This window comes from Paraburkholderia sp. SUR17 (assembly GCF_029536165.1).
In the GTDB taxonomy this organism is placed as follows: Bacteria; Pseudomonadota; Gammaproteobacteria; order Burkholderiales; family Burkholderiaceae; genus Paraburkholderia; species Paraburkholderia kururiensis.
The window spans coordinates 56,555-970,868 of record NZ_CP120508.1 but is presented as its reverse complement, the minus strand read 5'-3'; the positions used below and the strand labels follow the sequence as shown (position 1 = coordinate 970,868).

Here is a 914,314-nt window from a genome sequence, read left to right as displayed (position 1 = left end):
GCTGGATCGCGTACGTGAGCGGCAGCCCGAGGATGAACGCCACCGCGCCCACCTTCACGATCAGCGAGACCAGCTTCGCGACGTTGGTCTCCTGCTCGTGCGTCATGTTGCGGTTGACGAACTCCTTGTGGATGTTGCGCGTGTAGAGGTTCGCCGCCGCAATCGACATGATCGCCGCCGGCACCAGTGCGCCGATGCCGATGGCCGCGAACGCGACGCCGACGAACCACGACGGGAAGAAGTGCAGGAACAGCGCCGGCACCGCGAAGTTCGGACCGAATGCCTTGAAGTACGGCGCGAATTCCGGCATGTCCTTCACGCCTGAGGCAAGCGCCATGTAGCCGAGCAGCGCGAGCAGACCCAGCACGAGCGAGTACGCGGGCAGCATCGCCATGTTGCGGCGAATGGTATTGCCCGACGACGACGAGAGGATCGCCGTCACCGAGTGCGGGTACAGGAACAACGCCAGCGCCGAGCCCACGGCGAGCGTGGCATAGGCGCTGAAGCCGTTCAGGCTCGCGGCATCCGGTGCCTTCAGCAGCAGCTTGGCCGGCGGCACGGCGCTGAAGATGTGGCCGAAGCCGCCCATCTGGGCCGGAATCACGATGATCGCAACGGCGATCGTGATGTAGATGAGCAGGTCCTTGACGATGGCGATCATCGCCGGCGCCCGCAGGCCCGACGTGTACGTGTATGCCGCGAGAATCGCGAACGCGATGATGAGCGGCAGGTCGCCGACAAAGCCCGTGGTGTCGAAGCCGAGCGCGCCGATCACCACTTCGATGCCGACGAGCTGCAGCGCGATATACGGCATGGTCGCCACGATGCCCGTCACGGCGACCGCCAACGCCAGCGAACGGCTGCCGTAACGCGCGTTGACGAAGTCCGCAGAGGTCACGTAGCCGTGGCGCTTCGCGATGCTCCAGAGCTTCGGAAATACCACGAACGCAAACGGGTAGATCAGGATGGTGTACGGCAACGCGAAGAAGCCCGTCGCGCCCGCGCCGAACACCAGCGCCGGCACGGCAACGAAGGTGTAGGCCGTATAAAGGTCGCCGCCCAGCAGGAACCAGGTCACGACGGTGCCGAAACGCCGGCCGCCCAGGCCCCACTCGTCGAGATGCGCGAGGTCGCCCTTGCGCCAGTGCGCCGCGACAAAGCCCAGGATGGTGACGCCGATGAAAAACAGAACGAAGACGAAAGTGGCAGTGAGGTTCATCGTGCGCCTCCCGCCGTGCCGCTACCCTTGCGCGCCTTGGTCTTGTGATAGACGAGCGCGGTAATCACAGCGCTGATCAGCACCCACAGCAGCTGATACCAGTAGAAGAACGGGAAATCCCACAGCGTGGGCTCGACCTTGTTGTACGAGGGGACCCAGATCATTGCGATCCAGGGAAGCACCAGCAACCAGAGCCACGCTTTGCGTGACTTGCTCGCGTCGGCGTCGTGTGCCATGACGTCTCCTTTTTCCTTTTATATTGAGTTGCCGCATCGCTTGGGGTGGGCAACCGTCCTGCAAGCGGATAGCCCGCGGGATACCCCGAAACCTGGACAGAGTATAGGAGCGCCGAACGGGCGGTCAAGCAGGGGCGACCCGGAGCGCCGCGCCGCGCGCGGCTTCCCGGGCGGGCGGCGGTAATTGAGGGCTTATCTTGCCGGGGACGGCGGCGGCCGGCCCGCGCGGGAGCCGATGAGGAGCCGATGAGGAGCCGATGAGGGGCCGATGAGGGGCCAACAAGGGGCCGATGAGCAGGCGGCGAGCAGGCGACGAACAGGTCGACGAGATCGGCCGCCAGCCCACGCGTCAAATGCTGAACGACGTGCCCGTTTGCCCCGTCGATTCGCGCAGGCCCTTTATCCACTTGCGCGCGGGCAGCCCGAGCTTCGCCTCGATCAGCTTCGCGCGCTGCTCCAGCTGCGCGTACGGCACTTCGAGCGCAGGGCCGGAGAACGCGAGCGCGATCCGGTTGCCTTCGTGCACTTCCGGCAACGCGACCACGCGGCCATCGAAAGCGGCCTTCAGATGCTTCATGTTGCGCACGAAGCTCGGATGGTCGCCGAACAGGTTGATGGTGACGACGCCCGCCTCTGTGAGGCACGCCCGCACCGCGCGGTAAAAGCCGACGCTGTCGAGCACCGGGCCACGCGCCGTGGCGTCGTAGACGTCAATCTGCATGGCGCCGATGGTGCCGTGGTTGGCGCGGTCGTTGACGAACTCCCACGCATCGCGCTCGTGCACGGTGAGGCGGGCGTCGTCGTGCGGCAGCGCGAACATGGTGCGGGCGGCCACCACCACGGCCGGATTCACTTCCACCGCCTCCACCTTCGCGGGACGCAGAAAGCGGTACGCGAACTTCGTCAGCGCCGCGGCGCCGAGCCCAAGCTGGACGATGCGCTTCGGCGTACCGAGGAACAGCAGCCACGCCATCATCTGCTCGGCATACTCCAGCTCGATGGCGTCCGGCTTGCTGAGCCGCATCGCGCCCTGCACCCATTCCGTGCCGAAGTGCAGGTAACGCACGCCGCCTTCTTCGGAAAACGTGACCGGCGCGAAGCGCGGCTTGCGCGGCGCCTCAATGAAATACGCGCTGTCTGCTGCGGTGTCGGCTGCGAGGGCGTGGCGCTGCATGCGCTTCGGGCGCGCCGTCTCGTGGCGCTTGCCGGCTTTCAGGCCCGGGGCCGCGATGGCGAGGCCGGCGCGGGTTTCGCGGCTGTCGCGAGTGGAACGGGAGGCGCGGGCCTCGGCGGAGGCGCGTTTGATGAGCGTGGTCATGAAGGAAGGCCGGGCTGAAGTGCCGAAATTTCAAAGGATCGAGAGGATAGCATCCGGCGGCCAGGCGCCCATTCTCAGGCCGCCGCGTCGGACGGTCCGCGTGCCCCGGCGCGCATGCCATCGCGGCACGGGTTCGGCTGCCGTCGCAGTGCGTCTGCGCCTGTGGCAAATCGAGCGCACCGTTGCGCCCACATCTGCCGATACGCCCGCTCCCTATTCGTAGCGAAGCGCGCGCCATCCATCAGCGGCGGCTGCGTCATGCGCGGCCGCAGGCTCGCACGTAACGCTGCAAGCCGACGCGCGTCGTGAGCCAGTTCAACGGCAAGCTGAACGGACTGTTCGTCGGTGGAAGCGGCGAGTTCGGCAAGCCCCGCGCAAGCTGGCTCAAGCCGCTCCGCCCCACCACCGAGCGGCCCCAACGCGTGACGACCGGTACGCCCATCCCCAGCGCATCGAGGCTCGTGGTGTGGCCGTTGTACGGAAACGTGTCGAGCGCTAGGTCGATTTCGCGATACGTCTCGAGATACTTGTTCTCGCGGACGGAAAGCAAAGAACGCGACGCGCCCGATATCGATGCAATGCGCCGCAAGCCGCGCCGCGAAGCACTCCCGCATCAGGCCCGGCGGCGCAATCAGAACCGGCCGCGCCTCGGGTACGGCGCGCATGACATGCGCCCACATCGCGAGCGAAGTGATGATCGAAATCGAACGCGGCAGCGGCAAGCGTCCCACGACAAGGCCAGATCGAAGTCGTATTCGCGGCCTCACTTCGGAGCACGGGCTGCCCGACGGCAACGAGCGGGCGCGCCCTGACGCCCTCGCCGCATCGGCCGGCCAGCCCAGCCGCTTACTTGCGCAACGCCGCGCGCGCTTTCAGCCCGGCCGGCGAAATTCGTTTTCCACCCAGCTCACCGCACTCGCCTTGCTCAGCTTGAAGTTCGGCGCCACCTGCACTTGAGCAAGCTGCTCGCCAAAGGCGTCCAGCGCGGTCAAGAGCGCGTACGGCTCGTCCTCGTCGGGAACGATATCCAGCGTGATCTCCAATTCGCCGTCGCCCGCTGCCGCCGCGACCGTCACGCTCTTATGCAACTGCGCGCGTAGTTGCTGCTCGTGCCGACGCAATACCTCCGAAGCAGTTTTCACCAGCGTATTGAACGCCGCGGTATCGAGCGGCTTCGGATCTTTCTTGTTGCGGCCCATGGTCCACGGGCCGACGAGCGCAGGCTCCTGCTCGCCGTCCTTGATCATCTCGACGGCCCAGCCATCGTCGTCCTCGTTCTTGATGACGCGCGCGGTCCAGCCGCCGTCGCGCCACAGACAGTCCTCGTGAACTGTTTCGGGCACGTCTGCGTCATGGCTTTCGGCTGCGGAATCGATGGCGCAGTCAGGTGATGGAAGAGACGTATTGGTCATTTCGGGCTCGCTGATTTCGTACGGCGCATTAGGCACAATGCATGCGATTCTACCTGCCAGGGCGCGCGGCAAACGCCGCGCTATGACGAACGGATAAGACACCGATGTTGCCGCGCCGCCGGATGACCCCTTGCCATACGATGCCCGCACACTGCTGAACGCAAGCAAGCAGCCGCATTACGCCGAAACCCATGTACGTAATGAATGCCGTTTTGCTCGAGACCTGCAATGACAGGCCCGTACCACCACAGGAATTCGACATGAATTGGCCGCGAAAAGCGAAATTCACCATTGCGGACAACACGCTTGGTTTTTGGTGACCGCTTTCCTAGCCTTTGCGCTATGGGGCGCAGACTCGATTTGGTACGGTCGGCCGGCGGCAACGCGTTGATACCGCGCAATACCGGCCCGATAAGCCTTATCGTGCATGGCTTGAATTGAGTAGCAATTGAGCCGTTCTCGTCCGCGTCGAAAATTCTGGTCCAATCAGAGAGAGGAGCGAGTCATGAACAAGACAACCAGCACACTGGTCGCAACCGGTATTGCGCTCATGTTGTCGGGTGGTGCTTATGCACAAGGCAACAACACGCTTGCGACCCCGACTACAAAGTCGCCGGCCGATGCAAAGAGCGGCTACGGCACGCCGGGTGACACCAGTTCGGACAGCGGTCGTGCGTCGCAGAACTCGAACCAGTCGAGTGCGACGAACACGGGTTCAGCGTTACCCTCGTTCGGTGTCAACAACACGCTGGCGACACCGACCACGAAATCACCCGCAGCCCACGATTAGCCACGGCGAATAGGCAAAAGCTTGCCGGTCGGGAATGCGCAAAAGCACGTCAGTGACTTAGGGACAAGCTCGAGAGGCCATGGGCGAAGACGCGGATGGCCGCCAGACACGCTATTCCCACGCGTTCCTGTTCGATCGAAAGATCAATGCCTGCACCCCTTGTACCGCGGGTGCAGGCATTCCCGCCCCATCAGCCCCGCGCTGCGCCTACTCCACCAACCACTTACGCAACGCCTCCCACGCCCTCAATTTCTGGGCATAGGGCACGGCCGCATAAGCCGGGCTGCTTGAAGGAAGCTTGACGAGATCGAGCGACGGGCGGCTCTCCGCCAGCGCCTGCATACCTATCTTTGCGGCAGTGCCGCCGTTGAATGCGACGGCGGCAAGATTCGGCAACCCTGCCACGAGCGCGGCAAGATCGTTCGTCGCATGATCGCGAATGTTGCTATCCAGACTGCCCTCCCGCCGCGCCTTCGCAATCACATCCCAAAGCCCGACGCGATGATCGAGCAGCGCTTGCAGCCGCTCGTCGTAATTCATGTGCGGCAACGCCTCGCCAATCACATCCCCCATCAAATGCCAAAACCGGTTCTGCTTGTGCGCGTAGTACTGCCCTTGCGCGAGCGACATCTCGCCAGGCAGGCTGCCGAGTATCAGCAGCCGCGTGTTGCTGTCCACGACCGGCGCAAAGCAGTGTTTGAGTGACATGGGATCGAGCGCTCAAGAACGGGGGCGCCGCTGCCGCAGCGACGATTCCATCGCGTCGCGAGACTCCAGTGCGCAAGGCTCATGGCTTGCATGCGGCACCAGCGACACAAACGGCACCGGCGGCACATCGGCCGCATGCAAGCCATGTGCTGTATGCGCCCGCGAAGCAACGTGATCGAGTGGACCGCGCCCGCGCGACGAATACACCCCGCGCGAGACAGCCGCCGTCATTGCATCGAGGTGCGCCCATAGCGCCGGCAGCATGCACTCGGTCACCATGAGCGGTGCGCCGTATCGCGTGAAAACCGAGCGCCGCGCGACCAGCGCGTGCGGCCGCAGCTCTTCGTCGCCCTGCGCCGCGGCCAGCCGATAGAGCGGATGCCGAGCGTTCACGCGGCGGCTCACGAGCGCCGATCGCGCCACGCTGCTGTCGCTGTAGAGCAGTTCGGCGAGCGGCCGCGTGCGCAGCCGCCGCATGGCCTGCCACACGCCAATGCTCGCGGCAAGCGGCGCGACGCTGTGCGCTGCGACGAACGGCACGCCATCGACAGCCAGCACGACCTCGCGCACCCACACGGGCGCACGCGGCGCGAGCCCAAGCGGAACATGCTCGTCGGACCACGGCAACGCCACGGCCTCGCGCGTCACGCGCACCGCCACCGTGCCGAGCGTGCGCAGATGTGCGGTGAGCGAACCACCGCGGGTGAGCCAGTCTTTCTGATGGGACGTGAAGCCGGGCATGGGCGCGACACGCCAGTGCGCGTCGGCAGCATCGAGACGAATAACCATGGCGGGCATTATAGGACGGGGCGCGGCACGGCCAGCGGCACGCCGCCCCGCTGCCCTGTTACCCCGTTTTACCCCCTTACCCCGCTCGCGCGATCAACAGCGCGTTCGTGCGCTTCACGAAAGCCGCCGGATCGTCGAGCGCGCCGCCCTCGGCCAGCAGCGCCTGATCGAAGAGCAGATGGCACCAGTCGTCGAAGTCCGCGCTGTCGGTGCGTAGTGCCTTCACGAGCGCATGCTCGGGGTTCACTTCGAGGATCGGATGGAACATGGGCGCCTGCTGGCCCGCTGCCTTCAGCATGCGCTGCAGGTAGCCACTCATCTCGCCCTCGTCGGCCACGAGGCACGAGGGCGAATCGGTCAGGCGGAACGTGAGGCGCACGTCTTTGGCCTTGTCCTTGAGCGCTTCCTTCATCTTCTCGACGAGCGGCTTGAGCTCGTCGGAGACCTTCTCCTGCTGCTTCTTTTCCTCATCGTCGAGCGCGCCCAGGTCGAGGTCACCGCGCGCCACGCTTTGCAGCGGCTTGCCGTCGAACTCGGTGAGGAACGAGAGCATCCATTCGTCCACGCGGTCGGTGAGCAGCAGCACTTCGATGCCCTTCTTGCGGAACACCTCGAGGTGCGGGCTGCTCTTCGCCGCCTGCCACGTGTCGGCCGTGACGTAGTAGATCTTCGTCTGCTCGGGCTTCATGCGGCCGACGTACTCGGCCAGCGACACGTTCTGCTCGGCTGAGTCGTTGTGCGTCGACGCAAAGCGCGCGAGCTTCGCGATGCGCTCGCGGTTGGCGAAGTCTTCGCCAATGCCTTCCTTGAGCACCTGGCCGAACTCGTTCCAGAAGGTGGCGTACTTCGCCTTGCCCTCATCGGTCTCGGCGTTGGCCAGTTCCTCAAGCATCGAGAGCGCGCGCTTGGTCACGCCCTCGCGAATCGCCTTCACGTCGCGGCTTTCCTGCAGGATTTCGCGCGACACGTTGAGCGGCAGATCGCTCGAATCCACCACGCCCTTCACGAAACGCAGATAGGCTGGCAGAAGCTGCTCGGCGTCGTCCATGATGAAAACGCGCTTCACGTAGAGCTTCAGGCCGCCGCGATGGTCGCGGTTCCAGAGATCAAACGGCGCATGCGCGGGCACGTAGAGCAGCTGCGTGTATTCGCTGCGGCCTTCCACGCGGTTGTGCGTCCACGTGAGCGGGTCCTGATGGTCGTGCGAAAGGTGCTGGTAGAACTGCGTGTACTGCTCGTCGGTGATTTCGCTTTTCGGACGGGTCCACAGCGCGCTCGCCTGGTTGACCGTGTCGTCTTCGTCCTTCGTGACCATCTCGCTCTTCTCGGCGTCCCATTCCTCCTTCTTCATGAGGATGGGCAGCGCCACGTGGTCCGAGTACTTCTGGATGATCGACTTGAGTTTGAAGGTGGAGAGCAGTTCGTCCTCGCCTTCGCGCAAATGCAGCGTGATGGTCGTGCCGCGCTGCTGGCGCTCGATGGTCTCCACCGCGAAGTCGCCCTCACCCGCGCTTTCCCAGCGCACGCCTTCGGCGGCCGGCAGGCCGGCGCGGCGCGTTTCCACCGTGATGCGGTCGGCCACGATAAAGCCCGAGTAGAAGCCCACGCCGAACTGGCCGATCAGCGCCGCGTCTTTCTGCTGGTCGCCCGAGAGCTTGCTGAAGAACTCCTTGGTGCCCGAGCGCGCGATGGTGCCGAGGTGCGAGATCGCCTCGTCGCGGCTCATGCCGATGCCGTTGTCGTCGATGGTGACGGTGCGCGCGGCCTTGTCGTACGAGACGCGGATGCGCAGGTTCGGGTCGTCTTCGTAGAGCGCGCTGTTGGCAAGGGCTTCGAAGCGCAGCTTGTCCGCCGCGTCCGAGGCGTTCGAGATCAGTTCGCGAAGAAAGATCTCCTTGTTGCTGTACAGCGAATGGATCATCAGTTGCAGAAGCTGCTTCACTTCTGCCTGAAAGCTCATGGTTTCTTGTGCCATGGTCGAATTTCCCTTCGGTTGCTGGTTTGGCCAGTGTCGTTGATCACGCGAGCGCCGAAATGGGGCCGGCGCCCGCTCTTTTCAAGAGGCCCGGCGCACCACGCTTTCCAGATAGCGATTGAGGAAGGCGGGCAGCGCCGGATCGCCGCAGTTGGCGACGTTGAAGCGCATCCAGGTGGAGGGCGACTGGTTCGGCGAGAACAGGCTGCCCGGCGTGAGCAGGAAGCCGGCCTCGTGCCCTGCCGCGGCTAGCGCGTCGGAATCCACGCCGGTGTCGGCCCACAGGAACATGCCCGCACCGGGCGCCGAGAAAAGCCGCAGCCCCGTCTTTTCCAGCATCCGCGCGGCCTTGTCGCGCACGCCGTCCAGCCGCGCGCGCAGGCGCTCCACGTGGCGCCGGTAGTGCCCTTCGGTCAGCACCTTGTACAACACGCGCTCGTTGAGTTCGGGCGTCGTCATGCCGACCAGCATCTTCTGGTCGGCCACGGCTCTCGTCACCGGCAGCGCGGCTGCAACGAATCCGACCCGCAGATTCGCCGCCAGCGTCTTCGAATAGCTGCCGAGGTAAATCACGCGCCGCAGCTGGTCGAGGCTCGCGAGCCGCGTGGCCGGATAACCGGGCGGGCACAGGTCGCCGTAGATGTCGTCTTCCACCACGATGAAGTCGTACGCTTCGGCGAGCCGCAGAATACGAAACGCCTGCGCCGCGGTGAGCGACGTGCCCGTGGGGTTCTGCAGCACCGAATTGACGACGAGCATGCGCGGCCGCCACGTCTGGACCAGCGTTTCGAGCGCGTCGAGGTCCGGCCCTTCGGGCGTGTACGGCATGCCGACCAGCCGCGCGCCCTGCGAGACGAAGCGGCCGAACATCTGGAACCACGCCGGGTCGCCCACCACGACTGTGTCGCCCGGCTGTACGTAGAGTCGCGCGAGCAGGTCGATGGCCTGGGTGATGCCGGAGACCAGCACGATCTGTTCCGGCGACGCGCCGATCTCCAGTTCCTCGAGCCGCGTCTGCAACTGCTGGCGCAGCGGCAGAAAGCCCTGCGGTGTGCCGAAGCCGAGCAGCTGGCCGCCGCTCTGGCGGCCCAGGGATCGCAGCGCGCCCGCAATCAGTTCGCCGTCCAGCCAGCGGTTGGGCAGGTAGCCGAGCCCCGGCCCTTTCTCCGGCCGCGTCGAGGTGTGCAGCATGTTACGCAGGAGCCACACCACATCGATGGTGCTCGGCGCCGGACCGGCGTCGGCAGCGTTCGCCGCGCCGCCCGCGGCCCGCCGCTCGCCCGTCACCGGCGCGATGAGCCGCTCACGCACGTAGAACCCCGAGCCGCGCCGCGAATCCAGATACCCCTGGGCGACGAGCCGCTCGTAGGCCTCCACCACGGTGAAGCGCGAGACGCCCTTGTCGAGCGCGAGCTTGCGGATGGACGGCATGCGCATGCCGGGCCGGAACACGCGTTCCTCGATGCGGCGGCGGCCCCACTGCACGAGCTGGTCGACGAGCGTGAGCGTGGCTGCGTCGTGGGGCGCGGGAATCTGGTCGAGCGGGACGGACATGGCGGCTCCAACTGTACCGAACATTACCCGGCCGATTGTACCGTTACTGTGCAGGTCGGAACCGTTACATTTGACCGGACACGCTGCTTACCCTGGCGTCCTTTTGCCCTCCGAACGCTCATGACCGCACCGAAGCTCAGTCTCGACCACCTCGTCATCACCGCCCGCACCCTCGAAGAGGGCGCCCGCTATGTCGCCGACACACTCGGCGTGGAACACGCCGGCGGCGGCGCGCATCCGCTGATGCGCACGCACAACCGGCTCGTCAACCTGTGGGGCGGCATGTACCTCGAAGTGATCGCGATCGACCCGAACGCGGCGGCCCCGGCAGCAGGCGCCCGGCCCCGGCTCTTCGCGCTCGACGACCCACTCACGCACGCGCGCCTCGAAAACGGTCCGTACCTCTCGCATTGGGTGGCGCGTGTCGAGCGGCCGCGCAACCTCGTCTTGTGGCAAGCGCAGTACCCGGAGCGCATTGCGTCCGTCGTGCCCATGACGCGCGGCGACTTCAGCTGGGCGCTCACGGTTCCCGCGGACGGCGCATTCCCCGCCTGGCACGGCGCGGGCGACGGCATCGTGCCGTCGCTGATCCAGTGGGACACACCGCGGCACCCCACGGCGGTGCTGCCCGAGACCGGCATTGCGCTGCGTTCGCTGAAGGGTTTTTGTCCGCAGTCGCAGCTCGCGACGCTGCGCGAGCAACTGGAATGGCTCGGTGCGGCGCATCTGATCGAGCTGAACGAGTGTGCCGAAGACGCGCTGCCCTCGCTCGCCGCCGAATTCGAAACGCGCGACGGTCTGCGCACGCTCGGTGGGCCGACGCGATGAACTCTCGCGACACGCTTTCCCACCCGAGCCCAGGCCAGGCCACGGCAAAAGCCACTCACGCACGCGAATCCCGCGGCATGCTGCTCGGGCTCGTGGGCGTCGTGATCTTCAGCCTCACGCTGCCGATGACGCACATCGTCGTCGAGCAGTTTCATCCGCTGCTCAACGGGCTGGGCCGCGCGCTCGTCGCCGCCGTGCCGGCCGGCGTGCTGCTCGCATGGCGGCGCGAGCGCCCGCCGACGTGGCAGCAGGTGAAAGGCCTCGCGCTCGTGGCGCTGGGCGTGATCGTCGCGTTCCCCGTGTTCTCGGCATGGGCGATGAAGACGGTGCCGGCCTCGCACGGCGCCGTGGTGGGCGGGCTCCAGCCGCTTTGCGTCGCGCTCTATGCCGCCTGGCTTTCGCACGAACGGCCGTCGAAAGCGTTCTGGGCCAGCGCGTTGGCGGGCAGCGCGATCGTCGTCGCCTTCGCGTTGCAGGCGGGCGGCGGACGGCCCGCCGCGGGCGATCTGCTGATGCTCGTGGCCGTGGGCATCGGCGCGCTCGGCTATGCCGAAGGCGCACGGCTCGCTCGGCAGATGGGCGGCTGGCAGGTGATCTGCTGGGCGCTCGTGCTCTGCACGCCCATCCTGATCGTGCCGGTGGGATGGCTTGCGTGGCAGCATCATCTCCAGCATCCCGAACCCGTCGCGCTGAAAACGTGGCTCGCGTTCGGCTACGTGACGCTGTTTTCGCAGTTCATCGGCTTCTTCGCCTGGTACGCCGGCCTCGCCATGGGCGGCACCGCGCGCGTCGGCCAGGTGCAACTGCTGCAGATTTTCTTCACGATGGCGTTTTCGGCGCTGTTCTTCGGCGAAGCCGTCGCGGCCTCGACCTGGCTCTACGCGGCCGCCGTGATCGTCACGGTGGTGCTCGGTCGCCGGGCTGCCGTGCATACGGCACTCAAGCCCGCCCGCGCCGCCTGAAGAACTCGCGTCATAATTGCAGTCTTGATCGCGGATCTGCGCCTGCCCATTCGTGCCCGCAGATCCACGCCACCCGATTCATACATCGCCAGTCACGCCCCACCGAACGAGGAGACATATGGACCATAGCGACCTTCGCGCCCCCACGTGGCAACTGTCCGAACGCGCCCGCAAGCTCACCAGCTCGGCGATTCGCGAAATCCTCAAGGTCACGGAGCGGCCCGAGGTCATCTCGTTCGCAGGCGGCCTGCCGTCGCCTGCCACGTTCCCGGTGGAAGAGATGCGCGAAGCCTCGGAGCGCATCCTGCGCGATGCGCCCGCCGCCGCGCTCCAGTACAGCGCCACCGAAGGCTACCTGCCGCTGCGCGAGTGGGTGGCCGCACGCTACTCGGTGGGCGGCGTGCAGATTCGCCCGACGCAGGTGCTCATTACGACGGGCTCGCAGCAGGCGCTCGATCTGCTCGGCAAAGTGCTGGTGTGTCCACAAAGCCCGGTGCTCGTGGAAACGCCCACCTACCTCGGCGCGCTCCAGTCGTTCTCGCTGTACGAGCCGCACTACGTCCAGGTGCCCACCGACGAGGCGGGTCTGATCCCCGCCGGCCTCACGCCGGAACTCACGGCCGGCGCGCGCCTGCTGTACGCGCAGCCGAACTTCCAGAATCCGACGGGCCGGCGCCTGCCGCTCGAACGCCGCCGCGCACTGGCCGAATTCGCCATGAACGCGCCCTTCCCCGTGGTGGAAGACGACCCCTACGGCGCACTCGACTACGCTGGCGAGCCGCTGCCCACGCTGCTTTCGATGGCGCCGGAACACATCGTGCATCTCGGTTCGTTCTCGAAGGTGCTCGCGCCGGGCCTGCGCGTGGGCTACATCGTCGCGCCCGAGGAATTGCACTTCAAGCTCGTGCAGGCCAAGCAGGCAACGGACCTGCACACGCCCAGCTTCACGCAGCGCATCGTGCACGAGGTCGTGAAGGACGGCTTCCTCGACCGTCACGTGCCCACCATTCGCGCGCTATATCGTGACCAGTGTGCCGCGATGCTGGCCTCGCTCGAACGCTACATGCCCGAGGGCGTGAGCTGGAACCGGCCGGAGGGCGGCATGTTCATCTGGGTGTCGCTGCCTGCGCACATCGACAGCATGAAGCTGCTCGAAGAGGCAGTGGCCAACAACGTGGCCTTCGTGCCGGGCGCGCCGTTCTATGCGGACCACCCCGAGCACAACAAGCTGCGCCTGTCGTTCGTCACCGTGCCGCCCGCGAAGATCGACGAAGGCGTGGCGAAGCTCGCGGCGCTCGTGCGTACGCACCTGTGAGGCTGCAAGCCTGTAAAGCGCTCACTGCCCGATATTTTTTTGACCGAACCGAACGAGGACTTCTCACCATGGCTCAATCCAACGTCTACGACCGTCTCAAGGAACTCGGCATCGAGTTGCCCGTGGCCGGCGCACCCGCTGCCGCCTACGTCATGAGCGCGCAGACCGGCAACACCGTCTATCTCTCCGGCCATATCGCCAAGAAAGACGGCAAGGTGTGGGCCGGCAAGCTCGGCGACACGCTCGCTACCGAAGAAGGCAAGGCTGCCGCGCGCGCCATCGCCATCGACCTCATCGCCACACTGCACGCGCACGTGGGTGACCTGAACCACGTCACGCGCATCGTGAAGGTGATGAGCCTCGTGAACTCCACGCTGACCTTCACGGAACAGCATCTCGTGACGAACGGCGCGTCTGAACTCTTCGTGGAAGTGTTCGGCGAGCGCGGCAAGCACGCGCGTTCGGCATTCGGCGTGGCGCAGATTCCGCTGGGCGCGTGCGTCGAGATCGAACTCGTGGCCGAAGTCGAGTAAGCCATGCCGGCGCAAACCGTGCGCTTCGCGCAGGTCGATGTCTTCACGGCGGTGCCGTTCAAGGGCAACCCGCTCGCCGTGGTGTTCGACGCCGACACGCTCACGACCGGCCAGATGCAGCAGATCGCGCGCTGGACCAATCTCTCCGAGACGGCGTTCCTGCTGGCACCTACGGACCCCGCCGCCGACTACCGCGTGCGCATCTTCACGCCGGGCGCCGAACTGCCGTTCGCAGGACATCCGACGCTCGGCAGCGCGCACGCCGTACGCGAGAGCGGCTACCAGCCGAAGCAGCCGGGCCGGCTCGTGCAGCAGTGCGCCGCGGGCCTGATCGAGCTGACGGCGCGCGGCGAGCGCGTCTGGGCCTTCGCGGCGCCGCCGGCGCGCGTCACGCCACTGCCGGCCGAGCGCTATGCGGAGCTGTCTGCTGCGCTCCGCATCGACGTAGCGCAGGCCGTCGAGACGACGGGTGAGCCGCCCTTCGCCGTGGACAACGGTGCGCCGTGGCTCGTCGTCCGGTTGCCGTCGCCCGAGGCTTGCCTTGCGGTGAACGCCGACCCTGCCGCGCTGGGGCCGGTCACGCGCGCGGCGGGCACGCACGGGGTCGCGCTCTACGCGCCTCATCCCGCGGGTGGCCCGGCTACGTTCGAGGTGCGCTGCCTGATGTCCGGCGGCGGTTTCGGCGTAGGCGAAGACCCGGTCACGGGCAGCGCGAATGCCGCCATCGCCCAGCTTCTGTCGCTGCGGCAGAAACAGCCGGGACGGTCCTATACCGCGCGTCAGGGCACCGCGCTTGGCCGCGACGGTCGGATCTACGTGGATTACGACCAGGCCGGCGCGCCGCAGGGTGGCGGCAAGACCTGGATTGGCGGCGAATCCTTCACGGTAATCGAAGGCACGTTCAGGCTGCCATGAATGTGCAGCGGCGTTCGTGCCGGGCTCGCAGCCGACACGAACGCCGTTGAACGCCCCTCGCCGCCCCGTCCCGAGGAGCGCGTCGCGACCTGACGTAACAAGCCCGCATACCCGCCTTGCCACGCTTTTCGAGGCACGCAATCCCGCCCTATCCACTATTCATATCCGCCAAAAGCCGCGGCATGACAAAACAATGCAAACTGGATAGGAACGGCACAAAACGATAAGGCAAAGAAAGAAAACATGGCGGGCACGGCACGCCGCGAGCGGTGGACGAAATCCTCGAAAAGCCGCGCGGTATCTGGGTTTGACCGCCTCCCGGGGAGCCCGGGCATGGCAACGTTTTCGCGTGCCATTTCGGGGGCGCGTATACCCGAAGCGGCGACGCTTCCTTATTCCATTGCCATTCAGTAATATCGGGCCGTATATGGCGCCTGGCTGGGGCGGGCGCCTTCTCGTTCACGTTCCCGTGCAGACTTTGCGTTCCAGTCCAGACCTTCATGCAGGGTTTGCACGTCACGGTTTGAGCACGGGGTTGTGCACTTCTCCTCGCTCCGTCCGGTACTTCTGATCACCATGCAGCCAACCAGTCAACACGCGCGGTCGACGTACACGGAGCCACTGGCCCGACATGCGGGGCGCCGGCCAGCACGATGAATCCTCTTCGGTTCCCCGCGACGCGCGACGCCCTGTCCTGGCGTGACCCGGCCTCCGCCTTGTCACGCCGGCGGGCGCTGCTTGTCATTCCCGCGCTTGGCGTCCTGATTCTCGTGTTGCTGTGGGCGGTGATCTTCGCGCGGCTCTCGGTGGAAAAAGACTCCGCGTATCGGGAGGCCATGGCGTCGGCGGCCATTCTGTCGTCGGCGCTCGAGCAACACACGGTGAAGGCGATTCACCAGGTCGACCAGATCACGCGTTTCGTCAAATTCGAGTTCGAGAAATCGCCGGACCGTTTCGATCTGTCCAGCACGGTGGAAAAAGGCGTGGTGCAGAGCGACACGCTGATCCAGGTTTCCCTGATCGACGAGCACGGCAAGCTCGTGGCCAATACCGCCGACCCGAACGCGAAGCACATCGACCTCTCCGACCGCGAACACTTCCGCGTGCACGAGCACGAGAACGACGACCAGCTCTTCATCAGCAAGCCGGTGCTGGGCCGCGTGTCGGGCCACTGGACCTTGCAGATGACGCGCCGGCTCAACCATACCGACGGCTCGTTCGCGGGCGTCGTGGTGGTGTCCGAAGACCCGAGCTACTTCACGAGCGACTTCTACAACAACGCCGCCATTGGCCGCGACGGCGTGATCGCGGTGATCTCGGACAACGGCACCGTGCTTGCGCGCCGCACCGGCAGCGCCGAGCGGGCGATGGGCGCCTTCACGGCAAGCGGCATCTATCCGACTTCGGAGCACGTCTCGGGCACCTACGTCGACCCGATCGATCACGTGACGCGCATCGTCTCGTACCGGCATATCGACGGCTATCCGCTCGGCGTGCTGGTGGGCCTTTCGCAGGCCGAGGAGTTCGCGGACTACAACCACACGCGCAACGTGTACCTGCTGATGGCGACGTTCATCTCGCTCGCCATGCTGTCGTTCTTCGCGGTGGCCACGGGTCTGATCGGCAAGCTGCTGGGGCGCGAGCGCGAGATGACGCATCTCGTCGAATACGACCTGCTCACGGGCCTGCGCAACCGCTACGCCACGCTGCAGAACCTGCGTCACGACGTGGCGCTGCCCGCGAACCTGGGGCACCTCGCGATCCTCTTCATCGACCTCGACGACTTCAAGGCGGTGAACGACACGCTTGGCCACAACGCGGGCGACATCGTGCTGCAGATGACGGCAACGCGCCTCGCCGTGGCCGTGGGCGACGCGGGCACGCTCTCGCGCATCGGCGGCGACGAGTTCGTGGTGGTGGTGAAAGGCGACAACGTCGAGAAGCGCGCCGTCGATCTGGCCGGCGCGATTGCCGGCGTGTTTTCGAAGCCCTTCGAGGTGCGCGGCAGTTCGTTCGTGCTGCACGCGAGCATCGGCATCGCGCTCTATTCGGTGGCGCACGAAAGCGAAATCGACCTGCTCAAGAAGGCGGACCTCGCCATGTACAGTGCGAAAGACGCCGGCAAGAACTGCTACCAGTTCTACTCGCCGCAGCTTTCGCATCGTGCGGATCACCTGATGAAGTGGGAGCAGCAGTTGCGCGTCGCGCTGGCCGAAGGGCAGCTCTTTCTTGCCTACCAGCCGAAGATCGATCTCGCGCAGCGCTGCATTACGGGCTTCGAGGCGCTCGTGCGCTGGAACCATCCACAGTACGGGCTGATCCCGGCCAACGAGTTCATTCCCGTTGCGGAATCCACGGGTCTCATCGTGCCGATCGGCGACTTCGTGATTCAGACCGCGTGCCGCCAGCTTGCCGAGTGGCAGCAGCAAGGGTACGAAACGCTCTCGCTCGCGGTGAACATCTCGGCCGTGCAGTTCTGGCGCGGCGACCTTTATGAAACGGTGTCGCAGGCCGTCGAAGAAACGGGCATTTCCGCACGGCGCCTCGAACTCGAAATTACCGAGACGGCGATGATGGAGTACCCCGAACTCGTGTCCGAAAAGATCTTCGCGTTGAAGCGCCTCGGCGTACGCATCGCGCTGGACGACTTCGGCACCGGCTACTCGTCGCTTTCGTACCTGAACCGTTTTTCGGTGGACACGTTGAAGGTGGACCGCACCTTCGTGCAGGCCATTCCGGGCGACCGCAGCGTCTGCGTGATGGTGAGCGCCATCGTGAATCTGGCCCGCTCGCTCGGCCTCACGGTCGTGGTGGAAGGCACGGAAACCGAGGAGCAGATTGCCTGGCTCGCGCAACTCGGCCAGATCGAAGCGCAAGGTTTCCTGTTCTCGAAACCCGTGCCCGCAGACGGCATTCCGGCGCTGCTGGAGCGCTTCGGCGTTTGCGGCACCGAACGGCATCCGATTGCGCACGAAGGTCACGTCGACGTGAGCGACGCGTCCAGCGCGGGCTGAGTGGGCTGAAGGGGCTGAGCGGCTGGGTATCGCCGCGCGGCGTTGCCGGTTTTTCGCCCGCTCGGCAACGCCACGTACACCGATAGCCGTCAATAACGACAACACACGCAGCCGATACCCTTTGACCTGCGCCGTCTGGCCTGACGGTGCAAGGCAGCAACAACCGTCCGGCCGAACGAGGGGCGCGCGCAACACCAGCGCGCCGCAGCCATGCCAACCACAAGCCAGACTGTCGACACTACCGTGAGCACGGGAGCCGCCGAGCATCGGCAGGAACCGCTTTGGGCGCTGTTTCGCGTGGTGTTCGTGCTTTCGGCAATGTCGTGGGGCGGGCTTGCGTTGATGGCCCAGCTCGAGCATCACTACGTGGAGCGCGAGGGCCGGCTTTCGCGCGTGGCGTTCTCGGACCTCATCGCGCTCGCGTGGATGGTGCCGGGCCCGGTGGGCTGCAACGTCGCCGTGCAGTTGGGCCACGCGTTGCGCGGCAGTGCAGGCGCCTGGGTCGCCGGCGTAGCCAGCGTGCTGCCCTTCTTCCTGTTGATGACGCTCTTCGCGACCTTCTACCAGACACCGGCGATGCAGGCGATCGTATCGCCCACGCTCATCAATCACTTCAGCGTGGTGCTGGCGTCACTGATTCTCGTGACCTGGTACAAGCAGACGCGCGCGCTGGTGCGCGGCCGGCTCGAATGGGCGGCAATGCTCGCGGCCACCGTGGCGCTCGCCTACGCCCACGCGGCGGCTGCCTACGTGGTGATTCTCTGTGTGTCTTTCGGCGCCGGCTGGCTGGCGAGTCCCGAACGCCAGTCGCGTTTGAAGTTCGCCGTGGCGCGCGGCGACTGGCAGTTGATTGCCGGACTCGCCGTGCTGATCATCGTGTTTGCCGTGCCGTTGCCGCATCGCTTCGAACTCGCGCTGCTGTGGCCGCGGCTCGCGGGCGCCGGCATGACGCTGTTCGGCGGCGGCTTTTCGGCGCTGCCCGTGTTGAAGACCTTGTTCGTCACGCCCGGCGTGGGCATCTCCGACAGTGACTTCACGCTCGCGTTCTCGCTCTCGCCGTTGTCGCCGGGACCGCTGCTCAATGTCGTGCCGTTCTTCGGCTACCTCGTGGATGGCTGGCCCGGCGCATTGATCGCCACACTCGCGCTCTTTGTGCCGTCGGGATGTCTTGTCGTGCTCGCACGGCGCCACCTGCTCCAGCTGAAGACCAACGCCCGCTTCGAGCACGGACTGCGCCTTCTGCGCGCCGCCACCACGGCATTTCTCGCTGTGGCCGTGCTGCGCATTGCCCGCCATGTGCCGATGCAGCCGGCCTACCTCGTCACCGCCGCGTTCTCATGCGTGTGTTTCGCGCGGCTCAAGCTGCCGGTCTATCTGGTGTACGGCACCGTTGCCGTGGCGTGCGGCTTGTGGCTCTTCTACGCGCACGTGCTGTGACGGCATGCGAGATGAGAAGAGGCGCATGAAGTGCGCCTCTGGGAAACGCCTTGCGGAAGGATTAGAAGCCTCGCCCCAGCACCGCCATCCCCACCGTCACCACGCCCAGCACGATGTTGATGATTACGAGCTGGCGCATGGTGGCCACGGCGCGCGCGCCGTCAGGCCACTTCTGCGCCTGCACGGCGCGTTGAATACGAGGGAATACGGCAAAACGGATGTGCCCGAAGATCAGCATCATCACGACGCCGATGCCGGCCATGGCATGCATGGGCCACGACGCCTGGCCGCCGCCGAACTTGACGAGCAGAAAGCCGCCGGTGCCGAGAATGACGAGCACCGAGCCCGCCACCCAGTTGAAGAAGCGCCCGAACACCGAAGCGACGAGCGGTAGACGCAGCTGCGGCGACAGGTCTTCGAGCGCGGGGCGCAGGCAGAAACTCGCGAATACCATACCGCCCACCCAGACGGCGACGGCCAGCAAATGCAAAAAGAGCGCGATGTCGATCGCCTTGCCCATATGTGTCTTCCTCTCGTGATATAGAACCGCCGCGCAGGCCAGCTTTCGACCATTCCCGCGCGGCGCAGTTCAGGGCATCGATGCAATCGAAGGCGCTGCACGGCGGCACTGCACCGCGCCGCGCAGAATGCATCGCTCAGTTTCCTGCGCCCGCGGGCAGCGCAGGCCGCAGGCCGCTCACCTTGAGCCGCGTCTCCGGCACGCGGCCCTTGCGTGCGCGCTTGCCGACGTGCGGGGCGAGCGCCGCGCCTGCCAGCGTCTCTTCGGCGACCTTGCCGCCACGGCCCGTGCCCATGAGCACGACGCCCGCCTTACCAATTGCGAGCGCCTGGGTCAGCCTCTCTTGCGGGTCGAGCGCCATCAGCGTCACGCCACGGCCGCCGCCCGAGAGCGTCTTCATCTCGTCGAGGCCAAACACCAGCAGCCGGCCGCCGCCCGAAAGACACGCCACCTGGGTCACGCCCGGGAACATCGGCATGGGCGCGAGCGGCATCGCGCCTTCGTCGATGGTCATGAACGACTTGCCCGCCTTCACACGGCTCACCATATCGCCCACCTTCGCGATGAAGCCGAAGCCGTTGCTCGACGCGAGCAGCAGCGCCTGGTCGGCGGGCGCCGCGAAGTAATGCATCAGATGCGAGCCCGATTCGAGTTCGATCAGCGACGTCACCGGCACGCCGTCGCCGCGGCCGCCCGGCAGCAGCGCCACGGCCACCGAGTAGACGCGCCCGTTGCTGCCCCACGCGATGAGCGTGTCCGGCGTGCGGCACTGGAACGCCGCGTAGAGGCCGTCGCCGGCCTTGAACGAGAAGCCGGCCGGATCGAGCCCGTGGCCCTTCAGCGCGCGCACCCAGCCGCGCTGCGACACCACCACCGTGACGGGCTCGTCCACCACGCGTGCTTCGAACGTGGCGCGCTTTTCCTGCTGGATCAGCGTGCGGCGCTCGTCACCGTATTGCTTCGCGTCGGCTTCGATTTCCTTCACGATGAGCCGCTTCATCGACGACTCGTTCGCGAGCAGCTCTTCGAGCTTCGCCTTCTCGTCGCGCAGTTCTTCGAGTTCTTTCTCGATCTTGATCTTTTCGAGCCGGGCCAACTGGCGCAGCCGGATTTCGAGAATGTCGTCGGCCTGGCGCTCGGAGAGGCCAAACGCGGACATCAGCGCGGCCTTCGGTTCGTCCGACTCGCGAATGATGCGGATCACCTCGTCGATGTTCAGGAAAACGATCATCCGCCCTTCGAGGATATGGATACGATCGTTCACCTTCGCGAGCCGATGCTGGCTGCGCCGCGTGACGGTGGCAAAGCGGAAGCCGACCCACTCCGCGAGGATTTCGCTGATGCCCTTCTGCCGCGGCCGGCCGTCCCCGCCGATCATCACGAGGTTCAGCGTGGCATTCGATTCGAGGCTCGTATGCGCGAGCAGCGAGTTCACGAATTCGGTCTGGTCGATGCGGCTCGACTTCGGCTCGAACACGAGCCGCACGGGCGCGTCTTTCCCCGACTCGTCGCGCACGGTGTCGAGCAAGGCGAGCATGGACTGCTTGACCTGCAACTGCTCGGGCGTGAGCGACTTCTTGCCGAGCTTGATCTTCGGATTGGTGAGCTCCTCGATTTCCTCAAGCACCTTCTGGCCCGAGGTGTTCGGCGGCAGTTCGGTAATGACGAGCTGCCACTGGCCGCGCGCCATGTCTTCGATCTTCCAGCGCGCGCGCACCTTGAGGCTGCCGCGGCCCGTTTCGTACGCGGCGGCAATCTCGGCCTCGCTCGAAATGATCTGGCCGCCGCCCGGGAAGTCGGGTCCGGGCACCTTCTCCATCAGTTCCGCGTGCGAGATCTTCGGATTGCGGATCATCGCCACGGCCGCCGCGGCGACTTCGCGCAGGTTGTGCGAAGGGATCTCGGTCGCAAGACCCACCGCGATGCCCGATGCGCCGTTCAGGAGCAGCATCGGCAGACGCGCGGGCAGCGTCTTCGGTTCCTGGAAGGAGCCGTCGTAGTTCGGCATGAAGTCGACGGTGCCCTGATCGATTTCGTCGAGCAGGAGCTTCGCAATGGGCGTGAGCCGCGCTTCGGTGTAGCGCATGGCCGCCGCACCGTCGCCGTCGCGCGAGCCGAAGTTGCCCTGGCCGTCGATGAGCGGATAGCGCATCGAGAAGTCCTGCGCGAGACGCACGAGCGCGTCGTAGGCGGACTGGTCGCCGTGCGGGTGGTACTTGCCGAGCACGTCGCCCACCACGCGCGCCGACTTCACGGGCTTGGCGTTGTCGCCCAGCCCCATCTCGTTCATCGCGAACAGGATGCGGCGCTGCACCGGCTTCTGGCCGTCGCAGACGTCGGGCAACGCGCGGCCCTTCACCACGCTCACGGCGTAGTCGAGATACGCGCGCTCCGCGTAGTGGCCGAGCGTCAGGAACTCGCCCGCGGGGGCGGCCGGCTCGGTGAAAAGATCGTCCTGTTGGTCCATTGAATCAATCCGTGTTCTGGTCCTGTCCTGCGTGGTGCGCGGGTCTCACACGTGCACGCGCGCCGCGCTCAGATGTCCGCTTCGACTTCGTTGCCCTTCTCTTCGAGCCAGCTGCGCCGCGCGGCCGCTTCGCCCTTGCCCATTAGCATGGTCATGCGCGCGACGGTGGAATCGAAGTCGAGGTCGCCGAGCGCCACGGGCGACAGGCGTCGCGTGTCCGGGTTCATCGTGGTGTCCCACAACTGCTCGGCGCTCATTTCGCCAAGGCCCTTGAAGCGGCTGATGGTCCATTGCGATTCGCGCACGCCGTCCTTGCGCAGCTTGTCGAGAATGGCGTCGAGTTCGCCTTCGTCGAGCGCGTAGAGCTTCTGCGCGGGCTTCTTGCCGCGTGCCGGCGCATCGACGCGAAAGAGCGGCGGGCGCGCCACGCACACGTGGCCGCGCTCGATCAGTTGCGGGAAATGCTTGAAGAACAACGTGAGCAGCAGCACCTGGATGTGCGCGCCGTCCACGTCGGCGTCCGAAAGAATGCAGATCTTGCCGTAGCGCAGGTTGGAGAGATCGACGGTGTCGTCGGGGCTGTGCGGATCCACGCCGATTGCCACCGAAATGTCGTGCACTTCGTTGTTCGCGAAAAGGCGGTCGCGCTCGGTCTCCCAGGTGTTGAGCACCTTGCCGCGCAGCGGCAGGATGGCCTGGTATTCCTTGTCGCGGCCCATCTTCGCGGAGCCGCCCGCCGAGTCGCCTTCCACGAGGAAAAGCTCGTTGCGCGAGATGTCGGTGGATTCGCAATCGGTGAGCTTGCCGGGCAGCACGGCCACGCCGGAACTCTTGCGCTTCTCGATCTTCTGACCCGCGCGCGTGCGCGCCTGGGCCTGCTTGATGACGAGGTCCGCAAGCTTCTTGCCGTGCTCGACGTGCTGGTTGAGCCACAGTTCGAGCGCGGGCCGCGTGAACGACCCGACGAGCTTGACCGCATCGCGGCTGTTCAGACGCTCCTTGATTTGCCCCTGGAACTGCGGATCGAGCACCTTGGCGGAGAGCACGAACGAGACGCGCGCGAACACGTCTTCGGCCAGCAGCTTCACGCCCTTGGGCTGCAGATTGTGCAGCTCGATGAAGCTCTTCACGGCCTGGAAGAGGCCTTCGCGCAGACCCGCTTCGTGCGTGCCGCCGGCGGGCGTTGGGATCAGGTTCACATACGACTCGCGCATGAGCGAACCTTCCTCGCTCCACGCGACGACCCAGGCGGCGCCCTCGCCTTCGGCGAAGGTGTCGTCGCTCGCGCGCGAGCCTTCGGCGTAGCGCTCGCCCTCGAAGAGCGGAATCACGAGGTCGCTGCCCGCGAGCCCTTCCAGCAGATAGCCGCGCAGGCCGTCTTCGTATTTCCAGTTGAGGCGCTCGCCGGTCTTCTCGTTGACGAGCACGACCTCGACGCCGGGCAGCAGCACCGCCTTCGAGCGCAACAGCCGCTGCAGTTCGCCCACCGGCAGGTTCGCCGAATCGAAGTACTTCGCGTCGGGCCAGACGGTGACGCGCGTGCCGCTCTTCTTGTCGTCGCGGGTAGCCCCACGCGTCTTCAGCGGCTTCACGACGTCGCCGTGGGCAAAGCCGATGTCGGCCACCTTGCCGTCGCGCCAGACGGTGACGTCGAGCTGCTTCGAAAGTGCGTTGGTGACCGACACGCCCACGCCGTGCAGGCCGCCGGAGAACGTGTATGCACCGCCCGCGGCCTTGTCGAACTTGCCGCCCGCGTGCAGCCGCGTGAAGACGATTTCGACGACGGGCACGCGTTCTTCGGGATGCAGGCCGAACGGGATGCCACGGCCGTCGTCGTCCACGGACACGGAGCCGTCCGCGTTCAGGGTGACGATGATCTGCTTGCCGAAGCCGCCGAGCGCTTCGTCGGACGCGTTGTCGATAACTTCCTGGATGATGTGCAGCGGATTCTCGGTGCGCGTGTACATGCCGGGCCGCTGCCGGACCGGTTCAAGGCCTTTGAGCACCTTGATCGACGCTTCGCTATAGGCCGCGCTTGACTTCTTCGTAGACATGGTGGATTTGGGTCCGTCCGTTCATCGTGGTTGTCCACATGTTCTGTGGACATCTGCGTGGACAAGGCGTTGAGTTTTCAAAATATCCGATACGAAACAACGGGCTGGATTGGGTTGCTCGCTACGCGGGCGGACCTGCGGCTTACCGCCTCATTCGGCTTGCCATGCCGCATGGCGTGCCTGCCAAGTCGTTCGCGACAGGTGCCGGACACGGCGCAGGCCCGCCGGCTGGCGGGTTCGCGGGGTATTTTACTGATTTCGCCCTGGGCGGCAATTTACAACGCGCTGCACGTGCGGCCTGCACGCGTCCGGCGCCCACCCGCTCCGCCCGCCCGCGCTCACTTGCGCTTGCTCTCCAGCGCTTCCCAGCGCTCGAGCGCAATCAGCAGTTCCTCTTCGATCGCCCCATAGCGTTCGGTAAGACGCGTGCCCTCGGCAGCGTCTTTCGCGAAGATCGAGCCGTCTTCGAGTTGAGCCGCAATGGTCTTCTGCTCGGCTTCCAGCGCCGCGATGCGCTCCGGCAGCGCATCGAGTTCGCGCTGCTCCTTGAACGACAGCTTGACGGCGCGCGGCGCACTGCGCGCGGCGGCACTCTCCTTGTTCTGCGCTTCCTTCGCGCTCTCGCGCGGCGCCTGGGCCTCGCGCAGCTGTTCGGCGCGATCGCGCTGGACCTGCCAGTCCGTAAAGCCGCCCACATACTCGCGCCAGCGGCCTTCGCCCTCCGCCGCGATCACGGAGGTCACCACGTTGTCCAGGAACGCGCGATCGTGGCTCACGAGCAGCACGGTGCCGTCGTAGTCGGTGAGCAGTTCTTCGAGCAGTTCGAGCGTGGGAATATCGAGGTCGTTGGTGGGTTCGTCGAGCACCAGCACGTTCGCAGGCCGCGCGAACAGGCGCGCGAGCAGCAGACGGTTGCGCTCGCCGCCGGAGAGCGACTTCACGGGCGAACGGGCGCGCTCCGGCGCGAACAGGAAGTCGCCGAGGTAGCTCATGACGTGCTTTCGCGCGCCATTGATCTCGACCCAGTCGCTGCCGGGGCTGATGGTGTCGGCGAGCGTCTTTTCCATGTCGAGCTGCGCGCGCATCTGGTCGAAATACGCGACCTGCAGATTGGTGCCGACGCGCACCTGGCCTTCGTCCGGCTCGATCTCCCCGAGAATCAGCTTGAGCAGCGTGGTCTTGCCCGCGCCGTTCGGGCCGACGAAGCCGATCTTGTCGCCGCGCATGACCGTGGCCGAGAAGCGGTCGACCACGGTGCGGCTGCCATAGCGCTTCGTCACGTCCGTCAGTTCCGCGACGATCTTGCCCGACTTCTCGCCCTGCGCGACATCGAGCTTCACGTTGCCCTGCACGTTGCGGCGTTCCTCGCGCTCGCGACGCATCTGCACGAGCCGCGCAATGCGGCCCACGCTGCGCGTGCGGCGCGCCTCCACGCCCTTGCGGATCCACACTTCTTCCTGGGCGAGCAGTTTGTCGAACTTCGCGTTTTCGATCCGCTCCACTTCGAGCTGCTGCGCCTTGCGCTCCTGATAAGCGGAGAAGTTGCCGGGATACGAGAGCAGCCGGCCACGGTCCAGCTCGACGATGCGCGTCGCCACACGGTCGAGGAACGCGCGGTCGTGGGTGATGAAGAAGAGGCTTGCGCGCTGGGAGAGCAATAGCTCTTCGAGCCAGCGGATACCGTCGAAGTCAAGGTGATTGGTCGGCTCGTCGAGCAGGAGGATGTCAGGCTGCACGACCAGCGCGCGCGCCAGCGCCACCCGCTTTTGCATGCCACCCGAGAGCGCGCCCACGCGCGCCTCGCCGTCAAGACCGATCTGCGCGAGCGTGGTGGACACGCGGGTGCGCCAGTTCCAGGCATCCGCGGCATCCACCGACGATTGCAACACGTTCATGCGCGCAAGCAGCGCGTCGTGCTCCGCGCCTTCGGGCGTCTCTGCAAGGCGGTGTGCAACCGTGTCGTACTCGTCCAGCAGTTGCTGCGCGTGGGCGAGGCCCGAAGCCACGGTGTCGAACACCGTGGCTTCGGCGTCGAACTCCGGCTCCTGGGGCACGTAGACCGTTGTGAGGTTCTGCTGGCGCGTGACGAGGCCGTCGTCGGGCTTCGTGAGGTCCGCAACGATCTTGAGGAGCGACGACTTGCCTGCGCCGTTGCGGCCGATCAGGCCGACGCGCTCGCCCGCCTCCAGCGAAAAGTCCGCGTGGTCGAGCAGCGCAACGTGGCCGAACGCGAGCTGCGCGCCGGTGATGGTGTAAAGCGACATGGAAGAGACCGAAAAAGCTGCGTTGGACCGGAATCGCTCATTGTACCGGGCGGCGCAGCCGCGACAGCCTGGCCGGATGGGCAGCGAACGCGGCGCTCGCGACCGCTACAACGTGAGAACCGGCCTGGGGGGCCGGCAGACGCCCGCGCGACGAATTCCGGTAAGATTGCGGCTCGCCGCCGCCCGGCGAGGCACAGAGCCGGTCGCGCCTCGCGGCAATCGCACTGAATGTGCATTGAATGGAACGAAGAGTACGCCGTGAGTGAAGTTGTCGAATACAAAAGCTGGGTCTGCCTGATTTGCGGCTGGATCTACAACGAAGAAGAAGGGCTGCCGGACGAAGGCATCCCGGCCGGCACCCGTTTCGCCGATATCCCCGACGACTGGCGCTGCCCGCTCTGCGATGTGGGCAAGGGCGACTTCGCGGTGGTGGAGTTCTGAAGTAGCTTGCTGAACTGTGTCGCGCGGTTGGTCTCACGCCTCGCGACGCAAAGCCATGACTTCATGATCTTGTCGCGACGACGATCAGCTCAGGCGCGTCGGCACTCAATGGCGCGCCCGACCAGTCGCCATACCACTGCGTCACGTTGAATCCGGCTTCGTCCAGCGTGGCCGCGAGTTCTTCCTTCGTGCGGAATCGCAGCTCGCTCGGGACGACAACCTCGTCTTCCATCAGCGCGAACCGGTAGTGCGTGTCGAAGCGCACACGCGGTCCAACTCCGTCGCTTCGCACTTCGATCAATCGCTGCCACACATCTGTCGGGCCGACAACCGGATGATCGACGGTTCGTCGCGATCGCTCCGGTGTCCATTGTTCCCACGGCTGTGCCTGCGGGTTGCGGCTCTCGAACGCGAGCCAGCCGCCCGGACACAGCGCGCGACGAATGGCAATAAGCGTGGCGCGCCAACTGGCGTCGTTCACGAAAACCTGAGCCACGTGCCCTGTCATGAGCGCAAGGCCGGCACCTGACGCCGTCGCCGCACTCGCGTCGCCCTCGATCCAGCGCACCTGCGCTCCGCCGGCCCGCTGCCGCGCGACTTCGAGCATGGCGTGGGCAGGATCGATGCCCGTCACGTCGTGGCCACGCCGTGCCAATTCACTGGCAAGCAGTCCGGTACCGCAGCCGATGTCGACGATCGGCGCCCGCGGCAACGTTGCCGCAAGGTCCAGATAAAACGCCGTGTCGGCGGCGAACGGATTCAGCGCGTCGTAAAGCGCGACGAGACGCGCATCGGTGTAGAGGGAAGTGGTCTCAGGCGTAGTCATGTGGTGGAAATCGTAGCGGCACACTGGCGTCTGCACCATCGTCCGAACAGCCATTCTCCGGCCCGGGCGGCTTTGTTATACTCTTGGCCCTGCGGCGCCCGGTCCCTCTCCCCGTAGTTCAATGGATAGAACAAGTGCCTCCTAAGCGCTAGATACAGGTTCGATTCCTGTCGGGGGGACCAGCAACACCACGCACGCCTTTCCCCGCAGCAACCGTCATCCCCGAATCCACTCCATTACGCTTCCATCGTCCACGCCACGTCGTGCCATCGGCGCGAGGTCTTCGACCCCAGCCTGGTGGGCGGATAGTGACCGTTCTGGAGTTCGGTGAGCGCTCGCTCGTCGATTGCAGGATCGCCGCAGCCGCGCTTGAGCTGAACGGCCTGCACCCGGCCGGCATCGTCCAGCAGCACCCGCGCCAGTACCCGCCACCGCAGGCTTTGCTCCGGATGAGTTTTCGCGAGTAGTTTGTCCAGCAGACTCATCGTTACGTCCTCCCCCACTGTTCCATTCTTCCATTCCAAAACGGCCCCATCGGGCGATGTGCGAACGGCAATTGTGAGCAGTTCGCGCCGAGGTGCCCACCAATGTCAAAACCACCGCCGCTGTTCGTGACAATCGTCGCCGCGGCGCGTCGGTGACGCCACCCTGCGCCAGGCTGATGCAGCGCACCGCTCCCTATCAAAACTGACAGGTAACGGGAGTCCCAAAACGTCATACATTAGGAACATAGCAAGCAGCGACGTCCCGAACGCCGACAGACACGCAACATCCATCACGGGGGACACACCATGGTCAGCCTTCTCGACCAGGAAATCGCACACATCCAACGTGTGATGCGAGCATCGCTGGCACTCGATGCCACCCGCGCGCTTCTGCCTCCCAGCTACTGGCGGCACCGCCTGCAGCGGCTGGTCGCTGGCAAGCGCATCACCCAACAGCAGTTTTCCGCGATCGACGGCCTGCTCGTCCAGCTCGACGCCTTCGACCACACCACGCCGCCCGCCCATGAAGTTCACGCCAAGGCCAGTTGAGTGAGGGTCGCCCTCTGGCCGATACGCCCGCCGCAAGATCACCGTGCGGCTGATACGCTCGTGTCGACGCCGGCGGGCGCTGTTGTACCGAAGGCGCCAAAGCGCCTGTGACGGTCGCCGTCCGGCTCCCGCGCCGCCGCCCTGCACCACCGCCCCGCACCGAAATACCGCAATATCGGGACACCCCGATCTCAAGTAACCGCCCAACGTGCCGTAAAACAGAGATGGCAGATCTCGAAAAATCGCAGATGGGCTCGTATATGGCGAGCCTGATAGACGAAGACATCGCCCATATCGAGCGGGCGATGCGGCTTTCGTTCGCCCCCGATTGCGACAGCAACGTGCTGCCCGCTGGGTACTGGCGCAGGCGCCTGCACCAGTTGCTGGACACCGTGCATCTCAACAAGGCGCAGTTGCGCGGCATCGACGCCCTGCTGCTGCAGCTCGACCGGCTCGAAGCCGAAGCTGCGCGCCGGCTGAAGGCCGCGCCGACGCGCGCCGAGACCATCGAGGAAACCTCGGCGGTCGTGCCGCTGCGCCGCCAGGGTCAATAACCCGGCGCTGGCGCGCCAATCCCGTGCCGGGCCCGAGGACTCCCCTCCATTTCCCGCGCAACATAGCAAAATTCCCTCGCTTGAGAACCAAAGCGCGACCGTGGGTCGTCTATCGGTCATAATGTCCGCCAAAATTCCCAGCGAGGACCTTCCGTGACCCCGGCTCCCCTGCCAGACCTGCTCAAGCAGGCACGCACCCGATTCACCCAGCGGCAGATCGCCGACCACGTCGGCAAGGACGTCAAGACCGTGCGTCGCTGGGAAAAAGGCGAAACGCCCTGCCCCGCGATGCTCGAAGCCGCCCTTCGCGAACTGATGCGCACGCCCGCGGCGAACCGCGCGTCCGAGGCGCCGCGCTTTCGCTTCGTCGACCTCTTCGCCGGCATCGGCGGCATCCGCATGGGCTTCGAGGCGCACGGCGGCCAGTGCGTGTTCACGAGCGAGTGGAACGAGTTCTCGAAGAAGACCTATATCGAGAACCACGGCGCCGACCATCGCTTCATCGGCGACATCGTCTCGTTTCCGGCCGCCGACGTGCCCGCCCACGACGTGCTGCTCGCCGGCTTCCCGTGCCAGCCGTTCTCGATTGCGGGCGTGAGCAAGAAGAACGCGCTCGGCCGCCCGCACGGCTTCGAGTGCACGACGCAAGGCACGCTCTTCTTCGACGTCGCGCGAATCATCGCGGCAAGGCGGCCCGCCGCGTTCCTGCTCGAGAACGTGAAGAACCTGCTCTCGCACGACCGCGGCCGTACCTTCGAGGTGATCCTGCAAACGCTGCGCGACGAGCTGGGCTACGAAGTCCACTATCGCGTTGTCGACGGCAGCCACTTTACGCCGCAACATCGCGAACGCATCATCCTCGTGGGCTTTCGCGAACCCACCGCGTTCTCGTGGGACGACCTGCGGCTGCCCGGCGACGGTCCGCGGCTCGGCGCCATCCTGCATCGCACGGACGGCAGCGAACCCCTGCTGCCCTGGGACGGCGACCGCTTCTTCGATCACACGGCCCGTTGCGTGCAGCCGCGTTACACGCTGACGCCGGGCCTCTGGACATACCTCCAGCAATACGCCGAAAAGCATCGCGCAGCGGGCAACGGCTTCGGTTTCGGCATGGCGACGGCCGACAGCGTCACGCGCACGCTGTCGGCGCGCTATCACAAGGACGGCTCCGAGATCCTCGTGCATCAGGGCAAGGCGCAGCGTCCGCGGCGCCTCACGCCGCGCGAGTGCGCGCGCCTGATGGGCTTTCCCGACACCTTCCGCATTCCCGTGAGCGACACCCAGGCCTATCGCCAGTTCGGCAACAGCGTCGTGATGCCTGTGATGCGCGAGGTGGCGCGCATCATGCTGCCGCATCTGGGTGTCGCCACCAGCCCGGTAGCCGTCAAACGCAAGTCCGCCCGCACCGCCGCGGCGCTCGCGGCCTGAGCGCCGCTCGCTGCCCGCCGCTTGCGCCCGCAGGCAGCAGAGGAGCCTCGCAACATGGTGGATGTCGTCGACGCCGCAACGCGCAGCCGGATGATGTCCGGCATTCGCGGACGCAACACGAAGCCGGAGATCCTGATTCGCCGGCTGCTGCATCGGCGCGGCTTTCGCTTCAGGCTCGACGTGCGCGAGCTGCCGGGCCGGCCAGACATCGTGCTGCCCCGCTATCGCGCGGCGATCTTCGTGCACGGCTGCTTCTGGCACGGCCACGACTGCCCGCTCTTCAAGTGGCCGCAGACGCGCCCCGAGTTCTGGCGCGAGAAGATCGCGCGCAACCGCGCCAACGACGCGAAGGCGCTCGCCGCGCTCGCGGCCCAGGGCTGGCGCATCGCCATCGTCTGGGAATGCGCGATTCGCGGCGCGGACCGTGACGTGGGCGCCCTCATCGAACAATTGGACACGTGGCTGCGCAGCGGCGCGTTCACCCTCTTCGAAGCACGGGGACCGCGTGCGGCACAGCCGTTGCAGGTGTCTCGCTGAGATTGTTCGCCGCGGCCCCGGCGGCACCTGGCCTCAACGTGCGCCGCGAACCGTGACGGGAACGATTCGTGCCCCCTGGCAGGCGGGCGCAATGCGATCCCGCAAGCCGCCAGCGAGGTAAACGAGGCGGTCACGCGCCGTGAAAGCGCCATCCGCGCCGCTGCGCTAAACTCGATCGATCCCGCCGGCCACCTGCATCCGTCGCCGCGATTGCAGCAACAAGGCAGCAAACCCATGCGGCGAACATCGCAGCAAAACTGGCAGCAAACAGCGGCGTGGAAATGCGAGTGAAAGCGCAAGCACCACGTGGCCTCCGGGTTCATCGCGCGCTGAACCGTTCTTGAGGAGACGTCCAATGGCTGATTTCCGGATCTGGTCCGACGATTTTCCGGCCAACGGCTTCATGCCGAAGGCGCAGGAACTGAACGAACCCGCGTTCGGCACCGCCGGCGAAAACATCTCGCCGGCGCTGCAATGGGACGCACCGCCCGGCGACGCGCAAAGTCTCGCCGTCACCGTCTACGATCCCGATGCGCCGACCGGCAGCGGCTTCTGGCACTGGGTCGTGGCCAACCTGCCGCCCGACGCGCGGGCGCTGCCGCGCAACGCGGGCAAAGCCGACGGCAGTCTGCTGCCGCACGGCGCGGTGCAGGTGCGCAACGACTACGGCACGGTGGGTTTCGGCGGCGCGGCGCCGCCACGCGGAGACAAGCCGCATCGCTACATCTTCCGTATTCACGCGCTCAAGGTGCCGCAGTTGCCCATTACCGCGGATACGACGAACGCTGTGGCGCGCTTCATGATTCACCTGAACGAAATCGACTCGACAACCTACACGGGACTCTACGAACTGAAGTAGCCCGCGACTGCGCTGCCGGCCCGCGAGATGGCGTGGCGGCACGCAGCCGCCGCGCCGCTTCGATACCATCGATGCGCACCTCATCCATTTCATCCGCACCCTCTTCCGAAACCCTTGGCGCGGCAGCCGCGCGCGAAGACACGCTCGCTCCATCCGGCGAAGCACATGCCGGCCGTGGCACCGACGCACAGCAACGTCCGCAGCAGGGCCGCGAGCCCGAGCCCGGACTGCCGCTGCCGCAGCGCTACGCGGCCATCGTCGTCGTGGCGCTCGGCATCACGCTCGCCGTACTCGACAGCGCGATCGCCAACGTGGCGCTGCCCACCATCGCGCGCAATCTGCACGCGAGTGCGGCATCGTCCATCTGGGTGGTCAACGCGTATCAGCTTGCCGTCACGATTTCGCTGCTGCCGCTCGCCTCGCTAGGCGACCGCATCGGCTACCGGCGCGTGTATCTCGCGGGGCTCGCGCTGTTTACGGTTGCGTCGCTGGGCTGCGCGGTGTCGGGCTCGCTGCCGGTGCTCGCCATGACGCGCGTGATCCAGGGGTTCGGCGCGGCCGGCATCATGAGCGTCAACACGGCGCTCGTGCGCATGATCTATCCGCCGAAGCTGCTCGGACGCGGCGTGTCGATCAACGCGATGGTGGTGGCCATTTCGTCGGCCGTGGGGCCAACCGTCGCGTCCGCGGTGCTCTCGGTGGCGCCATGGCCGTGGCTCTTCGCCATCAATGTGCCGATCGGTATTGCGGCCTTCGCGCTGGGCCTGCGCGCGCTGCCCGTCAACGTGAAACACCGCGCGCCCTACGACTACGTGAGCGCCGTGATGAACGCGGTCGTGTTCGGGCTCCTGATCTTCGCGGTGGACGGTCTGGGCCACGGAGAGTCGCGCGCGTGGGTGGCTGCCCAATTCGTCGTGGCCGCGGTGACCGGCTGGTTCTTCGTGCGCCGGCAACTGACACGCCCCGCGCCGCTTCTGCCCGTCGACCTGTTGCGCATTCCCGCGTTCGGGCTGTCGGTGGGCACGTCGGTCTGCTCGTTCTGTGCCCAGATGCTCGCCTTCGTTTCGCTGCCGTTCCTGATGCAGGAAACGTTCGGGCTCTCGCAAGTCGAGACCGGTTTTCTCATGACGCCGTGGCCGCTCGTGATCGTGGGCGCCGCGCCGCTCGCGGGCATTCTTTCGGACCGCTACCCGGCCGGCATCCTCGGCGGCATCGGGCTTGCCACGCTGACGGTGGGCCTGCTGCTGCTCGCCACACTCGGGGCCCATCCTTCAGCCGTCGACATCGCCTGGCGCATGGCACTCTGCGGCGCGGGCTTCGGCATGTTCCAGTCACCGAACAACCGGCAGATGCTCGCCTCGGCGCCGCGCGAACGCAGCGGCGGCGCGAGCGGCATGCTGGGCACCGCGCGGCTCACGGGGCAGACGCTCGGCGCCGCGCTGGTCGCGCTGATTTTCGGCGTGTCGCCGACCCATGGGCCCGTCATCGCGCTGTATCTCGCGGCGGGCTTTTCGGTGCTCGCCGCTATGGTGAGCCTGCTGCGCTTGCGGCAACCGGCGAACGGCGCGGGGGCATGACACGGTCGGGGGGGCGTCGCGGCGGCCGAGTTGTCGCGACGGCGCGCGACGGACTGGGTGAAAGGCAACACAACGATGAAAAGAGCCGGCACGGTGGAAGGCACCTGGCCTTTCATCGTGCCGGCTATTCGCTGGGCTTTGGGTAGCCCGTTGCTGGCCGTTACGTGGCTATAGAGCGCCTATCAAGCGCCTATCTATCAAGCGACCATCACGCGAGGCGTCAAGCCGCTTTGGCGTGAGCGAGCTTGATGGGCTGCTTGACTGCCTTCGCCGTCACCGACGCCGCCGTCGCCACGTTGCGCAGGTCCGCGAGGAAGGTATCGCGCCACACCGAGAGATTGTTCTCGCGCAGCGAAGTCATCATGTCGGCATGCCGCGCCTGACGCTCGGCAAGCGGCATCGAGAGCGCACGTTCCAGCGCCTCAGCCGTCTGCGAGAGATCGAACGGATTCACGACGAGCGCGCCCGGCATCTGCTCGGCCGCACCTGCGAACTGCGAAAGCACGAGCACGCCCGGGTCCGACGGGTCCTGCGACGCCACGTACTCCTTCGCGACGAGGTTCATGCCGTCGCGCAGCGGCGTCACGTAGCCGACCTGCGAGGTACGGAAGAGCGCCATCAGCAGGTTGCGTTCGTACTTGCGGTTGAGGTACTGGATCGGCGTCCAGTCGAGCTGCGCGAAACGTCCGTTGATACGCCCCGCCTCGCCCTCCAGGTTCTGGCGGATGCGCTGGTAGGTCTGCACGTCCGAGCGCGTAGGCGGCGCGATCTGGACGAGCGAAACGCGCCCATGCCAGCCCGGCGCGTTCTGCAGCAGCCGCTCGAAGGCCTGGAAGCGCTCCGCGAGACCCTTCGAGTAGTCGAGCCGGTCCACGCTCATGATCAGCTTGCGGCCGCGCAAGCCGTCGCGCAGGCTGCGCACCGCCTTGCGGTCGCTGTACTGCATGGCGGCCTTCGCAATCGCATCCGGATAGATGCCGATGGGGTAGGCGGCCACCTTCAGCAGACGGTCGTAGGCGTGCAGCATGCCGTCCTCGCTCGCGGAGCCGTGGTGCCCGCGCTCGATGAAGTCGATGAACGACTGGCGGTCCGCCTCGGTCTGGAAGCCGACCACGTCGTAGTCGCACATGAAGTGCACCAGTTCCTCGTGCGGCGGCACGGTGCGCAGCACCTCGGGCACGGGAAACGGAATATGCAGGAAAAAGCCGATGGGGTTGGTCACGCCCAGATTGCGCAAGCAGCGAGCGAACGGCAGCAGGTGATAGTCGTGCACCCAGATGATGTCGTCCGGGCGAATCATCGCGACGAGGCGTCGCGCAAGCGTTTCGTTGACGCGCAGATACCCCGCGTAGTCCTCGCGCTCGAAGTGCGAGAGATCGTTCCGGTAGTGGAACGTCGGCCACAGCGTGGTATTAGAAAAGCCGCGGTAATACTGGTCATAGTCGCGCCGCGTGAGTCCCACGGTCGCGTACGTGACGTTGCCCTGCTGCTCGATGACGGGCTCCGACGATTCGCCGACGATCTCGCCACTCCAGCCGAACCAGACGCCGCCTGTTTCCTTGAGCGCGTCCAGCACGCCGATAGCAAGACCGCCGGCGGAAGGTCGCCCCTCCTGAGTCGGCGCAACACGATTCGATACCACGATTAGTCTGCCCATGCAGCAGTACCTCCTTTCTCGTTGCATGCGGGATGCCCGCCGAACACACGCAATTCGCGTGCCGCCTTGCCCGAGAAAGAAAAATAAAACCCCAAGGCGCGGGCACGCCCAAGCGGATTCGTGCCGCGCCGCCGCGCAGGGTGACAATAATTTTCTACGGGTACGACTGAAACGCGAATACGGCTCAGGCGTCCTGCTCGGAGCCCAGATCCCGCTGGTAGTCGAGACCTTCGGGGCGTGCCCCGCCCTGGTTGTGCTCGCCGTCCGCAGGTACACCGGGCGCGGGGCGGTTTTGCGCCGCCGGGTCGCTCAGCTCCGGCGGCGGGCCGCCCAGTACACCTTGTTGTGCGCCGTCGCGCGCGTTGCGCTTGCCCGAATGGCGTGCGGAACGCCGCAATGCAGGGTGTCTCATGATTGAAGCCTCCAGATGGAAGCGGTCACCCAGGCGGGTGACATCCTTTCAGTCTAGGTGCGGCAAGCGAAATTGCCGGTAAAAAAGTTGGGCTGCTTTGTAACAAGTACATCAATTCGCATCCGACGGCCGATGGGGCCACACCAGCATTTACACAACGCGAAGTTCGGCGCCCCTATCGACTCCGCCGATTTTCGGCGCGGCGTGCGGCACCTCTCCCGGCTGGGCGGGCGGGTCGCCGATGGGCGGCGCCTCGGGTTCGTCGGGCTCGTGGGCGGGTTCAGGCGGCATGGGCGAGGGCTCGCCAGGCTCGGGCGGGTCTTCGGGCTGCGGGGTATGCGCACGCAGGGGCGTGGTGGCCAATGCGGGTCCTGGCCACCACGCCGGTTGCGGCATGCGAGGCAATGGAAGGTGACGCAGCATGTCGGGCTCCTTCGTCGTGTCCGTCGTCGGTGAACTGAACGATGCACGACGCGTGCCCCAGACGACGCGCGGCACGCTGCTCTTGCGAACGTGCCGCGCGCAACGCTCACACGTTGGCGCGCCCCACCGTCTGCGATTCGTCGCCTGCTTCGCCTTCTGCGGGCTTCGTGTCGTTGCCGTACTCAACGAGCCGGTTGTAAAGCGTCTTCAGGCTGATGCCGAGAATCTCCGCCGCGCGCGTCTTCACGCCGCCGCACTGCTCGAGCGTGGCAAGAATCAGTTGCCGGTCGGCTTCGGCGAGCGACGTGCCGAACGGAATCGTGATCGCGGTACCCGCCGAAGGCTTCGCAATGGAGATCTGCAACGGCACGACGGCGGTGGCGTCCGAATCCGCGCTCGACATGATGTGGGCGCGCTGCACGTAGTTCTTGAGTTCGCGCACGTTGCCGGGCCACGGGTACGAAAGCAGCATTTCCTTCACCGCGGGCGGAAAGTGCTTGCGCGTACCGTACCGCTCGTTGAGCTCGTCGAGAAACGCCTGGGCGAGCAGCTCGACGTCTTTGCCGCGCTCGCGCAGCGGCGGCAGGCTGATGGGAAACACGTTGAGCCGGTGATAAAGGTCGAGCCGCAGCTTGCCCTCCACGACGGCCTGCTCGGGGTCGCGGTTGGTGGCCGCGATCAGCCGCACGTCCGTCTCGATTTCCTTTGTCGTGCCCACGCGCATGAACATGCCCGTTTCGAGCACGCGCAAGAGCTTCACCTGAAGCTCCACGGGCATCTCGGTGATCTCGTCGAGAAACAGCGTGCCACCGTTGGCACGCTCGAAGTAGCCCTTGTGCTGGCGGTCCGCGCCCGTGAACGAGCCGCGCTCGTGGCCGAACATCTCGGACTCGATGAGGTTCGGCGAAATGGCGCCGCAATTCACGGCGAGAAACGCGTGCTTGCGACGCAGGCTCAACTGGTGCACGGTCTGCGCGGCCACTTCCTTGCCGGTGCCGGACTCGCCCACGAGCATCACCGACGCGGCGGTGGGCGCCACCCGGCTGATCTGGTCGTAGACCTCCTGCATGGCGGGCGAGCTGCCGAGCATCAGCCCGAAGCGGCCCATGCGGCGCAGTTCGCCGCGCAGCGTGCCGATTTCGGCCTTGAGGTCGCCGGGCCGCGGCAGGCGGCTCAGAATCGCCTTCACGCGCTGCATGTTGATGGGCTTGACCAGGTAGTCGGTCGCGCCCATTTTCAGCGCGCTCACGGCGGACTCCACCGTGGCATGGCCGGTGATGACGATGACCTCGACACCCGAGGTGGGATCGAGGTCTTCGAACAGATCGACGCCGCTGCCGTCGGGCAGCTTGAGGTCGGTGAACACCACGTCCGGGGTCTGGCGCACGAGCTGGATGCGGGCCTCGCGCAGGTCGCCGGCAAGCGCGGTCGTCAGACCGTCTTGCGCGATGATGGCGGCCAGCGCCTCGCGGGTATCGGAATCGTCGTCGACAATCAGTACGTGTGACATCGCTTCTCGTCAGTGTTGTGAACATGAGCGAACCGGGATGCGGCGGCAGCGCGGAAACCTGCCATCCGGACAGGCTCCGGATGCTTCCACGCCCAACTGAAGCGTTGCCGCCTTCGGCTCTTGAAACGCGCGGCAGCGGTGGCCGCGCGGCGGTTTCGGGACGTCGCGATTTGCGAAAATTCGCCCCGTTCGGCGCATCACTTCAGCAATGAATTCGCGAAAACGGCATGCACCACAGCATGCAGCGCCACGAACTTAAACATTGTAAGACGATATCGACGGGGCTGTAACAACCCCGCGTACCGAACGGCGCTGCGTTCTCGCGATGTTGTCGCAGCGCTCGCTCAGCCGCGCGGGAACGGCCATGCGTCCCTGCGCGCCGAGTGATCTTCGCCGTTTGCCATCGCGTGCTGCGCTGCCATCGAATGGGCCGGTGCCTGCTGGGTTGCATCCGTCGTATTGACGAGCGCGCCGCCCTCTTCCTCCCAGCGGCTCAGGTCGCGATTGAGCCACGCCTGCGAGGCGCGATGCTTCTGCGCCCACCGCCACGCCAGCACGCCGCCCACGGCAACCAGGGCGCCGAATATGCCGATTTTCTGTCGAGCCATGGGTCTGGTCATCTCCTGCTCCTTCGTGTGCGATATCGGATGAGCCCGCGTGCATGTAGCGTTGAGCCGGAAGCAACCGGCCTTGCCGACGCGCCCTCAACTCGCCACGAGCACGCCCAGCAAAAAGCCGGCGCCGGCGGCCATGGCCAGCGACTGCCACGGGTTGCCGCGCACATAGCGCTCGGTACGCACCGTGGCCGCCCGATACTGGCGCTGCGCCGCGGACTGCGTGGTGGCGAGCGTGTCCTGCAGCGACTCGACGTGCATGCGCAGACGTTCGCGCAGCGCCTCCACGCCTTCGCCCGTGAGCGACGCGGTGAGCCGCAGCATCTCTTCGGAGTCGGTCAGCAAAACGCGAAGGTCGTCGACGACCTTTTGCCTGCCCAGCGCGAGTTGCTCGGTGGTTGGGGACATCGGGGATGACATCGTGGCGGACATCGGACTCCTCCTTCGTTCGGTTTCAGTCGTTGTTTCAGTAGCAGCGTTGCAGCAGGACCTGCGCCTGCCACATGTGCCGGCGAACGTGTCCGGTACTTTTCTGTCGATCGTTTTGCGCGTGACGAGTTCCGCACGAGGGCACCCTCACCCCTGTGCGGCACGCCAAAACGGCAAACCTTGCCTGAGCGCAGAACGCCGCGCAGTCAATGTTGCCGCACCGCGCTGCAACGATTCGGCCTTTCGCGTTCGCGCGTCGCCTTTCGTTCGCGCCGCGGAGACGGTACGTTGCGGCGCGCGTCTGGCCAGTGGTTAAATGTTTACGAGATTCGCGCGGCAAGCCGCCCATGCCGAAGAGGCAAGGAACGATCCCGGCCCGCCGCCGCGCCCGCGAATGCCGCGCAGACGCCACGAAGAAACGACAGTGACGATGCGTCGCGGCAAGAACCCTTTTATGCGGAATACCTTCACCATGCCGTCAATCGAGCTGGAAACGCCCATCACCGACCGCGCAGCGGCCGGGTCGGCGAACCCGCGCGCCGCAGCGCTGCAGTCGTACGGCTTGCTGTACGGCTCGTCGCCGGCAATGCAGGAGTTGTACGAGCAGATCGAACGCGTGGCGAGCACCGATGCAACGGCGCTCATCATCGGCGAATCGGGCACGGGCAAGGAACTGATTGCGCGCACGATCCACGAGCAGAGCACGCGCAAGGACGCGCCCTTCATCGCCGTGAACTGCGGCGCGATTCCGGACGAGCTCATCGAGGCCGAACTGTTCGGCCACGAGAAGGGCAGCTTCACGGGTGCGATTCAGGGCCGCGTGGGCTACTTCGAACATGCGAACGGCGGCACGCTGTTTCTGGACGAGGTGACGGAAATGACGCCGGTGCGCCAGGTCAAGCTGCTGCGCGCGCTGGAAACCGGCACGTTCTATCGCGTGGGCAGCAGCGAGGCGAGTTACAGCGACGTGCGCGTGATCGCGGCCACCAACCGCGACCCCGTGACGGCGGTCAAAGAGAACGGCCTGCGCGAGGACCTGATGTACCGGCTCGCCGTGTTCCCGCTGCGTGCGCCGCCGCTGCGCGAACGCGACGGCGATCGCGAACTGCTCGCCCAGCACTTCCTCAACGAACTCAACGAGCGCGAAAACACGCAGAAGGTGTTCAGCAAGCGGGCGCTCGAGACGGTGCGCAGCTGGTCGTGGCCTGGCAACGTGCGAGAACTCAAGAACGCGGTGTATCGCGCATTCATCCTCGCCGAGAAGGTCGTGGAGATTCCGCACCCGCACCTCGTATCGCGGGTCAAGAAGCCCGTCACGCAGGGCGACGCGATGAGCGTGTGGATCGGCACGCCGCTCGCCGACGCGCAAAAGCAGATCATTCTCGGCACGCTCAAGTATTGCGGCGGCGACAAGCGCCGCGCGGCGCGCGCGCTCGGTGTCAGTCTGAAGACGCTCTACAACCGGCTCGGCGCGTACGGCAGCGAGGAACGCGAGGGCGAAGAAGAAGCGTAAAGGTGTTTAAAAGATGCGGGGCGGCTGCCCACCGCGCCGCACTTTTGTGAAACGCAGCGGTCCGCGGTCACACGCGCGTGTGCAATGCACGCCCTTTTGCAATTGCTTGCATTTTTTCTATGTCGCTCACACTTCGCGTATTGCACAATGCTGCACCGTGAGAAGTGCGCGGCATACCGGCTCATGCATTTGAGCCTGTAAAACAAGGCCCGCGCGCACGATACGGCCACGGGAAATGTTAAAAAGAAACCTTCCGATGCAGCGCATCACGCGCTGTCGCAACACACCGCACGCCCTGCGCCGCGCCCTGATGGCCGGCGCATTCTGCACCACACTCGGCACCGCGATGCTCAGCGGCTGCAGCTCGATGTATTCCGAAGGCGCCACAGCGGGCGCCGGTATCGCAGGTGCCGCGCTCGCCAGCAAGGTGACGCGCAACGCGGCCGTCGCGACGGGCATCGGCCTCGGCACCGTGGCAGCCGCGAAGGCAGGCGTCCAGTACTCCGAACGCATCGTCCATCGCGACACGCAGGACACCATTGCACGTGCAGCAGGCGGCCTCGACGTGGGCGCCGTCGCGCCGTGGTCGGCTACGCATTCGGTGCCCATCGAAGACGACGAGCGTGGCCGCGTCACCGTGAGTCGCACCATCAGCAGCGGCACGCTCGATTGCAAGGAGATCGTGTTCTCGGTCGATACGGCCGCGAAACAGAATGCGCCTTCGTCAAGCGCGTTCTACGTGGCCTCTATCTGCCGCGACGGCAACACGTGGAAGTGGGCCTCTGCCGAGCCCGCCACCGAACGCTGGGGCGCGCTGCAATGACGCGCGGCCTGCCCCGATGGCATCGTCAGGCACCTCCGGCCGGACACGAAGAAAGACGAAGCACGGCGCGCGCGATACGCCTCGCTCGCATCGCGGCCACAGCCGCGTTATGCGCAGGCGCGACGCTGGTCGTAAGCGGCTGCGGGTCGATTGGCGCCGCGAGCGGTGCGGCGGCGGGTGCCGCGTCGGGCCTCGTCACGGCCAACCCGGCAGTGGGTATCGGTGTGGGCATCGCCGTTCAGGCGGCCACCGACGAAGCCGTGAACCGCTACCTGCGCGAAATGCACGGCGACCAGCAGAACATGATTGCGTCGCTCGTGGGTTCGATGCCGGTCGGCAATGCGAAGCCATGGCGCGTGAAGCACACGCTGCCCATCGAGAATGGTCACGGCGAAGTACGCGTCACGCGGGCGTTCACGTCGGCGCTCGCCATCTGCAAGGAGTTCGTGTTCTCGGTGGTGGATGGCGACGACGCGAACGCGCCGACGCACTGGTTCACCGGCAGCGCGTGCTTGCAAGACAAGGGTTGGAAATGGGCGTCGGCAGAACCGGCTGTGGAGCGCTGGGGCGCGTTGCAATAACGCAACGTGCTTCGATGGGTCCGCGGTTCCGCTGATGGCGGCCGTGCCGCGAAGAAGCGGATAAAGCAAAAGGGCTGCACGTGTACGACGTGCAGCCCTTTTCTGGCGGGCGCCGGGCCGCACGAAGCTCGCGCGGTTTGCGGCCTCGACACGGGTTAGCGCACCGGTCGCGTCAGTCCCGCCTCAAGCCTCCACATCCTCCAGACTGAAGATTTCGGTCTGGTCGTTATACGAGAAGATCTCCGCATAACGGCTCCAGTCGATCACCGTATCGAGCGTCTCCTCCGCCGCCTGGTCCGACAGGAAGTCTTCCAGTTCCTGCTCGAAGCGCACGCGCGGCGCGCGGTGACCCGGCCGCTCGTTGAGCACCTTCCGGATCCGCGCGGCCAGCGGCACGTTGCGCAGCAGGTGCTCCGCGAACATCATCTTGCGCTCCTGCGTGCCGAACTCCGCGAACACCCGCCCCGGCGGCGTCAGGAACACGTCCCCCTCGCGCACGTCCGCAAACCCCAGGTGCTGCAGCATCTCCGCGATCGGAAACAGGTCGTCCACCTCCAGGTGCAGCGAGCGCGCAATCTCCGGCATGTCCGCCCGCCCGTGGTACGGCGGCATCGCCAGCGTCTCGATCAGCCCCGCCATCAGGTTCGTCGACACCTGCGGCAGCCAGCTGCCCAGCTCCAGCTCCTTCTTGCCCCAGCCGCCCGTCTGCCGCGCCGTCATCTTCGCGTAGATGTCGTCCACGAGGCGCCGGAACGCCGGGTCCAGCCGGTTGCGCGGATGTCTGAACGGCACCCTGATCTCCGCCAGCACCCGCCCCGGGTTCGACGACAGCACCAGGATCCGGTCGCACATGAACACCGCTTCCTCGATGTTGTGCGTCACGATCAGCACCGAGCGGATCGGCAGCCGCCCCTGCGTCCACAGGTCCAGCAGGTCCGTGCGCAGCGTCTCGGCCGTCAGCACGTCCAGCGCCGAGAACGGCTCGTCCATCAGCAGCAGCGTCGGGTCCACCACCAGCGCCCGCGCAAACCCCACCCGCTGCCGCATGCCCCCCGACAGCTCCCGCGGGTACGCGTTCTCGAACCCGTCCAGACCAATCAGGTCGATCGCCGCCAGCGCACGCTCCCGGCGCTCGCGCGCCGCCACCCCGCGTGCCTCCAGCCCCGCCTCCACGTTCTGCAGCACCGTCAGCCACGGAAACAGCGCAAACGTCTGGAACACCATCGCCACGCCCTCGGCCGGCCCCTTCAGCGGCCGCCCCAGGTACTCCACCTCCCCCGAGGTCGGCTCGATCAGCCCCGAGATGATGCGCAGCAGCGTCGACTTGCCTGAGCCCGAGCGGCCCAGCAGCCCCACGATCTCCCCCTCGCGCAGCGTCAGGTTCGCGTCGTCGAGCACCAGCAGCTCGCCCTGCGCCTTGTTGAAGCCACGGCTCACGTGCTTCACGTTCAGGATCTCGGCGCCCGGCACCGGCGCCACGTTCGCCGCAGCGGTCTGTCCGCCCGCGGCCGTTACAGTTTTCGGTTCCTGCATGATTCGCTCTCCGCTTCGCCCATTCAGTCGAGCCGCAGCCTCGACCCGGCGTACGCGTACAGCGGACGCCACAACAGCCGGTTGAACAGGGTGACGAACAGCGACATCACCGCCACCCCAAGGATGATCTTCGGGAAGTCCCCGTCGGCCGTGGTCTGCGCGATGTACGCCCCCAGCCCGTGCGCCACCAGCTTCGTGTCGCCCCACTGCACCGCCTCCGCGACGATGCTCGCGTTCCATGCCCCGCCCGAGGCCGTGATCGCCCCCGTGATGTAGTACGGCAGCACGCCCGGCAGCATCGCCTGGCGCCACCACTGCCAGCCGCGGATGCGGAAGTTCGTGGCCGCCTCGCGGTAGTCGTTCGGATACGCGCTCGCGCCCGCCACCACGTTGAACAGGATGTACCACTGCGTGCCCAGCACCACCAGCGGCGAGAGCCAGATGTCCGGGTTCAGGTGAAAGCGCACGATCGCCATCACGAACACCGGAAACAGCAGGTTGGCCGGAAACGCCGCGAGGAACTGCGCGAGCGGCTGGATCTTCTGGGCCAGCGCCGGGCGCAGCCCGATCAGCACCCCCAGCGGCACCCACACCAGCGACGACAGCGCGATCAGCACCACCACCCGCAGCAGCGTGATGAAGCCCAGCACGAACACGTGCAGCACCTCGTCCATGCCTACGCCCGTGTGCACGTACGCAATCACCCGGTACAGCACGTAGGCGGTGAGCAGCACCACGACGATGCCCCACACGATGTCGGCCGTGCGCGTGCCCAGCGTGCGCGTCACGCCGAACGGGCTGGGCCGCTCGAACGCGGGCAGCTTGAGCGGCACGCGCGCAAGGCGCGCCAGCAGCCAGCCGAACGGCACCAGCATGCGGTGGATGAGCCGAGTGCGCCGGATCAGGTCCAGCAGCCAGGAGCCGGGCGCCGTGCCCGAACTGGTGGTCTCCATGCGGAACTTGTCGGCCCAGGCCACCAGCGGGCGGAACAGCAACTGGTCGTAGGCGAGGATCACCACCGTCATGGCGAGGATCACCCAGCCCACCGCGTGCAGGTTCTTCTGCGCGATGGCCTGCGCCAGGTACGCGCCGATGCCCGGCAGCGTGATGGTGCTGTTGCCCACCGTGATGGCCTCGGAGGCCACCACGAAGAACCAGCCGCCCGACATCGACATCATCATGTTCCAGATCAGCCCCGGCATCGAGAACGGCACCTCGAGCTTCCAGAAGCGCTGCCAGGCGGTCAGGTGAAAGCCGCGCGAGACCTCGTCCAGGTCGCGCGGCACGGTGCGCAGCGACTGGTAGAAGCTGAAGGTCATGTTCCAGGCCTGGCTCGTGAAGATGGCGAAGATGGCCGCCAGCTCCGCACCCAGCACGCGCCCCGGAAAGAGCGCGAGGAAGAACGTCACGGTGAACGAGATGTAGCCCAGCACCGGCACCGACTGCAGGATGTCGAGCACCGGCACCAGCACCATGCCCGCGCGCCGGCTCTTGGCCGCCAGCGTGCCGTAGGTGAAGGTGAACGCCAGCGACGCCACCATCGCCGCGAGCATGCGCAGCGTGGTGCGCATGGCGTACTCGGGCAGCATCGACGGCTCCAGCACGATCGCCTGGGTCTGCAGCGTGGACATCGGCGCCAGCGTCTGGTGAAAACCGATCGCCGCCATCGCGATCAGGCACAGGATCAGCGGGAACGCCACAAAGTCCCAGCCGTTCGGCAGCAGCCGCCACGCCGACGCGTTCGCCGTGCGGTTCAGGTTGAAGCTGAAGTCCATCTCAGCGTGCCTCCACAGATGCACCACCGTGATGGTCGCCCACGGTCGCGCAATTCCACGGCTCGTTCATCGAGCGGGATGCTGCGACAGGAAGCGTCGGGAAGCGGTCGGGAAAACAGCAATGAGACATGGCAAAACGCATAGGCGCGTCATCCGTTGCAGTTCGAGAAACACGTCGTTCCGGCCGGCGTTGCACGCCCGCACGGCACGCGAGACGCATGCGTCCTTCGCAGCGATCGGCGGCTTGCGCCTTGCCGGCGAGGCCCCTCGCGCGAGCCAGACAGCGTCTGCGGGGCTGCACTTCGGCGGCAGTTCGGCGGCAGTTCTTTAGGACCGCATGACACTACTACAACCTGTGTGACAGGCACAACCTCAAGGCACAACCTTGCTCCCGGAACCAACCACACGCAGACTGCGGGCACATCGCATGGCCGCGACATCGCGCTCCGACGTGGTTCTCGACTGTCGCTCTCGACCGCCACGCGAAAGCAAATGGAAAGGGCGCTCGCCGAAACGGCGTGGCGTAGCGTGACGCGCGATCCGAACCGCGCTGAGGCGCCCCGCCCATCCCGTACGCCATCGCAGAGGTAAAATCGCCGAGCGGGCTGCGGGCCCCGCCGGGCGACGGAGACACCCACGCGAGCGCGGCCCGCCAACACGAACACTCCGGCGTCATCGCTTCCGGGGCCCGGCAGGCCGGCGCGCGGCGGACGATCTCCCCCAGCCGCCTTCATACGGATACCAGACAGATCGAAAGGCCGATGAACAGGACATCCTTGCGCCAGCTGGCCGCACCGCTTGGCCTCGTGCTCGCGGCGATCCTCTGCTGGTTCGCCGCCGGTGCGATCGCCGACCGCATGGTCCAGCAGGAGCTCGCGGCCGCACTGCGCGCGCAGCGGCAGGTGACCTCTTCGATCGTCGATAACATGGCCGAGGTCATTGCGAGCGACCTTGCGCTTTCGCGCGCCATTCCATCGACGATGGCCGAGCTCGACGCCGTGCAGGACGTGCTCACCGCGGTCCGGCAGTACACGCCGGACGACGGGAAGTCCGATGCCGGACGGCTGGCGCAGCTTGCGGGCGTGCCGGCGCTCGCAGCGATCAATCGCTTCCTTCACGACGCACAGGGTTTCTCCGGGCTCGACGCCATCTGGCTCATCAACGGCAACGGCTTGTGCGTGGCATCGAGCAATGCGACCGGCGCTCACCCGTATATCGGCAAGGACATGCGCACCCGTCCCTACTTCGTCAGCACGCGTCTTGGCGCCTTCACGGAAGGCTACGGCGTGGGACGCCAGAGCGGCGACCCCGGCATCTTCATCGCCGCGCCGGTCTACGACGAAGGCATGCTCGTCGGCGCGGTGGTCGCGCGCATGTCGCTCTCGCGGCTGCGGCACTGGGTAGCGCATCCCGGGTCGTTCGTGACGGATCAGAACGGCGTCATCATCATGGCCAACGACAACCGGCTCGAAGGTCACACGCTGCCAAATGCCGCGGCGCTCACGATGAACCCCGGCGAACGCGTCAACATGTATCTGCGCGACCGGTTCCCGCCGCTCGAAATCCGCTCGCTCAGTGCGGACATGCGCGAAGAGGAACCCTGGGTGCCGACCGCGGCCGCCGCGCAGTTGTTCGACATGCCGCGGCACCGCACACCGGCGCTCTACGAATCGCGCGGCGGACTCAACTCCGGTCTGTCCGCCCATCTCGTCGATCCCATCGCCACCTGGCCCGAGCTGCATCGCTCGCACGGGCGCGACCGGCTGCTGGTATTCCTCACGCTCGTGGGCACGGTGACGCTCACGTGGGTCATCACGGTGTCGTGGACGCGCGAGCTGCGACACCATCGCGCCACACGCGACCTCGCCGAGCAGTTGCAGGCGGCCAACGCGCTACTCGCGGCCGAGGCGCGGCACGACGCGTTGACGGGCGCGCTCTCGCGTCGCTACTTTCTCGATTTGCTGCGGCACGAGATCGACCGGGCCCGTGCGAGCGGCGCACCGCTTTGCATGGCCATCGCGGATCTCGACCACTTCAAGCAGATCAACGACTGCTACGGCCACGCAGCCGGCGACCACGCGCTCGAGCATTTCGTCGACACGTGCCGCGCCGAGCTGCGCGGCACGGATGCGGTGGGGCGCCTGGGCGGCGAGGAGTTCGGCATCGTCCTGCCCTCGACGCGGCTTGCCGAAGGCATCGAGGTCATGGAGCGGCTGCGCAAACGGTTCAAGGGATCTCAGCCTGCGAAGCTGCCCGAGGACGTCGAGCTCGCGGTAAGCATCGGCATTACGGAGTACGCGCCCGACGATCCGCCGGAGCGCCTCATCAGCCGCGCGGACATCGCGCTCTATGCCGCGAAGTCGGCCGGACGCGACCGGACCGAGGCACGCGCGCCCGACGACAGCTCGCCGTCTCCGCGCACGGCTGCCAACGCGTCGTGGCAAGCGTAGCGGGAGCGTGCGAGGCGGTGCACGTGCAGTTCAACGGCAATGAGCGGCAGCGCGGCCCGACGACTACATGACCGCCGCCCTCCCGCTGCGCCGCGCCGATACCCGGCTCGCCGCTTTTAGCGGTTATCATCGGTCAGACATGAGGACGCAGCGGAGGGCGCCGCGCCCTCGCGCGATTCTCGTTGATACGTTCTATCGGAGGTGTGCATGAAGGGGAATCTGGTCATCGTCTGCCGCGACCAGGATGCTCACGCGTTCGACCAGTTGATGGCCGAATACGGAGCGTTCCAGACGCGCCTGTCGTCGACAGCGTGGTATCTGAAGCTCGACGTGGCGCCCGAAGTGGTTCAGGAGGAAATTCTGGCGCGTCTCGGCAAGTACACGACGAACTACATCTTCGAAGCCGACACGGTCACCTACAACACCGTGGACAGCGACGCCGCCTCTGCGCTCGATTCGCTGTTCTCGGAGTAGTCGCGCCGCGCGCACCTTAGGTCTCTCACGCGGCGCCCACTTCAGGCGCCTGCATCGGACACCTTCCAATCCAACTCGTCCAACTCGCCGTACCACACAACCAGAGGATGCAAGCCGCGGCCCGCGGCCTCACCAGGCGCCCTGCTGCGCCTCCTCTTTTTTCTCGCCACGCGGCATGGCGTCCTGCGAAAACGTCATCAGTGCACGCAGGCCGCCGCCTTCGTGGTTGCCAATTTCCCACTCACCGCCAGCACGCCGCACCAGCCGCTCCACGATGGCGAGCCCCAACCCGCTATGCCCGTTGCCGCCGCGCGCGGGGTCGAGCCGCACGAACGGGCGGCTTGCGTTGATGAGATCTTGCGGAGCGATACCCTTGCCGCTGTCGCTGACCGAAAGCGTGTAGCCGCCGGCCGTGCGCGCCGTGGCGACCACGACGGGCGGTGCGCCGTAGGCATGCGCGTTGTCGAGCAGGTTCGACAGGATGCGCTCCAGCGTGGCCGCCGGAAGCTTGAAGCCGCCGCCTGCTTCCAGCCGCATTTCGATCGCGGCAGCGCCGGGGGCAACGGCGCGGTACGAGCGCACCATGCGCCGGCACTGCTCGTCCACTTCCACCGGTTCGCTGCGGTCCGCGCCGTCGTGCGCAAAAACGAGGAACTGGTCGACGATGTGCGCCATGGAATCGACGTCGCGCACCACGCCGTCGCGCATGCGGGCTTCCTCCATCATTTCGGCGCGCAACCGCAGCCGCGCAAGCGGCGTCTTCAGATCGTGCGCGACGCCGGCCAGCATGACGGCGCGGTCGTTGTCCGTGCGCGCCACCTCCTGGACCATCTGGTTGAAGCCGTGCGTGAGCTGACGCAACTCGCGCGGCCCCCGCTCCGGCACGGGCGGCACGGGCAGCCCGCGGCCGAAGCGCGACACCGCCTGCGCAAGCGAGCGCAACGGCTGCTGAAGCTGCCACGCTGCCACGAGCGCGGCGATCAGCGCGGCCGAGAAGATGATGATGAACCACGGCACCATCTTTTCGATGGGCCTCAGCAGGCGCAACGGCTGCACCGGCACCACGATCCAGCTGCGATCGGCCGGCGAGCGCACCCACAGCGTGGGCGGATGTCCCGGCGTACCGACGCGCACGTCGGTGCCGGGCGGCATGCGGTCGCGCACGTCTTCGAGGAAGCGGCGCAGCGACGGCGGGAGGTCATCGGGATTGATGGGGACGTCGCGGCTGGTGGGGTCGACGAGCCGCACGCGCGAAGGCAACGGCTGATCCGGCGAGCGCGCGACGTGCTGCCGCACCGCCTCGACGAGAAAGGTGGCCTCTTCGACGGCATAGCGCGTCTGCAACTGGTTGCGTTCGAGCCGCATGAGCGCAAACCAGGCCACGTGAGACAGCAGCAGCACCCCGATGAACAGCAGGGCCAGCCGCCCGAACAGTGAATCAACCGGTCGACGCATGAGCGTTTGGCTCTCCGTCCGGCACAAAGACATAGCCACGGCCGCGCACCGTCTGGATGAAACGCGGCGTGGAAGGATCCGTTTCGAGGATGCGGCGCAGGCGCCACACCTGCACGTCGATGCCGCGGTCGGTGCCGTCGTATTCGGGACCGTGCAGCAGTTCGAGCAGGCGCTCGCGCGTGAGCGTGCGCATGGGGTGATTGACGAAAATCTTCAGGAGCGCGAATTCACTGCCCGACAGCGTGAGGGGACGGCCCTCCTGATGCAGCGCGCGCGACTGGAAATCCAGCATGAAACGGCCGAACGAGAACGGCTCGCGCTGCTCGGGCGCGGCGGCCGACGGCAGCGTGCGCCGGCGACGCAGCACCGCCTGCACGCGCGCGAGCAGTTCGCGCGGATTGAACGGCTTGCCGAGGTAGTCGTCGGCGCCGAGTTCGAGACCGACGATGCGGTCCACGTCGTCGGCGCGCGCGGTCAGCATGATCACCGGGATGTCGTCGCCCGAGGCGCGCAGCTTGCGCAGCGCCGTGAGGCCGTCCACGCCGGGCATCATCAGGTCGAGCACGATGAGGTCGGGGCGTTCGCGTTCGAGCCGGCGCTCCAGCGAGCCGGCGTCGTGCAGCACCGACACTTCGATGCCCTGTTTGACCAGATAGTCGCGCAGCAGGTCGCGCAGTTCTACGTCGTCGTCGACGACAAGGATTTGAGTAGCCATGGCGGAAGTTTATCGTGCGGCCCGTTACGTTTGCCCCCCGACTTTCCCCAAAGGGTTACGGGGCGTTACTACGAAAGGCTGGCGTAATGTCGCGTAACGACTCCGAACGGGGCCGTAACACGACGCATCGTGCGCCTCTCTACGCTGTGCATCACCGGTTGCGGAAATGCGCGTCCATTATTGCGCACCCGCTCCGACCGACGATCACACAAGGAGCATCACGATGTACAAGAAGCCCTCTCGCATTCTCGCCGTTGCCGCCGCCGCGCTGACGCTTTCGCTCGGCGCCGCTTACGCCCAGATGCCGCCGCCCGGTGGTCCTGGCGGCCCCGGCGGTCCGGGCATGCACGAGCATTTCATGAAAGAGCTCACGCAGGTACACGACCGCCTCAAGCTGAATGCCGACCAGGAAAAGCAGTGGCAGGCCGCCCTCGACACGATGAAGCGCGACCACGAAGCCCAGCGCGCGATTCACGAGAAGATGCGCCAGCAGTTCGACGCCATGAAGCAGCAGCCCATTCTCGATCTGAACGCCCTGCATGCGGCGCGTCAGCAGGCCGAACAGCAGAACGTGCAACTGCGCGAGGAAACGGCGCAGGCCTGGCTTGCGTTCTACAACGGCTTGAACGACCAGCAGAAGACGACGGTGAGCACGGAGCTCAAGACGCGCTTCGAGCGAATGGAAGCGCACCGCGAGAAAATGCGTGACCGTTGGGAGCATCGCCACGGCCCGGCGAGCGCGCCGGCGCCGGTCCAGCAGTAACGCTGTCCCGCGGCCGGGCACGCAAGGCATGCCCGGCCGCTGACGGACACGGCATCCCGGTTTCGTGACGGGGGCCGCCTTTCCGTTCCTCTCCTTCCCAGCCGCTTCGGCGCTCCAACGGTTGCGCCGGCATCCATCGGCGCACGTCCCCGCCCCACCATCGCCCGCCCTCTTCCGGCCCCATGCCGCCGCACTGGCACGCCCATCCTGTTCAGGTAAAATACCGCGCTTTTCGGCCTGCGCCGGCCTCGCGTCGCCTCATGCAGGCGCCGGTGCAAGACGGACCGAGCCGGGAGACGCCAGTTTAGCGCCCGCTTCGACGCGCCGCGAAGCTGGGCACGAAGCCGGGCGCAAAACCGGGCGCGAGCCGCGCCACGAGGCAAGGCCGCGGCCCATGACCGGACCGCGCATGCCGGCCATCCAGCAGGGCAAAAAAGCGGTGTCGCCAATTTTTGGCCGCCTAGAATAGCGGCGGCCGGTCACGAGCCGGCCGGGAGGGTGTCGCACAGCCACAGCGACAACCGCTCAGTATCAGGAGAATCATGAAGAAGCTCGCAGTTTGCGTGGCGCTTGCTGTCATGGCCACGGGGGCCATGGCGAAGGAATGGAAAACCGTGCGCATCGGCGTCGATGCCAGCTACCCGCCGTTCGAATCGAAAGCGCCCAACGGCCAGATGGTCGGCTTCGAGGTCGATCTCACACGTGCACTGTGTGCGCGGATGAACGTGAAATGCGTCTGGGTGGAGCAGGACTTCGACGGGATGATCCCCGCCCTGAAAGCGAGGAAATTCGACGCAATCGTGTCGTCCTACACCGTTACCGGGCAGCGCCGCCAGCAGATCGCCTTCTCCGACAAGATGTACGATGCGCCCGCCAGGATGGTCGCCAAAGCCGGCTCGCCGCTTTTGCCTACGGCCGCATCGCTCAAGGGCAAGCGCGTGGGCGTCGAGCAAGGCTCGACTCAGGAGGCGTACGCCAAAGCCTGGTGGGAGCCGAAGGGCGTGACAGTCGTCACCTATCCGAATCAGGATCAGGTCTATGCGGACCTGCTCTCGGGACGGCTCGACGCGACGCTGCAGGACGAAGTGCAGGCCGACGCCGGCTTCCTCAAGACGCCGCGCGGCAAAGGCTTCGCCTTCGCCGGTCCCGAAGTGAAGGATCCGAAGACGATCGGCGAAGGTACGGCGATCGGTCTGCGTCCCGAAGATATCGAATTGAAGGCGATGCTCAACACGGCGCTGGCCGAAATCCATCAGGACGGCACGTTCCGCAAGCTCGCGAAGCAGTACTTCGACTTCGACATCTACCCGGGAATTCAGTAGCACCCGCGCCCGGGCGAGCACCGATGGTGTTTCGTGCGGGGGCGGTAATAAAGTCCACGACACCGTTTCGCCGGCAACGGCGGAGCACCCCTGGTTTCATTTGCACAGCGGCACGCGAAGTGCCGCGTCTTTCGCGGCGCGCCTGACGTGCCGTCAAGGACCTCGATATGCTCTTTCAAGGCTACGGCCCGCTGATCCTCGCCGGCACATGGCAGACCGTCAAGCTCGCAGTTCTTTCGCTGGCGCTTTCGTTTTTGCTTGGCCTCCTCGGCGCGGCAGCGAAGCTCTCCAAGAACCGGCTCTCGCACGGCGTGGGCACGCTCTACACCACCCTCATTCGCGGCGTGCCCGACCTCGTGCTGATGTTGCTGCTCTTCTATGGCATCCAGATCTGGCTCAATAACCTGACGGACATGCTCGGCTGGGACCAGATTGACATCGACCCCTTCGCGGCCGGTGTCATCGTGCTCGGCTTCATCTACGGTGCGTATTTCACCGAGACGTTCCGCGGCGCGTTCCTCGCCGTGCCGCGTGGCCAGCTGGAAGCCGGCCACGCCTATGGCATGACGGGCTGGCAGGTATTCCACCGCATCATGTTCCCGCAGATGATGCGCTTCGCGCTGCCCGGCATCGGCAACAACTGGCAGGTGCTGGTGAAATCGACGGCGCTCGTCTCGATCATCGGCCTCGCCGACGTCGTGAAGGCCTCGCAGGATGCCGGCAAGGGCACGCTGCGGTTCTTCTTCTTTACGCTGCTTGCAGGGGCAATCTACCTCGGCATCACGACGGTTTCGAACTTCGTGCTCATCTACCTCGAAAAGCGCTACTCGACCGGCGTGCGCAAAGCGGAACTCTAAGGCGAACCTATGCTCGAGCTGATCCAGCAATACTGGCGCAACTATCTCTACACCGACGGCTACCGCTTCACCGGCGTCGCGATCACGCTGTGGCTGCTCGTCGTTTCCATCGGACTCGGCTTCTGCCTTTCGGTGCCGCTCGCGGTGGCGCGTGTGTCGAAGAAGAAATGGCTCGCGGGCCTCGTGTGGCTCTACACCTACATCTTTCGCGGCACGCCCCTCTACGTGCAGTTGCTGCTCTGCTATACGGGCCTCTACAGTCTCGAGATCGTCCGCTCGCACGAGCTCACCAACGCGTTCTTCCGCGAGGGCATGAATTGCACGCTGCTCGCTTTCACGCTCAACACCTGCGCCTACACGACGGAAATCTTCGCCGGCGCCATCAAGGCCACGCCCTACGGCGAGATCGAGGCGGCCCGCGCCTACGGCATGTCCACCTTCACGCTGTACCGGCGCGTGATCCTGCCGTCGGCGCTGCGCCGCGCGTTGCCCTACTACAGCAACGAGGTGATCCTGATGCTGCACGCCACTACGGTGGCGTTCACGGCCACGGTGCCCGACATCCTCAAGATCGCGCGTGACGTCAATTCGGCGACCTATCAATCGTTCGGCGCGTTCGGCATTGCCGCGCTGCTCTACCTCACCATCTCTTTCACGCTCGTGTGGCTGTTCCGCCGCGCCGAGCACCGCTGGCTCGCTTACCTGCGACCGCAAGGCAAGTAATCAGACGCCCGCACAAGGACTTCGATGGATTCCCAGACGCACAAGCAGAAGCTCTTCGTCGATACGCTGCACAAACAGTACGGCGACAACGAAGTATTGAAAGGCGTGTCGCTCAAGGCGAACGCCGGCGACGTGATCAGCATCATCGGCTCGTCCGGTTCGGGCAAGAGCACGATGCTTCGCTGCATCAACTTTCTCGAACAGCCCAACGCGGGCCGCATCTTCGTGGACGGCGAAGAAGTGCGCACGCTACAGGACAACCGCTCCGGCGCGCTGCGCGTGTCGGACCAGAAGCAGCTGCAGCGCGTGCGCACCAAGCTTTCGATGGTGTTCCAGCACTTCAATCTGTGGGCGCACATGAACGTGCTCGAAAACATCGTGGAGGCGCCCGTGCACGTGCTGGGCGTGCCGCGCCGCGAGGCGGAGGAGCGCGCACGCACGTATCTGGAGAAGGTGGGCCTCGCGCCGCGCGTCGAGAAACAGTACCCGTCGCATCTGTCGGGCGGCCAGCAGCAGCGCGTCGCGATTGCGCGGGCACTCGCCATGCAGCCCGACGTCATGCTCTTCGACGAACCGACGTCGGCGCTCGACCCGGAGCTCGTTGGCGAAGTGCTGAAGGTGATGCAGACGCTCGCCGAAGAAGGCCGCACGATGATCGTCGTGACCCACGAAATGGCCTTCGCGCGCAACGTATCCAACCACGTGATGTTCCTGCACCAGGGTCGCGTGGAGGAGGAAGGCCACCCTACCGAGGTGTTCGGCAATACGAAGAGCGAGCGTCTCAAGCAGTTCCTGTCGGGCAGTCTCAAATAGCGGGCCGCGCGACGGTATGTCGCCGGTCTGAAGACCGTACGTCGTCCTTGTTGTCTTGATACGGGGAGGCGAATGTAGTCAATGTAGTTTTACAAGGCGCTTACGGCGCCTTTTCTTTTGCTCCGCGTCCCTTCCGCTCCCCGCGCAGGAAGACCCCAAAAGCCGCCGCAAACCCGCCAAAACCGGCCCAAACAGCCGTTCTTTCGCACTACTCCGGGAGTTTTCTGGCGTCAATACAGAGAATCCTGAACGCCCCCTGTCAAAAGCCGTGAGTCCTTTATCAGACAAGGCCTGGCGGAATTTTCACTGCTGTTGTCAGGCGTCCCGCAGCATCGATCTATTGCAATTTGACGACACCTGACCGAAGTCACGCGAATTTGTTCGCCCGGGCGAGTCTTTTTTGCTAAATTAGTAACCAAAGTAGCAAAACAAAGTTGATTAAAAGTAGTTTCACTTCAAAAACGGAGGAGACACCGGTCAACGCAGGATCGGCATGACGGGATAAGAGCCAGTTGTCTGGCCGCGTCATACCACAGCGATCCTCAGTGCACCGTCTCCCAATTCCGGTTCCTGTTCGCCGCGTGATGCGTGCGAACACCATTCGCAGTACTGGGTTGACTTCTTGACAGGGTATGGAGGAGAAGATGAAGAAAGCTTTGCTCGCAGCAGCTCTGATGTCGGCTGGCGTGGTTGCGCACGCACAGAGTAGCGTCACGCTGTATGGGCGCCTGGACGCAGGTCTCGAGTACATCAGTGGGCTGCCGAACAACAGCTACACCGGTTCGACCTCGCGCTGGCGCGCGGAGAGCGGTGACTGGGGCACGAGCCTGTGGGGCATGAAGGGCGTCGAAGACATCGGTGGCGGCAACAAGGTGCTGTTCCAGTTGGAAGGCAGCTTCAACACGATGAACGGCACGGGCCCTGGCGGCGGCGGCCTCTTCAATCGCTGGGCGACCGTCGGTATGTCGAACGACAACTACGGTACCCTGCTCTTGGGCCGCGAACTCTTCATCTCGAACGGCGTGTGGGACTTCGATCCGTTCGGTCAGTCGAACTGGTCGTCGGCGTCGCTGGTGCGTGGCCGCAACTGGCCGCAGTCGAGCAACAACATTTCGTACCAGTCGCCGAAGTTCTACGGCTTTGACGCGTACGGCCAGTACGCGCTGTCGAACGCGACGAACTGGAACGGTAACGGCACGACGTCGCAAGGCCGTGAAGGCGGTCTGCAACTGACCTACACGTCGTCGCTCTTCCAGGTTCGCGGCATCTACGACGAAATCCGCAACAACGCCAACGGCCTCTTCACCGACGCGTTCAACTTCTCGCGTGAATACACGGCTGCGGTCAACGTGTTCCTCGGTCCGTTCAAGATCCAGGGCGCGTACCAGGCGATCCGCACGTCGCATGACGCCACGCTGGCCGGCGCTGCGCCGACCTCGCTCGATCACGAATGGGGCGGTGTAACGTGGCAAGCCACGCCGGCTGCAGCCCTGATCGCGGCGGTCTATCACGTGAACGCGAACAAGGGTCAAGGCAACGCGACGATCTACACGATCGGCGGCTCGTACAACATCTCGAAGCGCACGCTGCTCGACATCCAGATCGCTACGGTGCGTAACAGCAAGACCGCGAACTTCGGTCTGGATGCCAACCCGGCAGGTGCGGGCGGTACGGTTTCCTCGACGACCTACAACGAGAACCCGCTGCCTGGCCACAGCCAGACGGGCGTGTACGCCGGCATCCAGCACTCGTTCTAATCGACGGGTGAGAACAGAACAGCTGTAGCAACACTTTCACGCTGCTGCGAGAGGCGCGTATCGGTGCGGTACCCGAAAGGGTGTCGCACCGTTTTTTATTTTGTGGGCCCGCTTTGTAATGACCTGTTGCGGGCGCCGTCTGGCCGGTGCGCGGCCCTTAAACCGCCGCTTCGTTCTCCTCGCCGGTGCGGATGCGGATCACGCGCTCCACTTCCGCCACGAAAATCTTGCCGTCGCCGATCTTGCCGGTGCGCGCCGCGCCGATGATCGCGTCGATCACCTGGTCGGTCTGCTCGTTCGCCACCACGACCTCGATCTTCACCTTCGGCAGGAAGTCCACCACGTATTCGGCGCCGCGGTACAGCTCCGTGTGCCCTTTCTGGCGACCGAAGCCTTTCACCTCGGTCACGGTCAGGCCCGTGAGCCCCACTTCGGCCAGCGCTTCGCGCACTTCATCGAGCTTGAACGGTTTAATGATGGCGGTGATGCGTTTCATGGCTTACCTCGTCTCGTATCAGTGTTCGAACGTTCGAAAAAAAAGAAAGGGTGCGTCGATTCTACGCCCCGTTCATTGCAGCGGTTCCGTGTAGCGCGACGTGATCGGATAGCGCCAGTCGCGGCCGAACGCCCGGTGCGTCACGCGAATGCCGATCGGCGCCTGGCGCCGCTTGTACTCGTTGATCTTGATGAGCCGCGTCACGCGCTGCACGTCTTCGGGCGCGTAGCCGGCCGCCACGATCTCGGCGAGCGACCGGTCCTCTTCCATGTACATGCGCATGATGGCGTCGAGCACGTCGTAGGGCGGCAGGCTGTCCTGGTCGGTCTGGTTCTCGCGTAGTTCCGCCGAGGGCGCGCGCGTCAGGATGCGCTCCGGGATGATGTTCTGCGTGGCAAATCCCGACGCGGCATTGCGGTAATGGCAAAGCCGATAAACCAGCGTCTTGGCGATGTCCTTGATCACGGCGAAGCCGCCCGCCATGTCGCCGTAGAGCGTGCAGTAGCCCACGGCCATCTCGCTCTTGTTGCCCGTGGTCAGCACGATGGAGCCGAACTTGTTGGAGAGCGCCATCAGCAGCGTGCCGCGAATGCGGGCCTGGATGTTCTCTTCCGTCGCGTCTTCGGGGCGGCCGGCGAATTCCGTTGAGAGCGCGCCGCGAAAGGCGTCGAACATGGGCGCAATCGCAATCTCGTCGTAGCGCACGCCGACGCGGCGGGCCATGTCGGCGGCGTCCGTGGTGGAGATGTCCGCGGTGTAGCGCGACGGCATCATCACGGCGCGCACGCGGTCCGCGCCCAGCGCGTCGCATGCCACCGCGAGCACGAGCGCCGAATCCACACCGCCCGACAAGCCGATGATCGCGCCCGGAAACCCGTTCTTGCCAATGTAGTCGCGCACGCCCATCACGAGCGCACCGTAGACCTTCGCTTCGAGCGACGTCTCGGGCGCGACGGCAGCCGGCAAGGGCCGCGGCGCGCCGCCTTCCGTTTCGATCTCGACGATGGCGTGCCCTTCCTGGAACTGCGGCATGCTCGCCACCACCTCGCCCTTCGCGTCGAGCACGAAGGACCCGCCGTCGAACACGAGTTCGTCCTGCCCGCCCACCATGTTCACGTAGACCATGGGCAAGCCGGTCTCGCGAATCCGCGCACGCAGAATGTCGACGCGCGTGGCCTCCTTGTTCAGGTGATACGGCGAGCCGTTAGGAATCAGCACGACCTGCGCGCCCGCGGCCTTCGCCATTTGCGCGGCCGAGGCGTGCCACGCGTCCTCGCAGATCACCACGCCGTACTTCACGCCGTCGAGTTCGAACACGAACGGCTTCGCACGAGACGCGAAGTAGCGCTTCTCGTCGAACACCTCGGTGTTCGGCAGGTCTTGCTTGAGGTAGGTGCCCACCACTTCGCCGTCCACGAGCAGCGATGCTGCGTTGAACGTATCGACAGGCGGAAGGCCGCGCTCGATCGGCGCGTTTGCATTACCATGGCCCTTCGCGCTGCCGACGCTATCGCGCCACGGATGCCCCACCACGACGTGCAGACCCTTGAAGGGCTTCAGCTCGCGGGCAAGCTGGGCGAGCGCGGCGGCGCTCGCTGCATAGAACGCGGGGCGCAGCAGCAGGTCTTCGGGCGGGTAGCCGGACAGGGCAAGCTCCGGGGCAACGACGAGCCGCGCACCATCCTCGTGCGCTGCGCGCGCGGCAGCAACGATCTTCGCGGTGTTGCCGGCGAAGTCGCCGACGGTGACATTGAGTTGGGCAAGAGCGATTCGGGTCTTCATGGCAGGGACAAGGGCAACGCAGTGAGAGCGCGCCGCCACGGTGGCTCGACGGGGACGCCCTGGACTTCACAGGCGCAACGGGTCGAACGGTGAAACGACGGTCAGAAAGATTGAATCAGGAACGCTTCGATTATCGCACGGGCATTCTGGACTCACCGCTCGAGGTGGGACGCGACGAATGGAACGCCCTCCTCGCCCGGCAGGCTCAGCCCACACCGTTCCTGCGTCACGAGTTTCTCGCGGCACTCCACGAGACGCACTGCGCAGTCGCGGACACCGGCTGGGCGCCGCGCTTCGTGACGCTCACCGACGCCAGCACGAACCGCCTCGCCGCTGCGGCGCCGGTCTATCTGAAGGGCCACTCGTACGGCGAGTACGTGTTCGACTGGGCCTGGGCCGACGCGTACAAGCGCAACGGACTTGAGTACTACCCGAAGCTGCTCTGCGCCGTTCCGTTCACGCCGGTCCAGGGCACGCGACTGCTGGCCACCGACGAATCCGCCCGCCGCCATCTCGCCGCCACGCTGGTGGCGTTTGCGGAACAGGCCGACGTGTCGTCGCTGCACGTGCTGTTTCCCACCGCAGACGAAGCACAGGCGCTCGCCGACGTCGGCACGATGCTGCGCAAGGGCGTGCAGTTCCACTGGATCAACGCCGGCTACCGCGACTTCGACGACTTCCTCTCCACGCTGGAACAGAAGAAACGCAAGAACATTCGCGCCGAGCGGCGCAAGGTGCACGAGGCCGGCGTCACGTTCCGCCGCGTGCGCGGCGAGGACGCGACAGACGCCGAATGGCGCTTCTTCAACCGCTGCTACCGGCAGACCTACCGCGAGCATTTCTCCACGCCGTATCTGAACCTCGACTTCTTCCGGCGCATCGGCGAAACGATGCCCGAGAACCTGCTGCTCGTGATCGCCGAACGCGAAGGCAAGCCCATCGCAAGTTCGCTCGTCGTCTACCAGCGCGGCGAAACGGACCAACGCGGCGCCGCAGGCCCGAGCGGCACGCTGTACGGACGCTACTGGGGCGCGCTCGAACACGTGCCATGCCTGCACTTCGAGACCGCGTACTACCAGCCGCTGGAGTTCTGCATCGAGGAAAAACTCGCCACCTTCGAAGGCGGCGCGCAAGGCGAGCACAAGATGGCGCGCGGCTTTCTGCCCACGGCCACGCATTCGGCGCACTGGCTCGCGCATCCCGCTTTCGCCGACGCCGTCGCGCGCTTTCTGTCGAGCGAGACCGAAACCATTCATGCCTACGTCGACGAACTGCGCGAGCACAATCCGTTCAGAAGCTGATGCGCCGCCCGTCGGTCGCCGCCCTCGCCCCTCTCTTATCGCCCTGCTCACACAACAACAAAAGTCAGCGCCCCATGCCGTGGTTCCTCTATCTGATCGAATGTGCCGACGGTAGCGTCTACACCGGCATCGCCACCGACGTCGCCGCCCGCTTCGACAAGCACGCAAGCGGCACGGGCGCGCGCTACACGCGCTCGCGCAAGCCGCTGCGCGTGCTGGCATCGTTCGAGGTGGCTGATCGGGCGGCCGCCTCGCGCGCCGAGTATTGGGTCAAGCAACTGCCGGCCCGCGAAAAGCGGGCGCTGGCGGCAGGCGCGCGTACGCTCGAATCGGTACTGCCTCAGGTATCGGTGGACGATGCGGCGCTCACGGAAGTCGCCGTAACCGGATCAGCGTCGCATGAGGCCATGGCCATGGAAGCCGCCGTGCCCGATGCTTCAGTGCCCGACTTTTCAGTACCCGACAACACCCCGCTGCGGTCGCGCGGCAAACGGCGCACCCAATAAAAAACCGCGCGGCCCTTGCGGGCTCGCGCGGTTCTTGCGGCTGGGTTTCCTCCAGCCGGTCCGGCAGCGCTTACGCTTACTTCTTGTAGTTCGCCACGCCGTCGTTAATTTCCTTGTGAGCGGCATCCACGCCGGCCCACCCTTCCACCTTCACCCACTTGCCCTTTTCAAGCGCCTTGTATTGCTCGAAGAAGTGCTTGATCTGGTCCTTCAGATATTGCGGCACGTCGTCCACGGACTTCATGTGCGCCGTCATCGGACAGATCTTGTCGTGCGGCACAGCGATCAGCTTGGCATCGACGCCCGACTCGTCGGTCATCTGCAGCATGCCGAGCGCGCGGGCGCGCACCACGGCGCCGGCCAGCAGCGGAAACGGCGTGATCACCAGCACGTCGACGGGGTCGCCGTCGCCGGAGAGCGTCTGCGGAATGAAGCCGTAGTTCGCCGGGTAACGCATGCCCGTGCCGATGAAGCGGTCGACGACGAGCAGGCCCAGTTCCTTGTCGGCCTCGTACTTCACCGGATCGCTTTGCGCCGGAATTTCGATGATCACATTGAAATCGTGCGGCAGATCCTTGCCGGGGGGGACGTTGTTGAAGCTCATGAGCGCTCTCTGGTGAGGATGAAATCCGGAACGCGGCGCGCGGCTCCTGCGCAGCACAAACGCCGCGCGAGAGCCGGACCGTCGGGGAATGCGCCATTATAGCCAATCGGACCGCGGCACCCGCCGCCGGCCGGGACGCCGCCCCCGAGGCGAAGCACGGCCTGTCTAGGGCGATAATGCAGCGACCGGCCGGGCCCACCGCACGTCGGGTTCTGCCGGCATCCAACCCGCACGATCCACCCGAGATCAACAACGCGAGGCGCACGATGATCGAAGCGAAGCACTTCATTGGCGGCGAATGGTGTCCGCCGTCGAACGGCGAGACCATCGCCGTACTCGACCCGTCCGATGGCAAGCCCTACTCGCGCATCGCGCGCGGCACCGCGGCCGACGTCGAACGCGCTGTACAGGCGGCCCAGACCGCGTTCGGCGGCGCCTGGGGCGCGGCGAGCGCCGCCGAACGCGGGCGCGTGCTGTACCGGCTTTCCATGCTCGTGGCCGCCTGCGGTGAAGAACTCGCGCAGATCGAGGCGCGCGACACCGGCAAGCCGCTGAAGCAAGCCCGCGCGGATGCCGCCGCGCTCGCGCGCTACTTCGAGTTCTACGCCGGCGCCGCCGACAAGCTCCACGGCGAGACGCTGCCTTACCAGGCCGGCTACACGGTGCTCACGGTGCGCGAGCCGCATGGCGTGACGGCCCACATCGTGCCCTGGAACTATCCGATGCAGATTTTCGGACGCAGCGTGGGCGCGGCGCTCGCGGCGGGCAACGCCTGCGTCGTGAAGCCGGCCGAAGACGCGTGCCTCTCCGTGCTGCGCGTCGCCGAACTCGCCGCCGAAGCCGGGCTGCCCGCGGGTGCGCTCAACGTCGTGACGGGCTACGGCCACGAGGCCGGGGCGGCGCTTGCGAGCCACGCGGGCATCCATCACATCTCGTTCACGGGCTCGCCGCAAACGGGCAAGCTGGTCGCCCAGATGGCCGCGGAAAACCACGTGCCGGTCACGCTGGAGCTGGGCGGCAAGTCGCCGCAGATCGTCTTCGCCGATGCCGACCTCGACGCCGCGCTGCCCGTGCTCGTTTCGGCCATCGTGCAGAACGCGGGGCAGACCTGCTCCGCGGGCAGCCGGGTGCTGATCGAACGCGCCGTGTACGAACCGCTTCTCGACCGCCTCGCCACTGCTTTCAACGCATTGCGCGTGGGACCGTGGCACGCCGATCTCGACTGCGGCCCGCTCATCAACGCGAAGCAGCAGCAGCGCGTGTGGGATTTCCTCTCCGACGCGCAGCACGACGGCATCGCGATGGCTGCCCACGGCGAGGTGGTGGCCGATGCGCCCGAAAGCGGCTTCTATCAGGCGCCGACGCTGCTGCGCGACGTGCCTGCGACGCATCGTCTCGCGCGCGAGGAAGTGTTCGGCCCCGTGCTGGCGGCGATGCCCTTCGAGAGCGAAGACGAAGCCGTAGCGCTTGCGAACGGCACGGCCTATGGACTCGTGGCCGCCATCTGGACCCGCGACGGCGCACGTCAGTTGCGCATGGCGCGGCGCGTGCGCTCGGGTCAGGTGTTCATCAACAACTACGGCGCGGGCGGCGGCGTCGAGTTGCCGTTCGGCGGCGTGGGCCATTCGGGGCACGGCCGCGAAAAGGGCTTCGAGGCGCTCTACGGCTTCACGGTGCTGAAAACCATCGCGATTCGGCACGGCTGAGCGGCCCGGCGAGCACGCGAAGGCATCGCACAGCAGCGCGAGCATCGAGGGCCACCCCGAGCCCTTTCGTGCAGACGACCATCCGGACCACCATGCAGACAACAAAAGGAGACGACATGCGACTCACAGGCAAGACGGCCATTGTCACCGGCGCGGGCTCGGGCTTTGGCGAAGGCATTGCGAAGACGTATGCGCGCGAGGGCGCCAACGTCGTGGTCAACGACCTGAACGGCGCCGCGGCCGAGCGGGTGGCGAGCGAGATCGCGCTTGCGGGCGGCAAGGCGATCGCCGTGACGGGCGACGTCACGCGGGAAGCCGACTGGCACGCGCTGCGCGAGGCCGCCCTGGAGGACTTCGGCAGCGTGCAGATCGTCGTCAACAACGCGGGCACCACGCACCGCAACAAGCCCGTGCTCGACGTGACCGAAGCCGAGTTCGACCGCGTCTACGCCGTCAACGTGAAGAGCCTCTTCTGGAGCGTGCAGGCGTTCGTGCCGTACTTCCGCTCGCAGGGCGGCGGCGTGTTCGTCAACATCGCGTCCACCGCCGGCGTGCGGCCGCGCCCGGGGCTCGTCTGGTACAACGGCAGCAAGGGCGCCATGATCGTCGCGAGCAAGTCGCTCGCCGTGGAGCTGGGCGGCGAGCGCATTCGCGTGAACTGCGTGAACCCCGTAATCGGCGACACGGGGCTCACCGCGCAATTCATGGGCGTGGAAGACACGCCCGAAAACCGCCAGCGCTTTCTCGCGGGCATTCCGCTCGGCCGCTTTTCCACGCCGCAGGACGTGGCCAACGCGTGCCTCTATCTGGCTTCGGACGAAGCCTCGTTCATCACCGGCGTGTGCCTCGAAGTGGACGGCGGGCGCTGCGTGTAGTGAAACCGCGCGTGAGGCCGCGCCCCGATAGCGCGGGCGAAATCACGCGCGTATAGTGCGCGCAGATCGCAGTCTTTCCACGCACTCAAAACATAAACGAGGAGACAAGATGGCCAGTCCTGCGAATCCCCTGCCTCATTCCGGCGCCGGCGCGCCGCCCTCCAGCTTCGAGGAGGCCACGTACCGGAAAGTCGCCTGGCGGCTCACGCCGCTCCTGATGCTCTGCTACGTGGTGGCGTATCTGGACCGCGTGAACGTCGGCTTCGCCAAGCTCCAGATGAGCACCGACCTGCATCTGTCCGACGCGGTCTACGGCTTCGGCGCCGGCATCTTCTTTCTCGGCTACTTCATCTTCGAGGTGCCGAGCAACGTGATCCTGCACCGCGTGGGCGCGCGGGTCTGGATCGCGCGGATCATGGTGACGTGGGGCATCATCTCGATGCTCACGATGTTCGTCACCACGCCGACGATGTTCTACGTGATGCGCTTTCTGCTCGGCCTCGCGGAAGCCGGCTTCTTCCCCGGCATCATTCTTTACCTCACCTACTGGTACCCGGCGCACCGGCGCGGCCGCATGACCACCTGGTTCATGACCGCCATCGCGCTCTCGGGCGTGATCGGCGGGCCGGTGTCGGGCTTCATCCTGAAGTCCTTCGACGGCATGAACGGCTGGCACGGCTGGCAGTGGCTGTTCCTGCTGGAAGGGCTGCCGTCCATCGTGGTGGGCGTGCTGGTGTTCCTCGTGCTGGACGATGGCATCAGCAAGGCGAAGTGGCTCACGGCCGAAGAGCGGCAACTGCTCGAAAGCCGCATCGCCCATGAAGACGCGGCCAAGGAAGACATGCCCATCGGCCGCGTGCTGGCGAGCCCTCGGGTGCTGCTCATGAGCCTCATCTATTTCTCGTTCGTGATGGGCCTCTACGGCGTGAGCTTCTGGCTGCCCACCATCATCAAGTCCACCGGCGTCACCGATCCCTTCGCGATCGGCCTGCTTTCCGCCGTGCCGTTCGCGGCTGCGGTCGTGGCAATGGTGCTGGTCGCACGCAGCGCGGACCATCGGCGCGAACGCCGCTGGCACGTGGCGCTGCCCGCGGCGGCGGGCGCCATCGGGCTCGTGTTTTCGGTGATCTGGGCGCACAGCACCGTGCTCGCCATGGCTTCGCTCACGCTGGCGACCATGGGCATTCTGACCACGCTGCCGCTCTTCTGGAGCCTGCCGACGGCGTTTCTGGCCGGCACGGGCGCCGCGGCCGGCATCGCGATGATCAACTCGATCGGCAACCTGGCGGGCTTTCTGAGCCCCTATGCCGTGGGCTGGCTCAAGCAGGCGACGGGCGCGAACGACTCCGGCATGTTCATGCTGGCCGCGTTCATGGTGCTGGGGGGATTGCTGGCGCTTTCCGTGCCGGCACGGCTCGTCAGCAAGTAAGGGAAGAGAAGCGATGTATCTCGTGCTCCGCGCGGCGTAGCAGCCGCACGGAGCCACGCGCAGGCGTCAAACCACGTTCATCGCCAGCGCGCTTTGCCGGTAGTGCTCGGCGGCCTTCTGCGTGTCGCCCAGTTGCTCGTGCAGACGCGCGAGCGCGCGGTGCGAGCGGATCTTCAGCGGTTCGTTGTCGGCCAGCTTGAGCGCGGCCTCGAGGAACGACTGCGCCTTGCCCCAAAGCTGCTGCTGCAAGCACAGCCGGCCCAGCGCGAACTGCAGGTCCGCGTCGTCGGGACGTTCCTTGCGCCAGGCCTCGGCCTTCTGGATGAGCGGCAGCGCGTCGTCGCCCGCCGTATCCGGATAGCGGCGTAACAGCCGCGCATCCCAATTCTGCGCGAGCGCCTCTTCGACGATGCGCCGTGCGTCCTGTTGCCGGTTCAGCGCGATCAGCAGTTCCGCGGCGAGGTCCGCGAGGCGCGGCGAATGGCGTTCCACGGGCGACAGCGACTGCCACAGTTCGAGCAGCGCGTCGGCGTTGTGCCGGCGCTCGCGCAGCAGGTTCTCCGCGGCGAGCTGGCGCAGGCGCACGGCCACGGCCGGGTGCAGCGCCTCGCGCTTTTCCAGCGTCTTCACGAGCTTGAGCACTTCGCCCCAGTTCTTGAGCTGCTGCTGCGCGCGCAGGGCGATTTGCTGGGCGTGGATGCGGCGGCCGCCCTGCGACTGCATCTCGGTGAGCGCGGCGAGCGCGCCGTCCGGGTCGCGGCCGTCGGCACGCATGTCGGCCGTCGCCATGAGGCGGGCGTCCTGCCAGTCCGCATGGTCGATCTGCGCGAGCCATTCGTCGCGGCGCGCGTACTCGTGCATGCGATGCGCGGCGTTGGCGGCGATCAGGCCGGCCGCGCCCTTGTTCGCCGTATCCGTGAGCGAGTCGCGCGCGGCCTTTTCGGCGCGCGTGAAGCGGCCCGCGTACAGGTTGCCGATCGCCTCACGCAGCGCCGCGGCCGCCTTCGCGGCGCGCGAGCGCGCACGGTACGCAGCCACGCGCTGCGGCATGTGCAGCACGCTGCGCACGAAGCGCAGCAGCGTGTAGATCAGGATGAAGAGCACCACCACGCCCACCACGAACAGGTTGAGCGAAACGTCCACGCGATAAGGCGGATAGACGAACAGCACTTGCCCCGTGTCGAAGCGGCCGACGATCGCGAGCACCACGGCGATCGCGAACAGCAGCGCGAGCCAGACGAGTCCACGGATCGCCATGATTACCCCCGGCTCCGGTATTGACGGACGGCCTGCAGGCTCGTGTTCAGGTTCGGCAACTCGACGGCGGGCGAGCCCGCGTCCACCTGTTTCACGAGATCACGCACGGTCTGGGTCTGTTTCGAGGCGTTGTCGAAGTAACGGGCGAGCGCGGCATCCGCGGCATGCAGGTCGGACTTCAGCGCGGCCTGGTTGCGCGAGAGCAGCGAGATGCGCGCCGAGAGCAGGCGCAGCTTCACGTTCTGGCGGACGAAATAGCCCTGGTCGGGCGCGACGAGCATGGCGTCGGCGTTATCGATGCGGCGCACCTGCACGAGGCTCGTCAGCTGATGGCCGATGCCGGTCGCGAACGACTGGAGCCACACCTTCCAGCGCGGCTCGCCGGTGGCGGCGGCCAGCTTCGCCGTATCGGCAGGCTTGGGCGCCTGCGGCTTCGCGTGCGCGACGGGCGCTTCGCCCGCGAGCGGCAGCGAATCCACGGCGTCGATGGCGTTGTCGAGCTTGATGCCGAGGCCAGTGAGATCGGTGGAAGGCGCGGCCTTCAGCTTGTCGATGTCCTGCGCAATGGCCTTGCGCACAGCCAGCGCCTGCGCACCATCGGAAGCGGCGAGCCGCTGGTCGGCGCTTTGCAGCGCGAAAAGCGCGAGCTGCGTGTTGCCCGTCAGTTGCAGCTGCTCGCTCGCGCTCGAGAGCATCTGGCCCACTTCGGCGAGCGTCCAGTCGTCGCGATTGCGCGCGAGGTCCGCGTACTGCTGCGCGAGCGCCTGCTGGGCGTTCTGCGCATCCGCGAGCTTGCCTTCGAGCTGGGCAACCTGCGAATCCATCTGATGCACCGTGGCGACGGCCTGATCCGTCTTCACGCGCAGTTCGGCCGTTTGTGCGTCGTTGGCCTGCTGGCGTTGCACGAGACGCTCGTCCATGCGCGCGACCTTGCGGTTGAGCGCAAAGCCGCCCACGCCCGCCGCACACGCGATCACGACGACGACGAACCACAGCAGCGGCCCGCTTGCGCCGCGCCGCGGCTTCTGGGCTTCATAGGGCGTGAACGGTGCGTTGACGGGCGGGGCGGAGGGCGAACCCGGCTGCACCGGTGCCGTTGCGCCTCGCTGGGACGAAGTGTTGTTCGAGTCGTTCGAATCAGTCATGCGTGAGTGAGCCGGGTTGGTCGTGACCGGTTTAACGTCGGGATGAACTGCAGGCTCCGCTGCAGGATGAGCCGCGGCAGGAACCGCTGCGCGCAGGGCGCGGACGATGCGCTCGTCGCCCGCGCCGGACACCGTAATGCTATCAAAACCCAATCCCCGCGCCGTCTCGGCGATGCGCGGGTGCGGCGTGACGAGCGGCGCGCGCCTGAGCGCGGCAAGCTCGCCTGCGGTGAGATGCTCGCGCGCGAGTTCGTCGAGATTGCGCACGCCTTCGGAACTGGTGACGAGCCACGCGTGCGGCTTGCCGGCGAGGAGCGCGTGCACGCGGTCCCACGCGGCGATGGACGGCTCGGGCACGATGCGCCGATAGGCCGCGACCGGCTGAACCTCGGCGCCTGCCTGGCGCAGCCGCTCCGCGAGCCACTCGCGGCCACCGTCGCCGCGCACGATCAGCACGCGTTTGCCTTCGAGCGCGCGCTCGCCCAAGGTCGTTTCGATCGCGGCGAAAAGCGCTTCGGAATCGAAGCGGGCCGCGTCGTCGTCGGACGAAGCTTGCGCCGGGCTGATCACGCGATAAGCGGGCGCCGCCACGCCGTGCCGGGCTAGCGCCGCCACGCTGCCCGGCCCCACCACGCCGATGGGCAGCGCATGCGGCCAGATCGCGCCGTAGCGGGCGAACGCGTGGTCGACGGCGTTGGGCGACACGAACACGACGAGCGCGTAGCGGTCGAGCGAGGCGAACGCTTCACGCAGCGGCGCTTCGTCTTCGGCCGGGCCGATTGCGATGAGCGGGAACTCGAGGGCGTCGATGCCTTCCTCGGCAAGCCGCACGAGGAGACTTGCCGACTGGCCCGCGGGCCGCGTGATGACCGCCGTGAAGCGCGCACCGTGCCGCGCGCCCGGGGTTCCTTCGGATGGTTCGCTGGTGGGTCCGGTCATGGGGTTTGTTGTTTGCGGCTTATTGGCGGCTTATGGGTGGGCGCCTCGTGGGTGCAGACGGGTCGCGGTCATGGCTCGGGCCGTCGCGGCGTTCAGGGCGTGCCGCCCGACTTACCGTCAGTAGCGCCACGGCTATCGCCGCGCTTGTCATCGGTGTCGGTGCTGCCTTCCGGCGCCGCCGCGCTTTCCAGCGCACGCACGATGTCGAGCGCGCCTTGTCCGATCAGCGCATCGGCCACTTCGCGGCCGAGTTCGAGGGCACGATCCACAGTCGCAGCGGAAGCCGACGCGCGCGCCTCGACCACGCGGGTCGCATCCGGCGTCGCCACCTTGCCGCGCAGATGCAGCGCGCCGTCGTGCCAGTACCCGTAGGCGGCCAGCGGCACCTGGCAGCTGCCGCCCAGTGCGCGCGACACCATGCGTTCCGCCTCCACGGCGAGCGCCGTATGCGTGTGATGCAGCGGCGCGAGCCAGGCCGCGAGTTCGGCGCGATCCGCGCGAATCTCGATGCCGAGCGCGCCCTGCCCCGCCGCAGGCAAGCTGTCTTCGGGATCGAGCCGCGCCCGGATACGGTCGGCCAGCCCCAGCCGCACGAGGCCGGCCGCAGCGAGAATGATCGCGGCGTAGTCGCCGCGGTCCAGCTTGGCAAGCCGCGTGTCGAGATTGCCGCGCAGCGGTTTCACCGTGAGATGCGGCCAGGCGGCGCGCAGCATCGATTCGCGCCGCAGGCTGGAGGTACCCACCACGCTGCCGGGGGGCAAATCGGCAAGCGATGCGTAGTCGTTCGAAACAAAGGCGTCGCGCGGGTCCTCGCGCTCCATGACGACGGGCAGCGCGAAGCCGGCCGGCAGTTCCATGGGCACGTCCTTGAGCGAGTGCACCGCGAGATCGGCGCGGCCGTCCGCGAGCGCATTTTCCAGCTCCTTCACGAACAGCCCCTTGCCGCCCACCTTCGAGAGCGTGCGGTCGAGTATCTGATCGCCGCGCGTGGTCATTCCGAGGATTCGGACGTCGCAAGATGGATATAATTTGTGCAGCGCACTGCGCACGTGTTCGGCCTGCCACATGGCAAGCCGGCTCTCCCGCGAAGCGATGACAAGCGTGCGGGGCGGTTGCACGGATAACGGCTCGGAGTTCATTGCAGGAGACATCGCAAGGCGGGGTGGCTTGGGAGATCGGATAACGGGCAATGTTAGCACGCGCCTTTGCGTACCTTTGCCGCCGCCTTGACCTTCCTTGCCGCCTGCGGCATACCTCCGCCGCACATCGCAGACCACCACGCACGACCGTTCGCGCAACGTGCCCAGGGCTCTGCGATGATGCGTCGCGGCGTGACGCGCGCGAAGCTCCCGCTGGCCGCTCCCGGTCTCCTCTCCCGCAGCGCAATGGCAGTCCGCCCGTAGTTCCCGTAGTTGGTCCTGAGTTGGTTGCGCAGTTTGTCCCGTAGTTGCCATGTCGTTGTCCTGTAGTTGGCAGTCTTTCATCAACAGACCCTGGCTTTCCCGAGGAAACCCATCGTGACGTCTTCCGGATCGGCGCGCGCCGCGCGCCGCAACACTGCATCGCTGAATGCTTCACCGAACACCGCCGCGGCCCCCGCGCCCAAAAAAGCCGTCCGCACGGCAAAGACGCCCCAGGCGGCCAAGCCGGGCAAGAAGGCCAAACCGGACGCCGCCACGCTCAACGACGTGACGAACGGCAAGGCCGGCGGCGAGGTGGTTCCAGCGAAGCGCAACGGCCGCACCCGCGAGGACAAGGACAAGCCGCTCTTCGAAGACATCCGCTTCCTGGGCCGTCTGCTCGGTGACGTGGTGCGGGAACAGGAAGGCGACGCGGTGTTCGAGGTGGTCGAGACGATCCGGCAGACGGCCGTGCGCTTTCGCCGCGAAGACGACAGCAGCGCCGCCCAGGCCCTGGAAAAGAAGCTGCGCGCGCTCTCGCCGGAACAGACCGTGAGCGTGGTGCGCGCCTTCAGCTACTTCTCGCACCTCGCGAACATCGCCGAAGACCGCCATCGCAACCGGCGCCACCGCATTCACGACCTGGCCGGCTCGGTGCCGCAGCCGGGCACGATGGCGCATTCGCTGGAGCGGCTCGTGGCCGCGGGCGCGGCGGCCACGCCGATGCTCCAGCAGTTCTTCAACGAGGCGCTCATCGTGCCCGTGCTCACCGCCCACCCCACCGAGGTGCAGCGCAAGAGCATTCTCGATGCGCAGCACGACATCGCCCGGCTGCTCGCCGAGCGCGACCAGCCGCTCACGCATCGCGAGTTCGCGCAGAACGAGGCGCTGCTGCGCGCGCGCGTGACCTCGCTGTGGCAGACGCGCATGCTGCGCGACGCGCGCCTGACCGTGGCCGACGAGATCGAAAACGCGCTCTCGTTCTACCACGCCACGTTCCTCGAAGAGATCCCGGCGCTGTATGCCGACATCGAACTGGCGCTCAAGGAGCACGGCCTGCCCGCGCGCCTGCCGCCGTTCTTCCAGATGGGCAGCTGGATCGGCGGCGACCGCGACGGCAATCCGAACGTCACCGCGCCCACGCTGGAGCACGCCATCGCGCGCCAGGCCGCGGTGATCTTCGAGCACTACCTGGAGCAGGTTCACAAGCTGGGCGCGGAGCTTTCCGTGTCCAATCTCCTCGCAGGTGCCAGCGACGATCTGAAGAAGCTCGCGGCCGCCTCGCCCGACCAGTCGCCGCATCGCGTGGACGAGCCGTATCGCCGCGCGCTCATCGGCATGTACACGCGGCTTGCCGCGAGCGCGCGCGTGCGCCTTGGCGAAGGCGTCGTGCATTTGCGCAGCGCGGGCCCCGGCGCGCCGCAGATTCGCGCCACGCCGTACGCGGACGCCTCCGAGTTCACGCGCGACCTGCACGTGCTGATGGACTCGCTCGCCGCGCACTACGGCGCCTCGCTCGCCACGCCGCGGCTCGCGCCGCTCGCGCGCGCCTCCGAGGTGTTCGGCTTTCACCTCGCGAGCATCGACCTGCGCCAGAGCTCGGACATCCACGAGGCCGTGGTCGCCGAGCTGCTCGCGCGCGCGGGCGTGGAAGCGGACTACGCGTCGCTTTCCGAAGACGACAAGCTGATCGTGCTGCTCGCCGAACTGGCCCAGGTGCGGCCGCTGCGCTCGCCCTATCTCGACTACTCGGAGCTGGCGAAGAGCGAACTCGGCGTGCTCGAAATGGCCCGCGTGACGCGCGAAAAGTTCGGCGCGCGCGCCGTGCGCAACTACATCATTTCGCACACGGAAACGGTGAGCGACCTGCTCGAGGTGATGCTGCTGCAAAAGGAAACAGGCTTGCTGCAAGGGCGCCTCGGCCACGTGAACGAGCCGGCGCGCGGCGGCGTGATGGTGATTCCGCTCTTCGAAACCATCGCCGACCTGCGCAACGCCCCGCACATCATGCGCGACCTGCTCGCGCTGCCCGGCATCGATTCGCTCATCGAGCACCAGGGCGGCGAGCAGGAAGTGATGCTCGGCTACTCGGACAGCAACAAGGACGGCGGCTTCCTCACCTCGAACTGGGAGCTTTACCGCGCCGAACTCGCGCTCGTCTCGCTCTTCAAGGAACGCGGCGTCAAGCTGCGGCTCTTCCACGGCCGCGGGGGCACTGTGGGACGCGGCGGCGGCCCGACCTACCAGGCCATCCTCTCGCAGCCGCCGGGCACGGTCGAAGGGCAGATCCGCCTCACCGAACAGGGCGAGGTGATTGCGAGCAAGTTCGGCAACCCCGACATCGGCCGACGCAATCTCGAAACGGTGGTCGCGGCCACGCTCGAAGCGTCGCTGCTGCCGCACGGCAATGCGCCCGCGCAACTGCCCGAGTTCGAAGCGGCCATGCAGCAGCTCTCGGACACGGCGATGGCCGCGTACCGCGCGCTCGTCTACGAAACGCCGGGCTTCACCGACTACTTCTTCTCGGCCACGCCGATCGCCGAAATCGCGGAACTGAACATCGGCAGCCGGCCCGCGTCGCGCAAGCTGCAAGATCCGAAGCACCGCAAGATCGAAGACCTGCGCGCCATTCCGTGGGGCTTCTCGTGGGGCCAGTGCCGGCTGCTGATTACGGGCTGGTACGGCTTCGGCGCCGCGGTGGGCACCTACCTCGACGAAGCGGGCAGCGACGCCGAGCGCGCCCGGCGCCTCGCGCTTCTCAAGAAGATGGGTCGCACGTGGCCGTTCTTTGCGAACCTGCTCTCGAACATGGACATGGTGCTCGCGAAGACCGACCTCGCCGTAGCGTCGCGCTACACGCAGCTCGTCGCCGACAAGAAGCTGCGCAAGCGCGTGTTCGACCGCATCGTGGCCGAATGGGAGCGCACCTCGCGCGTGCTCTCGGAGATCACGGGCCACGGCGAGCGGCTGGCGGACAACCCGCTGCTCGCGCGCTCCATCAAGAACCGCTTCCCTTACCTCGACCCGCTCAACCACCTGCAAGTGGAGCTGATCAAGCGGCACCGCGCCGGCGACACGAACGAGCGCGTGCGGCGCGGCATCCATCTCACCATCAACGGGATTGCGGCGGGGCTGCGTAATACGGGTTGAGTCGGCCCAAGGCAGGAAGAGCGCAGTCAGCGAAGCCCGGTGCGCAACGGTTTGCGCGCCGGGCTTTTTTTGCGCGCGGCCCGGACGACGGGCCCGCCTTCTCTTCGCCCTTACTGCCTACGCGCCTCGATCATCAGCGCATCGAGCTTGAACGAGCCGTCCTCCTGTACCTCGAAGTACTGCCGCACCTCGTCGGGCGCGCTAGCCCACAGCGAACGGATGGCGGCGGCGCGCACCTCGGGCGTGCGCATGCGCGCAATCCACGTCGCGAAGTCGATGGGAATGCGCCAGCGCTCGCGCACCTTCGCCTCGAAGCCCGCGTCGCGGAAAAACGCGAGCCATTCGTCGGCGCGGTAGTTGCGGATATGCGAGCCGTCGCGCAGCACTTCGGCGGCCTGGAAATGCGTGTCGAAGAGCGGATCGTCCACGCCCGCCACATCGATGAACAGCACGCGGCCGCCCGGCTTCAGCACGCGATGCACCTCGGCGAGCGCCTTTCGCACATCGCGCCAGTGGTGCGCACTCAACCGGCTGATGGCCCAGTCGAACGACGCGTCCGCAAACGGCAGGCTCTCCGCCGCGCCCTGCTGCACGCGAACGGTCGACAGGCCACGCTCTTTGGCCGCCGCCGCGACGGTGGCCAGCATGGGCGGCGCAATGTCGTAGGCCACCACTTCGCGCACGTGGGGCGCCACCGCGAAGCTCGCATGCCCCGCGCCGCACCCCATGTCCAGCACGGTGGCCCCGCCGCAGGTGGCCTTGAAGGTGGCGGCAAGCGTCTCGAGATCGGCGCCCGTCGCATGCACGTGGCTCGTGAGATAGGCGGCGGCGGTCGAGCCGAATGCATCGGCCACCTGGTCGTGATGCTTCATCGAATGCTCCTTCGCCCGGGTTGGCTCTCCCGGAGGGTTGGTGTGAGAACGGCTTTTTGTGGATGAACGCGCGCGGAGTGCACTCGGTGGCCGCCACACGCCTCATCTGCCGCTACAATAGGCGCCGGCTGGTACCAGTACAAGTTAAGCAGTTATTCTGGTATCTCCAGCACCTGTCATACGTTCGTTCACCGTTTCATGCACCCGCCCGCTGCCTGCGATGAGTTCCTCCCATTCGTCCTCCACGGCCAAAACGCTCGATCCCACGCCCGCGCGCGCGCTCGGCGAATTCATCCGCGCCCACCGCGAACGGCTCTCGCCGAATGCGGTGGGACTGCCGCCCGGTCCGCGCCGGCGCACGCCCGGGCTGCGTCGCGAGGAAGTGGCGCAGCTGTGCGGGGTGAGCCCCACCTGGTACACCTGGATCGAACAGGGCCGGCCGGTATCGGCCTCTGCGGACGCGCTCGCACGCATCGCCGTCGCGCTGCAACTCTCGCGCGCCGAGCGCGTCTATCTGTTCGAACTGGCCGCGCAGCGCGACCCCGCCGAGCCGGACCCGGCCGCGACGGACGCGCCCGCCGCGCTGCTCGAAACGGTGAAGCTCGTGGATTCGCCGGCCTATGTGCTGGACCGGCAATGGAATGCGCTGGCGTGGAACAGGCAGGCCTCAGACCTGTTCGTAGGCTGGCTCGACGAAGGCACGAGCAACGCTCACGACGCTCAAGCGCGCAACCTGCTGCGCTTCACGTTCACGGCGCCGCTCGCGCGCGAGTTGATCGTCGACTGGGAAACGCGCGCGCGGCGCCTCGTAGCGGAGTTTCGCGCCGATTCCATCCGCCACCTCAACGACGCGCCCACTCGCGCGCTGATCGACGCCCTCGCCGCGGCAAGCGACGACTTCGCGCGCTTCTGGGCGTCGCAGGATGTGGGCGAGCGCGAAGGCGGTCTGCGCGAATTCAACCATCCGCGCGCGGGGCGCCTCGCCTACGACCAGATCACCCTCAAGCCCGCCCAGCGCGAAGACCTGAAGCTCGTGGTGCTCGTGGCACGCGCCCCGCGTTGACGGTGGGCGCAACCGTGCGCGCGTAGCGGCCCGCCGCCGGCCGCTGCGTCGCGCGATGTTAAAATCTGCGACTTCCTCGCGCCGCAGTCCGCACCGCGCCACCGCGGCGAGCTTTTCCCTGTACGCGGCCTCGCACCGCACGTTCACTGCCAACATCATGACGTCCCAACTGCACAAAAAAGGCGAAGCCTGGTCGGCTCGCTTCTCGGAGCCGATGTCGGAGCTCGTCAAGCGCTACACGTCGTCGGTCTTCTTCGACAAGCGGCTGGCGCTCGTCGACATCGAAGGGTCGCTCGCGCATGCGTCGATGCTCGCCGCGCAAGGCATCATCGGCGCCGACGACCTCGCCGCCATCCAGCGCGGCATGGCGCAGATCAAGGGCGAAATCGAACGCGGCGAGTTCGAATGGCAGCTGGATCTCGAAGACGTGCACCTGAACATCGAGGCGCGCCTCACGGCGCTGATCGGCGACGCGGGCAAGCGGCTGCACACGGGCCGCTCGCGCAACGACCAGGTCGCAACCGACATCCGCCTGTGGCTGCGCGGCGAGATCGATCGCATCGGCGGGCTGCTCACCGATCTGCGCACCGCGCTCATCGACCTCGCGGAGCAGCACGCGGCCACCATCATGCCGGGCTTCACGCACCTGCAGGTGGCGCAGCCCGTCACGTTCGGCCACCACCTGCTCGCCTACGTCGAGATGTTTTCGCGCGACGCCGAGCGCATGCGCGACTGCCGCACGCGCGTGAACCGCCTGCCGCTGGGCGCGGCAGCGCTCGCGGGCACGAGCTATCCGATCGACCGTCACGCGGTAGCGAAGACGCTCGGCTTCGACGGTATCTGCGCGAACTCGCTGGATGCGGTCTCGGACCGTGACTTCGCCATCGAATTCACCGCCGCCGCCGCGCTCGTCATGACGCACGTCTCGCGCTTCTCGGAAGAACTCGTGCTGTGGATGAGCCCGCGCGTGGGCTTCATCGATCTGGCGGACCGCTTCTGCACGGGCTCGTCGATCATGCCGCAGAAAAAGAACCCGGACGTGCCCGAACTGGCGCGCGGCAAGACCGGCCGCGTGAACGGCCACCTGATGGCGCTGCTCACGCTCATGAAAGGCCAGCCGCTTGCCTACAACAAGGACAACCAGGAAGACAAGGAACCGCTCTTCGACACCGTGGACACGGTAGCCGACACGCTGCGCATCTTCTCGGAAATGGCCGCGGGCATTCGCGTGCGTCCGGAAGCGATGCGTGCCGCAGCCCTGCAAGGCTTTTCCACGGCGACCGATCTGGCGGACTACCTCGTCAAGCGCGGCCTGCCGTTCCGCGACGCGCACGAGGCCGTAGCGCACGCGGTGCGCATCTGCGTGGACCGCAACTGCGATCTGGCGGACCTGTCGCTCGACGACATGCGCCGCGAACTGCCGGCGGTCGCGCATCTGTTGGGCGAAGACGTGTTCGAAGTGTTGACGCTGGAAGGGTCGGTGGCGAGCCGCAATCATCCGGGCGGCACGGCGCCGGCGCAGGTGCTGGCGGCAGTGAAGGCCGCACGGGCCGCGCTTGGGAAGTGAGGTTGAGAAGACCCGTCAGGCGCCGCGCACGAAGCTGAACGAGCGGCGCTCAAGCTGAAACGCGCCAACGAAAAGGGCGAAGGACTGCGAACGCAGCACCTTCGCCCTTTTGACATGGACGGACGCATTGTGGGCGTCACGCCCCGCTACCCGAAATCAGTCGTTGCCCACCGTCTCCGACAAACGCTTGAGCGTAGCCACCCGCGCGCCGATGAGGTCGAGCCGGCTGCGTGCATTGACGAGGGGTGTCGTGGCGTCGCGATACGCAAGCCACGCGCGTTCGGCCCGCACGAGCACAGCACGCGAACGCGCCGGCATGCGCACGTAGAGCCGGCGATAGTAGCGGTTCAGATCGAACTCCGCGTGTTCGCACTGCGCGTCGCCGCCGCAGCCGGGTGAGCCGGGCGGCGTGTTGACCGAATCGGTTCTCGCAGTTTCCGCACGCAGCATCAATGCACGGTCGCGCACCGGCTGCAGTTCCATGTCGGCTTGCGAAAGCACGTAGGCCGTGCCGTGCGTCGTCGCGAACACCGCCTGCAACAGCGGCCTTTCCGCGTCGCGCCAGGCGCTCCAGCGCTTCTGGCTGTCCTCCCAGCCCTTGCGCCGCGCGTCCGGTCCTTTGGTCATCAGTTGCCGGTACGCGATGTCGGTCGCGCCCTTCCATGCGGCGCGAGCCGTATCCATGCACTGCACCTGCCCTGAGGTGGACGACATGTCGGCGCGCGCCGAACACGCGCGCATCGCGGCATCGATGGGGTCGGCCGCGGCGACTTCGGCATGGGCAGTGCCGGTCACAACGGCCAGCGGCAAGACCAGCGCCACGGCCAGTGCGGCCGAAAGCGCAACGGTTGCGACCGGCCTCGCGCGCCGGCGCGCGTCGCGGGCGAACCGCCGGGCCGCGTCGAACAGGCGGCCTGTCGTTGCACCGCCGATGTGTTTCCGCTCGCCCATCAGTCGCGCACGCAATCCACGAAGTACTCGATGCGGCCGTTGATCATCTCGCCGACCAACCCGTGAATGTCCGTATGGAAGCCCGGGAAGCGCTCGTTGAACTCGCGCGCAAAGCGCAGGTACTCGACGATCGTGCGATTGAAGCGCTCGCCCGGAATGAGCAGCGGAATGCCCGGCGGGTAAGGCGTGAGCAGCACGGTCGTGACGCGGCCTTCGAGCTGGTCGATGGGCACGCGGTCCACCTCGCGGTGCGCGAGCTTCGCGAACGCGTCCGAGGGCTTCATCGCGGGCTCCATGTTCGAGAGGTACATCTCCGTCGTGAGGCGGGCGATGTCGTTGGCGCGGTACACGCTGTGAATCTGCTCGCACAGGTCGCGCAGGCCGATGCGCTCATACGCGGGATGCTGCGCCACGAACTCGGGCAACACGCGCCACAGCGGCTGGTTGTTGTCGTAGTCGTCCTTGAACTGCTGGAGTTCGGTCACCATCGAGTTCCAGCGGCCCTTCGTGATGCCGATGGTGAACATGATGAAGAACGAGTAGAGCCCCGTCTTCTCGACGATGATGCCGTGCTCCGCCAGGTAGCGCGTGACGATGGCCGCGGGAATGCCGTTCTCGCCGAACTCGCCGTCCACGTCGAGCCCCGGCGTGATGATGGTCGCCTTGATGGGGTCGAGCATGTTGAAGCCTTCGGCCAGCGCGCCGAAGCCGTGCCAGCGGTCGTTCGGGCGCAGCATCCAGTCTTCGCGCGAGCCGATGCCTTCCTCGGCCAGTTCTTCTGGACCCCAGACCTTGAAGAACCAGTCGTCGCCGTACTCGGCGTCCACTTTGCGCATGGCGCGGCGGAAATCGAGCGCTTCGGCAATCGATTCCTCGACGAGCGCCGTACCGCCCGGCGGCTCCATCATCGCGGCGGCCACGTCGCACGACGCGATGATCGCGTACTGCGGGCTCGTGGACGTGTGCATCAGATACGCCTCGTTGAAACGATGGCGGTCGAACGTACTGTTCTCGGAGTCCTGCACGACGATCTGCGACGCCTGCGAGATGCCCGCGAGCAGCTTGTGCGTGGAGTGCGTGGCGAACACGAGCGCGCCCGTGCGCGGACGGCCCGCGCCGATGGCGTGCATGTCCTGGTAGAACGGGTGGAACTCGGCGTGCGGCAGCCAGGCTTCGTCGAAGTGCAGCGTGTCGAGCATGTCGCCGAGCAGGTCCTTGATCATCTCGACGTTGTAGATCACGCCGTCGTAGGTGCTCTGCGTGATGGTCAGGATGCGTGGCTTGAGGTTCGGATTCTTCGCGAGCGCCTCGCGCGCGAACGGGTTCGCCTCGATCTTGCGGCGGATGTTCTCCGGCTTGAACTCGTCGCGCGGAATCGGGCCGATGATGCCGAAGTTGTTGCGCGTGGGCGTGAGGAACACCGGAATCGAGCCCGTCATCATGATGGCGTGCAGGATCGACTTGTGGCAGTTGCGGTCCACCAGCACGATGTCGCCCGGTGCGACCGTGGCGTGCCAGACGATCTTGTTCGAGGTCGACGTGCCATTGGTCACAAAGAACAGGTGGTCGGCGCTGAAGATGCGCGCGGCGTTGCGTTCGGAGGCCGCAACAGGGCCGATGTGATCGAGCAGTTGGCCCAGTTCGTCCACGGCGTTGCAGACGTCGGCGCGCAGCATGTTCTCGCCGAAGAACTGGTGGAACATCTGGCCAAGCGGGCTCTTGAGAAACGCGACGCCGCCCGAGTGACCCGGGCAGTGCCACGAGTACGAGCCTTCGTCCGCGTACTTCACCAGTTCCTTGAAGAACGGCGGCGCGAGCGAATCGAGATAGACCTTCGCCTCGCGGATGATGTGGCGCGCGACGAACTCCGGCGTGTCCTCGAACATGTGGATGAAGCCGTGCAGCTCGCGCAGGATGTCGTTCGGCAGGTGCCGCGACGTGCGCGTCTCGCCATACAGGAAGATCGGGATGTCGGCGTTGCGGCGGCGCACTTCGGTCACGAACGCGCGCAGCTCGATGATGGCCGTGGCGAGTTCGGGCAGCTCGCCGTCCGGGCCCGTTTCGCCGAGCATCAGTTCGTCGTCGTCGATCGAGAGAATGAAGCACGACGCGCGGCTCGACTGCTGGGCGAACGAGGTGAGATCGCCGTAGCTCGTGAGTCCGAGCACCTCCACGCCTTCTTTCTCGATGGCTTCGGCGAGCGCCCGTATGCCGGAGCCCGAGATGTTCTCGGAGCGGAAATCTTCGTCGATGATGACGACAGGAAAACGAAACTTCATGGGGCGATTCTCCAAAAAGAACGACCGCTGCTCGTGCTGCGCAGCGGCCACCCGTCAAGCCGGTGAGTCAGCGCGCAACCGTTACGTCTTGGGCAACGTCACGCCGTGCTGGCCTTGATATTTGCCGCCGCGGTCCGCGTACGACACCTCGCAAACCTCGTCGCTTTCGAAAAAGAGCACCTGCGCGACGCCCTCGTTCGCGTAGATTTTGGCAGGCAAAGGTGTCGTATTCGAGAACTCGAGCGTGACGTAGCCTTCCCACTCCGGCTCGAACGGCGTCACGTTCACGATGATCCCGCAGCGCGCGTAAGTGGATTTGCCGAGGCACACGGTCAGCACGTTGCGCGGAATGCGGAAGTACTCCACGGTGCGGGCGAGCGCGAACGAATTGGGCGGAATGATGCAGACGTCGCCCTTGAAGTCGACGAACGACTTTTCGTCGAAATTCTTCGGGTCGACGATGGTCGAGTTGATGTTCGTGAAGATCTTGAATTCGTCCGCGCAGCGGATGTCGTAGCCGTAGCTCGACGTGCCGTAGCTCACGATCTTGCGGCCGTCCTGCGACGTGCGGACCTGGTCCGGCACGAACGGCTCGATCATCTTGTGCTGTTCGGCCATGCGCCGAATCCACTTGTCGGATTTGATGGTCATGTTGGGACGCTACGCCACTAATTAGGATGGAAGGCGGATCGGCATATGGCGGTGCGCACAGGCGCATCGCAGGCGCTGACAGATGCTGTGCCCCGTGCCGTTCAGTGCCCGCCGACGAAAGCCGCTTATTTTACGCGATATGGGTGACGCTGCCGGGAACGCCCGGATGCGTGGCCCTGCGCGGCGATCGCCGCGAAGCGCGGAGCCGCCGGCACAGGCAAACGGAAGGGGCGAACGGCACGCCACACGGAAACTGACGCGCTGCACCATACGCACCGTACGCACCGTATTGCGCGCCTTGCGGCGGCGTCATTGCTGGCGGATCACCCCGCAGGCGAGTGCCGGGCCGGCGCCATGCTGCGGAAACGCGTAGGGGTCGCCTGCGTCGCGATGGACGAGCACGGAGCGCTGCAACACGGAGCGGATGCCGTCGAGCGAAACGTCCGGCGCCACGATGAAACCGGTGGCCACGCCGTTGGCATCGGCGTGAATGTTGCCGAGGTCGCCTTCCACGCGCGCACCGCTTTTCAACCGCTCGGCGGCGGGCGCGAACACCGGACCGGCGCTCGATCCGTCGGCGGCATTGCAGTCGCCGCGCTCGTGCACCTGAAGCGCGTGGTCGCTGTTGGGCGGCAGACCGGCCAGGTTGTAGGTGACCTGGACGCCGTCCGAGTGTTCGAGGAATGTGACGGTACCGCGGACCTGGTTGGCCACGGTTGACAGCAGTTGCGCGTCGGCACGCTTTTCCTGTGGTCTCAGGAATACGCTGCAGCCCGCGAGAAGCAGGCTGCCCGCAGCCAGCACGATGAATGCGCGCACCGCCTGCCCGTCGAGTCGTTTCTTCATGCGATCCTCTTGTCGGCGCGACACCGCCCCTGCGGCGCCGGACCGGACCTGACGAAGCCCACATGATACCGCGACACCCACGCGGATTGACGCATCTGCAGGTGCGCACGCGTACACACCTGAACGCCGACGTGGGCGCCGTGCACCAGAAAATGCGCGACGCGAGCGCCCGCGTCGACCTCTGGATGCTCAGGTGTTCTGCACGACGATGTTCGGAAACTTCGACGTCATGTCGCGGGCGCGCTCCGCAATGTGGATGGCGACCTTGCGGGCAATCTCGCGATAGATGCCGGCAATGCGGCCCTGCGGATCGGCCGCCACGGTAGGGTGGCCCGAGTCGGCCTGCTCGCGGATCGAGATATCGAGCGGCAGGCTGCCGAGCACCTCGACGCCGTACTCCTTCGCCATCCGCTCGCCGCCGCCCGCGCCGAAGATGTGCTCTTCGTGGCCGCAGTTCGAGCAGATATGCGTGCTCATGTTCTCGACGATGCCGAGGATCGGAATGCCCACCTTCTCGAACATCTTGAGGCCCTTCTTCGCGTCGAGCAGCGCGATGTCCTGCGGCGTCGTCACGATCACCGCGCCCGTCACCGGAACGCGCTGCGCGAGCGTGAGCTGGATGTCGCCCGTACCCGGCGGCATGTCCACCACGAGATAGTCGAGATCGCGCCAGTTCGTCTGCCGCAGCAACTGTTCGAGCGCCGAGGTGGCCATCGGGCCGCGCCACACCATCGGGTTGTCCTGTTCGATCAGGAAGCCGATCGAATTGGCTTGCACGCCGTGGCCCGCGAGCGGGTTCATCGACTGCCCATCCGGCGACTCCGGACGACCTTCGATGCCAAGCATCGTGGGCAGCGAGGGGCCGTAGATGTCGGCATCGAGAATGCCCACCGAGGCGCCTTCCGCGGCCAGCGCAAGCGCAAGGTTCACGGCCGTCGTGCTCTTGCCGACGCCGCCCTTGCCCGAGGCAACGGCCACGATGTTCTTCACGTTGGGCAGCAGCTTGACGCCGCGCTGAACGGTATGCGTCTCGATTTGCTGCGACACCGCGACGCGCACCTCCGAGACGCCCGGCACCTGGGCCAGCGCGCCGGCGACCAGCGCGCGGATCGCTTCGTACTGGCTTCTTGCCGGATAGCCGAGCACCACGTCGAGCGCAACCGTTGCGCCCTCCACGGTCACATTCCTGAAACCCTTCGCTGCCGCAAACGGACGGCCCGTGTTGGGATCCGTGACGGCCGCGAGCGCGGCGTCGACCAAAGCCCGATCAATGCTCATCGATACTCCGTGGGGAACACTGGTGGCGCGGCCCGATCGAATCATCTGGCCGACAGCCGGAATTTGAAAAAGATTGTTAGACGGCATTGCGCGAATCGCACCCCGGAGGCACGCTTCGGCGGCTGCTAGCTCGAAGTCCGCATCGCGGCATGGCCCGAGGTCCTGAGTCTTCGCACCCAGGCCCTTCCGGCCCGGTGCACGCCTCTCGCCGTCATTGTAGTGGCTCGGGCGGCGTGCTGCCCCGAAGACCCTGCTACGCTGTCGGCGCTTGCCAGCAGGTTCGTCGTTGCTGAGATCTGTTTCATTCAAAGAAAGGACCCAGAAAATGAAGACAAAAATCATGACCCGGCTGTCGGTTTTCGCGATTGCTGGCGCGCTCGTCGCCGGCTGTGCGACCCAGCAAGGCACTAACACGGCTGTCGGCACGGGTGTGGGCGCCGGCGTGGGCGCCGGGCTCGGCGCGCTGATCGGCGGCGGCAAGGGTGCCGCCATCGGTGCGGGTGTGGGCGCGGTTGCGGGCGGTGTCACCGGCTACAACTGGCAAGCCATCCGCAACAAGCTCTCGGGCGCGACCAAGGGCACCGGCACCCAGATCACGGAACAGCCGGATGGCTCGCTCAAGCTCAACATCCCGAGCTCGGTCACGTTCGATACGAACAGCTACGCGATCAAGCCGTCGTTCGCGCCGGTGCTCGACCAGGTGGCGCAGACGCTGAACCAGAATCCGGAAGTGATCGCTCAGGTGGTGGGTCACACGGACAGCACTGGCCAGGCGGCATACAACCAGACGCTCTCGGTGAATCGCGCACAAAGCGTCGCGAACTACCTCGCGCAGCACGGCGTGGCAGGCCAGCGCCTGTCGGCAACCGGCATGGGCGCAAGCCAGCCGGTCGCGGACAACAACACGGAAGCAGGCCGTGCACAGAACCGTCGCGTGGAAATCTACCTGCGCGCGACGGCGCAGCACCAAGGCTAAACCTGGTCCAAAGCCAGAGTTGATCGCGGGATCCTCCGCCGGCCGCGCCGCGGTCGGCGAAGGCCGGCCCTGCTTTGCGCGGGTGCCCAACCTGGCCGCAACGGTCACCGTCAGGAAATCGCAAGGCGGTGGAGCGCATTGGGCGACGGATCAGTGCGTGCGAAGGCAACACACGTAACCCACGTAAGAGGAGCGTCAGCCACCCGGACAGCTAGCCGAAAAAAATTTTGGAACCCGGCGAACTCTCTGCAACGTTTGCTGTCTCTTTGTACGGTACGTGGCTGCGATGCTGCCGCGTCACCATTCTCCTCTTGTCGTTGTTGCTCCGGGGCCAGTGCCCCGGTTTTTTTTGCCCGCGATTTTTGCGCGCGCCCTTTGCGCCGCCGTGCTCGCGGCTGTCTTGCGGCCGTCTTGCGGGCCATTCGAACCCGCCGCGTCCCGCATGCCCTTCCCGCGCCTCGCGGAGCGCCTTTCGCCCTTCCAGGCCGGCACGCCGGGCGCTTGCGCCCTGCTAGAATCGAACCTTCGTCCCCTTCGCAACACCGGCAATACCGGAAATCCCCTATCCCTATGTCAGAACCCGTCACCGACCTCTCCGCAGCAGCCGGCGCGCCGTCGGGCCGCCGCCAGATCCTCGTCACGTCTGCCCTGCCCTATGCCAACGGGCAGATCCATATCGGCCATCTGGTCGAATATATCCAGACGGACATCTGGGTGCGCGCGCTGCGAATGCACGGGCACGAGGTCTACTACGTCGGGGCTGATGACACGCACGGCACGCCCGTCATGCTGCGCGCCGAGCAGGAAGGCTTGACGCCGAAAGCGCTGATCGACCGCGTCTGGCAAGAGCACAAGGCCGACATGGACGCATTCGGCATCTCGTTCGACAACTACTACACGACCGATTCGGAAGAGAACCGCGTGCTCTCCGAATCCGTGTATCTGTCGCTCAAAGATGCCGGGCTGATCGACGCGCGCGAGATCGAACAGGCGTACGACCCGGTCAAGAACATGTTCCTGCCGGACCGCTTCATCAAAGGCGAGTGCCCGAAGTGCGGCGCGAAGGACCAGTACGGCGACAGCTGCGAAGTCTGCGGCTCGACCTACCAGCCCACGGACCTCGTGAATCCGTACTCGGTGGTCTCTGGCGCCACGCCCGTGCGCAAGACCTCGACACACTACTTCTTCCGGCTGTCGGACCCGCGCTGTGAAAACTTCCTGCGCGGCTGGGTGGAAGGGCTCGCGCAGCCGGAAGCCACCAACAAGATGCGCGAATGGCTGGGCGCGCCGGGCGAAGCGAAGCTCGCCGACTGGGACATTTCCCGCGACGCACCCTATTTCGGCTTCGAGATTCCGGGCGCGCCCGGCAAGTACTTCTACGTCTGGCTCGACGCCCCCGTGGGCTACTACGCGAGCTTCAGCAATCTCGCGCAACGTCTCGGGCTCGACTTCGACGCGTGGGTGAAGGCCGGCTCCGCCGCCGAGCAGTACCACTTCATCGGCAAGGACATCCTGTACTTCCACACGCTGTTCTGGCCCGCCATGCTGGAATTCTCGGGCCACCGCACGCCCACCAACGTGTTCGCACACGGCTTTCTCACGGTGGACGGCGCGAAGATGTCGAAGTCGCGCGGCACGTTCATCACCGCGAAGAGCTACATCGACACGGGGTTGAATCCCGAATGGCTGCGCTACTACTACGCGGCCAAGCTCAACAGTACGATGGAAGACATCGACCTGAGCCTCGAAGACTTCCAGGCGCGCGTGAACAGCGATCTGGTGGGCAAGTACATCAACATCGCGAGCCGCGCGGCGGGCTTTCTGATCAAGCGCTTCGAGGGTCGCGTGCAGGACAGCGCCATGCAGCATCCGCTCCTCGGCACACTGCGCGCAGCCATCCCGCAGATCGCGGCGAACTACGAGGCACGCGAGTACAGCCGCGCGCTGCGCCACACGATGGAGCTTGCCGACGCGGTGAACGCCTACGTGGACGGCGCGAAACCCTGGGAGCAGGCCAAGGATCCCGCCAATGCGGTGGCGCTGCACGAGACCTGCAGCGTGAGCCTCGAGGCCTTCCGGCTGCTGTCGCTTACGCTCAAGCCGGTGCTGCCCGGTCTGGTTGCAGGAGTCGAGGCGTTCCTGTCGATCAAGCCGCTCACGTGGACCGATGCTGGCGTGCCGCTCTCCTCGCAGCAGCCGATCAACGCCTACAAGCACCTGATGACGCGCGTCGAGCCGAAGCAGATCGATGCGCTGCTCGCGGCGAACCGTTCCTCGCTTGCGCCGACCGAAGGTTCGGCCGCGAGCGCAAACACCGGCGCCGCGGCGAACGGCGGCAAGGCAGCCGCGTCGGCCGCCGTCAAGCCCGCGAAGGCCGGCAAGAGCGCGCAGGCAGACGAAACGCCCGAAGTCATCTCCATCGACGACTTCGCGAAGATCGATCTGCGCGTGGCGCTCATCGTCGATTGCCGCACGGTGGAAGGCTCGGACAAGCTGCTGCAACTCACGCTCGACGTGGGCGAAGACAAGCCGCGCAACGTGTTCTCCGGCATCCGCTCGGCCTACAAGCCCGAGGACCTGGTGGGCAAGCTCACGGTGATGGTGGCCAACCTCGCGCCGCGCAAGATGAAGTTCGGGCTCTCCGAAGGCATGGTGCTCGCCGCTTCCGCTGCGGACGAGAAAGCCGAACCGGGCCTCTACGTGCTCGAACCGCACAGCGGGGCGAAGCCGGGAATGCGGGTTCGCTAAACCCCGAACGCGGCGCTACCACCGGATCCGGTCGAAGCGCCGCGTATAGAACAGATCCACGCCCTTGAACGTGCCGCCATAGGCGGCCACCGACCAGTAGCGCGTCAGGTTCACGGTCGCCTTGATAGCGTTGGCGGCGGACTGCAAGCCCTGCTCGTAGCCCAGCACGAGCCACTCGCTGATCGCCTTCGAAACCAGCACCACCTGCGGGTCGGTCAGACCCACGTCGCTGCGTCCCACCGAGACTTCGTCGAGCCCCACCGTCTGCGCAATGCGCTTGCCGCCCGCGCTGCCCAGCAGCGCGAGCGCTGTGGTCATCGAGCTTTGCTGCCCGAGGTTGTTGCCCTGGTCCGTACCGTGGCCGAACAGCAGCCACGAGAGCTTTTCGTTGTCCGACACGTTCGGCTCGGAGACGAGCCTCACGTCGGGCGACTGCACCGTGCCCGTCACCTGCACGCCCGCTTCCACCTGCTGATTGCGCCGCATTGCGAGAATATTGATGCCCGGATTCGCCACCGGCCCATTGAACGTGAAGAACCCGTTTTCGATAGCGAGCTTGCGGCCGAACGCCGTATAGGTGGAGCCTTCGGTCACGCGGACGTTGCCCACCGCGCGCAGCGGCAGATTCGGCGCGCTCATCGCCGTGATGGTGCCGCGCAGACCCAGGTCCGCGCCCACGCCGCGGAAGCGGAAGTCGTTGCCCAGATCGATGTCGATGTTGGCGCGCGGCGCAAAGCGCCCCACCGGCTTGTTGCTGCCTGCCACCGGCGGCGGCTTGCCGCCGCGCGTGGTGCCGTCCGGCCGCACGATCACCACGTCGTCGCCCAGTTCCGGCGCCGACTGTTCGGGCATGTCGAAGAGCGCGTGATCCACGCGGAACTTGCCGTTGATCGCGAGGCCGCCGACGAGCCCGGCGTTCGCCACGCTCGCACTGCCGGAGAGCGACAGCCGCCGGTCCGGTGATGCAAAGAGTTCGAGCTTGTCGGCAACGATGCTCGCCGTGAGATCGGGCTCGTCGCTGTCCAGCCGCACGCGCCCCGTGGCCCGTAACGTACCGCTCGCGCCGTGGAACTCGACCTGCTGGAAATCGACCAGGTTTTCCGTGAGCGCAATGTGGATCACGCCGTCCTTCAACTGCACGCCCTGATCCACCATCGTGGCCGAGAGCCCGTCGCCCAGCAGCGAGCCCGAGACATTCGGTTTGCCGAGCGTGCCCGCAAGCACGAGCTTCAACGCGAGGTGCCCGTCGAGCAGGTAGCCGGGGCCGAACAGTCCGCCCGTGGTCTTGAGTTGCGGCACGTTCGCGTTGATGGCCCCGGTGAGCGGCGAGGCGTCGTCCGCGGTCAGGACCCCGTCGCGCATCGCGAGCGTCGTGGCGGCATTGGCGTCGATCACGCCAATGCGGCTTGCCTGCGCGTGCAGGGTGGTGTTCACGCGGTTGCCGTTGCTGAAGTCCGCGCGCGCCGCGATGTCGGTGATGCCGAGCGGCGCGAGCCCGCGCGACACTTCGAGCGTGATGTCGCCCGAGCGGCGCTTCACGGCGATGTGCCCGGTGGCGGTCTCGCCGAGTGCGAAGTCCCAGTCGCTGTCGAACACGAGATCGGTGCGCAGCGTGGGCGACGGCGCGCCCGTGATCTCGTGGCGCAATTCGAGCACGCGTGCAAGCGACACGCCCGTCAGCGTTCCCGCCGAGCGAATGCGGCCGTGATCGTAAGTGAACGACTTGAGATCGAGCGACGCGCCTTCCAGCGTGAGCCGCGTCGCGCCCAGCGTCACCTTGCCCGGCGCCACCGCCAGCGCAAGCGGCACGTCGAGACTCGCCTGCGGTGTGCCGCGATTCGCGAGCCGCGTGATAGTGCCGTCCCAATGCGTGCCGTCGCTCGCGTCGGTGAGACGGCCGTTGGCGGCGAGCGTCAGATCGACCGACTGGTCCTGGATCTTGCCCACCGCGGCGGCTTCCAGCGTGTGCTTCGCCCGCGTGCCGGAGAGGCGCGCGGTCAGCGTCGAGAGGTTCACGCCCGCGGTGGTGAGCTCGCGTGCGTCGGTCGTAAAGGCGAGTGTGCCGTTCGGGCCGTCGCGCATCTCGGCATGGCCCTGCGCGTGGCCAACGCGGTTCGAGCCCACCACGACGCCGTCGGCCTGGTAGTCGAGCGCGACATTGGGATGCGTGAACGTGCCCGTGACGTCGCCGTCGGCGGAGACGAAACCTGCAAGGCCGAAGCCGAGGCGCTCCAGTTGCGGCGCGTTGACCCTGAAACGCAGCCGGTCGCCGCGCGCACCGAAACTGCCTTGCAGATCGACGTCGTTGCCCGCCACCGAGAGGTTCACCTTGCTCGGCAGGATGCGCGAGCCGGCCAGTTGCACGGTGCCCGAGCCGGTCATCGGGAGGTTGTCGTAGACGCTCGGGCCCAGGCGGAACTCGGCGCGCGTCGTGAAGGTGGGCGCGAGCACGCCCGTGGCAGCGAGCGTGCCGTTCACGCGCGCCTCGATGCGACGTGTCGCGGCAGCCGGTTTGGCCGTTTTCCGGGCGACCGGCTTCACTGCACCCTTGCCCGCGCTGGCCGTCTGCTTCGCCGCGCCAGCCTTACTGGTTGCCGACTGGCTGGCCGCCACCGAAGCCGACGGCCCCTGCGAGGTCAGCGCGAGCGGGTCGAAATCCGTGAGCGTCGCTTTGAGGTTCCAGGTGGAACTGGCGTCGTGCTTGATCGCGCCGGACAGATCGACGCGGCCGCGGCCCGCGCTCACGCGCACGTCGTTGAAGCTGGTGCGCGCCGGGTCGAACGTCACCTTGCCCTGGGCGCGCAGCGCCGCCTTGGGGTCGGCGAGGTCGAGCGTGATGGTCTGGATGTCGTCGTTGAGACGAATGCCGATGGGGCCGGACAGGTTGGTGGGCCGCACGCTTGCTTCGAGTGCGTTCAGGTCCAGCCCGGCCACGCGCAGATCGAGCTGGCCGCGCTTGCCGGCGAGCGTACCGCCACCTGTCACCGTGGCGTTCTTCACGAGCCGCACGTTGAGATTCGAGACGCGCTGCGTCTTCGCGTCGAGCCAGACGTCCGCACGGGCGTCGATGAGCGGCAGCAGCTTCGCATCGAGCGCGCCCGGCTTGGCATTGGCGATAGAAACCGAACCGGTGACCGCGAAGGTCTGGGTTTTTGCGGCAGTGGCAGGCTTGGCGGCAGTCACGGCTTGGGCTGCGCTACCCGTCGATGCGCCATTCGACGCGGCACTCGATGCGGCACTCGCCCCGGCACTCGCACCAGCTACCAGCGAAGCGGTACGCGCGGACACCGCCGAAGCGCCGCTCGCCGCCGGCGCAAAAACACCGCTTGCACCAGCGCCCGATGCCCCGCCCGCAGGCATGCCGCCCTGCCCCCGCTCCGCGCCGGTCGCCGTCGCCGGCTGCAACTCGGCACGCACGGCGAGATCCGCGAATGGCGCCGAAGGCGAAAACGCCTGCGGATTCACGTGATCGAAGGCCACCGTTGCGCGCTTGAGCGGCACGTCGGCAAAGGGCGTCGCCTCCACGTGCGCGTGGCCGGTCAACTTGAGCCCGCTCGCATCCACTTCCGCCGCAAGCGCCTCCAGCGTGCCGGTCAGATGAGCGCGCACCTGCACGTCTTCGTCGTTGACCTTGCCCGAATAACCGGCGTCGCCCGCCAGCGCGAACGGCCGCACGCCGTCGAGCGTCGCATGCGCCGTGACCGCGCCATACGGCGTGTCGAGCCGCTCGACGGACGCCTCGTGATGCCGGCCGTCGCTGCGGCCATGAAAGACGAAGCGCGAGAAGGTGGTGGTCGAGGCGCCCTCGTGCAGCACGAGTTGATCCACCTGCACGTCGCGCAGGTCGAGTGCGAGCGGCAGTTGCAGGTCCTGCGGCAACGTCGTGGGCCCGGACGATGGCGACGGCACGAGCCGCGCCTCGATCGTGCCGACATGCAGGTAATCGACGGTGAAGCGCCACGGCTGCCGCGACAGCGCCCATTGGCCCGCGATGCGGTCGATCTTGATGTCCGTGCCGTCGCTGCCGCGCCACTCCACGCGGCGCAGCCGCACGCCGGTGGCCAATGCGCCGCCGTCCAGCTGACCGGTCAGCTTGCCGCCCAGCAGCTTCACCGCGGCCTGCCACGTCCAGGCGGTGCCCCGCTCGGTGGTGAGCGCGCCATACAGCAATCCCACGACGAGCACGGCCAGCACTACGGGCACGCCGATCAGCCACGCCAGCAGCTTGCCGGCGCGCGCAAGGCGGCCCGGGCGCGGCGGCTCGCCGTTGCCCCCGGAACCCGCGGATGCGGGGCCGTCGGGTTCAGGCGCGGGCGGCTGGGTGGAGGGGTCCGTGGTCATGCTCGCTGCGATGTCAAAGGTCAGTCAGCCAATTGCGGTGGATGGAAGGGCTCGAAATGCCGAGGTCGATTACGCTAAAGACACGCCAAAGGCTGCGGTAACAACATCAGAACGCGATGCCCAGCGTGAGATACGGCCGCACGCTGTGGTTGCGGGTGCCGTACGCCAGATCGACGTTCACCGGCCCCACCGGGCTGCGCCACCTGGCGCCTACGCCCACGCCCGGATAGAACGCTTTCTCGTGCCACGAGTCCGCGGCGGTACCGATGTCGAAGAACGCCGCGGCGCCCCAGTCGTGATTGAACCAGTGCTGGTACTCCGTGGACGCCGTCATCAGGTACTTGGTCGGCAGGATCGAGCCGTTCACATTGCGGCCGAGGCTTTGGTAGCTGTAGCCGCGCACCGAATTCGAGCCGCCCGCGCGAAACAGCAGCGAAGCCGGTATGCCCGCCGAACTGCCGCTCGTGAAGACGCCGCCCAGCTCCGCGCGAAACAGCACGAGGTCGTACTTGCCGATGGGCACGTACTGCTGGCCGCGCACGTAACCGCGAATGAACGACTGGTCCGTGAGCACGTGCTTCACGGCAAAGCCCGCCTCGGCGCGAATCAGGTTGCCCGAGCGCGGAAAGAGCGGGTCGTCGACATTGCGGCGCGTCCACGACCATGCCGGCACGAGCGCGCGGCTCGTGGTGGGCGCACCCGTGTTCTGCGTGAGCCGGTCCTGGTAGTAGAGAATCGAGTAGCCGTAGTCGATGCGCTGCGACGTGCGCGTGCGCTGCAAACCGGCACGCGCGCTGTAGATGTGCGTGTCCGACACGTCGGTGCTGGTGTAGGACGCCAGCGCGCTGTTGGTCCAGGCGCGCGGGCCCGGCGGCATGGCGAGCTCGATCTGGCCGTACTGCTGGATCTGATCGATGCGGCCGTCCACGGAAAACGGCCACGCGCGGCCGAACGTGTCGAGGTACGAGTAGGAGCCCTGCACGTGCGGCCCGGTATCCGTGGAGTAGCCGACGCTGCCGCGAAAGTTGTTGTACGGGTACTCGCTCACCTTCACGTGGATGGGCGTGTCGAGCGGCTTGCTGGTGTCGTCATCGACGTCGATGGCCACGCTCGCGTAGTACGGCGTGTTCTGCAACTGGCGCTGGAGTTCACGAATGCGCTGGGCGTCGTAAATGTCGCCCTGCGACACGGGGTTCACGTCGCGCACGATCTGCTCGGGATAGCGGCGCGTGCCCGACACGTCGAGCGGGCCCATCGTGAAGGTGGGCCCGCTCTCGAACGTGACCGAGAGTTTCGCGTCGTGCTTCTGCGGATTGATGCGCGCCTCGGACTGCGAGATCTTCGCGCCAAGATAGCGGCGCGCCTGCAACGCCTTGAGCGCGGCCTTCTTGGCGTCGTCCCAGCCCGACTGCGAGAACGCGTCGCCCTCGTGCAGCGAGAACGCGAAACGCGCGGTGTTCTCCTGAGCTGGGTCTTCGGTGAGGATAGGTCCCTTGAATGACAGCGAGACCGACGAGATCGTGGTCTGCTCGCCCGGATCGACGAACACCGTGACCCGCTTTCTGCCGCCAACCGTGCGCACGTCGGTGCGCACCACGGGCGAAAAGTAGCCGTCCGTCGCAACGAGGTCGCGCGCCTGCTGCGGCGTGGCGGTGACGAGAAAGTCGAACTGGTCGTCCGAGATGTCCTTGCGCGTGGCGAAGCGCACGATGTCGAGATGCGCTTCGAGCAGCTTGCGCACCGAACGCGGCGAGGCCTCCACATCGACGTCGTACACGCGCGAGGCCGCGTGCGCCGCGCCCCAGAAGAGGAACACACAACACGCCGCGACCCGCGCGGCCATGGCCCATGCCCTTCGCATGCGTGACGGTTCGATTGCACATCCCGCCAAACGGGACCTCCCTGCGGCTGTTGTTGAATTCGTTTCGGTTGAGGCACTGGCAGCGCTCGCCACACTCGCCGCGCTCGCGCCACGGGCACGCCGGGCACGAGTGCTGTATTTGACCACATCGCCGCACGCCTGTAGCCCGCATCGAGGCCCCTGCGCGTGCGCCTCGCGCCGCCCCACGCGGGCGATTGGACGCGCCTGCCCGCCGGTTGTTCCTCGGCCCGGCGCTTGCGGTAAAATTACGCGCCACACGAGAATCGACGGATAACCGGCGGCCGGCCACGCCGGAGCCGACCGGCCGCCGGTAGCCTTTTTGACGGACTTGACGGACGACGTGCCATGTATCAGTCGGATATCACCCAGTTCCTGAATCAGCTCAAGCAGCAAAAACCCAGCCTCGAAGAAGAGCAGCGCCGCGGCCGCGCGCTCTTGTGGGACAAGCAGCCCATCGACCTCGAAGAGCGCGCCGACCAGCAGGCCTCGCGCGTGAAGCAAACGCCGTACGTCTACTACCAGAACTTCTGATGTCGGCCGCGGACAGCGGCACGCCGGACGAAGGCACCGCGCTCGCCACACCCGCTACGGACTCCACGCCCGACACGGTCGACGGCGTGGCGTTCGCGCGTCTGTACGGCGAGCCGCTCTTCAAGGTGCCGCAGGATCTGTACATTCCGCCGGACGCGCTCGAAGTCTTTCTCGAAACCTTCGAAGGCCCGCTCGACCTGCTGCTGTACCTGATCCGCAAGCAGAACTTCAACGTGCTGGACATTCCGATGGCGGAAGTCACGGCACAGTACCTCGGTTACGTCGATCAGCTGCGCCACACCAATCTCGAGCTTGCCGCCGAGTATCTGCTGATGGCGGCCATGCTCATCGAGATCAAGTCGCGCATGCTGCTGCCGGTGAAGAAGGCCGACACGGGCGAGGAAGCCGAAGACCCGCGCGCCGAACTCGTGCGGCGTCTGCTCGAATACGAGCAGATGAAGCTCGCGGCGCAGCGGCTCGACCAGCTGCCGCAACTGGGCCGCGACTTCCTGCGCGCCGAGGTCTACATCGAGCAGAGCATCACGCCGCGCTTTCCGGACGTGAACAGCGACGACCTGCGCGCCGCGTGGGCCGACGTCATCAAGCGCGCGAAGCTCGTGCAGCACCACAAGATCACGCGCGAGGAACTCTCGGTACGCGAGCACATGAGCGTGATTCTGCGCAGACTGCAAAACGCGCGCTTCATGGAGTTCTCGGAACTCTTCGACGTGACGCGCGGCGTGCCGGTGGTGGTGGTGAACTTCATCGCGATGCTGGAGCTTTCGCGCGAGTCGCTGATCGAGATCACCCAGGCGGAGCCTTTCGCGCCCATCTACGTGCGGCTCGCGTATTTGCCGGCTTGACGCTCGCGCCGGGTGAGTTTCCGGGCGACTGAGGGAAGTTGCCCCGGCCTGATCTGCCCACGCCGCTACACCACCGTCGCACTGAACCGGGGCATGCCTCGAATCGGTGCGGCAGAGAGGCAAATCGACTACAATCCGGCGCTTCGGACACCGTCCCGCCGCCCCCCGCGCGCCGCACGGACCCGATACCGGCAGACACGGGGCCGCTAAGGGGCGCGCCCGTGGCAGCCACCGTTCCGACCCGCATCGCGCGAATCCATTCAGTCCGATCATGAAAGTCATCAGTTCAATCCAGGAATTGCGCGACCAGCTGCGCGGCCAGAACCGCACGGCTTTCGTGCCCACCATGGGCAACCTGCATGAAGGGCACCTCTCGCTCATGCGCCTCGCGCGCCAGCACGGCGATCCGGTGGTGGCCAGCATCTTCGTGAACCGTCTGCAGTTCGGCCCGAACGAGGACTTCGACAAGTACCCGCGCACGCTGCAAGACGACATCGAGAAGCTTCAGAAGGAAAACGTGTATGTGCTGTTCGCGCCCACGGAGCGCGACATGTACCCGCAGCCGCAGGAATACCGCGTGCGTCCGCCGCACGATCTCGGCGACATTCTGGAAGGCGAGTTCCGGCCCGGTTTCTTCGAGGGCGTCTGCACCGTGGTGATGAAGCTGATGTCGTGCGTGCAGCCGCGCGTGGCCGTGTTCGGCAAGAAGGACTATCAGCAGCTCATGATCGTGCGGGCCATGTGCCAGCAGTTCGCGCTGCCCATCGACATCGTCGCGGCAGAAACCGTGCGCGACGCCGACGGCCTCGCGCTCAGCTCGCGCAACCGTTATCTCACGCCTTCCGAGCGCGCCGAAGCGCCGCAGCTCGCGGCCACGCTCCAGCAGGTGCGCGAAGCTATTCAGGGCGGCCGGCGCGATTTCGCGCAGATCGAGCGCGAAGCGATGGCGCTGCTGGCAAGCCGCGGCTGGCAGCCCGACTACATCGCCGTGCGCAAGCGCGTGGACCTGTTGCCGCCGGGCGCTGCGGATACCGAAGCGCCGCTCGTCGTGCTCTCGGCGGCGAAACTCGGCGCCACGCGCCTCATCGACAACCTCGAAATCTGACGCGACAGCGCGCAGCCGGGAGACGAACATGCAACGCCACATGCTCAAATCGAAGATCCACCGCGCCGTGGTCACGCACTGCGAACTGCACTACGAGGGTTCGTGCGCGATCGACGAAAACCTGCTCGAAGCGGCGAACATCGTGGAAAACGAGCGCATCGACATCTGGAACATCAACAACGGCGAGCGCTTTTCAACCTACGCGATCAAGGGCGAGCGCGGCAGCGGCATGATTTCGCTGAACGGGTCGGCGGCGCGGCGCGCGCAGTTGGGCGACCTCGTCATCATCGCGGCGTTCGCGGCCGTGGACGAAGCCGAACTCAAGGCCGGCTGGAAGCCGAATCTCGTGTTCGTCGACGAGCACAACCGCATCAAGGGCAGCCGCGACCACGTGCCCACGCAGAGCTGGAGCTGAGTCGAATAACGGCCTCGCTTAATACCTTCAGTTAGCACCTTCAGTTAGCCCCTTCAATTAGCGGCCGGCGCCGGTCACCCATTCGAGAATCGGCTGCCACTGCTCCAGATCTTTCTCCACACGGCTTTTGGCGACATCCCACAGCGTGAGGCCGTGCGCCGCAAGCTGTACGTAGTTCTGCGTATCGCGCAGATAGCCGAGCACCGGCAGGTCGAGCCCTTCCACGAAACGGTGCAGCTGTTCCGCGGAGCGCGTGCGCGCATCCACGCGCATGCCCACCACGCCAACCTGGATCGAGCCCTTGCGGACGGCCTTTTCCTTCGCGAGCTTCTCGAGGAAGTCCTGGGTCGCGAGAATGTCGAAGAGCGACGGCTGCAGCGGCACGATGACCTTGTCAGCCAGATCCAGCGCCACGCCGAGACGGTTGCCGTGCAGCCCCGCCGGCGTATCCACGACTGCGCGCTCGAGCCCCTTCGGCGGCTTGGCCGGCGCGTCCAGATCGACATCCCAGCTTTCGATGGGCGGCAGCCCCGCTGGCCGCAGGTCGAGCCACGCGTGCGACGACTGCTGCCGGTCGAGGTCGGCGAGCGCCACCCACTCGCCCTGCGCCGCAAAATAGCCCGCCAGATTGGTGGACAGCGTGCTCTTGCCCACGCCGCCCTTGGGATTCGCCACCACAATCACCGTCATGAAAACTCCCGTCAAGAAGGCCGGCGTGCCGCCAGCCGGTTTGCCGTCGCCTGCGCCGGCACGCCGCTGCGTCGCGTGCTGCGTGGCCGCCGCCAGGACCGCGCGGCCGCACACGCCCTGCCTGCACCGGCCCGATTCTGCAGCGGATTGCCGTATAGCCGTCGATAATATCGGCAAAATCGGCCGCGCCGAAGCCCTGCGGCGATCATTCGGCCATCCGGCCATCCGCAACGAACACGGAGACAACACGATGAGTACGCTGCGCGCGAACATGACCCCCGATTTTCTGCGGGAACGACAGCGCGGCCGGCTGCCCGAACTGCTCGGCGTGCGCACCGTGACGGTGGAACAGGACCGGCTCGTTGCGGAACTCGACGTGCGCGGCGAGCTGCTCGCGCCCAACGGCTTTCTGCACGCCGCCACGGTGATCGGGCTGGCCGACACGGCCTGCGGCTACGCCTGCCTTGCGCATCTGCCGGAAGCGGCGCGCAACTTCACCACGGTCGAACTCAAGAGCAATTTCCTCGGCACCGCGACCGAAGGGACGATCCGCGCCGAAGCGACGGCGGCGCATCTGGGCCGCAGCACGCAGGTATGGGACGCGAAGGTGACGGGCGCGGACGGCCGGACCATCGCCCTCTTCCGGTGTACGCAGATGGTGCTGTACTAATGCCGCCGTGCGGCGCGCATCGAGCAACGCGCGTGGATGGGTGATCCAGGAACAGAAAGGCCGTGCTCCCTCCCGGGAGACACGGCCTTCGCGTTTTGCGTTTTGAGGCGGCGCGGCGGCGCCACTTCGGCGTATCGAAACCCTCAGGCTGCCTCAGGCAACCTCAGGCAGCGACGGGCCGCCCAGCCTTGGCCCGCGCGCTAGACACCGCCGCCAACCCGCCCCCCAGCAGCGACTGCACGACCAGGGTCACGGCCCAGAACGCCGGATATTCCCAGCCGCCGTGCGGCGACGCGAAGCCCCAACCGTTGTGCAGGTGCGCGGACATCGCGCCCAGCATGAAAGGCAGCAGCACGAGCGCGACCCAGCGCACCTGGAAGCCGGCGAGCAGCGCGATACCGCCCGCCAGTTCGATGAACGCCGTGACATAGCCGAGCCAGCCAGGCAGCCCCAGCGACACGAAGAACGCGGCCGTGCCGGGCAGCGTGAAGACGAAGATCTTTTGCAGCGAGTGAGCGAGATACAGAACGCCGAGCGCGAGGCGCAGGATCAGCGCGGCGGCGTCGGCAGTACGGGTCGAATTCATAGCGGTTCCTTTGAACGGGTGGACGCCAAAAGGCGGCGTCGATGCCCGCACTATATTCGAACCGTATGCGACAAAAAACCGCTGCCCCGGCGCAGATTGTTTCCCAGCAGGAACGAATCAGCGCCCACCAGCCGCCTGGCGGATGACCGCCATCAGCCGTTCGAGATCGAGATGGGCGGCCAACGTATCCGCCAGCCGGTCCAGCGAGGCCTCCCGCAGCGCGGCATAGTCCACCGTTTCGGCCGTCGCGAGTCCGGCCCAGGCCAGCAGCGCCTGGCAGGCGGCCGGCGTATCGAAGAGGCCGTGCACGTAGGTCGCGAAGATTTGTCCGTCGGCCGACAGCGCGCCGTCGGGACGTTGGCCGCCGTCCCCCGTGTCGAGCAGCAGCGCCGGCGTTCCGACCGCCGCGCCTTCGGTCACGCCCATGTGGATTTCGTAGCCCGCCACGGCCGGCGCGCCGGGCAGCGCGAGCGCGCCGCAGACGTTCGCGAGCGTCTTCTCGCGCGTAAGCGTGGTCGCGAAGTCGAGCCAGCCCAACCCTTCGTCCGCGCCCGGCACGCCTTCCACGCCGTGCGGGTCGGCAATCTCGCGACCCAGCATCTGCATGCCACCGCAAATGCCGATCACGCGTCCGCCATAGCGCAGATGCCGCCGCAGCGCCTCGTCCCAGCCTTGCTCACGCAGCCACGCAAGGTCGCTTCGCACGTTCTTCGAGCCCGGCAAAATCACGAGGTCGGCTGCCGGCAGCGGGCTGCCGGCGCGCACGTAGCTGAACTCGACCTGCGGATGCGCGCGCAGCGCGTCGAAGTCGGTGTGGTTGCTGATGTGCGGCAGCACCGGCACCACGACACGCAGCACGGCGCCGTCGCCCGTCTGCGCGCGACGATGCAGGTCGCGCGGCAGCATGTCTTCGGCGTCCAGCGTGAGCCCGTGCAGATACGGCAGCACGCCGAGCACGGGCTTGCCCGTCTGCGCCTCCAGCCAGTCGAGCCCGGGTTGCAGCAGGCTCACGTCGCCGCGAAAGCGGTTGATGACGAAGCCCTGCACGCGCTCGCGCTCGCTCTCCGACAAGCAGGCGAGCGTGCCGAGCAGATGCGCGAATACGCCGCCGCGATCGATGTCGGCCACGAGCACCACCGGGCAATCCACCGCTTCGGCGAACCCCATGTTGGCGATGTCGCCTTGCCGCAGATTGATCTCCGCCGGGCTGCCCGCGCCTTCCACGAAGATCGTGTCGTAGCGATCGCACAGCCGTGCATACGACGCGAGCACCGCCTCGCGCGCCACCGGCTTGTAGTCATGATAGGCGCGCGCATCGAGATTCATGCGCACACGGCCATGCACGATCACTTGCGCGCCGCAATCGCTCGTGGGTTTGAGGAGCACGGGGTTGAGGTCCGTGTGCGCGTCGATGCCCGCGGCCACCGCCTGCAGCGCCTGGGCGCGACCGATCTCGCCGCCATCCACGGTCACGGCACTGTTGAGCGCCATGTTCTGCGGCTTGAACGGTGCGACGCGTGCGCCCGCGTGGCGTGCGAGCCGGCACAGGGCGGCGACGAGCGTGCTCTTGCCGGCGTCGGACGTGGTGCCCTGGATCATCAGCGTGCCGCGCGGCACGCGCAGCCCTTGCGGCAGAGAAACGGTCATCGGCATGGAAGGAACGGGAAGCGGACGGATAAGGAAGCGGAAGCGATAGCGCATTCGGTGCGCAAGGCGCCGCGGCGCCGTGCATTATCCCATCGCCGCATGCGAATTCCGCAGCGCCGGCGTGCGCGGCACAGCCGGTACAATCACGCGATGATTTCGCGCGACCTTTCCTTCATCGTTGGCGGCGCGCGCTCGGGCAAGAGCGCGCACGCCGAGCGGCTTGCCGCGGCAAGCGGCCTCGCCGTCACCTACATCGCCACAGCGCAGATCGCCGACGACGAATTCGCCGCACGCGTCGAACATCATCGCGCGCGGCGGCCCGCGCAGTGGGCGGTGGTGGAAGCGCCGCTCGATCTTGCCGGCGCGCTCGCCGCCGCGGCGCAGCCCGAGCGCTGCGTGCTGATCGACTGCCTCACGCTCTGGCTGGCCAATCTGCTCTGCCCGCCCGATGGCTGCGCGCCGCGCGCCGACGCGCAAGCGCGCCTCGATGCGTTCGTCGCGACGTGCGGTGAGGCCGCAGGCAAAGTGATCGTGGTCAGCAACGAGATCGGGCTCGGCGTCGTGCCGCTCGGCGCGGTAACGCGCCACTATGTCGATGAGCTGGGCCGCCTCAACCAGCGCATTGCCGCACTCGCCACGCACGCCACCCTGATGGTGGCCGGCCTGCCGCTCGTTCTCAAAGGCGGGCAATGACGATGCTGCCCTTGCCCCTGCCGTTACCTCTCGCCGCCGCGCTTGCCGCGCTCGCCGTCGTGATCGACCGGCGGCTCGGCGAGCCGCGTCGCGCGCATCCCCTCGTCGCATTCGGCAAACTTGCCATGCGCATCGAAGCCCGCTTCAACACGGGTTGGCGCGGGCGGCTCGCCGGCATCCTCGCGTGGGCGCTGGCGGTCGTGCCGCCGGTGGCCATCGCAGCGTGGTTCACGACCGTGTTGCCGTGGCCGCTCGCCTGTGCGTTGCATGTGGCGCTGCTGTGGTTCTCGCTCGGCGCGCGCAGCCTGCGCGACCACATCGCGCCCATCGCGTCCGCCCTCGAACGACGCGATCTCGAAACAGCACGCGTGTACACCTCGCACGTCGTCTCGCGCGATCTCACGCAGGCCGACGAAGCGGCGGTCTCGCGCGCGGCGGTGGAATCGGCGCTCGAAAACGGCAACGACGCGATCATCGGCGCGCTGTTCTGGTTCGCGGTGGCGGGCGGCCCCGGCGCGCTCGCGTTCCGGCTGGCCAATACGCTCGACGCGATGTGGGGCTACCGCACACCGCGTTATCTGCGCTTCGGCTGGGCGGCGGCCCGCATCGACGACGTGTTGAACTGGATTCCCGCACGTCTCACCGCCGCGAGCTACGCGCTGCTCGGCGACACGCGCACGGCGATTCGCTGCTGGCGCGAGCAGGCACCGCGTTGGGACAGTCCGAACGCGGGCCCGGTGATGGCGGCGGGAGCAGGCAGCCTTAACGTCAGGCTGGGCGGCCCCGCCGTCTATCACGGCGTGATGGAGGAACGGCCCGCGCTCGGCGACGGAGAAACAGCGCGCGCCGCGCACGTGAGTGCAGCGTTGACGCTGGTTGAACGCACCACGCTGCTATGGCTCGCGGTGCTGATCGTGCTGGCTTTTCTGAGCGTGGGCACGCATGGCTGAGGCGCAGATGACAGACACCGCGGGCGCGCCGCGCATCGTCCACGGCGGCAATCTGCACGAGGCGGCGCGCCGCTACGGCGTACCGTACGACGCGTGGCTCGATCTCTCGACGGGCATCAATCCGCACGGCTATCCGGTGCCACCCGTTCCGGCCGACGCCTGGCGCCGCCTGCCCGACGAAGACGACCACGCCTTTGCCGCGTGCGCCGCGCGCTACTACGGCGCGCCCGACGCCGCCCACGTGCAGCCCACGGCCGGCAGCCAGGCCGCCATCCGCGCGCTGCCCGCGCTGTTGCCGCGCGCGAGCGTGGCGATCGCGACCCTCACCTACGGCGAGTACGCGCCCGCCTTCGCCGGCGCGGGCCACGAGGTGACCGCGCTCGACACAACGTGGAATACGCTGCCCGCGGGCATCCGGCACGTGATCGTCGCCAATCCGAACAATCCGACTGCCGCGCGCCTCGACGCAGCCGTGCTGCTTCACTGGCACGCGCAACTCGCCGCGCGGGGCGGCACGCTGATCGTCGACGAAGCGTTTGCCGATGCGTTTGGTGATTCCGTCGCCCACTCGTCTGCCGGCCAAGGTGCCGATGCTTGCGGCAATGCCTCCTGCGCCAACCGAAGCCGCACTTCGCTTGCCGGGCACGTCGCGCAGCGGGGGCTCGTCGTACTGCGCTCCCCGGGCAAGTTCTTCGGACTCGCGGGCGCACGCTGCGGCTTCGTGCTCGCGCAACCGGCGCTGTTGCGCGAGCTTGCGGCAAAGCTCGGCGCATGGACCGTGAGCGGCCCCGCGCGTCACGCCGTCATGCATGCATTCGCCGATACGGCCTGGCAGACGCGCATGCGTACCCAGCTCGCCGACGAAAGCGCGAAGCTTGCGGCCTTGCTGCACACCCACGGTTTCGCAGCGCGTGGCACGCCGCTCTTCGCCTGGGCCGCAGACCCACGCGCTGAAGCCCTGCACCACGCGCTCGCGCAACGCGGCATCTGGACGCGATTATTCAGGCATCCTGCGAGTCCGCACGACGTGCCGAGCATTCGCATCGGCCTGCCTGCCAATGCCGCCGAATGGCAACGCCTCGAACAACAATTCGCCGCGAGCGTCGAAGCGCTCGCCGTCAACCGATGAATTTTTTCCGCAGGCTTCACGCGGTCGCTCGCATGCGTTGCGCGGCCACCGCTTCCGTTTCCATCCGCGCCTTCGCGTCGCACAGAACAAGCTCGCGGCGAATGGCGGCAGGCTTGCTGCTGACCACCCTGGCGCTCGCCGCGGCCCAGACGGCGCAAGCGACCATCACCGTCACCGACGACACCGGCGCGCCCGTCACGCTCGACGCCCCCGCGCAACGCGTGGTGAGTCTCGCGCCGCACGTCACCGAGTTGATCTACGCAGCGGGCGGCGGTGCAAAGCTGGTGGGCGCGGTGTCGTACAGCGACTACCCGCCCGAGGCGAAGACCGTGCCGCGCGTGGGCGACAACAAGGCGCTCGACCTCGAACGCATCGCGGCATTGAAGCCCGATCTCATCGTGGTCTGGCGGCACGGCAACGCACAGCAGCAGATCGAACGACTGCGCGAACTGCATGTGCCGCTCTACTTCAACGCGCCGCATCACGTGGACGACGTGCCCGCCACGCTCGTGAAGCTGGGCACGCTGCTCGGCACGAGCGCAACGGCGCAGGCTGCTGCCGACGCGTACCGGCGGGAGATCGACGGCCTGCGCGCACGTTATGCCGCGAAGCCTGCCGTGAGCGTGTTCTATCAGGTCTGGGACCAGCCGCTGATGACCCTCAACGGTACCGACACGGTAAGCGACGTCATCGCGCTTTGCGGCGGACGCAACGTCTTCGCGAACCTCGCGCCCGTGGTGCCGACGGTCTCGACGGAAGCGGTGCTCGCGGCGAACCCGGAAACCATCGTCACGGCCGCGCCAGGCGCCACGACGCCGCAAGGCCGGCTTCCCGGACTCGACCGATGGCGCGCGTGGCCCACCCTCATGGCGGTGGCGCGCGACAACCTCTTTGCCATCGACGGCGATCTGATCGACCGGCCAGGGCCGCGTCTCGCGCAAGGCGCGGCCCTGCTTTGCGAAGACCTGGACCGGGCGCGATCGAGACGGCCCGGTGGCGGGAAGTGAACAGGAGAAGACGGGTGATTTGAGACGGGGCGTGGGCGCTCATGGCTCCACGCTTTCAGGCTTTCAAACGTTCCAGCTTCAAACATTCCACCGCACGAGCGCCCATGTCGAATCCCACGCGTCACGCCTGAGCCACACCACGGCCGGCAACGCGAGCGGCCATTTCATGCAGTGCGCGAACGGCAACCCGAGCACACGCGACGCAATCGCACGAATCACCCCCGCGTGCGTGACCGCCCACAGCGCCGTGCTTTGCGCCACCGGGCGCATGGCGTGCTCGCGAGTCGCCGCCACAGCGTCGACTCGCGCACCTGAATCGATCGACACATCGAGCCACGCATTCACCCTCGCGACGAACTGCGCCACGCTCTCGCCGCCATGCTTGCGCGCGTGCTCGAAATCAGCGGCCCAGGCGTCGAGTGCGGCGCGATCGATTGCGTCCCAGCGTTGCAGCTCCCATGTGCCGAAGTGCATTTCGGCGAGCCTCGCGTCCGTATGCAAATCGCAGCGCGCTTCAACTGCAAGCGCTTGCGCGACCCGCGCGCAACGCGACAGGGGACTCGTGAACAGCACGTGTGGCTGCGGCACATTCAACGCAGCGAGGCGCGACGCCAGCATGGCGGCGCTGGCTGCTGCGTCGGCGGCGAGCGGCACGTCGCTGTTGCCATAGCAAACGCCCGTCGCCACAGCGACGGCCGGATGACGGATCAGAACGAGATCCACGCGAGCGCCGCCAGGTAGAACGCTATCTCGAAAACCTGCTGCGCGAAGCCGAGACAGTCGCCGGTATAGCCACCGATGCGGCGCACGAAGTATCGCCCCAGCGCGTAACGCAGCACGACGAGCAGCGCGATCATCCCAACACCTTCGCGCCAGTCGGGCCAGACGAACCAGGCAAGCCACGGCAACGCAAACGCGCACGCACCGAACCACGCGATCACGCTCATGCGTTGCGCCACGGGCTTCGCCTTACCTTCGTCGCGTACGTAGTCGAGCGTCACGAGATAGCTCACGGCGCAGGCGCGGCTCACCGCGTGCGCCGCGATCATCAGTATCGCGAAACGCCCTGGGCTCAACGCTGCTGAAGTCATGGACGAAGCCGATGCCTCATGCGACGTGGTCAGCGTCACGAGCGTCTGCCACTTGAGCGCGAGCGCCACGAACAACGCGATGGCACCGAACGCGCCAATGCGCGAGTCGTGCATGATGCGCAGCACGTCCTCGCGACGGTACGCGCCGCCGAATGCGTCGCAACAGTCGGCGAGGCCGTCTTCGTGGAAGGCTCCGGTCACGGCGAGGGTGGCGGTCATCGAAAGCAGCACGGCCACGCCAGGCCCGAACACGCGCAACGCAGCCAGATAAACGAGTGCGCCAAGCGCGCCGACGCAAGCGCCCACGAGCGGAAAATAGCGCGCCGCAGCGGTGAGCCACTGCGGCTCGTAGCCCACCCAGCGCGGCACCGGCACACGCGTGAAGTAGCCGAGCGCCGTGAAGAAGTAGCGCAGTTCGGCAAGCGGATTCATCGGCTGGAGGCTCCGTTCATGCTCAGCTCGTGCTCAATTCGTGGTGTACGTCGATGCGGACTTCGATGCACGCACCCGATGCACGCCGCCCCAAGCCGCAAATGCCCGTTGCGCTTGCGGGCCTACGCATCGCGGTCCGACACGCCGGCCGATTCGAAGCTCGCCATCTCGTTGAGAAACGCGACGGCCGCGCGCAGCAGCGGCACCGCGAGCGCTGCGCCCGTGCCCTCGCCGAGCCGCATATCGAGCGCGAGTAACGGACGCGCACCGAAGTGGTCGAGCATGCGCCGGTGTCCGGCTTCGTTCGAAGCATGCGCGAACACGCAATACTCGCGCACGTCTGGCGCGATCGCGTCGGCCACGACGAGCGCCGCCGTCGCAATGAAGCCATCGACGAGAATCACCATGTGCGCTTCGGCCGCGGCGAGAAACGCGCCGGCCATCATCGCGATCTCGAAGCCGCCGAAGGTGGCCAGCACGTCGAGCGGGTCACCCGATACGGGGTGACGTTCGAGCGCCGCCGCCAGCACGTTGCGCTTCTTCGCGAGGCCGGCGTTGTCGAGGCCGGTGCCGCGGCCCACGCATTCGTCGATGGACACGCCGCACAGCCGGCTCATCAAGCACGCAGCCGACGACGTATTCGCAATGCCCATCTCACCGAAGCCGATCACGTTCGTGCCGAGCGCCGCGTGATGGCGCACGCGCGAGGCACCGGCGCGCATTGCTTCCAGCGCTTCGTCGCGCGTCATGGCGGGCTCGTGCGCGAAGTTGCGCGTGCCGCGCGCCACGGGAATATCGACGAGGTTCGGGCTCGTATCGAGCGGCGCTGCCACCCCGGCGTTGACGACCTCGAGCGCGAGATCGGCCACGCCGCTGAACGCGTTGACCGCCGCGCCGCCCGCGAGAAAATTGGCGACCATCTGCGCCGTAACGGCCTGTGGATAAGGGCTCACGCCTTCGTGCGCAATGCCGTGGTCGCCCGCGAAGATGATGAGCGCGGGCCGCGTGACCGAAGGCTGCGTGGTGCGCTGGATCATACCGATCTGGCGCGCCAGCGTTTCGAGGCGCCCGAGGCTGCCGGGCGGCTTGGTGCGGGTATCGATGAGATGCTGAAGCCGGTCGCGCAGCGACTGGTCAAGCGGCTCGACGAAGGGTAATCCGGTGGATGGCGAAGTCATGGTAGGTCAACAGAAATCGTGATGCGTCATTCGAAAAGAGCAAGTCGAGACGAACAGGATGAGCGAAATGAAGCCATGCCGATATGCGCAGGGCAATCGGGCGTGGCCCGTATTGGGCAACGAGGTGCTACACGAGGCATCAAATGAGGCGCCAAATGAGGTGCCAAGCGAGGCATCAAGCGAGATGCCAAGCGAGGCGCTAAACGCCAGCCCCGATCAGCGGGACACGTTCCCGGCCGGCAGCGCCGGAATCAATGCTTCGTGCGGGCCGTCGCGAATCAGCACGAGCGGGTAGCCGAACGCGTGGCTCGCCCGCTCCGGCGTCAGCACGTCGCGGGCCGGCCCCGCATGCCACGTGCCGTCGCCATTTAGCAGCAGCGCGTGGGTCGCGAAGCGGCGCGCCAGGTTCAGATCGTGGGACGAAAAGACGACCGTTCGCGCGGACTGCCGCGCCCACGCGAGGAGCGCATCGAGACAGCTGATCTGATGATGCAGGTCGAGATGCGAGAGCGGTTCGTCGAGCAGCAGCAGCGGCGCATCCTGGCACAGCGCGGCGGCAAGCGCCACGCGCTGGCGCTCGCCGCCCGAGAGCGAGAGCACGTCGCGCGCGGCGAAGTGGCCGAGGCCCAGCAGATCGAGCGCCGCATGCGCCGCGGCGCGGTCGGCCTCACGCTCCCAGCCCCATCCGGCCAGATGCGGATACCGGTTCAACAGCACGACGTCGAGCACGCTCGTGCTGAACGCGTCGTGAATGTCCTGCGGCATCAACGCGCGACGTTGCGCCAGTTGGGCGGGCTGCCAGTCCGCAAGGCGCACGCCGTCCAACGCGACGTGTCCCGCTGCCGGCTGCACGAGACCCGCGAGCGCCGAGATCAGTGTCGTCTTGCCCGCGCCGTTCGGCCCGGCAATGCACCAGATCTCGTGGGCAGCGAAAGTCTGCGTGAAGCCATCGAGTAGCGTGCGCGTTCCCGCGCGCAAGGTCAGATCGTGTGCGGTGAGTGCGAGGCCGGTGGACAAAGCGGCGTTCATCGGTGCCGCCTTTTCAACAGCATCCACAGAAATACCGGCACGCCGGCCAGCGCGGTCACCACGCCCACGGGCAACTGCGTCGGTGCCACGACGGTGCGCGCGGCGAGGTCGGCGGCCATCACGGCGACACCGCCCGCGAGCGCCGCCGCGGGCAGCAGCATGCGCTGGTCGTTGCCGAATGCGAGCCGCAGCACGTGCGGCACCACGAGGCCGACGAAGCCAATGGTGCCGCCCGTCGTCACCGCCGCGGCCGCCGCCAGCGACGCCGTGAGATACACACGCAAGCGCAGCGGCACGACGGGCACGCCCAGCGCCTGGGCGGCGGCGTCCCCGCGCAGCAGCACGTTGAGCTGCGGCGCAACGGGCACGACGACCACCAGCACGACAGCGAGCGCGATCAACGTGAACCACGGCATGCCGACGCCATTCAGCTCGCCGGTCAGCCAGAACAGCATGCCGCGCAGATGCGAGTCCGATGCCAGCGTGAGCAGCAGCGTGATGGCCGCGCCCCATCCCGCCGCGATCACGGCGCCCGTGAGCAGCAGCCGCGGCGAGGTGTCCTGCGGCTCGCCGCGCCAGAGTTCGCGACGCGCGAGGCCGAGCACGAGCAGGATCGACAGCAGCGCGCCCGCGAATGCGCTCGCATTGACCATCCACCACGCCGAACCCGCGAGCAGCGCGAGCAGCGCGAACACCGCCGCGCCACCGGAAACGCCGAGCACATACGGCTCCGCGAGCGGATTGCGCAACAGCACCTGGAGCAGCGCGCCCGCCATCGAAAGCAGCGCGCCGCACGCGAAGCCCGCCAGCGCGCGCGGCAGCCGCAGCGTGCGAACGATCTCCGTCGCGATGTCGGCGCCGTGCGAACGCGTGGGCAGCAACGCCGCCAACGCATCACGCACGGTGACGGGCACGCTGCCTATCAGCAGCGAGGCTGCGAACACCGCGACGGCGAGCGCTGCCAGCACGGCCCAGATCACGACCGCGCGTTTCGCCGTCATGCCGGGCGCGGCGGGCACGAAGAGACGGTTCATGGCCGCCCTTCACTGCTGCTGCCAACCCAGCGTGAGGTAGGCGCTGCGCCGCGGCGTGTTGTACGTGTAGGCGAGCTCATAGTCCTTGTCGAAGAGATTCTGGATCTGCGCGGCAACGTACCACGACCGGGTGATGTTATAGCGCGCCGAGAGGTTCACGATGCCATAGCCGCCGAGGTTCGAGCCGCTGTCGTTGCGCGCGCCGCTCACGAGCCATTCGCCGCCCACCCGCCAGCTGCCGATGCTGCGATTCGCCGTGAACGAGGCGAAACGGCGCGCACGCCGGTTGAGATCGGTGTCCTTGTCTTCGTCCACGGGATTTTGCAGCGTCAGCGCCGCGCGCACGTCGGTTTTGCCGACATGGCCGCTCCACGATGCCTCGAGCCCCTGCACTTTGGCGTGCCCCACGTTCTCGGCCATGTAGACGCCGGGCGTGACCTGCGCGGACTGGATCAGGTTCGAGTAGCGCGTCTGAAATGCAGTGAGCCGCATGAGGCCGAACGCGTCGGAGGCATATTGCAGCGCCGCTTCGACCGAATGGCTGCGTTCGGGCCGAATGGTCGGATTGCCGTAGTACGGGTAGTACAGGTCGTTGAACGTGGGCGCGCGAAACGCGTCGGACCAGCTCGCCGTGGCCTTCCAGTGCTCCGTGATGTCGAAGCCGTAACCGAGGTAGTAGCTGTTCGCGCCGCCGAAATCCGAGTACTGGTCGCGCCGCACGTTCGCCTGGAACTGGCTGCGTCCGAAGCGCCCCGTATAGCCCGCAAAGCCCGAATCGACGTGGCGGTTCGGCGCGCTGTACTGGTTCGAGTCAAGCGTCTGGTCCAGATGCTCGTAGCCCACCTGGATCTTCTGCTGCGGCGCGAGTATGAAGTCGTTCTGCCAGGTGTACTGCCGGTTGTCCGAGTTGAAATGGTCCGTATAGACGCCGTTGAGCGCGGTCTGGCTGCGGTCGTTGCCCGTTGCGGCAACGAGGTGCGTGGTCCACCAGTCCGTCACCTTGCCATTCGCGAATACCGAGGCCTGCTGCACCTTCGTGTAGAGGTTGTTGAGATCGGTCGGCACGCCGTATGCGTTGTCGTAGCTGCTGTTGCCGTTCGACTGGAAGAAGCGCACGCCGGCGTCCCAGCGCTCGTTGAATGTATGACGCAGCGACGCCGATACGCTTTCGTTCAGGTAACCGTTCGCGTTCGGATTCACGGCCGGCACGAGCGCCGGATTGATCGACGAAAAGCCGTCGTCCTTCGCGCGCGCGAGCGACACGCTGAAGGTCGTCTTGCCCTCGGCATCGAGCGCGCCTGAGACGCCCACCTGCTGGCGCTGCGTGTGATAGCTGCCGTATTCGGTCTCGAAGTTGAAGCGCGGCGGGTAGCTGCCGCCGTTCTTCGTGAAGATCTGCACGACGCCGCCTATCGCGCCGGAGCCGTAGAGCGCCGACACGTTGCCGTTCACCACTTCGACGTGATCGATCTGGTCGAGTGGAATCTGCGCGATCTGCGCGCTGCCGAGGCTCGTTGAGTCCACACGCACGCCGTCGATCAGCACGAGCGATTCGCTTGCATCCGCGCCGCGCATGAAGAGCGTCGCCGTGGAGCCGGGGCCGCCGTTGCGCACGATCTGCGCGCCAGGCGCGAACTGCAGCAGGCCCGGCAGGTCGCGTTGGGTGGTGTCGGCGATGTCCTGGGCGTCGAACAGCGTGCTCTGCGGGATCGCGTCGGCAAGGCGCTGCGGCGCGCGATCCGCGGTGACGACGACGGGAGCGAGGGTCCGGTCGCCGGCGGTGGGGATCTGCGCGGATTGTGTCTTTGTGGCCGCGCTTGCAGCGGCGGCTGGCGCGGCGCGTGGCGCGTCAGTGGTGCTGTCCGTGGACTGGGTGGCAGGGGTTGAGCCGATGTCCGAACTCGACTGCCCGGCCGAGGGCGCAGCGGACTGCGCAAAGGCGGCCAGCGGCAAGCCCGTCAGGGCGAGCAGCGTCGCGCGGGCGATAGGGGTAAGCATGGAGCGATTTTCCTGTGGTAGCGTGCCCGGCTTCGCTCCCCGCGAAGCCAACGCGTCATGAGGCACGCACACACGCCAGACAATCCACCAGGGCCGTAGCCGCTGCCGGCAATGCTGGCGAAGCGGCGCGCCTCGCCCTCTGGCCGGTATCCGGGCTGACGACGCATCGATTCGCCTTCCCACGCACGTGTGCGCAGTGGCTTGCAGGCGCGCCGCTCGACGGATGGAACCGTCGGCAGCGCACGTCGAATCGATAGGCACGCGGTGTCATGCGCGTGCGGTCGCTTACCGTTGCGGGGGCAGCACAGGTTGACGCGTCCGGGGACGGACTGCGCTCCCTGTTTCCCGTTTAACCACGCTTGCGTTGGGCGCAGGCGCGGGCACCAGAGTGCGGCAAGTGTAAGGAGACCCGCTCGCGAGCGTCAAGGAAGCCCTGGACGCGGCCGGGACATGGCGGCGAGACATCAAGAAACGCCCCGAAAACTGTCAAAGATGGTCAAGAACGTGGTAGCGGCAAGTGTCAAATCCGCAGCGGCCTGCCTCGTTTATAGGGGAGCACGAAAGAGCACAACAGCGGGCAGCCATGCACGAAAGTGCCTCGCGGCAAGGGCGCGCCCGCAATTGTCGTTCCGCGGACGCGCGTTGCAGGGGGCTTCGCAGCAGGAAGCCGGCTGTTACGTCTCGAAACGACACAGATGACAGAAGCGTCCGCATTCCGCGCTAAAATGCCCTCCTTTAGAGGACGCAGCACATGCTCAACGAACTCGAAACACTCTCCCAGAACATCGGGCGGCTGATAGAAATCAATCAGCAGCACCACGAGGCGCGTCACGCGCTCGAAGAGCAGGTCGCGCAATTGCACGCGCAACTGGATGGCTCGCGCGCCGAAATCGAACAGCTGCGCGAGGAACGCAACGCACTGCAGGCGGAACGCGACACGCTGTCGGCAAAGATCGACGACGCGCAGGTCCGGCTCAACGCCATCCTCGAAAAACTGCCGCGCGCCAAAGGCCAGGGCGAACCGGACAACCAGCTCGACCTGCTCGCTTCGTCGCAACAGGAAGAAGAGCGCGAAGAAGGACATGACGCGCACGGCGAAACGGCTTCGGGCACTCACGAAGCGCGCCACGGAGAAAACGCATGAGCACGAAACTGATCGAAGTCTCGATTCTCGGGCAGAACTACCGTCTCGCCTGCTCGCCCGAAACGGAGCCCGCGCTGATCGAAGCGGCGGCTCGCGTGGATGCGGAAATGTCGAAGGTGCGCGAACACAGCAACGTGCGCGGCACCGACCGCATCGCGGTCATGGCAGCACTTTCGCTCGCATCCGAACTGCTGCGCCTGCAGACGAGCGTACGGCACGGCGAGGCTTTCCCGGCCGAAGAAATCCGGCGTACAATGCGCCAGATGAACGAGCAGCTGGGTACTGTGATTCAGCAGTACGGCGTGCAGTAAAGATTGAACGGCGGGATTGAACACGGCGCGTTTAATCCATATATACTGCGCTCTTCAACAAACCGGCCGCGCAGCAGTGGCGCGAAAAAACGGTTTCAGCAGGAACGGTTTCAACAGGTTTAGTCAGCTTCCCTGCCTGGTTCGCCAAGGTCATATATTCCTTGAACCAATGCCATGTGCACGGTTGCGGAAATTTGTAGCACGGGCGTGCGCGTCACTCTGTCTGATGTACCCGAAGTGCTGCTAACTGCGACCAATTCTGAACCTCAGGTTCAGGATGCCGGCCTAGCGGCTAAGGCGGGGACCTATTCGAACGGCACCGGACGAGAGTCCGGTGCCGTTTTACTTTGCGGGCTGCTGTCTTGCCGTTCCTTTGCTGTGCAGCCGCCCTCCCCAACGCTCACTTTCGACGTTCACTTCGACTCATGCGCTACTGGCTGATGAAGTCCGAACCGGACGAAGCAAGCATCGACGACCTCGCCAAAGCACCCAGGCACACGCTGCCCTGGACCGGCGTTCGCAACTATCAGGCACGCAACTTCATGCGCGACACGATGCGCATCGGCGACGGCGTGCTGTTCTATCACTCGAGCTGCCCGGAGCCCGGCATCGCGGGGCTCGCCGAGGTGTCGTCCACGGCCTACCCGGACCCAACCCAGTTCGACGCGAAGAGCCCCTACTTCGACCCGAAGTCGAGCCAGGAAGAACCGCGCTGGCTGCTCGTCGACGTGGTGTTCAAGAAGAAGGTGCCGCTGATTCCCCTCGCCGCACTGCGCGAGCACCCAGAGCTTGCCGACATGCGCGTGCTCGCGAAAGGCAACCGGCTCTCCATCACGCCCGTCACCGAAGCCGAGTGGCGCTTCATCACGAAGCACCTCATATAACGCGAACCCGCGGGCCGTGCAGCGAAGCGTCGTGCCGCTCAGGTTCACGACTGTTCGCCGCAATCGTCGAGACGGGGAACCACGCGCACATGATGCAAGCCTAACGGCCACGCAAGCGCCATGCCACGCGTGGGGCGCGGCGGATGTGTATCTGCCGCCGACCTTGCCGCACCGTTGCGCGCTTGCGCCGCGCACGCATTCGAAGGTGCGAAGAACCCGTTCAGAAGGAGTCAAAAAATGACCAGAAAGACTGCGCTTGCCTTGGCGATCACACTCGCCACGGCCGCGCCGCTTGGCCTCTCGCTCGTCCCTTCGGCCGCCTGGGCGCAAAGCGACGCGCGTTATCAGCCTGCGGGCGTGCTCTCGCTTTCTGCGCAGGCGAGTGCCGAAGTACCGCAGGACGTCGTCGAAATCACGATGTTCTACGAGCAGGAAGCGAGCGACCCCGCCTCGCTCACGACCACGCTGAACCAGCACGCAGACCGCGCGCTTCAGCAGGCCAAGGGCACATCCGGCGTAACCGCGCGCTCGGGTCAGTTCTCGATCTATCCGTCCACGGACCGCGACGGCCACATCTCGGCCTGGCGCGGTCGCACGGAGATCGTGCTGGAGTCGCGTGACTTCGCGGCAGCCTCGCGTCTCGCCGGCCAACTCGCGTCCGGCATGCAGGTGGGCAACGTGCAGTTTTCGCTTTCGCCGGAAGCGCGCCGCGCCGCCGAACAGAAACTCTCGGGCGAAGCCATTGCGTCGTTCCGCGACCAGGCGTCGTCGGCCGCGCGCGCGTTCGGCTATGGCAGCTACTCGATTCGCGAGGTCAACGTCGGGTACGGTGGCATTCAGCCGCGGCCCGTCATGATGATGGCCGCACGCTCCATGGCAGCGGATGCGAAGGCCGCGCCGATGCCGCTCGAAGGCGGCACGTCCACTGTGACAGTCAATGTCTCGGGTTCAGTGCAGATGAAGTAACGTTGCGCCGTTCACCGCATCGACGTGACGGCGCGAAAGCCGGTGGGCCGAAGGGGCTGAACCTGAAGCCGCTTCGGCCCACCTGAATCCAACCCGGCTCAACTCGCCTCGGCCGGCCGCGCCGCTTCGCGGCCATGCCGGCGATAAGCCCACACCATCATCGCGCAGCCCACGAGAATCATGGGCAGCGAAAGCCATTGGCCCATCGAAAAGCCCAAGGCAAGCAGGCCAAGGAAGTCGTCAGGTTCGCGCGCGAACTCCACCGTGAAGCGCGCAAGGCCATAACCGATCAGGAACAGCGCCGACACGGCGCCGAGCGGTCGCGGCTTGCGCGAAAACAGGATGATCACGAAGAAGAGCGTGATGCCTTCGAGCGCAATCTCGTAGAGCTCCGACGGATGCCGCGGCAGCATGTGGTATTGCGCGAACACGTCGGCCAGGTGCCACTGGGCCGCCTGCTGCGGATGCGTGGCGAGCCACTGCGCGTCGTCGTTGGAAGCGCCCGGGAACATCATGGCCCACGGCGCGGACGGGTCCGTCACGCGGCCCCACAGCTCCCCGTTGATGAAGTTGCCAAGCCGGCCTGCCGCGAGCCCCGTGGGCACCATCGGCGCGATGAAGTCGGTCACCTGGAGCCAGTGGCGCTTGCGCTGCCACGCGAACAGCACCATGGCAAAGGTCACGCCGAGAAAACCGCCGTGAAACGACATGCCGCCTTCCCACACCTTGAAGATGTCGAGCGGATGCGCGAAGTACCAGCTCGCCTTATAGAACAGCACGTAGCCGAGGCGGCCGCCCAGGATCGTGCCGAGCACGCCGTAGAACAGCATGTCGTCGATGTCCTTCGCGGTCCAGCCTTGCGCCGCCACGTACGGCAGCCGCAGCCGCAGGCGGCCCACGACGATTGCCGCAATGAACGCGACGAGATACATGAGGCCATACCAGCGCACCGCCAGCGGGCCGAGGTGAATGGCTACAGGGTCGAAATTCGGGTGGATCAGCATCGTGGAGTCGGTTTCCCGCGATCGGTGTGAATGTCAGGTAAAGGGTAAAGGGCAACAGCAGACGAAAGCGTGGGCGGCAGCGTGCGGGTTCGACCCGCATCGCGCGACATTGTTCGCCGTCGCGCAACGCGCTTCGCTCAGCTCAGCGGCCCCGCCGTGGCCGCATGGGCGCGCACGATATCGATGAAGCCGGCCAGCACCGGGCTCACCTGCGCCGTGCGCCACACCAGCCCCGTTTCGATGGCCGGCACCGCCTCGCGCAAGGGCCGGTAGACCACGCCCGTGCGCCGCAGATTACGCAGCGATTGCGGCACCAGTGCGACGCCCATGCCGGCCGACACGAGGCTGACGATGGTCTGCATCTGAATGGCCTCCTGGCCGATGCGAGGCGTCAGACCGGCCGCGCCGTAGCAATCCATAATGATGTCATAAAAGCCTGGCGCCAAACGCCTTGGGAAGACCACGAGCGGCGCGTCGGCAAGATCCGCGAGGCTCACGGGCGTGTCGCACCAGTCGTCGGCAGCGGGACCGCCCGCGCGTACCGAAACCTCCGTTGGCATCGCGATCACGAGCGGCTCGCGCGCGATCGGCAGATACGAAAGCTGCGCGACATGGCGCGGCGGCAGCGGCGCGATCACGAGACCGGCGTCGATGCGTCCCGCTACCAGTTCCTCGACCTGCACGTCGCTCGTCGCCTCGGCGAGCTGCAGCCGCACGCGCGGATAGCGTGTGCCGAAGTCGCGCAGCAGAAGCGGCAGCAGCCCGTAGTCCGCGGTAGAAACGAACGCCAGCGAAAGCACCCCGGCCTCGCCGCGCGCAAGGCTCTGGGCAAGCGGCCGCAGACCGTCGGCGGCGGCGAGCAGCCGACGGACCTCAGGCAAAAGGTCCGCGCCCACCGGGGTGAGTTCCACGGTGCGGCGCGTGCGGGCAAAAAGCTCCACGCCAAGCGTCTCCTCCAGCGCGCGAATAGCCTGGGAAAGCGGCGGCTGCGTCATGGAAAGCCGCGCTGCGGCGCGGCCGAAGTGCTTTTCCTCGGCCACGGCCACGAAGTAGCGCAACTGACGAAGATCGGGTGTTGTCGAGAGCATCGATTGATATGTTTTGCGACCTAATATGCCATCAATAATATATTGGACATTCGATTCGCGAAACTGCATGCTTCTCGCCACATGCCGGTGACAGGGCGCCCAAGCCCGCCCGGCGTCGCATAACAGCATCCTACGGAGCTCCCCATGTCGTACAACCGCCGTTCGAAGAACATCACCCAGGGCGTCGCGCGCTCGCCGAACCGCTCGATGTACTACGCCATCGGCTACGAGAAGGCCGACTTCGACAAGCCGATGATCGGCATCGCCAACGGCCACTCCACCATCACGCCGTGCAACGCGGGTCTGCAAAAGCTCACCGACGCGGCCGTGGCCGCCGTGAAGGGCGCGGACGCCAATCCGCAGACCTTCGGCACGCCCACCATTTCGGACGGCATGTCGATGGGCACCGAAGGCATGAAGTACTCGCTCGTGTCACGCGAAGTGATCTCGGACTGCATCGAGACCTGCGTGCAGGGCCAGTGGATGGACGGCGTAGTCGTGATCGGCGGCTGCGACAAGAACATGCCGGGCGGCATGATGGCGCTCGCCCGCATGAACGTGCCGGGCATCTACGTGTACGGCGGCACGATTCGCCCCGGCCACTGGAAGGGCAAGGACCTGACCATCGTGTCGGCCTTCGAGGCCGTCGGCGAATTCACGGCGGGCCGCATGTCCGAAGAGGACTTCGAAGGCGTGGAGCGCAACGCATGCCCCACCACCGGCTCGTGCGGCGGCATGTACACGGCCAACACGATGAGTTCGTCGTTCGAAGCACTCGGCATGTCGCTGCTCTATTCGTCGACGATGGCGAACCCGGACCAGGAAAAGGTCGACTCCGCCGCCGAATCGGCGCGCGTGCTCGTTGAAGCCGTGAGGCGCGATCTGAAGCCGCGCGACATCATCACGAAGCAATCGATCGAAAACGCGGTCTCGGTGATCATGGCCACGGGCGGCTCGACCAACGCCGTGCTGCACTACCTCGCGATCTCGCATGCGGCCGAAGTGGAATGGACCATCGACGACTTCGAGCGCATCCGCCGCCGCGTGCCCGTGATCTGCGACCTGAAGCCGTCGGGCCAATACGTGGCCACCGACCTGCACCAGGCCGGCGGCATTCCGCAGGTCATGAAGATCCTGCTCGACGCGGGTCTCCTGCATGGCGACTGCATCACCATCACGGGCAAGACGCTCGCCGAAGAACTGAAGGACGTGCCCTCCGTGCCGCGCGCGGACCAGAAGGTGATCTACCCGATCGACAAGGCGCTCTACAAGGAAGGTCACCTCGCCATCCTGAAGGGCAACCTCGCGGAAGACGGCGCCGTGGCCAAGATCACGGGCCTGAAGAATCCGGTCATCACGGGCCCGGCACGCGTGTTCGACGACGAGCAAAGCGCGCTGCAGGCGATTCTCGACGACAAGATCAAGGCGGGCGACGTGGTCGTGCTGCGCTACCTCGGCCCGCAAGGCGGTCCGGGCATGCCCGAAATGCTCGCGCCGACCTCGGCCATCATCGGCAAGGGGCTGGGCGAATCCGTGGGTCTCATCACGGACGGCCGTTTCTCGGGCGGCACCTGGGGCATAGTGGTGGGTCACGTCGCGCCGGAAGCCTTCGTGGGCGGCACGATCGCGCTCGTCCAGGAAGGCGATTCGATCACCATCGACGCGCACCAGCTGCTGCTGCAACTGAACATCGACGACGCCGAACTGGCGCGCCGCCGCGCGGCCTGGACGCAGCCGGCGCCGCGCTATACGCGTGGCGTGCTCGCGAAGTACGCAGCGCTCGCGCGTCCGGCCAACAAGGGCGCGGTGACGGGCTAACGCAGGCCTGGCACCGGGGCCTCGCTCGCACAGCACCAGCGAGCGGCCCCGGAACGCCGGCCCGCCGCCACGACTGCGGCAGGCACAGCACAGGCAATACACGAAGGGGCGCCCGGGGAAACCGGGCGCCCCTTTGCTCTTATAATGCGACCACCACAGTCGGGCGATCGTCCCGGCGGAGACCATAATGAAACGAGAGTCGCATGCAGTAGCCGCACTGGCCGCTGCGCTGGCGGGCCTGTTCGTGGCGCCGGGCGCGGTGTTCGGGGAACAGGTCGCGTCGCAGGGTCTTGCACTTGCGCAGCAGCAGAACTGCACGAGTTGCCACGCCATGACGCGGCCTTTCATGGGGCCCGCGCTCCACGATATCGCCTTGAAATACGCGTCGCGCAGCGACGCGGCCACCTACCTCGCCCACAAGATCACCGACGGCAGCAGCGGCGTATGGGGCCGCGTGCCGATGCCGGCAAACACGCAGCTCACGCCGGACCAGGCCGTGACGCTCGCCAACTGGATCCTTTCCTTGAAGTAAGCGCGGGGTGCCCGTGAGCGGGCCCTGCAGCCGCTGAGTCAGCCGATGAGTCAGCCGATGAGTCAGCCGTTGAATCAGAGCTGCTGAGTCAAAGCCGCTGAGTCGGCCCATAAGCTGGCCGATCAATCCGCCTCAGTGCCGAACGGGCGGATCGGCTGGGGCCGGTTGCTGCGCGCGTTCCTCGCGCACCTCCTCCACCGCTTCTTTCACCCAGCCTGTGATCTCGGTTTCGAGCGCCAGCGCGACTTCACGCACCACCGTGCCCACGAGCCAGTTCGCGTGCTCCTGCATCGCCTCGCGGCAGCGCGCCTCGATGAGGCCGCGCCCCTCGCCGGTCAGATAGTCCATGCAGCGCCCCCGCAGCCGCTCGACCAGCGCATGTTCCGTGCTTTCGTCGGGCTGCGCGCTTGGGGGTCCGGCTACGGGTTCGTCTAACCGCTCACTCAGGACCGGAACGTCGCCGAGCGACGGTTCCATGAAGCGCGGCTCGACGGCGTCGTTGGGATGCGTGGTGAAGCCGCTCATCGCCGATGGCTCTAGCGGTTCGTCCACGACTGCGGCAGGTGTGAGCCCTTCGGGCCGGGGATGCGACGGCGGCGTGGCCCGTGCGTGGTCCGGCTTGCCCGGCACGACAACGTCGTCGAGCATCGGAATCGAAGTGTCGTCATGGTTGGACACGATCACCCTCCTTCGCTGTAGCTGGCGGCAAACAAAGCCGCGCACGATGCATGCCGGCGCGCAAAGCCCGGCATGCACGTGCCGCGCTCAGCCTTCCTGCCGATAGTTGTTCAGCGCATAGCCGCGATCGCGGTAGAAGCGATATCGCTCGCGCCCCGCGGTCAGATCCTCGGGCGCGTTGCCCACTACTTCGAGCAGCCGCTCGAAGCGTGCGAACTGCGGCGGCACGTCGGCCCCCAGGTTCACCAGCACCTGATGGTGCGGCGCGCCTTCCAGGTCCGAGGCGAGCACGACCGGCGTTTCGGCGGCCAGCGCGCTCTGCGCCATGCAATGCGGTACGAACTCGAGCGGCGCGAAGGTCCAGAGCTGCCCGTCGAGAGCACGCAGCCGCGTCGGGTCGGCCAGCACGACCGTCGAGTGGCCGGCCTGATACACCTTGCGCAGCAGCCGGCACGCATACAGCAGCGCATCGCCCACGTTCGTATGAAAGTCGATTCGCGTCATCGCATTCCTCGCTCGCACGCGGCGGCTGGGCGGCAGAGCGCGCCACACGCCGCGTGCAATACCACGCCGATCACTGCGCCGCGCGGTCGATCAGGAACTGCGTGAGCAGCGGCACGGGGCGACCCGTCGCGCCCTTGGCGGCGCCGCTCTTCCAGGCCACGCCGGCGATGTCGAGGTGCGCCCACGAGTACGCCTGCGTGAAGCGCGACAGGAAGCACGCCGCCGTCACGCTGCCCGCGGGACGGCCGCCGATGTTGGCGACGTCCGCGAAGTTCGACTTCAGCTGGTCCTGGTATTCGTCGTCGAGCGGCATGCGCCAGGCCGGATCGTCGGCTTCGCGCGACGCGTCGAGCAGTTCGCCCGCGAGCGCATCGTCCTTCGAGAAGAGGCCCGCGTTGTGATGGCCGAGCGCGATGATGCAGGCGCCCGTGAGCGTGGCGACGTCCACCACGGCGGCGGGCTTGAAGCGCTCCGCGTAGGTGAGCGCGTCGCACAGAATGAGACGGCCTTCGGCGTCGGTATTGAGCACTTCGATCGTCGTGCCCGACATGCTCGTCACGATATCGCCCGGCTTCGTCGCGTTGCCGGCAGGCATGTTCTCGCAGGTCGGAACGAGCGCGACCACGTTCAGCTTCAGGCCCATTTCGGCAACCGCGCGCATCGTGCCGAGCACCGAGCCCGCGCCGCACATGTCGTACTTCATCTCGTCCATGGCCTCGCCCGGCTTGAGCGAGATGCCGCCCGTGTCGAACGTGATGCCCTTGCCCACCAGCACCACCGGCGCCTCTTTCGCGCCCGCGCCCTGATACTGGAGCACGATGAACTGCGGCGGCTCGACCGAGCCTCGCGTAACCGAGAGGAACGAGCCCATCTTGAGGGCTTCGATCTGCTTCTGGCCGAGCACCTCGACCTTGAGCTTCCAGTCCTTCGCGAGCTTCTTCGCGACGTTGCCGAGATAGGTCGGCGTACAGACGTTGCCCGGCAGGTTGCCGAGGTCGCGCGTGAGGTCCATGCCGTTGGCGAGCGCAACGCCTTGCTTCGCAGCCACCTTCGCCGCTTTCTCGTCGGCGGCGTCCACCGAGAACACGATGCGCTTGAGTGCGCGCGGCGTCGTGTCCGGCTTGCTCTTCATCTGCGTGAAGCGGTACGTTTCGCTGCGCAGCGCGAGGAGCGCGGCACGCACGGCCCAGTCCGACGAACGCTCCTTGACGGGCAATTGCGGCAGCGTGAACGTGACCTGCACGATCTTCGTACCGAGGATGGCGCGCCACGCCGCCTTGACCGCTTCGCCGTAAGCCTTCTGCGTGAACGCATCCTGTTTGCCAAGGCCGACCAGCAACACGCGGGAGGCGCCGATGCCCTGCACTTCGTGCAGGAACAGCGTGCTGCCCGCCTTGCCTTCCATGTCGCCGGCCTTGACGATGCGCGTGATGAGCCCCTTGGTCGCTTCGTCGATGGCGAGCGCGGCGCCCGAAAGACTTTGCGACTCGAACACGCCGATCACGACGCAGTCCGATTTTCCGGTCAGGAACCCGCTCTGGGCCCCTTTGCTCCAATCACAGGCTTTTATGCTAAAGTCCATCGCGCTTGTCCTCGGATAAAATCTGGGCTTAGGATGAAAGCCGCAATTATCCGCTATTTTTCCCGCGGCGGCTGCCAAGGTCTAGCGCACGACGCGCGGCCTCGTGCCAGAACCTCCCGCTCTTCTCATCAAGAATGATCTTCGAACGCTCCCTCCAGCGCGAACTTGCGTACACGGCTGGCGCCGTGTTCATGGTGCTGCTCACGATCATGCTCACGACGATGATGATCCGCATCGTCGGCTTCGCGGCATCGGGCGAAATCGACCCGCGCGACGTGCTGGTGCTGATCGGGCTCACCGTGATCGGCTATCTCGCCGTCATGCTCGTCGTGACGCTGTTCGTGTCGATCCTGTTCGTGCTCACGCGCTGGTACAAAGACTCCGAGATGGTGGTGTGGCTCGCCTCGGGCGTGAGTCTCACGCGCCTCATCAAACCGGTGGGCACCTTCGCCACGCCCATCATCATCCTCATCGTGTTCTTCGCGTTCGTGGGCTGGCCCTGGTCGAACCAGCAGAGCAAGCTGATCCGCCAGCGCTTTCAGCAGCGCGACGAAGTTTCGCTGCTCGCGCCGGGCCAGTTCCGCGAATCGGCCACCACGCACCGCGTGTTCTTCATCGAGAAGATGACGCCGGACCAGAGCAAGGTGGAAAACGTGTTCGTGACGAGCACGGAGAACGGCAAGGTCAACGTGATCGTGTCGAAGTACGGCCACACGGAAACGCAGAAGAACGGCGACCGCTTCGTCGTGCTCGACAACGGCCGCCGCTACGACGGCGAACCGGGGCACCCGGACTTTCGCATCATGGAGTTCGAGCGCTACGGCGTGAAGATCCAGAGCCAGCCCGTGGTCTCGACGCCCACCACCACGGGTACCTCGACGCTCGATCTGCTGCGCAAGCCCACGCGCGACAACCTCGCGGAAATCGCGTGGCGCGCGGGCCTGCCGCTCATCGCCATCAACCTGATGCTGCTCGCCATTCCGCTCGCCTACCAGAATCCGCGCCGCGGCCGCACCATCAATCTCGTGATGGCCGTGCTCATTTACCTGACCTACTCGAATCTGCTCAACGTCGTGCAATCGTGGATCGAGCAGGGCAAGGTCTCGTTCGGCGTCGGCCTTGTCGCGCTGCACGTCGTGGTCGCCGCGCTCGTGGTGTTCATCTTCTGGCTGCGGGTGCGCAATCGCCCGTTGATCTCGCGTGCCATGTTCAGCCGCGCGAGCCGCGCGCAGGGAGCCTGATCCATGCGCATCTACGAGCGGTATTTCGCGCGCCAGGTCTACCTGACGTTTGTCTTCATCCTGTTCGCGTTTTCGGGTCTGTTCTTCTTTTTCGACCTCATCAACGAACTGAACTCGGTCGGACACGGCAACTACAAGTTCGGCTACGCGGTGCTGCGCGTTGCGCTGCAAACGCCGTCGCGCTTCTACGAGATCATTCCGGTGGCGGCGCTGATCAGCTCGATCTACGTGTTCGCGCAGATGGCCGCGAATTCGGAATACACGATCTTCCGCGTCTCGGGTCTCGCAACCGGTCAGGCGCTGCGCTCGCTGTTGAAGATCGGCATTCCGATCGTGCTCATCACGTATCTGATCGGCGAAGTGGTGGGCCCTTACACCGACCAACTGTCCGAACGCGTGCGGCTCGAAGCGCTGGGCTCCGCGGTGTCGACCAACTTCGAGTCGGGCGTGTGGGTCAAAGACACGCTTTCGGCGCGCGCCGACGGCGAGCAGGTCACGCGCTTCGTGAACGTGGGCGAACTCAAGCCCGACGCCACTATCAGCAACGTACGCATCTACGAATTCGACTCGAAGTTCCGGCTCTCGAACGTGCGGATCGCGAAGAGCGGCGTGTACCAGCCGCCCGGCCACTGGAAACTGACCGACGTGACCGACACGCAACTCGTGGACGTCGCGTCGCCCAGCGGCCAGAGCAAGGACGCGCTCAACCCGGTATATCGCGCGCAGCAGATCACGCTGCCCGAATACTCGCTGCGCTCGGAGCTCACGCCGCAGATTCTCTCGGTGCTGCTCGTCGCGCCAGACCGCATGTCGATGTTCAACCTGTTCCGCTACATCCAGCATCTGACCGAGAACCATCAGGACACGCAGCGCTACGAAATCGCGCTGTGGAAAAAGCTGCTCTACCCGTTCGCGGTATTCGTGATGCTGGTGCTTTCCATGCCGTTCGCGTATCTGCACACGCGCGCGGGCGTGGTGGGCATGAAGGTGTTCGGCGGCATCATGCTCGGCATGAGCTTCCAGCTCTTCAATACGCTGTTCTCGCACATCGGTACGCTGAACACGTGGCCCGCACCGATCACGGCCGCCACACCGGGGCTGATCTATCTCGCCCTCGGTCTGTTCGGGCTGAAGTGGGTGGATCGGCACTGACGTCGCATCGTCATCCCGCCGCCGCTGTACCGCGGCGGTACGACGAACGCCTTAGCTTTCCTCGGGAGTCCCTGCCATGAGCGCACACGGCATCGTTCTATTCGGCCACGGGGCACGCGATGCCCGCTGGGCCGAGCCGTTCGAGCGGCTCGCGGCGCGGCTCGCCGCTGCGCACAGCGCGGCGGGGCCGGTGAGTCTCGCGTTTCTGGAATTGATGTCGCCGGACCTGCCCGCCGCCGTGGCGGCACAGGTGGCCGCGGGATGCAGCGAAGTAACGGTCGTGCCGGTGTTTTTCGGCCAGGGCGGCCATGTGAGGCGGGATCTGCCTGCCATCATCGAGCAGTGCCGGGCGGCGCACCCGGGCGTGGTGATTCGCAGCGTGGGCGCGGTGGGTGAAGACGACGCCGTGCTGGACGCGATCGTGCGCTATTGCCTCGCGGTCACGAACGCGCCCACAGACGGCGCCGACTGAGCATCACGCCGCAAAGCGCATGCGGCCCTTGCTGCCGCCTTCGCTGCCGTCGTCGTCCCCTTCTTTTTCCACCGATGGCAACAACGCCGCACGCTCGGCGAACGCTTCGCCGATCATCAGCAGACTGGGTTGCAGCGGATCGAGCCATGCCTGCGCTTCGCCCGCGGCAAGCCGCTCGAGCGTGAGCGTGAGGGTGCGCTCGCGTGCCGTGCTGCACGCTTCCACGATGGCCACGGGCGTATCGGCTGCGCGGCCCGCATCGATCAGCTCACGCGCGATGTCCGGCCCGCTGTCGCGGCCCATATAGAAGACGAGCGAATCCGCGTTGACCTGCTCGCGGATCGCCTCCGTATCCGGCGCACGGCTGTGCGTGGCGAGCGCCACGCTGCGCGCCACGCCACGCAGCGTCAGCGGACGCCGCAACGCCGCCGCCGATGCCAGCGCCGCGGTAATGCCCGGCACGATCTCGTACTCGATGCCGGCCGCGTCCAGCGCGCGCATTTCCTCGTCGGCGCGGCCGAACAGCATGGGGTCGCCGCCCTTGAGACGCACCACCACGGCGTGCTCGCGTGCCGCGTCGACAATCTGCTTGTTGATGAAGTGCTGGGCCGTGGAGCGCTGGCCGCAGCGCTTGCCCACCGCGATCTTGTGCGCCTGCGGTGCGTAGTCGAGCATGGCCGGCTCGACGAGCGCGTCGTGCAGCACCACGTCCGCCGTGCCCAGAAGCCGCGCCCCGCGCACCGTAATGAGATCTGCCGCACCCGGCCCTGCACCAATCAAGTACACCTTACCCATGTTTTCCTTCAGCTCCGTCTGACCGTGTTCGGTGGCGCGCCGCGCGTCGTCCAGACCGCCGCGCGCCCCGTCATTTTCACTCAGGCAGAAAACGCACGGATCATGCCAGCGGCCACGGTGTGATGCGTCGCTTCGTCGATCAGCACAAATGCGCCCGTGCCCGGATGCGCGTCGTAGGTATCGCAGACGATCGGCTTTTGCAGCGTGAGCGCCACGCGGCCGATGTCGTTCATCGCGAGATCGGCGCGGTCGGTGGCGTGCGAGAGCGTATGCACGTCCAGCACCTGCTTCACGGCGCCGATGCGCGCGAACACGGTGCTCGTGGTCTGCTTGAGCAGGTACTTGCGCTGCGGCGAGAGCGGCTCTTCGTCGAACCAGCAGAGGTCCGCTTCGAGCTTCTTCGCCGGCGTGGGCGCATCGGTGCGCAGCACGAAGGTGTCGCCGCGCGAGACGTCCACGTCTTCGCCAAGCCGAATCGTGACGGTCTGGCCCGCGAACGCGCGCTCCACCGCCGCCGTGCCGCCAGGCACCGGCGCGATGATCTCGGCCACAGTGGCCTCGCGGCCGGCCGGCAGCACGACGATCGTATCGCCCACCTTCACCTCGCCGGCTTCCACGCGGCCCATGTAGCCACGGAAGTCGTCGGCGCTGCTGCCGTCCTGACGCGCCACCCACTGCACCGGGAAACGCAGGGCATCGCCCGTAGCCTGTTCCACCGGCAGCGCTTCCAGCACGTCGAGCAGCGGCTCGCCCGCGTACCACGGCATGCGTTCGCTCGCGGTTACGATGTTGTCGCCCTTGAGCGCCGAGACCGGCACGAAGCGCACGTCGACAAGACCCAGTTGGCGCGCGAGCGCCACGTAGGCGTCGCGGATTTCGTTGAAGCGCGCTTCGCTGAAGTCCACGAGGTCCATCTTGTTGATCGCGACGATCACGTGCTGCAGACCGAGCAGCTTCACGATGGCGCTGTGGCGCTTCGTTTGCGGCAGCAGTTGCGCGTCGCCGTTTTCGAACGTGACGCGCGTGGCGTCGATCAGGATGATGGCCGCGTGCGCCGTGGACGCACCCGTCACCATGTTGCGCGTGTACTGCTCGTGGCCCGGCGTGTCCGCGATGATGAACTTGCGCTTGGCGGTGGCGAAGTAGCGGTACGCGACGTCGATCGTGATGCCCTGCTCGCGCTCGGCTTCGAGGCCGTCGGTCAACAGCGAGAGGTCGATCTCGTCGCCCACAGTGCGCTTGTTCTTCGCGCGCGAAAGCGCGGAAAGCTGGTCCGACAGCACGGCCTTGCTGTCGTACAGCAGACGGCCGATCAGCGTGCTCTTGCCGTCGTCGACGCTGCCTGCCGTGATGAAACGCAGCACGCCGAGGTCTTCAGGCTGGTGAATTGCGGTGCTCATTGCTTCGTCCTCGTGTGCTTCAGAAATAACCTTGCTTCTTGCGCTGTTCCATCGCGGCTTCGGAGGTCTGGTCGTCCATCCGCGTCGCGCCCCGTTCGGTGATCTCGGTCACCGCCGTCTCGGCAATGATCTTCTCGACGTTGTCGGCATCGCTTTCCACGGGGCACGTGCAGCTGATGTCGCCCACGGTGCGAAAACGCACGAGCGCCGTCTCGCTCGTTTCGCCCTCGCGCATCGGCGTGAGCGGCGTGACAGGCACGAGCAGGCCGTTGCGGCGCACGATCTCGCGCTGGTGCGCGTAGTAGATGGACGGCAGTTCGAGCCCTTCGCGCGCGATGTATTGCCACACGTCGAGTTCGGTCCAGTTCGAGATGGGGAACACGCGCAGGTGTTCGCCGGCATGCAGGCGCGCGTTGTAGAGGCTCCACAGTTCCGGGCGCTGCGCCTTCGGGTCCCACTGGCCGAATTCGTCGCGAAACGAGAAGATGCGCTCCTTCGCGCGGGCCTTCTCTTCGTCGCGGCGCGCGCCGCCGATCATCGCCGTGAAGCCGTGCGCTTCAATGGTCTCGAGCAGCGTGACGGCCTGCGCCGCGTTGCGCGAATCCGTTTCGCGGCGCAGACGCACCGTGCCGCGGCGAATCGAATCTTCGACGTGGCCCACCACGAGTTGCGCGCCGATTTCCTTCGCGCGGCGGTCGCGGAAGTCGATCACTTCGTCGTAGTTGTGGCCCGTGTCGATGTGCACGAGCGGGAACGGCAGCGAGGTCTGGCGGTTCGCGCCGAGGCCGAACGCCTTCAACGCGAGGTGCAGCACCACGACCGAGTCCTTGCCGCCCGAGAACAGCAGCGCCGGCTTGCTGCACTCGGCAACCAGCTCGCGCAGGATGTGGATCGACTCGGCTTCGAGCCAGTCGAGATGGTCCATGCGGTTCGCCGTATTCGGAATCGGTGCGGCAACAGCGGAATCGAGCGTCGTGCTCATGTTCGGGTCCTTCGTTCGTTCGCGCCGCGGGCGGTTGGCCCGCAGCACAGGGTCTTCAATCTTTTCGTCGGTCCGGCTTCAGGCAGAAGCGTTCTCGCTCGCCGCCGCAATCGGAATGGTGATGTGCAGGCCGCATTCCTTCGTGTCGCGCGACTCCCACCACCAGCGTCCCGCGCGGCTGTCTTCGCCGGGGCGCACGGCGCGCGTGCACGGCTCGCAGCCGATGCTCGGATAGCCGCGTGCGTGCAGCGGGTTCACCGGCACGTCGAAGGCACGCAGATAAGCCCAGACGTCAGCTTCGGTCCAGTCCGCGAGCGGGTTGTACTTCGCAATATTACGCGCGCCGTCGTGCTCTTCCTCGTGCAGTTCCGCGCGCGTCACCGACTGTTCGCGGCGCTGGCCCGTCACCCAGGCGGAAACGTCCGCCAGCGCGCGGTTGAGCGGCTCCACCTTGCGAATCTCGCAGCAGCGCTTGCGCAGTTCCACGCTCTCGTAGAAGGCGTTGAGTCCGTGCGCGGCCGCGTATTCGTCGACGGCTGCCTGTTGCGGATGGAACTGCTCGATCTCGTAGCCGTAGCGCTCGCGCACGCGATCGATCATGCCCAGCGTTTCCGCATGCAGGCGCCCCGTGTTGAGCGAGAAGATGCCGATCGACACGCCGCGCGAGAGGATGGCGTGCGTGAGCAGCATGTCTTCGGCCGCGAGGCTGCTCGCGAACTTGACGCGCTCGTGGCGCGCGGCGATGGAATCGAGCAGCGCGTCGAGTCGCGCGATCTTCGCGGCCAGTTCGGGTGTCACGGCTTGCGGCGCGGCGCCAGCGGCGTTCGTGACATTAGTGGCGTTAGTTGTGGTGCTCATGCGCCCACCTTGGCCGCCACGGCCGCGGCACCGGCCTCGCGGCGACGGAATAGCGGCAGCGGGGTGTCGACCGCGGACTGGTACTGCACCGTGAACTCCTTGAACGCGTTCAGCGCGTCGTGGATGTCCTTGTCGGCGCGCACCGCGAACGAATCGAAGCCGCAGCGCGAGAGGTAGTTGAGCTGGTCGCGCAGCACGTCGCCGATGGCGCGCAGTTCGCCCTTGTAGCCGTAGCGCTCGCGCAGAAGCCGCGCGATCGAATAGCCGCGGCCGTCGCGAAACACCGGAAAGTCGATGCCAATGAGCGACACGTGTTCGAAGTCGCCGGCGATGTCTGCCGGTTCGCTATCGGGCGCGAGCCACACGCCGAGTTCGGCTGCGGGACGCGCGGCGCTCAGCGCGGCGCGCTCGTTCTTCCACAGCGCGAGCGGCACGAGCACCTTGCCGGCGGGCAGCGCGTCCACGGCGGGCAGCGAGCCGTCTTCGGCGGGGCGCACCACCGTCCAGTTGTCTTCGGCTACCGCGCGGTTTCTGATGATCCAGGCCATTTACTGTCTATCCTCGTTTCGGTGCTGCGCTTTACGCGTGGGCCGGCTGGCGCGACGCGTAGACGCGCTCCTTGAACGGCGCGATGCCGATGCGGTTGTAGGTGTCGATGAAGCGCTCGCCGTCGATGCGGTTGTCGACGAACGTATCGACGATGCTCGACACCACGTCCGGCATTTCGCCGGCCGAGAACGACGGGCCGATCACGCGGCCAAGGCGCGAGCCTTGCGCGCCCATGCCCTGTTCGCCGCCGAGCGACACCTGGTACCACTCGGCGCCGTCCTTGTCGACGCCCAGCACGCCGATGTTGCCGACGTGATGGTGGCCGCACGAATTCATGCACCCCGAGATGTTGAGCGACAGGTCGCCGAGGTCGTGCACGTAGTCGAGGTCGTCGAAGCGCTCCTGGATGGCCTGCGCGATCGGAATCGACTTCGCGTTCGCGAGCGAGCAGAAGTCGCCGCCCGGGCACGCGATGATGTCGGTCAGCAGACCGATGTTCGGCGTGGCGAAGCCCTGGTCTTTCGCGAGGGTCCACAGCTCGAACAGGTCGTGCTTCTTCACGTCCGCGAGAATCAGGTTCTGCTCGTGCGAGACGCGGACCTGGCCGAACGCGTAGCGGTCGGCCCAGTCGGCCACGGCTTCCATCTGCGTGTCCGTGGCGTCGCCCGGCGGCGTGCCGGTGCGCTTGAGCGACAGCGTGACAGCCGCGTAGCCCGGCACGCGGTGCGGGCGCACGTTGCGCTCCACCCAGCGCGCGAAGGCGCGATTTTCGAGCAGATGCTTTTCGTAGGACGCGTCCGTGTCCGCGAGCTTTTCGTAGGCGGGCGGCGCGAAATACTGCGCGACGCGCTCCACTTCTTCGCGCGTGAGCGTGGACGGGCCGTCCTTCAGGTGCTGCCACTCCTCTTCCACCTGCTGCGCGAACTTCGCGGGCGAGAGCGCCTTCACGAGAATCTTGATGCGCGCCTTGTACATGTTGTCGCGGCGGCCGTAGCGGTTGTAGACGCGCAACACGGCTTCGCAGTACGTGAGCAGATGCTGCCAGGGCAGGTCTTCCCTGATGATGGCGCCGACGATCGGCGTGCGGCCCAGACCGCCGCCCGCCAGAATGCTGGCCACCACTTCGCCCGCCTCGTTCTTCTTCAGATAGACGCCCAGGTCGTGGATCTGCACGGCGATGCGGTCTTCCTTCGAGCCGCACACGGCAATCTTGAACTTGCGCGGCAGCCAGGCAAATTCGGGGTGGAACGTGGACCACTGGCGCAGCACTTCGGCCCACGGACGCGGGTCGACGATCTCGTCGGGCGCCACGCCGGCGAACTGGTCGGCCGTGATGTTGCGGATGCAGTTGCCCGAGGTCTGGATGCCGTGCATCTGCACCGAGGCGAGCTTGGCGAGCAGGTCCGGCGTCTCTTCGAGCTTGATCCAGTTGTACTGGATGTTGGTGCGCGTCGAGAAGTGGCCGTAGCCGCGGTCGTGCTCGCGCGCGATGCGTGCCAGCATGCGCAGCTGGTCGCTGCGCAGGTTGCCGTAGGGAATGGCGATGCGGTGCATGTACGCGTGGCGCTGCATGTACAGGCCGTTCTGCAGCCGCAGCGGGCGGAACTCTTCTTCGCTCAATTCGCCCGACAGCCGGCGGCGAACCTGGTCGCGGTACTGCGCGACGCGCTCGTCGACGATGGTCTGGTCGTACTGATCGTATTGGTACATTCGGGGACCCCAGGGTTGCTCAGTTGCCTCAGTTGCACTCAACGCGACGTTCCGGTTACGCCGCGCCCGGATGATGGTGCCTGCCACCGCTGCGAGCCGGCCCACGGCGCCGGCTCATTTGCAAATGACAAAAACAGATATCCATATTGGAAAAGTTTGATAGATCGTAATAAACTGCCCTTAGATTCCAAACGACTTAAAAATTCTTTTGATATGCGGAGAGGTTATAAATGAACCTGCACCAGTTCCGCTTCGTCCGCGAGGCGGTCCGCCAGAACTTCAACCTCACCGAAGCCGCCAAGGCGCTGTATACAAGCCAGCCGGGCGTCTCGAAGGCGATCATCGAGCTGGAGGACGAGCTGGGCGTGGAAATCTTCACGCGCCACGGCAAGCGGGTGCGCTCCCTCACGGAGCCGGGCCGCATCATACTCGCCTCGGTCGAGCGGATCCTGCAGGAAGTGGAGACCCTGAAACGCGTCGGCAAGGACTACGCCGCCCAGGATCAGGGCAACCTGATCATCGCCGCCACCCACACCCAGGCGCGCTACTCGCTGCCGGCCGCTATCGCCGAGTTCAAGCGGCGCTTTCCGAAGGTCCACCTTTCAATTTTGCAAGGCAGCCCCACCCAGGTGGCCGAACTGGTACTGCGCGACCAGGCCGACCTCGCCATCGCGACGGAAGCCATCGCCGGCTACAAGGATCTGGTGTCGCTGCCATGCTTCCAGTGGCATCACGTAGCCGTCATGCCGCCCGACCACCCGCTGCTCGCCCGCAAGTCGCTTTCACTCGACGATCTGGCCCAATTTCCGCTCATCACCTACGACAATGCCTTCGCGGGCCGCTCGCGCATCGACCAGGCGTTCCAGCTGCGCGGGCTGTCGCCGGACATCGTGCTCGAAGCCATCGACGCCGACGTCATCAAGACCTACGTCGAACTGGGGCTCGGCGTGGGCATCATGGCCGACATCGCCTTCAACCCCGAGCGCGACCGCCAGTTGCGCGCCATGCCCGTGGGGCACCTGTTCGGCGGCAACGTAACGCGCGTGGCGCTCAAACAGGGCGCGTACCTGCGCAGCTACGTCTACACGCTCGTGGAACTGCTCTCGCCCAGCCTGAACCGCCGGCTCGTGGAGCAGGCGCTCAAGGGCGAGCACGAAACGTATGAACTATGAGCTTCCGGCTGCGCAGCGCGTTCCCGTAAACTCGCCCGGACATCGCAAGACAGATTCAACGACAACGCAAAAAAAAGCGGCGCCATCGCACTAAAAAGCCTGGACCCGCCGCATCGATAACTTCCAAAACCTGCCTGGAGATCTTCATGACGTCGTTCAAGCCCCTGCGCGCGCTGGCCCGTGCGGCCGCCGTTTCCTGTGTCGCGTCGTTCGCATTGGCCGCGCCGGCCGCACGCGCCGACATCAAGGTCGGCATCGACCTCTCGAGCACCGGCCCGGCCGCTGCCATCGGCATCACGAGCAAGAACGCCATGCTGATGTGGCCGAAGACCATCGCCGGCCAGAACGCGCAGTACATCGTGCTCGACGACGGCTCGGACCCCGGCGCGGCCGTGCGCAACATCCGCAAGCTCATCAACGAAGACCACGTCGACGTGATCGTGGGCCCCAACATCACGCCGGCCGCGCTTGCGGCGCTCGACCCCGTCGCCGAAAGCCAGACGCCGATGATCACGCTGATCGGCTCGGCCTCCGTCGTGGAGCCGCAGGAAGGCAAGCGCGTGTGGGCCTACAAGATGGCGCAGACCGACCGCGCCATGGCTGACGTGATGACGCGCTACATGGCCAACCACAACGTGAAGACGGTGGGCTTCATCGGCTTCGCGGACAGCTACGGCGACAGCTGGCTCAGCGAGTTCACGAAGTTCGCGGAGCTGCGCCACATCCAGGTGGTGGCAACGGAACGCTACAACCGCACGGACGCCAGCGTGACGGGCCAGGTGCTCAAGCTGATGGCGGCCAAGCCCGACGCCGTGCTGATCGCCGGCGCGGGTACGCCGACCGTGCTGCCGCAGCGCACGCTTGTCGAACGCGGCTTCAAGGGACCGATCTATCAGACGCACGGCATCGCCACGCCGGAGTTCATCAAGCTGGGCGGCAAGGACGTGGAAGGCACGCTGTTCCCCACACAGCCCGTGGTGGTGGCGCGCACGCTGCCTGCGGATCATCCGGCGAAGAAGGCGGCGCTTGCGTTCGTGAACGCCTACGAGGCGAAGTACGGCCCGGGCACCGTAACGCAGTTCGCGGGCGACGCGGCGGGCGTCTACCCGCGCCTCGAAGATGCCGTGGCGCGCGCACTGAAAACGGCCCAACCCGGCACCACCGAATTCCGCGTGGCGCTGCGCAACGAACTGGAGCACGCACACGAACTCGTGGTGCCCAACGGCGTGGTGAATACGAGCGCGAAGGACCACGTGGGGCTCGATCAGCGCGCAAGCGTGATGGGCATCGTCCGCGGCGGCAAGTTCGTGTACCTGAGCCAGTAAGCGCGGACCCTCGAAAGCATCCGCCGCCCGCCCGCTCAATTTTCAGGAGAGTCGATTCCTATGGCACGCACCACCCGCGCAGTCAACGCCGTCGAGCGTCTCAAGACGCGCAGCGGGAATCCGCAGTACGCCGCCGTGGGCATGCCGGGCGGGCTGTTCTATCTGGTGGATCGCACCGCGGGCGCCGGGCAGCCGCTCTGTGACCCGCTCGCGCTCGACGCCTTCGTGGCGTTCGTCGACGCCTACGGGCCGCAGCAAAAGGTCCGCAAGGCCAGCAAGCTGGACCTCGCGTTCGAAGAGCAGATCAGGAAGAGCCGGAAGTAGCCAGCTTCACCCACGCGCTATTCGCCGCGCTGCTGGCCAGCACGGCGTCGATGAAACGCAGTCCGGCCACGCCGTCCTCCACGGTGACGAGCAGCCGGCTTTCGGGCGGCACGGGGCGGCCTGCGTCGAGCGCCTCGATCTGCAGGGCCGTATCCAGATAGAGCTGCGCGAACGCTTCCAGATACCCCTCGGGATGCCCCGGCGGCACACGCGTGGCGTGCGCTGCGGCCGCACCGTGCACGCGGCCGCGCGTGAGGCGCTGCGCCTCGCCGTTGTGCGGCGTGAACCACAGTTCGTTCGGATGCTCCTGGTCGAACGCGAGGCTCGCCTTCGTGCCGTACACACGCAGCCGCAAGGCGTTTTCCGCGCCGCTTGCCACCTGACTCGCCCACAGCATGCCGCGCGCGCCGCTCGCATAACGCAGCATGGCCTGCACGTGATCGTCGATGCGGCGCCCCGGCACGAACGTATGCACCTCCGCCGAGACCGACTCCGGCGTCATCCCGCTCACGAACGCCGCAAGGTGGTACGCGTGTGTGCCGATGTCGCCGAGGCACCCCGCCGGCCCGGCGAGCGCCGGGTCGGTGCGCCACGCCGCCTGGCGATTCTCGCCACCCTGCTCGACGGGTTCCGCGAGCCAGTCCTGCGCATACTCGGTCTGCACGATGCGGATCTCGCCCAGTTCGCCCGCCTCCACCATGTGCCGCGCGTGCCGCACAAGCGGATAGCCCGAATACGTGTGCGTGAGCGCAAAGAGCCGTCCGGTGTCGCGCGCCAGTGTTGCAAGCGCCTCGCCCTCGGCGCGCGACACCGCGAGCGGCTTGTCGCAGACCACGTGAATGCCGGCTTCCAGAAACGCCGTGGCCACGGGCGCGTGCAGGTGGTTCGGCGTAACGATGGCGACGGCGTCGATGCCGTCTTCGCGCACGGCTTCCTGATGCGCCATCTCGCGCCAGTCGGTGTAGCAGCGCGCGAGTCCCACTTCGGCGGCGCTCGCCCGCGCACGCGCCGGGTCCGACGACAGCGCGCCCGCCACGAGATCGAAGCGGCCGTCGAGGCGCGCCGCGATACGGTGCACCGCGCCGATGAACGCGCCCTGCCCGCCGCCCACCATGCCGAGCCTGAGTTTTCGTGTCATCGCCTGGTTCCCTGTAAGTGATTGCGGCGCCGCGCCTGCCTGCTGCCTGCTGCCTGCTGCCTGCTGCCTGAGCGTGAGCGTGAGCCTGAGCCCGAGTCCGCCGAGCGTTCAAAGCACTCAGAGTCCGAGCACGTGCCGCAGGCGTGCGGCGTCCACGCCGCTGCCCGCGAAGTCGTCGAAGGCGTGTTCGGCCACGCGGATGATGTGCCGCCGGATGAACTCGGCGCCCTCGCGTGCGCCGTCCTGCGGGTGCTTGAGCGCGCATTCCCATTCGAGCACCGCCCAGCCCGCGTAGTCGTACTGCGCCATCTTCGAGAAGATCGCGCCGAAATCGATCTGGCCGTCGCCGAGCGAGCGAAAGCGCCCCGCGCGCTCCAGCCAGCCGCTGTAGCCGCCGTACACGCCCTGGCGCCCGGTTGGGCGAAACTCCGCGTCCTTCACGTGAAAGGCCTTGATGCGCTCGTGATAGAGGTCGATGAACGCGAGGTAGTCGAGCTGTTGCAGCAGGAAGTGGCTCGGGTCGTAGAGGATGTTCGCGCGCGCATGGCCGTCCACGGCGGCGAGAAAGCGCTCGAAGGTCACGCCGTCGTGCAGGTCCTCGCCCGGATGCAGTTCGTAGCAGACGTCCACGCCGGCCGCGTCGAACGCGTCCAGAATGGGGCGCCAGCGGCGTGCGAGTTCGTCGAAGGCTGCTTCCACGAGTCCCGCGGGGCGCTGCGGCCACGGGTACACGTAGGGCCACGCGAGCGCGCCCGAAAACGTGACGTGGGTGGCAAGACCCAGGCGCTGCGAGGCGCGCGCCGCGAGCTTGAGCTGGTCGATGGCCCACGCGGTGCGCGCCTCGCGATTGCCGCGCACTTCGGGCGCGGCGAAGCCGTCGAACAGCGCGTCGTAGGCAGGATGCACGGCCACGAGCTGGCCTTGCAGATGCGTCGTGAGTTCCGTGATGACCACGGCGGCATCGTCGGCCGTCTGCCGCAGTTCGTCGCAATAGGCATCGCTCGACGCCGCGCGCGCAAGGTCCACAAGCCGCGGATCGGCCGGCACCTGGATGCCCTTGAAGCCGAGCCCCGCGGCCCACGCGGCCAGATTCGCGAGACTGTCGAAGGGCGCCTCGTCGCCGGTGAACTGCGCGAGAAAGATCGCCGGACCCTTGATGGTTTTCATCGTGCGAACTCCTTGGTGCTCCGTCGTATTTCGCCTGTACGTCGCCTGTATGTCGGCTGTACGTCGGCTGTATATCGCCTGAAACGGGATAAAGACCAAAGCGCGGGCCGCGCGAACCGCTTCGCGCGGCGGCCCTGTGCCTCAGAACGGCGAGTCGGGGAAGTAAAAGTCGTGCGCGTTCTCCTTCGTGATGAGCACCGAAGGAATGATCGTGGTGGCTTGCAGCCGCTCGCCCTGCAGGCGTGCCTCGGCCGTGAGCTTGATCGCGTCGTAGATGAACTTGGGCGAATACGAGACGTCGGCCTTGATGAGCGGTGCGCCGTCCATCACGTTCTTCACCATGCCCTTCGATCCCGCGCCGCCGAACACGATCTTGACGTCGGTGCGCTTCGCCTGATCGATGGCCTTCAGCACGCCCACGGCCATGTCGTCGTCCGCGGCCCAGATGGCGTCGATGTGCTTGAAGCGCGTGAGGTAGTCCTGCGTCACCTTGAACGCGTCGTCGCGGTTCCAGTTCGCGTACTTCGCATCCAGGATGCGAATGCCCGGATAGTTCTTCAGCACCGACGTGAAGGCGGTCCAGCGTTCGTTGTCGAGCGTGGTGGGAATGCCGCGCAGCGCGACGATGTCGCCCTTGCCGTTAAGCGCCTTCGCCAGATACTCGGCGGGAATGCGGCCGAACGCGGTGTTGTCGCCGGCCACGTAGGCGTCTTGCGCGCTGGTGTCCGTGAGTCCGCGATCCACCACCGTGACGTAGACGCCCTTCTTCTTCACCTGAGCCACAGGCTGCGTGAGCGACGCCGACTCATACGGGAAGATCACGAGCGCGTTGATATGGTTGACCGTGACGAGATCCTGCAACTGATTGGCCTGCTCGGGCGCGTTGGCTGCCGTCTTCACGATGATCTTGAGATCGGGATGCGCCTTCTCGAGGTCCGCCTTTGCCTTGTTCGCCCACCACACGATGCCGCCGGTAAAGCCGTGGTCCGCTGTGGGAATGGCGACGCCCAGCGTCACCTTCTCGTCGGCGTGCGCGCTGCTCGTGCCCAGCGCCGCCGCCACCGTCACTGCCAGCACGCCGGCGGTGAGGCCTCGCATTGCTCGAATAACCTGCTTCATGGTCGTGTCTCCTGATTGTGCGGGCCTGCGTATGCCCGTTGTTGTCGATCGACTGTTGCCTGTGCTGCCTCCTGAATCAGACTGCCGAATCGTGCTGCTGAAGGTGCTGCTGAAGGTGCTGCTGAAGATGCTGCCGAATCGTGCTGCTGGAAGGTGCCCCTGAAGGTGCTACCGAATGAGTGCTGCCTGGGCACACACGTTCACCGCCGCCCGCGCTGCAGGAATGCAACGACGATGATCACCACGCCCTGCACCGCCGCGTTCAGATACACGCTGATGATGCTGGTGAGATTGAGAATGTTCGCGATCACCGAGAGCAGCACCGCGCCGATCACGGTGCCCAGCACGCGGCCTTCGCCGCCTTTGAGCGCGGTGCCGCCCACCACCACGGAGGCAATTGCTTCGAGTTCCCACAGCAGCCCCGTGGTGGGCGTGGCGGAGCCGAGGCGCGGCACGTAGAGCACCGTCGCCACGCCCACGCATACGCCGAGCAGCGCATACGTCACGATCTTCACGGTATCCACGCGAATGGCCGCATAGCGCGCCACCTGTTCGTTGGAGCCGATGGCCTGCACATGTCTGCCGAACGCGGTGCGGTTGAGAATCAACGCGCCGCCCGCGGCCATGGCGAGAAACACCCAGACCGGCACCGGCACGCCGAAGAGGCTTGCGTAATAGACGGGGCCGTACAGATCGGAGAGCGTGTTGTCGAGCGTGAGCGCACCGCCGTCCGCAAGCCACGTGAGCACCGCGCGAAAGATGCCGAGCGTGCCGAGCGTCACGATGAACGGTTCGATGCGCCCCTTCGTAATGAGCAGGCCGTGCGCGCAGCCGAACGCGGCGCCCAGCACGAGCGCGAGCACGATGCCCGCCAGCACGATGACGAGCGGCGGCAGCCCGTGCGCCACGGCACCCGCAGCGCCCGTGGCAAGCGCGTTCATTACCCAGATCATGACGCCCGCGATGAGCGCGGCCATCGACCCCACCGAAAGATCGATGCCGCCCGAGATGATCACGAACGTCATGCCCACCGCGATGATGCCGATGAACGACGTGCGCGTGAGCACGTTCATGAGGTTGTCGACGGTGGCGAAGTCGCGGTTGAGCAGCGTGCCGAGCACGCAGAGCGCGACGAGCCCCACGATGGGCCCAAGCCCCGTGGCCCGCCGCGCGAGCCGCCACGAAAGCCGCGCCCGGCGCGAATCCGGCGCTTCAGTGTGTACCGGTTGCATGGGCGATCAGCTCCTCTTCGGTCAGGTGTCCAATGCCGAGCGTGGCGACGAGCTGCCCCGCGCGCATCACGGCCACGCGATGGCAGAGCCCAATCAGCTCGATCAGTTCGGACGAGATCACGATCACGGCGCGGCCTTCGGCGGCGAGCCGGTGAATCAGGAAATAGATGTCGCGCTTTGCGCCCACGTCGACGCCGCGCGTGGGCTCGTCGAGCACGATTACGCGCGGGTCCGGTTGCAGGAACTTGGCAAGCGCGAGCTTCTGCTGATTACCGCCCGAGAGCATGCGGGCGCGGCTCGCCAGATCGCCGGTGCGGATGCCGAAATCGCGCACGGCCTTTTCGAGCGCATCGCGACCAGCCTTCAGGTCGAGCAGCGGATGCGCGTAGCGCTCCAGCGTCATCAGCGTGAGGTTGTCCTGCAGGTTCAGGTCCACGTGCAGACCCTTGCCCTTGCGGTCCTCGCTCAGGTACGTGAGGCCGTGGCGCATGGCGTCGCGCGGGTTCTTCAGCGTCACGCGCCGGCCCGCCATTTCGATCGTGCCGGCCGTGCGCGCCCGCAAACCGACGATCGCTTCGAAGGCCTCGGTGCGTCCTGCGCCCACCAGTCCCGCAAAGCCGAGCACTTCGCCTGCGCGCACTTCGAAGGCAAGCCCGCCCTGGGCGCCCACCCAGCCGGGCACGACGAGGCCTTCCACCTTCAGCGCCACGGGCGCGTTGTCGGCAACGGGCGCGCGCGCCGGGAACATGTCGGATACGTCGCGGCCCACCATGAGGTTCGCCATCTGTTGCCGCGATAGTTCAGCCGTGGCCGCGCGTGCGACGAAGCGGCCGTCGCGCATCACGGTGACGTCGTCGGTCACGCGCTGCACTTCGTCCAGCTTGTGCGAGATGTAGACGAGCGTGACGCCCTCCGCCTTGAGCTTCGCCATCAACGCGAAGAGGCGCTCGGTTTCGGCGGGCGTGAGCGTGGCCGTGGGCTCGTCCATGATGAGCAGGCGCGCCCGCCGCGACAGCGCCTTGGCAATTTCCACCAGCTGCTTTTCGGCGACGATCAGGTCGCGCACTTTCGTGTCGGGGTCGCGCTCGAGGCCCACCTGCGCGAGGTAGTGACGCGCCTCGGCGCGCATGGCTGCGTCGTCGAGCAGCCAGCCGCCCATGCCGCGCTGCCGCTTCTCGTGGCCCAGATACATGTTCTGCGCAATCGAGAGATGCTCGGCGAGATTGAACTCCTGATGGATCAAGACGATGCCCGCGGCTTCGGCGTCGCGCGAGCCGGCGAAGCGACACGGTGCGCCATCCACCTGGATGTCGCCCGAGGTCGCCGTCTCGTAGCCCGCGAGAATCTTCATGAGCGTCGACTTGCCCGCGCCGTTTTCGCCCAGCAGGCCGTGAATGCGCGCGGGCGCAAGCTCGAAGCTCACGCCGTGCAGCACACGCACAGGGCCGAAGTCTTTGCGGACATCGTCGAATCGCACTGCGACGCTCATGTCGTCGGGTCTCCGTCAGTCGCGGCTTCAGCCGCTCTCTGCCGCTTATGTGCCCCCAGGCACCTCTATGTGCCGCTACATCCCGCTACATCCCGCTACATCCCGCTACATTCCACTACATGCCGCTACGTGCCCTCAAGCGCTTTGCCGCACCACGAGCCGATGCGGCAGCAGCACGCCGGGCACGCTCGCCTGCGGCTCGGCAAGCCGTTTGAGCAGCAGCCGAGCCGCCGTTTCGCCCAGCTCACGCATAGGCTGCGCGATGGTGGTGAGCGGCGGGTCCACCTGCGCGGCCAGCGTGATGTCGTCGAAGCCGACCACGGCGATGTCGGCGGGCACGCGCCGGCCCACGCTGCGCAGTCCGTTGAGCACGCCGATGGCGAGCGTGTCCGAGACCGCGAAGATCGCCGTAGGCGGATCGTCCAGTTGCGCGAGCGCCGCGGCGGCGCGGGCGCCCGCTTCGTAATCGAGGCAGTTCAGGTTCACGCGCCAGGCGTCGCGCGGCGTGAGTCCGGCGTCGGCGAGCGCATCCAGATAGCCGCGCTCGCGCTGCTGCGCATACAGGTAGTGCTCGTCGGAATTGATGAGCGCGATCTTCGTGTGGCCGCGCGACAGCAGATGCCGCACGGCGTCGCCCGCGGCGCGGTAGTTGTCGATGCCGACGTAGGGCACGCCCACGCGGGCATCGAACTCGCAGCACGCCACCCAGGGCAGCGAGACCGATTCGTCCGCGAGCGCCTGCTGGACCGTGGCCGGATCGAGGCAGATGGCGCCGTCGGCGCGTCGGCGGCGCAACAGGTCGAAGTAGCTGCGCTCGCGGCCCGGGTCCGCGCCGGTGTCACACAGCAGCATGAAGTAGCCATGCTGACGCGCCACGCTGTCGATGCCCCGCACAATCTCCGCGTAAAACGGATTGCCGAAGTCGGGGACCATGGTGAGCAGCAGCCGGCTCTCGGCGGTTCGCAGATTGCGCGCGAGTTCGTTGACGCGATAGCCGCAGCTTTCCACCGCGGCCATCACGCGCTCGCGGGTGGCGGCCCGCACATTCGCGTGACCGTTGAGCACGCGCGAGACCGTGGCCACCGACACCCCTGCGCGCTCGGCCACCCCGGCAATCGAAAGCGCGGGCTCGGGCGTGCCTTTCGGTTCGTTCGGTTCAGTCGCGGCTGGGGCGGCGTCTGGTTGGAGTCGTCCTGACATGGGCAAGGGCGTGGCACGGGGGGCGACTGATGCTGCGTGAAAACGTCGCGGAAAATGTAATCGATTACATTTTTGGTCGCCCGTGCGCCCGAGCGCAAGCCCTTTCGCATAGGGACAAACACCGACCCACGGCGCCCGCTTCAGCCCGGGAAGAAAGCGCGGTTTGGTACAATCCCGCCGTTCCGCAAGTTTAAAAATGGGCCACGCGCGCGTGGTCCAACACTTTTTCCCTGGCTGTACCCGAACCTCATCGCCGAACCATCATGAACATCGAACAAGCGCGTTTCAACATGATCGAGCAGCAGATTCGCCCCTGGGATGTGCTGGACCAGGACGTGCTGAACCTGCTCTCCGTCGTCAAGCGTGAAAACTTCGTCCCCGCGGCTTACGTGAACATCGCCTTCGCGGATCTCGAAATTCCCCTGCCCGGCGGCGAGCACATGCTGGCCCCGCGCGTGGAAGCGCGCGTGCTGCAGGAACTGGCGGTGAAGAAGCACGAAAGCGTGCTGGAAATCGGCGCGGGCTCGGGCTACATGGCGGCGCTGCTCGCGCATCGCGCCCAGCACGTGCTGACGGTGGACATCAAGCCGGAACTGGCCGAACTCGCGCGTACGAACCTGGCCGCGAACGGTGTGCTGAACGCGGAAGTCGCCACAGGCGACGGCGCGCGCGGCTGGCCGGCAGCGGCGCCCTACGACGTGATCTGCGTGTCGGGCGGCCTGCCCGTGCTGCCGCAGGAAATGCTGGAGCAACTGAAGATCGGCGGCCGGCTCGCGGCATTCGTCGGCGTGGCGCCGGTGATGAAGGCACAGATCATCACACGCGTCGACGAGAAGCAGTACCGCATTGCCGACGTGTTCGAAACGTACATCGAGCCGCTGCACAACGCCGTCCAGCCGCCGCGATTCAAGTTCTGAGCCGGTTTGCCCACCTGCAAACCGACGACAACGGACTGCCGACAACGGACGACACGCCATCATGCAAAACCTGACCGCCCCCGCGCTCGCCGAATGGCTGGCCGACTCCGCCCGCCCCGCGCCCGTGCTGCTCGACGTGCGCGAGCCGTGGGAAATCCAGACGGCGCAGATCGCCGGCGCCGTGTCGATCCCGATGCGCGAGATTCCCGCGCGCAGCGAGGAACTGGACGACGAAGCGCAGATCGTCTGCGTGTGCCACCACGGCGCACGCAGCGCCCAGGTCGCGATGTTCCTCGAGTCGCGCGGCTTCACGAAAGTCTTCAACCTGCAAGGCGGCATCGACGCCTGGTCGCGCCAGGTGGACCCTTCGGTGCCCACTTACTGAGACTGGGCGCCCTTCAGGCACTGCTCTCTGCCGCCGCCCGCCACGGGCGGCGATAACCCTCTCCGCCTTCTTTCCTTCCTGCTTCGTTTTCCTGATGGACCCGGCCATCGTGCCGCAGGTCTCGCCGATCCACGCCCGCTTCACGATGCGCGACAGCGAGAACGTGGCAAGCACGCCGCGCTCATAGCCGCGCACGAATCCCTCGAACGCACGCGCGGTCTCTCGCGGTCATAGGCCCTCGCCCGAAGCGGGTGCACAACGGCGCAGCGTGCGTGCACTGCAAGCGCTTGCAGTGCACGCACGCTGCGCTTCGGCATTCCATCGTCGGGCACGCATAGCGCCCTTCGCGATCCGCTTCGACGCGCCGACCACCTCGCCTTCCCGCCCTTTCGCCACATCGCGCACCGCGACGATGCATCGCGCTCCTCGATGCCCGCGCATGCACCAGCATCGCTCGCCCGTGCGCTGCGCGCATTGCGATCCAACCGCGCCGCTACGTGCGTTCATGCGGATCTCGTGCTGACAGCACCGCGTTGGCATATGCCTTGCAGTAACCCCTCCCGCCAGACAAGCAGATAACGCAGATAACCAACGCGCGAAACCGCCGGCGCCGTCATGGCCTGCGTTTCGCCTCCGAGGGCCGACCTCCGAATTCACACCCATCCATTGGCAAGGGGAACCACATGAAGCGACGCAGTCTGTTGAAGCTGGGCACCATGTCGAGCGCACTCGCGCTGGCGGCACGCGTACCGTTCGCGAAGGCGGACACGGGCAGCGGCCCGATCAAGGTGGGCATTCTGCATTCGCTGTCCGGCACGATGGCGATCTCGGAGACCTCGCTCAAAGACACCGCGCTCATGACGATCGCCGAGATCAATGCGTCCGGCGGCGTGATGGGCCGCAAGCTCGAACCCGTCGTGGTGGACCCGGCATCGAACTGGCCGCTCTTCGCCGAAAAGGCCCGTCAACTGATCACGCAGGACAAGGTGGCCGTGGTGTTCGGCTGCTGGACTTCGGTGTCGCGCAAATCCGTGCTGCCCGTGTTCGAGGAACTCAACGGCCTGCTCTTCTACCCCGTGCAGTACGAGGGCGAAGAGATGTCGCGCAACGTGTTCTATACGGGCGCGGCGCCGAACCAGCAGGCCATCCCCGCCACCGAGTACCTGATGAGCGCCGAAGGCGGCGGCGCGAAGCGCTTCTTCCTGCTCGGCACCGACTACGTCTACCCGCGCACCACCAACAAGATCCTGCGCGCGTTCCTGCACTCGAAGGGCGTGCAGGACGCCGATATTCAGGAGGTCTACACGCCGTTCGGCCACAGCGACTATCAGACCATCGTCGCGAACATCAAGACCTTCGCGCAGGGCGGCAAGACCTGCGTGATCTCGACGGTGAACGGCGACTCGAACGTGCCGTTCTACAAGGAGCTCGGCAACCAGGGGCTGAAGGCGACGGACGTGCCCGTGGTCGCGTTCTCGGTGGGCGAAGAGGAACTGCGCGGCATCGACACCAAACCGCTCGTGGGCAACCTCGCGGCGTGGAACTACTTCATGTCGGTGAAGAACCCGGTCAACACGAAGTTCAAGGCGCAGTGGGCCGAGTGGGTGAAGTCGCAGAACCTGCCGGGCGGCACGAAGCGCGTGACAAACGACCCGATGGAAGCCACCTTCGTCGGCATCCACATGTGGAAGCAGGCCGTGGAGAAAGCGAAGAGCACCGACGTCGACAAGGTGCGCGTGGCGATGATCGGGCAGAAGTTCAACGCACCGTCTGGCTTCGTGCTGGAAATGGACGGCAACCACCATCTGCATAAGCCCGTGATGATCGGCGAGGTTCGTGCGGACGGCCAGTTCAACGTGGTCTGGAAAACGAAGACCGCGATTCGCGCGCAGCCGTGGAGCCCGTACATCGCCGGCAATCAGGGCAAGCCGGACGTGGTGAGCTCGATTCCCGAGTTCCTGCGCCGCCGGCGCGTGGCCTGACGCTGCAATGACAGCCATTGCAATCGCGATGCGCGCGGCGTCTTCGCTTGCGCAATACGTGGCGCGTGCGGCACATGTGGCACGTGTCGCACATGTCGCGCACGTGGGCCGCGCGGCGAACGTCGTGCGCGTGGCGCGCAAGGGCAGCGGCACGGCGCTCGCGCTGTGCCTGCTGTTCGCCGCGGCGTCGGCGCTCGTGCCCGTGCGCGCGTTTGCGCTGACGAACGAAGACGTCGCACCGCTTGCAGCCGACGACTTCGACGCGAAGTCCGCCGCCATCGACAAACTGATCGCGGCGCACGACGCGCCCTCGCTCGCGCTGCTCAAAGCGCTTGCCGAAGACAGCGTGCTCGCCACGGATTCAGGTGAGGTGCTGGTCCAGGAAGGCGACACGTTGCACGACGCGGTGACGGGCAAAGCCGTAGAAGCCAGCGACGCCCAGCCCATCACGCTGAACAACCTGCTGCGCTCGAAGGTGGCGGGCGCCGTATCGGGGCTGCAACTGGCCTCGCCCGACCTCGAAACGCGCCGCGCCGCGATTGCCGCGCTGTTGCAAAATCCCGACCCCGCGATGAAGCCGATGATCGACGCGGCCCGCGCGAAGGAAACCGACCCTGCGCTCAAGAAACGCCTCGATACGCTCTGGGCCATGACCGCCCTGCACGACAGCGACCCGGCGAAGCGCCTCGACGCCGTGCAGCTCGTCGCGGCACGGCACGACCTCGACATGTACGAACTGCTGCGCCCGCTCGTCGCGAAAAAGCCCGACGGCAGCTTCGTGGAAAGCGACGCGAAGGTGCGCGCCGCCGCGCAACAGGGCATCGATGCACTCGACGCCATCCAGCGCCGCAGCGAGATCGCGGGCACCGTGTTCGCGGGGCTTTCGCTCGGCAGCGTGCTGCTGCTCGCGGCGCTCGGCCTTGCGATCACGTACGGGCTGATCGGCGTCATCAACATGGCGCACGGCGAGTTTCTGATGATCGGCGCGTACACCACTTACGTCGTGCAGAGCTTCTTCCAGAACCACGCGGCCGCCGCGTTCGACTGGTATCCGCTTGCGGCCGTGCCGGCCGCGTTCGTCTCGGCCGCGGTGGTCGGGCTCGTGCTCGAGCGGCTCGTGCTGCGGCATCTGTACGGCCGTCCGCTGGAAACGCTGCTCACCACCTTCGGCGTCAGCCTGATCCTCATTCAGGCCACGCGCACGCTGTTCGGCGCGCAGAACGTGCAGGTCGCCAATCCTTCATGGATGAGCGGCGGCGTCACGGTCATGCAGAACCTGATCCTGCCTTACAACCGCCTCGCGATTCTCGCGTTCTCGCTGATCGTGGTGGCCATCGCCTGGGCCGTGCTCACGAAGACGCGGCTAGGGCTTTTCGTGCGCGCCGTGACGCAGAACCGCCGCATGGCAGCATGCGTCGGTGTGAAAACGGCGCGCGTGGATTCGTATGCGTTCGCGTTCGGCGCAGGCATTGCGGGACTGGGCGGCTGCGCGCTCTCGCAGATCGGCAACGTGGGGCCGGATCTCGGGCAAAGCTACATCATCGATTCGTTCATGGCCGTGGTGCTGGGCGGCGTGGGCCAGCTGGCGGGCACGGTGATCGGCGGCTTCGGGCTCGGCCTCGTGAGCAAAACGATCGAGCCGTTCTGGGGCGCGGTGCTCGCGAAGATCGCCGTACTCGTGCTGATCGTGCTCTTCATCCAGAAGCGTCCGCAGGGGCTCTTTGCCCTCAAGGGCCGCAGCGCGGAGGCGTGACATGACGCTCGCCTCTTCTTCGAATGCCGCTTCGGGGGCCACTTCGGGGGCCACTTCCGGCACCGCCGGCACCGGTCTCGCAACGGCCACGGCAGGCGCCCAGCGCGCCCTTCAGCAAGGTTTCGCGCTCGGTCTTCCGCCGCGGCCCGCGCTGCTCTCGCGCGGCGCGTGGCTTGCGCTCATCGCGCTGATTCTCGCCGTGGGTATCGGCGTGCCCGTGAGCGCGCTCGTCATTCCCGAAACGAGCGCGCTGCACCTCTCCGCCTACGCGATGACGCTCGTGGGCAAGTTGATGTGCTATGCCATCGCGGCGCTCGCGCTCGATCTGGTCTGGGGCTACTGCGGCATTCTGAGCCTCGGCCACGGGCTCTTCTTCGCGCTGGGCGGCTACGCCATCGGCATGTACCTGATGCGCGCCATCGGCCACGACGGCAAGTACGGCAGCGACCTGCCCGACTTCATGGTGTTTCTCGACTGGCACGCGCTGCCCTGGTACTGGCAGGGCACGCAGCATCTCGCGTATGCGCTGCTGCTCGTGGTGCTCGTGCCCGCCGTGGTGGCCTGGGTGTTCGGCTTCTTCACGTTCCGCTCGCGCGTGAAGGGCGTGTATCTCTCCATCATCACGCAGGCCATGACCTTCGCCGCGATGCTGCTCTTCTATCGCAACGAAACGGGCTTCGGCGGCAACAACGGCTTCACGGACTTCAAGCGCATCGCCGGTTTCCCGATCACGCATGCGGGCACGCGCACCGCGCTCTTCCTGATGACGTTCGCCGCGCTCGTGCTCGCGTTCATCGCGGCGCGCGCCATCGTCACCTCGAAGCTCGGGCGCGTGGTGACCGCCGTGCGCGACGGCGAAACGCGCCTCATGTTTCTCGGCTACAACCCGCTCGGCTACAAGCTCTTCGTGTGGACCTTCTCGGCCGTGCTGTGCGGCATTGCCGGCGCGCTTTACGTGCCGCAGGTGGGCATCATCAACCCGAGCGAGATGTCGCCGGGCAATTCCATCGAAATGGCGATCTGGGTCGCGGTGGGCGGACGCGGCACGCTGATCGGGCCGATCATCGGCGCCTTCGCCGTGAACGGCGCGAAGACCGTCTTCACGGCGTGGTTCGCGGAGTACTGGCTGTTCTTCCTCGGCGCGATCTTCGTGCTGGTGCCGCTCTTGCTGCCCAACGGCATCATGGGGCTCATCGACATGGCCGCACGGAGGGTGCGCAAATGAACGAGAACGCCATGACGCCCGACCTCACCCACCCGGACGAACACGACGTGCTCACGCTCTCGGGCGAGGCTGGCTTGGGCCACGCCGTCACGCCCGGCGAAATCGACGTCTCGCACGGCACCATTCTCTATCTCGAAGACGTGACGGTGAGCTTCGACGGCTTTCGCGCGCTCAACGCGCTCTCGCTTTCCATCGACGCGGGCGAGCTGCGCTGCGTGATTGGCCCGAACGGCGCGGGCAAGACCACGATGATGGACGTCATCACGGGCAAGACGCGCCCCGACGCGGGCAAGGTGTTCCTCGGCCAGACCATCGACCTCACGCGCCTGAACGAACCCGCCATCGCGCGTTCGGGCATCGGCCGCAAGTTCCAGAAGCCCACGGTGTTCGAGCAGCACCCCGTGTGGGAAAACCTCGAGCTCGCGATGAAGACGGACAAGCGCTGGTGGGCGTCGCTGCGCGCGCGGCTCGATCGCGCGGCGCAGGCGCGCATCGAAGAGACGCTCGAAGTGATCCGGCTCGAAAACGAGGCCATGCGGCTCGCGGGCGAGCTTTCGCACGGCCAGAAACAGCGGCTCGAAATCGGCATGCTGCTGATGCAACAGCCCGCGCTGCTGCTGCTCGACGAACCCGCGGCCGGCATGACCGACGACGAAACCATGGAACTCGCGGCGCTGCTGAACCGCCTGCGCGGCAGTTGCTCGATGATGGTGGTCGAGCACGACATGGAGTTCGTCGCCGCACTTGCCGGCGACAAAGGCCGTGTGACGGTGATGGCCGAAGGCCGCGTGCTCGCGCAGGGCACGCTCGATGAAGTGAAGCGCGACGAAACCGTGATCGAGTCGTACCTGGGGCGCTAGAGGCACCGACCTTCGCCGATCTCGTTCACCTCCACCCGCACGGTCCGCACAGAGACGATCAAGCCACCGTCAAGCAACCATCGAGTCACCATCGAGCCCATGCTGAAAGTCCAGACCCTCAACCAGTATTACGGCGGCAGCCACATCCTGCGCGACGTGAACCTCACCGTGCCTGAAGGCAAGCTCACGGTGCTGCTGGGCCGCAACGGCGTGGGCAAGACCACGCTGCTGCGCTGCCTGATGGGCGTGGTGCAGCCTCGCAGCGGCACCATCGAATGGCGCGAGCAAGCCATCACGAAGCTGCCGCCGCATGCGCGCGTGGCGCAGGGCATCGCCTACGTGCCACAAGGGCGCGACATCTTTCCACGGCTCACCGTCGAGGAAAATCTGCTGATCGGCGCGGCCAGCAAGAAGGCGCCGAAAAAGATTCCGGACAGCATCTACGAACTCTTTCCCGTGCTGAAGGACATGCGCGCGCGCCGCGGCGGCGACCTGTCGGGCGGCCAGCAGCAGCAACTCGCGATTGGCCGCGCGCTGATGAGCGAGCCGCAACTGCTGATTCTCGACGAGCCCACCGAGGGCATTCAGCCATCGATCATCCAGGACATCGGACGCACGCTGCGCCACCTCGTGGAAGAGATGCGCATGACGGTGCTGCTCGTCGAGCAGTACTACGACTTCGCGAAGGCCATTGCGGACCACTACTGGGTGATGAGCCGCGGCGAGATCGTGGCGGGCGGCGAAGGCGCGAACATGGATGCGGACGGGGTGCGGGCGATGATCGCGGTTTAGGCCTGCGGGCGGACTCCGAATCCAGTCTGAAGCCGGGTCTGGGTCTGGGTCTGGGTCTGGGTCCGCATCGCGCTTTGCCTGCGACGGACACGCGCCGATGCGAGCAAAGCCGGAGCGGCTGCGTGCTATGCTCGGCCACCGTTGCGCCAGCCGCGGCTCGCGGTGTCACGACGGGACGTGATCGGCCGCCGGCCACGAGCGGTGCATCGAACCGAACTGCGCATCGCAGCACATCGCATCCCGGCGCACAATCGGGCACGCAACCTACGCACCTCCACGCATCCAAGCATTCCACGCATGTCGCTTCACGAAGATCACATCGCGCTTGCGCAGCCATCCGCCGCGAGTCGCCGCGAATGGCAGGCGCGCCTCGAACTCGGCTTCGCGCGGCAGGGTGCGCGCACGGCGCTCACGCATCGGTTGCATGAAGGCCCGCTGCGCGTGCAGCGTCCGCTTTATCCCGAAGGTGATGCGATCTGCCACGCCGTGATCGTGCATCCGCCGGCGGGCATTGCGGGCGGCGACACGCTCGACATCGGCATCACGCTCGACGCCGGCACACACGCCGTGCTGACCACGCCGGGCGCGACCAAGTGGTACAAGTCGAACGGACGCCGCGCGCGCCAGCGCATCGCAATCGACGTGGGCGCGCATGCGAAGCTCGACTGGCTGCCGCAGAACAACCTTGTGTTCGACCACGCGCACGCGGAACTCGACTTCACGCTGACGCTCGCGAGCGGCGCCACCGCCATCGGCTGGGACGCCACGCAGTTGGGCCGCCAGGCTGCGGGCGAGCGCTGGTCGCAGGGCTCGTTGCAGGCCGTTTCGCGCATCGTGGCGCGCAGTGCCGCGGCAGCACCGTCCGCTCAACCGGCGCAAGACCCGCTTCTGTGGTTCGAGCGCGCCCGGCTCACTGCGGATGACGCGCTGCGCGATGCGCCGCAGGGCCTCGCCGGCTACCCGGCTTACGGAACGCTGTGGGCTGCGGGCCCCGCATGCGACGACGCGCTCGCGGAGTCGCTGACCGCCCGGCTTCCCTTCGACGACGCGTTGCGCGCCGGCGCATCGTGCATCTGTCCTGGCGTGCTGGTGGTGCGGGCGGTGGCGCGATCGATGGAAACGCTTCAGCACGCGCTGATCGACTGCTGGATGCAACTGCGGCCCGTCGTGCACGGCGTGGACGCCCGGCCGCTGCGGCTCTGGACGACGTAGCGTCCGTTCGGGCCGCGTTCGATAGCCGTGTTCGATGGCCGTGTTTTACGGTCGCGTTCACGGGCACACTCGTTGTCAGTACCAGTCGGCCGCACTCGACGTAGCACTCGACGTCGCACATAACGCCGCATTCCGCGCCGCACTCGCTGGCGCATGGGTTCGCCGTGCGGCCCGCGTTCATGGCACCGCCTACGCACCACGTTCGAACATCGCATCGCCCAACGCGCGCCATAGCGGTGCACAAAGCTGCGTATCGATCTGCGCAGGCACCGCCGCAACACGTTTGGCATATCCCTTGCTCTTGATCGTGCCTCGCCGCGCCCGCTGCCTGGGTGGTCCGCGCCATCGCATCACGTTCGCGTGCCTGTGCTGAACCGGTCGCCCACCACGGCACGCGGCGAAAAGAAACCACACGTTGCCCCGCTGGAGACCTCCCGCTCATGAATCACCTCGCTGCCCGTCTTGCCACCCGCTTCGCCACCCGCTTTGCCGCCGCGCTTTCCACCTCTCTTGCTACGTCTCTTTCCATCGCTCCTGCCACTCGTCACGCAGCCCGCGCGTTTCGTCCCGTGCGTCGCGCCGCGCTCGCCGCCGCGCTGGCCGCACCGCTCACCACGCTGATCGCGCTCGTGCCGCAAGCCGCTCACGCCGATGCGCTCGACAGCATCGCCAAGGCCGGCGTGCTGAAAGTCGCCGTGCCCGAGGACTACCCGCCGTTCGGCTCGGTCGGGCCCGACATGCAACCGCAGGGCTACGACATCGACACGGCCGCGCTGCTCGCCAAAGCCATGAACGTGAAGCTGCAACTCGTGCCCGTGAACAGCGCGAACCGCATTCCGTATCTGCAGACGGGCAAGGTGGATCTCGTCATCTCGTCGCTTGGCAAGACACCGGACCGCGAGAAGGTGATCGACTTTTCCGCGGCCTACGCGCCGTACTACCAGGGCGTGTTCGGCCCGGCCGACATCAAGGTGACGGGTCCCGCCGACCTCACCGGCAAGACCGTGGGCGCTACGCGCGGCGCGCTCGAAGAGATCGCCCTTTCGCAGATGGCGCCGAACGCCACCATCAAGCGCTTCGAGGACAACAACGCGACCATCGCCGCGTTCCTCTCGGGCCAGGTGCAACTGATCGCAGCGGGCAACATCGTGGCCGCGTCGATTCTCGCGAAGAACCCGCCGCGCCGCCCGGAGCCGAAGTTCGTCATCAAGAACTCGCCGTGCTTCGTGGGCCTCAACAAGAACGAGCCGCGTCTGCTCGCGAAGGTCAACGGCGCACTGCAACAGGCCAAGCAGGACGGCCAGTTGAACGCGATGTCGAAGAAGTGGTTCGGTGCGCCCCTGCCGACCGACCTCTGATGCCGCATGGGCCCGCGCGGGTTCGTCCCGGGTTCGTCCTGGGTTGGTCCCGCCTCCCCGCGTCGATATGTTCAGCGCCGCACCTGCGTGAGATACTGGCGCGGGCCGCCACGGGCGGCCCGTGAGCCCTTCGTAAGGCTCACCTCGCCGCGAAACCACCACACACAAGCCGATGAAGCTCACTCCCCGCGAAAAGGACAAACTGCTGATCTTCACCGCCGCGCTGCTCGCCGAGCGGCGCCGCGCGCGCGGATTGAAACTGAACTATCCCGAAGCGGTCGCGTTCATCAGCGCGGCGCTGATGGAAGCCGCGCGCGACGGCAAGACCGTGGCCGAAGTCATGCACTACGGCACCACGCTGCTCACGCGCGACGACGTGATGGAAGGGGTGCCCGAGATGATCCCCGACATCCAGGTGGAAGCCACGTTCCCCGACGGCACGAAGCTCGTCACCGTGCACCATCCCATCCCCTGACGTCTGCCGGGCGCAGGCTTTCCCGAATTCTCCTCTTGAGGCACGCACCATGATTCCCGGCGAACTCATTGTCGAAGACGGCCAGATCGAACTGAACGCGGGCCGCGAGACGGTCACCGTCACGGTTTCGAACACGGGCGACCGGCCCGTGCAGATCGGTTCGCACTACCACTTCTACGAAGTGAACGCGGCGCTTTCGTTCGATCGCGAAGCGGCGCGCGGATTTCGCCTCAACATCGCGGCGGGCACGGCCGTGCGCTTCGAGCCGGGCCAGGAGCGCACCGTCGAACTCGTCGCGCTGGCGGGCGATCGCACCGTTTACGGCTTCAACGGCAAGGTGATGGGACCGCTGTAAGCGCACAGGCGGCCTGCGCGGCATGCAGGCTTGATGGCCAGGCTTCACGGCCAGACTTCGCTGCAACCCCGCGCGCCCTCCGTATGCGTCGGCTTCATCACCCGCCACTTCATTGGCAACGTCATCCGGCATCACCGATTCTTGCGGACCCACCATGACACTACGCATTGACCGCCGCGCCTACGCGGAAATGTTCGGCCCCACCACGGGCGACCGCGTGAGGCTCGCCGACACCGACCTCCTCATCGAGATCGAGCGCGACTACACCGTCTACGGCGACGAGGTGAAGTTCGGCGGCGGCAAGGTGATTCGCGACGGCATGGGCCAGTCGCAGCGCGTCGCGGCCGACGTCGTGGACACCGTCGTCACGAACGCCGTGATTCTCGATCACTGGGGCATCGTGAAGGCCGACATCGGCATCAAGAACGGCCGCGTCTTCGCTATCGGCAAGGCAGGCAATCCGGACATCCAGCCCGGCGTGACCATTCCGATCGGCGCGGCGACGGAGGTGATTGCGGGCGAAGGCATGATCGTGACCGCGGGCGGCATCGACACGCACATCCACTTCATCAGCCCGCAGCAGATCGACGAGGCGCTCGCAAGCGGCGTGACGACGATGATCGGTGGCGGCACGGGCCCCGCCACGGGCACCAACGCGACCACCTGCACGCCCGGCCCCTGGCACATGGAGCGCATGCTGCAGGCCGCGGACGGCTGGCCCATCAACCTGGGCTTTCTCGGCAAGGGCAACGTGAGCCAGCCCGCGCCCGCGACGGAGCAGATCGCGGCGGGCGCCATCGGTCTCAAGCTGCACGAGGACTGGGGCTCCACGCCCGCGGCCATCGACAACTGCCTTTCCGTGGCCGACGACACCGATACCCAGGTCGCCATTCACACCGACACACTAAACGAAGCAGGCTTCGTGGAAGCCACCATCGCCGCGTTCAAGGGCCGCACGATCCACACGTATCACACCGAAGGCGCGGGCGGCGGCCACGCGCCCGACATCATCAAGGTGTGCGGCGAAGCGAACGTGCTGCCCTCGTCCACGAACCCGACGCGCCCCTACACCATCAACACGCTCGACGAACACCTCGACATGCTGATGGTGTGCCACCACCTGGACCCGTCGATTGCCGAAGACATCGCGTTCGCCGAATCGCGCATTCGCCGCGAGACCATCGCGGCCGAAGACATCCTGCACGACCTGGGCGCACTGTCCATGCTCTCGTCGGACTCGCAGGCGATGGGCCGCGTGGGCGAGGTCATCATCCGCACGTGGCAGACGGCGCACAAGATGAAGGCGCAGCGCGGCGCGCTGCCCGAAGACAGCGGCCGCAACGACAACTTCCGCGCGAAGCGCTATGTCGCGAAGTACACGATCAACCCGGCGCTCACGCACGGCATTGCGCACGAGGTGGGCTCCATCGAGCCCGGCAAGTGGGCCGACCTCGTGTTCTGGGAGCCCGCGTTCTTCGGCATCAAGCCGGCGCTGATCCTCAAGGGCGGCATGATCGCGGTCGCGCAGATGGGCGACCCGAACGCCTCGATTCCCACGCCGCAGCCGGTCCACTATCGGGAGATGTTCGCGACGCGCGGCGGTGCGCTCGCGCGCACGTCGCTCACGTTCGTCTCGCAGCTGGCGGCCGACGCAGGCATCGGCGAGCGCTACGGGCTGCACAAGCGCATCGTGCCCGTGAAGAACTGCCGCAACGTCACGAAGGCGCAGATGATCCACAACGCGTGGCAACCGTCGATCAGCGTGGACCCGGAAACCTACGAGGTGATTGCCGACGGCCAGTTGCTCACCTGCGAGCCCGCCAAAGTGCTGCCCATGGCGCAACGCTATTTCCTGTTCTGACATGCGCACCCTCGACAAACGCCTTGCCCCGCATCTGAAGCTCGCGCCCGTACTCGTCAAGCGCGCGCCCACGCTCACGCTGCCCTACGACGCGCGCTGCAAAAGCCGCCTCGCCGCAACGCTCGACAACGGCGAAGAGGTGGCGCTCGTGCTGCCGCGCGGCACGGTACTCGCCGACGGCGACGTGCTGGTGGCCGACGACGGCGCACTCGTGCGCATCGTGGCCGCCGCGGAAGCCGTGCTGCTCGTGCGCGCCGCGGACACGCTGACGCTCACGCGCGCCGCGTATCACCTCGGCAACCGGCATACGCCCGTAGAAGTGGGCGCGGATTATCTGAAGCTCGAAGCGGACCCTGTGCTCGAAGACATGCTGCGGCGCCTGGGCGCCGCCGTGGAGCGCGCCACGCTGCCGTTCCAGCCCGAAGCGGGCGCGTATGGCGGCGGCCATCGGCATGGGCACGATGCGTCGTTCGCCGAGGACTACGCGCTCGCACAGCAGGTGTTTGGCGAGCATCATGGGCATGAGCATTCGCATGGCCATGATGATGCGCACGCTCATGACCATGCGCACGGCTCTGGCCACGGTCACTCGCACGACCACTCGCACAGCCACGACCACGACTGCGGTCACGACCATAGTCATGCGCACAAGCATGGCCACGCGTGCGGTCACGATCACAGCCATGCACAGGGCCACAGTCACGGTCACGCCGACCACGACCACGCGGACTGCGGCGATGCATGCCACGACCCGCACCACCACCATGCGCATCGCTGAACTCACGGCTCTGCTGCATCTCGCGTCGCCGGCGTTGCCGATCGGCGCGTTCAGCTACTCGCAGGGACTCGAAGCGGCCATCGAAGCCGGGCTCGTCACGGACGGCGACAGCGCCGGTAACTGGATCGCCGCGGGCCTCGCGAACGTGCTGGCGCCTGGCGAACTGCCGTTCGTCGCGCATCAGATGCAGCGCTGGCGCGACCACGACGCCGCGGCGCTCGCCGATGCGAACAGCGAGTTCCTTGCGAGCCGCGAGTCCGCGGAACTGCGTCGCGAGACCGAGCAGATGGGCTGGTCGCTGCGGCAGCTGTGTGCGTCGCTCGAATGGGGCGATGCAAAACGACGTGCCACGCTCGCGGCACTCGCGCCCATCGCCCAGCCCACGGCGTTCGCGTTTGCGGCCGTGGCACACGAGGCATCCGCCAACGCCGCGCTCGCCGCCTACGCGTTCAGTTGGGTCGAGAACCAGGCCGCCGCGGCACTCAAGGCCGTGCCGCTCGGTCAACTCGCAGGGCAACGCATCATCGTCGCCCTGCGCGAACCGATCGAAGCCGCCGTCGCGCGAGCGCTCGCCACCGCCGCCGACGAAATCAACACCTTCGCGCCGCAACTCGGCGTGCTCTCGGCGCGACACGAATCGCAGTATTCGCGGCTGTTCCGCTCGTGAGCGTCCGCATCACAAGCCTGCGTTGCTATCTCGCTTCTCACGTCTGCTTCTCAAGTCCGCTTTTCACGCCAGACTCGCACTCACCACCATGAACGCACCTCACCACTCCTCACCGCACCCCGTGCAACCCGCATCGAGCGGCGCCGCACGCCGCACGAAGAAGCTGCCGCCGCTGCGCGTCGGCGTGGGCGGCCCGGTCGGCTCCGGCAAGACCACGCTGCTCGAAATGCTCTGCAAGGCGATGCGCGAACGCTACGACCTCGTCGCCATCACCAACGACATCTACACGAAGGAAGACCAGCGCCTGCTCACGGTGGCGGGCGCGTTGCCGGCCGAACGCATCATGGGCGTGGAAACGGGCGGCTGCCCGCATACGGCGATCCGCGAAGACGCGTCGATCAATCTGGAAGCCGTGGACCGCATGCTCGCGCGCTTTCCCGATGCCGACATCGTGTTCATCGAGTCTGGCGGCGACAACCTCGCGGCCACCTTCAGCCCCGAGCTGTCCGACCTCACGATCTACGTGATCGACGTGGCGGGCGGCGAAAAAATTCCGCGCAAGGGCGGCCCCGGCATCACGAAGTCGGACCTGCTCGTCATCAACAAGACCGACCTCGCGCCGCTGGTGGGCGCGAACCTCGACGTGATGGCGTCGGACGCGAAGAAGATGCGCGGCGAGCGGCCGTTCGTGATGTGCAACCTGAAAGCGCTGACGGGGCTCGACGAGGTGATCCGGTTCATCGAGAAGAAAGGGTTGCTGGTGGGGTGAGGGCGAAGCGCACGTGCGATAGCGGCTGCGGCACTCGCGCACGCGCCTGGGCAAACGCCTCACGGCATGGGGTGAGCAGTCTCTCCCGATACCTCCGGCAACAACGTCGTCAACACCTCGACCGTGCGCGCCGTCGCCCCGCGATGACGTGCCGCGAAGGCCGAGGCCGCAGCGCCCATCGCCGTGCGGCGCGGGCGGTCCTTGAACAGCTCGCGCAGCGCCCTCGCGAGGTCTTCCGGGTCCGCTACCTGCAATGCCGCGCCGGTCGCCACGGCATCGGCCGTGGCCTGCGAAAAGTTGAAGACGTGCGGGCCGATCAGCACCGGCACGCCGATCGCGCAAGCCTCGATCAGGTTCTGCCCGCCGAACGGCAACAAGCTCCCGCCGATGAACGCGATATCCGCCGCCGCGTAGTACGCGCCCATCTCGCCCATCGAATCGCCCAGCACGACGCTGACGTCCGCCGGTAACGGCGGCACGTCCGTGCTCGCCGCCGCGGCTGCCGCGGCCGGCGCCCAGGCCGAGCGGCGCACCGCACGCAGGCCCTTGCGCTCCACGAGCGCCGCGACCTCGTCGAAACGTTGCGGATGACGCGGCACGAGAATCAGCACGGCGTCGTCGATACCAAGTGCCGCGAGCGCCGCGAACGCCTGCAGCACGAGTTCTTCCTCGCCTTCGCGCGTACTCGCCGCCACCCACACCGGCCGCGGCCCGATCGCCTTGCGCCATGCGTGACCACGCGCCGCAAGCTCGGGCGGCGTCGCCATGTCGAACTTCAGATTGCCGAGCACGGCCATGTTGCGCGCGCCAAGCGAGGAGAGCCGCTCGGCATCCGACGGGCTTTGCGCGAGCACGCGCGAAAAACCGCCGAATACCTCGCGCGTGGCGCGGCCGAACTTCGCGGCGCGCCGGTACGAACGCTCCGACATCCGCGCATTCGTGAGCACGAGCGGCACGTCGGCGCGGCGGCATTCGTCGATCAGCGTAGGCCACACTTCGGTCTCCATGACGAGTCCGAGCGAAGGACGCCATGCGCGCAGAAAACGCCGCACCGCGTGCGGCATGTCGTAGGGCAGATAGCAGCGCAGCACGCGGCCGTCGAAGATGCGCTCGCCGGTGGCGCGGCCGCTCGGCGTCATGTGCGTGAGCAGAATGCGCGCGTCGGGGCGCGCATGCATGAGCGCTTCCACCAGTGGTTGCGCGGCGCGCGTCTCGCCCACGGAAACGGCATGCACCCAGATGAGCGGCGCGTCGTCCTCGGGCACGCGGCCCGCGCCGTAGCCGAAACGTTCGGCAATGTGTTCGCGGTAGCCGCGCTCGCGACGCGAGCGCACCAGCAGACGCAGCACCGCGATGGGCGCGATGAGCCACCAGGCCGCGCGATAGATGGCCCTCAGCACTGCGCCTCCGCGGGCATCGAGGCATGCATCGTGCGCCCGGCGAAGAAGACGGCTAGCACACGCACGCGCGTGCCGCTTGCGGTAAAGGCGCACACCGCGCTCGCCGCGCAGGCGGCGAGTGCGGCGCCGAAACGCCACCGACGCGGCTGCGCCAAAGAGGTCGCGCTCAAACCAGCGCCCTGCCCTTCAGGCGTTCGAGAATGCCAAGCGGCGCCCATTCCGGCTGCACCATCGCCTTCACGGGCAGGAAGAACGTCTGCTCGAGCATGAACTGGCCGGACATCACCGCGTGCGAGGCCTGGTCCGAGAAGCAGATCCACACGCAGCCCGGCGGGAACGGCATGGTCTCCTGCGGGCTTGTCTTCTGGTAGTCGAGGTCGGCCTTCATGCTGTCGTGCAGATTCAGCATCAGGTGGTCGTACTCGCTGCGCGGCGACTTCGTGATGTGCAGCAGGTTCAGGAGCCACGCCGAGCCCGGCCATTGCGGCCGGATCGTGGGCAAGAAGCGCTTCGCCATGTCTTCGAAGGGCTCGCCCACGCGCCACACGCGCGGCACGCCGTTCGGGTTCACGTTCGTGAAGACGCGCAGAATGCGCTCGCCGTAATTCGGCCGCGACGGGAACGCGTCCACGTGCAGGCGGCTGTCGTCCTTGCGCCATGAGGTCTGGCGCGTTTCCACCTGATGCAGGCGCAGGCTCGTAGGCGCCACGCGCAGCTTGCCGCCGTATTCGGGAAAGAGGCCGTCCACGAGCTTGCGCGCATTCGACTGATAGCGCGCCACGAGCGCGCGCACCGCCGACTGCGTGACCGTATCGCCCAGCACGCCGTGCAGCGCGCCGCCGTTCGGCTCGAGGCTGATGTTCTTGCGCTTGGGGTCGGCGATCGAGGGGTCGAGCAGCGCGCGCTCGCCGTTTTCGATGGCGAAACGCAGGTTCGGGAAGTACAGCACCTTGCCCTGCTCCACGCCTTCGAGCAGCGTTTCGCGCGGCACCGAAAGGTTCTGTCCGTTCCAGTCCGCGGACGCAACTTCGATAATCTGGGATTCGTTCATGGTTGCCCTTCAAAGCAAGGCGGCGACCGGCATTCGAGATGGCTCCGGGTAGCGCTGCCGTGGTGTGGCCGCACGTTGTTGCGTGCGGCGCAGTTACAGCAGTCCGAAACCGGCGAGCGCTGCCTTCACTTCCTGCAGCGTCGGCGGTCGCCCTGCCGTACCGAGATTCACGACATTGGGCGACCAGTAGCCGCCCGTGCGCCAGGCGGTCGCGAAATTGTACAACTCGACCGTTGGCCGCTTCAGCGCTGCGGCAATGTGCACGAGGCCGGTGTCCACGCCCACCGTCGCGGCGGCGCCGTCGATCAGGCCCACCACCGCGGGCAACGAAAGCTTCGGCGGCACGATGGCCGCGGCGCCGAACGTCTGCGCGAGCCGCTCGCTCGTGGCCCGCTCGGCCTCGCTGCCCCAGGGCAGCACGAGCGACGCGCCGCGGCGCACCAGCGCCTGGCCCAGCTCGATCCACGACGCCTCGGGCCATTGCTTGTCCTCACGCGAGGTCGCATGCACGAACACGACGTAAGGAACGGGAAGGTTCAGACCAAGCTGGGCGACGGCGAGCGCCGCGCGCCGCGTGTCGAGGCCGAAGTCGATCTCGTCGGTGGGCTCGGGCTTCGGATCGCCCAGCGCCGCGGCCACGAGCTGGCGTGTGCGCTCCACGACGTGCGTGCGCGCTTCGATGGGCACGCGCTGGTCGTAGAAGAAGCGCACCGGCCATTCGTAGCCCGCGCCGTCCGTGCGATTGCCGAGACCGACCAGCGGACCGCGCGCCCAGCTCGCCACCCAGGCCGTCTTGATGAGCCCCTGGCAGTCGATCACGAGGTCGTACTTTTCAGCGGCCAGCGCGCGGCGAAACGCGCCAATCTCGCGCCAGTTCGCCGCGGACAACAGACGCTTGCGCCAGCGGCGCAGCGAAAACGGAATCGCACGGCGCACGCCGCTCACGAGCTGAACGAGATCGACGAAGCTCTCTTCCACGAGCCAGTCGACCTGCGCACCGGGATGGCGACGCAGGATGTCGGTTACGGCCGGCATGTTGTGCACGACGTCGCCCAGCGACGACACGCGCACGATCAATATCTTTTGCGCACTCAAGGGGGTCCAGGGAATTGAAGGCGGCGCTCTTGCCGCCCATGCCAAACGGATAAGGTCCGCAATTTTATCGCGCCAGGGCGCCGGCGCCCCGGAATACCGCAAGAAGCGGCCTTGGCCGGGCGGCGCTTCTTCCGGTTTCTTCTGATCGAGGTCAACGGGAGGCAGCGTGCAAGCAATGGCAAGGAATGGCCAAAAGGCCGATGGCGGGTCTCTTCTCGCCATGGCTCATTGCAGGCACGGGGATGGGTTACAGCACGTCGCCGGGCTAGCACGACGTGAGCGTGTTTGCGTGGCTCAAGGTTCCGTTCGAGCCGAGAGGACATTTGCGAGCCGCGGACCTCTTCACGCCGCGCGGCTTTTAGCGGCGGCCTTAAAGATCAGTTCGGCGAACCGTTGCGCGCCCCGCCCACAACAGCGAGGCGCGCAAGGCTAAAGCGATAGATCGCGAGAGCGAAAGCGCGTCAGAACGGCAGCTTCGCGTCGGGCTTCTCGGCGAGAATCACGCGCCGGAAGTCGTCCTGAATGCGCGCGAGCGCCGCGTCGCTGTCGGCCTCGAAGCGCATCACCACCACGGGCGTGGTGTTCGACGAACGCGCCAGACCGAAGCCGTCGGGATACTCGACGCGCAGGCCGTCGATGGTGATCACGTCGTCGGCGCCCGTGAACTTCGCGTTCTTTTGCAGCTTCGCGATGAGTTCGAAGTTCTCGCCTTCTTCCAGCTTCAGTTGCAGTTCCGGCGTGGAGTGCGAGTTCGGCAGCGCGTTGAGCAGCGCGCTCGGGTCCGCCACGCGCGCCAGAATTTCGAGCAGACGCGCGCCCGTGTACAGGCCGTCGTCGAAGCCGTACCAGCGGTCCTTGAAGAACACGTGGCCGCTCATTTCGCCCGCGAGCGGTGCGCCCGTCTCGCGCAGCTTCGCCTTCACGAGCGAGTGGCCCGTCTTCCACATGAGCGGCTCGCCGCCCTTTGCGCGCACCCACTTCGCGAGATTGCGCGTGCACTTCACGTCGTAGATGATCTGCGCGCCCTTGTTGCGCGAGAGCACTTCTTCCGCGAACAGCATCAGCTGGCGGTCCGGATAGATGATCTGGCCATCTTTCGTGACCACGCCGAGACGGTCGCCGTCGCCGTCGAACGCGAAGCCGATCTCGGCGTCCGTTTCCTTCAGCGCGCGAATCACGTCTTGCAGGTTTTCGGGGTGTGCCGGGTCCGGATGGTGGTTCGGGAAGTTGCCGTCGATCTCGGTAAAGAGTTCGACCAGCTCGCAGCCCAGCGCCTTGAAGAGGCGCGGCGCAAGGCCGCCCGCCACGCCGTTGCCCGTATCCACCACGAGCTTCATGGGGCGCGCGAGCTTCACGTCGCTCACGATGCGATCGATGTAGGCGTCGGCGATGTCGTAGTCCGCATAGCTGCCGCTGCCGCTCTCGAAGCGGCCGTCCACGATGCGCCGGTAGAGCGCCTGGATCTGCTCGCCGTAGATGGCCGCGCCGCGCAGGACCATCTTGAAGCCGTTGTAGTCGGGCGGATTGTGGCTGCCCGTCACGACGATGCACGAGTCCACGCGCCGTTCGCCGCCCGCGAGCGCCAGCGGCACGCTCGCCGCGAAATAGCCCACGGGCGTGGGCACCATGCCCACGTTCACCACATCCACGCCCGCAGCGCGCAATCCGTCGGAAAGCGCAGCAATGAGTTCGGGACCGGACAGACGGCCGTCGCGCGCGACCACCACCGCATCGCCGCCCTGGGCGCGCACTTCGCTGCCGAAGGCGCGGCCGATGGAACGGGCCGCGTCGGCGTCGAGCGTCTTGCCGATTACGCCGCGAATGTCGTAAGCCTTGAAGATGGATTGGGAAATCATGAATGAGCTCTCTTGTGCGATGGAAAATCGGAACTGCGCGTGCAATGCACACGGCTTCAACCCTGCGTGAATCCCTTGGCCTTCCCGTTGCGCCCTGCCCGGAGGCGGATCAGTTCCAACTTATAATGGCGGCTTTTCGATAAGCCGGCTCATGGTTCCCGCCATTTTAAATGCTTAGACGCCTTTGTCCCATAAAGTTGCTGCACCGCACGACCGGCCGGTCCCACGGTCCGATGCGTGCCGCGCAGATCCAGCGGGCCGCCGGCGCCTTATGCATGAAGTCACGCGCATGAAGTCATGCTGAAGGTGAGAGGCTTCGCGAATCCCGACGTCGCGCGCGCATTCGCCAACATCGTCTGGCTCGGGCTTGAACGCGTCACGCAGATCGCCGTGGCGATCGTCATCAGCGGTGTGCTGGCCCGCTATTTCGGGCCCGACGTATTCGGCAAGTGGCAGTACGCCAACACGCTGCTGCTCGTGCTCGCGCCCCTTACCTGGGTGTGCGGCGCCGAAATTCTCGTGCCCACCATCGTGGCTCGCCCGCCCGCGCAACTCGGTACCGTTATTGGCAGCGCGTTCGCACTGCGTCTGTCTGTTTCCGCACTTGCGCTCGTGCTCACGTGGGCCGGCATCGCGGCCGGCGCGACAGACCCGCTCGTTGGCGCCATGCTCGCGGGCCTCGCCGTGACGATGCTGTTTCGCGAGCCGTTCATCGGCGTCATCAACGCGTGGCTGCAGAGCATGACGTTCAGCCGTCCGCAGCTTCTCGCGAGCATGGTGACGGCCATCGCGAAAGCCGCCCTCGTCTGGCTGCTGGTGCGCATGGCCGCCGAACCGTCGCGCTTCGGCTGGCTCTGGGCGCTCGAATCCGCTGCGATCGGCGCGGTGCTGCTCGTCTACTATCGCTACCGCCACGGCGGCCAGCTCGGCTGGCACCTCGATCGTGGGCTCTTTCGCCATTTCGCGACGGCGGGCACGGTGTTCTGGCTCGGCTTGATCTGCATGTATCTGTTCCTGAAGCTCGACCGGCTCATGCTGGAACGCGCCATTTCGTTCGCGGATCTGGGCCGTTACTCCGCCGCGCAGCAGTTGAACGAAAACTGGATCGCGCTCGCGCTGATGCTCGCGCAGACCATCGCGCCCGCGTTCGTCTATCGCGTGCAGGACGTCGGCCAGCTGCGCCGGAACATGTGGCGCCTGTTCGGCCTCACGGCCCTGCTGATGCTTTCTGGCGCGCTCGTGCTGGATCTGCTCGCGGGCTTCATCATCTCGCACGTGTTCGGGCCGGGCTATGAAGAGGCCACGTCGATCTTCCGCTGGGCCGTGTGGCTTTCGGTGCCGGCCGGCATCGAGGCCATCGGCAATCTCGTCGTGCTCAAGTACCAGGCGAAATTCGTGCTGCTCGCCAAGTGGCTCCTCGCGCTCGCCGTGGCGTTCGCCGTGAACCTCGCCGCCATCGCGCGGTTCGGTGCTTACGGCGCGCTGCTCGGGCTTGCCGCGGGCTATCTCGCGGCGGCTTCGGTCAACTTCTACTACCTTCGCTTCAGGCTGCGCCCATGACGAACGCACGCGCGAACTCCACCGTGCCGGGCGCGCTCGACGACGTCGCCGTGCTCATGCCCGCCTTCAACGGCCAGGCCGACGTGGAACGCACGCTCGCCTCCTTCGCCGAAGACTCGCTCATCCACGTGCTGATCGTGGACGACGGCAGCACGCCGCCCATCGTCGCGCCGCAACGGCCGAGCCTGAACGTGGAGATTCTGCGTATGCCGCAGAACGGCGGCATCGAGCGCGCGCTGAAGGCGGGCATCGACGCGCTCGCCGCGCGCGGCTTTCGCTACGCCGCCCGCATCGACGCGGGCGACCTCACGGTGCCGGGCCGGCTCGCGAAGCAACGCGCCTACATGGAAGCGCACGCCGGCGTCGCGGCGCTCGGCATGTGGGCTCAGGTGGTGACGCGCAACGGCGACCCGCTCTTCATGCTGAGTCCGCCTGCCGACCCGGCCGCGATTCGTCGCCTGCGCTTCGTGCGCTCGCCTTTCGTGCATCCGTCGATGATGCTGCGCATCGATGCGGTGCAGGCCGTGGGCAACTATCGCGCGGCCTATCGCGCGGCCGAAGACCTCGATCTGTTCCTGCGGCTCATGGACCGCTACGACTGCGCGAACCTGCCCGAACAGGGCCTCTTCTACGAGATCAACGAAGGCGGCATCAGCGCAACGAAACGGCGGCGGCAGATCGTCTCCACGCTCAAGCTGCAACTGCGCTACTTCAACGTCGCCAATCCGTACGACTGGCTTGGCCTCGCAAAGAACCTGTTGCACTTCGTTACACCGTACGGGCTGCTGCAACGGATGAAGCGTGTACTGTATGCTCCGCGCGCGGGCGGCTGAGCCGGCATGGCGCCTCGCCAGCCTTGGGGGCTTGCCGGCAATTCATTGGCGGTCCATTGGCGGTTCATTGGCGGCCCCTTTGCAGCCCATCTGCACCCCACGATTTTTTTCTGCTTTTTTTCCCGCGCATTTTGTGCGTTCTTTCGTGCATCAGTCCGTGGATTCACTTCTGCATGAAACCTGCTTCTGACTCTTCGACGGCAACGCATGCGTCCGGCAGCACGTCGGGCCGCCCAGCGGGCACCCACGAGCACGCAGCCGCGGCAAAGCTCCGTATCGCGCTCGTCTGCAACACGGCGTGGGCCATCTACACGTACCGGCAAGGGCTGATCCGCACGCTCGTGGCGGCCGGCGTCGAAGTCGTCGTGCTCGCGCCGCGCGACCGCACCTTCGAGCCGCTCGCCGCCATGGGCTGCCGCTGCATCGAGTTGCCGGTGGCCTCGAAGGGCACCAATCCGCTCCACGACCTGCGCACGCTCGCGGCGCTGTATCGCCATTACCGGACCATTCGGCCCAACGTCGTGTTCCATTACACGATCAAGCCAAATATCTATGGTTCAATCGCGGCGAAGCTGGCGGGCGTGCCGTCGGTGGCCGTCACGACGGGGCTTGGCTACGTCTTCATCCAGGAGAGCCGCGCCGCGCAGATTGCGCGCAGGCTCTACCGCTTCGCGTTCCGCTTTCCGCGCGAGGTGTGGTTCCTGAACCGCGACGACAAGGCCGCGTTCGTTGAACGCAACCTGCTCGTGCATCCCGAGCGCGCGCGGCTGTTGCACGGCGAAGGCGTGGACCTCGACCAGTTCGCGTTCACGCCGCTCGCCGCGCGCGACGACTTCGTGTTCGTGCTGATCGGGCGGCTGCTCTGGGACAAGGGCGTGGGCGAGTACGTGGAAGCCGCGCGGCAGTTGAAGGCGCGCTATCCGCATGCGCGCTTCCAGCTGCTAGGGCCGGCGGGCGTGGATAACCCCAGCGCCATCACGCACGACGAAGTGGCGGCGTGGCAGCGCGAAGGCGTGATCGAATACCTGGGCGAAGCGCACGACGTGCGCCCCTTCATCGCCGCCGCCGACTGCGTGGTGCTGCCTTCGTATCGCGAAGGCGTGCCGCGCACGCTGATGGAAGCGGGTGCGATGGGCAGGCCCATCGTGGCGACAGACGTGCCGGGCTGCCGTGAAGTGGTGGCCGAAGGCGTCAACGGATTCCTGTGCGAGGCGCGCAGCGCGGCGAGCCTCGCCACGCGGCTCGCGCAGATGATCGAACTCGACATCGACGCGCGCCGCGCGATGGGCGAACGCGGCCGGCAGAAAGTCGCGGCGGAATTCGACGAACGCGTGGTCGTCGAACGATACAAAGACCTGGTGCGTCAACTCACGGGCGTTTCACTCTAACTGGAGCTGAGCATGGCAACAACGAAGGCGAAGGGCACCATCCTCGTGACGGGCGGTGCGGGGTACATCGGTTCGCATACCTGTGTCGAACTGCTGCAAGGCGGCTACGACGTGGTCGTGGTGGACAACCTCGTGAACAGCAGCCGCGAGTCGCTCGCGCGCGTCGAGCAGATCACGGGCAAGGCCGTCGCGTTCTACGAAGCCGACGTGCGCGACGAAGCGGCATTGCAGCGCGTGTTCGACGCGCATCCCGTGACGGGCGCGATCCACTTCGCGGCGCTGAAGGCCGTGGGCGAATCGGTGGCCAAGCCCATCGAGTACTACCGCAACAACATCGACAGCCTGCTCGTGCTGCTCGACGTCATGCGCCAGCGCAACGTGAAGCAGTTCGTGTTCAGTTCGTCGGCCACGGTGTACGGTGTGCCGGAAAGCTCGCCTATCGACGAGTCGTTCCCGCTCTCGGCCACGAATCCCTACGGGCAGTCGAAGCTGATTGCGGAGCAGATTCTGCGCGACGTCGAAGTGTCGGACCCGTCGTGGCGCATCGCGACGCTGCGCTACTTCAATCCGGTGGGCGCGCATGAGAGCGGCTTGATCGGCGAAGACCCCGCGGGCATTCCGAACAACCTGATGCCTTACGTGGCGCAGGTCGCCGTGGGCAAGCTCGAACGGCTGCGCGTGTTCGGCAGCGACTACGACACGCCCGACGGCACCGGCGTGCGCGACTACATCCACGTGGTGGACCTCGCACGCGGCCACCTCGCGGCGCTCGATGCATTGACCACACGCGATGCGAGCTTCGTCGTGAATCTGGGCACGGGCCAGGGCTACAGCGTGCTGGACGTGGTGAAGGCGTTCGAGAAGGCGTCGGGCCGGCCAGTGCCCTATGAGATCGTGGCGCGCCGCCCCGGCGACGTGGCGCAGTGCTACGCGAATCCGGCCGCGGCCGAAAGGATCCTGGGCTGGAAGGCGCAGTTCGGCATCGAACGCATGTGCGCCGACCACTGGCGCTGGCAGGAACGCAATCCGCGCGGCTTTGCGGCCTGAATGCTGAACTGGGTGCCGAACTGAGCGGCAAACAGAGCAGCGAACCGAGCGCTGTTCAGGCTCAGGCCAGCACCTCGACCACGTGCCCCGGCCGCAGCCCGAGCTGCGCCGCGGCACTGCCGCGATTCACGGCAATTTCCACGAGCCCGATCGAGTTCACGTACCAGAAGGCCTGGCCTTCCGGCACATCGGAAAACACGCGGGCTCGCGTCACTTCCGTCTGCGCCACGCGCAGATGCGCATCGTCCGCAACGGCCGCGGCGCGCATGCCGGTCAACGCGTTGCCGTAGTGATCGACGTAAATGATCTCGGCCAGGTCGCCTGCATCGAGCTGAACCTGAAGTGCGCTGGTTTCTTCGAGCTTGTCCACAGGCGCCTCGCCGCTCGCGAGCCACGCGGCCACCGGCGCAAAGAGATCGCGTCCATGGAACGAGGCCGAGAGCGCAGCGGGACGCCACGCGATGCGAAAGGTCTTCGCATGTGAAGCACGCGCAGCGATAACGGAAAGCAGACCGTTGTCGGGACCGACGAACCATTGCGTCTTGCCGTCCACCTGCGTCATGACAGCGACCGGCTCCCGCGCGCTACCCACATCCGGGTCCACCACCGCGAGAAACACCGTTCCGTCCGGATACGCGCCGTGCAAAGCGGCCAGCAAATGCGCGGCGGCGCGTGCATCGTAGTCGGGCACGTTGTGCAGCGCATCCACGAGGTGCACGTCGCAGCCCGCATGGCTCATTAGCGCAGCCTTCATCTGGCCCACGTAGATGTCGTCGGCACCGAAGTCGGTGAAGAGCGCGATCATCATCGTTCAGACTCCTTGCTATTGGCCTTGCACGACACGGCCTTACACGACGCGTGTGGCGTGCGGTCACGCGCAAGCGCGCCAAAGCCCCAGCGCCTCACGGCTTCGCGGTCGAAAAGCGTTCCTGCCAGCGCATGGCGATCAGCTTCGGCAGCCGCGGCACGCACTGCGCCAGCAGGCGCAAGTGCATCCACGTCAAGAGCACGTTGTCGCGCAGATAGCTGAAGTGCGACACACCGCCCTCGCCCGGCTGGAAGTAGCGCACCGGCGACGCGATGCGCACCGGACGCACGCCCTCCCAGCACAGGCGCACCGCCACTTCGGGATCGAAGTCGAAGCGGCGCATCCAGCCGTGGCCGTGCATGATGGCGCGCAGCGGCGCGATGGGATACACGCGAAAGCCGTAGAGCGAATCGCCGATGCCCGCCCACAGCGTTTCCAGATTGGCACAGAGGTTCGAGAGGCGCCGCCAGTACACGCGCTCGCGCGGCGCGTCCGGGCCGAATTGCGGCAGACCGAGCACCATCGCGCCGGGGTCGGCCTGCGACGCGGCCATGAAGCTACGAATGAGATGCGCGGGATGCTGGCCGTCGGAGTCCATCGTGAGCACGTGCGTGAAGCCGTGGGCGGCGGCTTCGTCTAGCCCCGCGAGCACGGCGGCCCCCTTGCCGCGATTGACGGGCAGCACGATCACGCGCAGGCCCGGATCGCGCTCGGCCATGGCTTGAAGACGTGCGGTGCTGCCGTCGGTGCTGCCGTCCACCACGACCCACACCGGGTTCCAGTTCTCACGTGCGCTGCGCACGGTGTCGTCCACCCGCGTGCCCGGGTTGTAGCTTGGAATCAGAACGAGATGCGTGGACGATGCCTGAGTCGTGAACATGGAAAACAGCCCGCTGGGACCTGCAACGCCTCGCCGCTCAGCGCGTCCGGTTCGCCGCCACGTAGGCCGCGAGCGAGCCGATGGAGGCGAAGATCTTCTGATTGTCGGGATTGTCCGAGCGAAGCTCGAAGCCGTATTTCTTCGAGATCATCAGCGCGATTTCGAGAATGTCGATGGAGTCGAGCCCGAGCCCTTCGCCATAGAGCGGCGTGTCCGCCGTCACGCTGTCGGGCTGCACGTCTTCGAGATTCAGGTCGCGGATGATCTGCGCGGCCAGTTCTGCTTCGAGTGGGTTCATCGTCGTTGCCGGCGGACGTTCACGGCCGGAGGGCACAGCGCGACGGAGCGCCATACCCAGCGCCTGGGGCTTAAGCCCAGCGCTCCGGCGTGCGCTCCATCCCCCTGCCGGACCGGTCTGTTGGCCGCCTGATATGAGATTGTTAGCCCGGCGATTCTAGACGATCGGCTCGCGCGGCGTACAGAAGAAAGGGTTACAGACCGTACGGCGCCGCACCGCGGCAGGCAATGGAAAGGGGACGGAAAGGCGCCGCCTGAGCGGGCAAACCCACGGCCCGCGCGGGGTGGGCCGCCGGGGTGGACGCCAGGCTAGAATGGCGCGCGCCTCGGCGGCCCGGCAGGCCGCCCAACAATCGGTTACAAACGAGCCAGGAAGGCTGCAAACCGCTTGCAAACCGTTACGCCCGGCAGGGGGCCTTTCCGGCACCATATCGAGCCAGATGCGCGAGCCAGATTCGCGAGCCAACTACGCAAGCCAACTACGCAAGCCAGATCGGCCGGGTGCGCGGGATGCGCGAACTCCATGGCGAACCAGACACGCCGATAGAAACGACCTGACCGCGCACGGTCATTCATGTGACGAAACGAGACAGGAGCGCGCCGCCTCGCCCGCGCACGACGCCGGATATGCAGCACACCTTGACGAACCTTTCGCCGCTTGCGGGCCTTTCGGCCCTTCTCGCGTTCCAACGTTCGAGCGCGTATCACTCCACCGCGACGCGACGCCTTCGCGCGCGCTGTGCCGCCCCCAACGGAGACGGAACGTGAGCGCCCTCGTCCGTCTTGCTCGCGCCGGCAGCGGCGCCATCGTCGTCGCGGCGTTGATGGCCTGCCAGATCGGCACGCATTACGCGGCGGCCACGCCCGGCATGGGCGGCCTCGGGCTCGCACTCGTGCTCGCGCCCGTGCTGGCCGCCACGCTCGGCGCCGCGCTGCGTTCGCCGCGGCGCACCGTGTGGCTGGCGCTGTGGGCGGCCGTCTGCGCCACGCTCTGGGCCGCGCGCGAACCGCTCGCGCGCCACTTCGAATGGGGCGCCTGGCTCGAGCATGCGAGCTTCAATCTGGCGATGGCATTCATGTTCGGCCGCACGCTCGTTGAAACGCGCATACCGCTGTGCACGCAGTTCGCAACGATGATGCAAGGCCCGCTCTCGCCCGAGGTCGCGCGCTACACGCGCACCATCACCGCGGCGTGGACGCTCTTCTTCATCGCGATGGCGAGCGTGTCCACGTTGCTGTTCGCGACGGCGTCGCCGCTCACGTGGTCCACGTTCGCCAACTATCTGACGTTGCCGCTCGCCGGTGCGATGTTCGTCGTCGAATACGCGTGCCGGCGCATCGTGCTGCCGCACGAGCCGCAAGCGGGCCTGCTCGCGAGCCTGCGCGCGTATCGTGAGGCAAGCGATGCCAGAGCACACGCGATGCCGGAGCGCGCGCAATGAGTGCGGCGGGCGCGAGCAGGCGGTATCGGCACACGCCGTTGCAACCCGTGGCGTGGCGCCGCTCGCCGCCGGCGCTTTCGTAGCGGTCGTAATCGTTGTAGTCGTCGTATCGAGTCGCCACCCTTATCGAGCTTACCGAGCAGCCGCAGAGTCATGTCGAGCCTTCCTCTCGTGTCCCACACGTCGCCCGATCAGCCGATCGCGTGGCGCGACGGCGCGCCATGTTCCGTGCGCACGTTCCTCGCGGACGTGCAGCGGCTTGCCGCCGTGTTGCCCGCGGGCAGACACGTCTTCAACCAGTGCACCGACCGCTACCGCTTCGCCGTGGGTCTGTGCGCGGCGATGGTCGCGGGCAGGATCAGCGTGCTGCCGCCCTCGCATACGCCGGCCGCGGTGCGCGAGTTGCTCGCGTTCGCGCCGGACACCTTCTGCCTGCACGACAGCGACGACTGCGCCGTCGATCTGCCGCAGTTCCGCTTTCCCGAACCGCCTTCTTCGGACGACGCCACCGCCAACCCCACCTTCAGCGTGCCGCAGATCGACGCCTCGCAAACCGTCGCGTATCTGTTCACCTCGGGTTCCACAGGCACGCCGGTGCCGCACGGCAAACGCTGGGGCGCACTGGTCGCGTGCCTGCGCGCGTCGGCGGCGCGGCTGGGGCTGCTCGATGGTCCGCCCTGCACGCTCGTCGGCACCGTGCCGGCGCAGCATATGTACGGCTTCGAGACCACGGTGCTGCTCGCGCTCGTGAACGGCCTCGCCTTCAGCCACGCGCGGCCCTTCTATCCCGCCGATATCGCTCGCGAACTTGCCGCCGTGCCCGCGCCGCGCGTGCTTGTCACGTCGCCCGTGCATCTGCGTGCGCTCACGCTCGCGGGCCACACGCTGCCGCCCGTCGCGCTCGCGCTGTCGGCCACGGCGCCGCTTGCGCCCGAACTCGCGCGTGCGGCGCAAGCCGCGTTCGGCATGCCGCTCGTCGAGATCTACGGCAGCACGGAGACCGGCCAGATCGCCACACGGCGTACGGCGCACGAGGCCAGCTGGCACCTGCTGCCCGGCGTTCAACTGCGTGCGCGGGAAACAAACGCGGCGAACGAGGACGGCACGGTGTTCGAAGCGCACGGCGCGCACGTCGAACCACCGGTCGCGATGGGCGACGCGCTCGAACCGCTCGACGACACACGGTTCCTGCTGCACGGACGCAAGGCCGACCTCATCAACATCGCGGGCAAGCGAACCTCGCTCGCGTACCTGAATCATCAGCTCAACGCGATTGCCGGCGTGACCGACGGCGTGTTCGTCATGCCCGACGAAAGCCGCGCCACGCTCGCGCCGGCCGGCACGCCCCACGCTCTGAACCCGCATCTCGCCACGCGGCTCATGGCGTTCGTCGTGGCGCCGGGGCTCGCCGCGGCAGATTTGCAGCGCGCGCTGCGCGAACGTATCGACACCGCCTTCATGCCGCGCCCGCTCGTGTTCGTCGAAGCGCTGCCGCGCGATGCGAACGGCAAGCTGACGCAGGCGGTGTTGAAGGCGCTGCATGACGAGCACGCACGCGCGCTCGCCCGGATGAAGCAGGACGCGCGAGCACACGTCCAAACGCGGCCGGATCAGCAGACGAAGCACGAGCCGGCCGCCCCGCTCACCTTCACGATTCCCGCCGATCACCCCGCGTTCCCCGGCCACTTTCCGGGCCGGCCCATCGTGCCGGGCGTCGTGCTGCTCGAGCGCGCGCTCACGGCCATCGGCGCGGCGCTGAATCGTCCGCTCGATACCTACCGTCTGAGTTCGGCCAAATTCCCCAGTTCCGCGTCGCCCGACGAACCGCTCGACGTGCGTTACGACATCACGGCCAGCGGCGCGGTGCGCTTCACCGTGTCGGCGAGCGGCCGCGTGGTGGCAAGCGGCGCGCTGGCGGCTAGCGCACCTACGCCGCCGCTTCGCCAGGAGGGCTCATGAATCGCAGCGACTGGGCCCAACGCGAAGAACGCAGCAACCTCAAGCTGCTGCGCGCCATGACCTGGGTGTCGTTGAACCTGGGCCGGCGCGCAAGCCGCGCGCTGCTCGTGCCCATCACGGCGTATTTCCTCGCGTTCTCGGCCGACGTGCGCCACGCCTCGCGCGCCTATCTCGCGCGTGTGCTGGGCCGCCCGGCACGCTGGCGCGACGTGTGGCGGCACGTCTGGACCTTCGCTTCCACGGTCCACGACCGCATCTATCTGCTCAACGGCCGCTTCGATCTGTTCGACCTGCATTTGCATGACCAGACGCTCGTGGGCGCCGCGCTCGCCGAAGGCCGCGGCGCTTTCCTGATGGGCGCGCACCTGGGCAGCTTCGAGGTGTGCCGCACGATTGGCCGCTCGCGGCCCAGCCTGCGCGTCGCCATCACGATGTACGAGGAAAACGCGCGGCACATCAACGCGATTCTCGCCACCGTGAACCCTGCCGCGAAGCAGGACGTGATCCCGCTCGGGCAAATCGATTCGATGCTGAAGGTGCGCGAGTATCTCGACACGGGCAGCATGATCGGCATGCTCGCCGACCGCACGCTGCTGCGCGACGGCGGCGACGCCGTGCGGCAGTTCGACTTTCTCGGCGCGCCTGCCGCGTTCCCGCTCGGGCCATTGCGCATGGCCGCCATGCTGAGGCGCCCGGTCATCTTCATGACGGGCCTGTACCGCGGCGGCAACCGCTACGACATCCACTTCGACCTGCTCGCGGACTTCACGCACACGCCGCGCGGCGCGCGCGAGGCAGAGGTTCGGGCGGCGCTCGCGCGCTATGTCGAGCTGATCGAGCGCTACTGCCGCGCGGCGCCCTACAACTGGTTCAACTTCTTCGATTTCTGGCAGACGGGCGCGCAACGCCGACGCGAGACGCCGTGCGCGCATGGGCCGCTCGCGCGCCATCCGGATCTCGGCAACTCCATGAGGGACAGCTAAAGCATGATGGTTTTTCGTAACCGCTCTCGTGCCGCCGTGGTGCCCGCCCGGGCATGCCTCGCTCTCGTGAGCGCGGCCGTGATCGGGCTCTGCACGTGCATCGACGCGCAAGCGTTAGCGGCAAGTGCCGATGCGCCATCCGTCACCGCGCAGGCCGTTCCCCCTGCGAACGCCTCGATGCACACCGACGCACGAGCCACGTCGTCGGCCCCGTCCGCGTGGACGCTCGACCGCCTGATGGCCACGCTCGCGCAGAAGAAGTCGGGCCACGCCACCTTCACCGAAACCAAGTACCTCGCCATCGCGGACCAGCCGGTGGTCTCGTCGGGCGAACTCAGTTTCACCGCGCCCGACCACCTCGAAAAACGCACGCTGAGCCCGAAGCCCGAAGACCTCGTGGTGGACGGCGACAAGCTCACCGTCGCGCGCAACGACCATCGCTATACGCTCGCGCTCGCGCAATACCCGGAGCTGGCCGCGTTCATCGAAAGCATTCGCGCCACGCTGGCGGGCAACCGCTACGTGCTGGAGCAGGTCTACAAGGTGGCGGTCGCAGGCGAAGGCGACGGCTGGACGCTCACGCTCACGCCGCTCGACTCGCGCCTGCGCAAGAACGTGAGCGAGATCACGCTGCGCGGCACGCGCGACATGCTGCATAGCGTGGCGATCCAGCAGGCCGACGGCGACCGTTCGCTGATGCGGCTGCAAAACGCCGGAGCGCCCTGATGACTGCCGCCACATCGCACAAGGCAAGCAAGCCGCAACCGCTGCCGCCTGGCCCTGGCCTTGGCCGCGGCCGGCCGCCGCTCGCCGTGCTGCTGTGGCTGCTGTTTCTTCTCGCGTGCGGCGTCGCCATTGCCCGCGCCCAGTTCACCGCCGACCTTTCCGCGTTCCTGCCGCGCTCGCCCGACGCGCGGCAACAGGTGCTCGTCGAGCAGTTGCGCGAGGGGCTCGTGTCGCGGCTGATCCTCATCGGCATCGAAGGCGGCGACGCGGCCACGCGCGACGCGCTCTCGCGCCGCATGGCGGCGACGCTGCGCAGCGACCCGCAGTTCGCGGCCGTCAACAACGGCGAGCCCGTGAACGAGGCGAACGACCAGCGCTTCGTCTTCGAGCATCGCTACCTGCTGAGTCCAACGGTGACGCCCGAGCGCTTTTCGGCGGACGGCCTGCATCGCGCGCTCGGAGAAAGTCTCGATCTGCTCAGTTCGTCCGCGGGTTTGCTCACGAAGGCGCTGTTGCCGCGCGACCCGACCGGCGAAACCACGGCTTTCGCCGAGCGGCTCGAAAGCGGCCAGCAGCCTGCCGTGCAGGACGGCGTGTGGGCCTCGCGCGACGGCCAGCGCGCGCTGCTGCTCGTAGAAACGCGCGCCGCCGGCTCGGACACCGACGCCCAAGCACGCGCCATCGCCGCCGTCCAGCATGCGTTCGATGCGGCCACGCAGGGCAGTAAGGCCTCGCCCTGCCGCCTCGTGATGACCGGCACCGGCGTGTTTTCCGTCGAAACGCGCGACAACATCCGCCACGATGTCGAGCGGCTTTCGGTGCTGAGCCTCGTGCTGATCGCGGCGCTGCTGCTCGTGCTCTATCGTTCGCCGCTCACGCTCGCCCTTGGCCTGCTGCCCGTGCTGTGCGGCGTGGCGGCGGGCATCGCGGCGGTGAGCGTCGTGTTCCACACGGTGCACGGGCTCACGCTCGGCTTCGGCACGACGCTGATCGGCGAAGCCGTGGACTATTCGATCTATCTGTTCGTGCAGTCGTCGCGCGCGGGGCCGGATGCGGAACCCGGCCCGCGCGTGAGCCGTGAAGACGCCTTGCGCCAATGGACCGCGCGTTACTGGCCCGTGGTGCGGCTCGGCGTGCTGACCTCGGTGTGCGGGTTCGCGTCGATGCTGTTCTCGGGTTTTCCGGGGCTCGTGCAGCTGGGCCTCTATTCGATTGCGGGACTCGTCACGGCTGCGCTCGTCACGCGTTACGTGCTGCCGCATCTGCGCGGCCCGCATCACGCCATACGCGACGTGTCGCGTGTCGGCGCCGTGCTCGCGCGGCTCGCGCAAACGGCCTCGCGGCTGCGCTGGCTCGTGGCGGTGCTGATGGTGGCCGCCGTCGCGGTGCTGGTCACGCACCGCGGGCATCTCTGGAGCCACGAGCTGGCCGCGTTGAGCCCTGTGTCGCCGCAAAGCCAGGCGCTCGATGCGAGCCTGCGCGCCGACATGGGCGCGCCCGACGTCCGCTACCTCGTGGTGATCGCGGGCGCCAGCGAGGAAGCCGTGCTGGAAGGCGCGGAGAAGGTAGGCGCGCAATTGCAGCCGCTCGTAGCGGCAGGCGTGATTGCGGGCTACGAGAGCCCCGCGCGGTATCTGCCGAGCGCGGCCACGCAGCGCGCGCGTCTGGCGAGCCTGCCGGCCGCGGACGTACTCGCCGAGCGCATGCGCACGGCCGTTGAAGACCAGCCGGTGCACGTCAAGCCGCAGGTGTTCGCGCCGTTCATCGCCGACGTGCAGGCCGCACGCAACGGCGGCCTGCTCACCCGCGACGACTTGCGCGGCACGTCGATGGCGCTCGCCGTGGATGCGCTGCTGAGCCATCAAGGCAACGACGCCAACAAAGGCGGCAACGCCTGGCGCGCGATGCTCGCCCTGCGCGCGCCAGCGGCCCCAACCACGACCCAACCCGCAGGCGCCGCGCCGACCGCGCGTGCCGACGAACCGAGCCTCGATGCCGGCCGCGTCAGCGCGGCAGTTGCGCGCGCCAACGTGCCGGGCGCGTTGTTCGTGGACCTGAAGTCCGAGGCCGACCGCCTCTATGTGAACTACGTGGGTGAGGACCTGCGCCTCTCGCTCGCGGGCCTCGCCGCGATCGTGGTCCTGCTGCTCGTCGCGCTGCGTTCGCCACTGCGTGTGGTGCGCACGCTCGCGCCGCTCGCGGCCGCCGTGCTCGTGGTAAGCGCGGCGCTTGCGCTGGCGGGCGTGGCGCTCACTATCCTGCATCTGATCGGCATGCTGCTGATCGTCGCGGTGGGCTCCAACTACGCGCTGTTCTTCAACATGCCAGCGCGCAGCGCCGATGCAAGTGCCGCGCAAGACATGCGCATGGCGCCCATCACGCTCGTGTCGCTGCTCGTGGCGAATCTTTCGACGGTGGCCGGCTTCGGGCTGCTCGCCTTCGCCCATGTGCCGCTGCTGCAGGCATTCGGCCTCACGGTGGGGCCGGGCGCGGTGCTCGCGCTGGTGTTTTCGGCGATGCTCGCGCCGGCCGGCACGGCCCACGCCACCCACGCGGCCCACGTCGTTCATGCGGGAGAAGCGCGATGACGCTCAAGACCAACGTGCCGCCCGCCATGCCGGCAGCCTTGGCGGCGCACTCGCGACGCTGGCGGCCGTCGCCCTTCATTGCAGGCACGGCCGGGCTGCATGCCGTGGCGGCCACCGCCGTGGGTGCGGCGCCTGCCACGTGGCCGTGGGCACTCGGCAGCGTGATGGCGTCGCACCTTGCGCTGACCGCCGCGGGCCTGTGGCCGCGCAGCGCGCTACTCGGGCCGAACTGGAGGCGCCTGCCCGCCAGCGCCGGCAACAGCATCGCGCTCACCATCGACGACGGCCCGCACCCCGAGGTCACGCCGCGCGTGCTCGACGTGCTGGACCGCCACGGCGCCCGCGCCACGTTCTTCTGCATCGGCGACGAGGCGCGCCGCTACCCGAAGTGCGTGGAAGCGATCGTCGCGCGCGGCCACGCCGTGGAGAATCACAGCCAGCGGCATCTGCACCGCTTCTCGCTGCTGGGGCCGGCCGCGATGCGGCGCGAGATCGAGGCCGCTCAAACCACGCTCGCCGGCATCACCGGCACGTCGCCGCGCTTTTTCCGCGCGCCCGCGGGGCTGCGCAATCCGTTCCTCGAACCCGCGCTGTGCGCGCTGGGCCTTCACCTTGCAAGCTGGACGCGGCGCGGCTTCGACACCCGCACGAACGACGCCGCGCGTGTCGTGCACCGCTTGCTGAACGGCCTCGCGCCCGGCGACATCCTGCTCGTGCACGACGGCCACGCGGCGCGCGATGCGCACAACCGGCCGGTCGTGCTCGACGTGCTGCCGAAGGTGCTGGAGGCCGCGGCGGCAGCGCAGCTGCGCTGCATGACGTTGCGGGCGGCATGGGCTACCCAGACTACCCAGGCGGGGCGGCCATGAACAGCGCAACGTCGAGGCGCGCCATAGAGCCCCTTTGCTACCATTGTGCCGCCCGCGACCCGGCAAGCCCGCGGGCCCGCGCCTGCATCGCCTGCATGACACCCATGACCAGCAACGGAACCCCCGAGCCGTGACTCCTCTTCTCGTCTCGCACTTCACAGCCACCAGCTGCCTCGGCCGCGGACTCGACGCCCTCGGCGACGCCCTGCGTCAAGGGCGCGGCGGTCTCGTGCCGTGCCGCTTCGAACGGGCGACGCTCGACACCTGGGTGGGCGAGGTGGCAGGCGTCGATGCCGTGCCCGTGCGCGCGGACCTCGCCGACTTCGACTGCCGCAACAACCGGCTCGCGCAGATGGCCTTCACCGCGGACGGTTTCGACGCCGCCGTACGCGCAGCGGCCGCACGCTACGGCGCCGCGCGCATCGGCGTGTTCGTCGGCACCAGCACGGCCGGCATCCTGGAGACCGAACTGGCCTACCGGCAGCGCGATGGAGAGACGGGCGCCCTGCCCACGGGCTTTCGCTACGCGCAGACCCACAATCCGTGGTCCGCGGCGGCGTTCGTGCGCACGTATTTTGGGCTGCAAGGGCCGGCCACCACGATTTCGTCGGCGTGCTCGTCGGGCGCGAAGGTGTTCGGGTCGGCGCGCCGCATGATCGAGGCCGGGCTCATCGACGCCGCCGTGGTGGGCGGCGTGGATTCGCTGTGCCTCACCACGCTCTACGGCTTCAACTCGCTCGAACTGCTCTCGCGCGAACCGTGCAAACCGTTCGACGTGGCGCGCAGCGGCATTTCGATCGGCGAGGCCGGCGCGTTCGCGCTGATCGAGCGCGCGCCGCAGCAGGCCGCTGCACTCAACGACGACGCGATTCTGCTGCTCGGCATCGGCGAATCGAGCGACGCGCATCACATGTCGTCGCCGCATCCCGAAGGGCTCGGTGCGCGCATGGCCATCGAGGACGCCCTGCGTACGGCGGGCAAGGCCGGCATTGAGGCAGCCAGCGTGGACTACATCAACCTGCACGGCACCGCGACGCCGAGCAACGACGCCGCTGAAAGTCTCGCCGTGAATGCGATCTTCGACGGCACGCCGTGCAGCTCGACGAAGGGCGCAACGGGCCACACGCTGGGCGCGGCGGGCGCGCTCGAAGCGGTGATCGCCGCGTGGTCGCTGCGCGCGCAATGGCTGCCCGCAGGCGTCAACACGACCCGGCCCGACCCCGCGCTCTCGCCGGGCTATCTGCTGGAAGGCCGAGCGGCTTCGCTGCGCGCGGCGCTCAGCAACTCGTTCGGCTTCGGCGGCACGAACTGCAGTTTGCTGTTCGGCCACGCGGGCCGGCTGCGCGATGCGGGCCGGCTCGATAGCGGAGGGCAGCCATCATGAGCCGGCTCACCGCGTACATCGAAGGCATCGGGCTGCTTGGCCCGGCACTGGGCGGCTGGGCGCAGGCGCGCGAGGCGCTCGCGGGCCGCGTGGCCTACGCAAGCGAGCCGCGCGAACGCACCGTGCTGCCCGCGCCCGCCGCGCTGCCGCCCGCCGAGCGGCGGCGCACCGGCGCCGGCGTGAAGCTCGCGCTTGCCGTGGGTCTGGAGGCGGTGGCCGCGAGCGGGCGCGACGCGTCCACGCTCGCCACCGTGTTCGCGTCGTCGGGCGGGGACGGACAGAACTGCCACGCGATCTGCGAAACGCTGGCGGGCGACGACCGGCAACTCTCGCCCACGCGCTTTCACAACTCCGTGCACAACGCGCCGGCCGGCTACTGGAGCATCGCGACGCGCAGCATGGCGCCGTCGAACGTGCTGTGCGCCTACGACGGCAGCTTCTGCGCGGGCCTGCTCGAAAGCCTGACCCAGGCCGCGGTGGACGGCACGCCGAACCTGCTGATCGCCTTCGACACCGACTACCCGCTGCCCATGCGCGATGTGCGTCCCATACCGGACGCGTTCGGCGTAGCGCTCGTGTTCGCGGCCCAGCCGGGCGAGCGCACGCTCGCGCGCATCGAAGCCGAACTCACTGACGCCGCCGCCACCCCGCTTGCCGACGCCGCGCTCGAAGCGCTGCGCGCAAGCCATCCCGCCGCGCGCGCGTTGCCGCTTTGCGCGGCACTGGCCGCGGCCGAGAACGCGAGCGTCGTGCTTGACTACCTGCCTGGCCTCAATTGCCGGGTCGACATCACATGGCCGGATTCAACCGGCCAATTCCGCTCATGACGCTCAACGCTTCGCCTGCTCCGGCGCTCCCGCTCGTGTCCGAACCTTCGCGTACTGCGCCCTCGACGGCGGCAGCCGCAACGCTCACCGCGCCGCTCGCGAAGGACTGGATCGCGGCCCACATTCCCCATGCCGGCTCGATGTGCCTGCTGGACGCCGTGGCCGCCTGGGACGACGTCTCGATCCGCTGCACGGCAACGAGCCACCTCGATGCGCACAACCCGCTGCGCGCGGACGGACGGCTCGCGGCCATCTGCGGCGTCGAATACGCAGCCCAGGCCATGGCCGTTCACGGCGCGGCGCTCGCTTCGGCAGATCCGCACGCGAACCCGCCGCCGCGCGCCGGCTTTCTCGCGAGCCTGCGCGACCTCGAAGTCAACGTCGCGCGGCTCGATACGCTCGGCGGCCCGCTCGAGATCGAAGCCGAGCGCCTGGGCGGCGACAGCAACAACGTGCTCTACCGCTTCACGCTGCACTGCGGCGGCGAACTGCTGATGACCGGCCGCGCCGCCGTGGTACTCGACGCCGACGCGGGCGAACCCGCGCACCGGCCTTGAAGATTCGCCCCAATCACCTCAACCACTCCAACTCAACCGTCACGGGAGAACCCACGCCATGAAGAAAACGAAGCTCCTCGCCCTTACCGTTGCCCTTGCCGCTATCAGCCCGTTCGCTCACGCGGACCTCTCGGAAGACGCGCACGCGCTCAAGGAAGACGTGAAGACCGCCGGTAAGGACACCGGCCACGCCATCGCGCACGGCGCAAAGGAAGCGGGACACGACATCGCGAGCGGCGCGAAGGTGGTGGGCCACGGCGTGGCAAGCGGTGCGAAGGTTGTCGGTCACGGCGTGGCGAGCGGCGCCAAGGCCGTGGGCCACGGCATCGCCGATACGAGCCGCAAGGGGTATGAGGCCACCAAGCGCGCCGTGAAGGGCGACGACAAGCCGGCACAGTAAGTCGTTCGCGGCCGGGTTGGCAGCCGGGTTGGCAGCCCCCCTGGAAGCCTGGTTGCCTGGTTCGTGGTCTGGTTGCGGACCGGGTTGCCCATTCAGATGCCGACACGGTTGCCACCGCGGTCGGCAAACCAGCCCACGAGGTGAGCGTGATGGAGCCGGACGCTGCGCCGTCGAGCATGGCGCGCATGACCGGCAAGCGCGCCACGCATACGCTGCAGACGCTTATCGCCCACGCCCCCGCCGCGCCCCGCTACCTCGCACAAGCCATCACGCCGCCTTCGCCTGCACGTTGCCGGCCTTTTCCGCGAACTTCGTGAGCTTGAGGTCGGTAGCCTTTTCTTCTTCCAGCGTTTCCTGGAGCAGCTTCACAGCGTCGTTGAAGCCAAGCTGCTTGCCAAGCGCGCACAGCGTGCCGTAGGCCGCAATCTCGTAGTGCTCCACTTTCTGCGCGGCGCCCACGAGGCCCGCATCCAGCACCGGTCCCTTCTCGATTTCATCGATCAGTTCCTCGCCTTCTTCCACGAGCCCTTCCATCGCCACGCATTTGATGCGCTTGAGACGAATGTCGCACGACTCCACTACCTTGTCGATGCGCTCGATCTGCCCTTGCGTTTCTTCCAGATGGGTCTGAAACGCCTTCGAGAGTTCCTCGTTGCTCGCGGTCCGCGATAGCTTGCCGAGCGCGCGCGTGAGCTGTTTCTCCGCGCTGTAGATGTCGGAAAGCGAATGGACGAAAAGATCCTGAAGTGTCTTGCGGGTCATCTGTAGCTCCTGTGAGTGGATGGTCGATTTCAACTTCGACTGCACTTCGACTGCAACTTCGATTGCAACTTCGATCGCGACTTCGTTTGCGACGTGGACGGCGCGCGCAGGGCAGACGGACTGCACCTGCACACGCGTCCCCTGCCTGCGACGCTCCGCAACGGGTGTGCCACGCAGCGTGTCGAACGGTGTGCGGGCAAGGCGAGAGGTCGGCATGCCCGAGGCAGACCGCGCGGCATGACCGCGTTGTAACGCTTACCTGTGCCGAGACCCATGCCGTCGATGCAGCGCGCGACGCGCAGAGCCACACCCCTTGCTGCGAATGCGCCGCAACGGGCTCCTGAACGCACGGCGCGAGCACACCAGGCGAACCCGAAGCCGATCACGAGCAACCCGGAGCACCCCGAAGCATCCCGAAGCAACTCGCCCGCAACCCGCAGCAACCCACTGGCATGTCCGTTGCTGTGATGGCTACAGTCCGCACGATGTGGACACGGCAGGTGAAAACGACAGGCGGACGGCAACATGCCATCACCCTCACAACGAGACGCTGGGAACACACGTGCGCTGCGCAAACGTGCAGGCGCCGCCATCGAACGCGGCAACGGCGTGGCGAGAGACATGGCCGCCGTCGCGTCCAACCACGATGCACACGACCTGCAATACGTGAGCGACCGCTGCCCCGGCATCACGCGCAAGCGCATGGGCGAGCGCTTCGCGTACTTCGACGCCGCGGGCAGCCGCATCCGCGATGCAAGCCAGATCGCGCGCATCGACGCACTCGCCATTCCACCGGCCTACACCGACGTCTGGATCTGCGCCGACCCGCGCGGCTATCTGCAGGCCACGGGCCGCGACGCGCGCGGGCGCAAGCAATACCGCTATCACCCCGCCTGGCGCGAAGTGCGCGATGCCACGAAGTACGAGCGCATGGCCGCGTTCGGCGAGGCATTGCCGCGCGTGCGCCGTCGTGTGGCACGCGACCTGAGGCTGCGCGGCATGTCATGGGACAAGGTAGTGTCCACGGTCGTGCGGCTGCTCGACATCACGCTCGTGCGCGTGGGCAACCCCGAATACGCGAAGGAGAACCGCTCCTACGGCCTCACCACGCTGCGCAAGAAGCACGCGGCCGTCGCGGCGGGCAAGCTGCGTTTTCGCTTTCGCGGCAAGAGCGGCGTCGCACACGACGTCGAGGTGGACGACCCGCGTGTGGCAAGCGTCGTGCGCCGATGCCTCGGACTGCCGGGCCACGAGCTGTTCCAGTTCGTCGATGAAAACGGCACGCTGCGGCCCGTAAGTTCCACCGACATCAATACCTACCTGCGGGAGGCAAGCGGCGCCGATTTCACGGCCAAGGACTACCGCACCTGGGCCGGCAGCGTGCTCGCGCTCGGCGCGTTGCGTCGCATCGAGGCACAACTCGAGCGAGAGGCGGAAGACGTTACGCTGAAAAAGGTCGCGCCGAAAAGAGCCGCGAAAAATGCGGCAAACAGCAGGGCAAAAAGCACTGCGGAACATTCGGCACACAGCGGCAGCAGGCAGCGCAAAGGCGCCATGCACCGGCATCTCGTGCAGACCATCAAGGACGTCGCGCAGACGCTGCGCAACACGCCCGCCGTGTGCCGGCGCTGCTACATCCATCCGGCCGTGGTGGACGCCTTCGAGCAAGGCGAGCTTCATAGACTCGCCGCGGTTCGCACGCGGCGCGGCCTCAAGGCCGACGAGGCACTGTTCGCTCAATTGCTGCGGCGTCATGCCCGCGCGATGCGCGCGGCAGCGAGAGAAGCCACGCGCCCGACGGCGTGCAAGCGTACGCCGAGGTCGGGCGGTTCAGGGCGCAGCAGCAGCCCGGATGATGCTAGCCGGCCTGGCAATGCTGCCGGCTCGAATCGTTCAAGCCGGGCAGCCCGCGAACTCCACGCGTCCTGAACGATAACGACGCAAACGCTGCGCGCGTCCTTCTCCGCCCTCTCCGCCCTATCCGCCCTCTCGCGCCCGCTTGCCCGCTCGCGCCGTAGTGGTCATCGGAGCGATCACTGCGGCAAAACGAAACCGGAGAACGCTGAAACACGCGAAACGACGCCCCCTGCGAACGCGGTGCCGAAGCACCCGGCCAGGATCTCGCTCGCCTTGCTCACCGCCGTGCAGTAGCCAGATGCGCGTTGACCTTGATGGGTGGCACGTCGTCGTGATACGGCGGCTTCGGTTCGAAGCGCTCGATCACGCCGGGCCGGAAGATCAGGCAGTACGTGCTGCCGCCGTACTGGAAGTAGCCGATCTGTTCGCCCTTCTCCACATGCTGGCCCGGCAGCGCGACGATACGGCACGACGATACTTCGGCCATCCCCACGAACACGCACGCCACTTCGCCAATAGCTGGCTCGTCGCAGTCGATCACGATCACCGCGCGCGCCGCTACCGCCGTGGTGTAGCCCTGCGAATGGTTGAGTCCGCCCGGGTCCACGCCTTCGGCTTCCAGGTTCGAGTAGTAGGTGCCGTCCACGTTGTACGCGGCCACGATGCGCCCCGCCACCGGCGCGTGCCAGCGGTGATAGTTGAACGCACTGAGATAGCCCTGATACACCGCACCGCCCACGAACCGGTGCGCGAGATCTTGCTGGCTTTCCGTCAGAATTTCGCGCAGCGAATACGGTTGGTTCTTGAGCCAGAAGCAGTCGTGCAGTTGCACGTTTTCGCGCACGTCGAAGGGCGATGCCTCGCAGGCGCTCACGATGATCCGATGGTCGCCGTGTCCCGCCACGGGACGCACGCCCTCGCGAAACTCGCGCGTGAAGAACGCGTTCCACGAGGCAAAACCCCAATACGGACGCGCCGGGTCGCAGAGGAACTGGTCCATGCCGATCTTGCGCCGCGCCGCTTCGCAGAACCATCCGTGCGGCGCGTGCGTGTTCAGGTGCGCGCGCGAATGCGGGCCGCTCAGGAAACCGCACCAGTAGTCGAGCACGCGGCGCATCTGCTCGTTGAATGCGGGGTCGCGAAACACCGCGTAGCCCGAGGGCATGCACATCGGCCATTCGAGCACCGCGTTCAGGGGCGTGGCCACCGGCAGCGAGGGGTCGAACGGCGGCGCGTACGTCATGAGGAAATCGACGATGCTCGTGAGTTCCTCGATGGACGTATAGCCGAGTTCGTAGCCCGCCTCGCGCGCCTCGCCGATGGCGCGCGTGAGGTTCATGCGCAGCACGGCGTCGCCGGAGACGAGCTCCGAGAGGTCTTTCACCACGCTCGCGCGCGGCATGCCTTGCAGGCGACTCGCGCGCTGCTGTGCCTTCCTGGCAAGGTCCAGCCTGAACGCCTTCGCGGCGTCTTCGCTCGAAGGCAGCCAGCCGCCCAGGCGTCGGCGTGCCTTCACGGGCGGCTTTTTCTGCTCGCTCATGCGCTGTGCTCCGTGCGTTGAAACGTGCAGACGTCTCTCACGCGGACAGGTCGCCCTTGCCGGGCGGCTCGACGGCCTTCGGATCGTCGAGGTGTCCGCGTGCCGGCGCGTAGGGGCCTTTGCCGGGCTCGGGCTTCTGCGGAATCATGGTTTCGTCCATGTTGCCGTGGGGTTTCTCTTTCACCTGGCCGTCGCGGTGCACGGATACGTCGTCGCCTTCGCGGGGGGAACGGCGGGCCGGGTCAGCTTCGTCTGCGGGTGAGCGTGCTGTCATGGGCCTCGTCCCTCCTTCATGGATCGATCGGCGGATACATGAAGGGAAGCGACGCAAGCGGCGTGCCGCGTACGGGCACGCCACCCAACCCGGTGCCGAAGCGGGAAATTCTTCCGGCTCCTCGTGCCCGCACAGCGCCCTCGCCGCATGCGTTTTTTTCAGCAGTGCTCGTTCCTGCCATGAGTCACGGACGTTCGAATTCGTGCGCTGCGCCCAGAGCGCGTATGCGAGCCGCTGGCGCAGCGCACGAGAGCCGCCCGTGCGCTCGCTTCGTCCGGTCTCAGTGTGCGGTGATGAAGCCACGGCATGCCGTGCGATGGCAGATGGCGGACGGCAGACGACAAATGGCCCGGAGCCACGCAATCACACGAGCAACCCCGGGCCGGGTACCGCGGTGCAACGCGGTGCAAACGCCGCCTAGCGCTGGCCGTACACCGAAATCGTCACGCGCCGGTCCGCCTGCAGACAGGCAATCACGGCAGGCGACGCTCCAGGCGGGCAATGCGAGACCGGCTGCGACGAGCCGACGCCCTCCGCCCGAACGCGTTGCGCGTCGAGCCCGTGCGCCACGAAATAGCGCTTCACGGTTTCGGCTCTCGCCTGCGAGAGCGCACGATTGCGCTCCTCGGAACCGATGCGGTCGGTGTGACCCACCACGTCGATGTGCGTTACGCCGTCCTCGGCGTGGATCTTCGCCAGCGCCGCGTCCAGTTCGGCGCGCCCGCCCGGCAGCATCGAATCGAGACTCGACTTGCCGAACGGAAACAGCGCCTCGCCCTGGATCGTGAACTGATCGAGCGGTGCGGGCTTCGTTGCGTCGGCCGCGGGCGGGGTCGGCGCCGCCGCCTCGCGCACGAAGTCGGCGCACTGCGGGTCGCGCCAGTACGTGCCGCTCACGCGCATGTTCTTGTCGAATTGCACCTGGTACTGGCAGGACACCACCTGATCGCCGCGGCGAAAGTCGAACAGGTAGTTCCACACGTGGTTGCCCACGAACCACTCGTGAAACTGCGGCGGCCCGATCAGTTCGTAGAGCTGGTCCTTGTTGAGCCCCGTACTCACGTTGCGCAGGTTCGCCACGTTCACTAACGTGCCGCCCGCAGGCGACGCGGACGCGGCATCCGGAAACTGTGGCGGCGTGTGAGGCACCGCGCAGCCCTCTATGGCGACGGCGGCCGCAAGGCACACCGAAAGCAGCACAGCCTGTTGAGATTTCATGGTTCGCTTGTTGGTCCGCTTGTTGATCCGCTTGTTGATCCGCTTGTTGGTTCGTCTGTCATTCCGTTCCAGGTTTCGCATCGGCTCGCCTCCCCGCCTACCACTGGTAGCCCGCGCCCACTACGGCGCCATAGGTGCCGCGCGTATTGGTGGAGACGGCCGCCTTGTAGATCCAGTGGTTGTTCTCCGAGATGGTCGAGACGCCGAGCGCCTGGCCCGACTGGCCGCGGTACACGCTGCCCGCAATCGAGACCATGCTCTTGCCGGGGCCGGACGGCTGCGGCAGGCCCGCCACGGCCATCGCGGTCGCCGTGCCGCCGTCGGCGTCGCGGCGATACGAGTCGAGGCTGTTGCGCAGACCGGCCACCTGGCTGTCCGTGTAGCTGTTCGCCTGCGAGAGCGCGTTGCTCACGCTCGCGTTCAACTGGCCGACGTTCACGGCGTCCGTCGAGGCCGTGCCCGCGGCGACGTTGATGACCTGGCGCGTCGAGTTCGTCGAGCCGACGGCCACCACGTTCGAGCGGCCGCCGTCGTCGCTGCCCGCACCGATAGCCGCCGACCCGCTGCCCGACGACGTCGCGCCCGTGCCCACCACCGTCGAACCGTTGCCCGTGGCCTGCGACCCGTTGCCCACCGCCGTGCTGTTCGAGCCCGACGCCACCGCGCCGGAGCCGCCCGCGGACGAGTTCGAGCCCGTCGACGCAGGCCCCGTGGTGTTGCCGGTGCCCGGCGTGGACGTGTAGCTGCCGCCGCTGTTCGAGGTGCTCTGGTTGATGAGCGTCGTGAGTTGCGAGGCCACGGCATCGAGTTGCGAGACGTTGACGGCGTCGGTGCCCAGACGCCCAGGCGCCAGGCCTGTGATCTGCCGGTTGCCCACGTTGATTTCACCCGCCGACGACTGCGGGCTGCTCAAGCCATACGCCACGTAATTGCTGAGCGCGCCGACCGTGGTGAGCGAACCGGCGCCCAGCGCGATGCTGCTCGCCATGGTGGCGCTCGCGCCCGAACCGAACGCGATGGCGTCCACGGCGCTGCTGCGCGCACCCGAGCCGATCGCGATGCTGCCCACATTCGCCGCACTCGCATTGGCGCCCTGCGCGATGGACTGCGCGCCACCCGCGAGGCTGCCGCTGCCGAGCGCGATGGCATCGGCCTGCGCCGCGCTCGACGCCTGGCCAATCGCCACGCCGCCAGGCGCCGTGGCATCCACGATGGCGCCGTTGCCCATGCCCACGCCGTTGTCGCCGTTCACCACGGTGGTCGGGCCTACGGCGATGGATTCCGCGCCCACGGCGAGCGAGTCGGCTGCCGTCGAGTTCGCGTGGAAGTACATCTGCCCCGTCACGGCAAACGACGAGAGCGCGCCCGCGAGCTGGCGCACCGTGACGGCGTCCTGCGACTGCGTGCCGTCCGCGACGTTGGTGAGCTGGCGATACGTGTTCGTCGACGCATTGCCGAACGACACGGCGCCGAGCAGCGTGCGGTCCGAGGTGTTGTAGGGAATGGAATGCGTGCCGTTGGCAATGGAGCCGATGCCCGAGACCACCGCGCGATCCGATACGGAGCCCGAACCGATCGCCACGCCGTCGCCGATCGTGACGCTCGACTGCGTGCCGAGCGCGAGCGAGTTCGCGCCCTGCGCCGACGCCCCGTTGCCCGCGGCGAGGCTCGACGTGCCGGCCGAGACCGCGGCCGGGCCGATGGCGACGCTGTCGGTGCCGGTGGCCTGGCTGTCCGCGAGCGTCGAGGTCGCGTGGAAGTACTTGATGCCCGCGCCGTTGTTGATGTTGTCGATGGCGGTGGTGTTGGCCGTGACCTGCTGGTTCGTGGCGTAGAGCTGCGAGCCGTTCACGGCGTCTGTGCTGGTTTGACTCAACTGGCCGGCCGACACGTTCTGGATCTGCCGCGTGGAGCCTGCCGTGCCCACGCTCACCACGCCCGCGGGCGCACCGCCGGCGAACGAATAGCTCACGCCGCCGATGGTCGTGTTGGGCGTGGGCGTAGCCGCCGTGGTGGTGGAGCCCGCCCCCAGCGCCACGCTGTTCGCCACGCTGGCAATGGCGTTCGAGCCGACGGCCACGGCGTTGGCCGCTGTGGATTGCGTGTTGCCGCCCACGGCAATCGCATCTGTGCCCGTGGCGGAGGAATCGGCCAGCGTCGAATTGGCGTGGAAGTACTTGATGCCGCCGCCGTTGTTGATGTTGTCGATGGCGGTGGTGTTGGCCGTGACCTGCTGGTTTGTCGCGTAGAGCTGCGAGCCGTTCACGGCGTCTGTGCTGGACTGACTCAACTGGCCTGCGGCCACGTTCTGGATCTGCCGCTCGGCGCCCAGGGAACCCACGCTCACCACGCCCGCGGGCGATGCACCGGCGAACGTGTAGCTCACGCCGCCGATGGTCGCGCCCGAGGTAGGCGTGGCCGTAGTGGTGGAGGAACTGGCGCCCAGCGCGACGCTGTTGGCCACGCTCGTCGTGGCGCCCGAACCGAGCGCGAGTCCGCGCGTTGCAGCGGCCTGCACCACGGCTGTATCGCCCAATGCGACCGAACCGGCCGTGTTGGCCTGCGATGCGTTGCCGAGCGCGACCGAACCTTGCCCCGTCGCCACGTTGCTGTTGCCGAGCGCAATGGCGCCCTGGCCGTTGGCCGTGTTGTTCGCGCCCATCGCGATGGCGCCGTTGCCAATGGCCGAATTCGGATCGCCGATGGCGACCGCGCCGTTGCCGCTCGCCGTCTGCCCTTCGCCGAGTGCGACGGCGCCCGTGCCGCTCGTCACCTGCGAGCTGTGGCCGCCTGCAATCGCGCCGGTGCCGGCCGCCGCGGCTACCGTGTTGTTGGCGCCGAACGCGACCGTCATCGTGGCGAGCGCCTGGGAGCCGATGCCCATGGCCGTGGCGCCCGCCGCGGAAGCCACCGCGGTATAGCCCACGGCGGTGGCGTTGTTGGCGCTGGCCGTGGTGGAGCCGCCCAGCGCCGTGGCCTGCGTGGCGGTGGCGAGCGCGTTGATGCCGAGGCCCGTCGCGTTCAATGCCGTGGCATGCGAGCCTGCGCCCAGCGCCGTCGCCGACGTTGCCGTGGCGCTGGCGTTAAGACCGAGCGCCGAGGTGTTGTCCACCGTCGCATTGGCGCCCGCGCCCAGCGCGACGGCGGACGTGCCGGTCGCCTTGGCGAGATTGCCGAAGGCGCTGCTCGAGAGCCCGGACGTCACCGCGCCGACGCCCACGGCCACGGAACTGTCGCCGCTTGCCGTCGCGCCGTCGCCGTAGGCCTGCGCGGAAGCGCCGCCCGCAATCGTGTTGTGGCCCATCGAGATCGCGAAGTTGCCGGTGGCCTGCGTGCCGGAGCCGGGTACGCCTGCCGTACCGCCCACGCCAATGGCAATGGCCCCCGTGCCCGACGCGCCGCTGTTCACGCCGACCGCCACGCCCGACGCGCCGCTCACCATCGTGCCCGAACCTACGGCCACGCCGGCCGCGCCGGCTGCGGTCGTAATGGACTGGTTGCCGATGGCGACCGACGTGCCGCCGGCCGCGGTGGCTAACGGGCCGAGGGCCGCGGCGTGATCGCCCGACGCTGTTGCCCCGGCGCCGCCCGCAAAGGTTGAGCCGCCGGAAGCGACGGCCGCGCCGGCCGCGACTGCGCCCGCGCCGGAAGCGTTGGCGAACGAGCCTAGCGCAGCGCTGCTGGTATTCGACGCCTTGGCGCCGGGCCCCAGCGCCGCGGAGCTAACGCCCGTAGCGGAAGCGGACGTACCGTAAGCCGCGGAACCTTGAGCCGCCGCGTTGGACAGGTAGCCTACTGCGGTACTGTTCAGTCCGCCGGCAACACTGTTGCTGCCGATCGCCACGGCGCTGGCCTGCGACGAAACGGCGCTCAAACCTATCGCCACGGTCCCAGTAGAGCTTGCCGTGGAGTTGATGCCGACGGCCGTCGAATTGTTTCCGGATGCCGTCGCGCCAGGTCCCAGCGCGCTGCCCGAAATGCCGGTCGCCACTGCCAGATTGCCCAACGCCGTGGCGTTCTGCTGCGTGGCCGAAGACCCCACACCGATAGCGATGGCACTGGTGGACCCGCTCGCGGTGCCGCCGTCGAGCGCGAATTGCGCGTGCGCACTCTGCGCAGTGAGCCCGCTGCCCAGCAGCACCAATGCCGCGGCGGCAAACGGCGGCACGACTCGCCCGTGGTGACGCGCCGCGTCGGCGCTGCCGCTTGCGCTTTCGTTGCAGACATTCACGGCGCCGCCCGACTTGCCCTTGCCATGGGCCCGATCGAGTTCGGACGCGGCTACGAAGGCGCCGAGCGCCGCGTTCCACACAGTGCGGTAAGTTCGATTCATAGATTTTCTGCCTGTAAGCGGCGCGTTCCCTTCATGTTCCGTTCACACACGCATCACGCCGGGCTGAATGCGAGCGAGTTTCTCGCCGGCACAGATCGGCACCGGTCGGCACCGATCGGCACGAGCGGGCCAGCCGGAAAATGCGTATGTGCGATGAACGTCTGTCGAGCCGAATGAATAACTTTCTTTATCGATGAACGAGGTCTTGCTTCGAATAATTTCCAGCCAACCAATAACACCAGGCAGGGACGAACGGAATTACCGGCAATCAAATGAATTGCCGTTTGTTTAAGCACGCCTTGTTGAAATTGGATTGCCGGAATCAGGCAAGAACCCGGTGAAACATAGAGTAAGGGATAGGCCGACGGAAAAGAGAGCGGACAATGTTGAACAATTGTCACCAGAATGTGACGAAGTTGAACTAGCACGACCACAGGCGCTTCTGGCCGGCTTATTCCGGACATTGAGCAGACTTGCCAATGACGCATTTGGCATAGTTTTGCGCGACGGAATTAATGCCACCCGATTGCTTTTTCAGCAATTCGTTTGCCAACTAGAAATATAAATTTCGTTAAATGCTCGGCCGAATAGTTGTATCGCGACACGATCCCGCCCTGTCGCAAAGCTTCTTTAATCCACTCGGGATTCTTCAGGGAATATCGGCGCGGGCATTTGCCGCAGCGGACGGATGCCTTTTATTCAGGCAAGCCGGATTTTTTGGGCAGCACAAGCGTGAACACGGAGCCGTGCCTCACGTCGCTCTCGACGTGAATCTGCCCGCCCAACGTGTCGATGACGTGCTTGACGAAGGCGAGCCCGAGCCCGTGTCCAGGCGCGGGGTGATCGGAAGGAAGCCGGAAGAATTCCGTGAAGAGGTTCGGTATCTGGTCGGCGGGAATGCCTCGGCCGGTGTCCGCGATGGTCACGGCCCAGCGCCCTTCGCGCTCGCCGGCCGCCACCCTGACTGTCGCGCCCGGCGGGCCGAATTTGATGGCGTTGTCGATCAGGTTGGCGAACGCGCGGCGCAGCAGCGGCGCATCGGCCACTACCAGCATGCCGGGCTCGGCGGTGAGGCGCACGGCCGTGTGTTTCGCGCTCGCCTGAGGCCAGAGGTCGTCCACGGCGTCGCCCAGCAGCAAGGCCAGATCGACGGTGCTCGCCGCCGGCGGCCGGCCTTCGGCGCGGGCGAGAAAGAGGAACTGGTCGGCGAGCGTCAGCGCCGACTGCGCATAGTGCGCCACAAGCTCCATGAACCGCGCCTCGGGCAGATCGGCCGGCGCGCGGCGGCGGTGCTCGATCAACGCGAGCACCGCTGTCTGCGGCGAACGGATGTCGTGCGAGAGGAAGCGCAGGGCCGAATCGCGCTGGCGCTCGGCAGTGCGCATGGACGTGACGTCGGCCACGTGGAAGATCAGCGCCGCGTTGCTCGCGTGCGGCGCGGGCACGACGGCGCACTTGATGAGCAGCGACCGCCGTTTTCCGTCGACGATCTCCACGCTGTTCATCGGTGCGGGTGGGGCGTTCTGCGTTTTTGCGTCCGCTTTTGCGTTCGTTCTTGCGTCCGCTTTTGCCTGCCCTTCCCCCGCTACGCCCACGCTGCTGCTCTCGGCCAGCCGCCGCAGCGCCTCGCGGACGTACTCCACCGCGTGCTCGGACGCCGTCATGTCGCGCAGTACGTCGGTCGCCAGGCGGCCCGCGGGACGTGGCGGCGAATGGGCCAGATCGGCATCGGACGAGTACAGCCCCAGGGCCTTGCGATTCGCGAGCATGACCACACCCGAAGACGCCACCACCAGCGTGGCCTCGGGCAGGCTGTTCATCCACTCCGAGATGAAGCGCGCGGAGCGCCGTAGCCGCGCGATCACGGCGCTCATCGCGAGTACGCGCCGATGCAGCGGGTCGATTGCGCGCGTGCGGGTGATGGGCTCGCCAGGCAGGCCCGGCTCGGCCATCGCACTCGCAGCGGCCTCGCCCAGATAGCGCAACAACGCCTCCTGGCGGCGCCATGCGCTGGCCGGCCAGGCGACCAGACACGCGGTCACCGCTGCGCTGGGGAAAAAGAACACGTGCGTGGTCTTGAGCAGCACGAGCGATGCGAGACAGGCGGCAAGCGCGAGCGCTAACGCCGCGAGCAGACCGGCGCGCGGCCCCAGCGCGAACTGCGCGGCGCACAGCAACGGCAACACGCACAGACTGAAAAGGAGCTGGCCGGCCCAGGGCGCATCGCGCACGAGCGAGCCGCTCGCGAGCGCGTGCGTCGCCTCCGCGAGAAATTCGACGCCCGAGAGCGGACGCCGCGTGCGGCCCGGCGTGACGAGATGGGTATCGGCGGTACTCGTGGTGGGGCCGATGAGCACAACCGCGCCCTTCAGCACAGCAGGCGCAACGCGGCCAGCCAGCAGATCGACGAAGGAAAACGATGCGTAAGAAGGCTCCGGCCCGAGCGGAACGTAGCGACGGCAGGCGCCCGACCAGCGTTGCGCCTCGCGGCCCAGCCGCTTGCCGCATGGCGTGAGCGGCACGCCGCTCGCGCGCAGCAGCGACACGCTCATGTGCTCGTACACCTCAGGCGGCGCGCCCTCCTGCAGATAGAAGCTGCGGGCCACGCCGTCGGCGTCCGGCGCGGCGTTGGCTTGTGCGATGGCGAACGCCGCGCCGGCCATGGGCGCAGCGGGTTTGATCACGGGCCTGATGGCGGGCGTGGCGACAGGCGTTGCAACGGACGCGGCAGTGGACCCGCCGAACCCGGCCGCGTCGCTCCCGTCGGCAACCACCAGAGGCAACACCACGCGGCCATTGCGCGTCATGGCTTGCGCGAGCGGTTCGTCGCCGGACGGCTGGAGCCTGCCGCGATTCGGCATCGCCACGTCGAGTCCCACGGCGGCAACGCCCGCCGCCGTCAGACGGTCGATGAGCGCTGCGTAGTCCTTGCGTTTCACCGGCCATCCGCCTAACGCTTTCACGCTCGCGTCGTCGATGGCCGCAAGCACGATTCGGGTGGGCGACGGCTCCTGGAGCAGCGGTTGCGCGAAGTCGAAGAACAGCAGATCGGCGCGGCGCAATACGCCCGAGGCAGTCAACGTCAACGAGAGCAGCACGAGGAAGACGACGAGCGCCAGCCATTCGCGCGCCATGCCGGCCGGCAGGGGAGCGTCATCGGCGTACATCAGCGTGCGCTCTCGAAACGGTGGGCCGGCTGGCCGCTGCGCGGCGCGCCAGGCGCCGCGCCTTCACTTTCACTCATACGCGAATCCGGCAGGCACGAGCGGAGCCGGCGACACCGGCTGCGCAACCGGACGATGCGAGCCGGGCGCCGCGTGAATCCGGCCTGACGGCACCACGTCGAGACGATAGCCGTGCGTGTACACCGAACTCAGCCGCAGGCCATTCCCGGGTGCGAGCGCGAGCTTCTGCCGCACGCGGTAGATGTGCGTGTCCAACGTGCGCGAAGCGGGATCGAGTTCGCGCCCCCAGGTGCTGATGCTGACCACCTTGCGCGACAGCAGCTTGCCGAGGTTGTTAAAGAAGAGCGCCGTGAGGTCGAACTCCTTGGGCGTCAGCTCGATGCGCTCGCCGCGCAGCGAAACCGTGCGCTCGAGTGGATTGAGCGTGTAGTCGCCCGCGCAAACAAGGCCGCCGGGGTCGCTATCGTGCCTCGTGCGCCTGAGAAGCGCGTTCACGCGCGAGGCCAGCTCGGCCACGCGAAACGGCTTCACGAGATAGTCGTCGGCGCCGGCTTCCATGGCGAACACCACGTCGTCGTCGAGCACCTTGCTCGTCAGAAAGAGCACCGCGGGCGATGCGCCGAGCGTGCGGCGAATCCAGTAAAGCAGCTCGAAACCGCTCATTCTGGGCAGCAGCCAATCCAGAATCACGAGGTCGAAGGGCGCCGATCTCAGCAGGCGAACGGCTTCCTCGCCATCGCCCGCCTCGACGATCTCGTGCCCCAGAGGCGCCACCACCCGCGCTGCAGCCTTGGCATGCACGGGATCATCTTCGACTATCAACACACGCATAGACTGTCATCCGTTCGTCAGCACGGGGCGGCAAGGCCCAATACAACACAAGGAGGGACGCGGCACCTGCGGGGAAATCGCAGGCGCAGGAAGTCCCGTCCTCGCACGCGAGGAAGTTTCAAGGGCAGGAATCGGAACGTGCCGGCTGGAAGCGGATGGCCCAGCCGGCACGTGTTGCGCTCAGATGCCGCTTACGGCGGGCCTTTGCGACCTGGGCCTGGGTGCCCGGCGCAGTCTTGTCGCGCGGCGTCCACGCATTGAGCGCGTAAAACCGGCGATTGAAGTGCTCGTTTTACTTCTTTCGGGCCGCTTTGCCGGCCCCTTCCGCTCATGGCGCTCATGATTGCTGTGCCTCACCACGCTGATGTCGATTGCGCTATCGGTGCGTCCGCGCGGCAGAACCCTCGCCGCGGCAATCACCGGTTTCTCTTTTGGAAACTTCACGAGCACCACGCTTTGTCCAATGCGGCGATGTGCGTCGCTCAAGCTGTAACAGTTGGTAAGTCAAGTGCTCGGGCGAACTTTCGCATAAGGGAATTTATTTGTCCACACAAATCCCCAGAATAAGAAAGCGTATTGCTTATTTAACAATTAGGGCGGGGATTGCGGCCTGAGCGAAACAGGCAGCATTGGCCGGATGACAGGGAGATGACCGCGTGACGGGGGTTGCGAGGAAGGGTTCATCGCTTGGCAGCGGCGGGGCGGTGCGCCTCGCTATCGCGAGAGTCCGTTCAGCTATTGGAATTTCTTGACTGATTTTTCGGCACGATGAAGCCGCTCGTCACGCCAATTCGATGTATGAAACGGACTGGCTTCCACCGATATTTTTTTGCAACAGAATTACGGATTTCCGAAAACGCCAATTCGTCTGCTCCACCCGTATGGCGATTGAGGGACGCATCGAAAATCCAGTGCGCCGGACAACTGAAAAGCGTCGCGGCGATCTGCGCGCGTAGGGCATTCAAACATGTGCATTCAAACACGTGCATTCAAACGCTTGCCGCCGCAAAGAGGCGGCGGCTCACCCCTCGATCCGCCTTCGCAGATCCGCCGCAACGCGCTCCACCACCGGTCCCCACGCCCGATACGTCTGCTGCCGGTAAATCGTGACAGACGGATACCACGGGCTGTCGCTGCGCTCCAGCATCCAGACCCAATGCGGGCACACGTCCAGCAGCAGCCACGTAGGCGCACCGAGGGCGCCCGAGAGGTGCGCCACGGACGTGCAGACGGTAATGACGAGATCGAGGCTCGATATGAGCGCGGCCGTGTCGTCGAACGAGCGCAGGTCGGCGGTGTAGTCCGTCACGGGCAGGCCTTCGGCGGCCATCGTGGCCAGCTCGTCCCGGCCGTCCACCTGGAGACTCACGAATTCGACGCCCGACAGCCCCCGAAAGGCGTGCGCATAGTCGGCGGGCGGCACGGCGCGCAACGGATTGCGCTTGTGCCCGCGGCTGCCGCTCCACACGAGCCCCACCTTCAGGCCGCCGGTGCGCGCCAGCCGCTCACGCCAACCTGCAACGCCAGCCGCATCGGCTTGCAGATACGCACGCGGCGCGGGCAGATTGTCCAGCGTGATGCCGAGCACGAGCGGCGCGCTCGCGAGCGGCAGGTGCCGATCGAAATACGGAAGTTGCGGGGCGTCGTGCGGCACGATCTGCAAACCCAGGTGCGCGAGACTGCGCGACAGCAGCGGCAGAAGTTGTGCCACGCAGCAGTAGATGAGCGTGCCGCCCGCCGCGCGCACGCGTTCAGCAATGAGCGGCACGAAGCGCACGAACTGAAACACGTCGCCGAAACCCTGCTCGCCCCACACCAGCAGTGTCTTGCCCGCAAGGTCCTCGCCATTCCAGTGCTGTTCAGGCGGAAGCGGCTGCAGCGCCTGCATTTCGCTCGAACCTCGCCATCTCGCCTCGTGATTGATGAGACCGTTCTCGTAGTCGCCGCGCAGCAGTTGCAGCATGGCGATGGACCACTGGATCTTCGCGTCCGCCACGCCGATTTTCGCGAGATGGACGAGCGGCTCCAGCGCCGCGTCCCATTGCTGAAACTCCTTCAGCGCGTTGCTGTGCGCGAGCAGCGCGGGTGCATAGTCGGGCGCGAGCGTGCGGGCGCGTGCCGCCGCAATCGATGCTCGATGCGGCTCCCGCAGCGCGAGCCACGCGTTCGATGCGTTGGTCCAGGCACGGAAATCGGCGGCATCCACGCGAATCGCTTCGTTGCAGAATCTGAGCGCCACATCGTGTTCGCCGAGCGATTCATGAAGTGCGCCGATGTTGTTGAGCAGCGTCGGGTAGTCGGAGTCCAGCGCCTGCGCCCGCTGATAGGCCGCGAGCGCGGGCTGGAGCGCGTTGTTCATCTGATGCGAGAACCCTTGCTGGAACCAGGCCCGCGCGAGTTCCGGGCACGCGTCGCACCATCGCGCGGCAACCTGGGCAGCGAGACCGTATTGGCCCGTGGCGTGCAACAGCGCGACCCATTCGTCGAACGCTGCGGAGGCGTCCTCTGCCGTGCGATGTGCCGCGTCCTCATGCCGGGCCACGTGCCAAGCCTTATACCAGGCCTCATACGAGGCATGAGCCTGCTGCGAGTCGCCGCCCAGCCACGCGAGACGGGCCCGCTCCAGCAGCGTCGGCGCGAAGTCCGGCGCTTGCACATGCGCGCGTTCGACGAGCGGTGCGGCTTCGCCATGTCGACCGAGCAGGCGGAGCAGCCAGGCGCGTGCGGTAAGCGCGTGCGGATCGCCGGGCGCATTGGCCAGCCACGCGTCGATTTCGTAGGAGGCCTCGATCAATTCGCCCTGCTCAAGACGCTGCGCGATGCGGAAAAACGGAGTGTCGGGTACGGTCATGACCTGCGATGTCTGAAGCTTGAGGGGAGCACGCCCTAAAGCGGCTGAAACGGTTGCAGTAGTACGCGCGTCGCCGCATCAAGGCGAGAGCGGCTTCACGGAGACGACGTCGGCCTGCCTGCCGTCGTCCGCTTCGCGCAGCTCGATCTGCCAGCGGCCGCCGTCGAACGGGAACCGGGCGAGCGCGCTTTTCACGAGATATCCGAACGCCGGCGACGCATGCGCATCGCGGTCGCGGCGCGTGCCCGTCACCTTGTAGATTTCCTCGCCGGAACGCGCGTCGATGAAGCGCAGCGTCAGACGGTGCAGGTAGCGTCCAGCAAACGGCGAAGCTTCCCGGGGCGCGTCATTTGCGTCGCAGTTGTCGGCGTTGCCCGCGCACTCGGGCCCGCGCACCGCGATGCCCACCGGCCGCGTTTCATACGCCACGGAGATCAGGTAACGCGACCCTCGCGTTGCGTCGGCCGCGCCGCCCGTATCATTTGCATCATTTGCTTCGTTTGCTTCGTTCGCATCGCTGAAACCGTGCTGCGCGAGTGCGTCGCGCAACTGGCTTTCCCATGTCGATTGACCGACATCGGCTTGCTGCGCCGGCGTGCGCATGAACCGATAGCGCAGGTCGCCCTGCGGCGCCTCATGCATACCGGTGGCCTGCACTTCGGTTCGCACGCCCGCACATCCGGCAAGGCTCGCGGCCGCCAGCACGACGCAGGTGAGCAAGAAGGTCTTCATGGGCAATGGCATTCCACGTCCTGTTCGATGGGTATCGGCTAACCCGATCGGCTAACCCGCATGAGCATCCGGCTTTTCGCCGTGTGCGTGCTCGTTCCCGGCGTCGTCCGGCAGGACATCGTCGGCTTCTTCGAGAAAGAGCGGAAGCGAAATGGTAAACGCGGTGCCCTTGCCCGGCTCGCTTTGCACCGTGACATCGCCCCCGTGGCGCATCACCACGGTCTTTACGAACGCCATGCCGAGACCGGTGCCGTTCACCTCGGGCCGGTCATCGGCATGAAAGCGCCGGAAACGTTCGAACAGATACGCCTGCTCCGCAAGCGGAATGCCGTAACCCTGGTCGCGGATCGTGCAGACCACGCGACGGTCGGCACTCGTCGCCGGTTCGAGCGCCACGGTGCAGGTGATATGCGTGTTCCCGGGACTGTACTTCACCGCGTTGTTGAGGATATTCACGAGCGCGCGCGTGATGAGCGAACGGTCTGCGCAGACCCAGGCCTCGCCGTCGTCCTCGAATGCGTGGTCGATCTGGATGTGCTTCGCATGCGCCTGCGGCCACACTTCGTCGCTCGCATCGATCACGAGTTCGCCGAGGCTCGCGGCACGCAGGTCATAAGGTTGCGATTCGGCGCGCGCGAGCTGCACGAAGTCGTCGGCAAGTTCGAGCGCGCGGCGCGCGTAGCGCTCGATGCGCTGCATCAAGCCCTGCACGTGCGGCGACTCGTTGCGCGCGCGTTCGATCTCCACGAGCGCAAGAATGGATGCCTGCGGCGAGCGCATGTCGTGCGAGAGCAGACGCAAGGCGTCTTCGCGCTGACGTTCGGCCTCGTGCAGGGCCGTTACGTCGACGAGGCCCGCAATCCAGCCGGTCTGCTCACCTTCGGCGTTGGTGCACTTCGCGTAGCGCAGCAGGTGGTCGCGCTCTTCGCGGTCGCGCACCTCCACGCCCTCTTCCATCAGCGTCGCGTACTCGGCTCGCGTGGGGTCGAGCGGCGCAGGCCAATGGGCGCGCGCGAAGGTATCGGCTTCCGGGCTCGCGTCGATGGTCTTCACGAACGCGAGATCCGCCAGCGCGTCGCGCATGAGCCGGCCTTCCGGCGGCCCCTCGCCCAGCCGCGCGAAGTGCGCGCGCGCCGCCTGATTCGCGATCAGCACCGCGCCCAGGCGGTCGGCCACGAGGATCGGTTCAGGCACGCTGTCGAGGCTGTCCCACACGAAGCGCTTCATGTCCTGCACGCGCTGGGCCGCCTGCGCCATCAACGCCATGTACCGCTCCAGCACGTCGCCGCTGAACTCGCGCCGCCGCCGGGGCGCTTCAGGCAGCAGGTTCGGTTCGTCGGCAAGCTGCTGCAGTTCCTTGCGCAGGTACGCCATGGTCATTTCGAGACGCCGCCAGCTCCAGGCCGGATACAGCGAGACGAGCGCGAGGATGGCCGGCACGGGCGTCATCCAGCGATGCGCGCCGAAAAGCAACGCCCCGCCGAATACGAGCGCGCACACGGCGAGCACGGCCGTCAGGATCAGCGAACGTACGGGCGAAAACACGAGAAAGCCGGCCAGCAACAGCGCCAGCGGCACAAGCGAGGCCGCGATGGTGATGGGGCGCGACACGGGTTCTATCGCGTCGCCGCGCAGCAGCGTATCAAGCACGTTGGCGTGGATATAGGCGCCCGGCAGCGGACCCAGCGCGCCCGACAGCGGTATGGCAAAACGATCGTAGAGGCCCGACGCCGTGGCGCCCACGATCACGATGCGCCCGCGAAACCACTCGGGCGGCACGGTGCCCGCCAGCACCTGCGCGAACGACACCTTGCGGTAGTGCTGCGCGGCGCGGCTGAACGGCACGAGAAAGCGCGCTTCGCTGCCGGTGCCGCCCACGCGCGTGATGTCGGGCGCACGCTGCGCGGCCTCGCTGCCGTCGGCCAACGGCAGGCGCCCGCTGCGAATGGCGCGCCAGACCGGCACCATCAACTGCGGCCAGCGCGAATGCGCATCGCCTTCGAACAGCGCGACGCTGCGCACGATGCCGTCGCTGTCCACCTCGAGGTTGATATGCCCGAGCCCTGCGGCTGCGGCCGCCAGCGGGGCAACAGGACGCAGCGCCTCGCGCATGCCGGTTTCGTCGGCAGGCGAGAGCAGAACGGGAAGGAACGTGGGCGCTTCGGCGAAGGCGCGTGCAAGCGCCTGGTCGTCCGGCGAAGGCTCGGTGAACAGGACGTCGTAGATCACCGCGGCGGGATGCGCCTTCGCGAGTGTCTCGGCAAGACGTGTATGGACGCTGCGCGGCCACGGCCAGCGGCCGAGCTGCGCGATGCTCGCGTTGTCGATCTCGACCATCACGATGTCCGCCGACGGCGTTCGCGCGTTCAGCCGGAGATAGCTGTCGTAGACGACGTGATCGAGGCTCGCCGTGACGGGCAGCAGCGCCGCGAGGACAAGCACCGCCACGCCGAAAATGCCCGTGGCCAGCCACTCGAACAGGAAGCGGCGTCCGGCCGAGCGGCCGTATCGTGCGCGCAGGTCCAAGGTCGTGGGCATGGGTTCACCACAGAGGCGTGAAGGACTGCACGCCGCTCGTTACACACGACATGATCGGATGCCCTGTGCACCGGGCCCGAGGCGCAGGTGCTTCGGCTCGAAGGCCCCTCTGGATACGGGCGTGGCCCGATGTGCGGCTCAAGAGGACGTCCCAGCCCCGGCCCAATAAAAGACCTGATGCACGGCCCAATGCACGGCCCGATGCAGAGCCCAGAATCGCGGCCTCATTCTGCGGACTCGCTACGCTTGCCCGCTCCCCTATCCCAACCGCCATTCCCATGACACTCCACCACCGAATCGGTCTTCAATGCGGTCGAATGGCCTGCCCCGGCGAGGCCGGATACCGCGTGCACAGGAGGCGTGCGATCGGCACCGCCGTGCCATCCGACGTTACGCAAGCATACCGTACCCCAATATGCGCCGGTAACCGGGAGAGCGAGACGCTCTGCGACAGGCGCCAGGCGTCACGTCTGCATGAAGGTGGGGCGCTGAAGGGATAGCGCCGGGGACGGCTGGTTCATGGCGTTGGGGATCAGGAGCAAGCAGTGGCGGGCGGGCACCACGCCAACATCAGGGCAAGTCCGACGACGCCCCCAACGCCCGCGATGTGGCCAGCTTGCGCAGCCGTCGCGTGGCCTCGGCATGGCAATGCGCGGGAGCGCAGGCGAGCAAATGGTCGTTGAGGGCGAGAATGTGGCACAGCGCAACGCGACCGGCCTCCGCGAGCCGCCATTCGCGGCCTTCGCGCACGCACCGTGAACAAAGCATGAGCGCGGCTTCCGCGCTGCGAAACGCCTCCGTCTCCGGCAACTCACCCATGCCTTGCTGAAGGAACCAGGTGAGATAGAGCGTCTTGAAGAGGCGGTTCACCACCGGCGCTGTGGCGTGTCCGGCGATGACGGCAGCAAGCGCCGTATGGGATTCGAGCGAGAGCGCCCGCACAGTGGCTGCCGGCAGCGGCAGCAACATCTCCCGGGTAAGCCGAGGCGGGCTTCGCCGGACATCCTTGCGGCGCGATCGGGAAGAAGACGATGTTGCGTCCATAACCGGGCCATGGAGACGGGACGCGCATATTAGGCCAGGTCAAAACGCGCGGGGTAGCTATCCATTCGGAGAGGTTCGAAGTCGCGCCGGAGGGTCTTTAATTTTTGGGTGGGTCGGAGAGGGTTATTCGTTCTGGGCGAACCAGAATGAGCAATCACTTCCGCATACCGGTGGTTCGTATCTATCGCGTCATTACAGATATATTCGGTTTGCATCAAATATCCGCGATATTTGCCACCATGCATAACGCATTAAAAAAATGTTCGGCGAATCAATTTCAGTTCGCCGAACTCTATGACAACAGAATTTCAATGCCAGCAGTCGCATCACGCGTCACGAAATGAGCCACGGAACGGTTTTGCAATGGTAAATTAGCCCGTCGTAACAAAGTAGGCGGGTCTCGGGGAACAGGAAGCCATGCAGGAGACGATGCTTCGCCCCCGTTATGCCGACGCAAACAAACAATGGGGCCAGGAATACCCGCCTTCTAACCGCTCGCCTGTTCGCGCCGAAGGGATCGTTCATTCCGACGCCAGAGACAAGATTCATCGGTTCCCATGAACTTATCGAAACTATCGCAGTGGACGAACCGTGCATTCGCACCTGCATTGAACAACATGCAGTATGCGAAGCGCCGCATGCGTCCGCTTGCCGTTGTCGCGGTGATCGGCTTCCCGCTCTACTACTACGTCTGGCGCGATCTGTTCCCGCAGCCCTACGAGAACCTGTGGTTGCGTGTGGTCGGCTCAGTGCTTTTCGTGCCGATCATCTTCCACGACCGCTGGCCCGCGACCCTGCAAAAGTACCTGCCGTGGTACTGGTATGCGTCGGCCCTATACGCGCTGCCTTTCTTCTTCGGGTTCATGCTGCTGAAGAACGGCGGCACGGAAGTGTGGGTCGAAAGCGCACTGATTGCCGTCTTCGTCATGGTGCTGTTGCTGGACTGGCTGATGCTGGTCCTGCATTTCGTGGTCGGAATCAGTCTTGCCGTAGTCGCCTATTGCCTGACCACCCAGCCGGTGGAACTCGGGTATCTCGCGCATCTGGCCATCTTTTCTTTCGCCATCGGCATCGGTGCGCTGGCCAACTACGATCTGGAACGTGTGCGCATCGAGCAGGAGCGCGCCATGCTCGCGACCGCGAGCAGCGTCGCGCATGAACTGCGCACGCCACTCCTCGCCATTCGTGCCGGAGCAGCAGGCCTCACACGCTTCCTGCCCGCGCTGCTCGACAGTTACGCCATCGCGCAGCGTGGCCAGCTCCCCGTGCCGAAAATCCGCATCGCCCACCTTCTCTCGATGCAAGGCGTGCTGGCACGCGTGGAGCAGGAAGCCCTGCATTCGAACGGCATCATCGACATGCTGCTCGCCAACGCGCGATTTACCGGCGGCTATACGCAACCTTTCTCGCGCTGCTCGATAGAAGAGTGCGTACGCGTCGCGCTCGCGCGCTACCCGTTCCGTGACGACGAACAGCAACGCGTGCACTGCGATCTCACGGCGGGCTTCGAGTTCGAAGGCTCGGAAATGCTGATGGTCCACGTGCTCTTCAACCTGCTCAAGAACGCCTTCCGCCACATGAGCGGCGTAAGCCACGCCGACATCACCATTCGCCTGCTGCCCTCCAGCCGCGACAACCGGCTCATCTTCCGCGATACCGGGCGCGGCATCGACGCCGATGCATTGCCGCACGTGTTCACCCGCTTCTACACCTCGTCGGGAGCAGGCGAACAGGCTACGTCGCCGGACACCGCGCCAGCCGACGTTTCGCCCAGCACCGGCATCGGCCTCGCTTTCTGCCGGGATGTCATGCGCTCCTTCGGCGGGGCGATCGAATGCTCTTCCGTGAAGGGCCAGTACACCGAATTCGTGCTGATATTCCCGCTGCCATGACCGCCGATACGATCAAGCCATTCTTCTTCCCCACCACCGTGGGGTTCGTCGACGACAGCGCGGCGTTTCTCTCGAATCTCAGCCTTCAGCTCGGTTCGCAGCTCGCCTTCCGGCTGTTCAATTCGCCGGTTCAGGCGCTGCGATCGCTCAACGACAAGCCCAGCCCAAGCGAGGCAGGCGGGCGCTTCGTCGAACCGTTTTTTGAGCCCTACAGGGACAGAACCGACGAAGACGACACGCATCATGTCATCGCCATGAGCCTCGAAGCCATTCGACAGCAAGTGCATAACGGCCGACGGTTCGCCCGTACGTCCGTCGTCGTCGTGGACTACGACATGCCCGAGATGAACGGCCTCGAATTTTGCCGGCGCATCGCGAATCCGGCCGTCAGGAAAATCATTCTGACGGGCAAGGCTAACGAGCACCTTGCGGTGAAGAGCTTCAACGAAGGGTTGATCGACCGCTTCATCCGCAAGCAGGACAGCGAAGCCATTGCGACGCTGAACCAGGCGGTCGAGGACATGCAGAACGCGTACTTCGAAAAGGCATGCGGCACGGTGCTCGACACGCTGGCCGTCACGGAATACGCGTTTCTGAAAGACACGCTGTTCGCAGCGAAGGTGGATGAAATCTTCCACCGGCTGAACATCGTCGAGCACTACCTTTCCTATCAGCCCAACGGCCTGCTGATGCTCGACAGCGCAGGCGCGGCGTATCTGCTGATCGTGCATACCGACGAGACGCTGCGAGGCGTGCGCGAGATCGCCATCGAGCAGCAGGCGCCAGCGGATTTCATCGCGGAACTCGATGGCCGGCGGTCGCTTCCCTACTTCTGGGAAACGGAAGGCTACTATCCGGCGCGATGCAGCAACTGGCAGCGCTACATGCATCCGGCCTCGGCATTCGAGGGCGAGCGCTCCTACGTCTATGCGGTGGTGAAGCAGCCACCCGGCTTCAACCTCAGTTCGATCGTTCCGTACGACAACTACCTGGAATCGCTCGATGAGGAAATCCGGGCGGCATGGGGCTCGAGCCTCTAACTACCACGCCGCGCCACTTGCAGGGAAATACCCCGGCTCATGCCGCGACAGCCATTTCGGCGCGCTCATCGTGCTCGTCGTGCTCACCGCGCTGGCGACGTACCGCAAGCCCTGTGTCGCCGCGACGCCGCGTTGACGGCCACAGGTGCAGTTGCACCTGCTCGCGAATCGCTCCGCACACGCTCACGATCTTCTCGAGCTGCTCCTGAGTCAGCGTGGCGTTGACGGACAACCTCACCAGCGAGCGGTTTTTTGCCGTAGCGGGCGCGCAGAAGACCGACCCAAAAACGCCGTGCGCCTCCAGCGCGTCGCGCAATACCATCGTGCGCGGCTCCGGACCGGCTTCGAGCGCAATGATCTGGCTCTCGCTGCCGTTCAGGTTATAGCCGAGCGCAGTCAGCGCTTCGCGCAGATATCGGGCGTTCGACATGAGCTTCCTGCGTCGCCAGTCTTCGCGCGAGATCACGTCGAGTGTGGCCAGAAGCCCCCTGATTTCATGGGGCAGCAGCGTCGAGCTGAAAATCGCCGGATTCGACTCGCACTTGAAATACTCCTGAAACTCGCGCGAGCACGTGACGAAACCGGCCCGACCCGCAAACGCCTTGGCGAGGCTCGCCGTACGGAAGTGCACGCGATCGGTGAGCCCCAGCTCCACCACCATCCCGGCACCGCCCGGTCCATGCGTGCCGAGAGAATGCGACTCGTCCACGACGAGCACGCATCCATGGGCGGTGCAAATGTTGGCGATATCGCGCAACGGACTAACACTGCCGTTCGTGCTGTACACCGAGTCCACCACCACGATGCCCGGCCCGTAGCGCAGGATCTGCCGCTCCAGATGGCCCGCATCGTTATGCATGAAGCTGACGGGATTCGCTCCGGCACTGCGGATGCCTTCCCACAGCGACATGTGCGCCATCATGTCGGCATACACAGTCGTTTCCGGCGATGCAATGGATTGGAGCAATCCCGTATTGGCAGCGTAACCCGACTGGCAAAGCACCCCGGACTCCGCCCCCATGAACGCCGCAAGCCGGTTTTCGAACTCCAGCAGCGGAGACTCGCCGTGCACGAAAACCGCCGACATCAAGAGGCCGTTGCCCTCCTCCCGGATGCTTTCGTACATGGCCGAAAGAATCTCCGGATGTCGCGCAACAGAAAGATAGTCGTTACTCGAAAGATGCAGCGCGTCCGGGCCCGGCACCTTTCCGCGCATGATGTGTCCGCCCGCCCAGGTTTGCTGGACCCGTTCCCTGTAGTACCGTTCGACACGCGTGGCGACGAACGCCGGCAAGATCGCGCCGAAAGCCGGATGAAGCGCTCGCCGGGTGATCACGTTTTCCATTCTTGAGCTCCTTTATATGTTGGCCACGGCCCTCATACGGGCCGCGCATAACATAGTGAGCCTGCCGGAATGGCAAAAACGTTTTCCTGGCCATCTATAGAAACTTTTATTTGAGCGTACCGGCTATCAATACGCCGAGCCCTTTCAATTTATGCCAATTGAATTACCAAAATGCCAATTCCCATGCCAATCGCATTAAATGCAGCGGCGCGCGCGGCATTCGCGAAACAGTAATGTGCGAGTTTCGTCCGAAATAAAACAGCCGCAGCAATCCCGCATCAATCCGAAACCGTCGACGACACCGCCATCGCGAGTCCGCAGAACCAGTCTGTGCCGCCATCGTGCCGCTCGCGTCGCCAGCCGGTGGTGCGGTCGAGAATCGTGCTGCAGCCGGCATGAACGATGAGGCCAGGGTCGGTCGCGGTGCATTGAAGCGGTTCGACGGGTTCCACGGCCCTGCTCGCCGAAAGGCGCGTCGCGGACGCGGGCAGGGGCACGAACCCAGGCGCAGCGCGCGTAGTCGCACTCGCGGACTCCGTTTGAGGCACCGGCGGCATCTGAGGCACCTGAGCCGCCCTCAGGCTTTCCGCCTTGCGCTGCAGTTCCTCGATGCGCCCGTGGTACCAGGTGACGAGACAGTCGCGGTCCGTGCAGTTGTGCTCGCGCCAAAGCCACTTGCTGTCGCTGTCCGCGAGAAAGGCGCGGCGGTCCGCGGTGTGACGGCGTATCGCCCAATAGAGCTTGCCGAGTTCGTCGTCGAGTTGGGAGAGGTCGGCGTTGCTGCAGATCATGCGCTCGGTAACCGAGCGGCCCTTGCTGCAGTCGAAGCTTGTTGCGTGGGCGCTCACGTGGAACAGCAGCAGCGCGCCAAGGCAGGCATACCGGAAAATCTTCATCGCAAGTCGGAGGCGGTGCGGTTGACTTGCGATCAATGATCGGTTCAGCGGGCCGGGCGAGGCCCGCCGAACAGCGACAGTCTTTGCGAGGAGCTTACGAAGTGTTTCGAGTCCTTGTTTAGCGCCCTTGCCGCGCGGGCGCGCCGCTGAGCGATCAGCCGATCAACCGATCAGCCTTTCGGCGGCGGATCGCCCGCGAGGTCGATGGCACGGTCCGAGCCCACGGCCGTGCGCAGCTGGAACTTCTGGATCTTGCCGGTCGAGGTCTTCGGCAGCTCGCCAAAACGCACCACCTTCGGCAGCTTGTAGCCCGCGAGGAACAGACGGCAGTGCGCGATGATCTCCTCGACGGTCACGCTCGCTCCCTCCCTCAACTCGACGAAGGCGCACGGCACCTCGCCCCACTTCGGGTCGGGCATCGCGACCACGGCCGCCACGGCAACGGCGGGATGACGGTACAGCGCGTCTTCCACCTCGATGCTCGAAATGTTCTCGCCGCCCGAGATGATGATGTCCTTGCGCCGGTCTTTGATGCGCACGTAGCCGTCCGGCATCAGCACGCCGAGGTCGCCCGTGTGGAACCAGCCGCCACGGAAGGCTTCCTCGGTGGCCTGCTCGTTCTTGAGGTAGCCCTTCATGCAGATGTTGCCGCGGAACATGATCTCGCCAAGCGTTTCGCCGTCGGCGGGCACGGCTTCGAGCGTATCGGGATCGAGCACGGTCACGCCGGCCTGCAGGTGATAGCGCACCCCCTGGCGCGCGTTGAGGCGAGCGCGTTCGTCGTCGTCGAGCGCATCCCAGTGCGCCTGCTTCGCGCACACGGCGGCCGGGCCGTACACCTCGGTCAGGCCGTAGACGTGCGTGAGGTCGAAGCCGATTTCCTTCATCTTCGCGATCACGGCCGGCGCCGGCGCGGCTCCCGCCACCATGGCGTGCACTTTCTGCGTGATGCCCTCGCGCCATTCGGCCGGCGCATTCGCGATGGCGCTCTGCACGATGGGCGCGCCGCAGTAGTGCGTGATGCCCTCGCGGCGAATCAGGTCCAGCACGTAGCGTGCTTCGAAGCGCCGCAGACATACGTTGACGCCCGCACGCGCCGCCACGGTCCACGGGAAGCACCAGCCGTTGCAATGGAACATGGGCAGCGTCCAGAGGTAGACGCAGTGCTTGGGCAGATCCCATTCGAGGATGTTGGACAGCGCGTTCATGTACGCGCCGCGATGGTGGTACACCACGCCCTTCGGGTCGCCGGTGGTGCCCGACGTGTAGTTGAGCGCGATGGCCTCCCACTCGTCGGCGGGCGGCGTCCAGACGAAGTCGGGATCGCCCTGGGCGAGGAAGGCCTCGTAGTCCGTCGCGTTCGGGAACTTGCCGGGCTCGGCGGGCTGCACGTCGGCTACGCTCACGATGCGCACGTGCGGCAGTTCGAGCGCTACGCGATGCGCGAAGTCGCCGAATTCGGTATCGACGATCAGCACCTTTGCTTCGCCATGACGCAGCATGAACAGCATGGAGGCGATGTCGAGCCGCGTGTTCAGCGCATTGAGCACGGCGCCCGCCATCGGCACGCCGAAGTGCGCCTCCACCATCTCGGGAATATTCGGCAGGAGCACGGCAACCGTATCGCCGTGGCCCACGCCCACGCGGGCAAGCGCGCTGGCAAGGCGCCGCGTGCGCTCGTAGGTCTCGCGCCAGTTGCGGCGCGTCTCGCCGTAGACGATGGCCGGGCGGTCGCCGTAGACTTCGGCGGCGCGCGCAATGAAATCGATCGGCGTGAGCGAGACGTAATTGGCCTCGCGCCGGCCGAGTCCCTCCTCGAATATGTGCGTCATTGCAGCGTCTCCATGTGTCCTGGATGTCCGATATGTCATCAGGTTCCCGTCAGTTTCGGGCGTTATGGTTTCTTATCGCGGTAGAGGCTACCGCACCGCCCTTTTTGGAGTCTGTCATCGAAACGACAGATTCGCCCATCGGGCGCGACCCTTCCGGCCGCGCCCGCACAGATTGACGGACCGCCCCTCCATGAGTGCCGTTTTGAACCACCCGGATCATGATCTGCCGCAAGAACGGCTTTCGTCTGACCGTTCCGCCGCCATGCCCTGCAAGCCGGCGACGCCCGCCCCGGACGCCATGAAAGAGGCGTTGATTGCGCCCCCGCCCGATCCGGCCCCGGCTGAGCCGCTGACCGCATTGGAGCAGCGCGCGGCGCTCTTTGCGCGCAGTGCGTGGTTCCGGGCGCTCGCGCCGGAGCATCAGGCGCTGGTGGTGGAGACGGGCGAGGCGCGGTATCACGAGGCGGGCGAATGGGTCGCGCGCCGGCTCGAACCCTCGGCCTACTGGATCGGCGTGCACACGGGGCTCTTGAAGCTCGCCATCTGCAACCCGGACGGGCGCAGCTGCACGCTCTCGGGCGTGCCGTCGGGCGGCTGGTTCGGGGAGGGCAGCGTGATCAAGCAGGAGCTGCGCAAGTACGACGTGGTGACGATCCAGCGCTCGCTCGTGATGTTCGTGCCCTCAGCCACGTTTCACACGCTGCTCAATACGAGCCTGCCGTTCAACGGCTTCGTGATCCGGCAGTTGAACAATCGCATGGGCGAATTCATCGCGTCGATCCAGAACAGCCGGCTGCTCGACGTGGACGCGCGCGTGGCGCAGGCTCTCGCGCAGTTGTTCAATCCGGACCTCTATCCGGATACCGGTCCCACGCTCGCGATTTCACAGGAAGAGCTGGGGCTGCTCGTCGGCGTGTCGCGCCAGCGCATCAACCAGGCGCTGCAGACGCTCGAGCGCATCGGCGTCGTGCAGCTTGCCTATAACCAGATCACCGTGCTCGACCTCGCACAGCTGGCCGCTTTCGGGCGGGAGCAGATCTAGGCGGGTGATCCGCTGCGCAGCAGTTGCACGGGTTGCACACTGACGCCCAGTCCCAGTGCCGGAGAAGCCTAAGCGGCAGCAGCAGGCACGTGCGTGAGTTGTGCACGCTCGCTGCGTTCCGGCCGCACGGACGCAGCGGCACGAACCGGCCGTTCGCCCTCGGCAAGACGGAACACGGCCACCGCATCGCGCAGCACGTCGGCCTGCGATTCGAGCGACTTCGCGGCCGCCGCGGCTTCCTCCACGAGCGCCGCGTTGTGCTGCGTCACCTCGTCGATCTGCGCGATGGCCTTGTTGATCTGCTCGATGCCGTCGCTCTGCTCCAGCGCGGCCGCTTCGATCTCGCTCATGATGCTCGTCACGCGCGTGACGGATTCCATCGCGTCCTGCATGGTGCGGCGCGCGTCGCCCACGAGCGTCGCGCCCTGCTCCACCTTCGCCGTGGATTCGCCGATCAGTTCCTTGATCTCTTTGGCAGCCGTGCCCGAGCGCTGCGCGAGGCTGCGCACTTCGGCGGCGACAACCGCGAAGCCGCGGCCCTGCTCCCCCGCGCGAGCCGCTTCAACGGCCGCATTGAGCGCCAGGATGTTGGTCTGGAATGCGATGCCTTCGATCATGCCGATGATCTCGGCCATCTTGCGCGACGAGTCGGTGATGCCGTCCATCGTTTCGGTGACGCGCGTGACGACGTCGCCGCTGCGCACCACGGTATCGAGCGCGGTTTGCGCGAGGCGGCTCGCCTGGCGCGCGTTGTCGGTGTTCTGCTTTACCGTGGCGGACAGCTCTTCCATGCTCGCGGCCGTTTCCTGCAGCGCGGCGGCCTGTTGCTCGGTGCGCTGCGAGAGGTCCGCGTTGCCCGCTGAAATTTCGTTCGCGCCGTGCGTGATCGCGCTCGTGGTGCCGCGCACTTTCGAGACGGTGTCCACGAGTCCGTCGCGCATCTGCGCGAGCGCGGCCAGCAACTGCCCCATCTCGTTACGCGATTTCGAATGCACGCTCACGGTCAGGTCGCCGGCGGCGATGCTGCGGAAGTGGTCGATGGTGCGATTCACCGGCTTGATAACCGCCGACGAAAGACCGACACGCGCCATCAGCCCGATCGCGACACCCACGGCGCCGATCGCGCCGAACAAGAGCGTCAGCAGGTGAAAACGCGTGGCGGCAGCCTGCGCTTCGTGCTGACCCTTGTCGGCCTGCACGCGGTCGAGTGCGTCGATGGCTTTCGCGTAGGCCGCATAGTAGCCATCGGCTGTCTCGCCCTGGATCTTGCGGAAGGTCGTGAAGTCGTAATCGTTGAGCGCCTTGAATTCCGGCTCGATCGCATCGTTCACGAGCGCCGCGCGCGCCTTGGCCACGGTCTGCGCGAGACGCTGTTCCTCGTCGCTCGAAAACGGACCTGCAGCGTAGCGCTGGAACTCGCGCGTCGAGTCTTCGAGCACCTTGTGCGCAGCGGGCAACAGCGTGTCGGTCTGCTTGCCGACGCTAAAGAGCGTCTCGTAGCTGCCGAGCGCAAGACGCACGCGCAGCAGCTTCTCCGAACTCGTGCGCAGGCTCGACAGCGCAGCGGCGCTGCGTTGTGCATCTTCGATGCCGTTGTTCGCGAGCTTGAGTGCACCGAAGCCGACGCCGATCACGGTCAGCAGAAACGCGACAAAGACACCGATGACCAACGTCAGGCCACCGCGAATGGTGATGTTGTTCAGCATGAAGTCCCCCGGAGCATTGTTTCTTCCTGTGGGCGGTCTGCGGTTTCCGAAGGTACGCAAACCTTCCCGTCCGGGATAACGACGCGGCGAAAAGGGCCGCGCATAGGGACTATCCATGATGCGGTGAGGCCGCAGTGGCGCGCGACCTCACTATGTGGGATCAGCGAGTGTGGCGAGGGTGTTTTTGCGCGAGCCGTGTGGATCGCCGCGCGTGAGCTGTTCGAAAGAATGCAGCACGCGGCGCGCACTCAACGCGAACGTCCAGTAGCGCTCCTTCAACACGCCCACCACGAGATTGCGTGGCAGCACGATGGCGCCACGCCCCCACTTCGGCTGCCAGGTCCGTGCGATGCCCCGGCGCATGAAGAGCGTGAGCGTCGGCACACCGAGCGCCGAAGCGAGATGCCCGAGCCCCGAATCGTTGCCGATGAACCAGCCCGACTCGGCAATCCACGCGGCCACGTCGGCAAGACGCTCGAACGAGCGCAGACTGCGCGATGCCTCATGGTCGTGCTGCCATGCTTCGCGTTCGGCCGGCGCAACGAGAAAGGTGGGCTCGTAGCCGCGCTGCACGAGCTTTTTCGCGAGCGCCACGAACTTGCGCTGCGGCCAGATCTTCTCGATGTGACTGCCGGTGGGATGGATCGCCACACGCCGCTCGTTCACGCGAAATCGCACGTGATGAGGCACCGCGATGCCGTTTTCCCGCGTAATGCGCGCAAGGCCAAAACCGTCGCGCGCCACTGCGAGGAACATGTCGATCATGTGCCGGCGTGTGCGAAACGCCTCGAGACGTGCCAGCTCGCAATGCCGGCCGCCCGTGCTCACGAGCGATGCGCCGAACGGTGTCGCGTGCAGTTCGATCACGAGGTCGAATGCCTCGCGGCATGCGCTCTTGTGTCGTATCTCCACCTCGGGGAACCACTCGGCAAGATCGCTCACCACCCAGCTGAACACCACGGGCCGATGACCGTTGCGGACCAGGTTGTTGACCAGCACCATCGTCAACAGCGTGTCGCCGATGGCAGGCGACATCACGACGGCAACCGACGACGCGCGCGCAAGCGCCGCTTTCATGTGCCGACCTCCTGCCCTGCGCCCTCCGGCGCACCGCGGCGGTTCATAGCCACCGCGTGCGTGCGGAGCATGCAAAAAGCGGCGAAAAGACGCGCGACGGAAATGGACTCGCGCCACCACCGTTCCTTCAGTGCCGCCGTGGGCAGCCACCACGGCGGGTAGACGATCGCCCCGGGCGCGAAGCCTGGCCGCCAGCGGTGCGCGACACGCTTACGCCGGAACACGGAGAGCGTGGGCACGCCGAGCGACGACGCGAGATGCCCTACGCCCGAGTCGTTGCCGATGAACCAGCCGCACTCGTAGAGCCAGTCGGCAAGCGCCGTGGTGGTGTCGAACGAGCGCAAGGCCGGCATCAGCACGCCGGTCTGCGGCCAGCGCGCACGTTCGCGTTCGTGCATGACGAACACGGGCTCGAACCCCGCCCTTTCCAGGCGCCGTGCCAGTGCGATGAACCGCGCGGGTAGCCAGCGCTTGTCGGCGCTGCTCGCCTCCGGGTGAATCGCCACGCGCCTCGCATGGCGTCGAAACACGCGTCCGGGCGGCGCCTGCATGCCGTTGGTCGCAACGGCGCGCGGCAGCCCGAACGTCGCGGCGGCGAAGCCCGCAAAGCGTTTCGCCATGCAATCGTCGTTGTCCGCGTACTCGGCCTCATGCAGATGAATGAAACCCTTGTGCCAGGCGCCGGCATCGGCGAGCGGCCGGTCGCGATGCATCTGCACGACGACCTGAAACGGTGCGAGCGCCCGCACGGCTGCGCCCGGCGCGAGCGCGGGCGAAATGGGAAGACGGGGGAACCAGTGCGCCAGCGCGTGCGCATGATCGCCGTAGACCTGCACGCGCCAGCCGGCGCACGCGAGGTTGTGTGCGACTACGAGCAGGTTCAGCGTGTCGCCCAGTGCCGGCGACATCACGAATGCGGCGGCGGGCCGCACATGTGCGGGCGCGGGCACGGCAGCGCCGAAAGTACGGCAGGCAGGGAGCGAACTCTCCGGGCGAGCGGGTCCGGAAGTCATGGCATCGGTCCAGTCGAATTGCACTGGACCGGTATGCTGCCGAAGAACGTTAAATCATGGGTTACGCCGTCTTGCTGGAGATTTCCGTTCCCCACACGGGCGCAAGACGAGACGGCGGCAAGGGCGCCGCCCCGGCGTTATAACCACCCTGCCTTGCGAAACCGCAGCCACAACACGATGTCGATGGCCGCCATGACGGCGAGGCAGATGGGATAGCCGTACTTGTAGTGCAGCTCCGGAATGCTCTGGAAGTTCATGCCGTAGATGCCCGCGATCATCGTGGGCACGGCGAAGAGCGCGGCCACGGAACCGAGCCGCTTGGTCACCTCGTTCTCGGCAAGCGAGATCATGCCGAGGTTCACCTGGATCGCCGTGACAGTCATTTCACGGCGGCCGTCGATGGCGCGCACGATGCGTTCGAGGTGGTCGTACACATCGCGGAAATACGCCTGCATGCCGGTGCAAAGCTGCGGAATACGGCCACCCGTGAGCTTGCTCACGGCTTCGAGCAGCGGCGTGATGTGATGCTGAAGCACCACGAGCCGGCGCTTCATCGAGTAGAGGTCTTCGATGATGCCGCGCGAGGCCGACAGATCGTGACGTTCGAAGATGCGGTCTTCGATTTCCTCGAGCTGAAGGCCCATGGCTTCGAGTACCGGGAAATAGCCGTCAACGATATGGTCGATCAGCGCATACAGCACAAAGCCCGAACCAAGCTTGAGCAACTCGGGCTCACGCTCGCAGCGCTCGCGCACCGCCTGAAAACCGTGACGCGTGCGGCTGCGCACGGAAAGCACGTAGTTCGGACCCACGAATACATCGACTTCGCCAATCACGAGTTCGCCGTCATCGTCCATCTCCACGGTGTGCAAGACTGCGAACAATGACTCGCCGTACTCCTCGATCTTCGCCGACTGATGCTGGTGCCGCACGTCTTCCACCGCGAGGTCGTGCAGGTTGAACTCCTCCTTCATCTTGTCGAGTTCTTCGGGCTCGGCATCTTTGAGCGCCACCCAGACGAAACAGTCGGGCTTCTTGACGTACTCGCTGACGTCCTCGATATCGATCGTGCCGAGCCTTCGGCCCTCCTGATAGGCCACGCAATTGACGAGCATGCTGTTACCTTCCGAAAAACGTTCGTGCGCGCCGCGTCGCCGCGAACCGCGCGTCTTTACAGGGGCGGGAATAGCGCATGATACCGAGCCCGGCTGCGAGCGCCTCTGCGAGCACCTCCGAAAACGTTCGTTGTTCCGGGACGGGCGCGGCGGTCCGTCATTCCCTTTCAGGGCGCACAAGCAGGGTTTGTATAATTCCGTCTTTGCCCTCCCCGGTTGGCTTTCATGCTTAGTTTCGCGCTCGGCTTCATCGTCTCGTTTCTGATCACGCTGCTGATCGTGCGGTACGCGCATCTGCATGAGAAATTTTCCACCGACAGCGATCTGGCGGGCGTCCAGAAATTCCACGCGCGGCCCGTGCCGCGCATTGGCGGCACGGGAATCCTGATCGGGCTCGTAGCCTCCGCAGTGCAGTTGCACGTGAGCTATCCGGCCGTGTCCGGCGGGATTCTCGGGCTGATCGCCTGCGGGCTACCTGCCTTCGCATCGGGCCTCGTGGAGGATCTGACCAAACGCGTGTCGCCGTTCGCGAGGCTCGTCTGCACCATGGCTGCGGCGGCGCTCGCGTACTTCGCGCTTGGCATCGCGGTGACGCGCATCAGCGTGCCGCCGCTCGACTTCCTGCTCACCTACGCCGTGATTTCAGGCGCCGTGACGGTGCTCGCCGTGGCGGCGCTCGCGAATGCGATCAACATCATCGACGGCTTCAACGGACTCGCGTCCATGGTGGCGTTCATGATGTTCGCCTCGCTCGCGTATGTGGCGTTTCAGGTGCACGATCCGGTCGTGCTCTCCGCGTCGCTGATCATGATGGGCGCGGTAATGGGGTTCTTCATCTGGAACTTCCCGGCCGGGCTGATCTTTCTGGGCGACGGTGGCGCCTACTTCATCGGCTTCATGCTGGGCGAACTCGCGATCATGCTGGTGATGCGCAACCGCGATGTGTCGGCGTGGTATCCGGTGCTGCTCTTCATGTATCCAATCTTCGAGACGTGCTTCTCGATCTACCGGAAGAAGTTCATCCGCGGCATGTCGCCCGGAATTCCCGATGGCGTGCACCTGCACATGCTCGTGTACAAGCGGTTGATGCGCTGGGCCGTGGGTGCACGCACAGCGCGCGAGTTGACGCGGCGAAACTCGCTGACTTCACCCTATCTCTGGCTGCTCTGCCTGATCGCCGTGATTCCGGCCACGCTGTTCTGGCGGCACACCGTTCACCTGTTTGCGTTCGTGGTGGTGTTTGCGGTGACCTACGTGTGGCTTTATGTAAGTATCGTCAGGTTCAAGTCGCCGCGGTGGTTGGTCGTGAGGAAGGGGGAGTAGGGGGAACGGCGAGAATGGCGGGCGCACCATTCTTCCGCCGATCGTCAATCTTGCCGGGATGCGACACCGGGCACCGGGTCGCTCCGAACGTATGTTTCCGCCGACGGGACGGAGATGGGCGCGAGTTCACCCCGGCGTGCGCTTCAAGAAAGTCGATCGAGCAGAGATCATGGCGCACGAAGCAGCGTGCGTACAGGTGCCGATCCCATATTCTCGAACCAAAACTGGTGTTCGTTCACCAGATCGAAGACCAGCTCCAGCGTTTCGCGCGGTAAATCGGTCAGGTCAATATCGATCAGTAATTCAACAGACTCACCCGGTGCCACTACGCCGACATTTTTCCCGCGAAACTCTCGCACAACGTCACCGCGAGCCGTATATATTTTTGCTCCCATCTTGAGATCAGGATAGTCCCACTCAACGTCCCCCTTGTTGCACACAACGAAGGAACGCGTGATTCGCGAATCCCACTCGAAGCGTAATGGGTTAACAGGACTTATCCCAGCACTCAACGAAGCCACCTTGTCGGCATCATCAAGCGCGATCCGAGAGGCAGGAACACTACGATACAGCCAGTGAGGGAGTTTCTGGCCCTCTTCGCCTGTCTTACGCGCACGTACAAAAATATACTGCCCGAGGTCCTGGCTCCGACTGGCAAGCAGCCTGCTTAAATCGCTACCGTCGCTTTTGACTGTCTGGGTATACGGATGGACATCGGACGTGAAGATGTCCTCTACCTCAAACCCGACATAGCTGAGCAACCGTCGCAATTCTTCGCACGTGTACTCACGGTTATGGCGACCGTAAGGACCGTAACCGCTGTACGGGTCGTAGAGATTCGCTCCGTCGAGCAACCGCATAACGTTCTCGGCCCGAGCTACATTGGGAGTAGTTAGGACAAGATGTCCACCAGGCTTAATTAAATTCCTTATTCTTCTAAGGGCATGACAAGGATCATTCGTTAAGTGTTCCAATATCTCACAATAAAGCACGAGATCGAATGATTCATCGGGAAGCGGGTAGCGATCAGCTTCCGAATTAAAATGATGGTAGTTCAATACCATCGTCATTTCATGATTTCGAGAAAAATCCCGATAATTCACGTTCTGAGAATTTACTCCGCAAACCTGCTGCACACCGAAATAATTCGAATAAGTCCACTCGAATTCTGTAAACTGCCTGCCCAGCATGGTCATAAAATAGGGACTCGCCCCCAAACTCGAGTGCTTGTCGCTGTCGCCCATCAATATGACAAAACAAGCCTAGCGTATATAGAAAGCGCCTGAAGTCGCTCTTCAAATAACCCTGCAGTTCGGCTGCATTCCCATCAATACGCACCGTTGCCAGCCATTCAAAGAGCTCATGCTCAGACGTGCCGCTGGGTAATGACAAAGGGCGGGAATCAAGTAATTGCGTAACAGCTGGCGTCATCAAAACCACTCCGTCGAATGCTGGGATTTAATAACCACACACAAAGCCGGGGCGAAACAAATTACTAGATCTTACGCAAGCTTGCCCAGTCGCGCAACGATTGATGAAGAACCGCTTGCTCGAATTTCGTCTCGTCCCCTAAGTGTCTGCCGGCAACTAGGGACGACAATTAAACGCGCCGAATCCAGCGCTTCAAAGGAGCACGACGGCCTTCGGAGGGCACCGGTCAGCGACGGACCGTGCTCCGTTGCGGTAAAGAGACCGACCTATGGTCGCGGCAGACGCCCTTCGCGCGGCTAACGCAACCCTTGCACCTGTGCGACAGTCGTGACGCTTTCGAGCATCGGCATCGCCGTGGGCTGATATTCGTGCACCCAGCGCCGCAGGTCGCGACGAACTTCGTCGTCGGCGGGTACGCGATGCTGCATCAACCACGGCAGTAGTTCGTCGAGCAGATTGTCCGGCACCTCGCGCGCCTTCGCGATACGCAGCTTCGGATGCGGCGTGCGCGTAGTCGTTTCGTCGTCCGCGAGCAGTTCTTCGTAGAGCTTCTCGCCCGGCCGCAGCCCCGTGAACGCAATGCGGATCTGCTCTTCCGTGAACCCATACAGGCGGATCAGATCGCGGGCGAGATCGACGATCTTCACGGGCTCACCCATGTCGAGAATGAAAATCTCGCCACCCTGCCCCATGCTCGACGCCTGCAGCACGAGCTGCGAAGCTTCTGGAATCGTCATGAAGAAGCGCGTGATCTCAGGGTGAGTCACGGTCACGGGGCCGCCCTTTGCGATCTGCTGCTGAAACTTGGGGATCACGCTGCCCGCGCTGCCCAGCACGTTTCCGAAACGCACCGTCTCGAACTGGGTGCGCGAACTCATCTGCTGCAACGCCTGACACGCCATCTCGGCAAGCCGTTTGCTCGCACCCATCACGTTCGTCGGATTCACGGCCTTGTCGGTCGAGATCAACACGAAGTGCCTCACCTCATGACGGATTGCTGCGCGCGCCACGCGGTACGTGCCGAGGACATTGTTGCGCACGGCCTGCCACGCGTTGACTTCCTCCATCAGCGGCACGTGTTTGTATGCGGCCGCATGGAACACGATGTGGGGTGTGTAGCGCGCCATGACCTGGTCGAGCAGCAGCGAGTCTTTTGCATCGCCGATCACGGGCACGAGCGAAACCTCGGGGTACCTGTCGCGGAGCTCTTCGTTGAGCCGGTAAATGGCGAACTCGGAAATGTCGAAAGCAACGAGCTGCGCGGGGCCGAACCGCAGAATCTGCCTGCACAGCTCGGAACCGATCGATCCACCAGCGCCCGTCACCATCACGACGCGGTTTCGAAGAAGCGCTTGCACGTGCACGGTATCGATCATCACCGGATCGCGCCCCAGCAGATCCTCCAGGTCGATCTGCCGAACTCTCGATAGAAACGCCTGCCCTTGGGTGAGCGGCGTAAGCGCGGGCAAAACCATCGCCTTCACGCCGGCGCGAACGCACAGTGTCGCGATGCGCCGGTGCGCTTCAACCGACGCCGACGGCACCGCAATGATCACGTGTTCGACTTTCAGACCGGAACTGATTTTCTGCAGATCGCCGATAGGCCCCAGCACACGGTAGCCGTAGAGCTCACGCCCTTGTTTGACGGGGTCATCGTCCAGCAGGCCGACAAGGCGCCATTCGCCGGATCGTTTGAGTTCCCGCACGAGATTCGCGCCCGCTGTTCCCGCGCCGAGCACCAATACCGGTTTGCCCTGCCCGACGAGTCCGCCGTAGCGATAAAACTCCTTCGCAGCACGATATAACGCCCGTGATCCACCCATTGCCAGAAACAGCAGCATAGGCGACACGAGCAGCACCGAACGGGGCACGACAGGCTTCGGCTGCAACAGCGCAGAAGCAATCACGACAGCCAGTGCGCCAACGCATACGGCCTTGGCAATACGCACGAGATCGGGAAGGCTCGCGAACACCCACATGCCGCGGTAGAGCCCGTAGCCGCGAAACATGAGGCCATAGATGACGAGCACCCAAAACAGCGCGTGCAAGCCGCTGTTCCAGAACTCAGCCGGTACGGGGCCGTTGAAGCGAATGACATAGGCGAGCAGCCACGCCGCCGACACGGCGCACAGGTCAAACGCAAATGCGCTGAGCGAAAGCCATCGAGCCTTGAATCTTTTCATCTATGCAGAACCTCGCGTTCGCCCGGAGAGCGGCAAACGCCGCCAGCGTCGATCAACCCACGCGCCGGCCAGAACCAGCACGCCCGCCCACGCCGCAACGGCAAGCCATTGGAAAAGAGGAGCAAAGCCTCGGGAGAACAGAGCAATTATTATGCCGACACCCATGAACAAGTACCAGATCTTTGCGGTGGACGCGTGCCCGAACCCCGCCTGCACCATTCTTTGATAGTAGTGCTCGCGATGCGCTTGCCAGAATTTTTCTCCGCGGGCGATGCGTTTGAGCAATGTGACGGAAGCGTCGGCAATGAAGGGCGAAAACGCCATCGCGGGAAACCAGAGCGGCCAGACGCCGCCGCGCCAGCCAAGGTATCCCAACGCTCCAGCGAGAAAACCCAGCGGAATCGATCCGGCATCCCCCAGAAAAATTCGTGCCGGGTGGAAGTTGAACAAGAGGAAGCCCGCCGCCGCTCCAGCCACGAGAATGGACCCCATCGCCAGCTCGAGATCCGGATGCACGGCCGTCAATGCACCCACGGCATATCCACCGAAGCCGAATACGGCCATTCCACCGGCCAGGCCGTCCGCGCCGTCCATGAAGTTGTACAGGTTGACCAGCCAGACGAGCAGAAACGCGATAGCGGCCAACACCCACCAAGGCGCATCCGCAGGATAGGACGCTACCAGCGCGATAACGGCGGCGACATGGCCGCCAAAGCGCACTCGCGCCGGCAAGCCGCGGCGATCGTCGATTTGCGAAAGCGCTGCAAGAAGCGCAGCCAGCAGCGCCGGCAACCACAAGGTGGGCGCAAAGACAGCCATCGCGACGACCGAGACCGGTACGATGCCCCAACCGCCGATGCGTGGCGTCGGTTTCGTGTGCAACGAACGATCGTTTGGAATATCGGTCGCGAGTCGCCAGGCAAGACCGGTCTTGAGCAACGCCCACAGAATGGCCGCGCACAGCGCTAACGCAAGCAAAGCCCCAAAGAGCGCGCGTAGCACTGGAGGTGCGAAAAGAGAATCGATCTGCATGTAAGGTCAGCGCGTTGAATCGTACCAGGAAGCGGTCTCCAGCAGGCCTTGCTCGACCGTGTATGGCGCCGACCAGCCGAGCACTTCGCGAATATGTGCGCTATCCACGCGCAAGTCGCCCACGAGCCGGTCGATGGCAGCAGAGCGTCCGGTCAACCGGCCCGCAAGACGCAGAAGCGGCACGGGAACGGGGATCAGCCGGGTGGGTACGTGAAGTTGCCTCGCGAGCGCTTCTACGAGCTCGGCCACAGTCAGATCCTGACCGTCGGTGACATGGAACGTCTGCCCCGCGGCATCGGGCGCGACGATGCAATGAACAAGCGCGTCCGCCAGGTTGTCGACGAACACCATGCTGCGGCGCGCCGTGACGGCGCCCAAGGGCAACGGAACACCCTTCGCTATGGCGCGCATCAATTGAAGAAAGTTGGCTCGCACACCCGGGCCGTAGACCAGCGGCGGGCGCACGATCACGATCTCCATGCCCGATTGCGCGCCGAATTCAAGCAACGCCCGCTCCGCCTCGAGCTTCGAAATACCGTATGGGTCGGTCGGCATGGGCCGGTCCGTTTCGGTGACCGGATGGTCCTGGCTGCTTTCCGCTACGGCCTTGATGCTGCTCACGAAGACCAAACGGCGAACACCGGCACGACGCGCTGCCCGCGCGACGCGCAAGCTGCCGGTCACGTTGGTCGCCCGGTATGCCGCGAGCGGCTCGGACACTGCCTCTTTCATGACGTGCACACGCGCGGCGAGATGGACCACGACATCGCAATGCAGCGTCGACGGCCACGCATCTTCGATGCCGTCGAAATCGTCTGCGCCGAAGACCCACTCGCGAACGCCACTGTATGTGGACTGCGGGTGGCGCACGATGCCCGTCACGACGTCTCCTCGCTCCAGCAAGACACGGGACAGCGCTTTGCCGACGAAACCGTTCGCTCCGGTGATGGCGATGTGTTGGGTCATGAGCGCGTTCGAGACCGGCAAGTCAATAACCTATGCACTGCTGGCCACGCTGCCCTCCAGCGTGGCGACGAACAAAACAAGTCCTCGCAGCGAAGATCGAAAAGATGCGCCCTCTCCCTATGTGCCTGCCGGGGCACGAGCAGCGCCGTGCACTTCAATAGCGACCGTGGCAACGAATCCGGCATCAAGACTCCTTCAAAGCAGGGCGCTGGGCAGAAGCGCGACCAGCCGTATTGTAGACATGCCGCCATGAGACCAACACAGCGTGAGAGCGAACCTGTGCGCGAGAGTGTCTATGGATAAGGAGATAAGGACAAGGACGCCCGTTGCCCACGTGTTGCGACGTGGAGTGGCAAGAACCCGAGGAGTTGAGATCGGGTCGCGGTGCAACGGTCGGCACGCAAGTGCGCGCGTCAAGCCGCCCTATTGTTCGCGGAGACCCTCATGCTAAAATCGTAAGATTCGGTTAGATTTCGTCACATCTTTACCGTAATTCGATTCGCTGGCATCAGCGCAGCCAACAGAACGACCCAGGCTGCGACTTCGCGGCACATCGGGCAAATGCGGGCACTTGCCCCGAAACCGTCCTCCGGTTCACTCATTGCTCACCGAATTTTCGACTGCGTCCAGACAGGATTTCAATGAAAGCTGTAATTCTCGCAGGTGGACTTGGGACCCGAATTTCCGAAGACACCGTCAATCGCCCCAAGCCGATGATCGAGATTGGCGGCAAGCCGATCCTCTGGCACATCATGAAGATCTACTCGGCATATGGCGTCAATGACTTTGTCATCTGCTGCGGCTACAAGGGTTACGTAATCAAGGAATATTTCGCGAACTATTTCCTGCACACGTCCGACGTCACGTTCGACATGCGGACCAACGAAATGCAGGTTCATCAGCAATATGCCGAACCGTGGAAGGTGACGCTGGTGGATACGGGCGAATCCACCATGACGGGTGGGCGGCTGCGGCGCGTGAGAGACTTCGTGAAGGACGAAGAGGCCTTCTGCTTTACGTATGGCGACGGTCTCAGCAACATCAACATTTCTTCTCTCGTCGAGTACCACAGGGCACACGGCAATCAGGCAACGCTCACCGCGACCTACCCGCCGGGCCGATTCGGCGCGCTGCATATCGAAGATCGCAAGGTCAGCTCGTTCAAGGAGAAGCCGAAAGGCGACGGCGGCATGATCAACGGCGGGTTCTTCGTGCTTTCGCCGAAGGTTATCGATCTCATTCCTGACGACGAATGCGTGTGGGAACGCGAACCGCTCGAACAACTCGCCGCCCAGGGGCAACTCTCGGCGTATGAACACGAGGGCTTCTGGCAGCCTATGGACACGCTGCGCGACAAGACGCTTCTAGAAGAGCTCTGGCAATCCGGCAAGGCACCGTGGAAGGTTTGGTGATGAAGGACGCTTCGTTCTGGCTCGGCAAGAAGGTCTTCCTGACCGGCCATACGGGTTTCAAGGGTAGCTGGCTCACGCTCTGGCTGCGAGCCCTGGGAGCCGAGGTCACGGGCTACGCGCTCGCACCGGAAACCACGCCGAACCTCTACACGCTTGCGCAAGCCGGCGATGGCATCGAGTCGGTCATCGCCGATATCCGCGACCGCGAGCGATTGCTCAACGCAATCAGGGCCGCTCAGCCCGAAATCGTCATTCATATGGCGGCACAACCGCTCGTGCGCGAATCGTACGTCACGCCGGTGGAAACCTATGAAACGAATGTGCTCGGGACCGTCTATTTGCTCGACGCCATTCGACTCGTGCCGGGCGTGAAATCCGTCGTGATCGTCACCACGGACAAATGCTACGAAAACCGCGAGTGGGAATGGGGTTATCGCGAAAACGAGGCGATGGGCGGCTACGACCCGTACAGCAGCAGCAAGGGTTGCGCCGAACTGGTTACGGCCGCTTATCGAAACGCCTTCTTCAATCCGGCCGCCTATCAGCAGCATGGCGTCGCAGTGGCCAGCGCGCGAGCGGGCAATGTGATTGGCGGAGGCGACTGGGCGGCCGACCGGCTCATTCCGGACATCATGCGGGCAATCGCAAACGGGGAGACGGTCCATATCCGCAGCCCGCACGCCATTCGTCCGTGGCAACACGTGCTCGAACCGCTCAGCGGCTATCTCGTCCTCGCTGAAAAGCTCTACACGGAAGGTACGCGATACGCGGATGCCTGGAACTTCGGCCCGAACGACTCCGATGCGCAGCCTGTGCAAGCCATCGTGGAGCGGCTCACCTCCCAGTGGGGTGAAGGTGCCCGATGGAAACTGGACGACGGTAACCATCCGCACGAAGCCACCTACCTGAAGCTCGATTGTTCGAAAGCGCGCGCGCGTCTCGGATGGCGGGCGAGATGGAATCTCGATCACGCACTGGACAACATCGTCGCGTGGTACAAGGCTGCCGCTCGTCACGAAGACATGAAGGCCGTCACGCTCGCCCAAATCGACGAATACACTCATTCTTGAAGCTATCCCCCATGAACAAAGATCAGATCCGCGAACAGATCATCCAGCTCGTCAAGCAATACGGCGAGCTCGCCACCCAACCGCGCGCGTTCGAGCCGGGACAAACCGTCGTTCCGCCGTCCGGCAAGGTGATTGGCGCGAAAGAGATGGAACTGATGGTCGAAGCGTCGCTCGACGGGTGGCTGACCACGGGGCGCTTCAATGAGGAATTCGAAAAGAAGCTCGCAGCATTTCTCGGCGTCAAATATCTGATCACGGTGAACTCCGGTTCGTCGGCCAACCTGATCGCTTTCTCCACACTCACATCGCCCAAACTCGGCGATCGCGCCATCCGTCAAGGCGATGAAGTCATTGGCGTCGCGGCAGGCTTCCCCACTACCGTCAATCCGATTCTCCAGTTCGGGGCGGTGCCCGTTTTCGTGGACGTGGAACTGGGTACGTACAACATCGACGCAAGCAAGATCGAAGCGGCCATTTCGCCGAAAACGAAGGCGATCATGCTGGCGCACACGCTTGGCAATCCGTACAACCTGGAAATCATCACGGCGCTGTGCAAGAAGCACAACCTGTGGCTGATCGAAGACTGCTGCGATGCTCTCGGGGCTACTTACGACGGCAAGCTGGTCGGTACCTTCGGCGACATCGGTACGCTCAGCTTCTACCCCGCGCATCACATCACGATGGGCGAAGGCGGTGCGGTATTCACCAACAATCCCGATCTCAAGCTGATCGCCGAATCGTTCCGCGACTGGGGCCGTGACTGCTATTGCGCCCCCGGCAAGGACAACACCTGCGGCAAGCGCTTTTGCTGGAAGCTCGGCAACCTGCCCGAAGGTTACGATCACAAGTACACGTATTCGCACCTGGGCTACAACCTCAAGATCACCGACATGCAGGCGGCGTGTGCCCTTGCACAGATGGACCGGCTTGAAGGCTTCATTCAGGCCCGACGCGACAACTTCGCCTATCTTCACGACAAGCTGCAGAGCTGCAAGGAATTCCTGATCCTGCCGCACGCTACGCCCAACTCCGTGCCGTCGTGGTTTGGTTTCCCGATCACGCTGAAACCGGAAGCCGATTTCCGGCGTGTCGATCTGCTGTCCTATCTCGACCAGAACAAGATCGGAACACGTCTGCTGTTCGCGGGCAATCTCACGCGCCAGCCATACATGATCGGCCGCGAATACCGCGTGAGCGGCGAGCTGACGAACACGGATATCGTCATGAACCAGACGTTCTGGGTTGGCGTGTATCCGGGTCTTAGCCGTGAAATGCTCGACTTCATCGTGGAAAAGATCGAAACGTTCCTGGGCGTCAACTTCTAAAAGTCTCGAAACATGCGAAAGCCGCTGCCACAGGAAGATCTGGACTTCATCGTCGAGCGTACCGCCGACGTGTGGTCCGCATTCGACCGCGCGCGGCTTTTCATGACCGGTGCAACGGGCTTCATCGGGTCATGGTTGCTCGAGGTCATACAGCATGCGAACCGGCTAAGAGGCTGCGGCATCGAGGTTGTTGCGCTAAGCCGCGAGCCGGACCGGGCACGCGCGCAGGCGCCGCATCTTTTCGATGTCCCCGGCATGACGCTCATCGCGGGTGACGTCGTGAACTTTGAGGCCGACGTTGGCGCCATCGATCTGTGCATTCATGCCGCAACAGACGTCGCGGATACCACCAAGGCCGGCGACCGGTTGCGCGTGTTCGATACGGGCGTGATCGGCACACGGCGTGTGCTGGATCTTGCGCGGGCCAACGGTGCCTCCAGGTTTCTGTTGACGTCGAGCGGCGCCGTCTATGGCACACAGCCCGCCACGCTCGCTCGCACGCCAGAGACGTTTTCCGGCGCGCCTGATCCTCTCGACGTCAACACGGCATACGGTCAGAGCAAACGCGCCGCCGAATGGCTTGCGGCGGCGTACGGTCAACATGGCGACCTGCACGTTTCGATTGCCCGCATCTACGCGCTTTTGGGCCCCGCCATTCCGCTCGACGGTCCGTTCGCAGCCGGCAACTTCATTCGCGACGCATTGGCAGGACAGCAGATCGCCATCAATGGCGACGGACGACCGCTGCGCAGCTATCTGTACATGGCGGACGCCTGTGTCTGGCTATTGCGGATCCTGCAACACGGCGAACGGGGCGAAGCGTACAACGTAGGTTCCGAACACGAGATTTCGATTATCGAACTCGCACGCGCGGTCGAACGGCTGTGCGGTTCGCCACTCGCGGCGATGCCGCGGGCCCAGGCGAAGGACGGCCCACCGCCGCGATACATACCTGACACGACGAAGGCGCGCACCGCTCTCGGTGTCGACGAATTCACTTCCTTAGAATGCGCTCTGTCAAAGACGATCACCTGGAGCCGCGTGGCGGTCACAGCATGAGAAAGTTCGACGCGTCCCGAATCCGCAAGACGGTTCTTGATATGGCGTTTGCAGGTTCGACGGTTCATATCGGCTGCGCGTTTTCAATTGTGGAACTGCTTGCGGTGCTCTACCGCAATCATCTGCGCTTCGACGAGACTAATCCGCGGTCCGCAACGCGCGACTACATGGTGCTCAGCAAAGGCCACGGCGTCATGGCGCAATACGCCTGCCTCCACGAGATTGGCTGGTTGCCGGACGACGAGATCGCCCGTTATTTCGGCAACGGCACGCGGCTGAAAGGGCTCGCGGATGCGCACGTGCCCGGCGTGGAAGTCACCGCCGGCTCCCTTGGCCATGGCTTGTCTGTTGGCGTAGGGCTCGCGCTTGCCGCCAAACGGAATAACACTGACCAGATCTGCTATGCCCTGGTGGGCGACGGTGAGCTGAACGAGGGCACCATCTGGGAAGCCGCCCTGTTCGCTGCGCAGTTCAAGCTCGACAACCTCATTGTCATCGTCGACGCGAACGGTTTTCAGGCCATGGGAACGACTGACGAAGTCATGGGCCTCGGCGATATCGCTGCAAAATTTGCGGCCTTCGATTTCGACGCGGTCACGATAGACGGCCACGACGAGTCAGCAATCGACCGCGCATACAGCGATCTGAAGACCCGCAAGAACGGGCGGCCCAAAGCACTGATCGCGAAGACCGTGAAAGGGAAAGGCGTGTCGTTCATGGAGCACGACAACATCTGGCACTACACGCGACTCAACCCCAAGACGTATGAGGCGGCCGTTGCCGAACTTGGAGGCAAGGCATGAGAGACGCATTTTCGAACGCCCTTGTGGCTGCCGCGCAAAAAGACCCCAAGGTACTTCTGCTCACCGGTGACCATGGCTATGCGCTGTTCGATCCATTCCGGAAAGCCTGCCCGGATCAATATCTGAATTGCGGCATTGCCGAGCAGAACATGGTTGGCGTGGCAGCAGGGCTTGCGAAAGCGGGCTTCCGCCCGATCGTCTACGGCCTTGCCGCGTTCGTGCCCATTCGCGTGCTCGAACAGATCAAGATCGACGTGTGCTACGAGGATCTGCCCGTCACCTTCATCGGAGACGGCGCCGGCGTGGTTTACGCTCAACTGGGTACGAGCCACCAAAGTACGGAAGATATTGCTGCCCTGCGCGCCGTACCGCAGATTTCGATCTACTCGCCATGTGATCGCTTCGAGCTGACCGCTTGTGCGCAGCACATCCTTGAGAACTCACGACCCGCTTATCTCCGCATGGGCAAAGCCGATCTCGGCGATGTCCATCGCGCCCCCTTGACGGACTGGGCGAGCGGCGATTTGATCCCGGTGACAAATACCGGTGCGTCGTACCTCTTCGTCGGCACGGGGTCGGGCGTCAAGCTGGCTCAACAGGCCGCAGCCGCGATAGGAAATGCCGACTTGGTTTCCGTGCCATGCCTGAAGCCGTTCCCTGCCGCCTCCCTGCGCAAGCTGGCCGAGGGACGTGAGGCAATCGTCACGTTCGAAGAGCACTCCATCTACGGCGGCCTTGGCGGCGCAGTTGCGGAAACGCTCATGGGGCAGTACCTCGGAACGTTCGTTCGCGTCGGCATTCCGGATCAATTCAGCACGCTGTGCGGCAACTATCCTTTCCTGATGGAAAGCCATGGCCTCGCGCCCGAGGCGGTGGAAAAGCAGATCAGGCGCGCGCTCGATGCAAGCATCCAATACGAGCGGTAACGACATGGCAGACGGAACGCCCGCCGGCGCCAGCACAGCGTCAGACCGTGAGCCGGCCGTGAAGACCGTTTATCAGCTGATCCGCTTTCTCGTGGTAGGCGGTCTCAACACGGTTTTCGGCTATTCGCTCTTCGCCGTATTTACGTTTATAGGTCTGACGTACCCAGTGGCGATCGGGCTAGCAACCATTGGCGGCGTGCTGTTCAACTTCCAGAGCATAGGACGGCTCGTATTTGACGGCGCACCGCGGTCGCGTTTCTGGCGCTTCGTAGGTGTCTACTGTGTCATCTACCTCGTCAACCTGGGAGGCGTGCGCCTGCTTTTGAGTCTGGGTGCCAACGTTTACGTCGCCAATGCCATCACGCTGGTTCCCCTCAGCCTGCTAGCCTTTATTCTCAATCGCCGGTTCGTTTTCAATTTGCCATGAAGCACATCACGGTCGTCACTCCCTGTTTCAACGAAGAGGAAAACGTGGAGGCGGTGTATAGCGAAACGCGCCGCATCTTCTCGACCATCCCTGAAGTCACCTACGATCATCTCTTCATCGACAACGCATCTACCGACACGACGGTAAGCAAGTTGCGCAGCATCGCGGCGGCGGACCCGAACGTGAGCGTCATCGTGAATGCGCGAAATTTCGGGCATATCCGCTCGCCCATGTATGGCTTGCTGCAAGCGAAGGGCGACGCGGTCATCCTGCTGGTGGCCGATCTTCAGGACCCGCCGGAGTTGATGCGTGAGTTCGTCAAGAACTGGCTTGCCGGCGCACCGATCGTGATCGGCGTAAAGCCGGAGGCGAAAGAGTCGGCGCTGTTCTTTGCGCTGCGCCGCATGTACTACCGCCTCGTTACGCGTATCGCGAACGTGAAGCTTATCCAGAACTTCACCGGTTTCGGTCTGTACGATCGCAAGGTGATTGAGATCCTGCGCCAGATCGACGATCCCTATCCGTACTTCCGCGGCCTGGTCTGCGAGATCGGCTTTGATGTAATCCAGTTGCCTTACGTGCAACCCAGACGCAAGCGCGGCATTTCGAAGAACAACTTTTACACGCTGTACGATATTGCGATGCTCGGCATCACGTCGCATTCCAAGGTGCCGTTGCGCCTCGCGACCATTGCCGGATTCTTCCTCTCGGGCGTTAGCCTTTGCGTTTCGTTCATTTATCTGGTGCTCAAACTGCTGTACTGGAACAGCTTTTCAATGGGCAGCGCACCGATGCTCATCGGTTTGTTTTTCTTCTCGTCTGTTCAGCTGTTTTTTATCGGCTTGCTGGGCGAGTACGTTGGCGCGATTCTGACGTATGCGCAAAAGCGGCCGTTGGTGGTAGAGAGAGAGCGGATCAACTCCACCGCCGACTCCCCCGCGTCGCTCGCCAAGTAGCGCCGAAGTGGATCATCCAATACGTACAGCACTATAAGTAAGAGGCCAAATCTCGTGACAGACTTCGCCTTCGGGGAATCACCGAGCACGCGTTCACCAGCAAAGAGCAAAGCGGTGTCGTTGGGCGCACCATGTGCACTGGGCGCAGTCTCATTGCTGGTCGGCTGGATGCTCATGGGGGGACGCCATATTGATATCCGCGTTCCGCTGATCTACAACGGCGACGGGCTCCTGATGCTTCTCGTGATCAAGCGCCTTATGGAAAATCTCTGGGTCTTCCATAGCGGCGCGATGGGGGCACCATTTGGCTCTTATCTTTACGACTACCCCATCCCTGACTCGGGAAGCCTCGCCGCGCTCAAGGTGTTTGGTGTCCTGTCGGGAAGCGCAGCCACCGCGCTCAACATTTACTATCTCATCGGGTTTCCACTAAATGCGCTGAGCGCCTATTTTGTTGCGCGGCGGTTTCACCTGTCACGCGCACTCAGCTTTTCGGCCGGCTTCATATTTACTATGCTGCCGTTCCATTTTTTACGCCTGCCCCATCTGTTTTACACATGGTATTTCCCTGCGCCGTTATTTATCTGGTACGCCTATAAAATATACGTTGGGAATCTCTTCTCTTCCGACAAATCCCGCGGCCTGTCCGGACAAATTGGGCACGTAGCCACCCTGCTGGTCTTGTCGTGCTTCGGAGTCTACTACTCCTTTTTCGGTGTTCTCGCCTTTCTGGCTGCAACACTCTGCAAATATCTGCGCGTGCGGTCGATCATCTCCATATTTCCCGGCATATTGGCGGTCGCAATCGTAACAATCGGCATTGTAGCGAACGTTGCGCCGAATCTAGCCGATCGGGCCAGACATGAGATCAATACCGAGGTGGCCCAGAGGAATCCATCCGAAGCAGAACTATATGGATTGAAGATTACGCAGTTGCTGTTGCCGCGCGTTGGACATCGCATGGCGCCCCTTGCGGAATTGACCCAGAAATACACGACCACCTTCCCGCTCGTCAATGAAAATGAAACAGCCTCGCTTGGGGCGATTGGTAGCGTCGGCTTTCTGGCACTATTGCTCGCACTGATTGCGCCTGGGAAAGCGCAGCGACGTGACGAGCGGCTGTATTTTCTTGCCGCCATTACTTTCGTTCTTGTTCTGTTTTGCACAATTGGCGGCGGATCGGCGCTCTTCAGTATTTTAATTAGCCCAATGATTCGGGCATGGAACCGGGTAAGCGTATTCATTGCATTTACTTCAATCTGTGCGGCGATGCTTATCACTCAGCTAGGCATTGAACGATATGCGCCGCGTCTGCGCGCAACGTGGCCGGCCATTGGTGGTATTGGCGCAATTCTTTGCGCTATCGCCATCTGGGATCAAACAACGCCGCCTTGCCAGGCTTGCAATGACGCAACCCGGGCCGAATATCTGAACGATGCGAGATTTATCGGCGCAATAGAGACGGAGAGCCCCAAGGGTAGTGCGATCTATCAACTGCCTTATGTCCGGTTTCCGGAGGCCCTCTCCGTAGGCGGGGTGCAATCTTACGATCAGGCGCGCGGGTATCTGCATTCTGCATCGCTCGGGTGGAGCTACGGCGCCATGAAGGGACGCGCCGCTGACCTGTTCTTCCGCGCGCTCGCCGAGGCACCCCTCGAGCGTCAGATCGAGGTTGCGAGGCGGATCGGTTTTAGTGGAATCTATATAGACCGTCGAGGCTATGCAGACGGTGGTGCCGCAATCGAAGCCGAATTGACGCGCTTGCTCGGCGGACCGCCCGACCTGATCAGCGACAACAAACGGCAAGTCTTCTATAAACTGACGAGAAATGGAGTAACTGTGGCACCCGTGCCAGCAGGCCTCTCCGTGGACCAGATCATAACGCGGGCCGGGTTCGTAGCCAGGTGAGTACGTTTTGTCATTCCGGTGAGTCTCCGGGCCGTACAGGTTCATATCGCCATACCCGTCCTCGCGCTTGCGGAGCCGGATCTGTTATATCCTCCCTCCTTTCACGGCGGAGGGCAAAATGAAGCACCGGGTTTGGCTCGAGCTTTCCTTGCTCGAGCACTGGGGCCCCAAACCTCACGGCATACCACGAGTATCCCAGAACGTCTTTCGGCAAAGCTTGAAGAACGACGGCATCGGGTACTTCTTTTTCGACCGTCAGAAAAATACGTTTGTCGTCCCCAACCGCATCGAATACTTTCTCGCGCTCTCCGAGGGGAATGCCCCCTACGCCGACACGGCGCTCCCGGGCGGCGACAATCTTGCAGATAGACTCGTCGGCCAGGACAGAGTGTTGTTCTCCGAGGCAGGATGGGACCATGCCCATTATTTGGCGGCGGTCCGGGATCTTCGGGCACGCTTTCCAGATGCCGTTTTCGAGTATCTGCTCTGCGACCTGATACCGGTCAAGTTTCCGCACTTTTTCGAATCGCAATTCGCTGATCGCGCACGCAAGTTCATGCTCGCGTTGCCGTCATTCTGCGACCGATATGTATGCATCTCTAACAGCACAGCAAAAGACGTGAGAGCCATTCTCCGCCCGGAAGCGGACGCCCGTGTTTTCCGCCTCGGCTCGGACATCGTGGAGAATGGCAATGCCGTGGTGGGGGCCCCGCAGACAAGACCCTACGTCCTCTCGGTCGGCACAATCGAGATCCGCAAGAACCACCTTCTTCTATATTTTGTCTGGCGAAGACTTTCGGAACTATTGGGCGACCGCTGCCCCGATCTAATCCTGGTGGGTCGCCAAGGGTGGATCGCGGGCGACGTCTACACGCTCTTCCAGACGGACCCGATGGTTAAGCATCTGGTTCAAATTCGCCATGACGTGACCAATGAACAGCTTGCAGGGCTGATCCAGAACTGCCAATTCACAGTGTTTCCCTCTTTCTACGAGGGATGGGGTTTGCCAGCAAGCGAGAGCTTTTTCTATGGAAAGGTGTGCGTCACGTCGAACACCTCGAGTCTGCCGGAAATCAACCCCTTTCCGGAATTGATGTTCGATCCATACGATCACCAACAGGCCTTTGACGTGATCCGCTCACTGATCGCGAATCCGGCTCGCCTGAAGCAGTACGAGGAACAGATTCCAGCGAGGTTCGAGAAGCTGACCTGGGAAGAAAGCTTCGCCGAGCTCTACAAGATCGTCGAAGCCTGACAATCAAGACGCGTAAATCGTCGTCTGGTCTACGCGCGGCCCAGCACTTCCTCGTACAGCGACACGTACGCTTTCCCCAGCGCAGGTCCCGAAAACAGCCTCTCGTACCGCGCCCGGGCAGCCAGCCCCATACGCCGCGCCTGCCCTTCGTCCTCAAGCAGGATGTTTACCGCCTGCGCCAACTCCTGCGGCGCTTCTGGCCGAACGACGATTCCAGTCACCCCCTGTTCATTGACATAGGACGTGCCAGAACCGATTTCACAACAGACCATCGGCTTGCCGAACATGGAGGCTTCGACCAATACCATCCCGAACGCTTCCGAACGCAGTTGCGAAGGAAGCACCAGCCCCCGGCAGCCCTTCAGTAGCGCGATCTTCTCTTCGTCCGTCACCTGGCCTGCAAAGATGACATTCTTCGCACCTCTCCGCTCAGCCAGTTCTTTCAGCCTTTCCATTTCCGGGCCCGATCCCGCGATCACCAGATTGGCGGGAATGGACGAAGCTGCCTCTACGAGTACATGGAGTCCCTTGTAGTAACGCAACACGCCAAGGGACAGGAAATATGGCTTGGTCCCCAACGGCAATCGGGCAAGGAGGTCCGGCCCGCACCGCTTCGACAGTTCGCTGTCTGCGTAATCGCGGATGCCAAGGGGAATCACGCGCAGACGGTCGGGTCGTACCGCCTCGGTCAGTACGCGACTCGATTGCGCATACGCAGGCGAGGTCGCGACGACAGCAGACATCGAAGCCAGCATCCGGCGCATCAACGGACCATACACATAACCCAACATGCGCTGGCGAACGATGTCCGAGTGGTACGTCATCACCGCGGGTTTTCCGCTTGTGTCCAAGAGGCGCAAAACGTCGCCGAACGGCCACGGAAAGTGGAAATGCAGCACATCCGCCCAATGCGCCAGGCGACGGTACTCACGCAACGAATCGAAGCCTCCAAGGTCGCATGACGCCGGCGCGGCCCAGGACTTCGAGCGGACCACTTTCCCCTCCGGAAACGCTACCTCCTGCGGCTCCGGATGGGGCGATAGCGTGAAGATCTTCGGGTCCGCACCGCACTCGCGCGTGGCAAGGCTGATCTGCCTGATTGCTTCCTGCAAACCACCGGGCGGATCAGGGAAATAGGTGCGGTAGACATGGAGCACCTTCACGCCTTGAGTCCCTCGGCGAAAGAAGCAGCGGCGTGGCCGCCCGTCAGAGCAATCGCCACTTCAGAACGAATGGCCGACTTCATTGCGACGAAGGTCGGCCTTCACCATCATTTCGCACAGTTGCTCAAGCGTCGTCTGCGGCTTCCATCCGAGTTCACGCTCCGCCTTGGCGGGGTTCCCCACAAGCAATTCGACCTCTGCGGGACGGTAGAACTTCGGATTGATCCGCACGACCGTCTTGCCCGTGGCGGCATCCACTCCGGTCTCCTGTTCGCCCGCGCCTTGCCACACAATCCGGATATCGGCGGCCTTGAACGCCATCGTCACGAAGTCGCGCACGGTTTCCGTGCGGTTCGTCGCCAATACGTAGGTGTCCGGCTTATCCGCTTGCAGCATGCGCCACATGCCTTCCACGTACTCCTTCGCAAAACCCCAATCCCGCTTTGCGTCGAGATTGCCCAGCTCCAGGACGTCCAGCTTACCCAGTTTGATCTTGGCCACGGAGTCGGTAATCTTGCGCGTCACGAACTCGCGGCCACGCAGCGGAGATTCGTGATTGAACAGAATGCCGCTGCAGCCGAAGATTCCATACGACTCGCGATAGTTCACCGTGATCCAGTGTGCGTAGAGCTTCGCCACGCCGTACGGGCTGCGCGGATAGAACGGCGTTTCTTCGACTTGCGGAATGGCCTGGACCTTGCCGAACATTTCCGACGTGGATGCCTGGTAGAACCGGATCGCCGGGTTGACGATACGAATAGCCTCCAGCAGGTTCAACGGGCCGATACCCGTGATCTCCGCCGTCGTAACCGGCTGGTCGAACGACACCCCAACGAAGCTCTGGGCCGCGAGGTTGTAGACCTCAGTGGCGCCAGTCTGCTGCAAAAGGCGGATGCTCGTGGACAGGTCGGTCAGGTCGTACTCGACCAGATGCAGGTTCGGATGATTCTGGATGCCCAGTTCCTCGATGCGCCAGAAATTGACCGAACTCGTCCGGCGATACGTACCGTAGACCGTGTAACCTTTTTCCAGCAGAAGTTGCGCGAGATAGGCACCGTCCTGCCCGGAAATACCAGTGATGATTGCTTTCATAAGAAATACTCGAAGAAATTGACCTAGTTGTTCGATGTAGTTGCCAACGAGCCCGGCTATGCGGGCCGGTCCCGTCGGCGCGTGCGTATCACGGTTTATCGTCGTTTAGTACGTCAACACGGCACAGCAACTGATGAGTGCTCTGTTCCCACGTCAGCCACGGCATGTCCGAGGAATCCGGCACCTTGCCGTTACGATAAAGGTCGAGCCATCCGGAAAGAGCCTGGGCTAACGAAGCACCATCCGCTCCACTAAACCAGTACGCGTAACCGCCTGCTACTTCCCGAAATACCGGAATGTCGCGCGCGACGATCGGCAATTTGTGTTGGGCCGCTTCGATGAGCGGCAGGCCGAACCCTTCGTATTCGGAAGCCGCAATCAGCGCGCAACAGGTCTCGTACACGCGTTCGAGATACTCGTCGCTAATGCCTTCCAGCCAGAACAGCCGCTTGCCACGAAGCGGATGGTCACGCAGACGCTCAACCAGTTCCTCGACGTGCCACCCCGCCTTGCCAACAATCACGAGGTTGACCTCTTCGCCTTTCGACCAAAGAAGCTCGAAGGCATCGATTGCCTGAGCGTAGCTCTTCCGCGGCTCGACCGTGCCGACCATCAGAAAGCTCGGGCAAGCCTTGAGAGCATCGAGTACCTGCTTTGCCTCGTCAGGCATACCAACCGTCGGCTGGCTGTTGCCGATATCGGCGCCCAGATGGAAATGGGTAATATCCGGCACACGACCCAATCCCGCCCGCTTCTCGACGAACCAACGGCCCACATCGGCCGCGACGGCCTCGGAAATGCACACCAAGCTGTGCGCGTAGCTCGCAAGGCCGTCTATCCAGTGCGTAAAAGCCTGTGTCATCCCCGGCGTGTGCCACCGCGTGTTCATCAACGGAGTCAAGTCGTAGACAACGTAGTGAATCTGGACGCCCGCCTCGTACATGTGGCGAAGCGTCTCACTGAACGCCGGAAACAGATGCGCCGTAAGGTCCAGTCCAATAAATACATCGTCCTTGCCGAAAGTAATTGGCACATCCTGAATTCCTTCGGCCGGCCGGCCAAGGAACTGCGCGACGAAGGATCTGGCGTAGAGCAGCCCGTGACCGTCTTTTGTATAGACCGCCTCGACACGATAGCCCGCGGGCGGATGCTCGAGCAGTCGCAGAAGAATGCTTCGCACCACTCGCTGGATACCCGACTTTGCGTCTCTGGCGACCAGCTCCGAGATGTCGACCAGCAATTGCCGATCACCGCACACGCCGTTGATAACCTGCTTGTTCAACTCCAGACACTCCTTAAGCGAAATGCGATCACGGTTTGAAGCATCGAGATGCGCTTCTGCCGCCTGCCGCGTCATGTCAGCCATGACGCGTTCGTACGTGGTGGCGACATCTCCATCACCGATACGCGACATCGGCGCGCTTGCAGCTACAAACGCCTCTTCGAGCCTATCCAGCGCAAGGTGTGCGGAACGCTCCCACGAGAACTTCTTGACCTGTGTGGCGCAATGGCGTTTGAGTCTCTCAAGAAACTCTTCATCCGTCAGGCCTCTGAGCATCGCGCACGCGATGTCTGCAACGGAAAGAGGATCGAACAGCGCCTCTTCACATCCCACAACCTCCGGCAAACTTGTGGAGTTCGACGCCATAACGGGCGCACCACAGGCCATCGCTTCGAGAGCCGGCAGACCAAATCCTTCGTGCAACGAAGGAAACACGCAAAATCGGCACAGTCCATAAATGGCTGTGAGCTCGTCATCCGGCAGGTAGCCTGTCAGCACAAGCTGATTGGGCTCAAGCCCAAGGCTGGCTGCCTTCGCGTCGAGTGCTTCGCCCATTCCTGGGGGCACCTTGCTGCCTATAACGAGCTGCAGACCGTCCCGCACGCTGGAAGGCAGGCTCGCGAATGCTTCGATCAACCGATCGAAGTTTTTGCGCGGGTCGAATCCTCCCGGTACGTATAAAACGAACGGACCGCTTATGTTGTACTGGGCGAGCAACTGCTGGGCCGCGTCGGCGGGAAGTTGAACCGGCGCGAACTGCTCACCGATTGCCGCGGAAATATTGACAATCCGTTCGGCAGGAATCTGCAGCAGGTCGATGGCTTCCACGCGCGAATGTTCCGATATCGCGAGCAGACAGTCGGCCCTTTTAAGGAACTCTAACTTCCGTAGATAAAACGATCGATACCCGGGGTCCACCAGGTAAGCATCACTCATCGCATACGGGATGAGGTCATACAACGTGACGGCAGTAGGCAGTCGGCTCAAGCCAGAATTGATGGCCACAATCGATTCATCGCCCCAACCTTCGAACAGGCTCGATACGTAGACGACATCTGGCTTCAACGCTGCGAGAAACTCTTCGCGCACGAGTTCCGAGGCGCGGGCGCGCCAGCCGCTTCCGGGAATCGCTCCGGCCGTTTCGGGAAGACCGGAAAAAATCACGATCCTTTCCTGGCCCAACAACCCGGAGAATGCGGTTCGCAGCGGCCCGATGGTTTCCGGGAACTTGCCGTTGAGCACGATGTAGACCTCATGCCCGCGGCACTCAGCATCTGCCACCATCGCCAAAGCAAGCGACAGCGAATATCTTCCGATGCCTCTGAATCTGCTCTCGCTTTGAGCAGCTTGCAGATCGATCACGATACGCATGACGCTCCCGCATCGGAAATCGGGCCCTGGTCGACCCTGGGTTGGAATTGAACTTCGCCCACCGCTACGCCGAACGGCAAATCAGTCGTAGATGCGTGTTGCGGCCTGCTTACGACAAACGTCACCTCTGACGTCGAACTCCCTTTGACGGGCTCGATGACGAGACTCGCGGGACTCCAGTCTTCGCCCACCGGCGTATGCGCCAACATCGGCTTACCGTCGATGAGTACATCGACGGTTGTACCGCTTTGCACCGATCGCCAGACAAAGTCCAGTTGACCTGGCCGCGAACGGAAACTGGCACGGATCCCGGTCCAGGCGAAGCAACGGTAAGGATCCGCTTCTATGGGATAAAAGCCGCTGCTGCCCCGCAAGAGTCCATCGAGAAGTGCCATCTCCTCGAAGCCGGGAGCCGACGCCTCCATGAACTGCACGTCACGCAAAGCGACGGCACGTGGGCTCGACCGAGGCAGACCTGAAGTCTCCGTCAACTCGATGGTGACGTTCCTGAGGGCAGTGCCATCTTTGCGAGGAACAACGATGCGGAACGACGTCCAGTTTGCCGAGACGTCGACGTATCGATGCGCGAGTTCACCGTCGATCCGAATTTCAACGGTGCCTCCGGCCTCGGTCCGCCAGATCCCGCTCATTGCGCCTGGACGGCATTCGAAGCTGGCCTTCTCTTTTGTCCACGCGAAGTGGGAGTTTCCGTCGGTCTCGATGTCGAAAAAACCGCTCAACAGACTGTCCGTGTCCGGCAATCCAACGGGGTCGTCATAAAGCGACGCGAGGCGCTCGACCACACGTGCCCACGTGAAATTGGCGCTGGCGACGATCGTGGAAAGGAAACTACGCGGCGCATCCGCACAGCGCGCGATTGCGGCCGCTATGCCTGCGGTGTCGGCATGATCGACATAGGCTGCGCCTGCACCGAAATACTCTTTCGTACACCCTTCGGACGTCACGACCACCGGGGCTCCGCAAGCAAAGGCTTCCAGTGCGGCCAGGCCAGGCGTTTCGAGCACGCTGGGCAATGCAAACACCGAACACGCTGCGTACGCGGAGCGCAACAAGTCCGAATCGTGATTCAACGGCCCGATATAGCGGAGTTGATCGCCGCCTTCCTTGAAACAGGACTGCGCGTACTGCTGGTCGCGCACATGCCCTATCAGCACCAGTTGCAGATCAGGATGCGCCTTAAGCGCACGAGCCAGCTCAAGCTGATTCTTGCGCGGCTCGACATTCGCGACGTTCAAGACGAACTTGCCGGTAATGCCGAACTGCTCCCGGAAAAGCTGGCCATCCACCGGTTGCAGGAAATATTGGTCGATGCCGTTGTAGACAGTAAAAAACTTCTCGCGGGGAATATTGAACACCTTCGCGAGAAGATCGCATTCCGCGTTCGAATTGCAGACCACGCGGTCAGCCAGCACAAAAATGAGGCGAATTTCGTCGAAGGGGTACTTCGACTTCGACTCTTCCGTGATCCACAGATTTGGCGAAACCACCAGCGGCAACCCGATGCTCTTGACGAACGAACAGAAGTGCAGCGAGCCACTCATGCAGGAGAAGTAGTGAACCACTTCATGATCTTTGAAGCGCGGATTCCAAAGGTCGAGAAGACTAACCTGCACGCCACGTTCAACGAGGTGCTTGTGGTACTGCTGAAGCTGAATTTCGCCACCACCAGGCGTATGAAACGCCATAGGGTAGGTGTTGAACAATACTTTCATATGAACTCAGTTAATTTACCGGGCTCGCCTGATTTGTTGACGCGCTTCGTTCGACGTAACACCCGCAGGTCGACGTCAAGGACCGCAAACGATATTCTTCGCCGGCACGTCAGGCCGGGCACATACGCTATCCAGTCTGCGAGCAGATTCTCGGGACTTTTGCCTACTGCTGGTTCCAGACAGTCTGCATGAGCCAGTCACGCCCGGTGATTCCAGACGCTTCATCCGAAAGCAGGAAAGCCACGAGATTGGCCACCTCGGCAGGCGTGTTAAAGCGCTTGAGTTCGAGCGGTTCGCAGACTTCCGCGTAAAACTGTTCGGGGCTTACACCCTGCTCTACCGCCATCCGGGCCACGTCCTTGAACGACATCTCTGTGCCCACCCAGCCCGGACACACCGCGTTGACCGTAATGCCGTCGGCGCCAAGTTCTTTGGCCCAACACTTCGTCATCCCGATTACGCCGAACTTGGAGGCGCAATAGGCCGAGTAGCCGGCACGTCCCTCCTGCCCGAGTTGCGAGGCGATGTTCACAATCCGTCCCGGGCGGGAGAGGCGGCGGACCAACCCCTTGGTCAAGATGTAAGGGCCAACCAGATTGGTTCCCAAGACGTCGTCCAAAGGATCATCGCCAGAATCGAGAATGCCGAACGTCTTGCAGATGCCGGCATTGTTCACGACACCCCACAAGTCACCCTGCCAGCCGGCGGTAAACGAAGTCACTGCGCTGCGGTCCGCCAGATCGACGGCGTGTACACGGGCACCGGCATCCTTGACGAAACTCGCGCCGCGGAGAATGTCTGCGGAATGCGCCGAACTCACGAGTAAATCGAGATCGTAGCCCTTACCTGCCAAGGTTTCGGCAATGGAAAGTCCAATGCCGCGCCCGGCTCCCGTTACAAGGACGCGTCTGCGCATGCTTCGCCGCTCCAGAAAAGTTCATTGCCGCGCATTCTGCCGACGGCCGCCATGAGTTGTCTTGCGGAATCCGCCCACGACAACACTTCCATGTTGTCAGGGTAGACGCAGGTGCCGGCTTCGCGATCACGCAGCCATGTTGCGAGGAGTGCTCGCAAATCGCTCACGGAAGTGCCGGCGAAATAGGTCGCGGACGTCCCGCAGATTTCACGAAATACTGGAATGTCTCGCACGATCAGAGGCACCCGATAGTGGGCTGCCTCCACCAATGGCAGGCCGAAGCCTTCGGCAAGTGACAAGGCGAGCAAAGCCGATGACGATGCATAGACGCGCCGCAAGTATTCGTCGCTGATGCCGTCGAGCCAGAACAACTGTTTCCCGAGCTTCGGATGTGTCTTGATCCGCTCAATCAGTTCGTCGACCTTCCAGCCGGCACGGCCAACGAAGACAAGCTTGGTGTCGGAGCCTTGGGCCCACAGGCCCTCAATCGCGTCTAATGCGAGCGCGTGTCCTTTTCTCGGCTCCAACGTACCCACCATGAGGAAGGTCGTGGACGCTTTCAATTTCGCCAAGACGTCTTCGGCGTCAGGCGGCAATCCCATTGAAGGAATACTCTCCGAAATGTCCGAGCCGAGATGAAAATATTCGAGCTTCGGCAACTCGGCACGCTTCGGTTTATGGCGCGACAGCCATGTATTCAAGTCGTTGCGGACCGAGTCGGAGATACAGATGAGGCCATCGCCCTCCTCACTCACGCACTCGAACCAGTAGTTGAACAAGGCGAGGTAGTCGTTCCCCTCGAACCACGCATTCGTCCCGTAGAACCACTCCGGATACATCAACGGGATCAGGTCGTAGACAACAAAATAGATTCCCACACCATGTGAGCGAAACCGTACCAACTCCGAGCGCAACGCCGGGGTAATGTTGTAGGCAAGATCAACGCTCAAGAAGATGTCGCCCGCAGCCGGCTTGATGGAGATTTCGCCCGTGGTGACGAGTTCCTCCGCAAGCTGATGTTCGGCGAGAGACGTTGCGGTGACGAAGCGACCCGTCACGCCATCGCCGCGCACAGGCACAATTTTCCAGTCGGCAGGCGGCCGCTGCCTCAGTGCCTGCAATAACGCGCGCGTGACTCGTTGAATGCCGGTCCCCTTGTCGAACCCGGCAAGCTCAGTCACATCAAAAAATAAACGATGGCGCATGATGAATACGTTGTTCCCACTGTGTGCATATGCTGTTGCTCGCGGCGAACAACAGCATCAGTAGCCTGGTCCCCGGCTGCATCGCTCCCTGCATCGACGCTCAAGCTGAGAAAACCATCGACGCGGGACTTCCCGTTCAGCCAACGCGCAACGAGTCGCGCTGCCCCTGTTTTCTATTTCGCTCTATCGCCTCGAACACAACAGCCTGTTCGATGTAGTGACCGAAATTGCCGTTATTGGTCGGCGCCATCACACCGGCAGTGCGGACAAGACCCATGTACGCCTTGCCGCTCAGAAAGTGCTTGTCGTAGCGAATCTTTTCCCAAAGGTCCGACAGCGAGAATGCTTCCGGCACCGTCGTGGGGAGCCCAATGCGGCTGAATACGTCGTAGTGCATCTCGACCGTTTCTTCGTCGGACAAGCCCAGCAGCAACGCCACTTCGGCCGACACGCACATGCCGATCGAGATGGCTTCGCCGTGATACACCTCTCCCTCGGACAGATGCTCGACGGCGTGGCCAATGGCGTGGCCGTATTGCTTCAGCGTTTCGTCGTAGTCCGAATCGAGATCACCGCTCATGACTTCGAGCTTGAGTTCGATCGATTTCGTCACGACCTCGGCAAGGAAATCCGGGTCGACCAGGTGTTCGCTGTTCGAAGTGATGAACGACAGGAACTTCGTGTCCTGGCAAATCGCGTGTTTGATGGACTCCGCCAGGCCATCGCGAATCAGGCGCACGTCGAGGGTGCGCAGAACCAGCGGATCGACGACGATCTTCGAGGCCGGGTAGTAGCTTCCGATCAGGTTCTTCCCGTGATCGAAGTTGATCGCCTGTTTGAAGTCGATTGCCGCGTCGACCTGAGACAGCAAGCTCGTCGGGAAATGCACAAGTCCGATGCCGCGATACAAGGTGGAGGCAAGAAAACCTGCCAGATTGTTCACCACGCCGCCGCCGAGACTGAATATCACCGAGTGCTTGTCGAAGCCATAGTCCAACGCCTTTTCGACGAGTTGCGAATACACCTTGAAGCTCTTCGAGCTTTCACTCGCCGGAACGACCAGCGTGCGTACCGAACGACCGGAGCGCTCAATACCTTCGAGCACACGTCGCAGGTAGAGCTTTTCAACGTTCTTGTCCGTCACCAGCAAGTGCTTGGATTCCTTGCGGATATGGTCGAAGACACCCATCGCGTCGAGATGGCGCAGGGAATCTTTCCGGACGATCACCTCGCTTTCCAGCCGCTTGTCCGCATGGAAATTGAAGCTGCGTACTGTTTGTTCGCTCATAAGGTTCTGGCGCACGGCTGCCCGTGCTGCATGAATGTTGGTTCCGGGGCCCGCCCCACTCTTGCTCCAGTCAGGACCGCACGCCCAGTACACGAACCAGCGGTTCGAGGCATTGCGGCATCAGATACTGGTTGTGGACGTTGCGCTGCAGTTGCGGCGATACGGGCGTATTGAGCGCAGCTTGCACGCCCTTCTGGATGGACGCGGTAGAGACCGGATCGACCTGATGCACGAGCTCGGTGCCGAAATGCTCCTGCGTCCACGGCCCGGCCGACAGCACCATGGGCACACGAGCAAGCGCGGCTTCGAATGCGGAGAATCCCGCAGGCTCGAGCGACACTTCGATGAACACACGAGCCCCGCGCAGTGCGGAACGCAGAATCTCGGATTTCGGCGCCAGATAAGGCAGGAACTTGAAGTGCGACGGCGCAGCCTTCACGCAGGCTTCGTAATATTCACGGTCGCGGTAGTCGCCGACGAACACGAGCGGAATCTTCGAGTCGCGCAACGCGTGGATAGCCGCGAGCTGGTTCTTGCGCTCTTCGATAATGCCAACCGAGAGCATGTACTCGTCGACCTTGTACGTCTGCTTGAAGAGATCGCCGCTGATCAGTTCTTCGAAGCAGGAATCGGCGCCCCACCTGCAATATGCGACTTTCGACGCGTCGAGCGGCACGTGTGCGGCAACGTTCTCGAACTCGGACTTCGACTTGAATACGACGACGTCGGCCAGCCTGAAGAACTCGGCAACGGAATTCTTCTCTTGCTGGCTCGGCTCTTTCAGCCACCACAGACTCGGCATCAGGACCAGCTTCTTGCCTGCCGCCTTGACCTCGCGCACGAACTCCATGCCCGTCGGGACAACCGAGTAATGGAGCACCACGTCGTATTTGTTCAGCGGTTGTGCGGTCGGACCGTAGAGGTCCGCCCGGACGCCGAGCTGCCGAAGATTGGACAGCAGATCGACCAGCTCGAGCTCCCCACCGCCGCGATGCAGAAATGCCGCAGGGTAAGTCGTGATAAGTACGCGCGAATCGCTCATTCGATACTCCAGTTAATGTTCCGAGGCAAGCTGCTCTGGCTTCCTGCTTGCTGCTCCTCGCCACACACAATCCAGCATTTTAACGGTCCGGGCATCCCAGGTATTATCGCCGACGTACACGCGGGACTCCTGGGGTGTCAGCTTGCCGCGCGCCAGCTGGCGCTCGATGGCGGCCACGAACGCCTCGGGCGTTTCCCCCACTTCGAGCCCATCGAAGCGGTCTTTGGTGAAATCCAGAGGCGTCGACACCACCGGCAGACCGGCAGCCAGGTACTCGAAGAACTTCATCGGGAACATCGACCGCGTATAGCCGTTCAGCAGCGTCGGCAACAGTCCGACATCCATTCCGGCCAGATACGCGGGCAGTTGCTCATAAGCCCTGTAGCCCAGGAAATGCACGTTGGGCAGTTCCTTCAACTGCGACACCCAGGCGCTGCGCTGGCCTTCCCGCTCCTCACCGATAAAGATCCATTGCCAGTCCGGCCGCCTGCGCGCCGCCGCCGCGATCAAGGGAAAATCCACCTTGAAGTCCGACAACACGCCGTGATAGACCAGTCGCGGCCCGGGGATCGCAGCAAGATCATGCGGCAATGGTCCCCGGCGTTCGAGTGCGCGTCCGAAGTGCTGCGCATCGACGACGTTCGCGAAAAAGTGTGTGTTCGGATTGAACGGCAGGCATTGGTCGCGCAGTGCCGCGGCCGTTGTAAATACCGCTTCGCTCAATCCCAGTAGTTGCTGCTGCGCGCGATGGAACGCCTCGACGTCAACCCCTGGAATTGCCGCCAGATCGTCCACGCAATGATAGATCAGCGGTCCGTGCGGGAGGGTCTCGATCGCCTCCAGCATGAACGGATGATACGTCCACACCACCGTGTCCGAAAAACGGTGCCGGCGCGCAAATCGCGCCACGCTCCATCTGAGCAAAGCCTGATTGAAGCGGCTCACCACAGGCCAATGGTGCTTCGCGGGAAACATCAGAGGCGAGAGCACCCACACGTTGTGCTCGCGTTGCGGCGGCGCAATAAAGTTGGACCTCAGGCCGCTCCAGAGCCGGCGCCAGATGCGCGCCCAGTCTTTGCCGCTTGCAAGCTTCGGCGAGCGCAAACCGACACTCTCGACGTACAGCACCCTCCAGCCGCGACGCGCCAGGATGCGGGCGGTGTGTTGCTTGTTCGTCCAGTACGGCTCGTCCCAGTCGGCGGTGGAAAAGAGAACGCAATCACCGGCCGCCGACCCGAGGTGCTCAGACTCAGCCACCGAACACCTCAACCGGCTGCCCCAGCAGGCTCGCAACCATGCGTTCGGACGCATGGCCATCGCCGTACGGATTCGCCCGGTTGCGCAGCGCTTGCCGACGCTCCGGGTTGTCTAGCCAGGCCACCGCCGCGGCCTCGATGCCTTCGGGCGTTTGCCCGGCCAGTGTCGCAAATCCAGCATCCACGCCTTCGCGCCGCTCGGTGTGGCCGCGCATCACGACCACCGGCACGCCGAACGTTGGCGCCTCTTCCTGAATGCCGCCCGAGTCGCTGACCACGAGCGCGCTCCGGCTGATGAGGTAAAGGCTCGACGGATAGTCCACGGGCTCGATCAAAGCCAGATTGGGAATCGCGCCGAGCTCACGCATCACGGGTTCGCGCACGGCGGGATTCAGGTGAACCGGAAACACCCACTGATATTGCCGATACCGACCACACAGGTCGCGCAACACCTTGCAGATGCCCAGCAGCGTCTCGCCGAAGTTTTCACGCCGATGACAGGTCACCAGAATGTGGGACTGCTCCGCACCCTCCCACTTGGGCAACGCGAGACTCGCGGGCGCCTGCTCCCATGATTGCCGGGCCAGCATGATGGCATCCACCACGGTATTGCCGGTCACAACGATGCGCGCGTCGTCGATGCCTTCGTGCAGCAGGTTCTGGCGAGCGAGTTCCGTCGGCGCGAAATGGCGGGTAACGATGCGAGCGAGCAGGCTGCGGTTCGCCTCTTCCGGAAACGGATTCGCCAGATCGCGCGTGCGCAGTCCAGCTTCAACGTGGGCTACCGCAATACCGCGATGGAACGCAGCCAGTCCCGCACAGAAGGCCGTCGTCGTATCGCCCTGAACGACGACCCAGTCAGGGCGAACCCGCTCGAGTACCCCGTCCATCTCGGTCAGCAGCTTCGCCGACAGGATGTTCAACGACTGCCCCGGACTCATCGTGTCCACACTGATGTCCGGCACGATGCCGAAAAAGCCGAGTGCCTGCGCCAGCATTTCCTTGTGCTGACCGCTCGCGCACACGATGGTCTCTACCCTCGGGCGCAACGCCTCGATCACCGGCGCCAGCTTGATGACTTCCGGGCGCGTACCCAGTACGACCATCACTTTCATCGCAGCCGCCTCTCTGGATCAACCTCGAACGATTCACCACGGAACTCGACCGCGAAGCGCAACGCAGTGCCCGGCTCGCCGGGCAATTGCACACGGAACGTTCCGGCCTCTTCAATCACGCGCAGCGACGATTTGGCCAGCAGGAAATCCAGCGCCGTCTCTTCATTGAGGAAGACTGGTTTGCTCGCGCGGCCTGCGATGTACGCGATCAGCTTTTCGTGAGCGTCGATGCGCACGGGTTCGTTGGGCCAACCGTACTGGTAGCGCGCCGAGAACGGGTGGTCGAGGTAGCCGAAAAGCGTCTTCGTCTCGAACGCAAGATCGAATGCCTGCTTGAACACGGCCAGGGGGTCGCCCGAGGCCAGCATGCAATCGCCATGCAGCATCGTCTGCTGGCTGTGTCCAATGAAGCCCTCCGGCATGCCGGCAAGCGTGCCGCCTCGCGCCAGTAGGAATTCCGGATCGTTGCGGATGATTCCGCCCACACAGCCCGAGTAGCCACAGTCGGACAACGCTTCGAGCGCGTAAGGCGGGCTCTGGTGGAACGGCGACACGGCGTAGCGAACCGGCTTGCCGATCACGGACTGCAGCAGCCGCATCGATTCGCCGCCCTCTACACATGCAGCCTCGTAACTTCCCCCCCAGTTGGGCGCGTGCGTGGCCGTATGAGAAAGCAGCGCGGCGTCGCGGTCGGCAGCAAGCTCGCGAAGAATCGCGTGATGAGCCGTGTCCGCGAGATTCGACGTGTGAACCGCGAGCGAGAACGGGACACCCAGGCGTCGGTACGTCTGCCACAACGGACGCGCCGACTCGACATCCTCATCGCAGTCGAGGCGAGATGTGATCGCGGCATCGTAACCCCACGGAATCTCGCTCAGAACAGGCTGACAGTGAAGTTCGCCGGCGCGGTGCGCCGACAGGAAGTTCTCGATCAACCGCCACTCGAACGAGTCGCAAGGGCCAACGGGACGATTGAACCAGAGTACGCTGGCTGTGGCCTTGTCCCACAGACCTGCGTAGGAAAACTGTCGCTCGGCGCCCACGTGAACCGATGCCAGCCGGGCCTCTTCAGGGACGTCGATTGGCTGACGAACGCCCCAGATGGATCCATCCGCGCGAATCGCGCCGAAGCCCAGGTTGTTCCACTCGTCGGTAAAGTCGAAGCGTTCGAACGGACGCACCCATGCGCGACCGCCAAGGGTGGCCGACAGCGCCGTATATCGAACCGAAGCGTCGCTCTCGGCCGCTTCACGACTGGCTGCCGGCGCGCTGCGCGCGGCCGACGCAAGTGGCTCAGGCCATGCGCGCTCCTCACAACCAAGATAGTGCGCGAGCGCCGCGGGCAGCCGACCGAACACGACCAGTTTGGAGCCTGAAGAAGCGACCCACTCGACGAGGGCGGCGCCCCAGGCGTCCGGCACGTCGATGGCGACGATGACGGCAGGCGCACGCTCGCGCAGAGCCGCGTACGACAGCCAGTTTGCCTGCGCACTGCTGACCGAGCGGCGCAGCGCAGCCAGCACGAGTCGACCAGCCTCGGCCGACGGAGCCGGAAAGAGAACGCCGATCATGCCGTCACCACATGGCGGAATTTTGCGCGGCGCCCCACGCGCACAAGGTCGTCGTGGCCGACATAGGCGATGCTGAAAGCGTCTTGCCAGTAGCTGCGCAGCTTCGCGGTCGTGTCCTGCTCGTTGGCCCACGGCTCGAGCACGATGCGCAACGTCGGAGGTTGCGTGCGCAGATCGATCTGGAATTCCTGAATGCCGCCCACGCGATGGTCCAGCATGTCCTGGATATGGTGCGTCGCGTGCGCCACGCCATTGATCGGCACAACGTCGTGAATCCGCCCCACAACATCCGTCAGGAACAATCCGTCGGCGCGATCTTCGACGTGTGCGAGGTCGCCCGTCGCATAGCGGATCAGGGGCATCAGCCGGTTGCGAAAGCCGGTGAAAACGAGTTCGCTCGCGCCTCCGTCAGAAACCGTATCGACAGGACGGTTCTCGGGCCAGCCTTCGGATTCGAGAATCTGAAAACCGCCTTCATGGCCGTCGAGCTCGTACGCCATCACACCGAGTTCCGCGAGCCCGTAGCGATTGATCACGCGACACCGAAGCGCCCGTTCGATCACTTCGCGCGCGCTGTCCTCCAGCAATTCGCCACTCGACTCGAAGACTTCGAAAGCCTTTGCGCGGCCGTACTTGCGTTCGATATAGCACGCCAACGCATACATGGTCGACGGATGCCCGTGCGCAAGAAAGGGTTTGCGCCGCTTCAACGTGCGCCAGATTTCCTCCAGCCCCTCGTCATCGATGCGGTCGAAGAAAATGTTGCTGCGGTTCATCGCAAAGCATTTGAAGTCTTCGCGCGACGGCCACTCAGGAATCACCTGATCGGGAAAGCGGCACGCGAAATGGAGCTCGGACCGATAGCCGCGCTTGCCCGCGCGACGCCGTGCGTAAAACGTAACGGCCGAAGAATAATCGGCGGCTTCCTGGTCATAAAAGATGGTGCAGGACAACCCCGTCGAGCCGCCTGTCTTGCACGCGTGATGGCGGGTTTCCTCGAGCGGGCGCGAAAAGAGACGCGCACCCTGCTCGCGAATGACGTCCTTCGTCAAATACGGAAGATCTTCCAGATAACGTGGGTCTTGCCCTGCCTTTACGGGATCGAACTGCTTCTCGCGAAAGAGATCGCGGTAGTAAGGCACATGTTCGGCCGAGAATTGAAGGATCGCGGTCAGACGCTCAAGCGCTATGCGGCGCCGGGCTTCGAATGGAAGCCGGTAGTATTCGCGAAGCTCAGCCACCTTGGGCCGCACGCTACGCTTTTCCCGGCTCTCCGCAATCGGATAGGCAACGTACGCGCCCATCATGCCCTTCAGCAAGCGGAACGGCTGGTACAGAAAAAGCGACTCGCCGTAGCGAACAATCGGGTGATCAGCACGCATGTTGTACATGCCTCGTTGAGGCCCACGAAGAACCGTTGAAGTATTTCGGAACCGCCCGTTCCACCTGCCCGGACGCTCGTCCGCAGCGGTGCAAGCTCACGCGGTCTGGCGGGCGCCGCCCGAAGGCGTGGCTTCTGTCGCCGGGGCGACTGCCGGCACGACCGGCTCGTCCGACACCATCTTCCCGTGCTCCAGGCTGATCTTGCGGGTACAGACGCGCTCGATGAGCGAAGGATCGTGCGTGGCCACCACGACGATGGAAGCGTTCCCCACCAGCATTTCCAGGCGCTGCGCCGCCTTCACGCTGAAGTCGGCATCGCCGACGCTCAGCCACTCGTCCATGATGAGGATGTCGGCCTCGATGCTGGTCGAGATGGCGAACGCGAGCCGCAGCATCATGCCGCTCGAATACGTGCGCACCGGCAGATTCAGGTATTCGCCGAGTTCGCTGAATTCGGCGATTTCGTCGATCTTGCTTTTGATCCGCCCAGGCGGCAGACCGTCCAGGATACCGCGCAGATAGATGTTCTCGAAGCCGGTCGCGTCAGGGTCGAGGCCCATTGAGACATCCAGCAGCGAAGCGATCTTGCCGCGCGTGCTGAGCTTTCCGCGCACCGGCGCGTAGACACCGGAAAGCGCGCGCAGCAAGGTCGTCTTGCCCGAACCGTTGTGCCCGACAAGACCAATGCGCTCGCCGTCCGTGAAGCTGAACGTCAGATTGTCCAGCGCCCGCACGACCGCGTGGCGGCCCGCGTCCTGGCCGATCCGGCCGCCGGTCGTCAGGTTGAGCACGGCCTTCTTCAGCGAGCGATGGGAATTCTCGTAGATGGGAAATTCGACCGAAATTTCCTCGGCGACAATAAATGAACTCACGATGTCACAGCCAATAGGGAACGCGATCGCGGCACCGCCGCATCAGATATTGCGAAAAGGCGAACCCAACCACCAGCAAACCGATGCTCCAGGCCCACGACTCCCAATGAATCGGCCGGCCCGTAACGGGCGCACGCACGGTTTCGATCAGGTGATACAGCGGGTTGTATTCCGCAACCCACCCGCGATCTTTGAGAATTTCCGGCGACCACATGACCGGCGTGAAGAAGAACACGACCTGGATGAGGTTGGTCACGATAGGAGGAATATCGCGGAAGCGCGCACACAGCACGCCCAGCGAAACGCCAAGCCAGACGCCGTGCAGGAACAGCAAGCCAAGGCCGACGGGCAAAAGCAGAAACTCCCAGCTGGGCCAGCGCCCAAACGCGATCAGCAGCAGCACGACGACCGGGAAGCTGTGCAGCAGGATCACGAAATTGCGCCACGCGATCCGGCAAACATGGACGGTCAAGGGAATTCGTATCTGCTTGATGAGGTACGCCGACCCGATGAACGCGTTGCATCCTTCGTTCGCCACCGACGAGAGGTACTGCCACACCACCAGCCCGACTGCGAGGTAAGGCAGGTAGTTCTTGATCTCTTGATGCAAGAGCGTCGAGTACAGCGCACCCAGCACGACCACCATGATCGCCGTGCTGAGCGTGAACCAGAAAGGTCCGATCACCGACCGACGATAGCGCTGCCTGATGTCGTGCCAGCCGAGCGTGCCCCAGACACGCACCGACTTCATCCCCACGAGCAGGTCGTTATGCCCGTCGTGGTTGCCGAGATTCCTGCCAACTTGATCGTCCGCTGCAACATCCATATCAGGCACGTCCGTAAACATCCTCGAACCGGACGATGTCGTCTTCGCCCAGATACTCACCGCTTTGGACCTCGATCATCACAAGGCCGACGACCCCGGGGTTCTCGAGGCGATGCTTGTGCCCAGCCGGAATATAGGTCGACTCGTTGGTGCCGACAAAGAGTTCCTGGTCACCGTTCACGACCTTCGCCATGCCGCTCACGACAATCCAATGCTCGCTGCGATGATGGTGCATTTGCAGACTGAGGCTGGCACCCGGCTTGACCTCGATTCGCTTGATCTTGAAACGCGGGCCCTCTTCCAGGACCGTGTAGGTCCCCCAGGGCCGGTGCACCGTTCGGTGCAGCTTGTGGGCTTCGTGCCCACGCGCCTTCAGTTCGGAGTAGATGTACTTGACGTCCTGCGCGCGTTCCCGGTTCACGATCAGCAGCGCGTCAGGCGTATCGATGACGATGAGGTTTTCGACGCCCACCGCACCGATCACGCGGTCACGGCTCATCAGGTAGCAGTTGTCGACGTCGTGCAACAACGCCTCGCCTTCCACGCGGTTACCGTGCCCGTCCGGCTTGCAGAGTTCGCTCAGTGCCGCCCACGAGCCGATATCGCTCCAACCGATGCTGCAAGGCACGACAGCCGCCTGCTGGCACTTCTCCATCACGGCGTAGTCGATGGAGTTCTCCGGCACGGCGCCAAAGCTCTTCGGTTCGAGTTGAACCTGCGTCCAGCCCTTGCCTTCCGAGACACGCGAGTCGGCAAGACACTCGGATACGGCAGCGAGGATATCGGGGCAATGCAGTTGCATTTCCCGATGCATGGCCCGCGCAGTGAAGCAGAAGATGCCCGAGTTCCAGAGGAACTGTTGCGACGTCAAATACTCGCGGGCTTTTTCCAGCGACGGCTTCTCGATGAAGCGCAGTACGTCGTTGCCTTCCGCTTCGATATAGCCGTATCCCGTCTCGGGCGTTTCGGGACGGACACCAAAAGTTACAATTTTGCCGCTCTGGGCAAGCTCGACCGCTTTCTCCACGGCTGTCGCAAAAGCGGCCTGATCGGCGATGAGGTGATCTGCTGCGAGAACCAGCAGCGTCGCATCGGGACCGTGCACCTGCGACACGTGCTCCACCGCCGCAGCGATAGCGGCAGCGGTGTTGCGGCCGAACGGTTCACAGATGAACGACGTGGCGATACCGTCCTTGTTCACCTCGCGGAACTCGTCCTCGGCCTTGAAAAACAGGTCTCTGTTCGTGACTGTCAGGATTTGTTCAACGCCCGGCAGGGCTGCTGCGCGCAGGAAAGCCTTTTGCAGAAGGCTCTGGCCATCCGAAAGGCGGATGAAGGGCTTAGGATGCGACTCTCTGGAGACCGGCCAGAGACGGGAACCTGCACCGCCACACAGGATGATGGGTATCAAACTCACGAATTCCTCACTGCTTGCATTTCGTTCCAGGCTGGGGCGCGGCTTATTCGAATGGCATACGTCCGACGATTCGCCGACGTACCGATATCATCTGCCCCTGTGCGCGAACGCCGCGCGTTTGAAAGACAAACGCGCATTGTATCGCACGGCTAACCCTCTGAATATCGCGATTCTAGGGGCGAACCGGCCTGACAAAGTGCGCAAGAATGCTACCAATTGCAAGGAAAACACCGGCACGCGGAGTGCCGGTAGCGGCGAATCGCCTCAGACGGGAGGCGGCCGTTTCGTCAGGCGAGGTAGTCGGCAAAGACCAGTTCGAACGCTGTCTTCCAGTCGGGGCGGGACAGGCCGAAGGTGTGATCGAATCGCGTGCCGTCGAGCACGGAATAACGAGGACGGGGAGCGGGGGCAGCGAACTGCTCGGTGGTAATGGGTTCGATCGAACGGGTCCGCACGGCATCACCGCGAGCCGCCCGCATGGCATCGACGATGCGCTCGGCAAACGCGTGCCAGGTCGTTTCGCCGCTCGCCGTCAGGTGGTACATGCCGCCGGGGAAAGCACCGTCGCGTCGGCGCAACAGTGCCTCGCGAAGCGCGTGAGCCGTCAGGTCGGCAATGGTGCGCGCGGCGGTAGGCGTGCCACGCTGATCGGCAACCACGCGCAGCGCGTCGCGCTCCAGCGACGCGCCCGCAATCGTGCGCATGAAGTTACGGCCGCGCACGCCATAGACCCATGAGGTGCGGAACACCATCCAGTCACCGCCCACTTCGGCAATCGCCTGCTCCCCCGCAAGCTTGCTCCTGCCGTACGCACTCTGCGGAGAGGGAACGGCGTCTTCGACATAGGGCGCCGTCGCCGTACCGTCGAACACGTAGTCGGTCGAATAATGCAGTAGTACTGCCTGATGGCGTCGCGCTGCCTCAGCGAGTGCGCCGACAGCAGTACCGTTCACGGTCGTAGCCAGTCCCTCTTCCGTTTCCGCCCGATCGACCGCCGTATAAGCAGTCGCGTTGACGATCACGTCAGGGGACACCTGATCGACCGCACCGCTAATGGTCTCGGGGCGGCTCATATCCAGCCGCTCACGGTCGAATGCCACGACCTCGCCGAGCGGGAGCAAGGCACGTCGCAACTCCCAGCCCACCTGTCCATTCTTGCCGACGAGCAAGATCTTCATGCGTACACCTCCGCTTCAACGAGCCGCTTGCCTGCGGCGTCCTTCGCGGCCAGCAGCGGCTCGCCTTCGAGCGGCCACGCCACGCCTACGTCCGCATCGTTCCACAGCAGACACCGCTCATGCTCGGGGAACCAGTAGTCGGTCGTCTTGTACAGGAACTCCGCGGACTCGGACAGCACGACGAACCCATGCGCGAAGCCGCCCGGAATCCAGAGTTGCCGCTTGTTGTCGGCGCTCAGCCGAACGCCGGCCCACTTGCCGAAGTTCGGCGAGTTCTTGCGGATATCCACCGCAACGTCGAAGACTTCCCCCGCAATCACGCGCACGAGCTTGCCCTGCGGTCGCTCGACCTGGTAGTGCAGGCCGCGCAAAACGTTCTTCGCCGACCTCGAATGGTTGTCCTGCACGAAGCTGGTTTCTTCGCCCACGGCTTCGGCAAACTCCTGCGCATTGAAGCTTTCGAAGAAAAAGCCGCGCGCGTCCGCGAAGACCTTCGGTTCGATAATTTTCACCTCAGGCAGCGTGGTAGGCGTAACGGTTATTTTCATGCGATGGGTTCCGAAAGTAGCTTGAGCAGGTAGGCGCCGTAACCATTCTTCGCAAGCGGTGCAGCAAGGCGCTCCACTTGCGCGGCGTCGATCCAGCGGTTTCTGAAGGCGATCTCTTCGGGGCACGCCACCATCAAGCCCTGCCGTTTCTGGAGTGTGGCAATGAACGTGGCTGCTTCGATCAGCGAATCGTGTGTTCCCGTGTCGAGCCAGGCGTAACCGCGTCCCATGATTTCGACGTGCAGCCTGGCTGCTTCGAGGTATCGGGAGTTGACGTCGGTGATTTCAAGCTCGCCGCGCGCGGACGGTTTGATGTCCGCTGCGATATCGCACACGTCGTTGTCGTAGAAGTACAGCCCCGTGACCGCATAGTTGGAGCGCGGGCGCGAAGGTTTCTCTTCGATGGAGCACGCACGAAACTGATCGTCGAACTCCACGACGCCGTAGCGCTCCGGGTCGGTCACATGGTAGGCAAAGACCGTTGCACCCACGTCCCGCGTGTTCGCCGCGTCGAGTTGCCGCGCCAGATCGTGGCCGTAAAAAATGTTGTCGCCCAGAATCAACGCCGAGGGGTCGCCGCCCACGAAATCGCGTCCGATGATGAACGCCTGCGCGAGCCCATCGGGCGACGGCTGCACGGCATATTGAAGATTCATTCCCCACTGGCTGCCGTCGCCCAGCATCGACTGGAAGCGAGGCGTGTCCGCCGGCGTCGAGATGACCAGCACGTCGCGAATGCCGGCCAGCATGAGCGTGGAGAGCGGGTAGTAGACCATCGGCTTGTCGTACACCGGCAGCAACTGCTTCGACACCGCGTGCGTGATGGGGTAGAGCCGCGTGCCGGAACCGCCGGCCAGGATAATGCCCTTACGTGACATGACCGCCCCCTCAGCTTTGCGGCGCGTAGTGCTGTTCGATCCAGTGACGATAGCTGCCGCTCGTCACGCCCTGCACCCACGCGGCATGATCGAGGTACCACTGAACGGTCTTCCTCAATCCGGTCTCGAACGTTTCCGCCGGCCGCCAGCCGAGTTCCCGTTCGATCTTCGTGGCATCGATGGCGTAGCGCTGGTCATGGCCGGGTCGGTCCTTGACGAACTCGATCTGCGATTCGTATCGGGCGCCTTCGCCCGCCGGCCGCAACTCGTCGAGCAAACCGCAGATCGTGCGCACGACCTCGATGTTCTTCTTCTCGTTCCATCCGCCGATGTTGTACGTCTCGCCCGGCGTTCCCCGTGCAAGCACGGTACGGATGGCTGCGCAATGGTCGCCGACATAAAGCCAGTCGCGCACGTTGGAGCCGTCGCCATAAACCGGCAGGCGTTTGCCCGCCAGCGCGTTGATGATAGTGAGCGGAATGAGCTTTTCGGGAAACTGGTAAGGACCGTAGTTGTTGGAACAGTTGGTGGTGAGCGTCGGCAGGCCGTAGGTATGGTGGTAGGCCCGCACGAAATGGTCGGAGGCCGCCTTGCTCGCCGAGTACGGGCTATTGGGCGCGTATGCAGTGACTTCGCTGAACGCCGCATCGGCAGGAGCGAGGGAGCCGAATACTTCGTCCGTGGACACGTGCAGAAAACGGAACGAATCCCTTTCGCCGTCGCTGAGGGTGCCCCAGTAGGCACGTGCCGCTTCGAGCAGCGTGAACGTTCCCACCACGTTGGTCTGAACGAATTCGCCCGGGCCGTGAATGGAGCGGTCCACATGGCTTTCGGCAGCGAAGTGAACGACGGCGCGTGGCTTGTACGTCGAAAAGAGCGCATCCATTGCCGCACGGTCGCAGATGTCTTCGCGCACGAACACGTGCCGTTCATCCGACGACAGCGGCGCAAGCGTTTCGGCGTTGCCCGCGTAGGTCAGTTTGTCGACGTTCACGACCGGCTCGTTGCCATCGCGCAGCCAGTCGAGCACGAAATTGGCGCCAATGAAGCCCGCGCCGCCTGTCACCAGAATCATTCCATTTCCTCTGAATCGATACTGCCTCGCCTGTCCGACGGTACAGGGCGGCAGCGAAACCACGGTACTGCGCTGGAGAAGCTATTATGTCACGCTGCCGGCCCGCTCCAGCGCTCGCTCAGACTGCATTCTGCGTGCCTTTTCGGACCGTATTTGTGCGTTTCCGCTCAATTCCCCTGGCCAATGACTTCTCACCTCACCCCGCCGCCCAGCCCCATCGCCTTCGGTGATCTGCAAGGCTGCCGCAGCCAGTTCCGGCAATTGCTCGAGAAGGTTGCCCCTTCGCCCGACACGCCCCTCTGGTTCGCCGGCGACATCATCAACCGCGGCCGCGAATCGCTTGCCACGCTGCGTGACGTCATCGAACTGGGCGATCGCGCGACTACCGTGCTCGGCAATCACGATCTGCATCTGCTGTCGGTATCGGCGGGCATCCGCAACATCAAGAAGGGCGACACGATCGCTGAAATTCTCGCCGCGCCGGACGCGGCGGACCTGCTTCACTGGATACGCCATCGCCCCATCGCCCATTTCGAGAACGGCACGTTGCTCGTTCATGCGGGCGTGCTGCCGCAATGGGACGTCGCCCTGACACTGGAACTGGCCGACGACCTGCAGCGCGCGCTGCGCGCTCCAGACTGGAAGGAAACGCTCGCCGGCCTTTACGGCAACAAGCCGAGCCGGTGGTCGTCCGACCTGAAAGGGATAGACCGCCTGCGCATCACCTGCGCCGCGCTGACCCGTCTACGCTTTTGCACGGCGGACGGCGCGATGGATTTCACCTCGAGTGGTCCGCTCGATGCCGCGCCGCCCGGATGCCTGCCCTGGTTCGACGTTCCCGGCCGCAAGACGGCCAACACGACCGTCGTCTTCGGTCATTGGGCCGCCCTGGGCCTCACCATGCGGGACAATCTGATCGGCCTCGACACCGGGTGCGTCTGGGGCAACCAGTTGTCCGCGGTACGTCTCACGAACGAACCCGGCGCAAGGACGGTCGTGCAGGTGGAATGCTCGGGGTGCCGCGCCGAGTTCGAGTGACCGCGCGCCGGCCCCACTCCAGCCACCCCACCCTTACGCCGGGCCGACCATCCACTTGATCGTTTCGGCGAAGTCGATGGGCTTCACGTCGGGCACGAGGCTGCGCAACCGGGCCGCGGACCCGACGAGCACCTTCACCTCGTTCGCCCTCACGAACGCCGGATTGACGCGCACCTCGAGATCGTGACCCGAGGCTTCGCGCACCATGTCGATAACCTCGTGCAACGTACGCGCGTGTTCGCTACAGACGTTGACCGTCTGCCCGCACGCCGCCTCGGATTCGAGCAGCGCACGGTAAGTCGCGGCCACCACGCGCACATCGGAGAAGTCACGCGCCACGTCGAGATTGCCCAGTTCGATGAAGGGCTTGCGCTGCACGAAGTGCGAGACGATCTTCGGCACGAGGAAGCGGCTTTCCTGCCCGCGGCCCGTGTAGTTGAAGGGCCGGGTCATGACGATCGGCAACCGGTCGAACCACGTGCGCACGAGATGCTCCATCGCCAGCTTGCTTGCAGCGTAGTGGTTCACGGGCGCCGGCATCACGTTCTCATCGACCACGCCCGCCGCGTTTCCGTACACGTTCGCGCTGCTTGCCACCAGAATCTTTTGGGGCTGCACGCCCACGTCGACACAGGCCTGCAAGAGATTCAGCGTGCCCAGCACGTTGACGCGATACATGTCGAGCGCGTCGTCGTGTGCAACAAAGCTGATCGCCGCCAGATGCACGATGTGCGTGGGGCGCACTTCGCCGATCACGCGGCGGCACGCCTCCAGCGACGTGATGTCGAGCACATGCTCGTTCGCCTCGGCGGTATGCGTGTGGCCGACCGCGCCAACCACCTCATACCCGGCACGCTGCAACTCGTCGCGAACATACGCGCCGGTGAAGCCGCGAGCCCCGGTGATCAGTACGCGCCTGCCCGTTTGCTCAGAAGGAAAGCCCAATTTCTCTACTCCCAGATACCTGTTCATCAGTTGCAGCACGCGGCGCGATTGGCCCGCGCCGCCTCATCCCGCGGCCAGCGTATCGCTACCCGGCCCGCTCTCGTGCGCAGCCTGCCCGGAGTCGCGCGCCTCGGTCGCTTGCTCCCGCTCCGTCGCTCCCCTTGCCCCGCCCTGCAATGCCTCCAGCGCCCGCTTCACGGAAGCCTCGGCTTCCGCCGCAAGCGCACGCCGGTCCGCGCCCGGCGCGAGCGCCTCGCCGATATAGACGTGCGCCGTGAGCGGACCCGCGCGCAGCAATGCATCGAGCGACTGGCCAAGCGATACGTCGTCAATGTAAGCAGGCGCCACGGACTGCCGTCCGTTCGCCTCCTCATACATCAGACAGACGGGCTGCACCGGCCGTGACGCCGACACCGGCGCCTGGAACAGGTTCGAGTGAAACGGCAGCACGCCGCGGCCGTCCGACGTCGTGCCTTCGGGAAATACGCACATGCGCGCGCCGCTGTCGAGCCGCGACGCCAGCTCGTGCATGATGCGCTTCGCGTCGCTGCGCTTCTCGCGGTGGATGAACACCGTGTCGAGCTTGTGCGCGAGCCACCCCACCACCGGCCAGTTGCGGATCTCCGCCTTGGACACGAACGGCGTAGGCCGCCAGGCGTTGATCACGTAGATGTCGATCCACGACACGTGGTTGCTCACCACCAGCACGCCTTCGTCGAGCCGCGCGACGTCGTTGTGCACGACGAGCCGCACGCCGGCGAGGCGCAGCAGCTTGAGCGACCAGGCGCGCGTCAGCTGCGTGCGCGTTTCGGCCGAGGCGCGCGAAAAGCGTGTCGCGACGGTCCACATGCCGTGCAGGAGGTGAAGCACAATCCTGATCTTGCGAAACGCGATCTTCATGTTCAGTGCCGTCGAATCGATTCTGCTGGGTCAGCGTTGCTGCTCGAACGCCACGTGCCCCGAGACGATCGTCGCGCGCACGCGCGCCGGCAGCTCGTAGCCGAGGAACGGCGAGTTGTGTCCCTGGCTCTTGAGCGTGCGCGGGTCCACGCGCCAGTGCGTGTCGGGATCGAATACGCACACGTCGGCCACGTCGCCCACGGCGATACGTCCGGCCGGCAGTTTCAGCACGTCCGCGGCGCCAGCCGTGATGCGATCGAGCGCCTTCGCGAGCGGCACGCCGGCCTCGCTCGCCCACTTCACGGTGAGCGAGAGCAACAGTTCGAGGCCTGTCGAGCCGGGCGTGGCTTCGGCGAACGGCAGCAGCTTCTCGTCGTCGTCCACGGGCGTGTGGTCGGAACAGATCGCGTCGATGGTGCCGTCGATCAGCCCCGCGCGAATCGCGTCGCGATCGCGCTGCTGGCGCAGCGGCGGGTCGAGCCGGAATTGCGAATCGAAGTAGCCGATGTCCATGTCGATCAGATGCACGTGATTGATCGTGACGTCGCAGGTCACGGGCAACCCTTCGGCCTTGGCCGCGCGCATCAGGCTCACGCCCGCCGCCGACGAGATATGCGCCAGATGCACGCGCGCGCCCGTCACGCGCACGAGTTCGAAAATGGTGTGCAGCGCGATGGTCTCGGCGGACACCGGCACGCCCGAGAGACCGAGCCGCGACGCCACCGCGCCGCTGGCCGCCACGCCACCCTTCGCGAGATACGCGTCGAGCGGACGCAGCCACGCGGTGTAGCCGTACGTACTCGCGTACTGCAGCGCGCGCAACATGACCTGCGTATCGACGATAGGCTGGTCGGCCTGCGAGAACGCCACGCAGCCGGACTCGGTGAGTTCCACCATCTCGGTGATCACCTGCCCCTTGAGGCCCACCGTGAGCGCACCCAGCGGATACACGTGCGCCTGGTTGAGGTTGCGCGCGCGGAACTTGAGCATCTCCACGAGGCCCGGTTCGTCGAGCACCGGGTCGGTGTCGGGCGGACACACGAGGCTCGTCACGCCGCCTGCGAGCGCGGCGGCCATTTCCGATTCGAGCGTGGCCTTGTGCTCGTAGCCGGGCTCGCGCAGACGCGCCGAGAGATCGACGAGACCCGGGGCCACCACGAGGCCGCGTGCGTCGATGGTCTTCGCCGCGTGGAAGTCGGCGGGCGCGTTGCCGAGCGCGACGACCTTGCCCGCCGCGATGAATACGTCCTGCTGCTGTTCGGTGCCGGCTGCCGGATCGATGACCGTGCCGCCCTGAATATGAATCTTCATGCGCTGCCTTTGTTATGCGTGCCCTGGCTGTATCGTGGCGGTGTCGCCTCGAAATGCGTGTGTGGAATTCAGTCGTTGTTGCCCGCGACGATGCCCATCACCGCCATGCGCACGGCGATGCCGAACGTCACCTGGTTGAGGATCACCGACTGCGGGCCGTCGGCCACCTGCGAATCGATTTCCACGCCGCGGTTCATCGGGCCGGGGTGCATGACGATGGCGTCGGGCCGCGCCAGCGCAAGGCGCTCCGGCGTGAGGCCCCAGCTCTTGAAGTACTCCTGCGCGGAAGGCAGCAGCGCCCCGCTCATGCGCTCGTTCTGCAGCCGCAGCATGATGATGACGTCGACGTCCTTCAGCCCCTCGTCGAGGTTGTGGAACACGCGCACGCCCATCTGCTCCAGATTGCCCGGCAACAGCGTGCGCGGACCGATGGCGCGCACTTCCGGCACGCCGAGCGTGGTGAGCGCGTGGATGTCCGAGCGTGCCACGCGCGAGTGCAGGATGTCGCCCACGATCGCCACGCGCAGCTGCGTGAAGTCGCGCTTGTAGTGGCGAATCGTGTACATGTCGAGCAGGCCCTGAGTGGGGTGCGCGTGCCGGCCGTCGCCGGCGTTGATCACGTGCACGTGCGGCGCGCAGTGCTCGGCGATCAGGTACGGCGCACCGCTCGACGCGTGGCGCACCACGAACATGTCCGCGTGCATCGCGGAAAGGTTGTTGATGGTGTCGAGCAGCGACTCGCCCTTGCTCGTGGACGACGCGTTGATGTTGAGGTTGATGACGTCTGCCGAGAGACGCTTGGCCGCGATCTCGAACGTGGTGCGCGTGCGCGTGGAGTTCTCGAAGAACAGGTTGAACACGGACTTGCCGCGCAACAGCGGCACCTTCTTGACCTCGCGGTCGGTCACGCTCACGAACTGCGCGGCCGTGTCGAGAATGTGCGTGACAATGGCGCGCGGCAGCCCTTCGATGGTCAGCAGATGCTTGAGTTCGCCGTTCTTCGTGAGTTGCGGGTTGCCCTTCAGGAAGCCGTAGCGGAATCGGTCGCCGGCAGCGTCCGTGCCGCTGTGGTCCGCAGGATTTCCGGGTGCCGCGGTGGAGGTGTTCATGGATGATGTGCCTGATTCAAACGGGTATTTCGAGATGCCTGCCCGCGCGGCGCGCAAACGTACACGCTGGGCGGCGTCAGATCGCCCGGTTCATGATGTGCGTCACGCGGAGCATCATGAAGCGCGCGAACGCCGACGGCGGCATGCGCATGTTGCCTTCAAGCCTGCCGCGGTTCGGTGTGGAACGTGAAGCGGCCGTCGTCGCCATGTGCGAGCACGAGCGTGGCGTCGGCGGGCACGTCCACCACACCGCCCACGAAACGTGCGGCCACGGGCAGCTCGCGGCCACCGCGATCGGCCAGCACGGCGAGTTCGATGGCCGCAGGCCGGCCGTAGTCGTACAACTCATTGATGGCGGCGCGCACGGTGCGGCCGGTGTACAGCACGTCGTCGACGAGCACGATGCGGCGATCATCCACTTCGAACGGCAGCGACGTGGGGCTCGCCTGCGTGTGCAGTCCCTTCTTGGCGTAGTCGTCGCGATGCAGTGCCACGTTCACGACGCCCCATTCGGCCACGCCGAGGTCGCGCGCGAGGCGCTCGGCAAGCCACGCGCCGCCGCTGTAGATGCCGGCCAGCACGGCGCCGTCGGCACGGCCCAGTTGATCGCCATACGCGGCACGAATCTGTTCGAGGACGCTGCGGTAGAGCGCCTCGGCGTCAATGGAACTCATAGCGGATGATCGGAAAGTTCGTCCAGATACTGCTGGAGAATGATGGAGGCCGCTTCGGCATCGAGCTGCCCGGTGTCGCCGCCGCGCTCGCGAATCTGCGCTTCGGCGTCTACCGACGTATATCGCTCGTCCACCCACACGACAGGCAGATTGAAGCGTCCGTTGAGCTGATTGCCGAAGCGCTTCGCCTGCTGTGTCATGGCGTGCGGCGTGCCGTCCGGATGCGAGGGCAAACCAACCACGAGGACGTCCGGCTTCCACTCGGCGATCAGCTTGCCGATGGCCTCGAAGCGGTAATCGCGGTTGCGGTTGGGAACCACCGTGAGCGGCCTGGCACTGCGCGTAAGCGAGTTGCCGAGCGCGACGCCGATGCGCTTCTCGCCGTAGTCGAACGCCAGCAGCGTTGCCTCACGGCCGCTCGCCACGCTCATGCGTGACCCGCCTCGCCCGAAAGCATCGTCGAAGAAATGCCGAGCAGCGCGAGTGCTGCTTCGAAGCGCTCTTCGGCGGGCACATCGAAGACGATCTTCGGATCCGCCTCGACCGTGAGCCAGCCGTTCTTCGAGATTTCCTCTTCGAGCTGGCCGGCGCCCCAGCCTGCATGACCCAGCGTGAGCAGAAAACGCTCGGGACCTTTGCCGTTTGCGACCGCCTCGAGCACGTCTTTGGACGTGGTCATCTCCAGCCCGCCGCCCGGCACCAGCATGGTCGACGTGTAGCTCTTGCCCTCCAGCGGCTCGTGCAGCACGAAGCCACGCTCGGTCTGCACGGGGCCGCCGAAGTAGACGGGCACATGCAGCAGCGGCTCGATCTCGAGCTTGAGATCGATGCGCGAGAAGAGCGCTTGCAGGTCGATGTCGGTGGGACGATTGATGACGAGGCCGAGCGCACCGCGCTCGCTGTGATCGCAAAGGTAGACCACCGTTCCTGAAAACGTGGGATCGGCCATGTTGGGCATGGCAATCAGGAACTGGTTGGTCAGATTGATGCGATCGTTACTCTTGGACATGGTTCGAATTTTAGCAAAGACGATGCGGGATGGCGGCAGCCGGGCCGCAGTCTGCGGCCTTGCGCGGCCTCACGCGATGGCTGGGGCCGCGATACTTTCCGCTGCCTGCACGATCCTTTTCTACGGAATATCTAACGCTCACTGTATCACGCGCGTGTGCTTTCAATGTGCAAGGCGCAGCCCTTCGCGAGGCTTGTGCCGCGCAGGGCTGCAAAGGCCGTTTCAGCGTCTGCTTTCGCCGCGTGTGCCCGTCGCATGCGTGCTGGATGCTTGCCGCATGGCCGATGCGCGCATTCCATGCGTTCAGCCGCCGCCCTGCTCGATCGCACGGGCGAGAGCAGCGAGCGCACTGCTGCTGTCCGGCGGCGCGACGCCTGCAGCGGTCTTGAGCAGCATCGCACGCAAGGCTTCGCAGCCTTGTTCGAGGGCGCGGACGTCCGGCGCTTCGACCACCACATGCGAGCGCACCGCCGGCGTGGCCACGCCCGCATACGCCGTGCGCCGCCAGGCGAGACCTAGCGCATCGGCCATGAGCGCGACGTGACCGAGCCCGAGCGCACAGGCCGCCGCGCCGACGCGGTACGCCGCATCGCCCGCCTGGAGTGCCGCGCCGGGATCGGCCTTCTCCGGACGGCTTGCGGTGCGGGCGTACTCGTTGAGCGCCGTCATCGACGCATCGGCCGTCTGCAGAAAATCTTCATACGCCTGGCCACTGATGGTGAGCACCCCCAGTTCCCTGTTGTCGTCGCGCGGTGCCGCCACGCTACCCGCCTGCTGGGACGCCCCTTCTTCCCACAGCGCTTCGGACGCCTGGGTTGCCGCCACGTGCCAGTCCACCGTGAGGCCATAGTCGTGCAGCAGTTCGACGTGGTCGGCGTCCTCAGCTGCAGCGCCGAAGAGCGCGTAGTCGCGCCACAGCAGCGCGAGCGTGGACCTTACCAGCGAGCGCGGGGCAAGCTGCACGCCGCGCGCCTGGTCGGCCAGCGCAAGGTTGCAGCGCGCATAGAAACGTCGTGCGTCCGCTTCACCCGTCGCGTGGCGGCTCGCACGCAAGGCCCGCCCGCACGCCGAGGCGAGACGCCAGAAGTCGTAGGGATCGGGGCCGGCGAGTTCGGCGAGGCACGCGTCCATCTCGTTGAACGCCGCATCCGCCCACGCGGCCGCGGCACGGCTGCCCGCCGTCTGCGTCTTTAACGCGGGCAGCAGCGCAGCCTCGTAACGGGCCCGCATGTGGGCAATGCGTTGCGCCGGCTGCGGCCGCATCGTCGCGGGCGGCACGGGCCGGGCAACAAGCGCGTAGTCCTCGAACGAGATGGTGAAACCGGGCGTATGCGGCGCGAGCACCTGGCACATCGCATGCAGACGACCGTAGAGCGCCGGCGAACACGACAGTTCACGCAGGTTGTGCCGCGCGAGCGCCGCACGAAAATCACCGAGCGCAGCCGACGCGACGCGGTGCGCGCCGCCTTCGTCGAGATTCGCGGCATCAGAGTTCGCAGCCAGCGCCAGAGGCGAAACGAGCAGCAGCGTGTCGACGAAGCGGTGAGCCGACAGCCAGCCCGCTTCGCGCAAGGCATGCGCCGCGCGCAAGAGCGGCCCGGCGCAATCGCCTCCCGCCTCCAGGGCGCGCTGCGCGTCGGCAAGCGCCGTTTCAGCGGCACGCACCGCGCCACCGCGCGGATTGGGCAAGGCGTCGAAGGTGGCGGGAAGGGTCGGCTGGAAGGTCATGAGAGGGTGGCGGGAACGCGCGCGGATACGAATTCGTACGCAGTGCAGCGAAACGATGGCGTGCGCCTGCCTCTACACGCAAGCGCACGCAGACGCGCCCCTGCCCGTGGCCGGCACGTCGCAGATCGGGCATGCGTGGCCCGGTACGGATCGGCTCGCGCAGGTACGATGACGAACTCCCTTTGCGATGCGGCAAACGCGTTGCGTGCCGGTGCCCAGGCCCACGAGTCACGCCGACGGCGCGCGCGATATCGGGCCGCAGGCGTGGCCCGGATCAGATCTGAACCATCTCGAAGTCTTCCTTGCGCGCGCCGCACTCGGGACAGGTCCAATTGATCGGGACATCCTCCCAGCGCGTGCCCGGTGCAATACCTTCTTCTGGCAATCCGGCTTCTTCGTCGTAGATCCAGCCGCAGATCAGGCACATCCAGCTTCTATATTCCATTCTTATGCCGCGTCGAAAAGTCCAAAAATAACCGGAAAAACGGGAGCCATGATGGTACCTTTTTTCACCGTGCCGGGCGAGACCGGCGCGGTTGTCCGCAAGCGCGGGTGGCACCGATCATTCGTGCAACGAGGCAAAAACCCAGCCGCAATGCGGCCGCAGGACGCATAATTGAGCCATTCGCAAGCCCCGCCCGCATGGCGTGCGAACCTTGCGCCCTCCCAATCATTTCCCTCCTACGTTCATGTCCAGCGACACCCCTCCGATCGTCCTCACCTTCGGCCTTTCCGATCCCACTGGCGGCTCCGGCGTCCAGGCGGACCTGATGACACTCGCCAGCATGGGTTGCCACGGCGTCACGGTGTTGACCGGCTACACGGTGCGCGACTCGGCCAGTTGTGACGAGGTGACCGGGCTCGATCCGGACACGGTCGCAACCCAGGCGAGGATGCTGCTCGAAGACATGCCGATCGCCGCATTCAAGGTGGGCGCGGCGGCTCGTGCCGAAGTGGTGAGCGCGATCGCGGAAGTGGTTGCCGACTACGACGACGTTCCGCTCATCCTCGCGCCTGACTTCACGCTCGACGACGAACACGTGCTGGCCGCCGACGAACTGCGCGAGGCCATTGCCGACCTGCTTGCGCCGCAGACCACGCTGCTGATCGCGGACAGCGCCACGCTGCTCGCGCTCGCACAGCCGGACGGCGACGCAGAGGCACCGAGTCTCGACGCGGCGATCTCGCATCTGCTCTCGCAAGGCTGCGAGTACATTCTCTCGATGGAAACGGGCTCGCACCGGCTCGTCAATACGCTCTTCAGCGAAGACGGGCAGTTGCGCCAGGACACCTGGGACCGCGGTCCGCAGCGCATCATGGGGCTCACGGACACGTTGGGCGCGGCCGTCGCCGCGCTGCTTGCGAACGGCCAGGAACCGCCCGAAGCCGTGCGCGAGGCTCAGGAGTATCTCTATCAGAGCACGCGCAGTGCGTTCCGGCCGGGGATGGGTGCGTATCTGCCCGATCGCTTCTTCTGGGCGCGCAGCAACGACGACGAAGAAACGCCCAAGGCCGGCGACGCGGCCGGCTCGGGCTCGTCAGGCGAAGCCAGGCATCATCATTGAGAGCGGTTTTGCGGCGTTCGGAGCGGTTTTGAGCGAGTGCTGACTGACTGCTGCAGTCGCAGTCGGCGCTTTCGCGCCGCAGGAGAAAATCAGGCGTTGCACGCGGCCCGTTTTGCTTCGCGGCGACCCCGCACACCCTTACCCAGCCGAAGAACGATTGTGGCGACGGCGCCTTCGACACGGCACGCCGATGTGTCGATCACGAGTTCCGGCTCGACCGGCGGCTCGTAAGGCGACGACACCCCGGTGAACTGCTGGATCCGGCCCTCGCGCGCCTGAGCGTACATCCCCTTCGGGTCTCGTTCGGCGCAAAGCTGTGGCGGTGCGGAGATGAACGTTTCGATGAAACCGTCACCGACGATGGAGCGCGCCAGCGCGCGCTGCTGGGCGAATGGCGAAATCGTGGCCACGATCACGACGTAGCCTTCCCGCTGGAAGAGCTTCGCGAGATGCGCGATGCGGCGAATGTTTTCGATGCGATCGGCTTCCGAAAAGCCGAGGTCCGAGCAGATGCCTGCGCGCAGTGTATCGCCGTCGAGCACGATAGCCTTCGCGTTGAGGTTCTGCAGCGTCTCGAACAACGCCTGTGCAATCGTCGTCTTCCCGGCGCCTGGCAGACCTGTCATCCAGACGACCGGCCGGGGTGCGGCTGCTGTCAAGCCATCATCGTTCGTGTTCACGGCAGACCCTACGGTTGTATTACATCCGTACTTTAACGTTTGCGCAGACGTTTTCCGTCGCCGCTCCAAAAATATGACCATTACAGAATATTTCTCAAACGGATACGCTGGCAGGCGTCAGAAACGACGAAACCCGCCGAAGCGGGTTTCGTCTTGAGACCGCGGGGAGCCGAGGCTCCCCGGCACTTCCATGTAATGCGGGCTTGCGCCGTTATTACATGTCCATGCCCATGCCGCCCATGCCGCCGGGCATGCCGCCACCGGCCATCGGAGCGTCTTCCTTCGGCAGTTCGGCAACCGCTGCGTCCGTCGTCAGCAGGAGGCCGGCAACCGATGCGGCGTTCTGCAGCGCGGTGCGCGTCACCTTGGTCGGATCGACCACGCCGGCTTCAACCAGGTCGCCGTACTCGCCGGTCGCTGCGTTGTAGCCGTAGTTGCCCTGGCCTTGCGCCACGGCTGCCACCACCACGCTCGCTTCTTCGCCGCCGTTCGTGACGATCTGACGCAGCGGCTCTTCCATGGCGCGCAGCACGATCTTGATGCCCGCTTCCTGGTCGGGGTTCACACCCTTCAGGGCGGTGATCGCAGCACGTGCACGGATCAGCGCAACGCCGCCGCCGGGGACGATGCCTTCTTCAACGGCAGCGCGGGTTGCGTGCAGCGCGTCTTCCACACGTGCCTTCTTTTCCTTCATTTCGACTTCGGTCGCGGCACCCACCTTAATCACGGCCACGCCGCCAGCCAGCTTCGCGACGCGCTCTTGCAGCTTCTCGCGGTCGTAGTCCGAGGTGGCTTCCTCGATCTGCGTGCGGATCTGCTTGACGCGCGCTTCGATGTTGCGGGCTTCGCCAGCGCCGTCGATGATCGTCGTGTTTTCCTTGCCCACTTCGATGCGCTTTGCCTGACCCAGCTCGGCCAGCGTTGCCTTCTCGAGCGACAGACCCGTTTCTTCCGCGATCACCTGACCGCCGGTCAGGATCGCGATGTCTTCCAGCATCGCCTTGCGACGGTCGCCGAAGCCCGGAGCCTTGACAGCCACCGTCTTCAGGATGCCGCGGATGTTGTTGACCACGAGCGTTGCGAGCGCTTCGCCTTCGATGTCTTCAGCGATGATCAGCAGCGGACGGCCAGCCTTGGCAACCTGTTCCAGCACCGGCAGCAGGTCACGGATGTTCGAGACCTTCTTGTCGTGCAGCAGCACGAACGGGCTTTCCAGGACGGCGACCTGCTTGTCCGGGTTGTTGATGAAGTACGGCGACAGGTAGCCGCGGTCGAACTGCATACCTTCCACGACTTCCAGCTCGTCGGCGAGCGACTTGCCGTCTTCCACCGTGATCACGCCTTCCTTGCCGACCTTGTCCATGGCTTCCGCGATGCGGTCGCCGATCGACGTGTCGCTGTTAGCCGAGATCGCGCCGACCTGAGCGATTTCCTTGCTGGTCGTGCAGGGCTTGCTGATCTTGCGCAGCTCTTCGACAGCTGCCGCGACGGCCTTGTCGATGCCGCGCTTCAGGTCCATCGGGTTCATGCCCGATGCGACGTACTTCATGCCTTCGCGAACGATGGACTGAGCCAGCACGGTAGCGGTCGTCGTACCGTCACCTGCGTTGTCGCTGGTCTTGGAAGCCACTTCCTTGACCATCTGGGCGCCCATGTTCTGCAGCTTGTCCTTCAGCTCGATTTCCTTCGCGACCGACACACCGTCCTTGGTGACCGTCGGGCCGCCGAAGCTGCGCTCGAGCACCACGTTGCGGCCCTTCGGACCCAGCGTGACCTTCACTGCATTGGCGAGAATGTTCACGCCTTCGACCATCTTCGAACGGGCGGAATCGCCGAACACGACGTCTTTAGCTGCCATCTTGTAACTCCTTGAATCTCTTTGGTGAATATGGACCGTGCAGGCTTACTTGTTGACCACGGCCATGATGTCTTCTTCGCGCATCACGAGCAGTTCCTGGCCGTCCACCTTGACGGTCTGGCCAGCGTACTTGCCGAACAGGACGCGATCGCCGACCTTCACGTCGAGAGCGATCTGGGCGCCCTTGTCATCGCGCTTGCCCGGGCCGATCGCCAGAATCTCGCCTTGATCCGGCTTTTCAGCAGCTGCTTCGGGAATCACGATACCCGAGGCGGTCTTGGTTTCCTGATCCAGACGCTTGACGATCACGCGATCATGCAAAGGACGAAGGTTCATACAAACTCCTCTCTTCGAGACTTGAAGGACACTCAAGAAACCCGGCCTGGCAGAGCCAGGCCGGAGATGTTGTTAGCACTCTCGTGCGGTGAGTGCTAATTATATGGACGGGTGGTGACAAATTCAAGAACGGGGGACGGGTGTGGCGTCGAGATGCACTCAATTTGGAACTTCGTTCACTTAAGCTGGAACTGGTCATCGCCGCACGCCGTGCGCAGAACGTCGAATTTCCCATTTAAAACATACCCTTAAGTCGACTCGCGCGCGTCTCATGCGGCCGCCGTTTCAAGAAGATGCGCTTCGCTCTTCCAAAGCACTGAATCGATCTGCGCTGCGTGCAAGCTGGACACCCCCGGGAAATCCCCAATCTCTCCGCCAGAAAAATTCGGAAGTGTCCGGCGGCAGACCAAGACGTTCTAAAAATGACGTCCGGAAGGCTGGAAGCGGTCGCCAGCGGGCCCAATTCCAAATTCGATCGGCGCCCGTGACGACGCAGAAACGTCCGAGCGTCGCGCCGAGCGCGCCTCCTCACGCCGTCGTTGACGACAAGATCACGACGCGTTGCTCCCTGGAACCCTGTTCCCCACCATCGAGAGTAACGCGACCTTATTTAAGGATAATCACGGCTATCCGCCCGGCTTAGAGGGCCCGCGATTTCTCGCGCGACGCATGCATCATGCTTGGGCGGCCAGGAACTTACGACCTTGACTAACAGGGCGTTTACTTTCGAGAAATCGGTAGGTCGCCTGCGAGGTGGCTCATGCCTCTTGCGTGCCCTGCACGGCTGAAATGAGCGTCGCGTTCTGCCGCATCCACGGCGATCGTCGCGCTCTGTCGGCGAGCGCCAGCCGGCCATTTCCTGCCGCTCGTCAAGGCCCTTACGTGAACATTGAGCCGTCGGCTCCGCCCCCGTAATCGGCCGTCCGGCGGGGATAAAGGCCCCGCTTCGTCTTCCGACCAGTAGCCGGGATGCACGGCCCCTATTGAGCTAATGACCGGAGCAGTGTCAGTAGAACGCCGGGACAACCGCCTTTCTGGCAATAGACGTCAAACCTCGACGCAATGCCGGAGGAACGGGCGACCGGTTCGTCGAGAGCGGCGAAAGCGACGAGAAGGGTGTGCTGGGTCAGCGCATCCTGCGTCAGACGTTGCGCAAGCTCGTATCCATCCATGACCGGCATGTTGACATCCAGCACGGCGATCTCGGGCCTCCACGTCGCAGCCATCTGTAGCGCGGTTGCTCCATCAGCAGCGAAATGCGCGTACATATCCCGCCGTCGCGAGCGACGCCGCTGTCGCCTCGCCGCCCGCACGCTCATCGTCCACGACGAGAAGCCGGCGTTGGCGAGGCGCAGGATTGGCGGGCAATCTGCGCAGGCTCCATCGCGCAGAAGTCACGAACGTAGGCATATGCGGGAATCAGATATGGGCAAGCGTGTGTCCTGGAGCGACACAGCCGCGTCGTTCAGGAGAACGCATCAACCGTGACGCGCAATAGGCAGCAACGCGCGCGCCTATAGGGGGCGTCGAAGCCGATGACCGGGAGGAACACGTGACCACTGTCGTCTGCAACGAAGGAAACCCGACCCCGAGAAAGCGCTCCCCAAGCTGTTTACCCTCCCCTCACAAGGGCGAATTAGCCTGACCGGAGCCGGAGCACTGCGGGCATTGACCCTGGTCTTCACATCTGCCGCTGCATTATCACGGCACATCACGCAACGATAGCCGTTGCGTCAGCAGAACGTGAAACCAGCTTCACCATTGCATATGCCGCGGGATTGCCTTCGCTGCCCCTTGAGGGTGATGCTTCGGCGTAGGACGGAACGAGGAATTGCTCCAGCAAGATGCAAGGCGACCTGCGGGTGGAAGCGAGTTCAGATTTGACCGCGGTCGGTACCCGGCGGGCGCATCGGCGGTCGGTCAGTCCTTTTATGAGGGTTGAATCGCGATGGCGCCGAGGCAAGCGGGGAATGGCCGTACTGTAGTTCGCAACTGGCCTGACGTGGCCGGACCGTTCAGGCGGCGTCCCAGATCGGCCGGTCGGACGCGCGACCGTCAATCAACATTTCGGCGTAGACGAGGGACGCACGCCTTGCGTCGCCGGTATTCACGAAAGGACGCTTGCCGGGCACGCGGAACAGCCTGCTCCGGGCAATGGCCAGTCCGGAATCAGGTTCGCTGATACGGATCGACGCATCGAATCCTTCGTCGTAGTTGTGGCCAAATCCTGCCTGGGTCGCGCGGTGGGGATACACGAGCAGGGAAATATCGAGACCTCGATAATGGCGAATGGTGCTCATTAGATCACTCCTTTTTTGGCCGCATCACGCAGCCGGTTTTTGATCGTTGTGTGGGGCTGGCCGGGGTACGCCCGAAGCGCCCGACGAACCATATCAACGAGTCGAAATCGCCCATGCGGACATTCCCGCCGGGAAGGGTGCCACTCGGCTAGACAATGGTTCGGGTGGCTTTGCGCCGGAAGTGAACGTCACGCCTCCATCGGGGGGCGCTGCGCCGGCCAGCATTCGATGTGCCGTTGTTAGATCGCTCTATCCGAACCACCTGAAATCAAAAGCGCATTGCTGACCGTTTACGTTGTGTTCAGCACATCGTCGGGACGACGTCCGTTGCTCGTCCAATGAGGTCAATATCCGTCATCGGTTTCATCGCGCGGCAAGCAAGCCTGGTTGCCGTGAAGTTCTCATGGAGTCCGCCACATACAGTGGTGGAGAGGGGAGGTCGATGATCCTCATCGGGCCATCAGAAAGAAGATGGATGACAGCGTGGGCGAAGATCCGCTTTGCGGACTTCATGATTCACCATACGCGCACCGGTACCACGGGTCAATTCAATTCTGAAAACATCTGCACCGTCCTGCGCTCCCTGTTTCAGGGTATAGTGGGCTTTCCCCTGTGGAGTGACTGACATGTCGACACACCCGATTCTTCTCTACAAGGGGTACGAACTTCATCCTCTCGTATTCCCCCGCACGTTCAATCGTTTTGACGGACATTCCCGTTTCGCCGAAGGGTATGACATCGCAGTTCGGATATGTCGTCCGGCCGCGATCGCAGGTTCTGCGGCGAGCCGCGTTTTCCGGCTGGACCAGTCACAAGCATTCTCCGATTTTGGTGTGGCAAGGCGTGCCGCCCGGCAGCAGGGAAAGGACATCATCGACGGGAAGGTGAACGGAGCCTCGGTCGTCGACATGTGATGGCAGTGCCGGCGTGCGGAAGCCGGCGATGGGCTCTCCCTTGATCGCCTGTTTGACTGTCGTTTTCTTCATAAGAGGCGCCCCGTGTCGGAGAGCGTCGCTTCGCATCTTTCCCGTGGAGAGCGGTGGTCCGCACAGCGAAGCGGTGAACCGAGCGCATGGGCTCTACAGACCGGTATCGGCCTTGCAAATTGACCTCGATGTGATTCCGCATTACCTCGTGCTTCGTACGGGCTGCCAACCGTATGTGCTGAACGCTGAGCGCCGTGTTTTGCGCCGCGAAGCAAGCCGTCTCCTGCATGCGTTCGCAAGAACTCGCGGCGCCCTCACTTCGATTGCGAACGACGAATGGAACGACTTTTTCGGCTCGGAATCCATCTCGCCCGCCGAGCGGGCCGAAGTGCGAGCGTACGCACTTGTTTGTGGCGCCGAAAGCGAACACCAGCTCAGATTGCTGGCTGACCTCTGACCCCCAACGGAGCGCCTGATGTATCGGATGATCGCGTACCGTGGATTTGAGATTCATGTTGAACTGAGTCAGTCCTCAGTGGATCTTTACGACGTCACGTTTCAGATCAAGGGTGGAGAAAACCTTCGCGTCGTAGGTAGGAGCGGAGACAAGATTTCGCTACACAACGGCCCCTATACACGCCGCTGGGCGTATCTCATCGCTGAAGCCGCCGGGCGAGCTGCAATTGACGTGCTTCTTGGAGTGGCCATCGTGGACGGAGATCCCATTGACTGACGGGAGCGTGGGTGCCCACCGTTGCACGGAGATGTTGCCAATTGCAGCTTCGTCAGACGCCGAAATGACACGAGGCGGCCGCATTGCCCCATCTGCAACCCGGTGTGAACACCGTATGTTCGCATTCCTCAATGGCCGTTGAGTTTGTTAATGCCGGAGGTCCATCGAAGTGGAACTAAACGGCCAAAGCGGGTTGGCCCATTCCATTTGCACGAGCGTCGCACTGTAGGCGATCGTCATGCCCGGTGTCGGGCAACAGTCGGCCAGGAAGCGAGCGCAGCCCGGCCATTCCGGTGTGCGCTGTGCCCTCTGGGAGCGGCCAGTCAATCCGCTGATTTGAGCCGAATCTGGGTGGGCGCTGTGCAGTCCCTTTGTTCGATTCCATTGCCGCACGCCCGGAGTCACCATCGGGTTGTGCCAGGCCGCCCCCGCGGCCAGACGGGGCACTCTCAGGTGCCGGGCACAACTAGGTTGCATCGCTTCGTCCGCAGAGCAACCGCCGGGGTGAAACAGTTACAAGATAAGTATTGACGCTGATCCGTCCGGCGCGTACTCTGCCGTTCGAAGTTCAAGAAGTTCGATTGCTGTTCATCAATTGCTCGCTCCTCAGCGGTATTCGTTGTCCTCTCTCTCCTTGAAGCTTCACGCGCTCTTTATAGGGCAAATCTTCGTATTTTTCTTCAAGGATTCCTCATGGATACCGGTACCGTTAAGTGGTTCAACGACAGCAAAGGCTTTGGCTTCATCACCCCGGACAAAGGTGGCGACGACCTGTTCGCGCACTTCTCCGAAATCAGGGGCGACGGCTTCAAGACGCTGGCTGAAAATCAGAAGGTGAGCTTCGAAACGAAGCAAGGCCCGAAGGGGCTGCAAGCGGCTAACATCAAGCCGATGTAAAGTTGAAGGCCCGGCCTCCCGCGACGGATGCCGGGTTGCAGCAGCACCCTCGGAGCTTCATCGCCCTCAGTTGGCGCCATCGCTCCTGTCTGCCATCTGTCTATTGCACAGTTCGCCAGACGCCCTACGCCCCTCGTTGCACCGCAATCTTTCCTCAGGCTTCAAAGCCACTTTTCGTTTTTCGATTGCATCTGAATTCGGCTCGAATGGCTTCGAACCGGCGCACCCGTGCACTGTTCGCACGGTACGTGCGCACTCCAGTATTACTAGAACTAAAATGCAGAGAAAACAGATTCACCAATACAATGGTTATGCCGTTCAACCTTCGGCGCATCGTTTGCCTGACGGTAGCTTTTCATCCAACGTGCTGCTCGAGCGCATCGATAGTGCTCGGGCTGAAGGCCGCTACTGGTTTTATTCGCTCGATTACTTCAGGAGCGAAGAGCTGGCGTTGCGGCACTCAAATCACTGGGCACGCAACTGGGTCGACACGCGCGGTTAAAGTCGACGCCTCGGCCCGAAACATGCAATGCGCCTGAGGCGCCCGGGCGGGCGTAAGCATGAACGGAGAGAGGCATTTCGTTATCGTGGAGACGCGATACGCAACCGTCGGCTGTGGCTCTTACCTGTGCCGCGACGCTGTGCGCGAGCCATATCGCCGTTCATCAGGCGGCCAGATTTCAACCAGGGAACAAATTGACGACCGTAATTCTGAAACCCGACGAGCCCGTGGAAGTTGCATTACGCCGTTTCCGTCGTGCGATCGAGCGCACCGGCTTGATTCCGGAACTCCGCGCCCGGACAGCCTATGAAAAACCTACCGCAGAACGCAAACGCCAAAAGGCTGCTGCAGTGGCACGCCTGCGCAAGCAGATCAAACGGTCGTTGCCGCCGAAAAAGCAGTACTGACTGGCAACTGCCAGGCAGCCAGCCATGCTCTAGCGGACATCTGGTTTGCGGCCCGGTGTCTCGGCCAACCTTTGCATGGGGAACCGGTACAGACGGCCGGTTACGTTCGTACACCAGCCGCTTGATTTTCTGCGATTGGCAGACCGTTTTGGGTCGGACTTCCGTCCGCCGCTGATCGGCGCAGACTGATTCTCTTTCCGTCGAAAGGAGAATCGCCATGGAAGCCATTGGTGTGGGCAGCGCGCGGCGCGTGCCGTGGAACGAGGGAAGACTGACGGGCCAGAAGTCACCGCTTAAGCTCAGAGAGATCTGGGCGATTCGTATCCGCTTACAGCTCGCCGGAAAGACGCGAGACCTGGCATTATTCAATCTTGCGGTCGACAGCAAGCTACGAGGGTGCGATTTCACGCGGTTGCGAGTCTCGGACATATGCCTGGGCTCGCGCGTCGCAGCGCGGACGACAGTCCAGCGGCCGGTACAGTTCGAGATCACCGAGCAGACACGTACGAGCGTAGAGGCGTGGATGCGAGCCGCAGCGCTTTCGGGGGGCGACAATCTGTTTCCGGGTCGCATCCACGAATCGCCGCACCTGTCGACCCGACAATACGCTCGACTGGTCCATCGCTGGATACGAGCGATCGGACTGGATGTTGCAGCTTACGGAGCGCATACGATGCGCCGGACCAAGGCTTCGCTGATTTACCGTCGCACGAAAAATCTGAGGGCAGTGCAGTTACTGCTCGGACACACGAAGCTAGAGAGCACGGTTCGATACCTCGGAATTGAGGTCGATGATGCACTCGAGATGGTTGAGCAAACCGACGTGTGAGGGGCCCTAGGCCGGACGGCGTCGGGTCGCTGCCGGGCCATCAGGGGTCATTTGCCTTCGCTTTCGCGTGGGCATTCCAATGCGCGGGTGCCTCTGGCGGCAGACGTTCGCGAGCCAGGGCTAACATCGGTTAGTCATCGAAGTTGATTTCGTACGATAACCATCGGCTCGCGGTCGCGAGCGGCAAGTCCGTCGGACTACGATGCTAATCCGAAGCCACGGATCACCGGTGCCTGGTCTGACGCTCAATAAAAGGGGCGGCCTACTAGCAGGCCGGGTGGTACACTGATTGCGTCAGTTCCAGGCTTCTGTCATGTCCATCGTCCCTCGGAGTTTGCGTTCCACGGGGGCACTTGATTCCCGTCTACTGCTGGTCAGCTCTCTCCTCGTTCCAGAGGAAGCGATATTCCCTCTCCGGACGCCGATTCCGCTAGCTGCGTCGCTGCGATAGTCGCACCATCCCGAGCTCCGCGGCACGCTGTGCGCCACCATTTCATTTGCAGCAATCGCCCATTTCCCACACGCTGGGCGGTTCCCGGCTATTTCTCGTCAGGCTCACACTTTTGGACTTCATCATGAGCGAGTACGTCAGAACTTACAGAGGGTTGGAGATCTATCCCCTCGTCTATTCCCGCATTCCCCGGGGAGCCGTTGGCTCATTCGACTACGATGCCGGCTTTGACGCTGCCGTCAGGATATGCCGCCGAGGCACCGACGACACACTGACGGCCAGCCGCGTATTTCGGATTCCACATCGTGCGCCGTTTAGCGATGCGGGCGAGGCGCGAAGGGCATCCAACGGCTATGCGGAGCGCTTGATTGATGGACAGGTCGACGGGCAGTCCGTGCGCGATCTATGAGGGGGCCGCAAGACCGTGGAATCGAGAAGACGCGAATCCAGCAAGATAAGCCTGGCGTGGAGAACTATGCGGTCACCGCTTCGTTTCGTCGGACGATGGGTGGCATTATTCCGTCCTTGAAGGTGATTCGTCTTTCCGACAAGCGGGTGATCTATCCGTTTCGCGGTTGCCCAGACATGCCCCTATGCGAGGATCCGCAGAGCGCGAAGAACTTCGCCGAGGTCTACGGCTGGCAACTCGTCAACGGCGATATTGCGATTCCGGAGTAATCTGACGGCCCACCGTCGAGCGCCGCCGCGTACGCTTAATGGGCTGCATCGACATGCGGCCAAATGGGTGGCAAGGTTCATGGATTCGATACTGCTAACAGCTACCCGCGTGCATACGTTCTCGCAGGATGCGATGATGACGAGCGCGAGCGGCTTCTTTTTTGCCCGCGAGAAGCGGCTATTCTTCGTGACGAGCCGGCACGTCCTCATTGACGAGCCGAGCGCCCATTTCCCGGACCGCATCGAAATCGAACTGCACATCGATCCGGCGAACCTCGGTGCTTCCACCTGGTTTTCAGTACCGCTTTATGTCGACCAGCGAGCCGTCTGGCGACAAGGCTGCGATGCAGGTGGTGCGATTGATGTGGCTGCTGTGGAGCTGCAGAAATCGGCGTTGCCGGATACGATGACTTATCGGACCTTCACCCCTGCGCACCTGCCGGACCTGGACAAGGCCGTTGAGATTGGCAGCCCGCTTCTCGTGGTGGGGTATCCGCTTGGTTTTCATGATTCGCTTCACCATCTGCCGGTGGTCCGGCACGCTGTTGTGGCGTCTTCGTTCGGCTTGAGATTCCAGGGGAAAGGGCAATTTCTGACCGATGCGCGAACGCATCGAGGAACCAGCGGAGCCCCTGTTGTCATGGCAGACAGCGGACAGTTGAATATCCACGACGATGGACTGCACTGGACGCTGCTCGGCGTCCATTCGACTCGCTTCGATATCGGTGCGCGCGACGCTGAGCATGACGAGGCGCTTGGCCTGAACTGCGCGTGGTATGCAGACATACTGATGAAGCTCACTGAACGCTGACGGCCCACGGAGTGGCGAAACGCACCAGATTCCTCACTATCTTGTTCTTCGCGCCGGACACGAATCGTACGTTCTGGACAGGGAGCGCGCGTTGATTAGCCGCCAGGCGAGTCGCATGATGAACTGGTTCGCACGCGCGCACGGCAAGCCGATGTCGATCGACGACGCGCGTTGGGATAGCTTTTCCCGGGGGTATGGGTTCTCGTCCGACGAGCGGAAGTGTTTGTGCTCTTACTCACTGGTGAAAGGTTGCGAGACCGGGCATCAACTCGCATTGCTCGCCAACCTTTAGCGTTCTGACGCGATCAGGGGGATGAAGGCACGCGTTTATGCGCTGCGTATCGCGGAACCTCGGCCCTGCGCCCCGGCGAGAGCGGCTTAGACTGCGGCGTTCAACGACAGCAGATTGATCTGGAATGCGATCGAATAGCTCGCGGCTATGATGCCCGCAACATACGCAATCTTCGGTCCGCCCCTTCGGTCAGGCTCCTTGACCTGCCGAACCGTTCAATATACCGATGCCATACCAGGTGGTCGGTGCTTGAAGCGCCGGTGCACCCAGTAATACTGTTCGGGAAACTTAACGACCTGCTCCTCAAGAAACGCATTCATGCGGCGTGCGTCGACCACATCGCTCCCCGATGGGAAGTCCGCGAGCGGCTCGAAAATCGTCAACTTATACCCTTGATAGTTCGGGAGTACCTCGGTCACGAACGGAACAACCCGCGCGTGCCCCAGTCTCGCGAGACGCGAAATGGCTGTTAGCGTACAGGCGGGAACGCCGAAGAAAGGGACGAAAACAGAGTTGTCGACGCCCTGGTCCATGTCCGCCGCGAGCATGACGGGTTTGCCGGAACGCAACAATCCCACGATCTTTTTAGCGCTGGTCGCGCGTTCGATCATCTCTGCCCCGAATCGGCCGCGTTGGCGCTTGGCCAGCGCACATAGGGCCGCGCTTGACATACGTGTGTACAGCGAGGCAACCGGGAGGCGCGTCGAGTAGAGCATGCAACCAACCTCAATGCCTACGAAGTGAAACCCCATGAAGATGGTGGGCGGAGCGGCGTCGTCGTCGAGATCAATTTTGCTTTCGATCTGCACGATATCCCGGATCGACTGCGCGCTGCCAAACCACTGGATGCCTCGCTCGAGATAACTGCGAACAACGTGGCGGAAGTGACCTCTTGCGAGTTTCTGGTGTTCGCTGCTGGTCTTCTCGGGGAAGCAAAGACGCAAGTTCACCAGGACGATATGCTTGCGGCGGCTCGGAACCGCATACAGCGCAGTGCCGACAATCATCCCGAGCCTTGCGACGAATTTGTAAGGAAGGACGGAAAGCGTGCGCAGTAACGCCACGATAAGCACAAAACCGAGGCGGTTCAAAGATTGTCCCCTCTGGATGGTAAGGTTTGGAAAGCGCCGCCGAACGCCATGCAGGCGAACTTTCGGGTCGCCGCCGCGTCATGGAAATGTTTTCGCTCAAGATACTAACTACGGACTACATAGCCCAGGTTGCGATCATTGGACTACAGGGACGACTTGCGAGTTAGGCAGTGTAGCAGGCGGCTCAGATGCGACTCACTTCAACAATTCTGGTCGTGAATCGTCGACGCCAGCGACGACGACCCGGTTTCACAGCTCGAAGTAAGTTGCTGCTGGCAACGGTTGTGCGAACGGCACTTCCACGCCGAAAGGAGACCTCAATCGTGGCAGACAGTGAACGGCGGCAACGGGTCGTACCGGGCCTCTAGAGGCGCTAAACACCGGGCCATTTTCAGAGGCGCGGGTTGCCGCCGATGTTGCACGAGAACACGACTGGCGGCATAACTTCTCATCCTAACGCCAACATTCCCGGGCTAAAGTCGTCCTACATTAAATGTGCTCGCCTTGCCGTTCGCTACCTCGACGAACATCCCTTGCCATCGCCGAGTCCAATTTCGACCCCGTAAGTTGCCGCCCGGATCGACCGATCAACTAGCCGCCATACCGGCGCAACGCCGAACGCCACCCGACTGAAGTTCGCAAAATCAGTGTGTTCCTGGTGCTTCAGACATGTGAGATGGGATGGCCATCGCCGCACCCTGCCGACACACGCGCATTGACATTGGAACCGATCAGTCCATATAATGAATTCAACTTTCAAGCACCGCATCGTTTGCGAACCTGATCGATGGCAAATCCGGCTGGCGTGGGCCGCCCACGCGAATTCGAACTTGGCGATGCCGCGCGCGACGCGATGGACGTCTTCTGGGACCGCGGATATGAAGGCGCGTCCCTGCCCGACCTGATGGCCGGCACCGGCTTGTCGCGCGGCAGTCTCTACAAGGCATTCGGCGACAAGAAGGCGCTGCTGTTGGCGGCGCTCGACCTGTACATGGCCGACGGGCTCAAGGCGACCGCGGACCTCCTGTCGCAACCCGGACCCGTGAAGAATGCGATTCGCGACTCGCTGCTGCGCTATGCGCACCTGTCCGTCGGCGAGGCGGGCCGGCGGGGCTGCCTTGTGGTCGCGATGACCACCGAACTGGCCGCGCGCGACGCGGAGGTCGCGGAGCGTACGGGGCGCATGTTCCGGCGCCTGCAGCAGATCTATGCGGGCGCGATCGTCCGCGGCCAGGCGAGTGGCGAGATCGCCGAGCAGGACGAACAGGTGCTGGCGCGTTTGCTCGTCTGCCAGATCGAGGGCATGCGCGTACTGGGCAAAACCGGCGTGCCCGAGCGCGACATGCTCGCGCTGGTCGACCGCACGATGCGCCTCCTCGACTGAATTTTTTTTACTCAATTTGGAACCGATTGGTTCCGTATGGAGAGCCATCCATGTCACGAAATGATTCCGTCTCGCCCGACCCGCGTCGCTGGGGCATGTTTTCGGTCCTGCTCGTCGGCGCGTTCCTGCCGCCGCTGGACTTCTTCATCATCAATGTCGCGCTGCCGTCGATCCGCGCGGAGCTAGGCGCCTCGTCATCGGCCGAGCAACTGGTCATTTCGTCATATGCCGGCCTGTACGCGGTGACGCTGATCACCGGCGGGCGGTTGGGCGATCTGTTCGGCCGCGGCCGCATGTTCTTTCTCGGGTTGATCGGATTTGCGACGGCCTCGATGCTGTGCGGCCTCGCGAACTCGCCGTGGACGCTCATCGTCGGTCGCGCGTTGCAGGGCGTGACCGCCGCGATCATGGCGCCGCAGGCGCTCGCTTCGATCCAGGCGATCTTCCCGGAAGCGGAAAAGCCGCTCGCGCTCAGCTTGTATGGCGCGGTGTTCGGCCTCGCCGCCGTGGTCGGGCAGGCGCTGGGCGGGATCCTGATTTCGCTGAACCTGTTGAACCTGGGTTGGCGCACGATCTTCCTCGTCAACCTGCCGCTGGCGATTCTGGTCGTGCTGTTCGGCGTTCCGCTGTTGAAGGAAACGCGTGCGCAGCATGCGCGAAAGCTCGACCTCGGCGGCACCGCGCTGTCGATGCTGACGTTAGGCGCGCTGATTGTGCCGCTGATCGAGGGGCGCGAAGCAGGCTGGCCCGTATGGGCATGGGTGTCGCTGATCGCAGTCCCGGCCCTCGCCGGATTCTTCTGGCGCTACGAGCGCAGGCTGGGCAGCCGCGGCGGCGCACCGCTGCTTGATCCGGCCGCGCTGCGCGCGCCGGGGCTGGGACGGGCGTTGCTGATCGCGCTGCTGCTGTACGCGATCGGCGCGTTCTTCCTGCTGTTTTCGGTGTATCTGCAGAATGCATTGCACGTCGACGCGCTGAGCGCGGGTCTCGTGTTCTTGCCGTTCGGCGTGGGGTTCCTGCTCGGCCCGTTGTCTACCCCGTTCTGCGCACGTCTCATCGGCGCTTACGTCAATCCGTTCGGCATGGGGCTGGAGGTCGTCGGGCTCGTCGGCCTCGCGTGGTTGATCGATGCCACGCCGATCGGGATGCCGCTCGTGTCCGTGCCGCTCGCCGCCGCGCTGTTCGTCATCGGTTTCGGACAGGGGCTCGCGCTGCCCACGCTGATGCGCATGGTGACGGGGCGCGTCGCACCGGCGCTTTCCGGCATGATCGCCGGCATCGCCAGTTCGACGCTGCAGGTCAGCACCTCGCTCAGCGTCGCGATCATCGGCGGAATTTTCTATACGGTCCTCGGCACGCGCCAGGATCCGGCCGCCATTGCGCACGCGTTCATCGTCGCGCTGCTCTCGATTTCGTTGTTCCTCGTCGCCGGCGCCGCGCTGGGCATCTCGCTCGCCCGCGCGCCCGCCGCGCCGACCTCGGTGCGCACGGTCGCCCGGCCGGGCTTCAGCCCTGAACGAAATCGGCCCTAGCCGCCCATCTGTCGTTTTCTGACGTGCCTGGCACGCTCCACGGACATGCGGGCCCTTCCGGCAACGGCCGGCGAACGGGAGCCGATCAACCGCTTTGCGTTGGTCAGCAGACCTCACACTTCGAAACGCAATTGTCGCTTGTGGGTCGGCTACAGCCGACCGCGTCAGGCGGCAACCCGGCCAGAATCAGACGGTCGACTCCGTAAGCCGGAAGTATTGATCGGCTGATCCCAGCGCGACTATGAACGCAAACCGAGTCCGCCATCGCACACGATGGTTTGTCCCGTCATAAACGTGTCTGAAATTAGAAATGCGATGGCGCGGGCGATATCGTCGGGCTGACCAACGCGTCCCACGGGCGTTTTCGCGGCGTAATCGGCGAACACGGATGCCTTGTCCTGCGCCGGCAGGAAATCCCACCACGGCGTGTCGATTACGCCGGGCGATACCGCGTTGATCCGTAACGGCCTTAGCTCCGCCGCCAGGATAGGTACCATTGCCGCAATTGCCGCATTCGCAGCGCCAAGACCTGCGGTACCGGGCATGGCGGTGTGCGCCGTCACAGCAGAAATGAACGTAATGCTTCCGTTCTTCGTGATCGATGAGAGGGCCGCTTGCGCACACGCGAAATGAGGAAAGACCTTCTCATCGAATCCCATGCGCACATCGTGGAGACTCACCGAAGGAAACGCGCCGCCCCCTTTGCTGCTGCCAAGGGCGAGCACCAGATGGTCGATCGTCCCGATCTGCGAGAACGCTCTTGGGAGATCCACCGTATGGGAAGCATCGAACTCAACGGTGTTGACGATATCGTCGAGTGCGCCCTTTGCGTCGGCCAATCGGGCTTGATTTCGTCCCGCAATCGTAACCGCGTAGCCTTCGGACAAAAGACGCCTGGCCGTAGCCAGCCCGATACCGGAAGATCCGCCGACGATAAAAACATGTTGTGACATGATTGAACTCTCCGTTTTATAACGATGCCAGGTCGGGGAATCCGTGTGGACTGGCATCGAAGATCGACAATTGATCTCCGGCGCATGCTCTGCGCTTTTCCAACCGGCAAGCAGTTCTGGATTGATACCGGTATTGGCCACTACCACGATGACGATGAGCGACCGAGTCCATAGCACCGAAAGCCGCCGCGCCGAGCTAGGCGCATTTCTGCGTTCGAGACGCGAGAGCCTGAGCCCCGCCATGGTCGGCTTGCCGGATGGTTTTCGGCGCCGCACGCCGGGTTTGCGTCGCGAGGAAGTGGCGATGCTCGCAGACGTCGGCACCACGTGGTACACGTGGCTCGAACAAGGGCGTGACGTGCGTGCTTCGCAGGAAGTACTCGCGGCGATCGCAGATGCCTTGAGACTCGACGCCGTGGAGCGGCAGCATCTGTTCGTATTGAGCGATCGGCCGTCGCCCGAAGTCAGGTCTGTCTATCCGGAGAAGCTGGAGGAACCAGTGCAGCGGATGCTCGATAGCCTGACGGGACAGCCCGCGTATGTAACCGGGCGGCGTTGGGACATCCTCGGATGGAATCGGGCCGCTTCGCTGGTATTCGGAGACTACGCACAGATCGCGCCCGACGAACGCAATCTGATGTTCATGGTGTTTGCGAACGAGCGGCACCGCCGTCTGCTCGTTGACTGGGAGATATTGGCGCGGGCGTCCCTCGCGATGTTTCGTCTCGACAGTGCACGCTATGCCGGCGATCCCGATTTCGAGCGGCTGATTTCGACGCTACGCGAGCGTAGTGACGAATTCAATGCCTGGTGGCCCAGGCACGAGGTGCTCAATCCCTTGTCGAATATCAAGCGCATCAACCATCCGGAAAGAGGCTCGATGACTTTTGAGTACGTTAGTTTCGCGCTACTGGATGGCTCCGATCGGAAACTCACGGTCTACACGCCGCTCGGAGATTGTGAGGTTCTATATGTAAGCTCGACCATCTGATGGCCTGCGCGAGGCGCATGACGTAAGGTTCCAGCCAATTAGACCTGCTGGTCCGCCAGTTTTGGTGAATGACATCAGGAGCCCAATCGAACGCTCAGGGTCGGGTCACGTCGTCCCCCTCCTTCACCTTATCGCCGGAAAGCGGCCGGTGGATTTCGGCCTCCCCAAAACGGACTGTCGTTAGCGCGCGCTCCCGGCCCATAAGGGACGACTGCGTTCCAAGCGTCGAGGTCCGGTCATGAGCCGAAGGCGGCCCATACAATTCAAGGCCGAAGTGCCCGTAGGTGGCGCGTTCGTTCGGGCGACACCGTCAACATCGCGTCGATCAGGAACCGCGTTTCTACCGGGCCGAACTCACCGGTGTCCTTGACGAGACGGGATCTGCTGAACGCCCACAACAGAAGCACGCGTAACAACGAAGGCGTACGCGACAGAATCGCGACGATCCTGGGCTTCAGAGCATGACCGAGACTTCTGACAAGATCGAAACCCTCCGCCCATGCTTCGTCGAGTCGCCTCGCTTCCTTCCACGTCAGGTGGGACTCGCGTTTCCACATAAGCAACGCCGCGATAAACAACGGTACCGCCAGTGCGACATGACTGCGGAGGAAGCCATCCATGTCGCGCTCGTACTCGGCCGGCATCCCCGCGTGTCGGAACAGGGTCACCAGATCCGGCCTCGACAGAGTGGTGGTCATCCCCGGGCCGTCCACGCGAAAGCGCACCCGCTGCTCGACCAAAGCAGCCGTCATGTTCGGAAAGCCGAATGCGAAACGATCGGGGCCGATCACCGATCGATAGCGAGCGCATCCTTCGAATGTGTTGAACATCAGCAGAACGGTCTTCGCGCGGCATTGCGACAGCAGCGGCAACAGCGGTCCGACCTGGTGCTCGGGGACGGTCACGATCGCCAGATCGCATGGAATCAGTGGATCAAACTCCGGGACGACATGAACCGATGTGCGTTCGCCGGAAGTGGTGACAATAGCGCCGTCGCATTGCAGCGCGTTCAGCCGTGCGCCTCGCGCAACGACAGTGACGTCATGCCCGGCTCTGCTCAGGCAAAACGCAACGACACTGCCGATCCGGCCCGCGCCAATGAGGATAGTTTTCATGCGGCCAGTTTAGGGAGCTGTCCTGTTTCCGTATACGGAAATTGGCGGTAAGCTGGTGTCCAGTTATGGAAACTCTGTCATGGGACGACCTGCGCGTCCTTCTCGCCATCCACCGGGCAGGAAGCCTGTTAGCTGCCGGCAAAACGATCGGCCTGTCAACATCGACGATCGCGCGTCGTCTGGACGCGCTTGAAACAGCTACCGGCCGCCAACTGGTCCATCGCAGTCAGTCCGGCGCCGAGCTGAACGCCGAGGCGCTGCGACTCGTGCGATTGGCCGAAGGGCTCGAACATGGTCTCGATGCGTTGAGACGCGATCAGACGATGCTCGCCGGAACGCTTCGCGTGAGCGTGCCGGACGGCATGGCACCGGCACTGGCCCGCGCACTGCTCGCTTTCCGCCATCAACACCCCGGCGTCGACCTCGAATTAGTGGGCGAGAACCGGATGGCGGACGTGGCCGCGCGTGAGGCGGACATCGCGGTTCGTCTGGCCCGCTCAACGTCGAGCGTGCTCGTCGAGAAGCGACTCGGTACGTTGCGGTTCGGATTGTTCGGTTCCGCCGATTACGTCAGGCGTCATCTGCCGACCGGACGGCTGGACACGAACGACGCGTCGCTGCATTCCTTTATCGGACTCGACGTGCAATGGAGGGATCTGCCGCACGAACAGTGGCTTCGGGCGCTCGGCGCTGCCCGGTTCGTATTCCGCTCAAGCTCCATGGAAGCGATCGCCGAGGCAGCCCATCGGGGAGCCGGCTTCGCGGCTTTTGTCACGTCGGACCCGCGAACCGCAGGACTTGTCGCGGTGCAGACGACGATCGCAGCGCCTTCGCAACCTTGTTATCTCGTCTACCATCGGGATTTGCGCGCGCAACCGCACGTCCGCGCTGCGGTCGCATCGATCGCGTCTTACTTCACACAGTATGCGCAACCCTGAAGTCGCACGCCTTGCTCGCATAGCAAGGCGTGGCGGTCCTCCATAGGTATCGCGCCGCGCGACCAACAGGTTGCGATCTGAAAGCAAGCGTGTCGCCGACATTCGCTCGCCGACATCGACGCGCTTCTAGATGTACACGTCCGAGCGGTTCTGGTGGCGTCGCAGGCTGCTATCCCGCACTTCTGTCACGAGGTCCGAAAGTACCCCCCGCGGCTCGCCCTTCACAGCAGCACGGACAGTCGCCTGCGTGACGAGCCTGAACGTTGCGACAGACCCCGCAATGCCGAGCAGCATCGGGATCAGCATGTCGTGGCCGACCTGCGTGAACTCGACCATGAGCACCAGCGCGGTCATGGGCATCTGCATCGATGCAGCGAGGAACGCCGCTGCGCCCACAATCGCAAAGGCGCCGGCCGACGTCCCCGGCCACATCATGTTCCACGCGCCACCGAGCACGACGGCGAGCAGCGCGCCGTTCGTCAGGCCTGGCGTAAGCAGTCCACCTTCGGCGCCTGCGCGCAGGCTGCCCATCTCGATCGCGACCTTCAGCACGAGGAGGATCGCGGCCAGTCCGATACTGAGCGCGCTGTCGAACGAAAGCGTCGCGGCGCCTTTGCCGTTGCCGGCCAACTGCGGGAAACAGATGACGAGCGCACCGATCAACGCGAAATTGACGAGCGCAAAGAGCGGTAATCGCGCGTCCTTCGGTGCGCGGGCGCGGGCCTGTTCGGCGAGCCGGGTGAATCCCCACGCGGCAAAACCAAAGAGCGGACCGCAGATCGCCGACCATACGACAAGCGGCATAGTCAGCGCGAGCGGCCCGATCAGCGTGTACTGATGTTCGTTGCCGAGTCCGAGCCAGGCGGTGGCAGCCGCAATCGTCGAGGTCACGACAGCGGGCACCAGCGCCCTCCATTCGAACGTGCCCAGCAGTACTTCGAGCACGAACAGCGCGCCGCCCAGCGGCACGTTGTAAACCGCGGCAAGACCCGCACCCGCGCCGCAGGCAATCATGATGCGGGTCTCGCCGGCGCTCAGCCCCGCACGCCGCGCAAGCCAGTTGCCCCACACTGCGCCGATCTCGCGCGGCGCCACCTCGCGGCCCAGCGGTGAGCCGAGCGCCACGGTAACGATCTGCAGCAACGCATGAACAACGGTGCTCGCGCCCGGCATGCGCGGCCCGTCCGCCTTGACGGCCCGCTTGATGCTCACGAGCGGACGGCCGAAGCGGTAGAGCGCCCACCATCCGATTCCGGCAACGAGTCCACACGCCAGAAGCGCCACGAACCGCCGTCCGGGCGAAGCGGCAGTCACGCCGCTCAGAAAACTCTCATGGCCGACAAGGCGATCCAGGCTGTAGCCATACGCGAGGTGCTGGATAGCGTGGAGCAGCAGCGCCAGCAACATGCCGCCCAGGCCGGCGCCGACGCCCGTCAGCACGCTGACCGTTGCTAATGCCGCGAACGCCGGCAGGCGGCCGCGCCCGGCGCCCAGGCGGGCAATCAAGAAAGATTCGGAAGCCATGATGCGTCGCCAGACGAGGGAAAACCCGTATCTTAGTTGCGCAGCAACATGCGCTGTATGACTTATTTTTCCGAATTAATTCTCCCAGATCATGGTGGCCGACTTAGGTCGGCGCCGGCAGGAACGACCACCAGCAAACCTGATTGAGCGCCTGGATCGACACCGACGGGCTCAGTCCCGCATTCACGCTCGCAGTCCAGCCGTTTTGCGCACTCGTGGTATCCGAACAGCTGTTCACGTAATCGAGCGTGCCGGTGAAAAAAGCGCTGCGCGGCAGCGCGACTTCCGTGCTCTTCCAGGTTTGCAGCGCCTGGAGCAAGGAACTGTCGGTGGAAGGCAGGAAGACCTGTTCGAAAAAGACGCCGTCGACGAGCATAGGGAACGACACACCGCCGCTCGCCCCGCTGATCGCCGAGGTCGGCGCCGCGTTGAGCAGGATGGGCGCATTCGGGAACGCGTTGCGCAGCTGCGCAACGAGGTCGAGGCCACCTTGCTTGCACGTGCTGTCGCACGGCCCCTGCGCGGCGTTCGCCGCGTGGCCGACGATCTCGAAATTGTCCAGCATGAAGCCGTCGACACCCGTCGCGGCAAGCCGTGGCGCGACGTAGTTCACGATGAGGTTCTGGTAGTCCGCGTTGCCCACGTTCATCCAGTACTCGGAAAAACCGCTGTACCTGCCGAGCTGCGCTGCCTGGTTCGCGCTGCACGACACGAAACCCGCGGGCACGGTTTGCCAGTACGAGCGCCATGTCTCGCAGGCGCCCACATTCAGGTAGCTCAGCACCTTTGCGCCGTGCGATTTCAGCGTCGCGATCTGGTCGGCAGTGAAGTTGGGTGTCGTGCCGCTGGGATCGGCGTCGATCACGATCACGTTGAAGCTCGATGCAAGCCGCGCGAGGTCGACCTGCGATGCCTGCCCGTAGTAGACCTCCCAGACTGGCTTCGCCGGTAGATTGCGAGCCGCAGCAATCGAGACGTTTGTCGAGCCTGAAAGCGTGCTCGCCGTGCTGGTGCTGGCGGGGGCGCTCGTGGCCGACGTGCTGGTGCCTCCGCCACCACCACCACCTCCCCCGCCACAGGCGCCGGCAAACAGCGACAAGGCAAACGTGCAGTAGAGAGCGACGCGGCGGTTCAACAAGCGCAGGGATACTGACAAAGCGGACACTCCGGAAGAAAAGGCTGGCGCGGCGGCGAGCCGACCTCGGCCCGCAAACCAGAAGCAAACGGAACGCAAACGGGTTGCCGCAAGCGCCGCGCAAAACCTGTGTATTAACGACCTGTACCGTTCCTTCTTTAGCCGGCCGGGCCTCACTGCCCTGCCTTGAACGCGTACACGCGCCCATCGCCGGCCACATAAAGCCGTTGGTTCGCCGCCAGCATGGTAGCGAAGTGACGCACACCCGGCACGCGCTCCTGCGCACTGCCGCCCGTGAACACCGGCTCGCCATTGTCCGCACGAAAGCCGTGCACGCGCTCGTCGCCCTCGGCGCCGACGACCCAGACGATACGGTCCGCGTTGCCGTCGCTCGTGGTCGTGATCGGGCTGCCGGCGCCGTCCAGCGCCGCACACCAGGCTGTACCGATACCGCCGCGCGATGCCGAAGCAACTCGCAGCACCGTGAGCCCCGCGCCGGCTTCGCCCGAAGGACACGCCGAACCCGCTCCCTGAAACGCAATGAAGACACCATCGGCCGTGGCCCACGAAGCCGGCGCCGTGCGCATCGAACTGGACGACACGCGCGCTACGTCCAGCGCGCCGCCTATACCGCCCAGGTTCTCGCGATCGAGCAGATACGCCTTGCCGTCCTTGCCCAGCGCGACGATCAGCTTGCGTCCGTGCAAGTCGATCGGGACAGGGTTCACGCCGCTCAAGTCGAGATCCGCGTCGTCCAGTTGCTTCCAGTCTGCCGGAGCGAAGAAGTCGCGGGAATCGGCCGAATGGCGTAGGTCGGGCCTGAGGCGAATCACGGCTTCGCCGTCGCCCCACGTGCGCGTGCCTTCGGTGTTGCCCGTCGAGACGAACAGTTGGCCGTCCGCCGCCGCAATGCCGCCCGGCGCCCAGATGCCGCCTTTCGCCGCGCGCGTGGCCCACACGTTCGCTACGCCCGGATGGTCGAGCCGCACGCTCACCACCATGCCGCGATAGTCGCCGCAGTCGCCCCAGTTGCCGCCGTAAGGCACGAAGAGTTGTCCGTCCATCAACGCTAGCGCGCTGCGCTGGTTCTGCGTGCGCGAGGTGAAAGCCACGCCGCGCGTCTTGAGCGCCGCTTCCATGTCGAGCGGCCAGCCCTTTTGCACGGCGCCGTCGCGCAGCGAGAGTCCGAACACGAAATGACGCGGCTGCCCTTCGCGCAGCACCATCGCGTCGAGATAAAGCGTGCCGCGCGCCGCATCGATCACCGGCGTGCCCGTCACGCCGAGGGGATCGATATTGCCGCATGGCATCGCGCTGCGCGGCACCGCGGGACCGAGCGCCGTGCGCCAGACGGTGCGGCCCGTGGTGGCATCGAGCGCGTAGACCGCGTTCGTTTCGGTGGCGACGATCAGCAGCCCGTTCGACTGCGCTCCTGCGCCCGTGTCTGCCGAATGCCAGTAAAGCGGCTGCGCGTTGACCGCGCCTTCGATCTTGCCGTCGAAGCCGGTATCGCGTTGCAGATGCGCGGCGCGCTGCCAGGTGAGACCGGGCACCACGTACTGTCCGCTGCGGTCCGGCGTGCGGTGATGCATGGTGACGGAATCGGCACCTTCGCCATGCGAGTCGCCCGCTGCCGAGGCCGTGAGCGATGCGCACAGCAGTGCGGAAAAAAACGCCAAAAAAAACGCAATACGAATCGATGGAATGAGAGCCGCGCGCACGTGCACCTCCGTTCGTACCCGTCGGCAACGCGTCGGCGAATGGAACGTGCGGTACGCCGGGCGTCGCATCGTGAGCGTGGAAAGGCCCTCGTTCGAGGGCCTCGTAGGGGAGCGCTGATTCTACCGTCGATGCCGGGGCAGCGTGATGTCAGCTTCATGCAGAAGGACGGTCGCGACCGTTGCCGTGCGCGGCAACAACCGGCGCAGATGCATGCGATGGCGCCGCCTGAAGACGCATTCCGGAACGCACCTCCGGACGCACTTCAAGACGGCTCGCGGCCCGCCTTGCCGCTGCCCTGCCCGTCACCCTGTCGAGCGTTGCCCGTGGGCGCAGGATCGCCCGCCGGTTGTTCAGCGCCCAACGGCTTTTGCGCCGCTACGTCCGCCTGCGCCGCTTCTGCGTCGCGCGACTCGTGACCCGGCTGGCTCACCTCGGCGACTCCACCCTGCTTCGCCGGTTCGCCGCTCACCCACACCGTACGCTGCGGGTTCGCGATGCGGATGCCGCGCGCCCGGAACTCGTCCGCGATGCGCCGGTTGAACTCGCGCTGTACGCCCCAGCGCGCCTTGTCGGTACATTGCACCTGGCCCGCAAGCGTGACTGCCGCGCCGTCCACCGCGTCTACACCCCAGAACGCGAAGTCCGAGAGAATGCCCGCCTTGAACCTGTCGTCTTCGCGCAAGGCGGCGCCAATCTCAGTTAGCGCTTCGACGGCGCGGTCCACGTCTTCGCCGTAAGCGATGTTCACCTTCACCGCTGCGTTGCCGATGCCGCGATTCGTGTTGTTAATGGTCGTGACCGAACTGAACGGCACCGTGTGCAACGAGCCGTCGCCGGCGCGCAGCCGCACCGTGCGAATCGACAGATACTCCACCGTGCCCGATACGCCCGCGAGCGTCACCCAGTCGCCCACCTGCATGGCGTTCTCCATGAGCAGGAAGATGCCCGTGATGAAGTCCTGCACGAGCTTTTGCGAACCGAAGCCGAGCGCCACGCCGAAGATGCTCGCGCCCGCCAGCAGCGGCCCCGTGTTCACGCCGAGTTCCGAGAGGCCCGTCAGCACCACGACGAGCGCGATCACGATGAAAAGCAGCGTGCGCACCATCGGCACGAGCGTCCTCAAGCGCGCGGCACGCACGAAGTCGCCGCTCGTGGTCCAGTTGTCGAGTCGCCGTTCGATGGCGACGTTGATGGCCTCCCACGCAACCAGCGCGACGACCGCCGCAACGGCGATGGTCGCCAGCGCCGACGCGAGCCGGTGCCCCACGGTGCCGTTCGCGAACAGCATGCGCAGGTCCACGCCCCATACGAGCAACAGCAGGAACACGGTGACGATGGCTACGAACGCCGAGACGATGCCGCGCAACAGCGGGTAATAGCGATACGCGCGCTGCTGCACGAGCGACGAGGGCGCCCCTTCCTTCTGCTGGAACAGACGCGCGAGCGCGCCGTGCAACACGATGGACGCCACGCGTGCACCGATCAGGATGGCAACCGACATTCCGCCCGTATGAAGCAGCAGGCTGTAGCCGTCGCGCACGTCGAGCGCCCAGACGAACCACAGCGCCATCACGACGAACACCGCGATGCCGGCCCACGCATCGGCAAGCAGATTGCCCGCGATCGAAAGCGACTGGCGGTGAGCGCTGTGCTCGCGCAGCCAGGCGGCCACGGGCTTGCGGCTTTGCAGAATCATCACGGCGATCATGACGTGCGCGATGAGCGCGATCGCCTTCATCAACGCCGCGTGCGCGCCTTCGTTGAGCCCGAGCGCCGCGGCGGTCTCCGCTACGGCCGCGCCGGCGCCCGCAATCACGACGATGCGCACGATCCAGCGCTGCAGCCACACCGCCCAGTGGTCCGAGAAAAACAGCAGCCGCAGACCCGGCGCGTCCGGCTGCGCGAAGAATTCGCCGACGATTACGACCACACGGCAGATCACGTAGATATCGATGAGCGAGCCGATCACGCTGTCCGCGGGCGAACCGTCTGTGGTGAAGAGCGACATGGCGCCGCTCGCCACCGCGACGAACGCGACGAGCGGCAACGCCCGCAACAGCGCGCGTAGCGCAGCGCGCGGCAGATGCCGCAGCAGCGACCAGTGCTGCGCGGCGTGCAGCTTGCCGCGCGCTTCCTTGGCGGCGCCGGTCGTTGTGCGTGGCGTGGGCTCGACGGAGTCCGGGCGGCTCACGTCGCTCCTCGCGTCCTCCGCTTTACGTGCCGCAGCCGCCGCTGCGCGCTCGCGCTGCTCGGCCTGGTCCGCCTGATCGCGCCGGCGTGCGGCGACGGTGCGAATCACGTGCCGCAGTGCGCGGCGCGCGCCCCACTCGACGATAAACGCCGGCAACAAGGTGGCAAGCAGCGCGAGCGCCACGTCGCGCGCCGCGGCCTGCTTCGCGGGATTCGTCAGCGCGTCGGCCCACCATGCGCGCAACGACGACACATCGAGCAATGCCGCCACGGATCGCCGCAGCGCCGTCCCCACGTGCACCGCCCAGTGCGCCCCCTGCCGCGCAAGCTGCGCGGCGAGCCCATTCGACTGCAATGCCGCGGAGGCCACCGTGCCACTTGCCGCTGTCGCCGCGCTCGCGGCGGCGGGCGCGCTGGCGGGCGCGGCAAGCGCACCGGCTGCCGCGATGGCACGCAACGTGTTCTCGACCTGGGCGCGCCGTGCCGGGCTTTCGAGCACGTCGAGCGCGGCGCGTGCCTGGTCGGGCGTCAATCGCGGCGCACTGGCTGCGTCAGCCGACGCGGCACTGGCCGACGCAGCGCTCGCAGGCGCGGCGGCCGCACAGGCGTTGCGCGCCGTACCCGCGGCGAGGAACAGCGACACCAGCAACACGAACGGAACGAAAGCGACAGACGTAGACGATTTTTTTCGCATGAGTGACGTAACGGGCAGCCTCGATGAAAACAGTCAGGGGCGATCGCGGTAGCACGGCTCGTGCCTCGCGGCGGCAGCGACGGGCAATGCAAGGTGATGCGGGAAAAGCGCGTGGGCCGGGCCTTCGGATCGAAACCGGTATCGATAAGTCCGCGAGCGGGCCTCTCAGGTTCCCTCACGCGTCACCCTATGCCACTCAAGAGCGGCCGCGCCGGCACTATCCGTCGCCATTTTCAAACCCTCAGGCGGCCCTGCGCGGCTTGATGCAGGTCAACGCCGGCAAACAGACACGCCGCACAGTACAGCGTGAACCTCGAACGAAGCGCAACGTCGGCTGCTATCAGAGCGTGAGTCGCTTTCCCCGGCCGCCTTCCCTGACAGCGTGTTGTAAGCCGCATCGCGTCGGCGGGCCGCCATCCTCTGGCGCAGAATTTGCATTATCGGCAACACCCAAGGCGCCGGCAAAACGACCGGCGCAAAACAAGGAGGAGACAATGCGTGACGATGTCCGTCACGTCGCCGGCCCGTCGGCGACGCGCGAGTCCAGCTGGCTCGCCCCGGAAATCCAGAAGTCTCACGAACGTTCGGAAATGTACGGTCTCAGCGCCTCCACGCGCCCGGACTACGACGTGCTTCCGGCCTCCGAACTGCGCCTCAAGCTCGAGCAGAACCGCATTCTGTGCGCGCACGCCACGCCGGTCATGGAAACGCTGCACGAGCAGATCGTCAACACGCAAAGCATGATCGTGCTGACGGACTCCCAAGGCTTGATCCTGCATTCCGTCGGCGACGACGACTTCCTGCGCCGCGCCGAGAAAGTGGCGCTGCGTCCCGGCGCGAACTGGGCCGAAGACCGCCAGGGCACCAACGCGATCGGCACCGCCATCGCGGAACGCTCGCCCACGGTCGTGCACGGCGACCAGCACTATCTCGCGGCCAACCGCTTTCTCACATGTTCGAGCGTGCCCATCGTCGACCCTTACGGCGACCTGATCGGCGTGCTCGACGTGACGGGCGACCACCGCAGCTATCACCAGCACACCATGGCGCTCGCGCGGATGTCGGTGCAGATGATCGAGAACCATCTGTTCATGAACACCTTCCGCGAAACGCTGCAGATCGCGTTTCATGCGCGCCCCGAGTTTCTCGGCACGCTGATGGAGGGCATTGCCGCGTTCACTTCGGACGGCCGCTTTCTCGCCGCAAACCGCAGCGCGCAATTCCAGCTCGGGCTGCCGCTTTCGGCGCTGCGCGCGCACACGCTCTCATCGCTCTTTGGCGTGGGGAGCGCGCAGTTGCTCGAACGGCTGCGCGCGAGCCCTGGCCAGTACATTGCGCTGAATCTGCACACCGGCGCCACGGTCTGCGCGAAAGTGGACTTCCGCCGGCCGGCGCTGCCCGCCTCCACAGCGCGCGCCTTGCAGGCCGATGCGGCAGAGCACGACGGCACGGCACAACCGGCCCCCGCAACCGCAAACGCCGCAGCGGCGGGCACCGGCGCCGCGACCGCCCATGCCCGCTCCACCATGCTCTCGCGCCTCGCCTATCTCGACACCGGCGATCCACAGGTGTCGGCGGTCATCGGCAAGGTGCGCAAGGTGATCGGCAAAGACGTGCCGATTCTGATCAACGGCGAAACCGGCACCGGCAAGGAACTGCTCGCGCGCGCCATTCACAACGACTCGCCGCGTCACGCGGGGCCGTTCGTCGCGGTGAACTGCGCGTCGATTCCCGAAACGCTGATCGAATCGGAACTGTTCGGCTACGAAGAAGGCGCGTTCACCGGCGCGCGGCGCAAAGGCGCTGTCGGCAAGCTGTTGCAGGCTAACGGCGGCACGCTGTTTCTCGATGAAATCGGCGACATGCCGTATCCGCTCCAGGTGAGGCTGCTGCGCGTGCTCCAGGAGCGCCAGGTGAACCCGCTCGGCTCGGCGCGGTCGATTCCCGTGGACATCGTCGTGGTCTGCGCCACGCACCGCGACCTGCGCGAGATGATTGCGCAGAATCGCTTCCGCGAAGACCTCTACTACCGCCTGAACGGCCTCGTCGTGAAGCTGCCACCGCTGCGCGAGCGCACGGATCTCGAAGCCGTGGTGCTCAAGATGCTGCACCACGAGTCGCAACAGGCGGGGCGCGCGGCCACCGACGCCCCGCTCACCGTGGCCGACGAGGTCATGACGCTCTTCACGCAATGCACGTGGCCCGGCAACTTCCGCCAGCTCGCGAACCTGCTGCGCACGGCCGCCGCGATGGTGGACGAAGACGGCGAGATTCGCCGCGAGCATTTGCCCGACGATTTCTTCGACGACCTGCGCAACCCGCGCCCGTGCGTCGCATCATCCCAGGGACAACCCCAAGGCATCGCGCAGGTCATGCCGCTGCGCGGCGCGCGTCTGCAGGATGTGGAAGCGCAAGCGATCGCGGCAGCGGTCGCACAGCACGGCGGCAACGTGTCGGCGGCGGCGCGCGCGCTCGGCGTCTCGCGCAACACGATCTATCGCAAGCTGCCGTCGCTTTCGAACGAGGGCCAGGGTGAAGGCGCAGGCGAAGACGACAACGCCGTGAATTCATAACGCGTGTGGCGGCGCTCGCTTGTGTGCTGTTTCACCGTGCTGCTCTTCCGTGCTGTTCCGTTCTGGAACACCCGGTGTGGCACAACGGAACAGCACGCGCAGCGGACTGCGGCTCGATGACGAGCCGATAGCGTGCCCACGCCCCGCCTCGATGCGCTCCACTGCGAAGGCAACACGAAAGGCCAGACAAAAGCCCCGAGTTCAGTCCCAATTCAGCGAGATTCCCGCCCGCCTGCCCCGATGCCGCGTTCGATACGCGCATCGCGGCCCGCGTTCGCCGCTCGCTTTTGCAGCGGCAACGCGCACTCACCACCGGCATGGACCTTGCAATGAAAGCCCCGACCGCCAGCATTGCTGCGGTCTACATCCCATCCAACTCAAGGAGACAGCCATGCAATGGACCACCCCCGCCTATACCGACCTGCGTTTCGGCTTCGAAATCACGATGTACATCGCCAACCGCTAAACGGACCGCGACGCGCCGCGCGCATGCAGGCCGAAGGGCCATGCATGCGTTGACGGCGCCCGCCACGCAACATCATGAAGATCAGGATTCTGGGTTCGGGCGCGGGCGGCGGCCTGCCGCAGTGGAACTGTAACTGCGCCAATTGCACTCACGCCCGCAGCTATACCGGCGACATCCAGCCGCGCACGCAGTCTTCGATCGCCGTGAGCGGCAACGGTACGGACTGGGTTCTGATCAACGCCTCGCCCGACCTGCTCGCGCAGTTGCGCTCGCATCCCGAGTTGCAGCCTGCACGGTCGGTGCGAGACACCGGCATCGTGGCCGTGATGCTGATCGACGCACAGATCGATCACGTCACGGGCCTTCTGATGCTGCGCGAACGCACGACGCCGCTGCCGCTCTACGCGACGCCGCCCGTCTTCGACGACCTTTCCACAGGCCTGCCGCTCGTGCCGCTCCTCGCGCACTACTGCGGCGTGGACCGTCACGACATCGTGCTCGACGAACCGTTCGAGATTGCCCACGCGGGCGGGCTGCGCTTCACGGCCATCGCCGTGCAAAGCAAGGCGCCGCCCTACTCGCCGCGACGCGAGTCCGGCGTGCCCGGCGACAACATTGCACTCGTGATCGAGAACGTGGCCAGCGGCACGCGCGTGTTCTACGCACCGGGTCTTGCCGGTGCATCGCCGGCGGTGCTGGCCGCGATGAACTCGGCGCAGCTCGTACTCGTGGACGGCACGTTCTGGTCGCAGACCGAAATGATCGACCTGGGTCTCGCCGACAAGCTCGCCATCGACATGGGCCATCTCGCGCAGTGCGGCTACAAGGGCGAACCGGGCATGGTGCAACTGCTCGACGGACTGCCGCGAGCCACGCGCAAGGTGCTCATCCACATCAACAACACCAACCCCATACTCGACCCGCATTCGGCCGAGTACGCGGCGATCCGTGCGCGCGGCATCGAAGTGGCGCGCGACGGCATGCAATTCGAGGTTTGATCATGAACGCAGCCTTGCCCGCTTTTTCGCCAGCCTCCGCGTCGACGTCCACCGCCACGCCGCACGATGCGCCGTGGCCCGCAGAGGAATTCGAGGCGCAGTTGCGCGCGCTCGGTGCGCGCTATCACATCTACCACCCGTTCAACGTGAAGATGAACAGCGGCGGGTGCTCGCCCGAGCAGATCCGCGGCTGGGTGGCGAACCGCTTCTACTACCAGATCAACATTCCGCTCAAGGACGCAGCCATTCTCTCGAACTGTCCGGACCGCGAAACGCGCCGGCTCTGGATCGAGCGGCTGCACGACCACGACGGCTACGGCGAGCACGCAGGCGGCATCGAAGCGTGGGCGCGGCTGGGCGACGCCGTGGGCATCGATCGCAATGAGCTTTGGTCGCTCGAGCACGTGCTGCCCGGCGTGCGTTTCGCCGTGGACGCCTACGTGAATTTCGCGCGTCGCGCGCCCTGGCAGGAGGCCGTGTGCTCGTCGCTCACGGAAATGTTCGCGCCGCAGATTCACCGCGACCGGCTCGCGGGCTGGCCCACGCTTTACCCGTGGATCGAGCAGGACGGTCTGCAGTATTTCCGCAGCCGCATTCCGCTCGCGCAGCGCGACGTGCAACACGGGCTCGCCGTCACGCTCGCGTATTTCACGACGCCGAGGGCCCAGCAACGCGCCATGGAAATTCTCCAGTTCAAGCTCGACATTCTGTGGTCGATGCTCGATGCCATCGAAAAGGCGTACCCCGTATGAACACCGTCGATTCCGATCTCGGCGTGAACCCGCGGCCGTGTCTGCGCCGCATGTTCCGGCTGCAATGGGAGCCCGCGCAGGACGGCTACGTGCTGCTCTACCCCGAAGGCATGGTGAAGCTCAATCCGAGCGCCGGCGCCATTCTTGCGCGCTGCGACGGCACGCGCGAACTCGACGACATCATCGGCGAACTCGAAGAGCTCTTCAGTGCCTCCGACCTCGCGCCGGACGTGCATCGCTTCCTCTGGCACGCACGGCAACGCGGCTGGGTCGATTGAACGCATGAACGACGAGATGCAAGCCTCAGCACCAGCACATGTGACGTTCGATCACGCTCATGGCGGGGCGGCGCCCGCGCCGCGCGAAGCCGCTGCGCCGCCGCTCTGGCTGCTCGCCGAACTGACGTGGCGCTGTCCGCTGCATTGCGCGTTCTGCTACAACCCCGTGGACTTCGCGCGCCACGAGGCCGAACTCGACACGCAGACCTGGCGCAAGGTCATCCGCGAGGCACGCGCGCTGGGTGCCGCGCAGATCGGCTTCTCGGGCGGCGAGCCGCTGCTGCGCGACGACCTCGAAGAACTGGTGGGCTACGCGCGCGGACTCGGCTTCTACACGAACCTCATCACGTCGGGCATCGGCCTGACTGAAGCACGCATCGGCAAGCTCAAGGACGCGGGCCTCGATCACATCCAGCTCTCGTTTCAGGACTCCACGCGCGAACTCAACGACTTCCTCACCAGCACGCGCACGTTCGAACTCAAGCAGCGCGTGGCGCGGCTCATCAAGTCGCACGGCTACCCGATGGTGCTCAACTGCGTGCTGCATCGCTACAACCTGCCGCACGTGGCGCAGATCATCGAGATGGCGCTCGACATGGGCGCCGAGTATCTCGAACTCGCGAACACGCAGTACTACGGCTGGGCGCTCCTGAACCGCACGCAACTCATGCCCACCGCCGAACAGCTGCGCGAAGCGGAAGACGTGGTCAACGCTTACCGTGCGCGCGTGGGCGAGCGCTGCCGCATCCTGTTCGTGGTGCCCGACTACTTCGAGGTGCGCCCCAAGGCGTGCATGAACGGCTGGGGATCGGTGTTTCTCGCCGTATCGCCCGACGGCACGGCGCTGCCGTGTCACGCCGCGCGGTCGCTGCCAGGACTCACGTTTCCGAACGTGCGCGATACGTCGATCAAAGACATCTGGTACGAAAGCACCGGGTTCAACGCGTATCGCGGCGAGCACTGGATGAAGGCACCGTGCCGCGACTGCGACGAGCGCCACACGGATCACGGCGGTTGCCGCTGCCAGGCCTATCAGCTCGCAGGAGACGCCGCTGCCGCCGATCCGGTCTGCTCGAAGTCCGCGCATCACGGCGTGGTGGAGCAGGCGGTGAGGATCGCGCGGCAGCACGCGCAGGCGCATGACACGGCGGTGCAGCCGCTCGTGTTTCGCAGCCGCGAGAATTCATTTAAGGCGGGGTGAGGCCCCGAGTACGGTTCAGTTCTGGCCGGACCGAAGCACTCAACACAGGCCGATAGAAAAATGCCGCACGAAATGCCGTACGTTTTTGCCGGGGCAAACGTGCGGCATTTTCGTTGTCGCGCGTCTTGCGCAGGCAGCACGCAAAAAAATGCGACCGCGCGGCTTCCCCCCTAAACACACGGAGCTTGCCGCGCGGCCGCCAACGGACCTACCTTGCGGTTGGGCCGGAGACCCCTCTCTACTGCAATTGCGTTGATTACTGCGACGCCCCCACCGTGACGGCCGACCCCGCGTTGAGCGGCGTCGCCGACGCCTTCGCGGCGTCCGCAGTGAGCTTCGTCGCGCCGGCTGCGTAGCCGTTCGAGTTCAGCAGGTACGCCATGAGGTCCGCGTAGTCCTGGGGCTTCAGCTTGCCGGGGTTGTCGGCGGGCATGTTGGTGAACATGTAGGTGAACACGCCGCCAATGGTGAGATGCGAGCCCGACGCGGGCGCAAACGCGGGGCCCTTCAACGCAGGCGCGTTGAGGCCTTCGAGGTTCGCGCCGTGGCACTTCGCGCACGCCCCCGCATAAAGCTTCTTGCCGTGCGCGACCTGCGCGCTGACGAACGAAGGCGCACTGGCCGTGCTCGCATCCACCTTGATGAAACTGCCACCCTGCGCGGAAGACGACAATCCCGCAGACAGCAACGCGGCGCCGTAGGCGTTCGGCCCATGCGTCGGTGCCGGACCGTCGCGGTAGGCGAACGCATCGGCCTGCGTATGGGACGTGGCCAACTCGCCAACAGAGGTTGCCGCCACAGCCGTCTTCGGCAGCGCCCATTGCTGCGTCATGGCCGCAAGCCGCCCATCCGCGGACATCGCCGCCAGCGCCGCATCCACGCGCGGCTGCAACGCGGCGCTCTTCGCGCCGAACGCGAACACGAGATGCCAGTCCGCGTACGGCGACGACGTGCCCGCCACGGCGAGCCGCTGCTGCGGATGCGCAAGCCGATACGCCACGAGCGCCGGATACCAGACGATGGCGCGCCCGGCGTGACCCGCCACGACCGCATCGACGGTGGACTCCGAGGTGTTTTCGAGCACGAGCCGCGCGCCCTTCTGCTGGACCGCGATGAGTTGCCCCGGGCTCGCATAGGTGGCGGCAATCACGTTTGCGGTGTTCGCGGACGCAGCCGCGGCGTCGGTGGTCACGCTCACGTAGCCCGAGCGCAGATAGCCGCGCGAGAACTTGAGCTTGCTGTCGGAAGCGTCCGCCGCCGTGGAGCGCGGGAAGCCCGCAATCACGTCGCAGTGCCGCGCAAGCGCCGCGTTGAGTTCCTTGAGCGAGACGCCGTCGTCGTCGGTTGCGCCGAATGCGCCTTCGAGCACGGTGGCCTCGATGTGTGCGGCCTTGAAGGCTTCGCGTGCGACGGCGCGATCGAGCGGCGCCGAGGGGCTGCCGGGAAACGTGCAGACGCGCACGCCGGCGAAGGCATCGGCGGACGAAAGTGCGGTGCCTGCGAGCAGCGCACTCGTGAAAGCCAGCGAAGCCAGGCAATGAAGTCGGGTATTCATGAGAGTACTTTCCGGTAAGCACCGGCGCAGCCGCGCGCACGGCGGACCAAAGCCGCCGCGTCGCACTGCGCCGGGTTAGATCACGCGCCGCCGAGCGCGAAGACGTAGAGCGTGCCGCCGCGCGGTACCTTCTCCGCGGCCTTGGCCATCGGGCCGCCCCAGATCGGGTTGGCACCGCCGTAGCCCGCGAGCACCGCGACGTACTCCTTGCCGCCCGACTCGAACACCGCAGGCTGCGAGACGATGCCGCTCGCGAGTTTCGGGCTCTGCCACAGCACCTTGCCCGTGGCTTCGTCGAACGCGTAGAGGTGGCCGTCCAGCGCGCCGCTGAACGCGATGCCGCTCGCCGTCGTCGCCACGCCGCCGTTCCACGGCAGCTTGCTCCAGTGGCTCCACACCTTCTTGCCGGTGTTCACGTCGATGGCCTGCAACTCGCCGAAGCCCTTGCTGCCCGGCTCAGGCTTGATCTCGAAGCCTTCGCCGAGATACGGCAGCCCTTCCATGAAGTTCACCGACTTGCCCGAGAGCGTCATGCACGCATGCAGCGCGGGCACGATCGCGAGATGGCGCTCAGGGTCGTACGAGAGCGACCACCAGTTCTTGCCGCCCAGGAAGCTCGGACAGGTTTCGATCGTCGTGCCCACCTTCGGGTACTTCGACTGATCCTGCACGGGCGCGCCCTCCGGCGTGTAGCCCGTCACCGAGGTCGCCTTCACGAAGGCCTTCGCGTAGATCAGCTTGCCGGTGCCGCGGTCGATGGCATCGAAGTAGCCGTTGCGGTCCGCGTGGATGATCGCGTCGTAGTCCTTGCCCTCGTACTTGATCTTCGCGAGCACGGGCGTGTTCACGCCGTCGTAGTCCCACGTGTCGTGGCGCGTGTACTGGTAGTGCCACTTGAGGTCGCCGGTCTTCGGGTCGAGCGCGAGCAGCGAGTCGGAGTAGAGGTTGTCGCCGGGACGCAGATCCGCGAGCCACGGCCCCGGATTGCCCACGCCCCAGTAGAGCGTGCGCGAATCGGCGTCGTACGTGCCCGTGAGCCAGGCCGGCGCGCCGCCGTGTTCCTGCATGCCGTCGGGCCACGTGTTGCCGTTCTTCTCGCTCGCGCCGGGTATCGTGAAGCGCTTCCAGAGCACCTTGCCGTCGTCGGGGCTCAGCGCCGCGATGAAGCCGCGCGCGCCGTACTCGCCGCCTGCGCTGCCCACCACGAGCGCGCCGTCGATGGCGAGCGGCGCAAGCGAGAACGCGTAGCCGAGACCCGGCTCGAACATCGACTTCTTCCAGACGAGCGCGCCCGTCTGCGCATCCAGCGCCGCCACTTCGCCGCTCAGCATCGCGACGTAGACGTTCTTGCCGTAGAGCGCCACGCCGCGATTCACGACGTCGCAGCACGCCGTCTTGAACGACTCGGCGCCCAGCTTCGGCTCGTATTTCCAGAGCTGCTTGCCGGTAGTGGCGTCGAACGCGTAGACGTTGTCTTTCGGCGTGGTCACGAACAGATAGTTGCCGTTGACGATGGGCGTTGCTTCGAAGCCCTGTTGCAGTTCGGCGGGAAACTTGTAGGTCCACGCCTGCTTGAGCGTCTTCACGTTGGACGTGTCGATCTGCTTGAGCGGCGAATGCGCGTGACCGTTATAGGTGCGGTAGTAGGTGAGCCAACCGGGATCGTCTTGCGCCGACGCGAGGCGGTCGTAGGTCACGGCCGGATACTCGTCGGCATTCGCGGCCGTGGCGGCAATGGCGGCCAGGCCGAGACTCGCGGCCAGCGCGACGCCCAGGGCGAGCGCCGTGGGCCGCGTAGCCGTTGCTAAACGTGCTTTCATCCTTGTCTCCTGTCGATTTATCGAGGGCGATGCCCGGTTGCGGCGCCATCGTCCGGTGAGCGTCAATGGCAGCGCGCCGCTTTTTGCAAGTCGCATGCCATTGATCTGCCTCAAGCCTTCTTTAGCGATTTGCCTTGCGTGGCAGGGGATGAAGCGCGAAACGTTGGGCGATGCGGAACGCAGGTCGCGCGTTCGAGGTGTTGCAGTCTGGTACAGCCGCACGCCGCGTGTGTTGCCGGAGGGAACAGTCCCTTGAGTCGGGGGCGTTCCTAACGAACGGGATGAAGCGTTGGATCGCGTGCTCAATCGCGTGTTGAACGGCGCCTCGCGTTGCACGCGCCCCACGTGGCCCACGCAAACTCGCAATGGCATGGTTCTCGCTGAACGGGTGCCCAGCGCGAAGCGCACATCAGATCAACGCATCCGTGTTTTCCCGCGCTTCAGTGCGGATTCAGTGCGGAACCTGCCGGACGTGCAGGCACGGATGCCGTCCCATCCATGGAGGAGAGACATCATGAACCACGCGGAAATGCAGTTCCTGACCACCGAATACCCCTACAAGAAGCAGTACGGCAACTTCATCGGCGGCGAATGGGTGAAGCCCGTCGGCGGCGAGTATTTCGACAACGTCTCGCCCATCACCGGCGAGCCGTTCACCTCGATTCCGCGCTCGCGCGCCGAAGACGTCGAACTCGCGCTCGATGCCGCGCACCGCGCCAAGGACGCCTGGGGCAAAGCCTCGCCCGCCGAGCGCGCGAGCGTGCTCAACCGCATCGCCGACCGCATGGAAGCCAACCTGCAGCGCCTCGCCGTGGCCGAAACCATCGACAACGGCAAGCCCCTGCGCGAAACCCTGGCCGCCGACATCCCGCTCGCCATCGACCACTTCCGCTACTTCGCCGGCTGCATCCGCGCCCAGGAAGGCTCCGTGTGCGAGGTCGATCACGACACCGTCGCCTATCACTTCCACGAGCCCCTCGGCGTGGTCGGCCAGATCATTCCGTGGAACTTCCCGATCCTGATGGCCGCCTGGAAGATCGCCCCGGCGCTCGCCGCCGGCAACTGCATCGTGCTCAAGCCCGCCGAGCAGACGCCCGCTTCCATCCTGGTCCTCATGGAACTCATCCAGGACATCCTGCCCAAGGGCACGCTCAACGTCGTGAACGGCTTTGGCCTGGAAGCGGGCAAGCCGCTTGCCACCAGCAAGCGCATCGCGAAGGTCGCCTTCACGGGCGAGACCACCACGGGCCGCCTGATCATGCAGTACGCGAGCGAGAACATCATTCCGGTGACGCTCGAGCTGGGCGGCAAGAGCCCGAACATCTTCTTCGCCGACGTGATGGACCGCGACGACGGCTACTTCGACAAGGCACTGGAAGGCTTCGCGATGTTCGCGCTGAACCAGGGCGAGGTCTGCACGTGCCCGTCGCGCGTGCTGATCGACGAGAAGATCTACGACCGCTTCATGGAACGTGCGCTCAAGCGCGTGGCCGCCGTGCAGCAGGGCCACCCGCTGGACCCGAAGACGATGATCGGCGCGCAGGCCTCGCAGGAGCAGCTGGAAAAGATCCTCTCGTACATCGACCTGGGCCGTCAGGAAGGCGCGCAGTGCCTCACGGGCGGCGAGCGCAACGTGCTCGCGGGCGAACTCTCGAAGGGCTACTACGTGAAGCCCACGGTGTTCCGCGGCCACAACCGCATGCGCATCTTCCAGGAAGAGATCTTCGGGCCGGTGGTGTCCGTCACGACGTTCAAGACCGAGGAAGAAGCGCTGGAGATTGCCAACGACACGCTGTACGGCCTGGGCGCCGGCGTGTGGACGCGCGACGGCACGCGTGCGTACCGCTTCGGCCGCGCGATCCAGGCGGGCCGCGTGTGGACGAACTGCTACCACGCGTATCCGGCGCATGCGGCATTCGGCGGCTACAAGCAGTCGGGTATCGGCCGCGAGACGCACAAGATGATGCTCGACCACTACCAGCAGACCAAGAACCTGCTGGTGAGCTACAGCGAGCAGCCGCTGGGGTTCTTCTGATCGGTGGCTTGATGCGTTGGTGAAAGACGGGCGGCGGGCGGAAGAAACGCACGCCGCACGCCGCGGCTCCATACGTGCAGACGCAGCCCTTCAGCCGCCAAGATCGGGAATAGCCTTCACCACCATCTCGAACAGGTGGTCGAGGTCGCTCTCCGTCTTCATGCCTTCGAATGGGTCGCGATTGGCGCCGAACGCGGCGTCAACCTCGATCCAGTCTTCGCGGGTCAGGAAACGCAGCGCGGCCGGCAGGATCAGTTCTTCTTCGAGGCGGCGGTGTTCCGCGAAGAACCGCGCGTATTCGTAGACGCTGTCGCGCAGTGCCGCGAAGGCCGCCTCGTCCGCGAGTTCGTAGCGCGTGAACACGCGCTCCAGTTCGCGCACCTTCGCTTCGCCTTGCGCGTGCTGGTGCTCCAGTTCCTCGATGATCTCGTCGAGATCCGCCGTGCGCATGCGCAGCCGCGCGAACAGATAGCAGTCTTCCTTCGGGTGATGGATCTGCTCGGGATATTCGCGAATGTAGTAAAGCATCGCGCGGAACACGATGGCGTCGGGCGTTTGCGCGTGGGCATCGACAAGCTCGATGAAACGCTGCATGCCACCGACCACCACGGCGAGCTGCTGGTGTTCCCTGATGATGGCCTGCACGGCCGTATGCATGGCGGACGGCACCATGATGTTTCTCCTCGCGGCAATCGCGGCAATTCGTGGCAATTCGCGGACGACGGACGGCCCGCAGCAAACCGACTGACGTCCTTTAAAAAGTATCGTGCCGCCACGAAAGCCAGCCTTGACCGCAATCAATCCGCACACGGGGCGTTGCACGAGACACTTCCACGCACGCCGATGAGCCGCTCCGTGTCCCTGGCCTGGCGGCACGCCCGTCGTCGGCCAAGGGAAAACCCTATAATTTGCATTTTTCCGGCGGGCGATCGCCATCACGCGGTCTGCAGCGCGGGAGCCCCCGGCACACGGCGCCTCGCGAGTGAGCCGGCAAGCACGGCAAACGCCGGACCACACACGGCGGCGAAGTCCTCGCACAATCGGCATCGCCGGCACCCTCAATCACTATCGGGAACGCGCCTTTCACGGCGCGCACACGACATGAAGCGAATCGGAGCGTTTTTCGTTGCGAGCTGGCTGGCGGCAGCCACGCTCTATCTGGGCCGGCACTCGGTGCCCTTCATGGCACTAAGCGGCGTCATCGTGTTTGCCGGGCTCGATCTGCTGCGCCCTTGAGCGCAGCCGCTTGTCGACGATAGCGGCAGTCCATGCGCGGCGGGTCGCACTGACCCCGCACTGACTCGTTCGATGGCGCAATGGCGCATCGGGTGCTAGCCTGCCTCTGCCACTCCGGCAATCACCACCCCGCACAGGAGAAAGCCATGAAGAAATCGCGCGTGTTTCTCGGGTCGCTGATCGTCACCGGCATGCTGGCTGCGTCGGCCGTCAGCGCGCAACCGCCGCACGACGACCACGGAAGAGGCGATCACGGCAAAGGCGAGCAGGGTCACGGCCGGGGGCATGGCCCCGAGCGCATGCCGCCGGGCCACAGCCCCGAGGGTCCGGGCGCGTCCGCCTACGCGCCGGGCCACTGGCGCAAAGGCGATCGCCTGCCGCCCGAATACCGCGACCGCCAGTACGTCATCGACGACTGGCGCGCCTACCGTCTCGGGCCGCCGCCGCGCGGTTACACGTGGATCGGCGTGGGTGGCGATTACCTGCTGGTGCAGATCTCCTCCGGCATCGTGCTGCGCGTGGGGCCCTAGAGCGCAACGAATCAGGGCCGCGGGTCCCGAGCCCTGATTCGACACGCCCGACCAGTCGACATCCCCTTCTGTTCCCCCACTCCCGCTCACGTCGCCTGCGCGGCACGAGGCGGCCTCGCACGAAGGCGCCTCATCCCTTCCGCTTCGTACCCAACGTATCTGTCGCACGCCGACACGCTCGCGTACGCGACCGCGCCTTCCCGGCCGCCGTGCAGGCAACGCGCCCCTCCCCACCCGACAACGAGAACACCTCGCGCAAGCCGCGCGGATGTGAGCCGTGCATGAGGGGCAGGTAAGCGGGAGATGTCCGCCCCCACGGTCGGCCGCGTTACCAAGGGCGCTTGATCGTGGTCAAGAAACGGCAGGCGGGTGGATTACAGAATCGCTTACACGCTCCCTTCAACCTTCCGCAGGACACCCACCGTGAATGCCGCCACCTCCACCGACACGCCCTTCGCTCTGCCAACCCGCGTACTCATCGCCGTCGACGCGTCGGCCGCCTCCCAGCAGGCGCTTGCCTACGTGCAAAACCTGCTGCGGCCCGAGAACCAGGTCCGCCTCGTAAGCGTGGCGGAGAACCCGCGCACGCTCGTGCCGACCGGCGGATTCGTCGGCAGCACGCTCGACGTGGCACGCGCCGAGTTGCGGCGCGACGCGGCAGACGCGCTGAGCCACGCCAAAGCGCTGCTCGCGCCCAGCAACGCCGCGATCGAAACCGAGGTTATCGACCTCTCGCAGCACGGCGGCAGCGTGGTCGATGCGCTGATGGCCGAAGCGAACGCCTGGCAGGCGGATCTGCTCGTGGTGGGCGCGCGCCAGCATCACGGCGTGATGCGCTGGGTGGAGGGAACGGTGTCCGAGCCGCTTGCGCGACTCGCGCGGTGCCCGATTCTCGTCGTGCCGGAGCGCTTCGAAGTGAAGCCCGGCCAGGTGCCCACACGCCTCTTCTTTGCGCTCGATGCGAGCCACGTGGCATTGCAGGCGCTGCGTTACGGCATGCGCTTCACCACGCGCAACGCTCACGTGCATGCCGTGTACGTGGTGGACCGCGCGGTGCGCCTGAGCGACCTCGTGCCCATCGACATGCTCGAAAACGCGTTCATCGACGAAGGCAAGGCGGTGCTGGCCAATGCGGAGCCCATTCTCAGCAGCGCCACGTCGTCGGCCACCACGGCGCTTCTGAAGACCGAACTCGCCGGCGACGATGTCGCCCACGCCATCGTGCGCGCGGCCGACCACTGGCACGCGGAACTCGTGGTCATGGGCACTCACGGCCGGCGCGGCATGGCGCGCTGGGCGCTCGGCAGCGTGGCGCAGCGTGTGGCGCAGCTCACCAGCGTGCCGCTTCTGCTGGTTCACTCGCAGGAGGCGTGAGGGCTTTGCGGCGGCGTGCGAAGCGTGTCGAACATCGCCCGCATGGCGGCTCACGCAAACCGGCGCTAGAACCGCAGGCGCATCAACGCGCCCTCACCGGGCGCGTCGTCCACCTCGATCCTGCCGCCGTGCGCTTCCATGATCGTCGCCGCGATGGCGAGCCCAAGGCCCGCTCCGCCATTACGGCTGCGGTCGAGCCGATAGAAGCGATCAAAAATTCTCGCGCGCTGATCCGCGGGAATACCAGGCCCGTGGTCGCGCACCGAGCAACAGCGGCCCGGACCGCTCACCACCTCCACCGCCGTTCCTCTCGGCGTGTGCTCCAGCGCGTTCTCGATCACGTTGCGCAGCGCCCGGCCAATGGCTTCCGCGTGGCCGCGAACGGTGGCGCCGCCTGCATCGACAAAGGTGATGGAACGCCCGCGTGCCACAGCAAGCGGCAGCAGATCGGTGGAAACGTCGCGTGCCAGCGCGTTGAGATCGACGCGGTCGTCTGCGGCAATTTCTATCGTGCTCGCCTGCGCCATGTCCAGCATCTGGTCCACGAGCCGCTTCATGCGCTGGGCGTCCCGCGTGAGCTTCGTCTTCGTCTCTCCGTCCGGCAGATTGCCGATGCCGAGCATCAGGATGGCAAGCGGCGTGCGCAACTCGTGCGCCGCGTTACCCGCAAATTCCCGCAGCGTTTGCACTGACCGCTCAAGCCGGTCGAGCATGCGGTTCACCGATCCGACCAGCGCCTGCACCTCCCAGAGTGGCGTGGAAGCCTCGATGCGCGCGGCAATCTGCGCCGGATCGATGCGGTCCACGGCGGCAATGGTTTCGTCGAGCGGCTTGAGCGTGCTTCGCACCACGCTGAAGTTGAAGAGCAGCAGCAAGCCTGAGAGCAGTGCGAGCGGAAGTACGACATGGAAGCGAACCTCGTCGAAGATCACGGGAACGAAGGGCTTGAAGCCACGGCCGGCAATCGCCACGGTGATCCAGTAAGGACGGTCGGCCACGGACACGCGGCGTGTGCCCGTCAGCAGAAAGCGGTCGCCCCACGTCTCGCGCTGCGTCCGGATGACGAGAAACGACATGGGCGGCTCCTGGTCGATGCGCAGATCGCCGTCGTCGTGGCGGGCGATGATCGCGCCGCCCTTCTCGTGAATCACGAAGGCGCGGCGAGTATCGGGCGCGAGCGGCCGCGCGAGATCCTCGGATAGCGCGATGCCGGCACCCGCGCCGCCGGGGGCAATCTCCCGCGCAATGCGGGCCGCCTCGGCCGAGATGAGCAGCTGATCGAGTTCATTGGGGTTGCGCACGTACATCCACACGACGGCGAGCAGCTGGGCCAGCATGAAGGCGCAGCCCACCACGGCGAGCCGGACGGAGATGGTGAAGAAGAGCGTGCGGCGACGGCGCCGCGGCGCGCGCATGCCGCTCCCGTCAGCTATGGGGCTGCGGCTCATCGCTGTCCCCGTCCGAAGCTTGCGCGGCGGTCAACATGTAGCCGATGCCGTGCGCGGTATGCATCACCACCTGTGCGTCCGCGGCGGCGAGGCGGCGCCTCAGGCGCGACACCACCGCTTCGAGCGCGTTCGGCGTGACCTCGGCTTCGAGTGCATAGAGCGAATCTTCGAGCGCCCCTTTGGTCACTACATGCCCCACCCGCCGCATCAATCGTTCGAGCAGATCGAGTTCGCGCGGCGGCACCGGCACGACGCGGCCCGAGACGCGCACCTCCCGGCCCGCCGTATCGAGTTCGAGATTGGCCACGGCAAGCGTGGTGCCGAGGCACGAACCCGGCCGGCGCAGCAGCGCGCGGCACCGCGCCGCGAGTTCGCGCAACTCGAATGGCTTGACGAGATAGTCGTCGCCGCCCGAGTCGAGCCCGATCACGCGGTCGTCCAGACTGCTGCGGGCCGTGATGATGAGCACAGGAACGGTGTGGCCGCCGCGGCGCATGGCCTGCACGAACTCCACGCCGTTGCCGTCCGGCAGGCCGAGATCGAGCAGCACGAGGTCGTAGGTGTTCGACGCGAAGGCGCGCCTTGCGAGATCGAGCGTCGCGCACCCGTCCACCGCGAAGCCTTCCTTCGAAAGCCCATCGGCAATGAGCGAGGCAAGCCTGCCGTTATCTTCGACGAGCAGCAGCCGCATGATCCACATCCGTTCCCGAGGCGGGCCGTTTGCGCCCGGTCACCATGGCGAGCACAAGGTTTTCGCGATGCCGCCGGCTCTCCACCAGCGCCGCCATCACGTGCAGCGCCGCCATGGCGAGCACGGCATCGACGAGCAGCGCGTGCGTGGTCTGCAGCCATTGCTCGCCCCAGAACGCGTCGAGTCCCTGCATCCAGCCCGTGATGCAGACCGCGGCCAGCAGCGCCATCAGCGCGAGCATCATGAGACCGCCCGCCGGGTTGTGACCGACGTAGCGGCGATCACGCCCCGCCGCGGCTCCCGCGAGGTGTGCCAGCGCGGCGCGCGGGCTCGCCACGAAGTCGGCGAACCGCGCGTGCGCGCTGCCGACAAAGCCCCAGACCACGCGCACGAGGAGCGCGCCCGCCACCGCGTAGCCCACGTAACGGTGCGGCGCCTTGCCGGCTTCGAGCAACAGATAGTTCGCGAGCACGCCCGCTACAACCGTCCAGTGAAAAACGCGCACGACGGGGTCCCACACGCGGACGGAACGCGGCTTCGCGTGACGTACGGTAGCGGCGGGCGCGATCAGCGTTTCGCGAGGATGCGGGGGGAGCATGGCTAGTCCACGTTGCTTTGAACAACCGCGCCCGTCACCGGATTGAAGTAGACCTCGGCCTTGCGGCCGTCGCCGGTGCGCCCGTAGATCTCGTAACAACCGGAAGCGGTTTTCTTGAACACCTTGATGTCCTTGTAGCCCATCCGACTGATCTTCTTCTGCATGTCCGCTTCGCTCAGCCACTGCGATTCGGGCTGACGCGTACAGGTAGGACTGGCGACGGCGTGACCCGCGATAGCGCCCAGCACGGCGATAGCGGCGATGCGTCCAATGCGTTTGCAATTCATGTTGCGACTCCTCTTGCTTGAGATGACGAGCGCAAGACACGCTCATTGCCAAGGTTAGAGACGCCTTCTGACCGAGTCCTGACGGGCCTGCGTCAATGCTCGCCGTGCCGCGCAAACGGTTGTTCCAACGCGCGGCAGACGTCAGGACATTGTCAATGCCGCACGACAACATGGTCGCTGTCGCCACGGTCGGCGACGTCCCCGAAAAGGAATGCTGATCATGAAACTCTTCACGCAACTGGTTCCCGTGGCCGCGCTGGCGGCGCTTTCGTTCGCCGCAGCGCCCGCGCTCGCCGAGGGCCAGCTGAAAGACCAGACGAAGCAGAACCTCGAGGCCGCCATGCACGGCGAGGCCTACGCGCACCTGAAGTACCTCGCCTACGCCGAGCATGCCCGCAAGAGCGGCCACCCGGAACTCGCGAAGCTCTTCGACGAAAGCGCGAACGTAGAGGCCAACGAGCACTTCGCACGCGAAGCGGAAGCGCTGAACCTCGCGAAGTCCGACGAAGCCAATCTGGCCGACGGCATGGCCGGCGAGCACTACGAGAACACGAAGATGTACGTCAAATACGCGGAGCAGGCCGACGCGGCCGGCGACAAGAAGGTGGCGGCCATGTTCCGCCAGATTGCCGCCGACGAAGGCGATCACTACACCGCGTACAAGACGGCCGCCGAAAAGCTGCGGGCCGGCAGCAAGTAACGCGGGCACGTCACCCACGCACATCGCGGACGCACACGCCCGAGGCCGGGCATGCAGCCCGCGTGCGTTCGAACGCGGCATCGGCGGCGGCATCGCGTTGGCGTGCGCGAGGCGGCCACCGGGCCGCTTCGCCTGCTCCATTACCCGTTTTCCGCCAGCGCATGAAACAGTTCGTCTTCCTGAGCGCAATGCAGCCGCACGATGGCGTCGAGCGCGTAGAGAAGACGCTGGAATTCGCGCAGGCTCGCGGCGTCCGGCCCTTCGGGCGGCACGTGCGCCGTCATCTGTCTGAGCATGCGTGCAAGGCGAAAGATCTCGCGATGCGTGCCGCTCATCGCGGCCATGGGGTCGTCGCCACCCATGAGTTGCGCGAGGCCGGGATAAAGCTCGATGTCGTCGTGCTGCTCGTGCGGCACGAGCTGCTGCGCAAGCGATTCGTTCATGCGCGTGAGCGCACCGGCAACGGACTGCGGCGGCATGCGCGGCAGTTCGTCCGCGAGCGCTCTGATCTGCTCCATCACCGGTCCCAGTTCGGCATGGTCGGCTTTCAGGCGATCCGCGTCGTCGCGCGGGAGACTGCCCGGCGCGGTGCCGGGGCGTATGCGCAAGGCGCGCAGCGCATTGAGGATCACGGCGACGTCGATGACTTCCTGAAGCAGCGCGCCCGCCAGGGGCGGCAGGTAGCCGGCCGCGGCCACGGCCATCGCCGCGAACGAGAGCGTCATGCCTGCCACCACGCTTTCCATAGCGATACGCCGTGTGCGGCGTGCCACGCGCAATGCGTCGACGAGGCGGTCCAGCCGGTCCACCAGCAGCACGACGTCGGCCGCCTCGGACGACGCCGCCGCGCCGCGCGCGCCCATCGCCACGCCCACGTCGGCGGCAGCGAGCGCCGGGGCATCGTTCACGCCGTCGCCCACCATGACCACCGTGTCGTCGCGACGTGCAGCCTGAATGGCGGCGAGCTTGTCCGCGGGTGTCTGCTCGGGCATCACCTCGGTCACGCCCAGCATGGCGCCCACGGTTTCGGCCACGTCGCGCCGGTCGCCCGTCAGCATGACGAGCCGGCGAATACCTTCCTGCCGCAAGAGACGCAGCGCACGCGGCGTCTCCAGCCGGATCTGGTCGGCCAGTTGCACGGCGCCGATCATCACGCCGTCCACGGCCACGAATACGGCAGACGCGCCCTCATAGGCCACGCGCTGCAGGAACGCCGTACACCACGGCTGGGGCGCGGCGACCTCCGACACATGAGCGAACGACCCGATCGCCACCGCGCGGCCGTCCACCTCGCCCGTCACGCCGGCCCCTGCACGCTCCACCACGTGCGAGGGCACCGCGAGCGCGAGATGGCGCTCGCGCGCGGCCATCGTCACCGCCTCGGATATCACGTGCGCGGACGCCTGGCCGAGCGACGCCGCGAACCGCAGCACAGCGTCGGGCGCGGTGCCCGGCGCGCTTTCCACGGCCACGAGCCGCGCGTGCCCGCCGGTGAGCGTGCCCGTCTTGTCGAAGAAGAGCGCGCCTGCCTGCGCAAGCCGCTCCAGCGCGCCGCCGCCTTTCACGAGCACGCCGCGCTTCGCGCACCGCGACATGCCCGAGACGATGGCCACGGGCACCGCGAGAATCAGCGGGCACGGCGTGGCCACCACGAGCACCGCGAGCACGCGCGTGAGGTCGCCCACGGCGAGCCAGCTCGCGCCGGCAAAGAACAGCGCAGCGAGCATGAAGAGCACGGCGTAGCGGTCCGCGAGCCGTTCGGCGGGACTGCGCGCCTCGCGCGCGAACTGCACCATGCGCACGATGCCGGCGAACGTGCTGTCGCCCGCACTCGCGGCCGCCACCATCTCGAACGCCGGACCCACGTTCAACACGCCGCTTTGCACCGCTTCGCCCGGCCGGCGCGGCTGGATGGCGGCCTCGCCCGTGAGCGTGGATTCGTCGAGTTCCGCGGGGTCGGTGAGGCTGCCGTCCACCGGCACGAATTCGCCGGTGCGCACGAGCAGGCGGTCGCCGGCCTGCACGTCGTCCAGTTCCACGCGGCGCCACTCGCCCGCTTCGAACCGGTTGGCGTGGCGCGGCGCGTGCGCGAGCAGTGCCGTCATTTCGCGCTGGGCGCGTGCGTGGGCATAGTGTTCGAGTGCCCGGCCGCTTGCGAGCATCAAGGCGATCACGGCCGCGGTGAGCGATTCGCCCAGCGCGAGCGCAAAGCCGATGGCCACCAGCGCCAGCACGTCGACGCCGGCTTCGTGCCGGCGCAGCGCGCGCACGATGGACACCGCGAGCACGAGCAGCACCGGCACAGCCCCGAGCGTCCAGAGCGCATGCGCCACGGCGGTTCGTCCGAATGCCGCGAAGCCGAGGCCTGCCGTGAGACTCAGGGCCGAGGCGAGCAGCGGAACGAACGTGATCCACGGCATTCGATCGAGGAAAGACAGCCAGCGTGGCATGGCACAAGTATGGGAATGGGCAGCGACGGGATACGGGGTGCTGTTCACGAGTGTATGGAGCGGTATCGCGGGTCCGTTGACTCGCGTCAAACCTTGTCGGATGAAAGCGGTCGCGCCGCGTTCTTTGCCGGCTTGACGTGCGTCAACCGCAGCGGCATCCGCCGCCGCAGAATGGAATGCTGCAAACCGCTGCAAGCGTATCGGCCGGGAGGTCCATCGTGGCGACGCTGTCCACACTGTTCGTCGTGGTACTGCTCATCAACCTCATGCCGGCATTCGCGCCGCCCACCTGGATGGCGATGTCGTGGGTCGGCTTCAATGTGCCGGACGGCAGTCCGTTCGTGTTCGCCCTGGTCGCCGCGAGCGCCGCCACCATCGGCCGGTTGATTCTGGCCACGTTCGCACGCTCGCTCGTGCGCGGCAAACTGATGCGCGACGCCGACCGCGAGAACATCGACGTGGTCACCGCGTGGCTCGCCAAGCATCAGAAGACCACCGTGAGCGCGTTCTTCGTCTACGCGTTGAGCCCTTTTCCGTCGAACTATCTCTTCATTGCCTATGGGCTTTCGGGGTTGCCGCTGCGTTTTATCGGCGCGGCGTTCTTCGCGGGGCGCGTGGCGAGCTACGCGCTCTGGGCGCAGCTGGGCCGCCTTGCTTCCTCGTACATCGACCCCGAGGCGCAGCTGGAAGACGGCTACCTCAGCGGCTATTTCATCGTGACGCAACTCGCGCTGCTCGGGCTCATCTATACACTCACGAAACTCGACTGGAAAATGCTGGTCGAGCAGCGCAGGCTCGCGTGGCGGCGGCCGGCAAAACAACCCAAGGGTGTGAAAAGCAGTCGCCATGCGCAGCGTTGAAGGGCACACGGCCTTCGCTGTGTCCGCAGCCCTGTCGCCCCGCCTGAAGCCTTTCCTTTGACGAACGAAGCAACGACATGAAGACCGAAGAACTCTTTGACGACACCGAGAACAACGAACACACGCCTGCCGAACGCGCCGCCGCGGCGTCGCGCAGCACGTGGGTCAGCGTGGTGGTCAACCTCGCCTTGACCCTGGGCCAGGTGCTCGCCGGTCTGCTTTCGGGCTCGCAGGGTCTGGTGGCGGACGGCATTCATTCGCTATCCGATCTGATTGCCGACTTCGTGGTGCTCTTCGCGAGCCATCACAGCAAGAAGGGCGCGGACGAAGCGCATCCGTACGGCCACCAACGCTTCGAAACGGGCGCGTCGCTGGCGCTGGGCGCGCTGCTCGCCGCGGTGGGCGTGGGCATGCTGTGGTCGGCGGTGCACAAGCTCGAAGATCCTGCGTCCGTGCAGCGCGTGCATGTCATCGCGCTCTGGGTTGCCGGTGGCGCACTCGCGGCAAAGGAACTGCTGTTCCGCTACATGCTGGCCGTGGCCAAACGCGTGAAGTCGAGCATGCTGGTGGCCAACGCGTGGCACGCGCGCTCTGATGCGGCGTCGTCGCTGGTGGTGGGCGTGGGCATTATCGGCAACCTGGCGGGCTACCCGATACTCGACCCGATCGCGGCGCTCGTCGTGGGCCTGCTCGTGCTCAAGATGGGCTGGCAGTTCGGCTGGGAAGCACTTCACGATCTGATGGACCGTGCCGCCGACGACCACGAGGTGGACGCCATTCGCGAGACGCTCGTGAGTTCACCCGGCGTGATCGGCGTTCATGACCTGCGCACGCGCAAGATGGGCGACATGGTCGTGGTGGACGTCCACATCGAGGTGGCGGGCGCGATCTCCGTGGAAGCGGGGCACGACATTGCCGTGGAAGCGCGGCGCCGCGTGCTGTCGCGCCACCGCGTGCTCAACGTGATGACGCACGTCGATCCGCGCAGGGCGACGGCGCCTGATGCATCCGCCGTGGTGGCGGCGGAGCGGTGAAGCAGGTGTTGAAGCGCGTGTTGAAGCGGAAGCGTTGAAGCAGGGAAAGCGTTGAAGCGGGCGTCGTTGAAACAACCGTCGACGCCCGCGTGGCCCGGCCTGCGTGGCCCGGCCCGCGTGGCCCGGCCCGCGTGGCGCCGTCAGAACTGCTGATCGTAGGTCACGCGCACTTTCGTCGCGTCGATGCTGTCCTTGCGCTTGATCGACAGATCGATGCGATAGCGCCCTTGCCACGGCATGTCGAAGTAGTTGCCGTAGGTGACCGTGTCGTTGACCTTCAACGGCTGCAGCGCCTTGACCTGCACCTTGGGGCCAGACTTCGGACCTGGGCGCGTCACCTTCGCCGTCACCGCGGCATCGTCGATGCGCGCGCCACTGGCCTTGTCGTACAACGCGACCACGAGGTGATAGCTGCCCCGCGCCGGCGCCGAAACGGCCTCTGTCGGCGCGCTGGCGCTGCCTTCCACGGCCTGGGCGCGCTCGGCCGGCACGATGCCGAAGTGGATCGTCATACCGTTCTTCGTGACGCTGCGGTCCAACTGGGCCGCATGGGCGGAAACCGACGCGGCCATGAACAGTGCGACCGCGGGAATCATCAGGAATCGAAACTTTTGCATGGTGCCTCCATCGATGCGTCGCGACGCGAAGCCCCTTGCTTCGTAGCGACCTCGTCGCCCACAGCGGCACGCTGCAATGGCAGGTGCCGGCGCTGAGCGACGCACAGGTTCCATGCTGTCGCGGCAAGACGGCTGCGGGCTTGACACATGTCAACGGCGCTCGACAGCGGTCAGCGGCGTACCGAATCTCCGGAACGGGCGCGCGGCAACGACACCGTCACGCGCAACCCGCCCAGCGCCGCGGAGCGCCCCACCTCGACCTGCGCGCCGTGCACGGCGGCAACACGCCGCACGATAGACCAGCCGAGCCCGCTGCCGCTCGGCGCGGCGCCTTCTTCCTCCGAGAAGCCACCGCGAAAGAACCGCTCGCCCAGGCGCTCGAGTTGTTCGTCGGCAAGCCCCGGGCCGCTGTCTTCCACACCCAGCACCACGCGCTCGCCACGCCTGCGCACCCACACGGCAATGTGCGCAAGCGCGGGGCTGTAGCGCACCGCGTTGTCCACGAGATTACGAATCAGCGACGCGAGCAGCACCTCGTTGCCCTCGACGGCGCAGGCATCGCTCGCCTCCAGTTCGAGTTGCTGGCGCTTGCCGAGCGCCTGCGGCGCAATGTCGGCCACCACTTGCTGCGCGAGCGCGGGGAGCGCGACCTCGGCGGTATCCATCGGCGCGCCGGCTTCAAGGCGCGAGAGCAACAGCAATTGATCGACGAGGTGAGCCGCGCGGTCGCAGCCCTCCAGCAAGCGGCCCAGTGCATGCCGGCGCAACTCGAGGTTGGCTTCGGCCATCGCCACCTGGGCCTGCGCCTTGATCGCCGCGATGGGCGTGCGCAGTTCGTGCGCGGCGTCGGCGGTGAAGCGCCGCTCGGCGTCCAGCACGACGCGAATGCGATCGAAGAGGCGGTTCAGCGCATCGAGCAGCGGCACCATTTCGAGCGGCGCATGCTGCATGCGCACGGCGTCGAGCGCGCGCGGATCGCGCCGCGCGAGCGTGCTGCCCAACTCCCGCAGCGGCTTCGCGCCGCGCCGCACAGCCCACCACGTGGCGAGCAGCAGCACGGGCAACGCCAGCGCCATCGGCCAGAAGGCGCCGCGCATCACGGCCAGCAGAATCGCCCGGCGCGAATCCACCTGCTCGCCCACGTAGACCTCGACGTCGTGCTGCGCGCCGCGCGCGGCAAACACGCGCCAGGTCTTGCCGTCGATGCGCACGGTGGAAAAGCCCGCCGCATGCGAGCGGCCGGCGCTCATCATCGGCTCGGTGGGCGCGTTCGCGGAGCGCAGCCCGAGCCGCCCCTCGTGGAACACCTGGAACGCCACCTTGGGCGCATAGGGATGCAGCGTGGGCGCGTCCATGGCGTCTTCGTCGTCGTCCACGGCGCGGGTCTCCTGCATGACGAGCAACGCCGCGGCCTGGGCGAGATGGCTGTCGAGCAGTTCGTCGATCTCGTGCCGCGCATCGTGCCAGGTGAAGGCAGCGGCCACCAGCCACACGGCGAGCAGCACGCCGGCAACGAGCAGGAGCAGCTGGCCCTGGAGCGAGCGCGGCCGGGTCATGCCGGCCCCGCGGGTTCGCGCAGCAGCACGTAGCCCACGCCGCGCACGGTGCGGATCAGGTCGCTGCCCAGCTTGCTTCTCAAGCGATGCACGTGCACCTCCACGGCGTTGCTCTCCACTTCCTGGCCCCAGCTGTAGAGATGCTGCTCGATCTGCTCGCGCGAAAGCACGCGCCCCGCGTTGAGCATGAGCACGTGCAGCAGGTCGAACTCGCGGGTGGCGAGCGCCACCGGCACACCCGCGCGATACACCGTGCGCGAGGCGGGCTCCAGCACGATGTCCTGCGCTTCGAGCCGCTCGCCGGGCCGGCCGTGCGCGCGGCGCACGAGCGCATGCAGACGGGCCGCCAGTTCGTGCAGATCGACGGGCTTCACCACGTAGTCGTCCGCGCCGGCATTGAGTCCGCGGATGCGATCCGGCACGGCATCGCGCGCGGTCAGAACAAGAATTGGCAGCTCCACGCCCGCATCGCGCGCCACACGCAGCACTTCCAGGCCATCCATGCGCGGCAGGCCGAGGTCGAGCACCGCCGCCGCATACGGATGCGCGCGCAGCTCGCGCTGCGCCGCGTCGCCGTCGCGGACCCAGTCCACCTGGAAACCCTGCTGGCGCAAGCCGGCGCGAATGCCGTCGCCCAGCAGGGGATCGTCTTCTATCAGCAGGATTCGCACGTCCAACAGGGCCCTTTCGTGTTTCTCGTGTTTCTCGTGTTTCTCGTGTTTCTCGTGTTTCTCGTGAGTCGCGGGATGCTCACGAATCAATCGCTGTCGTGATCGCTATCGTTTCCCTGGCCCGACCGATGCGCGGCGCCCGCCGCAGGCGCCGTCAACGATGCGCCTGCCCGCGGCGCCGCCTGCCATTGCGAGCCCCACCACGCGAGCACGGCGACGATCAGGAGCGCAGCCACGCCCCATCGCGCGCTGCGAATGCCGTCGCGCACGCGCCCGGACTTGTATCCCGTCACCATCGAACGAACCAGGTTCTCGCGGTGCAAGACACTGCTCACGAGGACCGCCGCCACGTGAATGGCCACCAGCGCGAGCATCGCGTTGGCCGCGCCCTCGTGCAGTTCCGCGAAGGCTTCGCCGCCCACGTCGTTGTAGGCGGCCCAGCCCGTGGCGCCGATCGCGAGCGTCAGCAGCAGCATGACCACGATCGCGACAGCGCCCGCAGGGTTGTGCCCGACATGCGGCTCCGGGTGCCGCTTCACCAGACTCGCGAGATACCGCACCACCGCGCCCGGCGCCCGCACGAACGAGGCAAACCGCGCGTAGCGCGTGCCGGCGAGCCCCCAGATCAGCCGGAATGCGACGAGGCCCACCATCGTGTAGCCGAGCGTGACGTGCACGAGGCGCCACCGTTCGCTTTCCGCCGTGAGCCAGGCGAGCGCGAACGAGACCACCATCAGCCAGTGGAAGACGCGCACGGGCGCGTCCCAGACCAGAATGCGGACGGTGCCGGCAGGACGCCCGCTCGCAGAAGTGCCGTCGGCCGGCGACATGGACTCATTTTCCATACGGGATGCGGATGTATCGTTCATCGAAATTCCCCTGATCTGCACGCCGATGACACGCGGCGCAGTTGGACGGGCTCTTCACCGCGGCAAGCCGCCACACCGAGGGCGACACTTCGTCGTGCGCGGCGGCGAACCAGCGGCTGCGGGTGATGCGGTCCTCGGGCGGCGCCTTCGCCGCCGTGCCGCCCTGCGCGGCATGCGCCACGAGCCAGCCTTCGATCTGCTTGACGGAGGCCGCGTCGAGCGACGCATTGGTGCCGAAGTGATGCTCGAGGTTGCCGAGAATGTGCTGCCACGACTGCGCGGGCAGCATGCCGGGCGGATAGGCGATATGGCATGCCGCGCATTCCTGCTGGTACTTGGGCAGGGGCGCCACGGCGCTCGCGTAGGGTTCGTCGTCTGCGAAAGCAAAGCCGGCGAGCGCCGTCATGGCGACGGCGGCCAGCGCACGAGCGACGGCAGGACGCGCAGTACGCGCTGCAAGCGGGAATGGAAAATCCATGTGCCTGTCTCCTCGATTGGACCGGTATACGGTTGGCCGGCCGGTCAGGGTTTGATCGATATCAACCAGCTCAGCACATCGGCCTTTTCGGCGGCGGTGCATTCGCGGCCCACGACGTCGCCGCAATTCCGGCGAAACCACTTCTCGACTTTCGCGGTATCGGTGAAGCGCGCGGGATTGAAGGCCGGTGCCAGCGGCGCGATAGTCTTGCCGGTGGCCGCATGCTGGCCGTTGCCGGTGGGCATGGCGCCGTGGCAGCTGGCACAGGCCCATTCGTGCCCGTGCCGGCTCGTGAAGAACTGCTGGCCGCGCGCGGGCACCGGCGCCGTGCCGGCTTGCGCGGCGTAGCTACTGAGGATTTGTGCCGGGGTCTCGGCATGCGCCTGCGGGGCCAGTGTGGCGGCGGCGAGCGTGGCGATGGCGGTGATGGCCGCTATTGCCGTTGCGTTTGCGATGCCCGTGCGGACACGCAGCGCGTGCATCACGCGAGATGGGCGAGGACTTCCGGAGGTCGGCATCGTGGGTTCTCCCAGTGGATGCCTCCCATGTTCGGCAGGGTTCCTTACCGCTTTCTTAACGGTGGAGTGCGGTGGACTGCGGCCCTACGAGGCCGGGACCTTTCGCCGGATCGGAACGAACCCGACTTGCAGGCCGAAAAGCTTCGCAATGCTATTGAGCGATTCGACGGTCGGGTTGCCGGTGCCGCGCTCGATGTCCTGAATCACCCGACGGCTCACGCCCCGGTGCGCGGCGAATTCTTCCTGCGTGAGACCCGTCATCTCGCGCATCGTTTTCATGGTCTCGGCAATGCTCATATCGCCGCGCTCGATGCTTTCGTAGAACGCGCGACGCAGCGCGTTCTGCTCGTCACGGGTCGGCGGGTTACGGCGCGGCATGGGGAGACTCCGGCGGTTGAAGCGCTTTGAGTTGCCGGACCTGCGCGTCGATGGACGGCGTCAGGAATTCGACGATGTCGTGATCGACGCCGTGCTTTTCCATGATGCCGGCGAGGCGCTCGAGCTGCGCGCCGAATCGGCTCATTGCGCGGGCGAGTGCGCGGCGCTCATCGTCAGGTAGAGACAGCGCGGCAAGAACGTCGCCCCATTCCCCCAGTTCGACCTGGGTGTCCGGGTGATACCACCGCAGCGTGCGGGCCACGCCTTCGGGGTCCAGGTACATCGGTGCGAAGTCGAACAACGGCGTGAGCCTGACCGTACCGTCGACGAGTTGTACCGCCGTATTGCGTGCGTGATTGTCGGTGTTGCGCATGGCGAGATTCAGCACGTCGCGCTTGAGGAATTCGAGCGTCTCGGCCGCGGGATCGGTCACGACACGGCGAATGCCGGCGACAACCTCGAACAGACTCGGGCGCCGATCAAAGCCGGACAACCCCAGAATGGACGCGACGCTTTCCTGATGAAGACGCACGACGCTCCCGTTGCGGGCGATCCGGTCAAAGCGCGGAATCAGCAGCACGTCGCCATGCAGCGTCGGCAAATCCGCGTGCGTTCGAATACCGAGTGCGGCGGCCACCCGCATATACGCCGCCTCGTTGCGCAGGACCTTTTCGTCGGCGGCCGTCTTGCCACGCGGCAATTTCGCAATGAGGTGCTGCGTGGCATCGGCATCGGGCAGTACGGCATCGCCGTGCAGCAGACCCGCCCGGTCGCGCGTCAGCAGATATTTCGGCGCGGCGCCCTGCACACCCGTGGTGCCCGTGCCCAACATGCCGTGCAGGCGCATCCGTTCCGCGAATTCGGCGCTGCGGGCCATGACGTCGTCCATGGTGAGGCCCGGCAGGCCGCGCGAGGCCGGATGCCGCGCGACGTGCGTCTCGAAGTAGCGGACCGCCTCGGCAACCCGAATGCGGCCCACCGGATTGAACGCGCCCGTGCAGATGAGCGGGAAATCTGCGTCGGGGCCATCCGCGAGTTCCAGTTCGCCCAGCAGGAACCGACGACCGGCGCCCTGCGGGACCAGATCGTAGAGGAAGGCGGGCATGGTGCGGGCGGCGCGAATATCCATGTCCACCGGCTCGGCCAGAGACAACGAGGCATCCGTATGCTCGACGGCATACATGACCTGGTAATTCCATTGGCAAAGTCGGCCGTCGAGTTCGATCTGGGCGCAATCCACCCAGCGGTCGTCGAGGAATATCTGTAGGGTGCAATCCATCAAGCGGCTCCGTTGTGCTTCATAAATGTAGCACAACTGCTCCATCTACCCCCTATACGCCTCTTATGCGATGCTTTTCAGCGCACAACCGGTGCCCCCTACCCCTTCGTCGCCCCAAACGTGAGCCCCGCCACGAAGTGCTTCTGCATGGCGAAGAACATGGCGACCGAAGGCAGCGCCGCGAGCACCGAGCCCGCCGACACCAGGTTCCACGCCGTCGTCCATTGCCCCTTGAGCGCCGCAACGCCGACGGTGATGGGCGCTGCGTCGTCGCCCTGCGTGAGACAGAGCGCCCAGAAGTAGTCGTTCCAGACGAACGTGAAGACGAGGATGCCGAGCGCCGCGAGCGCCGGCCGGATCAACGGCAGCACGATGCGAAAGAACACCGTCCACTCGCCCGCGCCTTCGATGCGCGCCGCCTCGATCAGCTCGAACGGCAACTGCTTGATGAAGTTGCGCAGAAACAGCGTGCAGAAGCCCGTCTGAAACGCCGTGTGAAACAGGATCAAGCCCTGCACGGTGTTGAACACGCCCAGCGCGAGCGAAAGGTCGCGCACGGGAATCATCAGCACCTGGATCGGCACGAAGTTGCCAGCCACGAATGTCGCGAAGAGCGCCGTGTTGCCGCGAAAGCGATAGGTGGCGAGCGCAAAGCCTGCCATTGCCGCCAGTGCGATGGCGCCTACCGCCGCGGGCACGGTGATCAGCACGCTGTTCCAGAAGTAGTGAAGCATCGGCGAGGTGGTCAGCGCCTCGCGATAGTTGTCGAGCAGCGTGATGTGCTTCGGCCAGCCCCAGTAGTTGCCTTCGCTGAGTTCCTCGGAAGAACGCACGGAAGTGACGAGCACCGCGATCATCGGCAAGAGCCAGATGACGAGCGCAATGGGCAGCGTGAGCTTGTAGAGGCCGCGATTGACGGGCTTCCACTTTTCGACGGGCAGCGGATACATGGCGGCCTCCTTAGTGTTCCGCGCGCAGCATCCGGCGCAGATGCCACACGATGTAGACGAGCATGATCGCGAACAGCACGACGGCAATCGAGGCCGAGTAACCGAGGCGGTAGTACTTGATGGCCTGGTCGTACATGTAATACGCGAGCACGGTGGAGCTTTCGAACGGGCCGCCGCCCGTCATCACGGAAATCAGGTCGAAGCTGCGCAGCGCGCCGATCACCGTGACCACGATCGCCATGAACGTGGTGGGCCGCAGTTGCGGCAGCACGACGTGCCAGAGCATGGACCATCCGCGTGCGCCTTCCATACGCGCCGCTTCCAGTTGCTCCGCATTGAGCGACGTGAGCCCCGTGAGGTACAGGATCATGCAGTACGCCGTTTGCGGCCAGAGCGCGGCGAACACGATGCCGAAGGTGGCGTAGTGCGCGTCGCCGAGCACGGGCACGCCGTGGCCCAGCATCATGGCGAGCAGGCCGAAGGTGGGGTCGTAGAACCACGAGAACACGAGCCCCACCACCACGCCCGAGAGCACGAACGGCGCGAAGAACAGCGACTTCACGAAGCGGATGCCCGCCACGCGCTGGTTCAGATAGAGCGCCACTGCAAGGCCCGCCGGCGGCGCGAGCAGGAACAGCACGAGCCAGATCAGGTTGTTCTTGAGCGCCGTATAGAAGGTGGGCGCCTGAAACAGTTCGACGTAGTTCGCAAGGCCCACGAAGGTGCGCTCGCTCATGCCGTCCCAGTTGTAGAAACTGAGCGTCATGGTGGAAAGAATCGGCCAGATCACGTAGACGGCCACCATCGCGCAGGCCGGCGCGAGGAACAGAAACGCAGCGCGGCGCTGGCGGCGTGCGGTGGGCGAAGGCCGGCGCGACGGCTTGCCGCCCGTATTGCCGCCCGTATCGCCACGCGAGGCGGACGAAGGCGGCAGACCCGACGCGGGTCCGCCCGGCACGGGCTGGACGCTCTGACGTGTGATGGAATGCGACACGGCGATTCTCCTCGCGAGGCGGGTGGCTTCCGGTAAGAGGCTGCGTGGCCATCGCTACGTGGCCCAACCTGCGCGGCCCGACTCTACAAGCCGGACCGCCCTTCAACCACCCACACTCGCTTCGAGCTTACTTGTGATAAATCCGCTTGCGCGTGGCTTCGAGCTGCGCGAGCACAGCGTCGAGCTTCGTCGGATCCGCCACGAACTGCTGCATGCCCTTCATGCCTTCGTCGGCCATTTCCTTGGTCATGTCGCGGTCGTAGAACTGGGCGATGCCGCCGCGCGTGGTGGACAGAATCTGGAAGCCGATGCGCGAGATGGGATCTTCCGGCTCAGGCGACTTGCTGTTGGCCGAAAGCGAGCCGAGCCCCGCTGCGATCTTCGCGCCGATCTCCGGCGTTTCCACGAACTTGAGGAACGTGCGCGCGTCGGCCTTGTTCTTCGCCTTCGACGGAATGTGCAGCGACTCCACCGGGCCGTCCTCGGCGGTAGGCACGTTCGGGTCGATGATCGGGAAGCGGAAGAAGCTCATCTCCTCTTTCACGCTCGCGGGGAAGCCACCCGTGATGAACGTGCCCATCAGCATCATCGCGGCCTTGCCCTGGAACAGGAACGGCTGCGCCGAGTCCAGATCGTAGGAAAGCGAATTGTCGATGAAGTCGTGATCGTCGATCAGTTGCTTCCACGTGGTGTAGACCTTCTTCACGCGGGCGTCGGTGTAGGGCACTTCGCCTGCCATCAGCTTCTGGTGGAACGCATTGCCGTTCAGGCGCAGGTCGAGATAGTCGAACCAGCCCGCGAGCGTCCAGGCGTCGCGGCCCGCCACGGCAATTGGCGTGATGCCCGCGGCCTTCAGCTTGCGGCAAGCGTCGAGGAACTGGTCCCACGTTTTCGGCTCGGCGTCGATGCCGGCCTTCTTGAACAGGTCCTTGCGATAGAACATGCCCCACGCGTAGTACACCGTGGGCGCCGCGTACTGCTTGCCCGCATACGACGACGCCTCTTTGGTCGACGCATACATGTCGTTCCAGCCGTTTTTCGCCCAGTCGCCGGTGAGGTCTTCGAACAGGCCGCGCTTCGCGTAGTACGCCATGCGCTCGCCGTCGTGCCAGTTCACGATGTCGGGCGCGACGGTGGTGAGCCAGCCAGGCAGTTGCACCTTGTAGGCTTCCTCGTCGATGAACGACGCCTTCACGTCGATGTCGGGATGCGCCTTGTGAAAGTCGTCGAATACCGACTGCCACACCGCGCGCTGGCTTGCGCCCTTGAACGCGACGTTCACCGCGAGCGTGCCCGCGTGAGCCGAATTCGCGATCCACGATGCGGCCGTTGCCACCGCGAGTGTGGCGGCTGCGAGCCCGATGCGGAACCTGCGTGCCTTCACCGTCATGTCTGTCTCCTTGGTTTTTAGGTTGCCTGCGACTGGTACTGCGCGATTGGTTCGATTGTTTCGACCGGTGGCGAAAAGAGCGTGCTCAGGCCGGCGTGCGATAAGCCGCCACGCCTTGCGGTTCGACGTCACGCGAGCCGAGCACGAAGGCCGAGGCGTCCACGCCGTCGACGGTGTGCGTCGCTTCGCCGTAATTGAACACGTAGGTGAGCCCGCCGCGACGGCTCACGCGAACGCTCTCGCCAAGCGCGGTCACGTTGAGCCCGCTTTCGCCTGCGATCTGCGCGAAGACGTGCGCCGTGAGGGCATCGTCGAACAGGCTTGCGAGGTAGTTCACGCGGCCGCGGCGCACCCAGGCGGGATGGCCGTCGCCGAAGGTGGCCCGCACTTCGGCGCCGGACACGTAGCGTTCGGCGTCCGTGCCCGTATCGATCAGATCGCGCCAATGGCGGCCTACGCCCGCGAACGGCTTCGCGCCGGCTGCGGCATGGCTCGACACCACCGGCACGTCCACGTTCGGCCGCAGCGATTCCACGCGCCACACGCGCGCACCCAGCAAGTCGGCGAGCGCACCCGGCGGAAGGTTCGACGGAATCTGCAGATCGCGCGTCTTCGATCCCGTACGCGGCCCGAGCACCACCTGTGCGCCGGAGCGCGCGAGGCGATCGGCGAAGTCGTCGGGCACGACGGGCAGCGGCGGCACCACCACGAGCTTGTAGCCGTCGAGCGGCGCGTGAGCCGGCACGATATCGACGTCGAGCCCCAGCGAGCGCAGCGCCGAGTAGTACTCGAACGCGAAGCGCGGGTAGTGGAAGTCCGCGCCTTGCGGCTGGACCTCGAAGAGCCACTTCGCCTCGTAGTCGAACACGAGCGCGACGTCGGCCTGCACGTTGTGCGTGGCGTCGGCATGCTCGTCCAGCACACGGCGAATGTCGGCGGCCACCTGCGTGGCTTCGTTGCCGCCCAGGTCGAGACGGTTGTCGGGCGTATTGAGGCCCGCGTGCATCTGCTCCTGCGCGAACGGCGCCTGGCGCCAGCGGAAGTACGACACGCAGCCCGCCCCGTGCGCAAAGGCTTCCCAGCTCCAGAGGCGCACCATGCCCGGCAGCGGCGCGGGGTTCCACTGCGCCCAGTTCACGGGACCGGGCTGCTGCTCCATCACCCAGAACGGCAGCTTCGACATGCCGCGATACACGTCGTGATTGAACGACGCGAAATCGGGATGCCCCGTGCGCAACCAGCGCGCCTTCAGTTCCGGCGCGAACCACAGTTCTTCGAGCGCGCCGAGCGGGTAGCTGTCCCACGTCGCGACGTCGAGGTCCGCGGCCACCTTGTAGTGATCGAACTCCGTAAAAAGCTGCATGAAGTTGTGCGCAACGGGCCGCCCCGGCGAATGCGCACGGATGATCTCCACCTGCATGCGGTTGTAGCGCGCCACTTCGTCGGACGCGAAACGGCGATAGTCCAGCCGGTGCGACGGATGCGCTTCGGTGACCGTACCGATGGGCGCGTCGATCTCGTCGAAGCTGCGGTACTCCATGCTCCAGAACACGGTGCCCCAGGCGCGGTTCAATGCGTCGACGGTGCCGTAGCGCGCGCGCAGCCACTCGCGAAAACGCGCCACCGCAGCAGGCGAATAGCTGACCACGGTCTGGTGGCAACCAAACTCGTTGTCGGTTTGCCAGTACGCCACGGCGGGATGCTTGCCGTAGCGCTCGGCCACCGCCGTGCAGATGCGCTGCGACGCTTCGTAGTACGACGGCGACGAGAAATCGTAGTGACGACGCGAACCGAAGCCGCGCACGCGACCATCGGCGCCTACGGGCAGGATGTCGGGATGCCGGTCGATGAGCCACTTCGGCGGCGTTGCCGTGGGCGTGCACATCACGACCTGCAGACCCGCGTTGCCGAGCACGTCCACGGCGCGGTCGAGCCAGCCCCAGTCGTATTCGCCGGGGCTCGGCTCCATGCGGCTCCAGGCGAACTCGGCGATTCGCACCTGGCTGATGCCGAGCGCCTTCATGCGGCGGGCGTCGTCTTCCCACATCGATTCGGGCCAGTGTTCCGGGTAGTAGCAGACTCCAAGGCGCATTGCGTTTGTCTCCTGGGTGTTCTGTGTGCTGGTTGGCAGGTGTGTGCGTTGTGGGACGATCAGGGACGATCAGGGACCGTGAGGCGCGGCTAGGCCACGTGCTCGGCGGTCTGGAGCAGCGGCACGGCGCGGCCGTCTTCGGTGAACAGGTGGCAGGCGGCGGCACTGGCTCGGAACGTGACGCGATGACCGCGGTCGATCTGCGCGCCGCCCGGCACCTTGGCGATCAGCACGTCGCCGCCTGGCTGATCGAGGTGCACGTAGCTGTGCTCGCCCAGGCGCTCCACGAGCGCGACGCCGCGTGTGAGCGTGACGCCTTGCGCGTCGTGGCCGGCTTCATTGCCCGCAGCGGACTCGCCCAGCGCAAGTTCGAGATGCTCGGGACGCACGCCGAACGTGACCGGCTGGCCAGACTGCAAACCGCTGCCCTCCACGGCGACGCTCACGCGTTCGCCCGTCTGCGCGAGCGCGACGGTGACACCTTGCGGGCCGATGCCGGCGACAGTGCCCGGCAGAAAGTTCATGCGCGGCGAGCCGATGAAGCCCGCCACGAAGCGGCTGGCGGGACGGTGATACAGCTCGAGCGGCGCGCCGCTCTGCGCGATGCTGCCGTAGCGTTCGGCGTCGGCGCCCGCGTGCAGCAGCACGATGCGGTCGGCGAGCGTCATGGCTTCGATCTGATCGTGCGTCACGTACACCACGCTCGCCTTCGCGAACTGCCGATGCAGACGCGCGATCTCGATACGCGTCTGGCCGCGCAGCGTGGCATCGAGGTTGGAAAGCGGCTCGTCGAACAGGAACACGCCGGGCTCGCGCACGATCGCGCGACCAATGGCGACGCGCTGACGCTGGCCGCCCGAAAGTTCCCTCGGACGGCGTTGCAGCAAGGCGTCGAGCTGGAGAATGCGCGCGGCTTCGTTGACCTTGCGGGCAATCTCGTCTTTCGGCGTCTTCGCGATCTTGAGACCGAAGGCCATGTTCTCGAACACGGTCATGTGCGGAAAGAGCGCGTAGCTCTGGAACACCATGGCCACGCCGCGCTGGGCCGCGGGCACGTCGTTGACGACACGCCCGCCGATCCACACCTCGCCGTCCGTCGCGTCTTCCAGGCCCGCGATCACGCGCAGCAGCGTGGACTTGCCGCAGCCCGACGGCCCGAGGAACACGCAGAACTCGTTTTCGCCAATGTCCAGATCGACATCGCGAATGACGGGCGCCGCGCCGTCATAGGCCTTGCGCACGCCTCTCAACGAAATGCTCGCCATTGCATCGACTCCGTGATTTAATCGCTCGAAGTCGGAGATTAAGCGCTTAATCAACCGCCCGAAAAAAATTGACCGCGGGTGCGATCAATGGCCGGCTGTTGTCTCCGATATCGTTTTTGGGTGGAGCAATAGTGCCGTCCAAACCGCGATGACGCAAACATTGAACAGGCGTCCCAGATAATGGAAACCCCATGCCCACACTCAGCGAAGTCGCACGCCACGCAGGCGTGACGCCCGCCACTGTCTCCAACGTGCTGCGCAGCCGGGGCCGCGTGGGCGAAGAAACGCGCCGGCGCGTACTGGAAGCCGTGGAGGCGCTCGGCTACCGGCCGCACCTCGCTGCGCGCGCGCTGGCCGAGGGCCGCGCGCCCACCATCGCGCTGATGGTGTCGAGCATCGCGAACCCGTTCTATCCCGAGTTCGCGCTCGCCGTGGAGCGCGCGGCGCGTGCGAGCGGCCACTTCCTCATCATCTGCAACACCAACGAAGACCCGGTCGTGGGCCGCGCGTACCTGGAGCAGATCGCGGGCACGCTCTCCGAAGGCGTGCTCGTCACCAATGCGAACCTCGACTTCGCCGACCTGCGCCTGACCGAAGCGCGCGGCGCGCCCGTCGTGCTCTGCATGTGGGAGCGGCCGAACGAGCCGCCCGGGCTGCCCTGCGTGGCGGTGGACTTCCGCCTGGCCGGGCAACTGGCGGGCGCGCATCTGATCGAGCTGGGGCACCGGCGCATCGGCGTGATCGTGGGCAGCAAGGTCTCGGGCATTCATGCGGCGCGCTACGACGGCTTCGTGGATGCCGCGCGCGCCGCCGGCATCGAAGTACCCGCGGCGCACGTGCGCCAGGCCGCGGACACGGTCCACGGCGGCTATACGGCCACGCGCGATCTGCTCGAAGGCGACCCGTCCATCACGGCGATCTTCGCCACCAACGACCTGCCCGCGCTGGGCGCCATGCAAGCCGCGGCGGACCTCGGGCTCGAGGTGCCGCGCGACCTCTCGGTGGTGGGCATCACGGACATCCTGCCGGCGCGCGAATCGCGGCCCGCTTTGACGACCGTCGCGGTGCCCACGGTGGAAGCAGCGGAACTGGCGGTCACACTGCTGCGCGAGTTGATCGAAGGCGCGCCGCGCGAGGTGATAACGGGAACCGACCAGGCCGGCACCGACCAGCCCGCGCCGCGCATGTGTCTTGCCTCGGCGCCGAAGCTCGTCGTGCGGGCCTCCACGGCGCCGCCGCGCCTGGCGTCATTCATCGCGTAATTCGCCGTAACGCCCGCGCGCGACGGATTCCCGCCCGGCGCCCGTTCAAACAGAAACGGAACCCATCCGCTGTCTTGAACGGGAGAAACCTCTTATGAAGTTCCTTGACGCCCTTCGCGCGCTTTGCGCCACACGTTTTGCTGCACGTTTTGCCGCACGGTCCACCACGCGTTCCACTGCAAGTTTTCCTGCACGCGTTCCTGCACGCTCGGCAGGCCACGTCCGCCTCGCCGCCGCGGCCGCCGTCCTGCTGGTCGCCCCGGCCGCCTTCGCGCAGGCCGTCATCATCGCGCCGGTCGCGCCGCCGCCTCCGCGCGTGGAGGTCATGCCGGCGCCGCGGGTCGGCTACGTCTGGGACCAGGGCCGCTGGCGCTGGGCGCACGGCCAGTACGTCTGGGTGCCCGGTCACTGGCAGCCCGTGCGCGTGGGGTATCGGTGGGTGCCCGGCCACTGGGTGCGGCGCGGGCCGAACTGGCGCTGGGTGGAAGGACATTGGGCGCGTTGAAGTCTCTCGCCCTTCGACGGACGCAGTTATCCGCTCAAGCGAACCCGCCCAACGCGAACGGTGAAGCCATGAAGACACTTCTGATCCTGACGCTCGCCGCGGCCACGCTCGCCGGCTGTGTGGTCGTGCCGGCGCGGCCCGCGTATTACCGTCCCGCGGTCGTCGTATATTGACGACCGAACGGGGCATACGCCGCTGCCGAAGCAATGCAGGTCGAAACCGAAACGCCCGCACGTTCGCCGCTTGCGCCCCGCGCAGCGCAGACGCAAGCCATGCCGCGTGCCGGCACCGCCAACGGACCATCCGATCCGCAGGGAGCCACTCCAGGTGAAAACGATTCGTGCCCGCAGACACGCTTCGGCGACCTCACGGGCTCAACGCCGGACCGCACGGAACAACGCCCCTTGAGCGAAAAGCGACCGTCGAGCGAAGAGCGGCCCTTGAGCGCAACGGGCCGCTTCGATACGCGTGACCCTGAACGCGATCCCGACGCGGACCTCCTTGCGCGGGTCGGCCGGGAAGAGCCTGCGGCCGTGCGCGCCCTCGTGGCCCGCAAGCTGCCGCGGCTGCTTGCGCTCGCCACCCGCATGCTGGGCGACCGCACAGAAGCCGAGGACGTCGCGCAGGAAGCGTTCGTGCGCATCTGGAAGCAGGCGCCGCGCTGGCGCGAAGGCGAGGCGCGCTTCGACACGTGGCTGCACCGCGTCGCGATGAACCTCTGCTACGACCGGCTGCGCGGCCATCGCGAGGATCCCGTGGACGAGATACCGGACGAGCCCGACCCCGCTCCGCTGCCCGACGCGCGGCTCGAAGCGCGTGCGCGCGACGCGCGCGTGCAGGCCGCGCTGGCGGCGCTGCCGCCGCGCCAGCGCGAGGCGCTCGTGCTCAACTACTACCAGGAACTCTCGAACATCGAGGCAGCGGCCGTGATGGGCATTTCGGTCGATGCGCTGGAGAGCCTGCTGGCGCGCGCACGGCGCAACCTGCGCGCACAACTGGCCGGCAGCGGCCCCGAAACAACGTGAGGACATGCCATGACACCTGAGAGATTCCGGGCCATCGTCGAGGCATACGGCGCCGAGCCGCGCCGCTGGCCCGCCAGCGAACGCGCCGACGCGCAAGCCTGGGCCGACAGACACCGTGCCGAAGCGGATGCGCTGCTCGCGAAGCAGTCGAGCCTCGACACGTGGCTCGAAAGCCACCTCGTCGCGCCGCCGGACCACGCGCTTTACGAACGCTTGATCGCCTCCGCGCCTGCGGCTGCGGCTGCGGGCAATCGAAAACGCGGGCGGCCGCGCTTCTTCTGGCAGCGCTCGCCGCTCTGGTGGTCGGGCGCCGCGATTGCGGGCATGGGGCTCGCGGGCGGGCTGGCCGGCGCGTTCGCCGTGTCGTTCTTCCTCGTGACAGGCGAGCCCATGCACGAAGCGAGCGGGCCTTCCATGACGACGAGTTTCGGCGGATCGTCCGCGGACTGGAGCGGCGAATGAGCGAGCGGTCCTGGAAATTGGCGCTGGTGGGCTCGCTCGTGCTCAACGCGTTCCTGCTGGGCGCGATTGGCGGCGGCGCGATTCAATGGTTCAGCACGCGCGGCGAAACCCACGCGGCAGCACGCGTGCAACCGCCGACGGCGCTGCGCTTTGCCGCGAGCGAACTGTCGCCCGAGCGTCAGCAGCAGTTTCTCGATGCGTTGAAGCGTGCGCGGCGCGAAGGCCGCGACTTCGCACTCGAAGGCCGCGAAGCGCGGCATCAGGTACTGGAACTGCTCGCGGCACCGCAACTGGATCGGCCGGCACTCGACGCCGCCCTCGCCCGCACGCGCGCCGCGGACACTGCGCTGCGCACCCACATCGAGCAAGGCGTGGCCGACTTCGCCGCGACGCTCACGCCCGACGAGCGCGCGAAGTTCGCCGAAGGACTCAAGCGCCGTGGGCAATGGCGGCTACCGCTGCAGCAGCAGAAAAAGCTGCAGGAGAGTGAACAAGGCAGCGAACAAGGCAAGGCGCAGGAAGGGCAGGCGGCCAGCGAGTGAAGCGGCCCTTTCAGCCTTTGGGCCTCTTGCTTCTGACTACCGCTGCGTATTGGCCAGCCCCCAAGCCAGGGCAGGCGCGCTCGCGAGACTCAGCGCCCCTACTGACTCTGCCCCTGCGCCGCTTCGCCGCTTGTGCCTGAACTCGTGCCTGTGCCCGCGCCCGCTCCGGCGCCAGGCTCCGTCACATCGGGTGTAGGCGTCGGCGACGACGGCGGCTGCTCCGACGGCAACGCGCCCGGCGCTCGAATGATGGGCGGCACGCCGAACGGGAACGTCGGTGCGCCCGCACCCGACGCAGCCACGGCGCCGGAAGCCGCAACAGCCCCCGAAGCCGGCACACCCGAAACGGCCGAAGCCGCGGCCGATGTCGAAGCAGCGGATGCAGCCGAGGCAGCCGAAGCTGCCACCGCGCCAGAAGCCCCGGACGCTCCGGACACCTCCGACGCCGGCACCGCCCGTGGCGGCGTCCGCTTCACCGGCGCCACCACTTCCGTCTTCTTCGTCGACGGGAACAGATGCTCGATCCACGCACGCAGCTTCTCGCGGAATACGTCGAACCAGCCCGGCTGCACCTCGGTCGTGAACTTCGCACGCGTATCCACGATGCGGGTGGACAGCGCCCGCGAAAAGAAGTCGCCGACAATCGGCAACGCGCTGTGGGCGCCCTGCCCCCAGTAGTCGCTGCGCAGCGTCACGCGTCCGTCGTCGAAGCCTACCCACGCACCCGCCACCAGTTGCGGATGCATCAAGATGAACCAGCCGTCCGTGTTGCCCTGGGTGGTGCCGGTCTTGCCCGCCACGTCGGCGCGAATGCCGAAGCGCGTGCGAATCGCCGAGCCTGTGCCGCGGTTCACCACGTCGCGCATCACGTCGATGAGCGTCTTGTCCGCGGCCTCGGGCAGCGCCTGCTCCGGCGAGGCCGGCTCGAATTCGGCCAGCACGTTGCCGTCGTGATCTTCGATGCGCGTAACCATGCGCGGCTCGTGGTAGGCACCGTCGTCGGCGATGGTCGCGTAGGCCGACACCATCTCCTTGAGCGTGACCGGGCTCGTGCCGAGCGCGAGCGACGGCACCGTTTCGAGCCGGCTGTCGCGCACGCCCATGGCGCGTGCGAGACGCGCCACGCGCTCCGGTCCCACCGTCTGCATCAACTGCGCGGTGATGCGGTTGCGCGAGTACGCGATCGCGTCGCGCAGCGTCATGGGACGACCGGTTGGCGGCACGTCGTCGTCGGGACGCCAGACCTCGCCGCCTGCTAGCGGGATCTCGACGGGCTGGTCGATGAACGTATCGGTCGGCTTTGCGCCCTGCTCGAACGCGGCTCCGTAGACGAACGGCTTGAACGTGGAACCCGGCTGGCGGCGCGCCTGCTGCACGTGATCGAAGGGCTCGTCGGTAAAGTCGCGGCTGCCCACCCACGCCTTGATCTGGCCGTTGCGCGGGTCGATGGCGAGAAAGGCCGCTTCGATACGCGTCTTGTCCTTGCACAGACCGCGCATGAACGAGCGGTCCGCGGCGAGTTGCTTGAGCGCCGCTTCGTCGGACTGCCCGGCGTCGCGCGCGGCGCGATAGTCGGGGCTCTCGCGCATGAAGGCGCGGAACGGGTCGCTGCCGGCCGAGCAGCCGTCGCGTCCGCTCCATGCGCCGTTCGCGATGCCCTGCAACTGGTTGCCTTGCCGCGCGAGCGCCTGGGTCGCCATGGCCTGCAGGCGCGAATCGATCGTGGTGCGCACCACGAGGCCGTCCGAATAGACGTTGTAGTCGTTGCGGTCGGCCCACGCGATCAGCCACTTGCGCAACTGCTGCGCGAAATGCGGCGCGGGGCCGGGCGGCTCGGTCTGCCGCTCGAAGTCGACACGCAGCGGTTTGCGCTTCAGGCTCTGGAACGCGGCGGGACTCAGCTTGCCGTACTTCACCATCTGCGCGAGCACGGTGTTGCGCCGCTCCAGCGCGCGCTCGGGGTTGAGCACAGGGTTGTAGTAGCTGTTGCCCTTGAGCATGCCCGTGAGCGTGGCGGCGTCGAGCACGTCCAGTTCGCTCGCCGATTTGTTGAAGTAGGTGCGCGCGGCCATCTCCACGCCGTAGGCGTTGTAGAGGAACGGCACCGTGTTCAGATAGGTTTCGAGAATCTGGCTCTTGCTGTAGACCGCTTCAATCTTGAACGCGGTGATGGCTTCCTTGAGCTTGCGCGTGAGCGTGGGCGCGCGGCCGATCTGGTCGGGGTAGAGATTGCGCGCCAGTTGCTGCGTGATGGTGGAGCCCCCCTGGCGGTCGCCCGAAAACGTGTGCAGCGCCGCGGACGCCGTACGCCGCCAGTCGAGCCCGTGGTGCTCGTAGAAGCGATGGTCCTCGGTCGAAATGAGCGCATCCACCATGTGCGGCGAAATCTCCGCGAGCGGTACCCATTCGCGGTTCGAGGGCTTGAACTCGGCGAGCAGCTTGCCGTCGGCGGAAAGAATCTGCGCGGGCTGGTCCATGCGCGCCTTGCGGATGTCGCTGATGCTCGGCGTGAATGGAATCAGCACGAGCACGTAGAGCGCGAAGAGCGCGGGCACGGCGGCCACCGTGAGCGCGACACCGCGACGCGTGGGATGCCGCAGATGGAACCACGCGGCACCGGCCAGAAAGCGCATCGTGGCGAGTGCGCGGGCGGCCAGCGGCGCCGCAATGGACCTCGTCTTCGCCACGGCAGGCTTGGCGTGGGCCAACCAGCGAGCGCAGCGCTCGCGGACAAGGGAAACGAATCGGCGGTTCACGCGGGAAGGGGAGCGGCTGGAAAAGCGTGCATCGTACCAAAAGTGTCAAACGGGGCGGGGTGTGCGGCTGGACGTGCGGCTGGATGCGCGGCTGGAGCCGGTGGCGCGCGGCATGTTCGCGCCAGACCTCGCTCAGCCGTCTGTGGCGTCCTGCGGATAGCGCGGCAGGCCATCGGCCACCACGACCCACGGCAAGCTGTCCGACGTCCACGTGTGATGCATCGGCGGCACCCGCGCAGGCGCATCGAGGCTGCAGGTGGCGACGTCGATTTCATCGGGAAAGTCGCGGTGCTGGTAGGTGAGCGACGTGCCGCATTCGGGGCAGAAGGTGCGCAGCACCGGCTCGCTGGACGCATAGCGCTTCGGCTCGCCGCTCACGAAACGGAACGCCGTGCGCGGCACGCTGAACCAGGCGACGACGGGCGCCGCCGCCACGCGCCGGCAATCGGCGCAATGGCAGACAGTGGAATCGAAGGGCTCGCCGTGCACTTCGTAGCGGACCTGTCCGCAATGGCAACCGCCTCTGAGCAGCATGGTTCCTCCTGGCTTTCGCGTTGAAGAGCGCCCCGCGCCGTGTGGCTCAGCGCGCGTGCCTTGCATTATAGAAACGCTTGCTGGGGGCCGATTGGAGCCCATCGGGTGCGGTTAGGCCCGATTGGTGTGGTTAGGCCTGGTTGGCAGGCACGGGCGGCTGCGCCCGATCCGCTTTTTTTGGGCCGACCGCGCCGACGAGCGACGGATTCCCACCGCGAGCGCCGTTCAAGAGACATCGCAGTCATCGCACGAGGGACTCCGCATGGTCACGTCCTCTGCCTTCAATGCCGCAACGGCCACGAACGCCGCCGCCATCGCGCTCAACCGCTTCGGCCTGGGCGCGCGCCCGGGCGACGCGCCGCCGCGCGAGCCGAAGGCGTGGCTCGTCGAACAGCTGAGCGCTTATCAGCCGATGCCGGCCGCGTGGTCGGGGCTGCCGTCATCCGTGGCGCTCGCGACGGACTTCGCACAGCGGCGCGAGCAGGTGGCCGCAGCGCGCAAGGCCGCGGCTGTCGCCGGCGCATCGAGCTCGCGTGCCGGCGCTACGGCAATGCAACCTGCGGCGGGTCGAGCACAAAGCCTTGTTCGCAACGGAACCAACGCCACCGACGCAACGAACCCACCCGCCACCGCCCCGCTCGCCGACAGACAGCAAGCCGAAAAGGCCCTGCGCGCCGACGTGGTGAGCACTTACCGCGCCGCGGTCAACGCGCGCGTGACGAGCGCGCTCGTCACGCCCACGCCCTTCGTCGAACGGCTCGTGCACTTCTGGGCCAACCACTTCGCGGTGTCGACAGAAAAGCCCGCGGTCGCCGTGCTCGCCGGCGCTTTCGAGGCCGAAGCGATCCGCCCGCATGTGCTAGGCCGCTTCGAAGACATGCTGGTCGCCGTGGAGCGGCATCCCGCGATGCAGGTCTTTCTCGACCAGACGCGCTCGGTGGGCCCCGACAGCCTCGCCGCGCTGCGCGCCGACGCGCGCGACCCCACGCACAAGCGCGGCCTCAACGAGAACCTGGCGCGCGAGATCATGGAACTGCACACGCTCGGCGTGCGCAGCGGCTACACGCAGCAGGACGTGACCGAGTTCGCCCGCGCACTCACGGGCTGGAGCGTGGCGGGCGTACGCCAGAACCCGCGCATGGCGCCCGCCCAGCCGGGCACGTTCGTGTTTCGCACCGCGCTGCACGAGCCGGGCACGCGCACCGTGATGGGCCGCAGCTACGACGAATCCGGCGAACAGCAGGCGCTCGCGATCCTGCACGACCTCGCCGCATCGCCCGCCACCGCGCGGCACATCGCGGGAAAACTCGCGCGCCACTTCGTGGCCGACAACCCGCCGCCCGCCGTCGTCGATCGCCTCGCGAATGCGTTCACGCAAAGCGGCGGCGACTTGCCCACGGTCTACCGCGCGCTAATCGACTCGCCCGAGGCCTGGTCGCCCCATGCCGCGAAATTCAAGTCGCCGTGGGAGTGGACCGTGTCGGCCATGCGCGGTCTCGGCTGGCAAGACCTCGGCGCCTTCCAGGCCGCGCCGCTGCTCACGCAACTCGGCGAGCCTGTCTGGCGGCCCGGCTCGCCAGCGGGCTACGACGACATCGCGGCAAGCTGGGCCGCGCCCGACGCGCTCGTGCGCCGCGTCGAAGCCGCGCAACGGTTCGCGGCGCACGCGAGCCCCGACCTTGACCCGCGCACGCTCGGCCAGCAGCTTTTCGCGGGCACGTTGAGCGAACCCACGGCGCTCGCCGTCTCGCGTGCGGAAAGCACGTCCACGGCGATCGCGCTGCTGCTCGTCTCACCCGACTTCCAACGGAGATGACCGCCATGCTCACTCGCCGCCGCTTCATGCGCCTTGCCGCCGCGGGCGCGGGCGCGATCCTCGTCGCGCCGCGCATCGCGTTCGCGAGCGTGGAAACCGACCGCCGCTTCGTGTTCGTGATCCAGCGCGGGGCCGCCGACGGCCTGCACATCGTCGTGCCCTACGCCGACCCCGCGTATGCCGCGCTGCGCGGCGCGCTCGCCGTGGATGCGTCCACGGCCACGAAGCTCGACGGCACGTTCGCGCTGCATCCGTCGCTCGTGCAGACCGCGCAGATGTACGCCGCCAAAGAAGCGCTGTTCGTGCACGCCGTGGCCTCGCCCTATCGCGACCGCTCGCACTTCGACGGACAGAACGTGCTGGAAACGGGCGGCAGCACGCCGTACCAGGTGAAGGACGGCTGGCTCAACCGGCTCGTCGGCCTGCTGCCGCCTTCACAGGCGACCGGGCACGCGAGCGCGATTGCGTTTGCGCCCACCGTGCCCGCGGCGCTGCGCGGCAAGGCCGACGTGACGTCCTACGCGCCTTCGGCCTTGCCGCCCGCGCCGGACGATCTGCTCACGCGCGTCTCGCAGCTCTACGAGCGCGACGCGCAACTTCATCCGCTATGGCAGGAAGCCATGACCGCGCGCGGACTCGCGGGCGACGCGAGCGCCCGCCAGGACCCGGCGAGCCTCGGCAAGCTCGCAGCGAGTTTTCTGGGCCGCGACGACGGCCCGCGCATCGCGATGATCGAGACCGGCGGCTGGGACACGCACAGCGCGCAGAACCCGCGCCTCGCCAATCAGCTGAAGGCGCTCGACACGATGCTCGCCGCGCTGCGCGACGGGCTCGGTGCGCAGTGGGCGAAGACCACCGTGGTGGTGGCCACCGAGTTCGGCCGCACCGCCGCGACCAACGGCACGGCGGGCACGGACCACGGCACGGCGTCGGTGGCGATGCTGATCGGCGGCGCCGTGGCGGGCGGACGCGTGGTGGCCGACTGGCCCGGGCTGCGTCCGAACGATCTCTACGAAGCACGCGACCTTAAACCGACCGCGTCGCTCGATGCGCTGATTGCGGGCGCGGCGGCGGAGAGTCTGCGGCTCGATCCCGAGCGCACGGCGCGCACGTTGTTCGCGCAGAGCGGTGCGGGTTCGCTCGCGCAGCGGCCGATGACGGGGTTGATTCGCGCGTGATGCGTCTGCCGCGTTGCTTTGGCGTTGCTTTGGCGTTTTTTTGGCGGCTCATGCCGCGTCTGTGTCGCGCCTGTGCCGTGTCGGTAACTCGATTCACCACAACCTCAAACAAAGGGAGCTCATGATGAAAAGAACCTTCGGAACGTTCGGCCTTGGCGGTCTTCAGACGATGTCGGTCGCGTTAGCGTGCGCGGCGCTGCTTTCCGCATGCATCGTGGAACCGGCGCGACCACCGCGGCCCGAGCCGATGGTCGAAGTGGTGCCCGCTGCGCCGGGGCCGGCGTATCACTGGGTCAAAGGACACTACCGGTGGGAAGGCAACCACTGGCAGTGGGTGCCGGGGCATTGGGTGGGGGGGTATTGAGGGGAGCGAGCCGGCCGTGAATTACGGCTTGAACTCAAGCCGGGGGTCATAGCCTGGGCTTAAAGCCCGGCCTCGCAAGCTGGCTCGCGGCCCTGGCTCTCAGCGCGGATCACGGCCCCGTCAACACCAACCGATGCACCGCCTCCCCCGGCAAGAACGGCACTGCCTCACCCCGCACCCAAGCCTCATGCCCCGCCAGAAAGTACGGCGACAGCGGGTGCCCCGACTGCCCGCCCGGCATGTTGAAGATGCCGTCCTGCTCGCGTCCCGGCGAGACGATCATGCGCTCCGATGCCCCGAACGACGGCGCCTGCACGCGCGGCATGTTGATGTCGCCGGGCAGCGGATCGTGTGGCGCGCCAAGCGCGCCGCGCATCCCCGGCAGCCACGCGGGAACGAGCCGCGCAAACGGATGCTCGATGGACGCGCGATTGCGCTCGCCCCAGCGGGCGTGATCGACCGTCGTGCCTTTCGGCAGTTCGCCGATCGCATGGTCGATGCGATCGAGCACGAACGCGCGCCAGTTCGTCTCGCCGTCGGGCACCCAGGCGTGGTTCGCGGCGAGCGTCTCCATCACGGGCGCGTAGCGCGAACTCGCCATGCGGTAGCTCCATTGCGGCGCAGCGCCTGGCAGTCTGTCGGCGGGACTCGCGGCCAGACTCGCGGCCAGACTCGCATCGAGCTTGCCGAACCAGCCTTCGTACATCGAAAAGAAAAACCCGCGCACGAGCCGGTAGCCGACGGCGTCGGCATCGGCGCGGCCGTTCCACCGTTCGAGCTGGCGACGAAAAGCGGCGCGCTGCGGATGGTCCTTCAACGCATCGGCATCCAGTGCGTCGAGCGCCACGCGGCGCCAGCGTTCGATCCACCGTGCGCGGTCGTCGGTCTGGATGGCGAGCATGTCGCGCTCCGTGGCGTGCGGCAGCGCGAGCAGGTCGTCGCGAATCTGCGCGGCACGCGCGCCGGGGTCCGCGCCCGCGTCGCCAATGCGGCGCTGTTCGTCGAGCGGCAGCGCGCGATTGTTGGCTGTCCATAACCGCCCGAGCGGCGGATCGATGCGCGCGGGATACGCCTCGGGCGGCAGGTAGCCCTGCCAGCCTGTGTACGTGGACGACTTGAAGGGCAAGTCGCTTGCCTGCGCTGGCGAAGACGTCGCTTCATGCCGCGGCAGCGGTCCCGCAAGCGTCCAGCCGATGCTGCCGTGCGCATCCGCCACCATGATGTTCTGTGTGGGAATGCCGCTGGTTTGCGCGACGTGCAGCGCGTCGGCCACGTTCTGCGCGTCTTCGAGTGCTTGCAGGTGCAGGTTGACCGCTTCGCGGTCGTGCGCGACCCAGCGCAGCGCGTATGCGTGCGTGCCGACTACCCACTCTGGTCCCCAGCGCGTTTCGATAACCGGCAGATCGACGGGCGCGCCGCCCTTCACGTCGATACGTTCGTGGACCACCGTCGCGCGCGACCAGCCGCCGGGCACGCGGTAACGCAGCGGGTCGGCCGGATCGCGTTCGAGATCGATGAGGTCGATGAAACGTCCGTAGCTGTTCGTGAAGCCCCACGCGACGTGCCCGTTGCTGCCCGCAATCACGAGCGGCGCGCCCGGCAGGCTCACGCCGACGACGCGGTGCAGCGCGCCTTTGCTGCTCTTCGCGGCGTTGGCCTCCTCTGCAGCCGGCCATTGCAGCGCCACCCGGTACCAGATGTTCGGCAGCGAAAGGCCAAGGTGCATGTCGCTCGCGAGAATCGCGCCGCCGTGTGTGCTCGCCGCACTGTGTGCACCATCGACCACCCAGCCGTTGCTACCCACCGCGCCGCTTTCCGTCACGAGCGGATCGTCGAGCGAGGCCAACGCTCGCGCGTTGGAGGGCGAGATGGTCGTCGAGGTCTGCAGCGCCTGCGAGGCCTGCGAAGACTGCGAGGTCTGCGGTGCCTGCGAGGCCTGGGAGACTTTCGAAGTCTGCAATGCCTGCGAAGCCTTCGAGGTCTGCAACGCTTTCGCGGTCTGCGCAGACCGCAGCCCGTCCGGCCGCGTGGATGGCACAGCGGGCGCTGCGAGAGAATCCGCAGCCGGCGCCGACGCCGCATCGAAAGGCGCGTCCCACTGGCTCGCCTCGGGCAGCAGGAACGCGAACAGGTCGGGCGGCACGCGCTCGCGCAGCGCGGCGCGCGCGAGAATGCGGCGCGCCTCCTGCACCTGCAGATCGAGGTACATCGCGTAGACGACGAGCGCCGTGTCTTCGGGCCGCCACGCCGCGGGCCGCGTGCCGAGCAGCCAGTATTCGGGCGGCCGCGACGCCAGCGACGAGAGACCGTCGTTCACGCCCGCGGTGTAGCGGTCGATCAATTCGCGCTCGGAAGGCGGCGCCGCTTCCACCAGTCTGCGTGCATGCTCGCGAAACCGATGAAGCCGGTTGCGCCGATCGAGATCGAGCGCGGCGGGTCCCACGAGCGCACTCATTTCACCGGCCGCCACGCGACGCAGCAGATCCATCTGGAAGAAGCGATCCTGCGCTTGCACGAAGCCGGTCGCGTAAGCCACGTCGCCACGGTTACGGCCTGTGATGGTGGGCACGCCGAGTGCGTCACGCTCGATGGTGACGGGCGCGGCGAGCACTGCCGTGCGATTGGCCTGCCAGGCGCCGTCAAGCTGCGGCAAGCTCGCGCGCAGCACGAGCCAGCCCGCCACGGCGACGCTCGCTACGAGGGCGGCAATGAGCACGACTGCAGCCACGAGCGTCGTGCGCCAGCGCGACCGACGCCAACACCGCACCGGCGACGCATCGCGCCGCTGCGAGGACGTGTCGAGATCGGTCATCGGCGAGCGCGCAGTGAGCGCACCAAAGCAGCCGTCAAAGATCCGCGGGCGAAAGCGTGATGCGTGCGCCTGGCACCGTCGCACGGCTCTGCACGGCGCGCAGAATGCGCGGCCGGTTCAATTCGAAGGCGAGCTTGAGCTGGTGATCGCTTTCGTTGCGCGCGCCCAGTTGCCCGCAGACCGTCTCCACCGGCAGCGCGAACGCCTGGTAGCCCCAGCCGAAGCCGTAGGCGGAGAACCACACGGTGGCGTTGTCGGAGAGGATGGGCAACGTGACGTCGGTGCAGGAAGGCGTGTTCATAGCGTTGACCTGTTGTAGCGGGAACGGGTGGCGAAATGGCCGAAAGGTGGCACGGCGGGAAAGATCCCGCGCGCAGTCTCGCACAATGAGATGACAAAAGCAGACACGCGGCGGCGCGGCCTTGCGGCGACGCAGCGATTTCCGGTTCGCCCGGCAGGTTTTCGAATCTCTGCGCCGCGGACGGCATGGTCCAAAGTGGTTACCTGAAAATACCAAAAATCGGATATTCACCGAAGCCACTCCGGCGCCTAACCTTGGCTCTGTCGCGCTGCCGGCAGTCCACATCGAGGCTCGCCGTCAGGCCGAACCGCAGTCTCAAACCTCAACCCGATGCGCACCTCACGGAGAATCGTCATGCAAGCTCGTCTCGACTTCTACAAAGCCAGCCCCAACGCCGTCAAAGCCATGCTCGGACTCGAAGAGCGTATCGCGCGCTCGTCGCTGGAAAAGCCGCTGGCCGAACTCGTGCGCCTGCGCGCTTCGCAGATCAACGGCTGCGCCTTCTGCGTAGACATGCACACCACGGACGCGCGCAAAGGCGGCGAATCCGAACGCCGGCTCGCCACGGTGGTGGCGTGGCGCGAGACGCCGTTCTTCACCGAACGCGAACGCGCGGCGCTCGAATGGACCGAAGCGCTCACCCTCGTCTCGCACGACCGCGTGCCCGACGCGGTGTGGGAGGCCGTGAAGCCGCACTTCACGGAGGAAGAACTGACCGACCTCACCTTGCTCGTCACGGCCATCAACGGCTGGAACCGCTTCGCTATCGCGTTTCGCAAGATGCCCGAATGAGGCGGCGGGCCGAGCCGGGCCCGAATGCGCCGATAAGCGTCTGTCTATCCGGCGCGGCTGGCTGATTCGAGCCGGCTGCTTCGGGCTGACGGATTCAACGCCTGTTGATGCGGGCGCGAACCCGCTCAGATAAGAAGCGAAATGATCCCGCCGACGGTGACGGCCGCGGCCAGCCACCGGCCCGCGCTGTAGTAGCTGTCCTTCTGCTCGGATTGCTGCTCGGGGCTTTCGAGCCCCAGCGTGCCGTAGGTGAACGACTTGATCGGCGATGACGATTGGGCCGGCTTGCCCGTGGATGCATCGGTCGATGGATCGGTGGACGCATCGGTGGACTGGCTCGCCGGGAGGTCGTGGTTGGACGCCGCGCGGGTGGTCTGTGCGTCGCCGCTTTGCGGGTCCGCTGTGGCTTCGTTGCCGGCTCCGTTGCCCGCTGCATTGCCCGCTTCATTGCCTGCCTCGCCGCTTGCGTGTGGGCTGCCAACCTGTGCGTTCGCGTCTTGCGTACTGGCTGCCGGGGTCTCGCTGGCGAGGCGCCCGGACGCGCCGTACAACGGCGAATCGTCGGTGCGCCGCGCCGGTTCGCCCAGCCGCACTTTCACGCCGGTTTCGGAGGAAGCGGGCGCATCGGCACCGGATGCGCCCGTGTTCGCCGCGTTAGCCGAGCTGACACGCGCCGCCGCATCCGTCTGCTGTCCACCGCCCTGCTTCGCCGACGCCGCGCGATAGAACGCCGGATCGACGGCCTCGCCGCCCGAACCGGAAACCTGCATGACTGAGTCCTCCCATCGTCGTTGATGCGCTCTCCCGCAGAACGCCGCAGCGCGCCCGGCGCAGGCGCCATCACGAGCCGGGCAGTTGCTATATCGACCGCTCGCGCGCGGGCTTGACGGCCGGTAACGCGCGGAAAGAATCGGGAAAGGGACCGGAAAGAGACTGCCAACTGCGGCGCAACGGCGGTCGCCCCAACGCAGCGCGAGTCGCCGCGCAGAACCGCTACCACACGCGGCGCGTCAAGGCTCGAAGTCGAGCCCGCCAATCAGAATGTGCGGTTCGCCCTGGCTGCGCGACGAAAGATCGACCTCGCGCGCGGCTTCCCACGCATGCATCTTGCGCGGGATGGCATCCAGATAGCAGTCGAAGCGGGCTTCGCCGTCGGGCTCCATGAGACGCAGAATCTCGTCGCTGTCCCACGTCAGCGAAAGGTCGAGCGGATGCGCGTACACATGCCGATGCTCCCCCGGACGGCCCGTGAGCCGCACGCGCGTGGGGTGCCCGCGGCCCTCGCGAGGAATGACCTCGATCGTCACCGCGTCGCCCACAAGATGCCCCAGCCGTTCCACGATACGCGGGACAAAGGCCCGCTCGAACCGGTCCGCCGCTTCGTTGTCCATGCGTGAACTGCTCCGTCGAATGTCGCTGTCCTGATGTTGGAAATGCTTAATGGTGCCGCGTGGTGCGAGGATGGTGCCGGCAGCGGCGCCCCGCAAGCACGGTGCCCATGTCGCACGCAGGAAGAGAAGCGCAATGTACACCGCCATGTGCCGGCGCGGCGTCGGTATGTGCGAACAGCGCCGCGAGCATCGCGGCCGCTCCAACGCTCCAACGCTCCGCCGCTCCGGCACGAAGCCATGCAAGCCGATACGAAGCTGCCGCCCGCCAAACCACCCGCGACGCGAAAAAATCCCGCTGCAGTTGTCGATTCCGCGCCAGCCCGTTCGTCGTCGCTACGAGACGGCTGCAAGACGTGCAATACGTCCGATACGTCCTCTATGCCGCTCGCCCGCGCGAACATTCCCAAGGAGCCCACCATGTCCAGTTCTGCTGTGAATCCCATCCCGCCCGGCATGCACACCGTCACGCCGCACCTCATCTGCGAGGGCGCCGCCGAGGCCATCGAGTTCTACAAGAAGGCGTTCGGCGCCGTAGAGGCGTTCCGGCTCGACGGGCCGAACGGCAAGATCGCGCACGCGTGCATCCGCATCGGCGACTCGTCGGTCATGCTGGTGGATACGCAGCCCGGCTGCTCTGACAGCCCGGTTTCGCTCAAGGGGTCGCCCGTCACGATCCATCTGTACGTGGAAGACGCGGACGCCGTGATGGACCGCGCCGCCGCCGCGGGCGCGAAAGTGACCATGCCCGCGGCCGACATGTTCTGGGGCGACCGCTACGGCCGGCTCGAAGATCCGTTCGGACACCAATGGTCCGTTGCGACGCACAAGCGCGACCTCACGCCCGACCAGATCCGCGAAGGGATGATGAAAGCGTTCGGCTGAAGACAGCCGGTCAATCGACGCAAACGCATCGCCGCACGCGCGCCGGCCCCTGACCGGTAACCGACACCCGATACCCGGTACACGGCACCGCGCCGCGTGCTTCGCCCTCCAGCCACGCGCCTCGCGCGGCAAGGCGCCCTCGCGCCTGCCCGCAGGCCCTTCACGAAGAGAACCACCATGCAAAAGATCGCCCCGTTCCTGTGGTTCAACGGTCAGGCCGAAGAGGCCGCGAATCTCTACACCTCGATCTTCAGGAATTCGCGCATCACGGAAATACAGCGCTACGGCGAAGCGGGACCGGGCGAAACGGGATCGGTGATGTCCGTGTCGTTCGAACTGGAAGGTCAGGCGTTCATTGCGCTCAACGGCGGGCCGGCGTTCACGTTCTCGCCGGCCATCTCGTTCTTCGTGCACTGCGAGACGCAGGACGAAGTCGACGCGCTATGGACAAAGCTCGGCGAAGGCGGTGGAGAGCCGCGGCAGTGCGGCTGGATCAGCGACCGCTTCGGCGTGACGTGGCAGATCGTGCCCACCGTGCTCGGCAGAATGCTGCGCGACAAAGATGCCGGGAAGTCGAAGCGCGTCATGCAGGCGATGCTGAAGATGGTGAAGCTCGACATCGCCGCACTGGAAGCGGCGTACGAAGGGCGCTGAACGCCGCACGTTTCGCACGGCGCAGCGCCCGTTTCATCCGCTCCTCAGAAGCGACAGAAGCTCCAGAAGCTGCCTAAGGCTACCGCGCCGGCTGCCCTGCATACGAAGCCGGCTTCACGTCACACGTGGCGCTCGCGTGCGAACCGTCGGCAAAGTTGAACGTCATCGGGATGCGGCTGCCGGGCACAGGCGGCTTCACCGGCTGTACGAGCATCACGTGGTACCCCTTCGGCGCGAACACGAGTTCGCCGTGCGCGGGCACCTCGGCGGAGTCGATGGCCACCATCGTCGACGTGCTGCCGTTCGATTCCGTCCGGTGCAGCATCGCCATGCCGAACGCGGGCGTGGCCACGCCGGTCAGAGACGCGGCCGCGTCGCCGCTGTTCTTCAGCGTGAAGTAGCCCGACGACGGCACCGAGGCCGGCATCGCGCGAATCCAGCAGCCGCTCACCTCGACCTGCGAGGCGACCTGCCCCGCGGCCTGTGCGCCTGTGATTGCACCTGTCATTGCGACTGTCATCGCACCTGCCAGACAGCCTGCGAGCGCCACCTTGCGCGCGAACACCGCGCCGCTGCTCTTCCTCTTTGAAGCCTTCATACCTGCCCTCCTCGTTCACGATTGAAGTGATGGAACCCATGGAAAAACGCGTCAAAACGCGTAGCGCATGCCGGCGAAAACACTGCGTCCTTCGCCGGGATAAAAGATCGCGAGGCTCGATGCCGTGCGCGCGTCGGCCACCGTGCTGATGTCGCTCACGTAGCGCTTGTTCGTGAGGTTGCGTGCGTCGACGAACACGGACACGCCATTGCGAAAGTCGTAGCCCGCGTTGAGGCCCACGAGCGTGTAGCCCGGCACGCGCAGCGTGTTCGCGTCGTCGGCCCACGCGCCGGCGGGCACCCAGTCCACCGTGGCGGCCATGTGAAAACCATCGGGCCGTGCGTAGCCGAGCGATGCGCGCAGCACGTTCACGGGCACGCCCGCGATGCGGTTCGAGCCGTACTGCGGGTCGTTCCTGAAACGGAAGTCGCTGTAATTCCACAGTCCCGAGAGCGTGATGCGATCGCCCGCGCCGGACCGCACGATATCGCGCAGCAGATCCACGGACGCCGCCGCCTCCACGCCTTGCAGCACGGTGCGATTCGCGTTGAAGGTGGACGCGGGAATGTCGGGGTTCGTCGTGTACTGCAGCAGTTGATCGCGCACCATCGACCGATACGCCGTGAGGTCCCAGCTCACGCGTCCACTGCTGCCGCGCGTACCGATCTCGAGCGTCCACGCGTGCTGCGCCACGAGCGGCGTGAACTGCGTGGTGCGGCTGAACGTCTGCGTGAGATCGGTGAAGTCGGGCACGTCCTGGCTGCGCGTGATATCGACGAACGCCTGAATGTCGCGCCGCGGTTGCCAGAGCAGACCCAGCTTCGGATTCGCGCCGCTATAGCTCTGGCTCGCGGACTTGTAGGTGGGATCAGCCGCGAGCCCGCCGTGGTCGATGTACTGGCGCACATCGTGCAAGAACTTCACGCCCGTCATGAGCGCAAGCGTGGGCAGGAAGAACAGCCGGTTCTCGACGTAAGCCTCGTAGTTGTACGCGCGCTGCGTGGAATCGAGCGTCTGCGCGCCGCGATTGCCGTTCACGTTCACGTACTGCTTCGCCTGCGTGTTGCCGCCGAACACGCGCGCGCCCGCGATCACGTCGTCGCGCATGCCGGCCACCTCCAGCGTGGCCGTGTAGCGCGGCGCAAAGCCGTAGGTCCAGCCGTCCTGGTCGATCACCTGGAAGATGGGGTGATAGAGGCTCTTGTGGATGGCCCACGTGTCGAAGTCGAGCTGGCCCACATCGAGCTTCACCGTCGTGCGGTTCGCAATGCGTTCGGTGCGCGTGTTGCGCGCCTGGTCGCCGGAAATAGCGCTCGCGGCGGCCTTCGTGGGATTGTTCAATGCGTCCGTGAGCGAGAGCGTGCCGGGCAGCTTCTGGTCCACGACATAGGCGCCCAGATAGAAGCGCGTCTCCACGCGCGGGCTGAAGCGGTAGCCCACGTTCGCATTGAACTGCTCGTACTGCCCACGCTCGTGAGCGCGAAAACCATCGGCATGATTCACCGAAAACGTCGCGAGGAAATCGAGCGGCCCGATCACGCGCGAGAACTGGGCGCTCGTGCGCAGCGTGCCGTAGCTGCCGCCTTCGAGCCGCACGATGTTCGGCGCAAGCGCGGTGTAGGCCGTGGGCGTGAGAAAGTCGATGGCGCCGCCCAGCGTGGACGAGCCATACGCAAGCCCGTTGCCGCCCTTGTAGACCTCCACCGACTGCAGCGCGAGCGGATCGATCTGGTAGTAGTCGCCGCTGCCGTCCGCGAGATTGGTCGGTATGCCATCCTGAAGAATTTCGAGGCCGCGGGTGTGATACGAACGCGCGATGCCCGAGCCGCGAATGGAGAGCCTCAGCTCCTGCCCGTAGCGGTTCTGCACGAACACGCCGGGCACGTCTTTCAGCACGTCGCGCAGCGTGAAGGCGTAGGTGTTCGCGTACGTGCTGCTATCGACGAAGCCGACTGAGCCGGCCGTTTCGAAGAGCGTGCGGCGTTGCTCTTCGACGGTGGACGAAGTGAGCGATTTCGAGGCGCTGTCGCGCACGACGATAGCCGGCAAGACGTTTGTGGCAGGCGCGTCCGTCGTGGCGGTCGTAGCGGTGGTGGCGGCCAGAGGCTGCGCGGCTTGCGCGAAGGCGTGGCTCGCGAGCATGGCCGCAAGGCCCGGCAAGAGGCGCCGAGGTTGGAATGTGTAGCCCATGATGGTCTCTTTGTACGGTTGTTCCTGGGTTGCCAGTGCCTCAGTGCTCGTGCACGTGCGCAGCGGGTTCGGGCGCCGTCACGCGCACGAACGGCGCGGGGCTGCGCAGCGCATGCGGGTCCGCGCCTTCTGCAGGAATCTCGGTCCATGCGCGGTTGCCGCGCTCGCAGGTCTGCTCGACAGGGAAGAACAACGTGCGGCCCGGCGTGGCGGGCAGTTTCATGACGAGGCCGAAGCGGTCGTAGAAGGCATCGGGCAGCGGGCCGCCGCGCCACTCCACGGACTGCACCGTGCTCGTGATGGCCGCGCCGTTTTCGCCCACGAGCGGCGGATCGACGGGGCGCGTCGCGATGCGCACGGTCCAGCCCGGTTTCATCTGCGGCTTCACGGAGGTCACGCCCTCCGGAATCGTCACGCGGATGGCGACGGTGGCAGCGCCGTCGCAACCGTGCGGCACCTTGAACGAGGTTTCGAAGTACGAGCCGGCCACGCCTTCGTTGGGCGCGGTGGTGATGTGGGCAGCGGCGCGCCCGGCGACGGACGCGAGTGCGACGAGAAGGAAAACGGCGAGCGCGCGACGGCGCGGCACACGGCCGTTGAAAGCGATGAGCATGACGGTTGTCCTTGAAGAACGAAGTCGAATGACGTGGCCGGCGTTCGTCGCGGCGCGTTGCGCGTGAACGTGAGCGCAGGGAAGCGTCGAAGGACGAAGCAGGCCGCTGAATCGGGTTCGGCGTGTTCAGTGCCGTTCAGGCAACCGTCTGCGGGGGGCCGCGCGGCGTGGCAAGCGCGAAGCGCGGCAAGGGCAGCACGTGCCGCACGCGAAGTGCGAGGACGCGCTGCGAAGCGACGAGCGACACGACGGCGACAAAGACCGCGCCGCCGATGGGCGGCGAGTGCGCGAGCAGATTGCAGTAGCCGCACGCCTTCGCGTGATGATCGTCGTGAGAAGGCGAATGGGGGCCGAGAACGGAATCGCGTGCGGGCTCGTATAGAGGCGATGCGCGAGCCTCGAGCGGCAGCGCGGCGTTGTGCGCGGAGCACAGCGCCGCGCGAAGTTGCGCGCGTACGTCGGCTGGCGCCGACGCGGGCGCAACCGGCTGCGTCGGCAGCAGCTGCGTGACCACGGGCGCGACGATCGCCAGCCACATGGCGAGCAGCCCGACCCAGGCTGTGAGCCGGGCGCGATGCGCGCGCCGCCGGGCACGCGGCGGCTGATCGCAGCGGCCTGACGACTTGGTTCGCCTTGCACGCTGCTGCCACACGCGCAGCGTCGACGCGCGCGGCCACACAGGCGCCACCCAAGCCGCCGACATCGTGTCGAGCAAGCCGCGCAGGCTAGCCATTCCGGCAAGCCTGAGCGACCGCAAGCACACGCACGCGCATGGCGTTCATCGGCGTCACTTCGCCGTCACTTCACCGTGAACGTGTAGCGGCCCTGCGTGCGATGGCCGTCGGCCGCCAGAGCGATCCACGCCACGCTGTACTGACCCGGCGCGAGCTCACGCAGCGCGACGGTCATGCGCTTGTGGTTCGCCGCATCCACCGCCGATTTGGCGGCGGCCACGCTCTGGCCGTGCGCGTCGGTGACGTCGATGGAACTGAAGGCGGGTTCGAGCGCGTCGTCGAAGACGATCACGACTTCGTGAGGCGCCGCGACGGTGGCGCCGGCAGCCGGTGTCTGCTGCTTCGGATGTGCGTGCGCGTAGGCGAACTGGGCGAGGACGAGTGCGAAGGCGGCAACCAGGCCGCGGGCGAAGAAAGCGGTTTTCATGATGAACCTGAGGTCGAAACGATTGAACGGAAAGCGGAAAGCGAACCGATATCGCCGCGCGAGCCGCCAGGCGCGATGCCATCGCGCAGGCGAAGGCATCGCGTGGGCCTGCCGTGCCCGCACCGCATATCGGGTCGCGAGCCGCTGTGCCCGCACGAAGGCAGACCGACAGAAGCTCACGCGTCCCAGCGAGACAAGGCACCGGCGGCAAGCCGCACGAGGCAATATCGAACGAAAACGAAAGAATGCGAACGAAACCCGACGGCGAAAAACAAGCCGACGAATTCAGTCGATCACGAGAAGAGAGGAGGGGCGCGAGGCTGCGCGGCAGTGAGCGCGAACGCCCGGCGCAGACTTTCGAAGCGGGTGGCGACGCGGTGCGCGATGGCGCGCACGGTGAGCACGAACATGGCCTGCGCGGTGGGCAGGGCCGGCGTGTGAGCAAAGAAGCCGCAGTACCCGCATGCCTGCAGATGGGCGAAGAGGCCGTGCGAAGCGGAATGCGTGGACGAGTCGGGCAGCAGTGCCGCGCTCTCCGGCGTCGCCTGCGCCGAGCACAACGCGAGATCGAAGGCCCGTGTGTGCGCTTCGCTGCTGAACTCCATGCGGCCGGCCGCGGCCCGCATCTGCGAGATAGCAGGCGCGAGCGTCAGCATCAGGATTGCAAGCAATCCGAGCAGACAGCCGGTTTTCCGCTGGAGGCGATTGAGCATGCTGGCGAGAGAAGGCACACGGAGAAGCGATCCGCCGTGCGGCGAATCGATCAGCCGCGATTATGCCATCCGCCCGTCAGCGCTGCCCGCGCCTTCCTGGTTCGAGCCTTCCTGGTTCGAGCCTTTTCCGGCGCCCGCCTCCCGGCTCGGGTCGGTTGCGCTCAGGTCTTCACGAGCGGCGTGCGCACAGGCAACTCGCGAATACGAACGCCGGTGGCCGCCGCGAGCGCATTCGCCACCGCGGGCGCGACGGGCGGCACGCCGGGTTCGCCCACGCCCGTGGGCGCTTCCGCCGACGGCACGATATGCACCTCCACCACGGGCATTTCGTCGATGCGCAGCATTCGGTAGTTGTGGAAGTTCGACTGCTCGACCTCGCCGCCGTTGAGCGTGATCGCGCCGTAGAGCGTCATGGCGAGCCCGAAGCCGATGCCGCCTTCCATCTGCGCACGCACCACGTCTGGATTGATGGCGACGCCGCAGTCCACGGCGCACACCACGCGGTTCACCTTGAAGGTGCCGTCGGACTTCACCGTGACTTCGGCCACCTGCGCGACGTAGGTGTTGAACGCCTTTTGCAGTGCGATGCCGCGTCCGCGCCGCTCGCCCGCTGCTCCCGCCGCGAGCGGCTGGTCCCAGTTGGCCGCTTTCGCTACCGCGTCGAGCACGCCCCGCTCGCGCGGGCTTTCCGTCAGCAGCGCGCGGCGGAATTGATACGGGTCTTTCCCGGCCGCGTGCGCGGCTTCGTCGATCAGCGTCTCGGTTGCGAAAGCCGTGTGCGTGTGGCCCACGGAGCGGTACCACTGCACGGGCACCGTGACGTCCTCGGGAATGCGCTGCTCCACGCGCAGGTTCGGAATGGCATAGGGCAGATCCGCCGCGCCTTCGACGATCGTGCCGTCGATACCGTTCTGGATGAACGCCTCAAGCCCGGAGCCCTTCAGGAAAGACTGGCACACGATGCGGTGATGCCAGCCCGTCAGTTCGCCGCTGCGGCTCACGGCCGCGCGCAGACGATGCACGTTGAACGGGCGATAGCTGCCCGCGCGCATGTCGTCCTCGCGCATCCACACGAGCTTGATGGGCGCTTTCACGCCCTGCTGCTGCGCGGCCTTCACGATGGCCGCGGTTTCGCAGAGGTAGTCCGAGGTCGGGTTTGCGCGCCGACCGAAGCTGCCGCCCGCATAGACCTGGTTGATCACCACCTGCTCGGGCGCGAGGCCCAGCACGCGCGCCACGTTGATCTGGTCCATGGTCTGCCATTGCTCGCCGTTCCAGATCTCGCAGCGGTTCTTCGTGACGTGCATCGCGCAGTTCATCGGCTCCATCGACGCATGGGCCAGATACGGAAACACATAGTCGGCCTCGATGATCTTCGCGCCGCCCTCCGGCTGCAGTGCGCGGTCCACGTCGCCGCGTTTGGCCGCGACATCCGCGGGCTGGCCCGCGAGTTCGCGATAGTGCGCGAGCATCTGTTGCGTGCCCATCGTGAACGCGTGGCTCTCGTCCCACTCGACGCGCAGCGCGTCGCGGCCCTGACGCGCAATCCAGGTGTTCGCCGCGAGCACCGCCACGCCGGGCGCGCTGTGGCCCGTGCCCGGATACTGCACCACCGCCACCACGCCGCGAATGGCGCGCGCCTTGCTCGCATCCACGTGCTTCACCGTGGCGCCGAACTTCGGCGGACGCGCCACGCTCGCCACCAGCATGCCGGGCAGCTTCACGTCCTGGCTGAAGACGGCTGTGCCGTTCACCTTGGCCGGCGAGTCTTTGCGATGCACGCCGGTCTTGCCGATCAGCGTGAACTGCGACGGATCTTTGAGCGGCACGTCGGCGGGCGGCGTGAGCTTCGCCGCGGCGGCGGCCAGTTCACCGAAACCGGCGCTGCGGCCCGACGCGGCGTGCGAGACCACACCCTCGCGCACAGTGATGCTCGAAGCCGGCACGTTCCAGCGCTCGGCTGCGGCGCTCACGAGCATGGCGCGCGCCGTGGCGCCGGCCTTGCGCATCTGCTGCCACGACGCGGCCATTGCCGTGCTGCCGCCCGTGCCCTGGAACTTCATCTTGCCGAAGGCGAGGTTGCTGTAGCGCTCACGGTCCGCGGGCGCGGCCACCACCTTCACCTTGCTCCAGTCGGCATCGAGTTCTTCCGCGGCGAGCGTGGCAAGACCGGTGAAGGTGCCCTGCCCCATCTCGAGATGCTTCGAGACGACGCTCACCGTGCCGTCCGTATCGATGCGAATGAAGGCGTTGGGCACGAAGGCGGCGTGGCTGGCGGCTGCGTTGGCTGCCGCGTTGACTGCCGTTGCGGATGCGGCGGCTGCGGCCTTCGGCGTCGCGGCGCCTGCGGCAGTTGCGGCACCGGCGAGCGGCGCGAGACACACGCCCAGCGCAAGGCCGCCCGCCTGCTTCATGAAGCCGCGGCGGCTCACGTTGAACACGACGCCAGGCGCGGCATCGGCGGCGTCTACGGTTGCATGGGAAATGGTGGCAAGGCTCGCGTCGCGCGCGGCCAGATGCCGGGGGTTATCGCGTTTCATCGTCGTCGTCCCCTACGGATGGGCTGCTTCGTTCATTCGGGTGCTCGTTCAGCGGTTCGCTTCGCGGCGTATCGAGTTCGAGCACGAGGCTCGATCACGCGGTTCAGCCCAGCGTGCCCGCCGCCTCGTGGATCGCCGCGCGAATGCGCACGTAAGTCGCGCAGCGGCAGACGTTGCCGTTCATCGCGGCGTCAATGTCGGCGTCGGTCGGTCGCTTGTTCTGCGCAAGCAGCGCGCTCGCGCTCATGATCTGGCCGGACTGGCAGTAGCCGCACTGCACGACGTCGATCTTCTGCCAGGCCTCCTGAACGGCCTTGCCGGCCGGCGTGGCGCCAATGGCTTCGATGGTGGTGATGTGGCGGCCGTCGGCGGCGCTCACGGGCGTCACGCACGAGCGGATGGGCGCGCCGTCCAGATGCACCGTGCATGCGCCGCACAGCGCCATGCCGCAGCCGAATTTGGTGCCGGTGAGGCCGGCTTCGTCACGCAGATACCAGAGCAGCGGCATCGCGGGGTCGCCCTCGAAGGTGCGAGGTTGGTCGTTGACGATGAGATGGATCATGACGGCTCCTGTGGGTGGACCGTATGAGCAACGCATGCGGCGCGCTCGTTGTCTCGCGGATTGTGTCGCGGGTTATCTCGCGAGTTGTGTCGCGAGTTGTGTCGTTATGCGATGAAGCGCATCAGGATTGCGCATTTCGACGCGCATTGCCAGCGCGCAGCTTCGCATCCACAGGAACAGGCATGAAATACACAGAATCAGGCTAGGGCCGGTTCACATCGGGCACAGACTCTAGGGCGTGCTGCGCTGCGGCCGCCGCCACGTGGCCTGCCACAGCCCTTCGAGCGAATAGACGGCGAGTGCGAACCAGATCGCACCGTAGCCGATCAGTTGCACGCGGCCGAAGGGTTCGCCATACAGCAGCACGCCGAGCAGCAGTTGCAGCGTGGGCGTCACGTACTGGATGAGACCGAGCATTGAAAACGGAATGCGCCGCGCGCCCGCCGCGAAGAGCAGCAGCGGAATCGCCGTGATGGGACCGGCCGCCGCGAGCAGCAGTTGCACGCCGAACGGCGCGGCGGCGAAGCCGTTGGCGCCGCGCGAGGCAAGCCACAGCAGATACAGCAGCGCCACCGGAAAGAGCAGGATGGTCTCCAGCGTCAGGCCTTCCAGCGCGCCGAGCTTCGCCGTCTTGCGCAAGAGCCCATAGCCCGCGAACGTGAAACCGAGCGCGAGGCTGATCCACGGCGGATGCCCGTTCTGCCACGTGAGCCACACCACGCCCACGCCCGCGATCGCCACGGCGAGCCACTGCCCGCGACGCAGCCGCTCGCCGAGAAACACGAGGCCGAACAGCACGTTGATGAGCGGATTGATGAAGTAACCAAGGCTCGCGTCCACGATATGGTCGGCATTCACGGCCCAGATATAGATACCCCAGTTCGCCGAAAGCAGCACCGCACTCGCCGCGAAGCGCGCGACGAGCGGCCGGTCGCGCAGCACGGGCCCGAGCCAGCGCCACTGCTGCCGCACGGTGAGCACGGCCACGAGAAAGAGCAGCGACCACGCCATGCGGTGCGCGAGCATTTCGAGCGCGCCGATCTGATGCAGCGTCTTGAAGTAGACCGGAAAGAGGCCCCAGAGCGTGAAGGCGAGCAGTGCGTAGAGAATGCCGGGATTCATTGATTGTTATATGGGTGCGAGAGGCGGGAGCGGCAAAGACGGGCGCGGCGCGATACGGTGCCAGGCGCCTTTGGAGGCAGCTGCGCCCGTTTTTGCGACAATATCGGATTTTGCCGCCCGCACCGGCTGCTGTCCATGAAGGCCCGGGCAGCTCGTCCCCTCCGGGGGAAGCCTCGCGCAAGCCTCACAACCGGGAACGCCCAAGGAAGCCGCAAAGGTCCACCCAGCGATGTCATTACCTCATATCGACCTGCTCTACTCGCTCTCCGGCCTGTGCGTCGGCTTTCTCGTCGGCCTGACAGGCGTGGGCGGGGGGTCGCTGATGACGCCGATTCTCGTGCTGCTGTTCGGCATTCATCCGGCGGCGGCGGTGGGCACCGACCTGCTCTACGCATCGGCGACGAAAACGGCGGGCACGCTCGTGCACGGGCTCAAGGGATCGGTGGACTGGCTCGTGACGCTGCGGCTCGCCGCAGGCAGCGTGCCGGCGGCCACGATCACGCTGCTCCTGCTGCATCGCTACGGCATGGATACGCCGCACGGCAGCCAGCTGATCCAGATGGTGCTGGGCGCGGCGCTCCTCATCACGGCGACGGCGCTCGTGTTCCGCCCGCAGCTCGCCGCGTTCGCGGCACGGCATCGCAAGGAGCAGACGCAGGCGCGCACCATGACGCTCACCATCGTGACGGGCGCGGTGCTGGGGGCGCTGGTGACGCTCACGTCGGTAGGCGCGGGCGCGATCGGCGTGACGGTGCTGTTGCTGCTCTATCCCGCGCTGCCTGTTTCGCGCATCGTGGGGTCGGATATCGCGCACGCAGTGCCGCTCACGCTGCTTGCAGGCGCGGGGCACTGGCTGCTGGGGTCGGTGAACTGGTCGCTGCTGCTCTCGCTGCTGACGGGGTCGCTGCCGGGCATCGTGATTGGCAGCCTGCTCGCTTCGCGTGCGCCCGAAGCGCTGCTGCGCAATCTGCTCGCGGCCACGCTCACGCTGGTGGGCGTGCGGCTGGTGCTGGCCTGATCGTCAGCCTCGATTAGCCTCGGGTCAGCCCGAACGCCTGCCGTTTCGGCAAGGCGATCTCAACGTTCAGCTTTCGTCCGGCGAGCGCTCTGGCGCCCGCTGTTCAGCGGAAGAACCGGCAGTTCAGGTCGGTTTCGAACTGGCGCACCCACTGCCCGCCGGTGTCCATTCGATACGACTGCGCCCAGCCGCCGCGGCGCACGGTCACGAGCGACCCATGCGCGGCGTCGAACGGATCTTCGTCGCCCGTCACGTCGAAGTGCGCCGGCGCGAAGCCGTGCCGCGCGCACACCAGCTCGAAAGCGGCCCGGTCGCCGATGGGCAGGTCGGTGTAGGTCAGGTGTCTCATTTCGCTCACCTCGTGCTCGCCTCGCGTTCTCGTGTGCGCGCGGTCTACGCTCAGCATGGGCTGCTCGCCTGCCTGCATCGTTCCGGACGCGAACGCGCACCTGCACACGCTACACCCGCGACAGGGAAAGTTGTGTGTCAGCACGCACACTGAGCTTTTGGTGAACCGTGTTGCAGCCGCGTTGCCCCTCGAGTTGGATCTTCGCTGAATCTTCGCCAAGCCTTCGCTGAACCCTCGCCAAGCCCTCTCTAGCCCGGCGACGCGGGCGCTTCGCGCTATCCCTCCCCGCCTTACTGCGGCACGTTCACCACGCCGCCGTTCACGCTGATCGCGTTCGCGCCCGGGTCCGCCGCAATCGCCGGCAGATTGGCCGTGGTGAGCGCCGGCGCCTGGCCCGGCGTACCGCCGCGCGGCACCGTGCGCACCACCTGCGACGGCGGCAGCGGCGCGCCGCTCTTCAGATGGTTCCACATGAGATTCAGCGCCTGCAGGTTGTAGTAGTGCACGGGAATGAAGCGCGTATCGAAGCCCGCGATGGGCAGGAACGCGTCGAAGTGCTGGCCGTTCGTCACTTCGTAGAACGAGAGCTGGCTGCGTTTGCCTTCCGCGAAACTGTTCTGCGCGAGGTACGCGCGCGAGGCATGGTTCACGGGCACGAGCGCGTCGCTGCGTCCCTGCACGATGATGGCCGGCTTGCCGTGCAGGTCGCCGTTCACGCGGATCGCCGCCACGCTCGCGGCCATCGTCGCGTTGCCGTTGGTCCAGAGTTGCCGCAGACAAAGCGCGCCGGTATAGCTCGCGTCCGAGGTGGCGAGCCGGTGGTCCGCGGCGCCCGCACTGCCGTTGTTGTAGACGAGGTTGATGCCGTCTGTGGGCGGCACGCCGTTGCCGAGGCCGAACACGGTGGACATCGGCGAGACGGCCGGCGCCACGCCCGCCGCACCCGTCGAACTCGTGGCGCCGAAGCTGAAGGCGCAGAGGTTGTCGGTGACACTCGCGCGCTTGTACGCGTTCGCGTAGGTCACGGCCACCGCGGGCACCGCCTGCGAGTCCCACATGGGCGCCTGCAGGAAATCGGAGTCGCTCTCGTAGCCCGCTGCGTGCAGTTGCGCGAGTGCGCTCGCGGCCTGGCTTTGCAGATCGCCGCCGCTGATCACGCCGCCCGCCGCAAGCGATGCGCAGCGCGCCGAGCGGATCGACTGCGTGGTGGCAAGCGGCAAGCCGCTCAGATACGGCGCCGTGGCCAGCTGGCTCGCGGCCGCCGCGCACGGCTCGAGCAGGTTCGCGAGCGTCATGTAGTCGGCAAGCGGCTTGCCCGCCGCACTGATCGGCGCGCCGCCTTCCTGCACCTGCGTGCCCGCGTTCATGGCCACGTTGACCTGCGGTTCGCCCACCACGACCGCGGTAATCCAGCCCTGCGTGTCTTCTTCGGCGGCCTCGATCGACGCGCCCCCGCCATTGCTCACGGACGCCGCAATCGTCGTCACGCTGCCCGGCTGGTAGCGCACGCCGTGCTGCGAGCCGGCGACCACCGGCGCGAACTGCTGGTTGAGCGCCCAGTAGGCGAACTGCACGGCTTCGAGCGTGTCCTTGCCCCAGCTCTGTTCGGGGTTCTGCTGCGAATGCGCGTGCTTGAAGGCGTAGCGGTACGGGAACGTCTGGTTGAAGGTGGCGAGCGTCGCGGCCGGCACGTTCGCGGTGAAGAGGCTCAGCCGCCCCGCGGCGCTTGCGCTCGCCACGGTGCCGTCGATGAGCGTGACCGTATCGGTCGCGAGTTCATGGGCGCCGTTGCCCGTGCCCTTGTCGGTGTAGGCCACGGCACAGCCGCGCTTGAGTCCCCACTCGCCCGCCGCCGAGATCGCGCCATACACGCCGCGCGAGCCCGACGACGTGGCCGTCACGATGCACGGATGGTTGGCGTCGAAGCTCGCGGGCACCTGCACGAGAAGGCTCACGTTTTGCGTGCCGCTGCCGTCGTCGGCGTAGGCGAGGTATTCGGTGCCGGCGATCTTGCCTTCGCCGGGCGTGTCGTTGCCGTTCAGGTCGACGTTGGGCCCCCAGAAGCGTCCGTAGCCGCCGTTCGCCGACATATCGACGAGCGCCCGGTAGTTCGACCAGATCGCGAGGCGCCGCAACTCCGCGGCGGTGGGGCTCGACGGATTCGCGAACGCGGGCGCCGTAGACGAGCCGATGCCCGTCTTGCCGAGACCGGCGGTGAGCAGGTCGTCGGTGTTGCCGTCGTAGCTCGTGATGCGCACGCTGCCCGCCACGAAGGCGGGCAGCGCGTTGGTCTGCGGACCCGAGCCGCCGCTGCTCGTGCCGTGGCACGCCGCGAGCGCGGCGAGCATCCATGCAGCGTAGGTGAAACGCGGCGCAAAGGTCGGTCTGAACGGCAAGGTGCGTGTCATCGTCGTCTCCATGCTCGAAGGTTTGTTGTGTCTTCTATGCTCTTCTATCCGGAACGCCATGCCAGCAGGCCGACGCGGGAATGCAAGTTCTGCGCCTACGAGGAGCCGCGGTATTCATACGGCATGCGCCACGCGGCGCAGACGCGAGACCACGGGCGTGACCGTCGGACTCGCGCGCGAGCGCGGGCGCGCGGTCGTGCGTTGTGGGTGGCTTCGGTGTGCGTTTTACGCGCGTTCCTTGCGCGTTCGTCCCGATTCGTAGACGACGTTGTCTACGTCAGGCGACCGGGAACGCAAAGAAGTGCTGACGACGCCGGCAACGGCGTCTACGAGTATGGACACGGGCCTTGCGGCAGCCAAGGACATTGCGCGAAGAGCCGCACGGCGTACGGCGAAGCGCAAGAAAGAGGGAGCATCGCCGATTTGAAGCAATGCAGATCAATACCCGCCGAAACGCCGCCGGAACCGAAGTTCGGCGGCGCGAGAAACGTGGAACGTGGAACGTGGGACGTGTCGAGGCTGTGCGCGGGGACCGCGGCGTCTGTCCGGTCGCGGGTTACCTGGGCGCTCGTCGGTCAAGAGCCGGCAGCGCGGCCAACTGTTCACCAACGCACCTGTTCGCCCGACATCCCATCCTGCATCACTCCGAAGTCGTGCCCGACGTTACCCCGGCCGTTACCGCCGCCCCCGTGCCCGCGGTCGCCGCATCCCGACGCGGCCGCTGCACGACCCTCACCTTCCCGCTCGATCCGCCGCCGCAGAAGAACTGGCCCGCGCCGTCCGATTCGATGCCCGACAGGCTCACGCCCGCCGGCATCGCGATGCTTTCCAGCACCTCGCCCGTGGCCGGGTCGATGCGGCGCAGTTCGCTCTCTTCGCCTTCCCAGGTGCCGTGCCACAGTTCGGCATCCACCCACGTCACGCCCGTCACGAAACGGTCGGACTGGATCGTGCGCAGAATCGCGCCGGTCTGCGGATCGATCTGATGGATCTTGCGCTCCTGGTACTGCCCGACCCACAACGTGCCCTCGGCCCAGGCGAGCCCGGAGTCGCGTCCGCCGCCAGGCGCCGGAATGGTGGCCAGCACGCGGCCGCTCACGCGGTCCACCTTCTGGATGCGGTCGCCCGCAATCTGGAACAGATGCCGGCCGTCGAAGGCCGTGCCCGCGTGGGCTTTGACGTCGAACGTTTCGACGATCTCGCCGCTCGCGGGATCGAACGCGTTCAGCGATTCGCCCGCGCCGAACCAGACGCGCTGGCCGTCGTACGTGAGTCCGTGTATGCGTTCGATGCCCGGGAAAGGACCGTATTCGCGAAGAATGACCGCTGCCGTGGGTTTCATGAGGGTGTCTCCTCGGTTCGTTGACCGCCGCGTCGCTCAGGGACTGTCGTCGTTGCAGGCCGGTCAGGTGTGGATGGGTGAAGCCATCCTACTCACCGGGCAGCGGAGCGGGGAGTAACAAGACCGTCGTGAATCCGGGCATGGGCGGGGTCGTCCAGCGGCGCGCGCGGCCGTGGCCGAACCATTGCACCTTGCCGGCAGCCGCGAGCGTTTCCAGCGCGCGCTGCACCGTGCGCTGGCTCGCGCCCAGCGCCAACGCGAGGGCCGAACTCGACCACGCTTCGCCGTCGGCGAGGCAGGCGAGCACCGCCGCGTGCTGCTCGTCGAACGGCTGCGCGAGCACAACAGCTTCGCGCACGTCGCGCGGCACGAGGGCAAAACCGCGCGAGGTCGCCGTGATGTCGGCAAGCGCTCGCAGCGCGGCGCGAAGCCGTCCCATTTCCACGCGCAGCCGGGCGCGGTACGACTCGTCCGCGCGCTTCGCACGAAACGCGCGCGCGACGAGGGCGTCGCGCGGCACGTCGTCGGGCCACGCTTCGGCCAGCGCGCGGGCCAGCATGAAGAGCACCGGGCGCCTCGCGAGCGACACCACCGTATGCGGATCACGCACGGCGTGACGGCAGGCGTCGATCACGAGCGCATCCGACTTGAGCAGCGCCTCGACCTCGTCGGGCATCAAGAGCCGCTGCTCGCCGCGCACGACGAGGCGCGCAGCCGGCGTATCGAGCACCCGCGCGGCACACTCCACTTCGGCAACCAACGCCGGGATGCCGGCGTCGCGCGCCGCCTGCGTGGCGCGGGCAAGCGCCATGCGAGCGGCTTGCGTCTGAAGACGCCGCATCGCGAGCCCCGCCACGACGAGTTCGTGAGCCACCCTCGCGGCCGGGGGCAGCGACGGAATGCCGGCTGGGTCGGGTACGCAGAGCACGCGTTCGGCATCGTCGAGGCGGCCAGTCAGCAGCAGACGCCGCGCCTCCAGATAGCGGGCATGCGCGGCGTTCGCATAGTCGCCGTGCGCGTCGAGCGTCGCGCGTGCGGCGTCGAGCGGCTTCGCCGGCCAGCCGAGGTCGCGCGAAGCAAGCGCGATCTCGGCCTCGGCGACGATGCACCGCGCACGCGCCACGGCTTCGCGCGGCCCGAAGGCACGCGCGGCGCTGCGCACCAGCGCTCTCGCGCGCACGAGGTCGCCCAGTTGCGCCATCGCAATGCCGCGCAGTGCAAGCGCCGGGGCGTCGTTGCGCAGCGCGACGCAGTTGAGCGCGCGAAGCGGGTCGCCTGCCGCAAGCGCGTGCGCCGCGGCGGCGATTAGCGAATCCATTGGAATGCCGCCACGCTTGTCACTCCGTGGGTTTCAAGGACGAGGCGAATCTTGGGGAAAAGCCCGGGGCAATCTATCACGCGCGTTCATTCACGCGGCATGCCTGCGCGCATCACACATCACGCGTCAACGCACATGCACCGGTGGCAAGACAGGGAGTTGAAAAGCAGAACCGAAAGACAAAACCAAACCGGGGCGTGACGGCATGCATGCCGACACGCCCGGCGTGCCGGGCAGACGAAGCTGCACGGCACACGACCGACCCTCCAGCGACACGCAGAAGCTGCGCGCCGCCGTCCCGCTATCTGGCACGACAGCGGCGGAACGACCGGCCGGCCGAAACGAGGCTTACTGCTGAACCTTCGTCAGCTTGTTGGTGACCGAGGTCACGCCCGGCACCGACTTCGCGACTTCTTCGGCCTTCGCAATCTGGCTTTCGTCAGGCACCGAGCCCGTCAGCGTGATGGCACCGCCGCGCGAGCGCACCGTGATGTTCGACACGTCGACGCCCTGCGACTTCGAAAGCGCCTTGCGCACCGTATAGCCGAGCTTGCGGTCCGCCTTCTTCGTCGCCTTCTTGGCAGCCGGCGCCGACATGGACGCGTCACCGCCCGCAGCCGCCGCATCGCTCGACTGCGCGTACGCGCTGCACGCAATCGTCATGCACAGCGCAACGCCCAGCGACTTCAGCAAATTGACCGATTTCATGATTTCTCCTTTTTTCACCGCGGATAGGACCGCTTGTGCCCGTTGGCCGGTCTGGCAGCCGCGATGCGGCTACCGGCCGCGGGGCAGGCGGCTTCGTTACGACTTCCGGCGGCCGTGCGCCACGCGCGCGACGAGGCGGCGCAGCGGGCGACGGCCGGCTATGGCTTCGAACACGGTGTGCGAGAGACGGAAGGCAAAGGCTGCGGCAGCGTGAAGCTGTGCACCGCGAGCCTTGCCGTCACGGGGCTGCAGCGCGCCGGATCTTCGTGGCGTGGACCGGCTGCGCGAGTGGCGCCCTCTGGTTGTGACGGCGACCCACAATTTAGCCTGGACGCGCACGAAGCGCAAAGGATTTAGCGAAGCACCGCAAACGGTTGCGATGCCGCGTGGGAGCGGCATTCCGGGGAGCTTGCGGCGAACATCGGGCGAACTTCCGGCGAACTTCGGACCCTTGCCGGCGCGAGCCTCGCCACACTGCCGGAGCAGGCTCCTGGCCTGCCCCGCGCACTTTCACCTTTGGTAACACCTTTGAGGGCGCAAGCATCCGCCGCAAGCGACGCCGTGCCGCGAATCTCATGTACCATCGGCCCGGTATGTGGCCGCGGCATGGCGGATACAGCGCCTGTACGTCGTGCCGTCAATGCACGCCCGCCGTCCGGCCGGCGCGTTCTGCGTGGCGGCGCCGACGCCGCGAGGCAGAACGCGCCGGCAGCTCGATCCGGTGAAGTCCGCAAGCTCCGTTAAACGTCTGCTGTATCCCGCTCGTCCTACATGAAGTTACGCTCCGGCCGCAAACGTCCTCGCCTCGTCGCCCGCTTCGTTGCCATTTCATGGCGCGATCTGGCGGTGTCGTTCGGACCGATCCTGCTGGTGAGCGCGGCCGCCATCTGGATCGCCGTGCGGCTCATCCAGCCCGCCCCGCCCGACACCCTCACCATCAGCGCCGGCCCCGCGGGCAGTTCGTTCTGGACCGCGGCGCAGAAGTACAAGACGATCCTCACGCGCAACGGCATCAAGCTCAATGTGCTGGTCTCCGAAGGGTCCGCGGACAACCTCAAGCGCCTCACCGATCCCGCGAGCCACGTCGACGTCGCCTTCGTGCAGGACGGCATTGCGGGCAACGCCGGCAGCGCCAATGGTCCCGACGGTGCGAGCAGCGCCAGCAGTGCAAGCAGCGCCAGCAGTGCGAGTGACGTGAGCGGTGCAAGCGGAGCGAGCAGTACCAGCGGCACGAACGGCAACAGCGCCCTGGAAGGCCTCAACTCGCTCGGCAGCGTCGCCTACGTGCCGCTCGCCATCTTCTATCACGGGCCCACGGTCGCGCGGCTCTCGCAGTTCAAGGGTGAACGCATTGCGATTGGCGCCGAAGGCAGCGGCACGCGCCAGCTCGCGTTGGCGCTGCTGAAAGCAAACGGCATCGAACCCAACGGACCCACAAAGCTCCTGCCCCTCTCCGGTGAAGAGGCGGCGCAGGCGCTCGTGGCGGGCAAGATCGACGCCGCGTTCCTTGCCGGCGATTCCGCCCAGCCGCCCGTAATGGGCCGGCTTTACCGCACGCCCGGCGTGCAGTTCTTCGACTTCGCCCAGGCCGACGCCTACACGCGGCGCTTTCCGTATCTGACGCGTGTGGACATTCCCGCAGGCGCGTTCGACCTCGGCAAAAACCTGCCGGCGACCACCATCCATCTGCTCGCGCCTACGGTGGAGCTTGTCGCACGCGATTCGCTGCATCCCGCGCTCTCGGACCTGCTTATCGAGGCGGCGAAGGAAGTGCACGGCAAGGCGTCCATCATGCAGCGCGCGGGCGAGTTCCCCGCCCCGCGCGCGCAGGACTTCCCCGTCAGCGACGACGCCGCGCGCTACTACAAGTCGGGCAAGAGCTTCCTGTACCGCACGCTGCCGTTCTGGCTCGCGAGCCTCGCGGACCGGCTCATCGTGCTGCTGGTGCCGATCATCGTCGTGCTGATTCCGGGGCTGCGGCTCGTGCCGTCGCTCTATGCGTGGCGGGTGCGCTCGCGCATCTACCGGTGGTACGGCGCGCTCATCGCCATCGAGCGCGGCGCCCTGAACGAGAACTCCACGCACGAGCGCCGCAAGCTGCTCGACCGGCTCGACGCCATCGAGGAATCGGTCAACGCAATGAAGATGCCGCTCGCCTATGCGGACCAGTTCTATGTGTTGCGCGAACATATCGGCTTCGTGCGCTCGCGGCTCGCGCACGAGCGCGGCTTGGCGGCGAACGACGAAGCGGAAGAAGCAGGGGAAGCGGCGGAAGCGAACGAAGCGGCCACGTCGGCCAACGCCACCGACGCCGACACGACAGCACAACCAGCCGACACAGCAGAAGCAGACGACGCCAACGAACCGGATGAAAGCGACCGCGGCAGCAGCGACGCGCAGCGAGCCGGGGAACGCAACGGGCACAAGCACGCCGGCACATGAAGGCGCCGAGCAAGCCAGCGCATGAGCACCGCGAAGCCGCGAACCCCGCGCACGCACCGTGCACCTGCACAGACCTTTGCGTAACATCCAAACGATAATCGACGGGCAAGCGCCGAGCGGCGGCCGCATCGAATACGGAAAACCGGGAGAGACACAATGAACAACCAGGACATCAACATCAACGGCGTCGACGTGAGGCAGCCCTTATGGTTCTACGACTTCGTCTCGCCGTTCTCCTATCTCCTGCTCGAGCAGCACGACAAGTGGCCCGGTTTCGACTTCGTCCTCACGCCGGTTCTGCTTTCCGAGTTGTACCGTCACTGGAATCAGACCAGCGTCTACGAGATCCCGGCCAAGCGCATCTTCACCTACCGCCACGCGCTCTTTCGCGCGGAGCAGCTCGGCATTCCGTTTCGCATGCCGGCGGCGCACCCGTTCGATTCGATCAAGCCGATGTTGCTCGCCATCGCGGCGGGCGGCGACCTCGCCTGCGTGCGTGAGATCTTCCGCTTCATCTGGCGCGACGGACGCGACCCGTCGAGCGAGGAAGGCTTCGAGGCGCTCTGCGACCGCGTGGGCATTTCGCACGGCACGTCGCTGATCGAGCGCGAGGAAGTGCGCGCGCAACTGCGCCGCAATACGTCCGACGCGATCCAGATGGGCGTGTTCGGCGTGCCCACGTTCTGGCTCAACAAGCAGCTTTTCTGGGGCGAAGACGCGCTGCCCATGGTGCTCTACTGCGCCCGCACGCCGAACTGGCTCGATTCGGCCGAGGTCAAGCGCATCAGCAATCTGCCCTCGGGACTGCCGGAAGGCCGCATCCGCAAGTAGCGGGCAATCGCAACGGCGCGCGAGCGTGGCACGCCCATGAGCCGTGATGCCCGCCATACCGCGTCCGCTATGGCGGCCGTGCACGATGGGGCCTAAGGTTATGGACGTCGCGCCCGCCGCGCCCCGCCGGCGCCTCTTTGCCCGAACCGACATGGACCCGAACGCCGCTTCCCTCGATATCTGGCTCGTGCGCGTGCTGCGCACGCTGCTGGTCGAGCGCAGCGTCACACAGGCCGCGCTGCGGCTGAACCAGACGCAGCCCGCCATCAGCTCGGCGCTGCGCAAACTGCGCGAAATACTCGGCGACCCGATTCTGGTGCGCGGCAAGGCCGGCATGGTGCCCACCGAATACGGCGCCTCGCTGCTGCCGCACGCGCAGCGCGTGCTGCGCGACGTGGACTTCGTCGCCACGCCGCATGGCGACTTCGATCCGGCGCGCTCGCGTCGCGCGTTTCGTATCGCGGCCCCCGACTATCTCAACGACTTCTTCATGCCCACGGTGATCGCGCGCTTTCGCGACGCGGCGCCGTACGCGCGGCTCGAAATCCACTCGCTGAGCCCCACGCTCGACCACGAAGCCGCGCTCGATGCCGGCGAACTCGATCTCGTGATCGGCAACTGGCCGAAGCCCGACGCGCGCTTCGCACGCAGCGACCTGTTTCAGGACACGGTGGTGTGCATGATGCGCGCCGACCATCCGCTGGCCGGTGCGCCGCTGACGCGCGAGGCGTATCTGAACGCGGCCCATCTCGCGCCCACGCATTACACGGGCGCGAAGGCGAGCGTCATCGACGTGGGCCTCGCGAAGGCAGGCGCGGCACGCCGCGTGGTGGCGACTCTGCCCTACTTCGGGCTTGTGCCGCAGGCGCTTCTGCAGTCGGATCTGATTTTCACGACGACGCGTCGTTTCGCGCTGCACTACGCGAGCCTGCTGCCGCTCGCGGTGCTCGATGCGCCCATCGCGTTTGCGCGCATCAAGTGCTATCAGCTGTGGCACCCGCAGCCGGACCGGCCGAGCGATCTCGAATGGCTGCGCGCGCTGATGGCCGAAGTGTCGGACTCGCTTACTGCGCCGCGTAATATGCGGCAGGCAGTGCGGCGGCGGGCGTAGAGGCGGGTGTAAGGACGGGTTTAGCAGCGGCCTCGCAACGCACCTGCATGAGCTGGGCGCACACGGCTACCGCAATGGAAGCCGGCGCCTTGTCCACGATGCCCGGCACGCCGATGGGACAGACGATCTCCGCGAGCCGCGCGGGGTCCAGCCCGCGCGCGACGAGGCGCCGCTCGAACTTCACGCGCTTGGTCTTCGAACCGATCAGCCCGAACCACGCAACGTCGCGGCGTTTCATGATGCGTTCGGTCAGCGTGAAGTCGACCGCGTGGTTGTGCGTCATCACGATGAAGTACGCGCCCGCCGGCGCGCGATCGACGATGACCTCGGGCGTATCCGTGGCTTCCACCTGAACGTTGCCCGGCACCTCGTCGGGAAAGCACTCGTCGCGCTCGTCCACCCACTGCACGACGCACGGCAAGTGGCCGAGCAGCGTGACAAGCGCATGGCCCACGTGGCCCGCGCCGAACAGCACGATGTGCATGGGCGGCGTGGGCGAAGATGGGCTCGCTGCCACGCTCGGGCTCCCGGCATGCGGCGAAGGAAGATGACTCGGACTCATGGTGCTGTGCTCCCTCGTACTGCCTCGCGTTACACCGCTTCGTGCGGCGCGTCTGCGGTGCTTTCGCTTGCCGCGCTCGCCACGCTTGCCACTGCACCGCCGCGCACGGCCCGCACCGCCTTGAGAATTTCCTCTGCCGTGGCCGGCGCGTTGAGCGGCGGATTCGTCTTGTAGTCGTCCACGGCGGCCACCGCATCGCGAATCGCGAAGAACACCGAGAACGGCAGCAGCAGCGGCGGCTCGCCCACCGCCTTCGACCGATGGATGCTTTCTTCGGCGTTGCGGTTCTTGAAGAGCTGCACGCGGAAATCGGCGGGCATGTCGTTCACGGTGGGGATCTTGTAGGTGGACGGCGCGTGCGTCATGAGCTTGCCGTCGAGCTTCCACCAGAGTTCCTCGGTGGTGAGCCAGCCCATGCCTTGCACGAACGCGCCCTCCACCTGGCCGACGTCGATGGCGGGATTCAGCGACGCACCCACGTCGTGCAGCGCATCGGCGCGCAGCACGCGCATTTCGCCCGTGAGCGTGTCGATCACCACCTCGGAGACCGCGGCGCCATACGCGTAGTAGAAGAACGGCCGCCCCTGGAGCTTCGCCTGGTCCCAATGCAGTTTCGGCGTGGCGTAGAAGCCATCCGACCACAGCTGCACGCGCGCAAGGTACGCCTTCGCCACCACGTCGTCGAAGGGCAGCACGGACTCGCCCACCACGATGGTGTCGTTGGCGAAGCGCACGTCGGCGGCGCTCACGCTGCCCGCGCCGTAGCGCTCCGCGGCAAAGGCCGCGAGCCGCGCGCGCAACTGATGCGCGGCGTCCTGCGCGGCCTTGCCGTTCAGATCGGAACCGGTGGACGCCGCTGTCGCCGACGTGTTCGCCACCTTGCTGGTATCGGTCGCCGTCACGCGCACGCGCGCGAAGCTCACGCCGAGTTCGTGCGCCACCACCTGCGCGACCTTCGTGTTGAGCCCCTGGCCCATCTCGGTGCCGCCGTGATTCACGAGCACCGATCCATCCGTATAGATGTGGACGAGCGCGCCGGCCTGATTGAAATGCGTGACGTTGAACGCAATGCCGAACTTCACGGGCGTGAGCGCAATGCCTTTCTTCAGTACCGCGTTGCGCGCGTTGAACGCCCGCACGGCCTCGCGGCGCGCACGGTAGTCGCTCGACGCCGCGAGTTCGTCGATCAATTCGTGGATGACGTTGTCTTCGACGGTCTGGCCGTACGGCGTCACGTTGTTGTGCGTCTTGCCGTAGAGATTGCGGCGGCGCACGTCGAGCGGATCGAGGCCGAGATTGCGCGCCACGTCGTCGATGATGTATTCGATGGCGAACGCGCCCTGCGGTCCGCCGAAGCCGCGGAATGCCGTATTCGACTGCGTGTTGGTCTTGCCGCAGAAGCCCGCGATGGAGACGTCTGGCAGCCAGTACGCGTTGTCGAAGTGGCAGACGGCGCGCGTCATGACGGGACCGGAGAGGTCCGCCGAAAAGCCGCAGCGCGAGGTCATGTCCACGGCCACGCCTTCGATCAGGCCGTCGTCGCCATAGCCCGCTTCGTAGGTGTAGTGGAAGTCGTGGCGCTTGCCCGTGATCATCATGTCGTCGTCGCGGTCCGGGCGCAGCTTCACGGGGCACAGCAGCTTCCATGCGGCAAGCGCCGCGCAGCACGCGAACAGGCCCGACTGCGATTCCTTGCCGCCGAAGCCGCCGCCCATGCGCCGGCACTCCACGAGCACGTTGTGCGACGGCACGCCGAGCAGGTGCGCCACGAGGTGCTGCATTTCGCTCGGATGCTGCGTGGAGCACCACACGTGCATGCCGTCGTCGTCTTTCGGCACCGCGTAGGCGATCTGCCCTTCCAGATAGAACTGCTCCTGGCCGCCCAGCGTCATCTCGCCCGCCACGTGATGCGCGGCGCGCGCGATCTTCGCGCCCGAGTCGCCGCGCGCGAGCTTCATCGGCGGCACGACGTACTGCTGCGCCGCGCGCGCCTGCTGCGCGGTGAGCACGGCAGGCAGTTCCTCGTAAACGACTTCCGCGCGGCGCGCGGCAAGACGCGCGGCTTCGTGCGACGTGGCCACCACGATGAACATGGGCTGGCCCGCGTACTGCACGACGCCGTCGGCCAGCACCGGATCGTCGTGGACAATCGGGCCGCAGTCGTTCACGCCGGGGATGTCTTCGGCCGTGAACACGGCCACCACGCCGGGCGTCGCGCGCACCTTGTCGAGCGACATCGAAACGATCTTCGCGTGCGCCTTTTCCGAAAGCCCGAGCGCCGCGTGCAGCGTGCCGGCCACGAGCGGAATGTCGTCGGTGTAGGTGGCGCGGCCGCTCACGTGCAGATGCGCGGACTCGTGCGGATGCGAGACGTGGACCTGCGCGAATTCCGCGAGATCGGCGGGCTCCTTCAGGAACGGTTCGGCTTGCTGGTTCATTCGGTGAATCTCCGTATCCCGGGATAGCTGTCGGTTTGTTGGGTGCGGGTGGGGTTGGGCACGCGACGGGTTGAACGGTGGTTTTCCCACTACGCTTCAGGCCACCCCTTCGGCCGCGCCTTCCGCCACGACCGCGCGCACGTCCAGCGCGCACTTCGGCAGCGGATCGTGCGGCCGCGTTTCGAGCCAGAAGCGGTACAGCGTGTTCTTCGCGGCTTCGAGCCGGTAGTCGCTCGTCGCGCGCATGTCGGTGAGCGGCGCGTAGTCTTCGGCGAGCGCGAGCATCGCGGCCTGCGCGGTGGCTTCGTGCCACTGGGCATCCGCGAGCACCCCTTCCGCCCGCGCGGCGCGCTTCGGCGTAGCCGCCATGCCGCCGAACGCGACGCGCGGCTCGCGAATCGTGTCGCCGTCCGCGATGAAGGCGAACGCGGCGCACACCGCGGAGATGTCGGAGTCGAAGCGCTTCGAGAGCTTGTAGGTGCGAAACCGCAGATCGCGCCGCGCGCCCGTACGCGTGGGCACCTTGAGCGCGGCCACGAATTCGTGCGCGGCCATGTCCTTCTTTTGATACGCGAGGTACAGGTCTTCGAGCGGCAGCTCGCGCGTCACGCTGCCGCCGCGCAATACCACGCGCGCGCCGAGGGCGATGAGCCCCGGCATCGAATCGCCGATGGGCGAGCCGTTCGCCACGTTGCCGCCCAGCGTGCCCGCGTTGCGGATGGGCAGCGACGCGAAACGCAGCCACATCTCCGTGAGCTCGGGGTAATGCTTTGCGAGTTCGGCATAGGCGCGCTCAAGGGTCGCGCCCGCGCCGATCTCGATCCATTCCTCGGACACCGCCATGCGCTGCATCTCGCCCACCTGCCCCACGTAGACCACGTCGCCCAGCTCGCGCATCTGCTTCGTGACCCACAGGCCGACGTCCGTGCTGCCGGCGAGAATCCGCGCCTCGGGCCGTGCGGCCTTGATCTGTGCGAGGGCGTCGACGGTGCGCGGCGCGTCGAACCGCTGGCCCGCGTGTTCGTACTCGAAGGTTTGCGTGCGCGCGATGGAAGCAAGCGTGCGCGCAAGCGCGGCTGCATCGACGGGCGCCTTCGGCGGGTCGGCTTCGAACATGCGTTCGGCCGCCTCGATGATGGGACGGTAGCCCGTGCAGCGGCAGAGATTGCCCGTGAGCGCATTGGCGATTTCGTCGCGCGTGGGCACGGTGGCCTCGGCGGTTCGCGCGGCACATGGCGCCTGCTCGTGGCCGTGCTTCTCGTAAAGCGCCCACATCGACATGACGAAGCCCGGCGTGCAGAAGCCGCACTGCGAGCCGTGACAATCCACCATGGCCTGCTGCACGGGGTGCAGCGAGCCGTCGGGCTGGCGCAGGTCTTCCACGGTGAAGAGCGCCTTGCCGTCGAGCGTAGGCAGGAACTGGATGCAGGCGTTGACCGCCTTGAACGCCACGCCGCCCGCGCCGTCCGGCTCGCCGATTACGACCGTGCAGGCGCCGCAGTCGCCCTCGGCGCAGCCTTCCTTGGTGCCGGTGCAGCGCGCGTCTTCGCGCAGGTACTGGAGAACGGTGCGGGTGACCGGCGCGTCGCTGACTTCACGAATGGCGTTGCGGTGATAGAAGCGGATCGGCTGACTCATATTTCGTGGCTCGTCGAATGGACCCGGTCGGGCAGACCTGGTCGGGCAGACCCGGTCAGGCAGACCCGGTCAGGCAGACCCGGTCAGGCAGACCCGGTCAGGCAGACCCGGTCAGGCAGACCCGGTCAGGCAGACCCGGTCAGGCAGACCCGGTCGGGCAGACTGGGCAGGCAGGCGCCGCTGCTGCGGGGGACGGTTCGAACGCTATCACCGTCAATATTGGCAACCCATAGCGGCAGGAGCATGGGCGGCATATCGCGGCACCGATAAGTGCGCCGATAGGCGATTCATGGGCGGGCGCCGGCGCGGCAAAGGTTCCGGGATCAGGGGGAAAAATAAAAAGGGCACGCCTGCAGGAGAACCGGTTCCATGTGACAATCACGCCTTTGCGCCGTTTTCAACCCCTCGTTTTCCCCATGTCCACCGATTCAGCGCGTCCTCGCAGCGAGTTTGCCACGACCCTGCGGATCATTCCGGTCGTCTCTTTCACCTTCCTCTGCTACCTGACCATCGGCATTCCGCTCGCGGTGCTGCCCGGCTACGTGCACGACGACCTCGGGTTCAGCACGATCCTCGCGGGGGCCGCCATCAGCGTCCAGTATTTCGCGACGCTCGCCTCGCGGCCGCTTGCGGGCCGCTCGGCGGACACGCTGGGGCCGAAGAAGACGGTGTCGATCGGGCTGATCGGCTGCGGCACGAGCGGCGCGCTGCTGTTGCTCGCCGTGCTCGCGGGACACTGGCCCGCGGTAAGCCTCACGCTACTCGTGCTGAGCCGCCTCGTGCTCGGCTTCGGCGAAAGCCTGGTGGGCACGGGCGCGATTCTGTGGGGCATCGGGCGCGTGGGCACGACCAACAACGCGCGCGTGATTTCGTGGAACGGCATCGCCACCTACGGCGCGCTGGCGCTCGGTGCGCCGCTCGGCGTGGCCATTGCGCACACGGTGGGGTTCTGGTCGCTCGGCCTCGTCGTGATCGCGCTGGCGGCGCTGGGCTACGCGCTGGCCCGGCCGATGGCAACCGTGCCCATCGTGCACGGCGAGCGCATGTCGTACCGCAGCGTCTTCACGCGCGTGCTGCCGCACGGTCTGGGGCTCGCGTTGGGGTCGGCGGGCTTCGGCTCCATCGCGACCTTCATCACGCTCTTCTACGCCGCGAAGCACTGGCCGAACGCGGCGCTCTCGCTCACGGTGTTCGGCACGCTCTTCATCGGCGCACGGCTGCTGTTCGCCAACACCATCAAGACCTATGGCGGCTTTCGCGTCGCCATCGTCTCGTTCTCGTGCGAATGCTTAGGACTTGTGCTGCTGTGGCTCGCGCCCGTGCCGCACGTGGCGCTCGTGGGCGCGGCGCTCACCGGCTTCGGCTTCGCGCTGATTTTCCCGGCGCTCGGCGTGGAAGCCGTGGCGCTCGTGCCGCCCGCGAGCCGCGGCGCCGCGCTCTCGGCGTACTCGGTGTTTCTCGATCTCTCGCTTGGCGTGACCGGTCCGCTCGCGGGCTACGTGGCGGGCGAGTTCGGCTATGCGACGGTGTATCTGTTCGCGGCGCTCGCAGCCGCCGGCGGCGTGGCACTGGCGGCGATGCTCAACTCGCGCAACGCCAAGGTGCCGAACGCGCCGGCTGCCACCTGACGTTGCCACCTGACGCTGCCACCCGACGTTGCCACCTGACGTTGCCACCTGAGGCACGCGCGTTTATTGGCGCGCCGCTGTCCGCGCGCTTCCCGACAGCGACTTCTCCAGCGCCGCGACGCCCGCGGGCAGATCCACGGGCGCACCCAGTTCCATCATCGTGCGGCCCAGCGCGTGCAGCGTCCTGAACAGGTTGTGCTCGCGGCACTGCTCGCCCATCTGGCCGATCCGCACGATGGGCAGGCCGAACGAGCCCGAAATCTCCACCTGATGCTGGCGTGAGATGTACGCGCAGATGTCGCCGGGGCTCAGGCCCTGCGGCACCTCGATGCCCACCACCGAACTCAGCCGGCACGCCGCGGGCGTGTACAGGTTGAGCCCCAACGCGGTCACGCCTTCCTGCAGCGCCACGGAACATTTGTGGTGACGCGCGAAGCGCTTCTCCAGCGTCTCCGCACAGACCAGCCGCAGCGCCTCGTGCAACGCGAGCACACCCGAGACCGGCGCCGTGTAGTGATAGCCCGCGTTGTGCCAGAAGTTTTCCGCGAGCGATGCGTCGAGGCACCAGTGCGTGTTCGGCGTGTCGCGGCCCTTCATGCGCTGCCAGGCGGCCTCGGAGAACGCGATCAGCGAGACGCCCGGGATCGACGACAGGCCCTTCTGGCCGCCCGTGATGACGGCGTCGATACCCCACGCGTCCATCTCGAGCGGCATCGTGCTCAGCGTGCAGACGGCGTCGACGATCACCAGCGCGCCCTGCGCCTTCGCGAGCGCGGCGACGTCTTTGAGATGCCGGTTCCACACCGTGTTCGAAGTCTCGCCCTGCACGATCGTGACGATCTCGGGCCGTTCGCGGCGCAGCGTCGCTTCCACCTGGTCGAGCGACACGATCTCGCGATCTGGCACCTCGAGCGTCGCGACCTGCGCGCCGACACGGCGGCCCATCTCGGCCATCCGTGCGCTGAAGAAACCGTTCTGGATGGCCAGCATGCGCGTGCCGCTCCAGGCGAGGTTGCAGATGGCCATTTCCATCGCGGCGGAGCCGGGGCCCGCCACGCCCAGCACCCACTTGGAGCGCGTCTGGAAAACGTAGCGCGCCATCGTCTTCACCTGGTCCACCACCTTCGCCATCGTGCCGCCCAGATGGTTGATGACGATGGCGTTGGCCTTGGCGACGGCGGCCGGAATCGGCACGGGACCGGCGCCCATCATCAGAAGCGGCTCTTCGGGAAGGATGGCGTCGAGTGATTCGACGTCGGGACACGGTACGGAAGCAGATGACGAAGTAGACATGATGTTGGCGATGAGGGGATAAAGCGCTGCGGGCGAGGCAAACAACCGGAGCAAAAGATGATTCTCCCATTGCCGGGATTGCGCAAGTTTTTCGGCCGTTCGCTGCCCGTTCGCGCAAGAACCGCGTGCGCGCCCTGTCCGGCGTCGCGGCGTGCGCGTTTGCATTCGCGCGACAACGCTGGCACGCTCGCCATCGCTGTCCGAGGCGCTGGCGCGCCTGCCTCGGACAGCTTCATACCGCCGACACCGACCCGCCATCGCGCCTGCCCTGCCCGCCGGCACGGCGCGACGATCTCACCCAGCCGGAGCATCACGATGCGCATGATCCTCTTCAGCAGCCGCCAGTACGACATCGATACCTTCAACGTGGCCAATGCGGCCAACGCCGCCTTCGGCTTCGATCTTCACTTCCAGGAGTCGCACCTCGACGCGGACACTGCCGTGCTCGCGCGCGGCTTCGACGCGGTGTGCCCATTCGTCAACGACACACTCGACGCCGCCGTGCTCGAACGGCTGCACGAAGGCGGCACGCGCTTCATCGCGCTGCGCTCGGCGGGCTTCAATCATGTGGATCTGGCGGCGGCCGCGCGTCTGCAACTGCCCGTGGCGCGCGTGCCCGCGTACTCGCCCTATGCCGTGGCCGAACACGCGGTGGGGCTGATTCTTGCGCTGAACCGCAGGCTGCCGCGCGCCGTGGCGCGCACGCGAGAAGGCGACTTCTCGCTGCATGGCCTACTCGGCTTCGATCTGCACGGCAAGACGGTGGGCGTGATCGGCACGGGCATGATCGGTCGCGTGTTCGGCCGCATCATGGCGGGCTTCGGCATGCGCGTGCTCGCCTATGACCTCGGCACGCCCGCCGCCGACCTGCTCGCGCTCGGCGCGCGATACGTGCCGCTCGACACGCTGCTCGCCGAAGCGGATGTGGTGAGCCTGCACTGTCCGCTGCTGCCCTCCACGCACCATCTGATCGACGAAGCCGCCATCGCGAAAATGAAGCGCGGCGCCATGCTCATTAACACGAGCCGCGGCGGACTGGTGGAAAGCAACGCGCTGATCGGCGCGTTGAAGAGCGGCCAGTTGGGCCACCTGGGGCTCGACGTCTACGAGGAAGAAGGCGGCCTCTTCTTCGAAGACCATTCGAACCGCCCGCTGCAAGACGACGTGCTCGCGCGCCTTCTGATGTTTCCGAACGTGATCGTCACGGCGCACCAGGCGTTCTTCACGCGCGAGGCCATGGACGAAATCGCCCGCACCACGCTCGCCAACCTCGCGGCATGGCGCGACGGCGAGCCGCGCAACCTCGTTCAGCTGCCGGCCTGACCGTACAGCACGAGTTCCGGTGCGGGCTCGGGCAAGCCGCAATACTCGCGCAGCAGCTTTGCCTCGCGCTCGTGCACCTCGACGGGCAGCCACTCGGCGCCGGCATCGGCGAGATAGCGCGCACGGTGCTGGCCGTTGCGAAACGCCACCACGCCCACGTGCTCCACGCCGATCCAGCCGAGAAAGCCCGGCGAGCGGCGCCGCGAGACGGTCACGTAGGGCATCTCGGGAATGCGCTCGTTGTCCGGATCGAGGAATTCGCGGATGCCGCGCTCCTTACCCACGTGCCACTCGTGCACGGGCTTGAGCACATAGTCGGTGTCGTCACGGTCCGCGCACTGCAGCAGCTTGCGCACGTCGACGATCACCACCTCGTGGCGCGAACCGTCCGACGTGAACACGCGCTTCAGACGCACGTAGTCGTAGTGCCGGTGATTGGCCAGAGGAATGGTCCAGAGCGGCTCGGTGAAGCCGCGCGGCACAGCACTCGAATCGGACATGAGCATGACAAGACCAGAACCAGAGATCAGAACTATTCCAACGACGATCGCCCCAGGGGCGATTTCAATTCTCGCCGCACACGCGGCCACGGCCGCCACAGCTTCGCGGCCTCAAAAAAGCGCCTAAGCTACGAGCGGCCGGTGAAACGCGTGTGACATGCGAGGCATGCCTGCGCAAGCTCGCACGCGCCTTCGCGAAGCCCATGCGAGGTGCATGGGAGCCGCATCGCAAGCAAAGATGCACCGTAGAAGCAAGACGCATACCGCAGTCCATACATGGAGAACGGCATGATCTGCGAAACCTTCAGCGAATACGTGCGAATCGAAGCGACCGGTGCAGTGGCCACGATCGTGCTGGACCGTCCCGCGCGCCGCAACGCGGTGGACCGTCCGACCGCCGAGGCGCTCGCCGCCGCGTTTCGCCGCTTCGAGGCAAATGCCGCCTGGCACGTGGCTGTGCTATTCGGCGCAGGCGGCACGTTCTGCGCCGGCGCAGACCTCACGGCGCTCGCCGACGACGCGCGCCGCAACGAGATTCATGCCGACGGCAGCGGCCCCGGCCCGATGGGGCCCACGCGCATGACGCGCTCGAAGCCCGTCATCGCCGCGATTACCGGCTACGCGGTGGCGGGCGGGCTCGAACTGGCGGTCATGTGCGACTTGCGCGTGGTGGAGGCCGACGCAGTGCTCGGCGTGTTCTGCCGGCGTGTGGGCATTCCGCTGATCGATGGCGGAACGATACGGCTGCCGCGGCTCATCGGGCTCTCCCGCGCGCTCGATCTGATCCTGACCGGCCGGCCCATCCATGCCGATGAAGCGCTCGCGTTCGGGCTGGCGAATCGCGTCGTGCCGAAGGGCGAGGCGCTCGCAGCGGCCCAGCAACTCGCGGCGGAACTCGCCGCCCTGCCGCAAGGCGCCTTGCGCGCAGACCGCCACTCGGCGCTGGAAAACAGCCCGCTCGACGACATGGCCGAAGCGCTGCGCCGCGAAGGCGCGGGCGGCTACCAGGCGCTGATCGACGAAGGCGCGGCCGGCGCGGCACGCTTCTCGGCAGGCGCGGGACGGCACGGCAAGGAGTTCGACGACAGAGGCTCGTAATCGGGCTGCGGCTGTCGAGGTCCCTGCCCTGGACAGCGCCACACGAATGCCGGAAGGCGCACGAAAACCCTTTCCGATGAATGGATTAGGTGAAAAACAACAGTCTTCAGCCGCCGTTTCAACGTGCGCTTCAACGTGTTTTCGGCTTAGGTAAAATCCCCTACTGATTTTCACCTGGCCGTCGCCCGCTTCCTTGTCCCGAGAACGCGCGAGCGCCCGCCTCCCCGCAACTCCCACGCACCCCACGCCCACGGCCGCGCCATCATGCCCTTGCCCCTGCTTGCTCTTGCCGTTGCCGCATTCGGCATTGGCACCTCCGAGTTCGTCATCATGGGGCTCCTGCCCGACGTGGCGCGCGACCTCGCCGTCTCCATTCCGGCCGCGGGCATGCTCGTGTCGGCCTATGCGCTCGGCGTGACGATCGGCGCGCCCATCGTCGCCATCGTCGTGGCCAACATGCCGCGCAAGCAGGCGCTCATGCGGCTCATCGGCATCTTCATCGTGGGCAATCTGCTGTGCGCCATCGCGCCCGGGTACGCGGTGCTGATGGGCGCGCGCATCGTCACGGCGTTCTGCCATGGCGCGTTCTTCGGCATCGGGTCCGTGGTCGCGGCGGGGCTCGTCGCGCCGAATCGCCGCGCGCAGGCCATCGCGCTCATGTTCACCGGACTCACACTCGCCAACGTGCTGGGCGTGCCGCTCGGCACCGCGCTGGGTCAACTGGCCGGCTGGCGCGCCACGTTCTGGGCCGTGACGGGCATTGGCGTGGCGGCGGCCATCGCGCTCGCCGTCTGCCTGCCCGCGAAGATCGAAATGCAGAAGGCGAGCCTCGTGCACGAGTTCACAGTGCTGAAGAACCCGCAGGTTCTGATGGTGCTCGGCATCAGCGTGCTGGCGTCGGCGAGTCTCTTCTCCGTGTTCACCTACATCACGCCCATTCTCGAAGACGTGACGGGCTTCACGCCGCACGCCGTGACGCTCGTGCTGCTGCTCTTCGGCCTCGGGCTCACGGTGGGCAGCACGCTGGGCGGCCGGCTTGCGGACTGGCGGCTCATGCCGTCGCTGCTCACCGTGCTCGTATTGATCGCGGCGATCGAAACGGTGTTCGCGGTGACGATGCATTCCGCCGTCGGCGCCATGGCGACCGTGTTCGTGTGGGGCGTGCTCGCGTTCGCCATCGTGCCGCCGCTGCAGATGCTGATCGTCGATCGTGCGAGCCATGCCCCCAATCTCGCCTCCACGCTCAACCAGGGCGCCTTCAACCTGGGCAACGCGACGGGCGCGTGGCTGGGGGGCGCGGCCATCGGCGCCGGCGCGCCGCTCACTTCGCTGCCGTGGGTGGGCGTCTCGATGGCAGTGGGGGCGCTTGCGCTCACGTTCGTTTCGGCGACGCTGGAGCGGCGCGCGCAACGGGTGCCGGTTGCCGGGCCGACTACCTGCGCGTAGGGGAGCACCCGCCGCGGGCCTCGCGCCCGTTCCCGTAGTAGCATGCCGCCCGATGAAGGCGATCCTCACTCGCGATTTCTTCGCGCTCATTCTCAGCGTAGCCGTGGTCGGGCTCGGCTCCGGCGCCACGCTTCCGCTCACCGCGCTCGCGCTCACCGACGCAGGCTACGGCACAGACGTCGTCGGTCTGCTCACCGCGGCCCAGGCCGGCGGCGGTCTGCTCGTGGTACCCGTCACGGCCTGGATCACGCAGCGCTTCGGCGGACGGCAGGTGATCTTTGGCGCCGTGCTCGTGGTGGCCGCGGCCACGGCGCTCATGCAGGCAACGCCTGACCTGTGGGTCTGGGCCGCGCTGCGCGCGCTCTGCGGCGCGGCGCTGATGCTGCTCTTCACGATCGGCGAAGCGTGGGTCAACGAGCTGGCCAACGACGCCACGCGTGCCCGCGTGGTCGCCCTCTACGCCACCACGTTCACGCTGTTCCAGATGGCGGGCCCGGTGCTCGTGAGCCAGATCGCGAATCTGACGGCGTGGCGCTTCGTGCTGTGCGGCGCGATCTTCGTGACCGCGCTGCCCATGCTGGCCACCATCCGCACCACACCGCGGCAAGCGGGCGGGCACGAGCCGCACGGCACCTGGCGTCACGTGCTGCCGCTCATGCCCGCGCTCGTACTCGCCACAGCGTTCTTCGCGCTCTTCGACACCCTCGCGCTTTCGCTGATGCCGCTCTTCGCGATGGCGCACGGCATTCCGGGCGGCGTGGCGGTGCTGTTCGCCTCCGTCACGCTCGCGGGCGACACGATGCTGCAATTTCCGATTGGCTGGCTCGCGGACCGCCTGGGCCGCGAGCGCGTGCATCTCGGCGCGGGGCTCGTGGTGCTGTTGCTTCTGCCGCTGCTGCCCTGGACCGTGGGCGCGTCGTGGCTGCGCTGGCCGCTGCTGTTCGTGCTGGGCGCGGCGGCGGGCGCGGTCTATACGCTCGCCGTGGTCGCATGCGGCGAACGCTTTCGCGGCGGCGCGCTGGTGTCCGCGAGTGCGCTGCTGGGTGCCACGTGGAGCGCGGCGAGCTTTGGCGGCCCGCTGATCGCGGGCGCGCTGATGAAGCGCGTGGGCAACGACGCGCTCATCGGCGTGCTGTTCGCGGGCGCCCTGGCGTTCCTCGTCGCAGCGGTGCTGGAGAAGCGGCGCGGCGGGGCGCAGGTCGCGCAGTGAGGTGAGGCGGCGGTGGGGCCTCGATTGGGTCGAGGCGATGCTGTGGTGAAGCCTCGATTGGCTCGAGGCAATGCCAGCGCGGAGCCGAGCCGCGCAGCCCCACGCATAGATTGCAAGGCGAGGCAAAACCCCGCCCCGCCGCTTACTGGCCCACAGGCACTGCCGGCAAGATCGTCCCCACGCAGGTGCCGAAGCCGACGCGATACCCTTCGCCCTCGCACCAGCCCGCCAGCGTGAGTTCGTCGCCGTCTTCGATGAAGCTGCGCGTGCCGCCTTCCTTCAGCGCGACGGGCCGCTGGCCGTTCCACGTGAGTTCCAGCAGGCTGCCGGACGAATCCTCCGTCGGCCCGCTGATCGTGCCCGATCCCATCAGATCCCCCACGCGCGTGTTGCAACCGGCCACGGTGTGATGCGCGAGTTGCTGCGCCATCGTCCAGTACATGTGGCGGAAGTTCGTGCGGCAGATCGTGGTGGCCTCGCGCGCGCCCTCGGCACGCAGCCGCACTTCGAGCGCGATGTTGAATGCGTGGCGGCCGCTGTGGCGCAGGTAGGCGAGCGGCTCCGGCTCCTGAGCGGGCTGCTGGACGCGAAACGGTTCGAGCGCGTCGAGCGTCACGACCCACGGCGAGATCGTCGTCGCGAAGCCCTTCGAGTTGAACGGACCGAGCGGCACGTATTCCCACTGCTGAATGTCGCGCGCGCTCCAGTCGTTGAGCAGCACCATGCCGAAGATATGGTCCTCGGCAGTCTCGCATGCGATGGGTTCGCCGAGCGCGCTGCCGCAGCCGATGAAGAAGCCCGTTTCGAGTTCGATGTCGAGCTTGCGGCACGCGCCGAATACGGGGCGCTCTTGCTCGGGCAACTTGAGCTGGCCGTTGGGGCGGCGCACCGGCGTGCCGCTCACCACCACCGACGACGCACGCCCGTTGTAGCCGATCGGCATTTCGAGCCAGTTCGGCAGTAGCGCGTTCTTCGGATCCCGAAACATGGCCCCGACGTTGGTGGCGTGCTCCTTCGACGAATAGAAGTCCGTATAGCCCGGAATGTCGACGGGCAGGTGCAGCGTGGCGTCGGCCATGCGCACCAGCACGCGCTCGCGCAAAGCGGCGTTGTCGCGCAGCGCGGCATTGTCGTTATCGCGCGCGAGCAGGTCGCTCAGCTGGATGCGCACGCTGCGCCATACGTCGCGGCCCGCGGCCATGAACGCGTTCAGCGTGGCGGCAGCCAGAACCTCGCGCGCCGCATCGGCCGACAAGCCTGGCAACGTGAGCAAACCTGCGTCGTGGAGCGCGGCCAGATCGACGATGGCGTCGCCAATCGCCACGCCCACGCGGCGCCGGCTATTACGTGCGTCGCACACGTCGCGTACATCGCTGAACACGCCGAACGGCAGGTTCTGGATGGAGAAGTCACACAACGGATGGTTGGCGCTTTCGATCCAGCTCTTTCGCGAAGGATCGAGCGTCGCCTTGAGGGCTTCCGCGGCGGCGGACGGTGTCGCGTAGGTCATCGTTGCTCCGGATTGAAGTGCTTCTTGAGGCCTTGCCAACATTCGAAGTAATGCGCCTGCAACTGCGCGGTCTCCAGCGCGAAACGCGTCGGGCGGATCAGCGTGCGCGTTTCGAACATGAAGGCCATCGTGTCGGCCACCTTGTTGGGCTTCGAGGTATCGATGGCCGAGGCTTTTTCGAACGTCTCGGCGTCCGGCCCGTGGCCCGTCATGCAGTTGTGCAGGCTCGCGCCGCCCGGCACGAAGCCTTCGGCCTTCGCGTCGTAGACGCCGTGCACGAGGCCCATGAACTCGCTCGCCACGTTGCGGTGGAACCAGGGCGGACGGAACGTGTCTTCCGCGGCGAGCCAGCGCGGCGGGAAGATCACGAAGTCGATTGCATCCACGCCGGGCGTGTCGCTCTGCGACTGGAGCACGAGGAAGATCGACGGGTCCGGGTGGTCGTAACTGATCGAGCCGATCGTGTTGAAGCGGCGCAGATCGTATTTGCACGGCGCGTAGTTGCCGTGCCACGCAACGACGTCGAGCGGCGAGTGTCCGATGTCCGCGCGCCACAGGCGGCCGTCCATCTTCGCGACGAGTTCGAAGGCGCCTTCGCGGTCTTCGTAGGCCGCCTGCGGCGTGAGGAAGTCGCGCGGATTCGCGAGCCCGTTCGAGCCGATCGGCCCGAGATCCGGCAGGCGCAGCAACGCGCCGAAGTTCTCGCAGATGTAGCCGCGCGCCTCGCCATCGGGCAGGCTCACCGCGAAACGCACGCCGCGCGGAATTACGGCGATCTCGAAGGGCTCGATGTCGAGCCGGCCCATTTCCGTGGCGATGGCGAGGCGCCCTTGCTGCGGGACGATCAGGAGTTCGCCGTCAGCGTCGTAGAAATAGCGGTCTTTCATCGAGCGGTTCGCGGCGTACAGATGAATCGCGCAGCCGCTCATCGCGTTGGCCGAGCCGTTGCCGGCCATGGTGACCCAGCTGTCCACGAAGTCCGTGGGCGCGGTGGGCATGGGCAGCGGGTCCCAGCGCAGCTGGTTCGGCGAGGTGGGCGGCACCGTGCCGAAGTCGGCGACAAGACGCTCCGACGGCAACGCCGTGAACGGCTGATGCATCGCGGCGGGACGGATGCGATACAGCCACGTGCGGCGGTTGTGCGAGCGCGGCGCGGTGAACGCCGTGCCCGACAGCTGCTCGGCATAGAGCCCGTAAGGCGCGCGCTGCGGCGAGTTGCGGCCCGCAGGCAAGGCGCCGGGCAGCGCTTCGGTGGCAAATTCGTTGGCGAAGCCGGACTGGTAGCCCGGTTCTATCTCGTGTCGAAGCGGTTGAGCTTGGGTCATGGGAACGGTTCTCCCTGGAACAATGAAAATTCAGGCGATATGGATCGGGGTCAGGCCGAGGGTTCAGGCCGGGGGTTCAGGCTGCGGGATCAAGCCGAGGGTTCAAGCGAAAGTCACGCGGCGTCCACGGCGGCACTCGTGCCCGGCCGCGACAGGCTGGCGAGCACGACCACGAGCAGCGCCGAGCACAGCACGGGCACCGCAGCGGCATGGAACAGCGCCGCGTTGGACCAGTTGAGCGCAATCAGCTGCCCACCGACGAGCGGCCCGATCACCGAGCCCACGCGGCCAATGCCGAGACTCCAGCCGATGCCGGTGGAGCGCAGCGTGGTGGGGTAAAAGTGGCCGGCGAGCGCGTTGACGGCAGGCTGTCCGCCCACCACGCAGAAGCCGCCCGCGAACACGGCGACGAGCAGCCAGGGCAGCATGTGGGCCACGCTGCCGATCGCGCCCACGAACACGGCCGCACCCGCGAAGCACGCAAGCAGCACGCGCACGAAACCGAACCGCTCGATGAACCAGCCGAGCAGCAGCGTGCCGATCACACCGCCCGTCTGCAGCACGGTGCCGACGATCACCGCCGTGGAAGGCGTATAGCCCGCTGCGCGCATCACGGTGGGCAGCCAGTTCGAGAGGAAGTACAGATCGATCAGGTTCATGAAGCTGATGCCCCAGAGGATCAGCGTCACGGGCGCGCGGCCGGCGCGAAAGAGTTCGGCCACGGGCGCGCCGGCATCGGCCTTCTCGCGCACGACGAGACGGGTTGCCTCGGACACGGCGAGCGTCGGGTCGAACTTCGCGAGCCAGCGGCGGGCGCGCGCCACATGGCCCTTGAGCACAAGGAATTGCAGCGACTCCGGCAGCACTGCCACCATCGCGATGGCAAGCAGCAACGGCACGACACCGCCCACCCAGAACACCGCGCGCCAGCCGTAGGCGGGAATCAGCGCGGCGCTCACGAAGCCGCCCAGTGCCGCGCCCACAGTGAAGCCGCAGGAGACCAGCATCATCCGCTTCACGCGATGCGCGGGCGTGGAGAACTCGCCGACCAGCGCCATTGCGTTCGGCATGATGCAGCCAAGGCCAAGGCCCGTGACGAAGCGCAGCACCATGAGCTGGGCAATCGTGGTCACGAACGGCGTGGCAAGCATCGCGGCGGCGAAGAACGCCGTGGCGCCGATGAGCACCGGACGCCGTCCGATACGGTCGGCCAGCACGGACAGCCCGAGCGCGCCGAGCAGCATGCCGAAGAGGCTTGCGCTAAAAACCGGGCCCAAGGCGGTCTTCGAAACATGCCATTCCCCAATCACGCTGGGCGCCACGTAGCCCATGGCCTGCGCGTCGAAACCGTCGATCACGAGACACAGGCCGCACAGCACGAGCAACAGGACCTGGAAGCCGGGGCGATGCGCTTCGGCAAGCACGCGCTCCACGTCGAGCGTGGCGGCCGGAGCCTGCGATTGCCGTGGCGCGGGGGAAAAGCCGGGGGTGGGGGTCATCGATGCGTCTCCTCGCTTCGGGGGCTTTTGTGGGGGTCTTTTGTGGAGTCTCTCGGGTGCGCCCATGTGTCGCAGCGGCGCAATTTACGCATAGTAAAACGAATTACGTTTAGTGAAATCAACGTAAACCCTGGCCTGCACCCGGAAGGCCGCGACACCGATATGGATATGACCAATAAGTCCATGTGCCGCGAGCGCAGACTGCTACCATCGACGCATAAAGCGGCCCGTCCCGCGGCCCAACCGAGGGCCCTGCTGCGCGGCCCGAATGCGCCTCACCATGCGCCTTTCAAGCCCACACCCACCACGATGATTGCCCTCACCACCTCAGAACTTGTCGCCCGTGCCGCGGAGCATCCATTCCTCGGCGAGCACCTCGCCATGGGTACCGGCGCGCACGAGGGGCATGCGGTCGCGCACTTCGGCGGCGTGGAGATCGGCAGCGCCTACGAGCCCATCTTCGACATCAGCGTGCATGGGCTCGCGCAGTCGCTCTCGTCCGAACCGGAGAGCGCCGACCGGTTCGGCGACGAACTGGGCTTTCAGGCCATCACGAAACGCACGGACGGCGAGCGACCCGAGCCATTCGAGCCGCTCGACTACGCGACCGACGACCAGCAGCTTGTTGCGCTCGACCGTATGGCGCGCGCGATGCATGCCATCAATTTCTTCGGGGCGCAGCAACACGGACTGCTGTTCCTGCGCGTGCACGAGCGGCTATTGAAGAGCGTGAAGTACGACCACGGGCGACACTTCTCGACGGTGCTCGTCTCGTTCGGACTGAATCCGGCGCGCGTCGTGATCGAGCTGCCGCCCGCGGCGGTGGCGCACAAGACGTTTCTCGGCTATCTCACGAAGAGCTATCAGCTTTACGGGTTCAAGGTGGCGGGCAATCTGCCGAACGCTGGGCAGATTCTGTCGGTGTCGGACATGGCGCGGCTCGACTTCATCAAGATGGACGCAGCCGCGGCGTTGCGCGATTCGATGGTGAAGCCGCTGGTGGGCTACGCGGGAAAGCTGCGCATTCCGCTCATTTTCAGCGGCGTGCGCGATGCGGCGCAGTTCGATCTGCTCCAGCAGTACGACGTCCGCTTCGTGCAGGGGCCGCTCTTCGCGCGGCACAGCAACAAGGCCGTCTGAAAGGGCGAGCCGTTTTCTTCTTCGTGGCGTCTTTCGGGCGCACGTATCACACGTAACGCACGTGCCGCAGGTGTCGGACGTATCAGCCCGTCGCGCCGAGTTTTCGCGCCAGCGCCTTGAGTTTCGGCGCCACGCGTGTGCGAAACACCGCCTCATCCATCGACGACGCCGGTCCGCTGCAACTCAGCACGAGCAGCCGGCCGTCGCGCGGCTCCCGCAAGGGCACCGCGACGGCGTTGACGTCGTCGTGCCAGTCGCGAAACGAATAGCAGCAGCCCTCGCCCGCAAACGCGTCGATCTCGTGCTGCGCGGCCGCGACCTGCGCCGCGCCGCCTTTGCCGGCCGCCTTCTTCAACTCCACGAGCAACGCCGCGCGCACGTCCTCCGGCTGCACGGCGAGATACGCGCGGCCCATGGAGCTCGTGAGCATCGAGAGCCGCGAACCCGGCGCGAGCCCGAGCGTGAGCGCCGTTTCGCTGCGAATCGTGTCGAGATAGATCATGTCGAGGCCATCGCGGCAACCCAGCGAAACCGCCGCGCCCACCTCGCGTGCGAAGGTGCGCATGTGCGGCCGGGCGAGTTCGAGCGTGTCCGTGCCCGAGAGCAGCGCGAAGCCGAGCGAGAGCACGCCGGCATCGAGCGCGTACTTGCCCAGCGCCTCGTCGAAACGCAGATAGCCGAGCACGGTCAGCGTGTAGGCGAGCCGGTTGACGGTGGCCTTGGGCAGCCCCGTGCGTTCGACGAAATCGCGATTGCCGAGCAGCGTCTCGCCCGGACGGAACGCGCGCAGCAGATCGAGCCCGCGGGCAAGCGCGACGACGAACTTGCGCTCGTCGATGGGAGCGGAGGAATCGGGTGCGGTGAGGTCGGACGAGCTGGACATGGCGGCGAGCGATGAGTGGCTGGGTGCGATGAATGCGGCGGATGCAGGAACAGGGGTCTGGCCGGTCAACGCCAGGTAGCTGCATAGGCCGCACAACGCGTGTACACTGAGCGCTGATTTGCAAAACATTGTTCCGCATAGCGGAACATCAGTCAAGCACGATTCCAGCCAGATCGAGGAGAGACGTCATGGCCGATACCGCCCGCTTCCACTGGGACGACCCGCTGCTCATCGACCAGCAGCTCACCGAGGACGAGCGCATGGTGCGCGACGCCGCCCAAGCCTACGCGCAGGACAAGCTCGCGCCGCGCGTGCTCGAAGCCTTCCGCCACGAACGCACCGACGCGGGCATCTTCCGCGAGATGGGCGAGCTGGGCCTGCTCGGCCCGACCATTCCCGAGCAGTACGGCGGCCCCGGCCTCAACTACGTGAGCTACGGGCTGATCGCACGCGAAGTGGAGCGCATCGATTCGGGCTACCGGTCGATGATGTCGGTGCAATCGTCGCTCGTGATGGTGCCGATCTTCGAATTCGGTTCGGACGCTCAAAAGGAGAAGTACCTGCCGAAGCTCGCCACGGGCGAATGGATCGGCTGCTTCGGTTTGACCGAGCCCAACCACGGCTCCGACCCGGGCAGCATGGTCACGCGCGCGAAGAAGGTGGACGGCGGCTTCTCGCTCTCGGGCGCGAAGATGTGGATCACCAATTCGCCGATCGCGGACGTGTTCGTGGTCTGGGCGAAGCTCGAGGAAGACGGCCAGGACACCATCCGCGGCTTCATTCTGGAGAAAGGCTGGAAGGGACTTTCGTCGCCGGCCATTCACGGCAAGGTGGGGCTGCGCGCGTCGATCACGGGCGAAATCGTGATGGACGAAGTGTTCGTGCCGCAGGAGAACATGCTGCCGAACGTGAGCGGCCTGCGCGGCCCGTTCACCTGCCTCAATTCGGCCCGCTATGGCATTGCGTGGGGCGCGCTGGGTGCGGCGGAATCGTGCTGGTACACGGCGCGGCAGTACGTGCTGGACCGCAAGCAGTTCGGTCGTCCGCTCGCCGCCAATCAGCTGGTGCAGAAGAAACTTGCCGACATGCAGACCGAAATCACGCTCGGCCTGCAAGGCGTGCTGCGCCTCGGACGCATGAAGGACGAAGGCACGGCGGCCGTGGAGATCACCTCGATCATGAAGCGCAATTCATGCGGCAAGGCGCTCGACATCGCGCGGCTCGCGCGCGACATGCTGGGCGGCAACGGCATCTCGGACGAATTCGGCGTGGCGCGGCATCTGGTGAACCTCGAAGTCGTGAATACTTATGAGGGCACGCACGACATTCACGCGCTGATTCTCGGCCGCGCACAGACGGGGATTCAGGCATTTTTCTGAGTTGAAGGCCCGTGCGCGAGCGTGTTTGCGGGAGGTTCGCTCGTGTGGTGTGGTGGTGGGCCACCGCGTTGCTGATGCGTCGTTAGTAGCAGCATAGAAAAAAGCCACGCCGGTTCGCCGGCGTGGCTTTTTCGTTGTGACGCGCGGCCTTGTCGCTTACTTGTTCGGCTGCGGCGTCAGGCGCAGGTACGGACGCAGCGCCTTGTAGCCCTTCGGGAATTTCTGCTTGATGACTTCCGGATCCTGCAGCGACGGCACGATCACCACGTCTTCGCCCTGCTTCCAGTTGCCGGGGGTGGCAACCTGATAGTTGTCGGTGAGTTGCAGCGAATCGATGACGCGCAGCACTTCGTCAAAGTTGCGACCCGTGCTGGCCGGATAGGTGATGATGAGCCGCACCTTCTTCTTCGGATCGATCACGAAGAGCGAGCGCACCGTGAGCGTTTCGTTCGCGTTCGGATGAATCATGTCGTACAGCTGCGAGACCTTGCGATCGCCGTCGGCCAGAATCGGAAAGCCGACGCTCGCGGCCTGGGTTTCGTTGATGTCGTTGATCCAGTCCTTGTGCGACTGGACGTTGTCGACGGAGAGCGCGATCGTCTTCACGTTGCGCTTCTCGAATTCGCTGGCGAGCTTCGCGGTCAGGCCGAGTTCCGTCGTGCACACCGGCGTGAAATCGGCGGGATGCGAGAACAGCACGCCCCAGCTATCGCCCAGCCACTCATGAAACTTGATGCGGCCAATGGTCGAATCCTGTTCAAAATCGGGCGCGATGTCGCCAAGACGTAGACTCATGATGCGGCTCCTTGATGGGTTCGTGCCCGTCCAGGAACGCCCTGGGCGGACTGATAAATTTACAGCATACGAGCGCAGACCCGCACCACGAACAAACATCGCGTCACTACTTTATGAGATTTTGTAATTTCGGGCGCGATGAGGGAAACTTTGCGGGACAGATCCACTCCGTCATGGGATCATCAATGGTCAACGGTGGACCGGGCAGCCTGTGGCGGCAGGAACGGATCCTGCGTCGCCCCCGGCACGTGCCGTGCGGCTTGCTCGCCACCGATCGTTTCTTTGACTACGATTCATGCGTAGCGTGACCCGAAGGGAGCTGTCAATGTCAGAAGTCAACAAGGAGAGACTGATGTCGGATATCAAAACCGTTCTCGCGGACGCTGAAGACCTGCTGAAGCAGGCCGCGAGCGCCACCGGCGAGCGAGCCTCCGAACTGCGCGAGACCGCGCTCACCCGTCTGAAACAGGCGAAGGAAAAGGCCGCCGACGTCCAGGTCGTGGTCATCGAGAAAGGCAAGAAGGCAGCCCGCGCCACCGACGACTACGTGCACGAACATCCGTGGTCTTCGATCGGTATCGCCGCCGGCGTCGGCGTGCTGATCGGCCTGCTGATCAACCGCAAGTAACGCACGGCGTGGCCGCCGGAGTTTCGCTCCGGTGTGCCGCCGCGCTCTCGTTCCGGCCGATTGCGCGCCGGTCCGCATCTTCTCGCGCCCAGACGCGCGCAACGCACTCTCGCCATGACGACAGATACTCAATCGCAACGTGCGGGTCACGGTCCGGTGCGCCGCATAGTCGGCTCCATATTTTCCATCCTGCATACGCGGCTCGAGCTCATCAGCATCGAGCTGGCCGAGGAGAAAGATCGCCTGCTCGGCGTGCTGTTCCTCGGCCTCGCCGCAATGATGCTGGCCACGATGGCCTTGATCGCGCTCACGGCACTGGTGGCCATCGCGTTCTGGGACACCTGGCGCTGGCAGGCGCTGGCCGCGATCACGGCGGTGTACGCACTCGCCGCGCTGTTCTGCGCGCTCAAGGCGCGCAACGGACTGCGCAACGCGCCGCTCGTGTTCGAATCCACCCTCGCCGAGTTCGAAAAGGACCGCGAGTTGTTCAGGAAAGACTGAGGGCGGGTGCGTGCGCTCGCCCTGGCCTTCATGTGTTGCGTACTGCATTGCGTCCATGTGTTGCGTTCGCGCGTTGCATCGGCGCTGGCGAGGCCGCCGTCTCGCCAGCCGCCTGAACCGGTAGCCGGGTCCGCTCCTGAATCCGTCGCCTCAACTTTTTTGCCTCCGCCCTCGCCATGAGCCAGAACCGACCGGACACCGCCTTTCGTCCCAAACGTCCTCCGCCGAAGGACCTCTCCGCGCCGCAACTGCGGGCATTGCGCAAAGAACTGTTGCTCGTGCGTGCCGACGTGGAGCGCATGGAACTCGCCGAGGCGACGTTCGAACTGAAACACGCCGTGACGCACTTCCGCTGGCTGCGATTCCTCTTGCCGATGTTCGGGCAAGGCGGCGCAAAAGGCGCGGGCATTGGCCTGCTGCTGAGGGACCATCCGCTTGTCGGCTCACTCCTTTCGCTGCTGCTCGCCAAGCCGCTCCGTGCGGGCATCGCCAAGGGCGCAAAGCCGGCGCTCAAGTGGGGCGCCGTCGCGCTGGGTGCGTGGGAAGCATTCCGCATCTGGCGGCAGATCCAGGCGGAAAAGCGCGAAGCCGAAGACTCGGCCGACGCCGCAGACGGTGATGTGGGCCTTGCGGAATAGCCTGGCGTCGCCCCTGCGTCTGCCTGGGCGACGCTGCTCACGGGCATAGGCTCGCCGCATTCCCTGCCCGCGTTCATCGGCGGCAGAGGATGCGGGCGAAACACCGTTTCGGCCCATACCTGTTCGTATCGTGGGCTCATCTGGCGCTCCAGCAATCATCCGTGCCAGTCGTGCCTGTTCCCGGCCCGCCACGATTCGACCGACGGCCCGTTGCTTCCAGCACGAAGGTGCCGCACGCGTCGCCGTGCATCGGCCCTGCGTCGGCCGGCTCCGCTTCGATCGCGTAGCCTCCGTTGGTGTTGTCGGCGGCCAGCAGGCGAAGCTTGTAGATTGCAGCACCCGATGACGGCGCCTGATCCAGGCCCGCGGGCAATTCCTGAATGCTGGCCGGTGCCGCTGCTTCGACGAACTGTGCAGCGCGATACAGCGCTGCGGCCGCATCAGCCCGATGTGCCCTTGCCACCTGACTTCGGTACGAAGGAATCGCGAATGCAGCGAGCACCCCGGCAATCGCCAGCGCAATGGCAAGTTCGAGCAGCGTGAAGGCACGTACTGCGTTCGGTCTCATCCCGCTCGTCTCCTCCGGTTAAAACGGCCGCGCGGCAATACGCCGCCAGCGCCGCTCCACGTGGCCATCCTCGATCACGAGTTGCAGTTGAAGCCACGCCTGGGTCTCGCGCGTTGCGCCATATCCCCTCGCCGTGACGGCGAATGCCTCGGCCTGCGGACGCGAGGGAATGGACCAAGCTTCAACCGCACACTGCGGCGGTGTGACCGACCCCGGCCACTGCGGGACAGGTGCGAACGCATTGGACTCGAACCACATCTCGCTCTTCCAGTTTTGCGGGTCGCTTTGCGCAAGGCTCGCTCCGAGCGTTGCGTCGCCATTCGCGCGACGACTTGAAACGAGTCTTCGCGCGCAAACCGTGAGCGCTGCGTCCGCAGCGTGAAACGCCTGGAGATGATCCGCAACCGCGCTCGCCTGTCGCGAAGACATCAATGACATCTCGAGCCATGCCGCGGATGAAACCAGCATGGTCGATATCACCACCAACACGACGGGCAATGCTGCGCCGCGCTTTGCCCCGTCGGCGCGGCAGACCCGCGTTGCCGTATGGGCGGAAAGCGGCGGCTTCGCAGACTGCGTTTGCCGCTGCAGGCATGGCATGTGGGAGCGGTTCGTCATGGCGATTTCGCCTGATTGTTGCGAACCGTCACGTAACGCGAAAAGGTGGTTCGCGCCCGCCCGTCCGAGAGCTCAACCGGAACGCCATCGCAGTCCACATAGCGCACGCGGCGTCTGGTCGAGCTGCCACGCACCTGTGCGCACACATCCACGCCGACCACGCGGCTCCACTGATCGCGCGCCACGGCGGAAGCCTCGACCGCCTCCTGCACACCGGCAAGCCAGTAGCGAACGCGTAGTCGTTCCACACCCTCGACGAGAGGCTGAGCAACGCCTGGTCTTCCGGTCCCTTCGCAATAGAGTTCCGGCTCGCTGGTCGAACCGCTTGTCTTCGCGTAGTAGCGGTTGACGATCGTGGCGGAACCCGCGTTGAGCCCGGCTTCGGAGTCCGCCACGGACTGGCCCAGACAGTCGGTCGGCTGCCCAGTCGCCGAAGGCCACGTCGATACCCCGTCGCCGATGTAGCGCACAGCGAGACCGTCCGAGCTCGTACTCCCCGGTAGCGCCTCGCAGGCGAGCGCGTCGTCGGGGCCGACGGGGCGCGCACCGGCACAGCCGAATAGCGGCATGGCCACCTGGCCCGTAGGCGTGGGGGCAGGCGCGAAGCCCGCCATCTGGATCTGATCGCCAATCAGCACGAGTGCCGCCACGCCGGCTTCGCGCATTCGCTCCTGATCTGCGGTTGCGGTGAACGCCGCTCGTTGCGACCGGTACAGCGCAACGGCGCCCATCGTGATGGCGAGACCGAGCGCGATCGCGATCGTTAGCTCGAGCAACGTGTGGCCCTTCGGACGACCCTTTGTGTGGACCTTGGCCGAGCCTCGTGCGTGGTCGCCAATACGGTGCATGGGCGGCCTCATTGCGCAAACGCGATGGCCACGCACGCCATGCCCGGCGGCGCTGGCGCGTCGCCGCACTCAGTGGCCGGATCGATGATCTGGCCAGCGGCTGACGCGTTTCGGATAGCGGGCCACACAACCATTGCAACAGACGCGTTGCCGCTCGGCAGAACAGATACCGCCGCTCCGGGCACGGTGTCTGCGCCGCGACGCTTCCATTGCTCAACGGCCGCCCTATTGATGGCATCCGATGCGTCGGACGAATGCATGGATTCCGCCACCGCATCGGCGATCAGGGCCGCACGCTCGTGTAGTTCCGAGCCATGCCCATGCCGCGCAATCCATAGCTGCGTCGCCATGAGCCCGAGTGCCGAGACAGCGGTGAGCGCGACGGCAAGCATGACTTCGATCAGCGACGTCCCGCGGTTGAGTGCTCTTCGGGCCGAATTCACGACGATGCTCCGCACGCGCCCTCGGTCATCCGCGCGCGGCCGCCTGCCGCTATGCGAATGCAGCGCCGCCAACGGTTGCCGCTCGTTGCAGCTGTTGTGGGTCGAGGAGAAAGTTCGAAGTTGCGCAAGCTGCCGATCGCCTGCCCTGCCGGTGGCGTAAATGCAATCGCAGTCAGTGCGCCACTCACACTCACGGACGGCAAGCCAACCTGAATGCGAAGCGCCGACACGGCTCCACCCTGCGTCACCGTCACGGCCCAACCGCACGACCAGTCGGCGGCGCCTGAGGGACAAGCCGCCCCTGCGGCAAGACAGTTGCCGCCGGCGTCCGCGCGGCAAACCGTGACGCGTGCGCCTCGCCGGACCGCTTCGCTGCGTGCGTAAGCAAACGTGCCAAGCAAGACCCGCGCACGCGCGTCTACCTGATCGCGCGCCCGCCAGGCGACGATGCCGGGGGTCGCCGCAACGGCAAGCACGGCAAGCAACGCCACGACGACGAGCGTTTCAGTCAGCGTGAAGGCACGAGCCTGAAGAAAGTGAGTGGCGTACCGATTCATCCGCAGTCCCCACAAAAAAGGATGCAGTGAATCTAGCGGCAGGCGGGCACACGCCACAATCGGCCGAACGGCCAGGTGGCAAGCAGGCGACCGACGCACAACAATATGTGCTCATGCCGGTAGCGTCGGCCGGCGCCAGAGAAAAGAGAGAGGAACTGCGAATGAGGAAAGAAGAACCGTCAGCGCTTGCGACCAGGCTTGTCCGGCGCAGCCGGCCCAGCCATCCGGCGAAACTCCTCGATCACGTCCTCGAATTCGGACACGTCTTCGAAGCGCCGATACACCGAAGCGAAGCGCACGAACGCGACCTTGTCGAGTTCGCGCAGCTCGTTCATGACCAGTTCGCCAAGCCGTTCGCTGCGCACTTCGCGTTCGCCACTGCCGAGCAGTTGATATTCGATACGGGCCACGGCGGCGTCGATAGCGTCCGCGGAGACGGGACGCTTGCGCAACGCCAGCTTCATGCTGGCAACAATCTTGCGCCGGTCGAATTCAGTGCGGCTGCCGTCCTTCTTGACCACCGCCGGCATCGCCAGCTCGACCCGCTCGTACGTCGTAAAACGTTTGTCGCAGGCCGAGCAGCGACGGCGCCGGCGAATGGCAGCGCCATCTTCGGACACGCGGGAATCGATGACCTGCGTGTCTTCATGACGGCAGAAGGGGCAGCGCATGACCGATCAGCGGTAGACGGGGAAGCGCTTCGTCAACTCCGCCACCTGGGCGCGCACGCGCTCGATCGTGGCCGCGTCTTCCGGATTGTCGAGCACGTCGGCAATCAGGTTGCCTACCTGCTCGGCTTCCTTCGCGCCAAAGCCGCGCGTCGTCATGGCGGGCGAACCGAGGCGGATGCCGCTCGTCACGAACGGCTTTTCCGGATCGTTCGGAATCGCGTTCTTGTTGACGGTGATGTGTGCCGCGCCGAGCACGGCCTCCGCCGCCTTGCCCGTGATGTGCTTGGGACGCAGGTCCACCAGCATCACGTGGCTTTCGGTGCGGCCCGACACGATGCGCAGACCGCGCTTCACGAGCGTTTCGGCCAGCACGCGCGCGTTTTCCACCACCTGCTGCTGATACGCCTTGAACGAGGGCGACAGCGCTTCCTTGAACGCCACGGCCTTCGCCGCAATCACGTGCATCAGCGGACCGCCCTGGATGCCGGGGAAAATCGCCGAGTTGATCGCCTTCTCGTATTCCGCCTTCATCAGGATCACGCCGCCGCGCGGGCCGCGCAGGCTCTTGTGCGTGGTCGTGGTCACGAAGTCGGCGTGCGGCACCGGGTTCGGATAGACGCCCGCGGCAACGAGGCCGGCATAGTGCGCCATGTCCACCATGAGCCATGCGCCCACGCTCTTTGCGATCTTCGCAAGACGTTCGAAGTCGATACGCAGCGCGAACGCCGATGCGCCGGCCACGATCAGCTTCGGCTTGTGTTCGTTCGCGAGTTTTTCGGCGGCGTCGTAGTCGATGTCTTCCGCTTCGTTCAGACCATAGCTCACGACGTTGAACCACTTGCCCGACATGTTGACGGGCGAGCCGTGCGTGAGGTGTCCACCGTGTGCGAGGCTCATGCCCATGATCGTGTCGCCCGGCTTCAGCATGGCGAAGAACACACCCTGATTGGCCTGGGAACCCGAATTCGGCTGCACGTTCGCGGCTTCGGCGCCGAAGAGCTGCTTCACGCGGTCGATCGCGAGCTGCTCCACGATGTCCACGTACTCGCAGCCGCCGTAGTAACGCTTGCCGGGATAACCTTCCGCGTACTTGTTCGTCAGTTGCGAACCTTGAGCGGCCATCACCGCCGGGCTCGTGTAGTTTTCCGACGCGATCAGTTCGATGTGGTCTTCCTGACGGCGGTTTTCCTGTTCGATCGCCGCCCAGACTTCGGGATCGACGTTGGCGATGGTGCTTTCGGCTCTGTCAAACATACGGGTTCCGTTAAGTGTGTTCAGGTTGACCGGATTTCGCGCGAAACGCGTAGCGGGTACGCGGCGCTGCTGGCGGAGGAGCCAGCCTTGACGTGGCGGATGAAGAGGTGCCACACACGAGGCAGGACAGCCACCGGCAGCGCATACATCGGCGCGCGGATCACGGCTGCCCAGGCGAACGGCAAAACGGCTCCCTGCGCTTCACGGTGGGTCGTTCCACCTTGAACCCTGAAGGGTTCTATCGCCAGTCACGCAGGGTCGAGCGCGTTAGTTTATTGGAAGCGCCGGCAATAGGCAACCGAGGGTGTCAGCGCGCCTTTCACAGGCCGTGAGCGCCGCCGCACCACGCCCGGCGTGGCCTTTATTGCCGCAGCGCGGCATTGGAAGTAGGCTTTGGCCTTCGTTAATTCGTCCTATATCGACGAGGAGCAGCCATGATCGTGTTCGTTACCGGAGCGTCCGCAGGATTCGGCGCCGCCATCGCCCGCGCCTTTGTGAAGGGTGGTCACCGCGTGGTAGCCGCCGCGCGCCGCAAAGACCGCCTCGACGCGCTGTGCGCCGAGTTGGGCGACAAGGTTCTGCCGTTCGAGCTCGACGTGCGCGACAGCGCAGCGGTCGCAGCCGCTCCGGCTGCCCTGCCCGCTGAATTCGCCGCGGTCGACGTACTCGTCAACAACGCCGGCCTCGCGCTGGGGCTCGAGCCGGCGCAGCGCGCCCTGCTCGACGACTGGCAAACCATGATCGATACCAACTGCACCGGCCTCGTGCACGTGACGCGCGCCTTCTTGCCCGGCATGGTCGAGCGCAACCGCGGCCACGTGTTCAATCTCGGCTCCGTGGCGGGGACCTGGCCGTATCCCGGCGGCAACGTGTACGGGGCCACAAAAGCCTTCGTGCGCCAGTTCAGCCTGAATCTGCGCGCAGATCTTGCGGGTACGGCGGTACGCGTCACCGACATCGAACCGGGCCTGTGCGGCGGCACGGAGTTCTCCAACGTGCGCTTTCGCGGCGACGACGAGAAGGCCGCGACCGTCTACAAGGACGTGCAGCCGCTCACGCCGGAAGACATCGCGGATTCGATCTACTGGATCGCAACGCGTCCGGCCCACGTGAACATCAACACGATCGAGTTGATGCCGGTCGCTCAATCGTTCGCCGGGCTCACGATCCACCGCGGATAAGGCACGAAGGCGCAGCGTGGAGGCATGTCACTGTGCTGGCCGCTCCGGCAGACGCAAAAGCGGCATTCCGGGCGGTTTGCAGCGAAAAAGCAACATGCCTCTTCGTTCCGGTAGAATGCGCGGCATGAATATGTCGACCAGCCAGTCCGGTACAGGGACCGGTTTTATGTGGCCGATCCGCGTGTACTACGAAGACACGGACGCGGGCGGCATCGTGTTCTACGCGAATTACCTGAAGTTTTTCGAGCGAGCCCGCACCGAGTGGCTGCGCGCATGCGGCGTGGACCAGCACAGGCTCGCCGAAGAAGCCGGCGCGCTTTTCATCGTACGCAGCACTGCCGTCGACTACCGGGCGCCGGCCCGGCTGGACGACGTCATCACGACCTTGAGCCGTATCGAGCGAATCGGCCGCGCCTCGGTCGACTTCGCACAGGAAGCGTGGCGCGACGGCGCGCTGCTCGCCACGGGCAACATCCGTGTGGGTTGCGTGGACGGCGCGACCCTTCGCCCGGCCGCTATTCCCCCGCGTGTACTCGACGCGCTGCGGCGCGGACCAGCAAAAAGCATAGCCGGCTCGTCAACGGCTAGCGCCTGAGCACCGTTGTTACGACGCCAGTGAACTCACATCGGCCAAACCATGCGGAAGCCATGCTGCACAAGGCTTTCAGCGACGCTTCCGGTTAGCCGACAAAACGCTTTGGGACGCCTTGCACCCGGACGCCCCTCTGGGGAACGCCAAAACGAACCTCTATGAACACTACACAAGATCTCTCGATCATTTCTCTCGTTCTCAATGCGAGCCTGCTGGCACAAGCAGTGATGGGGCTGCTCCTGTTGCTGTCGCTGATGTCGTGGACGTTCATCTTCCGCAAGTGGTTCGCGATTCGCCGCGCCCGCGCGCAGACCGAACGCTTCGAACGTGATTTCTGGTCGGGCGGCGACCTGCAGGCGCTCTATCAAAGCGCCGCGAACAACCGCCACACCATCGGGGCGCTCGAACGCATTTTCGAGTCCGGCATGCGCGAGTTTCTGAAAGGCAAGGAGAAGCGGCTCAACGATCCGGGTGCAATTCTCGACGGCGCTCGCCGCGCGATGCGCGCAGCATTCCAGCGCGAAATGGACGCGCTCGAAGCCAATCTCGCGTTCCTCGCTTCGGTGGGTTCGGTAAGCCCGTACATCGGTCTCTTCGGCACGGTGTGGGGGATCATGAACGCGTTCCGCGGTCTCGCCAACGTGCAGCAGGCCACGCTCGCGAACGTCGCGCCGGGCATTGCGGAGGCCCTCACGGCAACCGCCATCGGCCTCTTCGCGGCCATTCCGGCTGTGGTGGCCTACAACCGCTACGCGCACGACATCGACCGGCTGGCAATCCGTTTCGAGACCTTCATCGAAGAGTTCTCGAACATTTTGCAGCGCCAGGCGCACTAAGCATCAGGAGTCCACGATGGCCGGTTCAACCCCCGTTCGTTCCAGCATGCGTGGCGGCCGCCAGCGCCGCGCGATGTCCGACATCAACGTCGTGCCGTACATCGACGTGATGCTGGTGCTGCTCGTGATCTTCATGGTGACCGCGCCGCTCGTCGCGCCCTCCATCGTGAACCTGCCCACCGTCGGCGGCGCCACGCCGCAGCAGCAAACGCCGCCCGTGGTCGTCAACATCCGCGCGGACGGCAACATGAGCGTGCGCTACAAGGACGACAGCGGCGCCACGCAGCAGGAAAACATGGCCCGCGCCGATCTGAACAGCTTCATCGTGGATCGCGAACAGTCGCATCCCGATCAGCCGGTCGTGATCGCCGCCGACAAGACCGTCAAGTACGAAGCCGTCATGAATGTGATGTCCGACCTCAAGGCTCGCGGCGTCAAACGCGTCGGACTGCTCGTCAAATCGCAATGATCCGCAGGACTTCAAGCTATCCGCTCCGGCCCCCGCGCGAACGCGGCACGGGTCGAGCGTTCCTGCTCGCTTTGCTGATGCATGTGTTGCTGGGGTTCTTCCTGTACCACGGCATCCACTGGCAAAACAGCACGCCCGCCGGCGCCGAGGCGGAGCTTTGGACCGAGGTTCCGAATCTCTCGACGCCGCAACCCGCGCCGCCGCCTCCGGCTCCCGCCGCGCCGGCCCCGCCGGTGCGCGACGAAGAAGCCGACATCGCGTTGCAGGAAAAGAAACGCAAGCAGGAAGAGGCGGCGCGTGCGGCGCAGCTTGCTGAACAGCAGCGCCTGAAACTACAGCAACAGCAAGAGGCCGAAGCACGGCGCCAGCAGCAGCTCGCAGCTGAACAGGCGGCGCAACTGGCCGCGCAGAAGGCCGCAAAGCTCAAGCAGCAGCAGGAACAGCAGGCACAACAGGCCGCCGAGAAGCTCAAGCAACAGCAGCTCGCGGAACAGAAAAAGCAGCAGCAACTCGAGCAGCAGAAGATCGAACAGCAAAAGCAGGCGCAAGCTGAGGCGCAGAAACAGGCCGCCGCAGCAAAGGCGGCTCAGGCGAAGGCCCAGGCTGAAGCGCAGGCGAAGAAGCTCGATCAGGAACGACGCGCGCGCATTGCGCAAATGCAGGGCATGGCGGGCGGCGGTGACAGCGCAAGCGGCAACGGTCTCGCGAAAAGCGGCACCGGCAGCGGCGCAGGCGGGACTGCGGCGTCGCCCGGCTACGCCGAGAAGGTGCAGCGGCGTGTGCGTCCGAATGTCGTGTGGTCGGGTGAAACGCAGGGCCTCGAAACTGTGGTTGCGGTACGCTGCGCGCCGACGGGCACGCTGCTCTCTGCGACCATTACGCGCAGCAGCGGGAACGCGCAGTGGGACGATGCCGCGTTGCGGGCCGTCCAGCGCTCGGACCCGATGCCGCTCGATACGAACGGCAAGACGCCGCCAAGCTTTACGATTACCCTGCGACCGGCCGGCTGATGGCCCTGCGGCCCTGCGGCACGGCAACAAGCGGGAACGATTCTGGCTACAGCCGGTCTCTTTGCTGTTACAAAGTGTTGAGAATTGACTTTTCGGGAAGCGACACAGCATGAGTTTGATGACGAAGCCTGGCCTGCGGACCCTTTTCGCGTCGTGCCTCATTGCCGCCTGCGGCGCCGCTCACGCGCAGCTCAATGTCCTCGTGACGGGCGTCGGCTCCACGCAGTTTCCGATCGCCACGGCGAACTTCGCCAATGAGGCGAGCGCGCCGCAGCAGGTGAGCACGATCATTCGGCAAGATCTGCAACGCAGCGGCAAATTCAGCAACATCGACGCGGGCAGCGCGCCCGTCTCGGAAACCGATTCGGTCGATCTGGGCGCCTGGAAGGCAAAGGGCGCAGACGCTTTCGTGTCCGGCAGCGTGAACCGCCTGCCGAACGGCCAGTACGAAGTGCGCTTCCGGCTGTACGACACGGTCAAGCAGCAAAGCCTTGGCGGCCTCGTTCTCGTTAGCCCCGAAAGCGGCCTCAGAATGAGCGCCCACAAGGTGGCCGACTACATCTACGACAAACTGCTCGGCACGCGGGGCGTGTTCGCCACACGACTGTCGTACGTCATCAGGACAGGCGGCCGCTATCAGTTGCAGATTTCCGATTCCGACGGTCAGGACGCGCACATCGCGCTCTCCAGCCCGGAACCCATCATCTCGCCGGCATGGTCGCCGGACGGTACCAAGGTCGCATACGTCTCCTTCGAAAAGAAGAAGCCGATCGTTTATATCCATGACCTGCCCACGGGCCGCCGCGTCATCGTGTCCGACCAGAAGGGCAACAACAGCGCGCCCGCATGGTCGCCGGACGGCCGCACGCTCGCGGTCGCCCTTTCGCGCACCGGCAACACGCAGATCTTCGCCGTCAACGCCGACGGCACCGGCCTGCGCCGCCTCACGCAAAGCAGCGCGATCGACACCGAACCCACCTTCTCGCCTGACGGCAAGTGGATCTATTTCACGAGCGATCGCGGCGGCCAGCCGCAGATCTACCGCATGCCGGCTCAGGGTGAAAGCGCTGGCGCGGCACAGCGCGTAACCTTCACCGGCAACTACAACACCAGCCCTCGCGTCAGCCCCGACGGCAAACAGCTCGCGTACATCTCACGCGTGGGCGGCGCATTCAAGCTGTATGTTCAGGACCTCGATTCCGGTACGGCCACAGGCCTGACCGACACAGTGCACGACGAATCGCCGAGCTTTGCGGCGAACGGTCAGTACATTCTTTACGCCACACAGGTGAACGGCCGTGGCGTGCTGGCGGCAGTCTCGACCGACGGTCGTGTTCGCCAGGTGTTGTCCGTTCCGGGCGGCAGCGTACGCGAGCCGTCCTGGGGTCCTTTCATGCAATGACACTTAGGAGAGCAATAATGATGTCGAAAAAGTTCCGCTTGGGTTTGGCCGTACTGATGATTGGTGCACTGGCCGCCTGTAAGTCCACGCCCCCCGTCAATCCCAACGCGAACCAGGGTGCGGTGTCGGGCACGCAGCCGAACCCGAACGCGGTCGCACCGGTGACGGTGGATGAGCTGAACAATCCGAACAGCCCGCTCGCCAAGCGCAGCGTCTACTTCGACTTCGACAGCTATTCGGTGAAGGACGAGTACCAGCCGCTGCTGCAACAGCACGCGCAATACCTGAAGACGCACCCGCAGCGTCACGTTCTGATCCAGGGCAACACCGACGAACGCGGCACGAGCGAGTACAACCTCGCGCTCGGCCAGAAGCGTGCCGAAGCCGTGCGCCGCTCGCTGTCGCTGCTCGGCGTGCCCGATTCGCAGATGGAAGCTGTGAGCCTCGGCAAGGAGAAGCCGGTTGCGCTCGGTCACGACGAAGCATCGTGGTCGCAGAACCGTCGTGCCGACCTCGTGTACCAACAGTAACGAACGCATGGGATGAAGGGGCGTATGTCACACCGTATCTCCTGGCTGCGGTTCGCCGCAGCTGCCTCCGTCGCCGGCGCCGCCTTTGCGGCGGCACCGGCGCATGCTGGCCTCTTCGACGACAACGAAGCGCGTCAGGCCATTCTCGACCTGCGCACCAAGACCGATAACCTGACCAGCCAGCTGTCCGCGGCACAACGCACGATCCTCGACCAGTCCAACCGTCTCGACCAGCTCAACCAGCAGGTGGCGACGTTGCGTGGGCAGAACGAAGACCTGGCGAATCAGTTGTCCATCCTGCAGAAGCAGCAGAAGGACTACTACACGGACCTCGATGGACGGCTCAAGAAGTTCGAGCCGCAGCAGCAGACCGTCGATGGCGTGCAGGGAATCGTGCAGCCCGGCGAAACGGATGCGTTCAACGCCGCCTCGCAGCAGTTCCGCAACGGCGACTTCAAGAACGCGGCAGCATCGTTCCGCAGTTTCATCGCGAAGTACCCGCAAAGCCCCTATCAGCCAAGTGCGCAGTACTGGCTCGGCAATGCGCTCTATGCGCTCAAGGACTACAAGGGATCGACGTCCACATGGGACGGCGTCGTGAAGAACTACCCGCAGAGTCCGCGTGCGCCAGAAGCGTTGCTCGCCATCGCGAACAATCAGCTCGAGCAGGGCCAGAAAGCAGCGGCCCGCAAGACGCTCGAACAGATCCTCGCGCAATACGGCAGTTCCAGCGTCGCGCAGTCGGCACAAAGCAGGCTTTCGCAAATCAAATAACAAGGCAGCCCCGCTGCCACGCAAAGCAACGCGCACCGCATCACAACGCTACGCGCGCCTCTCGACGAAGAGCCCGGAACACGAGGTGTTCCGGGCTTTTTCGTATTCGCTTCTGCCGCACGTGTTTTCCGTACGACGACAGGCACCTCCGCGCAACGTTCCCGACGGCGCGGCGGATTGACAGGCCTGGGGGGCGCCGGTACAATCCCGCTTCTTTCGGGTCGTTAGCTCAGCTGGTAGAGCAGCGGACTTTTAATCCGTTGGTCACTGGTTCGAATCCAGTACGGCCTACCAAAGATTCAAGGGCTTAGCTTTACAGCTAAGCCCTTTTTCTTTGCTCCGCAGCGCGCACCTCGCCGGGCGAAATCCAGGTCGTTCATCAGCGTCCGCCACCGCCCTTTCGCCAAGATAACAACCGCCCAAACCCGCTGGCGAAATCGGACCCGACTTTGGCGAAATTCGCGGTATCGACCGCTCAACGACACCCCGTATAGTCCGCTGGAACGACTCCTCTCCACGACTCTGCGCATGAAACTCGTTGTCGCGGTTCGATATCTCCTGATTGCCGGCGCGCTGATCGCCACCTCCAATTGCCGGTCCAGCAATGCGGGCCTGTCACGGTTCGAACCGGTCAGCACCGACGTCGCGTATCCTGGCCTCCCGGCCGCGACCGCCACCGCGGCAACGCCGCTGAGCGCAAGCGATCGCATCGTGATTCGCGACGGACACTTCTACACCGCAGATCCTTCGCGCACGCGCGTGAGGTTCTTCGGCGTATCGCTCGCGCTTTCCGCGAATTTTCCTTCCGAGGCAGACGGCGAAGCCCTTGCGCAACGTTTATCCGCGCTGGGCGTCAACATCGTCCGCCTTCACGCCATCGACCAGCCGGCGGGGCACACCCCGGACGGTCCCGAGGGCGTACTGATCGATGCCGCTCATCCGCAGCTCGACGCCCGCGCCGTGCAAGATCTCTCCCGATTCATCGGGCAGCTGGGACACCATGGCATCTACGTCGACCTGAATCTTTTTGCGAACCACACGTTTGCGCCGCTGCACCCAGGCGACGCCATTCCACCGCAGAGCAAGCCGCTGCCTGTCTTCGATGCGGAGATGGCAGCATGGCAGGAGACGTATGCGCGAAATCTTCTGGCGGCGCTCCACCTGCGCGACAGCCCTAACCTGGCGCTTGTCGAAATCAACAACGAATCCACGCTCATCGACGCCTGGCAGGAAGACAACCTGGCGAAGCTCGTCACTGGCCGCTTTCGTGACGAACTGGGCGAACAATGGAACGCGTATTGCAAAGCGCGCGGCCTCGCCTGCGCGGCACTCCCGCTGCGCCGCCCAACGCACGACGACGATGCCGCTAAAACCGCGGCGCAATTCTTTCTCGACCTCGATCAGCGCTATACGGACCGCATGGTCGCCGCGGTCAAAGCCGTGCTCGGCAACGACGTTCCCGTCTCCGGCACGCAGATCATCCATTCCGGACGCTGGAACCACGGCGGCTTTGCGAACTTCGACGTGAATCGTGCCGCCAGCTTCACCGACGCGCATTTCTATATCGACCACTACGACTTTCCGCACCGCCCGTGGAATTGGCACGACTGGCGCATCTCGAACGGCTGGCTCGGCGACGTGCTGGACCCGATGTTCCTGAATGTCGCATTTGCGAGAGTCGCGGGGCGACCTTTCACCGTCAGCGAATTCAACCAGCCGTGGCCGAACGAGCAGACATCCGATCTTCTTCCGCTCGTAACGCAGTTCGCCGTCTCGCAAGACTGGGACGGATTGATTCTCTACGACTACGCCCACGATCGCGCGTGGGACCGCAGCACACCGTCCGACTTCAGCCTGCGCGGCAACCTCACGCAACTCATCCAATTCGCGCAATGCGCGTCCTATTTCCGCCGCGTGGCCCCGAATACGCCCATGGGCCGCACAGAGATCACGCTCTCGCGCGACGCGCGCATCACGGCGGCCGCAGACGGCATTGCGGGCAATCTCGCGCAGTGGCTCTCGACACGATTCGACGTCGATCCGTCACTCGCCATGGAACGCCAGATCGCCATAAGGGACGACACTCCGTTCGGAGTGCATGAGATCGCGTCGCTGAAATCTTCGTCATATTTCCGCTACGACGGCAAGGCCCGCATTTTCACCTTTGGCTCCGCTTATGCGGCAGGCGTCTCCGGATTTTTGCCGGTTGGGCACGCTGTCAACTCGTCGGTCCTGGACGTCACGCTCACGCCGGGTAACCGCGGTTTTGCCACCGCGTTTCTCACCAGTCTGGACGACAAAGCGCTTTCGGCGTCCACACAGCTTCTGTTGACCTTGCCTGGCGCAACGATGGGCACCATCGGCGGCGTGCCGCAGCGGTTGAAGCCGATCGCCATGACCGGTGCCTGGAAGACCATCCCGTCAACGGACAAGGCGGGACCTTCCGCGAGTCTTTACGACGTCTCAGGGCCAGTGCAGATGGAGCGCGTGGTCGCAACGATCGGCCTGAGAATGGCCGCGCACCGCGTCTCGATCACGGGGCGCGACATGCGGGGAGAACCGCTCTTCACCGTTCCGTATCGCCAGAACGGTTCGATGGTCACCTTCGACGTCAATCGCGACAACCAGCCATTCGCAGCGAGCTACCGGATAACAGTCGAGCGATGACCGTTCGACATGCCGTGCCCCCATGCCCACGCATGCCGTTGGTCGGATAAAGAAAAAGCCCTGGCGCCATCCGCCACGGTTTTCTGCACCGGGTCCGCTTCGGGAACAATGCGAACGCATTGCGCAAGTGAAGGTGGCGCTGTCGCCGCGCACCTGTGCGAACCCGCCCTCGGAACATTCGCCACGATATGAACACGACCACCAAGGCACTGCGCCGCGTCAGCGCGACCGGAGAACGGGTGCACACCGCGGACAAACTGCTGTTCTATGCCTGGCTGCTCGTGCCGGCCTATCAGTATTCGGACCTGCACGTGCGAAATTCGCGGGTCGGTTTTTGGGGGCTTGCGGCCGTCCTGCTCTTCAGCATCTTGCTGCGGGACCTGCTGAGGCGGCGGTTCGTGCTGCCTTCACGCGGGCTCGCCGTACCGTTTGCGCTGGTCTTTGCATGGAAGCTCTTCGAATTGTCCCGCGCACCCTCGGAGTTCGGTACCGCGCTGCTTTTCTTCTTCGACTTTCTCATCACCTACACGTGCTGCCTCGTCATCGCGCCGCGCATTTTCACGGTGCAGACATGGCTCATCGAATTCAGGCGGCTGAACGTATTCGTGCTTGCGCTCGCTATCGCCGCTCACCCGTTTATTCCCGATCGCACCGACATGGCCGGCTGGGACAAAGGCGCCAGCTGGGCATTCGCGCACCCGAATATCGCGGCGATGTATCCGCTCACCATCTACCTTCTGACCATCATCATCTTCGGGGTGCGAATCAAGCGGCGAGTCGAATGGTTCGACGTCTTTTGCATCCTGTTCAGTCTTGCCACGCTCGTGATGACCGGCTCGCGCACCACGCTGGCGATCATGGGCATCGCGACCTTTCTCTCGCTGTGCAACGTAATCGCCTTCCGCTATCTGAGCGACTTCGCAGGGCGCAATGTCCGTGCACTGAGAGTCGCATTGAAGTTCGCAGCGTTCGTCGTCATCGTCGCCGGAATGTATGCCGCATTTCTGTCGATAGGCGCCCAAAAAATCGACGCGGACTTCAGCGGCCGACTATCGTTTGCAGTCGAGGTGCTGCTGTCTGCGAAGGACCTGGTCCTCGGCGTGGGGCTTCTGCCGCCCGGAGGCAATCTGATTGCCGACAACGCCTCGCGCGGCGCGGGCATCGACGGGCTCTACACCAACCTGATCTATGGCGAAGGCTACGTGGGCCTCGCGATCTTCGTGATCGCGATGCTCGGCTTTCGTCGTGTGTCGGGTAAAGACGCGCGTTGCGGCGCCTTCTTCGGCGTCGCGCTCTGGAGCGGCCTTCTGTTCGGCGTGACGGAGTCGCATTTCTGGCTGCTGGCCAGCCCGTTGACGGCCCTCGTGGCCGTGCTGGCCGGCACGCTCGGCACACAGTTCGGCGGCTATAGCGTGGTGCGCCCTGCCCTTCCCGAACGCGGGGCATTGCATCATGCCCTCCGGTAACTTCACTGCATCGAGGTGCGGTTCGGGTCGTCAGGCAAGCCGCGCCACCGATGTCCAAAACGGAGAATATCTGGTCATCTCACGCCAGCTTCGCCCCACGGCGTTGGCGCGAGTCAATCATGCAGTCCTGCCGTCGAGAAACCGTGCTGAGGTCTGTTCCCCGCACCTCGCGGCAAACATCGCTTGAATCCGCTTGAATCTTTTTACCCAGAGCCATGAAAGTCACGATCGTTGGAACAGGATACGTTGGACTCGTCACCGGGGCGTGCCTCGCGGAACTCGGCAATCAAGTGCTCTGCCTCGATGTCGATGCCTCGAAAATCGACCTCTTGAACCGCGGCGCCGTGCCCATCTACGAGCCGGGTCTCGCCGACATCATCGCGCGCAACCGGGACGCAGGGCGTCTGCGCTTTTCGACCGACATCGCGCACGCCGTCGCGCACGGCGATATCCAGTTCATTGCCGTGGGCACGCCGCCGGACGAAGACGGCTCGGCCGATCTCCAGTACGTGCTGGCAGCCGCGCGCAACATCGGGCGGCACATGACGTCGTTCAAGGTCGTCATCGATAAATCGACCGTGCCGGTCGGCACCGCCGACAAGGTGCGCGACGCCATCGCGGAAGAACTCGCGCAGCGCGGCGAACACACGGAATTCGCCGTGATTTCCAATCCCGAATTCCTCAAGGAAGGCGCGGCGGTGGAAGACTTCATGCGGCCCGACCGCATCGTGATCGGCTACGAGTCGGACGTTCCCGGGCTGCGCGCGAAAAGCCTGGTGGACCAGTTGTACGCGCCGTTCAACCGCAATCACGAACGCACGCTGCACATGGACGTGCGCTCCGCCGAATTCACCAAGTACGCGGCGAACGCCATGCTCGCCACGCGCATCTCGTTCATCAACGAACTCGCCAATCTCGCGGACCGCGTGGGCGCCGACATCGAGCAGGTGCGGCGCGGCATCGGCTCCGACCCGCGTATCGGCTACAGCTTCCTCTACGCAGGCTGCGGCTACGGCGGTTCGTGCTTCCCCAAAGACGTGCAGGCGCTCGTGCGCACCGCAGCCGAGTACGACATGCAACTCGACGTGCTCACGTCGGTTGAGCGCGTGAACGAGCGGCAAAAGAGCATGCTGTTCGACAAGATCCGCCGGCACTACGACGACAAACTCGCGGGGCGACGCTTCGCGATCTGGGGTCTCGCCTTCAAGCCGAACACCGACGACATGCGCGCGGCGACCAGCCGCGTGCTGATTGCCGACCTGGTTCGATCGGGCGCGATGGTCAACGTCTACGATCCCGTCGCGCTGGAAGAAGCGCGGCGCGTGCTCGCGGACGATCTGGGACCGGACCTCTTCGAGCACGTCCATTTCTGCCGGGAGCGCGACACCGCGCTGCTCCATGCCGATGCGCTCGTAATCCTCACCGAGTGGAAGGAATTCCGCAGCCCGGATTTCGAGCAGATGCGAGCCTCGCTCGCACAGCCCGTGGTGTTCGACGGACGCAATCTCTACGAGCCGGCAGTGATGCGCGAAAACGGTTGGCGCTACTACACGATCGGGCGGGACAAGGCCAGCGCCGCTGTTTAAGCGGCTCAGAGGTGGTGCCGTTGGTGGTGCCGTTGGTGGTGCCATTGACGGCGCCGCCTTTCTTCATCGCAGCGCGGCACACCGCAGCGCCTGACCTACCTGCAACCCGCTGCGCCCACCACACTCATCGCCGCAAGCGACGTCGAGCAACCGGCCGCGGACACGCCGGCCGCCATCCCTGCCATCCCAGTTGCCATCCCAGGCATCCCCGCTCCAGGCACCACGCTCATCGCCTGACCCAATGCAGCAGCCGTCATCCCGCCAATCTTGAGCCCGCTCACGGCAGACATCACTGTGCCCGGCACGCCCGCCGCTCCCGCCACGGGTCCTATCCCCAACGGATCCCCGGCAACGCCCGCACGCATACCGGCGCGCGGTGCCGGCGCCAAGGCAGCCAGGGCCGCGGTTGACGTTGCGGAATAAGGATCGCTGGAGGCCGTGACACGGCGCAGATAAGCGTCCGGCGAACTCTGCTCGATCAACGCGATGTACGGATCGCTCGAACGGCGCAGACGACGCCGGTCGCGCTGCTGGCTTGTTTGCAGCAGCGACGACGTAAGCGGTGAGCGAAACACATCGCCGATCATCTGCGCCTCGGCGGCAGGCGCACCGAGCAGTACGGCAGCCGCCGAGGCGCAGACCATCGGCAAAAAGCCGCGCCGCCAAAGACCCGCCGACGAATTCATGATGACCTGTCCCAACAAAAGAGGGCCCGCCGCACCGAAGCGGCCGGCCCGTTGACAAGACCCGCATAAGCACCACGCCACGTGCAGGCCGTCCGGAACCCAACCTGCCGCGTCACGTTCATGCGACGAAGCACGCCCACACGTCGCCCATCGAAGCGCATGGACAACCCCGCGCCCTCAGGCTTGCGCCTGATAGCGATAGCCGTATCCGTACCCGTAGCCATAGCGCGTCGTTTGCACGCCGTTGAATACCTGGCCCGTCACGCGCACGCCAGACTGGCTGAGCCGCGTCATCGTCTCCGCGAGCTGGTGACGGTTCGTCGTTTCCGCGCGAGAGACGACGAAGGTGGCGTCGCACACCTGCGCGAGCGTAATCGCGTCGCTGACCGGCAGCACGGGCGGCGAATCGATGACGACGTAGTCGTAGCGCGCGGCGGCTTCCTTGAGCATGGCGGCAAACGCAGGACGTTCCAGCAGTTCGCCCGGGTTCGGCGGCAACGCGCTGCCGGCCGGCAGCATGTCGAGGCCGCGCAGGCCCGTCGCAATGATCGCCCCATCGAGTGTCGCGTCGCCCGAGAGCACATTGGCGAGCCCCGCATACGCGTGCCCCAGCGTGAAGTAACGGCGTGCGCCGGCGCGCCGCAGGTCCGCATCGACGATCAGTACGCGCAGCCCCTTGAGCGCCAGCACATACGCGAAGTTGAGCGCCACGAACGTTTTGCCCACGCCTTCGGTCGGGCCGGTGAAGAGGATCGAGCCACCCGCCTTGCCCACCATCGAAAAGCGGAGCGCCGCGCGCAGCGAACGCAGCGCCTCGACGCTCGGGTCCGATGGACTCTGGCTCGCCAGCAGCGCGGTCTCCTGACGTGGACCGTCCGACGCGCCACGACGCAGCTTCGCCACTTGCTGCTCGGTCGCACTAACCGGCACGACCGCGAAGATGGGCGCCTGGCCGACACGCTCGACGTCGAGCGGACTGCGCAATGCATCGTGCAGCGCGGCCATGGCCTGCGTGACGACGAACGCGAGGAACAGGCCACCCAGCACGCCGCCCGCGAGCACGAGCGGCACGCGCGGCCAGGCTGCGGAATCGGGCCGCACAGCGAAATCGATCACCGACACGTTGCCGGTCGTGCCGGCCTCCGCCACTTCGAGTTGCTGGGCGTTGGCCACAAGCGCGGTGTAGAGCTGCGTATCCACGGCGACGTTGCGCGCAAGGCGCAGATAGTCCTGCTGCGTGGAGGGCAGCGCCTGCACCTGCTTCTCCACGTCGTGCAGCGCGCTTTGCAGCGCCGAGTCCTGCGCCTCCAGTGTCTGCACTGCCGGATGGCCCGGGCGGAACTGCTCGCGCGTGGCCTGCAGGTTCAGGTCGATGAGCGTCTTCTGCTTGGTCAGGTCCACCGCGCGCGTGAGCAAGGCCTCGGTCTGCTGCTCGATGTCGATGGTCTTGGTGCGAATGCGGAAGGCGTTGAGCCGGTCTTCAGACTGCGCCAGTTCCTCTCGAAATGCGGGCAGCTTGCGATTCAGGAACTCGAGACTCAGCCGCGACTGCTCCGCGCGATGCTTGATGTTGAGCGCCACATAAGCGTGCGCAACTTCGTTGGCGAATGCCGCGGCAAGTGCAGGATCGCTGTTCTTCACCGAGAGCTGGATCATCGAAGAGCCCTTGGTGGTCTCTTGCACCGTCATGCGTTTGCGCATGGCGTCGATCGTGTCCTGCAACGACGCTTCCACGAGCTTGAACGACGTGCCGGGCCGCCCGCGCATCTCGCGAATCTCGATCACGCCGGGCGCGGGACCGAAGTCGGTCTGCACCGTGAACTTCACGCGCTCGTGCAGCCCGCCGTTTGCCACCGTCACGCCGTCCGGGTCTTCGAGTGTCCAGCGGTTGCCGGGCTGCACGCGCACGCGAAATTTCTCGCCGTAGAGCACGCGCGGCGTATCGAATGCGGCCACGGCAAGACGCTCGCCGCCCCACGCGAAACCCGTGAGTCCCAGCGGCGCCTCGGCAAGCCCGTTCGGCGGCGTCTTGTAGCGGCCATACAGGCGCCCCAGCAGCGGCACGCGGTTCGCCACGAAGATGGTGGTGCGCGCCTGGGTGGCGTCGACTGCGGGCTCCAGCACCGCGCGCGAAGAGAGGATGTCGAGTTCGCCGTCGATCGGCTTGTTAAGGCTCAGCGCACTCGCCACGTCGGAGAGCGCGCCGAGCGCGGAGCCCTGTTGCTCATCGACCTGAATCAGGGCGTCTGCCTTGTAGACCGGCGCGGCGACGATCAGATAGGCCAGCGCGATCGCAACGACGCCCGCAGCCACGCCGCAGAACAGACGCCGATGGCTCTGCACGTTGTGCCAGAGCGTCAACAGGCTGACGTCGTCGTCGGTTTGACCGGGGGCCGCGCCGTTCACCAGCATGTTGGGCAGTGTCGGTTCTGACTTCATGTCCATGGTCGGATCAAAGGGAAGGTTGCTGGGTGAGCGCGGGCAACCAACTCCTCGCACACAGTTCGATGAGGTTCAGCGCCGACTCGAAGCGCGCCAGGTCGCCGCCCACCGGGTCGTCGATCTCGCGGTCCATCCAGTGTCCGAGCGTCCACACGTTGAGCGCCGCGAGCGGAAACCGGCGAATGATTTCGAGCCGCTGGCCGCTTTCCATCGTGAGCACCAGGTCCGCCCAGTCGAGCATCGGCTTCACGAGCCGCATCGCGTTGGTGTCGCCGCGCCGGCCGTATCCGCGTGCGTCGAGCACCTCGCATGCGAGCGGATGCATCGGCACGCCGCTCAGCGCGGCGAGTCCGGCCGACTCGACCTCCGCTTCCATCACGTCGTCCAGCACGTGACGAAACACGCTTTCGGCCATCGGGCTTCGGCACACGTTCGCGTGGCAGACGACCAGCAGCTTCAACGGACGCCGCGTCATTTGAAGGCCTGGGCGCCGAGGTAGAGCGAACTCGCGAACGGCAACACCTGCGCGACGACGCGGTAAAAACGCGTCACGTGCGCGGCGTCGACAAACACCACGTCGCGCGGTTGCAGCTCGAAGCGGTCGCCCAGCACGAGCATGCCCGGCGAACTCGCGTCGAGATGGAACACGTCCACGGTGCGGTCTGCCCCTTGCCGGAACACGTAAACCTGCGAGGCGTTCGCCGACGTGCCGTTGAGACCGCCCGCGTCGGAAAGTGCTTCGGATAACGAAAATGGCCCGACCGGCATGATCTGCGAGACAGGCTTGTTGACCTCGCCCAGCACGAACACCTTCTTGAGCAGGCGCTCGGGCACGTTGATCACGTCGCCGTCCTGCAGCACCACGTTCTGCGAAACGTCGCCGCCGTAGAAGAACGCGTAGAGGTCAAGCGGATAGACCTTGCCGCCGCGATTGAGCGTGGCGCCGGAGAGATCGGCGCCCTCGCTGTAGCCGCCCGCGCCCGAGATGGCATCCGAAACGGTCTCGGGCGTATCCGTGAGCGAGATGGTGCCGGGCGCACGCACGGCGCCCGACACGTAAATTTTCTGGCTGCGATAGGACGCAATCGACACGTCGACCTGCGGCTTCGCAACCGACTTGTCGAGCCGCGTGAACAGATTGCGGCGGATCGCCTCGATGGTTTCGCCCGCCACCTTCACCTGACCGATGTACGGGTAGTAGATCGTGCCGTCGGCCTGCACGACACGGCCATTCGGATCGAGATTGCCGCCCGTCGTCGCGGCCGGCAAGGCGGTGCTCTGCGTTGCACCTACCGACACGATCGAGTTGTTCACCGACGAGAAGCCCGGATTGTTGAGTTCCGGATGATCCCAGACGATCACACGCAGCACGTCGCCGCTGCGCACGCGGTACACAGAAGACGCGACGCGCGGCAGCGCAGCGTCTTTGGGCGGCTGCGCTGCCGCCTGCGCAGCCAGTTGCGCGATGAGTCTGCCGTCGAGCGCATGCAGCCGGAACGTGATGCCGTTCTGCACGATCTCGGCGGGCTCCGCCTGCCCGTTGGCCTGCACCGTCGTGTCCTCGCGCGGCGCCACGCCCATGTAGGGCCCCGGCGCCAACGCACAGCCACCCAGTGCGGCCGCTGCCAACCACCCCCACGCCGCCTTCAACGCCACATGCGGACGGCCGCTGGAAATCCGGTTCGAAACACGACGCACCATGCTTTGCTCAATCAATTGGATGTCCTTCCATTCGCGGTCTGACGCGTGCGGACCTGCCGCCGCCGATCAATAGACTTCTGCGTTTGCGAGCGTTGCGCCCGCCGCGTCCTTCGCGGCCACCAGCGGCTCGCCATCGAGGCCCCAGTCGATGCCGAGCGCCGGGTCGTTCCACAGCAGCGTGCGTTCGTGCTCGGGGTACCAGAAGTCCGTGGTCTTGTAGAGAAACTCCGCGCGCTCGGAAAGCACCGCGAAGCCGTGGGCGAATCCGGGCGGAATCCACAGTTGCAGGCGGTTTTCGGCAGAAAGCCGCGCGCCTGTCCATTGTCCGAAGGTGGGCGACGTGCGACGCAAATCGACTGCCACGTCGAACACTTCGCCCGCTACGACGCGCACGAGCTTGCCCTGCGGACGCACCACCTGGTAGTGCAGACCACGCAGCACGTTGCGCGACGAAACCGAGTGGTTGTCCTGAACGAAGTGCAGTCCAGCTGCCACCTTGTCCTCGAATTCGCGCAGATTGAAGCTCTCGAAGAAGAGCCCGCGCGCGTCACCGAATGCAGCAGGCTCCAGCAGCTTCACCTCGGGAATGGCCGTTGGCCGCACGGTGATGGTCATGAGGCAACAGCGCCCAGCAGCGAACTGAGGTAATGGCCGTAAGCGGTCTTGCGCAACGGTTCGGCGAGGCGATTCAGTTGCTCCGCGTCGATCCAGCCCTGCCGGAACGCGATTTCCTCGGGGCTCGACACGAGCAGCGCCTGGCGCTGCTGCACCGTGGCGATGAACATGCCGGCCTCGATCAGCGATTGATGCGTGCCCGTGTCGAACCACGCAAAGCCGCGGCTCAACGTCTCGAGCCGCAGGTCGCCGCGCGCGAGGTAACAGCGGTTGACGTCGGTGATCTCCAGTTCGCCGCGCGCCGACGGTTCGATGCTTGCCGCGATATCGCATACGTCGCGGTCGTAGAAGTAAAGTCCCGTGACCGCGTAGTTCGAGCGCGGCTTGGCGGGCTTTTCCTCGATCGAGAGCACCCGACCTGCCGCATCGAATTCCACCACGCCATAACGCTGTGGGTCGTGAACGTGGTACCCGAACACCGTGGCGCCGGCATCGCGCCTGTCGGCGGCGCGCAGATGCGTGCCAAGATCGGCGCCATAGAAAATGTTGTCGCCGAGTATCAGGGCCGAGGGCCGGTTGTCGATGAAGTCGCGCCCAATCACGAACGCCTGCGCGAGCCCGTCCGGCGACGGCTGCACCGCGTAACGGATGCTCACGCCCCACTGATGCCCGTCGCCGAGCATCGCGGAAAAGCGCGGCGTGTCGGCGGGCGTGGAGATCAGCAGAATGTCGTTGATGCCCGCCATCATGAGCGTGGAGAGCGAGTAGTAGATCATCGGCTTGTCGTACACGGGCAGCATCTGTTTCGAGATGACCTGCGTAATCGGATAGAGCCGGGTGCCGGAGCCGCCCGCGAGGACGATGCCCTTACGTGTCGAGATATGCGTCGAGATACGTGTCGAGATCATGGCTTATGCCTGCACCAATGAATTGGAAAAGTACGCGCGCCGGTATTCGCCCGAAAGCACCGCCTCGACCCACGCTTCGTTGTCCACGTACCACTGCACCGTGCGCGCGAGTCCGCTCGCGAAGGTCTGCTGCGGCCGCCAGCCGAGTTCGCGTGCGAGCTTCGTCGCATCCACCGCGTAGCGGCGGTCGTGACCCTTGCGGTCGGTGACATAGGCGATCTGCTCGCGATAGCTGCCAGCCGCACGCGGTTTCGCCGCGTCCAGCAGCGCGCAGATGCGGTGCACGACATCGACGTTCGTCTGCTCGTTGCAGCCTCCTACGTTGTACGTCTGCCCCGGCGTGCCGCGCGCGAGCACGGTGCGGATCGCGTCGCAATGGTCGCCCACATAGAGCCAGTCGCGCACGTTGAGGCCATCGCCGTACACCGGCAACGGTTCGCCGCGCAAGGCACGCTGGATCATCAGCGGAATGAGCTTCTCGGGAAACTGGTACGGCCCGTAGTTGTTCGAACAATTCGTCGTGAGAGTCGGCATGCCGTAGGTGTGGTGCCAGGCGCGCACCAGATGGTCGGAGCCGGCCTTCGACGCCGCGTAGGGACTGTTCGGCGCATACGGCGTGGTTTCGCTGAACGCGGGATCGTGCGGGCCGAGCGAACCGTAGACCTCGTCGGTCGAGACGTGCAGGAACCGGAAGGCTTCACGCTGTGTGCCCGAAAGGCCATCCCAATACGCGCGCGCTGCTTCGAGCAGCGTCGCGGTGCCCACCACGTTCGTGGAAACGAAGTCGCCCGGCTGGTGGATGGAGCGGTCCACGTGGCTTTCGGCCGCGAAATGCAGCACCGCACGCGGACAATGCGTTTGCATCAGCGCGTCGAGCGCCGCGCGGTCGGTGATGTCGGCGTGCACGAAGACGTGGCGCGGATCGTCGCTCACTTGCCGCAGCGTTTCGTAATTGCCCGCATACGTCAGCTTGTCGACGTTGACGACAGGCTCGTCGTGACGCGCCAGCCAGTCGATGACGAAGTTGGCTCCGATAAAGCCGGCGCCACCGGTCACAAGGATCATGTCGTGCCCTCGGGGGTGTGGGATTGCCGCACTGGCGTGTTACCCAGTGTCTTTGCTGTCAGGCTGCACACGAATGTTCCGATCCGCGATGCCGCACTGCACGAAAAACATAGGCCAGAGGATCGCTATGTTAGGGTTCCCGATTGATCGGATTCGGCCATATGGTTGGCGGGTTCCGACATCATCCGGCAACGCGCCGCTCTTCACGCAGGCCCGCGAGCGGCCCTTCAATCAAGGCTTCGCGCGACACACGACTGCCGCAAGAGGTATCCACCCAGTTTGTCCGAATCGATGAAGACGGTGGCCGAATCTGCCATTTCTGTTCGCATACGCTTTGGCACGAGGCAACTCATTCACCGCAGCATCGCCACATGCATAACGACGGGGTTCGACGACATGGCAGTCAGACAGCTTTTCATTCTCGGCACGCGCGGCATTCCCGCGCGCCACGGCGGCTTCGAGACGTTCGCGGAACGCCTTGCGCTCTACCTGACACAACGCGGCTGGGAGGTCACGGTCTATTGCCAGAGCGATGCGGCTGAAGGCGCGATCAACAAAGACATCAGCGAAGACACGTGGCAAGGCGTGCGCCGCATCATCGTGCCGGTGACGCGTGCCGGTGCCGTCGGCACCATGGAGTTCGACTGGAAATCCATTCGCGACGTGGCGAGACGCGACCCCGGCCTCGTGCTCACGCTCGGCTACAACACGGCCGTGTTCTGCACGTACCTGAGATGGCGCGGCATCACGAACATCATCAACATGGACGGCCTCGAATGGCGGCGCGAAAAGTGGAAGCTGCACGAACGCCTGTGGCTGTGGCTCAACGAGCGCGTGGGATGCTGGGCCGGCAACCATCTGATCGCCGACCACCCCGCCATCGCCGAACATCTGGCCACGCGCGTGAAGCGCCGCAAGATCACGACCATCCCCTACGGTGCGGACCCCATCGAGAGCATGAGCGCGGTACCGCTGAGAGCGTTCGACCTCGAAGACGTTCGCTACGGGCTCGTCATCGCGCGGCCCGAACCGGAGAACTCGGTGCTGGAGATCGTCACGGCGTTTTCGCGCCGGCCGCGCGGCGCACGCCTCGTCGTGCTGGGCAAGTACGATGCGACACATCCGTATCAGCGTGCGGTACTCGACGCCGCCAGCGACGAAGTCATGTTTCCCGGCGCCATCTATGACCAGCACGTCGTGCGCGCGCTGCGCTACCACGCCAACTTCTATCTGCACGGTCATCGTGTGGGCGGCACCAACCCCTCGCTCGTGGAGGCGCTGGGCGCCGGCTGCGCGGTCATTGCGCACGACAACGTCTTCAATCGCTGGGTAGCCGGCCCGGACGCACGCTTCTTCGCGACGGAGGCCGATTGCGACATGCACATCTCCGCGTTGATCGGCGACCCGGCCACGGCGAGCGCCATGGGCCTTGCGAGTGCGCAGCGCTTTCGCAGCGCGTTTCGCTGGGATAGCGTGCTCGCGCAGTACGAGGCGCTACTGGACCGTCATGCTCGAACCGACCGGCAGCACGTCGCGGTCGTGCCGCGTGTCTCTCCGGTTACGGCTGCCGCTGCGGTTGCGGCACAACCGGCCGCAGCGCTCGACGCCCGCGTACGCGCGGAACGTTCGAAAGCGGATCGTGCTGTGGCGTTGAACGCCGAGCACGCGAGCACGCAAGTCGAGTGAGTGGGGATTCGCGGCGGGCGCTTTCCACACGTACCGCCGCGACCATCGCCGCAAGACACGCGGCAGTGCTCAAGCCGAACGAACCATGAACCGTATTACCGGCTCTTGAGCGCACTGCCATAGAACCTGCGGCGCGCTCTGCTCGCAATCCAGACAGCCGCCACCGCAAAAACAAACAGCGCCGCAAAGATCCCACTCGCCGCGACCAATGCCCAGAACTTGCCGGCACCGCGCCACAACCATGCCAGTTGGTGCGTGGCCCAAGCCGCAAGCACCGCCACGCTCGCGAGTGCGGCCAGCAAGTCGAAGCGGATGCGCCACGGCACGATGCTGCGCCCGACGAACCCGCTCACCGCGCAATACGAAGCGCCCGCTGCGAGTGCCGCGCACCCCGCGCCAATGCCACCGAAGCGCGGCGTCAGCACGAGACTCAGCACGCCGTTCAACAGCAATGCGAGCGCCGCAACCGTGCACATCACCGCCTTGCGCTCCTTGAATTCGAGCGGCTTGTGAAAGAACGGCCCGAGCGAAAAGCAGAACGACGAAGCGACCAGCAACGGCAGAAGCGTCGCCGCCGCGCCGAATTTGTCGCCGAGAAAAAGGCGCGTGGCCGGCACGGCCACAGCATCGACGAGCGCAACGAGAACCGCGCCCGAGCACAACAGCCACGTGAGCAGGTCTCCCAGTTGGCGCGCTGCCGCCTGCCCGTTCCTGGCGTTCCACGCGCCCATCAACTGCGGCCAGGCGGCGGCAAGAATCGGCGCCATCACGAGATTCACCGAGCCCACCACGAGCGTTGACGCCGCGCCGTACAGGCCCGCCATTTCCGGCCCGGCGAGTGCGCGAACGAGCAGCCGGTCGCAATACATGGCGAGGTTCATGAAGATGAACCACAGCGTCATCGCGCCGCCGTAGATGCGCAGCTTGTGAAAGACCATGCGCGTGCGGCGCGAAAGCAGCTTGTCACGCACGTCGCGGGCGAAGAGGCCCGCCCGCAACGCACCGAACGCGGCGCCCAGGCATTGCGCGGCGGCCACGGCGAGCAGCAGCGCACCGACGTCGTTCGGCGCCATCCCACAAACGAGTAGCGAAAACACGATCTTCAACGCACTCGCGCCCGCCTGCTGGATCGCGTAGGGCCACGCGCGCTGCTCCGACTGCAATGCGGTGCCGACGAGCGTGAAGAGCGTTTGCGCGGCGATCGCGATGACGCAGAGGGGCCACAGCGCGCCGTCCGGAACATCGAACCACTGCGCTACGCGCGCGAGCACGTACAGCGCGGCAAGCCCCAGGAAAATCGCGCCGGCGCCGCGCAGCACGGCCGCCTTCGCATAGCTGGCCGCGCGCCGGCTCGCGCCTGCGAGGTAGCGTCCCGTGGCCTGCTGCAGCCACTGTCCCGCCACGGAACTCGCGAGCACGATCACCGTGATTGCAACCGTGTAGCCCCCATAAAGCGTGGGTTCAAGACGGCGCGTCAGCAGGGAGAGCAGCACGATGTTGAGCCCCGCGTTGCTGCCTATTCCGAGCGCGTAGGGAACGTACGTCGACCACGTCTTGCGCAACCGCCCCGCGCCCCCCTGCCCGCCCACCCTCATGACGCAACCGCCGGCGAACGTTGCGAGAGTGCATCGACGAGTCGTTCCACCGAGGCCTGCAGCGTGAACTGTTGGGCAAGGCGCACCGAACGGTCGGCGTAGGCCGTGCGCCGCGCATCGTCGCCGAGCAGCGCAACGAGCGCGTCGGCGAGCGGTTGTGCCGACTTCGGCGGCACGACGATACCGTTCTGCCCGTCTATCACGAAGTCGCGTGTGCCGCCGTTGTCCGCGGTGACCACGGCGCATCCGCACGCCATGGCCTCCAGCGCCGGCAGCCCCCAGCCTTCGCTCCAGCTGGGGCACAGATAGATGGACGACGCGTTGTAGACGGTCTCGCGCAGCACCTGCCTCGCGGGATCCTGGACATACGCGATCCACGCGGGCAGGAAGTCCGGCCGTGGGGCTGTGCCGAAGAGCACCGCTTGCAGATCGGGAAACGACGCCTTCGCCAGTTCGAGTGCAGCCACGCCTTCTGCCGCACCCTTCCACGCGTGCGGCGAATACAGCATGCTCACCGTGCGGGCGCGCTGAGCAGGCGCAGACGTGAGGAAGAACTCCGCGTGGTCGACGGGATTGGGCACCTGCCAGGCGGTATCGCCGGACAGCTCGTGCACAAGGTCTTTCAGCCATCCTGAGATCACGATCTTCTTCATGCGCGATCGCAAAGTGCGGTTGACGCGTGCCTCAGGGCCGGCCCACGTTTCGTGATGCTGAATGAAATAGAACTTCTCTCCGCTACGTGCCGGCAGACGATCCACGTATTCGGCGGTACGCCATAGCGTCGCCACGATCACGTCCGCCTGCGGTACGTAACGCGGATACAGCGCGGGCACGACGCTAATCCTTACGCGGGGATGCATCTTCATCCACGGCACGCAGGCGCGGTGTCCCTGCCCGGCCACGGCCCGGCCCACGCCCATCAGCTTCGCGCAGTCAGCCGCGAGCGAACGCAGCCGTGCGGCCGGCGTGTGCCGGAAGCGCCACAGAAACAGCGTGCGCGGATGCAGAACCTCGACCTCGTGCCCGGCTTCGGCGAGCGCGTTGGCATATTGATAGACGATCTTGCCGCCGCCTGTGGGGCGTGGCATGAGGCGCGGCAGAACGAAGGTGATTTTCATGGCGAGCGCCGTTTCGTCAGCGGGATTCGCGCTGAAGCGCGACGGCGTCGTGCTGGATGGATGCATCTGCTGCCGTGGCGTGGGGCGCCTGTACTGTCTGCGCAATGGCGCGCATATAGGTCTCCACCGTGAATCCGTTCACGTAGCACGCTCGGGCCGCGTTCGCGAGCCGCACGTAGTCGTCGTCCGGAAGTGCGAGTGCATGCTTGAGTACGTGCAGCAAGTTCTGCGCGTCGTTAGGTTCGAACAGAAAGCCGGTTACGCCGTGCGTCACGATCTCCGTGAGGCCGCCCGTGGCCGCCGCAATCACGGGGCGGCCACTTGCGAAGCTTTCTATGGCCACGCGCCCGAACGGCTCCGGCAACACCGACGGCACCAGCGCGTAATCGGCCCATGCGTAGTGCTCGGCCGGGTCATTCGTGAAGCCGTGTATCTCGACGCTCTGCGCGCACGCATGCGCGGTGTCGCGCAACTGCCCAAGCACCGCCTCGTATCCGGGAAACACGTCGCCGACGATGCGCAATTCGAGCGGCAAGGCACGGCCCAACGTGCGCAGCGCATCCAGCACGAATTGCTGCCCCTTCCACGGATTGATGCGTCCGATGATGGCAAGCCGCAGCGGCCGCGCACCACGCACCGGCGCAGGGGCAATGTCGCCCGCCACTTCGACGCCGTTGTGGATCACCGTGCCGGGCATACGAAACGCCGCTGCCGTCGCGTTCGAGTTGTAGATCAACGCAGCGCGCGAGAAACGCAACAACGCTCTGAACACGCGCAGCGCCACGCGCGAAGGTATTTCGCGCACGTGCACGTAGCACCCGGCGCGCCGCCCACGCAAGGCCGCAATCGCAGCGACGCACACCACGGTGTTCACATAGCAAACGTCGTAGCGTTCGAACAGGCGGCAATAGCGTCGCCACGCGCGTGCCATGTTCGCCAGCGTACCCAGCGGTCGCGCCTTGAGCTTCTTCTTGCGCAACACACCGTTCTCGTCGTACTGAATCCGGCTCGCGTATCGCGCGACGTGATCGACGATTGGCCCGGGTTCGGGCAGCACGACGTCGATGGAGGCGTCGGGGTGCTGCTCGCGCAGTGCACGCAGTGCGGAAAGAAAGCTGCGGTCGGAACCGTACAGCTCCGCGCCCTGGTGCACCATGACGATGGCTAGCGGCTTCTTCAACGAAACACCTCCGCAACGACCTGGAAGAATCGGCCGCGCGCATGGGCGCCAGCCGACACGCGCCACGCCTTCCACACCACGTAGCAGCGAATCGCGAGTTTCTCCATCAGATTGCGGTCGAAGACGTGAACCCACGATTGCCAGAGCCAGATCTGGCGCTGCAACGCTGCGTCGGGATTCGTCGTGCTGCGCAATGCGGAGTCGTGCTCGAGATGCGCGCCGGTGAGCCACGCGCGCGAGCCGAGGCGCGCAATGTCGCGGCAAAAGCGCGTATCCACGCCGTAGAGCCGCAGCCGCTCGTCGAATGGTCGCGGCCCGAGGCGCGTGAGCAGCGCGCGGCTGATGCACATGCCGCTCATCATCGCGGTGAAGTTCGCCGGCAAAAGCGCGCGGTCTCGTACCCGCGCGAGCGCAGACCCCTTGATCCACTTGAGGCAACCCGGGCTGATCGTCGTATCGCCGTGCCGGATGCGCGGCGTGAAGACTTCGGCGTTGCCCGTGTCGATGCTCGCCGTCAGCTCGCGAAAGAACGCGGCATCGACGCTCGAATCCTGATCGAAGATGACGACGTACGGGCGATTCGACTGCCGGACCAGCATGTTGTAGACCTTCGCGAGTGACTCGTTTTCCGGCGACGACCAATAGCGCCACGGAAAAGGCAGGAAGCCCGGATCGGGCGGCGCCGGTTGCTCGCGCGCGTTGTCCCAGATATGGACTTCGATGTCGATGCCCAGCTTCGCGAAGTCGATCCGGCTGAGTGTGGCGAGTGTTTCGGATGCCTCAGGATCGCGCCGATACACTACGACGATGAGATCAAGCGCATGCATGGGCTTCTGCTCCCTGCCTGCTGCCGACCACGCGCGCGGGAATGCCTGCCACGATCGAGTAGGGCGGCACGTCGCGCGTCACCACCGCGCCCGCGGCAACCACGCAGCCCTGGCCGATCGTGACGCCGCCCAGCACGGTCACGCGTGCGCCGAACCAGCAGTCCTCGCCGATGGCGATCGGCTTGCGCGTCGTGCCCTGGTCGCGAATGGGCCGCGTCAGGTCCGCGAAATTGTGGTTTTCCGGGTGGGCGCTGAAGTATTGCCCGATGATCGTGTTGCGACCGATGGTGACGCCGCCCGAGCCGCCCACACTCGAAAACTCGCCGATGCCGCAACCTTCGCCAATCACGATGTGAGCGCCGGGCCGCTGCAGATCGGTGCCCACCACAAGCCGCGTATAAGCGCCGATATTCGCGCGTGCACCGATGCGCAATCCGTCGCGCCCCAGTCCGCTCAGAATGGCGCCGTCGCCGATGACCGCGTACCGCCCGATCTCGACCTTGCGTGCGAATCGCAATCTGACGCGTCGGCCGACGAAGCACGGTACAGGCCGGCGCGACCGTAACGAAAGCGCCGTGCCGCGCATCAGATTCGCGCACTGCTCCGCGAGAAAGAGAAGCACGTCCAGCGTGCCCAGATCGGGCGCGAGCGCCTTGCCTGGACGAATGCGCCGCAACGCCTGATTGACCAACGCACTCAACATGCCAGTACCCGCAATGGCTCGCCGCTGCCGAGCCGTTCAATGAATACGCAGGTTCAAGGCGACAACGAACACGGTTTGTGTGCCCGCCATTGCGCAGCTTCCTGCATCGATTGCGGCACATCATAAGCACGCGCTTCACTAGCCATATAGGGCTGGCCGATCGCGCCACGATGTTGGCGGATAGCGTCACGCAGCGAGTCGTTGCGCGACGACGCGGGGTCGAGTGACGGCGACGTTGGCGAGAAACCGCCGAGGTATGGTTTCAATCGGCCAGGTCGCGCTCTCGCCAGCGGAAAAAATTTACGATGCGCGATGAATGTCCCGGCAAGACGCCACGTTGCGCGACGATCATCGATCGGCGGCCATCGCGTGGTGGCGAGCGCGTCGTCCACTCTGCGTCACCTTTCGGTTCCAGTCATGTCGGAAATCTATCCGTTCAAGCGCACAACGCGATTCCTGCACGAGCCCAACAGACGCGTTGCGCTGCCGGCCGCAACAGAACAGCTTTCCCACGACGACGCTATGGTGCTCGCCGAAATCGAAGACTGCTGCGCCGCGCTGTTCGACCGCTGGTGCGAGACCCGGCATGTGGTGCCGCTCGCTTACCTCATGCACGTATGGCCGCTTCCCGCGACATCCGTAGACCTCGCCCGTAGAGTGGCAATCGTTTTGCGCGAGTTGCAGCGGCTTCATACGGAATCGCTCGGTCCTGTCGAGCATCAGTTGATTCGCCGTGCGCTAGGCGCGGTGGAACGCGCGTTTCCGTCGTAAAGGCGGACGTGCGAAGACGTTGCGCCAGGCATCCCGTGGTATCGGAAATCGGGATCAGACGTCCTTGAACGCTGTGTCAATCTCCTCGTCTTCGCGCGCCGCCGCCTGGTTCACCGCCATCCCGCCCTCCGCCGCGCTCCATTGCCGGACCCATTCCGGCAAGAGTGGCGACGGCTGCGTGATACCGGCCAGCTCCATCAGCTCCGCGGTGGATACGGTCCCGCCGCTGCGCTTGAGAAAGCGCGCACGCACGACGCCGAGCGCAACCTGTGCGCCGTCGCGCACGAAACCTTGTTCGAGGAAGATGTTTTTCTCGTCCCAGCCGATCACACGCGTCGCCACTTCGTAGCGTTCGCCCAGTTCGAGCGAGCGATGAAAGCGCAGCGTTTCGAGCGTGACCACCGGATACCAGCCGCGTGCGTTGAGCCGCTTGAAAAGCCCGCTGCGGATCATCAGGTCCACGCGCGCGAGGTCCAGAATCGCGAAGTAACGGCTGTTCGTCATGTGACGCAGCACATCGAGGTCGTTGAGCCACACGCGAAACGGCGTGACGCAGGTATCCAGCACGTTCAGTGGGCCCCGACGTGCCGAGAACAACAAGGTTGTGAGAAGACGTAGCAGCAGACTCATCGCAATGGCCGATTCGATCGGTAACAAGGAAAGCACGCACCGGACGATGCGCGAGAGTCTGCATGGTAGTCGGCCTGCGCGCGCGAAACGCGCTCAGGCGGCGGGATAGACCTAGAGCACCTCCTCTCGCCCGAGCACGGCGAGGCGGCACCCTGCGTGCGCGGCCTCGGCCCCCAATAGCCGAATTTCCGCTACGGATTCGAGGGCACAGCGCGAGCGCGATTCAAGCCGCCGCCCGCTGCGCATCGTGCGCGAGCACAGCGCCCTCGGCGACGAGCGCATCGATACGCTCGTTATCGAATCCATATTCGCGCAGCACTGCACGCGTATGTTCGCCATAGAGCGGCGCGGGCCGCGAGCGCGGCATCGGCTCGTGTTCCGGCGTGGCGCCATCCACCTCGTCCCCTACCGAAAAGTGGATCGGCAAACCGATGCCACGCGTGCGCCCCGCGAGCGGATGGTCGGACTCCACCACCATTGCGCGCGCAAGCGTCTGCTCATGCGTGGCGACCTGCGGCACGTCGAGCACCGGTCCGCACGGCAAGCCGATAGCGTCGAATACGACGAGCCATTCGTCCGTGGTCTTCTGCGCGAGCCGCACGCCCAGCACCTCCACGAGCGCCGTGCGATTGGCCATGCGCGCCGCGTTGGTGCTGAAGCGCGCGTCGCTTGCCAGTTCCGGCATGCCGAGCACGTTCACCAGACGCTCGTAATTGCTCTGGTTCGCGGCGCCCACGTTGATCCAGCCATCCAGCGTACGAAACGCCTGATACGGCGCGCTGGTGGGGTTGGCCGAGCCCATCTTGGGCAGCACGGTGCCGTCGGCGAAGTAGTTGGCGAAGGCCCAGTACATCTGTTGCAGGCCTGCTTCGAAGAGCGACGTATCCACCATCTGGCCGCGGCCCGTGCGCTGCTTCTCGGCATACGCGGCGCAGATGCCGAGCGCGGCGAGAATGCCCGCGTTGATGTCGGTAACGGGCGAGCCTGCCTTGATCGGCGCCTGCCCCGGCTCGCCCGTCATGCTCATGAGGCCGCTCATGCCCTGCGCGATGAGGTCGAAGCCGGCCTTGTCGGCCAGCGGCCCGCTGCGTCCGTAGCCCGAGATCGCGCAGTAGATGAGCCCGGGGTTCATCGCCTTGAGCACGTCGTAGCCCATGCCGAGCTTCTCCATGGTGCCCTTGCGATAGTTCTCGGTCACCACGTCCGCGCTCGCCAGCAGCCGTTGCAGCACCTCGCGCCCGCCCGCCGTTTTCAGGTTCAGCGCGATGCCGCGCTTGTTGCGGTTGACGATCATGAACGACGCCGACTCACCGTGCGCCATGATGGGCGCGAAGCGGCGCGAGTCGTCGCCGCCCGGCACCTTCTCCACCTTGATGACGTCCGCACCCATGTCGGCGAGCATCATGCCGCACACGGGGCCCGACATGATGTGCGCGAGTTCGATCACGCGCATGCCGGCCAGCGGGCCTGCTCTCTGTGCCATCTCGTGTCCCCTCGTTTGCCACGTTTGCGGCATCTACCTCGTTTGCCTCATTTGCCTCATTTGCCTTCGAATGCCGGCTTCGTCTTCGCGAGAAACGCCTGGTAGCCGATGCGGAAGTCTTCGGTGCCGAAGCACGCGAAGCCTTCGTCGCGCTCGGCGGCAGTGAGCGGCGCCGGGTTCATCACGCGCCGCACGAACTGCTTGTGCCAGCGCGCGACGAGCGGCGCGCCTTCGGCGATGCGCGTGGCGCACGCCCAGGCTTCGCCAGTGACTTCGGTATCCGCAACCACGCGCGTGACGAGTCCTTTTTGCAGGGCCTCCTGCGCGCCGAAAATGCGCCCTTCGAGCAGAATTTCGAGCGCCACGGCCGGGCCCGCCAGCTTCACGAGCCCCGCGAGTTCGGCGTGCGCCATCACGAGCCCGAGGTTCTTGATGGGCACACCGAAGCGGCTCGACTCGCCGCAGATGCGCAGGTCGCACATCGACGCAATCTCGAGCCCGCCGCCCACGCAGATGCCGTGAATCATCGCGACGAGCGGATGGCGGCAGCGCTCGAACGCGTCGAGCGTGCGATGCATCAGCGCGCCGTACTCGCGCGCCTGCTCCACGTTTGCGCGGTCCGTAGCGAATTCGCCGATGTCGTTGCCCGGCGAAAACGCCTTCTCGCCCGCGCCGCGCAGCACGATGCAGCGCAGGCTGTCTTCGGCGGACAACGCGTCGATGGTTTCGCCCAGCTCGCGCCACAGCGTCTTCGTCATCGCGTTCAACTTGTGCGGCCGGTTGATCGTGACGGTCGCGATGAAACCGTCACGCTGGACCACAATGCCTGCTTCGTTCATGGCGTCTCCCTATGCCGCTATGCCACCAGGCTGCCGGCAATCAGACGAGCCCGGCTGCCGGCTTGATCGCTTCGTCGGCCTGCTCTTCGAGCCGGCGGTCCGGCCGCATGGCGATGGAGAGCACGATGCCCGCTGCCATCAACGCCATCGACGCGATGAACGGCAGGTTCCAGTTGCCCGTTACGTCGATCATCCAGCCGCCCACCACGGGGCTGATGATCGCGGCGAGCGCCGAGCCCGTGTTCATCACGCCGCTCGCGGTGCCGGCGTGCTTCGGGGCGATGTCCATCGGCACGGCCCACATCGGTCCGATGGTCATTTCGTTGAAGAAAAAGCCGAGGCTCAGGCACACCGCCGCGAGCGTGATCGACATGTTCGGCACCAGCATGATGGGCATGAGCGAGAGCAGCGTCGCGAACATGCAGATGGCCACCATCGCGCTGCGCGCAAGACGCGGGCGACCGGTGCGCTTGAGAATCTTGTCGGTCACTTCACCGCCCAGCCAGTCGCCCAGCACGCCCGCGAAAAACACGCCCGACGCGAAGAGCGCCGACTTGCTCAATTGCAGGTGATAGTTGTGCAGGAAGTACTGCGGAATCCAGCCGAGGAAGAGCCACAGCACCCAGCCGTAGCAGAAGTACACGAGGGTGACGGGCGCCATGCGACCCACCAGCGCGCGCCATGGCACGGGCTTGCGTTCCTTGAAGCCGCTGTAGGCGGGCAGGCGGTCGCTTTCGGCGTGGCTGATGCGCGGATGCTCGCGCGGGTCGTCGCGGAAATACCAGATCCACACGAGCGCCCACAGGAAGCTGATGATGCCCGTCACCACGAACGAGCCGCGCCACGACGTCGTGAGCATGAGCCACGTGATGAGCGGCGGCGCCACCGCGTTGCCGATGCGCGAAGCCGCATGCGTGATGCCTTGCGCGAAGCCGCGCCGCTCCGGGGTGGTCCAGTTCGACATGGCGCGCGTGGCCGTGGGGAACGTGGCGCCTTCGCCCAGGCCCAGCAGCAGCCGCGCGATCACGAGCGACACGAAACCGCCCGCGAGCCCCGTCAGCACGGTGGCGCCGGCCCAGATGATGGCGCACACGGCGAGCGTGCGGCGCGGCCCGAAGCGGTCGCCCAGCCACCCGCCGATGATCTGGAACACGAGATACGGATACGCGAACGCGGAAAAGACAAAACCGACCTGCGTATGGGTAAGACCCAGCTCGGCGCCGAACTGGCTCGCTGCCGTGCTCACGTTGACGCGGTCAACGTAGGTGATGAGGTACATCGCGCACAACAGCAGCAGAACGCGCGTCGTGACTCGACGGAACATCGCTGTCTCCTTGTCTCCGGTGCCGGCGGCGCTGTAGCGCTGCATCGAGGTAGCGCGCCGTGCGTGGTCAGGTGTGGTTGGAATGACTGCCCGTTTTGCTACATCAATGCCTCCTCGAGAATGTGGGCCACGTGGCGCGCCTTCGCGCCGGCCCCATCGGCAATCTGGTGGCGGCAGCTCGTACCGTCCGCCACGATCACGGTGCCCGGCTCCGCTGCGCGAACAGCGGGCAGCAGCGAGAGTTCGGCCATCGCCATCGACACCTCGTAATGCTCGGCCTCGTAACCGAAGCTGCCGGCCATGCCGCAGCACGACGATTCGATTACGGCCACGTCGATGCCGGGAATCCAGCCGAGCACCGTGCGCGAAGGCGCAAACGCCCCGAACGCCTTCTGGTGGCAATGGCCGTGCAGCAGCGCGCGCTTCATGCCGTGAGGCGCCTTCAGCGGCAACTGCATGCGGCCGGCCTCGCGCTCGCGCACGAGAAATTCTTCGAACAGCAGCGCGGACTGCGCGAGCCGCTGTGCCACGTCGCCGAAACCATACGCGAGGAACTCGTCACGCAGTGTGAAAAGACACGACGGTTCCAGCCCGACGATGGGCACGCCGCGCTCGACGAACGGCCGCAGCGCATCCAGCGTGCGGCGCGCTTCGACCTTCGCTTCGTCCACGAGTCCCGCGGCAAGGAACGTGCGGCCGCAGCACAACGGGCGCTCGCTGCGCGCCGCGGCACCCTGGGCCGCGAACGGATCGACGTGCACGGTGTAGCCGGCCGCTTCGAGCACGCGCCGCGCCGCGCGCGCGTTCTCGGGCTCCATGTGGTTGTTGAAGGTATCGACGAAGAGCAGGACTTCGCGCGTGGCTGTCGTGCCAGCGCCGGCAGTGGTCTCCTGCCCGCGACGCTCGCCTCGCACGCTCGCAAGGAAGCTCTTCGTGAAACGCGGCAGGCTGCGCTCGGGCGCAATGCCGAAGCGTGCCAGCAGCGCGCGCGCCGCCGGCGAACGCGTGACGAACGCCGTCACCGGCGCAAACCCGCCGGCGAGCGCCGCATAGCGCGGCAGAAACGCGACGAGCCGATCGCGCCAGCGCATGGGGTGCCGCGCATACCAGGCCGCGCGCGCTTCGATCTTCACCTTCGCCATATCGACGCCCGTCGGGCAGTCGCGCTTGCAGCCCTTGCAGGAGACGCAGAGATCGAGCGCCTCGCGCACCTCGGCGCTTGCTAGACCGGCCTCCCCTACCTGCCCGCTCAACGCCAGCCGCAACGTATTCGCGCGACCGCGCGTGACGTGCTGCTCGTCGCGCGTCACGCGATAGCTCGGGCACATCGTGCCCGCGTCGAACTTGCGGCAGTGGCCGTTGTTGTTGCACATCTCCACGGCCTTCGCGAGTCCGTGCGTGCGGTCGCCGCCACTGCCCGGCGTGCCTTCGGCGCCCGTGAGGGGGTCGCGCGTCACGTTCCACGCCGACCAGTCGAGCTTCGGTTCGAACGGTGTTTCTGCGTAGCCCGGTGCAAAGCGGAAGTGACGCGCGTCGTCCATCTTCGGCGGCGCGACGATGCGGTCCGGGCTGAACAGGTTGTCGGGATCGAACAGCGCTTTGACTTCGCCGAACGCGCGCGTCAGTTGCGGTCCGTACTGCCACGAGATCCATTCGCCGCGGCACAGGCCGTCACCGTGCTCGCCCGAATAGGCACCCTTGTACTCGCGCACAAGCGCGGCCGCTTCTTCGGCAATGGCGCGCATCTTCGCGGCGCCGTCGCGGCGCATGTCGAGAATGGGCCGTACGTGCAGAGTGCCCACGCTCGCGTGCGCGTACCACGTGCCTTCCGTGCCGTGCCGGTGGAACACGTCGGTCAGGCGACTCGTGTATTCGGCGAGATGGTCGAGCGGCACCGCGCAGTCTTCGATGAAAGATACCGGTTTGCCGTCGCCCTTCATGCTCATCATGATGTTGAGCCCGGCCTTACGGACGTCCCAGAGCGCTTTCTGCGGGCCCGTGTCCGTCATGCGCACGACCGAGCCCGGCAGGCCGAGGTCGCCCATCAGCGCGACAAGATCTTCCAGCCGGCGTAGCAACGGCGCCTGCTCGCTGCCCGCGAATTCGACCAGCAACACCGCTTGCGGACGCCCCACGAGCGCTGCTTCGATCACAGGCCGGAACGCCGGATTGCCGAGCGAGAGATCGATCATGGTGCGATCGACCAGCTCCACCGCCGAGGGACCGAGCCGCACGATGTGCTGGGTGAGGTCCATCGCCTGGTAAAAGGTGGGAAAGCTCACGACACCGAGCACCTTGTGCGCGGGCAGCGGCGCGAGCTTCAGCGTGAGTTCGCGGCTGAACGCGAGCGTGCCTTCCGAGCCCACCAGCACGTGCGCGAGATTCGGTTCGCCGTCCGCGCTGTAGGGCATCGGGTTCTGGCAGTCGAACACGTCGAGGTTGTAGCCCGACACGCGGCGCAGCACCTTGGGCACGCGCGCCACGATCTCGTCGCGCTCGCGTGAAGCGATGTTGCGCAGACCGTCCACGATGGCGCGCACGCGAGAGGCCGCCGCTTCCATCTGCGCAAGCGGGCCGAAGCGCGCGAGCGTGCCGTCGGCGAGCACGGCATCGATGGCGGCCACGTTGTGGACCATGTTGCCGTACTGGATGGAACGCGAGCCGCACGAGTTGTTGCCGGCCATGCCGCCTAGCGTGCATTGCGCGCCCGTGGAGACGTCCACGGGAAACCAGAGCCCGTGAGGCTTCAACCACGCGTTCAGATGATCGAGCACCATGCCGGGCTCGACCGTCACCGTCAGCGCTTCAGCATCGAAGTGCTTCACGCGGTTGAGCCATTTCGACGTATCGATCACGAGCGCTTCGCCCACGGTCTGACCGCACTGGCTCGTCCCTGCACCGCGCGCGAGCACGGGCACATGGTTCTCGCGGGCAATCTGCAATGCTGTGAGCAGGTCGTCCTCGTCGCGCGGCACCGCTACGCCGACGGGCGTGATCTGGTAGATCGAGGCGTCCGTGGCATAGCGGCCGCGCGAGGCGCGGTCGAACAGCACGTCGCCGCGCAGCGCGTTGCCCAACTGGACCGCGAGCGGCGTGGGCGCCATCGCACCGCCTGCCGTGCCGCCAGGGTGCGACGGCATGAGCCGCACCGGCCGCACGAGCGTTGCGCTGCGCGGCGCCGATGTCATCGGGCGGCTCCGTCGAACTGCACCTGCACGGGCGGCAGCCCTTCGATCTCGCCCACGGCCACGCCCGGCTCGCGCGCGGTCCACATGCCGATGAAGCTGCCGGTGGTGATGACCGCGCCCGCTGCGAGTGCGATGCCGCGGCCGGTGCTGTGATTCACGACCCAGGTCAAGAGCCGCCGCGGATCGCCCGCCGGGTTCGCCGGCTCAGAACCGAACACGCTCGCGCCGTTATAGGTGAAGCGCAGCGACGGCGCGGCGAACGGGAAGTCGTCGCGATACGGCACGGGCGCGCCCGCAATCAGCGCGCCGTGATTGAGCAGATCGGCAAGCTGCCACAGGCGGTCCACGTCGGGCCACGCGGCGAAGCGGCTCGTCACCACTTCGATGGTCGCGCACATCGATTCGATGGACGACATCACGTCTTGCGCGGCATAGGGCGTGCTGCTCGCTTCAAACGTGCGGCCAAGGCGAAACGCGATCTCGAGTTCGAGCGCGAACGGCGCGTGCGCGTCGAAGTGCAAACGCGCGGGGCTCGCGTAAAGCAACGCATCGGGCAACGGCGCGCCTTGCGCGGGTGCGTCCGGCGACTTCGCGCCCACCTTCCAGCCGCCGATGCCGTACTTCAGGCGGCGCAGCGTCTCGTGCTGGGTGTCGAAGGCGTCCTCGGCGGTGGCGGGCGCGAGTTCGTCGGGCACGCGCACGATGGGCGAGTGATCGGCGCGCGCATCGGCAAGCCACTGGGCGCGGGCGGCGGTACGGGCGGGGCTGCTGCCGGCCGCAGCGAAGTCGAGGGTTTCGGGACGATTCATCGCGCGGCCCTCACGCGGCTACGCGCAGTGCGCGCGCCGGCGCGTGCGTGCCGAGATATTCCATGGCCGCCTGCACGCCGCTGCCCGCGAGCTTCACGCCGCCCAGCTTCAGCCCCATCTCGCAGCCGGCGAGCGTGGCCATCAGCGTGAGGTCGTTGCAGTCGCCCAGGTGGCCGATGCGGAACATGCGCCCCTTCACCTTGCCGAGCCCCGTGCCCAACGACATGTCGAAGCGCTCGTAGATCAGCTTGCGCACGGCGTCGGCATCTACGCCCTCGGGCATCACGACGCCCGTGAGCACCGGCGAGTAGACAGCCGGGTCGGCACATTGAATTTCGAGGCCCCACGCGCGCACCGCCTGGCGGCACGCTTCGGCGAGGCGCTGGTGACGTGCGAAGACGTTGTCGAGCCCTTCGCTGAAGATCATGTCGAGCGCTTCGGCAAGGCCGTAGAGCAGGTTCGTGTTCGGCGTGTAGGGCCAGTAGCCGGTGCGATTCATCTCGATGATCTCGGTCCAGCCCCAGAACGCGCGCGGCAGCTTCGCGTGGCGGCTCGCTTCCAGCGCCTTTTGCGACACCGCGTTGAAGCTGATGCCGGGCGGCAGCATCAAGCCCTTCTGCGAACCGGACACGGTCACGTCCACGCCCCATTCGTCATGGCGATAGTCGGCGGAGGCGAGGCCCGAGATCGTGTCGACCATCAGCAGCGCGGGGTGGCCCGCCGCGTCGATGGCGCGGCGCACCGCGGCGATGTCCGAGGTCACGCCCGTCGAGGTCTCGTTGTGCACCACGCACACGGCCTTGATGGCGTGCTGCGTGTCTTCGCGCAACCGCGCTTCGATCATGGGCGCCTGCACGCCGCGCCGCCAGCCTTCCACGCCGGGCAGCCCGAGAAACTCGGGCTTCAGACCGAGGCTCTCGGCCATCTTCTTCCAGAGCGTGGCGAAGTGGCCGGTCTCGTACATCAGCACCGTGTCGCCGGGGCTCAGCGTGTTGCACAGCGCGGCCTCCCAGGCGCCGGTGCCCGAGGCCGGATAGATCACGACGGGCAGCGCGGTCTGAAACACCTTCTTGATGCCGGACAGCACCCGCAGGCCCAGCGCGCCGAATTCGGGGCCGCGATGGTCGATGGTGGGATAGCTCATCGCGCGCAGAATCCGGTCGGGCACGGGGCTGGGCCCTGGAATCTGCAGGAAGTGACGGCCGGCGGGATGAAAGTCCAGTTCAAGCATTGCGTGTCCTTTTTGAATTTTGCATGCAAAATACTTTAGAGCACGAATAGGTCTCTGGGAAGGCGCAATGTGCATCACAGCGGCCAGGACAAACCCTTAGCCTCGCAGAGGCCGCGTCACGCCTTGTCTGGCACTAGAATCCGAACATCCGGTCCGCGTTGGTAAAATACCGCTCGCGTCTGGCCAGGCCGCCGGCTGACGCGATTCGATGACGGGAAATTGCATGCGAAATACAGATATCGCCGACGACGCCTCTTTCACGCCCACCTTGCCGCGCGTCGAGCGGCTGCGTCTGCACGACACGGTGGTGGAGCACTTGCGCAACTTCATCGTGGAGGGGCGACTCGCGCCCGGCGTGAAGCTCAACGAACGCGAACTCTGCGAAATGCTGGGCATCTCGCGCACGCCGCTGCGCGAGGCACTGAAGGTGCTGGCAGCGGAAGGGCTGATCGATATTTCGCCGAATCGCGGCGCGTCGGTGTCGCGCATGTCGGCCGCCGAGATTCGCGAGATGTTCGAACTGATGAGCGGGCTCGAAGCGTTCTCGGGCGAACTGGCCTGCGAGCGCATCACGCCTGCGGAACTCGCGCAGATCAAGGCGCTGCACTACGAAATGCTGGCCTGCCACGCGCAGAACGACCTGCCCGGCTACTACAGCCGCAACATGCAGATTCACGACCGCATCAACGAGGCCGCGCGCAATTCGGCGTTGAGACAGACGTGGCTTTCGATCAACCGGCGTTTGCAGGCGCTGCGGTTTCGCTCGAACTTCTCGGCGTCGAAGTGGGACCACGCCGTGCACGACCACGAAGAGATGATCAAGGCGCTCGAATCACGCGATGGCAAGCGGCTCGCCACGATCCTGCGCCAGCATCTGCTCGACAAGCGCGACGCGGTGCTGCTCCAGGACGCGCAGCAGCAGGCGGTCAGTGGGGCGTAAGGGGGTGCCGCAAGGGGGTGCGTAAGGGCAGCCGAGGTTGACGAGAAAGTCCGCAGGGAATGAAAAAAGCCCGTGTGCCTCGAAAGAGCACACGGGCTTTTCACTGCCTGCGTCTGATTGCGTCTGTTGACCGATGCGGCGCGCAAGCAACCGCGCTAACGCCGCCTCCGGTCAGGCTCAGCCAGCTCAACCAGCCTCAGTCAGCCTTCACGCCTTCCACCTGGATCTGCAGCGTGGTGGCCATCTTGAAGCCATAGGCCTGGCCGTAGTTCACGCCGAAGTCGGCACGGTCGAACTGGGCGGTAGCGTCTGCACCGCACACTTCGCGCTTGAGCATCGGGTTCGTGAAGCACTTGAACGAATCGATCTTCAGGTTCAGCGGCTTGGTCACGCCATGCAGCGTGAAGGTGCCGATCACTTCCACGGGCTTGTCGCCGTCGAAGCGGATGGACGTGCCCTTGTAGACGGCCGTCGGGTACTTCTCGACGTCGAGCATTTCGGCCGAGCGCACGTGCTTGTCGAGCGCGCCGTTGCCGGTGTCGATGGACGATGCGTCGATGGTCACGTCCACGGTACCGGTCTTCGCTGCGCGGTCCAGCACCACCGTGCCGCTCGACTTCGTGAACTTGCCGCGCCACACCGAAACGCCGCCGAAGTGGTCGGTTTCGAAGCTCGGGTACGTGTGGGTCGGATCGAGGTTGTAGGTGGTCGCGAACGCGGGTGCGGAGAGAACGGCGGCGAGTGCGGCGATGAGCGAAAGGCGGGTCTTCATGTGTTCACTTCCTGGTTTGCGGAAAACGGTTGAGACAAAAGATCGAGCGCGTCACTTGCCCGCGCTGACGATGTGAAACTTGATCTGCACGTCGTCGGCCACGACGGAGGTGTCTTTCCATTCGCCGTCGCCAATGCCGTAGGCCAAGCGCTTGATGGGCAGCGTGCCGTCGAACACTTCGTTCGCGCCGTCCTTGCGGAATTGCACGGGCACCACGACGTCGGTGGTCTTGCCCTTGATGGTGAGCTTGCCGGCCACGCTGTAGGCGCCATTGGCCGCCGGCTTGATCTGCGTGGAAACGAAGGTAGCGTGGGGCCAGGCAGCGGCGTCGAACCATTCCTTGCCCGCCACTTCCTTGTTGTATTCGGGCGAGCCGAGGTCGAAGCTCGCCACGTCGATGTCGATCTTCGCGCTGCCCGCGGCGGCGTTCGCCGGGTCGAAGCGGATCGCCGCGTTGATGCGGTTGAACTTGCCTTCCACGGGCACGTTCATCTGCTTGAAGACGGCGCTGACGCTGGTCTTCGAGGCATCGGTAGCGGCGAGCGCGGGAAGCGAAAGCGCGGCGGCGCCCGCCACGAAGGCGGCGGATGCGGCGAGCGCGCAAAGCGAAACGAGACGTCGGTTCATATCGGGTGAGTGCGATGAATGTTGTGTGGTGAGCGATGAGCGGTGAAGCGAAGGGATCGCGGTGTTGCGATCAACGACCCGATGCGCCGCCCCGCCCGCCGAACGGCAGCATGCGAGCCACGATGCGCTGCCTGTCGAGCAGTTCGTGTTTGACCACGGCAAGCAGATGCCCCACGACGACGGCGGCCAGCGCGTAATCGAGCGCGATATGCACGGTCTTCAGCACGACCTTGAGCGCGTCGTCGGGGCCGATCAGCGTGGGCAGCGGCAGCACGCCCAGATAAACCACCTGAATGCCGGCCGCCGAGCTATAGAGATAGCCGCTCACCGGCACCGCGAACATCAGCACGTAGAGCGCGGCGTGGCCCGCGTGAGCGGCCAGCTTCTCCCAGCCGTGCATCGCGTCGGGCAGCGCGGGGGGACGGTGCGTGGCACGCCAGACAACGCGCGCGAGGGCGAGCACGAGCACCGTGACGCCGATCCACTTGTGCCACGAGAAATAGCGCAGCTTGGTGGGCGTGATGCCCGGGATGTCGGTCATGATCCAGCCGAGCGCGAAGCCCCAGACGATCAGCGCGGCCACGCTCCAGTGGAGCAGCATGGCCACGGCGCTGTAACGGCTCGCGGGCGCGACGGACGAAGTGGCTTCGGAAAGCGGACGGGAACGGGAAGTGGACAAGGCAATCGGCACGCAATGAAAACAGGTTCGCGGACTGTACCGAACGCCTCCTATTCAAACAACCGGCTAAACTAGATCATTCATATCCAATTTTTCGATACATCGCGTGAACCGCCCTACCCAACCGCAAGACCGCAGCCCGAGCCTCGATCAACTGCGCACGCTCATCGCCGTCAGCGAGACCGGCAGTTTCTCCGCCGCGGCCGAGCGGCTCGGGCGCGCGCAGTCGGTCGTGAGCTACGCCATTGCGAGCCTCGAAACGCAGCTGGGCGTCGCGCTCTTCGAGCGCGGCAAGCGGCGTCCGCAACTCACCGCCGCCGGCCGCGCGATTCTCGCCGACGCCCGGCGCCTCGACCTGCTCGCCGGCCAGCTGAGCGCCAAGGCGGCCGGCCTGCAACGCGGGCTGGAGAGCGAAGTGTCGCTGGCGGTGGACGTGATGTTCCCCTCCGAGCGGCTTGTCGAAGCGCTCCAGGCGTTCGCGCGCGAGTTTCCCACTGTCGCGCTGAACCTCACGATGGAGGCGCTCGGCGGCGTGCTCAAGCTCGTGCTGGACGGCGAATGCCTCGTGGGTATCAGCGGGCCCAACCAGAACTGGCCGCACGTGATAGAAGCCGAAACGATCTGGTCTGTGGAACTGGTGCACGTAGCGGCGCCCGACCATCCGCTCGCGCGCCTCGCGCAGCCCATTCGCGTTTCCGAAGCGCGCGAGCATACCCAGCTCGTGCTGACCGACCGCAGCCGCCTCACCGAAGGCCAAAGCTTCGGCGTCTACGGCACGCGCACCTGGAAGCTGGGCGACCTGGGCGCGAAGCATCGTCTGTTGCTGGCGGGGCTGGGCTGGGGGTCGATGCCGCGCCACCTCGTGCAAGCGGACCTCGATGCGGGGCGGCTCGTGCGCGTCGAACTGGCGGACCGGCGCGGGGTGAACTACAACGTGTCGCTGATCCATCGCACCGATACGGCGACGGGCCCCGCTACGCGGTGGCTCTGCAACCACCTCTGCGAAGGCGCGCCCGCCGACATGCCGCTGCCGGGCGCGCGGTAGTCTCATGCGGGCATCGTGGGCATGGCAGGACTAGACGGTGTTGCCGGCGCCAGCCGGCACGCGATGGTCGCCGGATCTTGCAACTCACGTCTACGTGGAAGCAGCCGGCGCCTGCGCTCCGTTCACCGACGACACGCATTCGTCCACGCTCAGTTCGTGCAGCGTGTCGGCCGGCATCACGTCGTCGGCTGCGCGCTGCAACGCGCGCAGCGCTCTCGGCTTCAGCCGCACCAGTACCAGCTTCAGATTGCGCGAGCGGCATTCCGCCGCGAAGATGCGCAGCGCCTCGATGGCGGACCCATCGACGTCAGGCGTTTCTTCCAGGCTCATCATCACCGTCTGCACCGTCCCCGCCTCGCGCAGCAGCGCGCGCACCTGGCCCAGCACGCGTTCCGTATTGGCGAAGAAGAGCGGCACCTCGGGGCGCACGATCAGCAGGCCCGGTATGGGTTGCGCGTCGGGGTGGGCCGAGATGTCGACGAAATCGTGCGTGCCGCGCAGCCGGCCCAGCACGCTCACGTTGGGCTCGGAAAGATTGCGCAGCGTAAGCAGCAGGCTCACGCCGATCGCAGCCAGCAACCCGTGCAGCACGCCGAGCACGAGCACCGCGGCCAGCGCCGCGATCACCACGAGCCGGTCGCGATGCCAGGTCCAATACGGCTTGAACACCGAAGGATGCAGCGAATGGCTCACCGCGAAGATCACGATGGCGGCCAGCACCGGCTCCGGCGTGCGCGCGAGTTCGGGCAGCAGCACGAGCACGATGATCCCCACGACCACGGCGGCGCACACGCCCGCGAGCCGGCTTTGCGCGCCTGCCGCCTCGTTGGCCGAGGTGGCCGAATAGCCCGCGCCCACGGGCATGCCATGCAGCAGCCCCGACACCAGGTTGGCGCAGCCGAGCGCCACGAGGTCGCGATTGGCCGACACCGTATCGCCGTGCTTGAGCGCGAAGTTGCGAATGGAGCCATACGACTCGGCATAGAGAATCAGCATCAGGGCGAAGCCGAGTTCCGCCGATTGCATCCATTGCGAACGCCCGAGCACGGGCAGGCCGAACGAAATGTTCTGCAGATCGATCTCGCCCACCGACGCAATGCCGTAGCGATGCCAGTCGAGCCCATAGCTCGCGGCAACGCTGAGCACGATCACGACCACCGACGCCGGCAGCCGCGTGCGTCGCCCAAGGCCGAACAGAATCGCGAGCGCCACGGCGCCCACGGCCACGCTGTACAGGTTCCAGTGCGAGGCCTGCTGGAAGAACTCGACGAGGATGCGCGGGGCATCGCTGTGCTTGACGGGCACCGCGGCGATCTTCGGCAGTTCCTTGATGAGAATGGTCAGCGCGAGGCCGAACGTGAAGCCGCGCAGCACGGGCCGCGCAATGAAGTCCGACATGCCGCCCAGACGCGCCGCGCCCGCCAGCATGAAGAGCACGCCCGTGGTGGCCACCAGCGCTGCGGCAAGCGAAAGCTGCGCAACCGCGTTGGACGCAGGCTCGGAGAGCACCGTCGCAGCCAGCACGGCCGCTGAAGACGACGTCGCCGAGACAATCGCAAAGCGGCTTGTCCCGACAAGCGCGTAGATCACGAGCCCCGCGAGCAGCGCGATGAGGCCCGCCTGCGGCGGCAGGTTCGCGATACCCGCGTAGGCAACCGCTTCGGGCAACAGCAGCCCGGCGATGGAAAGACCCGCGAGCACGTCGCGCCGCACGCCCTGGGGCCGCGGCAGCGGCGGTTCTTCGAGCGCGGAAAACTGCTCGGGATGCTGGAGGTCGGCGGGAGAGCGTTGCGGCGAAATGAACATGACAGGTCCGGAATCAGGCAATCGTCGCTTTCAATGCCGGCGCTCTAGCGGTCGCTCTTGACGGTCGCTTTTTTAACGTCCGCCGCCCGGCTTGCGCGCCGAGCCAGCCGACGCATTGCGGCTCATGAGCTTCCACAGCGCGCCGAGCGCGACGGGCACCACCGCCGCGCCCACGCCCACCAGCACGATCACGTTCAGGTACTGGCGAATGAACGGAATGTTGCCGAAGAAGTAGCCGAGCAGCACGAGCAGCAGCACCCAGAACAGCGCGCCCGTGAAGTTGAACAGCTGGAAGCGCTTCATCGACATGCCCGACACGCCCGCCACGAAGGGCGCAAACGTGCGCACCACGGGAATGAAGCGCGCGAGCACGATGGTCTTGCCGCCGTGGCGGTCGTAGAAGTCGTGGGTCTTCTGCAGCGCGGCGCGGTCCAGGAAGCGTTCCAGCACCGGTATGTGCGTACTGAACACCTTCGGGCCGATGGCACGCCCCACCAGATAGTTCACCGTGTTGCCCGTCACGGCCGCCACGAGCAGAAGCACGATCAGCGCAGCCAGATCCATCTCGTGCGCAGCGGCGAAAGCCCCGCCGATGAACAGCAGCGAGTCGCCCGGCAGGAACGGCAGCACGACGAGGCCCGTTTCGCAGAACACGATCAGAAACAGCACCGCGTAGACCCAGGCGCCGTATTGCTGGATGAAAACTCCGAGGAACTTGTCGATGTGCAAGACAAGATTGACGAACTGCAGCAGCGTATCCAAAGGCGTCCCTTATTGAGCGGATGGAGGAGTGAAGCGCGGCGCGCGGCATGATCGGGCCCTGAACCCTGCATTGTCGGCCCTGGCTTGGCTGCTGGCGAGGGTGGGCATGGCGAGCCGGCGCGCTGACGGCGCCATGATACCAGGCCGTGGCACCCCACCAATGTGCGAAGTCGCGCTTGGGGGGCGAAAGAGGGCAAAAGGGGCGCAAATGAGTGGCAAGAAGGCGACTTCGCTGCGCGCCAGACGCCGGGCGGGCGGAGTCCCGCCGTTGCGTGCCGTGCCTGGCCGGGCGGCTGTGCGATGGGAAGACATGCCCGGGCAAAAGTGTGCGGGGGCGAAGCTGTGCCGGGTGAGGGTGGCGAAGTCGAGCCGCATTGAACCGAGCCCCACCGCGTCGAGCCGAGCCGAACCGAGTCGAGCCGAACCGAGTCGAGCCGCACGGCGCCGAGCCGCCCAGCCCCGCACCCTCGCAGCACAAGTCCGCCCAAGGCTGCGCTTATATAATGGCCCGCATGTCCCAGTCCCAAAATCTCGACTCCGCCGCCAGCGCGGCCACCCCAGCGGCCACAGACGGCGAAAGCACGCGCGTAGCCAGCGCAGCGCCCCGTCCCGCGCAGCTGCCGCGCGCCATCCAGCCGCTGCCCGACCAGCTCATCAGCCAGATCGCCGCCGGTGAAGTGGTGGAGCGGCCGGCGTCGGTCGTCAAGGAACTCGTCGAAAACGCGCTGGATGCAGGCGCCTCCACGCTGCGCATCCTGCTCGACGAAGGTGGAGTCAAACGCATCTCCATTACCGACGACGGCTGCGGCATTCCCGAAGCCGAACTGCCGCTCGCGTTGATGCGCCACGCCACGAGCAAGATCCGCTCGCTCGCCGAACTCGAAGCCGTTGCGACGCTCGGGTTTCGGGGCGAGGCGCTGGCGTCCATTGCGTCGGTGGCGCAGATGTACATCACGAGCCGCACCGACGAGGCGCCGCACGCCATCCGCATCGACGCGCAGACCGGCGTGCTCGCGCCCGCTGCCGGCACGCGCGGCACCACCATCGAAGTGCGCGAGCTGTACTTCAACACGCCCGCGCGCCGCAAATTCCTGAAGAGCGAGCAGACGGAGCTGGGCCACTGCCTGGAGATGATCCGGCGCGCGGCGCTCGCACGGCCCGACGTGGCGATTTCGGTGCTCCACAACGGCCGCGCCGTCGAACACTGGAACGCGAGCGAGCCGCCCGCGCGCGTCGCGAAGATTCTCGGCGAGACGTTCGCCACGGCGCATCTGCCGCTCGACGAATCGGCCGGGCCGCTCGCGGTGTACGGCTGCGCGGGTCTGCCCACGGCAAGCCGCGGCCGCGCGGACCAGCAGTATTTCTTCGTGAACGGCCGCTTCGTGCGCGACAAGCTGCTCACGCACGCCGTGCGCTCCGCCTACGAAGACGTGCTGCACGGCGACCGTTACCCGTCGTACGTGCTGTTCCTCGACCTGCCGCCCGAAGCGGTGGACGTGAACGTGCACCCCTCGAAGATCGAAGTGCGCTTTCGCGACTCGCGATCCATTCACCAGTTCGTGTTCCATGCCGTGCAGCGTGCGCTTGCGCGGCATGCGGGGGCGTCGCCGGAAACGACGGCGGGCGGACATGCGGCCGACCTCGGCGTGCTCGGTGCACCGGCATCGTTCGGCTCCACGCCGTTGGGGTCGCCGGCAGCTTCTTTCGGTGGCACGCCTGGCAACGGATTCGGCACAGGCGCCGCCGCACGCGGACAGTCTTCCGGCACGACCTGGCTGCGCGACAGCCGCATGACGCAGGGCTCGTTGCCGGTCGCCCAGCCGCTCGCGCTCTACGACGCGCTGTTCGGCCGCAAAGACGTGGGCGCCGGCACCGACGCGGGCAGCACCGTACTCGAAGCACGCGACGCGCCCACTGAAAACGACACCGGCACCTACGGCGCATTCGGCACCTACGCAGGCAACGCCGCGACGTTTTCCGCCTCGGACGAACAGCCGCTCGGTTTCGCGCTGGGCCAGATCCACGGCATCTACGTGCTCGCGCAGAATACGCGCGGCCTCGTGATCGTCGACATGCACGCCGCGCACGAGCGCATTCTCTACGAGCAGTTCAAGCACGCGCTCGCCGAACGCGCCGTGGCCGTGCAGCCGCTGCTGATTCCGCTTTCCGTGCACGCGGACGCCGTGGAAATCGGCACTGCGGAAGAAGAGCGCGCCACGCTGGATGCGCTCGGCTTCGACATCGCTGTGCTCTCGCCCACCACGCTGGCCATCCGCGCCGTGCCCGCGCTGCTCAAAGACGCGGACCTGCAAGCGCTCGCGCGCGCCGTGCTCGCCGACCTGCACGCTTACGGCGGCTCGCGCGTGCTTACGGAACGCCAGCACGAACTGCTCGGCACGCTGGCGTGCCATCACGCCGTGCGCGCGAACCGGCGCCTCACGCTCGACGAGATGAACGCGCTGCTGCGCCAGATGGAAGCCACCGAACGCGCCGACCAGTGCAACCACGGGCGGCCCACGTGGTATCAGCTCACGCTCGCCGACCTCGACCGCCTCTTCATGCGCGGTCAATGAGCGTGCAGCCTGAAGCCGTCACCCAGGTGGCGTGCCTGCTCGGCCCCACCGCCTCCGGCAAGACCGCGGCGGCACTCGCCTTCGCGGCGCGCGCCGCGGCGAGCGGGCGCACGGTGGAAATCGTCAGCGTGGATTCGGCGCTGGTCTATCGCGGCATGGACATCGGCACCGCGAAGCCCACCTCCGAAGAGCGCGCAGCGGTGGCGCATCACCTGATCGATATCGTCGACCCCGCCGACGCCTACTCCGCCGCCGATTTTCGCGCCGACGCGCTACGCGTCATTGCCGAGATCGTTGCGCGCGGCCACGTACCGCTGCTGGTGGGCGGCACGATGCTCTACTACCGCGCCCTCACGCACGGCCTCAACGACCTGCCCGCCGCGGACCCCACGATTCGCGCCGCGCTCGACGCCGACGCCGCACGCGAAGGCTGGCCCGCGCTGCACGCGCGGCTCGCCACGGTGGACCCGGCCACGGCCGCGCGCCTCGCGCCCAACGACTCGCAGCGCATCCAGCGCGCACTCGAAGTCTTCATGCTGACCGGGCAGCCGATGTCCGTGCTGCTCTCAGCGCCCACGCAAGCGAACGAAGACGACCCCGCGCGCGCGTTTCGCTTCGTGCCCATCGCGTTGGAACCCTCAGACCGCGCCGTACTGCACGCGCGCATCGCAGCGCGTTTCGACGCGATGCTGGCCGCGGGCTTCATCGACGAAGTGAAAGCGCTGCGCGGGCGCGGCGACCTGCATCCGGGTCTGCCTTCGATGCGCTGCGTGGGCTACCGCCAGGCCTGGGAATATCTGGACGGCAGCATCGATTACGCGACCATGCGCGACAAAGGCATCTTCGCCACGCGGCAACTCTGCAAACGCCAGCTTACGTGGCTGCGCTCCATGCCCGAACGCATCGTGATCGACTGCTGCGCGAGCGATGCGACGGAACGCGCGGTACTCGCAATCGAGCAGGCATTAAGCAATTCATAACGAGCAGCCCATAACGGGCCCACGCCGGGCACACGTTTCACTGCGCGAGAAACCCGCCGTCCACGGGCAACGCCACGCCGCTAATCATCGAAGCAGCATCGCTCAACAGAAACATCACGGGCGCGGCCACTTCGTGCGGCTCGGCGAAGCGCTTGAGCGGAATGCGTTCGAGCGCCGCCGCGCGCTTCGTCGGCTCGCTCCAGGCCTCGACCGCCATTGGCGTGAGCGTCACCGTGGGATTGACGCTGTTCACGCGAATGCCGTACGGCCCGAGTTCGAGGCACAACACGCGCGTAATCGCATCGAGCGCCGCCTTCGACGCGCAGTAGGCCAGATGCTGATCGAGCGCGGCAAGCGACGCCTGACTCGACACGTTGACGATGCTGCCCGCGCGCTTCGCGTCGATCATGCCGCGCGCCACGTGCCGCGCTACCAGCGCCGCGCCGCGCGCGTTCACGGCCATCAGGCGATCGAAGCCTTCGGCGGTGGTGTCGAGCGCGGGCGCAAGCCCCGTCACGCCCGCGCAGTTCACGAGGCCATCGAACGGACCGAGCGCGGCGAAGGCGTCGGCTATCGCGGCTTCGTCGCTCACGTCGAGCGCGAGCGGCTCGCAGCCCGTTTGCCCGGCCAGTTGTGCGAGCGCCTCCACGTTGCGCGCCGCCGCGACTACCTTCGCGCCGCTGGCGCACAGGCGCTCCACGGTTGTGCGTCCAATGCCGCTCGATGCGCCTGTCACGAGGATCGAGCGTCCGCTGAAATCGAATTGCGTGTTCATGTGGGTTGCAGTCTGTGCATGATCGGCTTGAGCGCCGGGTAGAGGTCTTTGTAGACGTCGTAGCGTTCGGCGTAGAGCGCCTTGCGCGCGACGTCCGGCTGCGCGCGCTCCACGAGCGTGATCCAGCCGCGCTCCGCGGCTTCGTGCGAGGTCACGCCCGCACCCACCGCCGCGAGCAGCGCGGCGCCCATCGCGGCCTCCACGTCCTGCTCGATGGTGAAAACGCGATAGCCCGTGATGTCCGCGATGATCTGCATCCAGAGGTTCGAATGTGCCGCGCCGCCTACCACGATGAGCCGGTCGTCGAGCGAGCGCGCGCCTTGGCGGCCCGCCTCGATGTTGTGCTGCAACGCGAACGACACGCCTTCGAGCACCGCGCGGTACAGATGTGCCCGCGTATGAAAGAGGCTCAGCCCGACGAACGCGCCGCTCGCCTTCGCGTCCCACACGGGGCTGCGCTCGCCCATCAGATACGGCAGAAACGTCACGCCGTCCGAGCCTGCGGGCACGCTGGACGCGGCCTCTTCGAGCAGGCGATGCGCGTCGCCGTGCGACGTGGCGCGCGCAGCCTCGATCTCCGCGTGGCAGAACTGCTCGCGATACCAGGTGACCGACGCGCCCGCCGTGATCGCGCCGCCAAACACGTAGAGGTCGCGCTGCGCGTTGAACACGTGCGGCATGGCCACGAGCCCGTGATGCGCGTCCACCTGCTGATTGATGTAGCCCCAGCACATGCTGGTGCCGATCATCGCCACGTGCTGGCCCGGCTTCGTCACGCCGGCCGCGAAGGTGGCCACGGCCGCGTCCACGCCGCCCGCCACCACGGCCGTACCCGCTTCGAGTCCGAGCGACTCGCACCATTGCGAGAGCAACCCGCCCACCACCTCGGACGACTCCACAAGACGCTCGGGCATCATCGTGGCCGGAATGCCGAGCATGTCGAGCGCCTCGTCGGACCAGTCGCGCCGCGCGATGTCGTAGACCCCGCCGATGTTGCCCGCCGAGCTGTGGTCCACGGCAATCTCGCCCGTGAGCAAATAGATGATGTACGCGTTCGGCGGCAGGAAGTAGCGCGTGTTCGCCCACACGTCCGGCTGATGCTCGCGCAGCCACAGGATCTTCGTGTAGCCGTAGTAGCTGTCCACGCCGTTGCCCGTAATTGCGTAGAGCCGTTCGAGGTCCACGTGCTCGCGTACCCATTCCACTTCGGCCGTGGCGCGGCGGTCCATCCAGATGAGGCACGGGTAGAGCGGGCGCATCTCGTTGTCCACGGCAATGCCCGATCCACCGTACAGGCTGCTCACGCATACCGCCTTGATGTCCGCCGCCGCCACGCCTGCTTCGCGCGCCGTCGCCACGCAACGTGCAATGCACTCGCTCACGGCCTTGAGCCACACCGAAGGCCATTGCTCGGCCCAGAGCGGCTTCGGCGTATCGGGCTGGTAGGCCGAGGCATGCTGCGCCACGATCGCGCCGTTGCGGTCCACGAGCAGCGCCTTGGTGCTTTGCGTGCCGATGTCCACGCCGATGACGTATTCCATGCTGTCTCCGTAGTTCTGCTATTTGCGTGGCTTCATGAGCACCTTGATCGAATCGAGCGAGTTCGCCACCTTGATCGCCTCGTCCCATTCTTCCAGCGAAAAGCCGTGCGTGACAATCCCCTTCGACGTGACGAGCCCGCGCGCGAGCAGGTCGATGGCGATGGGGTAGCAGTACGGCCCCAGGTGCGCGCCGCGCACGTCGAGTTCCTTGCGGTCGCCGATGATCGACCAGTCCACCGTAGCGTCGCTGCCGAATACGGAGAACTCGACGAAGCGGCCCAGCTTGCGGATCAGGTCCATGCCCTGGTTCACGCCCGCGGGCACGCCCGTGGTTTCGATGTAGACGTCGCAGCCGTAGTCGTTGGTGAGCGAGCGCACGATGGCGAGCGCATCTTCGCGCGTGGGATTGATCGTGACGTCCGCGCCGTATTCGCGGGCCAATGCGAGCCGCTCTTCCACGAGGTCGATCACGACGAGTTTCTTCGGCGTCTTGAGGTGCGCCACCTGCGTCATCATGAGCCCGAGCGGCCCGGCGCCCGCGATCACCACCACGTCGTCCAGCTGGACGTCGCCGCGATTGACGGTGTGAATCGCGCACGCGAGCGGTTCGATGATCGCGGCGTCTTCGAGCGAAATGCCGTCGGGAATCTTATGCACGATCGCCGTGGGCGGAATGCGCATGTATTCGGCCATGCCGCCGTCGGCCACTTCGCGCTGAAAGCCGAAGATGTTGTGCACCTCGCACATCCAGTACTGGCCCGAGCGGCAATAGCGGCACTTGCCGCACGGCACGATCTGCTCGGCGATCACGCGTTCGCCCACTTTCACGCCGAAGTGCTCGGCGGCGCCCTCGCCCACTTCTTCCACGTAGCCGAAGAACTCGTGGCCCGGAATGACGGGTGCCTTCACCCAGGGGCTCGGGCCGCCCCAGAACATCTTTGCGCCCGAATGGCATTTGCAGTCGCTCGCGCAGATGCCGCACGCCGCAATGCGAATCACGAGTTCGTGCGTCCCCGCGCGCGGCCTGCGCACCTGCTCCACGCGATAGTCCTTCGGTGCGTGGCACACGATGGCCGTCATCTGCTGATCGTTGTCTTGAGTCGTCATGGGTTTGCCTGTTGTGTCCAGTTCACGTTCAAACGAAAGAGATTGAGAGAGCACCGCGCCCTTACTTGCGACGTTCGCGGCTGATGTAGATGGCGAGCAGGATGATTCCGCCCTTGATGACGTTCTGCACGTACGGATTCACGCCGACCATGTTCAGACCGTTGTTCAGCACGCCGAGCAACAGCGCGCCAATCAGCGTGCCGACAATCGATCCGCGTCCGCCTGAAATGGACGTGCCGCCCATCACGACGGCCGCGATGGCGTCCAGCTCGAACCCCACGCCCGCGTTCGGCTGCCCGCTCATGAGGCGCGCGGTGAGCACGATGGCGGCGAGCGCCGAGGTGAGTCCCGAGAGCGTGTACACGACGAGCTTCGCGCGCGCCACGCGCACGCCGGAAAGCCGCGTGGCCTGTTCGTTCCCGCCAATCGCGTAGACGTAGCGGCCAAACGGCATGCGTTCGAGCAGCAGCCACGCGAGCAGATAGACCACGAGCATGATGAGCACCGGCGCCTGGATGCCGAACACCTTGCCGCTGCCGAAGAAGCCGACCCAGTCGGGCAGGCCGTCGATGGGATAGCCGCCCGTGTAGATGAGCGCGAGACCGCGCGCCACGCCCATGGTGGCCAGCGTCACGATGATGGGCGGCATGCCCGCGAAGGCGACGAAGAAGCCGTTGGCCACGCCGAACCCGAGCCCCACGGCAATGCCCACCACGAGCGCCGCCACCGCGTTCATGCCGGCCACCATGAGCCCTGCGGCCAGCGTGCCGGAGAGCGCCATCACGGAGCCCACCGAGAGGTCGATGCCGCCCGTCAGAATCACGCAGGTCATGCCCACCGCGATGATCGCGTTGATGGAGACCTGCCGCAGCACGTTTTCGAGGTTCGACGCGGAGAGAAAGCTGCTGCTCGCGAACATCATCGCGACGCAGACCACGACGAGTCCGACGAACGGATAGAACAGCGTGGAGCGACGCAGCGCGTGCCAGATGCGATGCAACGAAAGCGGCTCTGGTTCGCGGCGCACCGACAAGGTCGATGCACCTGTGCCGGATGCCGATGCTGAAGAAGAAGGTTCGTTACGCAGATTCATGTTGCACTCCGGATGCGCCAGAGGTCGCATAAGTCATCACGATGTTCGGATCGATGTCGTCGCCTTCGAGCGTCGCTTCGATGCGGCCTTGCCGGAATACGGCGACGCGGTCGCACATGCCCACGATCTCGGGCAGCTCCGACGAAATCATCACGATCGAATAGCCGCGCGCCGTGAGTTCGCGCATCAGCTGATAGATCTCGGCCTTCGCGCCCACGTCGATGCCGCGCGTGGGTTCGTCGAAGATCAGGATGTCGGCGTGGTGGTTGAGCCAGCGCGCAATCACCACCTTCTGCTGGTTGCCGCCCGAAAGCGTTTCCACGCGCGTGTCGATGGAAGGCGCCTTCACGCCTACGCGCTTCACCACGTCCGCGGTGGTGCGCGCCTCGCCGCGCCGGTCCACGAAGAAGCGCAGGCTGCGGTACTTGCCGAGGTTGTTGATAGAGATGTTGTGGCGAATCGAGAAGTCCGTGATGAGCCCTTCGGTCTTGCGGCTTTCGGGCAGGACGCCGATGCCCGCGGCGAGCGCATCGGCCGGGTCGGTGAAGTGCGCGGCCTCGCCGCGTACACGCACTTCCCTCACGTGCGCGGGCTCGGCGCCGATCACGGCGAGCGCCGTTTCCGTTCGGCCCGATCCCACGAGTCCCGCGAAACCCAGAATCTCGCCTTCGTGCAGCGTGAAGCGGTTGACCGGTCCGTCGCGATGCAGTTGCAGCGCCTCCACTTCGAGCACCGGCTTCGCGCGGCGCGCATGCGGCGGCGTGACGGGCTTCGGCGGAAAGCTGTTTTCGATGCGCCGCCCCACCATCATCTCCACGAGCCGGCCCACGTCGGTGTCGTGCACTTCCGTCGTGCCCACGTATTGCCCGTCGCGCAGCACCGTGATGCGGTCGCATACCTCGAAGATCTCGTCGAGGTGGTGCGAGATGAAGATCATCGCCACGCCCTGCTGCCGCAGCTCGCGCATGATCGTGAAGAGATGCCCGGCCTCGGCGGGCGTGAGCGTCGCCGTGGGCTCGTCGAGAATCAGGATGCGCGCATCGAGCGAGAGCGCCTTGCCGATTTCCACGAACTGTTGCTGCGCCACCGAAAGCTCGCGCACCGGCACCGTGAGATCGATATCGACGTCGAGCCGCGCGAAGATCTCCGCCGCCGCGCGGCGCATGCGGGCGCGCTCCATCATGCCGAAGCGGTTACGCAACTCGCGTCCCAGAAACATGTTCTCCACGGGGTTCAGGTACGGAATCAGGCTGAACTCCTGAAACACGATGCCTACGCCCGCCGCCACGGCGTCGTGATAGTTCGCGAAGTGGCGCGCCTCGCCGTCGATCACGATGCTGCCCGCATCCGGTTGATAGATGCCGCACAGAATCTTCATGAGCGTCGATTTGCCCGCGCCGTTTTCGCCGAGCAGCGCGTGAATTTCGCCGGGCGCAACGCGCAGGTGAATGTCCTGCAGCGCCGTCACGCCGGGAAAGCGCTTCGTGATGCCGTCGAGCTGCAATATCGGTTCCATTGCCTCTTCACCTCTCGCTTTGCCTGCGGCGCGCGGGTTCACGCAGCGCGCCGCAAGCGTTCACGCTTACCAGCTAAAGCCCTTCGCGTTGTCCTTGTCGACGAGCTTCACGTCGACCGGAATCGTCTTCGGCACATTGGCGCCCCACTTCTTCGCGAGCGCAATGCCGATGGCAATGCGGATCTGGTCACGCGGAAACTGCGCGGAGGTTTCGATGAATTTCGAGTTCGGCTTCTGGATGGCGGCGATGGCTTCGGGCGCGCCGTCCACGCTCGTGAGCTTGATGTCCTTGCCCGAGGATTCGATGGCCGAGAGCGCGCCCATCGACCCGCCGTCGTTCACGCTGAAGATGCCCTTCAGGTTCGAATGCGCCTGGATCATGTTCTCCGTGACGGAGAGCGCCGTGGCGCGCTCCTGCTTGCCGTTCTGCGTGTCCACCACCTTCACGTTCGGGAACTTCGCGAGCGCCGACTTGCAGCCGCGCACGCGTTCGAGAATGGGCACCACGGGAATGCCGTCGAGAATCGCCACTTCGCCGCTGCCGCCAATCGCTTTTGCGAGGTACTCGCACGACATGGCGCCCGCGTCGAAATTGCGCGAGCCGACGAACGAATCGACGGGGCCGTTCGCGTTGGCGTCCACAGCCACCACCACGACGCCCGCCTTCTTCGCCGACGTGACGGCGGACTGAATGCCCGTGGAATCCGTCGGGTTCACGAGCAGGATGTCGATCTTCTTCTGCAGCATGTCTTCCACGTCGCTCACCTGCTTGCTCACGTCGTGATGCGCGTCCGTCACCACGACCTGCGCGCCGATGGTGGCGGCCGCGTCGTTGAGCGCTTTTTGCATCGTCACGAAGTACGGGTTGTTGAGTTCCTGGAACGTCATGCCGATCTTGAGCGGCGCGGCGTTCGCAGCGGGCACGGCGCCCGCCATGAGGCCGAGCGCGAGCGCGGCGCATGCAGCAAGCGGACGCAGCGAGCGCAGCCGATGCAACCGATGCAAGGAAGGGCACGCGGGCGATGCAGTGGAAGAAAGATGCGTCATGGTCGTCTCCGTTTTTGAGTGTGAGTCATCCCGTCGCGCGGCCGGCGGCAGCGCGAGGTGGTGCAACTGCGGTGAAGAAAGGAAAGCGCGGGCGGGCGCTCAGCCCGGTGGAGCGGCGCCTGGCAAGGCACCCGGCGCGCGCAGGCCCAGCGAGCCCGGCGGGCGCGTGCTGGCCTGCGGAGCCGGCACGATGTCAGGCGCCCCGGCGATGCCCGTGCCGCGCGCGGCAGCTTCTTCGGATGCGGCGCGGCTTGCGTCGTTCATCTGCTGGTAGCGGCGGAACATGGAAGGCGCCATGCCCTTGGCGGCGAGGAATTGGCGGTTGAAGTTCGAGAGGTTGTTGAAGCCGGTCTTGAAGCAGATGTCCGTGACGCTCAGTTCGGGGTCCATCAGCAACTCGCACGCGAGGTTGATGCGCATGCGGTTCACGTACTGCACGAACGGCAGCCCCGTGTGACGGCGGAAGTAACGCGAAAACGCACTCGGGCTCTGGCCCGCGAGGCGCGCGAGTTCGCCTTCGCGCAAGTCGGTGGCGAGGTTCTTGCCGATGTACGAGAGCACGTGGTTGATGCGCGTGGACGCGAAGCTCGCGGGGTCGATCTGGTACGCGGGGCTCGCGAGCAACTGGCGGTCTGTGGCGTCGAAGAGAATCTGCATCATCGAGAGGAACAGCACGATGCGGCGCAGTCCGCGCGCTTCGAGCAATTCGGCGAAAAGCGGCTGGATCGCAGCGCTCGTAGCAGGCCCGAACTGCACGCCGCGGCGCGAGTCGTCGAGCAGCGGCTGAAGCTGACGCCACTCGGGAAAGCTCTCGGCGCAGTGCGAGACGAACGCCTGGCCAAACTGCACGACGAGATTGCGTTGCGCGATGGTCTCGCCTTCGGGCACGTCGCTCACCCAGTTGTGCGGCAGGTTCGGCCCCATCAGCACGAGATTGCCGGGCGTGAAGCCGCCGATATAGTCGCCCACGAACATCTTGCCCGTGGTCGCGACGATCAGATGGATCTCGAATTCGGGATGAAAGTGCCAACGTACCGTGCGGTACGGATAGCCATGCGACCACACCTTGAACGATTCGTCCCGGCGTACGTCGACTACCTCCAGATCGGGTTGCACGCGTTCCTCCTGATGTCTCTCGTCGAGCGGCCAGCGCATCGAGCGCGGTGGCTTTCTGTTAGGCGAAAAGGTAGTCGCCGGGCGCGCGCGGGGCCACTCGAAATGAGACCCCGGACCGATACTTTTTTGCATTCGGGTTAGTCCCGACGCGTTTCAGGTCAAATTTGGTGCAATGCAACAGCCTGCGCAAAGCGCCGGAGTGCTGCGTGTGCATCTCGCCTTCGTCGGTTTCCTCTCCGTCCAGCCAAGCCTCGCAGACGCTTCTGCGCCGCGCTGCGCCACCGAAACTGGCCGGCCGCGCCTTGACTTTCGTATCGGCGAATACGATCATTCGTTCAAACGTAGAGCAATTGTTCTGATTGCGCGCAACTTGCCCGCTCGCGAACCTCACGCTCAATTCGCCATAGAACGCACAGACGCACGCCGGTCGTGCGTCATCACGTGCGCATGCCCTTCAGGAGACGCTCATGAACACCGAACGCAGCGGTGCGAACGTGATCCTGCACATCGGTGCAGGGTCGTTTCATCGCGCGCATCAGGCCTGGTATCTGCATCGCGTGAACGAGTCGCGCACGCCTAACCAGCCCGACGAGCCCGACTGGTCGCTCACCGTCGGCAACATTCGCGGCGACATGAACGCCGTGCTCGACGCGCTCGCCGCGCAGTCCGGCGTCTACACGCTGGAAACCGTGACGCCGCAGGGCGAGCGCGCGTACGAGACGATCCGCTCGATTCGCCGCGTGCTGCCCTGGGCCGCGGACCTCGCGCCGCTCGTCGAAGCGGGCGCGGACCCCGCCTGCAAGATCATCTCGTTCACGGTGACGGAAGGCGGCTACTACCTCGACGAACACGACCGGCTCGACACGGCGAACCCCGATCTCGCGGCAGACCTCGCCGGTGGAAGCACCACGATCTACGGCGCGCTCGCCGTCATCCTCGAAGAGCGCATGCGCCGCAACGCGGGCCCCGTCACGCTGCAAAGCTGCGACAACCTGCGCAGCAACGGCAAGCGCTTTCGCGCGGGCATGACGGAGTTTCTCGACCGCCGCGGCGCGACCGCGCTGCGTCAGTGGTTCGACAGCCACACGGCGTGCCCCGAATCGATGGTGGACCGCATCACGCCACGCCCCACGCCCGACGTGCGCGAGCGCGTGCTCGCGGCAACCGGCGTGGACGACGCGTGCCCCGTGATGGGCGAGGCGTTCATCCAGTGGGTGATCGAAGATCATTTCATCGCGGGGCGGCCCGCGTGGGAGCGCGCGGGCGCGGAGCTGGTCGAGTCGGTCATGCCTTACGAGGAAGCGAAGATCCGCATTCTCAACGCGAGCCATAGCTGCATTGCGTGGGCGGGCACGCTCGTGGGCCTCGCCTACATCCACGAAGGCACCGCCGATGTCGATATCCGCCAGTTCGCGCACGACTACGTGACCGAAGACGTGATCCCGTGTCTCACGCCCAGCCCGATCGACCTCGCGCGCTATCGCGACGTGGTGCTCGAACGCTTCGGCAATCCGTTCATTCAGGACACGAACCAGCGCGTGGCCGCAGACGGCTTCTCGAAGATTCCCGGCTTCATTGCACCCACGCTCGCGCAACGCATCGACGCAGGCATGCAGCCCACCGCAACCGCGGTATTGCCTGCGCTGTTCTTCCGCTTCCTCGAGCGCTGGCAGCGTGGCGAATTGCCGTACACGTATCAGGACGGCGTGATGGACGAACGCGCGGTGCGTGCCGTATTCGCCGCAGCCGACCCGCTCGCCGCGTTCGCCGCCGACCGTCTGCTATGGGGCCGCATGGCGGGCACGGCAGCGCTTGAAGGTGCGCTGCGTGTGGCGCTTGCCCGCGTCGACGCGTGGCTCGCCAAACGAAACGCTGACGGCCGCGCATAGGGCCGAATGGGGTGAATGCGCATGGCGACACGCACGGCATGCGGCTAAAGTAGCGCATCTCCTAACGACGAAGTTTGAGCGCTCATGTACCTCGGCATCGACCTCGGCACGTCCGAAGTGAAAGTCCTGCTGCTCGCCGCCGACGGCCGCGTGGTCGGTACGGCGGGCACGCCGTTTTCGGTCTCGCGCCCGCGTCCGCGCTGGTCCGAACAGAATCCCGCGGACTGGTGGGCCGGCACGCTCAGCGCGCTGCGCACGCTGCGCGAGCGGCATCCGCAGGCGTATGCGCAGGTGCGCGGCATCGGCCTTTCGGGACAGATGCACGGCGCCGTGCTGCTTGATGCGCACGACCGCGTGCTGCGTCCCGCGATTCTCTGGAACGACATGCGCAGCGTGGACGAATGCGCGGAACTCACCGCGCGCACGCCGAAGCTGCACGACATCGCGGGCAATCTCGCCATGCCCGGCTTCACCGCGCCAAAGCTGCTATGGGTGGCGCGCCACGAGCCGCACGTCTTTCGCGAAACGGCCTGCGTGCTGCTGCCGAAAGACTATCTGCGTCTCAAGCTGACAGGCGGCAAGGTGTCCGATCCGTCCGACGCCGCCGGCACGCTCTGGCTCGACGTCGCCAAGCGCGACTGGTCTGACGCGCTGCTCGCGGCCTGCGACATGCGCCGCTCGCAGATGCCGCGTCTTGCCGAAGGCAGCGCGCCTTCGGGCACGTTGCTGCCCAACGTCGCGCGCGAACTGGGCCTCTCGCCGGAAGTGATCGTCGCGGCGGGCGGCGGCGACAACGCGACGAGCGCCATCGGCATCGGCGCCACGCAACCGGGCGACGGCTTCGTTTCACTCGGCACCTCGGGCGTGCTGTGCGTGGTGGGCGACCGTTTCCGGCCCAATCCCGCGTCGGCCGTGCACGCGTTCTGTCACGCGATTCCCGACCGCTGGCATCAGATGAGCGTGGTGCTTTCCGCCGCAAGCTGCCTGCGCTGGGTCTGCAAGCTCACCTCCACCGACGAACCCACGCTGCTCGCCGAAGTCGAGCAGCTTTCACCCGACGCGCTCGCCACCGCGCCGCTCTTTTTGCCCTATCTCTCGGGCGAGCGCACGCCGCACAACGACCCGTATGCGCAGGGCGTGTTCTTCGGCATGACGCACGCAACGGACCGCGCGCTGCTCGGCTACGCCGTGCTGGAAGGCGTGACGCTCGCGCTCACCGACGGTCTCGACGCGCTGCGTGCCGCGGGCACCGAAACGGGTCCGCTTTCGATGCTGGGCGGCGGCGCGCGCAGCCGCTACTGGGCGCAACTGCTCGCCGATGCGTTCGACACGCCCACGCGCCAGCACGGCGGCGGCGAAACGGGTGCGGCACTGGGCGCGGCGCGCCTCGGCTGGCTCGCGGCCGGCGGCGACCCGCACGTGGTGCTGACGAAGCCGCCCGTGCTAGCGGAATTCACGCCGAATCGCGAGCGCCATGTCGCCTTGCGCGCGCGGCTCGACAGTTTTCGCGCGTTGTACCGGCATGTGCGTCCGCTCTTCGATCCGTCACGAGAGCGGCTCGCCTAGCCTCGCGTCGCGTCACGCACTTGCCACGCGCAACGTGACGCGAGTGCTTCCGAAGCACCGAAGACGCCCTTCCCGCCGCTGGTATAGTCCCGCATCCGGTAAAGCCAGCAGGCGCCGCCCAGGTCTTTCGAGACGAATCATCGTGCCCAAGTCATCCGAAAAACTCGACCTCGCTACTCGCGCCGCGTGGCTCTACTACGTGGCGGGCAACACGCAGAACGAAATTGCCGAGAAGTTGCAGGTCTCGCGGCCCGTCGCGCAGCGGCTCGTGGCGTTCGCGGTCGAAAAGAACCTGATCCGGGTGCGCGTGGATCATCGGCTCGCCGATTGCCTCGCGCTTGCCGACCGTCTCTCGAAGCGCTACGGCCTCGCCGTGTGCGAGGTGGTGCCCGTAGACGACGACAGCCCCGAAGAGATCGACCGGAAGCTCGCCGTGGCCGGCGCCCAGGTCATGGAGCGCTACCTCACCGAAGAAAAGCCGATGGTGATCGCCGTGAGCAGCGGCCGCACGCTGAAGGCCGCCGTCGATCAGATCGCGCAGCTCGACCGTCCGCAGCACCGGCTCGTTTCGATGGTGGGCGCGATTGCGCAAGACGGCTCGTCGAACCGCTACGACGTCGCGCTGCATATTTCGGAGAAGACGGGCGGCAAGCACTTTCTGCTGCCGGCGCCGCTCATTGCCGACAACGAGGCCGAACGCGCGCAATGGTGCAATCACCGGCTCTATCGGATCGTGGAAGGGCTCTCGGGTGAAGCGGACGTGGCGTTCGTGGGCATCGGCAACATCGGGCCGAACTGTCCGCTGCACGAAGACGGCTTCATTACTTCAGCCGAAGTGCGCGAGTTGACGCAACTGGGCGCGGTTGCAGAAATGCTGGGCTTGCCGATCGACGCTTCCGGCCGTCGCGTGGAATCGCCCACGGGACGGCGCGTGACGAGCATCCGGCTGGATTCGCCGCCTCTCCGCCCCACCATCGGCTTTGCGGGCGGCGAGCGCAAGCGCCAGGCGGTGCTCGCGGCGCTCAAGGGCGGCTGGCTCTCGGGGCTCGTCACCGACGAGCTTTCGGCACAGGCGGCGCTGGAAGAGAGCCTTTAATGGCTCTTGAATGGCTCTTGAATGGCTCTTGAATGGCTCTTGAATGGCTCTTGAACGGCTCTTTAATCGCTCTTGAACGGCCCTCTCCATCGCGCCGGCTTCAATCCGGTATCAAGCCGATGTCAAGCCGATGTCAAGCCGATGTCAAGCCGATATCAAGCCGATATCAAGCCGCCAGCACCTCCACGATCTTGCGCGCGAACGCCTGCCCGTTTGCATCGAACAGATGGCAATGCTCGGGGGCAGCGCCCAGCATCAGCGTCTCACCGTGCTCGTGCTTTTCGAGCGGCGGAATGCGTGCAATCAGCCCTTCCGGCGCCACCGACGACTCCGCGTACAGATAAGCCGCGTCGCCGAGCGACTCCACCGTCATCGTGCGGGCGCTCACGCCGTACTCGCCCGCGCCCACGTGCAGGTGCTCGGGCCGAATGCCCACGGACACCTTGTCGCCCTCGCGCGCCGCGCCCGGCTCTACGGCAACCTTCTGCGTCTCGCCCGTCGCGTAGGCCACGAGTACGCCATCGCGCGATACGGACCGCACCACGCCGTCGAGGAAATTCATCTTCGGCGAGCCGATGAAGCCCGCCACGAAGCGATTGGCCGGCGCGTGATAGAGCAGGTTCGGCGAGCCCACCTGTTCGACGTTGCCCGCGGAGAGCACGACGATCTTGTCGGCGAGCGTCATGGCTTCCACCTGATCGTGCGTCACGTAGATCATCGTGGTCTTCAGCTCGTCGTGCAGACGCGCGAACTCGAGGCGCATCTTCACGCGCAGCGCGGCGTCCAGGTTCGAGAGCGGCTCGTCGAACAGGAAGACCTTCGGCTTGCGCGTGATCGCGCGGCCAATGGCGACGCGTTGACGCTGGCCGCCCGACAGCTGCTTCGGCTTGCGGTCGAGCAGATGGTCGATGTGCAGGATCTTCGCGGCGTTCTTCACGGCCGCATCGATCTCGGGCTTCTTCGCGCCCGCGAGCTTGAGGCCGAAGGCCATGTTGTCGTAGAGCGTCATGTGCGGATAGAGCGCGTACGACTGGAACACCATCGCGATGCCGCGCTTGGCGGGCGGCACTTCGTTCATGCGCGAGCCGTCGATCATGAGGTCGCCCCCGCTGATTTCTTCGAGCCCCGCGATCATGCGCATCAGCGTGGATTTCCCGCATCCGCTCGGGCCGACGAACACGACGAACTCGCCGTCGGCGATGTCGAGGTTCACGTTGCGCAGCACTTCGTTGTCGTCGTAGCGCTTGTTCACGTTACGCAGGGTCACGCTTGCCATGATGTGTCTCCGAATTTTGCGGGTGTTGCGGGTACTGCTTGTACTGCCCGTTGCACTTTCCGTCGTCTCGCACTGAGGCGCTGTCTCGCGAGACTCAATACGAGCCCACTGCCGCACGCTGCTGCCACTGCGCGGCAAGCGCGGGCAGCTCGCGCATGTCGTCGAATACGTAATGCGCGCCGGCGGACTGCAGCGCGCTCGCCTGGTGCCTGCCCACATGCGTGCCGCCGATGAAACCCAGCACCGTCATGCCGGCCGCGCTCGCGGCCGTCACGCCCGTCACGCTGTCTTCCACCACGAGGCACGCGTGCGGCGCGAGACCCAGCCCTTGCGCCGCAGCCAGATAAACGTCGGGCGCGGGCTTGGGCTGCGCGACGGCGTCCGCGCAAAAGAGCCGCTCGCCGAAAAACGTGGCGAGCCCCGTGCGCGCCAGCACGGTGCGCACGTAGGCGCGGTAGCTGTTGCTCGCGCAGGCCTTGGTGAACGGAATCTGCTCGAGCGCGGCCGCCACGCCTTGCACGGTGGGCGCATCCACGGCGGCGGCTTCCACGGTGCTGCGGATGGCCGCCACTTCGTCATCGCCCAACGTCCTGCCAAGCTGGCCCGCCGCGCCTTGCAGCACACGCTCGATGCGCAGGCCGAGCAGCGGCATGACGACCGGCTCCACTGCGGCGTCGGGCCAGCGCGCTTCGAGTTCGCGCACCAGCACGCGCGCCGCCACGGCTTCGCTGTCGATCAGCACGCCGTCGCAGTCGCAGATCAGCGCGAGCGCAGTGGCATCGCGCGCTGCCGTCGTTACCGCTGCCGTCATTTGACCGCCCCGAACGTGAGGCCGCGCACCAGCTGCTTCTGCGAAAGCCAGCCGACGATCAGAATGGGCGCCACCGCGAGCAGCGAAGCGGCCGAAAGCTTCGCCCAGAACAACCCTTCAGGGCTCGAATACGACGCGATGAATACGGTCAACGGCGCCGCGTGGGAACTCGACAGATTGATGCTCCAGAACGCCTCGTTCCACGAGAGGATCACGAGCAAGAGCGCCGTCGAGGCGAGCCCCGGCAACGCCATCGGCATCAGCAGATAGACGATTTCCTGCCAGGTCGCGGCGCCGTCGATGCGGCCCGCTTCCAGGATGTCGCGCGGTATCTCGTTGAAGTACGTGAAGGCCATCCACACCGCAATGGGCAGATTGATGAGCGAGTAGACGATCACGAGGCCCCACACCGTATCCAGCAGGCCGCTGTTTTTCCAGAGCACGTAGATGGGCACGAGCACGCCGACGGACGGCATCATCTTCGTCGAGAGCATCCACAGCAGGATCTTCTGCGTGCGGTGGTCGGGGAAGAACGCCATCGCGTAAGCCGCGGGCACCGCGAACAGCAGGCAGATCACGGTGACGCCCACGGAGATCAGCACCGAATTCCAGGCGAACGCGAAGTAGTCGCTGCGTGCGAAGACCTCGCGGAAGCTCTCCAGCGTCGGCATGAAGAAAAGCGTCGACGCGTACGCCTGCTGTTCGGTCTTGAACGCCGTAATGGCCATCCAGAAGATCGGGAAGAACAGCAGCAGCGCGATTAGCCACGCGAGAATGCCCGGAATGCTGCGGCGGATCATGGCGAGCGGCGAAGCGCCGGGCGCGCGCGCCACCGCAGCGGAAGGCGTGGAAGAAGCGGCAAGCTGGCTCATTTTTCGTACTCCCCTTTCAGGTTCCTCGCGAGCATGCGCACGAGGAAGAACGACACGATGTTCGCGAGCACCACGGCGAGAATGCCGCCCGCCGACGCAATGCCGACGTCGAACTGCTGCAGGCCCATCGAATAGATCAGATACGAGAGGTTGGTCGTGGCGTTGCCAGGACCGCCGCCTGTCGTCGTGTAGATCTCCGCGAAGATCGAGAGCAGGAAGATGGTCTCCATCATGACCACCACGGCGATGGCGCGCTTCAGGTGCGGCAGCGTGATGTAGAAGAACATTGAGAAAGCCCCGGCGCCGTCGATGCGCGCCGCTTCCTTCTGTTCCTGGTCGAGCGACTGGATGGCCGTGAAGAGGATCAGGAACGCGAACGGCAGCCACTGCCACGCCACGATCATGATGACGGCCGTGAGCGGGTACTGGGCAAACCAGTCGATGGGCGTGAGGCCCAGCGCGCGCATGCCCGCGGCCACGAGTCCGTAGACCGGGTGCAGGATCATGTTCTTCCAGATCAGCGCGCTCACCGTGGGCATCACGAAGAACGGCGCGATGGCGAGCAGCCGCGCCACGCCCTGGCCGTAGAACTTGCGGTCGAACAGCACCGCCATCAGCACGCCGCCCACCACGGTAATCACCAGCACCGCGCCGATCAGTTCGAGCGTGTGGGCGATGGAGGGCAGGAACGACGGGTCGGTGGCGAGAAAACGGTAGTTGTCGAGGCCCGCGAAGCCCTTCACATCAGGGTTCAGCAGGTTGTAGCGCGAGAACGAATACCAGATGGTCATCGCGAGCGGAATGGCCATCCAGAGCAGCAGGACTGCGACGGACGGCGTCATCAGCCAGCGCGACGGCCGGCGCTTGCCGACTTCGCTCGCCTCTACGGTGGTTTCGCGGTGGACGTGCATGAGGGGGAGATGGAGATGACGCATGATCGTGACCACCCTTCGGTTGGAACGGACCCGGAAGTGCTGCGGCCCGCTCGGGTGCTACGGGTTCCGGCTGCGACGCAACATGCCAAGTACGATTGCGCCGCTGCCGGAACGCTTGCTGCGGGTTACTTCAAGTCACTTCAAGTTACTTCAGATAGCCGGCCTGGCGCACGGCGCGATCCGCCGTGGCGTTGCCGGCCTGGAGTGCCTGGTCGACCGACATCTGGCCTGCCAGCGCACCGGCAATGCTTTGACCCACCACGGTACCGAACGACTGGAACTCAGGGATGCCAACGAATTGCACGCCCGTGTACGGCACCTTTTGTGCGGTCGGCGAATTCGGGTCGGCGGTCTGGATCGCCTTCAGCACGAACTCGGAGAACGGCGCCGCCTGCTTGTACTCCGCGCGCTGATAGGTGGATTCACGCGTACCCGGCGGCACCGACGCCCAGCCCTCGTCTTTGGCCACCATCTCGATGTAGCCCTTCGACGTGGCCCACGTGATGAACTTCTTCGCCGCGTCCTGCTGCTTCGAGGACTTCGGGATGGCGAGCGCCCACGACCACAGCCAGTGCGAGCCCTTCGGCGTGACTTCGACCGGCGCCGCGGCAAAGCCGATCTTGTCGGCCACCTGCGACTGCTGCTTGTTGTAGAGCATGCCGGCCGCCACGGTCGCATCGATCCACATGGCGCACTTGCCCGACGACATCAGCGTGAGGTTTTCGTTGAAGCCGTTCGAGCTGGCTCCCGGGGGGCCGTCCTTCTTCAGCAGGTCGACGTAGAAGTTCACCGCCTTCTTCCATTCGGGCGAAGTGAGCTGCGCGTTCCACTTCTCGTCGAACCAGCGGCCGCCGAAGGTGTTCACGAGCGTCGTGACGTAGGCCATGTTCTCGCCCCAGCCGGCCTTGCCGCGCAGGCAGATGCCGTAGGTGCCGCTCGCCTTGTCCGTGAGCTTGTCGGCGAACTGGGCGATCTGGTCGTAGGTGGGCTGGTCGGGCATCTTGAGGCCCTTGGCCGCGAACAGGTCCTTGCGATAGAACGTCATGGAGCTTTCGACGTAGAACGGCAGCGCGTAGAGCGTGCCGTTGTACGAGAGACCGTCGCGCGCGGTCTTCACGACGTCGTTGAGGTCGTAGTCGGCGGGCAGGTTCGACATCGGCGAAAGCCAGCCGCGTTTGCCCCACTGCGGCGTTTCGTAGGTGCCGATCATCATCACGTCGAACTGGCCGCTGTTGGTCGTGATGTCCGTGGTGGCGCGCTGGCGCAGCACGTTCTCTTCGAGAATCACCCAGTTGAGCTTGATGTCCGGATTCGCCTTTTCGAACGCGGGCGAGAGCTTCTTCAGCTCGATCATGTCGGGGTTGTTCAACATGGCGATCGTCACCGTCGCGGCAGAGGCGCTCGCGGCCGCGGCGCATCCGACGGCGCCGACGGCGAACGCCCGAAGCGCGGTTCTCAAGGCTCGTTTCATGACTTGTCTCCTGTATGGACTGCGTTATGGCGGGCCGTCGCAAGGCCCTTCTTGATGGACGGAACAACAGACACCGCGGCCGCGCGCGGCGCGATCTGGATTCAACTTCGGACCTGACTTCGGCCTCGACTTCGGACTCAACTCATCCAGTTGCCGCCGTCGACATTCAGCGTCTGGGCGGTGATGTAGTCGGCGTCGGCGGAAGCGAGAAACAGCGCCGCGCCCGTGAGGTCGCCGGGCAGCCCCATGCGGCCAAGCGGCACGGCTTCGCCCACGAGCCGCTTCTTCTCGCCCACGGGACGGTTCTCGTAGCGGGCGAAGAGCGCATCGACCTGATCCCACATCGGGGTGTCGACCACGCCCGGCGCAATGCCGTTCACGTTGATTCTGTGCGGCGCAAGCGCAAGCGCCGCGGACTGCGTGTAGCTGATGACAGCGGCCTTGGTCGCGCAGTAGTGCGAGACCAGCGCCTCGCCGCGGCGCCCGGCCTGCGACGACATATTGATGATCTTGCCGCCGTCGCCCTGGCTCACCATCTGGCGCGCCACGGCCTGCATGAGGAAGAACAGGCCCTTCACGTTGACGGCGAAGAGCTTGTCGAAGATGTCCCAGGATTCGTCGAGCAGCGGCCGCATGTCGAAGAGCGCCGCGTTGTTGAAGAGCACGTCGATGCGGCCGAAGCGCGCCACGGTGGCGGCAACGATGCGCTCAATATCTTCGCGCCGCGTGACGTCTGCATGAAGGGGGAGCAAGCGGTCGCCGTACTCGCGGGCAAGCTGGGGCGCGATGCCTTCGGCCGGCTTCAGGTCCACGAGTGCGCAACGCGCACCTTCTTCCAGATAGCGCCGGGCCACCGCTTCGCCAATGCCGCTTGCCGCGCCGGTCAGAATCGCAACCTTGTCCTGCAATCGCGCTGCCACTCGCTGTCTCCTGATCGTTCTGCCGTCCACGCAGCGAGCGAACGCCCATCACGCGAACAATTGCTCTGTTTGTGGTCGAATGATCGGATACGAGTCGGATCATGTCAAGGCGCGACGCGACATTTCGATGGTGCAGCGCGCAAGGTCCGCGACATGGCTGTACGGCAGAGGTGCCGAAAGATATTGATACGTTATATCATCCCGATTTCGTGTCGCGCGCCGTCACGAGCCCATGCCGGAAAACGGCGAATGCAACGCCACGGCGCGGCGCGAACGCCGTAGCGAACGCAATCCTTCCTCAACCTCGAAGCCCGGGAATAACCATGAAGACAGCCCACTCGCTGTGGAATCTGCTGCGTCGCAGCATGCGCCTGCCCGCCCTCCTCGCGGCCAGCGCCGCGGCCCTTGCCATGAGCCATGCGGCGCTCGCGCAGGAAAGCAAAGTGCCCGTCGTGGCAGCGGAAAACTTCTACGGCGACGTGGTGCGGCAGATCGGTGGCCGCTACGTGGACGTGACCAGCATCCTCTCGAATCCGGACCAGGATCCGCACCTCTTCGAGGCCAGCCCGAAGACGGCGCGCGCGCTCCAGCAGGCCAGCATCGTGGTCTACAACGGCGCCGACTACGACCCGTGGATGACGAAGCTCCTCGCCGTGTCGAAGAACAGCAAGCGGGCGACGATCGTGGCCGCCGATCTCGTCGGCAAGAAGGCCGGCGACAATCCGCACCTCTGGTACGACCCGGCGACGATGCCGGCCGTGGCGCGCGCCATCGGCTCGGCGCTCTCGGCCGCAGACCCCTCGCACAAGAACGTGTACGATGCCAACCTTGCAACGTTTCTCGGGTCGCTGAAGGGCATCAACGACAAGGTCGCGGCCATGCACGCGCGCTACGCGGGCCAGCCGGTGACGGCCACGGAGCCGGTGTTCGGCTATATGTCCGATGCGATCGGGCTTGCGATGCGCAACCAGCGCTTCCAGCTCGCCACGATGAACGACACGGAAGCGAGCCCCTCGGACATCGCCGCCTTCGAACGCGATCTGCGCGAGCGGCAGGTCCGGGTGCTGATCTATAACAGTCAGGCCACCGAGGCGCTCACGAAACGCATGCTGAAACTCGCGCAGGATTCACACGTGCCGAGCGTGAGCGTCACCGAAACGGAGCCGGCCGGCATGACGTTCCAGCAGTGGATGCTGGCGCAGCTGGACGGGCTCGACAAGGCACTGGCCTCGGGCGCCGCGGCAAAGTAGCTCGCGGTAGCCCGCAACGGTCAACAGCCGGCAGCCAATGCAGCAAAGCAGCACCAGGCAGTAGCAAAGGGAACCCATACATGAACGTGACTGGCCGCGCGCCATCCGAAAGCGCTCGCGATCCGGCCATTGCGCCCGTGCTCGAACTCGATCGCGTCACCATCGAACTGGGTGGGCGCGTCATTCTGCGCGACACGAGCTTCACCGTGAACCAGGGCGAGTTCATTGGCGTGCTGGGGTCGAACGGCGCCGGCAAGACCACGTTGATGCGCGCCGTGCTCGGTCTCGTGCCCGCGGCGCAAGGCACGATTCGCGTACTGGGCGAGCCGGTGATGCGCGGTAACGCGTCGATCGGCTATATGCCGCAGACGCGCAGCGCGCTTGCCGGCCGGCGAATTCGCGGCCGCGAATTCGTCGCAATGGCCGCGGACGGTCACCGCTGGGGCCTGCCTCATGCGGATGCCGCCACGCGCGCCGACGTCGACCGCGTGCTCGAACTCGTGGGCGCCCGCTCGCTTGCGAAGCGTCCGCTCTTCGAGCTATCCGGTGGCGAGCGGCAGCGCCTGCTGCTCGCGCAATGCCTGCTCGGCAAACCGCAACTGCTGCTGCTCGACGAGCCGCTCATCAGCCTCGATCCACATCACCAGCGCAGCGTCGTCGAACTCGTACGCGAGGTGCAGCGCGAACTCGGCATCGCGGTGCTGTTTTCGGCGCATGAACTCAACCCGCTACTGAATGCGCTCGACCGCGTGCTGTATCTCGGCAACAGCGTGGCGGCGCTCGGCACCGTCGATGAAGTCATCACCGCGCCCGTGCTCACGCGGCTCTACGGTTCGCCCATCGACGTAATGCGCGTGAAGGGCCGCATCTTCGTGATGTCCGGCGACGTCGAAATCGAAAAACACGACCACGGCCACGAAGACGAGCACGAACATGCGCCGGGCCACGAAAGCCACCGCCACGATCACGGGCACGATCATGGTCACGGCAGCCATCCACACGATCACACGCACGATGTTTGAATACGACTTCATGGTGAACGCCTTCGCGGCGTCGGGGATTGTCGCGGTGCTGGCGGGCGTGGTCGGCTACTTCCTCGTGCTGCGGGGCCAGACGTTCGCGGGGCACGCGCTCTCGCACGTCGGCTTCACTGGTGCGACGGGTGCGGTGCTGCTCGGCATCTCGCCGCTCTGGGGCATGGTGGGCTTCACGTTCGCGGCGGGCATGTGCATGGGCGCACTGGGCGAACGGCTGGCCGGCCGCGACGTCGCGATCGGCGTCACGCTCTCACTCGCACTGGGCTTCGGGCTGCTGTTCCTGCACTTCTTCACGCAGTACGCAACGCAAGTGACGGCGCTGCTGTTCGGCAACGTGCTGGGCGTGAGCGGACCGACGCTCGTCGTGCTGGCGGCGCTCGCCGTGGTGAGTCTTGCCGCGCTGGCGGCCATCGCGCGGCCCTTGCTGTTTGCCTCGCTCCAGCCTGAGCTTGCGGAGGCGAAGGGCGTATCGCTGCGACTCGTCTCGACGCTGTTTCTCGCCGTGACGGCGCTCGCCGTGGCCGCGTGCACGCAGATCGTGGGCGTGCTGCTCGTGTTCACGCTGATGGTGGGCCCGGCTGCCGCGGCGCAAAACCTCACGACGCGGCTTTCCACCGGGCTTGCGCTCGCCGCGCTGTTCGCGCTCGCCCAGGCGTGGCTGGGCGTGACGCTCGCCTTCTATACCGACTGGCCCACGAGCTTCTGGATCACCGCGCTTGCGGCGGCGGTCTACGGTGCGAGCCTGTTGCGCAGGCGCTAGAAGTCAGACGCCGTCATATGCAGCCGCGCGCGGCGTGAGAGCCGCGCGCGCCTTCGGCTCTCAGCGACCTTCGGCAGCCTTCAACGACAGAGCGCCTTGGCGTGATGCGCCAGATGGTCTTCGATGAACGTCGAGATGAAGAAGTACCCGTGGTCATAGCCGGCATGCCGGCGCAGCGTGAGCGGCTGCCCCGCCTGCTTGCACGCGGCCTCGAACACGTCGGGATTGAGCTGGTTCGCAAGGAACTGATCGTCGAGCCCCTGATCGACCAGAATGCCCTCGCTAAACCGCGCGCCCAGCTTCGTTACGAGTTCGCTCGCGTCGTAGTCGCGCCACGCCTCGCGGTCGTCGCCCAGGTAGCCGCCGAACGCCTTCTCGCCCCACGGGCAGCGCATGGGCGCAGCAATGGGCGCAAACGCCGATACCGACCGATAGATCTCCGGATTGCGCAGCGCCAGCATCAGCGCACCGTGCCCGCCCATGGAATGACCGAAGATGCCGAGCCGCTCGCCGTCCACGGGCAATTCGGCCAGCACGGTCTGCCGCAACTCGTCGCGCACGTACGAGTACATGCGATAGTGCTTCGCCCACGGCTCGCGCGTGGCATCCACGTAGAAGCCCGCGCCCACGCCGAAGTCCCACGAATCGGTCTCGCCCGGCACACCGGCGCCGCGCGGACTCGTGTCCGGCGCGATCAGCGCGATGCCGTGCTGCGCCGCGAAGCGCTGCGCGCCGGCCTTGATCGGAAAAGTTTCTTCCGTGCAGGTGAGCCCGGCCAGATAGAACAGCGCGGGCACGCGCGGCGCGCCCGCCTGCAACGCCTGCGGCGGCAGGTAGACCGAGAAGCGCATCGGCAGCCCGATGGTCGCGGACGCGTGACGGTAGATGCGCTGCACGCCGCCGTGGCAGCCGTGCGTTTCAACGAGTTCCAGCATCGCGTGCTCCTGTCAGTACAGCACCACTGAACGGATCGACTCGCCCCGCTTCATCAGATCGAAGCCTTCGTTGATCTTCTCGAGCGGCAGCGTGTGCGTGATGAGGTCGTCGATGTTGAGCTTGCCTTCCATGTACCAGTCGACGATCTTCGGCACGTCCGTGCGGCCGCGCGCGCCGCCGAACGCCGAGCCCTTCCACTGGCGGCCCGTCACGAGCTGGAACGGACGCGTGCTGATTTCCTCGCCCGCCGCCGCCACGCCGATGATGAACGACTGCCCCCAGCCCTTGTGCGTGCATTCCAGCGCCTCACGCATCAGCTTCACGTTGCCCACGCACTCGAACGAGTAGTCGGCGCCGCCGTCGGTGAGTTGCACGATGTGATCGACCACGTTCTCCACCTCGTTCGGATTCACGAAGTGCGTCATACCGAACTTCTTCGCGAGTTCCACGCGCTTCGGGTTGATGTCGACACCGATGATCTTGTCCGCGCCCACCATCTTCGCGCCCTGGATCACGTTGAGGCCAATGCCGCCCAGCCCGAACACGACGACGTTCGCGCCCGCCTCGACCTTCGCCGAATAGACCACCGCGCCCACGCCCGTGGTCACGCCGCAGCCGATGTAGCAGACCTTGTCGAACGGTGCGTCTTCGCGGATCTTCGCCACCGCGATCTCGGGCACGACGATGTAGTTCGAGAACGTCGAGGTACCCATGTAGTGAAAGAGCGGCTTGCCGCCGAGCGAGAAGCGCGAGGTCGCGTCGGGCATCAAGCCCTTGCCCTGCGTGGCGCGAATGGCCTGGCACAGGTTCGTCTTGCGCGAGAGGCAAAACTTGCACTGACGGCATTCCGGCGTGTAGAGCGGAATCACGTGGTCGCCCTTCTTCAGCGTGCCGACGCCAGGCCCCACGTCCACGACGATGCCCGCGCCTTCGTGACCGAGAATCGCGGGGAAGAGCCCTTCGGGGTCGGCGCCCGAGAGCGTGTAGTAGTCGGTGTGGCAGATGCCGGTGGCCTTCACCTCGATCAGTACCTCGCCCGCGCGCGGGCCTTCGAGGTCGACTTCTTCGATCGTCAGCGGGGCGCCCGCCTTCCATGCAACGGCTGCTTTCGTCTTCATTGTGTTTCGCTCCTTTGAGTCGTTGAATTCGTGAGTGCCTGGCGCGCGTGTGACCTTACGCGCCAGGCTGTGTTTGTTGCTGCGGGTTCATGACGACGGCCCTGCGCCATCGAACCAGCCTTTCAGCCGGCCGTACAGATCGACGAAGCGGGCATAGCGTTCTTCCAGCCCGGCGCCGCCGCTGGGTGTGGCCACCCGTGTTGCCGCCGGCGCAAGTGCCGGCAGGTCGGCTGCGGACCAATGGCCACACGCAACGCCTCCCAGCATTGCCGCGCCACGCGCGGCGGCGTTCGGACTGTCCACGGCATGGAGTTCGGCCTGCAATGCGTCGGCGAGCAATTGACGCCAACGCGCATCCACCGATCCGCCGCCCGCGAGCCTGAGCGACGGCACCTCGGCGCCGCTCGCGCGAATCGCGTCGAGGCCCGCTCGCAGCGCAAATGCAACGCCTTCGAAGGCCGCGCGCATCATCGTGCCACGCGTATGTCCGAGCGCGAGGCCAAGCCAGCCGCCGCGTGCCGCGGGGTCGAGCCACGGCGAACGTTCGCCGGTCAGATAGGGCAAGAAGGTGAGGCCTCGCGCGGCGTCTGCCGCGAAGGCGTCGCGATAGGCGTCCTGCCACTCGTACGCGAGCCAGCCGCGCACAGCTTCCAGCGCCACGCCCACGTTTTGCATCGCGGCCATCCGGTACCAGTGGTCCGTCGCGGCACGGTAGGCATGCAGGCCGCGCACCTTCGCGGGCTCACGTGTCGACAGCACCACGATCTGGCCGCCCGTGCCCGTGGTAAGCAACGCATCGCCGTCGTTCGCGAGTCCGCTGCCGAGCGCGGCGCACGGGGTGTCGGCCGCGCCGATGGCGAGTGCGATGCCAGGCGTCAGCCCGAGCTGGCGTGCGGCTTCGTCGGCGAGCGTGCCGCCCGCGGCATACGACGGCGACAACGCCGCGAACCATCGACGCGGCAATCCGAGCGTGTCGAGCAGGTCGAGGTTCCATGTGCCGCCGGCGTCGGCGAGCGCGGTGGCGCAAGCGTCCGAAGGGTCGGCCGCTATCACGCCGCCCAGCGCGACGCGCAGCCAGTCTTTCGGTTGCAGCGCCCAGCGCGCGGCACGCAATGCATGCGGATCGTTGAGCGCGATCCAGCGCAGCAGCGGCCCCGCCATGCCAGGGGCGACAGGGTTCGGCTGCGGATCGGGCCATGCATCGAGCAGGGCGAGCGCGCGCGTGTCGGGCCAGAGCATGGCGGGACGCACGACGCGGCCCTCGTCATCGGTCAGCACTACGCCGTGCATCTGCCCCGAGAAACCGATGGCGCACACGGCAGCACGCTCGTCGGCGGGCAGCTTGCCGGCGGCCTCGCACAACGCGCGCCACCACGTGTCCACGGAGATCTCGGCCCAGCCCGGGTGCGGCGTCTCGATGCCATAGGCTACGCTGGACGCGGCACGCTCGCGACCTTCGGCATCGATGATCGCGAGCTTCAGCGAGCCGGTGCCCAGATCGATGCCGAGAAAGCGCGCAACGGGCAGGCTCATGAACGCTCCGTGAAGAAAAGTGACGACGATGATAACCACCCGGCAAGGGCCGCGTGACGAGATTCGCAAGCCGGAGCGCGAGGCACGGCGGCCACTTGCGTGCAGAAGATCGACGGACCGACGACCGTGCGGGACCGTCCGGGACCACCCATATGGCGCGCGGAATAGAGATCATAACGGTCACTGCACGCGCGTGGGCGCGGATCGTACGGCGTGCCGGCGCCTTGGACCTAGCTGGGACGTCATGGCGGCACCCGTGGGCCGCTTACGGTGCCGCGCAGATCTCTCGCGCTCGCCCGCCGCGCGGTGCCATATCGTCACCCGGAGGCGGGGAATAGAAACGAGCAGTCTTGTTGGGCCTTTTCGTCCGGCATACCGTGGAGGTCATTCCCAACGAGATGTGGAGACAGCCGCGATGCCCCCGAACACCGTCCATCCCTGCGACGAGCGACTGCCGGCCGGCCAGTTGCTCACGCTCGGCATTCAGCATGTGCTTGTCATGTATGCGGGCGCCGTTGCTGTGCCGCTCATTGTTGGCAGCGCGCTCAAGTTGCCGAAAGACCAGGTCGCGTTTCTCATCAGCGCCGACCTGTTCTCGTGCGGTATCGCCACCTTGATCCAGACGCTCGGTGTGTGGATCTTCGGCATTCGCCTGCCTGTCATCATGGGCTGTACGTTCGCGGCCGTGGGCCCCATGATCGCGATCGGCACGAATCCATCGCTGGGCATTCTCGACATCTTCGGCTCGACCATCGCGGCGGGCGTGATCGGCATTCTGCTTGCGCCCATGATCGGCAAGCTGCTGCGGCTCTTCCCGCCCGTGGTGGTGGGCACCGTGATTGCCGTGATCGGGCTTTCGCTGATGGAAGTGGGCATCAACTGGGCCGCGGGCGGCGTCGGTAATCCGGACTATGGCAACCCGGTCTATCTCGGTCTGTCGCTCGTAGTGCTGATGCTGATTCTGCTGATCAACCGGTTCGGCAAAGGCTTTGTGGCCAACATCTCGGTGCTGCTTGGCATGGTGGCCGGCTTCGTGATCGCCGCACTGCTGGGGCGCGTGAACATGGGCGGCGTGACGAGCGCGCCGTGGGTCGGCTTCGTCATGCCGTTCCACTTCGGGTTGCCGCACTTCGATCCGCTCTCTATCGCGACGATGGTGACGGTGATGTTCGTCACGTTCATCGAGTCGACCGGCATGTTCCTCGCGGTCGGCGACATGGTGGACCGTCCCGTCGATCAGGCAACGCTGGTGCGAGGACTGCGCGTGGATGGACTCGGCACGCTGATAGGCGGCATCTTCAACTCGTTCCCGCACACATCGTTCTCGCAAAACGTCGGGCTGATTGGTGTAACCGGCGTGAAGAGTCGCTTCGTCTGCGCGACCGGCGGCGTGATTCTGGTGCTGCTCGGGCTGTTCCCGAAGATGGCGCAGGTTGTGGCTTCCGTGCCGGCGTTCGTGCTGGGCGGCGCCGGCATCGTAATGTTCGGCATGGTGGCGGCTAACGGCATCAAGGTGCTCGCGAAGGTCGACTTCGTGAAGAACCACCACAATCTCTTCATCGTGGCCGTGAGCGTGGGCCTCGGGCTCGTGCCGGTCGTGTCGCCCCACTTCTTCTCGAAGCTGCCGCCTGCGCTCTCGCCCATCTTGCACAGCGGCATTCTGCTCGCGTCGCTTTCCGCGGTGCTGCTCAATCTCGTGTTCAACGGCGTGAAAAGTGAAAAAGCAGCGCAGTGCGAAATTCGACGCTCGGGACACGACTTCGACAGACGCGCCGCCGACGTGCATTGATCGTCTGCGTACCGCTACCCCACGAGCTGCGCCAACGCCCGGTTCATCTGCGGCTTGAGATCGCGTGCGTCTCTCGCCAGATTGATCTGCTTGGCCAGCTCCGCCACTTCCAGCACCTCGGGCTTGATGTCGTAGCCGCCGCGGTTATACAGCCAGCCCAGCACGTCCGCGAGATGCCACACCGAGGCGCTGCCTTCGTGAACCGGCATCGGAAAATTGTGTGCGTGACCGACCATGAGCTTGCGCATGTTCTGACGAGATACGCCCGCCACTTCCGCAACGTCGGTGAGCCCGACGAAGTCGGGTGCCGCCTCGATGAGACGCGCTGTGGGAATGGCGCGCTTCACGTCTTCCAGCGCGCTCACCAACGCCTCGCGCGCGCTCTTCGCTTCGCGCGTAAACAGCAACGCGATGCGACCCGGTTGCCCGATGCCAACCGTTGCGTCGTCGCAGCCTGCTTCGCCAAGCCGCTCGACGATCTCGTCGTAATCGAAATCTTGCGCAGCCAGCCGATACTTCAGCGTGAAAACGTATTCCATCTTTACTCCTGCTTTGTGCCGCACGTGTCCGCTTCCTTCGCCTCACGCTTTTGACGGTGCGTCGTGCAATTGTCGACGACCCGCCGCAAGTGCTTCGCATGATTGCCCGGATTCTTCGGCGTGCTCCAGATACTCGTGATGCAAAATTCGCCGCAACGGCATTCAGCGTCGTTATACGGACAGTACAACCTGCCCCACGCATGCCCCTTGCCGCCACTTTGCACACGCCAGCCCTGTTCTTCCGCGTAGGCCAGCGCCTCTTCTACGTCCTTTTTCGAGTGTGTTCCACGAACCATCAACGGCCTCAATTCTCCAGTGATCATTACTCGTTGTCAACTGACAACTATGATCAAACCGGACGTTTTGCGCGACGGCTTACGACTCGTTACGAGCCCCGCAAATCGATCCGATTGAAGGAGATGCTAGCCCCAGCAGACACCAAAATGATGGACTGCCAATCATGTTTAGCCATCCGGCCGAGGGTCCGGAGCAAGGTCTATAGTTAGTGGTCACATCGGTCCAAAAGAAAAAGCCCTCGCCAGTCATTTTGACCAACGAGGGCTTTTGTCTCTTTGTCTATCCACCTCAACCTGCGAGGTCTTCAACCCGTCATGCGCGACCGCGGATTTCCCGCTCTCGCACGACGCACTACGTCACGTATCCCGATCGCCGCACGTGGCGCGGCACCTCATCCCGCCGACGCGGACGAAGCCGCCACGGGCGCGCTCGCCGCGCCGTAGTCGACCGGTGCGTCTGCCGGACGCGGCGTCTCTCCTGCCCGTTCGATCCAGCCGCCGCCCAGCGCACGATACAGATCCACGAGGTTCGTCCACCGTGCAAGCCGTGCCGAGATCAGCGATTGCTGCGACGAGTACAGGTCCGTTTGCGCCGTCAGCACCGTCAGGTAGCTGTCCACGCCGTTGCGGTAACGCAGATCGGACAGATCCAGCCGACGCTGGTTGGCAAACGTGTTGCGCTCGAGTGCGGCGATCTGCTGATCGTAGGTGCCGCGCGCAGCGAGCCCGTCGGCCACTTCGCGGAACGCCGACTGGATCGCCTTCTCGTAGTTCGCAATCTCGATGCGCTTCTGCACGTTCGCGAGGTTCAGGTTCGCCACGTTCGCACCGCCCTGGAAGATCGGCAGCGTGACCTGCGGCACGAACGTCCAGGCCGCAGTGCCCGCCTTGAAGAGTCCGCCCAGCGTCAGGCTCTCGGTACCGAACGTGCTCGTGAGCGAGATCTTCGGAAAGAACGCGGCCCGCGCCGCGCCGATGTTCGCGTTCGCGGCGAGCAGCGTTTCCTCCGCTTCCATGATGTCGGGACGCCGCGTGAGCAGGTCCGACGGCAAACCGGCCGGAATGTCGGTCAGCAGGTTCTGCGCGCCAAGCGGCAAGCCTTGCGGCAGATCGCCTGGCAACGGCTCCCCGATCAGCAGAACAAGCGCGTTCTCCGCCTGCGCACGAGCACGCTCCTGAGCCTGCAGATTGGCCTTCGCCGTCTCGAGCACGCTCTCGGCCTGACGCAGATCGAGTTCCGTACCCGTGCCGTTTTCGAACTGCACCTTCGTCAGGTTGTACGAGTCCTGCGCCGTCTTGAGCGTGGACTGGGTCACCTGAAGCAGGTCGTCGTCGGCGAGCATGGTGAGGTACTGGTCCGCCACCTGCGACACGAGCGAAATTTCCGCTGCCTTGCGCGCCTGCGCCGTGGACAGGTATTGCGCAAGCGCCTGGTCCTTCAGGCTGCGGATGCGCCCCCAGAAGTCGATTTCCCACGACGCCGACAACCCGACGTTATAGACGCTGTACGGATTCGAGGGACCGGTCTGCAACGCACTGGGCACACGGGTGCGCGAGTCGGTTGCCACGCCGTTGATGGCGGGGAACAGGTCTGCGCGCGTGATCTGATACTGCGCCCGTGCGGCGTCGATGTTGAGCACCGAGACCCGCAGGTCCCGGTTGTTCTTGAGCGCGATTTCCACGAGCCGCTGCAGACGCGGATCGACGAAGAAGTCGCGCCAGCCGATGTCCGTGGCCGTAGCGCCGCTCGCGCTGCGCCCGTTCGTCGACGTGCCGCTCATGCCCGGCTGGGTCTCGTAGACGCCGCCGGTCGGGAACGACGACGCCACGGGCGCCGCTGGCCGCTCGTACCTCGGCGCCATCGTGCAGCCGGCGGCAAGCAAGGCGACCGCCGCTGCAATCAAAGCGTGTTTATGCATCTCAGTGTCCTTCCTTGCCCGAACCGTTGCCATCGTTGCCGCTACCGCCTTGCGGGCCGTGCGGGTGATGCTCGTCGTAATGGGCGAGCGCCTCGTCCGGATCTTCCTTCTCGCCGGCGAACCGCGCGCGGATCACCACGAAGAACATCGGGATCATGAAGATGGCGAGGAACGTCGCCGTCAGCATCCCGCCGATCACGCCGGTACCAATTGCGTGCTGGCTCGCCGAACCCGCGCCGTTACTGATGGCAAGCGGCAGCACGCCGAGAATGAACGCAAGCGACGTCATCAGGATAGGACGCAGCCGCAGCCGCGCGGCTTCCAGCGCCGCCTCGATCGGTCCCATGCCTTCACCCTGCTGCAGCTCGCGTGCGAACTCCACGATCAGAATCGCGTTCTTGGCCGACAGACCCACGGTGGTGAGCAGACCCACCTGGAAGAACACGTCGTTCTCGAGGCCGCGCAATGTCACCGCGAGCAGCGCACCGAGCACGCCGAGCGGCACCACCATGATCACCGCGAACGGAATCGACCAGCTCTCATAGAGCGCCGCGAGACACAGGAACACCACGAGGATCGAGATACCGTAAAGGATAGGCGCTTGCGAGCCGGACTGGATTTCCTGGAACGACAAGCCGGTCCACTCGTAGCCGATACCCGCGGGCAGCTTCGCCGCGATCTGCTGCATGGCCTGCATGGCCTGGCCGGTACTCTTGCCCGGCCCCGCCGCGCCCTGGATTTCGACCGACGAAATGCCGTTATAGCGTTCGAGCTTCGGCGAGCCGTAGGTCCAGTGGCCGGTGGCGAAGGAGCTGAACGGCACCATCCCGCCCGAGCCATTGCGCACGTACCAGATGTTCAGGTCACCCGGCGTCATGCGGAACGGCGCATCGCTTTGCACGTAGACCTTCTTGATCCGGTTGTCCGTATCGAGGAAGTTGTTCACGTACTGCGACGCCCACGCAATCGAGAACGTCTGGTCGACTGTGGATGCCGATACGCCCAGCGCCAGCGCCTTTTCACGGTCGATGTCCACCTTGAACTGTGGCGTGTCGTTCAGGCCGTTCGGACGCACGAGCGCGAGGTTCGGGTCCTTCGCGGCCATACCGAGCAGCTGGTTGCGAGCCGCCATGAGCGCCGTGTGCCCGAGGCCGCCGCGATCCTGCAGTTCGAAGTCGAAGCCCGAGGCCGTACCGAGTTCCGGAATGGACGGCGGATTCACCGGAATCACCATCGCATCCTTGTAACCCGCATAGCGCGCGAACATGCGGCCCACGAGCGCCTGCACCTTCTGGTCGGCGTGCTGCCGCTCGGAGTAGTCCTTCATCCGCACGAACACGAGGCCCGAGTTCTGGCCACGGCCCGCGAAGCTGAAGCCGTTCACCGTAAACACGGCTTCGACGATGCTCTTCTCGTCCGTGAGCAGGTAGTTCGAGATGTTCGCCAGCGTGCGCGCCGTGGTTTCCTGTGTCGAGCCGGACGGCGTCTGCACGAGCACGAACATCGAGCCCTGATCCTCGTCGGGCAGGAACGACTTGGGCAGGCGCACGAACAGTAGCCCCACCGCCACGATCACCACCAGATAGATCACGAGCCAGCAGCCCGAGCGCTTGATCACGTGGTGCACGCCCGTGTGGTACTTCTCGCGGCTCTTGTCGAAGGTGCGGTTGAACCAGCCGAAGAAGCCCTTCTTCTCTTCGTGGTGGCCCTTCGGAATCGGCTTGAGGATCGTTGCGCAGAGCGCCGGGGTCAGGATCAGCGCGACCAGCACGGAGAGCACCATGGCCGCCACGATCGTGAGCGAGAACTGCCGGTAGATGGCGCCCACCGAGCCGCCCGAGAATGCCACCGGCACGAACACGGCCGAAAGCACGAGCGCCACGCCCACCAGCGCGCCGGTGATCTGGTCCATTGCCTTGCGCGTTGCTTCACGCGGTGAGAGCCCTTCTTCGGCCATCACGCGCTCCACGTTCTCCACCACCACGATCGCATCGTCCACCAGCAGACCGATGGCGAGCACGAGGCCGAACATCGACAGCGTGTTGATGGAGAAACCCACCAGCGCCATGATCGCGAACGTGCCCAGGAGCACGACCGGCACCGCGATGGTCGGAATGAGCGTGGCGCGCAGGTTCTGCAGGAACAGGTACATCACGAGGAACACGAGGACGATACCTTCCAGCAGCGTCTTCACCACTTCCTCGATCGAAAGCCGCACGAACGGCGTCGTGTCGTACGGATACTTCACGACGAGGCCCGGCGGGAAGTACTTCGACAGCTCGTCGACCTTCTGGCGCACGAGCTTGGCCGTCTGCAGCGCGTTCGCGCCCGTGGCGAGCTGGATACCGAAGCCGGCCGTAGGCTGACCGTTGTACTTCGTGTCGAAGTTGTAGGTTTCGCCGCCCAGCTCGATGCGCGCCACGTCCTTCAGCCGCACCTGGGAGCCGTCCTGATTCACCTTCAGCAGGATGTTGCCGAACTGCTCGGGCGTGCGCAGCAACGTGGCCTCAGTGATGGTGGCCTGCAGCGCCTGGCCCGGCACGGCCGGTGTGCCGCCTAGCTGACCGGCGGACACCTGCACGTTCTGCGCCGAAATGGCGTTCGACACATCGACGGGCGTCAGGCTGTAGTTCGTCAGCTTGTTCGGGTCGAGCCAGATGCGCATGGCGTACTGCGAGCCGAACAGCGTCACCGTGCCCACGCCGTCGATCCGGCTGATCGGGTCCTGGACGTTCGACGCGACGTAGTTCGCCAGATCGTAGCGGCTCATGCTGCCGTTTTCGGAGTTGAAGGCGAGCACGAGCAGGAAGCTGCTGCTCGACTTCGTCACCTTCGTGCCGAGCTGCTGCACGACCTGCGGCAGAAGCGGCGTGGCGAGCTGCAGCTTGTTCTGCACCTGCACCTGCGCGATGTCGGGGTTGGTACCCGCGGCGAACGTGAGCGTGATGGTGGCCGTGCCGGAGTCGTCGGACGTGGAGGACAGATACAGCAGGTGGTCGAGACCGCTCATCTGCTGCTCGATCACCTGCGTGACGGTGTTTTGCACCGTGTCCGCCGAGGCGCCCGGATAGCTCGCGCTGATCTGGACCGCGGGCGGCGCAATGGTCGGATATTGCGCCACCGGCAAGGTGAAGATCGACGCGATGCCGGCGAGCATCAAGATGATGGCGATCACCCACGCGAAGATCGGGCGATCGATAAAGAACTTTGCCATGAAGCAGGCTCCCTGTTATTACGCGCCCGACGCAGCAGACGCCGCGGAAGCAGCGGCACCTGGCTGCGCGGCGGAACCGGCGGCAGCGCCCGAGCCCGCGGCGGCACCCGTTGCACCCGGTGCGCCTGGCACACCTGGCGCCCCGCCCGCTTGCGCCCCAGAGGCCGGCGCGGCCGGCAACTGCGCCGGCACGGCCTTCACCTCGGCGCCCGGACGAACCTTCTCGGTGCCCTGGACGATCACACGATCACCCGGGTTCAGCCCGCTCTCGACGATCCAGTTCGTGCCTTGCGTGCCGCCCGTCACGATGGTGCGGATCGCCACCTTGTTGTCGGCGCCCACCACGAGTGTCGTGGCCTGGCCCGACGCGTTGTGCGTCACGCCCACCTGCGGCACGAGGAAGGCGTTTTCGTTCATGCCCTCTTCGATGCGCGCGCGCACGAACATGCCGGGCAGCAGCACGCGGTCGGGGTTCGGGAAGATGGCGCGAACCGTGACCGAACCGGTGGTCTGGTCGACGGTGACGTCCGAGAACTGGAGCTTGCCGGGCTGCGAATAGGCGCGGCCGTCTTCCAGCAGCAGCGTGACCTTGGCGGCATGCGGACCGGCGGTCTTGATCTTGCCTTCCTGAATCTGCCGGCGCAGCTCGAGCCCTTCGAGGCTCGACTGCGTGAGATCGACGTAGACGGGATCGATCTGCTGCACGGTGGACATCAGCGTGGCCGCGCTCGCCTGCACGTAAGCGCCCGGCGTGACCTGCGAGATGCCGACCTGGCCCGTGATGGGCGAGGTCACATCCGTATAGCCCAGATTGATCTGGGCCGTTTCGACCGCGGCCTTGCCCGAAGCGACGTCCGCGGCGGCCTGCCCTTGCGCGGCCACGGCGTCGTCGTAGTTCTGCTTGCTCACGGCGTTCGCCGCGACGAGCACCTTGTAGCGCGCCACCAACGCGTTCTGCGTGGCGAGGTTCGCCTGCGCCTTCGCGAGCGTCGCCTTCGCGCTATTGAGCGAAGCGATGTAAGGCGCCGGATCGATCTTGTACAGGCGCTGGCCGGCCTTCACGATGCTGCCTTCGGTGAATTCCCGGCGCAGCACGATGCCGTCCACCCGCGCGCGCACCTGCGCGACGAGGTAGGCGCTCGTGCGGCCCGGCAATTCCGTGGTGACCGGCACGGCGGTCGGCTGGACCGTCACCACGCCGACCTCGGGAGTTTGTTGCGGCGGTGCCGATTGTTTTTGTCCGCATGCTGCCAACACCACGGCAGCGGTCGCGACACTGATTAAGCGGAATGGAACCCGTTCGACGCGCATGGAGCAACCTCTGTCTATGACTGGGAACACAAAAAGTGCGTCCGTCTCGTGCGGGAGACGGGCACGCACACAAGCGTGTGAGACGACACAGTGACCGGACGCCTGAAGGCGATCACGCAGGGATATCGGGTGGAGCTCCCCGACTGAAAGGGAGACACCCATGCGCCGCCGGAACCGGCCGGCGCGAATACTTCCGTAAGCAACAGTGACGGATATTAACCGATTACCGGGTCATCCCTGCCTCGGCAACCGGCCGATGGGGTGCTATTATAGATACATTCATGAACGAATGTAAAAGCGTGGATGGGTGGCGAGCACAAAATTTCCGCCCGATTGTTTCGCTTTCTTGTGTCGCAACAATCCAATTGTTGCGACGATCGTTCAAGCAGCCCCCGCAGCAACGCAATCAGAGCAGGTCAGACGATTATGGTTCGACGTACGAAAGAGGAAGCGCTGGAAACACGCAACGGCATCCTCGACGCCGCGGAGCGCGTCTTCTTCGAGAAGGGCGTGTCGCGCACTTCGCTCGCCGACATCGCTCACGCCGCCGGCGTCACGCGCGGTGCCATCTACTGGCACTTCGCCAACAAGGGCGACCTGTTCACCGCCATGTTCGATCGCGTGCTGCTGCCGTTCGACGAACTGAAGGCCGCGTCGCGCGACCCCAGCGAACCCGATCCGCTCGGCCGCATACGCGACCTGTGCGTGCTATGCCTGCACGGCACGGCCACCGACGAACATCGTCGGCGCGTGTTCGACATCCTGTTTCTGAAGTGCGAGTTCGTGGAAGAAATGGGTCCGGTCGTGGAACGTCACCAGACCAACATACGAGAAGCGCTCGTCAACATCGAAGGCGGTTTGCTCAATGCCATGTCCAAGGGGCAGCTGCCCGCGGATCTCGATGCCGCGCGCGCGGCACGGCTGCTTCATTCGGTGATTGGCGGCGCGCTGCGCGACATGCTGATGTCGCCCGATCTGTTCGACATGGCCCAAGGCGCCGAGCGCACCGTCGATGCCATGCTCGACGCGATCCGCTACAGCCCTGCGTTGCGGGTTGCGCCCGCACCATCCACGGACCGGCCGGTAGCCTGAACGCCGACGGCTCGCCGGGCGCGCGCCCGGCAGCCGCTGCAGCCAACGCGCCGCTCAGGCGGCTTCGCGCCCGGCCCGCGCTTTCTGGTTCGAGGCGTAGATGGTGCCGCGCTCGAGCGGCGCGCCGGCCTCCACCGCCGCGATCCACTCGTCGGTGTTCGCCACCGCCGCAAAGCGCGACTGGAACACCACGCAGAACACGCGATGAATCTCCTCCGCCGAAGCGAAACCCGCCCCGTTCTCGTACGGCAATGACCCCGTTGCATCGGCGAGAAATTCCACCGTCAGGCCCGCGTGGACAGCATGGTAGACGGTGGACGCATCGCAGTTGTGCGTCATGTACCCGACGACGGTGAGCGTGTCGATCTCGCGGGCGGCCAGCCAGTCGGCGAGGTCCGTGCCGGCAAATGCGCTTGGCAGCGACTTCTCGACGTAGTGGTCATGCGCGCGCGACGCCACCACCTCGTGCAGTTCCGCGCCGCGGCTGCCGCGAGCGAAGATCGGCGCACCGGCAGGCGCAAAGTTCTGCACGACGATCACGGGCACGCGCGCCGAACGGGCGGCGTCGATGGCGCGGCCGATGTTCGCAAGCGAGTGGTTGATGTTGGGATACTCGATCAGCAGGTTGCCATCGACGTACTCGTTCTGTACGTCGATAACGATGAGCGCGCGACGGGGCGGCAGCGACATGGAAACGCTCCTTGCGTAACGGGATAGGTGTGCGGCGGGCAGCATGCCAGAGCGCACGCGACGGCTCAAGTTCAAAGCGCCCGAGTCCTCGGCGCGTTCACCCTTGCGCGAACCAGCGCGCCACGTACAACAGCAGCGCGACGAAGAAAATCATGGCGGCCCAGGCCCAGGTCGGCACCGCATGCGGCGCACTTTCGTGGCGCAGCGTGCTCGCGGCGCGTCCGCTCAACGTGCCGCCGTGTTGGGCGAGATGCGCGCGGCGGGCGACACCCGCGAGACTGATGGGTCGAAGGAACACATGCTGACGCCGCGCCGTCGTGCCGCGCGCGCGGTTCGGCCCCTGGCCGTGCTTGGCTTGAACGACTGCGCAGAACTCGGTGAAGAAGTCGTCGGCGAGATCGTGCAGCGCATTTTCGAGTTGCCGCGGCGGCAACTGCGCAAGCGGTCCCGCGAGCGTCGCCCACACCGAGTAATCGACGCGCGTGCTCGCACCCTTCGAGAGACCCGCCGGCCCCGCGGGATGGTCGTCCGCACGCAGCGAGACGTCGATCTGCCCGCGCAGCGAGCCGACGCCGTCGGCACGCGCCTTGAAGCTCAACGTACGTTCAGGCGCATAGGGCTCCTGCCCTTCCTTCGGCACCACATGCACGCGGACTTCGTAGCGCGCGCGCAGCGGCCCGAGCGGCACGGTCAGCGTGAGTTCGTATTCGCCGGGCCCGAGCTGGCGGAACGACTCGCAGTTCTCCATGCTTGCGCGCAGCAGGGCGATATCCTGCAGCGCGTCCCATACGGCGGACGGGGCGAGTGGAATCCGTAACGCGTCGTTCAGTTCCATGGCGGCCTCCCCCTTTTCTCCCCCTTCAGCGCGCGGCCTCGCCGATCACGATGTCTGGTCGATGCGATCGACGCGCGAAGCGTAAAACGCCAGATAGCCCGTAATGTCCTTCACCTTCTCGAACGGTTGCTCGTAGCTCCACGCGGCGTTTTCGATCAAGCCGTCTTCGGTACGCAGATGGAAGTACGAGGCGTTGCCCTTGTACGGACAGTGCGATGTGTGATCGGAACGCTCGAGCCGCGCCATGTTGACGTCGGCGCGCGGGAAATAAAAGACGTCGGGCAGCCCGCTCTCGGAAAGCGTGAGCCCCTGATGCGTGTCGGCCACGGTGATGCCCTGATGGATGACTCGCACGCGATGAGAATTGGCCGCAATATCGATGCGATGATCGGCAGCCGGTTCCACAGCCATATTCGATCCCCTGTTCGTCAACAGTCGCCGCCGCGTCGCAGGCGTCGGCATGTTGCAGCGCCGCACCGACGGGCGCCTTTGCCGGGGCGTCCGCGCGGCATGCAAGACACTGCGCCAACGCACGCATGCTGCGGCACACCAAACGAAAAAGCCACGCTGCAAATTCGTGGCTTCATTATCGACGAAAGTTAAATCGGCTGCGCGGCGTTCATGCGCGCAGCCGCACGAACCAGCGCACCTACTGCGTGTTCCAGTGGAAGCCGGCGCGGGCCGTGCCCTTGGCCGGTATCGTCACGGCGCTCACCTTTTCCTCGCCCTTGTAGCTTGCGTGCACGGTGTAACGGCCGGGACGCAGCCGCACCAGCATGAACGGGCCGCGCGAAGTGGTGGAGAGTGCGTCGCCGCCGTGCGAATCGACGATGCGCACGCGCACATCCGCGAGATAGTCCGCTGTGGGGCCGGTGAAGCGCAAGGCGAGCGGCCACTCGCTCTGCGCGCGCTCAAGCGCCTTCGATTCGTCCAGACCCACGCCGCCCGAGACGAACGACACGTCGCCCTGCTGCTGGACTTGCGGCAGACCACCGCCGTTGGCGTTGCCCGCGCTCGTGTTGTCGGTGGTGCTGCCACCCGTCACGTCGCTGGCCTGGGACCAGGCAGAGGTGGCGAAGCCGCCCGACGCAATGGTGGCCAGCCCGGCTACGGCGGCCACCGCGGCGAAGGATCGTAGTTTGCGTTGGGTATTCATCTTTTACGCTCCTGACGTGGTTGTTGGCTTCAGCCGGACATAGCCGCACATGGCATGCCCGCCTCCTGTCAAAACCTTACGTTGGACCGACCGGCGGTTCGTCGGCCGGGTTCCCAAAGCGTCACGGGAAGATGTAACGCGGTGCAACCGGGCGAACGGACTGCGGATTGCCCCGTCCGCCGCCTGGCCGCTGAGGCTTGCAGCCTCAGCTCAGATCGACCGGCACGAAGATCTGTGCGTCGTCGCGCTGGATCAGCAGCGCGATGCTGCTGCCGGCCTGGGCCACCATCTGCTTCAACTGCTCCACCGAGGTCACGGGCCGGCCGTTCACGGCGAGAATCACGTCGCCCGGCTGGATGCCGGCGCTCGCCGCCGCACCGCCCGCCTGCTGCACGAGCAGGCCGTGCGTGAGCGATGTGCCGCTCTTCTCCTGCGGCGTAAGCGGACGCACGGCGACGCCGAGGCGGCCCTGCATCTGCGGCGTGGAATCGTTCGACGCCACCTTCGTGTCGTTCAGCGTGCCGATGGTCACGCTGAGGTTTTTGGTGCCCTTGTCGCGCCACACCTGGATGTCGGCCTTCGTACCCGGCTTGATGCCCGCGATCTGCGAGGGCAGGTCGGCCGAATCGGTCACCGGCGTGCCGTTCACCGAAAGAATCACGTCGCCAGGCTGCAAGCCGGCCTTCGCAGCCGGGCCGCCCGGGTCCACCGAGCTCACCAGCGCGCCCTGCGGCTTTTGCATGCCGAACGAGTTGGCGAGCGTCTGGTTCATCGACTGCACCGACACGCCGAGCCGGCCGCGGCTCACGTGGCCCGTCTTCACGAGGTCGTCCTTGACCTTTATCGCCTCATTGATCGGGATAGCGAACGAAAGGCCCTGGAAGCCGCCCGTCTGCGAATAGATCATCGAGTTGATGCCGATTACTTCGCCCTGCAGATTGAACAGCGGCCCACCGGAGTTACCCGGGTTCACCGGCACGTCGGTCTGGATGAACGGCGTGTAGTTCTCGTTGGGCAGCGAGCGCGACTTCGCGCTGATGATGCCCGAGGTCACCGTGTTGTCGAAGCCGTAGGGCGAGCCGATGGCCACCACCCACTGCCCCACCTTGCTCTGACGCGGATCGCCGATCTTCACGGTGGGCAAGCCCTTCGCATCGATCTTGAGCACCGCCACGTCGGACTGCTTGTCCGCACCGATCACTTTCGCGCGGAACTCGCGCTTGTCGGTGAGCTTGACCGTCACGACGTTCGCGCCGTCCACCACGTGCGCGTTGGTGAGGATGTAGCCGTCGTTGCTGATGATGAAGCCCGAACCGAGGCTCGTGCTGGGCACGTCGGCCTGGTCGCCGCCGTCGCCGCCATCGTCGCCCTGCATGCCGGGCATGTTGCCGTAGAAGTGGCGGAAGAACTGGTAGAACGGGTCGCTCGGGTCGATGGGCAACTGCATGTTGCCGCCGCGCTGCGCGGTATGCCGCACGACGTGCTTGGCGCTGATGTTCACCACCGCCGGCCCGTAGGTTTCCACGAGGCCGGAGAAATCGGGAATGCCGGTTTTCGCGGCGGCTTCGGCCGGCATCAGCGCGGCGGCTTGTGCGGGCGTGATGACCTGAGGCGGCGTCACGTTGCGCTGGCCCGCGACGTAACCCGCCGACAACGCGACGGCGACTGCCACGGCAACGGCACTGCGGGTAAGAATCTTGGCTTTCATTGCAGGGCTCCTGTCGAGAGGAATGCTTTTTGATGCCTCGAAGCGTAAGGGGTGTCGCTTAAAGGAGTCTTAAAGCATTCGCGGGCTGGGAGCCGCTTGCAGACTGGCGCAGACGGCTTTGGCGGCCCGTGCCGTAGGTGCGTCGCGCGGTGACCGCGCCGGCCTGCCGATGGCCCGTCGCCCGTCAGAACCGCACGGTCACGAGCAGGCCACCCGCGGGCGAGTCGCCGAGCATGATCTCAGCATCGTGCTGGCTCGCAATGCGCCGCACGATGGCAAGACCCAGGCCGCTGCCCGATATGTCGGTGCGCGCGCGCGACTCGCCGGCGCCGACGCGATAGAAGCGGTCGAACACGCGGGGCCGTTCCTCCGCGGGAATGCCGGGCCCGCTATCGGCAATACACACGAGAGGATGGCCCTCTGCGAGACGCAGGCTCACGTCCACGCGGCCGCCGGCCGGCGTGTACTTCGTCGCGTTGTCGAGCAGGTTGTTGAACATGACCCGCAGCGCTTCCGCATTGCCGTTGATGGTGGCGGGCACACTGTCTTCGATGCCGAGGTCCACGCCGCGTTGCTGCGCAAGCGGCGCGTAAGCCGCCACGCAGTCGTCGAGCAGACCGTGCAGATCGACTGTGTTGTGCGCCGACGCGCGATTGTCCGGCTCGGAGCGGGCTAACGCGAGCAGTTGTTCCGCGAGCCGGGTGGCACGCATCACGCCTGCCTGCAGATCCGCCAGCGACTCGCGGCGGGTTTCGTCGTCCTTTGCGCGCGCAACCAGTTGCGCCTGGATCTGCACGGCGGCAAGCGGCGTGCGCAGTTCGTGGGCTGCGTCGGCCACGAAAGCGCGTTGCGTATCCAGCGCCTGGGCGAGCCGTTCGAGCAAGGCGTTGAGCGCGCGCACGAGCGGTTGCACTTCGTGCGGCAAGCGCCCTTCGGGCAACGGGTCGAGCGCTTCCGGATGACGCGTATCGAGGGCGCGCGTCACGCGTGCGAGCGGCGCCAGGCCGCGCCCCACCACCGTCCACACCGCGAGGCCCAGAAACGGCAGCAGCACGATAAGCGGCCACAGCGTACGCAGCGCCACGTTCGCGGCGAGCCGGTTGCGCACCGAGATGGGCTGCGCAAGCTGCACCACGTTATCGCCGACGATCGCGCCATACACGCGCCAGTCGCCGCGGTCCGTGCGCTCGGTGGAAAAACCGAGCTCGGCACGCGGCGCAAGCGGCGCGCGCGGATGCGAGTAGTACATGAGCACGCCGTTGCGGTTCCAGATCTGCAGCACGATGCCCTCGTCGCCGGTATCGCGCGAACCGAGAACCTGCGAGAACGGCTCGGACGGCAGCGCGGCCGCAATTTCCTGCAGCTGGTAATCGAACAGCTCGTTGGCTTCGGCGAGCGCCTGGCGATAAATCAGCCAGCCCGCGGCGCCCACCCCGGCCACGACGAGCGCGAGCAGCCAGAACAGCAATTGACGGCGAATCGAATGCATCGACCTGAGGTTTCCGTGGTTTCCGGTGTACGTGGAGAAATGCGCGGACGTGCGCGCCGGTCAGTCCTTCGCGATCATGTAGCCGAGGCCGCGCACGTTGCGGATCAGGTCGGCGCCAAGCTTCTTGCGCAAGGCGTGGATGTACACCTCGACGGTGTTGCTGCCGATCTCTTCGCCCCAGCCGTACATCTTCTCTTCGAGCTGGCTCTTCGAGAGCACGGCGCCAGGGCGCGCGAGCAGCGCCTCGAGCAGCGCGAACTCGCGAGCGGAAAGCGCGACGGGCGCGCCGTCGAGCGTCACCTGGTGTGCGGCCGGATCGAGCGTGAGCCCGCCATGCCGGATGACCGACTCGGACCGCCCGGACTGCCGCCGGATCAGCGCGCGCATCCGCGCACCCAGTTCGTCGAGATCGAAGGGCTTGATCAGATAGTCGTCCGCGCCGGCGTCGAGGCCCTTCACGCGATCGGCCACCGCGTCGCGCGCCGTGACGATCAGCACCGGCAACGCGTGGCCCCGCGCGCGCAGAGTGCGCAGCACGTCGAGCCCGTCGCGCTTCGGCAGGCCCAGATCGAGCAGCAGGAGATCGTAAGGCTCGCCGGACGCGGCTGAAAGCGCGGCCTCGCCGTCCTGCACCCAATCGACCGCGAAGCCCTCGCCGCGCAACGCCTTGCGCACGCCCTCGGCGATCATGCGGTCGTCTTCCACTAGCAATATGCGCATGGTGATCGAGAAGAAACGGTGGCGTCGAGCCGGCACGCGGCGCGCGGCAGGTCTCGACGAATAGTCCCGCATTCTAGCGCCCGCGCCTGACGGTTGCGGCAACGGAAGGCCGCAAGAAGGCGCCGGGCTTTTGACGCAGCGCCGCGGCATGTCTCTACAATGAGCGCTTCGTCCGAATCACCGGACCGCTCGCCTGCCTGCCGCACGCGCCACCGCGCCGGCCAGCCTGGCGGTTCGCCGACTGCCCGATTTCGCCTTCCATGCCGCTCGTCCGCCTTGCCTCGCTCGTCGTCCTGTCCGTGCGCCATCTGCTCCGCCCTCACTCGCCATCACGCGAGCAGACGAGTACCGCACCGAAGCATTCGCGAGCCACACGCAACGCGCACGCAGCCCGCACGGTGGCTGTCACGACGCTGTTCGCCGCGTGTGCGACGGGCGCCGGGTTCCTCGCCGCAACGCCCGCCGACGCGCGTCCCGCAAAGGCGCGGCATCCGTCGGTCAACGTCTCGACGGTGCTGCCGCCCTCGGTCATGGTCGGACTCGAGCGCGCCCGCGTGCCGCTCTCGTCCATCAGCGTCGTGATCGAAAAGGTGGGCAGCCGCACGCCCGTCGTGGCGCTCAACGCGGCCGAACCGATGATGCCCGCCTCCACGATGAAGCTCGTCACGACGTGGTCGGGCCTCTCGATTCTCGGCCCCGACTACCGCTGGCGCACGAGCGCCTACGCGGACGGCGAAACGGACGTGAACGGCGTGCTGCACGGCAGCCTCTACATCCAGGGCACCGGCGACCCGAAGCTCGTGCCGGAAGAATTGATCGACCTCGTGCAGAAGATCCACAAGGCCGGCATCAACGGCATCGACGGCGCGCTTGTGCTCGACAAACGCTTCTTCGATCCTTCCACGCGCGACCTGCCGCCCTTCGACGACGACGCCACCGCGCCCTACAACGTGGGCCCCGATCCGCTGCTCTACGCGTTCAAGTCGCTCTCGTTCACGCTCACGCCGTCGCCGGACGGCTCCGTAGCCGTCGACGTGCTGCCCGCGCTCGCGCAACTTCAGATCGACGACCGTCTGCGTGCCACGCGCGGACCCTGCACGGGCGCCGCGTCGGCGCTCGCGCCGTCCGTGGAGCCCGAGACCAACGGCACCGTGGCCGCCACTTTCGCGGGCGACTATCCGTTGCGCTGCGGCGCGCGCACGATCAACGTCGCGGTGCTGGACCATTCGGCCTTTTTCGCTGGCGGTTTCCTCGCCTTGTGGCGACAGACAGGCGGCACGTTCACAAGGCCCGACGGCGGCACGGGCGCCATCCGTGAAGGCGCCGTGCCCGCGGGTGCGCGGCTCGTCGCCACGCACGAAGGCCCCGTGCTCGCGGACATCGTTCGCGACATCAACAAGTTCAGCAACAACGTGATGGCGCGCAACCTGTTTCTGACGATCGGCGCGGTGACGAACAAGCCGCCCGCCACGCCGGAGAAATCCGCGCGTGCCATCGCGGCCTTCCTGCGGCGCAGCGGCCTCGACATGCCGGACCTCGCAATGCAGAACGGCTCGGGGCTGTCGCGCGACGAGCACATCAGCGCGCTCTCGATGGCCAATCTGCTGCAAGCGGCCAATGCGAGCCCGGTTGCGCAACCGTTCGTCGAATCGCTGCCGGTGGCAGGCGTGGACGGCACCATGCGCCACCGTCTCACGGACCTGCCCGTGGGCGGCAACGCGCATATCAAAACCGGCACGCTGCGCGACGTGCGGGCGATTGCGGGCTACGTAGCCGCCGCGGACGGCGAGACCTACGTCGTGGTCAGCCTGATCAACGATCCGCACTCCGAAGCGGCCCGCGCCGCTCACGACGCGCTGCTCGAATGGGTCTACCAGGGCATGCCGCAGGCCACAACAGTCAACGTGACCGAACACGCGAAGCGCCGCAAGGCACCGGCTCGAACCGTCCCGCGGCGCGGCGCGCATTAGCGCCCGCTCACGCCGGTAACGGGCCCTCTCCAGGCCCGGGCGCACGTGGAAGAATCCCTCTAGCAAAGCCTCGCGCCGGGGGCGTGGGAGCGTGTACCCTGTCGGGCAGCACGCGGCAGCGGAGGTCTTTTCACTGCACTTTCTGCTGCACCTGCCGCGGCGTTTAAAACACCAAACGAATACGAGACCCGGCATGCGCCACCGCCGCGCATGCCCGAGACCAGGAGGGAGACATTCTCATGCGGTTCGATGCCGAATTGCTTCTGCTTGCCATGGCGCCCGTCTTCGTGGGCTGCATCGGCTGGGAAGCCTGGCATCTGTCGCGCGCGCAGCCCGGCAGCGGCATCTACAGCTGGCGCGACACACTCTGCAACGCTGCGCTCGCGCTCATGCACCAGGCAGCCGACAAGGTGGCGTGGCTCTTCGTCATTCCCGTCTACGCGTTCTTCTACGCGCATTTCAGGCTGTTCACGCTACAGCCGGGCTGGGCCTCGTTCGTGCTGCTTTTCGTGGCTCAGGATCTGCTCTACTACGCGTTCCACCGCGCGAGCCATCGCGTGCGATGGCTGTGGGCCGCGCACGTCGTGCATCACTCGTCCGAACGGCTCAACCTCTCCACAGCTTTCCGTCAGAGCCTGATGTACCCGGTCGCGGGCATGTGGGTCTTCTGGATTCCGCTCGCGGTACTCGGCTTTCCTCCGTCGCAGATCGTCGCGATCGTGCTCATCAATCTCGCCTTCCAGTTCTTCGTGCACACGCAGGCCATCGGCAAGCTGGGCTGGCTCGAATACGTCTTCAATACGCCGTCGATCCATCGTGTACATCACGCGCGCAACGACCGCTACATCGACCGTAACTACGCCGGCGTACTCGTGATCTGGGACCGCCTGTTCGGCAGCTACGTAGCCGAAGATCCGGCCGAGCCGCCGGTCTACGGCATCGTCGAACCGCTGCACACGTACAACCCGCTCAAGGCGACGTTCCATGAATGGGCGTCGATGCTCGTCGATGCGGCGCGCATGAAAGGGTGGCGCAATCGCCTCAAGGCCCTGTTCGCGCCGCCCGCCTGGGCGGCACAATGGCATGCGGCGCGCGATGCCGCGCAAGAACAAACAAATGCCACGACAGGCATCGTGAGCAGCGCAGCGGGTTCGGACACGAAAGCCGGCACCGTGCGCAACGCGTGAACGAGGTATCCGGGAACAATCAAGGAGCAATCCTTGAGCAAGCGAGGTTTCTGTAAGCGGGCGCCCGTCGTCGCGGATTCATCCTGGCGGGACGCTGCGTGCACCACTGGCGCAAAGCCAACATACGAGGAGATGTAGTCAACATGAACCACAAGACAATCCAGCCGCAAAAACGGGCCAGCCGTACACGCTTCGCGAAAGCTGCCATCGCCAGTGCCGCGTTCGCACTGCTTGCAGCCTGCGGCGGCGGAGGCGGCAGCAGCAATTCGTCGTCGTCCGGACCGGCGGGCGGCGTCACGCTTCAGGTCGTATCGTTCGGCGATAGCCTCTCGGACGTCGGTACGTATTCGCCCGTGATCGCGCTCGACTTCGGCGGCGGCCGCTTCACGACGAACCCCGGCGAAATCTGGACGCAGAAGGTCGCCGAATACTACGGCGGCACGCTCACGCCGGCCTACCTGGGCGGCTTCGGCCAGCCGCTTCAGGCATCCACCGGCCTCGGCTACGCGCAGGGCGGCTCGCGCGTGACGGACCCGAACGGCATCGGCCATGCACCCGCGGGCCAGCCCGACTACGCACAGGCCACCACCGTGCCGATCGTCACGCAGGTTCAGGAGTACCTCTCCGCGCACACGAGCTTCAATTCGGGGCAGCTCGTACTGCTGAACGGCGGCGCGAACGACATCTTCTACCAGGCCGGCGTCGTCCAAGCCGCCGTAGCCGCTGGCCAGAGCCAGTCCACCGCGGTCCAGCAAGCCGTGACCGCAGTCGGGCTGGCGGCCACGCAATTCGTGCAGAACGTCGTGGCGCCGGTGCTCGCCGCGGGCGCCACGCACGTCGTGGTCTCGAACGTGCCGGACATCGCGCAAACGCCGCAGGGTCTCTCGGGCGGCGCGGCGACCCAGCAAGTCTTCGCCGGCCTCGTGACCGCGTACAACCAGACGCTCGCGGGCACGCTGCAGGCGACGGGCCTGATGAGCAAGGTGATCTTCGTGCAGGCCGACCAGTGGCAGGACGGCATTCAGGCCAACTTTCAGGCCAACGGCTTCACGGTGTCGAACACGGGCACGGCCTGTAACCTCACCGCGATGGCGACCAATGCCGCGAAGTACGGCGTGACCAATCCGCAGGCGTTTGCTTCGTCGCTGTTCTGCTCGCCGCAGACCTACACGGTCGCCGGCGCAGACCAGACGTACATGTACGCGGACACGGTCCACCCGACCACGCACCTGCACGCGCTCTTCGCACAGCAGGTGGAGAAGCAGATCGCGGCATCCGGGCTCGGCAAATAAGTCGACAGATAAGAAGCGCTTCTCGCGAGCAGCAAAAAGGCCCGGCCATTCAGATGGCCGGGCCTTTTTTTGATGGGCGTTTCGTTGAGTCTCTCAGGATGGGTTGCGTCGTGGCTTGAATCGCGGGCTGCGATGCGCGTTATCCGTGTAGCGCCTGTTGCGCCTATTCGCGTCCGTTGCGCTTATTCGCGCGCTTCAAACGCCGCCGCAGCGCGCCCGAGCCGGTCGTTCACGGCGATCCACGCGATGGTGTCGGGCAGTTTCTCGACGAGGATGCGCGCAACGTTGGCGCGATCCAGCGCCCGCAGCAAGCCGTAGAGTTCGCGCGCATAGACGTGCGGGTCTTCGGGCGCCGCCACGAAATGCACGCCTTCTGCCGTCGCCCACGCGCCTGCTCGCGAAGCGCGGGCCACCAGCGCGATACATTCGTCGGCGGGTCGCTTTGCAAGCAGCGCTTCCAGGGCTTCAAACGGCAGCAACACGAGCGGCGTGCGTGGCGCGTAGTGCGCCTTCAGCGTGCCCGAGGCGCGCGGCGCCGTGGCATCGGAACCGTCGGGCAGACGCGGCGCTTCGCCCAGCACGTCGGCAATCTCCTGCGGCGTGACGCGCCCGGGGCGCAGCAGCGCCGGAAAGCCGCGTGAGAGATCGAGGATGGTCGATTCGATACCCACGTCCGACGGACCGCCGTCCAGCACGTAGACGCTGTCGCCGAATTCTTCGCGCACGTGCTGCGCGGTGGTGGGACTCACGTGGCCGAAGCGGTTGGCAGAGGGCGCCGCGACGCCGCCGTGCCCGTGCCTGCGCGCCGAAAAGGCCGTGAGCAGTGCCTGGGCAACCGGATGCGACGGACAACGCAGTCCCACCGAATCCTGGCCGCCGCTCACGGCGGCCGGAATGTGCGCGGCGCGCTTGAGGATCAGCGTAAGCGGGCCGGGCCAGAAGGCATCGATCAACTTCTGCGCCTCTGCAGGCAACGACTCCACCCAGAACGCGGGGTCGCCGCCCGGCGGCAGATGCACGATCACCGGATGATTGGCCGGCCGTCCCTTCGCTGCGTAAATGCGCGCCACGGCCTCGGGGTTCTGCGCGTCCGCGCCGAGGCCGTACACCGTCTCCGTGGGAAACGCGACGAGTTCGCCTGCATCGAGCAACGCCGCAGCGTGTTCGATCGCCTCGCGGCTGACGGTCGGTGCAGCGGCGGGCACAGCGGTAGAAGTGGCGACAGGCTTGTCTCGGTCCGGCATGGCGATGAGGTGCCTCAGCTCGTGGCGATGTGCAGCAGGCGAGCGCAATCGCGCGCCGCGGTGCGCGCTTCGTCGAGCGTGGCCGCAGTGAAGTTCACGTGCCCCATCTTGCGGCCCGGCCGCGCCTCTTCCTTGCCGTACAGATGCAGGCGCGCGGCAGGCATCGCGGCCACCTCGTGCCAGGGCGGCGTGACGGGCGCGCCGGGGCCCTTGCCGGTCTTGCCCGCATCGGGAAACCACACGTCGCCGAGAATGTTGAGCATCACAGCGGGCGAGTGCTGGCGTGTATCGCCGAGCGGCATGCCGGTCATGGCACGCACCTGCTGCTCGAACTGGCTCGTCGCGCAGGCATCCACCGTGTAGTGACCGGAGTTGTGCGGACGCGGCGCCATTTCGTTGGCCACGAGCGAGCCGTCTTCGAGCACGAAGAACTCGACGCACAGCACGCCGACGTAGCCGAGCTTTGCGGCGATATCGAGCGCCGCCTGCTGCGCCTGTTCCACGAGCTGCGGGTTCGCGTCGGGCGCGGGCACGATGGTGTACGAGAGCACGCCGTGCCGGTGCGTATTCTGGGCGAGCGGATAGACGGCGGTGGCGCCGCTTGCGCCGCGCGCGATCAGTGCGGACACTTCGAACTTCAGCGGCAGCCGCTTCTCCAGCACGCACGCCACGCCGCCCAGCGACGCATGCGCTTCGCGCACGTCGTGGGCGCTCGCCACGCTCACCTGGCCCTTGCCGTCGTAGCCAAGCCGCGCCGTCTTCAGAATGCCGGGCAGCACGGCTTCGAGCGCGGCATCGTCGATGGCGGCAAGCGCCTCCGACGACTCGATCACGACGTGCGGCGCCACCGGCACGCCGGCCGCCGCGATAAAACGCTTTTCGGCGATACGGTCCTGCGCCACAGCGACACACCGGCCCGCCGGGCTCACGAACGTGGTGCGAGCGAGGAAGTCGAGGCTTGCGGAAGGCACGTTCTCGAACTCGGTGGAGACCGCCGCGCACAGGCGCGCCAGTTCGGTGAGCGCGGCTTCGTCGTCGTAGGCGGCGCGCAGATGGCGGTCCGCGACGGAGCCCGCCGGGCTGCTTTCGTCGGGATCGAGCACCGCGACGCGGTACCCCATTGCCTGGGCGGCAAAGCAGAACATGCGGCCAAGTTGGCCGCCGCCCACCATGCCGAGCCACGCGCCGGGCAGGATGGGGGAAACGGGTGCGTTGTCTGGATTCATCTCAGTGGTCGGTCACGGCCGGCGGCGCGACGCTCGTGCGCGTGCGCGGCCGGCGGGAAATCAGAGCGCGGGCAATACCATCGCGTGCGCAGCCTGGTTCTGCTTCACGCGGAAGGCCGCGAGTTTGTCCGCGTACTCGGCAGAAGTGACGCTCAGAATCGACACCGCAAAGAGCGCCGCATTGGCCGCGCCCGCCTCGCCGATGGCGAAGGTTGCAACCGGCACGCCCTTGGGCATCTGCACGATCGAGTGGAGCGAATCGACGCCCTTCAGGTACTTGCTCGCCACCGGCACGCCGAGCACCGGCACCGTGGTCTTCGCGGCGAGCATGCCCGGCAGGTGCGCCGCGCCGCCCGCGCCCGCGATGATCGCGGCAAGGCCGCGCGAACGCGCGCTCTCGGCATAGGCGAACATTTCGTCGGGCATGCGGTGGGCGGACACCACCTTCGCTTCGTACGGCACGCCGAACTCCTGCAGGATCGCAACGGCATGCTTCATGACTTCCCAGTCGGAACTCGATCCCATCAGCACGCCGACGATGGGCGCGGCATGCTGGTGGGCGTGCGGGTGGGTCGTCTGGGCTGGCTGGACTTCGCTCATCGTGCTGGCTTCCTCTGGCGCTTCGCGGCGGCTCACGCGAGCTTCTGGCCAGTCAGCCGCTCCAGCGCCTCCTGGTACTTCTGCGACGTCTTTTCGATCACGTCGTCGGGCAGCTTCGGCGCGGGCGGTTCTTTCTTCCAGTTCTGCGTTTCGAGCCAGTCGCGCACGAACTGCTTGTCGAACGAGGGCGGGTTCGTGCCCACCTGGTACTGGTCGGCCGGCCAGAAGCGCGAGGAGTCGGCGGTGAGCGCCTCGTCCATCAGGTAGAGCTTGCCGTGGTTGTCGAGGCCGAACTCGAACTTCGTGTCCGCGATGATGATGCCGCGCGTGGCCGCGTAGTCGGCGGCTTCCTGGTACAACTTGATCGAGATGTCGCGGATGGTGGCCGAAAGCTCGGTGCCGATGCGGCGTTCCATCTCGTCGAACGTGATGTTCTCGTCGTGGTGGCCCATTTCGGCCTTGGCCGCGGGCGTGAAGATGGGCTCGGGCAGTTTCTCGGCGTTACGCAGGCCCGGCGGCAACTGCACGCCGCACACCGAACCGGTGGCCTGATAGTCCTTCCAGCCGCTGCCGGCCAGGTAGCCGCGCACCACGGCTTCCACGAGGATCGGTTCGAGGCGCTTCACGACCACCGCGCGGCCGCGCACCTGCCCGGCTTCGTCCGCGGCGACGACGCTTTCCGGCGCGACGTCCGTGAGGTGGTTCGGCACGACGTGCGCGAGCTTCGCGAACCAGAAGTTGGCCATCTGGTTCAGCACGCGGCCCTTGCCCGGAATCGGCTCGCCCATGATCACGTCGAACGCCGAGAGGCGGTCGGTCGTGACGATCAGCAACTTGTCGTTGCCCACCGCGTAGTTGTCGCGGACCTTGCCGCGGCCAAGCAGCGGCAGCGAGCGGAGCGTGGATTCGTAGAGAGTAGACATCGGGGTAGACATCGTCGTGATTTGCAAAAAGTGGCGCCCGGGAGCTGGCGGAAACGGGGAAAAACCGAGGCTGTTCAAAAGCCAGACGCCGTTCCCACGGTCAGGCGGGAACGGCGGCACGGGTAACAACTGCGCGTGACTGCGGGCCCTGCGGCCAGCCCACGCCAGGCGGCGAACCGTTGGAACGCCCAGCCGGGAAGCTGGACGCCCTGAATCAGGGCGCCGCCAAACGCCGTATTTTACCGGACGACCTGCGCCAGTTCGCCGGCAACATACTTCTGCGCCATCTTTTCGAGCGAAACGGGCTTGATCTTCGCGGCCTGACCTTCGCAGCCGAAGGCCAGATAACGGTCCACGCACACCTTCTTCGCGGCTTCGCGCGCCGGCTTCAGGTAGTCGCGCGGGTCGAACTTCGACGGGTTTTCGGCGAAATAGCGGCGAATCGCGCCGGTGATCGCGAGGCGCAGGTCGGTGTCGATGTTGACCTTGCGCACGCCGTGCTTGATGCCTTCCTGAATCTCTTCCACCGGCACGCCGTAGGTTTCCTTCATGTCGCCGCCGAATTCGCGGATCTCGGCGAGCAGTTCCTGCGGCACCGACGACGAACCGTGCATCACGAGGTGCGTGTTCGGAATGCGCGCGTGAATTTCCTTGATGCGCTGGATCGAGAGGATGTCGCCCGTCGGCTTCTTCGAGAACTTGTAGGCGCCGTGCGAGGTGCCGATCGCGATGGCGAGCGCGTCGCACTGCGTGAGCTTCACGAAGTCGGCGGCCTGCTCGACGTCGGTGAGCAGCTGCTCGCGCGTCATCGTGCCTTCGGCGCCGTGGCCGTCTTCCTTGTCACCCTTCATGGTTTCGAGCGAGCCCAGCACACCCAGCTCCGCTTCCACCGTCACGCCGATCGAGTGCGCCATCTCCACCACCTTGCGCGACACGTCGACGTTGTACTCGTACGTGGCCACCGTCTTGCCGTCGGCCTGCAGCGAGCCGTCCATCATGACGCTCGTGAAGCCGCTGCGGATGGCCGTGAGGCACACCGCGGGCGACTGGCCGTGATCCTGGTGCATCACCACCGGAATGTGCGGATACGCCTCCACGGCCGCTTCGATCAGGTGACGCAGGAACGCTTCGCCCGCGTACTTACGGGCACCGGCGGACGCCTGCATGATGACCGGCGCGCCCACCTGGTCCGCCGCCGCCATGATCGCCTGCACCTGCTCCAGATTGTTGACGTTGAATGCCGGCAGGCCGTAGCCGTTTTCGGCGGCGTGGTCCAGCAACTGACGCATTGATACGAGAGGCATGGTGTTACTCCTTTGATTTGAAACGAATCTGTCGTGCTGCCGGCCGTCTGTCGCGGCCGGTCTGGGCGGGTTTCTCAACCGCCGCGGCGCCGTGTTACACGCTGCCGCTCATCCGAATAAGGGCGATTTTATCGCGAAGCAATCGGCGTTCCGCCTGCCTGGGCACTCTCGCGGGTCCGGAATGTGCGCAGGCTATCGCTTCGGGCGACAGCCGCAGCGCCGGCTGCGCGACGAAGCCGGGCGACGAGCGGTTGGCACGGCCTCTCGCGCGCCGCCTCTTGTCCGCTCGTACCCCGGCTCCGCTACGAACTTAGTACGGCGCACCCACCCGCACGATCTTCAGCGTGTTCGTGCCGCCCGCCTGGCCCATCGGCTCGCCGACCGTGAGCACGACCATGTCGCCGCGCGAAGCGAAACCCTTCGCCACGACGACTTCGAGCGCCTGCTGCAACGCGACATCGCGGTCGTGGCTGGTTTCGAGGTGCAGCGGCGTGACGTTGCGGTACAGCGCCATTGCGCGCTCGCTGCCCACGCGCGACGTGAGACCGAAGATCGGCACATGGGTCCAGTGACGCGACAACCACAGCGCCGTGGACCCCGATTCCGTGAGCGCGACGATCGCCTTCGCGCCCAGGTGGTAAGCAGTGAAGAGCGCGCCCATCGCGATGGACTGGTCGATGCGGGTGAACGTGCGGTCGAGGAAGTCCTTGTCGAGTTCCACGTGCTCGGACTTCTCGGCCTCGACGCAAATGGCGGCCATCGTTTCGATGGTCTGCACCGGATACTTGCCCGCCGCGGATTCGGCCGAGAGCATCACGGCGTCCGTGCCGTCGAGCACGGCGTTCGCCACGTCCGACACTTCCGCGCGCGTGGGCACCGGCGCGTGGATCATCGACTCCATCATCTGCGTGGCCGTGATGACGAGCTTGTTCGACTCGCGCGCCATGCGGATCATGCGCTTTTGCAGCGCGGGCACCGCGGCGTTGCCCACTTCGACTGCGAGGTCGCCGCGCGCCACCATGATGCCGTCCGAGGCGTCCAGGATGCCTTGCAGCGCCGGGATCGCCTCGGCGCGCTCGATCTTCGCGATCATCTTCGGCTTGAGCCCGTACGGCGCGCCCGCGATGTTCGCGAGTTGACGGGCCATCTCCATGTCCGTGGCGTTCTTCGGGAACGACACCGCGATGAAGTCCGCGCCGAGCGACATCGCCGTGCGAATGTCTTCCATGTCTTTCGCCGTGAGCGCGGGCGCCGACAGCCCGCCGCCCTGGCGGTTGATGCCCTTGTTGTTCGACAGGTCGCCACCCACGCGCACCGTCGTGTGAATCTCGCTGCCGATCACGCGCACCACGTCGAGCACGATCAGGCCGTCGTTCAGCAGCAGCACGTCGCCGGGCTTGAGGTCGCGCGTCAGGTCCTTGTAGTCGAGGCCGACGCGCTCGTCGTTGCCAAGCTCGCAGTCTGCGTCGAGCACGAACGCGCTGCCTGGCACCAGCGTGGTCTTGCCCTTCTCGAACTTGCCCACGCGAATCTTCGGCCCTTGCAGGTCGGCCATGATGGCGACTTCGCGACCGGCCTGGCGCGCACACTCGCGCACGAATTCGGCGCGCTGGCGATGGTCGTCGGCCGTGCCGTGCGAGAAGTTAAGGCGCACCACGTCGAGCCCTGCCTGCATCATTTGCAGCAGGATCTCCGGCGTGCTGGAAGCCGGTCCGATGGTGGCGACAATCTTGGTGGCGCGATGCATGAAACTCCTCGTCTGGGTGAGATCACTAGGAAGTGCGCTGAGAGTCGGGCGTGCAGGCAGTGCCGTTGCGGGCACCGCCATGGGTTGCGCGCCGGTTCGGGCCGGCGTCGCTTTGTGTGGTGGTGTTGCGCTTGTTGCTGGCGTTGCCGTGGTGGCTGGCGTTACGGGTTCTGCGAGCGTCTGCGCGGCGCCGCTGGAGGCGGCCGCCGCGCGGGCGGTTTGATCGGTAGAGGCGTTCGTGGATGAAGCTGAAGCGGTGCGCCCGTGAGCGGTTGCCGGGCGTGACGCGCGTGTGCCGGCCGAAGCCGGCTTCGCTGCACGGGCGCGTGAGGCCATCTCAGGCCGCCGCGCGCGATTCGAGCACTTCGACGGCGGGCAGCTTCTTGCCTTCGAGGAACTCGAGGAACGCGCCGCCGCCCGTGGAGATGTAGCTGACCTTGTCGTGGATGCCGTACTTGGCGATGGCCGCGAGCGTATCGCCGCCGCCCGCAATGGAGAACGCCGGCGAATTGGCGATGGCTTGCGCGAGCGTCTTCGTGCCGTTGCCGAACTGGTCGAACTCGAACACGCCGACCGGGCCGTTCCAGACGATCGTGCCGGCCTTCTCCAGCTGCGCAGCGAGCGTTTTCGCCGTTTCCGGTCCGATGTCGAGAATCATGTCGTCGTCGGCAACGTCCGCCACGGCCTTGATCTCGGCCTTCGCCGTGGCCGCGAATTCCTTCGCCGTCACGACGTCCACAGGAATGGGCACCGACGCGCCGCGCGCCTTCGCTGCCTCGATGATCGCCTTCGCTTCTTCGACCAGATCGGCTTCGGCCAGCGACTTGCCGATCTTCAGACCGGCCGCGAGCATGAATGTGTTGGCAATGCCGCCGCCCACGATCAGCTGATCCACCTTTTCGGCGAGCGACTTCAGGATGGTGAGCTTGGTGGAAACCTTCGAGCCCGCCACGATAGCGACGAGCGGGCGCTTCGGCGCGCCGAGCGCCTTGCCGAGAGCGTCCAGTTCCGCCGCAAGCAGCGGGCCGGCGCACGCCACCGGCGCGTATTTCGCGATGCCGTGCGTGGTGGCCTCGGCGCGGTGCGCGGTGCCGAAGGCATCGTTGACGTAGATGTCACAGAGCTTCGCCATCTTCTGGGCGAGCTCGTCCGAATTCTTCTTTTCGCCCTTGTTCACGCGGCAGTTCTCGAGCAGCACCACGTTGCCCCGGGTCACGTTCACGCCGTTCTCCACCCAGTTCGCGACGAGCGGCACGTCGCGGCCCAGCAGTTCGGCAAGTCGCTTCGCCACGGGCGCGAGCGAATCTTCGGGCTTGAACTCGCCTTCCGTGGGACGGCCGAGGTGCGACGTGACCATCACGGCCGCACCGGCGTCAAGCGCGGCGCGGATGGCGGGCACCGAGGCGCGGATGCGCGTGTCTTCGGTGATGTTGCCCGCATCGTCTTGCGGCACGTTGAGATCGGCACGGATGAACACGCGCTTGCCGGACAGCTTGCCTTCGGAGATCAGATCGGAGAGACGCAGTACCTGGTTCATGATTGACAGTGCGTTGATGGTGGGAAGGCGGTGGCGGACGACGTGCAGCCCGGCGGTCGGGCCATTCACGGCTTCGGACGACTTCGGACGGCCTCGCGCAGTTCCGGGCAACCCGGCGCGCCTTGCATGGGGCGCACGATTTCAGGTGCCCTCGCGCAGCCACGAGCCGCCGCACCGGCGTCTCGCTGCATCGGTCCGCAAGAAGGGCATTTTAGCCGATAGCCATGTCGTTCTGAGACCGGCTGCGCCGCATGCCCCCTATTTGGGATCGCCCCGCATGACGCAATGCAGCACATCTTCCGACCCAATCAGAACAGGAGACGCAGCGCAGTGAATGCCAGCATGCCGGTCACGATCGTGCCGAGCATGCTGCGGCGCCACAAGAACCAGGCAAGACCTGCAACCGTGGCGTAAAACTCGTGGTTGGAAAGCGCGAACGAGAGTCCCTCCGACGTTTCCAGCACGTCGGGCAGCACCACGGCGGCCAGCGCCGCAGCCGGCGCATAGCGCAGCGCGCGCTGCGCACGCTCGGGCAGCACCGTGCGCTCGCCGCCCAGCAGGAACAGCGCGCGCGTAATCGCCGTGACAACCGTCATGCCCGCGATGACGAGCCACATCTGCGTTGCGCTCATGACGAACCTCCGGTGCCGTCGTGGATGCGGCGCAGGTCCGCGCGCTCGATCAGCATGTCCGCCGCGGCGCCCGCTGCGAGCGCCGCCAGCACGGCGAGCGGCAGGGCGAGCCGGTACGGCAGGTCGAACGCGATCAGCGCGACGACGCCCGCGATCGTCACGGCAACGAGCGTGGAGCGCGTGGCAATGGCCGACACCATGATCGGAATGAGCGCGAGCGTGCCGGCGAGCGCAAGGCCCCAGTTATCCGGGATGAGGCTCGCGAGCAGAATGCCCGCCACCGACGACACCTGCCACGACAGCCAGCTCGCGCCGGCCATGCCCCAGAAGTACGCCTCCTTGCCCGGCACGTAGCCGTGCTGGAAGCTCTTTTTCTGGAACAGCAGGAAAATCACGTCGCCGTTGAAATAGCCGATCAACAGACGCCGCCACAGCGGCAAATACGAGAAATGCGGCGCAAGGCCGGCGCTGAAGATCACGAATCGCGTATTGACCATGGCGGCCGTGAGCAGCACGGTCCAGATGGGCAGCTTCGCGGCGAGCAGCGGCAGCACGGCCAGCTGCGACGAGCCCGCATAGACGAGCAGCGACATGCCGAGCGCCTGTGGAATCGTCATGACCGACTTGCTCATCGCGATGCCCGTGACGAGGCCCCACGAGAAGATCGCCATCAGCGTGGGCGAATAGGCGCGCAAGCCTTCCTTGAAGGCACGGCGATCGACTTCGGTGAAACGGGCGCAGGACATGAGGAAGCGGGAGCGGAGCAAGCGCCGCGCGAGGCAGCGCAAGGTGCACGCGCGGCAGCCGTTCTGAGGGCGCCGTGTCTTGCAGCGCCCGTCCGCGCGTCGGAATTTGTCTTATGTGGACGCAGAATTATAGCGTCGGCAGCGGGCGAAATGCCCGTTCTTTGGGCAAAAGACGCTAAAATGGCGGTCTTCGCCGCTCGCCGGATTCACGTGTCACGCTGTCGCGCCGCGCCTCGCCCGTTCGCACGGGGCCGCTTGAGGTGCGCCCGCCGTGCCTTCCGCGCAAGGCGGCTTTCCCGCAGGACACATCCGTAACCGCACCGCCTGGAGAATCGTATGTCAATGGCCGACCGCGACGGCAAGATCTGGATGGATGGCAAGCTGATCGAATGGCGCGACGCCACCATCCACGTGCTCACCCACACCCTGCACTACGGCATGGGCGTATTCGAGGGCGTGCGCGCCTACAAGACGGCCGACGGCAGCACCGCGATCTTCCGCCTGAAAGAGCACACGAAGCGCCTGCTGAACTCGGCGAAGATTTTCCAGATGGACGTGCCGTTCGACCACGAGACGCTCGCGGCCGCGCAATGCGAAGTGGTGCGCGAGAACAAGCTGGAATCGTGCTACCTGCGCCCCATCATCTGGGTCGGCTCGGAAAAGCTCGGCGTCTCGGCCAAGGGCAACACCATCCACGTCGCCATCGCGGCCTGGCCGTGGGGTGCCTACCTCGGCGAAGACGGCATCAGGAAGGGTATCCGCGTGAAGACGTCGTCGTTCACGCGCCATCACGTGAACATCTCGATGGTTCGCGCGAAGGCGTCGGGCTGGTACGTGAACTCGATTCTCGCCAACCAGGAAGCCACCGCCGACGGCTATGACGAAGCGCTGCTGCTCGACGTGGACGGCTACGTCTCCGAAGGCTCGGGCGAAAACTTCTTCCTCGTGAACAACGGCAAGCTCTACACGCCGGACCTTTCGTCGTGCCTCGACGGCATCACGCGCGACACGGTGATCCGCTTCGCGAAAGACGCCGGCATCGAGGTCATCGAGAAGCGCATCACGCGCGACGAGGTGTACATCGCCGACGAAGCCTTCTTCACGGGCACGGCCGCCGAAGTCACGCCGATCCGTGAACTCGACAACCGCACGATCGGCAGCGGCTCGCGCGGACCGATCACGGAAAAGCTCCAGTCGATGTTCTTCGACGTCGTCTCGGGCAAGAACGCCCAATACGCAGACTGGCTCACGAAAATCTGACGCAGGTTCACAGCGGCGCCGCGCGCCTGCAACGCGCCGCCGGCTGTGACCTGGCTACAGCAACAACGAGAAACGTCCCCATGAGTGAAATCAAGGAAATGCCGCTGGTCGAACTGTCGGCAAAAGATCTTCCGGCGTACTGCCCGAATCCGTCGATGCCGCGCTGGAGCACGCATCCGCGCGTCTTCATCGACGTGACCCACGGCGAGGCGCGCTGCCCCTACTGCGGCACGCGCTACAAGCTGCGTGACGGCGAGGTCGTGAAGGGCCATTGAGGGGCCACCGAGGGGCCACTGAGCGCCCGCGAGGGCTCCACCGGGCGCTTGCTCTGGGGCCACTACTCGCCGGGCGCGCTGAGGCGCCCCGCCGGACGCACGGCCCGCGCTGCTACACCGCGGGCTTCGCGCGAGGGTCGTACGGGACTCGTACTGCCCACGGCCCGCACCCGCGTCCTTCCCACTACCCACGCGCCGCACCCTCCAGTGCGGCGCGTTTGCTCATTTCCGGATACTTCTACTGATGCGCCGCGCGCTCGTTATCGCACCGAACTGGATTGGCGACGCACTCATGGCGCAGCCGCTTCTCTCGCGGCTCGTGAAACTGCATCCGCGCCTCCAGATCGATGCCGTCGCGCCCACCTGGGTTGCGCCCGTGCTCGAACGCATGCCCGAGATTCGCGACGTCTACGCCACCGACCTCGCCCACGGCAAGCTGCAGATGCTGCGCCGCTGGCAACTGGCGAGCGACCTGCGCGATGTGGGCTACGACGCCGCTTACGTCCTGCCCAACTCGTTCAAGTCGGCGCTCGTGCCGTGGCTCGCGCACGTTCCGCTGCGCATCGGCTACACGGGCGAGAGCCGCTACGGGCTGCTCAACGTGCGCCACGCGAATCCGCGCAAGGACGAGCGTCCGCCCATGGCCGCCCACTACGCCGCGCTCGCCTACGCGCCCGGCGCGAAGATACCCGACGACCTGCCCATGCCGCGGCTCGAATCGGACCTGAACGAGGCCTCGCGCGTCTCGGCTCGCTTCAATCTGGACACGCGCGTGCCGCTCGTCGTGTTCTGCCCCGGCGCCGAATACGGCCCCGCCAAACGCTGGCCGCCCGAGCACTTCGCGGCGCTCGCGCAGATCATCGCCCGCTCATTTCCGTACACGCAGATCGTCGCGCTCGGCTCGCCGAAAGACGCCCCGCTCGCTCAGGCCATTGCCGACGAGGCGCCGAACGTGCGCAACCTGTGCGGCCAGACCGCGCTCGGCGAGGCGTGCGCGCTGATTTCGCGCGCGAGCGCCGTGGTGACCAACGACTCGGGCCTGATGCACGTGGCCGCGGCGCTGCGCCGCCCGCTCGTCGCGGTGTACGGGTCTACCGATCCGCGCCACACCCCGCCCCTCTCGGAGCTCGCGAAGGTACAATGGCTCCATCTCGAATGTAGCCCCTGTTTTCAGCGCGAATGTCCGCTCGGCCACCTGAACTGCCTGCGTCAGCTCAGCGCCGAACAGGTGTTCAGCGACCTGCGCGGCATGCTGCTCGCGCAACGCTAGCGGCGAGCAGCCGCAATGGGGACCGGGCCGCGGCGCGGCCGTGTCCCGAGGCAATTACCGGCCGTCGTGCCAGCGTCATGTTCGCGTCTCGCAGCGCTGGCATGCTCGCGGCTGGCCCGCTGACCGCCGCCCGCAACCCACGCGCCCTCTGCGCATACGAACGACGAGCCATGCCACGTTTTGCCCACATCTTCGAAGCTGCTGCCGATACCCTCAACGCCTGGTACCAGGCCGTCGCGGAAGTCAACATCGACAGCCTGATGGGCATGTGGATCGATGAAGAGTTCGTGAGCTACATCTGCGCGGACGGCTCGCATCTGCACGGGCTCGACGCCATCCGCACGGGCCTCGCGGCGCAGCTGGGAGCCCAGCCAGTTTCCATCGAACCGCTCGACGTGCGCGTCTACGACAGCCTCGGCACCGTGGTCTACGCAATTGCGGAAGCCCACCGGCCAGCCGATCCGGTCGCCACGCCGCAAATGGTCTTCACGACCTACGTGATGGTTCACGAGCGCGGCGAATGGCGCATGGCGCACATCCACGCGAGCCGCATGCCCGACGACGCCGCGAGCCAGTTCGCCGCAAAAATGCGCCACGGCCAGGGCGCGTTGCACTGAGCGCCCCGAGGCGTCACTGAGCGGCGACGCTCGCGTTCGCCCACGGCGCCGCCGCCAGCACCATGAGCACCATGCGCGATCCCGCTTCCGCTCCCACGAATTCATCCAACCCGACGTTACGCGCCGACGGGATCGAGCCGTCTCTCGCGCAAGACACCGCCGCAAGCGGCTATCGCGCGCCTTTCTGGCTGCCGGGCGGCCATGCTCAAACCATCGTTCCCGCGTTGTTCGCGCGGCTGCCCGTCGTCACGTACCGGCGCGAGCGCTGGGACACGCCAGACGGCGACTTCATCGAACTCGACTGGCTCGACCACGGGAGTGCCGCGCCCATTGCGGCGGACGCCCCGCTCCTCGTGCTGTTCCACGGTCTGGAGGGCAGCTCCGCCTCGCATTACGCGCGTGCCATGGCGGCCGCCGCACGCGAGCGCGGCTGGCGTGCTGTGGTGCCCCACTTCCGTAGCTGCAGCGGGCCGCTGAACCTGATGCCGCGCTTCTATCACCTCGCCGATTCGAGCGAGGTCGACTGGGTGCTGCGGCGTCTGCGTCGGCAGCATCGCGGGCCGCTCGTGGCCGCGGGCGTCTCGCTGGGCGGCAACGTGCTGCTGCACTGGCTCGGTCAACGGCGCGAAGACGCATCCATCGTGACCGCTGCCGCCGCGATCTCCGCGCCGCTGGACGTACATGCCGGCGGCAAGATGCTGGCCGAAGGCTTCGGCATGATCTATACGCGCAGCTTCCTGAAAACGCTCAAGGTGAAGGCGCAGCAAAAACTCACGCAGTATCCGGGGCTCTTCGACGGCTACGCCATGCTCAGCGCGCGCAACATGTACGAGTTCGACGACGTGGTCACCGCGCCGCTACACGGCTTTCGCAACGCCGACGACTACTGGACGCGCGCCACGGTACGTCCCTTGCTCGGCGAGATCAAAGTGCCGACGCTCGTGCTCAACGCACGCAACGACCCGTTCCTGCCCGGCACCGCGTTGCCCGCGCAGAACGACGTGGCCGCGTCGGTCCGGCTCGAACAGCCCTTGCACGGCGGCCACGTCGGCTTCATGACCGGCCCGTTTCCGGGCCGCTACGGCTGGCTCGCGACGCACGTGCTGAGCTATCTCGAATCGTTTGTCGATCATGGATGACATCGTCAAGCAGGCGCTCGCGCGCTGGCCCAATGTCCCGCATTGCACGGGGTGGCTGCTGCTCGACGCGCGCGGCCAATGGCGCATGCGCGACGAGGCCGCCCAGGCCCAGGGCGCGGCCGGCGACCCGATCCGCCACACGGCGCTGCTGGGCTTCATCAACCGCAACTACGCGTGCGACGAGAAGGGCCAGTGGTTCTTCCAGAACGGGCCGCAGCGCGTCTACGTCGAACTCGGCTATACGCCGTGGGTGGTGCGGCTTCACTGCGGCGCGGACGGCAAGCTCATGCTCGCCGATCAGACGGGCTCGGCCTTCGAGCCCGCAACGGCGTTCATCGACGACACGGGCGGCGTGCTGTTTTCGGATGCATCCCAGCCGCCGAAGGTGGCCGTGCTCCACGATCACGATCTGGAGCTGTTCTCCACGCACGCCACCTTGGCCGATGACGGCGCGAGCGGCACGTTCCACTGGCGTGCCGACCAGGCGCTCACGCTGCGTCCGATCCGCCGCGACGAGGTGGCTGCGCGGTTCGGGTTCGTTGCGAGTCCGGCGGATGCTGAAAAGCGGGAGCGGAGTTAGCAGGAGGCCGCGCGGACAGTGGCCGGGATAACGGTCGTGCGCGTCAGCCTCGCGAACCGGGCCGCGCGGCCGTAGCAGGTTTGGCGGCTCGGGCCGGCCCGGTGAATCGCTGGAGTCGCGAAGCCGCCAATTCGCCCGCGCGCGTCAACCGTTCTTCTTCTCGTCCTCGCGCTCTTCCTTGTAGCGCTGCTCGAAGTCGTGCAAGCGGGCGTCGATGGTCGCGAGATCGTAGTACCCCACCGACTTCAGATCGCGTGCCTCCTTCAACTGGCGGATGGCCGAAGGCCAGGCGCCTTCCAGCGCGAACTTCTCGGCGAGCGCGCGATGCTGCGTGAGCGCATCGCCCGTTCCCACGCTCGCCTGCGCCAGGTAGAACCACCACGCGGACTGCTGCGGCTCCGCTTTCGTTTCGTTTGCCGCAAGTTCCTGGGCGTCGGCGAAACGGTGCGCCGCGAGCAGCGCCTTGAGCCGCGCGTCTACGGCTGCATGCGACGCCGGCCAGGCGCGTTGCGCGGCGGCCGCGAGCTTCAACGCTTCATCGTTATGGCCGGCATGGCTCGCAATTTCGACGGCGAGCACGTCGAGGCTCGGCGAGCTGCGCGTGCTGTCGCCCTCATGCACTTCGAACGTCGTGAATGCCTTGCGCGCATTCGCAAGCGACGCGGCGGCGGCATCGTACTGCTCCAGTTGCAGTTGCGCGTAGGCCATGCCGTACCAGTTCGACGCCACGTTGATGGCCGTGCGGTCTTCGATCTCGGAGCGCAAACGCGCGATCGCGTCGGCGTAGTCGCTGCGCGAGCGGTCCTGCATGACGCGCACGCGCGCCCTCACGAACCCGTACTCCGCCGACTGCCGCGGCTGCCGATACGGCGACCGGCGTGCGCGGTCCTCCATGTCGGCGATGCGCTCCACGGTGAGCGGATGCGTGCGGGCGTAAGCCGGCACGCCCGTATCGCCCATCGCCGAGCGATCGAGCCGCTCGAAGAAGGTCACCATGCCGTAGGGATCGTAGCCGGCGCCCGTGAGCAGGCGAAAACCGACGCGGTCCGCTTCGCGCTCCGCGGAACGCGAAAAGCGCAGCTGATTGTCGACCGCATACGCCTGGCCGCCCAGCACGATTGCACTGCCCAGATCGCCGCTGCGCGCGAGCACACCCGCAAGCACGCCGAACAGGGTCGCCGCGAGCGCCGCGTAGCCGCTGCGCTCGTTGGCGGCGAGCATGCGGGCGATGTGCCGCTGCAGCACGTGGCCCATCTCGTGCCCGATCACGGACGCCAGTTCGGACTCCGTCTGCGTCGACGCAATGAGCCCGGTGTTCACGCCGATAAAGCCGCCGGGCATGGAAAACGCGTTGATCTGGCCGTCGCGCACGGCGAAGACTTCGAAGTCCGGCCGGTAGCCGCCGATGAACTGGTCGCTTGCGGCCGAGGCGAGCTTCGTCGCAATGGCGTTCAGGTAATCGGTGACGAGCCAGTCGTCGACGTAGTCGGGGTCGCGCCGAATCTCGCGCATGACGCGCTCGCCGAGCTTTCGTTCGGCCTCGGGAGAAAGCGAGCCCCCGGAGCCGTCGCCGAGGTCCGGCAGTTGCTGGTACCAGGTCGGCGCGCGCAGACTGGCGTTGGCGCCCGGCCGGCCGGACAGCCGCGCCTGCGCGCCACCGTAGGTGCCGAATACGCCCTGGGCGATGTCGGGCGGCAGGAGCGGTTCGGCGTAGCTGGCGGACAACGCGCTTTCGAGCGGCGCTTCGCTGGAGACAGCCGCTTCGCGAGGAAGAGTCTTGCCGAAAGTGAGGTTGCCTGGTGCGACTGGGCGCGTGGTGGCGTTGGTGCCGATGGGCGCTGGGGCGCGGGCGGTCGCTGCGGCGTCGGGGGCGTCGGTGGTAGTTGCAGCGGCGCTGGTGGTGGCGGACGCGCCGGCTCCTGCTGTCGCGGTGCCGGACCCGATGCCACCGCTGGTCGACTGCACCGCCGCGCGAGGTGCAACGACGGGCTGGGCTTGCGCGAACATGCCCGGCGGCACCGCGAGGGCAGCGCACAACCATACAGCAAGGAGCCTGTCTGGACGCATTGGCAGTGTTCGATGAAACCGGCCGGGCGCCTCACCACGCACGACGATGCGGCATGAAACCCCAGTGCGCTTTTCGCGAGCTTGTCCGCTCGCAGAGGCCGGCTTGAAGGTGTTCGGAAAGCACGGCTATTGTAGCCGCTGGTAGCCGCTGGACCATGCCCCGATGGCACCGTGGCACACCGTCGGAAACGCCGGGCGCTGCTATGATAGGCGCCCTTTCAAGGAGCCAGACGATGTCCGAACTCACCCATTTCGACGACTCCGGCAAAGCGCATATGGTGGACGTGGGCGCCAAGGCGGAAACCAAACGCATCGCCGTGGCGCGCGGCTCGATCCGCATGCTGCCCGAGACGTTCGCGCTGATCCGCGACGGCGGCGCGAAAAAGGGCGACGTGATCGGCGTGGCCCGTATCGCGGCGATCCAGGGCGCGAAGCGCACCGCGGACCTGATCCCGCTGTGCCACCCGCTCGCGCTCACGCGCGTGGCGGTGGACTTCGCACTCGACGAAACGCTACCCGGCGTGCATTGCACGGCGCAGGTCGAGACGTTCGGGCGCACCGGCGTGGAAATGGAGGCGCTCACGGCCGTGCAGGTCGGTCTGCTGACCGTCTACGACATGTGCAAAGCCGTCGATCGCGGAATGACCATCACCGATGTGAAGGTGATGGAGAAGCATGGGGGGAAGTCGGGGGATTGGGTGGCGGCTTAACCGTAGCCCGAGGCACACGCTTATGCAGCCTCAGGCGCAAACCCGCCGGCCGCGGCGGCGGCCCTGAAGCCGCCGTCGTGGCCGGCGCGGCGTATTAGTCGTCCCCTTCGTCGTCCTGCTGGTTCGCGCCCGGAGGCGGCGTGCCGTACTTCTTGACCAGCTCCGCCTTGAAACCCGCAAGCGACGGCTGCTCGTCGCACAGGTCGTACAGCGACGCCAGTTGCGACGGCCAGTCGTGCAGTTCCTGCGCGAAGATCTTCAGACGCCCGACCGTATCGAAGGCCGCCGCCGTATCGCCGTTCAGGGCCTGCAGCACGGCATAGCGGCGCAATACCGTTTCGCCGGGCAATAGCGCGATCGCCCGGCGGTGCATGGCGAGCTTGTGCGGCAAGTCGTTGGCGTCGACGGGCAGAAGCGTCGCGAGACCGTACTCACCCCACGCGCCGAACAGGAACGACGGATCCGCACGATACTGCTCGGCGGGACGCGAGCCGTAGTACAGCACCTCGGCGCGGGTGTAGTCGCGATAGACCGGATAAAGCGCAGCCAGTCCGCCGAACACGATCACCGTGTAGAGACCAAACGACGCCCTTTCCGGAACAAGCCGCAACGGCTTCGTTTCGAGCAACCCGAAGACGAACATCGCGGGCAGCAGGAAGAACATGTACTGCTGCGGGTACTCCACAAGCGCGTGCATCACCAGCACACCGATCAGCGCGACGCCGAAGACCCGTCCCGCGGTATGCGGCGCGCGCAGCACCCGCACGAGCCACGCGACAAGCCCGACCACGGCCACCACGAAGCCGGCCACGCCGGTCTTCGCCAGCAGGTCGATGAAGATGTCGTGCGAGTTGTTCGCGATCTCCACGCCGCCGAGCGTCTTGACCAACTGGTACTGATAGCCTGGGAACTCGCCCCAACCCACGCCGAAGAGCGGGTGCATCTTGAACATCGTCCAGCCGTATTTCCAGAGCGCGAGGCGTGGCGCGATCTGTCCGGCGTCGCGGAACCGGTCGGCCGCCGACTCCCCGAGTTCGAGGTGGTAATGCACGTTGGCCCAGCGCACCGCTGCGTTGACGACGACGAACAGCACGGCGAGCACGACCGGAATCAGCCACTGCCAGCTGCTGCGCCGAAAGGCCAGGTTGCGCTTCGCCTCGGCAAACGCCATCCAGAACCCGGCCACCACGATCACGCCCATTTGCAGCCACGGACCGCGGGAAACCGTCAATGCGAGTCCAGTGGCATAGATCACCGAAAGGAGTCCCCAGAGCAGGACGGGCAGGCGCCGCGTCTGCACCAGATAGAGCGCGGCGGCCATCGCGAACGCGATGTAGGTCGCGAGGTGGTTGGCCTGCGCCATGTTGCCGAACGGACGACGATCCACCGTGATGTTGTAGGCCACGACAAAGGGCGAGACCTTCGCTTCCAGATGAAACAGCTGCATGACCTGGCAGAACACGGCAAACAGGCCGCCGAGCAGCAACGCGTATGCGCCCCAGCGCAACGCCGTGTCCGCCATGTTCGCGCGCGCAAAGCCGTAGCCCGTGTGTGCGGCTACGAATGCCGCGAGCAGGAAGCCGCCGCCCAGCCAGTTCATCGAGGGCTGCTGCACTGGAAGTACGAACGACTGCGCAATGAGCAACGCACCGAACAACAGCGGCACAAGCGCGACGGCCGGTGAGGCAAATGCGATACGCGGCCGCGACGTGCCGACGAGCAGCACCATGGCCCCCGCGGTCAGCAGGTAGAGCGCCAGCGCGGTGAATTCGGCATAGAAAGTCGGGATGGGGTACGTATGGTTGACGACCGCGTACGGAAGAATCAACGCGGCAGCAAGCAGAACGAGAGAAAGAAAACGCGCAAAGGAAGAGGGCATGAGTAACCGGCGGCATCAGCAACCGGCGCACTATACAAAACTTTTCCCGGGCTGTGCGGTTGCCGTGGTGCGAATACGGCGACCATTTCAGCACCATGCCCCCCTTCGCGCGTTTGCTGTCCCTTCCTCAGGCACGGCACTCCGGTGGTGCAAGGTTGCCTGCAAGCGTGGCGGCATCGACAGGCATAGGCCCCGAGCCCGGTGCCGGTAGCGAGGACGCCGCCTTGCCGCCCGCGAAACATTCCCACGTGATGGCGCCTGCCTGGGCTGTGCCTTGAACGAGCGCGACGCGGGCGGTGGGAGCGTCGGCGTTGTCAGGCACCGAGGGCACGAGCACCAGCGTGTTGGCGCCCGCAGCGGCCACGCGTGGGGTGAAGGTGATCGCGATTTGGCCCGTGTTCTCATCCACGCGAATGGATTCAACATTGCGTGTGGCGGGCGGCGAGGCGAAGCCCGCGCCGAACGCGTTGCCGCTCGCGGCGTTCTCCGCCACCGCGAGGCGCGCCGACGCTGCCAGCGACAAGCCCTCGCCTACCCGACTGCGCGCGAGATAGTCCTGGTAGGCGGGAATCGCATACGCGGCGATCACGCCGACGATCGCAAGCACGATCATCAGTTCGATCAGCGTGAATCCGGCGTTGACGAAGGCGCGTGCGTGACGAACGGCTCGTGTGGACCGGCTCGACACAAGGTGGCAGCAGCGGCCTTGATGTGACAGCGGGATCTGCATCGAGGCGTGCGCGAGCGGCGGCACGCAGAGGGAAACGGGAACGGTCATCGGGCGAACTCCTGGAACGAAAAACGCCTGCCTCCGTATGGAGACAGGCGTTGATCGTATCCAGCCACCTCATGCCGCGGCAGTCGGCCGGATGGCCATGCCGCGAGGTCGGCTTACGCGGCACGCCTCGCTCAGCCGCGGCGGGCTCAATGCGTGCCGGAGGAACCCGCTGTCGCTCGTCGCTCGTTGCGGCGCTTCAGCACGTATCCGAGTACTACGACAAAGACTGCGCAGCCGATAGAAGCGCCGTATTCCGCGACAGGCGTGTCCAGTATCGGCCAGCGGTCGCCGGCAGGGTCGTTGATGATGAGTCCCCCCGCGATCCAGCCGAGCAGCGCCGCGCCGAGCGTCACCACGATCGGGAAGCGGTCCAGCAGCTTCAGCACGAGCTGGCTACCCCACACGATGAGCGGAATGCTCACGATGAGCCCAAAGATCACGAGCGCGATGCGGTGCTGCGGGTCGGCCTGCTCGGCTGCGCCGGCAATGGCGATCACGTTGTCGAGGCTCATCACCGCGTCGGCGACGATGATGGTTTTGATGGCCGAGATCAGCTTGTCGGCCGGCTTGACGTTGGAGTGGCCCTCCTGCGAAGGCGCGACGAGGCGCACGCCGATCCACAGCAGCAGCAGGCCGCCCGCGAACTTCAGCAGCGGAACGTCGAGCAGCACGACCGCAAACGCGATGAGCGCCACCCGCAGCACGATGGCGCCAGCGGTGCCCCAGATGACGCCGCGCATGCGCTGGCTGGCCGGCAGATCGCGGCAGGCGAGTGCAATGACGACTGCGTTGTCGCCGCCTAGCAGGATGTCGATGATGACGATCTGAAAGACTGCGGGCCAATGGAGTGTCGTGAAAAACTCGAGCATGGACAGGCAATAAGAGTGGAAGGAGGCGAACGCGCAGCCAACAAAAAAAGCGAGGAAGCAATCTTCGCTCCCTCGCTCTGTCTTGTTACGCCACGAAAGGGTTCCGTAAGCGTATCAGAAAAACGCGGCGGCGCGCTGTTGCGCGGCCGGCGCGTTACTGGTTACAGCACCGACTTCAGCAGGCGGCCCATTTCCGACGGGTTCTTCGTGACCTTGATGCCGCAGGCTTCCATGATCTCGAGCTTCGCTTCGGCGGTATCCGCACCGCCGGAGATCAGCGCGCCGGCGTGGCCCATGCGCTTGCCCGGAGGCGCCGTCACGCCCGCGATGAAGCCCACCACCGGCTTCTTCATGTTGTCCTTGATCCAGTAAGCGGCGTTTGCTTCGTCCGGACCACCGATCTCACCGATCATGATGACGGCGTCCGTGTCCGGATCGTCGTTGAACATCTTCATGACGTCGATGTGCTTGAGACCGTTGATCGGGTCGCCGCCGATACCGACTGCCGACGACTGGCCAAGGCCGAGCGCCGTCAGTTGGCCAACCGCTTCGTACGTCAGCGTGCCCGAGCGCGACACCACGCCGATGCGGCCCTTGCGGTGGATGTGACCCGGCATGATGCCGATCTTCAGCTCGTCCGGCGTGATGGTGCCCGGGCAGTTCGGTCCGAGCAACAGCGTCTTGCGGTTCTCGCGGCGCATGCGGTCCTTCACTTCGATCATGTCGCGCACGGGAATGCCTTCCGTGATGCAGATCGCGAGATCGAGGTCGGCCTCGACGGCTTCCCAGATCGCAGCGGCAGCGCCTGCGGGCGGCACGTAGATGACCGAGACGGTCGCGCCCGTTTCGGCCTTCGCTTCCTTGACGCTCGCGTAGATGGGAATGCCTTCGAAGTCTTCGCCGGCCTTTTTGGGGTTCACGCCTGCAACAAACGCCTCACGGCCGTTTGCGTATTCGCGGCACGCACGGGTATGGAATTGACCGGTCTTGCCGGTAATGCCCTGCGTGATGACCTTGGTGTCCTTGTTGATCAGAATCGACATGTATTGACCTCTGTTCGTTTGGCGTCGCGCCATGCGCCCAGTCCGGCCTGCCTGCGCCTTGCAGCGGGCTGGCCGGCTCACGCGCGTCGCGCCGCCATGCGTGTTCGGTGAAGCGCCCTTTACTTGCCTTCGGCTGCCGCGACGACCTTCTGCGCAGCCTCTTCCATGCTGTCTGCCGAGATGATCGGCAGGCCGGAATCGGCCAGCATCTTCTTGCCGAGGTCCTCGTTCGTGCCTTTCATGCGCACGACGAGCGGCACTTGCAGATGCACGGCCTTGGACGCAGCGATCACGCCTTCGGCGATCACGTCGCAACGCATGATGCCGCCGAAGATGTTGACCAGAATGGCCTTCAGGCCCGGGTTCTTCAGCATCAGCTTGAAGGCTTCCGTGACCTTCTCCGTCGTGGCGCCGCCGCCGACGTCGAGGAAGTTCGCGGGCTCGCCGCCGAACAGCTTGATGGTGTCCATCGTGGCCATCGCAAGGCCTGCGCCGTTCACGAGACAGCCGATGTTGCCGTCGAGCGAAATGTAGGCGAGGTCGAACTTCGACGCTTCCACTTCAGCCGGGTCTTCTTCGTCCAGATCGCGGTACGCCACGATCTCCGGATGACGGAAGAGCGCGTTCGAGTCGAAGTTGAACTTGGCGTCGAGCGCGATGACCTTGCCGTCGCCGGTCAGGATCAGCGGGTTGATTTCGGCGAGCGATGCGTCCGTCTCCCAGAAGCCCTTGTAGAGGCCCTGAAGGATGGCGCGTGCCTGGGGAATCGAAGCGTCGGGAATGCCGATCTGCTTTGCGAGGCCGTCGGCTTCGGCGTCGGTCAGGCCCGTGGACGGCTCCACCGCGACCTTGTGGATGGCTTCCGGCGTCTTGGCGGCCACTTCTTCGATATCCATGCCGCCTTCGCTCGAGGCCATCACGACGACCTTCTGCGACACGCGATCGATCACGATACCGACGTACAGTTCCTTCTTGATGTCCGCGCCTTCTTCGATCAGCAGGCGGTTCACCTTCTGGCCTTCCGGACCGGTCTGGTGCGTCACGAGCTGCATGCCGAGAATCTGGTTCGCGTACTCACGCACCTGATCCAGCGACTTCGCGACCTTCACGCCACCGCCCTTGCCGCGACCGCCCGCGTGGATCTGCGCCTTGACGACCCACACCGGGCCACCCAGCTCTTCAGCAGCCTTGACGGCGTCGTCCACCGAGAAGACCGGCTTGCCGCGCGGTACCGCGACTCCGAATTTCCGCAGGATTTCCTTACCCTGGTACTCGTGAATCTTCATGCGTGATTCCCTTCAGTCTGAGAGTTGGATTGAACTTCGTTTCCGCTTTTCTTGTTCAGGCCGGACGCGCCGTCGGCGTCGCCGCCGCGGTCCGTCTGCCTGCCGGTTTCAATGGAATCCGCCGCGCGCGCCGCGTCGCGCGGCGCATGCCCGTACCAGCGCGGATAGAACTGTCGAACCGCCTCGCCGTCGAATCGCAGCGCGTGGCAGCGACCGAGCTGGAAAGGCGGGTTGTCTGCGGTGCGCCTGCCGTTGTCCGTGCTGCGAGCGGACTCGCGCTTTTCGCTTCCCTGCTCCGGCGCGCTATCGCCCGTATGCCACACGTCGCCGGCGAACGCCTGAATGGCGGCGGTGGGCAGCACGGCACATAGCTCCGTGAGGTGCGTGCAACCCGCCGTGCCGGCCAGCAGTTGGGCAGCATCGCGACGAAAATTACGGAGCAGATTGAGCCCGATGAGGGCGCGATAAGCGGGATTGGCGGCTTCGCATTGACCAGGATAGGGCACCCAGTCGGACGACGCGACGGCGTCGACGACATTGAGCTCCCGATCGATCGTGATGCGAAGCCAGAGTTCATGAATTGGCAGACCGTTGCGACGGACACCCGACGCAAGGGCCACATCGCGCGGCTTCTGGTCGGTCAGGCATGCCTCGATATCCCATAAACCGTCTTCGCGCTCGTAGGCTTCTGCCCGAATCGCACGCGTATGGCGCAACTTGCGGGAGACAGGCAGGGGAAGCGGCATGCGGAAAGGCGAGGCTGTGTTGAGAAACCTCACGATTTTAGCATAGCGGGTATTTCCCACTTGGGGAAACCCCGTGGAGGTATCGCATCACTCCTGCAGGCGTTGAGGTGCGCGAGACCGGAAGCCGAGTGCCAGATTCAGGCGCGGACTAAAAGGCTCAGCGAGGCCTCCGTGAAGGGCTGGATCAAGGTTCGGGCCAGTCGTCTTCCATGCCCTTCAGGATTTTCGCGATGGTGGCGTGAGAAAAGCCACGCGCGGCCAGGAAGCGCGCCTGACGCGCCCGCTCGGCGGGCGTTTCGGGAAGCTGGCCGTACTTTCGGCGCCATACGGATTGAGCGCGCGCCAGTTCAGTTTCGCGAAGTTGGGCGCTGACCTGCTCGATAAGCGTGTCGCCCACAGCGTGCCGTTTCAGTTCGCCAACAATACGGCCGGTGCCAAGCCGGGATGCCCGCCGATGAACGAGACTCTCGGCGAAGCGCGAATCCGAAAGCCAGCCTTCCCGCTCGAGCGATGCCAGCAGCGCATCCAGTTCGCCGACGTCCTCGACGAACGGCATCAGCTTGCGAGAAAGTTCTGAACGGCTGTACTCGCGGCGAGAGAGGTAAGCCAGCGCACGCGCCTTGGGCGAACGGCCGGGGCGCTGCTGGGTGCCAGCCGATGAATTTGGGCGCGCGGTCGTGGACCGTGCGCGTTCCGAGGACCGGCTGAACGCCGGCCCATCGGTGGTGTCGTCGCCTGGATGCGCAGGGTCCGCAGCATGTGGATCAAGCCGCGCAGGCGGCACCGGCGCGGACGGACCCTTGCGCATCACGTGACGATCACTCCTCTTCGCCTGCGACTTCGACGTCGTCCGACAGCCCCGCATCAGCCGGCATCGCAACCACGCCGAGGGATTCGCGAATACGGTTTTCGATTTCCCGGGCGATGTCCGGATTTTCGCGCAAGAATTCACGCGCGTTGTCCTTGCCCTGGCCAATGCGTTCGCCGTTATAGCTGTACCACGCACCTGCCTTGTCGACGATCTTGGCCTGCACGCCAAGATCGATGATCTCGCCCTGGCGTGAAATGCCTTCACCGTACAGGATGTCGAACACCGCTTCGCGGAACGGCGGCGACACCTTGTTCTTGACGACCTTCACGCGCGTTTCGTTACCGATCACCTCATCGTTCTTCTTGATCGAGCCGATACGGCGAATGTCCAGACGCACCGACGAGTAGAACTTCAGCGCGTTGCCGCCCGTGGTGGTTTCCGGATTGCCGAACATCACGCCGATCTTCATGCGAATCTGGTTGATGAAGATCACGAGGCAGTTCGTACGTTTGATCGTGCCGGTGAGCTTGCGCAGCGCCTGCGACATCAGACGCGCTTGCAAACCGGGCAGCGAGTCGCCCATTTCGCCTTCGATTTCGGCCTTCGGCACAAGTGCCGCGACCGAGTCGATCACGATCATGTCGATCGAACCCGAGCGCACCAGCGCATCAGCTATTTCCAGCGCCTGTTCGCCGGTGTCGGGCTGCGAGATCAGCAGTTCCGGCACGTTGACGCCAAGCTTGCTTGCGTACTGAACGTCGAGCGCGTGTTCCGCGTCGATGAACGCCGCCGTGCCGCCCAGCTTCTGCATTTCGGCGATCACCTGCAGCGTGAGCGTGGTCTTGCCCGACGACTCAGGACCGTAGATTTCGACCACCCGACCGCGCGGCAAGCCACCGACACCCAATGCGATGTCGAGGCCGAGCGAGCCGGTAGACACCACCTGGATGTTTTCCACTACCTCGCCGTCGCCGAGCCGCATGATCGACCCTTTGCCGAACTGCTTTTCGATCTGCGCGAGCGCAGCAGCAAGCGCCTTGCTCTTTTCAGCAGTCAGTCCAGCCGAGCCTTTCTTGCTTTCTTCCATGAATCGTCCTTTGCTATGATGAACGGCGTCTGAGGCAGATGTGCAGGCCGCTGCAGGACACGTTGGTACACGCGCCGCTGCGATTGCACATGAATCTCAGACACTGTATAAAAAAACAGTAGTTTTGGCAAGCCCGGCAAGCCGGATTCCTGAGTTCGGGCTTCGTACCGGAGCCCACACTCGCCGCCGCCACGACACTTTTGGAGACCGCGCTGAGCGCCGCGCGACAACACGGCGCCGGCCCAAGCAACGCTGGGCGCATCATGCGAATTCTCATTGCCGAAGACGACAGCATACTCGCGGACGGTCTTGTCCGATCACTCCGCCAATCGGCCTATGCGGTCGACCACGTCAAGAACGGCGTGGAGGCGGATACCGCGCTGTCGATGCAGTCTTTCGACCTCCTGATACTCGATCTCGGCCTGCCGCGCATGCCCGGGCTCGAGGTGCTGCGCCGCCTGCGCGCCCGCAACTCGAATCTGCCCGTGCTGATCCTCACGGCCGCGGACAGCGTGGACGAACGCGTCAAAGGGCTCGACCTCGGCGCCGACGACTACATGGCCAAGCCGTTCGCCCTCAACGAACTCGAAGCGCGTGTGCGCGCGCTGACGCGCCGCGGCGCCGGCGGCGGACCGACGGTCGTGCGTCATGGCGCGCTGTCGTTCGATCAGGTCGGCCGCATTGCGTGCATCAACGACCAGGTGCTCGATTTGTCCGCGCGCGAACTCGGCGTGCTCGAAGTGCTGCTGCAGCGGATTGGCCGGCTGGTATCGAAGGAACAGCTCGTCGATCACCTGTGCGAGTGGGGCGAGGAGGTCAGCAACAACGCAATCGAGGTCTACGTGCACCGGCTGCGCAAGAAGCTGGAGCCGGGCGGCGTGCGCATCGCGACGGTGCGCGGGCTCGGCTACTGCCTCGAAAAAGCGGCTCAGGCGCCCGTACCGGCGTCGGCGGCATCGGCCGCGGCTTCGGCGGCTGCGCTCGGCGCGCCTGCCGCGAACGACCCATCGGCGTCGTCGAAGCCGGTAGAGGGCTCGGCAGCGAGCGTTGAAGCCGGAGAAACCTCAGCGGCAAGCGGACTCGCTGCATCCGCCGCCCCATCCCCGGCATCGGCCGCCACCGGCTCGTCCGCCGCCGTCACGCCCACAAGCAAGCCCGCAATGCCGGCAACCCATCCATATAAGTAAGGACAGCATGGCCGCGCCTCTCGATGTCCGGCGCGCCGCCGGTTCGCCCCCGCCTTCGACGTCCGCTCCCGTACCGCTCGATGACGACACGCGCGACGCGCGCTACGAGAACCCTTTCGCGCCGCCCGACGAAACCGAGAGCGCCGCGCAGGCGCGTCCGCGCTCGCTCTTCGGCGAGATTCTCGACTGGATGCTGGCGCCGCTTCTGCTGCTGTGGCCGATGAGCATCGCCGTCACCTACCTCGTGGCAAAGTCCATTGCCAACGGGCCGTTCGACCGCGCGCTGGAAACCGATGCCTATGTGCTCGCGCGGCAGATCCATCCCGTCAACGGCGTCGCCGAACTCACGCTACCCGAGTCCACGCGTGACTTCCTGCGCGCAGACAACATCGACAGCGTGTTCTTCCAGGTGCTCGGCACGCGCGGCGAACTGGTGGCAGGCGAGCGCGACATGCCGCTGCCGCACGAAGACGATCGCCCGCAGCCCGGCATCGTCGAATTTCGCGACGACATGCTGCGCGGCAACGATATCCGCGTGGCCTACACGACCGTCGAATTTCCGCAGACGCCCGGTGCACAGTCGGTGCTCGTGCAGGTCGCCGAAACACTCGACAAGCGCCGCCAGCTGGCCAACGACATCATCAAGGGCGTGATCCTCCCGCAGTTCGTGATTCTGCCGCTCGCCATCGTGCTTGTCTGGTTCGGCCTCTCGCGCGGGCTCGCGCCGTTGCATGCGCTGCAGTCGAATATCCGCGCGCGCCGACCGGACGACCTTTCGCCGCTCGAGGCGCGCCGCGCGCCACCCGAAATCGAGCCGCTCGTCACGTCGTTCAACGACCTGCTTACGCGTCTCGAACAGAACATGGAGCTGCAAAAGCGCTTCATCGCCGACGCCGCGCATCAGATGAAAACCCCGCTTGCCGGCCTGCGCACCCAAGCCGAACTCGCGTTGCGCCAGGAAGCGCCCGCGGAAGTTCATCGCTCGCTCCAGCAGATCGCGACGAGTTCCGAGCACGCGGCGCGGCTCGTCACGCAGCTGCTGGCGCTCGCGCGCGCCGAGAACCGCTTGTCCGGACAGATCTTCACGGCGGTGGACGTAGGTGAGGTGGCACGCAACGCCGTGCGCGACTGGGTGCAGGCGGCGCTCGTGAAGCAGATGGACCTGGGCTACGAAGGGCCCGACAGCGCGGACCCGAAGATCGAGGTGGAAGGACACCCGGTGATGCTGCGCGAGATGCTGTCGAACCTGATCGACAACGCGATGCGCTATACACCCGCCGGTGGCCGCATCACCGTGCGGGTACGCCCGGATGCGGCGGCGGGCGTCGTGCACCTCGAGGTCGAGGACACGGGGCCTGGCATCCCCCTCGCCGAACGCGAGCGGGTAACGGAGCGCTTTTACCGGATTCTCGGCCGCGAGGGCGACGGCAGCGGGCTGGGCCTTGCCATCGTCAAGGAAATCGCGACGATGCACGGCGGCACGCTCACGATCGAAGACAACGTGTACCAGGAAACGCCGCGCATGGCGGGCACGCTCGTGCGCATTACGCTGCGCATGCGGGAAGCGATGCAGACGAATGCGTCCTGAAGCTTGCTCAACGCACGCTCAGGGAACCCTCAGCGGCACTTGCGAATACCCCAAGGACTTACCCTTACGGACAAGGTTTGCAACCGGAAATGGCACAGCAGAATTAACGGCATAAACGTCCGTTGAAGCCATTTTCCGTGAATTTATCCGACAAAGACGTAATTGCACCCGACGCAAAACCCCGCCAAAGCCCCCGTTGCGCGTCAGTAACCAGTAAGTTTCCGTTCCAATAATGAGCCGCAGGTGCGTCTGTCCGGGCGCGCCTCACGAATATCAAAACGGAGACGACTTATGGCAACCGTAGGCGGACAGCTATCGCACGCACCCATGACAGGCGCCGAAAAACGGGTGATTTTCGCCTCGTCGCTGGGCACGGTTTTCGAGTGGTACGACTTTTATCTCGCCGGATCACTGGCGGCTTTCATCAGCAAGAGTTTCTTCTCCGGCGTCAATCCGACAGCCGGCTTCATCTTCACGCTGCTCGGCTTTGCCGCGGGTTTCGCCGTCCGACCGTTCGGCGCCATCGTCTTCGGACGCCTGGGTGACCTGGTCGGTCGCAAGTACACGTTCCTCGTCACCATCGTCATCATGGGTCTGTCGACGTTCGTGGTCGGCTTCCTGCCGGGTTATGCGTCCATAGGCATCGCTTCGCCCGTCATCTTCATCGTGATGCGGCTTGCGCAAGGTCTCGCGCTCGGCGGCGAGTACGGCGGCGCGGCAACCTACGTGGCAGAGCACGCGCCGGCCGGCCGACGCGGCTTCTACACCGCGTGGATCCAGACCACTGCGACGCTGGGCCTGTTCCTGTCGCTGCTCGTGATTCTCGGCGTGCGCACGTTCGTGGGCGAAGAGCAGTTCGGCGCATGGGCATGGCGCATTCCGTTCATCGCGTCGATCCTCCTGCTCGCCGTTTCGGTGTGGATCCGGCTGCAACTGAACGAGTCGCCCGTGTTCGCGCGCATCAAGGCGGAGGGCAAGACGTCGAAGGCCCCGCTGACCGAAGCGTTTGGCCAGTGGAAAAACCTCAAGCTCGTGATCCTCGCGCTGATCGGCCTGACCGCCGGCCAGGCCGTGGTCTGGTACACCGGACAGTTCTATGCGCTCTTCTTCCTGACACAGACGCTGAAGGTGGACGGCGCAAGCGCCAACATCCTGATTGCGATCGCACTCCTGATCGGCACGCCGTTCTTCCTGTTCTTCGGCTCGCTGTCGGACCGCATCGGCCGCAAGCCGATCATCATGGCCGGCTGCCTGATCGCGGCGCTCACGTATTTCCCGCTCTTCAAGGCGCTCACGCACTACGCCAACCCGGCGCTCGACGCCGCGACCCAGAAGTCGCCGATCGTCGTGGTCGCGAACCCGGACGAATGCTCGTTCCAGTTCAACCCGGTGGGAACGGCGAAGTTCACGTCGTCTTGCGATATCGCGAAGGGCGCGCTCTCGAAGGCCGGTTTGAACTACACCAACGTGGCAGCGCCGGCCGGCACGATGGCGCAGATCAAGGTGGGCGATACCGTGGTCGAGGCGTATGACGGCAAGGCGACCGACGCAAAGGAAAAAGGCACCGCGTTCGACAAGTCGCTCGGCTCTACGCTGAAGGCCGCCGGCTATCCGCCGAAGGCCGACCCGTCGCAGATCAACTGGCCCATGTCGGTGGTGATCCTGACGATTCTCGTCATTTACGTGACGATGGTGTACGGCCCGATCGCCGCGATGCTGGTGGAAATGTTCCCGACGCGGATTCGCTATACGTCCATGTCGCTGCCGTATCACATCGGCAACGGCTGGTTCGGCGGCTTCCTGCCTGCTACGGCCTTCGCGATTGTGGCCGCCAAGGGCGATATCTATTCGGGGTTGTGGTATCCGGTCGTGATCGCACTCGCGACGTTCGTGATCGGCATGCTGTTCGTGAAGGAGACCAAAGACTCGGACATCTACGCCCAGGATTGAGGGCACAGCGAACGGGGGTTCGACTGTGAAGCACCAAGGGTTTTGGGTGTTCTTGGGCGCCCTCTCGTTGGCGTAGAAGTTCGGTCAAAGCACTGAAGGGCGAAGAGGATGCCGGCAGGGGGGTTGACAGCCACGACCGGCACCTTCATAATCCGCCTTCTTTCGGCGAATTAGCTCAGTCGGTTAGAGCGACGGAATCATAATCCGCAGGTCCGGGGTTCGAATCCCTGATTCGCCACCAGCTTCAAAAAAAAGCCGCTGTTCCGCAAGGTTCAGCGGCTTTTTGCGTCGAAACGCCGGAAATGCGCCCAAATTGGCGCATTACGCATCTAAAGCAGTAGAACGTTTTAGGTGCGGGCGGTTTTTCGGCAGCGGGTGCTACACGCCACTGTTACGTCAACGTGGAGAGCACACCGTGAAACACCCCTACCGGCTCGGCAACGGAGCGATTGTCGATGTCCAGGATGCTCAGGCTAGCGTTGCAGCAGCACAGGCCGACGAAGTCGACATGGCCAACACCTTGCAGGAGCGTGTCGTGCAGCTTGAGAGCATCGTGGGAAGGTCGACGGGTGAGCTGGCGCGTCTGGCACCGGGTAAGGCGCTGCCAGAAGTCTATCCTTTGCAGGCGTCGGTATGGGCGCATCAGCAAGAGTCAATGGCTTTGACCCAAGAATCCAGCAGCGTCAGATTGCACGTGCTCATACGCATACGTTAAAGACCCGGTAGGCAACAATGCCTTCCGTAACGGCCATCGCGTCGTTTAGCCGGGGCAATGCCAGCTACATCAACGGACAGGATAACTTCATCACGGGCGGCCCTGCCGCCTCCGCCGCGCAAATCGGGATTCGGATTGCCATCCCGTTGTTCGATGGATTGTCGAGTCAAAGCCAGACGCGGGAGAATCTTGCGCTGGAAGACAAGGCTGAGGAAGACCTTGAAGTTGCCAGACAGAGCGCTGCGCAACACGCCCAGCAAGCCTTCCTGGGGTATGAGGGTGGCCGCACCCGTGTCGCCGCACTTGAGCAAGCTGTGCACGCGGCGCAAGCCTCGGTGGCATTCAACGTCAAGGCGTACCGGAATGGCGTTCGCCTTAATTCAGACGTACTGGCAGCAGAGGACCGGTTGTACTCCCAGCAGCGTAACTACATCGAAGCTCGCATCGCGGCGTTGATGTGGAGTGTCAGGCTCAAGGACTCAACCGGCTAGCTTGATGAAGAAGACGTCCAACAGCTAAACAGTTTGCTGGATGGGGCCGGACTCTTTGGAGCTACGCTGACCGAGGAGTCGGCATCAATGCTATATGCGTTGGCGGCTGTGCTGCCTAGTCGCACACGTACGCCACCGAACGGACACTAAGCTTTTCGTAAGCGCTAAATCCGCCACACGTCGTTAGGTGACGTGTTACCGGGTAACATATTTCAGATCGATAGTTACCGGGTAACGAAGGAGATGCGAGATGACGCAAACGACGGCGCAGCGGCAAGCGGCTTATCGGGCAAGGCGCGAGACGGCAGGCAAGGACGGCAACGGTGATCGGCGTCTGGATATGTGGGTGAGCACGGAAGCGAATCTTGCTCTGACGCGGTTAGCTCGCCGTTACTCGGTAACGAAGCGCCAGATGCTGGAGCGGTTGATCGCACGGGCCGACGACGCGATCGTGCGCCGACTCGATCCCGATTCGGAACAGTGGGACCAATACTTCGGCCCGGCGCGATAGGGACCGGAGTTACCCGGTAACGGCTTGCTGTCGAGCGAAGTTGAACGGTAGCAGGTCGCTAATATCGGCGTCCGGCGCACGCTGCGGCAATTGCGTCAGCACGTGCAGCAGATAGGCGTGAGGATCGACGCCGCAGGCTCGACACGTGAGCATCAGGCTATAGACCATCGCGCTCGCTTTTGCGCCGTCGACCGTATCGCTGAAGAGCCACGACTTTCGTCCGGTCACAAAGGGCCTGATGTCGCGCTCGATGACGTTGTTATCGATTGGGGACCGGCCGTCCTCGACATAACGGCTCAGATACCGCCATTGCCTGAGACAGTAGCCGATCGCCTCGCCCAGCAGGCTCTTTGGCAGAACCTTCGGCGCGAGCTCGTCGAGCCAGGTCTTAAAGGCATTGAGCAACGGCACGCTGTGCTGCTGGCGCAGGCGGTACCGGTAATCGGCCAGCGTCTCGCCTTCGGGCAACGTCTGCTTGGCGAGCGTCTCGACTTGATACAGCGCCTGGAAGAATTCGAGCGCCTTCGTGATGCGCGGGCTCGGTTTGTTCTTCTGTCCTTTGAGCGCGTCCGTGAACATCCGGCGTCCATGCGCAAGGCATCCGAGGTGCGTGGCCGATTTAACCGTTCGCCACGCAGGCCAGCCGTCCGTCATCAGCGTGCCCGCGTAGTCTCCGAGGAATTCCTTCGGGTACTGCTGGCCACGCCCCGGCTGGTACTCGAACAGCACCACCGGCTGCTCGCTATCCTCGGCGCTTCGGTAGACCCACATATACGAGGTGGACTGCGCGTTTCGGCCGCTTTCCTTCAGGACCTGGACGGTGGTCTCGTCGCCGTGAATCAGCCACTGGCTTAGCAGAATCTTCTTGAGCGCCTCGAACAGGCGCGTGTAGTGAAGCTCGGCGGGGCGGATGATCCAGTTCGCCAGCGTGCCGCGGCCGACCGCGATGTTCGAGCGCGCGAGCACGTCTTCCATCCGGTACAGCGGTGTGCCGTCGACATACTTGCCGGCCGTGACGGCGGCGATCATCGAGGCACTGGCGTGACTGCCCGGCAAAGGCTGCGCCGGCATCGGCGCGACCACGATCGGCGTGTGCGTGCCATGACGCTCGCAGTGCCGACACGCGTACTTGAAACGCGCGTGCTGCAGCACAGAGACCTTGACCTCCATGTGCAACTGTTCGCTGATTTCCTCGCCCATCCGATGCATGGCCTTGCTGCAGCACGGACAGATCTTCTGCTCCTCGGGCAGGTCGTACTCGATTCGCTCGCGCGGCAGATCCGCGGGCAGCGGCTTGCGGCCACGCTTGCGCGGTTCCGGCTGACCGGGTTCCGGCAACCCGGTATCGGGCAGCGCCGACACATCGCCGTCGTCCTCGTCGGCCGGCTCGGCTTGGGCTGCTTCCTCGGCCTCGTTGAACACGCGGTCGCGGCGCTTCTCGCTCTTGGGCGCGTACTGTCGGGCCAACGCGAGACGATATTGCTCTTCGAGCGCATCCAGGCGCCGGGTCAATTCGTCGATCCTGGCGTCACGCTCGGCAATGACCTGCGCATCGGCCGCCACCCGTTCCTCCAGCTTGTGGATATAGGCCTTGGCGGTGCGCGGAAGTCGGGGGAGATCGGGAGGAGACATGCGCTCAACGATAGCGGATCGCCGAGCCAAATAGGTTTACGCGAATTTGTAACAGCTAAAGCCGCCGTTGTTTACCGGCAACGGCGGCGATACCCTGCTTCAGCTCGCGTGGCAGTACTGCCGCGCTGGGTGGCGGCGCACGGCGTCGATATCGACGCCGTCGAGCAGCAGGTGAAGCTGCTCGGCCGTCAGTTCGATCACGGCTTGCTGACGGCGGGGCCAAACGAAACGGTCGGCCTCGAGGCGTTTCAATAGGAGCCAGAATCCGGCCCGGTCATACAGCAGAAGTTTCACGCGATCGCGTTTGCGGTTGTGGAACGCGAAGACGGCTCGCGCAAGCGGATCGAGCTGCATCGACTGCTCGACCAGCGTGACGAGGCTGTTGATGCCGGCACGGAAGTCGATGGGCTCGCGGTGCAGGTAGATCTGCAGGTCCGCGTCGAAGCGGAACATCAGCGCGTCCCCAACGCTTCGATCATCGCCTTCACGAGCGCGCCATCGTGTGCGGCGCATTCGAGCTGCAGCGTCACGCCGTTGGGCAACTGCGCTGATAGTCGCGCCGGCGTCATTGCCTTCGCCGAGTCGTACCTGTGAGACGTTCGCCGTACGTTCGCCGGCTCGGGGTTCGTGCGCATCGGCGCCACTTCGTCGACCGTGACGACCGGCACGAATGCGGACGGCAACGGCTCGACGCTCGCCGTCGCAGCAGCGGCATTCGTGCGTTCGCGCAATTGAATCCACTTATGCAGCTGGTTCGCGTTCACCCCAGCCTTCAACGCCAGTCCGGCAATTGACGCGCCCGGTTGCCGGCAGGCGTCAATCAGCTTGCGCTTACCCTCGGCGTCAAACTTGCGCTTGCCCGTCGCCGTCACGCCCGTCACCCGCAGCGGAAGGAAATCAACTTCGTTCTGTGTCATCGGTTGCGTCCGCAAGTTGTAGTTGCGGACGCAAGCCTGCGCTCGTTCAGCTTTCGATTCTAGGTGGGGTTAAATTCGCGCTTACAGCTTTTCTGCAAGCCATTATTGCAGCGGGTGGGCGCGATGCTCCTGCGCTTCGCATTTCGTCTGTCCACCACCGTCGCGATACTTCCGGCATGCTTCATAGGTATGGAGGGGAAAACATGTCACCAGATAGTCGAGCCGTACCTTGGCCGTGGTCGACCATGCTGTGGCCATCGCAGTTTGCGGAGTCGCTTTTCGCCGCGCCGGAGCACCTTCAGCAGTCGATACTGTCTTGGACGTTTGCGGGTCTGGTAGTCAATCAGACGAATTCGAGCAATCCTGCGGCAGAGCGAGCAATTGTTAGCAAGGAGAGCTACGGTAAGCAGCTTGGCCGTATCTCTGATGCGCTGAATTCGCTGATAAGGCAGACCGACGTCAAGCGGGACGACGCTATCAATGAGTTCCTTGAAATCAAGGCGCGCATTGACGACATAAAGCACGGTACCGAGACGACCCGGTTCGAAGCGGTCCTGGTGGACCTGCGCAAGCTCAGGCGCAAGAATAAAGACCTTTTCGACGAATGCCTGAGGCGTGTCGCCGAGTTGAACGCCGACTAAAGCCTGCGCGATATACATCGCGCAGGCTGCCGGTCTCTGTGCTTTTGTATCAGCCTCTCAGGCGGCTTGCTGCCCCTCCTGTGGCTCCAGTACCTGCCCAATTTTGTCGAGGGTAAGCGAAGGCACAAACTCCTTGTTCTGGTAAATTTTCGCCAACGCCTTTTCCGGAATCTGCCGTCCACTATCCGGCAGAGCTTCGCCAGCAAGCTCAAACGCTGCATCCCAGATGGCGGCCAGGTACCTCGCGCCTATGCCCATCACGGTGGACGTCTGGTTGCCAAACTTTTCCCAAAGCCCGTCCACCACGTGTACCGAAGTGCCTCCGCCCAGGTGAATATACTCATCGCAGAGTTCTGTTGGGGGAAGCACCGCTGCAACTCCCGCCATCAACTCCACCGTAGCGAACGCAGCATCACGGCCGGCCCTAATGCTGTAAATCGTACCGTGGAACGAAGCCGCCGCAGGACCAATGTTCGCGAGAAGCTCGTCAGAATGCCGGTCAACCATCTTGTTCTCATAGGTCGAGTGCACTCCTTTGCCGGGCCACTTCGCCCTGGTTGCTCCCTCGGCATTCTGGTATCCGTCGGAGCGGTAAGAACCATGCAAAGGCTGACAGGCGTCACCCACGTAATGCGCCAGCACGCCCGCCGCACACAGGAAGCGGCTGTCTTGGCGGGACTTGAGGCAACGCACCATCTCATCGAAAATTTGCCAGACTCGAAACGGTAGCAAGCCTTGATGGCGTGGGTCAGTCTTTCCGTTCTGCCTGTACCAGTCGCGCCAGACCTCAACGCTCATGTTGTCGACCGACGCTAGTGTGAGGTCACGAAGGGTCGTGCCGTTGCTACCAGGGTCGTCAATGTCGGCGTAGTGATTCGGATGCTCGGGACCGGCGTTGCGTGCGTAGTCGCGCCCGCCGAGTGTGTCGTCCGGTGTTTTCTTCCAGACGAGATCCGGCACGTCCGCCAGTTCGACGAAATCTCCGTTGGCAAGCTTAACGCGGATTTGGGCGGGCGTTAGCGCATCCGGAGCGAAGCTGATTCGCTCGAGGTTTGCTTCCAGAAACTTCTTCAGGTCGGCATTGTGTACTGCTTTGGTGGCAGCGGTGGCAATATTGTAATGTCCAGTTTGTCCCCAGTATTCATTAGCGCCTGTATTGTGTGTTCGAACCAAATCAACGTCGAGAAGCCTGCACACCGTGCTCAAGCCAGTGGCGAGTGCGTAATTCAGACGCTTGCCGCCTGAGCCGAGAACCGTCTGGCCTCCCCACTCGACCGCAAGGGGATGGAGCACGCGGCTGCTCCCGTTCCCAGTGGTCAGGTACCAGACAGTTCCCGAGTCTCCCGGTGCGGTTTGGCGCTTGCGCTCCGGCGCAATCAAGAACTGTGAGATGTAGTCGTAGCCGGAGACCGACTTGTGTCGATAAAACAGCGCCTTGATTTTTCCTTCCAGGAGGCCCGACGATGCTCCGAATGCAGTCACCGGCTGGTCGATGAGTTCCAGGCTCATCGTCAGCTCGTTGAGGTCCGCCGTCTCACCCACTGCCCCCGTGAGACCAAACGGCTGGCTCTTCCAGTCATTGACGTTGGCCACTTCAACGAGTCCGATGTCCAGCGTGAGATAGCTGCGCGTGCCAGTAAAGTCCGGGAAGACGTCCTCAAAGGCCATCCGCGTGAGCTGACGACCGGAGCTTGTGCCAATCTCGCTCACGTCGCCGCGCAAGCTCGCCATAATTGGTGTACCCGCTTCGCCACAAACGTGCCGGTTTGTCAGGGCATACATCGTATGGCCATCTGAAACCAGGCACCCGACGCTTGCGACGTGTTCGGCGCCCTGCACGCGAGCAATGAGCGGGCAACCACCGCCAACATAGCTAGCCGGCCACCGCACGTCCGCGGGTGCCGCTTGAATCGACTCGGCGGTCTCGACCGCAACTACGCACACCGGCACCGCACGTCCGTCGGGCAAGTACAAGGCGCTGGGAATCATATGATTAGGGTCTACGCCACTATGGCCAAAACTGGTTGCCTCGACCCAATCTCTGACGAGAACAATAATCGCAGGCCACGAATACGGGAGGACCTCCGAATTTTCGAACGTGCGGATATTCGACTCGTATTCCACATGTTTACCACCCTGGGTCCCATCCGGGTCTGTCTTCCTAATCAGATATAACCCGACAGCTGTGCCCACGACATTGGCCTTGTTCGATAAATGCCAGTGATATAGGTCGCGTGCGTGGAGCAAATCCTTAACGGATAAGCTACGGAAATTAAGTCCTGTGGATAGCTGCATGGTGGTCTCCTTCCTCATCTAAGTGTGGTCCATCGATTCGGATGTTGCGCCCCTATAGACTCGGCGAATGGACACTCTCACGGAATGACAAACAATTCCGTGAGCGTTCTGCCGGCGTAGTTTTCGAGTATTTTTAGGACGGTTATGTGACGTCCATGTGGCCACAGGAACGAGCCGCATGGACGTCTATGTCGGCACGCAGGCCTCGCTCAAATGCCTGAGTGCGTGCACACTTGTTCCCGGTCTGCACGTCATCGCAGACGTCTTGATATACCGGGTTATCTCGGCTCTCATTCGGTCCGACGCACCATGACTTACGGCTCCGAGCGGCCGAGGCTGTGTGAAAACGCGAAAGCGCTCGGTTTTCGGGTGTCGCTTTACCCCTCCCGAACCGCTTCGAAGCCCGTATGCGGCGATCTGGCGAGCCGAGTTTGTCAGGCGGTGCGTTCGGCAGGAGTTTTCACACAGCCTCGGCCAACATCTGCCCAGCCGATGTAAGCACGAGTAGTGCATCATGGAGATGTTTTCAAGAACTTTCTACTTTTAGCTCACAACTGGCAGCAATTTTTTCTGAGAGACATTCAGCAAAGCGCTGGTTCATGCGTGATGCATATAGTGTTCGCGGCGCAATTGATTTCGTCCAATAATCAGTGGCCAGGATGTCCTCGCCGCGCTCGTAGCCCGTCCTGGCGAGCTGTATGGCGAAAGAAGCGGCCACTGGCCGACGCGCGCTTATGGCTGTTGGATACCGGGCTTCACCGAGATGCATCACTCCGGCGTAGCGACAGCCTGCCACTTCTCCATCAAGGTGGCGATGTCGCGGAACCATCTGTTCGGCAGGTTATGGATACCGGCTGCGCCAACATTACCGGCGTACTCCGCTAACAGCCACATCATTCGCACAGGGACAAACATCGCTATCGCACGGTAGTCTGCTTCCGGTATAGGTGCTATTGACCTGTAGCCGTCAATGAAGGCTAGCCACCTTGCACGTGATTTTTCGTCGGGCTCTTCGCGATGCGTGGCCAGCAGATTGCCCCAGAGGAAGACCGAAAGGTCGTAGGCGAGATAACCGGGCCCGCTGTCATCGAAGTCGAAGAACGCCGCACGTCGGCTGCCATCGCCGCCAATGCGAATCATAGTATTGCCGCCGTGACAGTCCCCATGGCATATGACGCGCGATAGCGACGCTTCGGTGGTGGAGAACCTGTCCTCTAGCGCTGTCGCTATCTCGGTTAGTTTTCCCTTTACCTCGTCGTCCAGATGCCTGAGTGCCTTTATGCGGGATAGCGGTCGAAGCAGTAGATGAGCGATGTCAAGCACATAGCGACTTTCAGGACCGGCATACGTCTTGGCCCCGTCGTGGATGCGCGCCAGTTCGGTACCGGTCAGCCGGACGTCATCTAGCTCATCGCCAAGATGCTTGCCGTCAAGATAGTCAAAGACTGCGAGTGTACGAACGCCTTCAGGCGCGGGCACGTCTGTCGACAGGGCACCATCCCGTGTCCTGTGCGCGGCGGCAACTGCAACCCCCTCTGCCTTCAGATGTTCGAGCAACGATAGCTCGAAGTCCGCATTACCTTCACCGCGAGCCCTTAGTGCTGCAAGCCTCGCGATTCTTCGCTCGCCATCTGCAAGCTGGAGTTCGTAGACGTCGTTGAACCCGCGACGCAAAAACAGGCAACTATCAATCTGCCCACCGCGTATCGGCTTTCGACGACCTCGGCGATGCTGTCAGCTTCAATTACTGACCTCACCGCCCGCAGCCGGGGCGAATCCACAGATTGGTTCATGGGCATATTGAATGAAGGGGGAACGTGAAGCAAAACGTAGCACCGTCAGTAACGCTTGCTGCAAATGCCTTTTGGTCTTCGGCCAGCGTCGGAAACCGGTCCTTGTCCTCTTTCAACCCGAAAAAGCATCGCTCAAATCACTCATCCACTTCCTTTCCTTTGAAGTAGTTAATGAGGATACCGATGAGGGCAGCGGTAAGCAGAAGCGGCAAAGCCACGACGGCCGCGGCGGATGCCGAAAGGAAGATGACAGAGTAGGCGAGAGCAAGACCAACAACCGCCGATGTGGCGTCGAGGACAAGCATCGTAACATTACCTTCCTTGAAATCCTGAACGGCATGATAGATGCCAATCGCAGCAGATACGAGCCCAACCACGGCGCCACCATACTTCCCCGCGACGTTGAGGAAACGTTCCAGTCGAAGCCAGCCTGTACCCAGCTGAGCACCTGCCTTTTCGAAAGCACCAATTGCCGTTTTTTCAAGAGTGACCTTAAAGAACGCGATCACAACCCTTAGCGCGCTTGGTTTCGCAGTCACCATCGAAAAAATCCCGTTCCACCCTGAGTGCCTTAACACCGCATCGTGCAAACCATCGCGAGAACGCGCGCGGCGGCACCTGAACTGGCTAAAAACCCACCCGGCAGGCATAGAAAATCCGAGCCGCCCGCCGCGCCGCCGCCATGAATCGATAAATCGACGCCACCATTCGCGCCATTTCCTTCGCTCAGGGCGAGCCCCGATATTTCAACAGACAATTGAGGTAAAGTGGCGACGTTTCTGATTCGGAAAATCCCATGAGCGCTTTTATTCGCGAAGGTGACACCACCGATCACGGCGGCAAGGTTCTCAACTGCTCGCCCGAACATAAAGTCGACGGCATTCCAATCGCGCGGCTTGGCGACATGGTCTCCTGCCCGAAATGCGGCGGCATCTACCCAATCGTGCAGATTCTGCCTCGGGGCATGAACATGGGTGGAAAACATCCCGCGTTTCAGGGCGACAAAACGGCTTGCGGCGCCACATTGATCGCGTCGCAATCGAGCGCGACGGCGCAGCCGACCTCCGGGCCGCGCGGACAGGCCGGGCCGATCGCGAACCATCAAACGGCGAGCGACGCGCCAGGACCATACCGAGGCCGCTTCCAGGTCCTCGACGAGTCGACCGGCCAGCCGATCCCCAACCACCCCTACACGCTGCGCGCGTCCGACGGAACGGTGCTTTCCGGCCAGACCGACTCGAGCGGCTACACGCAGTGGCATGAGGGCGCAGAGCCGGCTTCGCTGCAGTTTTCGTCGCCTTCCACGCAAGTCCCCGGCGGAGCGCGCGGCGAATGAGCGGCAACGCCTACGGAACCGGGTCCGGGTCCGGCTCGACCGCGTCGGGCCGTGGCCAGACGACAAGCGTCCAGTTGCGCGGCGCCGGCCTTGACCCGGCGGACAAAAAGGTCGTGTGCAAGGCGGTTTGCGTTTGCTCGCGCGAGCCGGATGAAGGGGCCTCCGGCCAGAGCCTCAAACAGCAGTGCGTGTCCCGCAATCTTCGCGATGTCGACCGAAGCATGGACTGGCAAAGCCCGTATAAGGCGGAGGTCAATTACGACATGTCAAAGGTCCCGCCCGCGCCGATCATGCGCTCGGCCAACCCGCTGGAGGCCCATCCATATCTTCCGGGATGGATCGCGAAATACTGGCCTGGCGGGCAAGAGGAGTATCCCGCTGGCTCGGGGGCTGTGCGCCGGCCGGACGTGGTGATCGTGAAGGACGGCTCGCTGCCGCCGACACAAGACAACATCAAGAACATCGTGGAGGTCAAATTTCCTCCGCAGTCACCGGACCTCGGGCAAACCGAAGACTATGGGGTGATTGCGGGATCGTCGGACAAGGTCGTCGTCCTCGGGCCGCAGAACTGCGACTGCTCCAACGACGACGAGGGCGAGAATCCCGTCAAATCCGCGGTGTCGGACGCGCTCTCCGAGCTTGGACGCTCGCTGAAATCGATTTTCACCGCGAGGCCGCCGACGCCAGGCTTCGGCCTGCCGCCGCCCGTTCCCCCGCTTCCGGTTCCCTGATAGCCTGTGTCGCCAGGCTCATCCCCATTCGCCCCATGACTGCCATAACGCAAGACTTTCTGAAATGGGCCAAGGCCAACCAGTCCAAAGCGCTGGTGGCGAACGCCCTTCTGGAACCTCGATATCCGCACGACGGAATCGGCGCGGCTTTTGTCATCCGCGCCTGCGTCTACTTTGAGCAAGCCGCCGATCCGGCCGTCCGCGAAGCGCTCGCGCAGACGTTCGACGAGTTCGCGGCATCGATGGGCGACGAAAAGCTGACTTACATGTGGAGCAACGGCAAACCCGCGCAGCCCATGTCAAAGGCGAAATCGTTGCGCGCGGCCGCAGCCGGGCTTGGCCCCGAAGATCGGTTTGACTTCGATTTCATGAGCGGCGAGCGCCCAACCGACGCGAGCCTGTGGGAATTCCATGTCGGCGGCCAGCGCCGATGGCAAGAGAAGCTCGGCAACCGCGGCTTCAACGCCTTGTGGTTCTCGTGGCCCGTTTTCGCTGTCCAGGAGCGCCCCGACGCGTTCGCGAAGCTGTTCTTCGACGCGGTCGCGCGCCTCAAGGCGCCATGGGGCCATGCCGGCGTCGCGGTCAATCTCTCGCCGACCGGACGCGAAGAAAACGAAGCCACCGAGTATTGGGCTAGCCAGACAATGCCCGGCCAAGATGTTGGCTTTCCCGCCGACCTGTCTGTCCGCATGCTCAAAGAACAACTGAAAACGATCGATTGGCTTACAGCGATCAGCAAGCCGATGCTCGAAGCGGCGGGCGGCCTAGGCGGGCTGCGCGCTCATCTGCCGCCAAATTGGTTCGCGATCGGCGACTACGGCCAAGGCGTTGTCATCCGGGCCGGCGTCCTGCCCGAAAGCGGTATATCGGACGAAGAGGGCAAGCCGCCTTTCAATCCGCCCGCCTACGTGATTCTCGACGCAGCATTGCGGTCGATCCGTGTGAGCGAAATGGACAGCTTGCAACGCGGCACTGTGAACGGCGACGCGCCGGTCTACAACACCAAGGCGTCGACCGTCGCCTGGCTCCGCCGCTTCGAGACCGACGAAAACGGCTTGTTCGCCGCGAAGGCCACCTTGCTCGACACCCCGCCCCTCACACCCGCCAACGCGCTCCCGAACCCACTTTGACACACGCCCCGGGCGCGCGCTCACCGACAAAAAACGCCACGGGTTGGAGGCCGCGCGCCTTCGCCCGCCATCGAGCACCGCTTTTGATGCACCGGAAATCCGCCTTCTTCCGTCAAGGCTTCGGACGGAAGTTTTGCCTTGACAGGCAGCGAGTGCGTCAGTGAAGGCCAAACCCCACCGCCCCTACACCGCCTTCGCGTGCGGACCCAACCGCTGAACCAGCACGTCGCCTTCAGCGCCCACCACCTCGCACGCCCCTCCCACTTCACCATTTGCCACGGGCGCGGCCATCACGCAATTGCGGCCATAGTCCTTCGCCGCATAGAGCGCGGCATCGGCGCGCGCCATCGCATCCGCAAAGGTATCGCCGTCGCCGAACTCGGCAACGCCTGCGCTGAACGTGCACTTCGCGCGGCCGTCTTGCTGTGGCATCAGCACCGCAATCGATGCCCTCAACTGGTCGGCAAGCTTCGCTGCTTCCGCCTTGCTGGCGTCAGCGAAGAGCACGCCGAATTCTTCGCCGCCCAGTCGCCCGAAGAGATCGGTACGGCGAATGCCCTTCGAGATCGCTGCGGCAAAACACGCCAGGGTTCTGTCGCCGGCCGCGTGGCCGTAGCGGTCGTTGATCGTCTTGAAGTTGTCGATATCGAGGATCGCAATGGAAAGCCGCTTGCCCGACGCGCGCGTTGCGTCCAGCAACGTCTTGCCCCGGGCCAGGAACGCGCGGCGTACAAGCGTGCCGGTGAGCTCGTCGATGGTGGCCATACGCTCCATGCGCTCGGCCATTCTGTCGTGCGCGAGCATCACCATGCCGATCGAGAGGCACGGCAGCGTGAGGATGCCCATGCCGAGAAACGCGGTATTGAGCGGCGTGGCTTCAAGGAACGTGGTCTGGTGCGCGAAGCCGAAGCCATAGGCAAGACCCCGTCCGACGTGAATTACCGCACCTGCCAGGGCAGAGACCGCCACGAAGAGATAGCTGTACCTCGGCCGGCCGGGCGGGCGGAACCGGTAGGCCATCCAGCCCACCGCGATGCGCACGTAGCCCAGAAACGCAGAGAGCAACGACACGCGGGCGTCGAGATCGACCGCGGCAAACGTCCAGTAGACGAAGCCCGACACCACTGCGCCCGCGAGCAGATACTCAGGGAAAAACGATGGTCGAAGAAAGAAGAACTGACGGAAGCCCTGCACAACGAGCAGCGCCGCAAAAACGAGCATCACACCAACAGTGGCCGTGACGATGGCGGGCGGTGCATCGCGCTGCACGAGCAGCAGCGCGAGCGCGATGGCGAGCACCACATACGCGGCGCACCAGCGGCCAAGCCCCGGAATGCGTGCCTGCAGCAGTGAGCCCAGCACCGCCACGCTCATCACGCAGGACATAATCGCAATGCCGATAAATGCGACAGGGCTGAACATGGCTCTATGCGAGTGGGGCGCCGGGAAAAAGCAGAAGAAAGGCGTCCGCGAGGCAACCGCAGTCCATTGACTGCCCTCCCCGTGGAACCTTCGTATGGTATCGCAACCTTTACCGAGATCTGCCGCGATTTCGCCTAAGCGCCCGGTAACAACAACCGGCTCGAATACCTGGCTTCGCAACGCACCTCATACGGTGTACTCAGTGTTCGGCTGCGTCGCACGACGACCGAACCTTGCACACCATGCTCGCGCTCAAGCACCGTTTGCACCGCGCACCCATACCTCTCAACAAGCGCGCCGGCTTCCTGTATCCTTTGCGACCTTTTCGCCGCCGGTCCAGGCCCGGCTCCAGGAAAAGCCAGGCAAAACACCAGGCTCCGCGCGGCGCGTGCGTCTCACCGGCGACGATATTGCCATGTCACAATTTCGTCACCCATGTGCAAGAGTCCGACTGCACAATGTGGCGCACACAACGAAAAATGCATGTTACGGGGTAGTGCTGTGACCGAAAAATACAAGGTGCTGTTTCTCTGCAAGGAGAATTCGGCACGCAGCATCATGGCGGAAGCCTTGTTGCGGGAACTGGCGGGCGATCGTTTCGCACCGTTCAGCGCCGGAGCCGATCCGGCAGCGAGGGTGCACCCCCTGGCGCTTGCCCAGCTGCGCCCCGGCATATCGGAACTGGGCCGGCTCAATCCGAAGAGCTGGCACGAGTTCACGGGACAGTGGGCGCCTCGCATGGATATCGTCATCGCGCTGGACAGCCGCGTCGCCGAATACCATGCGCCTGTCTTTCCCGGTCAGCCCGAGTTCTGCGAATGGAGTTTCCCGGACCCGCTCGCCGATGGCATGTCAGAAGCCGAACGCTCGCGTGCGTTCGAACGGGTCTTCTGGCAGATCCTGCGCCGCGTGAGCGTGTTCATCTCGTTGCCGCAGTACTGCGATGGTTCGTCGGCACGCGGAACGTCGGCAGCTGCGGCGGCGCAATTGCTCGATGCAAGCAACGACATCGCCCCGCCCTCGCTGGACCGTCATACCGGCTCGCACCAGCCGGCTTGTGCGTAGATCTCTTTTCTGTCGATCACGCCAGCTTCGCGACATTTGGCGCGGCTGGCGCGACGACTACGCTAGTGCGCCGCGCACGCGGCGCGACTGAACCAGCGTCGTCGCCTCACGCTGCCCGCCGCTTCCTCCCCTTGCCCACCGGCCGCGTCAGTTCCGCGGCGAGAAAATCCACGAATGCCCGCACGCGCGCCGACAGTTGATGATGCGGCGCGTAGACCGCATAGATGTCGGCGCCCGGCGTGCGGTACTCGGGTAGCACCTGCACGAGCGTCCCGTCACGCAGGTACGGCGCGATGTCCCACTCCGCGCGCATCAGGATGCCGTGGCCGTCGAGCGCCCACTTCACCGCGATCTCGCCGTCGTTCGTCGTGAGATTGCCGCGCACCCTCACCGTCTCTGTTTTCTGAGCGGCACCGCGGCCGCTCGTGAGTCGCCACACGCCATAGCCGTCCCCGCCCTGACGAATGCCGATGCAGTTGTGCTGCGCGAGTTCGCGCGGACTCTTCGGCGCCGCGTGCCGCCGCAGATACGCCGGCGACGCGCACAACAGCCGCCGGTTCGGCGCCACGCGTCGCGCAATCACGCGCGCGTCGGGCGGCTCGCCGAAACGGACGCAGACGTCGAACGCGTCGTCGCTGAGCGGTGGCGGGTCGACGGAAAGCTGCAACTGCGCCTCCACCTCGGGATAGCGCTCGACGAATCGCGAGATCGCGGGCGCCACGTGACTGCGGCCGAAGCCAAGCGTCGCGTTCACGCGCAAGAGGCCCTTCGGCACCGCGCGCGAGCCGCCGAGCAGTTCGGCAAGCTCGTCCATCTCGCTGAGAATCTGGCGCGCCCGCGCGAGATACAGCTCGCCTTCGGGTGTGAGACTCATACGGCGCGTGGTGCGATTCACGAGCGCGACGCCTGCGCGCGCTTCCATCTGTGCGAGATGTTTGCTCACCGCTGCAGTAGAAAGACCGAGTTCGCGCGCGGCGGCGGTGAGGCTGCCGCTGCCGGCGAGCGTCGAAAAGAAACCGAAATCGTCGGGCTGGATGATGGCCATGGAGCGAAGTGGACGGCGTGAAGAACGATAGCGAAGAGCACCGATCCTTAACCTGAGGTTAAAAGCGGTTTCAGTCTAGCACCGTTCCCAGCGGGGCTTTCTGCGCGACGATAGCCGCCACTTCTACAGCGTTGATGGAGACACACGGACATGAAAACCTGGCGCATTGCCACCATTCCCGGCGACGGCATCGGCAAGGAGGTGGTCCCGGCGGGCCAGCGCGTGCTCGAAGCCCTCGCGCAACGTTCCGACGCGTTCGCATTCGAGTTCGAGAACTTCGACTGGGGCGGCGACTACTATCGCGAACACGGCGTCATGATGCCGGCCGACGGGCTCGACGCACTGCGCCACAAGGACGCGATTCTGTTCGGTTCAGCCGGCGATCCGCACATTGCCGACCACATCACGCTGTGGGGCTTGCGCCTCAAGATCTGCCAGGGCTTCGACCAGTACGCGAACGTGCGCCCCACACGCATCCTGCCCGGCATCGACGCGCCGCTGAAACGCTGCACGCCCGCCGACCTCGACTGGGTGATCGTGCGCGAAAACTCGGAAGGCGAGTATTCGGGCGTGGGCGGCCGCGCACATCAGGGGCACCCCATCGAGGTGGCAACCGACGTCTCGATGATGACGCGCGCGGGCGTCGAACGGATTCTGCGTTTCGCGTTTCGTCTCGCGCAATCGCGTCCGCGCAGACATCTCACGGTGATCACGAAGAGCAACGCGCAGCGCCACGCCATGGTGATGTGGGACGAGATCGCGGTGCAGATCTCGAAGGAATTTCCCGATGTCAGCTGGGACAAGGAACTCGTGGATGCCGCCACCGCGCGCATGGTGAACCGCCCCGCGTCGCTCGACACCATCGTCGCGACCAACCTGCATGCGGACATCCTGAGCGACCTGGCTGCCGCGCTGGCCGGCAGCCTCGGCATCGCGCCCACGGCGAACCTCGATCCCGAACGCCGCTACCCGTCGATGTTCGAGCCCATTCATGGCTCAGCATTCGACATCATGGGCAAGGGGCTCGCCAATCCGATCGGCACGTTCTGGTCGGCGGTCATGCTGCTCGAACACCTCGGCGAAACCGCTGCGGCCCGCGTGCTGATGTCGGCCATCGAGCACGTCACCGCCAGCCCCGCGCTCCATACGCGCGACCTGGGCGGCAACGCGACCACGGCACAGGTGACGGACGCCGTCTGCGCGTACATCGCGCAACACGCAGCGCTTATCCAGCAGGCTGCCTAAGCGCATTGCCGCTTTTTGCACTGAATTGCTCTGAGTTGCTCCGAATTGCGCTGACCGCTCAGGTCGAGAGCAACACTCAGCAATACCCACCATACGAAGAGCTGCCGTCGTGCGCCATGCTGCGCACGGCAGGCGGCCTCCACCGGAGACGACCATGACTTCCGACCTGCCCGCCCGCGTCGTGCGCAAGCTGACGTGGCGCATCCTGCCGTTCGTGATGCTCCTTTACTTCGTGAGCTTTCTGGACCGCGTGAACGTGGGCTTTGCCGCGATCTCGATGAACAAGGCCATCGGGCTCACGCCGGCCATGTTCGGTCTGGGCGGCGGCATCTTCTTTCTGGGCTATTTCCTCTTCGAGGTGCCGTCGAACCTCATCCTCAACAAGGTCGGCGCGCGAGTGTGGATCGCGCGCGTGATGGTCACATGGGGGCTCGTATCCGGGGCGTCGGCGTTCGTGAGCGGGCCGCACTCGTTCTATGCGCTGCGTTTTCTGCTCGGTGTGGCCGAAGCCGGTTTCTTCCCCGGCATCATTCTTTATCTGAGCCAGTGGTTTCCCGCTCGCCAGCGGGCGCTGGCCGCCGCCGCGTTCATGGCCGCGGCGCCGCTCTCCACGGCGATCGGCTCGCCCGTTTCCGGCGCGTTGATGGAGTTGCCGCCGATGCTTGGCCTCAGCAACTGGCAATGGCTCTTTCTGATCGAAGCGCTGCCTGCCATCGTGCTCGGCTTCGTGGTGCTGCGCGCGCTCACGGATTCGCCGGAAAAGGCCACGTGGCTCGCACCCGAGGAGAAGGCCTGGCTCGTCGCCACGCTGCGTGACGAGCACCGCGAACGCGAGTCGCAGGCGGGCCACACCGAAGGCGCGCTGCGGGCGCTGCGCGATCCGCGCGTGCTGGTCATGGCGCTGATCTACTTCGGCACGTCCGCGGGGCTTTATACGCTCGGGTTGTGGGCGCCGCTCATCATCCGCCAGTTCGGCTTCAGCGCGTTCGGCACGGGCATGCTCAACGCGATACCCAGCGTGCTCGCGGTGGTGGGCATGATTGCGTGGGCACGCCATTCGGACCGGGCACGTGAACGCACGTGGCACGTCGTCATCCCATGCGTGGCCGCCGCCGCGGGGCTCGCATTCTGCGGCGTCGCACAGACGGCGGCCCAGGTCGTGCTGGCGCTCGTCGTCGTGAACGTGGGCATCAGCGCTGCGAAAGCGCCGCTGTGGGCCATGCCGGCCTCGTTCCTCTCGGGAGCGGGCGCGGCGGCAGGCATCGCGATGATCAATTCGATCGGCAACCTGGGCGGCTTCGTCGGGCCGTTCGCCATCGGCTGGCTCAAGTCCGTGACGGGCGGCTACGCCGCGGGCCTCTATGTCGTCGCGGCGAGCCTCGGCCTGTCGGCCGTGCTCACGCTTGCGATTGCGCGCGGCGGTTTGCGCAGACATCCGCAAGCGGTGCAATAGGCGCAGCCTCGCGGCTTACTCCTCCATGCGAGCACGCGTGGTGGAGAGCAACGCCGTCATGGTTTCTCGCGCGCGCACCGTGTCGCGGGCCTGAATGGCTTCGAGCACGGCGGTGTGGTCGGGCAACGCGGCGTTGAACACGTCGGCGCGCTTGGCGTTCACACGCAACTGCGCCTCCAGCGTGCGCTCGATCAACGCGCCCAGCGGAATGAGCAGCTCGTTGCAGCACGCGTCCAGCACGCTCAGATGGAATTGCAGGTCCGCACGCACCCATTCGTCCTCGTTGCGGGCGGCCGCCATCGCGGCGTGCGCGTCGGCAATCGCGGCGAGCTTGGCTTCGTCGTGCGCGGCGGCGGCGAGCGCGGCGGCGTAAGGCTCGATCATTTCGCGCATCTCCTGCAGCTTCATCGCGAACTTGAGCGGCGGCGCCACGCGCGCGTACCAGTTGAGCAGGTCGGCATCGAGCAGATTCCACGCGTCGCGCGGACGCACCCGCGTGCCCACCCGCGGCCGCGACTCCACCAATCCCTTCGAGGTCAGCGTGCGCAGCGCCTCGCGCAACACCGTGCGGCTCACGCCAAAGGTCTCCATGAGTTCCGCCTCACGCGGAAGGACCGATCCCGGCGCATAGTCGCCGCGCAGAATGGCCGTGGCGAGTTCGTATGCCACGCGGCCGTGCAGATCGTTCTGAATGGCTGTTCTCCGTTGTGCTTGTACTTGTACGGCCGGCTCGCAGCGCCGGTCCTGGCTAGGTCGCCGTTTGCCGGCGGCCGGTCTTGCACCCGCAGCCGGGTGAAAACGACCGCGATTATCGGACATCCGCGGCTCGTGGAGCATGCGCGCCCGCAAGACGCAGCCCGGCCCAGTATCGCGCGGTCGAATAATACTATTAATAGTACTGTTTTAAGTTTTGCGCTAGGATATCGCCACTCGACGCGGCGCCGCTGCCTTCCTCACGCCAACGGCCGCCGCGCAGTCACGGCATTCGCAAGGAGACATCGCCATGAAGATCACCCGCCTCGAAACGTTCATCGTCCCGCCGCGCTGGCTCTTCCTCAAGATCGAAACGGACGAAGGCATCGTCGGCTGGGGCGAGCCCGTTGTCGAAGGGCGCGCCCATACCGTGGAAGCGGCCGTCCACGAACTCGCGGACTATCTCGTCGGCAAAGACCCGCTGCTGATCGAAGACCACTGGCAGGTCATGTACCGCGCCGGCTTCTACCGGGGCGGTCCGATTTCGATGAGCGCGATTGCGGGCATCGACCAGGCGCTGTGGGACATCAAAGGCAAGCACCACGGCGTGCCCGTGCATGCGCTGCTGGGCGGCCAGGTGCGCGACCGTATCAAGGTCTATTCGTGGATTGGCGGCGACCGTCCGCACGACGTCGCGAACAACGCGCGCGCCGTGGTGGAGCGCGGCTTCAAGGCGGTGAAGATGAACGGCTCCGAAGAGCTGCAGATCATCGACACCTTCGAGAAGGTGGAAGGCGTGATCGCCAACGTGGCGGCCGTGCGCGAAGCCGTGGGCCCGCATGTGGGTATCGGCGTCGACTTCCATGGTCGCGTGCACAAGCCCATGGCCAAAGTGCTCGCGAAAGAGCTGGACCCGTATCGTCTGCTCTTCATCGAAGAGCCGGTGCTCTCGGAGAACGTGGAAGCGTTGCGCGACATCGTCAACCAGACCAACACGCCCATTGCGCTCGGCGAGCGGCTCTACTCGCGCTGGGACTTCAAGCACATTCTGGCGGGCGGCTACGTCGACATCATTCAGCCCGACGCGTCGCACGCGGGCGGCATCACCGAGTGCCGCAAGATCGCGTCGATGGCGGAAGCCTACGACGTCGCGCTCGCGCTGCATTGCCCGCTCGGCCCCATCGCGCTCGCGACGTGCCTGCAGATCGACGCGGTGAGCTACAACGCGTTCATCCAGGAACAGAGCCTCGGCATTCACTACAACCAGGGCAACGACCTGCTCGACTACATCCGCAATCCCGAAGTGTTCCGCTACGAAGACGGCTTCGTTTCGATTCCGCAGGGCCCGGGCCTCGGCATCGACGTGAACGAGGAGAAGGTCCGCGAGATGGCGAAGGTGGGCCACCGCTGGCGCAATCCCGTGTGGCGCCATTCCGACGGCAGCGTCGCCGAGTGGTGACGCTGCGCGGGCGAGCGCGATGGCGGGGCTCGCCCGTTACGTGACATCGCGCGGGACACGTTTCGGTTACGTAACGTATCCCGCGTTTTTTCAGGCCCGTGTTCGCCGGCTCACACACGCGTGTTAGCCGGAGCGCTCACCGGCTTTGCTTGCCCCATAAGGCTTTGCGACTGCGCCCGTGACGCGCGGCGCACCTCTGGCCCACTCCTTGCTGACCTGCGTGCAAACGACAGCAAAAACAGGGAGTGCACATGGGCGAGTTCCTTCCGGACTATCTGATCCGCGAACAGGCGGCAGTCGGCGCGCTGTTCGCGTTCGGCGTGCTGCGCGTGATCGGCGCGGCCGTCGCGTTCGAGCGCGGCTGGCAGATCGGTCTGGTCGGCAAGTGCTTCGTCGCGGCGGCGGTGCTGTACTGCCTGCCGCAACTGTTCGATCTGCTCACGCAGATGTACGGGTCGCGCGTGGCGCTCGCGGAACTCGAAGGCAAGGCGGCAGGCTGCGCCGTGGCGCTTTTCTGCGCGCCGATTCTCGGTCATCGGCTCGGCTTCGAATGAGGGCCTCGCATCGCAACCGGCGCGCCGCCTGGGCTACGCGGTCGCCGTGTATCGAGCGGACCGCGCCTGCCGTGGCTGCGAAACCCACTGCTGCGGCGGCGCAGTCGGCGTATCGTGCCGGCGATGTCGTCGCGCTCAAGTCGGCGGGACGCACGATGACCGTCATGTGGGCCGGGCCCGTGCTCTTCGACGCGGGCCGTTGGGCGATCTGCCAGTGGTTCGACGACGCGGGCGAGCTGTGCCAGGAGATGTTTCCCGAAGCCATGCTCGTGGCCGCGCATCGGTCGCTCGCCTCCTGATCTGCGCACACGCGCTGAGGCTTTTCTCTCTCAACCCATCGCCATTGCGCCGGGCATGCTGTGCGCGAGCGCGGCCGCTGCGATGAACGCGCCCGTGATGGCCAGCGCTTCGAGATACAGCACGTTGGCGAACGTATGGGCGTCCATGGTCGATGCCGTGCGGCGCAGGCGCGGCAGCGCCTGGAAGCGGTTGAGCCCGCCCAGCACCACGGCCAGCGCAACGAGCGTGAGCTTGAAGACGAGCAGATGACCCCACGTGCTGCCCGTGAGCGGCGCAAGCGATCCGCCCGTCCCGCGCACTGCACGGAACACGCCCGTCGCGATCACGAACAGCACGGCAACGAACGACGTGGACGACAACTGGCTGGCGATGCGAATCAACACGCCGCGCGCCGTCGACGCGCCGAGCGCGGGCAACACCGCGAATCCGGCCGACATCACGAGGCCGCCCCAGACGCCGGTCGTGAGCACATGGAGCGTCTGGATACCGAGCGCGGCCGACGCAAGGCCGTCATCGGCGGCATGGCCAGACGCGGCCCGGCCCGCCGCGACGGCGATCACGGCCAGCCACAACAGCGCGTCGCGCAAACGGCCCGCATGCGGCACAAGCGTCGTAACGAGCAGCACGAGGGACGCCGCGAACGCGAACGCCCACGCGTGACCCACGTGCGTCTGCGCGAGCAGCGTCGGCACGGCGGCCAGGGCATCCGTCAACGTCGCGCCGGTCACGGCTGCGGCTTCGTACAGCAGCCATGCCAGTTGCGCGAGAAGCAGCGCGACGGCGGCCGCCACCGCGGAGCGTTGTGCACGCATCGAGGCAATATGCGCAGGCGCCGCCACGGCCCGGCCGTCTTTATCGAGCCACGCGCCGAGCAGGGCCGAACCCACGGCAAAGGCGAATGCCACGTCGACAAGGGCAGCCATCGTGACCTGCCCGAACCAGAGCCAGTCCATCGTCATTGGTCACGCTCCGCCGTTGCAAAACGCTGACGGGAGAAAAGCGTGGCACGCAACGTCGTGCGCGGCGGCAAAAGGGAGTCGAAAGGCGTCATGAGGTAATGGGCTGGAGCGGGAAACAACGGCAAGGTGAGCAAACGACCGCAGACGAGACTGCGGCCCAAGATGTTAGCGATGATCGGCGCCGTTGTGGCAGGCACGACTGCTGCGGCTATCGCGTCACGCAAGCGGCCCCGGATGCCGAACATGCAGACCGCTCAAACCCGCTTGCGGTGGGCGCTGCGTCAAACTGTCGCACAGCCGCACCCTCTGGAACTCCGTTGCCTGTGGCAAATAGTCACCTTCACCCATCGATGATAGAATGCTGCGTCGCCGCAGCGCCGCCGTCTTTCATCTGGCGCGCGCAGCCTTCATTCCGAGCCAATCGAAGCTCGGTCAGGTTCCCGCCCTTGATGGAGTTACGCGTGTCTTCAAGACGCATTTTCCGCCCGCTCGTCGCCCTTCTGCTGGCCGGCACGGCAGGCGTCTACAGTGCTGCGAATGCGCAGACGACCCAGCCCAAAGCCCCCGATACGATGGAAGCTCGCGTGCAAGGCTGCACGGCGTGCCACGGCTCGCATGGCCAGGGTACCGACAACGACTACTTCCCGCGCCTCGCGGGCAAGCCGGCCCAGTATCTGTACAACCAGCTGCAGAACTTCCGCGAAGGCCGCCGGAAGTATCCGCCCATGAATTACCTCGTCACGTATCTCTCGGACGACTACCTCCACGAGATCGCGACGTACTTCTCCCAGCAGCGTCCGCCGTACCCGACGCCTGCAAAGCCGACTGTGCCCGCCTCGACGCTCGAACGCGGCCGCCAGATCGTGCTGAACGGCGACGCCGGCAAGCAGATTCCGGCCTGCGCGGCATGCCACGGCAAGGCGCTGACCGGCATGGAGCCCGCCATTCCGGGTCTCGTCGGCCTGCACTCCGACTACATCAGCGCGCAGCTGGGCGCATGGCGCTCGGGCTCGCGTCATGCCGTGGCGCCGGACTGCATGCACACCATTGCAACGCGCCTTTCGGATGAAGACGTGAACGCCGTGGCCGCGTGGCTCTCCACGCAGCCGGCTCCGCAAAACCCCGTTCCGGCTCCGGCCCGCTCGATGAAGACGCCGCTCGCGTGCGGCAGCGAACCGCAATAAGGCGCCGGGAGAGACAACCAAATGAAACGCAAGTCCCTGTTCGCACTTTCCGCTGTGGTCGCCGTGGCGGCCGCGGCACTCGTCCCGGTGCTGTGGTCCGGCGGCGACAATCTGCACAACGGCGTCGCCGTTGCCGCCACGCCGGCCGATCAGGCCGAGCTCATCAAGAAGGGCGAGTACCTGGCCCGCGCGGGCGACTGTATCGCCTGCCACACGGTGCGCGGCGGCAAGCAGTTCGCAGGCGGCCTGCCAATGGCCACGCCGTTCGGCACGCTCTACACGCCCAACATCACGCCCGACGACCAGTACGGTATCGGCAAGTGGAGTTCTGACGACTTCTACCGCGCCATGCACACGGGCCGCTCGAAGGACGGCAGCCTGCTCTATCCGGCGTTCCCGTTCACGAGCTACACGAAGGTTTCGCGCGCGGATTCGGACGCCATCTACGCTTACCTGCGTTCGGTGCCGCCGGTTTCCGTGCCGAGCCGTCCGCATGAGCTCAAGTTCCCGTTCAACAACCGTAACCTGCTGATCGGCTGGCGCACGCTCTTCTTCCGCGAAGGCGAATACAAGCCGGACCCGACCCGCTCGGTGGAATGGAACCGCGGCGCGTATCTGGTCGAAGGCCTCGGCCACTGCGGCATGTGCCACACCTCCATCAACATGATGGGCGGTCCGGTGAACTCGGCGGCGTTCGCAGGCGGCCTGATTCCGCTGCAGAACTGGTATGCGCCTTCGCTCACGTCGAGTGAAGGCGGCCTCGGCGCCTGGGACATCAAGGACGTCGCCGACCTGCTGAAGACCGGCGTGTCGCAGCGCGGCGCCGTGTTCGGTCCGATGGCCGAAGTCGTGCACAACAGCTTGCAGTACCTCTCGGACGACGACATTCACGCCATGTCCACGTACCTGAAGACGATCCCGCAGAAGAGCGAAGCGCCGGAACCGCTCCAGCTGGAAACGTCGCAAGCGTACGGCAGCGAACTGTTGGAGCAAGGCAAGAAGATCTACAACGACCAGTGTGCGAAGTGCCACGCGGAGAACGGTCTTGGCAAACCGCCTGCGTTCCCGCCGCTCGCGAACAACCAGTCGATCCAGATGCAGTCGGCGGTCAACCCGATCCGCATGGTGCTCAACGGCGGCTATCCGCCGAGCACGTCGGTCAATCCGAAGCCGTATGGGATGCCGCCGTTCGCGCAGGCGCTGTCGAATCAGGAAGTAGCCGCGGTGGTTACCTACATCCGCATGTCCTGGGGTAACAAGGGCGCGCCGGTGTCGCCGCAGCAGGTTGCCGATCTGCGTTCGGCGCCGCTCGACTGAGCGACGCGCTGACGCCAATCGCAGTACCCGGGGGCGCGGCCGGCGGATATCGCAGGCGGCGCCCCCTGTTTTTTGTGGGGCTTGTTTGATGCATTACGGACCGTGGAACAGCGGTCCGCCGCACCGGAACCATTGGCGCGTAAGGTCTGCAGCCATCACAGAAAGGAAGAAGGAACCAGCATGCACACCGGCGAGCGTTTCAACAGCATTACGCACCTCGTCGGCGCCGTACTCTCCGCCGCCGGACTGGCAACGCTCGTCACGATGGGCGCAGTGGACGGCGACGCGTACAAGATCGTCAGCTTCAGCGTGTACGGCGCGATGCTCGTCGCGCTCTACACCATTTCCACGCTGTACCACGTGGCGCGCGGACCGAAGCTCAAGGCGGTACTGCAAAAGTGCGATCACTCGGCCATCTACCTGCTGATCGCGGGCAGCTACACGCCATTCACGCTCGTCACGCTGCGCGGGCCGTGGGGCTGGTCGCTGTTCGGCGTAAGCTGGGGGCTCGCCGCGCTCGGCATCGTGCAGGAGCTGACGCTCGGACGGCGCACGCGGGCCGTATCGATGGTGCTGTATGTGGCGATGGGATGGCTTGCGCTCGTCGCAGTCAAGCCGCTCGTGCATGCCCTGCCGGCCGGCGGGACCGCATGGCTCGTGGCCGGCGGTGTGATATACAGCCTTGGGATCTACTTCTTCATCAACGACGAGCGCATCCGGCACGGACACGGAATCTGGCATCTGTTCGTCCTCGCCGGCAGCCTCTGCCAGTTCGTGAGCGTCGCGCGCTACGTCGCGTAAGGCGCCACGGCCCAACCCTCGCGCGGCCGCCGCAGTGTCAGCGGCAGCGCGATGCAACTTAAAGCCAGCCGACGTGTCTCGATAGGCCGTCGACTTCTTCGGCACGCGCACTGGCGTGCCGCCCGGTTTTTACCGCGAAGGGCGGGTGCTTTTACGCATCGCCGCGCACGACAAGGCATGCCACCGCGCACGCCGCCACAGCCTCGTTCAGACCGTATTCAGGGCTGAACGAGCTGTGCCGCGGCGACGCGCGGCTGTCATGCGAGACGCTGCGCGCGTCGCCCTTCGCGTCACTGCATTGCAAACAGGTGTTTATGTCTTTCGATTCTCTCGGCTTGTCCGAACCGCTCGTCCGCGCCGTACACGAACTCGGCTATACGTCGCCCACTCCGATCCAGACCCAGGCCATTCCGGCCGTACTCGGCGGCGGCGACCTGCTCGCCGGCGCACAGACCGGCACCGGCAAGACGGCCGGCTTTACGCTGCCCATCCTGCAGCGCCTTTCCACCATGCCGCCCGCGCCCGGCGGCAAACGCGTCGTGCGCGCGCTGATCCTCACGCCGACGCGCGAACTCGCGGCTCAGGTCGAAGAGAGCGTGCGCGCCTACGGCAAGTATCTGAAGCTGAAGTCGACGGTGATGTTCGGCGGCGTCGGCATCAATCCGCAGATCGATGCGCTCAGGCGTGGCGTCGATATCGTCGTGGCCACGCCGGGCCGCCTGCTCGATCACATGCAGCAGAAGACGATCGACGTCTCGCATCTCGAGATCCTCGTGCTCGACGAGGCCGACCGCATGCTCGACATGGGCTTCATCCACGACATCAAGCGCGTGCTCGCGAAGCTGCCCGCGAAGCGCCAGAACCTGCTGTTCTCGGCCACCTTCTCCGACGAGATCAAGGCGCTCGCCGACAATCTGCTCGACTCGCCCGCGCTGATCGAAGTCGCGCGTCGCAATACGACCGCGGAAACGGTCGCGCAGAAGGTGCACCCCGTGGACCGCGATCGCAAGCGCGAACTGCTCACGCACCTGATCCGCCAACACAACTGGTTCCAGGTGCTCGTGTTCACGCGCACGAAGCACGGCGCGAACCGCCTCGCGGAACAGCTCACGAAGGACGGCATCACCGCGCTGGCCATTCACGGCAACAAGAGTCAGTCCGCGCGCACGCGGGCGCTGGCCGAGTTCAAGGACGGCACGCTCCAGGTGCTGGTCGCGACAGACATCGCGGCACGCGGCATCGACATCGATCAGTTGCCGCACGTCGTCAACTTCGACCTGCCCAACGTGCCGGAAGATTACGTCCACCGTATCGGCCGCACGGGGCGCGCGGGCGCGACGGGCGAGGCGGTGTCGCTCGTCTGCGTGGACGAGTTGCAGTTGCTGAAGGACATCGAGCGGCTCATCAAGCGCCCGGTGCCGCAGGAAGTGATTCCCGGCTTCGAGCCGGATCCGGACGCGAAGCCGGAACCTATCCTGCGCCGCGGCCAGGGCGGCGGACGTTCCCAGCCGCGCGACGGACAAGCGCGGCCGCAAGGCGGCGCACCGCGCGCGCCGAAGCGGGAAGCTGCACGAGAAGCGCCGCGCGGAGCCGCGCCCGCTGCCAAGCCCGCGCAAAAGGGCGCCGCGCATCCGCGCGGCAACGCACAGGGCGGCACGGGCCGAAGCGGCCAGGGCGCGAATGGACAGAGCGACGCACGCGCCAACGGGAACAGCAGCGGCCACGCGCGCACGCAGGAACCGCATACCGCCAAGCCCGTCAAGCAAGGGCATGGCGGATCGAACGGATACGGCGCCGGCAACGCTCGCAAGGACGCACCCCGCCGCGATCAAGACGGCGGCGCCGCGCGCGGTTCGCGCAAGCCGCAAGGCAACCCCGGCGCGTTGCTCGGCGGCAAGGCACGCGGCAACGCCTCGGGCAATCGTTGATCGTCTACGGTGTGATGTCGTGACGCACGCGCCGACCGCGGCGCGTTGCTGAACGCGCTGGACGCCATGTCATGCGTCCAGCGCTCTATCGTTCCGATGCGCGCCTGAGCAGCGCGATCTGTTCTTCCCAGCGGCGCAACGCCGCTTCCCGCATCCCTTCTTCGAGTTCGAAACGAATCCCGCTCGTGAGCCGCGCATAGTTCACGCGCTGCACTTCGCCCGCGGCAAGCGTGCCCTTGAAACAGGCCAGTGGCAGTGCGGCTTCGCTTGCGCGTTGCATGGGCTCGACATCGAGCTGCGCCTGATAGAAGGCGCCCTCGTACACGAACGTGAGCGCGGCAGTGCCTCGCACGGCCAGCGCTTGCGCTGCCCGCGACTGCGGCCACAATGCGAGGCAAAGCGTGCGCGGCCCCGGCGCGTAGAGTTCTCCGATACCCAGCAACGCCGTGCGCGGACGTCCGCCCTCGCCGAGGGTCACGAGCGATGCCGTGAACCCGACCTTGCCGGCGAGCAACGTACCGTCGAAGAGCGCACGCAGCGCATCCGGCCAGACATCGAAGGTCTGCTGTTGCAGCGCGTTGTTGCGCGTAGTCGGGTCGCTCATGATGCCGTGCCGCGTTGCCTCGCCTGCCGATAAACGCCCCGCCCGAGGCAAGCAGCCCTCATCGGAAGAACACGTGCTGCGTGATCTTGGCGAGCGGGTAATGCACGCCGGGCTGGATTTTCGCGGGCAGCTCCAGCGGCTTGAGCAGCATCTTCACGCACATGTCCGCAGACAGATTGCGCCGCACGAGCGCGTTCACGCGCGCCGAACGCTCGCGGTTATAGGCGGAGTCGTGCACGCGCTCGGGATAGCGAATCGCAAAGACGTGGCGCAGCGCGATCTCCGAGTCCTCGTTCTTGATCTCCATGACCCGGCGCAACAGCGCGCCGAGCACGGCAAGCCGGCCGTTACCCTCGATCTTGTTGTACTTCTTGAAGTACTTGAAAAAGTGCTTGTAGTGGCGCACTTCGTCGGTGCGGATGTTGTCCGTGATCTCTTTGAGCACGGGCTCGTCCGAACACTCGTTGATCGCGCGATACAGCGTGGCGGTGCCCGTTTCCACGACGCAGCGCGCCACCATTTCCAGCGCCCGCGTCTTCTCGAATTCCTCGACGCTGCAGGTCTTCGAGTATTCGTCGAAGAAGTTGTGGAACGCGGTGTCCCAGTCGAACTCCGGCCACACGTGCGCGATGTAGGTCTTCAGCGCGCGGCCGTGCTGGAGCTCTTCGTGCTCCCATTCGTTGTTGAGCCACGCCGAGACTTCCGGGTCGTCGTCGAAGAACAAACTCAGGTTGCGCGTGTAGAGGTCGGTGCCGCTCTCGATGAACGAGGCCGCACACAACAGCAGCAGCAGGTCTTCGTTGGCAGCGGCACGCTGTCGGTCTATACGGGAGAGGTCGATGTCTTCGATACGCCAGGTCATTACATGGCGAGGTTCAATGTCAGTGCGCATTGTTTCGTGCTCCCAAGGCGACACCGGCAGAAGAGCACAAACGCCACCGGGTTGGTTCGCACGGTGGTCCGCTTCCGCCGGTGAAACGTCATTGAAACGTCATACCCTTTCATGCTGCATCTTAGCTGTTGTTTCGCGAATCTGCAGTTAAAGAGCACAGACCGTACCTACGCACGGCAGTTCCGGCAAGAAGCTGTTTGAAATATTCCGTTGTAATGGAGAAGGTTTCTCTGTGGAGAGCGGGCCCGGCCCTGGCTTTCGGCCTCGGGCCCGCTCCCGAACTCAGAACCCGGCGGCGAGGCCGTCGCGGCGGCTGTCGCTCGCGGCGACGTAGCCGCGCTCCGGCTCGTTGCGGTCGAGACGCCAGATGTACTGGCCGGAGCCGAAATCCATGTACGGGTCGTCGACGGACTTGATCGTATGGCCACGTGCTTCGAGCGCGCGGGCGCAGGCGGGGTCGAGCGTGGCTTCGACGTCGAGCGTGAAGTCGCGGTTCACCTTCCAGCGCGGCGCGTCGCACGCAGCCTGCGGCTGCTGGCCGTAGTCGAGCATCCGCACGATGGACTGCAGGTGCCCCTGCGGCTGCATGTCGCCGCCCATCACGCCGAAGCTCATCACCGCTTCCTCACGGCCTTCCACGCGCTGCGTGAGGAACGCCGGGATGATGGTGTGGAACGGCCGCTTGCCACCTTCCACGACGTTCGGCGACTTCGGGTCCATCGAGAATCCACAGCCGCGGTTCTGCATCGAGATGCCCATGTCCGGCACCACGATGCCCGACCCGAAGCCCATGTAGTTCGACTGGATGAAGCTCACCATCATGCCGCGCTCGTCGGCGGCGCTGAGGTAGATCGTGCCGCCCGCCTTCGGCATGCCGAAGTCGAACTGCGTCGCGCGCTTCGGGTCGATCAGCTTCGCACGCCCGGCGAGATACGCGTCGTCGAGCATCTGCTGCGGCGTGACCTCCATGGAACGCGGGTCCGCCACGTAGCGGTACACGTCGGCGAACGCGAGCTTCATGGCTTCGATCTGCAGATGCTGCGACTCGACGCTGTCCACCTGGATCGCGCTCAAGTCGAACTGGGCGAGGATGCCGAGCGCGATCAACGCCGCGATGCCCTGGCCGTTCGGCGGAATTTCGTGCACGGTGTAACCGCGATAGTCTTTGGAAATGGGCTCGACCCAGTCGGCGCGGTAGTTGCGCAGGTCGTCCAGCGTCAGCGCGCCGCCGCCCTCGCGCGCGAACGCGGCGATCCGTTCGGCGATCTCGCCCTCGTAGTAGGCGCGCGGGCCTTGCGCCGCCAGCATGCGCAAGGTCTTCGCGTGGCCGGGAAAACGCACGAGTTCGCTCACCTCGGGCGCGCGGCCGTGCGGCATGAACGCGGCGGCAAAACCGGGCTGATCTTTGAGCTCCGGCACTGCGGCCGCCCATTTGTAGGCGACGATGCTCGCCACCGCATGGCCGCGCTCGGCAATCTCGATGGCGGGCTCCATGAGGTCCGCGAACGGCAGGGAGCCGAACTTCGCGTGCAACGCCTCCCAGCCGGCAATCACGCCGGGCACCGTCACGGCGTCCCAGCCGCGCTTGGGTTGCATCGCAAGGCCGTTTTCCTCGCCGTAGCGGCGCCGGAAGTAATCGACGTTCCACGCGGCCGGCGCCACACCCGACGCATTGAGGCCATGCAGCCTGGCGCCATCCCAGACCAGCGCAAAGGCATCGCCGCCCAGGCCGCAAGAAACGGGCTCGACCACGGTAATGGCGGCTGCGGCGGCAATCGCCGCGTCCACCGCATTGCCGCCTTTCCACAGCATGCGCAGTCCGGCCTGCGCGGCCAGCGGATGCGAGGTGGACACGATGTTGCGGGCGAACACAGGCAGACGGGGCGTGGGATAGGGGTTGTGCCAGTTAAAGCGTGTCATGTTGTTTCCAGTGTGACCAGGTGGCGGAAGGCGGAGCAGCGAAACCGAACATTGCAGCGTGAAGCCGTTCAAAGCGCAAATTCATTTATGGCATGAATAAATGCGGGTTGCATCTGAATCCGACGCAAGGCGGGGAAGTCTTAAAATACGCCGACCCGCACAACAACGAGATGCGCCTGTACGCGCCACCGGCACAGACACCATGACACGAGACCCCCGCCTCACCCTGAACGCACGCCAACAGGAACTGCTCGAATGGGTGCAGCGCGACGGCTTCGTCACCGTGGACGACCTGGCGGCGCATTTCGACGTCACGCCGCAAACCATCCGGCGCGACGTCAACTGGCTCGCCGACCTGAACCTCCTGCGGCGATACCACGGCGGCGCCACCCTGCCCACGAGTTCGGAGAACGTCTCCTACACCGCGCGCCAGCGCATGTTCCACGAGGAAAAACGCCGCATCGCCGCGCTCGCCGCCACGCACATTCCCGACCAGGCGTCGCTCTTCATCAACCTGGGCACCACGACCGAGGAAGTGGCGCGCGCGCTGAACCGTCATCGCGGCCTGCGCGTCATCACGAACAACCTCAACGTGGCCAGCATGATGAGCGGCTACCCGGACTGCGAGGTGCTGATCACAGGCGGTATCGTGCGCCCGTGGGACAAGGGGATCGTGGGGGAGCTAGCCATCGACTTCATCCGCCAGTTCAAGGTGGACTTCGCGATCATCGGCACCTCGGGAATCGAGACCGACGGCACGCTGCGCGACTTCGACACGCGCGAGGTGCGCGTGGCCGAAGCCATCATGTCGCATGCGCGCACGGTCTTCCTCGTGACCGACCATTCGAAGTTCGGCCGCCCGGCGCTCGTGCGCCAGGGCCACCTGAGCCAGGTCCACGCCCTTTTCACCGACGAAGCCCCGCCCGCCGACATGACCGAGACGCTCACGCAGACCGGCACCCAGGTGTACGTGGCGAAGTGAGCACCGAAGTGAGCACCGAGGTGAGCACGTCACCCAGGCAAAATGCGCCAATGCCGACGTGAGCCACTGCGCAGCGCGCCGGCTCACTTGAGCGCTTGCTGCACCGCACGCAATACTTCGAGTGAAATCAAGGATTTGCCCGCGCGACCAAACCGCTTGTCGATGGCCGAGTTGTCAAAGGGAAAATTTTCAGGGCACGGTTTGTACAACAGTGTGCGGTTGACTACACTCCAGTTCCCCGCCGCCATGCGGCCATGCGCGTTGCGCATTGGCCCACCCGCCCGGCTCTCACGCCGGACAGCGGCACTGCCGAAGCCTTCCGCCGTATCCGTTCACCTCGCCCCCGGCTGTTGCCGCGGCGAGACTGCCGGGTCCGGCCCACTGGAGAGGACGACGATGCTGAGCCCGCATGAATTCGCCACGCTACTGCTCGTGAAGGACGCTCCGAACCAGCTCGACATGGAGCGCGAAGAACTGGACGCGCTGCTCGAGCGACAACTCGTTCAGCTCGAAAAGCTCGCTTCAGGCAACCAGCGGTGGCGTCTCACGGAAACGGGCGATACCGCGCTACGCGCCATCAAGCGTCTTTCCTGATCTGCTGGCTGGCGCGGGCTTCGCCCGCACCGCCTTGCCGGTCGCCCTGCGTGTGGCCGGCGGGTGACCTGCGAGCCGGTAGTCCCTTTTCGAATCCGTGCAGTGGCTTCCTGCCCAGATGCCGGTTTGCTGCACGGCCTTCCCCGACGCAGGCGCACGACAGTCAGTGCGCACGTGCGCCTGCAATGACAGTCACGCGGCCCGCGCGCTTCGAGGTCGCGTGACTTTTTTTGCGTCCAGGCCCTCATCTATCCTTCGGCTCACCCCGCCCGCAGCGTCGGGTCCACGGCCGCGCGCCAGCTGAGCGCGTTGGCCCGCTGATCGTTGAAGAACATCACCCATTGGTTGCGCAGCTTCGGATCGCCGCTCGCGGCCAGCGTCGCGTAGCGCTGCGCGATGAGCGTCTGGAACGCGCAGTATTCGTCCTTCGAGATGCGGCGGTGCCGGCTCGCCACATAAGCGTCCAGCAGCGTCGAGTAGACCGGTTGCGCGTCGTTGCCGTAATCGGTGGACGGCGCGCCGCACATCTCCTGCAATGACGCGAGCGACGGCGCGCCCCACCCGCCCGCCACGTCCGCCGAGGGGCTGATGCACCCGCTCAGCAGCGCCGCGGCGCCCACCATTCCCGCCATTGCCCAGATCGTCTTCACCTCAATCCTCCTTTGCTCGTGGTTCGCGGCCTCCCACACGGCGAGGCGCGGCTACGGCACCGAGTATCGCCGCTCGCGCCCCGGCGTGCCACCGGCAGGGCAGGATTCATCAGATTCGAACTTTACATTTTCGAATTTGTTCACTAAAGTTCGAAAACGAAAACTATCGGTTCGATAGCTTTTCGTTTCATCCCCATCTAACAGGCATCCGGCCCGCCGGCGATCGTCCGATTGCAGCGCCGGCCCTCACGCGGAGACACAGCAGGTGACGCAAGGATCAAGGTTCGATCTGCTCGTCGTAGGCGGCGGCATCAACGGCGCGGGCATCGCGCGCGACGCCGCGGGCCGCGGCTTTTCGGTACTGCTCTGCGAACAGGACGACCTCGCCGCGCACACCTCGTCGGCCAGCACGAAGCTGATCCACGGCGGCCTGCGCTATCTGGAGTACCGCGAGTTCGGACTCGTGCGCAAAGCGCTGCAGGAGCGCGAAACGCTGCTGCGCGCGGCGCCGCACATCATGTGGCCCCTGCGCTTCGTCATGCCGCACATGCCGGATCTGCGCCCGGCCTGGCTGATCCGCGCCGGTCTCTTCCTCTACGATCACCTCGCAAGGCGCGAACTGCTGCCCGGCTCGCGCGGCATCGACATGCGCCGGCATCCTGCGGGCGCGCCGCTCGTCGACTCGATCCGGCGCGGCTTCGTGTATTCGGACGGCTGGGTAGACGACGCCCGCCTCGTCGTGCTCAACGCGCTCGACGCGAGCGAACACGGCGCACGCGTCATGACGCGCACGAAGCTCGTAAGCGCCGTGCGCGCGGGCAACGAGTGGCACGCGAAACTGCAACGTACCGACGGCACCTCCTTCGACGTGCGCGCCGGCGCCATCGCCAATGCCGCCGGCCCGTGGGTGGCCGAACTGCTGCACGGCGCGCTGGGCCGCGGCGCGCAGCACAGCGTGCGGCTCGTGAAAGGCAGCCACATCGTCACGCGGCGCCTTTTCGATCACGACCACGCCTACATCTTCCAGAACCCGGACAAGCGGATCATTTTCGCGATTCCGTACGAGCGCGAGTTCACGCTGATCGGCACGACCGACATCGAATATCGCGACGACCCGGCACGCGTGACCATCGACGCGAACGAAGTGCAGTACCTCTGCGACTCGATCAACCGCTATTTCAAGCGCCACATTGCGCCGGCGGATGTCTGCTGGACCTACTCGGGCGTGCGTCCGCTGCTGGAAGACGAAAACGCCGACAACCCGTCGGCCGTCACGCGCGACTACAAGCTCGAACTCGACGCGCCCGAAGGCACGGCGCCCTTGCTCTCGGTGTTCGGCGGCAAGATCACGACGTTTCGCAAGCTGGCCGAAGAGGCCGTCGATACGCTCGCGGGTGCACTTGGCCAGCAAGCGCCGACCTGGACCGCGGGTGCGCCGCTGCCGGGCGGCGACATCGAACGCGCGAACTTCGAAGGTTTCCTCGCACGCTTTCAGCGCGAGCACGCATGGCTGCCCGCCGATCTCGCGCGGCGCTACGCGCGCGCCTACGGCACGCGCGCGACGAACGTGGTCGGCCATGCGCACTCGCTTGCCGAGCTGGGCCGCGCCTTCGCGCCGGGGCTCTACGAAGCCGAACTGCGCTATCTGCGCGACGTCGAATGGGCGCGCAGCGCGCAGGACGTGCTGTGGCGCCGCTCGAAGCTGGGCCTGCACGTGGAGCCGGGCACGCTCGCCGCAGTCACGGCCGACATCGACGCATGGTTCGCGCAAGAGCCGGCGGCACGGGCGGCGTGAGGTCTAAGGCTTGAGGCCGGCGCGCGCAGTCGACCGGCCAGTAATGCAGTCATTCAGTAATCGGACCGCCGCCGAGCGGTACGCAGAACAACAGGCTTTTCCCGTCGCGAGTCCCCGCTCGCGATTCACGAAAACGCATGGAGAAGAGACACATGACGGACCGGTACATCCTCGCACTCGACCAGGGCACAACCAGCTCGCGCGCCATTCTGTTCGACCGTCAGGGAAACATCGTTTCCACGGCGCAAAAGGAATTCCAGCAGATCTACCCGAAGCCCGGCTGGGTGGAGCACGATCCCCAGGAAATCTGGTCGACCCAGGCCGGTGTCGCGGCCGAAGCGGTGACGCGCGCCGGCCTGAACGGCACGTCGATTGCCGGCATCGGCATCACGAACCAGCGTGAGACCACCATCGTGTGGGACCGCGAGACGGGTCACCCCATCTACAACGCCATCGTCTGGCAAGACCGCCGCACCGCCGACTTCTGCGACCAGCTGAAAGCGCAGGGGCTCGAAGAGAAGGTGCGCGCGAAGACCGGTTTGCCTATCGACGCCTACTTCTCCGCCACGAAAATCCGCTGGATTCTGGACAACGTGGAAGGCGCGCGCGAAAAGGCCAGGCAAGGGCGTCTCGCGTTCGGCACCGTGGATAGCTGGCTCGTGTGGAACTTCACGAAGCACAACCTGCACATCACCGACGTCACCAACGCGTCGCGCACCATGCTCTTCAACATCCATACGTTGAAGTGGGACGACGAACTGCTCGAAGCGCTCGACATTCCGCGCAGCATGTTGCCCGAGGTGCGTCCGTCGTCCGAGGTGTACGGTCCGACCGTGACCACCGTGTTCGCCTCGAAGATTCCGATTGGCGGCATTGCCGGCGACCAGCACGCCGCGCTCTTCGGCCAGATGTGCACGGAATCGGGCATGGTGAAGAACACCTACGGCACAGGCTGCTTCCTCGTCATGAACACGGGCAGCAAGCCGATCGAGTCGAAGAACAACCTCGTCACGACCATCGCCTGGCAGATCGGCGACCAGATCAACTACGCGCTGGAAGGCAGCATCTTCATCGCGGGCGCCGTGGTGCAATGGCTGCGCGATGGGCTCGGCATCATCAAGAGCGCCGCTGAAATCGAAAGCCTCGCGCGCAGCGTGCCGCATTGCGACGGCGTCTATCTCGTGCCCGCATTCGCCGGACTCGGCGCGCCGCACTGGAATGCCCGCGCGCGCGGCACGCTCTTCGGCATCACGCGCGGCACCACGTCGGCGCATATCGCGCGCGCGGCGCTCGACTCCATCGCGTATCAGTCCGTCGACGTGCTGAAGGCCATGGAAGCCGACTCGGGCATCCGCATCGGCGAGTTGCGCGTGGACGGTGGCGCCTGCGCCAACAATCTGCTGATGCAGTTCCAGGCCGACATGCTCGGCGTGGATGCGGTCCGTCCGCAAGTGAGCGAAACCACGGCGCTCGGCGCCGCCTATCTGGCAGGCCTCGCCGTGGGCTACTGGAAGGACGTGGGCGAGTTGCAGCAGCAATGGCAGCTCGATCGCCGCTTCTCGCCCGCCATGGAGCCGCGCGACGTCAAGCAGTGCCTCGACGGCTGGCAGCGCGCCGTGCGCGCCGCGAAGGCCTGGGCCGACGCGCCCTGATCCCCCTCGTCTGACGCAGCTTCCCGCTGCGCGCTGGCTGCATCGCGAGCACGACCGGCTCGCGGCAGCCCGGTGAAACAGCGGTCCGTCGCAACGGCGGACCGTCTCCCCAATGGCTCAGGAGAACAAGAATGTCACCCTATATTGCGGAGTTCGTGGGCACGGCCATGCTCGTGCTGCTAGGCGACGGCGCCGTCGCCAACGTGCTGCTCGCGCGCACCAAGGGCAAGGGCGCGGACCTCATCGTCATCGTGATGGGTTGGGCGATGGCGGTGTTCGTGGCCGTGTACATCACGGCGTCGTTCAGCGGCGCGCATCTGAATCCCGTCGTCACCGTGGCGCTCGCGCTCGCGGGCAAGTTCGCCTGGAGCAAGGTGCCCGGCTACGTGGCGGCGCAGATGCTGGGCGGCATGGCCGGCGCGCTGCTCGTGTGGCTCGCCTACCGGCAACACTTCGCGAAGGAAGCCGACCCCGACGTGAAGCTCGGCGTGTTCTGCACGGCACCCGCCATTCGCAGCGTGCCGCACAACTTCCTCACCGAAATGATCTGTACCTTCGTGCTGATTCTGGGCGTGCTGTATCTCGCCTCGCCGCAGGTGGGGCTCGGCGCGCTCGATGCGCTGCCGGTGGGTCTGCTCGTGCTTGGCATCGGCATCTCGCTGGGCGGCCCGACCGGCTACGCGATGAGCCCGGCGCGCGACCTGTCGCCGCGGCTCGTGCACGCACTGCTACCTATTCCCGGCAAGCGCGACAGCGACTGGCACTACGCGTGGATTCCCGTGGTGGGGCCGCTCGCAGGCGGTTCGATGGCTGCGTGGATCTACCTGCACGCGCATTAACGGGCGCACATCGCTGAGGGCCAAGGGCGGCGTTTGCGGCGAGACGCGCGCCGCCCGTGACGGCAGGACGGCCACTCGTCTCCCAACATTCCCGACATTTCAGGATGGCTGAGCATTGGCTTGCAGCGCGAGGCCGCATGCGGGCCATGTGTGGACGTCGCGATGAAGACACGCAGTCCGAAGGACGTATCATGGCGCCTTCCCATTCCCGCGCGCGCCACCGCCGGACGCGCTTCATCCGGTTTCCTGCATGATCGACCATCTCATCTGCGACTGCGACGGCGTGCTCGTCGACAGCGAAGTCATTGCCGACCGCGTGCTCGCCGAGACCCTCACCGCCACCTTCCCCGGCATCGACTTCGGTCCCGTCGTGAAAACGGCGTTCGGCCAGCAGACCTCGCGCTTTCTGTCGAACGTCGCGAGCGAGTTCAACCTTCAGCTGCCGCCCGACTTTCTCGAGACGATCGAACATAACGTGGAGCGCGCGCTCGCGGAATCGCTGAGTCCCATCAACGGCGTGCGCGAGGCCTTGCAGCGCGTGCCGCTGCCCGCCGCCGTGGTGTCGAACAGCCGGCTTGCCCGCGTGAGCGCGTCGGTGCGGCGCGCGGGGCTCGCCAATATCTTCGGGCCGCGCGTGTTCAGCGCCGAGCAGGTGCCGCGGCCCAAGCCCTTCCCCGATATCTACCTGTACGCGGCGCAGCAGCTCGGCGTGGAGCCGGCGCGCTGTATCGTCGTGGAAGACAGCATCGCGGGGCTCAACGCTGCGCGTGCCGCGGGCATGAAGACCATCGCGTTCGTGGGCGCAAGCCACATTCCGCACGGCTACGCGGACGTGCTGCGTGAAATGGGCCTCACGCGGATCATCGAACACATGGACGCGCTGCCCGCACTGATCGAAAGCGGCGTGCGCGGCGAGTTCGGGGACGTGCAGTCCTGAGGGTGACTGCGAGGTGCGCCGGCGTGGCCGGCCAAGCAAGGCCGGCGCGCGGCGTCCGTAGGCCGGACGCCGCGCCGCCAACTCACACTACCCGGCCTTACGCCTCATCCGTACAACACTCGCGCGCGGCCGCAAGCGCCTCGCGAAACTGGACGAGTTCCGCAATCGTCAGCATCGGCAGACGATGCTGAGCGGCAAAACGCTCCACCTCGGCGCCGCGCGCCATCGTGCCGTCGGCGTTCATCAACTCGCAGAGCACACCCGCCGGCTTGAGGCCAGCCAACACGGCCAGATCGACCGTGCCTTCGGTATGGCCGCGTCGCGCCAGCACCCCGCCAGGCGCCGCACGCAGCGGAAACACGTGGCCGGGGCGAGCGATGTCGGCCGGCTTCGCGTGATCCGCAATGGCAGTGCGGATGGTCGTGAGCCGGTCCGCCGCCGACACGCCCGTGGTCACGCCTTCGCGCGCCTCGATGGAAACCGTGAATGCCGTGCCGTGGCGGCTCTCGTTGTGCGCCACCATGGGCGGCAATTCGAGCGCGCGAACCTTCTCGTCCGGCAGGCACAGACACACGATGCCGCTGCATTCGCGGATCAGGAGCGCCATGGTTTCGACGCTGAGCCGCTCGGCGGCCACGACGAGATCCGCTTCGTTCTCGCGGTCGTCGTCGTCCTGAAGCACGACGGGGCGGCCATCGCGCATGGCCTGCAACGCGGCGGCAATGCGTGGCGGGATGGGTTCGGTGGCCAGCAACGGAAGATCGGCCGAGGCGTCGAGCGGACGCGCCGCATCGATCTGGCCTTGAAGGCGGGTGGAGTCCCCGAAAGACAACGGAGAGTGGGACATGTGAAACGCTCCTCGCAAAAAGTTGGGCGAAAAACGTTTCAGGGCATTGCAAACAGACAAGCACCCGCACAGGCAAGCCGCAAGCGGCCAACCACAGCGCCCCGCAACGACACGGAACGCCATGCCGCACGCGCGCAGACGCGCGCCGGCAACGGCGGGCAGAGTGACCATCTGCACATCTTCTTCCATCCGGACTATGACCGTCGGCTCTGGCATCGCACCAGATCTGCTGACCCCGCCATGCCGCGGCACACAGGCCGCAGGCGTTCGTACTGACTAGCGGGCGCTCGCGGGCTTGCCGGCTTTGCCGTGAAGGCAGGCCGACCTACCGCCGGTGGGGAATTTCACCCCGCCCTGAAGACGCACTGATTGCCGGAAAATCCGGCGGGCAAAGCATACAACAACCGCGACGATGGCGCAGCGGACCTGCGCCGCGATGCCGCGCACGGCACCGCTCATCCCTCGTGCCGTGCCGCATCGGGCGAAGCGTTCCAGCGCGGCGGCGTCTCCGCGTTCACGGTGACGCGAAACGCACGCGCCTCCGTGTCGCCGGGATTGCGCAGGCTGTGCGGCTGGTCCGCATCGAACACGATGGCGTCGCCGGTTGCGAGCAACTGGCGCTGGTCGTGCACGCTGAGTTCGAGCGTCCCCACGCTCACCACCAGATTCACCAGCGTGCCCGGCGTGCGGCGCGTGCCGTACTCGGTATGCAGCGGCGCGATGCGCAGCTCGTGGAACTCGGCGGCAACGGGCTCGCCTTCGGGATAGAGCGCGCGTTCGGCATAGCCGCCGTCCGCGCTCACCACGCGCCGCGCGCGACTGGCCGGCAGGTGTTCGAAACCGTTCACCGCGTGGCGGCGCAGGAACGCCGCGACCGAGACCTTCAGCGCCGCGGCAATCTTGCTCAGCACCTTGATGGACGGCACGCTGCGCGCCGATTCGATCTGCGCGAGCATCGCCCGCGAAACGCCGGACGCGCGAGCGAGTGCGTCGAGCGAAAGCTGGCGCTCGGCACGCAGCCGCGCAAGATTCACTCCGACGAGATGTTCCAGCAGATCGAACTGCCCTGCGTGGGCGTCGGGGGTCTCGTCGGCGGCATCGCGGACAAGCGCAAGCGGGGAATGCATGATCGCCTCCTTTCCTTCGTTCTGCCGCGCATCCGGATCGCGCATGGATCGCGCACGGATCGGGCCGCTGAAACTCGAATGGAGGCTATCGTCGCATCGGCTTGTGCCCGCGCCAACGAAGTTATCTTCACACCGTTATCACTATCGCGGACGGCGGTTTCGGGAAAGCTTCGAATCGCTCGTCATAAGCGCTCGTTCGTTGCGGCGCGCCCGTTGCGCCTCGCGTTCAGCACGCGTCTTCGCGCACCGTTACACGCGCCGCACGACCGGCCGCTTGCCCGCGAACGCCGGATCGCTGCGCATCCAGACGCGCCGCGATCCACGTGACGAACAGTGCCGCGACAGAGACTGTCGCGGCCACCCACGGCAGCGCGTCGTAGCCGAGGCCGTGCGAGATGGCGAGGCCGCCCAGCCACGCGCCGCCCGCGTTGCCGACATTGAACGCGCCGATGTTCAGCGTCGATGCGAGGTTCGGTGCGGCGGAGGCTTTTTCCACCACGCGCATCTGCAGCGGCGGCACCGTTGCGAACGCGGCCACGCCCCAGACGAACACGGTGACGGCGGCCGCAATCTGCGAATGGCTCGTCTTCGTGAACACCGCCATCACCACGGCGAGCATTGCGAGAATGCCCATGAGCGAGGGCATCAGCGCGCGGTCCGCGAGCTTGCCGCCCACCGTGTTGCCGAGCGTGAGCCCCGCGCCGAACAGCACGAGAATCAACGTCACGGCGCGCGGCGAGAAACCCGCGACGTTTTCGAGAATGGGCGTGATGTACGTGAACACGACGAACACGCCGCCAAAGCCGAGAATCGTCATGGCGAGCGCAAGCCACACCTGCGGCTCGCGCAGCACGCGCACCTCGTGGCCGAGTCCCGCGGGACCGGCGTCATGCCGGTTCGGCACGAGCGCCGTAATGCCCACGAGCGAGAGCACGCCCAGCACGCTCACGATCCAGAACACCATGCGCCAGCCGAACTCCTGGCCAATGAAGGTGCCGAACGGCACGCCCAGCACGTTCGCGAGCGTAAGACCGGTGAACATCAACGCGATAGCGCTCGCGCGCTTTTCCTGCGCCACGAGCGAGGCGGCCACCACGGAGCCGATGCCGAAGAACGAGCCGTGCGCAAACGACGCCACGACGCGCGCCACCATCAGCAGCGAATAGTCCGACGCGACCGCGCAGAGCACATTGCCCGCGACGAACACGCCCATGAGCAGTTGCAGCGCGAGTTTGCGCGGCATGCGGCTCGTCACGACGGCGAGCAGCGGCGCACCCACGGCCACGCCCAGCGCGTAGCCCGTGACGAGCAGACCGGCCGACGGAATCGAGACCGAGAGATCGCGCGCCACGTCGGGCAACAGCCCCATGATGACGAACTCGGTGGTGCCGATGGCAAACGCGCTGATGGCGAGCGCCAGTAAGGGAATGGGCATGGAAATCTCCTGATCCGGTGCAAAAAGCCGACGCGCCGTGCGCGCAACGACCCGACAAGGCGCGCATTGTGGCTGCACCGCGTCAATTTGATAATCGGCCCGGAATCGAAAACATTTTCAAACAAAACCGAAGAATAGGGATCGAGGAGGCAGCAGACTTCGCCGGCACCGGACGGGAGGAGGCGGAGGGTAAATCGGGGCGAATGGCAGGCTCGCGCCGGTCCTGTCGAGACTGCGGCATGCAGCGCCTCGCGCACCGCCCCAACGCCCTGCCCAAGCGGCTCGCGCGTCGCAAAGCGGAAACGGCGGCGGGCTATAATATGCAATTCCACCGCGCGCCCCAGCCGCCGCGGCGCGGCCCTTCCTTGCTCTTCCCGGCCTCGCCCGCACTCCGGCAATCATCATTCGAACAAGCCCGGCGCGAGGCTCTCCACCTTTTTGAACAACGCCCCCAGGTCAACCACTGCGAACGGCGAAACCCGATGACCAAGAAAGTTTATGTAAAGACCTTTGGCTGCCAGATGAACGAGTACGACTCCGACAAGATGGTCGACGTGCTCGGCGCCGCTGAAGGCCTCGTCAAGACCGACTCCCCCGAAGACGCGGACGTCATTCTCTTCAACACCTGTTCGGTGCGCGAAAAAGCGCAGGAAAAAGTCTTCTCCGATCTCGGCCGCGTGCGCGAACTCAAGGAAGCGAACCCCAGCCTGCTGATCGGCGTGGGCGGTTGCGTCGCGAGCCAGGAAGGCGCGGCGATCGTCGCGCGTGCGCCTTACGTCGATCTCGTGTTCGGCCCGCAGACGCTGCACCGCCTGCCGCAGATGATCGACGCCCGTCGCGCAAGCGGTCGTGCGCAGGTGGACATCACGTTCCCCGAAATCGAGAAGTTCGACCACCTGCCGCCCGCGCGCGTCGAAGGTCCCAGCGCGTTCGTCTCCATCATGGAAGGCTGCAGCAAGTACTGCAGCTATTGCGTGGTGCCGTACACGCGCGGCGAGGAAGTGTCGCGCCCGCTCGACGACGTGCTGACCGAAATCGCCGGCCTCGCCGACCAGGGCGTGCGCGAGGTCACGCTGCTCGGCCAGAACGTGAACGCTTATCGTGGAAAATTCGGAGGAGCGCTGAGCGCCGGCTCACACGAAGTCGCGGACTTCGCCACGCTGATCGAATACGTGGCCGACGTGCCGGGCATCGAACGCATCCGCTATACGACGTCGCATCCGAAGGAATTCACGCAGCGCCTGATCGACACCTACGCGAAGGTGCCCAAGCTCGTGAGCCACCTGCACCTGCCCGTGCAGCACGGCTCCGACCGCATCCTGATGGCGATGAAGCGCGGCTACACGGTGCTCGAATACAAGTCGGTAATCCGCCGCCTGCGTGCCATCCGGCCCGATCTGTCGCTCTCTACGGACATCATCGTCGGCTTTCCCGGCGAAACCGAAGCGGACTTCGAGAAGACCATGGCGCTCGTCGACGAGATGAGCTATGACACGAGCTTCTCGTTCATCTACAGCCCGCGGCCGGGCACCCCCGCGGCGAACCTGCACGACGACACGCCGCGCGAGGTCAAGCTGAAGCGCCTGCAGCACCTGCAGGCCACCATCGAGGAAAACGTGGCGTGCATCAGCGCGTCGATGGTCGGCAACGTGGAGCGCATTCTCGTGGAAGGACCGTCGCGCAAAGACCCGACCGAACTCGCGGGCCGCACCGAGAACAATCGCGTGGTCAACTTCCCGGCGCCCGTCGCGTCGCACGCGCGGCTGATCGGCCAGATGATCGACGTGAAAATCGGCCACGCGTACCCACATTCGCTGCGTGGGGAGTTGGTGCTGACGCAAGACGAAGCCCACGACGAAACTCACGAGAAAGCCCACGACAAAGCGCATGGCGGCAAACCGGCCGCGGCGCATTGAACCTGCAGCGCCTGGCGGGCGCGTGCCCCGAACCGCGGCGCGCGCCCGCCACCGCCCGAATCCACGGCCGCTAACCGGCAGGAGTAGCCAGACACCTTGAAGACCACCCAGCAACTGGAATTCACCGCCCCGCGCGACGACAACGCCCGGCTCGCCAATCTCTGCGGGCCGCTCGACGAAAACCTGCGCCAGATCGAACAGGCGCTCGACGTAACGCTGTCAAGGCGCGGCCACCGCATCGCAATTCGCGGGCGCGGCGCGAAAGTCGCCATGGCTGCCCTCGAAAACTTCTACAATCGCGCGCGCGAGCCGCTATCCGTCGACGACATCCAGCTGGCGCTCGTCGAAGCCCGGCACCCGGCCACCACGGGCACGAGCACGAACGGCAACGAGGAGCTGGACCCGCGTTTTCGCGGCGACCCCGACCATCCGTTCGACGAACCCGCACACGCCGACGGCGAGGCCGAAGAACCGGGGCCGAAGCTCTACACGCGCCGCGCCGACCTGCGCGGCCGCACGCCGGCCCAGCGCGAATACCTCAAGCAGATCGTGTCGCACGACGTGACGTTCGGCGTGGGTCCGGCCGGCACGGGCAAGACCTATCTGGCCGTGGCCTGCGCCGTGGACGCGCTCGAACGCGACCAGGTCAAGCGCATCGTACTGACGCGCCCGGCCGTCGAGGCGGGCGAGCGGCTCGGCTTTCTGCCCGGCGACCTCGCGCAGAAAGTGGACCCGTACCTGCGTCCACTCTACGACGCACTCTACGACCTGCTCGGCTTCGACAAGACCGCCAAGATGTTCGAGCGCCAGATGATCGAAATTGCGCCGCTCGCCTACATGCGCGGCCGTACGCTGAACCACGCGTTCATCATCCTCGACGAGGCGCAGAACACCACGCCCGAGCAGATGAAGATGTTCCTCACGCGCATCGGCTTCGGATCGAAGGCCGTGGTGACGGGCGACACGACGCAGATCGACCTGCCCCGCGCGCAGAAGAGCGGCCTCGTGGAAGCGCAGCAGGTGCTCGCGAACGTGCGCGGCATCGCGCTCACGCGCTTTACGAGCGCGGACGTGGTGCGCCATCCGCTCGTCGCGCGCATTGTCGAGGCCTACGACGAGCACGCGAAACAAGAAGAAGCATGACGCGCGCGCCCAAACTGAAACTGACGCTGCAATTTCCGGCCGCGAAGGCGTTCCCGCAACACAAGGCGATGCTGCCGCGCGCCACGGTCGCGAACTGGGTCAAGGCGGCCCTGTTCGCGGACGCGGAACTCACCGTGCGCTTCGTCGACGCCGAGGAAGGCCGCACCTTGAACCGCACCTACCGCGGCAAGGACTACGCGACCAACGTGCTCACCTTCGCCTACGCGCAAAGCGAAGAAGACCCGGTGACGGGCGACCTCATCCTGTGCTGCCCGGTGGTCGAGCGTGAAGCCGCCGAGCAGGGCAAGCCGCTCGCCGCTCACTACGCGCATCTGCTGGTGCACGGCGCGCTCCACGCCCAGGGCTACGACCACGAAACCGACGACGAGGCCGAAGAGATGGAAGGCATTGAAACCGATATCATGAACTCCCTCGGTTTCCCCGATCCGTACCGCGCCGACTGAACCCGCCGCCCTCAAGTGAGCCCCCGCTATCTCTCAACACCACTTGCCGCCGGGGCGGCTCCGTGTCCTGACTATCCGCCGTCGCTCGGCGCCTCGCGCCTGCTCACGGACGACGAACTCCGCGCCTCGCTCGACTGCACCTTGCAGCAATGGGACGGCCAAAGCGACCTGTGGCTGTTCGGCTATGGATCACTGATCTGGAACCCGGGGCTGCCCACCGTGGAAAGCGTGCGCTCGCGCGTGCATGGCTACCATCGCGGGCTTTATCTGTGGTCGCGGGTGAACCGCGGCACGCCCGAGCAGCCGGGCCTCGTGCTCGCGCTCGACCGCGGCGGCTCGTGCCAGGGCATGGCGTTTCGCCTGGCCGCCACGGGCGTGATGCCGCATCTCGAAGCACTGTGGCGGCGCGAAATGCCGATGGGCTCGTATCGTCCGGCCTGGCTGCCGTGCAAGCTGGCCGACGGGCGCTTCGTGGAAGCGCTGGCCTTCGTGATGCGGCGCGACGTGCCCAGCTACACCGGCAAATTGTCCGACGAGACGGTTCGCACCGTGCTGGGATGCGCCTGCGGCCGCTACGGATCGACGCTCGACTACGTGCGGCGCACGGTCATCGCGCTGCGCGAAATCGGCATGCCGGACCGCGCGCTGGAAGCGTTGCTGCGGCGCTGCGCGGCGGACGCTGCGGCGTCGGCGCCTTGATGCGGTGCCTGAGTCACCCCAGCAGCCACGGCCGGCAAGTGCGAGGGGGGCGAGGGGGGCGAGGGGGGCGAAGGGGCCACGCTCGCTTCGCGCTCGCGCCGAAATTTGTCCACCCGCAGCCGCGCGGGTTTCTGCGATAGCATTGAACGACGTTGCCCGCGCGCAGCGGCATCGGCCAGACGGTTCATGGCCACTCGGCAAGGCGCCGTGCCCAACCACGGCGGCCACGCCGGCAGCGCCCCTGGCCAACGCGCTGGCCGCCTGGCTACACGGTCGCGCCACACGCGTGGTGTATCCTTAACCCTCCGCAACAGCGCGCCCGGCATGGCGGGGCGCACCACCATGAACGACTCTTATCCCAGTCGACGACAAACCGGCAAACCTCACGAAAAGCGCTCGCTGCTCGAGCGACTGACCGACTTCATCTCGCCCGAGCCCGATTCCCGCGGCGAGCTTCTCGAGATTCTCCAGGACGCGCACGAACGCAACCTCATCGACGCGGATTCGCTCTCGATGATCGAAGGCGTGTTCCAGGTCTCCGAACTGTGCGCCCGCGACATCATGGTTCCGCGCGCGCAGATGGACGCGATCAACATCGCGGACAATCCCGACGAATTCATTCCATACGTGCTGGAAAAGGCGCACTCGCGCTATCCGGTCTACGAAGGCAATCGCGACAACGTGATCGGCGTGCTGCTCGCGAAAGACCTGCTGCGCTACTACGCCGAAGAAGAGTTCGACGTGCGCGGCATGCTGCGCCCCGCCGTGTTCATTCCGGAGTCGAAGCGCCTCAACGTGCTGCTGCGCGACTTCCGCATGAACCGCAACCACATCGCCATCGTCGTGGACGAGTACGGCGGCGTGGCCGGCCTCATCACGATCGAAGACGTGCTCGAACAGATCGTGGGCGATATTGAAGACGAATACGACTTCGACGAGGAAAGCGGCAACATCATCGAATCGCCCGACGGGCGTTTTCGCGTGCGCGCGCTCACCGAAATCGGCCAGTTCAACGAGGTCTTCGGCACGCATTTCCCCGACGAGGAAGTGGACACCATCGGCGGGCTCGTCACGCATCACTTCGGGCACGTGCCGCATCGCGGCGAAAAAGTGCGTATCGACGATCTGATCTTCGAAGTGCTGCGCGCCGACGCACGGCAACTCCACATGCTGCTGGTACGTCGCGACGCGATGGCCGGCCAGCGCGAGGCGGCGCTGCAACCGCCGGGAACCTGAAGCCGGCGCCCTGGCGGGGCCACGGTGTTCCCTCCGGACCACCGGGCAGGCTGACTCGGCAGACATTCGGCAGACATCCGGCCGCAACCCGGCCAAACCCGCCAGATAACGCAGCGCTTCGCTCCAACGCCACACACCTCGCCGATACCCCGGATAGACGCGGCGCGACTCGCGGCACATCCCGCGTCCCGCCCCCGCCGACATGCGGCGTGGCGCGAACCTCGCCAAGCCGCATCGCGTCACAACCTTATGCAACAATCGCTCGCCGGCCATCGGCCGCGCCCCGAGCACTTACACGAGCCACACTGGCACTCACTGAATTCGACCATGGCCGACCCCATTTCCTCGCGGCTGCGTTCCGGCGCGGCGCCGACCGCCCCTGATGCCGCCGAATCGGCAGGCGGTCGCGCGCTGCCGCGCTGGCATTACCTCGCCGCCCTCGCAGCCGGAGCCGCCAACACGCTTTCGTTCGCGCCCACGCCGCACGGCGGCTGGCTCGAAATCGCGATCTTCGCGTTCTTCTATTTCTGGCTCACGCGCACCACGGGCTGGAAGAGCGCCGCCCTCACCGGCTGGGCCTTCGGCTTCGGCAACCTCGTGACCGGCGTGTGGTGGCTCTACGTCAGCATGCATTTCTACGGCGGCATGCCGGCGCCACTTGCAGGCGCGGCGCTCGTGCTGTTCTCGCTGTACCTCGGCTTCTATCCCGCGCTCGCGGCCGGTATCTGGTCGTTTTGCGCCGGCCACGCGAACAACGGCAAAGCGGGCGACCGGCCGTTTTCGCCGACATGGCACGGCGCGTTCGCCTTCGCCAGCGCCTGGGCGCTCGGTGAGTGGCTGCGCGGCACGGTGTTCACGGGCTTTCCGTGGCTCGCGAGCGGCTACGCGCAGGTGGACGGACCGCTCGCCGGATTCGCGCCGGTGGTCGGCGTGTACGGCGTGGGCTGGATGCTGGCGCTCGTGGCCGCGCTGATCGTGCAGGCCGTCACGCGCGCCGCGCAGTCGGGCCGTTCGTCCGCAAGCGGCAAGACGAATGGCGTGAGCGGCGCGCCTGCGTCGCTTGACACAGCAAAGCCCGCTGCTGGCGTGGCCGTGTCGGGCGGCATCGCGATCGCGCTCGTCGCCGCCGGCATGGCGCTCCCGTTTGTCAGGTGGACCGTGCCCGCCAACGCACCGCTGCACGTACGGCTCCTGCAAGGCAACGTCAAGCAGGACATGAAATTCGAAGAAGCGGGCGTACTGCAGGCCATCAACGAATACCAGCAGATGATCACCGCGAAACCGGCCGACCTCGTCGTGACGCCCGAAACCGCCATTCCCGTGCTCGTGCAGCAGGTGCCCGACCGCTTCGCCGCGGCGGTCCGCCAGTTCGCGGACTCCACGGGCACGGCGATCCTGTTCGGGGCGATCGGCGGTACGGTCACGCCTGATGGACGCATCGTCGACTACACGAACAGCCTCTACGGCATCACGCCGGGCTCGCGCGAGCTGTACCGCTACGACAAGCATCACCTCGTGCCGTTCGGCGAGTTCGTGCCCTGGGGCTTCCGCTGGTTCGTGAACCTCATGAACATTCCGCTGGGCGACTTCGCGCGCGGCACGCCGGTGCAGCAGCCGTTCGTCGTGCACAACCAGCCCGTGGCCGTCGACATCTGCTACGAAGACATCTTCGGCGAAGAGATTGCGCGCAGCATTCGCGACAGCGCGACGCCCGCGGGCGTGCTCGTCAACACGACCAATCTGGCGTGGTTCGGCAACACCATCGCGCTCGACCAGCATCTGCAGATCGCGCGCATGCGCTCGCTCGAAACCGGGCGGCCGATGCTGCGCGCCACCAACACGGGCGCGACCGCCGCCATCGACGCCCGCGGCCGCGTGATCGCCCGCCTGCCCACCTTCACCGAAGGCACGCTCGACGTCGACGTGCAAGGCACCTCGGGCTTCACGCCCTACGTGACGAGCGGCAACAACACGGTGCTCGCGGTGTCGCTGCTGTTGCTCGCGTTCGGGTTTGCGTTTGGGCCGGGGCGGCGGACGTCGAGGAAAAAGTAAGGGGCGACGGCGGCACGACGGCGGCACGATGTCGCGAATCGGACACGAGGGCGTTTGCCCTCGTGAGTCGCCCGGGCGAATCAGCCAGGCGGCCTACCCCGCTGGAAGTCTCAACCCACCGCCAATCCGGTAAAATTCAACGTTTTAGCCCCCGGCCGCATACCAGCCGGCTCGCGCTGCGGAGGGTCCGCACGGCGCCGGGCCGCGGGGCGCCATCTGCCCGAAAGGCACTTCATGCTCACGTTTCAGCAAATCATCCTGACGCTGCAGTCCTACTGGGACAAGCAGGGCTGCGCGCTGCTCCAGCCCATCGACATGGAAGTCGGCGCGGGCACCTCGCACGTCCATACCTTCCTGCGCGCAATCGGTCCCGAGCCCTGGCGCGCCGCCTACGTGCAGCCGTCGCGCCGTCCGAAAGACGGCCGTTACGGCGAAAACCCGAACCGCCTGCAGCACTACTACCAGTACCAGGCGGTGCTGAAGCCGGCGCCGGAAAACATCCTCGATCTCTATCTCGGCTCGCTCGAAGCGCTCGGCTTCGACCTGAAGCAGAACGACGTGCGCTTCGTGGAAGACGACTGGGAAAACCCCACGCTCGGCGCCTGGGGCCTCGGCTGGGAGGTCTGGCTCAACGGCATGGAAGTGACGCAATTCACGTACTTCCAGCAGGTGGGCGGCATCGACTGCAAGCCGGTGCTGGGCGAAATCACCTACGGCCTGGAGCGCCTCGCCATGTATCTGCAGAAGGTCGAGAACGTCTACGACCTCGTGTGGACCGAGTGGGAAGAGCCGGGCCCGAACGGCCCCGAGGTGCGCCGCCTCACCTACGGCGACGTCTATCACCAGAACGAGGTCGAACAGTCGAAGTACAACTTCGAGCACGCGAACGTCGATCTGCTCTTCACGTTCTTCAACAGCTACGAAGCGGAAGCGAAGCGGATGATGGACAACGCGCTCCCGCTGCCCGCCTACGAACTCGTGCTCAAGGCCGGCCACACGTTCAACCTGCTCGATGCGCGCGGCGCCATTTCGGTCACGGAGCGTGCTGCTTACATCGGCCGCATTCGTGCGCTCTCGCGGCTCGTGGCGCAGGCGTATTACGACTCGCGCGAGCGGCTCGGCTTCCCGATGCTCGGCAATCCCGTGCACGGCGTGCCCGGCCTCACGACCGATGCACAAGACGCCGCAATGCCCGCCTGGGCGCCGCCGCTGAAAGTCGAACGCAAGTTCGACGAGGAATGACGGGACCAAGAACTCCATGACACACGCTCACCAAGCCACCCTGCTCGTCGAACTGCTGACCGAAGAGCTGCCGCCGAAAGCCCTCGCGCGCCTTGGCGACGCGTTCGCCGAAGGCATTGCGCAGCGCCTCGCCGCGCGTGACCTGATCGAAGGCGAACTGTCGTTCGAACGCTATGCCACGCCGCGGCGCCTCGCCGTCGTCGTGAAGAACGTGCGCAGCGTCGCGCCCGAAAAGCGCGTGCGCGAGAAAGTGCTGCCCGTCTCCGTCGCGCTCGATGCGAACGGCCAGCCCACCGCGCCGCTCGCGAAGAAGCTCGCGGCGCTCGGCTTTCCCGACTTCCCCGTCGCGGAACTCGAACGCGCCACGGACGGCAAGAACGAAGCGTTCTTCCTCAACTACTCGGCCCCGGGCGCGACGCTCGCCGAAGGGCTGCAAGCCGTGCTGGACGAGGCGCTCGCCATCTCGAAGCTGCCCATCCCGAAGGTCATGACGTACCAGCGCCCGGACGGCAGCAACATCCAGTTCGTGCGGCCCGTGCATCGGCTCACGGTGCTGCATGGCGCGGACGTCGTGCCCGTCAGCGCATTCGGTGTGGACGCAGGCGACACCACGCGCGGCCACCGCTTCCTCTCGGAAGGGCTCGTCGCCATTCCGAATGCGGACGCCTACGCGCAAACGCTGCTGCACAAGGGTCACGTCGTGGCGAGCTTCGCCGACCGCAAGGAAACGATTCGCACGCACCTGCTCGCGCTGGCCAACGGCGACCAGGTGGTGATGCCCGAAGCGCTGCTCGACGAAGTGACAGCGCTCGTCGAATGGCCGGTGGTCTACGCCTGCCGCTTCGAGGACGAATTCCTGCAGGTGCCGCAGGAATGCCTGATCCTCACCATGCAGACGAACCAGAAATACTTCGCGCTCACCGACGCCGCAGGCAAGCTGCGCTCGCGCTTTCTCATCGTCTCGAACATCGAAACGAAGACGCCGGGCGACATCGTGGAAGGCAACGAACGCGTGGTGCGTCCGCGCCTGGCCGACGCCAAGTTCTTCTTCGAGCACGACAAGAAGAAGCGCCTTTCGGACCGCGTCCCGCTGCTCGCGAACGTCGTGTATCACAACAAGCTCGGCTCGCAGCTGCAGCGCGTGGAGCGGCTGGAAGGCCTTGCCGGCACGATCGCGCAGATGATGGGCGCCGACATCGCGCTCGCCACGCTCGGCGCGCGGCTCGCCAAGGCGGACCTGCTCACCGACATGGTGGGCGAGTTCCCCGAGCTGCAAGGCACGATGGGTACGTACTACGCGCGCCACGACGGCGAGCCGGAAGAAGTGGCGCTTGCGTGCAGCGAGCACTATCAGCCGCGCTTCTCCGGCGACGCGCTGCCCGCCACCACCACGGGCACCGTGGTCGCGCTCGCGGACAAGCTCGAAACGCTCGTGGGCATCTGGGGCATCGGGCTTCAGCCCACGGGCGAGAAAGACCCGTTCGCGCTGCGCCGTCACGCGCTCGGCGTGCTGCGCATTCTCGTGGAAAAGCAGTTGCCGCTCGATATCGTCGCGCTGCTGCGCGCCGCTTACGCGCAGTTCGCCGCGGTACCGAACGTAGCCGATTCGACGGACGCCCTCTACGCGTTCTTCATGGACCGCCTGCGCGGCCTGCTGCGCGAGCGCGGCTACGCGGCGAGCGAAATCGACGCCGTGCTGGCGCTCAACCCCACGCGGCTCGACGACGTCGTCGCGCGCCTCGATGCGGTGCGCGAATTCGCGGCACTGGCCGAAGCGGCATCGCTTGCAGCGGCGAACAAGCGCATCTCGAACATCTTGAAGAAGTCCGAAAGCGGCGCAACCGGTGGCGTGCAAACCGCGCTCCTCGTGGAAGCTGCGGAAAAGGCGTTGCACGCGCAGCTCGAACAGGTGGCCCCGCGCGTGCAGTCGCAGCTGGCCGAGCGGCAGTACACGGGCGCGCTCACCGCGCTTGCCGCGCTGCGCGAGCCGGTGGACACGTTCTTCAACGACGTCATGGTGAACGCCGAAGACGCGGCGCTGCGCGCGAATCGCCTCGCGCTGCTCGGCGCGCTGCATCAGCAGATGAACTGCGTGGCAGACATTTCGCGGCTCGCCGCCTGAGCCTGCCATGCCAACCAGTGCCAGCAGAAAGCTCGTCATTCTCGACCGCGACGGCGTGATCAACCTCGACTCGGACGCCTTCATCAAGTCGCCCGACGAATGGGTCGCCATTCCGGGCAGCCTCGAAGCGATCGCGCGCCTGAACCAGGCGGGCTATCGCGTGGCGGTGGCGTCGAACCAGTCGGGCATCGGCCGCGGCCTCTTCGACATGGCGGCGCTCAACGCGATGCATCTCAAGATGCACCGCATGGCCGCCGCGGTGGGCGGCCGTATCGACGCCGTGTTCTTCTGTCCACACACGGCCGAAGACCAGTGCGAATGCCGCAAGCCAAAGCCGGGCATGCTGAAGATGATTGCCGAGCGCTTCGAGATCAGCCCGGAAGACACGCCGGTGGTCGGCGACGCGCTGCGCGACTTGCAGGCCGGCGCCGTACTCGGCTTTCAGCTGCATCTCGTGCGCACCGGCAAGGGTACGAAGACGCTCGCCAGTGGGGGGCTGCCCGAAGGCACGAAGGTCCATGACGACCTGCGCGCCTTCGCGCTCGACTTTCTTTCGAGCCGACACGAGTAACACCGTCAGCGCCGCGCTAGCCGCTTGCGGTTTGCCAGTGGAAGCTGGACGCCTGTTTGCAGGATCACACCCATGCTTTTTGTCCGTTCCCTGTTGCTGCTCGTGTACTTCGCCGTGTTCACGGTGCCGTACGCGACCGCCTGCTTCATCGCCTTCCCGTTCATGCGCGCCGACCGGCGCTACTGGATGGCCGTGGGCTGGTGCCGTACGACGATCTTCGTCACGCGTTGGCTCAACGGCATCCGCTATCGCGTGCAGGGCATGGAAAACCTGCCGGACGGCCCGGCGGTGCTGCTTTCAAAGCACCAGTCCGCATGGGAGACGGTTGCGTTTCCCGCCGTGATGCCGCGGCCGCTCTGCTACGTGTTCAAGCGCGAACTGCTCTACGTGCCGTTCTTCGGCTGGGCGCTGGGCATGCTGAAGATGGTTCACATCGATCGCAAGGAAGGCAAGCACGCGTTCGATTCCGTCACGCGCCAGGGCAAGCAGCGGATGAGCGAAGGCGCGTGGGTGATCATGTTCCCCGAAGGCACGCGCACGCCGGTGGGCAAGCAGGGCAAGTACAAGACCGGCGGCGCGCGCTTTGCGATTGCGACCGGCGCGCCCGTGGTGCCCATCGCGCACAACGCGGGGCGCGTGTGGCCTCGCAACTCGTTTTATAAATATCCGGGTATAGTCACGGTGTCGATCGGCCAACCCATTGATACTGCAGGGCTAACGGCCGACGAAGTGAATACGCGCGTGGAAGCATGGATCGAAGCCGAGATGCGCCGCATCGATCCTGCCGCGTACAACGTGACGGACGCTTCGCCCGCCACCACTGCCCGGATCTGACGCGCCACCCCTGTGCCTTCGCGCCTCGCCGCGAGGCGCGCATGACGCGCAAATCGCGAGCGTTTCGCCCAAGCAGAATTCGATGCACAAGCCTCCCAGGCCGCGGCACGCCGCGGCGCTCGACAGCCGGCAACTCGACCTGCCGCTCTTTCCCGAGCCGGTTCAGGTGCCGCTCACGCCGCAGTCGCTTGCGCCGCTCACGTCGGTCAAGCCGCTCGCGCCAATGTCGCCTGCCTCTGCCCTTGATCCGTTGACGCCAGCACCGGCTACACCGCCGCGCGCGCCGGACGGCACGAAGCTGCGCGCGCTCACGCTCGGGGCGAAGACGCTGCACTACCGGCTCAAGCGCTCCTCGCGCCGCTCCATCGGCTTCACGATCGACGGCACGGGGCTCACCATCACGGCGCCGCGCTGGGTGACACTCGCGGACATCGAAGCGGCTATCGCAGGCAAGGAACGCTGGATTTTCGCGAAGCTCTCGGAATGGCAGACCCGCACGGAACAGCGTGCGCTGCCCCAGGTGGAATGGAAAGACGGCGCCGAGGTGCCCTATCTCGGCAAGCCTGTCAGCGTGACGCTCGCGGCGCCGCACGGCACGCTCGCATTCGATGAAGCGGCGAGAGCGCTCGCACTGCCGCTGCCGCTGCACGCGGACCCGCAGCAGATCAAAGACCGCGTGCAGGGCTGGCTGCAGAACGAGGCGAAGCGGCTCTTCGGCGAGCGGCTCGAAGTCTATGCGGACAAGCTGGGCGTGACGTACCGCGCGTATGCGCTTTCTTCGGCGGCAACGCGCTGGGGCAGTTGCTCGAGCGACGGACGCATCCGCCTCAACTGGCGGCTCATCCACTTCCCGCTCTCGGTCATCGACTACGTCGTCGCGCACGAACTCTCGCATCTGCGCGAGATGAACCACAGCCCGCGCTTCTGGCAGACCGTGGAGTCGATCTTTCCCGAGTTCCGCGAAGCGCGGGAGGCGCTGCGCCAGCACCCGCCCGAGCTGCTGCCGGTGATGTGAGTTACTTCTTTTTCTGGATGAACTCGATCTTGTAGCCGTCCGGGTCCGTGACGAACGCGATCACGGTCGTGCCGTGCTTCATCGGACCCGCTTCGCGCACCACCGTGCCACCCTGCGCCTTGATCTTCTCGCACGCGGCGTAGGCGTCTTCCACTTCAACGGCGAGGTGGCCAAAGCCGCCGCCCAGATCGTACGACCCGGTGTCCCAGTTGTGGGTTAATTCGATGACGGTGCCGTCGCGTTCATCGGTGTAGCCGACGAACGCGAGCGTGAATTTGCCTTCGGGATAATCTTCGCGGCGCAGCAGTTTCATGCCGAGCAGCTCTGTGTAGAACTTGATCGAGCGGTCGAGATTGCCGACCCGGATCATCGTGTGCAGCAAGCGCATCGCGTACTCCGTTTTGCCTTCGTGAAAACGCGCAGGTTACCAAAAATGCGCACGGCCTGCCGCCGGCGCTCCACGCGTGAATGCGCCAGTTTGCGCCGCGCTGCGGCTCCCGGCGCATTACGCGTTCTTACGGCCACTTGCCGCGTCTTGCGCGCGAAATCTGCGGTTCTGCGATGATTCAATCCCGTGCGGCGGGCAAGCATCAGGAGGCGGTATGGATCACCTTGAGTCGTTGCGAATCTTCTGCGCCGTCGTGGACGCGAGAAGCTTCACGCGCGCAGCGCAAGCAATGGGACTGTCGACGCCGGCGGTCTCGCGGTCGATATCGGACCTCGAAGAGCGGCTCGGCGTGCGCCTCTTTCACCGCACCACGCGGCACATCGCCCTCACCGAAGCAGCCGAACATTTCTACACCGGCTGCTCGCGCGTGATCAACGAGCTCGATGCGCTGGAAGCCGACGCAGGCCAGCACAGCCGCGACCCCTCGGGCGTGCTGCGGCTCGTCGCGCACGCTACCGCGGCCGTGCAGCTATTGCCTGCGCTCATCAACGGGTTTCGCGTGGCCTGTCCGAACGTGCAGGTCGAACTCACCCTGGCCGAGCGCCCCGTGGATCTGGTGGAGGAAGGCTACGACCTTGGCATCGTGCTGCCCTACATGCTGACGAGCGACCAGACCATTACGCGCGTCATCAATCGCATTCCGCTCGTGGTCGCGGCTTCCGCCGAGTACATGAAAGGCCGCGAAGCGCCGAAGACACCCGAAGACCTCGCGACGCTCGACTTCGTCACCATGCTCACGTCGATTCGCGAGCCGAAGCTGCGCTTTCGCAGCTGCGCGTCTCATGCGAGAGATGCATCCGCTGATGACAGCCACGCGAAACACGAGATCGTCGTGCCGCTGCGATACGACATCTCGACGAACAGTGCGGCGTTCAACAAGGAACTGGTTTTGGGCGGCGCGGGATTGGGCATACTGCCGCGCTCGATGATCGAGCGCGAACTCACGAGCGGCCGGCTGGTGCGAATCCTGCCCGAGTTCGAACTCGTGGACAGCGAGATCGAGCTACAGCTTGCGTGGCGCGACCGCCGGCTCATGGCGGCGAAGGTGCGAGCCTTCGTGGACTTCGCCACCACGTTCTTCACCGCGCCGCCTGCGCCTGCCGCCTCGCCGGCATTGACGCCTCCCCGCAAGCGCAGTCGCACGAGCACCGCGCAGCAGATCTGAGCAGGCTGCACTACCATACGGACGCATGTGCATGCATATGCACAACTCATACGCCGTGCGGCTTTGGCATCGTGCCTGATGCATGGCGACGCGGATTTCCGCAAGCAACCTGCAAGGAGACTCGAAGCATGCGAATTCTGGTCGTGGGCGCCGGCGGTGTCGGCGGATATTTTGGGGCGCGTATGGCGCATGCCGGGCGCGACGTCACGTTCCTCGTGCGGCCGCAGCGCGCCGAAGAACTGCGCCGCGCGGGCCTCGTCGTGCGCAGCCGCTACGGCGATCTCACGCTGCGCGACGTGAAGGCGGTGGTGAAGGGCGATCTGCGCGAGCCGTTCGACCTGATCCTGCTCAGCTGCAAAGCCTACGATCTGGCAGACGCCATCGACTCGTTCCAGGCCGCGGTAGGCCCCTCCACCGTGATCCTGCCGCTCCTGAACGGCATGCAGCACGTCGACGAACTGCAACGCCGCTTCGGCGCCTCCAAGGTGATGGGCGGCCTGTGCCTGATCGCGGCCACATTGAACGCCGAACGCGAAATCGTGCACCTCAACGACATGCAGGCCATCGTGTTCGGCGAGCTGGCGGGCGGCGTATCCGAACGCGCGCAGGCCGTAGCCGAAGCGATGGGCAACGCCGGTTTCGACGTCACCGCAAGCGCGAACATCGTCCAGGAGCTGTGGGAAAAGTGGGTGTTTCTCGCGACGCTCGCTGGCATTACGTGCCTCTTCCGGGCCTCGGTCGGCGAAATTCTGGCGACGCCGGACGGCGAGCGTGCCATCGCGAATCTGCTTGCCGAGTGCTCAGCCGTTGCGGCCCACAACGGCTACGCGGTGCGGCCCGAATTCAACGCGCGGATGCGCGCGATCCTGTTTGCGGCCGGCTCGCCGCTCACGGCCTCGATGCTGCGCGATCTTCAGGCTGGCTCGCGCATCGAAGCAGACCACGTGCTCGGCGACCTGATCCGTCGCGGCGACGACCGCCAGCGAGACGACGCGGCGCTCTCCGTACTGCGGCTCGCTTACAGCCATCTGAAAGCCTACGAAGTGCGCCGCGCGGCGCAACCGCAGGCGGGAGCCGCATCATGAGCAAAGCTCCGTCCTACGACGCCTGCAACTGCTTCGCGCTGCGCCAGGCCTCGCGCTACGTCACGCAGATCTACGAGCGGCATCTGGCGCCCTCGGGGCTCTCGGCCGCGCAGTTCGCGATTCTCGCGCGCCTCTCGCGCAAGCCGGGCTCCACCATGCTCGCCCTCGCCGAGGCCATGGTGATGGACCGCACGACCCTCGTGCGCGCGCTGAAGCCGCTGCAACGCGACGGCCTCGCGGCCGCGGAGCCTTCCGACGAAGACGCGCGTGCGCTGGTCTACACCCTCACCGCGAAAGGCGCGCGCGTATTCGAGAAAGCGTGCGTGGCGTGGCGCGCGGCACAGACGGAGTTCGAGCAACATTTCGGACGCGAGCGGGCCAAGGCGCTGCGCGGCGAACTGTTCGACATCACGCAGGCGATGGCGCATCGATAAGCGGCGTCTGGTCGAGGGGCACAGGCAGCAGCGACCGTACGCGGAAACCACGCGGTGCACCGCAGCAAGCACATGCGACGCGTGGGGTCATGGTCCCTGCAAGCGTGGCCTTTTTGCTATCGTGAGGCTCCTTTTCCTTGCCGGAACGATCACGCATGAGCACCGCCGCGCTGCCGGCCCGCCGTCCGCTGGACGGCTTCGCCACGATACTGATGATCGTGCTGTGCGCGATCTGGGGCTTTCAGCAGGTCGCCATCAAGAGCACGAATGTGGTGCTCCCGCCTCTTTTCCAGGCGGGGCTGCGCTCGGCCATCGCCACGCTGCTCGTGTGGGGCTGGGCCCGCATGCGCGGCACACCGCTCTTTCGCGACGACGGCACGCTCGGCGCAGGCCTGCTCGCGGGCGTGCTGTTTGCCACGGAGTTCGTCTGCATCTTCGTCGGTCTCTCGCTCACCAGCGCCTCGCGCATGGCCGTGTTTCTGTACACGGCGCCGTGCTTCACGGCGCTCGGACTGCATTGGTTCGTGGGGGGTGAAAAGCTGCGCCGCACGCAGTGGACGGGCATCGGTGTGGCATTCGCAGGCATGGCTCTCGCCTTCGCCGACGGCTTCGCGCGCCACGCGCCCGCCGGCGCCGCGGACAGCACGCATTCGATGCTGGCCGGCGTGGCCGGGGACGCGCTCGGCGTGCTCGCCGGCATCGCCTGGGCCGCTACGACAGTGGTGGTTCGTGCAACGAAGCTCGCGCATACGAGCGCGAGCAAGACGCTCTTCTATCAGCTCGCGGTATCGGCAGTGGTGTTGCTCGGACTGGCGGCCGGCGTCGGCCAGGCGCGCTTCGAGGCCATCGCATCGATCACGCCGCTCACGCTCGCGAGCCTCGCGTATCAGGCGGTGATCGTGGCCTTCGTGAGCTATCTGCTCTGGTTCTGGCTGCTCACGCGCTATATGGCGTCGCGGCTTTCCGTCTTCTCGTTTCTCACGCCGCTTTTCGGCGTGACCTTCGGCGTGCTGCTGCTCGGCGAATCGTTCAGTTCACGCTTTCTCGTAGCCGCGGCCATGGTGCTCGCGGGCATCGCGCTGGTCAACGCGCCGGCTCGCCGCGAGGCGTCCTAGCCGCGCCGCTCACTGCCTGCGCAACGCGCACGTATTCCTCCACCGGCACGTCTTCGGCGCGACGCGCAAGATCGAACCCCAGCGCGTCGAAATCCACGCGGTCGCGGAATGCGCCCAGCGTGTTGCGCAGCATCTTGCGCCGCTGCGAGAACGCGGCGGTCACCACTTCGCCCAGCACGCGTTCATCGACGTCCGGCAGTTCGTGCGGCGCGTACGGAATCATGCGCACGATCGCGGAATCCACCTTCGGCGGCGGCTGGAAAGACTCGGGCGGCACGTCCAGCATCTTTTCGATCGCGTAGCGGTACTGCAGCATCACGCTGAGCCGGCTAAACGCCTTGCTGCCGGGCTGCGCGACCATCCGCTCCACCACCTCGTTCTGCAGCATGAAGTGCTGGTCGATCACGCAATGCGCGAACGTGGTGAGGTGAAACAGCAGCGGACTCGAAATGTTGTACGGCAGGTTGCCGACGATGCGCAGCGTCGGCTTGTCGCCCGGCGCGGCAAGCGAGCCGAAGTCGAATTCGAGCGCGTCGCCCGCATGCAGCGCGAGCCGCTCGCCGAACTTCTTTTTCAGGCGGTCGATCAGATCGCGGTCCAGTTCGACCGCATGCAGCGGCTGCTCCGGCGTGGCCACGCACTCGACGAGCGGCTCCGTGAGCGCGCCCAGCCCCGGCCCAATTTCCACCATGCGCTCGCCGCGTTGCGGGCGAATCAATCGGACGATGGCGTCAATCACGCCCATGTCGACCAGAAAGTTCTGCCCGAAACGCTTGCGCGCGAAATGGCCCTGGTGCTGTCGGCTGGTGGACATCGATGGAGAAACCGGAAAAGAGTGAAAGCGAAGCGCCGTTACCCGTTACGTATCAGATATCAGGCCGCGCGACGGTGCCGCGCCATGGAAACGGCGGCGTCCACCGCGGCGATCATGCTGCCCGCGTCCGCGCGGCCCGTGCTGGCCAGATCGAGTGCGGTGCCGTGATCGACGGAGGTCCGCACGATCGGCAAGCCGAGCGTGACGTTGATGCCCTCGCCGAAGGTCGCGTACTTGAGCACCGGCAAGCCCTGGTCGTGGAACATGGCGAGCACGCAGTCGGCGTCCTTCAGGTAACGCGGCTGGAACAGCGTGTCGGCAGGGTACGGACCGCGGGCGTCGATACCCTCGGCGCACGCGGCATTCAGCGCCGGGGAGATCACATCGATTTCCTCGCGCCCTAGGTAGCCGTTCTCGCCCGCGTGCGGGTTGAGTCCCGTCACGAGAATGCGCGGCAGCGGCACGCCGAAATGACGGCGCAAGTCGCTGTTGACGATACGCAGCGTCTCGACCAGACCTTCGACGGTGAGCGCGGCGGAGACGTCCTTGAGCGGCAGATGCGTGGTGGCGAGCGCCACGCGCAGCGGCCGCTGGCCCGTGCCCGCGAGCATCATGACCACGCGCGGCGTGTGAGTGCGCTCGGCGAGATATTCGGTGTGGCCGGTGAATGGCACACCGGCGTCGTTGATCGTGCTTTTTTGCAGCGGCGCCGTGACGATGGCGTCGAACGTGCCGGCCATCGCGCCGTCGATCGCGGTATCGAGCAGCGTCAGCACGTAGCGGCCGTTGGCGGCATCGAGCTTGCCCGCCTCGGACGGCGCCACGAGCGGCACGTGCTGCACGCGAACCCGCCCGCTCGCCACGAGCGACGCCCAGTCCACGCCCACGGCTCTCGCGCGCTGCGCCAGCAACTGCGCGTCGCCGATCACCACGAACTGTGCGTCCGGCCAGTGCGCCGCCGCGCCCGCGAGTGCCGCCGCCGTCAGCTCGGGGCCGACGCCGGCAGGCTCGCCGGTCGTGATGGCGATTTGCAGCGGCGCTTGCGCAGCGCCGGCTGTAGGCGAGGAAGTGGAGGCGGCGGTCATGGCGTGGAGTGGACGACGGAAGTGACCGTCTATTGTAGGGACGGCGTGCCGACCTTGTAGTCCACGTAGGCGCTGTCGCGCAACTGGCGCAGCCAGTCGGCGTAGGCCTGCTCCGCCTTGCGCTGGCCGATGGCCTGGCGCGCGAGGTCGATCTGCTGCGCAACCGAGCCCTGCGCTTCACGGCGGCCCAGCACCTGGATCAGGTGGTAGCCGTACTCCGTGCGCACCGGCTCGCTCACCTGGCCATCCTGCAGCGAATTCATGGCGCGCTCGAATTCAGGCACCGTCTCGCCCGGGCTGATCCAGCCCAGATCGCCGCCCTGCGAAGAAGAGCCGTCTTGCGAGTAGGTGCGCGCGAACTTGGCGAAATCGCCGCCCGCCAGCACTTCACGGCGAATATCGAGCAGCTTCTGGCGCGCCTGCGGTTCCGACATGCCGTCGCCCACGCGCAGCAGGATGTGGCGCACGTGGGTCTGCGTGAGATGCGAGGCGTCCGCCGAAGGCGCGCCCTGGCCCGAGCGGCGCTCCATCAGGCGCACGATTTCGAAACCGTCACCCGTGCGGATCACCGACGGATTCACCTGGCCCGGACGCAGCGTGGAAGCCGCCGTCACGAATTCGGCCGGCAGCTTCGAGGTGGGCTGAAAGCCCATGTCGCCGCCCTTGCCGGCATCGCTTGCCTGCGAATCGGACTTCGCGAGCTTTTCGAAACTGGCGCCGCCCAGCGCCTGTTGCAGCAGCGCCTGTGCCTTCTGCTGCGCGGCTTCGATCTCGGTTTGCGGCGCGTTCTGCGGTGCCTTGAGCAGGATGTGCTCGAAGCGCAGATCGCTCGTGAGACCGGCGTTCGGCCCGCGCTGGCTCGCGATGTAGTTCGCGACTTCGCCGTCCGAAACGGTGATCTTGCTGTCCACTTCCTTCTCGCGCAGCTTCGAGAGCGTGAGTTCGGTGCGGGCGTCGTTCGTGAACGTGCTCCAGTTCACGCCTTCGGCCTCGATCCGCGCGCGGTAGGTCGCGAGATCCATGTTGTTGGCCTGGGCGAGGCGTGCGAGCGTGCGCTGCACGGTGACGTCGTCGATCACGATGCCGTCTTCCTTTGCCTTCTGCAGCTGGATGCGTTCGAGCACCATCTGGTTGAGCACCTGGAGGCGCAGCTGGTCCGTGGGCGGCACGGGCGCGCCCTGCTGCGTGAGACGCCGCGCGACGAGACCCGCCCGTTCGTCGAGCTCGCGCTGCGTGATGACCCCGTCGTTGACCACTGCCGCAATCGTATCGGCCACCTGGCCGCTGCTCGCGGCGCTCAGTGCCTGGGCACTCGCCGGCGCGGCCGGCAGGAAATACGCCGCAGCGGCGAAAGTTGCAGCCCATGCTGCGAGGCGAAGCTTTTTCATGATTCCCACAGATACTCCAAAGATGGCGGGCCGCTTCGCCCGTCTACTCGCGTTCGATGACGCATTGCCCACGCATTGTCGTGCCTGCTGCGCCGCAGTCATGTGTCATTCGTAGTTGGTGAAACGTGAATCGGGCGGCGGAGCCGGCGGCAGCGGCGTGTAACCGGCCACGCCCGCGCGGAACGCTGCAACGAGGCCGTTGTCGACGTTCGACAGCCCCTTGAGCGTGAGCTGCGCCAGAAAGCGCGTGCCGGTGGTCTGGCTGCCCGTGGTGTTCACGCCGTTCGCGTAGCGCTGGATACCCACGCCGAGTACCCAGCAGTCCGCGTCGTACTGCATGCCGACGAGGCCGTCCACGATCCGGTGCCCGCCCAGGTCGTAATTGAAGCGGGCCACACCGTACACACGGTGCGAGAGCGGCCATTGCCCCGAAATCAGAATCTGGTTGATCGGCTCGTTGGTGAGCGTCGTGTTCTGGCGCGTGTAGCGATAGGCGACGTTCACGACACGCGAGGTGCCCGGACTGAAGCCGAAACCCACGCTCGCCTTCGTCAGCTGATTGTTGTCGGCATTATATTGGAACGCCGTTTCCGAAGCGAAACCGGCCCCCAGCTTGAGCGCCGCGCCGAGAATCAGGTCCGAATGCGTCGTGGCTTCCGACGTGGTCTGCCCCGGCAGCAACGTGACGCGCTGGTCGCGGAAGTAGTACTGCTGCGCGATCACGAAGCGCGCGCGCTCGTCGCCCGTGGCCGGGTTGAGGAAGCGCGTGGTGAGCGCAGCGGTAATGCGGTTCGCGTCGGCGATGCGGTCGTTGCCGACGAACGTGTTCGGCGTAAAGATTTCCGCGAGCCCGAAGTCCGATTCGGCGGTGTCGAAGAGCGGCGCGAAATTCTGGTTGTGGTACGGCGTGTAGACGTAATAGAGCCGCGGCTCCAGCGTCTGGATGTAATCCTCGCCGAACACGCGCACCGAGCGGTCGAAGATCAGCCCACTGTCGAAGCTGAACGTAGGCACCTGCTCGGTGAAGTCCTTCGGCTGTCCCACGGGCGAACCCGTACCGATATTGCTCAGGTTGTACGACGCAAAGTGCCACTGCACCTTCGGCGTGACGAAGTACCCAGGCCCCACGACCGAGTACGACACGTACGGGTTGAAGACGATACGGTCGCCCTGGGTCGCATCCTGCGTCGTGATGCGAAAGCGCGAGTAGTCGGCTTCCGCACCGAAGTCGAAGCCGCCCACGTTGTACTTCGCGTACTTCACGTTGAGCTCGGGCTCGCGGCCGTACGGCGGCGCCGAAGGCGCGAGCGTCTGCCAGTGCTGCCAGCGCGCGAGCACCGACCACGGCCCGTTGTTGTACGTGAGCCCCGCTTCCTGCTGATACGTGGTCTGCAGCCCGTTGATGAACTGCGTGGACGTGGACGACAGGTCTTCCGGATACGTGTTGTCCGAGACCTTGTTGTAGTACACGTACCCGCCAAACCCGCCGCCGAAGTTCTGGTTGTGCTGGATGTACAGCGCGTAGCGGTTGGTCTTCGTGATCGCGTCGTTCGGCAGGAACTCGCCCGTGATCTGGCCGGTATAGTTGGGCGACAGATAACGATAGTTGACCTGCGTGAGCACGCCGCGCTTCGAGATGATGCGCGGGGTGATCGTGGCATCGCGGTTCGGCGCGATGTTGAAGTAGTACGGCACCGAAAGCTCGAAACCGTTGTTCGAGCTGAGTGAGAACGTGGGCGGCAACAGGCCGCTGCGCCGGTCGCCGGAAAGCGGGAACGACAGCCACGGGCTCGCAAAGATGGGCACGCCCTGGAAGAACAGCACGCCGTTGTGGGCTACGCCTTCGTCGGCGCCGGTATCGAAGTCGAATTCGGTGCCCTTGATGTACCAGGCCGGGTCCGACTCGCAGCGGCACGCCGTGTACGTACCCTTCGTGAACACCGATCGCTCGTTGTCGATCAGCTCCACGCGTTCCGCGCTGCCCGAGCCGCCCGTCAACGTGAAGTGGTACTTCGGCGCGGTCATGAAGCCTTCGCTCGACTCCACCTTGAGGTGCGCCTCGGGGCCGACGAACGTGTTGCCGTTCTGGGTGATGCGGACGTGGCCGTAAGCGTCGGCCATGTCGGTATCTTCGTCGTAGTGGAGCGCGTCGGCCTTGACGATGGCCGTGTTGTGACGCACTTCGGCCGAACCCTTCGCGGCGATGTCCTGATTGGCCGTGCCCGTCGTGCTGTCGCCCAGCACGAAGGTGGCCGGACGCTGGCCGGATGCCACCGGATGCTCTTCGAGCTGGGGCGCGAGACGCAGGCTCCACGGGCCGTCGAGCGGCTGCGGCTGCGCGGCGTCCCCGGCGAGCTGGGCGTGCGCGAACACGGGCACGAAACCCGGCACGGCCACGAGCGCCGCGATGAGCCGCCTTTTGCCCGGCACGCAGTCGTCACTGGAGGAGATCGTCTGGAAAAACTGTCTGGGCGGCATGTAAGGTTTTGGCGGATCGGCCCGGCCGCGCGCCCTTCGGATCACGATCAACCGCCTCGCGCAATCGAACCGTCGAACCGTGACAGTTGGAGTGCACAACCATTAACAATTCATCGGGCAATCGCTCAATCGCACGGCGATGAAGGTATGAAGCGGGCGGGCGAACCGTTTGTTCGGGGCTTTGGCGCGAGTCGCGTCAAAAAAGTCGTGGGGTATTATATGGCAATACGTTGTCCCCTCCCGTTTTCGCCCGGTTTTCATGACGCTCGACGCCGCCGCCCTCCGCCATTCCAGCGCCCCCGATCCTCGACTCGATCTCCTCACCGCCTGGCTTGGCGGCCTCGCCTCGCGCCACGGGCTCGATCTGGCCACCCTCGCGCCGGCTTCATCCGATGCCAGCTTTCGCCGCTACTTCCGGCTTGCCGCCGGCACCCAGCCTGGCGGAACCGCGATTGCCGTGGACGCCCCGCCGCCCGAAAAATGCCGCGAGTTCGCCCAGGTGGCGCACCTGCTGGCCGATGCCGGCGTGCACGTACCGACCGTGCTGGAAGTGGACTTCGACGCGGGCTTCATGCTCGTCACCGACCTGGGCACCGATTCGTATCTGAATGCACTTAAGGGCGCGGCGCCCGATGGCACGGCGTCCCCGACAGAAGCCAGCCGCCCCGCGCCGCGCGAACTGATGCGCGACGCGCTCGACACGCTGATCCGCTGGCAACTCGCCTCGCGTCCCGACGTACTGCCGCCGTTCGACGAAGCGTTCCTGCGCCGCGAGATGGAGTTGATGCCCGAGTGGTACATCGGCCGCCATTTGGGCCACGCCGTGGACGAGGCGACGCGCGGCGTGCTGGACCGCACCTTCGCGCTGCTTGTGGCGAGCGCGTGTTCGCAGCCTCAGGTGTTCATGCTGCGGGACTTCATGCCGCGCAATCTGATGATCGCCACGCCGAACCCCGGCGTGCTCGACTTCCAGGACGCGGTGTACGGGCCGATCACCTACGACGTCGTCTCGCTGCTGCGTGACGCATTCCTGTCGTGGGACGAGGCCTTCGAACTCGACTGCTTCGCCTGGTACTGGGAGCGCGCGAAGAAGGCGGGCCTGCCCGTCGACGCGGACTTCGGCGAGTTCTACCGCCAGCTCGAATGGATGGGCCTGCAGCGCCACATCAAGGTGCTGGGCCTTTTCTGCCGCATCAACTATCGCGACGGCAAGCCGCATTACCTGGCCGACCTGCCGCGCTTCGTGAACTACGCGCGCAAGGTGACGCAGCGCTACGCGCCGCTCGCGCCGTTCGCGAAGCTGCTCGATTCGCTCGAAGGACGCGGCGCCGAAGTCGGCTACACGTTCTGACCGATCGCCCTTACCCATGACGCAACCGCTCTTCAACCGCAAGGCGATGATCTTCGCCGCCGGCCGCGGCGAACGCATGCGCCCGCTCACCGACACCTGCCCGAAGCCGCTCTTGCCCGCAGGCGGCAAGGCGCTGATCGAATGGCAGATCGAAAGGCTCGCGCAGGCCGGCTTTACGACCATCGTCGTCAATCATGCGTGGCTGGGTGCGCAGATCGAAGCGCGGCTCGGTGACGGCTCGCGTTGGGGTGTCGCGCTGCGCTATTCGGCCGAGCGCGAGGCATTGGAAACCGCGGGGGGCATCGCGCAGGCGCTGCCGCTGCTCGAAGACGCCGGCACGCCTGAAATCTTTCTGGCCGTGAGCGGCGACGTCTACAGCGACTTCGACTACGCGCACCTCGCGCGGCACGCCGAACGGCTCGCCGCGCAGCCCGCGCCCGGCATGCATCTCGTCATGGTGCCGAACCCGCCGTTTCATCCGTCCGGCGATTTCGCGCTGGACGATCACGTCTGCGGCACGCTCTCGCTCGAAGGCGCGCCGCGCTACACGTTCGGCAATATCGGCCTATACGACACGCGCATGTTCCACGCACTGCCGCGTGGCACGCGCTGTGCGCTCAAACCGTACTACCGCGAATCGATTGCGCGCGGGCTCGTGACGGGCGAGCTTTACGAAGGCGTGTGGGAAAACGTGGGCACGCCCGCGCAACTGGCCGATCTGGACGCGCGACTCAAGCGCGCCCAGTAGTCTCCGCCTGCGGCAACGCGGACGCATCCGGCGTTTCGATACCCTCAGCGGCGCCGTCCCCATCCCGCGCTTCCTGCTCGGCGCGCTGTTGCTGAAGCGCCCACATCTGCGCAAACAGGCCGCCCGCGCGCAGCAACTCCGCGTGCGTGCCCTGCTCGACGATGCGCCCGTGGTCCATCACGATGATCTGCTGCGCGTGCACGACCGTAGAAAGCCGGTGCGCGATGATCAGCGTCGTGCGATTGCGCGCGATCTGATCCAGCTCGTGCTGGATCGCGCGTTCCGAGCGCGAATCGAGCGCCGAAGTGGCTTCGTCGAACACGAGAATCGGCGGGTTCTTGAGCAGCGTGCGCGCAATCGCCACGCGCTGCTTTTCGCCGCCCGAGAGCTTGAGCCCGCGCTCGCCCACCGAGGTCTCGTAGCCCTTCGGCAGACCTTCGATGAACTCGTGGATGTGGGCCGCACGCGCCGCCGCGATCACGTCGTCGCGCGACGCCGAGGGTCTGCCGTACGCGATGTTGTAGTAGATCGTGTCGTTGAAGAGCACCGTGTCCTGCGGCACGATGCCGATCGCGGCGCGCAGCGTGTCCTGCGCCACATCGCGGATGTCCTGGCCGTCGATGGCAATCGCGCCGCCGGTTGCGCGGTCCAGATCGTAGAAGCGGAACAGCAGCCGTGCGAGCGTCGATTTGCCCGAGCCGCTGTGCCCCACCACCGCCGTCGTCGTGCCCGCAGCAATCGTGAAGCTCACGTCGTGCAGGATGGGGCGCGACGGCTCGTACGCAAAGTTCACGTGATCGAAGCGCACCTCGCCGCCGCGCACTGCAAGCGGCGGCGCATTCGGCACGTCGGGCACTTCGCGCATCACGCCCATCAGCGAGAACATGCGGTCCATGTCGGTCAGGCTCTGCTTGAGTTCGCGATACACCACGCCCAGAAAATTGAGCGGGATGTAGAGCTGCAACATGAACGTGTTGATGAGCACGAGGTCGCCCAGCGTGAGGCGGCCCGCCATCACGCCTTGCGTCGCGCGCCAGAGAATGAACACGAGCCCGGTGCCGATAATCGCCTGCTGCCCGAAGTTCAGCGCCGAAAGCGAGTTCTGCGACTTGATGGCCGCCGCGCGATAGCGCTTGAGGTTTTCGTCGTAGCGTTGCGCTTCCCATTCCTCGTTGCCGAAGTACTTCACGGTTTCGTAGTTCAGCAGCGAATCGATGGCACGCGAGTTCGCGCGCGAGTCGAGTTCGTTCATCGTGCGCCGGAAGTGCGTGCGCCATTCCGTGACCTTCACCGTGAACACGATGTACGCGACGAGCGCCACGAGCGTGACGATCGCGTAGTAGGCCTCGTAGCGCACCACGAAAAAGCCCAGCACGAGCCCGACTTCGACGAGCGTCGGCAGGATGCTGTAGAGGGAGTACGAAATGAGTTGCGTGATGCCGCGCGTGCCGCGCTCGATATCGCGCGACATGCCGCCCGTCTGCCGGTCCAGGTGAAAGCGCAGCGAGAGCGCATGCAGATGCCGGAACACCTTGAGCGCGAGTTGCCGCACGGCGCTTTCGGTGACCTTCGAGAACAGGATTTCGCGCAGTTCGGTGAAGAGCGAGGTAGAGAGGCGCACCACCGCATAGGCGATCACGAGCAGCCCGATGCCGCCCGCCAGCACGATGGACGGCGCATGCTCCGCGCGCCCGAGCGCCGTGAGCTGCTGCACGGAGGCAAGACTGTCGACGATGCGTTTCATCACGACCGGCACGCCCAGGTTCGCCACCTTCGCGCCGATCAGGCAGGTCAGCGCGAAGATCACGCGCCACTTGTAGGTCGCGAGGTAGGGCAGCAGCGAAACGATGGTCTGCCAGTCGTTACGCGGGCCGGTTGCGAGCGGCGAAGGCTCGCCGGAAGGAGGAAGGCGACGCATGGATTCTGGAGTGGGGTTCGTGACGGGCGGGTTCTGCGCGCCTCGCCGCTGCGCACTTTCCCGTACAATTTCTGATCTTCCGTATTGTCGCAGAAGGCCGCGGCCGCCGCTTCAGGCCGCCGCGCCTCCCTCCATACACACGAATCCGTCCACACGCGCCCTTTCCATGGATAAACACATGACCGAGTCCATCCACCTTCCGCAGAAGCCGCCCGCACTACGCGTGGTGCCGCAGCCTTCGGACGCGAACGTCCACGGCGACGTGTTCGGCGGCTGGATCATGGCGCAGGTGGACATTGCCGGCTCGATTCCGGCCAGCCGCCGCGCGAACGGACGGGTCGCCACCATCGCGGTCAACTCGTTCATCTTCAAGCAGCCGGTATTCGTGGGCGACCTGCTGAGCTTCTACGCGGACATCGTGAAGACGGGCAATACGTCGGTCACCGTGTCGGTGGAGGTTTACGCGCAGCGCATGAGCCTCACGCAAGATGTCGTGAAGGTGACCGAAGCCACGCTCACCTACGTCGCCACCGACTCCGACCGCCGCCCGCGCGCCCTGCCCGCGCTGGACTGAGCACGCGCCGGAGAAACGCGCCGCCGGGGCCTGCGCGCTAAGCCTCGGCGCACTCCATCCCGCCCTGCAGCAGATTCGCGATAGCGTCGCGCGGCATCGGGCGGGCAAAGAAGAACCCCTGCATCTCGTCGCAGGCTCGTTCCTTCAGGAAGTCGAGCTGCGCCGACGTCTCCACACCTTCCGCAATCACCTGCAGTTCCAGCGAGTGCGCGAGCGCGATGATCGCGGACGTGATCGTCTCGTCGTCGCCCGAAATGCCGATGTCGGACACGAACGAGCGGTCGATCTTGAGGCGGTCCACTGGGAAGCGCTTGAGGTAGCTCAAGCTCGAATAGCCGGTGCCGAAGTCGTCGATGGCGAGGCCAATGCCGAGCGCGTGCAGATCGTTGAGCATGATCACCGCTTCCTCGGCGTTGCGCATGATGGTGCTTTCGGTGAGTTCGAGTTCCAGGTACTGCGGATCGAGCCCGGTCTCTTCGAGCACCTGCATGACAAGCCGCGTGATGTTGCGCTGCTGGAACACGCGCGCCGAGAGATTCACCGACACGCGCGCCGGCGGCAGCCCCGCCGCCTGCCACGCCTTGTTCTGGCGGCACGCCTCGCGCAGCACCCATTCGGAAAGCGGCCCGATGAGCCCGCTTTCCTCGGCAACCGGAATGAACGCCGACGGCGAGACGAGCCCCGCTTCGGGGTCCTGCCAGCGCACGAGCGCTTCCATGCCCACGATGCGGCCGGTGTCGATGTCGATCTGCGGCTGGTAGTGCAGCAGGAATTCGTTGTCGCGCAGCGCCCGCCGCAGGCGCCGCTCCAGCGAAAGCCGCGCGGTCGCGCTCGCGTTCATCTCCGGCTGGAAGAACTGGAAGGTGTTGCGCCCCATGTCCTTCGCGCGGTACATCGCGAGGTCGGCCTTCTTCATCAGCGTTTCGGCGTCGTCGCCGTCTTGCGGGAAGAGGCTCGCGCCCATGCTGCAGCCCACGTAAAGCTCGTTGCCGTCCAGCCAGACCGGCTCCGAAATCGCGGCCCGCGCGCGCTCCATCCAGGCGATCAGCGACTGCTCGTCCACCGTGTCCGTCATCACGATCACGAATTCGTCGCCGCCGTGGCGCGCCACCGTGTCGCTTGCCCGCGCACAGCGCGCCAGGCGTTCGGCCACGACGGAGAGCAGCCGGTCGCCGATGCTGTGGCCGAGGCTGTCGTTCACGTTCTTGAAGCCATCGAGGTCGATGAACACGACAGCGAGCCCACGGTCGCGCCGCTGCGCCGCGACGAGCGCCTGCTGAAGCCGGTCGCGCAGCAGGTTACGGTTGGGCAACCGCGTGAGGCCGTCGTAGTTCGCCTGGTATTCGAGCTGTTCCTGGTAGCGCATCAGCTCGGTCACGTCGTTCACGATGCCGACGTGGTGCGTGGTGCGCCCGTCCGCGTCGGGCACCGGCGCAATGAACAGCTGATTCCAGAACAGCGCGCCGTCCTTGCGATAGTTACGCAGCACGGCGCTCACCTCGCGGTTGGCGGCGAGCGCCTGGCGGATGGCGTGCAGCCCTTCCTGGTCGCGGTCGTCGCGCTGCAGCAGCCGGCAGTCCTGTCCCACCACTTCGGCGGGATCGTAGCCCGTGATGCGCGCGAAGGCCGGGTTCGCGTACTCGATCAGATGGCCGCCCGGCCCCGGGCCCGTGATGATGATCGCGTTCACGCTCGCGTCGAGCGCGCGGCTTTGCAGGCGCAGCGCGAGGTCGGCGCGCTTGCGCTCCGTGATGTCGGTGTAGGAGCCGAGCACGCCCAGCACGTTGCCGTCGCCCGCCGTGAACGGCAGCTTGCTCGTGACGGTGGTGCGATGCACGCCGTCGATCACGAGGTCCACTTCGAAGTTGAGCTTGGGCACGCCGGACTCGATCACCTCGCGGTCGTGCGCGCGCACGGCGTCGGCGAACTGGCGCCAGGGCAGGTCGTAGTCGGTCTTGCCGATCACCTGTTCCGGGTACGCAAGCCCTGCGTCGCGCGCGAACGCCATGTTGCAGCCCAGGTAGCGGAACTCGCGGTCCTTCCAGAAAATGCGCTGCGGAATGCTGTCGATCACCGTCTCCAGCATCTGGTTGGAGCGCTGGGCTTCGGCTTCGGCAGCGATCTGCTCGGTCACGTCGTCGGCGAGCACGAACACCGCGTGGCGGCCCATGAACGTGAGCGTGTGGTACGAGATGTCCGCGCTCACGTGCGAGCCGTCGCGCCGCACGTGATGCCAGATGCCGGCCATGGTGCGGCCGCCGTGCGAAGACGGGTCGCTGCGCGTGAGATGCGATTCGAGCCGCGTCGCGTCCTCGGGCGTGTGAATGGCGCGCACCGACATCGCGAGGAACTCGGTTTCGCTGTAGCCGTACTGCTGGATCGCGGCCAGATTGACGGCGAGAAAGCGCAGCGTGTCGCGGTCGAAGATGTACATGGGCACAGGATGCGCTTCGAACAGGCCGTGAAAGCGTTCGTCGCTGCTGCGCAGTGCCCGCGCGATGCGCAGCTTTTCGCGCGCCGCGTTCTCGCGCACGCCGAAGGTATAGATGAGCAGCGTGCCGCCCGCGAGCATCGAAATGACGAGCAGCACCACGGCCCGGCGGTTTTCGGCGATGGAATCGTCGATCACCTTTTCGAGCGCGATGCGCTGCTTCTGCTGCAGTGCCGAGAACTGCGATTCGAAGCGGCCCATCTGCACGTCGAGCCGCATGTACACCGGCGCCACCCACGTACGCGCGTCTTCGCTGCCGGCCGGCCCGGGGCGCGCCGTGCGCGCCAGCGCTACGCGCAGATCACGCTGGAAGGCATCAGCGTCGAGGGCGAGGTTGTCGAAGTCGGCCGCCATGTCCGGCGTGTCGGCGAAGGCGGTGCGCAGCCGCGCCACGGTCTGGTCGAGCGTTGCCGTGCGCTCGCGCATCGCGGGCTCGCTTTCGCCCTCGCCCGCGGTCTCGTAGCGGCCGAGCGCCATCAGCTCGTCGTTGAGCGTGTCGCGAAAGGTGTCCAGATCCTGACGGATGTGCGTGGCCCGCAAGGTGCGGGCGTCGGCCTCGCGCTGCCCGCGTATCTGCGTGTATGCGACGAACGCGTTCGCGCCGACAGCGGCGGCCACGACCGCCACGTTGATCAGCAGCCGCTTCGAGAAGAAAGAGTTCATGGGTTCCGGGCGTCGTTCGTCCTGCGGTCGGGGTGCCTGCGGGGCTTTATTCACCACATATCTGCGACGGGCAGGCGCGCGATGCGCCTCAACCTATGGATAACGGCAGCGTCCGGAACAGTTTGAGGGAAAAGAAAAAAATTCCGTTCAGGCCGGTTTGGCCAAACCAAATTCGCGCATGGCGGGCAGGAAATCGTGATTGCCTTCCGGCTTGCGCGAGAGCTTGGCAAGAACGTAGCGCTTGAATGGGGCCAGCTGCGCCCATTGCTCGCTGGTTGGCGCGGGGAGGCTCGCGAGCGACGCCTGGTGCAGCACGCCGTCGGGCACCGCGCCGGCTTCACGCCAGGCCGGCGCGGTGTCGGGCGTGAACCATTCCGGCTCCACGTTGGCGTGCGTGCGCAGCATCTCGAAGAGCGCATGGTCGAAATTCGGCTCGATCTGTGCGTCTTCCTCCACCGGGAAGCGCGCGAGCAGCTTGCGGTCCTCGTACGGCAGCATCTGCCATTGAGCGAGCGAGATACGCAGGCCGAAGCGGTCCAGGTTGAAGCGGACCGACATCGGAATGTAAGTGAGGTCCTCGGAAGAGGCGACCTCGAACTGGAAAAGCAGCGGCGCTTCGTGGAGTCCCATGGCGGTATATCCCAGGTTCTGTCAGCCAGGTTCTGTCGGATGCCGGCCACGCGGGGCGCCGGCTTGGGGTATTTTAGAACCTTCTGCGCGACCCACGAGCCCACGTCCGGCTGGGCGTTTTGTCCGGGCCGCGCGCCAAGGAGTCCACGCTTGAACCCACTGGAGACCGCCGGCCAGCCCGGCGCCATCGAATTGCCCGTCACGCGCCACCGCGGCGGCGGCGCCGAAACGCTCGTCGATCACGTCGGCCAGGAATGGCCCGTAGCGCTCGTGTTCAACGGCATCTCGCATGCGGTGATGATGTGCACGCCGCGCGACCTGGAGGCCTTCGCGGTCGGCTTCGCCATTTCGGAAGGCATCGTGGACCGCAACGCCGACATTCAGGACATCGAGGTCGCATTTCGCGAAGACGGCGAGTTGCCTTACGCCGAAGTGCAACTCACGATCGTGCAGCAGGCGTTCGCGGGATTGAAGGAAAAGCGCCGCGCGCTTGCGGGCCGCACGGGCTGCGGCGTGTGCGGCATCGAAAGCATCGATCTGCTCGATCTGCAACCGGAGCGCGTGCCGGATACAGGATTTCTCGCGCGGCTCGCGCCCGACGCGCTCGCCCGCGCCGCGCACGACCTGCCCGCGCACCAGGCGCTCACGAAGCTCACAGGGGGACTGCACGCGGCGGCGTGGTGCAACGCGCGGGGCGAGATTCTGCACGCTTTCGAAGACGTGGGCCGTCACAATGCGCTCGACAAGCTGATCGGCCAGCTCGTGCTGGAACGCGCCGACACCACGGACGGTTTCGTGTTTCTCTCCAGCCGCGCCAGCTACGAACTCGTGCGCAAGGCCGCGCGCGTGGGCGTGCCGCTGGTGGCGACTATTTCGGCGCCGTCGTCGCTGGCCATTGCCATCGCGAAGAAAGCGGGCTTGCGGCTCGTGAGTTTTTGCCGGGAGTCCGGGTATGTGGAGTATGGGACGGCGTGAGAGCGGGCTACTACGCGTTACCTGCGTTGTGTACGCAAGGTGTGTGGACAAAAAACGGCGCATAACGCGCCGTCCTTTTGCCTCGTCGCCCGCGCTCAATCGAACTGCCTGAAATCCGGCTTCCGCTTCTCAAAAAACGCCTTGAACGCCTCCCGCGCTTCAGGCGCGAGCAGCATCTTGCCGAAGTGCACGGCCTCTTCCGTCATGCGCGTATGGACCTCGTGCTGCGCCGCGCCCTTCATCAGCGCCTTGGTCACACGCAGCGACGACGCCGGCAGCGCCGCCAGCTTGCTCGCCTGAGCGAGCGCAAACGCCTCCACCTCCCCGGCAGGCAGCACACGATTCACGAAGCCCATGCGCAGCGCCTCGTGGGCGTCGAACGCATCGCCTAGCAGCAGCTTTTCGGCCGCGAGCGGATAGCCCGCTATGCGCGGCAATAGCAGCGACGATGCCGCCTCCGGGCACAGCCCGAGTTGCGCGAACGGCAGCGAAAACTTCGCCGTGTCGGCGGCGTAGACGAGGTCGCAATGCAGCAGCAGCGTCGTGCCGATGCCCACGGCCGCGCCCGCCACCGCCGCGACCACGGGTTTCTCTGCTGTGCTGATGGCGCGCAGGAACTGGAACACCGGCGCGTCCTCGCCCGCAGGCGGCGCCTTCATGAAGTCTTCGAGGTCGTTGCCGGCGCAGAACGTGCCCTCGCTGCCGCGAAACAGCACGGCGCGCACGGCCTTGTCGTGCTGTGCGGCAACGAGCGCGTCGGCCATCGCCTGGTACATCGCGGCCGTAATCGCGTTCTTGCGCGCCGGCCGGTTGAAGGTGATGGCGAGCACGCCGTCGTCGGTCTGGCTGGTCAGGATGTCGGGGGTCATTCGCGGATCTCCTCCGTTGAACGAAAACGGTTCGCAAGCCTCGCGACCTGCGAACCGTTCATGCCTTTACGGTGTCTCCTCGCTGCCCGGGCAAGCGAGCATGCGAAGAAGCGGCCTGCACCTTACAGGCGCTCGATGATGCCGGCCGCGCCCATGCCGGTGCCCACGCACATCGTCACCATGCCGTAGCGCAGGTTGCGACGGCGCAGCGCATGCACGACCGTCGCCGCACGAATCGCGCCCGTGGCGCCGAGCGGATGGCCCAGCGCAATCGCGCCGCCCATCGGGTTCACCTTCGCGGGATCGAGGCCCAGGTCCTGGATCACGGCGAGCGACTGCGCGGCGAACGCCTCGTTCAGCTCGATCCAGTCGATGTCGTCCTGCGTGAGACCCGCGGCCTTCAGCGCCGCCGGAATGGCTTCCTTCGGCCCGATGCCCATGATCTCCGGCGGCACGCCGCGCACCGCAAAGCTCACGAAGCGCGCGAGCGGCGTGAGGTTGAACTGCTTGAGGATCTTCTCCGACACCACGATCAGCGCGCCCGCACCGTCCGAGGTCTGCGAGCTGTTGCCCGCCGTCACCGATCCCTTGTTGGCGAACACGGTGCGCAGTTTCGCGAGGCCTTCCAGCGACGTGTCCGCGCGCGGACCTTCGTCGAGCGCAACTTCGCGCGTCTTCACCTTCACTTCGCCGCTCGTGAGATCCGGCACGCGTTCGGTCACGGTGTACGGCGCGATCTCGTCCTTGAACTCGCCCGCCTGTTGCGCAGCAATCGCCCGGCGATGCGATTCGAGCGAGAACGCGTCCTGCGCTTCGCGGCTCACCTTCCAGCGCTCGGCCACGCGCTCGGCCGTGAGGCCCATGCCGTAGGCGATACCGATGTTCTCGTTGGCGTCGAAGATGTGCGGCGACATCGACGGCTTGTTGCCCATCATCGGCACCATGCTCATCGACTCGCAGCCACCCGCGATCATGGCGTCCGCTTCGCCCACACGAATGCGGTCTGCCGCCATGGCGAGTGCCGTCACGCCCGAGGCGCAGAAGCGGTTCACCGTGACGCCGCCCACCGTGTTCGGCAAGCCCGCGAGCAGCGCGCCCATGCGCGCCACGTTGAGGCCCTGCTCCGCTTCGGGAATGGCGCAACCGACGATCGCGTCTTCGATCACCTTCGTGTCGAGCCCCGGCACCTGCGCCACCGCGGACCTGATCGCGTGCACCAGCAGCTCGTCAGGCCGCGTGTTCCGGAACACCCCGCGCGGCGCCTTGCCAATGGGCGTGCGGCTCGCGGCGACGATATATGCATCCTGTAACTGTTTGCTCATGTGAGACTCCGATCCGAATGACTCGCCGCTTCAGTTGCGCACCGGCTTGCCGGTCTGCAACATGCCCATGATTCGTTCCTGCGTCTTCTGCGTGCCGAGCAGGTCGACGAACGCGCGACGCTCCAGCGCGAGCAGCCATTCTTCGTCGACGAGGCTGCCGGCTTCGACGTCGCCGCCGCACACCGCTTCGGCAATACGGCTCGCAATCAGGAAATCGTGATCGCTGATGAAGCGGCCGTCGCGCATGTTGACGAGCGACGCCTTGATGGTCGCAATCACCGAGCGGCCGGCCACCGGCACCTGCGTCGCACGCAGCGGCGCACGATAGCCTGCGGCGGCGAGCGCACGCGCTTCCTTCTTCGCCGTGTCGAGCAGCTCGAACACGTTGAAGACGATGGTGTCCGAAGGCTTCAGGTAGCCCATCGCACGCGCTTCGAGCGCGGAAGCCGAGACCTTCGCCATCGCCGCGTTTTCGAACGACTTCTGCACGAAGCGCAGCAGATCGCTCGGGTTCGCGCCCACGGCGTCTGCGGCTTGCGCCGCGCGCAGCGCCGCTTCCTTCAAGCCGCCGCCTGCGGGCACGAGACCCACGCCCACCTCGACGAGGCCGACGTAGCTCTCGATGTGCGCCACGCGCTTCGCGCTATGCAGCAGCAGCTCGCAGCCACCGCCGAGCGCGATGCCCGACACGGCGGACACCACGGGCACGTTCGCGTACTTCACGCGCAGCATGCCTTGCTGGAATTTTTTGACGAACGGCTCGATGCCTTTCGCGCCGCCCATCATGAACGCCGGCATCGCTTCTTCGAGGTTCGCACCCGCCGAGAACGGGCCGCCCGGCGCGCCGAGCTTGAGCGAGGTGGGCTGCCACACCACCACCGCGCGATACGACTGCTCCGCGAGTTCGATAGCCTGCGTGAGCCCGTCGATTACGCCCGGGCCGATGGTGTTCATCTTGCTCTTGAACGAAACGATCACGACGTCGTCTTCGCCCGCGCGGTCGTCCACCCAGGCACGCACGTGGTCGGTCTCGAAGAGCGTCTTGCCGAAGGTCTTCGGGTCCGCGCCCGTCTCGCCTTGCAGCGGCGCGCGGAATACCTGGCGTTCGTAGACGGAGAGCGACGAGCGCGGCACGAAGCGCTTCGCCGCGGGCGACCACGAGCCTTCGGCCGTATGCACGCCGCCCTTCTCGGCGACTGCTCCTTCGAACACCCACGCAGGCAGCGGCACGTTCGCGAGCGCCTTGCCCGCGGTGATGTCGTCCTGCACCCATTCGGCCACCTGCTTCCAGCCCGCCGTCTGCCAGCCTTCGAACGGACCTTCGTTCCATCCGAAGCCCCAGCGGATAGCGAGATCGACGTCGCGCGCGTTGTCCGCAATGGATTCGAGATGCACGGCGATGTAGTGGAACACGTCGCGGAAAATCGACCACAGGAACTGCGCCTGCGGATGCGTGGATTCACGCAGCAGCTTCAGGCGTTCGGCCGGCGGGCGCTTGAGGATGCGGCCCACCAGTTCGTCGGCTTTCGCGCCGGCTTCCACGTACTCGCCCGTTTTGGCGTCGAGCACCTTGATCGCCTTGCCTTCCTTGCGATAGAAGCCCGCGCCGCTCTTCTGCCCGAGCGCGCCCTTCTGCACGAGCGCGGCGAGCACCGCGGGCGTCTCGTAGACGGGATAGAACGGGTCGTCTGCGAGGTTGTCCTGCATCGTCTTGATGACGTGGGCCATGGTGTCGAGGCCCACCACGTCTGCGGTGCGGAACGTGGCCGACTTCGCGCGGCCCAGCCGGCTGCCGGTCAGGTCGTCCACTTCGTCGAAGCGCAGGCCGAACTTCTGGGCTTCCGCCACCACCGCGAGAATCGAGAAGATGCCGACGCGGTTCGCGATGAAGTTGGGCGTGTCTTTCGCCCGCACCACGCCCTTGCCCACGGCGCTCGTGAGGAACGTTTCGAGCTGGTCGAGAATCTCGGGCCGCGTGTGCGCCGTGGGGATCAACTCCACGAGATGCATGTAGCGCGGCGGATTGAAGAAATGCACACCACAGAAGCGCGCCTTCAACTCGTCCGAAAAACCGTCGGAAAGCGCCGTGATCGAGAGGCCCGACGTATTGGACGCGAAGATCGCGTTCGCGCCGATGTGCGGCGCCACCTTCTTGTAGAGGTCGTGCTTCCAGTCCATGCGCTCGGCGATGGCCTCGATCACGACGTCGCACCCGGCCAGCTTCGCGAGGTCGTCCTCGTAGTTGGCGGGCTCGATGTACTGCGCGTCATCCTTCACGCCGAACGGCGCGGGCGACAGCTTTTTGAGGTTCTCGATCGCCTTCAGCGCGATCGCGTTCTTCGGACCTTCCTTGGCGGGCAGGTCGAACAGCAGCACGGGCACCCGGGCGTTGATCAGGTGCGCGGCGATCTGCGCGCCCATCACGCCGGCGCCGAGCACGGCCACCTTGCGAATGATCAGATTGCTCACGTTGTTCCTCCAGCGGAATGTGCAATGTCGAGCGAATTGAATGGAATGTGCGGGGGTATGTCGGGACCGTGGCGGCCTCGCGTGCGGCGCGGCGATCACGCCGTCGGACACGCGAGGCAGGCCAGCGAGCGCTTAGAACAGCGCTTCGTCGATATCCATCAGCGGCTTCGCACCCGCGCGCGCCTGGCGGATCGTGGTCGCCGTTTCAGGCAGCAGCTTCGCGAAGTAGAAGCGTGCGGTAGCCAGCTTGGACTTGTAGAACGGGTCGCCGGACGCTTCCTTGTCCAGCGCGATGCGCGCCATGCGCGCCCAGAAGTACGAGAACACCAGGTGGCCCACGGTGCGCAGATACGGCACGGCGGCGGCGCCCACTTCGTCGGGGTTCTGCATCGCCTTCATGCCGATTTCCATGGTGAGCTTCTGCACCTTGTCGCCGATGTCGGCGAGCGGGTTCACGAACTCCTGCATCTCGGGCTTCACGCCTTCCTCTTCCACGAAGTCGCTCACGAGCTTGCCGAACTTCTTCAGCTTGGCGCCCATGTCGCCCAGCACCTTGCGACCGAGCAGGTCGAGCGACTGAACGGCGTTGGTGCCTTCGTAGATCATGTTGATGCGGGCGTCGCGCACGTATTGCTCCATGCCCCATTCGGCGATGAAGCCGTGGCCGCCGTACACCTGCAGCGCGTGGTTGGTGCACTCGAATGCGTTGTCGGTGAGGAACGCCTTGATGATCGGCGTGAGCAGCGCGACGAGGTCGGCGGCTTCCTTGCGCACGGACTCGTCGCTGTGCGACAGCTCGCGGTCGATCTGCAGCGCGGTCCAGTACGAGAACGCGCGGCCCGCTTCCAGGTAGGCCTTTTGCGTGAGCAGGATGCGGCGGACGTCGGGGTGCACGATGATGGGATCGGCAGGCTTGTCCGGCGCCTTCGGGCCGGTAAGCGAGCGCATCTGCAGACGCTCTTTCGCGTAGACCAGCGCGTTCTGGTACGCGACCTCGGTGAGGCCGAGGCCTTGCATGCCGACGCCAAGACGCGCCGCGTTCATCATCACGAACATCGCGTTGAGGCCCTTGTTCGGCTCGCCGACGAGCCAGCCCTTCGCGTTGTCGAGATTGATCACCGCCGTGGCGTTGCCGTGAATGCCCATCTTGTGTTCGATGGAGCCGCATTTCACGCCGTTACGCTCGCCGGGTTCGCCCGCTGCATCGGGAATGAACTTCGGCACGATGAAAAGCGAGATGCCCTTCGTGCCGGCCGGCGCATCGGGCAGACGGGCCAGCACGAGGTGAATGATGTTCTCGGCGAGGTCGTGTTCGCCCGCGGAGATGAAGATCTTGGTGCCGGTGATGGCATACGAGCCGTCGCCGTTCGGCTCCGCCTTCGTGCGCAGGATGCCGAGGTCGGTGCCGCAGTGCGGTTCAGTGAGGCACATGGTGCCGGTCCAGACGCCGGAGACGATCTTCGGCAGATAGGTCTTCTGCTGCTCCGGCGTGCCATGCGCATGCAGGCATTCGTAGGCGCCGTGCGAGAGACCGGGGTACATCGTCCACGCCTGGTTGGACGAGTTCAGCATTTCGTAGAGTGCGTTGTTCACGAACGCGGGCAGGCCCTGGCCGCCGAATTCGGGATCGCAACCGAGTGCGGGCCACCCGGCCTCGACGTACTGCTGGTACGCCTCCTTGAACCCTGTGGGCGTGGTCACCACGCCGTCGCCGGCGTAGGTGCAGCCTTCGCGGTCGCCGACCTGGTTCAGCGGGAACAGCACTTCGGAGCAGAACTTGCCGGCCTCTTCGAGCACCTGGTTGACGGTGTCGGCGTCGAGGTCCGCGTGCTTCGGCATTTGCTTCACTTCGGCTTCGACGTTCAGCAGTTCATGCAGCACGAATTGCATATCGCGCAGCGGCGGGGCGTACTGTCCCATGACTTCTTCTCCAAGGATGAGGACTGACAAGCTCGCCGCTGCTTGCGGCGCGGTGCCGACCGCGCCGTGTCCCGCTAGCGGCTTTCGCTCTGATACGAAACGATCAGCTTTTCCAGCGCGGCCCACGTCAGGCGCACGGCATCGGGTAGATGCAGGAAGCGTGCGTCGTGATGCAGGCCGAGCGTGAAGCTGTACAACTCGAAGAGCATCAACTGCGGATCGGTATCGGCGCGCAGATGCCCTTCTTCCATTGCCTGCGAAATGGCCCGCATGAGCGCGGCGCGCCACATCGTGACGCTGGCCACCAACTGCTCGCGCACAGCGCTGTCCGCACGGTCGTCGTACTCGACCGCACCGCTGATGTAGATGCATCCAGTGGTGACTTCCTGAATGCGCTTCTCCATCCAGCGCGACAGCATGGCGCGCAAACGCGGCAGACCGCGTGGTTCGCGCAGGCTCGGGAAGAACACTTCCTCCTCGAAACGGCGGTGATACTCACGCACCACTTCCACCTGCAAGTCTTCGCGCGACCCGAAATGCGCGAACACCCCGCTCTTGCTCATCTGCATACGCTCGGCCAGCAAACCGATGGTCAGACCTTCGAGTCCATCCCGGCTGGCCAGGTCGAGTGCTGCATCGAGAATTGCGGCTCGCGTCTGTTCGCCTTTTCGCATAGCTTTATACCGTTACGATGTGACCGAAATAAAATCGAACGGCCGTACTATTGTTGGGTACGACCGCCCGCTGAACAAGGACTTTATTAGAAACCGGGGTCTAACAGGCACTCTAATTCTGCGCCGCATGGGGTGGCGAGCAGAAGCCGATATTTCCTCGATTGCGCGTGCTGGGTCGCGTGTGGCAGCGTGCAGGGTCGGATGAGTGCGCGGAAACGGGTTTGGTCTGAACGCGGCCTAGTCGTAGCCGCCCACCGTCAGGAGCTTCATGGTGGCCCGATAGGCCGTGTAGGCCAGCCAGTTGAGCAGCCGCTCGGCGGCCGGCCGCGCTTCGTAGCGGGCCTCGTCGATCAGGCGCGACTCGTTGAAGGCGGTGAGGATGGCATGGCGTAATGCATCGATCTCCGGATGCAGCACCAGCATCACATTGGCCTCGTTGTTGAGCACGAGGCTCAGCGCGTCGAGGTTCGAGGAACCCACCGTGGCCCAGTTCGAATCCACCACGGCCACCTTTCCGTGCAGCATCGTCTTTTCATACTCGGCAATGCGCACGCCCGCCTTCAACAGCGAGTGGTACAGGAACGGCACCGCGTAGTCGAGCGCGGCGAACTCCTTTCGGCCGATCAGGAGCCGCACCTCCACGCCGCGCTGCGCCGCGTGGATCAACGCCCGTCGCAGGCGCCGCCCCGGCATGAAGTAGGGATTCGCGAGCAGCACTTCCTTGCGCGCCTGGCCGATCGCGGCGAGGTAGGCCTTTTCGATGGCCCGCCGGTTCACGACGTTGTCGCGTGCGACGAAGGCCACGCAGGGCTCGCCTCTCGGACAAACGCGCCTCGCGCGGAAACGGCCACTGAACGCGTTGCGCAGAAAGGAGGATCGCCTGTGCGATGCGGGGCCTATCGCCGCGCCCTCGTCGTCGGCCCGAACGGGTGGCCGGTGGCCGAGCACGATGCGCTGCCATTGCAGTTCGAACGCCTCGCGCACGTCCGCCACCACGGGGCCCCGCAACTCGACGGCGAAGTCCCAGCGCGCGTGCGGCAGACGGGTGCCATTGTTGTCGAAGTCGTCGACGATATTGATGCCGCCGCACCAGGCGAACGTGCCGTCCACCACCGCGAGCTTGCGGTGCGTGCGCGCAAAGCCGAAGCGGCCGAATAGATGCGGATTGAAGATGCGATGCTCGATGCCCGCGGCCACCCACGTATCGAAGAACGGCAGCCGGCCGGTGCCGATGCCGTCGGTAATGACGCGCACCCGCACGCCGCGGCCCACGGCGCGCAGCAGGGCGTCCGAGACGGCTCTGCCCGCCATGTCGTCGCAGAAGATGTAGGTTTCCAGCATGACGTCGCGCGTGGCGGCGTCGATACGCTGAACGAGCGCGTCGAAGTATTCGTCCCCGGAGCAAAAGAGCTTCACGGTATTGCCCGCCGTGAAGCGATAGCGCGACCAGTAGCGGCGGCCAAGCAACGTGCGGCCCAGCCGTTCGAGCCGCGGCAGGCGCGCGGGCACCGCCGATTCGCGCGTCGCCGTCATCGGGCGGGCGCCTGGCGGCGCGCATCGAGTCGCGCGGGCAACTGGAGAATGGCGTCCCGGTTCGATGACGAGAAGCAACGGCTCGCGGCTTCCTGCCACGGCAACCAGAGGAATGCGGTGTGTTCACGCGGTGCGAGCGTGACTTCGAGCCGCTGCGGCACTTCAAGGCTGAACCAGTGCTCGACGTTGCGCGTCACGCCTTCTTCATAGCGGTGCCGCCACACGGGGTAGATCTCGTACTCGATCTGATGCTGCCAGTCGAACAGCGACGTATACGGCACGTCCGCCGATCCTACGACGATGCCCGTTTCCTCGGCGACCTCGCGCACGGCGGTTTCGGTGAGCGGCTCGTCGAGCCGGTCTTTCGAACCCGTGACGGACTGCCAGAAGCCCGGACGGTCGGCGCGCTCGATGATGAGCACGTCGAGCTGCGGCGTGTGAATGACGACGAGAACGGATTCCGGAATCTTCTTCGGCATGGTGGCGAGGCGCAGCGCGAACCGCGCGCGGGCATGTCGGCGGTGCAATCGGGGAAAGCCGGCTGTCTATCGGCGCCATGCATTCGATGCTTGCGGCGCCTGGCAGCCGGCCAGTACGAATGTAGCGCAAAAAGCAGAAAAGGCGCGTGACGCGCCTTTTCTGTGCTGTGCGGAAACGGTGTGCCGCTTGCGTGCGGCCACGCCAGCGGCTTACTGCGCCTTCTGTTCCGGCGTGCGCAGGCGGATGTGGAGTTCGCGCAACTGACGCTCGTCCACTTCGCTCGGCGCCTGGGTGAGCAGGCACTGCGCACGTTGCGTCTTCGGGAACGCGATCACGTCGCGGATCGAATCGGCGCCGGCCATCATCGTGACGATACGGTCGAGGCCGAACGCAATGCCACCGTGCGGGGGCGCGCCATACTGGAGCGCGTCGAGCAGGAAGCCGAACTTGGCGCGCGCTTCCTCCGGACCGATCTTGAGCGCGCGGAACACCTTGCTCTGCACTTCCTCGCGGTGGATACGCACCGAACCGCCGCCGATTTCCCAACCGTTCAGCACCATGTCGTAGGCCTTCGCGAGGCAGCGGGCCGGATCCGTTTCCAGATACTCGATGTGCTCGTCCTTCGGGCTTGTGAACGGATGGTGCGCAGCGACGAAGCGGTTCTCTTCCTCGTCGTACTCGAACATCGGGAAGTCGATCACCCACAGCGGCTTCCAGCCGGCCTCGACGAGACCGTTCGCCTTGCCGAACTCCGAATGGCCGATCTTCAGGCGCAGTGCGCCGAGGCTATCGTTCACCACCTTCGCGCGGTCCGCAGCAAAGAAGATGATGTCGCCGTCCTGAGCACCGGTGCGCTCGATGATCGCCGCGATGGCCGCATCATGCAGGTTCTTCACGATCGGGCTTTGCAGGCCGTCGCGGCCCTTCGCAGCCTCGTTGACCTTGATCCACGCCAGGCCCTTCGCGCCATAGATGCGCACGAATTCCGTGTAGCTGTCGATATCGCCACGCGAAAGCTCACCGCCCTTCGGCACGCGCAGCGCCGCAACGCGCCCGTCCTTGGTATTGGCCGGCGTGCTGAACACCTTGAAGTCGACGTCCTTCATGGCGTCCGTGAGTTCCGTGAACTCGAGCTTCACGCGCAGGTCGGGCTTGTCCGAGCCGAAGCGGCTCATGGCTTCCGAGTACTGCATCACCGGGAACTTCGCGTCCAGTTCGACGCCGATCGTTTCCTTGAACACGTGGCGCGCCATCTCTTCGAACAGGTCGCGAATCTCCTGCTCGCCGAGGAACGACGTTTCGCAGTCGATCTGCGTGAACTCGGGCTGACGGTCGGCACGCAGATCTTCGTCGCGGAAGCACTTCACGATCTGGTAGTAGCGGTCGAAGTTCGCCACCATCAGAAGCTGCTTGAAGAGCTGCGGCGACTGCGGCAGCGCGAAGAACTGGCCTGCGTTCACGCGCGACGGCACGAGGTAGTCGCGCGCACCTTCCGGGGTGCTCTTGGTGAGCATCGGCGTTTCGATGTCGATGAAGCCCTTCGCGTCGAGGTACTTGCGCACTTCCATCGCCACGCGGTAGCGCAGGCGCAGGTTGTGCTGCATCTGCGGACGGCGCAGGTCGAGCACGCGGTGCGTGAGGCGCGTGGTTTCCGAGAGGTTGTCGTCGTCGAGCTGGAACGGCGGCGTGACCGACGGGTTCAGCACGGTCAGCTCGTGGCACAGCACTTCGATCTTGCCGCTCGTGAGGTTCGCGTTCGTGGTGCCTTCCGGACGGTTGCGCACCACGCCCTTCACCTGCACGCAGAACTCGTTGCGCACGCCTTCGGCCGTCTTGAACATCTCGGCGCGGTCCGGGTCGCAGACAACCTGAACGAGGCCTTCCCGGTCGCGCAGGTCGATGAAGATAACGCCGCCGTGGTCGCGGCGCCGGCTCACCCAGCCGCACAGCGACACGGTTTGGCCCAGCAGGTGTTCGGTCACCAGACCGCAGTATTCAGATCTCATCGACATGATGTTCGTCTTTCGTTATTCAGGAATTGAACGGCTGCGTCCCACAACGGCGGGCGCCAGCCGGTGTTACAGCGGAGGCTCGACGGTGCGCCGCTGCGGCGCGGGCGCCACATGCGGCGCCGACGGCGCGACGACGCCCATCGAAACGATGTACTTGAGCGCGGCGTCGACCGTCATGTCGAGTTCGACGACCTCGCTGCGCGGGATCATGAGAAAAAAGCCCGACGTCGGATTAGGCGTGGTGGGCACGTACACGCTCACGCATTCTTCCTTCAGGTGATTCACGACGTCGCCGCCGGGAATGCCGGTCAAGAACGCAATCGTATACGAACCTTTACGCGGGTATTCGATCAGGAGCGCCTTGCGGAACGCGTTGCCACTGCTGGAAAGCAGCGTGTCGGACACCTGCTTGACGCTCGTATAGATGGGACCGACCACCGGAATGCGGCGCACCACGGCGTTCCACGCCTCCACGAGCTTCTGCCCGACGAGGTTCTGGGTCAGCAGGCCGACAACGAAGACGAACGCGAGCGTAAGCAGCGCACCGAGCCCCGGCAGATGGAACCCGAACAGGCGCTCGGGCTGCCACGCTGTCGGCAACAGCAGCAACGTCTGATCCATCGTGCCGATGATCAGATTGAGCACCCACAGCGTGATGGCCAGAGGCACCAGCACGAGCAGGCCAGTCAGGAAAACCGATTTGAGCGTCGCTTTCTTGGTCGTCATGTGTACCGCCGGAGAGCCGTGGCGAAGCGCCGCGGCGAGGGCGCCGCCCCTCGGTCAGAACGGGACGGCTCGGGTATCAGGGACTGCCCGTCGTGCTGGCCGCGGTGGACGTCGTCGCCGGTGCGGCGCCCGATGTGCCTTCCGAACCGCTCGCCGACTTGCTGCCGCTCGCGCTGTCGCTGCCGGCCGAAGCGGTTTCCGACGACCCCGCCGCGGTTTCCTTCTTCGCACCCGTGCTCGCGCCACTGGCGCCACTGTTGCCGCCGCGAAAATCGGTGACGTACCAGCCGGAGCCTTTCAGCTGGAAGCCTGCCGCCGTGACCTGCTTGCGGAAGGTGTCCTTCTGGCACTCGGGGCACTGCGTCAAAGGCGAATCGCTCATCTTTTGCAGCACGTCCTTCTGGAAGCCGCACGATTCGCAACGATAAGCGTAGATCGGCATGATCCTGTTCCCTGATGAAAATCTGATAAACGCTTGCAAAGCCTTGAATTATAGCCGCAAACGCCTGCCGGCCCGGCGATTTCACCGGCCGGCGCGTTGCGCGGCCACCGGCCCCTCAGATGGGGGCGAAGACCGCGCGGATCAAGAGCGGCCGGCGCGGCGTTGCCAGGACATCCAGCGCTCGCGGCCGGCAAAGACCGGTATCGAGCCGGACACTGGCTCGTCTTCCACGAGCATGAAATTGGGTTCGAGCAGAGCCTCGAGCTCGGCGCGGTCGATGCCGAACGGCGGCCCTTTAGGTGTAGCCCCAATGAAGAAGAAACCCGCGAGCAAGCCGCCTTCCGGCAGGATGTCGGCCATGCGCGCAGCGTAACGCGCCCAAAAATCCCGCGGCAGGGCGCACAAAAAGGCGCGTTCGTAGACCCAACCCGGCGTGAACGGCGGCTGCCAGGCGAAGAAGTCCGCTTCCTCCACGACATGGGCGTACTGCGGGCCCAACTGCGCGCGCGCCGTGGCCACGGCGGCCGGTGAGAAATCGATGGCGCGCACCTGGCGGCCACGTTGAGCGAGCCACAACGCTTCCCAGGCACTGCCGCAGCCGGGGATCACGATCGCCTCGCCCGGATGCCGCGCGGCGAAGGTTTCGAACGCGGGCGGCACGCCAGCCTGGTCCCAAGGAGTAAATCCCTGCTCGAAGCGCTCGTTCCAGAACGCGGGGTTGCGCGGATCGCGGGATTCGAATTCGGGGGCCGACGGCGCAACTGCTGGCGCGGCGGTCTTTCCTGCACTGCCCGGTTCATCGGATGGCACAGCCAGATGGGTCGGATCGGTCATGGCGTGTTGGTTCCCTCGGTGCTGTCGGATCTGGAGCAGCCGCGCCGCCCGTTCAGCCGCCGTACGCGAGCGCGAGCCACAAGCGGGCGGCCACGGCACCGGCGCCCACGGCGAGGCCGAACATGAGCAGCCCTTGAAGCAGCCGGTTGGTCCGCTTCTGCTCCAGCAGGATCAACCGCATCGCTTCGTCGCTCGTGCCTGCATGGGGATTGTCGTGGCGCTGCGCCAGCACGTGATGAATCAGGCGCGGCAACTGCGGCAGCGTCTTGCTCCACTGCGGCGCTTCGATTCTCAGTCGTTCGTACCAGCCCCGCAAGCCGATCTGCTCGTTCATCCAGCGTTCGAGGTACGGCTTCGCGGTCTTCCACAAGTCGAGGTCGGGATCGAGCGAGCGGCCCAGACCTTCCACGTTGAGCATGGTCTTTTGCAGCAGTACCAGTTGGGGCTGGATTTCAACGTTGAAGCGGCGCGAGGTCGAGAAGAGACGCATCAGCACCTGGCCGAGTGAAATGTCTTTCAGCGCCCGGTCGAAGTACGGCTCGCAAACGGCGCGAATGGCGCTTTCCAGTTCTTCCACGCGCGTATTGGGCGGCACCCAGCCCGACTCCAGGTGCAGCGTCGCGACGCGGTGGTAATCGCGCTTGAAGAAGGCGAGGAAGTTTTGCGCGAGGTAGTTCTTGTCGAAGTCCGAAAGCGCGCCAATGATCCCGAAGTCGAGCGCGATGTAGCGGCCGAAGTGCGCGGGGTCAAGACTCACCTGGATGTTGCCGGGGTGCATGTCCGCGTGGAAGAAGCCGTCGCGAAACACCTGCGTGAAGAAGATCTCCACGCCTTCGCGGGCGAGCTTGGGAATGTCCACGCCGGCTGCGCGCAACGTCTCCACCTGGCTGATGGGCACCCCGACCATGCGCTCCATGACGAGCACGGTGGGCGTGCAGAACTCCCAGTACATCTCCGGCACGAGCAGGAGGTCGAGCCCCGCGAAATTGCGCCGCAACTGGCTGCCGTTGGCCGCCTCGCGCATGAGGTCGAGTTCGTCGTGCAGGTACTTGTCGAACTCGGCCACCACTTCGCGCGGCTTGAGCCGCTTGCCGTCCGCCCACAGCCGCTCGGCCCACACGGCGAGGTCGCGCAGCAGCGCCAGGTCGGAATCGATAACGGGCCGCATGTTGGGACGCAGCACCTTGATGGCCACGGGCTTGCCCGCGTGGTCGCCGGTCTTGAGCTTCGCGAAGTGCACCTGGGCAATCGAGGCGCTGGCCACCGGCACGCGCTCGAAGTCGTCGAACAGCACGCCTACCGGCGCGCCCAGCGACTTCTCGATGAGGCCAATGGCGACATCCGAATCGAACGGCGGCACCTGGTCCTGGAGGCGCGCCAGCTCATCGGCAATGTCGAGAGGCAACAAGTCGCGACGCGTGGACAGCACCTGGCCGAACTTGACGAAGATCGGCCCCAGGCTTTCCAGCGCGAGCCGCAGCCGCACCCCTGGCGGCTGGTCGAAACGCCGGCCGATAGTGGTGATACGCAGCAACAGCCGCACGCGGCGGTCGTTGATGCGCGAGAGCATCATCTCGTCGAGTCCGAAACGGATGACGGTGAAAAAGATCTTTAGAACTCGCAGAACACGCATGTCGGGCCCGATCACCTAGTGCGCCGGGCGCGATGTAGCTGTCGTGCGCGAGCGCTCGCCAGCGATTTTCTGCTCCAGACGCTCCACGCGCTTCTCGACGCGCGCAAGCGTGTCGCGCGCGCGGGCCAGTTCCTCACTGAAATCCTGAAGGGCTTCGCGGCGCACCAGTTGCGGGTCTTCATCGAGCAGGTACTCGGCCACCGAGTCGAGCAGATTCCGCCCGGCCCGGCGCGCGTGTTCGCCAGCCGAGCGCACGAACGACGAGACGCGCCACGCCGGGCCGTCGCCAATGAGTTGCGCCAGATCTTCTTCCGGCTCCCAGCGCAGATGTTCGGCCAGCTTCGCGATGGTTGTGGCGAATTCGGCGTCGCCCTCGATCTTCACGTGCTTCATGACGGCCGCCTGACCGCCCTGCAGGAACGCAGGCACGGCATCAGCGGGCACGGAAACAGTGACGTCGAACGCATGTGCGTCGCTCTCGTCCACGGCCGCCAGGTAGCCGTCCGGCTTCACGAGCAGGGTGAGAACGACGGGCGGGCAGGCAAGCCGGGCTGTCTTGCCGGCGTAGGGAGCGAGACGCTCGAGCGCCCACGTTTCGCGGGCGAGCAGGTGATTGACGGCAGCGGCAAAGGGCTTGGCGGCGAGGGTCATCGGCACGTGGAGGAATAAAAACCCGCGCGGGCGAAGGCCACGCGCGGGTTCCTATTGTAACGTCCGTCACGTCCGAACCGGGCCGTACCGGGGGTCGGCCAGACGGACGATACGACGTGCGTCAGTGCGGTCAGTGGGTCAGCTGCTGGATGCCGGCGAGGAGCCACCCTTCGTCGCGACGCGCCGACTTCGAGAGGTTCCATACCTCGAGGAACGGCTCGGCAGGCGCGCCCGCCGTCTCGCGAATGAGACCCGAGAACTGCACGCTGGCCAGATACTCGCCGCCACGGTCTTCAACGCCGAGCAGTTCTGCGTTGAGTTGCACCACGTCCGTCTGGTTCGCCTGCGCGCCGCGCGACTCGAGATCGATCTTCACTTCGGCGAACATTTCCGGCGTGGTGAATTCGCGAATGTCGTCCATGTTGCCGGCGTCCCAGGCGGCCTGGAGGCGCACGAAGTTGACCTTTGCATTGCGCAGGAACGCCTCGGTGTCGAAACCGGCCGGCACAGCGACCCGAGAGGCCGGCTCGAACGCCGTTGCAGCCGCCGCGGCCGGGCTCGCAGCCGCAGGCAGCGACGACATGCCCGAGAATCGCGGCTCCGCTGCATCACGCGCCGAGTTGAAATCGCCGGCGCGATAGGCGTCCGCATAAGCGTCCGCACGACCGGCACCCGCTGCGCCGTAAGCGGGCTGGTTCGCGTCGCGGCGACGGCCCATGAACTTGCGGATCAGCCAGATCGCGATCATGGCGATGAGCGCGATCACGATGATGTTCGCCATCATGCCGGCGAACGCTTCACCCAGGCCAAAGTGAGACAGCAGCGCGGCAATGCCGAGACCCGCGGCGAGCCCTGCGAGCGGGCCGAGCCAGCGCGAACGCGAAGGCGCCGCGGCCGGCGTGGGAGTGGGTGCGGGCGCCCGTTGCGCCTGAGCGGTCTGGCCCGACTGCTGCAAGGGTTGCCCCGGTTGCTGCGCCGGCGGCGTAGTCTGGCGCTGCGTCACGGTAGACGACTGCCGGCCAATGGTGCGACCGCCACCCATGCGCCGAGCTTCGGCATCGAGCGATGCGAACGTCGCCACGACCACCAGACCGACTACCGCGAACCGTCCGATCCGCGCCGCCCACGAAGGAGAAAGACCTTTGAAAGACTTCGAGCGCGCATCAGACATGACTGAAATTCCTTTTAAGACAACGAGTTGAGAACGCTAATACTTTGTCGCGACATGCAAGGCTACCACGCCAGCTGACAAATTGTAATATTTGACGGCTTCAAGGCCGACTTGTTCCATCATCGTCTTCAAAGTTTCCTGGTCCGGATGCATGCGGATCGATTCCGCGAGATAGCGGTAGCTGTCGGCGTCTTTCGCGAAGCGGTCGCCCAGCCAGGGCAGCACCTTGAACGAATAGACGTCGTAGAACTTGCGCAGCGGCTCCCATACCTTCGAGAACTCCAGCACGAGCACGCGGCCGCCCGGTTTCAGCACGCGGCGCATTTCGGCAAGCGCCGCGTCCTTGTGGGTCATGTTGCGCAGCCCGAACGCGACAGTTACCACGTCGAAGTAGTTGTCCGGAAAGGGAATTTTCTCAGCGTCGCACAGCAGTGCCGGCGTGATGACGCCCTTGTCGAGCAGCCGGTCGCGGCCCACGCGCAGCATCGATTCATTGATGTCGGTGTGCCAGACCTCGCCCGTCGGGCCGGCCTGTTTCGCGAATGCCTTCGAGAGGTCGCCCGTGCCGCCCGCGATGTCCAGCACCCTGGCGCCCGGCCGCACCTTCGCTTGGGCGATCGTGAAGGCCTTCCAGGCGCGATGCAGCCCGCCCGACATCAGGTCGTTCATCAGGTCGTAGTTCGAGGCGACCGAGTGGAACACGCCCGCCACCTTCTTCGCTTTTTCCTGTTCGTCGACGGTCTGATAGCCGAAGTGGGTTTTGCTCATCGCGCTGGTCCTTTGTCGCGGGTTCGGAATTGTTGCGCCGCGCCATACGCGGCAGGCGCCATCGTATCAGGGCGCGGCCGGATCGGTATTAATGACAGTGGCCGTGCGCGGCTGCCGGCGCGGGCATGGGCGCGTCACGCTCCACGCCTGCTGCTTTCAGTTTTGCGAAGTACTCGGCCCACAGCTCGTCCTGGCGCGTGGCCAGGTCATAGAGCAGGTCCCACGAATAGATGCCCGTGGAGTGACCGTCCGAGAAGGTCGGCTGCAACGCGTAGTTGCCCACACCTTCGAGCGCCGTGATCGTGACTTCGCGCTTGCCCGTCTGGAGCGTCTCCTGGCCGGGCCCGTGGCCGCGCACTTCCGCCGACGGCGAATACACGCGCATCAGTTCGAACGGCACGCGGTAGCTGCGTCCATCGGCGTATTGGAGTTCCAGCACGCGCGATACCGCGTGCACGACGACGCCGGTGGGCACCGGCGTATCGGGTTTCAGTCCACTCATGATTGACCTCAGGCGAGCGCCTGCTCGATTTCGTTACGCACGGCGTCGCGCAGCAACGTGGCTTGGGCGCGCCGCGCGGCGAGAAGTTTTTCGGACACGGTGCGCTGGCGCGGCGCCCACACCGGCATGGGGAAATGGGCGTCGTTCGAATAGCGCGGAATGACGTGCCAGTGCACATGCGGCACCTGGTTGCCGAGGCTCGCGAGATTCACCTTGACGGGCTGCATCACGCGGCGCAGCGCGCGCTCGACCGCGTACACCGCGTGCATGATCCGTTCCCGCGCGCCGCCGTCCAGATCGGAGAACTCAGCAACGTGCGCGTTCCAGATCACCCGGCAAAAGCCGGGATAATCCAGTTCGTCGGCGAGGACGACACGCAAGGTGTCGTCCTGCCAAAGCACCTCGCCGCCGTCCTCACGGCAGAATACGCAATCCATCGTTGTCCTCAGGCAGATCGGCAGGATGCCGCAACGGTGCCATTAGACCAGCACGCGCTCGATTCCGCCATTGTTCGCACGCGCGACATAATCCGCCATCCAGTTTTCGCCCAGCACATGGCGGGCAATTTCGACGACGATGTAATCCGCCTCGATGCCGGCGTCCTCGTTGTAGCGCGAGAGACCTTGCAGACACGACGGGCAGCTCGTGAGGATCTTCACGTCCGCTGCGCCGTTGTTGGCTTGCGGCGCGGCCGGCTGTGGACCGTCGCCGGCCTTGAGCACCGAACCCGCTGCGGCACCGGCCGCCCCCGCCGCGGCGTTGGCCGGGTTGATCGCGTTGGCGCCCGCTTGCGCCACGAGCGGAATGCCGCGCAGCTTCGCCGCGCCCTTGCGGATTTCCTCTTCCTTGCGAAAGCGCACCTGCGTCGAAATGTCCGGGCGCGTGACGGCCAGCGTGCCCGACTCGCCGCAGCACCGGTCGTTCTTCTCGATGCGGTAGCCGTCCTTCTCCGAACCCATGAGTTCGTTGACGAGCTTCACCGGGTCGATCGTCTTGATCGGCGTGTGGCAGGGGTCGTGGTACATGTAGCGCGTGCCCGTCACGCCGTCGAGCTTGATGCCCTTTTCGAGCAGAAACTCGTGAATGTCGATGATCCGGCAGCCCGGGAAGATCTTCTCGAATTCATAGCCCGCGAGCTGGTCGTAGCAGGTGCCACACGACACCACCACGGTCTTGATGTCGAGATAGTTGAGCGTATTCGCCACGCGGTGGAACAGCACGCGGTTGTCGGTGACGATCTTCTCGGCCTTGTCGTACTGGCCCGCGCCGCGCTGCGGGTAACCGCAGCACAGGTAGCCCGGCGGCAGCACCGTCTGCACGCCCGCTTCCCACAGCATGGCCTGGGTGGCGAGTCCCACCTGCGAGAACAGCCGCTCGGAGCCGCAGCCCGGGAAGTAGAACACCGCTTCCGAATCGACCGTGGTCGTCTTCGGGTTGCGGATGATCGGCACGATCTTGTTGTCTTCGATGTCGAGCAGCGCGCGCGCCGTCTTCTTCGGCAAGTTGCCCGGCATCTTCTTGTTGACGAAGTGGATCACCTGCTCCACCACGGGCGGCTTGCCCGTGGTGGCGGGCGGATGCGCCGTCTGCTTCTTCACGACCTTCTTGAGCAGGTCGTTGCCGAGGCGCTGCGCCTTGTAGCCGAAGCCCATCATCGCGGTACGCGCGAGGTTGATGGTCTGCGGGTTGGTGGCGTTCAGGAAGAACATGCCCGCCGCGCTGCCGGCGTTGAACTTCTTCTTGCCCATCTTGCGCAGCAGGTTGCGCATGTTCATGGAGACATCGCCGAAGTCGATCTTCACCGGGCAGGGCGTGACGCACTTGTGGCAGACCGTGCAGTGGTCGGCCACGTCGTTGAACTCGTCCCAATGCTTGATCGACACGCCGCGGCGCGTCTGCTCCTCATACAGGAACGCCTCCACCAGCAGCGACGTCGCGAGAATCTTGTTGCGCGGGCTGTACAGCAGGTTCGCGCGCGGCACGTGGGTGGCGCACACCGGCTTGCACTTGCCGCAGCGCAGACAGTCCTTGATCGAAGCGGAGATCGCGCCGATGTCGGACTGCTGCATGATGAGCGACTCGTAGCCCATGAGTCCGAAGCTCGGCGTGTAGGCGTTGCGCAGGTCCGCGCCGTCGAGCAGCTTGCCCGCGTTGAAGCGGCCTTGCGGATCGACGCGCTGCTTGTACGCGCGGAATTCGGCGATCTCGTCTTCGGTGAGGAATTCCAGCTTGGTGATGCCGATGCCGTGCTCGCCCGAAATCACGCCATCCAGCGAACGCGCGAGCTTCATGATGCGCGCCACGGCGGCGTGCGCGTCCTGGAGCATCTCGTAGTTGTCGGAATTGACCGGGATGTTCGTGTGGACGTTACCGTCGCCCGCGTGCATGTGCAGCGCGACGAACACGCGGCCGCGCAGCACCCGCTTGTGGATGGCCTGAGCCTCGTCGAGGATCGGCTTGAACGCGCCGCCGTTGAAGATCTGGCGCAGTTCCGCGCGAATTTCCTGCTTCCACGACACGCGGATCGTCCGGTCCTGGGTGACGTGGAAGACGTTCGCGTCGGCCTGCACATCGACGCGGTCGGCGAACTTTTCGGCCAGCGCCTCGTAGCCCAGTTGCACCAGATGGTGCTGCGCCTCGGCAAGCGGCATATCGAGGTGATCGCGCAGGAATTCCCAGCGCGCGCGCACGTGCCGCAGCAGGTCGAGCGCCTGCTGCACGCGGTCTTCCAGCAGCTCGGCGCTCGGAATCTCGTTGGCGTCGTCGCTCTTGCCGAGCGGCAACTTGCCCGCCTTGAAGAACGCTTCCAGCGCGCCCAGCAGTTGCAGCTTGTTCTTGATCGACAGCTCGATGTTGATGCGCTCGATGCCGTCCGTGTACTCGCCCATGCGGTCGAGCGGAATCACGACGTCTTCGTTGATCTTGAACGCGTTGGTGTGCTTCGCGATGGCGGCCGTGCGGCTGCGGTCCAGCCAGAAGCGCTTGCGCGCCTCGGCGCTCACGGCGACGAAGCCTTCACCGCTCTTGCCGTTGGCCATGCGCACCACTTCCGAGGTGGCGGCGGCCACCGCGTCGGCGTCGTCGCCCACGATGTCGCCGATCAGCACCATCTTCGGAAACGCGTTGCGCTTCGACTTGGTCGCGTAACCGACGGCGCGCAGATAGCGCTCGTCGAGGTGTTCCAGACCGGCCAGAATCGCGCCGCCCTGCTTCGACGTCTCGAACAGGTAGTCCTTGATTTCGACGATGCTCGGAATCGCCTCGCGCGCCTGGCCGAAGAATTCGAGGCAGACGGTGCGCGTGTGCGCGGGCATCTTGTGCAGCACCCAGCGCCCGGACGTGATGAGCCCGTCGCAGCCTTCCTTCTGGATGCCGGGCAGGCCGGCGAGAAACTTGTCGGTAACGTCCTTGCCGAGCCCTTCCTTGCGGAAACGCCGCCCCTCGATGTCGAGCGTCTCCGTGCGCAGCAGCTTTTCGCCCGGCGCGTGTTCGCCGTCGAACCACTTCAGCTCGAAGCGCGCCACAGGGATGTCGTGGATCTTGCCGAGGTTGTGCTCGAGGCGCGTGACTTCGAGCCAGTTGCCCTCCGGGTCCACCATGCGCCACCAGGCCAGGTTGTCGAGCGCGGTGCCCCACAGCACGGCCTTCTTGCCGCCCGCGTTCATCGCAATGTTGCCGCCGATGCACGACGCGTCGAGCGAGGTGGGGTCCACCGCGAACACATAGCCGGCCTGCTCGGCGGCCTCGGTCACACGGCGCGTGACCACGCCCGCGCCGGAATAGATGGTGGGCACCTTGCGGGCCACGCCCGGCAGTTCCGTCAGTTCGACGGCGCCCAGCTGCTCCAGCTTTTCGGTATTGATGACGGCCGAGAACGGCGTGAGCGGCACCGCACCGCCCGTGTAGCCCGTGCCGCCTCCGCGCGGAATCACGGTGAGACCGAGTTCGAAGCAGGCCTTCACGAGGCCGGCGATCTCCGCTTCGGTGTCGGGCGTGAGCACGACGAACGGATACTCGACGCGCCAGTCGGTGGCGTCCGTCACGTGCGAAACGCGCGCGAGGCCGTCGAAGCGGATGTTGTCCTTCTGCGTGCGGCGGCCCAGCACCTTCGTCGCGCGCCGCCGCAGTTCGGCCATCCGGGCGAATTCGGCGGCGAAGTCGTCAATGGCGCGGCGCGTAGCGCCCACCAGCGTTTCGACGCGCGCGGCGCGGTCGATGCCCGCCTCGTCGCTGTGCTCCTGCAGATCGGCGCGGCGGCGCTTTTCGATTTCCGCGAGCCGGTGATTGAGCGCCCCGATCAGCAGGTCGCGCCGCTTCGGGTTGTCGAGCAGATCGTCCTGAAGATACGGATTGCGCCTTACCACCCAGATGTCGCCCAGCACCTCGTAGAGCATGCGCGCCGAGCGGCCCGTGCGGCGCTCTTCGCGCAGTTCCGAGAGCGCCGTCCACGCGTCTTCCCCGAGTAGCCGGATGACGATTTCGCGGTCGGAGAACGACGTGTAGTTATAGGGAATTTCGCGCAGGCGCGGCTCGGCGTCGGCGGCCACCGTCGCGGCGGCCCCGTTGGGATCGAAAACTTGAGGTGCGTTCATGTTAGGACGACTCGGTGGGCTAGCGCGGCGGACCTGTGCAGTAAGCGCCGGCTGGCAGTGCGCGTGGGGCGCATTCTGGGGAAGCGTGTCCGAAATAGTCTGCTATTTACGGACGACCGTGATGTGAAGCCCGCGCCGGCCATGCTGGAGCGATGAACGCTGCCGCACTGGCCGGGGACTTCGCTGGCTCAGATTCCGCTACACGATCGTGCGTGGCGGGCGTGCCGCTGCGCCGCGGGGCGGGTCTCGCGCCGCGCGGGCATCAAATGGGCGATCCGAGGCTGCCAGCGCATCTTTCGGTCCTTGTTCCAAAACGCGATTCTAACCCATGATCCAGGCCGGCGCCGACCGCCACCCTGCCCCGCCAGGGGCTTTGCGGGGCGTCTGGCGGCGGCCTGAGCGGTGCTCAATGGCGCTATCATTGGTCCTTTCCCTTCCTCACCGAACGCGGCGCGCGTCCCCAGCATGGCTCCCCACGACTATCTCAAGAAGATCCTCACCGCACGCGTCTACGACGTGGCCCGCGAGACCGAACTCGAACATGCGCCGAACCTCTCGGCACGGATGCGCAACGCCATTTACCTGAAGCGCGAAGACAACCAGCCGGTGTTCTCGTTCAAGCTGCGCGGCGCCTACAACAAGATGATCAATCTGCCCGCCGACGTGCGGGCGCGCGGCGTCATCACGGCGTCGGCGGGCAACCACGCGCAGGGCGTCGCCTACTCGGCCGCGCGGCTCGGCGTGAAGGCGGTCATCGTGGTGCCGGTCACCACGCCCCAGGTGAAGGTGGACGCGGTGCGCGCCCACGGCGGCCCGACGGTGGAGGTGGTGCAGGCCGGCGAATCGTATAGCGACGCCTACGCGCATGCCCTGAAGATTCAGGAGGAGCGCCAGCTCGCCTTCGTGCACCCGTTCGACGACCCCGACGTCATCGCCGGCCAGGGCACGATCGCGATGGAAATGTTGAGCCAGCACCAGGGTCCCATCCACGCGATCTTCGTGCCGATCGGCGGCGGCGGCCTCGCGTCCGGCGTGGCGTCGTACGTGAAAGCGGTGCGCCCGGAGATCAAGGTCATCGGCGTGCAGACCGAGGACTCGTGCGCCATGGCCAAATCCATCAAGGCCGGCGAGCGCGTGGCGCTCAACGAGGTGGGTCTGTTCTCGGACGGCACGGCGGTGAAGCTCGTGGGCGAAGAGACGTTCCGCGTGTGCCGCGAGACGCTGGACGAAGTCATCACCGTGGATACGGACGCCCTGTGCGCCGCGATCAAGGACGTGTTTCAGGACACCCGCAGCCTGCTTGAACCCGCCGGGTCGCTCGCCGTGGCAGGCGCGAAGCAGTACGCGGAACGCGAAGGCATCGAAGGCGAGACGCTAATCGCGATCACCTCCGGCGCCAACATGAACTTCGACCGCATGCGCTTCGTGGCCGAGCGCGCCGAGGTGGGCGAGTCGCGCGAAGCCGTGTTCGCCGTCACCATTCCCGAAGAGCGCGGCAGCTTCAAGCGGTTCTGCGCACTGGTGGGCACGCGCAGCGTGACGGAATTCAACTACCGCATTGCCGACGCGCAGTCCGCGCACATCTTCGTCGGGGTGCAGATCAAGAACCGCGGCGAATCCGCGCAGATCGCCGCCAACTTCGAGGCGCACGGCTTCGCCACGGTCGACCTCACCGGCGACGAGCTCTCCAAGCAGCACGTGCGCTACATGGTGGGCGGCCGCTCGCCGCTCGCGCACGACGAACGGCTCTTTCGCTTCGAGTTTCCGGAGCGGCCGGGCGCGCTCATGAAGTTCCTTTCTTCGATGGCGCCGAACTGGAACATCAGCCTGTTCCACTACCGCAACCAGGGCGCGGACTACAGCTCGATCCTCGTCGGCATCCAGGTGCCGAAGGCGGAAGACGCCGAGTTCGGCCGCTTCCTTGCCACGCTCGGCTATCCGAACTGGGAAGAAACGGCGAACCCGGTCTACCGGCTGTTCCTGTCGTAACGGCTGCGGCCGCCGCTGGCAAAACAGGAACAGGACCGCACACGCATGACGCTCTCGCTCGCGGACAAACTGGTCGTCGCCATCTCGTCGCGGGCGCTGTTCGACTTCGAGGAAGAAAACCGCGTTTTCGAGACCGGCGACCTGCAAGCCTACGAGGCGCTCCAGCGCGAGCGCCTCACGGTGCCGGCGCGACCCGGCGTGGCGTTCGCGCTGATCCGCAAGCTGCTCGCGCTGAACACCGGCGCGCATCGGGTGGAAGTGGCGATTCTCTCGCGCAGCGACCCCATCAGCGGGCTGCGCGCGTTCAGCTCGTGCCGCGAACACGGGCTCGCCATCGAACGCGGCGTGTTCACGCGCGGCCGCCCGCCGTTCGGTTATCTGAAGCCGCTCAACGCGTCGCTCTTTTTGTCGGCCAATCACGACGACGTGCGAGACGCGCTCGCCGCCGGTTTCCCCGCCGCACGCGTGCTGCCCGAATCGGCGACAATGGCAAGCCGGTATCCGGACGAAATTCGTATTGCGTTCGACGGCGATGCGGTGCTCTTTTCCGACGAAGCGGAGCAGATTTTCCAGCGCGACGGGCTGCGCGCGTTCGTGAGCCACGAGCGCGACAATCGCGAGCTGCCGCTAGCCGTTGGGCCGCTCAAGCCGCTGCTGGAAGCGCTGCACCGTCTGCAGAAACTCGCGGACGAAGCCTCGCCCATGCGCATCCGCACCGCGCTCGTCACGGCGCGGTCGGCCCCGGCGCACGAGCGCGCCATTCGCACGCTGATGGCCTGGAACATCGAAATCGACGAAGCGATGTTCCTGGGCGGCCTCGACAAGGGCGCCTTCCTGCGCGAATTCGAACCGGACTTTTTCTTCGACGACCAGATCCGCCACTGCGAATCGGCCCGCGCCGTCACGGCGACGGGGCACGTCGCGAGTGGCATCGTGAACGCATCATGACACCCGAACAGTCACCGCTCGGCAAACCTGCCACGTACACCGAACAGTACGATCCCACGCTGCTTTTCCCGATTGCGCGCGCCGCGGCGCGTGAAGCCATCGGCATTGGCGCGCAGTTGCCGTTCTTCGGCACCGACATCTGGAACGCCTACGAGCTTTCGTGGCTCACCCCGCGCGGCAAGCCGCAGATCGCCGTGGCCACGTTCTTCATTCCGGCCGACTCGCCGAACATCGTCGAATCGAAGTCGTTCAAGCTCTACCTCGGGTCGTTCGCGCAGACGCCATTCGAATCCATCGAGGCCGTGCGCGACACCATCAAGCGCGACGTGGCGGCGGCGTGCGGGGCCTCGGTGTCGGTGCGGCTGGACCCGCCTGCGGCATTCGCCAAGCTTCAGTTCGAAGAGTTCGAAGGGCTTTCGCTCGACCGGCTCGACCTCGACGCCGACGTCTACCATCCAGACCCGTCGCTGCTGCGCGCGGCACTAGGCGAGGCGCCGGTGGAAGAAACGCTGGTGTCGAACCTGCTGAAGTCGAATTGCCCCGTGACGGGCCAGCCGGACTGGGGCAGCGTGCAGATCCACTACGTCGGCCCGCAGATCGACCAGGCCGGGCTGCTGCGCTACATCATTTCGTACCGCAACCACACGGGGTTCCACGAGCAATGCGTGGAGCGCATCTTCGTGGACATCCTGCGCGAATGCCAGCCGGTGAAGCTTGCGGTCTACGCGCGCTATACGCGGCGCGGCGGGCTCGACATCAACCCGTTCCGCACCAACTACAACCTGCCGATGCCGGACAACGCGCGGCTCGCCCGGCAGTAAGGCCGCGTTATTTCCCGTCCGGCGCCTTGTAGGCCACGCAGTCGATCTCGACCTTGCAGTCCACCACCATGCTCGAGACGACGCAGGCCCGTGCCGGCGGATTCTCGCCGAAGTACTCGCGAAACACCTTGTTGAACGACGCGAAGTCGCGCGGGTCATCCAGCCACACGCCGCAGCGCACGACGTGCTCGGTGCCGTAGCGGGCTTCCTTCAGGATGGCGACCATGTTCTGGATCGCCTTGTGCGACTGCTCGACGATGCCGCCGTTGATGACCTCGCCGTTTTCCATCGGCGTCTGGCCGGAGACGAAGAGCCAACCGTCCGCCTCCACCGCGCGCGCAAACGGCATGTGCTGACCGCCCGTGCCCTTGCCGCCTTCCACACCATAACGCTTCATCGTTTCTGCTCCTGGTCGTTTGTTGGCGCGCGCCGCAGAGCGCAACGCGCGAGAGGAATGCCGTCCCGGCACGCCAGCGCATCGGCCGACACACGCGGGACTTGAACGCTGAATTCAGAACGCGCGCTGCGCCGCTCCCGCCGATGCAGCAGCCTGCGCCGGCACCGCACCGCGCGCCACGAAATGCCCGGCCCGCTCGCCGGACGGCTGACCCTCGCGGTACGACAGCACGCCGTTGACCCACACGGCGTCGATGCCGTCCGCAGGTTGCTCGGGCCGTTCGAACGTCGCGGCGTCGCGCACGCGCGCCGGGTCGAACAGTACGAGATCGGCGTGATAGCCCACGTGCACCTCGCCGCGCTGCGCCAGGCCAAAGCGGCGCGCCGAGAGCGACGTCATCTTGCGCACGGCCTCTTCGAGCGGCATGAGCGCCATGTCGCGCGCATAGTGGCCCAGCACGCGCGGAAAGGCACCCCACAGCCGCGGATGCGGCAGCGGGTCATTCGGCAAGCCGTCCGAGCCCACCATGCTGGCCGGATGCGCGAGGATGCGCCGCACGTCGTCCTCGGACATGTTGTGGTACACCGCGCCCGCGGGTTGCAGGCGCTTCGCGGCATCCGGCTGGCTCACGCCCCACTCCGCGGCAATCTCCTTGATGCGCTTGCCCGCCATTTCGGGATGCGGCTCGGACCACGTGATCGTGATGTCGATGTCGCCCGTCACCTGCTTGAGATCGAGCGTCGACGAACTGCGGTTGTACGGATAGCAGTCGCAACCCACGGGTTGCAGGCGCCGCGCGCCTTCCAGCCGTTCGAGCACTTCGGTACTGCGGCCCCAGTTCGACGGTCCCGCGCACTTGAGGTGCGAGATCACCACCGGCACCTGGGCATGGCGCCCCACGCGGAACGCTTCGTCCATGGCGTCCAGGATGCCGTCGAACTCCGTGCGCATATGCGTGGTGTAGACCGCGCCCGCCGCGGCAAGCGGCTCGGCGAGGGCCAACACTTCCTCCGTCGATGCCGCGAACGCCGAGCCGTACGCAAGCCCGGTACTCAAGCCCAGCGCGCCGTGCGCGAGCGCTTCTTCGAGCTGCGCGCGCATGCCGTCGATTTCGGCGGCCGTGGCCGTGCGGTCCAGCCGGTCCATGTGGTTGTTGCGCAGCGCCGTGTGCCCGACGAGCGCCGCCACGTTCACGGCAGGCCGCGCGGCATTCACGGCGTCGACGTACGCGGCGAAGGTCGGGTACTGGAACGCGTCGCGCTCGCCGAGCAGGTTCATCGGATCGGGCGGCGCGCCCCTGAGCGCCACGGGCGACGCGCTGATCCCGCAATTGCCGACGATCACCGTCGTCACGCCCTGGCTCAGCTTCGGCAGCATCTGCGGCGCGCGGATCACGTGCGTGTCGTCGTGCGTATGGACGTCGATGAAGCCCGGCGCGAGCGCGCGCCCGTTCGCCTCCACGACCTCTTCGGCCAGCCAGTTCGACAGATTGCCGACCGCCGCGATGCGGCCGTTGCGGATAGCCACGTCGCGCTCCACGGGCGGCGCGCCCGTGCCGTCGTACAACTGGGCCCCGACAATCAGCGTATCTGCGGCTTCAGGATGCGAGTGCATGGGTCAATCTCCTAGCGGTTGCCTGTCGCCGCCGCCGCGGTGCGCGTCGAGCGCGTGCTTCATGCGGCGCAGCAGTTCGCGGCTCTCGTCGCCCTGGCTCACGGCGAGTTCGGTGACGAGCACGTCGAGCGCCATCATCATCGCGTAGCGCGACGACGATGGCTTGTAGATGAAATCGGTTTCGAACGCGACGATGGGAATCACCCAGTCGGCCAGCTTCGCGAGCGGCGAGGCCGGCGCCGTGACGGCCACCACCGCGGCGCCGTAGCTGCGCGCGATGCGGCAGTTCTCGACCATTTCGGGCACGCGGCCCGTGGTCGAGAGTGCCACCACGACGCAGTCGCGCGAGAGCGTGCTCGCCACCATGCGTTGCAGCAGCGCGTCCTGGTAGGTCGCGACGGGGCGGCCGAGGCGCACGAGCCGAAAGCGCGCTTCGTCGGCCAGCGCCGTCGAGCCGCCGCCCATGCCGAACACGTAGATCATGCGCGCTTCGCGCAGCGCCGCGGCGGCCTGCGCCACGGGCGCCTGGCGCAGCAGTTGATGGTTGTGCGCAAGCGCGGTCTGCAATTCGTCGAACACGCGCGTGGCGATCGACCCCGCGGCATCCGCAGGCGCCTCGGCATGCAGGAAGCGCTGCCCGACGGCCGCCGCCTGGGCGAGCCGCAGCTTGAGTTCGCGCACGTCGCGGCAGCCCACCGTTTTGGCGAAACGCGTGACGGTGGCCACGCTCACCTTCGCGTCGTGGGCCAGCGCGCCGATGCTCGCGCGCGAGGCGCCCGTCAGGTCGTCGAGAATACGCGCCGCCACCTTGCGTTCCGCCGAGCGCAGATCGGGCGCGCATTCGGCAATGCGCGCGACGATGTCGAAGGTCTGCGGTTCTGTGGCTGAATTCATGGAGAAGGCGGGAACGGGATACAGGACGGCAGCGCAGGTCACATGCCTCGGGTACGGTACGGCATCCAGTACCGGATGCCGGGTAGCGGGTAGGTGGCACCGCACCGCTTCTGGTACTAAATAACATTTACGTCGGCATCGTACTTTCTGTACCATGGCGAAGTCAACTTGGGTTCCGCATAACAACGCGATGGAGCAAGGCGAGATGAAAGTTACAAACTATCAGGGGCGCACGATCGATCCCAACAGCAAGGGCCTCGGCAACGTACCGGGCTCGAGCATCCAGTTGACGGATGCGGGCCGTCTCGAATGGAACCTGCTCGACGAAGACGTGAGCCTGCCCGCCGCCGTGCTCTACGCGGACCGCATCGAGCACAACCTGAAGTGGATGCAGGACTTCGTCGCCGAATACGGCGCGAAACTCGCGCCGCACGGCAAGACCACGATGGCGCCGCAGCTTTTTCGCCGCCAGATCGACGCCGGCGCGTGGGGCATCACGCTCGCCACGGCACACCAGACGCGTGCCGCGTGGCACGGCGGCGTGTCGCGCGTGCTGATGGCCAACCAGCTCGTGGGCCGGCGCAACATGATGATGGTCGCCGAACTGCTCAGCGACCCGGAGTTCGAATTCTTCTGCCTCGTCGATTCGGTGGATGGCGTCGAGCAACTGGGCCAGTTCTTCGGCTCGGTGCGCAAGCAGCTCAACGTGCTACTGGAACTGGGTGTGCCGGGCGGACGCACGGGCGTGCGCGATGCCGCGCAGCGCGACGCGGTGTTGGCCGCCGTCGAACGCTATCCCGATTCGTTGCGGCTCGCGGGCGTGGAAGTCTATGAAGGCGTGCTGAAGGAAGAGAACGAAGTGCGCGCGTTTCTGCGCGAGGCCGTGAGCCTCGCCACGCAACTGGCCGACGCGGGCCGCTTCGCGCGTGCGCCGGCCATTCTCACCGGCGCGGGCTCGGCGTGGTACGACGTGGTGGCCGAAGAGTTTTCAAAAGCCGCCGCGGGCGGCCGCATCGAGGTGGTGCTGCGTCCCGGTTGCTATCTGACCCACGACGTCGGCATCTACAAGAAGGCGCAGAGCGACATCTTCGCGCGCAATCCGGTAGCGCGGAAAATGGGCCAAGGCCTGCTGCCTGCGCTGCAACTCTGGGCCTATGTGCAGTCGATTCCCGAGCCGGACCGCGCCATCGTCGGCTTCGGCAAGCGCGACGCCGCGTTCGACGCCGGCTACCCCGAGCCCGCGCGCCACTTCCGCCCAAGCCGCGACGGCAGCGACCACGGCACGCCGCGCGACATCGCGCCGAACGAAGGCTGGGAGATCTTCGGCATGATGGACCAGCACGCGTATCTGCGCATTCCGCCGGGCGCGGACCTGAAAGTGGGCGACATGATCGCCTTCGACATCTCGCATCCCTGTCTCACCTTCGACAAGTGGCGCGAGGTGCTGATCGTGGATCCGTCGTATCGCGTGACCGAGGTGGTCGAGACGTTCTTCTGAGTGGCGCGAGGACGCGATGAAAACGCGGCGTGGCGCGCCGCGTGAGGCCACGCTAAGCCGCGTCCTGCACTGGAGCAGCCGGCGCGGCGGCCGCCACTTCGGCAATGCGCGCCTCCAGCAAACCGAGGGCTCCGGAAAGGGCCTTCAGCGCGTCCTCCGGCATCGCCGCCATCGTGTCGTGCAGGAAGGCATTGCGACGCGGCAGGCTTTCTTCCATCGCGTCCCGGCCCGCCTGGGTGAGCTTCACGTTCGTGATGCGGTTGTCGCGTTCGTCGGAACTGCGGGCAATCCAGCCCATTCCTTCCAGCAGCTTGAGTTGCCGCGTGAGTGCGCCCGGATCGACGCGCAGCCGCTCCACGAGTCGCTTCTGCGACGACTCGCCGGCCTGGTCGTAGAGCGCGAGCAGAATCCGCCAACGCGGCATCGGGTGGCCAACTTGCGCCTCGAACGCCGACATGAACGCCCGATAGGTGCGGCCAAACTGCTGAACGATGGCGACGCGGTCCTGTTCTTCCATGATGTATGCCGTAATGCCTGAAAACGAAACGTCAGCCGGCCGGCTCGACGCACTGCTCGATGAACCCGCTCATTCGGCGGGAACCGCCGGCTCGATCTGACGCCGTAGTTTAACCGGTGGCACCCGCCGGCTCTGCCAGACGGATATCACCGCCACGGCCGCCGCCAACGCCAGACCCAGGTGGATGGCGGCCACCAGCGCTTCGCGCGCCGTTTCGAGCAGCACGCCGCCGTTGTGGCCCGCCTGCGCCAGCTGCGTGGTGAGCGTGGCCTGCGCCTCATGGTTGATGAGAATCTGCGGGTCGCCCAGATCGCCGAACCACTGCATCGCGTGATCGTTTTCCAGCGCGCTGCGCACGCCGCTCGCGTACATGTGCGTAACGAACGTGCCTGTGATCGCCGTGCCCACCATCCCGCCGATCATGCGCAGCGACTGCAGCAGCGCCGTAGCAATGCCGAGGTGCTCGCGGCCCGCGGTCTGCTGGGCGAAGACCGTGAGATTCGGCATCACGAAACCAAGCCCCAGACCGCCGAAAATCATGAACGACATCAGAAGCGCGTGCGGCATGGCGCGCGTGGCGATCACCACCGCGAGGCACGACACCGCGAGCATGCCGAAGCCGACATAGAGCATGAGGTTCGGATTCGGGATGCGCGACACGATGCGCCCGTTCGCAATGCTGCCGATCGTGATGAACACCACGAGCGGCGTAATCACGAGACCTGCTTCCTTCGGCGACATCCCGAAACCGCCCTGGAACAGCAGCGGCGCGTAGAACAGCAGCGAGAACATCGAGAAGCCGCCCAGCACGGAAAGCGTGAAGAGCGCGTTCAGGCTCCGGTTGCGGAACATGTCGACCGGAAGAATGGCTTGCGGGAAGCGCTTTTCCCATTGCCAAAGCGCCCACGCGGCCACGACGCTCACGGCGAGCAGCGCGACGGCTGCAGCGCTCACGCCGTGCTTCGGCAGGAGTTCGACAAATAGCTGAAGCGAACCGAGCGCCACGGCGATAAGCACCGCGCCCGGCCAGTCGAGCCGCATGCGCCCTTCGTGCGCGACGTGCCGCATGTGCGGCAGGTAGCGCCACACGAAAAAGAGCGAGAGCAACCCTACCGGCAGATTCACGTAGAACACCGAGCGCCATCCCGCGTACTGCGTGAGGAACCCGCCCAGCGAAGGCCCGATCGCGTTCGCGATACCGAACGCCGAACTCATCATCACCTGCCAGCGCAGGCGCACGACGGAATCGGGGAAAAGGTCAGGAATGCAGGCGAACGCGGTGCCCACCAGCATGCCGCCACCAATGCCTTGCAGCCCGCGCGCGAGCACGAGAAACAGCATGCTGTTCGCCATCCCGCACAACACGGAGGCGCCGGTGAACACGACGATCGACGCAATGAGGAATGGCTTGCGCCCGTAATAGTCGCCGAGGCGCCCGAAGATCGGCACGGTGATCACCGAGGCGAGCAGATACGACGTCGCCACCCACGCGTACAGGTCGAAGCCCTTGAGTTCGGCGACGATGGTGGGCAGCGCGGTGCCGACCACGGTCTGGTCGAGCGCAACGAGCATGGTGACGAAGGAGATGCCGAGCATCGCGAGCAGCGACTCCCGGAACGGCAAGACCTGCCCACTCGAATGGTGGGTTGTGGTGTGGACGGCCATTTTTGATAGCGCAATGGTTGACTCGTCAAAGAAATGAAATCATATCACGCCTGGGGGTTCTAATCAGGCTGTGCCCCGCGCGCCTTGCGGGGCTGGCATCGAGGCGTTATTGGGACGTCAGGTCTCTCAGGAGGGGTATGGAGTGGGTTCCCACCACGTCGGCGCAAGCGCTTTGCGCCGACGACATGGCCGCGCTGGCGCGCGCCAAACACGAGCTTGAAAGCCCGCCGCTCACCATGAAGCTGGCGGCGATTGTCGGCGCGCCTTTAGAGAAGGTCATGTTGCGGCTGCCGGCCGTCGCCAACGAGAAGGTGGCGGAAGCGACGCAGTCAGCGCTGCGTAAATGTCTGCAGATTGCGTTGAAGACGCTGCGCAAGTCAGGACATGGCGCGGGGCGAGCCACGAGCCACGTCGGCTCCGGCGCTACAGGCGCAGCGGCTTTGCCGCCCGCCGCGCCCGAAAAGCCCGGCAACCTGCTTCACAAGTTCGCCGTGGCGACCACCGGCGCGGCGGGCGGTGCGTTCGGGCTGCTCGCGCTGCCGGTCGAGTTACCGGTCACCACGACGCTGATGTTCCGCTCGATCTGCGACGTGGCGCGCAGCGAAGGCGAAGACCTGAATTCCACCGACACCCAGCTGCAATGCCTCGCGGTGCTCGGCATGGGCAGCCACTCGAGCACCGACGACGAAGCCGATCTCGGCTACTTCATCATGCGCGGCGCGCTCGCGCAGGCGGTGTCGAAGGCGTCGTCTGAGATCGCGTCGAAGGGCATCACGACGCATGGCTCGGCGGCGCTCGTGCGCCTCGTCAACGCCATCGCGGCACGTTTTTCGGTGCAGGTGAGCGAGCAGGTGGCGGCCAAATCGATCCCGGCGATCGGCGCCGTGCTGGGCGCGATGGTCAACACCGTGTTCATCGATCACTTCCAGCAGGTCGCGCACGGCCACTTCACCGTGCGCCGGCTGGAGCGCAAATACGGCGAAGAGGCGGTGAAGGCGGCGTATCAGACCATCGACATCTCGCTCGCCTGAGCGGCCTGCGCGCGCGTAACGCGGCGCACGAAGCGGGCCGCGTCGTCCAGCGCGAGGCGCGACTCCGGCAGAAATGGCGCGAAGATGGGCCACACGTGCGGCATCTTCGGCCAGATGTGCAGCTCGACCTCCACGCCGGCCGCTCGCGCCTTGTCGGCCACGCGCCGCGTGTCGTCCAGCAGCACTTCCGTGCTGCCGGCCTGCATGAAGAGCGGCGGCAAGCCGTGCAGGTCCGCGTAGAGCGGCGACGCGTAGGGGTGCGTCGGCTCGGTCTCGCCCAGGTAGATCTTCGCCGCGCGCGCAAGCGCGGCGCCGGCGAACATCGGGTCGACGCCGTCGTTCGAGCGCAGCGTCGCGCCCGTTGCGGCCAGATCGGTCCACGGAGAAAACAGGATGCCGCCCGCGGGCAAGGCGTCGCCCGCATCGCGCAGCGCCACCAGCGTGGCAAGCGCAAGGCCGCCGCCCGCCGAGTCTCCGGCCACCACGATGGACTGCGGCGGCGTGCCGTCCGCGATCAACTGGCGATACGCGGCGAGCGCGTCGTCGAGTGCGGCGGGGAACGGATGCTCGGGCGCGAGGCGATAGTCGAGCGAGAAAGCGCGCGCGTCGGCACGGGTGGCGAGGCCGAACACAATGGCGCGGTGCGTCTGCGGCGAGCAGAAGTAATAGCCGCCGCCGTGCAGGTAGAGAATCGTGCGCGTCCCCGCGTGAGAGGTTGCGGCGCCGACGCCTGACGTGTTGGCCGAAACTGCGTTCGCGCGACGCTCGAGCCATTCACCCATGAGCGGCGCGTGCGCCGCGCCGTACTGTTCGCGCAGATGCCAGCCGGGCGGCACGCGCGGCGACCACGCGCGCTTTGCGGTGCGCGCACGGGCAAGCTGCACGTTGATCGACGGTTTGAGCGTCTCGGGGCGAAACTGCCTGCGCAACACCCAGCACGCGAGTGCACTTTGCCAGCTCATCGGTACGGGCTCCATGGACAAGAAACCGCCCATGGTACGCGGGGCAAAATCGAGGCGAGTCGATTGAACGCTCTAGACGTGTTGCCCGCCGAGTGGTGCTGATCAGCGCTCATTGGCGCTTATTGGCACCTACCGACGCCTGTTGGCAACCGCCGATCCCTGCGCGAGGCGGCAACTGCCCCGCGCTCACTCAGTTGGTCAGCCGCACCTGGCCGCGAATCTCGCCGCTGGGGTTCTGCGCCGTATGGACGTTGAAGTACCACTGCCCCGCCATCAAGTCCGTCACCTGTTGTTCGGTCAACGTGGCAGCGCCCTTGATCGGGCTCGCGAGCGCCTGCTTCTCCACCGGCACCTGCACCTTCGCGTTCTGCCCCACGGGCGCGGGACCGTGGAAGTGCGCAGCCGTGACGGGGCTGGAGAGCCCTTCGTAAGTCGCCGTCCATTGCAGCTTTTTCGTGGACGTATCGAACGTCGCGTCCAGCATGCCGTGCCCGTGGCTCACGCGCGGCGGCACTTCACTGGACGGTTCGAGGTCGGCCCTCAACGCGACGGTATCGGCAAAAGCAGCGCCCGAGATCAAGGCGCAAAACGCGACAGCGACCTTCAATGTGCGAAGCACTTTCATGTTGTTCTCCGATTCGGCAATTCTGTCCGATGCGACTCACCACCCGGTCACATTGGAACGGCGCCCTCGCGACGCCTGCCACATGCTAGTGCAAAACACGGTGCGCCGCCGTGCTGCCCGCCCCGCTCCGGGCCCCTGCCGCCGCGATTCTTCCGATATTTTTGAACAGTGCCTTGTCGGATTTGTTCTCGATTTTCGTCGCTCGACCGACTACGCTTCTTCCTGCGAGAAGTGACTCTTCATTGAAGGGTCTCCAAGCTTGAACGCGGCTTCGGCCGCGTTTTTTTTCGCCTGCACGCCCTTCTCGGCGAACAGAAACCGGCGAATTCGTGCGATCAATTCGCCGCGCCCACCGCGCCCATCTTCGCGCGATACGGCCGCGGAAATACCGGCAAGGCGAGCAGCGCACACAGGCTTGCCGCAGCCCAGACGGCGGTCCACGAACCCACCGCGAGCAGCAGCGGAATGGCAAGCGGCGTGAGGAACAACGTCGTGAATGCGCCCGTGTTCCCCATCGCCAGCGCAGTGCCGGCTCGTTGCGTGCCGGCGAGCGTCGCGAGTTCCGTATAAGCCACGCCATGCCACGCGGATGCGCAGACGCCGCCCGCCACGATCGCAACGGCAAACCACATGGCCGCCGCGGAATCGGCATGCGGCACAGCGAGCGTCATCGCCGCGAGCAATGCAAAGAACGCTGCGGTTAGCAGGCTGCACGCACGCATATAGCCGCGACGGTTGCCGTGACGATCGGCCCAGCGCCCACTCCATACGCGCATGATCGCGGCGCCGGTCTGCACGGCAGCCATCGTCGCGCTGATGGTCACGACGCCCGCATGACTGAAGTCGTGCAGAAAGACCGCGGCGAAGGTCACGACGGCGAGCTGCGGCACGCAAAGCGCCGCGATGCCGAGCGTCACGCGCCAGATAGCGGGATCGCGCAGCGGGCTCGTGGCGGCGCGGGCGCGAACCCGAGCGTGATGAGGTTGACGGTACGTCTTCGATACGTGGCCGCTTGCCGAGTTTGTCGATTGAACGGCTGCGGCTTTCTCGTCGGCGCGCTTCAATCCAGCCCCGCCCGTCGCCAGCTCCGGCTCGTACAACCAGCGCCACGCAAAGCCCGCCGTTGCCGCGCACAACACGGCAAGCACGCCATAGACCGCCGAGAACCCATGCGCCGTGGCCAGCGCGGGCAGCATCAACGCACCCAGGCCGCCGCCGGCGGGCACAGCGGTCTGCCGGATGCTCATGGCAAGGCCGCGCTCGCCCTCCTTGAACCAGGCCATGACGGCGCGGCCGCTCGATCCGTTCACGCTGCCGCCCAGCAATCCGACGAACAGTAGCCCCGCAGCGAGGCTCACAAGCGACGGCACATGGCCCGCATGCGGTACGACGAACAGCGCCATGCCGACAAGCGCCGCAGCGGTGCCGCCCAGTCCGAGCAACAGCACGCGACGATCGCCCCAACGGTCCGTGAGCAGCCCCCACGGCAACTCGCTCAGTGCGATGCCGAGGCCCAGCATGCCCAGCACGAGCCCCAGCCCGCCATTGCCGATGCCATACGCGCCGCGCAGCAGCACGGCCGTCGTCGGAATGCCCGAGAACGCCGCCGCGAAGCTCGCGTTGGCGGCAAAGCCCACGCCCAAGACCTTCCAGCGATGATTGCGCCCGCGTACCGCGCCGCGCGCGAAGTTTCCGTTCATGCCTGCCTCCGGTGATTCAGCGAAATCGAATGGAGGCATCGTACGAATGGACGATCTATCGGAAAAGCGGGAAAATTAGATTACTTCCATCGGCCAGACCGAATCATGAATCTGCGTGGTTTTGACTTCGCCCAATTGCGCACGCTCGTTGCGGTCGCCGAAGCGGGCAGCGTTTCGGCGGCGGCCGAGCGAATCTTCCTCTCCCAGTCGTCGGTGAGCGAACAGCTGAAGAAGCTCGAAGACCGCGTCGGCCAGCCGCTCTTCGTGCGCAGCAAGCAGGGCGTGACCGCGACGCCCGCCGGCGTGAAGCTGCTTGCTCACGCAGAGCGGATCCTCGCGCTCTCCGAGGCCGCCTTCGACGACATGCAAGGCCGCGCGCTGGACGGCGAGCTTCGCATCGCGATCACCGACTACTACCGGCCGCACGAAATCGCGCTCGTGCTGAGACGCTTTTCGGAGCAGCATCCGCGACTAAAGCTGCACGTCACCGTGCTGCCGAGCGCCGTGATCGACAGCAGCGTCGGCGACAACACCTTCGACATCGGTCTCTCGCTGCGCATCGTGGCGCCCGCGGGACATGCGGCGGCACGCGGCACAGGCGGAGCGTCGAAACTGGGGAAAGTCGCAACGGGCAGCACCGTGGTGCGGCGCGAGAAGCTGGTGTGGGCGGCATCGGCCGATATGGACACCCGGCGCATGGAGTCGCCGTACCGGCTCGTGCTGCTGCCCGCCACGTGTCAGTTGCAGCGCTACGTCGTGAAGCTGCTTGAGGATCGCAAGGTGCCGTACCTGATCTCGCATTCGGCGTCGGGCGTGGCGGGACTGCAGCTCGCGATGAAGGCCGGGCTGGGCATCTCGTGCCTGAACGAGTCGTCGGTCGGCGCGGGGCTCGTGGCATGCGGGAAGCGCGTGAGCCTACCGACGCTTCCTGCGGTGGAGTTTCATCTGCTGCCGGCTCGCCCCGGCGAGAGCGAGCTGGTGGCGAACGCGCGCACCGTGCTCAGGGAATTGCTGGCGTAGGGGTGGCGCGGAGTTGGCGCAAGCGTGGTGTAGAGGCGAGCGCGGTACTTCCAGGCCAAGAGGCTGACAGCCGCAGGACGCGATGGCCCGTGGCGGAACACCGAGGTCCACTGCAGCAGCCACCGCAACAACCGGCGCCGCGCCATTCAGCTCTGCGCCGCACTCACCAGTTCGGCAAAGCGCATCAGATCGACGTTGCCGCCCGACACGATCACGCCAACCCGCTTGCCCTTCACGTCCACGTTGCCTTGCAGCGCCGCGGCCGCCGCAAGACAACCGGTCGGCTCCACCACGATCTTCATGCGGCTCGCGAAGAACTTCATCGTTTCGACAAGTTCGGCGTCGCTCACCGTCGCGATGTCGTCCACGAGTTGCCGGATCACCGCGAACGTGTACTGGCCGAGATGCTGGGTCTGGGCACCGTCGGCGATCGTCTTCGGCGTATCGATGTGAACGATCTCGCCGCTGCGCAGACTGCGTTGCCCGTCGTTGCCGGCTTCGGGCTCCACGCCGACGATCGTGCAGCGCGGGCTCAGCGCACGCGCCGCCACGGCACAGCCCGACAGCAACCCGCCGCCGCCCAGGCACACCAGCAGCAGGTCCAGTTCGCCCACCTCCTCGATCAGTTCCTTGGCCGCCGTGCCCTGCCCCGCCATGACATGCGGATGGTCGTACGGCGGGATCAGCGTGAGGCCGCGCTCGGCCGCGAGCCGTCGACCCAGCGCCTCGCGGTCTTCGGTATAGCGGTTGTAGAACACCACCTCGCCGCCGTAGCCGCGCGTGGCCGCCACCTTCACGGCGGGGGCGTCCTCGGGCATCACGATCACCGCCTTCACGCCCAGCAGCTTTGCCGAGAGCGCGATGGCCTGCGCGTGATTGCCCGACGAAAACGTGATGACGCCGCCCGCCTTCTGCTCGGGCGTGAACTGCGCGATCGAGTTGTAGGCGCCGCGGAACTTGAACGCGCCCATGCGCTGGAAGTTTTCGCACTTGAAGTACAGCTGCGCGCCGCTCAGCGCGTTCGCCGTGGACGACGTGAGCACCGGCGTGTGATGCGCCACGCCGCGCAGGCGTTCGTGGGCGGCGGCAACGTCGTCGAAGGAAATGGGCATCGCGGTCATGGTCGTTGTTCCGTGCGTTGTTCCGTGCGTTGTTCCGTAGGCAAATAGGTGTAGACGGTGGAGCGCGCCACGCCGAGCGTCTGCGCGACTTCGGCAAAGGCGTGACGCAGGTTCAGCAGGCCGCTGCCGGCAAGCTCGCGCAGGGCGTCACGGCGCTGGGCGAGCGTCATGCCCATGGGCGTCGTGTTGCGCGCAGCGGCAAAACGCTCGAGCGCCGCACGCACATCTTCCACGCGCCGCGGCGCCAGCGATTCACCAACCGGCGCAGCCGCGCTGTCGGTCTGCATCAACTGGCCGAGGCCGGCCGTCACGGCGCCGATCAGCGAGATGTCCATGTTGAGGCAGATGGCCGCCACATAGTCGCCCGCGCTGTTCTTGAGCCCGATCGACGTGCTCTTGGCCGGCCGGCCATCCGGAAAGCGGTTCGCGTAGTTCTGGACGACTTCGGGAAACCCGGGGTTCGTGATGCGAGCCAGACCGAGTTCCGTCACGGCGTCGCCGGCCTGACGGCCGGAGAGATTGTTCGCGATCGCCACCACCGAATGCTCGGGACACGTGAGGTCGTGCAGCACCACCTCGACAAGCGGAGCAAGCGTGCGGCCCAGCGCTTCGACGATCTTCGCGCCTTCGCGCAGGAGCAGCGCGTTTTCGCGTTCGGTGTCGGGCGCGATGGAGCGCCTGGCTGGGGCGGATGTGCGGGTGCGGGTAGGTGGTCGGGCTGGCGGTCGGCTCATGCATGACATTTTGGCGATTTATGACGGAATGTCAATTTCCGATCTCGCACGATCCCGGCAAGCGGCAACATTTTGGCCAAGACGCTGGCACGCGAGCGTGAATAGACTGGCCATCCAGCCGTCCATTTCCGGGGAGGAGCCACGGTGCCGCACTATCTCTGCCACGAGCAGCCCGATCTGCTCGAATTCGAAACCACGATCGTCGATACGCGCCCAGGGGCGGTGCTGCTCGCACGGTCCGCCTTGCATCCCGGCGGCGGCGGACAGGTGTGCGACGCGGCCACCCTGGTCCACGCGGATGGCGAGGTGCGCATTTCCGGCGTGTCGGTGGAAGGCGACGCCTTTTGGCATCTTCTCGACGCGCCGGTCGAATTGCCACGCGAGCGCTCCGTGCACGTCTCGATCGACGCCGATCGACGCTCCACCGTCGCGCAGCTTCACACGGCGACGCATGTCCTCAACGCGCTCGTCTACCAGCGCTTCGCGGGCGCACTCGTGACCGGCGCCCAGATCAACGCCGACGGCACCGCACGAATGGATTTCGACCTGCCAGAAGCCGACAACGATCTGCTGCGAGCGCTGGAAGCGCCGGTCAACGACGTGATCCGCGCGGCGCTCGATGTGCGCATTTACTACGTGAGCGCAGCCGAGGCGCGAGCGACGCCGGGGCTCATCCGAAGCCTGTCCGTGGCACCGCCGCCCACGCCGGACGGCAGCGTGCGGATCGTCGAGATCGGCGATCTCGACCGCCAGGCTTGCGGCGGGACACATCTATCCAACACGGGGCAGTCGCGGCCCGTGCGCGTGGTCAAGATCGAGAACAAGGGGCGCCGGAACCGGCGAGTGAGGATCGAACTGGCGTAGGACGGTTTCTTGTCGGGGCTCGTCCGACGGGGCAAGAAAAAAGCCCGCTCTTCGATGAAGAGCGGGCTTTTAGCCACGCGTGCTGTTGGTCGGCTTTAGAACGGAATATCGTCATCCATCTCGTCAAACCCGCCGCCGGCCGGCGCGTTCGACCGACCCGCACCGCCGCCCTGGCTGCCGCCACGCGACGCGCCGCCGCCAGCCGCACGGCCACCACCACCGCCGCCGCTGCGTTCGGCCGGTTCGCGGTAGCCGCCGTCGTCGCCACCCATCGAGGCGCCGCCGCGGCCGCCCAGCATTTGCATCTGGTCAGCGACGATTTCGGTCGAATAGCGGTCGGTGCCGTCCTGCGCCTGCCACTTGCGCGTGCGGATGCGGCCCTCGATGTACACGGAGGAGCCCTTCTTCAGGTACTCCGACACGATTTCAGCAAGTCGCCCGAAGAACGCCACGCGATGCCATTCCGTGGCTTCCTTCATTTCGCCGCTTGCGCGGTCCTTATAGCGGTCCGTCGTGGCAAGCCGGATGTTCGCCACCGCGTCGCCACTCGGCAGGTAGCGTACTTCGGGATCGGCGCCGAGGTTACCGACGAGAATGACCTTGTTCACGGATGCCATGTGTTTCTCCTGTTGATTCCGTTGCAGGCGGCGCTGTGCGAGGGTGTTGCGCGCGGACGGTCCCGTGCGAAGCGGCGCCGCGACAGGCCCGCTTCAGGCGAACCTGCCACCGCGCTGCGCGCGATCGCCGCCCTGTGTGCTCAATATGGATTGTGGCGCCGGCCAGTCACGCCCTGCGCGGCGGCGCCTTCATATTGGCGGCGATTATAAGCCAGCACAATACGAGGCCCGAACATGCGTAAAACACGCTGTTCTGGCCGCTCGACTTCAGCAGCCAGCCGCCCAGCATGCCGCCTAGCGCGAGGCCGATGGACTGCGTGGTGTTGTAGACCCCGGCCGCGGCACCCTTGCGGTTGCCGGGCGCCAGTTTCGAGACCAGCGACGGTTGCGACGCCTCGAGAATGTTGAAACCGAGGAAGTACACGAACAGAATCGCGGCCACAGCCAGAATGGTATGCGGCGCAGCGCCGAGTAACAGCTGTCCGATCAGGATAAGGGCGATAGCGGAAAGCAGCACCACCTTCATCTTCCCGCGCTTCTCGGCGGCAATAATGGCCGGCACCATCATCACGAACGCGAGGCCCATCACGGGCAAGTAGACCTTCCAGTGCGACGCCACGGGCAGGCCGCCCGCTTCCAGGATGCGCGGCACGACGAGAAAGAGCGCGGTCTGGGTGGCGTGCAGCACCAGCACGCCGAAGTTCAGCCGCAGCAGCTCCACGTTGTGCAGCACTTCTGCGAACGGCGCGCGCACGTGCACAGGCTTGGGAGCATCCGGCACGACCCAGAGCACCACGCCGATGGCGAGTATCGAGAACACGCCCACCAGCGAGAAAAGCCCGCTCATGCCCACCCAGTGAAACACGATAGGCGCGCCAACGATGGCCACCGCGAACGACACGCCGATGCTGCCGCCCACCATCGCCATGGCCTTGGTGCGGTGCTCCTCGGCGGTGAGGTCGGCGATGAACGCGATCACGGCCGACGATATGGCACCCATTCCCTGGATCACGCGCCCGACGATCACCCACGCAATGTCGTGCCCGAACGCGGCCACGAAGCTGCCTATCGCGAAGATGGCGAGGCCGGTCGCGATCACGGGCTTGCGGCCCACGCGGTCGGAGACCCAGCCGTAGAAGATATAGAGCAGGGATTGCGTCGCGCCATACGCGCCCAGCGCGATGCCGACGAGCAGCACGTTGTCGCCGCCGGGGATCGTTTTCGCGTAGATCGAAAACACCGGCATGATCATGAAAAGCCCGAGCATGCGCAGCGCGAAGATGGCTGCAAGCGACACGGTGGCCCGCAATTCGGGCGCGCTCATGCGTGAGGAAGTGGCAGACGGATTGGACATCGGGAGAGCGCAACGGCGCGCCTGCAGGCTGTCAGCAAGCCGTAACGGCGGTCTGGAAAAGTCGCTATAGTAGCAGGTTTAGCCTTCCCTTCTCCCGCAGGTTCATGGAACAAATCCGTATCCGTGGGGCCCGTACCCACAACCTGAAAAACGTCAATCTCGATCTGCCGCGCCACAAGCTCGTCGTGATCACGGGGCTTTCGGGCTCGGGCAAGTCGTCGCTCGCGTTCGACACGCTCTACGCCGAAGGCCAGCGCCGCTACGTCGAGAGTCTGTCGGCCTACGCGCGCCAGTTCCTGCAACTGATGGAGAAGCCGGACGTCGATCTGATCGAGGGGCTTTCCCCCGCCATTTCGATCGAGCAGAAGGCGACCTCGCACAATCCCCGCTCCACGGTGGGCACGGTCACCGAAATCCACGACTACCTGCGGCTGCTCTACGCGCGCGTCGGCACGCCGTACTGCCCGGACCACGAAATTCCGCTCGAGGCGCAAAGCGTCTCGCAGATGGTGGACGCCGCCCTCGCGCTGCCGGAAGAAACCCGGCTCATGATCCTTGCGCCCGTGGTGGCCAACCGCAAGGGCGAACACACCGAACTCTTCGACGAGATGCAGGCGCAGGGCTTCGTGCGGTTCCGCGTGCGCTCGGGCGGCGGCACCGCCAACGAGGGCGAAGCGAAAATCTACGATGTGGATTCGCTGCCCAAGCTCAAGAAGAACGACCGGCACAGCATCGACGTGGTGGTGGACCGCCTCAAGGTGCGTCCCGACATGAAGCAGCGCCTCGCCGAATCGTTCGAAACGGCCCTGCGCCTCGCGGACGGCCGGGCCATCGCGCTGGAAATGGATACGGATCGCGAGCACCTCTTCAGCTCGAAGTTCGCCTGCCCGATCTGCTCGTACTCGCTCCAGGAACTGGAGCCGCGCCTTTTCTCGTTCAACAACCCCATGGGCGCCTGCCCGGAATGCGACGGCCTGGGCCAGATCACGTTCTTCGACCCGAAGCGCGTGGTGGCGCATCCGTCGCTCTCGCTCGCCGCGGGTGCCGTGAAGGGTTGGGACCGGCGCAACCAGTTCTACTTCCAGATGCTGCAGAGCCTGGCGGCGTTCTACGAGTTCGAAATCGACACGCCGTTCGAAGACCTGCCTGAAGAGATCCGCAAGATCCTGCTGTACGGCTCGGGCAAGCAGGCCATTCCGTTCTCGTACATCAACGAACGCGGCCGCACGTCGGTACGCGAGCACGTGTTCGAAGGGATCATTCCGAACCTGGAGCGGCGCTACCGCGAGACGGATTCGGTCGCCGTGCGCGAGGAACTGGCGAAGTATCAGAACAACCAGGCGTGCCCTGCCTGCGAAGGCACGCGGCTGCGCCGCGAAGCGCGCTTCGTGCGCATCGGCGCCGGCGAAGACGCCCGCGCCATCTACGAAGTGAGCGGCTGGCCGCTGCGCGACTCGCTCGGCTACTTCCAGACGCTGCGCCTCGAAGGCGCGAAGCGCGAGATTGCCGACAAGGTCATCAAGGAAATCGTCGCGCGGCTCATGTTCCTCAACAACGTCGGGCTCGACTACCTCTCGCTCGAACGCAGCGCTGAAACGCTCTCGGGCGGCGAGGCGCAGCGTATCCGGCTCGCCTCGCAGATCGGCTCGGGCCTCACGGGCGTGATGTACGTGCTCGACGAGCCCTCCATCGGCCTGCACCAGCGCGACAACGACCGGCTCATCTCCACGCTCAAGCACCTGCGCGACCTCGGCAACTCCGTGATCGTCGTGGAGCACGACGAAGACATGATCCGCATGGCGGATTACGTCGTGGACATGGGCCCGGGCGCGGGCGAGCACGGCGGCATGATCATCACGCAGGGCACGCCGCAGCAGGTCGAGGCGGACGCGGCCTCGCTCACGGGCCAGTACCTGGCCGGCACGCGCCGCATCGAGTACCCCGACGAACGGCGCGACCCGGACGAGCGCCACCTGCGCATCATCGAGGCTTACGGCAACAATCTGAAGCACGTCACGCTCGATCTGCCGGTGGGCCTGCTCACCTGCGTGACGGGCGTGTCCGGCTCGGGCAAGTCCACGCTCATCAACGACACGCTGTATCAGGCCGTGGCGCAGCACCTGTACGGCTCGTCGACGGAACCGGCGCCCTACGAGGCGATCGAGGGCCTCGAGCACTTCGACAAGGTCATCAATGTCGACCAGTCGCCGATCGGCCGCACCCCGCGCTCGAATCCGGCCACGTACACCGGCCTCTTCACGCCGATCCGCGAGCTGTTCGCGGGCGTGCCCTCCGCCAAGGAGCGCGGCTACGACCCCGGCCGCTTCTCGTTCAACGTGAAGGGCGGCCGCTGCGAGGCCTGCCAGGGCGACGGCGTGCTGAAGGTGGAAATGCACTTCCTGCCCGACGTCTACGTGCCCTGCGACGTCTGCCACGGCAAGCGCTACAACCGCGAAACGCTCGAAGTGCTCTATAAGGGCAAGAACATCAGCGAAGTGCTGGACATGACCGTGGAGCACGCGCACGAGTTCTTCAAGGCCGTGCCGGTGGTAGCGCGCAAGCTGAAAACGCTGCTCGACGTGGGCCTCGGCTACATCCGGCTGGGTCAGTCGGCCACCACGCTTTCCGGCGGCGAGGCGCAGCGCGTCAAGCTCTCGCTGGAACTGAGCAAGCGCGACACCGGTCGCACCCTCTATATCCTCGACGAACCGACCACGGGTCTGCACTTCCACGACATCGCCCTGCTGCTCCAGGTGATTCACCGACTACGCGACCAGGGCAATACGGTCGTTATCATCGAGCATAATCTCGATGTCATCAAAACCGCCGACTGGGTCATCGATCTGGGTCCGGAAGGCGGCGCCGGCGGCGGCCAGATCATTGCTCAGGGCACACCGGAGCAGGTAGCGAAGTCGAAGGCAAGCTTCACGGGCAGGTATCTGGCGCCGCTGCTCAAGCGCCCGGCCGCGGTTGCAGCCGCGAAATGAATGGGAAATCCCCCAGCGGGAAAACCCGAGGTTGGAGATTGAAGGAACGATGGCCAAGCGCAACGAGGTGTCCGAAGAAGGACAAGTGCAGGACCTGCGCCCGCGCCCGGTCAGACTGACGAGCGACATGAGCCTGCCGAAGCTGTCGGCCGTGGAAATCGGCAGCTACATCGTCGCGCTGTTCGCGATGTGGGCGGTGCTTCACCTGAAGCTGCTGGGCGCCCTGCTCGCCGGCATGCTCGTCTATCAACTCGTGCATACGATAGCGCCGCTCATCGAACGCCGGATGTCGAGCCAGCGGGCGCGCTGGGCCTCGGTGGTGCTGGTTGCCACGGTGATCGTGGGCGCGCTCACGGGCATCACGATCGGCATCATCGAACACTTCGAAAGCGACGTGCCGAGCGTGCAGAAAGTGCTCGACCAGATGATGCAATTCATCGATCAGGCGCGCGGCCGGATACCGGAAGCCATTGCGGCCTATCTACCCGTCGATACCGACCAGATGAAAACGAAGGCCGCCGCGCTCATGCAGGCCCACGCCAGCACGCTGCAGCAGGGCGGCAAGAGCGCGGCGCGCATTTTCGGGCACGTGGTGATCGGCATGATCATCGGCGCGATCATCGCGGTGGGTGCACAGCGGCATACGCAGCGGCTGCCGCTCTCGAAGGCCTTCGTCACACGCGTGGCGCGCTTTGCCGACGCATTCCGCCGCATCGTGTTCGCGCAGGTGAAGATTTCGGCCATCAACGCCACGTTCACCGGCATCTACCTGCTGCTGATCCTGCCGGTCGTCCACGCGCCGCTGCCGCTTTCGAAAACGCTGGTCGTCTTCACGTTCGTGGTGGGCCTGCTGCCGGTAATCGGCAATCTGATCTCGAACACGGTGATCGTAGCCATCGCGCTCACGGTGAGCCTGCCGGCGGCCGTCATGTCGCTGGCGTTCCTGATCCTGATCCACAAGCTCGAGTACTTCCTGAACGCCCGCATCGTGGGCGGCCAGATCGAGGCGCGCGCGTGGGAGCTGCTGGTCGCGATGCTGGTGATGGAAGCCGCGTTCGGCATTCCGGGCGTCATTGCGGCGCCCGTGTTCTACGCGTATATCAAGCGCGAACTCATCTATCTGCGGCTCGTCTAGGCCGCATCGGGGAACGGCGGGGCGGCTAGATAGCCCGCACCGCCGCCGCTTCTCCGTCCAGCCTCCCCGTCCAGTCAAATCAGCGAAAGACCACGGTCCTGCTGCCGTTCAGCAGAATACGATGCTCGATGTGCCACTTCACCGCGCGCGCGAGCGTCACGCACTCCACGTCGCGGCCAATCGCCGTGAGCTGTTCCGGCGTCATGCTGTGGTCCACGCGCTCCACTTCCTGTTCGATGATCGGGCCTTCGTCGAGGTCCGTCGTCACGTAGTGCGCCGTGGCGCCGATCAACTTCACGCCGCGGTCGAACGCCTGGTAGTAGGGCTTCGCGCCCTTGAAGCTCGGCAGGAACGAGTGATGGATGTTGATCGCGCGACCCGCGAGGCGCCCGCACAACTGCGGCGACAAGATCTGCATGTAGCGCGCGAGCACGACGAGATCGGCCTGATGCTCGTCGATCACTTCCAGCACGCGCGCTTCCTGCGCGGACTTCGCCTCGTCCGCCGACGACGTCAGCGGGAAGTGATGGAACGGAATGTTGTAGCTCGCGGCGAGCTGATAGAAGTCCCTGTGGTTCGAGATGATGGCGGGAATCTCGATGGGCAGTTGCCCCGTGCGGTAGCGGAACAGCAGGTCGTTCAGGCAGTGGCCGATCTTCGACACCATGATGATCACGCGCGGCTTCACGGAGGCGTCGTGCACCTCCCAGCGCATGCCGAACTGCGCGGCGAGCGTATCGAACGCGGCGCGCAGCGCTTCGACGCCGGGGTCGCCGCCCACCTGCTGGAAGTGCACGCGCATGAAGAAATCGCCGGTGCGGCTGTCGCCGAATTGCGCGGAGTCGAGAATGTTGGCGCCGCGCTCGAACAGGAAGCCGGACACCGCGTGAACGATGCCGGGCCTGTCGGCGCACGACAATTTGAGAATGAAGCTGTGTTCGGTCGACATAACCGCGGTGACTCCCTTTCCTGTTGCTTTGAACTGACTGATTGTGCGGCGCATGCGCCGCAGCGGGCGACGCGAACGCTCAGAGCGCCGGCGGCGCGAAGAGACCTTCGATGCCCTCGCACGCCTCACCATCGATCCAGCGGCGGCGCAAGAGGCAATCGAGCGTCGCGAGACTGGCGTCCACCGTCATGGCGCCTTCTTCGATCCAGCGGGCCACTTCGTCGATGCGCGCGAGCCGATGCTCGTCCACTTCGCCATCCTGATTGAGCGGCGCGAAATCCGCGGGCAGCGCGAGGTCGTAGACGAAAATCTGCTCGGCCTGCGTGCCCTCCGGCAGCGACTGCAGCACGTGCACCGTGCGCCCCGGCGCGGCTTGCGCGGCGATGTCCTCGCCAATGCCCGCCTCTTCCCAGCACTCCTTCACGATGGTGGCCTCGATGCCGAAGCCCCAGCCGATACCGCCCGCCACGACGTTGTCGAGCATGCCCGGATCGGTCGCCTTGGTTTCGCTGCGCCGGGCGATCCAGAGCTGCGGCGCGCTGGCCGCGTATTCTACGACGCCGTTCAGGTGCACCGCGTAAGTCATCGTGCCGAAGAAGCGCGAGGCGGCGCGCTCGATATAGGCGAGCGGCGCGGCATCGAAGGCATTGCGGATCGCGTAGGTTTCGTCGCGCCAGCCCGGAATGCGCCCCTCCGCCGCGAGTGCGCCGATCACGGCACCCAGCGCCGCGCTGCGTAGATCAACCGTGGAAAACGCCGCCGACAAGGCGATGCGCGCTGCGTCGATGTCGAACACGTCGGGCCAGCGCGCGAGCAACGGCGCATCGGTGCGACGCACCCAGCCCACGCGTTCGTCGCCGATATGGAAAGGCAGATGCGCGACGGGATCGAAACGACGCGCAGCGACGATACACGGCAAGCTCATGGGCAGACTCCGTCTCAGTCGCGCAACGCGACACGAATGCCGATCGCAATGAACGTGGCGCCCGCGATGCGGTCGAGCCACACGCCCACGCGCGGCCGGCGTTTGAGCCACGTGCCGATCAGGCCCGCGCAGACGCCGAACACCGAGAACACGACGACGGTCTGCAACATGAAGAGCGCGCCGAGTTCGAGCATCTGCAGCGTGACGCTTTGCGCCCCATGCGGGTCAACGAACTGCGGCAGGAACACCACGAAGAAGAGCGTCACTTTCGGATTCAGCATGTTGCCGAGCACGCTCTGCCGGAAGATCGTGGCGAGCGGCTGGCGCGGCCTTTCGTGCGCGGTGGCGAGCCCCTGGCTGCGCAGCGCCTTGATGCCGATCCAGACCAGATACGCGGCGCCCGCGAGCTTGATGACCTGAAACGCCACCGGCGACGAGCGCAGCACCGCCGCGACGCCCAGCGCCGCAAGCGTGGTGTGGAACGTCACGCCCGCCGCAAAACCGAGAGCAGCGACGAGCCCGGCCGCACGGCCCTGCGAGATGCCGCGCGCCAGCACCTGGAGGTTGTCGGGGCCGGGCGCCAGCGTGATGGCGATCGAGGTGGCGAGAAAGAGCAGGAAGTTGGGCATGATCGTAGCGTCGGGTGGATGGCGGCAGCGCTTGCGGTGGCGAGGAGCTGCGGGCAACAGAACCGCCCGCGTCAGCGAACCAGGCGAGGCTCAATCGGGAACCCGATCGAGCCCGGCCGGGTAACTCAGTGGCCGCCGAATTCGGTCACGGTGTAGAGCGGCAGGCCGGCTGCGCGCAACAGCTGCGAGCCGCCCAGATCAGGCAGATCGATGATCGCCGCGCCCTCCACCACCACGGCGCCCAGCCGCTCCAGCAGCTTCTTGCCGGCCATCATCGTGCCGCCGGTCGCAATCAGGTCGTCGACGATCACGATGCGGTCGCCCGCGCTGCACGCGTCCTCGTGAATCTCCACGGTCGCCGCGCCGTATTCGAGCTGATACGACTCCGACACCGTGCGGTACGGCAGCTTGCCCACCTTGCGGATGGGGATGAAGCCCAGGTTCAGTTCGTACGCGAGAATTGGCCCGATGATGAAGCCGCGCGCGTCCAGCCCGGCAACGTAGTCGAGCCGCGCGTCGATATAGCGCTGTACGAACAGGTCGATCAGCACGCGCAGCGCCTTCGCGCTCTGCAGGAGCGGCGTAATGTCGCGAAACTGCACGCCGGGCTGGGGCCAGTCGGGCACTGTGCGGATCTGGTCTTTGACGAACTGGGCTGCGTCGAGCGGCGCGTTCGCGGGCGCGTGGGACATGATGTCTCCCGGTGAATCGATTCAATGGTGAGTGGTCGGGGTGCCGAAAGCGCCCTGGCGGCGTGTCGTGCGGCTGGAAGCGGCGGCTCGCAATGCTTTCCGAAACTGCGCGCGTGCCGTCACGCGGCGGCGGCGCGGCTTCGCCGCGAAAGGCGCTCTTCCGCCTCGGCCAGCTGCTCGGGCAAGCCGCGCAGCACGACGATGTCGCCTGCGCGCAGCTTCGTCGACGGGTCGGGTTCCACGCCGCGAATGCCGTGCCTGCGGATCGCCGTCACTTCGACACCGATGTCCGCGAGGCCCAGCTCCGCGAGCGTGCGGCCCACGGCGTCCGCCTTCGCGTCGATCGGCACCGATTGTAGCCGCACCTGCTCGTGACCGTCGTCCACGTCCGCGTCGTCGGCGCCGTGAAAGTAGCCGCGCAGCAGACTGTAGCGCTGGTCGCGCATTTCCTCGACCCGCCGCACCACGCGCCGCATCGGCACGCCCATCACCACGAGCGTGTGCGAGGCGAGCATCAGGCTGCCTTCGACGATCTCGGGAATCACCTCGGTCGCGCCCGAGGCAAGCAGCTTTTCGAGGTCGGAGTCGTCGACGGTGCGCACGATGACGGGCAGCGTCGGTTCGAGTTCGTGGATGTTGTGCAGCACGCGCAGCGCCGAAGGCGTGTTCGCATAGGTGATCGCGATGGCCGCGGCGCGATGCACGCCCGCGGCGACCAGCGATTCGCGGCGCGCCGCGTCGCCGAACACCACCGACTCGCCCGCGGCCGCAGCCGCCGTGACGCGGTCAGGATCGAGGTCGAGCGCAACGTACGACAGCCCCTCGTGCTCGAGCATGCGCGCAAGGTTCTGCCCCGAACGCCCATAGCCGCAGATGATGACGTGCCCGCTCTGCTTGAGGCTTTGCGTGGCGATGCGCGTCATCTGCAACGACTGCTGCATCCATTCCGTCGACGAAAGCCTGAGCACGATGCGGTCGGCGTTCTGGATGACGAACGGTGCGGCGAGCATCGAGAGCAGCATTGCGGCGAGAATGGCCTGGAGCAGCGTGGGGTCAACGAGGTGCTTGTCGAGTATCAGATTGAGCAGCACGAAGCCGAATTCGCCGGCCTGCGCGAGGCCGAGCCCCGTGCGCATCGCCACGCCGGGCAGCGCGCCGAAAAGGCGCGCGAGCCCCGTGATGATGACCGCCTTCAGCAGCATCGGCACGATCAGGAAGCCGGACACCAGCAGCGGATGGTCCCAGATCACGCGCGGGTCCAGCAGCATGCCCGTGGTCACGAAGAAGAGCCCGAGCAGCACGTCGCGAAACGGCTTGATGTCTTCTTCCACCTGATGCCGGTACGGCGTCTCGGAAATCAGCATGCCGGCAATGAAGGCGCCGAGCGCGAGCGAGAGGCCGAACTTGTCGGTGATGAACGCGGCGCCAAGCGTGACGAGCAGCAGGTTCAGCACGAACAGCTCCTGCGAGCGCCGCCGCGCGACCACGTTGAACCAGCGCGTCATGAAGCGCTGACCCACGATCAGGAGCAGCGCGAGCGCCACCACGATCTTCACCGCGGCAAGCCCGAGCGACTCCATCAGCGAAGCCGAACCGCCGCCGAACGCCGCGATGACGATGAGAAGCGGCACCACGGCGAGGTCCTGGAACAGCAGCACGCCCATGATGTTGCGGCCGTGCGCGGACTCGAGTTCCAGCCGCTCCGCAAGCATCTTGCTCACGATCGCCGTGGACGACATCGCAATGGCGCCGCCCAGCGCGACGCACCCTTCCCACGTGATGTGTACCCAGCGTTCGAGCGCGAGACCCACCACCACGGCAATCGCAATAGTCGCGAGCACCTGCAGCAGGCCCAGCCCGAATACGGCGCGCCGCATGGAGCGCAGCTTCGCGAGCGAAAACTCGAGGCCGATCGAAAACATCAGGAACACCACACCGAATTCGGCGAGGTTCTGCGCGCCGTGCGAATCGGGAACGATGCCGAACGCGTGCGGCCCAACCACGATGCCGACCGAGAGGTAGCCGAGCATGGGTGGCAGGTTCAGATAGCGGAAGAGAACGACGCCCGCCACTGAAGCCAGCAGCAGAAACAGCGTCATTTCCAGCGGGGAGATCATCGTGAAAAGCGTCCTCGTTCGTCAGCGGAACCGTTGCGCGGCGGCATGGACGCCTTGCGGCGGGACCCAGGCGCAACAAGGTCGAGCGGCCGGCGAAGGCAGCGGCCGCGCGGTCGGCGCGCGGCGCGGCGAACAAACGCCTTTGCTATACTCCGCGAATGATAGCGAAAATCAATGGCGATCGGGCACTCGCGCTCGCTCGCGACGTGCTCGACATCGAAGCTGACGCCGTGCGCTCGCTTCGCGACCAGCTCGACGAAGGCTTCGTCGGTGCGGTCGATTTCATCCTCAGCTGCCGTGGCCGCGTGGTCGTTTCGGGAATCGGCAAGTCAGGCCATATCGCCCGCAAACTCGCGGCAACGCTCGCCTCCACCGGCACGCCGGCTTTCTTCGTGCATCCCGCCGAGGCCAGCCACGGCGACCTCGGCATGGTAACCGCCGACGATGTCTTTATTGCGATGTCCAACTCAGGAGAATCCGAAGAGTTGATCGCGATCTTGCCGCTCATCAAGCGGCTGGGCGCGAAGCTCATCGCCATAACGGGCCGCCCGGGTTCGAGTCTCGCGAAGCTCGCCGACGTGCATCTGAATTCCGGGGTATCGAAGGAAGCCTGTCCGCTCAATCTCGCGCCCACGGCGAGCACCACGGCGGCGCTTGCACTGGGCGACGCGCTCGCGGTCGCCGTGCTCGACGCCCGCGGCTTCGGCGCCGACGACTTTGCCCGCTCGCATCCGGGCGGCGCGCTTGGCCGGCGGCTGCTCACCTACGTGCGCGACGTGATGCGCACGGGCGACCAGATTCCGAAGGTGCCGCAAAGCGCCACCGTGCGCGACGCGCTGTTCCAGCTCACGGCCAAGCGCATGGGCATGACGGCCATCGTGGACGACGCCGACCGCGTGCTCGGCATCTTCACGGACGGCGACCTGCGGCGCGTGCTGGAACGCGTGGGCGACTTCCGCGATCTGCCGATCGGGTCGGTCATGACGCACAACCCGCGCACGATCGCCGCCGACCGCCTCGCCGTGGAAGCCGTGGAACTGATGGAGCGTCACCGGATCAATCAGATGCTCGTGGTCGATGACGCCGGCAAGCTCATCGGCGCACTCAACATGCACGATCTGTTCTCGAAGAAGGTGATCTGATGGCCGTCTCCGCCCTTACTGCCACCGAACGCGCGAGCCGTGTGCGGCTGATGATCTTCGACGTGGACGGCGTGCTCACCGACGGCAGCCTGATGTTCACCGCGAACGGCGACACCATGAAGTCGTTCAACTCGATGGACGGCCACGGCCTCAAGCTGCTGCAGCGGGCCGGCGTCGAAACGGCCATCATCACGGGGCGGCGCTCGGGCATCGTGGCGGCCCGCGCCGAGGAACTCAAGATCACGCACGTGCATCAAGGCGTCGAAGACAAGCTCACCGCGTTCGCGAAGCTGCGCGAGGAAACGGGCATCCCGCCCGAAGACTGCGGCTACATGGGCGACGACTGGCCCGACCTCGCGGTGATGCTCCGCTGCGGCTTCGTCGCAGCGCCCGCGAACGCGCACCCCGAAGTGATCGCACGCGCGCACTGGGTCAGCGAAGCGCGCGGTGGCCACGGCGCCGTGCGCGAGGTGTGCGACGCGCTGCTGCGCGCCCAGCATCGCTATGAAGCGATGCTGGGCGCCGCCTGCGGAGCGGCACACGAATGAACGCGCCGTTTCGCTGGACCTCGCTGATTCCCGTTGTCGCCATGGCCGCGCTTGCCGGCATCACGTGGTGGCTGCTGCAGGCGACGCTGCCGCGGCCGAACGAAAGCGTACAACGCCCGAAGACGCACACGCCGGATTACTTCGCTGACAACTTCTCGGTATCCGAACTCGATCAGTCCGGCGCCACGCAGTACCGGCTCACGGCCACGCATCTTCTCCACTACGAGGACGACGAGAACAGCGACCTCACGAATCCGGCGGTGCGCGCGTTCCAGCCGGGTAAGCCGATCGTCACGGCCACGGCGGAGCGCGGCACGGTGAACAGCGACGCGTCGGTGGTCGACATGTACGACCACGCGCGCATCGTACGCGCGCCGGGCGCCGGCGACCCGCCGATGCAGGCCGATTCCGAGCATTTCCGCGTGCTGGTCAACGACGATGTGATCCTGACTGAAAAGCCGGTTAAACTTCAGCGCGGCCAGTCGGTCATGACGGCCACCAACGGCATGAACTACAACAATGTCACCCGGGTGATCCAGCTGTTCGGCAATGTCCGCGGCTCGATCGCTCCGGCCGACTCCGGCGGCTCCTCCTGACAGCCCGGGTCATCCATTCCAGGCACGACTGCATGAACCACTCGTTCCCCTGTTTCGAAGCCGGCCCGCGCGCGGCCGGCGGCGTCCGCCGCACCCGCTTTGCCGCTCTGGCGGCATTGACGTTCGTGCTCGCACTCGCCGGCGTAGCGCCCGCGGCGCACGCCGAGCGCGCCGACAAGGACAAGCCGCTCAACATCGAATCGGACAACATGACGTACGACGACCTCAAGCAGGTCACCATCTTCACGGGGCACGTGGTGGCCACGAAAGGCACGATCGTCATCAAGGCCGACCGCGTGGAGGTGCACCAGGATCCGCAGGGCTACCAGTACGCCACGGGTACGTCGACGGGCAACAATCTCGCCTACTTCCGCCAGAAGCGCGACGGCGTGGACGAATACATCGACGGCGACGCCGAGCGCATCGACTACGACGGCAAGCAGGACCTCACCACGCTCACCACGCGCGCAACCGTGCGTCGCCTGCAAGGGCTTTCCACGGTGATGGATCAGGTGCACGGCAGCGTGATCACCTACGACGGCCAGAACGATTTCTATACCGCGAAGTCCGGCAAGGACGTAGCCGGCCCCGGCAACCCGACAGGGCGCGTGCGCGCCATGCTGTCGCCGCGCAACGGCGGCGCCGCGCCGCTCACGGGCGCCTCAGCCACGCTCGTGCCGTCCACGCAATTGAAGGGAACACCGCAGTGAACGCGAGCCCTCTTCATAACCGCCAGCCGGCCGGCACCAGCAGTTCCCTCGTCGTACGCAACCTCAAGAAGCGCTACGGGTCGCGCACAGTCGTGAAAGACGTGTCGCTCGACGTGAAGAGCGGCGAAGTGGTCGGGCTGCTTGGGCCGAACGGCGCGGGCAAGACCACGTCGTTCTACATGATCGTGGGACTCGTGCCGCTCGATGCCGGCGAGATCGACCTGAACGGCCAGTCCATCAGCCTGTTGCCCATCCACAAGCGCGCATCGCTCGGGCTGTCGTATCTGCCGCAGGAAGCTTCGGTATTCCGCAAGCTCACCGTCGAGCAGAACATTCGCGCGGTGCTCGAGCTTCAGCATGACGGCGCCGGCAAGCGGCTCTCGAAGGAAGCGATCACGGAGCGCACGGAAGCGCTGCTCGACGAGTTGCAGATCGCGCATCTGCGCGAGAACCCGGCGCTGTCGCTCTCGGGCGGCGAACGGCGACGCGTGGAAATTGCGCGCGCGCTCGCCACGGACCCGGCTTTCATTCTGCTCGACGAACCGTTCGCGGGCGTGGACCCGATCGCCGTTCTCGAAATTCAGAAGATCGTGAAGTTCCTGAAGCAGCGCAACATCGGTGTGCTGATCACCGACCATAACGTTCGCGAAACGCTAGGTATCTGCGATCACGCGTACATCATCAGCGACGGAAGCGTGCTGGCGGCAGGCGCACCGGGCGACATCATCGAGAACGAAAGCGTGCGCCGCGTCTATCTGGGCGAACACTTCCGCATGTAGGCACAGGAGAGTGGCAGAGCAAGCGCTTACGCTGCGCTCGCTCCGCCGCCTGCTTCATCAAGACGCACCCGGCGCACGGCGACACGCCATCTGCCGGCGTCCTCTGCGCGGGGCCGCCACCCGGCCCGCTCCCTCAGCGTTTAATGAGCCGCGCCCCATCGCGCAGCAATTCTTACGCTCGCCGGCCTCGCGCCGCGCTCGCAGCCGCACCAGATCTGGGCACGCGTTTTCGCGTATGTCGCCGGGTATCGCGGTCGTGGCAAACTCTTTACAATGAATCTCAAATTGCCATGAAAGCCAGCCTCCAACTTCGCCTGTCGCAGCATCTTGCGCTGACCCCCCAACTGCAACAGTCCATCCGGCTGCTGCAGCTGTCTACGCTCGAATTGCAACAGGAAGTCGCGACGGCGATCGCGCAGAACCCCCTGCTCGAAAACGAAGACGACTGGATCGCCAGCCCGTTGCGGGTGGCGGCAGACGGTTCCGTCATCGCGCAAACGCCCACGCCTTCGGCGCCCGAGCCGATGTCCGCCGCACCCTCGTCGTCTTCCTCAACAGAGAGTTCGGAAAGCGGCGAGCCCGCCAGCGTCGACGAATACAACGGCCTCGGCTCCGATGCCAACGGCGATGCGTCGCAGTGGAACCTCGACGACTATGGCCGCTCCGGCAACGCGTCCGACGACGACGACCTTCCGCCGCTGCAGATCCACGAATCCACCACGTCGCTGCGCGACTACCTGACAGCACAGTTGCGCGTCACGCAGGCAAGCCCGCGTGACCGCGCGCTCATCACGTTCCTCATCGAATCGCTCGACGACGAAGGCTACCTCACGGCAACGTGTGAAGAAATACTGGCCGACTTGCCAGTCGAGCTCGAGGTGGACGCCGACGAGTTGAATGCGGCACTCGCATTGCTGCAAAGCTTCGACCCGCCTGGCGTCGGCGCGCGTTCGGCATCGGAATGCCTGAAGCTGCAGTTGCTTCGGCTCGATCCGTCGCCTACTCGCACACTCGCGCTCGAAATCGTCGCGCACCATCTGGAGTTGCTTGCCGCACGAGATTTCACTCGTCTGCGCAAACATCTGAAGGCAAGCGACGACGAACTGCGCGATGCCCATGCGCTGATCCGCTCGCTCGAACCGTTCCCGGGTGCGGCCTACGGCAAGGCCGAAGCCGACTACGTCGTGCCCGACGTGATCGTGAAGAAGACCGCACAAGGATGGCACGCCGAACTGAATCCCGAGGTCGTGCCGAAGCTGCGCATCAATCATCTGTACGCGAACATCCTGCGCAACAACCGCGGCGATCCAGGCAGCGGCTCGTTGCGTCAGCAACTGCAGGAAGCCCGCTGGTTGATCAAAAATATTCAGCAGCGCTTCGAAACAATCCTGCGTGTTGCGCAGGCCATTGTGGAGCGTCAGAAGAACTTTTTTGTGCACGGCGAAATTGCGATGCGCCCCTTGGTTTTGCGGGAAATAGCTGATACGCTGGGCTTACACGAGTCAACTGTCTCGCGTGTGACAACCGGCAAGTACATGCTCACCCCGTTTGGGACGCTTGAATTTAAGTACTTCTTCGGATCGCATGTTTCGACGGATACGGGAGGCGCGGCCTCATCCACGGCCATACGCGCGCTCATCAAGCAACTGATAGGAGCAGAGAACCCGAAATCCCCTCTTTCAGACAGCCGCATAGCCGAACTGCTGGCGGAACAGGGCTTCGTGGTGGCGCGCCGCACGGTGGCGAAGTATCGCGAGGCGCTCAAGATTCCAGCGGTCAACCTGCGCAAGTCTCTTTAGCCCGTTGCTTATCGCGACGGGCGTTTTCCGGCCGCGTCGCTGTTGGCGGGGATGGCCGGCCGATGCGGCCCGTCCGTAGTCAGTCTCGGGGAGACGGCATAAATCGGACAGCAGTCGACCGGTATCGCCGCATTCGAACGCGCACGGCGGCCATCAGCCTGGAGAAGCACGATGAATCTGAAGATCAGTGGACACCATCTCGAAGTAACGCCAGCGTTGCGAGAATACGTGATCACCAAACTGGATAGGGTGCTAAGACATTTCGATCAGGTAATCGATGGCAATGTGGTCCTCTCGGTCGACAATCACAGGGAAAAGGACAAGAGACAGAAGGTTGAAATCAGTCTTCATCTGAAGGGCAAAGACATCTTCATCGAAAGCGCAAACGGCGATCTGTATGCTGCCATCGATGTGATGGTCGACAAGTTGGACCGGCAGGTTGTGCGCCACAAAGATCGCGTACAGGGGCATCAGCACGAGGCCATCAAGCATCAAGCCACCACGCCGCCCGTCGAAGTCCCACCGCAATAAGACGAAGGTGGCACGGCCCGCGCGGCCACGGACAGTCCGGCTGGCAGCCCATGAAAAAACCGCCCGAAACCGGGCGGTTTTTTCATGGGCTGGGCATGACGGCAAATGGGATAACCGCGACGAACGCCAGGTTTCGACGCCTGGGTGAATGCATGGCGCATCGCACCATGCCGATGTATGCTTGTTCTATAATGTTTCGGTCACTTTCGGGGCATTTCCGCCGGAGTCCCGTTAAAAAAGGGGTTTCGTCGCACTTCGCCGTGAGCATCCTGTCAGACATGGAATATCCGTCACCCGCCGCGGCAAGCAGCATCCAGGCCACGTTTTCGCCTGCCAACATGAATCGTTTAGCCAAAATTCTTCCACTCGAGAACGTCGTCGTCGGACTCTCCGTCACCAGCAAGAAACGCGTGTTCGAGCAAGCGGGCCTGATCTTCGAAAACCAGAACGGCATCGCCCGCAGTACGGTGACCGACAATCTGTTTGCGCGGGAACGCCTCGGGTCCACTGGCCTCGGCGAAGGTGTGGCCATCCCGCACGGACGCATCAAGGGCCTCAAGCAGCCGCTCGCCGCCTTCGTGCGTCTCGCGGCGCCCATTCCGTTCGAGGCGCCAGACGGCCAGCCTGTTTCGCTGCTGATCTTCCTGCTCGTACCCGAGCAGGCCACGCAGCAACACCTCGAAATCCTCTCGGAAATCGCCCAGTTGCTCTCGGACCGGGAAACGCGCGAGCGCCTGCACACCGAAGAAGACCGCGAAGCATTGCATCGCCTGCTCACCCAGTGGCAACCTTGACGTATCGCGGCCGGCCCGCCCGGCGAAAGACCGCTCTCCCCCCGACGCCGCACTCCGCGCAACACGGCTGAGGTACGCCCCATCCGATGCGCCCACCGGGCAGCCTCGCTCCGGAACGCCGGACGAGCGGCCCACCTTGGAGTCTTGGATTCATGGACACCTCCAGCATCAACGCCCAAAGCATCTTCGACGACAACGCCGCCACGCTGAAGCTCAGCTGGCTGACGGGGCATGAAGGCTGGGAACGCGGCTTCTCGGCCGAAACGGTGGTGAATGCGACGTCGAGCGCCGACCTCGTGGGCCACCTGAACCTGATCCACCCGAACCGCATCCAGGTGCTGGGCGAGGCAGAGGTCAATTACTACCAGCGCCAGACCGACGAAGACCGCTCGCGGCACATGGCCGAGCTGATCGCCCTCGAGCCGCCGTTCCTCGTCGTGGCAGGCGGCGTGGCCGCCCCGCCGGAACTCGTGTTGCGCTGTACCCGCTCGTCCACGCCGCTCTTCACCACGCCGATGTCGGCGGCCGCGGTGATCGACAGTCTGCGCCTCTACATGTCGCGCATCCTCGCGCCGCGCGCCACGCTGCACGGCGTATTCCTCGACATCCTCGGCATGGGCGTGCTGCTCACGGGCGACTCGGGTCTCGGCAAGAGCGAACTGGGTCTGGAGCTGATCAGCCGCGGCCACGGCCTCGTGGCCGACGACGCCGTCGACTTCGTGCGGCTCGGCCCCGACTTCGTGGAGGGCCGCTGCCCGCCCCTGCTGCAGAATCTGCTCGAAGTGCGCGGCCTTGGCCTGCTCGACATCAAGACGATCTTCGGCGAAACGGCGGTGCGCCGCAAAATGAAGCTGAAGCTGATCGTCCAGCTGGTGCGCCGCCCCGACGGCGAATTCCAGCGCCTGCCGCTGGAAAGCCAGACGGTCGACGTGCTCGGCCTGCCCATCAGCAAGGTCACGATTCAGGTTGCGGCCGGCCGCAACCTCGCGGTGCTCGTAGAAGCCGCCGTGCGCAACACGATCCTGCAACTGCGCGGCATCGATACGCTGCGCGACTTCATGGACCGCCAGCGCCTCGCCATGCAGGATCCGGACAGCCAGTTCCCCGGCAAGCTGATGTAGCGCCGCGCCAGCCGGGCAGGCGCGCGGGGCAGATGCTATGATGAAACGAACCGTTTCCCCGATCCCATGCGCATTATCCTGATCACCGGCATCTCCGGCTCCGGCAAGTCTGTTGCGTTGAACGCGCTCGAAGACGCGGGGTATTACTGCGTCGATAATCTGCCACCGCGTTTTCTCCCGCAGCTCGCCGCCTATCTGGCCAGCGACGGCCAGGAGCAGCTGGCGGTAGCCATCGACGCCCGTTCGAGCGCTTCGCTCGACGAAATGCCCGCGATGATCCGCGATCTCTCGCGCCAGCACGACGTTCGCGTGCTGTTCCTGAACGCCAGCACGCAGTCGCTGATCCAGCGTTTCTCGGAAACGCGCCGCCGCCACCCGTTGTCGGGCTCCACACTGCATGACGCCGACGTCGGGCTGCTCACGTCGCTCGAAGAAGCGATCGAGCACGAACGGGAGCTGGTCGCGGGGCTTGCCGAATTCGGCCATCAGATCGACACGAGCAATCTGCGCGCGAATGCGCTGCGCGCCTGGGTGAAGCGCTTCGTCGAGCAGGAACGCAGCAGTCTTGCGCTCACCTTCGAGTCGTTCGGGTTCAAACGCGGCGTGCCGCTAGACGCCGACTTCGTGTTCGACGTGCGCACCCTGCCGAATCCCTATTACGACCATGAGCTGCGTCCGCTGACGGGGCTGGACCGGCCCGTGATCGACTACCTCAACGCGCTGCCCGTCGTGCGCGAAATGATCGACGACATCCACGCGTTTCTCGTGAAGTGGCTTCCTCGTTTCAGCGAAGACAATCGCAGCTATCTCACCGTCGCAATTGGCTGCACGGGCGGTCAACACCGCTCGGTATTCATCGCAGAGACGCTCGCCGCGCGTCTTGCGAAAGAAGCAAACGTTATCGTGCGGCACCGCGATGCGCCACTGGATATAGGCGAATCGTCGAAGCTCGTTGCCTGAACGGCCGGGCCAGACAGGCCGTGCCTCACCGGCCGTGCCTGAACAGCTGCGCCCGACCGGTCGTGCCTAACTGGCCGCGCCGCGCGGCCTTAACCGAAAGCGTTGCGCCATGTCCTCTACCAATGCCGTACTCGCCGATCTGCCGCTGTTCCCACTGCACACGGTGCTCTTCCCCGACGGCCTGCTGCCGCTGAAGATCTTCGAGGCGCGTTACCTGGACATGGCGCGCAACTGCCTGCGCGAGAACACGCCGTTCGGCGTGTGCCTGCTGAAGAGCGGTGGCGAAGTAGCTCAGCCGGACGAACCTTCGGTCCCCGAAGCAACCGGCTGCCTCGCCGAGATCGAACAATGCGACGTCGAAACGTTCGGCATGCTGTTGGTACGCGCACGCGGCACGCGGCGCTTCCGGCTGCTGACGCATCGGGTGGAAGCAAGCGGCCTTCTGGTCGGCATGGCCGAGCCGATCGGCGACGACGCGCCGCTGGAAGGCACCGACCGGCTCGCGAAATTCGGCGCGTGCGCGGAGGTACTGGAACGCATCATCGAAACGATTCGCGAGCGCGATCCGGACAGCGTGCCGTTCGCCGAACCGTTCCGCTTCGACGATCCCACGTGGGTGTCGAACCGGCTCGCCGAAGTGTTACCCATCGCGCTGCGGGCGCGGCAAAAGCTCATGGAATTGCAGGACGCCGGTGCGCGCATCGACGTCGTGCATCACTACATGCAGCAGCATCAACTGCTGTAGGCGGCGCGGCGCTCGCTGCAACCGCGAACCCGCTATAGCAACGAGCCGCGCAATCCGTCGAGCAGCTTGCGCACGGGCGCAGGCACCCCATACGAATCGATGTCGCTGAGCAAGACCCAGGCTGTCTCTGCAGCGCCGGCCATAGGCTGCGCATTCGCGATGCGATCCATTTCGACCACACGCGGTTCGATATCGAGCCTGAAGTGCGTGAACGTGTGCGTAAGCGACGCAAGCGCAGAAGCGGCGCCCCGCGCACCGAACGTGCGCGCGCGATCCGCAAGTGCGACTTCGTCTGCCGCCTCGGGCAGGCTCCACAGGCCACCCCAAATGCCTGACGGCGGACGCCGCTCCAGCATCACGGCATCCCCATCGAGCAGCACGAGCATCCACGTACGGCGCGTCGGCACGGTCTTCTTGGGCCGGGCCGCCGGAAGTTCACGCTGGCGGCCCGTTGTGTTCGCAACGCAATCGTCGGCAAACGGGCAACGCGCGCATTCGGGCTTGCCGCGCACGCAGAGCGTGGCGCCCAGATCCATGAGCCCCTGGGTGTAGGCGGTGACGTCGGCGTCGCTGGCCTCGGCACCCGGCACCAGCGACTCGGCGAGCGACCACATCGCCGTTTCCACGCGCTTGTCGCCAGGAAATCCCTCCACGCCGAACACGCGCGCGAGCACGCGCTTCACGTTGCCGTCGAGAATCGTGGCCCGCGCGCCGAATGCGAACGACGCGATGGCGGCGGCCGTCGAACGGCCAATGCCCGGCAGTTCCGCGAGCGCGTCCACCGTACCGGGAAACACCCCGCCGTGCTCATCCACCACTACCTGGGCGCATCGATGCAGGTTGCGAGCGCGCGAGTAATAGCCGAGCCCAGCCCACAGTGCCATCACGTCGTCGAGCGGTGCGGCGGCGAGCGCCGCCACGTCCGGGAATCGCTCCAGAAAACGCGCGTAATACGGAATCACCGTGGAGACCTGCGTCTGCTGCAGCATGATCTCTGAAAGCCAGATGCGATAGGCGTCGCGCGTGTTCTGCCACGGCAGGTCGTGACGGCCGTGCTGTCGCTGCCACGCGATGAGCCGCGCTGAAAATGCGGCATACGTGTGCTGCGCGGACGAGGAAAGAACGGTGGGAGCGAGCATGAAAAGAGAGGAAGCAAGGAGAAGCGAAGCCGGGTCTCAGCGCTGACAGACCGGGCAATAGTACGTGGAGCGCTGGCCCTGAACGATCTGCCGGATCGGCGTGCCGCACACGCGGCACGGTTGGCCAGCGCGATCATAGACGAAATAGTCCAGCTGGAAATAACCGCTCTCGCCGTCGCTGCCCACGAAATCGCGCAGCGTGCTCCCGCCCTTCTCGATGGCGGCGGCGAGCGTCGCTCTGATAGCGTCCGCAAGCAGTTCATAACGGGCGAGCGACACGCGGCCTGCCGGCGTGGTAGGCCGAATGCCCGCGCGAAAGAGGCTCTCCGATGCGTAGATGTTGCCCACGCCCACCACGATGTCGCCGGCTAGCAGCGCCTGCTTGACCGAGACCTTGCGGCCGCGCGTTTTCCGGTGCAGCAGCGCGCCCGAAAACGCCGGCGTAAACGGCTCGATGCCAAGGCTCGCGAGCAGCGGATGACCGAGCACGTCGCCCGCTTCGCGCGGATGCCACAGTACGGCGCCGAAGCGCCGCGGATCGCGAAACCGCAGAATGAAGTCGTCGAAGATCCAGTCGATGTGATCGTGCTTGCCCGCCGCGGGCAGGTGCGGCAGGTTGCGCAGCACTCGAAGCGTGCCCGTCATGCCCAGGTGTACGATGAACCAGCCTTCGTCGATCTCGAACAGCAGATACTTGCCGCGCCGCTCGACCTTGTGGACCGTACGCCCACGCAAAAGGCGGCCGAGTCCGGCTGGAACGGGCCAGCGCAGGGCGGCAGTGCGAACGTCGACGCGCGCTACGCGACGGCCCGCGACATAAGGCTCGATTCCCCGACGGGTAACCTCAACTTCCGGCAGTTCTGGCATGTCTAAGTGGTTTGCTGGCTGCGTGGCCGATTGTGCGCTTATTGTAGCGAGCGCGTTACAATCGTCCGAAACATTCAACGGATTTCCATGGAACTGTCTTTCGTGAAGCTGTTTGCGAAGCGCCGGGCCCACGCCCTGCCTCAGCTCCACCTGCCGTCTGCCATTTCGGTCCGCCGCTTGCTCGGCGCCGCGGTGGTTGCGGCGTGGACGCTCGCCGCCGCCCCCGCGTTCGCGCAGGACCCTTCCCCGGACACGGGCGACACCTCGGCAATGCCCGATATGCTCGGCGCACCCACTGCCGAGGAACAGAAGTCTCTGCCTGACGTTCCGCTGACGAGCCAGATCGTATTCCAGGTTCTGGCCGCTGAAATCGCATTGCAGCGCGACCAGCCCGCGCCGGCGTACCAGACGTACCTCGCCCTCGCACGCGACACGCACGACCCGCGCATGGCGCAACGCGCAACCGAAATCGCCATCGCGGCGCAAAGCCCCTCGGACGCCCTCGCCGCCGCGCAGCTCTGGCAGCAGTACGCGCCCGCGTCGGATCGCGCGGCGCAACTCGATGCGTCGCTGCTCGTGCTCTCGGGCCGCCCCGAGGACGCTGAGCCCCTGCTCGCGCGCGAGCTTGCGCGCGTATCGGAAGAGAATCGCGGCAGCGCGATCCTCTCGCTGCAACTGCTGCTCTCACGTGGCCCCAACCGTGTGGGCGGCCTGAACACGCTCAAGGACCTGCTCAAGAACGACATGAAGCGGCCCGAGGCGCAACTTGCCATCGGCCGGCAGCAATTGCTCGCCGACGACGTGCCCGGCGCGCGCAAGTCGCTCGAAACCGCGCTCTCGATGCGGCCGGACTACCTGCCCGCCGCGTTGATGCTTGCGCAGATGGGTCCGGACGAGCGCAACGAAGCAATCGCGTCGCTCGAGAAGTATGTTCAGCAGAATCCGAAGTCGCACGACGGAAGGCTCGCGCTTGCGCAGACGTATCTCGCTGCGGACCGCCTCGACGACGCGAGCAAGCAGTTCGAGACCATGCGCAAGGACAACAGCGGCGACCTCACGCCGCTGATGGCACTCGCGCTCATCAGCATCCAGCAGAAGAAATTCCCGGAAGCGCAGGCGTATCTGACGCAGTACGCGCAGCAGGCCGAAAAGACGCCTGGCGGTGACCCGGGCCAGGCCTACATTTACCTCGCGCAGCTCGCGCTCGAGCAAAAGAACGAGACGGACGCCGCGAAGTGGCTGGACCGCATTCAGCCCGACAGCCAGCAGTACATTCCGGCGCAGGTCACGCGCGCGCAGCTGCTCGAAAAACAGGGCAAGCCCGACGATGCGCGCAAGCTCCTCGCCGGCATTCAGGCCGCGGACCCGCGCGACCAGGCGCTCATCGCGCGCACGGACGCCGCGATCCTCTTCGATGCCAAGCGCTATCCCGAAGCCGAAGCCCGACTCGCCAAGGCCGTGGAGCAGTTTCCGGACGATCCGGATCTGACCTACGACTACGCGATGGCCGCGGAAAAGAACGCGCACTACGACGTCATGGAAACGCAGCTGCGCAAATTGATCCGCACCCAGCCCAACAATCCGCAGGCGTACAACGCGCTCGGCTACTCGCTGGCCGATCGTAACCAGCGCCTTCAGGAAGCGGACAAGCTGATCGAAAAAGCGTCGTCGCTCGCGCCGAACGACGCGTTCATCATGGACAGCGTGGGCTGGGTGAAATACCGGCTCGGCGAGACGTCGGACGCCATCAAGCTGCTGCGCAAGGCCTATACGCTGCAGCCGAATGCCGAAATCGGTGCGCACCTCGGCGAAGTGCTCTGGAAGAGCGGTGCCCAGGACGAAGCGCGCGCCGCCTGGCGCGACGCACTCAAGCTTGAACCCGATAACGACACGCTCGTGAAAACGCTCAAGCGCTTTCAGGTGAACGATCTCTGATGTATTCATCCCGTCACGCCAATCGTTTCGCTTCTCGCTTTCCTCATGCATCCGGCGGCTATAAGGCTGCACGGCGCGGCGCCCTCGGGCTCGCCGCCGTGCTCGCCCTGGCGCTTGCCGGGTGCGCGAGCGTGCCGCATCCCGCTGAATCGACCTCGAACGCCTCGACGTCTGTCACCGCGCAAACGAGCCGCGCGTACCACGGGCGCTTCGCCGTGCAGTACGTCGATCAGAACGGGCAGCCGCGCAATGCGTACGGCAACTTCGACTGGCGCGAAAACGGCGACACCGTCACGCTCCAGTTGCTCAATCCGTTCGGGCAGACGCTTGCCATCGTGACGTCTTCGCCCGCGGCCGCCACGCTCGAGTTGCCCAACCGGCAACCGCTCACGGCAGACAACGTATCGACGCTGATGCAAAACGCGCTCGGCTTCGCGCTGCCTGTGGAAGGGCTGCGTTATTGGCTGCAGCCGTCCATTGCGCCCACATCGCATGCGCAGACCGAAAAGGACGCCGGGCAGGATTCGCGGCTCAAGCAGATCCGCCAGGACGGCTGGACCATCGATTACCTCTCGTATGCCGACGCGCCCGCCACCGGCGTGAAGCGCGTCAACCTGAGCCGCGCGGAACCGCCGCTCGACATCAAGCTCGTGCTCGACCAGTAAGCAGCGCCCTGCGCTTTCCTCATGACTGAAACACCCGACTCGCTGCGCGGCTGCCTCGCGCCCGCCAAACTGAACCTTTTCCTGCACATCACGGGACGCCGGCCCGACGGCTACCACTCGCTGCAGACCGTTTTCCAGCTACTCGCATGGGGCGACACGCTGCACTTCACCGCTCGTGAAGACGGCGAGATCACGCGCAAGACTGAAGTGCGCGGCGTACCGCCCGAACAGGACCTCACCGTACGTGCCGCGACACTGCTCAAGCAGCACACGGGCACGCGCAAAGGCGTCGAGATCGAGATCGAAAAGCGACTGCCGATGGGAGCGGGTCTGGGCGGTGGCAGCTCGGACGCGGCGACCACGCTGCTCGCGCTCAATCGCCTCTGGAAGCTTGATTTGCCTCGCGAGGAACTGCAGTCGCTTGCACTGAAGCTGGGCGCCGACGTGCCCTTCTTCGTCTTCGGCAAAAATGCCTTCGCAGAGGGTGTTGGCGAAGCGCTTCAGGCTGTACAATTGCCGCGGCGTTTTTTTCTCGTTGTCACGCCGCGGGCACATGTCCCGACCGCCGCAATTTTTTCAGACGAGGCGTTGACAAGAGACACGAAAGTCATCACAATGACGGACTTTCTTGCACAGCAAGGTTGCAGCGCAGGATGGCCAGAAAGCTTCGGCCAAAATGACATGCAGCCGGTTGTCGCGAGGAAATACGCGGAAGTTGCGCAGGTGCTGGGATGGTTCGACAACATCGCACCCGCGCGGATGACCGGATCAGGCGCAAGCGTTTTCGCAGCGTTTGCCAGCCGGGCCGAAGCAGAAGCGGCGCAAGCCAAAATGCCGGCAGGTTGGTTGAGCGTAGTAACGGAAAGCCTCGATACCCATCCACTCTTCGCTTTCGCGGCATAGGTTTTGCATCATCGGGCAGTCCTACCGGCCCGGTGGAGCTCAAAGTTAGCGTAGGGGAGTCGCCAAGTTGGTTAAGGCACCGGATTTTGATTCCGGCATTCGAGGGTTCGAGTCCTTCCTCCCCTGCCAAAAATTCTCGCATTCCTCCGCCCAGCCTGAAGCAGGTGCATGATGAGCAGCAGCCATGACGGCCTGATGGTTTTTACTGGCAACGCCAATCCTGCGCTTGCTCAGGATGTCGTCAAGATTCTTGGAATTCCCCTCGGTAAAGCAATGGTGAGCCGTTTCTCCGACGGCGAAATCCAGGTTGAAATCCAGGAAAACGTACGCGGCAAAGACGTCTTCGTTTTGCAGTCCACCTGCGCGCCGACGAACGACAATCTGATGGAACTGATGATCATGGTCGATGCGCTCAAGCGCGCATCCGCAGGCCGGATCACCGCAGCCATCCCCTACTTCGGCTATGCCCGGCAAGACCGCCGTCCGCGCTCGGCGCGCGTCGCGATCTCAGCGAAGGTCGTGGCGAACATGCTGGAAATTGCCGGCGTCGAGCGGATCATCACGATGGATCTGCACGCCGACCAGATTCAGGGCTTCTTCGACATTCCGGTCGACAACATCTACGCCACGCCCGTGCTGCTCGGCGATCTGCGCAAGCAGAACTACGAGAACCTGCTGGTCGTTTCGCCTGACGTCGGCGGCGTGGTGCGTGCCCGGGCCCTCGCGAAGCAGCTCAACTGCGATCTGGCCATCATCGACAAGCGTCGTCCGAAAGCGAACGTCGCCGAGGTGATGAACATCATCGGTGAAGTGGAAGGCCGTACCTGCGTGATCATGGACGACATGGTCGACACGGCCGGCACGCTTTGCAAGGCAGCACAGGTACTCAAGGACCGCGGCGCGAAGCAGGTGTTCGCCTACGCCACGCACCCGGTGCTTTCGGGCGGCGCAGGCGAGCGCATTGCCGGCTCGTCGCTCGACGAACTCGTTGTGACGGACACCATTCCGCTTGGCGCAGAAGCCCGTGCCTGCTCGAAGATCCGTTCGCTTTCGTGCGCGGGTCTGCTCGCGGAGACGTTCTCGCGTATCCGCCGCGGCGACTCGGTGATGTCGCTGTTCGCCGAAAGTTAAAGGTTTTGCGGTAAGCGCGGTGTCTCCGGATACCGCGTTTGTTCGCATCAAGGCGCGAGCGAACGAAGGTTCGCGCCATTATGTTGGGGCCCGAGCCAGTGTGCGAAGGCCCCGTTTTTACTGCCTGGTCGCGGGCAGTACATTGGAGAAGCAAGATGAAAGTAGTCGCTTTCGAGCGCAACCTGCAAGGTACGGGTGCGAGCCGCCGCCTGCGCAATACCGGCAAGACGCCGGGCATCGTTTACGGTGCCAGCGCCGAGCCGCAACTGATCGAACTCGATCACAACGCGCTGTGGCACGCCCTGAAGAAGGAAGCCTTCCACTCGTCGATCCTCGACCTGGAAGTGGCCGGCAAGTCGCAGCAAGTGCTGCTGCGCGACGTGCAATACCATCCGTTCCGTCAGCTCGTGCTGCACGTGGACTTCCAGCGCGTTGACGCAAGCCGCAAGCTCCACACGAAGGTGCCGCTGCACTACATGAACCAGGAAACCAACCCGGCCGTGAAGCTGTCGGGCGCGGTTATCTCGCACGTGTTCAACGAAATTGAAGTGGAATGCCTGCCGGCCGCACTGCCTGAGTTCATCGAAGTCGATCTGGCGAAGATCGAAGCAGGTCAGTCGCTGCACGCGAAGGACATTCCTCTGCCCAACGGCGTTGCGCTCACGGCTCACCTCGACGCTGAAAACCCGGTTATCGTTTCGGCGACAATCCCGGCTGGCGCAGCATCCGATGCTGCCGCGGAAGGTGAAGGCGAAGGCGAGAAGCCCGCTGCCTGAGCTGAGGGATAGCGAAGCTATCCTCTCGATCCGTTTCAATGGAACGGACGACGTGACCCGCCGCGGTTCGCCCCGGCGGGTTTTTTTTCGATCGTTGCGTGCCTCGCCCGCGAGCGGCGCGGCTGCGAGAACCTCATCATGATCAGGCTGATCGTCGGGCTCGGGAATCCGGGTGCCGAATATACCGCGACGCGCCACAATGCAGGCTTCTGGCTCGTGGACCAGCTCGCGCGCGAAGCAGGCACGTCGCTGCGCGACGAGCGGCGCTTTCACGGCCACTACGCGAAGGCTCGCCTTTACGGCGAGGAAGTGCATCTGCTCGAGCCGCAGACCTACATGAACCGCTCCGGGCAGTCGGTGGTCGCGCTCGCGCATTTCTTCAAGATCTTGCCCGACCAGATTCTCGTCGCGCACGACGAACTCGATCTGCCGCCGGGCACGGTCAAGCTCAAGCTGGGCGGCGGTAGCGGCGGCCACAACGGGCTGAAGGACATCTCCGCCCACCTGTCGACGCAGCACTACTGGCGGCTGCGCATCGGCATCGGGCATCCGCGCGACCTCATTCCCGAGAGCGCGCGAGCGGGTGCGAAGCCGGACGTCGCCAATTTCGTGCTGAAGCCGCCGCGCAAGGAAGAGCAGGACGTGATCGATGCGTCCATCGAACGCTCGCTCGCCGTGATGCCGCTCGTGGTCAAGGGCGAACTCGAGCGCGCGATGATGCAACTGCATCGCGTCTGAACGCGAACGGGAGACTGTTTTGAGCCGCTACTGGAGCGACATCGTCCATCGACTGGTGCCCTACGTGCCCGGCGAACAGCCGGTGCTCGCGCATCCGGTCAAGCTCAATACCAACGAGAATCCGTACCCGCCTTCGCCTCGCGTGGTCGAGGCCATTCGTCGCGAACTGGGCGACACGGGCGAAGCACTGCGTCGCTACCCGGACCCGAGCGCCCGCCGGCTGCGCGAAACCGTGGCCGCGCATCACGGCATCCGGGCAGACCAGGTGTTCGTCGGCAACGGCTCCGATGAAGTGCTCGCGCACGTGTTCCAGGCGCTGCTGAAGCACGCGCATCCCGTGCTTTTCCCTGACGTCACGTACAGCTTCTATCCGACCTACGCGCGGCTCTACGACGTGGCCTACCGCACGGTCGCGCTCGACGAAAGCTTCGCAATCCGTATCGACGACTACACCGCGCCCAACGGCGGCGTGCTGTTTCCGAATCCGAACGCACCCACGGGCCGCGCGTTGCCGCTCGATCAGATCGAAGCGCTCGTGGCGCGCAATACGGAATCGGTGGTGGTGATCGACGAAGCGTATGTGGACTTCGGCGCGCAGTCGGCGGTGAATCTGATCGACCGCTATCCTCATCTGCTCGTTGTGCAGACGGTCTCCAAGGCGCGTTCGCTGGCGGGCATGCGGGTGGGTTTTGCGTTCGGAGATACTGCGCTCATCGAGGCGCTGAACCGCGTGAAGGACAGCTTCAATTCGTATCCGCTCGACCGGCTGGCGCAGGTGGCAGCAACCGCGTCGTATGAAGACACCGCGTGGTTCGAAACGAATTGCGCCCGCGTGATCGCCAGCCGCGAACGCCTGACAGCGAAGCTGGAAACACTCGGCTTCGACGTCGTGCCGTCAGCCGCGAACTTCGTGTTCGCGCGCCACAAGGACCACGACGCCGCGATGCTTGCGGCGACGTTGCGCGAGCGCGAAATCTTCGTGCGGCACTTCAAGGCGCCGCGCATCGACCAGTATCTGCGGATTTCGATTGGCACCGACGCGGAGTGCGACACGCTCGTCAGAGCGCTGGGCGAGTTGCTCGGCCGGTAAGACCGCCGCCCTCGCCGGGCTAACGCTAGAGGCTAGGCATTCTTCGCGGCCATCAGGCCACGATACTTTTCCATCAGTTGATCGCGCGTCTCCACATGCTGGGGATCGCGCGGAATGCATTCGACCGGACACACCTGCTGGCATTGCGGCTCATCGAAATGGCCGACGCATTCGGTGCATTTGTTCGGGTCGATCACGTAGATTTCCGGGCCCATCGAAATGGCGTCGTTCGGGCACTCGGGCTCGCAAACGTCGCAATTGATGCACTCGTCGGTAATCATCAGGGCCATGCTTTTCTCACTTCCTGCCGGCCTCTTCCAACTGGCGCCGGTCGTTTTCGGTTGATGTCGCGGACGCTGCGAGCCGAAAACGGGGGCGGGGCAAAGAGAGGCCGTGTTTCGTTGCGTTGAACACAGCCGCCAGTTTACGCCGCTTCGTCAAATTGCTCAGGGGTTCTTCGGAATGACGGGGCCGCCCAGCGCCGAGACCTTGTCCTGCAACCATTTCTCGACAGAAGGGAACACGAACTTGCTGACATCGCCGCCCAGTTGGGCAATCTCGCGAACAATGGTGCCCGAGATGAACTGATATTGGTCGGACGGCGTCATGAACATTGTCTCGACGTCCGGCAGCATGTAGCGGTTCATGCCGGCCATCTGAAACTCGTATTCGAAGTCCGACACGGCGCGCAGGCCGCGCACGATCACACGCGCGTTGTTGCTGCGGACGAAGTCCTTGAGCAACCCTCTGAAACTCATGACCTGCACGTTCGGATAGTGGCCCAGCACCTCGCGGGCAATGTCGAGGCGTTCGTCGAGCGAGAAGAACGGCTTCTTGTTGCGGCTGTCCGCCACGCCCACCACCAGCGTGTCGAAGATGCTCGACGCCCGCCGCACGAGGTCCTCGTGACCGCGCGTGAGCGGATCGAACGTACCCGGGTACACGGCGACTACCATGTTGTTTCTCCTCTCAACAGACAAATGAGGGCGCCGCGCCAGCGGCGACGGCCATGCCCGCGACCGCGCACGTGACGGCGAGCCGTCCGGCGCTTGTTATGGAACGCGCATTATTCCTCATTTTCGCGCTGCAGCAAATGATAGTGGACCGCCCCTGCCTTGCCGTGGCGAGCCACCGTCCAGCCCGCCAGTGCAGGGGTTTGCGCCGGATCGAGCGGCGCCCCGGCCTCGACATAGAGGAACCCGTCGGCAGCGACGAGCGGCGCGGCGACCTCCAGCGCACGGTCGAGCGTCGCGGCGTCGCCGAACGGCGGATCGAGAAACACCACGTCGAACGATGCCGGCGTCAGGCCGGCGGCAAGACGCAGGGCGTCCGCCTCCACGACTTCGATCGCTCGCGCATCGAGCCGCGCCTGGTTCGCGCGCAGTTGCGCGGCCGCGCGCGCGTTGCGCTCCACCATGAGCACGCGCTCGGCGCCGCGCGACGCCGCCTCGAATCCGAGTGCGCCGCTGCCCGCGAAAAGGTCGAGACACCGCTCGCCGTCGAGCCGCTGGCCAAGCCAGTTGAAAAGCGTTTCGCGGACGCGGTCGGGCGTAGGCCGCAAGCCATCGAGGTCGAGCACCGGAAGCGGCGTGCGCTTCCAGTCACCGCCGATGATGCGCACGGTGTGAGCCGATTTGCCTCGCACCGGCGCGGCAGCGTGGGCACCATGGGCGCGCGAAGGAGAAGAACGGGACATACGGGTAGTAAGCGGGGTAATAAGCGGAGTGGTAAGCGATAAGGTGCCGGAGCGCCCACGTTACCACAGGCCTTCCCGGCGAACGCAGCCCGGCACGCGACCACCGTGCCACGACGAGCCGGGATGCCGCCTGATAAAATGGCGCGTTTGCACGTTCCGCATTCGCGCATCCCCCACTTGCCACGCCACCGTTGCCGCCCGAGGGTCGGGCACAGGGCGTCGGCCCCGCACCAGACACGCCAGATCATGTTCAGTTTTTTCAAGCGATTCAGAGGATCGAAAGCCGCCGAAGGCACGCCCGTCGACGCGCAAGCTGATATCTCGGCCGAGGTTCAAAGCGAACCCGCGCAACAGCCCGCCGACGTCGCGGAAACCAGACCGCCGCAGGAGACAGCCGCTCGCGTCACGCCAGCCGCGGCACCGGCACCGGTTCCGTCCGCGCGCCAGCCTGAAGCTGCGCCGCCTCAACAGCGGCCCGCCGTCGACATCCCGGCGCCGGCGCCCACGCCCGCACCACCAGCCGTCACGCCGCCGACCGTAGCAGCACCGCCGGTCGCGATGCCTGCGCCCGCCCCGACCCAAGCCGCCGCACAACAGGCCACCGCCAGCGCTGCCCAAAGCAGCCAGGCCGACGACGAATCCGTCGAAACAGTCGAAATCGTTCCGCCGCCCGCACCGGAACCCGAAGCGAAGAAGTCGTGGCTCTCGCGGCTTAGAAGCGGCCTCTCCAAAACCAGCTCGAACATTGCGGGCATCTTCGTCGCCACCAAGATCGACGAAGCGCTGTATGAAGAACTGGAGACCGCGCTGCTGATGTCCGATGCAGGGGTGGAAGCCACGGAGTTCCTGCTCGAATCGCTGCGCGAGAAAGTCCGCACGGGCAGGCTCACCGACGCACAGCAGGTGAAAACCGCATTGCGCGGCCTGCTCGTGGATCTGCTGAAGCCGCTCGAGAAATCGCTCGTGCTCGGCCGCGCGCAGCCGCTCGTCATGATGATCGCGGGTGTGAACGGTGCGGGCAAAACCACGAGCATCGGCAAGCTCGCCAAGCATCTGCAGCACTTCGATCAGTCAGTGCTGCTCGCGGCCGGCGACACGTTCCGCGCCGCCGCGCGCGAGCAACTCGCCATCTGGGGCGAGCGCAACAACGTGACGGTGGTCGCGCAGGAAAGCGGCGACCCTGCCGCCGTGATCTTCGACGCGGTGGGCGCCGCGCGCGCGCGCAAGATCGACGTGCTGATGGCCGACACGGCCGGCCGCCTGCCCACCCAGCTCCATCTGATGGAAGAGTTGCGCAAGGTGAAGCGCGTGATCGGCAAGGCGCTCGACGGCGCGCCGCACGAAGTGCTGCTCGTGATCGACGCGAACACGGGTCAGAACGCGCTCGCCCAGGTGAAAGCATTCGACGACGCGCTCGGCCTCACCGGCCTCATCGTCACGAAACTCGACGGCACGGCGAAGGGCGGCATCCTCGCTGCCATCGCGCGGCAGCGGCCGGTGCCGGTGTACTTCATCGGCGTGGGCGAAAAGGTGGAAGACCTGCAGCCGTTCAGCGCCGAGGAATTTGCCGACGCGCTACTGGGCGCGTAGCGCTTCTCGTCGTCCGGCATATAGCGACAAAAAGGGGCGTCCCGACATGAGCGGACGCCCCTTTTTTCATTGCCGCGCTGCGCGACGCAACCAACGCGCCCGCCGCAGGACCCTCCATTACTCCGAATCCGGCTGCTGCCCCGGCGCCGCCCGCTCGAACGCGTCGAGCTGCGTGGCGTGGTCGTAGATGCGCTGGATCGTCGGAAAGCGCGCGGTGTCCACCTTGAAACGCTGCGCGTTGAAGACCTGCGGGATGAGGCAGATGTCCGCAAGCGTGGGCGTATCGCCGAAACACAGCTTACCCGTGCGCGCATCGCCGGCGAGCCGGGCTTCGAGCGTCTCGAAACCCGCTTCCACCCAGTGCCGGTACCACGCGTCCTTCACGTCGTCGGTCACGCCCACCGTGTGCTTCAGGTACTTGAGCACGCGCAGGTTGTTGAGCGGATGAATCTCGCACGCGATCTGCAGCGCAATGGAGCGCACGTGCGCGCGGTCCACGGCGGTTGCGGGCAGCAGCGGCGGCGTGGGATGCGTCTCTTCGAGATACTCGATGATGGCGAGCGACTGCTGAAGCGCGTGGCCGTCGTCCACGAGCGTGGGCACGATCGCATCGTGATTGAGCTTGCGATACGCGGACGAAAACTGCTCGCCGCCGCCGCGCAGCAGATGAATCGGCACGTAGTCGTACGGCAGGCCTTTCAGGTTCAACGCGATCCGCACGCGGTAAGACGCCGAGCTTCGGAAATAGCTGTAAAGCTGCATGTGTTGTGTCTCCTCCCCGCTTCCAGCTCAGACCACGCGCACCGTGAATTCGCCGAGCCCGTCCACGCCGCCCTTCATCACGTCGCCCGGCACGATGGCGCCGACGCCGTCAGGCGTGCCCGTGAAAATCAGGTCACCCGGCTGAAGCTCGAACAGCGTGGACAGATACGCGATGGTGTCGGCCACCGGCCAGATCAGCTGCGAGATGTCGGAGCGCTGCTTCTCTTCACCGTTCACGGTGAGCCAGATTGCGCCTTTGCCCAGATGGCCGATCTTCGACGCCGGATGGATGGGGCCCACGGGAGCGGAGTAATCGAAGCCCTTCGCGGTGTCCCACGGACGGCCCAGCTTCTTCGCTTCGGCTTGCAGATCGCGGCGGGTCATGTCGAGTCCGAGCGCGTAGCCATACACGTGATCGAGCGCGCGATCGACCGGGATGTCCTTGCCGCCTTTGCCGATGGCCGCCACCATTTCCATCTCGAAGTGCACGTTCTTCGAGAGCGACGGATACGGAAACTCACCGGTTTCGCCGGGGGCAACGTACACCACGGCGTCAGCCGGCTTGCCGAAAAAAAACGGCGGCTCGCGGTTCGGATCGTGGCCCATCTCGCGGGCGTGCGCCTCGTAATTGCGGCCCACGCAATAGATGCGGCGCACCGCGAACAGCTCGCTGGAACCCGCAACCGGCACCGCTACGACCGGCGCCGGAGCAAACACGTATGTCATGCCGTTCTCCGTCCTGTTGGAAAGCCGCGTGCGCGGCGAGAAAACGATGAGTTTAGCGTGTGCCGCCTGCGGACGCCGGAATGCAGGGTGCCTCGCGGATCGCTCCGGCAACGCCGCGGAACCTTCGCCGCGCACCGCCTGTACAGGCACGAGCGCCAGCCGGGAACGATCGCCGGCCACAGCCTCATGCGATACTGAACGCCATTCCGTTTCAATCCGCCCAGGACACGCCGGCCCTCCAGCACCGGCCCGCACCGCTTTTGCCATGAACGAGCCAGCCAATCTTGCCGATCCGTTTCCGTGTGCCCACCTCATCAAGGAGATCGGCCGCGGACCGCACGGCGCGCGCGCCCTTTCGTCCGAGGACACGCACGCGCTCTACGCCGCGATGCTCGACGGCCGGGTGTCGGACCTCGAACTCGGCGCCGTTTTGCTCGCCTACCGCCTGAAAGGCGAAACCGCCGACGAACTCGCCGCCATGCTCGCGGCCGCTCATGCATCGTTTGAGCCGCTCCGCGTGGCCACGGACGCCCACGGCGACGCGGCTTCGACCGTATCGGCGGTTTCCATCCCCAGCTACAACGGTGCGCGGCGCCAGCCCAACCTGGTGCCGCTGCTGGCCTTGCTGCTCGCGCGCGAAGACGTGCCCGTGCTCGTGCACGGCGTGAGCACCGATCCGGGTCGAGTCACCAGTGCGGAAATCTTCGCGGCGCTCGGCGTTGAAGCGGCGCGCTCGCACGACGAAGCCGAAGCGCAACTGGCCTCGCGTCGCCTTGCGTTCACGCCGATCGAAGTGCTCGCGCCAAAGCTCGCGCGCTTGCTCGCCCTGCGACGCCGCATGGGCGTGCGCAACTCGACGCACACACTCGTGAAAATTCTTCAGCCGTTCGCGCCTCCGGGGCTGCGGCTCGTCAACTACACGCACCCGCCCTATCGCGAGAGCCTGACGGCCCTCTTCAACTCGCATCCCGACGTGGCGGCGGGCGGTGCGCTGCTCGCGCGCGGCACCGAAGGCGAAGCCGTGGCCGACACGCGCCGCCAGGTTCAGGTGGATTGGCTGCACGACGGCGTCTGCGAAACGCTGGTCGAAGCGGAGCGGTCGTCGCCCGAAGCGCCGCAAGCCGAGTTGCCCGAAGCCCGTGACGCCGCCACGACAGCAGCGTGGATCGAGGCCGTGATGCGCGGCGAGGCGCCCGTGCCGCCTGCGATTCTGCGGCAGGTCGAGGTCATCGCCGGCATCGCGAAGCGGCGGGGTGGTTGACACCGCGCGCTGCTCTCGCATACATTCGAACAATGCGTTCCTTCCCGAACACCCTCCGAATTACCTTCGGCCGCCTACCGCGGCCCCTATCGCTACGTCTAGCGTAAGCAAGGCGTAGCGCCGCGCGCCCTCTTCAACGCGCGGTCCTCCCGGCAGTTTCCGTAGTTTCCGTTTCACCCCAAACCGCAGTTCTCTTTACAACCTGTAAGTCGTCAGTATTCGTCCGCTTATCGTGCGGCCGAATCGCGAGGGTCAAATGCACGTCGCGCCTCAGGCGCTCCGTGCAGCGGCAGCAGCCCGCCAGCCGCCCGATGCCCACCGCCTCTCGCAACGACACGACGAATGAGGCTCGCCATGTTGCGTCAACCCGCCGAGAAATACCGCCCCTTCCCCGCCATCCGTTTGAACGGCCGCAAGTGGCCCACGCGCACCATCGAACGCGCACCCATCTGGATGAGCACCGATCTGCGCGACGGCAACCAGTCGCTGATCGAGCCGATGAGCATTGCCCAGAAGCTCGAATTCTTCGAAATGCTGGTCGCCATCGGCTTCAAGGAGATCGAGGTCGGCTTTCCCTCGGCATCGCAGACCGATTTCGACTTCGTGCGCAAGCTGATCGTCGAAAAGCGCATTCCCGAAGACGTCACGATCGAAGTGCTCGTGCAGTCGCGCGACGACCTGATCGCGCGGACGTTCGAGGCGCTCGAAGGCGTGCCGCGTGCCATCGTGCATCTGTACAACGCGATTTGTCCGTCGTTCCGCAAGATCGTGTTCGACCAGTCGAAAGACGAAGTGAAGGCGCTCGCCGTGGAGGGCACGAAGCGGATCCGCGCCCACGCCGACGCCCGGCCGCAGACCCACTGGATCTACCAGTACTCGCCCGAAACCTTCAGCATGACCGAGCTCACCTTCGCGCGCGAGGTGTGCGACGCGGTGGCGCAAACGTGGCGCCCCACGCGCGATCACAAGATGATCGTGAACCTGCCCGCCACCGTGGAAGCGGCCACGCCCAACGTGTTCGCGGACCAGATCGAGTGGATGGACCGCAACCTCGCCTACCGCGACAGCATCGTGCTCTCCGTGCATCCCCACAACGATCGCGGCACGGCGGTGGCGGCCGCGGAACTCGCGCTGATGGCGGGCGCGGATCGCATCGAAGGGTGCCTCTTCGGCAACGGCGAGCGCACGGGCAACGTCGATCTCGTCACGCTGGCCATGAACCTCTACACGCAAGGCATTGACCCGGGCCTCGATTTCTCGGACATCGACGCGGTGCGCCGCGTCGTGGAGCGCTGCAACCAGATTCCGGTGCATCCGCGCCATCCGTATGCCGGCGATCTCGTGTTCACGGCGTTTTCCGGCTCGCATCAGGACGCCATCCGCAAGGGCTTCGTGCAGCAGCGTCCGGACGCCGTGTGGGAAGTGCCGTACCTGCCCATCGATCCCGCCGACCTGGGCCGCAGCTACGACGCGGTGATCCGCGTGAACAGCCAGTCGGGCAAGGGCGGCGCCACCTGGCTGCTGGAGCGCGGCATGGGCTTCACGCCGCCGCGCCGCGTGCAGATCGAGTTCAGCCACGCGGTGCAGGCGGCCACGGATTCGTCGGGCGCGGAGATGTCCGGTGAGTCGATCTGTGCGCTCTTCACGCGCGAATACTTCGAGACGCAGGGCCCGGCGCGCCGCATCAGCGCCGACAAGCTGCGCTGGAACGAGCGCGATCTCGCGGTGCCGCTTGCGCCCATTGCGCCGATGGCTGCGTCAGCCGCGGGCTCAGCGGCGCCGCACGACGCGAACGCGCTCGAAGCTCACGCCCTGGCCATTGTTCGGGCGATGGCCGGCGCATCGGGCGAAGCCGTAGAAATCACGTCTCACGAAACGGCACGCACCGCCGACGGCCGGACAGCCGTGTTCGTGGGCTGCCGCGTGGGTGCACAGGCGGTACGCCACGGCGTAGGCGTTGCCGAGGATGCCGCGACCGCCGTGGCCGACGCCGTGGTAAGCGCCGTCAACCGTGCCGCGTGGCCGGACGTCGACCGGCGCGCCGCGGCTTGAGAGAGGAAAAGAAGAAGCGGCGCCGCAACGGCGCCGTCATTCGATCGCGCAGCGCGTCGCCTGCCAGGCAACGAGACGCCAGTGGCCATCCTCCTGCACCTGGATCGCCGTGTACGCGATGGGAAACAGCAGCGCGCCGTTGTTCGCTTCCATTTCGATAAGCGCGCGGCCGCTGACAACGCAGGTCTCGCGACCCACCGGCAGCACGTCCTGCGACTGGATTTCGATCTGGCGATAGCGGCGGCGGCCGGCCGTGATTGCGTCGATGAACTGCTGCTTCGTTTCGCGCTTGCCGTTCGTGTGAACGTAGATCACGTTGTCCGAAAGCAGCGCGCTGAGCAACGGTCCGTCGCCGTCCACCATCGCGCGAAAGCGGTCGCGCTCCAGCGCGCGAATCGCCTCGATCACTTTTGCCGCCATCGCTTGCGCCCCTTATGCATCGGCCGGCCGCCGCGAGAGCAGCCACGATTCAGAAGTTGTACTGCAGGTATAGCTGGCTGAAATTTATACCAGGATTGGGCTCTTTGATACCGGCGTTCGATACATGCTGGAAGCGATAGCCGGCCTGGTACTGCTGATGGTTGCCGAACTGCGCCCCTACGCCCACCATGTCGGCGAACTGGAAGGCCGTGGAAAGCGTATAGGAGGTCGAGATCGTGGGACTGGTGAGCAGCCGCACGCCGACGCCGGCTTCCACGAACGGCCGCACCCAGCCCGAACTCTTCACGAACCGGAGCACCGGCCCCACACCGAACTCGCCGATGTTGTTGTGCACGTTGCCTTCGTCGGTATGCCACCACGCCGCGTGAGCCTCGCCCAGCACCGTGAAGTGCCAGCCGCCGATTTCCCACCACGTGATGTTCGGATCCCAGACAAACCCCAGATCCAGCTTGCGGACATGGTGATCGGCCACCGCGCCCGTCACCTGGATACCGAATTGGTCCGCCGCCGCGCTGCCGGACAGACCCACCAGCGCCGCCGCCAGCGCTGCCTGTGCGACCCGGCCGCGCCACGCCCAGTTTTCTCTGATCATCGAACACCCTGTTAGTCGGATTTTGATCTTGATCGACGAGCGATCGTCCCAACATAGGCCAGCAGATTAGCAAAAACCGAACCTGTCCCTCATCGCTCTTCGCAGCAAATAACTCCTTCAAATTCCGGAAAAATCGACCGCTTTTTGCGGCGCTGCTGGCTTCCGCGAGAATTCTACGCGCGGCCTGACAATTCTGCCCGCGGGGCGTCACGCTATTAAAAGACGAATTTCGATAGCATTCCGGGAACCTCCGGCCCTGGAATCTATCCAAGAATTAGCACTCGGTAAACCAGAGTGCTAACATGCACCGTACAGTCGAAGTCTGACTTTGCAAGAACCCCAGAGGAGTTCCCATCCGTGAGCAACGCAATGACCCTTCCGAGTACTCTGAGCCCGTCGTCGGCCAAGGCCGCTCCGGCAGGTTCGCTGGCGCTCGCGCAGTTCACGCTTCTGCCCGGCCAGCTGGGCAACATCGACGCCTACATTCAGGCGGTGAACCGGATTCCCATGCTGACGCCCCAAGAAGAGCGTCAGTTTGCCACCGACTACCGTCAGCACAACAACCTCGACGCCGCACGCAAGCTGGTGCTGTCGCACCTGCGCCTCGTGGTGTCCATCGCACGTAATTACCTCGGCTACGGCCTGCCGCATGCCGACCTGATCCAGGAAGGCAACATCGGCCTAATGAAGGCGGTCAAGCGGTTCGATCCGGAGCAGAACGTGCGGCTCGTCTCGTACGCGATCCACTGGATCAAGGCCGAGATTCACGAGTACATCCTGCGCAACTGGCGGATGGTGAAGGTCGCCACCACCAAGGCGCAGCGCAAGCTGTTCTTCAACCTGCGCAGCCACAAGCAGGGCGTGCAGGCGTTCACGCCGGAAGAGATCGAAGGCCTCGCGCAGGAACTGAACGTGAAGCGCGAGGAAGTGGTCGAGATGGAAACGCGCCTCTCCGGTGGCGACGTCGCGCTGGAAGGCCAGGTGGAAGACGGCGAGGAATCGTACGCGCCTATCGCCTGGCTGGCGGATTCGCATAGCGAGCCGACCGCGGTCATCGCCGCGAAGCAGCACGACCGCCTGCAGACGGACGGCATTGCGAGCGCGCTCGAAGCGCTCGATGCACGCAGCCGCCGCATCATCGAAGCGCGCTGGCTCAACGTGGCCGACGACGGCTCGGGCGGCTCCACGCTGCACGAGCTTGCCGACGAGTTCGGCGTGTCGGCCGAGCGCATCCGTCAGATCGAAGCGAGCGCGATGAAGAAGATGCGCACGGCGCTGGCCGAATACGCGTAACTGGACGTGACGGCGGCCGCGGCCATCTGCGGTTGCCGCCCTTCCATCGCTCCCTCTCCAAGCCCGCTGCCCCGAACAGGCAGCGGGCTTTTTTGCGCCTTCGCGCCGGCCTCCCGCCTTTCTGCGACAAATCATCACAACCCGGAAATGGCGATCCGGCGACGATAGAATCTGCGTCCGCCTCCGCGCCGACGCCTTGCAAGCGCGAACTGAAGGCCGCTTGACCTAAATCACGCTTCAGAACGGGGTTCGGGTTAAAAAAAGCACCATCAACCCACCGCATGCCGGACCGCGCACCCTTCGCCGCCCGGCGCGCTCTTCCCGCTTCTCTATGACGCCCGCCTCACCGCACCTGAACAAGACTCTCGATGCCTGGCTCGCGCGCCGCACCGGCTCCGCGCGCGGCGGCCTTCGTCTCGCCGTGGCCGCCGGCCTTGCCGCCGGTTTGCTCGTGATCGTGTCGTCCGCGCTGCTTGCATGGACGGTCAACGCTGTCGTGGTCCGAGGCGCCGCGCTCGCCGACGTGTGGATCGCGCTCGCCGCCATGTTGCCCGTGTTCGCGGCACGCTTCGCGTTCACGCTGGCTTCGGAGCGCCTCGCCTTGCGCGCCGCCGCCAAGGTACGCGGCGAACTGCGCGCCGAACTCGTGCGCAAGATTCACGCGCTCGGCCCGGCGTGGCTCAAGGGCGAAGCCACGGGCGCGCTCGCAAGCCGCGCGGTCACCGGTATCGACGCGCTCGAGGGCTATTACGCCCGCTGGCTGCCCAATCGCGCGCTCACGTCGATGCTGCCCATCGCGATTCTCGTGGTCGTGTTTCCCATCGACTGGGTCTCCGGGCTCGTTCTCACGCTCACCGCGCCGCTGATTCCCGTGTTCATGATTCTGGTGGGCAAGCGTTCGGTCGAAATGAACCAGCGCCAATGGCATCAGCTGACGCGCCTCGCCGCACGGTTTCTCGACACGCTTCAGGGCCTCACCACGCTCAAGCTCTTCAACGCGAGCCGGCGCGAGGCACAAGTGGTGGCCCGCCTCTCGGAAACGTATCGGCAGAGCACGATGCAGGTTCTGCGCATCGCGTTCCTCTCCGCGGTTGTGCTGGAATTTCTCTCGACGGTGAGCATCGCGATGGTGGCCGTGCTGATCGGTTTCAACCTGCTGTACGGCAAGGTGCATTTCCAGCCGGCGTTCCTCGTTCTGCTGCTCGCGCCCGAGTTCTATCTGCCGCTGCGTACGCTCGGCACGCACTATCACGCGCGCATGGAAGCGATCGGCGCCGTCGAGCACATCGCGGCCATTCTCGATACGCCGCAGCCGCACGCTCAGGCTGAGCGCACGCCGCTCGCCGCCGCGCAGCAGTACGGCATCGCATTCGACGCGGTCTCCTTCGCCTATGACGCGAACCAGCCGGCGCTCGACCGCGTGAGCTTCGCGCTCGAACCCGGACGCATCACCGCGCTCGTCGGCCCGAGCGGAGCTGGCAAGAGCACGGTGCTGAACCTGCTGCTCGGCTTCGTGGCGAACCAGCAAGGCAGCATCCGCATCAACGGACAGTCGCTCGCCGAGGTCGATCCGGCAAGCTGGCTCGCACAGGTCGCGTGGGTGCCGCAACGCGCGCACGTGTTCCTCGGCAGCGTGCGCGACAACATCCAGATCGCGAATCCCGCTGCATCGTTCGACGCCGTGCGCGCCGCCGCGCAACAGGCAGGCGCCGACGACTTCATCATGGCGCTCCCGAACGGCTACGACACGCCGCTCGGCGAACGCGGCGCCGGCCTTTCCGGCGGGCAGATCCAGCGCCTCGCGCTGGCACGCGCCTTCCTCAAGGACGCGCCCGTACTGCTGCTCGACGAACCCACGGCCCATCTGGATTCCGCAACGCAGGCGCACATTCACGAAGCCCTGCGCAGACTCGCGCACGGCCGCACGGTGCTGCTCGTGGCGCACCGTCCGGCCACCGCGCGTCTTGCGGATCGCATCGTGGTGCTGGACGGCGGCAAGGTCGCGCAAAGCGGGACGCACGAGGCGTTGATCGGCGAGGACGGGCTGTACCGCGAGTTGATCGGCGCCGGCGTTGACAGTACTGGCCGTACATCGACCGCAACGCCGCATCCTGCCGCGGGGTGAAGCCATGACGACGAAAACACCCAATACGATGGCCCCGCGCATGCACGTCACAAACAGCACCAACAGCACCAACAGCAGCGACGTCGACAATGCGAGCAACACCGCCCGCGCCGATCTCGCGCGCCTCGTCACGCTTTTCCGTCCGTACTGGAAATGGATGGCGGCCGGCATCGCCGTGTCGTTCGTCACGCTGATCGGCAACGTCGCGCTCATGGCGATTTCCGGCTGGTTCATCGCTTCGATGGCGCTCGCCGGCATCAATCACATCGTCTTCGACTACTTCACGCCCGCCGCCCTCATTCGCGCCTGCGCCATCGTGCGCACGGGTGGCCGCTACATCGAACGGCTCGTCACGCACGAAGCCACCTTCCGTCTGCTCGCGAAGCTGCGCGTCTGGTTCTACGAGCGCATCGAACCGCTCGCGCCGGCGTGTCTGCAACACACGCGCGGCGCCGATCTGCTCACGCGCATCCACGCCGACATCGAAAGCCTGAACCACGTCTACCTGCGCGTGATCCTGCCGATGGCAACAGGCGCGCTCGGCGCCCTTTTGATCGTCGCGACGATGGCGGCATTCGACGTGGCAGTGGCGTTCGTCACACTCGTCTTCCTCGCCCTCGCGGGCGTCGTGCTGCCGGCGCTGGTCTATCGGCGTGCGAGCGGCCCGGCCGCGACAGGCATCGCCCAACGCGCGCAGTTGCAGGACGCCATCGTCGACGACCTCCAGGGACTCGCCGAGCTACGCGTGTACGGTGCGGCAGAAGGTCACGCACAACGTATCGAGCAGCTCTCCGGCGCCCTGCTCGATACGCAGGTGAAGCTCAACGACATCAAGGCCATTGCGCAGGCGGCCCTCTCCGCAGCGGCGTCGCTTGCGATGTGGGGCGCGCTCTTGATCGCCATTCCGCGCGTGAGCGCAGGCACGCTGCCGCCCGCGGACCTCGCGATGCTCGCGCTCTTCGTGCTCGCCAGTTTCGAGGCGGTGGTTCCGCTGCCGCTCGCCATGCAGATGCTTGGCGAAAGCCTCGCCGCCGCGCGGCGCATTTTCGCGCTCGCCGACGCGCAACCCGCCGTGCACGACCCCGAAACCGCCACGCCGCTCGCCGCGAGCAACGACCTGCGATTCAGCCACGTCGGCATGCGCTATCCCGACGCGGCTCACGCCGTGCTCCACGACGTGTCGTTCGATCTGCCCGCGGGACGGCGGCTCGCCATCGTGGGCGGAAGCGGCGCGGGCAAGACCAGCATCGCGAACCTGCTGTTGCGCTTCTGGGACTACCAGCAAGGCAGCATTACGTTGGGCGGCGTCGGACTGCGCGAGGCCGCTGCCACGGATCTGCGCGCACGCATCGCCGTCGTCGCGCAGGACACCTATCTCTTCAACGCGACGATCCGCGAAAACCTGCTGCTCGCCCGGCCCGACGCCGACGAAGCCGCGCTGGAAGCAGCCTGTCGGGCGGCCCAGTTGCACGACTTCATCCAGAGCTTGCCGCAGGGGCTCGACACCGAGATCGGCGAGGCGGGCACCCGCTTGTCCGGCGGCCAGGCGCGGCGCCTTGCGGTCGCGCGCGGCCTGCTGCGCGACGCGCCCATCCTGATTCTCGACGAACCCACGGAAGGCCTCGACACGGCTACCGAAGCCGATTTGCTGCGCTCGATCATGCAGCTCATGGAAGGCCGCACGGTGCTGCTCATCACGCACCGGCTGTCTGCGCTCGCCGGGCTGGTGGACGAGGTGATCGTGCTGGACGAAGGGCGCATCGTCGAACAGGGCGCCGCGCAAACCCTGCTCGCACGCGACGGCGCCTTCTCCACGCTCCTGCGCAACGACAGCGTTCAGCCAGCCGGGCAAGACGTCTGACATGCGCGCCGCATGAGACGGCTGTTTTGACCTGCGACAAAAACCCGGCATCGCGAACTTCTTACCATCGATATGTCCACACCAGCGTTAGGGAAATTGCTGAGGTGGACACGGCATCGGACCGCGCGACCGCCTGCTACAGCAGGCGCGGCCAAGCGATCCGACCCACACGCACGGCCGGCGGGAAGTCGCACAAAGATGACTCTGCTCGTCATAGAAACAAGACCAGAGGGTAGGCATGGCACGTTCGCGACCTTATGCCACACGCGACAGCAGCCACACGCGGCAGCGCTTCACGTTGAGGCGCTCTCACACAGCAGCCCACCCCGCAACCGCTTCAAATCGCCTTGACTGGAGTGTCAAATGATCAACGATACCGTGGTTGAGCTATCGCGAATCCAGTTCGCCGCCACCGCGCTTTACCACTTTCTGTTCGTCCCGCTGACGTTGGGGATGTCGTTCATGTTGGCGGCCATGGAAACCGTCTACGTGATCACCGGCAAACCCATCTACCGGCAGATGACGGAATTCTGGGGAAAGCTGTTCCTCATCAACTTCGCGCTCGGCGTTGCGACGGGTCTCACGATGGAGTTCGAGTTCGGCACGAACTGGTCGTTCTACTCGGGCTTCGTCGGCGACATCTTCGGTGCGCCGCTCGCCATCGAAGGCCTGATGGCGTTCTTCATGGAGTCCACGTTCATCGGCCTCATGGTGTTCGGCTGGAAGCAGCTATCCAAAGGCAAGCACCTGATGGTCACGTATCTCGTGGCGTTCGGTTCGAACTTCTCCGCGCTCTGGATTCTGGTGGCCAACGGCTTCATGCAGAACCCCGTGGGTGCCACGTTCAATCCGGTCACGATGCGCATGGAGCTCACCAACTTCGGTGCCCTGATCTTCAGCAACGACGCGCAAACGAAGTTCGTCCACACCAGCGTGGCGGGCTACGTGACCGCCGCGATCTTCGTGACCGCCGTGAGCGCGTATTACCTCGCGCGCAAGCGTCACGTTGAACTCGCCAAGCGCTCGTTCCAGATGGCGAGCATCTTCGGCGTGCTGTCGGTTGCGGGTGTGCTGACGCTGGGCGACGCGCTCGGCTTCGTGGCCGCGCAGGCGCAGCCTTCGAAGCTCGCCTCGATGGAAGCCATGTGGCAGACCGAACCGGCGCCGGCGCCGTTCAACATCGCGGCATGGCCTGACAACGAAGCACGCAAGAACACGTGGGCATTGCAGGTGCCGTACGTGCTCACGCCGCTCATGACGCACACCATGGACACGCCGGTTCCAGGTGTGGACCAGATCGTCGCGGACGCCGCCAAGCGCATCAAGAACGGCATTCCCGCCGTCAACGCGCTGAAGGTGCTGAGCAGCAATCCGGCCGATCCCGCCGCGCTCGCGCAGTTCAACGCGCACAAGGCCGACCTCGGCTACGGCTTCCTCGTGAAGCGCTACGCAGCAGGTCAAGACACCGCCAACGCCACGGACGCCGACATCGCCAAGGCATCGCAGTCCGTCGTGCCGAACGTGTTCTGGATGTTCTGGGTGTTCCGCCTGATGGTGGCGCTGGGCCTCTTGATGCTGGCCTACTTCGTGATCGCCGTCATCCTCTCGCTGCGCGGCGACGTGGGCCGTCAACAGTGGTTCCTGAAGCTCGCGCCGTGGATGATCCCGGTGCCGTTCCTCGCCTGCGAAATGGGCTGGCTCACGGCGGAAATCGGTCGTCAGCCGTGGACGGTGTTCGGCCTGCTCCCCACCTGGATGTCCGCATCGAGCCATAGCGTGGGCTACATGACGTTCTCGCTGATCGGCTTCGTGCTGCTCTACTCGATCTTCATCGCCGTCGAGGCCTACCTGATGGTGAAGTTCATCCGCAAGGGTCCGGACGAAGACCATGCTGAACCGGGCGCCACGCCCACCATCCTCACCCCGGCATTCGCCAACGACACCGCGCGGTGATCCGCAAGGAACAAGACCATGGAACTCTATCTAATCCTCAAAGTGCTCTGGTGGCTGCTGCTCGGCGTGCTGCTCATCGGGCTTGCGACGATGGTCGGCATGGACATGGGCGTGGGCGCGCAACTGCGCTTCGTCGGCCGCACCGACGTTGAACGGCGCGTCGCGATCAACACGATCGCCCCGCACTGGGACGGCAACCAGGTGTGGTTCATCCTGGGCGGCGGCGCGATCTTCGCGGCGTTCCCGCTTATCTACGCCACCGCGTTCTCCGGCCTCTACATCGTGATGCTGCTCCTGCTGTGGACCATGATCATGCGTCCCATCGGCTTCGAGTACCGCAGCAAGATCGACTCGCCCACGTGGCGCGGCGCATGGGACTGGGCGCTGGTGGCAAGCGGCGTCGTGCCGATGATCGTGTACGGCGCGGGCGTGGGCAACATGTTCGTGGGCGTGCCGTTCCACTTCAACTGGGACCTCACCTCGTACTACACGGGCAGCTTCATTACGCTCTTCAACCCGTTCGCGGTGCTGTGCGGCGTGCTCTCGCTGGCGATGTCGCTGTACATGGGCGCAGCCATGCTCGTGGGTCGTGCCGAAGGCGCGGTCCAGCAGCGCGCGAAGAGCGTGGCGACCGTCGCCGTGATTCTCGCGGTCGTGGTGTTCTCGGTGTGCGGCGTGTGGGTCTCGCAGATGCAGGGCTACCGTCTCGTGCATTCGGTCAGCCCGGCGCTCGCGCAAACGCCATTGCAACAACAGGTGGTCGAACTGGCCGCAGGAGCCTGGCTCAGCAACTTCAAGAGCTACCCGATTCTGTGGATCGTGCCGGCACTCGGCTATGTGGGCCTGATTCTCGGCCTGCTCTCGCTGCGCGCGGGCCGCTCGACGCTCGCGTGGTGGCTCGGCGCGATTGCATGGATCGGCGTGATCGGCACGGCCGGCACGGCGCTCTTCCCGTTCCTGATGCCGTCGTCCAGCATGCCTAACCAAAGTCTCACTGTCTGGAACTCGGTCTCGAGCCAAACGACACTCACCTGGATGACCGGCTGGACCGTGGTGTTCGTGCCGATCGTGCTCGGCTACACGAGCTGGGCGTTCCACGTGATGCGCGGCAAGGTCAAGGCGGACCAAATCGAAACCGATCCGCACGCATATTGAGGACTTCGCGATGAAAACCCTGTTCCACTTTCTGATCCTCGCCGTGCTCGTCGTGATCGCCATCGTGATTGGCGTCGTGGTGGGCGCTTACGGCGCGTGGTACTTCTCGTGGCTGATCGGCACGATCATGATCGTGCTGTTCGCGGCAGCGGGCGGCGTGCTCTACGACACGCAACAGAAGGAGCGCCGCGCCGCGAACGGCAAGTAAGCGCGCCGTCGCTTCACAAAGACAAACAGCACCCGAGGGTGCTGTTTGCTTTTGGGGCGTCGCGATGCAGGTGCGTGCCGCTTATGCGATTGCTTCGCGACGTCTCACATGCGGCAACTCACGTGCAACCCGTCAGGCCGGCTGCGCCGCCGCCCCGCCGCTTGCGGGCAAGAGCCGCGCCGACAACGACTGCGCGTAGCGTTGCGCCGCGAAGCCCGCGACGATATGGAAGGTGTCCGCGGACACCCAGGCCACGTCGAGCGCCGCCAGCCGCTGGCGGTCGACCGCCGAAGGATCGCGCACGACCACACGCAAACGGGTCGTCGCAACGGCTTCGAGCGAAACGACGTTGGTCGCGCCACCGAACACCGCGAGCCAGCGCGCAGGATCGGGATCGAGCGGGCCGGCTTCCGCATCCGACGACGCAGGGCCCGATGCATTGGCCGCAACCGCCTTCTGCGCACTCGCCACACTCGCCACGCCACCCGCGCCCGCCGACGCCATCTCCGCGCGCATCTCGTCCGCAATGATGTCGGCCTCCGGGCCGATGATCACCTGCACGCTGTCGCCGCCGCGCTTGAGCACGCCGCGCGCGCCGATCGTCTTCAAGTCAGCTTCGGACACCTTCGCCGGGTCCGCCACGGAAAGACGCAGGCGCGTCGTGCAGGCATCCACCACTTTCAGGTTGGCCGCGCCGCCCAGCGCCGCGATATAGCGCGACGCACGCGACACCGCCGCGCCCGCCGCAGGCGCAACGAAGCCGCCTGCAACGAACGAATCCACCTGCGCCTGTTCGGCAGCGGGCTCGCGGCCCGGCGTAGCCATGTTGAACTTGCGGATGAAGAAGCGGAACAGCCCGTAGTAGAGCGCGCCGTACACGAGCCCGAGCGGAATGGCTTCCCAGCCCTTCGTGGAGAGCCCGTAGTTCAGCACGTAGTCGATGGCGCCCGCCGAGAACGTGAAGCCCAGCTTGATGCCCAGCAGCGAGCAGATAGCGAGCGAGAGCCCGGTCAGCACCGCGTGGATCGCGTACAGCACCGGCGCAAGGAACATGAAGCTGAACTCGATGGGCTCGGTCACGCCCGTGAGGAACGACGTGAGCGCCATCGAAAACAGCAGGCCGCCCACCGCCGCGCGGCGTTCCTTCGGCGCTTCGTGCAGCATCGCAAGGCACGCTGCCGGCAAGCCGAACATCATGATCGGGAAGAAGCCCGACATGAAGCCGCCCGCGCTCGGGTCGCCCGCAAAGAAGCGGTGCAGGTCGCCGGTGACGGCCGCGCCGCCGCCGGGCGGCGTGAACGTGCCGAACACGAACCACGCGAGCGAATTGAGGATGTGATGCAGGCCCGTGACGAGCAGCAGCCGGTTCAGCACGCCGAACACGAACGTGCCGACGGCGCCCGCCGTGGTGAGCCAGTGGCCGGCCAGATCGATAGCCGCCTGCACCGGCTGCCACGCGTAGCCGAACACAATGCCGAGCCCCACGCACACGAGACCCGTGATGATCGGCACGAATCGCTTGCCGCCGAAGAACGCGAGGTAGTCGGGCAGCTTGATGTCCTTGTAGCGGTTGTAGAGCAGCCCCGCCACGAGGCCCGCGATGATGCCCGACAGCACACCCATGTTGAGCTTGTCGTTGATGTCCTTCATCACGGCGATCTCGACCAGATAGCCGATTGCGCCCGCGAGTGCCGCGACGCCGTTGTTGTCCTTCGCGAAGCCGACCGCCACGCCAATGGCGAACAGCAGCGGCAGGTTGTCGAAGATCGCGCCGCCCGCGTCCGCGATCATCTTGATGTTGAAGACATCGGGCTGGCCGAGCCGCAGCAGAATGCCGGCTACCGGCAGCACCGCGATGGGCAGCATCAGCGCTCGCCCGAGCCGCTGCACTTTCAGAAACGGATTGCCATCCATTGAGTCACCTCCTGGTCTCTTGTCTCGTGTGAAATCGCGTGAAGTTGAAGTGGGTTTGATGCCCTGGTTGATGCTGATGCGTTACATCGTGTGTTACGTGGTGCAAATCCGTGCCGCGAACTGCTCGCCGTGCTCGCGACGAGTTCAGTCCAGCGGCCAGGCTTCGCGGCTCATGGCCCGCACGGCCTGTGCCGAGTCGAGCGCCAGCGCATCCTGGGCGCGCTGGCGGCACAACGGGTAATCGAGGTTGCGCACGCGCGCCTTGATGGCCGGCACACTGACGGGATCGACCGAAAGCTCCGTAACGCCAAGGCCCACGAGCAGCGGCACGGCGAGCGGGTCGCCCGCCAGCGCGCCGCACACGCCCACCCACTTGCCGTGCTTTTCCGCGCCCTGAACCGCGATGCCGACGAGACGCAGCACCGCCGGATGCAGCCCGTCGGCTTGTGCCGCGAGATCGGGCCGGCAACGGTCCATGGCGAGCGTGTATTGCGTGAGATCGTTGGTGCCGATCGAGAGGAAGTCGGCATGGCGCGCCAGTTGGTCGGCGAGCAACGCCGCCGAGGGCACCTCGATCATCACGCCCACTTCGATGCGATCGGTGCGGCCCTGCTCGCGCGCAAGTTCGTCGATACGCGCGCGCAGCCGCACCAGTTCGCCCGCGTCCGTCACCATCGGCAGCAGGATGCGCACGGCGCCCGCGGGCCGCACGGCGAGCAGGCCGCGCAGTTGATCGTCGAGCAGGTCCGGGCGCACCTGGGCGAGGCGAATGCCGCGCAGGCCGAGCGCCGGGTTCGGTTCGGGCGGCAGCGTCAGGTAATCCACTTCCTTGTCGGCGCCCACGTCGAGCGTGCGGATGATCGCGGTGCGGCCCGCGAGCGCGTCCGTAATGGCCTGATAGCTTTGCCGATGCTCGTCCACCGTAGGCGCCGCCGGACGATGAATGAAGAGCAGTTCCGTACGCAGCAGGCCCACCGCGTCGGCACCGTTTTCGACAGCGGTCTTCGCGTCGTCGAGCGTGGCGATGTTCGCGGCCACTTCGATTGCGCGGCCGTCACGTGTGGCTGCCGCCTCACCCGACATGCGCCGGTTCGTTTCGCGCAGTTCGTCCAGCCGGTCGCGCTCGCGCCGCGCACGTTCGATCTCCTGTTCGCCCGGCGCATATTCGAGGCGCCCCGCGCTTGCGTCCACGACGACCTGCGTGCCTTCGGCGATCGCATGCAGCGCGCTGCCCACGGCGACGAGCGCCGGAATGCCGGTCTGCCGCGCGATGATGGCCGCGTGCGAGGTCGCGCCGCCGCGCGCCATCACGAGCGCCGTGACGCGGCTGCGATCGAGCGACGAGAGGTCCGACGGCGTGAACTCGTCGGCGGCGAGCACGGCCTCGTCGGGCAGCGTGCTCAGCGTGCGATTGGCGCCACTGGAGCCGCCCAGCGCGCGCAGCACGCGCTTTTCGATATCGCGCAGATCCGCGGCGCGCTCGGCGAGCAGCGAATCCTTCACGTCGGCGAGCACGGCGATCTGCGCGCGAATGGCTGCGCGCCATGCGAAACCCGCGCTCTTGCCGAGGCTGATGAGATCACGCGCGGCGTCGAGCAGCGTGGGGTCTTCCAGCAACACGCGATGCACCGCGAAGATGCCGGCTTCGCCTACTGCGCCGCGCTGCGAGGCTTCGCGCACGGTGGTGTCGAGTTCGGCATCCACGGCTGCGAGCGCCTTGTCCAGCAACCGGCTTTCAGAGGCGGGCGTGCCGGCCGCCTGCTCGACGGGTTCGACTTCGACGTTGTCCCAGCGCACGAGCTTGCCGAGCGCGACACCGGGCGACGCGCACACGCCCGCAAGCGTGTTGGCAGGCAGTGCCGACGCAGGCTCGCGCGGCACTTCGTGCGGCGCGGGCGAGGCATCGCGCGCACGCGTCTCTTCGACCTCGCCGTGCGCCTCGCGCAGCAGTTCGTTCGCCACGGCGTCTACCGCCTTCGCCGCATCGCGACCCGTCGCGACGAGTTCCACCGTGGCGCCCTCGCCTGCACCGAGCGCCAGCAACCCGACCACGCTTTCGATCGGCGCCTTGCGTGCGCCGAAGTGCACTTCCACGCGCGCCTCCAGACCGCGCACGGCTTCGCGCACGCGGGCCGCGGGCCGCGCGTGCAGGCCGCCCGCGTGGGCGAGCGTCACGGTGCGGCGCGCCTCGCTCGCGCAGGCCGTTGCTTCGGTGTGCGATGCGGCCTGAGTTTGCGTCGCGGCACTCGCCGACGCTTGCGCACTCGCAGCGCCCTCGCCCGCTCCACGCGCACGCAGCACGAGCAGTTCACTCGTGCCAGCCTTCACCACGCCGCGTCGCGCGCGATCCACCACTTCGAAGGCATCCGAATTCGCGATGGCCACCACGGAAACGAGACTCGGCGCCATGCGAGCAATGAAGTCCTGATCGAACTCGATGAGCACGTCGCCCGCACGCACGCTCGCGCCTTCCGCGACCTTCGGCGTGAAACCCTCGCCGTTCAGCGCGACCGTATCGATGCCGATGTGCAGCAGCACTTCCGCGCCCTGCGTGGTGCGAATGGTGAGCGCATGGCCCGTGCGCGCGAGGTGCGCCACGACGCCGTCGCACGGCGCGACGAGCCGCCCTTCGAGCGGGTCGATGCCGATGCCGTCGCCGAACATGCCTTCGGCGAACACGGGGTCGGGAACATCGGCCAGCGCCACGACCGGGCCGGTCAGCGGCGCCAGAAGGACAAACTGACCCTGGGCAGGATTCATCAGATGCGACTCCACGACACGTTCCATCAGGACTCTCGCTTAATGTGTTTCGGTGACTTTATGCAGATGGCGCGGCGTATCGGGATTGCGCCCGCGCGCGGCGGCAAGGCCGGCGGCCATCACATAGAAGGAAAGAATGGCGGGGATCGGGTCCAGCGCGGCATCGGCGGCCGGTTCGAGCGGCAAGGTCACGTCGGCAGCGTCGGCCGCATCGGCGGGCGCCGCGAGCAGCACGCGCGCGCCGCGCGAACGCATGTCGCGTGCGAGCTGCACGAGCCCGGTCTGCTCGGGGCCGCGCGGCGCGAACACGAGCAGCGGATAGTCGCGGTCGATAATCTCCATCGGACCGTGCCGCACTTCGGCGCTCGAAAACGCCTCGGCCTGAATGCCCGACGTTTCCTTGAGCTTAAGCGCCGCTTCCTGCGCGATGGCAAGCCCCGTGCCGCGACCGATCACGATCATCTGCGAGACATCGCGCAGTTCGTCCACGGCCTTCGACCAGTCGAGCGTGCCCGCGCGCGCGAGCACGTCGGGTAGCGAGCGCAGCGCGGCCACCAGCGCTGCGTCGCGCTGCCAGTGCGCGACAAGCTGGGCCGAAAGCGAAAGCATCGCGATATAGCTCTTCGTCGCGGCCACGCTGAGTTCAGGCCCCGCGAGCAGCGGCAACTCGTATTCGCAGGCCTCGGCCAACGGTGAATCGGATACGTTCACGGCCGCCACGGTCAACGCGCCCGCGGCGCGCAACGCGGCCATGGTGCCCACCAGATCGGGGCTCTTGCCCGACTGCGAGAACGCGAGCGCGAAGGCATCGCGCACACGCAGCGGCGCTTGCTGAAGCGTGGCGATCGACATGGGCAGCGACGCCACCGGCACGCCGATGCGGCTCATCGTGAGGCTCGCGAAATAGCTCGCCGCGTGGTCCGAGCTGCCGCGCGCCACGGTGAGCGCGACGTGGCGCGGCTTCTCTTCGAGCCTCGCTGCCAATGCCTCGATGCGCGAGGTGTCGGCGAGTTGAGCGGCCACCGCGTCCGCGGACGCGAGGGCCTCTTTAAGCATATTCGACAATCGATTCTCCTTCGACATAGGTCGCGGTCAGCGTCAACGCGCGGTCGAATACGACGATGTCGGCCCACGCGCCGCGTGCGAGACGGCCGCGGTCTTCGATGCCGAGGTAGTCGGCGGCGTAGCGCGACATGCGGTTTGATACGTCCGCAATCGGCAGGCCGAGCGAAACGAGATTGCGCAGCGCGACGTCCATGGTGAGCGTGCTGCCGGCGAGCGTGCCGTCGGCAAGGCGCACGCCGCCAAGGCACTTCGTGACGTGCTGGCTGCCGAGGCGGTACTCGCCGTCGGGCATGCCGGTGGCCGAGGTGCTGTCCGTCACCACGTAGAGGCGGGGAATCGCGCGCAGTGCGGCGCGAATCGCGCCGGGGTGCACGTGCAGCAGGTCGGGAATGATCTCGGCGTATTCGGCGTGCGCAAGTGCTGCGCCCACGAGACCCGGGTTGCGGTGATGCATCGGCGACATCGCGTTGAAGAGATGCGTGAACCCGCGTGCGCCGTGCTTGAGCGCGGTCACGGCATCGTCGTAAGTCGCGAGCGAGTGACCGAGTTGCACGCGCACGCCGCGCGCTGCCATCTCCGAAATGATCTCGATGTGGCCTGCGATTTCGGGCGCCACCGTCACCACGCGAATGGGCGCGATGGAAAGGTACTTGAGCACTTCGTCGAGCACAGCGGACACCGCGGCGTCCGGCTGCGCGCCCAGCTTGCCGGGATTGATGTACGGCCCTTCCAGGTGCACGCCGAGCACGCGCGCGCCGCCCGGCGTACGGCTGCGCGCCACGTCGCCGAGCCCGGCCACGACGTTCATCAGTTCCTCGCGCGGGGCCGTCATCGTGGTGGCGAGCAGGCTCGTCGTTCCGTATTTCGCGTGGGTGCGCGCAATGGTTTCGATCGCGTTGCCGGCTTCCATGACGTCGGCGCCACCGCCGCCGTGCACGTGCAGGTCGATGAAGCCGGGCAGGATGTAGGGCGCGTCGTTGGTCGCCGGGTCGACGCGCTCGCCGGCAAGCGACGTGATGCGGCCGTTTGCCGTTTCGAGCGTGCCGTGAATCCAGCCGTCGGGGGTCAGTATGTTTCCGGTCAGCATGTGTGTTCCTGGTGATGCTTCGGCCGAGGCCTTGGGTGATACCTCAGGTGATACGAGAGAGACGTTCATGACTGATTCGCGTGGCGCCGTTCGTGTTCCCGTTACTGGAGCAGTTCGGCCACGAAATCGTAGTAACCGTCCCGGCAATAGGTGTCCGTGAGTTCGATGGCCCGCTGGTCCGCGCTGAAACCCACGCGCTGAATGACCAGCAGGGCCGCGCGCGGCTCGATCTCCATTAACGCGGCGATTTCGCTCGTGGCGTTCACCGCGCGAAAGTGCTGCAGCGCGCGGACCACCGGCACGCCGCGCTCCTCGAGGTGGCTGTAGAGCGATACGCCGATTGCATGCGGGTCGGGCACGATCGAAACCGGCAACGCCGAGTGCTCGACGGCCATTACGATGCCGTCCGCGCGACGCAGGCGTCGCAGGTTCGCCACCGACGCGCCAGGCGACAGCCCGAGATGCACGATCTCGTCGCGCGTGGCGGCGCGAACGTCGCGCTCGAGCCAGATGGAATCGGGCGTGAAGCCGCGCTGCTGCATCTTCTTGGTGAAGCCGGTGAGGCGCGAAAGCGGATCTTCCACACGCGGCGTGATGAAACTGCCGGCACCGCGCGCGCGGCGAATCAGACCTTGCTCCACGAGCAGCGCAATAGCCTTGCGCGCGGTGATGCGCGACACGCCGATTGCATCGCAGAGCGTACGTTCCGAAGGCAGCGCCTCGCCCGCAGACCAGACGCCGCATTGGATCGCCGTCGCCAGATTGCGCGCCAGCTGCAGGTACAACGGTGTGACGTTGCGCGCATCGGGCATCAGCGCGGACCAGCGGGTTTCCATTGAAGGCTCGGGCGGGGAAGGAACGGTTGGGAGGGTTCTTCAAGCCGAGCCCATTATATAACCACAATAATACCAGTCAACGAACTGGTTCCAGGCGTGTCGATCTGTACTCAAGCCTTACCTGGCGGCCGTTTGCGCGCTTCTCCCAAGGCTTGCGGCGCGTTTCTGCGGCATCGGGATTTACCCTGGCGGCGCCCCGTGTCGCGCTTCATGCATACCGCTTTGATACCACTTCGTGGCCCGCAACCTTGCATGCGGCGCACACAACCCGTTCCCATATCGACAGGCGGCCCCTATAGTGGTGCATCGCAGGCAAAGACGAAGAACACGGGGAGCCGGAGTTGACTGAATCTGATGCGTTGAGGCGCGCGGAGGCCGTCCGCCACTTCAATCGTTTTTACACGCGCCACATCGGCGCCCTTCACGAGCATCTGCAAAAGAGCGCCTTCTCGCTGACGGAGGTGCGCATTCTCAACGAGCTGTCGCGCGGCCGCGCGAACACGGCGGCGGCACTCGCCCGAAATCTGGGTCTCGACACCGGCTACCTGAGCCGCATCCTCACGAGCTTCGAGCGGCGCAATCTGCTGACGCGCCGGCCCTCAGAATTCGATGCGCGCCAGTCGCTGCTCTCGCTCACGGAACAGGGCCGCGCCGAATACGAACCGCTGGAGAAAGCCGCTGTCGCCGAAGTTCGCGCGGTGCTGGCTCGGCTGCCGCAAGGGTCGCAGCAGCAGTTGATCGGCGCGATGAAGCTGATCGAACGGCTGCTCGATGACCGTCCGCGGCGGGGCCTCGTGAAGCTGCGCGCCCCGAAGGCAGGCGAGGCGAGCTGGCTGGTGCACCGTCAGGCGCAACTCGCGGCCGCCGCCCATGGCTGGGACGCCCGCTTCGAGGCACTGCTCGCGCGCACCGTTGCCACCTTCACGCAGACGCACGACGCGCAGCGCGAGGCATGCTGGATCGCCGAGCAAGACGGCATGACGGTGGGGTCGGCGCTCATCGCCGCGCGCTCGCAGGAAATTGCGAGCGTGCGCATGTTCTATGTGGAGCCCGACATGCGGTGCCTTGGCATCGGCGCACAACTGCTGGAGGAATGCGTGCGCTTCGCAAAGGACGCGCGCTACGGCGCGCTCTCGCTCTCGCTCGCGATGGTGATGGCCGACGCGCGGCGGCTCGCGGCGCGCATGGGCTTCCACTGCGCGACCAGCAAGGACGCGCACCGCTTCGGGCATCCGCTTATCGTTGAACGGTGGGAGCTCACGCTGTCGTGAGGCGACGTGAACTGAGCGCTGGTGTTCGCTGCGCTCAGTCGTCCTTTAGAAAATCAGATACCCTGCGAGCGCGGAGAACGCCACCACGAGCCAGGGTGGCAAGCGCGCCGCCATCAGCAGCGCGAGCGCCACGAGGGCGAAGGCGATGTCCGCCGGGTGGCGCAGCGCGTTCACGCAGAGCGGCGAATAGAACGCCGCGGCCAGCAGCCCCACCACGGCGGCATTCACGCCCATCAGCGCGTAGCGGCACGCGGCGAGGCCCCGCAGCCGCTCCCACAGAGGCATCACGCCGATCACCAGCAGAAACGACGGCAGAAAAATAGCGACAACCGCAATGGCCGCGCCCACCACGCCTGCGGGCTGCTGATTCGATACCGCACCAAGAAACGCCGCGAACGTGAAGAGCGGACCGGGCACGGCCTGCGCGGCGCCGTAGCCGGCAATGAACGCTTCCGGCGTGACCCAATGCGGCGGCACCACCACCTGTTCGAGCAACGGCAACACGACGTGACCGCCGCCGAACACGAGCGAGCCCACGCGGAAGAAACTCGCGAACAGATGCAGCGGATAGTTGCCGGAGACCGTGGCCAGAGCGGGCAGCCCGAGCAGCAGCAGGACGAAGAGTCCGATCATCAGCACGGCGTGCACACGCCCGCCGGCACCAATCGGTTCGCTGTGCTCGCTCACGTCCGGCAAGCGGCCACGCAGCAACCAGCCCGCCAGCGCTCCGAATGCGAGCACCGCAAGTTGCGCGAGCGGTGTCGTGAACGCCAGCATGACGACCGTGGATACGACGGCAATCGCCACACGCGGACGGTCGGGCGCGAGCGTGCGCAGCATGCCCCACAGCGCCTGCGCCACCACGGCGACGGCGACGAGGCTCAGCCCGTGCAGCCAGCCGGATTGCGCCGTCGCTCCGTGCCGCCCGACGAGAAGACCAAACGCACAGAGCAGCGCCGCGGACGGCAGCGTGAAGCCCGTCCATGCGGCAATCGCGCCCGCTATGCCGCCCTGGCGCAGCCCGAGCGCAATGCCCACCTGGCTGCTCGACGGGCCCGGCATGAACTGGCAGAGCGCGACGATATCGGCGAACGCGGCGTCGGTGAGCCACGCGCGGCGGCGCACGAATTCCTCGCGAAAGAAGCCGAGATGGGCGATCGGTCCGCCGAAACACGTGAGCCCGAGCCGAAGGAAGATCGCGAAGATCTCGAATACGGACGGGCGCGTGGGCACGGCAGGGCGGGAAACGGAGGGCATGCGGTCGTCCATGTCGGTCGGGATGCGGTCACGTTCGGTGCGACGCCTGGGGCACGTCGCTTCAGGCGGCGTCGCGCGACATGCTAGCAGCGTCGGGGCGAAGCGGTGTGCCCGAGATGCGTGAGCGTTGTCCGGCGCTCGCACGTTCGCGCCAAAGCAGCCGGGCAAAACAAAACGCCACGGCAAGCCGTGGCGTTGTCGATTGCAAAAGCTGGCAGCGCCGCCTTAGAACGAGGGCACAACCGATCCCTTGAACTGCGTCTTGATGAACTGGCGCACGTCTTCGGACTGGTAAGCCGCCACCAGCTTCTTCACCCACGGCTTGTCCTTGTCCTGCGTGCGCACGGCGATCAGGTTCGCGTACGGGCTGTGCACGTCTTCGAGCGCGATCGCGTCTTTCGTCGGCTGCAGGCCTGCGGCAAGGGCGTAGTTCGTGTTGATCGCCGCGGCATCGACGTCGGCGAGCGAGCGCGGCAGCTGCGCGGCATCGAGCTCGACGAGCTTCACCTTCTTCGGATTTTCCGCGATGTCGAGCGGCGTCGCGTTGCTGCCGCTCGCGCCTGCGCCGGCGCGCAGCTTGATCACGCCCTGCGCCTGCAGCAATAGCAGCGCACGGTTCTCGTTGGACGGGTCGTTGGGCACCGCGACCTTCGCGCCCTGCGGCAGGTCTTTCAGCGACTTCAGCTTCTTCGAGTAGACGCCGAGCGGCGAGATGTAGGTCAGCCCCGCGCTCACGATCTTGTAGCCGCGCTGCTTGACCTGGCTGTCGAGATACGGCTGGTGCTGGAAGCTGTTGGCGTCGAGGTCGCCCGCGTCGAGCGCGGCGTTCGGCTGAACGTAGTCGTTGAACTCAATGACCTTGACGTTGAGGCCTTCGCGCTTCGCGACTTTCTGGACGACCGACCAGATCTGCGCATCGGGCCCGCTGATGGTACCGACCTTGATGACGCTTTCGTCGGCGCGTGCGCCGAAGCTGGCGGCGAACGCGGTTGCCGCGACGGCGGCGGAAAAGAGCTTGAGGAGATTTCTGCGCTGCATGGGAAAGTTCGACTGACGTGATTCCGGGTTCTGTCGCGCCGGCAGGCCTGATGCCATACCGGCGGCGACATAAATGGTCTCATATGCCGGGAGCATTGAGAAATAACGGAATCGAATACTGGTATGCGCCGCGCGGTGCAGTGCCGTGTGGCCAAGGCAAAACGCAAGGCACGCCCGGCGCCGTCGCGCCAGACACCGTGGCGCGACGGACGAGCGAAGCTTCGGTCAGAACGTCGTCCAGTCGTCGTCTGCGGGGACCGCGGCGGCTCTCGACGTAGCGCGGGGAGTGACGGTTGCGGCGGCGGCCGCCGGCGTAGCGGCAGGCTTAACCGCGGCGGTCTCGGCGACGGGCGGTTTCGTAGCGGAAGCGGATTCAGCGGCACCGGCCGAGGCGGCCGTCCGCGCCTTTTCGGGCTGCCCATGCTCGCTGCGGCCCGATGCCGCGCCAGCCGTCGCAACGTTCGAAGCGGCCGAAGCAGCGGAAGACGTCGCAACAGCCTTGCCGCCTGAGGCAGAACCGCCAGCCGCCGCGCTCTTCACCGCAGGCGACGCAGCACGAGCCGGCGTGGCTGCCTTCGCGTTCACGGCTTTGGCGCTGTTTCGCGTCGGCGCAACGTCCACGCTCGATACCAGCCCGCTCGCCGCGGCGGCGCCGTCCACGCGGAACGCGCTCACCGCCTCGCGCAGCCTTGCCGCCTGATCCTGCAACGACGCCGCGGCGGCCGTCGCCTCTTCCACGAGCGCGGCATTTTGCTGCGTGACCTCGTCCATCTGCGTCACGGCGCGGCCCACCTGGCTGATGCCGCTGCTCTGTTCCTCGGAGGCAGCCGCGATCTCGCCCATGATGTCCGTCACGCGACGCACGGCCTGGAGAATCTCGCCCATCGTCGCGCCCGCCTGTTCGACGAGCGACGACCCGTTGTTCACGCGCTCCACCGACGCGTCGATCAACTGCTTGATCTCCTTCGCCGCAGTTGCCGAGCGCTGCGCGAGGCTGCGCACCTCGCCGGCCACGACGGCAAAGCCGCGTCCCTGCTCGCCCGCGCGCGCCGCTTCCACCGCCGCGTTGAGCGCGAGGATGTTGGTCTGAAACGCGATGCCTTCGATCACGCCAATGATGTCGGCAATCTGGCGCGAGCTGTCGTTAATCTCGCCCATCGTCCCGATCACGCGGCTCACCACGTCGTGGCCCTTCGTCGCGATTTCGGAGGCGTTGTTCGCGAGCCCGCTCGCCTGGCGCGCGTTGTCGGCGTTCTGCTTCACCGTGGCGGTGAGCTGCTCCATGCTCGCGGCGGTTTCCTCTAGCGACGCGGCCTGCTGCTCGGTGCGCTGCGAGAGGTCGCCGTTGCCAGCCGCAATCTGTTCGGTCGCGGCCGCAATCGATTCGGCGGAGTACCGGATTTCGCCGATGGTGCGTTGCAGCCGGTCCTGCATGTCGCGCATCGCGGCCATCATGCTGCTGGAGTCGTCGTTGCGAACCTGGACAGACTGCGAGAGGTCGCCGCGCGCAATGTGCCTGGCGAGACGCAACGCGTCTTCGGGCTCGCCGCCCAGGCTCTTTCGGACACTGCGGATCACCACCAGCATGGCGAGCGAGATCGCCACGCCGATCACGACAATCGCGCCCAGATGCGTGAGCAGCGTCTCGTAGTAAGTGGTGTCGATGTCGCGCACGAACACGGCGGTCGAAATGTTCCAGTCCCACGGCGCGAAACGCACGACGTAGCCGATTTTCGGCAGCGCGGTTTCGCTGTGCGGCAGGCGCCCGCGATACTCGGTGAAGCCACGGCCCGTCGCTTTGGCCGCATCCACGATCGAGACGTAGACGAGCTTGCCGTCCGGGTCCTTGAAGTCGCCCGCCGCTTTGCCGACCATCTGCGGCAGCGTGGGGTGCATGAGCACGACGGGCTTCGAATCCATCACGAAAACGTAGCCGGCGTCGCCGTAGCGCATGGTGGCGAGCCGCGCGAGCGCCTCGCGCTGGGCGTCGGCTTCGCTCATCTTGCCCGACTGAGCGAGCGCGTAATAGCCGTTCACGACGCCTTGCGCCGCGTCCACGAGATTCGCCATGCCAGCCTTGCGCTCGGCGAGCATCGTTCCACGGGTTTCCACCGCACTCCAGAGGCCCACCCCCAGCAGCCCCAGCCAAACGAATGCGAGCGACAACCACAGCTTGCGGTTCAGACTCATCCTGCTCATAGCGTTGGTCTCTTCTTGTAGGTGTTTTCTTGCGCGATGCGCCTGCGGGCAAACGCAAACGATTGCCGCAGGTATAACGGCACCCAAAAGAGTCAACTTGAGAGAAAGTGTAAGGAAGGTCCCGAGCCAGTGAACGGGCGAGGCGCCGTGCCCGTCTCGCCAGACCCGCGTGCGCTCACCCGGAAGCAGGCATCGAACACGGCTGCGATAATGAGCCCTCACGCGCGCCCACGCGCTTCACGAAGACTTCACACACACAAAGACGAGGCACTCATGTACGTCATCTCGCTCACCTACACGGCGCCGCTCGAACGCATCGACGACGCGCTCGAAGCCCATCGGGCGTTTCTCGCGAAGCAGTTCGACGCGGGCGTGTTCATTGCAGCGGGGCCTACGGTACCGCGCAAGGGCGGCGTCATTCTGGCGGTGCGTATCGAGCGCGAGAAGCTCGACGCCATTCTGGCTACCGACCCGTTCGCGCAGCAGGATCTGGCGACTTACGACGTTACGGAGTTCAAGGCCACGCGCCTCGCGCCGGGCCTCAATTTTCCGATTCCGGCCTGAGGTCGGCGCGGGCGTCGTCCAAGCTGGCTTAACGAAGCCGCTTCAATAACGCTGCGTCAGTTCAATCGAGCAGGAGCTTGAGATCGTGCACCCACGGCTGGGCGCCCTGCCCGTCGCGGGCGAAAAGGCGCAGCTTGCCGTCGGGATCGAACACGTAGCTCGCGGCGGTGTGGTCCATGGTGTAGCTGTCGGGCGTCTTGCCCGGCACCTTCGCGTAGTACACGCGGAAGTCTTTGGTGATCTTTTGCAGCTGCGCGTCGTTGGCTGGACGCAGCGCGACGAACGTCGGATTGAACGCCTGCACGTATTGCGACAGCAGCGCCGCGGTGTCGCGTTCCGGGTCCACCGTCACGAACAGCACCTGTACGCGCTTCGCGTCCTCGGGGCCCATTTGCTGGAGTGCCTGGGAAAGCTCCGCCATCGTGGTGGGGCACACGTCGGGGCAGTGCGTATAGCCGAAGAACAGCACCACGGCTTTGCCCTTGTAGTCCGCGAGCGTGCGCGTTTTGCCGCTGGTGTCGGGCAGCGCGAAATCCGAGCCGAACTGCTTGTTGCCGGTCAGATCGAGATTCTGGAATGCCGGCTGCTGCTTGCCGCAGCCCGAAAGAAGCGCCGCGCTACCCAGGGCGCACGCAACGAGCGCGGCCAGCGCCACGCGCGACGCGCGTGCGAGCGGAGAGTTCTGCATGGTCTTATGCGCCAATGAGCGTGCGCACGTAGTGATCGACCAGCAGCGCGACGAACAGCAGCGAGAGATAAACGATGGAGTAACGGAAGGTCTTACGTGCGAGCGCATCCGAATACTCGCGATAGATCTTCCATGCGTAGCCGAGAAACACCGCGCCCAGCAGCACCGCGGCGGCCAGATACACGGCGCCGCTCATGCCGGAGATAAACGGCATCAACGTGACCGCGAAGAGAATCACGGTGTAGAGGAAGATGTGCAGCCGCGTGTACTGCTCGCCGTGCGTGTTGGGCAGCATCGGCAGGCCGGCCTTTTCGTAGTCCGTGCGGCGGTAGAGCGCGAGCGACCAGAAATGCGGCGGCGTCCACACGAAGATGATGAGCACGAGAATCCAGGCGTCGCCCGGCACCGCGCCCGTGACCGCGGCCCAGCCGAGCGCGGGCGGCATGGCGCCCGAGGCGCCGCCGATCACGATGTTCTGCGGCGTAGCGGGCTTGAGCAGCAACGTATAGATGACGGCATAGCCCACGAACGTGGCGAACGTGAGCCACATGGTGAGCGCATTGGTGAACGTGTAGAGCGTCCACATGCCGAGGCCGCCCAGTACGGCCGAAAAGAGCAGGATCTGCACCGTGGTGATCTCGCCGCGCGCCGACGGGCGCCAGGCGGTACGGCGCATCATCGCGTCGACCTTCTGCTCCATCAGGCAATTGATGGCGAAAGCGGCCCCTGCCGTGAGCCAGATGCCGATCGTGCCCCCGATCAGCACGGTCCACGGCACCATGCCCGGCGTGGCGAGGAACATGCCGATCACGGCGCAAAACACCGCAAGCTGCGTGACCCGCGGCTTCGTGAGCGCGATGTACTGCGAAATGCGGTTACCGGGCGTCTGGGAGAGAGTTGTGCTGTCCATAGAGGGAATCACGCTGGCGCGGCGTCGCGCGCGAGTTCGACCGTGCGGCCGGGACGGCTTGAAGCGATCCGAAAGTTTAGCATGACGAGCAGCAGCAGCAGGATCGCCGCGCCTCCGTTATGGGCCACCGCGACCGGCAGCGGCCATTGCAGGACGATGTTCGACAGTCCGGTGACAAACTGGATCACCACCACGAGCAACACGCCGTTGGCGGGCCGCACTAGCGACTCGAAACGGCGCAATTTCAACGCCAACCACACCAGATAAGCGACGACCACCAGCGCAAAGGTGCGATGCGTCCAGTGGATCGCGACGAGCGCGTCCTGGGTGATCGCCTCGCCGTCGCCGGTCATGCCCAAGGCACGCCACAGGTGAAAGCCGTGGGTGAAATCCATGGGTGGAATCCATGCGCCGTTGCAGGTCGGGAAGTCGGTGCAGGCAAGTACCGCATAATTCGTGCTCACCCAGCCGCCCAGCGCAATCTGGACGACAAGCAGCGCGAGGCCGGCCAGCGCGGCGATACGCCAGCGCGCCGCCTCCGGCTCGTGGGCGGGCAACGGCGTGATGCGTGCTGCGAGCCAGCCCAACGTGCCAAGCAACGCAAGGCCAAGCAGCAAATGCGTCGTGACGATGATGGGCTGCAGCTTCATCGTGACGGTCCATGCGCCGAAGGCGCCTTGCACCACGATCAGCAACAACAGCGCCGTGGGCCACCACGGCGACACGTGCAGCGGCCTGCGGCGGATACGCGCCGCCCACGCAATCACGGTCTGGGCAATGATGAGCACGCCGATCGCCATGGCGAAATAGCGGTGGATCATCTCAATCCACGCCTTGGTCATGCTCACGGGGCCGGTGGGCATGGCTTGATGCGCCGCCGCGATGGCCGCGTGCGCGATGAACGGCGAAGAAGTGCCGTAGCAGCCGGGCCAGTCGGGACAGCCGAGGCCGGAATCAGTCAGGCGCGTGAAGCCGCCGAACATGACGAGATCCAGCGTCAGGAACGTGGTGACCCAGACGAGCTTGCGGAACCGGCTGTCGTCTGCTTTCACCCAGACCCATGAGAGCGGCAGCAGCGCGATGCACAAGCCAATCAGCCCCAATTGCAGTACGAACATCTCTTCTCTCTTTCCATTCACACGCCAGCCGCGTGTACGCCGTTGCGGGCCATTGCACGCAAACCCGCCAGTATCAACCGATACTCGACCACTTGAGCAGTTTGGTGACGTCTCCTTTGATCTTGCTCGGGTCGGGATCCTTCGGGAAACGCATCATCAGGTTGCCGTTCGGGTCGACCATGTAGATGTGGTCGGTCACCGTGGTGCCGGCGTCCACCGGCAACCACGCCGAGACCGCGGACGGATCGGCAATCAGCATTTCGGTGTCGTCGTACGCGCCCAGCACCGCCGCGGGCACCTGCTGCGTATCGGTGCGCAGCCACACGTTGACGATGCGCTCACGTTCGCCGGCCTGCGTCGCGCGCACCTGGCGCATGAAGTAGAGCTTCGTGACGCAGGCTTTGTCGCAGGCGCTACGGTCCACGGAAATCAGCAACCAGCGGCCGCGCAGCGAGGCGAGCTTCATGGGCTTGCCGTCTTCGCCCGTCACGACGAGCGACTCGGGAATCGGGCGCTGCGGTTCGATCAGCGTGCCGTAGCTCGACGTGCCGCCCTTCGGCTTGAAGACGTAATACGTGAGATACGACGCAATCACGGGTGCCGCGCACACGAGCGCAATCAGCAGGACGACCCAGCGGCCGCGCTCCCACGATCCGCGGCCGCCGCCCGTCGGGGCGCTTCCGGCGCCTGGGCGATTCGACTGCGGGGTGCCCGCTGTCGGCCGATCCGGTCCGCGGGAAGAAGTAGTTTGCATCGACACGACAAGAACCTCTTTCTTTCAGTCGTACGCGTCGGGGCATGGCCCGGCGGCGTGCGATAGGGATGGGGGCAGCGCGCCCTGCGCGTTAAGCCTCGGACGTTTCGGACGCGCGCGGCTTCTTCGCGGCGCGTCGCGCGGCATATAGACCGAACCCGAGCGCCGCAGCGGCCATGCCCCACCACTGGAACATGTAGCCATAGTTGCGCTCCACGCCCATCGTGGGCACGGGCCAGTCGCGCACGAGGCCGTCGTGCGTATCGTTCGTCTGCTGAATGACGAAGGGCTGCAGCGGCAGGCCTGTTTCGGTCGCATACGAAGCGACGTCGAGATTCTGGCGAATCGGCTGATGAGCCGCCGACCCGCCCTGGCCAAGCTCGAACGCACGCGACGCGTCGGCTCGCGCGATGCCTTGCACCTGCACTTCGCCCTTGGGCGTCTGGTAGGGCGCGATCGCCGTGCGATCCTGCATGTTGCGCGGCAGCCAGCCGCGGTTCACGAGCACATACCGGCCATCTGCGAGCTTGAGCGGCATGACGACGTAGAAGCCCGGCTGATCGTTATACGGCCGGTTGTCGAGATAGACTGCCCGCTCCGGCTCAAAGGTGCCCGTGGCCCGCACGCGATGGAACTCGATGTCCTTCAACGCCACAGGCTGAGAACCAATGGTTTGAGCCGGGGCGTTCTCGAACTGCGTGATGCGCGCTTCGAGCGCCTCCTTCTGATGCGCGCGGTCGCGCTGCCAGAATCCGAGCCGCACGGTCACGGCGACCACGATCAGGATCAGCAGCGCGGGGAACCAGCGAATCTTCATCGCGGGCTGCCCTTGCCCAACCCGCGGCACGGACGCAACACCGGTCGGGGTGCGATAATTACGCTATTTCCTCTATCTCGCCGGATTTCAGCAGGTTCCATGCACATTCTCGTTCCCATCGCCTTCGCACTCATCATTGCCAGCATGATCTCGGCGCTGTATTTCATGATGCACGACCGGGGCCGCACGAAGCGGATGGTCTGGTCGCTCGCCGCGCGCGTGGGACTGTCGATCTCACTGTTCCTGTTCATCCTGTTCGCACACTGGATGGGCTGGATCCAGTCCACCGGCATTCCTTACGGCCGCTGAAGCGCGCAATCGCGTTCCCTCACGCTGGAAACACAACGCCGCCTTGACCTGCGTCGAAGGCGGCGTTGGATGGCTCGTTCGAGCTCTGGTCCGCAGCGTGTCGTTTCGCGCGTACTGGCCGGCCCGCCTTACAGCCAGTAGACGACCACGTAGAGACCCAGCCAGACCACGTCGACGAAGTGCCAGTACCACGCCGCGCCTTCGAACGCGAAGTGGTGGTCCGCCGTGAAGTGGCCGCGGATCAGGCGGATCATCACCACCGCCAGCATCGTGCCGCCCAGGAACACGTGGAAGCCGTGGAAGCCGGTGAGCAGGAAGAACGTGGAGCCGTACACGCCCGACGACAGCGTGAGGTTCAGTTCGTTGTACGCGTGGAAGTATTCGAAGCCCTGCAGAAACAGGAAGCAGATACCGAGCGTGAGCGTTGCGGCAAGCCACGCAATCGCCTTCGTGCGGTGGTTGTCGCGCAGCGCGTGGTGCGAGACCGTCAGCGTCGCGCCCGACGAGAGCAGCAGCGCCGTGTTGATGGTGGGCACCGGCCACGGCGTCATCGACTTGTAGGCGGACACGAGCGAAGCCGGACCGTTGTTCGGCCACACTGCCGAGAAGTCCGGCCAGATCAGCTTGTAGTCGAGGCTCGCCAGCTGGTGCATTGCGATTTCGCGCGCGTAGAAGAGCGCACCGAAGAACGCGCCGAAGAACATGACTTCGGAAAAGATGAACCAGCTCATGCTCCAGCGGTACGAGCTGTCGACGCGCTTGCCGTACATCCCGCCTTCGGACTCGGCAATGGCGTCGCCGAACCAGTGCCACAGCGTGAAGAGCAGCCACAGCAGGCCCGCCGCCGCCGTGATAGGCGCCCACGACTCGCCATTCACCCATGCCGCGAGCGACGAAAGCATCACGAGCAGCCCGATGGACGCGCTGATCGGATGCCGCGACGGATGCGGTACGAAATAGTACGGGCTCTCGTTTTGACCGCTCATTCTTGATTCTCCACTTCAGTCCAGTTGTTCCGGAATCTCCGGCTGTATCTTCTCCGGCGCGGCGTGGCCGCCGCATCGGCTTGCTTCCTTGCTGCGCCCACCTTCCTGCCGCTGCCCTGTTGGCGGATGCGCGATAGTCGCGTCAGCCCACCACGAGGTGCACCACCAGGATCAGCACCCCGATGAAGATCGCCGCGCCGATCATGCCCGCGATGATCAGGTGCAGCGGGTTCAGCTGCGCCGCATCGGCCTCGAGGTCGCGGCGCTTGCGCACGCCCAGGAACGACCATGCCACAGCCTTGATCACCTGGCCCAGCGAGCTCTTCTGGCCGCCGTTGTTGTCTCTGCCTTTGCCGCCGTCGGCGTTCATGGCTGCTCGCTCCCCTTGCTCTACCATTATGTTCGTCAAGCCGGGTTGCGAACCGCACCCGCGGCCGCCGCACCGGTCTGCTGCGTTGCCGCGTCCGTTGCCGGCGCAGGCGTGTTCAGCTCGAAGAACGTGTACGACAGCGTGATGGTCTTCACATCTTTCGGCAACTTCGGGTCAACCACGAATACCACCGGCATCCGTTTCGTTTCGTTGGCCTGCAGCGTCTGCTGGGTAAAGCAAAAGCATTCGATCTTCCGGAAGTACTCCGTCGCAACCTTGGGCGCGTAGCTCGGAATGGCCTGGGCCTTCACGATGCGCGCCTGCTCGTTCGACACCTCGTACATTACCGTCGTGACTTCGCCCGGATGCACGTCGAGACTGTGCTGCTCCGGCTTGAAGCCAAGCGGGCCGCGCGCGTTCGCATCGAACTCGATCGACACCGTGCGGCTCATGTCGACCTGCGTATTCTTCGCCTCGCGCGCCGTCGCATCGCGCTGCACGAGGTTGTTGATGCCGGTGATCTGGCAGATCGCGCGATACATCGGCACGAGCGCAAAACCGAAGCCGAACATCAGGCACGCCACCACGACGAGCTTGACCAGCATCGAACGGTTGAACGAGCGATCCGCCCGGGATTCGGCCGGTGAATCTGCTTCAGGGCGCGGCTGCGTCGACATCGAACTTCCTCAACAAACCATCAGGCCGGCGTCAGCTAAACAGCCACTGCTTGATGACGGCACCCACAAAAAAGACGGCGACGATAGCAAGCAGGATCATGCCGAGTCGCAGGTTGGCTGCGCGAATCTGCTCGGGCGTACGTCTTTTTTCTGGATTCCGGGTCATGCGTGAATTTGGGAGACTTCACGCTCCCTGATCTCGTCACCTACCAGGGGCGTGAGATCAGGGAACGTTGCTGCCTTTGTCGCCGCAGTCGGGCGGGTTATTCGACTATTCGACCGTCGGCGGATTTTCGAACGTATGGAACGGTGCCGGGCTCGGGACCGTCCACTCGAGGCCCGTTGCGCCATCCCACGGCTTGTCCGCCGCCTTTTCCAGCTCACCGCCGCCGCGATACGCGGGCAGCACGACCGCAAACAGGAAGTACACCTGCGCGAGGCCGAAGCCGAATGCGCCGATCGTCGCGACCTGGTTCCAGTCCGTGAACTGCGCCGGGTAGTCCGCATAGCGGCGCGGCATGCCGGCGAGGCCCACGAAGTGCATCGGGAAGAACGTGACGTTGAAGAAGATCATCGACGCCCAGAAGTGGATCTTGCCGCGGGTCTCGTTGTACATCCAGCCGGTCCACTTCGGCGACCAGTAGTACCACCCCGCAAAGAGCGCGAAGAGCGACCCCGCTACCAGCACGTAGTGGAAGTGCGCCACCACGAAGTAGGTACCGTGGTACTGGATGTCGAGCGGCGCCATGGAAAGCATCAGGCCCGTAAAGCCGCCCATCGTGAACACGAACAGGAAGCCGATCGCGAACAGCATCGGGGTTTCGAACGTGAGCGAACCGCGCCACATCGTGGCAACCCAGTTGAACACCTTCACACCGGTCGGCACCGCGATCAGCATCGTCGCGTACATGAAGAACAGCTGGCCGGTGACCGGCATGCCCGTTGCGAACATGTGGTGCGCCCAGACCATGAACGACAGGATCGCGATGGATGCCGTTGCATAGACCATCGAGCTATAGCCGAACAGCGGCTTGCGCGAGAACGCCGGGATCACCTGCGACACGATCCCGAACGCCGGCAGAATCATGATGTACACCTCGGGGTGCCCGAAGAACCAGAAGATGTGCTGGTACATCACCGGGTCGCCGCCGCCGGCTGCGTTGAAGAACGACGTGCCGAAGTGGCGGTCGAACAGCACCATCGTGATCGCGCCGGCGAGCACCGGCATCACGGCGATCAGCAGGTAGGCGGTGATGAGCCACGTCCACGCGAACATCGGCATCTTCATGAGCGTCATGCCCGGCGCGCGCAGGTTCAGGATCGTCACGATGATGTTGATGCCGCCCATGATCGACGACGCGCCCATGATGTGGATCGCGAAGATGGCGAAGTCCATGCCCGGGCCCATCTGCGTGGAGAGCGGCGCGTAGAGCGTCCAGCCCGCAGCCGTTGCGCCACCCGGCGCGAAGAACGAACCCACCAGCAGCACCGCTGCCACAGGCAGCAGCCAGAAGCTGAAGTTGTTCATGCGCGCGAAGGCCATGTCCGATGCGCCGATCTGCAGCGGAATCATCCAGTTCGCGAAGCCGACGAACGCCGGCATGATCGCGCCGAACACCATGATGAGGCCGTGCATGGTGGTCAGCTGGTTGAAGAACTCCGGCCGCATGATCTGCAGGCCCGGTTCGAACAGTTCGGCACGGATCATCAGCGCCATCACGCCCCCCGAGAGGAACATGACGAACGAGAAGATCAGGTACAGCGTCCCGATGTCCTTGTGGTTGGTCGCGAAGAGCCAGCGGCGCCAGCCGTGCGGCGTCTCGTGCGCATGGTCGCCGTGCACGTGCTCGTGGCCTCCGACTACATCGTGTCCGATGCTAGACATGACAATCTCCTAAAACGAATACTGCTGCGGTCCGAGTGGCACGTCAGGCCGCCGGGCTGATTTCGACACGCCGGGCTTCTTTCGCGTTGCTGCCGCCGGTGATGGTCTCCGGCTTCTTCAAGATGATGTGGTCTTCGGCGATGCCGGCCGCCTTCAGCGCATCGCGCACGGCCTGGGCGCGCGTCTTGGCGAGTTCGGCGTTCGAATCCGCGGAGCCGCTTGCGTCGGTGTAGCCCGACAGCGTGAACTTCGCATCCGGGTGCGCCTTCGCGTAATCGGCCGCGGCCTGGATGGCCACCTTCGCGTCGGCCGGCAGATCGCTCTTGCCGGTTTCGAAGTAGACGCTTGCGGGCAGGCTGGCTTGCGGTGCCGCTGTGCCTTCCGACGCGGCCGATGCCGGTTGCGCGTCGCTTGCTGCCGCGCCCGTCAGATGGTCGCCGCCTTCGGGCAGCTTGCCGTTGCGCGCGTCCGCGACCTGGCGCGGTTGCAGCACGTCGCCCGTGTGGTTGCCCCACGAGTTGCGTTCATAGGTGATGACCGAAGCGATCTCGACGTCATTCAGCGTCGGCGCCCACGAGGGCATCGCGTTCTTGCCCTTCAGCACGAGGCTCACGTGCTGGGCGAGCGGACCGTTGGCGATCTTGCTGCCGTCGAGCGCCGGGAATGCGCCCGCGCCCTTGCCGGTCGGCTGGTGGCACACCGCGCAGTTCGCCGCGTAGACCTTCGCGCCGCGCTCCATGAGTTCGGCCATGGTGTAGGTCTTGTTGGGATCGTCGGCAGAGGCGGACATTTTCTTCTTCTGCACGTCGACCCACTTCGCGTAGTCGTCATCCGAAAGGACCTCGACGACGACCGGCATGAACGCGTGTTCCTTGCCGCACAGTTCGGTACAGAAGCCGCGATAGGTGCCCACCTTCTCGGCCTTGAACCATGTGTCGCGCACGAAGCCCGGAATCGCATCCTGCTTCACGCCGAATGCGGGCACGTACCACGAGTGCACGACGTCGTTGGCGGTGGTGATGATGCGGATCTTCTTGTTGACGGGCACGACGAGTGGATTGTCGACTTCCTGCAGGTAGGTGTCGTTAATCGGCGTCTGGCCGTTCACTTCGGCACGCGGAGTGGTCAGCGTGGACAGGAAGCTGATGCCCTCGCCCGGACCCTTGATGTAGTCGTAGCCCCACTTCCACTGGTAGCCGGTGACCTTCACGGTGAGGTCGGCGTTGGTGGTGTCTTTCATCGCGACGACGGTGCGGGTGGCGGGCAGCGCCATCAGCACGACGATGATGAACGGCACGATCGTCCAGATGATTTCGACGGTGGTGCTTTCGTGGAAATTGGCGGCCTTGTGTCCTTTCGACTTGCGGTGCGCGAAGACCGAATAGAACATCACGCCGAACACGGCGATGAAGATCGCGGTACACAGGATCAACATCATCGTGTGGAGGCTGTAGAGCTCCTCTGCGATCCGTGTCACAGGCGGCTGGAGATTGATCTCGTTGACGGCGGGGCCGCCGGGACTATCACCAACTGCCAGGGCGGCGCCGGCGAACAAGAGTCCGCTACACGCCAGCACGCCCATGAGGGCTCGCTTGATTGTTTTCATAGCTTCCTTACCCAAAATTTCCATTCAAACCCTCGCCCCGCCGCAAGGCCATCGCCACGCATCCCCTTGCCTCGCGCGGCGGCGCTTCGCAACCGGCTGCTAGCCGCAACCGGCAAGCCCCCTGCGCAGTTCTTCGGCAAACTGCGCGCGCCGATATTGCGCAAGATGCACGCCGACTGCGACCGTCTGCCCCCGCGATACCAGCTTGACCGGTTCGCGCGGCGTGGCGCCTGTTTCGACTCGCACCCAGCGGGGATTGAACTCGAACTGCGTGAGCTCGTCGGCGCTGACCTGCTCGACCACCAGCCGGTGCGGATACAGCCTGATGCGTTCGTAATCGACTGCATGGCGCGCGTACACGACGAACGCGACACCGACAACCAGCAGCTCGAGACCGGTGAACGGCAATACCAGCCAGACGCCCTTCACGAGCAGCATGATGGCGATCGCCGAAGACACGAGCGCGAGCGATACATAGAAACCCACGAACTGCCGAGGCGACACCGAGCAGTTGCGCCTGATCGTCCAGTCCTTGAGAACCGTCTCCGGATTCGCCAGCAGATCGCACACCTGCATCGTCGCCTCCTGCTCACGCCGCTGCCGCTAAACGGCTCTTCCATGTGAGCCTTCGGCACTCTTCAGCGTTGGGTCTGCCGCTTCAGAAGTGGGGACCCTGAGCGACAAACTGACGCATTATAGGCGCGATCCCTGGCGGCCACAAGCAAGGCGCCACGGGCCTCGGAGCCAGATGCGACAAGCCTCTGCGCCCTTTTGTCGCAGGTTCATGGCGCGCTCTGCAACACTGATTCCCGCCATAACGAACCGGCGCTTTACCGCGTTACCGGTTCCTCGTCGGCCCGCGTCCGATGTCCTCGATGCGCACGATGCCATGCCCTTCGGGCGTGGTCCGGGGCACCGCTTTCCACGCGTGTCCGTAGATCACCTCGAAGGTGAGCGGGATCGTGCCGTCCTCGCGCCGGCGCGCTTCGAGCGCCGCATACAGCGCCTTCATGAGGCGCCGCGAAATGCGCGACGCCGCGGCATCGCGGCCAAACGGGTAGGCGCCCCAGCGGCGCACGTCCTTCAAGAGCGACTCGGGCGAACGGTAGGTGATGGTCAAGGTCTCCTGGTCCATCACGGGAATCTCGAAGCCGCTTTCCACGAGCATGTCGCCCAGATCGTGCATGTCGACGAAGTCGATCACATGCGCGCGCGTGGCAATGCCGTGCGCCGCGTCCACTTCGGCCCACGCGCCGCGCAGTTCCTTGAGCGTATCGGGGCCGAGCGTGCTGAACATGAGCAAGCCATTCACCTTGAGGACGCGCTGCCACTCAGGGAAAACGAGGTCGGGACGCGAATGCCAGTGCAGCGCCAGATTCGACCAGACGAAGTCGAACGCGCCCGATGCAAAAGGGAGCGCGCCGAAGTCGGCCTGCGCGAAGCGCGGGCCCCGCGTGCCCAGCGTCTTGCCGAGCACGGCCGGCAGAAAGCGCCGCCAGCTCGTGTCGGCGGTCTCGTGGCGCAGGGCGCGCAGCAGCATGCCGTGCGAAAGGTCGGTGCCGAATACCGGCGCCTCGGGAAAACGCTCGCGAAGTGCCGGAAGGTCGTCGCCCGTGCCGCAGCCCGCATCCAGCACGCTGGCCGGACTCGCCTTGATGTAGTCGAGCCGCTCGTGCATACGCTGGGCGATTTCCCGCGGGAGGAACGCGACGTCGCTGAAGGTCGCGGCGCGGCGGTCGAAGATCCGCCGCAGCAGCCGGGCGTCATAGGCCGGACGGCTGGATTTTGCGGGAGACGGGGACATGGCGGTCGTATTGGAGAAGAGCGCAAAGTATACTCGGTCGCTCCCCTCGATTCAGCGTAGCCGCCCGCGCGGCGCGGCCTTGACATGCCTGCCCCGTCTTTTGCTCCCCTCGTGCCGATCATGAAGAACCGCGTCGCCCGGTTTGCGAATCGGTTATGGACGACCGCGGACCTGGAAGCCCGGCGATGGTTGCCGCGCGTTACGCAGTTCGCATTGCCGAATCTGTGCGCGTTATGCGGCAATATGTCGCAGCAGGTGTTTTGTGCGGGCTGCGACGAGGCTTACTGGAACGAGTCGCGCCTGCGCTGCGCGGCATGCGCGATACCGCTGCCCACCGCGAGAACGGTGCGCCGGCCACGGCGGGCGGGCGCGACGCCCTACCGCTGCGTCGACTGCACGGCCTCGCCGCCGCCCTTCGAGGCGACCTTTGCCCTCGCCGACTACCGTCCACCACTCGATACGCTCGCGCGCGGCCTCAAGTTCAACGCTCGCCTTGCGCTGGCCGGCGAATTCGCGCGACGGCTGGCCCGGACAGCAAGCGACGCAGTGGACGCCGCCCAGCTTCCCGACGTGATCGCCGCCGTACCGCTGTCGCGCAAACGACTTGCCACGCGTGGCTACAACCAGGCCTGGGAGATGGCAAGGCCGCTTGCCAAAGCGCTCGGTGTACGCAGCGATGCGCGGCTCGTCAATCGCGTCGCCCATACAGCGCCGCAGTCGCAACTCGACCTCGAAGCGCGCCGCCACAACTTGCGACATGCGTTTGCGCTTGCGAGTCCCGTAGCAGGGTTGCACGTCGGCATCGTCGACGACGTGATGACCTCCGGCGCAACGCTCGAAGCGCTTGCACGCATACTCAAGGACGCCGGCGCACGCCGCGTCACGAACTTCGTCGCGCTGCGCACGCCGAAAAACTAGCTGTCCGTCTTCAATTCATTCCGATATGTTCAACGTCGTTCTCGTCGAACCTGAAATCCCCCCGAATACCGGCAACGTGATCCGCCTTTGCGCGAACACAGGCGCGACACTGCATCTCATCGAACCGCTCGGCTTTCCGCTCGACGACGCGAAGATGCGTCGCGCGGGGCTCGACTATCACGAGTACGCCCAGATGCGCGTGCACGCGAACTGGGAAGCCTTCATTGCAGCAGAGTCGCCCGACCCGTCCCGCATGTTCGCGTTCACGACGCGCGGCTCAGGGCGGTTTCACTCGCACCAGTTTCAGCCAGGCGACTGGTTCGTATTCGGAGCGGAGACGCGTGGCCTGCCCGATGCCGTGCTCGCTCATTTCCCCGCGGAGCAACGCGTGAGGCTGCCGATGCGGCCCGGCAATCGCAGCCTGAACCTCTCGAACACGGTCGCCGTGGTCGTGTTCGAAGCGTGGCGGCAAGCGGGATTCGAAGGAGGAGAGTGAGGGGCGCGTGAGCGGAGCGCGAAATGCACCCCGTCACGATTGCAGGACGTTGAACGAAAGAGGAGTCGAGCCTACTCGGCCTTGGAGTCGCGCCTGAGCAGGGCGCTCACGGCATCGCGCGGCGCGACGCCTTCGAACAGCACCGCGCAAACGGCCTGCGTGATGGGCATTTCGATGCCATGCGCCTGCGCGAGCGCAAGCACCGCCTTCGCACAACGCACGCCTTCGGCGACGTGGCCGAGCGCGGCAAGAATGTCGTCGAGCGTGCGGCCCGAGGCCAACTGCATGCCCACCGTTCGATTGCGCGAGAGATCGCCCGTTGCGGTGAGAATCAGGTCGCCGAGTCCGGTGAGACCGGTGAACGTTTCGGCCCGGCCGCCCAGCGTCACGCCAAGCCGTGACATTTCTGCAAGACCTCGCGTAATGAGCGCCGCGCGCGCGTTGAGCCCGAGCCCGAGGCCATCGGAAATGCCTGTCGCAATCGCGAGCACGTTCTTCACTGCGCCGCCTACTTCCACGCCCACCACGTCGTCGCCCGTGTAGATGCGCATGGCGCGATGATGAAACGCTGCGACCGTACGCTCGCGGCACACCACCGACGCGCTCGCCACCGTCAGCGCGACCGGCAAACCCTCCACCACTTCGCGCGCGAAGCTCGGTCCCGAAAGCACCCCGTTGCTCGCATGATCGGGCAACTCCTGGCCCACCACCTGATGCGGCATGAGCTGCGTATCGGACTCGAAGCCCTTGCACAGCCACACGAAATGCGCGGGCACCTTGCCGCCGTCGCGCATCGAGCGAAGCAGGCCGCGCAGCCCGGCGACAGGCGCCGCAAGCACGACGAGCGAGGCGTCGTCGCGCGCGTGGTCGAGCACCGCCGCCAGATCTGCGTCGTAACGCAGGCTCTGCGGCAAGGCCACGCCCGCCAGATAGCGGGCGTTTTCATGCGTCGTGGAGAGTTCGGCAACGAGCGCGCTGTCGCGCGCCCAGAGCACCGTGTCATGCCGCGCGGCCAGATGGGCGGCGACCGCGGTGCCCCATGCGCCGGCGCCGAGAACGGCAACCTTCATACCCGGCACCGTCAAGGTGGGTTAATGCGTGGCGTTGCTTTGCTGCGCGCCGCCGTCCCCTTGCGAGATCTGCGCGAGGCGCTGCTCATAGAGCGCCTGGAAGTTGATCTCGGCCAGATGGATGGGCGGGAAGCCCGCGCGCGTGATCGCGTCGGCGATGTTGGAGCGCAGGTACGGGAAGATGATCGTGGGGCACGCAATGCCGACGAGCGGATCGATCTGCTCAGCCGGAATGTTGCGGATGTCGAAAATGCCCGCCTGCTTCGCTTCGATCAGGAAGGCAACCTTGTCGTTGACCTTGGCCGTCACCGTGCCGGTCACCGCGACTTCGAACACGGCGTCTGCGAGACGCGCGGCGTTCACGTCGACTTCGACCTCGACCGAGGGCATCTCCTGTTCGAGGAAGATCGCGGGCGAATTCGGCTGCTCGAGCGACAGGTCCTTCAGGTAGATGCGCTGGATGTTGAAAAACGGCTGGTTGTTCTCGTCGGACATGGTAATGCGGGCTCCCTGATTAACGGATGGCGGCGGGCTTTAGCCCGCCGTGCGTGTGGTTGTGGCGCTCAAGTCGGCAAATATGGCGGGCGCATGCGCTCGACACGAGCGGCCGGGGCGTGCGGAGGCGCACGAGGCGCCGTGCGCTGCCTTGCGCCCCGCTTCGGCTCAGGCCGCTTCGAGCAGCGGCGTCAGGCCGCCAGCGCGATCCAGCGCGGAAAGGTCGTCGTAACCGCCGACATGCGTTTCCCCGATGAACACCTGGGGGACCGTGCGGCGCCCGGTGCGCGTCATCATTTCCTCGCGACGGGACGGATCCTTGTCGATCAGCACCTTTTCGATATGCTCGACGCCGCGCGACTTTAAAAGACGTTCGGCCATCTGGCAATACGGACACACCTGCGTGCTGTACATGAGAACCTTGTTCACTTCGCGACTCCTTGTTTGACGACCGGCATGCCGGCCTGCTGCCAGGCGTTGATGCCGCCCTCCAGCACATGGACCTCGGCGTAACCCGCGTCGCGCACGATACGCGCCGCGTTGTTCGCCCGCTGCCCCGTCTGACAGACGAGCAGCACCGGGGTGCTCTTGTTCTTCGCGATCTGGGCGACCTTTGCCTGCAGCTCGGCAAGTTCGACATGACGCGCTGAAGGCAGATGGCCTTTGGCGAATTCGTCGGCTGCCCGCACGTCCACCACGATCGCGTTGCGCCGGTTGATCAGCTGGGTTGCCTCGGCGGCGGAGACTCCGCCGCGCCCGCCCCGCCTGATCGAAGGCCACAGGAGCAACCCTCCGGAAATGAGGACGATCGCAATGAGTACAAGGTTGATGTAATTGGAGAAGAACGTCACGAGAAAGGGAATCCGGAAACGGGCAATCCGCTCATTATAAAATAACCGTTTGACGCGAGGGCGACGCAACCTGCGCCGCTCCGGCAGGGCCTTCGACCGACGCGCTTGCGGTCCGCCCCGCACCGCAACTCGCGTGGCGCACATTTACCGCTTCCTTACTACCGACCGGCACACACTCCATGTACAAACTCGTTCTCATCCGCCACGGCGAATCGACGTGGAACAAGGAAAACCGCTTCACCGGCTGGGTCGACGTCGACCTCACCGAACAGGGCGCCCGCGAAGCGCAGCAGGCCGGCCTGCTTCTGAAGGAAGCCGGCTATACGTTCGACATCGCCTACACCTCCGTGTTGAAGCGCGCCATCCGCACGCTGTGGCACGTGCAGGATCAGATGGACCTGATGTACATCCCGGTGGTGCATTCGTGGCGCCTCAACGAACGCCACTACGGCGCGCTGTCCGGCCTCAACAAGGCCGAAACCGCGGCGAAGTACGGCGACGAGCAGGTGCTCGTCTGGCGCCGCAGCTACGACACGCCGCCGCCCGCGCTGGACGCGTCCGACGACCGCACGTCCTACAACGACCCGCGCTACGCGAAGGTCCCGCGCGAGCAGTTGCCGCTCACCGAATGCCTGAAGGACACGGTGGCACGCGTGCTGCCCATGTGGAACGAATCGATCGCGCCGGCCGTGCGCTCGGACCGCAAGGTACTGATCGCGGCGCATGGCAACTCGATCCGCGCGCTCGTGAAGTATCTCGACAATATTTCGGACACCGACATCGTCGGCCTCAACATTCCGAACGGCGTGCCGCTCGTGTACGAACTCGACGAGAACCTGAAGCCGATCCAGCACTATTACCTCGGCGACGCCGAAGCCATCGCGAAGGCGCAAGCCGCGGTCGCGAATCAGGGCAAGAAAGGCTGACGCAAGCCAGTTTCCGGCGGCGATCGAAGAGCATACGATCGCCGCCCGCCGATGTCTCGCTACTGCGTGGCGTCGGCCTCTGCCCTGATGTTGCACTGCACCGCCCGCGCACACCGTCCACTCCGGCGCGTCTTGAACCTGCCCGCCTGGCCCCTGTCGAAGTCCCATTGGCGTCGCGCCGCCATCTGCACAGTGCGTAGCGGTGTGCAGTTATACTTGTCCGTCGCTCTCCCCTTTGACGTTGCCACGCGCTTCTGACCGCAACAGACTCTATGCGAAAGAACCTGAAAAACATCGGCCTGATCGCCGCGGGCCTTGCCACCGGCGTTTTTGCAACCCTGCAGTTCTCCGTGTCGGCCGAGCAACCCGCGAGCGCGCCGTTGCCGCTCGACCAGCTGCGGCTCTTCGCCGAAGTCTTCGGGCAGATCAAGCATGAATACGTCGAGCCGGTCGACGACAAGAAGCTGCTCACCGCCGCCATCAAGGGCATGGTGTCGAGCCTCGACCCGCACTCGTCGTATCTGGACAAGACGGACTACGCCGAACTCCAGGAGCAGACCAAGGGTCGCTTCGCCGGTCTCGGCATCGAAATTTCGCAGGAAGACGGTCTCATCAAGGTGATCTCGCCGATCGAAGACACGCCCGCGTTTCGCGCCGGCATTCGTCCGGGCGACCTGATCACGCGCATCAACGACAAGCCGGTGCGCGGCATGACACTCGACAACGCCGTCAAGCAGATGCGCGGCGAGCCGGGCACAAAGGTCACGCTCACCATCTTCCGCAAGACCGACGACCGCACCTTCCCGCTCACCGTTACGCGCGCGATCATCAAGGTCCAGAGCGTGAAGATGAAGATTCTGGCGCCGGGCTACGCGTACATCCGCATCACGAGCTTCCAGGAACGCACCACGCCCGATCTCGCGGCACGGCTCCAGGACATCGCGCGTCAGCAACCGAATCTGAAGGGCCTCATCCTCGACCTGCGCAACAACGGCGGCGGCCTGCTGCAGAGCGCAGTAGGCGTGGCGGGCGCGTTCCTGCCGCCGGATTCGGTGGTGGTCTCCACCAACGGCCAGATTCCGGATTCAAAGCAGATCTACCGCGACACGTACGACAACTATCGGCTGCCGTCCTTCGACGGCGACCCGCTCAAGAATCTGCCGTCCATCTTCAAGACGGTACCGATGATCGTGCTGACCAACGCGTACTCCGCGTCGGCGTCCGAAATCGTGGCGGGTGCGCTGCAAGACCAGCATCGTGCGCTGCTTGTCGGCAAGACCACGTTCGGCAAGGGCTCGGTGCAGACGGTGCGTCCTATGACGGCGGACACGGCCCTGCGCCTGACCACCGCGTACTACTACACGCCGAGCGGCCGCTCGATCCAGAACAAGGGCATCCGTCCTGACATCCCGGTCGACCAGTACGCCGACGGCGATCCGGACGACGCACTCGTGACGCGTGAAGTCGATTACTCGAATCACCTCGCGAACACGCAGGACCCGAACGAGAAGAAGGAACAGGAGCAGCGCGAGCAGATGCGCATGGACGAACTGCGCATGCTCGAAGAACAGAACGACAAGAAGACGCCGGAACAACGCGAGAAGGATCGCGAGCGCAAGCCGGTCGAGTTCGGTTCCGCTGACGACTTCATGCTCCAGCAGGCTTTGAACAAGCTGGAAGGCAAGCCCGTTGTCGAATCGAAGTCGCCGATGGAGCGGCGCCTCGCGCAAAACAAGCCGCCGCAGTCCGCTTCGGCGCCCGTTTCGGTCAAGCCTGCGCTGCCGGTCACGCCGGGCGCCTCCGCCGCGCCGGGTGCGTCGGCGCCGGGTGCGACCTCCGCACCGGCCGCAAAGTAAGGTCGCAGCCCGAAGTAAGGCCGTAGCCGCTTCAAGTCGCTTTCTAACTGAGCCTTCGCAGCACGCGCTGCGAAGGCTCAGTTGTTTGCGCGGCTAGAATAGCGACAACACACGGACCGTCCGCCCGACCGGCATCCTCCGCACCCACGCGACGCCTCAACCCGCGCCTGCCATGAACGACGATCAGCTCCTTCGCTATTCCCGCCATATCCTCGTCGACGAACTCGGTATCGAAGCGCAGCAGCGCTTTCTCGACGCGCACGCCATTGTGGTGGGCGCCGGCGGTCTGGGTTCGCCCGCTGCGATGTACCTCGCGGCATCCGGCGTCGGCCGCCTTACGCTCGTGGACGACGACACCGTCGACCTCACCAATCTCCAGCGGCAGATTCTCCACGCCACCACATCGATTGGCCGCAAGAAGGTGGAGTCGGGGCGCGAGACGCTCGCGCGCATCAATCCGGAGGTGAAGGTGGACATGGTCGCGGCACGCGTGGACGCGGCATGGCTCGATGCCACCGTGCCGACCGCCACCGTCGTGCTCGACTGCACCGACAACTTCGCCACGCGTCACGCGATCAACCGCGCGTGTGTCGCCCACGGCGTGCCGCTCGTCTCCGGCGCGGCGTTGCGCTTCGACGGCCAGATCAGTACGTTCGATTTCCGCGATCCGGCTTCGCCCTGCTACGCCTGCGTGTTTCCGGAAGACCAGCCGTTCGAGGAAGTCGCGTGTTCGACGATGGGCGTGTTCGCACCCACCGTCGGCATCATCGGCACCATGCAGGCAGCCGAGGCGCTGCGCGTAATCGCGAAGATCGGCACGCCGCTCGTCGGGCGGCTCATGATGCTCGACTCGCTGCACATGGAATGGAACACGATGCGCATTGCGCGCCAGCCGGATTGCCCGGTATGCGGCAAAGCGCATCGCGAGTGAAGCGCAGCCGGCGTGCACGTGCCGGCCGCATGAGTAGCCCTTCGATCAGGCTTGCGCCACGCGCTTGAGCGCGGCCTGCACTTCTTCCGGCTCGAACGCGGCGAGCACGTCGGCCACCGGCTTTTCGAGCGTCTTCAGGTGCGAGCGCAGAATTTCCTGCTTCACGACCAACAGCTGGCTCGGATGCATCGAGAACTCGGTGAGCCCCATGCCCAGCAACAGACGCGTCAACGCCGGGTCCCCGGCCATCTCTCCGCACACCGAAACGGGTACGCCCGCCCGCTTCGCCTCGCGCAGCGTGAACGCGATCAGATGCAATACCGCGGGATGCAGCGGATCGTAGAGATGCGCGACAGAGTTGTCCGCGCGGTCGATGGCGAGCGTGTACTGAATCAGGTCGTTGGTGCCGATCGAGAGGAAATCGAGGCGCTTCAGGAACAGCGGCAACGCGATCGCAGCCGCGGGAATCTCGATCATTGCGCCCACGCGCACGTTCGGATCGTAGGCGAGGCCGGCATCGTCGAGTTGGCGCTTCGCTTCGCGGATCAGGTCGAGCGTCTGGTCGATCTCCTGCGCGTGCGCGAGCATCGGAATCAGAATTTTCACCGAGCCGAATGCCGACGCACGCAGAATCGCGCGCAACTGCGTCAGGAACATCTGCGGCTCGGAGAGGCTCCAGCGAATGGCGCGCAATCCCAGTGCAGGATTCGGCGCGGTTTCGTAGCTTTCGGCGGCCGCGTCGAGCGGTTTGTCGGCGCCCACGTCGATGGTGCGAATCGTCACCGGCAAGCCGTTCATGAGTTCGACCGCGTGGCGGTACGCCGCGAACTGCTCTTCTTCCTCGGGCAGTTGTTCCTTGTGATTCATGAACAGGAACTCGGTGCGAAAGAGCCCCACGCCCGTTGCGCCGGCTTCGAGCGCCGCACGCGCGTCTTCGGGCAATTCGATGTTCGCGCACAGCTCGATCTTCGTGCCGCACAGCGTTTGCGTGGGCGAAAACTTGAGCCGCTGCAGCTTCTTGCGCTCGAGTGCCTTTTCGCTCTGCCGGTACGTGTACTCCTCCAGCACGATGGGCGCCGGGTCGACGATCACGATGCCGTGATCGCCGTCCACGATGATGAGGTCGTCCTGGCGGATCAACGTGCTCGCCTGCTGCACGCCCACCGCGGCGGGAATTCCAAGGCTGCGTGCAACGATTGCCGTATGCGAGGTGCGTCCGCCCAGGTCGGTGACGAAGCCCTGGAACGTTTGCGTCTTGAACTGCAGCATGTCCGCAGGCGCGATGTCGTGCGCCACGACGATCATCTCGTCGCAGCTACCGTGCACCCCACCCAGCGCCGACTGTGAACCACCGGCCAGCGCCTTCAAGACGCGCTCCACGACCTGCTCGATGTCGGCCTTGCGCTCGCGCAGGTACTCGTCTTCGATGTCGTCGAAATGGCGCGACAGACGTTCCAGCTGCTCAGTCAGCGCCCACTCCACGTTGTAGCGACGCGTGCGGATGAGGTCGATGGTCTCCTGCACGAGCATCGCGTCGTTCAGGATCATCGTATGAACGTTGAGGAAGGCGCCCATTTCGCTGGGCGCGTCCGCAGCCAGGTCGGCGCGCAGCGCCTCCAGTTCCTCGTGGACTGTGCCCTGCGCCGTACGAAAGCGCTCGACCTCCCCTTCGATCTGGGAAGGCTCGATCAGATAGTGGTCGACGTCGAGTGCAGCCGGGGCGATGAGATAGGCCCGCCCGATGGCGATACCGCGTGACACGGGAATTCCATGCAGCGTGAACGACACGCGCACCTCCTCTAGTTGTGTGATGCCGCGGCAAACCGCTGCAATGCCTCGGACCCCGACAGCGATTATAAATTCCGTAACGCGTATCGATGGTGTGCGGCGCAGCATGGTCGCCACCCGCCGCGATGCCGTACGCAAGCCGCTATTCGGCATGCCAAACAAAAAACGCCGCGGCAAGCCGCGGCGTTTTCACGCATCGGGATTGCGTCGCGCGCTTACTGGCCTTCGCCGAATTTATCGGCGATCAGTTTCAGCAGTGCGTCCATCGCGTCCTGCTCGTCCGGACCTTCGGTTTCGATCAGCACCTGGCTACCAATGCCCGCCGCCAGCATCATCACCCCCATGATGCTCTTCGCGTTGATGCGCCGGCCGTTGCGACTCATCCAGATCTCCGCCTGGAAGTTGCCGGCAAGTTGCGTCAGTTTGGCCGAGGCGCGAGCATGCAGGCCGAGCTTGTTCACGATGGTGGTTTCTTGTTGCAGCATGGGTGGGTCCGAAACGCAGGTTGGTAGGACAGACAGGTAGTGAAGTCAGGCGCTCGTCTATGCTTCGTTACGCTCCAGCCGGCTTCACAGTCTCGTTATTCGGCAGCGCCGCACAGGGCGTGACGGCCGCTTCGGTCAGACAGTCCGAAGCCGCTGCGGCAGCAGATACCGCAGGCGCGCCAGGAACGATCTCTTGAACCCCTTTGGTAGCACCGGCGAGCGCCTTGTCGACGAGCGTATCGAGCGGCGTGGCTCGATAGCAGACGGCGCGCACGAGCATCGGCAGATTGACGCCGGCCAGCACCCGCACCTGCGGGAGCGTGGCAAGCCGTGCCGCGATGTTGGACGGCGTGGCGCCGAACATGTCGGTCAGCACAAGGGCGCCGTTTTCTTCCCTGAGACGGTCGATCTCGGCGTTGGCCTGCGCCACCACCTGCGCGGGGTCGCTGTCCGGCAACACATCGATGACACCGATGCGTGCGGGCAACCCGCCGTAAATGTGAGCAACACACTCGCGAAGCGCGGTAGCGAACGGAGCATGCGCGATGATCAGAATGCCTGCCATATCAGCCTTGCTGCAAATAACGGCCCTGGAGCGCGGCCCGGACCGAAACCTCCGACCTTTCAGCTTCGCATCCGCATGAGATGCAAGGGTCGGACCACGCGGTCGGCTGTTTGAAAGCCCTTGTATAGACAGCGTTTTTTCCACTGTCCCGCCGCGCGAGCGCGCATTGTAGCAGGGTCATTTTCGCTCTTTGAACAAACATCTGCCCGCCTTGGCCCTTGGCTCGCACCTGCATCGCATCCGCCCTGCGCCGTATCGCGCAGGGCGGCCGCGCTCAGGCGACCGCACGCTCCAGCGCGTCGATGAACATAGCGGCCACATCGAAACCCGTCTGCTCCATGATTTCGCGGAAGCACGTAGGACTCGTCACGTTCACCTCGGTGAGCCAGTCGCCGATGGCATCCAGTCCCACGAGCAACAGCCCGCGCGCGGCAAGCACCGGGGCCAGCGTCCCGGCGATCTCGCGGTCGCGCGCCGTAAGCGGCTGCGCGCGGCCCAGCCCGCCCGCGGCGAGATTGCCGCGCACCTCGTTGCCTTGCGGGATGCGCGCGAGCGAATACGGCACGGGCTCGCCGCCGATCAGCAGAATGCGCTTGTCGCCGTCCTTGATTTCGGGGATGAACTTCTGCGCCATCACCGAACGCGCGCCATCGTGGCTCAGCATTTCGATAATGGAGCCCAGGTTCATGCCATCCGGCTTCACGCGAAACACACCCATACCGCCCATGCCGTCGAGCGGCTTCAGGATCACGTCGCCGTGCTCGGCGTGGAACGCGCGCAACCGGTCCGCGTCGCGCGTCACCAGTGTAGGCGCCACGAACTGCGGAAATTCGCCGATCGCCAGTTTCTCCGAGTGATCGCGAATCGCCTGCGGCCGGTTGAACACACGCGCACCGGCCCGCTCGGCGATTTCGAGCAGCCACGTCGACGTGACGTACTCCATGTCGAACGGCGGGTCTTTGCGCATCAGAATGGCGTCGAAGCCGGTGAGTTCGCGCGCCGTGGGCGCCTCAGCGGCGTACCACGGATGACGATGCAAGTCCTCGCCGTCGCCGATGATCTGAAAGCGTCGCACCGTCGCCTCGACAGCGCCCATCGCCCAGCCCAGGTGCTTCGGTTCGCACGCGTAGAGCGTGTGGCCACGGCGCGCCGCCTCGGCCATCATCGCGTAGGTCGAATCCTTGTAGATCTTGAAGCGGTCCAGCGGGTCGGCGATAAAAAGGATGTCCATGAATTCCCTGATGTTTTGATGGGCGCTGCGGCGCCCGGTACCGCGCCAGACAGCCGCGCTGCGCACCTCGCCAGCGTGCGGCCGCCGCGCGGTGGCGCGGCGCCTCACTTGCGTTGACCGTGAGGAGCGCCGTCGGCCGTGCCGCCCAAACGCGGCGACGCGCCTCGCGCTACACCTGAATGGCTTCCGGGTCGGTCTTCTCGAGTTCCACCGACGCGGCAAGCAGCCCCAGCCGCGCCACCACGCCGTACATGTAGAAGCGGTTCGGCGGCGCCGCGCCCGGCTTCGCATGGGCGTCGGGCAGCGCGGTGTGTTCGAAACCGAGCGGCACGAAGTGCATACCCGGCGCGTTGAGGTTCTGGTCGCGCTCACGGCTGCCGTGCGCACGGTAGAAACCGCCCACCACATACCGGTCGATCATGTAGACCACCGGCTCGGCCACCTCGTCGCCTACGTGCTCGAAGGTGTAGACGCCTTCCTGCACGATCACGTCGTGCACTTCCAGCCCTTCCTTCGTCGCCGCCATCTTGGTGCGCTCGCGCTTGGAAAGCGCCGCGACTTCCGAGGCGTCGTGAACCGTCATCACGCCCATGCCGTAGGTGCCCGCGTCGGACTTGATCACCACGTAAGGGCGCTCGGAGATGCCGTACTCGCGGTACTTGCGCGCGATCTTCTTGAGCACGCCGTCGATCGCATCGGCCAGCGCTTCTTCGCCCGTGCGGAGTTCGAAATCCACGCCCGTGACGTGCGCGAAGTACGGGTTGATCATCCACGGATCGATCTCGACCATCTTCGCGAACTTCTTGGCCACGTCGTCGTAGCACGAGAAGTGGGTCGACTTGCGGCGCACCGCCCACGCGGCGTGCAGCGGCGGCAGCAGATACTGCTCATGCAGGTTTTCGAGCACGGGCGGAATGCCGCCGGAGAGATCGTTGTTGAGCAGGATCGAGCACGGATCGAAGTTCTTCAGCCCCAGCCGCCGCGGCGTGCGCTCGAGCGGCTCCAGCACGATCTTCTGGCCGTCAGACAGCGTGATCGTGACGGGGCCGGCAATGGTTTCGTCGAGCGTGCCGAAGCGGACGTTGAGTCCCGCCTGGCGCATGATGGTGGCGAGCCGCGCCACATTCTCCAGATAAAACGCGTTGCGCGTGTGGCGCTCCGGAATCACGAGCAGGTTTTTCGCGTCCGGACAGATCTTTTCGATGGCCGCCATGGCGGCCTGCACGGCGAGCGGCAGCACTTCCTGCGGCAGGCAGTTGAAGGCGCCCGGAAAGAGGTTGGTGTCGACCGGCGCGAGCTTGAAGCCCGCGTTGCGTAGATCGACCGAACAGTAGAACGGCGGCGTGTGCTCCTGCCATTCGAGCCGGAACCAGCGTTCGATCGCCGGCGTGGCGTCGAGGATCTTCCGCTCGAGATCGAGCAGCGGGCCGTTTAACGCCGTAACTAGATGCGGAACCATTGATCACTCGCTGACGGGAGAAAAAAGATTGTAGAGCAAATGCCTTGTGCATTTGGGGCCGCTTTCTCCGTTGGCAAGCGGGGGGCGCATGCATTGTGGCTATAGCCCTGATAGGCGGGAGGGGAAAGGAGGCTGGCGCGCGGGCGCCGTTTTGCCGGCGTCCGGGAAAGAAGAACGAAAGCGGCAGGCAGAAAAAAGCCCGCCATAAGGCGGGCCAAAGTCGCTGCGCTTGTTACTCCGTGAGGGCGGCCGGGCGGCCGCCCCGAATCCCTTTATTCGACGTGCTCGCCGTGCAGCACCACGTCCAGACCTTCGCGCTCTTCTTCTTCCGTGACGCGCAGGCCGATCACCATGTCGATCACCTTCAGCAGGATGAAGCTCAGCACGCCGCTGTAGATCACGGTGGTGAGCACGCCCTTCAGCTGCAGAACCACGCTGCCGTCGGCGCCGCCGATGTCCTTGACCGCGAACACGCCGGTCAGGATTGCGCCGACGATACCGCCCACGCCGTGCACGCCGAAGCAGTCGAGCGAGTCGTCATAGCCGAACTTGCCCTTGAGCCACGTGGCCGACCAGAAGCAGATCACGCCAGCCGCGATGCCGATCACGATCGCACCGCCCACACCCACGAAGCCCGAGGCCGGCGTAACGGCCACCAGACCCGCCACGGCGCCCGACGCGATACCCAGCGCCGAGGGCTTGCCCTTGGCGATCCACTCGGCAAACATCCAGCCCAGCGCGGCGAATGCCGTCGCCACTTGCGTCGTGAGCATTGCGAAACCGGCACGGCCATCCGCCGCCACTGCCGAACCCGCGTTGAAGCCGAACCAGCCCACCCACAGCATCGCGGCGCCCATCAGCGTCAGCGTGAGGTTGTGCGGAGCCATCACGTCACGGCCATAGCCCACGCGCTTGCCCAGCACGAGCGCACACACGAGACCGGCGATACCGGCGTTGATGTGCACCACCGTGCCGCCTGCGAAGTCCAGAATGCCTGCCGATGCGAGCCAGCCGGTCGGTTCCCAGACCATGTGCGCGATCGGCGAGTAGACGAGGATCGACCACAGCGCCATGAACACGAGCATCGCCGAGAACTTCATGCGGTCCGCGAACGCGCCGGTGATGAGCGCCGGGGTGATGATCGCGAACGTCATCTGGTAGACGAAGTAGACCGTCTCCGGGATGGTGGTCGCGAGGTGGCTCACCGTGAGCGTCGTCGCCTTGTCGCCCTTGATGTAGTTCATGCCGGCGAGGAAGACGCGCGAGAAGCCGCCGATGAACGAGTTGCCTGGCGTGAACGCGAGGCTGTAGCCGATCACCGTCCAGATCACCGTGATGAGGCAGGTGATCGCGAAGCTCTGCATGATCGTCGCGAGCACGTTCTTCTTGCGGACCATGCCGCCGTAGAAGAGCGCGAGACCCGGAATCGTCATGAACAGCACGAGCGCGGTGGAGGTCAGCATCCACGCGGTGTCGCCGGAATTGATCTTCGACGAATCGACCGAGAACGGCGCGGTGGGCGCGGCCGGAGCCGCAGCGGCGGCCGAAGCGGCCGACGCGTCGGGTGCTGCGGCGGCGCTGGCCGCCGGTGCTGCGGATGCGTCTGCAGCAGGTGCCGACGCCGGAGCCGCCGCCGATGCGTCGGGCGCGGCACTTGCGGCCGGCTCCGATGCAGCAGCGGAAGCGGCCGCCGGCGCGGACGCGTCATCGGCCAGTGCAGCGCCGATACCGCCCGCCAGCAGCGAGCCGGCCATGAACAATGACATCAATACTTTGCGCATCTTCGTTTCCTCTTGTCTCTGTATTCTTACAGGGCGTCCGCGCCCGTTTCGCCGGTGCGGATCCGGATCACTTGTTCGATCGGCGTGACGAAGATCTTGCCGTCGCCGATCTTGCCCGTACGCGCGGCACGCTCCAGCGCCTCGATCGCCTGGTCGACGATGTCGTCGGAAACTGCCGCCTCGATCTTCACCTTGGGCAGAAAGTCCACGACGTATTCGGCGCCGCGATAAAGCTCCGTGTGCCCCTTCTGCCGTCCGAAGCCCTTCACTTCCGTGACCGTGATCCCGGAGACGCCGATGGCCGACAAGGCTTCGCGCGCCTCATCGAGCTTGAACGGCTTGATGATTGCGGTAATGAGTTTCATTGAAATCCTCGCTGAAGTTGCGTAACCCTTTGCGTAACCCGTTTTTCGTGCCCTGTCCGTCGACATGCGGTACTCCCCAACCGCGTCGATGCACCGCCGGCGAGCCGGCTTTCGGTGCGCGGGGCAGTAACAGCAACTCCCATGCCAATTTGCATAGCCGCATGGCCAACGCACCTCTGCGCCCGCCGCAACAAGGCCCCTGGCCTGACGGCTAACGTGGGCCGCGCTGGGTGGCGCCACGACGCGATCGTTGCTAGAGTGTCCGCACGGTTGGCCGGGCAGCGCCCGCACCAAAGGCGCCCATGAATGTGAGGTGGCTCGTGTTTCACGCACCAAAATTGTTCATTGCGCGCCGCTCAGCACAGTCACAACGAAACTTGCACAGTCTCTGTGCAGAAAGGGGTTTGAAATGAAACAGCCGAACGACGTCTTCAACGATCTGCAGGCCCGTATTGGGGAGTTGCTGAAGAACTCGCCCGCGAAGGACATGGAGCGCAACGTCAAGGCAATGCTCTCGCAGGGCTTCTCGAAGCTCGACCTCGTCACGCGCGAGGAATTCGATACGCAGACTCAGGTGCTCGTGCGCACGCGCTCGCGGCTCGAAGAACTGGAGCGGCGCGTCGCCGAACTCGAGCAGAAGCTCGCTACGGCACAGTCCTCGTAAGGTCTCGCGAGTCGAGACCCGAGCCACGGCAAGCGAGCCGTAGAGTCATCAGCGTTTCGAGGTAGCCCGGGCGTCCGCCGCCGGGCTGCTTCACCGGGAGGAAAACATGTCGCTTGCCGTGGTGCGCAGCCGCGCGCCGGCTGCTGGCCGCGCGCCCGAAGTCACGGTCGAGGTTCACCTCGCCAACGGATTACCCTCGTTCTCCATGGTCGGCCTGCCCGACCTCGAAGTCCGCGAAAGCCGCGAGCGTGTTCGCGCCGCGCTTCAAAACTGCGGTTTCGACTTTCCGGTCCGCCGGATCACCGTCAACCTGGCTCCCGCCGACCTGCCCAAGGAATCGGGGCGCTTCGATTTGCCCGTCGCGCTCGGCATTCTGGCTGCGAGCGGCCAGATTCCTGCGGAATCGCTGGCCGGGCGCGAATTCGCCGGGGAACTCTCGCTTACCGGCGCGCTGAGGCCCACGCGCGGCGCGTTCGCGATGGCATGCGGCACCGCGCGCGGCGGCGCCAATGCCGAGGGCCGGACGCCCGAACTCTACCTGCCCGCGGCAAACGCGGCCGAGGCCGCCCTCGTACCGGGCGTCGCGGTATTCGGAGCCGCGGACCTGCCGTCGCTCTGCGCACACCTGGCTGGAGCGGCCGACGCCCGCCTTTCCCCCGTCGATACGCCGGTGCTGCCCGATACGCCTTGCCGCGCCGTACCCGACATGGCCGACGTGATCGGCCAGCGCGGCGCGCGACGCGCGCTCGAAGTGGCCGCTGCGGGCGGCCACCATATGTTGATGATCGGGCCGCCGGGGGCCGGCAAATCGATGCTGGCCGCACGCTTGCCGGGACTCCTGCCGCCCATGACGGACGAAGAAGCGCTCAGTTCGGCCGCCCTGATGTCGTCGAGCATGGTCGGCTTCTCGCCGCAGCAATGGCGGCAGCGCCCGTTTCGCGCACCACATCACTCGTCGAGCGCGGCAGCGCTCGTGGGAGGACGCAATCCACCGCAGCCCGGCGAAATTACGCTCGCGCACCTCGGCGTGCTCTTCCTCGATGAACTGCCCGAATTCGATCGTCACGTGCTGGAGACACTGCGCGAGCCGCTCGAAGCCGGCCGCATCACGATCTCGCGCGCCGCGCTGCAGGCAGATTTCCCCGCCGCCTGTCAGCTCGTGGCGGCCATGAATCCTTGTCCCTGCGGCTGGCGCGGCGATCCGGGCGGCCGGTGCCGCTGCACGCCGGACGGCGCCGCGCGCTACATGCGCAAGCTCTCGGGGCCGCTTCTGGACCGCATCGACATCCAGATCGAGATTCCCGCCCTCAGCGCGGCCGAACTTGCTGGCCGCGCCGCCGCGCCAGGCGAGCCGAGCGGCGCGATTGCCGTGCGCGTCCGCGCTGCACGCGAGCGCCAGTTGGCTCGACAGGGGAAGACCAATCGCGAACTGGCGGGGCGGGAGGTAGACGAGGTGTGCGAAACGGATGCAGACGGCGAAGCGCTGTTGCGGGAAGCGGGCGAGCGCTTTGGCTGGTCGGCGCGGGCGTACTACCGCGTGTTGAAGGTCGCGCGCACGATTGGCGATCTGGCCGGTGCCAATCGGCTTACTGCCGCGCACGTCGCCGAAGCCATCCAGTACCGGCGCACCGCGCTATCCGTATGAAGGCAAAAAGCGCGTGTCAAGACTTGACTTATGCACAAATACGACTAATGGCCGCCGCGGAACAAGATTTCCGGCAATTCATCGAACGGCGCGACGAAACTCATTGATTCTATTGGATTTTCGTCCACGCCCCGATTTGCTTGCAAACTGACAGAAAGCCCACGGGACGGGCCTTTCAGCGAATTTCGGCCGAGTTCTCAACAGAGTTATCCACATCCAGTCTGGAACACGGAAAAATCCTCGTGAAATCCGTGCATTAGCGTACAAAGCTGCCAAGGAGCCTTCATTTAACATATTGGTCTACGGCATCTTCATACGGACTTCGGCGCCGCGTTTAGTGATCAGTACAGCTTGAACGACCCGAAAAACTGATCGATCTGTTCCGGCGCCGGCTCCTTGCTGGCGATCACCGCCGCCTGGTACACGTGCGTTCCCTTGGCCACCAGCCGTACATGAATCATTCGCGGCTCCTGCTTCGGCCCGGCTTTCCCGCTCAAGGTCATTTCGAAGCCCAGCACGGCGCCGCCTGCTGCAAGCGGAATCTGCACCGCCCGGCCGCTCGGCTGCGCGCCCACGTTGCGGGCCATCCCGTCGCGCAGGAAGTCGAGCACCTTCTGCTGTAGCTGCGGGTCGCCGCTCGGCAAAGTGAGGGTGCCGACCGCGAAGACCACGTGATCGGCCTCGGCGGTCTGCATGTGCATCTGCATGGGCGTACCGTCGATGTCTACGCGACGGTCATCGGTACCCGGCCGGGCCGGCAAGTCCACCGTGTAGCCGCTGTCGTTGTTCGTCACCGTGCGCCAGTCGTAGGTGGGCGTGCACGCCAGCAGCGCGGTCGCAGCCAGCCCGCCACACGCCAGCCGCAGGAACTGTTCCAGTGTGGCGCGCGCTGCCAGGCGGAAGTTGCGGCCAGTCGGCAACGCGCCGTGTTTCGCGCCGGTCGGACACAATTTCGTTTGCGACAGAGGGAAGCGGGATGAAAACAGCCGGAAAGCAAAGAGAAATACGGTACGGAACATGAGACGCATAAAAGGTACGGGAAACCGGAATGGCATTATCCGTCGCCGCTCGGCATTCTGCCGCAGTCGCCGATTGCCGCTAGAATAAGCAGGTTAATCGCGTTGAGCGCCGGGTCGCGGCGAACCGAGGTTCCATCCATGAATCAATCATCTGTTTCCACTCGTCGCTCCAGCCCGGTGCGGTACATCGCGGCGGCGGTTGTCGCGGGCGCTATTGCCGTTGCGGGCTATTTCGCCTTCAACGGCCAGCAGCACGCACCCGACGCAACCTTTACGCTGCTGTCCGGCCAGAAGGTCTCCACGTCCGAACTGAAGGGCAAGGTCTATCTCGTGAATTTCTGGGCGACGAGCTGCACGACGTGCATGCACGAAATGCCGCAGATGGTCCAGACGTACAACCGCTTCAAGAGCCAGGGACTGGAATTCGTTGCCGTGGCGATGAACTACGACGCGCCGATGTACGTCGCCAACTACGCCGAAACGCGCAAGCTGCCGTTCAAGGTAGCGCTCGACGACGGCTCCGCCGCCAGGCAGTTCGGTAACGTGCAACTCACACCGACCACGTTCGTAATCGACCGCAACGGCAAGATCCTGAAGCGCTATGTCGGTGAACCGCAGTTCGCGGAACTCGACCAGCTGCTGCAAAAAGCGCTGAGCACCTGAGACGCCGACGCGTCTGCATGCGGCGGCTTGCGACAGAACGCTGCCACTCCGCAATCAAAGACGAACAAAATGCTTTAACGAAAACGCCGGCCCCTAGGCCGGCGTTTTCGTTTTCCGTCACCCGCCGCGCTCGGTTTCCGCACGAGCCGCCAGCCCGTATCGCTTGATCTTCTCGTAGAGCGTTGCCTTGCCGAGTTGCAAGCGGTCCGCCGCAGCCGCTACCGCGCCGCCGCACTGCGCGAGCGCATCGGCAATCACCGCGCGCTCGAACTGCTCTACTCGCTCCTTGAGCGACAGCGCGTCGGCCTCGCCGCCTGACGCGGCGAAAGAATCCTCGCTTACGCCCAGCACGTAGCGCTCCGCAGCGTTGCGCACTTCGCGCACGTTGCCCGGCCAGTCGCGCTGCATCAGCGCGAGACGCTGGCGCTCGGTCAGAATGGGCGCGGGCCGCTCGTAGCGCACGGCGGCTTCCAGCAGGAAGTGCTCGAAGAGCGGCACGATATCTTCGCGACGTTCCGCAAGGGGCGGCAGCGAAATCGTCACCACGTTGAGGCGGTACAGCAGGTCGCGGCGGAAGGTGCCGGCGGCCACCAGCTCCAGCATGTCGCCCTTGGCCGCTGCCACCACGCGCAGATTCACGCGAATCGACTGGTTCGAGCCGAGCCGCTCCAGCACGCCGTCCTGCAACACGCGCAAGAGTTTCACTTGAAGCGAAAGTGGCATGCTCTCGATCTCGTCGAGAAACAGCGTGCCGCCCGATGCGTGCTCGAGCTTGCCGATGCGCCGTTTGGCAGCGCCCGTGAAGGCGCCGGGCTCGTAGCCGAACATCTCCGATTCGAACATCGGCTCGGGCAGCGCACCGCAATTCACGGCGATGAAGGGCTTGTCCTTGCGCGGCGACATCTCGTGCAGGCTGCGCGCGACGAGTTCCTTGCCCGCGCCCGTGTCGCCGTTGATGAGCACGGATGCGTCCGTCGGCGCGACGTTGGCAATGAGCCGGCGCACTTGCTCCATGGCCGGACTGCGACCGATGATGCGCGGCGCCACGGCGTTCTGCCCCGCCAGTTCGCGGCGCAGCGCCAGGTTTTCGAGCATCAGGTTGCGCCGCTCCAGCGCGCGGCGCACCGTCTCGGTCAACCGTTCCGAAGGAAACGGCTTTTCGATGAAGTCGTACGCGCCGTCGCGCATCGCCTGCACGGCCATTGAAATGTCGCCGTGACCGGTGACGAGAATCACGGGCACGTCGGGCGCGCGCTCGTGGCAATGGGCGAGCAGGTCGAGCCCGCTTGCTCCGGGTAGCCGGATGTCGCTCACGATCGCGCCGGAAAAATCCGCGCTGATCGCGCCCATCGCCTCTTCCGCGGACGCATAGCCGACCACGTCGAAGCCTGCCAGTTGCAGGCTTTGCATGCCAGCGCGGCGCACGAGCTCGTCGTCCTCGATATAGAGCACCTGCAAACCTTCTTTCACCATGATTCGTTCGCTATCCTGATTCATGAGCTCGCCGTGAGCGCGGGCTTCGGCACGGCGGCGCGCGGCAGCGTGAGCACGAAGAGCGCGCCGCCGGGGCCGTCTGTCGCGTTTTGTGCAGTGAGCGAGCCGCCGGAGTCGCGAGCAATCGACGAAGAAATCGCAAGGCCGAGTCCCAGCCCTTGCCCCATCTCCTTGGTCGTGAAGAACGGCTCGAAGAGGCGCGGCAGCACGTCTTCCGGAATGCCCGGGCCGTTGTCGCGCACGGAGAGCGCGACCGTCTCGGGCTGGCTTGCGTCGATGCATACCTCGATGCGCGGGTGCGGCATGCCCGCCACCGCGTCCAGCGCGTTGCCAATCAGATTGATCAGCACCTGCTCGAGGCGCAGGTCGTCGCATTGAGCAACGAGCGAAACGCTTTCGTCGGCGCCTTCGGCATTGAGGTCGAACGGGCGGCGAACCGGCGCGGCGGTGCCCGCGCCCGCGCCAGCCTCAGCGTCGACCTCGGGGGCCTCGATCAGCCTCACGTCCAGCTCCACCTGTTCGAGCCGTTTCTGCAAAACGGACAACGCATTGCGCAGCGCCCTCGCCACCGGCGCCCGCGCGCTGCGCGGCCGCGCCCGCCCGACGAACAGCTTCAGCTGATTCGTGATCTTGCCCATGCGTTCGGTGAGCGACGCGATCGCGAACAGATTCTCGCGAGCCGAACCGTAATCACCGCGTTCGAGCAGCAGGCGCGTGTTGTCCGAGAAAGTGCGCAGCGCCGCGAGCGGCTGGTTGAGTTCGTGCGTGATGCCGGCGGCCATCTGGCCAAGCGCGGCGAGCTTGCTGGCCTGCACGAGTTCGTCGTGAGCGGCACGCAATTCCTGCTCGGCGCGCGTGCGCTCCGAGACTTCTTTCTTGAGCTGTTCGTTGGCCTGCGAGAGGTCGACGGTGCGCTCTGCCACGCGTTCATTGAGCTCCGCATACGCCTTTTGCAGCAGCGCGCGGCTGCGCATCACCTCGCGCACGCGCGCGCGGCGCATGCGCCAATAGAACGCGAGCAGACACAGCGACACATAGCCGAAGCCGGTCACGACGGTGGCATTGCGGGCGTCGGCGTCGACGGCATCGACCGGCGACATCGTGACCAGATGCCAGTCCGGCTCGCCCACGGCCCGACGCGTGGCGAGGTAGCGGACGGCGCCGCGTCCGCCACCTACGCGCACGATGCGCGCATCGCCTTCGAGCACCTGCTGCACGGTGACCGGCAGCGGCGTGATGTCCTGCTGTGCGTACTGGCGGGTCTGATAGATCGAATCGGCCACGGCGCCGGAGAGCGGCCGCACGGTATGGTATTTCCACGTCGGAACCGACGACAGGAAGATCACGCCGTGGTCGTCGGTGACGAAGAGTGGCTCGGACACATCCGTGCCCGGAAACCATTCGAGATTCAGCTTGACGACCGCGACGCCCACGATACGGCCATAGCGCAGCACCGGCTGCGAAATGTAGTACCCCGGATCATGCGAGATCGTACCGATGCCGAAGAAGCGACCCACGCCGCCTTTGATTGCATCGATGAAATACGGCCGGAAGCGATATTCCACGCCGGCGAAGCTGTCCGGCTGCTGCCAGTTGCTGGCGGCCACGCAGAGACCATCCGCGCGAATGATGTAGGTGGTGGTGGCCCGCGCGTGGCGGTTCACATCTTCGAGGTAGCGGTTCGCGCGCGCGACGAGCGCGGGTCCGGGGTTCGGCGTGACGAGCGCCTCCTGCACGGCGGGATGGCCGGCCACCAGATACGGCAGCGATTCGTAGCGCTCCAGCGTGCTCTTGAGCGCGCTGGTAAGGCGATCGCCGCGCACGGCAGCGTTGCGCCGCAGGTTGTCGATGCCGTGCTGCCACGCAACCGTCCACGTGAGCGCGCACGCTGCGGCGAGCCCGGCGAGAAGCGCGAAGAGGATCAGCAGGCGGCGCGTCACGGCAGCGGATTCCAGAGGGTGATACCCGCCCATTGTGGCATATCCGGACACGCCGCCCGAGGCGTGCTGCGCGGGCGCCGCGGCCATCCGGCACGGCGCCGCGTCATGCATCGCATCAGGCTCCGGCGGTCTCGCTGACGGCCACTTCGCCCGAGAGGCCGGCACGCAGTTTCGAGCGGTCCAGCTCTTTTTCCCACGCCGACACCACCACCGTCGCCACGCCGTTGCCGATGATGTTCGTCAGCGCGCGGCATTCGCTCATGAAGCGGTCGATGCCGAGAATCAGCACCATGCCCGAAAGCGGAATGGTGGGCACCACGGCGAGCGTCGCGGCGAGCGTGATGAAGCCGGCGCCCGTCACACCGCTTGCGCCCTTGGAAGTGAGCATCGTCACGGCGAGCAGCGTGAGCTGTTGCGTGAGCGTGAGATCCGTGTTGGTGGCCTGCGCGATGAAGAGCACGGCCATCGTCATGTAGATGTTGGTGCCATCCAGGTTGAACGAGTAGCCGGTCGGCACGACGAGACCCACCACGGAGCGCGAGCAGCCGAGCTTTTCGAGTTTCTGCATCAGCTGCGGCAGCGCGGCTTCCGACGAGCTCGTGCCCAGCACGATCAACAGTTCTTCCTTGATGTAGCTGACGAAGCGGAAGATGTTGAAGCCGACTGCGCGCGCGATGATGCCGAGCACCACGATCACGAAGACTGCGGCCGTCAGATAGAAGGTACCGATCAGCTTCAGGAGCGGCAGCAGCGAACCCAGGCCGTACTTGCCGATAGTGAAAGCCATCGCGCCGAACGCGCCGATGGGCGCGAGCTTCGTGACGATGCGCACCACGCCGAACAGGATGTTCGAAATGCCTTCGATGAAGTCCGTCACCACACGGCCGCGCTCGCCGAGCGTCGCCAGCACGCTGCCGAACAGCAGCGCGATCAGCAGGATCTGCAGGATTTCACCTTGGGCGAACGCCGAGAAGAACGTGTCGGGAATGATGTGCATCAGGAAGTCGACCGTGCTCTGGCCATGGGCCTTTGCCGCGAAGGAGGCGACTGCCTTGCCGTCCAGCGTCGCCGGATCCACGTTGAAGCCGACGCCCGGCTTGAGCACGTGCGTGGCGATGAGGCCGATGAGAAGCGCGAACGTCGAAACGATCTCGAAGTACAGCAGCGCCTTGCCGCCCACGCGGCCAACCTTCTTCATGTCCTGCATGCCGGCAATACCGGTCACGACGGTACAGAAGATGATCGGCCCGATCACCATCTTGATGAGTTTGATGAACGCGTCGCCGAGCGGCTTCATGTCGATGGCGAGCGCCGGCGAGTAATGTCCGAGAACGATGCCGATGACGATCGCGGCGATCACCTGGACGTAGAGCACTTTATAAATGGGTTTCTTCACGATGGTTCCTGCTGGTGTTGCTGCACATGGGAGCCGGTGGCCGGCCGCCGCGTCGCGTACGGGCGCATGAAAACCTCGTCGGGATGCAGCGGGCAAGCCGCGACAAGACGACGGGTTCAGAAGTACCGGGAAGGGGTTTTGAGCATCGATTGTCTCCTTGCTTTAGTAATGAGGCCGTTGCGGCCGCGCGTCTTCATTGCAAGGGCGATGCCAGTTGCGTAACGCCCTTATCAACTTGATTTATTTGAGATTTTTCTGCACCCCTGCCGTCGTTCGTCCGGGTTTCCGGAAACCGGGACGCGAGCCGTCCGACTTTCCGGACGTCGCGGCGCGTGAGCACACGGCTGCACGCATGCCGGGCGCACAACAGGGGAAACAAGGGGAAGAACAGCGACTTGGCCGCGCGGAAAAACAAGCGGCCAAAAAAATGCCTTCCCGGTGGCGGGAAGGCATACGAAAGAGAAGTCGGAGACCCTTGCAGGCCTGTGGGCACCGAAAACGGTCAGTTACGGCACCCACAGATCAATCTTAAGCGCGCAGACGGGCGCCCAAAGTCAACTATTGTCAAAACCCCGTGCAGGACCGGGTAGCGCCTCCGCGTACGCCCTCAAGCCAAGCTTCGGACCCCACAGAGCAGACACCGCGGCGATGAATCAAACCACGCCCGCGCCGTGCGCCTGCAGATCTGCGTGATAGCTCGAGCGCACCATCGCGCCCACGGCGGCATGCGTGAAACCCATCTTGTAGGCCTCTTCTTCATACATCTTGAACGTGTCGGGATGCACGTATGCCCGCACCGGCAGGTGGTGCTCCGAAGGCTGCAGATACTGGCCGATCGTCAGCATGTCGACGTCGTGTGCGCGCAGGTCGCGCATCACCTGAAGGATTTCCTCTTCGGTCTCGCCCAGCCCAACCATCAAGCCCGACTTCGTCGCGACGTCGGGATGCAGCGCCTTGAAGTCCTTCAGCAGCTTGAGCGAATGCGCGTAGTCCGAGCCCGGACGCGCTTCCTTGTAGAGACGCGGCACCGTTTCGAGGTTGTGATTCATTACGTCGGGCGGCGCGGCATTGAGGATGGAGAGCGCCCGGTCGAGGCGGCCACGGAAGTCCGGCGTGAGAATCTCGATGCGCGTTTCGGGCGACTGCGCGCGCACTTCACGGATGCACTCCACGAAATGGCCAGCGCCGCCGTCCCGCAGGTCGTCGCGGTCCACGCTCGTAATCACCACGTATTTGAGCTTGAGCGCCGCGATCGTGCGTGCCAGATTCGCCGGTTCCTCGGGATCGAGCGGATCGGGACGGCCGTGGCCCACGTCGCAGAACGGGCAGCGGCGCGTGCACTTGTCGCCCATGATCATGAACGTCGCCGTGCCCTTGCCGAAGCACTCGCCAATGTTCGGACAGCTCGCTTCCTCGCACACGGTGTGCAGGTTGTGCTCGCGCAGAATCTGCTTGATCTCGTAGAAGCGCGAACTACCGGTGGCCGCTTTCACGCGGATCCACTCCGGCTTCTTCAGCTTTTCGATCGGCACGACCTTGATCGGAATGCGCGCGGTCTTCGCCTGCGCCTTCTGTTTCGCAGTGGCGTCGTAGGGCGCGGGAGCGGCAGCGTCGGGAGCCGGCGTGCCAGCGAGGTTCGCGGTAGCGTCAGTCATTCGTTCGATCCAGTCAGGCGGTGGCGGCACCGGCCTGCGGTTGGGCGACGGCCGCGCGCGTGCCGTCGAGGTTTGCAGTGAGACTTCGGGCGAGCGTGGCCGCCACGTCGTTCCAGCTCGCGGCGACGCCGAGCGTCGCCATGTCAACCGTCTCGAGCCCTGCATAGCCACAGGGATTGATGGCGAGAAACGGCCGCAGATCCATGTTCACATTGAGGCTCACGCCGTGATAGCTGCAGCCGTTGCGGATTTTCAGCCCGAGTGCCCCGATCTTGGCGCCGACATGAACGCCGGCTGCGGGGCCGGGCGCAACGTAGATGCCGGGCGCGCCGGCCTTGCGTTCGCCCGCGAGATTATACGACGCGAGTGTATCGATCACGGCCTGCTCGATACGCGTGACGAGGTCGCGCACCATGAGCTTGCGGCGGCGCAGGTCGAGCAGCAAATAGGCGACGACCTGGCCGGGGCCGTGGTAAGTGATCTGCCCGCCGCGGTCGATCTTCACAAGGGGAATGCCGCTGTCGGCAACGAGCAGATGGCTCGGGTTACCGGCCTGGCCGAGGGTAAAGACGGGCGGATGTTCGACGAGCCAGATTTCGTCGGGCGTGCCGGGCGTGCGCGCTTCGGTGAAAGCGCGCATCGCATCGAAGCTCGCCTGGTAGGCTTCCGTGCCACGCCAACGCAGCACGAGGGGAATCGCGTCCGAAGCGCAAGGCGCCGTGGCCGCTTCCGCAGCGGGCGCGCAATCGTCTGAGGGAAAAGGGGACAGGGAAACCGGCGTGGCACACATGATGTGCGCAGTTTACCGAAATCCCGCCCCCGCCGCCGGACATCGCCCGGCGGCGCTCACACCGTGCGCCAGCCGTCGCCCACGCGCACGCCGAGCCGTTGCGCGGCACGGGCCGCCCAGTCGATGAGCCGCTCCGACGGCCGCGCCGGAATGGCAAACGCCACGCGTGCGGCCGGCGCCCCTTCCACGCTGAGCCACAGCCGTTCGCCGCGCCGCAGCCGCAGTGTATGGCCCGGTTCGAGCCAGTAATCCTCCACGTCGTCGCTGCGCGTGACCCAGACCGGACCGCCGTGCACGGTTAGCCGAGTGCTGTTGGCGACCTTCATGGGCACCGTCTCGCCGGCGTGGATTTCGAACGTGATGTTTGAGGAAATTTCTCGCATGATCCGCTCCGCCAAAAATCGTCTTGATGGCTAGAATCGTAGATGCCGCAAGGGATTGGGCAAAACGACCATTTTTCACCGGTATGTGAGAAAAATTGCGATGGACCTGCGCGAGTTACCTGCATTGAACGCGATCAAGGCATTCGAGGCCGCGGCGCGGCACGAGAGCTTCTCCCGCGCCGCCGACGAGTTGTTCGTCACGCACGGCGCCGTGAGCCACCAGATTCGCGCGCTGGAAGCCGACCTCGGCGTCACGCTGTTCGCCCGCGACGGCAAGCGCGTGCGGCTCACCGATACGGGCCGCCGCTACGCGACCCAGGTGCGCGCCGCGCTGGCCGCCCTGCTCGATGCCACGCGCGAGATTCGCGCAGGCGACCGCGAGCGCCGGTTGGTTGTCTCGATGCTGACCTCGTTTGCCGCGCGCTGGGTGACGCCGCGCATCGGCCGCTTCATCGAGGCGCACCCGAAATGGGATCTGGAACTGCTTTCCACGAACGCGCTCACCGACTTTGCCCGCGACGACGTGGACGCCGCGATCCGCTTCGGCTACGGCCGCTACCCCGGCCTGCACGCTGAACTGCTGCTGGAGGAGATCTTCTTTCCGGCATGCTCGCCGCAGTTCAACGGCGGCAAGCTACCCAGGAACCCGCGGGAGATGACTAAGCTCGCGCTGCTGCGCTCCGACGACGAACTCTGGCGCCCATGGTTCGACGCCGCCGGGCTCGACGACGTGCCCGAGCCCAAACGCGGCGTGCTGTACCAGGATTCGTCGAACCTGCTGCAGGCCGCCATGGACGGCCAGGGCATCGCGCTCGTGCGCCGCTCGCTCGCGATGCATGAGATCGCGGCGGGGCGACTCGTGCGACTGTTCGAGATCGATGGCCCCAGCCCCTGGAGCTACTACTTCATCTGCCCGCCGCACATGTTGCAAACCGAGCGTGTGCAGGCATTCCGGAACTGGATTTTCGAAGAGGTGGCGAGCTTCAAGCTGCTGTTCCAGCGCGCATGCGAGGAAAGCTCACAGCGCGCGCGTGAGGCCCTGCCCGCAGACGAGAGGTAGCGGAATCGAAGGAATTTGACTTACAGGACGACCTTCACCATCGGGTGCCCGGTGAGGGCAAGGTAGATGTCGTCCAGGTGCTCGCGGCTCACCGCGCGCACCGTCACGGTGAGGCCCGTGTAGTTGCCGCCGCTCGACGGACGCACTTCCACGCGCGACGCGTCGAACCCGCTGTCGAACTTGCGGATCACGGCAACAATGGTTTCGGCGAATTCCGGGTGTGACTTGCCCATCACCTTGATCGGAAAATCGCAGGGAAATTCGAATAGCGATTCGTTCATCGGACTCATGCGTTACTCCTCGAGCGCCGCGGCGAAGGGCTCATTGTGCGCCTTGTGCGTGTTGTGCGCCTTGCCTCGCGGACGGGCATGCGGCAGAGAGCGCCGCATACCCGCACAGACCGGCGCCACTTCGCAGACGCCGCCGCCGAAGGGGAACCCGCGCCATTGCGCTTACTTCTTGTTGAACATCAGCATCAGCGAATCCCATACGCGGCCGACGACGCCCGCCTGCGGCACCGCCTTCAGCGCGACCACCGGGAATTCGGTGAGCGTCTTGCCGTCCGCGACGAGCTTCGCGGTGCCAACCTTCTGGCCGTCCGCGATCGGCGCGATCAGCGGGCTTGCAATCTCGATCTGCGGCTTCGCCTTGTCGGCCGCGCCCTTCGGCACCGTGATGTACTGATCGGTCTTCACGCCCACCTGCACGGTGTCGGCCGCGCCCTTGTAGACGCGCGGCGTGGCGACGGCCTGATTCGCCTTGTACAGGCGCACCGTGTCATATGCGGTGTAGCCGTAGTTCAGCATCTTCAGGCTGTCCTGCACGCGGTCGTGCTCCTTCTGCTCGCCCATCATCACCGTGACGAGACGGCGCGACGCATCGCTGACGCCGGGCAGCGGACGCTTCGCCGTGGCGATCAGGCAGTAGCCCGCCGCCTGCGTGTGGCCGGTCTTGAGGCCGTCCACGGTCGGGTCGATCCACAGCAGCCGGTTGCGGTTCGGCTGCTTGATCTTGTTGTACGTGAACTCCTTCACCGAAAAGATGCTGTAGTAGTCGGGGAAGTCGCGGATCAGGCGCGTGGAGAGCACGGCGAGGTCGCCTGCCGTCGTGTAGTGCTGCGGATCGGGCATGCCGTTCACGTCGGCGAAGTGCGTGTGGGTCATGCCGAGGCGCTGCGCCTCGGTGTTCATCATGTTGACGAACTGCGACTCGCTGCCGCCCACGAGTTCCGCGAGCGCGATGGCGGCGTCGTTGCCCGACTGCACGATCATGCCGTAGACAAGGTCGTGCACCGTCACCGGCTTGTTCGCCTCGATGAACATGCGCGACTCGTCGTTGCGAACGCGGCGCACGGCCTCGCTCGGCATGACGGTCTGCTCCATCGTGATCTTCTTCGTCTGCAATGCTTCGAAGACGAGATAGGCCGTCATCAGCTTCGTGAGCGAAGCCGGCTCCACGCGCTCGTCGGGATTGCCCGACGCGAGCACCTGGTTCGCGGTGGCATCGATGAGCACCCACGAACGCGCGTTCACCGCGGGCGGCGGCACCTGTGCAAAGGCAGCCGCTGCCGCAACGAGCGTTGCCGGCAGCAGCACGCCGAGCGCAACTGCGCGGGCAACGGAACGGTGAGCGAAAGACGGGGAAGCAACCAGAGGGGAAGTACCGGAAGTGACGAGACGCATAGGATCGTTTCAGCTTTGATTTGGGCTGTGCGTGCCGTATCGCACGGGCTTCGCGCGATACGGCACGCATTTGGGATGAGCCGGAGGGCGGACGCTGTGCGGCACGCTCTGCTGGCTTCACGTGATGCAAACGGATACGACCGGATGCACACGGAGCAGCGAGACAAGGCGGATGAGGTCGGCTTCGCGGCGCTCGTTGGACTCGCCGTGGCGCGAACGGTTCGCGCGGCGTGCAGCATGTCCGCAAGCGACGCCCGACCCGCAAAACGCACGGCGCAGCGCCCAAAAAAGAGCGCTCATTATACGCGCCGCTTCGTGCGGCACCGCGCCGAGCGGGTGAGGATTTCGTGTTTTACGCGTACCTGTATGAAGGTTTTCGCAAAATGCGTCGCGTGCACGATACCCGCGATGGAGGTTACGCGACGATTACACGCGAGACGCGTAACGCGCCTCGCGGTGCTGCCCTATCGCCACGCGTCCACGATGATGCGCTTGAGAACATGCAGCTTGCGATGCAGAAAATGCTCTGCGCCCGGAATGACGACGATGGGTAGCTCCTGCGGCCGCGCCCATTCGAAGACGGACAGAATCGGCACCGTGTCGTCGAGTTCGCCGTGAATGACGAGCGTGTTTTCCGGCACAGGCGCCACTTCCCAGCGGCTTGCCGCCGTGCCCACGAACACCATCCGCTCGATCGCGCCGCCCGCCTCCGTCACGCGCTTCGCAACATGCGAAAGCACGAACGTGCCGAACGAGAAACCGGCCAGCACGAGCGGCAGATCGGCATCGCCTGGCTGCGCGCGCATGTGGTCGAGTACCGCGAGCAGATCGTCCTGTTCGCCGATGCCGTTGTCGTGCTCACCCGCAGTCTGCCCCACGCCGCGAAAATTCGAGCGATACGTGACGTAGCCGAGTTGCACGAGCGTACGCGCAAGCGTCTGCGCGACCTTGTTGTCCATCGTGCCGCCGAAAAGCGGGTGCGGATGCGCGACGAGCGCCATGCCACGTGGCGCGGCGCCGTTCTCGCGGGTTTGGTCGGGCAGATCGAGCGCGACTTCGATCTTGCCGACGGGCCCGTCGACCAGATACTTCTGCGTGTGGACGTTCATATCTTGAGGCGCTCGACCACCTTGCCGTGCTGAAGATGCGATTCGACGATCTCGTCGATGTCGCTTTCGTCGACGTACGTATACCAGGTGCCTTCCGGATAGATGACAACGGTGGGCCCTTCCTCGCAGCGATCAAGGCAGCCGGCCTTGTTGATGCGCACCTTGCCGGGTCCGGCGAGCCCCAGTTGCTTCACGCGCTTTTTCGCGTGCTCCTGCATGGCCTGCGCGTTGCAGTTGCCGCAGCTCGGTCGGTCCGCACCGGGCTCGCGCTGATTCAGGCAAAAGAAGACGTGGTACTGGTAGAAGGAATCCATGGCTTATCGTGGAAAGATGGCGGAAAAATTCGCGGAGAAGGCGGCTGGTGTTCGTCGTCGGCCGCACGGCGCGAGCCTTGCCCAGAGGCTTGGGCTTAGCGGCACGGCGCGAAGGCTGTTGCAAACGAAGGGGCTTGCCCGGCTGACGACTGAACCACGACCGGCCGATTATAGCGACCGACCGGACGCCCCACCGGCCTCGGCCGCGCCGCGCGCGCTCACTGGTTTGCGAGCAATGCCTGCACGCCAAGCCACGCGCCGATCTGCGCGACGAGGTCGTCGCTTGCCGCCGCGAGTGCGCGGGCACCGCCCGATGCGTCCGGCGAACTGGCCGGTGCGCGGGCGATGAAGGTGCGCTGACTCAACACCTTGCCCGCCTGAAAGAGCGTGGCCCGCGCGGTGACCACGCCTGAACTCTCGGTCTGGCTGTCGAAAACCTGCTCGAACTGCTCGAGCTCCACCTTGAGCACGGGCGCACGCACACCGTCGCCGCCCGTCAGCACCGTGCCGTGCGACGAGAGCGTGTTGCGCAGCCGTTGCGTGAGAAGCCGCGCGGGCGACATGGTCCAGTGCGTGTCGGCGTAGGCGCCCGTGCGCTGGGCGTTCGCGTAGCTCAAGCGATAAAGCAGGCTGTCGTTGTCGATGGTCGAGGGCGCGCCCACGTCGAGCACCTTCACCGCGGGCAGCGTGCCCGATGCCGGCGCCGCGGGCGCGGGACCGAAGTCGTAGCGGATGTCCGAGAGCACGGCGGAATTGCCGGCGCACGCGGCAAGCAGCAGGCAAAGCATGGCTGCGGTGCCTGCGGCGAGACCGCCCTTCAGGCTCGCCAGCCGCTTCAGGCCGCCTGGCTGCTGCCGCCCCGTGGCGACCCGTTCAATTGCATCTGGCATGTTCTTTCCCTTCGATTGTTGTGCTTGCGCGCCGTGACGCCATCGGTCGCGCCTTCCGTGGCACCTCAGCGGTTCGCGTGCGCCGCCGGCCACGCGAAACCCGCTTCGCCAGGGCCAGGCGCCGCATGCGGCGCGCCGCCGAACAGCACGCTGCGCGGGTTCGCGTTGAACGTCTCCGCGGCGCTATCCACCGAACGCACGGCCGAGCGCACGTCGTCGGCGAGCGAGTTCACGCGCGGCAGCGTGTCGTACCCCACGCGCGACGAGAGCTCCTGCAGCGAAGCATCCACGGACGTCAGCGCGTCACCCGCCTGCTGCGCCGCCGTGCCCACCTTGTTGAGGTTCGTCTCGAACGGCCCGTCGGGACGGTTGATGCTCGAAATCAGCTGGTTCGTGGAGGCCAGCGTCGTGTCGAGCGTAGTCAACGTGCCCGAGAGCTTGCCTGCGGCGGGCGCCATCTGCTGCGTGAGCGTCGTGACGCCGTCCGCCGCGTGCTGCAGGCTCGCGGCAGTGGCCATCAGTTGCCGGCGGGTCTCTTCGGAGAGCATGTTGTCCACGTCGGTTGCGACACGTTCGAGCTGACGCATGAGCACGTCGCCGCGTTGCTGCAACTGGTCGAACAGCCCCGGATGCATGGGAATCTGCGCGATCTGCTTCGGCGACGATTCGAGCGGTGCCGGTTTCGCGCCGGTATCGTCGAGCTGCACGAAGGCGATGCCCGTTACGCCCTGCAGCCCGAGGCTGCCGAAGGTGGACTGCGTAATGGGCGCGTTCTTGTCGACGAGAATGCGGATCACGATCTGCCCCGGATGCTGTCGGTCGAAGTGGATGGACTGCACCTTGCCCACGTCGAGGCCGCGATAGCGCACGGCCGCGTCGGTGTAGAGCCCCGTCACGTTGGTACGCGCGATGAGGTCGTACGGCACGCGCACGGTTCGATCGACGTTGAAGAAGAACGCCGCCGCGCCGATTGCGAGCAGCAGCGCCACCGTGAAGAGCCCGGCCCAGAAGGCGTGGGATTTGTTTTCCATCGTCAGGTTCCCTCGTTCACACCGGAAATGGCGGCATTCGGGCGCTGAGCCGCCTGCCGTCCTCCCGCGCTCATAGGTGAATTTCGGCCGGCGCCGGCTCGAGCGCGGCTGGCGGCAGCTTCGCGCGCCGGTCGGGCGGCAGCGCCTGTAGTGCGCGGCGTCCGCGCAGGCCCAGAAAATACTCGCGGATAAACGGATGATCGACGCCTGCCGCCTCTTCCACCGGCGCCGCCACCAGCACCTTGCGGTCCGCCAGCACGGCCACGCGCGTGGACAGCGCGACCATGGTGTCCAGGTCGTGCGTCACCATCACGACGGTGAGGCCGAGCGCCCGATGCAGCGTGCTGATCAGTTCCACGAATTCGTCGGAGGCCTGAGGATCGAGCCCCGCGGTGGGTTCGTCGAGAAACAGCATTTCGGGTTCGAGCGCGATGGCGCGCGCGATCCCCACGCGCTTGACCATGCCGCCCGAAAGCGCCGCCGGCATCTTCGATGCGTGCTTGCACGGCAGCCCCACCATTTCGAGCTTGAGCATCACGATGTCGCGCAGCAGTTCGTCCGGGATCTTGCCGAGCTCGCGCAGCGGCTGCGCGACGTTGTCGAACACGTTGAGCGACGAAAACAGCGCGCCGTGCTGGAACAGCATGCCCATCCGGCTGCGCATCATGAGGGCGGTATTCTCGTCGAGCGTCGACGTATCTTCGCCGAATACCTTGATGGTGCCGGACGACTGCCGCTCGAGCCCGAGAATCTGCCGCACGAGCGTGGTCTTGCCCGACCCGGAGCCGCCCACCACCGCCACGATCTCGCCGCGGCGCACGTCGAAATCCAGATGCTGGTGAACGATGTTGCGCCCATACCGCTTGGTGAGGTCGCGCACCTCGATCACCGTTTCGGCGATGGCAGGCAGCGGTCGGCCGCGCACGGCTTCCTTGAGCGGCGTACTCATCCCAGCCCCACGTTCTGGAACATGATCGCGAACACGGCGTCAGCAAGAATCACGATCGTGATCGAACTCACAACGGACGTCGTCGTGCCTTCGCCCAGGCTCTGCGAATTCGCCTTGATCCTGAAGCCGAAGTGGCAGCCCACGAGCGCGATCAGCATGCCGAACGCCACGCCTTTGCCAAGGCCGATCCAGAGGTTCGCAATGGGCACCACGCCGGGCAGCGAACGCGCGAAATACGAAAGGTCGATGCCGAGCACGAGCTTCGCGGCAAGCGCCCCACCGAAGAGCGCGATGATGTTCGTCCACATGACGAGCAGCGGCATCGCGATACCGAGCGCCACCACGCGCGGCAGGATCAGGCGCAGCCCGTGCGGAATGCCCATCACGCGCATGGCGTCCAGTTCCTCGGTCACGCGCATCACGCCGATCTGCGCCGTGATCGCGGAACCCGACCGGCCCGCCACGAGAATCGCGGAAAGCACAGGACCCAGCTCGCGAATCACCGAGAGCCCGAGAATGTTCACGATGTACTGGTTCGCACCGAAGATGCGCAGTTGCTGCGCCGAGAGGTACGACAGCACGATGCCGATCAGGAACGCCACGAGCGCGGTGATGGGCAACGCCCTCGTGCCGGCGTTGTAAACGTTCGCTGATATCTCGGTCCACGGCGTGATCCTCGGATTGCGTGCAATCGAGAACAGATCGAGCACCACGCGGCCCAGCATCACGAGGCCGCCATAGAGATGCTCGAGGAACGTGAAGATGGCGAAGCCGAGGCGCGTGAACGGATCTAGCCGCACCACCGGTTCCGGCGGCTCGCGGGCGGCGTCGAGCAGCACGATGCGGTCGAATATTTCGCGCTGCGTATCGGTGAGCGCCACCAGTTCGTGCGGAAAGCGGCGGCCCCAGATATGCCAGAGCGCCTGACCGCCCACGTGGTCCATGTGTTCGATGTGCGACAGATCCCAGTGATCCACCGGCTCCGCGGCCAGCTTGCGCAGCCGCATGGTCACCCCGCCGCGGGCCCGGTCGCGCGCGAGCGCGAGCGCCGTCCATTGCCCGGACAGCCGGACGATCTTGCCCTGGGTGCCGGCCGCGATCTCGAGGCCGGGTGGCGTGTCGTAATTCAAGGGTCGCTGGATCCGCCGGAATGAAGACAGCAGCATTGTAACGAACGCTCCCCGTTTGGCGGCTGCGACATGTACAGCCCATGCCGTCGCTACAATACGGGCCATGAACGTTCCCCCTTCTCTCTCCGCAGCCGGTTCGTCCGACGACTGGCGCATCGACCGCGATCGCGCCGTCACGCTGTTCGGGCCCGCCGCGCTCGACTGGCCGCTCGAAATCGTCGAGGAAACCGGCTCCACCAACGCCGACCTCATGGCCCGCCTGAAGGCGCTGCCACGCGACGCGGGCGCGCTCGCGCGGCCCATCGTGCGCGTCGCTTATTTGCAGACAGCCGGCCGCGGCCGCCGTGGCCGGCCCTGGTACGCCGAGCCGGGCAACGCACTGCTGTTTTCCATTGCGTGCGTAATGCCGCGACCGCTCGAAGGGCTCGCGGGCTTGAGCCTCGCCATTGGGGTGGCGCTCGTAGACGGGCTGCGTTCCCTGCCGGTTGCCGGTCCCGGGCAGATCGCGCTGAAGTGGCCCAACGACGTGCTGCTCGAAGGCGACAAACTCGCAGGCATCCTGATTGAAACCGCGTGGAGCACGGAAGACGCGAGCGCGGTCGTGATCGGCATCGGCACCAACGTGAAGGGCGCGGACGAACTCGCGGCAAAGGTGGGCGAACTGAACGCCGGCGCACCGGCCCAGGTGCGCGGCACTGCGCCGACGGCGCTTGCGCGGGCGCTGCCGAACGCCAATCTCACGGATACGCTCGCCGCCGAACTCAACGCGCTCGAACCGGCGTTGCAACGCTTTGCCGCAAGCGGATTCGCCCCGTTCCAGCCGCGCTGGAACGCGTGTCATGCCTACGCGGGCCGCGAAGTCATGCTGATCGAACAAGGCGTGGAAGTGGCACGCGGCGTGGCGACGGGCGTGGACGAACGCGGACAACTGCTGCTCGATACGCCCACCGGACGACGCGCCATCGCGACCGGAGACGTCTCGCTGCGGCTCACGGAGGGCGGCGCATGAGCGGCGCGCCGTTCCTGCTCATCGACGCCGGCAACAGCCGGCTCAAGTGGGCAATGGCCGACGTCGGCGGTGCACACGCGTATGCGGGTTCGTCGTCCGACGAGCCTGACTGGGCAGGCCTGCCGCCACCGGCGAGCGCCTGGATTTCAAACGTTGCGGGCGATGCGGTGGCCGAACGCATCGACACATGGCTCGACGCACGATGGCCGGGCTTGCCGCGCACGACGATTCGCGCGACCGCGCACCAGTGCGGCGTGACGAACCGCTACGCTGCGCCCGGCGCGCTGGGCAGCGACCGCTGGGCCGGGCTGATCGGCGCACACGCCGCCTTTCCCGGCGAGCATCTGCTGATCGCGACGTTCGGCACGGCCACCACACTCGAAGCGCTCCGTGCAGACGGCACGTTTGTGGGCGGATTGATTGCGCCGGGGTGGTCGCTGATGATGCGCTCGCTCGGCGAGCGGACCGCGCACCTGCCCACCATCGAAGCCGGCGAAGCGCGCGACCTGCTGACATCGACGGCGCGGCCCGAACCGTTCTTCGCCACGGACACTCACCGTTCCATCAGCGCAGGCTGCGCGCTCGCACAGGCCGCACTGATCGAGCGGATGTGGACCGAACTGCGCGACGAATGGCAGGTGCCGGTGCGGCTCGTGCTGGGCGGCGGAGCGGCCGACGAAGTGACAGCGGCGCTCAAGGTGCCGCATACTCGCCACGACACGCTGGTGCTGGCCGGGCTCGCGTTAATTGCCGCCGAGTGCGGCTGATGGGGCGAGGCTGACAGGTGGGTGGTGTGCCAGGCCTGGGTGCTTCAAAGTTGCCCCGGATTTGGCTGAGGTCCTGCTTGTGCTCGGTGGGACGTTGCCGGGAAATTGCCAGGAAATCGGCGAATAAGGAACGAAGCCGTCTTTAAGGAGAAACGACGATGCTGCGATGGCTCATCGCCATTCTTTTGCTCGCGAACCTGCTCGCGTTTGCGGCGATCAGCGGGGCATTCGGGCCGACGCCGGCCTCCGGTCCACGCGAGCCCGGTCATCTGAACCGTGAGGTCCATCCCGACTGGCTGAAGGTGCGGCCCATATCGCCGGCGGAATCGGCGGACGCGACGATTGTCGGCGGCCCGGTGCCGATGCCCGCGGTAAAGAGTTCGGAGTTGACGCAGTAGTCGCGCGCGGTTCGTTGGCGCGCACCGGCAACCGAGCGACGCAAGACTCAAGCCGCCGTTTCTACGGCGGCTTCGTCGTCTCATCAGCCGAGGCTGCGCACCTTCTTCAGGAGCTTCGTGGTCGAGCGATCATGCTCGAAAGGAATGGCGAGCGCCCGCCCGCCCCAGCCACGAACGAGCGCCGATTCGGGCAACACGTCCATGTCGTAATCGCCGCCCTTCACGAGCACATCGGGACGCAACGCTTCGATGAGCGAAACCGGCGTGCGCTCGTCGAAGCGAACCACCCAGTCCACGCTTTCGAGCGCCGCAAGCAGCGCCATGCGGTCGTCTTCGGCGTTGATGGGGCGGTCGTCGCCCTTGCCCAGCATGCGCACCGAGGCATCGCTGTTCACGCCGACAATCAGGCACGCGCCCAGCGCCTTCGCGTCGGCAAGATAGGTGACGTGACCGCGATGGAGGATATCGAAGACCCCGTTCGTGAACACGACGGGGCCGGGCAGCGACGCGCGGCGCTCTGCGAGCGCCTCACGCGTGACGATCTTGCGTTCGAAGGCAGCGGTCATGGGGCAGCCAGCGTTGCGTAATCGCGTCAGGCCGGCGCGTCAGGCCGGCTGCTGGTGGTGCGCGGACGGATCCTGGCCCGAAGCCTGCAGCCGCACCGTCACTTCCTTGCGATAGCGGTTCAGTTCCTGCGCCGTGTTGAACGTGCGCTCGAAGAGAATCGAGAGGTTGTGCAGGATACGTTCGACAACCTTCTTCTCCCAACCATCGTCGAAGCGAATCTGCTCGTCGAGCCAGCGCTCGAGCCATTCCGGGTCAGGCAGGCGCGACTGCACCGTGTCGCGCGGGAACAGCGACTGATTGACGTGCAGGTTCGTGGGGTGCAGCGGCTTCTCGGTGCGACGCGCCGAAGCCATCAGCACGCCGATCTTCGCGAACGCGGCGCGCGCCACATCGCCGCAGTTGGTGAGCGCCTTCTTCATGTAACGCAGATAGGCGCCGCCGTGGCGGGCTTCGTCGCGCGAGATGGTTTCGTAGATGTGCTTGATGACCGGCTCGGTGTGCCATTCGGCAGCGCGCCGATACCAGTGATTGAGGCGAATTTCGCCGCAGAAGTGCAGCATCAGGGTTTCGAGCGGCGGCGCCGGGTCGAACTCGAAGCGCACCGCGTGCAGTTCTTCCTCGGTCGGCACGAGTTCCGGCTTGAAGCGACGCAGGTATTCCATCAGCACCAGCGAATGCTTCTGCTCCTCGAAGAACCACACACTCATGAAGGCCGAGAAATCGCTGTCGTGATGGTTATCGCGCAGGAACATCTCCGTTGCCGGCAATGCAGACCACTCGGTGATCGCATTCATCTTGATCGTACGGGCCTGCTCGTCGGTGAGGAGCGATGCGTCGAACTTGTCCCACGGAATGTCCTTCTCCATGTCCCATCGGACCGATTCGAGCGATTTGTAAAGTTCCGGATAAAGCATCGTGTTCATAGTCCCGCCCCTGTTCAGCGCTTGACGACTTTTGACTTCGTGCCGCGCCCGCGCACCTCTGCGCTGTCGAGCGAAGCATTTAATTTTACGCGGTAATCGGGCACCCAGAATCTCCGTCGGGCGACGAAGTGCCCGCGGTTCTCCGTGTGCGTGCGATTACCGGAATGTTGTGCGGCATGACGGCCGTGGGTAGGGACGGGCCCGTTCCTTCAATCCGTGCCGCGAGCGGTGCCAGTGCACCGCGTTGCCGGGCGGACGCTGCCACCCGGACCGGCCCTTGCGCCGGCCACCGGAACAGCCGTTCCGGCTTGCGCCAGCGGGCCGCAAAGCGTTCGGCATGATAGCACGCCGGCCCCTCCCAGCCCTTCCGGCCCGAAAAACGCGCACTACTATGAGCCGGGCGCTGCATTTCCGCACATATACGCAGATAAACCTTGACGTATCTCAATAACGCATCAAGTAAACGTCGATGACCACGCGTGAGCAAACGGCGCGCCCGTCCGGGCGCCGCGCAACGTGTTGCTCGACCCACGCGGCATGGCGGATGACGCCCCGCCCGCCGCACGGCGAACATCGGCAAACGTCATTCCGGCTTGTTCGACGACGACTTCTTCGCTGTGCGCCCTGCGCCGGCAGCGGTCGAACCCTTCGTCTGCGACGGCCGTTTCGTGGCTGTGTGCTTCGCCCCCGGCTCGGCGCCAGCCGCAGCGCTACCGGGGCCGCCGTCGCTCCCGCTCGCCGTGCCCGCTCCAGCCGGTTGCGCCACGGCGAACTGCGCGAGCTGGTTGAACTGGGACTGCAGCAGATTCCACCAGGCAGTGGGGTCGAATGTAGGCGGCGCGGCTTGCTGGGCGTCTCCCGACCCTTCAGCGCTTTCTGCGTCTTCGGACGCGACGCCCGCTTCGCGCGGCGGTGCGTCGCCTGCTGCGGCGCGGCCGCGCGGTCCCTCGTCCGTGGGCTTGGGACTGGCGGGCTCGGTCATCTGCGACTGCGCAAATGCGCCGAACGCACGCAACGTAGCGAGTGTCGCGCGCTGCACTTCGAGCGCCTGGATGGCCGATTGCAGCATGTTGAGGTTCAGCTTCAGCCACTGCTCGACGGCGCGCATGTCGGTAATGCGCTTGTCGAGTTCTTCGACGCTCGTGAGCGGCGCAAGCATGTCGGACATCATCGAGAGCGAGGGTCCCAACCCTTGCGCGGCACCGGGCTGCATGCCGGGGAAAGCGCTGCCGAAGGGCGTGAGACGCATCATGTCCCACATCCGGTCGAGCATCTCCGCCGGAGGAAAGCCGGGGAAACCCGGGAAGGGCGGGATGGAACCTGGTTGGTCGGTCATGCGTGTCTCCTCACGTGGGGGTTGAACGCGGCGGACCTCATATAGCGCGCGGCGTGTCGATATTGCTCCGATCATACAGCGCCGCCTCGCGCCGCAACGAACTGGGTTAGCCCTGAGCACTGCCGTGAGCGACCCGCGTGCAACGTCAGAACACCATCACGCGAGGCTCGGTCAGAACGGATCGCCGCCCGGGAAATCTGGCGAACGCCGCTCGCGCAGCGACTGAACGCCTTCGCGCACGTCGGGCCCGGAGAAGCCCATGAACTCGAGCGCGAGCGACGTATCGAATGCCGGCCCCGCTGAGCGCAGCCAGTTATTGAGCGCGTACTTCGTCCAGCGGATGGCGGTCTGTGACCCATCCGCAAGGCGCCTTGCCACCTCGAAAGCCTTCGGCACAAGGTCGTTCTCGTCCACGGCGAGCGACACGAGCCCGATGCGCTCCGCTTCCTCGCCGCTCACCGGTTCGCAGAGCAGCAGGTAGTACTTCGCCTTCGCCATACCGCACAAAAGCGGCCAGACGATGGCCGCATGGTCGCCTGCCGCCACGCCGAGCCGGGTGTGTCCGTCGATGATGCGTGCCGTCTTCGACGCAATCGAAATATCGGCGAGCAATCCGGCCACCAGACCGGCACCGACTGCCGGCCCATGCATGGCCGACACGACGGGCTTGCTGCAATTAATCACGTTGTAGACGAGGTCACGGGCCTCGCGCCAGACCCGCGCCCGCACGTCGAAATGCGTGGCCATGTCTTCCACGAGTTGCAGGTCGCCGCCCGCCGAAAAGCCCTTGCCTTCGCCGCGAATCAGCGCAACGCGCGCATCGGGATCGCGGTCGATGTCGCGCCAGATGTCGGCGAGTTCGCGGTGCATCTGCGCGTCTGCAGTGGCGAGCGCGCTGCGGTTCGCTCCCGCGCCGCTCATCACGACTTCGACGATGCCATGCGCGTGGCGCCTCACCTGCAGCGCGTGATAGTTGGCATAGAACGGATCGTTCATGGCTGTCTCCTCGCTGGTTCTATTCGTGTGTGGCACCGTGAGCATCCACACGGCACACAACTATGCCGAAACCGCGGCGCGCCTCGCGCCGGCAACGCTCAGGCCGCGCCTTCGAGCGGCGCCACGGCCTGATCGATCGCGCCGAAAATCGACTTGCCCGCTTCGTCGAACATTTCGATCTTCACGCTGTCGCCGAACTTCATGAATTCGGTGCTGGGCGCGCCGTGCTCGATGGTTTCCAGGCACCGCTTCTCGGCGATGCAGCAGTAGCCGCGCTTCGCGTCCTTGTTCGATACCGTGCCCGAGCCGACGATGGACCCGGCGCGCACGTTGCGCGTCTTCGCCGCGTGTGCGATCAGTTGCCCGAAATGAAACACCATGTCGGTGCCGGCGTCGGGCTGCCCCACCTTGCGGCCGTTCCAGTGGACGATCATCGGCCGATGCAGGCGCCCCTCGCGCCAGTGCTCGCCCAGTTCGTCAGGCGTGACGGCGAGAGGCGCAAACGCCGTGGCAGGCTTGCTCTGGAAAAAGCCGAAGCCCTTCGCGAGTTCGGCGGGAATCAGGTTGCGCAGCGACACGTCGTTGGCAAGCGTAACGAGCCGCACGCCCTTGAGCGCCTGCTCGGGCGTCGCGCCCATCGGCACGTCGGACGTGATCACCGCGACCTCGGCTTCGAAGTCGATGCCATAGGCCTCGGACGCGCACACGATATCGTCGGTCGGGCCAATGAAATCGTCGCTGCCGCCCTGGTACATTAGCGGATCGGTCCAGAACTCCGGGGGCATTTCGGCGCCGCGCGCACGGCGTACGAGTTCGACGTGATTCACGTAGGCCGAACCGTCTGCCCACTGGAAGGCGCGCGGCAGCGGCGCCATGCAGTCTTTCGCGTTGAACGCGAAGGAATGGCGCGCGCGACCATGGTTGAGCTGGTCGTACAGGTCACGCAGCTGCGGCGCGTAGAAGGCCCAGTCGTCGAGCGCGCGCTGCAGCGTGGGCGCAATCGCGTCGGCAATCGCGGCGGTTTGCAGGTCGCGAGAGACGACGATCAGCTGGCCGTCGCGGGTGCCGTCCTTCAGCGTGGCGAGTTTCATAGGCGGGCAATTGGGATGACGATAGAAGGAATGTATTCTACGATGGTGAACCGGTCCGCCCCACCTGGCCTCGCGGCCTATTCCATCAAGCTAGATGACATCACCTGCCCGCTCCGGCAAGCTTCGCATGTCTGCCGTATCTCCTGACGACACTGCCCGCGACGAGTCGGCCCACGAACTGGACGCAGCGGACCTCGCCGGCGAAGAGAGCGCCGAGCCCGGCGAAGAAAAGCTGCGCTCCGGCATTCAGTCCATCGAAGTCGGCTTCCGCCTGCTCGACGTGCTCACGCGCGAACCGCGCGCCATGATGCTGCGCGACCTCGCGCAGCGCGCGGGTATGAGCCCGGCCAAGGCGCATCGCTACCTCGTGAGCTTTCAGCGTCTGGGCGTGGTAGCGCAGGACCCGCTCTCCGGACGCTACGAGCTGGGCGGCTTCGCGCTGCAACTGGGACTCGCGAGGCTCGCGCGCGTGGACGGCGTGAAGCTTGCGCGACTCGCCCTCGCCGAACTGCGGGACGCGCTGGACATCACGGTGGGCATCGCAGTGTGGGGCAACCAGGGGCCGACCGTCGTGCACTGGATGGAGTCGACCCATCCGGCCAAAGCGGCGCTCAAGCTCGGCGACGTGATGCCGTTGCTCAGCTCCGCCACCGGTCTGCTGTTCGCCGCGTATCTGCCGCGCAGCAAGACCGAGGCGATGATCGCGCGCGAACTGGCCGACGCGCGGCATTCGTCGCATGCCGGCGCGCCGCGCACGCCAGAAGACGTCGAACGGGTGCTCGCCGAAGTACGCGCACATGAAGGCGCGCGAGTGGAAGGCATGCTGCTGCCGACCATCCACGCGTTCTGCACGCCCGTGTTCGACTCGGCTGGCGACCTCGCGCTCGGGCTGATCGCGCTAGGCCACGAAGGGTCGTTCGACATCGGCTGGAACGGTGCGGTGTACACGGCGCTGCGCGAGTGCGCACAGAAGATTTCATACGAGCTCGGATATAGTCCGACGGCGAGAGCGTAGCGTGAGCGGCACGAGAGCCTGATGTGACGAATAGCCAGCTGTAGCGGCCGCGGTACAGGATTCGGCTCACATGCGGCGGCATCGTCCGGGGGAACACGGCTCGCGGCGTCGCGGTCGAACGGTTTTCCGCCGGACGGGATCACTACCCCGGGAATTCCCTCGTGGATCGGCAAGCCAGACCAAACCGTATCCGCGAGCGCAGCCGCCCATCGCGCCGGTACGTTGCGCCGCGGCTCGCTCATTGCCACACCGTCCACCTGCAGCAAGTTCGCCACTTTTACGTTTTCGCACCCGCAGCCACAGACCGTTTCGATGTCGTCCCCATCCGTCGCTCAAGGCTCCGCCTCTCTCACTGCCACCGCCCGCGCCCGCGCGCGTCGTCCGTGGCGCTGGCTGGCGGCGCTTGCCGTTGTGAGCGCGCTGCACTGGATCGCCGCGCAATGGGTGGAACGTAACCGCGATACGTTCATTGCGCCGGAAACGCAGCGCGTACCGGTGCAGGTGCAACTGCTCAAGCCCGAGCGCGTGGAGCAGGCTCCGGCCGGCTCCCCAGCGAAGGGAGCGACACCCGCCGCGCCGGCGAAGGCCCAGGCAACGCAGCGTCGACGAAGCGAGCATGTGCTTACCGCCGTCCGCTCACAGAGTGCACAGCCGGCGCGGCGAACGGCCCCGGCCGCGGAGAAGGCGCCAGAAACAGCCACAGCGCCCGGAGCCGCATCGTCTCCCGCTGTGGCATCCGCGTCCGCGGCAGGCGCGGGCATAAACGCGGGCGCCGCATCCAGTGCGGCAGCCAACGGCGCGGCGGCATCGAGCGGCGTGAAGTTCTCTGTTCCGCCCTCGGGCGACCTTCAGTACGACACCTTCTACAACGGCGTGCGCAACCAGACCGGCACCCTGCACTGGACGAGCGACGGCCAACACTACGAAATGGTGATTGCCGTGCCGCTGCCGTTCGTCGGCACGTTTCGCTGGACGAGCCACGGCCACGTGGACGCGTTCGGACTCGCGCCGGACCAATACATCGAGCAGCGCGGCCGCCGGCCCGAAGACGTCACCGTCTTCAACCGCGAGCAGAAGCAGATCGTCTTTACGCGCACGCCCAACTCGCTGGCGTTGCCGGACGGCGCGCAGGACCGCTTCAGCATGGTGATGCAGCTGGCAAGCCTCGTGCGCGGTGACCCCGACGCCTACAAGCCCGGTGTCACCCGCGAGTTCTACGTCGCCGACAACGACAGCGGCGAAACCTGGCCTATCGAAACAATCGGAGACGAGACCATTCGCACGGCGCAGGGCTTCGTGACCGCGCGGCACTTCATGCGCCTGCCGCGCCATGAGGGGGATCGGCGGCGAATCGACGTGTGGCTTGCGCCGTCGCTGGGCTGGCTGCCCGCGCGGCTCATGCAGACCGAGCCGAACGGCAGCGAGATCGAGTTGGTGTGGCATGGCAACGCGAAGGCGCCGTCCGTGGATGCAGCACCAACGGGCGGGGCAGGCAGCGCGGCCGATACACCGGCAGGAGCGTCGGCACAACCGGACGACGAGGGCACGTCGCCCGGCGCAACCTCCAGCCAGTCCCAGCCCGACGCTGGGCAGCCGGCAGCGGCACAGAACGCGTTGCCGCCCGACCCCGCGCAAGCCACGCAGCCTGCGCCGACCGCTCCGCCGTCGCCCATATCGCCAGCCACCACGAATAGCAGCGCAAAACCCTGAGCGACACGCTCGCGCAACGAGCATCCTCAACGCGCACTGCCACCCGCCTCCTCGCCCGCTCAACGCAACCCGCGCCGCGAGTCGTGTGCCAGACCGAGCAATCCCTCGAACGCGCGAGGAACCTTCTCGCGCCAGAACCCCTCGCACCACACTGAAGCCCGGCGGGCGGAGCATCGGAGCGGCCCAGCACGCTTCACGCGTCGCCACGATAATGGCGTTCACAGGCGGTTCCTTTCATCGTTCATACGTGACGGAGCAAAGCATGCAAGTGACGATCAACGGCATAGAAACGCGCTACGTGCTGGACAACGAAGGCGGCGGCCCATGGCTCACGTTCGTGCATCAACTGGGCGGCGACCTCTCGGTGTGGGATCAACTCGCCGGCTATTTTCGCGACGACTACACCGTGCTGCGCTACGACCTGCGCGGGCACGGCGCATCGGCGGTGCCAGACGAGCCCTTCAGCGTCGCGGATCTCGCCGCCGACCTGGCCGCGCTGCTCGATGCGCTCGGCGCCCCGTCCACGCACCTGGTCGGCCTCTCGCTGGGCGGCATGACGGCTCAGCACTTCGCGCTCGATTACCCGTCGAAGGTCGAAACACTGACGCTTGCGGACACGCTAAGCCGCACGCCGCCCGAAAACCGCGCGCTGTGGGACGAACGCGCCGCCACGGTGCGCCGGGAAGGCGTCGCGGGGCTCGTGCCCGCGACGCTCGAACGGTGGCTCACGGCGGACTTCCGGCGGGCGCACCCGGAAGTCGTCGAGCAGATACGCGAGGTCATGACGCAAACGTCTGCGCAAAGCTACGCCTTCGCCTGCGAAGCGTTGCGCGACTTCGACGTGCACGCGCGACTGGGCGACATCCGCATCCCGACGCTCGCTGTGGCGGGCCGCTATGACCCGGGCACGCCGCCTGCGGCAACGCAAGCCATGGCAGGCGCGATCCCGGGCGCCCGTTTCGAGGTGCTGGAAGCGGCCCATCTCGCGCCCATCGAGCAATCCCACCGATTTGCAGCCTTGCTGGAAACGTTTCTTGAGACAAGGGTCTAAGATTCAGAAGTGGAAATTTTTACGCGGCAGTCTGGGCCTCCCCTTGAATTGCACAGCGGGCGCTCCACTTACGGGGTGAGGCAAAAACGCCAGGAGCACAGAAAGAGGAGTGTCGCCATGCAAATGATCTACAACAGCCCTAACTATTGCGTCGTCGAGTTTCCGCCGCAGGACGGTCACCTCGCCATGAAGGCAGGCGGCTATGAGATCGTCGACAAGAACGCGCGGCGCGAAATCTTCATCGACGGCGAAATGGCGGCACAGTTTCGCGAGCACGTGCAGAAGCTGATTGAAGGCGAACCGTCGCTGGACGAAGTCGACGAATTCCTCGGCCAGTTCGACAGCCTGATGCTGCAGCCCGTCATCCTCCACTGACAAGGCATCGCACGCGCCGGCACGGCGTGCGACCGCCCCGGAAACCCCCATCCGCCTGTGCGCGGATGGGGGTTTCCTTTTTCCAGCGCTTGCCGGGCCTTGGCCGCCGCTGTGCGGCAAGCCGCCGCGGCTGCCGCTACAATCTCTAGTTTCCCGAAGTTCGCGCGCAATGTCCGCGCGAAAATGCGCCTTCGAACGCCCGATTCCGACTCCGAGTCCGCCATGAACCAGCCCGCTTCTGCCGCTTCGAATGCAGCCACGAACGCCGCAACCCGCCCTGCCGCCGTGGCCCGCCAGGACGCACCGTACACGCGCGGCGCGGCCCTGCCCGCCCTGCTCGCGTCGCGCATCCTGATTCTCGATGGCGCGATGGGCACCATGATCCAGCGCTACAAGCTCGACGAAGCAGCCTATCGCGGCGAACGCTTCAAAGACTATCCGCGCGACATCAAGGGCAACAACGAACTGCTGTCGATCACGCAGCCGGCCATCATCAGCGAGATTCACGAGCAGTATCTGGCCGCGGGCGCGGACATCATCGAAACCAATACGTTTGGCGCAACGAAGGTCGCCCAGGCCGATTACGGCATGGAAAACCTCGCAGCCGAAATGAACCTCGCGTCGGCAAAACTGGCGCGTGCGGCCTGCGACAAGTACTCGACGCCCGACAAGCCACGCTTCGTCGCGGGCGCAATCGGACCGACGCCGAAGACAGCGAGCATCTCGCCCGACGTCAACGACCCCGGCGCGCGCAACGTCACCTTCGAAGAACTGCGCACCGCGTACTACGAGCAGGCGCAGGCGCTGCTGGACGGCGGCGTCGATCTGTTCCTCGTGGAAACGATCTTCGACACGCTGAACGCCAAAGCCGCGCTCTTCGCACTCGACCAGCTGTTCGACGACACCGGCGAGCGCCTGCCCATCATGATCTCGGGCACCGTCACAGACGCCTCGGGCCGCATCCTCTCCGGCCAGACGGTGGAAGCCTTCTGGAACTCGCTGCGTCACGCGCGGCCGCTCACGTTCGGCCTGAACTGCGCGCTGGGCGCGGCGCTGATGCGTCCGTATATCGCCGAACTCTCGAAGCTCTGCGACACCTACGTGTCGTGCTACCCGAACGCGGGCCTGCCCAATCCGATGAGCGATACGGGCTTCGACGAAACGCCGGCCGACACGTCGGGGCTCCTCAAGGAATTCGCGCAGGCGGGCCTCGTCAACATCGCGGGCGGCTGCTGCGGCACGACGCCCGAGCACATCGCCGCCATCGCCAAGGCGCTCGCCGACGTGAAGCCGCGCCGCTGGCCGGGCCAATATCGCGACGCGGCGTGACCCCTACGCGTTACCTGACAAGACGCCACCCACGAGACACCTTCACGCCATGACCGATCACACCCTGCGCCTCTCCGGCCTCGAGCCGTTCAACGTCACGTCCGGCACGCTCTTCATCAACGTGGGCGAGCGCACCAACGTGACGGGCTCCAAAGCCTTCGCCCGCATGATCCTGAACGGCCAGTTCGATGAAGCGCTCGCGGTGGCGCGCCAGCAGGTCGAAAACGGCGCGCAGGTCATCGACATCAACATGGACGAAGCGATGCTCGATTCGAAAGCGGCCATGGTGCGCTTTCTGAACCTCATCGCGTCGGAGCCCGACATCGCGCGGGTGCCGATCATGATCGACTCGTCGAAGTGGGACGTGATCGAAGCGGGTTTGCAATGCGTGCAGGGCAAGGCCATCGTGAATTCGATCTCGCTGAAGGAAGGCGAGGAGGCGTTCCGCCATCACGCGAAGCTGATTCGCCGCTACGGCGCAGCGGCCGTGGTGATGGCCTTCGACGAAAAAGGCCAGGCCGACACGTTCGAGCGCAAGACGCAGATCTGCCGCCGCTCGTACGAAGTGCTCGTGAACGAAGTGGGCTTTCCGCCCGAAGACATCATCTTCGACCCGAACATCTTCGCCATCGCCACGGGCATTGAAGAGCACAACAACTACGCCGTGGATTTCATCGAAGCCACGCGCTGGATCAAGCAGAACCTGCCGTACGCGAAGGTGAGCGGCGGCGTGTCGAACGTGTCGTTCTCGTTCCGCGGCAACGACCCCGTGCGCGAAGCCATTCACACCGTGTTCCTCTACTACGCCATCAAGGCCGGCATGGACATGGGCATCGTCAACGCGGGCCAGCTCGGTGTGTACGAAGACCTCGACACCGAGTTGCGCGAGCGCGTGGAAGACGTCGTGCTGAACCGCCGGCCCGATGCGACCGACCGTCTGCTCGAAATCGCCGACCGCTTCAAGGCCGGCGCCGCGAAGAAGGAAGAGAACCTCGAGTGGCGCAACCAGCCGGTCGAGAAGCGCCTCGCGCACGCGCTCGTGCTCGGCATCACGAATTTCATCGTGGAAGACACCGAGGAAGCGCGCGTGAAGATCGCCGAGGCGGGCGGGCGGCCGATCAACGTGATCGAAGGCCCGCTCATGGACGGCATGAACATCGTGGGCGACCTCTTCGGGCAGGGCAAGATGTTCCTGCCGCAGGTGGTGAAGTCGGCGCGCGTGATGAAGCAGGCGGTGGCGCACCTGATCCCGTTCATCGAGGAAGAAAAGAAGAAGCTTGCCGAAGCGGGCGGCGATGTGCGCGCGAAAGGCAAGATCGTGATCGCCACGGTGAAGGGCGACGTGCACGACATCGGCAAGAACATCGTCTCCGTCGTGCTCCAGTGCAACAACTTCGAAGTGGTCAACATGGGCGTGATGGTGCCCTGCAACGAGATCCTCGCGAAGGCGAAGGTGGAAGGTGCGGACATCGTCGGACTCTCGGGGCTCATCACGCCGAGCCTCGAGGAAATGGCCTACGTCGCTTCGGAAATGCAGCGCGACGACTATTTCCGCGTGAAGAAGATTCCGTTGCTGATCGGCGGTGCCACGACTTCGCGCGTGCATACCGCCGTGAAGATCGCGCCCAACTACGAAGGGCCCGTGGTGTACGTGCCGGACGCGTCGCGCTCGGTGTCGGTCGCGTCGAACCTGCTTTCGGACGAAGGCGCCGCGAAGTACCTCGACGATCTGAAGGCTGACTACGAACGCATCCGCACCCAGCACGCGAACAAGAAGGCGCAGCCGCTCGTCACGCTCGCCGAGGCGCGCGCGAACAAGACGAAGATCGACTGGGCGCATTACCAGCCGGTGAAGCCGAAGTTCCTCGGCCGGCGCGTGTTCCGCAACTACGACCTCAACGAACTGGCCGAGTACATCGACTGGGGGCCGTTCTTCCAGACCTGGGATCTCGCGGGCCGCTATCCGGACATCCTGAATGACGAGATCGTGGGCGAGTCGGCACGCAAGGTGTTCTCGGACGCGAAGTCGATGCTCGCGCGGCTGATCCAGGGCCGCTGGCTCACGGCGAACGGCGTAATCGCACTGCTGCCGGCGAACACCGTGAACGACGACGACATCGAGATCTACACCGACGAGTCGCGCTCCGAAGTTGCCCTCACGTGGCGCAACCTGCGCCAGCAGAGCGTGCGGCCCGTGGTAGACGGCGTGCAGCGCCCGAACCGGTCGCTCGCGGACTTCATCGCGCCCAAAGACTCCGGCGTGGCCGACTACATCGGACTCTTTGCCGTGACAGCCGGCATCGGTGTCGACAAGAAGGAAGCGCAGTTCGTCGCCGATCACGACGACTACAGCGCCATCATGCTGAAGGCGCTCGCGGACCGCTTCGCCGAAGCCTTCGCCGAAGCGATGCACGCCCGCGTGCGGCGCGACTTGTGGGGCTACGCCGCGGACGAGTCGCTTGCGAATGACGACCTGGTCGCCGAAAAGTACCGCGGCATCCGCCCGGCGCCCGGCTACCCGGCATGCCCGGACCACCTCGTGAAGCGCGACATGTTCGCATTCCTTCAGGCGGAAGAAGTGGGCATGAGCGTGACCGAGTCGCTCGCGATGCTGCCTGCGGCCAGCGTGTCGGGCTTCTACATCGCGCATCCGGACAGCACGTATTTCTCAGTGGGCAAGATCGGCGAAGACCAGCTCGAGGACTACGCCCGGCGCATGTCGCTTTCGAAGCAAGACGCAAGCCGCGCGCTGGCGCCGCTGCTGTAGGTCTGTTGACGTGAAGCGCGCGGGCTCCGCATATCGCTCACGAAAGCCTGAATATTTGCGGTCGCAAAAATTTCGGCTTTGTAGACTGGTTGCGCAGTACATCTTCGCCGCGCGCTCAGGACACAACGGACCGCCAACGCGTCGGCCATCCATGCAACCGTCAACGGAGAAAAATCGTATGAAGAAGCTGACGCTGATGTTGACTGCGCTTGCGCTTGCAGGCGGGAGCCTGCCGGCCTTCGCCCAGCAGGCGACGCCGGGCGAAGCGAGCGCGGTGAGCAGCTATTCGCCGCCGCGCCAGAAACACGTGAAGAAGCCGAAGAAGAAAAAGATGAAGCATGGCGCTTCGGCTGCCGCAACCGCGGAGCCGGCTGCGCCTGCCGCCAGCCAGTAACGGTTGAGCCCGCGCAAGCCTGAAGCCGCACAACGTAACGCTAGCGTCATAGCGTCACATTGCAAAAGAGCCCGCTCGATGGAGCGGGCTCTTTTCACGTGGGCTGCGTCAGATGCCCCACACGATATCGGATTGCTCCTTGTGCGCGGCTCGCAGCATGTCGAGGAACGGATACGCACGCTGTGCAAGCCCAATGGGAATCTCGTGCGGCTCGTGACCGTCTTCGCCCTCGTGGAAATGTCCGTCGTGCTCGGCACGCTCGCGCTTGTCCGTGGCGATTGCCGCTTCAAGCTTCGTGATGGCCGGTTCGAGCTGATCGTGCGTGATCACGCCTTGCTTGTCGAGCCGTTTGCCGATAATGCCGAGCAGGTACTGCGCCAGATTTTCCAGCATCGTGACATCCGGCGACGCATGGCATTTGAAAGTAATCAGCATGACTGCTCCCCTTCTCATTTTGTTGAACCTCGTGCGGCCCGCGCAAGCGGCATCGGCCGGTATCATGCAACGGCGAGATGCCCCTCTGCGGCTCGTCGCGGGCGTCGTATTGGACATATTAGCACCTGCTAAAATCCCTCTGAACGGAAAACCGAACGGCCGCCGTGCAGCACGCAAGCGTTGCCGGACGCCCGGAGCATAGGCGGCATACGGCTCACCCTCGTCGGCACGCAGGTCTGCATGCTGCACGGCGAGTCGGCCTGAAGCGCCTTCGCTCGCAGGGCTCATGCAACCGCTTGGGCGATCGCTCAGGCAGTTGCCTCGACAGCCAGCCGCTCAGACAACGGCGCGCAGTTGTCCGCGTCCCGCGCGAGCGCCGCAGCGCCCGCTTTCCACCCATTCGTGACGGCCCGGCCACGCAACGCCGGCCGCAGCCGATTACCCGCATAGGACCTGCAACAAGCATGCTGCCCGCACAAAAACAGACTCTCGAAACGCTGTTCGCCGACGCGGTCAAGAAAGTGGCCGACGCCATCCAAGGCGCGGCAGACGCCGCGTTCGTCGCACCCGCCATCGCCCTTGAACGCCCGAAGGTGGCTGCCCACGGCGACGTGGCCTGCAATGTCGCCATGCAACTGGCCAAGCCGCTGCGCGCGAATCCGCGACAACTTGCCCAGCAGATCGTCGATGCCATCGTGGCAAGCGCCGCCGCGAAGGGTCTTGTCGAACACGCCGAAGTGGCAGGCCCTGGCTTCATCAACCTGCGTCTCACCGCGGATGCGAAGCGCGCCGTGATCGGCGCGGTGTTCACCGAACGCGACGCCTACGGCCGCGCGCAGCGCGAAGCCGGCAAGCGCGTGCTGGTCGAGTTCGTGTCGGCGAACCCCACGGGTCCGCTGCACGTGGGACACGGTCGCCAGGCCGCGCTCGGCGACGCCATTTCGAACGTGCTGGCCTCGCAGGGCTACGCCGTGCATCGCGAGTTCTACTACAACGATGCCGGCGTGCAGATCCAGAATCTCGCCGTCTCCACGCAGGCGCGTGCCCGCGGCTTGAAGCCCGGCGACGCGGGCTGGCCCGAAGCGGCCTACAACGGTGAGTACATCGCAGAGATCGCGCGCGACTTCATGGCGGGCGAAACCGTCTCGGCCAAGGACGGCGAGCCGGTTAAGGGCACAGGCGACGTCGAAGACCTCGACGCGATCCGCCGCTTCGCCGTGGCCTATCTGCGCCACGAGCAGGACATGGACCTCCAGGCGTTCGGCGTGAAGTTCGACCAGTACTACCTGGAGTCGTCGCTCTACACCGAAGGTCGCGTGGAAAAGACCGTCGAGGCGCTGATCAAGACCGGCGAGACCTACGAGCAGGACGGCGCGCTGTGGCTGCGCACCACCGACTACGGCGACGACAAGGACCGCGTGATGCGCAAGTCCGACGGCACCTACACCTACTTCGTGCCCGACGTCGCCTATCACGTGACCAAGTGGGAGCGCGGCTTCACGAAGGTCATCAACATTCAGGGCTCGGACCATCACGGCACCATCGCGCGCGTGCGCGCGGGCCTGCAGGGGCTCGGCGTCGGCATTCCGAAGGGCTACCCCGACTACGTGCTGCACAAGATGGTCACCGTCATGCGCGACGGTCAGGAAGTGAAGATTTCGAAGCGCGCGGGCAGCTACGTGACCGTGCGCGATCTGATCGAATGGTCGGGCGGCGCGACACCGGGCTCGGAAACGGCGCCCGATCTGCTCGACGAGGCCACCATCCGCCGCGGCCGCGACGCCGTGCGCTTCTTCCTGATCTCGCGCAAGGCCGACACGGAATTCGTGTTCGACATCGACCTCGCGCTGAAGCAGAACGACGAGAACCCGGTCTATTACGTGCAGTACGCGCACGCGCGGATCTCGTCGGTATTGAACGAGTGGAAGTCGCGCCATAACGGCGACGAGTCGGCGCTGCCGAATATCGACCTCACGCCGCTCGCGAGCGAACGCGCGCTCGCGCTCGTGGCCAAACTCGCCGAGTATCCCGACATGCTCACGCACGCCGCCGACGAACTCGCGCCGCACGCGGTGGCCTTCTACCTGCGCGAACTCGCCGCGGAGTTTCACTCGTTCTACAATGCCGAACGCGTTCTCGTCGACGACGCGAAGGAGCGCGATGCGCGCATCGCCCTGCTCGCGGCCACACGCCAGGTGCTTGCCAACGGCCTCGCCATGATCGGCGTATCGGCACCCGAGCGCATGTAAGTTCCCGACGTCACACAAGTGGCAACACGTGGCCGCCGCGACGAACGGCGGCCCTCCCAGGATTCTTTTGTTCGCAGGTGATTCAAACGATGGCCAAACCACGCCGCACTACAAGTCAGTCGAAACAGACCGGGGGAACGTTTCTCGGTATCGTGCTGGGCCTGATTGTCGGCCTCGCGATCGCGGTGGTGGTGGCGCTCTACATCACGCGCGCGCCCTCGCCGTTCGTCGCGAAGGTGGCGCCGCCGGCGGCTTCCGATACGGGCGCAAGCGGCGCACAGCAGTACGATCCGAACCGCTCGCTGCAGGGCAAGACCCCCGGCCAGCCGGTGCCGCAGGCCGCACAACCCGCGCCGCCCAACACGGCGCCGGGCCAGAGCACGAGCCAGTCGCAGTCCGGCATGCTGGAGGAACCGCAGATCGTCGAAGTGCCGCCGTCCAGCGCGCCGGCTGCCGCCAACAACGGCGTCGCCGTGCCGCCGAAGCCCGCCACCGACAACAACGCCGCCCAGCCCGCACAGAAACCGGCCGGCAACACCGCACAGCTGGCGAACAATCCGCCGCCCAAGGCTCCCGCGGTAACGCCGAAGCCCGCTCCGGCCTCGCCCGCCCAGCAGGGCGCCGCGCCCGCCGCAGGGGACGCGAACACCGGCTATTTCCTCCAGGTGGGCGCCTACAAGACTGCCGCCGACGCCGAGCAGCAGCGCGCGCGCCTCGCGTTCCAGGGTTTCGAATCGAAGGTCACGCAGCGCGACGCGGGCGGCATCACGTATTACCGGGTGCGCATCGGGCCGTTTTCGAAGTTCGACGACATGAACACCACGCGCCAGCGGTTGTCCGACGCGGGAATCGACACGGCCGTCATCCGTTTCACGAAACAGTAACGCTTTCGATGCGCCGACCGCTGAACCCGGCGCGGTCGGCACCGGTCTGAGTACTGCACGGGCGGCGCGCAGCGAACGCACCCTGAGCGCCCCCTGAGCACTAACGCGTGCCAACACATGCCAACGTGGGTCACAAGGAAATGAAAAAACTCTTTAGCGCACTGTTTCTTTCTCTTTCGATCGTCGCCGTCGGCGCGCAGGCAAGTCCCGCCGCGCCGGTGGCCGGCACGGACTACAGCGTCCTGAAGACGCCGCAGCCGGTGGACGTACCGGCCGGCAAGATCGAGGTCACCGAATTCTTCTGGTACGGCTGCCCGCACTGCAACGAGTTCGAGCCGTATCTGGAAGCGTGGGTCAAGAAGCAGGGCCCGGACGTGGTGTTCAAGCGTGTGCCGGTGGCGTTCCGCGACGACTTCCTGCCGCACTCGAAGCTCTATCACGCGTTGGACGCGCTGGGCGTCGAGCCGCAGCTCACGCCGAAGGTCTTCAACGAGATCCACGTGAACCGCGACTACCTGCTCAAGCCCGAAGACCAGGCGAAGTTCCTCGCGAAGAACGGCGTGGATCCGAAGAAGTTCATGGACGCCTACAACTCGTTCTCCACGCAAAGCGCTCTGCAACGCGACAAGAAGATGATCGCGGACTACAACATCGACGGCGTGCCGACGCTTGCCGTGCAAGGCAAGTACGAGACCGGCCCCGCGATGACGAACAGCCTGCCCGGCACGCTCCAGGTGCTGGACTACCTGATCGGCCAGATTCGCGCCAAGAAGATGTAAGCGCCGAAGCGCCGGCATGAGCTCACCTCTCAAGGTTTTCATCACCGGCGCTTCGAGCGGTATTGGCCTCGCGCTTGCCGCCGAATATGCGCGGCGCGGCGCGACTCTCGGCCTCGTCGCCCGCCGCGGCGACGCACTCGCCAGCTTCCGCCAGGCGCACCCGTCCCACCCCATCGCCATTTACGCCGTCGACGTGCGCGACGAGGCTGCGCTCGCCAGCGCCGCGCAGCGGTTCATGGCCGACTACGGCTGTCCCGACGTGGTCATCGCCAACGCAGGCGTGAGCCGCGGCGCGATCACCGGCCACGGCGACCTCAAGACGTTCCGCGACGTCATGGACGTCAACTACTACGGCATGGTCGCCACCTTCGAGCCATTCGCGGCCGCCATGGTGGCCGCGAGGCACGGCACGCTCGTCGGCATTGCCAGCGTGGCCGGCGTACGCGGCTTGCCTGGCTCGGGGGCCTACAGCGCGTCCAAGGCGGCAGCGCTCAAATACCTCGAAGCGCTGCGCGTGGAGATGCGCCCGCATGGCGTGGCCGTCGTCACCATTGCGCCCGGCTACATCCGCACGCCGATGACGGCGCGCAACCCCTATCGCATGCCGTTCCTCATGGACGTGGACCGTTTCGCGGCGAAGGTCGCGGACGCCGTCGCCCGCAAGACGCGCTTCGCCGTGTTCCCGTGGCAGATGCGCGTGGCGGCCGCGCTGCTGCACGGGCTGCCGCGCGCGATCTACGATCGCGTCTTCGAAAAGGCGCCGCGCAAACCACGCGCGGGCGACGCGGGCGAATAGGCGCATGGGCTCGCCAGCAACGGCCGGCCCTCCTGTGTCAGCGCTCGCGGCTAGCATGCAGGCCGGCGTCAACGGTGCGACGGTTGACGCAGCCGGTGCCGAACACAGCCGCGCCGGCCCCGGTGCCCGCATCGTCTGCCTCGTTCCCAGCATCACCGAACTGCTGTTTGCGCTTTCGCTCGACGCACAGATCGTCGGACGCACGGGCTTCTGCATTCACCCGCGCGAGCGCGTGCACCGCGTGCCGAAGGTCGGCGGCACGAAAGCCGTCAAGATCGACGCCGTTCGCGCGTTGCGGCCCACGCACGTCATCGTCAACATCGACGAAAACGAAACGCACACCGTGGATGAACTGCGCCGCTTCGTGCCGCACGTCGTCGTCACGCATCCGCTCGCGCCGCACGACAATCTCACGCTGTACCGGTTGCTTGGCGCCATCTTCGATCGCGAGCGAGAAGCCGAAACGCTCTGCGTGGCGCTGCAGGCGCGGCTCGATGCAGTGGCGGCACACGCATGGCCGGAACAGCACGTGCTCTACGCCATCTGGCGCGAGCCGTGGATGACCGTGGCGCGCGACACCTACATCGCCGCCATGCTCGGGCTCGTGAACTGGCAGACACAGCCCGTGAGGTATGGCGGCGCCGCTGGTGCCGCACGCTATCCGACCTTCGATTTCGACGCGCCCTGGCTCGCAGACGTAGACCGCGTGCTGCTGTCGAGCGAGCCCTACCGCTTCACCCTGGCCCACGCAGATGCCTTGCGCCGCGACCCAAGGCTCGCCGGCAAGCGTGTTGGGTTGATCGATGGCGAATTCGTCTCGTGGTACGGCTCGCGGGCAATCGCGGGCATCGAGTATCTGATGAACTTCGCCTCGGCCTGACACAAGCTCGCTTCCTCACGTTCAGTGGACCCGCGCGCCGCTGGGCTTTGCTTGCCGCAAACCCTCGCGCAGTTCGTAGCTTGCGCCCGACCGCCGCGCATAACCATATGCCGATTGGACGGGTTGTCGCCGCAATATCCCTTCGATAAGCTTGCCGGGCTGGAATCGCTTGAATCCGCAGACAGGCTGCTGCGCCAGCCAGGCGCTGCATCGCAGGCTGCCCGCGCAGGCATGGCCGGCCCGAACGTGCGATGCTTCGCTTGCACCATGAACCAGACGAACTGCCTGACCACGACTGTTATGGGAGAACCTATGCGCCTCAGACTGCCCGCCGCCTTGCTGCCCCTGCTCGTGGCTCTGCCAGCGCTGGCACTGGCCAAACCGCTCACGGTGTGCACGGAGTCGAGCCCGGACGGTTTCGACGTCGTCCAGTTCAACTCGCTCGTTACGACGAACGCCTCGGCCGACGTGATCTTCAACCCGCTCGTCTCATACGACGAGGCCGCGAAGAAGGTCGTGCCGGCGCTCGCCGACAAGTGGGAAGTCAGCGACGACGGTCTCACCTACACGTTCCATCTGCGCCCGAACGTGCAGTTCCAGACCACGGACTACTTCAAGCCCAACCGTCCGCTCAATGCCGACGACGTCGTCTTCACGTTCACCCGCATGCTCGACGACAGCAACCCGTGGCACAAGGTGACGGGCCCGAGCGGCTTTCCGCACGCACAGTCGATGGGCCTCACGAAGCTGATCAAGTCGGTATCCAAGGTGGACGACAGCACGGTGAAGTTCGAACTCAACGAACCGAACGCCACGTTCCTGCCCATCCTGACAATGGGCTTCGCGTCGATCTATTCGGCCGAGTATGCCGACCAGCTGCTCAAGGCCGGCAAGCAGACGGACCTCAACGCGAAGCCGATCGGCACCGGGCCGTTCGTGCTGAAGAGCTACACGAAAGACGCGCTGATCCGCTATGAGGTGAACCCCACGTACTGGGGGCCGAAGCCGAAGATCGACCGCCTGATTTACGCCATCACGCCTGACGCCGCGGTGCGCGCGCAGAAGGTCAAGGCCGGCGAATGCCAGATCGCACTCTCCCCGAAGCCTCAGGACGTTGCCGACGCGAAGAACGAAAAGTCACTGAAGGTCGTGCAGACGCCCGCCTTCATGACCGCCTTCGTCGCGCTGAACACCGAGAAGAAGCCGCTCGACAACCAGAAGGTTCGCCAGGCGCTGAACCTCGCCTTCGATCGCGCCACTTATCTCAAAGTCGTCTTCGACAACACCGCGATACCCGCCGCGAACCCGTGGCCGCCCAACACGTGGAGCTACGACAAGGGCATCCAGCCGTATCCGCACGACATCGCCAAGGCCAAACAGCTGCTCGCGGAGGCCGGTCTGCCGAACGGTTTCTCGACCACGATCTGGGTCCGGCCAACCGGTAGCGTGCTGAACCCGAATCCGAAAGCCGGCGCGGAACTGTTGCAGGCCGACTTCGCGAAGATCGGCGTGAAAGCGGACGTGAAGGTGATCGAATGGGGCGAGTTGATCAAGGAAGCGAAGCAGGGGCAGCACGACACCCTCTTCATGGGCTGGGCCGGCGACAACGGCGACCCCGACAACTATCTGTCGCCGCTCTTCAGCTGCAATGCCGTGAAGTCGGGCATCAACTTCGCGCGTTACTGCGACCCGCAGCTCGACAAGCTGATCGCCGAAGGCAAGACGACAGCGGACCTCGGCAAGCGGACCAAGGCCTACGAGGCCGCGCAAAAGATCATCCACGACGAGGCGTTGTGGATTCCGCTCGGCTATCCCACGGCTGCGGCGATTACGCGGGCGAACGTCAGCGGCTATCAGGTCAGCCCGTTCGGGCGGCAGAACTTCGGGAACGTGGTGGTGCAGTAACGCTCACACGGCCCTGGCAGCGTCGGGACGGAGCTGCCAGGGCTGGGTCGGGATGGAGCCGCCCGGCCCGGGCCAGCGTCAGCCTCAAGCCCGATACAAGCTGGACCCAAGCTGGACCCAAGCGGAATCCAGGCTGACTTCAAGCCGCGAAGCGGATCACCCCGTCGTCGCCCTGCTCGCGCTTGAGTTCGCCCGCCAGCCACAGCAGATGCAAGTGCGCGAGCGCTTCGCCCATCGCGAAGGTCATCTGGTGAATGTCCAGCTCGCGCTTGAACATCAGCGGCACGATGTCGGCCGCGCTGCACGGCGCCTTTTCACAGGCCTCGCGCACTTCGGCAAGCCGCGCGTCGTGGTGCGCCCGCAATTGGCCAATACGCGTGTGCAGTCCGCGGAACGGCTTGCCGTGCGAGGGCAGCACGAGCGTGTCCGCCGGCATGGGCTCGTAACGGCCCAGCGACTCGAGATACAGCGCGAGCGGGTTGCCTTCGGGCTCGATGTCGAACACCGAAACGTTGGTGGAAATGCGCGGCAGCACCATGTCGCCGGAAATCAGCACGCCCGCCTCTTCACAATGCAGCGCGCAATGCTCGGGCGAATGGCCGAAGCCCGTCACCACGCGCCAGCTACGTCCGCCAATGCGCACTTCGTCGGCCTCGCGCAGCCGCCGATATTGGCTCGGAATAGCCGGCACGAGGCTCGAGTAGTAGCTGCGACGGCTGCGCAGTTTTTCCAGCGATGCCTCGTCGGCGAGGCCATGGCGCGCGAAGTGCCGCGCGGCGCCCTCGCCGCCCGCATTCGAGCCGTCCCCTGCGCCCATCACGCGGCCCAGCATGTATTCGCCCAAGGTGATCCACAGCCGCACGTTCCAGCGCTCGCGCTCGCCGCCGTTGCACAGCCAGTGTGCGAGCCCGAGATGGTCCGGGTGGCAGTGCGTGACGAGCACGCGCAACACCGGCAAACCCTCCAGCACGCTATCGAACACGCTTTCCCAGTGCGCCTTGATCGTGTCCGACGCGATGCCGCAGTCGATCACCGTCCAGCCACGCTGTCCGTCGATTTCATCGCGCAACAGCCAAAGATTGATGTGATCGAGCGCGAACGGCAGCGGCATGCGCAGCCAGAACACGCCCGGCGCGACTTCGAACACACTGCCGGGCTCGGGCAGCGTGTCCGCAAAGGGATAGTTGAGCTGGTGTTCGAGTGCATTCATCGCGGGTCTCTTCTCCTTTTTCCTGCCTGGCTGCGTCGATCGGCCTGGTTGCCGGCCTGGTCGCCGGCTTGCTTACCGGCCTGGTTGCCGGCTCGTTCGGCAACCTCGCGCCAGGTTGCGCAAGTCTCAAGTTGACGATAACGTAAACGTCGATTCTATCGTTCATTTGGACCCACGTGCCGGCGGCTACCCGGCGGCTACCCAGTGCTACCCAGCCGCCCAACGTGCCGCGCCGGTCCGACGACTTCCGAGCCATGACCACCCAGTACACGATCACCGAGCTTGCCCGCGAATTCGACGTCACACCCCGCGCCATCCGGTTCTACGAGGATCAGGGCCTGCTCTCGCCCAGTCGCGAGGGGGCGAGCGGCCTGCGGCGCGTCTATTCGGGACGCGATCGCACGCGCCTCAAGCTGACGCTGCGCGGCAAGCGACTTGGTTTCACGCTCTCGGAAATTCGCGATCTGCTCGACCTGTACGAATCGCCGACCGACACCCTTCCCCAGCTCCAGGCGTTTCTCGCCACGGTGGTGCGCCACCGCGAGGTGCTCGAACGGCAACGCGAAGACCTGAACGCGACGCTCGAAGACCTCGCGCAGTACGAAGCGCAGGCGCGGACGCTGCTGGAAAGCAACCGGCACAAAGGCGAACGCGGCACGGAAGCCGCTACGTCCTCGGGCGAGACCCGCTGAACCCGCTGACCCAGGAACGAACCCGAACTGGAAAACCGCGCGCCTGCGAGCGCAAGGCACCGACAGGAGATAGCAGCAAACCAACAGGCACCCAAGGCCCGCCACCAGGGAGCGAGACGAGGAAACAGCGGCAAGCAGACGGGCGGGCGGCGCACCTCGGCACAGGCCCCAGCCCACGCCGCCGCGAGCGCTCGGTTACAGGGTAGTCAGCACTGGCGCGTGCCGCACCGTTCGCGCACGATGCCATCAAGATGGCGCGCGATGGCCGAAAGAAGCCGCCACGGCCGGCCAGGTGCGCGCAGAACGAAGCGCGCAAAAGCGGCCAAAACAAAAGGCCGCGAATAGCCCGGACACTCACGGACGATACAATCCCGTGTGTCCTCACGACATGGAACATGCACGGTCGACATGAATCACTTTCCCAAACTGCTGTCGTCGCAGATCGGTTTCGACCTCGCGCAAACCATGCTCGAAGGCTTCGATCGGCATTACCGGATCTTCCGCGACGCAGCCATCCGTGCAAAAGAACTGTTCGAAGCCGGCGACTGGCATGGCCTGCAGCGTCTCGCGCGCGAGCGCATTACGTCGTATGACGAGCGCGTGGAAGAATGCGTCGAGTTGCTCGAAGACGAATACGACGCCGAGAACATCGACGACGAAGTCTGGCAGCAGATCAAGCTCCACTACATCGGCCTGCTCACGCGCCACCAGCAGCCCGAGTGCGCCGAGACGTTCTTCAATTCGGTCTGCTGCAAGATCCTGCACCGCTCGTATTTCAACAACGACTTCATTTTCGTGCGGCCCGCCATCTCGACGGAGTACATCGAGAACGACGAGCCCGCCGCGAAGCCCACCTACCGCGCCTACTATCCCGGCAAGGACGGGCTCGCCGCCACGCTCGAGCGCGTCGTCACAAACTTCCAGCTGGAGCCGCCGTTCGAAGACCTCACGCGCGACGTCGGTTGCCTGATGCAGGCCATTCACGACGCGTTCGGCGAATTCGAAGAAGCCGCGAACTTCCAGATTCACGTGCTCTCGTCGCTGTTCTTCCGCAACAAGGCGGCCTACATCATCGGGCGCATCATCAACGGCGAAGTCATGCTGCCGTTCGCCGTGCCCATCCGCCACGCGAAGCCCGGCGTGCTCACGCTCGATACCGTGCTGCTCAAGCGCGAGCAGCTGCTCATCATCTTCAGCTTCTCGCACTCGTACTTCCTCGTGGACATGGAAGTGCCCTCGGCCTACGTCGAGTTCCTGCGCACCATCATGCCGGGCAAGCCGAAGGCGGAAATCTATACGTCGGTGGGTCTGCAGAAGCAGGGCAAGAACCTGTTCTACCGCGACCTGCTGCATCACCTCTCGCATTCGAGCGACCAGTTCATCGTCGCGCCCGGCATCAAGGGCCTCGTGATGCTGGTGTTCACGCTGCCGTCGTTCCCTTACGTGTTCAAGCTCATCAAGGACGCGTTCCCGCCGCCCAAAGAGACCACGCGCGAGCAGATCGTCGCGAAGTACCAGTTGGTGAAGCGTCACGACCGGCTGGGCCGCATGGCCGACACGCTCGAATATTCGAGCGTCGCGCTGCCGGTGTCGCGCCTCGACGACGCGCTCATCAAGGAACTGGAAACCTACGCGCCCTCGATGATCGAGTACGAGGGCGACAACCTCGTGATCCGCCACGTCTACATCGAGCGCCGCATGGTGCCGCTCAATATCTACCTGCAAAACGGCACCGACGAGCAGGTGGAACACGCGGTGAAGGAATACGGCGATGCGGTGAAAGAGCTGATGCAGGCGAACATTTTCCCGGGCGACATGCTCTACAAGAACTTCGGCGTGACGCGCCACGGCCGCGTGGTGTTCTACGACTACGACGAGATCGAGTACCTCACCGACTGCAACGTGCGCGCCGTGCCCGCGCCGCGCAACGAGGAAGACGAACTCTCCGGCGAGCCGTGGTACGCCGTCGGCCCGCACGACATCTTCCCGGAAACCTACGGCACGTTCCTGCTGGGCGACACGCGCGTGCGGCAATACTTCCTCGCGCACCACGCCGACTTCTTCACGCCCGAACTCTGGCAAAGGCACAAGGATCATCTGCTGAAGGGCGAGTTGCCCGATTTTTTCCCGTACGACCAGAGCATCCGCTTCTGCGTACGTTATCCCGAGCGCTTCGTCGGCGCCGGGGGCCACGTGGGTCAGGCATCGAACCTGCCCACGCAGCCCGCAGCGGCCACGGCCAACACAGCCGACGAAGCCGCCGTGAAGGTGGCATGACCGCCATGCGCGCGCTCTACGCCACCTTCTTTCAGCCTCAACCGGAGGGCCGCCCCCGCGGCCCCGAAACACCAATCGAGTCATCATGAGCACGACTTCTCCAGACCATCCGCTCTCACACCTGTTCGACAACAACCGGAAGTGGGTTGCCTCGAAGCTCGCTGCCGACCCGCAATACTTCTCGCGCCTCGCCGACCAGCAGGCGCCCGAGTATCTGTGGATCGGCTGTTCCGATTCGCGGGTGCCCGCCAACCAGATCATCGGCCTGCCGCCGGGCGAGGTGTTCGTCCACCGCAACATCGCCAACGTGGTGGTGCACTCGGACCTCAACTGTCTTTCGGTGATCCAGTTCGCCGTCGACCTGCTGAAGGTCAAGCACATCATGGTGGTGGGCCACTACGGCTGCTCGGGCGTGGGCGCGGCGCTGCACGGCCGGCGCGTGGGCCTCGCGGACAACTGGCTGCATCACGTGCAGGACGTGCGCGCCAAGCACGCGGCCCTGCTCGAAGAATGGCCCATCGGCGAAGCGCGCCACCGGCGGCTCGTGGAACTCAACACCATCGAGCAGGTGCTCAACGTCTGCCGCACCACCATCGTCAACGACGCGTGGGCGCGCGGCCAGTCGCTCACCGTTCACGGTTGGGCCTACGGCGTGCATGACGGCCGCGTGCGCAACCTTGGCATGACCATCTCGTCGGCCGATCAGCTCGAAGACACGTATCAGCGCTGCGTGAGCGGCGCCACGACCAGCCACGCCCACGAAACCGACAACGACGTGGTGGCCGCCGATGCCGCGAAGCTCGGCGACGTACCCGCCGTCGTACAAGGCGTTATCAAGGAGCTCAAACATGAGTGAAATGAACGGGACAACACGCGATCCAATCGTCATCGTGGCGGCCGCGCGCACGCCGATGGCGGCGTTCCAGGGCGAGTTCGCCGCGCTCACCGCGCCGCAGCTCGGGTCCGCGGCGATTGCGGCAGCCGTTGAGCGCGCCGGCCTCAAGCCGGAGCACGTCGATGAAGTGATCATGGGCTGCGTGCTGCCGGCCGGCCAGGGCCAGGCGCCGGCGCGCCAGGCGTCGCTAGGCGCCGGACTGCCGCTGTCGGCGGGCTGCACGACGGTCAACAAGATGTGCGGCTCGGGCATGCGCGCGGCCATGTTCGCGCACGACATGCTGCTCGCCGAATCGGCGCAGGTGATCGTGGCAGGCGGCATGGAGAGCATGACCAACGCGCCGTACCTGCTGCCGAAGGCGCGCGCCGGCATGCGCATGGGCCACGGCCAGGTGATCGATCACATGTTCTACGACGGCCTTGAAGACGCATACGAGAAAGGCCGCCTGATGGGCACGTTCGCCGAGGAATGCGCGGCGTCGTTCGACTTTTCGCGCGAGCAGCAGGACGCGTTCGCCATCGAATCGTTGAAGCGCGCAAAGCGTGCGAACGAAGACGGCTCCTTCGCGTGGGAGATCGCGCCGGTCACGGTGGAAAGCCGCAAGGGCGAAGTGCGGGTGGAACGCGACGAACAGCCGTTCAAGGCCAACATCGAGAAGATTGCGAGCCTCAAGCCCGCGTTCAGCAAGACCGGCACGGTGACGGCGGCGAACTCGTCGTCCATTTCGGACGGTGCAGCCGCGCTCGTCATGATGCGGGCGTCGACGGCCGCGCGCCTCGGTCTCTCGCCGCTCGCGCGCGTGGTGGGCCACACGACCTTCGCGCAGGAACCCGCGAAGTTCACCACGGCGCCGGTGGGCGCCATCCGGCGTCTATTCGAGAAGAACGGCTGGCGCGCGGGCGACGTCGATCTCTACGAGATCAACGAGGCCTTCGCCGTGGTCACGATGGCCGCCATGAAGGAGCACGGGCTGCCGCACGACAAGGTGAACATCAACGGCGGCGCGTGTGCGCTGGGGCACCCTATCGGCGCATCGGGTGCGCGCATCGTCGTCACGCTGATCGGCGCGCTGCGTCAGCATGGGTTGAAGCGCGGGGTGGCAAGCCTGTGCATCGGCGGTGGCGAGGCCACGGCCATGGGCATCGAACTCGTGTGAGCGCAAACGAACCCGTACGCAGACACGGAGGTGACAGCATGAGGACAGCGCTCGTGGTTGGCGCATCGCGCGGCATTGGCCGCGAGTTAGTGCGGCAGTACCGCAAGTCTGGCTGGCGCGTGCTGGCCACGGCGCGCGACGAAGCGTCCCTCGCCGAACTCGGCGAGATGGGCGCGCAGACCTTCCCGCTCGACATCACAGAGCCCGAGCAGATCGCGGCGCTCGGCTGGAAGCTCGACGGCGAACGGCTCGACGTCGCGTTGATCGTCTCCGGCGTGTACGGGCCGCGCACCGAAGGCGTCGAGACCTTCACGGCGGAAGACTTCGACTACGTGATGGCCACCAACGTCCGCGGCCCCATGCAGTTGATGCCGATTCTGCTGCCGCTCGTCGAAGAGGCGCACGGCGTGCTCGCGGTGCTCTCGAGCCGCATGGGCAGCATTGCGGGCGCGGGCGGCACGACGGGCTGGCTCTATCGCGCGAGCAAGGCCGCCGTGAACGACGCGCTCAAGGTGGCGTCGCTGCAGACGCGCCGTGCGACGTGCGTGGCGCTGCATCCGGGCTGGGTGCGCACGGACATGGGCGGCACCGAGGCCGCCATCGACGTGCAGCACAGCGTGAACGGCCTGCGCGAAGTGCTGGCCGAAGCCGCCGTAGAGCGCGACGTCTTCAACGGACGCTTCTTCCAGTACGACGGCACGGAACTGGACTGGTAGCGCGCACAGGACCCATCGCAAAAACTTCACCAAAAACGGAGACACCCCGACATGCTGCTCGACGAGGATCACCTGATGGTCCGCGACGCGGTGCGCGCCTTCGTGCGCGAGGAAGTGGCGCCACACGCGGCCGCGTGGGACCGCGAGCGCGTCTTTCCCGCGCAGGTGCATCGCCAGCTGGCGCAACTGGGCGCCTACGGCGTGATGGTGCCGCCCGCGTACGGCGGCGCCGGCCTCGACGCATTGGCGCTCGCCGTAATGCTCGAGGAAATCGCGGCCGGCGACGGCGGCACCTCCACGGCCATTTCGGTCAACAACTGCCCCGTGTGCAGCATCCTGCTCGCTTACGGCAACGACGACCAGAAGCGCGACTGGCTCACGCCGCTCGCGCGCGGCGACATGCTGGGCGCGTTCTGCCTGACCGAGCCGCAGGCGGGCTCGGACGCCTCCGCGCTGCGCACCACCGCTACGCGTGACGGCGACAGCTACGTGCTGAACGGGGTGAAGCAGTTCATCACGAGCGGCAAGAACGGCCAGGTTGCGATCGTGATGGCGGTCACCGACAAATCCGCCGGCAAGCGCGGCATCAGCGCGTTCATCGTGCCCACCGACACGCCCGGCTACGTCGTGGCGCGGCTCGAAGACAAGCTGGGCCAGCATTCGTCGGACACGGCGCAGATCGTCTTCGACGACTGCCGCGTACCGGCGGCGAACCTGATCGGCGCCGAAGGCGAGGGCTATCGCATCGCGCTTTCGGGGCTGGAAGGCGGACGCATCGGCATCGCGGCGCAGAGTGTGGGCATGGCCCGCGCGGCGTTCGAAGCGGCGCTCGCTTACGCGAAGGAGCGCGAGAGCTTCGGCGAGCCGCTTTTCGCGCACCAGGCCGTGCAGTTCCGGCTCTCGGACATGGCCACGCAGCTCGAAGCGGCCCGGCAGCTCGTCTGGCACGCCGCGGCGTTGAAGGACGCCGGCCAGCCCTGTCTCACGGAAGCGGCGATGGCGAAGCTGTTCGCCTCCGAAGCCGCGGAGCGCATCTGCTCGGCGGCCTTGCAGATTCACGGCGGCTACGGCTACCTCAGCGATTTTCCGGTGGAGCGCATCTACCGCGACGTGCGCGTGTGCCAGATTTACGAGGGCACGAGCGACATCCAGAAGATCCTGATCGCACGCGGCCTCGCTTGACTCGCGATTCCCTCCTGCCACGCCTCATCCGATGACTTCAGCACCCCACGCCAGCGCCCGTCCGACGGACTGCCCCTGCGGCGGCGCCGCGCCCGACCAGAAAAGCGGCGCCCGGCCGCCGCGTTACGCGGACTGCTGCGGGCGCTTCATCGACGGCGCCACCGCGGCGCCCCGCGCGCTGGAACTCATGCGCTCGCGGTACACGGCGTACGTGCTGGGCGAGTCGGCGTATCTGCGCGACACATGGGCGCAAGAGACCTGCCCCGCCGACCTCGACGTCGACCCGAACGCGCCGGACGCCCCGCGCTGGCTGGGCCTTGCCATCAAGCGCCATACGCCCATCGACGAAACCCATGCCGAGGTCGAATTCGTCGCTCGCTACAAAGTGGGCGGCCGCGCCCACCGGCTGCACGAGACGAGCCGCTTCCTGCGCGGCGCCGATGGACGGTGGCGGTATGTGGACGGAGACGTACGGGAGGGGTGAGGTGTGGAGGGCGGCGGTGCAGGCTAATTAAGGCAACTGCGTGAGGCAACTGCGCGCCTCAGGCCAGCACGTCGATCCCGTGTTTCTTGACCACCTGAAGTAGGCGCGCCGCCATGCCGCTGGGTCGCTTCTGGCCGGTCTCCCACTTCTGAACCGTCGATGCGCTGGTGTTGAGATACAGCGCAAAAACGGGCTGGCTCACCTTGGCGGCCTTGCGAATGTTCACGATGTCTTTCGCTGCGAACTGTGGCGGCGCCTCGATGCAAAGGTCGTCGTATTCGCGCATCGTGGTCTTGTCGATGACCTTCGAACGGTGGAGGCCCGACGCTGCGCTATGGACGGCTTCAAGGGCGTCGCTTTTGAACCGTTTGCTCGCCATGGCAAATCTCCTGTAGTTCCCCGTCGTGCACGAGCCGGTCGATTTCCGCCGGCTTCAGCCTGCTGTAATCCTTCGCGAGTTTCCTGAACGCCCGCAGCTCCAGGTCGGTAATGTTCTCCCGATCTTTTTTCGCGAAGAGATAGACAAAGATCCAGCACGCTCCCACCCGGCTGACCACGATGCTGCGATGTCTGTTCTTGTCGAGACGCTTTTTCCAGACGTTTCCGCCCAGATCCGCGCCCAGACCTTTCGCTAGTTCGCGAGCCGCGTCGTAAAGTTCCCGGTTGCTGATTCGTGCCGCTCTCGCCGCCTTGCCGAACCATAGAGTCTTGAAGATGCGTGCGGCGAAATCCGGCATGAAGGCGATCGAGAATGGCGGAGTCGAAATATAGCACCAGGTGCAACACCAATCAATCGGGCACCGACGTCGCATCCCCTCCCCTGTCGCACTTTGCATACGGCGCTTATTACCGCCCCTCACGCATTTTTTCCCGAGTCTCTTACCGATTTCGAGCGCCCGGCCAGTAAAACACGGCCCGGCGCGGTTCTGCGCCGCAGCCCCATTTTCCGCAAGCCTTGTCGCCACGCGTGCGCGGGTTACCCCCGAATTGCACAAAGGTAATTTGTCGTGCGAGGATCATTTCCAGGTTCCGCGGGGTTGTGGGGTCGGTTCAAGCGACTCCCAACTATCGGATTTCATTCGTAAAGCTGACGTTTTGGTTCTGTTGGCTTGCCCCGGTCGGCGCTCCAGCGAGCGCGTCGGCGGCCGGTGGCGAATGAAGGTCTGGGCGTGTGCCTGTTGAGCGGCATTTCGGCGTGGTTTCGGGAAGATCCATGAAGAAATGCCCGGCCGTTTTTCTCCCCTTGGCGGGTTCGGCTGCCGTGTGTGCGAAAGCGCACATGCGCGGGAATCTCGCTGTGTCCGCAAAACGGACGGTGGGCGGCCTCAAGGGCTTAAAAGCAGAGCTTAAAAGCGGGTTCGGGTAGCTGAATGCAGCGGATGGATTTCAAAAAGATTCTCGCCGGATGGGCAGCGGTCTGCGCCGTGGGCACGGTATCGAACGTGCACGCGGGCACGTTTGACGCGCCCGTCTCTGTCGCGAACTCCGCCAACTCCGCTGCCACGTCTGCTGCCACCCTCCTCGCGCCCGGCCCGCTCGCCAGCGCCCGCGTGCCCAGCCTCAGTTTCGACTACGGCAGCGAGCCGCGCGTCGGCGCGCGCCTCAACGAGCAGATCATCCGCATTCCGGCCGACGCAACGGGCAGCGTGACACTCGAAACCACGATCTATCGTCCCGACGGTCCCGGCCCGTTCCCGATGATCGTCTTCAACCACGGCAAGATTCCCGGCGACCCGCGCGGCCAGGCTCGCAGCGAGCCGATGTCGCTCGCGCGCGAATTCGTGCGCCGCGGCTACGTGGTGGTAGCGCCGAATCGCCGCGGCTTTGCGGGCTCGGGCGGCACCTACGAGCAGGACGGCTGCGACGTGGAACGCAATGGCCTCGGCCAGGCTGCCGACGTGGCCGCGACCATCGACTACATGACGAAGCAGCCGTACGTGGATGCCCAGCACATCGTCGTGGCGGGCACTTCGCACGGCGGGCTCGCCACCATCGCCTACGGCACCGAAGCGAAAGCCGGCGTGCGCGGCCTCATCAACTTCTCGGGCGGCCTGCGTCAGGACGCCTGCACCGGCTGGCAGGACAACCTCACGCACGCGTTCGGCGCGTACGGCGCGAAGACCCAGGTGCCTTCGCTGTGGCTCTACGGCGACAACGATTCGGTGTGGCCCGCCACGCTCGTCACGCGCATGTACAGCGCGTACACGCAGGCGCAGACGGGCGGCGCGACGGGACCGGACGTCGAAGCCCGGCTCATCGATTTCGGCTCCTACAAGAACGACGCCCATCGCCTCGTAGGCGACCGCGACGGCGTGCATGTCTGGTGGCCGGCCGTCGATACGTTCCTGCGGCGCATCGGCATGCCCACCGCGGTGGAATATCGCGTGTCCGATCCGGCGCAGCCCAAGCCGACTGACTTCGCCGCCCTCGACGCCGTGAACGCCGTGCCGTTCCTTGACGAAGCAGGTCGCGCGGGGTATCGCAACTTCCTCAAGCAGTATCCGAGCCGCGCGTTTGCGGTCTCCGAGAACGGCGCCTGGTCGTGGGCCGAAGGCGGCGACAACCCGATGGCCGTGGCAATCGCGAACTGCCAGAAGGAAGGCGCGGGCGCGTGCCGCCTCTACGCGGTCAACGACTCGGTGGTGTGGAAGGACGACGGCCATGCCACGGCGCAAGCATCCGCGGACACCGACGATGCCGGCCAGCGTGACGATCGCAGCGTCACGGCGCGCGATACGGCGGTCACTGCGGGCGAAACGCCGGCCATCGCGAGCCGCTGATCCTTCGGCCGGCCTTTCTCTCGCGGGCCTTCTCTCACGGTTCTCTCTCACGGCGGCGCCGGCCGTCGGCTCGCACGAGCCTTCTTCGCTGATTGCATTGCGTCTCCCGTGCCGTGCTGCGCGATCTGCACTTGCTGCGTTCCCAGCGCCCCGCCGCTTCCGACCTCCACTATCCACTCGCCGCACTTCCCCACGCGCTTCCGGTCGTTGCGGCTCGTTGCCCGCGTAGCGCGCTCCGCGCGTCGCATTTCGCGAAAAGCCCTGGACGTCCCACCGAAAACCCGCATTTCCTCCCCGCTCCGCACGATTTTTTGCACAAGGGGTAGCTCACTTTGCCGTCGTCATCTACGGCGATTTCGAGCCTTCTGTCCCGAACCGTTCCGTGCTGCTCCGAACTGCCTCGAACGCCCGCCCAGCAAGGCTTCCGGGCCTATTTTCGCGGTAGTGCATTGCGGCTCGTTACGCGCTAATCTCGACGCCGCTGCCGTCCTGGCGAGCCGCATGGCGACGCTGCGAAACGTGCCTTCGATGCACTTCGCGCCCAACCCATGCGCGCCGCACCGCACATTGCCGGCAGCCTTCGCGCGACGCGAACGCACAAGCGCCGCGCGATCCGATCCGAAGTCCCGAAACATTCGCATGACGACGCAGCGTGCCGCGCTTCGCGCACCGTCCGCTGCGTCCATGCGCCGGAGTAGCGAGTCTTGAACAACCTGGCAACCGAAGACTGGGTGGCCCGCAGCCTGCGCGCCGTGTGGCACCCGTGTACGCAGATGAAGCATCACGAGCGACTGCCGCTCGTCGCCGTCTCGCACGCGAAGGGCGCGTGGCTCTACGACCGCGACGGCCACCGCTATCTCGACGCCATCAGCTCCTGGTGGGTCAACCTGTTCGGCCACGCGAACCCGCGCATCAACGCGGCCCTGAAGGCGCAGCTCGATACGCTCGAACACGTCATGCTCGCGGGCTGCACGCACGAGCCCGCCGTGGAGCTGGCCGAGCGCCTCGCCGCCCTCACGCAGCACACGCTGGGTCACGCGTTTTTCGCGTCGGACGGCGCATCCGCCGTCGAGATCGCGTTGAAGATGAGCTTCCATGCCTGGTGCAATCGCGGCTTCAGCAACAAGCGCGAGTTCGTCTGCGTGGCGGACGGCTATCACGGCGAAACCATCGGCGCACTCGGCGTGACGGACGTGCCGCTGTTCAAGGACGCCTACGATCCGCTCATTCGCCACGCGCACGTGGTGGCGTCGCCCGATGCGCGTCTTGCGCGCGACGGCGAAAGCGCTGCGGATGTCGCGCGCCGCGCCCTTGCGGACGTGCGCGCACTGTTCGAAGCGAAGAGCGCGCAGATCGCGGCGTTGATCGTCGAACCGCTCGTGCAGTGCGCGGCCGGCATGGCGATGCACGACGTCTCGTATCTCGCCGGCCTGCGCGCGCTGTGCGACCAGTACGGCGTTCACCTGATCGCCGACGAAATCGCCGTTGGATGCGGACGCACCGGCACCTTCTTCGCCTGCGAGCAGGCGGGCATCTGGCCGGACTTCCTGTGTCTTTCGAAGGGCATCAGCGGCGGGTATCTGCCGCTCTCGCTCGTGCTGTCGCGCGACGACATCTACGCCGCGTTCTACGACGACGACACCGCGCGCGGCTTCCTGCACTCACATTCGTACACGGGCAATCCGCTCGCGTGCCGCGCGGCGCTCGCCACGTTGGATCTCTTCGCAAGCGACGACGTGCTCGCCACGAACGCGCGCAAGTCGGCGCATCTGCGCGAGGCGCTCGCGCCGCTGGCCGCGCATGTGCGCGTGCGCCACTTCCGTCAGTGCGGCACGCTCTTCGCGTTCGATGCCGTCATCGACGATGCCCAACAGGCGAAGACCTTCTCGCGCCGCTTCTTCCAGCACGCGTTGCAGCGCGAACTGCTGCTGCGCCCCATCGGCACGACGGTGTACCTGATGCCGCCCTACGTGCTCGACGCAAACGAACAGGCGCTGCTCGCCGAACGCACGCTCGATACTTTCGACGCCACGCTGAAGGAGGCGCACTGATGCAGTTGCTCGACTCGCTCGAACAGGCTCTCGCCGACCTCGCCGCACGCGGCCTCACGCGCCGCCGCCGCACCATCGACTCGCCGTGCGCCGCGCACATGATCGTGGAGGGCCGCGACATGATCGGCTTCGCGAGCAACGATTACCTCGGGCTCGCAGCGCATCCGCAACTCGTGGCCGCCATCGCTGAAGGCGCGCAGCGCTACGGCGCGGGCAGCGGCGGCTCGCATCTGCTGGGCGGCCATTCGCGTGCGCATGCGCAACTCGAAGACGACCTGGCGGCATTCGCGGGCGGCTTCGTCGACGCACCGCGCGCGCTCTACTTCAGCACCGGCTACATGGCGAACCTCGCCGTGCTCACCGCGCTCGCGGGCCGCGGCACGACGCTCTTTTCGGACGCACTGAATCACGCGTCGCTCATCGACGGCGCACGGCTTTCGCGTGCCGACGTGCAGATCTATCCGCACGCCGACGTCGAAGCGCTGAGCGCGATGCTCGACGCTTCGGATGCCCAAACGAAGCTCATCGTCACCGACTCCGTGTTCAGCATGGACGGCGACGTAGCGCCGCTCGCGCCGCTGCTCGCGCTGGCTGAGCGTCACGGCGCATGGCTCGTCGTGGACGACGCCCACGGCTTCGGCGTGCTCGGCCCGCAAGGACGCGGTGCCATCGCACAGGCCGCGTTGCGCTCGCCGCATCTCGTTTCCGTGGGCACGCTTGGCAAGGCGGCCGGCGTGTCCGGCGCGTTCGTCGCCGCGCACACAACGGTGATCGAATGGCTCGTGCAACGCGCGCGGCCCTACATCTTCACGACGGCGTCCGCGCCTGCCGTGGCGCACGCGGTGTCGGCCAGCCTCAAGATCATCGCGGGCGACGAAGGCGACGAACGGCGCGCGCATCTGCACGCACTGATCGAACGCACGCGTGCGCTGCTCAAAGCGACCTGCTGGCTGCCTGTGGATTCGCACACCGCCGTTCAGCCGCTCATCATCGGCGCGAACGACGCCACGCTCGACATGGCCGCGGCGCTCGACCGCGAAGGGCTCTGGGTGCCCGCCATCCGGCCGCCCACCGTGCCGGCCGGCACGTCGCGTTTGCGCATCTCGCTTTCGGCAGGCCATTCGCATGACGACCTGGACCGGCTCGAGGCCGCGCTGCTTCGCCTCAGCAAGGCGGAGACCGCATCATGAGCGCGACGTTTTCGAACATCACGCAACCGCGCTCGCTTTTTGTAACCGGCACGGATACGGAAATTGGCAAGACGCTGGTTTCTGCTGCTTTGCTGCGCGGCTTCTCGCGCGCGGGTCTGCGCGCCGCGGCGATGAAGCCCATCGCGGCCGGCGCATTCGAGCGTGACGGCGTCTGGCACAACGAAGACGCCGATCAACTCGACGCCGCCGCGAGCGTGCTGTTGCCGCCCGACATTCGCACGCCGTATCTGCTGAAAGAACCGGCCGCGCCGCACATTGCCGCTGCGCTCGAACATGTGACGCTGGACCCGGCGCGCATCGTGGCCTGCCATGCCGAGGCCATGCAGCGCGCCGACGTCGTGGTGGTGGAAGGCGTGGGCGGCTTTCGCGTGCCGCTCACGGACACCTGCGACACCGCCGACCTCGCCCGCATGCTCGGCTTGCCCGTGCTGCTCGTGGTGGGCATGCGGCTGGGCTGCATCAGTCACGCGCTGCTCACTGCGGAGGCTATCGCCGCCCGCGGGTTGCGTCTCGCGGGCTGGGTGGCCAATCGCGTCGATCCCGCCATGACGTTCGCCGACGAAAACATCGACGCGCTGCGCGAACGGCTGGGCCGCGAGTACGAGGCACCGCTCGTCGGCGTGGTACCGCATCTCGCGAATCCGTCGGCCGATGCCGCGGCGGATTGCCTCGACACGGCATCGCTGCTGCAAACGCTGCACGCGCTCGACATATCGCGTCGCTCGCCGCTCAACACGCAATAGAACACGCTCAAGACAAACCTGGACACGAAGGACTCACGACATGCCCTCCACTTCCATCGAAACCTCAACCGTGCAAACAACGGCCACCGTGCAGGCCACCACGACGAACGCCACCAGCGCCCGCTGGAAAGTCGCCGACGTGGTCGCGCTCTACGATCTGCCGTTCAACGACCTGCTGTTCCGCGCGCAGCAAGTGCATCGCGAGCACTTCGACGCGAATGCCGTGCAACTCTCTACGCTGCTCTCCATCAAGACGGGCGGCTGCGAAGAAGACTGCGCGTACTGCCCGCAGTCGGCGCACTACGAAACGGGCGTCAAGGCCGAGAAGTTGATGGAAGTGGACGCCGTGCTGGCCGCCGCGCGCGTGGCGAAGGAAAACGGCGCGACGCGTTTCTGCATGGGCGCCGCGTGGCGCAATCCGAAAGACCGGCATCTGGAGCCGATCAAAGACATGATTCGCGGCGTGAAGGCGATGGGGCTTGAAACGTGCGTGACGCTCGGCATGCTCGAAGCGCATCAGGCGCAGTCGCTGCGCGACGCGGGGCTCGACTACTACAACCACAACCTCGACACCTCGCCGGAGTTCTACGGGCAAATCATCTCCACACGCACCTACGAAGACCGGCTCGCCACGCTTGAACGCGTGCGCGACGCGGGCATCAACGTGTGCTGCGGCGGCATCGTGGGCATGGGCGAATCGCGGCGTGAACGCGCGGGGCTCATCGCGCAGCTCGCGAACATGGACCCGTATCCGGAATCGGTGCCCATCAACAATCTCGTGCAGGTGGACGGCACGCCACTCACGGGCACGGAAGCACTAGACCCGTTCGAGTTCGTGCGCACCATTGCCGTGGCGCGCATCACGATGCCGCGCGCGATGGTTCGCCTCTCCGCGGGCCGCGAGAAGATGGACGACGCGTTGCAAGCGCTGTGCTTCCTCGCGGGCGCGAACTCGATTTTCTACGGCGATCAGTTGCTCACCACCGGCAACCCGCAGGCCGAAGCGGACCGCAAGCTGCTCGCGCGGCTCGGCATTCGTGCGGAGACGGCGAACGCGCTGCCCACGGACGAGTACAAGCACGCGCATGCGCACGAAGGTTGCCGCCACGGCTGATCGAACGCATACGTTGATGCTTTGAGGACAGCGGCGCCGCTACACGAACGCGTGCGCATCCTCCGTCACCGGGTCTTCACCCGCGCTTTCAGCCGTGTTTTCACCGGCCCCTTCGCGAAATCGGCGCGGGGCCGCGCAGTGAACCAGCGTATCGACGAAGTGCTTTGCACGCGGCCACGGCCCGAAGCCCGCGGCCGTGTTGATGTGCCCCGCGTCGCCCAGGTTCACGAATGCGCTGCCCAGGTGTTGCGCAAGCGCGAGGGCACCGGCGGCGGGCATCCACGGATCCGTCTCGCTGCCGATCAGGATGGACGGCACCGGCAGCCGCCGCGGCTCGAAGGCGCCCGCAAAACGAAATTTCTCCGGACTCGCGGGCGCGACGAGCAGCACGCCCGCCACATCCGCGGCGCAACTGCCCTGCAGCAATGCGTGAGCGGTCGCGAGGCAGCCGAAGCTGTGCGCGGCCAGCACGAACGGCCCGCGCTCACGTGCCAGCAGCGCGCGTAGCGCCTCGCCCCACGCTGCGAGATTGGGCGCATCCCAGTCCGCCTGCTCCACGCGCAACGCGCGCGGAAACTGACGCTCGAGCCAGGTCTGCCAGTGCGCACCCTCGCTGCCATGAAGGCCCGGCACCGTCACGAGTCGCGGCGGCCACACCGATTTGCTGCACGAAAGCATGATTTTTCCTCGCTTCCGGAATCTGTGAACGGATTGTGGCCTGCACCGTCGCCGCGCCGAACCAATTTTTTTTGCTTTGTTTTTTCCATCGCGCCGCTTCGGCGTGAACGTCTTGCTGCGCGCGGGCGCAACGTCGATCGAAAAAGTAGAATGGACGCTTCCGCATGGCCGCCGCCGCTTACATGCAGGCGTTCTGCCCGCCCGCTCGTGCCTTCCTGAGCCTTCCTGAGCCGTCTAAAAGCCCACGCGCATTCGATGAAGATCCTGTTCTATCAGCCGCACTCGAACCACAACACCTCAGACAACGACGCCTGGCTGCGCGGTCTGCAACAGGCGCTGCCGCAAGCGGAGTTGCGCGAGTGGCAACCCGGCGACCAGGCGAGCGCCGACTATGCCGTGGTGTGGCGTCCGCCGCGCGAGCTTTTCGCAGGGCGCCACGACTTGCGCGCCATCTTCAACCTGGGCGCGGGCGTGGACGCGATACTCGGGCTCGAACGCGAATTCCCCGGCACGCTGCCGCGCGAGGCGCTGCTCGTGCGGCTGGAAGACACGGGCATGGGCCAGCAGATGGTCGAGTACATCGCGCATGCCGTGCTGCGCTACCTGCGCCGCTTCGACGAGTACGAACAGCTTCAGCAGGCGCGCCGCTGGAAGGTGCTGGAACCGCATCCGCGCGCCACGTTCACGGTGGGCGTGATGGGACTCGGCGTGCTGGGCACCCAGGTGGCGCAGGCGCTGGCCGCGCTCGGCCTGCCGGTGCGCGGCTTCAGCCGCAACGCGAAACGGATCGAGGGTATTGCGTGCTCGTCGGGCGAACTGCATGGCGCGGCGTTCGACGCGTTTCTCGATGGCGTGAAGGTACTCGTCAATCTCTTGCCGCACACGCCCGATACGGCCGACGTCATGAACGCGCGCACGTTTTCGAAGCTCGCGCGCGGCGCGTATCTCGTGAACGTGGCGCGCGGCGGACATCTGGTTGAACACGATCTGATCGATGCGCTCGCGCACGGCCAGATCGCGGCGGCCACGCTCGACGTATTTCGCGAAGAGCCGTTGCCCGCCGACCATCCGTTCTGGCGCGAGCCGCGCATCACCATCACGCCGCACAGCGCGGCGCAGACGCTGCGCGACGAAAGCATCGAACAGGTGGCGCACAAGATCGCGTCGCTCGCGCGCGGGGAGCCGATCAGCGGCATCGTGGAGCGCGAGCGCGGCTATTGAGGCCGGCCGCCAGAGACACCACACCGGCAGCAGAACAACCGCAGGAGACACACATGGCATTGCCAGCAGCAGTGAAGATTGTTGAGGTGGGGCCGCGCGACGGCTTGCAGAACGAGAAGGACTTCGTGCCCACCGCGATCAAGATCGAACTCATCAACCGGCTTTCGGCGGCGGGCTTTCCGAACATCGAGGCCGCGTCGTTCGTCTCGCCGAAATGGGTGCCGCAGATGGCCGACGGCGCGGAAGTGATGGCCGGCATCGAGCGCCGCGCGGGCGCGATCTATTCGGTACTCACGCCGAACATGCGCGGCTTCGAAGGCGCACAGGTCGCGAACGCCGACGAGATCGTCATCTTCGGCGCCGCGAGCGAAGCGTTCTCGCAGAAGAACATCAACTGCAGCATTGCCGAGAGCATCGAGCGCTTCGCGCCGGTTGCGCACGCCGCCAAGGCGCACGGCATGCGGCTGCGCGGCAGCGTGTCGTGCGCGCTCGGTTGCCCGTATCAGGGCGAGGTGCCGGTGGCCTCCGTGGTGGACGTGGTGGAGCGCTTCGCGGCATTGGGCTGCGACGAGATCGACATCGCGGACACCATCGGCGTCGGCACGCCGAAGCGCACGCGCGAGGTCTATGAGGCCGTGACGAAGGTGTTTGCGCGCGAACGTCTGTCGGGCCACTTTCACGATACGTATGGCCAGGCGCTCGCCAACATCTACGCGGCGCTGCTGGAAGGCATCGAGATCTTTCACGCGTCCGTGGCGGGTCTGGGCGGCTGCCCGTATGCGAAGGGCGCCACGGGCAACGTCGCGACCGAAGACGTGCTGTACCTCATGAATGGCCTCGGCATTCGCACCGGCATCGACCTCGATCAGGTGGTGGTCGCGGGCGATTTCATCTCGACGGCCATTGGCCGCGCGAACGTTTCGCGTGCCGGCAAGGCGCTGCTCGCGAAAGCGCGCGACGCTGCGGCCCGTTGCGTGTAACCGCGAAGCTCGCCCGAAGACCGCTGCACATGAACACGAACGGAAACACCGACATGACGGAAAACATCGCACCCGATACGCAAGAGAACCAGGACAACCTCGCCACCCTGCCCGACTCCGCGCGGCGCGTCGCGCTGCTGCTGCGCGAGCGCGGTCACGCGAAGCCCGTGGTCATGCTGCCCGAGACCGGCAAGACGTCGGCGGAAGCGGCGGCGGGACTCGGCTGCTCGGTCGCACAGATCGCGAAGTCGATCCTGTTTCGCCGCGTGGAAGACGACGCGCCGGTGCTCGTCATCGCGAGCGGTGCGAATCGCGTGGACGAAAAGAAGGTGGCGGCGCACGTGGGCGCCGTGGGGCGTGCGGACGCGAAGTTCGTGCGCGAGAAAACGGGCTACGCGATTGGCGGCGTCTGTCCGATCGGGCACGCCGTGCCGCCCGTCACACTGATCGACGCGGACCTGCTCGAACTCGCAAGCCTGTGGGCCGCCGCGGGGCATCCGCACGCGGTGTTCAACCTCTCACCCGACGAACTGATCGCGTTGACCGGCGCGCCCGTCGTGGACGTCGCGCTGCGCGACGCGTCCTGATGAGCGCATCGCAAGACCACACGCTGCCGCTGCGTGCGCAGGACCGCACGCCCGTGCCGTCGCCGTGCATCAACGTCTGCAAGATGAGCGCGGCCACCGGATGGTGCGAAGGGTGCCTGCGCACCATCGACGAAATCGCCGGCTGGTCGTCGCTCGACGATGCCGCGAAACGCGCCGTGTGGGACACCATCGAACGGCGCCACGCACAACTCGTCGGCTCGCCATGAACGCGCCGCCGCGTGTCGTGACCATTGGCGAAACGTGCACGTGCACGCTCGCGCTCAGCGCGGAGTCGATCAAGTCGTTCGCCACGCTCGTGGACGACCGCAACCCGTTGCATCACGACGACGCGTACGCCGCGCAAAGCCGCTTCGGCGGGCTCATCGCATCGGGCACGCAGCCCACGGCGCACTTCATGGCGCTGCTCGCGACGCACTTCTCGCAGTACGCACAGCCGCTCGGCCTGGAGTTCGACGTCAAGCTCAAGCGCGCCGCGCATGCAGGCGACACGCTCGTCATGACGTGGCGCGTGCGCGACGCCTGGTGGAAGCCCAGCCTCAACGGCGACCTCGTGCAACTGGAAGGCAGCGTCGCGAACCAGCGCGGCGAAACGGTCGTCGTGGGCAAGGCGACGATTCTCGTGATGCCGAAGCCGGCGACATCGGCTTCTATCGCCACCGCTGCGTGAGTCGCTCTTGAACACCATCACGCCGCGCCTGCCCGCTTCCATGCGCGTCTTCGAACGCGGCTGGCTCTCGTCCAACAATGTGCTGTTCGTGGACGACGCGCGCACCGCCATCGTCGATACGGGTTACGCGACGCATGCGGCACAGACCGTCGAACTCGTGCGACACGCGCTGGGCGCACGTCCGCTCGATCTCATCGTGAACACGCATCTGCATTCGGACCATTGCGGCGGCAACGCGCGGCTGCAAGCCGAATGGACCTGCGACACGCTGATTCCCACCGCCGAAGCCGAAGCAGTCAGGGCCTGGGACGAACACCGTCTGACCTTCCGCGGCACCGCGCAGACCTGCGAGCGCTTCGCTTTCACGGGCACCTTCGCGCCCGGTACAGCGCTCGTGCTGGGCGGCCTGCGGTGGGAGGTGCTCGGCGCGCCGGGTCACGATCCGCATTCGGTCATGCTTTACTGCGCGAGCGAACGCGTACTGATCAGCGCAGACGCGCTATGGGAGAACGGCTTCGGCGTGATTTTTCCGGCGCTGGGTGGTGAAACCCATGAGCGCGGCGAAAGCGACGAAGGCTTTGCCGAGCAGCAGGCCGTGCTCGAAGCCATCGCGAAGCTGGACGTTGCCGTGGTGGTGCCGGGACACGGCGCACCGTTCGCGAACGTACACGAGGCGCTGGGCCGCGCATTTTCGCGTCTGGCGTGGCTGCGGGCCGATCCCACGCGCAACGCAAAAAATGCACTGAAAGTGCTGACCGTGTTCAAGCTGCTCGAACTGCGGGAAACGACGTTTGCGGCACTGCTCGAGATGCTCGACGACGCGCAGATCATCGGCGCAGCGGCCGCCATGCTCGCACCGCGCAACGCGTGGCCCGTGCTCATGCGCAACGTGCTCGAAGATCTCGCGAAAAGCGGTGCGCTGGTGGTGGAGGGCGAACGCATCACGGCACCGCACGCGTCGGTATGAAGCCTCAACGCGCGCAATCAGGCAGGCCGGAAGGGGGGAGTGAAGCGAGAAAAAGCGGGAACGGTGAGGGCGGCCATCGAAACCATCCAGCCGCCGCATCAAAAAGAAAGCCGCTCGCAGGCCCTAAAGTGAACACTTTCAGCGGACAGCGAACGGCGCAATTTTCGACGTGATCAGCGTCCCACGCATCATACCGGCGCCCCTTGGGCCCCGCATCGGTGATTTCCCTACAGAATTTTGACGCAGGCTTAACGGCGGCCTACAGACGCATTGCAGGCGGCAGACTCCGCTTCACGCCGACGCCCGCGCCGCTGCGGCACCACGCGCCAGCCCAGATTCACACCCGCCGCCGCGAGCAGAATCAGCACGGCGCCTACCAGTTGAATCCATGCGAGGCGCTGCCCGAACGCCACGCGGTCCACCACGATGGCGACCACGGGATAGATAAACGACAACGCACCCGTCATCGCCGTGGGCAGCTTCTGGATGGCGCCGTAGAGCAGCACGTACATCACGCCGGTGTTCACCACACCGAGCGTGACGAGTTGGGCCCAATGCACTGCCGTCACCGGCATCGCGTCGAAGCGCGCGAGCGGCGCCAGCGCCACCGCGCCGAACGCGAGTTGCACGAGTGCGATGAGATGCGGCGGCGTGCCCTTCAAGTGCTTCGTGATGATCGACGACACCGCATAGAGGAACGCTGCGCCCACCGCGAGCGCAACGCCTTGCAGGTATTGCCCCGGCACGGCGAGCACAGCGGGTTCCACCTTCACGACGAAGATGAGACCCACGAACGCCACTAGCAGCCACACTACTGTGGACGTGGTAATGCGTTCACGAAACACGACCGCGCCCAGCGCCACGAGCATGAACGGCTGCGTGTTGTAGACGGCCGTGGCCATCGAGATCGACGCACGCGAATACGCGGCGAACAGCAGCACCCAGTTGAGCACGATGGCGATGGCGCCAAGCACCGCGAGCCCGACGACCCGCCATGACAGCAGCGCGCGTTTCAACAGCCCCAGCGCGGCGCAAATCAATGCGAGTGTGGCGCTGCCGAACACGCAGCGTAGAAACACGACGTTGAGCGCGGATTGCTGCGACGACACCACGAGCCAGCCGATCGATCCCGACATCAGCATCGCAACGGTCATCTCGGCGGCGCCGCGGCGGATTTCGCTTGAAGCCATGCCAGTCACTCTCCTTTGTCGACAACACGAAGTTGCGATTCAGTGTAGAGATTCGGGCTCGCGAGAGATATGCTGAAATTGAGGCTTGAATGCCCGTTCGCCTATGAATCGAAGGCCATCATGAATAAACGCCTTGCATCGCCTGCCGCACGTCCGGCGCCCGTCACGCTGGACGAAACGGATCGCACACTCATCGCCGCCCTCGCTGAGGACGCGCGTCAGCCCGTGAGCGAACTCGCGCGCCGCATCGGACTTTCAGCGCCGAGCACCACCGAACGTCTGCGGCGGCTCGAAGCGCAGGGCGTGATCGAAGGCTTCACGGTGAGCCTCAATCCGCGCGCGCTGGGCTACACCTTGCAGGCCATCGTGCGCGTGAAGCCGCTGCCGGGACAGCTGCACCTGGTGGAAGAAGTGATCCGGCGAATTCCCGAGTTCGTGGAATGCGACAAGGTCACCGGCGACGACTGCTTCATCGCGCGGCTCTATTTGCACTCCATCGATCAGCTCGACGAGATTCTCGCGAAGGTGACCGAGCGCGCCGAAACGAGCACGGCCATCGTGAAGTCCACGCCCGTGGCAAGGCGGCTGCCGCCGTTGCCGTGATTCAGCAACGCGCGTGTCGTAGGTGAGCGCCAGGGCCTGTTCACGCTAATGCCTGGCCCCCGGGCCCCCAAGGACGCGTCAGCGGTCCAGCGCCTCGAAGAAGGAAAGCATCTCGTCGACCAGCGGCTCCGCCGCCTCTTCTGGAATGTAGTGACCGCATGGCAGCGCGCGGCCGCTCACGTCGCGGGCCACCTTGCGCCATTCTTCGAGTGGATCGAAGCAGCGGCCCACCACGCCCTTCTCGCCCCACAGCACGCGCAGCGGACACGCCACCTTGTTGCCGCGTTCGATGTCGGCGCGATCGTGTTCCAGGTCGATGGTCGCGGAGGCGCGGTAGTCCTCGCACATCGCATGCACGGCGCCGGGCTGGCGCAGCGCGCTGCGGTACGCGTCGAGCGCCTGCGGCGCGAACGGCGCGAGACCCGCATGGCGGCCACCCATCACGCGCTCCACGTAGACATCGGGATTCGCGCCGATGAGCGTCTCCGGCAACGGCTCGGGCTGGATCAGGAAGAACCAGTGGAAGTAGAGCGTGGCGAAGGTGCGGTCGGTGGCCTCGTACATGGCGAGCGTGGGCGCGATGTCGAGTAGCATCAGCCGCTCCACGGCGCCGGGATGATCGAGCGCCATGCGGTGCGCCACCCGTGCGCCGCGGTCGTGGGCGCAGACGAGAAAACGCTCGAAGCCGAAGTGACGCATCACCTCGACCTGGTCGGCGGCCATCGCGCGTTTCGAGTACGGCGTGTGCCGCTCGTCGCTCGCGGGCTTGGCCGACGCGCCATAGCCGCGCAGATCGGTGGCAATCACCGTGAAGTGCCGCGCCAGCGCTGCTACGCACCGATGCCAGATCATGTGCGTTTGCGGATGGCCGTGAAGCAGCAGCAAGGGCGGACCTGCCCCGCCCTTCACCCCGAAAATATCGACACCGCTTGTCGCAGTCGTCACGTGAAAGGGTGTGAACGCCTCGAAGGACATAGTCGTCTCTTGTCGTTGTTGGTCTGGTTCGCGAATTGTAGAACGCGGATGGGTACCTTCGAGGTGGGATGGCGCACGCAATCCGTAGAACCCGAACACTCCTTCCAGTACGAGGCCCGTCGTGCAAGGCAGATGCATCGCCTATAATCGAACGATCGTTCTCTAAAACGACCCACATGATGGGACGCGCGGTGCACTCTGCACCGCTCTGCTTCACCGCTACACTCATATCGCCGAGCCGCTTGCCACTCTCACGCGGCCGTCACTCAGGAGACTCTCGCCATGGCCTTGCCCGCCGTCCTGCAAAACCTTGCGCTGCCTGTCGTCGCTTCGCCGATGTTCATCGTCAGCTATCCCGAACTCGTGCTCGCGCAATGCAAGGCTGGCATCGTCGGTTCGTTTCCCGCGCTCAATGCGCGGCCCGCGGAATTGCTCGACGAATGGCTCACGCAGATCCAGCAGCAGCTCGCGGCGCACAAGGCTGCGCACCCGGACGCCGTGATCGGTCCCGTTGCCGTGAATCAGATCGTGCATCAGTCGAATGTGCGGCTCGAACAGGACATTCGCGTGTGCGTGGAGCACAAGGTGCCCATCTTCATTACGAGCCTGCGGGCGCCGGCCAAGGAAATCGTGGACGCCGTGCACAGCTACGGCGGCATCGTGCTGCACGACGTGATCAACATGCGGCACGCGAGCAAAGCGCTCGAAGCCGGCGTGGACGGTCTCATTCTGGTTGCCGCGGGTGCCGGCGGGCATGCGGGCACGATGTCGCCGTTCGCTCTCGTCGGTGAAGTGCGCCGCGTGTTCGACGGGCCCATCGTGCTTTCGGGCGCCATCGCGAACGGCGGGTCGATTCTCGCGGCGCAGGCGATGGGTGCGGATCTCGCCTACATGGGCACGCGCTTCATCGCGACGCAGGAAGCGCACGCGGTGGACGACTACAAGCGCGCCATCATCAAGGCGAACGCCGCGGACATCATCTACACGAACCTCTTCACCGGCGTGCACGGCAACTACATCCGCGAAAGCATCGTGAACGCCGGGCTCGATCCGGACGCGCTGCCCGAGTCGGACAAGTCGCGCATGAACTTCGGCAGCGACAAGGCGAAGGCGTGGAAAGACATCTGGGGCGCAGGCCAGGGCGTGGGCCTGATGGACGACGTTCCCACGGTGGCCGAACTCGTCGCACGACTCAAGAAGGAATACGACGAGACGAAGGCGCGGCTGGGCATTGCGCGCTGAGGTTGCGTTGGCACTGACGCTGCCCGTCAGCGTCGCCCGCTCATAACCGGGCGCGTTCGCACAGTCGTTCGCGCCCTCACATATTCCGCCGATACTGCCCGCCCACCTCGAATAGCGCGTGCGTGATCTGCCCGAGCGAGCAGACGCGCACCGCGTCCATCAGTACCTCGAATACGTTCGCGTCGTCCATGACGGCCTGCTTGAGGCGCGCCAGCGCGGGCGGTGCGTCGTCGCGATGACGTGCCTGGAAGCTGCGCAGCCGCACGAGCTGGCTGCGCTTCTCGTCTTCCGTCGACCGTGCGAGCGTGAGCGTGGCCGGCGCCTCGTGCGCATGCGGATTCACGAACGTGTTCACGCCCACGATCGGATACGACCCGTCGTGCTTGCGATGCTCGTAAAGCAGCGACTCGTCCTGAATGCGTCCGCGCTGATAACCGGTCTCCATGGCGCCCAGCACGCCGCCGCGCTCGGTGAGGCGGTCGAACTCCGCGAGCACCGCGGCCTCCACGAGGTCCGTCAGTTCCTCGATCACGAAGCTGCCCTGGTTCGGGTTCTGGCTCTTCGCGAGCCCCCATTCGCGATTGATGATGAGCTGGATGGCGAGCGCGCGCCGCACGGATTCTTCCGTGGGCGTGGTGATGGCTTCGTCGAACGCGTTCGTGTGCAGCGAATTGCAGTTGTCGTAGATCGCGATGAGCGCCTGCAACGTGGTGCGGATATCGTTGAAGTCGATTTCCTGCGCGTGCAGGCTGCGCCCCGAGGTCTGCACGTGATACTTGAGCTTCTGGCTGCGCTCGTTCGCGCCGTAACGCTCACGCATCGCGAGCGCCCAGATGCGGCGTGCCACGCGGCCGAGCACGGTGTACTCGGGGTCCATGCCGTTCGAGAAGAAGAACGACAGATTCGGCGCGAATGCATCGATGTGCATGCCGCGCGCGAGATACGCCTCCACGTACGTGAAGCCGTTTGCCAGCGTGTAGGCGAGTTGCGAGATGGGGTTCGCGCCGGCCTCAGCGATGTGATACCCGGAGATCGAGACCGAATAGAAGTTGCGCACGCCTTGATCGACGAACCAGGCCTGGATGTCGCCCATCACCTTGAGGCTGAATTCCGTCGAGAAGATGCAGGTGTTCTGCCCCTGGTCTTCCTTGAGGATGTCGGCTTGCACGGTGCCGCGCACGTTGTGCAACGCGTGCCGGCGTGCTGCGTCGATTTCTTCGGCCGTCGGTTCGCGGCCTTCGGTTGCTGTGCGCGCACGCAGCCGTTCGATCTGCTGGTCGATGGCCACGTTGAAAAACATCGCGAGAATGGCGGGCGCGGGTCCGTTGATGGTCATCGAAACCGATGTGTCCGGCGCGCACAGGTCGAAGCCGTCGTAGAGCGCGTTCATGTCGTCGAGCGTCGCCACCGAGACGCCCGAGTTGCCGATCTTGCCGTAGATGTCGGGCCGCTCGTCGGGCTCTTCGCCGTAGAGCGTGACCGAGTCGAACGCGGTGGACAGGCGCTTCGCGGGCATGCCCTCGGCGAGCAGCTTGAAGCGGCGGTTCGTGCGCATCGGGTCGCCCTCGCCCGCGAACATGCGCGTGGGGTCTTCGTTTTCGCGCTTGAACGCAAACACGCCGCCCGTGAATGGAAAATGGCCGGGCAGGTTTTCGAGCATCAACCAACGCAGCGTCTCGCCAGGGTCCGCGAATTTCGGCAGCGAAATCTTGCGCATCGTCGTGCCGGAGAGCGTCGTGACGGTGAGCGCCGTGCGGATCTCGCGGTCGCGTACTTTCACGACGTGTTCTTCGCCCGAGTACGCCGCCACGGTTTGCGGCCACGCGTCGAGCAGCGCCTTTTCGCGCTCGCCGAGTTGTGCTTCGCGTTCGGCGATAAGCGCATCGATTCGTTCGCCTGGCGTGGCGGCCGCTTTTGTATCGGGCGCCTTCGTGACGTTGGCCTCGTCGCTTACGCACGACGCCAACATGCGGCGCGTCTCCGTCAGCTGCCAGCGTTCACGCGCCAGTTGCGACTGCGCGACGACGCGCTGCCGATACGCGCGCACCGTCTCGGCAATTTCGCTCAGATACCGCACGCGCGCGGGCGGCACGATGGCGTGCAGGCCGCTCGAATGACGCTGGCCGTCGAGCGCCGGCAGCGTGCCGCCGCCCTCGCGCAGTCCGTGTTCACGCAGTGCGCGCGCGATGTGCTGATAGAGCGCCGTCACGCCGTCGTCGTTGAAACGCGACGCCACTGTGCCGAACACCGGCATCGCATCGGGCGCCGCCGTGAAGCCGCGGTTGCGCTGCACCTGCTTGGCGACGTCGCGCAATGCGTCGGCCGCGCCGCGGCGGTCGAACTTGTTGATGGCGACCACGTCGGCGAAGTCGAGCATGTCGATCTTTTCAAGCTGGCTCGCCGCGCCGAATTCGGGCGTCATGACGTAGAGCGACTGATCGGCGAGCGGCACGATGGCCGCGTCGCCCTGGCCAATGCCGGAGGTCTCCACGACGACCAGATCGAAACCCGCGGCCTTGCAGGCAGCGATGGCGTCGGGCAACGCATCCGAAATTTCGCTCGACGCTTCGCGCGTGGCGAGCGAGCGCATGAACACGCGCGCGCCGCGCCCCCAGTTGCCGATCGCGTTCATACGGATGCGGTCGCCCAGCAGCGCGCCGCCGGACTTGCGGCGCGACGGGTCCACGGCGAGCACGGCGATGGTGAGTGCGTCGTCGAAGTCGAGGCGGAAGCGCCGCACGATTTCGTCCGTGAGCGACGATTTGCCCGCGCCGCCCGTGCCCGTCACGCCGAGCACGGGCACGCGCCGCGCGGCCGCGCGCGCAGCCAGTTCGGCACGCAGCGGCACGCCGGCCTGGCCGGTTTCGAGCGCGGAAATGAGCACGGCGAGTTGACGGAAAACCGGCGTGGGGTCGGCCGGTAAAGCGAGGGTGTCGGCCCGTAGGCTCTGCGCGTCGCCGTGCGGGCTCGCGGCATCGTCGCGTGAGTCCGCAGCAGGATCATCGCGCGACATCGCGGCCTCACTGCAGCGCGCAATCATGTCGTCGATCATGCCTTGCAGGCCCAGCCGCTGGCCGTCCTGCGGCGAGTAGATGCGCGCCACGCCGTAGCGCTCCAGCGCCGCGATTTCCTCAGGCACGATCACGCCGCCCCCGCCGCCGAACACCTTGATGCGTTCGCCGCCGCGTTCACGCAGCAGGTCGACGAGATAGCGAAAGTATTCGACGTGCCCGCCCTGGTAGCTCGACACGGCCACGGCGTCGGCGTCTTCTTCGAGCGCGGCGGTAGCGACTTCGTCCACCGAACGGTTATGGCCGAGGTGAATGACCTCGACGCCGCTCGCCTGAAGGATGCGGCGCATGATGTTGATGGACGCGTCGTGGCCGTCGAACAGCGCGGCGGCCGTCACGAAGCGCAAACGGCGAACCGGAAGCGGCGAGCGCAGCGGCTTGTGGCCGCCGGCGCGCTGCGGCGTGGAAAGGTCGGTCATGTCTCCCCCGGGTCGTTCTACGGGTTCGGGTTGTCTGCCCAGTATAGACAAACGACATGGTCAGCCTTGGCGTTGCGATCCGGCTTTTCCGGCTGGCTTTCCCGCTTCCGGCGGCCCCGTTGCCGGCCCCTCTGCCGGGCTCCTTTGCCGCCCCCCCTTTGCCGCCCCCCCTTTGCCGGTCGCCCCTTTGCCGGTCGCCCCTTTGCCGGGCTGCTTTGCCGCTGCCTTCGCGAAAACGGATGCGCTTTCGCCGCCCCTTCTCAACTCGCCGCGGCGGCGCGAATCTGTTCGAGCGTCGGCCACAGCCCTTGCCCGGCGAAGCGCTGGGCCATGAAATCGACGAAGGAGCGCACCTTCGCCGACAGGTAGCGGCGGCTCGCATACACCACGTGGATGGGCAGCTCGCGCGGCGGCGCCACATCGACCAGAATCGGCACGAGACGGCCGGCGGCGATGTCGTCGCCGATCACCTCGGTGCCCAGCAGCGCGACGCCCGCACCGTGCAGCGTCACCACGCGCTGCGCTTCCAGATGATTGACCACCATGTTGCCCGCAAGCCGCACGCGCGAGCCGCCCGCCATGGACGAGAGCGTGAGTTCCTGCGCCGACACGTCCGCGTAGTGGATGAAGTTGTGGCGCGTGAGGTCGTCGAGCGTCTTCGGCGTGCCGTGCCGCGCCAGATAGTCGGGCGACGCACAGAGCAGGATGTGTGCGGTCGCAATCTGCCGCGCGATCAGCGAAGACGACTTCAGGCCGGATGGCGATGCCCGCACGGCCACGTCGAAACCTTCGTCGATCAGCTCGACGACGCGGTCCGACAACTGGATATCGACGGTGACCTTCGGGTACTGCGCGGCGTAGTCGGCGGCCGCGCTCATGATGTGGCGCAGGCCGAACGCCGAGAGACACGTTACGCGCAGTCGTCCTTGCGGCACCACGCTCGCGGCGCTGACCGCCTGCGCGGCCTCCTCGATTTCACCGAGCGCTTGCGAGAGCCGCTCGTAATACTCGCGTCCCGCTTCGGTGGGCGCAACGCGCCGCGTGGTGCGGTTCAGGAGCCGCGCGCCAAGCTGCTGCTCCAGATGCATGACGTGCTTGCTCGCCATCGCCGGCGACATCTCGGCCCGCGCGGCCGCGCCGACGAAGCTGCCCGTCTCCACGACGTGGCGGAACACTTTCATGCTGACGAGGGTATCCATCGCAATCACTCACCGGAAGAATCAATCGGTGCCATTGTGCGCGTTTTATCAAATGGAAGTGAGCAAAGGGTAAGGCGGGGCGCTCATGTTGAGCGGCGTAGGCCGACGCGCGAGGAGCGCCGACCTCGACGGAAAGGCGCAACGTGCAGGAGCAGCGTGGTGAAAGAAGAAGCCCCCATGCACGCGAACCGCGATGGGCCGCGCGAATGGGTAGCGCGAATTGGGGGCGAACTTCGTAGTAGCGGACGTGGGAGTTGGCTGCGCGAGCGCGAAACCGTCGCGCAGCGCATAGAGCGGCAGGCGCTGCGTCGACCCGCCGGGTTGTCCTGCCGCCCGGCCCGGCCGACGCGTCGCCCCCGCCTGCCGCCGTGGTCAGAACTTCGCGCGCATGCCGACGCCGAAGGTATCCCCCGACGACTGGTTGCTGATGTGGTCGTACATGTAGGCCGCGTACACGTCGGTGCGCTTCGACAGCGGATAGTCGTAGCCTACGGCCCACGTCTGGCGCGTCTGGTCGAGGCCGCCGCCGTCGCGCGAGTACGCGTACGACGCCATGGCCGTGCCCGTGCCGAGCGGCGCGCTCACGCCGCCCTGCGCCGTATTCACGTGCCAGCTGCCGACGTTCTGGTCGTTCTTCGTGTACATGTACTGGCCGAACAGCTTCACGTATTTGAGGTCGTACGACAGGCCGAGCTGCGCCACGCTCTGGCTCTTCAGGCCGGTGACGAGGCTGTTCAGGTCGGTGGGGCTGTCGTTGAAATTCACGTACTGATAGACCGCGGTCGCAGCGAACGGACCGTGGAAGTAAAGCACCTGGCCGCTCCACTTCTTCGAACCGTTGTGGTCGGCGCTGTTGCCGAGCGCGTACATGGCGGCGCCCGAAAGACCGTTGAAGTCCGGCGTTGCGTACTGCACGGCGTTGTTCCAGCCGGAGTCGCCTATTACGCCCTGGTCCGTCGTGTAGGTGGGGAACGTGCCGAGGCCGAGGAACACGTGATACACCATCGGCGAGAAGGTGTACGAATCGATGAACGGGTTGAACAGAATCGTCGAGACGAACAGGTGCGTCGTGAGACGGCCCGCCGTGACGGTGCCGTAAGGCGACTCGATGCCGACGTACGAGTTACGGGCGAAGAACGTGTCGCCCTGGAAGCGGCCGTACTGGCCGTTCTGCGCGCGGAAGAAGCTTTCCAGCGTGAAGATCGCCTTGTAACCGCCACCCAGGTCCTCAGCACCCTTCAGGCCCCAGTAGGACGTCGACATGCCGCCGCCGGACACATTCCAGGCGCGCTGACTGCCGGGAAATTTCGTGGCGCCGACCCATTCGTCGACCTGGCCGTAAAGCTGCACGCTCGATTGCGCGAATGCCGACGATGCGCAGGCCAGCAACGCGGCGACGGCGCTCGTCTTGAGCGTAGTGTTCAGCGCACGGCTGACGGTTGTCTTCATAGAATCTCCTGTCTTTGTCAAAGGGCCTGAAAGGCCGAAAGGCTGTACGGCTGGGCGGCGTGTTGCTCGCGCAAGCCGTTTGTTGTGGGTCCGTTGGAGGCGTCGGGCCAGATGCGGGCGGGACCATCTTTGCGGACCATTTTTGTGGACAAAAATATCGGGGCTTATTGCCGGTATACGTGCTTGATTAGCTTTGGTGTGTCCCTTGCTGCTAGACCGTTGACGGTTGTGACTACGCGGCAATGCGCGATGTATGGGCGGCCGCGAGAATCCTTGCCAGGCAAGGCGCGGCGCAGGGCAGCACATGCTCACTGGCGACGGATACGGCCGCACCACATCCGGCGCCGAATTGTCAGGGATTGGATTGCGCCAGACATTCCGGCGCAGGGAATTTTCAAAAAAGTGTGGTAAGGAAGCGTCAGGTCCCGCGACCTGGACAAGCGCGGAGAGAACGGCAGGGGGAACGGCAGCTAACGACGAAAGTTCGCTAGTTGCGATACGGCGAGGGCATCGGCTGACGCAGCCCTTCTTCTGCCTGGCGAGGAAGCGGCCGGTACGTGCTGCGCTCCTCGTTGTAACGAGCGACGTCTTCGCGGATGGAGCCCGCGCGCACGGGGGAATTGGCGGGCGGGTGAGGCACGGGTCGAGCTTCGGTGCTGATCGGCGTGATGGCGCCGGGGTACGGGGCGTTGCCGCCATTGCCCGGCCGGTAGACATCGGGCCCGGCGGCGACGCGCAACGGCGTGCCGCCCGGATTGCCATAGCGGCCGGCGTGCGCCCGCGCCGCGTGACCCTGGCGACCTTCGCGACCGCCGCCGTGGGGTGCGGCGGCAATGCGGGCACTGAAGCCGCCGCCTTGGAACCCGTGCGAACCGTGCGGCGGGCCGCCGCCTTCGGGCCTGGCGTGCGCGAACGCGACTGCGGCGGCGAGCAGCGCGCCTGCCATCCATCGTCCCGTTCTTGCCAGCCCTGCGTACATGTGTTGCCTGCCCTGCCCGACCATCCTTCCCGCGGCCGCGTACCGGGTGCGTCGGACCTGTTCGAGGCGCTATGCACGGTGAGTAACTGTTTCCGCCGGGCGCGCCTCGCGACCTTTGAGCAGTAATTTATGGGTCGAGCGTAAGAGGTGTCGAGCCAAAAAGTGTTATGCCCCGGGCAGGGTTGTAACCACGTGTTACTGCACGGTTTTTGCGTCTTCCGCGCCCTTTTTGCGCGTGATTTGACGCCCTCTCGCGGATCCTGGACTTACGCCAAAGTGCCGCCCACAGTTGCAAAAACACGTCACGTTTTACGCCCTCCTATGACTCCGACACGGGCACGTTCCATGCAATAACTTCATTAATGAATTCGGCAAATGAATTTGCTTTTTTAATCGAAACGCACCGACAATAGATACTTCCATTTCGATATTGCATTGCCGCAATGCGCGCCCGCGGCAGCCGTTCCTACGCTCTCGCGCTCCGAGATTTCCGATGGCCCGTCCAAAATTCCTCCCCGACAACTTCACGCTGTGCCTCGTCGGCACCGTGATTCTTGCAAGCCTTCTGCCCGTGCACGGCGAAGCCTCGGTGCCGTTCAACTGGCTCACCAACATTGCCGTGGGGCTGCTGTTTTTCCTGCACGGCGCCAAGCTATCGCGCGAAGCGATCGTGGCGGGTGCCACGCACTGGCGCCTGCATCTGCTCGTACTCGCGAGCACTTTCGTCCTGTTCCCGCTCCTCGGCATCGCGCTTAAGCCGCTCCTTTCGCCACTTGTCACGCCTGCGCTGTATGCCGGCGTCCTGTTTCTCTGCACGCTGCCGTCCACCGTCCAGTCTTCCATTGCGTTCACGTCGATTGCCAAAGGCAACGTGCCGGCCGCCGTGTGCAGCGCCTCGGCTTCCAGCCTGATCGGCATCTTCGTCACCCCGGCGCTGGTGAGCCTGCTCGTCACCAACCAGGCGGCGGGCGGTACTTCGGCGTGGCACACGGTGGGCAACATCGTGCTGCAACTGCTGGTGCCGTTTCTGGCCGGGCAAGTGCTGCGGCCTGTGATTGGCGACTGGATCGAGCGCAACCGCGGCGTGCTCAAGTTCGTCGATCAAGGCTCGATCCTGCTCGTGGTGTACGGCGCCTTCAGCGAGGCAGTGAACGAAGGCCTTTGGCACCACCTTTCGGTGGGCGCGCTGGCCGGCCTCGTGGTGGTGAACGCGGTGCTGCTCGCCCTTGCACTCGCCATCACGATGTTCACGAGCAAGCGGCTTGGCTTCTCGCGACCGGACCAGATCACGATCATCTTTTGCGGGTCGAAGAAGAGCCTCGCGGCTGGGGTACCAATGGCGAAGGTGATCTTCGCCTCCAACGCCGTGGGGGCGGTGGTGCTGCCGCTCATGTTGTTCCACCAGATCCAGCTGATGGTGTGCGCGGCGCTTGCGCAGCGCTGGGGCGCGCGCCGGATGGAAACCCAAGCGGGCGACGAATCGCGTGCCGTTCCCCGGCCTGCGCGCGATCCCGCGACGATGGGCCGTCGCGAAGCGACTTCCAGCAGCAAATAAGGCATTCATGGCGTTCCTTGACGTGATTCCGGGGTAAGTCCCGGGCGGGCCCCCTTGGCTGTGGGTGACCGCCGGCCGCCCTGCACGGCTTCCCGCTATTCCACGCAAAATGCCGCCGCGCGTCTGCCTGGCCGGATGGCCAGGCACCGCGTCATGCGAGCCACCACCGGAACCACACGGCCCCGCCGCAAAAAAAATGGCAGACCCGCAATGCGTTGCGCATAAAGGCGGCGCCGCTACCCGGCACCACCCCGGTGCAGTACGTCACTAAAAATTCATTCAATTCCCGCCTCAGGCAGCCGTTAAGGCGACCATCGCTAGCCCCGGCTGTCCGTCCATGTCACCTCGCGCGCCATCGCAACCCGTTGCACCGTGCATCGAAGACCTGATCGCGCGGCGCGAGCTGTCCGCCGTGTTCCAGCCGATCATCGACTTCGACGGCGGCTCCATCGTCGGCTATGAAGGTTTGATTCGCGGGCCGGCCGGCACGCCGCTGGAATCGCCGTTCCGGCTCTTCGCGCAGGCCGCCGCCGAGGGCCGCACGATGGCGCTCGAGCAGGCCGCCGCCCTCACCTGCATCGAGGCCTTCGCGCAGTTCGCCTGCGAAGGCAAGCTGTTCCTCAACTTCAGCGCGGGCGCCATCCGTCAGTTGATGGAAACCGGCGAGCCGGCCTTTGCGCTGCTGCGTCAGCGAGGGCTCGATACGAACCGCGTCGTGATCGAACTCACGGAACAGAGCGCGATTGCCGACCTGAGCGACTTCCTGCCCGTGGTGGCGTCGCTGCGCGCCATGGGCGCGCAGTTCGCGCTGGACGACTACGGCACCGCGAACGCGAGCATGAACCTGTGGGTGCGCCTGCAGCCGGACGTGGTGAAGATCGACCGCTTCTTCATCCACGAAATTGCGAGCGATCCGCTCAAGTTCGAAGCCGTGCGCGCCATGCAGCACTTCGCGAACGCGAGCGGGGCGCGCCTCGTGGCCGAAGGCATCGAAAACGAAGCGGATCTGATCGTGCTGCGCGACATGGGCATTGGCTGCGGCCAGGGCTATTTCTTCGGCCGCCCGGCCACGCGACCGGCGCTGGCGGTGGCCGAAGAGGCGCGCAATGCGATCGGCGCCGGGCATATCGCGGTGTTTCCCGAGACCACGCGCAACGCGCCGGCGTCGCCCTCGGGCAGCATGGCCTCGGCGCGGATGCTGGTGCAGGCGCCCGCGGTGCCGCGCCAGGCCACCAACAACGACGTGCTCGAACTCTTCAACCGCCTGCCCGACCTGCACGCCGTGGCCGTGGTGGAACACGACGTGCCCATCGCGCTCATCAACCGCCGCGCCTTCATGGACCGCTACGCGCTGCCGTATCACCGCGAGCTGTTCGGCAAGAAGCCGTGCCTGCAGTTTGCGAACGCGTCGCCGGTGGTGATCGAAAAGTCGATGACGGTCGAGCAGATGGCCAAGCTCCTCGCAAGCGACGACCAGCGCTACCTGGCAGACGGCTTCGTGATCACCGACAACGGCCGCTACGCGGGCCTCGGCACCGGCGAGAACCTCGTGCGCGCGGTCACGGAGGTGCGCATCGAAGCGGCGCGCTACGCGAATCCGCTCACCTTCCTGCCCGGCAACATTCCCATCAGTTCGCACATCGAGCGGCTGTTGAGCCACGACGCGGGCTTCTACGCGTGCTACGTCGATCTGAACCACTTCAAGCCGTTCAACGACCAGTACGGCTACTGGCAAGGCGACGAGGTGCTGAAGTTCGCCGCCGCCGTGCTGGCGGACGTGTGCGACCCGACGCGCGACTTCCTCGGCCACGTGGGCGGCGACGATTTCCTGATCCTGTTCCAGAGCGACGACTGGCACGACCGCGCAATGCGCGCCATCCGCCTCTTCAACGAAGGCGCGCAACGCTTCTACGCGCCGGCCGACCGCCTGGCGGGCGGCATCCACGGCGAGGACCGGCGCGGCAACCCGACCTTCTTCGGCTTCGTCACGATGGCGATTGGCGGCGTGCGCATCGAGTCGGGCGGCGGCGCGAAGTACAGCAGCGACGAGATCGCGTCGGTGGCCGCGCTCGCGAAACGCCGGGCGAAGCACGAGTCCTCGGGCTTCGTGCTGGTGGATGCGAGCGAGAGCGCGGCACAGCTGCGCGGACGTCCCGAGACGCCGCATGCTGCCGAAGGCGGCGGACGGGGCAAGGCGGAGACGGGGAGTTCGCACGCCGCATCGCGCAGCACCGCGCGGGCTTCTTGCGCCGATTCGACGGCGCGGTGAAGGAGGCGGGCGGTTCGCGCAACGCTCCTGGTGTCGGCGCCCGCCACCCGTAAATCGTCAAGCTCGCCTGCCCGCTTGGCCGCCATGTGAGCCGGCCGGATACGCCGACGCTGCGGCGCGCGGCTGAGCGGGCTCTTCAGGCTGAAGGTCGTCATGCCGCGGTGACCCGAGCAGCGGAGGGTCTTGCCCATGCAAGCCGATCCCGCCCAGCCTGGCACGCCTTCATGCCTAAACGCTTCTCCGCCTAAACGCCCTCCTCCAGCCTCATCACGCCCCACCTGACCAGCCCGGTCAGCCCGGTCGGGCTGCTCGTCGCTGAACCGTCGGTGCCTTCCCCTTTCGCCCGCGCCGCCCCCTGTTTAGCGATTTTTACTAAACAAAAATAAACAGCTTTCATCCCTTTTTATACGGGTATTTACGCGTATCTCACACGGCTAAACAAGGCTTCTCAGGCGGGCTTTTACTATACAATCGTCCGAACTCAAAACGCCCGCGGTCAAGCCTCTCGCGCTGCCGCCACGAACCCATGGGGACAACCATCCGCGATGTCGCTCGCGCGGCCAGCGTGTCGATCGGCACCGTTTCGCGAGCGCTGAAGAACCAGCCCGGCCTCTCCGACGCCACGCGTACCCGCGTGATCGAGGTCGCGCGCAGTCTCGGCTACGACGCCGCGCAGTTGCGTCCACGCATTCGCCGGCTCACCTTTCTGCTGCATCGTCAGCACAACAACTTCGCTGCGAGCCCGTTCTTCTCGCACGTGCTGCACGGCGTGGAAGACGCGTGCCGCGAACGCGGCATCGTGCCGTCGCTGCTCACCGCCGGCCCCACCGAAGACGTCGTGCAGCAACTCCGTCTGCATGCGCCGGACGCCATCGCGGTAGCCGGTTTCGTCGAGCCCGAAACGCTCGCCACCCTCACCGCCATGCAACGCCCGCTCGTGTTGATCGATCTCTGGGCGCCCGGGCTGCGCTCGGTGAATCTCGACAACGCCGCGGGCGCCGGGCTCGCCATGCGCCATCTGTTCCAGCAGGGCCACAAGCGCATTGCGTTCATCGGCGGGTCGCTCGCGCACTTCAGCATCGCGCAGCGCGCGCTCGGCTACCGGCGCGCGTTCTTCGAGGCGGGGCTGCTGTTCGATCCGTCGCTTGAAGTGAACATCGACGCCGGGCTCGACCCCGACGCCGGCGCCGCGCTCGCCATGCGTCGGCTGCTCGACGCACCGGCGTCCGCGCGGCCCGACGCCGTGTTCGCCTACAACGACGCAGCCGCGCTCGCCGCCATGCGCGTGTGCCTCGCCAACGGACTGCGGGTGCCTGAGGACATCGCCATCGTCGGCTTCGACGACATTCCGGGCGCCGCGCACGCCAGTCCGCCGCTCACCACAGTGGCCGTAGACAAGGAAGCGCTCGGGCGCCGCGGCGTGGCACTGCTGCTCGAAGACACCCCCGGCGAGACCGAAATCCGCCTGCCCGTTCAACTGATAACCCGCGCCAGCACCTTGGGGAGACAGCCATGACGCAACCACGATCGCCCGGCACGGGCGCCACGAAGCGGGCCGCCGCCGCTCGCGCGCCGCACGCTCCGCTCGCCCCCGCAGCGGCGGCCACGGCAGCCGCAACCACGCCGGCCGGCGTGCCGCCCGTCGAAAGCTTTCGCGACCGCCGCTTCCTGCTCTCGCACGTCGAAGACACGCTGCGCTTCTACGCGCCGAACGTGTTCGACGAAAGCGGCGGCTTCTTCCACTATTTCCGCGACGACGGCTCGGTCTACAACGCGAGCTCGCGGCACCTCGTGAGCAGTTGCCGTTTCGTCTTCAACTACGCGATGGCGTACCGCCAGTTCGGCGACCCGCTCTACCTCGACTACGCGCGCCACGGCCTGCGCTTTCTGCGCGAGGCCCACTGGGACGCGCAGCACGAAGGCTACGACTGGGAGATCGAGTGGCGCGACGGCCGGCGGCGCACGCTGGACGGCACACGCCACTGTTATGGCCTCGCCTTCGTGCTGCTCGCGTGCGCGCACGCGGCGATGGCGGGTATCGAAGAAGCGCGGCCGATGATCGGCGCCACCTTCGAGCTCATGGAGCGCCGCTTCTGGGACGGCGCGGCCGGCCTCTACGCCGACGAAGCCACGGCCGACTGGCGCGTGTCGAGCTACCGCGGCCAGAACGCGAACATGCACACCACCGAGGCGCTGCTCACCGCGTACGAAGCCACCGGCCACCTCGTCTATCTGGACCGCGCCGAACGCGTGGCGTCGAACATCACGCTGCGTCAGGCCAAGCTCTCGCACGGGCTCGTGTGGGAGCACTTTCACGCGGACTGGTCCGTGGACTGGCATTACAACGAGGAAGACAGTTCGAACATCTTCCGCCCCTGGGGCTTTCAGCCAGGGCACCAAACCGAGTGGGCGAAGCTGCTGCTGATTCTCGAGCGGCACCGTCCGCTGCCGTGGCTCGCGCCGCGTGCCATCGAACTCTTCGACGCCGCCATGGCGCACGCCTGGGACGACAACCACGGCGGCCTCTATTACGGCTTCGGCCCGGACGGCACGGTCTGCGATCACGACAAGTATTTCTGGGTGCAGGCGGAGACCTTCGCGGCCGCCGCGCTGCTCGCGAAGCGCACGGGCAACGAACGCTTCTGGGACTGGTACGACGAGATCTGGCGCTATAGCTGGACGCACTTCGTCGACCATCGCTATGGCGCGTGGTACCGCATCCTCACCTGCGACAACCGCAAATACAGCGACGAGAAGAGCCCGGCCGGCAAGACCGACTATCACACGATGGGCGCGTGCTACGAGGTGCTGAACGCGCTGATGGACGGCACAGCCATGGCGGCGGACGCGGCAGGCGGCGCGAACGAGGCCAACGGCAGGGCCGCTGCCGCCACGGGCAAAGGCGCAGCCGCAGGTAACGGAAAGCGCAACGGCAAACATAACGGCAAGAGCGCCTCCGCACTGCGCGCCAAGCCGCAACGGACTTCGGGCAGCACCTCGAAAGTCGGCTCGAAACCAGGTACCCACGTCGCTTCGGAAAACGCGGCCCGCAGCAAAGCGAAGAAAGACGAAACCCCGCGCGCAAACAAGAACGGCGCCAGCCGCGCAGCGGCCCGCACGCGCGCGGCGCACCCGGCGCCCCGTCGCACAGGATCAGCACGATGAACACTCCGGCACCCACCCACGCGCCGCAAGGCACCGCAGCGGGCCTGCCCGTCTTCGTATCCGCGGGCGACATCCTCACCGACCTCGTGCGCACCGGCGAAGACCACGAATCGCACTGGCTCTCGCGTCCCGGCGGCGCGGGCTGGAACGTGGCGCGCGCCGTCGCGCGGCTCGGCCTGCCCACGGCGTGCGCGGGCTCGCTCGGCACCGACTGCTTCTCTGACGAACTCTGGAACGCGAGCGTCGTCGCGGGTCTCGACATGCGTTTCATGCAGCGCGTGGAGCGCCCGCCGCTGCTCGCCATCGTGCATCGCACGCATCCGCCCGCGTACTTCTTCATGGGCGAGAACAGCGCTGACCTCGCCTTCGACCCCGCGCGTCTGCCCGAGGGCTGGATGGCGCAGGTGAAGTGGGCGCACTTCGGCTGCATCAGCCTTGTGCGCCAGCCGCTCGGCGAAACGCTCGCCACGCTCGCGGCACAACTGCACGCACGCGGCGTGAAGATCAGCTTCGACCCGAACTACCGCAACCTGATGGAGCACGGCTACGAGCCGACGCTGCGCAGAATGGCCGCGCTCGCGGACCTCATCAAGGTGTCGGACGAAGACCTGCGGCTGCTCTTCAAGACCGACGACGAAGCCGCCGCCATCGCGACGCTGCGCGAGATGAACCCCGCGGCCACGCTGCTTGTCACGCGTGGAGCGGAGAAGGCGACGCTGTTCGTGCCCGGCGCGCAAGGCACCGAAGGCACAGCAGCCGGCACGACGTTCGAAGCCAACCCGCCGCGCGTCGAAGTGGCGGATACGGTAGGCGCGGGCGATGCTTCTATCGGCGGCCTGCTGTTCAGCCTCATGACAGCTCCGCAACGTTCGTGGCCCGAGCACCTCGCGTTCGCCCTCGCGGCGGGCGCGGCCGCGTGCCGGCACAAGGGCGCGCATTCGCCGTCGCTCGATGAAGTGGTGTCGCTGCTGGAGCGCTGAAACCGGCGCTGCGGCCCGACGGCAGCGCTCAGGAAGGATGCCAGGCACGCCGCCTGCGAGGCGTCGCCACGCGTGCACGCTGGCGGTAAGCCTCGAATCGGCGTGCTAGGATAAAAGTTCCTTCCAGCCGGAGCCGCATCATGGAAGACGTCACCTACACCAAAGGGATCTACACGGCCACGGCCACCGTCCGTCCCGCGAACAGCGGGCACTACCAGGGCGTGGTCTCGCTCGCGCGCGACGACGGCGAGGAACCGGAAAACGTGCTCTACGAAGTCGAGACAACTTCCGCCACGGCCAACGAGGCGCTGGAAGAAGCCAAGGCGCTCGCGCATCGCATTCTCGGCGAGCTCGAACTGTAGGGCCGCTCGTGGGCCCGGGTCGGGTGCCTGATTCAGGTGTCCAACCCGGGTGCCGACTCAGGTACCCACTCGCGTACCGACCCAGGTGCCGACTCAGGTGCCGAACCCGGGGCCTACCCAGGCGACCCAGGCAGGCATTCAACCGCTGGAGGCGATCATGGCCGATCAGCTCTTTCTCTATGGCGTCTACGCCATCCACGTCCGTCCCATCGAACTGCAAGGCGCGCGCTGGGACGCGGAGTACGAAATCCGCCATCAGGACAAGGCCGTGCAGCCGTGGACCACGGTGGGCGGCGACAACGGCTATGCCGACGCGGGCGAGGCGGTCGAATTCGCGCATCGCCAGGCGGTGGCCGACATCGAGCACGGCGCCGGCATTCCGAAACCGCGCGTGTTTCCTTGACGCGATGACGTTTCATCGAGGCCGGGCCGCCGGACCGGAGGCCCGGCGCGACCACGCCGCCGGCACACGATCCGGGTAGCACGGGCCGCCGCCGTGCTACGCTCATCCGCGTTTTCATCCCTCAGCGAACGCAATGGCAGACGACACGTGCGGCGAGGCCCGTCCCGACGAGAGCGGCAACCATAGCGGCAACAGCGACCGCAGTGGCAACGGCAGCAACAACGGCCGCAGCAAAATCCGCAGCGAAGCGGACAACGAGCCCTGCCCCGTCACGCCCGGTGAAGAGGACGCCCACGCCGCCAGCACGCGCCCCGCGAAGCGCTGGCGCGACGGCCGGCGCGTGGCGTTCGGCTCGCGCGTGATCATTGCGCACGGCATGCCGCTGCCCTTCTGGCAGGACCTCTATCACAGCGCGCTCACCGTCAGTTGGCCGATGTTCTTCGGCGCGCTCGCGGCGCTCTTCCTGCTGCTCAACACCGGTTTCGCCGTGCTCTATGAGTTGAACGGTGCGGGCATTGCGAACCAGAATCCTGCCGGGTTCGCCGGTGCGTTTTTCTTCAGCGTGGAAACACTCGCCACCGTGGGCTACGGCGACATGCATCCGGCGACGGTCTACGCGCACGTCGTCGCCACGCTGGAAATCTTCTGTGGCATGTCGGGCATCGCGCTCGCCACGGGGCTCGTGTTCGCGCGCTTTTCGCGGCCGCGCGCGAAGATCATGTTCACGCGCTACGCCATCGTGCGGCAGCTGGAAGGCCGCACCACGCTCATGGTGCGCGCCGCCAACGCACGCCAGAACGTGATCGCCGAAGCCAGCGCGAAGCTGCGGCTCATGCGCCGCGAAACCATGCCCGAGGGCTATACGCTGCGGCGCATCCACGATCTCAAGCTGGTCCGCGACCAGCATCCCATCTTCCTGCTGGGCTGGAACCTGATGCACGTGATCGACGAAACGAGCCCGCTCTACGGCGAAACCGCCGAATCGCTCGTGCGCCAGAGCGCATCGCTGCTCATCATGATCGAGGGCTCGGACGAGTCCACCTCCCAGACCATGCAGGCGCGTCATTCGTGGGAAGCCCGCGATATTCGCTGGGACCATCGCTATGTGGACCTGATAACGGAAGTGGATGGCGTAAGCCATATCGACTACTCGCGATTCCACGACGTCGTGCCGCTCGGGGCGCACGAACTGGCGCCTGCCGACCAGGCTTGATCAACGGTAACGGCAGCAGCGCCGAACGGGTCACCGAACCGGCCACCAAATGGGTCACCGACCGCAGCACCGCCGGCAGCACCCGGCGCAGCACCTGACAGCATCACCACCGCCCTGCGGCAAATCCCTCTCAAATCGCGGCGCAATCGTCCGACTCGTTGCGACATTGCGCGCACAGCCCGCCGAGATAGAAAAAACATTCCTCAATCGGCGCGAAAAAATAAGGTCTCTTCTCGCGCGGTGCGGCCATTGGTCACAGCGCGCGACTCGCATAACAAGGAGACGCTTCATGACCGCCCGTCTGCCCGACGAGAGCCTGCCGCCGAACTCGCCCGAGCCGCCCGAGCCGCCCACGCCGCTTGCCGACTACCGCCTGACCGACAACCTCGCCGCCACGCGCGGCCGCATCTTTCTCACCGGCACGCAGGCGCTCGTGCGGCTCGCGCTCATGCAGGCGGCGCTGGACCGCGCCGCAGGCCTGAACACTGCGGGCTTCATCAGCGGCTATCGCGGCTCGCCGCTCGGCATGGTGGACCAGCAGCTGTGGAAGGCGAAGAAGCTGCTGGACGGCGCAGGCGTGCGCTTTTTGCCCGCCATCAACGAGGAACTGGGCGGCACCGCCGTGCTCGGCACGCAGCGCGTGGAAGGCGACCCCGAGCGCAACGTCGACGGCGTGTTCGCCATGTGGTACGGCAAGGGCCCGGGCGTGGACCGCGCGGGCGACGCGCTCAAGCACGGCAACGCCTACGGTTCGTCGCCGCACGGCGGCGTGCTCGTGGTGGCGGGCGACGACCACGGCTGCGTGTCGTCGTCCATGCCGCATCAGAGCGACTTCGCGATGATGGCGTGGCACATGCCCGTCGTGAATCCCTCGAACATCGCGGACATGCTCGAATTCGGCCTGTACGGCTGGGCGCTCTCGCGCTTCTCGGGCGCGTGGGTGGGCTTCAAGGCGATCTCGGAGACGGTCGAATCGGGCTCCACGGTGGACCTCGACGCGCTACACACGCACTGGCCCGCGCCCGATGGCTTCGAGCCTCCCGCAGGCGGCCTGCACAACCGCTGGCCCGACCTGCCGAGCCTCGCCATCGAAGCGCGGCTGGCGGCGAAGCTCGACGCCGTGCGCCACTTCGCGCGCACGAACAGCATCGACCGCTGGATCGCGCCCAGCCCGCAGGCGAACGTGGGCATCGTGACGTGCGGCAAGGCGCATCTCGATCTCATGGAAGCGCTGCGCCGGCTCGACCTCACGGTGAGTGACCTCGACGCCGCTGGCGTGCGCATCTACAAGGTGGGCCTTTCGTTCCCGCTCGAACTCTCGCGCATCGACGCGTTCGTGTCGGGTCTGACCGACGTGCTGGTGATCGAAGAAAAAGGCCCCGTGGTCGAGCAGCAGATCAAGGACTATCTCTACAACCGCGACGCCGGCGCCCGGCCGCACGTGCTCGGCAAGCACGCTGCCGATGGCGCGCCGCTGCTTTCGGCGCTGGGCGAGCTGCGTCCCTCGCGCATCCTGCCCGTGTTCGCGGACTGGCTCGCGCGGCACAAACCCGCGCTGGACCGGCGCGACCGCGTAGTGGATCTCGTCGCGCCGCAGATTCTCTCCAACGAAGCCGACGGCGTGAAGCGCACACCGTACTTCTGCTCGGGCTGCCCGCACAACACGTCGACGAAGGTGCCCGAGGGATCGGTGGCGCAGGCCGGCATCGGCTGCCATTTCATGGCCTCGTGGATGGACCGCGACACCACGGGCTTGATCCAGATGGGCGGCGAAGGCGTGGACTGGGCCTCGCATTCCATGTTCACGAACACGCGCCACGTGTTTCAGAACCTGGGCGACGGCACCTACTTCCATTCGGGCATTCTCGCGATTCGCCAGGCCGTGGCGGCGAAGGCGAACATCACCTACAAGATTCTCTACAACGACGCCGTGGCCATGACAGGCGGCCAGCCCGTGGACGGCAGCATCTCCGTGCCGCAGATCGCGCGCCAGGTGGAAGCCGAAGGCGTGTCGCGCTTCGTCGTGGTGAGCGACGAGCCCGAGAAGTACGACGGCCATCACGGCCTCTTTCCGAAGGGCACGACGTTCCACCATCGTCGTGAAATGGACGCCGTGCAGCGCGAATTGCGCGACACGAGCGGCGTGACGGTGCTGATCTACGACCAGACCTGCGCCGCGGAAAAACGGCGCCGCCGCAAGAAGGGCGAATTCCCCGATCCCGACCGCCGCCTTTTCATCAACGAAGAAGTCTGCGAAGGCTGCGGCGATTGCGGCGTGCAGTCGAACTGCCTTTCCGTGGAGCCGGTGGAAACGGTGCTGGGCCGCAAGCGCCGCATCGACCAGTCGTCGTGCAACAAAGACTATTCCTGCGTGAACGGCTTTTGCCCGAGCTTCGTGACGATCGAAGGCGGCAAGCTGAAGAAGGCAGCGGGCGTCGCGTTCGACGTGGACGCGCTCGCCGCCCGCGTGAACGCGCTGCCGCTACCCGCAACGAAGCTCGACGCCGCGCCCTACGACATCCTCGTAACCGGTGTGGGCGGCACGGGCGTGGTGACGGTGGGCGCGCTCATCAGCATGGCTGCGCATCTGGAGGGCAAGAGTGCCTCCGTGCTCGACTTCATGGGCTTTGCGCAGAAAGGCGGCTCGGTGCTCTCGTTCGTGCGCTTCGCCGCGCGCGACGAGTGGCTGAACCAGGTGCGGATCGACACGCAGCAGGCCGACGTGCTGCTCGCCTGCGACATGGTGGTGGGCGCAAGCGCCGACGCGCTACAGACGGTGCGCCACGACCGCACGCGCATCGTCGTCAACACGCACGCCATTCCGAACGCGTCGTTCGTGCAAAACCCGGACGCGAACCTGCACGCCGACGCGCTGCTCGCGAAGATGCGTCACGCGGCAGGCAACGGCCGGCTCGACGCTTGCGACGCGCAGGCACTCGCAAGCCGCTTTCTCGGCGACACCATCGGCGCCAACATTCTGATGCTGGGCTTCGCCTGGCAGTTGGGGCTCGTGCCGGTCTCGTTCGCGGCGCTCATGCGGGCCATCGAACTCAACAACGTCGCCGTGCAGGCGAACCAATTGGCGTTCTCGATTGGCCGTCTCGCCGCTGTGGACCCGGCTGCGCTCGAAGCGCTCTGGCAGGCGCGTCACGCCGTGAAGGCGGAGTCGCGCGTGGAAACGCTCGACGAAATCGTGGCGGACCGCGAAGCGCGCCTCGCAGCCTACGGCGGCACGCGGTACGTTCAGCGTTATCGCGCGCTCGTGGATGCTGCACGCGCAGCGGACCGCACGCCGGATCAGGCCGTGAGCCGCGCGGTGTCCACCACGTTCTACCGGCTGCTCGCGGTGAAGGACGAATACGAGGTCGCGCGCCTGCACACGCAGGCGGCGTTTCGAGAAGCGTTGGAAGCGCAGTTCGAAGGCGTGGCGGGCCGCGACTTTCGCGTGAAGTTCAACCTGGCGCCGCCGGTTCTCACTCATGGAAAGCAAGCCGGCCATGAAACCGCACCGCGCAAGATGCAGTTCGGCGCGTGGCTGTGGCCGGTGCTCGGGCTGCTCGCGAAGGGTCGCCGGTTGCGCGGCACCGCGCTCGATCCGTTCGGCCGCACGCTGGAGCGCCGCATGGAACGCGAACTCGCCGACGATTACGAAGCCACGATGCAGCGCGCGCTCGCGAAGCTGGCCGCGAGCAACGCCAACGTCAGTTCAGAGGACATCGCAAAACTCGCGGCCCTGCACGCACGCGTGCGCGGCTACGGGCACGTGAAGCTCGCCAACCTCGCGGGCGTGAAGCGCAGCGAACGCGAACTGGCGGCACGCCTCGGCATCGAACCGGCAACAGGCGCGCACGTAAAACAGGCACTCGATCAGGCGAAGGGCGCGGGCACGCTGCGCGGCATTCCGGTCGTGGTGGCGAAGTGACCTAAAGCGCCAACGTCAATCGCGGCGCTGCGGGCTGCGGGCTGCGGGCTGCGGGCTGCGGGCTGCGGGCTGCGGGCTGCGGGCTGCGGGCTGCGGCTAGAGCGTATCGTCTTTCCAGTCGATGTCGCCGCACAGCACGCCCAGACGTTCACCCACCTGCACGGCGACGGAAAGCGTCACGCACGGAATGGCCTCGTTGATCGAGAGGTACGGCTTCGTCACGTGCACGCGGCCCGGCTCGCTGATCGCCGCGCGAAAATAAGGGCGGCGCAGCCAGTTGGCGCCCTGCGCGTCGGAGAGCGGCAAGAAACGCGTTTCGTGCTGCGCGCGGTCCACGCGCAACACCACGTTGCTGCCGGCCTGGCGTCCGTGCGAGTCGAGCAGGAAGCAGCGCGCCGCGTCGTCGAGTGCGAGAAAGTTCCAGCACACTTCTTCCAGCGGCTCGCCCGCGCCCAGCCGCTCCGCTGCCCGTTCGAACGCACGCAGGTACGGCGCGAGCCGGCTTGCCGTGCGCCGCTCGCGCGCTTCGGTCTGCAGGCGGTAGCGCTCCGTCACGTCGCCGATCACCGTGGCCGCGAGCGATGCGTCGGCAAGCCCCGGATGCGGCCGCGCGAAGAAGAAGCCCTGCACGAAGTCGGCCTCGCAGGCGAGCGCCAGTTGCGCCTCGTGCTCCGTCTCCACACCTTCGATCAGCACGAGCTTGCCCGCTTCGTGCAGCAGCGAGACAAGCCCATGCAGGATAGCCGCCATGTCTCGCCGCAGCGACGCATGCAGCAGCATGATGCGGTCGATCTTCACGAGGTCCGGGTTCAACTGCCACACGCGTTCCAGGTTCGAATGACCGGCGCCGAAGTCGTCGAGCGCGATCAAAAAGCCGCGCTCGCGAAACTCCTGCACGGACTCGGCGAGGCGTTCGATGTCGTCCGTGCTTTGCTCGAGCACTTCGAGCACGATGCGGCGCGGCGGAATGTCGAGCCGGCGCAGGTTGGCGAGCAGCGCCGCCGCGTGATACGGCTCCGTGAGCGTGCCCGGATGCACGTTGAGGAACAGCCACTCGCGCTGCGCGCCGAGCAGCCTGAAGTTCTCCAGATGCAGCGCCTGAGCGAGCCGGTCCACCTGCAACACCTCGCCCAGGCGCGCGGCGGCCCCGAATACGTCCACGGGCGCCACGGGCCGGTCGAGGCCGTCGTGGGCGCGCAGCAAGCCTTCGTAGCCCACCGCCCGCATGTGCGAGAGGCTGAATACGGGTTGAAATACGCTCGTCAACGTCCAGTCGCCGTGCTGCGCGGCATAGCGCTGCATGCCGGATGCCATGCTCAGCTCGAAGCCGTGCGGCACGGCGAAGGTTCGTTCCTGTTGCTCGATGGTCATGCGTTCCTCTCGTGCGAGCCTCGTCGCCGGTGCGGGCGCGGCTTTCGCGCCGACGATGGCGTGCGGTCTCGCGGTGTACGTCGTCAGGTACGAGTAAAGCAAGGTCCATGCGCACTGCGGCCCGCGTTCCGATGAACGCCGCATAGGCGGCTGCACCGGGGGCACGGCGTGTGCGTCGCGAGCGGGCACGCGTGCACGCGGCTGGTGCATCGGCAGGCGCGCTCCATGTTTCGTTTCGAGCGGCATTTCAAGCGTTATTTGCTGCACGCGAGGCGTGGCGCGCTGACGCGTCCGCCCACGGGGCGAGGCGCCACGGCCCCAGGCTACACTTCAGCCTCGTTGACTCATGCTGCGCACAAGAACAACGGCACTTCGGTGTCCTCGCGCACACAAACGATGGAAACCGTCTTTGTCGTCCTGATTCTTCTGCTCGCGGTCGCGCTCTCCGGCGTCCTCGTCCGCGTGTTGCCTCTCAAGCTTCCCCTGCCGCTCGTGCAGATCGCTCTCGGCGCCGTACTCGCATGGCCCCGGCTGCATGTGGACGTCACCTTCGACCCCGAGATCTTCATGCTGCTGTTCGTGCCGCCGCTGCTCTTCGGCGACGGCTGGCGCATTCCGAAGCGCGAATTCTTCATGCAACGGCGCGCGATTCTCATGCTCGCGCTCGGGCTCGTGTTCGCCACGGTGCTCGCGGTCGGGTATTTCATTCACGCACTGGTGCCGGCCATTTCGCTGCCGGTCGCGTTCGCACTCGCCGCCGTGCTCTCGCCAACGGACGCGGTCGCGCTCTCGGCCATCGCCGGCAAGGGCCGCATTCCCGCGCAGCTCATGCACATTCTGGAAGGCGAGGCGTTGATGAACGACGCGTCGGGCCTCGTCGCGCTGAAGTTTGCGGTAGCGGCCGCGCTCACGGGCGTGTTCTCGCTGCACGAGGCGTCGCTGAGCTTTCTCGTGATCGCGGCGGGCGGGCTTGCCGTGGGCATCGCCATCGGCTGGGTCTTCGCGTTCGCGTTTGCGCGCTTCTTCGCGCTGTCCGCGGACGGCGACCCCGCGCCCGGCGTCATCATGACCATGCTCGTGCCGTTCGCCTCCTATCTGCTCGCGGAGCACTTCGGATGGTCCGGCGTGCTCGCCGCCGTGTCGGCCGGCATGACGATGAATTCCACGGACTTCGCCCACCGCGGCCCCGTCTCGGCGCGCGTGCGCGGCGCGAGCACGTGGACGATGCTCGAATTCGTGTTCAACGGCATGGTGTTCACGCTGCTCGGGCTCGAGTTCCCGCTCATCATCGGCAAGGCGCTCGTGGACGCGCATCACGCGGGCCGCGCGCAGTTCTGGCAATTGATCGGCTACGTGGCCGCGGTGCTCGCCGCGCTCTACGCGATCCGTTTCGTGTGGGTCTGGCTGCTGCGCTGGTTCGCGAGCCGCGGCGCGGCGAAGCACGGCGTGACGAACGCCGTGCCGGGGCTGCGCACCGTGGCGATCACCACTTTTGCCGGCGTGCGCGGCGCGATTACGCTAGCAGGCGCGCTTTCGCTGCCCGTCGCGCTATCCAGCGGGCAGCCCTTGCCGGGGCGCGATACGGCGATCTTCATCGCATCGGGCGTGATTCTCGTGTCGCTGATCGTCGCCGTGGTGGCGTTGCCGCTGCTGTTGCGCGGCGTGACGTTGCGCGGCCGCGACCCGCACGCCGCTGAAGAACGCGCAGCGCGCACGCTCGCCGCGCAGGCCGCGATTCGCGCGGTGGACCAGCAGCACGAAAAGGTCTGCGCCGATCTGGACGAAGCTGAGGCCGCCTCCGCCACCGATGTCGCCGCCCGCGTGATGGATATTTATCGACGGCGCCTTGCGACACTCGGCGACGACGACGTAGGCAAGCGCGCCGAAGCGCGGCGCGCGGAGGCGCTGGAATTGCAGATGCGACTTGCCGCGATGCGCGCCGAACGTGCGGCGCTGCTCGCGCAGCGCAACGAACAGAAGATCAACGACGAGACGCTGAACAAGCTGATGCGCGAAGTCGACTGGTCCGAGACGGCGCTGACTTCGCGGGGACGCGGGCACGAGTGAGAACGGCGGACGTGCCCGTTGCGAGATGAAGGCTCATTGAAGAGATTCGTGCGGCGCCCGTGCCGCACGAATCCGGAAAGAACGGTTTTATTCAGCGCCTTAAACCCAGAGAACCTTAGGTCCAACGCCTTAAACCGCCGCCTGCTGCGCGGGCTTCCTGCGTAGCAGCGCGTAGAGAATGATGGCGCCGAACGTCGCGGTGCCAATGCCGCCCAGGCCGAAGTTGCCGAGCTTCAAAGAGAAGTCCCCCGCGCCCAGCACGAGCGTTACGGCCGCGACGATCAGATTGCGGTTGTCCGAGAAGTCCACCTTGTTGACCACCCAGATGCGCGCGCCCGTCACCGCGATCAGCCCGAACACCACGATCGAAACGCCGCCCAGCACCGGGCCCGGAATGGTCTGGATCACGGCGCCGAACTTCGGCGAGAAGCCGAGCACGAGCGCGATCACGGCGGCCACCACGAACACGAGCGTCGAGTAGATCTTCGTCACCGCCATCACGCCGATGTTTTCGGCGTAGGTGGTCACGCCCGTGCCGCCCGCGAAGCCCGACACCACGGTAGCCAGTCCGTCGCCGATGAACGCGCGGCCGATGTAGCGGTCCAGGTTCTGCCCCGTCATCGCGCTCACGGCCTTGATGTGGCCCAGGTTCTCGGCCACCAGGATCACGGCGATGGGCGCCAGCAGCGTGATGGCGTGCGCATCGAACACGGGCGCCGCGAAGTGCGGCATGCCGAACCAGGCGGCGTTGGCCACCACGGCGAAGTCGATCGGCTTGCCCATGCCCAAGCCGTTCGTGACGACGGCATAGATCACGTAAGCGATGATCAGCCCCACCAGAATCAGCAGCCGCTGCAGCATGCCGCGCGCAAACACGGCCACGCCGCCCACGCAGAGCACGGTGACAAGGGCCATCCACGAATCGAACGACGAACCGCTCACGCCCTTCACCGCAATGGGCGCGAGGTTGAGCCCGATCACGGCGACGATCGCGCCCGTCACCACGGGCGGCATCAGCGTCTCGATCCATTTCGTGCCCACCACGGAAACGATGAGCCCGATCACCGCGTACACCACGCCGCACGCCACGATGCCGCCTAGCGCGAGCGGAATGTTCGGGTTCGGTCCGTGGCCGCTATAGCCCGTTACCGCAATCACGAGACCGATGAACGCGAAGCTCGACCCGAGATAGCTCGGCACTCGGCCGCCGACGATCACGAAGAAAATCAGCGTGCCGATGCCCGACATGAAGATGCAGAGGTTCGGATCGAAGCCCATCAGCAGCGGCGCGAGCACCGTGGCGCCGAACATGGCGACCACGTGCTGCACGCCCATGGCGAGCATCTGCGGCCAGGGCAGCCGTTCGTCGGTCGCGACCACACGGTGCGCGGCGCCGGGCTGGGTGCGCCAGCGCGGGAAGTAGGAATCGGACATCGCGATGGTTCTCCTCTTGGGGCGTTATGGTTGGACGTGGAGGGTCTTGCTCTTGCCGCGGTTTCGCTTCACGACGTGCGCCGCGCAAACGTGAGGCGCCCCGCGTGGGCCGCCCCGTGTAGGCCGCCCCGCGTGGGCGCGCCCGAGGCAAATTACGCGCGAGTGTACGAAGAGGGAATAGTGCTGGCAAGGCAATCACTCGAACGCCGGGGCGGCGAGCGTTGCGGCGTAGTCGCGCACGTCGGTGGGCCAGTCGGCCAGGAGGGCGTTGAAGCGGGCGGCGTCGCTCGCGTAGAGCGCGCGGGTGGCCTCCTCGTAGCCCGCCAGGTCGCCGGCCAGCGCGGTCATGAAGCGCCAGGCCGCCTCCTGCGCGGCGCGGACGCGGTCTTTGTTGCCGTTCGCAGCGCGGGCGGCCTCCACGAGGCGGCGCAGCGCCACCGACGCGCCGCCCGGCTGGCCATTGAGCCATTCCCAATGACGCGGCAACAGCGTGACCTCGCGAGCGATCACGCCGAGCTTTGGCCGGCCACGGCCACGCGGGGTGGTGCTGGCGGGTGAGGTATCGGCTTGCGGGGTGTCGGATTGGGCGGATCGGGCGGATCGGGCCGTGCCTGCGCTGGGCGGAGCTTCGTCTGCCCGCGCCGCACGGCCGGACGCCGCGCTCTGCGCGTCGAACCGTGCTTCGACCTCCGCCACTGTGCCACGCAGGTCGAACTCCACCTGTCGCCCGGAACTGTCGTCGAAGATCAGCAGCGGCGAGCGACTGTCGGCGTGCGCCGCGTCCGCCCCCGTGCTGTCGAGCCATTGCCGGACCGCCGCCGCAACCTGTCGGGGCGCGCCGCCCGCAATGCGCCGGGTGCCTTCGAACGCCGTACAACTCGCCGTGCTGCTCATGCCGAAGCTCCTTGAGGGGTAGTCATCAGCGACAAATTATATCCGGGTATAAATTAACTCCGCAATATCACCCGGGTTAAATTTTGATGTGCGGCGACGAGTGCGCGATACGACGTGAAACGGCGTGAGAATCCGCGGCTAAGACAGCGACTCCACGTGCGGGTCGCGCTGGTCCTTCCTCACCGCGCTTGCCGTCTCTCTTGCGTTTGCCACCGCGACCCGGGGCCCCCTTTCAGATGCGCCTTCAGCCTGCCCTTCCAGCGCCTCGGGCGAGCGCACGCAGTTGCGCCCTTCCGCCTTGGCTCGATACAACGCCGCGTCGGCCGCTTCCAGGAGTTCGGGCAGGGTGCCGAACGCGTGCTCGTCGGTGCCTGCCACGCCGATGCTCACCGTCAGCACGCCAAGCGGGTTGCTGGCGTGGCGCAGCTTGAGCGCCTCGACGGCTGCGCGAATCTGCTGCGCGAGCCGCATGGCGTCGCGTTCGTGCGTCTCCGCGAGCAGCACCGCGAATTCCTCGCCGCCATAGCGCGCCGCGCAGTCGCCGGGACGCCGCGCGTACGACGCAAGACAGCCGGCCACCGCAGTGAGCGCGTCGTCGCCCGCCGCGTGACCGTAGCGGTCGTTGTAGGTCTTGAAGTAATCGATGTCGAAGATCAGCGCCGAAAGCGGCCGGCCGCTGCGTTTCGCGCGCCGCCACTCGCTGTTCGCGCGCTCGTCAAAGGCACGGCGGTTGTTGATGCCGGTGAGCCCGTCGGTGCGAACCAGCACGCGCAGCCGGTCTTCCATCGCGATGCGCCGGCGCAGTTGCTGCGAGAACAGCACGGCAAGCGCCACGATCGCCACGTCGAGCAAGACGGTCAAGAAGCCGATGATCCATGCGCGCCGCCGCCATTCGGCGTCGATGTCCGCCGTTGACTGCCCCACGCTCAGAATCAGCGGAAAGCCGTTGATGCGGCGATAGACGTACCAGCGCTCCACGCCGTCCACCGCCGATGGCGCAAAGAACCGGCCTTCCGGCGCGGCCTGGAAAGCGTTGAAGTTGTCCGAGCCGGACAGGTTGACGCCCACCATCCAGGCCCGCAGCGGACGGCGCATGAGCACGGTGCCGTCCGTGAGCATGAGCGTGATGGAACCGCGCTCGCCCAGGTTCGTGCCTTCGAAAAGCCGCCGGAAATAGGAGAGCCGCATCGTGCCCACCACGATGCCCGCAAAGCTGCCGTCCGGATTCGAGAGGCGGCGGCTCAACGCGATGCTCATGTCGCCTGCGGTGAGCCGCGGCTTGAACGGCCGGCTCACGTAGAGCCCCACGTTCGGCGAATCGCGGTGCACCTTGAAATAGTCGCGATCCGCAACGTTCACGCGGCGCGGCGGCACGGCGCGCGAATCTGCCACCACGTTGCCGTGCACGTCGATCACGAACAGCGAGCCCATGTCCTGCGCCATCGCAGAGCTGTCGAACAGCACGAGCTGACGCATCCGCGGCGCGAGCTTCATCACGCCGGGCGCGTGAAGGCCGTCGATAACGGCCTTCAGCGACAGGTCGTAGAGTTCGAGGTTGCGCGCGGTGTCGCGCTCGATCAGCAGCGAGACGTTCTGCGCCGTCTCGTTTGCGCGGCGCATTGCGTCGTGCTGCATCTCGACGGCCGCCCAGACCGCGACCGCGCTGATCGTCGTGGCGAGCACGAGACTCACCCAGACGACGGAGGCGGGATGGCGCAACAGGCGGATCAGACGTTTCAGCATGAGGGACGGCGCAAGGTACGTACGGAGCGAGACAGGGTTCGGCGCGGCCGGATGTCGAGCAGGCGCACGCCGCGAGCACGCCCAGAGAGAGCCTACCCGCTTGCCGGCGAATTCAATCTGGTGAACTGAGGAAGGTCTCCGGGGTTGTCTGCACGTTTGGGCGCGCCGGGGCACGCTTCAACATGCTGCAACCCGCTTCGGCCCGCCCGGGCACGTGCTCTGCCGGGCGGATCTGCCGCCGCCCGGCTAGCGCGCCCTGTCGCCGGTCCAGACCCGCTCCGGTGCGGACGCACTCGCCGCGAGAGCCGCCGCCCGGCATTGCTCCACGAGCGCACGGAACGTCGTTGCCTCGTGCAGCGCGTCGGTGGACTCGGTCGTCTCGACGCCCGCGGCGTCGTCCGGCTGTTTGCCGAAGCCCACCACGATGGCCGCAGGCGCCTGCTGGCTACGCAGGCGCCGCAGCAGGTTGCGCAGGTACGGCGGCCAGTCGGCGGCATCGAGCGACACGATGCAGACCACCGGCGCGACCTTGATCTCCGGCGCGTCCGCGCGCGGATAGCGGAACTGCTCGTAGCGCGCCGCCGTGCAAGGAATCTTGAGCCGCGCGAGCAGTTGCATCGTGATGGCGGCGGCCACCTCGTCGAAGGCGCCGCGTCCGGAGATGCAGAGCACCGAGACGCCTTCTGCAAGTTGTGTGGTGTTGGCGTCTGCATCGGCGTCTGCATTGGCGTCGGCGTGGTCGGCCTGGCCCGTCTGGCTTGCCGCCGCGGCCGGTTCTCGCTCGCGCCCCTCCGCCACCGGCGCACGGCCGTTCTGCCCCGAGGTGAGCGGGTCCGGCGCGCCCTCCACCGTTTCGAGGTTCTCCACGATGTCGATCAGCGTTTCGTTCACGCGCGCCAATTGCTCAGACGTGAGCACGCCGCGCAGCGCATCGTTGCGCGCGAGTTGCAGACCTTCCAGCGCCACCTGGTCGTAATAGTCCACCACGGACATCTCGTGCAGCAGCCGCCCGGCCTGCACGATGGCGTCGTGTGCTTCGTCGGCGAGCAGCCGTTGATAGAAGCTCTGCGCCGGCGTGAGCGCGGGCTGGTCGCCCAGCAGCACGGTGAGGAAATTGAGGCGGTGCGTGTAGCGGCCCAGCGTGACGATGCACAGCGTGAGCGGCGTGGAGAGCACGAGGCCAATGGGTCCCCAGAGCCAGCTCCAGAAGATCGCAGCCACCACCACCGCGAGCGGCGAGAGACCGGAGCCGCGGCTGTAGAGCAGCGGCTCGGCTACCTGGCCCGCAACGACATCCACGACGATGAAGAGGATCAGCGTCCAGACCGCCATCGTCCATTGCGGCTGGATGGCGGCGGCGAGGCACGTGGCGAGCGCCGCGGCAATCCAGATGCCGATGTACGGCACGAAGCGCAGGAACGCGGCAATCACGCCGAACAGCAGCGCACCCGGCACGCCGATGGCCGCGAGGCCGATGGTAAGCACCGCGCCCACGCTGAGGTTGAGCCCCAATTGCGTGACGAAATAGCGGCTCAGGCGGCGCGCGGCGTCGTCGATGGCGGTGGTGGTGCGATGCAGATCGCGCGAACCGAACAGGCTGATGAGGCGGTCGCGCAGGTCCTCACGCTGCAGCAGGATGAAGATCGTGACCACGAGCACGATGAACGTGGTTTCCAGCGGCGCCACCACGGGCGAAAACGCGCGCCGCACGAGCTGCATGGGCGTGGGCACCGGCTCGTGGACCTCGACCGGAATCGGGTTGCCCGACGCTGTCCTCGCCACGCGGTTGCCGAAGCCCTGCGGCGGGCTGGGCCGCGACGGCGCGAGGCGTTGCAGCGTGGACGCGGCCTTGCTCGCGAGCACGTCCGCGCGGCGCACCGTTTTCTCCTGCACGGTTTCAATCTTGCGTTCGATGGCAACCTGGTACTGCGGCAGATCTGCCGCGAGCTGAACCACCTGAGCGCCGATCAGCGTGCCCACGCCGAGCAGCGCCGCGAGCGCGAAGAACACGGCGACGAGAATCGACGCGAACTGCCCCAGCCGCACACGCCGCAGCATGTTGACGAGCGGCGCGAGCAGGAAGCTGAGCAGCACCGAGAGCGTGATCGGAATGAGCACGGCCCGGCCCAGATAGAGACCGGAAACGACAGCGGCGCCGGCCAGCACCGAAACGGGCCCATAGAGGCCCGGCGGCGCGCCGCGAGGGTAGACGCGATTCGGCTGCCCTTGAGGCGGCAGGGGGAATTTCATGGGGTGACGATCCGGTTGCGCGGCGCCTTCGGGGCGGCGCCGTTTGCTGAGCCAAGAGGATACAACCGGATGAAGACTCAGGCGCCCGTCACGGCGCCTTGGCGAAAAACCAGACCCTGGGGCTCAGGCAGCCGCGGCTTGCGGCTTGCTCCCGTTCTGCGGCGCACGCTTCAACAGGCCCACCGCGAGCGCCGTCACGAGCGTGCCCGCGACGATGGCCAGCGCGTAGACGCCGAGGTGCGTGACGGCGTTCGGAATGGGCAGCACGAACACACCGCCGTGCGGCACCTTCAGTTCGACGCCGGCCGCCATCGAAATCGCGCCCGCCACGGCGGAGCCCGCGATGCACGAAGGAATCACGCGCATCGGGTCGCGCGCCGCGAACGGAATTGCGCCTTCTGTGATGAACGCGATGCCGAGCACGGCCGCCGCCTTGCCCGCTTCGCGCTCTTCCTCGCCGAAGCGGCCGCGGAACAGCCACGTGGCGAGCGCAATGCCGAGCGGCGGCGTCATGCCGGCTGCCATCGTCGCGGCCATCGGCGTGTAGACGTGGCTCGCGATCAGTCCGGCGCTGAACGCGTAGGCTGCCTTGTTCACGGGACCGCCCATGTCCACGGCCATCATGCCGCCCAGAATCAGGCCGAGCACCACGGCGCTGCCGGCCTGCATGGAACGCAGCCAGCCTTCCAGTGCGTGCAGCGCGGCGGCCACCGGCGAGCCCACCACGTAGATCATCAGCAGGCCGACGATCAGCGTGGAAAACAACGGAATGATGAGCACCGGCTTGAGCCCTTCCAGGTTGCGGTGCAGCTTCAGGTGCCGGTTGATGAGCAGCGCCGTGTAGCCCGCCAGAAAGCCCGACACGATGCCGCCGAGGAACCCCGCGCTGAGGCTGGCCGCCAGCATGCCGCCCACCATGCCGGGCGCCACGCCCGGGCGGTCCGCGATGGAGTACGCGATGTAGCCCGAGAGCACGGGCACGATGAGCGCGAAGGCCGACTTCGCGCCGATCTGGAACAGCGACCACGCGAGCGTGCCTTTGTGCGCGTCGTCGAACGCGTAGATGCCGCCCAGTGCGAACGACAGCGCGATCAGCAGCCCGCCCGCCACGACGAACGGCAGCATGTACGAAACGCCCGTCATGAGGTGCCGATAGGGACCGGACGCCTTCGCCGAACGCGCCTGCTTGGCCGCTGCGACCTGATCGGCGAGCGCCGCGCCGCTGGCTGGGGAATGGTCCGCCGTGCCGCCGCCTTCGACTCCCGCCTGCGCGATCGCGCTTTCGATCAGCGCCGCGCCCTTGCCGATGGCGCCCTTCGTGCCGGTTTCATAGAGCCGCTTGCCCTTGAAGCGGCTCTTGTCGACCTGGGTGTCGGCGGCGATCACGACAAGATCGGCTTCGGCAATCTGCGCGTCGGTGAGCTTGTTCTGCGCGCCGACCGAGCCCTGCGTCTCGACGTGGATGGTGTGGCCCAGCACCTTCGCGCCTTGCGCGAGGCCCTCGGCGGCCATGAAGGTGTGAGCGATGCCCGTGGGACACGAGGTGATGGCGACGATTTTCAAAGGCCGCGCGCCAGTGGATTCAGCGACCGGTTTTGCGGCGGCGTCTGCCTGACGCGGCGCAAGCGACGACGCTGCCCGCGATGCACCGGCAGCCGCGCGCGCGATCACCGCTTGCGCGTCGCGAATCGCTTCGTCGATTGTCACGCGTTCGATGGTCTTGCCGGCGAACGGCGTTTCGTCCACGGCGGCGTGGTCGTCTGCTGCGATCAGCACGCCGCTCGCGGCACGAATCGTTTCCGCGGACAGCGGCGTCTGCACGCCGAGCGCGCTGCGCGTTTCGACGGCGAGCGTCACGCCGCGAGCCTCAGCCGCGCGGCTCAGCGCCTGCGCGGCGAACGTGGGTGCAGCGCTCTGTCCGGGCGCCGCCACGAGTCCGATGATTTTTTCCATTGCAGTGTCTCCGGCCTCGCGGCTCATGGCTGAACGACGCCGTCCGCAGCGGACAGCGTGAATGTTTTGACTTCGACGCGCGCGGCGAGCGTGGCCAGCGTCGCGTGATCGGGCAGATGCGGTCCCACGCGCGCGAGCTTCGCGGCGGCGAACGCCGTGGCCTGGCGGCCGGCGTCGTCCCAGGTGCGCGCTTCGATCAGGCTCGCGATAAGTCCGGCGACGAACGCGTCGCCCGCGCCCACGGTGCTCGCGACAGGAACACGCGGCGGTGTCGCGCGGAAGATCTGGAAAACGGGCGGCGCGGCGCGCGATGCCACGTCCGTTGCGCCCGATTGCGGCGGCACGACACGCGACACAACACGCGATACAGCAGGCAGCCCAGCCGACGGCTGGCTCGCCATCACGCCAATCGCCCCGCGGCCACCCAGCGACACCACCACGTAACGGATGCCGCGCGCCACGAGTTCGCAGGCGGCGGCAATGATGGCTTCGTCGTCATCGAGCGCGCGGCCCAGCAGCGCTTCGAGTTCCGCCTGGTTCGGCTTCACGAGGTCGGGCAGATCGCGCGCGTTAGTGGCGGCGAGCGCTTCGGTGAGCGGTGCGCCGCTCGTGTCGAGCGCCACGTGGACGCCCGCGTCGTGCAGCACGCGCGTCATGCGACGGTAGAACGACGGATCGACGCCAGGCGGCAGGCTCCCAGCGAGCACGCACCACCGGCCCGGCCGCGCGAGTTCGGCGATGCGCCTCTCGAGCGCGTCGACGCAGGCCGGCGCGGGCGGCGTGGTGGCGAGGTTGATGTCGGTGGTTTCGTGGCGCGCGGTATCCACGAGCTTCACGTTGATGCGCGTGCGGCCCGGCACGCGCACGAAGCGATCGTCGATGCGCTTGGCGGCAAAGAGCGCGTCGAACGCGGCGCTGTCTTCCGCACCGAGCAGGCCCGTGACGATGGTCGCCACGCCGTAGTCCGCGAGGCAGCCTGCCACGTTCACGCCCTTGCCGCCCGCGTTGAATTCGAGCGACTCCGCGCGGTTCACGTCGCCCGGCGTCAGGTTCGCGACGCGCACGGTCTGGTCGAGCGCCGGATTCAGCGTGACGGTGATGACGGTGTTCATGCCGCGACCCTCACGTCGGCCGCATCGAGCGCGCGCACCGCGTCGACGTCGCCGCATTCCAGCGCGCGCTCTGCAAGCGACTGCATCGAATCGAGCCGCTCGCCGCGCACACGCGCCTTTACGGCCGCGATGTCGCGCGGGCTCATCGAGAGCTCGTCCACGCCGAGGCCCGCGAGAATCGCCGCGCCGAGCGGGTCGCCCGCGAGTCCGCCGCACACGCCCACCCACTTGCGATGGCGCCGCGCGCCCTCCACCGTCTGCCGGATCATGCGCAGCACGGCGGGATGCAGGCTCTCGGCATTGCGCGCCAGTTCGGGATGCTCACGATCGATGGCGAGCACGTATTGCGTGAGATCGTTGGTGCCGATCGAAAAGAAATCGACGGCCTGCGCGAAGTGGTCCGCGAGCGCAGCGGCCGATGGAGTCTCCACCATGATGCCGAGCGGCACCTTCGGCGCATCGAGTTCGGCGCGCACGGTCTCGGCGAGCGCAATCGCGGCGTGCGCCTCGTCGAGCGTGGAGACCATCGGGAACATGATCCACAGCGGACCTTCCTTCGCAGCGCGATAGAGCGCGCGCAACTGCGGCACGAAGAGATCGGGCCGGCGCAGACACAGACGCACACCGCGCACGCCGAGGAACGGGTTCGTCTCGTGCGGCAGGTTCAGATACGGCACCTGCTTGTCGCCCCCGATGTCCAGCGTGCGGATGATGAGCCGCCGTCCGCCGCTTGCCTGCACCATCTGGCGATAGCACGCGTACTGCTCGTCTTCGCTCGGCGCGTCGTGACGTTCGAGGAACAGGAACTCCGTGCGCATCAGGCCGATGCCGTCCGCGCCGTGGGCGAGCGCGTCGGCCACCTGGCTCGGGCGCGTAATGTTGGCGCCGATCTCGAAGGCGTGGCCGTCGAGCGTCGTGGCCGGCAGTGCGCGATTGGCCGCGGTACGGGCGCGCTCTTCGGCAAGACGCAGCGCGGTTTGCCGGGCACGCTCGGCGTCGCGCGCCGACACACCGACGTACAGCCGGCCCGCGTTGCCGTCGAGCACAGCGTGTGCGCCGTCGGCGATATCGAGCAGCTTCGCGCCGCACGCCACCGCCGCCGGCACGCCGAGCGTGCGGGCCAGGATCGCCGTGTGCGAGGTCGGGCCGCCGCTCACCGTGCAAAAGCCGAGCGTGACGGCGGGGTCGAGCTGCGCGGTGTCCGAGGGCGTGAGGTCTTCGGCGATGAGGATGGCGGGCGTTGCTGCGACGTCCGTTGCTGCGTGCAGATTCGCCGTGTTTTCGTCGAGGTGCTTGAGCACGCGACGCGCGACGTCGCGCAAGTCCGTTGCGCGCGCCGCGAGCAGCGGGTCGGGAAGCGCAGCGAGCTGCGCCGCGCGCGAGTCGGCCGCGCGATGCCACGACCACTCGACGCCGTGGCCCTCGATGGTAAGGCGTGCGGCATCGCCGAGCAGATCGGCGTCGTTCAGCAGTTCGCGCTGGGCCGCGAAGATCTCGCCTTCGGCTGCGCCGAGCCGCGTGGTCGTTTCGCGCGCGAGCGCATCGAGTTCGGCGGCCGTGTCGGCCAGCGCTTTTTCGAGACGACGCGAGGCGTCGAGCACATCGCCTGGACGATCTTCAATATCGAGCCGCGCGTGGCGCACTACCCGCACCGGACCCGCGACGAAGCCGGGACCCGCGCCCACGCCTTCGATCACCGTTGCCGGATCTTCGGGGGTAAACAAAGCCGGCTGCGCGGCCTCGCGACGCGAGCGTGCAGCCGCGGCGCGCTCGTGCTCTTCCGCGGCCAGCGACTCGATGGTGCGCTTGAGCGCGGCGAGCGCTTCGGCGGCGTCGCCGCCCTGCGCCGAGAGAACCAGCCGCGCCTGCGCCGTGGCACCCAGTTGCAGCAGGCTCACGAGGTTTTTCGGGTCGGCGGCCACACTGCCGTTGCGCACACGAAGCGCGGACTGATAGCGCTTTGCTGTGGCGACCCACGCGCTCGCGGGGCGGGCATGCAGACCGTGCGGGTAGTCGAGGATCAGGTCGAGGTGGTGGTCGTAGTCGGCTGGCGTTGTTGCTGCGGGCGTTGCGCTGCCGCTCGTTGCAGTGAGCGACACGCCGTTCAACGCATCGACGACGATCTGCGGATCGCGCGCCGTCAGCAGCCGTTCGAGCTGCGCCGGGTCGCCGATCAGACGCGTGAGGCGTTGCAGCAGCGCAATGTGCTCGTCGGACTGCGCCGCAATCGCGACGATGAGCCGCGCACGCTCGCCGCCCTGCCATTCGACGCCCTCCGGCACCTGGAGCACCGCGACGCCCGTGCGGCGAATCAGATGGCGGTCTTCCTGGAGGCCGTGCGGAATTGCGACGCCGCTGCCGAGGTACGTGTTCGATACCTGCTCGCGCCCTTGCAGACTATCGACGTAGCCCGGCTCGATGACGCCCGCCGCGACGAGCAGCGCGCCCGCCTCACGGATCGCATCGTGTTTCGAACCCGGCCCGGCACCTAGCCGGACGAGTTCCGCAGTAAGCAGCGGCGACATCGCGTCTCCTGGTTGGTCGTGGAATGTGCGCTATTGGAATCGATACCACTTTCCGCGTCAAGACGGCGCGTAGTCGCTGGCAAAGATGAAAGTTGCGCGGAGGCCCGATAGAATAGGCGCGCGTCGCCCGTCCCAGCGGGGCGCGGCACTGCAAGATGCGCGAACGGATACCGCGAGACCAGGGTAAACGCCGATTCATCAAGAAATCGATTTCATTCCATGGCGCCAAGAATCAAGGATGTGGCGGAGGCAGCGGGCGTGTCGGTGACGACCGTCTCGCGCGTGCTTTCGAACAACGGCCCGGTGCGCGACAGCGTGCGCCGGCGCGTGCTCGAGGTCATCGAGCAGCTCGACTATCGGCCCAACGCCGCCGCGCAGCGCCTGCGCTCGGGCGACACCGCGACGATCGGCCTCATCGTCTCCGACGTGCGCAACCCGTTTTTCACCGAAGTGAGCCGCGCGGTAGAAGACGCCGCGTACGCGCAGGGCATGCGCGTGATTCTCTGCAACACCGACGAGAACCCGGAAAAGGAGGCCATGTATCTGCGGCTCATGGAAAGCGAGCGCGTGACGGGCGTGATCTACTCCCCGACCTACGAGGCGGCACGCCGGTTCGACGCGCGCGCGTACGCGTTCCCGGTAGTGATGATCGACCGCGCAGGCCCGGCGGGCGTGACCGACGCCGTGACGCTCGACAACCGCGACGCCGCGACGCGCCTCGCCGAACACCTGGTGGAGCGCGGCTATAAGCGCTGCGCGGGCCTGTTCGGCAATGCGAGTACGACGGGACGCGAGCGGCACGCGGCGTTTGTGGAGGCACTGCAGCGGCATGGCCTTTTGGCTGCGGCGGAATTCGTCGACCCGCATCCCGAGGCGGCGCACGCGCGGGTGACGGCGTGGCTCGCGGCAGAGTCAGACGAGCGGCCGGATGCGATCGTGGCGAGCAACGGGCTGTTGCTGCTGGGGGCTTACCGGGCGCTGCGCGAGCACGGGGCGCGCGTGCCGGACGACGTGGCGCTCGCGGGGTTTGATAACGATGCGTGGACCGACCTCGTGACGCCTGGTGTCACCGTTATCGCGCAGCCGGTGTATGAGATTGGGAAGAACGCGATGCAGCTGTTGACGCAGCGGCTGGCAGAACCCGAGATGTCGGCGCGGACGTTGGTGTTGCCGGGGGAATTGGTGGTGAGGGGGTCGACTGGGGGGAAGCGCGTCGGGGGCGCGTAAGGGCTTTGTGCGCTGGCCGCTGGGGCGCTGTTTTCGTGATGCCGATTGGAAGGCGGTGGTCGGCGACGTAGTCGGTCTTTAAAGACTCCATGCGTCCCAGACGTCGATTGATGTCGTAAAGCTCGTCGCCTGAAACAAAAACCCCGCGAGCCTTGCGGGACGCGGGGTTTGCGGAATACTTCGGAACTTCGTGGAATGTCTGTTGGTGGAGCGGAATACGGGACCGAACCCGCGCCCGCAATCCGAGCCAGATAGTAACGCATTGGCCTTAAGGGCGCGGATTCGAAGATTTGGCCACGCACCACAAAGCGCCTCTTACAACCAAAATTTGACGGGCTGATCACCCAAGTAAGCGCACCAATCCCGCTAGGCGCTACGCCGTCACTTCCCTCTTGATCTTGCCTCTACTGTGACCCGCCACCGCCCGGCCAGTGGCCTTAGTCGATGGCGCGTGAATGTGGGAGAATCGGCCAAACTTGGCAACCCGATTCCATTGCAGGCCAAAAAGCTGAAGGCGACCCCATGACTGATACAGATGGCGAAATCCTGACGCTCGAAGATGTCGCGGCGTACCTCAAGGCTGGGAAGCGGACGGTCTATCGCCTTGCCCAAAAGGGTGAGATTCCGGCGTTCAAGCTTGGAGGAACTTGGCGGTTTCGCCGCTCCGAGCTGGATAGTTGGATCGCTGAGAGCATCAACAAAAAGAAGCCGGAGGCAGAGTGACTGTGCGCCAAGTCTGCAACCGAATCACATCTGGTCAGGTACACGGGGAGGATCGCCGTTGATTACGCAGCAGCTTTTGACGCAGCATCAAAGCCAGTACTACGCGTGGCTTTTGACACGGCGTGCGGCAGGCGACACGGTCGAGTCGCTGGCATCTACCCTCGTCGACTCACAGGTTGACCTCAACCCCCATCAGGTCGAGGCGGCACTGTTCGCCTGCAGCAATCCACTCTCGCGCGGCGTCATCCTGGCGGACGAGGTCGGGCTCGGAAAGACCATTGAGGCCGGGCTCGTGATCTCACAACGCTGGGCCGAGCGCCGTCGCAGCATCCTGATCATCGTGCCCGCCAACTTGCGCAAGCAGTGGCATCAGGAGCTGCAGGACAAATTCAGCCTGCAATGCCTGATCCTCGAGGCCAAGAACTACAACACCATCCGCAAGCAGGAACGCCAGAACCCATTCCTGATGGCATCGGGGCCGGTCATCTGCTCGTACCAGTTTGCGAAGTCGAAAGCAGACGACATCAAGGATATCGCTTGGGACTTGGTCGTCCTCGACGAAGCCCATCGTCTGCGCAATGTCTACAAGACCAGCAATGTCATCGCCAAGACGCTGAAAGAAGCGTTGGCCCACGTCCACTCCAAGGTGTTGCTGACCGCCACGCCGCTGCAAAACTCGCTGCTGGAGCTGTATGGCTTAGTGAGCATGATCGACGACCGAGTGTTCGGCGACATCGACAGCTTTCGATCCCAGTTCACTTCCCAGCCCAGAGAGCAGGCGTTCGCCGCACTGCGAACTCGTCTGGGCCCGGTATGCAAGCGAACGCTGCGCCGCCAAGTTCAACAGTACGTACCGTACACGGCGCGCAGAGCCATCGTTGAGGAGTTCACCCCGTCCTCCGAGGAACGGGAACTGTCCAGCCTCGTTGCCGACTACCTGCGGCGGCCCAACCTCAAGGCACTGCCGGAGGGCCAGCGCCAGTTGATCTCCCTAGTGCTATGGAAGCTGCTTGCGTCCTCCACCCACGCCATTGCCGGGGCCCTGGCGACGATGGCCAAACGCCTGCAAGGAGAGCTCGACGAATCCTCGGATGTTCCTGATTTGGCAGAAGTCCTTGACGAAGACTATGAGTCGCTCGACGAAACTGCTGAAGAGTGGAACGGGCAAGACCCGAACGCCGCACCGCCAACGCCCAACGAACGCGATGCTGTAGTCCAAGAAATCGCCGAGCTTCGGCACTTCAAGACGCTGGCGACCAACATCCGCGACAACGCCAAAGGCAAAGCGCTGTTGACCGCGCTAGATCGGGCGTTTTCCGAGCTAGAGCGCCTCGGGGCGGCCAAGAAGGCCATCATCTTCACCGAGTCAAAGCGGACGCAGGAATACCTCCTGTCTCTGCTGGTGGACACGGCCTACGGAGAAGGCATCGTGTTGTTCAACGGCACCAACAGTGATGCCCGCGCTCAAGCCGTCTACAAAGACTGGCTCAAGCGCCACGATGGAACGGAGCGCATCACTGGCTCCAAGACCGCCGACACCCGAGCCGCACTGGTCGAGCACTTCAAAGAGCGCGGTACGGTGATGATTGCCACCGAGGCTGGTGCCGAAGGCATCAACCTGCAGTTCTGCTCACTGGTCATCAACTACGACCTGCCGTGGAATCCACAGCGCATCGAACAGCGCATCGGCCGCTGCCACCGCTACGGCCAAAAGTTTGACGTGGTGGTGGTGAACTTCGTCGACCGCAGCAACGAGGCAGACGCGCGGGTCTACGAACTGCTGGCTCAGAAGTTCCAGCTCTTCGAGGGCGTTTTCGGAGCCAGCGATGAGGTGCTGGGGGCCATCGGTTCCGGTGTCGACTTCGAAAGACGCATTGCAGACATCTACCAGAACTGCCGTGATCCGGAAGCCATCAAGGCCAGCTTTGAACAGCTGCAACTCGACCTGTCAGGCGAAATCAGCGAGGCGATGGTCAAGACTCGCCAGATCTTGCTTGAGAACTTCGACGAGGAAGTGCAAGACAAGCTGCGCGTGCGCGCGGAGGACAGTCGCGCAGCACGCAGCAAGTACGAGCGGATGCTGATGGAGCTGACCGAGGCAGAACTGGCCGACTGCGCCACCTTTGATGATGATGGATTCGATCTCCAGCGCGCGCCCGAAGCCGCTCTCGACGGCGTCGATCTCGGCCGTTACGAGCTTCCAAGGCGCTCTGGCGACGCACACCTTTACCGAATCGGGCATCCCCTTGCTGCCTGGGTCACGCATCAAGCCAAATCCCGCGAACTGGCCAGCACACGCCTCGTCTTTGACTACGACGCCTACGGCGCTCAGATCAGCACGCTCAAGGCCTATCGAGGCAAGACTGGCTGGTTGACGCTGAAGCTGGTGTCAGTGGAAGCGCTGGGCAACGAGGAACAGCACTTGGTAGTGGCTGCCAGTACTTCGGATGGCCACGCCCTGTCAGAAGACGACCCGGAGAAATTACTACGCCTGCCTGCGCGGTCACAGTCGCCGGGACTTTTCAGCGCAGCCGACGCGACCCTCGTCAAGGATGTGGAGGCCCGCAAGATTGCCCTGCTCCGTGAGATTAACCAGCGCAACCTCGGCTACTTCGACCAAGAAGTCCAGAAGCTGGATGCCTGGGCAGATGATTTGAAGTTGGGGCTTGAGCAAGAGATCAAGGCCATCGATGCCGAGATCAAGGAAGTGCGTCGCACAGCAGCGACTTCACCCACACTCGAAGAAAAGCTGACTCATCAAAAGCGCCAGCGGGAGTTTGAAGCGAAGCGCTCAAAGTTGCGGCGCGAGTTGTTCTCACGACAGGACGAGGTCGAGAGTCAGCGCAATGACCTGATTACCCAACTGGAAGTCCAGCTGAAGCAGCAGGTTGTCGAACACACGCTGTTCACCATCGAATGGGAGCTCGTGTGATCCTTGGTCATAGTCAACACCCCTGCCGCGAGACCCTCATTTTCCAGTTGCGGAGGGCTTAACGTGAAGGTCGAATTTCAATTTCAAACGCCGGCGAGTAAGCCGTCACACACGCTTGCACAGCTAATAAGTGATCGAGCCGGAAAAACTTCCTTTGATGAAGCATTAGTCTCGGTTGCGTACATGACCGTTTCTGGAATACGCCTACTCATAAACAGTTTTTCGAATTCAATACCCAGCGAGAGCAAATGGCTCATTGGTCTAGATGATTGCATAACTCAGCCTGGGGCAATTGACGCCGCAATGGCCATTCCAGGTGCTGAAGTTAGAGTTGTTTCGTATGCGGAACTTGGTTTTCGATTTCATCCGAAAGTCTATATATTCAGAAAAAGCTCAAAACCAAAGCAAGGAGTGACAATATTAGGGTCATCCAATTTGACATCGCAGGCCCTAGCCGGGAACGGCGAGGCAAATGCAGTAATTGATTCAGAAAATCAAGAAGATTTCTTGATGACGCAGACGCTTTGGGACTCTCTCTGGAAACAAGGACATTCACCCACGAAGCAGGAGCTTATTTCCTACAAGCAGAGATATGAGGCGGCAAATACTCGAAAGCCCAAAAAAGTCGCAACCAAGAGAAAGCCAAAATCAGGAATGATCATTCTGTCGTCAGATGACGCAGAGTTAGATCCCACGCAGGCAAAAACTTGTTGGATCGAATGTGGATACATAACGGCAATGGGACGTGAAATTGAACTCAAAGCCGAGCAGGGTCTATTTTTTGGGTTAAACCCCACGGGAGAAAATCCCAAAACCTTTAACTTTATCTTGTCATCGGCGAAGAAAACACAACTCCGCTTGAAATTTCAAGGGAATCATATGTGGCGACTTCAACTGACAAGCGAGGTACCAGAAGTGGCGGCTGGTCTGCGTCCTCGTCTTCCGGATGGGACACTGGGTCGTTCCCCTTACGTCGCAGTTTTTGAACGAACCGATAAGACATCACTCTTTCGGTTGCGCTTCATTAATCTGTCGTCTGCGGAATTCAGAAAGCTCAAAAAGAAATCCAGTCAGTTAGGAACCCTTGGAGCAACAATAGCCAGACAATACGGTTGGTGCTGATTACGGAAAAATATATGCAACGACTCGAACTAAATTGGATTGGAAAAAACAAGCGCCCTCGTCTTGAGCCTCGCATTCTCCTTAGTGACCCCGATAAATCCTATCACGCAACCGCCCGCTACGGGGAAAACGATCAGTTTGATAATGCTCTGATTTATGGCGACAACCTTCTAGCATTGAAAGCTCTTGAATCCGAATATTCAGGAAAAATCAAGTGCGTATTCATTGATCCACCCTACAACACAGGCAGCGCCTTCGCACAATACGACGATGGCCTAGAACATTCTATTTGGCTTGGTCTGATGCGGGACAGGCTCGAGGTTATAAGAAACTTGCTGTCGGAGGATGGGTCCCTTTGGATATCGATAGACGATAATGAAGCGCATTACCTCAAAGTTATCTGCGATGAAATTTTTGGTAGAGCCAACTTCGTATCAAACGTTGTTTGGCAGAAGAAATACACAATTGCAAATGATGCAAAGTGGCTGTCTGACAATCACGACCATATTTTAATTTACGCAAAAGACAAGGGTCAGTGGCGACCTAACAAAATGCCACGAACCGAGGAAATGAATGCTCGGTATAAGAATCCAGACAAGCATCCAAAGGGGCCATGGAAGGCAACTCCGCTACACGCAAAAAGCGGCTCGGAAAGCAATAAGAATTTTTCATTCACATTTAAAAATGGCGTGGTGTGGAGCCCTCCAGCGGGGACGTTTCCACGCTTTTCAGAAGACACGCTAAGGCGGCTGGATGCGGGCAATGAGATTTGGTTTGGCAAGGACGGCACTGCAGCGCCGTCGAGAAAGACCTTTTTGTCTGAACTCTCGGATGAAGGAACTCCTTGTCCAACCGTTTGGCTGCACACAGACGCCGGAAATAACCATGAAGCACGCGAGGAAGTAAAGTCGTTCAATCCGACAAATCCCTTCGACACACCCAAGCCAGAGAGACTTCTTCAGCGGATCATTCACCTTGCAACTAAGCCTGGCGACCTGGTTCTCGATTCATTTGCTGGCTCAGGTACCACCGGCGCTGTCGCACATAAGATGGGGAGGCGCTGGATAATGGTCGAGCTGGGCGAGCATTGCTATACCCATGTCATACCACGACTAAAAAAGGTCATTGATGGCACTGATCGTGGTGGCATAACCGAGGCAGCAAACTGGCAGGGGGGCGGTGGCTTTCGATATTACAGGCTAGCGCCAAGCCTGATAGTTAATGATCGCTGGGGAAATCCTGTAATTAACCCTGAATATAACTCAGCGCAGCTGGCAGAGGCCTTAGCCAAAGTGGAAGGCTTCTCGTATGCGCCATCGGAGGTGCTTTGGTGGCAACACGGTCACTCAAGTGAGCGCGACTTCATTTACGTCACCACGCAGAACTTATCCGCTGAGCAATTGCAAGCACTCTCCGACGAGGTCGGCAGCGACCAGAGCCTACTGGTGTGCTGTGCCGCCTTCCACGGCGTCACGGCAGCAAAGGCGTCCGAGCGTTGGCCTAACCTGACGCTGAAAAAGATTCCGAAGATGGTGTTGGCCCGCTGTGAATGGGGCCATGACGACTACAGCTTGAACGTGGCCAACCTGCCGATGGCCCAGGTCGAAATGCCCGCGCTAGCGGCTGGCCCTGCGGCACCTAAAGCGAAGAAATCTGCCCCCGCGAGCGCCGGGCAAGGTGGTCTGTTTGGGGAGAACGAATAATGAATGCACGCGTCCAGAACGCCATCACCGGCCGATTGTCTCTTCGTCCGCCCCAGGCGGAATCTCTCTCGAAGTTGGTTCGTGCGCTAGAGGCCGCGCCCAGCTTGCTAGGCCACGACCAGGATGTGGCGGCAATTCTCTCCACCCTGAGGGCCGAGTTCCCAACGTTGGAAGACTTCGAGCGGGAGTTTCCGTCGTTGTGCTTCGCGCTCGCCACCGGCGTTGGTAAGACCCGTCTGATGGGGGCATTCATCGCCTACCTGCATCTGGCGCACGGCATCAACAACTTCTTCGTGCTAGCCCCGAACCTGACGATATACAACAAGCTTATTGCGGACTTCACCCGCAACACGCCAAAGTACGTTTTCAAGGGCATCGCAGAGTTTGCACAACAGCCCGCGCTGATCATCACTGGGGACAACTACGACCAGACCGGCGCAGTTGTTCAAGATCGGACCATGGGTTTTGCCCACGATGTGCGCATCAACATCTTCAACATCTCCAAGATTAACTCCGAGGTGCGTGGCGGCAAGGAACCACGCATCAAGCGGATTAAGGAAGTCCTTGGGGACAGCTACTTCAACCATCTGGCCAACCTGCCAGATCTTGTGTTGCTGATGGACGAGTCGCACCGCTATCGCGCCAGCGCTGGGGTTCGCTCCATCAATGAGCTGAAGCCGCTGTTCGGCCTGGAGGTGACGGCGACACCGTTCGTGGAAACTACGCGCGGCCCCGTGCTGTTCAAGAACGTGGTGATGGACTACCCATTGGCACGGGCGATGGAAGACGGCTTCGTCAAAGAGCCCGCTGCCGTGACCCAGCGCAACTTCGACGCTAAGGCTCATACGCCCGAGGAGATCGAAAAGACCAAGCTGGAGGACGGCGTGCGCCTGCACGAAACCACCAAGGTGGAACTGCTGACCTACGCCCGCGAGAACGGCGTCAAGGTGGTGAAGCCGTTCATGCTCGTGATTGCGCGTGATACCACTCACGCAGGGCAACTTTTAACGCTTCTAGAGTCAGAAGCCTTCTACGAGGGGCGCTATCAGGGCAAGGTGATTCAGGTTGACTCCAGCCGCACGGGCGCGGAAGAAGAGGAGATGATCACGCGCCTCCTCGCAGTGGAGAGCGTGGACGAGCCGACCGAGATCGTCATTCACGTCAACATGCTCAAAGAGGGCTGGGACGTGACCAACCTCTACACCATCGTGCCGTTGCGTGCGGCTAATGCACGCACGCTGATCGAGCAGTCCATCGGTCGCGGCCTGCGTCTGCCCTACGGTAAACGCACCGGTGTCGCGGCGGTGGACCGCCTCAACATCGTCGCGCACGACAAGTTTCAGGAAATCATTGATGAGGCCAACCGGGGCGATTCGCCGATCCGGCTGAAGCAAGTGATCCTGGACGCACCGAGCGTCGATGACAAGAAGGTGAGCGTCCAGGTTGGGTCGGGTGCGATGACACGCCTAGGGCTTGCCGACGCGCCCACTATCGCCAGCGCCCCGACAAACGCAGGCACGACCCCGGCAAGCCCAGCCGCTGCGCCGGTGTTCGCTACGGAACGCGAGCGCAACGCCGCCCGCGTTGTTATTGACGTCATCAGCAAGTACGAAGCCAAGCGAGATCTCGTCCCGACCAGCGGTGCACTGCTCAACGCGGAAGTGCAGGCGGCAATTCTGGCGGAAGTGACCGAGCGTCTGAAGCCCGTTCAGGGTGAGTTGCTGGCAGGTGTTGATGAAGGGATGCCTACACTCGATCTCTCGGCTGTGGTTGCCAAGACCACTGAGATAGTCGTCCAGCAAACCATCGACATTCCTCGAATTGCCGTGGTTCCAACCAGCGAGGTCACCACGGGCTTCCACCCGTTCAAGCTCGACGTCGCTCAGTTGCATCTTCAGCCCGGCGAGCGCGAGATCATCATTCACAACCTGCACACCAATGAGCAGGACACGCTGGCGTCCGAAGTCGGCCTCAAAGAGCAACGGCTGGAGGACTACATCGTCCACGCGCTGGTGGACTTCGACGACATCGACTACTTCACGCACGCCGATCTACTCTATGACCTCTCCGGGCAGATGGTGCAGCACCTGCAGAGCTACCTATCGGAAACGGAAGCCAGAGGCGTGCTGGATCGGGATCGTCGCCTGATCGCTCGTGAAATTCACGCGCAGATGATGGCCCACTTCTGGGAGGAAGCGACCGAGTACGAGGTGCAGGTAAGCCGTGGCTTCACGGAACTGAAAGCCTGCAATTACACGGCCACCGCAGGTCAGACGGCTCACCACTTCCGGGAAACCGTGACCGAGCTTGGCCGGATCAAGCAGATGCTGTTCGGTGGCTTCGCGCGCTGTCTCTACCCGCTGCAGAAGTTCGACTCCGACACGGAACGTCGCTTCGCCGTCATCCTTGAGCGCGACGCGTCGAAGTGGTTCAAACCAGCCAAGGGACAGTTCCAGATTTATTACAAGCTGGGCACTGAGCAGCCAGAGTACATCCCTGACTTCGTGGCGGAAACGGAGTCGACCATCTTCATGGTGGAAACCAAGGCCAGAGCCGACATCAATACTCAGGAGGTTCAGGCCAAGGCTGTGGCCGCCGCGCGGTGGTGCAAGCACGCTTCGGATCACGCGGCAACAGTCGGCACCAAGCCGTGGCGGTACTTGCTGGTGCCGCACGACGAAATCGCTGAATCAAAGCGGCTCACCGACTTTTTGCGCTTCGAAGTCAAGATCTGAGCGAGGTACCTATGCAACCTTTCTCCATCACGCTTTTCGCAACCACCGGTGACCCCGAAGGCATCCGCCACCTCGACAAGTCGAACTGGTCAGGCTACGGCGTCGTCTTCAACAGGGAGCTCTTCCACTTATTGAAGCAGGAACCGGGCTTCTCCCAAGCCGGCATCTACATCCTCGTGGGCAATGCTGCCGAAGAGACGATTTACATCGGCGAGGCTGATCCCGTTGGTGACCGGCTGAAGAACCACGTCTCGAACAAGGAAGATTGGGTGTGGGGCGTTTACTTCTTCGACCGCAACCACAAGATCGGCAAGACGGAAGTTCAGTACCTGGAGTCGGCATTGGTTGCTCTGGCCAAAAAGCACGACCGCGCCATTCTGCTGAACAAGAACAACCCGACGGCTCCGACGATGGCGCCCGCAGCAAAGGCAACGGCTCAGGCATTCCTTGCTGACATGCTGTTGATCCTGCCGATGCTTGGAATCAACGCCTTCATGCCACCCAAGCAGGACGACCCGAGCGATCAGGTACAGCCCGTCGGTTCTGAGAGCGACAAGTTCGACACGATCGTTGTCCCGGCACGCGAGGAAGGGTTCAAGCAACGCTTTCTGAGCGAACACTGCTGGTTCGCCGTGCGTATCAATGCGAAACACATCTCGAAACTGAAATTCATTGCGGCTTATCAGGTCGCCCCTGTTGCCGCCATCACCCACATCGCAGAGATCGACGCCATCGTTCCGTACAACGACACGGGCAAATACATGATCAAGTTCAAGGGGGCTGCAACGGCGATTGTTCCGATCCCACGCCCGGAAAGCAGTGAGATCAACATGCAATCTTCGCGGTACGCGCTGAAGGAAAAGCTGTTGGCAGCCAAAAACCTCGATCAAGTTTGGGCATAACCGGGAAGCAAAGTGAATTTCATAGAACCCATCCTTGCCCTTTGCTCCCATAGGGCTGTTCTGGCCAAAGAAAATTCCGTTTTGCCGCCCCCCCAATCCATACTCTCAAATCATATTTTGTCAGAGCAGAATCTATTTGGGGTAAGTTTTGATTATTTTATTGACTGGACTACCAATCAATTGAATAGAGATTTTTGGCTAAAGTGTCCAGTCGAAACAGCCGATCAATCTGACTGGTCAAATTTAAGTGACGAAAGCATCGCCAGCGATCTTAGAAATCACCAGAAATTTAGGGATCTGGTTGATTTTTCACTGGCAAACTCATGTTCTGCCACCGCGATCATTTTCGATGATCGCCAGCAGTGGAGCAGCAAAGCATCAACAATAATATGTGCACACTGGCCTAAATATCCCGATTCAAAAAAAGGGTTGGACATTTCAAGAGTTGGGCTTCCTCAAATAGAGGAAATGATAAAACTTCGATCCGGCGGTCCTGTCGCCATCGGAAGAAAAGGACTGATCTACGGCACCTCATCACTAGAGTGTCATTTGTCTAGAACTAACGCACTCTGGCCTGGAGACGCAGATCTTTTGGTCTGCGAAAAGTCTACTATGCGACCAATTGCGTTAATTGAATACAAGAAGCACACAGCTAGCTCAACAAAGAAATTTCAAGAGCAACGACTTTCCAATTACTACCCTTATCCTGACAGGCGTAAATATGATCGCCTGGCCCTCCTATCCGAACAAATTGCATCTGATCGCCCGATAAAGATTTTTATACTTTATTACTCTACCATTGAATCCGAGTTAAGCGTGAAAATCGAGGAGATTGTCGGCACACCCGGAAGTTTGATAGGTGGGCAAGTATTCGATGTTGATATTTCACCAAGAGATCCAGTTGCCGGCTATCGACAAGTTATTTCGAAAATCGTCAGACAGTCAACCTAACGCCGGAGCCTTCCACCGCTAGACGCAACCCAAAGGAGAGCATCCAATGAGCGAAGAGAAGTTACTCCCCCAAATTGGCGATAAGCTGATTCACAAATTCAGAAAAAGACCGGGATCCGTAACTGCCGAAGTAATATCCGTTGACGCTGAGCGAGGTGATGTTTCTGTCAAAATTGATGGGGAAATTTTCCCTTCCCTATCTTCTGCTGCACAATCCATTTCAGGTCATTCAAGTAACGGATGGACATACTGGGGCTTAAAAAAGCAGACACCCAAGAAGCGGACAGCACGATAACCGAACAGATTAGGTCTGCTGAAAATGTAGCTGGCACTCGATACTTACCTGATGTTTGCTGTCGTTTCGACGATCCACGCCTGCAGCGCCCTCAACTGCTCGGCGTTCTCGTGACAGGTCTGGTAGTTGGCGGCAACGGTTCCAGCGACGGCAGATAGCGCAATGCCTGCGGCGGCCGCATCAGCATCTCGGGTGGACTCGGGAAGTTCACCGGCGGCGGCGACGTGCAGGCGCACAAAGCTACGGTTGACAGTGCAAGCAACATCAGCTTGAACGGGCACATATACGGGAACCCCCTTGACGATGGTTTCGCCCTTCTCGCGGACAACGAGGACGCGGTCGACGTACTGGGTGACGACCTTAACGGTGGCTTGCGCCTGCCGTTCGCGGATGGCGGCGGATCTGCAGGGCTTGTTGTTGGACGGCGGCATCCCACCGCGCTTGCACGTGGCCCGCGCCTTTGACCCAGCCGAAGCCGACCAGGGCGATGCCCAGCGCCGCGAGGGCAAACAGCCGGTACGGCCACGGAGTCACGCTCACGACTCCTCCCCGATGCACTGTCGGTATTCGGTTTCTCGCCGTGTGGCCAGCCCGCCGCACAGCCGCGCGTTGGTGGGCAGCGCGCAGTCCTCGCCCAGGAAGAAGCGCCAACGCAGCAGCTCGGCACAGGCTCCAGCGTAGTCCTCGGCGTTGAGTTCCTGACCAGCGTGGACTGGCTGAACGCGCGGCTGCTGACGTTGTAGGAAAAGCTCACCAGCGCGTCGTACTCGTGCTGAGCCAGCGCCAGCAACCGCCTGCGGGCGGTTTTTTTGTGGTCGCTCGGCACTCGGTCGCCACCGCTACAGGAGTTGCCGACCACAACCGACCGCCTCTAAACCCGCGCCAGCAAAGGAAGTCACCTCAAGAACGCTCGCGTGACCACCAGAGAAAACGGAGAAAGAGAGGCGTCGGCGGGAGCGAAAACGCCGACTTCGCAGGGGTGGCGCTCGCGAGGCGATGCCCGGAAACCGCGCCAACACTGGGGGAACGGGCAAAAAAAATCCCAACCGATGAGGGTTGGGATTTTGGGTATTGGTGGAGCGGAGGAGGATCGAACTCCCGACCTTCGCATTGCGAACGCGACGCTCTCCCAGCTGAGCTACCGCCCCAACGAAGCCGCGATTCTAGCACAAGCGGCCGGCGGTTTGCCAAGAGCCGCGACCACGCGTAGCACGCGATCCCCAAAACAAGCGGCGGAGAAACCGCGAGCAACCGCAAAACATCCAGACAACCCCTCACTTCTCCGGCGCGCCCGCCAACACCCACGCCACCACAATCCGAATGTCCGCGTCGCTCATGCGCGGATGCGAGGGCATCGGAATGGCGCCCCACACGCCGGAGCCGCCGTCCTTGACCTTCTGCGCCAGCTTCGCCGGCGCCGTGGCGTCGCCCTTGTATTTCGCTGCGATCTGCTGGAACGATGGCCCCACCAGTTTGCGGTCCACAGCGTGGCAACCCATGCATGCATTGCTACGCGCCACCACGAGCCCCGCCGGCGTGTCGGCTGCACGGGCTGCGGTCACCGTCATCGATAAACCGAGCACTACGCCTGCGCCCAACAGTCCAGCCAGGCGTTTCCACGAACCCATACCAGCGACGCCCATCATTTCGGCGCCGTCACAGTCCCGGGTTGAGCGGGGGACGAATTCGTCACAGGCGCAGGCGCCTGCTGGTCAAGCGGTCGGGCGCTCACGGACGAATCCGGCACGGCACCCGTGGTTGCATCGCTCGAGGTTGCCGGGGCACTCGCCGCACCCGGCGCGCTGGCACCGGACTGGGACGCTGCCGCGTTCAGTGCCGCAGCCTCCTGCGGCTGGATGTACTGGTACACCTTCACGACCTGCACGACGCCCGGCACCTGGCTCGTCGCGGCGGCCGCAATGCCACCCTCTTCCTGCGTGACGAGCCCCATCAGGTAGACGATGCCGCGCTCGCTCACCACCTTGAAGTTGTTCGCGGAGATGTACTTCTCTGCGATCAGCGCTGTCTTCACGCGTCCTTCCAGGTAAGCGTCGTTCGAGCGCGACGAGAACGAACTGGCCGGCTGCACCGCCAGTTCGTTGACAACCGAATTGACGTTGTTGATGCCCCGCACGATGGTCTCGGCCTTCTGCTTCGACGCATCGTCGGGCACCTCACCCGTAATCAGCACGCGGCGATTGAACACGGCCACGTTGATGTGCGAGTCCTGCGGCAGGTTGTTGCTCAGTTGCGAGAGTGCCTTCACCTGAATCTCGCGGTCTTCGGTTTGCGTGCCGACTGTGCGCCGATCGGTTGCAACCAGCGCGCCGCCGCCCGCGGCACCTGCGAGCGCGAGCACGCAGCCTTGCAAACCGGCCGCCAGCGCCGTGGCGAGCCCGATCGCGAGAGTGGTTCTCGCCAACGTATTCCTGATGCGGTGTCCGCTCATCAACTACTTCTCCTCGAATGTCAGTCTTCGCCAAGCAGCATCGCGTCGATGCCGTCGCACAGACAATGAATGGTCAGCAAGTGAACTTCGTGCACGCGTGCGACCCGCGCGGACGGCACGCCAATGTGAATGTCGGTGTCTGCGAGCGCTTCCACGACCTTCGCGCCGCCGCTGCCCGTAAGCACAACGACGATCATCTCGCGCTCGTGCGCGTCCTCGATGGCGGCGAGCACGGTGGCCGGCTCGTCGGACGTCGTGATCGCGAGCAGCACGTCGCCGGGCTGGCCGAGTACGCGCAACTGTTTCGCGAAGAGCTGGTTCAGCGCCTCTTCGGTCGCCATCGTGGCGAGCGCGCTTGCGTCGGTGGAAAGCGCGACTGCGGGCAGGCCCGGACGCTCGCGTTCGAAGCGGTCGATCAAGCTGGCAGCGAAGTACCGCGCCTGCGCCGACGACCCGCCGTCGCCGCACGCGATGATCTTGTTGCCATTCGCGAGCGCGGCGAAGATCGTGTCGACGGCCGCGGCGATCGGCATGGCCAGCGCCTCCAGTGCCTCGAGTTGAACAGCGGCGCTGTCGCGAAAGAGTTGTTGAATACGTTCGACTGACATCGAGTTTCTATCTGGTACTGCGTGGTGTCGCGGGAACTTGCCGCGTAGGCGTCCGCAAGTTTATCGCACTCGGGCCCGCGAAAAGCGCCGTTTTCAGGTGCCATCTGCACGAAACGCGTCGCGTATCCAGATCAGGCGTCCTGCCTCGAACGCCACGACGTCGAACCGGCAGCACGACGTCGCGCCTTGCCGCGACGCCAGAAAAAACTGTGCAGCATGCACGATGCGCTGCCGCTTCTGCCAGCCGATGCTCGCCGCCGCGCCGCCATACCGGCGCGATGCCCGCGCCCGCACTTCGACAAACACCAGCGTGCCGTCCGGCTCGCGCATCACCAGATCGATTTCCCCGCCGCGGCACGTCACGTTGCGTGCGACGAAGCGCAGTCGCTGGCGGCGCAGGAAATCGAGGGCAAGCGTTTCGAACGTGGCACCGAGCTTCTTCGACTCATGCCTGCGCGAAAAGTTGTCGTCGCGGCCCGCGTTCTCGCCGGCGCGCGCCGTCTGTGGCTGATGCCCTGCATGGCACAATGTCGGCCTCGTTCCCTTCGCCTGCGTGTTCTGACTCATGATCCCTCTCTCCGAACTCGCACAAACACAGCAGTACCCCGCCGCCGCGCTGTACGTGGTGGCCACGCCCATCGGCAACACGGCCGACATCACACTACGCGCGCTACACGTGCTCGGACTCGTAGACCGCATCGCCGCCGAAGACACGCGCAACACGGGGCAGTTGCTTTCCCGCTATGGCATCTCGAAGCCGCTGCTCGCTGTGCATGAGCACAACGAGCGCGAGGCCGCGCAGCGCGTTATCGAACACCTGCGCGCGGGCGAGCGTGTGGCGTACGTCTCCGACGCGGGCACGCCAGGCATTTCAGACCCCGGCGCCAAGCTGGTCGACGCAGTACGTGCGGCGGGCTTTGCCGTGGTACCGCTGCCGGGCGCGAGCGCACTCGCCACAGCGCTTTCGGTGACGGGCGACTGGGCTGGAACGTTCACGTTTCTCGGTTTCCTGCCGACCAAGGCGAAGCAACGGACCTCGGCGCTGCAATCGCTCGCGTCGCATTCGCATGCGATGGTGTTCTACGAAGCGCCGCACCGCGTGGTCGAAACCGTCCAGGCACTCGCCGACGCATTCGGGGGCGAGCGCCGGCTGCTGATCGCCCGTGAGTTGACCAAGTTACATGAGGCCGTTCACTGCTGCACCCTGGCCGAAGGGCCAGCGTGGCTCGCTGCCGATCCGAACCGGCAGCGCGGCGAATTCGTTCTGGTGGTGGAAGGGGCGCCCGCGCAGCCTTCAGGCGGGGCAGCGGATCATGACGCGCTATTGCGTACGCTGCTGGAAGAACTGCCGGTGAAAGGCGCGGCGAAGGTGGCCGCGGCGCTCACAGGTGCATCGCGCAACGATCTGTATGCGCGAGCGCTGGAACTCAAGGAAGGTTAGCGGCGCGCGGCGAGGCAGCTTTGGGCCCGAGTGGGCCCGAGGCGCGTGCGGAGCGTGCTCTAGCGGAAATCACCAACAACACCCGCCGTTGCAAGACACGGTGCGCAATGAGCAACACAGGTTGAATCGAGCCGCAGCGAAAAAGAACGGGCCGCACAAGCGGCCCGTCTGTCGTCGGCAATCGCCGTCCGGCGTGAAAGGATTAGCGGTTAGGCGCGTTTTCCGCCAGCATCTCGGCGCGAGCTTCCCGGGCTTCCTGCTGCGTAAGCCCTTCGATCTGCACGCGCGCCGTGCCTGCGTTCTGAACGCCAAGTACCTTCGCCGCCGCGAAGGAGAGATCGATCACACGGCCGCGCATGTACGGGCCGCGGTCGTTGATCTTCACCACCACAAACTTCGACGTCCCCGGCAGGCTCACACGCACGTACGACCCGAGCGGCAACGTGCGGTGCGCGGCGGTCAGCGCGTGCATGTCGTAGCGTTCGCCGCTCGCCGTGCGGCGGCCATGGAAGAAGCGGCCGTACCACGACGCGCGTCCCGTCTGCCGGAAGTTGGAGACGTTGGGACCGTCCGTCAGCGGCTCGGCGTCTGCGAGCGAGCTCTTGCCGGCGCTGGCGTCGGATGCCGCAATGTTGTGGTCGAACGCTGCGCCAAAGCTCTGCGGCGCCGTGGATTGCGTGCCGTTGCGGGCGTCGGTGCGAACCGGCGTACCGTTGTTCGCCTGAGTTGCCGGGCCCGGAGGCATCGCACAGCCGGTCAGAATCGCAAAGGCGACAAGACTCCCGAACTGTCGAGATCGTCCAGATTTCATAAATTTGCCATCACTAGTGCGAAGCCGCGCCACGCGTTGGACACATGGCTGGATGCGGCTTCGGCGGCCACAGGCACGACAAGACGCTCGCGCATGACGAGAGCGCGTCGAGGCCCGGATGCAGCGTATTCGCCGCGAACCGCTCAGTTATCTTCCACGTCTGGCACAACCTGTCCCCAGCAGCCTGACCAGACACCAAACGTCGCCATCGAGCGCGAATGAACAGCGCTCTGGCGCACCCGCAACCGGCGGCACGCAGGAACGGCGACGTAGGCCCCATCCAGCGTCACGGCAGCTAGGCCGTTGTCAGGCGCGCGGCGCCTGGCTGGACAAGACGTGTGGCAACGAACGAAGTCGATGCCGGATTTGCTAATCGCGTTGATGCAGAATCGCGGCGACAGCACTTGCTTGACAGCGATCTGGAAGCCCTTTCAAAAGGGTCCACATCGCCACGAGAGCGCACGGCTTCCGTGCGTAATGGGCCGCATTATACCCAAAACGATTCGGTGTCATCCCCGCGGGTCAAAAAACGTGACATTTTTTTACTATTGGGTTCGTACGATTCATTGCTGCGCCGCACTCTGTAACCGCCCGTAACCGCCTTCGGCAGGCGAGTGCGTAAGGCTTACTGGAAGTGCGCAATGGCCGGTGCTCAGCCCAGCGCGGCAGTACTCGCCGGCACGCCTGGCCTGATGGCCAACTCTCCCCCGCTCACACATACGGCCCAGGCGGCAGACAGTCGCCCCCGGTACAATCCGAATCTTTGCGGCCACGTTCCTGAATCGTTCGTATAGGCCACGCCTCTTCCCACGTTCGCCATGAAAGTCACGCTGATCCCTGTCACCCCGTTCCAGCAGAACTGCTCGCTGCTTGTCTGCGAAGCCACGGGGCGCGCCGCCGTGGTGGACCCGGGCGGCGACCTGGATGTCATCCAGCGCGAAGTCGAGCGCCAGCAGGTCACGGTCGAAAAGGTGCTGCTCACGCACGGCCACATCGACCACTGCGCGGGCGCGAAGACGCTTGCCGATCACTACGGCGTGCCGATCGAAGGGCCGCACGAAGACGAGCGTTTCTGGATCGAGAAGCTGCCCGACCAGAGCACGCGTTTCGGCTTCCCTGCGGCGCAGGCTTTCGAGCCGAACCGCTGGCTCCACGACGGCGATACCGTGCAGTTCGGCGACGAAACGCTCGAGGTCTATCACTGCCCAGGACACACGCCAGGGCATGTGGTTTTTTTCAGCCGCAAGCATCGCATCGCCATCGTGGGCGACGTGTTGTTCGCAGGATCGATTGGTCGCACGGATTTTCCCCGCGGCAACCACGCCGACCTGATCCGTTCCATCCGCGAGAAGCTCTGGCCGCTCGGCGACGACGTCACGTTCGTGCCCGGCCACGGTCCTGTCTCGACGTTCGGCGAAGAGCGGCGCACGAATCCGTATGTGGCGGACCGCGCGGTCGGCGGGGTGGCCCAATGAGCAGCACAGAGGAAATCTACGTCAGCACGGACGTGGAAGCGGACGGGCCCATCCCGGGGCCTCATTCGATGCTGAGCTTCGCCTCGGCCGCCTACACCGCGGACAAGCGCCTCGTCGCCACGTTCTCCGCCAATCTGGAGTTGCTGGAGGGCGCGGCGCCGCACCCTGTGCAAGCCGCGTGGTGGGAAACGCAGCCCGAAGCGTGGGCCGCGTGCCGCACGAACCTGCGCAAGCCGGAAGAGGCCCTCGCGGCCTATGTGGAATGGGTCGAGGCGTTGCCGGGCAAGCCGGTGTTCGTGGCCATGCCGGCGGGCTTCGATTTCACCTTCATGTTCTGGTACATGATGCGTTTCGCCGGCCGCTGCCCGTTCTCGTGGTCGGCGCTCGACATCAAAACGCTCGCGTTCGCCATGACCGGGCTGCCGTATCGCAAGTGCATCAAGCCGCGCTTCCCGAAGCACTGGTTCGACGATCATCCGCACACGCACGTCGCGCTGGACGACGCTATCGAGCAAGGCGCGCTCTTCTGCAACATGCTCGCCGAATTGCGCCGCGGCGCCGTGCCCGAAGCGCCCGAAACGGGCGGCAAAGCGGACGCAAGCGGAAAGATTGACCGCCCCGCGGCGCCCACGGAGTCCGGCACGACAGAATAAAACGCCGAGTGCCGGCGCCCAATCCAGGCAAATCTCGCTCACCAGGGGTCGCCTTGATTGCGTTTCGTTTTTCCCGCCTCTAACATGCAGGGACACGGCGACGCAAACGGAGGCGCAGTTGACACTCGATACGTTCTCTCAAAAAATCCTGCGCCTGCTTCAGCTCGATGCGCGCCGATCGGTCCAGGAAATTTCGGACCAGGTGGGTCTCTCGAGCACGCCCTGCTGGCGGCGCATCAAGGACATGGAACAGTCGGGCGTGATCCAGCGTTACACCGCGCTGCTCGATCGCGAGAAACTCGGCCTGCACGTCTGCGCACTCGCGCATATTCATCTGACGCGCCATACGGAAGGCGGCGTCGAACAGTTCGAGCGGGAAATCGCCACCTGCCCCGAAGTGACCGAGTGCTACAGCACCACAGGCGAGTCCGATTACATCCTGAAAATCGTGGCGCCCGACATCAAGGCCTACGACACCTTCCTCCACGAACGCATCTTCAAGATTCCAGCGGTCGCCCAGGTCCGCACGAGCGTCGTGCTGCGGGAAATCAAGTTCGATACGCAACTGCCGTTGTGACGGCGTCGCGCTTCAGCGCGTGCCGTGCGGCACAGACTCCTTCTTCTCAGCCGAAGATTGAACCGGCTTTCGGCCTTCGTCGGCGTCTTGCCGTCGGGCGTCGGCTGCTGCGCCGGCGCTGCCGGTAGCCGTCGCCGTGGCTTGCATGGACAGACGCACGTCGAGCCTGCGTGCTCCCAGCCGGCGCCGCAATGCATCCAGATCGAGCCGCTCGATGAACCTCGCGTCGGCCGGGTCATGCTCGCGGACATCGCGCTGTAACGTGACTTCGACGTCGAGCCCCGTGCTCAGGTAGTGCAGATTCACCGCGCCGGCCTTCGCGCCCTGTTCGCCGAGCGCCTCGTTCAGGTGGGCGAGCACCTGCTCGCGGGGCGGCAAGTTCACGGGCGGCCGCGCCACAGCGTCGTTTTCGGGATCGACGTGAATGAGCGCATCAATCACGCGCGGGTCGGTGAGCACGCGCGCGCGGGCCGACTCGGCAATGTAGTGCCCCTCAGAAACCGAGATCAGCGGATCCACCAGGATGTGCGCATCCACCAGCGCGGAATCGCCCATCTTGCGCGTGCGCAGTTCGTGCACGTCGCGCACGCCTGGCGTGGCGAGTAGCAGTTTGCGGATGTCCTCCGTGGCGGTTTCGTCGAGTGCGCGGTCCGAGAGATCCTGCAGCGCGTCCCAGCCGAACGTCCAACCCATGCGCGCCACCATGAAACCGACGATGGCGGCCGCAATCGGATCGAGCAGCCGCACGCCGGCCACGCTGCCCACAATGCCGATCGCCACGACCAGCGACGACGCCGCGTCCGAGCGCGCGTGCCAGGCATTGGCCACGAGCATGGCCGAACGCACGCGTTGGGCTTCGCGCAGCATGTAGCGGAAAAGCGCTTCCTTCGAAACGAGCACGAGCACCGCTACGGCGAGCGCGACCAGGTGCACGGGCGGAATTTCATCGAGGTTCGCGAGCCGGGTGCCGGCGCGCCACAGCATGCCGACACCCACCGCGATCAGCAGCGCCCCGAGAAACAGCGACGCGACGGTCTCGTAGCGGCTGTGTCCGTAGTTGTGGTCGGCATCGGGCTGTGCGCCGCTATGGCGGTTCGCGACCAGCACAACAAAATCGGAGATGAGATCGGCAAGCGAGTGAACGCCGTCGGCGACCAGCGCCTGGGAATGCGCGAACAGGCCCACGGCAATCTGCAGGACCACGAGGACCGAGTTGAGGGCGACGCTAACCAGCGTACTTTTGCGGGCGACGTCCTGCTTTTCCGCGATTTGGACGGTTGCGGCGTTGGGCATGATGCGATGGGAAGCGTGAGACCGGTTTATTTCGACGTGTGGCGCCATTGTACCGGCGTCATCGTGAAATTCCGTTGAAGAGCCTAAATTTCTCCTTTGGAATCAGTTGGTTATACAAACACGACGCATTCGCATTCCAAGCGGTTCCGGTTTCGTGAACGTCGCAATATGCAGTCCCGAAACATAAATAGAAAAGCCGCGCGCCCTAAACAGAGCGCGCGGCTTTCTTTAGACGGAACGCGCTCAGTGAAGAGCGGCCGTTTTACTACTAGATAAGGAACTTTTCGCGATCTTGGCCCGCAATCCAGCGCGGCGGCTTGCCACGACCCGACCACGTGCTACCGCTTTCCGGGTCGCGATACTTCGGCGCTACGCTTGCGCGTGAACGGCTTGCCGCCTTGGCCTGCTTACCGCGGCCGCCGCCGAGTTCAGCCAGCGTAATGCCGTAGTCGGCCATTTTCTGCTTGATCTCGTTGAGCACTTCCGCATATTCGCGCGCTTTGGCTTCTTCGATCTGCTTTTCCAGCTTCTCTCGCTGCGCGAGTAGTTCCTTGTAGGAAGACATAGGTTCCCTTGTGGTTTGGATAAATGGCTTCCAGTCTTGTGCCGGGTTTGCCGTTTGAAGGTTATCATGCCTCGGAATTTGCAGGCGAGATTAACACAAAATGGAAAGAACAGAAAAGATGCCGAGCCTCATTATTATTAATTTTTCTTTCACCAACTGCCGGGGGTTTCCCGTTCCGTGGCAACGGCTTTCGCGGGATGCAATTTCGTATTTTCCCGAAAAACTTCGTTGATCTACAAAAAAATATCGGACGAATTGCCGTTCGTGATAATTAAATGCAAGCTTCACAAAAAAACATTTCACCGCACGAGAGTTTCGCGGCGAAATGGTCATGCCGCGCCGGAAAAAAGTCCTACTTTATTGGTAAGGTCGGCGGCAAAGCAGCGGCAACTCAGGACATGGCGTGGCGCTCCACGCAGTCGGCAAGCGCCCCATGCAAGGATGTCGAATCCATCCTGGGCGCGTCGAAGACGAAGCGCGTACGGGTGCCGTCGATCCGCAGGTCCGCCCCGTAACGGTCGACGCCCATCAGTTCGAGGTTCGCGGCGCGCCGCGGATGATGCTCGAAGAAATGGATGAGTGCCGCTTCGTCTTCAGGGGCGAGCGGCGCGAGCGCATCGAGTTCGCTTCCGTCCAGCCAGCCCATCGCGCCGAATCCGCCGATATAACGCAGCCGCTCGATGTTCATCGTCCAGAACGTGAAATCGCCGAGCGCAAGATAGCGTTCAGCGGCCGGGTGATAGCGCAGGTAGCGCGCCACGAGTGCCGGCGCCGGCTCGACGGGCTCGAACACACCGAGCAGCGTGGCGCGCTGCCCTTCGAGCACGTCGCCGTCCACCGCGTGCGCCACGAGAAAACCGGCGCGCGGATCGGCATGCAGGTTGCGGGTATGCTCGGCCAGACCGCTCACGAGTATGGTGGGACGATGGCGTGAATCCGGTGCGAACGGCAAAACCGTCGGATAGGGGTACCCTTGCGGCTGCCGTGCATGGGTAGCCAGTGTGCCGATATTCACCTGATGCAGCAGATGCAACGGAGCGTGAGCGGGAATGTTCAAGTTCGCGTCCTCGTGGAACTGTCTGCGGTCCAATAACGCCGGTCCGCCGTTATCGGAATTATGCATGTTGGGCACCGGCCATTTGCGAGAACGCAGATGACATCGGTCGACCAGTTGCCATTCCACCCACCGCCGTCAGGGAAATAAAGCTTCGCTAGAATCGTCCTGCTTTCGATCCGCTTTCCCTTTTCTCTTCCCAGATCTTTCCCGTGTCCGATCAATCACCCGATTTCGCCGCCTTGCCTGCCGCGCATCGCAATCTTCCTGCCGCCGCGCGTAATCGGGCTCGCATTGCGACCATGGCACTGTTTTTCATTGCCGGGATGATGTACGCGTCCTGGGGCGTCCACGTGCCGACCGTGCGCGACCGCTTTCATCTGGACCCGGCGCATCTGTCGTATGCGCTTTTTGCCGTGGCGGGCGGATCGATCGCCGCGATGGCGACCAACGCGTCGTGGATCGCGCGCGTCGGCACGCGGCGCGCCTGTCTTGCGGGCGGTCTCGCCATGGCCGTGTGCGGCGCGCTCATTCTCGTCGTGCCGACGTATTGGCTGTTGCTGCCGGTGCTCGCGGGATTCGGGGTGGGCATGGCAACGCTCGACGTCGCCATGAACGCCGAAGCCAGTGCCGTGGAAAAGACGATGGGCCGGCCCATCATGTCGTCGCTGCACGGCATGTTCAGCGTGGGCGGCATGGCAGGCGCCGCCGTGGGCGGCGCGCTGCTCGCGCACGGCATGGCGCCGGCGCTGCACCTAGCGCTTGCCTCAGCGATCGTGACGCTCGTGCTGATTGCCGCGTGTCCCGCGGTACTGCCTCACGTGCCGCACGCCGAGCATCCCGATTCGGCGACGCCGCGCGCGAACCGCTGGCGTTCGCCGGCGCTGTGGATGCTCGGCGCAATCGCCCTGATCGCGCTCGTTGCCGAAGGCGCCATGTACGACTGGGCCACGGTCTACATGCGGGACGTCGTGGTGTCGAGCCCGGCCGTCGCAAGCGCGGCGTATGCGGCGTTCTCGGGCGGCATGGCGGCGGCGCGCTTCGCCGGCGACGCCGTGCGCGCCCGCTTCGGCGCACCGCAACTCGTGATGGCGAGCGCTTCGCTCGCCTGTGTCGGAATGGTCGGTGCGCTGCTGCTGCCTTATCCGGTCACGGCGATGACAGGCTTCACGCTCATGGGCCTCGGTCTCGCGAACATGATGCCGGTGCTATTCGCGGCGTCGACACGGGTGAATGGCATCCATGCGGCCGAAGGTCTAGCTCACGTCGCCGGACTCGCCTATTTCGGTTTGCTGCTGGGGCCGGTGGTAATTGGCGGGGTCGCGCAGATCACGAACCTTTCGATCGGGCTTTCCGTGGTGGCGCTATGCGCGGCGCTCGTGGCCGCCGTCGCGCCGCGGGTTTTGCGGCGGCTCAAGGTGTGAGCGGCGGCGCGTTTTTCTTCACGCCGTTTTTCTTCACGCCGCTTTTCGCCCGCTTGTAGCCGACGATTCAGCGCCAGCGGACGTCCCGTTGACGCGCCGGCGGCCTATGCCGAGCGCATCGCGCGTTACGTTACATCGGCCCACCTCGCACCGATGTTCCGCCCCACACGACGGTGCGCCTCTTTTGCCTGCGCTTCGTTTCAAACCGCGTGGGCCTTGATTTTGCTGGACCTGTGCGCTCACGGCGATCGGCCGCTCCAGATGGCATAGCGCTTGCAGTCTGTCTCCCGCGAATTCCGATACGGGGGGCAAAAAAATGAATCAGACGTTCAAGCTGACGGCGATCGCGTTGTGCGTGTCGTCGATGGTCGCGCTGACAGGCTGCGGCACCACACTCGATACGCCCGCCAAGCCGGCGATTTCCGGCAGCACCGGCGCGGGGGCCGGGGCGGGACTGGGAGGCGGGGCAAGCGGTGGATCAGGGTCGGGGTCGGGAGGAGGGAGTGGTACGCCCACGCCCACGCCGACTCCGACTCCGACTCCGACTCCGACTCCGACTCCGACTCCGACTCCGACTCCGACTCCGACGCCAACGCCAACGCCAACTCCGACGCCAACGCCAACGCCGACGCCGACGCCAACACCAACACCAACACCAACGACCAACAACCTCCTCGGCCAGGTCGTCAAAGCCGCCAGCAACGTAGTGACGTCGACCGGTCAAACCGTGTCGACGATTGGCAGCCAGATCGGCCTCACGCCCGTTCCCGGCGCCGGCTCAGGCACGACCGGCGCGCTCGGCAACGCGGTATCGAACCTGGGCAACGGCGTCACGGCGCTGGGTCAGGGTGTGGGCAACGGTCTCGGCCAGCTCGGCAACTCCACCGATCCGCTCGGCACTTCGCTCGCGAGCAGCGGCAACCTGATCTATGACGTCGGCCAGGCCGTCAACAGCACGGGCCAACTGGTCAACAGTCTGGGCACCGGCCCAGCGGCACCGCTGAGTCCGCTCACGACGCCGCTCGGCGGCGCCGTCTCGCAAGTCGGCAACGCGGTGAGCAGTGTCGGCACGCAGTTGGGTACCACCGTGGCGGGCGGTCCGGTTCAGCAGGTCACGCAGTCTGTGAGCACGATCATCACGCCGATCACGACCGCACTCGGCCAAACGACCCAGGCAGTAGGCGACACCACAGGTCTGGGCGCCCCGCTTTATGGCTTGCTCGCGACGCTCGGTCACGGGCTCGACAGCGCCGGCACGCAGGTCGGGAGTGCGACCAGCAATCCCGTGGGTCCGAGCCTCGGCAACGTGCTGACCAAGACCGGCGACACGGTAACGACAGCAGGCACGCTCCTCACCGCCGGCGGCACGACCGGCAGCAATCCGCTTGCGCCCATCACGGATCTCGTAAGCTCTCTCACCGGCGCCCTGCCGGGCGGAACAGGTGGAACGGGTGGAACAGGCGGAACCGGCAGCGGCAACCCGCTCGCACCGATCACCTCGCTCGTCTCGTCGCTGACGGGCGCGCTCGGTGCGCCGCTCAACATCAGCGCGGGTGTGGGAGGCGGCGTCACGGTCACGAGGCCAGCCAGCGGCTCGGGAAGCTCGGGCGGGTCGGCCGGCAGCGGTGTGTCGATTGGCGGCGGCGCAGGTGCCGGCGCGACGGGCAGCGGCAATCTCCTCGCGCCGGTCACGAGCCTCGTGGGCGCACTCACGGGTGCGCTCGGCGGCGCAACCTCGGGCGTCGGCTCGGGCGCGCCCGCTGCCGTGCCCGCTCTCGCAGCGAAAAAATAACGACGGCAGCCAAAGCGTCAGGGAGGAAAGCGGACCGGGCAACCGGTCCGCTTTTTCATTTCCGCGCTCGTTTCGACGTCTGCGCGCGGGCCGCCCGCCTCAAAGCTCGTGATAAGTGCGGTACCCGCTCGCGAAGTCGTTGTGGCGCAGGAAGTTGGTGAACGTCATGGTCACGGACACGTCGAGCCCTTCCACGTAATGCCACCATCCGATCGGCAGAAACAGCAGCTCGCCAGGCCCGAGCGTGCACTCCACCACCTGCGCGTTCTTCATCGCCGGAAAGCGTTCGGTATCGATCGCACTGCCGTCCACCTGCGAGAAGCAGTGGAAATGGTTGTACATGAACGCCGTATCGGCGAGCGGCACCAGACGGACAAGCTTGCGGCCCATCACCTGGGCCATGAAATTGTTGGTGAGGTCGTGGTGGAACGGCGTCTTCGTGCCGGCCGGGCCGAACCAGAAGAAGCCTTTGTCCGGCGAGCTTGCGTCGAGGTAGGTGTCGATGGGCGGAATGTCATCCCACAGCGCCGCCAGCGCCGCGCGGTTGCGCGACGTGTTGTTCGCCGTCATGTAGAAATCGTTGGTGGCGCCGCTTTGCTCCACGAGATCCACGTAGTCGCGAAAGCGCATGAGCCGCTTGTGCTTCGGCTGGTTGATCTCGTAGTTCTCGTCCGATTCGCGGCCGAACTGCACTTCCACCTCGGCGTCGCCGCAACGCGTGCGGAAATAGTCGTAGCCCCATTTGCGAAGCGCGGGCCACGCGTCCAGCATGCCGTCGATCAGCACAGGCCGGTTCTGGCAGTAATACGACTCGAAGAATTCGTCGCGCGAGAGCCGTTCGCGTCGCTCCACTGCCGTTGCGCTCACGCCGGCGTCGGCTGCGCCTGCGTTCGTCTGCGGCGCGGCACGCATGCGCGCGAGCGTGCGATACACCGAAAGCATCCAGTCACGCTTGCGCAAACGATTACGAAGCCGCGCGCCGCCCTGCAGATACGGGCTCGCAAGCGCCGCGTCCACTTCGTGCGTGGCGTCCGCCGGCGCGAAGCCATGCGACGCGAGCGCCACAGCAAGCGTTTCCGGCGGCACGTCGAGCAACAGGTTTTCGGCAATCCAGCGGCGCCAGTCGTCATCGAACGAACGGCTCATGGCCCTCTCCCCCAGCTTGTTATCGATGCATCCGCCTCGCGTGCAAGCCACCAAAACAAAAGGCACGCGTGCATGATGCACGCGTGCCTCGTTCAGCCTGTCGTTGTCGACATGAACCGCACCGGTGAGCGCGAAGCGCCACCCGGTGCAGCCCGCGACATTACATCTTCACGACGTCGAGCAGGGTCTTCTTGCCGCCCTTGTAGTTGTACAGCGAGATCACGCCGTGCTTGAGGTCGCCCTTCGAGTCGAACGTAGTTTCGCCAATCACGCCCTTGTAGTCGGTGCTCGGCATGGCGGCGAGGATCTTCGCCGGGTCCGTCGAGTTCGCACGCTTCATTGCGTCGACGATGATGTACACCGCGTCATACGTGAACGGAGCGTAGATCTGGATCGGCTGGCCGAAGCGCTTCTGATACTTCGCCTGGAACGCTGCGCCGCCTGCCATCTTCTCGAGCGCCATACCGGCTTCCGAGCACACGACGTTGTCGGTTGCGTCGCCAGCCAGGTCCGACAGCTTGTCGGTACACACGCCGTCACCCGCGAGCACCTTCGCGCGCAGGCCCAGCTGCTTCGCCTGCTTGGCGAACGGGCCGCCGGTGGCGTCCATGCCGCCGTACATGATCGCGTCCGGGTTCTCACCCTTGATCTTCGTCAGAATCGCGCGGAAGTCCACGGCCTTGTCGTTCGTCGCGTCGTGCGACACGACCTTCAGGCCCAGTGCCTTCGCGGTCTTCTCGAATTCGTTCGCCAGACCCTGGCCATAAGCCGTGGAGTCGTCGACGATCGCGACGCTCTTCACCTTCAGGCCCTTCGCGGCATAGTTCGCGAGTGCCGGACCTTGCTGAGCGTCCGTAGCCACCACGCGGTACGTGGTCTTGAAGCCTTGCTGCGTGTAGGCGGGGTTCGTTGCCGACGGCGAGATCTGGACGATGCCCGCGTCGCTATAGATCTTCGATGCCGGGATCGAGGTACCCGAGTTCAGGTGACCGACCACCGCCACGACCTTGTCGTCGACGAGCTTCTGGGCAACCTGGGTAGCCGTACGCGGGTCAGCCGCGTCGTCCTGGGCGTCGAGTTCCAGCGTGACCTTCTGGCCGCCGATCGTCAGACCCTTGGCATTGATTTCTTCGACCGCGAGACGCGCGCCGTTCTCGTTGTCTTTCCCGAGGTGAGCAATGCCGCCCGTCAGCGGAGCGACGTGACCGATCTTCACGACCTGGTCAGCTGCCGCGGTCGTTGCGATCGACGCAAACAGCATGGCGGCCGCGCTGATCGGCAACAGCTTTTGAATCTTGATGTTCATGTAAGTCTCCAGTTTCGGTCCCAAATTACGTAATCGCCCTGTGCCCCGCTCCCTTCACGTGTCGCTCTATTGGGGACGACCACGCAGGATGCATCGTTCATGCACCTGGCTAGCATGACATTCGCCGGTTTGTGACAGGCGGCCAATCATACTTGCGCGCAAGTGTAGGCGATCAAATTAATTTAGGGGATTTTTTTGGGTAAGTGGTGACACTACCAATAGCGTTTGTCCTGTCAACCGAACCGCGAGATGCGATGTAAGCACTGCAGTGCCTGTAAAACGGCCACCCATGCGGCTCTGCGGATACCCCGGCCTGGCCATGCGAGCAGGGCTTCGCAAAGGTTTGCGCAAGGCCGGCTCAATGTGCGTGTCCGCCAATGTGACGTTTTGTCCATCCGCACTAAAGTGATGGCGGTTAATAACCGTTAATAGTTCGAATAAGCATCGTAAGCGTGCTGCCGCCGATCACCCAGCCATCGCCCACCGGCCAAGACCGCCACGTGCAGCAGGACGTATCTTGAGACACGCTGCGCGGCTTGCTGCAGCGCCGTCCACCCCTATGGCAAACTGACTCTCCATATTGACTTCCTGGTTCGATTCGCCGCGTCGCGCCCAGCCGTGCCTTGCAAGGCCTCGCCAGGCTTTGCAGCGCTTTCGGTGTGCGGCGGGAAGCATCGCGGCGTCTCGCTCCGTTACCGTCTTGAAGGAGAACGCTGTGAGCATTACGTCCCGCTGGATCGACATTCCCACCGGCAATGAAAGCTTCGAAGGCTACCTGGCGCTGCCGAAGACGGGCAAGGGCCCGGGCATCGTCATCGTTCAGGAAATCTTTGGCGTCAACGGCCATATTCGCGACGTCGCCGAACAATACGCGCAGGACGGCTACGTCGCGCTCGCCCCCGACATTTTCTGGCGTACGCAGCCGCGTGTGGAACTGGCCTACGTGGGCGCGGACCGCGACCGCGGCATCGAGCTGCTGCAAAAGACCAACGTCGATCTCGCCGTCGCCGACATCGGCGCAGCCGCGACCGCGTTGCGCGCCATGCCCGAGGTGACGGGCAAGGTGGCCGCCATCGGCTACTGCTTCGGCGGACGCCTCGCCTATCTCGCCGCTGCCCAGGGCACGCTGGATGCTGCGGTGTCGTACTACGGCGGCGGCATCCAGAACCGCCTGGAAGAAGCGCCGAACATCAAGGTGCCCATGCTGTTCCACTATGCCGAGCACGATCACTCCATTCCGCTCGAGGCCGTGGGGCAGGTGAAGGAGCGCTTCACGGGTCGCGACAACGTGGAGTTCCACCTGTACCCCGGCGCCGAGCACGGCTTCAACTGCACGGAGCGCGCGTCGTACAACCAGCACGCCGCAGCGCTCGCGCATGGCCGCACGCTGACGTTCCTCGGCGAGCGCATGTAAGCGCCTTCCACGCCATCACCCCTGCACGCGAGAAACCGATCGATGGAGTCCGACTACCTTGCCCACGATGCGATCGGCCTTGCCGATCTCGTGAAGCGTCGCGAAGTCAGCGCGCGCGAACTGCTGGACGCGGCGATCTCGCGTGTGGAAGCGGTGAATACGGCCATCAACGCGATCGTGCTCAAAGACTACGAGACGGCCCGCAAGCGCGCGCTCAGCAGCGGTGATGGCACACAAGGCCTCGCCGAAGGGCCGCTCGCGGGTGTGCCTTTTCTGGTCAAGGATCTGGGCGCGCCGGTGGCGGGCCTGCCGATGTCGATGGGCAGCCGTCACTATCGCTACTTCGTGCCCACGCAAGACGCGCCGGTGGTCGCGCGCTTTCGCCAGGCGGGGCTCAACATTTTCGCGAAGACGAGTACTTCTGAACTCGGGCAAATGCCTTATACGGAGCCCGAACTGTTTGGTCCGTGCCGCAATCCGTGGAACCTCGATCACACGCCGGGCGGATCGAGCGGCGGTGCCGCGGCGGCCGTGGCAGCCGGCGTCGTGCCGGTTGCGCATGCATCCGATGGCGGCGGCTCGATCCGTATTCCCGCTTCATGCTGCGGACTCTTCGGACTGAAGCCCTCGCGTTCGCGCCAGGCGCCGCGCATCGAGGCGCCGCCGCCAGGCGAGCTTGGTGTGGATCACGCCATCTCGCGCAGCGTGCGCGACAGCGCCCTGCTGCTCGATCTTGTGACCGGCAACCCCGCACTGCCGCCTGGCGCACCCGGCACGCTGCTCGCGGCCACGCGCGAACCGTGCAAGCCGCTGCATATCGCGCTGATCTCGCACCCCATGCTCGCGCCGTCGCTCTCCGCCGATGCGCGCGCTGCGCTGGACGACGCCGCCAGGCTCGTCGAATCGCTCGGTCATCATGTCGATCCCGTTGAACCCGACGTCGACTTCGCCTCTGTCGCTCACGCGTTTCTGATGCTGTGGTCCGTGGTCGCCGACGAATTCGTGCTGCACGCGGATCGCCTCTCGGGCCGCAAGCCTCGCCGCACCGACTTCGAAATTGCGACATGGGCGATGGCGCACGTGGGCCGCAAGCTCGGTGAAGGCGCGCTGCCGGGCGCGCTCGAAACACAGCGCCGCGTGAGCGCGAAGGTGGCGGATCTCTTCACGCGCTACGACGTGATTCTGTGCGCGACGCTCGCGTCGGCGCCCATCAAGATCGGCGAGATGCGACCCACGCAGATGGAGCGCATCCAGATGCGCGCGGTCACGGCCATGCCCGTCGAGCCGCTCATGAAACGCCTGCTCGCCGAAGCATCGGCCAAGGCATTCGCGTGGGCGGGCTGCACCGAGTTGTTCAATCTCACCGGTCAGCCGGCGATGTCGGTGCCGCTTTACTGGAACGCGCGTGGTCTGCCCATCGGGGTGCAATTCGCCGCGCGGGAAGGCGACGACGCCACGCTATTCCGGCTCGCCGCACAACTCGAAGCGGCGCGCCCCTGGTTCAATCGCCGGCCGCCGTTGATGCACGCGCGCAGCTGAACGTGTGCGTGCGAAGCGGCAGCGCGCCGACTCGCGCTCATAGCTGACGACGCCCGGTTACGCCGGCTTGCGCCGCGCGTCGAGATCGGCATGGCGCTGTGCGGGCACGCAGGCCACCGCAACAATGGACACCGCGAGGCCACCCATCACATACCACGTGGGCGCAAGCGGCGAATCGAATGTCTGGATCAACCACGTCACGATGAACGGGCCGAAGCCGCCGAACAACATCACGGCAAAGTTGTAGGCAAGCGAGAGACTGGTGGAGCGCACGTTAGCGGGAAACAGCTCGGCAATCAGCGCGCCGAATGGTCCGTAGTAGCCGGAGAGCGTGACCGAAAGCAGCGTCTGCACGAGCACCAGCTTCGACACAGTAGGCGCGGCGGCAAGCCACGAGAAGAGCGGATACATCAATACGAACGTGACGACGAGCGACCACAGCGAGAGCCCCTTGCGGCCGATGCGGTCGGACCACGCGCCCATCACGGGCGAGAGCACCATGAGCACGATGTTGCCCGCAATCACCGCATGGAACGACTCCGCGTACGAGAGCTTCAGCTCGCGCACCGCGAAGGTGGGCAGGTAACTGATGAGCACATAAACCGTCACCGTAAGCGCGATGACAGCGCCGAGTCCGCATAGCACGTCGCGGCTGTGGCTCGCGAAGACCTCGCGCAAGGTGGCACGGCGCGCGGTCTGCTTCGCGTGAAGGAATGCTTCGGAGTCCGCGAGGTGTCGGCGAATGTAGAAACCGATAGGGCCGATCAAAAGCCCAAGGATGAACGGCACGCGCCAGCCCCATGCTTTAAGCGCCTCGGGCGGCAGGCCGTGCGCGATCGTCGCGCCTACGAGGGCACCCAGCAGCAACGCGCCGGCCTGGCTCGCCATCTGCCAGCTGCCGTAGAGACCACGTTTCGAGAACGGTGCGGCTTCGATCAGCAACGCAGTCGAACTGCCGAACTCACCGCCCGCCGAGAAGCCTTGCAGCATGCGGCCCACCACGATCATGAGCGGCGCGCCCACGCCGATGGCCGAATACGGCGGTGCGATGGCGAGCAGCAGGATGCCGAGCGTCATGAGCAGAATCACGAGCGAGAGGGCGGCCTTGCGGCCCGCGCGGTCGGCATAGAGACCGAGCACGATGCCGCCCACGGGGCGCATCACGAACGCGACGCCGAACGTTGCCGTGGTGAGAAGCAGCGACGCGTATTCGCTGCTGGCGGGAAAGAACAGCTGCGCGATGACGACGTTGAGAAAGCCGTACACGGTGAAGTCATACCACTCGAGCGCATTGCCGATCACGGCGGCCGCGACTGCCCGTGTGTTCAAGCTTCTCGACGCTGGTGCCATCCGGTTCTCCGGCCTTCACGAGGGAGGGTATGTCGTTATGCAGCCCTCGATAGCTGCGTACCGGCCTTCGCCGATGCCCTGCGAGTGTAAAGACCGGTCAAGGTGATTTCAAGCTGCGTTTGAAGCATCTTGCATGCCGCCGCATAAGGACGACGAGGACGACAAGGGGAGACGGCGGGACGGGACGGCGGGCGATGGTGAGCGCGGCGCCCCGCATTTCAAATCGCTTCCGGCCATGCCTTGTCATGCTGCGCCGCATCGAACAGACCTCGGCGCAGCATGTGAAGCGCGCGGCGTTCAGGCCTTCTTCGTATATGCGCTGCACCAGCCCTTACCGGATACCTGCTTGCCGCCGAACATCGGACACGGCGCCCATGCGTCAGTCGGCTTGCCCTGGAAGAACTGGCAGTTGTTGCACTGCTGGCCGGCCGCGTACTTCGCGTACTTGGCCTTGTCGACCTGCGCCGCGTCGTTCTTGTAGCCAAGCGCAACAGCCGTGGGATCGGATTCGGACACCTTCGGCGCGTCGGCAAACGCCTGACGGGACAACGCCAACGAAGATGCAACACCAATGCTAGTGATAAGGAAAGTACGACGGGACGATTTCATGGGGAGTCACTCCAGGTCATTGGGACAGGTAAGGCTCACCTGCTCGCCGTTCTGACGACGGCGCGTGACAAGCATAACAACGAAGCCGCCTCGCGTAATGTCCCGAATGATGGAGATAAGCGACCGTGCGTCGCAGGCGCACCGCAGATACATGCCGCAGCCGCCGGTTCAAGCGCGGCCAACAACCTCGCAGACGCGCTGGGCAATGGCCAGCGACGCGGTGAGCCCCGGCGACTCGATACCGAACAGGTTCACGAGCCCGCGCACGCCGTGAGCGGCCGGGCCCTGGATCATGAAGTCCGCCGCGGGCTCGCCCGGGCCGGAGAGCTTCGGCCGAATGCCGGCGTAAGCCGGCTGCAATGCGCCATCGGGCAGCCCTGGCCAATACGCGCGGATCTGCGCGTAGAACGACTCGGCACGGCGCGGATCGACGTCGTAGTTGATGCTGTCCACCCACTCCACGTCCGGACCGAAGCGCGCCTGTCCGCCAAGGTCCAGTGTGAGGTGCACACCCAGCCCCGCCTCGTTCGGCATGGGATAGATGAGCCGGCTGAACGGCGCCCGTCCCGAGATGCTGAAGTAGTTCCCGCGCGCGAGATAAAGCGGCGGCACCTGGCGGGCGTCGAGCCCGCGGATGCGTCGGGCCAGCCCATTCGCGTGCAGCCCCGCGCTGTTGATCACGCACGCGCAGCCGATCTCCGTGGGTTCGTTGCCGCCCACCCGCACGACGAAGCGTCCGTTGGCCGCCTCGATTTCCTGCACCGGTGCATGAAACGCGAATACGGCGCCGTCGTGCTCGGCGTCGCCCTGCAAGGCGAGCATCAGTTGATGGCTGTCCACGATGCCGGTCTGCGGGGAGAACACCGCGTCCACGCATTCGAGCGCCGGTTCGAGCGCCGTGGCCTCGGCACCGCTGATGCGCACGAGGTCGAACACGCCGTTCTCCCTGCCGCGCGCGAGGATGCTTTCCAACTGCGGCACCTGATTGCGCGCCGTCGCCACGAGCAGCTTGCCGCAGCGCTGGTGCGGCACGCCGTGCCCCGCGCAGTAGTCGTAAAGCATTTCGCGGCCGCGCACGCACAACGCCGCCTTGAGCGAGCCGCGCGGATAGTAGAGGCCCGCGTGAATCACTTCGCTGTTGCGCGAGCTGGTGCCCACGCCGATAGCTTCGGCCGCCTCGAGCACGATCACCTCGCGGCCCCGCGCCGCAAGCGCCCGGGCTATCGCCAGCCCGACCACGCCCGCGCCGATCACCACACATTCGATCTGATCCATGTCCCACGTCCACTTGGAGGCAAGGTGCGACTGCGAGTCCCACATCATGCCTTCGTTCGTGCTTTCGTTGAGTGCTTCGCGCCGCCCTGCCGATGGCGTTCGCCGCCCGGCCGTCTCCACCGCTGGCGCCGGCATCGTCAAAATTGTACGACGGTGCCGCAGGCGCCGACGGCCCGCCAGATTCGCCTCGAAACGCGCCGACGGCCATGGCGCGGCACGCGTACGGCATCCGGGATTTCCCGAAGAAAGCCCGCCTCCCAAGGCGCTCGAGGAACATTGTGACGCCGCGCCGACGCCATCGTTGTTGAGAAAACAACAATACGCATACGATTCCCGTCATTTTCGGGAACGATCCGGCATAACCAAGCAAAAAGCCGCCCTCGGGCGGCTTTTTTACGGTGAAGCGGGGTGTTTTTACGCAAAAACGCGATCGAACCACCATGGAGCATCACGTCCGGCGGCGGCGAGTCGCTAGGCCTGAAACCCGATGGATTTGCGCCGTGAGCCGTAATCGAGCCGCACGTCCCTCGCCTGAACCTCGTGCCGACCGTCGATGCGTGCCGTGCCGAACGCGTTGAGAATGGCCCGGCGCATCTCGCGCGGCGACGCTTTCGCGAGCGCGTCGAGCGGATCGTCGCCGAGCACGGCCGGGAAGCGCTCGCCCCAACTGTGCGCGGTCCGGATTTCGTCGTAGATGGACTGCGCGATGCGCCGCGCGCCGTCGCGATCGGGCGGCGCGATCTCGTAGACGTTCATGCGGTTGAGAATCGGCTCGGGAATCGCGCGCTCGTCGTTGGCCGTCGCAATCCAGATCACGTGGCCCGCGTTGATCGGCACCTCGGCGAATTCGTCGATGAAGGTTTGCGCCGTGTCGTGCTCCAGCAGCGCGTAGAGCGCGCCCAGCGGGTCGTATTGCGAATCGCCGCTCGCCTTGTCGATCTCGTCCACGGCGATCACGGGGTTGGCGTAGCTGCCGTGCACGAGCGCATCGAACACCTTGCCCGGCTTCGCGTTCTTCCACTGCGACGACGCGCCCGAAAGAATCCACCCCGCCGTGAGCGAACTCATCGCGACGTAGTGATATGACGTGCCGAGCAGCCGGGCGAGCTGCTTCGCGAAATGCGTCTTGCCGATGCCCGGGTCGCCCAGCAAGAGAATGGGCATCAGTTCGAGCCGGTCGTCCGTTTCGAGGCACAGCGCCACTTGCCGCCGCACGTCGTCGAGCGGATCGGCGAAGTTGGGCAGCGCACCGATCAGGTCGTCTATGGAAGGCATGCGGTTCGGCTTCACGCAGAAACGCAGATTGCCGATCTTGAGCATCTTTTCGTACGTGGTGCGCAGCGCGTCGTTCGCGCTCTCCCCGAGATCGTTCAGTGCGGTCTCGACATGATCCAGGTCGTAGACCTTGCTGAACGACGCCACCGCAATTTCCTGTTTGATCATCGCCGTCGTCATGTTTCACCCCGTTCTGCTTTCCGTTTTACGGCCTACGCAAGCATCGTTCCAGTTCAGTGTAGCCATGCAATATTGGCGTGCAAGCCAGCAGCCGCGCGGCTGTGCTGCTAACAGGGTCCGCGGATTGCGTACGCGCTGCGGGCAATGGTGTGTTGCTGAACCCATGCAGCCGATGCGCTGTCACAAATGGGCCAGATACTCGATCGGTTCACATCGCTCACATGAAATAAGGCCGCAGCCGCCTACGGGCGGCCTCGTGGGGCGCCATGCGGATCGGGCGTAAGATGGTTGATTGCGAATGGAGGCGGATTGGCGGAACAGCCAGACGTATAAAACGTCTGCGACGAACGCGCAGGTCCGCGCACGGAGCCAGAAGAATCATGTGGAAAACGAGCGTCGCCGCCCTGCTGCTTGGCGCCTTACTGGGCGCCCCGCTGCTCGCGGATGCGCAGCAGGCCGTGCAATGGGAGTTGCAGGTCGTGCGCGACGGCCAGCAGATCGACACCTTCCAGGCCACCACGACGGTGGGCCAGGCGCGCACCGACACGCATCATCACGTGGTTACCCATGACGTCGGCTGCAAGCAGCAGCCGGCAGGCAGCATCGACCTCGCCCGCACGCTCACGGTCTCGCCCGTCGACGCGAATGCGAACGAAGTGACGCTCGCCATCGACGCCCAGGAAGTGCTCGAGGAAGACACCCCTCAACGCACGGCCGAAGGGTGCGCGCTGCCGCCGCAGCCGCGCCAGGTGGCGGCGAGTCATCCGGGCCTGCGCGTGCCGGCCGGGCAATGGGCGACCTGGCAAATCCTTCCGAAAGACCCGGCGCTCGAATACCGCGTGCGGGCAAGCCTCGTGAACCAGCCGTGAGAGCAACAACGAACCACACGGACACCATCGGCATGCGAAACCCCGAACACCTGCCCGGCGCGGCTCAAGGCAAGGACTTCGTCGCGGTGAGCTGGAACCTGCACAAGGGCCGCTCGCCGCTCGGCTTCACGGCGTGGCAGGCCATGCAGCGCTGGGTGCAGTCCGTTCATGCGGACGCCTACTTTCTCCAGGAAGCCATGGCGCGGCGCATGCCGCAGCCGGTGCTTTCCGCGGGATTCGGCGAACGCATGGCAGACGCCGCCGACGACGTCTGGCATTGCCAGGCCACCGAACTCGCGCAAGCGCTCGATCTCGAAATCGCGCTGGGGCCCAACGTCTTCAAACCGTCATGGCGGCACGGCAACGCGATTCTCTCGCCGCATCCGCTCGACCCCGGCGGACGCTGGGACATCTCCGCCCACCGTTTCGAGCGGCGCGGGCTGCTGGTCGCGCGAGCCACCTTTGGCGGGCACTCGGTCACGCTGCTGTGCGCGCACCTTGCGCTCACGCGCCAGGCCCGGCTGCGCCAGATGCACTGGATCGCCCACTGGATCGCACGCGAAGCGCCCGAAGGACCGCTCGTGCTGGCCGGCGACTTCAACGACTGGCGCAACGACTCGGTGCCGCTCTTCGCCGATCATGGCCTCTCCGAAGTCGCAACGCTGCTCGGCGAGCCGGCGCGCACGTTCCCGGCGTTCTCACCGGCGCTCGCGCTCGACAAGATGTTCGTGCGCGGCTTGAAGCCGGTCGAGCTGATCCAGCCCGCCGCTGAAACGTCGTGGCTTTCCGATCATCTGCCGTACATCGCGAAACTGCGGCTGGACTGAGCGCAGCAGGGCGCTAGAATCGGCGCTTCGCCCTAGTCGCTCTGGTTCTGCGTCCACCGGTCACGCCATGCACTACCTGCCGATCCTGCTGCAAATCGCCGTCGTCTATCTGTTCGCCGCGGCAAGCCCCGGGCCGAACTTTTTCATGATCACGCAGCTCTCGCTTGCCGGACGGCGGGGCCTCGGCGCCGCATCGGCGCTGGGTGTGGGCACGGCCTCCACGATCTGGGCGGTGCTCGCCATGCTCGGCGTAGCTGCGGTGCTGCAAAAGATCGACTGGCTTTATGGGGGCATCCGCATCGCCGGGGCGCTGTATCTCGTCTACTTCGGCATCAAGCTGGTTCGCTCCGGCGCGCGGCGCGACGATGACGTGCAGACCATGCCGTCCACCGAGATACCGCCCGCGGCCAATCGTCGCGCGTACTTCCGCGCCTGGCGCACCGGCCTCGTTACGTGCCTGACGAACCCCAAGTCGTGCGTCTTCTGGACGAGCGTATTTGCAGCGATGTTCCCGCCGCATCCGCCGCTGTGGTTCTACGGCGTGGTGCTCGTGCTGATTTCAGCGCTCTCGGCCGGCTGGTACAGCAGCGTGGCCTTCATGTTTGCGGCCGAGCGCACGCAGCGCGGCTACCGGCGCCTGCGCCGCCCCGTGGATGCGCTGTGCGGCGCCGCGCTCGTCGGGCTGGGCGTGAAGCTCGCAGCAGACCGCTGAGGGCGTTGAACACGTTGGCGGGCACCGCCCAACACCTCCTCTCGCAGCAGGGTCAATGCTGCGGCGCAGGAGCGGTTTGGTATCATTTCGTGAAAATCGTCTGCCGGGCCGCGCGACCATCCGCGCGCGAGCCACACCCCCACACCCGTCCCGCGTTTCGCCGCTGCGGCGCCCGCCCTCACGAGGCGCGGTAAAATAGCCGATTGCGCATCGTTCCCGGACCGGGTTCGCGCAGCACACACAGCCTTTGCCTGCCAGCTGGCGCCCGCCGCCGCGGCCCTTGTTTTGCACATCCTGGAACCATGAGCAATCTGACCACGCAAACCGTTCTTTCCGTCCATCACTGGACCGACACGCTCTTCACCTTCACCTGCACGCGCGACCCGGGCCTGCGTTTCGAGAACGGCCAGTTCACGATGGTGGGCCTCGAAGTCGATGGCAAGCCGCTGATCCGCGCCTACAGCATGGCGAGCGCGAACTACGAAGAGCACTTGGAATTCCTGAGCATCAAGGTTCAGGACGGCCCCCTCACTTCGCGCCTGCAACACTTGAAGGTGGGCGATTCGGTGCTGATCGGCAAGAAGCCCACCGGCACGCTCATGGCCGACAACCTGCTGCCCGGCAAGACGCTGTGGCTGCTTTCCACGGGCACGGGGCTCGCGCCGTTCATGTCGATCATCAAAGACCCGGACGTGTACGACCGCTACGAAAAGGTGGTGCTCACGCACACGTGCCGTTTCGTGGACGAGCTGGCGTACAAGGAATTCATCACCGAAGACCTGCGCAACCACGAGTACCTGGGCGACGTCGTGCGCGAAAAGCTGATCTATTACCCGACGGTCACGCGCGAGACGTTCGAGAACCGCGGCCGCATCACCGAACTCATCGAGACGAAGAAGCTGTTCGAAGACCTGAACGTGCCGTCGTTTTCGCTGGAAAACGACCGCGTCATGCTGTGCGGCAGCCCGCACATGCTGCGCGACACGCGCGAGCTGCTGGACGGCCTTGGCTTCAAGGAAGGCAGCAACAACGACCCGGGCCACTACGTGGTGGAAAAAGCGTTCGTGGGTTGAGCCGCTTCCTGCGGTATGCAAATAGATGACGCCTTGCCGCTCTATCGCGGCGGGTGCTCGAAACCGGAGCCTTGGGCTCCGGTTTTTTTTCGTCCGGAAGAAACGCGAGTCGACACGACATAGCCGCGCTACAGAGGCGTCTGGCCGTTACAAATTCCTCACCTGTCCTTTACCTTTCATGTCGGGATTCTTCCTACAAGGATTGGGTCGACGTACCTCAGACTGTCGTATAAAAACTGCTCGCCAAGCCTTGTCTGGACTGCTTTTTACATTTTTTTAAGCTATCATCGCGGCGCAGCCAGGGCGTGCCCGGGGGTCGTCCGAACTGCCCGCCGCGTTGTTACTGAATGTAAATTTCGTTACGCCCGGCCGTGGTAATTTTCTGGTTCCGCGCCGTAGCGCGACATGCATTCCGGCGCCTTCGTCAATCGACGCAAACCGTCTGGCTGAACCGCTTCCTCAAGGGAGAGTCATGGATACGTCGACCGTCATACCGATCAGCGGCAGCGCGTCCGCCCGCCCAAGGCGTGCGGCCCGCGGCACGCTGGCGGCAGACACACGTACGCCCGCCCGGACCGATCCGCCTTCGCTCGCCGTGTCCGTGGCCGCCTCCGCGCCGCTACAGCCCAGTAGCGCGTCCGAACTCGCCCGCCTGCGGGCCCGCGTGAACGCACTCGCGGCCGAACTGGCTACCGTGGGCGAAGCCACGCGCCGCCAGCTCGCCCGCGAACTGCACGACAGTGTGGGTGCCGAACTCACGGCCACCCATTTCGCCCTCGCCAGTCTCGAAACCCGCCTTCCCGACGACGTGCCGCAAGCCGCGCTGGAAGCGCTCGCCCTCGTGCGCCGGTCGCTTGACGCAACGGGCGATGCCGTACGGCAGGCGCTCGCCGGCCTTCACGCGCCGCAGCTGGACGCCGGCATCGTGCGCGCACTGTCTCAATGGACGGGCGGCTTCGCCCAGCGCACCGGCCTTCGCACCAGCTTCGTCTGCGCCGCCGACGTGCGCCTCACGCGTCTTCCGCCGGCCTCTGCGCTGGCCATCTTCCGGGTCGCACAGGAAGCGCTCACTAACGTGGCGCGCCACGCACACGCCACCGGCGCCGACGTCCAGATCGAAACCAGCCGCCGCTATCTCACGCTGATCGTCAGCGACGATGGCGTCGGCCTCTCCCGGCGCGCCGCCCGGCGCTGCCGCTCGGCGGCCGAGCGTGACGAAGACGCGGGGCTCGACGGCCATTTCGGCGTCGGCGGCATGCGGGTGCGCTGCGAAGCCTTCGGCGGCAAGCTGCAGATCGTCGCGAAGCGCCCTCGCACCGACGCCAGCGCCGGCGTCAATGCCAGCGTCGGCCGCACGAAGCACGGCACCCGCCTGCGTGCCCGCTTCGCCTGGGACGCGCTGACGGGCGCTGTCCCCGCGCAAGCCGGCTCCCATCAATCGGTTGAACCGGCTCCAGCAGCCCAAGCGGTTCAGCCCGTTCGGCGAGCGAAGGTCCTGCCATGAGCCTGCGCATCCTGCTCGTGGACGATCACGCCGTGGTGCGCCAAGGCGTACGCCAGTTGCTGCTGGACCGCCGCGTGGCGCGCGAAGTGTCCGAGGCCGAAACCGGCGCGGACGCGCTCGCCGCCATCGGCAAGCAGGTCTACGACGTGATCCTGCTCGACATTTCCCTGCCCGACACAAACGGCGTCGAGGTGCTGAAACGGATCAAGCGCAAGGCGCCGCGCATGCCGGTGCTGATGTTCTCGATGTATCGCGAAGACCAGTACGCCGTGCGGGCGCTCAAGGCGGGCGCGGCGGGCTATCTCTCCAAGACCGTGGATGCCGCGCAGATGATCTCGGCCATCCAGCAAGTCGCCGCGGGCCGCAAGTACGTGAGCCCGGCGATGGCCGAAGCGCTGGCCGACTACGTCTCCTTCGACGGCGAGCAGCTTCCGCACGAAAAGCTCTCGGACCGCGAGTACCAGACGCTCTGCATGCTGGCTTCGGGCAAGCGCCTCACCGACATTGCCGAAGCCCTGTCGCTGTCGGTCAAGACGGTGAGCGTCTACCGCACGCGGCTGCTGGAAAAGATGAAGCTCAGCAACAACGCCGAACTCACGTTCTACGTGATGAGCAACCGCCTCATCGACCTGAACCCGGCAATGACGGGCTGAGGCTGCGAGACCGATTTCTCATGCCGCCGCGCCTTCATTGCGGCAATTTGCCCCAATAAGCAAAAGCCCGCTCCGCCCGCCTGCCGCGACGCGGACTTCGCGCTCTCGCCGCCCCAACATGGGGCAACTTTCACTCGATCCCATCCGGCCCGGGCGCCGCGCCCGATAAGGCGGCCTTTTCACATCGGCTAAAATTGCGGGTTTCCCCTTAGTTTCCTCTTAAGGTTTCACCGTCGTTTCCGCTCATCCGGAAACGCACTATTGGCGTACTTCCGCACCGGACGCTGGACGGCGCGGGAGGCATGGCAGGCATCACAGGAGCCCCCGGACAATGTCCCTCTTTCGCAGGAAAAACGTCGAACACATGTTGGCCAGCGCGCAAGGCGCTGGCCTCAAGAAGGCCCTCGGCGCCCTTGATCTCACGTTTCTCGGCATCGGCGCCATCATCGGCACGGGCATCTTCGTGCTGACCGGCACCGGCGCGGTCCAGGCCGGCCCCGCACTGATGGTCTCCTTCGTGATCGCCGCCATTGCCTGCTGCTTCGCCGCGCTCGCCTACGCCGAGTTCGCATCCACGATTCCCGTCGCCGGCTCCATCTACACCTATTCGTACGCGACGCTCGGCGAGCTTGCGGCCTGGGTGATCGGCTGGGACCTGATGCTCGAGTACGGGCTCGCGACCTCGGCGGTCTCGGTGGGCTGGTCCGGCTACCTGCAATCGCTGCTTTCGGGCTTCGGCATTGCGCTGCCCACGGCGCTCACCGCCGCGCCCGGCGCGGTAAAGGGCGTCACCACGCTCTTCAACCTGCCCGCGTTCCTCGTGATGATGGCGATCACCGCGCTGCTCTCTGTAGGCGTGCGCGAATCCACGCGCATCAACAACATCATGGTTGCGATCAAGGTGACCGTCGTGCTGCTCGTCATCGCGGTCGGCGTGTTCCACGTCACGCCGGCCAACTGGACGCCGTTCATGCCGAACGGCTGGCACGGCGTGTTCGGTGCCGCGGCCGTCATGTTCTTCGCGTTCATCGGGTTCGATTCCGTCTCGTCCGCGGCCGAGGAAGTGAAGAACCCGAAGCGCGACCTGCCGGTGGGCATCATCTCGTCGCTCGCCGTCTGCGCCGTGCTCTACGTGGCGGTGGCGGCGGTCGTAACGGGCATCGTGCCGTCTGCGAAGTTCGCCGACATTTCGCACCCGGTTTCGTACGCGCTCCAGGTGGTCGGTGAGACCTGGGTAGCGGGCTTCATCGATCTCGGCGCCGTGCTCGGCATGCTCACCGTGATTCTCGTGATGAGCTACGGCCAGACCCGCGTCATCTTCGCCATGTCGCGCGACGGCCTGCTGCCCGCCGCGCTCTCGCGCGTGCATCCGCGCTTTGCGACGCCGTTCCTCACCACGTGGCTCGTCGGCATCTTCTTTGGCCTGATTGGCGCGCTCGTGCCGCTCAACGTGCTGGCCGAGCTGATCAACATCGGCACGCTCGCGGCTTTTTCGATGGTCTCCATCGCCGTGCTGGTGCTGCGCAAGACGCACCCCGATCTGCCCCGCGCCTTCCGCTGCCCCGGCGTGCCGGTGGTGCCGGTGCTGGCGGTGGCGTCGTGCCTCTTCCTGATGGTGAATCTGCAGCCCGTCACGTGGACCGCGTTCCTCGTGTGGCTCGTGATCGGAATGGTGGTGTACTTCGGCTATTCGCGTCATCACTCGCGTCTTGCGCATACGACCGAAGCGCACTGAGCGAAGCACACGGAGCGAGGCGCACGCAGCGCTGTCCACGCACTCCGATACCGCGCGGCCAGCCTTTGCCGCCGCGCACATCCAATGGCACACCCAACGGCACATCCCGCAACGGATGTGCCGTTTTTTTGCATCCATGCACGTGCATGCATCGGCCTTCGTGCGGCCGGCAACCCGGCTGCACGCACCGCTCAAGCGGTAAAACCCGCGCAGCACAAAGGCCGAATTTGTGCTTTACTTCCCGGGCGGCACTGAAGGCGATATCCGTAGCAACACTGCGGCAACACCGCGAGCAACACCGTAAAAGCACAAACCAGCCGGACCCCAGTCGGACCCTCTATGCAGGTGTGCCGCAGGCCACACAAGCGGCAGCCGGGCGATATGGCAGGGCAGTGAAGGTGAATGCGGGCCCAGGCAGGTCTCTACCCCCATAGGAGACAAGCGATGGCGATCAGTATCCGCCTGACGGTCAACGGCGCGCCCGTGACCGCCGAGGTCGAGCCTCATACGCTGCTGGTCCAGTTTCTACGCGACAAGCTGCGCCTGACCGGCACCCACATCGGCTGCGACACCGCTCAATGCGGCGCCTGCACTGTTCATCTGAACGGCCGCGCCGTGAAGGCGTGCAACATGCTCGCCGTGCAGGCCGAAGGCGCCGACATCACCACCATCGAAGGGCTCGCGGCCAACGGCACGCTGCATCCCATGCAGGCCGCGTTTCGCGAATGCCATGGCCTGCAGTGCGGGTTCTGCACGCCGGGCATGGTGATGAGCGCGGCGGCCCTGGTTGCCCAGAATCCCGATCTCACCGAAGCCGATGTGCGCCGTCAGCTGGACGGCAACCTGTGCCGCTGCACGGGTTATCACAACATCGTGAAAGCCGTGCTGGAAGGTGCCGCCGCCATGAAGGCGGATGCGCCGCGCGCGTGAAGGAGCCCGCCATGAACGCACCCGAACAGCAACGGATGATCGGCGCCTCCGTGAAGCGCAAGGAAGACTATCGCTTCCTCACCGGCAGCGGCCAGTACACCGACGACATCGTGCTGCCGCAGCAGGCGTACGCCGTATTCGTGCGCTCGCCTTACGCGCACGCCACGATCCAGAGCGTGAACACGGACGCCGCGAAGAGCATGCCCGGCGTGATCGCCGTATTCACCGGCGCGGACCTCGCCGCGGAAAACGTGGGCGGCCTGCCGTGCGGCTGGCTGATTCACAGCATCGACGGCTCGCCCATGCACGAGCCGCCGCACCCCGTGATCGCGCACACGAAGGCGCGGCACGTCGGCGACCAGGTCGCGCTCGTGATCGCGGAATCGGTGAAAGAAGCGAAGGACGCCGCCGAGACCATCGAGGTCGAGTACGACATGCTGCCCGCCGTGATCGACACGGCCCATGCGGCGGACCCGGGCCAACCGCTCGTGCACGACGACGTGCCCGACAACACCTGCTACACGTGGGGCCACGGCGACAAGGCCGCGACGGATGCCGCGTTCGCCGGCGCCGCGCACGTCACCACGCTGGAAATCGTCAATAACCGGCTGATCCCGAACGCCATCGAGCCGCGCGCCGTCAACGCGAGCTATTCGCCACAGGACGACAGCTACACGGTCTACGTGGCGAACCAGAATCCGCACGTCGAGCGCCTGCTGATGTCGGCGTTCGTGCTCTCACTGCCCGAATCGAAAGTGCGCGTGGTGGCGCCTGACGTGGGCGGCGGCTTCGGCTCGAAGATCTTTCTCTACGCCGAGGACGTCGCGCTCACCTGGGCCTCGAAGAAAATTCGCCGGCCCGTGAAGTGGACGGCCGAGCGCTCCGAGTCCTTCATCTCCGACGCCCACGGCCGCGACCACGTGACGAAGGCCGAACTCGCGCTGGACGCCAACGGCAAGTTCCTCGCCATGCGCGTGCACACCACGGCGAACATGGGCGCGTACCTTTCGACGTTCGCCTCCAGCGTGCCCACCATCCTCTACGCCACGCTGCTGGCGGGCCAGTACACCACGCCCGCCATCTATGCCGAAGTGAAAGCGGTGTTCACGAACACCGTGCCCGTGGACGCCTATCGCGGCGCCGGCCGCCCCGAAGCGACCTACGTGGTGGAGCGTCTCGTCGAAACCGCGGCGCACGAGATGAAGATCGATCCGGCCGAACTGCGCCGCCGCAACTTCATCCGCGCGTTCCCGTACGCGACGCCGGTCGGGCTCACCTACGACACCGGCGACTACGAAGCGTGCCTTGGCCGCGCGCTCGAACTCGCGGACGTAGCAGGCTTCGCGGCCCGGCGCGACGCGTCGAAGCAGAGCGGCAAGCTGCGCGGGCTCGGCTACTCGTGCTACATCGAGGCCTGCGGGCTCGCGCCGTCGAACATCGCGGGCGCGCTCGGTGCACGCGCCGGTCTCTTCGAGGCGGGCGAAATCCGCGTGCATCCCACCGGCTCCGTCACCGTGTTCACCGGCTCGCACAGCCACGGCCAGGGTCACGAGACGACCTTCGCGCAGGTGGTCTCCGACCGCCTCGGCGTGCCCATCGACAACATCGATATCGTGCACGGCGACACCGGCCGCATTCCGTTCGGCATGGGCACGTATGGCTCGCGCTCCATCGCGGTGGGCGGCTCGGCCATCATGAAGGCGCTCGACAAGATCGAGGCGAAGGCGAAGAAGATCGCCGCGCACCTGCTGGAAGCGTCCGCGGAAGACATCGAGTTTCGCGACGGCGTGTTCCGCGTGAGCGGCACCGACCGCACGAAAACCTTCACCGACATCTCGCTCGCCGCCTACGTGCCGCACAACTATCCGCTCGAAACGCTGGAACCGGGCCTCGACGAAAGCGCCTTCTACGATCCGACCAACTTCACCTATCCCTCGGGCGCCTACGTCTGCGAGTTGGAAGTGGACCCGGACACGGGCGAGACGCGCATCGACCGCTTCACGGCCGTGGACGACTTCGGCAACGTCATCAACCCGATGATCGTTGAAGGCCAGGTGCATGGCGGGCTGGGCCAGGGCATCGGCCAGGCGCTGCTGGAACGCTGCGTCTACGACACCGAAACCGGCCAGCTGCTCTCCGGCTCGTACATGGACTACGCGATGCCGCGCGCCTCCGACCTGCCCTCGTTCAACGTGGAAACGGCCAAGGGCACGCCGTGCACGCACAACCCGCTCGGCGTAAAGGGCTGCGGCGAAGCGGGCGCCATCGGCTCGCCGCCGGCCATCATCAACGCGATTGTCGACGCCCTCGCGCCGCTCGGCGTGAAGGACATCCAGATGCCCGCCACGCCGCACCGCGTGTGGTCGGCGATCCGCGCGGCGCAAAGTCCGGCGACCCACAGCTGAGGGAGAAGACGACATGTACTCGTATTCGTTCGACTATCAGCGCGCCGCCGATGCGAAGGCCGCCGTCGCCGCGCTCTCCGGCAACAGCGAGGCGAAGTTCCTCGCGGGCGGCCAGAGCCTGCTGCCCACCATGCGCCTGCGGCTCGCGCAGCCCGCGGCGCTCATCGACGTGACGCGCATTCCGGCGCTCAAGGAGCTTCGCGCCGACGCGAAGACCGTGACCGTCGGCGCAGCCGTGTGTCACGCGGACGTCGCCGCGAACGCGGAGATACGGCGCGTGCTGCCGGCGCTCGCGGACCTGGCGGGCAACATCGGCGACCGCCAGGTGCGAGCGCTCGGCACCATCGGCGGATCGATTGCGAACAACGATCCCGCAGCCGACTATCCGGCCGGGCTCGTCGCGCTCGGCGCAACCGTCGTCACGGACCGCCGCCGCATCACCGCGGACGACTTCTTCCTCGGCATGTACGAAACCGCGCTCCACACCGACGAGCTGATCACCGCCGTCGAATTTCCGGTGCCCGAGCGTGCCGCCTACGAGAAGTTCTTCAACCCAGCGTCGCACTTCGCGCTGGTGGGCGTGTTCGTGGCGAAATCGGCGGGCGGTGTGCGCGTCGCGGTGACGGGCGCGGCGCCTTCGGTGTTCCGCGCCACCGACCTGGAAGCCGCGCTCGCCGCCAACTTCACGCCCGAAGCCGCACGCGCCGTGACGGTATCCGCCGACGAGCTCAACAACGACCTGCACGGCAGCGCCGAGTACCGCGCGCATCTGATTCCGGTGCTCGCCGCGCGCGCGGTCGCGAAAGCCAACGGGTAGCCGCTCGCGTCTGTGGAGCCGCTGCGGGTTCGGTATGGAACCGCAGCGGCAACGAACGAGCACCCGCCAGGAGCACCATGCAGCCCGCCTCAATCGACGACACCCTCGCGCAGCTCGCGGCGCAAGGCTATCTGGCGAGCCGCGAACTCGCCACCGCGCTCTATCTCGCGCTGCGCATGGAGCGGCCGCTCTTCCTGGAAGGCGAGCCGGGCGTCGGCAAAACGGAACTCGCGAAGGCCGCGGCGGGCATGCTCGGCACGACGCTCTTGCGGCTGCAATGCTACGAAGGGCTCGACACCGCGAGCGCGCTCTACGAATGGGATTACCCGCGTCAGATCATGGCGCTGCGTCTCGCCGAAGCGGCGGGCGAACGGCCCGACAACGACACGCTATACCGCGGCGAATTCCTGCTCAAACGCCCGCTGCTGCAAGCGTTGCTGCCCGACGAGCATCATCCGGGCGCGCGGCGCGTGCTGCTCATCGACGAAATCGACCGCGCCGACGAACCCTTCGAGGCGTTCCTGCTGGAACTGCTCTCCGACTTCCAGGTGTCCATTCCCGAGTACGGCACCGTGCGCGCGGAACAGCCGCCGCTCGTCGTGATGACGTCGAACCGCACGCGCGAAGTGCACGACGCACTCAAGCGCCGCTGTCTCTATCAATGGATCGGCTACCCCGACCGCGAGCGCGAACTGGCCATCGTGGCGGCGCGCGCGCCGCAGACGTCGGCGGATTTGCAGCGCCGCGCCGTCGATTTCGTGCACCAGTTGCGCGGCATGGACCTCTTCAAGGCACCGGGCATCGCGGAGACCATCGACTGGTGTCGCGCGCTGTCAGCGCTCAGCGTGACGGAGCTCGATCCGCAGTCCGTGCAGGACACGCTCGGCGTGCTGCTCAAGTATCAGGACGACCTTGCGCGGCTCGACGCGCAGCAGATCGCGCAATGCCTCGCCATGAGCCCGTGACGGCGATGCCTCCGATGTCGCCGATGTCACCCATCGCGCGCAACGTCGTGCACTTCGTGCGCGTGCTGCGCGCGGCGGGCCTGCCGATGTCGCCGGCGCACGCCGTGGACGCGCTCGATGCCCTGCGCTGGATCGACATCGGCCGCCGCGACGACGTGCGTGCCGCGCTGGCGGCGCTGCTGGTCTCGGCACCCGACGAACGCGAACTGTTCGACGCCGCGTTCGATCTCTTCTGGCGCGACCCCGACTGGGAAGGCAAGCTGCGCGCGCTGCTGCTGCCGAAGGTGCAAGGCGCCATGCCGCCGCCGAAGCGCAACAACCGTCTCGCCGACGCACTCGCCGCACGCCGTCCGCCTGCGGGCGCGAACCCGCCGCCTGGCGAGCAGGAGCGCCACGAACTGCACGCGCAGGTGACGTTCAGCGCCGAGGAACGTCTGCGCCAGCGCGATTTCGACACGCTCTCCGCCGACGAATGGCGCGCGCTGCGGCATCTGATTCGCGGCCATCGTCTGCCGCTTGCCACCGAGCCGACGCGTCGGCTTAAGGCCGCATCGCGCGGCAGCCACGCCGATCTGCGCGCGAGCGCCCGCCACGCTGTGCGCGCGGGCGGCGACTGGACGGTCTGGAAGTACCGCGCCGTCGTGCAGCGCAAGCCGCCGCTCGTGCTGCTGCTCGACATCTCTGGGTCGATGAGCAGCTACTCGCGCGCGGTGCTCTATTTCTGCCACGCGCTTCTGCAGTCGCGCGAGCGGCTTCAGGTGTTCCTGTTCGGCACGCGGCTCACGCACGCCACGCGCGCGCTGCGCGAACGCGATCCCGACGTGGCCATCGCCGCGCTCACGGCGCAGGTGTCGGACTGGTCGGGCGGCACGCGCATCGGCGCCGCGCTCGCGGAATTCAATCGACGGTGGGCCCGGCGCGTGCTCGCGGGCCGGGCCACGGTGCTGCTCGTCACGGATGGCCTCGACTACGAAGCCATCGACGTGCTCGAAGCCGAGATGGCGCGGTTGCATCGCTTCGCGCATCGCGTGGTGTGGCTCAATCCGCTGCTGCGCTATCGCGATTTTTCGCCGACGGCGCGTGGCGTGCAAGCGATCGCGCCCCATGTCGATTCCTGCCATCCGATCCATAATCTCGAAAGTCTTGAGGCGTTTGCCCGCAGCCTCGGCGAACCGTGGTCCCAGGCGCTGACATCGCGCACGAAAACAACCGGAGGAGCGACGCAATGCAACTGACCGAAAGCTACACGTTGCCGGTACCGCAGCAGCGCGCATGGGAAGCGCTCAACGACACGGCCATCCTGCGCCAATCCATTCCCGGCTGCGAAAGCATCGAGCCCGACGGCGAGAATGCGTACGCACTCACGATGCAGGCGCACGTCGGGCCCGTGAAGGCGCACTTCAAAGGACGCATGCTGCTCACCGACATCGACGCGCCGCGTGCCTACACCATCGTGTTCGAAGGCCAGGGCGGCGTGGCGGGTTTCGGCAAGGGCAGCGCGCAGGTGACGCTCGAACCCGAGGGCGACGCCGCGACGAAGCTCTCATACACGGCGCACGCGCAGGTGGGCGGCAAGCTCGCGCAGATCGGCTCGCGGCTCGTGGACGGCGCGGCGCGCAAGATCGCGGGCGAGTTCTTCAAGCGCTTCAGCGAACACGTGGGCGGCCCGGCAGCGTCCGAGGCCACGGACGGCGCTGCCGACCAGGAAGGCACCCTGCAAACCGCGAGCGGCGCCACGGAAACCGAGGCGGAATCGCTCGAAGGCGCGGCCGGCGCCCAAACGCCGGCAGACGCGGATACCGGCGAAACGAAGAGGAAAAAGTCATGGAAAGCGTGGATCTCGAGGTCCTGAAATCCAGCGCACGCTGGCTTGAAGAAGGACATCGCGCGCTGCTCGTCACAGTGGTGAAGACATGGGGCTCGTCGCCGCGGCCCGAAGGCGCAATGCTCGCGGTGCGCGACGACGGGCTCGTGGTGGGCTCGGTGTCGGGCGGCTGCATCGAAGACGATTTGATCGACCGTGTGCGCAAGCTCGGCATCGAACAGACGCATCCGGAGACGGTGAAGTACGGCATCACCGCCGAAGAGGCGCATCGCTTCGGGCTGCCATGCGGCGGCACGATCCAGCTCGTGCTGGAGCCGCTCACGAAAGCAAGCGGCATTGCCGAGTTGTGCCAGGCCGTGGAGGAAGGGCGGCTCGTGGCGCGCACGCTCGATATGGCCACGGGCAAGGCGACGCTCGGCCCCGCACTCGCCACCGATGGCGTGGATTTCGACGACGCGCGCCTGCTCACCATTCACGGGCCGCGCTACCGCATGCTCGTGATCGGCGCGGGGCAGCTTTCGCGCTATCTCTGCCAGATCGCGGTGGGCCTCGACTACCAGGTGACCGTGTGCGACCCGCGCGAGGAATACACGGACGTGTGGGACGTGCCGGGCACGAAGATCGTCCGCACGATGCCCGACGACACCGTGCTCGACATGAAGCTCGACGAGCGCTGCGCGGTGATTGCGCTCACGCACGACCCGAAGCTGGACGACCTCGCGTTGATGGAAGCGCTCAAGACACCGGCGTTCTACGTCGGCGCGCTCGGCTCGCGCCGCAACAACGCGGCGCGGCGTGAGCGCCTGAAAGAATTCGATCTGAGCGAAACGCAGCTTGCGCGGCTGCATGGTCCGGTGGGCATCTACATCGGCAGCCGCACGCCGCCGGAAATTGCGGTGTCGATTCTCGCCGAGGTGACAGCCGCGAAGAACGGCGTCTCGCTGCCTACGCTGTTGCAGGTGGAAGGCGCGAAGGCTGCGCGCGAGATTGCCGCGAATGCGGGCGCGGCGTGCAGCGTGTAGCGCTGCGGCCTCGCATCACGTCACATCAACCCGGCCGTGAGCGCCGCGGCCACTGAACCCAGCACCAGCACCACGCCGACGGTGCGTTTCTTGTGCAGTTCGGTCCAGAGCAGCACGCCCGTGAGCGAGAGCAGGATCAGCGAACCTGCGATGGTGTCCATGAGCAGCACCCAGCCCATCGAGACGCCCACGCCGCGATGCAGGTTCGTGAGCGTCGCGAAGAACGTGTTGCTCGTGTTCTTCACCGAGACGTAGCCGTTGCCCACCCAGTACTCGGCCTGCACGCTGTGGCCGGGTGCCGCGAGGGTCATTTGCCAGAACTCCGGCTGCACGGTCCGCTGATCGCCCCAGGCCACAGGGTGGGCGGGCTCGCGACGAACGCGGCCAGGCTTGCCCTCGATCTTCAGTTCGCGCTGAAGCCAGCGCATCATTTCCTGCGGCGAGCGAGGCGGCGTGTCGGGCAGCGCGACCTGCACCTGCTCGACGCTCGGCTCGCCCGTCGATATCTTCAGCGGGCCGCCGCGATGGTTGAGCAGAAAGCCCGTCACGCCGAACATCAGTCCGATCACGGCGCCCCACAGTCCGATCCAGCCGTGCACGTTGCGCAGCCATTTGATGAAGTTCGCGCGCCGCGAACGCTGGCGGCGCACCACCTCTTCCACGTCGCCGATGCGTGTGAGGCCGCTCGTGCTCTGCAGCGTTGCGGCGGCGGCCGGTTTGGCCGTGATCGGCGGGGCCGGCGTGGGAGAGAGGACATCGATAGATTCAGGCGCGTTCAAATCAAGCTCCATGCGCAGGCACAACGGGATTCAAAGAATAGTGGCGACCGCCCACGCGTTTCTCGCGGCATGGAGCCGCAGACGAGGGTTCGAGACGAGAAGCCACCGTACCGGACCGCACGGCGGATCAAGGACCCAGTCGCGCAGCCACCGGCACGGTCGACAGGAACGGCCGTCGGTTGCAGGCTGGCTGGCGGTCACAGAGGAGAGATGTGACGAAGGCTGGCGGCGCCTTTCAATTGAGAATCGCTATCATTACACGGGCCAACCGATTTCTCAACCGGCGGGTGTTTCTACTCGTTACGTGTCGGCTCGTTACGTGTCGGCGGATTGCGCGAATGACGGCACGCCGCGGCTGGAATGCGTGGCGGCGTGCGAGGTGAAGTAGACAGCGGGACAGCGGGATGAAGCGCGAATTTCAGAGGCCTCAGACCGGCCAGAGCGGCCCTTCCTGCATCGCGCCAATCTGTTCGCGCAGTTCGAGGATGCGCTCTTCCCAGTATCGCTGCGTGTTGAACCACGGGAATGCTGCGGGGAACGCCGGATCGTGCCAGCGCCGTGCGAGCCACGCCGAGTAGTGAATCAGCCGCAGCGTGCGCAGCGCTTCGATCAGATGCAGCTCGCGCTGATCGAACTCGCAGAAGTCTTCGTAGCCCGCGAGGAGATCCGTGAGCGCACGCGAAGCGCCGCTGCGATCGCCTGGCAACAGCATCCACAGGTCCTGGACGGCGGGGCCCATGCGGCTGTCGTCGAAATCCACGAAATGCGGACCGTCGTCGGTCCACAGCACGTTGCTCGGATGACAGTCGCCATGCAGCCGGATGCGCCGGTATGCGCCGGCGCGCTCGAACGCGTGCTCCACGCCCTCGAGCGCGAGCGCGACTGCCGCGTCCCACGCGTCGCGCACGTTCGCGGGTATGAAGCCGTGTGAAACGAGGAAGTCGCGCGAGTCGTAGCCATACGTCTGAATATCCAGCGACGGACGCGCCCGGTATTCCTGCGTGCCGCCCACCGCATGAATGCGCCCGATGAAACGGCCCAGCCATTCGAGCGTTTCGCGTCGGTCGAGATCCGGCGCGCGGCCGCCGCGACGTTCGAATACAGCGAAGCGGAAACCGTCGAAGGTGTGCAGCGTGCGTCCGCTGAAGGAACGCGCGGGCACGGCGGGAATTTCGCGATCTGCGAGTTCGGCCACGAACGCGTGTTCTTCGAGAATCGCTTCGTCGGACCAACGATTCGGCCGGTAGAACTTCGCGATGACAGGCGGGCCGTCTTCCACGCCAATCTGATAGACGCGGTTCTCGTAGCTGTTGAGCGCCAGCATGCGGCCGTCGGTGCGCAGGCCGACGGTGGAGAGCACGCCGTCCAGCGCGTCGAGCACGCATTCGGGCGTGAGCCGGGCGTAGGGCGCCTCGTCGCTCGCGCCCTCGTTCGGGGAGAAGGTGTCGTCGTTCATCCCCGCATTGTGCACCTGAGTGCACGCAGGCGGGCGACGAAAGACGGGTGCCGCGTGTGCGCGCGGCGAGCAGGGATAAGCGCTTCGCTCAGTGCACCTGCACGCCCGTGGGACGCACGAATTCGCCCGTATCGATCAGGTCTTCCAGAAAGAACGGCTCGGTGTTGAGTTGCAGCGACGCGCCGGGCTCGCCGGCGTACCAGGTCACCATGGCCATGTCGCCGAGAATGCGCATGACGATGCCGCGCGCACCTGCTGGCACGGCGATATGGACGGAGCGGACAATAGAACCGACTTGCATGATGTTTCCCCGTTCTCGATGCCGGCTTCACGCGTATGAAACGCCGGTCAATGTGGTGACAAAAAACGCCGCCTCGCAGAACGTTGCGCGCGCACCCGGCTGCCTTGCCTGCGCGATCCGCGTGGCCGGTCAAGCGTCATGGTTGCTGTTTTTTCGCTTCCCGTAAAGGGCTTAAATAGCGACGAAACCCCGCTATTTCGGGTATTTCGACTTACGGAACGCTAACTGTAACGCTTGGTAAACCGACGGATCATACCCCTTGCCGCGGCCGCCCCTCAAAACTACGCTTAACGCCATCAATACGCGCTACAGTCACGCCGCGCATCTCGAAGCCATCGCCGCGCAAAGGTGTATTGCACGTTGCAGGCAAAACGGCCGCGCGGTCATGCAAGCCACGCTTCACCCCACACAACGCCCTCGTCCATGTGGATCGTCCGACTCGCGCTAAGGCGCCCCTACACGTTCGTCGTGCTCGCCCTGCTGCTGATGATCGTCGGGCCGCTCACCATTCTGCGCACACCTGTCGACATCTTTCCGAACATCGACATCCCGGTGCTTTCGGTGATCTGGACGTACAACGGCCTGCCCGCCGACGAGATGGAAAAGCGCATCGTGCTCAACTACGAACGCGGGCTCTCGGTGGCTGTGAACGATATCGAGCATGTGGAATCCACTTCGCTCAACGGCATCGCGGTCGTGAAGATCTTCTTCCAGCCGCACGCGAACATTCAGGAAGCGCTGGCCGAAGTCACCGCCCTTTCGCAGACGCAGTTGCGTTCGCTGCCGCCCGGCATCACGCCGCCGTTCATCCTGCGCTACAACGCCTCGACGGTGCCCATCCTGCGGCTTGCGCTCTCGTCGCCGGCGCTCACGGAGCAGGAGCTTTTCGATTTCGGCAACAACTTCCTTAAAACGCAGCTCGCCACGGTACCGGGCGCGTCCGCTCCATTGCCCTACGGCGGCAAGCAGCGGCAAATCATGGTCGACATCGACTCGCGCAAGCTGCAGGAGCACAACCTTTCGCCCATGGACGTGGTCAATGCGATCAGTGCGCAAAACCTGATCCTGCCCACGGGCACGGCAAAGATCGGTTCTACCGAGTATTCGGTGGAAATGAACGCGAGCCCCGCCACGCTGGCGGGCCTCAACGCGATTCCGGTGCGAACCACGGCGAACGGCACGGTCTATATCCGCGACGTGGCGCACGTGCGCGACGGCTTCCAGCCGCAGACCAACATCGTGCGCGTGAACGGCCAGCGCGCGTCGCTGCTCACCATCAACAAGAGCGGCAACACGTCCACGCTCGACATCGTGGACCGCATCAAGAACATGATGCCCGTGCTGCACAATCTGGTGCCGGCGTCGCTCTCCATCGATCCTGTTGCGGACCAGTCGCTGTTCGTGCGCGCTTCCGTGCAGGGCGTGCTGCGCGAGGCGTTGATCGCCGCGTGCCTCACCGCGCTCATGATCCTGCTCTTTCTGGGCAACTGGCGCGCCACGCTGATCATCGCCGTCTCCATACCGCTTTCGATGATCACCTCCGTGATCGCGCTCGCAGCCCTGGGCGAGACCATCAACATCATGACGCTGGGCGGCCTTGCGCTTGCCGTTGGCATTCTGGTGGACGACGCGACCGTCGCCATCGAAAACGTGAGCCAGCAACTCGAGCAAGGCAAGAATCTGGAGCAGGCGATCCTGGACGGCGCGCAGCAGATCGCCATTCCCACGCTCGTTTCCACGCTTTCCATCTGCATCGTGTTCGTGCCGATGTTTCTGCTCACGGGCGTCGCGCACTACCTGTTCATTCCGCTCGCCGAAGCCGTGGTGTTCGCGATGCTCGCGTCGTACTTCTTCTCGCGCACGCTCGTGCCCACGCTCGCGAAGTATCTGCTGCGCAATCACCACAAGCCCGCCGACCTGCATCCTGCCGCACGCGCCACACGCAATCCGTTCGTACGCACGCATCTCGCGTTCGAGCATGGCTTCGACGCGCTGCGCGAACGCTACCGCACGTTTCTCACCGCACGCGTGGCGCGGCCCGGCATCTTCGTGATCGTGTTTCTTGCGTGCTGCGGCGCCTCGCTGCTGCTCATGCCGTTTCTGGGCCGCGACTTCTTCCCGCAGGTCGATGCCGGCACGATCGCGCTGCATCTGCGCGCGAAGACCGGCACGCGCGTGGAGGAAACAGCGGTGCTCACCGATCTCGTGGATGCCCGCATCCGTTCGCTGATCCCGGCACGTGAGCTTCATTCGATCATCGACAACATCGGGCTGCCGATCTCGGGCATCAATCTCTCGTACAGCAACACGGGCGTGATCGGCACCTCGGACGCGGATGTGCTGATCTCGCTCGCGCCCGGCCATCGCCCGACCGAACGCTACATCCGCACGCTGCGCCGCACGCTCAACGACGAGTTCCCCGGCGTGCAGTTCGCCTTCCTTCCCGCCGACATCGTGAGCCAGACGCTCAACTTCGGCATGCCGTCACCCATCGACATCCAGATCGTGGGCCGCGAGGTGGCCGCGAATCGTGCCTTCGCCGCGCGCCTGCTGAACCGGTTGCGCACCGTGCCGGGCCTCGTCGATGCGCGCATCCAGCAGCCTGCGGACCTGCCGCGCATCTTCATCGACGTGGATCGCACACGCGCGCAGCAAGCCGGCTTCACGCAGCGCGACGTGGCGAGCGACCTGCTCATCACGTTATCGGGCAGCCAGCAGACCACGCCCACGTTCTGGCTCAATCCGATGAACGGCGTGAGCTACAACGTGATCACCGAGGCGCCGCAATACACCATCAACTCGCTGCAGTCGCTCGAAAACATCCCGCTCACCGCGAACGGACGCAGCAACGTGCTGGGCTCGCTCGCCACCATGCGCCGCGAAGCGGGCAACGCGGTGCTCACGCACTACAACGCGCAAACGACGATCGACATCTACGCCGGCGCCGACGGCCGCGACCTGGGCGCGGTCTCCGACGACGTCGCGAAGATCATCGGCGAAGCGAAGTCCGAACTGCCGCACACATCGACGGTGGTGCTGCGCGGCCAGGTGCAAACGATGAACGACTCGTTTTCGGGCCTTTTTGCAGGGCTCGTCTTCGCGATCGTGCTCGTGTATCTGCTCATCGTGGTGAACTTCCAGTCGTGGCTCGATCCGTTCATCATCGTCACGGCGCTGCCTGGCGCGCTGGCGGGCATCGTCTGGATGCTGTTCCTCACGCACACCACGCTCTCCATTCCGGCGCTCACGGGCGCCATCATGTGTATCGGCATCGCGACGGCGAATTCGATTCTGGTGGTGAGCTTTGCGCGCGAACAGTTGCGCGAACACGGCGATGCGACGCGCGCCGCCATCGAAGCGGGTTTCACGCGCTTTCGCCCGGTGTTGATGACCGCGCTTGCGATGATGATTGGCATGGTGCCCATGGCGATTGGCCTCGGCGAAGGCGGCGAGCAGAACGCGCCGCTGGGCCGCGCCGTGATCGGCGGGCTGGCGGTGGGCACCATCGCCACGCTCGTGTTCGTGCCGGTGGTGTTCTCGCTGATTTACCGGCGGCTGAGCGAGCGGCGCAGCCGCGCCGCCGCGCACGTGGTGAACAAACCCTGAACCTCGCCTGATTCATTTCTTTCGATTCGGAGTCTGGATGGAACGCAACCGCGCTGACAGTTCGGGCACCCCGCCTCCACGCCGCGTGCGCTGGGGTGTGGTGGTCGCTGTGCTGGTGGTGCTCGCGCTCGCCGCGCAAGGTATCTGGTCGCGCCGCGACGCACAGGCCGCGCTGGAACGCGAAGCCGTACATGCAAGCCAGTTGAGCGTGGAGGTGGTGCATCCGCAGAAGTCTTCGGCGGGGCTCGATCTCGTGCTGCCCGGCAACGTGCAGGCGTTTCTCGATACGCCGGTCTACGCGCGCACGAACGGCTACCTCAAGAAGTGGTACGCGGACCTTGGCGCGCACGTGAAGGCGGGGCAACTGCTCGCCGAGATCGATACGCCCGAAGTGGACGACCAGTTGCGCGCCGCCCGCGCGGATCTCGCGAACGCCCAGGCCAACTACGCGCTCGCGAAGAGCACGGCCGACCGATGGATGGGCATGCTGCAAACAAAGTCTGTCTCGAAGCAGGAGACCGACGAGAAAGTGGGCGACATGCTCGCGAAGAAAGGCACGCTCGACGCCGCGCGTTTCAACGTGGCGCGGCTCGAAAAGCTGCAGTCGTTCCAGAAGGTGCTCTCGCCGTTCGACGGCATCGTGACGGCGCGCAACGTGGACGTGGGCGCGCTGATCGACGCGGGCAGTTCGGGCGGCCCCGCGAAGGAGCTGTTCCATGTCGCGCAGGCGGACCGGTTGCGCGTCTACGTCAACGTGCCGCAGGCCTACGCGCTGCAGATCAAGCCCGGCGAGAACGCCTTTCTCACGTTGACCGAAACCGCGTCGAAGCACTATCCGGGCAAGGTGGTGCGCACCGCGGGCGCCGTGGATCCGCAGCAGCGCACGATGCTCGTCGAAGTCGACGTGGACAACGCGAGCGGCGAGGTGCTGCCCGGCGCCTACGCACAGGTGCATTTCACGCTCGGCGCAGGCGCCGCGCCGCTCACGGTGCCGGGCAACGCGCTGCTGTTCCGGCCGGACGGCGTAAAAGTGGCCACCGTCGATAACGGCCAGCATGGTCAGCACGTAAAGCTCGTCACGGTCACGCTCGGTACGGACTTCGGCACGCGCGTCGCGATTGCGTCAGGGCTCAGCGGCGACGAACAGGTCATCGTGAATCCGCAGGATTCGATCGTGGATGGCGCGCCGGTGCGCATCGTCGCAGCGCATGCCACACATGTCACAAAGGCGGCGCAATGAAGCCGCAGCGTGTTCGCCGGGCAGACGGGCGTGGCCGCGAGCGGCACACGGTGACTCGTCAACGTGATCGAACTGCTGCGCGCGCGGCGCTCGCCGTCGTTCTCGCCGCGACGCTCGCCGCCTGCACGCTGGGCCCCGACTACGTGCGCCCAACCGCCACGACCGCCGCCAGCTACAAGGAACTCGAAGGCACCGGTTGGCAACCCGCGCAGCCTGCCGACGCGCTGCCGCGCGGAGCATGGTGGCAGGTTTACCGCGACCCGCAACTCGATGCCCTCGAAGCGAAGGCCGCCGCCGCGAACCAGGATCTCAAAGCCGCCGAAGCGCACTTTCGCGCGGCACGCGCCAATGTCGCCCAGCAGCGCGCGGCCTTCTTCCCGGTGGTCACCGCAGGCGGCGACTACGCACGCACGCGCACCTCGAAGAACGTGCGGTTCAAATCGACGGCGGGCATGGCGCTCAACGACTACGTCGTGCAGGCGGACGCGTCGTGGGAGCCCGACCTCTGGGGCCGCGTGTCGCGCAGCGTGGAAAGCGCGAGCGCGAACGCGCAGGCCAGCGCCGCCGACGTGCAAGGCCTGCTGCTTTCCATCCAGGCCGAACTCGCCACGGACTACTTCGAACTGCGCGGGCTCGACCGCGAACGCCAGTTGCTCGACGACACCATCAAGGCCTACCGTCAGTCGCTCGAACTCACGCAGCACCGCTACGCGGGCGGCATCGCCACCGACGCCGATGTGGGCCAGGCGCAGACGCAGTTGCGCACCACCCAAGCCCAGGCTATCGATCTCGGCGTGCAGCGCGCGCAGCTCGAACACGCCATCGCGATACTGGCGGGCGAGTCGCCGTCTGCGTTCTCGCTGCCGGTCGCGCCAGTCGCGGCGGTGCCCGTGGTGGCGCCTGCCGGCGTGCCATCGGCGCTGCTCGAGCGGCGCCCCGACATCGCCGCAGCCGAGCGGCGCGTGGTGAGCGCCAACGCGCAGGTGGGCGTGGCCACGGCGGCATTCTTCCCGAACCTGATTCTCGCGGTGACAGGCGGCCTGGAAGCCACGGACTACAGCCAGTGGCTTGTCGCGCCCGCGCGCTTCTGGTCGCTCGGGCCCACGCTCGCGGGTACGATCCTCGACTTCGGCCGCCGCGCGGCGGCGAAGGAAGAAGCCCTGGCGCAGTACGACGAAAGCGTCGCGCAGTATCGGCAAACGGTGCTCACCGCATTCGGCCAGGTGGAAGACAACCTCGCCGCGCTGCGCGTGCTGGAAGAAGAAGCGCAAGCGCAGGACGAAGCCGTGACGGCGGCCGAACGCACACTCACGATCGTCTCGAACCGCTACGCGGCCGGCGCGATCACGTATCTCGACGTGGTGGTCGCCCAGACCACGGCGCTCACCAACGAGCGCGAGGCGGTAGCAATTGCGCGCCGCCGGATGGCCGCGAGCGTGGCGCTCATCAAGGCGCTGGGCGGCGGCTGGGAAGCGTCGTCGCTGCCGACGGGCGACCAGTTGCTGCATCCCGACAAGGCGAGCAAGGCAAACAAGACCGGCGATAGCGGCGCGCCGAGCCAAGGGTAACGGGCAATGCGCGACTCCCGCCGCTTCGCGAGGCAGCGCTTCGCGCAACGGTTGCGGGGCTGACGGACGCATCCGCGTGATCGGTGTATGGTTGGGCCTTCGTTTGTCTTCTGGATGCTTCCGCTGTGACCGCCCCGCCGGAATCCGACCACCGCTCTGCTTCGTCTGCTTCGTCTTCTTCGTCCGCTTCGGGCGCTTCATCGCCACATCCACGTGCCGCCGTTGACTCGACCTCCGGCTCCGCGCAGCCCTTCCTCGAACGCGGCACGCGCGCCTACTGGCACGCGAGCCTCGCACTGCTGTTCGCGGGATACGCCACGTTCTCGCTGCTCTACTGCGTGCAGCCGCTGCTGCCCGCGTTCTCCACGGCGTTCGACGTAAGCCCCGCCCAAAGCAGCCTCGCGCTCTCGCTCTCCACGGCGACGCTTGCGTTCGCCGTGTTCGTGGCCGGCTTCGTTTCCGAAGGATGGAGCCGCCATCGGCTCATGACCGCGTCGCTGACGGCGTCGTCCGTGCTCACGCTCGCGGTGGCGTTCGTGCCGCAGTGGCATCAGCTGCTCGTGCTGCGTGCGCTCGAAGGGCTGGCGCTGGGCGGGGTGCCCGCCGTCGCCATGGCATACCTTGCCGAAGAAGTGAACCCGAACGGGCTGGGCCTCGCGATGGGGCTCTACGTGGGCGGCACGGCGATTGGCGGCATGGCGGGACGCGTCATTACGGGCATCGTCGCGGACCTGCTCGGCTGGCGTGCGGCCGTGGGGACGATCGGCGTGCTCGGCATTCTCTCGACGCTCGCGTTCCGTTCGCTGCTCCCACCGTCGCGCCATTTCGTGCCGCGCCGCGGGCTCGGCATCGCGCATCACCGCAGCGCGCTCGTGAAGCACTTCGCGCGCCCGGGTCTACCCGTGCTGTTCTTCATGGCGTTCGTGCTGATGGGCAGCTTCGTCACGCTCTACAACTACATCGGCTACCGGCTCATCGCGCCGCCGTACCAGCTCAACCAGACCACCATCGGCGCGATCTTCGTGGTCTATCTGACAGGCGTGATCGCGTCGCCGTTGTCGGGCCGCATGGCGGACCGCTTCGGCCGCGGACGGGTGCTGATCGCCTGCATCGCCATCATGATTGCCGGTCTGCTGCTCACCATGCTGCATCCGCTCGCGGCGATCGTGGCCGGCATTGCATGCGTGACGTTCGGCTTCTTCGCGGGCCACGCCGTGGCGAGCGGCTGGGTGGGACGGCTCGCGAAAGAGGCCAAGGGCCACGCCGCCGCGCTTTATCTGCTCACGTACTACCTGGGCTCGAGCATCGTGGGCTCGTACGGCGGACGGTTCTGGACAGCCTACGGCTGGAACGGCGTCGCGGCGCTGGTGGGCGTACTGCTCGTGGTGGGCATGGTGGCCGCGACGTGGTTGCGCGGACGGGAGCGCGTGGGTGCCGCCTAGCGGCTGCGGCAGCGGAAGCGGCCTGGGTTGACGCCGCGGTTTCGCCGCGTGTGCGTTCGCTTTGGCCCTCACTCCCCCACTCGCATCGCATCAAACGAAAGGCGCCCGTAAGTGTGTACTACACGGTCAAAACGCCGCGCAGCGCACGCCAACGTGCCCCAAGAGGCCCGTCGCAGCGGGCTCCGGGTGCCGCGCGTTGCTCGCCCAGGCGCCCCGCTCCACGCGAGCGCAGTTCCTACGGTCTCCTATACTGAATTCAGGCAGCCGGGCCGCCCGGACGAGAAATAGCAGACGCGTCGCAGAAGACGCGCCCGCAGCACCGCTGCCAGTACACGATAAGGAGACGAGCATGACGCACTACTTCACGATCAGCGACTTCATCCTGCTTATCCCGATGGCGCTTGCCGGTGCCCTCTTTCTGGGTGCCGTGCCGTGCGCCACGCAGTTGAGGCACAACGCGCTGCGGGTGATCGGTGCGTTGCTTGGCGTCCTGTTCGCGATCGTGCTCGTCGAAGGGCTGCCGGCGCTCGTGTAGCGGCGCGTGGTGACGCGGCGCCGTTGCGCGGTTGTTTGGTCGACCGCGCAGTTGCGGCACCTCGACGGTAAGTTCGCCTGATCGTTACCGATGCTTACTGCTGTAGCGGCGGTAGCGCCTGTTGCTGCTGGCTCGGCGGGTTATGGCTCCGCATCGGCCAGGTCGGGGCCGACGCCCAGCTGGACGCGCGCGCCCCTCGGTCCACGTAGCTGGCGCAGCGCCGCGCGGAAATAGGGCGTGTCGGCGTTGTCGGTATGGATCGATTGGTTCCGTGCGCCGGCTTTCACTGCGTCCTCCGTCATCACTTCCACCGCGTTTTCCCCAACTGCGCCGCTTGCGTGTGCGTCGGATGCATCGTGTCCGGATGCGCGGGCCACAGCGGGCAGCGCCGTCCACGGCAGCGTCGGGTAGCGGTGGTGCCACTGATGCAGGTGATGGTTCATCAGCAGCACCGGCCAACCGCCGGGCACGCGGAAATTGCGGGCGCGCCCCGGCTCGCCCAGCCCCACGCCGTAGTGCGGCAGGTTGTCGGCAAGTGAAAGCCAGAGGCCGCGCAAATACATCGTCGCGGCAAGCACCGGCCACCACACGCCATACAGCCAGAACGACGCGCCGTAGAGGGCCAGCGACAGCAGCCAGTCGCGCCGCATGCGATAGCGCCGCGCCGGGTCGGCGGCAAAGTTGCCGAAGAGCCGTTGCACCTCGGGACCGACGGGTCCTTCCTCGCCTACCGCGCTCAGCACGACGGTGCGCGAGAGTTTGCGCGGCAGGAAGGCCAGCAGCGGCACCACGAGCTCGCCCACGTAGAGCCCGCCGAACAGCCGCACGTAATACGCGAGCCAGGTGCGCCAGCGGGGCGCGCCGGTTTCGTGGACGTCGGGACGGTCGTAAGGCTCGCGCGTGAAGCGGTGATGCATCAGGTGACCGAAGCGAACGGTGTCGAACGGCAGCGCAAGCGCAATGGAGAGCGTGCGCGCCAGCCATTCGTTGAGACCGCGGCGCTTCGTCAACTGACCGTGAATGCCCTCGTGAACAAGGCCCCAGTGCATGGGCGTCAAGAGGATGACGGGCACCATCGCGGGCACGACGGCGATCAGCGCGGCGGGTCCCCAGATGCGCAGCGCGCATGGCAGCCCGATAAGTTGCACGGCGGCGGCAAGCATCACCAGCGTGGCGAGTGCGGCATTCGTGCGGACGTCGATCGCGGCGCGCGGCACAGGCTGCCGCTCGCGGCCCGTCGCGGATGCGGCGGCACGGAGGTCCATCGTTTCTCCTCGGTTGTCGGCTGCGGGCGAACTTAGCAGCGGCTTATGACAGCGAGAAGAAGCGGGAGAGCGGCGCGGCTCGCATCGTAACGGGTGGTAAGAGACAGGGTAAGAGTTCCCTCGCGCGGACCGCCGCGGCGCATCTGCCGCTCACTTGAATTCCATTGAAAAAGCCGCCTTGCGGCGGCTTTCTTCGTGTGCGTGGCGAACGCATCAGACCGATGCGGCATACGCACCCGGTACGACGCGTCGAATTTCGTCAGACGTGCTGATCGGTTGACGGCTTCTCCCACAGATTCACGCCGCCCTCCACCGCGTAACGGTCGATTTCCGCGAGCTCCTCTTTCGAGAACTCGATGTTCTTCAGCGCCGCGACGTTCTCGCGCACTTGCTCGGCACGGCTCGCACCGATCAGCGCCGACGTCACGCGCCCGCCGCGCAGCGTCCACGCAATCGCCATCTGCGCGAGGCTCTGGCCGCGGCGTTGTGCGATGTCGTTGAGCTTGCGCACGTGCTCGAGGTTCGCCTCGTTGAGATGGCTCTGCTGCAGCGAGCCGCCGCCCGGACGGTTCACGCGTGCGTCCTGCGGCACGCCGTGCAGATACTTGTTGGTGAGCAGCCCCTGAGCCAGCGGCGTGAACGCGATGCTGCCCACGCCGAGCGTGTCGAGCGTATCGAGCAGTTCGTGCTCGACCCAACGGTTCAGCAGGTTGTAGGCCGGTTGATGGATCAGCAGCGGCACCTTGTGTTCGGCCAGCAGCTTCGCCATTTCGCGGGTCTTCGCCGCCGAGTACGACGAGATGCCCACGTACAGCGCCTTGCCCTGCTGCACCGCCGTAGCGAGTGCGCCGGCGGTTTCCTCGAGCGGCGTATCCGCGTCGAAGCGATGCGAATAGAAGATGTCTACGTAATCGAGGCCCATGCGAGCAAGGCTCTGATCGAGGCTTGCCAGCACGTACTTGCGCGAGCCGCCGCCCTGGCCGTACGGACCGGGCCACATGTCCCAGCCGGCCTTCGACGAGATCAGCAACTCGTCGCGATAGGGCCGGAAGTCGTCCTTGAAGATGCGGCCGAAGTTGGTTTCCGCGCTGCCGTACGGCGGGCCGTAGTTATTCGCCAGATCGAAGTGCGTGATACCGAGATCGAAAGCGGTGCGCAGGATGTCGCGCTGCGTCGAAATGGGCGTGGTGTCGCCGAAGTTGTGCCACAGGCCAAGCGAGAGCGCCGGCAGTTTGAGTCCCGACTTGCCGCATACGCGGTACTGCATGTCCGAATAGCGTTCTGAAGCTGCTTCGTAGGCCATTGCCAGGGTCCTTGAAAGACGGGGGAGTAAAAACGCGGACAGCTATGTTAGCCAATCGCTACTCGCCCTGCAGACGCCCACATAGCGGGACGACCGTGGACGCCGCCACGCGCCTCGCCTACACTGCGGCGACGCATTCATCGTGCATTCATCACGCGCTCACCATCGAGGTATCCCATATGGCAAAAGCGATTTCGATCGCGTTGATCGTCGGCGGCGTCGTGCTGCTGTATTTCGGCGGACAGTCGTTTCACTCACTGAGCAACGACATGTCGCGCCTCTTTACGGGTGCGCCGACCAACAAGACGATCTTTCTGATTGCAGGCGGCGCCGTGGCGCTGCTGGCCGGACTGACGGGCCTGGCTTCGTCGGGCAGGAAGCGCTAGGCGGGCGGGCGCTACCGGCAAGCGCCTGGGAAAGCGCCGCGCGGAGGTCTTGCGCGGCGCGTGTCTGTCGGTGCGACCTCGCGAGGAGCGGCGCTATCCGCTCCGCACTTCACACCGAAAAACCGCAACGAAAAATCAGAACGGCACTTCGGGCTTCGACGCCGAACGCGTGCCCGGCAACGGCACGTTGCTCGCGCCGTGATAGGTGAAGACGAGCGAAAACTTCACCCGATCCGTGAGATTCTTGCCCGCCGAATGCAGTGTGTTGCAGTGGAAAAACACGACGTCGCCGGCCGAGAGCGGCGGCGAGATCGCGGTCTGGATCAACGCCTGGTTCTCGGGCAGGTCCGAGCGGAAGAATTTCGCCTCGTCGAAGCGATCGGACGTGAACGTCGCGCTGTGCGAACCGGGCACGAACCAGAGCCCGCCGTTGTCGACCGTTTCTTGCCCGAGCGCGAGCCACACCGACACCAGATCGTCGCGCTCGAACGACCAGTAGCGCACGTCGCGATGCCAGCCGGTCAGGCTGCCGTAGGCCGGGTGCTTCGTCATCATGCAGTTGTGATGCGCACGGGACAGCACCGGCTCTTCGCCGAAGTAAAGCTCCATCCAGCCGCGAATTTCGGGCGCCGTGGCCCACTCGGCAAAACGCGGATGACGTCCGTACGCGTCGAGCAGACGCCGCACGGTGTGACCGCCCGGCGACTCGCGCGAGTCCGGCGCGCCGGGGTAGCGCAGGTCGGCCTCGAATTCGAGCGGCGCGGCCGCTTCGATCAACTGCTGTTCCGCAATGCTCTTCAGTTCCGCGCAACGTTCAGGCGAAACGAGACCCGGAACTACGACGAAGCCGCGCTCGCGCAGCACTTGCACCTGTTCCTTCTTCGAATGGGCTGACATGGGACTTCCGCTGTTTCGGTTTATTGGGTTCGACTCGACGCGCCCGTTGCAGCGACTCAGTGAGCAACGCCGCGGCAACGAGTCATGTCGCGATTGTAAAACGTACGCAAGGGGCCGGACCGAGGTCTAGCTGACGCGCGCCACTGCTGCGTGGCGCGCCGCACAGCACCAGGGCGGCCGGCGCACCGGCAGGCCGCAAAGGGCGCGATCGTCTGCGTCAAAAACGCGCACGCTCGCTGTGCGACGTGCGGTCCAAACCGGGATAACACCGACTTTCGACCGTCATGATTCGCGTGTAGCCTGCGCGCATGTCAGTCGTTGCCGCCGTACCGTTCATTCGCCTGCGCCGCGTCCCGTGGACCGCCCGCGCTCACTACACGCTCTGCGTTCCGCGCCTGCGGACCTTTCCCCGTTTATTCGAATCGTGCTGCGCCGCGACCGGCGCTTTCATTGGCATGCTTGCTGCTCGTTTCGCGGCACCGTGCGATGCGCACTTCGAAGTCCGATTTTGCTGAAACCATGCATACCTTCTTAAGCACTCGCATCAAACGTGCGGCCCTGAAGGCCGCGCGTCCCGCACGCCGTCACGTGATGCGCGCCCTGCGACACCACTCCGCGCGCACCCGGGCCCTCGCGGGACAACTGCGCGAAACGCGTCCCGTGGACAGCATGCGCGCCTGGTTCAATTCGTTCTTTTCCGTGCTGCGCGTACGCACCGGCGCTCGCCACTTCTCGCTGCGCACGCTGCTCTATCGACCGGACACGCCGCTGCGCTCGCTGAGCGCACCGCGTCCGTCGCACTCGTCGTCCCAACACGCCGCGAGCGGTAGTTACAGCCGTCGCCCGCGCCGCATGGCCGCTGCGAGCGACGGCTGGTTCGCCTTCGCAGCGCGATAGCGGCCACTGCGCTCCGTGAAAAAACGAAGCCGTTAAAACCGGCACCGCAAGACAAAGGCCCAAAGAAAAAACCCCGCCCGGCTCGACGCCGGACGGGGCTCTTCACTGCTTCATGCACCACGCGGCTTTCGCCACGCGGTTTTATCCGCTCAAGCGGTCGCGACAGCCGGCTCCGTGCCCGCTGCTTCGGCGAGCGCCAGCGCCTTGTCCGTTGCCTCCCACGAGAACTCCGGCTCTTCGCGACCGAAGTGGCCATACGCAGCCGTCTTCTCATAGACCGGGCGCAGCAGGTCGAGCATCTGGATGATGCCCTTCGGACGCAGGTCGAAATGCTCGCGCACGAGCTGCGTGATGGTTGCATCCGACACGCGGCCCGTGCCAAATGTGTTCACCATCACCGAGGTGGGCTGCGCCACGCCGATCGCGTACGACACCTGGATCAGGCAGCGCGATGCGAGGCCTGCGGCAACGATGTTCTTCGCAACGTAGCGACCCGCGTACGCGGCCGAGCGGTCCACCTTCGACGGGTCTTTGCCCGAGAACGCGCCGCCGCCGTGCGGCGCCGCGCCGCCGTACGTATCGACGATGATCTTGCGGCCGGTGAGACCGCAGTCGCCTTGCGGGCCGCCAATCACGAAGCGGCCGGTCGGGTTCACGAGGAACTTGATGTCGCCCTTCACGAGGTCGGCCGGCAGTGTGGGCTTGATGACCTCTTCGATCACCGCTTCGCGCAGCGTGGACAGTTCGATGTCCGGCGCATGCTGCGTGGAGAGCACGACGGTGTCGATGGCATACGGCTTGTTGTCGACGTAGCGAACCGTGACCTGCGACTTCGCGTCCGGACGCAGCCAGGGCAGGCGGCCGTCGCGGCGCAGGTTGGCCTGGCGCTCCACGAGGCGGTGCGACAGGTGGATGGGCAGCGGCATCAGTTCGGGCGTTTCGTCGCACGCGTAGCCGAACATCAGGCCCTGGTCGCCGGCGCCCTGGTCTAGGTTGTTGTCGTGCGCGCGGTCCACGCCCTGGGCGATGTCCGGCGACTGCTTGTCGTAGGCGACGAGCACCGCGCAGCCGCGGTAGTCGATGCCGTAGTCGGTGTTGTCGTAGCCGATGCGCTTGATGGTGTCGCGCGCAATCTGGATGTAATCGACGTTCGCCGTCGTGGTGATTTCACCGGCGAGCACGACGAGGCCCGTGTTGCACAGCGTTTCTGCTGCAACACGCGAATATTTGTCCTGCGTCAGGATGGCGTCGAGAATGGCGTCCGAGATCTGGTCAGCGACCTTGTCCGGGTGACCTTCGGAAACGGATTCAGACGTAAAGAGGAAGTCGTTTGACACGTTGCAGACTCCTTGTAATTCCTTGGTTACGGTTGATCTTCACGTAGCCAGCTTCGGGAGCCTGAAGCGGCGACGCTTTAGCGGATTTGCTGCCAGGCCGGCGTTTGTTGCGCGTGCCTGTTTCGCCCCGCAAGTTGTCTATTAACTCGGCGAAGCCCGTATTATAGCGGCTTCCCTGATTTGTCGCTGAGTAACCACGCGTGCTGTATTACGACCTTTTCTCCGTCTTTCTGAAGTGCGCCGGGTTCGAGGCGCGGCCCGGAGCCCGCGCATGCTAGGCCGCCTCGGCACCCATTTCGGCATCGGCCTCCTCAAGCTGTTCGCGATCCTGCCATACGGTTTCGTCGCGCGTCTGGGCGACGGCCTCGGCTGGCTCCTCTACCAGATTCCCAGCCGCCGCAAGCGCATCGTCCACATCAACCTCAAGCTCTGCTTTCCCGAATGGAGCGACGAGCGTCGTGAGGAAGTGGCGGGCAAGCATTTTCGGCATGCCATCCGCAGCTATCTGGAGCGCAGCGTCCAGTGGTTCGGCTCGGCAAAGAAGCTCGAAAAGCTCATTCAGGTGGAAAGCGAAGTGGATCTGAGCGACCCCGACCTGCCGCCCACGCTCTTTCTTGGCTTCCACTTCGTCGGTATCGAAGCGGGTTCGATCTTCCTGAACTATTCGCTGCACCGGCGCTGCGGCTCGCTCTATCAGCCCATGTCGAACCCGCTGCTCGAAGAAGTGGCGAAGGCGGCACGCGCGCGCTTCGACGCCGACATGGCGAGCCGCGCCGACAGCGCGCGCATCGTGCTGCGCTGGCTGCGCGAGCGCAAACCCGTGATGCTCGGCGCCGACATGGACTACGGCGCGCGTAACTCCACGTTCGTGCCGTTCTTCGGCGTGCCCACCTGCACGCTCACGGCAGTGGGCCGCCTTGCCAAGGTGGGACACGCGCAGGTGGTGCCGTTCATCGGCGAAGTGCTGCCCCACTACAAGGGCTACAAGCTCAAGATCTTCAAGCCGTGGGACCACTACCCCACCGGCGACGACGACGCGGACGCGCGCCGCATGAACGCGTTCCTCGAAGAGCAGATTCCGCGCATTCCCGAGCAGTACTACTGGGTTCACAAGCGCTTCAAGACGCGGCCGCCGGGCGAGCCGAGCGTGTATTGACCAGGCCGTCGGTAAAGGCATAAGCGGGCCCGGCACGTCGCTTACAATAGCGGGATGAAACTGAAATTCACCAAAATGCACGGCGCAGGCAACGACTTCGTCGTGCTGGACGGCTACACGCAGCCGCTCTCGCTGAGCCCGGCGCGCGTGCGCGCGCTCGCCGACCGGCATTTCGGCGTAGGCGCCGACCAGCTGCTGCTGGTGGAAAAACCCACGATCGAAGGCGTCGATTTCAGATACCGCATCTTCAATTGCGACGGCGGCGAGGTCGAGCATTGCGGCAACGGCGCGCGCTGCTTCGTGCGCTTCGTGCGCGAACGCAAGCTCACCGAAGCCAGCAGCATCCGCGTCCAGGTGCAGAACGGCGTGATCGCCCTCACCGTGCAGGAGAACGGCGAAGTGGTCGTGGACATGGGCACGCCGGTGTTCGAGCCCGCCCGCCTGCCGTTCGACACGAACGGGCTGGACGGCCGCCGCGAAGGCCGCGACACGCTCTGGCCACTCGAGGTGAACGGTACGGTGCGGTGGGTGTCGGCGGTGTCGATGGGCAATCCGCATGCCGTGCAGGTGGTGGACGACGTCGAAGCGTTCCCGGTTGGCGAAGACGGCCCCGTAATCGAGCGGCACGCGCGCTTCGCGCAGAAAGTGAACGCCGGCTTCATGCAGATCGTGTCGCGCCGCGAGATTCGCCTGCGCGTCTACGAGCGCGGCGCTGGCGAAACGCTCGCCTGCGGCACGGGGGCCTGCGCGGCGGTGGCAGCCGGCATCCGGCGCGGGCTGCTCGACACGCCGGTGACGGTGCACACGCACGGCGGCGTGCTGACGATTTCGTGGGACGGCGCGCGTGACGAAACCGCGCCGCTCTTCATGGCCGGACCGGCGACGACCGTTTTCGAAGGCGAACTGGACCTGGACACGCTGCCCGAATAAGCTGCCGTGCAAGGTGCAAATGCCGGCGGCAAGCAGACGACAGGCGCCGCGCGCAAGCGCGGCGGCATCCGAACCACTCATTCAACCGATTGACCGACGCGCGGCCCGCCGCGCCTCTCCCAAGCCCAGACCATGAACGATCGCGAAGTCGCCGACTATCTGCTCGCCAATCCCGATTTCTTCACCGAGCACGCCGAACTGCTGGCCACGATCCGGCTCGGCAATCCGCACGGCAAAGCCGCGGTGTCACTGCAGGAGCGGCAGATGGAAATGCTGCGCGACAAGAACAAGCTGCTCGAACGGCGCCTTGCCGAGCTGCTGCGCTACGGCCACGAGAACGACAGCATCGCCGCGAAATTCCACCGCTGGACCACGCGCGTGATTTCGGAGCGCGACCCGTACGCGCTGCCGCGCACCATCGCCGACAACCTGCGCGACGTGTTCGACGTGCCGCAGGCCGCGCTGCGCGTGTGGGACGTGGCCGAGCAGTACGCTCAGGCCGATTTCGCCCGCCACACCGGCGAGGAAGTGCGGATCTTCGCCAACAGCCTCGCGGCGCCGTACTGCGGCGCGAACACCGGTTTCGAGGCGGCGCAATGGCTCGCGGCGTCGGCGGCGTCCACGGCGGCGGCTGCGTCCGGCCCCGCTTCAGTGACGGCTTCGCCTTTGACCAATGCCGGCTCGGCGCACGCCGAAGCGGCCGGCAACGATGCGGCCGTGGCCGCGTCATCGGGCACCGGCACCAGCACCGGCATCGAATCGATCGCCATTCTCGCGCTGCGCGACCCGCAGGCCGACGCCGCGGCGCCGGCGTTCGGCTTGCTCGTGATGGGCTCGCCCGATCCGCGCCGCTTCCACGAAGGCATGGCGACGGACTTCCTTTCGCAGATCGGGGCCCTCGCGAGCGCCGCGCTGACGCGCCTGCTGCCGCGCTGAACCCAATCTGATCCCGCTTCGTCCAGTCACGTGAACGCCACCGACCCCACCGCCACCTACCTGTCGGGCCTCGAGCACGAGCGGCGGCTGTCGGCGCACACGCTGCGTGGCTACACGCACGAACTCGACGAACTGAAGAGGCTGGCGAACGGCCGGCCGCTGGAAAGCCTGACGGCCACGGACATCCGCGGCGCCGTGGCCCGCGCCCATGCGGGCGGCTTGTCGGCGCGCTCCATCGCGCACCGGCTTTCGGCCTGGCGCGCGTTCTACCGCTGGTACGCGGGGCACGTGGAACTGACCGCGAATCCGGTCGCCACGGTGCGCGCGCCGAAGCGGGCGAAGACCTTGCCGAAGGCGCTCTCCGTCGACGACGCCAACGCGCTGATGGATGCGCCGTCGCCCAGCACCGCCGAAGGCCTGCGCGACCACGCCATGCTCGAACTGTTCTACTCGTCGGGATTGCGGCTCGCCGAGCTGGTGGGTCTCGACGTGACGTACGCGAAGGCGGACGGCCACGAATCCGCAGGCTGGCTCAAGCTCGACGCCGCCGAAGTGGAAGTGCTCGGCAAGGGCAACCGGCGTCGCGTGGTGCCCGTGGGCCGCAAGGCGCTCGACGCGCTCAACGCCTGGCTCGCCGTGCGTCACGAATTCGTGAAGGCCGACCCGCAGCCGCTGTTCCTCTCGGTGCGCGGCAACCGGATGTCGCCCAACGTGGTGCGCGAGCGCGTGAAGCGCGCCGCCATTGCCGCGGGCATTCCTGCCAACGTGCATCCGCACGTGCTGCGCCACTCGTTCGCCACGCACGTGCTCCAGTCGAGCGGCGATCTGCGCGCGGTCCAGGAACTGCTCGGACACGCGAGCATCACCGCCACCCAGGTCTATACGTCGCTCGATTTCCAGCATCTCGCGCGCGTCTACGATCAGGCCCATCCGCGGGCGAAAAAACGCGACTAACGCCTGAGGCCCTCGGCATCGCTGCGCTGCCGCCGTGTCAGCGGCGCGATGCCTACGCTGTGCGTCGCCGCCGCTTCGCGTAACCGCGTTATTGCTGCCTATTGCCGCCCTTTAGCGCCTCCTGTATCACCCAACCGAATCCGTCATGAATACCGTTACGCTCAAACCGTCGAAAGAGAAATCGCTGCTGCGTCGCCACCCGTGGGTCTACGCGAATGCGATCGACCGCGTCGACGGCAAGCCGGCTTCCGGCGCCACCGTCATCGTGCGGGCGCACGATGGCCGGTTCCTCGCGCGCGCCGCCTGGAGCGCGCAGTCGCAGATCCGCGCCCGCGTGTGGAGCTTCGACGAAGCCGAACCCATCGATCACGCCTTCTTCAAGCGCCGCGTGCAGCGCGCGCTGGCGCACCGCCAGCAGATGGTGCGCGACACGGGCGCGGTGCGCCTGATCTTCGGTGAGGCGGACGGCCTGCCAGGCCTGATCGTCGACTACTACACCGCCGACGACGCCGAGGCGCGCGGCCAGCTCGTCTGCCAGTTCATGGCGGCGGGCGTCGAAGCCTGGAAGGACGCGATCGTGGCGGCGCTCGTGGGCGCGACCGGTTGCCCGAACGTCTACGAGCGCTCGGACGTGTCGATCCGCGAGAAGGAAGGACTCGAGCAGACAACCGGCGTGCTGGCGGGCGACGCACCGCCCGAGACGCTCGTCGTCACCGAAAACGGCGTGCGCTACCACGTGGATGTGCGCAACGGCCACAAGACCGGCTTCTACATCGACCAGCGCGACAACCGCGCGCTCGTGCAGACCTTCGCGCAAGGCCGCGACGTGCTGAACTGCTTCTGCTACACGGGCGGCTTTTCACTCGCGGCGCTCAAGGGCGGCGCGGCACGCGTGGTGTCCATCGATTCTTCGGGCGAAGCGCTCGCGCTTGCCCAGCAGAACGTCACGGCGAACGGCTTCGACGCGGCGCGCGCCACGTGGCTCGACGCCGACGCGTTCCGCACGCTGCGCAGCCTCTACGACGACGGCCAGCGCTTCGACCTGATCGTGCTCGATCCGCCGAAGTTCGCACCGTCGCGCGAGCACGTCGATCGGGCGGCACGCGCGTACAAGGACATCAACCTCAGCGGCTTCAAACTGCTGCGGCCGGGCGGCCTGCTGTTCACCTACTCGTGCTCGGGCGCGATCGACGCGGAACTGTTCCAGAAGATCGTTGCCGGCGCGGCCGCCGACGCGCGCGTGGACGCGCGCATCCTCAAGCGGCTCGGCGCGGGCGTCGATCACCCGCTGCTCACGGCCTTTCCGGAAGGCGAGTACCTGAAGGGACTGCTGTTGCAAATCGCCTGAGCGGCCCCATTTAGGAGGCTGTTTTTGCGCTGGCGGCGGCCTCGTCCGTACGGCCAACGCGCCCGGTCGCCGCAAGCGGTTGGGAGGCAGATATGTTTCAATAGCCAATTCGATTGCCCGTGCCACGGCGCCCGGGCCACCCTAATTCACGATTCACGCATTGACAGGCGACCAGCATGATTCCCGTTACCATCCTCACCGGCTTTCTGGGCAGCGGCAAAACCACGCTGCTCAAGCGCATCCTGAACGAGAAGCACGGCATGAAGATCGCCGTGGTGGAAAACGAGTTCGGCGAGGAGAACATCGACAACGACATCCTCGTGCAGGACTCGAACGAGCAGATCATCCAGATGAGCAACGGCTGTATCTGCTGCACGATTCGCGGCGACCTCGCGCGCGTGCTGGGCGATCTGGCGGCGAAGAAGCGCGACGGCAAGCTCGACTTCGACCGCGTCGTGATCGAGACCACGGGCCTCGCCAATCCGGGCCCCGTGGCGCAGACGTTCTTCATGGATAACGAGATCGCCGACGAATTTCTGCTCGACGCCATCATCACGCTCGTGGACGCAAAGCACGCGAACCACCAGCTCGACGAACACGAAGTCGTGCAGCGTCAGGTGGGTTTCGCCGATCGCCTTTTCATCACGAAGTCCGACCTCGTCGACGAAAACGCGCTGACTGACCTGCGCCACCGGCTCGTCCACATGAATCCGAAGGCGTCCATCCGTGTCGTCAATTTCGGCGAAGCGGACATCAAAGAAGTGTTCGACCTGCGCGGCTTCAACCTGAACGCGAAGCTCGAGATCGATCCGGACTTCCTCGCCGAAGACGAGCACGATCATGCTCATGACCACGAGCACCACGATCATGACCACGCCGATTGCGACCACGACCACGGCCACTGCAATCACGAAGGCCACGATCACGGCCATCACCACCATCACGCGCATCACGACGACAAGATCAAGTCGTTCGTCTACCGTAGCGACCGGCCGTTCGATCCGAACCGGCTGGAAGACTTCCTCGGCGGCATCCTGCAGATCTACGGCGAACGTCTGCTGCGCTACAAGGGCGTGCTGTACATGAAGGGCGTAGACCGCAAGGTCGTGTTCCAGGGCGTGCACCAGATGATGGGCAGCGACCTCGCCTCGAAGTGGCTGCCGGCGGAGAAGAAGACGAACAAGATGGTGTTCATCGGTATCGAGCTGCCGCAAGACCTGATTACCGACGGCCTCGACGCCTGTCTCGCCTGAGCGCCAGCCAGAGAGCAGCAGTGGATTCGCGTGGGCCGCGAGGCCTTGCGTAGGGGTCCAGTAAGGGTCGGCCCGCATTCAGAAATGCGGGCCGACTCCGTTATGGAAGCACAAACGCGAATCGTCGCTTTTTCGCAGTTGCCGGGTTATATTTTCGGGATTGCGGGTGCGGCTACGCGGGTTTCCCTGCTTGCGGCGGCAGATTGTGATTCAGTTACAATATGTGCCCACTAGAGAATGAGAACCTTGGCCCGGTTGTGAAGCGTGCGCCGAAGGTGGGTACCTGAAGAGGTACCGAGGAGCGGGCGAGGCAAACACCTCGACGGTAGACGCAACGACGCGCAACCGTGCGCAGCAACGGGTAAGAAACGGCAAGTACGGCACCGGGAAACCTTATCCGGAGCATGCCGATGGCCAGCCGGCGAATGGCGCGAAAGGGCGCTCGCCGGTACGAAAAATGCCTCAGGAGCATCTGTAGATCGGTTTCCAGAGGAGTTCGGCCCCGCATCGGCGCTTCGGCGTCACGACAAAGAGCCTGTCGTCCGTGTTCGCCGGCACTCGTTGAGCGCCATGAAAGCCATTGCGGGTAACACGAAAGTGCGGGCAACATGTGTAACAGTTTTGCCTCACATTGAAGAAGCAAGCCAGATGACGACGAAACGACTCTTGACCGAAGCCGAAATCCTGAAGATGAGCGACAAGGATTACATGAACGACGATCAGCTCGCTTTCTTCAAGAACCGGCTTGAACAGCTGCAGGCGGAAATTCTCCGCAATGCGGGCCAGACAACCGAGAATCTTCGCGAAACCGTGATCGTGCCGGACCCGGCCGACCGCGCGACCATCGAAGAAGAGCATGCGCTGGAGCTGCGCACGCGCGACCGCGAACGCAAGCTGCTGAAGAAGGTGCAGCAGTCGCTTGCACGCATCGAATCCGGCGAATACGGCTGGTGCGAAGAAACCGGCGAGCCGATCGGCATTCCGCGTCTGCTCGCACGGCCCACGGCCACGCTCTCGCTCGAAGCGCAGGAGCGGCGCGAGCTGCGCCAGAAGCTGTTCGGCGATTGATTGCTGCGGCGCGGCCTGGCCTCAGTCAGACCCGCGCGCAGAGATGAGCTTCATGACGAGGCGCACGGCTTGCCGTGCGCCTTTTTCTTTGGGGTGCCGCTTATCTCTCGCGTCGAGCGCTTGCCTCCCGCACACTCCTTCGCTAACGCCGACCTGCCCCACTGCCGCCCCGCCCTGGCATATGGCACTTAATAACCGACCCGAGGCGTCACGTGATGCAAGCCGGCATCCCGCCTCGTCTGCCCTTGATATGCGCGGGCGCGCCCTAAAATAGACCGAATACGCGTGTACCGGCGCGCCGCTGCATGCGCGCCGCCCGCCTCCGGATTCCGGCGGCAGCGCTTGCCGCTGCCGCCTCCACCCGTTTTTGCAACAAGGAACGCACATGGAGCAATTTCACGGTACGACGATCGTTTCCGTGCGGCGCGGCGACAAGGTCGCGCTTGGCGGCGACGGCCAGGTCACCCTCGGCAACATCGTCATGAAAGGCGGGGCGAAGAAGGTCCGGCGCATCTACAACGGCAAGGTGATGGTCGGCTTCGCCGGCGGCACCGCCGACGCGTTCTCGCTGCTCGACCGCTTCGAAGCCAAGCTCGAAAAGCATCAGGGCAATCTCACCCGCGCTGCGGTGGAACTCGCCAAAGACTGGCGTACCGACCGCATGCTGCGCCGCCTCGAAGCCATGCTGATCGCTGCGGATTCGCAGACCACGCTCGTCATCACCGGCAACGGCGACGTGCTGGACCCCGAAGGCGGCATCTGCGCCATCGGCTCGGGCGGCGCCTACGCCCAGGCGGCCGCGCGTGCGCTGGTGGACAACACCGACCTGTCGCCGCGCGAGATCGTCGAGAAGTCGCTGGAGATTGCCGGCGACATGTGCATCTACACGAACCACAATCGCGTCATCGAAACCATCGAGTAACGGACGTAACGGACATAACGGACGAGCCAAGGACAGATCCACGATGAGCACCATGACCCCTGCCGAGATCGTCTCGGAACTCGACAAGCACATCATCGGCCAGGCGCGCGCGAAGAAAGCCGTCGCCGTCGCACTGCGTAATCGCTGGCGCCGGCAGCAGGTAGCCGAACCGCTGCGTCAGGAAATCACGCCCAAGAACATTTTGATGATCGGACCGACCGGCGTCGGTAAAACCGAAATTGCGCGCCGTCTCGCGAAGCTGGCAGACGCACCGTTCATCAAGATCGAAGCCACGAAGTTCACCGAAGTGGGCTACGTGGGCCGCGACGTCGACAGCATCGTGCGCGACCTGATCGAAATCTCCGTCAAGCAGACGCGCGAAGCGGAAATGCGCAAGGTCCGCACGAAGGCGCAAGATCTCGCCGAAGACCGCATTCTCGACATTCTGTTGCCGCCGGCACGGCCGGTCGGCTTCGGCTCGGGCGCCACGAGTGACAGCAGCCACGGCGACTCGGACAGCACCACGCGCCAGACCTTCCGCAAGCGCCTGCGCGAAGGCCAGCTCGACGACAAGGAAATCGAACTCGACGTGGAGTTGCCGCAGGTCGGCATGGACATCATGGGGCCGCCGGGCATGGAAGACATGACCGAGCAGATTCGTTCGATGTTCGCGAACCTGGGCGGCGGCAAGAAAACGCGCCGCAAGCTGAAGGTGAGCGAGGCGCTGAAAGTGCTGACCGACGAAGAAGCCGGCAAGATGCTCAACGAAGAAGAGGTGAAGACGAAGGCTGTGCAGAACGTCGAGCAGAACGGCATCGTGTTCCTCGACGAAATCGACAAGATCACCTCGCGCAACGAAGCCGGTGCCGGCGAAGTGTCGCGCCAGGGTGTACAGCGCGATCTGCTGCCGCTCGTGGAAGGCACCACCATCAACACGAAGTACGGGATGGTGAAGACCGATCACATCCTGTTCATCGCGAGCGGCGCGTTCCATCTGGCCAAGCCGAGCGACCTGATTCCCGAACTGCAGGGGCGCTTTCCGATTCGCGTCGAGCTGGATTCGCTTTCCGTGAAGGACTTCGAGGCCATTCTGGTGGCCACCGACGCGAGCCTCGTCAAGCAATACCAGGCGCTCCTCGCCACCGAAGACGTGCAGCTCGATTTCGCCGAAGACGGCATCCGGCGCCTCGCCGAGATTGCCTACGCCGTGAACGAGAAGACCGAGAACATCGGTGCACGCCGGCTCTATACGGTGATCGAAAAGCTGCTGGAGGAAATCTCGTTTGCCGCCGGCAACCACGCGGGTACCAGCGTGACCATCGACGCCGCTTACGTGGACCGCGCATTGAACGAAGTCTCGCAGGACGAAGACCTCTCGCGCTACGTGCTCTAACCAGGCCGCCTGCAAGGCGCCCTAAGCAAAACGAAGACGCCCGGCGCCTGACGCGCCGGGCGTTTTTATTTCTGCAATCGCCTTCGAGCCGCCAACGCTCACTGCTTCACCGGACGCTTCGCGAGCTTGCGCTGCAGCGTGCGCCGATGCATGTTGAGCGCCCGCGCCGTCGCGGAGATATTGCCGCCGTTCTCGGCCAGCACGCGCTGAATGTGCTCCCATTCGAGCCGCGCCACCGAAAGCGGCATGGGATGTTCCAGCGCCTCTTCGGCCTGAACCGCGCTCGCGTCGCTCTGCAGCGCAGAGAGAATCGTCTCCACGTTCGCCGGCTTGGCGAGGTAGTTGTCCGCGCCGTCCTTCACTGCCTGAACGGCGGTGGCGATGCTCGCGTACCCCGTCAGCACGAGGATGCGCGCGTCCGGCTGAAGCTCGCGCAGCGGCGCCACGAGGCTCAAGCCGGAGTCGTTGCCGAGATGCAGGTCCACCGTGATCTGGCCGAATTTCTGCTGATTCGCCAACCGGATCGCCTCGTCCCCGTCGTGTGCCTGCTGCACCGTAAAGCCGCGCCGGGCGAGGCCGCGGGCCAGAATGCCCGAGAACACCTCGTCGTCGTCGATCACCAGGAAATTCATGTCGCTCATTGGTCTTTTCTCCGTGTTATGCGGTGCGGCCGCCCGGCCCTTCGGTCCTTTCCGGCTCTTTGCTCTTTGCCGGGTGCCCTTGCCGTTTGTCCTTTACCAGCCACCGCGCCTGGTCAGTTCCTGATCCTGCGCCTTTCATGCCGCGATGAAATGACCTGGATCATGTCGCCGCAGAACCGGCGACGCCGCCGGCCGCGTCCGCGCCGGTCGGGGTAGGAACCACGATGTGTGTGGCGGGCAGTCGCAACAGCGCCCGCGTACCGCGTGGCGCCCGGCCGCTCGCGGCAGCCGCCGCCGACGACGAAGTCGAGGCGGCCGCGGGAGCGACATCGGCCAGCTCGATCGAGCCGCCCAGCCGAGCCGCCGCCGAAAACGCGAGATACAGGCCCACGCCGTGACCGCCCTGCGTGCTATCCACCGGCACCGTGCCGAGCGACGCCCGCAACGACGGCGGGATGCCTGGGCCCGCGTCGCAAACCTCGAATTCGACCAGATCTTCGTGCCCGGCAGGGCGCGCGGTCAGCGTCACGTGATCGCGGCTCACGCGCGCGGCGTTGTCGAGCAGGATGGTCAGAATCTGGCCGACGGCCACCGTGTCGTCCACGGCGAGGCTGGCGGGCGGCTCGCCCATCAACTCGAATTTCACGTGCGGATGGCGCAGCCGCCACTGCTCCGCAAACGGGCCCATCCATTCGCTCACCGCCTGGCGGCTGCCGCCCGACGACGCCCGGCTGCGCAACCGGGCCAGCGCCGAGGTGCACAGCGTCATCTGCTTTTCGAGCAGTTCGAGGTCGGCCGCGTAGGGCGCAAGGCCTTGATCGGTGCGGGCGGCGTCGCGCAGCTCCTCGGTGAGCATGGCGATCGTAGAGAGCGGCGTGCCGATCTCGTGTGCGACGGTGGCGGCCTGCACGCCGAGCGCCACAGCCCGCTCGTCACGCAACAGCCTTTGCTGGGCGTCGCCCAGCGCCGCGTCGCGCTGGCGCAGCGCGCCCGACATACGCGCCACGAACCACGCGATCAGCCCCACGCTCACCATGAAGTTGACCCACATGCCCGCGCGGTAGTAGTCGAACAGGTTCGCGGGGTTGTCCATGTTGAGCGGCACGGAGTCGAACCCGAGCACCGCGTAGCAGGACACGGCGAACGCGGCGAGCCACAGCATCAGGTGCCAGGGCAGCACGGCAGCGGCAATGGCAAGCGACGGCAGATAGAGCGAGACGAACGGATTCGTGGTGCCCCCGGAGAGGAACAGCAGCGCCGAGAGCGCGCCCAGGTCTACCCAGATCTGGCCGAACAGTTCGAGATTGGATTCCGGGCGCTCCTGCGAGACGCGCAGCCAGGTGAGCCCGTTGAAAATGACCTCGAGCCCGATCACGAGCAGCATGGCCGGAATGGGCAGGTGCACGCCGAAGAAGACCTGCACGGCCGCGATCGTGCAGAGTTGCCCGATGATGGCGAGACTGCGCAGCCAGAACAGATGGCCGAGATTGACGCGGCCGGTCATGGTGATTCGATGCATCCGGGGAGTTTAACCGCTAGCAGCACGGCGGCGCGGACTGGTTATTTCGTCCACGTCAATACCTGTGCATTGTCGGCGCAGGCGAGCGGCCGTTCTTGCGGAGGTGTCTCACGCGCCCGCGGGGCCGGGCGGATCGTGGGGCCGCCTCGCCTCGGCGCTGGCGAGGTCGTCGGCGAGGCATTCGGGGCACAGGCACGGCATGCCTCGGACAAGCCGGTCGGCCTGCACAGCCGGCATGGCCCGGCACCAGCAGTCGAACGGGTCGGTGTGGCGGCCGCAGTCGAACGCCCGGCCGCAGCGCGGGCACCGCACGCTCGCCGGCTCCCTGGAGGTGGATGCGGACTGGCTCATTGCGATTTCCCGTGGAAGAAGGCGGTCGAAAGGGAAGGTTCGGAAATGATGCCACGAGTCGCGCCGCCCGACTGTGCGCAACCGTCCCCGGCTGCATACTGCACCTACCTGTTTGCACCTTCCTGTTGCTGCCGCCGGGCAGGCATCCGCACGGCGCCAGAACATCTTTTGCGCACCGCGCAAGCGCGCCACTAAAACCCGGGCAAAACCTCGTGTTACGCCCAGCGCTGCCCATTCGGCAGCCCCCGAATGCCGGCCTGGAAATGCCTGTTGCAGCGCGCCAGTCCTGTACAATTCGCGGTTGATTCACCCACCGCCGTCGATTCTTTCACCGTTTCACGCCGAGCCCGCCGCCATGTCCGAACCTGCCGACCTCTCGCAGATTCCCCCCACCCTCAAGGCCGAAATTCTGGCCGAGGCGCTGCCCTACATTCGCCAGTACCACGGCAAGACCGTGGTCATCAAATACGGCGGCAACGCCATGACGGAAGAGCGGCTCAAGCAGGGCTTCGCGCGCGACGTGATCCTGCTGAAGCTGGTGGGCATCAATCCGGTCATCGTGCACGGCGGCGGCCCGCAGATCGACCAGGCGCTCAAGAAGATCGGCAAGCAGGGCACCTTCATCCAGGGCATGCGCGTCACGGACGAAGAGACGATGGAGGTTGTCGAATGGGTGCTGGGCGGCGAAGTGCAGCAGGACATCGTTACGCTCATCAACCACTTCGGCGGCCACGCGGTGGGCCTGACGGGTAAGGACGGCGGTCTCATCCACGCCCGCAAGCTGATGATGCCGGACCGCGACAATCCGGGTCAGTACGTCGATATCGGCCAGGTGGGCGAGGTGGAAGCCATCAACCCAGCCGTGGTGAAGGCGCTGCAGGACGACGCGTTCATTCCCGTCATTTCGCCCATCGGCTTCGGCGAAGACGGCCTCTCGTACAACATCAACGCCGACCTCGTGGCCGGCAAGCTGGCCGTGGTGCTGAACGCCGAGAAGCTCGTGATGATGACCAACATCCCGGGCGTCATGGACAAGGCCGGCAATCTGCTCACCGACCTCTCCGCCCGCGAGATCGACGCCCTTTTCGCAGACGGCACGATTTCGGGCGGCATGCTGCCGAAGATCGCCTCCGCGCTGGATGCCGCGAAGAGCGGCGTGCATTCGGTGCACATCATCGATGGCCGCATCGAGCACTCGGTGCTGCTCGAAATTCTCACCGAGCAGCCCTTCGGCACGATGATCCGCTCGCATTGAGCAGCCACGGAAAAAGCGTGTCCACGTTCGTGCGCGCGCCACGCCGGCGGCCTCGTGCGCAGCGCGGCGCGCCGGTGTGGCTCTTCGATCTGGACAACACGCTGCATGCGGCCTCGCATGCGGTGTTTCCGGCCATCAACCGGGCGATGACGCAATACATCGTCGACGTGCTCGAAGTCACCCACGACGAGGCGAACCAGCTGCGCACGAGCTACACGCAGCGGTACGGCGCCACGCTGCTCGGCCTCACGCGCCACCATCCGGTCGATCCGCACCATTTTCTCAAGGTCGTCCACACCTTCCCAGACCTGCGTTCCATGCTGCGCGCCGAGCGCGGCCTCGCTCGCCTCGTCGCCGCGCTGCCGGGGCGCAAGATGGTGCTCACCAACGCGCCCGAAGCCTACGCGCGCGCCGTGCTTGCGGAACTCGGCATCGAACGGCTGTTCGAGCGCGTGATTGCCATCGAACACATGCGCGACCGCCATGGCTGGCGCGCCAAGCCCGACGCCACCATGCTGCGGCGAGCCATGCGCGACGCCCACGTGCCGCTGCTCGACGCGACGCTCGTCGAAGACACGCGCGGTCACCTGAAGCGCTACCGGCGCCTTGGCATCCGCACGGTCTGGATCACGGGACACCTGCCTGCCCTGCCGCGCGCGCCCGGCGTGCCGGCCCGGCTACCCGGCACTGGCCGTCCGCATTATGTCGACCGCTGCATTCGTTCGTTAAAATCGTTGCACACCGGCGCCGGCCGGGCGCGATTCAAGGGGCGACACTCATGCAGCCAAACGCCAGACCTGACGCAGCCGTAGACGAAGACCCGTTCGACGTCGAGCGTCCCGCCGCGCCGCTCACACCCTCAGCGGCAACCGCGGACGGCAACGCAAACCCAGGCGCCCCGTCGGCGCCCCAGCGGGCGAGCCGTCCGAAACCCGGCGAGCGTCGCGTGCACATTCTGCAAACGCTCGCCACCATGCTCGAAGCGCCCAAGAGCGAAAAGATCACCACGGCGGCACTCGCGGCGCGCATCGGTGTATCGGAAGCGGCGTTGTATCGCCATTTCGCGAGCAAGGCCCAGATGTTCGAAGGCCTGATCGAGTTCATCGAGCAGACCATCTTCGGACTCATCAACCAGATCGTCGCGAAAGAGCCGAACGGCGTGCTCCAGGCGCGTGCCATTGGGCTCATGTTGCTCAACTTCGCCGCGAAAAATCCCGGCATGACGCGCGTTCTGACAGGCGAGGCATTGGTGGGCGAGCACGAACGGCTCACCGAGCGCGTGAACCAGATGACCGAGCGCATCGAGGCATCGGTGAAGCAATGCCTGCGGGTGGGGCTGACGGACGCCGGCACGTCCGCAGCGTCGGCTGACGGCAACGCCAACACAGCGGCAGCGGCAGCCGCCGTGCCGCTGCCGCCCGATTACGACCCGGTGGTGCGCGCGAGTCTACTCGTGAGCTACGTGATCGGCCGCTGGCACCGCTACGCCAAGAGCGGCTTTGCGCGCGAGCCCGGCGAACAGGCCGACGCCCAGTTGCGGCTCATCCTGCAGTAGCGTCGAGGGCGGCCGTGAGTGGCCATGGATAAAAGCCTAAGCGCCGCCGAACCCTCGCGTTCAACCGGAGCGCTTCATCCGGCCGCCGCGCATTTTCCGCTATACTCTGCGTTCACCAAGGCATCACCAACACGCGCCGATTTGCTGACTCGATTGCGGGCGCGCGAACCAGCCGGGCCAGTCCCAGCGGTTCACTATAAATGCGGCTAAAGAGGTCGTCAGCCGCGCACTCTCCTTCCTCCCGCGCACCGCAGACACCATTTAGCCGCCCTGTCATCTAGGCGGAATGAATGGAATCCATCGGGATCGTCGCTCCACAAAAACTGCATTTTGCCGAGCCGCTGCGTCTGCAGAACGGTAGCTCGCTGGCCGGTTACGACCTCATGGTCGAGACCTACGGCACCCTCAACGCCGAGCGCAGCAACGCCGTGCTCGTCTGCCACGCG

Annotated in this window: 811 protein-coding genes, 5 tRNA genes, 1 other RNA gene, 2 pseudogenes and 3 riboswitches (2 of these 822 cut by a window edge); of the genes and pseudogenes, 387 read left to right on the top strand and 432 right to left on the bottom strand. The window is 65.6% G+C overall.

Annotated features, from left to right (window positions below; genetic code table 11):
* The 5 genes from P2869_RS04360 to P2869_RS04340 all read right to left on the bottom strand — a co-directional run.
* A protein-coding gene (locus P2869_RS04360) for a sodium:solute symporter family protein (protein WP_277597569.1) crosses the window boundary here: on the bottom strand, nt 1–1,219 show its 5' portion. 332 nt of this gene lie to the left of the window's left edge; the window shows 1,219 of its 1,551 coding nt (coding positions 1–1,219); the start codon lies at nt 1,217–1,219; its stop codon lies off the left edge, out of view.
* A complete protein-coding gene (locus P2869_RS04355; protein WP_017774320.1) occupies nt 1,216–1,455 on the bottom strand; it encodes a DUF3311 domain-containing protein in 240 nt (79 codons plus the stop codon). The genes P2869_RS04360 and P2869_RS04355 overlap by 4 nt, the downstream gene beginning before the upstream one ends.
* A 349-nt stretch (nt 1,456–1,804) precedes the next feature.
* A complete protein-coding gene (locus tag P2869_RS04350) occupies nt 1,805–2,773 on the bottom strand; it encodes a spermidine synthase (protein WP_126878461.1) in 969 nt (322 codons plus the stop codon).
* Nucleotides 2,774–3,029: 256 nt separating this feature from the next.
* Nucleotides 3,030–3,323 carry a hypothetical protein gene (locus P2869_RS04345; protein ID WP_277597568.1) on the bottom strand — a complete coding sequence of 98 codons (294 nt, stop codon included), beginning with the start codon at nt 3,321–3,323 and terminating at the stop codon, nt 3,030–3,032.
* Between the two features lie 322 nt (nt 3,324–3,645).
* Nucleotides 3,646–4,185: a hypothetical protein gene (locus tag P2869_RS04340; protein ID WP_126878537.1), complete on the bottom strand. Its 540-nt coding sequence runs from the start codon at nt 4,183–4,185 to the stop codon at nt 3,646–3,648.
* A 505-nt stretch (nt 4,186–4,690) separates the two neighbouring features.
* Between P2869_RS04340 and P2869_RS04335 the strand changes: the two genes are divergently transcribed.
* Complete coding sequence (locus tag P2869_RS04335) at nt 4,691–4,975, top strand: hypothetical protein (RefSeq protein WP_277597567.1); 285 nt, start codon at nt 4,691–4,693, stop codon at nt 4,973–4,975.
* 207 nt (nt 4,976–5,182) lie between these two features.
* Here P2869_RS04335 and P2869_RS04330 read toward each other — a convergent pair whose 3' ends face one another.
* The 4 genes from P2869_RS04330 to P2869_RS04315 form a co-directional block, all read right to left on the bottom strand.
* Nucleotides 5,183–5,683, bottom strand: coding sequence for a DNA-deoxyinosine glycosylase (locus P2869_RS04330; RefSeq protein WP_199543990.1), 501 nt, complete (start codon nt 5,681–5,683; stop codon nt 5,183–5,185).
* Between the two features lie 12 nt (nt 5,684–5,695).
* The gene (locus tag P2869_RS04325) at nt 5,696–6,472 is read right to left on the bottom strand and encodes a chorismate lyase (RefSeq protein WP_277597566.1); all 777 of its coding nucleotides are present in this window, start codon (nt 6,470–6,472) and stop codon (nt 5,696–5,698) included.
* 76 nt (nt 6,473–6,548) lie between these two features.
* A complete protein-coding gene (gene htpG / locus P2869_RS04320) occupies nt 6,549–8,447 on the bottom strand; it encodes a molecular chaperone HtpG (protein ID WP_277597565.1) in 1,899 nt (632 codons plus the stop codon).
* Between the two features lie 81 nt (nt 8,448–8,528).
* A complete protein-coding gene (locus tag P2869_RS04315) occupies nt 8,529–10,001 on the bottom strand; it encodes a PLP-dependent aminotransferase family protein (RefSeq protein ID WP_277597564.1) in 1,473 nt (490 codons plus the stop codon).
* Between the two features lie 120 nt (nt 10,002–10,121).
* On the opposite strand from P2869_RS04315, the gene P2869_RS04310 reads away from it, so the two are divergent.
* The 7 genes from P2869_RS04310 (at nt 10,122) to P2869_RS04280 (ending at nt 19,005) form a co-directional block, all read left to right on the top strand.
* Nucleotides 10,122–10,829, top strand: coding sequence for a VOC family protein (locus P2869_RS04310; protein ID WP_277597563.1), 708 nt, complete (start codon nt 10,122–10,124; stop codon nt 10,827–10,829).
* Between the two features lie 77 nt (nt 10,830–10,906).
* A complete protein-coding gene (locus P2869_RS04305; protein ID WP_277598051.1) occupies nt 10,907–11,791 on the top strand; it encodes a DMT family transporter in 885 nt (294 codons plus the stop codon).
* A 118-nt stretch (nt 11,792–11,909) separates the two neighbouring features.
* Complete coding sequence (locus tag P2869_RS04300; protein WP_199543999.1) at nt 11,910–13,106, top strand: PLP-dependent aminotransferase family protein; 1,197 nt, start codon at nt 11,910–11,912, stop codon at nt 13,104–13,106.
* 68 nt (nt 13,107–13,174) lie between these two features.
* Nucleotides 13,175–13,639, top strand: a complete 465-nt coding sequence (locus P2869_RS04295) for a RidA family protein (protein WP_277597562.1) — start codon at nt 13,175–13,177, stop codon at nt 13,637–13,639.
* Between the two features lie 3 nt (nt 13,640–13,642).
* Complete coding sequence (locus P2869_RS04290) at nt 13,643–14,554, top strand: PhzF family phenazine biosynthesis protein (RefSeq protein WP_277597561.1); 912 nt, start codon at nt 13,643–13,645, stop codon at nt 14,552–14,554.
* Nucleotides 14,555–15,207: 653 nt separating this feature from the next.
* The gene (locus tag P2869_RS04285) at nt 15,208–17,568 is read left to right on the top strand and encodes an EAL domain-containing protein (protein WP_026121340.1); all 2,361 of its coding nucleotides are present in this window, start codon (nt 15,208–15,210) and stop codon (nt 17,566–17,568) included.
* Nucleotides 17,569–17,778: 210 nt separating this feature from the next.
* Entirely contained in the window at nt 17,779–19,005 is a 1,227-nt protein-coding gene (locus tag P2869_RS04280) for a chromate transporter (RefSeq protein WP_277597560.1), read from the top strand.
* Nucleotides 19,006–19,066: 61 nt separating this feature from the next.
* Here P2869_RS04280 and P2869_RS04275 read toward each other — a convergent pair whose 3' ends face one another.
* The 4 genes from P2869_RS04275 to P2869_RS04260 all read right to left on the bottom strand — a co-directional run bounded on the left by P2869_RS04275 (nt 19,067) and on the right by P2869_RS04260 (nt 26,310).
* Nucleotides 19,067–19,525 carry a DUF4149 domain-containing protein gene (locus P2869_RS04275; RefSeq protein ID WP_017774306.1) on the bottom strand — a complete coding sequence of 153 codons (459 nt, stop codon included), beginning with the start codon at nt 19,523–19,525 and terminating at the stop codon, nt 19,067–19,069.
* 136 nt (nt 19,526–19,661) lie between these two features.
* Nucleotides 19,662–21,992, bottom strand: coding sequence for a DNA topoisomerase IV subunit A (parC, locus tag P2869_RS04270; RefSeq protein ID WP_277597559.1), 2,331 nt, complete (start codon nt 21,990–21,992; stop codon nt 19,662–19,664).
* A 68-nt stretch (nt 21,993–22,060) separates the two neighbouring features.
* On the bottom strand, nt 22,061–24,046 hold the full coding sequence (locus P2869_RS04265; protein ID WP_017774304.1) for a DNA topoisomerase IV subunit B: 1,986 nt from the start codon (nt 24,044–24,046) through the stop codon (nt 22,061–22,063).
* 338 nt (nt 24,047–24,384) lie between these two features.
* On the bottom strand, nt 24,385–26,310 hold the full coding sequence (locus tag P2869_RS04260; protein ID WP_277597558.1) for an ATP-binding cassette domain-containing protein: 1,926 nt from the start codon (nt 26,308–26,310) through the stop codon (nt 24,385–24,387).
* Nucleotides 26,311–26,538: 228 nt separating this feature from the next.
* On the opposite strand from P2869_RS04260, the gene P2869_RS04255 reads away from it, so the two are divergent.
* Nucleotides 26,539–26,751 (top strand): rubredoxin, encoded by a 213-nt coding sequence (locus P2869_RS04255; RefSeq protein WP_081885023.1) that lies wholly within the window; start codon nt 26,539–26,541, stop codon nt 26,749–26,751.
* Nucleotides 26,752–26,812: 61 nt separating this feature from the next.
* On the opposite strand, the gene P2869_RS04250 is transcribed toward P2869_RS04255, so the two are convergent.
* Nucleotides 26,813–27,577 carry a class I SAM-dependent methyltransferase gene (locus P2869_RS04250; protein ID WP_277597557.1) on the bottom strand — a complete coding sequence of 255 codons (765 nt, stop codon included), beginning with the start codon at nt 27,575–27,577 and terminating at the stop codon, nt 26,813–26,815.
* Between the two features lie 107 nt (nt 27,578–27,684).
* Here P2869_RS04250 and P2869_RS04245 point away from each other — a divergent pair.
* A tRNA-Arg gene (locus P2869_RS04245) sits at nt 27,685–27,759 on the top strand.
* Nucleotides 27,760–27,813: 54 nt separating this feature from the next.
* Here the strand turns inward: P2869_RS04245 and P2869_RS04240 are convergent.
* The gene (locus P2869_RS04240) at nt 27,814–28,062 is read right to left on the bottom strand and encodes an energy transducer TonB (RefSeq protein ID WP_277597556.1); all 249 of its coding nucleotides are present in this window, start codon (nt 28,060–28,062) and stop codon (nt 27,814–27,816) included.
* 306 nt (nt 28,063–28,368) lie between these two features.
* Here P2869_RS04240 and P2869_RS04235 point away from each other — a divergent pair, with 306 nt between their 5' ends.
* The 6 genes from P2869_RS04235 to P2869_RS04210 all read left to right on the top strand — a co-directional run bounded on the left by P2869_RS04235 (nt 28,369) and on the right by P2869_RS04210 (nt 33,566).
* Nucleotides 28,369–28,611 (top strand): hypothetical protein, encoded by a 243-nt coding sequence (locus P2869_RS04235; RefSeq protein ID WP_126878447.1) that lies wholly within the window; start codon nt 28,369–28,371, stop codon nt 28,609–28,611.
* A gap of 224 nt (nt 28,612–28,835) precedes the next feature.
* Nucleotides 28,836–29,165 carry a hypothetical protein gene (locus P2869_RS04230; protein ID WP_240659097.1) on the top strand — a complete coding sequence of 110 codons (330 nt, stop codon included), beginning with the start codon at nt 28,836–28,838 and terminating at the stop codon, nt 29,163–29,165.
* 153 nt (nt 29,166–29,318) lie between these two features.
* Nucleotides 29,319–30,593 (top strand): DNA (cytosine-5-)-methyltransferase, encoded by a 1,275-nt coding sequence (gene dcm, locus P2869_RS04225; RefSeq protein ID WP_168724590.1) that lies wholly within the window; start codon nt 29,319–29,321, stop codon nt 30,591–30,593.
* 54 nt (nt 30,594–30,647) lie between these two features.
* The gene (locus P2869_RS04220; RefSeq protein ID WP_126878446.1) at nt 30,648–31,130 is read left to right on the top strand and encodes a very short patch repair endonuclease; all 483 of its coding nucleotides are present in this window, start codon (nt 30,648–30,650) and stop codon (nt 31,128–31,130) included.
* Between the two features lie 355 nt (nt 31,131–31,485).
* Complete coding sequence (locus P2869_RS04215; protein WP_017774289.1) at nt 31,486–31,989, top strand: YbhB/YbcL family Raf kinase inhibitor-like protein; 504 nt, start codon at nt 31,486–31,488, stop codon at nt 31,987–31,989.
* A gap of 71 nt (nt 31,990–32,060) precedes the next feature.
* On the top strand, nt 32,061–33,566 hold the full coding sequence (locus P2869_RS04210) for an MFS transporter (protein WP_277597555.1): 1,506 nt from the start codon (nt 32,061–32,063) through the stop codon (nt 33,564–33,566).
* 220 nt (nt 33,567–33,786) lie between these two features.
* Here P2869_RS04210 and otsA read toward each other — a convergent pair whose 3' ends face one another.
* The 6 genes from otsA to P2869_RS04180 form a co-directional block, all read right to left on the bottom strand.
* Nucleotides 33,787–35,223, bottom strand: a complete 1,437-nt coding sequence (gene otsA / locus P2869_RS04205; RefSeq protein ID WP_026121336.1) for an alpha,alpha-trehalose-phosphate synthase (UDP-forming) — start codon at nt 35,221–35,223, stop codon at nt 33,787–33,789.
* Between the two features lie 184 nt (nt 35,224–35,407).
* A complete protein-coding gene (locus P2869_RS04200) occupies nt 35,408–35,635 on the bottom strand; it encodes a hypothetical protein (RefSeq protein WP_026121335.1) in 228 nt (75 codons plus the stop codon).
* Nucleotides 35,636–35,785: 150 nt separating this feature from the next.
* Nucleotides 35,786–35,998: a hypothetical protein gene (locus tag P2869_RS04195; protein ID WP_017774285.1), complete on the bottom strand. Its 213-nt coding sequence runs from the start codon at nt 35,996–35,998 to the stop codon at nt 35,786–35,788.
* A gap of 166 nt (nt 35,999–36,164) precedes the next feature.
* Nucleotides 36,165–37,568: a sigma 54-interacting transcriptional regulator gene (locus P2869_RS04190; RefSeq protein ID WP_017774284.1), complete on the bottom strand. Its 1,404-nt coding sequence runs from the start codon at nt 37,566–37,568 to the stop codon at nt 36,165–36,167.
* 344 nt (nt 37,569–37,912) lie between these two features.
* On the bottom strand, nt 37,913–38,176 hold the full coding sequence (locus P2869_RS04185; RefSeq protein ID WP_126878443.1) for a hypothetical protein: 264 nt from the start codon (nt 38,174–38,176) through the stop codon (nt 37,913–37,915).
* A 96-nt stretch (nt 38,177–38,272) separates the two neighbouring features.
* Nucleotides 38,273–38,590, bottom strand: a complete 318-nt coding sequence (locus P2869_RS04180; protein ID WP_126878442.1) for a DUF883 family protein — start codon at nt 38,588–38,590, stop codon at nt 38,273–38,275.
* 493 nt (nt 38,591–39,083) lie between these two features.
* Between P2869_RS04180 and P2869_RS04175 the strand changes: the two genes are divergently transcribed.
* The 3 genes from P2869_RS04175 to P2869_RS04165 all read left to right on the top strand — a co-directional run bounded on the left by P2869_RS04175 (nt 39,084) and on the right by P2869_RS04165 (nt 41,528).
* Nucleotides 39,084–40,124 (top strand): sigma-54 dependent transcriptional regulator, encoded by a 1,041-nt coding sequence (locus tag P2869_RS04175; RefSeq protein ID WP_126878441.1) that lies wholly within the window; start codon nt 39,084–39,086, stop codon nt 40,122–40,124.
* Between the two features lie 310 nt (nt 40,125–40,434).
* Nucleotides 40,435–40,947 (top strand): hypothetical protein, encoded by a 513-nt coding sequence (locus P2869_RS04170; protein WP_277598050.1) that lies wholly within the window; start codon nt 40,435–40,437, stop codon nt 40,945–40,947.
* Nucleotides 40,944–41,528 carry a hypothetical protein gene (locus P2869_RS04165; protein ID WP_277597554.1) on the top strand — a complete coding sequence of 195 codons (585 nt, stop codon included), beginning with the start codon at nt 40,944–40,946 and terminating at the stop codon, nt 41,526–41,528. Before P2869_RS04170 ends, P2869_RS04165 begins: the two co-directional genes overlap by 4 nt.
* Nucleotides 41,529–41,711: 183 nt before the next feature.
* On the opposite strand, the gene P2869_RS04160 is transcribed toward P2869_RS04165, so the two are convergent.
* Together P2869_RS04160 and P2869_RS04155 are read right to left on the bottom strand one after the other, a co-directional pair.
* The gene (locus tag P2869_RS04160; RefSeq protein ID WP_017774278.1) at nt 41,712–43,061 is read right to left on the bottom strand and encodes a nitrate/sulfonate/bicarbonate ABC transporter ATP-binding protein; all 1,350 of its coding nucleotides are present in this window, start codon (nt 43,059–43,061) and stop codon (nt 41,712–41,714) included.
* 23 nt (nt 43,062–43,084) lie between these two features.
* Nucleotides 43,085–44,836 (bottom strand): ABC transporter permease subunit, encoded by a 1,752-nt coding sequence (locus P2869_RS04155; protein WP_277597553.1) that lies wholly within the window; start codon nt 44,834–44,836, stop codon nt 43,085–43,087.
* A gap of 761 nt (nt 44,837–45,597) precedes the next feature.
* Here P2869_RS04155 and P2869_RS04150 point away from each other — a divergent pair.
* Together P2869_RS04150 and P2869_RS04145 are read left to right on the top strand one after the other, a co-directional pair.
* Complete coding sequence (locus tag P2869_RS04150) at nt 45,598–47,286, top strand: sensor domain-containing diguanylate cyclase (RefSeq protein ID WP_277597552.1); 1,689 nt, start codon at nt 45,598–45,600, stop codon at nt 47,284–47,286.
* Nucleotides 47,287–47,493: 207 nt separating this feature from the next.
* Nucleotides 47,494–47,760, top strand: coding sequence for a hypothetical protein (locus tag P2869_RS04145; protein WP_017773215.1), 267 nt, complete (start codon nt 47,494–47,496; stop codon nt 47,758–47,760).
* Between the two features lie 129 nt (nt 47,761–47,889).
* Here the strand turns inward: P2869_RS04145 and P2869_RS04140 are convergent, their stop codons facing one another.
* Together P2869_RS04140 and P2869_RS04135 are read right to left on the bottom strand one after the other, a co-directional pair.
* Complete coding sequence (locus tag P2869_RS04140; protein ID WP_017773214.1) at nt 47,890–49,215, bottom strand: ATP-binding protein; 1,326 nt, start codon at nt 49,213–49,215, stop codon at nt 47,890–47,892.
* Entirely contained in the window at nt 49,199–49,930 is a 732-nt protein-coding gene (locus P2869_RS04135; protein ID WP_017773213.1) for a response regulator, read from the bottom strand. Before P2869_RS04135 ends, P2869_RS04140 begins: the two co-directional genes overlap by 17 nt.
* A gap of 223 nt (nt 49,931–50,153) precedes the next feature.
* Here P2869_RS04135 and P2869_RS04130 point away from each other — a divergent pair, with 223 nt between their 5' ends.
* From P2869_RS04130 to P2869_RS04105, 6 genes are all read left to right on the top strand, one after another.
* On the top strand, nt 50,154–50,693 hold the full coding sequence (locus P2869_RS04130; RefSeq protein ID WP_277597551.1) for a periplasmic heavy metal sensor: 540 nt from the start codon (nt 50,154–50,156) through the stop codon (nt 50,691–50,693).
* A 542-nt stretch (nt 50,694–51,235) separates the two neighbouring features.
* Entirely contained in the window at nt 51,236–52,015 is a 780-nt protein-coding gene (locus P2869_RS04125; protein ID WP_277597550.1) for an ABC transporter substrate-binding protein, read from the top strand.
* A gap of 167 nt (nt 52,016–52,182) precedes the next feature.
* Nucleotides 52,183–52,872: a histidine ABC transporter permease HisQ gene (gene hisQ / locus P2869_RS04120; protein WP_017773210.1), complete on the top strand. Its 690-nt coding sequence runs from the start codon at nt 52,183–52,185 to the stop codon at nt 52,870–52,872.
* A 9-nt stretch (nt 52,873–52,881) separates the two neighbouring features.
* Nucleotides 52,882–53,595: an ABC transporter permease gene (locus P2869_RS04115; RefSeq protein ID WP_017773209.1), complete on the top strand. Its 714-nt coding sequence runs from the start codon at nt 52,882–52,884 to the stop codon at nt 53,593–53,595.
* Nucleotides 53,596–53,619: 24 nt separating this feature from the next.
* Entirely contained in the window at nt 53,620–54,408 is a 789-nt protein-coding gene (locus tag P2869_RS04110; protein WP_277597549.1) for an ATP-binding cassette domain-containing protein, read from the top strand.
* Between the two features lie 644 nt (nt 54,409–55,052).
* Nucleotides 55,053–56,165 carry a porin gene (locus tag P2869_RS04105; RefSeq protein ID WP_126877838.1) on the top strand — a complete coding sequence of 371 codons (1,113 nt, stop codon included), beginning with the start codon at nt 55,053–55,055 and terminating at the stop codon, nt 56,163–56,165.
* Between the two features lie 157 nt (nt 56,166–56,322).
* On the opposite strand, the gene glnK is transcribed toward P2869_RS04105, so the two are convergent.
* Nucleotides 56,323–56,661, bottom strand: a complete 339-nt coding sequence (gene glnK, locus P2869_RS04100) for a P-II family nitrogen regulator (protein ID WP_017773206.1) — start codon at nt 56,659–56,661, stop codon at nt 56,323–56,325.
* 72 nt (nt 56,662–56,733) lie between these two features.
* Complete coding sequence (locus tag P2869_RS04095; protein ID WP_277597548.1) at nt 56,734–58,443, bottom strand: NAD+ synthase; 1,710 nt, start codon at nt 58,441–58,443, stop codon at nt 56,734–56,736.
* A 110-nt stretch (nt 58,444–58,553) separates the two neighbouring features.
* Here P2869_RS04095 and P2869_RS04090 point away from each other — a divergent pair, with 110 nt between their 5' ends.
* Nucleotides 58,554–59,744, top strand: a complete 1,191-nt coding sequence (locus P2869_RS04090; protein WP_277597547.1) for a GNAT family N-acetyltransferase — start codon at nt 58,554–58,556, stop codon at nt 59,742–59,744.
* Between the two features lie 74 nt (nt 59,745–59,818).
* A pseudogene (locus P2869_RS04085) lies at nt 59,819–60,103 on the top strand (GIY-YIG nuclease family protein); the annotation flags it as partial.
* 223 nt (nt 60,104–60,326) lie between these two features.
* Here P2869_RS04085 and ppa read toward each other — a convergent pair.
* A complete protein-coding gene (ppa, locus tag P2869_RS04080; protein WP_017773202.1) occupies nt 60,327–60,854 on the bottom strand; it encodes an inorganic diphosphatase in 528 nt (175 codons plus the stop codon).
* Nucleotides 60,855–61,120: 266 nt separating this feature from the next.
* Between ppa and P2869_RS04075 the strand changes: the two genes are divergently transcribed.
* The 3 genes from P2869_RS04075 to P2869_RS04065 all read left to right on the top strand — a co-directional run bounded on the left by P2869_RS04075 (nt 61,121) and on the right by P2869_RS04065 (nt 64,864).
* Nucleotides 61,121–62,560 carry an aldehyde dehydrogenase family protein gene (locus tag P2869_RS04075; RefSeq protein WP_277597546.1) on the top strand — a complete coding sequence of 480 codons (1,440 nt, stop codon included), beginning with the start codon at nt 61,121–61,123 and terminating at the stop codon, nt 62,558–62,560.
* Nucleotides 62,561–62,676: 116 nt separating this feature from the next.
* Nucleotides 62,677–63,435 (top strand): SDR family oxidoreductase, encoded by a 759-nt coding sequence (locus P2869_RS04070; RefSeq protein ID WP_017773200.1) that lies wholly within the window; start codon nt 62,677–62,679, stop codon nt 63,433–63,435.
* Nucleotides 63,436–63,544: 109 nt separating this feature from the next.
* Nucleotides 63,545–64,864 carry an MFS transporter gene (locus P2869_RS04065; protein ID WP_017773199.1) on the top strand — a complete coding sequence of 440 codons (1,320 nt, stop codon included), beginning with the start codon at nt 63,545–63,547 and terminating at the stop codon, nt 64,862–64,864.
* Nucleotides 64,865–64,930: 66 nt separating this feature from the next.
* Here the strand turns inward: P2869_RS04065 and P2869_RS04060 are convergent, their stop codons facing one another.
* The 3 genes from P2869_RS04060 to hemC all read right to left on the bottom strand — a co-directional run bounded on the left by P2869_RS04060 (nt 64,931) and on the right by hemC (nt 69,344).
* Nucleotides 64,931–66,121 carry a heme biosynthesis protein HemY gene (locus tag P2869_RS04060; RefSeq protein WP_277597545.1) on the bottom strand — a complete coding sequence of 397 codons (1,191 nt, stop codon included), beginning with the start codon at nt 66,119–66,121 and terminating at the stop codon, nt 64,931–64,933.
* A 2-nt stretch (nt 66,122–66,123) separates the two neighbouring features.
* On the bottom strand, nt 66,124–68,205 hold the full coding sequence (gene hemDX, locus P2869_RS04055) for a fused uroporphyrinogen-III synthase HemD/membrane protein HemX (RefSeq protein ID WP_277597544.1): 2,082 nt from the start codon (nt 68,203–68,205) through the stop codon (nt 66,124–66,126).
* Between the two features lie 92 nt (nt 68,206–68,297).
* Nucleotides 68,298–69,344 carry a hydroxymethylbilane synthase gene (gene hemC / locus P2869_RS04050; RefSeq protein WP_277597543.1) on the bottom strand — a complete coding sequence of 349 codons (1,047 nt, stop codon included), beginning with the start codon at nt 69,342–69,344 and terminating at the stop codon, nt 68,298–68,300.
* A 378-nt stretch (nt 69,345–69,722) separates the two neighbouring features.
* Between hemC and ppc the strand changes: the two genes are divergently transcribed.
* The gene (gene ppc, locus P2869_RS04045; protein ID WP_277597542.1) at nt 69,723–72,755 is read left to right on the top strand and encodes a phosphoenolpyruvate carboxylase; all 3,033 of its coding nucleotides are present in this window, start codon (nt 69,723–69,725) and stop codon (nt 72,753–72,755) included.
* 110 nt (nt 72,756–72,865) lie between these two features.
* On the opposite strand, the gene P2869_RS04040 is transcribed toward ppc, so the two are convergent.
* Nucleotides 72,866–73,627, bottom strand: coding sequence for a class I SAM-dependent methyltransferase (locus tag P2869_RS04040; RefSeq protein ID WP_277597541.1), 762 nt, complete (start codon nt 73,625–73,627; stop codon nt 72,866–72,868).
* Between the two features lie 220 nt (nt 73,628–73,847).
* Here P2869_RS04040 and P2869_RS04035 point away from each other — a divergent pair, with 220 nt between their 5' ends.
* Together P2869_RS04035 and argH are read left to right on the top strand one after the other, a co-directional pair.
* Nucleotides 73,848–74,690 carry a helix-turn-helix transcriptional regulator gene (locus tag P2869_RS04035; RefSeq protein WP_277597540.1) on the top strand — a complete coding sequence of 281 codons (843 nt, stop codon included), beginning with the start codon at nt 73,848–73,850 and terminating at the stop codon, nt 74,688–74,690.
* A gap of 157 nt (nt 74,691–74,847) precedes the next feature.
* On the top strand, nt 74,848–76,257 hold the full coding sequence (gene argH, locus P2869_RS04030) for an argininosuccinate lyase (RefSeq protein ID WP_277597539.1): 1,410 nt from the start codon (nt 74,848–74,850) through the stop codon (nt 76,255–76,257).
* 156 nt (nt 76,258–76,413) lie between these two features.
* On the opposite strand, the gene P2869_RS04025 is transcribed toward argH, so the two are convergent.
* The 5 genes from P2869_RS04025 to apbC all read right to left on the bottom strand — a co-directional run bounded on the left by P2869_RS04025 (nt 76,414) and on the right by apbC (nt 82,262).
* On the bottom strand, nt 76,414–77,208 hold the full coding sequence (locus tag P2869_RS04025; protein WP_277597538.1) for a lysozyme inhibitor LprI family protein: 795 nt from the start codon (nt 77,206–77,208) through the stop codon (nt 76,414–76,416).
* Complete coding sequence (locus tag P2869_RS04020; RefSeq protein WP_126877824.1) at nt 77,208–79,487, bottom strand: arginine/lysine/ornithine decarboxylase; 2,280 nt, start codon at nt 79,485–79,487, stop codon at nt 77,208–77,210. The genes P2869_RS04025 and P2869_RS04020 overlap by 1 nt, the downstream gene beginning before the upstream one ends.
* Nucleotides 79,488–79,568: 81 nt before the next feature.
* Nucleotides 79,569–80,138, bottom strand: coding sequence for a dCTP deaminase (gene dcd, locus P2869_RS04015; protein ID WP_017773188.1), 570 nt, complete (start codon nt 80,136–80,138; stop codon nt 79,569–79,571).
* 309 nt (nt 80,139–80,447) lie between these two features.
* A complete protein-coding gene (locus tag P2869_RS04010; RefSeq protein WP_017773187.1) occupies nt 80,448–80,984 on the bottom strand; it encodes a superoxide dismutase family protein in 537 nt (178 codons plus the stop codon).
* Nucleotides 80,985–81,173: 189 nt separating this feature from the next.
* Nucleotides 81,174–82,262: an iron-sulfur cluster carrier protein ApbC gene (apbC, locus tag P2869_RS04005; RefSeq protein WP_017773186.1), complete on the bottom strand. Its 1,089-nt coding sequence runs from the start codon at nt 82,260–82,262 to the stop codon at nt 81,174–81,176.
* Nucleotides 82,263–82,587: 325 nt separating this feature from the next.
* On the opposite strand from apbC, the gene P2869_RS04000 reads away from it, so the two are divergent.
* Both P2869_RS04000 and metG read left to right on the top strand, forming a co-directional pair.
* On the top strand, nt 82,588–83,238 hold the full coding sequence (locus P2869_RS04000) for an OmpA family protein (RefSeq protein ID WP_020480654.1): 651 nt from the start codon (nt 82,588–82,590) through the stop codon (nt 83,236–83,238).
* Between the two features lie 570 nt (nt 83,239–83,808).
* Entirely contained in the window at nt 83,809–85,986 is a 2,178-nt protein-coding gene (metG, locus tag P2869_RS03995; RefSeq protein ID WP_277597537.1) for a methionine--tRNA ligase, read from the top strand.
* Nucleotides 85,987–86,001: 15 nt separating this feature from the next.
* Here the strand turns inward: metG and P2869_RS03990 are convergent, their stop codons facing one another.
* Both P2869_RS03990 and P2869_RS03985 read right to left on the bottom strand, forming a co-directional pair.
* A complete protein-coding gene (locus P2869_RS03990; RefSeq protein ID WP_277597536.1) occupies nt 86,002–90,327 on the bottom strand; it encodes a translocation/assembly module TamB domain-containing protein in 4,326 nt (1,441 codons plus the stop codon).
* 106 nt (nt 90,328–90,433) lie between these two features.
* A complete protein-coding gene (locus P2869_RS03985) occupies nt 90,434–92,188 on the bottom strand; it encodes an autotransporter assembly complex family protein (protein ID WP_277597535.1) in 1,755 nt (584 codons plus the stop codon).
* A gap of 366 nt (nt 92,189–92,554) precedes the next feature.
* On the opposite strand from P2869_RS03985, the gene P2869_RS03980 reads away from it, so the two are divergent.
* The 4 genes from P2869_RS03980 to panD all read left to right on the top strand — a co-directional run bounded on the left by P2869_RS03980 (nt 92,555) and on the right by panD (nt 95,123).
* Nucleotides 92,555–92,740 carry a DUF3460 family protein gene (locus tag P2869_RS03980; protein ID WP_017773180.1) on the top strand — a complete coding sequence of 62 codons (186 nt, stop codon included), beginning with the start codon at nt 92,555–92,557 and terminating at the stop codon, nt 92,738–92,740.
* Entirely contained in the window at nt 92,740–93,603 is an 864-nt protein-coding gene (locus tag P2869_RS03975; protein ID WP_017773179.1) for a ScpA family protein, read from the top strand. Before P2869_RS03980 ends, P2869_RS03975 begins: the two co-directional genes overlap by 1 nt.
* A 271-nt stretch (nt 93,604–93,874) precedes the next feature.
* The gene (panC, locus tag P2869_RS03970; RefSeq protein ID WP_026121123.1) at nt 93,875–94,708 is read left to right on the top strand and encodes a pantoate--beta-alanine ligase; all 834 of its coding nucleotides are present in this window, start codon (nt 93,875–93,877) and stop codon (nt 94,706–94,708) included.
* Between the two features lie 28 nt (nt 94,709–94,736).
* Nucleotides 94,737–95,123, top strand: a complete 387-nt coding sequence (panD, locus tag P2869_RS03965) for an aspartate 1-decarboxylase (protein ID WP_017773177.1) — start codon at nt 94,737–94,739, stop codon at nt 95,121–95,123.
* Between the two features lie 57 nt (nt 95,124–95,180).
* Here the strand turns inward: panD and P2869_RS03960 are convergent, their stop codons facing one another.
* Complete coding sequence (locus P2869_RS03960; protein WP_026121122.1) at nt 95,181–95,813, bottom strand: ParA family protein; 633 nt, start codon at nt 95,811–95,813, stop codon at nt 95,181–95,183.
* A gap of 250 nt (nt 95,814–96,063) precedes the next feature.
* Here P2869_RS03960 and P2869_RS03955 point away from each other — a divergent pair, with 250 nt between their 5' ends.
* On the top strand, nt 96,064–96,483 hold the full coding sequence (locus P2869_RS03955) for a PaaI family thioesterase (protein WP_277597534.1): 420 nt from the start codon (nt 96,064–96,066) through the stop codon (nt 96,481–96,483).
* Between the two features lie 163 nt (nt 96,484–96,646).
* On the opposite strand, the gene P2869_RS03950 is transcribed toward P2869_RS03955, so the two are convergent.
* A complete protein-coding gene (locus P2869_RS03950; RefSeq protein ID WP_017773174.1) occupies nt 96,647–97,069 on the bottom strand; it encodes a DoxX family protein in 423 nt (140 codons plus the stop codon).
* Between the two features lie 117 nt (nt 97,070–97,186).
* Nucleotides 97,187–98,722, bottom strand: coding sequence for a cobyric acid synthase (locus tag P2869_RS03945; RefSeq protein WP_277597533.1), 1,536 nt, complete (start codon nt 98,720–98,722; stop codon nt 97,187–97,189).
* A gap of 144 nt (nt 98,723–98,866) precedes the next feature.
* On the opposite strand from P2869_RS03945, the gene cobU reads away from it, so the two are divergent.
* From cobU to P2869_RS03925, 4 genes are all read left to right on the top strand, one after another.
* Nucleotides 98,867–99,409: a bifunctional adenosylcobinamide kinase/adenosylcobinamide-phosphate guanylyltransferase gene (cobU, locus tag P2869_RS03940; protein ID WP_277597532.1), complete on the top strand. Its 543-nt coding sequence runs from the start codon at nt 98,867–98,869 to the stop codon at nt 99,407–99,409.
* Nucleotides 99,406–100,359 carry an adenosylcobinamide-phosphate synthase CbiB gene (gene cbiB / locus P2869_RS03935; protein ID WP_277597531.1) on the top strand — a complete coding sequence of 318 codons (954 nt, stop codon included), beginning with the start codon at nt 99,406–99,408 and terminating at the stop codon, nt 100,357–100,359. Before cobU ends, cbiB begins: the two co-directional genes overlap by 4 nt.
* 7 nt (nt 100,360–100,366) lie before the next feature.
* Nucleotides 100,367–101,488: a threonine-phosphate decarboxylase gene (locus tag P2869_RS03930; RefSeq protein WP_277597530.1), complete on the top strand. Its 1,122-nt coding sequence runs from the start codon at nt 100,367–100,369 to the stop codon at nt 101,486–101,488.
* A gap of 101 nt (nt 101,489–101,589) precedes the next feature.
* Complete coding sequence (locus tag P2869_RS03925; RefSeq protein ID WP_277597529.1) at nt 101,590–102,495, top strand: cobalamin-binding protein; 906 nt, start codon at nt 101,590–101,592, stop codon at nt 102,493–102,495.
* Between the two features lie 78 nt (nt 102,496–102,573).
* Here P2869_RS03925 and P2869_RS03920 read toward each other — a convergent pair whose 3' ends face one another.
* The 6 genes from P2869_RS03920 to P2869_RS03895 form a co-directional block, all read right to left on the bottom strand.
* The gene (locus P2869_RS03920) at nt 102,574–103,218 is read right to left on the bottom strand and encodes a histidine phosphatase family protein (RefSeq protein ID WP_277597528.1); all 645 of its coding nucleotides are present in this window, start codon (nt 103,216–103,218) and stop codon (nt 102,574–102,576) included.
* Nucleotides 103,203–104,018: an adenosylcobinamide-GDP ribazoletransferase gene (locus P2869_RS03915; RefSeq protein ID WP_277597527.1), complete on the bottom strand. Its 816-nt coding sequence runs from the start codon at nt 104,016–104,018 to the stop codon at nt 103,203–103,205. Before P2869_RS03915 ends, P2869_RS03920 begins: the two co-directional genes overlap by 16 nt.
* A 122-nt stretch (nt 104,019–104,140) precedes the next feature.
* Nucleotides 104,141–105,196, bottom strand: a complete 1,056-nt coding sequence (gene cobT, locus P2869_RS03910; protein WP_277597526.1) for a nicotinate-nucleotide--dimethylbenzimidazole phosphoribosyltransferase — start codon at nt 105,194–105,196, stop codon at nt 104,141–104,143.
* Nucleotides 105,197–105,412: 216 nt separating this feature from the next.
* On the bottom strand, nt 105,413–106,225 hold the full coding sequence (locus P2869_RS03905; protein ID WP_277597525.1) for an ABC transporter ATP-binding protein: 813 nt from the start codon (nt 106,223–106,225) through the stop codon (nt 105,413–105,415).
* Entirely contained in the window at nt 106,222–107,259 is a 1,038-nt protein-coding gene (locus tag P2869_RS03900; RefSeq protein WP_277597524.1) for an iron ABC transporter permease, read from the bottom strand. Before P2869_RS03900 ends, P2869_RS03905 begins: the two co-directional genes overlap by 4 nt.
* A 9-nt stretch (nt 107,260–107,268) precedes the next feature.
* On the bottom strand, nt 107,269–109,257 hold the full coding sequence (locus tag P2869_RS03895) for a TonB-dependent receptor (protein WP_277597523.1): 1,989 nt from the start codon (nt 109,255–109,257) through the stop codon (nt 107,269–107,271).
* A gap of 123 nt (nt 109,258–109,380) precedes the next feature.
* Nucleotides 109,381–109,660: riboswitch (cobalamin riboswitch) on the bottom strand.
* A gap of 348 nt (nt 109,661–110,008) precedes the next feature.
* Here P2869_RS03895 and P2869_RS03890 point away from each other — a divergent pair.
* The 5 genes from P2869_RS03890 to P2869_RS03870 all read left to right on the top strand — a co-directional run bounded on the left by P2869_RS03890 (nt 110,009) and on the right by P2869_RS03870 (nt 112,562).
* Nucleotides 110,009–110,401 carry an ATPase gene (locus P2869_RS03890; RefSeq protein ID WP_277597522.1) on the top strand — a complete coding sequence of 131 codons (393 nt, stop codon included), beginning with the start codon at nt 110,009–110,011 and terminating at the stop codon, nt 110,399–110,401.
* Nucleotides 110,398–110,712, top strand: coding sequence for a cell division protein ZapA (locus P2869_RS03885; RefSeq protein ID WP_017773161.1), 315 nt, complete (start codon nt 110,398–110,400; stop codon nt 110,710–110,712). Before P2869_RS03890 ends, P2869_RS03885 begins: the two co-directional genes overlap by 4 nt.
* Before the next feature lie 126 nt (nt 110,713–110,838).
* Nucleotides 110,839–111,020, top strand: a non-coding RNA gene (gene ssrS, locus P2869_RS03880) — 6S RNA.
* A 117-nt stretch (nt 111,021–111,137) separates the two neighbouring features.
* On the top strand, nt 111,138–111,596 hold the full coding sequence (locus P2869_RS03875) for an EVE domain-containing protein (protein WP_277597521.1): 459 nt from the start codon (nt 111,138–111,140) through the stop codon (nt 111,594–111,596).
* 237 nt (nt 111,597–111,833) lie between these two features.
* Nucleotides 111,834–112,562: an SIMPL domain-containing protein gene (locus P2869_RS03870; RefSeq protein WP_277597520.1), complete on the top strand. Its 729-nt coding sequence runs from the start codon at nt 111,834–111,836 to the stop codon at nt 112,560–112,562.
* Between the two features lie 98 nt (nt 112,563–112,660).
* On the opposite strand, the gene lgt is transcribed toward P2869_RS03870, so the two are convergent.
* A complete protein-coding gene (gene lgt / locus P2869_RS03865) occupies nt 112,661–113,566 on the bottom strand; it encodes a prolipoprotein diacylglyceryl transferase (protein WP_277597519.1) in 906 nt (301 codons plus the stop codon).
* Nucleotides 113,567–113,703: 137 nt separating this feature from the next.
* Nucleotides 113,704–114,654 carry a LysR family transcriptional regulator gene (locus P2869_RS03860; protein ID WP_277598049.1) on the bottom strand — a complete coding sequence of 317 codons (951 nt, stop codon included), beginning with the start codon at nt 114,652–114,654 and terminating at the stop codon, nt 113,704–113,706.
* 144 nt (nt 114,655–114,798) lie between these two features.
* On the opposite strand from P2869_RS03860, the gene ilvD reads away from it, so the two are divergent.
* Entirely contained in the window at nt 114,799–116,472 is a 1,674-nt protein-coding gene (ilvD, locus tag P2869_RS03855; protein WP_277597518.1) for a dihydroxy-acid dehydratase, read from the top strand.
* A gap of 187 nt (nt 116,473–116,659) precedes the next feature.
* A complete protein-coding gene (locus P2869_RS03850) occupies nt 116,660–117,004 on the top strand; it encodes a c-type cytochrome (protein ID WP_017773155.1) in 345 nt (114 codons plus the stop codon).
* A 132-nt stretch (nt 117,005–117,136) separates the two neighbouring features.
* Here P2869_RS03850 and P2869_RS03845 read toward each other — a convergent pair whose 3' ends face one another.
* The 3 genes from P2869_RS03845 to P2869_RS03835 form a co-directional block, all read right to left on the bottom strand.
* Nucleotides 117,137–117,682: a DUF2486 family protein gene (locus P2869_RS03845; protein ID WP_277597517.1), complete on the bottom strand. Its 546-nt coding sequence runs from the start codon at nt 117,680–117,682 to the stop codon at nt 117,137–117,139.
* 87 nt (nt 117,683–117,769) lie between these two features.
* Nucleotides 117,770–118,186 carry a DNA polymerase III subunit chi gene (locus P2869_RS03840; RefSeq protein ID WP_277597516.1) on the bottom strand — a complete coding sequence of 139 codons (417 nt, stop codon included), beginning with the start codon at nt 118,184–118,186 and terminating at the stop codon, nt 117,770–117,772.
* Between the two features lie 70 nt (nt 118,187–118,256).
* Complete coding sequence (locus P2869_RS03835; protein WP_026121117.1) at nt 118,257–119,768, bottom strand: leucyl aminopeptidase; 1,512 nt, start codon at nt 119,766–119,768, stop codon at nt 118,257–118,259.
* 134 nt (nt 119,769–119,902) lie between these two features.
* Here P2869_RS03835 and lptF point away from each other — a divergent pair, with 134 nt between their 5' ends.
* The 3 genes from lptF to P2869_RS03820 all read left to right on the top strand — a co-directional run bounded on the left by lptF (nt 119,903) and on the right by P2869_RS03820 (nt 122,633).
* Nucleotides 119,903–121,009, top strand: coding sequence for an LPS export ABC transporter permease LptF (gene lptF / locus P2869_RS03830; protein ID WP_199543425.1), 1,107 nt, complete (start codon nt 119,903–119,905; stop codon nt 121,007–121,009).
* A 3-nt stretch (nt 121,010–121,012) separates the two neighbouring features.
* On the top strand, nt 121,013–122,161 hold the full coding sequence (lptG, locus tag P2869_RS03825) for an LPS export ABC transporter permease LptG (RefSeq protein ID WP_017773150.1): 1,149 nt from the start codon (nt 121,013–121,015) through the stop codon (nt 122,159–122,161).
* Nucleotides 122,162–122,237: 76 nt separating this feature from the next.
* The gene (locus tag P2869_RS03820; RefSeq protein ID WP_277597515.1) at nt 122,238–122,633 is read left to right on the top strand and encodes a CbiX/SirB N-terminal domain-containing protein; all 396 of its coding nucleotides are present in this window, start codon (nt 122,238–122,240) and stop codon (nt 122,631–122,633) included.
* A gap of 3 nt (nt 122,634–122,636) precedes the next feature.
* Here P2869_RS03820 and cobA read toward each other — a convergent pair whose 3' ends face one another.
* From cobA to P2869_RS03790, 6 genes are all read right to left on the bottom strand, one after another.
* On the bottom strand, nt 122,637–123,428 hold the full coding sequence (cobA, locus tag P2869_RS03815; RefSeq protein WP_114809466.1) for a uroporphyrinogen-III C-methyltransferase: 792 nt from the start codon (nt 123,426–123,428) through the stop codon (nt 122,637–122,639).
* 80 nt (nt 123,429–123,508) lie between these two features.
* The gene (locus P2869_RS03810; protein WP_017773147.1) at nt 123,509–124,828 is read right to left on the bottom strand and encodes a GTP-binding protein; all 1,320 of its coding nucleotides are present in this window, start codon (nt 124,826–124,828) and stop codon (nt 123,509–123,511) included.
* Between the two features lie 19 nt (nt 124,829–124,847).
* Nucleotides 124,848–125,810, bottom strand: a complete 963-nt coding sequence (cysD, locus tag P2869_RS03805) for a sulfate adenylyltransferase subunit CysD (RefSeq protein ID WP_026121116.1) — start codon at nt 125,808–125,810, stop codon at nt 124,848–124,850.
* A gap of 78 nt (nt 125,811–125,888) precedes the next feature.
* Nucleotides 125,889–126,668: a phosphoadenylyl-sulfate reductase gene (locus P2869_RS03800; RefSeq protein ID WP_277597514.1), complete on the bottom strand. Its 780-nt coding sequence runs from the start codon at nt 126,666–126,668 to the stop codon at nt 125,889–125,891.
* The gene (locus tag P2869_RS03795; protein WP_199543414.1) at nt 126,665–127,216 is read right to left on the bottom strand and encodes a DUF934 domain-containing protein; all 552 of its coding nucleotides are present in this window, start codon (nt 127,214–127,216) and stop codon (nt 126,665–126,667) included. The genes P2869_RS03800 and P2869_RS03795 overlap by 4 nt, the downstream gene beginning before the upstream one ends.
* Nucleotides 127,217–127,247: 31 nt before the next feature.
* Complete coding sequence (locus tag P2869_RS03790) at nt 127,248–128,927, bottom strand: nitrite/sulfite reductase (RefSeq protein WP_277597513.1); 1,680 nt, start codon at nt 128,925–128,927, stop codon at nt 127,248–127,250.
* 230 nt (nt 128,928–129,157) lie between these two features.
* Here P2869_RS03790 and P2869_RS03785 point away from each other — a divergent pair, with 230 nt between their 5' ends.
* From P2869_RS03785 to P2869_RS03775, 3 genes are all read left to right on the top strand, one after another.
* Nucleotides 129,158–130,099 carry a CysB family HTH-type transcriptional regulator gene (locus tag P2869_RS03785; RefSeq protein ID WP_017773142.1) on the top strand — a complete coding sequence of 314 codons (942 nt, stop codon included), beginning with the start codon at nt 129,158–129,160 and terminating at the stop codon, nt 130,097–130,099.
* A gap of 146 nt (nt 130,100–130,245) precedes the next feature.
* Nucleotides 130,246–131,424, top strand: a complete 1,179-nt coding sequence (locus P2869_RS03780) for an ABC transporter substrate-binding protein (protein ID WP_017773141.1) — start codon at nt 130,246–130,248, stop codon at nt 131,422–131,424.
* A gap of 60 nt (nt 131,425–131,484) precedes the next feature.
* On the top strand, nt 131,485–131,748 hold the full coding sequence (locus P2869_RS03775) for a hypothetical protein (RefSeq protein WP_017773140.1): 264 nt from the start codon (nt 131,485–131,487) through the stop codon (nt 131,746–131,748).
* Here P2869_RS03775 and P2869_RS03770 read toward each other — a convergent pair.
* From P2869_RS03770 to P2869_RS03745, 6 genes are all read right to left on the bottom strand, one after another.
* Complete coding sequence (locus P2869_RS03770) at nt 131,729–132,886, bottom strand: Gfo/Idh/MocA family oxidoreductase (RefSeq protein WP_277597512.1); 1,158 nt, start codon at nt 132,884–132,886, stop codon at nt 131,729–131,731. The genes P2869_RS03775 and P2869_RS03770 overlap by 20 nt on opposite strands.
* Nucleotides 132,887–133,003: 117 nt before the next feature.
* Nucleotides 133,004–134,053, bottom strand: coding sequence for a sugar phosphate isomerase/epimerase (locus P2869_RS03765; RefSeq protein ID WP_277597511.1), 1,050 nt, complete (start codon nt 134,051–134,053; stop codon nt 133,004–133,006).
* Nucleotides 134,054–134,194: 141 nt separating this feature from the next.
* Nucleotides 134,195–135,172, bottom strand: coding sequence for a substrate-binding domain-containing protein (locus P2869_RS03760; protein WP_026121115.1), 978 nt, complete (start codon nt 135,170–135,172; stop codon nt 134,195–134,197).
* A 200-nt stretch (nt 135,173–135,372) separates the two neighbouring features.
* Nucleotides 135,373–136,404 (bottom strand): ABC transporter permease, encoded by a 1,032-nt coding sequence (locus tag P2869_RS03755; protein ID WP_017773136.1) that lies wholly within the window; start codon nt 136,402–136,404, stop codon nt 135,373–135,375.
* A complete protein-coding gene (locus tag P2869_RS03750; RefSeq protein ID WP_277597510.1) occupies nt 136,385–137,893 on the bottom strand; it encodes a sugar ABC transporter ATP-binding protein in 1,509 nt (502 codons plus the stop codon). Before P2869_RS03750 ends, P2869_RS03755 begins: the two co-directional genes overlap by 20 nt.
* 135 nt (nt 137,894–138,028) lie before the next feature.
* Nucleotides 138,029–139,093, bottom strand: a complete 1,065-nt coding sequence (locus P2869_RS03745; RefSeq protein WP_277597509.1) for a LacI family DNA-binding transcriptional regulator — start codon at nt 139,091–139,093, stop codon at nt 138,029–138,031.
* 263 nt (nt 139,094–139,356) lie between these two features.
* Here P2869_RS03745 and P2869_RS03740 point away from each other — a divergent pair, with 263 nt between their 5' ends.
* The 15 genes from P2869_RS03740 to ureG all read left to right on the top strand — a co-directional run bounded on the left by P2869_RS03740 (nt 139,357) and on the right by ureG (nt 154,482).
* Nucleotides 139,357–140,010, top strand: a complete 654-nt coding sequence (locus tag P2869_RS03740) for a protein-L-isoaspartate O-methyltransferase (protein ID WP_017773133.1) — start codon at nt 139,357–139,359, stop codon at nt 140,008–140,010.
* Nucleotides 140,011–140,071: 61 nt separating this feature from the next.
* Nucleotides 140,072–140,395 (top strand): rhodanese-like domain-containing protein, encoded by a 324-nt coding sequence (locus P2869_RS03735; RefSeq protein ID WP_017773132.1) that lies wholly within the window; start codon nt 140,072–140,074, stop codon nt 140,393–140,395.
* 683 nt (nt 140,396–141,078) lie between these two features.
* Entirely contained in the window at nt 141,079–142,377 is a 1,299-nt protein-coding gene (gene urtA / locus P2869_RS03730; protein ID WP_026121114.1) for an urea ABC transporter substrate-binding protein, read from the top strand.
* Between the two features lie 7 nt (nt 142,378–142,384).
* Nucleotides 142,385–144,130 carry an urea ABC transporter permease subunit UrtB gene (urtB, locus tag P2869_RS03725; protein WP_277597508.1) on the top strand — a complete coding sequence of 582 codons (1,746 nt, stop codon included), beginning with the start codon at nt 142,385–142,387 and terminating at the stop codon, nt 144,128–144,130.
* 1 nt (nt 144,131) lies between these two features.
* A complete protein-coding gene (urtC, locus tag P2869_RS03720; protein WP_277597507.1) occupies nt 144,132–145,355 on the top strand; it encodes an urea ABC transporter permease subunit UrtC in 1,224 nt (407 codons plus the stop codon).
* Nucleotides 145,352–146,215 (top strand): urea ABC transporter ATP-binding protein UrtD, encoded by an 864-nt coding sequence (gene urtD / locus P2869_RS03715; protein WP_017773128.1) that lies wholly within the window; start codon nt 145,352–145,354, stop codon nt 146,213–146,215. Before urtC ends, urtD begins: the two co-directional genes overlap by 4 nt.
* Before the next feature lie 99 nt (nt 146,216–146,314).
* The gene (gene urtE / locus P2869_RS03710; protein ID WP_017773126.1) at nt 146,315–147,007 is read left to right on the top strand and encodes an urea ABC transporter ATP-binding subunit UrtE; all 693 of its coding nucleotides are present in this window, start codon (nt 146,315–146,317) and stop codon (nt 147,005–147,007) included.
* Between the two features lie 297 nt (nt 147,008–147,304).
* A complete protein-coding gene (locus P2869_RS03705) occupies nt 147,305–148,219 on the top strand; it encodes an urease accessory protein UreD (RefSeq protein ID WP_277597506.1) in 915 nt (304 codons plus the stop codon).
* A gap of 440 nt (nt 148,220–148,659) precedes the next feature.
* On the top strand, nt 148,660–149,577 hold the full coding sequence (locus tag P2869_RS03700; protein WP_277597505.1) for a transporter substrate-binding domain-containing protein: 918 nt from the start codon (nt 148,660–148,662) through the stop codon (nt 149,575–149,577).
* Nucleotides 149,578–149,749: 172 nt separating this feature from the next.
* Nucleotides 149,750–150,052 (top strand): urease subunit gamma, encoded by a 303-nt coding sequence (ureA, locus tag P2869_RS03695; protein ID WP_017773123.1) that lies wholly within the window; start codon nt 149,750–149,752, stop codon nt 150,050–150,052.
* Between the two features lie 49 nt (nt 150,053–150,101).
* Nucleotides 150,102–150,407, top strand: coding sequence for an urease subunit beta (locus tag P2869_RS03690; RefSeq protein ID WP_126877788.1), 306 nt, complete (start codon nt 150,102–150,104; stop codon nt 150,405–150,407).
* A 154-nt stretch (nt 150,408–150,561) separates the two neighbouring features.
* Nucleotides 150,562–152,268 (top strand): urease subunit alpha, encoded by a 1,707-nt coding sequence (gene ureC, locus P2869_RS03685; protein WP_277597504.1) that lies wholly within the window; start codon nt 150,562–150,564, stop codon nt 152,266–152,268.
* 1 nt (nt 152,269) lies between these two features.
* Nucleotides 152,270–153,046, top strand: coding sequence for an urease accessory protein UreE (ureE, locus tag P2869_RS03680; protein ID WP_277597503.1), 777 nt, complete (start codon nt 152,270–152,272; stop codon nt 153,044–153,046).
* Nucleotides 153,033–153,713 carry an urease accessory UreF family protein gene (locus tag P2869_RS03675; protein WP_277598048.1) on the top strand — a complete coding sequence of 227 codons (681 nt, stop codon included), beginning with the start codon at nt 153,033–153,035 and terminating at the stop codon, nt 153,711–153,713. Before ureE ends, P2869_RS03675 begins: the two co-directional genes overlap by 14 nt.
* A gap of 88 nt (nt 153,714–153,801) precedes the next feature.
* Nucleotides 153,802–154,482, top strand: coding sequence for an urease accessory protein UreG (ureG, locus tag P2869_RS03670; protein ID WP_026121111.1), 681 nt, complete (start codon nt 153,802–153,804; stop codon nt 154,480–154,482).
* Nucleotides 154,483–154,541: 59 nt separating this feature from the next.
* Here the strand turns inward: ureG and waaA are convergent, their stop codons facing one another.
* The 4 genes from waaA to P2869_RS03650 all read right to left on the bottom strand — a co-directional run bounded on the left by waaA (nt 154,542) and on the right by P2869_RS03650 (nt 159,884).
* Nucleotides 154,542–155,882, bottom strand: a complete 1,341-nt coding sequence (waaA, locus tag P2869_RS03665; RefSeq protein WP_277597502.1) for a lipid IV(A) 3-deoxy-D-manno-octulosonic acid transferase — start codon at nt 155,880–155,882, stop codon at nt 154,542–154,544.
* A gap of 166 nt (nt 155,883–156,048) precedes the next feature.
* Nucleotides 156,049–156,933: a Kdo hydroxylase family protein gene (locus tag P2869_RS03660; protein WP_277597501.1), complete on the bottom strand. Its 885-nt coding sequence runs from the start codon at nt 156,931–156,933 to the stop codon at nt 156,049–156,051.
* A 93-nt stretch (nt 156,934–157,026) separates the two neighbouring features.
* Nucleotides 157,027–157,968 carry a lipopolysaccharide heptosyltransferase I gene (gene waaC / locus P2869_RS03655; RefSeq protein WP_233411762.1) on the bottom strand — a complete coding sequence of 314 codons (942 nt, stop codon included), beginning with the start codon at nt 157,966–157,968 and terminating at the stop codon, nt 157,027–157,029.
* Nucleotides 157,969–158,489: 521 nt separating this feature from the next.
* On the bottom strand, nt 158,490–159,884 hold the full coding sequence (locus P2869_RS03650) for a phosphomannomutase/phosphoglucomutase (protein WP_017773112.1): 1,395 nt from the start codon (nt 159,882–159,884) through the stop codon (nt 158,490–158,492).
* A gap of 297 nt (nt 159,885–160,181) precedes the next feature.
* On the opposite strand from P2869_RS03650, the gene P2869_RS03645 reads away from it, so the two are divergent.
* From P2869_RS03645 to galE, 4 genes are all read left to right on the top strand, one after another.
* Entirely contained in the window at nt 160,182–161,444 is a 1,263-nt protein-coding gene (locus P2869_RS03645) for an oligosaccharide flippase family protein (RefSeq protein ID WP_277597500.1), read from the top strand.
* Nucleotides 161,441–162,277, top strand: a complete 837-nt coding sequence (locus P2869_RS03640) for a glycosyltransferase (protein WP_277597499.1) — start codon at nt 161,441–161,443, stop codon at nt 162,275–162,277. The genes P2869_RS03645 and P2869_RS03640 overlap by 4 nt, the downstream gene beginning before the upstream one ends.
* Nucleotides 162,278–162,450: 173 nt before the next feature.
* Nucleotides 162,451–163,665: a glycosyltransferase family 4 protein gene (locus tag P2869_RS03635; RefSeq protein ID WP_277597498.1), complete on the top strand. Its 1,215-nt coding sequence runs from the start codon at nt 162,451–162,453 to the stop codon at nt 163,663–163,665.
* Between the two features lie 12 nt (nt 163,666–163,677).
* The gene (gene galE, locus P2869_RS03630) at nt 163,678–164,712 is read left to right on the top strand and encodes a UDP-glucose 4-epimerase GalE (RefSeq protein WP_277597497.1); all 1,035 of its coding nucleotides are present in this window, start codon (nt 163,678–163,680) and stop codon (nt 164,710–164,712) included.
* Between the two features lie 61 nt (nt 164,713–164,773).
* On the opposite strand, the gene P2869_RS03625 is transcribed toward galE, so the two are convergent.
* The 3 genes from P2869_RS03625 to P2869_RS03615 form a co-directional block, all read right to left on the bottom strand.
* Nucleotides 164,774–165,520 (bottom strand): SAM-dependent chlorinase/fluorinase, encoded by a 747-nt coding sequence (locus P2869_RS03625; RefSeq protein ID WP_277597496.1) that lies wholly within the window; start codon nt 165,518–165,520, stop codon nt 164,774–164,776.
* Between the two features lie 94 nt (nt 165,521–165,614).
* Complete coding sequence (locus P2869_RS03620; protein WP_126877780.1) at nt 165,615–166,400, bottom strand: glycosyltransferase family 2 protein; 786 nt, start codon at nt 166,398–166,400, stop codon at nt 165,615–165,617.
* A 37-nt stretch (nt 166,401–166,437) separates the two neighbouring features.
* Complete coding sequence (locus tag P2869_RS03615; protein ID WP_017773105.1) at nt 166,438–166,698, bottom strand: phosphopantetheine-binding protein; 261 nt, start codon at nt 166,696–166,698, stop codon at nt 166,438–166,440.
* 763 nt (nt 166,699–167,461) lie between these two features.
* Here P2869_RS03615 and P2869_RS03610 point away from each other — a divergent pair.
* The 10 genes from P2869_RS03610 (at nt 167,462) to P2869_RS03565 (ending at nt 178,432) form a co-directional block, all read left to right on the top strand.
* Nucleotides 167,462–168,139 carry a hypothetical protein gene (locus P2869_RS03610; protein ID WP_277597495.1) on the top strand — a complete coding sequence of 226 codons (678 nt, stop codon included), beginning with the start codon at nt 167,462–167,464 and terminating at the stop codon, nt 168,137–168,139.
* Nucleotides 168,140–168,292: 153 nt separating this feature from the next.
* Nucleotides 168,293–170,098, top strand: coding sequence for an AMP-binding protein (locus P2869_RS03605; protein WP_277597494.1), 1,806 nt, complete (start codon nt 168,293–168,295; stop codon nt 170,096–170,098).
* The gene (locus tag P2869_RS03600) at nt 170,095–171,081 is read left to right on the top strand and encodes an acyl-CoA synthetase (RefSeq protein WP_277597493.1); all 987 of its coding nucleotides are present in this window, start codon (nt 170,095–170,097) and stop codon (nt 171,079–171,081) included. Before P2869_RS03605 ends, P2869_RS03600 begins: the two co-directional genes overlap by 4 nt.
* A 3-nt stretch (nt 171,082–171,084) precedes the next feature.
* A complete protein-coding gene (locus P2869_RS03595) occupies nt 171,085–171,807 on the top strand; it encodes an outer membrane lipoprotein carrier protein LolA (RefSeq protein ID WP_346833738.1) in 723 nt (240 codons plus the stop codon).
* Nucleotides 171,807–174,395, top strand: a complete 2,589-nt coding sequence (locus P2869_RS03590; RefSeq protein WP_277597492.1) for an MMPL family transporter — start codon at nt 171,807–171,809, stop codon at nt 174,393–174,395. The genes P2869_RS03595 and P2869_RS03590 overlap by 1 nt, the downstream gene beginning before the upstream one ends.
* A complete protein-coding gene (locus P2869_RS03585) occupies nt 174,392–175,264 on the top strand; it encodes a polysaccharide deacetylase family protein (protein WP_277597491.1) in 873 nt (290 codons plus the stop codon). Before P2869_RS03590 ends, P2869_RS03585 begins: the two co-directional genes overlap by 4 nt.
* 130 nt (nt 175,265–175,394) lie before the next feature.
* Nucleotides 175,395–176,648, top strand: coding sequence for a beta-ketoacyl-[acyl-carrier-protein] synthase family protein (locus tag P2869_RS03580; protein ID WP_277597490.1), 1,254 nt, complete (start codon nt 175,395–175,397; stop codon nt 176,646–176,648).
* Nucleotides 176,645–177,475 carry a beta-ketoacyl synthase chain length factor gene (locus P2869_RS03575; protein WP_277597489.1) on the top strand — a complete coding sequence of 277 codons (831 nt, stop codon included), beginning with the start codon at nt 176,645–176,647 and terminating at the stop codon, nt 177,473–177,475. The genes P2869_RS03580 and P2869_RS03575 overlap by 4 nt, the downstream gene beginning before the upstream one ends.
* A 140-nt stretch (nt 177,476–177,615) precedes the next feature.
* Nucleotides 177,616–178,032 (top strand): hydroxymyristoyl-ACP dehydratase, encoded by a 417-nt coding sequence (locus P2869_RS03570; protein WP_277598046.1) that lies wholly within the window; start codon nt 177,616–177,618, stop codon nt 178,030–178,032.
* A gap of 58 nt (nt 178,033–178,090) precedes the next feature.
* Nucleotides 178,091–178,432, top strand: a complete 342-nt coding sequence (locus P2869_RS03565) for a hypothetical protein (protein WP_126877772.1) — start codon at nt 178,091–178,093, stop codon at nt 178,430–178,432.
* A gap of 267 nt (nt 178,433–178,699) precedes the next feature.
* Here P2869_RS03565 and P2869_RS03560 read toward each other — a convergent pair whose 3' ends face one another.
* Nucleotides 178,700–179,194, bottom strand: coding sequence for a ferritin-like domain-containing protein (locus P2869_RS03560; protein WP_277597488.1), 495 nt, complete (start codon nt 179,192–179,194; stop codon nt 178,700–178,702).
* Between the two features lie 621 nt (nt 179,195–179,815).
* Between P2869_RS03560 and P2869_RS03555 the strand changes: the two genes are divergently transcribed.
* The gene (locus P2869_RS03555; RefSeq protein ID WP_277598045.1) at nt 179,816–181,123 is read left to right on the top strand and encodes a DNA topoisomerase IB; all 1,308 of its coding nucleotides are present in this window, start codon (nt 179,816–179,818) and stop codon (nt 181,121–181,123) included.
* Nucleotides 181,124–181,328: 205 nt separating this feature from the next.
* On the opposite strand, the gene P2869_RS03550 is transcribed toward P2869_RS03555, so the two are convergent.
* From P2869_RS03550 to P2869_RS03500, 11 genes are all read right to left on the bottom strand, one after another.
* Nucleotides 181,329–182,591: a phosphatidylserine decarboxylase family protein gene (locus tag P2869_RS03550; RefSeq protein WP_277597487.1), complete on the bottom strand. Its 1,263-nt coding sequence runs from the start codon at nt 182,589–182,591 to the stop codon at nt 181,329–181,331.
* A 37-nt stretch (nt 182,592–182,628) separates the two neighbouring features.
* Nucleotides 182,629–182,865, bottom strand: coding sequence for a hypothetical protein (locus P2869_RS03545; RefSeq protein ID WP_017773087.1), 237 nt, complete (start codon nt 182,863–182,865; stop codon nt 182,629–182,631).
* Nucleotides 182,866–183,282: 417 nt separating this feature from the next.
* Nucleotides 183,283–184,083, bottom strand: a complete 801-nt coding sequence (locus P2869_RS03540) for an OmpA family protein (RefSeq protein WP_277597486.1) — start codon at nt 184,081–184,083, stop codon at nt 183,283–183,285.
* A 97-nt stretch (nt 184,084–184,180) separates the two neighbouring features.
* The gene (locus P2869_RS03535; protein WP_277597485.1) at nt 184,181–188,416 is read right to left on the bottom strand and encodes a YadA-like family protein; all 4,236 of its coding nucleotides are present in this window, start codon (nt 188,414–188,416) and stop codon (nt 184,181–184,183) included.
* Nucleotides 188,417–188,469: 53 nt separating this feature from the next.
* Nucleotides 188,470–188,844: a hypothetical protein gene (locus P2869_RS03530; RefSeq protein ID WP_277597484.1), complete on the bottom strand. Its 375-nt coding sequence runs from the start codon at nt 188,842–188,844 to the stop codon at nt 188,470–188,472.
* Between the two features lie 267 nt (nt 188,845–189,111).
* Nucleotides 189,112–191,583 carry a CHASE2 and HATPase_c domain-containing protein gene (locus P2869_RS03525; RefSeq protein ID WP_277597483.1) on the bottom strand — a complete coding sequence of 824 codons (2,472 nt, stop codon included), beginning with the start codon at nt 191,581–191,583 and terminating at the stop codon, nt 189,112–189,114.
* A gap of 69 nt (nt 191,584–191,652) precedes the next feature.
* Nucleotides 191,653–192,432, bottom strand: coding sequence for a response regulator transcription factor (locus P2869_RS03520; RefSeq protein WP_017773083.1), 780 nt, complete (start codon nt 192,430–192,432; stop codon nt 191,653–191,655).
* 1,021 nt (nt 192,433–193,453) lie between these two features.
* Nucleotides 193,454–195,283, bottom strand: coding sequence for a tetratricopeptide repeat-containing glycosyltransferase family protein (locus P2869_RS03515; RefSeq protein WP_277597482.1), 1,830 nt, complete (start codon nt 195,281–195,283; stop codon nt 193,454–193,456).
* Nucleotides 195,284–195,361: 78 nt separating this feature from the next.
* Nucleotides 195,362–196,015 carry a DUF4136 domain-containing protein gene (locus P2869_RS03510; RefSeq protein WP_277597481.1) on the bottom strand — a complete coding sequence of 218 codons (654 nt, stop codon included), beginning with the start codon at nt 196,013–196,015 and terminating at the stop codon, nt 195,362–195,364.
* 51 nt (nt 196,016–196,066) lie between these two features.
* Nucleotides 196,067–198,553 (bottom strand): CHASE2 domain-containing protein, encoded by a 2,487-nt coding sequence (locus P2869_RS03505; protein WP_277597480.1) that lies wholly within the window; start codon nt 198,551–198,553, stop codon nt 196,067–196,069.
* 570 nt (nt 198,554–199,123) lie between these two features.
* Complete coding sequence (locus tag P2869_RS03500; protein ID WP_277597479.1) at nt 199,124–199,522, bottom strand: Fis family transcriptional regulator; 399 nt, start codon at nt 199,520–199,522, stop codon at nt 199,124–199,126.
* A gap of 632 nt (nt 199,523–200,154) precedes the next feature.
* Here P2869_RS03500 and P2869_RS03495 point away from each other — a divergent pair.
* Nucleotides 200,155–201,489, top strand: coding sequence for a HAMP domain-containing sensor histidine kinase (locus P2869_RS03495; protein WP_277597478.1), 1,335 nt, complete (start codon nt 200,155–200,157; stop codon nt 201,487–201,489).
* Nucleotides 201,486–202,529 (top strand): response regulator, encoded by a 1,044-nt coding sequence (locus tag P2869_RS03490; protein ID WP_017773077.1) that lies wholly within the window; start codon nt 201,486–201,488, stop codon nt 202,527–202,529. The genes P2869_RS03495 and P2869_RS03490 overlap by 4 nt, the downstream gene beginning before the upstream one ends.
* A gap of 37 nt (nt 202,530–202,566) precedes the next feature.
* Here P2869_RS03490 and cqsA read toward each other — a convergent pair whose 3' ends face one another.
* The 3 genes from cqsA to P2869_RS03475 all read right to left on the bottom strand — a co-directional run bounded on the left by cqsA (nt 202,567) and on the right by P2869_RS03475 (nt 206,602).
* Complete coding sequence (gene cqsA, locus P2869_RS03485) at nt 202,567–203,874, bottom strand: alpha-hydroxyketone-type quorum-sensing autoinducer synthase (protein WP_017773076.1); 1,308 nt, start codon at nt 203,872–203,874, stop codon at nt 202,567–202,569.
* Nucleotides 203,875–204,152: 278 nt separating this feature from the next.
* Nucleotides 204,153–204,770, bottom strand: a complete 618-nt coding sequence (locus P2869_RS03480) for a hypothetical protein (protein ID WP_277597477.1) — start codon at nt 204,768–204,770, stop codon at nt 204,153–204,155.
* 170 nt (nt 204,771–204,940) lie between these two features.
* Complete coding sequence (locus P2869_RS03475) at nt 204,941–206,602, bottom strand: acyl-CoA synthetase (protein WP_277597476.1); 1,662 nt, start codon at nt 206,600–206,602, stop codon at nt 204,941–204,943.
* A gap of 190 nt (nt 206,603–206,792) precedes the next feature.
* On the opposite strand from P2869_RS03475, the gene P2869_RS03470 reads away from it, so the two are divergent.
* Nucleotides 206,793–207,644: a Crp/Fnr family transcriptional regulator gene (locus tag P2869_RS03470; protein WP_233411746.1), complete on the top strand. Its 852-nt coding sequence runs from the start codon at nt 206,793–206,795 to the stop codon at nt 207,642–207,644.
* Between the two features lie 68 nt (nt 207,645–207,712).
* Here the strand turns inward: P2869_RS03470 and P2869_RS03465 are convergent, their stop codons facing one another.
* The 4 genes from P2869_RS03465 to corA all read right to left on the bottom strand — a co-directional run bounded on the left by P2869_RS03465 (nt 207,713) and on the right by corA (nt 212,555).
* Nucleotides 207,713–209,350, bottom strand: a complete 1,638-nt coding sequence (locus tag P2869_RS03465; protein ID WP_017773072.1) for a methyl-accepting chemotaxis protein — start codon at nt 209,348–209,350, stop codon at nt 207,713–207,715.
* A gap of 150 nt (nt 209,351–209,500) precedes the next feature.
* Nucleotides 209,501–210,427 (bottom strand): glycosyltransferase family 9 protein, encoded by a 927-nt coding sequence (locus P2869_RS03460; RefSeq protein ID WP_277597475.1) that lies wholly within the window; start codon nt 210,425–210,427, stop codon nt 209,501–209,503.
* The gene (locus P2869_RS03455; RefSeq protein ID WP_277597474.1) at nt 210,424–211,440 is read right to left on the bottom strand and encodes a glycosyltransferase family 9 protein; all 1,017 of its coding nucleotides are present in this window, start codon (nt 211,438–211,440) and stop codon (nt 210,424–210,426) included. The genes P2869_RS03460 and P2869_RS03455 overlap by 4 nt, the downstream gene beginning before the upstream one ends.
* Nucleotides 211,441–211,577: 137 nt before the next feature.
* The gene (corA, locus tag P2869_RS03450; RefSeq protein WP_277597473.1) at nt 211,578–212,555 is read right to left on the bottom strand and encodes a magnesium/cobalt transporter CorA; all 978 of its coding nucleotides are present in this window, start codon (nt 212,553–212,555) and stop codon (nt 211,578–211,580) included.
* A gap of 225 nt (nt 212,556–212,780) precedes the next feature.
* On the opposite strand from corA, the gene P2869_RS03445 reads away from it, so the two are divergent.
* Nucleotides 212,781–213,878, top strand: a complete 1,098-nt coding sequence (locus tag P2869_RS03445; RefSeq protein WP_277597472.1) for a glycosyltransferase — start codon at nt 212,781–212,783, stop codon at nt 213,876–213,878.
* A gap of 167 nt (nt 213,879–214,045) precedes the next feature.
* Here P2869_RS03445 and P2869_RS03440 read toward each other — a convergent pair whose 3' ends face one another.
* From P2869_RS03440 to P2869_RS03425, 4 genes are all read right to left on the bottom strand, one after another.
* Nucleotides 214,046–215,074: a methyltransferase domain-containing protein gene (locus tag P2869_RS03440; RefSeq protein WP_277597471.1), complete on the bottom strand. Its 1,029-nt coding sequence runs from the start codon at nt 215,072–215,074 to the stop codon at nt 214,046–214,048.
* 531 nt (nt 215,075–215,605) lie between these two features.
* Nucleotides 215,606–217,492, bottom strand: a complete 1,887-nt coding sequence (locus P2869_RS03435) for a nucleoside-diphosphate sugar epimerase/dehydratase (protein WP_277597470.1) — start codon at nt 217,490–217,492, stop codon at nt 215,606–215,608.
* Nucleotides 217,493–218,524 carry a glycosyltransferase family 4 protein gene (locus tag P2869_RS03430; protein ID WP_277597469.1) on the bottom strand — a complete coding sequence of 344 codons (1,032 nt, stop codon included), beginning with the start codon at nt 218,522–218,524 and terminating at the stop codon, nt 217,493–217,495.
* A gap of 6 nt (nt 218,525–218,530) precedes the next feature.
* The gene (locus P2869_RS03425; RefSeq protein ID WP_277597468.1) at nt 218,531–219,490 is read right to left on the bottom strand and encodes an SDR family oxidoreductase; all 960 of its coding nucleotides are present in this window, start codon (nt 219,488–219,490) and stop codon (nt 218,531–218,533) included.
* 641 nt (nt 219,491–220,131) lie between these two features.
* On the opposite strand from P2869_RS03425, the gene rfbF reads away from it, so the two are divergent.
* The 10 genes from rfbF (at nt 220,132) to P2869_RS03375 (ending at nt 230,631) form a co-directional block, all read left to right on the top strand.
* Nucleotides 220,132–220,902, top strand: a complete 771-nt coding sequence (gene rfbF, locus P2869_RS03420; RefSeq protein WP_277597467.1) for a glucose-1-phosphate cytidylyltransferase — start codon at nt 220,132–220,134, stop codon at nt 220,900–220,902.
* Complete coding sequence (gene rfbG / locus P2869_RS03415) at nt 220,902–221,972, top strand: CDP-glucose 4,6-dehydratase (RefSeq protein ID WP_126877752.1); 1,071 nt, start codon at nt 220,902–220,904, stop codon at nt 221,970–221,972. The genes rfbF and rfbG overlap by 1 nt, the downstream gene beginning before the upstream one ends.
* Before the next feature lie 11 nt (nt 221,973–221,983).
* On the top strand, nt 221,984–223,297 hold the full coding sequence (gene rfbH, locus P2869_RS03410) for a lipopolysaccharide biosynthesis protein RfbH (protein ID WP_277597466.1): 1,314 nt from the start codon (nt 221,984–221,986) through the stop codon (nt 223,295–223,297).
* A gap of 12 nt (nt 223,298–223,309) precedes the next feature.
* Nucleotides 223,310–224,356, top strand: a complete 1,047-nt coding sequence (locus tag P2869_RS03405; RefSeq protein ID WP_277597465.1) for an NAD-dependent epimerase/dehydratase family protein — start codon at nt 223,310–223,312, stop codon at nt 224,354–224,356.
* Nucleotides 224,353–225,159: a transketolase gene (locus tag P2869_RS03400; protein ID WP_277597464.1), complete on the top strand. Its 807-nt coding sequence runs from the start codon at nt 224,353–224,355 to the stop codon at nt 225,157–225,159. The genes P2869_RS03405 and P2869_RS03400 overlap by 4 nt, the downstream gene beginning before the upstream one ends.
* A complete protein-coding gene (locus P2869_RS03395) occupies nt 225,156–226,085 on the top strand; it encodes a transketolase C-terminal domain-containing protein (protein ID WP_277597463.1) in 930 nt (309 codons plus the stop codon). Before P2869_RS03400 ends, P2869_RS03395 begins: the two co-directional genes overlap by 4 nt.
* Complete coding sequence (locus tag P2869_RS03390) at nt 226,060–226,512, top strand: GtrA family protein (RefSeq protein ID WP_233425649.1); 453 nt, start codon at nt 226,060–226,062, stop codon at nt 226,510–226,512. Before P2869_RS03395 ends, P2869_RS03390 begins: the two co-directional genes overlap by 26 nt.
* Nucleotides 226,509–227,468: a glycosyltransferase family 2 protein gene (locus tag P2869_RS03385; protein WP_017773057.1), complete on the top strand. Its 960-nt coding sequence runs from the start codon at nt 226,509–226,511 to the stop codon at nt 227,466–227,468. Before P2869_RS03390 ends, P2869_RS03385 begins: the two co-directional genes overlap by 4 nt.
* Before the next feature lie 54 nt (nt 227,469–227,522).
* Nucleotides 227,523–229,376, top strand: coding sequence for a sugar translocase (locus tag P2869_RS03380; protein WP_277597462.1), 1,854 nt, complete (start codon nt 227,523–227,525; stop codon nt 229,374–229,376).
* Nucleotides 229,377–229,494: 118 nt separating this feature from the next.
* On the top strand, nt 229,495–230,631 hold the full coding sequence (locus P2869_RS03375) for a glycosyltransferase family 1 protein (protein WP_277597461.1): 1,137 nt from the start codon (nt 229,495–229,497) through the stop codon (nt 230,629–230,631).
* 29 nt (nt 230,632–230,660) lie between these two features.
* On the opposite strand, the gene P2869_RS03370 is transcribed toward P2869_RS03375, so the two are convergent.
* The 19 genes from P2869_RS03370 to rfbB (P2869_RS03280) form a co-directional block, all read right to left on the bottom strand.
* Nucleotides 230,661–231,794: a glycosyltransferase gene (locus P2869_RS03370; protein ID WP_277597460.1), complete on the bottom strand. Its 1,134-nt coding sequence runs from the start codon at nt 231,792–231,794 to the stop codon at nt 230,661–230,663.
* 60 nt (nt 231,795–231,854) lie between these two features.
* On the bottom strand, nt 231,855–232,886 hold the full coding sequence (gene gmd, locus P2869_RS03365; RefSeq protein WP_017773052.1) for a GDP-mannose 4,6-dehydratase: 1,032 nt from the start codon (nt 232,884–232,886) through the stop codon (nt 231,855–231,857).
* 88 nt (nt 232,887–232,974) lie between these two features.
* Complete coding sequence (locus P2869_RS03360) at nt 232,975–235,539, bottom strand: glycosyltransferase family 1 protein (protein ID WP_277597459.1); 2,565 nt, start codon at nt 235,537–235,539, stop codon at nt 232,975–232,977.
* On the bottom strand, nt 235,527–237,272 hold the full coding sequence (locus P2869_RS03355; RefSeq protein WP_277597458.1) for a glycosyltransferase family 4 protein: 1,746 nt from the start codon (nt 237,270–237,272) through the stop codon (nt 235,527–235,529). Before P2869_RS03355 ends, P2869_RS03360 begins: the two co-directional genes overlap by 13 nt.
* A 163-nt stretch (nt 237,273–237,435) precedes the next feature.
* Nucleotides 237,436–238,188 carry an SDR family oxidoreductase gene (locus P2869_RS03350; RefSeq protein WP_277597457.1) on the bottom strand — a complete coding sequence of 251 codons (753 nt, stop codon included), beginning with the start codon at nt 238,186–238,188 and terminating at the stop codon, nt 237,436–237,438.
* Nucleotides 238,167–239,393 carry a glycosyltransferase family 1 protein gene (locus P2869_RS03345; RefSeq protein WP_277597456.1) on the bottom strand — a complete coding sequence of 409 codons (1,227 nt, stop codon included), beginning with the start codon at nt 239,391–239,393 and terminating at the stop codon, nt 238,167–238,169. Before P2869_RS03345 ends, P2869_RS03350 begins: the two co-directional genes overlap by 22 nt.
* A 136-nt stretch (nt 239,394–239,529) precedes the next feature.
* The gene (locus tag P2869_RS03340; RefSeq protein ID WP_017773047.1) at nt 239,530–240,681 is read right to left on the bottom strand and encodes a 2-deoxy-scyllo-inosose synthase; all 1,152 of its coding nucleotides are present in this window, start codon (nt 240,679–240,681) and stop codon (nt 239,530–239,532) included.
* A 70-nt stretch (nt 240,682–240,751) separates the two neighbouring features.
* Nucleotides 240,752–241,723, bottom strand: a complete 972-nt coding sequence (locus P2869_RS03335) for a glycosyltransferase (protein WP_277597455.1) — start codon at nt 241,721–241,723, stop codon at nt 240,752–240,754.
* 12 nt (nt 241,724–241,735) lie between these two features.
* The gene (locus P2869_RS03330; protein WP_277597453.1) at nt 241,736–242,980 is read right to left on the bottom strand and encodes a glycosyltransferase; all 1,245 of its coding nucleotides are present in this window, start codon (nt 242,978–242,980) and stop codon (nt 241,736–241,738) included.
* On the bottom strand, nt 242,973–244,094 hold the full coding sequence (gene wecB / locus P2869_RS03325; RefSeq protein WP_277597452.1) for a UDP-N-acetylglucosamine 2-epimerase (non-hydrolyzing): 1,122 nt from the start codon (nt 244,092–244,094) through the stop codon (nt 242,973–242,975). Before wecB ends, P2869_RS03330 begins: the two co-directional genes overlap by 8 nt.
* Nucleotides 244,091–245,665 carry a polysaccharide deacetylase gene (locus tag P2869_RS03320; protein WP_277597451.1) on the bottom strand — a complete coding sequence of 525 codons (1,575 nt, stop codon included), beginning with the start codon at nt 245,663–245,665 and terminating at the stop codon, nt 244,091–244,093. Before P2869_RS03320 ends, wecB begins: the two co-directional genes overlap by 4 nt.
* On the bottom strand, nt 245,662–247,047 hold the full coding sequence (locus P2869_RS03315; protein ID WP_277597450.1) for a phenylacetate--CoA ligase family protein: 1,386 nt from the start codon (nt 247,045–247,047) through the stop codon (nt 245,662–245,664). The genes P2869_RS03320 and P2869_RS03315 overlap by 4 nt, the downstream gene beginning before the upstream one ends.
* Nucleotides 247,048–247,143: 96 nt before the next feature.
* Nucleotides 247,144–247,923, bottom strand: coding sequence for an ABC transporter ATP-binding protein (locus tag P2869_RS03310; protein ID WP_199543544.1), 780 nt, complete (start codon nt 247,921–247,923; stop codon nt 247,144–247,146).
* 1 nt (nt 247,924) lies between these two features.
* The gene (locus P2869_RS03305; protein ID WP_026121092.1) at nt 247,925–248,746 is read right to left on the bottom strand and encodes an ABC transporter permease; all 822 of its coding nucleotides are present in this window, start codon (nt 248,744–248,746) and stop codon (nt 247,925–247,927) included.
* 1 nt (nt 248,747) lies between these two features.
* The gene (locus tag P2869_RS03300) at nt 248,748–250,163 is read right to left on the bottom strand and encodes a mannose-1-phosphate guanylyltransferase/mannose-6-phosphate isomerase (RefSeq protein WP_277597449.1); all 1,416 of its coding nucleotides are present in this window, start codon (nt 250,161–250,163) and stop codon (nt 248,748–248,750) included.
* A gap of 287 nt (nt 250,164–250,450) precedes the next feature.
* Nucleotides 250,451–251,341 carry a dTDP-4-dehydrorhamnose reductase gene (rfbD, locus tag P2869_RS03295; protein WP_277597448.1) on the bottom strand — a complete coding sequence of 297 codons (891 nt, stop codon included), beginning with the start codon at nt 251,339–251,341 and terminating at the stop codon, nt 250,451–250,453.
* Complete coding sequence (gene rfbC / locus P2869_RS03290) at nt 251,338–251,889, bottom strand: dTDP-4-dehydrorhamnose 3,5-epimerase (protein ID WP_026121090.1); 552 nt, start codon at nt 251,887–251,889, stop codon at nt 251,338–251,340. The genes rfbD and rfbC (P2869_RS03290) overlap by 4 nt, the downstream gene beginning before the upstream one ends.
* Complete coding sequence (rfbA, locus tag P2869_RS03285) at nt 251,886–252,767, bottom strand: glucose-1-phosphate thymidylyltransferase RfbA (protein ID WP_126877733.1); 882 nt, start codon at nt 252,765–252,767, stop codon at nt 251,886–251,888. The genes rfbC (P2869_RS03290) and rfbA (P2869_RS03285) overlap by 4 nt, the downstream gene beginning before the upstream one ends.
* Nucleotides 252,768–252,777: 10 nt before the next feature.
* Nucleotides 252,778–253,842, bottom strand: coding sequence for a dTDP-glucose 4,6-dehydratase (gene rfbB / locus P2869_RS03280; RefSeq protein WP_277597447.1), 1,065 nt, complete (start codon nt 253,840–253,842; stop codon nt 252,778–252,780).
* Between the two features lie 183 nt (nt 253,843–254,025).
* Between rfbB (P2869_RS03280) and P2869_RS03275 the strand changes: the two genes are divergently transcribed.
* Nucleotides 254,026–254,880 (top strand): symmetrical bis(5'-nucleosyl)-tetraphosphatase, encoded by an 855-nt coding sequence (locus P2869_RS03275; RefSeq protein ID WP_199543204.1) that lies wholly within the window; start codon nt 254,026–254,028, stop codon nt 254,878–254,880.
* 33 nt (nt 254,881–254,913) lie between these two features.
* On the opposite strand, the gene P2869_RS03270 is transcribed toward P2869_RS03275, so the two are convergent.
* The 9 genes from P2869_RS03270 to P2869_RS03230 form a co-directional block, all read right to left on the bottom strand.
* Complete coding sequence (locus P2869_RS03270) at nt 254,914–255,825, bottom strand: NAD-dependent epimerase/dehydratase family protein (RefSeq protein WP_233411743.1); 912 nt, start codon at nt 255,823–255,825, stop codon at nt 254,914–254,916.
* A 63-nt stretch (nt 255,826–255,888) separates the two neighbouring features.
* A complete protein-coding gene (locus P2869_RS03265) occupies nt 255,889–256,725 on the bottom strand; it encodes a lysophospholipid acyltransferase family protein (RefSeq protein WP_277597446.1) in 837 nt (278 codons plus the stop codon).
* 30 nt (nt 256,726–256,755) lie between these two features.
* A complete protein-coding gene (locus P2869_RS03260; RefSeq protein ID WP_017773031.1) occupies nt 256,756–258,036 on the bottom strand; it encodes a dihydroorotase in 1,281 nt (426 codons plus the stop codon).
* A gap of 68 nt (nt 258,037–258,104) precedes the next feature.
* A complete protein-coding gene (locus P2869_RS03255) occupies nt 258,105–259,145 on the bottom strand; it encodes an aspartate carbamoyltransferase catalytic subunit (RefSeq protein WP_017773030.1) in 1,041 nt (346 codons plus the stop codon).
* Between the two features lie 158 nt (nt 259,146–259,303).
* Complete coding sequence (pyrR, locus tag P2869_RS03250; RefSeq protein WP_017773029.1) at nt 259,304–259,819, bottom strand: bifunctional pyr operon transcriptional regulator/uracil phosphoribosyltransferase PyrR; 516 nt, start codon at nt 259,817–259,819, stop codon at nt 259,304–259,306.
* Nucleotides 259,816–260,250 carry a Holliday junction resolvase RuvX gene (gene ruvX, locus P2869_RS03245; protein ID WP_126877727.1) on the bottom strand — a complete coding sequence of 145 codons (435 nt, stop codon included), beginning with the start codon at nt 260,248–260,250 and terminating at the stop codon, nt 259,816–259,818. The genes pyrR and ruvX overlap by 4 nt, the downstream gene beginning before the upstream one ends.
* Nucleotides 260,247–260,828, bottom strand: coding sequence for a YqgE/AlgH family protein (locus P2869_RS03240; protein ID WP_114809034.1), 582 nt, complete (start codon nt 260,826–260,828; stop codon nt 260,247–260,249). Before P2869_RS03240 ends, ruvX begins: the two co-directional genes overlap by 4 nt.
* 303 nt (nt 260,829–261,131) lie before the next feature.
* Nucleotides 261,132–262,556, bottom strand: coding sequence for a hypothetical protein (locus tag P2869_RS03235; RefSeq protein ID WP_277597445.1), 1,425 nt, complete (start codon nt 262,554–262,556; stop codon nt 261,132–261,134).
* Between the two features lie 274 nt (nt 262,557–262,830).
* Nucleotides 262,831–263,001, bottom strand: coding sequence for a rubredoxin (locus P2869_RS03230; protein WP_025527884.1), 171 nt, complete (start codon nt 262,999–263,001; stop codon nt 262,831–262,833).
* A gap of 244 nt (nt 263,002–263,245) precedes the next feature.
* Between P2869_RS03230 and P2869_RS03225 the strand changes: the two genes are divergently transcribed.
* Entirely contained in the window at nt 263,246–264,121 is an 876-nt protein-coding gene (locus P2869_RS03225) for a hydroxymethylpyrimidine/phosphomethylpyrimidine kinase (RefSeq protein ID WP_017773024.1), read from the top strand.
* 89 nt (nt 264,122–264,210) lie between these two features.
* Here the strand turns inward: P2869_RS03225 and cysC are convergent, their stop codons facing one another.
* The 5 genes from cysC to P2869_RS03200 all read right to left on the bottom strand — a co-directional run bounded on the left by cysC (nt 264,211) and on the right by P2869_RS03200 (nt 269,295).
* Nucleotides 264,211–264,747 carry an adenylyl-sulfate kinase gene (cysC, locus tag P2869_RS03220; RefSeq protein ID WP_017773023.1) on the bottom strand — a complete coding sequence of 179 codons (537 nt, stop codon included), beginning with the start codon at nt 264,745–264,747 and terminating at the stop codon, nt 264,211–264,213.
* 268 nt (nt 264,748–265,015) lie between these two features.
* Entirely contained in the window at nt 265,016–266,659 is a 1,644-nt protein-coding gene (gene groL / locus P2869_RS03215; protein ID WP_017773022.1) for a chaperonin GroEL, read from the bottom strand.
* A 45-nt stretch (nt 266,660–266,704) separates the two neighbouring features.
* Nucleotides 266,705–266,995: a co-chaperone GroES gene (gene groES, locus P2869_RS03210; protein ID WP_017773021.1), complete on the bottom strand. Its 291-nt coding sequence runs from the start codon at nt 266,993–266,995 to the stop codon at nt 266,705–266,707.
* Nucleotides 266,996–267,975: 980 nt separating this feature from the next.
* Nucleotides 267,976–268,263, bottom strand: a complete 288-nt coding sequence (locus P2869_RS03205; protein ID WP_277597444.1) for a response regulator — start codon at nt 268,261–268,263, stop codon at nt 267,976–267,978.
* Between the two features lie 747 nt (nt 268,264–269,010).
* Nucleotides 269,011–269,295 (bottom strand): hypothetical protein, encoded by a 285-nt coding sequence (locus tag P2869_RS03200; RefSeq protein WP_017773019.1) that lies wholly within the window; start codon nt 269,293–269,295, stop codon nt 269,011–269,013.
* Nucleotides 269,296–269,921: 626 nt separating this feature from the next.
* Here P2869_RS03200 and P2869_RS03195 point away from each other — a divergent pair.
* The 10 genes from P2869_RS03195 to P2869_RS03150 all read left to right on the top strand — a co-directional run bounded on the left by P2869_RS03195 (nt 269,922) and on the right by P2869_RS03150 (nt 275,529).
* On the top strand, nt 269,922–270,209 hold the full coding sequence (locus P2869_RS03195; protein ID WP_017773017.1) for a hypothetical protein: 288 nt from the start codon (nt 269,922–269,924) through the stop codon (nt 270,207–270,209).
* A 184-nt stretch (nt 270,210–270,393) separates the two neighbouring features.
* The gene (locus P2869_RS03190) at nt 270,394–270,678 is read left to right on the top strand and encodes a hypothetical protein (protein ID WP_017773016.1); all 285 of its coding nucleotides are present in this window, start codon (nt 270,394–270,396) and stop codon (nt 270,676–270,678) included.
* A gap of 18 nt (nt 270,679–270,696) precedes the next feature.
* Complete coding sequence (locus P2869_RS03185; RefSeq protein ID WP_017773015.1) at nt 270,697–270,954, top strand: hypothetical protein; 258 nt, start codon at nt 270,697–270,699, stop codon at nt 270,952–270,954.
* A gap of 693 nt (nt 270,955–271,647) precedes the next feature.
* Entirely contained in the window at nt 271,648–271,851 is a 204-nt protein-coding gene (locus tag P2869_RS03180) for a cold-shock protein (protein WP_017773014.1), read from the top strand.
* A gap of 277 nt (nt 271,852–272,128) precedes the next feature.
* Entirely contained in the window at nt 272,129–272,353 is a 225-nt protein-coding gene (locus P2869_RS03175; RefSeq protein WP_126876890.1) for a hypothetical protein, read from the top strand.
* 194 nt (nt 272,354–272,547) lie between these two features.
* Nucleotides 272,548–272,760, top strand: a complete 213-nt coding sequence (gene rpsU / locus P2869_RS03170; protein ID WP_017773013.1) for a 30S ribosomal protein S21 — start codon at nt 272,548–272,550, stop codon at nt 272,758–272,760.
* A 217-nt stretch (nt 272,761–272,977) separates the two neighbouring features.
* The gene (locus tag P2869_RS03165) at nt 272,978–273,589 is read left to right on the top strand and encodes a tyrosine-type recombinase/integrase (protein WP_277597443.1); all 612 of its coding nucleotides are present in this window, start codon (nt 272,978–272,980) and stop codon (nt 273,587–273,589) included.
* A gap of 575 nt (nt 273,590–274,164) precedes the next feature.
* Nucleotides 274,165–274,449 (top strand): hypothetical protein, encoded by a 285-nt coding sequence (locus tag P2869_RS03160; protein ID WP_199545080.1) that lies wholly within the window; start codon nt 274,165–274,167, stop codon nt 274,447–274,449.
* A gap of 56 nt (nt 274,450–274,505) precedes the next feature.
* Nucleotides 274,506–274,718, top strand: coding sequence for a DUF6723 family protein (locus P2869_RS03155; RefSeq protein ID WP_017773009.1), 213 nt, complete (start codon nt 274,506–274,508; stop codon nt 274,716–274,718).
* A gap of 79 nt (nt 274,719–274,797) precedes the next feature.
* On the top strand, nt 274,798–275,529 hold the full coding sequence (locus tag P2869_RS03150; protein WP_277597442.1) for a trypsin-like peptidase domain-containing protein: 732 nt from the start codon (nt 274,798–274,800) through the stop codon (nt 275,527–275,529).
* Between the two features lie 507 nt (nt 275,530–276,036).
* Here the strand turns inward: P2869_RS03150 and P2869_RS03145 are convergent.
* Nucleotides 276,037–276,912: a lipid A biosynthesis lauroyl acyltransferase gene (locus P2869_RS03145; RefSeq protein WP_026121083.1), complete on the bottom strand. Its 876-nt coding sequence runs from the start codon at nt 276,910–276,912 to the stop codon at nt 276,037–276,039.
* 787 nt (nt 276,913–277,699) lie between these two features.
* On the opposite strand from P2869_RS03145, the gene P2869_RS03140 reads away from it, so the two are divergent.
* Nucleotides 277,700–278,296 (top strand): TetR family transcriptional regulator, encoded by a 597-nt coding sequence (locus P2869_RS03140; protein WP_017773005.1) that lies wholly within the window; start codon nt 277,700–277,702, stop codon nt 278,294–278,296.
* A 50-nt stretch (nt 278,297–278,346) separates the two neighbouring features.
* Nucleotides 278,347–279,828: an MFS transporter gene (locus tag P2869_RS03135; protein WP_277597440.1), complete on the top strand. Its 1,482-nt coding sequence runs from the start codon at nt 278,347–278,349 to the stop codon at nt 279,826–279,828.
* 239 nt (nt 279,829–280,067) lie between these two features.
* Here P2869_RS03135 and P2869_RS03130 read toward each other — a convergent pair whose 3' ends face one another.
* Nucleotides 280,068–280,781, bottom strand: a complete 714-nt coding sequence (locus P2869_RS03130) for an SDR family oxidoreductase (protein WP_026121081.1) — start codon at nt 280,779–280,781, stop codon at nt 280,068–280,070.
* A 154-nt stretch (nt 280,782–280,935) separates the two neighbouring features.
* Here P2869_RS03130 and P2869_RS03125 point away from each other — a divergent pair, with 154 nt between their 5' ends.
* Complete coding sequence (locus P2869_RS03125; RefSeq protein ID WP_033350439.1) at nt 280,936–281,772, top strand: helix-turn-helix transcriptional regulator; 837 nt, start codon at nt 280,936–280,938, stop codon at nt 281,770–281,772.
* Between the two features lie 263 nt (nt 281,773–282,035).
* Here the strand turns inward: P2869_RS03125 and P2869_RS03120 are convergent, their stop codons facing one another.
* Nucleotides 282,036–282,887: a 2-dehydropantoate 2-reductase N-terminal domain-containing protein gene (locus P2869_RS03120; protein WP_277597439.1), complete on the bottom strand. Its 852-nt coding sequence runs from the start codon at nt 282,885–282,887 to the stop codon at nt 282,036–282,038.
* Between the two features lie 65 nt (nt 282,888–282,952).
* Here P2869_RS03120 and P2869_RS03115 point away from each other — a divergent pair, with 65 nt between their 5' ends.
* Nucleotides 282,953–283,825: a LysR family transcriptional regulator gene (locus P2869_RS03115; RefSeq protein WP_277597438.1), complete on the top strand. Its 873-nt coding sequence runs from the start codon at nt 282,953–282,955 to the stop codon at nt 283,823–283,825.
* A 126-nt stretch (nt 283,826–283,951) separates the two neighbouring features.
* Here the strand turns inward: P2869_RS03115 and P2869_RS03110 are convergent, their stop codons facing one another.
* From P2869_RS03110 to P2869_RS03095, 4 genes are all read right to left on the bottom strand, one after another.
* Nucleotides 283,952–285,349: a chloride channel protein gene (locus tag P2869_RS03110; RefSeq protein ID WP_277597437.1), complete on the bottom strand. Its 1,398-nt coding sequence runs from the start codon at nt 285,347–285,349 to the stop codon at nt 283,952–283,954.
* Nucleotides 285,350–285,452: 103 nt separating this feature from the next.
* Complete coding sequence (locus tag P2869_RS03105; RefSeq protein WP_277597436.1) at nt 285,453–286,505, bottom strand: endo alpha-1,4 polygalactosaminidase; 1,053 nt, start codon at nt 286,503–286,505, stop codon at nt 285,453–285,455.
* Between the two features lie 152 nt (nt 286,506–286,657).
* Nucleotides 286,658–288,205 carry a PQQ-binding-like beta-propeller repeat protein gene (locus P2869_RS03100; protein ID WP_277597435.1) on the bottom strand — a complete coding sequence of 516 codons (1,548 nt, stop codon included), beginning with the start codon at nt 288,203–288,205 and terminating at the stop codon, nt 286,658–286,660.
* A 263-nt stretch (nt 288,206–288,468) separates the two neighbouring features.
* Nucleotides 288,469–291,090, bottom strand: a complete 2,622-nt coding sequence (locus P2869_RS03095; protein WP_277597434.1) for a mechanosensitive ion channel domain-containing protein — start codon at nt 291,088–291,090, stop codon at nt 288,469–288,471.
* A gap of 494 nt (nt 291,091–291,584) precedes the next feature.
* On the opposite strand from P2869_RS03095, the gene P2869_RS03090 reads away from it, so the two are divergent.
* From P2869_RS03090 to pqqE, 6 genes are all read left to right on the top strand, one after another.
* Nucleotides 291,585–293,663: a sigma-54-dependent Fis family transcriptional regulator gene (locus P2869_RS03090; RefSeq protein WP_277597433.1), complete on the top strand. Its 2,079-nt coding sequence runs from the start codon at nt 291,585–291,587 to the stop codon at nt 293,661–293,663.
* Nucleotides 293,664–294,054: 391 nt separating this feature from the next.
* Nucleotides 294,055–294,129, top strand: coding sequence for a pyrroloquinoline quinone precursor peptide PqqA (gene pqqA / locus P2869_RS03085; RefSeq protein WP_006410019.1), 75 nt, complete (start codon nt 294,055–294,057; stop codon nt 294,127–294,129).
* A gap of 74 nt (nt 294,130–294,203) precedes the next feature.
* Nucleotides 294,204–295,127: a pyrroloquinoline quinone biosynthesis protein PqqB gene (gene pqqB / locus P2869_RS03080; protein WP_277597432.1), complete on the top strand. Its 924-nt coding sequence runs from the start codon at nt 294,204–294,206 to the stop codon at nt 295,125–295,127.
* The gene (gene pqqC / locus P2869_RS03075) at nt 295,124–295,879 is read left to right on the top strand and encodes a pyrroloquinoline-quinone synthase PqqC (RefSeq protein ID WP_277597431.1); all 756 of its coding nucleotides are present in this window, start codon (nt 295,124–295,126) and stop codon (nt 295,877–295,879) included. Before pqqB ends, pqqC begins: the two co-directional genes overlap by 4 nt.
* Complete coding sequence (gene pqqD / locus P2869_RS03070) at nt 295,876–296,157, top strand: pyrroloquinoline quinone biosynthesis peptide chaperone PqqD (RefSeq protein WP_017772992.1); 282 nt, start codon at nt 295,876–295,878, stop codon at nt 296,155–296,157. The genes pqqC and pqqD overlap by 4 nt, the downstream gene beginning before the upstream one ends.
* Nucleotides 296,158–296,173: 16 nt before the next feature.
* On the top strand, nt 296,174–297,358 hold the full coding sequence (pqqE, locus tag P2869_RS03065; protein ID WP_277597430.1) for a pyrroloquinoline quinone biosynthesis protein PqqE: 1,185 nt from the start codon (nt 296,174–296,176) through the stop codon (nt 297,356–297,358).
* A gap of 256 nt (nt 297,359–297,614) precedes the next feature.
* On the opposite strand, the gene P2869_RS03060 is transcribed toward pqqE, so the two are convergent.
* Entirely contained in the window at nt 297,615–298,913 is a 1,299-nt protein-coding gene (locus tag P2869_RS03060; RefSeq protein WP_277597429.1) for a c-type cytochrome, read from the bottom strand.
* An 80-nt stretch (nt 298,914–298,993) separates the two neighbouring features.
* Nucleotides 298,994–300,733 (bottom strand): methanol/ethanol family PQQ-dependent dehydrogenase, encoded by a 1,740-nt coding sequence (locus tag P2869_RS03055; protein WP_199545063.1) that lies wholly within the window; start codon nt 300,731–300,733, stop codon nt 298,994–298,996.
* A gap of 514 nt (nt 300,734–301,247) precedes the next feature.
* Between P2869_RS03055 and adh the strand changes: the two genes are divergently transcribed.
* Complete coding sequence (gene adh, locus P2869_RS03050) at nt 301,248–302,768, top strand: aldehyde dehydrogenase (RefSeq protein WP_017772343.1); 1,521 nt, start codon at nt 301,248–301,250, stop codon at nt 302,766–302,768.
* A gap of 90 nt (nt 302,769–302,858) precedes the next feature.
* On the opposite strand, the gene P2869_RS03045 is transcribed toward adh, so the two are convergent.
* Nucleotides 302,859–303,440: a hemerythrin domain-containing protein gene (locus P2869_RS03045; RefSeq protein WP_277597428.1), complete on the bottom strand. Its 582-nt coding sequence runs from the start codon at nt 303,438–303,440 to the stop codon at nt 302,859–302,861.
* Nucleotides 303,441–303,869: 429 nt separating this feature from the next.
* Between P2869_RS03045 and P2869_RS03040 the strand changes: the two genes are divergently transcribed.
* From P2869_RS03040 to P2869_RS03030, 3 genes are all read left to right on the top strand, one after another.
* Nucleotides 303,870–304,004: a hypothetical protein gene (locus P2869_RS03040; RefSeq protein WP_017772987.1), complete on the top strand. Its 135-nt coding sequence runs from the start codon at nt 303,870–303,872 to the stop codon at nt 304,002–304,004.
* 146 nt (nt 304,005–304,150) lie between these two features.
* Nucleotides 304,151–304,534, top strand: coding sequence for an RcnB family protein (locus P2869_RS03035; RefSeq protein WP_017772986.1), 384 nt, complete (start codon nt 304,151–304,153; stop codon nt 304,532–304,534).
* Between the two features lie 423 nt (nt 304,535–304,957).
* Nucleotides 304,958–305,908, top strand: a complete 951-nt coding sequence (locus P2869_RS03030) for a universal stress protein (RefSeq protein ID WP_277597427.1) — start codon at nt 304,958–304,960, stop codon at nt 305,906–305,908.
* A gap of 65 nt (nt 305,909–305,973) precedes the next feature.
* Here P2869_RS03030 and P2869_RS03025 read toward each other — a convergent pair whose 3' ends face one another.
* The 4 genes from P2869_RS03025 to P2869_RS03010 are packed head-to-tail and all read right to left on the bottom strand — an operon-like array spanning nt 305,974 to nt 308,932.
* Nucleotides 305,974–307,356 carry an ATP-binding protein gene (locus P2869_RS03025; protein ID WP_233425645.1) on the bottom strand — a complete coding sequence of 461 codons (1,383 nt, stop codon included), beginning with the start codon at nt 307,354–307,356 and terminating at the stop codon, nt 305,974–305,976.
* Complete coding sequence (locus P2869_RS03020) at nt 307,334–308,047, bottom strand: response regulator transcription factor (protein WP_017772983.1); 714 nt, start codon at nt 308,045–308,047, stop codon at nt 307,334–307,336. The genes P2869_RS03025 and P2869_RS03020 overlap by 23 nt, the downstream gene beginning before the upstream one ends.
* On the bottom strand, nt 308,022–308,645 hold the full coding sequence (locus P2869_RS03015) for a cytochrome b/b6 domain-containing protein (RefSeq protein WP_277597426.1): 624 nt from the start codon (nt 308,643–308,645) through the stop codon (nt 308,022–308,024). The genes P2869_RS03020 and P2869_RS03015 overlap by 26 nt, the downstream gene beginning before the upstream one ends.
* A gap of 2 nt (nt 308,646–308,647) precedes the next feature.
* A complete protein-coding gene (locus tag P2869_RS03010; RefSeq protein WP_277597425.1) occupies nt 308,648–308,932 on the bottom strand; it encodes a PepSY domain-containing protein in 285 nt (94 codons plus the stop codon).
* Between the two features lie 220 nt (nt 308,933–309,152).
* Here P2869_RS03010 and P2869_RS03005 point away from each other — a divergent pair, with 220 nt between their 5' ends.
* The gene (locus P2869_RS03005) at nt 309,153–309,632 is read left to right on the top strand and encodes a rubrerythrin family protein (protein WP_126876870.1); all 480 of its coding nucleotides are present in this window, start codon (nt 309,153–309,155) and stop codon (nt 309,630–309,632) included.
* Nucleotides 309,633–309,772: 140 nt separating this feature from the next.
* On the opposite strand, the gene P2869_RS03000 is transcribed toward P2869_RS03005, so the two are convergent.
* Nucleotides 309,773–312,052: a heavy metal translocating P-type ATPase gene (locus tag P2869_RS03000; RefSeq protein ID WP_277597424.1), complete on the bottom strand. Its 2,280-nt coding sequence runs from the start codon at nt 312,050–312,052 to the stop codon at nt 309,773–309,775.
* A 248-nt stretch (nt 312,053–312,300) separates the two neighbouring features.
* Here P2869_RS03000 and P2869_RS02995 point away from each other — a divergent pair, with 248 nt between their 5' ends.
* Together P2869_RS02995 and P2869_RS02990 are read left to right on the top strand one after the other, a co-directional pair.
* Entirely contained in the window at nt 312,301–312,942 is a 642-nt protein-coding gene (locus tag P2869_RS02995; RefSeq protein WP_199541581.1) for a hypothetical protein, read from the top strand.
* A 77-nt stretch (nt 312,943–313,019) separates the two neighbouring features.
* Nucleotides 313,020–313,976 carry a cation diffusion facilitator family transporter gene (locus tag P2869_RS02990; protein WP_042299679.1) on the top strand — a complete coding sequence of 319 codons (957 nt, stop codon included), beginning with the start codon at nt 313,020–313,022 and terminating at the stop codon, nt 313,974–313,976.
* Between the two features lie 140 nt (nt 313,977–314,116).
* On the opposite strand, the gene P2869_RS02985 is transcribed toward P2869_RS02990, so the two are convergent.
* From P2869_RS02985 to ugpC (P2869_RS02925), 13 genes are all read right to left on the bottom strand, one after another.
* Nucleotides 314,117–314,593, bottom strand: a complete 477-nt coding sequence (locus tag P2869_RS02985) for a hypothetical protein (RefSeq protein WP_017772976.1) — start codon at nt 314,591–314,593, stop codon at nt 314,117–314,119.
* Nucleotides 314,594–314,763: 170 nt separating this feature from the next.
* Entirely contained in the window at nt 314,764–316,149 is a 1,386-nt protein-coding gene (locus tag P2869_RS02980; RefSeq protein ID WP_277597423.1) for an ATP-binding protein, read from the bottom strand.
* On the bottom strand, nt 316,146–316,820 hold the full coding sequence (locus P2869_RS02975; protein WP_277598044.1) for a response regulator: 675 nt from the start codon (nt 316,818–316,820) through the stop codon (nt 316,146–316,148). Before P2869_RS02975 ends, P2869_RS02980 begins: the two co-directional genes overlap by 4 nt.
* Before the next feature lie 86 nt (nt 316,821–316,906).
* Nucleotides 316,907–317,650, bottom strand: coding sequence for a cytochrome b/b6 domain-containing protein (locus P2869_RS02970; protein ID WP_277597422.1), 744 nt, complete (start codon nt 317,648–317,650; stop codon nt 316,907–316,909).
* Nucleotides 317,651–317,654: 4 nt separating this feature from the next.
* Nucleotides 317,655–318,167 carry a diheme cytochrome c gene (locus tag P2869_RS02965; RefSeq protein ID WP_199541584.1) on the bottom strand — a complete coding sequence of 171 codons (513 nt, stop codon included), beginning with the start codon at nt 318,165–318,167 and terminating at the stop codon, nt 317,655–317,657.
* A 44-nt stretch (nt 318,168–318,211) separates the two neighbouring features.
* The gene (locus P2869_RS02960) at nt 318,212–318,649 is read right to left on the bottom strand and encodes a DUF1924 domain-containing protein (protein ID WP_277598043.1); all 438 of its coding nucleotides are present in this window, start codon (nt 318,647–318,649) and stop codon (nt 318,212–318,214) included.
* 120 nt (nt 318,650–318,769) lie between these two features.
* Nucleotides 318,770–319,063 carry a helix-turn-helix transcriptional regulator gene (locus tag P2869_RS02955; RefSeq protein WP_017772969.1) on the bottom strand — a complete coding sequence of 98 codons (294 nt, stop codon included), beginning with the start codon at nt 319,061–319,063 and terminating at the stop codon, nt 318,770–318,772.
* Nucleotides 319,050–320,387 (bottom strand): HipA domain-containing protein, encoded by a 1,338-nt coding sequence (locus P2869_RS02950; RefSeq protein WP_240658889.1) that lies wholly within the window; start codon nt 320,385–320,387, stop codon nt 319,050–319,052. Before P2869_RS02950 ends, P2869_RS02955 begins: the two co-directional genes overlap by 14 nt.
* Nucleotides 320,388–320,440: 53 nt before the next feature.
* Nucleotides 320,441–321,292 carry a carbohydrate ABC transporter permease gene (locus P2869_RS02945; protein WP_277597421.1) on the bottom strand — a complete coding sequence of 284 codons (852 nt, stop codon included), beginning with the start codon at nt 321,290–321,292 and terminating at the stop codon, nt 320,441–320,443.
* A 10-nt stretch (nt 321,293–321,302) separates the two neighbouring features.
* Nucleotides 321,303–322,292, bottom strand: a complete 990-nt coding sequence (locus tag P2869_RS02940; RefSeq protein ID WP_085970082.1) for a sugar ABC transporter permease — start codon at nt 322,290–322,292, stop codon at nt 321,303–321,305.
* 121 nt (nt 322,293–322,413) lie between these two features.
* Nucleotides 322,414–323,676, bottom strand: coding sequence for an extracellular solute-binding protein (locus P2869_RS02935; RefSeq protein ID WP_126876862.1), 1,263 nt, complete (start codon nt 323,674–323,676; stop codon nt 322,414–322,416).
* A gap of 85 nt (nt 323,677–323,761) precedes the next feature.
* Nucleotides 323,762–325,768 carry a beta-galactosidase gene (locus P2869_RS02930; RefSeq protein WP_277597420.1) on the bottom strand — a complete coding sequence of 669 codons (2,007 nt, stop codon included), beginning with the start codon at nt 325,766–325,768 and terminating at the stop codon, nt 323,762–323,764.
* Nucleotides 325,769–325,857: 89 nt separating this feature from the next.
* Nucleotides 325,858–327,033 carry a sn-glycerol-3-phosphate ABC transporter ATP-binding protein UgpC gene (ugpC, locus tag P2869_RS02925; RefSeq protein ID WP_277597419.1) on the bottom strand — a complete coding sequence of 392 codons (1,176 nt, stop codon included), beginning with the start codon at nt 327,031–327,033 and terminating at the stop codon, nt 325,858–325,860.
* A gap of 191 nt (nt 327,034–327,224) precedes the next feature.
* Here ugpC (P2869_RS02925) and P2869_RS02920 point away from each other — a divergent pair, with 191 nt between their 5' ends.
* The 5 genes from P2869_RS02920 (at nt 327,225) to P2869_RS02900 (ending at nt 330,829) form a co-directional block, all read left to right on the top strand.
* Entirely contained in the window at nt 327,225–328,295 is a 1,071-nt protein-coding gene (locus tag P2869_RS02920; RefSeq protein WP_277597418.1) for a LacI family DNA-binding transcriptional regulator, read from the top strand.
* Nucleotides 328,296–328,542: 247 nt separating this feature from the next.
* Complete coding sequence (locus P2869_RS02915; protein WP_199541777.1) at nt 328,543–328,800, top strand: YXWGXW repeat-containing protein; 258 nt, start codon at nt 328,543–328,545, stop codon at nt 328,798–328,800.
* A gap of 440 nt (nt 328,801–329,240) precedes the next feature.
* On the top strand, nt 329,241–329,825 hold the full coding sequence (locus P2869_RS02910; RefSeq protein ID WP_051061934.1) for an RNA polymerase sigma factor: 585 nt from the start codon (nt 329,241–329,243) through the stop codon (nt 329,823–329,825).
* A gap of 9 nt (nt 329,826–329,834) precedes the next feature.
* Nucleotides 329,835–330,287: a hypothetical protein gene (locus tag P2869_RS02905; RefSeq protein WP_277597417.1), complete on the top strand. Its 453-nt coding sequence runs from the start codon at nt 329,835–329,837 to the stop codon at nt 330,285–330,287.
* Complete coding sequence (locus P2869_RS02900) at nt 330,284–330,829, top strand: periplasmic heavy metal sensor (protein WP_017772957.1); 546 nt, start codon at nt 330,284–330,286, stop codon at nt 330,827–330,829. The genes P2869_RS02905 and P2869_RS02900 overlap by 4 nt, the downstream gene beginning before the upstream one ends.
* 98 nt (nt 330,830–330,927) lie before the next feature.
* Here the strand turns inward: P2869_RS02900 and P2869_RS02895 are convergent, their stop codons facing one another.
* Both P2869_RS02895 and P2869_RS02890 read right to left on the bottom strand, forming a co-directional pair.
* A complete protein-coding gene (locus tag P2869_RS02895) occupies nt 330,928–333,585 on the bottom strand; it encodes a transglycosylase domain-containing protein (RefSeq protein WP_277597416.1) in 2,658 nt (885 codons plus the stop codon).
* Between the two features lie 132 nt (nt 333,586–333,717).
* The gene (locus P2869_RS02890; RefSeq protein ID WP_126876855.1) at nt 333,718–334,119 is read right to left on the bottom strand and encodes a GFA family protein; all 402 of its coding nucleotides are present in this window, start codon (nt 334,117–334,119) and stop codon (nt 333,718–333,720) included.
* Between the two features lie 262 nt (nt 334,120–334,381).
* Between P2869_RS02890 and P2869_RS02885 the strand changes: the two genes are divergently transcribed.
* The 3 genes from P2869_RS02885 (at nt 334,382) to P2869_RS02875 (ending at nt 337,477) form a co-directional block, all read left to right on the top strand.
* Complete coding sequence (locus tag P2869_RS02885; protein WP_277597415.1) at nt 334,382–335,935, top strand: DUF1800 domain-containing protein; 1,554 nt, start codon at nt 334,382–334,384, stop codon at nt 335,933–335,935.
* Nucleotides 335,932–337,113: a DUF1501 domain-containing protein gene (locus tag P2869_RS02880; RefSeq protein WP_277597414.1), complete on the top strand. Its 1,182-nt coding sequence runs from the start codon at nt 335,932–335,934 to the stop codon at nt 337,111–337,113. Before P2869_RS02885 ends, P2869_RS02880 begins: the two co-directional genes overlap by 4 nt.
* Before the next feature lie 169 nt (nt 337,114–337,282).
* Entirely contained in the window at nt 337,283–337,477 is a 195-nt protein-coding gene (locus tag P2869_RS02875; RefSeq protein WP_277598042.1) for a hypothetical protein, read from the top strand.
* A 109-nt stretch (nt 337,478–337,586) separates the two neighbouring features.
* Here P2869_RS02875 and P2869_RS02870 read toward each other — a convergent pair whose 3' ends face one another.
* Both P2869_RS02870 and P2869_RS02865 read right to left on the bottom strand, forming a co-directional pair.
* A complete protein-coding gene (locus tag P2869_RS02870) occupies nt 337,587–340,289 on the bottom strand; it encodes a penicillin acylase family protein (protein WP_277597413.1) in 2,703 nt (900 codons plus the stop codon).
* 34 nt (nt 340,290–340,323) lie between these two features.
* Nucleotides 340,324–340,590: a hypothetical protein gene (locus P2869_RS02865; protein WP_017772951.1), complete on the bottom strand. Its 267-nt coding sequence runs from the start codon at nt 340,588–340,590 to the stop codon at nt 340,324–340,326.
* 354 nt (nt 340,591–340,944) lie between these two features.
* Here P2869_RS02865 and P2869_RS02860 point away from each other — a divergent pair, with 354 nt between their 5' ends.
* A complete protein-coding gene (locus P2869_RS02860; RefSeq protein WP_126876852.1) occupies nt 340,945–341,382 on the top strand; it encodes a carboxymuconolactone decarboxylase family protein in 438 nt (145 codons plus the stop codon).
* 125 nt (nt 341,383–341,507) lie between these two features.
* Here P2869_RS02860 and P2869_RS02855 read toward each other — a convergent pair whose 3' ends face one another.
* Both P2869_RS02855 and P2869_RS02850 read right to left on the bottom strand, forming a co-directional pair.
* Nucleotides 341,508–342,152, bottom strand: a complete 645-nt coding sequence (locus P2869_RS02855; RefSeq protein WP_277597412.1) for a hypothetical protein — start codon at nt 342,150–342,152, stop codon at nt 341,508–341,510.
* Nucleotides 342,153–342,392: 240 nt separating this feature from the next.
* Nucleotides 342,393–342,773, bottom strand: coding sequence for a DUF5594 family protein (locus P2869_RS02850; RefSeq protein ID WP_277597411.1), 381 nt, complete (start codon nt 342,771–342,773; stop codon nt 342,393–342,395).
* Between the two features lie 417 nt (nt 342,774–343,190).
* Here P2869_RS02850 and P2869_RS02845 point away from each other — a divergent pair, with 417 nt between their 5' ends.
* Both P2869_RS02845 and P2869_RS02840 read left to right on the top strand, forming a co-directional pair.
* On the top strand, nt 343,191–343,655 hold the full coding sequence (locus P2869_RS02845) for a VOC family protein (protein WP_277597410.1): 465 nt from the start codon (nt 343,191–343,193) through the stop codon (nt 343,653–343,655).
* A gap of 177 nt (nt 343,656–343,832) precedes the next feature.
* Nucleotides 343,833–344,309, top strand: coding sequence for a VOC family protein (locus P2869_RS02840; protein ID WP_277597409.1), 477 nt, complete (start codon nt 343,833–343,835; stop codon nt 344,307–344,309).
* A gap of 79 nt (nt 344,310–344,388) precedes the next feature.
* Here P2869_RS02840 and P2869_RS02835 read toward each other — a convergent pair whose 3' ends face one another.
* The 9 genes from P2869_RS02835 to rarD form a co-directional block, all read right to left on the bottom strand.
* The gene (locus tag P2869_RS02835; RefSeq protein ID WP_277598041.1) at nt 344,389–344,829 is read right to left on the bottom strand and encodes a copper chaperone PCu(A)C; all 441 of its coding nucleotides are present in this window, start codon (nt 344,827–344,829) and stop codon (nt 344,389–344,391) included.
* A 129-nt stretch (nt 344,830–344,958) separates the two neighbouring features.
* Nucleotides 344,959–347,097, bottom strand: a complete 2,139-nt coding sequence (locus tag P2869_RS02830; protein ID WP_277597408.1) for a TonB-dependent receptor — start codon at nt 347,095–347,097, stop codon at nt 344,959–344,961.
* 40 nt (nt 347,098–347,137) lie between these two features.
* Nucleotides 347,138–347,710, bottom strand: a complete 573-nt coding sequence (locus P2869_RS02825; protein ID WP_277597407.1) for a YcnI family protein — start codon at nt 347,708–347,710, stop codon at nt 347,138–347,140.
* 136 nt (nt 347,711–347,846) lie between these two features.
* Nucleotides 347,847–348,443 (bottom strand): DUF2946 domain-containing protein, encoded by a 597-nt coding sequence (locus P2869_RS02820; protein ID WP_199541599.1) that lies wholly within the window; start codon nt 348,441–348,443, stop codon nt 347,847–347,849.
* A 65-nt stretch (nt 348,444–348,508) separates the two neighbouring features.
* Complete coding sequence (copC, locus tag P2869_RS02815) at nt 348,509–348,871, bottom strand: copper homeostasis periplasmic binding protein CopC (RefSeq protein ID WP_026121066.1); 363 nt, start codon at nt 348,869–348,871, stop codon at nt 348,509–348,511.
* A gap of 293 nt (nt 348,872–349,164) precedes the next feature.
* Nucleotides 349,165–349,584, bottom strand: coding sequence for a DUF2946 domain-containing protein (locus P2869_RS02810; protein WP_277598040.1), 420 nt, complete (start codon nt 349,582–349,584; stop codon nt 349,165–349,167).
* A gap of 161 nt (nt 349,585–349,745) precedes the next feature.
* Nucleotides 349,746–351,998: a xanthine dehydrogenase family protein molybdopterin-binding subunit gene (locus tag P2869_RS02805; protein ID WP_277598039.1), complete on the bottom strand. Its 2,253-nt coding sequence runs from the start codon at nt 351,996–351,998 to the stop codon at nt 349,746–349,748.
* 229 nt (nt 351,999–352,227) lie between these two features.
* The gene (locus P2869_RS02800) at nt 352,228–352,686 is read right to left on the bottom strand and encodes a (2Fe-2S)-binding protein (RefSeq protein ID WP_199541600.1); all 459 of its coding nucleotides are present in this window, start codon (nt 352,684–352,686) and stop codon (nt 352,228–352,230) included.
* A gap of 231 nt (nt 352,687–352,917) precedes the next feature.
* Nucleotides 352,918–353,808 carry an EamA family transporter RarD gene (gene rarD, locus P2869_RS02795; protein ID WP_017772937.1) on the bottom strand — a complete coding sequence of 297 codons (891 nt, stop codon included), beginning with the start codon at nt 353,806–353,808 and terminating at the stop codon, nt 352,918–352,920.
* Nucleotides 353,809–354,037: 229 nt separating this feature from the next.
* Here rarD and P2869_RS02790 point away from each other — a divergent pair, with 229 nt between their 5' ends.
* Nucleotides 354,038–354,826 carry a sulfite exporter TauE/SafE family protein gene (locus tag P2869_RS02790; protein ID WP_017772936.1) on the top strand — a complete coding sequence of 263 codons (789 nt, stop codon included), beginning with the start codon at nt 354,038–354,040 and terminating at the stop codon, nt 354,824–354,826.
* Between the two features lie 103 nt (nt 354,827–354,929).
* Here P2869_RS02790 and P2869_RS02785 read toward each other — a convergent pair whose 3' ends face one another.
* From P2869_RS02785 to P2869_RS02765, 5 genes are all read right to left on the bottom strand, one after another.
* On the bottom strand, nt 354,930–355,175 hold the full coding sequence (locus tag P2869_RS02785; protein WP_017772935.1) for a hypothetical protein: 246 nt from the start codon (nt 355,173–355,175) through the stop codon (nt 354,930–354,932).
* A 290-nt stretch (nt 355,176–355,465) separates the two neighbouring features.
* Nucleotides 355,466–357,523, bottom strand: coding sequence for a D-(-)-3-hydroxybutyrate oligomer hydrolase (locus tag P2869_RS02780; RefSeq protein ID WP_277598038.1), 2,058 nt, complete (start codon nt 357,521–357,523; stop codon nt 355,466–355,468).
* Between the two features lie 700 nt (nt 357,524–358,223).
* Nucleotides 358,224–358,925, bottom strand: coding sequence for a glutamine cyclotransferase (locus P2869_RS02775; RefSeq protein WP_277597406.1), 702 nt, complete (start codon nt 358,923–358,925; stop codon nt 358,224–358,226).
* Between the two features lie 88 nt (nt 358,926–359,013).
* Nucleotides 359,014–360,243, bottom strand: coding sequence for a helix-turn-helix domain-containing protein (locus tag P2869_RS02770; protein ID WP_277597405.1), 1,230 nt, complete (start codon nt 360,241–360,243; stop codon nt 359,014–359,016).
* Nucleotides 360,244–360,591: 348 nt separating this feature from the next.
* Complete coding sequence (locus P2869_RS02765) at nt 360,592–360,951, bottom strand: BON domain-containing protein (protein ID WP_126876842.1); 360 nt, start codon at nt 360,949–360,951, stop codon at nt 360,592–360,594.
* Between the two features lie 771 nt (nt 360,952–361,722).
* Here P2869_RS02765 and P2869_RS02760 point away from each other — a divergent pair.
* The 3 genes from P2869_RS02760 (at nt 361,723) to P2869_RS02750 (ending at nt 365,335) form a co-directional block, all read left to right on the top strand.
* The gene (locus P2869_RS02760) at nt 361,723–363,393 is read left to right on the top strand and encodes a TAXI family TRAP transporter solute-binding subunit (RefSeq protein WP_277597404.1); all 1,671 of its coding nucleotides are present in this window, start codon (nt 361,723–361,725) and stop codon (nt 363,391–363,393) included.
* Nucleotides 363,394–363,549: 156 nt separating this feature from the next.
* Entirely contained in the window at nt 363,550–364,224 is a 675-nt protein-coding gene (locus P2869_RS02755; protein WP_277597403.1) for a 2-hydroxychromene-2-carboxylate isomerase, read from the top strand.
* Between the two features lie 151 nt (nt 364,225–364,375).
* A complete protein-coding gene (locus P2869_RS02750) occupies nt 364,376–365,335 on the top strand; it encodes a LysR family transcriptional regulator (protein WP_277597402.1) in 960 nt (319 codons plus the stop codon).
* Here P2869_RS02750 and xdhC read toward each other — a convergent pair.
* From xdhC to xdhA, 3 genes are all read right to left on the bottom strand, one after another.
* Nucleotides 365,289–365,819, bottom strand: coding sequence for a xanthine dehydrogenase accessory protein XdhC (xdhC, locus tag P2869_RS02745; RefSeq protein WP_277598037.1), 531 nt, complete (start codon nt 365,817–365,819; stop codon nt 365,289–365,291). The two genes, P2869_RS02750 and xdhC, sit on opposite strands and share 47 nt — an antisense overlap.
* A 107-nt stretch (nt 365,820–365,926) precedes the next feature.
* Nucleotides 365,927–368,335: a xanthine dehydrogenase molybdopterin binding subunit gene (xdhB, locus tag P2869_RS02740; protein ID WP_277597401.1), complete on the bottom strand. Its 2,409-nt coding sequence runs from the start codon at nt 368,333–368,335 to the stop codon at nt 365,927–365,929.
* A gap of 96 nt (nt 368,336–368,431) precedes the next feature.
* Nucleotides 368,432–369,973, bottom strand: a complete 1,542-nt coding sequence (xdhA, locus tag P2869_RS02735) for a xanthine dehydrogenase small subunit (RefSeq protein WP_277597400.1) — start codon at nt 369,971–369,973, stop codon at nt 368,432–368,434.
* A gap of 416 nt (nt 369,974–370,389) precedes the next feature.
* Between xdhA and P2869_RS02730 the strand changes: the two genes are divergently transcribed.
* Nucleotides 370,390–371,601 carry an MFS transporter gene (locus P2869_RS02730; RefSeq protein ID WP_017772923.1) on the top strand — a complete coding sequence of 404 codons (1,212 nt, stop codon included), beginning with the start codon at nt 370,390–370,392 and terminating at the stop codon, nt 371,599–371,601.
* Nucleotides 371,602–371,664: 63 nt separating this feature from the next.
* Here P2869_RS02730 and P2869_RS02725 read toward each other — a convergent pair whose 3' ends face one another.
* Nucleotides 371,665–372,894 (bottom strand): alanine--glyoxylate aminotransferase family protein, encoded by a 1,230-nt coding sequence (locus P2869_RS02725; RefSeq protein WP_277597399.1) that lies wholly within the window; start codon nt 372,892–372,894, stop codon nt 371,665–371,667.
* Between the two features lie 315 nt (nt 372,895–373,209).
* Between P2869_RS02725 and P2869_RS02720 the strand changes: the two genes are divergently transcribed.
* Entirely contained in the window at nt 373,210–374,217 is a 1,008-nt protein-coding gene (locus tag P2869_RS02720) for a 2-hydroxyacid dehydrogenase (RefSeq protein WP_277597398.1), read from the top strand.
* On the opposite strand, the gene P2869_RS02715 is transcribed toward P2869_RS02720, so the two are convergent.
* On the bottom strand, nt 374,202–374,723 hold the full coding sequence (locus P2869_RS02715; protein WP_277597397.1) for a hypothetical protein: 522 nt from the start codon (nt 374,721–374,723) through the stop codon (nt 374,202–374,204). The two genes, P2869_RS02720 and P2869_RS02715, sit on opposite strands and share 16 nt — an antisense overlap.
* A 282-nt stretch (nt 374,724–375,005) precedes the next feature.
* Between P2869_RS02715 and P2869_RS02710 the strand changes: the two genes are divergently transcribed.
* From P2869_RS02710 to P2869_RS02700, 3 genes are all read left to right on the top strand, one after another.
* Nucleotides 375,006–375,815 (top strand): crotonase/enoyl-CoA hydratase family protein, encoded by an 810-nt coding sequence (locus tag P2869_RS02710; protein ID WP_277597396.1) that lies wholly within the window; start codon nt 375,006–375,008, stop codon nt 375,813–375,815.
* Nucleotides 375,816–376,079: 264 nt separating this feature from the next.
* Nucleotides 376,080–377,261: an MFS transporter gene (locus tag P2869_RS02705; protein WP_277597395.1), complete on the top strand. Its 1,182-nt coding sequence runs from the start codon at nt 376,080–376,082 to the stop codon at nt 377,259–377,261.
* A gap of 52 nt (nt 377,262–377,313) precedes the next feature.
* Nucleotides 377,314–378,471, top strand: a complete 1,158-nt coding sequence (locus P2869_RS02700) for an MFS transporter (RefSeq protein ID WP_277597394.1) — start codon at nt 377,314–377,316, stop codon at nt 378,469–378,471.
* Between the two features lie 142 nt (nt 378,472–378,613).
* Here the strand turns inward: P2869_RS02700 and fahA are convergent, their stop codons facing one another.
* From fahA to P2869_RS02685, 3 genes are all read right to left on the bottom strand, one after another.
* On the bottom strand, nt 378,614–379,981 hold the full coding sequence (gene fahA / locus P2869_RS02695; protein ID WP_277597393.1) for a fumarylacetoacetase: 1,368 nt from the start codon (nt 379,979–379,981) through the stop codon (nt 378,614–378,616).
* Nucleotides 379,978–381,306 carry a homogentisate 1,2-dioxygenase gene (gene hmgA / locus P2869_RS02690; RefSeq protein WP_277597392.1) on the bottom strand — a complete coding sequence of 443 codons (1,329 nt, stop codon included), beginning with the start codon at nt 381,304–381,306 and terminating at the stop codon, nt 379,978–379,980. The genes fahA and hmgA overlap by 4 nt, the downstream gene beginning before the upstream one ends.
* Before the next feature lie 113 nt (nt 381,307–381,419).
* Nucleotides 381,420–382,805: an MFS transporter gene (locus tag P2869_RS02685; protein WP_017772914.1), complete on the bottom strand. Its 1,386-nt coding sequence runs from the start codon at nt 382,803–382,805 to the stop codon at nt 381,420–381,422.
* A 309-nt stretch (nt 382,806–383,114) separates the two neighbouring features.
* Here P2869_RS02685 and P2869_RS02680 point away from each other — a divergent pair, with 309 nt between their 5' ends.
* Nucleotides 383,115–383,945, top strand: coding sequence for an EAL domain-containing protein (locus P2869_RS02680; RefSeq protein ID WP_017772913.1), 831 nt, complete (start codon nt 383,115–383,117; stop codon nt 383,943–383,945).
* An 82-nt stretch (nt 383,946–384,027) separates the two neighbouring features.
* Here P2869_RS02680 and P2869_RS02675 read toward each other — a convergent pair whose 3' ends face one another.
* Nucleotides 384,028–384,828 (bottom strand): IclR family transcriptional regulator, encoded by an 801-nt coding sequence (locus P2869_RS02675; protein ID WP_277597391.1) that lies wholly within the window; start codon nt 384,826–384,828, stop codon nt 384,028–384,030.
* Nucleotides 384,829–385,016: 188 nt separating this feature from the next.
* Here P2869_RS02675 and P2869_RS02670 point away from each other — a divergent pair, with 188 nt between their 5' ends.
* Complete coding sequence (locus P2869_RS02670; RefSeq protein WP_126876828.1) at nt 385,017–386,207, top strand: acyl-CoA dehydrogenase; 1,191 nt, start codon at nt 385,017–385,019, stop codon at nt 386,205–386,207.
* A 156-nt stretch (nt 386,208–386,363) separates the two neighbouring features.
* On the opposite strand, the gene P2869_RS02665 is transcribed toward P2869_RS02670, so the two are convergent.
* Nucleotides 386,364–387,002 carry a peroxiredoxin gene (locus P2869_RS02665; RefSeq protein WP_017772910.1) on the bottom strand — a complete coding sequence of 213 codons (639 nt, stop codon included), beginning with the start codon at nt 387,000–387,002 and terminating at the stop codon, nt 386,364–386,366.
* A gap of 325 nt (nt 387,003–387,327) precedes the next feature.
* Here P2869_RS02665 and P2869_RS02660 point away from each other — a divergent pair, with 325 nt between their 5' ends.
* The 3 genes from P2869_RS02660 (at nt 387,328) to P2869_RS02650 (ending at nt 388,769) form a co-directional block, all read left to right on the top strand.
* The gene (locus P2869_RS02660) at nt 387,328–387,630 is read left to right on the top strand and encodes a DUF883 family protein (protein ID WP_026121058.1); all 303 of its coding nucleotides are present in this window, start codon (nt 387,328–387,330) and stop codon (nt 387,628–387,630) included.
* Nucleotides 387,631–387,744: 114 nt separating this feature from the next.
* Nucleotides 387,745–388,131: a phage holin family protein gene (locus P2869_RS02655; protein ID WP_042299634.1), complete on the top strand. Its 387-nt coding sequence runs from the start codon at nt 387,745–387,747 to the stop codon at nt 388,129–388,131.
* A gap of 176 nt (nt 388,132–388,307) precedes the next feature.
* Nucleotides 388,308–388,769: a DUF3318 domain-containing protein gene (locus tag P2869_RS02650; protein WP_126876826.1), complete on the top strand. Its 462-nt coding sequence runs from the start codon at nt 388,308–388,310 to the stop codon at nt 388,767–388,769.
* Between the two features lie 136 nt (nt 388,770–388,905).
* On the opposite strand, the gene P2869_RS02645 is transcribed toward P2869_RS02650, so the two are convergent.
* The 7 genes from P2869_RS02645 to glyA all read right to left on the bottom strand — a co-directional run bounded on the left by P2869_RS02645 (nt 388,906) and on the right by glyA (nt 393,728).
* On the bottom strand, nt 388,906–389,337 hold the full coding sequence (locus P2869_RS02645; RefSeq protein ID WP_277597390.1) for a type IV pilin protein: 432 nt from the start codon (nt 389,335–389,337) through the stop codon (nt 388,906–388,908).
* Between the two features lie 18 nt (nt 389,338–389,355).
* Nucleotides 389,356–389,955: a hypothetical protein gene (locus P2869_RS02640; RefSeq protein ID WP_277597389.1), complete on the bottom strand. Its 600-nt coding sequence runs from the start codon at nt 389,953–389,955 to the stop codon at nt 389,356–389,358.
* Nucleotides 389,952–390,803: a PilW family protein gene (locus P2869_RS02635; protein WP_277597388.1), complete on the bottom strand. Its 852-nt coding sequence runs from the start codon at nt 390,801–390,803 to the stop codon at nt 389,952–389,954. Before P2869_RS02635 ends, P2869_RS02640 begins: the two co-directional genes overlap by 4 nt.
* 8 nt (nt 390,804–390,811) lie before the next feature.
* A complete protein-coding gene (locus tag P2869_RS02630; RefSeq protein ID WP_277597387.1) occupies nt 390,812–391,246 on the bottom strand; it encodes a hypothetical protein in 435 nt (144 codons plus the stop codon).
* Entirely contained in the window at nt 391,243–391,803 is a 561-nt protein-coding gene (locus tag P2869_RS02625) for a GspH/FimT family pseudopilin (protein ID WP_277597386.1), read from the bottom strand. Before P2869_RS02625 ends, P2869_RS02630 begins: the two co-directional genes overlap by 4 nt.
* A 179-nt stretch (nt 391,804–391,982) precedes the next feature.
* Nucleotides 391,983–392,474 carry a transcriptional regulator NrdR gene (nrdR, locus tag P2869_RS02620; protein ID WP_017772901.1) on the bottom strand — a complete coding sequence of 164 codons (492 nt, stop codon included), beginning with the start codon at nt 392,472–392,474 and terminating at the stop codon, nt 391,983–391,985.
* Between the two features lie 6 nt (nt 392,475–392,480).
* Entirely contained in the window at nt 392,481–393,728 is a 1,248-nt protein-coding gene (gene glyA / locus P2869_RS02615; RefSeq protein WP_017772900.1) for a serine hydroxymethyltransferase, read from the bottom strand.
* Between the two features lie 161 nt (nt 393,729–393,889).
* Nucleotides 393,890–393,990: riboswitch (ZMP/ZTP riboswitch) on the bottom strand.
* 172 nt (nt 393,991–394,162) lie between these two features.
* Between glyA and ydfG the strand changes: the two genes are divergently transcribed.
* From ydfG to P2869_RS02555, 12 genes are all read left to right on the top strand, one after another.
* Nucleotides 394,163–394,909 carry a bifunctional NADP-dependent 3-hydroxy acid dehydrogenase/3-hydroxypropionate dehydrogenase YdfG gene (gene ydfG / locus P2869_RS02610; RefSeq protein ID WP_126876821.1) on the top strand — a complete coding sequence of 249 codons (747 nt, stop codon included), beginning with the start codon at nt 394,163–394,165 and terminating at the stop codon, nt 394,907–394,909.
* A 115-nt stretch (nt 394,910–395,024) separates the two neighbouring features.
* Complete coding sequence (gene ybgC, locus P2869_RS02605) at nt 395,025–395,504, top strand: tol-pal system-associated acyl-CoA thioesterase (protein ID WP_026121054.1); 480 nt, start codon at nt 395,025–395,027, stop codon at nt 395,502–395,504.
* 155 nt (nt 395,505–395,659) lie between these two features.
* Complete coding sequence (gene tolQ, locus P2869_RS02600) at nt 395,660–396,337, top strand: protein TolQ (RefSeq protein WP_017772897.1); 678 nt, start codon at nt 395,660–395,662, stop codon at nt 396,335–396,337.
* A gap of 16 nt (nt 396,338–396,353) precedes the next feature.
* Entirely contained in the window at nt 396,354–396,806 is a 453-nt protein-coding gene (gene tolR, locus P2869_RS02595; RefSeq protein WP_277597385.1) for a protein TolR, read from the top strand.
* Nucleotides 396,803–397,816, top strand: a complete 1,014-nt coding sequence (gene tolA / locus P2869_RS02590) for a cell envelope integrity protein TolA (protein WP_126876820.1) — start codon at nt 396,803–396,805, stop codon at nt 397,814–397,816. Before tolR ends, tolA begins: the two co-directional genes overlap by 4 nt.
* A gap of 109 nt (nt 397,817–397,925) precedes the next feature.
* Nucleotides 397,926–399,218, top strand: a complete 1,293-nt coding sequence (tolB, locus tag P2869_RS02585; RefSeq protein WP_199541622.1) for a Tol-Pal system beta propeller repeat protein TolB — start codon at nt 397,926–397,928, stop codon at nt 399,216–399,218.
* A 17-nt stretch (nt 399,219–399,235) separates the two neighbouring features.
* On the top strand, nt 399,236–399,748 hold the full coding sequence (gene pal / locus P2869_RS02580; protein ID WP_017772893.1) for a peptidoglycan-associated lipoprotein Pal: 513 nt from the start codon (nt 399,236–399,238) through the stop codon (nt 399,746–399,748).
* Nucleotides 399,749–399,772: 24 nt separating this feature from the next.
* On the top strand, nt 399,773–400,522 hold the full coding sequence (gene ybgF / locus P2869_RS02575; RefSeq protein ID WP_026121051.1) for a tol-pal system protein YbgF: 750 nt from the start codon (nt 399,773–399,775) through the stop codon (nt 400,520–400,522).
* 218 nt (nt 400,523–400,740) lie between these two features.
* Nucleotides 400,741–400,816 (top strand) — tRNA-Lys (locus P2869_RS02570).
* Between the two features lie 234 nt (nt 400,817–401,050).
* A complete protein-coding gene (locus P2869_RS02565) occupies nt 401,051–403,189 on the top strand; it encodes a hypothetical protein (protein WP_277597384.1) in 2,139 nt (712 codons plus the stop codon).
* Between the two features lie 188 nt (nt 403,190–403,377).
* Nucleotides 403,378–404,655, top strand: a complete 1,278-nt coding sequence (locus P2869_RS02560) for a hypothetical protein (RefSeq protein WP_277597383.1) — start codon at nt 403,378–403,380, stop codon at nt 404,653–404,655.
* Between the two features lie 215 nt (nt 404,656–404,870).
* Entirely contained in the window at nt 404,871–406,241 is a 1,371-nt protein-coding gene (locus tag P2869_RS02555; RefSeq protein WP_277597382.1) for a UDP-glucose/GDP-mannose dehydrogenase family protein, read from the top strand.
* 95 nt (nt 406,242–406,336) lie between these two features.
* Here P2869_RS02555 and P2869_RS02550 read toward each other — a convergent pair whose 3' ends face one another.
* The 7 genes from P2869_RS02550 to rfbB (P2869_RS02520) all read right to left on the bottom strand — a co-directional run bounded on the left by P2869_RS02550 (nt 406,337) and on the right by rfbB (P2869_RS02520) (nt 413,658).
* Nucleotides 406,337–406,927 (bottom strand): hypothetical protein, encoded by a 591-nt coding sequence (locus tag P2869_RS02550; protein WP_277597381.1) that lies wholly within the window; start codon nt 406,925–406,927, stop codon nt 406,337–406,339.
* A 177-nt stretch (nt 406,928–407,104) separates the two neighbouring features.
* Nucleotides 407,105–409,366 carry a polysaccharide biosynthesis tyrosine autokinase gene (locus P2869_RS02545; protein ID WP_277597380.1) on the bottom strand — a complete coding sequence of 754 codons (2,262 nt, stop codon included), beginning with the start codon at nt 409,364–409,366 and terminating at the stop codon, nt 407,105–407,107.
* Between the two features lie 13 nt (nt 409,367–409,379).
* Complete coding sequence (locus P2869_RS02540) at nt 409,380–409,844, bottom strand: low molecular weight phosphotyrosine protein phosphatase (protein WP_277597379.1); 465 nt, start codon at nt 409,842–409,844, stop codon at nt 409,380–409,382.
* Nucleotides 409,841–411,070: a polysaccharide biosynthesis/export family protein gene (locus P2869_RS02535; protein WP_277597378.1), complete on the bottom strand. Its 1,230-nt coding sequence runs from the start codon at nt 411,068–411,070 to the stop codon at nt 409,841–409,843. Before P2869_RS02535 ends, P2869_RS02540 begins: the two co-directional genes overlap by 4 nt.
* Nucleotides 411,071–411,136: 66 nt before the next feature.
* Nucleotides 411,137–411,685, bottom strand: coding sequence for a dTDP-4-dehydrorhamnose 3,5-epimerase (gene rfbC, locus P2869_RS02530; protein ID WP_017772884.1), 549 nt, complete (start codon nt 411,683–411,685; stop codon nt 411,137–411,139).
* Nucleotides 411,682–412,593 carry a glucose-1-phosphate thymidylyltransferase RfbA gene (rfbA, locus tag P2869_RS02525; protein ID WP_277597377.1) on the bottom strand — a complete coding sequence of 304 codons (912 nt, stop codon included), beginning with the start codon at nt 412,591–412,593 and terminating at the stop codon, nt 411,682–411,684. Before rfbA (P2869_RS02525) ends, rfbC (P2869_RS02530) begins: the two co-directional genes overlap by 4 nt.
* Nucleotides 412,594–412,596: 3 nt before the next feature.
* A complete protein-coding gene (rfbB, locus tag P2869_RS02520) occupies nt 412,597–413,658 on the bottom strand; it encodes a dTDP-glucose 4,6-dehydratase (protein ID WP_277597376.1) in 1,062 nt (353 codons plus the stop codon).
* 396 nt (nt 413,659–414,054) lie between these two features.
* Between rfbB (P2869_RS02520) and P2869_RS02515 the strand changes: the two genes are divergently transcribed.
* Nucleotides 414,055–415,344 carry a DUF1972 domain-containing protein gene (locus P2869_RS02515; RefSeq protein ID WP_277597375.1) on the top strand — a complete coding sequence of 430 codons (1,290 nt, stop codon included), beginning with the start codon at nt 414,055–414,057 and terminating at the stop codon, nt 415,342–415,344.
* Between the two features lie 95 nt (nt 415,345–415,439).
* Here the strand turns inward: P2869_RS02515 and P2869_RS02510 are convergent, their stop codons facing one another.
* From P2869_RS02510 to P2869_RS02485, 6 genes are read right to left on the bottom strand one after another with little or no spacing between them, the layout of a single operon-like run.
* A complete protein-coding gene (locus P2869_RS02510) occupies nt 415,440–416,939 on the bottom strand; it encodes a lipopolysaccharide biosynthesis protein (RefSeq protein ID WP_277597374.1) in 1,500 nt (499 codons plus the stop codon).
* Nucleotides 416,936–418,057, bottom strand: coding sequence for a glycosyltransferase family 4 protein (locus tag P2869_RS02505; protein ID WP_277597373.1), 1,122 nt, complete (start codon nt 418,055–418,057; stop codon nt 416,936–416,938). The genes P2869_RS02510 and P2869_RS02505 overlap by 4 nt, the downstream gene beginning before the upstream one ends.
* Before the next feature lie 16 nt (nt 418,058–418,073).
* Nucleotides 418,074–419,237, bottom strand: a complete 1,164-nt coding sequence (locus P2869_RS02500; RefSeq protein WP_277597372.1) for a glycosyltransferase — start codon at nt 419,235–419,237, stop codon at nt 418,074–418,076.
* Complete coding sequence (locus tag P2869_RS02495) at nt 419,234–420,064, bottom strand: glycosyltransferase (RefSeq protein ID WP_277597371.1); 831 nt, start codon at nt 420,062–420,064, stop codon at nt 419,234–419,236. Before P2869_RS02495 ends, P2869_RS02500 begins: the two co-directional genes overlap by 4 nt.
* Nucleotides 420,051–420,767, bottom strand: a complete 717-nt coding sequence (locus P2869_RS02490) for an acyltransferase (RefSeq protein ID WP_126876792.1) — start codon at nt 420,765–420,767, stop codon at nt 420,051–420,053. Before P2869_RS02490 ends, P2869_RS02495 begins: the two co-directional genes overlap by 14 nt.
* A gap of 53 nt (nt 420,768–420,820) precedes the next feature.
* Entirely contained in the window at nt 420,821–421,159 is a 339-nt protein-coding gene (locus P2869_RS02485) for a hypothetical protein (protein ID WP_277597370.1), read from the bottom strand.
* Nucleotides 421,160–421,184: 25 nt separating this feature from the next.
* Here P2869_RS02485 and P2869_RS02480 point away from each other — a divergent pair, with 25 nt between their 5' ends.
* On the top strand, nt 421,185–421,538 hold the full coding sequence (locus P2869_RS02480; RefSeq protein WP_277597369.1) for a hypothetical protein: 354 nt from the start codon (nt 421,185–421,187) through the stop codon (nt 421,536–421,538).
* Between the two features lie 54 nt (nt 421,539–421,592).
* Here the strand turns inward: P2869_RS02480 and P2869_RS02475 are convergent, their stop codons facing one another.
* The 7 genes from P2869_RS02475 to P2869_RS02445 form a co-directional block, all read right to left on the bottom strand.
* Nucleotides 421,593–422,105, bottom strand: coding sequence for a thioesterase family protein (locus P2869_RS02475; RefSeq protein ID WP_277597368.1), 513 nt, complete (start codon nt 422,103–422,105; stop codon nt 421,593–421,595).
* A gap of 286 nt (nt 422,106–422,391) precedes the next feature.
* Entirely contained in the window at nt 422,392–423,651 is a 1,260-nt protein-coding gene (locus P2869_RS02470; protein ID WP_277597367.1) for a CoA transferase, read from the bottom strand.
* Nucleotides 423,652–423,707: 56 nt separating this feature from the next.
* Nucleotides 423,708–424,490: an enoyl-CoA hydratase-related protein gene (locus P2869_RS02465; protein WP_277597366.1), complete on the bottom strand. Its 783-nt coding sequence runs from the start codon at nt 424,488–424,490 to the stop codon at nt 423,708–423,710.
* Nucleotides 424,491–424,530: 40 nt separating this feature from the next.
* On the bottom strand, nt 424,531–425,814 hold the full coding sequence (locus P2869_RS02460; protein WP_277597365.1) for an MFS transporter: 1,284 nt from the start codon (nt 425,812–425,814) through the stop codon (nt 424,531–424,533).
* Nucleotides 425,815–425,912: 98 nt separating this feature from the next.
* Nucleotides 425,913–429,002 (bottom strand): FAD-binding and (Fe-S)-binding domain-containing protein, encoded by a 3,090-nt coding sequence (locus P2869_RS02455; protein ID WP_277597364.1) that lies wholly within the window; start codon nt 429,000–429,002, stop codon nt 425,913–425,915.
* The gene (locus P2869_RS02450) at nt 428,999–429,811 is read right to left on the bottom strand and encodes a fumarylacetoacetate hydrolase family protein (RefSeq protein WP_277597363.1); all 813 of its coding nucleotides are present in this window, start codon (nt 429,809–429,811) and stop codon (nt 428,999–429,001) included. The genes P2869_RS02455 and P2869_RS02450 overlap by 4 nt, the downstream gene beginning before the upstream one ends.
* A gap of 10 nt (nt 429,812–429,821) precedes the next feature.
* Nucleotides 429,822–431,042, bottom strand: coding sequence for an aminotransferase class V-fold PLP-dependent enzyme (locus P2869_RS02445; RefSeq protein WP_277597362.1), 1,221 nt, complete (start codon nt 431,040–431,042; stop codon nt 429,822–429,824).
* 223 nt (nt 431,043–431,265) lie between these two features.
* Between P2869_RS02445 and P2869_RS02440 the strand changes: the two genes are divergently transcribed.
* Complete coding sequence (locus P2869_RS02440; protein ID WP_017772867.1) at nt 431,266–431,982, top strand: GntR family transcriptional regulator; 717 nt, start codon at nt 431,266–431,268, stop codon at nt 431,980–431,982.
* 196 nt (nt 431,983–432,178) lie between these two features.
* On the opposite strand, the gene P2869_RS02435 is transcribed toward P2869_RS02440, so the two are convergent.
* The 3 genes from P2869_RS02435 to P2869_RS02425 all read right to left on the bottom strand — a co-directional run bounded on the left by P2869_RS02435 (nt 432,179) and on the right by P2869_RS02425 (nt 433,988).
* On the bottom strand, nt 432,179–432,754 hold the full coding sequence (locus tag P2869_RS02435) for a YceI family protein (RefSeq protein WP_199541645.1): 576 nt from the start codon (nt 432,752–432,754) through the stop codon (nt 432,179–432,181).
* A gap of 51 nt (nt 432,755–432,805) precedes the next feature.
* Nucleotides 432,806–433,381, bottom strand: coding sequence for a YceI family protein (locus P2869_RS02430; RefSeq protein WP_017772865.1), 576 nt, complete (start codon nt 433,379–433,381; stop codon nt 432,806–432,808).
* A 70-nt stretch (nt 433,382–433,451) separates the two neighbouring features.
* Complete coding sequence (locus tag P2869_RS02425) at nt 433,452–433,988, bottom strand: cytochrome b (RefSeq protein WP_277598036.1); 537 nt, start codon at nt 433,986–433,988, stop codon at nt 433,452–433,454.
* Nucleotides 433,989–434,166: 178 nt separating this feature from the next.
* Here P2869_RS02425 and P2869_RS02420 point away from each other — a divergent pair, with 178 nt between their 5' ends.
* Nucleotides 434,167–435,105, top strand: coding sequence for a LysR family transcriptional regulator (locus P2869_RS02420; RefSeq protein ID WP_277597361.1), 939 nt, complete (start codon nt 434,167–434,169; stop codon nt 435,103–435,105).
* 90 nt (nt 435,106–435,195) lie between these two features.
* Here the strand turns inward: P2869_RS02420 and P2869_RS02415 are convergent, their stop codons facing one another.
* Both P2869_RS02415 and P2869_RS02410 read right to left on the bottom strand, forming a co-directional pair.
* Entirely contained in the window at nt 435,196–436,911 is a 1,716-nt protein-coding gene (locus P2869_RS02415; protein ID WP_277597360.1) for a SulP family inorganic anion transporter, read from the bottom strand.
* A 72-nt stretch (nt 436,912–436,983) separates the two neighbouring features.
* On the bottom strand, nt 436,984–437,673 hold the full coding sequence (locus P2869_RS02410; RefSeq protein ID WP_017772861.1) for a VTT domain-containing protein: 690 nt from the start codon (nt 437,671–437,673) through the stop codon (nt 436,984–436,986).
* 503 nt (nt 437,674–438,176) lie between these two features.
* Here P2869_RS02410 and mutL point away from each other — a divergent pair.
* Together mutL and miaA are read left to right on the top strand one after the other, a co-directional pair.
* On the top strand, nt 438,177–440,246 hold the full coding sequence (gene mutL, locus P2869_RS02405; protein ID WP_277597359.1) for a DNA mismatch repair endonuclease MutL: 2,070 nt from the start codon (nt 438,177–438,179) through the stop codon (nt 440,244–440,246).
* Complete coding sequence (gene miaA, locus P2869_RS02400) at nt 440,243–441,226, top strand: tRNA (adenosine(37)-N6)-dimethylallyltransferase MiaA (protein ID WP_277597358.1); 984 nt, start codon at nt 440,243–440,245, stop codon at nt 441,224–441,226. The genes mutL and miaA overlap by 4 nt, the downstream gene beginning before the upstream one ends.
* 37 nt (nt 441,227–441,263) lie before the next feature.
* Here the strand turns inward: miaA and P2869_RS02395 are convergent, their stop codons facing one another.
* From P2869_RS02395 to P2869_RS02360, 8 genes are all read right to left on the bottom strand, one after another.
* Nucleotides 441,264–442,001: an SDR family oxidoreductase gene (locus P2869_RS02395; RefSeq protein ID WP_277597357.1), complete on the bottom strand. Its 738-nt coding sequence runs from the start codon at nt 441,999–442,001 to the stop codon at nt 441,264–441,266.
* Nucleotides 441,998–443,542 carry an FGGY-family carbohydrate kinase gene (locus tag P2869_RS02390; RefSeq protein WP_277597356.1) on the bottom strand — a complete coding sequence of 515 codons (1,545 nt, stop codon included), beginning with the start codon at nt 443,540–443,542 and terminating at the stop codon, nt 441,998–442,000. Before P2869_RS02390 ends, P2869_RS02395 begins: the two co-directional genes overlap by 4 nt.
* An 18-nt stretch (nt 443,543–443,560) precedes the next feature.
* On the bottom strand, nt 443,561–444,649 hold the full coding sequence (locus tag P2869_RS02385; RefSeq protein WP_277597355.1) for an alcohol dehydrogenase catalytic domain-containing protein: 1,089 nt from the start codon (nt 444,647–444,649) through the stop codon (nt 443,561–443,563).
* 61 nt (nt 444,650–444,710) lie between these two features.
* Nucleotides 444,711–445,742 carry an ABC transporter permease gene (locus P2869_RS02380; protein WP_277597354.1) on the bottom strand — a complete coding sequence of 344 codons (1,032 nt, stop codon included), beginning with the start codon at nt 445,740–445,742 and terminating at the stop codon, nt 444,711–444,713.
* On the bottom strand, nt 445,729–447,258 hold the full coding sequence (locus P2869_RS02375; protein ID WP_277597353.1) for a sugar ABC transporter ATP-binding protein: 1,530 nt from the start codon (nt 447,256–447,258) through the stop codon (nt 445,729–445,731). Before P2869_RS02375 ends, P2869_RS02380 begins: the two co-directional genes overlap by 14 nt.
* A gap of 66 nt (nt 447,259–447,324) precedes the next feature.
* Complete coding sequence (locus P2869_RS02370; RefSeq protein ID WP_277597352.1) at nt 447,325–448,305, bottom strand: ABC transporter substrate-binding protein; 981 nt, start codon at nt 448,303–448,305, stop codon at nt 447,325–447,327.
* A gap of 99 nt (nt 448,306–448,404) precedes the next feature.
* Nucleotides 448,405–449,421, bottom strand: a complete 1,017-nt coding sequence (locus P2869_RS02365; RefSeq protein WP_277597351.1) for an AraC family transcriptional regulator — start codon at nt 449,419–449,421, stop codon at nt 448,405–448,407.
* A gap of 58 nt (nt 449,422–449,479) precedes the next feature.
* Nucleotides 449,480–449,752 carry a hypothetical protein gene (locus P2869_RS02360; protein WP_277597350.1) on the bottom strand — a complete coding sequence of 91 codons (273 nt, stop codon included), beginning with the start codon at nt 449,750–449,752 and terminating at the stop codon, nt 449,480–449,482.
* Nucleotides 449,753–449,888: 136 nt separating this feature from the next.
* Between P2869_RS02360 and dalD the strand changes: the two genes are divergently transcribed.
* The 3 genes from dalD (at nt 449,889) to P2869_RS02345 (ending at nt 453,972) form a co-directional block, all read left to right on the top strand.
* A complete protein-coding gene (dalD, locus tag P2869_RS02355) occupies nt 449,889–451,310 on the top strand; it encodes a D-arabinitol 4-dehydrogenase (RefSeq protein ID WP_277597349.1) in 1,422 nt (473 codons plus the stop codon).
* Nucleotides 451,311–451,394: 84 nt separating this feature from the next.
* Nucleotides 451,395–452,876, top strand: coding sequence for a xylulokinase (gene xylB, locus P2869_RS02350; RefSeq protein WP_017772849.1), 1,482 nt, complete (start codon nt 451,395–451,397; stop codon nt 452,874–452,876).
* 142 nt (nt 452,877–453,018) lie between these two features.
* Complete coding sequence (locus P2869_RS02345; protein ID WP_277597348.1) at nt 453,019–453,972, top strand: sugar-binding transcriptional regulator; 954 nt, start codon at nt 453,019–453,021, stop codon at nt 453,970–453,972.
* A gap of 166 nt (nt 453,973–454,138) precedes the next feature.
* Here the strand turns inward: P2869_RS02345 and ugpC (P2869_RS02340) are convergent, their stop codons facing one another.
* The 6 genes from ugpC (P2869_RS02340) to P2869_RS02315 form a co-directional block, all read right to left on the bottom strand.
* A complete protein-coding gene (gene ugpC / locus P2869_RS02340; RefSeq protein ID WP_277597347.1) occupies nt 454,139–455,248 on the bottom strand; it encodes a sn-glycerol-3-phosphate ABC transporter ATP-binding protein UgpC in 1,110 nt (369 codons plus the stop codon).
* A 94-nt stretch (nt 455,249–455,342) separates the two neighbouring features.
* On the bottom strand, nt 455,343–456,059 hold the full coding sequence (locus P2869_RS02335) for an HAD family phosphatase (RefSeq protein WP_277597346.1): 717 nt from the start codon (nt 456,057–456,059) through the stop codon (nt 455,343–455,345).
* A complete protein-coding gene (locus tag P2869_RS02330) occupies nt 456,056–456,859 on the bottom strand; it encodes a carbohydrate ABC transporter permease (RefSeq protein ID WP_176048921.1) in 804 nt (267 codons plus the stop codon). The genes P2869_RS02335 and P2869_RS02330 overlap by 4 nt, the downstream gene beginning before the upstream one ends.
* 68 nt (nt 456,860–456,927) lie before the next feature.
* Nucleotides 456,928–457,866 carry a sugar ABC transporter permease gene (locus P2869_RS02325; protein ID WP_126876772.1) on the bottom strand — a complete coding sequence of 313 codons (939 nt, stop codon included), beginning with the start codon at nt 457,864–457,866 and terminating at the stop codon, nt 456,928–456,930.
* A gap of 145 nt (nt 457,867–458,011) precedes the next feature.
* A complete protein-coding gene (locus P2869_RS02320; protein ID WP_126876771.1) occupies nt 458,012–459,337 on the bottom strand; it encodes a sugar ABC transporter substrate-binding protein in 1,326 nt (441 codons plus the stop codon).
* 137 nt (nt 459,338–459,474) lie between these two features.
* Nucleotides 459,475–460,257: an L-iditol 2-dehydrogenase gene (locus tag P2869_RS02315; protein WP_017772842.1), complete on the bottom strand. Its 783-nt coding sequence runs from the start codon at nt 460,255–460,257 to the stop codon at nt 459,475–459,477.
* A 323-nt stretch (nt 460,258–460,580) separates the two neighbouring features.
* Between P2869_RS02315 and P2869_RS02310 the strand changes: the two genes are divergently transcribed.
* From P2869_RS02310 to P2869_RS02300, 3 genes are all read left to right on the top strand, one after another.
* Complete coding sequence (locus P2869_RS02310) at nt 460,581–461,507, top strand: metal ABC transporter solute-binding protein (RefSeq protein ID WP_277597345.1); 927 nt, start codon at nt 460,581–460,583, stop codon at nt 461,505–461,507.
* Between the two features lie 80 nt (nt 461,508–461,587).
* On the top strand, nt 461,588–462,529 hold the full coding sequence (locus P2869_RS02305) for an ABC transporter ATP-binding protein (RefSeq protein WP_199541663.1): 942 nt from the start codon (nt 461,588–461,590) through the stop codon (nt 462,527–462,529).
* Nucleotides 462,522–463,304 (top strand): metal ABC transporter permease, encoded by a 783-nt coding sequence (locus P2869_RS02300; RefSeq protein WP_026121045.1) that lies wholly within the window; start codon nt 462,522–462,524, stop codon nt 463,302–463,304. Before P2869_RS02305 ends, P2869_RS02300 begins: the two co-directional genes overlap by 8 nt.
* 80 nt (nt 463,305–463,384) lie before the next feature.
* Here the strand turns inward: P2869_RS02300 and fghA are convergent, their stop codons facing one another.
* The 3 genes from fghA to P2869_RS02285 form a co-directional block, all read right to left on the bottom strand.
* Nucleotides 463,385–464,239: an S-formylglutathione hydrolase gene (gene fghA / locus P2869_RS02295; RefSeq protein ID WP_277597344.1), complete on the bottom strand. Its 855-nt coding sequence runs from the start codon at nt 464,237–464,239 to the stop codon at nt 463,385–463,387.
* A 12-nt stretch (nt 464,240–464,251) separates the two neighbouring features.
* The gene (locus tag P2869_RS02290; RefSeq protein WP_042299558.1) at nt 464,252–465,358 is read right to left on the bottom strand and encodes an S-(hydroxymethyl)glutathione dehydrogenase/class III alcohol dehydrogenase; all 1,107 of its coding nucleotides are present in this window, start codon (nt 465,356–465,358) and stop codon (nt 464,252–464,254) included.
* An 87-nt stretch (nt 465,359–465,445) separates the two neighbouring features.
* On the bottom strand, nt 465,446–466,891 hold the full coding sequence (locus P2869_RS02285; RefSeq protein WP_277597343.1) for an FGGY family carbohydrate kinase: 1,446 nt from the start codon (nt 466,889–466,891) through the stop codon (nt 465,446–465,448).
* Between the two features lie 415 nt (nt 466,892–467,306).
* On the opposite strand from P2869_RS02285, the gene P2869_RS02280 reads away from it, so the two are divergent.
* A complete protein-coding gene (locus P2869_RS02280) occupies nt 467,307–468,680 on the top strand; it encodes a nucleobase:cation symporter-2 family protein (protein WP_277597342.1) in 1,374 nt (457 codons plus the stop codon).
* Between the two features lie 14 nt (nt 468,681–468,694).
* Here P2869_RS02280 and P2869_RS02275 read toward each other — a convergent pair whose 3' ends face one another.
* The 5 genes from P2869_RS02275 to P2869_RS02255 all read right to left on the bottom strand — a co-directional run bounded on the left by P2869_RS02275 (nt 468,695) and on the right by P2869_RS02255 (nt 475,959).
* Nucleotides 468,695–469,219 carry a DNA-binding protein gene (locus P2869_RS02275; protein ID WP_126876765.1) on the bottom strand — a complete coding sequence of 175 codons (525 nt, stop codon included), beginning with the start codon at nt 469,217–469,219 and terminating at the stop codon, nt 468,695–468,697.
* Nucleotides 469,220–469,221: 2 nt separating this feature from the next.
* Nucleotides 469,222–469,515 carry a hypothetical protein gene (locus P2869_RS02270; RefSeq protein ID WP_017772833.1) on the bottom strand — a complete coding sequence of 98 codons (294 nt, stop codon included), beginning with the start codon at nt 469,513–469,515 and terminating at the stop codon, nt 469,222–469,224.
* Between the two features lie 392 nt (nt 469,516–469,907).
* Nucleotides 469,908–471,434, bottom strand: coding sequence for an efflux transporter outer membrane subunit (locus P2869_RS02265; protein WP_126876764.1), 1,527 nt, complete (start codon nt 471,432–471,434; stop codon nt 469,908–469,910).
* Between the two features lies 1 nt (nt 471,435).
* The gene (locus P2869_RS02260; protein ID WP_277597341.1) at nt 471,436–474,648 is read right to left on the bottom strand and encodes an efflux RND transporter permease subunit; all 3,213 of its coding nucleotides are present in this window, start codon (nt 474,646–474,648) and stop codon (nt 471,436–471,438) included.
* 18 nt (nt 474,649–474,666) lie between these two features.
* Entirely contained in the window at nt 474,667–475,959 is a 1,293-nt protein-coding gene (locus P2869_RS02255; protein WP_277597340.1) for an efflux RND transporter periplasmic adaptor subunit, read from the bottom strand.
* Between the two features lie 426 nt (nt 475,960–476,385).
* Here P2869_RS02255 and P2869_RS02250 point away from each other — a divergent pair, with 426 nt between their 5' ends.
* Nucleotides 476,386–477,051 (top strand): TetR family transcriptional regulator, encoded by a 666-nt coding sequence (locus P2869_RS02250; protein ID WP_199541670.1) that lies wholly within the window; start codon nt 476,386–476,388, stop codon nt 477,049–477,051.
* Between the two features lie 54 nt (nt 477,052–477,105).
* Here P2869_RS02250 and P2869_RS02245 read toward each other — a convergent pair whose 3' ends face one another.
* From P2869_RS02245 to P2869_RS02215, 7 genes are all read right to left on the bottom strand, one after another.
* Nucleotides 477,106–477,741: a cysteine hydrolase family protein gene (locus P2869_RS02245; RefSeq protein WP_277597339.1), complete on the bottom strand. Its 636-nt coding sequence runs from the start codon at nt 477,739–477,741 to the stop codon at nt 477,106–477,108.
* 97 nt (nt 477,742–477,838) lie between these two features.
* Nucleotides 477,839–478,576 (bottom strand): SRPBCC domain-containing protein, encoded by a 738-nt coding sequence (locus P2869_RS02240; RefSeq protein WP_017772828.1) that lies wholly within the window; start codon nt 478,574–478,576, stop codon nt 477,839–477,841.
* Nucleotides 478,577–478,621: 45 nt separating this feature from the next.
* Nucleotides 478,622–478,987, bottom strand: coding sequence for a DUF427 domain-containing protein (locus P2869_RS02235; RefSeq protein ID WP_033350233.1), 366 nt, complete (start codon nt 478,985–478,987; stop codon nt 478,622–478,624).
* A gap of 238 nt (nt 478,988–479,225) precedes the next feature.
* Entirely contained in the window at nt 479,226–479,732 is a 507-nt protein-coding gene (locus tag P2869_RS02230; protein ID WP_277597338.1) for a carboxypeptidase-like regulatory domain-containing protein, read from the bottom strand.
* A gap of 205 nt (nt 479,733–479,937) precedes the next feature.
* Nucleotides 479,938–481,440 carry a DegQ family serine endoprotease gene (locus P2869_RS02225; protein WP_017772825.1) on the bottom strand — a complete coding sequence of 501 codons (1,503 nt, stop codon included), beginning with the start codon at nt 481,438–481,440 and terminating at the stop codon, nt 479,938–479,940.
* A 184-nt stretch (nt 481,441–481,624) separates the two neighbouring features.
* A complete protein-coding gene (locus tag P2869_RS02220; RefSeq protein WP_017772824.1) occupies nt 481,625–482,929 on the bottom strand; it encodes an ATP-binding protein in 1,305 nt (434 codons plus the stop codon).
* A gap of 60 nt (nt 482,930–482,989) precedes the next feature.
* Complete coding sequence (locus tag P2869_RS02215) at nt 482,990–483,649, bottom strand: response regulator (protein WP_042299729.1); 660 nt, start codon at nt 483,647–483,649, stop codon at nt 482,990–482,992.
* A 260-nt stretch (nt 483,650–483,909) separates the two neighbouring features.
* Between P2869_RS02215 and dacB the strand changes: the two genes are divergently transcribed.
* From dacB to P2869_RS02200, 3 genes are all read left to right on the top strand, one after another.
* Nucleotides 483,910–485,619 (top strand): D-alanyl-D-alanine carboxypeptidase/D-alanyl-D-alanine-endopeptidase, encoded by a 1,710-nt coding sequence (gene dacB, locus P2869_RS02210; protein ID WP_277597337.1) that lies wholly within the window; start codon nt 483,910–483,912, stop codon nt 485,617–485,619.
* A gap of 239 nt (nt 485,620–485,858) precedes the next feature.
* Nucleotides 485,859–486,806, top strand: coding sequence for a sterol desaturase family protein (locus tag P2869_RS02205; RefSeq protein ID WP_277597336.1), 948 nt, complete (start codon nt 485,859–485,861; stop codon nt 486,804–486,806).
* Between the two features lie 143 nt (nt 486,807–486,949).
* A complete protein-coding gene (locus P2869_RS02200; protein WP_277597335.1) occupies nt 486,950–488,098 on the top strand; it encodes an SGNH/GDSL hydrolase family protein in 1,149 nt (382 codons plus the stop codon).
* 182 nt (nt 488,099–488,280) lie between these two features.
* Here the strand turns inward: P2869_RS02200 and P2869_RS02195 are convergent, their stop codons facing one another.
* The 9 genes from P2869_RS02195 to P2869_RS02155 form a co-directional block, all read right to left on the bottom strand.
* Entirely contained in the window at nt 488,281–489,342 is a 1,062-nt protein-coding gene (locus P2869_RS02195) for an L-threonylcarbamoyladenylate synthase (RefSeq protein WP_277597334.1), read from the bottom strand.
* A 14-nt stretch (nt 489,343–489,356) separates the two neighbouring features.
* Entirely contained in the window at nt 489,357–490,568 is a 1,212-nt protein-coding gene (locus P2869_RS02190) for a 5-(carboxyamino)imidazole ribonucleotide synthase (protein WP_277597333.1), read from the bottom strand.
* 60 nt (nt 490,569–490,628) lie between these two features.
* Nucleotides 490,629–491,168, bottom strand: a complete 540-nt coding sequence (gene purE / locus P2869_RS02185) for a 5-(carboxyamino)imidazole ribonucleotide mutase (RefSeq protein ID WP_026121041.1) — start codon at nt 491,166–491,168, stop codon at nt 490,629–490,631.
* A 32-nt stretch (nt 491,169–491,200) separates the two neighbouring features.
* Nucleotides 491,201–492,091 (bottom strand): phosphoribosylaminoimidazolesuccinocarboxamide synthase, encoded by an 891-nt coding sequence (locus P2869_RS02180; protein ID WP_277597332.1) that lies wholly within the window; start codon nt 492,089–492,091, stop codon nt 491,201–491,203.
* A gap of 239 nt (nt 492,092–492,330) precedes the next feature.
* Entirely contained in the window at nt 492,331–493,395 is a 1,065-nt protein-coding gene (fba, locus tag P2869_RS02175) for a class II fructose-bisphosphate aldolase (protein WP_026121040.1), read from the bottom strand.
* Between the two features lie 310 nt (nt 493,396–493,705).
* Complete coding sequence (gene pyk / locus P2869_RS02170; protein ID WP_017772813.1) at nt 493,706–495,142, bottom strand: pyruvate kinase; 1,437 nt, start codon at nt 495,140–495,142, stop codon at nt 493,706–493,708.
* 337 nt (nt 495,143–495,479) lie between these two features.
* Nucleotides 495,480–496,679, bottom strand: a complete 1,200-nt coding sequence (locus tag P2869_RS02165) for a phosphoglycerate kinase (RefSeq protein WP_277597331.1) — start codon at nt 496,677–496,679, stop codon at nt 495,480–495,482.
* 308 nt (nt 496,680–496,987) lie between these two features.
* Entirely contained in the window at nt 496,988–497,311 is a 324-nt protein-coding gene (locus tag P2869_RS02160) for an AzlD domain-containing protein (protein WP_017772811.1), read from the bottom strand.
* Complete coding sequence (locus P2869_RS02155; RefSeq protein ID WP_017772810.1) at nt 497,308–498,057, bottom strand: AzlC family ABC transporter permease; 750 nt, start codon at nt 498,055–498,057, stop codon at nt 497,308–497,310. Before P2869_RS02155 ends, P2869_RS02160 begins: the two co-directional genes overlap by 4 nt.
* Before the next feature lie 336 nt (nt 498,058–498,393).
* Between P2869_RS02155 and P2869_RS02150 the strand changes: the two genes are divergently transcribed.
* The 6 genes from P2869_RS02150 (at nt 498,394) to P2869_RS02125 (ending at nt 503,198) form a co-directional block, all read left to right on the top strand.
* The gene (locus tag P2869_RS02150; RefSeq protein WP_114809197.1) at nt 498,394–499,317 is read left to right on the top strand and encodes a branched-chain amino acid transaminase; all 924 of its coding nucleotides are present in this window, start codon (nt 498,394–498,396) and stop codon (nt 499,315–499,317) included.
* Between the two features lie 80 nt (nt 499,318–499,397).
* Entirely contained in the window at nt 499,398–499,592 is a 195-nt protein-coding gene (locus P2869_RS02145) for a zinc-finger domain-containing protein (protein WP_017772808.1), read from the top strand.
* A gap of 244 nt (nt 499,593–499,836) precedes the next feature.
* The gene (gene waaF / locus P2869_RS02140) at nt 499,837–500,862 is read left to right on the top strand and encodes a lipopolysaccharide heptosyltransferase II (RefSeq protein WP_017772807.1); all 1,026 of its coding nucleotides are present in this window, start codon (nt 499,837–499,839) and stop codon (nt 500,860–500,862) included.
* 170 nt (nt 500,863–501,032) lie between these two features.
* On the top strand, nt 501,033–501,479 hold the full coding sequence (locus P2869_RS02135) for a nuclear transport factor 2 family protein (protein ID WP_017772806.1): 447 nt from the start codon (nt 501,033–501,035) through the stop codon (nt 501,477–501,479).
* Between the two features lie 62 nt (nt 501,480–501,541).
* On the top strand, nt 501,542–502,618 hold the full coding sequence (locus P2869_RS02130) for an alpha/beta fold hydrolase (protein ID WP_277597330.1): 1,077 nt from the start codon (nt 501,542–501,544) through the stop codon (nt 502,616–502,618).
* Nucleotides 502,611–503,198 carry a DUF2946 family protein gene (locus P2869_RS02125; RefSeq protein ID WP_199541681.1) on the top strand — a complete coding sequence of 196 codons (588 nt, stop codon included), beginning with the start codon at nt 502,611–502,613 and terminating at the stop codon, nt 503,196–503,198. Before P2869_RS02130 ends, P2869_RS02125 begins: the two co-directional genes overlap by 8 nt.
* A gap of 144 nt (nt 503,199–503,342) precedes the next feature.
* Here the strand turns inward: P2869_RS02125 and P2869_RS02120 are convergent, their stop codons facing one another.
* Nucleotides 503,343–505,205, bottom strand: a complete 1,863-nt coding sequence (locus P2869_RS02120; protein ID WP_277597329.1) for a M48 family metalloprotease — start codon at nt 505,203–505,205, stop codon at nt 503,343–503,345.
* 293 nt (nt 505,206–505,498) lie between these two features.
* Between P2869_RS02120 and moaC the strand changes: the two genes are divergently transcribed.
* A complete protein-coding gene (gene moaC / locus P2869_RS02115) occupies nt 505,499–505,975 on the top strand; it encodes a cyclic pyranopterin monophosphate synthase MoaC (RefSeq protein ID WP_114809202.1) in 477 nt (158 codons plus the stop codon).
* Nucleotides 505,976–506,069: 94 nt separating this feature from the next.
* Here the strand turns inward: moaC and P2869_RS02110 are convergent, their stop codons facing one another.
* From P2869_RS02110 to recA, 8 genes are all read right to left on the bottom strand, one after another.
* Nucleotides 506,070–507,854 (bottom strand): Wzy polymerase domain-containing protein, encoded by a 1,785-nt coding sequence (locus P2869_RS02110; protein ID WP_277597328.1) that lies wholly within the window; start codon nt 507,852–507,854, stop codon nt 506,070–506,072.
* 127 nt (nt 507,855–507,981) lie between these two features.
* A complete protein-coding gene (locus P2869_RS02105) occupies nt 507,982–508,467 on the bottom strand; it encodes a pilin (RefSeq protein ID WP_277598035.1) in 486 nt (161 codons plus the stop codon).
* 311 nt (nt 508,468–508,778) lie between these two features.
* Nucleotides 508,779–509,501: a TerC family protein gene (locus P2869_RS02100; protein WP_017772799.1), complete on the bottom strand. Its 723-nt coding sequence runs from the start codon at nt 509,499–509,501 to the stop codon at nt 508,779–508,781.
* Nucleotides 509,502–509,662: 161 nt separating this feature from the next.
* On the bottom strand, nt 509,663–510,544 hold the full coding sequence (gene sucD, locus P2869_RS02095) for a succinate--CoA ligase subunit alpha (RefSeq protein ID WP_017772798.1): 882 nt from the start codon (nt 510,542–510,544) through the stop codon (nt 509,663–509,665).
* A gap of 119 nt (nt 510,545–510,663) precedes the next feature.
* Complete coding sequence (gene sucC / locus P2869_RS02090) at nt 510,664–511,830, bottom strand: ADP-forming succinate--CoA ligase subunit beta (RefSeq protein ID WP_017772797.1); 1,167 nt, start codon at nt 511,828–511,830, stop codon at nt 510,664–510,666.
* Nucleotides 511,827–512,576: a DUF2889 domain-containing protein gene (locus P2869_RS02085; protein WP_277597327.1), complete on the bottom strand. Its 750-nt coding sequence runs from the start codon at nt 512,574–512,576 to the stop codon at nt 511,827–511,829. Before P2869_RS02085 ends, sucC begins: the two co-directional genes overlap by 4 nt.
* 184 nt (nt 512,577–512,760) lie before the next feature.
* A complete protein-coding gene (gene recX / locus P2869_RS02080; RefSeq protein ID WP_277598034.1) occupies nt 512,761–513,441 on the bottom strand; it encodes a recombination regulator RecX in 681 nt (226 codons plus the stop codon).
* The gene (recA, locus tag P2869_RS02075) at nt 513,395–514,474 is read right to left on the bottom strand and encodes a recombinase RecA (RefSeq protein ID WP_199541685.1); all 1,080 of its coding nucleotides are present in this window, start codon (nt 514,472–514,474) and stop codon (nt 513,395–513,397) included. The genes recX and recA overlap by 47 nt, the downstream gene beginning before the upstream one ends.
* Nucleotides 514,475–514,737: 263 nt before the next feature.
* Between recA and P2869_RS02070 the strand changes: the two are divergent.
* From P2869_RS02070 to P2869_RS02040, 7 genes and pseudogenes are all read left to right on the top strand, one after another.
* Nucleotides 514,738–515,400: pseudogene (locus P2869_RS02070) on the top strand (response regulator transcription factor); the annotation flags it as partial.
* A gap of 268 nt (nt 515,401–515,668) precedes the next feature.
* Entirely contained in the window at nt 515,669–517,249 is a 1,581-nt protein-coding gene (locus P2869_RS02065) for a sensor histidine kinase (protein ID WP_277597325.1), read from the top strand.
* Nucleotides 517,250–517,540: 291 nt separating this feature from the next.
* The gene (locus P2869_RS02060) at nt 517,541–519,199 is read left to right on the top strand and encodes an MFS transporter (protein WP_277597324.1); all 1,659 of its coding nucleotides are present in this window, start codon (nt 517,541–517,543) and stop codon (nt 519,197–519,199) included.
* 164 nt (nt 519,200–519,363) lie between these two features.
* Nucleotides 519,364–519,440: transfer RNA gene (locus P2869_RS02055), tRNA-Met, on the top strand.
* Nucleotides 519,441–519,614: 174 nt separating this feature from the next.
* Nucleotides 519,615–519,914 (top strand): hypothetical protein, encoded by a 300-nt coding sequence (locus P2869_RS02050; RefSeq protein ID WP_277597323.1) that lies wholly within the window; start codon nt 519,615–519,617, stop codon nt 519,912–519,914.
* A gap of 17 nt (nt 519,915–519,931) precedes the next feature.
* Nucleotides 519,932–520,405: a TolC family protein gene (locus tag P2869_RS02045; protein WP_277597322.1), complete on the top strand. Its 474-nt coding sequence runs from the start codon at nt 519,932–519,934 to the stop codon at nt 520,403–520,405.
* Nucleotides 520,406–520,655: 250 nt separating this feature from the next.
* Nucleotides 520,656–520,916 carry a hypothetical protein gene (locus P2869_RS02040; RefSeq protein WP_277596575.1) on the top strand — a complete coding sequence of 87 codons (261 nt, stop codon included), beginning with the start codon at nt 520,656–520,658 and terminating at the stop codon, nt 520,914–520,916.
* A gap of 9 nt (nt 520,917–520,925) precedes the next feature.
* Here P2869_RS02040 and P2869_RS02035 read toward each other — a convergent pair whose 3' ends face one another.
* From P2869_RS02035 to P2869_RS02025, 3 genes are all read right to left on the bottom strand, one after another.
* A complete protein-coding gene (locus P2869_RS02035) occupies nt 520,926–522,548 on the bottom strand; it encodes an IS66 family transposase (protein ID WP_277596574.1) in 1,623 nt (540 codons plus the stop codon).
* 99 nt (nt 522,549–522,647) lie between these two features.
* Complete coding sequence (tnpB, locus tag P2869_RS02030; RefSeq protein ID WP_055347105.1) at nt 522,648–523,001, bottom strand: IS66 family insertion sequence element accessory protein TnpB; 354 nt, start codon at nt 522,999–523,001, stop codon at nt 522,648–522,650.
* Nucleotides 523,001–523,465 carry a transposase gene (locus P2869_RS02025; protein WP_277596573.1) on the bottom strand — a complete coding sequence of 155 codons (465 nt, stop codon included), beginning with the start codon at nt 523,463–523,465 and terminating at the stop codon, nt 523,001–523,003. Before P2869_RS02025 ends, tnpB begins: the two co-directional genes overlap by 1 nt.
* 203 nt (nt 523,466–523,668) lie before the next feature.
* Here P2869_RS02025 and P2869_RS02020 point away from each other — a divergent pair, with 203 nt between their 5' ends.
* Complete coding sequence (locus P2869_RS02020) at nt 523,669–524,106, top strand: hypothetical protein (protein WP_277597321.1); 438 nt, start codon at nt 523,669–523,671, stop codon at nt 524,104–524,106.
* A 57-nt stretch (nt 524,107–524,163) separates the two neighbouring features.
* On the opposite strand, the gene P2869_RS02015 is transcribed toward P2869_RS02020, so the two are convergent.
* The 3 genes from P2869_RS02015 to P2869_RS02005 all read right to left on the bottom strand — a co-directional run bounded on the left by P2869_RS02015 (nt 524,164) and on the right by P2869_RS02005 (nt 528,736).
* Nucleotides 524,164–526,401, bottom strand: coding sequence for a S1/P1 Nuclease (locus tag P2869_RS02015; RefSeq protein WP_277597320.1), 2,238 nt, complete (start codon nt 526,399–526,401; stop codon nt 524,164–524,166).
* Nucleotides 526,402–527,169: 768 nt separating this feature from the next.
* A complete protein-coding gene (locus P2869_RS02010) occupies nt 527,170–528,075 on the bottom strand; it encodes a phosphotransferase (protein WP_277597319.1) in 906 nt (301 codons plus the stop codon).
* 256 nt (nt 528,076–528,331) lie between these two features.
* Nucleotides 528,332–528,736 carry a hypothetical protein gene (locus P2869_RS02005; RefSeq protein ID WP_277597318.1) on the bottom strand — a complete coding sequence of 135 codons (405 nt, stop codon included), beginning with the start codon at nt 528,734–528,736 and terminating at the stop codon, nt 528,332–528,334.
* A 254-nt stretch (nt 528,737–528,990) separates the two neighbouring features.
* Here P2869_RS02005 and P2869_RS02000 point away from each other — a divergent pair, with 254 nt between their 5' ends.
* The 3 genes from P2869_RS02000 to P2869_RS01990 are packed head-to-tail and all read left to right on the top strand — an operon-like array spanning nt 528,991 to nt 531,391.
* Nucleotides 528,991–529,530, top strand: coding sequence for a PAAR domain-containing protein (locus P2869_RS02000; RefSeq protein WP_277597317.1), 540 nt, complete (start codon nt 528,991–528,993; stop codon nt 529,528–529,530).
* Nucleotides 529,527–530,261, top strand: coding sequence for a VRR-NUC domain-containing protein (locus P2869_RS01995; protein WP_277597316.1), 735 nt, complete (start codon nt 529,527–529,529; stop codon nt 530,259–530,261). The genes P2869_RS02000 and P2869_RS01995 overlap by 4 nt, the downstream gene beginning before the upstream one ends.
* Before the next feature lie 35 nt (nt 530,262–530,296).
* Nucleotides 530,297–531,391: a type VI immunity family protein gene (locus tag P2869_RS01990; RefSeq protein ID WP_277597315.1), complete on the top strand. Its 1,095-nt coding sequence runs from the start codon at nt 530,297–530,299 to the stop codon at nt 531,389–531,391.
* Between the two features lie 183 nt (nt 531,392–531,574).
* Here the strand turns inward: P2869_RS01990 and P2869_RS01985 are convergent, their stop codons facing one another.
* Nucleotides 531,575–532,813 (bottom strand): GGDEF domain-containing protein, encoded by a 1,239-nt coding sequence (locus P2869_RS01985; protein WP_277597314.1) that lies wholly within the window; start codon nt 532,811–532,813, stop codon nt 531,575–531,577.
* Nucleotides 532,814–533,314: 501 nt separating this feature from the next.
* On the opposite strand from P2869_RS01985, the gene P2869_RS01980 reads away from it, so the two are divergent.
* On the top strand, nt 533,315–533,878 hold the full coding sequence (locus P2869_RS01980) for an arsenate reductase ArsC (RefSeq protein ID WP_277597313.1): 564 nt from the start codon (nt 533,315–533,317) through the stop codon (nt 533,876–533,878).
* Between the two features lie 106 nt (nt 533,879–533,984).
* Here the strand turns inward: P2869_RS01980 and P2869_RS01975 are convergent, their stop codons facing one another.
* Complete coding sequence (locus P2869_RS01975; protein WP_277597312.1) at nt 533,985–534,923, bottom strand: LysR family transcriptional regulator; 939 nt, start codon at nt 534,921–534,923, stop codon at nt 533,985–533,987.
* Between the two features lie 150 nt (nt 534,924–535,073).
* Here P2869_RS01975 and P2869_RS01970 point away from each other — a divergent pair, with 150 nt between their 5' ends.
* Nucleotides 535,074–536,168, top strand: coding sequence for a tartrate dehydrogenase (locus P2869_RS01970; protein WP_277597311.1), 1,095 nt, complete (start codon nt 535,074–535,076; stop codon nt 536,166–536,168).
* 154 nt (nt 536,169–536,322) lie between these two features.
* Nucleotides 536,323–537,621, top strand: a complete 1,299-nt coding sequence (locus tag P2869_RS01965) for an MFS transporter (RefSeq protein ID WP_277597310.1) — start codon at nt 536,323–536,325, stop codon at nt 537,619–537,621.
* 15 nt (nt 537,622–537,636) lie between these two features.
* Here P2869_RS01965 and P2869_RS01960 read toward each other — a convergent pair whose 3' ends face one another.
* Nucleotides 537,637–538,314 (bottom strand): FadR/GntR family transcriptional regulator, encoded by a 678-nt coding sequence (locus P2869_RS01960; protein ID WP_277598033.1) that lies wholly within the window; start codon nt 538,312–538,314, stop codon nt 537,637–537,639.
* Nucleotides 538,315–538,624: 310 nt separating this feature from the next.
* On the opposite strand from P2869_RS01960, the gene dgoD reads away from it, so the two are divergent.
* The 3 genes from dgoD to P2869_RS01945 all read left to right on the top strand — a co-directional run bounded on the left by dgoD (nt 538,625) and on the right by P2869_RS01945 (nt 540,626).
* On the top strand, nt 538,625–539,773 hold the full coding sequence (gene dgoD, locus P2869_RS01955; protein ID WP_017772750.1) for a galactonate dehydratase: 1,149 nt from the start codon (nt 538,625–538,627) through the stop codon (nt 539,771–539,773).
* Nucleotides 539,774–540,024: 251 nt separating this feature from the next.
* Nucleotides 540,025–540,327: a hypothetical protein gene (locus P2869_RS01950; RefSeq protein ID WP_017772749.1), complete on the top strand. Its 303-nt coding sequence runs from the start codon at nt 540,025–540,027 to the stop codon at nt 540,325–540,327.
* Nucleotides 540,328–540,482: 155 nt separating this feature from the next.
* Nucleotides 540,483–540,626 (top strand): DUF2158 domain-containing protein, encoded by a 144-nt coding sequence (locus P2869_RS01945; protein WP_233411585.1) that lies wholly within the window; start codon nt 540,483–540,485, stop codon nt 540,624–540,626.
* Nucleotides 540,627–540,656: 30 nt separating this feature from the next.
* Here the strand turns inward: P2869_RS01945 and P2869_RS01940 are convergent, their stop codons facing one another.
* Nucleotides 540,657–541,586: a CopD family protein gene (locus P2869_RS01940; protein WP_277597309.1), complete on the bottom strand. Its 930-nt coding sequence runs from the start codon at nt 541,584–541,586 to the stop codon at nt 540,657–540,659.
* 449 nt (nt 541,587–542,035) lie between these two features.
* Here P2869_RS01940 and P2869_RS01935 point away from each other — a divergent pair, with 449 nt between their 5' ends.
* The 4 genes from P2869_RS01935 to P2869_RS01920 all read left to right on the top strand — a co-directional run bounded on the left by P2869_RS01935 (nt 542,036) and on the right by P2869_RS01920 (nt 546,816).
* The gene (locus P2869_RS01935) at nt 542,036–542,770 is read left to right on the top strand and encodes a c-type cytochrome (RefSeq protein WP_042299509.1); all 735 of its coding nucleotides are present in this window, start codon (nt 542,036–542,038) and stop codon (nt 542,768–542,770) included.
* A gap of 21 nt (nt 542,771–542,791) precedes the next feature.
* Complete coding sequence (locus tag P2869_RS01930) at nt 542,792–544,087, top strand: cytochrome c (RefSeq protein WP_017772745.1); 1,296 nt, start codon at nt 542,792–542,794, stop codon at nt 544,085–544,087.
* A gap of 180 nt (nt 544,088–544,267) precedes the next feature.
* A complete protein-coding gene (locus P2869_RS01925; protein ID WP_017772744.1) occupies nt 544,268–544,888 on the top strand; it encodes a hemolysin III family protein in 621 nt (206 codons plus the stop codon).
* Between the two features lie 314 nt (nt 544,889–545,202).
* On the top strand, nt 545,203–546,816 hold the full coding sequence (locus P2869_RS01920) for a DEAD/DEAH box helicase (RefSeq protein WP_277597308.1): 1,614 nt from the start codon (nt 545,203–545,205) through the stop codon (nt 546,814–546,816).
* A gap of 85 nt (nt 546,817–546,901) precedes the next feature.
* On the opposite strand, the gene P2869_RS01915 is transcribed toward P2869_RS01920, so the two are convergent.
* The 3 genes from P2869_RS01915 to P2869_RS01905 form a co-directional block, all read right to left on the bottom strand.
* Entirely contained in the window at nt 546,902–547,420 is a 519-nt protein-coding gene (locus P2869_RS01915) for a hypothetical protein (protein ID WP_277597307.1), read from the bottom strand.
* A 58-nt stretch (nt 547,421–547,478) separates the two neighbouring features.
* A complete protein-coding gene (locus P2869_RS01910) occupies nt 547,479–548,312 on the bottom strand; it encodes a ferritin-like domain-containing protein (RefSeq protein ID WP_277597306.1) in 834 nt (277 codons plus the stop codon).
* 282 nt (nt 548,313–548,594) lie between these two features.
* The gene (locus P2869_RS01905; protein ID WP_277597305.1) at nt 548,595–550,232 is read right to left on the bottom strand and encodes a gamma-glutamyltransferase family protein; all 1,638 of its coding nucleotides are present in this window, start codon (nt 550,230–550,232) and stop codon (nt 548,595–548,597) included.
* Nucleotides 550,233–550,434: 202 nt separating this feature from the next.
* On the opposite strand from P2869_RS01905, the gene P2869_RS01900 reads away from it, so the two are divergent.
* The gene (locus tag P2869_RS01900; protein ID WP_017772739.1) at nt 550,435–551,214 is read left to right on the top strand and encodes a DeoR/GlpR family DNA-binding transcription regulator; all 780 of its coding nucleotides are present in this window, start codon (nt 550,435–550,437) and stop codon (nt 551,212–551,214) included.
* A gap of 83 nt (nt 551,215–551,297) precedes the next feature.
* Here the strand turns inward: P2869_RS01900 and P2869_RS01895 are convergent, their stop codons facing one another.
* Nucleotides 551,298–551,483 (bottom strand): hypothetical protein, encoded by a 186-nt coding sequence (locus P2869_RS01895; RefSeq protein WP_277597304.1) that lies wholly within the window; start codon nt 551,481–551,483, stop codon nt 551,298–551,300.
* Between the two features lie 127 nt (nt 551,484–551,610).
* Here P2869_RS01895 and P2869_RS01890 point away from each other — a divergent pair, with 127 nt between their 5' ends.
* Nucleotides 551,611–551,808, top strand: coding sequence for a hypothetical protein (locus tag P2869_RS01890; protein ID WP_017772738.1), 198 nt, complete (start codon nt 551,611–551,613; stop codon nt 551,806–551,808).
* 260 nt (nt 551,809–552,068) lie between these two features.
* Here the strand turns inward: P2869_RS01890 and P2869_RS01885 are convergent, their stop codons facing one another.
* On the bottom strand, nt 552,069–552,431 hold the full coding sequence (locus P2869_RS01885; protein WP_277598032.1) for a hypothetical protein: 363 nt from the start codon (nt 552,429–552,431) through the stop codon (nt 552,069–552,071).
* 292 nt (nt 552,432–552,723) lie between these two features.
* Here P2869_RS01885 and glpD point away from each other — a divergent pair, with 292 nt between their 5' ends.
* From glpD to P2869_RS01865, 4 genes are all read left to right on the top strand, one after another.
* A complete protein-coding gene (gene glpD, locus P2869_RS01880; protein ID WP_277597303.1) occupies nt 552,724–554,253 on the top strand; it encodes a glycerol-3-phosphate dehydrogenase in 1,530 nt (509 codons plus the stop codon).
* A gap of 152 nt (nt 554,254–554,405) precedes the next feature.
* Nucleotides 554,406–555,905 carry a glycerol kinase GlpK gene (gene glpK / locus P2869_RS01875; protein ID WP_277598031.1) on the top strand — a complete coding sequence of 500 codons (1,500 nt, stop codon included), beginning with the start codon at nt 554,406–554,408 and terminating at the stop codon, nt 555,903–555,905.
* A gap of 131 nt (nt 555,906–556,036) precedes the next feature.
* Nucleotides 556,037–556,744 (top strand): MIP/aquaporin family protein, encoded by a 708-nt coding sequence (locus tag P2869_RS01870; protein ID WP_017772734.1) that lies wholly within the window; start codon nt 556,037–556,039, stop codon nt 556,742–556,744.
* 250 nt (nt 556,745–556,994) lie between these two features.
* Entirely contained in the window at nt 556,995–557,681 is a 687-nt protein-coding gene (locus P2869_RS01865) for an HAD family hydrolase (protein ID WP_277597301.1), read from the top strand.
* A 97-nt stretch (nt 557,682–557,778) separates the two neighbouring features.
* On the opposite strand, the gene ribB is transcribed toward P2869_RS01865, so the two are convergent.
* The 3 genes from ribB to P2869_RS01850 form a co-directional block, all read right to left on the bottom strand.
* A complete protein-coding gene (gene ribB / locus P2869_RS01860) occupies nt 557,779–558,528 on the bottom strand; it encodes a 3,4-dihydroxy-2-butanone-4-phosphate synthase (RefSeq protein WP_233411571.1) in 750 nt (249 codons plus the stop codon).
* A 173-nt stretch (nt 558,529–558,701) separates the two neighbouring features.
* A riboswitch (FMN riboswitch) is annotated at nt 558,702–558,894 on the bottom strand.
* Between the two features lie 89 nt (nt 558,895–558,983).
* Entirely contained in the window at nt 558,984–559,655 is a 672-nt protein-coding gene (locus P2869_RS01855; protein ID WP_277597300.1) for an XRE family transcriptional regulator, read from the bottom strand.
* Nucleotides 559,656–559,881: 226 nt separating this feature from the next.
* A complete protein-coding gene (locus P2869_RS01850; RefSeq protein WP_277597299.1) occupies nt 559,882–561,090 on the bottom strand; it encodes an MFS transporter in 1,209 nt (402 codons plus the stop codon).
* A 482-nt stretch (nt 561,091–561,572) separates the two neighbouring features.
* On the opposite strand from P2869_RS01850, the gene miaB reads away from it, so the two are divergent.
* From miaB to P2869_RS01795, 11 genes are all read left to right on the top strand, one after another.
* On the top strand, nt 561,573–563,006 hold the full coding sequence (gene miaB, locus P2869_RS01845; protein ID WP_277597298.1) for a tRNA (N6-isopentenyl adenosine(37)-C2)-methylthiotransferase MiaB: 1,434 nt from the start codon (nt 561,573–561,575) through the stop codon (nt 563,004–563,006).
* Between the two features lie 96 nt (nt 563,007–563,102).
* Complete coding sequence (locus P2869_RS01840) at nt 563,103–564,149, top strand: PhoH family protein (protein ID WP_277597297.1); 1,047 nt, start codon at nt 563,103–563,105, stop codon at nt 564,147–564,149.
* Nucleotides 564,146–564,613 carry an rRNA maturation RNase YbeY gene (gene ybeY / locus P2869_RS01835; RefSeq protein ID WP_277597296.1) on the top strand — a complete coding sequence of 156 codons (468 nt, stop codon included), beginning with the start codon at nt 564,146–564,148 and terminating at the stop codon, nt 564,611–564,613. Before P2869_RS01840 ends, ybeY begins: the two co-directional genes overlap by 4 nt.
* Nucleotides 564,614–564,628: 15 nt before the next feature.
* On the top strand, nt 564,629–565,312 hold the full coding sequence (locus P2869_RS01830; RefSeq protein WP_277597295.1) for a gamma-glutamylcyclotransferase: 684 nt from the start codon (nt 564,629–564,631) through the stop codon (nt 565,310–565,312).
* Between the two features lie 342 nt (nt 565,313–565,654).
* The gene (locus P2869_RS01825; protein WP_026121025.1) at nt 565,655–566,548 is read left to right on the top strand and encodes an HlyC/CorC family transporter; all 894 of its coding nucleotides are present in this window, start codon (nt 565,655–565,657) and stop codon (nt 566,546–566,548) included.
* Nucleotides 566,549–566,875: 327 nt separating this feature from the next.
* Nucleotides 566,876–568,600: an apolipoprotein N-acyltransferase gene (lnt, locus tag P2869_RS01820; RefSeq protein ID WP_277597294.1), complete on the top strand. Its 1,725-nt coding sequence runs from the start codon at nt 566,876–566,878 to the stop codon at nt 568,598–568,600.
* Nucleotides 568,601–568,834: 234 nt separating this feature from the next.
* Nucleotides 568,835–569,842 (top strand): glycine--tRNA ligase subunit alpha, encoded by a 1,008-nt coding sequence (gene glyQ, locus P2869_RS01815; RefSeq protein ID WP_081884822.1) that lies wholly within the window; start codon nt 568,835–568,837, stop codon nt 569,840–569,842.
* 16 nt (nt 569,843–569,858) lie between these two features.
* On the top strand, nt 569,859–571,964 hold the full coding sequence (glyS, locus tag P2869_RS01810) for a glycine--tRNA ligase subunit beta (protein ID WP_277597293.1): 2,106 nt from the start codon (nt 569,859–569,861) through the stop codon (nt 571,962–571,964).
* A gap of 7 nt (nt 571,965–571,971) precedes the next feature.
* Nucleotides 571,972–572,535: a D-glycero-beta-D-manno-heptose 1,7-bisphosphate 7-phosphatase gene (gmhB, locus tag P2869_RS01805; RefSeq protein ID WP_017772721.1), complete on the top strand. Its 564-nt coding sequence runs from the start codon at nt 571,972–571,974 to the stop codon at nt 572,533–572,535.
* Between the two features lie 72 nt (nt 572,536–572,607).
* Nucleotides 572,608–573,369 carry a lysophospholipid acyltransferase family protein gene (locus P2869_RS01800; RefSeq protein WP_017772720.1) on the top strand — a complete coding sequence of 254 codons (762 nt, stop codon included), beginning with the start codon at nt 572,608–572,610 and terminating at the stop codon, nt 573,367–573,369.
* A gap of 82 nt (nt 573,370–573,451) precedes the next feature.
* Nucleotides 573,452–574,384 (top strand): SprT family zinc-dependent metalloprotease, encoded by a 933-nt coding sequence (locus P2869_RS01795; RefSeq protein WP_017772719.1) that lies wholly within the window; start codon nt 573,452–573,454, stop codon nt 574,382–574,384.
* A 1-nt stretch (nt 574,385) separates the two neighbouring features.
* Here P2869_RS01795 and gloA read toward each other — a convergent pair whose 3' ends face one another.
* Nucleotides 574,386–574,772: a lactoylglutathione lyase gene (gene gloA / locus P2869_RS01790; RefSeq protein WP_017772718.1), complete on the bottom strand. Its 387-nt coding sequence runs from the start codon at nt 574,770–574,772 to the stop codon at nt 574,386–574,388.
* 214 nt (nt 574,773–574,986) lie between these two features.
* On the opposite strand from gloA, the gene P2869_RS01785 reads away from it, so the two are divergent.
* The 4 genes from P2869_RS01785 to P2869_RS01770 all read left to right on the top strand — a co-directional run bounded on the left by P2869_RS01785 (nt 574,987) and on the right by P2869_RS01770 (nt 578,631).
* On the top strand, nt 574,987–575,997 hold the full coding sequence (locus P2869_RS01785) for a LysR family transcriptional regulator (protein WP_277597292.1): 1,011 nt from the start codon (nt 574,987–574,989) through the stop codon (nt 575,995–575,997).
* 128 nt (nt 575,998–576,125) lie between these two features.
* Nucleotides 576,126–577,082 carry a 2-dehydropantoate 2-reductase gene (gene panE, locus P2869_RS01780; RefSeq protein WP_277597291.1) on the top strand — a complete coding sequence of 319 codons (957 nt, stop codon included), beginning with the start codon at nt 576,126–576,128 and terminating at the stop codon, nt 577,080–577,082.
* Nucleotides 577,079–577,516 (top strand): MarR family winged helix-turn-helix transcriptional regulator, encoded by a 438-nt coding sequence (locus P2869_RS01775; RefSeq protein ID WP_017772715.1) that lies wholly within the window; start codon nt 577,079–577,081, stop codon nt 577,514–577,516. Before panE ends, P2869_RS01775 begins: the two co-directional genes overlap by 4 nt.
* Nucleotides 577,517–577,671: 155 nt before the next feature.
* A complete protein-coding gene (locus P2869_RS01770; protein ID WP_277597290.1) occupies nt 577,672–578,631 on the top strand; it encodes a DMT family transporter in 960 nt (319 codons plus the stop codon).
* Here P2869_RS01770 and rsmA read toward each other — a convergent pair.
* From rsmA to P2869_RS01750, 4 genes are all read right to left on the bottom strand, one after another.
* On the bottom strand, nt 578,600–579,445 hold the full coding sequence (gene rsmA / locus P2869_RS01765) for a 16S rRNA (adenine(1518)-N(6)/adenine(1519)-N(6))-dimethyltransferase RsmA (RefSeq protein ID WP_277597289.1): 846 nt from the start codon (nt 579,443–579,445) through the stop codon (nt 578,600–578,602). The two genes, P2869_RS01770 and rsmA, sit on opposite strands and share 32 nt — an antisense overlap.
* A gap of 59 nt (nt 579,446–579,504) precedes the next feature.
* Nucleotides 579,505–580,530, bottom strand: a complete 1,026-nt coding sequence (gene pdxA, locus P2869_RS01760; RefSeq protein ID WP_277597288.1) for a 4-hydroxythreonine-4-phosphate dehydrogenase PdxA — start codon at nt 580,528–580,530, stop codon at nt 579,505–579,507.
* 29 nt (nt 580,531–580,559) lie between these two features.
* Entirely contained in the window at nt 580,560–581,918 is a 1,359-nt protein-coding gene (locus tag P2869_RS01755; protein WP_277597287.1) for a peptidylprolyl isomerase, read from the bottom strand.
* 105 nt (nt 581,919–582,023) lie between these two features.
* The gene (locus P2869_RS01750) at nt 582,024–584,396 is read right to left on the bottom strand and encodes an LPS-assembly protein LptD (RefSeq protein WP_277597286.1); all 2,373 of its coding nucleotides are present in this window, start codon (nt 584,394–584,396) and stop codon (nt 582,024–582,026) included.
* A 259-nt stretch (nt 584,397–584,655) separates the two neighbouring features.
* On the opposite strand from P2869_RS01750, the gene P2869_RS01745 reads away from it, so the two are divergent.
* Together P2869_RS01745 and murU are read left to right on the top strand one after the other, a co-directional pair.
* On the top strand, nt 584,656–585,747 hold the full coding sequence (locus P2869_RS01745; RefSeq protein ID WP_277597285.1) for a phosphotransferase: 1,092 nt from the start codon (nt 584,656–584,658) through the stop codon (nt 585,745–585,747).
* A 16-nt stretch (nt 585,748–585,763) separates the two neighbouring features.
* Complete coding sequence (murU, locus tag P2869_RS01740; protein ID WP_277597284.1) at nt 585,764–586,495, top strand: N-acetylmuramate alpha-1-phosphate uridylyltransferase MurU; 732 nt, start codon at nt 585,764–585,766, stop codon at nt 586,493–586,495.
* Here murU and P2869_RS01735 read toward each other — a convergent pair.
* Entirely contained in the window at nt 586,479–588,413 is a 1,935-nt protein-coding gene (locus P2869_RS01735) for an ABC transporter ATP-binding protein/permease (RefSeq protein ID WP_277597283.1), read from the bottom strand. The two genes, murU and P2869_RS01735, sit on opposite strands and share 17 nt — an antisense overlap.
* A 178-nt stretch (nt 588,414–588,591) precedes the next feature.
* On the opposite strand from P2869_RS01735, the gene P2869_RS01730 reads away from it, so the two are divergent.
* Complete coding sequence (locus tag P2869_RS01730) at nt 588,592–588,987, top strand: acyl-CoA thioesterase (protein WP_017772706.1); 396 nt, start codon at nt 588,592–588,594, stop codon at nt 588,985–588,987.
* Nucleotides 588,988–589,024: 37 nt separating this feature from the next.
* Here P2869_RS01730 and P2869_RS01725 read toward each other — a convergent pair whose 3' ends face one another.
* Together P2869_RS01725 and P2869_RS01720 are read right to left on the bottom strand one after the other, a co-directional pair.
* The gene (locus P2869_RS01725; RefSeq protein WP_277597282.1) at nt 589,025–592,141 is read right to left on the bottom strand and encodes an EAL domain-containing protein; all 3,117 of its coding nucleotides are present in this window, start codon (nt 592,139–592,141) and stop codon (nt 589,025–589,027) included.
* 147 nt (nt 592,142–592,288) lie between these two features.
* Nucleotides 592,289–592,771, bottom strand: a complete 483-nt coding sequence (locus tag P2869_RS01720) for a nitrate reductase associated protein (protein WP_126877632.1) — start codon at nt 592,769–592,771, stop codon at nt 592,289–592,291.
* Nucleotides 592,772–592,921: 150 nt separating this feature from the next.
* On the opposite strand from P2869_RS01720, the gene fdhD reads away from it, so the two are divergent.
* Nucleotides 592,922–593,746, top strand: coding sequence for a formate dehydrogenase accessory sulfurtransferase FdhD (fdhD, locus tag P2869_RS01715; RefSeq protein ID WP_277597281.1), 825 nt, complete (start codon nt 592,922–592,924; stop codon nt 593,744–593,746).
* A gap of 95 nt (nt 593,747–593,841) precedes the next feature.
* Here fdhD and P2869_RS01710 read toward each other — a convergent pair whose 3' ends face one another.
* From P2869_RS01710 to P2869_RS01625, 18 genes are all read right to left on the bottom strand, one after another.
* Complete coding sequence (locus tag P2869_RS01710; protein WP_277597280.1) at nt 593,842–594,615, bottom strand: enoyl-CoA hydratase; 774 nt, start codon at nt 594,613–594,615, stop codon at nt 593,842–593,844.
* 122 nt (nt 594,616–594,737) lie between these two features.
* On the bottom strand, nt 594,738–595,937 hold the full coding sequence (locus P2869_RS01705; RefSeq protein ID WP_199541715.1) for an acetyl-CoA C-acyltransferase: 1,200 nt from the start codon (nt 595,935–595,937) through the stop codon (nt 594,738–594,740).
* Nucleotides 595,938–595,967: 30 nt separating this feature from the next.
* On the bottom strand, nt 595,968–598,406 hold the full coding sequence (locus P2869_RS01700; RefSeq protein WP_277597279.1) for a 3-hydroxyacyl-CoA dehydrogenase/enoyl-CoA hydratase family protein: 2,439 nt from the start codon (nt 598,404–598,406) through the stop codon (nt 595,968–595,970).
* Between the two features lie 132 nt (nt 598,407–598,538).
* On the bottom strand, nt 598,539–600,326 hold the full coding sequence (locus P2869_RS01695) for an acyl-CoA dehydrogenase C-terminal domain-containing protein (protein WP_277597278.1): 1,788 nt from the start codon (nt 600,324–600,326) through the stop codon (nt 598,539–598,541).
* A gap of 74 nt (nt 600,327–600,400) precedes the next feature.
* On the bottom strand, nt 600,401–601,000 hold the full coding sequence (locus tag P2869_RS01690) for a TetR/AcrR family transcriptional regulator (protein ID WP_017772698.1): 600 nt from the start codon (nt 600,998–601,000) through the stop codon (nt 600,401–600,403).
* Nucleotides 601,001–601,237: 237 nt separating this feature from the next.
* On the bottom strand, nt 601,238–602,533 hold the full coding sequence (clsB, locus tag P2869_RS01685; RefSeq protein ID WP_277597277.1) for a cardiolipin synthase ClsB: 1,296 nt from the start codon (nt 602,531–602,533) through the stop codon (nt 601,238–601,240).
* Nucleotides 602,530–603,012 carry a dihydroneopterin triphosphate diphosphatase gene (gene nudB / locus P2869_RS01680; protein WP_277598179.1) on the bottom strand — a complete coding sequence of 161 codons (483 nt, stop codon included), beginning with the start codon at nt 603,010–603,012 and terminating at the stop codon, nt 602,530–602,532. The genes clsB and nudB overlap by 4 nt, the downstream gene beginning before the upstream one ends.
* Before the next feature lie 210 nt (nt 603,013–603,222).
* Complete coding sequence (gene aspS / locus P2869_RS01675) at nt 603,223–605,025, bottom strand: aspartate--tRNA ligase (RefSeq protein ID WP_017772695.1); 1,803 nt, start codon at nt 605,023–605,025, stop codon at nt 603,223–603,225.
* Nucleotides 605,026–605,091: 66 nt separating this feature from the next.
* Nucleotides 605,092–605,751 carry a DUF502 domain-containing protein gene (locus P2869_RS01670; protein ID WP_017772694.1) on the bottom strand — a complete coding sequence of 220 codons (660 nt, stop codon included), beginning with the start codon at nt 605,749–605,751 and terminating at the stop codon, nt 605,092–605,094.
* A 76-nt stretch (nt 605,752–605,827) separates the two neighbouring features.
* Nucleotides 605,828–606,193, bottom strand: coding sequence for an FmdB family zinc ribbon protein (locus P2869_RS01665; RefSeq protein ID WP_126877638.1), 366 nt, complete (start codon nt 606,191–606,193; stop codon nt 605,828–605,830).
* A 141-nt stretch (nt 606,194–606,334) separates the two neighbouring features.
* Complete coding sequence (locus P2869_RS01660; protein WP_277597276.1) at nt 606,335–607,027, bottom strand: methyltransferase domain-containing protein; 693 nt, start codon at nt 607,025–607,027, stop codon at nt 606,335–606,337.
* 52 nt (nt 607,028–607,079) lie between these two features.
* Nucleotides 607,080–608,660, bottom strand: coding sequence for a ubiquinone biosynthesis regulatory protein kinase UbiB (gene ubiB / locus P2869_RS01655; protein WP_026121020.1), 1,581 nt, complete (start codon nt 608,658–608,660; stop codon nt 607,080–607,082).
* A gap of 15 nt (nt 608,661–608,675) precedes the next feature.
* The gene (locus P2869_RS01650) at nt 608,676–609,311 is read right to left on the bottom strand and encodes an SCP2 sterol-binding domain-containing protein (protein WP_017772690.1); all 636 of its coding nucleotides are present in this window, start codon (nt 609,309–609,311) and stop codon (nt 608,676–608,678) included.
* A gap of 130 nt (nt 609,312–609,441) precedes the next feature.
* A complete protein-coding gene (locus tag P2869_RS01645) occupies nt 609,442–610,482 on the bottom strand; it encodes a TIM44-like domain-containing protein (RefSeq protein WP_277597275.1) in 1,041 nt (346 codons plus the stop codon).
* 36 nt (nt 610,483–610,518) lie between these two features.
* The gene (gene ubiE / locus P2869_RS01640) at nt 610,519–611,250 is read right to left on the bottom strand and encodes a bifunctional demethylmenaquinone methyltransferase/2-methoxy-6-polyprenyl-1,4-benzoquinol methylase UbiE (protein ID WP_277597274.1); all 732 of its coding nucleotides are present in this window, start codon (nt 611,248–611,250) and stop codon (nt 610,519–610,521) included.
* Nucleotides 611,251–611,338: 88 nt separating this feature from the next.
* Nucleotides 611,339–611,752, bottom strand: a complete 414-nt coding sequence (locus P2869_RS01635) for a DUF971 domain-containing protein (RefSeq protein WP_042299461.1) — start codon at nt 611,750–611,752, stop codon at nt 611,339–611,341.
* An 8-nt stretch (nt 611,753–611,760) separates the two neighbouring features.
* Nucleotides 611,761–612,189, bottom strand: coding sequence for an HIT family protein (locus P2869_RS01630; RefSeq protein WP_017772686.1), 429 nt, complete (start codon nt 612,187–612,189; stop codon nt 611,761–611,763).
* Nucleotides 612,190–612,231: 42 nt separating this feature from the next.
* Nucleotides 612,232–616,344 carry an FAD/FMN-binding oxidoreductase gene (locus P2869_RS01625; RefSeq protein ID WP_277597273.1) on the bottom strand — a complete coding sequence of 1,371 codons (4,113 nt, stop codon included), beginning with the start codon at nt 616,342–616,344 and terminating at the stop codon, nt 612,232–612,234.
* Nucleotides 616,345–616,809: 465 nt separating this feature from the next.
* Between P2869_RS01625 and ilvA the strand changes: the two genes are divergently transcribed.
* Genes ilvA through queF form a run of 3 tightly spaced genes read left to right on the top strand, consistent with a single transcriptional unit; the run spans nt 616,810 to nt 620,102 of the window.
* A complete protein-coding gene (ilvA, locus tag P2869_RS01620; protein WP_277597272.1) occupies nt 616,810–618,333 on the top strand; it encodes a threonine ammonia-lyase, biosynthetic in 1,524 nt (507 codons plus the stop codon).
* Nucleotides 618,334–618,378: 45 nt separating this feature from the next.
* Nucleotides 618,379–619,281, top strand: a complete 903-nt coding sequence (locus P2869_RS01615) for a 5'-nucleotidase (protein ID WP_277597271.1) — start codon at nt 618,379–618,381, stop codon at nt 619,279–619,281.
* Nucleotides 619,278–620,102: an NADPH-dependent 7-cyano-7-deazaguanine reductase QueF gene (queF, locus tag P2869_RS01610; RefSeq protein ID WP_042299456.1), complete on the top strand. Its 825-nt coding sequence runs from the start codon at nt 619,278–619,280 to the stop codon at nt 620,100–620,102. The genes P2869_RS01615 and queF overlap by 4 nt, the downstream gene beginning before the upstream one ends.
* A gap of 7 nt (nt 620,103–620,109) precedes the next feature.
* Here the strand turns inward: queF and P2869_RS01605 are convergent, their stop codons facing one another.
* From P2869_RS01605 to P2869_RS01595, 3 genes are all read right to left on the bottom strand, one after another.
* A complete protein-coding gene (locus tag P2869_RS01605) occupies nt 620,110–620,499 on the bottom strand; it encodes a RidA family protein (RefSeq protein WP_277597270.1) in 390 nt (129 codons plus the stop codon).
* Nucleotides 620,500–620,613: 114 nt separating this feature from the next.
* Entirely contained in the window at nt 620,614–622,113 is a 1,500-nt protein-coding gene (locus P2869_RS01600; RefSeq protein ID WP_277597269.1) for a D-aminoacylase, read from the bottom strand.
* A gap of 3 nt (nt 622,114–622,116) precedes the next feature.
* A complete protein-coding gene (locus tag P2869_RS01595; RefSeq protein ID WP_277597268.1) occupies nt 622,117–623,007 on the bottom strand; it encodes a MurR/RpiR family transcriptional regulator in 891 nt (296 codons plus the stop codon).
* A 205-nt stretch (nt 623,008–623,212) separates the two neighbouring features.
* Between P2869_RS01595 and P2869_RS01590 the strand changes: the two genes are divergently transcribed.
* Complete coding sequence (locus P2869_RS01590; protein WP_277597267.1) at nt 623,213–624,505, top strand: amino acid deaminase; 1,293 nt, start codon at nt 623,213–623,215, stop codon at nt 624,503–624,505.
* A gap of 52 nt (nt 624,506–624,557) precedes the next feature.
* On the opposite strand, the gene P2869_RS01585 is transcribed toward P2869_RS01590, so the two are convergent.
* Both P2869_RS01585 and P2869_RS01580 read right to left on the bottom strand, forming a co-directional pair.
* The gene (locus tag P2869_RS01585) at nt 624,558–625,022 is read right to left on the bottom strand and encodes a MarR family transcriptional regulator (RefSeq protein WP_017772677.1); all 465 of its coding nucleotides are present in this window, start codon (nt 625,020–625,022) and stop codon (nt 624,558–624,560) included.
* Nucleotides 625,023–625,091: 69 nt separating this feature from the next.
* Nucleotides 625,092–626,687 carry an MDR family MFS transporter gene (locus tag P2869_RS01580; protein WP_277597266.1) on the bottom strand — a complete coding sequence of 532 codons (1,596 nt, stop codon included), beginning with the start codon at nt 626,685–626,687 and terminating at the stop codon, nt 625,092–625,094.
* 137 nt (nt 626,688–626,824) lie between these two features.
* Here P2869_RS01580 and P2869_RS01575 point away from each other — a divergent pair, with 137 nt between their 5' ends.
* Nucleotides 626,825–627,718, top strand: a complete 894-nt coding sequence (locus P2869_RS01575) for an EcsC family protein (RefSeq protein WP_277597265.1) — start codon at nt 626,825–626,827, stop codon at nt 627,716–627,718.
* On the opposite strand, the gene P2869_RS01570 is transcribed toward P2869_RS01575, so the two are convergent.
* Both P2869_RS01570 and P2869_RS01565 read right to left on the bottom strand, forming a co-directional pair.
* Nucleotides 627,691–628,680: an alpha/beta hydrolase gene (locus P2869_RS01570; protein ID WP_277597264.1), complete on the bottom strand. Its 990-nt coding sequence runs from the start codon at nt 628,678–628,680 to the stop codon at nt 627,691–627,693. The two genes, P2869_RS01575 and P2869_RS01570, sit on opposite strands and share 28 nt — an antisense overlap.
* Before the next feature lie 190 nt (nt 628,681–628,870).
* Entirely contained in the window at nt 628,871–629,305 is a 435-nt protein-coding gene (locus P2869_RS01565) for a CHRD domain-containing protein (RefSeq protein WP_017772673.1), read from the bottom strand.
* On the opposite strand from P2869_RS01565, the gene P2869_RS01560 reads away from it, so the two are divergent.
* Nucleotides 629,304–629,540: a hypothetical protein gene (locus tag P2869_RS01560; RefSeq protein ID WP_152494926.1), complete on the top strand. Its 237-nt coding sequence runs from the start codon at nt 629,304–629,306 to the stop codon at nt 629,538–629,540. The two genes, P2869_RS01565 and P2869_RS01560, sit on opposite strands and share 2 nt — an antisense overlap.
* A 100-nt stretch (nt 629,541–629,640) precedes the next feature.
* Here the strand turns inward: P2869_RS01560 and P2869_RS01555 are convergent, their stop codons facing one another.
* Complete coding sequence (locus P2869_RS01555) at nt 629,641–631,005, bottom strand: MFS transporter (RefSeq protein ID WP_277597263.1); 1,365 nt, start codon at nt 631,003–631,005, stop codon at nt 629,641–629,643.
* A 105-nt stretch (nt 631,006–631,110) separates the two neighbouring features.
* Here P2869_RS01555 and P2869_RS01550 point away from each other — a divergent pair, with 105 nt between their 5' ends.
* Nucleotides 631,111–632,025, top strand: coding sequence for a LysR family transcriptional regulator (locus P2869_RS01550; protein WP_277597262.1), 915 nt, complete (start codon nt 631,111–631,113; stop codon nt 632,023–632,025).
* A 146-nt stretch (nt 632,026–632,171) separates the two neighbouring features.
* Here P2869_RS01550 and P2869_RS01545 read toward each other — a convergent pair whose 3' ends face one another.
* Nucleotides 632,172–633,146 carry a threo-3-hydroxy-L-aspartate ammonia-lyase gene (locus tag P2869_RS01545; RefSeq protein WP_277597261.1) on the bottom strand — a complete coding sequence of 325 codons (975 nt, stop codon included), beginning with the start codon at nt 633,144–633,146 and terminating at the stop codon, nt 632,172–632,174.
* A complete protein-coding gene (locus tag P2869_RS01540) occupies nt 633,143–633,880 on the bottom strand; it encodes a PAS domain-containing protein (RefSeq protein WP_277597260.1) in 738 nt (245 codons plus the stop codon). The genes P2869_RS01545 and P2869_RS01540 overlap by 4 nt, the downstream gene beginning before the upstream one ends.
* 144 nt (nt 633,881–634,024) lie before the next feature.
* Here P2869_RS01540 and P2869_RS01535 point away from each other — a divergent pair, with 144 nt between their 5' ends.
* A complete protein-coding gene (locus tag P2869_RS01535) occupies nt 634,025–634,744 on the top strand; it encodes an alanyl-tRNA editing protein (RefSeq protein ID WP_017772667.1) in 720 nt (239 codons plus the stop codon).
* A 95-nt stretch (nt 634,745–634,839) separates the two neighbouring features.
* Here P2869_RS01535 and P2869_RS01530 read toward each other — a convergent pair whose 3' ends face one another.
* Both P2869_RS01530 and P2869_RS01525 read right to left on the bottom strand, forming a co-directional pair.
* Entirely contained in the window at nt 634,840–635,361 is a 522-nt protein-coding gene (locus P2869_RS01530) for a single-stranded DNA-binding protein (RefSeq protein WP_277597259.1), read from the bottom strand.
* Between the two features lie 166 nt (nt 635,362–635,527).
* The gene (locus P2869_RS01525) at nt 635,528–636,685 is read right to left on the bottom strand and encodes an MFS transporter (RefSeq protein ID WP_126877714.1); all 1,158 of its coding nucleotides are present in this window, start codon (nt 636,683–636,685) and stop codon (nt 635,528–635,530) included.
* 134 nt (nt 636,686–636,819) lie between these two features.
* Here P2869_RS01525 and uvrA point away from each other — a divergent pair, with 134 nt between their 5' ends.
* Nucleotides 636,820–639,702, top strand: coding sequence for an excinuclease ABC subunit UvrA (gene uvrA / locus P2869_RS01520; RefSeq protein ID WP_277597258.1), 2,883 nt, complete (start codon nt 636,820–636,822; stop codon nt 639,700–639,702).
* 49 nt (nt 639,703–639,751) lie between these two features.
* Nucleotides 639,752–640,837 (top strand): AI-2E family transporter, encoded by a 1,086-nt coding sequence (locus P2869_RS01515; RefSeq protein WP_017772664.1) that lies wholly within the window; start codon nt 639,752–639,754, stop codon nt 640,835–640,837.
* A 79-nt stretch (nt 640,838–640,916) separates the two neighbouring features.
* On the opposite strand, the gene purU is transcribed toward P2869_RS01515, so the two are convergent.
* The 5 genes from purU to P2869_RS01490 all read right to left on the bottom strand — a co-directional run bounded on the left by purU (nt 640,917) and on the right by P2869_RS01490 (nt 646,149).
* Nucleotides 640,917–641,786 carry a formyltetrahydrofolate deformylase gene (purU, locus tag P2869_RS01510; RefSeq protein ID WP_277597257.1) on the bottom strand — a complete coding sequence of 290 codons (870 nt, stop codon included), beginning with the start codon at nt 641,784–641,786 and terminating at the stop codon, nt 640,917–640,919.
* 79 nt (nt 641,787–641,865) lie between these two features.
* Complete coding sequence (locus tag P2869_RS01505; protein ID WP_277597256.1) at nt 641,866–642,711, bottom strand: NUDIX hydrolase family protein; 846 nt, start codon at nt 642,709–642,711, stop codon at nt 641,866–641,868.
* A gap of 14 nt (nt 642,712–642,725) precedes the next feature.
* Nucleotides 642,726–643,340: a LysE family translocator gene (locus P2869_RS01500; protein ID WP_277597255.1), complete on the bottom strand. Its 615-nt coding sequence runs from the start codon at nt 643,338–643,340 to the stop codon at nt 642,726–642,728.
* Nucleotides 643,341–643,465: 125 nt separating this feature from the next.
* Nucleotides 643,466–644,032: an adenine phosphoribosyltransferase gene (locus P2869_RS01495; RefSeq protein WP_042299439.1), complete on the bottom strand. Its 567-nt coding sequence runs from the start codon at nt 644,030–644,032 to the stop codon at nt 643,466–643,468.
* A gap of 119 nt (nt 644,033–644,151) precedes the next feature.
* A complete protein-coding gene (locus P2869_RS01490) occupies nt 644,152–646,149 on the bottom strand; it encodes a monovalent cation:proton antiporter family protein (protein ID WP_199541739.1) in 1,998 nt (665 codons plus the stop codon).
* A 158-nt stretch (nt 646,150–646,307) separates the two neighbouring features.
* Between P2869_RS01490 and kdsD the strand changes: the two genes are divergently transcribed.
* The 11 genes from kdsD (at nt 646,308) to P2869_RS01435 (ending at nt 655,874) form a co-directional block, all read left to right on the top strand.
* On the top strand, nt 646,308–647,291 hold the full coding sequence (gene kdsD, locus P2869_RS01485) for an arabinose 5-phosphate isomerase KdsD (protein WP_017772658.1): 984 nt from the start codon (nt 646,308–646,310) through the stop codon (nt 647,289–647,291).
* The gene (locus P2869_RS01480; protein ID WP_277597254.1) at nt 647,291–647,839 is read left to right on the top strand and encodes an HAD family hydrolase; all 549 of its coding nucleotides are present in this window, start codon (nt 647,291–647,293) and stop codon (nt 647,837–647,839) included. The genes kdsD and P2869_RS01480 overlap by 1 nt, the downstream gene beginning before the upstream one ends.
* Complete coding sequence (gene lptC / locus P2869_RS01475; protein ID WP_199541741.1) at nt 647,836–648,435, top strand: LPS export ABC transporter periplasmic protein LptC; 600 nt, start codon at nt 647,836–647,838, stop codon at nt 648,433–648,435. The genes P2869_RS01480 and lptC overlap by 4 nt, the downstream gene beginning before the upstream one ends.
* Nucleotides 648,436–648,467: 32 nt before the next feature.
* Nucleotides 648,468–649,145, top strand: a complete 678-nt coding sequence (lptA, locus tag P2869_RS01470) for a lipopolysaccharide transport periplasmic protein LptA (RefSeq protein ID WP_017772655.1) — start codon at nt 648,468–648,470, stop codon at nt 649,143–649,145.
* On the top strand, nt 649,142–649,924 hold the full coding sequence (gene lptB / locus P2869_RS01465) for an LPS export ABC transporter ATP-binding protein (protein WP_017772654.1): 783 nt from the start codon (nt 649,142–649,144) through the stop codon (nt 649,922–649,924). The genes lptA and lptB overlap by 4 nt, the downstream gene beginning before the upstream one ends.
* A 290-nt stretch (nt 649,925–650,214) precedes the next feature.
* Nucleotides 650,215–651,723 carry an RNA polymerase factor sigma-54 gene (locus P2869_RS01460; RefSeq protein ID WP_126877715.1) on the top strand — a complete coding sequence of 503 codons (1,509 nt, stop codon included), beginning with the start codon at nt 650,215–650,217 and terminating at the stop codon, nt 651,721–651,723.
* 171 nt (nt 651,724–651,894) lie between these two features.
* A complete protein-coding gene (gene raiA, locus P2869_RS01455; protein ID WP_017772652.1) occupies nt 651,895–652,254 on the top strand; it encodes a ribosome-associated translation inhibitor RaiA in 360 nt (119 codons plus the stop codon).
* Nucleotides 652,255–652,532: 278 nt separating this feature from the next.
* Nucleotides 652,533–653,048 (top strand): PTS IIA-like nitrogen regulatory protein PtsN, encoded by a 516-nt coding sequence (gene ptsN / locus P2869_RS01450; protein WP_017772651.1) that lies wholly within the window; start codon nt 652,533–652,535, stop codon nt 653,046–653,048.
* A 152-nt stretch (nt 653,049–653,200) separates the two neighbouring features.
* Nucleotides 653,201–654,169 carry an HPr(Ser) kinase/phosphatase gene (hprK, locus tag P2869_RS01445; RefSeq protein ID WP_017772650.1) on the top strand — a complete coding sequence of 323 codons (969 nt, stop codon included), beginning with the start codon at nt 653,201–653,203 and terminating at the stop codon, nt 654,167–654,169.
* Between the two features lie 66 nt (nt 654,170–654,235).
* The gene (gene rapZ, locus P2869_RS01440; RefSeq protein WP_277597253.1) at nt 654,236–655,129 is read left to right on the top strand and encodes an RNase adapter RapZ; all 894 of its coding nucleotides are present in this window, start codon (nt 654,236–654,238) and stop codon (nt 655,127–655,129) included.
* Nucleotides 655,130–655,238: 109 nt separating this feature from the next.
* Entirely contained in the window at nt 655,239–655,874 is a 636-nt protein-coding gene (locus P2869_RS01435) for an LON peptidase substrate-binding domain-containing protein (RefSeq protein ID WP_277597252.1), read from the top strand.
* A 32-nt stretch (nt 655,875–655,906) separates the two neighbouring features.
* On the opposite strand, the gene mutY is transcribed toward P2869_RS01435, so the two are convergent.
* Nucleotides 655,907–657,013 carry an A/G-specific adenine glycosylase gene (gene mutY, locus P2869_RS01430; RefSeq protein WP_277597251.1) on the bottom strand — a complete coding sequence of 369 codons (1,107 nt, stop codon included), beginning with the start codon at nt 657,011–657,013 and terminating at the stop codon, nt 655,907–655,909.
* A gap of 36 nt (nt 657,014–657,049) precedes the next feature.
* Complete coding sequence (gene mutM, locus P2869_RS01425) at nt 657,050–657,880, bottom strand: bifunctional DNA-formamidopyrimidine glycosylase/DNA-(apurinic or apyrimidinic site) lyase (RefSeq protein WP_277597250.1); 831 nt, start codon at nt 657,878–657,880, stop codon at nt 657,050–657,052.
* Nucleotides 657,881–657,967: 87 nt separating this feature from the next.
* Here mutM and P2869_RS01420 point away from each other — a divergent pair, with 87 nt between their 5' ends.
* From P2869_RS01420 to hisC, 8 genes are all read left to right on the top strand, one after another.
* A complete protein-coding gene (locus P2869_RS01420; RefSeq protein ID WP_126877667.1) occupies nt 657,968–659,815 on the top strand; it encodes a tetratricopeptide repeat protein in 1,848 nt (615 codons plus the stop codon).
* Nucleotides 659,815–660,480 carry a lipoprotein insertase outer membrane protein LolB gene (gene lolB / locus P2869_RS01415; protein WP_126877668.1) on the top strand — a complete coding sequence of 222 codons (666 nt, stop codon included), beginning with the start codon at nt 659,815–659,817 and terminating at the stop codon, nt 660,478–660,480. The genes P2869_RS01420 and lolB overlap by 1 nt, the downstream gene beginning before the upstream one ends.
* A gap of 21 nt (nt 660,481–660,501) precedes the next feature.
* Nucleotides 660,502–661,383 (top strand): 4-(cytidine 5'-diphospho)-2-C-methyl-D-erythritol kinase, encoded by an 882-nt coding sequence (ispE, locus tag P2869_RS01410; protein ID WP_126877669.1) that lies wholly within the window; start codon nt 660,502–660,504, stop codon nt 661,381–661,383.
* Between the two features lie 52 nt (nt 661,384–661,435).
* Nucleotides 661,436–661,512: transfer RNA gene (locus tag P2869_RS01405), tRNA-Gln, on the top strand.
* A 39-nt stretch (nt 661,513–661,551) separates the two neighbouring features.
* The gene (locus P2869_RS01400; protein ID WP_176049014.1) at nt 661,552–662,514 is read left to right on the top strand and encodes a ribose-phosphate pyrophosphokinase; all 963 of its coding nucleotides are present in this window, start codon (nt 661,552–661,554) and stop codon (nt 662,512–662,514) included.
* Nucleotides 662,515–662,669: 155 nt separating this feature from the next.
* Nucleotides 662,670–663,290, top strand: a complete 621-nt coding sequence (locus tag P2869_RS01395) for a 50S ribosomal protein L25/general stress protein Ctc (RefSeq protein WP_017772640.1) — start codon at nt 662,670–662,672, stop codon at nt 663,288–663,290.
* A gap of 138 nt (nt 663,291–663,428) precedes the next feature.
* Nucleotides 663,429–664,028 (top strand): aminoacyl-tRNA hydrolase, encoded by a 600-nt coding sequence (gene pth / locus P2869_RS01390; protein ID WP_017772639.1) that lies wholly within the window; start codon nt 663,429–663,431, stop codon nt 664,026–664,028.
* Between the two features lie 19 nt (nt 664,029–664,047).
* Nucleotides 664,048–665,118 (top strand): histidinol-phosphate transaminase, encoded by a 1,071-nt coding sequence (gene hisC, locus P2869_RS01385; protein ID WP_277597249.1) that lies wholly within the window; start codon nt 664,048–664,050, stop codon nt 665,116–665,118.
* Between the two features lie 32 nt (nt 665,119–665,150).
* Here hisC and P2869_RS01380 read toward each other — a convergent pair whose 3' ends face one another.
* The 3 genes from P2869_RS01380 to rsmD all read right to left on the bottom strand — a co-directional run bounded on the left by P2869_RS01380 (nt 665,151) and on the right by rsmD (nt 666,814).
* Nucleotides 665,151–665,408, bottom strand: coding sequence for a YfhL family 4Fe-4S dicluster ferredoxin (locus P2869_RS01380; RefSeq protein WP_017772637.1), 258 nt, complete (start codon nt 665,406–665,408; stop codon nt 665,151–665,153).
* 156 nt (nt 665,409–665,564) lie between these two features.
* On the bottom strand, nt 665,565–666,074 hold the full coding sequence (gene coaD / locus P2869_RS01375; RefSeq protein WP_199541745.1) for a pantetheine-phosphate adenylyltransferase: 510 nt from the start codon (nt 666,072–666,074) through the stop codon (nt 665,565–665,567).
* A gap of 110 nt (nt 666,075–666,184) precedes the next feature.
* Entirely contained in the window at nt 666,185–666,814 is a 630-nt protein-coding gene (rsmD, locus tag P2869_RS01370; protein ID WP_126877671.1) for a 16S rRNA (guanine(966)-N(2))-methyltransferase RsmD, read from the bottom strand.
* Nucleotides 666,815–667,060: 246 nt separating this feature from the next.
* On the opposite strand from rsmD, the gene ftsY reads away from it, so the two are divergent.
* Complete coding sequence (ftsY, locus tag P2869_RS01365; protein ID WP_277597248.1) at nt 667,061–668,404, top strand: signal recognition particle-docking protein FtsY; 1,344 nt, start codon at nt 667,061–667,063, stop codon at nt 668,402–668,404.
* A 117-nt stretch (nt 668,405–668,521) separates the two neighbouring features.
* Here ftsY and maiA read toward each other — a convergent pair whose 3' ends face one another.
* A complete protein-coding gene (gene maiA / locus P2869_RS01360) occupies nt 668,522–669,166 on the bottom strand; it encodes a maleylacetoacetate isomerase (protein WP_277597247.1) in 645 nt (214 codons plus the stop codon).
* Nucleotides 669,167–669,193: 27 nt separating this feature from the next.
* Complete coding sequence (locus P2869_RS01355; protein WP_026121010.1) at nt 669,194–669,892, bottom strand: fumarylacetoacetate hydrolase family protein; 699 nt, start codon at nt 669,890–669,892, stop codon at nt 669,194–669,196.
* A gap of 265 nt (nt 669,893–670,157) precedes the next feature.
* Between P2869_RS01355 and ybiB the strand changes: the two genes are divergently transcribed.
* Nucleotides 670,158–671,153 carry a DNA-binding protein YbiB gene (gene ybiB / locus P2869_RS01350; RefSeq protein ID WP_277597246.1) on the top strand — a complete coding sequence of 332 codons (996 nt, stop codon included), beginning with the start codon at nt 670,158–670,160 and terminating at the stop codon, nt 671,151–671,153.
* Between the two features lie 354 nt (nt 671,154–671,507).
* Nucleotides 671,508–673,205, top strand: a complete 1,698-nt coding sequence (leuA, locus tag P2869_RS01345) for a 2-isopropylmalate synthase (RefSeq protein WP_277597245.1) — start codon at nt 671,508–671,510, stop codon at nt 673,203–673,205.
* Nucleotides 673,206–673,241: 36 nt separating this feature from the next.
* Here the strand turns inward: leuA and P2869_RS01340 are convergent, their stop codons facing one another.
* Together P2869_RS01340 and P2869_RS01335 are read right to left on the bottom strand one after the other, a co-directional pair.
* Complete coding sequence (locus P2869_RS01340) at nt 673,242–673,625, bottom strand: nuclear transport factor 2 family protein (protein ID WP_017772628.1); 384 nt, start codon at nt 673,623–673,625, stop codon at nt 673,242–673,244.
* A 49-nt stretch (nt 673,626–673,674) separates the two neighbouring features.
* Nucleotides 673,675–674,238 carry an acyloxyacyl hydrolase gene (locus P2869_RS01335; RefSeq protein ID WP_199541752.1) on the bottom strand — a complete coding sequence of 188 codons (564 nt, stop codon included), beginning with the start codon at nt 674,236–674,238 and terminating at the stop codon, nt 673,675–673,677.
* A 357-nt stretch (nt 674,239–674,595) separates the two neighbouring features.
* Here P2869_RS01335 and rpoH point away from each other — a divergent pair, with 357 nt between their 5' ends.
* From rpoH to P2869_RS01305, 6 genes are all read left to right on the top strand, one after another.
* Nucleotides 674,596–675,531, top strand: coding sequence for an RNA polymerase sigma factor RpoH (gene rpoH, locus P2869_RS01330; RefSeq protein ID WP_026121009.1), 936 nt, complete (start codon nt 674,596–674,598; stop codon nt 675,529–675,531).
* Between the two features lie 331 nt (nt 675,532–675,862).
* Nucleotides 675,863–677,656 (top strand): thiol reductant ABC exporter subunit CydD, encoded by a 1,794-nt coding sequence (cydD, locus tag P2869_RS01325; RefSeq protein ID WP_277597244.1) that lies wholly within the window; start codon nt 675,863–675,865, stop codon nt 677,654–677,656.
* Between the two features lie 4 nt (nt 677,657–677,660).
* Nucleotides 677,661–679,517, top strand: coding sequence for a thiol reductant ABC exporter subunit CydC (gene cydC / locus P2869_RS01320; RefSeq protein ID WP_277597243.1), 1,857 nt, complete (start codon nt 677,661–677,663; stop codon nt 679,515–679,517).
* 363 nt (nt 679,518–679,880) lie between these two features.
* The gene (locus P2869_RS01315; protein ID WP_277597242.1) at nt 679,881–681,470 is read left to right on the top strand and encodes a cytochrome ubiquinol oxidase subunit I; all 1,590 of its coding nucleotides are present in this window, start codon (nt 679,881–679,883) and stop codon (nt 681,468–681,470) included.
* A gap of 18 nt (nt 681,471–681,488) precedes the next feature.
* Nucleotides 681,489–682,625 (top strand): cytochrome d ubiquinol oxidase subunit II, encoded by a 1,137-nt coding sequence (gene cydB, locus P2869_RS01310; protein ID WP_277597241.1) that lies wholly within the window; start codon nt 681,489–681,491, stop codon nt 682,623–682,625.
* Between the two features lie 10 nt (nt 682,626–682,635).
* Nucleotides 682,636–682,833, top strand: a complete 198-nt coding sequence (locus tag P2869_RS01305) for a hypothetical protein (protein ID WP_017772621.1) — start codon at nt 682,636–682,638, stop codon at nt 682,831–682,833.
* A 132-nt stretch (nt 682,834–682,965) separates the two neighbouring features.
* Here P2869_RS01305 and nagE read toward each other — a convergent pair whose 3' ends face one another.
* From nagE to P2869_RS01280, 5 genes are all read right to left on the bottom strand, one after another.
* A complete protein-coding gene (gene nagE / locus P2869_RS01300; protein WP_017772620.1) occupies nt 682,966–684,747 on the bottom strand; it encodes an N-acetylglucosamine-specific PTS transporter subunit IIBC in 1,782 nt (593 codons plus the stop codon).
* Nucleotides 684,748–684,891: 144 nt separating this feature from the next.
* A complete protein-coding gene (ptsP, locus tag P2869_RS01295; protein ID WP_277598178.1) occupies nt 684,892–687,507 on the bottom strand; it encodes a phosphoenolpyruvate--protein phosphotransferase in 2,616 nt (871 codons plus the stop codon).
* A gap of 39 nt (nt 687,508–687,546) precedes the next feature.
* Nucleotides 687,547–688,563 (bottom strand): SIS domain-containing protein, encoded by a 1,017-nt coding sequence (locus tag P2869_RS01290; RefSeq protein WP_277598177.1) that lies wholly within the window; start codon nt 688,561–688,563, stop codon nt 687,547–687,549.
* Nucleotides 688,556–689,659 carry an N-acetylglucosamine-6-phosphate deacetylase gene (nagA, locus tag P2869_RS01285; RefSeq protein WP_277597240.1) on the bottom strand — a complete coding sequence of 368 codons (1,104 nt, stop codon included), beginning with the start codon at nt 689,657–689,659 and terminating at the stop codon, nt 688,556–688,558. The genes P2869_RS01290 and nagA overlap by 8 nt, the downstream gene beginning before the upstream one ends.
* 101 nt (nt 689,660–689,760) lie before the next feature.
* Nucleotides 689,761–690,495, bottom strand: coding sequence for a GntR family transcriptional regulator (locus tag P2869_RS01280; RefSeq protein ID WP_017772616.1), 735 nt, complete (start codon nt 690,493–690,495; stop codon nt 689,761–689,763).
* Nucleotides 690,496–690,836: 341 nt separating this feature from the next.
* Here P2869_RS01280 and P2869_RS01275 point away from each other — a divergent pair, with 341 nt between their 5' ends.
* Nucleotides 690,837–691,766 (top strand): bifunctional helix-turn-helix transcriptional regulator/GNAT family N-acetyltransferase, encoded by a 930-nt coding sequence (locus tag P2869_RS01275; RefSeq protein WP_277597239.1) that lies wholly within the window; start codon nt 690,837–690,839, stop codon nt 691,764–691,766.
* Nucleotides 691,767–691,811: 45 nt separating this feature from the next.
* Here P2869_RS01275 and chrA read toward each other — a convergent pair whose 3' ends face one another.
* The 3 genes from chrA to P2869_RS01260 all read right to left on the bottom strand — a co-directional run bounded on the left by chrA (nt 691,812) and on the right by P2869_RS01260 (nt 696,260).
* Complete coding sequence (gene chrA, locus P2869_RS01270; protein ID WP_277597238.1) at nt 691,812–693,023, bottom strand: chromate efflux transporter; 1,212 nt, start codon at nt 693,021–693,023, stop codon at nt 691,812–691,814.
* Between the two features lie 225 nt (nt 693,024–693,248).
* Nucleotides 693,249–694,061, bottom strand: a complete 813-nt coding sequence (locus tag P2869_RS01265) for a MetQ/NlpA family ABC transporter substrate-binding protein (protein WP_042299402.1) — start codon at nt 694,059–694,061, stop codon at nt 693,249–693,251.
* A 225-nt stretch (nt 694,062–694,286) separates the two neighbouring features.
* A complete protein-coding gene (locus P2869_RS01260) occupies nt 694,287–696,260 on the bottom strand; it encodes a methyl-accepting chemotaxis protein (RefSeq protein ID WP_277597237.1) in 1,974 nt (657 codons plus the stop codon).
* A 273-nt stretch (nt 696,261–696,533) separates the two neighbouring features.
* Between P2869_RS01260 and P2869_RS01255 the strand changes: the two genes are divergently transcribed.
* A complete protein-coding gene (locus tag P2869_RS01255; protein ID WP_126877685.1) occupies nt 696,534–696,824 on the top strand; it encodes a YciI family protein in 291 nt (96 codons plus the stop codon).
* Between the two features lie 61 nt (nt 696,825–696,885).
* On the opposite strand, the gene P2869_RS01250 is transcribed toward P2869_RS01255, so the two are convergent.
* From P2869_RS01250 to P2869_RS01230, 5 genes are all read right to left on the bottom strand, one after another.
* On the bottom strand, nt 696,886–697,512 hold the full coding sequence (locus P2869_RS01250; protein ID WP_017772610.1) for an SCO family protein: 627 nt from the start codon (nt 697,510–697,512) through the stop codon (nt 696,886–696,888).
* A 4-nt stretch (nt 697,513–697,516) separates the two neighbouring features.
* Nucleotides 697,517–698,422 carry a heme o synthase gene (cyoE, locus tag P2869_RS01245; RefSeq protein ID WP_017772609.1) on the bottom strand — a complete coding sequence of 302 codons (906 nt, stop codon included), beginning with the start codon at nt 698,420–698,422 and terminating at the stop codon, nt 697,517–697,519.
* An 8-nt stretch (nt 698,423–698,430) separates the two neighbouring features.
* Entirely contained in the window at nt 698,431–699,540 is a 1,110-nt protein-coding gene (locus P2869_RS01240; protein ID WP_199541762.1) for a COX15/CtaA family protein, read from the bottom strand.
* Nucleotides 699,541–699,613: 73 nt separating this feature from the next.
* Complete coding sequence (locus P2869_RS01235) at nt 699,614–700,294, bottom strand: cytochrome C oxidase subunit I (RefSeq protein WP_277598176.1); 681 nt, start codon at nt 700,292–700,294, stop codon at nt 699,614–699,616.
* Nucleotides 700,295–700,385: 91 nt separating this feature from the next.
* Nucleotides 700,386–701,111 carry an SURF1 family protein gene (locus P2869_RS01230; protein WP_017772606.1) on the bottom strand — a complete coding sequence of 242 codons (726 nt, stop codon included), beginning with the start codon at nt 701,109–701,111 and terminating at the stop codon, nt 700,386–700,388.
* A gap of 99 nt (nt 701,112–701,210) precedes the next feature.
* On the opposite strand from P2869_RS01230, the gene P2869_RS01225 reads away from it, so the two are divergent.
* Nucleotides 701,211–701,420, top strand: a complete 210-nt coding sequence (locus tag P2869_RS01225) for a twin transmembrane helix small protein (protein ID WP_017772605.1) — start codon at nt 701,211–701,213, stop codon at nt 701,418–701,420.
* Nucleotides 701,421–701,548: 128 nt separating this feature from the next.
* On the opposite strand, the gene P2869_RS01220 is transcribed toward P2869_RS01225, so the two are convergent.
* The 8 genes from P2869_RS01220 to P2869_RS01185 all read right to left on the bottom strand — a co-directional run bounded on the left by P2869_RS01220 (nt 701,549) and on the right by P2869_RS01185 (nt 708,748).
* Entirely contained in the window at nt 701,549–702,406 is an 858-nt protein-coding gene (locus P2869_RS01220; RefSeq protein WP_017772604.1) for a cytochrome c oxidase subunit 3, read from the bottom strand.
* Between the two features lie 142 nt (nt 702,407–702,548).
* Complete coding sequence (locus P2869_RS01215) at nt 702,549–702,776, bottom strand: DUF2970 domain-containing protein (protein ID WP_277597236.1); 228 nt, start codon at nt 702,774–702,776, stop codon at nt 702,549–702,551.
* 35 nt (nt 702,777–702,811) lie between these two features.
* The gene (locus tag P2869_RS01210) at nt 702,812–703,453 is read right to left on the bottom strand and encodes a cytochrome c oxidase assembly protein (RefSeq protein WP_017772602.1); all 642 of its coding nucleotides are present in this window, start codon (nt 703,451–703,453) and stop codon (nt 702,812–702,814) included.
* Nucleotides 703,454–703,484: 31 nt separating this feature from the next.
* Complete coding sequence (locus tag P2869_RS01205) at nt 703,485–703,619, bottom strand: cytochrome oxidase small assembly protein (RefSeq protein WP_017772601.1); 135 nt, start codon at nt 703,617–703,619, stop codon at nt 703,485–703,487.
* A gap of 105 nt (nt 703,620–703,724) precedes the next feature.
* Entirely contained in the window at nt 703,725–705,338 is a 1,614-nt protein-coding gene (ctaD, locus tag P2869_RS01200) for a cytochrome c oxidase subunit I (RefSeq protein ID WP_026121002.1), read from the bottom strand.
* A 43-nt stretch (nt 705,339–705,381) separates the two neighbouring features.
* Nucleotides 705,382–706,968, bottom strand: coding sequence for a cytochrome c oxidase subunit II (gene coxB / locus P2869_RS01195; protein ID WP_277597235.1), 1,587 nt, complete (start codon nt 706,966–706,968; stop codon nt 705,382–705,384).
* A 75-nt stretch (nt 706,969–707,043) separates the two neighbouring features.
* Entirely contained in the window at nt 707,044–707,520 is a 477-nt protein-coding gene (locus P2869_RS01190; protein ID WP_126877692.1) for a DUF2244 domain-containing protein, read from the bottom strand.
* A 262-nt stretch (nt 707,521–707,782) separates the two neighbouring features.
* Nucleotides 707,783–708,748, bottom strand: a complete 966-nt coding sequence (locus P2869_RS01185) for a methyltransferase domain-containing protein (protein WP_277597234.1) — start codon at nt 708,746–708,748, stop codon at nt 707,783–707,785.
* Nucleotides 708,749–708,991: 243 nt separating this feature from the next.
* On the opposite strand from P2869_RS01185, the gene P2869_RS01180 reads away from it, so the two are divergent.
* Nucleotides 708,992–709,666, top strand: a complete 675-nt coding sequence (locus P2869_RS01180; protein ID WP_233425670.1) for a ComF family protein — start codon at nt 708,992–708,994, stop codon at nt 709,664–709,666.
* A 25-nt stretch (nt 709,667–709,691) separates the two neighbouring features.
* Nucleotides 709,692–710,162, top strand: coding sequence for a tRNA (uridine(34)/cytosine(34)/5-carboxymethylaminomethyluridine(34)-2'-O)-methyltransferase TrmL (trmL, locus tag P2869_RS01175; protein ID WP_277597233.1), 471 nt, complete (start codon nt 709,692–709,694; stop codon nt 710,160–710,162).
* A gap of 71 nt (nt 710,163–710,233) precedes the next feature.
* On the opposite strand, the gene P2869_RS01170 is transcribed toward trmL, so the two are convergent.
* The 4 genes from P2869_RS01170 to P2869_RS01155 form a co-directional block, all read right to left on the bottom strand.
* Nucleotides 710,234–711,232, bottom strand: a complete 999-nt coding sequence (locus P2869_RS01170; RefSeq protein WP_017772594.1) for an NAD(P)H-dependent glycerol-3-phosphate dehydrogenase — start codon at nt 711,230–711,232, stop codon at nt 710,234–710,236.
* Between the two features lie 21 nt (nt 711,233–711,253).
* Nucleotides 711,254–711,727 carry a protein-export chaperone SecB gene (secB, locus tag P2869_RS01165; RefSeq protein WP_017772593.1) on the bottom strand — a complete coding sequence of 158 codons (474 nt, stop codon included), beginning with the start codon at nt 711,725–711,727 and terminating at the stop codon, nt 711,254–711,256.
* A 168-nt stretch (nt 711,728–711,895) separates the two neighbouring features.
* Entirely contained in the window at nt 711,896–712,156 is a 261-nt protein-coding gene (gene grxC / locus P2869_RS01160) for a glutaredoxin 3 (RefSeq protein WP_017772592.1), read from the bottom strand.
* Complete coding sequence (locus P2869_RS01155; RefSeq protein ID WP_126877720.1) at nt 712,153–712,578, bottom strand: rhodanese-like domain-containing protein; 426 nt, start codon at nt 712,576–712,578, stop codon at nt 712,153–712,155. Before P2869_RS01155 ends, grxC begins: the two co-directional genes overlap by 4 nt.
* A 179-nt stretch (nt 712,579–712,757) precedes the next feature.
* Between P2869_RS01155 and gpmA the strand changes: the two genes are divergently transcribed.
* The 3 genes from gpmA to moeB all read left to right on the top strand — a co-directional run bounded on the left by gpmA (nt 712,758) and on the right by moeB (nt 716,291).
* Entirely contained in the window at nt 712,758–713,504 is a 747-nt protein-coding gene (gene gpmA, locus P2869_RS01150; RefSeq protein WP_017772590.1) for a 2,3-diphosphoglycerate-dependent phosphoglycerate mutase, read from the top strand.
* A gap of 272 nt (nt 713,505–713,776) precedes the next feature.
* The gene (locus tag P2869_RS01145) at nt 713,777–715,360 is read left to right on the top strand and encodes a S41 family peptidase (protein WP_126877697.1); all 1,584 of its coding nucleotides are present in this window, start codon (nt 713,777–713,779) and stop codon (nt 715,358–715,360) included.
* Between the two features lie 172 nt (nt 715,361–715,532).
* Nucleotides 715,533–716,291 carry a molybdopterin-synthase adenylyltransferase MoeB gene (moeB, locus tag P2869_RS01140; RefSeq protein ID WP_199541768.1) on the top strand — a complete coding sequence of 253 codons (759 nt, stop codon included), beginning with the start codon at nt 715,533–715,535 and terminating at the stop codon, nt 716,289–716,291.
* Between the two features lie 45 nt (nt 716,292–716,336).
* On the opposite strand, the gene ptsP (P2869_RS01135) is transcribed toward moeB, so the two are convergent.
* The 7 genes from ptsP (P2869_RS01135) to P2869_RS01105 form a co-directional block, all read right to left on the bottom strand.
* Complete coding sequence (ptsP, locus tag P2869_RS01135) at nt 716,337–718,079, bottom strand: phosphoenolpyruvate--protein phosphotransferase (protein ID WP_277597232.1); 1,743 nt, start codon at nt 718,077–718,079, stop codon at nt 716,337–716,339.
* Between the two features lie 215 nt (nt 718,080–718,294).
* Nucleotides 718,295–718,564 carry an HPr family phosphocarrier protein gene (locus P2869_RS01130; protein WP_017772586.1) on the bottom strand — a complete coding sequence of 90 codons (270 nt, stop codon included), beginning with the start codon at nt 718,562–718,564 and terminating at the stop codon, nt 718,295–718,297.
* A gap of 67 nt (nt 718,565–718,631) precedes the next feature.
* Nucleotides 718,632–719,129, bottom strand: coding sequence for a PTS sugar transporter subunit IIA (locus P2869_RS01125; RefSeq protein ID WP_017772585.1), 498 nt, complete (start codon nt 719,127–719,129; stop codon nt 718,632–718,634).
* A gap of 274 nt (nt 719,130–719,403) precedes the next feature.
* Nucleotides 719,404–720,360 (bottom strand): glutathione synthase, encoded by a 957-nt coding sequence (gshB, locus tag P2869_RS01120; RefSeq protein WP_277597231.1) that lies wholly within the window; start codon nt 720,358–720,360, stop codon nt 719,404–719,406.
* Between the two features lie 169 nt (nt 720,361–720,529).
* A complete protein-coding gene (gshA, locus tag P2869_RS01115; protein WP_017772583.1) occupies nt 720,530–721,819 on the bottom strand; it encodes a glutamate--cysteine ligase in 1,290 nt (429 codons plus the stop codon).
* A 272-nt stretch (nt 721,820–722,091) separates the two neighbouring features.
* Nucleotides 722,092–723,600 carry an ammonium transporter gene (locus P2869_RS01110; RefSeq protein WP_126877699.1) on the bottom strand — a complete coding sequence of 503 codons (1,509 nt, stop codon included), beginning with the start codon at nt 723,598–723,600 and terminating at the stop codon, nt 722,092–722,094.
* 26 nt (nt 723,601–723,626) lie between these two features.
* Nucleotides 723,627–723,965, bottom strand: a complete 339-nt coding sequence (locus P2869_RS01105; RefSeq protein WP_006048089.1) for a P-II family nitrogen regulator — start codon at nt 723,963–723,965, stop codon at nt 723,627–723,629.
* Between the two features lie 409 nt (nt 723,966–724,374).
* Between P2869_RS01105 and P2869_RS01100 the strand changes: the two genes are divergently transcribed.
* Both P2869_RS01100 and P2869_RS01095 read left to right on the top strand, forming a co-directional pair.
* The gene (locus P2869_RS01100; protein WP_017772582.1) at nt 724,375–724,629 is read left to right on the top strand and encodes an accessory factor UbiK family protein; all 255 of its coding nucleotides are present in this window, start codon (nt 724,375–724,377) and stop codon (nt 724,627–724,629) included.
* A 106-nt stretch (nt 724,630–724,735) separates the two neighbouring features.
* Nucleotides 724,736–726,274 (top strand): YifB family Mg chelatase-like AAA ATPase, encoded by a 1,539-nt coding sequence (locus tag P2869_RS01095; RefSeq protein WP_277597230.1) that lies wholly within the window; start codon nt 724,736–724,738, stop codon nt 726,272–726,274.
* A gap of 341 nt (nt 726,275–726,615) precedes the next feature.
* On the opposite strand, the gene P2869_RS01090 is transcribed toward P2869_RS01095, so the two are convergent.
* Entirely contained in the window at nt 726,616–727,293 is a 678-nt protein-coding gene (locus P2869_RS01090; protein ID WP_277597229.1) for a hypothetical protein, read from the bottom strand.
* 138 nt (nt 727,294–727,431) lie between these two features.
* On the opposite strand from P2869_RS01090, the gene P2869_RS01085 reads away from it, so the two are divergent.
* Entirely contained in the window at nt 727,432–727,956 is a 525-nt protein-coding gene (locus P2869_RS01085; protein ID WP_026120999.1) for a TlpA disulfide reductase family protein, read from the top strand.
* A gap of 117 nt (nt 727,957–728,073) precedes the next feature.
* Here the strand turns inward: P2869_RS01085 and P2869_RS01080 are convergent, their stop codons facing one another.
* From P2869_RS01080 to P2869_RS01055, 6 genes are all read right to left on the bottom strand, one after another.
* Nucleotides 728,074–729,429 (bottom strand): sigma-54 dependent transcriptional regulator, encoded by a 1,356-nt coding sequence (locus P2869_RS01080; protein ID WP_026120998.1) that lies wholly within the window; start codon nt 729,427–729,429, stop codon nt 728,074–728,076.
* 20 nt (nt 729,430–729,449) lie between these two features.
* Complete coding sequence (locus P2869_RS01075) at nt 729,450–731,477, bottom strand: ATP-binding protein (RefSeq protein WP_277598175.1); 2,028 nt, start codon at nt 731,475–731,477, stop codon at nt 729,450–729,452.
* Between the two features lie 28 nt (nt 731,478–731,505).
* The gene (locus P2869_RS01070; RefSeq protein WP_026120997.1) at nt 731,506–732,789 is read right to left on the bottom strand and encodes a dicarboxylate/amino acid:cation symporter; all 1,284 of its coding nucleotides are present in this window, start codon (nt 732,787–732,789) and stop codon (nt 731,506–731,508) included.
* Nucleotides 732,790–733,439: 650 nt separating this feature from the next.
* Complete coding sequence (gene lipA, locus P2869_RS01065; protein ID WP_017772575.1) at nt 733,440–734,441, bottom strand: lipoyl synthase; 1,002 nt, start codon at nt 734,439–734,441, stop codon at nt 733,440–733,442.
* 13 nt (nt 734,442–734,454) lie between these two features.
* Nucleotides 734,455–735,231: a lipoyl(octanoyl) transferase LipB gene (gene lipB, locus P2869_RS01060; protein WP_026120996.1), complete on the bottom strand. Its 777-nt coding sequence runs from the start codon at nt 735,229–735,231 to the stop codon at nt 734,455–734,457.
* 56 nt (nt 735,232–735,287) lie between these two features.
* Nucleotides 735,288–735,614, bottom strand: a complete 327-nt coding sequence (locus P2869_RS01055; RefSeq protein WP_017772573.1) for a DUF2917 domain-containing protein — start codon at nt 735,612–735,614, stop codon at nt 735,288–735,290.
* Between the two features lie 100 nt (nt 735,615–735,714).
* Here P2869_RS01055 and P2869_RS01050 point away from each other — a divergent pair, with 100 nt between their 5' ends.
* Nucleotides 735,715–736,674, top strand: a complete 960-nt coding sequence (locus tag P2869_RS01050) for a transcriptional regulator GcvA (RefSeq protein ID WP_277597228.1) — start codon at nt 735,715–735,717, stop codon at nt 736,672–736,674.
* A 20-nt stretch (nt 736,675–736,694) separates the two neighbouring features.
* Here P2869_RS01050 and P2869_RS01045 read toward each other — a convergent pair whose 3' ends face one another.
* The 8 genes from P2869_RS01045 to P2869_RS01010 form a co-directional block, all read right to left on the bottom strand.
* Nucleotides 736,695–736,964 carry a DUF493 family protein gene (locus P2869_RS01045; RefSeq protein WP_026120995.1) on the bottom strand — a complete coding sequence of 90 codons (270 nt, stop codon included), beginning with the start codon at nt 736,962–736,964 and terminating at the stop codon, nt 736,695–736,697.
* 162 nt (nt 736,965–737,126) lie between these two features.
* The gene (locus tag P2869_RS01040; RefSeq protein ID WP_277597227.1) at nt 737,127–738,356 is read right to left on the bottom strand and encodes a D-alanyl-D-alanine carboxypeptidase family protein; all 1,230 of its coding nucleotides are present in this window, start codon (nt 738,354–738,356) and stop codon (nt 737,127–737,129) included.
* A gap of 464 nt (nt 738,357–738,820) precedes the next feature.
* A complete protein-coding gene (locus tag P2869_RS01035) occupies nt 738,821–739,465 on the bottom strand; it encodes an alpha/beta hydrolase (RefSeq protein ID WP_277597226.1) in 645 nt (214 codons plus the stop codon).
* Nucleotides 739,462–739,779, bottom strand: coding sequence for a ferredoxin (locus P2869_RS01030; RefSeq protein WP_017772568.1), 318 nt, complete (start codon nt 739,777–739,779; stop codon nt 739,462–739,464). Before P2869_RS01030 ends, P2869_RS01035 begins: the two co-directional genes overlap by 4 nt.
* Nucleotides 739,780–739,997: 218 nt before the next feature.
* Nucleotides 739,998–740,669: an ABC-type transport auxiliary lipoprotein family protein gene (locus P2869_RS01025; protein ID WP_277597225.1), complete on the bottom strand. Its 672-nt coding sequence runs from the start codon at nt 740,667–740,669 to the stop codon at nt 739,998–740,000.
* A gap of 65 nt (nt 740,670–740,734) precedes the next feature.
* Nucleotides 740,735–741,700, bottom strand: a complete 966-nt coding sequence (locus P2869_RS01020; RefSeq protein WP_277597224.1) for an MlaD family protein — start codon at nt 741,698–741,700, stop codon at nt 740,735–740,737.
* Nucleotides 741,701–741,770: 70 nt separating this feature from the next.
* Complete coding sequence (locus P2869_RS01015; protein ID WP_017772565.1) at nt 741,771–742,649, bottom strand: ATP-binding cassette domain-containing protein; 879 nt, start codon at nt 742,647–742,649, stop codon at nt 741,771–741,773.
* Nucleotides 742,646–743,779, bottom strand: a complete 1,134-nt coding sequence (locus tag P2869_RS01010; RefSeq protein WP_017772564.1) for an ABC transporter permease — start codon at nt 743,777–743,779, stop codon at nt 742,646–742,648. Before P2869_RS01010 ends, P2869_RS01015 begins: the two co-directional genes overlap by 4 nt.
* Nucleotides 743,780–743,882: 103 nt before the next feature.
* Here P2869_RS01010 and P2869_RS01005 point away from each other — a divergent pair, with 103 nt between their 5' ends.
* The 3 genes from P2869_RS01005 (at nt 743,883) to P2869_RS00995 (ending at nt 745,953) form a co-directional block, all read left to right on the top strand.
* Nucleotides 743,883–744,788 (top strand): biotin--[acetyl-CoA-carboxylase] ligase, encoded by a 906-nt coding sequence (locus P2869_RS01005; RefSeq protein ID WP_277597223.1) that lies wholly within the window; start codon nt 743,883–743,885, stop codon nt 744,786–744,788.
* Nucleotides 744,785–745,555, top strand: a complete 771-nt coding sequence (locus P2869_RS01000; protein ID WP_017772562.1) for a type III pantothenate kinase — start codon at nt 744,785–744,787, stop codon at nt 745,553–745,555. The genes P2869_RS01005 and P2869_RS01000 overlap by 4 nt, the downstream gene beginning before the upstream one ends.
* A gap of 158 nt (nt 745,556–745,713) precedes the next feature.
* On the top strand, nt 745,714–745,953 hold the full coding sequence (locus tag P2869_RS00995; RefSeq protein ID WP_017772561.1) for a hypothetical protein: 240 nt from the start codon (nt 745,714–745,716) through the stop codon (nt 745,951–745,953).
* Nucleotides 745,954–746,036: 83 nt separating this feature from the next.
* Here P2869_RS00995 and rfaE2 read toward each other — a convergent pair whose 3' ends face one another.
* From rfaE2 to P2869_RS00970, 5 genes are all read right to left on the bottom strand, one after another.
* Nucleotides 746,037–746,519: a D-glycero-beta-D-manno-heptose 1-phosphate adenylyltransferase gene (gene rfaE2 / locus P2869_RS00990; RefSeq protein WP_017772560.1), complete on the bottom strand. Its 483-nt coding sequence runs from the start codon at nt 746,517–746,519 to the stop codon at nt 746,037–746,039.
* Nucleotides 746,520–746,558: 39 nt separating this feature from the next.
* A complete protein-coding gene (locus P2869_RS00985; RefSeq protein WP_199542780.1) occupies nt 746,559–747,443 on the bottom strand; it encodes a ferritin-like domain-containing protein in 885 nt (294 codons plus the stop codon).
* A gap of 583 nt (nt 747,444–748,026) precedes the next feature.
* Entirely contained in the window at nt 748,027–748,779 is a 753-nt protein-coding gene (locus tag P2869_RS00980) for a PhaM family polyhydroxyalkanoate granule multifunctional regulatory protein (protein ID WP_277597222.1), read from the bottom strand.
* A gap of 171 nt (nt 748,780–748,950) precedes the next feature.
* Entirely contained in the window at nt 748,951–749,775 is an 825-nt protein-coding gene (locus P2869_RS00975) for an enoyl-CoA hydratase/isomerase family protein (RefSeq protein ID WP_017772557.1), read from the bottom strand.
* A 98-nt stretch (nt 749,776–749,873) separates the two neighbouring features.
* On the bottom strand, nt 749,874–750,866 hold the full coding sequence (locus tag P2869_RS00970; RefSeq protein ID WP_277597221.1) for a fumarylacetoacetate hydrolase family protein: 993 nt from the start codon (nt 750,864–750,866) through the stop codon (nt 749,874–749,876).
* Between the two features lie 94 nt (nt 750,867–750,960).
* Between P2869_RS00970 and P2869_RS00965 the strand changes: the two genes are divergently transcribed.
* The 7 genes from P2869_RS00965 to P2869_RS00935 all read left to right on the top strand — a co-directional run bounded on the left by P2869_RS00965 (nt 750,961) and on the right by P2869_RS00935 (nt 759,507).
* Nucleotides 750,961–751,881: an IclR family transcriptional regulator gene (locus P2869_RS00965; RefSeq protein WP_277597220.1), complete on the top strand. Its 921-nt coding sequence runs from the start codon at nt 750,961–750,963 to the stop codon at nt 751,879–751,881.
* A gap of 312 nt (nt 751,882–752,193) precedes the next feature.
* The gene (locus P2869_RS00960) at nt 752,194–753,591 is read left to right on the top strand and encodes a DUF3108 domain-containing protein (protein ID WP_277597219.1); all 1,398 of its coding nucleotides are present in this window, start codon (nt 752,194–752,196) and stop codon (nt 753,589–753,591) included.
* A 262-nt stretch (nt 753,592–753,853) separates the two neighbouring features.
* A complete protein-coding gene (pcaD, locus tag P2869_RS00955) occupies nt 753,854–754,642 on the top strand; it encodes a 3-oxoadipate enol-lactonase (RefSeq protein ID WP_126879210.1) in 789 nt (262 codons plus the stop codon).
* Nucleotides 754,643–754,759: 117 nt separating this feature from the next.
* Entirely contained in the window at nt 754,760–755,017 is a 258-nt protein-coding gene (locus P2869_RS00950) for a DUF3567 domain-containing protein (RefSeq protein ID WP_017772551.1), read from the top strand.
* A gap of 222 nt (nt 755,018–755,239) precedes the next feature.
* Entirely contained in the window at nt 755,240–756,346 is a 1,107-nt protein-coding gene (locus tag P2869_RS00945; protein WP_233411719.1) for a homocysteine S-methyltransferase family protein, read from the top strand.
* Nucleotides 756,347–756,395: 49 nt separating this feature from the next.
* Entirely contained in the window at nt 756,396–759,113 is a 2,718-nt protein-coding gene (gene metH / locus P2869_RS00940) for a methionine synthase (protein WP_277597218.1), read from the top strand.
* Nucleotides 759,114–759,291: 178 nt separating this feature from the next.
* The gene (locus P2869_RS00935; RefSeq protein WP_017772548.1) at nt 759,292–759,507 is read left to right on the top strand and encodes a hypothetical protein; all 216 of its coding nucleotides are present in this window, start codon (nt 759,292–759,294) and stop codon (nt 759,505–759,507) included.
* A gap of 108 nt (nt 759,508–759,615) precedes the next feature.
* Here P2869_RS00935 and P2869_RS00930 read toward each other — a convergent pair whose 3' ends face one another.
* The gene (locus P2869_RS00930; protein ID WP_017772547.1) at nt 759,616–759,942 is read right to left on the bottom strand and encodes a DUF1840 domain-containing protein; all 327 of its coding nucleotides are present in this window, start codon (nt 759,940–759,942) and stop codon (nt 759,616–759,618) included.
* A gap of 464 nt (nt 759,943–760,406) precedes the next feature.
* On the opposite strand from P2869_RS00930, the gene argS reads away from it, so the two are divergent.
* From argS to P2869_RS00900, 6 genes are all read left to right on the top strand, one after another.
* Nucleotides 760,407–762,191, top strand: a complete 1,785-nt coding sequence (argS, locus tag P2869_RS00925; RefSeq protein WP_277597217.1) for an arginine--tRNA ligase — start codon at nt 760,407–760,409, stop codon at nt 762,189–762,191.
* A gap of 89 nt (nt 762,192–762,280) precedes the next feature.
* Nucleotides 762,281–763,075: an SPOR domain-containing protein gene (locus P2869_RS00920; protein WP_026120987.1), complete on the top strand. Its 795-nt coding sequence runs from the start codon at nt 762,281–762,283 to the stop codon at nt 763,073–763,075.
* A gap of 140 nt (nt 763,076–763,215) precedes the next feature.
* The gene (locus P2869_RS00915; RefSeq protein WP_017772544.1) at nt 763,216–763,854 is read left to right on the top strand and encodes a thiol:disulfide interchange protein DsbA/DsbL; all 639 of its coding nucleotides are present in this window, start codon (nt 763,216–763,218) and stop codon (nt 763,852–763,854) included.
* Between the two features lie 16 nt (nt 763,855–763,870).
* Nucleotides 763,871–764,650, top strand: coding sequence for an SDR family oxidoreductase (locus P2869_RS00910; RefSeq protein WP_017772543.1), 780 nt, complete (start codon nt 763,871–763,873; stop codon nt 764,648–764,650).
* 55 nt (nt 764,651–764,705) lie between these two features.
* A complete protein-coding gene (locus P2869_RS00905) occupies nt 764,706–765,530 on the top strand; it encodes a helical backbone metal receptor (protein WP_277597216.1) in 825 nt (274 codons plus the stop codon).
* A 312-nt stretch (nt 765,531–765,842) separates the two neighbouring features.
* Nucleotides 765,843–767,435, top strand: a complete 1,593-nt coding sequence (locus P2869_RS00900) for an ABC transporter substrate-binding protein (RefSeq protein WP_277597215.1) — start codon at nt 765,843–765,845, stop codon at nt 767,433–767,435.
* A gap of 139 nt (nt 767,436–767,574) precedes the next feature.
* On the opposite strand, the gene P2869_RS00895 is transcribed toward P2869_RS00900, so the two are convergent.
* Complete coding sequence (locus tag P2869_RS00895; RefSeq protein WP_199542808.1) at nt 767,575–768,645, bottom strand: MBL fold metallo-hydrolase; 1,071 nt, start codon at nt 768,643–768,645, stop codon at nt 767,575–767,577.
* 254 nt (nt 768,646–768,899) lie between these two features.
* Here P2869_RS00895 and P2869_RS00890 point away from each other — a divergent pair, with 254 nt between their 5' ends.
* The 7 genes from P2869_RS00890 (at nt 768,900) to P2869_RS00860 (ending at nt 776,047) form a co-directional block, all read left to right on the top strand.
* The gene (locus tag P2869_RS00890; protein ID WP_199542810.1) at nt 768,900–769,337 is read left to right on the top strand and encodes a MerR family DNA-binding transcriptional regulator; all 438 of its coding nucleotides are present in this window, start codon (nt 768,900–768,902) and stop codon (nt 769,335–769,337) included.
* Between the two features lie 408 nt (nt 769,338–769,745).
* The gene (aceK, locus tag P2869_RS00885) at nt 769,746–771,614 is read left to right on the top strand and encodes a bifunctional isocitrate dehydrogenase kinase/phosphatase (RefSeq protein WP_277597214.1); all 1,869 of its coding nucleotides are present in this window, start codon (nt 769,746–769,748) and stop codon (nt 771,612–771,614) included.
* Nucleotides 771,615–771,699: 85 nt separating this feature from the next.
* On the top strand, nt 771,700–772,470 hold the full coding sequence (gene can, locus P2869_RS00880; protein WP_277597213.1) for a carbonate dehydratase: 771 nt from the start codon (nt 771,700–771,702) through the stop codon (nt 772,468–772,470).
* Nucleotides 772,463–773,665, top strand: coding sequence for an acetyl-CoA C-acetyltransferase (locus P2869_RS00875; protein WP_277597212.1), 1,203 nt, complete (start codon nt 772,463–772,465; stop codon nt 773,663–773,665). The genes can and P2869_RS00875 overlap by 8 nt, the downstream gene beginning before the upstream one ends.
* A gap of 38 nt (nt 773,666–773,703) precedes the next feature.
* On the top strand, nt 773,704–774,381 hold the full coding sequence (locus P2869_RS00870; RefSeq protein ID WP_277597211.1) for an SDR family oxidoreductase: 678 nt from the start codon (nt 773,704–773,706) through the stop codon (nt 774,379–774,381).
* A gap of 51 nt (nt 774,382–774,432) precedes the next feature.
* Nucleotides 774,433–775,563, top strand: a complete 1,131-nt coding sequence (locus P2869_RS00865) for an acyl-CoA dehydrogenase family protein (RefSeq protein ID WP_277597210.1) — start codon at nt 774,433–774,435, stop codon at nt 775,561–775,563.
* A 31-nt stretch (nt 775,564–775,594) separates the two neighbouring features.
* Nucleotides 775,595–776,047, top strand: a complete 453-nt coding sequence (locus tag P2869_RS00860) for a YchJ family protein (protein WP_277597209.1) — start codon at nt 775,595–775,597, stop codon at nt 776,045–776,047.
* A gap of 58 nt (nt 776,048–776,105) precedes the next feature.
* Here P2869_RS00860 and P2869_RS00855 read toward each other — a convergent pair whose 3' ends face one another.
* Together P2869_RS00855 and P2869_RS00850 are read right to left on the bottom strand one after the other, a co-directional pair.
* Entirely contained in the window at nt 776,106–776,426 is a 321-nt protein-coding gene (locus P2869_RS00855) for a DNA-binding transcriptional regulator (protein WP_277597208.1), read from the bottom strand.
* Complete coding sequence (locus tag P2869_RS00850; protein ID WP_277597207.1) at nt 776,392–776,784, bottom strand: type II toxin-antitoxin system RelE/ParE family toxin; 393 nt, start codon at nt 776,782–776,784, stop codon at nt 776,392–776,394. The genes P2869_RS00855 and P2869_RS00850 overlap by 35 nt, the downstream gene beginning before the upstream one ends.
* Nucleotides 776,785–777,426: 642 nt before the next feature.
* Between P2869_RS00850 and P2869_RS00845 the strand changes: the two genes are divergently transcribed.
* The 5 genes from P2869_RS00845 to bioB all read left to right on the top strand — a co-directional run bounded on the left by P2869_RS00845 (nt 777,427) and on the right by bioB (nt 783,946).
* Complete coding sequence (locus P2869_RS00845) at nt 777,427–778,827, top strand: CocE/NonD family hydrolase (RefSeq protein WP_277597206.1); 1,401 nt, start codon at nt 777,427–777,429, stop codon at nt 778,825–778,827.
* Nucleotides 778,828–779,531: 704 nt separating this feature from the next.
* On the top strand, nt 779,532–780,878 hold the full coding sequence (gene bioA / locus P2869_RS00840; protein ID WP_277597205.1) for an adenosylmethionine--8-amino-7-oxononanoate transaminase: 1,347 nt from the start codon (nt 779,532–779,534) through the stop codon (nt 780,876–780,878).
* Nucleotides 780,878–782,068, top strand: coding sequence for an 8-amino-7-oxononanoate synthase (bioF, locus tag P2869_RS00835; protein WP_277597204.1), 1,191 nt, complete (start codon nt 780,878–780,880; stop codon nt 782,066–782,068). Before bioA ends, bioF begins: the two co-directional genes overlap by 1 nt.
* 17 nt (nt 782,069–782,085) lie before the next feature.
* Nucleotides 782,086–782,832, top strand: coding sequence for a dethiobiotin synthase (bioD, locus tag P2869_RS00830; RefSeq protein ID WP_277598174.1), 747 nt, complete (start codon nt 782,086–782,088; stop codon nt 782,830–782,832).
* A 40-nt stretch (nt 782,833–782,872) separates the two neighbouring features.
* Nucleotides 782,873–783,946, top strand: coding sequence for a biotin synthase BioB (bioB, locus tag P2869_RS00825; RefSeq protein WP_277597203.1), 1,074 nt, complete (start codon nt 782,873–782,875; stop codon nt 783,944–783,946).
* Between the two features lie 39 nt (nt 783,947–783,985).
* Here bioB and P2869_RS00820 read toward each other — a convergent pair whose 3' ends face one another.
* Entirely contained in the window at nt 783,986–784,624 is a 639-nt protein-coding gene (locus P2869_RS00820; RefSeq protein ID WP_277597202.1) for an alpha/beta hydrolase, read from the bottom strand.
* Between the two features lie 255 nt (nt 784,625–784,879).
* On the opposite strand from P2869_RS00820, the gene P2869_RS00815 reads away from it, so the two are divergent.
* The 6 genes from P2869_RS00815 to P2869_RS00790 are packed head-to-tail and all read left to right on the top strand — an operon-like array spanning nt 784,880 to nt 789,067.
* Nucleotides 784,880–785,845 carry a glyoxylate/hydroxypyruvate reductase A gene (locus P2869_RS00815; RefSeq protein ID WP_277597201.1) on the top strand — a complete coding sequence of 322 codons (966 nt, stop codon included), beginning with the start codon at nt 784,880–784,882 and terminating at the stop codon, nt 785,843–785,845.
* A gap of 53 nt (nt 785,846–785,898) precedes the next feature.
* A complete protein-coding gene (locus P2869_RS00810) occupies nt 785,899–786,825 on the top strand; it encodes a hydroxymethylglutaryl-CoA lyase (RefSeq protein WP_277597200.1) in 927 nt (308 codons plus the stop codon).
* 53 nt (nt 786,826–786,878) lie between these two features.
* Entirely contained in the window at nt 786,879–787,412 is a 534-nt protein-coding gene (locus P2869_RS00805) for a YbaK/EbsC family protein (protein ID WP_277598173.1), read from the top strand.
* The gene (locus tag P2869_RS00800) at nt 787,412–787,639 is read left to right on the top strand and encodes a DUF1289 domain-containing protein (protein WP_277597199.1); all 228 of its coding nucleotides are present in this window, start codon (nt 787,412–787,414) and stop codon (nt 787,637–787,639) included. Before P2869_RS00805 ends, P2869_RS00800 begins: the two co-directional genes overlap by 1 nt.
* Complete coding sequence (locus P2869_RS00795) at nt 787,636–788,100, top strand: MaoC family dehydratase (protein WP_199542851.1); 465 nt, start codon at nt 787,636–787,638, stop codon at nt 788,098–788,100. The genes P2869_RS00800 and P2869_RS00795 overlap by 4 nt, the downstream gene beginning before the upstream one ends.
* A 40-nt stretch (nt 788,101–788,140) precedes the next feature.
* The gene (locus P2869_RS00790; RefSeq protein WP_277598172.1) at nt 788,141–789,067 is read left to right on the top strand and encodes an MBL fold metallo-hydrolase; all 927 of its coding nucleotides are present in this window, start codon (nt 788,141–788,143) and stop codon (nt 789,065–789,067) included.
* Between the two features lie 248 nt (nt 789,068–789,315).
* Here the strand turns inward: P2869_RS00790 and P2869_RS00785 are convergent, their stop codons facing one another.
* Nucleotides 789,316–790,257, bottom strand: coding sequence for a DMT family transporter (locus tag P2869_RS00785; RefSeq protein WP_277597198.1), 942 nt, complete (start codon nt 790,255–790,257; stop codon nt 789,316–789,318).
* A 120-nt stretch (nt 790,258–790,377) separates the two neighbouring features.
* Between P2869_RS00785 and P2869_RS00780 the strand changes: the two genes are divergently transcribed.
* Entirely contained in the window at nt 790,378–790,860 is a 483-nt protein-coding gene (locus P2869_RS00780) for an Lrp/AsnC family transcriptional regulator (RefSeq protein WP_126879229.1), read from the top strand.
* Between the two features lie 78 nt (nt 790,861–790,938).
* Here the strand turns inward: P2869_RS00780 and P2869_RS00775 are convergent, their stop codons facing one another.
* The gene (locus P2869_RS00775) at nt 790,939–791,835 is read right to left on the bottom strand and encodes an alpha/beta hydrolase (RefSeq protein ID WP_017772517.1); all 897 of its coding nucleotides are present in this window, start codon (nt 791,833–791,835) and stop codon (nt 790,939–790,941) included.
* A gap of 282 nt (nt 791,836–792,117) precedes the next feature.
* Between P2869_RS00775 and P2869_RS00770 the strand changes: the two genes are divergently transcribed.
* The gene (locus P2869_RS00770; protein WP_017772516.1) at nt 792,118–793,077 is read left to right on the top strand and encodes a nitronate monooxygenase family protein; all 960 of its coding nucleotides are present in this window, start codon (nt 792,118–792,120) and stop codon (nt 793,075–793,077) included.
* A gap of 76 nt (nt 793,078–793,153) precedes the next feature.
* On the opposite strand, the gene icmF is transcribed toward P2869_RS00770, so the two are convergent.
* The 4 genes from icmF to P2869_RS00750 all read right to left on the bottom strand — a co-directional run bounded on the left by icmF (nt 793,154) and on the right by P2869_RS00750 (nt 800,161).
* The gene (gene icmF, locus P2869_RS00765) at nt 793,154–796,567 is read right to left on the bottom strand and encodes a fused isobutyryl-CoA mutase/GTPase IcmF (protein WP_277597197.1); all 3,414 of its coding nucleotides are present in this window, start codon (nt 796,565–796,567) and stop codon (nt 793,154–793,156) included.
* 260 nt (nt 796,568–796,827) lie between these two features.
* Complete coding sequence (locus P2869_RS00760; RefSeq protein ID WP_017772514.1) at nt 796,828–797,766, bottom strand: LysR family transcriptional regulator; 939 nt, start codon at nt 797,764–797,766, stop codon at nt 796,828–796,830.
* Between the two features lie 372 nt (nt 797,767–798,138).
* A complete protein-coding gene (locus P2869_RS00755) occupies nt 798,139–799,215 on the bottom strand; it encodes a porin (RefSeq protein WP_126879232.1) in 1,077 nt (358 codons plus the stop codon).
* Nucleotides 799,216–799,702: 487 nt separating this feature from the next.
* Nucleotides 799,703–800,161, bottom strand: coding sequence for a hypothetical protein (locus P2869_RS00750; protein ID WP_017772512.1), 459 nt, complete (start codon nt 800,159–800,161; stop codon nt 799,703–799,705).
* Nucleotides 800,162–800,687: 526 nt separating this feature from the next.
* On the opposite strand from P2869_RS00750, the gene P2869_RS00745 reads away from it, so the two are divergent.
* The 9 genes from P2869_RS00745 to P2869_RS00705 all read left to right on the top strand — a co-directional run bounded on the left by P2869_RS00745 (nt 800,688) and on the right by P2869_RS00705 (nt 814,063).
* Nucleotides 800,688–801,749, top strand: coding sequence for a bile acid:sodium symporter family protein (locus P2869_RS00745; RefSeq protein WP_277597196.1), 1,062 nt, complete (start codon nt 800,688–800,690; stop codon nt 801,747–801,749).
* Between the two features lie 337 nt (nt 801,750–802,086).
* Complete coding sequence (locus P2869_RS00740) at nt 802,087–804,018, top strand: phosphodiesterase (protein ID WP_017772510.1); 1,932 nt, start codon at nt 802,087–802,089, stop codon at nt 804,016–804,018.
* Between the two features lie 526 nt (nt 804,019–804,544).
* Entirely contained in the window at nt 804,545–805,534 is a 990-nt protein-coding gene (locus P2869_RS00735; RefSeq protein WP_199542872.1) for a LacI family DNA-binding transcriptional regulator, read from the top strand.
* On the top strand, nt 805,531–807,183 hold the full coding sequence (locus P2869_RS00730; RefSeq protein ID WP_277597195.1) for an AGE family epimerase/isomerase: 1,653 nt from the start codon (nt 805,531–805,533) through the stop codon (nt 807,181–807,183). The genes P2869_RS00735 and P2869_RS00730 overlap by 4 nt, the downstream gene beginning before the upstream one ends.
* Nucleotides 807,180–808,163 carry a carbohydrate kinase gene (locus P2869_RS00725; protein ID WP_277597194.1) on the top strand — a complete coding sequence of 328 codons (984 nt, stop codon included), beginning with the start codon at nt 807,180–807,182 and terminating at the stop codon, nt 808,161–808,163. The genes P2869_RS00730 and P2869_RS00725 overlap by 4 nt, the downstream gene beginning before the upstream one ends.
* Nucleotides 808,164–808,303: 140 nt before the next feature.
* Nucleotides 808,304–808,525, top strand: a complete 222-nt coding sequence (locus tag P2869_RS00720) for a hypothetical protein (RefSeq protein ID WP_017772506.1) — start codon at nt 808,304–808,306, stop codon at nt 808,523–808,525.
* Between the two features lie 157 nt (nt 808,526–808,682).
* Complete coding sequence (locus P2869_RS00715; protein ID WP_017772505.1) at nt 808,683–808,928, top strand: hypothetical protein; 246 nt, start codon at nt 808,683–808,685, stop codon at nt 808,926–808,928.
* A gap of 133 nt (nt 808,929–809,061) precedes the next feature.
* Nucleotides 809,062–810,141 (top strand): ion channel, encoded by a 1,080-nt coding sequence (locus tag P2869_RS00710; RefSeq protein ID WP_277597193.1) that lies wholly within the window; start codon nt 809,062–809,064, stop codon nt 810,139–810,141.
* Nucleotides 810,142–810,430: 289 nt separating this feature from the next.
* Nucleotides 810,431–814,063 (top strand): indolepyruvate ferredoxin oxidoreductase family protein, encoded by a 3,633-nt coding sequence (locus P2869_RS00705; RefSeq protein WP_277597192.1) that lies wholly within the window; start codon nt 810,431–810,433, stop codon nt 814,061–814,063.
* Nucleotides 814,064–814,159: 96 nt separating this feature from the next.
* Here the strand turns inward: P2869_RS00705 and P2869_RS00700 are convergent, their stop codons facing one another.
* Nucleotides 814,160–815,434 (bottom strand): EAL domain-containing protein, encoded by a 1,275-nt coding sequence (locus tag P2869_RS00700; RefSeq protein ID WP_026120982.1) that lies wholly within the window; start codon nt 815,432–815,434, stop codon nt 814,160–814,162.
* Nucleotides 815,435–815,830: 396 nt separating this feature from the next.
* Here P2869_RS00700 and P2869_RS00695 point away from each other — a divergent pair, with 396 nt between their 5' ends.
* Nucleotides 815,831–817,501 (top strand): Na+/H+ antiporter, encoded by a 1,671-nt coding sequence (locus P2869_RS00695; protein ID WP_277597191.1) that lies wholly within the window; start codon nt 815,831–815,833, stop codon nt 817,499–817,501.
* A 129-nt stretch (nt 817,502–817,630) separates the two neighbouring features.
* Here the strand turns inward: P2869_RS00695 and P2869_RS00690 are convergent, their stop codons facing one another.
* The 7 genes from P2869_RS00690 to ptsP (P2869_RS00660) form a co-directional block, all read right to left on the bottom strand.
* Nucleotides 817,631–818,935, bottom strand: a complete 1,305-nt coding sequence (locus P2869_RS00690; RefSeq protein WP_017772500.1) for a solute carrier family 23 protein — start codon at nt 818,933–818,935, stop codon at nt 817,631–817,633.
* 195 nt (nt 818,936–819,130) lie between these two features.
* Nucleotides 819,131–819,829 carry a DUF2239 family protein gene (locus tag P2869_RS00685; RefSeq protein ID WP_277597190.1) on the bottom strand — a complete coding sequence of 233 codons (699 nt, stop codon included), beginning with the start codon at nt 819,827–819,829 and terminating at the stop codon, nt 819,131–819,133.
* 138 nt (nt 819,830–819,967) lie between these two features.
* On the bottom strand, nt 819,968–821,572 hold the full coding sequence (locus tag P2869_RS00680) for a sensor domain-containing diguanylate cyclase (protein WP_277597189.1): 1,605 nt from the start codon (nt 821,570–821,572) through the stop codon (nt 819,968–819,970).
* Between the two features lie 246 nt (nt 821,573–821,818).
* The gene (locus P2869_RS00675; RefSeq protein WP_277597188.1) at nt 821,819–823,822 is read right to left on the bottom strand and encodes an AI-2E family transporter; all 2,004 of its coding nucleotides are present in this window, start codon (nt 823,820–823,822) and stop codon (nt 821,819–821,821) included.
* A gap of 123 nt (nt 823,823–823,945) precedes the next feature.
* Nucleotides 823,946–825,775, bottom strand: a complete 1,830-nt coding sequence (locus P2869_RS00670; protein WP_277597187.1) for a PTS fructose-like transporter subunit IIB — start codon at nt 825,773–825,775, stop codon at nt 823,946–823,948.
* A 23-nt stretch (nt 825,776–825,798) separates the two neighbouring features.
* Complete coding sequence (locus tag P2869_RS00665; protein ID WP_277597186.1) at nt 825,799–826,887, bottom strand: 1-phosphofructokinase family hexose kinase; 1,089 nt, start codon at nt 826,885–826,887, stop codon at nt 825,799–825,801.
* The gene (ptsP, locus tag P2869_RS00660) at nt 826,884–829,412 is read right to left on the bottom strand and encodes a phosphoenolpyruvate--protein phosphotransferase (protein WP_277597185.1); all 2,529 of its coding nucleotides are present in this window, start codon (nt 829,410–829,412) and stop codon (nt 826,884–826,886) included. The genes P2869_RS00665 and ptsP (P2869_RS00660) overlap by 4 nt, the downstream gene beginning before the upstream one ends.
* Before the next feature lie 219 nt (nt 829,413–829,631).
* Between ptsP (P2869_RS00660) and P2869_RS00655 the strand changes: the two genes are divergently transcribed.
* The 9 genes from P2869_RS00655 (at nt 829,632) to P2869_RS00615 (ending at nt 842,002) form a co-directional block, all read left to right on the top strand.
* Nucleotides 829,632–830,639: a LacI family DNA-binding transcriptional regulator gene (locus P2869_RS00655; protein ID WP_277597184.1), complete on the top strand. Its 1,008-nt coding sequence runs from the start codon at nt 829,632–829,634 to the stop codon at nt 830,637–830,639.
* A gap of 522 nt (nt 830,640–831,161) precedes the next feature.
* The gene (locus tag P2869_RS00650; RefSeq protein ID WP_277597183.1) at nt 831,162–831,362 is read left to right on the top strand and encodes a helix-turn-helix domain-containing protein; all 201 of its coding nucleotides are present in this window, start codon (nt 831,162–831,164) and stop codon (nt 831,360–831,362) included.
* 58 nt (nt 831,363–831,420) lie between these two features.
* Entirely contained in the window at nt 831,421–834,294 is a 2,874-nt protein-coding gene (locus P2869_RS00645; protein ID WP_277597182.1) for an SNF2-related protein, read from the top strand.
* Between the two features lie 63 nt (nt 834,295–834,357).
* Nucleotides 834,358–835,416: a phospholipase D-like domain-containing protein gene (locus tag P2869_RS00640; protein ID WP_277597181.1), complete on the top strand. Its 1,059-nt coding sequence runs from the start codon at nt 834,358–834,360 to the stop codon at nt 835,414–835,416.
* 14 nt (nt 835,417–835,430) lie between these two features.
* A complete protein-coding gene (locus tag P2869_RS00635) occupies nt 835,431–837,119 on the top strand; it encodes a site-specific DNA-methyltransferase (protein ID WP_277597180.1) in 1,689 nt (562 codons plus the stop codon).
* Nucleotides 837,119–839,854, top strand: coding sequence for a DEAD/DEAH box helicase family protein (locus P2869_RS00630; protein WP_277597179.1), 2,736 nt, complete (start codon nt 837,119–837,121; stop codon nt 839,852–839,854). The genes P2869_RS00635 and P2869_RS00630 overlap by 1 nt, the downstream gene beginning before the upstream one ends.
* A gap of 11 nt (nt 839,855–839,865) precedes the next feature.
* The gene (locus P2869_RS00625) at nt 839,866–840,756 is read left to right on the top strand and encodes a GIY-YIG nuclease family protein (protein ID WP_277597178.1); all 891 of its coding nucleotides are present in this window, start codon (nt 839,866–839,868) and stop codon (nt 840,754–840,756) included.
* 12 nt (nt 840,757–840,768) lie between these two features.
* Nucleotides 840,769–841,707 carry a hypothetical protein gene (locus P2869_RS00620; protein ID WP_277597177.1) on the top strand — a complete coding sequence of 313 codons (939 nt, stop codon included), beginning with the start codon at nt 840,769–840,771 and terminating at the stop codon, nt 841,705–841,707.
* A 46-nt stretch (nt 841,708–841,753) separates the two neighbouring features.
* Nucleotides 841,754–842,002: a DUF4357 domain-containing protein gene (locus P2869_RS00615; protein ID WP_277597176.1), complete on the top strand. Its 249-nt coding sequence runs from the start codon at nt 841,754–841,756 to the stop codon at nt 842,000–842,002.
* A 44-nt stretch (nt 842,003–842,046) separates the two neighbouring features.
* Here the strand turns inward: P2869_RS00615 and P2869_RS00610 are convergent, their stop codons facing one another.
* The 6 genes from P2869_RS00610 to P2869_RS00585 form a co-directional block, all read right to left on the bottom strand.
* On the bottom strand, nt 842,047–842,433 hold the full coding sequence (locus P2869_RS00610; protein ID WP_277597175.1) for a hypothetical protein: 387 nt from the start codon (nt 842,431–842,433) through the stop codon (nt 842,047–842,049).
* 641 nt (nt 842,434–843,074) lie between these two features.
* A tRNA-Ala gene (locus P2869_RS00605) sits at nt 843,075–843,150 on the bottom strand.
* A 126-nt stretch (nt 843,151–843,276) separates the two neighbouring features.
* On the bottom strand, nt 843,277–843,570 hold the full coding sequence (locus tag P2869_RS00600; RefSeq protein WP_277597174.1) for a c-type cytochrome: 294 nt from the start codon (nt 843,568–843,570) through the stop codon (nt 843,277–843,279).
* Nucleotides 843,571–843,644: 74 nt separating this feature from the next.
* Nucleotides 843,645–844,451 (bottom strand): BON domain-containing protein, encoded by an 807-nt coding sequence (locus P2869_RS00595; RefSeq protein WP_026120974.1) that lies wholly within the window; start codon nt 844,449–844,451, stop codon nt 843,645–843,647.
* 20 nt (nt 844,452–844,471) lie between these two features.
* The gene (locus P2869_RS00590) at nt 844,472–845,059 is read right to left on the bottom strand and encodes an SIS domain-containing protein (protein ID WP_277597173.1); all 588 of its coding nucleotides are present in this window, start codon (nt 845,057–845,059) and stop codon (nt 844,472–844,474) included.
* Nucleotides 845,060–845,152: 93 nt separating this feature from the next.
* Nucleotides 845,153–845,626, bottom strand: coding sequence for a YraN family protein (locus P2869_RS00585; RefSeq protein WP_233411724.1), 474 nt, complete (start codon nt 845,624–845,626; stop codon nt 845,153–845,155).
* Between P2869_RS00585 and rsmI the strand changes: the two genes are divergently transcribed.
* Nucleotides 845,625–846,500 (top strand): 16S rRNA (cytidine(1402)-2'-O)-methyltransferase, encoded by an 876-nt coding sequence (rsmI, locus tag P2869_RS00580; RefSeq protein WP_277597172.1) that lies wholly within the window; start codon nt 845,625–845,627, stop codon nt 846,498–846,500. The genes P2869_RS00585 and rsmI overlap by 2 nt on opposite strands.
* A 202-nt stretch (nt 846,501–846,702) precedes the next feature.
* On the opposite strand, the gene P2869_RS00575 is transcribed toward rsmI, so the two are convergent.
* A complete protein-coding gene (locus tag P2869_RS00575; protein ID WP_026120972.1) occupies nt 846,703–847,311 on the bottom strand; it encodes a septal ring lytic transglycosylase RlpA family protein in 609 nt (202 codons plus the stop codon).
* Between the two features lie 818 nt (nt 847,312–848,129).
* Between P2869_RS00575 and P2869_RS00570 the strand changes: the two genes are divergently transcribed.
* From P2869_RS00570 to P2869_RS00560, 3 genes are all read left to right on the top strand, one after another.
* Complete coding sequence (locus P2869_RS00570) at nt 848,130–848,786, top strand: MBL fold metallo-hydrolase (protein WP_277597171.1); 657 nt, start codon at nt 848,130–848,132, stop codon at nt 848,784–848,786.
* The gene (locus P2869_RS00565; protein ID WP_277597170.1) at nt 848,783–849,439 is read left to right on the top strand and encodes an exonuclease; all 657 of its coding nucleotides are present in this window, start codon (nt 848,783–848,785) and stop codon (nt 849,437–849,439) included. The genes P2869_RS00570 and P2869_RS00565 overlap by 4 nt, the downstream gene beginning before the upstream one ends.
* Before the next feature lie 118 nt (nt 849,440–849,557).
* Nucleotides 849,558–850,016, top strand: coding sequence for an Lrp/AsnC family transcriptional regulator (locus P2869_RS00560; RefSeq protein ID WP_006050474.1), 459 nt, complete (start codon nt 849,558–849,560; stop codon nt 850,014–850,016).
* A gap of 12 nt (nt 850,017–850,028) precedes the next feature.
* Here P2869_RS00560 and P2869_RS00555 read toward each other — a convergent pair whose 3' ends face one another.
* A complete protein-coding gene (locus P2869_RS00555) occupies nt 850,029–851,309 on the bottom strand; it encodes a cation diffusion facilitator family transporter (RefSeq protein WP_277597169.1) in 1,281 nt (426 codons plus the stop codon).
* A gap of 268 nt (nt 851,310–851,577) precedes the next feature.
* On the bottom strand, nt 851,578–851,874 hold the full coding sequence (locus tag P2869_RS00550; protein WP_017772444.1) for an H-NS histone family protein: 297 nt from the start codon (nt 851,872–851,874) through the stop codon (nt 851,578–851,580).
* A gap of 23 nt (nt 851,875–851,897) precedes the next feature.
* On the opposite strand from P2869_RS00550, the gene P2869_RS00545 reads away from it, so the two are divergent.
* A complete protein-coding gene (locus P2869_RS00545) occupies nt 851,898–852,149 on the top strand; it encodes a hypothetical protein (RefSeq protein ID WP_277597168.1) in 252 nt (83 codons plus the stop codon).
* 116 nt (nt 852,150–852,265) lie between these two features.
* Here the strand turns inward: P2869_RS00545 and P2869_RS00540 are convergent, their stop codons facing one another.
* Nucleotides 852,266–852,931 (bottom strand): pyridoxamine 5'-phosphate oxidase family protein, encoded by a 666-nt coding sequence (locus P2869_RS00540; protein ID WP_126878553.1) that lies wholly within the window; start codon nt 852,929–852,931, stop codon nt 852,266–852,268.
* Nucleotides 852,932–853,140: 209 nt separating this feature from the next.
* Between P2869_RS00540 and P2869_RS00535 the strand changes: the two genes are divergently transcribed.
* Together P2869_RS00535 and P2869_RS00530 are read left to right on the top strand one after the other, a co-directional pair.
* Complete coding sequence (locus P2869_RS00535) at nt 853,141–854,352, top strand: MFS transporter (RefSeq protein WP_126878554.1); 1,212 nt, start codon at nt 853,141–853,143, stop codon at nt 854,350–854,352.
* A 316-nt stretch (nt 854,353–854,668) separates the two neighbouring features.
* On the top strand, nt 854,669–856,144 hold the full coding sequence (locus P2869_RS00530; RefSeq protein WP_277597167.1) for a collagen-like triple helix repeat-containing protein: 1,476 nt from the start codon (nt 854,669–854,671) through the stop codon (nt 856,142–856,144).
* Between the two features lie 99 nt (nt 856,145–856,243).
* On the opposite strand, the gene P2869_RS00525 is transcribed toward P2869_RS00530, so the two are convergent.
* Both P2869_RS00525 and P2869_RS00520 read right to left on the bottom strand, forming a co-directional pair.
* Nucleotides 856,244–857,290 carry a cupin-like domain-containing protein gene (locus tag P2869_RS00525; protein WP_277597166.1) on the bottom strand — a complete coding sequence of 349 codons (1,047 nt, stop codon included), beginning with the start codon at nt 857,288–857,290 and terminating at the stop codon, nt 856,244–856,246.
* A gap of 160 nt (nt 857,291–857,450) precedes the next feature.
* Nucleotides 857,451–858,596, bottom strand: a complete 1,146-nt coding sequence (locus P2869_RS00520; protein WP_017772438.1) for a branched-chain amino acid ABC transporter substrate-binding protein — start codon at nt 858,594–858,596, stop codon at nt 857,451–857,453.
* A gap of 715 nt (nt 858,597–859,311) precedes the next feature.
* Between P2869_RS00520 and P2869_RS00515 the strand changes: the two genes are divergently transcribed.
* Together P2869_RS00515 and P2869_RS00510 are read left to right on the top strand one after the other, a co-directional pair.
* Complete coding sequence (locus P2869_RS00515; RefSeq protein ID WP_277597165.1) at nt 859,312–860,010, top strand: dienelactone hydrolase family protein; 699 nt, start codon at nt 859,312–859,314, stop codon at nt 860,008–860,010.
* A 42-nt stretch (nt 860,011–860,052) separates the two neighbouring features.
* Entirely contained in the window at nt 860,053–861,549 is a 1,497-nt protein-coding gene (locus tag P2869_RS00510; RefSeq protein WP_277597164.1) for an amidase family protein, read from the top strand.
* A gap of 57 nt (nt 861,550–861,606) precedes the next feature.
* Here P2869_RS00510 and P2869_RS00505 read toward each other — a convergent pair whose 3' ends face one another.
* The 4 genes from P2869_RS00505 to P2869_RS00490 form a co-directional block, all read right to left on the bottom strand.
* Nucleotides 861,607–862,899: an MFS transporter gene (locus tag P2869_RS00505; RefSeq protein ID WP_277597163.1), complete on the bottom strand. Its 1,293-nt coding sequence runs from the start codon at nt 862,897–862,899 to the stop codon at nt 861,607–861,609.
* A gap of 297 nt (nt 862,900–863,196) precedes the next feature.
* Nucleotides 863,197–863,508 carry a high-potential iron-sulfur protein gene (locus P2869_RS00500; RefSeq protein WP_026120968.1) on the bottom strand — a complete coding sequence of 104 codons (312 nt, stop codon included), beginning with the start codon at nt 863,506–863,508 and terminating at the stop codon, nt 863,197–863,199.
* A gap of 168 nt (nt 863,509–863,676) precedes the next feature.
* Complete coding sequence (locus tag P2869_RS00495; protein ID WP_126878560.1) at nt 863,677–864,783, bottom strand: NAD(P)/FAD-dependent oxidoreductase; 1,107 nt, start codon at nt 864,781–864,783, stop codon at nt 863,677–863,679.
* A gap of 471 nt (nt 864,784–865,254) precedes the next feature.
* Complete coding sequence (locus P2869_RS00490; protein ID WP_277597162.1) at nt 865,255–866,238, bottom strand: AAA family ATPase; 984 nt, start codon at nt 866,236–866,238, stop codon at nt 865,255–865,257.
* Between the two features lie 380 nt (nt 866,239–866,618).
* Between P2869_RS00490 and P2869_RS00485 the strand changes: the two genes are divergently transcribed.
* The 14 genes from P2869_RS00485 (at nt 866,619) to P2869_RS00420 (ending at nt 881,575) form a co-directional block, all read left to right on the top strand.
* Nucleotides 866,619–867,107, top strand: a complete 489-nt coding sequence (locus tag P2869_RS00485; protein ID WP_017772431.1) for a hypothetical protein — start codon at nt 866,619–866,621, stop codon at nt 867,105–867,107.
* A gap of 32 nt (nt 867,108–867,139) precedes the next feature.
* Nucleotides 867,140–867,934 carry an endonuclease/exonuclease/phosphatase family protein gene (locus P2869_RS00480; protein ID WP_017772430.1) on the top strand — a complete coding sequence of 265 codons (795 nt, stop codon included), beginning with the start codon at nt 867,140–867,142 and terminating at the stop codon, nt 867,932–867,934.
* 67 nt (nt 867,935–868,001) lie between these two features.
* On the top strand, nt 868,002–868,646 hold the full coding sequence (locus P2869_RS00475; protein WP_277597161.1) for a LysE family transporter: 645 nt from the start codon (nt 868,002–868,004) through the stop codon (nt 868,644–868,646).
* Between the two features lie 302 nt (nt 868,647–868,948).
* A complete protein-coding gene (locus P2869_RS00470; protein ID WP_277597160.1) occupies nt 868,949–869,719 on the top strand; it encodes a ferredoxin--NADP reductase in 771 nt (256 codons plus the stop codon).
* Between the two features lie 472 nt (nt 869,720–870,191).
* Entirely contained in the window at nt 870,192–871,223 is a 1,032-nt protein-coding gene (locus P2869_RS00465; RefSeq protein WP_277597159.1) for a histidine kinase, read from the top strand.
* On the top strand, nt 871,220–871,876 hold the full coding sequence (gene rqpR, locus P2869_RS00460) for a response regulator transcription factor RqpR (protein ID WP_017772426.1): 657 nt from the start codon (nt 871,220–871,222) through the stop codon (nt 871,874–871,876). The genes P2869_RS00465 and rqpR overlap by 4 nt, the downstream gene beginning before the upstream one ends.
* Nucleotides 871,877–872,207: 331 nt before the next feature.
* Complete coding sequence (locus tag P2869_RS00455) at nt 872,208–873,611, top strand: amino acid permease (RefSeq protein ID WP_026120965.1); 1,404 nt, start codon at nt 872,208–872,210, stop codon at nt 873,609–873,611.
* Nucleotides 873,612–874,055: 444 nt separating this feature from the next.
* Entirely contained in the window at nt 874,056–874,541 is a 486-nt protein-coding gene (locus P2869_RS00450) for a (2Fe-2S)-binding protein (RefSeq protein ID WP_017772424.1), read from the top strand.
* An 11-nt stretch (nt 874,542–874,552) separates the two neighbouring features.
* Entirely contained in the window at nt 874,553–876,946 is a 2,394-nt protein-coding gene (locus P2869_RS00445; RefSeq protein WP_199542940.1) for a xanthine dehydrogenase family protein molybdopterin-binding subunit, read from the top strand.
* A 13-nt stretch (nt 876,947–876,959) separates the two neighbouring features.
* A complete protein-coding gene (locus P2869_RS00440) occupies nt 876,960–877,763 on the top strand; it encodes a xanthine dehydrogenase family protein subunit M (RefSeq protein ID WP_277597158.1) in 804 nt (267 codons plus the stop codon).
* A 77-nt stretch (nt 877,764–877,840) separates the two neighbouring features.
* The gene (locus P2869_RS00435) at nt 877,841–878,728 is read left to right on the top strand and encodes a MoxR family ATPase (protein WP_277597157.1); all 888 of its coding nucleotides are present in this window, start codon (nt 877,841–877,843) and stop codon (nt 878,726–878,728) included.
* 14 nt (nt 878,729–878,742) lie between these two features.
* On the top strand, nt 878,743–879,963 hold the full coding sequence (locus tag P2869_RS00430; protein WP_199543160.1) for a VWA domain-containing protein: 1,221 nt from the start codon (nt 878,743–878,745) through the stop codon (nt 879,961–879,963).
* Nucleotides 879,954–880,580 (top strand): carbon monoxide dehydrogenase subunit G, encoded by a 627-nt coding sequence (locus P2869_RS00425; RefSeq protein ID WP_277597156.1) that lies wholly within the window; start codon nt 879,954–879,956, stop codon nt 880,578–880,580. The genes P2869_RS00430 and P2869_RS00425 overlap by 10 nt, the downstream gene beginning before the upstream one ends.
* The gene (locus P2869_RS00420; RefSeq protein WP_277597155.1) at nt 880,553–881,575 is read left to right on the top strand and encodes an XdhC family protein; all 1,023 of its coding nucleotides are present in this window, start codon (nt 880,553–880,555) and stop codon (nt 881,573–881,575) included. Before P2869_RS00425 ends, P2869_RS00420 begins: the two co-directional genes overlap by 28 nt.
* A 20-nt stretch (nt 881,576–881,595) precedes the next feature.
* Here the strand turns inward: P2869_RS00420 and P2869_RS00415 are convergent, their stop codons facing one another.
* The 3 genes from P2869_RS00415 to P2869_RS00405 form a co-directional block, all read right to left on the bottom strand.
* On the bottom strand, nt 881,596–882,354 hold the full coding sequence (locus P2869_RS00415) for a PepSY-associated TM helix domain-containing protein (protein WP_277597154.1): 759 nt from the start codon (nt 882,352–882,354) through the stop codon (nt 881,596–881,598).
* Between the two features lie 427 nt (nt 882,355–882,781).
* On the bottom strand, nt 882,782–883,810 hold the full coding sequence (locus P2869_RS00410) for a serine/threonine protein kinase (protein WP_277597153.1): 1,029 nt from the start codon (nt 883,808–883,810) through the stop codon (nt 882,782–882,784).
* 88 nt (nt 883,811–883,898) lie between these two features.
* Complete coding sequence (locus tag P2869_RS00405) at nt 883,899–884,111, bottom strand: hypothetical protein (RefSeq protein WP_017772415.1); 213 nt, start codon at nt 884,109–884,111, stop codon at nt 883,899–883,901.
* A 423-nt stretch (nt 884,112–884,534) separates the two neighbouring features.
* On the opposite strand from P2869_RS00405, the gene P2869_RS00400 reads away from it, so the two are divergent.
* The 5 genes from P2869_RS00400 (at nt 884,535) to P2869_RS00380 (ending at nt 892,502) form a co-directional block, all read left to right on the top strand.
* Nucleotides 884,535–887,717, top strand: a complete 3,183-nt coding sequence (locus tag P2869_RS00400; RefSeq protein ID WP_277597152.1) for an efflux RND transporter permease subunit — start codon at nt 884,535–884,537, stop codon at nt 887,715–887,717.
* A 37-nt stretch (nt 887,718–887,754) separates the two neighbouring features.
* A complete protein-coding gene (locus P2869_RS00395; RefSeq protein WP_277597151.1) occupies nt 887,755–888,957 on the top strand; it encodes an efflux RND transporter periplasmic adaptor subunit in 1,203 nt (400 codons plus the stop codon).
* A complete protein-coding gene (locus P2869_RS00390) occupies nt 888,954–890,525 on the top strand; it encodes an efflux transporter outer membrane subunit (protein ID WP_277597150.1) in 1,572 nt (523 codons plus the stop codon). The genes P2869_RS00395 and P2869_RS00390 overlap by 4 nt, the downstream gene beginning before the upstream one ends.
* Nucleotides 890,526–890,821: 296 nt before the next feature.
* Nucleotides 890,822–891,967: an MFS transporter gene (locus tag P2869_RS00385; protein WP_277598171.1), complete on the top strand. Its 1,146-nt coding sequence runs from the start codon at nt 890,822–890,824 to the stop codon at nt 891,965–891,967.
* Between the two features lie 349 nt (nt 891,968–892,316).
* Nucleotides 892,317–892,502: a hypothetical protein gene (locus P2869_RS00380; RefSeq protein ID WP_042299277.1), complete on the top strand. Its 186-nt coding sequence runs from the start codon at nt 892,317–892,319 to the stop codon at nt 892,500–892,502.
* 140 nt (nt 892,503–892,642) lie between these two features.
* Here P2869_RS00380 and P2869_RS00375 read toward each other — a convergent pair whose 3' ends face one another.
* Both P2869_RS00375 and mgrA read right to left on the bottom strand, forming a co-directional pair.
* Complete coding sequence (locus P2869_RS00375; RefSeq protein ID WP_277597149.1) at nt 892,643–893,767, bottom strand: fatty acid desaturase; 1,125 nt, start codon at nt 893,765–893,767, stop codon at nt 892,643–892,645.
* 259 nt (nt 893,768–894,026) lie between these two features.
* Nucleotides 894,027–895,070: an L-glyceraldehyde 3-phosphate reductase gene (mgrA, locus tag P2869_RS00370; RefSeq protein WP_017772408.1), complete on the bottom strand. Its 1,044-nt coding sequence runs from the start codon at nt 895,068–895,070 to the stop codon at nt 894,027–894,029.
* Nucleotides 895,071–895,249: 179 nt separating this feature from the next.
* Between mgrA and P2869_RS00365 the strand changes: the two genes are divergently transcribed.
* Nucleotides 895,250–895,456: a DUF3185 family protein gene (locus tag P2869_RS00365; protein ID WP_026120964.1), complete on the top strand. Its 207-nt coding sequence runs from the start codon at nt 895,250–895,252 to the stop codon at nt 895,454–895,456.
* Between the two features lie 135 nt (nt 895,457–895,591).
* Here P2869_RS00365 and P2869_RS00360 read toward each other — a convergent pair whose 3' ends face one another.
* Complete coding sequence (locus P2869_RS00360; RefSeq protein WP_017772406.1) at nt 895,592–896,353, bottom strand: phytanoyl-CoA dioxygenase family protein; 762 nt, start codon at nt 896,351–896,353, stop codon at nt 895,592–895,594.
* 519 nt (nt 896,354–896,872) lie between these two features.
* Between P2869_RS00360 and P2869_RS00355 the strand changes: the two genes are divergently transcribed.
* The gene (locus tag P2869_RS00355) at nt 896,873–897,250 is read left to right on the top strand and encodes a hypothetical protein (protein ID WP_126878578.1); all 378 of its coding nucleotides are present in this window, start codon (nt 896,873–896,875) and stop codon (nt 897,248–897,250) included.
* A 149-nt stretch (nt 897,251–897,399) separates the two neighbouring features.
* On the opposite strand, the gene metK is transcribed toward P2869_RS00355, so the two are convergent.
* A complete protein-coding gene (gene metK, locus P2869_RS00350; protein WP_017772404.1) occupies nt 897,400–898,587 on the bottom strand; it encodes a methionine adenosyltransferase in 1,188 nt (395 codons plus the stop codon).
* A 271-nt stretch (nt 898,588–898,858) separates the two neighbouring features.
* On the opposite strand from metK, the gene P2869_RS00345 reads away from it, so the two are divergent.
* From P2869_RS00345 to hslU, 9 genes are all read left to right on the top strand, one after another.
* Nucleotides 898,859–899,743, top strand: a complete 885-nt coding sequence (locus P2869_RS00345) for a lipid A biosynthesis lauroyl acyltransferase (RefSeq protein ID WP_277597148.1) — start codon at nt 898,859–898,861, stop codon at nt 899,741–899,743.
* A gap of 54 nt (nt 899,744–899,797) precedes the next feature.
* Nucleotides 899,798–900,673, top strand: a complete 876-nt coding sequence (gene dapF / locus P2869_RS00340) for a diaminopimelate epimerase (RefSeq protein ID WP_126878580.1) — start codon at nt 899,798–899,800, stop codon at nt 900,671–900,673.
* Nucleotides 900,674–900,805: 132 nt separating this feature from the next.
* A complete protein-coding gene (locus P2869_RS00335; RefSeq protein ID WP_277597147.1) occupies nt 900,806–901,609 on the top strand; it encodes a DUF484 family protein in 804 nt (267 codons plus the stop codon).
* A 30-nt stretch (nt 901,610–901,639) separates the two neighbouring features.
* Nucleotides 901,640–902,563 (top strand): tyrosine recombinase XerC, encoded by a 924-nt coding sequence (xerC, locus tag P2869_RS00330; RefSeq protein ID WP_277597146.1) that lies wholly within the window; start codon nt 901,640–901,642, stop codon nt 902,561–902,563.
* Nucleotides 902,564–902,708: 145 nt separating this feature from the next.
* A complete protein-coding gene (locus tag P2869_RS00325) occupies nt 902,709–903,911 on the top strand; it encodes a class I SAM-dependent rRNA methyltransferase (RefSeq protein WP_017772399.1) in 1,203 nt (400 codons plus the stop codon).
* Between the two features lie 176 nt (nt 903,912–904,087).
* Complete coding sequence (locus tag P2869_RS00320; RefSeq protein WP_017772398.1) at nt 904,088–905,164, top strand: GTP-binding protein; 1,077 nt, start codon at nt 904,088–904,090, stop codon at nt 905,162–905,164.
* 648 nt (nt 905,165–905,812) lie between these two features.
* On the top strand, nt 905,813–906,232 hold the full coding sequence (gene dksA / locus P2869_RS00315) for an RNA polymerase-binding protein DksA (RefSeq protein WP_017772397.1): 420 nt from the start codon (nt 905,813–905,815) through the stop codon (nt 906,230–906,232).
* Between the two features lie 385 nt (nt 906,233–906,617).
* Nucleotides 906,618–907,154: an ATP-dependent protease subunit HslV gene (gene hslV / locus P2869_RS00310; protein WP_017772396.1), complete on the top strand. Its 537-nt coding sequence runs from the start codon at nt 906,618–906,620 to the stop codon at nt 907,152–907,154.
* A gap of 43 nt (nt 907,155–907,197) precedes the next feature.
* Nucleotides 907,198–908,547, top strand: coding sequence for an ATP-dependent protease ATPase subunit HslU (gene hslU / locus P2869_RS00305; protein ID WP_017772395.1), 1,350 nt, complete (start codon nt 907,198–907,200; stop codon nt 908,545–908,547).
* Between the two features lie 98 nt (nt 908,548–908,645).
* On the opposite strand, the gene P2869_RS00300 is transcribed toward hslU, so the two are convergent.
* From P2869_RS00300 to P2869_RS00290, 3 genes are all read right to left on the bottom strand, one after another.
* Nucleotides 908,646–909,188 carry a response regulator transcription factor gene (locus P2869_RS00300; protein ID WP_017772394.1) on the bottom strand — a complete coding sequence of 181 codons (543 nt, stop codon included), beginning with the start codon at nt 909,186–909,188 and terminating at the stop codon, nt 908,646–908,648.
* A 160-nt stretch (nt 909,189–909,348) separates the two neighbouring features.
* A complete protein-coding gene (locus tag P2869_RS00295; RefSeq protein ID WP_277597145.1) occupies nt 909,349–910,707 on the bottom strand; it encodes an ATP-binding protein in 1,359 nt (452 codons plus the stop codon).
* Nucleotides 910,708–910,815: 108 nt separating this feature from the next.
* Nucleotides 910,816–911,058, bottom strand: a complete 243-nt coding sequence (locus P2869_RS00290; protein ID WP_017772392.1) for a cysteine-rich CWC family protein — start codon at nt 911,056–911,058, stop codon at nt 910,816–910,818.
* 355 nt (nt 911,059–911,413) lie between these two features.
* Here P2869_RS00290 and argB point away from each other — a divergent pair, with 355 nt between their 5' ends.
* The 4 genes from argB to P2869_RS00270 form a co-directional block, all read left to right on the top strand.
* Complete coding sequence (gene argB / locus P2869_RS00285) at nt 911,414–912,313, top strand: acetylglutamate kinase (RefSeq protein WP_017772391.1); 900 nt, start codon at nt 911,414–911,416, stop codon at nt 912,311–912,313.
* 17 nt (nt 912,314–912,330) lie between these two features.
* Nucleotides 912,331–913,125 carry a pyrimidine 5'-nucleotidase gene (locus P2869_RS00280; RefSeq protein ID WP_277597144.1) on the top strand — a complete coding sequence of 265 codons (795 nt, stop codon included), beginning with the start codon at nt 912,331–912,333 and terminating at the stop codon, nt 913,123–913,125.
* Entirely contained in the window at nt 913,092–913,868 is a 777-nt protein-coding gene (gene slmA, locus P2869_RS00275) for a nucleoid occlusion factor SlmA (protein ID WP_277597143.1), read from the top strand. The genes P2869_RS00280 and slmA overlap by 34 nt, the downstream gene beginning before the upstream one ends.
* 290 nt (nt 913,869–914,158) lie before the next feature.
* Nucleotides 914,159–914,314, top strand: the 5' end (the start) of a protein-coding gene (locus P2869_RS00270) for a homoserine O-acetyltransferase (protein ID WP_277597142.1). It continues 990 nt past the right edge of the window; the window shows 156 of its 1,146 coding nt (coding positions 1–156); it begins with the start codon at nt 914,159–914,161; its stop codon lies beyond the right edge, outside the window.

Excerpts from the sequence above, each read along its gene's own strand:
- P2869_RS00690 (WP_017772500.1), bottom strand. The coding sequence starts at position 818,935 with ATGTCCGATTCCTACTTCCCGCGCTGGCGCACCCAGCCCGGCGCCGCG.
- P2869_RS01095 (WP_277597230.1), top strand. The coding sequence starts at position 724,736 with ATGTCGCTTGCCGTGGTGCGCAGCCGCGCGCCGGCTGCTGGCCGCGCG.
- corA (WP_277597473.1), bottom strand. The coding sequence starts at position 212,555 with ATGCTCGTCAATTGCGTGGCCTATCAGGAGGGCCGAAGGCTCGGCACG.
- P2869_RS02710 (WP_277597396.1), top strand. The coding sequence starts at position 375,006 with ATGATCTGCGAAACCTTCAGCGAATACGTGCGAATCGAAGCGACCGGT.
- P2869_RS03455 (WP_277597474.1), bottom strand. The coding sequence starts at position 211,440 with ATGACTTCCGGACCCGCTCGCCCGGAGAGTTCGCTCCCTGCCTGCCGT.
- P2869_RS00430 (WP_199543160.1), top strand. The coding sequence starts at position 878,743 with ATGTCGCCGATGTCACCCATCGCGCGCAACGTCGTGCACTTCGTGCGC.
- P2869_RS04000 (WP_020480654.1), top strand. The coding sequence starts at position 82,588 with ATGAAGACAAAAATCATGACCCGGCTGTCGGTTTTCGCGATTGCTGGC.
- P2869_RS02300 (WP_026121045.1), top strand. The coding sequence starts at position 462,522 with ATGTTTGAATACGACTTCATGGTGAACGCCTTCGCGGCGTCGGGGATT.
- P2869_RS02260 (WP_277597341.1), bottom strand. The coding sequence starts at position 474,648 with ATGGCAAAGTTCTTTATCGATCGCCCGATCTTCGCGTGGGTGATCGCC.
- argB (WP_017772391.1), top strand. The coding sequence starts at position 911,414 with ATGTCCGAACCTGCCGACCTCTCGCAGATTCCCCCCACCCTCAAGGCC.
- P2869_RS03750 (WP_277597510.1), bottom strand. The coding sequence starts at position 137,893 with ATGAGCGTCGCAGTGCGATTCGACGATGTCCGCAAAGACTTCGGCCCT.
- P2869_RS04025 (WP_277597538.1), bottom strand. The coding sequence starts at position 77,208 with ATGGGCGAGCGGAAACACATCGGCGGTGCAACGACAGGCCGCCTGTTC.
- P2869_RS00935 (WP_017772548.1), top strand. The coding sequence starts at position 759,292 with ATGAAGAAGCTGACGCTGATGTTGACTGCGCTTGCGCTTGCAGGCGGG.
- P2869_RS00860 (WP_277597209.1), top strand. The coding sequence starts at position 775,595 with ATGACTTCAGCACCCCACGCCAGCGCCCGTCCGACGGACTGCCCCTGC.
- pth (WP_017772639.1), top strand. The coding sequence starts at position 663,429 with ATGATCAGGCTGATCGTCGGGCTCGGGAATCCGGGTGCCGAATATACC.
- galE (WP_277597497.1), top strand. The coding sequence starts at position 163,678 with ATGGCAACAACGAAGGCGAAGGGCACCATCCTCGTGACGGGCGGTGCG.
- urtD (WP_017773128.1), top strand. The coding sequence starts at position 145,352 with ATGAACGAGAACGCCATGACGCCCGACCTCACCCACCCGGACGAACAC.
- P2869_RS03185 (WP_017773015.1), top strand. The coding sequence starts at position 270,697 with ATGTATCGGATGATCGCGTACCGTGGATTTGAGATTCATGTTGAACTG.
- P2869_RS02450 (WP_277597363.1), bottom strand. The coding sequence starts at position 429,811 with ATGAATCGTCCCGAAACCCTCGACTTCGCTGCGGCCGGCAGCAGCCCC.
- P2869_RS03490 (WP_017773077.1), top strand. The coding sequence starts at position 201,486 with ATGACCGCCGATACGATCAAGCCATTCTTCTTCCCCACCACCGTGGGG.
- P2869_RS04115 (WP_017773209.1), top strand. The coding sequence starts at position 52,882 with ATGCTCGAGCTGATCCAGCAATACTGGCGCAACTATCTCTACACCGAC.
- rsmD (WP_126877671.1), bottom strand. The coding sequence starts at position 666,814 with ATGTCCCGTTCTTCTCCTTCGCGCGCCCATGGTGCCCACGCTGCCGCG.
- P2869_RS01695 (WP_277597278.1), bottom strand. The coding sequence starts at position 600,326 with ATGGGACAGTACGCCCCGCCGCTGCGCGATATGCAATTCGTGCTGCAT.
- pqqE (WP_277597430.1), top strand. The coding sequence starts at position 296,174 with ATGCAAGCCTCAGCACCAGCACATGTGACGTTCGATCACGCTCATGGC.
- P2869_RS00740 (WP_017772510.1), top strand. The coding sequence starts at position 802,087 with ATGTCACCTCGCGCGCCATCGCAACCCGTTGCACCGTGCATCGAAGAC.
- P2869_RS02025 (WP_277596573.1), bottom strand. The coding sequence starts at position 523,465 with ATGACACAGAACGAAGTTGATTTCCTTCCGCTGCGGGTGACGGGCGTG.
- P2869_RS02545 (WP_277597380.1), bottom strand. The coding sequence starts at position 409,366 with ATGAAGTCAGAACCGACACTGCCCAACATGCTGGTGAACGGCGCGGCC.
- gmhB (WP_017772721.1), top strand. The coding sequence starts at position 571,972 with ATGCCAACCAGTGCCAGCAGAAAGCTCGTCATTCTCGACCGCGACGGC.
- P2869_RS03150 (WP_277597442.1), top strand. The coding sequence starts at position 274,798 with ATGGATTCGATACTGCTAACAGCTACCCGCGTGCATACGTTCTCGCAG.
- P2869_RS03980 (WP_017773180.1), top strand. The coding sequence starts at position 92,555 with ATGTATCAGTCGGATATCACCCAGTTCCTGAATCAGCTCAAGCAGCAA.
- urtE (WP_017773126.1), top strand. The coding sequence starts at position 146,315 with ATGCTGAAAGTCCAGACCCTCAACCAGTATTACGGCGGCAGCCACATC.
- lipA (WP_017772575.1), bottom strand. The coding sequence starts at position 734,441 with ATGACTGACGCTACCGCGAACCTCGCTGGCACGCCGGCTCCCGACGCT.
- lptA (WP_017772655.1), top strand. The coding sequence starts at position 648,468 with ATGAACCACTCGTTCCCCTGTTTCGAAGCCGGCCCGCGCGCGGCCGGC.
- P2869_RS04285 (WP_026121340.1), top strand. The coding sequence starts at position 15,208 with ATGAATCCTCTTCGGTTCCCCGCGACGCGCGACGCCCTGTCCTGGCGT.
- P2869_RS04315 (WP_277597564.1), bottom strand. The coding sequence starts at position 10,001 with ATGTCCGTCCCGCTCGACCAGATTCCCGCGCCCCACGACGCAGCCACG.
- P2869_RS02510 (WP_277597374.1), bottom strand. The coding sequence starts at position 416,939 with ATGAGGGTGGGCGGGCAGGGGGGCGCGGGGCGGTTGCGCAAGACGTGG.
- P2869_RS01250 (WP_017772610.1), bottom strand. The coding sequence starts at position 697,512 with ATGCAGAACTCTCCGCTCGCACGCGCGTCGCGCGTGGCGCTGGCCGCG.
- P2869_RS02465 (WP_277597366.1), bottom strand. The coding sequence starts at position 424,490 with ATGAACGAAGCAGGCATTGTGGTCCAGCGTGACGGTTTCATCGCGACC.
- P2869_RS03360 (WP_277597459.1), bottom strand. The coding sequence starts at position 235,539 with ATGCGTATCGTGATCGATCTGCAAGCTGCTCAAAGCGAGAGCAGATTC.
- P2869_RS03810 (WP_017773147.1), bottom strand. The coding sequence starts at position 124,828 with ATGAGCACCGCAATTCACCAGCCTGAAGACCTCGGCGTGCTGCGTTTC.
- P2869_RS01005 (WP_277597223.1), top strand. The coding sequence starts at position 743,883 with ATGAACGTTCCCCCTTCTCTCTCCGCAGCCGGTTCGTCCGACGACTGG.
- P2869_RS02725 (WP_277597399.1), bottom strand. The coding sequence starts at position 372,894 with ATGTCTACTTCGTCATCTGCTTCCGTACCGTGTCCCGACGTCGAATCA.
- P2869_RS03240 (WP_114809034.1), bottom strand. The coding sequence starts at position 260,828 with ATGTCCAAGAGTAACGATCGCATCAATCTGACCAACCAGTTCCTGATT.
- P2869_RS04215 (WP_017774289.1), top strand. The coding sequence starts at position 31,486 with ATGGCTGATTTCCGGATCTGGTCCGACGATTTTCCGGCCAACGGCTTC.
- P2869_RS02215 (WP_042299729.1), bottom strand. The coding sequence starts at position 483,649 with ATGCGCATATTGCTAGTGGAAGACGACCGCATGATCGCCGAGGGCGTG.
- chrA (WP_277597238.1), bottom strand. The coding sequence starts at position 693,023 with ATGCCCTCCGTTTCCCGCCCTGCCGTGCCCACGCGCCCGTCCGTATTC.
- moeB (WP_199541768.1), top strand. The coding sequence starts at position 715,533 with ATGAACGACGATCAGCTCCTTCGCTATTCCCGCCATATCCTCGTCGAC.
- P2869_RS00730 (WP_277597195.1), top strand. The coding sequence starts at position 805,531 with ATGACGCAACCACGATCGCCCGGCACGGGCGCCACGAAGCGGGCCGCC.
- P2869_RS01015 (WP_017772565.1), bottom strand. The coding sequence starts at position 742,649 with ATGAGTACGCCGCTCAAGGAAGCCGTGCGCGGCCGACCGCTGCCTGCC.
- P2869_RS03885 (WP_017773161.1), top strand. The coding sequence starts at position 110,398 with ATGAGCACGAAACTGATCGAAGTCTCGATTCTCGGGCAGAACTACCGT.
- P2869_RS04330 (WP_199543990.1), bottom strand. The coding sequence starts at position 5,683 with ATGTCACTCAAACACTGCTTTGCGCCGGTCGTGGACAGCAACACGCGG.
- P2869_RS03640 (WP_277597499.1), top strand. The coding sequence starts at position 161,441 with ATGACGAACGCACGCGCGAACTCCACCGTGCCGGGCGCGCTCGACGAC.
- P2869_RS00405 (WP_017772415.1), bottom strand. The coding sequence starts at position 884,111 with ATGCAAGTCGGTTCTATTGTCCGCTCCGTCCATATCGCCGTGCCAGCA.
- P2869_RS00465 (WP_277597159.1), top strand. The coding sequence starts at position 870,192 with ATGGATACGTCGACCGTCATACCGATCAGCGGCAGCGCGTCCGCCCGC.
- P2869_RS02225 (WP_017772825.1), bottom strand. The coding sequence starts at position 481,440 with ATGAAAGCCAAGATTCTTACCCGCAGTGCCGTTGCCGTGGCAGTCGCC.
- P2869_RS01705 (WP_199541715.1), bottom strand. The coding sequence starts at position 595,937 with ATGAGCAAACAGTTACAGGATGCATATATCGTCGCCGCGAGCCGCACG.
- P2869_RS02670 (WP_126876828.1), top strand. The coding sequence starts at position 385,017 with ATGGCCGATACCGCCCGCTTCCACTGGGACGACCCGCTGCTCATCGAC.
- P2869_RS04170 (WP_277598050.1), top strand. The coding sequence starts at position 40,435 with ATGGCCGGCGCATTCTGCACCACACTCGGCACCGCGATGCTCAGCGGC.
- P2869_RS02470 (WP_277597367.1), bottom strand. The coding sequence starts at position 423,651 with ATGGCACAGAGAGCAGGCCCGCTGGCCGGCATGCGCGTGATCGAACTC.
- P2869_RS04165 (WP_277597554.1), top strand. The coding sequence starts at position 40,944 with ATGACGCGCGGCCTGCCCCGATGGCATCGTCAGGCACCTCCGGCCGGA.
- P2869_RS04230 (WP_240659097.1), top strand. The coding sequence starts at position 28,836 with ATGGCAGATCTCGAAAAATCGCAGATGGGCTCGTATATGGCGAGCCTG.
- P2869_RS00950 (WP_017772551.1), top strand. The coding sequence starts at position 754,760 with ATGCAAATGATCTACAACAGCCCTAACTATTGCGTCGTCGAGTTTCCG.
- P2869_RS00380 (WP_042299277.1), top strand. The coding sequence starts at position 892,317 with ATGACGCACTACTTCACGATCAGCGACTTCATCCTGCTTATCCCGATG.
- P2869_RS01885 (WP_277598032.1), bottom strand. The coding sequence starts at position 552,431 with ATGGTGGGCGCCGCGGCGCTGCTGAGCGGGTGCATCAGCCCCTCGGCG.
- P2869_RS03020 (WP_017772983.1), bottom strand. The coding sequence starts at position 308,047 with ATGCGGCTGCTGCTCGTCGAAGATAACGGCAGGCTTGCCTCGCTCATT.
- P2869_RS03465 (WP_017773072.1), bottom strand. The coding sequence starts at position 209,350 with ATGCTGAACAACATCACCATTCGCGGTGGCCTGACGTTGGTCATCGGT.
- urtA (WP_026121114.1), top strand. The coding sequence starts at position 141,079 with ATGAAGCGACGCAGTCTGTTGAAGCTGGGCACCATGTCGAGCGCACTC.
- P2869_RS00570 (WP_277597171.1), top strand. The coding sequence starts at position 848,130 with ATGAAAGTCACGCTGATCCCTGTCACCCCGTTCCAGCAGAACTGCTCG.
- P2869_RS01600 (WP_277597269.1), bottom strand. The coding sequence starts at position 622,113 with ATGCACTCGCATCCTGAAGCCGCAGATACGCTGATTGTCGGGGCCCAG.
- P2869_RS01945 (WP_233411585.1), top strand. The coding sequence starts at position 540,483 with ATGACCGTCATGTGGGCCGGGCCCGTGCTCTTCGACGCGGGCCGTTGG.
- P2869_RS02480 (WP_277597369.1), top strand. The coding sequence starts at position 421,185 with ATGTCGGAAATCTATCCGTTCAAGCGCACAACGCGATTCCTGCACGAG.
- rfbB (WP_277597447.1), bottom strand. The coding sequence starts at position 253,842 with ATGATTCTGGTGACAGGCGGCGCGGGCTTCATTGGCGCCAATTTCGTG.
- ptsP (WP_277598178.1), bottom strand. The coding sequence starts at position 687,507 with ATGAATCCTGCCCAGGGTCAGTTTGTCCTTCTGGCGCCGCTGACCGGC.
- P2869_RS00720 (WP_017772506.1), top strand. The coding sequence starts at position 808,304 with ATGGAAGACGTCACCTACACCAAAGGGATCTACACGGCCACGGCCACC.
- ybeY (WP_277597296.1), top strand. The coding sequence starts at position 564,146 with ATGACGCGCGCGCCCAAACTGAAACTGACGCTGCAATTTCCGGCCGCG.
- P2869_RS03345 (WP_277597456.1), bottom strand. The coding sequence starts at position 239,393 with ATGCGCCATCGTTTATTTTTTGATGTGACTGAGCTTGCCGGGTTCGAC.
- P2869_RS02245 (WP_277597339.1), bottom strand. The coding sequence starts at position 477,741 with ATGTCGCTGCCGCCCCGTCGCGCGCTCATCGTTATCGACGTACAGAAC.
- P2869_RS00610 (WP_277597175.1), bottom strand. The coding sequence starts at position 842,433 with ATGCCGCCGTCCAACAACAAGCCCTGCAGATCCGCCGCCATCCGCGAA.
- P2869_RS01795 (WP_017772719.1), top strand. The coding sequence starts at position 573,452 with ATGCACAAGCCTCCCAGGCCGCGGCACGCCGCGGCGCTCGACAGCCGG.
- copC (WP_026121066.1), bottom strand. The coding sequence starts at position 348,871 with ATGAAAACCGCTTTCTTCGCCCGCGGCCTGGTTGCCGCCTTCGCACTC.
- P2869_RS00480 (WP_017772430.1), top strand. The coding sequence starts at position 867,140 with ATGCGAAACCCCGAACACCTGCCCGGCGCGGCTCAAGGCAAGGACTTC.
- P2869_RS02415 (WP_277597360.1), bottom strand. The coding sequence starts at position 436,911 with ATGTTCATTTCGCCGCAACGCTCTCCCGCCGACCTCCAGCATCCCGAG.
- maiA (WP_277597247.1), bottom strand. The coding sequence starts at position 669,166 with ATGCAGCTTTACAGCTATTTCCGAAGCTCGGCGTCTTACCGCGTGCGG.
- P2869_RS02180 (WP_277597332.1), bottom strand. The coding sequence starts at position 492,091 with ATGTCTACTCTCTACGAATCCACGCTCCGCTCGCTGCCGCTGCTTGGC.
- P2869_RS00710 (WP_277597193.1), top strand. The coding sequence starts at position 809,062 with ATGGCAGACGACACGTGCGGCGAGGCCCGTCCCGACGAGAGCGGCAAC.
- P2869_RS02000 (WP_277597317.1), top strand. The coding sequence starts at position 528,991 with ATGAGCGCTTTTATTCGCGAAGGTGACACCACCGATCACGGCGGCAAG.
- P2869_RS02110 (WP_277597328.1), bottom strand. The coding sequence starts at position 507,854 with ATGCCCTCTTCCTTTGCGCGTTTTCTTTCTCTCGTTCTGCTTGCTGCC.
- P2869_RS01460 (WP_126877715.1), top strand. The coding sequence starts at position 650,215 with ATGAAAGCCAGCCTCCAACTTCGCCTGTCGCAGCATCTTGCGCTGACC.
- P2869_RS02015 (WP_277597320.1), bottom strand. The coding sequence starts at position 526,401 with ATGCAGCTATCCACAGGACTTAATTTCCGTAGCTTATCCGTTAAGGAT.
- P2869_RS00715 (WP_017772505.1), top strand. The coding sequence starts at position 808,683 with ATGGCCGATCAGCTCTTTCTCTATGGCGTCTACGCCATCCACGTCCGT.
- P2869_RS01055 (WP_017772573.1), bottom strand. The coding sequence starts at position 735,614 with ATGCGAGAAATTTCCTCAAACATCACGTTCGAAATCCACGCCGGCGAG.
- P2869_RS00545 (WP_277597168.1), top strand. The coding sequence starts at position 851,898 with ATGGCTTCCAGTCTTGTGCCGGGTTTGCCGTTTGAAGGTTATCATGCC.
- P2869_RS01900 (WP_017772739.1), top strand. The coding sequence starts at position 550,435 with ATGACACGAGACCCCCGCCTCACCCTGAACGCACGCCAACAGGAACTG.
- P2869_RS03990 (WP_277597536.1), bottom strand. The coding sequence starts at position 90,327 with ATGACCACGGACCCCTCCACCCAGCCGCCCGCGCCTGAACCCGACGGC.
- P2869_RS00655 (WP_277597184.1), top strand. The coding sequence starts at position 829,632 with ATGGCGCCAAGAATCAAGGATGTGGCGGAGGCAGCGGGCGTGTCGGTG.
- P2869_RS02930 (WP_277597420.1), bottom strand. The coding sequence starts at position 325,768 with ATGCGCCTTGGAGTCTGCTACTACCCGGAACACTGGCCCGAATCGATG.
- P2869_RS00870 (WP_277597211.1), top strand. The coding sequence starts at position 773,704 with ATGAGGACAGCGCTCGTGGTTGGCGCATCGCGCGGCATTGGCCGCGAG.
- P2869_RS04255 (WP_081885023.1), top strand. The coding sequence starts at position 26,539 with ATGTGCATTGAATGGAACGAAGAGTACGCCGTGAGTGAAGTTGTCGAA.
- P2869_RS01990 (WP_277597315.1), top strand. The coding sequence starts at position 530,297 with ATGACTGCCATAACGCAAGACTTTCTGAAATGGGCCAAGGCCAACCAG.
- P2869_RS00845 (WP_277597206.1), top strand. The coding sequence starts at position 777,427 with ATGGATTTCAAAAAGATTCTCGCCGGATGGGCAGCGGTCTGCGCCGTG.
- rfbD (WP_277597448.1), bottom strand. The coding sequence starts at position 251,341 with ATGAAGATCTTGCTCGTCGGCAAGAATGGACAGGTGGGCTGGGAGTTG.
- P2869_RS02635 (WP_277597388.1), bottom strand. The coding sequence starts at position 390,803 with ATGCACCGTATTGGCGACCACGCACGAGGCTCGGCCAAGGTCCACACA.
- P2869_RS01940 (WP_277597309.1), bottom strand. The coding sequence starts at position 541,586 with ATGACGATGGACTGGCTCTGGTTCGGGCAGGTCACGATGGCTGCCCTT.
- P2869_RS01925 (WP_017772744.1), top strand. The coding sequence starts at position 544,268 with ATGCACACCGGCGAGCGTTTCAACAGCATTACGCACCTCGTCGGCGCC.
- gloA (WP_017772718.1), bottom strand. The coding sequence starts at position 574,772 with ATGCGCTTGCTGCACACGATGATCCGGGTCGGCAATCTCGACCGCTCG.
- P2869_RS03850 (WP_017773155.1), top strand. The coding sequence starts at position 116,660 with ATGAAACGAGAGTCGCATGCAGTAGCCGCACTGGCCGCTGCGCTGGCG.
- P2869_RS01910 (WP_277597306.1), bottom strand. The coding sequence starts at position 548,312 with ATGCGCACTGACATTGAACCTCGCCATGTAATGACCTGGCGTATCGAA.
- P2869_RS04355 (WP_017774320.1), bottom strand. The coding sequence starts at position 1,455 with ATGGCACACGACGCCGACGCGAGCAAGTCACGCAAAGCGTGGCTCTGG.
- P2869_RS00505 (WP_277597163.1), bottom strand. The coding sequence starts at position 862,899 with ATGGCACCAGCGTCGAGAAGCTTGAACACACGGGCAGTCGCGGCCGCC.
- cydB (WP_277597241.1), top strand. The coding sequence starts at position 681,489 with ATGGAACTCTATCTAATCCTCAAAGTGCTCTGGTGGCTGCTGCTCGGC.
- P2869_RS00795 (WP_199542851.1), top strand. The coding sequence starts at position 787,636 with ATGAACGCGCCGCCGCGTGTCGTGACCATTGGCGAAACGTGCACGTGC.
- P2869_RS00700 (WP_026120982.1), bottom strand. The coding sequence starts at position 815,434 with ATGACCATCGAGCAACAGGAACGAACCTTCGCCGTGCCGCACGGCTTC.
- cysC (WP_017773023.1), bottom strand. The coding sequence starts at position 264,747 with ATGACAGGTCTGCCAGGCGCCGGGAAGACGACGATTGCACAGGCGTTG.
- P2869_RS02370 (WP_277597352.1), bottom strand. The coding sequence starts at position 448,305 with ATGACGCATCTTTCTTCCACTGCATCGCCCGCGTGCCCTTCCTTGCAT.
- P2869_RS02685 (WP_017772914.1), bottom strand. The coding sequence starts at position 382,805 with ATGACCCCCACCCCCGGCTTTTCCCCCGCGCCACGGCAATCGCAGGCT.
- P2869_RS03235 (WP_277597445.1), bottom strand. The coding sequence starts at position 262,556 with ATGACCTTCCAGCCGACCCTTCCCGCCACCTTCGACGCCTTGCCCAAT.
- tolA (WP_126876820.1), top strand. The coding sequence starts at position 396,803 with ATGATCCGCAGGACTTCAAGCTATCCGCTCCGGCCCCCGCGCGAACGC.
- P2869_RS02660 (WP_026121058.1), top strand. The coding sequence starts at position 387,328 with ATGTCAGAAGTCAACAAGGAGAGACTGATGTCGGATATCAAAACCGTT.
- P2869_RS03460 (WP_277597475.1), bottom strand. The coding sequence starts at position 210,427 with ATGAAAGCGGCGCTTGCGCGCGCGTCGTCGGTTGCCGTCGTGATGTCG.
- rfbC (WP_026121090.1), bottom strand. The coding sequence starts at position 251,889 with ATGAAAATAACCGTTACGCCTACCACGCTGCCTGAGGTGAAAATTATC.
- P2869_RS03700 (WP_277597505.1), top strand. The coding sequence starts at position 148,660 with ATGAATCACCTCGCTGCCCGTCTTGCCACCCGCTTCGCCACCCGCTTT.
- P2869_RS03015 (WP_277597426.1), bottom strand. The coding sequence starts at position 308,645 with ATGCTCCCCCCGCATCCTCGCGAAACGCTGATCGCGCCCGCCGCTACC.
- P2869_RS03395 (WP_277597463.1), top strand. The coding sequence starts at position 225,156 with ATGAGAGACGCATTTTCGAACGCCCTTGTGGCTGCCGCGCAAAAAGAC.
- P2869_RS03755 (WP_017773136.1), bottom strand. The coding sequence starts at position 136,404 with ATGCAACCGGTACACACTGAAGCGCCGGATTCGCGCCGGGCGCGGCTT.
- queF (WP_042299456.1), top strand. The coding sequence starts at position 619,278 with ATGACACCCGAACAGTCACCGCTCGGCAAACCTGCCACGTACACCGAA.
- P2869_RS00785 (WP_277597198.1), bottom strand. The coding sequence starts at position 790,257 with ATGGCTTCAAGCGAAATCCGCCGCGGCGCCGCCGAGATGACCGTTGCG.
- P2869_RS02890 (WP_126876855.1), bottom strand. The coding sequence starts at position 334,119 with ATGCTGCTCAGAGGCGGTTGCCATTGCGGACAGGTCCGCTACGAAGTG.
- P2869_RS01355 (WP_026121010.1), bottom strand. The coding sequence starts at position 669,892 with ATGACATACGTGTTTGCTCCGGCGCCGGTCGTAGCGGTGCCGGTTGCG.
- rsmA (WP_277597289.1), bottom strand. The coding sequence starts at position 579,445 with ATGTCCACCAGCCGACAGCACCAGGGCCATTTCGCGCGCAAGCGTTTC.
- P2869_RS00355 (WP_126878578.1), top strand. The coding sequence starts at position 896,873 with ATGCATACCTTCTTAAGCACTCGCATCAAACGTGCGGCCCTGAAGGCC.
- P2869_RS02535 (WP_277597378.1), bottom strand. The coding sequence starts at position 411,070 with ATGGTGCGTCGTGTTTCGAACCGGATTTCCAGCGGCCGTCCGCATGTG.
- P2869_RS02320 (WP_126876771.1), bottom strand. The coding sequence starts at position 459,337 with ATGAAACGAGCCTTGAGAACCGCGCTTCGGGCGTTCGCCGTCGGCGCC.
- P2869_RS02280 (WP_277597342.1), top strand. The coding sequence starts at position 467,307 with ATGCCCCCGAACACCGTCCATCCCTGCGACGAGCGACTGCCGGCCGGC.
- P2869_RS03095 (WP_277597434.1), bottom strand. The coding sequence starts at position 291,090 with ATGCGAAAAAAATCGTCTACGTCTGTCGCTTTCGTTCCGTTCGTGTTG.
- groES (WP_017773021.1), bottom strand. The coding sequence starts at position 266,995 with ATGAACCTTCGTCCTTTGCATGATCGCGTGATCGTCAAGCGTCTGGAT.
- ybiB (WP_277597246.1), top strand. The coding sequence starts at position 670,158 with ATGAACGAGCCAGCCAATCTTGCCGATCCGTTTCCGTGTGCCCACCTC.
- P2869_RS02430 (WP_017772865.1), bottom strand. The coding sequence starts at position 433,381 with ATGAACCGACGTCTCGTTTCGCTTTGCGCGCTCGCCGCATCCGCCGCC.
- P2869_RS01075 (WP_277598175.1), bottom strand. The coding sequence starts at position 731,477 with ATGGCCGCGGCGCCCGCGCAGCACGCCTCGGGCGGCGTGTCCGGATAT.
- P2869_RS03125 (WP_033350439.1), top strand. The coding sequence starts at position 280,936 with ATGAGCGACCGAGTCCATAGCACCGAAAGCCGCCGCGCCGAGCTAGGC.
- P2869_RS00895 (WP_199542808.1), bottom strand. The coding sequence starts at position 768,645 with ATGAATGCACTCGAACACCAGCTCAACTATCCCTTTGCGGACACGCTG.
- P2869_RS02495 (WP_277597371.1), bottom strand. The coding sequence starts at position 420,064 with ATGCATGCGCTTGATCTCATCGTCGTAGTGTATCGGCGCGATCCTGAG.
- P2869_RS03305 (WP_026121092.1), bottom strand. The coding sequence starts at position 248,746 with ATGGATGTTGCAGCGGACGATCAAGTTGGCAGGAATCTCGGCAACCAC.
- P2869_RS02060 (WP_277597324.1), top strand. The coding sequence starts at position 517,541 with ATGGCAACCGTAGGCGGACAGCTATCGCACGCACCCATGACAGGCGCC.
- P2869_RS02880 (WP_277597414.1), top strand. The coding sequence starts at position 335,932 with ATGACCGCCATGCTCACTCGCCGCCGCTTCATGCGCCTTGCCGCCGCG.
- P2869_RS03160 (WP_199545080.1), top strand. The coding sequence starts at position 274,165 with ATGAGCGAGTACGTCAGAACTTACAGAGGGTTGGAGATCTATCCCCTC.
- P2869_RS03445 (WP_277597472.1), top strand. The coding sequence starts at position 212,781 with ATGCTTAGTTTCGCGCTCGGCTTCATCGTCTCGTTTCTGATCACGCTG.
- otsA (WP_026121336.1), bottom strand. The coding sequence starts at position 35,223 with ATGGGCAGACTAATCGTGGTATCGAATCGTGTTGCGCCGACTCAGGAG.
- P2869_RS02145 (WP_017772808.1), top strand. The coding sequence starts at position 499,398 with ATGAGTGAAATCAAGGAAATGCCGCTGGTCGAACTGTCGGCAAAAGAT.
- P2869_RS03475 (WP_277597476.1), bottom strand. The coding sequence starts at position 206,602 with ATGACGCACATATTCGAGGAGGGACTCGGCCGGCGCGAGGCCAATTAC.
- P2869_RS04220 (WP_126878446.1), top strand. The coding sequence starts at position 30,648 with ATGGTGGATGTCGTCGACGCCGCAACGCGCAGCCGGATGATGTCCGGC.
- P2869_RS01030 (WP_017772568.1), bottom strand. The coding sequence starts at position 739,779 with ATGGATTCCTTCTACCAGTACCACGTCTTCTTTTGCCTGAATCAGCGC.
- ugpC (WP_277597347.1), bottom strand. The coding sequence starts at position 455,248 with ATGGCAAGCGTGACCCTGCGTAACGTGAACAAGCGCTACGACGACAAC.
- hemC (WP_277597543.1), bottom strand. The coding sequence starts at position 69,344 with ATGAACTCCGAGCCGTTATCCGTGCAACCGCCCCGCACGCTTGTCATC.
- raiA (WP_017772652.1), top strand. The coding sequence starts at position 651,895 with ATGAATCTGAAGATCAGTGGACACCATCTCGAAGTAACGCCAGCGTTG.
- P2869_RS03760 (WP_026121115.1), bottom strand. The coding sequence starts at position 135,172 with ATGAAGCAGGTTATTCGAGCAATGCGAGGCCTCACCGCCGGCGTGCTG.
- P2869_RS01265 (WP_042299402.1), bottom strand. The coding sequence starts at position 694,061 with ATGCAGCGCAGAAATCTCCTCAAGCTCTTTTCCGCCGCCGTCGCGGCA.
- P2869_RS02825 (WP_277597407.1), bottom strand. The coding sequence starts at position 347,710 with ATGCTCATCGCTTTCAACGGCCGTGTGCCGCGCCGTCGCGCGCTCGCC.
- P2869_RS02945 (WP_277597421.1), bottom strand. The coding sequence starts at position 321,292 with ATGTATCCGCTGCCCGTCGAAAAGTGGAAGCCCGTCAATCGCGGCCTC.
- dgoD (WP_017772750.1), top strand. The coding sequence starts at position 538,625 with ATGAAGATCACCCGCCTCGAAACGTTCATCGTCCCGCCGCGCTGGCTC.
- P2869_RS02285 (WP_277597343.1), bottom strand. The coding sequence starts at position 466,891 with ATGAGCCTGCCCGTTGCGCGCTTTCTCGGCATCGATCTGGGCACCGGC.
- P2869_RS02850 (WP_277597411.1), bottom strand. The coding sequence starts at position 342,773 with ATGGACAACGAAGCGGCGGACCGGTTCGAGCGGGCCTTTGTCCCGCGT.
- metG (WP_277597537.1), top strand. The coding sequence starts at position 83,809 with ATGTCAGAACCCGTCACCGACCTCTCCGCAGCAGCCGGCGCGCCGTCG.
- coaD (WP_199541745.1), bottom strand. The coding sequence starts at position 666,074 with ATGGTAGTCGCCGTGTACCCGGGTACGTTCGATCCGCTCACGCGCGGT.
- P2869_RS02905 (WP_277597417.1), top strand. The coding sequence starts at position 329,835 with ATGACACCTGAGAGATTCCGGGCCATCGTCGAGGCATACGGCGCCGAG.
- P2869_RS02675 (WP_277597391.1), bottom strand. The coding sequence starts at position 384,828 with ATGTCCAGCTCGTCCGACCTCACCGCACCCGATTCCTCCGCTCCCATC.
- P2869_RS02005 (WP_277597318.1), bottom strand. The coding sequence starts at position 528,736 with ATGGTGACTGCGAAACCAAGCGCGCTAAGGGTTGTGATCGCGTTCTTT.
- P2869_RS02780 (WP_277598038.1), bottom strand. The coding sequence starts at position 357,523 with ATGCTCGCCGCGCTCGCGGCGTGCCACGGCACGAGCAGCGGCGGCTCG.
- mutL (WP_277597359.1), top strand. The coding sequence starts at position 438,177 with ATGGCCCGCATGTCCCAGTCCCAAAATCTCGACTCCGCCGCCAGCGCG.
- P2869_RS02035 (WP_277596574.1), bottom strand. The coding sequence starts at position 522,548 with ATGTCTCCTCCCGATCTCCCCCGACTTCCGCGCACCGCCAAGGCCTAT.
- P2869_RS03645 (WP_277597500.1), top strand. The coding sequence starts at position 160,182 with ATGCTGAAGGTGAGAGGCTTCGCGAATCCCGACGTCGCGCGCGCATTC.
- P2869_RS03870 (WP_277597520.1), top strand. The coding sequence starts at position 111,834 with ATGACCAGAAAGACTGCGCTTGCCTTGGCGATCACACTCGCCACGGCC.
- P2869_RS03425 (WP_277597468.1), bottom strand. The coding sequence starts at position 219,490 with ATGACCCAACACATCGCCATCACCGGAGCGAACGGTTTCGTCGGCAAA.
- P2869_RS03770 (WP_277597512.1), bottom strand. The coding sequence starts at position 132,886 with ATGACACGAAAACTCAGGCTCGGCATGGTGGGCGGCGGGCAGGGCGCG.
- panC (WP_026121123.1), top strand. The coding sequence starts at position 93,875 with ATGAAAGTCATCAGTTCAATCCAGGAATTGCGCGACCAGCTGCGCGGC.
- P2869_RS03500 (WP_277597479.1), bottom strand. The coding sequence starts at position 199,522 with ATGTTGCTGCCGCTGCCGGCAGCCACTGTGCGGGCGCTCTCGCTCGAA.
- P2869_RS02550 (WP_277597381.1), bottom strand. The coding sequence starts at position 406,927 with ATGAATTCGTCGGCGGGTCTTTGGCGGCGCGGCTTTTTGCCGATGGTC.
- lptC (WP_199541741.1), top strand. The coding sequence starts at position 647,836 with ATGAACGCGCCGTTTCGCTGGACCTCGCTGATTCCCGTTGTCGCCATG.
- P2869_RS01020 (WP_277597224.1), bottom strand. The coding sequence starts at position 741,700 with ATGGAAAACAAATCCCACGCCTTCTGGGCCGGGCTCTTCACGGTGGCG.
- P2869_RS01190 (WP_126877692.1), bottom strand. The coding sequence starts at position 707,520 with ATGCAGGTGTGCGATCTGCTGGCGAATCCGGAGACGGTTCTCAAGGAC.
- P2869_RS00445 (WP_199542940.1), top strand. The coding sequence starts at position 874,553 with ATGAACGCACCCGAACAGCAACGGATGATCGGCGCCTCCGTGAAGCGC.
- P2869_RS01205 (WP_017772601.1), bottom strand. The coding sequence starts at position 703,619 with ATGACCCGGAATCCAGAAAAAAGACGTACGCCCGAGCAGATTCGCGCA.
- nudB (WP_277598179.1), bottom strand. The coding sequence starts at position 603,012 with ATGCCGAAGAAGATTCCGGAATCCGTTCTCGTCGTCATTCACACGCCG.
- P2869_RS01985 (WP_277597314.1), bottom strand. The coding sequence starts at position 532,813 with ATGTTCAGCCCTGTCGCATTTATCGGCATTGCGATTATGTCCTGCGTG.
- pdxA (WP_277597288.1), bottom strand. The coding sequence starts at position 580,530 with ATGACCGCCGCCTCCACTTCCTCGCCTACAGCCGGCGCTGCGCAAGCG.
- P2869_RS00980 (WP_277597222.1), bottom strand. The coding sequence starts at position 748,779 with ATGACCGACCAACCAGGTTCCATCCCGCCCTTCCCGGGTTTCCCCGGC.
- P2869_RS02665 (WP_017772910.1), bottom strand. The coding sequence starts at position 387,002 with ATGAGTCTACGTCTTGGCGACATCGCGCCCGATTTTGAACAGGATTCG.
- rqpR (WP_017772426.1), top strand. The coding sequence starts at position 871,220 with ATGAGCCTGCGCATCCTGCTCGTGGACGATCACGCCGTGGTGCGCCAA.
- P2869_RS01865 (WP_277597301.1), top strand. The coding sequence starts at position 556,995 with ATGATCGACCATCTCATCTGCGACTGCGACGGCGTGCTCGTCGACAGC.
- P2869_RS03975 (WP_017773179.1), top strand. The coding sequence starts at position 92,740 with ATGTCGGCCGCGGACAGCGGCACGCCGGACGAAGGCACCGCGCTCGCC.
- P2869_RS01130 (WP_017772586.1), bottom strand. The coding sequence starts at position 718,564 with ATGCTGCAACAAGAAACCACCATCGTGAACAAGCTCGGCCTGCATGCT.
- P2869_RS02195 (WP_277597334.1), bottom strand. The coding sequence starts at position 489,342 with ATGCCGGACCGAGACAAGCCTGTCGCCACTTCTACCGCTGTGCCCGCC.
- P2869_RS02885 (WP_277597415.1), top strand. The coding sequence starts at position 334,382 with ATGGTCACGTCCTCTGCCTTCAATGCCGCAACGGCCACGAACGCCGCC.
- P2869_RS02505 (WP_277597373.1), bottom strand. The coding sequence starts at position 418,057 with ATGAAAATCACCTTCGTTCTGCCGCGCCTCATGCCACGCCCCACAGGC.
- P2869_RS04175 (WP_126878441.1), top strand. The coding sequence starts at position 39,084 with ATGCCGTCAATCGAGCTGGAAACGCCCATCACCGACCGCGCAGCGGCC.
- mutY (WP_277597251.1), bottom strand. The coding sequence starts at position 657,013 with ATGCTCGCTCCCACCGTTCTTTCCTCGTCCGCGCAGCACACGTATGCC.
- P2869_RS00485 (WP_017772431.1), top strand. The coding sequence starts at position 866,619 with ATGTGGAAAACGAGCGTCGCCGCCCTGCTGCTTGGCGCCTTACTGGGC.
- P2869_RS03615 (WP_017773105.1), bottom strand. The coding sequence starts at position 166,698 with ATGAACCCACTCGAAGCAGAACTGGCCGCGCAGATCATCCGCGACCTG.
- P2869_RS00600 (WP_277597174.1), bottom strand. The coding sequence starts at position 843,570 with ATGACGGTGACCGCAGCCCGTGCAGCCGACACGCCGGCGGGGCTCGTG.
- P2869_RS02020 (WP_277597321.1), top strand. The coding sequence starts at position 523,669 with ATGTCACCAGATAGTCGAGCCGTACCTTGGCCGTGGTCGACCATGCTG.
- P2869_RS02490 (WP_126876792.1), bottom strand. The coding sequence starts at position 420,767 with ATGTTGAGTGCGTTGGTCAATCAGGCGTTGCGGCGCATTCGTCCAGGC.
- P2869_RS01605 (WP_277597270.1), bottom strand. The coding sequence starts at position 620,499 with ATGAAGCGTTATGGTGTGGAAGGCGGCAAGGGCACGGGCGGTCAGCAC.
- P2869_RS03595 (WP_346833738.1), top strand. The coding sequence starts at position 171,085 with ATGATGGTTTTTCGTAACCGCTCTCGTGCCGCCGTGGTGCCCGCCCGG.
- metH (WP_277597218.1), top strand. The coding sequence starts at position 756,396 with ATGACCGATCACACCCTGCGCCTCTCCGGCCTCGAGCCGTTCAACGTC.
- P2869_RS02640 (WP_277597389.1), bottom strand. The coding sequence starts at position 389,955 with ATGACGAACCGCTCCCACATGCCATGCCTGCAGCGGCAAACGCAGTCT.
- P2869_RS04295 (WP_277597562.1), top strand. The coding sequence starts at position 13,175 with ATGGCTCAATCCAACGTCTACGACCGTCTCAAGGAACTCGGCATCGAG.
- P2869_RS00930 (WP_017772547.1), bottom strand. The coding sequence starts at position 759,942 with ATGCTGATTACTTTCAAATGCCATGCGTCGCCGGATGTCACGATGCTG.
- P2869_RS03335 (WP_277597455.1), bottom strand. The coding sequence starts at position 241,723 with ATGAGCGATTCGCGCGTACTTATCACGACTTACCCTGCGGCATTTCTG.
- P2869_RS04275 (WP_017774306.1), bottom strand. The coding sequence starts at position 19,525 with ATGGGCAAGGCGATCGACATCGCGCTCTTTTTGCATTTGCTGGCCGTC.
- P2869_RS01540 (WP_277597260.1), bottom strand. The coding sequence starts at position 633,880 with ATGAGCCGACCGCCAGCCCGACCACCTACCCGCACCCGCACATCCGCC.
- P2869_RS03660 (WP_277597501.1), bottom strand. The coding sequence starts at position 156,933 with ATGAACGAATCCCAGATTATCGAAGTTGCGTCCGCGGACTGGAACGGA.
- P2869_RS00760 (WP_017772514.1), bottom strand. The coding sequence starts at position 797,766 with ATGGATACCCTCGTCAGCATGAAAGTGTTCCGCCACGTCGTGGAGACG.
- P2869_RS01745 (WP_277597285.1), top strand. The coding sequence starts at position 584,656 with ATGACGCTCGACGCCGCCGCCCTCCGCCATTCCAGCGCCCCCGATCCT.
- leuA (WP_277597245.1), top strand. The coding sequence starts at position 671,508 with ATGTTGCGTCAACCCGCCGAGAAATACCGCCCCTTCCCCGCCATCCGT.
- P2869_RS04185 (WP_126878443.1), bottom strand. The coding sequence starts at position 38,176 with ATGGCTCGACAGAAAATCGGCATATTCGGCGCCCTGGTTGCCGTGGGC.
- P2869_RS04340 (WP_126878537.1), bottom strand. The coding sequence starts at position 4,185 with ATGACCAATACGTCTCTTCCATCACCTGACTGCGCCATCGATTCCGCA.
- P2869_RS02065 (WP_277597325.1), top strand. The coding sequence starts at position 515,669 with ATGGCCGCGCCTCTCGATGTCCGGCGCGCCGCCGGTTCGCCCCCGCCT.
- P2869_RS03035 (WP_017772986.1), top strand. The coding sequence starts at position 304,151 with ATGAAGAAATCGCGCGTGTTTCTCGGGTCGCTGATCGTCACCGGCATG.
- P2869_RS03795 (WP_199543414.1), bottom strand. The coding sequence starts at position 127,216 with ATGGCCTGGATCATCAGAAACCGCGCGGTAGCCGAAGACAACTGGACG.
- P2869_RS03705 (WP_277597506.1), top strand. The coding sequence starts at position 147,305 with ATGTCGCTTCACGAAGATCACATCGCGCTTGCGCAGCCATCCGCCGCG.
- P2869_RS02655 (WP_042299634.1), top strand. The coding sequence starts at position 387,745 with ATGACGACAGATACTCAATCGCAACGTGCGGGTCACGGTCCGGTGCGC.
- lgt (WP_277597519.1), bottom strand. The coding sequence starts at position 113,566 with ATGCTGATCCACCCGAATTTCGACCCTGTAGCCATTCACCTCGGCCCG.
- P2869_RS04110 (WP_277597549.1), top strand. The coding sequence starts at position 53,620 with ATGGATTCCCAGACGCACAAGCAGAAGCTCTTCGTCGATACGCTGCAC.
- P2869_RS00375 (WP_277597149.1), bottom strand. The coding sequence starts at position 893,767 with ATGGACCTCCGTGCCGCCGCATCCGCGACGGGCCGCGAGCGGCAGCCT.
- P2869_RS01490 (WP_199541739.1), bottom strand. The coding sequence starts at position 646,149 with ATGATCTCCCCGCTGGAAATGACGCTGTTTCTGCTGCTGGCTTCAGTG.
- P2869_RS00295 (WP_277597145.1), bottom strand. The coding sequence starts at position 910,707 with ATGCATCGAATCACCATGACCGGCCGCGTCAATCTCGGCCATCTGTTC.
- P2869_RS03985 (WP_277597535.1), bottom strand. The coding sequence starts at position 92,188 with ATGCGAAGGGCATGGGCCATGGCCGCGCGGGTCGCGGCGTGTTGTGTG.
- P2869_RS03605 (WP_277597494.1), top strand. The coding sequence starts at position 168,293 with ATGTCGAGCCTTCCTCTCGTGTCCCACACGTCGCCCGATCAGCCGATC.
- dksA (WP_017772397.1), top strand. The coding sequence starts at position 905,813 with ATGACGACGAAACGACTCTTGACCGAAGCCGAAATCCTGAAGATGAGC.
- P2869_RS01755 (WP_277597287.1), bottom strand. The coding sequence starts at position 581,918 with ATGAAAAAGCTTCGCCTCGCAGCATGGGCTGCAACTTTCGCCGCTGCG.
- P2869_RS02105 (WP_277598035.1), bottom strand. The coding sequence starts at position 508,467 with ATGATCGTGCTTGCGATCGTCGGCGTGATCGCCGCGTATGCGATTCCC.
- kdsD (WP_017772658.1), top strand. The coding sequence starts at position 646,308 with ATGATAGCGAAAATCAATGGCGATCGGGCACTCGCGCTCGCTCGCGAC.
- P2869_RS01920 (WP_277597308.1), top strand. The coding sequence starts at position 545,203 with ATGTCTTTCGATTCTCTCGGCTTGTCCGAACCGCTCGTCCGCGCCGTA.
- P2869_RS00585 (WP_233411724.1), bottom strand. The coding sequence starts at position 845,626 with ATGAGTCAGAACACGCAGGCGAAGGGAACGAGGCCGACATTGTGCCAT.
- gpmA (WP_017772590.1), top strand. The coding sequence starts at position 712,758 with ATGTACAAACTCGTTCTCATCCGCCACGGCGAATCGACGTGGAACAAG.
- P2869_RS03045 (WP_277597428.1), bottom strand. The coding sequence starts at position 303,440 with ATGGTGCCGTCCGCCATGCATACGGCCGTGCAGGCCATCATCAGGGAA.
- uvrA (WP_277597258.1), top strand. The coding sequence starts at position 636,820 with ATGGAACAAATCCGTATCCGTGGGGCCCGTACCCACAACCTGAAAAAC.
- P2869_RS00855 (WP_277597208.1), bottom strand. The coding sequence starts at position 776,426 with ATGGCGAGCAAACGGTTCAAAAGCGACGCCCTTGAAGCCGTCCATAGC.
- xdhB (WP_277597401.1), bottom strand. The coding sequence starts at position 368,335 with ATGAACCAGCAAGCCGAACCGTTCCTGAAGGAGCCCGCCGATCTCGCG.
- P2869_RS00775 (WP_017772517.1), bottom strand. The coding sequence starts at position 791,835 with ATGTCCTTCGAGGCGTTCACACCCTTTCACGTGACGACTGCGACAAGC.
- P2869_RS00550 (WP_017772444.1), bottom strand. The coding sequence starts at position 851,874 with ATGTCTTCCTACAAGGAACTACTCGCGCAGCGAGAGAAGCTGGAAAAG.
- P2869_RS04105 (WP_126877838.1), top strand. The coding sequence starts at position 55,053 with ATGAAGAAAGCTTTGCTCGCAGCAGCTCTGATGTCGGCTGGCGTGGTT.
- P2869_RS04065 (WP_017773199.1), top strand. The coding sequence starts at position 63,545 with ATGGCCAGTCCTGCGAATCCCCTGCCTCATTCCGGCGCCGGCGCGCCG.
- P2869_RS00290 (WP_017772392.1), bottom strand. The coding sequence starts at position 911,058 with ATGAGCCAGTCCGCATCCACCTCCAGGGAGCCGGCGAGCGTGCGGTGC.
- P2869_RS03440 (WP_277597471.1), bottom strand. The coding sequence starts at position 215,074 with ATGACCATGCTGGGCAGGCAGTTTACAGAATTCGAGTGGACTTATTCG.
- P2869_RS01100 (WP_017772582.1), top strand. The coding sequence starts at position 724,375 with ATGAAACAGCCGAACGACGTCTTCAACGATCTGCAGGCCCGTATTGGG.
- P2869_RS01635 (WP_042299461.1), bottom strand. The coding sequence starts at position 611,752 with ATGAGTGGACTGAAACCCGATACGCCGGTGCCCACCGGCGTCGTCGTG.
- P2869_RS03590 (WP_277597492.1), top strand. The coding sequence starts at position 171,807 with ATGACTGCCGCCACATCGCACAAGGCAAGCAAGCCGCAACCGCTGCCG.
- can (WP_277597213.1), top strand. The coding sequence starts at position 771,700 with ATGAGCACGACTTCTCCAGACCATCCGCTCTCACACCTGTTCGACAAC.
- tolQ (WP_017772897.1), top strand. The coding sequence starts at position 395,660 with ATGAACACTACACAAGATCTCTCGATCATTTCTCTCGTTCTCAATGCG.
- slmA (WP_277597143.1), top strand. The coding sequence starts at position 913,092 with ATGCAGCCAAACGCCAGACCTGACGCAGCCGTAGACGAAGACCCGTTC.
- P2869_RS01480 (WP_277597254.1), top strand. The coding sequence starts at position 647,291 with ATGGCCGTCTCCGCCCTTACTGCCACCGAACGCGCGAGCCGTGTGCGG.
- nagE (WP_017772620.1), bottom strand. The coding sequence starts at position 684,747 with ATGGATGGCAATCCGTTTCTGAAAGTGCAGCGGCTCGGGCGAGCGCTG.
- P2869_RS03625 (WP_277597496.1), bottom strand. The coding sequence starts at position 165,520 with ATGATGATCGCGCTCTTCACCGACTTCGGTGCCGACGACATCTACGTG.
- hslV (WP_017772396.1), top strand. The coding sequence starts at position 906,618 with ATGGAGCAATTTCACGGTACGACGATCGTTTCCGTGCGGCGCGGCGAC.
- P2869_RS01050 (WP_277597228.1), top strand. The coding sequence starts at position 735,715 with ATGGACCTGCGCGAGTTACCTGCATTGAACGCGATCAAGGCATTCGAG.
- P2869_RS03495 (WP_277597478.1), top strand. The coding sequence starts at position 200,155 with ATGAACTTATCGAAACTATCGCAGTGGACGAACCGTGCATTCGCACCT.
- P2869_RS02865 (WP_017772951.1), bottom strand. The coding sequence starts at position 340,590 with ATGAACACGCCTTCCTGCACCGACGTCACGTTGCCCATCCTCTCCGAC.
- lolB (WP_126877668.1), top strand. The coding sequence starts at position 659,815 with ATGTATTCATCCCGTCACGCCAATCGTTTCGCTTCTCGCTTTCCTCAT.
- pqqD (WP_017772992.1), top strand. The coding sequence starts at position 295,876 with ATGAACACCGTCGATTCCGATCTCGGCGTGAACCCGCGGCCGTGTCTG.
- P2869_RS01915 (WP_277597307.1), bottom strand. The coding sequence starts at position 547,420 with ATGAGCGACCCGACTACGCGCAACAACGCGCTGCAACAGCAGACCTTC.
- miaB (WP_277597298.1), top strand. The coding sequence starts at position 561,573 with ATGACCAAGAAAGTTTATGTAAAGACCTTTGGCTGCCAGATGAACGAG.
- P2869_RS01595 (WP_277597268.1), bottom strand. The coding sequence starts at position 623,007 with ATGAATTCAGCCACAGAACCGCAGACCTTCGACATCGTCGCGCGCATT.
- P2869_RS01335 (WP_199541752.1), bottom strand. The coding sequence starts at position 674,238 with ATGATCAGAGAAAACTGGGCGTGGCGCGGCCGGGTCGCACAGGCAGCG.
- P2869_RS00920 (WP_026120987.1), top strand. The coding sequence starts at position 762,281 with ATGGCCAAACCACGCCGCACTACAAGTCAGTCGAAACAGACCGGGGGA.
- P2869_RS02360 (WP_277597350.1), bottom strand. The coding sequence starts at position 449,752 with ATGATCGTATTCGCCGATACGAAAGTCAAGGCGCGGCCGGCCAGTTTC.
- P2869_RS03675 (WP_277598048.1), top strand. The coding sequence starts at position 153,033 with ATGCGCATCGCTGAACTCACGGCTCTGCTGCATCTCGCGTCGCCGGCG.
- P2869_RS03315 (WP_277597450.1), bottom strand. The coding sequence starts at position 247,047 with ATGCGTGCTGATCACCCGATTGTTCGCTACGGCGAGTCGCTTTTTCTG.
- P2869_RS04310 (WP_277597563.1), top strand. The coding sequence starts at position 10,122 with ATGACCGCACCGAAGCTCAGTCTCGACCACCTCGTCATCACCGCCCGC.
- P2869_RS03525 (WP_277597483.1), bottom strand. The coding sequence starts at position 191,583 with ATGTACGCCGATGACGCTCCCCTGCCGGCCGGCATGGCGCGCGAATGG.
- P2869_RS02440 (WP_017772867.1), top strand. The coding sequence starts at position 431,266 with ATGCGAAATACAGATATCGCCGACGACGCCTCTTTCACGCCCACCTTG.
- glyA (WP_017772900.1), bottom strand. The coding sequence starts at position 393,728 with ATGTTTGACAGAGCCGAAAGCACCATCGCCAACGTCGATCCCGAAGTC.
- P2869_RS01625 (WP_277597273.1), bottom strand. The coding sequence starts at position 616,344 with ATGAACGCACCTCAAGTTTTCGATCCCAACGGGGCCGCCGCGACGGTG.
- P2869_RS01395 (WP_017772640.1), top strand. The coding sequence starts at position 662,670 with ATGAAAGTAGTCGCTTTCGAGCGCAACCTGCAAGGTACGGGTGCGAGC.
- rsmI (WP_277597172.1), top strand. The coding sequence starts at position 845,625 with ATGATCCCTCTCTCCGAACTCGCACAAACACAGCAGTACCCCGCCGCC.
- ribB (WP_233411571.1), bottom strand. The coding sequence starts at position 558,528 with ATGTCCCACTCTCCGTTGTCTTTCGGGGACTCCACCCGCCTTCAAGGC.
- ilvA (WP_277597272.1), top strand. The coding sequence starts at position 616,810 with ATGGCTCCCCACGACTATCTCAAGAAGATCCTCACCGCACGCGTCTAC.
- P2869_RS01565 (WP_017772673.1), bottom strand. The coding sequence starts at position 629,305 with ATGAAAGTGCTTCGCACATTGAAGGTCGCTGTCGCGTTTTGCGCCTTG.
- P2869_RS01525 (WP_126877714.1), bottom strand. The coding sequence starts at position 636,685 with ATGAGCGCGCCCGAATTGCGGGCCACCGTGTCGCTTGCAGCCATCTTC.
- P2869_RS02730 (WP_017772923.1), top strand. The coding sequence starts at position 370,390 with ATGTCCACCGATTCAGCGCGTCCTCGCAGCGAGTTTGCCACGACCCTG.
- P2869_RS02230 (WP_277597338.1), bottom strand. The coding sequence starts at position 479,732 with ATGAATACCCAACGCAAACTACGATCCTTCGCCGCGGTGGCCGCCGTA.
- P2869_RS01690 (WP_017772698.1), bottom strand. The coding sequence starts at position 601,000 with ATGCGAAAAGGCGAACAGACGCGAGCCGCAATTCTCGATGCAGCACTC.
- P2869_RS00875 (WP_277597212.1), top strand. The coding sequence starts at position 772,463 with ATGAGTGAAATGAACGGGACAACACGCGATCCAATCGTCATCGTGGCG.
- P2869_RS02515 (WP_277597375.1), top strand. The coding sequence starts at position 414,055 with ATGGCAGTCAGACAGCTTTTCATTCTCGGCACGCGCGGCATTCCCGCG.
- P2869_RS01590 (WP_277597267.1), top strand. The coding sequence starts at position 623,213 with ATGAAAGTTACAAACTATCAGGGGCGCACGATCGATCCCAACAGCAAG.
- P2869_RS02955 (WP_017772969.1), bottom strand. The coding sequence starts at position 319,063 with ATGCCGCGCCGTAACCCGCCGACCCGTGACGAGCAGAACGCGCTGCGT.
- P2869_RS01710 (WP_277597280.1), bottom strand. The coding sequence starts at position 594,615 with ATGACCCCCGACATCCTGACCAGCCAGACCGACGACGGCGTGCTCGCC.
- gshB (WP_277597231.1), bottom strand. The coding sequence starts at position 720,360 with ATGGACATCCTTTTTATCGCCGACCCGCTGGACCGCTTCAAGATCTAC.
- P2869_RS02040 (WP_277596575.1), top strand. The coding sequence starts at position 520,656 with ATGACGCAAACGACGGCGCAGCGGCAAGCGGCTTATCGGGCAAGGCGC.
- P2869_RS03165 (WP_277597443.1), top strand. The coding sequence starts at position 272,978 with ATGGAAGCCATTGGTGTGGGCAGCGCGCGGCGCGTGCCGTGGAACGAG.
- P2869_RS04240 (WP_277597556.1), bottom strand. The coding sequence starts at position 28,062 with ATGAGTCTGCTGGACAAACTACTCGCGAAAACTCATCCGGAGCAAAGC.
- P2869_RS01720 (WP_126877632.1), bottom strand. The coding sequence starts at position 592,771 with ATGGGACTCCACGAAGCGCCGCTGCTTTTCCAGTTCGAGGTCGCCTCT.
- P2869_RS03515 (WP_277597482.1), bottom strand. The coding sequence starts at position 195,283 with ATGACCGTACCCGACACTCCGTTTTTCCGCATCGCGCAGCGTCTTGAG.
- ureA (WP_017773123.1), top strand. The coding sequence starts at position 149,750 with ATGAAGCTCACTCCCCGCGAAAAGGACAAACTGCTGATCTTCACCGCC.
- P2869_RS02830 (WP_277597408.1), bottom strand. The coding sequence starts at position 347,097 with ATGGGCTACACATTCCAACCTCGGCGCCTCTTGCCGGGCCTTGCGGCC.
- P2869_RS02240 (WP_017772828.1), bottom strand. The coding sequence starts at position 478,576 with ATGGAACTGAACGACGCGTTACGGATTCCACTCGCCCCGTCCGCCGTA.
- P2869_RS02275 (WP_126876765.1), bottom strand. The coding sequence starts at position 469,219 with ATGGAATACGTTTTCACGCTGAAGTATCGGCTGGCTGCGCAAGATTTC.
- P2869_RS02290 (WP_042299558.1), bottom strand. The coding sequence starts at position 465,358 with ATGAAGACGAAAGCAGCCGTTGCATGGAAGGCGGGCGCCCCGCTGACG.
- P2869_RS01315 (WP_277597242.1), top strand. The coding sequence starts at position 679,881 with ATGATCAACGATACCGTGGTTGAGCTATCGCGAATCCAGTTCGCCGCC.
- P2869_RS01785 (WP_277597292.1), top strand. The coding sequence starts at position 574,987 with ATGGATCACCTTGAGTCGTTGCGAATCTTCTGCGCCGTCGTGGACGCG.
- P2869_RS03540 (WP_277597486.1), bottom strand. The coding sequence starts at position 184,083 with ATGAAATCTCAACAGGCTGTGCTGCTTTCGGTGTGCCTTGCGGCCGCC.
- gmd (WP_017773052.1), bottom strand. The coding sequence starts at position 232,886 with ATGAAAGCAATCATCACTGGTATTTCCGGGCAGGACGGTGCCTATCTC.
- P2869_RS00630 (WP_277597179.1), top strand. The coding sequence starts at position 837,119 with ATGAATGCACGCGTCCAGAACGCCATCACCGGCCGATTGTCTCTTCGT.
- P2869_RS01090 (WP_277597229.1), bottom strand. The coding sequence starts at position 727,293 with ATGTTCCGTACCGTATTTCTCTTTGCTTTCCGGCTGTTTTCATCCCGC.
- P2869_RS02790 (WP_017772936.1), top strand. The coding sequence starts at position 354,038 with ATGTCATTACCTCATATCGACCTGCTCTACTCGCTCTCCGGCCTGTGC.
- P2869_RS00360 (WP_017772406.1), bottom strand. The coding sequence starts at position 896,353 with ATGTCAGCCCATTCGAAGAAGGAACAGGTGCAAGTGCTGCGCGAGCGC.
- P2869_RS02135 (WP_017772806.1), top strand. The coding sequence starts at position 501,033 with ATGCCACGTTTTGCCCACATCTTCGAAGCTGCTGCCGATACCCTCAAC.
- P2869_RS02235 (WP_033350233.1), bottom strand. The coding sequence starts at position 478,987 with ATGGCTGTGGAACCGGCTGCCGATCATCGCATCGATATTGCGGCCAAT.
- P2869_RS03735 (WP_017773132.1), top strand. The coding sequence starts at position 140,072 with ATGCAAAACCTGACCGCCCCCGCGCTCGCCGAATGGCTGGCCGACTCC.
- P2869_RS02125 (WP_199541681.1), top strand. The coding sequence starts at position 502,611 with ATGGATGACATCGTCAAGCAGGCGCTCGCGCGCTGGCCCAATGTCCCG.
- P2869_RS03320 (WP_277597451.1), bottom strand. The coding sequence starts at position 245,665 with ATGATCGGCGTTCTCTTTCCGGCTCCGTCGGCCGAGGCTGGTCGACTC.
- P2869_RS01110 (WP_126877699.1), bottom strand. The coding sequence starts at position 723,600 with ATGCGCAAAGTATTGATGTCATTGTTCATGGCCGGCTCGCTGCTGGCG.
- P2869_RS03960 (WP_026121122.1), bottom strand. The coding sequence starts at position 95,813 with ATGACGGTGATTGTGGTGGCGAATCCCAAGGGCGGCGTGGGCAAGAGC.
- P2869_RS02785 (WP_017772935.1), bottom strand. The coding sequence starts at position 355,175 with ATGAGACACCTGACCTACACCGACCTGCCCATCGGCGACCGGGCCGCT.
- P2869_RS00850 (WP_277597207.1), bottom strand. The coding sequence starts at position 776,784 with ATGCCGGATTTCGCCGCACGCATCTTCAAGACTCTATGGTTCGGCAAG.
- P2869_RS02855 (WP_277597412.1), bottom strand. The coding sequence starts at position 342,152 with ATGCAGGTTTCCGGTTCGGGCGGCGAGGCCGTCGATCCGGCGTTCTAT.
- P2869_RS00395 (WP_277597151.1), top strand. The coding sequence starts at position 887,755 with ATGGAACGCAACCGCGCTGACAGTTCGGGCACCCCGCCTCCACGCCGC.
- P2869_RS01770 (WP_277597290.1), top strand. The coding sequence starts at position 577,672 with ATGAGCACCGCCGCGCTGCCGGCCCGCCGTCCGCTGGACGGCTTCGCC.
- P2869_RS02960 (WP_277598043.1), bottom strand. The coding sequence starts at position 318,649 with ATGCACGCGCTGCGTGTCCGCACGGGCATCGCAAACGCAACGGCAATA.
- P2869_RS02455 (WP_277597364.1), bottom strand. The coding sequence starts at position 429,002 with ATGACATCGGCGCCGCGCAGCGCAACGCTCGTGCGGCCGGTGCGGCTC.
- P2869_RS02395 (WP_277597357.1), bottom strand. The coding sequence starts at position 442,001 with ATGAACACGCAATTCGATTTCAGCGGACGCTCGATCCTCGTGACAGGC.
- P2869_RS02770 (WP_277597405.1), bottom strand. The coding sequence starts at position 360,243 with ATGGATTCGCTAATCGCCGCCGCGGCGCACGCGCTTGCGGCAGGCGAC.
- ubiE (WP_277597274.1), bottom strand. The coding sequence starts at position 611,250 with ATGAGCAAAACCCACTTCGGCTATCAGACCGTCGACGAACAGGAAAAA.
- icmF (WP_277597197.1), bottom strand. The coding sequence starts at position 796,567 with ATGACCGACCTTTCCACGCCGCAGCGCGCCGGCGGCCACAAGCCGCTG.
- P2869_RS03550 (WP_277597487.1), bottom strand. The coding sequence starts at position 182,591 with ATGAGCGAGCAGAAAAAGCCGCCCGTGAAGGCACGCCGACGCCTGGGC.
- P2869_RS04235 (WP_126878447.1), top strand. The coding sequence starts at position 28,369 with ATGGTCAGCCTTCTCGACCAGGAAATCGCACACATCCAACGTGTGATG.
- P2869_RS04350 (WP_126878461.1), bottom strand. The coding sequence starts at position 2,773 with ATGACCACGCTCATCAAACGCGCCTCCGCCGAGGCCCGCGCCTCCCGT.
- P2869_RS00530 (WP_277597167.1), top strand. The coding sequence starts at position 854,669 with ATGAATCAGACGTTCAAGCTGACGGCGATCGCGTTGTGCGTGTCGTCG.
- P2869_RS04210 (WP_277597555.1), top strand. The coding sequence starts at position 32,061 with ATGCGCACCTCATCCATTTCATCCGCACCCTCTTCCGAAACCCTTGGC.
- P2869_RS01935 (WP_042299509.1), top strand. The coding sequence starts at position 542,036 with ATGGAGTTACGCGTGTCTTCAAGACGCATTTTCCGCCCGCTCGTCGCC.
- P2869_RS02645 (WP_277597390.1), bottom strand. The coding sequence starts at position 389,337 with ATGAGACCGAACGCAGTACGTGCCTTCACGCTGCTCGAACTTGCCATT.
- P2869_RS00890 (WP_199542810.1), top strand. The coding sequence starts at position 768,900 with ATGACCACCCAGTACACGATCACCGAGCTTGCCCGCGAATTCGACGTC.
- P2869_RS03265 (WP_277597446.1), bottom strand. The coding sequence starts at position 256,725 with ATGAAGATCGCGTTTCGCAAGATCAGGATTGTGCTTCACCTCCTGCAC.
- P2869_RS03900 (WP_277597524.1), bottom strand. The coding sequence starts at position 107,259 with ATGAACCGTCTCTTCGTGCCCGCCGCGCCCGGCATGACGGCGAAACGC.
- ilvD (WP_277597518.1), top strand. The coding sequence starts at position 114,799 with ATGTCGTACAACCGCCGTTCGAAGAACATCACCCAGGGCGTCGCGCGC.
- P2869_RS00905 (WP_277597216.1), top strand. The coding sequence starts at position 764,706 with ATGCAGGCCGGCGTCAACGGTGCGACGGTTGACGCAGCCGGTGCCGAA.
- P2869_RS02775 (WP_277597406.1), bottom strand. The coding sequence starts at position 358,925 with ATGAAACCCACGGCAGCGGTCATTCTTCGCGAATACGGTCCTTTCCCG.
- P2869_RS03800 (WP_277597514.1), bottom strand. The coding sequence starts at position 126,668 with ATGAGCACCACAACTAACGCCACTAATGTCACGAACGCCGCTGGCGCC.
- P2869_RS01505 (WP_277597256.1), bottom strand. The coding sequence starts at position 642,711 with ATGAGCTTGCCGTGTATCGTCGCTGCGCGTCGTTTCGATCCCGTCGCG.
- P2869_RS01730 (WP_017772706.1), top strand. The coding sequence starts at position 588,592 with ATGACCGAGTCCATCCACCTTCCGCAGAAGCCGCCCGCACTACGCGTG.
- cbiB (WP_277597531.1), top strand. The coding sequence starts at position 99,406 with ATGACGATGCTGCCCTTGCCCCTGCCGTTACCTCTCGCCGCCGCGCTT.
- P2869_RS01560 (WP_152494926.1), top strand. The coding sequence starts at position 629,304 with ATGTTGTTCTCCGATTCGGCAATTCTGTCCGATGCGACTCACCACCCG.
- xdhA (WP_277597400.1), bottom strand. The coding sequence starts at position 369,973 with ATGAGTCAGCCGATCCGCTTCTATCACCGCAACGCCATTCGTGAAGTC.
- recX (WP_277598034.1), bottom strand. The coding sequence starts at position 513,441 with ATGCGGGGCTGTCGGACGACGTCGAAGTCGCAGGCGAAGAGGAGTGAT.
- P2869_RS00410 (WP_277597153.1), bottom strand. The coding sequence starts at position 883,810 with ATGAACGACGACACCTTCTCCCCGAACGAGGGCGCGAGCGACGAGGCG.
- P2869_RS04095 (WP_277597548.1), bottom strand. The coding sequence starts at position 58,443 with ATGAAGACCCGAATCGCTCTTGCCCAACTCAATGTCACCGTCGGCGAC.
- ubiB (WP_026121020.1), bottom strand. The coding sequence starts at position 608,660 with ATGCGTGTTCTGCGAGTTCTAAAGATCTTTTTCACCGTCATCCGTTTC.
- P2869_RS03340 (WP_017773047.1), bottom strand. The coding sequence starts at position 240,681 with ATGAGCGAACAAACAGTACGCAGCTTCAATTTCCATGCGGACAAGCGG.
- P2869_RS04155 (WP_277597553.1), bottom strand. The coding sequence starts at position 44,836 with ATGGACTTCAGCTTCAACCTGAACCGCACGGCGAACGCGTCGGCGTGG.
- P2869_RS03570 (WP_277598046.1), top strand. The coding sequence starts at position 177,616 with ATGTGCCTGCTGGACGCCGTGGCCGCCTGGGACGACGTCTCGATCCGC.
- P2869_RS01225 (WP_017772605.1), top strand. The coding sequence starts at position 701,211 with ATGCACATTCTCGTTCCCATCGCCTTCGCACTCATCATTGCCAGCATG.
- P2869_RS01045 (WP_026120995.1), bottom strand. The coding sequence starts at position 736,964 with ATGAGTCCGATGAACGAATCGCTATTCGAATTTCCCTGCGATTTTCCG.
- P2869_RS03915 (WP_277597527.1), bottom strand. The coding sequence starts at position 104,018 with ATGAATCCGCTTGCCGAACTGCGCTACTTCTTCACGGCGCTCGGCTAC.
- P2869_RS03575 (WP_277597489.1), top strand. The coding sequence starts at position 176,645 with ATGAGCCGGCTCACCGCGTACATCGAAGGCATCGGGCTGCTTGGCCCG.
- P2869_RS00750 (WP_017772512.1), bottom strand. The coding sequence starts at position 800,161 with ATGGCAGGCGCGCTGCTCGCCGCCGCAGTCGCGTTCGCGCACGCCAGG.
- P2869_RS03260 (WP_017773031.1), bottom strand. The coding sequence starts at position 258,036 with ATGAAGATTCATATTCAGGGCGGCACGGTCATCGATCCGGCAGCCGGC.
- P2869_RS03135 (WP_277597440.1), top strand. The coding sequence starts at position 278,347 with ATGTCACGAAATGATTCCGTCTCGCCCGACCCGCGTCGCTGGGGCATG.
- P2869_RS01895 (WP_277597304.1), bottom strand. The coding sequence starts at position 551,483 with ATGCGCAACGCGCATGGCCGCATGGCGGCGGGGAACTGGAGTGTAGTC.
- P2869_RS02165 (WP_277597331.1), bottom strand. The coding sequence starts at position 496,679 with ATGAACCAGGTACTGCGTCTCTCCGATCTGATCTCCGAAGGCAAGCTG.
- P2869_RS02380 (WP_277597354.1), bottom strand. The coding sequence starts at position 445,742 with ATGAATCTGCGTAACGAACCTTCTTCTTCAGCATCGGCATCCGGCACA.
- cysD (WP_026121116.1), bottom strand. The coding sequence starts at position 125,810 with ATGAGCACGACGCTCGATTCCGCTGTTGCCGCACCGATTCCGAATACG.
- P2869_RS03505 (WP_277597480.1), bottom strand. The coding sequence starts at position 198,553 with ATGCCCACGACCTTGGACCTGCGCGCACGATACGGCCGCTCGGCCGGA.
- P2869_RS01210 (WP_017772602.1), bottom strand. The coding sequence starts at position 703,453 with ATGTCGACGCAGCCGCGCCCTGAAGCAGATTCACCGGCCGAATCCCGG.
- P2869_RS02980 (WP_277597423.1), bottom strand. The coding sequence starts at position 316,149 with ATGACCCGGCCGCGCTCGCTCCAGGGCCAGCTGCTCCTGCTCGTTGCC.
- P2869_RS02390 (WP_277597356.1), bottom strand. The coding sequence starts at position 443,542 with ATGGAATACGTCATCGGCGTGGACATCGGCACGCAAAGCACCAAGGCG.
- P2869_RS00635 (WP_277597180.1), top strand. The coding sequence starts at position 835,431 with ATGCAACGACTCGAACTAAATTGGATTGGAAAAAACAAGCGCCCTCGT.
- P2869_RS02100 (WP_017772799.1), bottom strand. The coding sequence starts at position 509,501 with ATGCTCGAGTTTTTCACGACACTCCATTGGCCCGCAGTCTTTCAGATC.
- rfbH (WP_277597466.1), top strand. The coding sequence starts at position 221,984 with ATGAACAAAGATCAGATCCGCGAACAGATCATCCAGCTCGTCAAGCAA.
- panE (WP_277597291.1), top strand. The coding sequence starts at position 576,126 with ATGCGAATTCTGGTCGTGGGCGCCGGCGGTGTCGGCGGATATTTTGGG.
- P2869_RS01035 (WP_277597226.1), bottom strand. The coding sequence starts at position 739,465 with ATGAACGTCCACACGCAGAAGTATCTGGTCGACGGGCCCGTCGGCAAG.
- lptF (WP_199543425.1), top strand. The coding sequence starts at position 119,903 with ATGATCTTCGAACGCTCCCTCCAGCGCGAACTTGCGTACACGGCTGGC.
- P2869_RS03860 (WP_277598049.1), bottom strand. The coding sequence starts at position 114,654 with ATGCTCTCGACAACACCCGATCTTCGTCAGTTGCGCTACTTCGTGGCC.
- P2869_RS03835 (WP_026121117.1), bottom strand. The coding sequence starts at position 119,768 with ATGGACTTTAGCATAAAAGCCTGTGATTGGAGCAAAGGGGCCCAGAGC.
- P2869_RS01930 (WP_017772745.1), top strand. The coding sequence starts at position 542,792 with ATGAAACGCAAGTCCCTGTTCGCACTTTCCGCTGTGGTCGCCGTGGCG.
- ptsN (WP_017772651.1), top strand. The coding sequence starts at position 652,533 with ATGGAATATCCGTCACCCGCCGCGGCAAGCAGCATCCAGGCCACGTTT.
- P2869_RS00680 (WP_277597189.1), bottom strand. The coding sequence starts at position 821,572 with ATGCTGAAACGTCTGATCCGCCTGTTGCGCCATCCCGCCTCCGTCGTC.
- sucC (WP_017772797.1), bottom strand. The coding sequence starts at position 511,830 with ATGAAGATTCACGAGTACCAGGGTAAGGAAATCCTGCGGAAATTCGGA.
- P2869_RS02860 (WP_126876852.1), top strand. The coding sequence starts at position 340,945 with ATGCAAGCTCGTCTCGACTTCTACAAAGCCAGCCCCAACGCCGTCAAA.
- P2869_RS03195 (WP_017773017.1), top strand. The coding sequence starts at position 269,922 with ATGTCGACACACCCGATTCTTCTCTACAAGGGGTACGAACTTCATCCT.
- P2869_RS03255 (WP_017773030.1), bottom strand. The coding sequence starts at position 259,145 with ATGAACACCTCCACCGCGGCACCCGGAAATCCTGCGGACCACAGCGGC.
- P2869_RS00455 (WP_026120965.1), top strand. The coding sequence starts at position 872,208 with ATGTCCCTCTTTCGCAGGAAAAACGTCGAACACATGTTGGCCAGCGCG.
- P2869_RS02950 (WP_240658889.1), bottom strand. The coding sequence starts at position 320,387 with ATGGAGCAGTTGTGCTACATTTATGAAGCACAACGGAGCCGCTTGATG.
- P2869_RS04035 (WP_277597540.1), top strand. The coding sequence starts at position 73,848 with ATGAGTTCCTCCCATTCGTCCTCCACGGCCAAAACGCTCGATCCCACG.
- P2869_RS01555 (WP_277597263.1), bottom strand. The coding sequence starts at position 631,005 with ATGAACGGAAACTTCGCGCGCGGCGCGGTACGCGGGCGCAATCATCGC.
- P2869_RS01735 (WP_277597283.1), bottom strand. The coding sequence starts at position 588,413 with ATGCGTCGCCTTCCTCCTTCCGGCGAGCCTTCGCCGCTCGCAACCGGC.
- P2869_RS04250 (WP_277597557.1), bottom strand. The coding sequence starts at position 27,577 with ATGACTACGCCTGAGACCACTTCCCTCTACACCGATGCGCGTCTCGTC.
- P2869_RS01290 (WP_277598177.1), bottom strand. The coding sequence starts at position 688,563 with ATGCTTAAAGAGGCCCTCGCGTCCGCGGACGCGGTGGCCGCTCAACTC.
- P2869_RS03635 (WP_277597498.1), top strand. The coding sequence starts at position 162,451 with ATGAAACCTGCTTCTGACTCTTCGACGGCAACGCATGCGTCCGGCAGC.
- P2869_RS00865 (WP_277597210.1), top strand. The coding sequence starts at position 774,433 with ATGCTGCTCGACGAGGATCACCTGATGGTCCGCGACGCGGTGCGCGCC.
- P2869_RS02810 (WP_277598040.1), bottom strand. The coding sequence starts at position 349,584 with ATGCTCAATCGCCTCCAGCGGAAAACCGGCTGTCTGCTCGGATTGCTT.
- nagA (WP_277597240.1), bottom strand. The coding sequence starts at position 689,659 with ATGCTGACCGGAAACATACTGACCCCCGACGGCTGGATTCACGGCACG.
- P2869_RS00495 (WP_126878560.1), bottom strand. The coding sequence starts at position 864,783 with ATGGATCAGATCGAATGTGTGGTGATCGGCGCGGGCGTGGTCGGGCTG.
- P2869_RS02085 (WP_277597327.1), bottom strand. The coding sequence starts at position 512,576 with ATGCCGCTTCCCCTGCCTGTCTCCCGCAAGTTGCGCCATACGCGTGCG.
- P2869_RS01580 (WP_277597266.1), bottom strand. The coding sequence starts at position 626,687 with ATGGCCGTCCACACCACAACCCACCATTCGAGTGGGCAGGTCTTGCCG.
- P2869_RS01530 (WP_277597259.1), bottom strand. The coding sequence starts at position 635,361 with ATGGCATCCGTGAACAAGGTCATTCTCGTCGGTAACCTCGGCGCCGAT.
- P2869_RS02835 (WP_277598041.1), bottom strand. The coding sequence starts at position 344,829 with ATGACAGTCGCAATGACAGGTGCAATCACAGGCGCACAGGCCGCGGGG.
- P2869_RS04190 (WP_017774284.1), bottom strand. The coding sequence starts at position 37,568 with ATGTCACACGTACTGATTGTCGACGACGATTCCGATACCCGCGAGGCG.
- rarD (WP_017772937.1), bottom strand. The coding sequence starts at position 353,808 with ATGAATCCCGGCATTCTCTACGCACTGCTCGCCTTCACGCTCTGGGGC.
- P2869_RS00965 (WP_277597220.1), top strand. The coding sequence starts at position 750,961 with ATGACATCACCTGCCCGCTCCGGCAAGCTTCGCATGTCTGCCGTATCT.
- aspS (WP_017772695.1), bottom strand. The coding sequence starts at position 605,025 with ATGTCGATGAGATCTGAATACTGCGGTCTGGTGACCGAACACCTGCTG.
- P2869_RS02805 (WP_277598039.1), bottom strand. The coding sequence starts at position 351,998 with ATGAAGCAGGCGGGCGGCCTTGCGCTGGGCGTGTGTCTCGCGCCGCTC.
- P2869_RS02205 (WP_277597336.1), top strand. The coding sequence starts at position 485,859 with ATGCGGTTCGATGCCGAATTGCTTCTGCTTGCCATGGCGCCCGTCTTC.
- rfbC (WP_017772884.1), bottom strand. The coding sequence starts at position 411,685 with ATGACCATCACCGTGCGGCCAACGGCCATTCCCGAGGTGAAGCTGCTG.
- P2869_RS03555 (WP_277598045.1), top strand. The coding sequence starts at position 179,816 with ATGGCCGCCGTCGCGTCCAACCACGATGCACACGACCTGCAATACGTG.
- P2869_RS01080 (WP_026120998.1), bottom strand. The coding sequence starts at position 729,429 with ATGGTGAAAGAAGGTTTGCAGGTGCTCTATATCGAGGACGACGAGCTC.
- P2869_RS02935 (WP_126876862.1), bottom strand. The coding sequence starts at position 323,676 with ATGACGGTGAAGGCACGCAGGTTCCGCATCGGGCTCGCAGCCGCCACA.
- P2869_RS02760 (WP_277597404.1), top strand. The coding sequence starts at position 361,723 with ATGAAGTTACGCTCCGGCCGCAAACGTCCTCGCCTCGTCGCCCGCTTC.
- rfaE2 (WP_017772560.1), bottom strand. The coding sequence starts at position 746,519 with ATGACCGCTGCCTTCGAACGCAAGATCGTCACGCGTGAGGCGCTCGCA.
- P2869_RS02540 (WP_277597379.1), bottom strand. The coding sequence starts at position 409,844 with ATGACGCGGCGTCCGTTGAAGCTGCTGGTCGTCTGCCACGCGAACGTG.
- clsB (WP_277597277.1), bottom strand. The coding sequence starts at position 602,533 with ATGACGGCGACGCGCGAATCGGCGGTGCCCGCGCGCCTGCCGCGGCTC.
- P2869_RS00475 (WP_277597161.1), top strand. The coding sequence starts at position 868,002 with ATGCACTACCTGCCGATCCTGCTGCAAATCGCCGTCGTCTATCTGTTC.
- P2869_RS03405 (WP_277597465.1), top strand. The coding sequence starts at position 223,310 with ATGCGAAAGCCGCTGCCACAGGAAGATCTGGACTTCATCGTCGAGCGT.
- P2869_RS00745 (WP_277597196.1), top strand. The coding sequence starts at position 800,688 with ATGGCCCGTCCAAAATTCCTCCCCGACAACTTCACGCTGTGCCTCGTC.
- P2869_RS03055 (WP_199545063.1), bottom strand. The coding sequence starts at position 300,733 with ATGAAAGCACGTTTAGCAACGGCTACGCGGCCCACGGCGCTCGCCCTG.
- rfbG (WP_126877752.1), top strand. The coding sequence starts at position 220,902 with ATGAAGGACGCTTCGTTCTGGCTCGGCAAGAAGGTCTTCCTGACCGGC.
- lnt (WP_277597294.1), top strand. The coding sequence starts at position 566,876 with ATGGCCGACCCCATTTCCTCGCGGCTGCGTTCCGGCGCGGCGCCGACC.
- P2869_RS02920 (WP_277597418.1), top strand. The coding sequence starts at position 327,225 with ATGCCCACACTCAGCGAAGTCGCACGCCACGCAGGCGTGACGCCCGCC.
- P2869_RS03765 (WP_277597511.1), bottom strand. The coding sequence starts at position 134,053 with ATGAAAACCATCAAGGGTCCGGCGATCTTTCTCGCGCAGTTCACCGGC.
- P2869_RS00470 (WP_277597160.1), top strand. The coding sequence starts at position 868,949 with ATGAGCAATCTGACCACGCAAACCGTTCTTTCCGTCCATCACTGGACC.
- P2869_RS02265 (WP_126876764.1), bottom strand. The coding sequence starts at position 471,434 with ATGCATAAACACGCTTTGATTGCAGCGGCGGTCGCCTTGCTTGCCGCC.
- P2869_RS00300 (WP_017772394.1), bottom strand. The coding sequence starts at position 909,188 with ATGAGCGACATGAATTTCCTGGTGATCGACGACGACGAGGTGTTCTCG.
- P2869_RS01180 (WP_233425670.1), top strand. The coding sequence starts at position 708,992 with ATGTCGCAGCAGGTGTTTTGTGCGGGCTGCGACGAGGCTTACTGGAAC.
- P2869_RS02820 (WP_199541599.1), bottom strand. The coding sequence starts at position 348,443 with ATGGCTAGCCTGCGCGGCTTGCTCGACACGATGTCGGCGGCTTGGGTG.
- P2869_RS01240 (WP_199541762.1), bottom strand. The coding sequence starts at position 699,540 with ATGTTCGTACTGCAATTGGGGCTGATTGGCTTGTGCATCGCGCTGCTG.
- P2869_RS03930 (WP_277597530.1), top strand. The coding sequence starts at position 100,367 with ATGACAGACACCGCGGGCGCGCCGCGCATCGTCCACGGCGGCAATCTG.
- P2869_RS00665 (WP_277597186.1), bottom strand. The coding sequence starts at position 826,887 with ATGAACACCGTCATCACCGTCACGCTGAATCCGGCGCTCGACCAGACC.
- P2869_RS02045 (WP_277597322.1), top strand. The coding sequence starts at position 519,932 with ATGCCTTCCGTAACGGCCATCGCGTCGTTTAGCCGGGGCAATGCCAGC.
- P2869_RS01950 (WP_017772749.1), top strand. The coding sequence starts at position 540,025 with ATGGGCGAGTTCCTTCCGGACTATCTGATCCGCGAACAGGCGGCAGTC.
- P2869_RS00595 (WP_026120974.1), bottom strand. The coding sequence starts at position 844,451 with ATGAGCGGACACCGCATCAGGAATACGTTGGCGAGAACCACTCTCGCG.
- P2869_RS03840 (WP_277597516.1), bottom strand. The coding sequence starts at position 118,186 with ATGACGCGAATCGACTTTCATACGAACGTGGGCGATGCGCTGCTGTAT.
- P2869_RS00420 (WP_277597155.1), top strand. The coding sequence starts at position 880,553 with ATGGAAAGCGTGGATCTCGAGGTCCTGAAATCCAGCGCACGCTGGCTT.
- P2869_RS01280 (WP_017772616.1), bottom strand. The coding sequence starts at position 690,495 with ATGGAAACCCGCTGGTCCGCGCTGATGCCCGATGCGCGCAACGTCACA.
- P2869_RS00805 (WP_277598173.1), top strand. The coding sequence starts at position 786,879 with ATGACGGAAAACATCGCACCCGATACGCAAGAGAACCAGGACAACCTC.
- P2869_RS03000 (WP_277597424.1), bottom strand. The coding sequence starts at position 312,052 with ATGCCGTGGATCACGTTCGTTCCGCTGCTCGCCTCGGCCCTGAGTCTC.
- argH (WP_277597539.1), top strand. The coding sequence starts at position 74,848 with ATGACGTCCCAACTGCACAAAAAAGGCGAAGCCTGGTCGGCTCGCTTC.
- P2869_RS00500 (WP_026120968.1), bottom strand. The coding sequence starts at position 863,508 with ATGAAATCGTCCCGTCGTACTTTCCTTATCACTAGCATTGGTGTTGCA.
- P2869_RS01725 (WP_277597282.1), bottom strand. The coding sequence starts at position 592,141 with ATGAACTCTTTCTTCTCGAAGCGGCTGCTGATCAACGTGGCGGTCGTG.
- glyS (WP_277597293.1), top strand. The coding sequence starts at position 569,859 with ATGACACACGCTCACCAAGCCACCCTGCTCGTCGAACTGCTGACCGAA.
- purE (WP_026121041.1), bottom strand. The coding sequence starts at position 491,168 with ATGAGCGAAGTCCAGCCAGCCCAGACGACCCACCCGCACGCCCACCAG.
- P2869_RS03775 (WP_017773140.1), top strand. The coding sequence starts at position 131,485 with ATGGCACGCACCACCCGCGCAGTCAACGCCGTCGAGCGTCTCAAGACG.
- P2869_RS02335 (WP_277597346.1), bottom strand. The coding sequence starts at position 456,059 with ATGACGGCAGCGGTAACGACGGCAGCGCGCGATGCCACTGCGCTCGCG.
- hprK (WP_017772650.1), top strand. The coding sequence starts at position 653,201 with ATGGACACCTCCAGCATCAACGCCCAAAGCATCTTCGACGACAACGCC.
- P2869_RS01545 (WP_277597261.1), bottom strand. The coding sequence starts at position 633,146 with ATGACCGCGATGCCCATTTCCTTCGACGACGTTGCCGCCGCCCACGAA.
- rfbB (WP_277597376.1), bottom strand. The coding sequence starts at position 413,658 with ATGATCCTTGTGACCGGTGGCGCCGGCTTTATCGGAGCCAACTTCGTC.
- P2869_RS03925 (WP_277597529.1), top strand. The coding sequence starts at position 101,590 with ATGGCGGCAGGCTTGCTGCTGACCACCCTGGCGCTCGCCGCGGCCCAG.
- ybgC (WP_026121054.1), top strand. The coding sequence starts at position 395,025 with ATGCGCGGCATGAATATGTCGACCAGCCAGTCCGGTACAGGGACCGGT.
- P2869_RS02765 (WP_126876842.1), bottom strand. The coding sequence starts at position 360,951 with ATGAAATCGGTCAATTTGCTGAAGTCGCTGGGCGTTGCGCTGTGCATG.
- P2869_RS02720 (WP_277597398.1), top strand. The coding sequence starts at position 373,210 with ATGCGCATGATCCTCTTCAGCAGCCGCCAGTACGACATCGATACCTTC.
- P2869_RS02970 (WP_277597422.1), bottom strand. The coding sequence starts at position 317,650 with ATGTCGCCGGCCGACGGCACTTCTGCGAGCGGGCGTCCTGCCGGCACC.
- P2869_RS04160 (WP_017774278.1), bottom strand. The coding sequence starts at position 43,061 with ATGCAGGAACCGAAAACTGTAACGGCCGCGGGCGGACAGACCGCTGCG.
- aceK (WP_277597214.1), top strand. The coding sequence starts at position 769,746 with ATGAATCACTTTCCCAAACTGCTGTCGTCGCAGATCGGTTTCGACCTC.
- P2869_RS00565 (WP_277597170.1), top strand. The coding sequence starts at position 848,783 with ATGAGCAGCACAGAGGAAATCTACGTCAGCACGGACGTGGAAGCGGAC.
- P2869_RS02990 (WP_042299679.1), top strand. The coding sequence starts at position 313,020 with ATGAAGACCGAAGAACTCTTTGACGACACCGAGAACAACGAACACACG.
- xylB (WP_017772849.1), top strand. The coding sequence starts at position 451,395 with ATGTACCTCGGCATCGACCTCGGCACGTCCGAAGTGAAAGTCCTGCTG.
- waaF (WP_017772807.1), top strand. The coding sequence starts at position 499,837 with ATGCGCCGCGCGCTCGTTATCGCACCGAACTGGATTGGCGACGCACTC.
- P2869_RS02560 (WP_277597383.1), top strand. The coding sequence starts at position 403,378 with ATGAACACGACCACCAAGGCACTGCGCCGCGTCAGCGCGACCGGAGAA.
- P2869_RS02715 (WP_277597397.1), bottom strand. The coding sequence starts at position 374,723 with ATGCTCATGTCCGATTCGAGTGCTGTGCCGCGCGGCTTCACCGAGCCG.
- P2869_RS00650 (WP_277597183.1), top strand. The coding sequence starts at position 831,162 with ATGACTGATACAGATGGCGAAATCCTGACGCTCGAAGATGTCGCGGCG.
- pqqB (WP_277597432.1), top strand. The coding sequence starts at position 294,204 with ATGAAGATCAGGATTCTGGGTTCGGGCGCGGGCGGCGGCCTGCCGCAG.
- P2869_RS00945 (WP_233411719.1), top strand. The coding sequence starts at position 755,240 with ATGAACCAGCCCGCTTCTGCCGCTTCGAATGCAGCCACGAACGCCGCA.
- ctaD (WP_026121002.1), bottom strand. The coding sequence starts at position 705,338 with ATGTCTAGCATCGGACACGATGTAGTCGGAGGCCACGAGCACGTGCAC.
- P2869_RS02965 (WP_199541584.1), bottom strand. The coding sequence starts at position 318,167 with ATGGATTTTCCATTCCCGCTTGCAGCGCGTACTGCGCGTCCTGCCGTC.
- P2869_RS01435 (WP_277597252.1), top strand. The coding sequence starts at position 655,239 with ATGTCCTCTACCAATGCCGTACTCGCCGATCTGCCGCTGTTCCCACTG.
- P2869_RS03025 (WP_233425645.1), bottom strand. The coding sequence starts at position 307,356 with ATGAGCCGCAGCCCCATAGCTGACGGGAGCGGCATGCGCGCGCCGCGG.
- P2869_RS03780 (WP_017773141.1), top strand. The coding sequence starts at position 130,246 with ATGACGTCGTTCAAGCCCCTGCGCGCGCTGGCCCGTGCGGCCGCCGTT.
- P2869_RS00695 (WP_277597191.1), top strand. The coding sequence starts at position 815,831 with ATGGAAACCGTCTTTGTCGTCCTGATTCTTCTGCTCGCGGTCGCGCTC.
- P2869_RS00960 (WP_277597219.1), top strand. The coding sequence starts at position 752,194 with ATGTCGTCCCCATCCGTCGCTCAAGGCTCCGCCTCTCTCACTGCCACC.
- P2869_RS00440 (WP_277597158.1), top strand. The coding sequence starts at position 876,960 with ATGTACTCGTATTCGTTCGACTATCAGCGCGCCGCCGATGCGAAGGCC.
- cobT (WP_277597526.1), bottom strand. The coding sequence starts at position 105,196 with ATGACTTCGCCATCCACCGGATTACCCTTCGTCGAGCCGCTTGACCAG.
- P2869_RS03180 (WP_017773014.1), top strand. The coding sequence starts at position 271,648 with ATGGATACCGGTACCGTTAAGTGGTTCAACGACAGCAAAGGCTTTGGC.
- P2869_RS04070 (WP_017773200.1), top strand. The coding sequence starts at position 62,677 with ATGCGACTCACAGGCAAGACGGCCATTGTCACCGGCGCGGGCTCGGGC.
- ptsP (WP_277597185.1), bottom strand. The coding sequence starts at position 829,412 with ATGTCGCCGCTGCTTACTGCGGAACTCGTCCGGCTAGGTGCCGGGCCG.
- P2869_RS03435 (WP_277597470.1), bottom strand. The coding sequence starts at position 217,492 with ATGAAAAGATTCAAGGCTCGATGGCTTTCGCTCAGCGCATTTGCGTTT.
- ureG (WP_026121111.1), top strand. The coding sequence starts at position 153,802 with ATGAACGCACCTCACCACTCCTCACCGCACCCCGTGCAACCCGCATCG.
- P2869_RS03545 (WP_017773087.1), bottom strand. The coding sequence starts at position 182,865 with ATGACAGCACGCTCACCCGCAGACGAAGCTGACCCGGCCCGCCGTTCC.
- P2869_RS00590 (WP_277597173.1), bottom strand. The coding sequence starts at position 845,059 with ATGTCAGTCGAACGTATTCAACAACTCTTTCGCGACAGCGCCGCTGTT.
- P2869_RS01665 (WP_126877638.1), bottom strand. The coding sequence starts at position 606,193 with ATGCCGATCTACGCTTATCGTTGCGAATCGTGCGGCTTCCAGAAGGAC.
- P2869_RS00450 (WP_017772424.1), top strand. The coding sequence starts at position 874,056 with ATGGCGATCAGTATCCGCCTGACGGTCAACGGCGCGCCCGTGACCGCC.
- P2869_RS03230 (WP_025527884.1), bottom strand. The coding sequence starts at position 263,001 with ATGGAATATAGAAGCTGGATGTGCCTGATCTGCGGCTGGATCTACGAC.
- P2869_RS01645 (WP_277597275.1), bottom strand. The coding sequence starts at position 610,482 with ATGTCTGATGCGCGCTCGAAGTCTTTCAAAGGTCTTTCTCCTTCGTGG.
- P2869_RS02565 (WP_277597384.1), top strand. The coding sequence starts at position 401,051 with ATGAAACTCGTTGTCGCGGTTCGATATCTCCTGATTGCCGGCGCGCTG.
- P2869_RS03620 (WP_126877780.1), bottom strand. The coding sequence starts at position 166,400 with ATGTTCACGACTCAGGCATCGTCCACGCATCTCGTTCTGATTCCAAGC.
- P2869_RS02700 (WP_277597394.1), top strand. The coding sequence starts at position 377,314 with ATGAAGGCGATCCTCACTCGCGATTTCTTCGCGCTCATTCTCAGCGTA.
- P2869_RS03565 (WP_126877772.1), top strand. The coding sequence starts at position 178,091 with ATGAAGAAAACGAAGCTCCTCGCCCTTACCGTTGCCCTTGCCGCTATC.
- htpG (WP_277597565.1), bottom strand. The coding sequence starts at position 8,447 with ATGGCACAAGAAACCATGAGCTTTCAGGCAGAAGTGAAGCAGCTTCTG.
- P2869_RS02650 (WP_126876826.1), top strand. The coding sequence starts at position 388,308 with ATGAGCCAGAACCGACCGGACACCGCCTTTCGTCCCAAACGTCCTCCG.
- cobA (WP_114809466.1), bottom strand. The coding sequence starts at position 123,428 with ATGGGTAAGGTGTACTTGATTGGTGCAGGGCCGGGTGCGGCAGATCTC.
- P2869_RS03120 (WP_277597439.1), bottom strand. The coding sequence starts at position 282,887 with ATGAAAACTATCCTCATTGGCGCGGGCCGGATCGGCAGTGTCGTTGCG.
- groL (WP_017773022.1), bottom strand. The coding sequence starts at position 266,659 with ATGGCAGCTAAAGACGTCGTGTTCGGCGATTCCGCCCGTTCGAAGATG.
- P2869_RS03115 (WP_277597438.1), top strand. The coding sequence starts at position 282,953 with ATGGAAACTCTGTCATGGGACGACCTGCGCGTCCTTCTCGCCATCCAC.
- P2869_RS02160 (WP_017772811.1), bottom strand. The coding sequence starts at position 497,311 with ATGAGCGCAACGCAGATGTGGCTCGTCATCGCGGGCATGACGGTTGTC.
- P2869_RS02130 (WP_277597330.1), top strand. The coding sequence starts at position 501,542 with ATGAGCACCATGCGCGATCCCGCTTCCGCTCCCACGAATTCATCCAAC.
- glyQ (WP_081884822.1), top strand. The coding sequence starts at position 568,835 with ATGCTCACGTTTCAGCAAATCATCCTGACGCTGCAGTCCTACTGGGAC.
- fba (WP_026121040.1), bottom strand. The coding sequence starts at position 493,395 with ATGCCTCTCGTATCAATGCGTCAGTTGCTGGACCACGCCGCCGAAAAC.
- recA (WP_199541685.1), bottom strand. The coding sequence starts at position 514,474 with ATGGAAGAAAGCAAGAAAGGCTCGGCTGGACTGACTGCTGAAAAGAGC.
- P2869_RS01650 (WP_017772690.1), bottom strand. The coding sequence starts at position 609,311 with ATGACCCTCGCCGCCAAGCCCTTTGCCGCTGCCGTCAATCACCTGCTC.
- P2869_RS00820 (WP_277597202.1), bottom strand. The coding sequence starts at position 784,624 with ATGCTTTCGTGCAGCAAATCGGTGTGGCCGCCGCGACTCGTGACGGTG.
- ruvX (WP_126877727.1), bottom strand. The coding sequence starts at position 260,250 with ATGAGCGTGGCGAGCGGCCGTGAGGCAACGCTGCTGGCGTTCGACTAC.
- P2869_RS00810 (WP_277597200.1), top strand. The coding sequence starts at position 785,899 with ATGGCATTGCCAGCAGCAGTGAAGATTGTTGAGGTGGGGCCGCGCGAC.
- P2869_RS00995 (WP_017772561.1), top strand. The coding sequence starts at position 745,714 with ATGCTGCGATGGCTCATCGCCATTCTTTTGCTCGCGAACCTGCTCGCG.
- P2869_RS01025 (WP_277597225.1), bottom strand. The coding sequence starts at position 740,669 with ATGCCAGATGCAATTGAACGGGTCGCCACGGGGCGGCAGCAGCCAGGC.
- P2869_RS03650 (WP_017773112.1), bottom strand. The coding sequence starts at position 159,884 with ATGATTTCCCAATCCATCTTCAAGGCTTACGACATTCGCGGCGTAATC.
- P2869_RS00555 (WP_277597169.1), bottom strand. The coding sequence starts at position 851,309 with ATGCCCAACGCCGCAACCGTCCAAATCGCGGAAAAGCAGGACGTCGCC.
- mutM (WP_277597250.1), bottom strand. The coding sequence starts at position 657,880 with ATGCCAGAACTGCCGGAAGTTGAGGTTACCCGTCGGGGAATCGAGCCT.
- P2869_RS03385 (WP_017773057.1), top strand. The coding sequence starts at position 226,509 with ATGAAGCACATCACGGTCGTCACTCCCTGTTTCAACGAAGAGGAAAAC.
- P2869_RS03205 (WP_277597444.1), bottom strand. The coding sequence starts at position 268,263 with ATGTACGCGCATTTCGCTGCTGATGGAGCAACCGCGCTACAGATGGCT.
- argS (WP_277597217.1), top strand. The coding sequence starts at position 760,407 with ATGCTGCCCGCACAAAAACAGACTCTCGAAACGCTGTTCGCCGACGCG.
- P2869_RS00725 (WP_277597194.1), top strand. The coding sequence starts at position 807,180 with ATGAACACTCCGGCACCCACCCACGCGCCGCAAGGCACCGCAGCGGGC.
- P2869_RS01970 (WP_277597311.1), top strand. The coding sequence starts at position 535,074 with ATGAAAACCTGGCGCATTGCCACCATTCCCGGCGACGGCATCGGCAAG.
- P2869_RS03875 (WP_277597521.1), top strand. The coding sequence starts at position 111,138 with ATGCGCTACTGGCTGATGAAGTCCGAACCGGACGAAGCAAGCATCGAC.
- rfbA (WP_126877733.1), bottom strand. The coding sequence starts at position 252,767 with ATGTCACGTAAGGGCATTATCCTGGCCGGCGGTTCCGGCACGCGGCTC.
- P2869_RS00705 (WP_277597192.1), top strand. The coding sequence starts at position 810,431 with ATGACCGCCCGTCTGCCCGACGAGAGCCTGCCGCCGAACTCGCCCGAG.
- P2869_RS00910 (WP_017772543.1), top strand. The coding sequence starts at position 763,871 with ATGAGCTCACCTCTCAAGGTTTTCATCACCGGCGCTTCGAGCGGTATT.
- P2869_RS00520 (WP_017772438.1), bottom strand. The coding sequence starts at position 858,596 with ATGAACATCAAGATTCAAAAGCTGTTGCCGATCAGCGCGGCCGCCATG.
- P2869_RS00735 (WP_199542872.1), top strand. The coding sequence starts at position 804,545 with ATGGGGACAACCATCCGCGATGTCGCTCGCGCGGCCAGCGTGTCGATC.
- P2869_RS02445 (WP_277597362.1), bottom strand. The coding sequence starts at position 431,042 with ATGCTTGAACTGGACTTTCATCCCGCCGGCCGTCACTTCCTGCAGATT.
- P2869_RS03790 (WP_277597513.1), bottom strand. The coding sequence starts at position 128,927 with ATGTACCAATACGATCAGTACGACCAGACCATCGTCGACGAGCGCGTC.
- P2869_RS02330 (WP_176048921.1), bottom strand. The coding sequence starts at position 456,859 with ATGATCCGCCGCAGCATTCCGGGCATTCTCGCGTGGCTAATCGCGCTG.
- waaC (WP_233411762.1), bottom strand. The coding sequence starts at position 157,968 with ATGCCGGCCGTAACCGACATCCTGCGTCGCCATCCCGGTGCGCAGGTC.
- P2869_RS04300 (WP_199543999.1), top strand. The coding sequence starts at position 11,910 with ATGGACCATAGCGACCTTCGCGCCCCCACGTGGCAACTGTCCGAACGC.
- P2869_RS04010 (WP_017773187.1), bottom strand. The coding sequence starts at position 80,984 with ATGAAGAAACGACTCGACGGGCAGGCGGTGCGCGCATTCATCGTGCTG.
- P2869_RS02800 (WP_199541600.1), bottom strand. The coding sequence starts at position 352,686 with ATGATCCATCTCATCGTCAACGACCAACCTCGCACCTTCGAGGGCGAC.
- P2869_RS03890 (WP_277597522.1), top strand. The coding sequence starts at position 110,009 with ATGCTCAACGAACTCGAAACACTCTCCCAGAACATCGGGCGGCTGATA.
- hemDX (WP_277597544.1), bottom strand. The coding sequence starts at position 68,205 with ATGACCGGACCCACCAGCGAACCATCCGAAGGAACCCCGGGCGCGCGG.
- P2869_RS01630 (WP_017772686.1), bottom strand. The coding sequence starts at position 612,189 with ATGGATTGCGTATTCTGCCGTGAGGACGGCGGCGAGGTGCTTTGGCAG.
- P2869_RS03110 (WP_277597437.1), bottom strand. The coding sequence starts at position 285,349 with ATGGCTTCCGAATCTTTCTTGATTGCCCGCCTGGGCGCCGGGCGCGGC.
- P2869_RS04305 (WP_277598051.1), top strand. The coding sequence starts at position 10,907 with ATGCTGCTCGGGCTCGTGGGCGTCGTGATCTTCAGCCTCACGCTGCCG.
- P2869_RS00985 (WP_199542780.1), bottom strand. The coding sequence starts at position 747,443 with ATGAACACGATGCTTTATCCGGAACTTTACAAATCGCTCGAATCGGTC.
- P2869_RS03895 (WP_277597523.1), bottom strand. The coding sequence starts at position 109,257 with ATGCTTACCCCTATCGCCCGCGCGACGCTGCTCGCCCTGACGGGCTTG.
- P2869_RS02755 (WP_277597403.1), top strand. The coding sequence starts at position 363,550 with ATGAACAACCAGGACATCAACATCAACGGCGTCGACGTGAGGCAGCCC.
- P2869_RS02875 (WP_277598042.1), top strand. The coding sequence starts at position 337,283 with ATGTCGGTCGCGTTAGCGTGCGCGGCGCTGCTTTCCGCATGCATCGTG.
- P2869_RS03470 (WP_233411746.1), top strand. The coding sequence starts at position 206,793 with ATGAGTGCCGTTTTGAACCACCCGGATCATGATCTGCCGCAAGAACGG.
- P2869_RS00615 (WP_277597176.1), top strand. The coding sequence starts at position 841,754 with ATGAGCGAAGAGAAGTTACTCCCCCAAATTGGCGATAAGCTGATTCAC.
- P2869_RS02305 (WP_199541663.1), top strand. The coding sequence starts at position 461,588 with ATGAACGTGACTGGCCGCGCGCCATCCGAAAGCGCTCGCGATCCGGCC.
- P2869_RS01235 (WP_277598176.1), bottom strand. The coding sequence starts at position 700,294 with ATGCAAACTACTTCTTCCCGCGGACCGGATCGGCCGACAGCGGGCACC.
- P2869_RS02840 (WP_277597409.1), top strand. The coding sequence starts at position 343,833 with ATGCAAAAGATCGCCCCGTTCCTGTGGTTCAACGGTCAGGCCGAAGAG.
- P2869_RS01570 (WP_277597264.1), bottom strand. The coding sequence starts at position 628,680 with ATGAGCTGGCAAAGTGCACTCGCGTGCTGGGTGTTGCGCAGGCAGTTT.
- P2869_RS03225 (WP_017773024.1), top strand. The coding sequence starts at position 263,246 with ATGTCCAGCGACACCCCTCCGATCGTCCTCACCTTCGGCCTTTCCGAT.
- P2869_RS00425 (WP_277597156.1), top strand. The coding sequence starts at position 879,954 with ATGCAACTGACCGAAAGCTACACGTTGCCGGTACCGCAGCAGCGCGCA.
- P2869_RS01660 (WP_277597276.1), bottom strand. The coding sequence starts at position 607,027 with ATGACCGATCCGACCCATCTGGCTGTGCCATCCGATGAACCGGGCAGT.
- P2869_RS02460 (WP_277597365.1), bottom strand. The coding sequence starts at position 425,814 with ATGTTCCGTCGAGTCACGACGCGCGTTCTGCTGCTGTTGTGCGCGATG.
- P2869_RS03060 (WP_277597429.1), bottom strand. The coding sequence starts at position 298,913 with ATGAATACCCGACTTCATTGCCTGGCTTCGCTGGCTTTCACGAGTGCG.
- miaA (WP_277597358.1), top strand. The coding sequence starts at position 440,243 with ATGAGCGTGCAGCCTGAAGCCGTCACCCAGGTGGCGTGCCTGCTCGGC.
- P2869_RS01615 (WP_277597271.1), top strand. The coding sequence starts at position 618,379 with ATGACGCTCTCGCTCGCGGACAAACTGGTCGTCGCCATCTCGTCGCGG.
- P2869_RS03010 (WP_277597425.1), bottom strand. The coding sequence starts at position 308,932 with ATGAATTGCAAACGCATTGGACGCATCGCCGCTATCGCCGTGCTGGGC.
- cyoE (WP_017772609.1), bottom strand. The coding sequence starts at position 698,422 with ATGGACAGCACAACTCTCTCCCAGACGCCCGGTAACCGCATTTCGCAG.
- P2869_RS02155 (WP_017772810.1), bottom strand. The coding sequence starts at position 498,057 with ATGTCCTGCGCCCGTTTCACCGAAGTCGATCGCCGTGCCTTCAAGGAA.
- P2869_RS02310 (WP_277597345.1), top strand. The coding sequence starts at position 460,581 with ATGAAGACAGCCCACTCGCTGTGGAATCTGCTGCGTCGCAGCATGCGC.
- P2869_RS03175 (WP_126876890.1), top strand. The coding sequence starts at position 272,129 with ATGCAGAGAAAACAGATTCACCAATACAATGGTTATGCCGTTCAACCT.
- tnpB (WP_055347105.1), bottom strand. The coding sequence starts at position 523,001 with ATGTTCCGCTTCGACGCGGACCTGCAGATCTACCTGCACCGCGAGCCC.
- panD (WP_017773177.1), top strand. The coding sequence starts at position 94,737 with ATGCAACGCCACATGCTCAAATCGAAGATCCACCGCGCCGTGGTCACG.
- P2869_RS00365 (WP_026120964.1), top strand. The coding sequence starts at position 895,250 with ATGGCAAAAGCGATTTCGATCGCGTTGATCGTCGGCGGCGTCGTGCTG.
- tolR (WP_277597385.1), top strand. The coding sequence starts at position 396,354 with ATGGCCGGTTCAACCCCCGTTCGTTCCAGCATGCGTGGCGGCCGCCAG.
- P2869_RS03535 (WP_277597485.1), bottom strand. The coding sequence starts at position 188,416 with ATGAATCGAACTTACCGCACTGTGTGGAACGCGGCGCTCGGCGCCTTC.
- P2869_RS01305 (WP_017772621.1), top strand. The coding sequence starts at position 682,636 with ATGAAAACCCTGTTCCACTTTCTGATCCTCGCCGTGCTCGTCGTGATC.
- P2869_RS01575 (WP_277597265.1), top strand. The coding sequence starts at position 626,825 with ATGGAGTGGGTTCCCACCACGTCGGCGCAAGCGCTTTGCGCCGACGAC.
- P2869_RS03600 (WP_277597493.1), top strand. The coding sequence starts at position 170,095 with ATGAATCGCAGCGACTGGGCCCAACGCGAAGAACGCAGCAACCTCAAG.
- coxB (WP_277597235.1), bottom strand. The coding sequence starts at position 706,968 with ATGGAAATTTTGGGTAAGGAAGCTATGAAAACAATCAAGCGAGCCCTC.
- lipB (WP_026120996.1), bottom strand. The coding sequence starts at position 735,231 with ATGTGTGCCACGCCGGTTTCCCTGTCCCCTTTTCCCTCAGACGATTGC.
- P2869_RS02750 (WP_277597402.1), top strand. The coding sequence starts at position 364,376 with ATGGACCCGAACGCCGCTTCCCTCGATATCTGGCTCGTGCGCGTGCTG.
- P2869_RS03820 (WP_277597515.1), top strand. The coding sequence starts at position 122,238 with ATGAGCGCACACGGCATCGTTCTATTCGGCCACGGGGCACGCGATGCC.
- P2869_RS02200 (WP_277597335.1), top strand. The coding sequence starts at position 486,950 with ATGAACCACAAGACAATCCAGCCGCAAAAACGGGCCAGCCGTACACGC.
- P2869_RS00345 (WP_277597148.1), top strand. The coding sequence starts at position 898,859 with ATGCTAGGCCGCCTCGGCACCCATTTCGGCATCGGCCTCCTCAAGCTG.
- P2869_RS01515 (WP_017772664.1), top strand. The coding sequence starts at position 639,752 with ATGGCCAAGCGCAACGAGGTGTCCGAAGAAGGACAAGTGCAGGACCTG.
- ydfG (WP_126876821.1), top strand. The coding sequence starts at position 394,163 with ATGATCGTGTTCGTTACCGGAGCGTCCGCAGGATTCGGCGCCGCCATC.
- P2869_RS02255 (WP_277597340.1), bottom strand. The coding sequence starts at position 475,959 with ATGCGCGTCGAACGGGTTCCATTCCGCTTAATCAGTGTCGCGACCGCT.
- dacB (WP_277597337.1), top strand. The coding sequence starts at position 483,910 with ATGCCGCTCGTCCGCCTTGCCTCGCTCGTCGTCCTGTCCGTGCGCCAT.
- secB (WP_017772593.1), bottom strand. The coding sequence starts at position 711,727 with ATGTCCGACGAGAACAACCAGCCGTTTTTCAACATCCAGCGCATCTAC.
- nrdR (WP_017772901.1), bottom strand. The coding sequence starts at position 392,474 with ATGCGCTGCCCCTTCTGCCGTCATGAAGACACGCAGGTCATCGATTCC.
- urtB (WP_277597508.1), top strand. The coding sequence starts at position 142,385 with ATGACAGCCATTGCAATCGCGATGCGCGCGGCGTCTTCGCTTGCGCAA.
- fghA (WP_277597344.1), bottom strand. The coding sequence starts at position 464,239 with ATGCTGGAACTCGTTGAAACGCACGGCTGCCACGGCGGCGTGCAGCGC.
- wecB (WP_277597452.1), bottom strand. The coding sequence starts at position 244,094 with ATGAAAGTGATGGTCGTACTGGGTACGCGCCCGGAAGTCATCAAGCTG.
- P2869_RS04260 (WP_277597558.1), bottom strand. The coding sequence starts at position 26,310 with ATGTCGCTTTACACCATCACCGGCGCGCAGCTCGCGTTCGGCCACGTT.
- P2869_RS00575 (WP_026120972.1), bottom strand. The coding sequence starts at position 847,311 with ATGAAATCTGGACGATCTCGACAGTTCGGGAGTCTTGTCGCCTTTGCG.
- adh (WP_017772343.1), top strand. The coding sequence starts at position 301,248 with ATGAACCACGCGGAAATGCAGTTCCTGACCACCGAATACCCCTACAAG.
- rapZ (WP_277597253.1), top strand. The coding sequence starts at position 654,236 with ATGCGCATTATCCTGATCACCGGCATCTCCGGCTCCGGCAAGTCTGTT.
- P2869_RS00685 (WP_277597190.1), bottom strand. The coding sequence starts at position 819,829 with ATGAGCAGCACGGCGAGTTGTACGGCGTTCGAAGGCACCCGGCGCATT.
- P2869_RS00815 (WP_277597201.1), top strand. The coding sequence starts at position 784,880 with ATGAAGATCCTGTTCTATCAGCCGCACTCGAACCACAACACCTCAGAC.
- pyk (WP_017772813.1), bottom strand. The coding sequence starts at position 495,142 with ATGCATCGCGCCACCAAGATTGTCGCCACCATCGGACCGGCTTCCAGC.
- P2869_RS00780 (WP_126879229.1), top strand. The coding sequence starts at position 790,378 with ATGAATAAACGCCTTGCATCGCCTGCCGCACGTCCGGCGCCCGTCACG.
- pal (WP_017772893.1), top strand. The coding sequence starts at position 399,236 with ATGATGTCGAAAAAGTTCCGCTTGGGTTTGGCCGTACTGATGATTGGT.
- P2869_RS01340 (WP_017772628.1), bottom strand. The coding sequence starts at position 673,625 with ATGGCGGCAAAAGTGATCGAGGCGATTCGCGCGCTGGAGCGCGACCGC.
- P2869_RS03955 (WP_277597534.1), top strand. The coding sequence starts at position 96,064 with ATGAGTACGCTGCGCGCGAACATGACCCCCGATTTTCTGCGGGAACGA.
- P2869_RS03950 (WP_017773174.1), bottom strand. The coding sequence starts at position 97,069 with ATGAATTCGACCCGTACTGCCGACGCCGCCGCGCTGATCCTGCGCCTC.
- P2869_RS01800 (WP_017772720.1), top strand. The coding sequence starts at position 572,608 with ATGCTTTTTGTCCGTTCCCTGTTGCTGCTCGTGTACTTCGCCGTGTTC.
- P2869_RS02870 (WP_277597413.1), bottom strand. The coding sequence starts at position 340,289 with ATGACCGATCTCGACACGTCCTCGCAGCGGCGCGATGCGTCGCCGGTG.
- P2869_RS03140 (WP_017773005.1), top strand. The coding sequence starts at position 277,700 with ATGGCAAATCCGGCTGGCGTGGGCCGCCCACGCGAATTCGAACTTGGC.
- mgrA (WP_017772408.1), bottom strand. The coding sequence starts at position 895,070 with ATGGCCTACGAAGCAGCTTCAGAACGCTATTCGGACATGCAGTACCGC.
- P2869_RS04125 (WP_277597550.1), top strand. The coding sequence starts at position 51,236 with ATGAAGAAGCTCGCAGTTTGCGTGGCGCTTGCTGTCATGGCCACGGGG.
- P2869_RS04180 (WP_126878442.1), bottom strand. The coding sequence starts at position 38,590 with ATGTCCCCAACCACCGAGCAACTCGCGCTGGGCAGGCAAAAGGTCGTC.
- P2869_RS01220 (WP_017772604.1), bottom strand. The coding sequence starts at position 702,406 with ATGAGCGGTCAAAACGAGAGCCCGTACTATTTCGTACCGCATCCGTCG.
- P2869_RS00390 (WP_277597150.1), top strand. The coding sequence starts at position 888,954 with ATGAAGCCGCAGCGTGTTCGCCGGGCAGACGGGCGTGGCCGCGAGCGG.
- dcd (WP_017773188.1), bottom strand. The coding sequence starts at position 80,138 with ATGACCATCAAATCCGACAAGTGGATTCGGCGCATGGCCGAACAGCAC.
- P2869_RS03355 (WP_277597458.1), bottom strand. The coding sequence starts at position 237,272 with ATGAAAGTATTGTTCAACACCTACCCTATGGCGTTTCATACGCCTGGT.
- P2869_RS02190 (WP_277597333.1), bottom strand. The coding sequence starts at position 490,568 with ATGAATCCAGACAACGCACCCGTTTCCCCCATCCTGCCCGGCGCGTGG.
- ureE (WP_277597503.1), top strand. The coding sequence starts at position 152,270 with ATGCGCACCCTCGACAAACGCCTTGCCCCGCATCTGAAGCTCGCGCCC.
- P2869_RS01890 (WP_017772738.1), top strand. The coding sequence starts at position 551,611 with ATGCTGAGCCCGCATGAATTCGCCACGCTACTGCTCGTGAAGGACGCT.
- P2869_RS02680 (WP_017772913.1), top strand. The coding sequence starts at position 383,115 with ATGATTGCCCTCACCACCTCAGAACTTGTCGCCCGTGCCGCGGAGCAT.
- P2869_RS03375 (WP_277597461.1), top strand. The coding sequence starts at position 229,495 with ATGAAGCACCGGGTTTGGCTCGAGCTTTCCTTGCTCGAGCACTGGGGC.
- P2869_RS00435 (WP_277597157.1), top strand. The coding sequence starts at position 877,841 with ATGCAGCCCGCCTCAATCGACGACACCCTCGCGCAGCTCGCGGCGCAA.
- P2869_RS01000 (WP_017772562.1), top strand. The coding sequence starts at position 744,785 with ATGAGCGGCGCGCCGTTCCTGCTCATCGACGCCGGCAACAGCCGGCTC.
- P2869_RS03560 (WP_277597488.1), bottom strand. The coding sequence starts at position 179,194 with ATGACCCGCAAGACACTTCAGGATCTTTTCGTCCATTCGCTTTCCGAC.
- P2869_RS01750 (WP_277597286.1), bottom strand. The coding sequence starts at position 584,396 with ATGCCGCCCAGACAGTTTTTCCAGACGATCTCCTCCAGTGACGACTGC.
- P2869_RS04140 (WP_017773214.1), bottom strand. The coding sequence starts at position 49,215 with ATGCGTCGACCGGTTGATTCACTGTTCGGGCGGCTGGCCCTGCTGTTC.
- dapF (WP_126878580.1), top strand. The coding sequence starts at position 899,798 with ATGAAACTGAAATTCACCAAAATGCACGGCGCAGGCAACGACTTCGTC.
- pyrR (WP_017773029.1), bottom strand. The coding sequence starts at position 259,819 with ATGAGTTCCATTGACGCCGAGGCGCTCTACCGCAGCGTCCTCGAACAG.
- P2869_RS03350 (WP_277597457.1), bottom strand. The coding sequence starts at position 238,188 with ATGCGCAGACGCGTCCTTGTAACGGGAGCCGGGCGCGGCATTGGACTT.
- P2869_RS01170 (WP_017772594.1), bottom strand. The coding sequence starts at position 711,232 with ATGAAGGTTGCCGTTCTCGGCGCCGGCGCATGGGGCACCGCGGTCGCC.
- P2869_RS00770 (WP_017772516.1), top strand. The coding sequence starts at position 792,118 with ATGGCCTTGCCCGCCGTCCTGCAAAACCTTGCGCTGCCTGTCGTCGCT.
- lptG (WP_017773150.1), top strand. The coding sequence starts at position 121,013 with ATGCGCATCTACGAGCGGTATTTCGCGCGCCAGGTCTACCTGACGTTT.
- P2869_RS02435 (WP_199541645.1), bottom strand. The coding sequence starts at position 432,754 with ATGAAGACCCGCCTTTCGCTCATCGCCGCACTCGCCGCCGTTCTCTCC.
- P2869_RS01670 (WP_017772694.1), bottom strand. The coding sequence starts at position 605,751 with ATGACGACCAAGAAAGCGACGCTCAAATCGGTTTTCCTGACTGGCCTG.
- glnK (WP_017773206.1), bottom strand. The coding sequence starts at position 56,661 with ATGAAACGCATCACCGCCATCATTAAACCGTTCAAGCTCGATGAAGTG.
- P2869_RS04060 (WP_277597545.1), bottom strand. The coding sequence starts at position 66,121 with ATGGCGATCCGTGGACTCGTCTGGCTCGCGCTGCTGTTCGCGATCGCC.
- P2869_RS01825 (WP_026121025.1), top strand. The coding sequence starts at position 565,655 with ATGAACGACTCTTATCCCAGTCGACGACAAACCGGCAAACCTCACGAA.
- P2869_RS01870 (WP_017772734.1), top strand. The coding sequence starts at position 556,037 with ATGTCACCCTATATTGCGGAGTTCGTGGGCACGGCCATGCTCGTGCTG.
- ureC (WP_277597504.1), top strand. The coding sequence starts at position 150,562 with ATGACACTACGCATTGACCGCCGCGCCTACGCGGAAATGTTCGGCCCC.
- ppa (WP_017773202.1), bottom strand. The coding sequence starts at position 60,854 with ATGAGCTTCAACAACGTCCCCCCCGGCAAGGATCTGCCGCACGATTTC.
- P2869_RS01855 (WP_277597300.1), bottom strand. The coding sequence starts at position 559,655 with ATGCATTCCCCGCTTGCGCTTGTCCGCGATGCCGCCGACGAGACCCCC.
- P2869_RS02150 (WP_114809197.1), top strand. The coding sequence starts at position 498,394 with ATGTCAATGGCCGACCGCGACGGCAAGATCTGGATGGATGGCAAGCTG.
- P2869_RS03585 (WP_277597491.1), top strand. The coding sequence starts at position 174,392 with ATGACGCTCAAGACCAACGTGCCGCCCGCCATGCCGGCAGCCTTGGCG.
- P2869_RS02385 (WP_277597355.1), bottom strand. The coding sequence starts at position 444,649 with ATGACGACTCAAGACAACGATCAGCAGATGACGGCCATCGTGTGCCAC.
- P2869_RS03040 (WP_017772987.1), top strand. The coding sequence starts at position 303,870 with ATGAAGCGAATCGGAGCGTTTTTCGTTGCGAGCTGGCTGGCGGCAGCC.
- P2869_RS04280 (WP_277597560.1), top strand. The coding sequence starts at position 17,779 with ATGCCAACCACAAGCCAGACTGTCGACACTACCGTGAGCACGGGAGCC.
- moaC (WP_114809202.1), top strand. The coding sequence starts at position 505,499 with ATGTCCGAACTCACCCATTTCGACGACTCCGGCAAAGCGCATATGGTG.
- dalD (WP_277597349.1), top strand. The coding sequence starts at position 449,889 with ATGAACACCGAACGCAGCGGTGCGAACGTGATCCTGCACATCGGTGCA.
- P2869_RS03785 (WP_017773142.1), top strand. The coding sequence starts at position 129,158 with ATGAACCTGCACCAGTTCCGCTTCGTCCGCGAGGCGGTCCGCCAGAAC.
- P2869_RS03090 (WP_277597433.1), top strand. The coding sequence starts at position 291,585 with ATGCGTGACGATGTCCGTCACGTCGCCGGCCCGTCGGCGACGCGCGAG.
- urtC (WP_277597507.1), top strand. The coding sequence starts at position 144,132 with ATGACGCTCGCCTCTTCTTCGAATGCCGCTTCGGGGGCCACTTCGGGG.
- P2869_RS01085 (WP_026120999.1), top strand. The coding sequence starts at position 727,432 with ATGAATCAATCATCTGTTTCCACTCGTCGCTCCAGCCCGGTGCGGTAC.
- P2869_RS03390 (WP_233425649.1), top strand. The coding sequence starts at position 226,060 with ATGCAAGCATCCAATACGAGCGGTAACGACATGGCAGACGGAACGCCC.
- P2869_RS01420 (WP_126877667.1), top strand. The coding sequence starts at position 657,968 with ATGGAACTGTCTTTCGTGAAGCTGTTTGCGAAGCGCCGGGCCCACGCC.
- P2869_RS04020 (WP_126877824.1), bottom strand. The coding sequence starts at position 79,487 with ATGAAGTTTCGTTTTCCTGTCGTCATCATCGACGAAGATTTCCGCTCC.
- cobU (WP_277597532.1), top strand. The coding sequence starts at position 98,867 with ATGATTTCGCGCGACCTTTCCTTCATCGTTGGCGGCGCGCGCTCGGGC.
- P2869_RS01260 (WP_277597237.1), bottom strand. The coding sequence starts at position 696,260 with ATGAGCAGGATGAGTCTGAACCGCAAGCTGTGGTTGTCGCTCGCATTC.
- P2869_RS01145 (WP_126877697.1), top strand. The coding sequence starts at position 713,777 with ATGCGAAAGAACCTGAAAAACATCGGCCTGATCGCCGCGGGCCTTGCC.
- P2869_RS03745 (WP_277597509.1), bottom strand. The coding sequence starts at position 139,093 with ATGTCAGGACGACTCCAACCAGACGCCGCCCCAGCCGCGACTGAACCG.
- P2869_RS01125 (WP_017772585.1), bottom strand. The coding sequence starts at position 719,129 with ATGGCAGGCATTCTGATCATCGCGCATGCTCCGTTCGCTACCGCGCTT.
- glpK (WP_277598031.1), top strand. The coding sequence starts at position 554,406 with ATGACGGACCGGTACATCCTCGCACTCGACCAGGGCACAACCAGCTCG.
- P2869_RS00320 (WP_017772398.1), top strand. The coding sequence starts at position 904,088 with ATGATTCCCGTTACCATCCTCACCGGCTTTCTGGGCAGCGGCAAAACC.
- P2869_RS00900 (WP_277597215.1), top strand. The coding sequence starts at position 765,843 with ATGCGCCTCAGACTGCCCGCCGCCTTGCTGCCCCTGCTCGTGGCTCTG.
- P2869_RS01965 (WP_277597310.1), top strand. The coding sequence starts at position 536,323 with ATGACTTCCGACCTGCCCGCCCGCGTCGTGCGCAAGCTGACGTGGCGC.
- P2869_RS01040 (WP_277597227.1), bottom strand. The coding sequence starts at position 738,356 with ATGCGTCTCGTCACTTCCGGTACTTCCCCTCTGGTTGCTTCCCCGTCT.
- P2869_RS00800 (WP_277597199.1), top strand. The coding sequence starts at position 787,412 with ATGAGCGCATCGCAAGACCACACGCTGCCGCTGCGTGCGCAGGACCGC.
- P2869_RS03430 (WP_277597469.1), bottom strand. The coding sequence starts at position 218,524 with ATGCAGATCGATTCTCTTTTCGCACCTCCAGTGCTACGCGCGCTCTTT.
- P2869_RS01105 (WP_006048089.1), bottom strand. The coding sequence starts at position 723,965 with ATGAAACTCATTACCGCAATCATCAAGCCGTTCAAGCTCGATGAGGCG.
- P2869_RS03520 (WP_017773083.1), bottom strand. The coding sequence starts at position 192,432 with ATGCGTGTGTTGATAGTCGAAGATGATCCCGTGCATGCCAAGGCTGCA.
- P2869_RS00625 (WP_277597178.1), top strand. The coding sequence starts at position 839,866 with ATGCAACCTTTCTCCATCACGCTTTTCGCAACCACCGGTGACCCCGAA.
- purU (WP_277597257.1), bottom strand. The coding sequence starts at position 641,786 with ATGTCGACCGAACACAGCTTCATTCTCAAATTGTCGTGCGCCGACAGG.
- P2869_RS00525 (WP_277597166.1), bottom strand. The coding sequence starts at position 857,290 with ATGAGCCGTTCGTTCGATGACGACTGGCGCCGCTGGATTGCCGAAAAC.
- P2869_RS02845 (WP_277597410.1), top strand. The coding sequence starts at position 343,191 with ATGTCCAGTTCTGCTGTGAATCCCATCCCGCCCGGCATGCACACCGTC.
- P2869_RS01975 (WP_277597312.1), bottom strand. The coding sequence starts at position 534,923 with ATGGCCATCATCCAGCCCGACGATTTCGGTTTCTTTTCGACGCTCGCC.
- P2869_RS02985 (WP_017772976.1), bottom strand. The coding sequence starts at position 314,593 with ATGCAAAAGTTTCGATTCCTGATGATTCCCGCGGTCGCACTGTTCATG.
- bioB (WP_277597203.1), top strand. The coding sequence starts at position 782,873 with ATGCCCTCCACTTCCATCGAAACCTCAACCGTGCAAACAACGGCCACC.
- P2869_RS03905 (WP_277597525.1), bottom strand. The coding sequence starts at position 106,225 with ATGAACGCCGCTTTGTCCACCGGCCTCGCACTCACCGCACACGATCTG.
- P2869_RS02220 (WP_017772824.1), bottom strand. The coding sequence starts at position 482,929 with ATGCATTCGATTCGCCGTCAATTGCTGTTCTGGCTGCTCGCGCTCGTC.
- P2869_RS02375 (WP_277597353.1), bottom strand. The coding sequence starts at position 447,258 with ATGGAACCGATATTGCAGCTCGACGGCATCACGAAGCGCTTTCCCGGC.
- P2869_RS02555 (WP_277597382.1), top strand. The coding sequence starts at position 404,871 with ATGAAAGTCACGATCGTTGGAACAGGATACGTTGGACTCGTCACCGGG.
- P2869_RS00670 (WP_277597187.1), bottom strand. The coding sequence starts at position 825,775 with ATGGAAAAAATCATCGGACTCGTGGCGGCGCCCGGACAGAGCGCTGCA.
- ftsY (WP_277597248.1), top strand. The coding sequence starts at position 667,061 with ATGTTCAGTTTTTTCAAGCGATTCAGAGGATCGAAAGCCGCCGAAGGC.
- P2869_RS04135 (WP_017773213.1), bottom strand. The coding sequence starts at position 49,930 with ATGGCTACTCAAATCCTTGTCGTCGACGACGACGTAGAACTGCGCGAC.
- P2869_RS03005 (WP_126876870.1), top strand. The coding sequence starts at position 309,153 with ATGAAACTCTTCACGCAACTGGTTCCCGTGGCCGCGCTGGCGGCGCTT.
- rfbF (WP_277597467.1), top strand. The coding sequence starts at position 220,132 with ATGAAAGCTGTAATTCTCGCAGGTGGACTTGGGACCCGAATTTCCGAA.
- hslU (WP_017772395.1), top strand. The coding sequence starts at position 907,198 with ATGAGCACCATGACCCCTGCCGAGATCGTCTCGGAACTCGACAAGCAC.
- P2869_RS04040 (WP_277597541.1), bottom strand. The coding sequence starts at position 73,627 with ATGAAGCATCACGACCAGGTGGCCGATGCATTCGGCTCGACCGCCGCC.
- P2869_RS00975 (WP_017772557.1), bottom strand. The coding sequence starts at position 749,775 with ATGAACGATCCGTTCTATGCCAACTATCACGCGCTGCAGGTGAGGCGC.
- tolB (WP_199541622.1), top strand. The coding sequence starts at position 397,926 with ATGAGTTTGATGACGAAGCCTGGCCTGCGGACCCTTTTCGCGTCGTGC.
- P2869_RS02705 (WP_277597395.1), top strand. The coding sequence starts at position 376,080 with ATGCCCTTGCCCCTGCTTGCTCTTGCCGTTGCCGCATTCGGCATTGGC.
- ispE (WP_126877669.1), top strand. The coding sequence starts at position 660,502 with ATGACTGAAACACCCGACTCGCTGCGCGGCTGCCTCGCGCCCGCCAAA.
- P2869_RS01185 (WP_277597234.1), bottom strand. The coding sequence starts at position 708,748 with ATGTCCCCGTCTCCCGCAAAATCCAGCCGTCCGGCCTATGACGCCCGG.
- P2869_RS03480 (WP_277597477.1), bottom strand. The coding sequence starts at position 204,770 with ATGAAGATTTTCCGGTATGCCTGCCTTGGCGCGCTGCTGCTGTTCCAC.
- gshA (WP_017772583.1), bottom strand. The coding sequence starts at position 721,819 with ATGGTTCCGCATCTAGTTACGGCGTTAAACGGCCCGCTGCTCGATCTC.
- P2869_RS00790 (WP_277598172.1), top strand. The coding sequence starts at position 788,141 with ATGCGCGTCTTCGAACGCGGCTGGCTCTCGTCCAACAATGTGCTGTTC.
- P2869_RS00325 (WP_017772399.1), top strand. The coding sequence starts at position 902,709 with ATGAATACCGTTACGCTCAAACCGTCGAAAGAGAAATCGCTGCTGCGT.
- rfbA (WP_277597377.1), bottom strand. The coding sequence starts at position 412,593 with ATGATCTCGACACGTATCTCGACGCATATCTCGACACGTAAGGGCATC.
- P2869_RS01850 (WP_277597299.1), bottom strand. The coding sequence starts at position 561,090 with ATGCCCATTCCCTTACTGGCGCTCGCCATCAGCGCGTTTGCCATCGGC.
- pcaD (WP_126879210.1), top strand. The coding sequence starts at position 753,854 with ATGCAAGTGACGATCAACGGCATAGAAACGCGCTACGTGCTGGACAAC.
- P2869_RS03945 (WP_277597533.1), bottom strand. The coding sequence starts at position 98,722 with ATGCCGATGACCGTTTCTCTGCCGCAAGGGCTGCGCGTGCCGCGCGGC.
- P2869_RS00755 (WP_126879232.1), bottom strand. The coding sequence starts at position 799,215 with ATGAAGACAACCGTCAGCCGTGCGCTGAACACTACGCTCAAGACGAGC.
- ugpC (WP_277597419.1), bottom strand. The coding sequence starts at position 327,033 with ATGGCGAGCATTTCGTTGAGAGGCGTGCGCAAGGCCTATGACGGCGCG.
- P2869_RS04130 (WP_277597551.1), top strand. The coding sequence starts at position 50,154 with ATGTACAAGAAGCCCTCTCGCATTCTCGCCGTTGCCGCCGCCGCGCTG.
- P2869_RS02120 (WP_277597329.1), bottom strand. The coding sequence starts at position 505,205 with ATGTTCGCGCAAGCCCAGCCCGTCGTTGCACCTCGCGCGGCGGTGCAG.
- P2869_RS03510 (WP_277597481.1), bottom strand. The coding sequence starts at position 196,015 with ATGAAGACCTTCTTGCTCACCTGCGTCGTGCTGGCGGCCGCGAGCCTT.
- P2869_RS01380 (WP_017772637.1), bottom strand. The coding sequence starts at position 665,408 with ATGGCCCTGATGATTACCGACGAGTGCATCAATTGCGACGTTTGCGAG.
- P2869_RS00970 (WP_277597221.1), bottom strand. The coding sequence starts at position 750,866 with ATGAAACTCGCCACGCTGAAGGACGGCACCCGCGACGGCCAGCTGATC.
- sucD (WP_017772798.1), bottom strand. The coding sequence starts at position 510,544 with ATGTCGATTCTGATCAACAAGGACACCAAGGTCATCACGCAGGGCATT.
- P2869_RS00675 (WP_277597188.1), bottom strand. The coding sequence starts at position 823,822 with ATGAAATTCCCCCTGCCGCCTCAAGGGCAGCCGAATCGCGTCTACCCT.
- bioF (WP_277597204.1), top strand. The coding sequence starts at position 780,878 with ATGCAGTTGCTCGACTCGCTCGAACAGGCTCTCGCCGACCTCGCCGCA.
- P2869_RS04200 (WP_026121335.1), bottom strand. The coding sequence starts at position 35,635 with ATGAGACACCCTGCATTGCGGCGTTCCGCACGCCATTCGGGCAAGCGC.
- trmL (WP_277597233.1), top strand. The coding sequence starts at position 709,692 with ATGTTCAACGTCGTTCTCGTCGAACCTGAAATCCCCCCGAATACCGGC.
- P2869_RS03400 (WP_277597464.1), top strand. The coding sequence starts at position 224,353 with ATGAGAAAGTTCGACGCGTCCCGAATCCGCAAGACGGTTCTTGATATG.
- P2869_RS03130 (WP_026121081.1), bottom strand. The coding sequence starts at position 280,781 with ATGTCACAACATGTTTTTATCGTCGGCGGATCTTCCGGTATCGGGCTG.
- cydD (WP_277597244.1), top strand. The coding sequence starts at position 675,863 with ATGACGCCCGCCTCACCGCACCTGAACAAGACTCTCGATGCCTGGCTC.
- P2869_RS01585 (WP_017772677.1), bottom strand. The coding sequence starts at position 625,022 with ATGGAAGAACAGGACCGCGTCGCCATCGTTCAGCAGTTTGGCCGCACC.
- P2869_RS01905 (WP_277597305.1), bottom strand. The coding sequence starts at position 550,232 with ATGACACGCTTTAACTGGCACAACCCCTATCCCACGCCCCGTCTGCCT.
- P2869_RS01995 (WP_277597316.1), top strand. The coding sequence starts at position 529,527 with ATGAGCGGCAACGCCTACGGAACCGGGTCCGGGTCCGGCTCGACCGCG.
- P2869_RS03275 (WP_199543204.1), top strand. The coding sequence starts at position 254,026 with ATGACTTCTCACCTCACCCCGCCGCCCAGCCCCATCGCCTTCGGTGAT.
- apbC (WP_017773186.1), bottom strand. The coding sequence starts at position 82,262 with ATGAGCATTGATCGGGCTTTGGTCGACGCCGCGCTCGCGGCCGTCACG.
- P2869_RS00490 (WP_277597162.1), bottom strand. The coding sequence starts at position 866,238 with ATGACGACGGCGATGATCAAACAGGAAATTGCGGTGGCGTCGTTCAGC.
- P2869_RS00400 (WP_277597152.1), top strand. The coding sequence starts at position 884,535 with ATGTGGATCGTCCGACTCGCGCTAAGGCGCCCCTACACGTTCGTCGTG.
- P2869_RS02270 (WP_017772833.1), bottom strand. The coding sequence starts at position 469,515 with ATGGTTCGTGGAACACACTCGAAAAAGGACGTAGAAGAGGCGCTGGCC.
- hisQ (WP_017773210.1), top strand. The coding sequence starts at position 52,183 with ATGCTCTTTCAAGGCTACGGCCCGCTGATCCTCGCCGGCACATGGCAG.
- P2869_RS04075 (WP_277597546.1), top strand. The coding sequence starts at position 61,121 with ATGATCGAAGCGAAGCACTTCATTGGCGGCGAATGGTGTCCGCCGTCG.
- P2869_RS01550 (WP_277597262.1), top strand. The coding sequence starts at position 631,111 with ATGAATCTGCGTGGTTTTGACTTCGCCCAATTGCGCACGCTCGTTGCG.
- P2869_RS00335 (WP_277597147.1), top strand. The coding sequence starts at position 900,806 with ATGAACGATCGCGAAGTCGCCGACTATCTGCTCGCCAATCCCGATTTC.
- P2869_RS00915 (WP_017772544.1), top strand. The coding sequence starts at position 763,216 with ATGAAAAAACTCTTTAGCGCACTGTTTCTTTCTCTTTCGATCGTCGCC.
- P2869_RS01495 (WP_042299439.1), bottom strand. The coding sequence starts at position 644,032 with ATGTCCCACGCGCCCGCGAACGCGCCGCTCGACGCAGCCCAGTTCGTC.
- fahA (WP_277597393.1), bottom strand. The coding sequence starts at position 379,981 with ATGACCTACGCGACACCGTCCGCCGCCGCGGAAGCCCTCAAGGCGACG.
- P2869_RS02900 (WP_017772957.1), top strand. The coding sequence starts at position 330,284 with ATGAGCGAGCGGTCCTGGAAATTGGCGCTGGTGGGCTCGCTCGTGCTC.
- P2869_RS03690 (WP_126877788.1), top strand. The coding sequence starts at position 150,102 with ATGATTCCCGGCGAACTCATTGTCGAAGACGGCCAGATCGAACTGAAC.
- P2869_RS04265 (WP_017774304.1), bottom strand. The coding sequence starts at position 24,046 with ATGTCTACGAAGAAGTCAAGCGCGGCCTATAGCGAAGCGTCGATCAAG.
- P2869_RS01255 (WP_126877685.1), top strand. The coding sequence starts at position 696,534 with ATGTACGTCATCTCGCTCACCTACACGGCGCCGCTCGAACGCATCGAC.
- P2869_RS04335 (WP_277597567.1), top strand. The coding sequence starts at position 4,691 with ATGAACAAGACAACCAGCACACTGGTCGCAACCGGTATTGCGCTCATG.
- P2869_RS04145 (WP_017773215.1), top strand. The coding sequence starts at position 47,494 with ATGAAGGGGAATCTGGTCATCGTCTGCCGCGACCAGGATGCTCACGCG.
- P2869_RS01500 (WP_277597255.1), bottom strand. The coding sequence starts at position 643,340 with ATGCCCAACTTCCTGCTCTTTCTCGCCACCTCGATCGCCATCACGCTG.
- murU (WP_277597284.1), top strand. The coding sequence starts at position 585,764 with ATGACGCAACCGCTCTTCAACCGCAAGGCGATGATCTTCGCCGCCGGC.
- P2869_RS02250 (WP_199541670.1), top strand. The coding sequence starts at position 476,386 with ATGGTTCGACGTACGAAAGAGGAAGCGCTGGAAACACGCAACGGCATC.
- P2869_RS02625 (WP_277597386.1), bottom strand. The coding sequence starts at position 391,803 with ATGAATCGGTACGCCACTCACTTTCTTCAGGCTCGTGCCTTCACGCTG.
- P2869_RS01230 (WP_017772606.1), bottom strand. The coding sequence starts at position 701,111 with ATGAAGATTCGCTGGTTCCCCGCGCTGCTGATCCTGATCGTGGTCGCC.
- P2869_RS03200 (WP_017773019.1), bottom strand. The coding sequence starts at position 269,295 with ATGAGCACCATTCGCCATTATCGAGGTCTCGATATTTCCCTGCTCGTG.
- ybgF (WP_026121051.1), top strand. The coding sequence starts at position 399,773 with ATGTCACACCGTATCTCCTGGCTGCGGTTCGCCGCAGCTGCCTCCGTC.
- P2869_RS04325 (WP_277597566.1), bottom strand. The coding sequence starts at position 6,472 with ATGGTTATTCGTCTCGATGCTGCCGACGCGCACTGGCGTGTCGCGCCC.
- parC (WP_277597559.1), bottom strand. The coding sequence starts at position 21,992 with ATGGACCAACAGGACGATCTTTTCACCGAGCCGGCCGCCCCCGCGGGC.
- P2869_RS02325 (WP_126876772.1), bottom strand. The coding sequence starts at position 457,866 with ATGCGTCATCTCCATCTCCCCCTCATGCACGTCCACCGCGAAACCACC.
- P2869_RS00510 (WP_277597164.1), top strand. The coding sequence starts at position 860,053 with ATGGAGTCCGACTACCTTGCCCACGATGCGATCGGCCTTGCCGATCTC.
- P2869_RS01215 (WP_277597236.1), bottom strand. The coding sequence starts at position 702,776 with ATGAACGCCGACGGCGGCAAAGGCAGAGACAACAACGGCGGCCAGAAG.
- cydC (WP_277597243.1), top strand. The coding sequence starts at position 677,661 with ATGACGACGAAAACACCCAATACGATGGCCCCGCGCATGCACGTCACA.
- P2869_RS03740 (WP_017773133.1), top strand. The coding sequence starts at position 139,357 with ATGAACATCGAACAAGCGCGTTTCAACATGATCGAGCAGCAGATTCGC.
- P2869_RS01775 (WP_017772715.1), top strand. The coding sequence starts at position 577,079 with ATGAGCAAAGCTCCGTCCTACGACGCCTGCAACTGCTTCGCGCTGCGC.
- P2869_RS04150 (WP_277597552.1), top strand. The coding sequence starts at position 45,598 with ATGAACAGGACATCCTTGCGCCAGCTGGCCGCACCGCTTGGCCTCGTG.
- P2869_RS04290 (WP_277597561.1), top strand. The coding sequence starts at position 13,643 with ATGCCGGCGCAAACCGTGCGCTTCGCGCAGGTCGATGTCTTCACGGCG.
- P2869_RS01400 (WP_176049014.1), top strand. The coding sequence starts at position 661,552 with ATGATGAGCAGCAGCCATGACGGCCTGATGGTTTTTACTGGCAACGCC.
- cqsA (WP_017773076.1), bottom strand. The coding sequence starts at position 203,874 with ATGGAAAACGTGATCACCCGGCGAGCGCTTCATCCGGCTTTCGGCGCG.
- hmgA (WP_277597392.1), bottom strand. The coding sequence starts at position 381,306 with ATGACCCAAGCTCAACCGCTTCGACACGAGATAGAACCGGGCTACCAG.
- xdhC (WP_277598037.1), bottom strand. The coding sequence starts at position 365,819 with ATGCACATCGTGCTGTTCGGCGCGGGCCACGTGGGCCATGCGCTTGTC.